841 protein-coding genes, 5 tRNA genes, 3 other RNA genes, 20 pseudogenes, 1 riboswitch and 1 other annotated feature (2 of these 871 running past the window's edge) are annotated in these 908,760 nt (G+C 63.9%); of the genes and pseudogenes, 424 read left to right on the top strand and 445 right to left on the bottom strand.

What is annotated here, in order from left to right:
- The 6 genes and pseudogenes from H4I97_RS01990 to H4I97_RS02015 all read right to left on the bottom strand — a co-directional run.
- Positions 1-894: the 5' portion of a GMC family oxidoreductase gene (locus H4I97_RS01990; protein ID WP_182306290.1), read on the bottom strand. It extends 702 nt beyond the left edge of the window; 894 of the gene's 1,596 nt are visible here — the first part of the coding sequence; the start codon lies at positions 892-894; its stop codon lies beyond the left edge, outside the window.
- Positions 895-997: 103 nt separating this feature from the next.
- Positions 998-1,984: a branched-chain amino acid ABC transporter permease gene (locus H4I97_RS01995; RefSeq protein ID WP_182306291.1), complete on the bottom strand. Its 987-nt coding sequence runs from the start codon at positions 1,982-1,984 to the stop codon at positions 998-1,000.
- 1 nt (position 1,985) lies between these two features.
- A pseudogene (locus H4I97_RS02000) lies at positions 1,986-2,872 on the bottom strand (branched-chain amino acid ABC transporter permease).
- Between the two features lie 3 nt (positions 2,873-2,875).
- A complete protein-coding gene (locus tag H4I97_RS02005) occupies positions 2,876-3,577 on the bottom strand; it encodes an ABC transporter ATP-binding protein (protein ID WP_182306292.1) in 702 nt (233 codons plus the stop codon).
- 1 nt (position 3,578) lies between these two features.
- A complete protein-coding gene (locus tag H4I97_RS02010) occupies positions 3,579-4,361 on the bottom strand; it encodes an ABC transporter ATP-binding protein (protein ID WP_182306293.1) in 783 nt (260 codons plus the stop codon).
- Positions 4,362-4,376: 15 nt separating this feature from the next.
- Positions 4,377-5,579, bottom strand: coding sequence for an ABC transporter substrate-binding protein (locus H4I97_RS02015; RefSeq protein ID WP_182306294.1), 1,203 nt, complete (start codon positions 5,577-5,579; stop codon positions 4,377-4,379).
- A gap of 175 nt (positions 5,580-5,754) precedes the next feature.
- Here H4I97_RS02015 and H4I97_RS02020 point away from each other — a divergent pair, with 175 nt between their 5' ends.
- Positions 5,755-6,705, top strand: coding sequence for a LysR family transcriptional regulator (locus H4I97_RS02020; protein WP_182306295.1), 951 nt, complete (start codon positions 5,755-5,757; stop codon positions 6,703-6,705).
- Here H4I97_RS02020 and scpA read toward each other — a convergent pair.
- From scpA to H4I97_RS02040, 4 genes are all read right to left on the bottom strand, one after another.
- The gene (scpA, locus tag H4I97_RS02025; protein ID WP_182306296.1) at positions 6,702-8,840 is read right to left on the bottom strand and encodes a methylmalonyl-CoA mutase; all 2,139 of its coding nucleotides are present in this window, start codon (positions 8,838-8,840) and stop codon (positions 6,702-6,704) included. The two genes, H4I97_RS02020 and scpA, sit on opposite strands and share 4 nt — an antisense overlap.
- A 122-nt stretch (positions 8,841-8,962) precedes the next feature.
- Complete coding sequence (locus H4I97_RS02030) at positions 8,963-10,981, bottom strand: acetyl-CoA carboxylase biotin carboxylase subunit (protein ID WP_182306297.1); 2,019 nt, start codon at positions 10,979-10,981, stop codon at positions 8,963-8,965.
- Positions 10,978-11,355 carry a hypothetical protein gene (locus H4I97_RS02035; protein ID WP_182306298.1) on the bottom strand — a complete coding sequence of 126 codons (378 nt, stop codon included), beginning with the start codon at positions 11,353-11,355 and terminating at the stop codon, positions 10,978-10,980. The genes H4I97_RS02030 and H4I97_RS02035 overlap by 4 nt, the downstream gene beginning before the upstream one ends.
- Positions 11,356-11,368: 13 nt before the next feature.
- Positions 11,369-12,901: an acyl-CoA carboxylase subunit beta gene (locus tag H4I97_RS02040; protein WP_182306299.1), complete on the bottom strand. Its 1,533-nt coding sequence runs from the start codon at positions 12,899-12,901 to the stop codon at positions 11,369-11,371.
- 133 nt (positions 12,902-13,034) lie between these two features.
- Between H4I97_RS02040 and H4I97_RS02045 the strand changes: the two genes are divergently transcribed.
- Positions 13,035-14,444, top strand: coding sequence for a helix-turn-helix domain-containing protein (locus H4I97_RS02045; RefSeq protein WP_182306300.1), 1,410 nt, complete (start codon positions 13,035-13,037; stop codon positions 14,442-14,444).
- Positions 14,445-14,475: 31 nt separating this feature from the next.
- Here H4I97_RS02045 and H4I97_RS02050 read toward each other — a convergent pair whose 3' ends face one another.
- From H4I97_RS02050 to H4I97_RS02060, 3 genes are all read right to left on the bottom strand, one after another.
- Positions 14,476-15,549, bottom strand: a complete 1,074-nt coding sequence (locus H4I97_RS02050) for an enoyl-CoA hydratase/isomerase family protein (protein ID WP_182306301.1) — start codon at positions 15,547-15,549, stop codon at positions 14,476-14,478.
- A gap of 107 nt (positions 15,550-15,656) precedes the next feature.
- Positions 15,657-16,613 (bottom strand): D-2-hydroxyacid dehydrogenase, encoded by a 957-nt coding sequence (locus H4I97_RS02055; RefSeq protein ID WP_182306302.1) that lies wholly within the window; start codon positions 16,611-16,613, stop codon positions 15,657-15,659.
- Positions 16,614-16,771: 158 nt separating this feature from the next.
- A complete protein-coding gene (locus H4I97_RS02060; RefSeq protein WP_182306303.1) occupies positions 16,772-16,969 on the bottom strand; it encodes a CsbD family protein in 198 nt (65 codons plus the stop codon).
- Positions 16,970-17,231: 262 nt separating this feature from the next.
- On the opposite strand from H4I97_RS02060, the gene H4I97_RS02065 reads away from it, so the two are divergent.
- Together H4I97_RS02065 and H4I97_RS02070 are read left to right on the top strand one after the other, a co-directional pair.
- Positions 17,232-17,591 carry an ElaB/YgaM/YqjD family protein gene (locus tag H4I97_RS02065; RefSeq protein ID WP_182306304.1) on the top strand — a complete coding sequence of 120 codons (360 nt, stop codon included), beginning with the start codon at positions 17,232-17,234 and terminating at the stop codon, positions 17,589-17,591.
- 3 nt (positions 17,592-17,594) lie between these two features.
- Positions 17,595-18,032 (top strand): hypothetical protein, encoded by a 438-nt coding sequence (locus H4I97_RS02070; protein ID WP_182306305.1) that lies wholly within the window; start codon positions 17,595-17,597, stop codon positions 18,030-18,032.
- A 32-nt stretch (positions 18,033-18,064) separates the two neighbouring features.
- Here the strand turns inward: H4I97_RS02070 and H4I97_RS02075 are convergent, their stop codons facing one another.
- A complete protein-coding gene (locus H4I97_RS02075; RefSeq protein WP_244658695.1) occupies positions 18,065-18,259 on the bottom strand; it encodes a NepR family anti-sigma factor in 195 nt (64 codons plus the stop codon).
- Positions 18,260-18,673: 414 nt separating this feature from the next.
- Here H4I97_RS02075 and H4I97_RS02080 point away from each other — a divergent pair, with 414 nt between their 5' ends.
- The 3 genes from H4I97_RS02080 to H4I97_RS02090 all read left to right on the top strand — a co-directional run bounded on the left by H4I97_RS02080 (position 18,674) and on the right by H4I97_RS02090 (position 20,979).
- Entirely contained in the window at positions 18,674-19,468 is a 795-nt protein-coding gene (locus tag H4I97_RS02080) for a response regulator (protein WP_182306306.1), read from the top strand.
- Positions 19,469-19,564: 96 nt separating this feature from the next.
- Entirely contained in the window at positions 19,565-20,560 is a 996-nt protein-coding gene (locus H4I97_RS02085; RefSeq protein ID WP_182306307.1) for a sensor histidine kinase, read from the top strand.
- Between the two features lie 80 nt (positions 20,561-20,640).
- Positions 20,641-20,979 (top strand): hypothetical protein, encoded by a 339-nt coding sequence (locus H4I97_RS02090; protein WP_182306308.1) that lies wholly within the window; start codon positions 20,641-20,643, stop codon positions 20,977-20,979.
- A gap of 108 nt (positions 20,980-21,087) precedes the next feature.
- Here the strand turns inward: H4I97_RS02090 and H4I97_RS02095 are convergent, their stop codons facing one another.
- The gene (locus tag H4I97_RS02095) at positions 21,088-21,252 is read right to left on the bottom strand and encodes a DUF1328 domain-containing protein (RefSeq protein ID WP_112691142.1); all 165 of its coding nucleotides are present in this window, start codon (positions 21,250-21,252) and stop codon (positions 21,088-21,090) included.
- Between the two features lie 141 nt (positions 21,253-21,393).
- Between H4I97_RS02095 and H4I97_RS02100 the strand changes: the two genes are divergently transcribed.
- Positions 21,394-21,600, top strand: coding sequence for a NepR family anti-sigma factor (locus H4I97_RS02100; protein ID WP_182306309.1), 207 nt, complete (start codon positions 21,394-21,396; stop codon positions 21,598-21,600).
- Entirely contained in the window at positions 21,600-22,166 is a 567-nt protein-coding gene (locus H4I97_RS02105) for an RNA polymerase sigma factor (protein WP_129334242.1), read from the top strand. Before H4I97_RS02100 ends, H4I97_RS02105 begins: the two co-directional genes overlap by 1 nt.
- A gap of 216 nt (positions 22,167-22,382) precedes the next feature.
- Here the strand turns inward: H4I97_RS02105 and H4I97_RS02110 are convergent, their stop codons facing one another.
- Positions 22,383-22,547 (bottom strand): DUF1328 domain-containing protein, encoded by a 165-nt coding sequence (locus H4I97_RS02110; protein WP_182306310.1) that lies wholly within the window; start codon positions 22,545-22,547, stop codon positions 22,383-22,385.
- A 282-nt stretch (positions 22,548-22,829) separates the two neighbouring features.
- Here H4I97_RS02110 and H4I97_RS02115 point away from each other — a divergent pair.
- A pseudogene (locus tag H4I97_RS02115) lies at positions 22,830-24,403 on the top strand (Re/Si-specific NAD(P)(+) transhydrogenase subunit alpha).
- A 15-nt stretch (positions 24,404-24,418) separates the two neighbouring features.
- Positions 24,419-25,851: pseudogene (locus H4I97_RS02120) on the top strand (NAD(P)(+) transhydrogenase (Re/Si-specific) subunit beta).
- Between the two features lie 87 nt (positions 25,852-25,938).
- On the opposite strand, the gene H4I97_RS02125 reads toward H4I97_RS02120, so the two are convergent.
- The 10 genes from H4I97_RS02125 to uxaC form a co-directional block, all read right to left on the bottom strand.
- Positions 25,939-27,471 (bottom strand): UxaA family hydrolase, encoded by a 1,533-nt coding sequence (locus tag H4I97_RS02125; RefSeq protein WP_182306311.1) that lies wholly within the window; start codon positions 27,469-27,471, stop codon positions 25,939-25,941.
- The gene (gene uxuA, locus H4I97_RS02130; protein WP_182306312.1) at positions 27,464-28,660 is read right to left on the bottom strand and encodes a mannonate dehydratase; all 1,197 of its coding nucleotides are present in this window, start codon (positions 28,658-28,660) and stop codon (positions 27,464-27,466) included. Before uxuA ends, H4I97_RS02125 begins: the two co-directional genes overlap by 8 nt.
- Positions 28,657-30,120 (bottom strand): mannitol dehydrogenase family protein, encoded by a 1,464-nt coding sequence (locus H4I97_RS02135; protein ID WP_182306313.1) that lies wholly within the window; start codon positions 30,118-30,120, stop codon positions 28,657-28,659. Before H4I97_RS02135 ends, uxuA begins: the two co-directional genes overlap by 4 nt.
- Positions 30,092-30,841 (bottom strand): 2-dehydro-3-deoxy-D-gluconate 5-dehydrogenase KduD, encoded by a 750-nt coding sequence (gene kduD / locus H4I97_RS02140; RefSeq protein ID WP_182306314.1) that lies wholly within the window; start codon positions 30,839-30,841, stop codon positions 30,092-30,094. The genes H4I97_RS02135 and kduD overlap by 29 nt, the downstream gene beginning before the upstream one ends.
- Entirely contained in the window at positions 30,838-31,659 is an 822-nt protein-coding gene (gene kduI / locus H4I97_RS02145) for a 5-dehydro-4-deoxy-D-glucuronate isomerase (protein WP_182306315.1), read from the bottom strand. The genes kduD and kduI overlap by 4 nt, the downstream gene beginning before the upstream one ends.
- Positions 31,660-31,682: 23 nt before the next feature.
- Entirely contained in the window at positions 31,683-32,006 is a 324-nt protein-coding gene (locus H4I97_RS02150; RefSeq protein ID WP_182306316.1) for a cupin domain-containing protein, read from the bottom strand.
- 7 nt (positions 32,007-32,013) lie between these two features.
- Positions 32,014-33,294: a TRAP transporter large permease gene (locus tag H4I97_RS02155; protein ID WP_182306317.1), complete on the bottom strand. Its 1,281-nt coding sequence runs from the start codon at positions 33,292-33,294 to the stop codon at positions 32,014-32,016.
- Positions 33,295-33,296: 2 nt separating this feature from the next.
- Complete coding sequence (locus H4I97_RS02160) at positions 33,297-33,818, bottom strand: TRAP transporter small permease (RefSeq protein WP_244658696.1); 522 nt, start codon at positions 33,816-33,818, stop codon at positions 33,297-33,299.
- 67 nt (positions 33,819-33,885) lie between these two features.
- Complete coding sequence (locus H4I97_RS02165) at positions 33,886-34,875, bottom strand: TRAP transporter substrate-binding protein (RefSeq protein ID WP_182306318.1); 990 nt, start codon at positions 34,873-34,875, stop codon at positions 33,886-33,888.
- A 31-nt stretch (positions 34,876-34,906) separates the two neighbouring features.
- Positions 34,907-36,259, bottom strand: a complete 1,353-nt coding sequence (gene uxaC / locus H4I97_RS02170) for a glucuronate isomerase (RefSeq protein WP_244658697.1) — start codon at positions 36,257-36,259, stop codon at positions 34,907-34,909.
- 152 nt (positions 36,260-36,411) lie between these two features.
- On the opposite strand from uxaC, the gene H4I97_RS02175 reads away from it, so the two are divergent.
- Together H4I97_RS02175 and H4I97_RS02180 are read left to right on the top strand one after the other, a co-directional pair.
- Positions 36,412-37,113, top strand: a complete 702-nt coding sequence (locus H4I97_RS02175) for a GntR family transcriptional regulator (RefSeq protein ID WP_182306320.1) — start codon at positions 36,412-36,414, stop codon at positions 37,111-37,113.
- Positions 37,110-38,024 (top strand): sugar kinase, encoded by a 915-nt coding sequence (locus H4I97_RS02180; RefSeq protein WP_182306321.1) that lies wholly within the window; start codon positions 37,110-37,112, stop codon positions 38,022-38,024. Before H4I97_RS02175 ends, H4I97_RS02180 begins: the two co-directional genes overlap by 4 nt.
- 52 nt (positions 38,025-38,076) lie before the next feature.
- Here the strand turns inward: H4I97_RS02180 and H4I97_RS02185 are convergent.
- Positions 38,077-38,915: pseudogene (locus H4I97_RS02185) on the bottom strand (fumarylacetoacetate hydrolase family protein).
- A 24-nt stretch (positions 38,916-38,939) separates the two neighbouring features.
- A complete protein-coding gene (locus H4I97_RS02190) occupies positions 38,940-39,686 on the bottom strand; it encodes an SDR family oxidoreductase (protein WP_182306322.1) in 747 nt (248 codons plus the stop codon).
- A 321-nt stretch (positions 39,687-40,007) separates the two neighbouring features.
- Here H4I97_RS02190 and H4I97_RS02195 point away from each other — a divergent pair, with 321 nt between their 5' ends.
- From H4I97_RS02195 to H4I97_RS02220, 6 genes are read left to right on the top strand one after another with little or no spacing between them, the layout of a single operon-like run.
- On the top strand, positions 40,008-41,060 hold the full coding sequence (locus tag H4I97_RS02195) for a dipeptidase (RefSeq protein WP_182306323.1): 1,053 nt from the start codon (positions 40,008-40,010) through the stop codon (positions 41,058-41,060).
- Between the two features lie 44 nt (positions 41,061-41,104).
- Complete coding sequence (locus tag H4I97_RS02200) at positions 41,105-42,745, top strand: ABC transporter substrate-binding protein (protein WP_182306324.1); 1,641 nt, start codon at positions 41,105-41,107, stop codon at positions 42,743-42,745.
- 15 nt (positions 42,746-42,760) lie between these two features.
- Positions 42,761-43,819 (top strand): ABC transporter permease, encoded by a 1,059-nt coding sequence (locus tag H4I97_RS02205; RefSeq protein ID WP_378143538.1) that lies wholly within the window; start codon positions 42,761-42,763, stop codon positions 43,817-43,819.
- Complete coding sequence (locus H4I97_RS02210; RefSeq protein ID WP_182306326.1) at positions 43,816-44,748, top strand: ABC transporter permease; 933 nt, start codon at positions 43,816-43,818, stop codon at positions 44,746-44,748. The genes H4I97_RS02205 and H4I97_RS02210 overlap by 4 nt, the downstream gene beginning before the upstream one ends.
- A complete protein-coding gene (locus H4I97_RS02215) occupies positions 44,745-45,578 on the top strand; it encodes an ABC transporter ATP-binding protein (RefSeq protein WP_182306327.1) in 834 nt (277 codons plus the stop codon). The genes H4I97_RS02210 and H4I97_RS02215 overlap by 4 nt, the downstream gene beginning before the upstream one ends.
- Positions 45,575-46,333: an ABC transporter ATP-binding protein gene (locus H4I97_RS02220; protein ID WP_182306328.1), complete on the top strand. Its 759-nt coding sequence runs from the start codon at positions 45,575-45,577 to the stop codon at positions 46,331-46,333. The genes H4I97_RS02215 and H4I97_RS02220 overlap by 4 nt, the downstream gene beginning before the upstream one ends.
- A 7-nt stretch (positions 46,334-46,340) precedes the next feature.
- On the opposite strand, the gene H4I97_RS02225 is transcribed toward H4I97_RS02220, so the two are convergent.
- The 4 genes from H4I97_RS02225 to H4I97_RS02240 all read right to left on the bottom strand — a co-directional run bounded on the left by H4I97_RS02225 (position 46,341) and on the right by H4I97_RS02240 (position 51,849).
- Complete coding sequence (locus H4I97_RS02225; RefSeq protein ID WP_182306329.1) at positions 46,341-47,543, bottom strand: acetate/propionate family kinase; 1,203 nt, start codon at positions 47,541-47,543, stop codon at positions 46,341-46,343.
- Positions 47,540-48,916, bottom strand: a complete 1,377-nt coding sequence (locus tag H4I97_RS02230) for a bifunctional enoyl-CoA hydratase/phosphate acetyltransferase (RefSeq protein WP_182306330.1) — start codon at positions 48,914-48,916, stop codon at positions 47,540-47,542. The genes H4I97_RS02225 and H4I97_RS02230 overlap by 4 nt, the downstream gene beginning before the upstream one ends.
- Positions 48,917-48,923: 7 nt before the next feature.
- Complete coding sequence (locus H4I97_RS02235) at positions 48,924-50,723, bottom strand: PHA/PHB synthase family protein (protein ID WP_182307517.1); 1,800 nt, start codon at positions 50,721-50,723, stop codon at positions 48,924-48,926.
- 127 nt (positions 50,724-50,850) lie between these two features.
- A complete protein-coding gene (locus H4I97_RS02240) occupies positions 50,851-51,849 on the bottom strand; it encodes a P1 family peptidase (RefSeq protein ID WP_182306331.1) in 999 nt (332 codons plus the stop codon).
- Positions 51,850-52,070: 221 nt separating this feature from the next.
- Between H4I97_RS02240 and H4I97_RS02245 the strand changes: the two genes are divergently transcribed.
- The 4 genes from H4I97_RS02245 to H4I97_RS02260 all read left to right on the top strand — a co-directional run bounded on the left by H4I97_RS02245 (position 52,071) and on the right by H4I97_RS02260 (position 58,408).
- Entirely contained in the window at positions 52,071-53,084 is a 1,014-nt protein-coding gene (locus H4I97_RS02245) for an HlyD family secretion protein (RefSeq protein ID WP_182306332.1), read from the top strand.
- A complete protein-coding gene (gene rbbA, locus H4I97_RS02250; RefSeq protein WP_182306333.1) occupies positions 53,071-55,812 on the top strand; it encodes a ribosome-associated ATPase/putative transporter RbbA in 2,742 nt (913 codons plus the stop codon). Before H4I97_RS02245 ends, rbbA begins: the two co-directional genes overlap by 14 nt.
- 2 nt (positions 55,813-55,814) lie before the next feature.
- Positions 55,815-56,942 (top strand): ABC transporter permease, encoded by a 1,128-nt coding sequence (locus H4I97_RS02255; protein ID WP_182306334.1) that lies wholly within the window; start codon positions 55,815-55,817, stop codon positions 56,940-56,942.
- Positions 56,943-57,076: 134 nt separating this feature from the next.
- Positions 57,077-58,408, top strand: a complete 1,332-nt coding sequence (locus H4I97_RS02260) for an NAD(P)/FAD-dependent oxidoreductase (RefSeq protein ID WP_182306335.1) — start codon at positions 57,077-57,079, stop codon at positions 58,406-58,408.
- A 46-nt stretch (positions 58,409-58,454) separates the two neighbouring features.
- Here H4I97_RS02260 and H4I97_RS02265 read toward each other — a convergent pair whose 3' ends face one another.
- From H4I97_RS02265 to H4I97_RS02275, 3 genes are all read right to left on the bottom strand, one after another.
- Entirely contained in the window at positions 58,455-59,366 is a 912-nt protein-coding gene (locus tag H4I97_RS02265) for an ABC transporter permease (RefSeq protein WP_182306336.1), read from the bottom strand.
- Positions 59,359-60,369 carry an ABC transporter permease gene (locus H4I97_RS02270; protein ID WP_182306337.1) on the bottom strand — a complete coding sequence of 337 codons (1,011 nt, stop codon included), beginning with the start codon at positions 60,367-60,369 and terminating at the stop codon, positions 59,359-59,361. Before H4I97_RS02270 ends, H4I97_RS02265 begins: the two co-directional genes overlap by 8 nt.
- Positions 60,370-60,449: 80 nt before the next feature.
- Positions 60,450-62,156: a peptide ABC transporter substrate-binding protein gene (locus H4I97_RS02275; RefSeq protein ID WP_182306338.1), complete on the bottom strand. Its 1,707-nt coding sequence runs from the start codon at positions 62,154-62,156 to the stop codon at positions 60,450-60,452.
- Between the two features lie 322 nt (positions 62,157-62,478).
- On the opposite strand from H4I97_RS02275, the gene H4I97_RS02280 reads away from it, so the two are divergent.
- The 5 genes from H4I97_RS02280 (at position 62,479) to H4I97_RS02300 (ending at position 68,008) form a co-directional block, all read left to right on the top strand.
- Positions 62,479-63,642, top strand: a complete 1,164-nt coding sequence (locus tag H4I97_RS02280; protein WP_182306339.1) for a M20 aminoacylase family protein — start codon at positions 62,479-62,481, stop codon at positions 63,640-63,642.
- A gap of 52 nt (positions 63,643-63,694) precedes the next feature.
- Positions 63,695-65,536: an ABC transporter ATP-binding protein gene (locus tag H4I97_RS02285; RefSeq protein WP_182306340.1), complete on the top strand. Its 1,842-nt coding sequence runs from the start codon at positions 63,695-63,697 to the stop codon at positions 65,534-65,536.
- A 116-nt stretch (positions 65,537-65,652) separates the two neighbouring features.
- Positions 65,653-66,312: an exopolysaccharide biosynthesis protein gene (locus tag H4I97_RS02290; protein ID WP_182306341.1), complete on the top strand. Its 660-nt coding sequence runs from the start codon at positions 65,653-65,655 to the stop codon at positions 66,310-66,312.
- A 185-nt stretch (positions 66,313-66,497) separates the two neighbouring features.
- Positions 66,498-67,196, top strand: a complete 699-nt coding sequence (locus tag H4I97_RS02295) for a carbon-nitrogen hydrolase family protein (RefSeq protein WP_244658698.1) — start codon at positions 66,498-66,500, stop codon at positions 67,194-67,196.
- Positions 67,197-67,294: 98 nt separating this feature from the next.
- Complete coding sequence (locus H4I97_RS02300) at positions 67,295-68,008, top strand: sulfate transporter family protein (protein ID WP_182306342.1); 714 nt, start codon at positions 67,295-67,297, stop codon at positions 68,006-68,008.
- 3 nt (positions 68,009-68,011) lie between these two features.
- Here the strand turns inward: H4I97_RS02300 and H4I97_RS02305 are convergent, their stop codons facing one another.
- Positions 68,012-68,437, bottom strand: a complete 426-nt coding sequence (locus tag H4I97_RS02305) for a VOC family protein (RefSeq protein WP_182306343.1) — start codon at positions 68,435-68,437, stop codon at positions 68,012-68,014.
- An 80-nt stretch (positions 68,438-68,517) separates the two neighbouring features.
- Between H4I97_RS02305 and H4I97_RS02310 the strand changes: the two genes are divergently transcribed.
- Complete coding sequence (locus tag H4I97_RS02310; protein ID WP_182306344.1) at positions 68,518-69,105, top strand: TetR/AcrR family transcriptional regulator; 588 nt, start codon at positions 68,518-68,520, stop codon at positions 69,103-69,105.
- Here H4I97_RS02310 and nth read toward each other — a convergent pair.
- Complete coding sequence (gene nth / locus H4I97_RS02315; protein ID WP_182307519.1) at positions 69,086-69,886, bottom strand: endonuclease III; 801 nt, start codon at positions 69,884-69,886, stop codon at positions 69,086-69,088. The two genes, H4I97_RS02310 and nth, sit on opposite strands and share 20 nt — an antisense overlap.
- On the opposite strand from nth, the gene H4I97_RS02320 reads away from it, so the two are divergent.
- From H4I97_RS02320 to tal, 3 genes are all read left to right on the top strand, one after another.
- On the top strand, positions 69,885-70,379 hold the full coding sequence (locus H4I97_RS02320; RefSeq protein WP_182306345.1) for a DUF2244 domain-containing protein: 495 nt from the start codon (positions 69,885-69,887) through the stop codon (positions 70,377-70,379). The two genes, nth and H4I97_RS02320, sit on opposite strands and share 2 nt — an antisense overlap.
- 69 nt (positions 70,380-70,448) lie before the next feature.
- Positions 70,449-71,351: a methylated-DNA--[protein]-cysteine S-methyltransferase gene (locus H4I97_RS02325; RefSeq protein ID WP_182306346.1), complete on the top strand. Its 903-nt coding sequence runs from the start codon at positions 70,449-70,451 to the stop codon at positions 71,349-71,351.
- 124 nt (positions 71,352-71,475) lie between these two features.
- Entirely contained in the window at positions 71,476-72,432 is a 957-nt protein-coding gene (gene tal / locus H4I97_RS02330; protein ID WP_182306347.1) for a transaldolase, read from the top strand.
- Between the two features lie 63 nt (positions 72,433-72,495).
- On the opposite strand, the gene H4I97_RS02335 is transcribed toward tal, so the two are convergent.
- From H4I97_RS02335 to H4I97_RS02370, 8 genes are all read right to left on the bottom strand, one after another.
- On the bottom strand, positions 72,496-73,203 hold the full coding sequence (locus H4I97_RS02335) for an SH3 domain-containing protein (RefSeq protein ID WP_182306348.1): 708 nt from the start codon (positions 73,201-73,203) through the stop codon (positions 72,496-72,498).
- 138 nt (positions 73,204-73,341) lie between these two features.
- A complete protein-coding gene (locus H4I97_RS02340) occupies positions 73,342-73,659 on the bottom strand; it encodes an antibiotic biosynthesis monooxygenase family protein (RefSeq protein WP_182306349.1) in 318 nt (105 codons plus the stop codon).
- 241 nt (positions 73,660-73,900) lie between these two features.
- Positions 73,901-75,325, bottom strand: a complete 1,425-nt coding sequence (locus H4I97_RS02345) for a gamma-aminobutyraldehyde dehydrogenase (protein ID WP_182306350.1) — start codon at positions 75,323-75,325, stop codon at positions 73,901-73,903.
- 28 nt (positions 75,326-75,353) lie between these two features.
- Positions 75,354-76,166, bottom strand: coding sequence for an ABC transporter permease (locus H4I97_RS02350; protein ID WP_182306351.1), 813 nt, complete (start codon positions 76,164-76,166; stop codon positions 75,354-75,356).
- The gene (locus H4I97_RS02355) at positions 76,156-77,106 is read right to left on the bottom strand and encodes an ABC transporter permease (protein WP_182306352.1); all 951 of its coding nucleotides are present in this window, start codon (positions 77,104-77,106) and stop codon (positions 76,156-76,158) included. The genes H4I97_RS02350 and H4I97_RS02355 overlap by 11 nt, the downstream gene beginning before the upstream one ends.
- Positions 77,103-78,092, bottom strand: a complete 990-nt coding sequence (locus H4I97_RS02360; RefSeq protein ID WP_182306353.1) for an ABC transporter ATP-binding protein — start codon at positions 78,090-78,092, stop codon at positions 77,103-77,105. The genes H4I97_RS02355 and H4I97_RS02360 overlap by 4 nt, the downstream gene beginning before the upstream one ends.
- Before the next feature lie 199 nt (positions 78,093-78,291).
- Positions 78,292-79,452, bottom strand: coding sequence for an ABC transporter substrate-binding protein (locus tag H4I97_RS02365; RefSeq protein ID WP_182306354.1), 1,161 nt, complete (start codon positions 79,450-79,452; stop codon positions 78,292-78,294).
- Positions 79,453-79,624: 172 nt separating this feature from the next.
- Complete coding sequence (locus tag H4I97_RS02370; RefSeq protein WP_182306355.1) at positions 79,625-80,533, bottom strand: LysR family transcriptional regulator; 909 nt, start codon at positions 80,531-80,533, stop codon at positions 79,625-79,627.
- A 197-nt stretch (positions 80,534-80,730) separates the two neighbouring features.
- Between H4I97_RS02370 and H4I97_RS02375 the strand changes: the two genes are divergently transcribed.
- A complete protein-coding gene (locus H4I97_RS02375) occupies positions 80,731-81,621 on the top strand; it encodes a DMT family transporter (RefSeq protein ID WP_182306356.1) in 891 nt (296 codons plus the stop codon).
- Between the two features lie 20 nt (positions 81,622-81,641).
- Here the strand turns inward: H4I97_RS02375 and arsA are convergent, their stop codons facing one another.
- From arsA to H4I97_RS02400, 5 genes are all read right to left on the bottom strand, one after another.
- On the bottom strand, positions 81,642-83,396 hold the full coding sequence (gene arsA / locus H4I97_RS02380) for an arsenical pump-driving ATPase (RefSeq protein ID WP_182306357.1): 1,755 nt from the start codon (positions 83,394-83,396) through the stop codon (positions 81,642-81,644).
- Positions 83,397-83,485: 89 nt separating this feature from the next.
- Positions 83,486-84,343, bottom strand: coding sequence for a metal ABC transporter permease (locus H4I97_RS02385; RefSeq protein WP_280527681.1), 858 nt, complete (start codon positions 84,341-84,343; stop codon positions 83,486-83,488).
- Complete coding sequence (locus H4I97_RS02390; RefSeq protein WP_182306358.1) at positions 84,340-85,197, bottom strand: metal ABC transporter permease; 858 nt, start codon at positions 85,195-85,197, stop codon at positions 84,340-84,342. Before H4I97_RS02390 ends, H4I97_RS02385 begins: the two co-directional genes overlap by 4 nt.
- Positions 85,181-86,068: a manganese/iron ABC transporter ATP-binding protein gene (locus H4I97_RS02395; protein WP_378143541.1), complete on the bottom strand. Its 888-nt coding sequence runs from the start codon at positions 86,066-86,068 to the stop codon at positions 85,181-85,183. The genes H4I97_RS02390 and H4I97_RS02395 overlap by 17 nt, the downstream gene beginning before the upstream one ends.
- The gene (locus tag H4I97_RS02400; RefSeq protein WP_182306360.1) at positions 86,065-86,955 is read right to left on the bottom strand and encodes a metal ABC transporter substrate-binding protein; all 891 of its coding nucleotides are present in this window, start codon (positions 86,953-86,955) and stop codon (positions 86,065-86,067) included. The genes H4I97_RS02395 and H4I97_RS02400 overlap by 4 nt, the downstream gene beginning before the upstream one ends.
- A gap of 206 nt (positions 86,956-87,161) precedes the next feature.
- Here H4I97_RS02400 and H4I97_RS02405 point away from each other — a divergent pair, with 206 nt between their 5' ends.
- Positions 87,162-87,800, top strand: coding sequence for a hypothetical protein (locus tag H4I97_RS02405; protein WP_182306361.1), 639 nt, complete (start codon positions 87,162-87,164; stop codon positions 87,798-87,800).
- Between the two features lie 83 nt (positions 87,801-87,883).
- On the opposite strand, the gene lysS is transcribed toward H4I97_RS02405, so the two are convergent.
- The 5 genes and pseudogenes from lysS to H4I97_RS02430 all read right to left on the bottom strand — a co-directional run bounded on the left by lysS (position 87,884) and on the right by H4I97_RS02430 (position 94,947).
- Complete coding sequence (gene lysS / locus H4I97_RS02410; protein ID WP_182306362.1) at positions 87,884-89,380, bottom strand: lysine--tRNA ligase; 1,497 nt, start codon at positions 89,378-89,380, stop codon at positions 87,884-87,886.
- A gap of 167 nt (positions 89,381-89,547) precedes the next feature.
- The gene (gltX, locus tag H4I97_RS02415; RefSeq protein ID WP_182306363.1) at positions 89,548-91,005 is read right to left on the bottom strand and encodes a glutamate--tRNA ligase; all 1,458 of its coding nucleotides are present in this window, start codon (positions 91,003-91,005) and stop codon (positions 89,548-89,550) included.
- Positions 91,006-91,464: 459 nt separating this feature from the next.
- Positions 91,465-93,236, bottom strand: a pseudogene (locus H4I97_RS02420) (SLC13 family permease).
- Between the two features lie 166 nt (positions 93,237-93,402).
- Positions 93,403-94,158 (bottom strand): TerC family protein, encoded by a 756-nt coding sequence (locus H4I97_RS02425; RefSeq protein WP_182306364.1) that lies wholly within the window; start codon positions 94,156-94,158, stop codon positions 93,403-93,405.
- A gap of 108 nt (positions 94,159-94,266) precedes the next feature.
- The gene (locus H4I97_RS02430; RefSeq protein WP_182307521.1) at positions 94,267-94,947 is read right to left on the bottom strand and encodes a TetR/AcrR family transcriptional regulator; all 681 of its coding nucleotides are present in this window, start codon (positions 94,945-94,947) and stop codon (positions 94,267-94,269) included.
- A gap of 185 nt (positions 94,948-95,132) precedes the next feature.
- Between H4I97_RS02430 and H4I97_RS02435 the strand changes: the two genes are divergently transcribed.
- The 5 genes from H4I97_RS02435 (at position 95,133) to xylA (ending at position 102,084) form a co-directional block, all read left to right on the top strand.
- Complete coding sequence (locus H4I97_RS02435) at positions 95,133-96,338, top strand: HlyD family secretion protein (protein WP_182306365.1); 1,206 nt, start codon at positions 95,133-95,135, stop codon at positions 96,336-96,338.
- Positions 96,339-96,357: 19 nt separating this feature from the next.
- Positions 96,358-97,947, top strand: coding sequence for a DHA2 family efflux MFS transporter permease subunit (locus H4I97_RS02440; protein WP_182306366.1), 1,590 nt, complete (start codon positions 96,358-96,360; stop codon positions 97,945-97,947).
- A gap of 157 nt (positions 97,948-98,104) precedes the next feature.
- Positions 98,105-99,130: a LacI family DNA-binding transcriptional regulator gene (locus H4I97_RS02445; RefSeq protein WP_182306367.1), complete on the top strand. Its 1,026-nt coding sequence runs from the start codon at positions 98,105-98,107 to the stop codon at positions 99,128-99,130.
- Positions 99,131-99,152: 22 nt separating this feature from the next.
- Positions 99,153-100,607, top strand: coding sequence for a xylulokinase (gene xylB / locus H4I97_RS02450; RefSeq protein ID WP_182306368.1), 1,455 nt, complete (start codon positions 99,153-99,155; stop codon positions 100,605-100,607).
- A 166-nt stretch (positions 100,608-100,773) separates the two neighbouring features.
- Positions 100,774-102,084 carry a xylose isomerase gene (xylA, locus tag H4I97_RS02455; RefSeq protein ID WP_182306369.1) on the top strand — a complete coding sequence of 437 codons (1,311 nt, stop codon included), beginning with the start codon at positions 100,774-100,776 and terminating at the stop codon, positions 102,082-102,084.
- Between the two features lie 95 nt (positions 102,085-102,179).
- Here the strand turns inward: xylA and H4I97_RS02460 are convergent, their stop codons facing one another.
- Together H4I97_RS02460 and greA (H4I97_RS02465) are read right to left on the bottom strand one after the other, a co-directional pair.
- Positions 102,180-102,365: a hypothetical protein gene (locus H4I97_RS02460; RefSeq protein ID WP_182306370.1), complete on the bottom strand. Its 186-nt coding sequence runs from the start codon at positions 102,363-102,365 to the stop codon at positions 102,180-102,182.
- Between the two features lie 30 nt (positions 102,366-102,395).
- Complete coding sequence (gene greA, locus H4I97_RS02465) at positions 102,396-102,878, bottom strand: transcription elongation factor GreA (RefSeq protein WP_182306371.1); 483 nt, start codon at positions 102,876-102,878, stop codon at positions 102,396-102,398.
- 244 nt (positions 102,879-103,122) lie between these two features.
- Here greA (H4I97_RS02465) and H4I97_RS02470 point away from each other — a divergent pair, with 244 nt between their 5' ends.
- Complete coding sequence (locus H4I97_RS02470) at positions 103,123-103,845, top strand: cysteine hydrolase family protein (RefSeq protein WP_182306372.1); 723 nt, start codon at positions 103,123-103,125, stop codon at positions 103,843-103,845.
- Positions 103,846-103,852: 7 nt separating this feature from the next.
- On the opposite strand, the gene H4I97_RS02475 is transcribed toward H4I97_RS02470, so the two are convergent.
- Both H4I97_RS02475 and H4I97_RS02480 read right to left on the bottom strand, forming a co-directional pair.
- Positions 103,853-104,605, bottom strand: a complete 753-nt coding sequence (locus H4I97_RS02475) for a Crp/Fnr family transcriptional regulator (RefSeq protein WP_182306373.1) — start codon at positions 104,603-104,605, stop codon at positions 103,853-103,855.
- 132 nt (positions 104,606-104,737) lie between these two features.
- Positions 104,738-105,757 carry a LacI family DNA-binding transcriptional regulator gene (locus H4I97_RS02480; protein WP_182306374.1) on the bottom strand — a complete coding sequence of 340 codons (1,020 nt, stop codon included), beginning with the start codon at positions 105,755-105,757 and terminating at the stop codon, positions 104,738-104,740.
- Between the two features lie 178 nt (positions 105,758-105,935).
- Between H4I97_RS02480 and H4I97_RS02485 the strand changes: the two genes are divergently transcribed.
- The 7 genes from H4I97_RS02485 (at position 105,936) to H4I97_RS02515 (ending at position 114,340) form a co-directional block, all read left to right on the top strand.
- Positions 105,936-107,462 (top strand): sugar ABC transporter ATP-binding protein, encoded by a 1,527-nt coding sequence (locus H4I97_RS02485; protein ID WP_182306375.1) that lies wholly within the window; start codon positions 105,936-105,938, stop codon positions 107,460-107,462.
- 70 nt (positions 107,463-107,532) lie between these two features.
- A complete protein-coding gene (locus H4I97_RS02490; RefSeq protein WP_182306376.1) occupies positions 107,533-108,543 on the top strand; it encodes an ABC transporter permease in 1,011 nt (336 codons plus the stop codon).
- A 66-nt stretch (positions 108,544-108,609) separates the two neighbouring features.
- Entirely contained in the window at positions 108,610-109,554 is a 945-nt protein-coding gene (locus H4I97_RS02495; RefSeq protein WP_182306377.1) for a substrate-binding domain-containing protein, read from the top strand.
- 129 nt (positions 109,555-109,683) lie between these two features.
- Entirely contained in the window at positions 109,684-110,736 is a 1,053-nt protein-coding gene (locus H4I97_RS02500; protein ID WP_182306378.1) for a sugar phosphate isomerase/epimerase family protein, read from the top strand.
- A 179-nt stretch (positions 110,737-110,915) separates the two neighbouring features.
- Positions 110,916-112,088, top strand: a complete 1,173-nt coding sequence (locus tag H4I97_RS02505) for a Gfo/Idh/MocA family protein (RefSeq protein WP_182306379.1) — start codon at positions 110,916-110,918, stop codon at positions 112,086-112,088.
- Between the two features lie 263 nt (positions 112,089-112,351).
- On the top strand, positions 112,352-113,725 hold the full coding sequence (locus H4I97_RS02510) for a GH1 family beta-glucosidase (RefSeq protein WP_182306380.1): 1,374 nt from the start codon (positions 112,352-112,354) through the stop codon (positions 113,723-113,725).
- A gap of 57 nt (positions 113,726-113,782) precedes the next feature.
- On the top strand, positions 113,783-114,340 hold the full coding sequence (locus tag H4I97_RS02515) for an NADPH-dependent FMN reductase (RefSeq protein WP_182306381.1): 558 nt from the start codon (positions 113,783-113,785) through the stop codon (positions 114,338-114,340).
- Between the two features lie 76 nt (positions 114,341-114,416).
- Here the strand turns inward: H4I97_RS02515 and H4I97_RS02520 are convergent, their stop codons facing one another.
- Positions 114,417-114,815, bottom strand: a complete 399-nt coding sequence (locus H4I97_RS02520; protein ID WP_182306382.1) for a winged helix-turn-helix transcriptional regulator — start codon at positions 114,813-114,815, stop codon at positions 114,417-114,419.
- 160 nt (positions 114,816-114,975) lie between these two features.
- On the opposite strand from H4I97_RS02520, the gene H4I97_RS02525 reads away from it, so the two are divergent.
- From H4I97_RS02525 to H4I97_RS02540, 4 genes are all read left to right on the top strand, one after another.
- The gene (locus H4I97_RS02525; RefSeq protein WP_182306383.1) at positions 114,976-115,608 is read left to right on the top strand and encodes an NAD(P)H-dependent oxidoreductase; all 633 of its coding nucleotides are present in this window, start codon (positions 114,976-114,978) and stop codon (positions 115,606-115,608) included.
- Positions 115,609-116,005: 397 nt separating this feature from the next.
- Entirely contained in the window at positions 116,006-117,046 is a 1,041-nt protein-coding gene (locus tag H4I97_RS02530) for a methionine ABC transporter ATP-binding protein (protein WP_182307522.1), read from the top strand.
- Positions 117,036-117,704 (top strand): methionine ABC transporter permease, encoded by a 669-nt coding sequence (locus tag H4I97_RS02535; RefSeq protein WP_182306384.1) that lies wholly within the window; start codon positions 117,036-117,038, stop codon positions 117,702-117,704. Before H4I97_RS02530 ends, H4I97_RS02535 begins: the two co-directional genes overlap by 11 nt.
- 35 nt (positions 117,705-117,739) lie before the next feature.
- Entirely contained in the window at positions 117,740-118,519 is a 780-nt protein-coding gene (locus tag H4I97_RS02540; RefSeq protein WP_182306385.1) for a MetQ/NlpA family ABC transporter substrate-binding protein, read from the top strand.
- A 79-nt stretch (positions 118,520-118,598) separates the two neighbouring features.
- Here H4I97_RS02540 and H4I97_RS02545 read toward each other — a convergent pair whose 3' ends face one another.
- The 4 genes from H4I97_RS02545 to H4I97_RS02560 form a co-directional block, all read right to left on the bottom strand.
- Positions 118,599-118,973, bottom strand: a complete 375-nt coding sequence (locus tag H4I97_RS02545; protein ID WP_182306386.1) for a VOC family protein — start codon at positions 118,971-118,973, stop codon at positions 118,599-118,601.
- A 69-nt stretch (positions 118,974-119,042) separates the two neighbouring features.
- Positions 119,043-119,738 (bottom strand): helix-turn-helix transcriptional regulator, encoded by a 696-nt coding sequence (locus tag H4I97_RS02550; RefSeq protein ID WP_182306387.1) that lies wholly within the window; start codon positions 119,736-119,738, stop codon positions 119,043-119,045.
- An 87-nt stretch (positions 119,739-119,825) separates the two neighbouring features.
- Positions 119,826-120,734 carry a CHAD domain-containing protein gene (locus H4I97_RS02555; protein ID WP_182306388.1) on the bottom strand — a complete coding sequence of 303 codons (909 nt, stop codon included), beginning with the start codon at positions 120,732-120,734 and terminating at the stop codon, positions 119,826-119,828.
- The gene (locus tag H4I97_RS02560) at positions 120,718-121,206 is read right to left on the bottom strand and encodes a CYTH domain-containing protein (RefSeq protein ID WP_182306389.1); all 489 of its coding nucleotides are present in this window, start codon (positions 121,204-121,206) and stop codon (positions 120,718-120,720) included. The genes H4I97_RS02555 and H4I97_RS02560 overlap by 17 nt, the downstream gene beginning before the upstream one ends.
- 158 nt (positions 121,207-121,364) lie before the next feature.
- Between H4I97_RS02560 and H4I97_RS02565 the strand changes: the two genes are divergently transcribed.
- The 4 genes from H4I97_RS02565 (at position 121,365) to H4I97_RS02580 (ending at position 123,781) form a co-directional block, all read left to right on the top strand.
- Positions 121,365-122,003: a 2-dehydro-3-deoxy-phosphogluconate aldolase gene (locus tag H4I97_RS02565; protein ID WP_182306390.1), complete on the top strand. Its 639-nt coding sequence runs from the start codon at positions 121,365-121,367 to the stop codon at positions 122,001-122,003.
- 84 nt (positions 122,004-122,087) lie between these two features.
- Complete coding sequence (locus tag H4I97_RS02570) at positions 122,088-122,786, top strand: tellurite resistance TerB family protein (protein ID WP_182306391.1); 699 nt, start codon at positions 122,088-122,090, stop codon at positions 122,784-122,786.
- Positions 122,787-122,867: 81 nt separating this feature from the next.
- On the top strand, positions 122,868-123,560 hold the full coding sequence (locus H4I97_RS02575; RefSeq protein WP_182306392.1) for a GNAT family N-acetyltransferase: 693 nt from the start codon (positions 122,868-122,870) through the stop codon (positions 123,558-123,560).
- Entirely contained in the window at positions 123,560-123,781 is a 222-nt protein-coding gene (locus H4I97_RS02580) for a hypothetical protein (protein ID WP_182306393.1), read from the top strand. The genes H4I97_RS02575 and H4I97_RS02580 overlap by 1 nt, the downstream gene beginning before the upstream one ends.
- Here H4I97_RS02580 and H4I97_RS02585 read toward each other — a convergent pair.
- The 3 genes from H4I97_RS02585 to H4I97_RS02595 form a co-directional block, all read right to left on the bottom strand.
- Positions 123,772-124,821: a nickel/cobalt transporter gene (locus H4I97_RS02585; RefSeq protein ID WP_182306394.1), complete on the bottom strand. Its 1,050-nt coding sequence runs from the start codon at positions 124,819-124,821 to the stop codon at positions 123,772-123,774. The two genes, H4I97_RS02580 and H4I97_RS02585, sit on opposite strands and share 10 nt — an antisense overlap.
- Positions 124,815-125,459, bottom strand: a complete 645-nt coding sequence (locus H4I97_RS02590; protein WP_182306395.1) for a DUF1007 family protein — start codon at positions 125,457-125,459, stop codon at positions 124,815-124,817. The genes H4I97_RS02585 and H4I97_RS02590 overlap by 7 nt, the downstream gene beginning before the upstream one ends.
- A 108-nt stretch (positions 125,460-125,567) precedes the next feature.
- The gene (locus tag H4I97_RS02595; RefSeq protein WP_182306396.1) at positions 125,568-126,461 is read right to left on the bottom strand and encodes a LysR family transcriptional regulator; all 894 of its coding nucleotides are present in this window, start codon (positions 126,459-126,461) and stop codon (positions 125,568-125,570) included.
- Positions 126,462-127,019: 558 nt separating this feature from the next.
- Here H4I97_RS02595 and odc2 point away from each other — a divergent pair.
- The 3 genes from odc2 to H4I97_RS02610 all read left to right on the top strand — a co-directional run bounded on the left by odc2 (position 127,020) and on the right by H4I97_RS02610 (position 129,860).
- A complete protein-coding gene (gene odc2 / locus H4I97_RS02600) occupies positions 127,020-128,153 on the top strand; it encodes an ornithine/lysine decarboxylase (RefSeq protein ID WP_182306397.1) in 1,134 nt (377 codons plus the stop codon).
- A gap of 89 nt (positions 128,154-128,242) precedes the next feature.
- Positions 128,243-128,836 carry a GNAT family N-acetyltransferase gene (locus H4I97_RS02605; protein WP_182306398.1) on the top strand — a complete coding sequence of 198 codons (594 nt, stop codon included), beginning with the start codon at positions 128,243-128,245 and terminating at the stop codon, positions 128,834-128,836.
- Between the two features lie 331 nt (positions 128,837-129,167).
- A complete protein-coding gene (locus H4I97_RS02610; RefSeq protein WP_182306399.1) occupies positions 129,168-129,860 on the top strand; it encodes an OmpW/AlkL family protein in 693 nt (230 codons plus the stop codon).
- A 69-nt stretch (positions 129,861-129,929) separates the two neighbouring features.
- On the opposite strand, the gene H4I97_RS02615 is transcribed toward H4I97_RS02610, so the two are convergent.
- From H4I97_RS02615 to H4I97_RS02625, 3 genes are all read right to left on the bottom strand, one after another.
- Positions 129,930-130,916, bottom strand: a complete 987-nt coding sequence (locus H4I97_RS02615; protein ID WP_182306400.1) for a WD40 repeat domain-containing protein — start codon at positions 130,914-130,916, stop codon at positions 129,930-129,932.
- A complete protein-coding gene (locus tag H4I97_RS02620; protein WP_182306401.1) occupies positions 130,916-132,004 on the bottom strand; it encodes a CobW family GTP-binding protein in 1,089 nt (362 codons plus the stop codon). The genes H4I97_RS02615 and H4I97_RS02620 overlap by 1 nt, the downstream gene beginning before the upstream one ends.
- 114 nt (positions 132,005-132,118) lie before the next feature.
- On the bottom strand, positions 132,119-132,910 hold the full coding sequence (locus tag H4I97_RS02625; protein WP_182306402.1) for a creatininase family protein: 792 nt from the start codon (positions 132,908-132,910) through the stop codon (positions 132,119-132,121).
- Positions 132,911-133,008: 98 nt separating this feature from the next.
- Here H4I97_RS02625 and H4I97_RS02630 point away from each other — a divergent pair, with 98 nt between their 5' ends.
- The 3 genes from H4I97_RS02630 to H4I97_RS02640 all read left to right on the top strand — a co-directional run bounded on the left by H4I97_RS02630 (position 133,009) and on the right by H4I97_RS02640 (position 135,657).
- Complete coding sequence (locus H4I97_RS02630) at positions 133,009-133,521, top strand: MarR family winged helix-turn-helix transcriptional regulator (RefSeq protein WP_182306403.1); 513 nt, start codon at positions 133,009-133,011, stop codon at positions 133,519-133,521.
- A 140-nt stretch (positions 133,522-133,661) separates the two neighbouring features.
- On the top strand, positions 133,662-134,678 hold the full coding sequence (locus H4I97_RS02635) for a LacI family DNA-binding transcriptional regulator (protein WP_182306404.1): 1,017 nt from the start codon (positions 133,662-133,664) through the stop codon (positions 134,676-134,678).
- A 10-nt stretch (positions 134,679-134,688) separates the two neighbouring features.
- The gene (locus tag H4I97_RS02640; protein ID WP_182306405.1) at positions 134,689-135,657 is read left to right on the top strand and encodes a 2-hydroxyacid dehydrogenase; all 969 of its coding nucleotides are present in this window, start codon (positions 134,689-134,691) and stop codon (positions 135,655-135,657) included.
- Between the two features lie 12 nt (positions 135,658-135,669).
- Here the strand turns inward: H4I97_RS02640 and H4I97_RS02645 are convergent, their stop codons facing one another.
- Positions 135,670-136,431 (bottom strand): gamma-glutamyl-gamma-aminobutyrate hydrolase family protein, encoded by a 762-nt coding sequence (locus H4I97_RS02645; protein ID WP_182306406.1) that lies wholly within the window; start codon positions 136,429-136,431, stop codon positions 135,670-135,672.
- 304 nt (positions 136,432-136,735) lie between these two features.
- Here H4I97_RS02645 and H4I97_RS02650 point away from each other — a divergent pair, with 304 nt between their 5' ends.
- Positions 136,736-137,842, top strand: a complete 1,107-nt coding sequence (locus tag H4I97_RS02650; protein WP_182306407.1) for a TRAP transporter substrate-binding protein — start codon at positions 136,736-136,738, stop codon at positions 137,840-137,842.
- A 130-nt stretch (positions 137,843-137,972) separates the two neighbouring features.
- Here H4I97_RS02650 and H4I97_RS02655 read toward each other — a convergent pair whose 3' ends face one another.
- Complete coding sequence (locus H4I97_RS02655) at positions 137,973-139,814, bottom strand: TRAP transporter large permease (protein ID WP_182306408.1); 1,842 nt, start codon at positions 139,812-139,814, stop codon at positions 137,973-137,975.
- Position 139,815: 1 nt separating this feature from the next.
- Complete coding sequence (locus tag H4I97_RS02660; protein ID WP_182306409.1) at positions 139,816-140,361, bottom strand: TRAP transporter small permease subunit; 546 nt, start codon at positions 140,359-140,361, stop codon at positions 139,816-139,818.
- 541 nt (positions 140,362-140,902) lie between these two features.
- Between H4I97_RS02660 and H4I97_RS02665 the strand changes: the two genes are divergently transcribed.
- From H4I97_RS02665 to H4I97_RS02675, 3 genes are all read left to right on the top strand, one after another.
- The gene (locus H4I97_RS02665; protein WP_182306410.1) at positions 140,903-143,203 is read left to right on the top strand and encodes an EAL domain-containing protein; all 2,301 of its coding nucleotides are present in this window, start codon (positions 140,903-140,905) and stop codon (positions 143,201-143,203) included.
- 197 nt (positions 143,204-143,400) lie between these two features.
- The gene (locus H4I97_RS02670) at positions 143,401-144,162 is read left to right on the top strand and encodes an N-acyl amino acid synthase FeeM domain-containing protein (protein WP_182306411.1); all 762 of its coding nucleotides are present in this window, start codon (positions 143,401-143,403) and stop codon (positions 144,160-144,162) included.
- A gap of 153 nt (positions 144,163-144,315) precedes the next feature.
- The gene (locus H4I97_RS02675) at positions 144,316-144,540 is read left to right on the top strand and encodes an aa3-type cytochrome c oxidase subunit IV (protein ID WP_182306412.1); all 225 of its coding nucleotides are present in this window, start codon (positions 144,316-144,318) and stop codon (positions 144,538-144,540) included.
- Positions 144,541-144,692: 152 nt separating this feature from the next.
- On the opposite strand, the gene H4I97_RS02680 is transcribed toward H4I97_RS02675, so the two are convergent.
- Entirely contained in the window at positions 144,693-145,580 is an 888-nt protein-coding gene (locus H4I97_RS02680; protein ID WP_182306413.1) for a tetratricopeptide repeat protein, read from the bottom strand.
- A 115-nt stretch (positions 145,581-145,695) separates the two neighbouring features.
- A complete protein-coding gene (gene rpsU, locus H4I97_RS02685) occupies positions 145,696-145,923 on the bottom strand; it encodes a 30S ribosomal protein S21 (protein ID WP_114364274.1) in 228 nt (75 codons plus the stop codon).
- A gap of 296 nt (positions 145,924-146,219) precedes the next feature.
- Here rpsU and H4I97_RS02690 point away from each other — a divergent pair, with 296 nt between their 5' ends.
- The 4 genes from H4I97_RS02690 to H4I97_RS02705 are packed head-to-tail and all read left to right on the top strand — an operon-like array spanning position 146,220 to position 151,343.
- A complete protein-coding gene (locus tag H4I97_RS02690) occupies positions 146,220-147,473 on the top strand; it encodes a sarcosine oxidase subunit beta family protein (protein WP_182306414.1) in 1,254 nt (417 codons plus the stop codon).
- Positions 147,474-147,491: 18 nt separating this feature from the next.
- On the top strand, positions 147,492-147,809 hold the full coding sequence (locus tag H4I97_RS02695; protein WP_182306415.1) for a sarcosine oxidase subunit delta: 318 nt from the start codon (positions 147,492-147,494) through the stop codon (positions 147,807-147,809).
- Positions 147,806-150,799 carry a sarcosine oxidase subunit alpha gene (locus H4I97_RS02700; protein ID WP_182306416.1) on the top strand — a complete coding sequence of 998 codons (2,994 nt, stop codon included), beginning with the start codon at positions 147,806-147,808 and terminating at the stop codon, positions 150,797-150,799. The genes H4I97_RS02695 and H4I97_RS02700 overlap by 4 nt, the downstream gene beginning before the upstream one ends.
- Positions 150,792-151,343: a sarcosine oxidase subunit gamma gene (locus H4I97_RS02705; RefSeq protein ID WP_182306417.1), complete on the top strand. Its 552-nt coding sequence runs from the start codon at positions 150,792-150,794 to the stop codon at positions 151,341-151,343. The genes H4I97_RS02700 and H4I97_RS02705 overlap by 8 nt, the downstream gene beginning before the upstream one ends.
- 19 nt (positions 151,344-151,362) lie before the next feature.
- Here H4I97_RS02705 and H4I97_RS02710 read toward each other — a convergent pair whose 3' ends face one another.
- From H4I97_RS02710 to H4I97_RS02765, 12 genes are all read right to left on the bottom strand, one after another.
- The gene (locus tag H4I97_RS02710; protein WP_182306418.1) at positions 151,363-152,418 is read right to left on the bottom strand and encodes a DUF2332 domain-containing protein; all 1,056 of its coding nucleotides are present in this window, start codon (positions 152,416-152,418) and stop codon (positions 151,363-151,365) included.
- Between the two features lie 2 nt (positions 152,419-152,420).
- On the bottom strand, positions 152,421-152,909 hold the full coding sequence (locus H4I97_RS02715; protein ID WP_182306419.1) for a MaoC family dehydratase: 489 nt from the start codon (positions 152,907-152,909) through the stop codon (positions 152,421-152,423).
- Positions 152,910-153,048: 139 nt separating this feature from the next.
- Entirely contained in the window at positions 153,049-155,013 is a 1,965-nt protein-coding gene (glgX, locus tag H4I97_RS02720; RefSeq protein ID WP_182306420.1) for a glycogen debranching protein GlgX, read from the bottom strand.
- Positions 155,014-155,024: 11 nt separating this feature from the next.
- Positions 155,025-156,656, bottom strand: coding sequence for an alpha-D-glucose phosphate-specific phosphoglucomutase (locus H4I97_RS02725; protein ID WP_182306421.1), 1,632 nt, complete (start codon positions 156,654-156,656; stop codon positions 155,025-155,027).
- A 4-nt stretch (positions 156,657-156,660) separates the two neighbouring features.
- Positions 156,661-158,100, bottom strand: a complete 1,440-nt coding sequence (gene glgA, locus H4I97_RS02730) for a glycogen synthase GlgA (RefSeq protein ID WP_182306422.1) — start codon at positions 158,098-158,100, stop codon at positions 156,661-156,663.
- Positions 158,100-159,368: a glucose-1-phosphate adenylyltransferase gene (gene glgC, locus H4I97_RS02735; RefSeq protein ID WP_182306423.1), complete on the bottom strand. Its 1,269-nt coding sequence runs from the start codon at positions 159,366-159,368 to the stop codon at positions 158,100-158,102. The genes glgA and glgC overlap by 1 nt, the downstream gene beginning before the upstream one ends.
- Before the next feature lie 15 nt (positions 159,369-159,383).
- Positions 159,384-161,597: a 1,4-alpha-glucan branching protein GlgB gene (gene glgB / locus H4I97_RS02740; RefSeq protein WP_182306424.1), complete on the bottom strand. Its 2,214-nt coding sequence runs from the start codon at positions 161,595-161,597 to the stop codon at positions 159,384-159,386.
- The gene (locus H4I97_RS02745; protein WP_182306425.1) at positions 161,597-164,059 is read right to left on the bottom strand and encodes a glycogen/starch/alpha-glucan phosphorylase; all 2,463 of its coding nucleotides are present in this window, start codon (positions 164,057-164,059) and stop codon (positions 161,597-161,599) included. The genes glgB and H4I97_RS02745 overlap by 1 nt, the downstream gene beginning before the upstream one ends.
- Positions 164,060-164,295: 236 nt before the next feature.
- On the bottom strand, positions 164,296-165,486 hold the full coding sequence (locus H4I97_RS02750; protein WP_182306426.1) for a vWA domain-containing protein: 1,191 nt from the start codon (positions 165,484-165,486) through the stop codon (positions 164,296-164,298).
- A 264-nt stretch (positions 165,487-165,750) separates the two neighbouring features.
- Positions 165,751-166,629 carry a transglutaminase family protein gene (locus H4I97_RS02755; protein ID WP_182306427.1) on the bottom strand — a complete coding sequence of 293 codons (879 nt, stop codon included), beginning with the start codon at positions 166,627-166,629 and terminating at the stop codon, positions 165,751-165,753.
- 3 nt (positions 166,630-166,632) lie between these two features.
- Positions 166,633-169,044 carry a circularly permuted type 2 ATP-grasp protein gene (locus H4I97_RS02760; RefSeq protein WP_182306428.1) on the bottom strand — a complete coding sequence of 804 codons (2,412 nt, stop codon included), beginning with the start codon at positions 169,042-169,044 and terminating at the stop codon, positions 166,633-166,635.
- Between the two features lie 190 nt (positions 169,045-169,234).
- A complete protein-coding gene (locus H4I97_RS02765) occupies positions 169,235-170,662 on the bottom strand; it encodes a mannose-1-phosphate guanylyltransferase/mannose-6-phosphate isomerase (protein ID WP_182306429.1) in 1,428 nt (475 codons plus the stop codon).
- Positions 170,663-170,987: 325 nt separating this feature from the next.
- Here H4I97_RS02765 and H4I97_RS02770 point away from each other — a divergent pair, with 325 nt between their 5' ends.
- Positions 170,988-171,971 carry a zinc-dependent alcohol dehydrogenase family protein gene (locus H4I97_RS02770; protein ID WP_182306430.1) on the top strand — a complete coding sequence of 328 codons (984 nt, stop codon included), beginning with the start codon at positions 170,988-170,990 and terminating at the stop codon, positions 171,969-171,971.
- 16 nt (positions 171,972-171,987) lie between these two features.
- Here the strand turns inward: H4I97_RS02770 and H4I97_RS02775 are convergent, their stop codons facing one another.
- On the bottom strand, positions 171,988-172,455 hold the full coding sequence (locus H4I97_RS02775; protein WP_182306431.1) for a MarR family winged helix-turn-helix transcriptional regulator: 468 nt from the start codon (positions 172,453-172,455) through the stop codon (positions 171,988-171,990).
- Between the two features lie 92 nt (positions 172,456-172,547).
- On the opposite strand from H4I97_RS02775, the gene H4I97_RS02780 reads away from it, so the two are divergent.
- A complete protein-coding gene (locus H4I97_RS02780; RefSeq protein ID WP_182306432.1) occupies positions 172,548-172,724 on the top strand; it encodes a hypothetical protein in 177 nt (58 codons plus the stop codon).
- Between the two features lie 51 nt (positions 172,725-172,775).
- Positions 172,776-173,471 carry a fumarylacetoacetate hydrolase family protein gene (locus H4I97_RS02785; protein ID WP_182306433.1) on the top strand — a complete coding sequence of 232 codons (696 nt, stop codon included), beginning with the start codon at positions 172,776-172,778 and terminating at the stop codon, positions 173,469-173,471.
- A gap of 48 nt (positions 173,472-173,519) precedes the next feature.
- On the opposite strand, the gene H4I97_RS02790 is transcribed toward H4I97_RS02785, so the two are convergent.
- Both H4I97_RS02790 and H4I97_RS02795 read right to left on the bottom strand, forming a co-directional pair.
- On the bottom strand, positions 173,520-174,413 hold the full coding sequence (locus H4I97_RS02790; RefSeq protein ID WP_182306434.1) for an NAD-dependent epimerase/dehydratase family protein: 894 nt from the start codon (positions 174,411-174,413) through the stop codon (positions 173,520-173,522).
- A 43-nt stretch (positions 174,414-174,456) separates the two neighbouring features.
- Positions 174,457-175,239, bottom strand: a complete 783-nt coding sequence (locus H4I97_RS02795; RefSeq protein ID WP_182306435.1) for an SDR family NAD(P)-dependent oxidoreductase — start codon at positions 175,237-175,239, stop codon at positions 174,457-174,459.
- Between the two features lie 179 nt (positions 175,240-175,418).
- Here H4I97_RS02795 and H4I97_RS02800 point away from each other — a divergent pair, with 179 nt between their 5' ends.
- Entirely contained in the window at positions 175,419-176,306 is an 888-nt protein-coding gene (locus tag H4I97_RS02800) for a LysR family transcriptional regulator (protein WP_182306436.1), read from the top strand.
- A 96-nt stretch (positions 176,307-176,402) separates the two neighbouring features.
- Here the strand turns inward: H4I97_RS02800 and H4I97_RS02805 are convergent.
- Positions 176,403-176,477 (bottom strand) — tRNA-Val (locus tag H4I97_RS02805).
- 83 nt (positions 176,478-176,560) lie between these two features.
- Positions 176,561-176,923, bottom strand: coding sequence for a response regulator CpdR1 (cpdR1, locus tag H4I97_RS02810; RefSeq protein WP_112689893.1), 363 nt, complete (start codon positions 176,921-176,923; stop codon positions 176,561-176,563).
- Positions 176,924-177,111: 188 nt separating this feature from the next.
- On the opposite strand from cpdR1, the gene H4I97_RS02815 reads away from it, so the two are divergent.
- Entirely contained in the window at positions 177,112-177,996 is an 885-nt protein-coding gene (locus tag H4I97_RS02815) for an N-formylglutamate amidohydrolase (protein WP_182306437.1), read from the top strand.
- 255 nt (positions 177,997-178,251) lie between these two features.
- Positions 178,252-179,028, top strand: coding sequence for a histidinol-phosphatase (gene hisN, locus H4I97_RS02820; protein ID WP_182306438.1), 777 nt, complete (start codon positions 178,252-178,254; stop codon positions 179,026-179,028).
- Positions 179,029-179,043: 15 nt separating this feature from the next.
- Here hisN and H4I97_RS02825 read toward each other — a convergent pair whose 3' ends face one another.
- Positions 179,044-180,000: an alpha/beta fold hydrolase gene (locus H4I97_RS02825; RefSeq protein WP_182306439.1), complete on the bottom strand. Its 957-nt coding sequence runs from the start codon at positions 179,998-180,000 to the stop codon at positions 179,044-179,046.
- Between the two features lie 394 nt (positions 180,001-180,394).
- Here H4I97_RS02825 and H4I97_RS02830 point away from each other — a divergent pair, with 394 nt between their 5' ends.
- Complete coding sequence (locus H4I97_RS02830) at positions 180,395-180,862, top strand: Hsp20 family protein (RefSeq protein ID WP_182306440.1); 468 nt, start codon at positions 180,395-180,397, stop codon at positions 180,860-180,862.
- An 81-nt stretch (positions 180,863-180,943) separates the two neighbouring features.
- On the opposite strand, the gene H4I97_RS02835 is transcribed toward H4I97_RS02830, so the two are convergent.
- Entirely contained in the window at positions 180,944-181,993 is a 1,050-nt protein-coding gene (locus H4I97_RS02835; protein ID WP_182306441.1) for a threonine aldolase family protein, read from the bottom strand.
- 462 nt (positions 181,994-182,455) lie between these two features.
- Here H4I97_RS02835 and gltB point away from each other — a divergent pair, with 462 nt between their 5' ends.
- Together gltB and H4I97_RS02845 are read left to right on the top strand one after the other, a co-directional pair.
- A complete protein-coding gene (gltB, locus tag H4I97_RS02840) occupies positions 182,456-187,147 on the top strand; it encodes a glutamate synthase large subunit (RefSeq protein ID WP_244658753.1) in 4,692 nt (1,563 codons plus the stop codon).
- 172 nt (positions 187,148-187,319) lie between these two features.
- A complete protein-coding gene (locus H4I97_RS02845) occupies positions 187,320-188,774 on the top strand; it encodes a glutamate synthase subunit beta (RefSeq protein ID WP_182306443.1) in 1,455 nt (484 codons plus the stop codon).
- Between the two features lie 51 nt (positions 188,775-188,825).
- Here H4I97_RS02845 and H4I97_RS02850 read toward each other — a convergent pair whose 3' ends face one another.
- Together H4I97_RS02850 and H4I97_RS02855 are read right to left on the bottom strand one after the other, a co-directional pair.
- Positions 188,826-190,007, bottom strand: coding sequence for an SGNH/GDSL hydrolase family protein (locus H4I97_RS02850; protein ID WP_182306444.1), 1,182 nt, complete (start codon positions 190,005-190,007; stop codon positions 188,826-188,828).
- A 76-nt stretch (positions 190,008-190,083) separates the two neighbouring features.
- Positions 190,084-191,295 carry a lytic murein transglycosylase gene (locus H4I97_RS02855; protein WP_182306445.1) on the bottom strand — a complete coding sequence of 404 codons (1,212 nt, stop codon included), beginning with the start codon at positions 191,293-191,295 and terminating at the stop codon, positions 190,084-190,086.
- A 199-nt stretch (positions 191,296-191,494) separates the two neighbouring features.
- Between H4I97_RS02855 and galU the strand changes: the two genes are divergently transcribed.
- Positions 191,495-192,382 (top strand): UTP--glucose-1-phosphate uridylyltransferase GalU, encoded by an 888-nt coding sequence (gene galU / locus H4I97_RS02860; RefSeq protein WP_182306446.1) that lies wholly within the window; start codon positions 191,495-191,497, stop codon positions 192,380-192,382.
- A gap of 6 nt (positions 192,383-192,388) precedes the next feature.
- On the opposite strand, the gene H4I97_RS02865 is transcribed toward galU, so the two are convergent.
- Positions 192,389-193,852 carry an outer membrane beta-barrel protein gene (locus H4I97_RS02865; protein WP_244658700.1) on the bottom strand — a complete coding sequence of 488 codons (1,464 nt, stop codon included), beginning with the start codon at positions 193,850-193,852 and terminating at the stop codon, positions 192,389-192,391.
- 297 nt (positions 193,853-194,149) lie between these two features.
- Positions 194,150-194,428, bottom strand: coding sequence for a hypothetical protein (locus H4I97_RS02870; RefSeq protein ID WP_182306448.1), 279 nt, complete (start codon positions 194,426-194,428; stop codon positions 194,150-194,152).
- Between the two features lie 361 nt (positions 194,429-194,789).
- Here H4I97_RS02870 and H4I97_RS02875 point away from each other — a divergent pair, with 361 nt between their 5' ends.
- A complete protein-coding gene (locus H4I97_RS02875; protein ID WP_182306449.1) occupies positions 194,790-195,785 on the top strand; it encodes a KpsF/GutQ family sugar-phosphate isomerase in 996 nt (331 codons plus the stop codon).
- 7 nt (positions 195,786-195,792) lie between these two features.
- Here H4I97_RS02875 and H4I97_RS02880 read toward each other — a convergent pair whose 3' ends face one another.
- The 11 genes from H4I97_RS02880 to H4I97_RS02925 form a co-directional block, all read right to left on the bottom strand.
- A complete protein-coding gene (locus H4I97_RS02880) occupies positions 195,793-196,251 on the bottom strand; it encodes an NfeD family protein (protein WP_182306450.1) in 459 nt (152 codons plus the stop codon).
- A 3-nt stretch (positions 196,252-196,254) separates the two neighbouring features.
- Entirely contained in the window at positions 196,255-197,283 is a 1,029-nt protein-coding gene (locus H4I97_RS02885; protein ID WP_182306451.1) for an SPFH domain-containing protein, read from the bottom strand.
- A gap of 91 nt (positions 197,284-197,374) precedes the next feature.
- Positions 197,375-198,409, bottom strand: coding sequence for a ferrochelatase (gene hemH / locus H4I97_RS02890; RefSeq protein ID WP_182306452.1), 1,035 nt, complete (start codon positions 198,407-198,409; stop codon positions 197,375-197,377).
- 123 nt (positions 198,410-198,532) lie between these two features.
- Complete coding sequence (locus H4I97_RS02895; protein WP_182306453.1) at positions 198,533-200,377, bottom strand: 5'-nucleotidase C-terminal domain-containing protein; 1,845 nt, start codon at positions 200,375-200,377, stop codon at positions 198,533-198,535.
- A 284-nt stretch (positions 200,378-200,661) separates the two neighbouring features.
- Positions 200,662-201,153 (bottom strand): outer membrane lipoprotein Omp10, encoded by a 492-nt coding sequence (gene omp10 / locus H4I97_RS24955; protein ID WP_483296243.1) that lies wholly within the window; start codon positions 201,151-201,153, stop codon positions 200,662-200,664.
- 64 nt (positions 201,154-201,217) lie between these two features.
- Positions 201,218-202,663 carry a homospermidine synthase gene (locus tag H4I97_RS02900; RefSeq protein ID WP_182306454.1) on the bottom strand — a complete coding sequence of 482 codons (1,446 nt, stop codon included), beginning with the start codon at positions 202,661-202,663 and terminating at the stop codon, positions 201,218-201,220.
- A 116-nt stretch (positions 202,664-202,779) separates the two neighbouring features.
- Entirely contained in the window at positions 202,780-203,724 is a 945-nt protein-coding gene (locus tag H4I97_RS02905; RefSeq protein WP_182306455.1) for a heme-dependent oxidative N-demethylase family protein, read from the bottom strand.
- Positions 203,725-203,737: 13 nt separating this feature from the next.
- Positions 203,738-204,022 (bottom strand): YciI family protein, encoded by a 285-nt coding sequence (locus H4I97_RS02910; protein ID WP_182306456.1) that lies wholly within the window; start codon positions 204,020-204,022, stop codon positions 203,738-203,740.
- Positions 204,023-204,652, bottom strand: coding sequence for an aminotransferase class IV family protein (locus H4I97_RS02915; RefSeq protein WP_182306457.1), 630 nt, complete (start codon positions 204,650-204,652; stop codon positions 204,023-204,025).
- Entirely contained in the window at positions 204,637-205,818 is a 1,182-nt protein-coding gene (locus H4I97_RS02920; protein ID WP_182306458.1) for an aminodeoxychorismate synthase component I, read from the bottom strand. Before H4I97_RS02920 ends, H4I97_RS02915 begins: the two co-directional genes overlap by 16 nt.
- Positions 205,815-207,671 carry a M3 family oligoendopeptidase gene (locus tag H4I97_RS02925; RefSeq protein WP_182306459.1) on the bottom strand — a complete coding sequence of 619 codons (1,857 nt, stop codon included), beginning with the start codon at positions 207,669-207,671 and terminating at the stop codon, positions 205,815-205,817. The genes H4I97_RS02920 and H4I97_RS02925 overlap by 4 nt, the downstream gene beginning before the upstream one ends.
- 261 nt (positions 207,672-207,932) lie before the next feature.
- Here H4I97_RS02925 and H4I97_RS02930 point away from each other — a divergent pair, with 261 nt between their 5' ends.
- Both H4I97_RS02930 and mepK read left to right on the top strand, forming a co-directional pair.
- On the top strand, positions 207,933-209,462 hold the full coding sequence (locus tag H4I97_RS02930; protein ID WP_182306460.1) for a sigma-54-dependent transcriptional regulator: 1,530 nt from the start codon (positions 207,933-207,935) through the stop codon (positions 209,460-209,462).
- 120 nt (positions 209,463-209,582) lie between these two features.
- Positions 209,583-211,484, top strand: a complete 1,902-nt coding sequence (mepK, locus tag H4I97_RS02935; protein ID WP_182306461.1) for a peptidoglycan L,D-endopeptidase MepK — start codon at positions 209,583-209,585, stop codon at positions 211,482-211,484.
- A 93-nt stretch (positions 211,485-211,577) separates the two neighbouring features.
- Here mepK and H4I97_RS02940 read toward each other — a convergent pair whose 3' ends face one another.
- The 3 genes from H4I97_RS02940 to H4I97_RS02950 all read right to left on the bottom strand — a co-directional run bounded on the left by H4I97_RS02940 (position 211,578) and on the right by H4I97_RS02950 (position 213,052).
- Positions 211,578-211,844: a DUF2312 domain-containing protein gene (locus H4I97_RS02940; protein WP_182306462.1), complete on the bottom strand. Its 267-nt coding sequence runs from the start codon at positions 211,842-211,844 to the stop codon at positions 211,578-211,580.
- Positions 211,845-211,937: 93 nt separating this feature from the next.
- On the bottom strand, positions 211,938-212,243 hold the full coding sequence (locus tag H4I97_RS02945; RefSeq protein ID WP_182306463.1) for a DUF1244 domain-containing protein: 306 nt from the start codon (positions 212,241-212,243) through the stop codon (positions 211,938-211,940).
- A gap of 14 nt (positions 212,244-212,257) precedes the next feature.
- Positions 212,258-213,052, bottom strand: a complete 795-nt coding sequence (locus H4I97_RS02950; RefSeq protein WP_182306464.1) for an N-formylglutamate amidohydrolase — start codon at positions 213,050-213,052, stop codon at positions 212,258-212,260.
- A gap of 248 nt (positions 213,053-213,300) precedes the next feature.
- Here H4I97_RS02950 and H4I97_RS02955 point away from each other — a divergent pair, with 248 nt between their 5' ends.
- The gene (locus tag H4I97_RS02955) at positions 213,301-213,729 is read left to right on the top strand and encodes a DUF1036 domain-containing protein (RefSeq protein WP_182307523.1); all 429 of its coding nucleotides are present in this window, start codon (positions 213,301-213,303) and stop codon (positions 213,727-213,729) included.
- Entirely contained in the window at positions 213,729-215,168 is a 1,440-nt protein-coding gene (gene pyk / locus H4I97_RS02960) for a pyruvate kinase (protein ID WP_112689867.1), read from the top strand. Before H4I97_RS02955 ends, pyk begins: the two co-directional genes overlap by 1 nt.
- A 134-nt stretch (positions 215,169-215,302) precedes the next feature.
- On the opposite strand, the pseudogene H4I97_RS02965 reads toward pyk, so the two are convergent.
- The 6 genes and pseudogenes from H4I97_RS02965 to H4I97_RS02990 all read right to left on the bottom strand — a co-directional run bounded on the left by H4I97_RS02965 (position 215,303) and on the right by H4I97_RS02990 (position 219,173).
- Positions 215,303-216,291, bottom strand: a pseudogene (locus tag H4I97_RS02965) (alpha/beta fold hydrolase).
- Positions 216,292-216,349: 58 nt separating this feature from the next.
- On the bottom strand, positions 216,350-216,961 hold the full coding sequence (locus H4I97_RS02970) for a tetratricopeptide repeat protein (RefSeq protein WP_182306465.1): 612 nt from the start codon (positions 216,959-216,961) through the stop codon (positions 216,350-216,352).
- 127 nt (positions 216,962-217,088) lie between these two features.
- A complete protein-coding gene (gene ykgO / locus H4I97_RS02975) occupies positions 217,089-217,214 on the bottom strand; it encodes a type B 50S ribosomal protein L36 (RefSeq protein ID WP_003497670.1) in 126 nt (41 codons plus the stop codon).
- Between the two features lie 176 nt (positions 217,215-217,390).
- Positions 217,391-218,458, bottom strand: a complete 1,068-nt coding sequence (locus H4I97_RS02980; RefSeq protein WP_182306466.1) for a 5-(carboxyamino)imidazole ribonucleotide synthase — start codon at positions 218,456-218,458, stop codon at positions 217,391-217,393.
- On the bottom strand, positions 218,455-218,952 hold the full coding sequence (purE, locus tag H4I97_RS02985) for a 5-(carboxyamino)imidazole ribonucleotide mutase (protein ID WP_182306468.1): 498 nt from the start codon (positions 218,950-218,952) through the stop codon (positions 218,455-218,457). Before purE ends, H4I97_RS02980 begins: the two co-directional genes overlap by 4 nt.
- Positions 218,953-218,969: 17 nt before the next feature.
- Positions 218,970-219,173: a YdcH family protein gene (locus H4I97_RS02990; RefSeq protein WP_182306469.1), complete on the bottom strand. Its 204-nt coding sequence runs from the start codon at positions 219,171-219,173 to the stop codon at positions 218,970-218,972.
- Positions 219,174-219,402: 229 nt separating this feature from the next.
- On the opposite strand from H4I97_RS02990, the gene H4I97_RS02995 reads away from it, so the two are divergent.
- Complete coding sequence (locus H4I97_RS02995; RefSeq protein WP_182306470.1) at positions 219,403-219,579, top strand: YdcH family protein; 177 nt, start codon at positions 219,403-219,405, stop codon at positions 219,577-219,579.
- Positions 219,580-219,761: 182 nt separating this feature from the next.
- Here H4I97_RS02995 and H4I97_RS03000 read toward each other — a convergent pair whose 3' ends face one another.
- Together H4I97_RS03000 and H4I97_RS03005 are read right to left on the bottom strand one after the other, a co-directional pair.
- On the bottom strand, positions 219,762-220,022 hold the full coding sequence (locus tag H4I97_RS03000; protein ID WP_182306471.1) for an ArsR/SmtB family transcription factor: 261 nt from the start codon (positions 220,020-220,022) through the stop codon (positions 219,762-219,764).
- 81 nt (positions 220,023-220,103) lie between these two features.
- Positions 220,104-220,868, bottom strand: a complete 765-nt coding sequence (locus H4I97_RS03005) for a sulfite exporter TauE/SafE family protein (RefSeq protein ID WP_182306472.1) — start codon at positions 220,866-220,868, stop codon at positions 220,104-220,106.
- Between the two features lie 105 nt (positions 220,869-220,973).
- Between H4I97_RS03005 and H4I97_RS03010 the strand changes: the two genes are divergently transcribed.
- The 7 genes from H4I97_RS03010 (at position 220,974) to H4I97_RS03040 (ending at position 228,962) form a co-directional block, all read left to right on the top strand.
- The gene (locus H4I97_RS03010) at positions 220,974-221,627 is read left to right on the top strand and encodes a thiamine phosphate synthase (protein WP_182306473.1); all 654 of its coding nucleotides are present in this window, start codon (positions 220,974-220,976) and stop codon (positions 221,625-221,627) included.
- Between the two features lie 8 nt (positions 221,628-221,635).
- On the top strand, positions 221,636-222,742 hold the full coding sequence (locus tag H4I97_RS03015; RefSeq protein WP_182306474.1) for a tetratricopeptide repeat protein: 1,107 nt from the start codon (positions 221,636-221,638) through the stop codon (positions 222,740-222,742).
- A 115-nt stretch (positions 222,743-222,857) separates the two neighbouring features.
- Positions 222,858-224,126 carry an MgtC/SapB family protein gene (locus tag H4I97_RS03020; RefSeq protein WP_182306475.1) on the top strand — a complete coding sequence of 423 codons (1,269 nt, stop codon included), beginning with the start codon at positions 222,858-222,860 and terminating at the stop codon, positions 224,124-224,126.
- Positions 224,127-224,270: 144 nt separating this feature from the next.
- On the top strand, positions 224,271-225,071 hold the full coding sequence (locus tag H4I97_RS03025) for an inositol monophosphatase family protein (RefSeq protein ID WP_182306476.1): 801 nt from the start codon (positions 224,271-224,273) through the stop codon (positions 225,069-225,071).
- A 100-nt stretch (positions 225,072-225,171) separates the two neighbouring features.
- A complete protein-coding gene (locus tag H4I97_RS03030) occupies positions 225,172-226,203 on the top strand; it encodes a flagellar motor protein MotA (protein ID WP_182306477.1) in 1,032 nt (343 codons plus the stop codon).
- A 3-nt stretch (positions 226,204-226,206) separates the two neighbouring features.
- Entirely contained in the window at positions 226,207-227,238 is a 1,032-nt protein-coding gene (locus H4I97_RS03035) for a peptidoglycan -binding protein (protein WP_182306478.1), read from the top strand.
- Positions 227,239-227,318: 80 nt separating this feature from the next.
- Positions 227,319-228,962: an FAD-binding dehydrogenase gene (locus tag H4I97_RS03040; protein WP_182306479.1), complete on the top strand. Its 1,644-nt coding sequence runs from the start codon at positions 227,319-227,321 to the stop codon at positions 228,960-228,962.
- Positions 228,963-228,981: 19 nt separating this feature from the next.
- Here H4I97_RS03040 and H4I97_RS03045 read toward each other — a convergent pair whose 3' ends face one another.
- Positions 228,982-230,709, bottom strand: a complete 1,728-nt coding sequence (locus H4I97_RS03045) for an ABC transporter transmembrane domain-containing protein (RefSeq protein WP_244658754.1) — start codon at positions 230,707-230,709, stop codon at positions 228,982-228,984.
- A 267-nt stretch (positions 230,710-230,976) separates the two neighbouring features.
- Here H4I97_RS03045 and rpmE point away from each other — a divergent pair, with 267 nt between their 5' ends.
- Positions 230,977-231,198 (top strand): 50S ribosomal protein L31, encoded by a 222-nt coding sequence (gene rpmE / locus H4I97_RS03050; RefSeq protein WP_112689852.1) that lies wholly within the window; start codon positions 230,977-230,979, stop codon positions 231,196-231,198.
- Between the two features lie 165 nt (positions 231,199-231,363).
- Here rpmE and rcdA read toward each other — a convergent pair whose 3' ends face one another.
- From rcdA to H4I97_RS03065, 3 genes are all read right to left on the bottom strand, one after another.
- Entirely contained in the window at positions 231,364-231,879 is a 516-nt protein-coding gene (gene rcdA, locus H4I97_RS03055; protein WP_182306481.1) for a protease adaptor protein RcdA, read from the bottom strand.
- A gap of 369 nt (positions 231,880-232,248) precedes the next feature.
- A complete protein-coding gene (locus H4I97_RS03060) occupies positions 232,249-232,446 on the bottom strand; it encodes a DUF1192 domain-containing protein (RefSeq protein ID WP_182306482.1) in 198 nt (65 codons plus the stop codon).
- A gap of 3 nt (positions 232,447-232,449) precedes the next feature.
- Positions 232,450-233,733, bottom strand: a complete 1,284-nt coding sequence (locus H4I97_RS03065) for an MFS transporter (RefSeq protein ID WP_182306483.1) — start codon at positions 233,731-233,733, stop codon at positions 232,450-232,452.
- Positions 233,734-233,895: 162 nt separating this feature from the next.
- Here H4I97_RS03065 and H4I97_RS03070 point away from each other — a divergent pair, with 162 nt between their 5' ends.
- The gene (locus H4I97_RS03070) at positions 233,896-234,051 is read left to right on the top strand and encodes a hypothetical protein (RefSeq protein WP_182306484.1); all 156 of its coding nucleotides are present in this window, start codon (positions 233,896-233,898) and stop codon (positions 234,049-234,051) included.
- Between the two features lie 4 nt (positions 234,052-234,055).
- Here the strand turns inward: H4I97_RS03070 and H4I97_RS03075 are convergent, their stop codons facing one another.
- From H4I97_RS03075 to tkt, 6 genes are all read right to left on the bottom strand, one after another.
- Positions 234,056-234,967, bottom strand: coding sequence for a PhzF family phenazine biosynthesis protein (locus H4I97_RS03075; protein WP_182306485.1), 912 nt, complete (start codon positions 234,965-234,967; stop codon positions 234,056-234,058).
- Between the two features lie 97 nt (positions 234,968-235,064).
- A complete protein-coding gene (locus H4I97_RS03080; RefSeq protein WP_182306486.1) occupies positions 235,065-235,961 on the bottom strand; it encodes a fructose bisphosphate aldolase in 897 nt (298 codons plus the stop codon).
- A gap of 303 nt (positions 235,962-236,264) precedes the next feature.
- Positions 236,265-237,467, bottom strand: coding sequence for a phosphoglycerate kinase (locus H4I97_RS03085; protein ID WP_182306487.1), 1,203 nt, complete (start codon positions 237,465-237,467; stop codon positions 236,265-236,267).
- Between the two features lie 97 nt (positions 237,468-237,564).
- A complete protein-coding gene (locus H4I97_RS03090; RefSeq protein ID WP_182306488.1) occupies positions 237,565-239,373 on the bottom strand; it encodes a potassium/proton antiporter in 1,809 nt (602 codons plus the stop codon).
- 271 nt (positions 239,374-239,644) lie between these two features.
- Entirely contained in the window at positions 239,645-240,655 is a 1,011-nt protein-coding gene (gene gap / locus H4I97_RS03095; RefSeq protein ID WP_182306489.1) for a type I glyceraldehyde-3-phosphate dehydrogenase, read from the bottom strand.
- Positions 240,656-240,735: 80 nt separating this feature from the next.
- A complete protein-coding gene (gene tkt, locus H4I97_RS03100; protein WP_182307525.1) occupies positions 240,736-242,718 on the bottom strand; it encodes a transketolase in 1,983 nt (660 codons plus the stop codon).
- A 309-nt stretch (positions 242,719-243,027) separates the two neighbouring features.
- Here tkt and H4I97_RS03105 point away from each other — a divergent pair, with 309 nt between their 5' ends.
- The 3 genes from H4I97_RS03105 to ssrS all read left to right on the top strand — a co-directional run bounded on the left by H4I97_RS03105 (position 243,028) and on the right by ssrS (position 243,949).
- The gene (locus tag H4I97_RS03105; protein WP_114364204.1) at positions 243,028-243,300 is read left to right on the top strand and encodes a DUF4164 domain-containing protein; all 273 of its coding nucleotides are present in this window, start codon (positions 243,028-243,030) and stop codon (positions 243,298-243,300) included.
- Positions 243,301-243,337: 37 nt separating this feature from the next.
- Positions 243,338-243,724: a cell division protein ZapA gene (locus H4I97_RS03110; protein WP_182306490.1), complete on the top strand. Its 387-nt coding sequence runs from the start codon at positions 243,338-243,340 to the stop codon at positions 243,722-243,724.
- Positions 243,725-243,788: 64 nt separating this feature from the next.
- Positions 243,789-243,949: non-coding RNA, 6S RNA (ssrS, locus tag H4I97_RS03115), on the top strand.
- A gap of 11 nt (positions 243,950-243,960) precedes the next feature.
- Here ssrS and H4I97_RS24750 read toward each other — a convergent pair.
- Positions 243,961-244,092, bottom strand: a complete 132-nt coding sequence (locus H4I97_RS24750; RefSeq protein WP_280527682.1) for a hypothetical protein — start codon at positions 244,090-244,092, stop codon at positions 243,961-243,963.
- On the opposite strand from H4I97_RS24750, the gene H4I97_RS03120 reads away from it, so the two are divergent.
- The gene (locus tag H4I97_RS03120; protein WP_182306491.1) at positions 244,091-244,729 is read left to right on the top strand and encodes an FMN-binding negative transcriptional regulator; all 639 of its coding nucleotides are present in this window, start codon (positions 244,091-244,093) and stop codon (positions 244,727-244,729) included. The genes H4I97_RS24750 and H4I97_RS03120 overlap by 2 nt on opposite strands.
- Before the next feature lie 4 nt (positions 244,730-244,733).
- Here the strand turns inward: H4I97_RS03120 and H4I97_RS03125 are convergent, their stop codons facing one another.
- On the bottom strand, positions 244,734-245,978 hold the full coding sequence (locus H4I97_RS03125; protein ID WP_182306492.1) for an SAM-dependent methyltransferase: 1,245 nt from the start codon (positions 245,976-245,978) through the stop codon (positions 244,734-244,736).
- A 185-nt stretch (positions 245,979-246,163) separates the two neighbouring features.
- Here H4I97_RS03125 and H4I97_RS03130 point away from each other — a divergent pair, with 185 nt between their 5' ends.
- The 3 genes from H4I97_RS03130 to H4I97_RS03140 all read left to right on the top strand — a co-directional run bounded on the left by H4I97_RS03130 (position 246,164) and on the right by H4I97_RS03140 (position 248,505).
- On the top strand, positions 246,164-246,739 hold the full coding sequence (locus H4I97_RS03130) for a 5-formyltetrahydrofolate cyclo-ligase (RefSeq protein WP_182306493.1): 576 nt from the start codon (positions 246,164-246,166) through the stop codon (positions 246,737-246,739).
- 18 nt (positions 246,740-246,757) lie between these two features.
- Entirely contained in the window at positions 246,758-247,582 is an 825-nt protein-coding gene (locus tag H4I97_RS03135) for a TIGR00282 family metallophosphoesterase (protein WP_182306494.1), read from the top strand.
- Positions 247,583-247,683: 101 nt separating this feature from the next.
- Positions 247,684-248,505, top strand: a complete 822-nt coding sequence (locus tag H4I97_RS03140; protein ID WP_182306495.1) for an MBL fold metallo-hydrolase — start codon at positions 247,684-247,686, stop codon at positions 248,503-248,505.
- A gap of 7 nt (positions 248,506-248,512) precedes the next feature.
- On the opposite strand, the gene H4I97_RS03145 is transcribed toward H4I97_RS03140, so the two are convergent.
- Complete coding sequence (locus H4I97_RS03145) at positions 248,513-249,844, bottom strand: GAF domain-containing protein (protein WP_182306496.1); 1,332 nt, start codon at positions 249,842-249,844, stop codon at positions 248,513-248,515.
- Positions 249,841-250,308 (bottom strand): pyridoxamine 5'-phosphate oxidase family protein, encoded by a 468-nt coding sequence (locus tag H4I97_RS03150; protein ID WP_182306497.1) that lies wholly within the window; start codon positions 250,306-250,308, stop codon positions 249,841-249,843. Before H4I97_RS03150 ends, H4I97_RS03145 begins: the two co-directional genes overlap by 4 nt.
- A gap of 138 nt (positions 250,309-250,446) precedes the next feature.
- Between H4I97_RS03150 and H4I97_RS03155 the strand changes: the two genes are divergently transcribed.
- From H4I97_RS03155 to H4I97_RS03165, 3 genes are all read left to right on the top strand, one after another.
- A complete protein-coding gene (locus tag H4I97_RS03155; protein WP_182306498.1) occupies positions 250,447-251,985 on the top strand; it encodes a flavin-containing monooxygenase in 1,539 nt (512 codons plus the stop codon).
- A gap of 144 nt (positions 251,986-252,129) precedes the next feature.
- A complete protein-coding gene (locus tag H4I97_RS03160) occupies positions 252,130-252,876 on the top strand; it encodes a YebC/PmpR family DNA-binding transcriptional regulator (protein ID WP_182306499.1) in 747 nt (248 codons plus the stop codon).
- A gap of 200 nt (positions 252,877-253,076) precedes the next feature.
- Positions 253,077-253,361: a GIY-YIG nuclease family protein gene (locus H4I97_RS03165; RefSeq protein WP_182306500.1), complete on the top strand. Its 285-nt coding sequence runs from the start codon at positions 253,077-253,079 to the stop codon at positions 253,359-253,361.
- Between the two features lie 77 nt (positions 253,362-253,438).
- Here H4I97_RS03165 and glmM read toward each other — a convergent pair whose 3' ends face one another.
- From glmM to ybgC, 10 genes and pseudogenes are all read right to left on the bottom strand, one after another.
- Positions 253,439-254,794: a phosphoglucosamine mutase gene (glmM, locus tag H4I97_RS03170; protein ID WP_182306501.1), complete on the bottom strand. Its 1,356-nt coding sequence runs from the start codon at positions 254,792-254,794 to the stop codon at positions 253,439-253,441.
- Between the two features lie 236 nt (positions 254,795-255,030).
- Positions 255,031-256,968: an ATP-dependent zinc metalloprotease FtsH gene (gene ftsH / locus H4I97_RS03175; protein WP_182306502.1), complete on the bottom strand. Its 1,938-nt coding sequence runs from the start codon at positions 256,966-256,968 to the stop codon at positions 255,031-255,033.
- 115 nt (positions 256,969-257,083) lie between these two features.
- On the bottom strand, positions 257,084-258,421 hold the full coding sequence (gene tilS, locus H4I97_RS03180; RefSeq protein WP_182306503.1) for a tRNA lysidine(34) synthetase TilS: 1,338 nt from the start codon (positions 258,419-258,421) through the stop codon (positions 257,084-257,086).
- Positions 258,422-258,434: 13 nt separating this feature from the next.
- A pseudogene (gene ybgF / locus H4I97_RS03185) lies at positions 258,435-259,402 on the bottom strand (tol-pal system protein YbgF).
- A gap of 165 nt (positions 259,403-259,567) precedes the next feature.
- Positions 259,568-260,104: a peptidoglycan-associated lipoprotein Pal gene (pal, locus tag H4I97_RS03190; protein ID WP_182306505.1), complete on the bottom strand. Its 537-nt coding sequence runs from the start codon at positions 260,102-260,104 to the stop codon at positions 259,568-259,570.
- A gap of 157 nt (positions 260,105-260,261) precedes the next feature.
- A complete protein-coding gene (tolB, locus tag H4I97_RS03195; protein ID WP_182306506.1) occupies positions 260,262-261,569 on the bottom strand; it encodes a Tol-Pal system beta propeller repeat protein TolB in 1,308 nt (435 codons plus the stop codon).
- 21 nt (positions 261,570-261,590) lie between these two features.
- Positions 261,591-262,697 carry a cell envelope integrity protein TolA gene (tolA, locus tag H4I97_RS03200; RefSeq protein ID WP_182306507.1) on the bottom strand — a complete coding sequence of 369 codons (1,107 nt, stop codon included), beginning with the start codon at positions 262,695-262,697 and terminating at the stop codon, positions 261,591-261,593.
- Positions 262,698-262,706: 9 nt separating this feature from the next.
- A complete protein-coding gene (gene tolR, locus H4I97_RS03205; protein WP_182306508.1) occupies positions 262,707-263,165 on the bottom strand; it encodes a protein TolR in 459 nt (152 codons plus the stop codon).
- Positions 263,166-263,191: 26 nt separating this feature from the next.
- The gene (gene tolQ, locus H4I97_RS03210; RefSeq protein WP_182306509.1) at positions 263,192-263,911 is read right to left on the bottom strand and encodes a protein TolQ; all 720 of its coding nucleotides are present in this window, start codon (positions 263,909-263,911) and stop codon (positions 263,192-263,194) included.
- 193 nt (positions 263,912-264,104) lie between these two features.
- On the bottom strand, positions 264,105-264,566 hold the full coding sequence (gene ybgC / locus H4I97_RS03215; RefSeq protein ID WP_182306510.1) for a tol-pal system-associated acyl-CoA thioesterase: 462 nt from the start codon (positions 264,564-264,566) through the stop codon (positions 264,105-264,107).
- A gap of 122 nt (positions 264,567-264,688) precedes the next feature.
- On the opposite strand from ybgC, the gene H4I97_RS03220 reads away from it, so the two are divergent.
- Genes H4I97_RS03220 through H4I97_RS03230 form a run of 3 tightly spaced genes read left to right on the top strand, consistent with a single transcriptional unit; the run spans position 264,689 to position 267,665 of the window.
- A complete protein-coding gene (locus H4I97_RS03220; protein ID WP_182306511.1) occupies positions 264,689-265,909 on the top strand; it encodes an NAD-dependent epimerase/dehydratase family protein in 1,221 nt (406 codons plus the stop codon).
- Positions 265,906-266,778, top strand: a complete 873-nt coding sequence (locus tag H4I97_RS03225; RefSeq protein WP_182306512.1) for a glycosyltransferase — start codon at positions 265,906-265,908, stop codon at positions 266,776-266,778. Before H4I97_RS03220 ends, H4I97_RS03225 begins: the two co-directional genes overlap by 4 nt.
- On the top strand, positions 266,775-267,665 hold the full coding sequence (locus H4I97_RS03230) for an NAD-dependent epimerase/dehydratase family protein (RefSeq protein WP_182306513.1): 891 nt from the start codon (positions 266,775-266,777) through the stop codon (positions 267,663-267,665). Before H4I97_RS03225 ends, H4I97_RS03230 begins: the two co-directional genes overlap by 4 nt.
- A gap of 21 nt (positions 267,666-267,686) precedes the next feature.
- On the opposite strand, the gene H4I97_RS03235 is transcribed toward H4I97_RS03230, so the two are convergent.
- The 4 genes from H4I97_RS03235 to ruvC all read right to left on the bottom strand — a co-directional run bounded on the left by H4I97_RS03235 (position 267,687) and on the right by ruvC (position 270,640).
- Positions 267,687-268,253 carry a DinB family protein gene (locus H4I97_RS03235; RefSeq protein ID WP_182306514.1) on the bottom strand — a complete coding sequence of 189 codons (567 nt, stop codon included), beginning with the start codon at positions 268,251-268,253 and terminating at the stop codon, positions 267,687-267,689.
- Positions 268,254-268,301: 48 nt separating this feature from the next.
- Positions 268,302-269,342 carry a Holliday junction branch migration DNA helicase RuvB gene (ruvB, locus tag H4I97_RS03240; RefSeq protein WP_182306515.1) on the bottom strand — a complete coding sequence of 347 codons (1,041 nt, stop codon included), beginning with the start codon at positions 269,340-269,342 and terminating at the stop codon, positions 268,302-268,304.
- A gap of 133 nt (positions 269,343-269,475) precedes the next feature.
- Positions 269,476-270,093, bottom strand: coding sequence for a Holliday junction branch migration protein RuvA (gene ruvA / locus H4I97_RS03245; RefSeq protein ID WP_182306516.1), 618 nt, complete (start codon positions 270,091-270,093; stop codon positions 269,476-269,478).
- A gap of 34 nt (positions 270,094-270,127) precedes the next feature.
- A complete protein-coding gene (gene ruvC / locus H4I97_RS03250) occupies positions 270,128-270,640 on the bottom strand; it encodes a crossover junction endodeoxyribonuclease RuvC (RefSeq protein ID WP_182306517.1) in 513 nt (170 codons plus the stop codon).
- A gap of 173 nt (positions 270,641-270,813) precedes the next feature.
- On the opposite strand from ruvC, the gene H4I97_RS03255 reads away from it, so the two are divergent.
- The 5 genes from H4I97_RS03255 (at position 270,814) to H4I97_RS03275 (ending at position 276,905) form a co-directional block, all read left to right on the top strand.
- The gene (locus H4I97_RS03255; protein WP_182307526.1) at positions 270,814-271,815 is read left to right on the top strand and encodes an LLM class flavin-dependent oxidoreductase; all 1,002 of its coding nucleotides are present in this window, start codon (positions 270,814-270,816) and stop codon (positions 271,813-271,815) included.
- A gap of 219 nt (positions 271,816-272,034) precedes the next feature.
- Complete coding sequence (locus H4I97_RS03260; protein ID WP_378143562.1) at positions 272,035-274,353, top strand: methyl-accepting chemotaxis protein; 2,319 nt, start codon at positions 272,035-272,037, stop codon at positions 274,351-274,353.
- Between the two features lie 243 nt (positions 274,354-274,596).
- Positions 274,597-275,367, top strand: a complete 771-nt coding sequence (locus tag H4I97_RS03265; protein ID WP_182306519.1) for an outer membrane protein — start codon at positions 274,597-274,599, stop codon at positions 275,365-275,367.
- A 171-nt stretch (positions 275,368-275,538) separates the two neighbouring features.
- Positions 275,539-275,871, top strand: a complete 333-nt coding sequence (locus tag H4I97_RS03270; RefSeq protein ID WP_182306520.1) for a hypothetical protein — start codon at positions 275,539-275,541, stop codon at positions 275,869-275,871.
- Between the two features lie 224 nt (positions 275,872-276,095).
- Entirely contained in the window at positions 276,096-276,905 is an 810-nt protein-coding gene (locus H4I97_RS03275) for an outer membrane protein (protein ID WP_182306521.1), read from the top strand.
- Positions 276,906-276,929: 24 nt separating this feature from the next.
- Here H4I97_RS03275 and H4I97_RS03280 read toward each other — a convergent pair whose 3' ends face one another.
- Positions 276,930-277,367 carry an ankyrin repeat domain-containing protein gene (locus H4I97_RS03280; protein WP_182306522.1) on the bottom strand — a complete coding sequence of 146 codons (438 nt, stop codon included), beginning with the start codon at positions 277,365-277,367 and terminating at the stop codon, positions 276,930-276,932.
- Between the two features lie 274 nt (positions 277,368-277,641).
- On the opposite strand from H4I97_RS03280, the gene H4I97_RS03285 reads away from it, so the two are divergent.
- The 4 genes from H4I97_RS03285 (at position 277,642) to H4I97_RS03300 (ending at position 281,329) form a co-directional block, all read left to right on the top strand.
- Complete coding sequence (locus tag H4I97_RS03285; protein ID WP_182306523.1) at positions 277,642-278,820, top strand: phosphoserine transaminase; 1,179 nt, start codon at positions 277,642-277,644, stop codon at positions 278,818-278,820.
- A 78-nt stretch (positions 278,821-278,898) separates the two neighbouring features.
- Positions 278,899-280,494, top strand: a complete 1,596-nt coding sequence (gene serA, locus H4I97_RS03290) for a phosphoglycerate dehydrogenase (RefSeq protein ID WP_182306524.1) — start codon at positions 278,899-278,901, stop codon at positions 280,492-280,494.
- A gap of 195 nt (positions 280,495-280,689) precedes the next feature.
- On the top strand, positions 280,690-281,181 hold the full coding sequence (locus tag H4I97_RS03295; protein ID WP_182306525.1) for a plastocyanin/azurin family copper-binding protein: 492 nt from the start codon (positions 280,690-280,692) through the stop codon (positions 281,179-281,181).
- 10 nt (positions 281,182-281,191) lie between these two features.
- Entirely contained in the window at positions 281,192-281,329 is a 138-nt protein-coding gene (locus tag H4I97_RS03300; RefSeq protein ID WP_182306526.1) for a hypothetical protein, read from the top strand.
- A 53-nt stretch (positions 281,330-281,382) separates the two neighbouring features.
- Here the strand turns inward: H4I97_RS03300 and H4I97_RS03305 are convergent, their stop codons facing one another.
- The gene (locus H4I97_RS03305; protein WP_182306527.1) at positions 281,383-282,315 is read right to left on the bottom strand and encodes an AraC family transcriptional regulator; all 933 of its coding nucleotides are present in this window, start codon (positions 282,313-282,315) and stop codon (positions 281,383-281,385) included.
- Positions 282,316-282,455: 140 nt separating this feature from the next.
- Here H4I97_RS03305 and H4I97_RS03310 point away from each other — a divergent pair, with 140 nt between their 5' ends.
- From H4I97_RS03310 to H4I97_RS03325, 4 genes are all read left to right on the top strand, one after another.
- Entirely contained in the window at positions 282,456-283,061 is a 606-nt protein-coding gene (locus H4I97_RS03310) for a LysE family translocator (RefSeq protein WP_182306528.1), read from the top strand.
- A 105-nt stretch (positions 283,062-283,166) separates the two neighbouring features.
- A complete protein-coding gene (locus tag H4I97_RS03315; RefSeq protein ID WP_182306529.1) occupies positions 283,167-284,570 on the top strand; it encodes a cytochrome ubiquinol oxidase subunit I in 1,404 nt (467 codons plus the stop codon).
- A gap of 1 nt (position 284,571) precedes the next feature.
- Positions 284,572-285,576, top strand: coding sequence for a cytochrome d ubiquinol oxidase subunit II (gene cydB, locus H4I97_RS03320; protein ID WP_182306530.1), 1,005 nt, complete (start codon positions 284,572-284,574; stop codon positions 285,574-285,576).
- A 238-nt stretch (positions 285,577-285,814) separates the two neighbouring features.
- Positions 285,815-286,807: a Tim44 domain-containing protein gene (locus H4I97_RS03325; RefSeq protein WP_182306531.1), complete on the top strand. Its 993-nt coding sequence runs from the start codon at positions 285,815-285,817 to the stop codon at positions 286,805-286,807.
- Between the two features lie 334 nt (positions 286,808-287,141).
- Here the strand turns inward: H4I97_RS03325 and H4I97_RS03330 are convergent, their stop codons facing one another.
- A complete protein-coding gene (locus H4I97_RS03330) occupies positions 287,142-287,720 on the bottom strand; it encodes a transglycosylase SLT domain-containing protein (protein WP_182306532.1) in 579 nt (192 codons plus the stop codon).
- Between the two features lie 170 nt (positions 287,721-287,890).
- Between H4I97_RS03330 and H4I97_RS03335 the strand changes: the two genes are divergently transcribed.
- Entirely contained in the window at positions 287,891-289,210 is a 1,320-nt protein-coding gene (locus H4I97_RS03335) for a capsular polysaccharide biosynthesis protein (protein WP_182306533.1), read from the top strand.
- On the opposite strand, the gene arsC is transcribed toward H4I97_RS03335, so the two are convergent.
- The 5 genes from arsC to H4I97_RS03360 all read right to left on the bottom strand — a co-directional run bounded on the left by arsC (position 289,207) and on the right by H4I97_RS03360 (position 293,757).
- The gene (gene arsC, locus H4I97_RS03340; protein ID WP_182307527.1) at positions 289,207-289,629 is read right to left on the bottom strand and encodes an arsenate reductase (glutaredoxin); all 423 of its coding nucleotides are present in this window, start codon (positions 289,627-289,629) and stop codon (positions 289,207-289,209) included. The genes H4I97_RS03335 and arsC overlap by 4 nt on opposite strands.
- A gap of 2 nt (positions 289,630-289,631) precedes the next feature.
- A complete protein-coding gene (arsB, locus tag H4I97_RS03345) occupies positions 289,632-290,690 on the bottom strand; it encodes an ACR3 family arsenite efflux transporter (RefSeq protein ID WP_182306534.1) in 1,059 nt (352 codons plus the stop codon).
- Positions 290,690-291,232 (bottom strand): arsenate reductase ArsC, encoded by a 543-nt coding sequence (locus H4I97_RS03350; protein ID WP_182306535.1) that lies wholly within the window; start codon positions 291,230-291,232, stop codon positions 290,690-290,692. The genes arsB and H4I97_RS03350 overlap by 1 nt, the downstream gene beginning before the upstream one ends.
- 40 nt (positions 291,233-291,272) lie before the next feature.
- On the bottom strand, positions 291,273-291,623 hold the full coding sequence (locus H4I97_RS03355; protein ID WP_182306536.1) for an ArsR/SmtB family transcription factor: 351 nt from the start codon (positions 291,621-291,623) through the stop codon (positions 291,273-291,275).
- A 1,405-nt stretch (positions 291,624-293,028) separates the two neighbouring features.
- Positions 293,029-293,757 carry a GntR family transcriptional regulator gene (locus H4I97_RS03360; protein ID WP_210297090.1) on the bottom strand — a complete coding sequence of 243 codons (729 nt, stop codon included), beginning with the start codon at positions 293,755-293,757 and terminating at the stop codon, positions 293,029-293,031.
- Between the two features lie 130 nt (positions 293,758-293,887).
- Between H4I97_RS03360 and dctP the strand changes: the two genes are divergently transcribed.
- From dctP to H4I97_RS03390, 6 genes are all read left to right on the top strand, one after another.
- A complete protein-coding gene (gene dctP, locus H4I97_RS03365) occupies positions 293,888-294,913 on the top strand; it encodes a TRAP transporter substrate-binding protein DctP (RefSeq protein ID WP_182306537.1) in 1,026 nt (341 codons plus the stop codon).
- 73 nt (positions 294,914-294,986) lie between these two features.
- Positions 294,987-295,508: a TRAP transporter small permease subunit gene (locus tag H4I97_RS03370; RefSeq protein ID WP_182306538.1), complete on the top strand. Its 522-nt coding sequence runs from the start codon at positions 294,987-294,989 to the stop codon at positions 295,506-295,508.
- The gene (locus H4I97_RS03375; RefSeq protein ID WP_182306539.1) at positions 295,498-296,814 is read left to right on the top strand and encodes a TRAP transporter large permease; all 1,317 of its coding nucleotides are present in this window, start codon (positions 295,498-295,500) and stop codon (positions 296,812-296,814) included. The genes H4I97_RS03370 and H4I97_RS03375 overlap by 11 nt, the downstream gene beginning before the upstream one ends.
- An 11-nt stretch (positions 296,815-296,825) precedes the next feature.
- Positions 296,826-296,990, top strand: coding sequence for a hypothetical protein (locus tag H4I97_RS03380; RefSeq protein ID WP_182306540.1), 165 nt, complete (start codon positions 296,826-296,828; stop codon positions 296,988-296,990).
- 4 nt (positions 296,991-296,994) lie between these two features.
- The gene (araD, locus tag H4I97_RS03385) at positions 296,995-298,728 is read left to right on the top strand and encodes an L-arabinonate dehydratase (protein WP_182306541.1); all 1,734 of its coding nucleotides are present in this window, start codon (positions 296,995-296,997) and stop codon (positions 298,726-298,728) included.
- Between the two features lie 8 nt (positions 298,729-298,736).
- Complete coding sequence (locus tag H4I97_RS03390) at positions 298,737-299,462, top strand: ribonuclease activity regulator RraA (RefSeq protein WP_182306542.1); 726 nt, start codon at positions 298,737-298,739, stop codon at positions 299,460-299,462.
- Positions 299,463-299,649: 187 nt separating this feature from the next.
- Here H4I97_RS03390 and H4I97_RS03395 read toward each other — a convergent pair whose 3' ends face one another.
- Positions 299,650-300,237, bottom strand: coding sequence for a TetR/AcrR family transcriptional regulator (locus tag H4I97_RS03395; protein WP_182306543.1), 588 nt, complete (start codon positions 300,235-300,237; stop codon positions 299,650-299,652).
- Between the two features lie 97 nt (positions 300,238-300,334).
- On the opposite strand from H4I97_RS03395, the gene H4I97_RS03400 reads away from it, so the two are divergent.
- From H4I97_RS03400 to H4I97_RS03425, 6 genes and pseudogenes are all read left to right on the top strand, one after another.
- Positions 300,335-301,447, top strand: coding sequence for an efflux RND transporter periplasmic adaptor subunit (locus H4I97_RS03400; protein ID WP_182306544.1), 1,113 nt, complete (start codon positions 300,335-300,337; stop codon positions 301,445-301,447).
- Positions 301,447-304,559, top strand: a pseudogene (locus tag H4I97_RS03405) (efflux RND transporter permease subunit). Before H4I97_RS03400 ends, H4I97_RS03405 begins: the two are co-directional and overlap by 1 nt.
- Positions 304,560-304,854: 295 nt before the next feature.
- A complete protein-coding gene (locus H4I97_RS03410; RefSeq protein WP_182306545.1) occupies positions 304,855-305,667 on the top strand; it encodes an oxidoreductase in 813 nt (270 codons plus the stop codon).
- 752 nt (positions 305,668-306,419) lie between these two features.
- Positions 306,420-306,641, top strand: a complete 222-nt coding sequence (locus tag H4I97_RS03415) for a hypothetical protein (protein ID WP_182306546.1) — start codon at positions 306,420-306,422, stop codon at positions 306,639-306,641.
- Positions 306,642-306,723: 82 nt separating this feature from the next.
- Positions 306,724-307,074, top strand: coding sequence for a hypothetical protein (locus tag H4I97_RS03420; protein ID WP_210297091.1), 351 nt, complete (start codon positions 306,724-306,726; stop codon positions 307,072-307,074).
- Positions 307,071-308,258 (top strand): hypothetical protein, encoded by a 1,188-nt coding sequence (locus tag H4I97_RS03425; RefSeq protein ID WP_182306548.1) that lies wholly within the window; start codon positions 307,071-307,073, stop codon positions 308,256-308,258. Before H4I97_RS03420 ends, H4I97_RS03425 begins: the two co-directional genes overlap by 4 nt.
- 372 nt (positions 308,259-308,630) lie before the next feature.
- On the opposite strand, the gene H4I97_RS03430 is transcribed toward H4I97_RS03425, so the two are convergent.
- Positions 308,631-308,707: transfer RNA gene (locus tag H4I97_RS03430), tRNA-Met, on the bottom strand.
- Positions 308,708-308,881: 174 nt separating this feature from the next.
- The gene (mnmA, locus tag H4I97_RS03435; protein ID WP_182306549.1) at positions 308,882-310,078 is read right to left on the bottom strand and encodes a tRNA 2-thiouridine(34) synthase MnmA; all 1,197 of its coding nucleotides are present in this window, start codon (positions 310,076-310,078) and stop codon (positions 308,882-308,884) included.
- A 204-nt stretch (positions 310,079-310,282) separates the two neighbouring features.
- On the opposite strand from mnmA, the gene dgcA reads away from it, so the two are divergent.
- From dgcA to H4I97_RS03455, 4 genes are all read left to right on the top strand, one after another.
- A complete protein-coding gene (dgcA, locus tag H4I97_RS03440; RefSeq protein ID WP_182307529.1) occupies positions 310,283-311,272 on the top strand; it encodes an N-acetyl-D-Glu racemase DgcA in 990 nt (329 codons plus the stop codon).
- A 42-nt stretch (positions 311,273-311,314) separates the two neighbouring features.
- On the top strand, positions 311,315-312,721 hold the full coding sequence (locus H4I97_RS03445) for a pyridoxal phosphate-dependent decarboxylase family protein (protein ID WP_182306550.1): 1,407 nt from the start codon (positions 311,315-311,317) through the stop codon (positions 312,719-312,721).
- A 41-nt stretch (positions 312,722-312,762) separates the two neighbouring features.
- Positions 312,763-313,299 (top strand): homoprotocatechuate degradation operon regulator HpaR, encoded by a 537-nt coding sequence (hpaR, locus tag H4I97_RS03450; protein ID WP_182306551.1) that lies wholly within the window; start codon positions 312,763-312,765, stop codon positions 313,297-313,299.
- A 63-nt stretch (positions 313,300-313,362) separates the two neighbouring features.
- A complete protein-coding gene (locus H4I97_RS03455) occupies positions 313,363-313,758 on the top strand; it encodes a VOC family protein (RefSeq protein ID WP_182306552.1) in 396 nt (131 codons plus the stop codon).
- Positions 313,759-313,809: 51 nt separating this feature from the next.
- Here the strand turns inward: H4I97_RS03455 and H4I97_RS03460 are convergent, their stop codons facing one another.
- The 3 genes from H4I97_RS03460 to H4I97_RS03470 form a co-directional block, all read right to left on the bottom strand.
- On the bottom strand, positions 313,810-315,000 hold the full coding sequence (locus H4I97_RS03460; RefSeq protein ID WP_182306553.1) for a ceramide glucosyltransferase: 1,191 nt from the start codon (positions 314,998-315,000) through the stop codon (positions 313,810-313,812).
- 128 nt (positions 315,001-315,128) lie between these two features.
- Positions 315,129-315,734, bottom strand: a complete 606-nt coding sequence (locus H4I97_RS03465; protein WP_182306554.1) for a DedA family protein — start codon at positions 315,732-315,734, stop codon at positions 315,129-315,131.
- A complete protein-coding gene (locus tag H4I97_RS03470) occupies positions 315,731-316,087 on the bottom strand; it encodes a hypothetical protein (protein ID WP_182306555.1) in 357 nt (118 codons plus the stop codon). The genes H4I97_RS03465 and H4I97_RS03470 overlap by 4 nt, the downstream gene beginning before the upstream one ends.
- 104 nt (positions 316,088-316,191) lie before the next feature.
- On the opposite strand from H4I97_RS03470, the gene ung reads away from it, so the two are divergent.
- The 3 genes from ung to H4I97_RS03485 all read left to right on the top strand — a co-directional run bounded on the left by ung (position 316,192) and on the right by H4I97_RS03485 (position 319,074).
- Positions 316,192-316,896, top strand: coding sequence for a uracil-DNA glycosylase (gene ung / locus H4I97_RS03475; protein WP_182306556.1), 705 nt, complete (start codon positions 316,192-316,194; stop codon positions 316,894-316,896).
- Between the two features lie 88 nt (positions 316,897-316,984).
- On the top strand, positions 316,985-318,412 hold the full coding sequence (locus tag H4I97_RS03480; RefSeq protein WP_182306557.1) for an aldehyde dehydrogenase family protein: 1,428 nt from the start codon (positions 316,985-316,987) through the stop codon (positions 318,410-318,412).
- Between the two features lie 263 nt (positions 318,413-318,675).
- Positions 318,676-319,074, top strand: coding sequence for a DUF1236 domain-containing protein (locus H4I97_RS03485; protein ID WP_182306558.1), 399 nt, complete (start codon positions 318,676-318,678; stop codon positions 319,072-319,074).
- A 73-nt stretch (positions 319,075-319,147) separates the two neighbouring features.
- Here the strand turns inward: H4I97_RS03485 and H4I97_RS03490 are convergent, their stop codons facing one another.
- Positions 319,148-320,041: a DMT family transporter gene (locus H4I97_RS03490; RefSeq protein WP_182306559.1), complete on the bottom strand. Its 894-nt coding sequence runs from the start codon at positions 320,039-320,041 to the stop codon at positions 319,148-319,150.
- A gap of 198 nt (positions 320,042-320,239) precedes the next feature.
- Between H4I97_RS03490 and H4I97_RS03495 the strand changes: the two genes are divergently transcribed.
- The 3 genes from H4I97_RS03495 to H4I97_RS03505 are packed head-to-tail and all read left to right on the top strand — an operon-like array spanning position 320,240 to position 323,961.
- Positions 320,240-321,538, top strand: a complete 1,299-nt coding sequence (locus H4I97_RS03495; protein ID WP_182306560.1) for an adenylosuccinate synthase — start codon at positions 320,240-320,242, stop codon at positions 321,536-321,538.
- Positions 321,539-321,598: 60 nt separating this feature from the next.
- On the top strand, positions 321,599-322,993 hold the full coding sequence (locus H4I97_RS03500) for a hypothetical protein (RefSeq protein WP_182306561.1): 1,395 nt from the start codon (positions 321,599-321,601) through the stop codon (positions 322,991-322,993).
- Positions 322,939-323,961: a hypothetical protein gene (locus tag H4I97_RS03505; protein WP_182306562.1), complete on the top strand. Its 1,023-nt coding sequence runs from the start codon at positions 322,939-322,941 to the stop codon at positions 323,959-323,961. The genes H4I97_RS03500 and H4I97_RS03505 overlap by 55 nt, the downstream gene beginning before the upstream one ends.
- Before the next feature lie 144 nt (positions 323,962-324,105).
- Here the strand turns inward: H4I97_RS03505 and rpoH are convergent, their stop codons facing one another.
- From rpoH to H4I97_RS03530, 5 genes are all read right to left on the bottom strand, one after another.
- Positions 324,106-325,008: an RNA polymerase sigma factor RpoH gene (rpoH, locus tag H4I97_RS03510; protein ID WP_182306563.1), complete on the bottom strand. Its 903-nt coding sequence runs from the start codon at positions 325,006-325,008 to the stop codon at positions 324,106-324,108.
- Between the two features lie 188 nt (positions 325,009-325,196).
- Entirely contained in the window at positions 325,197-325,526 is a 330-nt protein-coding gene (locus tag H4I97_RS03515) for a YjiS-like domain-containing protein (RefSeq protein ID WP_378143615.1), read from the bottom strand.
- 69 nt (positions 325,527-325,595) lie between these two features.
- Entirely contained in the window at positions 325,596-325,763 is a 168-nt protein-coding gene (locus H4I97_RS03520; RefSeq protein WP_182306564.1) for a hypothetical protein, read from the bottom strand.
- A gap of 95 nt (positions 325,764-325,858) precedes the next feature.
- Positions 325,859-326,689 carry a helix-turn-helix transcriptional regulator gene (locus tag H4I97_RS03525; RefSeq protein WP_182306565.1) on the bottom strand — a complete coding sequence of 277 codons (831 nt, stop codon included), beginning with the start codon at positions 326,687-326,689 and terminating at the stop codon, positions 325,859-325,861.
- A 105-nt stretch (positions 326,690-326,794) separates the two neighbouring features.
- Complete coding sequence (locus tag H4I97_RS03530; RefSeq protein WP_182306566.1) at positions 326,795-327,820, bottom strand: RluA family pseudouridine synthase; 1,026 nt, start codon at positions 327,818-327,820, stop codon at positions 326,795-326,797.
- 93 nt (positions 327,821-327,913) lie between these two features.
- On the opposite strand from H4I97_RS03530, the gene H4I97_RS03535 reads away from it, so the two are divergent.
- On the top strand, positions 327,914-328,297 hold the full coding sequence (locus tag H4I97_RS03535) for a hypothetical protein (RefSeq protein WP_182306567.1): 384 nt from the start codon (positions 327,914-327,916) through the stop codon (positions 328,295-328,297).
- Positions 328,298-328,307: 10 nt separating this feature from the next.
- Positions 328,308-329,141 (top strand): TrmH family RNA methyltransferase, encoded by an 834-nt coding sequence (locus H4I97_RS03540; RefSeq protein ID WP_182306568.1) that lies wholly within the window; start codon positions 328,308-328,310, stop codon positions 329,139-329,141.
- A 1-nt stretch (position 329,142) separates the two neighbouring features.
- Here the strand turns inward: H4I97_RS03540 and H4I97_RS03545 are convergent, their stop codons facing one another.
- Together H4I97_RS03545 and H4I97_RS03550 are read right to left on the bottom strand one after the other, a co-directional pair.
- On the bottom strand, positions 329,143-330,333 hold the full coding sequence (locus tag H4I97_RS03545) for a hypothetical protein (RefSeq protein ID WP_244658703.1): 1,191 nt from the start codon (positions 330,331-330,333) through the stop codon (positions 329,143-329,145).
- Positions 330,334-330,474: 141 nt separating this feature from the next.
- A complete protein-coding gene (locus tag H4I97_RS03550) occupies positions 330,475-331,065 on the bottom strand; it encodes a DUF1134 domain-containing protein (RefSeq protein WP_182306569.1) in 591 nt (196 codons plus the stop codon).
- 187 nt (positions 331,066-331,252) lie between these two features.
- On the opposite strand from H4I97_RS03550, the gene chpT reads away from it, so the two are divergent.
- Positions 331,253-331,903, top strand: coding sequence for a histidine phosphotransferase ChpT (gene chpT / locus H4I97_RS03555; protein WP_182306570.1), 651 nt, complete (start codon positions 331,253-331,255; stop codon positions 331,901-331,903).
- A 169-nt stretch (positions 331,904-332,072) separates the two neighbouring features.
- Positions 332,073-332,435: a response regulator gene (locus tag H4I97_RS03560; RefSeq protein WP_182306571.1), complete on the top strand. Its 363-nt coding sequence runs from the start codon at positions 332,073-332,075 to the stop codon at positions 332,433-332,435.
- Positions 332,436-332,587: 152 nt separating this feature from the next.
- Here H4I97_RS03560 and ctrA read toward each other — a convergent pair whose 3' ends face one another.
- Positions 332,588-333,289, bottom strand: coding sequence for a response regulator transcription factor CtrA (gene ctrA / locus H4I97_RS03565; protein WP_099058674.1), 702 nt, complete (start codon positions 333,287-333,289; stop codon positions 332,588-332,590).
- A 447-nt stretch (positions 333,290-333,736) separates the two neighbouring features.
- Between ctrA and H4I97_RS03570 the strand changes: the two genes are divergently transcribed.
- Positions 333,737-334,087, top strand: coding sequence for a flagellar export protein FliJ (locus H4I97_RS03570; protein WP_129332162.1), 351 nt, complete (start codon positions 333,737-333,739; stop codon positions 334,085-334,087).
- Positions 334,088-334,196: 109 nt separating this feature from the next.
- Here the strand turns inward: H4I97_RS03570 and H4I97_RS03575 are convergent, their stop codons facing one another.
- Together H4I97_RS03575 and sciP are read right to left on the bottom strand one after the other, a co-directional pair.
- Positions 334,197-334,478, bottom strand: a complete 282-nt coding sequence (locus tag H4I97_RS03575) for a GNAT family N-acetyltransferase (protein WP_182306572.1) — start codon at positions 334,476-334,478, stop codon at positions 334,197-334,199.
- Between the two features lie 166 nt (positions 334,479-334,644).
- A complete protein-coding gene (sciP, locus tag H4I97_RS03580; RefSeq protein WP_112688600.1) occupies positions 334,645-334,920 on the bottom strand; it encodes a CtrA inhibitor SciP in 276 nt (91 codons plus the stop codon).
- 396 nt (positions 334,921-335,316) lie between these two features.
- On the opposite strand from sciP, the gene H4I97_RS03585 reads away from it, so the two are divergent.
- The gene (locus H4I97_RS03585; protein ID WP_182306573.1) at positions 335,317-336,021 is read left to right on the top strand and encodes a helix-turn-helix transcriptional regulator; all 705 of its coding nucleotides are present in this window, start codon (positions 335,317-335,319) and stop codon (positions 336,019-336,021) included.
- 11 nt (positions 336,022-336,032) lie between these two features.
- On the opposite strand, the gene H4I97_RS03590 is transcribed toward H4I97_RS03585, so the two are convergent.
- On the bottom strand, positions 336,033-337,070 hold the full coding sequence (locus tag H4I97_RS03590) for a DUF2793 domain-containing protein (protein WP_182306574.1): 1,038 nt from the start codon (positions 337,068-337,070) through the stop codon (positions 336,033-336,035).
- Positions 337,071-337,237: 167 nt separating this feature from the next.
- Entirely contained in the window at positions 337,238-338,029 is a 792-nt protein-coding gene (gene cysQ, locus H4I97_RS03595) for a 3'(2'),5'-bisphosphate nucleotidase CysQ (RefSeq protein ID WP_182306575.1), read from the bottom strand.
- Between the two features lie 445 nt (positions 338,030-338,474).
- On the opposite strand from cysQ, the gene H4I97_RS03600 reads away from it, so the two are divergent.
- From H4I97_RS03600 to H4I97_RS03625, 6 genes are all read left to right on the top strand, one after another.
- Entirely contained in the window at positions 338,475-339,377 is a 903-nt protein-coding gene (locus tag H4I97_RS03600) for a branched-chain amino acid ABC transporter permease (RefSeq protein WP_182306576.1), read from the top strand.
- Positions 339,378-339,477: 100 nt separating this feature from the next.
- A complete protein-coding gene (livM, locus tag H4I97_RS03605; RefSeq protein ID WP_425306242.1) occupies positions 339,478-340,773 on the top strand; it encodes a high-affinity branched-chain amino acid ABC transporter permease LivM in 1,296 nt (431 codons plus the stop codon).
- Positions 340,773-341,648, top strand: a complete 876-nt coding sequence (locus tag H4I97_RS03610) for an ABC transporter ATP-binding protein (protein WP_182306578.1) — start codon at positions 340,773-340,775, stop codon at positions 341,646-341,648. The genes livM and H4I97_RS03610 overlap by 1 nt, the downstream gene beginning before the upstream one ends.
- The gene (locus H4I97_RS03615) at positions 341,648-342,376 is read left to right on the top strand and encodes an ABC transporter ATP-binding protein (protein ID WP_182306579.1); all 729 of its coding nucleotides are present in this window, start codon (positions 341,648-341,650) and stop codon (positions 342,374-342,376) included. The genes H4I97_RS03610 and H4I97_RS03615 overlap by 1 nt, the downstream gene beginning before the upstream one ends.
- Positions 342,377-342,397: 21 nt before the next feature.
- A complete protein-coding gene (locus H4I97_RS03620; RefSeq protein WP_112688614.1) occupies positions 342,398-342,751 on the top strand; it encodes a DUF6867 family protein in 354 nt (117 codons plus the stop codon).
- 142 nt (positions 342,752-342,893) lie between these two features.
- Positions 342,894-344,009, top strand: coding sequence for a branched-chain amino acid ABC transporter substrate-binding protein (locus tag H4I97_RS03625; protein WP_112688615.1), 1,116 nt, complete (start codon positions 342,894-342,896; stop codon positions 344,007-344,009).
- Positions 344,010-344,192: 183 nt separating this feature from the next.
- Here the strand turns inward: H4I97_RS03625 and H4I97_RS03630 are convergent, their stop codons facing one another.
- Both H4I97_RS03630 and H4I97_RS03635 read right to left on the bottom strand, forming a co-directional pair.
- Positions 344,193-345,113 (bottom strand): response regulator transcription factor, encoded by a 921-nt coding sequence (locus tag H4I97_RS03630; protein WP_182306580.1) that lies wholly within the window; start codon positions 345,111-345,113, stop codon positions 344,193-344,195.
- Positions 345,106-348,495, bottom strand: a complete 3,390-nt coding sequence (locus H4I97_RS03635; RefSeq protein ID WP_182306581.1) for a hybrid sensor histidine kinase/response regulator — start codon at positions 348,493-348,495, stop codon at positions 345,106-345,108. The genes H4I97_RS03630 and H4I97_RS03635 overlap by 8 nt, the downstream gene beginning before the upstream one ends.
- Positions 348,496-348,764: 269 nt before the next feature.
- Between H4I97_RS03635 and H4I97_RS03640 the strand changes: the two genes are divergently transcribed.
- The 19 genes from H4I97_RS03640 to ureG all read left to right on the top strand — a co-directional run bounded on the left by H4I97_RS03640 (position 348,765) and on the right by ureG (position 364,905).
- The gene (locus tag H4I97_RS03640) at positions 348,765-349,397 is read left to right on the top strand and encodes a TerC family protein (RefSeq protein ID WP_182307532.1); all 633 of its coding nucleotides are present in this window, start codon (positions 348,765-348,767) and stop codon (positions 349,395-349,397) included.
- 548 nt (positions 349,398-349,945) lie between these two features.
- Complete coding sequence (gene urtA / locus H4I97_RS03645) at positions 349,946-351,235, top strand: urea ABC transporter substrate-binding protein (protein WP_182306582.1); 1,290 nt, start codon at positions 349,946-349,948, stop codon at positions 351,233-351,235.
- Between the two features lie 241 nt (positions 351,236-351,476).
- Complete coding sequence (urtB, locus tag H4I97_RS03650) at positions 351,477-353,081, top strand: urea ABC transporter permease subunit UrtB (RefSeq protein ID WP_182306583.1); 1,605 nt, start codon at positions 351,477-351,479, stop codon at positions 353,079-353,081.
- The gene (gene urtC / locus H4I97_RS03655; RefSeq protein WP_182306584.1) at positions 353,078-354,247 is read left to right on the top strand and encodes an urea ABC transporter permease subunit UrtC; all 1,170 of its coding nucleotides are present in this window, start codon (positions 353,078-353,080) and stop codon (positions 354,245-354,247) included. Before urtB ends, urtC begins: the two co-directional genes overlap by 4 nt.
- Positions 354,248-354,251: 4 nt before the next feature.
- On the top strand, positions 354,252-355,007 hold the full coding sequence (gene urtD / locus H4I97_RS03660; RefSeq protein ID WP_182306585.1) for an urea ABC transporter ATP-binding protein UrtD: 756 nt from the start codon (positions 354,252-354,254) through the stop codon (positions 355,005-355,007).
- Positions 355,008-355,265: 258 nt separating this feature from the next.
- Positions 355,266-355,961, top strand: a complete 696-nt coding sequence (gene urtE, locus H4I97_RS03665) for an urea ABC transporter ATP-binding subunit UrtE (RefSeq protein ID WP_182306586.1) — start codon at positions 355,266-355,268, stop codon at positions 355,959-355,961.
- A 316-nt stretch (positions 355,962-356,277) separates the two neighbouring features.
- The gene (locus tag H4I97_RS03670; RefSeq protein ID WP_244658704.1) at positions 356,278-357,207 is read left to right on the top strand and encodes a CE1 family esterase; all 930 of its coding nucleotides are present in this window, start codon (positions 356,278-356,280) and stop codon (positions 357,205-357,207) included.
- Positions 357,150-357,968 (top strand): urease accessory protein UreD, encoded by an 819-nt coding sequence (locus H4I97_RS03675; RefSeq protein ID WP_182306587.1) that lies wholly within the window; start codon positions 357,150-357,152, stop codon positions 357,966-357,968. The genes H4I97_RS03670 and H4I97_RS03675 overlap by 58 nt, the downstream gene beginning before the upstream one ends.
- 26 nt (positions 357,969-357,994) lie before the next feature.
- Positions 357,995-358,297, top strand: a complete 303-nt coding sequence (locus H4I97_RS03680) for an urease subunit gamma (RefSeq protein ID WP_182306588.1) — start codon at positions 357,995-357,997, stop codon at positions 358,295-358,297.
- Positions 358,298-358,316: 19 nt separating this feature from the next.
- Positions 358,317-358,622 carry an urease subunit beta gene (locus tag H4I97_RS03685; RefSeq protein WP_182306589.1) on the top strand — a complete coding sequence of 102 codons (306 nt, stop codon included), beginning with the start codon at positions 358,317-358,319 and terminating at the stop codon, positions 358,620-358,622.
- On the top strand, positions 358,622-358,978 hold the full coding sequence (locus H4I97_RS03690) for a GFA family protein (RefSeq protein ID WP_182306590.1): 357 nt from the start codon (positions 358,622-358,624) through the stop codon (positions 358,976-358,978). Before H4I97_RS03685 ends, H4I97_RS03690 begins: the two co-directional genes overlap by 1 nt.
- A gap of 30 nt (positions 358,979-359,008) precedes the next feature.
- Positions 359,009-359,440: a lysozyme inhibitor LprI family protein gene (locus H4I97_RS03695; RefSeq protein ID WP_182306591.1), complete on the top strand. Its 432-nt coding sequence runs from the start codon at positions 359,009-359,011 to the stop codon at positions 359,438-359,440.
- Positions 359,441-359,455: 15 nt separating this feature from the next.
- Positions 359,456-360,100, top strand: a complete 645-nt coding sequence (locus H4I97_RS03700) for a Urease operon accessory protein (protein WP_182306592.1) — start codon at positions 359,456-359,458, stop codon at positions 360,098-360,100.
- Positions 360,101-360,104: 4 nt separating this feature from the next.
- Positions 360,105-361,817, top strand: a complete 1,713-nt coding sequence (gene ureC, locus H4I97_RS03705) for an urease subunit alpha (RefSeq protein ID WP_182306593.1) — start codon at positions 360,105-360,107, stop codon at positions 361,815-361,817.
- A 203-nt stretch (positions 361,818-362,020) separates the two neighbouring features.
- Entirely contained in the window at positions 362,021-362,557 is a 537-nt protein-coding gene (locus H4I97_RS03710; protein WP_182307533.1) for a peroxiredoxin, read from the top strand.
- A 157-nt stretch (positions 362,558-362,714) separates the two neighbouring features.
- Positions 362,715-363,185: an urease accessory protein UreE gene (ureE, locus tag H4I97_RS03715; RefSeq protein WP_182306594.1), complete on the top strand. Its 471-nt coding sequence runs from the start codon at positions 362,715-362,717 to the stop codon at positions 363,183-363,185.
- A 6-nt stretch (positions 363,186-363,191) separates the two neighbouring features.
- The gene (locus H4I97_RS03720) at positions 363,192-363,863 is read left to right on the top strand and encodes an urease accessory protein UreF (RefSeq protein WP_244658705.1); all 672 of its coding nucleotides are present in this window, start codon (positions 363,192-363,194) and stop codon (positions 363,861-363,863) included.
- Positions 363,860-364,297 (top strand): DUF3995 domain-containing protein, encoded by a 438-nt coding sequence (locus tag H4I97_RS03725; RefSeq protein WP_182306595.1) that lies wholly within the window; start codon positions 363,860-363,862, stop codon positions 364,295-364,297. The genes H4I97_RS03720 and H4I97_RS03725 overlap by 4 nt, the downstream gene beginning before the upstream one ends.
- Positions 364,294-364,905, top strand: a complete 612-nt coding sequence (ureG, locus tag H4I97_RS03730; RefSeq protein WP_182306596.1) for an urease accessory protein UreG — start codon at positions 364,294-364,296, stop codon at positions 364,903-364,905. Before H4I97_RS03725 ends, ureG begins: the two co-directional genes overlap by 4 nt.
- Positions 364,906-364,936: 31 nt before the next feature.
- Here ureG and H4I97_RS03735 read toward each other — a convergent pair whose 3' ends face one another.
- The 8 genes from H4I97_RS03735 to H4I97_RS03770 form a co-directional block, all read right to left on the bottom strand.
- Positions 364,937-365,626, bottom strand: a complete 690-nt coding sequence (locus H4I97_RS03735) for a Crp/Fnr family transcriptional regulator (RefSeq protein ID WP_244658756.1) — start codon at positions 365,624-365,626, stop codon at positions 364,937-364,939.
- Positions 365,627-366,026: 400 nt separating this feature from the next.
- The gene (locus H4I97_RS03740; RefSeq protein ID WP_182306598.1) at positions 366,027-369,353 is read right to left on the bottom strand and encodes an efflux RND transporter permease subunit; all 3,327 of its coding nucleotides are present in this window, start codon (positions 369,351-369,353) and stop codon (positions 366,027-366,029) included.
- A 14-nt stretch (positions 369,354-369,367) separates the two neighbouring features.
- Positions 369,368-370,558: an efflux RND transporter periplasmic adaptor subunit gene (locus tag H4I97_RS03745; protein ID WP_182306599.1), complete on the bottom strand. Its 1,191-nt coding sequence runs from the start codon at positions 370,556-370,558 to the stop codon at positions 369,368-369,370.
- Positions 370,559-370,936: 378 nt separating this feature from the next.
- Positions 370,937-371,929, bottom strand: coding sequence for an ABC transporter substrate-binding protein (locus H4I97_RS03750; RefSeq protein ID WP_182306600.1), 993 nt, complete (start codon positions 371,927-371,929; stop codon positions 370,937-370,939).
- A gap of 20 nt (positions 371,930-371,949) precedes the next feature.
- Positions 371,950-372,819 (bottom strand): ABC transporter permease, encoded by an 870-nt coding sequence (locus H4I97_RS03755; protein WP_182306601.1) that lies wholly within the window; start codon positions 372,817-372,819, stop codon positions 371,950-371,952.
- Positions 372,816-373,700, bottom strand: a complete 885-nt coding sequence (locus tag H4I97_RS03760; RefSeq protein ID WP_182306602.1) for an ABC transporter permease — start codon at positions 373,698-373,700, stop codon at positions 372,816-372,818. Before H4I97_RS03760 ends, H4I97_RS03755 begins: the two co-directional genes overlap by 4 nt.
- A complete protein-coding gene (locus tag H4I97_RS03765) occupies positions 373,697-374,080 on the bottom strand; it encodes an endonuclease domain-containing protein (protein ID WP_182306603.1) in 384 nt (127 codons plus the stop codon). The genes H4I97_RS03760 and H4I97_RS03765 overlap by 4 nt, the downstream gene beginning before the upstream one ends.
- 187 nt (positions 374,081-374,267) lie before the next feature.
- The gene (locus tag H4I97_RS03770; RefSeq protein WP_182306604.1) at positions 374,268-375,056 is read right to left on the bottom strand and encodes an ABC transporter ATP-binding protein; all 789 of its coding nucleotides are present in this window, start codon (positions 375,054-375,056) and stop codon (positions 374,268-374,270) included.
- Positions 375,057-375,180: 124 nt separating this feature from the next.
- On the opposite strand from H4I97_RS03770, the gene H4I97_RS03775 reads away from it, so the two are divergent.
- Positions 375,181-375,594, top strand: coding sequence for a cupin domain-containing protein (locus H4I97_RS03775; RefSeq protein WP_182306605.1), 414 nt, complete (start codon positions 375,181-375,183; stop codon positions 375,592-375,594).
- A 355-nt stretch (positions 375,595-375,949) separates the two neighbouring features.
- On the opposite strand, the gene hydA is transcribed toward H4I97_RS03775, so the two are convergent.
- Complete coding sequence (gene hydA, locus H4I97_RS03780) at positions 375,950-377,404, bottom strand: dihydropyrimidinase (protein WP_182306606.1); 1,455 nt, start codon at positions 377,402-377,404, stop codon at positions 375,950-375,952.
- A 339-nt stretch (positions 377,405-377,743) separates the two neighbouring features.
- Entirely contained in the window at positions 377,744-378,997 is a 1,254-nt protein-coding gene (locus tag H4I97_RS03785; protein ID WP_182306607.1) for a Zn-dependent hydrolase, read from the bottom strand.
- A 288-nt stretch (positions 378,998-379,285) separates the two neighbouring features.
- On the opposite strand from H4I97_RS03785, the gene H4I97_RS03790 reads away from it, so the two are divergent.
- Positions 379,286-379,933: a TetR family transcriptional regulator C-terminal domain-containing protein gene (locus H4I97_RS03790; RefSeq protein ID WP_182306608.1), complete on the top strand. Its 648-nt coding sequence runs from the start codon at positions 379,286-379,288 to the stop codon at positions 379,931-379,933.
- On the opposite strand, the gene H4I97_RS03795 is transcribed toward H4I97_RS03790, so the two are convergent.
- From H4I97_RS03795 to H4I97_RS03820, 6 genes are all read right to left on the bottom strand, one after another.
- Positions 379,934-380,863 (bottom strand): DMT family transporter, encoded by a 930-nt coding sequence (locus H4I97_RS03795; RefSeq protein WP_244658706.1) that lies wholly within the window; start codon positions 380,861-380,863, stop codon positions 379,934-379,936.
- A 114-nt stretch (positions 380,864-380,977) separates the two neighbouring features.
- Positions 380,978-381,814, bottom strand: a complete 837-nt coding sequence (locus H4I97_RS03800; protein WP_182306609.1) for an EamA family transporter — start codon at positions 381,812-381,814, stop codon at positions 380,978-380,980.
- Positions 381,815-381,817: 3 nt separating this feature from the next.
- Positions 381,818-384,505: a bifunctional diguanylate cyclase/phosphodiesterase gene (locus H4I97_RS03805; RefSeq protein WP_182306610.1), complete on the bottom strand. Its 2,688-nt coding sequence runs from the start codon at positions 384,503-384,505 to the stop codon at positions 381,818-381,820.
- A 242-nt stretch (positions 384,506-384,747) separates the two neighbouring features.
- Entirely contained in the window at positions 384,748-386,061 is a 1,314-nt protein-coding gene (preA, locus tag H4I97_RS03810; protein ID WP_182306611.1) for an NAD-dependent dihydropyrimidine dehydrogenase subunit PreA, read from the bottom strand.
- 18 nt (positions 386,062-386,079) lie between these two features.
- Positions 386,080-387,441 (bottom strand): NAD(P)-dependent oxidoreductase, encoded by a 1,362-nt coding sequence (locus H4I97_RS03815; protein ID WP_182306612.1) that lies wholly within the window; start codon positions 387,439-387,441, stop codon positions 386,080-386,082.
- Between the two features lie 116 nt (positions 387,442-387,557).
- Positions 387,558-388,439: a helix-turn-helix domain-containing protein gene (locus tag H4I97_RS03820; RefSeq protein WP_182306613.1), complete on the bottom strand. Its 882-nt coding sequence runs from the start codon at positions 388,437-388,439 to the stop codon at positions 387,558-387,560.
- Between the two features lie 108 nt (positions 388,440-388,547).
- On the opposite strand from H4I97_RS03820, the pseudogene pobA reads away from it, so the two are divergent.
- The 3 genes and pseudogenes from pobA to H4I97_RS03835 all read left to right on the top strand — a co-directional run bounded on the left by pobA (position 388,548) and on the right by H4I97_RS03835 (position 390,581).
- A pseudogene (gene pobA / locus H4I97_RS03825) lies at positions 388,548-389,716 on the top strand (4-hydroxybenzoate 3-monooxygenase).
- 185 nt (positions 389,717-389,901) lie between these two features.
- Positions 389,902-390,300, top strand: a complete 399-nt coding sequence (locus H4I97_RS03830; RefSeq protein ID WP_182306614.1) for a DUF2325 domain-containing protein — start codon at positions 389,902-389,904, stop codon at positions 390,298-390,300.
- A complete protein-coding gene (locus H4I97_RS03835; RefSeq protein ID WP_182306615.1) occupies positions 390,297-390,581 on the top strand; it encodes a hypothetical protein in 285 nt (94 codons plus the stop codon). The genes H4I97_RS03830 and H4I97_RS03835 overlap by 4 nt, the downstream gene beginning before the upstream one ends.
- A gap of 19 nt (positions 390,582-390,600) precedes the next feature.
- Here H4I97_RS03835 and H4I97_RS03840 read toward each other — a convergent pair whose 3' ends face one another.
- The 4 genes from H4I97_RS03840 to H4I97_RS03855 all read right to left on the bottom strand — a co-directional run bounded on the left by H4I97_RS03840 (position 390,601) and on the right by H4I97_RS03855 (position 393,390).
- On the bottom strand, positions 390,601-390,963 hold the full coding sequence (locus tag H4I97_RS03840; protein ID WP_182306616.1) for a DUF423 domain-containing protein: 363 nt from the start codon (positions 390,961-390,963) through the stop codon (positions 390,601-390,603).
- Between the two features lie 8 nt (positions 390,964-390,971).
- Complete coding sequence (locus tag H4I97_RS03845; RefSeq protein WP_182306617.1) at positions 390,972-391,361, bottom strand: group II truncated hemoglobin; 390 nt, start codon at positions 391,359-391,361, stop codon at positions 390,972-390,974.
- A gap of 234 nt (positions 391,362-391,595) precedes the next feature.
- The gene (locus H4I97_RS03850; RefSeq protein ID WP_182306618.1) at positions 391,596-392,546 is read right to left on the bottom strand and encodes a trypsin-like serine peptidase; all 951 of its coding nucleotides are present in this window, start codon (positions 392,544-392,546) and stop codon (positions 391,596-391,598) included.
- A 148-nt stretch (positions 392,547-392,694) separates the two neighbouring features.
- The gene (locus H4I97_RS03855) at positions 392,695-393,390 is read right to left on the bottom strand and encodes a hypothetical protein (protein WP_182306619.1); all 696 of its coding nucleotides are present in this window, start codon (positions 393,388-393,390) and stop codon (positions 392,695-392,697) included.
- Between the two features lie 400 nt (positions 393,391-393,790).
- On the opposite strand from H4I97_RS03855, the gene H4I97_RS03860 reads away from it, so the two are divergent.
- Together H4I97_RS03860 and H4I97_RS03865 are read left to right on the top strand one after the other, a co-directional pair.
- Positions 393,791-394,399 (top strand): recombinase family protein, encoded by a 609-nt coding sequence (locus H4I97_RS03860; RefSeq protein WP_182306620.1) that lies wholly within the window; start codon positions 393,791-393,793, stop codon positions 394,397-394,399.
- Positions 394,400-394,587: 188 nt separating this feature from the next.
- Positions 394,588-394,902: a hypothetical protein gene (locus tag H4I97_RS03865; RefSeq protein ID WP_182306621.1), complete on the top strand. Its 315-nt coding sequence runs from the start codon at positions 394,588-394,590 to the stop codon at positions 394,900-394,902.
- A 67-nt stretch (positions 394,903-394,969) separates the two neighbouring features.
- On the opposite strand, the gene H4I97_RS03870 is transcribed toward H4I97_RS03865, so the two are convergent.
- Positions 394,970-395,437: an acyltransferase gene (locus H4I97_RS03870; protein WP_182306622.1), complete on the bottom strand. Its 468-nt coding sequence runs from the start codon at positions 395,435-395,437 to the stop codon at positions 394,970-394,972.
- A 687-nt stretch (positions 395,438-396,124) separates the two neighbouring features.
- Between H4I97_RS03870 and H4I97_RS24900 the strand changes: the two are divergent.
- Positions 396,125-396,350, top strand: a pseudogene (locus H4I97_RS24900) (IS481 family transposase); the annotation flags it as partial.
- A gap of 38 nt (positions 396,351-396,388) precedes the next feature.
- Here the strand turns inward: H4I97_RS24900 and H4I97_RS03875 are convergent.
- Positions 396,389-396,465 (bottom strand) — tRNA-Arg (locus H4I97_RS03875).
- Positions 396,466-396,805: 340 nt separating this feature from the next.
- On the opposite strand from H4I97_RS03875, the gene H4I97_RS03880 reads away from it, so the two are divergent.
- Positions 396,806-397,270: a MarR family winged helix-turn-helix transcriptional regulator gene (locus tag H4I97_RS03880; protein ID WP_244658707.1), complete on the top strand. Its 465-nt coding sequence runs from the start codon at positions 396,806-396,808 to the stop codon at positions 397,268-397,270.
- A 6-nt stretch (positions 397,271-397,276) separates the two neighbouring features.
- Here H4I97_RS03880 and H4I97_RS03885 read toward each other — a convergent pair whose 3' ends face one another.
- The 4 genes from H4I97_RS03885 to H4I97_RS03900 all read right to left on the bottom strand — a co-directional run bounded on the left by H4I97_RS03885 (position 397,277) and on the right by H4I97_RS03900 (position 401,026).
- Complete coding sequence (locus tag H4I97_RS03885; RefSeq protein WP_182306623.1) at positions 397,277-397,741, bottom strand: hypothetical protein; 465 nt, start codon at positions 397,739-397,741, stop codon at positions 397,277-397,279.
- A gap of 102 nt (positions 397,742-397,843) precedes the next feature.
- Entirely contained in the window at positions 397,844-398,662 is an 819-nt protein-coding gene (locus tag H4I97_RS03890) for a transglutaminase family protein (protein WP_182306624.1), read from the bottom strand.
- Positions 398,663-398,683: 21 nt separating this feature from the next.
- On the bottom strand, positions 398,684-399,628 hold the full coding sequence (locus tag H4I97_RS03895; RefSeq protein ID WP_182306625.1) for an alpha-E domain-containing protein: 945 nt from the start codon (positions 399,626-399,628) through the stop codon (positions 398,684-398,686).
- Between the two features lie 3 nt (positions 399,629-399,631).
- Positions 399,632-401,026, bottom strand: a complete 1,395-nt coding sequence (locus tag H4I97_RS03900; RefSeq protein WP_182307537.1) for a circularly permuted type 2 ATP-grasp protein — start codon at positions 401,024-401,026, stop codon at positions 399,632-399,634.
- A gap of 360 nt (positions 401,027-401,386) precedes the next feature.
- Between H4I97_RS03900 and H4I97_RS03905 the strand changes: the two genes are divergently transcribed.
- Complete coding sequence (locus H4I97_RS03905) at positions 401,387-402,292, top strand: DMT family transporter (RefSeq protein WP_182306626.1); 906 nt, start codon at positions 401,387-401,389, stop codon at positions 402,290-402,292.
- Between the two features lie 40 nt (positions 402,293-402,332).
- Positions 402,333-403,076 carry an SDR family oxidoreductase gene (locus H4I97_RS03910; RefSeq protein WP_182306627.1) on the top strand — a complete coding sequence of 248 codons (744 nt, stop codon included), beginning with the start codon at positions 402,333-402,335 and terminating at the stop codon, positions 403,074-403,076.
- 47 nt (positions 403,077-403,123) lie between these two features.
- On the opposite strand, the gene H4I97_RS03915 is transcribed toward H4I97_RS03910, so the two are convergent.
- The 4 genes from H4I97_RS03915 to H4I97_RS03930 all read right to left on the bottom strand — a co-directional run bounded on the left by H4I97_RS03915 (position 403,124) and on the right by H4I97_RS03930 (position 407,290).
- Positions 403,124-404,530 carry a DEAD/DEAH box helicase gene (locus H4I97_RS03915; RefSeq protein ID WP_182306628.1) on the bottom strand — a complete coding sequence of 469 codons (1,407 nt, stop codon included), beginning with the start codon at positions 404,528-404,530 and terminating at the stop codon, positions 403,124-403,126.
- Between the two features lie 254 nt (positions 404,531-404,784).
- Entirely contained in the window at positions 404,785-406,152 is a 1,368-nt protein-coding gene (locus H4I97_RS03920) for a sensor histidine kinase (RefSeq protein ID WP_244658708.1), read from the bottom strand.
- Positions 406,152-406,817 (bottom strand): response regulator transcription factor, encoded by a 666-nt coding sequence (locus H4I97_RS03925; RefSeq protein WP_182306629.1) that lies wholly within the window; start codon positions 406,815-406,817, stop codon positions 406,152-406,154. Before H4I97_RS03925 ends, H4I97_RS03920 begins: the two co-directional genes overlap by 1 nt.
- Entirely contained in the window at positions 406,817-407,290 is a 474-nt protein-coding gene (locus H4I97_RS03930) for a PepSY domain-containing protein (RefSeq protein WP_182306630.1), read from the bottom strand. The genes H4I97_RS03925 and H4I97_RS03930 overlap by 1 nt, the downstream gene beginning before the upstream one ends.
- A gap of 134 nt (positions 407,291-407,424) precedes the next feature.
- Between H4I97_RS03930 and H4I97_RS03935 the strand changes: the two genes are divergently transcribed.
- Both H4I97_RS03935 and H4I97_RS03940 read left to right on the top strand, forming a co-directional pair.
- Entirely contained in the window at positions 407,425-407,700 is a 276-nt protein-coding gene (locus H4I97_RS03935; protein ID WP_112688731.1) for a PepSY domain-containing protein, read from the top strand.
- A complete protein-coding gene (locus tag H4I97_RS03940) occupies positions 407,700-408,272 on the top strand; it encodes a cytochrome b/b6 domain-containing protein (protein WP_244658709.1) in 573 nt (190 codons plus the stop codon). Before H4I97_RS03935 ends, H4I97_RS03940 begins: the two co-directional genes overlap by 1 nt.
- A 52-nt stretch (positions 408,273-408,324) precedes the next feature.
- On the opposite strand, the gene H4I97_RS03945 is transcribed toward H4I97_RS03940, so the two are convergent.
- Positions 408,325-408,609, bottom strand: coding sequence for a hypothetical protein (locus H4I97_RS03945; protein WP_182306631.1), 285 nt, complete (start codon positions 408,607-408,609; stop codon positions 408,325-408,327).
- A 106-nt stretch (positions 408,610-408,715) separates the two neighbouring features.
- Here H4I97_RS03945 and H4I97_RS03950 point away from each other — a divergent pair, with 106 nt between their 5' ends.
- From H4I97_RS03950 to H4I97_RS24505, 3 genes are all read left to right on the top strand, one after another.
- Entirely contained in the window at positions 408,716-409,396 is a 681-nt protein-coding gene (locus H4I97_RS03950) for a helix-turn-helix transcriptional regulator (protein WP_182306632.1), read from the top strand.
- A gap of 228 nt (positions 409,397-409,624) precedes the next feature.
- Positions 409,625-412,360 (top strand): PAS-domain containing protein, encoded by a 2,736-nt coding sequence (locus H4I97_RS03955; protein WP_244658710.1) that lies wholly within the window; start codon positions 409,625-409,627, stop codon positions 412,358-412,360.
- 11 nt (positions 412,361-412,371) lie between these two features.
- Positions 412,372-413,268: a response regulator gene (locus tag H4I97_RS24505; RefSeq protein ID WP_244658711.1), complete on the top strand. Its 897-nt coding sequence runs from the start codon at positions 412,372-412,374 to the stop codon at positions 413,266-413,268.
- Here the strand turns inward: H4I97_RS24505 and mnmC2 are convergent.
- Entirely contained in the window at positions 413,257-413,988 is a 732-nt protein-coding gene (gene mnmC2, locus H4I97_RS03960) for a tRNA (5-methylaminomethyl-2-thiouridine)(34)-methyltransferase MnmC2 (RefSeq protein WP_182306633.1), read from the bottom strand. The two genes, H4I97_RS24505 and mnmC2, sit on opposite strands and share 12 nt — an antisense overlap.
- Between mnmC2 and H4I97_RS03965 the strand changes: the two genes are divergently transcribed.
- The 5 genes and pseudogenes from H4I97_RS03965 to alc all read left to right on the top strand — a co-directional run bounded on the left by H4I97_RS03965 (position 413,987) and on the right by alc (position 418,545).
- The gene (locus H4I97_RS03965; RefSeq protein ID WP_182306634.1) at positions 413,987-415,165 is read left to right on the top strand and encodes an NAD(P)/FAD-dependent oxidoreductase; all 1,179 of its coding nucleotides are present in this window, start codon (positions 413,987-413,989) and stop codon (positions 415,163-415,165) included. The two genes, mnmC2 and H4I97_RS03965, sit on opposite strands and share 2 nt — an antisense overlap.
- A 113-nt stretch (positions 415,166-415,278) precedes the next feature.
- Positions 415,279-415,985 (top strand): annotated as a pseudogene (locus tag H4I97_RS03970) (DUF1045 domain-containing protein).
- A 110-nt stretch (positions 415,986-416,095) separates the two neighbouring features.
- A complete protein-coding gene (gene puuE, locus H4I97_RS03975; RefSeq protein ID WP_182306635.1) occupies positions 416,096-417,019 on the top strand; it encodes an allantoinase PuuE in 924 nt (307 codons plus the stop codon).
- A 1-nt stretch (position 417,020) separates the two neighbouring features.
- Complete coding sequence (gene uraD, locus H4I97_RS03980) at positions 417,021-417,521, top strand: 2-oxo-4-hydroxy-4-carboxy-5-ureidoimidazoline decarboxylase (RefSeq protein WP_182306636.1); 501 nt, start codon at positions 417,021-417,023, stop codon at positions 417,519-417,521.
- A 1-nt stretch (position 417,522) separates the two neighbouring features.
- Entirely contained in the window at positions 417,523-418,545 is a 1,023-nt protein-coding gene (gene alc, locus H4I97_RS03985) for an allantoicase (RefSeq protein WP_182306637.1), read from the top strand.
- Positions 418,546-418,563: 18 nt separating this feature from the next.
- Here the strand turns inward: alc and H4I97_RS03990 are convergent, their stop codons facing one another.
- Positions 418,564-418,740 (bottom strand): DUF2735 domain-containing protein, encoded by a 177-nt coding sequence (locus H4I97_RS03990; protein ID WP_182306638.1) that lies wholly within the window; start codon positions 418,738-418,740, stop codon positions 418,564-418,566.
- A gap of 398 nt (positions 418,741-419,138) precedes the next feature.
- Between H4I97_RS03990 and H4I97_RS03995 the strand changes: the two genes are divergently transcribed.
- The 6 genes and pseudogenes from H4I97_RS03995 (at position 419,139) to H4I97_RS04020 (ending at position 422,527) form a co-directional block, all read left to right on the top strand.
- On the top strand, positions 419,139-420,173 hold the full coding sequence (locus tag H4I97_RS03995) for a glutamine synthetase beta-grasp domain-containing protein (RefSeq protein WP_182306639.1): 1,035 nt from the start codon (positions 419,139-419,141) through the stop codon (positions 420,171-420,173).
- A 99-nt stretch (positions 420,174-420,272) separates the two neighbouring features.
- Positions 420,273-420,563, top strand: a complete 291-nt coding sequence (locus tag H4I97_RS04000) for a nucleotidyltransferase family protein (protein WP_182306640.1) — start codon at positions 420,273-420,275, stop codon at positions 420,561-420,563.
- Positions 420,560-420,925 (top strand): HepT-like ribonuclease domain-containing protein, encoded by a 366-nt coding sequence (locus H4I97_RS04005; protein ID WP_182306641.1) that lies wholly within the window; start codon positions 420,560-420,562, stop codon positions 420,923-420,925. The genes H4I97_RS04000 and H4I97_RS04005 overlap by 4 nt, the downstream gene beginning before the upstream one ends.
- A 5-nt stretch (positions 420,926-420,930) precedes the next feature.
- Positions 420,931-421,430, top strand: a pseudogene (locus H4I97_RS04010) (ureidoglycolate lyase).
- Positions 421,427-421,783 carry a hydroxyisourate hydrolase gene (gene uraH, locus H4I97_RS04015; protein ID WP_182306642.1) on the top strand — a complete coding sequence of 119 codons (357 nt, stop codon included), beginning with the start codon at positions 421,427-421,429 and terminating at the stop codon, positions 421,781-421,783. Before H4I97_RS04010 ends, uraH begins: the two are co-directional and overlap by 4 nt.
- Before the next feature lie 3 nt (positions 421,784-421,786).
- Positions 421,787-422,527 (top strand): metallophosphoesterase family protein, encoded by a 741-nt coding sequence (locus tag H4I97_RS04020; RefSeq protein ID WP_182306643.1) that lies wholly within the window; start codon positions 421,787-421,789, stop codon positions 422,525-422,527.
- 30 nt (positions 422,528-422,557) lie between these two features.
- Here the strand turns inward: H4I97_RS04020 and H4I97_RS04025 are convergent, their stop codons facing one another.
- From H4I97_RS04025 to puuD, 3 genes are read right to left on the bottom strand one after another with little or no spacing between them, the layout of a single operon-like run.
- A complete protein-coding gene (locus H4I97_RS04025; protein WP_182306644.1) occupies positions 422,558-422,998 on the bottom strand; it encodes a potassium channel family protein in 441 nt (146 codons plus the stop codon).
- Between the two features lie 21 nt (positions 422,999-423,019).
- Positions 423,020-424,339 carry a guanine deaminase gene (gene guaD, locus H4I97_RS04030; RefSeq protein ID WP_182306645.1) on the bottom strand — a complete coding sequence of 440 codons (1,320 nt, stop codon included), beginning with the start codon at positions 424,337-424,339 and terminating at the stop codon, positions 423,020-423,022.
- Entirely contained in the window at positions 424,336-425,574 is a 1,239-nt protein-coding gene (puuD, locus tag H4I97_RS04035) for a urate hydroxylase PuuD (protein ID WP_182306646.1), read from the bottom strand. The genes guaD and puuD overlap by 4 nt, the downstream gene beginning before the upstream one ends.
- A 215-nt stretch (positions 425,575-425,789) precedes the next feature.
- Here puuD and H4I97_RS04040 point away from each other — a divergent pair, with 215 nt between their 5' ends.
- Positions 425,790-426,122, top strand: coding sequence for a hypothetical protein (locus H4I97_RS04040; RefSeq protein WP_182306647.1), 333 nt, complete (start codon positions 425,790-425,792; stop codon positions 426,120-426,122).
- Here H4I97_RS04040 and H4I97_RS04045 read toward each other — a convergent pair.
- The 5 genes from H4I97_RS04045 to H4I97_RS04065 all read right to left on the bottom strand — a co-directional run bounded on the left by H4I97_RS04045 (position 426,116) and on the right by H4I97_RS04065 (position 433,128).
- Positions 426,116-427,021 carry a LysR substrate-binding domain-containing protein gene (locus H4I97_RS04045; RefSeq protein WP_244658712.1) on the bottom strand — a complete coding sequence of 302 codons (906 nt, stop codon included), beginning with the start codon at positions 427,019-427,021 and terminating at the stop codon, positions 426,116-426,118. The two genes, H4I97_RS04040 and H4I97_RS04045, sit on opposite strands and share 7 nt — an antisense overlap.
- 325 nt (positions 427,022-427,346) lie before the next feature.
- Positions 427,347-428,174, bottom strand: a complete 828-nt coding sequence (gene xdhC, locus H4I97_RS04050; RefSeq protein ID WP_182306649.1) for a xanthine dehydrogenase accessory protein XdhC — start codon at positions 428,172-428,174, stop codon at positions 427,347-427,349.
- A 159-nt stretch (positions 428,175-428,333) separates the two neighbouring features.
- Positions 428,334-430,670 (bottom strand): xanthine dehydrogenase molybdopterin binding subunit, encoded by a 2,337-nt coding sequence (gene xdhB / locus H4I97_RS04055; protein ID WP_182306650.1) that lies wholly within the window; start codon positions 430,668-430,670, stop codon positions 428,334-428,336.
- A gap of 182 nt (positions 430,671-430,852) precedes the next feature.
- Positions 430,853-432,322, bottom strand: a complete 1,470-nt coding sequence (xdhA, locus tag H4I97_RS04060) for a xanthine dehydrogenase small subunit (RefSeq protein ID WP_182306651.1) — start codon at positions 432,320-432,322, stop codon at positions 430,853-430,855.
- A gap of 32 nt (positions 432,323-432,354) precedes the next feature.
- Complete coding sequence (locus H4I97_RS04065) at positions 432,355-433,128, bottom strand: 3-hydroxybutyrate dehydrogenase (protein WP_182306652.1); 774 nt, start codon at positions 433,126-433,128, stop codon at positions 432,355-432,357.
- A gap of 240 nt (positions 433,129-433,368) precedes the next feature.
- On the opposite strand from H4I97_RS04065, the gene glpK reads away from it, so the two are divergent.
- From glpK to map, 3 genes are all read left to right on the top strand, one after another.
- Positions 433,369-434,862, top strand: a complete 1,494-nt coding sequence (gene glpK, locus H4I97_RS04070) for a glycerol kinase GlpK (RefSeq protein ID WP_182306653.1) — start codon at positions 433,369-433,371, stop codon at positions 434,860-434,862.
- 103 nt (positions 434,863-434,965) lie between these two features.
- Positions 434,966-436,012 (top strand): LLM class flavin-dependent oxidoreductase, encoded by a 1,047-nt coding sequence (locus tag H4I97_RS04075; protein ID WP_182306654.1) that lies wholly within the window; start codon positions 434,966-434,968, stop codon positions 436,010-436,012.
- A gap of 59 nt (positions 436,013-436,071) precedes the next feature.
- Complete coding sequence (map, locus tag H4I97_RS04080) at positions 436,072-436,821, top strand: type I methionyl aminopeptidase (protein WP_182306655.1); 750 nt, start codon at positions 436,072-436,074, stop codon at positions 436,819-436,821.
- A gap of 42 nt (positions 436,822-436,863) precedes the next feature.
- Here map and H4I97_RS04085 read toward each other — a convergent pair whose 3' ends face one another.
- The gene (locus H4I97_RS04085) at positions 436,864-437,094 is read right to left on the bottom strand and encodes a hypothetical protein (RefSeq protein ID WP_182306656.1); all 231 of its coding nucleotides are present in this window, start codon (positions 437,092-437,094) and stop codon (positions 436,864-436,866) included.
- Between the two features lie 166 nt (positions 437,095-437,260).
- Here H4I97_RS04085 and H4I97_RS04090 point away from each other — a divergent pair, with 166 nt between their 5' ends.
- Both H4I97_RS04090 and bacA read left to right on the top strand, forming a co-directional pair.
- Positions 437,261-438,439, top strand: coding sequence for a YbfB/YjiJ family MFS transporter (locus H4I97_RS04090; RefSeq protein WP_182306657.1), 1,179 nt, complete (start codon positions 437,261-437,263; stop codon positions 438,437-438,439).
- A 158-nt stretch (positions 438,440-438,597) separates the two neighbouring features.
- On the top strand, positions 438,598-439,860 hold the full coding sequence (bacA, locus tag H4I97_RS04095) for a bacteroid development protein BacA (RefSeq protein WP_182306658.1): 1,263 nt from the start codon (positions 438,598-438,600) through the stop codon (positions 439,858-439,860).
- Positions 439,861-439,898: 38 nt separating this feature from the next.
- Here the strand turns inward: bacA and H4I97_RS04100 are convergent, their stop codons facing one another.
- Entirely contained in the window at positions 439,899-440,897 is a 999-nt protein-coding gene (locus H4I97_RS04100; protein ID WP_182306659.1) for a polysaccharide deacetylase family protein, read from the bottom strand.
- A 218-nt stretch (positions 440,898-441,115) separates the two neighbouring features.
- Here H4I97_RS04100 and H4I97_RS04105 point away from each other — a divergent pair, with 218 nt between their 5' ends.
- From H4I97_RS04105 to der, 3 genes are all read left to right on the top strand, one after another.
- Positions 441,116-441,694, top strand: a complete 579-nt coding sequence (locus H4I97_RS04105; protein WP_182306660.1) for an NnrU family protein — start codon at positions 441,116-441,118, stop codon at positions 441,692-441,694.
- Between the two features lie 107 nt (positions 441,695-441,801).
- Positions 441,802-442,473: a tetratricopeptide repeat protein gene (locus tag H4I97_RS04110; RefSeq protein WP_182306661.1), complete on the top strand. Its 672-nt coding sequence runs from the start codon at positions 441,802-441,804 to the stop codon at positions 442,471-442,473.
- 34 nt (positions 442,474-442,507) lie between these two features.
- A complete protein-coding gene (gene der, locus H4I97_RS04115; RefSeq protein WP_182306662.1) occupies positions 442,508-443,935 on the top strand; it encodes a ribosome biogenesis GTPase Der in 1,428 nt (475 codons plus the stop codon).
- Positions 443,936-443,938: 3 nt separating this feature from the next.
- On the opposite strand, the gene H4I97_RS04120 is transcribed toward der, so the two are convergent.
- Positions 443,939-444,985, bottom strand: coding sequence for a glycosyltransferase family 4 protein (locus tag H4I97_RS04120; RefSeq protein WP_182306663.1), 1,047 nt, complete (start codon positions 444,983-444,985; stop codon positions 443,939-443,941).
- A 199-nt stretch (positions 444,986-445,184) separates the two neighbouring features.
- On the opposite strand from H4I97_RS04120, the gene bglA reads away from it, so the two are divergent.
- Entirely contained in the window at positions 445,185-446,849 is a 1,665-nt protein-coding gene (gene bglA / locus H4I97_RS04125) for a beta-galactosidase BglA (protein ID WP_182306664.1), read from the top strand.
- 2 nt (positions 446,850-446,851) lie between these two features.
- Entirely contained in the window at positions 446,852-447,292 is a 441-nt protein-coding gene (gene aac(6'), locus H4I97_RS04130; RefSeq protein WP_182306665.1) for an aminoglycoside 6'-N-acetyltransferase, read from the top strand.
- 37 nt (positions 447,293-447,329) lie between these two features.
- On the opposite strand, the gene eglC is transcribed toward aac(6'), so the two are convergent.
- The 7 genes from eglC to H4I97_RS04165 all read right to left on the bottom strand — a co-directional run bounded on the left by eglC (position 447,330) and on the right by H4I97_RS04165 (position 453,848).
- Entirely contained in the window at positions 447,330-448,754 is a 1,425-nt protein-coding gene (eglC, locus tag H4I97_RS04135; protein ID WP_182306666.1) for an endo-1,3-1,4-beta-glycanase EglC, read from the bottom strand.
- A 131-nt stretch (positions 448,755-448,885) separates the two neighbouring features.
- On the bottom strand, positions 448,886-450,580 hold the full coding sequence (gene ade / locus H4I97_RS04140) for an adenine deaminase (protein WP_182306667.1): 1,695 nt from the start codon (positions 450,578-450,580) through the stop codon (positions 448,886-448,888).
- A gap of 165 nt (positions 450,581-450,745) precedes the next feature.
- Entirely contained in the window at positions 450,746-451,168 is a 423-nt protein-coding gene (locus H4I97_RS04145) for a carboxymuconolactone decarboxylase family protein (protein WP_182306668.1), read from the bottom strand.
- Positions 451,161-451,973, bottom strand: coding sequence for a cyclase family protein (locus H4I97_RS04150; RefSeq protein ID WP_182306669.1), 813 nt, complete (start codon positions 451,971-451,973; stop codon positions 451,161-451,163). The genes H4I97_RS04145 and H4I97_RS04150 overlap by 8 nt, the downstream gene beginning before the upstream one ends.
- A 76-nt stretch (positions 451,974-452,049) precedes the next feature.
- Positions 452,050-452,493 carry an SAM-dependent methyltransferase gene (locus tag H4I97_RS04155; protein WP_182306670.1) on the bottom strand — a complete coding sequence of 148 codons (444 nt, stop codon included), beginning with the start codon at positions 452,491-452,493 and terminating at the stop codon, positions 452,050-452,052.
- A gap of 3 nt (positions 452,494-452,496) precedes the next feature.
- Positions 452,497-453,366 carry an aldose 1-epimerase family protein gene (locus H4I97_RS04160; RefSeq protein ID WP_182306671.1) on the bottom strand — a complete coding sequence of 290 codons (870 nt, stop codon included), beginning with the start codon at positions 453,364-453,366 and terminating at the stop codon, positions 452,497-452,499.
- Between the two features lie 80 nt (positions 453,367-453,446).
- Complete coding sequence (locus tag H4I97_RS04165; protein WP_182306672.1) at positions 453,447-453,848, bottom strand: rhodanese-like domain-containing protein; 402 nt, start codon at positions 453,846-453,848, stop codon at positions 453,447-453,449.
- Between the two features lie 233 nt (positions 453,849-454,081).
- Here H4I97_RS04165 and H4I97_RS04170 point away from each other — a divergent pair, with 233 nt between their 5' ends.
- Positions 454,082-454,879 carry an SDR family NAD(P)-dependent oxidoreductase gene (locus H4I97_RS04170; RefSeq protein WP_182306673.1) on the top strand — a complete coding sequence of 266 codons (798 nt, stop codon included), beginning with the start codon at positions 454,082-454,084 and terminating at the stop codon, positions 454,877-454,879.
- A 98-nt stretch (positions 454,880-454,977) separates the two neighbouring features.
- Here H4I97_RS04170 and H4I97_RS04175 read toward each other — a convergent pair whose 3' ends face one another.
- Complete coding sequence (locus H4I97_RS04175; protein WP_182306674.1) at positions 454,978-456,084, bottom strand: branched-chain amino acid ABC transporter substrate-binding protein; 1,107 nt, start codon at positions 456,082-456,084, stop codon at positions 454,978-454,980.
- Positions 456,085-456,297: 213 nt separating this feature from the next.
- Positions 456,298-457,626 (bottom strand): omega-aminotransferase AptA, encoded by a 1,329-nt coding sequence (gene aptA, locus H4I97_RS04180; protein WP_129332278.1) that lies wholly within the window; start codon positions 457,624-457,626, stop codon positions 456,298-456,300.
- On the opposite strand from aptA, the gene H4I97_RS04185 reads away from it, so the two are divergent.
- On the top strand, positions 457,625-457,909 hold the full coding sequence (locus H4I97_RS04185; protein ID WP_182306675.1) for a hypothetical protein: 285 nt from the start codon (positions 457,625-457,627) through the stop codon (positions 457,907-457,909). The two genes, aptA and H4I97_RS04185, sit on opposite strands and share 2 nt — an antisense overlap.
- 92 nt (positions 457,910-458,001) lie before the next feature.
- On the opposite strand, the gene H4I97_RS04190 is transcribed toward H4I97_RS04185, so the two are convergent.
- The 5 genes from H4I97_RS04190 to H4I97_RS04210 form a co-directional block, all read right to left on the bottom strand.
- Positions 458,002-458,319 carry an ArsR/SmtB family transcription factor gene (locus H4I97_RS04190; protein WP_182306676.1) on the bottom strand — a complete coding sequence of 106 codons (318 nt, stop codon included), beginning with the start codon at positions 458,317-458,319 and terminating at the stop codon, positions 458,002-458,004.
- 114 nt (positions 458,320-458,433) lie between these two features.
- On the bottom strand, positions 458,434-459,183 hold the full coding sequence (locus tag H4I97_RS04195) for a HugZ family pyridoxamine 5'-phosphate oxidase (protein ID WP_182306677.1): 750 nt from the start codon (positions 459,181-459,183) through the stop codon (positions 458,434-458,436).
- 112 nt (positions 459,184-459,295) lie between these two features.
- On the bottom strand, positions 459,296-460,342 hold the full coding sequence (choV, locus tag H4I97_RS04200) for a choline ABC transporter ATP-binding protein (RefSeq protein ID WP_182306678.1): 1,047 nt from the start codon (positions 460,340-460,342) through the stop codon (positions 459,296-459,298).
- A complete protein-coding gene (gene choW, locus H4I97_RS04205; protein WP_182306679.1) occupies positions 460,342-461,214 on the bottom strand; it encodes a choline ABC transporter permease subunit in 873 nt (290 codons plus the stop codon). Before choW ends, choV begins: the two co-directional genes overlap by 1 nt.
- A gap of 87 nt (positions 461,215-461,301) precedes the next feature.
- Complete coding sequence (locus H4I97_RS04210) at positions 461,302-462,228, bottom strand: choline ABC transporter substrate-binding protein (RefSeq protein WP_378144407.1); 927 nt, start codon at positions 462,226-462,228, stop codon at positions 461,302-461,304.
- Positions 462,229-462,492: 264 nt separating this feature from the next.
- On the opposite strand from H4I97_RS04210, the gene H4I97_RS04215 reads away from it, so the two are divergent.
- From H4I97_RS04215 to H4I97_RS04230, 4 genes are all read left to right on the top strand, one after another.
- A complete protein-coding gene (locus tag H4I97_RS04215; RefSeq protein ID WP_182306681.1) occupies positions 462,493-463,074 on the top strand; it encodes a thymidine kinase in 582 nt (193 codons plus the stop codon).
- Between the two features lie 129 nt (positions 463,075-463,203).
- Positions 463,204-463,587 carry a c-type cytochrome gene (locus tag H4I97_RS04220; protein WP_182306682.1) on the top strand — a complete coding sequence of 128 codons (384 nt, stop codon included), beginning with the start codon at positions 463,204-463,206 and terminating at the stop codon, positions 463,585-463,587.
- A 172-nt stretch (positions 463,588-463,759) separates the two neighbouring features.
- Positions 463,760-464,620: a hypothetical protein gene (locus H4I97_RS04225; RefSeq protein WP_182306683.1), complete on the top strand. Its 861-nt coding sequence runs from the start codon at positions 463,760-463,762 to the stop codon at positions 464,618-464,620.
- A gap of 174 nt (positions 464,621-464,794) precedes the next feature.
- Positions 464,795-465,904, top strand: a complete 1,110-nt coding sequence (locus H4I97_RS04230) for a DUF2333 family protein (protein WP_182306684.1) — start codon at positions 464,795-464,797, stop codon at positions 465,902-465,904.
- Positions 465,905-465,958: 54 nt separating this feature from the next.
- On the opposite strand, the gene H4I97_RS04235 is transcribed toward H4I97_RS04230, so the two are convergent.
- Positions 465,959-466,675: a helix-turn-helix transcriptional regulator gene (locus H4I97_RS04235; protein WP_182306685.1), complete on the bottom strand. Its 717-nt coding sequence runs from the start codon at positions 466,673-466,675 to the stop codon at positions 465,959-465,961.
- Between the two features lie 163 nt (positions 466,676-466,838).
- The gene (locus H4I97_RS04240) at positions 466,839-467,300 is read right to left on the bottom strand and encodes an Lrp/AsnC ligand binding domain-containing protein (RefSeq protein WP_182306686.1); all 462 of its coding nucleotides are present in this window, start codon (positions 467,298-467,300) and stop codon (positions 466,839-466,841) included.
- Between the two features lie 110 nt (positions 467,301-467,410).
- Here H4I97_RS04240 and putA point away from each other — a divergent pair, with 110 nt between their 5' ends.
- Positions 467,411-470,530: a bifunctional proline dehydrogenase/L-glutamate gamma-semialdehyde dehydrogenase PutA gene (gene putA, locus H4I97_RS04245; RefSeq protein ID WP_244658713.1), complete on the top strand. Its 3,120-nt coding sequence runs from the start codon at positions 467,411-467,413 to the stop codon at positions 470,528-470,530.
- 201 nt (positions 470,531-470,731) lie between these two features.
- Positions 470,732-472,410: pseudogene (locus H4I97_RS04250) on the top strand (formate--tetrahydrofolate ligase).
- Between the two features lie 149 nt (positions 472,411-472,559).
- Here the strand turns inward: H4I97_RS04250 and H4I97_RS04255 are convergent.
- The 3 genes and pseudogenes from H4I97_RS04255 to H4I97_RS04265 form a co-directional block, all read right to left on the bottom strand.
- Positions 472,560-474,020, bottom strand: a complete 1,461-nt coding sequence (locus H4I97_RS04255; RefSeq protein WP_182306687.1) for an argonaute/piwi family protein — start codon at positions 474,018-474,020, stop codon at positions 472,560-472,562.
- The gene (locus H4I97_RS04260) at positions 474,017-475,357 is read right to left on the bottom strand and encodes a DUF4365 domain-containing protein (RefSeq protein WP_182306688.1); all 1,341 of its coding nucleotides are present in this window, start codon (positions 475,355-475,357) and stop codon (positions 474,017-474,019) included. The genes H4I97_RS04255 and H4I97_RS04260 overlap by 4 nt, the downstream gene beginning before the upstream one ends.
- A 245-nt stretch (positions 475,358-475,602) precedes the next feature.
- Positions 475,603-475,740, bottom strand: a pseudogene (locus H4I97_RS04265) (extensin family protein); the annotation flags it as partial.
- A gap of 194 nt (positions 475,741-475,934) precedes the next feature.
- Between H4I97_RS04265 and H4I97_RS04270 the strand changes: the two are divergent.
- Entirely contained in the window at positions 475,935-476,345 is a 411-nt protein-coding gene (locus H4I97_RS04270) for an ester cyclase (RefSeq protein WP_182306690.1), read from the top strand.
- A gap of 9 nt (positions 476,346-476,354) precedes the next feature.
- Here H4I97_RS04270 and H4I97_RS04275 read toward each other — a convergent pair whose 3' ends face one another.
- The 4 genes and pseudogenes from H4I97_RS04275 to H4I97_RS04290 all read right to left on the bottom strand — a co-directional run bounded on the left by H4I97_RS04275 (position 476,355) and on the right by H4I97_RS04290 (position 479,396).
- Complete coding sequence (locus tag H4I97_RS04275; protein WP_182306691.1) at positions 476,355-476,765, bottom strand: MarR family winged helix-turn-helix transcriptional regulator; 411 nt, start codon at positions 476,763-476,765, stop codon at positions 476,355-476,357.
- A gap of 137 nt (positions 476,766-476,902) precedes the next feature.
- Positions 476,903-477,040 (bottom strand): annotated as a pseudogene (locus H4I97_RS24510) (extensin family protein); the annotation flags it as partial.
- 127 nt (positions 477,041-477,167) lie between these two features.
- The gene (locus tag H4I97_RS04285) at positions 477,168-478,295 is read right to left on the bottom strand and encodes a M24 family metallopeptidase (RefSeq protein WP_182306693.1); all 1,128 of its coding nucleotides are present in this window, start codon (positions 478,293-478,295) and stop codon (positions 477,168-477,170) included.
- A gap of 294 nt (positions 478,296-478,589) precedes the next feature.
- A complete protein-coding gene (locus tag H4I97_RS04290) occupies positions 478,590-479,396 on the bottom strand; it encodes an extensin-like domain-containing protein (protein ID WP_182306694.1) in 807 nt (268 codons plus the stop codon).
- Positions 479,397-479,688: 292 nt separating this feature from the next.
- On the opposite strand from H4I97_RS04290, the gene H4I97_RS04295 reads away from it, so the two are divergent.
- A complete protein-coding gene (locus H4I97_RS04295) occupies positions 479,689-481,878 on the top strand; it encodes an anthranilate synthase (protein ID WP_182306695.1) in 2,190 nt (729 codons plus the stop codon).
- A 523-nt stretch (positions 481,879-482,401) separates the two neighbouring features.
- Here H4I97_RS04295 and H4I97_RS04300 read toward each other — a convergent pair.
- Complete coding sequence (locus H4I97_RS04300) at positions 482,402-482,716, bottom strand: HigA family addiction module antitoxin (protein ID WP_182306696.1); 315 nt, start codon at positions 482,714-482,716, stop codon at positions 482,402-482,404.
- Positions 482,688-482,972, bottom strand: a complete 285-nt coding sequence (locus H4I97_RS04305; protein WP_182306697.1) for a type II toxin-antitoxin system RelE/ParE family toxin — start codon at positions 482,970-482,972, stop codon at positions 482,688-482,690. Before H4I97_RS04305 ends, H4I97_RS04300 begins: the two co-directional genes overlap by 29 nt.
- Before the next feature lie 209 nt (positions 482,973-483,181).
- Between H4I97_RS04305 and H4I97_RS04310 the strand changes: the two genes are divergently transcribed.
- The 3 genes from H4I97_RS04310 (at position 483,182) to H4I97_RS04320 (ending at position 486,970) form a co-directional block, all read left to right on the top strand.
- Entirely contained in the window at positions 483,182-484,084 is a 903-nt protein-coding gene (locus H4I97_RS04310) for a cation diffusion facilitator family transporter (protein WP_182306698.1), read from the top strand.
- Positions 484,085-484,096: 12 nt separating this feature from the next.
- Positions 484,097-484,561, top strand: coding sequence for a preQ(1) synthase (queF, locus tag H4I97_RS04315; protein ID WP_182306699.1), 465 nt, complete (start codon positions 484,097-484,099; stop codon positions 484,559-484,561).
- Positions 484,562-484,747: 186 nt separating this feature from the next.
- Entirely contained in the window at positions 484,748-486,970 is a 2,223-nt protein-coding gene (locus H4I97_RS04320) for a putative bifunctional diguanylate cyclase/phosphodiesterase (RefSeq protein ID WP_182306700.1), read from the top strand.
- Positions 486,971-486,982: 12 nt separating this feature from the next.
- Here the strand turns inward: H4I97_RS04320 and H4I97_RS04325 are convergent, their stop codons facing one another.
- The 5 genes from H4I97_RS04325 to H4I97_RS04345 form a co-directional block, all read right to left on the bottom strand.
- On the bottom strand, positions 486,983-487,738 hold the full coding sequence (locus H4I97_RS04325) for an amino acid ABC transporter ATP-binding protein (protein ID WP_182306701.1): 756 nt from the start codon (positions 487,736-487,738) through the stop codon (positions 486,983-486,985).
- Positions 487,735-488,415, bottom strand: coding sequence for an amino acid ABC transporter permease (locus tag H4I97_RS04330; RefSeq protein WP_182306702.1), 681 nt, complete (start codon positions 488,413-488,415; stop codon positions 487,735-487,737). Before H4I97_RS04330 ends, H4I97_RS04325 begins: the two co-directional genes overlap by 4 nt.
- A 238-nt stretch (positions 488,416-488,653) precedes the next feature.
- Entirely contained in the window at positions 488,654-489,427 is a 774-nt protein-coding gene (locus H4I97_RS04335) for an amino acid ABC transporter substrate-binding protein (RefSeq protein WP_182306703.1), read from the bottom strand.
- Positions 489,428-489,673: 246 nt separating this feature from the next.
- Complete coding sequence (locus H4I97_RS04340) at positions 489,674-490,246, bottom strand: HupE/UreJ family protein (protein WP_182306704.1); 573 nt, start codon at positions 490,244-490,246, stop codon at positions 489,674-489,676.
- A 231-nt stretch (positions 490,247-490,477) separates the two neighbouring features.
- Entirely contained in the window at positions 490,478-490,990 is a 513-nt protein-coding gene (locus H4I97_RS04345) for a hypothetical protein (RefSeq protein ID WP_182306705.1), read from the bottom strand.
- Between the two features lie 287 nt (positions 490,991-491,277).
- Between H4I97_RS04345 and H4I97_RS04350 the strand changes: the two genes are divergently transcribed.
- A complete protein-coding gene (locus H4I97_RS04350; RefSeq protein WP_182306706.1) occupies positions 491,278-492,741 on the top strand; it encodes a protein adenylyltransferase SelO in 1,464 nt (487 codons plus the stop codon).
- Between the two features lie 85 nt (positions 492,742-492,826).
- Here the strand turns inward: H4I97_RS04350 and H4I97_RS04355 are convergent, their stop codons facing one another.
- On the bottom strand, positions 492,827-493,930 hold the full coding sequence (locus H4I97_RS04355) for a saccharopine dehydrogenase family protein (protein ID WP_182306707.1): 1,104 nt from the start codon (positions 493,928-493,930) through the stop codon (positions 492,827-492,829).
- Positions 493,931-494,056: 126 nt separating this feature from the next.
- Here H4I97_RS04355 and H4I97_RS04360 point away from each other — a divergent pair, with 126 nt between their 5' ends.
- The 7 genes from H4I97_RS04360 (at position 494,057) to H4I97_RS04390 (ending at position 501,476) form a co-directional block, all read left to right on the top strand.
- The gene (locus H4I97_RS04360) at positions 494,057-494,488 is read left to right on the top strand and encodes an Lrp/AsnC family transcriptional regulator (protein ID WP_182306708.1); all 432 of its coding nucleotides are present in this window, start codon (positions 494,057-494,059) and stop codon (positions 494,486-494,488) included.
- A 147-nt stretch (positions 494,489-494,635) separates the two neighbouring features.
- On the top strand, positions 494,636-495,217 hold the full coding sequence (locus tag H4I97_RS04365; RefSeq protein ID WP_182306709.1) for an ATP-dependent Clp protease proteolytic subunit: 582 nt from the start codon (positions 494,636-494,638) through the stop codon (positions 495,215-495,217).
- Positions 495,218-495,362: 145 nt separating this feature from the next.
- Positions 495,363-495,418 (top strand) — a sequence feature (sul1 is cis-regulatory element that is thought to sense ions involved in sulfur or methionine metabolism; They are found in Alphaproteobacteria).
- Positions 495,419-495,486: 68 nt separating this feature from the next.
- Positions 495,487-496,968 carry a SulP family inorganic anion transporter gene (locus tag H4I97_RS04370; protein WP_182306710.1) on the top strand — a complete coding sequence of 494 codons (1,482 nt, stop codon included), beginning with the start codon at positions 495,487-495,489 and terminating at the stop codon, positions 496,966-496,968.
- A gap of 151 nt (positions 496,969-497,119) precedes the next feature.
- Complete coding sequence (locus tag H4I97_RS04375) at positions 497,120-498,301, top strand: benzoate/H(+) symporter BenE family transporter (RefSeq protein ID WP_182306711.1); 1,182 nt, start codon at positions 497,120-497,122, stop codon at positions 498,299-498,301.
- Positions 498,302-498,396: 95 nt separating this feature from the next.
- Complete coding sequence (gene brnA, locus H4I97_RS04380) at positions 498,397-498,633, top strand: type II toxin-antitoxin system BrnA family antitoxin (protein ID WP_182306712.1); 237 nt, start codon at positions 498,397-498,399, stop codon at positions 498,631-498,633.
- Between the two features lie 335 nt (positions 498,634-498,968).
- On the top strand, positions 498,969-500,681 hold the full coding sequence (leuA, locus tag H4I97_RS04385; protein ID WP_182306713.1) for a 2-isopropylmalate synthase: 1,713 nt from the start codon (positions 498,969-498,971) through the stop codon (positions 500,679-500,681).
- 3 nt (positions 500,682-500,684) lie between these two features.
- Positions 500,685-501,476, top strand: coding sequence for an alpha/beta fold hydrolase (locus tag H4I97_RS04390; protein WP_182306714.1), 792 nt, complete (start codon positions 500,685-500,687; stop codon positions 501,474-501,476).
- 10 nt (positions 501,477-501,486) lie between these two features.
- On the opposite strand, the gene H4I97_RS04395 is transcribed toward H4I97_RS04390, so the two are convergent.
- Positions 501,487-502,395 (bottom strand): metallophosphoesterase family protein, encoded by a 909-nt coding sequence (locus H4I97_RS04395; RefSeq protein WP_182306715.1) that lies wholly within the window; start codon positions 502,393-502,395, stop codon positions 501,487-501,489.
- Between the two features lie 40 nt (positions 502,396-502,435).
- On the opposite strand from H4I97_RS04395, the gene H4I97_RS04400 reads away from it, so the two are divergent.
- On the top strand, positions 502,436-502,927 hold the full coding sequence (locus H4I97_RS04400) for an NUDIX domain-containing protein (protein ID WP_182306716.1): 492 nt from the start codon (positions 502,436-502,438) through the stop codon (positions 502,925-502,927).
- Here H4I97_RS04400 and H4I97_RS04405 read toward each other — a convergent pair.
- The gene (locus H4I97_RS04405; protein WP_182306717.1) at positions 502,893-503,918 is read right to left on the bottom strand and encodes a glutathione S-transferase family protein; all 1,026 of its coding nucleotides are present in this window, start codon (positions 503,916-503,918) and stop codon (positions 502,893-502,895) included. The two genes, H4I97_RS04400 and H4I97_RS04405, sit on opposite strands and share 35 nt — an antisense overlap.
- Positions 503,919-504,180: 262 nt before the next feature.
- Between H4I97_RS04405 and H4I97_RS04410 the strand changes: the two genes are divergently transcribed.
- Complete coding sequence (locus H4I97_RS04410) at positions 504,181-504,681, top strand: GNAT family N-acetyltransferase (protein WP_182306718.1); 501 nt, start codon at positions 504,181-504,183, stop codon at positions 504,679-504,681.
- Positions 504,682-504,693: 12 nt separating this feature from the next.
- Here H4I97_RS04410 and H4I97_RS04415 read toward each other — a convergent pair whose 3' ends face one another.
- From H4I97_RS04415 to H4I97_RS04425, 3 genes are all read right to left on the bottom strand, one after another.
- Positions 504,694-505,116, bottom strand: a complete 423-nt coding sequence (locus tag H4I97_RS04415) for a GNAT family N-acetyltransferase (RefSeq protein WP_182306719.1) — start codon at positions 505,114-505,116, stop codon at positions 504,694-504,696.
- 198 nt (positions 505,117-505,314) lie between these two features.
- Positions 505,315-506,034, bottom strand: coding sequence for a hypothetical protein (locus H4I97_RS04420; protein ID WP_182306720.1), 720 nt, complete (start codon positions 506,032-506,034; stop codon positions 505,315-505,317).
- Between the two features lie 177 nt (positions 506,035-506,211).
- The gene (locus H4I97_RS04425; RefSeq protein WP_182306721.1) at positions 506,212-507,198 is read right to left on the bottom strand and encodes an alpha/beta hydrolase family protein; all 987 of its coding nucleotides are present in this window, start codon (positions 507,196-507,198) and stop codon (positions 506,212-506,214) included.
- 183 nt (positions 507,199-507,381) lie between these two features.
- Between H4I97_RS04425 and H4I97_RS04430 the strand changes: the two genes are divergently transcribed.
- Positions 507,382-507,717 carry a nuclear transport factor 2 family protein gene (locus H4I97_RS04430; RefSeq protein ID WP_182306722.1) on the top strand — a complete coding sequence of 112 codons (336 nt, stop codon included), beginning with the start codon at positions 507,382-507,384 and terminating at the stop codon, positions 507,715-507,717.
- 38 nt (positions 507,718-507,755) lie between these two features.
- Here H4I97_RS04430 and H4I97_RS04435 read toward each other — a convergent pair whose 3' ends face one another.
- From H4I97_RS04435 to H4I97_RS04450, 4 genes are read right to left on the bottom strand one after another with little or no spacing between them, the layout of a single operon-like run.
- Positions 507,756-509,825, bottom strand: coding sequence for a hypothetical protein (locus H4I97_RS04435; protein ID WP_182306723.1), 2,070 nt, complete (start codon positions 509,823-509,825; stop codon positions 507,756-507,758).
- Positions 509,826-509,827: 2 nt separating this feature from the next.
- Positions 509,828-512,629, bottom strand: coding sequence for a DUF4159 domain-containing protein (locus H4I97_RS04440; RefSeq protein ID WP_182306724.1), 2,802 nt, complete (start codon positions 512,627-512,629; stop codon positions 509,828-509,830).
- Positions 512,626-513,543, bottom strand: coding sequence for a DUF58 domain-containing protein (locus tag H4I97_RS04445; RefSeq protein ID WP_182306725.1), 918 nt, complete (start codon positions 513,541-513,543; stop codon positions 512,626-512,628). Before H4I97_RS04445 ends, H4I97_RS04440 begins: the two co-directional genes overlap by 4 nt.
- Before the next feature lie 13 nt (positions 513,544-513,556).
- Positions 513,557-514,570, bottom strand: a complete 1,014-nt coding sequence (locus H4I97_RS04450) for an AAA family ATPase (protein WP_182306726.1) — start codon at positions 514,568-514,570, stop codon at positions 513,557-513,559.
- A 158-nt stretch (positions 514,571-514,728) separates the two neighbouring features.
- On the opposite strand from H4I97_RS04450, the gene H4I97_RS04455 reads away from it, so the two are divergent.
- Genes H4I97_RS04455 through H4I97_RS04465 form a run of 3 tightly spaced genes read left to right on the top strand, consistent with a single transcriptional unit; the run spans position 514,729 to position 517,243 of the window.
- Complete coding sequence (locus tag H4I97_RS04455; protein WP_182306727.1) at positions 514,729-515,346, top strand: DUF1285 domain-containing protein; 618 nt, start codon at positions 514,729-514,731, stop codon at positions 515,344-515,346.
- Positions 515,343-515,990 carry a CoA pyrophosphatase gene (locus H4I97_RS04460; RefSeq protein ID WP_182306728.1) on the top strand — a complete coding sequence of 216 codons (648 nt, stop codon included), beginning with the start codon at positions 515,343-515,345 and terminating at the stop codon, positions 515,988-515,990. The genes H4I97_RS04455 and H4I97_RS04460 overlap by 4 nt, the downstream gene beginning before the upstream one ends.
- Positions 515,987-517,243 carry a CCA tRNA nucleotidyltransferase gene (locus H4I97_RS04465; protein ID WP_182306729.1) on the top strand — a complete coding sequence of 419 codons (1,257 nt, stop codon included), beginning with the start codon at positions 515,987-515,989 and terminating at the stop codon, positions 517,241-517,243. The genes H4I97_RS04460 and H4I97_RS04465 overlap by 4 nt, the downstream gene beginning before the upstream one ends.
- A 6-nt stretch (positions 517,244-517,249) precedes the next feature.
- Here H4I97_RS04465 and H4I97_RS04470 read toward each other — a convergent pair whose 3' ends face one another.
- From H4I97_RS04470 to hemF, 3 genes are all read right to left on the bottom strand, one after another.
- On the bottom strand, positions 517,250-517,438 hold the full coding sequence (locus tag H4I97_RS04470) for a DUF1059 domain-containing protein (protein ID WP_182306730.1): 189 nt from the start codon (positions 517,436-517,438) through the stop codon (positions 517,250-517,252).
- A 108-nt stretch (positions 517,439-517,546) separates the two neighbouring features.
- On the bottom strand, positions 517,547-517,819 hold the full coding sequence (locus tag H4I97_RS04475) for a hypothetical protein (RefSeq protein ID WP_244658714.1): 273 nt from the start codon (positions 517,817-517,819) through the stop codon (positions 517,547-517,549).
- Between the two features lie 103 nt (positions 517,820-517,922).
- Positions 517,923-518,837, bottom strand: a complete 915-nt coding sequence (gene hemF, locus H4I97_RS04480; protein WP_182306731.1) for an oxygen-dependent coproporphyrinogen oxidase — start codon at positions 518,835-518,837, stop codon at positions 517,923-517,925.
- Positions 518,838-519,001: 164 nt separating this feature from the next.
- Here hemF and H4I97_RS04485 point away from each other — a divergent pair, with 164 nt between their 5' ends.
- Both H4I97_RS04485 and H4I97_RS04490 read left to right on the top strand, forming a co-directional pair.
- A complete protein-coding gene (locus H4I97_RS04485; RefSeq protein WP_182306732.1) occupies positions 519,002-519,262 on the top strand; it encodes a hypothetical protein in 261 nt (86 codons plus the stop codon).
- Positions 519,263-519,405: 143 nt separating this feature from the next.
- Positions 519,406-520,359 carry a flagellin N-terminal helical domain-containing protein gene (locus H4I97_RS04490; RefSeq protein ID WP_182306733.1) on the top strand — a complete coding sequence of 318 codons (954 nt, stop codon included), beginning with the start codon at positions 519,406-519,408 and terminating at the stop codon, positions 520,357-520,359.
- A 37-nt stretch (positions 520,360-520,396) separates the two neighbouring features.
- Here the strand turns inward: H4I97_RS04490 and H4I97_RS04495 are convergent, their stop codons facing one another.
- The 3 genes from H4I97_RS04495 to H4I97_RS04505 all read right to left on the bottom strand — a co-directional run bounded on the left by H4I97_RS04495 (position 520,397) and on the right by H4I97_RS04505 (position 522,626).
- Complete coding sequence (locus H4I97_RS04495; RefSeq protein ID WP_182306734.1) at positions 520,397-521,533, bottom strand: cell envelope biogenesis protein OmpA; 1,137 nt, start codon at positions 521,531-521,533, stop codon at positions 520,397-520,399.
- 81 nt (positions 521,534-521,614) lie between these two features.
- On the bottom strand, positions 521,615-522,079 hold the full coding sequence (gene soxR, locus H4I97_RS04500) for a redox-sensitive transcriptional activator SoxR (protein ID WP_182306735.1): 465 nt from the start codon (positions 522,077-522,079) through the stop codon (positions 521,615-521,617).
- A 79-nt stretch (positions 522,080-522,158) separates the two neighbouring features.
- Entirely contained in the window at positions 522,159-522,626 is a 468-nt protein-coding gene (locus H4I97_RS04505; protein ID WP_182306736.1) for a tRNA (cytidine(34)-2'-O)-methyltransferase, read from the bottom strand.
- 384 nt (positions 522,627-523,010) lie between these two features.
- On the opposite strand from H4I97_RS04505, the gene H4I97_RS04510 reads away from it, so the two are divergent.
- The 6 genes from H4I97_RS04510 to H4I97_RS04535 all read left to right on the top strand — a co-directional run bounded on the left by H4I97_RS04510 (position 523,011) and on the right by H4I97_RS04535 (position 530,663).
- Entirely contained in the window at positions 523,011-524,870 is a 1,860-nt protein-coding gene (locus H4I97_RS04510; RefSeq protein ID WP_182306737.1) for an ABC transporter ATP-binding protein, read from the top strand.
- A gap of 116 nt (positions 524,871-524,986) precedes the next feature.
- Entirely contained in the window at positions 524,987-526,900 is a 1,914-nt protein-coding gene (locus tag H4I97_RS04515; RefSeq protein ID WP_182306738.1) for an ABC transporter ATP-binding protein, read from the top strand.
- A 338-nt stretch (positions 526,901-527,238) separates the two neighbouring features.
- The gene (gene petA, locus H4I97_RS04520) at positions 527,239-527,817 is read left to right on the top strand and encodes a ubiquinol-cytochrome c reductase iron-sulfur subunit (RefSeq protein WP_182306739.1); all 579 of its coding nucleotides are present in this window, start codon (positions 527,239-527,241) and stop codon (positions 527,815-527,817) included.
- Positions 527,818-527,830: 13 nt separating this feature from the next.
- Complete coding sequence (locus H4I97_RS04525) at positions 527,831-529,099, top strand: cytochrome b (protein ID WP_182306740.1); 1,269 nt, start codon at positions 527,831-527,833, stop codon at positions 529,097-529,099.
- Positions 529,100-529,122: 23 nt separating this feature from the next.
- A complete protein-coding gene (locus H4I97_RS04530) occupies positions 529,123-530,001 on the top strand; it encodes a cytochrome c1 (RefSeq protein WP_182306741.1) in 879 nt (292 codons plus the stop codon).
- A 119-nt stretch (positions 530,002-530,120) separates the two neighbouring features.
- Positions 530,121-530,663 carry an adenine phosphoribosyltransferase gene (locus H4I97_RS04535; protein WP_182306742.1) on the top strand — a complete coding sequence of 181 codons (543 nt, stop codon included), beginning with the start codon at positions 530,121-530,123 and terminating at the stop codon, positions 530,661-530,663.
- A gap of 19 nt (positions 530,664-530,682) precedes the next feature.
- On the opposite strand, the gene H4I97_RS04540 is transcribed toward H4I97_RS04535, so the two are convergent.
- Both H4I97_RS04540 and H4I97_RS04545 read right to left on the bottom strand, forming a co-directional pair.
- Positions 530,683-531,165, bottom strand: coding sequence for a MaoC family dehydratase (locus tag H4I97_RS04540; protein WP_182306743.1), 483 nt, complete (start codon positions 531,163-531,165; stop codon positions 530,683-530,685).
- The gene (locus H4I97_RS04545; protein WP_182306744.1) at positions 531,162-531,632 is read right to left on the bottom strand and encodes a MaoC family dehydratase; all 471 of its coding nucleotides are present in this window, start codon (positions 531,630-531,632) and stop codon (positions 531,162-531,164) included. Before H4I97_RS04545 ends, H4I97_RS04540 begins: the two co-directional genes overlap by 4 nt.
- Before the next feature lie 66 nt (positions 531,633-531,698).
- Between H4I97_RS04545 and H4I97_RS04550 the strand changes: the two genes are divergently transcribed.
- Together H4I97_RS04550 and H4I97_RS04555 are read left to right on the top strand one after the other, a co-directional pair.
- Positions 531,699-532,355 carry a Crp/Fnr family transcriptional regulator gene (locus H4I97_RS04550; RefSeq protein WP_182306745.1) on the top strand — a complete coding sequence of 219 codons (657 nt, stop codon included), beginning with the start codon at positions 531,699-531,701 and terminating at the stop codon, positions 532,353-532,355.
- Between the two features lie 112 nt (positions 532,356-532,467).
- Entirely contained in the window at positions 532,468-532,674 is a 207-nt protein-coding gene (locus H4I97_RS04555) for a YgaP family membrane protein (RefSeq protein WP_182306746.1), read from the top strand.
- Positions 532,675-532,756: 82 nt separating this feature from the next.
- Here the strand turns inward: H4I97_RS04555 and ychF are convergent, their stop codons facing one another.
- Positions 532,757-533,860: a redox-regulated ATPase YchF gene (gene ychF / locus H4I97_RS04560; RefSeq protein WP_182306747.1), complete on the bottom strand. Its 1,104-nt coding sequence runs from the start codon at positions 533,858-533,860 to the stop codon at positions 532,757-532,759.
- 231 nt (positions 533,861-534,091) lie between these two features.
- On the opposite strand from ychF, the gene clpS reads away from it, so the two are divergent.
- On the top strand, positions 534,092-534,403 hold the full coding sequence (gene clpS, locus H4I97_RS04565) for an ATP-dependent Clp protease adapter ClpS (protein ID WP_182306748.1): 312 nt from the start codon (positions 534,092-534,094) through the stop codon (positions 534,401-534,403).
- Positions 534,404-534,412: 9 nt separating this feature from the next.
- On the opposite strand, the gene H4I97_RS04570 is transcribed toward clpS, so the two are convergent.
- From H4I97_RS04570 to H4I97_RS04590, 5 genes are all read right to left on the bottom strand, one after another.
- Entirely contained in the window at positions 534,413-534,871 is a 459-nt protein-coding gene (locus H4I97_RS04570) for a GNAT family N-acetyltransferase (protein ID WP_182306749.1), read from the bottom strand.
- Positions 534,872-534,875: 4 nt separating this feature from the next.
- Positions 534,876-535,592 (bottom strand): aminoacyl-tRNA hydrolase, encoded by a 717-nt coding sequence (pth, locus tag H4I97_RS04575; RefSeq protein WP_182306750.1) that lies wholly within the window; start codon positions 535,590-535,592, stop codon positions 534,876-534,878.
- Between the two features lie 80 nt (positions 535,593-535,672).
- A complete protein-coding gene (locus H4I97_RS04580; RefSeq protein ID WP_182306751.1) occupies positions 535,673-536,389 on the bottom strand; it encodes a substrate-binding periplasmic protein in 717 nt (238 codons plus the stop codon).
- Between the two features lie 32 nt (positions 536,390-536,421).
- Positions 536,422-538,791 (bottom strand): putative bifunctional diguanylate cyclase/phosphodiesterase, encoded by a 2,370-nt coding sequence (locus H4I97_RS04585; protein WP_182306752.1) that lies wholly within the window; start codon positions 538,789-538,791, stop codon positions 536,422-536,424.
- A gap of 233 nt (positions 538,792-539,024) precedes the next feature.
- The gene (locus H4I97_RS04590; RefSeq protein WP_182306753.1) at positions 539,025-539,627 is read right to left on the bottom strand and encodes a 50S ribosomal protein L25/general stress protein Ctc; all 603 of its coding nucleotides are present in this window, start codon (positions 539,625-539,627) and stop codon (positions 539,025-539,027) included.
- Positions 539,628-540,001: 374 nt separating this feature from the next.
- Between H4I97_RS04590 and H4I97_RS04595 the strand changes: the two genes are divergently transcribed.
- From H4I97_RS04595 to H4I97_RS04605, 3 genes are all read left to right on the top strand, one after another.
- Positions 540,002-540,961: a GAF domain-containing protein gene (locus tag H4I97_RS04595; RefSeq protein ID WP_182306754.1), complete on the top strand. Its 960-nt coding sequence runs from the start codon at positions 540,002-540,004 to the stop codon at positions 540,959-540,961.
- Positions 540,962-541,097: 136 nt separating this feature from the next.
- Positions 541,098-542,612, top strand: coding sequence for an aldehyde dehydrogenase (adh, locus tag H4I97_RS04600; RefSeq protein ID WP_182306755.1), 1,515 nt, complete (start codon positions 541,098-541,100; stop codon positions 542,610-542,612).
- 160 nt (positions 542,613-542,772) lie between these two features.
- Entirely contained in the window at positions 542,773-543,162 is a 390-nt protein-coding gene (locus H4I97_RS04605) for a DUF779 domain-containing protein (RefSeq protein ID WP_182306756.1), read from the top strand.
- Positions 543,163-543,220: 58 nt separating this feature from the next.
- Here the strand turns inward: H4I97_RS04605 and H4I97_RS04610 are convergent, their stop codons facing one another.
- The 7 genes from H4I97_RS04610 to lgt all read right to left on the bottom strand — a co-directional run bounded on the left by H4I97_RS04610 (position 543,221) and on the right by lgt (position 551,533).
- Positions 543,221-545,497 (bottom strand): methyl-accepting chemotaxis protein, encoded by a 2,277-nt coding sequence (locus H4I97_RS04610; RefSeq protein WP_182306757.1) that lies wholly within the window; start codon positions 545,495-545,497, stop codon positions 543,221-543,223.
- A gap of 132 nt (positions 545,498-545,629) precedes the next feature.
- Positions 545,630-546,562, bottom strand: a complete 933-nt coding sequence (locus H4I97_RS04615; protein WP_129332359.1) for a ribose-phosphate pyrophosphokinase — start codon at positions 546,560-546,562, stop codon at positions 545,630-545,632.
- A gap of 113 nt (positions 546,563-546,675) precedes the next feature.
- Positions 546,676-547,404, bottom strand: coding sequence for a hypothetical protein (locus tag H4I97_RS04620; RefSeq protein ID WP_182306758.1), 729 nt, complete (start codon positions 547,402-547,404; stop codon positions 546,676-546,678).
- Positions 547,405-547,501: 97 nt separating this feature from the next.
- Positions 547,502-548,653, bottom strand: coding sequence for a M24 family metallopeptidase (locus H4I97_RS04625; RefSeq protein ID WP_182306759.1), 1,152 nt, complete (start codon positions 548,651-548,653; stop codon positions 547,502-547,504).
- 1 nt (position 548,654) lies between these two features.
- Entirely contained in the window at positions 548,655-549,449 is a 795-nt protein-coding gene (pgeF, locus tag H4I97_RS04630) for a peptidoglycan editing factor PgeF (RefSeq protein WP_182306760.1), read from the bottom strand.
- 123 nt (positions 549,450-549,572) lie between these two features.
- Positions 549,573-550,673 (bottom strand): class I SAM-dependent methyltransferase, encoded by a 1,101-nt coding sequence (locus tag H4I97_RS04635; protein WP_182306761.1) that lies wholly within the window; start codon positions 550,671-550,673, stop codon positions 549,573-549,575.
- A gap of 20 nt (positions 550,674-550,693) precedes the next feature.
- Positions 550,694-551,533: a prolipoprotein diacylglyceryl transferase gene (gene lgt / locus H4I97_RS04640; protein ID WP_182306762.1), complete on the bottom strand. Its 840-nt coding sequence runs from the start codon at positions 551,531-551,533 to the stop codon at positions 550,694-550,696.
- Between the two features lie 196 nt (positions 551,534-551,729).
- Between lgt and H4I97_RS04645 the strand changes: the two genes are divergently transcribed.
- The 4 genes from H4I97_RS04645 (at position 551,730) to H4I97_RS04660 (ending at position 554,149) form a co-directional block, all read left to right on the top strand.
- A complete protein-coding gene (locus tag H4I97_RS04645; protein WP_182306763.1) occupies positions 551,730-551,990 on the top strand; it encodes an accessory factor UbiK family protein in 261 nt (86 codons plus the stop codon).
- Positions 551,991-552,476: 486 nt separating this feature from the next.
- Positions 552,477-552,977: a type III secretion system chaperone family protein gene (locus tag H4I97_RS04650; protein WP_129332366.1), complete on the top strand. Its 501-nt coding sequence runs from the start codon at positions 552,477-552,479 to the stop codon at positions 552,975-552,977.
- Positions 552,978-552,980: 3 nt separating this feature from the next.
- Positions 552,981-553,793: a pyrroline-5-carboxylate reductase gene (gene proC / locus H4I97_RS04655; protein ID WP_182306764.1), complete on the top strand. Its 813-nt coding sequence runs from the start codon at positions 552,981-552,983 to the stop codon at positions 553,791-553,793.
- Positions 553,790-554,149, top strand: a complete 360-nt coding sequence (locus tag H4I97_RS04660; RefSeq protein WP_182306765.1) for a tRNA-binding protein — start codon at positions 553,790-553,792, stop codon at positions 554,147-554,149. The genes proC and H4I97_RS04660 overlap by 4 nt, the downstream gene beginning before the upstream one ends.
- Positions 554,150-554,161: 12 nt before the next feature.
- On the opposite strand, the gene H4I97_RS04665 is transcribed toward H4I97_RS04660, so the two are convergent.
- Genes H4I97_RS04665 through H4I97_RS04680 form a run of 4 tightly spaced genes read right to left on the bottom strand, consistent with a single transcriptional unit; the run spans position 554,162 to position 557,401 of the window.
- Positions 554,162-554,749 (bottom strand): DUF1349 domain-containing protein, encoded by a 588-nt coding sequence (locus H4I97_RS04665; RefSeq protein ID WP_182306766.1) that lies wholly within the window; start codon positions 554,747-554,749, stop codon positions 554,162-554,164.
- Between the two features lie 20 nt (positions 554,750-554,769).
- Entirely contained in the window at positions 554,770-556,149 is a 1,380-nt protein-coding gene (locus H4I97_RS04670; RefSeq protein WP_182306767.1) for an ATP-binding protein, read from the bottom strand.
- 37 nt (positions 556,150-556,186) lie between these two features.
- On the bottom strand, positions 556,187-556,888 hold the full coding sequence (locus H4I97_RS04675; protein WP_182306768.1) for a response regulator: 702 nt from the start codon (positions 556,886-556,888) through the stop codon (positions 556,187-556,189).
- The gene (locus H4I97_RS04680; RefSeq protein WP_244658715.1) at positions 556,889-557,401 is read right to left on the bottom strand and encodes a MarR family winged helix-turn-helix transcriptional regulator; all 513 of its coding nucleotides are present in this window, start codon (positions 557,399-557,401) and stop codon (positions 556,889-556,891) included. It abuts the gene before it with no gap.
- Between the two features lie 288 nt (positions 557,402-557,689).
- Between H4I97_RS04680 and H4I97_RS04685 the strand changes: the two genes are divergently transcribed.
- Positions 557,690-558,337, top strand: a complete 648-nt coding sequence (locus H4I97_RS04685) for an MBL fold metallo-hydrolase (protein ID WP_182306769.1) — start codon at positions 557,690-557,692, stop codon at positions 558,335-558,337.
- A gap of 68 nt (positions 558,338-558,405) precedes the next feature.
- Here the strand turns inward: H4I97_RS04685 and H4I97_RS04690 are convergent, their stop codons facing one another.
- The 6 genes from H4I97_RS04690 to H4I97_RS04715 form a co-directional block, all read right to left on the bottom strand.
- Positions 558,406-558,816 (bottom strand): BA14K family protein, encoded by a 411-nt coding sequence (locus tag H4I97_RS04690; protein WP_182306770.1) that lies wholly within the window; start codon positions 558,814-558,816, stop codon positions 558,406-558,408.
- 148 nt (positions 558,817-558,964) lie between these two features.
- A complete protein-coding gene (locus H4I97_RS04695) occupies positions 558,965-559,180 on the bottom strand; it encodes a cold-shock protein (protein WP_075633190.1) in 216 nt (71 codons plus the stop codon).
- A gap of 465 nt (positions 559,181-559,645) precedes the next feature.
- Entirely contained in the window at positions 559,646-560,536 is an 891-nt protein-coding gene (locus tag H4I97_RS04700) for a DMT family transporter (protein ID WP_182306771.1), read from the bottom strand.
- A gap of 84 nt (positions 560,537-560,620) precedes the next feature.
- Positions 560,621-561,769, bottom strand: coding sequence for a PQQ-dependent sugar dehydrogenase (locus H4I97_RS04705; RefSeq protein ID WP_244658716.1), 1,149 nt, complete (start codon positions 561,767-561,769; stop codon positions 560,621-560,623).
- A gap of 113 nt (positions 561,770-561,882) precedes the next feature.
- Complete coding sequence (locus H4I97_RS04710) at positions 561,883-562,287, bottom strand: hypothetical protein (protein WP_182306772.1); 405 nt, start codon at positions 562,285-562,287, stop codon at positions 561,883-561,885.
- 252 nt (positions 562,288-562,539) lie between these two features.
- The gene (locus H4I97_RS04715; protein ID WP_182306773.1) at positions 562,540-563,469 is read right to left on the bottom strand and encodes an EAL domain-containing protein; all 930 of its coding nucleotides are present in this window, start codon (positions 563,467-563,469) and stop codon (positions 562,540-562,542) included.
- Positions 563,470-563,689: 220 nt separating this feature from the next.
- Here H4I97_RS04715 and H4I97_RS04720 point away from each other — a divergent pair, with 220 nt between their 5' ends.
- A complete protein-coding gene (locus H4I97_RS04720) occupies positions 563,690-564,892 on the top strand; it encodes a pyridoxal phosphate-dependent aminotransferase (protein WP_182306774.1) in 1,203 nt (400 codons plus the stop codon).
- A gap of 71 nt (positions 564,893-564,963) precedes the next feature.
- Here the strand turns inward: H4I97_RS04720 and H4I97_RS04725 are convergent, their stop codons facing one another.
- Positions 564,964-566,163 (bottom strand): OpgC family protein, encoded by a 1,200-nt coding sequence (locus H4I97_RS04725; protein WP_182306775.1) that lies wholly within the window; start codon positions 566,161-566,163, stop codon positions 564,964-564,966.
- A gap of 332 nt (positions 566,164-566,495) precedes the next feature.
- On the opposite strand from H4I97_RS04725, the gene H4I97_RS04730 reads away from it, so the two are divergent.
- Positions 566,496-566,762, top strand: coding sequence for a DUF2188 domain-containing protein (locus H4I97_RS04730; protein WP_182306776.1), 267 nt, complete (start codon positions 566,496-566,498; stop codon positions 566,760-566,762).
- A gap of 162 nt (positions 566,763-566,924) precedes the next feature.
- Here the strand turns inward: H4I97_RS04730 and H4I97_RS04735 are convergent, their stop codons facing one another.
- The gene (locus H4I97_RS04735) at positions 566,925-567,821 is read right to left on the bottom strand and encodes a LysR family transcriptional regulator (RefSeq protein WP_182306777.1); all 897 of its coding nucleotides are present in this window, start codon (positions 567,819-567,821) and stop codon (positions 566,925-566,927) included.
- A 93-nt stretch (positions 567,822-567,914) separates the two neighbouring features.
- On the opposite strand from H4I97_RS04735, the gene H4I97_RS04740 reads away from it, so the two are divergent.
- Positions 567,915-568,928: an NAD-dependent epimerase/dehydratase family protein gene (locus H4I97_RS04740; protein WP_182306778.1), complete on the top strand. Its 1,014-nt coding sequence runs from the start codon at positions 567,915-567,917 to the stop codon at positions 568,926-568,928.
- A 46-nt stretch (positions 568,929-568,974) separates the two neighbouring features.
- Here H4I97_RS04740 and H4I97_RS04745 read toward each other — a convergent pair whose 3' ends face one another.
- From H4I97_RS04745 to trxB, 4 genes are all read right to left on the bottom strand, one after another.
- Positions 568,975-570,087, bottom strand: coding sequence for an alkene reductase (locus H4I97_RS04745; protein ID WP_182306779.1), 1,113 nt, complete (start codon positions 570,085-570,087; stop codon positions 568,975-568,977).
- An 87-nt stretch (positions 570,088-570,174) separates the two neighbouring features.
- Entirely contained in the window at positions 570,175-570,468 is a 294-nt protein-coding gene (locus H4I97_RS04750; protein WP_182306780.1) for an ArsR/SmtB family transcription factor, read from the bottom strand.
- A gap of 351 nt (positions 570,469-570,819) precedes the next feature.
- Positions 570,820-571,716: a LysR family transcriptional regulator VtlR gene (locus tag H4I97_RS04755; RefSeq protein WP_129332383.1), complete on the bottom strand. Its 897-nt coding sequence runs from the start codon at positions 571,714-571,716 to the stop codon at positions 570,820-570,822.
- Between the two features lie 20 nt (positions 571,717-571,736).
- Positions 571,737-572,711 carry a thioredoxin-disulfide reductase gene (gene trxB, locus H4I97_RS04760; protein WP_182306781.1) on the bottom strand — a complete coding sequence of 325 codons (975 nt, stop codon included), beginning with the start codon at positions 572,709-572,711 and terminating at the stop codon, positions 571,737-571,739.
- A 230-nt stretch (positions 572,712-572,941) separates the two neighbouring features.
- Here trxB and H4I97_RS04765 point away from each other — a divergent pair, with 230 nt between their 5' ends.
- From H4I97_RS04765 to H4I97_RS04775, 3 genes are all read left to right on the top strand, one after another.
- Positions 572,942-573,409, top strand: a complete 468-nt coding sequence (locus H4I97_RS04765; protein ID WP_148158568.1) for an Lrp/AsnC family transcriptional regulator — start codon at positions 572,942-572,944, stop codon at positions 573,407-573,409.
- Between the two features lie 19 nt (positions 573,410-573,428).
- The gene (locus H4I97_RS04770) at positions 573,429-574,274 is read left to right on the top strand and encodes a glycosyltransferase family A protein (protein ID WP_182306782.1); all 846 of its coding nucleotides are present in this window, start codon (positions 573,429-573,431) and stop codon (positions 574,272-574,274) included.
- An 80-nt stretch (positions 574,275-574,354) separates the two neighbouring features.
- Positions 574,355-574,999 (top strand): glycosyltransferase family 29 protein, encoded by a 645-nt coding sequence (locus H4I97_RS04775; protein WP_182306783.1) that lies wholly within the window; start codon positions 574,355-574,357, stop codon positions 574,997-574,999.
- Positions 575,000-575,006: 7 nt separating this feature from the next.
- On the opposite strand, the gene H4I97_RS04780 is transcribed toward H4I97_RS04775, so the two are convergent.
- On the bottom strand, positions 575,007-576,026 hold the full coding sequence (locus tag H4I97_RS04780) for a polysaccharide pyruvyl transferase family protein (protein WP_182306784.1): 1,020 nt from the start codon (positions 576,024-576,026) through the stop codon (positions 575,007-575,009).
- 223 nt (positions 576,027-576,249) lie between these two features.
- On the opposite strand from H4I97_RS04780, the gene H4I97_RS04785 reads away from it, so the two are divergent.
- On the top strand, positions 576,250-577,119 hold the full coding sequence (locus tag H4I97_RS04785; RefSeq protein WP_182306785.1) for a glycosyl transferase: 870 nt from the start codon (positions 576,250-576,252) through the stop codon (positions 577,117-577,119).
- A gap of 15 nt (positions 577,120-577,134) precedes the next feature.
- On the opposite strand, the gene H4I97_RS04790 is transcribed toward H4I97_RS04785, so the two are convergent.
- The 3 genes from H4I97_RS04790 to H4I97_RS04800 all read right to left on the bottom strand — a co-directional run bounded on the left by H4I97_RS04790 (position 577,135) and on the right by H4I97_RS04800 (position 580,096).
- The gene (locus H4I97_RS04790; protein ID WP_182306786.1) at positions 577,135-578,190 is read right to left on the bottom strand and encodes a glycosyltransferase family 4 protein; all 1,056 of its coding nucleotides are present in this window, start codon (positions 578,188-578,190) and stop codon (positions 577,135-577,137) included.
- A gap of 31 nt (positions 578,191-578,221) precedes the next feature.
- Entirely contained in the window at positions 578,222-578,698 is a 477-nt protein-coding gene (greA, locus tag H4I97_RS04795; RefSeq protein ID WP_182306787.1) for a transcription elongation factor GreA, read from the bottom strand.
- Positions 578,699-578,854: 156 nt separating this feature from the next.
- A complete protein-coding gene (locus tag H4I97_RS04800; RefSeq protein WP_182306788.1) occupies positions 578,855-580,096 on the bottom strand; it encodes a DUF2235 domain-containing protein in 1,242 nt (413 codons plus the stop codon).
- Positions 580,097-580,275: 179 nt separating this feature from the next.
- Between H4I97_RS04800 and H4I97_RS04805 the strand changes: the two genes are divergently transcribed.
- Entirely contained in the window at positions 580,276-581,127 is an 852-nt protein-coding gene (locus H4I97_RS04805) for a DMT family transporter (protein ID WP_182306789.1), read from the top strand.
- Between the two features lie 67 nt (positions 581,128-581,194).
- On the opposite strand, the gene H4I97_RS04810 is transcribed toward H4I97_RS04805, so the two are convergent.
- The 6 genes from H4I97_RS04810 to H4I97_RS04835 all read right to left on the bottom strand — a co-directional run bounded on the left by H4I97_RS04810 (position 581,195) and on the right by H4I97_RS04835 (position 588,900).
- Positions 581,195-582,736, bottom strand: coding sequence for an MFS transporter (locus H4I97_RS04810; RefSeq protein WP_182306790.1), 1,542 nt, complete (start codon positions 582,734-582,736; stop codon positions 581,195-581,197).
- Between the two features lie 138 nt (positions 582,737-582,874).
- Positions 582,875-583,351 (bottom strand): SRPBCC family protein, encoded by a 477-nt coding sequence (locus H4I97_RS04815; RefSeq protein WP_182306791.1) that lies wholly within the window; start codon positions 583,349-583,351, stop codon positions 582,875-582,877.
- Position 583,352: 1 nt separating this feature from the next.
- Entirely contained in the window at positions 583,353-583,802 is a 450-nt protein-coding gene (locus H4I97_RS04820) for an SRPBCC domain-containing protein (RefSeq protein WP_182306792.1), read from the bottom strand.
- Positions 583,799-584,146 carry an ArsR/SmtB family transcription factor gene (locus H4I97_RS04825; protein WP_182306793.1) on the bottom strand — a complete coding sequence of 116 codons (348 nt, stop codon included), beginning with the start codon at positions 584,144-584,146 and terminating at the stop codon, positions 583,799-583,801. The genes H4I97_RS04820 and H4I97_RS04825 overlap by 4 nt, the downstream gene beginning before the upstream one ends.
- Positions 584,147-584,241: 95 nt before the next feature.
- Entirely contained in the window at positions 584,242-587,736 is a 3,495-nt protein-coding gene (carB, locus tag H4I97_RS04830; protein ID WP_182306794.1) for a carbamoyl-phosphate synthase large subunit, read from the bottom strand.
- Between the two features lie 219 nt (positions 587,737-587,955).
- Complete coding sequence (locus H4I97_RS04835; RefSeq protein ID WP_182306795.1) at positions 587,956-588,900, bottom strand: phosphatase PAP2 family protein; 945 nt, start codon at positions 588,898-588,900, stop codon at positions 587,956-587,958.
- A 183-nt stretch (positions 588,901-589,083) separates the two neighbouring features.
- Here H4I97_RS04835 and H4I97_RS04840 point away from each other — a divergent pair, with 183 nt between their 5' ends.
- Both H4I97_RS04840 and ypfJ read left to right on the top strand, forming a co-directional pair.
- A complete protein-coding gene (locus H4I97_RS04840; protein WP_182306796.1) occupies positions 589,084-590,568 on the top strand; it encodes an amidase in 1,485 nt (494 codons plus the stop codon).
- A gap of 104 nt (positions 590,569-590,672) precedes the next feature.
- Entirely contained in the window at positions 590,673-591,587 is a 915-nt protein-coding gene (gene ypfJ / locus H4I97_RS04845) for a KPN_02809 family neutral zinc metallopeptidase (RefSeq protein ID WP_182306797.1), read from the top strand.
- Positions 591,588-591,623: 36 nt separating this feature from the next.
- Here ypfJ and H4I97_RS04850 read toward each other — a convergent pair.
- Positions 591,624-592,108, bottom strand: a pseudogene (locus H4I97_RS04850) (SRPBCC domain-containing protein).
- Between the two features lie 50 nt (positions 592,109-592,158).
- On the opposite strand from H4I97_RS04850, the gene H4I97_RS04855 reads away from it, so the two are divergent.
- Both H4I97_RS04855 and H4I97_RS04860 read left to right on the top strand, forming a co-directional pair.
- Positions 592,159-592,482 (top strand): ArsR/SmtB family transcription factor, encoded by a 324-nt coding sequence (locus tag H4I97_RS04855; RefSeq protein WP_182306798.1) that lies wholly within the window; start codon positions 592,159-592,161, stop codon positions 592,480-592,482.
- Positions 592,483-592,671: 189 nt separating this feature from the next.
- Positions 592,672-594,069 (top strand): MATE family efflux transporter, encoded by a 1,398-nt coding sequence (locus H4I97_RS04860; RefSeq protein WP_182306799.1) that lies wholly within the window; start codon positions 592,672-592,674, stop codon positions 594,067-594,069.
- Positions 594,070-594,110: 41 nt separating this feature from the next.
- Here the strand turns inward: H4I97_RS04860 and carA are convergent, their stop codons facing one another.
- A complete protein-coding gene (gene carA, locus H4I97_RS04865) occupies positions 594,111-595,316 on the bottom strand; it encodes a glutamine-hydrolyzing carbamoyl-phosphate synthase small subunit (protein ID WP_182306800.1) in 1,206 nt (401 codons plus the stop codon).
- A gap of 330 nt (positions 595,317-595,646) precedes the next feature.
- On the opposite strand from carA, the gene H4I97_RS04870 reads away from it, so the two are divergent.
- Positions 595,647-596,096 carry a GatB/YqeY domain-containing protein gene (locus tag H4I97_RS04870; RefSeq protein WP_182307544.1) on the top strand — a complete coding sequence of 150 codons (450 nt, stop codon included), beginning with the start codon at positions 595,647-595,649 and terminating at the stop codon, positions 596,094-596,096.
- Positions 596,097-596,152: 56 nt separating this feature from the next.
- Here the strand turns inward: H4I97_RS04870 and H4I97_RS04875 are convergent, their stop codons facing one another.
- Positions 596,153-596,485, bottom strand: a complete 333-nt coding sequence (locus H4I97_RS04875) for a BrnA antitoxin family protein (RefSeq protein WP_182306801.1) — start codon at positions 596,483-596,485, stop codon at positions 596,153-596,155.
- Positions 596,451-596,741, bottom strand: a complete 291-nt coding sequence (locus tag H4I97_RS04880; RefSeq protein ID WP_182306802.1) for a BrnT family toxin — start codon at positions 596,739-596,741, stop codon at positions 596,451-596,453. The genes H4I97_RS04875 and H4I97_RS04880 overlap by 35 nt, the downstream gene beginning before the upstream one ends.
- A 222-nt stretch (positions 596,742-596,963) precedes the next feature.
- Here H4I97_RS04880 and dnaG point away from each other — a divergent pair, with 222 nt between their 5' ends.
- The 3 genes from dnaG to H4I97_RS04895 all read left to right on the top strand — a co-directional run bounded on the left by dnaG (position 596,964) and on the right by H4I97_RS04895 (position 602,663).
- Positions 596,964-598,967, top strand: a complete 2,004-nt coding sequence (gene dnaG, locus H4I97_RS04885) for a DNA primase (protein WP_182306803.1) — start codon at positions 596,964-596,966, stop codon at positions 598,965-598,967.
- Positions 598,968-599,367: 400 nt separating this feature from the next.
- Entirely contained in the window at positions 599,368-601,410 is a 2,043-nt protein-coding gene (gene rpoD, locus H4I97_RS04890) for an RNA polymerase sigma factor RpoD (protein ID WP_182306804.1), read from the top strand.
- A gap of 113 nt (positions 601,411-601,523) precedes the next feature.
- Positions 601,524-602,663 carry a DUF930 domain-containing protein gene (locus H4I97_RS04895; protein WP_244658717.1) on the top strand — a complete coding sequence of 380 codons (1,140 nt, stop codon included), beginning with the start codon at positions 601,524-601,526 and terminating at the stop codon, positions 602,661-602,663.
- 8 nt (positions 602,664-602,671) lie between these two features.
- Here the strand turns inward: H4I97_RS04895 and H4I97_RS04900 are convergent, their stop codons facing one another.
- Positions 602,672-603,277: a LysE/ArgO family amino acid transporter gene (locus H4I97_RS04900; RefSeq protein WP_182306805.1), complete on the bottom strand. Its 606-nt coding sequence runs from the start codon at positions 603,275-603,277 to the stop codon at positions 602,672-602,674.
- A 92-nt stretch (positions 603,278-603,369) separates the two neighbouring features.
- Here H4I97_RS04900 and H4I97_RS04905 point away from each other — a divergent pair, with 92 nt between their 5' ends.
- The gene (locus H4I97_RS04905; protein WP_182306806.1) at positions 603,370-604,260 is read left to right on the top strand and encodes a LysR family transcriptional regulator ArgP; all 891 of its coding nucleotides are present in this window, start codon (positions 603,370-603,372) and stop codon (positions 604,258-604,260) included.
- Between the two features lie 77 nt (positions 604,261-604,337).
- Positions 604,338-604,715, top strand: a complete 378-nt coding sequence (locus H4I97_RS04910; protein WP_182306807.1) for a nuclear transport factor 2 family protein — start codon at positions 604,338-604,340, stop codon at positions 604,713-604,715.
- Positions 604,716-604,721: 6 nt separating this feature from the next.
- Here the strand turns inward: H4I97_RS04910 and H4I97_RS04915 are convergent, their stop codons facing one another.
- Positions 604,722-605,189 carry a heme-degrading domain-containing protein gene (locus tag H4I97_RS04915; RefSeq protein ID WP_182306808.1) on the bottom strand — a complete coding sequence of 156 codons (468 nt, stop codon included), beginning with the start codon at positions 605,187-605,189 and terminating at the stop codon, positions 604,722-604,724.
- A 99-nt stretch (positions 605,190-605,288) separates the two neighbouring features.
- Here H4I97_RS04915 and H4I97_RS04920 point away from each other — a divergent pair, with 99 nt between their 5' ends.
- Positions 605,289-605,708: a secondary thiamine-phosphate synthase enzyme YjbQ gene (locus H4I97_RS04920; protein ID WP_182306809.1), complete on the top strand. Its 420-nt coding sequence runs from the start codon at positions 605,289-605,291 to the stop codon at positions 605,706-605,708.
- Positions 605,709-605,842: 134 nt separating this feature from the next.
- Positions 605,843-606,229: a hypothetical protein gene (locus H4I97_RS04925; protein WP_182306810.1), complete on the top strand. Its 387-nt coding sequence runs from the start codon at positions 605,843-605,845 to the stop codon at positions 606,227-606,229.
- Positions 606,230-606,313: 84 nt separating this feature from the next.
- On the opposite strand, the gene H4I97_RS04930 is transcribed toward H4I97_RS04925, so the two are convergent.
- Positions 606,314-607,054, bottom strand: a complete 741-nt coding sequence (locus H4I97_RS04930; RefSeq protein ID WP_182306811.1) for an SIMPL domain-containing protein — start codon at positions 607,052-607,054, stop codon at positions 606,314-606,316.
- Positions 607,055-607,203: 149 nt separating this feature from the next.
- On the opposite strand from H4I97_RS04930, the gene H4I97_RS04935 reads away from it, so the two are divergent.
- From H4I97_RS04935 to H4I97_RS04950, 4 genes are all read left to right on the top strand, one after another.
- A tRNA-Ile gene (locus H4I97_RS04935) sits at positions 607,204-607,279 on the top strand.
- A 1,592-nt stretch (positions 607,280-608,871) separates the two neighbouring features.
- Complete coding sequence (locus H4I97_RS04940) at positions 608,872-609,579, top strand: ABC transporter ATP-binding protein (protein WP_182306812.1); 708 nt, start codon at positions 608,872-608,874, stop codon at positions 609,577-609,579.
- A gap of 7 nt (positions 609,580-609,586) precedes the next feature.
- Positions 609,587-611,947 carry an ABC transporter permease gene (locus H4I97_RS04945; protein WP_182306813.1) on the top strand — a complete coding sequence of 787 codons (2,361 nt, stop codon included), beginning with the start codon at positions 609,587-609,589 and terminating at the stop codon, positions 611,945-611,947.
- Positions 611,948-611,952: 5 nt separating this feature from the next.
- Positions 611,953-613,155: an efflux RND transporter periplasmic adaptor subunit gene (locus H4I97_RS04950; protein ID WP_182306814.1), complete on the top strand. Its 1,203-nt coding sequence runs from the start codon at positions 611,953-611,955 to the stop codon at positions 613,153-613,155.
- Positions 613,156-613,333: 178 nt separating this feature from the next.
- Here H4I97_RS04950 and H4I97_RS04955 read toward each other — a convergent pair whose 3' ends face one another.
- A complete protein-coding gene (locus H4I97_RS04955) occupies positions 613,334-614,596 on the bottom strand; it encodes an AGE family epimerase/isomerase (RefSeq protein ID WP_182306815.1) in 1,263 nt (420 codons plus the stop codon).
- Between the two features lie 198 nt (positions 614,597-614,794).
- On the opposite strand from H4I97_RS04955, the gene metH reads away from it, so the two are divergent.
- On the top strand, positions 614,795-618,568 hold the full coding sequence (metH, locus tag H4I97_RS04960) for a methionine synthase (RefSeq protein WP_182306816.1): 3,774 nt from the start codon (positions 614,795-614,797) through the stop codon (positions 618,566-618,568).
- A gap of 191 nt (positions 618,569-618,759) precedes the next feature.
- Here the strand turns inward: metH and H4I97_RS04965 are convergent, their stop codons facing one another.
- From H4I97_RS04965 to H4I97_RS04990, 6 genes are all read right to left on the bottom strand, one after another.
- Positions 618,760-619,911, bottom strand: a complete 1,152-nt coding sequence (locus tag H4I97_RS04965; protein WP_182306817.1) for an ABC transporter substrate-binding protein — start codon at positions 619,909-619,911, stop codon at positions 618,760-618,762.
- A gap of 87 nt (positions 619,912-619,998) precedes the next feature.
- Entirely contained in the window at positions 619,999-621,060 is a 1,062-nt protein-coding gene (locus H4I97_RS04970; RefSeq protein WP_182306818.1) for an ABC transporter ATP-binding protein, read from the bottom strand.
- A gap of 11 nt (positions 621,061-621,071) precedes the next feature.
- The gene (locus H4I97_RS04975) at positions 621,072-621,863 is read right to left on the bottom strand and encodes an ABC transporter permease (protein WP_182306819.1); all 792 of its coding nucleotides are present in this window, start codon (positions 621,861-621,863) and stop codon (positions 621,072-621,074) included.
- Positions 621,860-622,654 (bottom strand): ABC transporter permease subunit, encoded by a 795-nt coding sequence (locus H4I97_RS04980; protein WP_182307546.1) that lies wholly within the window; start codon positions 622,652-622,654, stop codon positions 621,860-621,862. Before H4I97_RS04980 ends, H4I97_RS04975 begins: the two co-directional genes overlap by 4 nt.
- A gap of 192 nt (positions 622,655-622,846) precedes the next feature.
- On the bottom strand, positions 622,847-623,911 hold the full coding sequence (locus tag H4I97_RS04985; RefSeq protein WP_378144404.1) for an ABC transporter substrate-binding protein: 1,065 nt from the start codon (positions 623,909-623,911) through the stop codon (positions 622,847-622,849).
- A gap of 190 nt (positions 623,912-624,101) precedes the next feature.
- Positions 624,102-624,974, bottom strand: coding sequence for a MurR/RpiR family transcriptional regulator (locus H4I97_RS04990; RefSeq protein WP_182306821.1), 873 nt, complete (start codon positions 624,972-624,974; stop codon positions 624,102-624,104).
- Positions 624,975-625,155: 181 nt separating this feature from the next.
- On the opposite strand from H4I97_RS04990, the gene H4I97_RS04995 reads away from it, so the two are divergent.
- The 8 genes from H4I97_RS04995 to H4I97_RS05030 all read left to right on the top strand — a co-directional run bounded on the left by H4I97_RS04995 (position 625,156) and on the right by H4I97_RS05030 (position 634,007).
- Positions 625,156-625,932, top strand: coding sequence for an N-formylglutamate amidohydrolase (locus H4I97_RS04995; RefSeq protein WP_182306822.1), 777 nt, complete (start codon positions 625,156-625,158; stop codon positions 625,930-625,932).
- 129 nt (positions 625,933-626,061) lie between these two features.
- The gene (locus tag H4I97_RS05000) at positions 626,062-626,571 is read left to right on the top strand and encodes a TRAP transporter small permease subunit (RefSeq protein ID WP_182306823.1); all 510 of its coding nucleotides are present in this window, start codon (positions 626,062-626,064) and stop codon (positions 626,569-626,571) included.
- Entirely contained in the window at positions 626,568-627,893 is a 1,326-nt protein-coding gene (locus H4I97_RS05005; RefSeq protein WP_182306824.1) for a TRAP transporter large permease, read from the top strand. Before H4I97_RS05000 ends, H4I97_RS05005 begins: the two co-directional genes overlap by 4 nt.
- Before the next feature lie 109 nt (positions 627,894-628,002).
- Positions 628,003-629,049: a TRAP transporter substrate-binding protein gene (locus H4I97_RS05010; protein WP_182306825.1), complete on the top strand. Its 1,047-nt coding sequence runs from the start codon at positions 628,003-628,005 to the stop codon at positions 629,047-629,049.
- Positions 629,050-629,147: 98 nt separating this feature from the next.
- Positions 629,148-630,518 carry a glutamine synthetase family protein gene (locus H4I97_RS05015; protein ID WP_182306826.1) on the top strand — a complete coding sequence of 457 codons (1,371 nt, stop codon included), beginning with the start codon at positions 629,148-629,150 and terminating at the stop codon, positions 630,516-630,518.
- Positions 630,519-630,542: 24 nt separating this feature from the next.
- Entirely contained in the window at positions 630,543-631,928 is a 1,386-nt protein-coding gene (locus tag H4I97_RS05020; protein ID WP_182306827.1) for an aldehyde dehydrogenase family protein, read from the top strand.
- A complete protein-coding gene (locus H4I97_RS05025) occupies positions 631,925-633,070 on the top strand; it encodes an iron-containing alcohol dehydrogenase (RefSeq protein ID WP_182306828.1) in 1,146 nt (381 codons plus the stop codon). Before H4I97_RS05020 ends, H4I97_RS05025 begins: the two co-directional genes overlap by 4 nt.
- A 217-nt stretch (positions 633,071-633,287) precedes the next feature.
- A complete protein-coding gene (locus H4I97_RS05030; RefSeq protein WP_182306829.1) occupies positions 633,288-634,007 on the top strand; it encodes a ParA family protein in 720 nt (239 codons plus the stop codon).
- 217 nt (positions 634,008-634,224) lie between these two features.
- Here H4I97_RS05030 and H4I97_RS05035 read toward each other — a convergent pair whose 3' ends face one another.
- Together H4I97_RS05035 and H4I97_RS05040 are read right to left on the bottom strand one after the other, a co-directional pair.
- Entirely contained in the window at positions 634,225-635,223 is a 999-nt protein-coding gene (locus tag H4I97_RS05035) for a GTP pyrophosphokinase (RefSeq protein WP_182306830.1), read from the bottom strand.
- Positions 635,220-636,293 (bottom strand): nucleoid-associated protein, encoded by a 1,074-nt coding sequence (locus H4I97_RS05040; protein ID WP_182306831.1) that lies wholly within the window; start codon positions 636,291-636,293, stop codon positions 635,220-635,222. The genes H4I97_RS05035 and H4I97_RS05040 overlap by 4 nt, the downstream gene beginning before the upstream one ends.
- A 278-nt stretch (positions 636,294-636,571) precedes the next feature.
- Here H4I97_RS05040 and H4I97_RS05045 point away from each other — a divergent pair, with 278 nt between their 5' ends.
- Positions 636,572-636,835: a hypothetical protein gene (locus H4I97_RS05045; RefSeq protein WP_182306832.1), complete on the top strand. Its 264-nt coding sequence runs from the start codon at positions 636,572-636,574 to the stop codon at positions 636,833-636,835.
- Positions 636,836-636,895: 60 nt separating this feature from the next.
- Here H4I97_RS05045 and H4I97_RS05050 read toward each other — a convergent pair whose 3' ends face one another.
- Positions 636,896-638,221, bottom strand: a complete 1,326-nt coding sequence (locus tag H4I97_RS05050) for a L,D-transpeptidase (protein ID WP_182307547.1) — start codon at positions 638,219-638,221, stop codon at positions 636,896-636,898.
- A 175-nt stretch (positions 638,222-638,396) separates the two neighbouring features.
- Between H4I97_RS05050 and H4I97_RS05055 the strand changes: the two genes are divergently transcribed.
- From H4I97_RS05055 to H4I97_RS05065, 3 genes are all read left to right on the top strand, one after another.
- Positions 638,397-639,230 carry a DUF4432 family protein gene (locus H4I97_RS05055; RefSeq protein ID WP_182306833.1) on the top strand — a complete coding sequence of 278 codons (834 nt, stop codon included), beginning with the start codon at positions 638,397-638,399 and terminating at the stop codon, positions 639,228-639,230.
- A 78-nt stretch (positions 639,231-639,308) separates the two neighbouring features.
- Positions 639,309-639,647, top strand: a complete 339-nt coding sequence (locus tag H4I97_RS05060; RefSeq protein ID WP_182306834.1) for a protein tyrosine phosphatase family protein — start codon at positions 639,309-639,311, stop codon at positions 639,645-639,647.
- 42 nt (positions 639,648-639,689) lie between these two features.
- Entirely contained in the window at positions 639,690-640,031 is a 342-nt protein-coding gene (locus tag H4I97_RS05065; RefSeq protein ID WP_182306835.1) for a RidA family protein, read from the top strand.
- 291 nt (positions 640,032-640,322) lie between these two features.
- Here the strand turns inward: H4I97_RS05065 and H4I97_RS05070 are convergent, their stop codons facing one another.
- The 5 genes from H4I97_RS05070 to H4I97_RS05090 form a co-directional block, all read right to left on the bottom strand.
- Positions 640,323-640,745 carry a VOC family protein gene (locus H4I97_RS05070; protein WP_182306836.1) on the bottom strand — a complete coding sequence of 141 codons (423 nt, stop codon included), beginning with the start codon at positions 640,743-640,745 and terminating at the stop codon, positions 640,323-640,325.
- A 239-nt stretch (positions 640,746-640,984) separates the two neighbouring features.
- Entirely contained in the window at positions 640,985-641,620 is a 636-nt protein-coding gene (locus tag H4I97_RS05075) for a LysE family translocator (protein WP_182306837.1), read from the bottom strand.
- A gap of 224 nt (positions 641,621-641,844) precedes the next feature.
- Positions 641,845-643,497 carry a thiamine pyrophosphate-binding protein gene (locus H4I97_RS05080; protein WP_182306838.1) on the bottom strand — a complete coding sequence of 551 codons (1,653 nt, stop codon included), beginning with the start codon at positions 643,495-643,497 and terminating at the stop codon, positions 641,845-641,847.
- Between the two features lie 2 nt (positions 643,498-643,499).
- Positions 643,500-644,696 carry a succinate--glutarate CoA-transferase gene (gene caiB / locus H4I97_RS05085; protein WP_182306839.1) on the bottom strand — a complete coding sequence of 399 codons (1,197 nt, stop codon included), beginning with the start codon at positions 644,694-644,696 and terminating at the stop codon, positions 643,500-643,502.
- A gap of 178 nt (positions 644,697-644,874) precedes the next feature.
- Positions 644,875-645,807, bottom strand: coding sequence for an alpha/beta fold hydrolase (locus H4I97_RS05090; protein WP_182306840.1), 933 nt, complete (start codon positions 645,805-645,807; stop codon positions 644,875-644,877).
- A gap of 279 nt (positions 645,808-646,086) precedes the next feature.
- On the opposite strand from H4I97_RS05090, the gene ettA reads away from it, so the two are divergent.
- From ettA to H4I97_RS05110, 4 genes are all read left to right on the top strand, one after another.
- Positions 646,087-647,736, top strand: coding sequence for an energy-dependent translational throttle protein EttA (gene ettA / locus H4I97_RS05095; protein ID WP_182306841.1), 1,650 nt, complete (start codon positions 646,087-646,089; stop codon positions 647,734-647,736).
- A 160-nt stretch (positions 647,737-647,896) separates the two neighbouring features.
- Entirely contained in the window at positions 647,897-648,907 is a 1,011-nt protein-coding gene (locus H4I97_RS05100; protein WP_182306842.1) for an ArsR/SmtB family transcription factor, read from the top strand.
- A 1-nt stretch (position 648,908) separates the two neighbouring features.
- A complete protein-coding gene (gene metF, locus H4I97_RS05105) occupies positions 648,909-649,817 on the top strand; it encodes a methylenetetrahydrofolate reductase [NAD(P)H] (protein WP_182306843.1) in 909 nt (302 codons plus the stop codon).
- A gap of 464 nt (positions 649,818-650,281) precedes the next feature.
- The gene (locus H4I97_RS05110; RefSeq protein ID WP_342344134.1) at positions 650,282-651,703 is read left to right on the top strand and encodes a cation:proton antiporter domain-containing protein; all 1,422 of its coding nucleotides are present in this window, start codon (positions 650,282-650,284) and stop codon (positions 651,701-651,703) included.
- Between the two features lie 7 nt (positions 651,704-651,710).
- Here H4I97_RS05110 and H4I97_RS05115 read toward each other — a convergent pair whose 3' ends face one another.
- The 4 genes from H4I97_RS05115 to H4I97_RS05130 form a co-directional block, all read right to left on the bottom strand.
- Positions 651,711-652,901, bottom strand: a complete 1,191-nt coding sequence (locus tag H4I97_RS05115; protein ID WP_182306844.1) for a lytic murein transglycosylase — start codon at positions 652,899-652,901, stop codon at positions 651,711-651,713.
- A gap of 152 nt (positions 652,902-653,053) precedes the next feature.
- The gene (locus tag H4I97_RS05120; protein ID WP_182306845.1) at positions 653,054-653,833 is read right to left on the bottom strand and encodes a glycoside hydrolase family 25 protein; all 780 of its coding nucleotides are present in this window, start codon (positions 653,831-653,833) and stop codon (positions 653,054-653,056) included.
- Between the two features lie 126 nt (positions 653,834-653,959).
- Positions 653,960-654,625: a class I SAM-dependent methyltransferase gene (locus H4I97_RS05125; protein WP_182306846.1), complete on the bottom strand. Its 666-nt coding sequence runs from the start codon at positions 654,623-654,625 to the stop codon at positions 653,960-653,962.
- Positions 654,625-655,872, bottom strand: coding sequence for a BtaA family protein (locus H4I97_RS05130; RefSeq protein ID WP_182306847.1), 1,248 nt, complete (start codon positions 655,870-655,872; stop codon positions 654,625-654,627). The genes H4I97_RS05125 and H4I97_RS05130 overlap by 1 nt, the downstream gene beginning before the upstream one ends.
- A gap of 214 nt (positions 655,873-656,086) precedes the next feature.
- Between H4I97_RS05130 and H4I97_RS05135 the strand changes: the two genes are divergently transcribed.
- Entirely contained in the window at positions 656,087-657,460 is a 1,374-nt protein-coding gene (locus H4I97_RS05135) for a serine hydrolase domain-containing protein (RefSeq protein WP_182306848.1), read from the top strand.
- Positions 657,461-657,462: 2 nt separating this feature from the next.
- Here the strand turns inward: H4I97_RS05135 and H4I97_RS05140 are convergent, their stop codons facing one another.
- The 3 genes from H4I97_RS05140 to H4I97_RS05150 all read right to left on the bottom strand — a co-directional run bounded on the left by H4I97_RS05140 (position 657,463) and on the right by H4I97_RS05150 (position 660,404).
- Complete coding sequence (locus H4I97_RS05140) at positions 657,463-658,380, bottom strand: transglycosylase SLT domain-containing protein (RefSeq protein ID WP_378143604.1); 918 nt, start codon at positions 658,378-658,380, stop codon at positions 657,463-657,465.
- Between the two features lie 124 nt (positions 658,381-658,504).
- Positions 658,505-659,140 carry a LysE family translocator gene (locus tag H4I97_RS05145; RefSeq protein ID WP_182306850.1) on the bottom strand — a complete coding sequence of 212 codons (636 nt, stop codon included), beginning with the start codon at positions 659,138-659,140 and terminating at the stop codon, positions 658,505-658,507.
- Positions 659,141-659,189: 49 nt separating this feature from the next.
- On the bottom strand, positions 659,190-660,404 hold the full coding sequence (locus H4I97_RS05150) for a pyrophosphate--fructose-6-phosphate 1-phosphotransferase (protein WP_182306851.1): 1,215 nt from the start codon (positions 660,402-660,404) through the stop codon (positions 659,190-659,192).
- Between the two features lie 352 nt (positions 660,405-660,756).
- Here H4I97_RS05150 and H4I97_RS05155 point away from each other — a divergent pair, with 352 nt between their 5' ends.
- The 28 genes from H4I97_RS05155 (at position 660,757) to H4I97_RS05290 (ending at position 694,836) form a co-directional block, all read left to right on the top strand.
- Positions 660,757-661,491: a J domain-containing protein gene (locus tag H4I97_RS05155; protein ID WP_182306852.1), complete on the top strand. Its 735-nt coding sequence runs from the start codon at positions 660,757-660,759 to the stop codon at positions 661,489-661,491.
- Positions 661,488-662,249 (top strand): N-acetylmuramoyl-L-alanine amidase, encoded by a 762-nt coding sequence (locus tag H4I97_RS05160; protein WP_182306853.1) that lies wholly within the window; start codon positions 661,488-661,490, stop codon positions 662,247-662,249. Before H4I97_RS05155 ends, H4I97_RS05160 begins: the two co-directional genes overlap by 4 nt.
- A gap of 269 nt (positions 662,250-662,518) precedes the next feature.
- Positions 662,519-663,046: a lytic transglycosylase domain-containing protein gene (locus H4I97_RS05165; RefSeq protein WP_182306854.1), complete on the top strand. Its 528-nt coding sequence runs from the start codon at positions 662,519-662,521 to the stop codon at positions 663,044-663,046.
- 164 nt (positions 663,047-663,210) lie between these two features.
- Entirely contained in the window at positions 663,211-664,398 is a 1,188-nt protein-coding gene (locus tag H4I97_RS05170; protein ID WP_182306855.1) for an FAD-dependent oxidoreductase, read from the top strand.
- A 71-nt stretch (positions 664,399-664,469) separates the two neighbouring features.
- An RNA gene (gene rnpB / locus H4I97_RS05175) (RNase P RNA component class A) lies at positions 664,470-664,900 on the top strand.
- A 391-nt stretch (positions 664,901-665,291) separates the two neighbouring features.
- Positions 665,292-665,732: a division/cell wall cluster transcriptional repressor MraZ gene (gene mraZ / locus H4I97_RS05180; RefSeq protein WP_182306856.1), complete on the top strand. Its 441-nt coding sequence runs from the start codon at positions 665,292-665,294 to the stop codon at positions 665,730-665,732.
- 14 nt (positions 665,733-665,746) lie between these two features.
- On the top strand, positions 665,747-666,772 hold the full coding sequence (gene rsmH / locus H4I97_RS05185; RefSeq protein WP_182306857.1) for a 16S rRNA (cytosine(1402)-N(4))-methyltransferase RsmH: 1,026 nt from the start codon (positions 665,747-665,749) through the stop codon (positions 666,770-666,772).
- Positions 666,773-666,775: 3 nt separating this feature from the next.
- Entirely contained in the window at positions 666,776-667,150 is a 375-nt protein-coding gene (gene ftsL / locus H4I97_RS05190) for a cell division protein FtsL (RefSeq protein ID WP_182306858.1), read from the top strand.
- Positions 667,150-668,895, top strand: a complete 1,746-nt coding sequence (locus H4I97_RS05195) for a peptidoglycan D,D-transpeptidase FtsI family protein (protein WP_182306859.1) — start codon at positions 667,150-667,152, stop codon at positions 668,893-668,895. Before ftsL ends, H4I97_RS05195 begins: the two co-directional genes overlap by 1 nt.
- 66 nt (positions 668,896-668,961) lie before the next feature.
- The gene (locus H4I97_RS05200; protein ID WP_182306860.1) at positions 668,962-670,422 is read left to right on the top strand and encodes a UDP-N-acetylmuramoyl-L-alanyl-D-glutamate--2,6-diaminopimelate ligase; all 1,461 of its coding nucleotides are present in this window, start codon (positions 668,962-668,964) and stop codon (positions 670,420-670,422) included.
- The gene (locus H4I97_RS05205; protein ID WP_182306861.1) at positions 670,419-671,852 is read left to right on the top strand and encodes a UDP-N-acetylmuramoylalanyl-D-glutamyl-2,6-diaminopimelate--D-alanyl-D-alanine ligase; all 1,434 of its coding nucleotides are present in this window, start codon (positions 670,419-670,421) and stop codon (positions 671,850-671,852) included. Before H4I97_RS05200 ends, H4I97_RS05205 begins: the two co-directional genes overlap by 4 nt.
- Positions 671,853-671,877: 25 nt before the next feature.
- Positions 671,878-672,978, top strand: coding sequence for a phospho-N-acetylmuramoyl-pentapeptide-transferase (mraY, locus tag H4I97_RS05210; RefSeq protein ID WP_182306862.1), 1,101 nt, complete (start codon positions 671,878-671,880; stop codon positions 672,976-672,978).
- A 7-nt stretch (positions 672,979-672,985) separates the two neighbouring features.
- On the top strand, positions 672,986-674,395 hold the full coding sequence (murD, locus tag H4I97_RS05215) for a UDP-N-acetylmuramoyl-L-alanine--D-glutamate ligase (protein ID WP_182306863.1): 1,410 nt from the start codon (positions 672,986-672,988) through the stop codon (positions 674,393-674,395).
- A 1-nt stretch (position 674,396) separates the two neighbouring features.
- Positions 674,397-675,551, top strand: a complete 1,155-nt coding sequence (gene ftsW, locus H4I97_RS05220) for a putative lipid II flippase FtsW (RefSeq protein ID WP_182306864.1) — start codon at positions 674,397-674,399, stop codon at positions 675,549-675,551.
- 6 nt (positions 675,552-675,557) lie between these two features.
- Positions 675,558-676,676 carry an undecaprenyldiphospho-muramoylpentapeptide beta-N-acetylglucosaminyltransferase gene (gene murG, locus H4I97_RS05225; protein ID WP_182306865.1) on the top strand — a complete coding sequence of 373 codons (1,119 nt, stop codon included), beginning with the start codon at positions 675,558-675,560 and terminating at the stop codon, positions 676,674-676,676.
- The gene (murC, locus tag H4I97_RS05230; RefSeq protein WP_182306866.1) at positions 676,673-678,088 is read left to right on the top strand and encodes a UDP-N-acetylmuramate--L-alanine ligase; all 1,416 of its coding nucleotides are present in this window, start codon (positions 676,673-676,675) and stop codon (positions 678,086-678,088) included. Before murG ends, murC begins: the two co-directional genes overlap by 4 nt.
- Positions 678,085-679,059 (top strand): UDP-N-acetylmuramate dehydrogenase, encoded by a 975-nt coding sequence (gene murB / locus H4I97_RS05235; RefSeq protein WP_182306867.1) that lies wholly within the window; start codon positions 678,085-678,087, stop codon positions 679,057-679,059. Before murC ends, murB begins: the two co-directional genes overlap by 4 nt.
- A 358-nt stretch (positions 679,060-679,417) precedes the next feature.
- Positions 679,418-680,344 (top strand): D-alanine--D-alanine ligase, encoded by a 927-nt coding sequence (locus tag H4I97_RS05240; RefSeq protein WP_182306868.1) that lies wholly within the window; start codon positions 679,418-679,420, stop codon positions 680,342-680,344.
- Positions 680,332-681,258, top strand: coding sequence for a cell division protein FtsQ/DivIB (locus tag H4I97_RS05245; protein WP_378143603.1), 927 nt, complete (start codon positions 680,332-680,334; stop codon positions 681,256-681,258). Before H4I97_RS05240 ends, H4I97_RS05245 begins: the two co-directional genes overlap by 13 nt.
- Positions 681,255-682,586 (top strand): cell division protein FtsA, encoded by a 1,332-nt coding sequence (ftsA, locus tag H4I97_RS05250; protein WP_182306870.1) that lies wholly within the window; start codon positions 681,255-681,257, stop codon positions 682,584-682,586. Before H4I97_RS05245 ends, ftsA begins: the two co-directional genes overlap by 4 nt.
- Positions 682,587-682,678: 92 nt before the next feature.
- On the top strand, positions 682,679-684,412 hold the full coding sequence (gene ftsZ / locus H4I97_RS05255) for a cell division protein FtsZ (RefSeq protein WP_182306871.1): 1,734 nt from the start codon (positions 682,679-682,681) through the stop codon (positions 684,410-684,412).
- Between the two features lie 281 nt (positions 684,413-684,693).
- On the top strand, positions 684,694-685,650 hold the full coding sequence (gene lpxC / locus H4I97_RS05260; RefSeq protein ID WP_182306872.1) for a UDP-3-O-acyl-N-acetylglucosamine deacetylase: 957 nt from the start codon (positions 684,694-684,696) through the stop codon (positions 685,648-685,650).
- Between the two features lie 302 nt (positions 685,651-685,952).
- Positions 685,953-686,762 carry an outer membrane protein assembly factor BamD gene (locus tag H4I97_RS05265; RefSeq protein ID WP_378144401.1) on the top strand — a complete coding sequence of 270 codons (810 nt, stop codon included), beginning with the start codon at positions 685,953-685,955 and terminating at the stop codon, positions 686,760-686,762.
- Between the two features lie 35 nt (positions 686,763-686,797).
- The gene (gene recN / locus H4I97_RS05270) at positions 686,798-688,471 is read left to right on the top strand and encodes a DNA repair protein RecN (RefSeq protein WP_182306874.1); all 1,674 of its coding nucleotides are present in this window, start codon (positions 686,798-686,800) and stop codon (positions 688,469-688,471) included.
- 66 nt (positions 688,472-688,537) lie between these two features.
- Positions 688,538-689,986, top strand: a complete 1,449-nt coding sequence (cls, locus tag H4I97_RS05275; protein WP_182306875.1) for a cardiolipin synthase — start codon at positions 688,538-688,540, stop codon at positions 689,984-689,986.
- Between the two features lie 38 nt (positions 689,987-690,024).
- Complete coding sequence (locus H4I97_RS05280; RefSeq protein ID WP_182306876.1) at positions 690,025-690,840, top strand: endonuclease/exonuclease/phosphatase family protein; 816 nt, start codon at positions 690,025-690,027, stop codon at positions 690,838-690,840.
- A gap of 66 nt (positions 690,841-690,906) precedes the next feature.
- Positions 690,907-693,060 carry an NAD-dependent DNA ligase LigA gene (ligA, locus tag H4I97_RS05285; RefSeq protein WP_182306877.1) on the top strand — a complete coding sequence of 718 codons (2,154 nt, stop codon included), beginning with the start codon at positions 690,907-690,909 and terminating at the stop codon, positions 693,058-693,060.
- Positions 693,061-693,174: 114 nt separating this feature from the next.
- The gene (locus H4I97_RS05290) at positions 693,175-694,836 is read left to right on the top strand and encodes a U32 family peptidase (protein ID WP_182306878.1); all 1,662 of its coding nucleotides are present in this window, start codon (positions 693,175-693,177) and stop codon (positions 694,834-694,836) included.
- 31 nt (positions 694,837-694,867) lie between these two features.
- Here the strand turns inward: H4I97_RS05290 and H4I97_RS05295 are convergent, their stop codons facing one another.
- From H4I97_RS05295 to H4I97_RS05315, 5 genes are all read right to left on the bottom strand, one after another.
- Entirely contained in the window at positions 694,868-695,704 is an 837-nt protein-coding gene (locus H4I97_RS05295) for a GGDEF domain-containing protein (RefSeq protein ID WP_182306879.1), read from the bottom strand.
- Positions 695,705-695,973: 269 nt separating this feature from the next.
- Positions 695,974-698,025 (bottom strand): DEAD/DEAH box helicase, encoded by a 2,052-nt coding sequence (locus H4I97_RS05300; RefSeq protein WP_182306880.1) that lies wholly within the window; start codon positions 698,023-698,025, stop codon positions 695,974-695,976.
- A gap of 165 nt (positions 698,026-698,190) precedes the next feature.
- Complete coding sequence (locus H4I97_RS05305) at positions 698,191-698,751, bottom strand: GNAT family N-acetyltransferase (protein ID WP_182306881.1); 561 nt, start codon at positions 698,749-698,751, stop codon at positions 698,191-698,193.
- Between the two features lie 165 nt (positions 698,752-698,916).
- On the bottom strand, positions 698,917-699,213 hold the full coding sequence (locus H4I97_RS05310; protein WP_182306882.1) for an alpha/beta hydrolase: 297 nt from the start codon (positions 699,211-699,213) through the stop codon (positions 698,917-698,919).
- The gene (locus tag H4I97_RS05315) at positions 699,210-699,515 is read right to left on the bottom strand and encodes an alpha/beta hydrolase (RefSeq protein ID WP_182306883.1); all 306 of its coding nucleotides are present in this window, start codon (positions 699,513-699,515) and stop codon (positions 699,210-699,212) included. Before H4I97_RS05315 ends, H4I97_RS05310 begins: the two co-directional genes overlap by 4 nt.
- Before the next feature lie 124 nt (positions 699,516-699,639).
- On the opposite strand from H4I97_RS05315, the gene H4I97_RS05320 reads away from it, so the two are divergent.
- Positions 699,640-700,281, top strand: coding sequence for a 3'-5' exonuclease (locus H4I97_RS05320; protein WP_182306884.1), 642 nt, complete (start codon positions 699,640-699,642; stop codon positions 700,279-700,281).
- An 85-nt stretch (positions 700,282-700,366) separates the two neighbouring features.
- Positions 700,367-700,855, top strand: a complete 489-nt coding sequence (locus tag H4I97_RS05325) for a CreA family protein (protein WP_182306885.1) — start codon at positions 700,367-700,369, stop codon at positions 700,853-700,855.
- 358 nt (positions 700,856-701,213) lie between these two features.
- On the opposite strand, the gene H4I97_RS05330 is transcribed toward H4I97_RS05325, so the two are convergent.
- Positions 701,214-701,678 carry a chemotaxis protein CheW gene (locus tag H4I97_RS05330; protein WP_112688099.1) on the bottom strand — a complete coding sequence of 155 codons (465 nt, stop codon included), beginning with the start codon at positions 701,676-701,678 and terminating at the stop codon, positions 701,214-701,216.
- A gap of 258 nt (positions 701,679-701,936) precedes the next feature.
- Positions 701,937-702,725, bottom strand: coding sequence for a DUF2189 domain-containing protein (locus H4I97_RS05335; protein ID WP_182306886.1), 789 nt, complete (start codon positions 702,723-702,725; stop codon positions 701,937-701,939).
- Positions 702,726-702,861: 136 nt separating this feature from the next.
- On the opposite strand from H4I97_RS05335, the gene H4I97_RS05340 reads away from it, so the two are divergent.
- The 3 genes from H4I97_RS05340 to H4I97_RS05350 all read left to right on the top strand — a co-directional run bounded on the left by H4I97_RS05340 (position 702,862) and on the right by H4I97_RS05350 (position 704,761).
- A complete protein-coding gene (locus tag H4I97_RS05340; RefSeq protein ID WP_182306887.1) occupies positions 702,862-703,020 on the top strand; it encodes a hypothetical protein in 159 nt (52 codons plus the stop codon).
- A gap of 143 nt (positions 703,021-703,163) precedes the next feature.
- On the top strand, positions 703,164-703,763 hold the full coding sequence (locus H4I97_RS05345; protein WP_182306888.1) for an SCO family protein: 600 nt from the start codon (positions 703,164-703,166) through the stop codon (positions 703,761-703,763).
- Between the two features lie 122 nt (positions 703,764-703,885).
- Entirely contained in the window at positions 703,886-704,761 is an 876-nt protein-coding gene (locus tag H4I97_RS05350) for a 50S ribosomal protein L11 methyltransferase (RefSeq protein ID WP_182306889.1), read from the top strand.
- Positions 704,762-704,980: 219 nt separating this feature from the next.
- Here the strand turns inward: H4I97_RS05350 and H4I97_RS05355 are convergent, their stop codons facing one another.
- The gene (locus H4I97_RS05355) at positions 704,981-705,154 is read right to left on the bottom strand and encodes a hypothetical protein (protein ID WP_182306890.1); all 174 of its coding nucleotides are present in this window, start codon (positions 705,152-705,154) and stop codon (positions 704,981-704,983) included.
- Between the two features lie 292 nt (positions 705,155-705,446).
- Between H4I97_RS05355 and H4I97_RS05360 the strand changes: the two genes are divergently transcribed.
- Positions 705,447-707,282: an aminopeptidase P family protein gene (locus H4I97_RS05360; protein ID WP_182306891.1), complete on the top strand. Its 1,836-nt coding sequence runs from the start codon at positions 705,447-705,449 to the stop codon at positions 707,280-707,282.
- Here the strand turns inward: H4I97_RS05360 and H4I97_RS05365 are convergent.
- Both H4I97_RS05365 and H4I97_RS05370 read right to left on the bottom strand, forming a co-directional pair.
- Entirely contained in the window at positions 707,272-707,583 is a 312-nt protein-coding gene (locus H4I97_RS05365; protein ID WP_129332538.1) for an AzlD family protein, read from the bottom strand. The genes H4I97_RS05360 and H4I97_RS05365 overlap by 11 nt on opposite strands.
- Positions 707,580-708,299, bottom strand: coding sequence for an AzlC family ABC transporter permease (locus tag H4I97_RS05370; protein WP_182306892.1), 720 nt, complete (start codon positions 708,297-708,299; stop codon positions 707,580-707,582). Before H4I97_RS05370 ends, H4I97_RS05365 begins: the two co-directional genes overlap by 4 nt.
- A 135-nt stretch (positions 708,300-708,434) precedes the next feature.
- On the opposite strand from H4I97_RS05370, the gene H4I97_RS05375 reads away from it, so the two are divergent.
- Positions 708,435-708,683 (top strand): DUF2164 domain-containing protein, encoded by a 249-nt coding sequence (locus H4I97_RS05375; protein ID WP_182306893.1) that lies wholly within the window; start codon positions 708,435-708,437, stop codon positions 708,681-708,683.
- A 30-nt stretch (positions 708,684-708,713) separates the two neighbouring features.
- Here the strand turns inward: H4I97_RS05375 and panB are convergent, their stop codons facing one another.
- From panB to pncA, 3 genes are all read right to left on the bottom strand, one after another.
- Positions 708,714-709,541, bottom strand: coding sequence for a 3-methyl-2-oxobutanoate hydroxymethyltransferase (gene panB, locus H4I97_RS05380; RefSeq protein ID WP_182306894.1), 828 nt, complete (start codon positions 709,539-709,541; stop codon positions 708,714-708,716).
- Between the two features lies 1 nt (position 709,542).
- Positions 709,543-710,415: a pantoate--beta-alanine ligase gene (panC, locus tag H4I97_RS05385; RefSeq protein ID WP_182306895.1), complete on the bottom strand. Its 873-nt coding sequence runs from the start codon at positions 710,413-710,415 to the stop codon at positions 709,543-709,545.
- An 87-nt stretch (positions 710,416-710,502) separates the two neighbouring features.
- Positions 710,503-711,129 carry a bifunctional nicotinamidase/pyrazinamidase gene (gene pncA / locus H4I97_RS05390; RefSeq protein WP_182306896.1) on the bottom strand — a complete coding sequence of 209 codons (627 nt, stop codon included), beginning with the start codon at positions 711,127-711,129 and terminating at the stop codon, positions 710,503-710,505.
- Positions 711,130-711,318: 189 nt separating this feature from the next.
- Between pncA and H4I97_RS05395 the strand changes: the two genes are divergently transcribed.
- Entirely contained in the window at positions 711,319-712,404 is a 1,086-nt protein-coding gene (locus H4I97_RS05395) for a cache domain-containing protein (RefSeq protein ID WP_182306897.1), read from the top strand.
- Between the two features lie 11 nt (positions 712,405-712,415).
- Here the strand turns inward: H4I97_RS05395 and H4I97_RS05400 are convergent, their stop codons facing one another.
- From H4I97_RS05400 to H4I97_RS05425, 6 genes are all read right to left on the bottom strand, one after another.
- On the bottom strand, positions 712,416-714,389 hold the full coding sequence (locus H4I97_RS05400; RefSeq protein WP_182306898.1) for a glycosyltransferase: 1,974 nt from the start codon (positions 714,387-714,389) through the stop codon (positions 712,416-712,418).
- 3 nt (positions 714,390-714,392) lie between these two features.
- Entirely contained in the window at positions 714,393-715,586 is a 1,194-nt protein-coding gene (locus H4I97_RS05405; protein ID WP_182306899.1) for an HlyD family secretion protein, read from the bottom strand.
- 215 nt (positions 715,587-715,801) lie between these two features.
- Positions 715,802-717,889 carry a penicillin-binding protein 1C gene (gene pbpC / locus H4I97_RS05410; RefSeq protein WP_182306900.1) on the bottom strand — a complete coding sequence of 696 codons (2,088 nt, stop codon included), beginning with the start codon at positions 717,887-717,889 and terminating at the stop codon, positions 715,802-715,804.
- Positions 717,889-723,342: an alpha-2-macroglobulin family protein gene (locus H4I97_RS05415; RefSeq protein WP_378143600.1), complete on the bottom strand. Its 5,454-nt coding sequence runs from the start codon at positions 723,340-723,342 to the stop codon at positions 717,889-717,891. Before H4I97_RS05415 ends, pbpC begins: the two co-directional genes overlap by 1 nt.
- Positions 723,343-723,487: 145 nt before the next feature.
- Positions 723,488-724,711, bottom strand: a complete 1,224-nt coding sequence (locus tag H4I97_RS05420; RefSeq protein ID WP_182306902.1) for a TIGR03862 family flavoprotein — start codon at positions 724,709-724,711, stop codon at positions 723,488-723,490.
- 22 nt (positions 724,712-724,733) lie between these two features.
- Complete coding sequence (locus H4I97_RS05425) at positions 724,734-726,323, bottom strand: MBL fold metallo-hydrolase (RefSeq protein WP_182306903.1); 1,590 nt, start codon at positions 726,321-726,323, stop codon at positions 724,734-724,736.
- Positions 726,324-726,582: 259 nt separating this feature from the next.
- On the opposite strand from H4I97_RS05425, the gene H4I97_RS05430 reads away from it, so the two are divergent.
- The 3 genes from H4I97_RS05430 to H4I97_RS05440 all read left to right on the top strand — a co-directional run bounded on the left by H4I97_RS05430 (position 726,583) and on the right by H4I97_RS05440 (position 730,467).
- The gene (locus H4I97_RS05430) at positions 726,583-728,925 is read left to right on the top strand and encodes a glucose/quinate/shikimate family membrane-bound PQQ-dependent dehydrogenase (protein WP_182306904.1); all 2,343 of its coding nucleotides are present in this window, start codon (positions 726,583-726,585) and stop codon (positions 728,923-728,925) included.
- 104 nt (positions 728,926-729,029) lie between these two features.
- Positions 729,030-730,082: an endonuclease/exonuclease/phosphatase family protein gene (locus H4I97_RS05435; protein WP_182306905.1), complete on the top strand. Its 1,053-nt coding sequence runs from the start codon at positions 729,030-729,032 to the stop codon at positions 730,080-730,082.
- 91 nt (positions 730,083-730,173) lie between these two features.
- Positions 730,174-730,467 (top strand): DUF6074 family protein, encoded by a 294-nt coding sequence (locus tag H4I97_RS05440; protein ID WP_182306906.1) that lies wholly within the window; start codon positions 730,174-730,176, stop codon positions 730,465-730,467.
- A gap of 9 nt (positions 730,468-730,476) precedes the next feature.
- On the opposite strand, the gene H4I97_RS05445 is transcribed toward H4I97_RS05440, so the two are convergent.
- The 4 genes and pseudogenes from H4I97_RS05445 to H4I97_RS24855 form a co-directional block, all read right to left on the bottom strand.
- Positions 730,477-731,865: a virulence factor family protein gene (locus H4I97_RS05445; protein WP_182306907.1), complete on the bottom strand. Its 1,389-nt coding sequence runs from the start codon at positions 731,863-731,865 to the stop codon at positions 730,477-730,479.
- The gene (mprF, locus tag H4I97_RS05450; protein ID WP_182306908.1) at positions 731,862-734,444 is read right to left on the bottom strand and encodes a bifunctional lysylphosphatidylglycerol flippase/synthetase MprF; all 2,583 of its coding nucleotides are present in this window, start codon (positions 734,442-734,444) and stop codon (positions 731,862-731,864) included. The genes H4I97_RS05445 and mprF overlap by 4 nt, the downstream gene beginning before the upstream one ends.
- A gap of 299 nt (positions 734,445-734,743) precedes the next feature.
- Positions 734,744-736,353, bottom strand: a pseudogene (locus H4I97_RS24850) (ATP-dependent helicase); the annotation flags it as partial.
- 141 nt (positions 736,354-736,494) lie between these two features.
- Positions 736,495-737,334, bottom strand: a pseudogene (locus H4I97_RS24855) (ATP-dependent helicase); the annotation flags it as partial.
- 280 nt (positions 737,335-737,614) lie between these two features.
- On the opposite strand from H4I97_RS24855, the gene H4I97_RS05460 reads away from it, so the two are divergent.
- Complete coding sequence (locus H4I97_RS05460) at positions 737,615-738,778, top strand: efflux RND transporter periplasmic adaptor subunit (RefSeq protein WP_182306909.1); 1,164 nt, start codon at positions 737,615-737,617, stop codon at positions 738,776-738,778.
- On the top strand, positions 738,775-741,897 hold the full coding sequence (locus H4I97_RS05465; protein ID WP_182306910.1) for an efflux RND transporter permease subunit: 3,123 nt from the start codon (positions 738,775-738,777) through the stop codon (positions 741,895-741,897). Before H4I97_RS05460 ends, H4I97_RS05465 begins: the two co-directional genes overlap by 4 nt.
- Positions 741,898-741,902: 5 nt before the next feature.
- Here H4I97_RS05465 and H4I97_RS05470 read toward each other — a convergent pair whose 3' ends face one another.
- Entirely contained in the window at positions 741,903-742,961 is a 1,059-nt protein-coding gene (locus H4I97_RS05470; RefSeq protein ID WP_182306911.1) for an alpha/beta hydrolase, read from the bottom strand.
- A 79-nt stretch (positions 742,962-743,040) separates the two neighbouring features.
- On the opposite strand from H4I97_RS05470, the gene H4I97_RS05475 reads away from it, so the two are divergent.
- The 3 genes from H4I97_RS05475 (at position 743,041) to H4I97_RS05485 (ending at position 750,023) form a co-directional block, all read left to right on the top strand.
- Positions 743,041-744,450, top strand: coding sequence for an FAD-binding oxidoreductase (locus H4I97_RS05475; protein ID WP_182306912.1), 1,410 nt, complete (start codon positions 743,041-743,043; stop codon positions 744,448-744,450).
- A 112-nt stretch (positions 744,451-744,562) separates the two neighbouring features.
- Positions 744,563-748,315, top strand: coding sequence for an AsmA family protein (locus H4I97_RS05480; protein WP_182306913.1), 3,753 nt, complete (start codon positions 744,563-744,565; stop codon positions 748,313-748,315).
- A 103-nt stretch (positions 748,316-748,418) separates the two neighbouring features.
- Complete coding sequence (locus H4I97_RS05485; protein WP_182306914.1) at positions 748,419-750,023, top strand: hypothetical protein; 1,605 nt, start codon at positions 748,419-748,421, stop codon at positions 750,021-750,023.
- 80 nt (positions 750,024-750,103) lie between these two features.
- Here H4I97_RS05485 and H4I97_RS05490 read toward each other — a convergent pair whose 3' ends face one another.
- The 5 genes from H4I97_RS05490 to H4I97_RS05510 all read right to left on the bottom strand — a co-directional run bounded on the left by H4I97_RS05490 (position 750,104) and on the right by H4I97_RS05510 (position 752,573).
- A complete protein-coding gene (locus tag H4I97_RS05490) occupies positions 750,104-750,343 on the bottom strand; it encodes a ribbon-helix-helix domain-containing protein (protein ID WP_244658719.1) in 240 nt (79 codons plus the stop codon).
- Between the two features lie 65 nt (positions 750,344-750,408).
- Positions 750,409-750,612, bottom strand: a complete 204-nt coding sequence (locus H4I97_RS05495; protein WP_182306915.1) for a DUF4169 family protein — start codon at positions 750,610-750,612, stop codon at positions 750,409-750,411.
- 53 nt (positions 750,613-750,665) lie between these two features.
- On the bottom strand, positions 750,666-751,175 hold the full coding sequence (locus H4I97_RS05500) for an SspB family protein (protein ID WP_182306916.1): 510 nt from the start codon (positions 751,173-751,175) through the stop codon (positions 750,666-750,668).
- 123 nt (positions 751,176-751,298) lie between these two features.
- Positions 751,299-751,677: a transfer-messenger RNA gene (gene ssrA / locus H4I97_RS05505) on the bottom strand.
- A 509-nt stretch (positions 751,678-752,186) separates the two neighbouring features.
- Entirely contained in the window at positions 752,187-752,573 is a 387-nt protein-coding gene (locus H4I97_RS05510) for an AprI/Inh family metalloprotease inhibitor (protein WP_182306917.1), read from the bottom strand.
- 259 nt (positions 752,574-752,832) lie between these two features.
- On the opposite strand from H4I97_RS05510, the gene H4I97_RS05515 reads away from it, so the two are divergent.
- From H4I97_RS05515 to H4I97_RS05545, 7 genes are all read left to right on the top strand, one after another.
- Complete coding sequence (locus H4I97_RS05515; protein WP_182306918.1) at positions 752,833-753,141, top strand: DUF2853 family protein; 309 nt, start codon at positions 752,833-752,835, stop codon at positions 753,139-753,141.
- A gap of 93 nt (positions 753,142-753,234) precedes the next feature.
- Entirely contained in the window at positions 753,235-754,029 is a 795-nt protein-coding gene (locus H4I97_RS05520; RefSeq protein WP_182306919.1) for a thymidylate synthase, read from the top strand.
- A gap of 35 nt (positions 754,030-754,064) precedes the next feature.
- The gene (locus H4I97_RS05525; protein ID WP_182306920.1) at positions 754,065-754,586 is read left to right on the top strand and encodes a dihydrofolate reductase; all 522 of its coding nucleotides are present in this window, start codon (positions 754,065-754,067) and stop codon (positions 754,584-754,586) included.
- Between the two features lie 140 nt (positions 754,587-754,726).
- The gene (gene hflK / locus H4I97_RS05530; protein ID WP_182306921.1) at positions 754,727-755,800 is read left to right on the top strand and encodes an FtsH protease activity modulator HflK; all 1,074 of its coding nucleotides are present in this window, start codon (positions 754,727-754,729) and stop codon (positions 755,798-755,800) included.
- A 2-nt stretch (positions 755,801-755,802) separates the two neighbouring features.
- Complete coding sequence (gene hflC, locus H4I97_RS05535) at positions 755,803-756,729, top strand: protease modulator HflC (RefSeq protein ID WP_378143597.1); 927 nt, start codon at positions 755,803-755,805, stop codon at positions 756,727-756,729.
- A gap of 12 nt (positions 756,730-756,741) precedes the next feature.
- A complete protein-coding gene (locus H4I97_RS05540) occupies positions 756,742-756,927 on the top strand; it encodes a DUF2065 domain-containing protein (RefSeq protein WP_182306922.1) in 186 nt (61 codons plus the stop codon).
- 73 nt (positions 756,928-757,000) lie between these two features.
- Positions 757,001-758,542: a Do family serine endopeptidase gene (locus tag H4I97_RS05545; protein ID WP_182306923.1), complete on the top strand. Its 1,542-nt coding sequence runs from the start codon at positions 757,001-757,003 to the stop codon at positions 758,540-758,542.
- A gap of 129 nt (positions 758,543-758,671) precedes the next feature.
- Here the strand turns inward: H4I97_RS05545 and H4I97_RS05550 are convergent, their stop codons facing one another.
- Positions 758,672-759,220, bottom strand: a complete 549-nt coding sequence (locus H4I97_RS05550; RefSeq protein ID WP_182306924.1) for a GNAT family N-acetyltransferase — start codon at positions 759,218-759,220, stop codon at positions 758,672-758,674.
- Positions 759,221-759,235: 15 nt separating this feature from the next.
- Complete coding sequence (serB, locus tag H4I97_RS05555) at positions 759,236-760,126, bottom strand: phosphoserine phosphatase SerB (RefSeq protein WP_182306925.1); 891 nt, start codon at positions 760,124-760,126, stop codon at positions 759,236-759,238.
- Here serB and miaA point away from each other — a divergent pair.
- Entirely contained in the window at positions 760,125-761,018 is an 894-nt protein-coding gene (gene miaA, locus H4I97_RS05560) for a tRNA (adenosine(37)-N6)-dimethylallyltransferase MiaA (RefSeq protein WP_182306926.1), read from the top strand. The genes serB and miaA overlap by 2 nt on opposite strands.
- Before the next feature lie 20 nt (positions 761,019-761,038).
- On the opposite strand, the gene H4I97_RS05565 is transcribed toward miaA, so the two are convergent.
- Positions 761,039-763,090, bottom strand: a complete 2,052-nt coding sequence (locus H4I97_RS05565) for an ATP-binding protein (RefSeq protein WP_182306927.1) — start codon at positions 763,088-763,090, stop codon at positions 761,039-761,041.
- A gap of 332 nt (positions 763,091-763,422) precedes the next feature.
- Here H4I97_RS05565 and H4I97_RS05570 point away from each other — a divergent pair, with 332 nt between their 5' ends.
- Entirely contained in the window at positions 763,423-765,201 is a 1,779-nt protein-coding gene (locus H4I97_RS05570; RefSeq protein ID WP_182306928.1) for an acetolactate synthase 3 large subunit, read from the top strand.
- Between the two features lie 16 nt (positions 765,202-765,217).
- A complete protein-coding gene (ilvN, locus tag H4I97_RS05575) occupies positions 765,218-765,790 on the top strand; it encodes an acetolactate synthase small subunit (protein ID WP_129332578.1) in 573 nt (190 codons plus the stop codon).
- 89 nt (positions 765,791-765,879) lie between these two features.
- Here ilvN and H4I97_RS05580 read toward each other — a convergent pair whose 3' ends face one another.
- Complete coding sequence (locus H4I97_RS05580) at positions 765,880-766,353, bottom strand: metalloregulator ArsR/SmtB family transcription factor (protein WP_182306929.1); 474 nt, start codon at positions 766,351-766,353, stop codon at positions 765,880-765,882.
- Positions 766,354-766,516: 163 nt separating this feature from the next.
- Complete coding sequence (locus H4I97_RS05585) at positions 766,517-767,362, bottom strand: aldo/keto reductase (protein ID WP_182306930.1); 846 nt, start codon at positions 767,360-767,362, stop codon at positions 766,517-766,519.
- Positions 767,363-767,540: 178 nt separating this feature from the next.
- Here H4I97_RS05585 and H4I97_RS05590 point away from each other — a divergent pair, with 178 nt between their 5' ends.
- Entirely contained in the window at positions 767,541-768,134 is a 594-nt protein-coding gene (locus H4I97_RS05590; RefSeq protein ID WP_182306931.1) for a LysE family translocator, read from the top strand.
- Here the strand turns inward: H4I97_RS05590 and H4I97_RS05595 are convergent.
- The 5 genes from H4I97_RS05595 to H4I97_RS05615 are packed head-to-tail and all read right to left on the bottom strand — an operon-like array spanning position 768,126 to position 771,643.
- Complete coding sequence (locus H4I97_RS05595) at positions 768,126-768,605, bottom strand: DUF2269 family protein (protein ID WP_182306932.1); 480 nt, start codon at positions 768,603-768,605, stop codon at positions 768,126-768,128. The genes H4I97_RS05590 and H4I97_RS05595 overlap by 9 nt on opposite strands.
- Positions 768,605-769,891 (bottom strand): SDR family oxidoreductase, encoded by a 1,287-nt coding sequence (locus H4I97_RS05600; protein ID WP_182306933.1) that lies wholly within the window; start codon positions 769,889-769,891, stop codon positions 768,605-768,607. The genes H4I97_RS05595 and H4I97_RS05600 overlap by 1 nt, the downstream gene beginning before the upstream one ends.
- A gap of 51 nt (positions 769,892-769,942) precedes the next feature.
- On the bottom strand, positions 769,943-770,731 hold the full coding sequence (locus tag H4I97_RS05605) for an anti-sigma factor family protein (protein ID WP_182306934.1): 789 nt from the start codon (positions 770,729-770,731) through the stop codon (positions 769,943-769,945).
- Entirely contained in the window at positions 770,731-771,285 is a 555-nt protein-coding gene (locus H4I97_RS05610) for an RNA polymerase sigma factor (RefSeq protein ID WP_182306935.1), read from the bottom strand. The genes H4I97_RS05605 and H4I97_RS05610 overlap by 1 nt, the downstream gene beginning before the upstream one ends.
- Entirely contained in the window at positions 771,269-771,643 is a 375-nt protein-coding gene (locus tag H4I97_RS05615; protein ID WP_182306936.1) for a COG4315 family predicted lipoprotein, read from the bottom strand. Before H4I97_RS05615 ends, H4I97_RS05610 begins: the two co-directional genes overlap by 17 nt.
- A gap of 227 nt (positions 771,644-771,870) precedes the next feature.
- Between H4I97_RS05615 and H4I97_RS05620 the strand changes: the two genes are divergently transcribed.
- Positions 771,871-772,998, top strand: coding sequence for an ATP-dependent DNA helicase (locus H4I97_RS05620; protein WP_182306937.1), 1,128 nt, complete (start codon positions 771,871-771,873; stop codon positions 772,996-772,998).
- Between the two features lie 15 nt (positions 772,999-773,013).
- Here H4I97_RS05620 and H4I97_RS05625 read toward each other — a convergent pair whose 3' ends face one another.
- Together H4I97_RS05625 and H4I97_RS05630 are read right to left on the bottom strand one after the other, a co-directional pair.
- Positions 773,014-773,514: a DUF4405 domain-containing protein gene (locus tag H4I97_RS05625; protein ID WP_182306938.1), complete on the bottom strand. Its 501-nt coding sequence runs from the start codon at positions 773,512-773,514 to the stop codon at positions 773,014-773,016.
- Positions 773,515-773,643: 129 nt separating this feature from the next.
- The gene (locus tag H4I97_RS05630) at positions 773,644-774,339 is read right to left on the bottom strand and encodes a MerR family transcriptional regulator (protein ID WP_182306939.1); all 696 of its coding nucleotides are present in this window, start codon (positions 774,337-774,339) and stop codon (positions 773,644-773,646) included.
- 391 nt (positions 774,340-774,730) lie between these two features.
- Between H4I97_RS05630 and H4I97_RS05635 the strand changes: the two genes are divergently transcribed.
- Positions 774,731-775,483: a pyridoxine 5'-phosphate synthase gene (locus tag H4I97_RS05635; RefSeq protein WP_182306940.1), complete on the top strand. Its 753-nt coding sequence runs from the start codon at positions 774,731-774,733 to the stop codon at positions 775,481-775,483.
- Between the two features lie 47 nt (positions 775,484-775,530).
- Here the strand turns inward: H4I97_RS05635 and H4I97_RS05640 are convergent, their stop codons facing one another.
- Positions 775,531-776,412 (bottom strand): SDR family oxidoreductase, encoded by an 882-nt coding sequence (locus tag H4I97_RS05640; RefSeq protein ID WP_182306941.1) that lies wholly within the window; start codon positions 776,410-776,412, stop codon positions 775,531-775,533.
- 169 nt (positions 776,413-776,581) lie between these two features.
- Between H4I97_RS05640 and H4I97_RS05645 the strand changes: the two genes are divergently transcribed.
- Complete coding sequence (locus H4I97_RS05645) at positions 776,582-776,953, top strand: winged helix-turn-helix transcriptional regulator (RefSeq protein ID WP_244658759.1); 372 nt, start codon at positions 776,582-776,584, stop codon at positions 776,951-776,953.
- A gap of 12 nt (positions 776,954-776,965) precedes the next feature.
- Here the strand turns inward: H4I97_RS05645 and H4I97_RS05650 are convergent, their stop codons facing one another.
- Both H4I97_RS05650 and H4I97_RS05655 read right to left on the bottom strand, forming a co-directional pair.
- Entirely contained in the window at positions 776,966-777,895 is a 930-nt protein-coding gene (locus tag H4I97_RS05650; RefSeq protein WP_182306943.1) for a bifunctional helix-turn-helix transcriptional regulator/GNAT family N-acetyltransferase, read from the bottom strand.
- 61 nt (positions 777,896-777,956) lie between these two features.
- Entirely contained in the window at positions 777,957-778,676 is a 720-nt protein-coding gene (locus H4I97_RS05655) for an aspartate/glutamate racemase family protein (RefSeq protein ID WP_182306944.1), read from the bottom strand.
- A gap of 161 nt (positions 778,677-778,837) precedes the next feature.
- Between H4I97_RS05655 and H4I97_RS05660 the strand changes: the two genes are divergently transcribed.
- On the top strand, positions 778,838-779,302 hold the full coding sequence (locus tag H4I97_RS05660; RefSeq protein ID WP_182307551.1) for an Lrp/AsnC family transcriptional regulator: 465 nt from the start codon (positions 778,838-778,840) through the stop codon (positions 779,300-779,302).
- A gap of 3 nt (positions 779,303-779,305) precedes the next feature.
- Here the strand turns inward: H4I97_RS05660 and H4I97_RS05665 are convergent, their stop codons facing one another.
- The 5 genes from H4I97_RS05665 to H4I97_RS24755 form a co-directional block, all read right to left on the bottom strand.
- Complete coding sequence (locus tag H4I97_RS05665) at positions 779,306-779,695, bottom strand: DUF4087 domain-containing protein (protein WP_182306945.1); 390 nt, start codon at positions 779,693-779,695, stop codon at positions 779,306-779,308.
- 153 nt (positions 779,696-779,848) lie between these two features.
- Positions 779,849-780,088 (bottom strand): hypothetical protein, encoded by a 240-nt coding sequence (locus tag H4I97_RS05670; protein WP_182306946.1) that lies wholly within the window; start codon positions 780,086-780,088, stop codon positions 779,849-779,851.
- A gap of 59 nt (positions 780,089-780,147) precedes the next feature.
- On the bottom strand, positions 780,148-780,378 hold the full coding sequence (locus H4I97_RS05675) for a hypothetical protein (protein WP_182306947.1): 231 nt from the start codon (positions 780,376-780,378) through the stop codon (positions 780,148-780,150).
- Between the two features lie 59 nt (positions 780,379-780,437).
- Positions 780,438-780,692, bottom strand: a complete 255-nt coding sequence (locus tag H4I97_RS05680) for a hypothetical protein (protein WP_182306948.1) — start codon at positions 780,690-780,692, stop codon at positions 780,438-780,440.
- Between the two features lie 108 nt (positions 780,693-780,800).
- Positions 780,801-780,929 carry a hypothetical protein gene (locus H4I97_RS24755; RefSeq protein WP_280527684.1) on the bottom strand — a complete coding sequence of 43 codons (129 nt, stop codon included), beginning with the start codon at positions 780,927-780,929 and terminating at the stop codon, positions 780,801-780,803.
- 511 nt (positions 780,930-781,440) lie between these two features.
- Here H4I97_RS24755 and H4I97_RS05685 point away from each other — a divergent pair.
- A complete protein-coding gene (locus H4I97_RS05685) occupies positions 781,441-782,079 on the top strand; it encodes a TetR/AcrR family transcriptional regulator (protein ID WP_182306949.1) in 639 nt (212 codons plus the stop codon).
- 66 nt (positions 782,080-782,145) lie between these two features.
- Entirely contained in the window at positions 782,146-783,165 is a 1,020-nt protein-coding gene (ilvC, locus tag H4I97_RS05690; protein ID WP_182306950.1) for a ketol-acid reductoisomerase, read from the top strand.
- A 112-nt stretch (positions 783,166-783,277) separates the two neighbouring features.
- Here the strand turns inward: ilvC and H4I97_RS05695 are convergent, their stop codons facing one another.
- Both H4I97_RS05695 and H4I97_RS05700 read right to left on the bottom strand, forming a co-directional pair.
- The gene (locus H4I97_RS05695; RefSeq protein WP_182306951.1) at positions 783,278-783,652 is read right to left on the bottom strand and encodes a hypothetical protein; all 375 of its coding nucleotides are present in this window, start codon (positions 783,650-783,652) and stop codon (positions 783,278-783,280) included.
- 225 nt (positions 783,653-783,877) lie between these two features.
- Entirely contained in the window at positions 783,878-784,363 is a 486-nt protein-coding gene (locus H4I97_RS05700; RefSeq protein WP_182306952.1) for a cupin domain-containing protein, read from the bottom strand.
- A gap of 69 nt (positions 784,364-784,432) precedes the next feature.
- Here H4I97_RS05700 and H4I97_RS05705 point away from each other — a divergent pair, with 69 nt between their 5' ends.
- Both H4I97_RS05705 and H4I97_RS05710 read left to right on the top strand, forming a co-directional pair.
- Complete coding sequence (locus H4I97_RS05705) at positions 784,433-785,071, top strand: TetR/AcrR family transcriptional regulator (RefSeq protein ID WP_182306953.1); 639 nt, start codon at positions 784,433-784,435, stop codon at positions 785,069-785,071.
- A 119-nt stretch (positions 785,072-785,190) separates the two neighbouring features.
- The gene (locus tag H4I97_RS05710; protein ID WP_182306954.1) at positions 785,191-786,417 is read left to right on the top strand and encodes an aminotransferase-like domain-containing protein; all 1,227 of its coding nucleotides are present in this window, start codon (positions 785,191-785,193) and stop codon (positions 786,415-786,417) included.
- Between the two features lie 101 nt (positions 786,418-786,518).
- Here the strand turns inward: H4I97_RS05710 and H4I97_RS05715 are convergent, their stop codons facing one another.
- Complete coding sequence (locus H4I97_RS05715) at positions 786,519-788,417, bottom strand: CASTOR/POLLUX-related putative ion channel (RefSeq protein WP_182306955.1); 1,899 nt, start codon at positions 788,415-788,417, stop codon at positions 786,519-786,521.
- Positions 788,418-788,726: 309 nt separating this feature from the next.
- Here H4I97_RS05715 and H4I97_RS05720 point away from each other — a divergent pair, with 309 nt between their 5' ends.
- From H4I97_RS05720 to H4I97_RS05775, 12 genes are all read left to right on the top strand, one after another.
- Positions 788,727-789,467, top strand: a complete 741-nt coding sequence (locus H4I97_RS05720) for an NUDIX hydrolase (protein ID WP_182306956.1) — start codon at positions 788,727-788,729, stop codon at positions 789,465-789,467.
- A gap of 67 nt (positions 789,468-789,534) precedes the next feature.
- Entirely contained in the window at positions 789,535-790,446 is a 912-nt protein-coding gene (locus tag H4I97_RS05725; protein ID WP_182306957.1) for a PhzF family phenazine biosynthesis protein, read from the top strand.
- A 127-nt stretch (positions 790,447-790,573) separates the two neighbouring features.
- Positions 790,574-790,649: transfer RNA gene (locus tag H4I97_RS05730), tRNA-Lys, on the top strand.
- A gap of 148 nt (positions 790,650-790,797) precedes the next feature.
- Complete coding sequence (locus H4I97_RS05735; RefSeq protein ID WP_182306958.1) at positions 790,798-791,151, top strand: hypothetical protein; 354 nt, start codon at positions 790,798-790,800, stop codon at positions 791,149-791,151.
- 454 nt (positions 791,152-791,605) lie between these two features.
- A complete protein-coding gene (locus H4I97_RS05740; protein ID WP_182306959.1) occupies positions 791,606-792,265 on the top strand; it encodes a hypothetical protein in 660 nt (219 codons plus the stop codon).
- Positions 792,265-792,867 (top strand): hypothetical protein, encoded by a 603-nt coding sequence (locus H4I97_RS05745; RefSeq protein ID WP_182306960.1) that lies wholly within the window; start codon positions 792,265-792,267, stop codon positions 792,865-792,867. Before H4I97_RS05740 ends, H4I97_RS05745 begins: the two co-directional genes overlap by 1 nt.
- Entirely contained in the window at positions 792,837-794,123 is a 1,287-nt protein-coding gene (locus H4I97_RS05750) for a mechanosensitive ion channel family protein (RefSeq protein WP_182306961.1), read from the top strand. The genes H4I97_RS05745 and H4I97_RS05750 overlap by 31 nt, the downstream gene beginning before the upstream one ends.
- 110 nt (positions 794,124-794,233) lie before the next feature.
- Positions 794,234-794,497 carry a hypothetical protein gene (locus H4I97_RS05755; RefSeq protein ID WP_182306962.1) on the top strand — a complete coding sequence of 88 codons (264 nt, stop codon included), beginning with the start codon at positions 794,234-794,236 and terminating at the stop codon, positions 794,495-794,497.
- A gap of 188 nt (positions 794,498-794,685) precedes the next feature.
- Complete coding sequence (locus H4I97_RS05760; protein WP_182306963.1) at positions 794,686-795,510, top strand: response regulator; 825 nt, start codon at positions 794,686-794,688, stop codon at positions 795,508-795,510.
- A 109-nt stretch (positions 795,511-795,619) separates the two neighbouring features.
- A complete protein-coding gene (locus tag H4I97_RS05765) occupies positions 795,620-796,966 on the top strand; it encodes a diguanylate cyclase (RefSeq protein WP_182306964.1) in 1,347 nt (448 codons plus the stop codon).
- Between the two features lie 109 nt (positions 796,967-797,075).
- Positions 797,076-798,002 (top strand): ABC transporter ATP-binding protein, encoded by a 927-nt coding sequence (locus H4I97_RS05770; RefSeq protein ID WP_182306965.1) that lies wholly within the window; start codon positions 797,076-797,078, stop codon positions 798,000-798,002.
- The gene (locus H4I97_RS05775) at positions 797,999-798,760 is read left to right on the top strand and encodes an ABC transporter permease (RefSeq protein ID WP_182306966.1); all 762 of its coding nucleotides are present in this window, start codon (positions 797,999-798,001) and stop codon (positions 798,758-798,760) included. Before H4I97_RS05770 ends, H4I97_RS05775 begins: the two co-directional genes overlap by 4 nt.
- A gap of 15 nt (positions 798,761-798,775) precedes the next feature.
- Here H4I97_RS05775 and H4I97_RS05780 read toward each other — a convergent pair whose 3' ends face one another.
- The 3 genes from H4I97_RS05780 to H4I97_RS05790 are packed head-to-tail and all read right to left on the bottom strand — an operon-like array spanning position 798,776 to position 800,514.
- The gene (locus H4I97_RS05780) at positions 798,776-799,477 is read right to left on the bottom strand and encodes a TIGR02281 family clan AA aspartic protease (protein WP_182307552.1); all 702 of its coding nucleotides are present in this window, start codon (positions 799,475-799,477) and stop codon (positions 798,776-798,778) included.
- Positions 799,474-799,695 (bottom strand): DUF1289 domain-containing protein, encoded by a 222-nt coding sequence (locus tag H4I97_RS05785; protein WP_182307553.1) that lies wholly within the window; start codon positions 799,693-799,695, stop codon positions 799,474-799,476. The genes H4I97_RS05780 and H4I97_RS05785 overlap by 4 nt, the downstream gene beginning before the upstream one ends.
- 36 nt (positions 799,696-799,731) lie before the next feature.
- Entirely contained in the window at positions 799,732-800,514 is a 783-nt protein-coding gene (locus H4I97_RS05790) for an adenosylcobinamide-GDP ribazoletransferase (RefSeq protein ID WP_182306967.1), read from the bottom strand.
- Positions 800,515-800,642: 128 nt separating this feature from the next.
- Here H4I97_RS05790 and cobT point away from each other — a divergent pair, with 128 nt between their 5' ends.
- Both cobT and H4I97_RS05800 read left to right on the top strand, forming a co-directional pair.
- Positions 800,643-801,665: a nicotinate-nucleotide--dimethylbenzimidazole phosphoribosyltransferase gene (cobT, locus tag H4I97_RS05795; protein WP_182306968.1), complete on the top strand. Its 1,023-nt coding sequence runs from the start codon at positions 800,643-800,645 to the stop codon at positions 801,663-801,665.
- Positions 801,658-802,065 carry a diacylglycerol kinase gene (locus tag H4I97_RS05800; protein WP_182306969.1) on the top strand — a complete coding sequence of 136 codons (408 nt, stop codon included), beginning with the start codon at positions 801,658-801,660 and terminating at the stop codon, positions 802,063-802,065. The genes cobT and H4I97_RS05800 overlap by 8 nt, the downstream gene beginning before the upstream one ends.
- Before the next feature lie 45 nt (positions 802,066-802,110).
- Here H4I97_RS05800 and H4I97_RS05805 read toward each other — a convergent pair whose 3' ends face one another.
- Positions 802,111-803,646, bottom strand: coding sequence for a sensor histidine kinase (locus tag H4I97_RS05805; protein ID WP_182306970.1), 1,536 nt, complete (start codon positions 803,644-803,646; stop codon positions 802,111-802,113).
- 122 nt (positions 803,647-803,768) lie between these two features.
- On the opposite strand from H4I97_RS05805, the gene H4I97_RS05810 reads away from it, so the two are divergent.
- Genes H4I97_RS05810 through H4I97_RS05825 form a run of 4 tightly spaced genes read left to right on the top strand, consistent with a single transcriptional unit; the run spans position 803,769 to position 806,180 of the window.
- Positions 803,769-804,347, top strand: coding sequence for a thermonuclease family protein (locus H4I97_RS05810; RefSeq protein WP_182306971.1), 579 nt, complete (start codon positions 803,769-803,771; stop codon positions 804,345-804,347).
- Between the two features lie 19 nt (positions 804,348-804,366).
- Positions 804,367-804,978: a glutathione S-transferase family protein gene (locus H4I97_RS05815; RefSeq protein WP_182306972.1), complete on the top strand. Its 612-nt coding sequence runs from the start codon at positions 804,367-804,369 to the stop codon at positions 804,976-804,978.
- 11 nt (positions 804,979-804,989) lie between these two features.
- On the top strand, positions 804,990-805,634 hold the full coding sequence (locus H4I97_RS05820) for a uracil-DNA glycosylase family protein (protein WP_182307554.1): 645 nt from the start codon (positions 804,990-804,992) through the stop codon (positions 805,632-805,634).
- A 57-nt stretch (positions 805,635-805,691) separates the two neighbouring features.
- On the top strand, positions 805,692-806,180 hold the full coding sequence (locus tag H4I97_RS05825) for an Lrp/AsnC family transcriptional regulator (protein WP_182306973.1): 489 nt from the start codon (positions 805,692-805,694) through the stop codon (positions 806,178-806,180).
- 18 nt (positions 806,181-806,198) lie between these two features.
- On the opposite strand, the gene H4I97_RS05830 is transcribed toward H4I97_RS05825, so the two are convergent.
- From H4I97_RS05830 to H4I97_RS05840, 3 genes are all read right to left on the bottom strand, one after another.
- Complete coding sequence (locus H4I97_RS05830) at positions 806,199-806,888, bottom strand: DNA alkylation repair protein (RefSeq protein WP_182306974.1); 690 nt, start codon at positions 806,886-806,888, stop codon at positions 806,199-806,201.
- Positions 806,885-807,754: an NAD(P)-dependent oxidoreductase gene (locus tag H4I97_RS05835; RefSeq protein ID WP_182306975.1), complete on the bottom strand. Its 870-nt coding sequence runs from the start codon at positions 807,752-807,754 to the stop codon at positions 806,885-806,887. The genes H4I97_RS05830 and H4I97_RS05835 overlap by 4 nt, the downstream gene beginning before the upstream one ends.
- Before the next feature lie 103 nt (positions 807,755-807,857).
- Positions 807,858-808,667 (bottom strand): class I SAM-dependent methyltransferase, encoded by an 810-nt coding sequence (locus H4I97_RS05840; protein ID WP_182306976.1) that lies wholly within the window; start codon positions 808,665-808,667, stop codon positions 807,858-807,860.
- A 155-nt stretch (positions 808,668-808,822) separates the two neighbouring features.
- On the opposite strand from H4I97_RS05840, the gene H4I97_RS05845 reads away from it, so the two are divergent.
- The gene (locus tag H4I97_RS05845; protein WP_182306977.1) at positions 808,823-809,545 is read left to right on the top strand and encodes a DUF2270 domain-containing protein; all 723 of its coding nucleotides are present in this window, start codon (positions 808,823-808,825) and stop codon (positions 809,543-809,545) included.
- A 7-nt stretch (positions 809,546-809,552) separates the two neighbouring features.
- Here the strand turns inward: H4I97_RS05845 and H4I97_RS05850 are convergent, their stop codons facing one another.
- The 4 genes from H4I97_RS05850 to H4I97_RS05865 all read right to left on the bottom strand — a co-directional run bounded on the left by H4I97_RS05850 (position 809,553) and on the right by H4I97_RS05865 (position 812,577).
- Complete coding sequence (locus H4I97_RS05850) at positions 809,553-809,819, bottom strand: usg protein (RefSeq protein WP_182306978.1); 267 nt, start codon at positions 809,817-809,819, stop codon at positions 809,553-809,555.
- A 239-nt stretch (positions 809,820-810,058) separates the two neighbouring features.
- A complete protein-coding gene (locus H4I97_RS05855; protein WP_182306979.1) occupies positions 810,059-810,889 on the bottom strand; it encodes an ABC transporter permease in 831 nt (276 codons plus the stop codon).
- A complete protein-coding gene (locus tag H4I97_RS05860) occupies positions 810,886-811,686 on the bottom strand; it encodes an ABC transporter permease (RefSeq protein WP_182306980.1) in 801 nt (266 codons plus the stop codon). The genes H4I97_RS05855 and H4I97_RS05860 overlap by 4 nt, the downstream gene beginning before the upstream one ends.
- 114 nt (positions 811,687-811,800) lie before the next feature.
- Positions 811,801-812,577, bottom strand: coding sequence for an ABC transporter substrate-binding protein (locus tag H4I97_RS05865; RefSeq protein WP_182306981.1), 777 nt, complete (start codon positions 812,575-812,577; stop codon positions 811,801-811,803).
- 363 nt (positions 812,578-812,940) lie between these two features.
- Between H4I97_RS05865 and H4I97_RS05870 the strand changes: the two genes are divergently transcribed.
- Entirely contained in the window at positions 812,941-815,058 is a 2,118-nt protein-coding gene (locus H4I97_RS05870) for an OmpA family protein (RefSeq protein WP_182306982.1), read from the top strand.
- 64 nt (positions 815,059-815,122) lie between these two features.
- Here H4I97_RS05870 and mobB read toward each other — a convergent pair whose 3' ends face one another.
- The 4 genes from mobB to moaA all read right to left on the bottom strand — a co-directional run bounded on the left by mobB (position 815,123) and on the right by moaA (position 818,350).
- On the bottom strand, positions 815,123-815,656 hold the full coding sequence (gene mobB, locus H4I97_RS05875; RefSeq protein WP_182306983.1) for a molybdopterin-guanine dinucleotide biosynthesis protein B: 534 nt from the start codon (positions 815,654-815,656) through the stop codon (positions 815,123-815,125).
- Positions 815,653-816,273 (bottom strand): molybdenum cofactor guanylyltransferase MobA, encoded by a 621-nt coding sequence (gene mobA, locus H4I97_RS05880; protein WP_182306984.1) that lies wholly within the window; start codon positions 816,271-816,273, stop codon positions 815,653-815,655. The genes mobB and mobA overlap by 4 nt, the downstream gene beginning before the upstream one ends.
- Entirely contained in the window at positions 816,270-817,145 is an 876-nt protein-coding gene (locus H4I97_RS05885; protein ID WP_182306985.1) for a DMT family transporter, read from the bottom strand. The genes mobA and H4I97_RS05885 overlap by 4 nt, the downstream gene beginning before the upstream one ends.
- A 215-nt stretch (positions 817,146-817,360) precedes the next feature.
- Complete coding sequence (gene moaA / locus H4I97_RS05890; RefSeq protein ID WP_378144397.1) at positions 817,361-818,350, bottom strand: GTP 3',8-cyclase MoaA; 990 nt, start codon at positions 818,348-818,350, stop codon at positions 817,361-817,363.
- Positions 818,351-818,555: 205 nt separating this feature from the next.
- Between moaA and H4I97_RS05895 the strand changes: the two genes are divergently transcribed.
- Entirely contained in the window at positions 818,556-818,918 is a 363-nt protein-coding gene (locus H4I97_RS05895) for a gamma-butyrobetaine hydroxylase family protein (protein ID WP_182306987.1), read from the top strand.
- Between the two features lie 22 nt (positions 818,919-818,940).
- On the top strand, positions 818,941-819,528 hold the full coding sequence (locus H4I97_RS05900; protein ID WP_182306988.1) for a TMEM175 family protein: 588 nt from the start codon (positions 818,941-818,943) through the stop codon (positions 819,526-819,528).
- Between the two features lie 12 nt (positions 819,529-819,540).
- On the opposite strand, the gene H4I97_RS05905 is transcribed toward H4I97_RS05900, so the two are convergent.
- Positions 819,541-820,008: a MarR family winged helix-turn-helix transcriptional regulator gene (locus H4I97_RS05905; protein WP_182306989.1), complete on the bottom strand. Its 468-nt coding sequence runs from the start codon at positions 820,006-820,008 to the stop codon at positions 819,541-819,543.
- A 48-nt stretch (positions 820,009-820,056) separates the two neighbouring features.
- Between H4I97_RS05905 and H4I97_RS05910 the strand changes: the two genes are divergently transcribed.
- A complete protein-coding gene (locus tag H4I97_RS05910; protein WP_182306990.1) occupies positions 820,057-820,989 on the top strand; it encodes an alpha/beta hydrolase in 933 nt (310 codons plus the stop codon).
- A gap of 47 nt (positions 820,990-821,036) precedes the next feature.
- The gene (locus tag H4I97_RS05915) at positions 821,037-821,645 is read left to right on the top strand and encodes a pyridoxamine 5'-phosphate oxidase family protein (protein ID WP_182306991.1); all 609 of its coding nucleotides are present in this window, start codon (positions 821,037-821,039) and stop codon (positions 821,643-821,645) included.
- 10 nt (positions 821,646-821,655) lie between these two features.
- On the opposite strand, the gene H4I97_RS05920 is transcribed toward H4I97_RS05915, so the two are convergent.
- From H4I97_RS05920 to fumC, 3 genes are all read right to left on the bottom strand, one after another.
- Positions 821,656-822,726: a GGDEF domain-containing protein gene (locus H4I97_RS05920; protein WP_182306992.1), complete on the bottom strand. Its 1,071-nt coding sequence runs from the start codon at positions 822,724-822,726 to the stop codon at positions 821,656-821,658.
- 223 nt (positions 822,727-822,949) lie between these two features.
- A complete protein-coding gene (locus H4I97_RS05925) occupies positions 822,950-824,557 on the bottom strand; it encodes a fumarate hydratase (protein ID WP_182306993.1) in 1,608 nt (535 codons plus the stop codon).
- Between the two features lie 111 nt (positions 824,558-824,668).
- Positions 824,669-826,060, bottom strand: a complete 1,392-nt coding sequence (gene fumC, locus H4I97_RS05930) for a class II fumarate hydratase (RefSeq protein WP_182306994.1) — start codon at positions 826,058-826,060, stop codon at positions 824,669-824,671.
- Positions 826,061-826,446: 386 nt separating this feature from the next.
- Between fumC and H4I97_RS05935 the strand changes: the two genes are divergently transcribed.
- Positions 826,447-828,345 (top strand): L,D-transpeptidase family protein, encoded by a 1,899-nt coding sequence (locus H4I97_RS05935; protein WP_182306995.1) that lies wholly within the window; start codon positions 826,447-826,449, stop codon positions 828,343-828,345.
- 18 nt (positions 828,346-828,363) lie between these two features.
- Here the strand turns inward: H4I97_RS05935 and H4I97_RS05940 are convergent, their stop codons facing one another.
- On the bottom strand, positions 828,364-829,041 hold the full coding sequence (locus H4I97_RS05940; protein ID WP_182306996.1) for an HAD family hydrolase: 678 nt from the start codon (positions 829,039-829,041) through the stop codon (positions 828,364-828,366).
- A gap of 152 nt (positions 829,042-829,193) precedes the next feature.
- On the opposite strand from H4I97_RS05940, the gene rpiA reads away from it, so the two are divergent.
- The 3 genes from rpiA (at position 829,194) to gor (ending at position 831,965) form a co-directional block, all read left to right on the top strand.
- On the top strand, positions 829,194-829,886 hold the full coding sequence (rpiA, locus tag H4I97_RS05945) for a ribose-5-phosphate isomerase RpiA (protein ID WP_182306997.1): 693 nt from the start codon (positions 829,194-829,196) through the stop codon (positions 829,884-829,886).
- Between the two features lie 24 nt (positions 829,887-829,910).
- Complete coding sequence (locus tag H4I97_RS05950; protein ID WP_182306998.1) at positions 829,911-830,456, top strand: DUF2059 domain-containing protein; 546 nt, start codon at positions 829,911-829,913, stop codon at positions 830,454-830,456.
- Positions 830,457-830,576: 120 nt separating this feature from the next.
- On the top strand, positions 830,577-831,965 hold the full coding sequence (gene gor / locus H4I97_RS05955) for a glutathione-disulfide reductase (protein WP_182306999.1): 1,389 nt from the start codon (positions 830,577-830,579) through the stop codon (positions 831,963-831,965).
- Positions 831,966-831,995: 30 nt separating this feature from the next.
- Here gor and H4I97_RS05960 read toward each other — a convergent pair whose 3' ends face one another.
- Together H4I97_RS05960 and H4I97_RS05965 are read right to left on the bottom strand one after the other, a co-directional pair.
- Positions 831,996-833,285 (bottom strand): pilus assembly protein TadG-related protein, encoded by a 1,290-nt coding sequence (locus H4I97_RS05960; RefSeq protein ID WP_182307000.1) that lies wholly within the window; start codon positions 833,283-833,285, stop codon positions 831,996-831,998.
- A 190-nt stretch (positions 833,286-833,475) separates the two neighbouring features.
- A complete protein-coding gene (locus H4I97_RS05965; RefSeq protein ID WP_182307001.1) occupies positions 833,476-834,378 on the bottom strand; it encodes an alpha/beta hydrolase family protein in 903 nt (300 codons plus the stop codon).
- Between the two features lie 276 nt (positions 834,379-834,654).
- On the opposite strand from H4I97_RS05965, the gene H4I97_RS05970 reads away from it, so the two are divergent.
- On the top strand, positions 834,655-836,031 hold the full coding sequence (locus H4I97_RS05970; protein WP_182307002.1) for a class II 3-deoxy-7-phosphoheptulonate synthase: 1,377 nt from the start codon (positions 834,655-834,657) through the stop codon (positions 836,029-836,031).
- 52 nt (positions 836,032-836,083) lie between these two features.
- Here the strand turns inward: H4I97_RS05970 and H4I97_RS05975 are convergent, their stop codons facing one another.
- Together H4I97_RS05975 and H4I97_RS05980 are read right to left on the bottom strand one after the other, a co-directional pair.
- Positions 836,084-837,808: a TadG family pilus assembly protein gene (locus tag H4I97_RS05975; RefSeq protein ID WP_182307003.1), complete on the bottom strand. Its 1,725-nt coding sequence runs from the start codon at positions 837,806-837,808 to the stop codon at positions 836,084-836,086.
- A gap of 1 nt (position 837,809) precedes the next feature.
- Entirely contained in the window at positions 837,810-838,232 is a 423-nt protein-coding gene (locus H4I97_RS05980) for a TadE/TadG family type IV pilus assembly protein (protein ID WP_378144395.1), read from the bottom strand.
- Positions 838,233-838,366: 134 nt separating this feature from the next.
- On the opposite strand from H4I97_RS05980, the gene H4I97_RS05985 reads away from it, so the two are divergent.
- Positions 838,367-838,783, top strand: a complete 417-nt coding sequence (locus H4I97_RS05985) for a GFA family protein (protein WP_182307005.1) — start codon at positions 838,367-838,369, stop codon at positions 838,781-838,783.
- On the opposite strand, the gene H4I97_RS05990 is transcribed toward H4I97_RS05985, so the two are convergent.
- Positions 838,717-839,670 carry a hypothetical protein gene (locus H4I97_RS05990; RefSeq protein WP_244658720.1) on the bottom strand — a complete coding sequence of 318 codons (954 nt, stop codon included), beginning with the start codon at positions 839,668-839,670 and terminating at the stop codon, positions 838,717-838,719. The genes H4I97_RS05985 and H4I97_RS05990 overlap by 67 nt on opposite strands.
- Before the next feature lie 177 nt (positions 839,671-839,847).
- A pseudogene (locus tag H4I97_RS05995) lies at positions 839,848-841,664 on the bottom strand (LTA synthase family protein).
- A 305-nt stretch (positions 841,665-841,969) separates the two neighbouring features.
- Here H4I97_RS05995 and H4I97_RS06000 point away from each other — a divergent pair.
- From H4I97_RS06000 to bluB, 3 genes are all read left to right on the top strand, one after another.
- Positions 841,970-843,637: an NAD+ synthase gene (locus tag H4I97_RS06000; protein ID WP_425306240.1), complete on the top strand. Its 1,668-nt coding sequence runs from the start codon at positions 841,970-841,972 to the stop codon at positions 843,635-843,637.
- 28 nt (positions 843,638-843,665) lie between these two features.
- Positions 843,666-844,496 (top strand): TolB family protein, encoded by an 831-nt coding sequence (locus H4I97_RS06005; RefSeq protein ID WP_182307007.1) that lies wholly within the window; start codon positions 843,666-843,668, stop codon positions 844,494-844,496.
- Between the two features lie 44 nt (positions 844,497-844,540).
- Positions 844,541-844,744, top strand: a riboswitch (cobalamin riboswitch).
- Positions 844,745-844,790: 46 nt separating this feature from the next.
- Positions 844,791-845,483 carry a 5,6-dimethylbenzimidazole synthase gene (gene bluB / locus H4I97_RS06010; protein ID WP_182307008.1) on the top strand — a complete coding sequence of 231 codons (693 nt, stop codon included), beginning with the start codon at positions 844,791-844,793 and terminating at the stop codon, positions 845,481-845,483.
- A 31-nt stretch (positions 845,484-845,514) separates the two neighbouring features.
- Here bluB and H4I97_RS06015 read toward each other — a convergent pair whose 3' ends face one another.
- From H4I97_RS06015 to H4I97_RS06035, 5 genes are all read right to left on the bottom strand, one after another.
- Positions 845,515-846,582, bottom strand: coding sequence for a DUF2865 domain-containing protein (locus H4I97_RS06015; RefSeq protein WP_182307009.1), 1,068 nt, complete (start codon positions 846,580-846,582; stop codon positions 845,515-845,517).
- A 175-nt stretch (positions 846,583-846,757) separates the two neighbouring features.
- Positions 846,758-847,402: an acyl-homoserine-lactone synthase gene (locus tag H4I97_RS06020; RefSeq protein ID WP_182307010.1), complete on the bottom strand. Its 645-nt coding sequence runs from the start codon at positions 847,400-847,402 to the stop codon at positions 846,758-846,760.
- A 162-nt stretch (positions 847,403-847,564) separates the two neighbouring features.
- Positions 847,565-848,314 carry a helix-turn-helix transcriptional regulator gene (locus H4I97_RS06025; RefSeq protein ID WP_182307011.1) on the bottom strand — a complete coding sequence of 250 codons (750 nt, stop codon included), beginning with the start codon at positions 848,312-848,314 and terminating at the stop codon, positions 847,565-847,567.
- 153 nt (positions 848,315-848,467) lie between these two features.
- Positions 848,468-850,774, bottom strand: coding sequence for an NADP-dependent malic enzyme (locus tag H4I97_RS06030; protein WP_182307012.1), 2,307 nt, complete (start codon positions 850,772-850,774; stop codon positions 848,468-848,470).
- A 102-nt stretch (positions 850,775-850,876) separates the two neighbouring features.
- On the bottom strand, positions 850,877-851,053 hold the full coding sequence (locus H4I97_RS06035; protein WP_182307013.1) for a lipoprotein: 177 nt from the start codon (positions 851,051-851,053) through the stop codon (positions 850,877-850,879).
- A gap of 184 nt (positions 851,054-851,237) precedes the next feature.
- Between H4I97_RS06035 and H4I97_RS06040 the strand changes: the two genes are divergently transcribed.
- From H4I97_RS06040 to H4I97_RS06065, 6 genes and pseudogenes are all read left to right on the top strand, one after another.
- Positions 851,238-851,834 (top strand): TetR/AcrR family transcriptional regulator, encoded by a 597-nt coding sequence (locus H4I97_RS06040; protein ID WP_182307014.1) that lies wholly within the window; start codon positions 851,238-851,240, stop codon positions 851,832-851,834.
- 88 nt (positions 851,835-851,922) lie between these two features.
- Entirely contained in the window at positions 851,923-852,804 is an 882-nt protein-coding gene (locus H4I97_RS06045; protein ID WP_182307015.1) for a UDP-2,3-diacylglucosamine diphosphatase, read from the top strand.
- A gap of 169 nt (positions 852,805-852,973) precedes the next feature.
- Positions 852,974-854,119 (top strand): ABC transporter permease, encoded by a 1,146-nt coding sequence (locus tag H4I97_RS06050; RefSeq protein ID WP_244658760.1) that lies wholly within the window; start codon positions 852,974-852,976, stop codon positions 854,117-854,119.
- 10 nt (positions 854,120-854,129) lie between these two features.
- A complete protein-coding gene (locus H4I97_RS06055) occupies positions 854,130-854,951 on the top strand; it encodes an ABC transporter ATP-binding protein (protein ID WP_182307016.1) in 822 nt (273 codons plus the stop codon).
- A 9-nt stretch (positions 854,952-854,960) separates the two neighbouring features.
- Positions 854,961-856,330 (top strand): annotated as a pseudogene (locus H4I97_RS06060) (MlaD family protein).
- Positions 856,331-856,361: 31 nt separating this feature from the next.
- A complete protein-coding gene (locus H4I97_RS06065; protein ID WP_182307017.1) occupies positions 856,362-856,982 on the top strand; it encodes an ABC-type transport auxiliary lipoprotein family protein in 621 nt (206 codons plus the stop codon).
- A gap of 83 nt (positions 856,983-857,065) precedes the next feature.
- On the opposite strand, the gene H4I97_RS06070 is transcribed toward H4I97_RS06065, so the two are convergent.
- Positions 857,066-862,684, bottom strand: coding sequence for an apolipoprotein A-IV repeat region-like domain-containing protein (locus tag H4I97_RS06070; RefSeq protein ID WP_182307018.1), 5,619 nt, complete (start codon positions 862,682-862,684; stop codon positions 857,066-857,068).
- 469 nt (positions 862,685-863,153) lie between these two features.
- Between H4I97_RS06070 and H4I97_RS06075 the strand changes: the two genes are divergently transcribed.
- Positions 863,154-863,537 (top strand): Hpt domain-containing protein, encoded by a 384-nt coding sequence (locus H4I97_RS06075; RefSeq protein WP_244658721.1) that lies wholly within the window; start codon positions 863,154-863,156, stop codon positions 863,535-863,537.
- Between the two features lie 151 nt (positions 863,538-863,688).
- Positions 863,689-864,009, top strand: coding sequence for a 2Fe-2S iron-sulfur cluster-binding protein (locus H4I97_RS06080; RefSeq protein ID WP_129332664.1), 321 nt, complete (start codon positions 863,689-863,691; stop codon positions 864,007-864,009).
- A 284-nt stretch (positions 864,010-864,293) separates the two neighbouring features.
- Here H4I97_RS06080 and H4I97_RS06085 read toward each other — a convergent pair whose 3' ends face one another.
- Positions 864,294-864,911 carry a DUF922 domain-containing Zn-dependent protease gene (locus H4I97_RS06085; RefSeq protein ID WP_182307019.1) on the bottom strand — a complete coding sequence of 206 codons (618 nt, stop codon included), beginning with the start codon at positions 864,909-864,911 and terminating at the stop codon, positions 864,294-864,296.
- A 100-nt stretch (positions 864,912-865,011) separates the two neighbouring features.
- Between H4I97_RS06085 and folP the strand changes: the two genes are divergently transcribed.
- Positions 865,012-865,878, top strand: coding sequence for a dihydropteroate synthase (gene folP / locus H4I97_RS06090; RefSeq protein WP_244658722.1), 867 nt, complete (start codon positions 865,012-865,014; stop codon positions 865,876-865,878).
- Between the two features lie 2 nt (positions 865,879-865,880).
- Positions 865,881-866,396 (top strand): 2-amino-4-hydroxy-6-hydroxymethyldihydropteridine diphosphokinase, encoded by a 516-nt coding sequence (folK, locus tag H4I97_RS06095; RefSeq protein WP_182307020.1) that lies wholly within the window; start codon positions 865,881-865,883, stop codon positions 866,394-866,396.
- Here the strand turns inward: folK and H4I97_RS06100 are convergent, their stop codons facing one another.
- From H4I97_RS06100 to H4I97_RS06115, 4 genes are all read right to left on the bottom strand, one after another.
- Positions 866,397-866,939, bottom strand: a complete 543-nt coding sequence (locus tag H4I97_RS06100; protein WP_182307021.1) for a hypothetical protein — start codon at positions 866,937-866,939, stop codon at positions 866,397-866,399. It lies immediately after the preceding gene.
- A gap of 126 nt (positions 866,940-867,065) precedes the next feature.
- Complete coding sequence (locus H4I97_RS06105; RefSeq protein ID WP_182307022.1) at positions 867,066-868,154, bottom strand: YcjF family protein; 1,089 nt, start codon at positions 868,152-868,154, stop codon at positions 867,066-867,068.
- Positions 868,151-869,614 carry a YcjX family GTP-binding protein gene (locus tag H4I97_RS06110; protein WP_182307558.1) on the bottom strand — a complete coding sequence of 488 codons (1,464 nt, stop codon included), beginning with the start codon at positions 869,612-869,614 and terminating at the stop codon, positions 868,151-868,153. The genes H4I97_RS06105 and H4I97_RS06110 overlap by 4 nt, the downstream gene beginning before the upstream one ends.
- 152 nt (positions 869,615-869,766) lie before the next feature.
- Positions 869,767-870,276, bottom strand: coding sequence for a SixA phosphatase family protein (locus H4I97_RS06115; RefSeq protein ID WP_182307023.1), 510 nt, complete (start codon positions 870,274-870,276; stop codon positions 869,767-869,769).
- A gap of 273 nt (positions 870,277-870,549) precedes the next feature.
- On the opposite strand from H4I97_RS06115, the gene dksA reads away from it, so the two are divergent.
- Positions 870,550-870,969 (top strand): RNA polymerase-binding protein DksA, encoded by a 420-nt coding sequence (dksA, locus tag H4I97_RS06120; protein ID WP_112685083.1) that lies wholly within the window; start codon positions 870,550-870,552, stop codon positions 870,967-870,969.
- Between the two features lie 94 nt (positions 870,970-871,063).
- On the opposite strand, the gene H4I97_RS06125 is transcribed toward dksA, so the two are convergent.
- Positions 871,064-872,380 carry a flagellar biosynthetic protein FliO gene (locus tag H4I97_RS06125; RefSeq protein WP_182307024.1) on the bottom strand — a complete coding sequence of 439 codons (1,317 nt, stop codon included), beginning with the start codon at positions 872,378-872,380 and terminating at the stop codon, positions 871,064-871,066.
- Between the two features lie 278 nt (positions 872,381-872,658).
- Between H4I97_RS06125 and cckA the strand changes: the two genes are divergently transcribed.
- A complete protein-coding gene (gene cckA, locus H4I97_RS06130; RefSeq protein WP_182307025.1) occupies positions 872,659-875,262 on the top strand; it encodes a cell cycle histidine kinase CckA in 2,604 nt (867 codons plus the stop codon).
- Positions 875,263-875,408: 146 nt separating this feature from the next.
- Here the strand turns inward: cckA and H4I97_RS06135 are convergent, their stop codons facing one another.
- Complete coding sequence (locus H4I97_RS06135; protein WP_182307026.1) at positions 875,409-876,335, bottom strand: pseudouridine-5'-phosphate glycosidase; 927 nt, start codon at positions 876,333-876,335, stop codon at positions 875,409-875,411.
- A 28-nt stretch (positions 876,336-876,363) separates the two neighbouring features.
- A complete protein-coding gene (locus H4I97_RS06140) occupies positions 876,364-877,308 on the bottom strand; it encodes a carbohydrate kinase family protein (RefSeq protein WP_182307027.1) in 945 nt (314 codons plus the stop codon).
- A gap of 243 nt (positions 877,309-877,551) precedes the next feature.
- On the opposite strand from H4I97_RS06140, the gene recA reads away from it, so the two are divergent.
- The 3 genes from recA to H4I97_RS06155 all read left to right on the top strand — a co-directional run bounded on the left by recA (position 877,552) and on the right by H4I97_RS06155 (position 882,770).
- Positions 877,552-878,640, top strand: a complete 1,089-nt coding sequence (recA, locus tag H4I97_RS06145) for a recombinase RecA (RefSeq protein ID WP_182307028.1) — start codon at positions 877,552-877,554, stop codon at positions 878,638-878,640.
- Between the two features lie 156 nt (positions 878,641-878,796).
- On the top strand, positions 878,797-881,460 hold the full coding sequence (gene alaS / locus H4I97_RS06150; RefSeq protein ID WP_182307029.1) for an alanine--tRNA ligase: 2,664 nt from the start codon (positions 878,797-878,799) through the stop codon (positions 881,458-881,460).
- A gap of 86 nt (positions 881,461-881,546) precedes the next feature.
- The gene (locus H4I97_RS06155; protein ID WP_182307030.1) at positions 881,547-882,770 is read left to right on the top strand and encodes a GGDEF domain-containing protein; all 1,224 of its coding nucleotides are present in this window, start codon (positions 881,547-881,549) and stop codon (positions 882,768-882,770) included.
- Between the two features lie 12 nt (positions 882,771-882,782).
- On the opposite strand, the gene H4I97_RS06160 is transcribed toward H4I97_RS06155, so the two are convergent.
- Both H4I97_RS06160 and H4I97_RS06165 read right to left on the bottom strand, forming a co-directional pair.
- Positions 882,783-883,406, bottom strand: a complete 624-nt coding sequence (locus H4I97_RS06160) for a glutathione S-transferase family protein (RefSeq protein ID WP_182307031.1) — start codon at positions 883,404-883,406, stop codon at positions 882,783-882,785.
- A gap of 127 nt (positions 883,407-883,533) precedes the next feature.
- Positions 883,534-884,748, bottom strand: a complete 1,215-nt coding sequence (locus H4I97_RS06165; RefSeq protein ID WP_182307032.1) for an NADP-dependent isocitrate dehydrogenase — start codon at positions 884,746-884,748, stop codon at positions 883,534-883,536.
- Positions 884,749-884,977: 229 nt separating this feature from the next.
- Here H4I97_RS06165 and H4I97_RS06170 point away from each other — a divergent pair, with 229 nt between their 5' ends.
- The 7 genes from H4I97_RS06170 to H4I97_RS06200 all read left to right on the top strand — a co-directional run bounded on the left by H4I97_RS06170 (position 884,978) and on the right by H4I97_RS06200 (position 891,427).
- Positions 884,978-885,505, top strand: a complete 528-nt coding sequence (locus tag H4I97_RS06170) for a hypothetical protein (RefSeq protein ID WP_182307033.1) — start codon at positions 884,978-884,980, stop codon at positions 885,503-885,505.
- Between the two features lie 23 nt (positions 885,506-885,528).
- Positions 885,529-886,059, top strand: coding sequence for a hypothetical protein (locus H4I97_RS06175; RefSeq protein ID WP_182307034.1), 531 nt, complete (start codon positions 885,529-885,531; stop codon positions 886,057-886,059).
- Complete coding sequence (locus H4I97_RS06180) at positions 886,056-886,619, top strand: hypothetical protein (protein WP_182307035.1); 564 nt, start codon at positions 886,056-886,058, stop codon at positions 886,617-886,619. The genes H4I97_RS06175 and H4I97_RS06180 overlap by 4 nt, the downstream gene beginning before the upstream one ends.
- A 67-nt stretch (positions 886,620-886,686) precedes the next feature.
- A complete protein-coding gene (locus tag H4I97_RS06185; RefSeq protein ID WP_182307036.1) occupies positions 886,687-887,511 on the top strand; it encodes an RNA methyltransferase in 825 nt (274 codons plus the stop codon).
- Positions 887,492-888,295, top strand: coding sequence for a glutamate racemase (gene murI / locus H4I97_RS06190; RefSeq protein WP_182307037.1), 804 nt, complete (start codon positions 887,492-887,494; stop codon positions 888,293-888,295). The genes H4I97_RS06185 and murI overlap by 20 nt, the downstream gene beginning before the upstream one ends.
- Before the next feature lie 142 nt (positions 888,296-888,437).
- Positions 888,438-889,730 carry a hemolysin family protein gene (locus H4I97_RS06195; RefSeq protein WP_182307038.1) on the top strand — a complete coding sequence of 431 codons (1,293 nt, stop codon included), beginning with the start codon at positions 888,438-888,440 and terminating at the stop codon, positions 889,728-889,730.
- A gap of 170 nt (positions 889,731-889,900) precedes the next feature.
- Positions 889,901-891,427, top strand: coding sequence for a helicase HerA domain-containing protein (locus tag H4I97_RS06200; RefSeq protein WP_182307039.1), 1,527 nt, complete (start codon positions 889,901-889,903; stop codon positions 891,425-891,427).
- Between the two features lie 17 nt (positions 891,428-891,444).
- Here H4I97_RS06200 and pepT read toward each other — a convergent pair whose 3' ends face one another.
- Both pepT and H4I97_RS06210 read right to left on the bottom strand, forming a co-directional pair.
- On the bottom strand, positions 891,445-892,686 hold the full coding sequence (gene pepT / locus H4I97_RS06205) for a peptidase T (RefSeq protein WP_182307040.1): 1,242 nt from the start codon (positions 892,684-892,686) through the stop codon (positions 891,445-891,447).
- A gap of 129 nt (positions 892,687-892,815) precedes the next feature.
- Positions 892,816-893,805 (bottom strand): TerC family protein, encoded by a 990-nt coding sequence (locus H4I97_RS06210; RefSeq protein ID WP_182307041.1) that lies wholly within the window; start codon positions 893,803-893,805, stop codon positions 892,816-892,818.
- Positions 893,806-894,230: 425 nt separating this feature from the next.
- Here H4I97_RS06210 and rpsD point away from each other — a divergent pair, with 425 nt between their 5' ends.
- The 4 genes from rpsD (at position 894,231) to H4I97_RS06230 (ending at position 897,617) form a co-directional block, all read left to right on the top strand.
- Positions 894,231-894,848 carry a 30S ribosomal protein S4 gene (rpsD, locus tag H4I97_RS06215; protein ID WP_182307042.1) on the top strand — a complete coding sequence of 206 codons (618 nt, stop codon included), beginning with the start codon at positions 894,231-894,233 and terminating at the stop codon, positions 894,846-894,848.
- Between the two features lie 69 nt (positions 894,849-894,917).
- Positions 894,918-895,844, top strand: coding sequence for a glutaminase (locus H4I97_RS06220; RefSeq protein ID WP_182307043.1), 927 nt, complete (start codon positions 894,918-894,920; stop codon positions 895,842-895,844).
- A gap of 61 nt (positions 895,845-895,905) precedes the next feature.
- The gene (ttcA, locus tag H4I97_RS06225; protein ID WP_182307044.1) at positions 895,906-896,793 is read left to right on the top strand and encodes a tRNA 2-thiocytidine(32) synthetase TtcA; all 888 of its coding nucleotides are present in this window, start codon (positions 895,906-895,908) and stop codon (positions 896,791-896,793) included.
- A gap of 2 nt (positions 896,794-896,795) precedes the next feature.
- Positions 896,796-897,617, top strand: coding sequence for an inositol monophosphatase family protein (locus tag H4I97_RS06230; RefSeq protein WP_182307045.1), 822 nt, complete (start codon positions 896,796-896,798; stop codon positions 897,615-897,617).
- Between the two features lie 34 nt (positions 897,618-897,651).
- Here the strand turns inward: H4I97_RS06230 and H4I97_RS06235 are convergent, their stop codons facing one another.
- From H4I97_RS06235 to H4I97_RS06255, 5 genes are all read right to left on the bottom strand, one after another.
- The gene (locus H4I97_RS06235) at positions 897,652-898,857 is read right to left on the bottom strand and encodes a multidrug effflux MFS transporter (protein ID WP_182307559.1); all 1,206 of its coding nucleotides are present in this window, start codon (positions 898,855-898,857) and stop codon (positions 897,652-897,654) included.
- A gap of 146 nt (positions 898,858-899,003) precedes the next feature.
- A complete protein-coding gene (gene grxD, locus H4I97_RS06240; RefSeq protein WP_182307046.1) occupies positions 899,004-899,339 on the bottom strand; it encodes a Grx4 family monothiol glutaredoxin in 336 nt (111 codons plus the stop codon).
- 323 nt (positions 899,340-899,662) lie between these two features.
- Positions 899,663-899,896 carry a BolA/IbaG family iron-sulfur metabolism protein gene (locus H4I97_RS06245; protein WP_112685033.1) on the bottom strand — a complete coding sequence of 78 codons (234 nt, stop codon included), beginning with the start codon at positions 899,894-899,896 and terminating at the stop codon, positions 899,663-899,665.
- Positions 899,897-899,924: 28 nt separating this feature from the next.
- On the bottom strand, positions 899,925-902,147 hold the full coding sequence (purL, locus tag H4I97_RS06250; protein WP_182307047.1) for a phosphoribosylformylglycinamidine synthase subunit PurL: 2,223 nt from the start codon (positions 902,145-902,147) through the stop codon (positions 899,925-899,927).
- Positions 902,148-902,254: 107 nt separating this feature from the next.
- On the bottom strand, positions 902,255-903,673 hold the full coding sequence (locus H4I97_RS06255; protein ID WP_182307048.1) for an aminotransferase-like domain-containing protein: 1,419 nt from the start codon (positions 903,671-903,673) through the stop codon (positions 902,255-902,257).
- A gap of 84 nt (positions 903,674-903,757) precedes the next feature.
- Here H4I97_RS06255 and H4I97_RS06260 point away from each other — a divergent pair, with 84 nt between their 5' ends.
- Positions 903,758-904,012 (top strand): DUF1127 domain-containing protein, encoded by a 255-nt coding sequence (locus H4I97_RS06260; RefSeq protein WP_182307049.1) that lies wholly within the window; start codon positions 903,758-903,760, stop codon positions 904,010-904,012.
- Positions 904,013-904,054: 42 nt separating this feature from the next.
- Here the strand turns inward: H4I97_RS06260 and H4I97_RS06265 are convergent, their stop codons facing one another.
- The 6 genes from H4I97_RS06265 to purC all read right to left on the bottom strand — a co-directional run bounded on the left by H4I97_RS06265 (position 904,055) and on the right by purC (position 907,218).
- A complete protein-coding gene (locus tag H4I97_RS06265; protein ID WP_182307050.1) occupies positions 904,055-904,627 on the bottom strand; it encodes an acyloxyacyl hydrolase in 573 nt (190 codons plus the stop codon).
- 188 nt (positions 904,628-904,815) lie between these two features.
- Positions 904,816-905,199, bottom strand: a complete 384-nt coding sequence (locus tag H4I97_RS06270) for a hypothetical protein (RefSeq protein WP_182307051.1) — start codon at positions 905,197-905,199, stop codon at positions 904,816-904,818.
- Between the two features lie 46 nt (positions 905,200-905,245).
- Complete coding sequence (purQ, locus tag H4I97_RS06275) at positions 905,246-905,920, bottom strand: phosphoribosylformylglycinamidine synthase subunit PurQ (protein ID WP_148177357.1); 675 nt, start codon at positions 905,918-905,920, stop codon at positions 905,246-905,248.
- Positions 905,917-906,174 carry a hypothetical protein gene (locus tag H4I97_RS06280; protein WP_182307052.1) on the bottom strand — a complete coding sequence of 86 codons (258 nt, stop codon included), beginning with the start codon at positions 906,172-906,174 and terminating at the stop codon, positions 905,917-905,919. Before H4I97_RS06280 ends, purQ begins: the two co-directional genes overlap by 4 nt.
- Positions 906,175-906,192: 18 nt before the next feature.
- Complete coding sequence (gene purS, locus H4I97_RS06285) at positions 906,193-906,435, bottom strand: phosphoribosylformylglycinamidine synthase subunit PurS (RefSeq protein WP_182307053.1); 243 nt, start codon at positions 906,433-906,435, stop codon at positions 906,193-906,195.
- Between the two features lie 18 nt (positions 906,436-906,453).
- On the bottom strand, positions 906,454-907,218 hold the full coding sequence (gene purC, locus H4I97_RS06290) for a phosphoribosylaminoimidazolesuccinocarboxamide synthase (protein ID WP_182307054.1): 765 nt from the start codon (positions 907,216-907,218) through the stop codon (positions 906,454-906,456).
- A gap of 232 nt (positions 907,219-907,450) precedes the next feature.
- On the opposite strand from purC, the gene H4I97_RS06295 reads away from it, so the two are divergent.
- Positions 907,451-907,762: a DUF1476 domain-containing protein gene (locus tag H4I97_RS06295; RefSeq protein WP_182307055.1), complete on the top strand. Its 312-nt coding sequence runs from the start codon at positions 907,451-907,453 to the stop codon at positions 907,760-907,762.
- A gap of 34 nt (positions 907,763-907,796) precedes the next feature.
- Here the strand turns inward: H4I97_RS06295 and H4I97_RS06300 are convergent, their stop codons facing one another.
- Positions 907,797-908,760, bottom strand: partial view of a sensor domain-containing protein gene (locus H4I97_RS06300; protein WP_182307056.1) — the 3' portion only. 1,499 nt of this gene lie beyond the right edge of the window; only the last 964 of its 2,463 coding nucleotides appear in the window; the start codon falls outside the window, past its right edge — the gene reads right to left on this strand; the stop codon is at positions 907,797-907,799.

Here is a 908,760-nt window from a genome sequence, read left to right on the forward strand (position 1 = left end):
GAGCCGGAGCTGCAGATGGTCCTGCAGGTTCTCGCCGACGCCCTTCACCTCCGTCACCACTTCGACGCCGGCCTTTTGCAGGACATCGCCGCGTCCGACGCCGGAGAGTTCGAGGATGTGCGGGCTGCCGATCGCGCCGGCGGCGAGCACCGTCTCGCGACGGGCGCGGAAGATCTTCGTCGTGCCCTCGTGCCAGACTTCGACGCCGGCGACCGCGCCGTCCTCGATAATGAGCCGCTTCGCCTGCGCCCTCGTCAGCACGGTGAGGTTGCCGCGCTTGACCGCCGGCCGCAGGAAGGCCTTGGCTGTGTTCCAGCGGATGCCCGCGCGCTGGTTGACGTCGAAGTAGCCGGAGCCTTCGTTGTCGCCGCGGTTGAAATCGTCGGTCATCGGAATGCCGGCTTCGAGTGCGGCCTTCTGGAAGGCTTCGAGGATCGCCCAGCGGACGCGGGCCTTCTCGACCCGCCACTCGCCGCCCGTGCCGTGCGCGCCGTCGGCGCCCTTGTAGAAGTCCTCGGACTTGCGGAAGATCGGCAGCACGTCGTCCCAGCCCCAGCCGGTGCAGCCCATCTGCCGCCAGAGGTCGTAGTCCCGCGCCTGTCCGCGCATATAGATCATGCCGTTGATCGACGAGCAGCCGCCGAGCACCTTGCCGCGCGGATAGAGGAGGGCGCGGCCGTTCAGACCCTCTTCCTTCGCCGTGGTGAAGCACCAGTCCGTCCGCGGATTGTTGATGCAGTAGAGATAGCCGACCGGGATGTGAATCCAGTGGTAGTTGTCGTTGCCGCCCGCTTCGAGGAGCAACACCCGCGTCGAACGGTCCGCGGCAAGCCGGTTGGCCAGAACGCAGCCGGCACTTCCTGCGCCGACGATGATGTAGTCAAAGGATTCCATTCGCCACTCCGCAAGTGTCCGCTCCCGGCCCTCCTCGGGGCCGGAACGTCTCCGTCGTCGTTGTCAATGCGTCGCCGGCCAGGGCCGACCCCGTTAGTTGCGGCTAGTGCCGATGTTCGAAGCCGAGCGTGCGTCCGAGGCGGGAGGCATAGAACTCGCCGACGATCCCGCGCCGGAACAGCAGCACGCACACCATGAAAACGAGGCCGGTGATGATGGTGACGGGAAATTCCGAGGTTGCGAGATAATTCCCGAGCGTCACCACGAGGCCTGCGCCGATTACCGGGCCGACGAGCGTTCCGATGCCGCCGAGCAACGTCATCAGGATTACTTCGCCGGACATCTGCCAGGTGACGTCGGTGAGCGTCGCGAATTGGAAGACCAGGGCCTTCAGCCCGCCGGCCAGTCCGGCGAGTGCCGCCGACATCACGAATGCGCCCAGCTTGTAGCGCGCCACGGAATAGCCGAGCGAGGTTGCCCGCACCTCGTTCTCGCGGATCGACTTCAGGATCATGCCGAAGGGCGAATTGATGAAGCGCCAGATCACCAGCATGCCGATGAGGAAGACTGCAAGCACGAAGAAGTACATGTTGAGCGGTGTGCCGAGATCGATGAAGCCGAGGAGCTTGCCGCGCGGTACGGACTGGATGCCGTCCTCGCCGTGGGTGAATTCCGCCTGCAGGCAGAAGAAGTAAAACATCTGCGCGAGTGCCAGGGTGATCATGGCGAAGTAGATGCCCTGCCGGCGGATCGCGAAGAAGCCCATGATGAGGCCGAGTACGGCCGCGCCCGCAACCCCGACGAGGAGCCCGAGTTCCGGCGGAAAGTCCCATTCCTTGACCGCGTGGGCGGTGAAGTAGGCAGCTCCTCCGAAGAAGGCCGCATGGCCGAAGGAGAGGAGACCGGTATAGCCGAGCAGCAGGTTGAAGGAGCCTGCAAACAGCGCGAAGCACAGCAGCTTCATCACGAAGATCGGGTAGAGGAAGAACGGGGCGGCGGCGAGAAGTCCGATGCCGCACGCAAGCAGGATCATCTGCACGAGGGCTGGACGTCTGCCGTCGATGTCGGAAGTGGTCGTTACCTGAGCCATGTCATGCATCCCGGCCGAAGAGGCCTGCCGGCCTGATGAGAAGAACGATCGCCATGATGACGAAGATCACGATGTTGGACGCCTCCGGATAGAAGACCTTGGTCAGACCTTCGGCGATCCCGAGCATGTAGCCGGTAACGATCGCCCCCATGATCGAGCCCATGCCGCCGACGACCACCACCGCGAAGACCACGATGATGATGTTTGAACCCATCAGCGGCGACACCTGGTAGACCGGAGCGGCGAGCACGCCGGCGAAGGCAGCGAGCGCCACGCCGAGGCCGTAGGTGAGGGTCAAGAGCACCGGCACGTTGACGCCGAAGACCTGCACCAGCGTCGAGTTTTCGGTCGCGGCGCGCAGATAGGCGCCAAGCTTGGTCTTCTCGATCAGAAGCCAGGTGGCGATGCAGATCACGAGCGACACCACGACCACCCAGCCGCGATAGATCGGCAGGAACATGAAGCCGAGATTGGTGCCGCCGGCGAGCGCCGCAGGCGTCGCATAGGGTTGTCCCGATGCCCCGTAGAGATAGCGGAAGGTTCCCTCGATCGTCAGCGCCAGGCCGAAGGTGAAGAGGAGACCATAAAGCGGGTCGAGGTCGTAGAGGCGACGGAGGAAGAGCCGTTCGATGACCGCGCCGAAAAGACCGACGATCAGCGGTGCGAGAATCAGTGCCGGCCAGTAACCGATGCCCCGAAGGTCAGCAGCAGATAGGCGGCGAAGGCGCCGAGCATGTATTGCGCACCGTGGGCGAAATTGATCATCCGCAGGAGGCCGAAGATGATCGCAAGCCCGAGGCTCAGCAGGGCATAGAAGGAGCCGTTGATGAGGCCGATCAGGAGTTGTCCGAGGAGAGCCTGGAGCGGGATGCCGAAGATTGTCGCCATGGTTCAGACCCCCAGGACCTTGTGGAGCATGTCCATGCGCTCTGGCAGCTCCTCCACCTTGAACTCGGAAACCATCTGGCCGTGCTCCATAAGGTAGAAGCGGTCGGCCACGCGGCTTGCGAAACGGAAGTTCTGCTCGACGAGCAACACGGTCATGCCGCGTTCCTTGAGCGTCTTCAGCACTTCCCCGATGCGCTGGACGATGACGGGAGCAAGCCCTTCCGTCGGCTCGTCGAGAATCAGTAACTTGACGCCGGTCCGCAGGATGCGGGCGATCGCCAGCATCTGCTGCTCGCCGCCGGAAAGCCGGGTGCCGGGGCTGTTGCGCCGCTCGTGAAGGTTCGGGAAGAGCTCGAAAATTTCGTCGAGCGACATGCCGCCTTCGGCGACCTGCGGTGGCAAAAGCAGATTCTCCATGACCGAAAGGCTAGAGAAAATGCCGCGTTCCTCCGGTACGAAGCCGATGCCGCAGCGGGCGGTGCGGTGCAGCGGTACCTTCATCATGTCGGTGCCGTTGAAAATGATCTGACCCTTGCGGGCGCGCACGATCCCGACCAGCGTGCGCAGTGTCGTCGTCTTGCCGACGCCGTTGCGGCCGAGAATGGTCACCGTCTCGCCTTCGCGAACGGTCATGTCGACGCCGTGCAGGATGTGGCTTTCGCCGTACCAGGCGTTTAGGCCGCGGACCTCGAGAAGTGCCGTCATCTCACGCCTCCTCCGTGCCCATATAGGCGACGCGCACGCGCGGATCGCTGCTGACGGTGTCGTAGTCGCCCTCGGCGAGGATCTCGCCACGTTGCAGGACGGTGACGTGGTGGCAGATGTCGGCGACGACAGAGAGATTGTGCTCCACCATCAGCACGGCGCGGGTCTTTGCGACCTCGCGAATGAGGCTGGCGATCACTCGCACATCCTCCTGGCCCATGCCGGCGAGCGGCTCATCAAGAAGCAGGACCTTGGGATCAAGGGCGAGCGTCGTTGCGATCTCCAGCGCGCGCTTGCGGCCATAGGAGAGATCGGCGGCGATCGCGTTGCGCTCGCGAGTGAGGCCGACGCTCTCGAGCAGATCTTCAGCGCGCGATGTCAGCGTGTCGAGCGCCGAAAGAGGACGCCAGAACTGGTGGGCGAGCCCGTTCGGACGCTGGAGCGCCACACGCACGTTGTCGAGCACGCTCAGATGCGGGAATACCGCGGAAATCTGGAAGGAACGGACGAGTCCCATCCGCGCGACCTTGTCGGCCGGCGTGCTGGTGATTTCCTCGCCGAGCAGCGTGATCGTGCCCGCCGTCGGCTGCAGGAATTTGGTGAGCAGGTTGAAGACCGTGGTCTTGCCCGCACCGTTTGGTCCGATCAGGGCATGCACCTGTGCGTGATGGACGTCGAGGTCGACGTCCCGGACGGCGGTAAAGCCGCCGAAATCACGGCGGAGGCCGCGCGCGGACAACACCACGCGCGGCTCCGTAGGCGTTCGTTCGGAAGGAAGGCTCATCATTTGCAGCCAGGCTTACTTCACGAGCTCGCAACCGCTCTTGGCCGGATCGATATAGGCTTCCTTGCCGGGAATGGTTGCGAGAACGTTGAAGTAGTCCCAGGGCTCCTTGCTGTCGCCGGGCTTCTTCACTTCGAGCAGGTACATGTCGTGGAACATGCGGCCGTTGGGGCCGACCGTGCCGCCGCGACCGAATACGTCGTCGACCGGCATTTCGTGCAGAGCCTTGGCGACGGCTTCCGTCTCGTCCGTCCCGGCTTTTTCGACCGCCTTCAGGTACTGCAGGACGGCGGAATAGGTGCCGGCATGGACCATGTTCGGCATCTTGCCGGTACGCTCGAAGAAGCGCTTGCCGAACTTCTGGCTGTCCTCGTCGCGGTTCCAGTAGAAGCCTTCCGTGAGTGTCAGGCCCTGTGCCGCCTCGAGGCCGAGGCCGTGGACTTCCGCGAGCGTGAAGAGGAGAGCGGCGAGACGCTGGCCACCCTGGGTGATGCCGAACTCGGCCGCCTGCTTGATCGCGTTCTGCGTGTCGGCTCCGGCATTGGCGAGGCCGACCACCTTGGCGCCGGAGGATTGTGCCTGCAGCAGGAAGGACGAGAAGTCGGTGCTCGCGAGCGGATGGCGTACCGCGCCTACGACCGTACCGCCGTTCGCCTTCACGAAATCGCTGGTCTGCTGTTCGAGAGAGTAGCCGAAGGCATAGTCGGCGGTCAGGAAGAACCAGCTGTCGCCGCCCTGCTTCACGAGCGCGCCGCCGGTGCCGACTGCGAGCGCATGCGTGTCATAGGCCCAGTGGAAACCGTAGGGGCTGCACTGCTTGCCGGTGAGTTCGGTGGTGGCCGCGCCGGTGACGATGTCGATCTTCTTCTTTTCCTTGGCGATTGCCTGAACGGCGAGCGCGACGGAAGAGGTCGTCAGTTCCATGATCGCGTCGACCTGCTCGGTGTCGTACCACTGGCGGGCGATGTTGGAGGCGATGTCCGGCTTGTTCTGGTGGTCGGCGTCGACGATCTCGACCGGCACGCCGAGCACCTTGCCGCCGTAATCCTCGATTGCCATCTTCGCGGCCTCGACGGACGACTTGCCGCCGAAGTCGGCATAGACGCCGGACTGGTCGTTCAGGATGCCGATCTTGACTTTGCCGTCCGATGCGTCGGCGAGAGCAGCGGTGCTGCTCGCCAGCACGATCGCCAGCGAGGCGATGAGATTCTTGCGCATATGGTCTCCTCCCAGAGTCTTCCAGACTGCGAATCTGTTCAATTTTGACCAGCCGCGCTCCTCAACGTGGCCGATCGTGAGGGCATGATCCGGGAAAAGAACGATTGACGCAAGTTTTAGCGCCGACTAATTGCAAACAGGTTCTGTTCGTTTTTGAACAGAAGGCGGGGCAGGCATGCATTTCACCTGGGACGATCTACAGTATTTCCTCGCAGTTGCCCGCACGGGACAGTTGTCCACCGCGGCAAGGCAGCTGCGGACCAGCCACGCGACCGTCTCGCGGCGGATCGACCGGCTGGAATTCGCGTTGAAGGTCAAACTCTTCGAGCGCAATCCGCGCGGCTACGTGCTGACCGGTATGGGGCAGCGTTTCGTCGAGACGGCCGAGAAGATGGAACAGGAGACCGAGCGGCTGCAGGCCGACCTTGCGGGAGGCGGCAGCGCGCAGCGCGGCGTCGTGCGGCTCAGCGCGCCGGAGGGCTTCTCCAATTTCTTCTTCACCAGCACGCTTCAGACTTTCGTAGCAGCCTTGCCGAGCATCTCGCTGGAACTGGTGACGATCCAGCAGATCATGGCGCTCTCGCGCAAGGAGGCCGACCTCGCGGTCGTCCTCGACCCACCGAAAGCGGGGCCGTATTTTTCCGAGAAGCTTTGCGACTACCGGCTGAAGATCTACGGCACGCGGGGATATCTCGAGAGCCGCGGCGTTCCGCAAAGCCGCGACGACCTCCTGGACCACGCCTTCATCGGCTATATCGAAGACATGATCTTCGCGCCGGGCCTCGACTATCTCGGCGACATCCATCCGCGCATAAAGCCGCGCTTCCAGAGTTCGAGCATCTTTGCGCAGCTGACGGCGACACGGAACGGACTCGGGCTCTGCGTGCTGCCGATCTTCATCGCCAAGAACTATCCGGAGCTGGAGGTCGTTCTCGAGGACGAGGTCGAGCTGCTGCGCCACTACTGGATCACCTGCCACCGCGACCTGCGGCAGGTGGGGCGCGTCCGGAGCGTCATCGAGTTTCTGCGCAACATTGTGCGGGAAAACATGGATGCGTTCCTTGGGACGCGGGTGGAAAAACCCGACGGTGCCGGTTCTGTGAGCGCGGCGGAAGTGCTCGCCTAGGCGTTCCGCAACCGCCCTTCCGCGAGGTCGAGCACCGACTTCGCCGCGTCCATGACATTGGTGCCGGGGCCGAAGACGGCGGAGACGCCGTGGTCCATGAGGTAGTCGTAGTCCTGGCGCGGGATGACCCCGCCGACGACGACGATGACGTCTTCGGCGCCCTTCGCCTTCAGCGCCTCTATGAGCTGCGGGGCGAGCGTCTTGTGACCGGCGGCGAGCGAGGACATGCCGACGACCTGCACCTTCTCGGCGACGGCGAGATCGGCGGCCTCTTCCGGCGTCTGGAAGAGCGGGCCGGCGACGACGTCGAAACCGATATCGCCGAAGGCCGACGCGATCACCTTGGCGCCGCGGTCGTGGCCGTCCTGGCCGAGCTTGGCGACGAGGATGCGGGGTGCCGCGCCCTTGACCTCCCGGTAGTGCTTCAGGCGGTCGGAAAGCGTTGCCAGCTCCGGATCACCCTCGTAGGCCTTGCCGTAGATGTTGCGGACGACCTTCGGCACGGCGGTATGGTCGCCGAAGACCTTGCGCATGGCGTCGGAGATTTCCCCGACGCTCGCCCGTGCGCGGGCGGCCTCGACGGCAGCTTGAAGCAGATTGCCTTCGCCGCTTTCGGCAACGGCCGCCAGCCGGGCAAGGGCTGTCTCGACGGTTTTCGGGTCGCGCTGGCGCCGGATCTGTTCTAGCCGCCTGATCTGGGCGGTGCGCACGGCGGAATTGTCGATCTCCAGGATGTCGATCGGCTGCTCATCGTTCAAACGGAACTTGTTGACGCCGACGATCACCTCTTCGCCCTTGTCGACCGCTGCCTGGCGGCGGGTGGCGGCTTCCTCGATCAGCTTTTTCGGCAGGCCGGCGTCGACGGCCCTGGTCATGCCGCCCATCGCCTCGACTTCCTCGATCAGTGCCCAGGCCTTGTCGGCGAGTTCCTTGGTCAGGCTCTCGACATAGTAGGAGCCGGCGAGCGGATCGACCACCTTGGTGACGCCCGTCTCGTGCTGGAGGATCAGCTGGGTGTTGCGGGCGATGCGGGCGGAAAAGTCGGTCGGCAGTGCGATCGCCTCGTCGAGCGCGTTGGTGTGCAGCGACTGGGTGCCGCCGAGCGCAGCCGAGAGCGCCTCGTAGGCGGTGCGGATGACGTTGTTGTAAGGGTCCTGTTCCTGCAGCGATACGCCCGAGGTCTGACAGTGGGTGCGCAGCATCAGCGAGGAGGCCTTCTGGGGCTGGAACTCCTCCATGATGCGGGTCCACAAGAGGCGCGCGGCGCGCAGCTTCGCCGCCTCCATGAAGAAGTTCATGCCGATCGCGAAGAAGAAGGAGAGGCGACCGGCGAAATCATCGACGTTCAGGCCCTTCTTCAGGGCGGCGCGGACATATTCGCGCCCATCCGCGAGCGTGAAGGCGAGTTCCTGCACCAGCGTCGCCCCGGCTTCCTGCATGTGGTAGCCGGAGATCGAGATGGAGTTGAACTTCGGCATCTCCTTCGCCGTGTATTCGATGATGTCGGCGATGATCCGCATCGAGGGTTCCGGCGGATAGATGTAGGTGTTGCGGACCATGAACTCTTTCAGGATGTCGTTCTGGATGGTCCCGGAAAGCTGCGCCCGCGGCACGCTCTGTTCTTCGCCTGCGACGATGAAGTTCGCGAGGATCGGTATCACCGCGCCGTTCATGGTCATCGAGACGGAGATCTTTTCGAGCGGGATGCCGTCGAAGAGGATCTTCATGTCCTCGACCGAGTCGATCGCGACACCGGCCTTGCCGACATCGCCGACGACGCGCGGATGGTCGCTGTCATAGCCGCGATGGGTCGCGAGGTCGAAGGCGACGGAAACGCCCTGCTGGCCGGCGGCGAGATTGCGGCGGTAGAAGGCGTTCGATTCCTCCGCGGTGGAAAAGCCCGCATACTGGCGGATCGTCCAGGGCCGTCCGGCATACATGGTCGCGCGCGGACCGCGAACGAAGGGCGCAAACCCCGGCAGGCTGTCGAGATGGTCCATGCCTTCGAGGTCTTCGGCCGTATAGAGCGGCTTGACCTCGATGCCTTCCGGCGTGTGCCAGGTGAGGCTGTCGGCCGGGCGCTTCAGCTCCTTTTCGGCCAGCGCATCCCAGTCCTTGATGGTCTTCTTGGTCATCCGGTCATCTCCCTGCTTCGTGCGGACTGCATGTCGACGCGTCTCGCCTGTTTCGTGGCGTCAGCCCCTCTGTCGGCACAGCCGGCAGAGGGGTAACCCGACCGCTAACATTGCCTGCGTCCTCATCCCTCGAATTCCATGATCAGTTCGTCCACGGCGAGGCTCTGGCCGGCCTTGGCGGCGATGCGCTTGACCACGCCCCGCCTTTCCGCCTTCAGCACGTTCTCCATTTTCATCGCCTCGACCGTTGCGAGCGCCTGTCCGGCCTCGACTTGATCGCCTTCCTTGACCGCGACCGAGGTGATCACGCCGGGCATCGGGCAGAGCAGCATCTTCGAGGTATCCGGCGGCAGCTTTTCCGGCATCAGTTTCGCAAGCTCGGCGACGCGCGGTGAGCGCACGCGGGCGATCACGTCCATGCCGCGCCAGCGCAGCCGGATGCCGGCACCGGCAAGGCCGATCTTGACGCCGATGGTCATGCCGTCGACATGGAAGCGGGCATGGGCCTGTCCCGGAACCCATCCGCCGGTGATCGACGATACGGCGCCGTCCGCAAAGCGGGCGAAGGTGCCGTCCGCGGAGGTTTCCACCGTCAGCGGATATTCGTGCCCGGCGAGCGTCACCACCCAGTCGCGGCCGACGATGCGGCGGTGGTTGCCGATCGTGCCGGAAATCTGCACTGCGCGATCCTGCAGGATCTGGTTGCTAAAGGCGGCGATGACCGCGAGCTTGCGGGCCGAATCCGCGTCCGGCGCCACGCCGGCAAAGCCTTCCGGGAATTCCTCGGCGATGAAGGCGGTGGTGAGCCGTCCCTCGCGGAAGCGCTGGTGTTCCATCACGGCGGAGAGGAAGGGCAGGTTGTGGCCGATGCCTTCGACCTCGAAATCGTCGAGCGCCGCGCTCATCGCGTCGACCGCCTCGAGGCGGCTCGGTGCCCAGGTGCAGAGCTTCGCGATCATCGGGTCGTAATACATCGAGATCTCGCCGCCCTCGTAGACGCCGGTATCGTTGCGGATGATCGTGCCGTCGTCCTGGCGGCCTTGGACCGGCGGACGGTAACGGGTCAGCCTCCCGATCGACGGCAGGAAGTTGCGGTAGGGGTCCTCTGCGTAGAGGCGGCTTTCGATCGCCCAGCCGTCGAGCTTCACGTCCTCCTGGCCGAAGGAAAGCTTCTCGCCGGCGGCGACGCGGATCATCTGCTCGACGAGATCGAGGCCGGTCACCAGCTCGGTCACCGGGTGCTCGACCTGCAGGCGGGTGTTCATCTCGAGGAAGTAGAACTTGTTCTGCTTGCCGTCGACGATGAACTCCACCGTACCTGCGGAGTGGTAGCCGACCGCCTTGGCGAGCGCGACGGCCTGCTCGCCCATCGCCTTGCGGGTCGCGGCGTCGAGGAACGGTGAGGGGGCCTCCTCGATGACCTTCTGGTTGCGCCGCTGGATCGAGCATTCGCGCTCGCCGAGATAGAGCACGTTGCCGTGCTTGTCGCCGAGCACCTGGATTTCGATGTGGCGGGGTTCGGTGACGAACTTCTCGATGAAGATGCGGTCGTCGCCAAAGGAGTTCTTGGCTTCATTGCGCGACGACTGGAAGCCCTCGCGGGCTTCCTCGGCGTTCCACGCAATGCGCATGCCCTTGCCGCCGCCGCCGGCGGACGCCTTGATCATCACCGGGTAACCGATCTGGTCGGAAATCTTCACCGCTTCGTCGGCATCCTCGATCAGGCCCATGTGGCCGGGCACGGTCGAGACGCCGGCTTCGGCGGCGAGCTTCTTCGAGGTAATCTTGTCGCCCATGGCCTGGATCGCGCCGACCGGCGGGCCGACGAAGGTGACGCCCTCATTGGCGAGTGCATCGGCGAAGACGGCGTTTTCCGAGAGAAAACCGTAGCCCGGATGGACGGCATCGGCCCCCGACTTGCGGATCGCCTCGAGGATGTTTTCGATGACGATGTAGGACTGGTTCGACGGTGCCGGACCGATATGGATCGCCTCGTCGGCCATCTTCACATGCAGCGCGTCGCGGTCGGCGTCGGAATAGACGGCGACGGTGGCGATGCCCATCTTCTTTGCCGTCTTGATGACACGGCAGGCGATTTCACCACGGTTAGCGATCAGCAGTTTCTTGATTGTCACCGTCACACCTCGAATACGTCTTCAAAAGATTCCGGAAAGTTCTGCCGACCGACCCTTTCGTCGATCATCAGCATGGCTTCGTAGGAAAGCGGGTCGAAATTCCTGTCCGCCGCGACGACTTCGCGGCCGAAAAGAAGGCTGAGCCGGGCGGCATCCAGGTTGCCGCGTTCGAACGGCTCCGGCCCGAAATAATGCCAGAGGGCATGCAAGAAGGCCGCGTCGATGCGGTGCTCCTTGGTGCCGGGCCTCGCCTTGCGCGGCAGCGCCTTCAGCGGGGTCACGCCCCTGGGGTTGGCGCGCCGGATGGTGAACTGCACACCGGTTCCCGGCATGCCGGACGGAAACCCCTTGTGCTTGGTCATGTCGGGAAGGTCGGCCATCGGTGTTCTCCCTTCACAACGGGATCGTGTCGTGTTTTCTCCAGCGGGTCTCCACCTGCTTGTTGCGAAGCGAGGCGAAGGCGCGGGCGATGCGGCGACGGGAGGAATGCGGCATGATCACCTCGTCGATGAAGCCGCGTTCGGCCGCCTTGAACGGGTTGGCGAAGTTGACCTCGTATTCCTTGGTGCGGGCCGCGATCTTCTCGGCGTCGCCGAGTTCGGAGCGGTAGAGGATTTCGGTCGCACCCTTGGCGCCCATGACGGCGATCTCGGCGGTCGGCCAGGCATAGTTGATGTCGGCGCCGATGTGCTTGGAGGCCATGACGTCGTAGGCACCGCCATAGGCCTTGCGGGTGATGAGCGTCACCATCGGCACGGTCGCCTGGCTGTAGGCGAAAAGGAGCTTGGCGCCGTGCTTGATGACGCCGCCGTATTCCTGGGAGGTGCCGGGCAGGAAGCCGGGAACGTCGACCAGCGTCAGGATCGGGATCGAGAAGGCATCGCAGAATCGGACGAAGCGGGCGGCCTTGCGCGACGAGTCGATGTCGAGGCAGCCGGCGAGCACCATCGGCTGGTTGGCGACCACGCCGACCGTCTGGCCTTCCATGCGGATGAAGCCGGTGATGATATTCTTGGCGAAGGCTTCCTGGATCTCGAAGAAGTCGCCCTCGTCGGCGAGCGCGTAGATCAGCTCCTTCATGTCGTAGGGCTTGTTCGACGAATCCGGGATCAGCGTGTCGAGGCGCATCTCGACGCGGGCGGGGTCGTCGTGGAACGGCCGGACGGGCGGCTTTTCGCGGTTGTTCAGGGGCAGGAAGTCGAAGAGCAGGCGAACCTGTTCGAGCGCCTCGATGTCGTTCTCGTAGGCGCCGTCGGCGACCGAGGACTTCGTCGTGTGGGTGCGCGCGCCGCCGAGTTCCTCGGCGGTGACGATCTCGTTGGTGACAGTCTTCACGACGTCCGGGCCGGTGACGAACATGTAGGAGGAGTCGCGGACCATGAAGATGAAATCGGTCATCGCCGGCGAATAGACCGCGCCGCCGGCACAGGGGCCCATGATGACGGAAATCTGCGGGATGATGCCGGAGGCATCGACATTGCGCTTGAAGACGTCGGCATAGCCGGCGAGCGAGGCGACGCCTTCCTGGATGCGGGCGCCGCCCGAGTCATTGAGTCCGATCACGGGTGCGCCGTTCTTCACGGCCATGTCCATGATCTTGCAGATCTTCTGGGCGTGGGTCTCGGACAGCGAGCCGCCGAGCACAGTGAAGTCCTGGGAAAAAACGTAGACTTGGCGGCCGTTGATCGTACCCCAGCCGGTGACGACGCCGTCGCCGGCGATCCTCTGCTCCGGCATGCCGAAGTCGGTGCAGCGGTGGGTGACGTACATGTCGTATTCTTCGAAGGAGCCTTCATCGAGAAGGACCTCGATGCGTTCGCGCGCCGTCAGCTTGCCCTTGGCGTGCTGGGCGTCGATGCGCCGCTGACCGCCGCCCACATGGGCTTCGGCGCGCCGGGCTTCGAGCTGGTCCAATATCAATCGCATGCTTCCTCCCGATGGTCTTCAAGGCCTGCAATCCAAGTAGTGCCCTTAAACATAGCGTCCGGCAAAGAAAATGGTTGAACAGGCGCAGTTGCGGATCTATAAATTTGCAAATAGCAAAATGCGAAATTGCAAAATGGCAATCGGAAAACTCTTCATCGGCCGCAAGGTTCGCGAACTGCGCCAGGCGAGCCATGCCACGCAGGCCCAGTTTGCCGACAAGATCGGCATTTCGACAAGCTACCTCAACCAGATCGAGAACAACCAGCGGCCGATTTCAGCCGCCGTCCTGTTGGCGCTTGCGGAAAAGTTCGGCATCGATATCGCTGAGCTTTCGTCGGGGCAGAACGACCGCCTGCTCTCGGCACTGACCGAGGCGCTGTCTGATCCGCTCTTCGAACAGTATTCGCCGAGCCTGCAGGAACTGAAACTGGTGACGCAGAACGCGCCCGGCATCGCGCATGCGCTGATTGACTGCCATCAGGCCTACCGGCGCAACAGCGAGCAGCTGGCGAGTTATGACGACCGTTTCGGCGGCGCGGCGCCCAACGAGACGACCTCCTATGACGAGGTGCGCGACTTCTTTCACTTCGTCGACAACTATATCCACGAGCTCGACGTCGAGGCGGAGAACCTCGCCGCGGAGCTCAAGCTCGGGGAGGGGGACAACCACGCGGCGTTGTCGGCCAGTCTCGAACGACGCTACGGCGTGCGTGTCGTGCGCGGCGAAGCCGGTGACGAGGCCATGCGGCGCTTCGACCCGGCAAGCCGCATCCTGACGATCAGTCGCTATGCGGCGGCACCGACACGCGATTTCCAGCTCGCAGTGCAAATCGCCCAGATGCATGCCGCGCCGAAGATCGAGCAGGTGCTGAAACAGGCGGGATTCCGTACCGAGGAAGCGATGGAGATCTGTCGTCTCGGACTCGAGAACTACTTTGCCGGTGCGCTGGTGCTTCCCTACCGCACGTTCCACCAGGCGGCACGGGACCTGCGCCACGATGTCGAGCTTCTTGCAGCCCGTTTCGGCGCCTCGCTCGAGCAGGTTTGTCATCGGCTGTCGACGTTGCAGCGGCCGGGGCTTAAGGGCGTGCCGATCTTCTTCGCCCGCATCGACCGGGCCGGCAACATCACCAAGCGGCACAGCGCTGCCCGCCTGCAGTTCGCCCGTTTCGGTGCCGCCTGTCCGCTCTGGAACGCGCATCAGGCCTTCGAGATGCCGGGCCGGATCATCCGGCAGCTCGCCGAGACACCGGACGGCGTGCGCTATCTTTGTGTCGCCACGCAGGTGAACAAGGGATCGGTCGGCTTCCGTGCTTCACAGCCGAGCTACGCACTGGCGCTTGGCTGCGAAATCTCCTACGCCGATGCCTTCGTTTATGCCGACGGCCTCGACCTCAACAACCGTGCCGCCTACGATCCGATCGGCATCTCCTGCCGCATCTGCGAGCGGACGAAATGTACGAGCCGGGCGGTGCCGCCCCTGAAGCGCAAACTCGTCGTCGACCATCGCCTCCGAAACGCGGTCCCTTACGAAATCGAGTGAACGGCTGGTCTGCGCCCAAGAGGCGCGGCGGTCAGCCGAACAGCGGTTCTGGGTGCGGCCGGAAGAAGGCGTCGACGATCGCCGGGCCGACGGCGTCCAGCGTGGCCGGCGACCATTTCGGGTTGCGGTCCTTGTCGATGATGGCCGCGCGGATGCCTTCGTAGAAATCGGGCGTGCGCAGGATCTGGTCGGTGGCTGCGAACTCGCGCTCGAGGCATGTTTCGAGATCGGGCGACGACCGGCCCTTGCGCAGAAGCGCCAGCGTCACCTTGAGGCTGGTCGGCGAGCGGATAAGCATCGTGGCACGCGCTTTCGTCGCGAACTCGCTGGCGTCCGCGGCGAGTGTCGCGAGGATTTCCTCGATGCTGTCGAAGGCGAAGCAGCGATCAATCAGGTTGCGGTGTTCGGCGAAGGCGAGCGCCGTCGCCGGCCTCGCCGCGTCGGCGATGACGGCTGCGACGTCGTTGTGCCCGGCGGCTGCGGGAAGGGAAGAGAGCGCCTCGGCGATTTCGGAAACCTGCGAGGTATCGACCAGCCAGTCCGCGAAGCCCGCTGCGATCGCATCGGTGGCGCCGACCGGCTCGCCGGTGAGCCCCATATAGGTACCGAGCTCGCCGGGAGCCTGCGACAGCAGCCAGGTCGCACCGACATCGGGGAAGAAGCCGATGCCCGTCTCCGGCATGGCGAGGCGTGCCGTTTCGGTGGTGATCCGGTGGCTCGCATGGCCGGAAAGCCCGACGCCGCCGCCCATCGTGATGCCTTCGATCAGAACTACGTAGGGCTTCGGATAGGAGCCGATCCGTGCATTGAGGCGGTACTCCTCGCGCCAGAAGGTCGCCGGCTCGGGGCTGCCTGCCTTGCCGCCTTCGTAGAGCATCTTGATGTCGCCGCCGGCACAGAAGCCGCGCTCGCCTTCGCCCGTCACCATCACGGCGGCAATCGTCGGGTCGTGCTCGAAATCGTCGAGGGCGGCGTCGATGGCGCGGACCATGCCGAGCGAAAGGCTGTTGATGATCCGCGGCCGGTTGAGGCTGATCAGCCCGAGCGTGCCCGACCGACCGGTCAACACCTCTTCACCGGCTGTGGCGACATCAAAGAACTTCATCAATGCTCCTCCTCGTCCTGCCTCGTCCGCGCCGTTCTCCACCCGCGGCGCTACGCTCATAACACATGGCCGGAGGCATGACCTCCCTGCCTTTGGTCGGGTTTCGTTCAGCCGACCACGTTGCGTGGCGTTCCTCGCCGGAACAGCTCGATGTTCTCGATGAGTTGGTCGGCGAGTTCCTGGATGGCCTGCCGGCTCGCCCAGGCGACGTGCGGCGTCAGGATGACATTGGGTCGGCCGGCGATCCGCATCATCGGGCTGTCGGCGGCCGGCGGCTCGCCGTCGGTCACGTCGAAACCGGCGCCGGCGATCTCTCCGGCGTCGAGCGCAGCCACCAGCGCCTGCTCGTCGACGAGGCCGCCGCGGCTGGTGTTGATAAGGATCGGCTTGCGCTCCATCAGCGCGAATTCTCGGCCGGCGATGATCCCGCGGGTTTCTGCATTCAGCGGGCAATGGAGCGTGATGACGTCGCTTCGGCGCATCACCTCGTCGAAGGCGGTGCGCCCGGCCGGCGGCACGTCCGCGCCCTTGCGGTCGGCGACCAGCACCGTCATGCCGAAAGCCTCGGCGATGCGGGCGACCGAGCGGCCGAGCGCACCATAGCCGACGATCCCGAGCGTCGAGCCGGCGAGATCGGAGATTGGATGGTCGAAGAAGCAGAATTGCCGGGCTTCCTGCCAGCGGCCGTCGATCACCGACTGGCGATAGGGAAGGATGCTGCGTCTCAGCGCCAGCATCAGGGCGAAGGTATGCTCGGGCACCGTATTCGTCGCGTAATTACGGATGTTGCAGACGGTGACGCCGGACTTGCTGCAGGCGGCGAGATCGACGCAATCCGTGCCCGTCGCCGCTACCGCGATCAGCTTCAGCCTCGGTGCGCCGGCGACCGCATCGGCATGGATCGGCGCCTTGTTGGTGATGACGATGTCGGCGTCGGCGATCCTGCCCGCGACCTCATCCGGAGTACTGCGACCGTAGAGCACCAGGTCGTGCGGGAAATCCGGGGCGCGAAGCGTGGTCTCCGGCGAGAGCGTGTCGCGGTCGAGAAAGACGATTCTGGTCATGGGCGGACATTCCTCACGGATCGCGGTCGTGATGCGGTCGTAGCCGATGCTCCGGAGGCAGACAATAGCGGCCCCGACGGTAACGCGGGTGGGGCCGTCCCGAAACGAAAAAGGCCCGGCACGATGTGCCGAGCCCTCCATCGACGTGAGGAAGAAGATCAGTGGCGGCCGAGCCAGGTGTCGATCTCGCGATCAGCCTCCTCTTCGGTCTTGCCATAGGCTTCCTGAATCTTGCCGGCAAGCTGCCTGCGGTTCCCGTTGATGACGTCGAGGTCATCGCCGGTGAGCTTGCCCCACTGTGCCTGGGCCTTGCCCTTGAACTGCTCCCAGTTACCTTCGACTTGATTCCAGTTCATGTCAGCATCCTCTCGTTGGTTGGACAAAGAGGCGTCTGGCCTCGGCAGTGACAACGTCCTTGGGGCGAGGGAAGTTCCGTTTTGCGGAGCGATCTTTCCCCGGTTGGAGAGTGCGTCCGCGGCCATAGGTCGAGTTTGTCGCGTCCGGACGAAGCTGCTTTGCAATTGCCTCCGTCAATGCCGAGGCGTACAACAATCGACGCGGGAACCCGCCCGCATCTCATGCGTTTGTCGACAGGACGATCGTTGAAGGAGAAATGACATGGCTGCAGTCTCGATGACTGGCAAAGCAGGCGAAAAGACGCAGGAAGAAACCGTCGGCAGCACCGATCCGAACGTTCAGGACGTTCAGGCGGAGCTCGACAACTTGCGTCGCGACATTGCCGCGCTGACCCAGGCGATCACCTCCCTCGGAAGTGCGAAGCTGCAGGAAGCAGGTGCGCGTGCCAGCGAGATGGGTGCCGAGATGGCAGGTGCCTCGGCCGCGGCCTATCAGTCCGCCCGCGACGGTCTTCGTACGGCCGAGCAGGATCTCGAGACTCGTATCCGCAACAATCCCTTGCAGGCGGTCGGGATCGCCGCCGGCATCGGGTTCCTTGCTGCGCTGCTGACACGGCGCTGACCCATGAACCTCATTGCAGAAGTCCTGGCCAGCCTCGCGCTGCGGCGCGCGCGCCCGGTAGTGGAAGGCGTCAAGCGCAATGCAGTGGCGGCGATCCTGCTGACCGTACTGTTCGGAACCGCTTATGTCGCGCTCGTCGTGGCGCTCGCCTTGTACGTTGCGGAGACGGCGGGGCCGGTCATGGCTGCGATGACCGTGGCGGTCACTGCAATTGCCCTCGCGCTTACGGTGATCGCGGTGGTGATGGTCCTTAACCATCAGGCCCGCAAGCAGGCGCTGATGCGTCAACAGATGGCTGCGGCGATGGGTGATCCGCTTACCACTGGCCTGATGGCCGAGGTTCCCCTGATGATGCGCGAAAGTCCGATCGCCACAACCGCGATGATCGGCTGCCTTGTCTACGCGCTCGCGAAAGTTGGCGGAGTCGGGCGCAAGGCCTGACAAGACGCAATGAAAGGCGTGTCGAAGGTACGCTATTTCTTGGCGCTGCTGCGCTCAGCCTGGTCCAGCCGTTCCAGCAAATCCAAGAACTGCGGCGGTGTACCTTCTTCGACGATACTGTCGTAGTATCCACGCAACTTTGACGCGATCAGGGTCTTTGAAAGTTCCCCGGCTGTATCGGACCGCGTCGGCCTCGCTTTGCGATCCTTCATCTTCTCAGGTGCCATAAACCCCGTTCATCCCGTCACAATATTAGGAATTCCCCAAGAACTGTACTAGCATAAAAAAAGTTCCGGAGTGCCGGAACTTTTTTGGTTCGCTGGCCGTTGTTGCCGAAGTTTGCATTTACGAGTTCTACTGATGAAACTGACAAGGGCTAATCACGCCCGGTCCTGCAGATGGGCCGCAGCCGGACTACTGAGTTCTTTGCGATCCGCGATCGGCGTGTGTTTCGTGCCCGCCGGCCAGTGGTCACGTGGAGCTGCGCTCGTCGGAATCTGTGCGCCTGGCTCCTGCTCGTCTTTGAACAGAGGGCCCGCACTGCGATCGCCTCCCTCATTTTTCGGCCACTTCAGCCGCCATTTCGACCCCGTCCGTCAGTCCGCGAACCGGCGCTGAATGCGCCCGATTGGAGAAGCTGAATGTCCCTGACTGCCCGTGTAGCTGCACATCTTCCTTATCTTCGGCGTTATGCGCGTGCCGTGACCGGCTCGCAAACCTCCGGCGATGCCTATGTCGCGGCTGTGCTCGAAGCCCTGATCGCCGACATTTCCATCTTTCCGGAAAGCGGCGATGATCGTGTGTCCCTCTACAGGCTCTTTGTCGCGCTGTTCGACACGACCTCAATCGAGATTCCACCGATTTCCTCCCCCTTCGCCTGGGAGCGGCGTGCGGCCGCCAATCTCGCGGCCGTTCCCACCCGCGCGCGCCATGCCTTTCTGCTGACGACCGTCGAAGGCTTTTCGCGCGAGCAGGCGGCGGAAGTCCTCGGGGTGGACGATACCGAATTGGACAAGCTGGTGGGCAAGGCCTCCGAGGAGATCTCGCGGCAGGTCGCAACCGAGATCATGATCATCGAGGACGAGCCGCTGATCGCGCTGGACATCGAGCAGATGGTCGAGGACCTCGGCCACCGTGTGACCGGTACCGCGCGCACCCATGCCGAGGCGGTCGAGCTCTTCCGGCGAACAAACCCGAAAATGGTACTCGCGGACATACAACTGGCCGACGGCAGTTCGGGTATCGACGCCGTCAACGACATTCTGAAGGCCGATACGATTCCGGTGATCTTCATTACGGCCTTTCCCGAGCGGCTCTTGACGGGTGAGCGTCCGGAACCCGCCTTCCTGGTCACGAAACCCTTCAATCCGGACATGGTGAAGGCACTGATCAGTCAGGCACTTTTCTTCAATGAGCAGGTGGCGGAAAAGGCGTAGTCCGGGCAACCGCTTGCCTGCACGAGGCCACCGAGCGACCTGAAAGGGCAGGCCCCGCATCCGCGGGACCGCCGCCGAGTTTCGCGGAGTTGCACGGTGGTTCACAGACTGACTTGGTACGAGCCCCAGCGCGGTGACGAGTACCTGCGGGAATTCTTCATATCCGGCCTGATCGACATCGGCGCCACGCTGATCTTGCAGGACATGGAGGGCCGGTATTCATGCATAACGACGTTGCCGGCGCGTTTCAGGCTGACGGACGGTGAGCCGCCGACGGACACGAGCTTGTTCGGTGAGGAGATCGGCAGCAGGTTGGCCGACCTGAAGTCCCGACTGGAGCAGCCGGGAGACCATGCGGAGATGGAGATCGACGCGGGCGACGACACGTTCTTCGAGTTTCGCTGCCGCATGATTACGATGGCGAACGGTCGAAACAACCTTATGACGATTGTCATCGACCGCACCGAAGACCGCCGGCGCGAGCGGCTCTTGCGCGCCTTGCTGCGCGAGGTGAGCCACCGCTCGAAAAACCTTCTCGCCATCATCCAGAGCATCGCCTCGCAGACTGCACGCTACTCGGGTTCTCTCAACTCTTTCCTCGGCAAGTTCCGTGGCCGCCTTCATGCGCTGGCGCAGTCGCAGGACCTCATCACCGACTCGAGCTGGAGCGGCGCCTATTTCCGCGACCTGTTGCAACAGCAGATCGAGAAATACGTGCAGGACGGTGCAGCCGACCTCATCCACGTGACCGGGGAAAATCTGCTCCTGACGCCGAACGCGTCACTCCATGTCGGCCTCGCCTTGCACGAGCTCACGGTGAACGCCGTCAGTCACGGCGACTTCGTAGCGACGCGGCAGAGGATCGAGGTCACTTGCGAGCGAATCCGCGAGGACGGCAGGGATAGTGTGCGGATTACCTGGACGGAGCCGCTCGGCCAGAGCGACGAGGAAGGCCAAGCCGGCTCCGCGCGTTTCGGCAGCACGGTGCTTGAACGGGTAGTGCCGGCTTCGGTCAACGGGAGCGCGGTCCATCAGGTGCGACCCGGCTTCGTCTACTACGAGCTGACATTCCCCCTTGAGGCGGAAGGCTAACACCGGTCGTTCCGACATTTCTCAACGCCGGTGGAACCTTTCGGGGCTGCTTGCGTTTCGTGTGCTCAATGGAGAGGGGAATGAGCACACTTGCCGCGCTTTTGGTCCTGGTCGCCTGCCATCCCGACGAAGGGCATTGCATGAAGGAACCGGTCGCGGTCGCTTCCTTCGTGAGCCGGGCGAGCTGCATGGCCGCTCTTCCGAAAGAGCTGAAGAAGGCGCGCCGTCTGACGCCGGTGATTTACGCCGACTGCGTACCCGTTCAGGCGGAACTCCTGGCCGGCCGTGCTCCCATTCGCCAGCGGATAGAGCCGCAACGTCTTGCCGCGTTGCTTGATGATGCCGAAGCGAAGTCCAGCGTTCCCCTGCTCGCCGTCGTCGCCGTGCAGGACGCGCCGATTCCCTATGAACGCTATTGATTGAACGGACCGGCCAGCGCAATGCGGATACGTTGCCGAGCGCGCAGCCGACAGCCGTCGGCGGCAGCCTAGAAGGCCGCCGCCGTGCTCGTCAGATGTCCACGCATGTCAGGCGCTGCGGAAGAAGCGGCTGACGAGCGAAATGAGGAACAGCACGATAAAGACAAAGAAGAGGATCTTCGCGATACCGGCCGATGCGCCGGCAATGCCACCGAAACCGAGTACGCCGGCGATCAATGCAACGACGAGGAAAAGAAGAGCGTAGTAAAGCATGGCTTTTCTCCTTGTATGCACCAGGCAAGAACGTCCCGTTCTGTCAATTGTTCCGCGGTGCCAAAAAGACCCGGTGCGGCCGGAACCTTGGCGGGTTTCGGCCGTTTCCACGCAACACCTCCACAACCGCGTGGGAACGGAATGACGAGATTTACAGACAGAGCCTACAACGGAGCCGGCGGCGAGCCGGCCTCGCCGCCTCACCAGGGCATCATCTCGAGACTGCGCCAGTTCTATCAATCCGTGCAGGATGAGGGTATACCGGACAAGTTCCTCGAGCTTCTTGAAAGACTCGATGCTGCGGAGAAGAACGCTGCCGGGCAGCGCGTCACGGGAGACAGTGCGTGATGGACCGAGAAAGATCCGCAGAGGAGACCGGTTTCAAGCGGGACATGCTTGCTGCACTCCCGAATCTGAGAGCGTTCGCCGTCTCGCTGACGGGGCGGCATCACCTCGCCGACGATCTCGTGCAGGACACCATCGTCAAGGCGTGGGCGAAGCAGGATCATTTCGAGCCCGGTACCAACATGAAGGCATGGCTCTTCACGATCCTTCGCAACGAATTTTACTCGCAGATGCGCAAGCGCGGACGCGAGGTGGCAGATACCGACGGTGTCTTCACCTCCCAGCTTGCCACGCATCCGCAACAGTACGGTTCGCTCGATCTCCAGGATTTCCGCAAGGCGCTCGAACAGTTGCCCCCCGACCAGCGTGAGGCGATCATTCTCGTCGGCGCCTCCGGCTTTGCCTATGAGGAGGCCGCCGAGATCTGCGGCTGTGCGGTCGGTACGATCAAGAGCCGTATCAACCGGGCCCGCAACAAGCTGCAGGAGATTCTCGGCGTGACGGGCGAAGCGGACTATGGTCCCGATGCGAACGACGCTGCCGTGATCAAGCGGGCCTTCGCAAGCTAGCTCATTTATTTACGGAACGGGAGATCGCCGCGGTGCCATCATGCGCCGCGGCGTTTCTCGTTTTCAGGATCCGGCTGAAACTCGTCCTACGCGTTCAAACGTCCGCGACGGCTCCGCGCGACAAACTTCCAAGCGCGGGCGGCGATATGCTCAAGACCGAAAGCCCCGAAGCCCGCGGACTTCGGGGAGATCTTCGGGAGCTTGCCAGTCGGATCGTCAGGCGACGATGACGATGCCGGTGAAGAAGGCGATGATCAACACCACCAGAACGATGAAGATCAGGATCCGTGCGACGGTCGCGGATGCACCGGCCACGCCGCGGAACCCGAGCAGGCTGGCGACGCCGGCAATCAGCAGGAATATCAAAATCCATTTCAGCACGATGGGCCTCCTTCTTCGATTGCGGAGTAAATGGTCGGTCGGCAAATTTGTTCCCGTGCAAGAACAAGCGCAAATTTCGCATTCGGTGGACGGATTGGTCGCTGAACGGCCTTTCGGGCAGGTCATTTCTTCGCTATGGCCGAAGATCGGTGCATTCCTGCAGGACGATGCGCCGGCAGGGTTGGAAAAAGGCTGCAATGATCTGGACAGAACGGTCCGGTTCTGATCGTGTTTCAACACGAAATCAGGACGGGATTTCTGGGACGCGAAGGGGAGACTGGCTTGAAGATAGGTTCGCCAAAGGAAGTGTTCGAGGGGGAAGCGCGCGTGGCGATGACGCCGGACAGCGCGACGCAGCTCCGTAAACTGGGTTATGATTGCGTCATCGAAAGCGGCGCCGGCAAGGCCGCCGGCTTCTCTGACGACGCCTATCGCGCAGCCGGGGTCGATATCGTCGACAGCGCCGAAGCGCTCTACGCGACCGCCGACGTGATTGCCAAGGTGCGCCCGCCGGAAACGGCGGAGGCCGAGCGGCTCACCACCGGCAAGACGCTGATCTCCTTCTTCTATCCGGCGCAGAACAAGGCATTGCTCGATCTCTGCAAGGACAAGGGCGCCAACGTCATCGCGATGGACATGGTGCCGCGCATCAGCCGCGCGCAGAAGATGGATGCGCTCTCCTCGATGGCCAATATCGCCGGCTATCGTGCAGTGATCGAGGCCGGCAACAATTTCGGCCGCTTTTTCACCGGGCAGGTGACGGCTGCCGGCAAGATTCCGCCGGCCAAGGTATTAGTGATCGGCGCGGGCGTTGCCGGTCTTGCTGCCGTCGGCACCAGTGTTTCGCTCGGTGCGATCACCTACGCCTTCGACGTTCGTCCGGAAGTGGCCGAACAGATCGAATCGATGGGCGCCGAGTTCGTCTTCCTGGACTTCACCGACCAGCAGCAGGACGGTGCGGCAACCGGCGGTTACGCCGCCCCGTCGTCGCCGGAGTTCCGCGAAGCCCAGCTCAAGAAGTTCCGCGAGATCGCCCCTGAGATCGACATCGTCATCACGACGGCGCTGATCCCCGGCCGCGACGCGCCGAAGCTCTGGCTCGCCGACATGGTGGCGGCGATGAAGCCGGGTTCGGTGGTCGTCGACCTCGCGGCCGAGCGCGGCGGCAACTGCGACCTGACGGTCGCCGACCAGCGGATCGTGTCCGACAACGGCGTGATCGTCATCGGCTACACGGATTTCCCGAGCCGCATGGCGGCCCAGGCTTCGACGCTATACTCGACCAACGTCCGTCACATGATGACGGACCTGACGCCCGGCAAGGACGGCAAGCTCGTCCACAATATGGAAGACGACGTCATCCGTGGGGCGACGGTGGCATTCGAGGGCGAGATCACCTATCCGCCGCCGCCGCCGAAGATCCAGGCGATCGCGGCGCAGAAGCCGAAGGAAAAGCCCAGGGAGCTGACGCCCGAGGAGAGGCGCGCGCAGGAGGTCGCCGCCTTCAAGGCGCAGACCCGCAACCAGGTGGCGATGCTCGCCGGCGGCGGTGCGCTGATCCTGCTTGCCGGCCTCTACGCGCCGGCAAGCTTCATGAGCCACTTCATTGTCTTCGTTCTTTCGTGCTTCGTCGGCTTCCAGGTCATCTGGAATGTTTCGCACTCGCTGCATACCCCGCTGATGGCGGTCACCAACGCGATCTCGTCGATCATCATCCTCGGGCGCTGATGCAGATCGGCTCCAGCAATTTCCTCGTGATCGTGCTCGGCGCGCTCTCGGTGTTCATGGCCGGGATCAACATCTTCGGTGGCTTCATGGTCACCCGGCGCATGCTCGCCATGTTCCAGAAGTCGTAAGGCGGGAGAGGCACGATGGAATACGGATTTACCACTGCCGCCTATGTGGTCGCGGCTGTTCTCTTCATCCTGTCGCTCGGCGGGCTTTCGGGCCAGGAGAGCGCCAAGCGCGCCGTCTGGTACGGCATCGTCGGCATGGGGCTCGCCGTCGCGGCGACGCTTTATGGACCCGGCAAGGGCAACTGGCTCCTGTCGGCCATCATGATCGGCGCCGGTGGCGCGATCGGTTGGGTGGTCGCCAAACGCGTCCAGATGACGGAAATGCCACAGCTCGTCGCGGCCATGCACTCGCTGGTCGGTCTCGCGGCGGTGTTCATTGGCTTCAACGCCCATATCGAACTCGGCCGCGTGCTCGCGATGGACGAGGCGAGCCGGGCATCGCTCGAAGGTTTTGCCGCGGTGCTCGCGCACAAGTCGGCGGTCGAGCAGGTCATCCTCAAGGTCGAGGTGTTCCTCGGCGTCTTCATCGGGGCGGTCACCTTCACCGGGTCCGTGGTCGCGTTCGGCAAGCTCGCCGGCCGCGTCGACGGCAAGGCGAAGAAGCTGCCTGGAGGCCATGTCCTGAACGCCGGTGCAGCGATCCTCTCGCTCGCCCTGCTGTTCATGTATGTCGGCGGCTCGGGCGTCTGGACGATCATCCTGATGACGTTGCTCGCCTTCTTCATCGGCTATCACCTGATCATGGGCATCGGCGGCGCCGACATGCCGGTGGTCGTGTCGATGCTGAACAGCTATTCGGGCTGGGCGGCTGCCGCGATCGGCTTCTCGCTCTCGAACGACCTGCTGATCGTCGTCGGCGCGCTCGTCGGTTCGTCGGGTGCGATCCTCTCCTACATTATGTGCAAGGCAATGAACCGCTCCTTCATCTCGGTCATCCTCGGGGCTTCGGTGGCACAGCCGGTCCGCAGATGGAAGTGACCGGGGAGCAGATCGCGATCGACGCTGAAGGGGTCGCAAACGCGCTCAACGACGCGGACTCGGTCATCATCGTGCCCGGCTACGGCATGGCGGTGGCGCAGGCGCAGCAGTCGGTCTCGGAACTCACCCGCAAGCTGCGCGCAGCCGGCAAGGAAGTGCGCTTCGCCATCCATCCGGTGGCGGGTCGCCTGCCGGGCCACATGAACGTGCTGCTCGCGGAAGCGAAGGTGCCTTACGACATCGTGCTCGAGATGGACGAGATCAACGAGGACTTCCCCAACACGGACGTCGCGATCGTCATCGGCTCGAACGACATCGTCAATCCGGCCGCACAGGAAGATCCGAACTCGCCGATCGCCGGCATGCCGGTGCTGGAAGTCTGGAAGGCGAAGCAGGTCTTCGTCTCGAAGCGCGGCCAGGGTACCGGCTATTCCGGCATCGAGAACCCGCTCTTCTATAAGGAGAACACGCGGATGTTCTACGGCGACGCCAAGAAGTCGCTCGACAGCCTATTGCCGATGATCCGCTGACCTTCGGCAGCGACGCAAAAAAGAACCGGAGCAGGGCGACCTGCTCCGGTTTTGCGTTTCAGGGATAAGCGACGGGTAGGCGCCGTCTTACATGATTGCGCCGATCTGCCAGGGCACGAACTCGTTGTCGCCGAGGCCGAGTTCTTCGGACTTGGTCTTCCGGCCGGACGCGGTCGCCAGCACGTGGTCGAGGATTTCGCGGCCCTTGGCCTCGAGGGAGACGCGCTCTGTAATGATGTCGCCGCAGTTGATGTCCATGTCGTCGCGCATCTCGTTGTAGAGACGACTGCTCGTCGAGAGCTTGATCGTCGGCGCCGGCTTCGAGCCGAAGGCGGAGCCGCGGCCGGTGGTGAAGCAGACGAGCTGGGCGCCGCCGGCAATCTGTCCGGTTGCCGAAACCGGGTCGTAGCCGGGCGTATCCATGAAGACGAAGCCGGGGCCGGTGATCTTCTCGCCGTAGAGAAGGACGTCCGTCATCGGCGTGCTGCCTGCCTTCGCGGCCGCGCCGAGCGATTTTTCGAGGATGGTCGTCAGGCCCCCGAGCTTGTTGCCCGGGCTCGGATTGTTGTCCATCGAGCCATCGTTGATCCGGCAGTAGTTCTCCCACCAGGTGATGCGCTCGATGAGCTTGTCGGCGACCTCCTTCGAGGCGGCGCGGCGCAGCAGGAGCTGTTCGGCTCCATAGATCTCCGGCGTTTCGGAAAGCACGACCGTGCCGCCGAGGCCGACCAGCAGGTCGCTCGCGACACCGAGCGCCGGATTGGCGGTGATGCCGGAGAAACCGTCGGAGCCGCCGCATTGCAGCGCGAGCTTCAGTTCCGAGGCCGGGATCGGCTCGCGTTTGGCTTCGTTGATGATCGGCAAGATCTCGTGGATGTGATCGACGATGCGGCGGACGGTCTGGGTCGTGCCGCCGGTTTCCTGGATCGTCAGCGAGAAGAAGCGGCTGTCGTCGTGATCGCCGTAGAGCGCGCGCATCCGGGCGATCTGCATCGTCTCGCAGCCGAGCCCGACGAAGACGGCGGCCGCGACGTTCGGGTGGGTCGCATAGCCCCAGAGCACGCGCTGGAGATTGTCGAAGCCCGGGCCGGTGACCGAGATCGCGCAGCCGGTGCCGTGGGCGAAGGCGGCGACGCCGTCGACGTTCGGATAGCGATCGAGGATGCCAGAGCGGTTCACCTCGTCGGCGGCCCGCCGGATCACGGTGGCGGAACAGTTCACCGTCGCGCAGATCGCGATGAAGTTGCGGGTGCCGGCCTGGCCGTTGGCACGCCGGTAGCCCATGAAGTGCGCAGGCTCGACGGCCGGGATCGCCGCTTTCGCCTTTTCGAGATCGGCACCGATGCGATAGTCGCGGTCGTGCTCGCCGAAGGCGCAGTTGTGGGTATGGACGTGCTCGCCGGCGGCGATCGGCTGGCTGGCGAAGCCGATGATCTGGCCGAACTTGTAGACATGCTGGCCTTCCGGGATGGCGACGCGCGCGATTTTGTGGCCGCGGGCGACCGGCGTTTTCAGCGGCTCGCCAAAGCCGAGCGGCCGGCTGCCGGCCGCCACCGGATCGGTGAGGATCGCGACGTTGTCGTCAGCGTGCAGGAGAAGGGTGCCGTGGGGTTCAGTCATAGGAAACACTTTCATGCTGGAGGGCTTTCACGATGCCCCGAAGTTCTGCAAGTCCGCGCATCCGGCCGATCAGGGGATAGCCGGGATGGGTGCCACGACCGACATCGTCCAGCAATTCGTGGCCGTGGTCGGGGCGGTAAGGGATGGAGACATCGGCACGTCCCTCGTGCCGCCGGCGCCGTTCCTCGGCAACCAGCGCGGCAATGAGCGCGACCATGTCGGTGTCGCCGCCGAGATGGGCGGCTTCCTGGAACGAGCCGTCCGTTTCCTTCGCGACGTTGCGCAGGTGTGCGAAATGAATGCGCGGCGCGAAACGGCGGGCGATGGCCGGCACATCGTTGGCCGGATTGGCGCCGAGCGAGCCCGAACAGAGAGTGAGCCCGTTCGAGGGGCTGTCCTGGCTGGCGAGAATCCATTCGATGTCGTCGCCGGTCGAGACGATGCGCGGCAGGCCGAGGATGTTGCGCGGCGGATCGTCCGGGTGAACGCAGAGGCGAATGCCGAATTCTTCCGCCGCGGGCACCACCTCGGCGAGGAAGCGGGCGTAGTTGGCCCTGAGTTCGTCGCGGCCGATCCCCTGATACTGCTTCAGCTTTTCCCTGAGGCCGGCGACGTCGTAACGGTCGAATGCGCCCGGCAGCCCGGCCATGATGGAGTTCAGGAGGTTCTGGCGCAGCCCCTCGCTCGAGGCCTCGTACCATTCCCTGGCGGCTTCGCGGACCTCCTCGCTGTAATCGGCTTCCGCGCCGTCCCTTTCGAGCATGAAGATCTCGAAGGCGGCCATATGCGGCTGCGAAAAGCGCAACGCCGTTCCGCCGCGTGGTGCCGGAGCGTCGAGCTGCGTGCGCGTCCAGTCGAGAAGCGGCATGAAGTTGTAGCAGACGGTCGAGATGCCGCAGGCGGCCAGGTTGCGCAGCGATTGCCGGTAGTTCGCGAAGAGCCGTTCGAGATCGCCTTCGCCGCGTTTGATGTCCTCGTGGACGGGCAGGCTCTCCACGACGTTCCAGTAGAGGCCGAGGTTGCGGTCCGCGCTGATCTCGTCCTGACGGTCGCGGATCATTTCTTCCGGCCAGACCTCGCCGTAGGGAACCTCGTAGAGGGCGGTGACGACGCCGGTCGCGCCCGTCTGGGCGATTTCCGGCAGCGTGATCGCGTCAAACGGTCCGTACCAGCGCCAGCTCTCGATCATGCACCGACCTCCTCCACCATGCGTGCGGCTCCCTTTTCAAGCAAACCGGCATATGCCTTGGCAAGCGTCGCGTGAAAATCCTCGTTTCCGGCAAGCGCCGGAGGGAAGATCTCTGTGGCCCCGAGGAGTGCCGCGACCTTGCCGTCGGCGCCGTTTGCGGCGTCGCTGAGGCTCTTCAGACGTGCAGCGAGCGGATCGCGCACGTCGATCTGGTTTCCCGTCTCGTCCTCGCCGCCGACATAGCGCATCCATGCGGCGACCGCGAGCGCCAGTCCGGCGAAAGGCCGTCCGGCCTTCAGGTTCTCGGCGACCGTCGAGAGAATGCGCTGCGGCAGCTTCTGCGAACCGTCCATGGCGATCTGCCAGGTCCGGTGGCGGATCGCCGGGTTCGAATAGCGCTCGAAGAGCGCATCGGTATAGGCGGAGAGGCTAACCCCTTCCGGTGCTTCGAGGCCGGGCACGATCTCCTCGCGCCAGAGCCGCTTGCAGAACCTTGCAAACGAGGGATCGGCGACCGTGTCGCTGATCGTCTCGTGTCCCGCGAGATAGCCGAGATAGGCGAGGGAGGAGTGGGTGCCGTTGAGACAGCGAAGCTTCATGTGTTCGAACGGCGTCACGTCGCTGACCAGCTGCACGCCGACCGCGCCGAGATCGGGGCGCGCGCCGTCGACGAAGTGGTCTTCGACCACCCATTGGCGAAAGGGCTCGTGCATGACCGGCGAAAGGTCGAGGACGCCGGTCATCGCCGCCAGCCGTTCGATATCTTCCGGTTTGGTCGCCGGCACGATCCGGTCGACCATCGTCGAGGGGAACGCGCCTTCCGTGGAAATCCAGTCGGCAAGCGCGGGATCGATGAGGCCTGCAAGCTCGATGACGACGCCTTTCACCACCTTGCCGTTTTCCGGAAGGTTGTCGCAGCAGAGCACGGTGAAGGGGCGCAGGCCGGCGTTTCGCCGGCGCTCCAGCGCCCGCACCAGATAACCGACCGCCGAAAGCGGCGCGTCCGGATGCGCAAGGTCGTGGACGATGTCGGGATGCTGGCGGTTGAGCCGGCCCGTCGAGGGTTCGTGACAATATCCCTTTTCGGTGACCGTCAGCGTGACGATCCGGATTGCCGGATCGCTCATCGCGGCGAGTACCGCCTGCGGATCGTCGCGGGCGACCAGCACGCGGTCGACGGCGGTGATGACGCGGGGCGTCTCGCCTTCGGGGCCGAGTTCGAGCGCGGTATAGACATAATCCTGCGGCGCCAGCAAGTCCCGCTGGTCGGGTCGCACCAGGCTGACGCCGATGATGCCCCAGTCGCCGCCGGACTTCTCCATGGCCTCGGAAACATAGACTGCACCATGGGCCCTGAAGAAGGCACCGAGGCCGAGATGGACGATACCGGGCCGCGGGCGCTTGCCGTCCGGCCGGTGGAGACGGGGAAGATCAGCGGGCAAGCCAGCCTCCGTCGACATTGAGGATTGCACCATGGATGTATTTTGCCGCCGGCGAGGCGAGGAAGACGGCCGCACCGCCGATGTCCTCCGGGTCGCCCCAGCGGCCGGCCGGAATGCGATCGAGGATCGCCTTGCTCCGGTCCGGATCGGCGCGCAGTGCCTCGGTGTTGTTGGTGGCGATGTAGCCGGGGGCAATCGCGTTGACGTTGATCCCCTTCGCTGCCCATTCGTTGGCGAGAAGCTTGGTGAGGCCTGCCACGCCGCTCTTCGACGCGGTGTAGGAAGCGACCCGGATGCCGCCCTGGAAGGAGAGCATCGAGGCGATGTTGATGATCCGCCCGGTGGCGCCACGGGCAAGGATCGAGCGCGCGAAGGCCTGGCTCAGGAAGAAGACGGCCTTCAGGTTCACGTCCATAACCTCGTCCCAGTCGGCTTCAGTGAAATCGACGGCGTCGGCGCGGCGGATGATGCCGGCATTGTTGACGAGAATGTCGACCGGGACCGCGAGCGTCTCGATGGCACTCGCTGCGGCGATCGGGTCGGAAAGGTCGATCGCGAGGCCCTCGGCCCTGCCGCCTGCGCTGGTGATGAGATCGACCGTCTCGGTGACGGCGGACCGGCCGGCACAGACGACATCGGCGCCGGCATCGGCGAGCGAGCGGGCGATGGCCTGACCGATGCCGGTATTGGCGCCGGTGACGAGCGCACGCTTTCCGGCAAGGGAAAATATAGCGCTCATCGCAGCGTCTCCATCGAGACCATTTCGACGTCCCTGTAGTCGACGTTGTCGCCGGCCATCGCCCAGATGAAGGTATAGGCGCCGGTGCCTGCGCCGCTGTGGATCGACCACGGCGGGGAAATCGCGCCTTCCTCGTTCTTCAGGACAAGATGGCGGGTTTCGTCAGGCTCGCCCATCATGTGGAAGACGCGCTGGTTCTCGGCGAGATCGAAATAGAGATAGGCCTCCATGCGGCGGTCGTGGACGTGCGCCGGCATGGTGTTCCAGATGGAGCCCTTCGCGAGCTTGGTCATGCCGACGACGAGCTGGCAGGAGGTCATCACGTCCGGATGGACGAACTGGTAGATGGTGCGCTCGTTGGAGGTCTCCTGGGCGCCGAGCGACATGTTCGCCGCCTCGTCGATGCGGATGAGGCGCGACGGATAGGTATGATGGGCGGGTGCCGAAAGGATGTAGAAGCGGCCGTCGCCAGCAAAGGTGACGGGCCCAGAGCCCATGCCGAGATAGAGCATGTCGCCCTTCGCCATCACATACTCGCCGTCGGCCAGCACCGTGCCTTCGCCGCCGATGTTGACGATCACCATTTCGCGGCGGTCGAGGATCGAGGCGGTGCCGCAGGGCTTCACCTCGTCGAGGACGAGGCTTCCGCCTTCCGGAACTGCGCCGCCGACGATCATGCGATCGTAATGGGTGTAGATGAGCCTGATTTCGCCCTGTCTGAAGATGTCACCGACATGGAAGTTCTTCCGAAGTGCCGCCGTGTCGAAGGCCTTGGCGGTTTGCGGATCGATGGCGTGGCGGATTTCAACGCTGAGCATGGCTCACTCCTTCTTCGTATCGGTCATAGAAAATCGTCGCGACGCGGTGTGAACGTGTCGATGAGGGTACCCGCTTCTAACGCCCTGCAGCCGTGGACCGCGTTCGAGGGGATGACGAAGCTGTCGCCCGGCCCGATCTCGAAGGTCTCTTCGCCGATCGTGAAGGTGAACCGGCCGGATTTCACATAGGTCGACTGGACATGCGGGTGGTGGTGCAGCGCGCCGACGCCTCCCTGCGGAAAGCGGAACTCCACCACCATCAGGTCCGGACTGTCGGCAAGAACGCGTCGGACGACGCCGTTGCCGGCGTCGACCTCTGGAAACACTCTTATGCGGTTTGAGGACATGGAAATCCTATCGGAAGACGGAGGGAAGCCACAACGACAGCGCTGGAATGTAGCTGACGAGCATCAGCGTTCCGAAGGCTGCACCGTAGAAGGGCCAGATCGTCTTCATCGCCTGCGATATCGGAATTCGGCCGACCGCACAGCCAACGAAGAGCACGGCGCCCACCGGCGGCGTGCAAAGTCCGATGCCGAGATTGAGGACCAGGATGACGCCGAAATGAACCGGATCGATGCCGAAGGCGGTGGCCACCGGCAGGAAGATCGGGGTCGTGATGACGATCAGCGGCGACATGTCCATGAAGGTGCCGAGGATCAGCAGCACGACGTTCAGCAACAGCAGGATCACGATCGGGTTGTCGGAAAAACCCTGCAGCAGCGCGACCATGGAAGCGGGAACCCGCAGGTATGCGAGGAGCCAGCCGAAGGATGCCGCACAGCCGATGACCATCAGCACCATGGCGGTGGTACGCACCGCGGCGAAGGTCGCTTCGAGGAAGTCGTTCCAGCTCAGCGTGCGATAGACGAGGAGCGTCACCAAGAGCGCGTAGACCACGGCGATGTTGGAGGATTCCGAGGCGGTGAAAATGCCGGAGCGGACACCACCGAAGATGATCGCCACGAGGATGAGGCCGGGCACCGCCGAGGCGAGCAGGCCGCCGAGGGCGCGAAAGCCGGGGAAGGGTTCGGTCGGATAGCCGCGGCGTCTGGCAACGAACCAGGCGGCGACCATCAGCGATACCGCGAGCAGCAGGCCGGGGATGATGCCGGCGGTGAAGAGGTCGGCGATCGAGATGCGTCCGCCGGCGGATATCGAATAGATGATCATGTTGTGCGACGGCGGGATCATCAGCGCGATGATCGAACCGACCACCGTTATGTTGACGGCGTAATCCACATCATAGCCGCGCTCTTTCATCTGCGGGACCATGAGGCCGCCGACAGCGGATGCATCCGCCGCAGCCGAGCCCGAGACACCGCCGAACATGACCGAGGCCAGCACGTTGACCTGTCCGAGACCGCCACGCAGGTGGCCCACGAGCCCGCCCGCCAGTGCGACGAGTCGGCGGGCGATATCCCCGCGCACCATCAGATCGCCGGCGTAGATGAAGAAGGGGATCGCCATGAGGGCGAAGACCGAGACGCCGGAATTGAGGCGCTGGAAGACGACCACCGGCGGCAGCCCGAGATAGAGCACGGTCGCAAAGCTCGAAATTCCGAGGCAGAACGCGACGGGCGTGCCGATCAGCAGGAGAAAGACGAAGGTGCCGAAAAGGACCCAGAGTTCCATGATTATTCCTCCAGCGGTGCGTCGCCGAAGCGCGCGGTCGGCAGTCCCGCGATCCGCCGCAGTACCCGTTCAGCCGAGAAAAGGACGATAAGGACGCCACCGCCGACGATCGGGATGAAGTCGAACGCTCCCGAAATCCCAAGGCTCGGCACCATGTTGCCGGCGGTTTTGTCGGCAAGCGAGGACCCGAACCAGATCATGCCACCGCCGAAGGCCGCGACCGCGAAGTCGGAAAGCGTGTGCAGCCAGTTCTTTGCGCGATCCGGCAGGACGTAGAGCAGGATGTCGAACGAGAGGTGATATCCCTCGCGGATGCCGACGGCGGCCCCGAGGAAGATGAACCAGCCCATGATCATGACGGAGGCCGGTTCGCTCCAGGTCAGGCTGTCGTTCAGAATATACCGCCAGAACACCTGTGCGGCGATGAAGATCGTCATCAGCACCAGACCGGTCCCGGCGACCCACAATGCGGCACGCGCGAGCAAGCCGGTAAATCGCGCCAGGCCTTTCATACTGTCTTGCACGCCATGCCTCCACGGTAAGCGCCAGGATGGCCGGCGGACACTCCGCCGGCCATCCTGTCTGTTTTCGTCATTCCGTCGCCTGGATCCGGGCGACCATGTCCTTCAGCTTTGCGGAGGTGACATGCTTCTCGTAGACCGGCTTCATCGCGTCGATGAAGGGCTTCTTGTCGATGTCGTTGACGATCTGGACGCCGGCGGCGCGGATCTTCTCCTCGGACTTCTTCTCCTGGGCGGCCCAGAGTTCGCGCATGTGCGGAACGGAATCCTTGGCGGCTTGGCGAACGATCGCCTGGTCCTCCGGAGAGAGCTTGTCCCAGGTCTTCTTCGACATGACGAGGACTTCCGGAACGATCAGGTGTTCGTCGAGCGTGTAGTACTTGGCAACCTCGAAATGACCGGAGCTATCGTAGGACGGCCAGTTGTTCTCCGCGCCGTCGATGACGCCGGTCTGGATTGCCGAGTAGACCTCGCCATAGGGCATCGGCGTCGCGTTGGCGCCGAGAGCGCCGACCATGTCGACGAACATGTCGGACTGCATCACGCGGAACTTCATCCCCTTCAGGTCATCGACAGACTTGATCGGCTTTTCGGAGTTGTAGAAGCTGCGCGAGCCGCCATCGTAGAAGGCGAGGCCGATCAGGTCGTGTGCTTCGAAGGCCGCAAGAATTTCATCGCCGATCGGGCCGTCCATCACCTTGTGCATGTGGTCGACCGAACGGAAGATGTAAGGCAGCGAGACGACCTGCGTCTCCTCGATGATGTTGTTGAACGGCCCGAGCGAGACGCGGTTAAGGTCGATGACGCCGAACTGGGTCTGCTCGATCGTGTCCTTCTCTTCGCCGAGCTGGGCGGAGTGGAACACTTCGATGCCGATGCGACCGTTGGTGCGCTCCTCGAGCAGCTTGCCCATGTACTTGACGGCTTCGACCGTCGGGTAGCCGTCCGGATGCGTGTCGGAAGACCGCAGCACAAGGTCGGCCGCCTGGGCCGATACGGCCGAGGCGACGATCGCGGCGGACGCCAGGACGGCGAGGCCGAATTTCCTCAGGATGCTCATTTCTCTTCTCCTCCTCTTGTTGCAGCTGTCCTCACAGCCGGTAAGCAGTTTTCGCAAGCTTGTAGGCGAGGTCGTGGGCGACCTCGAACGCCTCGTCCTCGTCGAGGCGACCGGTCGCGACAAGCGTTGCCAGATAGGCGCAGTCGACCCTGCGGGCCACGTCGTGGCGGGCGGGGATCGAACAGAATGCGCGGGTATCGTCGTTGAACCCGACGGTGTTGTAGAAGCCCGCGGTTTCGGTCGTCAGTTCGCGAAAGCGGCGCATGCCCTCGGCGCTGTCGAAGAACCACCAGGCGGGTCCGAGCTTCAGCGCCGGATAGGCGCCGGCGAGCGGCGCCAGTTCGCGAGAATAGCTCGTCTCGTCGAGCGTGAACAGGATGACGGTGAGCTCCGGACGCATGCCGACGGCGTCGAGCAGCGGCTTCAGGGCGCGGACGTAGTCGGTGCGCGTCGGAATGTCGAAGCCCTTGTCGCGGCCGTGCATCGCCATGACGCCGGCCGAATGGTTGCGCCACGAACCCGGATGGATCTGCAAGACGAGGCCGTCGTCGAGGCTCATGCGCGCCATTTCGGTCAGCATGTGGCCGCGGAAGGCATCGGCTTCCTCTGGCGTGCAGCGGCCGGCGAGCGCCTTTTCGAAAAGGGTCGCGGCCTCTGCCTGCGGCAGATCCTCGGTGCGGGCGGTCGGATGGCCATGGTCGGAACTCGTCGCGCCATAGGACTTGAAGAAGGCGCGGCGGATGCGATGCGCCTCGAGATAGCTTTCCCAGGTGGTGGCATCGGTCCCGGCGAGTTCGCCGAAGCGTTCGATATTGCTACGAAAGCCTTCGAACTCGGGGTCGACGACAGGGTCGGGCCGGTAGGCGGTGACGACGCGGCCGGTCCAGCCGGACCGGCGGATCATCTCATGCCATTTCAGCTCGTCGAGCGGGCTCTCGGTCGTCGCGATGACTTCGATACCGAAGCGCTCGAACAGGGCCCGTGGACGGAATTCCGGACGGGCGAGGCAGTCCTTGATGTGGTCGTAGAACTCGTCGGCTGTTTCCGTCGAGAAGCGCTTGGTGAGCCCGAAGACGTCGGCGAAGGACTGCTCCACCCACAGGCGGCTCGGGGTTCCGCGGAAGAGGTGGAAGTTCTCGGCGAAGAGCCGCCAGATCTTCCGCCCGTCGGTTTCCGTCGGGCCGCCGTCGACACGCGGCACGCCGAGTGCAGTGAGCGGGATGCCCTGCGAGCAGAGCATGCGAAAGACGTAATGGTCGGGAACGACGAAGAGCTGGGCGGGATCCGTGAAGGCCGCATCTTCCGCGTACCAGCGCGGATCGGTGTGGCCGTGCGGGCTGACGATCGGCAAGGTCCGAACGGTCTCGTATAGGCTACGCGCCATGCCGCGCGCCGTCGATTCGATCGGTAAAAGCCTGTCCTCCTGCAGCAAATCCGTGGCCTCCTCGCCGCTCGCTTACTAAGGTCCGGAAACGCGATTTGCATTTCCGGAGCAAACTAATATGTTAGTATGCAATATGAGTCAACGGAGGCTTCATGGCTGATCAGCTTCAGCTTCGCGCGGTGGACAGCGTGCGTGTGCCGTCGGTTACGGAACTGGTTTTCGAGCAGCTCTACCATCAGGTAGTCGAGCTCGACCTGCCGCCGGGCACCAAGCTGTCGGAAGTGGAGGTCGCGAAGCAAATGGGTGTCTCGCGACAACCTGTTCGCGATGCTTTCTACCGGTTATCGCAGCTCGGTTTCCTGCTCATCCGTCCGCAGCGGGCGACAGTCGTCAGCCACATCTCCGAAAAGGGCGTGCTACAGGCGCGTTTCATCCGCACGGCGCTCGAGATGGAAACGGCCCGGGCCGCTGCTGCGGTGCTCTCCGACCAGCAGATGGACGAGCTGGAAGAGTTGATCGCAAGACAGCGCAAAGCAATGGAGACGGATGACAAGGTTCTGTTTCATGCGCTCGATGATGACTTTCACAAGCGAATCTGCGACATGTCCGGTCATGACTTTGCCTGGGCGCTGATCCGCGACAGCAAGGCGCATATGGATCGGGTCCGGTATCTTAGCCTTTCCTTCGGAGCACAGAGTGCGTTTGCGGATCACATCGAGATCCTGAAGGCGCTGAGGGCTCATGACGGGGATGCGGCTGCGGCCCGCATGCGCGTCCATCTTTCGCGGATCAAGGGAATCATAGGTCGCATCCGGGAAAGCCACGGGCAGTATTTCGCGGCGGACGAGAAATGAACGAAAGACATCACCGGGTTCTTGCGATCGGCGAATGCATGGTCGAAATGGCGCCTCGCGCCGACGGAGCGTATACGCGCAATTTCGCGGGTGACACCTTCAACACGGCCTGGTATCTGCGCCGCCTGCTGCCGGAGGCCTGGTCGGTCGATTACTGCTCGGCCGTCGGCGAAGACCGGATTTCCGATCATATGCTCGGCTTCATGCAGAAGGCAGGCGTCGGCACCGACAGCGTCCGGCGCATTTCCGGCCGCACCGTCGGCCTCTACATGATCGAGCTCGACAACGGCGAACGCAGCTTCTCCTACTGGCGGGGCCAGTCGGCCGCAAAGCTGCTGGCGCGTGATCGTGACGTGCTTTCCGCCGCGCTCGAACGAACGGACGTGGCGCTCTTCTCCGGAATCACGCTCGCGATCCTCTCGGAGGAGGACCGCCGCAACCTTCTCGAGGCTCTTGCCGAGGCGCGTCGGCGGGGAACGCGCGTCGCCTTCGATCCGAACATGCGGCTGAGGCTCTGGCCAAATGTCGCGGTGATGTGTGCCGCAGTTGCGGAGGCCGCCGAGGTCGCGGATATCGTGCTGCCCTCTTTTGACGAGGATGGGCAGTATTACGGCGAGACCTCGCCACTCGAAACGATTGCCCGCTATCGGAATGCCGGAGCCTCGACGATCGTGGTGAAGAACGGCGTTGGCCGGATCCATGCGGAGGGGCGCGAGGAGGGTGTCGTCACCTTCGATCCGCAGCCGGTTGCCCAGGTCGTCGACACCACCGCCGCCGGCGACAGTTTCAATGCCGGCTTCCTTTCGGTGCGGCTTTCGGGGGCATCAATGGGGGATGCGATCGGCCGCGGTGCGCAGGTCGCCGCGCAGGTGATCGGCAAGCGCGGGGCACTCGTCGGCATCGACGTGTGAAGCCTGGAAGACAATAGGCGAGCGGGAAACCCGCTCGCCTCGCGTCATCTGCTCAATCGGCTCTGAACGTCTGTTTTTGTGTACCGAGGTTTTGGATACCGAGTTCGACGGTGTCTCCATCCCTGAGGTAGCGTGGCGGCTTCATGCCCATGCCGACGCCGGGGGGCGTGCCGGTGGAGATGACGTCGCCTGGATGGAGGCTCATGAACTGGCTCAAGTAGGAGACGAGGAAGGCGACGCCGTAGACCATGGTCTTCGAGGAACCGTCCTGCATGGTCTCGCCGTTGACCTTCAGCCACATCGGGAGGTTCTGTGGGTCGGCGACCTCGTCCTTCGTGACGAGCCAGGGGCCGATCGGGCCGAAGGTGTCGCAGGACTTGCCCTTGGTCCACTGGCCGGCGCGCTCGGTCTGGAAGCCGCGCTCGGAAACGTCGTGGGAGACGCAGTAGCCGGCGACATAGTCGAGGGCCTCGGCCTCGGAGACATATTTCGCGGTCTTGCCGATGACGACGCCGAGCTCGACCTCCCAGTCGGTCTTTTCCGAGCCGCGGGGGATGCGCACCTCGTCGTCGGGACCGCAGATGGCCGAGGTCGCCTTCATGAAGATCACCGGCTCGGGCGGGACGGTGGCACCGGTCTCGGCGGCATGGTCGGAATAGTTGAGCCCGATGCAGATGAACTTGCCGGTGCCGGCAACGCAGGGACCGATGCGGTCCACGGAAAGCTCCGGCAGCGAGGCCGGGTCGAGTGCCGCGATCTTGGCGAGGCCTTCGGGGAGATGGCAGTGCCGCCGATGTCGGCGACATGGGCGGAGAGATCGCGGACCTTGCCGTCCTTGTCGAGGAGGGCCGGCTTTTCCCGGCCGGGCGGGCCGACGCGCATCAGTTTCATGGGAGTGTTCCTTTCGAGAGGGGGTTAGATCGTCCAGCCGCCATCGATGGCGTAGGCCTGGCCGGATGTATAGGTGGCGGTTGCGAGATAGACGGCGAGGCCGGCGATTTCTTCCGGGGTTCCGAGCCGTCCCATCGGCTGGCGGGCGATGAAGGCGGCGCGCGCCGTCTCGTAGTCGCCCTGCGCCTTCATGCGCTCCTGCAGTGAAGGGCTTTCGACCGTGCCGGGGCAGATGGCGTTACAGCGGATGCCCTGCGCGACGAAGTCGGCGGCGACCGACTTGGTCAGCCCGATGACGGCGGCCTTGGTGACGGTGTAGGCGCAGCGGTTGGGCACGCCCTTCACGCTAGAGGCGACGGAGGCCATGTTGATGATCGAACCGTCCCCCTTCGCGATCATGCCCGGCAGCACGGCGCGGATGGTGCGGATCATGGCACGGACGTTGAGATCGAAGGCGAAGTCGAGGTCCTTGTCGGCCATGTCGAGGACGGTACCGGAATGGACGAAGCCGGCGCAGTTGAAGAGGACGTCGAAGGGGCCGGTCTCCGCGATCACGGAGGCGACGGCCTCGTCCTTCAGGACGTCGAGCAGGCGGGTCTCGAGGGCCAGCCCTTCGGCCTTCGCCTCTGCGGCGAGGCTCTCGAGCGCATCCTCGTTGATGTCCGTCGCGACCACGCTTGCACCCGCCCGCGCAAAGGCCAGCGCACTCGCACGGCCAATCCCCTGGCCCGATGCCGTCACAAGTGCGCGTTTGCCGTCGAGAAGCGTCATCTCGGGATCCCCATGATTGGTGTCGAATTGTCAGACCACCTGACGCATCGTCCGTCAAGACCGGAGGAGGTGGACCCGGTACGCTTCGTAGGGCTCGCCGATCTTCGCGGGAGACGCCCGTGCCGCAAAGTTCAAGGCCGAATGATGCGGTGAAGAACCCATCTGTTCTGATAGTGATTTTGGGGCTTGAACCGTCGCCGGATTTGGTCCTACGATCCGAACCACCGCGTCGGAGCGTTTTGCTGCGCTCCGGCGACAGGCGGTCGCCCGTCCACGCGGCCGCCATGCCATCACTTTGCTTTCCAATGGGAATTTTGCTTCATGGAACTGGTGTTCGACGGTCACAACGATGTCCTCTTGAGACTCTGGAGGGCTAAGGCGGCCGGAACGGACCCGATTGCGGAATTCGTCGACGGGACCAGCCACGGGCATATTGACGGGCCGCGCGCGAAAGTCGGCGGCCTCGCTGGCGGGCTCTGCGCGATCTTCATTCCCAACACCTCCGACTTCGCCCTGAAAGCCCCGGACGCCAGCGGCCGCTATGCGACGCCGCTCGCGGAACCGCTGGAGCGGGCCTCGTCGCTCGACGTGGCGCTCGCCATGGCCTCGGTCGCCGTCAATCTCGACCGTGCCGGAGCATGGCGGCTGTGTCGCTCGACGGACGAGATCCGCGCCGCGCTCGACGCCGGCGTCTTCGCTGCCGTCATGCACATGGAAGGGTGCGAGGCGATCGGCGAGGATCTCGCCGCCCTAGACGTCTTCTACGCCGCGGGGCTGCGTTCACTCGGCCCCGTCTGGAGCCGCAACAATATTTTCGGCCACGGGGTGCCCTTCGCCTATCCGATGACGCCGGATACCGGTCCGGGGCTTACCGACGCCGGCTTCGAGCTCGTGCGCACCTGCAACCGCCTCGGCATCCTGATCGATCTTGCCCACATCACCGAGCAGGGTTTCTGGGATGTGGCGAAGACGACCGACCAGCCGCTCGTCGCCAGCCACTCCAACGCGCACGCATTGACGCCCGTCGCGCGCAACCTCACCGACCGGCAGTTGGACGCGATCAAGGAGAGCCGTGGCCTTGTTGGGCTGAACTATGCCGTCACCATGCTGCGGGCCGACGGGCGCGACGACGCCGAGACGCCGCTCTCCGACATGGTGCGGCACGTAGACTATCTCGTCGAGCGAACGGGTATCGACTGCGTCGCGCTCGGATCGGATTACGATGGTGCGACAATTCCGGCCGAGATCGGGGACGCGAGCGGGACCCAGAAACTCGTTGCGGCCCTCAGGGGCGCCGGTTACGGTGACGAGGAATTGTCCAAGATATGCCGGGAGAACTGGTTGAGAGTATTGGCTTCCGCCTGGCGCGAATAGGCGGGAAGCTAGGGTAGGTAAGCACAGAAAACAGGGGAACAGACATGTCCGGAATGCTGAACAAGCGCATGCGTGTAATGACGACCACTGCCGCTCTAGCCCTGCTCCTGGCCGGTGCGCCGCAGGCTTTTGCCGCGACGCCGGCGGATACGCTGGTCGAGGGTTGGGCCATCGACGACATCATCACGCTCGATCCGGGCGAGGCCTTCGAGATTTCGACCGCGGAAGTTACAGCCAACACCTACAGCAAGCTGGTCAATCTCGACCTCAACGACACCTCCAAGGTCGTCGGCGAACTGGCCGACAGCTGGACGATCTCCGATGACGGCCTTACCTATACCTTCAAGCTGAAGCCGGGAATGAAATTCGCGTCCGGCAACCCGGTCACCGCGGACGATGTCGCCTTTTCCTTCGAGCGTGCCGTCAAGCTCGACAAGTCGCCGGCCTTCCTGCTGACCCAGTTCGGGCTCACCGGTGACAACGTCACCGAAAAGGCGAAGGCCGCCGACGAAACCACCTTCGTGCTGACCGTCGACAAGGCCTATGCGCCGAGCTTCGTCCTCAACGTGCTGACCTCCACCGTCGCTTCCGTCGTCGACAAGAAGGTGGTCATGGAACACGCCAAGGCGATGACGCCGACGGACGAATACAAGTACGACACCGATTTCGGCAACGAGTTCCTGAAGACCGGCTATGCCGGCTCCGGGCCGTTCAAGGTGCGCGAATGGCGTGCCAACGAAGTCGTCGTTATGGAGCGCAACGACAATTATTTCGGCGAGAAGCCGCCGCTTGCCCGCGTCATCTATCGCCACATGAAGGAAAGCGCCGGCCAGCGTCTGGCACTTGAAAACGGTGACATCGATATCGCGCGAAACCTCGAGCCGGGCGACTTCGAGGCGGTGTCGAAGAAGGAAGGCATTGCCACCACGTCCGCGCCGAAGGGCACGCTCTATTACTTCAGCCTCAACCAGAAGAACGAAACGCTGGCAAAGCCCGAAGTTATCGAGGCCTTCAAGTACCTCGTCGACTACGATGCCATCGGCGAAACCTTCATCAAGGGGATCGGCCAGATCCACCAGACCTTCCTGCCGGCGGGCCAGCTCGGCGCGCTGGACGACAAGCCGTACACGCTCGACGTCGCCAAGGCCAAGGAACTGCTCGCCAAAGCCGGAGTTCCGGATGGCTTCACCGTCACCATGGACGTGCGCAACACGCAGCCGGTGACCGGGATTGCCGAAAACGTCCAGCAGACGCTAGCGCAGGCGGGCATCAAGCTCGAGATCATTCCGGGCGACGGCAAGCAGACGCTGACCAAGTATCGCGCCCGCCAGCACGACATCTATATCGGCCAGTGGGGCTCCGACTACTTCGACCCGAATTCGAACGCCGAGACCTTTACTTACAACCCGGACAATTCCGACGAAGGCAAGAACAAGACGCTGGCATGGCGTAATGCCTGGGATCCGAAGGATCTCTCGGAAAAGACCCAGGCCGCGCTGCTGGAGAAGGATTCCGCCAAGCGCGCTGCCGTCTATGAAGAGTTGCAGAAGGAAGTTCTCGCCCGCGGTCCCTTCGTGATGCTCTTCCAGCAGATCGAGGTCGCCGGCTATTCCGACAAGCTGAAGGGCTTCAAGCTCGGCCCGAGCTTCGACACCAACTTCGTCTACAAGATCTCCAAGGAATAAACGGCCTTGGCCGCAATGGAAAACAGAACCGAGGCGCGACGTACAAGGGCGAGCGCCTCGGCCCTCGCCCTTTCGTTCTCGAAATTCGCGCTGACGGTCGCGACGACCTTCCTCGGTCTTCTCGCCGTCACCTTCTTCATCGGCCGCGTCGTGCCGATCGATCCGGCGCTCGCCATCGTCGGTGACCGGGCGCCGGCGCATGTGGTGGAGCGCGTGCGCGAAGAGCTCGGGCTCAACCTGCCGCTCTACCAGCAGTTCGTCATCTATGTCCGGCAGGCCGTGACGGGCGATTTCGGCACGTCCGTACTCACCACCAATCCGGTGATGACCGACATCGCCCGCGTCTTTCCGGCAACGATCGAGCTTGCGACCATCGGCACCATCATCGGCGCCGTGCTCGGGGTGCCGCTCGGCGTCCTCGCCGCCGTCCGGCGCGGATCGATTGCCGACCAGATCGTCCGGGTCATCGGTCTTATCGGCTATTCGGTGCCAATCTTCTGGCTCGGCCTCCTGGCACTCGTCCTCTTTTATGCCAAGCTCGGCTGGGTGGCGTATCCCGGCCGTGTCGACGTCGTCTACGAATACAGTTTCACGCCGGTCACCGGCTTCTTCCTCCTCGATGCGGCCATGCAGCGGGAGTGGGACGTGCTGTGGGATCTCTTCCGCCACATCATCCTGCCCGGTGCGCTGCTCGGCTATTTTTCGCTCGCCTATATCAGCCGCATGACCCGCAGCTTCATGTTGAACGAGCTTTCCCAGGAATATGTCGTCGCGGCGCGGGCGAAGGGGCTATCGGAGACCCGCATCATCTGGTTCCATGCGTTGCGCAACGCCGCCGTGCCGCTGATTACCGTGATTGCGCTTTCCTATGCCGGGCTGCTCGAAGGTTCCGTGCTCACGGAGACGATCTTCTCCTGGCCGGGGCTTGGCCTCTACATCACCAATTCGCTGCAGAACGCCGACATGAATGCGGTGCTGGGCGGCACGATCGTCATCGGCTCCGTCTTCATCGGGATCAATGTCCTGTCGGACGTTCTCTACCACGTGCTCGATCCCAGGACCCGCAGCCGATGAACACGAACGAAGCGACCCTGAAGCCGACACTGCGCGAATGGCTGCTCTCCGACAGGCCGCAATCGCGGCGGCAGGCGCGGCTCGGCCGCCTGTACGTCATCTGGAGCCGCTTCGCCGAGAACCGGCTGGCGGTGGCGGGCCTCCTGATCCTTATCGGCCTGCTGTTCGTTGCGGCCTTCGCCGATGTGCTGGCTCCCTATTCTCCCGTGCAGGGCGATTTGCGCGGTGCGCGTCTTCTGCCGCCGGGCTCGGCCGGCTACCTGCTCGGCACCGACGACCAGGGGCGGGACATCCTCTCGCGTCTCATCTACGGCTCGCGGCTCACGCTCTTCGTCGTCGTGCTCGTGGCCGTCATCGCCGCGCCGGTCGGCCTTCTCGTCGGCACGATCTCCGGCTATGCGGGCGGAATCATCGACGGCATCCTGATGCGGATCACCGACATATTTCTCGCCTTCCCGAAGCTTGTCCTGGCACTCGCGCTGGTCGCGGCCCTCGGGCCGGGGATCGAGAATGCGGTTCTAGCGATCGCCGTCACCTCCTGGCCGCCCTATGCGCGCATCGCGCGGGCGGAAACGATGACCTTCCGGAACTCCGACTATATTTCGGCGGTCCGGCTGATGGGAGCCTCTCCGGCACGCATCGTGACCCTTCACATCATGCCGCTCTGTCTCTCCTCGCTCATCGTGCGGGTGACGCTCGACATGGCGGGGATCATCCTGACGGCCGCCGGCCTCGGTTTCCTCGGCCTCGGAGCGCAGCCGCCGCTTCCCGAATGGGGGGCGATGATCGCTTCCGGTCGACGCTTCATCCTCGACCAGTGGTGGGTGGCGGCCATGCCCGGTGCGGCGATCCTCATCGTCAGCCTCGGCTTCAACCTGCTCGGCGACGGATTACGCGATGCGCTCGATCCGAGGGAGGCCGGCCAATGACGCCGCTTCTCGACATCCGCAACCTCAAGGTCGGCTATCCGACGCGCAACGGGCTCGTGGAGGCCGTGCGCGGGGTGAGCTTCTCGCTCGGCAAAGAGCGGCTTGGCATCGTCGGCGAGTCTGGCTCCGGCAAGTCGCAGACCGGCCGCGCGATCATGGGGCTGACGCCCCGGCACGCGCAGCTTTCGGCGGATTGCCTGCGCTTCGGTGACCTGGACCTGCTGTCCGTACCCTCCCGGCAGCGGCGGGCGCTGCGCGGCAAGAAGATCGCGATGATCCTGCAGGACCCGAAATACTCGCTGAACCCCGTGATGACGATCGGACGGCAGATCGTCGAGACCTTGCGGACGCACGAGCCGGTTTCGAAGGCCGAGGCGCGCGAGCGGGCGCTCTCCATGCTGGAGGCGGTGCAGATCCACGATCCCGTCCGCGTCTTTGATCTCTACCCGCACGAGATATCGGGCGGCATGGGCCAGCGGGCGATGATCGCCATGATGCTCGTCTGCGGCCCGGAACTGCTGATCGCCGACGAGCCGACCTCTGCGCTCGACGTGACGGTGCAGCTCGATGTGCTGGAAATCCTCGACAAGCTGGTCTCCGAGCGCGGCATGGGCCTGATCTTCATCTCGCATGATCTGCGCCTCGTCTCGTCCTTTTGTGATCGTGTCGTGGTCATGTATGCGGGCAGGGTGGTCGAGGAATTGCAGGCATCGCGGCTCTCCGAGGCGCAGCATCCCTATACGCGCGGGTTGCTCAATTGCCTGCCGCAGCTCGACGGCGACCGGCATCCGCTGCCGATCCTCGAACGCAAGGCGGAGTGGGCGTTATGACGGCGGCGCTGTCGATCAAGGACATGACCGTCACCTTCGACGGATATAGGGCGCTCGCCGGCGTCAGTGTCGATGTCGCGCCGGGTGAATCCTTCGGCATCGTCGGCGAATCCGGTTCGGGGAAATCGACGCTATTGCGGGCGATCGCCGGTCTCAACGGTTTCGACGGCGGCTCGCTCGAGGTCCACGGCCGGCGCTATAGCGGCCGGCGTCGCGACCCCGAATTCTACCGTACCGTCCAGATGGTCTTCCAGGACCCTTACGGCTCGCTGCATCCGCGCCAGACCGTCGACCGGCTACTGCTCGAGCCGCTGGCGATCCACGGCTTCAACGACACGGAAACACGGATCGCCAGGGCGCTCGACGAAGTCGGGCTCGGTTCCGGCTTTCGCTTCCGTTTCTCGCACCAGCTTTCCGGCGGCCAGCGGCAGCGCGTCGCGATCGCCCGTGCGCTGATCGTCGAGCCGAAGGTTCTGTTACTCGACGAGCCGACCTCGGCGCTCGACGCTTCGATCCAGGCGGAAATCCTCAACCTCTTGGAACAGACCCGACGGGACCGGAACCTGACCTTCGTGATGGTGAGCCACGACCTCGCCGTCATCAGCCACATGTGCGAGCGGCTGGCGGTGATGCGCGAGGGCGGTGTGGTCGAGGAGGTTTCGGTCGAAGCCCTGAGGCAGAGGGCCATCGGTGCGGACTATACGCGCCAGCTGTTGACGGCGAGCGAGGGCTTTCGTCGTGAAGGGCCGGCCTAGCGCCACTCTACGACAATTTCGAACCGAACTGCCGACCTCCGAGTACCGCAAGCGTCTCGTCGGCGATCACCTGTTCCTCGTCGGTCGCGATGACGAAGACCTTCGTGCGGCTTTGTCGGGCGCTGACCATCTCCGCATTGGCCCCATTGGCCGCGTCATCAAGCGCGATGCCCAGGAAGGCGAGCCGCTCGCACACCGCCTTGCGGATCGCCGGCTGGTGCTCGCCGATCCCGGCAGTGAAGACGAGCGCGTCGAGGCCTCCGATCGAGGCCGAGAGCCGGGCGACTTCGCCGGCGATGCGGAAGGTGAAGACGTCGAGCGCCTCGTGGGCTTCGGGCCGGTCGCTTTCGAGCAGGACCCGGCTGTCGGCACTGATGCCGGAAAGGCCGAGCAGGCCGGACTTGTGGTAGAGCAGGTCTTCGACCTCTTCACGGTTCATGCCCTTTGTCCGCATCAAATGGAAAAGGACGCCCGGATCGATGCCCCCGCTGCGGGTCGCCATCGGTATGCCGTCGATGGTCGAAAAGCTCATCGAGCTGTCGTGGCTCTTGCCTTCGCTGACGGCGCAGAGGCTCGCGCCGCTACCGAGATGGGCGATCACCGTGCGGGCACCGGCGATTTCGGGCCGGCGGCGGGCAAGCTCGGCGGAGATGAAGGCGTAGGAGAGGCCGTGGAAACCGTAACGCTTGATCCCCTCGTCATACAAGTTCCGGGGAATGGCGAAGCGACGGACAACGGGTTCCTGGCCGGCATGGAAGGCGGTGTCGAAGGACGCCGTCTGCGGAAGGTCCGGTCTCAGGTCTGCCACCGCGCGGATCAGCCTCACGTTCTGCGGCTGGTGCAGCGGGGCGAGCGGAGAGAGCGCGTCGATCGCCTCTATCGTGGCGCCGTCGAGCAGGACCGGTCGGCGGAAGCGGTCGCCGCCATGGACGACACGATGGCCGACCGCCGACACGGCATCGAGGTCGAAGTGCTTTGCGAGCCAGACGAAGGTTTCGTCGAGCACCTCATGCAGAACGTCGCCGCCTTCGGCCTCCAGGGGAACGTCGAAGGTTTCCGGTCCTTCGACGAGATGAAAGGTCAGTGGTTTGTGGCGGAAGTCGATCATCCCTTTGCCGATGCGGCGCGCCTTGCCGTTCTCACGCAGGAAGAGGCCGATCTTCACCGTCGAGGAGCCGGCGTTGAAGGTGAGTAGCAGTCTTTCCGTCATTGGCAGGGAAGCCCTTGCGCCGACCGGCGGGCCGCCATCAGCTTGGCAAGCGCCGCCGAGGCGATCCGCACCTTCAGGCTGTCGGAGCGGCTGGTCAGGATGATCGGAACCCGGGCGCCGAGGACGAGGCCGGCCGCATCCGCGCCGGCGAAATAGAGGAGCTGTTTGGCGAGCATGTTGCCGGCTTCGAGGTCCGGCACCAGTAAGATGTCCGCCTGCCCGGCGACCGGTGAGACAATGCCCTTGGTGCGAGCAGCATCGAGGCTGATCGCATTGTCGAAGGCGAGCGGCCCGTCGACGCGCGCACCGGTGATCTGGCCGCGCGCCGCCATGACGGTCAGGGCTGCGGCATCCAGCGTCGCCGGCATCTTGCCGTTGACCGTTTCCACCGCAGCGAGCACGGCAACCCTCGGCTCCGGATTGCCGAGGAGGTGCAGGAGATCGACGGCGTTCTGGCAGATGTCGCGCTTCTGTTCGAGCGTCGGCGCGATGTTGATCGCGGCATCCGTGACGACGAGCAGCTTCGGATAGGCCGGCACGTCCATCACGTAGGCGTGGCTGATCCGCCGCTCGGTACGAAGCCCGGACGACGGTGCGACGACGGCGCCCATCAGTTCGTCGCTATGAAGGCTGCCCTTCATCAGGATCGCCACCTTGCCCGCGACCGCCAGCTCGACACCCTGCTCGGCGGCTGCGTGGCTGTGCTCGGCGCAGACAATCTCGAAGCCGTCGAGTGCGACGCCCGCCTCCGCCGCGGCGGCGCGGATTTTCGTCTCCGGTCCGATCAGCACCGGTTCGAGAAGACCCTCCTCGCGGATTTCGGCAGCGGCCTGGATCGCCTCCGGAGAACAGGGATGGATAACAGCGACCTTGAGTGGCGGCGACCGCTTTGCATCGGCGACGATCGTGTCGAACTGATCCTGATGCTGGGCCGCCGCCGCAATGAGCGAGGGCAGCACGGCCTGCGGCCACTCGAGGCGCTCGAAGCGGGTGATGACGGTGGCTAGGCCGGTCAGCACCTCTTCGCCTCTCTGGTTCAGGCAGCGGGTGTCGAGGACGACGATCTGCTTGTCCGTCCGCTTCTCGATCACGCTGACCGTCGCGGTGATCGTGTCGCCGGGCGCGACGGGTTTCTGGAATTTCAGCTCCTGCCCGAGATAGATTGTGGCTCCGGCCGGCGGGCGCGCACCATCCGCCGCAGAGGCCGCGGACCAGATCGCGCGGGCGACCACCTCGCCGATGAAATCACGCGGCGAAAAGACGTTGTCGCTTGCGGAGGCGAGGCCGCCGGTTTCGACTACGTGCTCGACGGTGGCGCTGTCGCCGACCGCGATTTCGTCGAAGGTCCGATTCGTCAGGAGCAGGCTGTTCATCGCGGCCTCATCGTTCGAAGACATAGGTTCCGGGGCCCGGCTCGTGCGGCGGATAGCCGCGCTCCGGCGCTCCGATCGTCGGCGGCGCGACCCTGGACGGGGAAGAACGGGCGGCAAGCCAGTCCGACCAACGCGGCCACCATGACCCGTCCTCGGCCGCCGTGTCGCGCAGCCATTCCCCGGTGCCGATGCACGGGTCCGCGGCGGCTTTCGTCGTCATGCGAAAGTGCCGGTGCGGGTGACCGGGCTCGCTGACGATCCCGGCATTGTGGCCGCCGCTCGTCAGGACGAAGGTGACTTCGGTGTCGGCGAGCGCATGGATCTTGTAGACCGATCGCCATGGCGCCACGTGGTCGCGCTCGGTGCCGACGGCGAAGATCGGCACGCGGATGTTCTGCGGAGCGGCGGGATGGTCGCCGACCATGTAGCGGCCGGCGGCGAAGTCGTTGTCGAGATAGAGGCGTTGCAGGTATTCCGAATGCATGCGGAAGGGCATGCGGGTGGAATCGGCGTTCCATGCCATCAGGTCGTTCAGCGGCTGGCGTTCGCCCATCATGTAATCGCGGACGATCCGCGACCAGACGAGGTCGTTCGACTTCAGAAGCTGGAAGGCACCGGCCATCTGGTCGGCGGAAAGAAAGCCGCGATTCCACATCATGCTTTCGAGGAAATTGAGCTGGCTGTGGTCGATGAAGAGCGCGAGCTCACCGGGTTCGGTAAAGTCGATCTGGGCGGCGAGCAGGGTCACGGAGGCGAGACGGTCGTCGCCCGCGCGCGCCATGGCGGAGGCCGCGATCGAGAGCAGGGTGCCGCCGAGGCAATAGCCGGTCGCATGGATCTTGCGGTCCGGGAGGATCGCCTCGATCGCGTCGAGCGCCGCCATCACGCCTTGCTGTCGGTAGTCGTCGAGCCCGAGATCACGATCGGCGGCGGTCGGATTGTGCCAGGAGATGCAGAAGACGGTGTGGCCGCGCTCGACCAGGTAGCGGATCAGCGAATTCTGCGGCGAAAGATCGAGGATGTAGTATTTCATTATCCACGCCGGCACGATCAGGATCGGCTCGGCGTGGACCGTCTCCGTCGTCGGCGCATACTGGATGAGCTCTATCAGCCGATTGCGGTACACCACGCGCCCCGGAGTGACCGCAACCGTCTTGCCGGGGACGTACTCTTCCGTGCCCGCAGGCGGGCGGCTCGTGAGCCTGCGGTTCATGTCGTCGACGAGATTGTGCAGGCCGTCGACGAAGTTCATCCCGCCCGTCTCTGCCGTCTTCTTCAGGACGTCCGGATTGCTCCAGGCGAAATTCGAGGGGGAGAAGACGTCGAGCATCTGGCGGGCGGCGAAGGAGATCACGTCCTCGTGGTGGGGCGTCACACCGGGGACGTCATTGGTGACGTTGTGCCACCATTGCTGGTTCAGCAGGAAGGCCTGCGAGAGCAAAGTGAAAGGAAAGTGCTTCCAGCCTTCGCTCGCGAAACGGTCGTCGCCGGGTAGCGGCTCGATGCAGGGGGGCGTCTGCGGATCGGTGGCGCAGGCGGCGAGATGGACGGCGAGCCGGTTCGATTTCCGCAGCGCCTTGTGGAGGAGCTCCAGCCGTTTTCCCGGGGCCATGGCGAGATGCATCGCCCAGTCGAAGACGGCAAGCGAAAGTGCCGCCGGTGAAAGCCCGCCGGTCATCGGCGCCATCAGCGCCTCCGTCATCCGGTTGAGCGCGTCGAAGGCTTCGGCCTCCGAAGCCTCATCGGCGCCGAGTGCCGATAGCGTCGCGTCGAGATCGACCGGGAAAGGCTCTGCCGCCTTGATCATGCTCTCTTTCGACACGCGATGCTCCTCGTTGCATCCGGCAGCCACTGCCGCTCCGGTGCGGGATGCCGGGTCCGATATCGTATCGACAGTATAGCCCAATGCCCGCAAACCAAAATCTTGCCCTCTCTCAGCCGAAGCGATCACGCCAGGAGAGCTGCGCCCCTTCGACCGGCAGGGAAGTCGCTTCGTAGACACCGCGGGCGACCGCTCGGGCCATGACCAGGGCCGCGAGATGGCAGAGCTCCATGAAATCAACCGAGCTTGCGAGCGTCCGCGCATTGGTCGCGGCCGCAAAAACGGTATCGCCGTCTGCCGGCAGATGCGCCGGCAGGACGGCGCGGCCGATGCCGTTCTGGCCCATGATCGACAGCCGGTGCGCCTGCGCCTTGGTGAGCGCTGCATCGGTGACGACCGCGCCGATGGTCGTTGCGGTGAGATCGATCCCCTTCGCCCGCAGCACGGTGTCGGGCGCGGAGAAATTGGCCGGCAAGCCGATGCCGCCGAATTCGTCGTCCAGCTCGAATGGGGCGGACCAGAAAAAGGGTCCGTCGCCGATGGTCGCGGACCCCATGGCGTTGACGGCGACGATCGCCGCCACCTTGTGGCCGCCGGTGGTCATGGCGCTCGCCGAACCGAGGCCTCCCTTGAGCGTCGCCGTCGTCGCGCCGGTGCCGGCGCCGACGGTGCCGAGGGCGAAGACGCCCTTGGTGGCTGCCTTGAAGGCGGTATAGCCCATGTCGCGATAGGGCGACTGGATGCCCCAATCCTTGTTGCCGCCGTTCAGGAGATCCATGAGGATCGCTTGCGGCACGATCGGTACGCGCACGTCGCCGACGGGAAAGCCGCGCCCGATTTCACGCAGACCCGCCTGCACGCCGCCTGCTGCGTCGAGCCCGAAAGCCGATCCGCCGGAGAGAACCAATGCATCGACCACCTCCACCGTCATCGAGGGGTCGAGGAGGCCCGTCTCGCGTCCGCCGGGCGCACCGCCGAGTACGCTGCCGGAGGCCACTGCCGGCTCGTCGAAGACGATTACGGTGACGCCGGAGCCGAGCTCCAGGTCCGTCGAATGGCCGACGGAAACGCCTTCGATGTCGGTGAGCAGGTTTTCGAGGGCGCCTGTCATGCGTCTCTCCTGTTCGTGGTGGCCGTGGCCTTCGTGCAACGGTCTGATCCAGCGTTAAATCTGCTGCCGGAATGTGCCGGCGTTCTTGACATGGATCAAGGGCGGGCGTGAATTTCAACGCCAGATTGACTGGCATAGCTTCCGGAGCGACCTGCCTCTGGCCGAGCATTTCGACAGTTTCCGATCTCTCGTCTTTCCGTTTTTCTGCAAAAGAGCGTCCAGTGAAGAAGACTGCAAAGTTTGTCGCGGCTCTCGCCGCTCTGCTGGTCGTCGTCGGTGCGGCGGGCTATGCCTATCTCCAGTGGACTCAGCGCGATGCCCTGCCGGCGGGGATTGCCGCGGGCAATGGCCGGATCGAGGCGACGGAAATCGACATCGCCACCAAATTTGCCGGAAAACTGGCGTCCGTCGAGGTGGCGGAGGGTGATTACGTCACCAAGGGGCAGATGCTCGCCCGCATCGATACCGCCCAGGTTGAGGCGCAGCTGCGTGCTGCCGAGGCGCAGATCAAGGAGGCCGAACAGGCCCGCGATTCCGCCAATTTTGGCCTATCGCAGCGCCAGAGCGAGCTTGCCCTCGCCGAGAAAGATCTCGAACGCCAGCTCGTGCTGCTTGGCAAGGGGTTCGTCTCCGACCAGCGGGTGGATTCGCAGCGGCTCGTCAGGGACAGTGCCCGCGCAGCGCTTTCTGCTGCCGAAAGCGGCCTGCGCAGCGCCGAGGCGGCGATCGAAAGCGCCACTGCCGCACGTGACCAGATCACCGACATGCTGAGCAACGCAACGCTCTTGGCACCGAAGGACGGCCGGGTGCTCTATCGGCTCGCCGAGCCGGGCGAGGTTCTCGGCGCGGGCGGCAAGGTGTTGACCCTGCTCGATCTCTCCGACGTCTATATGACGATCTTCCTGCCGTCGGCGGATGCGGCCCGCACGGCGATCGGCGCCGAGGGGCGTATCCTGCTCGATGTCCTGCCCGACCGGGCGGTGCCGGGCACGGTTTCCTTCGTGTCGCCACAGGCCCAGTACACGCCGAAGCAGGTCGAGACCCGCAGCGAGCGCGACCGCCTGATGTTCCGCGTCAAGATCAGCGCACCGAAGTCGCTGGTGGCGCAGTATCTGCAGCAGGTGAAGACGGGCGTCACCGGCGTCGGGTATGTGAAGCTCGATCCCGCGGTCGTATGGCCGACCTGGCTGGAGTCCGACCTGACCACAGGCGTCGCGACCGATGCCAAACCCTGAGGCCGACCGTCAGGAGCCCGCCGTCGAGCTGCGCGGCGTCTCACATCGCTATGGCGGTGTCGTCGCGCTCGACGCCATCGACCTCACCGTCGCCGCGGGTTCGAAGATGGCGATCGTCGGTCCCGACGGTGTCGGCAAGTCGACGCTGCTCGGGCTCGTCGCCGGCGCCAAGCGCATCCAGACCGGCAGTGTCCATTCGCTCGGCAGCGACATGGGCGGGCAACGCTCCCGCGCCGGCGTGCTGCCGCGGATCGCCTATATGCCGCAGGGGCTCGGGCGCAACCTCTATCCGAGCCTTTCCGTCAGCGAGAACGTCGACTTCTTCGCCCGGCTTTTCGGCCACGGTGAGGTCGAGCGCCGGCGGCGCATCGCCGAGCTCTTGAAGGCAACCGGTCTTGATCCGTTCGGCGACCGCCTGATGGGCAAGCTCTCCGGCGGGATGAAGCAGAAGCTCGGGCTCTGCTGTGCGCTCGTGCACGACCCGGATCTCCTGCTGCTCGACGAACCGACGACGGGGGTCGACCCCTTATCGCGGCAACAGTTCTGGGACCTCGTGGAGAGTATCCGCAGAGCGCGTCCGCGCCTCACGATCCTGACTGCCACCTCCGACATCGACGAGGCGACGCGGTTCGACCGGGTGGCCATGCTGAACGACGGCCGTATCCTGGCTGATGGAACGCCGCCCGAACTGCTTGCCCGGACTAGGACGGATACGCTGGAGCGGGCGTTCGTGAGTCTCCTCAACGAGAACGGCCAAGGGACGGTCCCGGCCAATGGTGCCGTGGTGCCGAAGCGGCGGGGCGCCGGCCAGGACATAGCGATCGAGGCCAAGGGGCTGACACGGCGCTTCGGTTCCTTCACCGCCGTCGATCATGTGAGTTTCCGCATTCCGCGCGGAGAGATTTTCGGCTTCCTCGGTTCGAACGGCTGCGGCAAGTCGACGACGATGAAAATGCTGACAGGCCTGCTTCCGGCAAGCGAAGGGGAGGCCTTCCTGTTCGGGGAGCCGGTCGATGCCTCCGACATTCCCGCACGAAGGCGTGTCGGCTACATGTCGCAGGGCTTCTCGCTCTATGGCGAACTCACGGTGCTCCAGAACCTTCGGCTGCATGCGGCGATCTTCGATTTCAAGGGAGAGGCTGCAACTGCGCGCGTGGCCGAGCTTTCGGAGCGGTTCGGCCTTCAGGAATACCATGACATCGTGTCGGAACGCCTGCCGCTCGGTGTGCGCCAGCGTCTCCAGCTCGCGGTGGCGCTTCTTCACAAACCGGAGGTGCTGATCCTCGATGAGCCGACCTCCGGCGTCGACCCGATCGCCCGCGACGCCTTCTGGGACGACCTGCAGCGCGTTTCGCGCGAGGACGGCGTGACGATCTTCATCTCCACTCATTTCATGTCCGAGGCGGAGCGGTGCGACCGCATCGCCTTCATGCATGCGGGCAAGGTGATTGCGAGCGGTGCCCCGGAGAAACTCAAGGCCGAGACGCAGTCGACCACGCTCGACGAGGCCTTCATCGCCTATATGAAACAGGGCGGGCGCGAAGAAATGGCCTCCTTCGATGCGGCTCTGCCGGCGGCGAGCGGCGCGACTGCACTGGTAAAGCGAACCTTCTCGCTGCGGAGAGCCACGGCCTATGCCCGGCGCGAGATGATGGAGCTCGTGCGGGATCCGATCCGCCTCGGCTTCTCGCTTCTCGGGACGGCGATCCTGATGCTGATCCTCGGCTACGGGATCACGCTCGATGTCGATGATCTCCGGCTCGGCGTGCTCGATCGCGACCAGACGGCCGAGAGCCGGGCCTATATCGACAGTTTCGCCGCCTCGACGGCCTTCCGGTACGAAGGTCCTCTGGCCGACCAGGGGGAGCTCGTGCAGAAGCTCAAGGCGAACGACATCGCCATTGCGCTCGAAATCCCGGAGCGCTTCGGCGCGGATCTGCGAAGCGGTCATACGACCACGGTTCTCGCGACGCTGGACGGGGCGATGCCCTTCCGCGCGGAGACGATGCTCGGCTACATCTCCGGCGCACACACGCACTTCCTCACGGAGGCGGCAAGGGCGGCCGGCGTCTCGACGAGCGCGGCGGCGAACGTCGAGATGCGCTATCGCTACAATCAGGCCTTCCGCAGCCTCGACGCCATGGTGCCGGCAGTGGTCGCGATCCTGCTGCTCTTCATTCCGTCGATTCTGACGGCGCTCGGCGTCGTTTCCGAAAAAGAGCTCGGCTCGATCAGCAATCTCTATGTGACTCCGGTGACCAAGCTCGAATTCTTGCTCGGCAAGCAGGCGCCCTATGTCCTTGTCGGCTGCATCAACTACGTCGTTCTCGTTCTGATGGCGGTCCTGCTCTTCGGCGTGCCGATCAGGGGCAGTTTCCTTGGTCTCACGCTCGCGGCCTTCCTCTATCTCCTCGCGACCACCGCGATCGGCATCCTGAGCTCGACCATGACCCGGACGCAGGTCGCGGCCATGTTCGCGACGGCGATCGGCACCATGATGCCGGCGACGCAGTTTGCCGGACTGTTGCAGCCGGTGGCAACGCTCGAAGGGGCGGGCAGGGTGATCGGAACGCTGTTCCCGACCACCTATTTCCTGCGTGCGAGCGTCGGCGCCTTCACCAAGGCACTCGGCTTTTCCGACCTCATGCCCTTCATCTTGCCGCTCGCGCTGTTCTGGCCGATCCTGATTGCCATGGCCTGGCTGCTCCTGCGCAAGCAGGAGATCTGACCATGCTCGATTTCCGCAACATCGCCGCCCTCTTCGTCAAGGAACTGATCGGCATCCGCCGCGACACGGTGCTGATGGGGTTTGTGATCTATGCCTTCACGCTTGCGATCTACATGCAGGCGACGGGCATCACGCACGAACTCAACCGGGCGACCGTCGGGGTCGTCGACCAGGACGTGTCGCAACTTTCCTCGGCCATCCTCGACGGCCTGCGCCCGCCGCAGTTCCAGGCGCCGGTGTCGCTCTCGCCGGGCGATGTCGATCGGGTGATGGACCAGGCGCGCTTCACCTTCGTGCTCGACATTCCGCCGAACTTCGAGGCCGACGTGCTTGCCGGCCGCAGCCCCTCGGTCCAGCTGCTGATCGACGCGACGGCGCTGATGCAAGCGGGCATCGGGGCGGGTCACATCCAGTCGGTCGTCAACCGGGAGGTCTCACGCTTCGTGACCCGGACCGAGAAGTCGACAAGCCTGCCGGTCGCAATCGAGGTGCGCATGGCCTTCAATCAGACGCTGACCACGGCGTGGTTCACCGGCACGTCCGGGCTTATCAACAACGTCACCATGCTCGCCGTCCTGCTCGCCGGCGCCGCTCTCGTTCGGGAACGCGAGCACGGCACGCTCGAACATCTCCTCGTCATGCCCGTGCGCGCGACGGAGATCATGCTGAGCAAGCTTCTGGCAAACGGGCTGGTGACGCTCGTCCTGACCATGGTGTCCGTCGTCTTCGTCCTCGACTCCTGGATCGGCATGCATATTTCGGGTTCGCTCACGCTCTTTGCCGCCGGCGTCGCCCTCTATCTCTTCTTCGCCACCTCCTTCGGTCTTTTCCTCGGGACGATCTCCCGCTCGATGCCGCAGATGGCGCTGCTCTTCATCCTCACGGTCCTGCCGATGACGATCCTCTCGGGTGGCATGACGCCGCTCGAAAGCATGCCGGACTGGCTGCAGACGGGCGTTCAGGTGTCGCCCACGACCCATTTCGTCTCCTTCGCGCAGGCGATCCTCTTCCGCGGAGCCGGCTTCGACGTCGTCTGGCCGCAGTTCCTCGCGACCGGGATGATCGGGCTCTTCTTCTTCCTGTTCAGCATGGCGCGGTTCCGCAGTTTCATCGCGGCCCAGCAGGGATAAGGGGTCCCTTTCCTGTCGATGCAGCACGACATCTGCGATGACGATACGGCCGCGATCTGGTAAGAGCAGGATACGTCCTTCCCGGCCCGCCGTTCGCGCGGGCAACATATTTTCTCAAGCCTGGAGTTGTTCGCATGCCCGGTCCTCAGGTGGTCCCCGTCGAGGGAGATCTGCAACTGCCGAAACACGTCGACGTGGTCGTCATCGGCGGCGGGATCATCGGTGCCTCGACGGCGCTCGAACTCGCTGAACGCGGCGTATCCGTGGCGCTCTGTGAGAAGGGCGGCATCGGTGAGGAACAGTCGAGCCGCAACTGGGGCTGGGTGCGGATTTCCTGGCGCGATCCGCGCGAGGTGCCGCTGATGGCCGAAGCCATCCGCATCTGGCAGGGGCTAGATGCGCGGACCGGCCGTGACACCGGCTACAAACAGTGCGGCATCGTCTTCGCCTCGATGGATGAAAAGTACGAAGCCAAGAACGCCGAATGGCCGGATATCCTGACCAAGTACCAGATGCCATCGCGGATGGTCGACGGCCCGGAGCTCAGCAGTCTTTATCCGGGCATGAAGCATGACTTCAAGAGCGCGCTCTACACGCCCGCCGACGGCCGCGCCGAGCCGCAGAAGGCCGCTCCTGCGATTGCCGAGGCGGCGCGCGACAAGGGTGCGCATATCCTGACGAAGTGCGCGGTGCGTGGCATCGAAACCTCGGGCGGAAAGATTTCCGGCGTGGTCACCGAACGCGGCACGATCGCCTGCTCGTCGGTCGTGCTCGCCGGTGGCGCCTGGTCGAGCCTCTTTGCCCGCAACGCCGGGATCGACCTGCCGCAGTTGAAGGTGATGAACACCGTCATTCGCACCAAGCCGATCGAGGGCGGGCCGGAGCAGACGCTCTACGGCCGCGACTTCGCTTTCCGCAAGCGCCAGGACGGCGGCTACACGATCGCGTCGCGATACGACAACATCGTCGAGATCGTGCCCGACAGCTTCCGTTTCATGCTGAAATTCCTCCCCGCGCTGAAGAGCGAGTGGCGCTCGCTGCGCTTCCGCGTCTCCGGCCGCTTCTTCGAGGAGGGCCGCATGGCGCAGCGCTGGCGGATGGACGAGGAGACACCGTTCGAACGTTGCCGCGTGCTCGATCCGAAACCGTCCGACAAGTGGACCGATTATGCGCTGGCGCAACTCAAGAAGGATTACCCGGTCTTCGCCAAGGCCGAGATCGCGCAGCGCTGGGCCGGCTATATCGACGTGTCGCCGGATGCGGTACCGATCATCTCGCCGGTCGAGAAGGTTCCCGGCTTCTTCATCGCGACCGGCTTTTCGGGCCACGGTTTCGGCATTGGCCCCGGCGCCGGCAGGTTGATGGCGGATCTCGTCACCGGCCACACGCCTTGCGTCGACCCGGCGGCCTTCAGGCTTTCCCGCTTCTTCGACGGATCGAAGATCGAGATTATCAGCGGGGTCTGAGAAAGGCAAAGGGCGCCGGGGCGCCCTTTGCCTTGGTTTTTGTCCGTCAGCGCTTGAGCGTCCGCGGATCGAGCGCGTCGCGGATCGCATCGCCGATGAAGTTGACGCTGAGGACCGTGAGCGAGATCGCGAGCCCCGGCCAGAGCACGCGCGAAGGCGTGAGCTGGAGGAAGTTGGCGCCGTCGTAGAGCAGGCGTCCCCAGGTCGGAAAATCCGACGGGAAGCCGAGCCCGAGGAAGGAGAGCGCCGATTCCGTGATGATCGCCGAGGCGATGCCCAGCGTCGCTGACACCATGATGGAGCTCATGACGTTCGGCAGGATGTGCTTCAGGATCACCCGGTGTTCGCGCATGCCACTCGACTTGGCGGCCAGGATGAACTCCTGGTTTTTGACCGCCAGAACGTCGCCGCGGACGATGCGGGCGGTATGCATCCAGCTCGTTATGCCGATCACGAAGACGATCAGGATGAAGATGCCCGTCTCCGGGCCGAAGGCGGCGCGGAGTGTATCGCGGAACAGCATGATGATGACGAGCAGCAGCGGCAGCAGGGGCAGGGCCAGGAAGAGGTCCGTCAGCCGCATCAGAATGCCGTCGAGCCGCCGGAGATATCCCGAGAGGACTCCGACGAGCGTGCCGAGAAACAGCGCGAGCAGCATGGCCGTGATGCCGACGGCAAGGGATATCTGCCCGCCGGCCAGCACCTGGGCCAGCATGTCGTGACCGAGATTGTCGGTGCCGAAGGGATGGGCGAGCGAAGGTCCCTGGTTCTTTGCCCGGATGTCGATCTTGTTCGGCTCGACGGTGTGGATCAGCGGGCCGGCATAGACGGCGACCACGATGAACAGGAAGACCGCAAGCCCGGCGACGCCGCCGGGATGGGCCCTGAACTGACGCCACAGCCCACGTTTCTCGACGTCGGGAGATACTGCCGGTGCAGCGATGGTGGCATCAGTCATAGCGGATCCTCGGATCAAGGAGGCCGTAGAGCACGTCGGCGATCAGGTTGAACAGGACGATCAGGAAGGCGAAGATGAAGGTCAGCGTCTGCACGAGCGGCATGTCGGCGCCCTGGATCGCGGTGATCAGCAGCTGCCCGAGGCCGTTCACGCGAAAAATCTGCTCGGTGATGATGGCACCGGAGAAGATCGTCGGCACGCCGAGCGCGATCACGGTGACCACCGGGATCAGGCTGTTGCGCAGCACGTGGACGAGCAGGACGACCTTTTCCTTCACGCCTTTCGCACGAGCGGTGCGAACATAGTCCTGGTGCAGGTTGTCGAGCATCGAGGCGCGCACGAAACGGCTGATCTGCGAGGTGTTGTAGAGGGTGAGAACGGCGACCGGCAGCACCATCTGCTTCACCTGCGCGACGAAGCTGGACCAGTCGGTGATCCTGAGATTGGTGTCGTAGATCGACGGGAACCACTGCAGGTAGGAGCTGAAGATCACGATCAGCAGCACGCCGGTGAAGAAGGTCGGAACGGAATAGCCGACCATCGAGACGAAGGTGCCGATCTGGTCGAAGATCGAATACTGTTTGTAGGCGGAGACCACACCGATCGGGATCGCCAGCATGACGCCGAAGAGATAAGAAAGGCCGACGACCCAGAGGGTCTGCGGCAATCTCTGCACGATCAGATCGACGACGGGGCTGCGCGTCGCCCAGGAGAGGACGCGCATGCGCTCACCCGAGCCGACAGTGATGCCGGTCATCTGCTCGAAAATGTTCAGCGGCTCATTGACGAAAAACTGGTGCAGCCAGCGCAGGTAACGGATGAAGAAGGGCTGGTCGGCGCCCATGGCGGCGCGGATCCTCTCGCGAACCTCGGGAGGAATAGTCAGCGGCAGGTCGCTCAGGGGATCGCTGGGTGCGAGATCGAGCAGGGCGAAAATGATGAAACTGATGACCAGCAGTGTCGGGATTGCAAAAAGCAATCGCCGCAGCGTGAAGGTGAACATCGGAGACTCTCCAGACTGTCACGGAAGCGAAATGCGGAGACCGGGCCCGCGCGGAGAGCGCGGACCCGGTGCAACGGCACTTACTTCTTGCGAGACCAGTCTGCGACGTTCCAGAGTTCGCTGTCCCAGGCGTTCATCTTGACGCCTTCCAGTGTCGCGTTGACTGCCGAAGGCTGGCCGCGGTGGATGAGCGGGATCTGGGCGACGTCGTTGCTCAGCATGTCGTTGAGCTTCTTGGCGATCTCGGCGCGTTCCTCGAGCTTGCCGGTCTTGCCGAGTTCCTTGACGAGGGCGTCATATTCCGGATTGCAGTAGCGGACGATGTTCTCGCCCTGCCAGCCGGAGGCCGGGCTCGGGATCTTGTCGCACATCCAGCCGGCCATGTACTTCTCGGGGTCTGTCCCGTCGAAGTTGTTGGTGTACATCTGCACGTCGGCATAGAACTTCTGGAAGGTATCCGGAGATGCCGGGTCGCCGCCGAAGAAGACGTTCGCCGAGATGTTGCGCAGTTCCGATGCGACGCCGATCTGCGCCCACATATCCTTGACGAGCGCCTGCGTCGCCTGACGAACCGAGTTGGTGGAGGTCTGGTAGAGGAAGGATAGCTTGACGCCGTTCTTCTCGCGGATACCGTCCGATCCCTTCACCCAGCCGGCGTCGTCAAGCAGCTTGTTGGCGGCATCGAGATCCTGCTTCAGGCACCAGTCGACATTCGTCGACACGTAGATGTCCGGGGCCGGCAGAATGTTGCAGGTCGGTTTGCCGTTGTCACCGTAGCCGGCTTCATTGATGATGTCGCGGTCGATGGCGAGCGAGAGCGCCTTGCGCACCGCCGGATCCGAGAGGGCCGGGTGCGGGCCTGCTTCCTTGGTGGAGCGCTTGTCGCCGAGCGATGCATCGACGGCGAAGGGGTTGACGTCGATACGTTCGACCTGGGTGCCGAAGGCGACCTCGATCTTGCCCTTGCCGGCAGTCATCATCTGGGCGAGCACTTCCGGCTCGACCTGCATGTTCCAGGCATAATCGAATTCGCCCGTTTCGAGCACGGCGCGGGCAGCCGATGCGGCGTCGCCGCCGCCCTTGATGATCGCCGTCGCGAAGGCTGGCTTGGCCGCGTCACGATAGTTGGGATTGGCTTCGAAGGAGACGACGTCGTTCGGTTTGAACTCCTTGACGACGAAGGGGCCGGTGCCGATGGGGCCGAAGTTGGCGGAGGTGCATTCCGGAGCCTTGGCGCCGAGGCAGTCCTTGAACTGGGCCGCCTGAATGACCGGCGACTGGGCGCCGACGAAGGCGCTGTAGGGATAGGGCTTCGGCTCCGAGAACGAGATCTTGATCGTGGAGGCGTCGACGGCCTCGACATTGCTGACGCCTTCGTAATATGCGGCCTGGGCGCAGCCGCCGTCCGGGGCGGTGCAGTACTTCCAGGTAAAGATCGCGTCGTCGGCGGTGACCGGGGTGCCGTCGGACCACTTGAGGTCGGGTTTCAACTTCCACGTGATGCTCTTCAGGTCGGCGGAGACGCCACCGTTTTCGACCGTCGGAATTTCGGCGGCGAGCATCGGCACGAGGTTGCCGCTCTCGTCGTAGCGGGCGAGCGGCTCGATCACCATGGAGGCGCCGTAGACCTCCTTCGTGCCGCCGGAGAGGTAGGGATTCATAGTGGAGATGGCTTGCCAGAAGATGATCTTCAGCTCGCCGTCGGTGCCGCGTTCCGCCAGTGCAGGCGTGCCGGACAAGGCGACCGCGGCTACTGACGCTGCCAATAGAATACGCGCTTTGTACATGTCACTGTTCCCTTATTTATTTTCGTTGAGTTTTCTTGAGCAGAATATCCGACGGGCGAAACAAGCGGAGCCCGGGATGCAAAGCCATCATACGTATGTAATTGGCCTTGTTTGACAATTTTGACTTCGAGGCCCTCGCGAGTATAGTTGGCCCACCTGCAAATCCGTCGCCGAAAATGCGGACCTGATCAAAATTTGAGCCATCTAAGCATAGGCCTATTTTACGTTCAAGGCGGAAAATTGCAGCTTGCAAAAGCGCTTTCAGCCGTCGCAGTATGGCCGTCAACGAGTGGGAACCGACAATAAAAATCGAGGTCGCAACATGCCCGTCCTGAACAGCGCAAGCGAAATGCAGGCGGAGGTCGCCGCATGGCGCCGCCATCTTCATCAGCATCCGGAGATCCTCTACGACGTCCATGAGACGGCTGCCTTCGTGGCCGACAAACTGATGTCCTTCGGCTGCGATATCGTGGAAACCGGGATCGGCCGGACGGGGGTTGTCGGCATCATCAAGGGTCGGGAAGGAGATGGGCCGGTGGTCGGCTTGCGCGCCGACATGGATGCACTTCCGATTGTGGAAACCAGTGGCAAGGAATGGGCTTCGCTGACGCCCGGAAAGATGCATGCCTGCGGCCATGACGGCCACACCGCCATGCTGCTCGGTGCCGCAAAGCACCTTGCCGAGACGCGCAACTTCAAGGGATCGGTCGCGGTGATCTTCCAGCCCGCTGAGGAAGGCGGTGGTGGTGGTCTCGCGATGGTCAAGGACGGCATGATGGAGCGCTTCGGCATCAGCCAGGTCTACGGGATGCACAATTCGCCGGGCCTGCCGCTCGGCCACTTCGCCACCCGCAAAGGATCGATCATGGCGGCGGCGGACGAATACGAGGTGCTGATCCACGGCCGCGGCGGGCATGCGGCCCAACCGCACAAGACGATCGATCCGGTGCTGGTTTCGGCGCACGCGATCATCGCCCTGCAGGCGATTGCCTCGCGCGAAACCGACCCGCTGAAGTCGGTGGTCGTGACAGTCGCCACGATTCACGGCGGTGACGCCTCGAACGTCATTCCCAACACGGTGAAGCTCACCGGCACGATCCGGACGCTGTTGCCGGAGACCCGCGATTACGCCGAACGCCGGCTCTCGGAGGTCGTCAACGGCATCGCGCTCACCTTTGGGGCGCGGGCGGAGGTCAACTACCGCCGCGGCTATCCCGTGACCTTCAACCACGAAGGCGAGACGGATTTTGCCGTCGAGGTGATGCGCAAGGTTGCCGGCGTAAAGTCCGTCGAGACCGATCTTGCGCCGCTGATGGGCGCCGAGGACTTTTCCTACATGCTGGAAAGCCGGCCGGGCTCCTTCGTCTTCATCGGCAACGGCGACAGTGCCAATCTTCATCATTCCTCCTACGATTTCAACGATGAGGCGATCCCCTACGGCATCAGTTACTGGGTGACGCTCGCGGAAACGGCGCTCGCGGCCTGAGGGTGCGGGAAACATCCGTTCGTCGAAACGCTGCGCGGGAAGGAATTTTGGGATGGCGTTGCCGAATGCGGTCAAGAGAAATGCAGGAGACGGTCCGGTCCTCTCGGTCCAGGGGCTCACGACCTCGTTCCGGATCGGTGACGACTGGCGTCCGGTCGTCAAGAATGTGAGCTTCGATATCGCGCCGCGGGAGACCGTGGCGATCGTCGGCGAATCCGGGTCGGGCAAGAGCGTGACGTCGCTTTCGATCATGCGTCTTCTGCCGAAATACACGAGCAGGATCGAGGGCAGCATCAAGCTCGGCGGGCGTGAATTGCTGACTCTCGGCAGCGAGGAGATGCGCAAGGTTCGCGGCAACGAGATCTCGATGATCTTTCAGGAGCCGATGACGAGCCTCAATCCGATCTTCCCGATCGGCAAGCAGATCGCCGAGGCGATTACCTGCCACAGGCAGGTTTCGGCGGCCGCGGCCAGGGGCGAGGTGATCCAGCTCCTCGAGAAGGTGCGCATCCCCAACGCCAAGAGCCGTTTCGACGACTATCCGCACCAGTTTTCCGGTGGCATGCGCCAGCGCGTGATGATCGCCATGGCGCTCGCCTCGAAGCCGCGGTTGCTGATTGCCGACGAGCCAACCACCGCGCTCGACGTGACGATTCAGGGCCAGATCCTTGATCTCATAAAGGTGCTGCAGGAAGAGGAGGGTATGTCCGTCCTCTTCATCACCCACGACATGGGGGTGGTCGCCGAGGTCTCCGACCGCACCATCGTGATGTTCCGTGGTGATGCCGTTGAAACCGGCCCGACCGATGACATCTTCCATCGCGGTCGTCATCCCTATACGCGGGCGCTTCTTTCCGCGGTGCCGCGTCTCGGATCGATGGCGGGGCATGAGCGGCCGATGCGCTTCCCGATCGTCGATGTCGCATCCGGCGTCATGACGACGCCCGAGGCGGAAGTCGACCGTGCGATCGAGACCCGGCGACCCCCGATCCTGGAAGTGAAGAACCTGACAACCCGTTTCGACATCCGCAGTGGCCTTCTCGGACGCAAGTCGGGAGCCGTTCATGCTGTCGAGGACGTCTCCTTCGATCTCTGTGAGGGAGAGACCCTGTCGCTCGTCGGAGAATCGGGCTGTGGCAAGTCGACCACCGGACGCTCGATCACTCGGCTCGTTGAGCCCACGGCGGGTTCGATCGCACTCGACGGGCGCGACGTGATCCGGCTCGACCGCGGCGCGCTGCGCAACATGCGGCGCACGATCCAGATGGTCTTCCAGGATCCTTTCGCCAGCCTCGATCCGCGCATGAAGATCGGCGACGCCGTCATGGAGCCATTCATCGAACACGGTCTTGGCACGAAAGCGCGGGCGCGCGCGAAGGCAGCCGACATCCTGAAACGGGTCGGCCTCGATGCCGACATGATGCGCCGCTATCCGCACGAGTTTTCCGGGGGGCAGCGTCAGCGCATCGCCATTGCCCGCACGCTGATGCTGGATCCGAGGGTGATCGTCGCCGACGAGGCGGTCTCCGCCCTCGACGTCTCGATCAAGGCGCAGGTCTGCAACCTGCTGCTGGAACTGCAGCAGAGCTTCAATCTCGCCTATCTCTTCATTTCGCACGACATGGCGGTGGTGGAACGGGTCAGCCATCGCGTCGCGGTCATGTATCTCGGCGAGATCGTCGAGATCGGCCCGCGTCAGGCGGTGTTCGAAAACCCGCAGCATCCCTATACCAAGAAGCTGATGGCGGCGGTGCCGATCCCGGACCCGTCGCGCCGCAGCGTCAAGCGCGCGATCTCGACCGACGAGATCAAGAGCCCCATCCGGCCGGTCGGCTACGAGCCGCCCCGCCGCCAGTACAGGGAGGTTTCCGCCGGCCATCTCGTGCAGGTATGAGACGCCGGACAGAGTGGCGGGTCGTGCCGACAGTCACGCCCGCTTAATCGGGTGCGTGTCATTGTCCCGCGGTCGATCGGTATTACATCAGTGCCACGACCAATTGAGGAGTAGCGATGACAGGCGAAGCGGAGGCCGGGCGGGAGGCTCATGAGACCGGCAGGTCACGCCGGCACGGTGGCAGGCTCTCAGAGATACTCTCCGGGCTTGCCGCGGACGAGAGACGTTCGCGGATTTCCGTCGCCGATATCTTCCAGGCGATGGGCGACCGCGCCTTCGGCGCCCTGATCCTCATCTTCGCGCTGCCGAACGTCGTGCCGACGCCGCCCGGCACGTCTGCGCTCACCGGCACGCCGCTCGTTTTCCTCTGCGCGCAACTCATGCTCGGGCAGAACCCGTGGCTGCCGAGGATCATCGCCGACCGCTCGATGACGCGTCAGGATTTCGCGAGCATCGTGACCCGCGTGACGCCCTGGCTCGCCAAGGCGGAGCGGATGCTGCGGCCGCGGCTCGGCTTTCTCGTCTATCCACCGGCGGAGTACCTGATCGGTTTCGTGTGTCTCGTGCTTGCGGTGGTCCTCGCGCTTCCGGTTCCCCTCGGCAACATCCTTCCAGCGATCGCGATCTGCTTCTTTTCCTTCGGTATCCTCGAGCGGGACGGCATCTGTGTGCTGATCGGTGCGGTCGTTTCGGTGATTGCCGGCGTCGTCGTCGCCGGGGTGGTCTACGCTCTGGTCAAGGGCTTCCTGCTGCTCGTCCAGGCGACGCTTTTCTGACGTTCCGACGCGTTTTCCAGCGCGCGAAGCGCTTTGCAAATTGCCTTGCCTCGTCCTATCGTCCGGCATCAGTTTTCCAGCGCAGGACATGTCATGCTGATTTCGCTTTACCAGATGCAGCCGGTTTCGGGGATGCCGCAGCCAACCTCGCCAAGATCGCCGAGGCCGCCGAAGCCGCATCCGGCATGGGGGCCGTGCTCCTGGTTGCGCCCGAGCTCGCGCTGAGCGGCTACGGGCTGACGCCGGAGCGCTTTGCGGAAATCGCCGAGGAGCGCGACGGCGAAATCATCGGCGCGCTCTGCGACATCGCCGTCGAATTCGAGTTGGCGATTTGCGCCGGGTTTCCCGAGCGCGACGGATCTTTCGTTTACAATTCCGTTGTGCTGGCGCGGCCGGACGGAAGCTGCGAATTCTACCGGAAAGGCCATCTTTACGGCGACGGTGAACGTGCCTCATTCACGCCCGGCGCGGACATGCCGCAGGTCTTCGATCTCTTCGGTATTCGTACTGGAATGCTGATCTGCTACGACGTCGAGTTTCCGGAATATGTGCGCACGTTGGCATTGGCCGGCGCCGAACTGGTGCTGGTGCCGACGGCACTTCCGCGCGGCGAGATCAGCCGTCGGGTCGCGGATATGGTGGTGCCGACCCGCGCCTTCGAGAACGGTGTGTTCCTGGTCTATGCCGATCTCTGCGGCGAGGAGGGCACGTTCACCTATGGCGGTCGCTCCGTGATCGTCGGCCCCGATGGTGACGAGCTTGCCCGTGCGGGTACGCACGAGGCGCTGTTGGTCGCAACACTCGATCCGGCCGCCTATGACGAATGCCGTCGCCAGAATCCGTATCTCACCGACAGGCGGCCGGACCTCTACCGTATCGGCTAGAATCGATCGACCGGCCGGGCGGGAGCCGGCCTTGCGCGCCTACCGACGGGCGCCTACATGCGATCGGCCGGCCGTGCCGGCCATTCAAGGAGACCCGGATGATCTTCGATGCTGCGCGCCTTGCCCTTCGCAACCTTTTCGCCCCCGAAACCCGCGCGGTGTTCTGGAAGGTGCTCGGGCTGACGATTCTCGTCCTCGTGGGCCTGTGGCTTGCCCTTCGCGGCGCCTTCATCGCCTACGTCTTGCCGTGGTTCGATGCGCTCTTCCCGGGAATGCCGGATTGGGCGGGCTGGCTCACCTTCGTGCTTGGCGTGCTTGCCAGCATCGGCCTTGCGCTCGCGCTAGCGCTTCTGTTGTCCTCCGTGACGGCGATCATCGCCGGTCTCTTCCTGGACGACGTCGCGGAAGTGGTCGAACGGCGCGACTATCCGCAGGATACGCCCGGCTCGGCCATGCCGCTCGGCGAGGCGCTGGTCGCGTCGCTGAAATTCTTCGGCGTGGTCGTTTTCGGCAACCTGCTGGCGCTGGTGCTGCTGTTCGTACCAGGCGTCAACATCGCCGCCTTCTTCCTCGTCAACGGCTATCTGCTCGGACGTGAATTCTTCGAGTTCGCCGCCATGCGCTTCCGCAGTCCGAGCGAGGCGCGGGCGTTCCGCTCGCGCCACGGCGGGACGGTGTTCATGGGTGGGCTGGTGATCGCGGCCTTCCTGGCGGTGCCGATCCTCAACCTGCTGACGCCGCTTTTTGCCGCCGGCATGATGGTCCACCTGCATAAGCTGCTGAGCGCCCGCGATCCCCTTTTCCGGGCGTGATGGTCAGTTCGGCAGCGCGGTTTCCGCGTAGAGAGCTGCGTATTCGGCGCTCGGCGGAATCGGCTTGATGACGTCGATCAGAACGCCGTTCGGGTCAGCGGTGATGAAGTGACGCTGGCCGAAGTCCTCGTCACGCAGCGACCTGAGGATCGGCAGGCCGGCGTTCAGGCAGGCGTCATGGACGCGGTCTGGATCATCGACTTCGAAATTGAGAATGAGGCCGCCCACGGGCCTTCGGGCAGCGGCGGGCACCGTCTCGTGATCGGGTTTGAGGATCGCGAGCGTCACTCTCTCGTCCTCGCGTGACTGCAGGTGGATGTACCAGTCGCTTTCGAAGAGCGGTTCGAAGGCGAAGTGGCGGCAATAGAAGTCCCGGGTTTCCGCCAGGCGTTCGCTCATGATGACGGGATAATAGCTGGTGCTGCGCATGCTTCACTTCCTTCCGGTCTTCACATACAATCTGCATGTATCTGTAACATACATACAGTTTGTATGTAAATGAGGATTGCATGCGTCGTTCGAACAAGGATCGCACCGAAGCCACACGGCAAACCCTGATGGACCACGCCCGTGAACTCTTCGTGGAGCGCGGCTACAACGAGACTGCGACACCCGACATCGTCGCGGCCGCCGGCGTGACGCGCGGCGCCCTCTATCACCATTTTGCGGACAAAAGAGACCTATTTCTCGCCGTCATCGACCGGGAGGCGGAGCGGGTGGCGGCCGATATCGCGGCGGCAACCGGTGAGGCTGCATCGGCACGCGATGCTCTCGTCCGCGGCATTACCGCGTACTTTGACGCGATGGCCGCACCGGGCCGGAGCCGGCTGCTGCTGCTCGACGGTCCGGCGATCATGGGACTGGAAAGCGGGCGCTCGACCGATCGCGACCACGCCGAGGCAAGCCTGCGTGACGGGCTCGAAGCCTATTTTCGCGAAACCGGTTCGGATCTCGCCGGGCTCGAGCCTCTGACCAGCATGCTCTCCGCCGCCTTCGACCGCGCGGTTCTGGCGATCGCAGCGGGAGAGAGCCGCGAGGCCTATGAGCAGGCGATCATCCGCCTGATCGAAGGGCTGGTTACTCAACTACCCCGATGACCTGCGGCGGCAGTTCGATGAGAGGAGCGGGCACGTCGCAGCTCTTTTCCGGCGACTTGCAGAGGTCGGCGATGATGCAGCGCTCGCATTCGGGCCGGCGCGCCTTGCAGACATAGCGGCCGTGCAGGATCAGCCAGTGATGGGCGTGGAAGAGGTATTCCGGCGGGATGACCCGCAGCAGCCTTTCCTCGACTTCGTCGGGGGTCTTTCCGGGCGCAAGCTTGATCCGGTTGGCGATGCGGAAGATATGGGTGTCGACGGCGATGGTCGGGATGCCGAAAGCCATCGACATGACGACATTGGCGGTCTTGCGTCCGACGCCGGGCAAGGTCACCAGTTCCTCGCGCGTGCGCGGTACCTCACCGCCGAAATCCTCGATCAGCTTCCTCGAAAGGGCGATGACGTTCTTCGCCTTGTTGCGATAAAGCCCGATCGTCTTGATGTAGTCGCGCAGCCGCTCCTCACCGAGGTCGAGCATTTTTTGGGGCGTGTCGGCGACCTTGAACAGCGCCCGCGTCGCCTTGTTCACGCCGGCATCGGTTGCCTGGGCCGAGAGCGCGACAGCAACGACAAGGGTAAAGGCATTGACGTGTTCAAGCTCGCCCTTCGGTTCGGGACGCTGCACCGAAAAGCGACGGAACATCTCCTGAAGCTCCGCCTTGGTATAGGCGGACCTCGGCGCGACCTTGCTTCGCGGACCGACCCGATTTGACTTTTGCGAAGTTTGGGTGCTGGATTTCTTCTTCGGATTAATCATTGTCAATCTATAGTCGGGCGCCATGACGGAAGGCAATGTGGGCATGACGGAACCAGCGATTTTCGCGGCGGAACTGACGCCGTATCGTTCTCTCGGGCGGAAGGGCTTTCGTGTCCTTCTGGTGCTGACCGGTGTCGTCTGTGCGGTTCACGCCGTGTTTTTCATCGTCTCCGGCGCCTGGCCCATCGGTTTCTTCTTCGGCCTCGATTTCCTGCTTCTCTACGGTGCATTCCTGCTCAACTATCGCTCGGGGCGGGCTCGCGAGGAGGTCGTCGTCTCTCGCACGGCGCTCGCGATCCGGAAGTTCACGCCGTCGGGCCGCATGACCGAGCACCGCTTCAATCCGTCTTGGGCGCGCTTCTTCGTCCGCCGGCACAGCGAGATCGGCATTGTCTCGATGCAGGTTGCGGGAGAAGGCAGGCGAACCGACATCGGCTCGTTCCTCAACCCGGAGGACCGGGAGAGCTTCGCCAAGGCGTTCAATGCGGCGCTGGCAACAGTCAAGCAGAGGCTTTGACGGGTTGAGCAAGAAACGGGTGGTTCGCGCCGGTCCGATATGGTGATGTCATCCGAAAAGGAGTCCGCCATGACCATTGCACAGTTGATTTCCCGATCTGCCGGTGATCTTGCGCCTGTCGATGTCACGCCCGAGAACGGTGACTATGAGACGGTACGCCGGGTCATCGAGATGCTGACGCTCGACTATCGCGACCAGCCGTCGCTGGAGACGATCGCCGCGCGGCTCAATCAGTCACCGACGCAGTTGCAGAAGACCTTCAGCCGCTGGGCGGGGCTTTCGCCAAAGGCCTTCCTGCAGGCTGTTACCCTCGACCACGCCAAGCGCCTGTTGCGCGAGGAAGAGATGCCGATCCTCGAAACCTCGTTCGAGCTCGGGCTTTCCGGTCCCGGACGGCTGCACGACCTCTTCGTCACACACGAGGCGATGTCGCCCGGCGAGTGGAAACAGAAAGGCGAGGGGTTGACGATCCGCTACGGCTTTCACCCCTCACCCTTCGGGCTGGCACTGGTGATGGCGACGGACAGAGGTCTTTCCGGCCTCGCCTTTGCCGAGCGCGGCAACGAAGCCGCCTGTTTCGAGGACATGGCGTCGCGCTGGCCGAATGCGCGCTATGTGGCCGACCAGGCGGCGACGGCGCCCTATGCCGCACGGATCTTTGATCCGGACCGCTGGAGCGACGAGCAGCCGCTGAGGGTGGTGCTGATCGGCTCGGATTTCCAGCTCCGCGTCTGGCAGAGCCTGTTGCGCATCCCGCTCGGCAAGGCCGTGACCTATTCCGACATCGCCCGCGACATCGGCCAGCCGGCGGCGAGCCGCGCCGTCGGAGCGGCGGTCGGCCGCAATCCGATCTCCTTCGTGGTACCCTGCCATCGCGCACTCGGAAAGGGCGGCGCGCTCACCGGCTACCATTGGGGACTGACGCGCAAGCGGGCCATGCTTGGCTGGGAGGCCGGTCAGCTGAGCGGGTGAGGCCGGCGGAAATCCAATCCGTAAATCGATTGAAATCGTGACCACCCCGTTCTTGACTTTGCCATCTTCGGCTGGTGATAGTCGGGCACATTTCCGGAAGCCGGATAGAACAGGGAATAGGATCATGACTTCCAAACTCGAGCAGCTTCGTTCCATGACCACTGTCGTCGCCGACACCGGCGACATCGAGGCTGTGGCCCGCCTGAAACCGGTGGACTGCACGACCAACCCGACCATCGTCCTGAAGGCGCTCGGCACCCACATGTTCGACGATACCTTCAAGGAGGCGATCGCCTGGGGCAAGTCGAAGAGCGGTTCCAGCGAAGCCGCGGCCGCGGCCGTGGCGGATAGATTGGCCGTCGCCGTCGGTGCTGCGCTTGCGAAGATCGTGCCCGGCCGCGTCTCCACCGAGGTCGACGCCGATCTTTCCTTCGACATGCAGGGTTCGATCGCCAAGGCGCACGAGATCATCTCCGGCTACAAGGAGCGCGGAATCGAGCGCGAGCGCGTGCTGATCAAGCTCGCTTCCACCTGGGAAGGTATCCGCGCGGCGGAAGTCCTGCAGAGCGAAGGCATCGACTGCAACCTGACCCTGCTCTTCTCCAAGGCCCAGGCGATCGCCTGCGCCGAGGCCAATGCCTTCCTCATCTCACCCTTCGTCGGCCGTATCCTCGACTGGTACAAGAAGTCGACCGGCGACAGCTACACCGCCGAGACCGATCCGGGCGTTCTCTCGGTCCGCTCGATCTACAATTACTATAAGGCGAACGGCATCAAGACGGTGGTCATGGGCGCCTCCTTCCGCAATGCAGGCGAAATCGAGGCGCTCGCCGGCTGCGACCGGCTGACGATCGCGCCCGCACTGCTCGACGAGCTCGACGCCGACAAGGGGACGCTCGAGCGTAAGCTCGCTCCCGAGGCGACCGTTCCGGAGCCGCGGATCTCGCTCGACGAGAAGGCCTTCCGCTGGATGTTGAACGAGGATGCCATGGCAACCGAAAAGCTCGCCGAGGGCATCCGCAGCTTCTACAAGGATCTCGTCGCCCTGCGCGAGAAGGTCGCCAAGGCGCTCGCAGAATAAGACGGCAATCCTGCCGGACAAATGCAAGGCGCTCCGGAAACGGAGCGCCTTTTTTGTAGAGCGTCAGTCGTCGCCCATCACCACCGCATCGGGGACGTAATAGGTCTCGGTTCCATCCACCGTGACGACGGCGTCGCCGCCCTGCTTACGGCTGCGGATGTCGGCCCCCTCGCTGCCGGTGAAGCGACCGGCGCGATAGTCGAGGCGGCGGCGCGAACCGTCGGGTGCGGTGATCTCGATCGTCGCCATGGGGCCGTTGCGGACGATGCCGTAATCGCAGGAGGCGAAGCCGTCGAAACCCGGTAGTCGGCACCGAAGCCGGCCCGTGGCGTCGTAGGGGTGGCCCGGCAGCAGATAGCCGTCGTCCGGATAGGGCGGCGGGTTTGAGCCCCAGTCCTCGGCGAGGAAGCGGCCGTTCACCCAGCCGCTCACGCGCGGCCGGTCCGTGGTGGCGATGCGGCACCAGTAGCCGGTCTCCTGTTCGAGGCAGCCGAGGTTCTTGACCGGCATGCCCTCCGCCAACTCGGCGATCACCCGAAAATTCATGCCGGCGCCGGAGCGGATCGCGAGGAGGCCGCCCGGCGGCAGGCCGTAGACGTGCCAGACATAGGGATCGTCCGGATCGTTGTAGCCGGGCTGCTGCACCGGAACTATGAGCGGGTCGTGACCACCGGGCGGCAGCGGGCGGGTGACGGACGCATCTCCGGCGACCGTGGGCGGTGGCAGGAGAAGGCAGATGGCTGTGGCCAGGGCAGGGATGATGCGGCGCATACATGGTCTCCGTGGTTTGGCTGACAATAGTATGAGCCGGATCGCCGTGCCATCGGATTGCGCAGTTGCGTGCAAGTCCGCGGCCGCACCGGAATGGCTATGGCACTTTGCCGCTTGCGCGAGGCCGGACTGCCGTACCTAACGCTCCAGCGTGTAAACGACTTCGTAAAGCCCCGGGTTGGCTTGCCCGAGCTGCTTGTTGCGTTCGAGAAAGCCCTCTAGGCGCAAGCGGTTGATGATGCGCTGCGACGCCTCGAGGCTCTCGCTCTGCGCGTAGTTGACGACGCGAGTGCCGTCGAGACTGCGATGGATGCTCGCGGACGTCCATCCGGGAATTCGGCTGGCGAACTCGGCAGATTCCGTCAGCAGGTCGATCAGCGGCTGCTGTCCGCCATCGGGTACGGTAAAGACGTTGATCTGGGTGATAATGCCTGAATTGGCGCGAATGATGGGCATTGGCTTGTCCTCGACATTTGAGGCCATGCCCTACGGGAGCCGAGGCGTGCGCATATGCGTCACGACAAGCCTCCCGGCTGGCATGGCCGGTTGCTTGTCGCGGGTTCGCCTGATGGCGACACGGAGCTTCCCATGAGGAGAAGTGGCCGGGGTTACCTCTGCCGGCCAACGTCCTTTTCGACGAGGCGATCATGCCTGCCGGTGCAGGGGGCGTCAAGCTTCGCCCGACGCCCCCTGCACCTCAGTGCGCGATCATCACGTGGCGGACGGCGGTGTAGTCTTCGAGCGCGTAGACCGACATGTCCTTGCCGTAGCCGGACTGCTTCAGGCCGCCATGGGGCATCTCGTTGCAGAGCATGAAGTGGGTGTTGATCCAGGTGCAGCCGTAGCGGAGCCGTGCTGCAGTCTTCATGGCGCGCGAAATGTCCTTCGTCCACACGGAGGAGGCAAGGCCGTAATCGCTGTCGTTCGCCCAGGCGATCGCGTCGTCGGTCTCCGAGAAACGCGTGACCGAGACAACGGGTCCGAAGACCTCGCGGCGGACGATCTCGTCGTCCTGCAGCGCACCGGCGACGACCGTCGGCGTATAGAAGAAGCCCTTTTCGCCCGCGACCTTGCCGCCGGTGACGATCTCCATGTGCTTGTGCTCGGACGCACGGGTGACGAAGCTTTCGACGCGATCACGCTGGCGCTTCGAGATCAGCGGCCCGATCTCGTTCTCGGTGTCGTCGGCCTGGTTGAACTTCAGCGTCGAGACGGCGGAGGCGAGGTCGGCGACGAAGCGGTCGTAGACCTTGTCGCTCGCATAGATGCGGCAGGCGGCGGTGCAGTCCTGTCCGGCATTGTAGAAGCCGAAGGTGCGGATGCCAGCGACGACGGCCTCGAGGTCGGCGTCGTCATAGACGATGACCGGAGCCTTGCCGCCGAGTTCGAGGTGGGTGCGTTTCACCGTCTTCGCTGCAGCCGCCAGCACCTTCTTGCCGGTTGCGATATCGCCGGTGATCGACACCATGCCGATCTTCGGATTGTTGATCAGCGCGTTGCCGACGCTTTCGCCACGGCCGAGCACAACGTTGACCACGCCCTCCGGCAGGATCTCGGCGAGCAGCTTCGCCATCTTCAGCGCGGTCAGCGGCGTCTGTTCCGACGGCTTGAAGACCACGGTGTTGCCGCCCGCGATCGCCGGCGCCAGCTTCCAGGCCATCATCATCAGAGGGTAGTTCCAGGGCGCGATCGAGCCGACGACGCCGATCGGATCGCGGCGGACCATCGAGGTGTGGCCGGGCAGGTATTCTCCGGCGACGGGCGCATGCAGTGAGCGGATGGCGCCTGCGAAGAAGCGCCAGCAGTCGACGATCGCCGGAATTTCATCGTTGATCACGGAATTGATCGGCTTACCGCAATTCAAGGATTCCAGTGCCGCGAAACCGGACGCATCCTTCTCGATGGCGTCTGCGATCGCGAGCAGGTAGGCGGCACGCTGCGACGGCGTCGTCGCCGACCAGCTGTCGAATGCCTTTTCCGCGGCGTCGACGGCGGCGTCGACCTGTGCGAGTGAAGCCTCGGGAAGCTCCAGAATGGTCTCGCCGGTCTTCGGATTGAGGATTTTCTCCTCGATCTCCGTGCCCTTTTCGAAGCGGCCGTCGATCAGCATCTGGGTGTCCATGTCGTTCTCCCTCATCTGGTTTGTCGGGTTATTTGCCGCTTCCCGAAATCCGGTCGGTGTCGCGGGTGAGATAATAGGCCGCCAGGATCGGCAGGAAGGTCACGATCACCACCAGCATGGCGACGACGTTGGTAACCGGCCGCTGGCGCGGGCGAATGAGTTCCTCGAGCATCCAGATCGGCAATGTCGTCTGCTGTCCGCCGGTGAAGGTGGTGACGATGACCTCGTCGAACGAGAGCGCGAAGGCGAGCATGCCGCCGGCAAGCAGCGCGGTCGCGATGTTCGGCAGTACCACGTGGCGGAAGGTCTGGAAGCCGTCGGCGCCGAGGTCCATCGACGCCTCGATCAGCGATCCCGAGGTGCGGCGGAAGCGGGCGACGGCGTTGTTGTAGACGACGACGATGCAGAAGGTGCCGTGGCCGAGGATGATCGTCCACATTGAATAGGGGATCTCCGCCAGCGAAAAGGCCGAGCGGAGCGCGATGCCGGTGACGATGCCCGGCAGCGCGATCGGCAGGATGACGAGAAGCGAGATCGCCTCGCGACCGAAGAAGGCCGAGCGCGCCACGGCGGCTGCGGCGAGCGTGCCCAGCACGAGGGCGATCAGCGTGGCGATGCTCGCGACCTTGACCGAGAGTGTCAGCGCTTCCCAGACGTCGGGACGGTTCCAGGCGACGGCAAACCACTGGGTGGTGAAGCCCGGCGGCGGCCACTGGAAGCTCTTCTCCTCGGTGGTGAAGGCGTAGACGAAGATCAGGAGGATCGGCAGGTGCAGGAAGAGGAGCCCGCCGGCCGCGGCGATCTTGAGCGGCCATCCGGCCGAGGAGCGGTCAGAGCGCATCGAAAGCCCCCATGCGTTTGGCAGCCCACAGATAGACGCCCATGATGGCGATCGGCACGACCGAGAAGGCGGCGGCGAGCGGCACGTTGCCGGCCGTTCCCTGCTGGGCGTAGACGGCTTGGCCGATGAAGAGGCGCGAGGAGCCGACGATCTGCGGAATGATGTAGTCGCCGAGCGTGAGCGAGAAGGTGAAGATCGAGCCTGCTACGATGCCGGGCATGGCAAGCGGAAGCAGCACGTTGCGGAAGGTCTGGCCGGGATGCGCGCCGAGGTCGGAAGAGGCCTCGATGAGGTTGCCGGGAACACGCTCGAGTGCCGCCTGAACCGGCAGGATCATGAAGGGCAGCCACACGTAGACGAAGACGAGGAAGGTGCCGATGTAGCTGATCGACAGCGAGTTGCCGCCGATCACCGGCAGGGAAAGGATGCCGTCGAGGAGCCAGGAAAGGCCGAGACGGTCGAAGGTCCAGGTGAGGATGCCTTCCTTGGCAAGGATCAGCTTCCAGGCATAGACCTTGACGAGGTAACTCGACCAGAGCGGCAGCATGACGCCGAGATAGAAGAAGGCTTTCCAGCGACCGGTGGCATAGCGCGCGGCATAATAGGCGATGGGGAAGGCGAGCACGGCCGATGCCAGCGTCACCGCTACGGCCATCAGGACCGTCCGCACGATAATGTCGAAATTGGTCGGCACCAGGAGCTGACGATAGGTCGAGAGGGTCAGCTCATAATTTATCAGGCCGGAAAAATCGTCGATCGAGAAGAAACCTTGCAGAAGCAGCGCAATCAGAGAGCCGACATAGATGATGCCGAGCCAGAGAAGCGGCGGGACCAGCATCACGGCGAGCAGCAGCGCCGGGCGACGCCAGAAGACATCGGAGAGATGGCCGAAGACGCCGGACCTGCCGGGCAGGATGGAGGCGGTCGATACGTCGCTCATGCCTCGCCGTCCATATAGTGGAGGTCGGAGGCGAGCCACGAGATTCTCGTTTCTTCGCCCGGCTTCGGCGTGGCCCGGCCGGCCGGCACCATGACATTGATGGCAGTCTCTCCGGTGCGCAGGTGGAGGCGGGTCGCGCTGCCGAGGAAGCTCTCGGACACGACGGTCGCGGCGATGCCGCCTTCGGAAACCAGTCGGATCGCCTCGGGCCTCAGGCTCACCCATCTGGCCTCGCCGCCGAGGCGTTGCATGTCGGCCGGTGCGATGACGTTGGAGGAGCCGACGAAATCGGCGACGAAACGGGTCCGCGGGCGATTGTAGATCTCTTGCGGCGAGCCGGCCTGGACGATGCCGCCGTTGTTGAAGACGGCGACGCGGTCGGCCATCGAGAGCGCCTCGCCCTGGTCGTGAGTGACGAACACGAAGGTGATGCCGAGCGCGCGCTGCAGGCTTTTAAGCTCCTCCTGCATCTGTTCCCGGAGCTTGAGATCGAGCGCGCCGAGCGGCTCGTCGAGGAGCAACACCTTCGGCTTGTTGACCAGCGCGCGGGCGAGCGCCACGCGCTGGCGCTGGCCGCCGGAAAGCTGGCCGGGCTTGCGGGCGCCGTAGCCGGGGAGCTTTACGAGTTCGAGCGCCTGTTCGGCGAGGCGGTGACGCTCCACCTTTCCGACGCCCTTGACCATCAGCCCGTAGGCGACGTTGTCGAGAATGCTCAGATGCGGAAAGAGCGCGTAGTCCTGGAAGACCGTGTTGACCTGGCGGCGATAGGGCGGAACGCCTTCGGCCGTTTCGCCGAAGATCTCGATATGGCCGGAGGTCGGCTGCTCGAAGCCGGCGATCAGCCTGAGGCAGGTCGTCTTGCCGGAGCCGGACGGTCCGAGCATGGCGAAGAACTCGCCCGGCGCGATTTTCAGGTCGACCGCATCGACGGCTTTCACCGGGCCGAAATGGCGCGACACCTGCGAGAAGGAAACGGCTGCGGTCATGGGTACTCCGGATGGCTGAAATGGCCCCTCATCCGCCTGCCGGCACCTTCTCCCCGCCTGCGGGGAGAAGGCCGAAATCTCTCGGCCTTGCGGACTTTTCAATGGCCGCGTGTTTGCCGCGGCATTTCGGGACAAGTCCCCTCTCCCCGCTTGCGGGGAGAGGGTCAGGGTGAGGGGCAAGGCCCTCACTGGTGCTGGATCACCGTCCGCCGATGACGCCGATATAGTCGGACACCCAGCGGTGATAGGGGACGCACTCTCCCTGGCTCTCGCATTTGCTGACCGGGGTCCGCCAGAAGCTGATCTTCTCGAAGTTATCGAACCCGTTGGTGGCGCAGCCTTCGTCCGTCAGGAGTTCGTTGCCCTTGCAGGCGGCGGGAACCGAAGGAACCGCGCCGAACCAGGCCGAGACGTCGCCCTGTACCTTCGGCGAGAGCGAGTGTTCCATCCACATATAGGCGCAGTTCGGGTGTTCGCTGTCGACATGCAGCATGGTGGTGTCGGCCCAGCCGGTCGTGCCTTCCTCGGGGAAGGTCGATTCGATCTTGGCGCCCTCGGCCTTCGTGAGGTTCACCTGGAAGGGCCAGGAGCCGGACGCGACCACGCCTTCGTTCTTGAAGTCGTCGATCTGGATCATCGCGTCGTGCCAGTAGCGGCCGACGAGCTGACGCTGGCCGCGCAGCAGGTCGAGGGCGGCCTTGTACTGGTCTTCGTTCAGTTCATAGGGGTTCTTGATGCCGAGGTCCGGCTTGTGGGCCATCAAATAAAGGGCGGCATCGGCGATGTAGATCGGACCGTCATAGGCCTGCACGCGGCCCTTGTTGGACTTGCCGTCGGGAAGCGTCATCTCTTCGAAGACGACGTTCCAGCTCTTCGGCGGCTGATCCTTGAAGGCCTCGGTGTTGTACATCAGCACGTTCGGACCCCAGACATAGGGCGTGCCGTAATGGGTGCCGTCGACCGTGTGCCATGGCGCGTTCTGCAGGCGTTCGTCGATGGTTTTCCAGCTCGGGATGAGGTCGGTGTTGATCGGCTGGACGCGTTTGCCCGCGACGAGGCGCAGCGAGGCGTCGCCCGAGGCGGTGACGAGGTCGAAACCGCCTTCGTTCATCAGCGCGACCATTTCGTCCGAGGTGGCGGCAGTCTTTACCGTGACCTTGCAGCCCGTCTCCTGCTCGAACGTGGTGACCCAGTCGTAATTCTTGTCGGTCTCGCCGCGCTCGATATAGCCGGCCCAGGCGACGATCGAAAGCGCACCTTCGCCCTTGCCGAGTTCCTTCAGCGGCTCCTGGGCGAGGGTGGCGGTGGCGAAACTGAAAATGGCGGCGATGGCAGTGCAGGACTTCAGGACTTGCTTCATCTGATTTCTCCCGGTTCGCGGCCGTTTCGCACGGCCCTTGTTCCCGCCGAGAACGTGCCGCGAAAGGGCCGCATTCGCAAATTCATTTATCAGAAAGTCGTTATCGGTTTTTCCGAAAACGCATGAGCCGGGACCCCTCCCCACAAGGAGGAGATCACCAAGGATCGAAGCCTTACCGTCCCCGGCCGCTTCGGAGCGTCTCGGCGATGCCGACGAAATCGCGGGCTGACTGCGGCAGGCTGGAGCCCTTGCGCCAGACCATGCCGACCTGCACCACCGGCAACGCGCCGGAAACGTCGCGGCTCTCGATTCGGTCGCCTTCGAGCGACCATGGACGGTAGACGAGGTCGGGCAGCAGCGCCACGCCGGCGCCGGTGGCGACGAGGCTTCGCACCGCCTCGACCGAGCGGGTGCGGAAGGCGACCTGCGGGCGTGCGCCGAGGGCGGCGAGCAGCTTGCCGGTATTCTCCTCGATTTCGTCCACCGTCAGCATGATCAGGGGTTCGCGGGCGATGTCGGCGGCCGAGATGATATCGGCGGAAACCAGCGGGTGGCCCATCGGAAGCCAGAGGCGGTAAGGCGAGGTTTCGAGGATTTCCGCCTGCAGTGCCAGGCGGTCGCGCAGGTTCGAGATGACCATGACGGCGACGTCGAGCTCGCCGCCGACCAGCAGGTGCTCGAGATAGGAACCGTTGTCCTCGATCGCACTCACCTCGACATTGGGGCAGGCGCGGCGGTAGCGCGCCAAAAGGTCGGAGAGCACATAGCCGGCGACCAGAGACGTGACGCCGATATTGAGCGTGCCGCCGCTGTTTTCCCTCGTGTCGGAAAAGGCGTTGCGGGCATCCGAGACGGTCGAGAGGATCTTCGTCGCGTGGCGCAGGAACTGGTGACCGTTATGGGTGATCGAAAGCCCGCGCGGGTGGCGCTCGAAGAGCTCCACACCGAGGTCGCCTTCCAGTTCCTTGATCGCTTCGGTGACCGAGGATTGCGAGATCGAAAGGTTCTGCGCCGCCCGCGTCACAGAACCCTGCTCGGCGACGGCGACGAAATACTGCAACTGGCGGAGGGTGAAGGCCATGGCCGTTTAGAACACGAGTGCCGGCCGGAGAGCAAGCACCACAGCCGTCGCGACATCCTGCCTGTCTGCTCCGCGTCTCCTGCAAGGCAGGCCTGCGCAGACATGCCCTTTGCAAACGTCAAGAGACGTATACTATCGATGCTTCGATTTCTCTACGCCCTCGCGACGCGCGGCGGGCCTCTCCCGTCAGTCGTTCCATGAAATCCACCCCTCTCGGCTACCTCTTTGCGCTGCTCGCCTTCGCGATCTTTTCGGTGCAGGACGGGGTTTCCAAGCATCTCGGCAGCGCCTATCCGCCGGTTCTGGTGGCGATGATCCGCTACTGGGCCTTTGCGCTCTTCGCCATGCTCCTCGCGGTGCGCAGCCGCGGCGGGCTTTCGGCGGCGATCCGTACGCAGCGGCCATGGTTGCAGATCCTGCGCGGCGTCCTGCTCGCCGTGCAAATCCCGATCGCGATTACCGCCTTCACGCTGGTGGGGCTTGCCCAGTCGCAGGCGATCTTCGCCTCCGGTCCGCTGATCGTCGCTTTGCTCTCCGTGCCGATCCTCGGCGAAAAGGTCGGCTGGCGGCGCTGGACGGCGATCGTCGTCGGGCTCTGCGGTGTCATCCTGATCCTCGGGCCGAGCACGTCCGGGTTCAACGTGCTCGTCGCCCTGCCGCTTGTCGTCGCCCTGATCGGCGCGCTCTACGGGCTCTGCACCCGGCTCGTCAGCCGGGTGGACGGGCCGACGACCAGCTTCTTCTATATCGGCGTCGTCGGCGCCGTGGCCCTGACGATCGCCGGGCCGTTCTTCTGGACGGAAATCTCCGCCTCCGACTGGAAGTGGATGCTGCTTCTCTGCCTCACCGGCATCACGGCGCATTTCCTGCTCATCAAGGCTTACGACAATCTCACTGCCGTCGCCGTGCAGCCGATCTCCTATCTCCAGCTCGTCCTGGGGTCGATCCTGGCCGTCAGCGTCTTCGGCGAGACGCTGAGGCCGAACATGATCATCGGATCAGTGATCGTCGTCGGTGCCGGTCTCTTTACCGTCTGGCGCGAGAACGTGCTCGCCCGCAGAGCCGCGCAGGACGCGACAGCGGCCTGAGGCCTCGAAACCCGAGCGTGTCAGCTCAGGCTGTTGAGTTCTTCCAGCCCGACCGGCGGTTCGGGGCGGAATTCGAGAGCGTAGACGCGTTTTGCATACTTCTCCCGTACGCGGTCGACCTGCTCGTGCTCGCCCTTCAGGCGTGAGCGCAGCAGCGGATCGCGGGTTCCGCTCGCGGCCATGCTCTTGTTGATCACCCAACCGTAGGGTTCGATGCCGGCGCGCTTCAGGTCGCCCTGCAGGGCGGCTGCCTCGGACACCGGTGTCGTCTCCGGAAGCGTCACGAGGATCACGTGCGTGTAGTTCTCGTCCTGCAGGCGCATCAGCGGTGTCACCACCCTTCCGGGCGCATCGGGATCGAGGTGGCGCGTCATCTGTCTGTGATAGGCGCCGGTGGCATCGAGCAGCAGCAATGTGTGTCCGGTCGGCGCCGTATCGATGACGACGAAGGCGCTACGCGCCTCGGCGACCACGCGCGAGAAGGCATGAAAGACGGCGACCTCCTCGGTGCAGGGGGAGGCGAGGTCCTCGCGCAGAAGGGCCTTGCCCTCGTCGTCGAGATCGCGTCCGCGCGTCGTCATGATCTTTTCGATGTATCGCTCCGTTTCGACGACGGGATCGATGCGGTCGACCGTGAGTCCCGGCATCTCGCCCGCGACGACGAAGGAGAGATGGGCGGCCGGATCGGTGGTCGTAAGGTGCACCGCATGGCCGCGCTTCGCCAGCCCGACGGCAATCGCCGCCGCGACGGTCGTCTTGCCGACGCCGCCCTTGCCCATCACCATCACCAGACCCTTTTCGCCGGCGGCGATTTCATCCACCAGTCTGCCGATCGCCGGCAGGTCGCTCGCCGCATTCGACACCTCCTCCACCTGTGCCGGCGCTGCGGAAGGCGGGTTGAGCAGCGCCCGCAGGGCGGGGATGCCGACCATGTCAAAGCCGAGCAGCGGAAATTCGTCGCGCGGGCGGGCCGCGAGCGATGCGGGCATGCCGGCAATCGCTTCGTCCTGCTCCCGCACGAGGGCGGTCGCCACCGGATCAGTCGGGTCCACGGCCCGGAACCGGCCGTTGATTGCGAGCAACTGGTTCGACAGGCCGAGCTCGGCGAGTTCGTCCGAGGTGCGCGCGGCCTCGCGGATCGCGCCCTTGTCGGGGCGGGTCACGAGCACGATCGTCGTGCGCGCCGGGTCGCCGAGGCAACGAAATGCGCTGCGGAAGCGATCCTCCTGCATCTTCAACCCGGAATGCGGGCCGAGGCACGAGGCACCGCGCTCGTTGGTTTCCAGGAAGCCGGTCCAGGCTTTCGGCAGGCTGAGGAGGCGCAAGGTGTGCCCCGTCGGTGCCGTGTCGAAGATGATGTGGTCGAATTCGGGGGTGTCGTCGGCGAGCAGGCCGACGAACTCGTCGAAAGCGGCGATCTCCGTCGTGCAGGCACCGGAAAGCTGCTCCCGGACGGTCGACACCTCCTTGCTGTCGGCCTCCGGTCCGAGCTGTTCGATGACGCGTTTGCGATAATCCTCGGCCGCCTGCTCCGGATCGATATTCATTGCGGAGAGCCCCGGAACACCGGGAACGGGCGTCGGCGTGTCCGACAGGCCGACACCCAGCATCTCGTCGAGGTTGGAGGCCGGGTCGGTACTGACGAGGAGGATACGAAGACCACGATCGGCGAGCGCTATGGCGCTCGCGCAGCTGAGCGACGTCTTTCCGACGCCACCCTTGCCGGTGAAGAAGAGAAAGCGGGTGGGGTCTTTCAGTGCGCTGAACGGGGACATGAACGCCTTCCGGAGAGGGGACTCGATAGTACCGCAATATCAAGTATGGACGATCCGCGGCTTGATCTCCAGCAAGTCTGGAGGGCGATCTATCTTGAGACGGATTCTCGCGTAGCCGGCCTGCGATGCGCCTGCCAGACCGTTCGGACGAAGGCGAGAACGAATATGCCGCTCATCAACAGCACGATCGTCGGCGCCGGGGCGCTGTCGATGATGAAGCTCAGATAGATGCCGGCAAAGGACGAAAAGAGGGTGACGGCGAGTGCGACGAGAAGCATCGTCTGGAAGCGTCGGGTGACGAGGAAGGCGATCGCGCCCGGTGCGACGAGAAGCGCAACGGAAAGAATGATGCCGACGGCCTTCAGGGCTCCGACGACGGTCAGCGACAGCACGACCAGAAGGCCGTAATGCAGCAGCCGGACCGGCAGGCCGATGGCTCGGGCATGCATCGGATCGAAGGCGTGCAGCAACAGGTCCTTGCGCAGCAAGACGAGGAAGCCGGTGGCCGCAAGTGCGATGAGGCCCGTCTCGACGAGGTCGGCGGGCAGGATGCCCAGCATGTCACCGAAGAGGATGTGGTCGAGGTGCACGTCGCTCTCGATCTTCACGTAGAGCACCAGCCCGAGGCCGAACATGCCGGAGAAGACGATGCCGAGGACGGTATCCTCCTTCACGCGGCTGTTTTCCTTGAGGTAGCCCGTGAGCAGCGCGCAGACGAGGCCGGCGGCGAAAGCCCCGACGGAAAGCGGCAGGCCGACGACATAGGCAATCACGACGCCGGGCAGAACGGCATGGGAGACCGCGTCGCCCATCAGCGACCAGCCCTTGAGCACGAGGAGGCAGGAGAGCAGCGCCATCGGCACGGCAATCATCAGCGTCACGGCAAAGGCCGACTGCATGAAGGGCAGCCGGAACGGCAGGATTGCGAGTTCGGGGAGATCGCTCACGGTACGGCCTCCAGTGCGAGGCGGGCGCGGCGGCGTGCGGCGAGGCGGCCGTGCTTCGGGGCAAAGACGAAGGCCACGAGGAAAAGTGTCGTCTGCAGCACCACGATGATGCCGCCGGTCGCGCCGTCGAGGAAATAGCTGAGATAGGCCCCGACAATGCTTGTCACTGCGCCGATCGCGAAGGCGAGCACGATCAGCCGCTGGAAACGGTCAGTCAGGAGATAGGCCGTTGCTCCGGGGGTAACGACCATGGCGATGACGAGGAAGGCGCCGACCGTCTGCAGCGCGGCCACCGTCGATGCGGCGAGCAGGGTGAAGAACAGCACCTTGAGGAAACCGGGACGCAGGCCGATCGAGCGGGCGTGGTTCTCGTCGAAGAAGGTGACCATCAGGTCCTTCCATTTCAGCGCCAGGATCAAGAGGCTGACGCTGCCGATGATGACAAGTTGCAGGGTGTCTTCCGGTGTGATGGCGAGGATGTTGCCGAGCACGATGGTCTGGATGTTCACCGAGACGGGCGACAGCGAGACCATGAACAGCCCGAGCCCGAAGAAGGAGGTGAAGATGAGGCCGATGACGGCATCTTCCCTCAGCCGGGTGCGCTGATTGAGAAAGAGCATGGCGCCGGCTGCGAGCCCGCCGGAAAGAAAGGCGCCGAAGGCGAAGGGCAGGCCGAGCATGTAGGCGCCGGCGACGCCCGGCACGATCGCGTGGGAGAGCGCATCGCCGATCAGCGACCAACCTTTCAGCATCAGATAGGCGGAAAGGAAGCCGCAGACGCCGCCGACGAGGCCGCTGACCCAGATCGCGTTGACCATGTAACCGTAGGAGAATGGCTCAAGAAGTATGCTCATCCGCCGCCCCCTGTCCGCGCGGCGCGCCGTAGATGACGAAGGGACGCTCGTCGTCTGTGATGACCTTCACCTGGCGGGCATCCGCATCTTCATGCAGATCGGATCCGGCAAGCACGAAGTGGCGCAGTGCGCCCCCGAAAGCGAGCTTCAAGTTCTCCTCGTTGAAGACTTCTGCGGTCCGCCCCGCCGCCAGCACCGTTCCCTTGACGAAGATCGTGCGGTCGCAATAGTCGGGCACGCTGCCGAGATTGTGGGTCGACACGAGCATGACGCGGCCCTCGTCTCTCAGGTCCCGCATGAGGGTGACGATCTGTTCCTCGGTGGTGACGTCCACCCCGGTGAACGGCTCGTCGAGCAGGATCACCTGGCCTTCCTGGGCGAGTGCACGGGCAAGGAAGACGCGCTTGCGCTGGCCGCCGGAGAGTTCGCCGATCTGGCGTTTGCGGAAATCCGCCATGCCGACGCGGGCGAGCGCGTCGGCGACCATGGCATGGTCACGGCGCGAGGGTATGCGCAGCATCGACATGTGGCCGTAGCGACCCATCATCACCACGTCCTCGACGAGGACAGGAAAATTCCAGTCGACCTCCTCGCTCTGCGGCACATAGGCGACGAGGTTGCGGCGGAGCGCCTCCCGCGCCGGCAGGCCGAGGATCGAGATGCTGCCGGAGGAGAGCGGGACGAACCCCATGACCGCCTTGAAGAGGGTCGATTTTCCGGCGCCGTTCACCCCGACGAGGGCGGTAATGGTCCCCTTCGGGATTTCGAAGCTCGCGGTCTTCAACGCCGTGAGGCCGTTGCGGTAGGTGACGGAGATGTCGTCGACGACGAGTCCCGACACGCGGCTGCGCGAACTGCTGCCCATGATCATCCCGCAAGCCCTTTCGCAATCGTCGCCACTGTGACCTTCAGGAGATCGAGATAGGTCGGGACCGGACCGTCGGCTTCGCTGAGGGAATCGACGTAGAGAACGCCGCCGTAGAGCGCGCCCGTTTCTGCCGCCACCTGGCGCGCCGGCTTGTCGGAAACCGTGCTTTCGCTGAAGATCGCCTTGATCTTGTGCGCGCGCATCGCATCGATGACGGCGCGGACCTGTTGCGGCGAGCCCTGGCTGTCGGCATTGATCGGCCAGAGGAAGACTTCCTTCAGGCCGAGATCGCGGGCGAGGTAGGAGAACGCGCCTTCACTCGTTGCGAGCCAGCGCTCCGCCTCAGGCAGGGCGGCGATCTCTGCCTTCATCGGCTCGATCTCGGCCCTGATCTTTTCGGCATAGGCCCTGGCGTTGGCGGCATAGACTTCCGCGTGCTCGGGATCGATCGCGGCGAGCGCCTTGCGGATGTTCTCCACGTAAATCAGGGCATTGTCCGGTGACATCCAGGCGTGAGGGTTGGGCTTTCCGTCATAGGCGCCACCGGAGATGCTGAGCGGCTCGACCCCTTCGCTGACCACGGCTTCGGGTACGTTCCCGAGATTGGCGAGGAACTTTTCAAACCAGCGTTCGAGGTTGAGCCCGTTCCACAGCACGAGGTCGGCGTCGCTGGCCTTCAGGATGTCGCGCGGGGTCGGCTGGTAGTTATGGATCTCGGCGCCCGGTTTGGTGATGCTGTCGACTTCGGCGGCGTCGCCTGCGACGTTGCGTGCAATGTCTGCGATGACGGTGAAGGTCGTAATGACCTTCGGCTTCTCCGCTGCGGCCGCTGTTTCGACCCACCCGGAAAGCGCAATGGCGGCAAGCAGGCCGACGATCATGCGTTTCATGCAGACTTGTCCTTTTTGCAAATCATTCTCATTTCAAGTTAGTTCCTCCCCTGCAAATGTCAATGCAACTGCAAATCATTCGCAATATCCGCGCAATCGAACGTCGTGCGATTAAAACTTCCTCAAGGTCGGCGTGGTAGCAAAGGCCGTTGGTATTGCGTAACCGGGAGTGGTCCGATGGTGGTCTCGTGGGCTTGAAGGGACTGTTGAACATATTTCGCCCGTCCCGGAAGCTGGCGCTCGTCTTCGGCGGGATTCTGGTCTTCTGCGGCGCGACGGGCTCGGCAGCCGTCTATATCGGTGCTGAAAAGCTGCTCGGGTCGACCTTCCGCGGGACGAACGGCCAGAAGTGCACCGAGGTGGAGACGGTCCTCATCAAGAAAAAGGATCGCGAGTGGATCCGCAAATACGTGGCGACGAGCGGGGGAGACGGTCTTTCCCGCATGAAGACGGCACTGCGGGTCGCGGAGAAGACGTTCCAGGAACAAAAGCCTGACCTCGTGCAGGTGGTGGTGATCGATGACCAGGGGCCGAAAGATCGCGCCAACATGCGTGGCCATGCGATCGGCGCGGATGTCGTCTACATCCCCGATCCTTCACGCGTGCCGGAGGTCGGAGACGCTGCCGTATTCACTGCGCGCTACATAGACCGCCCGGCGAACGAGAGCGGTCTCTTCTACGGTGAGAAGATCGTCGTGCCGAGCGAGGATGTGGAACGCATCGCGGCGCTGATGGACGACAAGTTCGACTGCGCGAAACCGGATGGCGCCCCCGAGACGGCGGCTGCCGATGGCCACGGCGGCGATGCCCATGCCGCGCCGGCAGAGGCCGGCGGTCACGGCTGACGCTCCGCATGAAGTCATAGAAAAACGAAAGCCCCGGGATACCACGTATCCCGGGCTTTCGTTTTTCTGTAGATCGGTCGGGCTCAGTCGCCCTTGTGGCGGCGAGCCGGGAACAGGATGATGTCGCGGATCGACGGCGAATCCGTCAGGAGCATGATGAGGCGGTCGACGCCGATGCCGAGGCCGCCCGCCGGCGGCATGCCCTGATCCATGGCTTCGAGGAAGTCCTCGTCCAGTTCCTTTTCGGTCTCGCCGCGCTCGTGGGCCTGTTTGAGCTGTTCGACCATGCGGTTGCGCTGCTCGACCGGGTCATTGAGCTCGGAGAAGGCATTGCCGATCTCCCAGCCGTTGCAGTAGCTCTCGAAACGCTCGACCAGGCGCGGCTCGCTTGGCACTTCCTTGGCGAAGGGCGAGATGTCCTTCGGGAAGTTGATGACATGCGTCGGCTGGATCAGCGTCGCCTCGACCTTCTCCTCGAAGACATAGGCGAGGCATTCGCCCCAGGTCGCGTCCTTCTCGACTTCGAACCCGGCGCCGTAGGCGGCGGCGCGTGCCTCCTTGTCTGTCTTGATCGACAGGAAGTCGATGCCGGTCGCTTCCTTGACCGCTTCGGGCATGGAAACCCGGCGGAACGGACCCTTGAAGGAGAGCTCCTTGTCGGTGAAGGCGAATTCGGTCTTGCCGTGGACGGCGAGCGCCAGGCTCTCGAACAGCCGTTCGACGAGGCTCATCATGTCCTCGTAGTCGGCATAGGCCCAGTAGCACTCCATCATGGTGAACTCGGGATTGTGCCGGGTCGAGACGCCTTCGTTGCGGAAGTTGCGGTTGACCTCGAAGACCTTGTCGGTGAGGCCGGAGACGAGAACGCGCTTGAGATAGAGCTCCGGCGCGATGCGCAGGTACATGTCGAGCTTCAGCGTGTTGTGGTGGGTCTTGAAGGGCTCGGCCGCGGCGCCGCCGTAGATCGCCTGCAGCATCGGGGTCTCGACTTCCATGAAGCCTTCGCCTTCGAGGAAGCGGCGCAGAGCGGACAGAATCCGCGAACGCTGCTGGAAGCGCAGCTTGGATTCCTCGTTGACCATGATGTCGAGATAGCGCTTGCGATAGCGCGTCTCGATGTCGGCGAGGCCGTGATACTTCTCCGGCATCGGCAGCAGCGTCTTGGTCAGCATGACGATCTCGTGGGCGTTGATCGTCAGTTCGCCGCGCTTGGTGCGACGGACCGCGCCGGTCACGCCGATGACGTCGCCGAGATCGATGAGCGGGAGCAGGCTGCGGGCTTCTTCCGGGGTCGTGTCCTTGTGGGAGAAGATCTGGATCTTGCCCGAGGCGTCATGGATGTCCATGAACATGCCCGAATTGCGCGAGGAATAGACGCGACCGGCCACTGTCACCACGTCGCCGGATTCAGTGTCCGGCTCGAGATGGGCATATTTCTCCGCCAGTTCCTCGTTGGTCATCGTGCGGTGGAAGTGTGCGGGATAGACGTCGCCCACCTTCTCGCGCAGCAGCGCGAGCTTCTGGCGGCGGACTTCCGTCGCGTCGGAGGAGAGGGCAGTTTCGGTCTTCTGTTCGGTCATCGTTCAATTCCTGTGGCGGCTCTTGGCCTTGCGCCGTGTAAATTGCCCCTCGCCCTAACCCTCTCCCCGCAGGCGGGGCGAGGGGAGTGGCTGCGGCGCCTCTTGCTCCCTTCTCCCTGCTTGCGGGGAGAAGGTGCCGGCAGGCGGATGAGGGGCCTACTTCAATTTCAGCTTCCGCTACCCACCATCGAGGCCAGCACCTGGCTTGCCACCTTGAGCCGCTGGCGCACGACCGAGCGGCCGAGCAGCGCCATGCTGTCGAAGAGCGGCAGCGAGCGCTGGCTTCCCGAGACGGCGACGAAGAGCGGCGGCGTGACGACGCGCAGCTTCTTGCCGAGCCGGTCGGAAATCGCCCTCAGCTCCTCCTCGATCGTCGCGACGTTCCATTCGACGATCTTTTCGAGATCGAACTGGACCGTGTTGACGATCTCCAGCGTTTCGGCCGGCGACGTCTTCAGACCTGCGAAGGAGGCCGGCGTGAGGCCGACGTCGTTCGCCAGCAGGAAGCCGGCGAGCGGCGGCAGTTCGCCGAGCTTCGAGATGCGGCTCTGGGCGAGCTTCAGGCCCTCCGTCAGACGATCGTTTTCGGACGCCCAGTCGAAGATGCGCGCGAGGAAATCCTCCGGCGTGAGCTTCTCGCGGATCCAGCGGCCGTTCAGCCAGTCGAGCTTCTGCACGTCGAAGATGGCGCCGGCCTTCGAAAGGTTCTCCGGATCGAACTTCTCCGCAAGCTCGTCCATCGTCAGGAGTTCCTCGCCGTCGGCGATCTGGACGAAGAATAGGCCGAGGAAGTTCATCAGTGCTTCCGGCAGGTAGCCGAGCGCCGAGTAGTAGGAGATCGACGTCGGGTTCTTGCGCTTCGACAGTTTCGACTTGTCGGCATTGCGCATCAGCGACAGGTGCATGAACTTCGGCGGCTCGAGGCCGAGATATTGGTAGAGCAGGATGTGCTTCGGCACCGATGCCAGCCACTCCTCGCCGCGGGCGACGTGGGTGATCTTCATCAGGTGGTCGTCGACGACGTTCGCCATGTGATAGGTCGGCATGCCGTCGGCTTTCAGGAGCACCTGCATGTCGACGCTGTCCCACGGGATCTCGACGTCGCCGTAGACGCCGTCGTGGAACTTGCACGAGCCTTCGGTCGGGATCTTCATGCGCACGACGGACGGTTCGCCCGCCTCCATGCGCTCGGTCACTTCCTCGGCCTTCAGGTGGAGGCAGAGGCCGTCATACTTCGGCGCCATGCCCTTGGCCCGCTGTGCGTCGCGCATCATTTCCAGCCGTTCCGGCGTGCAGAAGCAGCGGAAGGCGTGGCCGTCGCGAACGAGCTGCTCGACGAAGGGGCGATAGATGTCCTTGCGCTCCGACTGGCGATAGGGGCCGTAAGGTCCGCCGACGTCGGGACCTTCGGACCATTTGAGGCCGGTCCATTTCAGCGCGTCGAGAACCTTCTCCTCGAACTCCGCCGTCGAGCGGGTGGCGTCGGTATCCTCGATGCGGAGGATGAACTCGCCGCCGTTCTTCTTGGCGAAGAGATAGTTGAACAGTGCGATGTAGGCGGTGCCGACATGCGGCTCGCCGGTCGGGGAAGGTGCAATACGGACGCGGACGCCGGAAGTGGTCATCGGATTCTTGCTCTGGTGACGTGCGAGTGACCGGGCGGAAAACCGCGTGGTCACGGACGAGGTGTCGAAAAGCGAAAAATCGCGCCGAAAACCGCCCAAGGCGGGAAATCCCGCGATTTTTCATTCCGTGGCCTTAGGCCACATTCGGCCGCGGGCGTCAAGACGCACTGCGCCCGGGCGAGGGTGCCGCGGCGGTGGCGACGAAGAAACCGACGAAAAAATCCGGACGTCGGGAACCATCACCGGCCGGTTGCGTTTGACACTGCAGAACACGGGCCGTGCCAACCGGACGCGACGGGAACGAGAACACGGTGATTTTGCCGGTTTCTCACCGTGGCCAACGAAACGGCAGACGAGCTCTGACCCGTCCGGCCCGCGTTCCTCATCCCTAGTCCCCGCCCTGAAGAGCCGCATTCCGCCAATGCCGGCTCTTCCTTTTTGCCTTCTTTCCGGTGAACCTCATGTGAGTGGCCACACCACGAGCAGGGTCGGCACGCTGACCAGCACGATCAGGGCAGACAGCGGCAGGCCGAGCCGCGGGTAGTCGCTGAAGCGGTACCCGCCGGGGCCGAACACGAGCGTGTTGCATTGATGGCCTATCGGCGTCAGGAAATCGCAACCGGCGCCGATTGCGACTGCCATCAGGAATGCCTCCGGTTTGTAGTGGAGATTGGCGGCGAAACTTGCCGCAATCGGCGCCATGACGAGCACGGTTGCGGCATTGTTGAGGAACGGCGTGACCAGCATGGCCGTCACGAGGATCAATGCCAGCGCCCCATAAGTCGGAAGATTGGCCCCCACATATCCGAGCCAGGCGGCAACGACGTCGCTGGCGCCGGTCGTGCGCAAGCTGTCGCTCACCGGAATGAGCGCCGCGAGCATGACGAGGATGGGACCGTCCACCGCCCGGTAGATCTCGCTCAAGGGGATGGCGCGCAGGATCACCATGCCGAGCGCAGCTGCGAAGAACGCGATGCCAACGGGGGCGAGCCCGAGCGCGGTCGCCCCCATCGCGGCGACCAGGATGGCGAGCGGTACGGCTGCGCTGCGCGGGGTCCCGAGCAGGATCTGGCGTTCGGCAAGCGGAAGGCAACCGAGTTCCTGCAGCAGCCCGGGCAGGGCGTTTCTCTTACCCTGCAGGACGACGACATCGCCGTCGCGCAGGGTCATCTCGCCCATGCTTTCGCCGGTTCGTTTTCCCGGGCGGCTGACCGCAATCACGTTGACGCCGTAGCCGTGAAAGATCGAGAGCTCGCGTGCGGTCATACCGATCAGGAAGGAATCGTGGGCAATGACCGCCTCGATTGCGCCGATCTCGCTGTTCTTCTCCCCGTCCTCGGCGAGCGGCCTTCCGGCAAGCGCCAGCGATGCCTGGGAAACGACACGGTCGAGTGCGTCGGAGGAACCCTCGAGGAGAAGAACGTCGTCTTCCCGGATCTGTACATCGGGGAAGGGAGATATCCGGACATGGCCGCGCAGGATGCCCGTTGCGATCACTTCACCGCCGGAGAGCGCCAGCAGGTCGCTCAGCTTCTTACCCCGAAGGATGACTGCTTCGTGACCCTGGCTTCGGTCGCGTAGTTCGAGTTTTCCAGCGTCTCGTGGAGGGAAGACGTCTGGTTCTCCCGCTCGGGAACCAGCCGATAGAAGACAATCAGGAAGAGAACGCCGGTGAGTGCGAGCACCGCCCCGACCGGCATGAAATCGAACATGGTGAAGCTCTTGCCGGTGATCTCGTGGCGCAGCTGCGAAACCACGATGTTCGGCGAGGTGCCGATCTGGGTCATCAGCCCTCCGAGAAGGGCCGCGAAGGCCATCGGCATCAGGAAGATCGACGGAGACGTGCCGGAGCGACGGGAGAACTGGAAGGCGACCGGCATCATGATCGCCAGCGCGCCGATGTTCTTGATGAAGGCGGAGAGCACCGCCACGGTGAGGAGCAGCAGAACCATTTGCGCGCGGACCGACTCGAGCTTCGGGAAGAAGCGCTTGATTGCCGCATCGACGATGCCCGAGCGGGCGACGCCGGCGCTGACTACGAGGGCGCTGCCGACGATGATGACAATGTCGTTGGAAAAGCCGGAGAAGGCCTTGTCGGACGGTACGAGCCCGAGAGCGACGGCGACGACGAGTGTGGTGCAGGCCACGACGTCATAGCGGAAGCGATCCCAGATGAAGAAACTCATCATGGTGCCGATTACCGCGAAAGCCAGAATCTGCTCAGTTGACATGAGACTCCGCTGCCGTTTGACGACGAGTATTCCGGATCAGGCGGTACCGATCAATCCCTCCAATGCAGGGTGTTCTGCTTTGTTCCGAAGGACGATGCGGGAGCCGCCAACCCGATCGGCCCGCGCGGGGTTACCGCGCGGGCCGATCGATGCGGGCGTTTGTCCCTCAGTGCAGCGTTTTCTTTCCGGCCTCGGCGCGGCGTTTGCGACGGGCCAGCATGTTGAGGCCCTCGACCAGCGCCGAGAAGGCCATCGCGGCGTAGACATAGCCCTTCGGAACATGGAAGCCCATGCCGTCGGCAATCAGCGTCATGCCGATCATCAGCAGGAAGCCGAGCGCCAACATCACGATGGTCGGGTTCTTCTCGATGAAGTTCGCCAGCGGGTTCGAGGCGAGCAGCATCACTGTCACCGCAACGATGACGGCGATGATCATGACCGGCAGGTGATCGGTCATGCCGACGGCGGTGATGATGCTGTCGACCGAAAAGACGAGGTCCAGCAGAAGGATCTGGCCAACGGCAGCGGTGAGCGTGCCCGTTGCGGACGAGGCGATGAAATCCTCCTCCTGGTCGATCGGGTCGACGTTGTGGTGGATTTCCTTGGTTGCCTTCCAGACGAGGAAGAGGCCACCGGCGACCAGGATCAGGTCCTTCCACGAGAAGCCGTGGCCGAAGAGCTCGAAGACCGGGGTCGTGAGCTGGACGATCCAGGCGATCGTGCCGAGCAGGACAAGGCGCATGACGAGCGCCAGGCCGATGCCGACGCGACGTGCCGGTACCCGCTGGGCGGCAGGCAGCTTGTTGGTGAGGATCGAGATGAACACCAGGTTGTCGATCCCGAGAACGACCTCCATGATGATCAGCGTAATCAGGGCGACCCAGGCGGCGGGGTCCTGGACGAGAAGAGCGAGATCCTGCATGAACTTCTTCCGGTTGGTGGTTCGTGGAAGCACAAATGGCCCAAGTCCCGCCAAACGACAAGGCCCGGACCCGGGCCCGTTCCGGAAAAATTATGCGGATCTCGGTGGTTAGCTGTCCGCCCGCGCCTCGGTGCCGTAGGCAGCCATGAAGACCTTGAGGCCGCTGTCCACCACATACTCGACTTCTGTCTCCTCCGGCGGCGCGGTCATTTCGCCAAACAGGCGCTGGCGGAAGAACTGACCGGTTGCCAGTTCGATGTACTGGCGCGCGGCGAGATCGGTGTCATCGACCCTCAGCGCTCCGGCTTCGACCTGTTGTTCGATGAAGGTGCGCAGGACTGTACGGGCGTTTGCCGGGGCGGAGGCGAAGAAACGCTTGCAGAGACCCGGCATGCGGTCGACGACGCCGAGCAGGATGCGCATGGCGGGGATCATGTCCGACTTGATGATATGCCGGGCGAAGGCGATGCCGAAGCGGCGCAGACCGTCGCGGACATCGCTGCTTTCTGCGAGGATGTCGCGCAGGAATTCCGTGAAACGGCCCTTTTCTCTCTCGATCAGCGCGCCGAACAGTTCTTCCTTGCTGTCGAAATAGACGTAGATCGTTCCCTTGGAGACACCGGCTTCGCGGGTCACGTCGTTCATGCTCGCGGCGTCGAAACCCATTCTCATGAAGACGGAACGCGCACCGTCGAGGATCTGCTCTCGCTTCACCGGATCTTCGCCGGCAGCGAAGCGCCCTACGGAACAAAGGCTGGTCTCCTGGGTCGGGTTCGGCGTTTCGGACATTTTCTTGCTCACGCGTCTCTTTCGGGTACTCAAAATTAACGAAATCGAACTCGATGGTTCGATCACCCTTGATATGTGCGATGAAACGCTCTAAGTCAACCGAACCGAACGGTTCAGTTCAATATATATGTGCTTTTTTATATCTGACCCGAAACGAAACCTGCCAGTTCAAAATGGAAACGACAATGTCCGGCTCCCAGAGAAGCAATGCAATTCGCTCGGTCGACACCAGCCATGATCCGGTCGTCGTCGAGACGACGGCCCCGGAGACAGTCGAAGGCCGTCAGGACGAGAGTTCCACTCCCTCGCAAGTCCAGGCGCCGGTGAAGGCAAAGAAGCGGCGCAGCCCGGTTCTGCCGATCGTGGCACTGGCGCTCGTGGCCGGTGCGGGCTGGTACGGCTATAACTGGTGGATCCACGGCCGCTTCATGGTATCGACCGATGACGCCTATATCGGAGGCGACATTGCCATCATCTCGCCGAAGGTCGGCGGTTATGTCGAAAAGGTCAACGTCACCAACAACCAGATCGTCAAGGCCGGCGATCCGCTCGTGACCCTCGACAACGGCGACTACCGGATTGCGACGGAACAGGCCGAGGCGCAGGTGAAGACGCAACACCTCACGCTCGACCGCGTCGACGCGCAGATCAAGGGCGCCGAGGCGAGCCTGCTGCAGGCAAAGGCGCAGAAGCAGGCGGCCGTTGCCAGTCTCGACCTCGCGCAGCTGTCCTTCAAGCGGGCAAGCGGCCTGCAGGCGCAGAAGGTCGTCTCCACTGCCGACCTCGACAGTGCCAAGACGCAGCTTGAGCAGGCGCAGGCCAATGTGAGCGCCGCCGACGCGAACATCGCCGCGGCCGAGGCGCAGATCGCCGTCCTCAGGGCGCAGCGTGCCGAAGCAGAGGCCGGCATCCGTTCCGCCGACCTGGCGCTCGAAAAGGCCAAGCGCGACCTTGGCTTCACGGTCCTCAAGGCACCCTATGACGGCGTGGTCGGCAATCTCGCCGTCCAGACGGGCGACCTCGTCTCCGCCGGCAAGCGGCTTGCCGCACTGGTTCCAGTGAGCGACCTCTATATCGATGCGAACTTCAAGGAGACGCAGATTGCGCATCTCGCGCCGGGGTCGAAGGTAAACATCCACGTCGATGCCTTCGACGAGGAGCCGCTCGTTGGCACCGTCACCTCCATCGCACCGGCGTCCGGTTCGGTCTTTTCGATGCTGCCGGCGGAGAACGCGACCGGCAACTTCACCAAGGTCGTCCAGCGCGTGCCGGTGCGCATCTCCCTGCCCAAGGACGCTCTCGATACCGGCAAGCTCCGGGCGGGCCTGAGTGTCGTCGTCGACGTCGATACGCGCACCGCGCCGGCCGGCGGCGCGCTCGCGGCCAAGTGACGGATGTCGAGGTAGGCGCATGGCGGCGACGGCGACAGTGAGAAACGCGGGCGGGGCAGTACCCGCCGCGGACCAGCCGATGGACACGAAGCGCATTATCGCGTTCTTCGCGATGGTGTTCGGCATGTTCATGTCGATCCTGGACATCCAGATCGTTTCCGCGTCACTCGCCGAAATCCAGGCCGGTCTCGGTGCGGGTGCGGACGAGATCGCCTGGGTACAGACCTCCTACCTGATCGCCGAAGTCATCATGATCCCGCTCTCGGGCGTGCTTGCGCGCATTCTCTCGACGCGGGTTCTGTTCGCGATGTCGGCCGCAGGCTTCACGATGGCCAGCGCGCTCGCCGCGACCGCTACGAACATTGAGCAGATGATCGTTTACCGGGCGATCCAGGGCTTTATCGGCGGCGGCATGATCCCGTCGGTGTTCGCCGCGGCTTTCACGATCTTCCCGCCCTCCAAGCGCAACATCGTTTCGCCCATCATCGGCCTCGTCGCGACGCTTGCGCCGACGATCGGGCCGACCATCGGCGGATATATCAGCCATGCCATGTCGTGGCACTGGCTCTTCCTCATCAACGTCATTCCGGGCATTCTGGTCACAGCCGTGACGTGGAGCCTCATCGACTTCGACGAACCGGAACTCAGCCTGTTCAAGAAGTTCGACTGGTGGGGACTGGCCTCCATGGCGCTCTTCCTCGGCACGCTCGAATACGTGCTGGAAGAAGGCAATGGCAAGGACTGGTTCAATGACGAGCACATCGTTCTCGGTACGATTGCGATGGTCATCGGCGCGGTCGTGTTCTTCTACAGGGTGTTCAGGGTGGACTTCCCGGTCGTCGATCTCAGGGCCTTCACCAATCGCAATTTTGCGTTCGGCTCGCTCTTTTCCTTCGTGATGGGCGTCGGGCTCTACGGCCTTACCTATCTCTATCCGCTCTATCTCGGGCGTATCCGCGGCTACGATTCGCTGATGATCGGCGAGACGATGTTCGTCTCCGGTGCGGCGATGTTCCTGACCGCACCCGTGGCGGGGGCGTTGTCGAGCCGGCTCGATCCGCGCGTAATGATGATGATCGGCTTTGGCGGCTTTTCGGCCGGCACGCTGCTCATGACAGGCATGACCGCTGAGTGGGATTTCTACGAACTCCTGCTGCCGCAGATCCTGCGCGGCTGCTCGCTGATGCTCTGCATGGTGCCGATCAACAACATCGCCCTGGGCACGCTTCCGCCGGAGCGGATCAAGAATGCCTCGGGTCTCTTCAACCTGACGCGCAATCTCGGCGGCGCGGTGGGCCTGGCGATCATCAACACCATGCTCACCCAGCGTTCGGACGAGCACTATGCTCGCCTTTCCGAGCACATTACCTGGAGCAATCCGGCGGCACTGAATTGGCTGAACAGCGTCGGCGGCAATTACGACACTTACGGCCTCGACGGGGCGTCGGCGGCGGTAAAGAAGCTCTCGGGTCTTGTGACCCAGCAGTCGTGGCTTCTCTCCTTCATCGATGTGTTCATGGGGCTCACGGTCCTGTTTTTCTCGCTCATATTCCTGACCCTGCTGATCAAGCGGCCGGCAGCCGCGGCTCCTGCCGGCAGCGGGCACTGATCCACGTTCCTCCAAGATCCACCGCAGCGCCTGGACCGTCGCCTCAAAACGACGGTCCTTCTTTTTCGGACGGTGCTTGAAGGTTTATGAGGTACGTATCTCAGAAAATGATTTACGTACCTCAAGAACTCCGGTAGAGAGTCGCGCCGGAGGAAACATGAAGCCGACCGTCCACGACATTGCCGTCCATGCGGGCGTAAGCCTCGCAACCGTCGACCGGGTGCTGAACAACCGGCCCGGCGTGCGGCAGGAGACGCGCGCGAAGGTCGATGCTGCCGTTGCGGCACTGGGCTTCGTCCGCGACATGGCCGCGGCCAATCTTGCGAAGGGCCGCATCTATCCGCTCACCTTCATCCTGCCTTCCAACGACAATTCCTTCATGCGGGGGCTTGCGGCGGCTGTCGGCGATGCAGTCGCCCGGGCGGCGGTCGAACGGCTGGCGATCCGCATCATCGAGGTTCCCGCCTTCGATCCGCCGGCCCTGGTCGCCGCCTTGAAGGAGGCGGGCCGGGAAAAGCCCTCCGGCATCGCGCTGGTCGCGGTCGATGCGCCGGAAGTGCGCGTCGCCGTCGATGAACTCACCGGGGAGGGTATTCCCGTCGTGACGCTGGTCTCCGACCTGCCGGGATCGACGCGTCAGCACTATGCCGGGATCGACAACATTGCGGCCGGACGCACGGCCGCGAGCCTGATGGGGCGGTTTCTTGGACGCGACTCGGGCAGTGTTGCAGTTCTCGCCGGCTCGCTGATGGTGCGCGACCATCGGGAGCGCTTCGAAGGCTTCCGCGCCGTCATGGAGGCGGAATTCGGCCATCTGCACCTGCTACCGGTCCTCGAAGGTCGAGACGATCCCGCAACCGCCGAAAAGGTGCTGCGCGAAGCGTTTGCAGCCCACGCCGACATTGCCGGCGTCTACAGCCTCGGTGCCGGCAATCGCGGCCTTGTGCGTCTCCTGAAGGAGGTGCGCCGTGACCACCGGCCGGCGGTGATCGCCCACGAGCTTACCGAAACGACGCGGGCCGCGCTGACGGAAGGCCTGATCGACGCGGTACTCAACCAGGATGCAGGCCATGAGGTGAGAAGTGCGATCCGCGTCCTGAAGGCGACGGCGGACGGGCAAGCGGTCGTCGAGGCGCAGGAGCGCATCCGTCTCGACATATTCCTGCGGGACAATCTGCCGTAGCGGCCAAAGAATGGAGTGACACATGTATCTCGGTCTGGATTTGGGAACCTCGGGCGTCAAGGCGATGCTGATCGACGGCGACCAGCGCGTCGTCGGTTCGGCGAACGGCGCGCTCGACGTGTCGCGGCCGCATCCCGGCTGGTCGGAACAGGACCCGGCCGACTGGATCCGGGCGACCAGGGAAGCGGTTTCCGGCCTCAAGGCAAAGCATCCGGCCGAGCTTGCCGCGGTGAAGGGTATCGGGCTCTCCGGCCACATGCACGGGGCGACGCTGATCGACGCCGAGGACCGGGTGCTGCGGCCGTGCATTCTCTGGAACGACACCCGTAGCCATGCCGAGGCGGCGGCGCTCGACGCCGATCCACGTTTCCGGGCGATCACCGGCAATATCGTCTTCCCCGGCTTCACCGCGCCGAAGCTTGCCTGGGTCGCGAAAAACGAGCCGGAAGTCTTCGCGAAGGTGGCGACGGTGTTGCTGCCGAAGGACTATCTGCGGCTCTGGCTCACCGGCGAATACCTTTCCGACATGTCGGATTCCGCCGGCACCTCCTGGCTCGACACCGGCGCGCGCCGCTGGTCGCCGGAGTTGCTCTCGGCCACCGGCCTGTCGGAAAGCCAGATGCCGGGGTTGGTCGAGGGGACCGAACAGGCGGGCACGCTTCGTGGGGAGCTTGCCGGCGAATGGGGCATGGCGGCGGGCGTCGTCGTTGCCGGCGGGGCCGGCGACAATGCGGCTTCTGCCTGCGGCATGGGTACGGTCGCGGAAGGCCAGGCTTTCGTCTCGCTCGGCACGTCCGGCGTGCTCTTTGCGGCCAACGGCAGCTACCTGCCGAAGCCCGAGAGTGCCGTGCATGCCTTCTGCCACGCGCTGCCCAACACCTGGCACCAGATGGGCGTCATTCTTTCCGCAACCGATGCGCTCAACTGGCATTCGGGCGTCACCGGCAAGTCGGCGGGCGAACTGACGGCCGAACTCGGCGAGACGCTGAAGGCGCCGGGCAGCGTCACCTTCCTGCCTTACCTTTCCGGCGAGCGCACGCCGCACAACGACGCGAAGATCCGCGGCGCCTTCATCGGCCTCGGTCACGAGAGCGGGCGTGCGGTGCTGACCCAGGCCGTGCTCGAAGGTGTGACGTTTGCCATCCGCGACAATCTCGACGCGCTGAAATCGGCCGGCACGACGATCGGACGGGTGACGGCGATCGGTGGGGGTTCGCGTTCGCGCTACTGGCTCGCCTCGATCGCGACGGCGCTCGGCATTCCGGTCGACATTCCGGCCGACGGTGACTTCGGTGCGGCCTTCGGCGCCGCTCGCCTCGGCCTGATCGCAGCGACAAAGGCCGACCCGCTTGCCGTCTGCACGGCGCCGAAGACGGCGGAGACGATCGAACCGGTCGCCGGACTGGCGGGCGCCTACGAGGACGCCTACCGGCACTACCGGGCGCTCTATCCGGCGATCAAATCGCTGGCTCATTGACAGGGGCGCCCCCTCATCCGCCTGCCGGCACCTTCTCCCCGCTGGGGAGAAGAGATCTGCGGCAAGCGCCGGGACCCTCCTCTCCCCAGCGGGGAGAGGGCAGGGTGAGGGGGAGCCAGAAACGCGACTTTGACGGCATTCGAACACGCACAAAGGAGGACTACCCATGAGCACAGGCTTTTTCGGCGATATCGCCAAGGTGAAATACGAAGGCCCGGACAGCATCAATCCGCTCGCCTTCCGCCACTACAACCCCGATGAAATCGTCGCCGGCAAGCGGATGGAGGACCATCTGCGCTTCGCGATCGCCTACTGGCACACCTTCACCTGGCCGGGCGGCGATCCATTCGGCGGCCAGACCTTCCAGCGGCCGTGGTTCTCCGACACGATGGAAGCGGCGAAGCTCAAGGCTGACGTCGCCTTCGAGTTCTTCCAGCTCCTCGGCGTGCCCTACTACTGCTTCCACGACGCGGATGTGCGGCCGGAAGGCACGAATTTTGCGGAAAACACCCGCAATCTCAATGAGATCGTCGACTATTTCGAGAAGAAGCAGGCCGAGACCGGCGTCAAGCTGCTCTGGGGTACTGCGAACCTCTTCTCCAACCGCCGCTTCATGTCTGGCGCTGCCACCAATCCAGATCCGGACGTCTTTGCCTTCTCGGCGGCGACGGTGAAGACCTGCATGGATGCCACCCAGAGGCTCGGCGGCGAGAACTATGTGCTCTGGGGTGGCCGTGAGGGCTACGAGACACTGCTCAACACCGACCTGACGCGCGAACTCCACCAGCTCGGCCGCTTCCTCAACCTCGTCGTCGAATACAAGTACAAGACCGGCTTCAAGGGCACGATCCTGATCGAACCGAAGCCGCAGGAACCGACCAAGCACCAGTATGATTACGACGTCGCCACCGTCTATGCCTTCCTGCAGAAAAACGGGCTGGAAAACGAGGTGAAGGTCAATATTGAGCAGGGGCACGCGATCCTCGCCGGCCACTCCTTCGAGCACGAGATCGCCATGGCGAACGCCTTCGGCATCTTCGGTTCGATCGACATGAACCGCAACGACTACCAGTCCGGCTGGGATACCGACCAGTTCCCGAACAACGTGCCGGAAATGGCACTCGCCTACTACCACATCCTCGCGGGCGGCGGTTTCAAGACCGGTGGCACGAACTTCGACGCCAAGCTGCGGCGCCAGTCGCTCGACCCGCAGGACCTGCTGATCAGCCATATCGGCGGCATGGACTGCTGCGCCCGCGGCGTGAAGGCGGCGGCGAAGATGATCGAGGACCGGGCGCTGTCGAAGCCGCTCGAGGAGCGCTACGCCAAGTGGGAAAGCCCGGAAGCGCAGAAGATGCTGCGCGGCGAATACTCCCTCGACGAAATCGCCGGCATGGTGGAGCGGGAAAACATCAATCCCGAGCCGAAGTCCGGCCGTCAGGAATACCTGGAAAACGTCGTCAACCGCTACGTCTGAGGCGGAAGGCCGAAGTGAAAGATGGGCCGGGGTGCGCGCTCCGGCCCTGAACAGCTGACAGAGATTGCTGCCGCCGGTGCGGCTCCACTCCTCCGTCATGCCGGACGTGATCCGGCATCCAGCCACGGCGCGTCTGCGTCGTGAAAGAGTCTTTCGGCGATCAAGGACTTGATCGCGCTGGATGCCGGGTCGAGCCCGGCATGACGGTAACCTTGTGCGCCCCCCCGATCACCTGAAACCTTGGGCGCGGCTTCGTCGGCAGTTTCGGTCTGGGCGTACACGCCCCCGGCCTTCTATCTTGGAGGGCGTCTTCACCCGATCGCCGTGATCTCCAGCTCCTGTCCGTTGACGGTTACGACGTCGCCGACCGCCTTGCCGAGAAGCAGTGCCGCGACCGGGGAGACGTAGGAAATCGACCCGGCCTTCGGGTCGGCCTCGTCCTCGCCGACGATCCGGTATGTCTGCACCCGCCCGTCATCGCGTTCGAAGGTGACCCGGCTGCCGAAGGCGACAGTTTCCGCAGAGGCAGGCGGCGGAACGAGCTGGGCGGTGCGCACCCGTTCGGAAAAATAGCGAAGATCCCGCAACGGGCTTGCCGATTGCCGGCGGCGTTCGTTCACGTCCTCGATCGTGTTTGCCGCCTCACAGGCCTCCCGGGCCTGCCGCAACTGCTCCTCCAGCGCCTTCAGGCCCGCCTCTGTCACGAGGTTCGGATGTGGCGATATCGGCCGGTCGGGCAGAAGCGTTTCCGACGCCGCCTCGGCACTCTCTTCCTTGACGAAAGCGACACTCAAACTCGATCTCCGTTCCGTTTTCGCGGGGACAATGCGGCCTTCGGCGTGAGAGCCCCGGATGACGATTAGACATTCTATACGACAGGCGGGGCTGCGCGGGCAAATGTGTGGGGCGGATGGCGGCTTTCGCGACGCAACAATTGTTACATCGGCGATCTGGCGAGAGGCGTAACCGTTCGGCGTCATCGGTAGCGTCCACGGACGAGCGATGACCGATATCATCACTTTATCAAGGACAAGGACAATGAAAGATCTCTTCCTCTCGCTCGCAGTCGGACTTCCGCTCGCATTTTCGGCGGCTGTTGCTGCGGCTGCCGAGCCCGCTCTCCCGCACTTCGACAAGGCGCACACCGCCGTCGTCATCACCGACCCCCAGAATGACTTTCTGGCTGAAAACGGTAAGCTCTATGGCCTTCTCGCCGACAATCTCAAGGAACTCGGCACGATCAAGAACATCGAGACGTTGATGGCGACGGCGAAGTCGAGCGGCGTCGCGCTCGCCGTCGATCCGCTGGTCTACAACGCACTCGACGTGGACTGGTCGCAGGCGGGGGCCTTGCAGCGCCAGCTTCTCGACATGAAGGCGTTGCAGCGCGTATCGCTCAACAACCCCGAAGGTTTCGAAGGATCCGGCGCTGATTTCTACGAGCCGTACAAGACGTATATCTACGACGGCAAGACGATCGTGGTTGCTCCGCACAAGATGTACGGGCCGGAAAGCAATGACCTGATCTACCAGCTTCGTGCCCGCGGTATCGACACTGTCGTGCTCGGCGGCATGGTGGCGAACCTCTGCGTGGACTCCCACATGCGCGCGCTGATGGAGAATGGCTTCAAGGTCTATGTCGTCAAGGATGCCGTCGCGGCTCCCGGTGCCGATGCCTACAACGCCGCGCTCGTCAACTACGGCATGATCGCCAACGGCGTCCTTACCACAAAGGACGCCGTGGACGCGCTGCGCAACTAGACCGAAATCAGTCGGTCAGCGGCGCTCGGACTTGTCCGGGCGCCGCGCCGCATCGAGGTGCCGCAGGCCACAGAGGCGAAACCACCTCATCTTCGGCCGCCGCGATCTTCATGAGCTTCCGCTTGTCCAGCAGCCGTATCCGGCGCGGCGCGGTCGCGACAAGTCCCTGACTTGCGAGATGGCGCAGAAGGCGGGCAACGACTTCACGAATGGTTCCCAGATGCCGCGCCAGCTTCTCCTGAGAGAGACGGACTGTTCCATCCGCGTCGGCATGTGCCAGCAGCAGAAGAATGAGCCTCTGTTCCTGCGGCAGGCGCATGGTCCGCTCCAACAACTTCTGTAACTCGAAGACCCGTTCCGAAAGCTGCTCGAAAAGGAAACGCTGTGCGGACGGCTCGCCGGCGAACAGTTCGCGAAAGAGTGGCCCCGGAACCGTCAGAATCTCGACGCCGTCAGCCTCGGCCTCCGCCCACGCCGGGTAAGGAATTTCCGTGAAGAGGCTGTTCAAAGCCAGAATGCAGCTCTGCCCGGCTTCGATCCAATAGAGAGTTCCTTCGCGACCGTCGGCGTCGAGATAGTAGACGCGAATACTGCCGGAGCGGATGAGATAAACGCCGTCCACCACGTCGCCGAGGCGTAGGACGCTGGCCGTGGGTGGCACGGCTGTCAGCGTAATCTTGGAACTGAGATGCTTGCGCGTTTCCGGACGCATTTCGCGAATGAAGGCGAAATCATCCAGCGCTTCGACTGGACACGGCATTCCCGCTGATCTCTCCGGCAATGGGCTTGGACTCTGCTTTTTCTAGCCTGTCTGCGCCAGCCTGGAATGACCTGCATCAAATCACCGGCTGCGTAAACCAATCGCGCTCTATCGACGCCGGCCTGCTCCCAGTCACCGCCTCGCCGGTGCCGTGACCGACCCGCGGACGACGAGGTCCGGCATGATCAGGATTTCCTTCGGCTCGGAAAGCGGCGTGGCGAGCGTTTCGAGGAGTAGGGCCATCGCCTGCCGGCCGATTGCCGTGCGCGGCTGGCGGATCGTGGTGAGTGCCGGGTTCAGGTAGGTGGCCTGCGGGACGTCGTCGAAGCCGATGACGGAGAAGTCGCGCGGCAAGTCGTAGCCGCGGGCGGCGAGCCCGTTCATAACGCCGACGGCGGTCGCGTCGTTGACGCACATGAAGGCCGTCGGCAGCGTGTCGCGCATGAAGAGCTGTTCGAGGCCGAGGCGGCCGCTTTCCGTCGTGCCGTCGCCCTCGACGATGATCCGCTTGTCGGCCGGAATGCGCGCCGCGTTGAGCGCGAAATCGTAGCCCTCGCGACGGCGGGCCTGGCCGAGGCGCGTCTTCGAATCTCCGATGAAGGCGATCGAGCGATGGCCGGCCGAGAGCAGGTATTCGGCGGCCTTGCGGGCGCCGGCCACGTCATCCACGCCGACATACGAGGTTCTGGCGCCGAAAACCGGTTCGAACACGGCGACGGTCGGCGGCAGCCGCTGGCCGAGCGCCTGATGGCCGAAGGGTTCGTGGCCGGTGAAGAGCACGAGGCCGGCCGCCTGCCCGGAACTCAGGAATTTCAGGTATTCGAGCCCGCGTTCGGGATCGTTCTGGGTGTGGCCGATCAGCACGCCGTAGCCATGCGCGCGCGCCTCGTTTTCCAGCCCCACCAGAATGCTCGAAAAGTTCGGGTCGCCGATGTCCGGCGCCAGCACCAGGATCATGTTGGAGCGGCCCATGCGCAACGACCGGGCCATGGCGTTCGTCGTGTAGCCGGTGATCGCAATCGCCTGGTTGACCCGTTGGCGGGTCGATTTGGCGACCTTCTCCGGCGTGTGGATCGCCCGGCTGACGGTCGCGATCGAGACTTCGGCGAGACGCGCGACGTCCTCGATCGTTGCGGGCGTGATGTTCGACACGGGCGGAGCCCCCTTATCCTTCCGGAATCGCTCGCGACATTATCGCCGGCGCCTCGGCGGCGAAAGCCGGCCAGGTGGTGGTCATCCCCACATTTCGAATGATGTAAACCTTTACATGGCGAGTGTAAAGGTTTACACAAGGCAAGATAAGCGGTCGAGGAGCCGCGGGGAGGACAGCATGAACAGCCATGAGGGCGGCGCTGCCGTGCCGGTGCTTGCCGCTGAGCGTATCTCGAAGATCTTCGGCGAGGTGCAGGTGCTCTTCAGCGTCGATTTCGACGTGCTACCGGGCGAGGTCCATGCGCTGATCGGCGAGAACGGGGCGGGCAAGTCGACGCTCGCGAAAATCCTGACGGGCTTCGAGCAGGCGAGCTCGGGCCAGATTCTTCTCGACGGGCAGCCGGTCACTCTTCCTTCGAACGGTCGGGCCGAGGCGCTCGGCATTGTGCTCATCCACCAGGAATTTAATCTCGCCGAGCATCTCAGCGTCACGGAGAGTCTGTTCCTCGGTCGCGAGGTAGCCCGCTTCGGCGTGCTCGACCGCCGGTTCATGCGCGAGGAGACGCGACGCGTCCTCGACATTCTCGGTTCGTCGATCGACGAAGACGCGCCGATTTCGTCGCTCTCGGTCGCCGACAAGCAGATGGTGGAGATCGCCAAGGCGATCAGCCGCGACGCGCGGGTCGTCTTCATGGACGAGCCGACGGCGGTTCTCTCTCGCGAGGAGACCGACATTCTCTTCGATCAGGTGCGAAAGCTCCGCGCCAAGGGCACGAGCTTCGTTTTCATTTCCCACAAGCTGGACGAGGTCATCGAACTGACCGATCGGGTGACGGTGTTGCGCGACGGCCAGTGGATCAAGACGGCGCCGACATCGCTGCTCGATGCCGAGTCGATGGCGCAACTGATGGTCGGGCGCGAGCTCGCGAGCCTCTATCCCGCCAAGCACGAGCCGGATGTGGACGAGGAGGTCATGCTCTCGGTGCGTTCGCTCACCACCGGATATGTGAAGGATGCGAGCTTCGACCTGCGCAAGGGTGAGGTGCTCGGCTTCTCCGGGCTGATCGGCTCCGGCCGCACCGAACTCATGGAGGCAGTCGCAGGCCTCAGGCCGCGTCTGTCGGGCGAGGTCGTGCTCAAGGGGCAAGCGATCGGCTCGGGCGATTTCCCATCGGCGAAAGCGAACGGCCTCGCCTACATGACCAAGGATCGCAAGGGCAGGGGCCTGCTGCTCGGCGAGGGCATGGCGACCAATCTCACGCTGCAATCGCTCGACCGACATGTCCGGCACGGCTATCTCGACCCGTCGAGCGAGGCCGACGCGCTCGCGCGTGCGCGCCGCCGCTTCGACATCCGTGTGCGTGACGATCACATCATGGTCGGACGGATGTCCGGCGGCAACCAGCAGAAGCTGCTTCTCGCCAAGATCATGGAGACGGAGCCAGACGTCATCATCATCGACGAGCCGACGCGCGGCATCGACGTCGGGACCAAGCAGCAGATCTATCATTTCATCGCCGCGCTCGCCCGCGAGGGGCGCTCGATCGTCGTCGTCTCCTCGGAGATGCAGGAGGTGATCGGGCTCTGCACCCGCGTCGCGGTGATGCGCGAAGGGCGGATCGTCGGAATGCTGGAAGGCGAGGAGGTCTCCGAACAGGTGATCATGCGCTACGCCGCCGGTCTGAAGCGGAAACTGGCGGGCTGACGAGTTCAGGCGCCGAGAGGAACGGAAATGCCGGCCGCGGATGCGCCGGTCGGGGAGGACGAGGGTGACGATGTCGACGAGTGAACAGGGCGGAGCAGCCGCCTCCGTCCGCAAGGGACGCAAGAGCCTCGATCTGAGGGCGGTCGCGCCGTTTGCTGCGCTGGCCCTGCTGCTGGTCGTCGGCGCACTGGTCAATCCGAATTTCATCGGCATCAACAATCTCGCGAATGTCGCGACGCGCAGCGCCTTTATCGCGATCATAGCGGTCGGAGCGACCTTCGTGATCTCGTCGGGCGACCTCGACCTGTCCGTCGGTTCGATGGTGGCCTTCGTGGCGAGCCTGATGATCCTCTTCCTGAATTCCGGGGCGATCGCCGATCCGTCGCTGCTGCTTGCCGCCGCCGTTGCGCTCGCCGTCGTCATCGGAGCGCTCTGCGGGCTGGCGAACGGCCTCATAACCACGGTCGGCCGCATCGAACCTTTCATCGCGACGCTCGGCACGATGGGCATCTATCGGGGCCTCACCACCTGGCTGTCGCAGGGCGGTGCGATCACGCTGCGTTCGCCGGAAATCCAGGAAATGTACCGGCCGGCCTATTTCGGCTCGGTCCTCGGGATGCCGGTTCCGATCCTCGTCATTCTGGCGGTCACGGCGATCGCTGCCTTCATCCTCTACCGCACGCGCTATGGCCGGCACGTCGTCGCCGTCGGCTCGAACCGCGAGGTGGCGCGCTATTCCGGCATCGGCGTCGACAGGGTGCGGACGCTCGCCTTCGTCATCCAGGGCATCTGCGTGGCGATCGCCGTGCTGCTCTACGTGCCGCGCCTCGGCTCGACGTCGGCGACCACCGGCATTCTCTGGGAACTCCAGGCGATTACCGCCGTCGTCATCGGCGGCACGGCGCTGAAGGGCGGCGTCGGGCGCGTCTGGGGCACCATCTGCGGCGCCTTCATCCTCGAACTGGTGGGCAACATCATGCTGCTCTCCAACTTCATCAGCGAATACCTGATCGGGGCCATCCAGGGTGCGATCATCATCATCGCGATGCTCGTCCAGCGCTCGCTGACGCGCAGACCGTGAAAGGGTCGGGCTGAAGGGGTGGCCCGCTCGCAAACCGACACCCCAGTGACTATCGGGAGGAAAGACATGCACAAGAGACTCTTGGGCCTTGCCGTCGCCATGACGGCGATGTTCGGCGCCGCCCACGCCCAGGATGCAAAGACGATCGGCGTTTCCATTCCGGCGGCCGACCACGGCTGGACCGCGGGCGTCGTCTACCACGCGAACCGTGTGGCCGAGCTTCTGATGAAGGAGCACCCCGGCCTCAACGTCATCGTCAAGACCTCGCCCGATCCGGCGAGCCAGGCGAATGCCCTGCAGGATCTCGAAACGCAGGGGATCGACGCGCTGGTGATCCTGCCGACCGATCCCGATCCGCTCGTCAACGCGATCAAGGAAGTGAAGGGCAAAGGCACGTTCGTCTCGATCGTCGACCGCGCTCCATCGGTCAACGACGCCACCGTCCGTGATCTCTACGTCGCCGGCAACAACCCGGCGCTCGGCCGCGTCGCCGGCGAGTACATCGCCAAGAACACGCCTGACGCGGAAGTCGTCGTCATCCGCGGCCTGCCGATCCCGATCGACCAGCAGCGCCAGGACGGTTTCGACGAAGGCATCAAGGGCTCCAACGTCAAGATCCTCGATCGGCAGTTCGGCAACTGGAACCGCGACGACGCCTTCAAGGTCATGCAGGATTACCTGACCAAGTATCCGAAGATCGATGTCGTCTGGTGCCAGGACGACGACATGGCCGTCGGCGTGCTGCAGGCGATCGAGCAGGCCAAGCGTACCGACATCCAGTATGTCGTCGCCGGTGCCGGTTCGAAGGACATGATCAAGAAGGTCATGGATGGCGACAAGATGATCCCGGTCGACGTGCTCTACCCGCCGGCGATGGTCGGTACGGCGATGGAACTGACGGCCGCTGCCATCTACGACCAGGTTCCAGTCCACGGCACCTATACGCTGGACGCGACGCTGATCACATCGGACAATGCGAAGAACTACTACTTCCCGGACTCTCCGTTCTGATCACGGGCGCGAACGAGACTGCGCCTGCCCGGACATTCCGGGCGGGCCAATCGCGAAATCTAGCCGGTTGTCTCCGGCGTATTATGCTGTAATTGTTAACGGCAACGTTGCAGATGTGGAGGAGCATTCATGAAGACGATCAAGGGGCCCGGCATCTTTCTCGGGCAGTTTGCCGGCGATGCGGCACCTTTCAATTCCTGGGACGGAATCACGAAATGGGCCGCCGAGAAGGGCTATGCCGGCGTGCAGGTCCCGAGCTGGGCGGGACAGCTGATCGATCCGAAAAAAGCCGCCGAATCCAAGGACTATTGCGAGGAGTTTGCCGGTGTCGCGCGGCAGAACGGCGTCGAGGTGACCGAGCTTTCCACCCATCTGCAGGGTCAGCTGGTCGCCGTGCATCCGGCCTATGACGAGGCTTTCGACGGGTTCGCGGCGCCGGAAGTGCGCGGCAATCCAAAGGCGCGGCAAGAATGGGCGGTGCAGCAGGTCAAGTATGCGCTGAAGGCCTCCCGAAATCTCGGCATCAAGGCCCACGCGACCTTTTCCGGCGCGCTCGCCTGGCCGTTTGTCTATCCGTGGCCGCAGCGGCCGGCCGGGCTCGTCGAAACCGCTTTCGAGGAACTCGCCAGGCGCTGGCTGCCGATCCTCGACTACGCCGAGGAGCAGGGCGTCGACATATGTTATGAAATTCACCCCGGCGAAGACCTGCATGATGGGGTGACCTTCGAGATGTTCCTCGAGCGGGTGAAGAACCATCCCCGCGCCAACATGCTCTACGACCCGTCGCACTATGTGCTGCAATGCCTCGACTATCTGGACAACATCGACATCTACAAGGACCGGATCAAGATGTTCCACGTCAAGGACGCGGAGTTCAACCCGACTGGCCGGCAGGGCGTCTATGGCGGCTATCAGGGCTGGGTCGAGCGCGCCGGCCGCTTCCGGTCGCTCGGCGACGGCCAGGTCGATTTCGGTGCGATCTTCTCGAAGATGGCGGCGAACGATTTCGACGGCTGGGCGGTTGTCGAATGGGAATGCGCGCTGAAGCATCCGGAAGACGGCGCGCGGGAAGGCGCCGAATTCGTCAAGCATCATATCATCCGCGTGACGGAGAAGGCCTTCGACGATTTCGCCTCCGGCGGCACCGACGAGGCGGCTAACCGCCGGATGCTGGGGCTATAACACGCTTATTCCCCTCCCCAACCCCTCCCCACAAGGGGGAGGGGCTTTGCTGCCAACGTTTGAGCTCTACGGTGACTTTACCACTGCGAGCGGGACCATGGCGGCGATCGCTCTCCCCCTTGTGGGGGAGATGGCGGCAGCCAGAGGGGGCTTCCACTCATTTCAAGGAGAACAACACCATGGCAATCGAAGGCAAGGACGAGGGACTGCGGACGGCGAAGATCAGGCTTGGCATGGTCGGGGGCGGGCAGGGCGCCTTCATCGGAGGGGTGCACCGGATGGCCGCCCGTCTCGACGATCATTTCGATCTCGTCGCCGGCGCGCTCTCCTCGACGCCGGAGAGATCTTTGGCCTCCGGCCGCGAACTCGGTCTCGATCCGGCGCGCTGCTACGGTTCCTTCGAGGAGATGGCGGAGAAGGAAGCGGCAAGACCGGACGGCATCGAGGCCGTGTCGATCGTTACGCCGAACCATGTGCACTATCCGGCCGCCAAGGCTTTCCTCGAGCGCGGCATCCACGTCATCTGCGACAAGCCGCTCACCTCCAACCTGGAGGATGCGAAGAAGCTGAAGGCGGTGGCGGAGGCGAGCAAGGCGCTCTTCATCCTCAACCACAACTACACCGGCTATCCGATGGTTCGCCACGCGCGCGAACTCGCACTCAACGGTGAACTCGGCGAAATCCGCGTCGTGCAGATGGAGTATCCGCAGGACTGGCTCGCCGAACCGATCGAGCAGACCGGCCAGAAGCAGGCGGCGTGGCGCACCGACCCGAAGCAATCGGGGGCGGGCGGCTCCACCGGCGACATCGGTACGCATGCCTACAATCTCGGCTGCTTCGTCTCGGGTCTGGAGCTCGATGAACTTTGCGCCGACGTCCACACCTTCGTCGCCGGGCGCAAGCTCGATGACAACGCCCATGTCATGCTGCGTTTCAAGGGTGGCGCCAAGGGCATGCTCTGGTGCAGCCAGGTGGCGACCGGCCACGAGAATGGGCTGAAACTGCGGGTCTACGGCAGCCGGGGCGGCGTCGAGTGGACGCAGGCCGATCCGAACTATCTCTGGTTCACCCGGCTCGGCGAGCCGAAGCAGCTGATCACCCGTGCCGGCGCCGGCGCCGGTGCGGCCGCCGCGCGCGTCACCCGCATTCCGAGCGGCCATCCGGAAGGCTATCTCGAAGCTTTCGCGACGATCTACTCGGAGGCCGCCGCCGCCATCACGGCGGCCCGTTCCGGGACGGCCGTCGATCCTGCCGTCGTCTATCCGACCATCGATGACGGTGTGAAGGGCGTCGCCTTCGTCGAGGCCTGCATCGCTTCGTCGAAGCAGAACGGGTCCTGGGTGAAGGTGTAACCTACCTCCTCCTTGGGGGAGGCCGCCGCGAAGCGGCGGGTGGGGGTGACCCCTGTCGATGTGTTCACCCCACCCCGGACCTGCGGTCCGACCCTCCCCCTCAAGGGGAGGGTGTCGTTCAACTGCAACGTTGCAGTTTTTTCGTCCGGTGGTCTTTTTCCCTGTTGCGGATTGGTTTAAACCGCTTTCGATGTTTTCGCGCGGGCCGTGCGCCATCCCTTCCGGCCTCGCGTGTTGCGATCCACAGCGACGGGGTGTTTTCCATGATCGATCCGAAGAAGCTTGCCGAGCGGTTCCCCGGCGATTTCGTTTTCGGGGTTGCTACAGCCTCTTTCCAGATCGAGGGGGCGACGAAGGAGGACGGGCGCAAGCCGTCCATCTGGGACGCGTTTTCCAATATGCCGGGACGCGTCTACCAGAGGCAGAACGGCGACGTCGCCTGCGACCATTACCACCGTTGGGAACAGGACCTCGACCTCATCCAGGAGATGGGCGTCTCCGCCTACCGCTTCTCGATCGCCTGGCCGCGGATCATCCCGGAGGGTACGGGCCGCGTCAACGAGAAGGGTCTCGACTTCTACGACAAGCTGCTCGACGGACTGAAGGCGCGAGGCATCAAGGCCTTTGCGACCCTCTACCACTGGGATCTGCCGCTGGCTCTGATGGGTGACGGCGGCTGGACGGCACGCTCGACGGCGGATGCCTTCCACCGCTACGCCAAGACCGTCATGGCGCGGCTCGGCGACCGGCTCGATGCCGTGGCGACCTTCAATGAGCCCTGGTGCTCGGTCTGGCTTTCCCACCTCTACGGCGTGCATGCGCCCGGTGAGAGAAACATGGATGCGGCGCTGCATGCGCTTCACTATACGAACCTTGCCCACGGACTCGGCATCGACGCGATCCGGCAGATGGCACCGCAGGTGCCGGCCGGCATCGTCATCAATGCCCATGCCGTCATCCCTGCCTCCGGCAGCGAGGTCGACGAAGCCGCCGCGGAGCGTGCCTTCCAGTTCCACAACGGCGTCTTCTTCGATCCGGTTTTCAATGGCGCCTATCCCGATGAGTTCATGGAGGCGCTGGGTAGTCGCATGCCGGTGATCGAGGATGGCGACATGGAGGTGATCGGCCAGAGCCTCGACTGGTGGGGGCTCAACTACTACACGCCGATGCGGGTCGCCGCCGATCCTGCGCCCGGCGCGGAGTTTCCGGCGACCGCCGGTGCGCCGCCGGTTTCGAAGGTCAAGACCGATATCGGCTGGGAGGTCTATGCACCGGCGCTGAAGTCGCTGGTCACCGGCCTCTACGACCGCTACGACCTGCCCGCCTGCTACATCACCGAAAACGGCGCCTGCTACAACATGGGTCCGCAGAACGGCGAGATCGACGACCAGCCGCGCCTCGACTACTACGCCGAGCACCTCGGCGTCGTCGCCGATCTGATCAAGGAAGGCTTTCCAATGCGCGGCTATTTCGCCTGGAGCCTGATGGACAATTTCGAATGGGCGGAAGGCTATCGGATGCGCTTCGGCCTCGTCTATGTCGATTACGAGACCCAGGAACGCGTCGTCAAGAAGAGCGGCAAATGGTACAGCGCGCTCGCCTCGCAGTTTCCGAAGGGCAACTTCAAGGCGGGGTGACACGGCCGGCCGGCGTGAGATGATGGCGTTCCGATTCTCCTGATAAGGCACGCCCACATGTCGGTCCCGGCCAAACGCCTCTACGCGCTCTGCGGTTCCTTGCGGACACGCTCCACCAACCGCGCGCTGCTCGAAACGATCAGGCGACTTGCCCCGCACGGCGTGGAGGTCGAAATCTCCGGACTGATCGGCGTGCTGCCGATCTTCAATCCCGATCTCGAAGGCGATCTGACGCCGGAGCCGGTGCTGGCCATTGCGCGAGAGATCGCGACGGCAGACGGCCTGATCGTCAGCGCGCCGGAATATGCGCACGGCATTCCGGGAGGCCTGAAGAACGCCCTTGACTGGCTGGTGTCGCGGTTCGAAATTCCCGGCAAGCCCGTCATGCTCGTGCATGCTTCGCATCGGGGCGATTTCGCGCTGGAGGCGCTGACCGAAGTGCTGAAGACGATAGGGACCGATTTGAGGCCTGAGACCTTCCTGCGCGTGCCGTTGCTCGGCAAATCGGAGGACGAAGTCGGGGCTATTCTCCGCCGGCAGGAGACGGAAGATGCCATTCGCGCAGCCCTCGTGCGTTTTGCAGGCGTGGTCCCCGTGCAGCCAGTGTCACGATAGCGCGAGGGCATTGAGGTCGCTGCCTTTGAAGGAGCCCGCTCGACGGGAAGCCTCGAGGCCGGGCGGCGAACCTCGTTCAGCCGATCTTGATCAACTTGTCGTTACCGCGTTCCGCCTCGCTGCGCGCGTCGAACGCGGCACGGGCGGTGTGGATCTGGTTGTAGTTCTCGAAGACCCAGCCGCCGAACGCCTGGATCGGTTCGGAAAAGGACTGGCCGAGTTCGGTCAGTTCGTATTCCACCCGTGGAGGCACTGTCGCATAGACGGTTCGACGCACCATACCGTCACGCTCAAGCGCGCGCAGGGTCAGCGTCAGCATGCGCTGCGATACGCCGACGACCGTGCGCTTGATGTCGCTGAAGCGCTGCGGTCCGTTTCTGAGCACCATGATGATGAGAACGGTCCACTTATCGCCGAGCCGTGACAGCATTTCGCTGACGGTCGGACACTTGCCTGGGTCAAAGCTCGAACACATCACACTTACCTCCATGTGACTTGGTATAACGCATGTGCCTTCTTGTGTCTCGTGCAGAGTTACATATTTAGGTCTGGTTACGTTTTGTTACCAGGTTTCAGAAGGTGCCTTGTCAGCATGGCTGGCGCTTCGGAAATCACCAGACCAGAAAGGTACTCTCATGCTCCTCGACAAGCTCAACTGGCGCTACGCGACCAAGAAGATGGACCCGACCAGGGTCGTCCCGGACGACAAGGTCGAGCGGATACTCGAAGCGGCACGGCTGGCGCCGACGTCCAGCGGCCTCCAGCCCTATGAAGTGATCGTGGTCACCAATCCCGAGGTGCGTGCGCGCATCCGCGAGGTGGCCTGGAACCAGGCACAGGTCACCGACGGTTCGCACCTGCTCGTGTTCGCCGCCTGGGACAACTATACGCCCGAACGGATCAACCAGATGTTCGACCTCGTCAATGAGGAGCGCGGCTTCAGGAACGAGGGCTGGGAAAACTACCGTGAGATGCTGCTCAACAGCTACCCGCAGCGCGATCCGGAAGTGAACTTCCAGCATGCCGCCCGGCAGGCCTATATCGGTTTCGGCCTTGCCCTGACGGCGGCCGCCTTCGAGGGTGTCGATGCGACGCCGATGGAAGGCTTCGAGCCGGACAAGCTCGACGAAATCCTCAGCCTGCGCGAGCGCGGCCTTCGTTCGGTGACGATCATGCCGCTCGGCTACCGCGAATCCGAGAGCGACTGGCTGGTGAATCTGAAGAAGGTCCGCCGCCCGAAGGACAGCTTCATCAGCGTCGTTGCCTGAACGACGAAGGCGCGCCGTATCCTCCCAAGGCGGCGCGCCTGAACTCACCCGGCTGCACCGTGACGTTTGGTCATATTTTGCGCCGTAAGGCCGGAGAGGGAAATAACTTCGCTCGGCAAGCCGGTACGATGGTGCGATAAGAGGCCATCGTTCGCGGATGCATGGCACCTATGCAGGCCGCGGGTTTGAAAGGGAATGGTAGGGAATGGTAGACCGGCGTCCCATGCGTCGAATGTGTTGCTCGCGGTAAGCACCGAGAGAACACCCATCCGTGGCCCATTTGCGGCCCTCTACCGAAGAGAAATTTCATGAACAGAAGAAGCAGCGGGATCTCGCTCGTGCCGGAGGGCGCGTGATGACGACCGTCGCACATCTCCCGGGGGCCGCAGCGCAGCCGATGGTGACGTTCGAAGGCGTCACCAAGCGATTTGGCGGCAGCTCCGGCCGTCCGGCGTTCTCCGCGCTCGCCGGGGTGGACTTTGCCGTGGCGCGTGGTTCGATCACGGGCATCATCGGCCGGTCCGGGGCGGGCAAGTCGACACTGATCCGGTTGGTGAACGGGTTGGAGACACCCTCCACCGGTCGCGTGGCGGTCGACGGGGTTGATGTCGGCACGCTCGACGAGGCGGGCCTGCGATCGCTCCGGCGGCAGATCGGCATGATCTTCCAGCACTTCAACCTGCTGTCCTCGCGGACCGTGCGTGACAACATCGCGCTGCCGCTCGAAATCGCCGGCATCGACGCCCGAACCATCGAAGCGAAGGTCGGGCCACTCATGGATCTCGTCGGCCTCGGCGACAAGGCGAGACGCTATCCGGCCGAGCTGTCCGGCGGGCAGAAGCAACGGGTCGGGATCGCACGGGCGCTCGCAACGGAGCCGAAGCTCCTGCTCTCTGACGAGGCGACGTCGGCACTCGATCCCGAGACCACGCAATCGATCCTCGACCTCCTGAAGCGGATCAACCGGGAACTCGGTCTTACCGTTCTGCTGATTACCCATGAAATGGAGGTCGTGAAGACCATCACCTCCGACGTCGCGGTGATCGACCAGGGCCTTATCGTCGAACAGGGGCGCACCTTCGACGTCTTCACCCGGCCGCAGCACGAGACCACGCGCGCACTGCTTTCGGCCGCCGTCGGCGTGAAACTGCCGGAGTGGATCGGCAGCGACCTCGCAAGCGCGCCGAGCCCGGGCGACCGGGCCTTCGTGCGGCTGATCTTCTTCGGAGAGACGGCGTTCCAGCCGCTGACCGCGCGGCTCGCCGCCGAGATCGGCGCGGACCTCAATATACTTGCCGGTGCGATCGACGAGATTGCCGGCGAACCGTTCGGCTCGCTCGTCGTTTCCTATCCGGCCGATGCCGCGACGCTGGAGCGCGCAGGGCGTTTCTACGGCGAAACCGGCCTTACCACGGAGGTGCTCGGCTATGGCGCCTGATATGCTCGCCGGCCTTCTCCTCAAGGCGCTGCTGCAGACATTGCAGATGGTCGCTGCCGCCGGTTTCATCGGCACGCTCGTCGGCCTGCCGATGGGGATCTTTCTCGCGACGAGCGGCAAAGGCGAACTCTTCGAGGCGCCCCTCACCAACCGCATCGTCGGACTGGTCGTCAATGCGCTGCGCTCGACGCCCTTCATCATCCTCGTCGTTGCGATCATTCCCCTGACGCGGTTCATCACAGGCACCTCGATCGGAACAATCGCGGCGATCGTCCCTCTGACGATCTCGACCGTTCCGTTCATCGCCCGCCTGATCGAGGCGGCGATCCGTGAGGTCGACAAGGGGCTGATCGAGGCGGCGCGTGCAATGGGCGCGACGCCTTTCCAGATCGTCGTCAAGGTGCTGTTGGCCGAGGCCAAGCCCGGGATCACGCTTGCTCTGACACTGACTGTCGTCAGCCTCATCGGCTATTCCGCCATGGTCGGCGCGGTCGGTGGCGGCGGGCTCGGCGATCTCGGCATCCGGTATGGCTACCAGCGCTTCATGCCCGAGGTGATGCTCGCCGTTGTCGTCGTGCTCATCCTGCTCGTGCAGGCCGTGCAGAGCGCCGGCGATGCGCTCGCCCGGCGCTTCGACAAACGCAGCCGAAAGAACTGAAACCTGCCTTTCAGGAAACCCAAGGAGAAAAGACAATGAGGAAACTGATCGTCGCTGCCGCTATCGCAGCTCTGTTTTCCGCCGGTTCGGCGTTTGCCGAAGACATCAAGGTCGGCGTGACCGCCGGCGAGCACGCCCAGATCATGGAAAAGGTCAAGGAGATCGCAGCGAAGAAGGGGCTCAACATCGACATCGTCGAGTTCTCCGACTATGTCGTGCCGAATCAGGCGCTCGCCGACGGCGATCTCAACGCCAACTCGTTCCAGCATCAGCCCTATCTCGACAACCAGATTGCCGACCGTGGCTTCGACATCGTCAGCGTCGGCACGACCATCACCACCCCGATGGGCGTCTATTCCAAAAAGGTGAAGAGCCTCGACGAACTGCAGGACGGTGCGACCGTCGCCATTCCGAACGATCCGACCAACGGGGGCCGCGCGCTGCTCGTGCTCGCCTCGAAGGGCCTGATCAAGGTCGATGCGGCCAAGGGCCTGAAGGTCGGCCCGGCCGACGTCACCGAGAACCCGAAGAACATCCAGTTCGCCGAGCTCGACGCGGCGCAGCTGCCGCGTTCGCTGGATGACGTCGACGCCGCGGTGATCAACACCAACTATGCGATGGAAGCAGGCCTGCATCCGAAGAAGGATGCGATCGCCATCGAAGGTGAGAACTCGCCCTATGCCAACGTGATCGCTGTGCGCACGGCCGACAAGGACGCACCCTGGGTCAAGACGCTGGTCGAGTCCTACCACGACGACAGCGTCAAGGCCTTCATCAACGACGAATTCAAGGGCGCCCTCATCCCGGCGTTCTGATCCTTCCCCACGATCGGCAGATGACGGAGCCCCCTCCTCACGGAGGGGGTTTTCATTTCAGCACGCGGCGGTTGCGTCGTCAGCCTGCGTCGCTTTCATTAAACACCCTGAGGCGATGGCCGTCCGGATCGGCGGCAAGGAAGGTGCGGCCGAACACCATGTCCGCCGGTTCCCTGAGGATCGTCGCACCGGCGCGCTTCCATTCTTCGAAGCGGCGGTCGACATCCGCGGGTGTTGCGACGACGAGGCCAACCTCGCTGCCGCCGGGCGATGTCGGCGAGGATATGTCGGTGCTCGATGTCGACCAGAGGCCGAGCATCAGACCCTCGTTGATTTCGAAGCTGACGAAGGTCGGGTGCGCCTCGAAGGGCGCCTTGCCGAAGAGGCGACCGTAGAAGTCCGCGCTTTTCATCGGGTCGGCGACATAGAGGAGGGCATAGGCTCGTGCGGTCATTTCCGTTTCTCCTTTGATCGTTTGGAATGACCGTACCTTACGGGAGCCTGCTGCCAATTTTTGTCAGTATCAGAACGGAGGCGGGCTTATTCCCTGCAACTGCCGCCACTCACGGACCAGCTGAAGCCTCCGTTTCGGATAACGTACGGCGAGGTTCTCAAGTGCGGTCAGCCGGTCCGTTCGGAAGTGGCGGAAGCCGTCCCGCATCTCGCACCAGGCGACGATAATCCGCTGGCTGTCGAAATAGCCGAGCGCGATCGGCCAGATGTCCCGCTCGGTCGAACTGCCGTCGGCGTCGCGATAACCGATCCGTAGCTTGTGCTCGGCCCGGATCGCCTGCCGTACCTGTGCGACGTCGACAATGCCGTCATCCGTCTTGCCGCCGGGCCCGACCAGCAGGCCGGAGGTCGAGAGGTGCTGCCGGAGATCGGCCGGGAGTACGGCTTCGATCTTGGCAAGGGCGTTGTGCGCGGCATCGTTGAGCCCGCCGTCGCCGCGGCTCGCCACCCAGCGGAAACCGAGGACGAGCGCCTCGATCTCCTCCGGTGAGAACATCAGCGGCGGCAGCATGTAGCCGGGGCGTAGCATGTAGCCGACGCCGGCTTCCCCCTCGATGTCGGCGCCCTGCGCCTGCAACGAGGCGATGTCGCGGTAGAGCGTGCGCAGCGATATGCCGAGCGTTTCCGCAAGCACGCGCCCGCTCACTGGCCGGCGATGCTGACGCAGAACCTGAAGCAGTTGCAGGAGGCGTTCGGAACGGGTCATCAGTGTCCCATGCTGGCAGATTTTGTCAGCAGGAATAGGGCAACGCTGCACATTTGACCAGTCCGTGAGCCGGAGGAGAGGCCCGGCTCAGCGGCCGGCCTTGAGCCAGAGTGTCTCGATGATGCCGGCTTCGGCCTTCGGAGGGTCGGCAAAGAGGTGTTCGGCGATCTCCAGCGCCTCTCGCCGGAGCGCCTGTTGCTGGCGGATCACGGCGCCGAGAAGATGCGCGAGTTCGGCACCGCCATTCAGGACATCGGGCTCCCGGTCGAGAAGGGCGACGAGAAGCGCCAGATCGTGTTCGTGACCGAGAACGGTGACCAGCGCCTTTGCCTCGGCAAGCTTGGCCGTCATCGCCGAGGGCCAGAGATCGCGCAGAAGCGCGAGATGCATGGAATAGTCTTGCGCACATTTGCGCAGCTCGTGGAAGACTTCTTCGTGGGCATCCGTTCGGCAGGCCGCGACGGCTTCCTTCGCGCGTGAAAGATTGCTCCGCCATCCTTTGGCGATGCGCTTTGCCGTCGTCTGCCGGCTGTCGTCGAAGGAGAGTTCGTCGAGCGCCCGGACTGCCTCCCGGCATGCCTCGACGGCGGCGCTGGCCTTCTGCGGCAAGTCCGTTTCGTTTGCGGCCATGGCATCCCTGCGCGCCGTGAGCGCCGTCCGGGCATGGGCGAGTGCCTCCCGCTCCTCCGCGTTGAGTGCATGGTCTTCGAGATAGGCGGCGGTTTCGATCAGCGCGGTTGCGTCCCGCGCCAGCGACAGCGCATGGGCGATGTCCCGCAGCCGAGCGTTCTCCCGTTTCTGGAAACTCTTCGCGTCGGCGGCCACCAGGCGGTAGAGCGCGCGTGCGCGCTTCAGCTTCCGCCGGGCTTGATGGATGGCTTCGTGCAGGCCTTCGGGTTGCTCCGTAATGAGCGCGATTGCCCGCTCGAGTTCCCCGGCGGCCGTCTTGCGCAACTCCCTGGTGAAGGGACAATCCGGCCTAATTCGGTAGGCCATAAAGCACGTCCTGCTGCAGCTTCTCGGTCGCCAGCGCCTGATTGGAATAGCGCCGGTCGCCCGTCACTTCCCGCCCGATCCAGTGGGGCAGGGACGGGGCGTCGCTTTCCTCCCGCAGTTCCACCTCGGCGATCACCAGTCCCTGATACGCACCTTCGTAGACGTCGATCTCCCAGACGAAGCCGTGATGCTCGACGGTGTAACGCACCTTCTCGATGACGTTGCCGACGGCGAGCGCGATCATTTCTTCAGCGTCGTCGAGCGCGATGGGGTATTCGAATTCGTCGCGGACGAGCGAGTTCTGGCCGATCTTGACCGTCAGCTGGGCCGTGGTGCCGTTCTTCGTCCGCACGCGCACGGAGCGGTCATGCATGAGGACGACATAGGCCTGACGCATCGGCGTCGCGGATGTCACGAACGCCCGCCAATCGTCGTTTGCCACGAGGAACTTCCGCTCTATCTCCTTGGCCATCGACCCCGTTCCGGTTGCCGTCCTGCGGGGTTACCGTACAGGAAGTCTGGAATGCGTCAAACAGCGGCGACGCGAACGCGCGCATTTGTCTCGACAAGGCGGGCCCGTCGCTATATCCGTCTGTCAATTTCAATCGTTTTAAGAAAGGGAGCCGGACCATGGGCGCCAAAACCGAAAAGCTTCTTTCGACCCTGAAATTGCAGCCGGTGGTGCCGGTGCTGATCGTCGAGGATGCGGCGACGGCCGTGCCGCTCGCGCGGGCATTGGTTGCCGGCGGACTGAAGGCGATCGAGATCACCATGCGGACCGATGCCGCGCTGGAAGCCGTGCGCCGCGTGGCGGCCGAGGTCGAGGGTGCGGTGGTCGGCGCCGGGACGATCCTCAATCCTGCGCATTTCGAGGCGGCCGTCGAGGCCGGTTCGCAGTTCATCGTCAGCCCCGGCACGACGCGCGAACTCATCCACGCCGCGCGCTCGTCGGATATCCCGCTGCTTCCCGGTGCTGCGACCGCGAGCGAAGTCATGCAGCTCCGCGAGGAAGGCTATCAGGTGCTGAAGTTCTTCCCGGCCGAGCAGGCCGGTGGAGCCGCCTACCTCAAGGCTCTGTCATCGCCGCTTGCCGGCACGCTCTTCTGCCCCACCGGTGGCATCTCGCTCAAGAACGCGCGTGATTACCTTTCGCTGCCGAACGTCGTCTGCGTCGGCGGCTCGTGGGTGGCGCCGAAAGAGCTGGTCGCCGCCGGCGACTGGGCGGGCATCACCAGGCTTGCCTCGGAGGCCGCTGCCCTGAAGGGCTGATCCGTCAGTCGATGTCGCCGTCTTTGTATTGTCGCGATCGGCTACCTATGTAGCGTTGAGCGAATGCACAACACGGAGATGGCGATGTTCGACGCGAAGAAGCTTCTGGACCAATTCCTCGGTTCACAGGTTCCCGGAACCACGGGAACGGTGAAGGAAAAGGCGGGCGGCATCGCCCAGCTCGCCAAGGACAATCCGCTTGCGACCGGCGCGATCCTCGCCGCCGTTCTCGGCACCAAGACGGGACGCAAGCTCGCCGGCAATGTCGCGACCATCGGCGGCATCGCCGCCATCGCCGGCCTCGGTTATCAGGCCTACAAGAACTATCAGGCCGGCAAGACGCCGCAGACGCAGCCCGCCGCCTCCGAGCCCGTTCTTCTTCCTCCGCCGGCGGATTCGCCGTTCAGTGCCGACGCTGCAGCGGTCGGGAACGATTTCGCGTTGACGCTGGTCCGGGCGATGATCGCGGCCGCCAAGGCTGACGGCCATATCGACGACGCCGAACGCGCCCGTATCCTCGACAAGATCCACTCCTCCGCGCTCGACGCGGAGGCCGAGGCCTTCATCGCCGAGGAACTCGCCCGGCCGACGGATGTCGAGGCGCTGGTGGCGGCGGCAAAGACCGAAGCCCAGAAAGTGGAGCTCTTTACGGCGTCGCGGCTTGCGATCGATCCGGACAGCCGGGCCGAACGCGGCTATCTCGACATGCTCGCCGGACGACTCGGCCTCGCCGACGGACTGGTCGACCATATCGAGGCGACGGTTGCCGGCGCCACCGTCTGAGATCGCAATGCATTCGGATGGCCGGTTGCCTTTGCCGGGCGGCTGGCCTACTGCTTTGCCGGAACATTCCGTGAGGCAGGCATGCGCGATCTATCGACATTCAAAGGCTGTCCGGCACCGTCGCCGGTAAGGCTCGAAGGCCGTTTTGTGACGGTCGAACCTTATGACAGGGACAAGCACCTCCAGGCCCTTTGGGACGGCCTCGGCGGGATGGGCATCAATCCGCTGCTCACCTATTTCACCCAGCCGGACTTCGGCAGCATCGCCGACTTCGAGAGCTGGCTCGACAATGCCCGCACCAAGGGTGGCTGGCTCACCCATGTCTTCCGGGACAATGCGTCGGGCAAGATCGTCGGCATGGCGAACTACATGCGCGCCGACCCGGCCAACGGTGTCGTCGAGGTGGGGGGCGTCGCTCATGGTCCGGCGATGAGCCGCACGCCGCTTGCAACCGAGGCTCATTACCTGATGGCGAAGCACGTCTTCGACGATCTCGGCTACCGCCGCTACGAGTGGAAGTGCCACAACGAGAACGAGGCGAGCAAGACGACCGCGCGCCGTTACGGCTTCACCTTCGAGGGCGTGTTCCGCCAGCACATGCTTTCGAAGGGCAAGAACCGCGACACCGCCTGGTTCTCGATCATCGACGGCGACTGGCCGCTGGTGAAGGCGGCGTTCGAAGCCTGGCTTGCCCCGGATAATTTCGACGCCGAAGGCCGGCAGAAGCGGAAACTCGAAGACATCCGCGCCGAGCTGGCAAGGGCGGTGGCCTGATGGCTGGAAGCGACAAGGAAACCCGTTCTTCGGCGATCGCCGCCTTTGTTATCCTGCTTGGGATCGGTATCGCACTCCTCGTCATGCCGAAGGTCGTGCTGTGGGTCGGCGGTTACTCGCCGGTGCTGGCGGCCGCCCTCGGCACGCTGGTGATCCTGTCCTTCTTTCTGATCTTCTGGCTGCGCGCGCGCTACCAGCGCCGCCGCGGCGATCAGGACTGAAGCGTCGCCGCAAGCAGCACCACGCCCATCACGATGACGAGAAGAGCGCCGCCGATCTCGATGGCGCTCGACACCTTTCGAGCGGCCGGAGATCCGGGGCCGAAGAGACGAACCGCGACCGTCTTCGCCGAGACGGCAAGCGTCGCGAGGAGGGAGACGGTGATCGCTGTCCCGAGGGCCATGGCGAAGACCGAGAGCACGCCGCCGAGATAAAGCCCGTTCAGGATCGAGAAGGTCATCACCAGCAGGGCGCCGGAACACGGGCGCAGGCCGACGGCGACGATCGCCGACCAAGCCTCCCTTAACCGGAACTCTTTTGCCGACAGCAGCCGTGGATCGGCGATATGGCTCATGCCGCAGTCGGGGCAGACGGCACCCGGTGCAAGGTCCGAATGGCTGTGCTCGACGGAAATGGCTACGAAACGAAGGCCCGTCGTGGTGTGCGATCCCGGAGCCGAAGCGGCACCGGCAAACAGCGATGCGCTCGCCGGCTGGGCGGTGAAAATCGACCGCAGCTTGCGCACGAGAAGCCAGAGGCCGAAGGCGATGATGAGCCCGTAGCTCGCGAGTTCCATCGCGTCGGTCGCGTTCGTCAGCGTGATCCCCGTGCCCCTGAGGACGAGATAGGCGACCCCGACGACAGCGATTGCCACCAGCGCTTGCAGCGCCGAGGAGACGAAGGAGATGCCGACGCCGCGCTTCAGCTCGGTTTCGTTGGCGATCATATAGGACGAGATCACCGCTTTGCCGTGCCCCGGGCCGGCGGCATGGAACACGCCATAGGCAAAGGAAAGCCCGACGAGTGTGGCAAGGCGACTCGGGTCTTCCCGCATCGCCTTCAGCGATCCGGTCAGCGCACGGTAGAAGGCCTGCTGGTGCTCGTTCACCCAGCCGAGAAATCCGCCGAACATGCCGGTGGTGGGGAACGACGGTTCGGCCGTGCCGATGCCGAGTGGTGAGCCTGCAAGGGCCGCCGACGCCGTAAAGAAGACGAGCAAGACAGAGAGGGCGGCATATCGGCCGCGGCCGGCGCTCAGCATGATACGTCGAGGCGGGTTGCGAACAGCTTGCCCATGTCCGAGCCGCCGGGATTGTTGAAGAAGGCTTCCGTCATCATGTTCTGGTTCTGCGCCATCACCGCGTCCGGATCGGGGCGAATGACCTGCCGCTTGCAGACCTCGAAACCGTCGCCCTCGGTCACGAGATCTCCGTCCTTGGCGAAGTCGATCGAGGTGTAGAAGGTCGGGTCGTAGATGCCGAAGGAGAGCTTGCCCTTGAGCGGCACCGCGGTCTGCGGTTTCACGATGAAGAACACGAGGAGCTGATTGTCCTTGAAGTCGACGTTGAACACCTCCGGCGTCGCGAACTTCACCGGACTGCCGTTGTCGGTGACGAAGGTGAAATAGTCGTAGTCGCCGGTCGAGGTGCGGATCGTGTCGGCGATTTCCTTCAACTCGTCGGGGTCGAGCTTCAGATTGGTATTCTTGTCGAAATCGAGCAGCACGCTTGATGAGAACACGTCATCGAAGCGCCAGACGTTGCGGATTTCCGTGATGTTTCCGGCGTCGGCGACGACCTCGAGCCTCGCCTCGGCGAAGATGTGAGGATGGGCAAACGCGGGTAGCGGCTGCAGGGCGAGGGCGATCGCTGCGGCTGCCGGCGTGAAAGTCTTCTTCATGATGCCCTGTCGTTGCTCGCGTCACGGGATTCGGCGATCCGTCACCGTTCCCTTTACCAGAATTGGGACGGAAGTTGGACTGTCCGCCATTGCATCAGCCGATATCCCTCAGGCGTTCTTGCGGAACCAGGCGTGGAGATAGTCGACGAAGGCGCGAACCTTCGCCGGCAGGTAGCGACGATGGGGATAGACGGCGTAGATGCCCCGGTCGGACGGCAGGTAGTCGTCGAACAGCGAAACAAGGTCTCCCGATTGCAGGTAGGGCCTCGCGATGAAATCCGGGATCATCGCGACACCGAGCCCGGCGCGCGCGGCCCGGAGCGTCGCCTGCGGGCTATTGACCTCGATCGGACCGCTGACGTTTACGGAAAAGCTGCCGTCCTTCGGCTCGTGGAAGCGAAGCGTGTTGTGGGTCCGTGAATTCGTGTCGATCAGGAAGGGCACTCGCGACAGGTCCTGCGGATGGGTGAGCGGCCCGTGCTTCTCGACGAAGGCGGGCGTTGCGCAGGCATAGACGCGGAAATCGGAAAGCTTTCTGGCGATCAGGCCCGAATCGTCGAGTTTGGTAATGCGGATTGCGAGGTCGAACCCTTCCTCTATGAGGTCGACGAAGCGGTCCTCGGCGACGATCTCGAGCGAGAGATCGGGGTGCTCCTTGACGAAGTCGATCAGCGACTGGCCGACATCGGCGTCGATGAAGGTGCGCGGCAGCGAGACCTTCAGCTTGCCACGGATATCGGCATTGTTCTCACGCACGAGGTCGGCGAGGTTGTCGATCTCCTTGAGGATGTCGGAGGCCGTCCGGTAATAGGTGTGGCCTGCGCCGGTCAGCGAAAACTGGCGCGTGGTACGATTGAGGAGCAGGGCGCCGAGCTCGTCTTCCAGTTCACGGACATACTTGGAAAGCAGGGCTTTCGACCGGCCGGTCTTGCGGGCGGCGGCGGAAAAGCCTTCGGCCTCGACCACGTCGATGAAGGCGCGCATGCGGGTCAGGGTGTCCATGGGCCGGGCTCCTTCGCGAACTGCGCCGAATTGTGAACATAAGCGCAAGATCGTTCAATCTCATTTTCGGGAAACCAGACAAAAAACGCTTGATTATGACCGCGAATGTTCTTATCTCCTCGCTTGCCCAAAGTCGCACGTGCCTGTGGGTGTCCGCCGACCCTCGAACTGGGATTTATCCCTAAGGTGAGGTCATCGGTAAGGTACCTGGAACTAACCCCTCCAGTCGCTATTCCGGCCAACCGGGAAATGCGAGGACATCTTGAAGCAACGACGGTGCGGGCCTTTCTGGTTCTCTGCCGGCTTTCCATCAGCCGGGGTACTGAAGAGGCACACCATCATTGCCGGAAGTGCGGTAGGGTTTCCCCTCCAATCCATGGCAGACAAAGCGGATTTATGCGCTCAGGCAAGAGTGCGTTCATCCATCGTTTCGCGCGTCGAGCGTTCGTACGGTACCAGAGTTTCCACCGGCTGGTTTCGAGCGTTCTCTCGTCGCCCTTTGTCCTTCCGGAATCTTCGCAGGTTCCGGGCTCTTTGGAATATGGAAGGGATAGACCGATGACCACTGCCCGCATCCTCGACTTCATCAAGTCCCGACGACCGGAAGGTCCCTGCCTCGTGGTCGATCTCGACGTCGTGCGCGACAACTATTCCGCGTTCCGTCACGCCCTGCCGGACAGCGCGATCTACTATGCCGTCAAGGCCAATCCGGCTCCGGAAATCCTGTCGCTGCTCGCCGGGCTCGGCTCGAGCTTCGACTGCGCCTCTGTCGCCGAGATCCAGATGGCTCTCGACGCCGGCGCGACCGCAGACCGCATTTCCTACGGCAATACCATCAAGAAGGAACGTGACGTCGCGCGCGCCCACGCACTCGGCATCAGCCTCTTTGCGGTCGACAGCCACGAGGAAGTCGAGAAGGTCGCCCGCGCCGCGCCCGGCGCCCGCGTCTTCTGCCGCGTCCTGACGGACGGTGAGGGCGCCGAATGGCCGCTTTCCCGCAAGTTCGGCTGCGTTCCGCAGATGGCGGTCGACGTGCTCGTCTACGCGCACCAGCTCGGTCTCGAGTCCTACGGCGTTTCCTTCCACGTCGGCTCGCAGATGACCAAGGTCGACGCCTGGGATTCGGCTCTCGCCGATGCCAAACGCGTGTTCGCCTCGCTCGCCAAGCAGGGCATCCACCTGCAGATGGTCAACATGGGCGGCGGTTTCCCGACCAAGTACCTGCGCGATATTCCGTCGGCGGAGGCCTACGGTCTGGCGATCACCGGAGCACTGAAGAAGCACTTCGGCAATCACATCCCGAAGACGATCATCGAGCCGGGTCGCGGCATGGTCGGCAATGCAGGCGTGATCAAGGCCGAGGTCGTGCTCGTCTCGAAGAAGTCGGACAACGATGCGCATCGCTGGGTCTTCCTCGACATAGGCAAGTTCGGTGGCCTCGCCGAAACCATGGACGAGGCGATCCGCTATCCGATCCGCACCGAGCGCGATGCGGACGACATGGAGCCCTGCGTGCTCGCCGGCCCCACCTGCGATTCGGCCGACGTGCTCTATGAGAAGAACATGTATCCGCTGCCGGTCTCGCTGACGATCGGCGACGAGGTTCTGATCGAAGGCACGGGCGCCTACACCACGACTTATTCGGCGGTTGCCTTCAACGGCTTCGAACCGCTGAAGTCTTACGTGATCTAAGGCTAAGCCTCACTCGACGACCGCGCCGGCACCGCCGGCGCGGCAATCACAAAAGATCATGGGAAACGCTCTTAGGATGGGAGGTCGATATGGCCACTGTTCTTGACACGGTGCGCGCGTTCTTCGCGCCGGCACCGACCTTCGTCATCGAAAACGAAACGCCGGCCGACGTCGTGGCGCGCGAGATGCTGCTCGACAGGACGATGGGCGCCGATCGCCGCAAGAAGTCGTCGGAGAAGATCCGCCGCGGCCGTGTTCCGGCCGAAGGGCTCGCCCTCGTCGCCCGCGATGTGGACGGTCACCTGATCGGCACCGTGCGGCTGTGGAACGTCGAGGCCGGTGTCGACGGCAATGGCCGGCCAGTGGATGCACTCCTGCTCGGGCCGCTCGCCGTCGACTGTGCCCACGAGGGCAAGGGGATCGGCTCGGCACTGATGCGCGCAGCGATCGCGGAAGCGAAGGCCCGTGGCCACGGGGCCATCCTGCTTGTCGGCGACGCGCTCTACTACCAGCGCTTCGGTTTTCTTGCCGAGAAGACGCGGCACCTCGTCATGCCGGGGCCGTTTGCCCGCGAGCGGTTCCTGGCACTGGACCTGAAATCCGGCTGGCTCGACGCGGCGGCCGGCATGGTCGTCGGCAGCGGCCGCAAGCTGCCACGGACGGGACGGCGGCAGAGGGCCTGATCCGGCACTACCGCCCCCGGCGCGTTCCATTCGCGCTTCCCTGCGGGCTGATTCGCGTTCCGCGTGCGAGCTTCCGGTTGCAGAACCGCTGAGCGGTGCCGTGGGTTTGTCGTTGGAAGGCAGCGCACAGCGCGTCGTTAAGTCGCAGATTCTCCAAGGGAATATGCCTTTCGTCAAGTTTTTCATTGTAAAAATGTCACAGTGTTGATCGATCGATTTTCGGCATTTGATTAACATGTGAAGTATTGATCTGGCGCAACCGGCAGCGGTGTGCGTGGGGGATAGTCGGCGGCATGGCTTCAGGCCAAACGACTGACTAAGGAGAGACCCCATGACCACCACTTGCACAAGGCGGATCAGCGCTCTTGCCGCAACCACTGCAATTCTGTTGTTCGCCCAGGCGGCCGGCGCGGCGGACCTGATGCCCGCAGTCGAGCCCACCCCGGCTGCCGAGGACATCGGCGCTGTCAGCCCGTGGCAGATCCGCGTGCGCGGGCTTGGCGTCATTACCAATGACGAAGGCTCGGTCGACGGTGTCGCCGGCTCGGATCTCTCCTATAGCGACTCGGTTATCCCCGAACTCGACATCACCTATTACTTCACCGACAATCTGGCCGCCGAACTCATCCTCGGCACCACCTGGGCCGGCATCTACGGCGAAGGCTCGCTCGCCGGCCTCGACCGCATCGGCAGCACCTGGGTTCTGCCCCCGACGCTCACCCTGCAGTATCACTTCACGGATTTCGGCGCCTTCAAGCCCTATGTCGGCGCCGGCGTGAACTACACGATCTTCTACAACCAGGATGCCGACAGCGCGACTGACCTGCATGTCAAGGACAGCTTCGGCTTCGCCCTGCAGGCCGGCTTCGACTACATGATCAACGAACACTGGGGCGTCAACTTCGACGTCAAGAAGATCTTCCTGCGTCCGGACTTCGACGTCACCGTCGGCGGTGCAGACCTGACCGGCAACGCCAAGCTTGATCCCTGGCTCATCGGCGGTGGTGTGACTTACCGCTTCTAAGTCACGCCATCGATGGCGGTCGCGGGACCTTTCCCGCGGCCGCTTTTTTTGTGCGTGCTTGTTGAAGCGTTAGCCCGAAATATCCACCACGCCGCAGTCTCCGGCCTCGGAGCCGAAGGCGAGCAGCTTGCCGTTGGCGCTCCACGCCATCGAGGTGATGGCGCCCTTGCCGGGTCGGCGCAGCAGCGCCTCCTTGCCGTCGGCGACGCGGACCGCGAGGATCATGCCGTCGATGAAGCCGATGGCGAGGACCTCGTCTGCGGGGTGGAAGGCGACGTTGGTCACCAGGATGTTGGCGCGCGTGCCGAGCTCGAGCGGCGCCTTGCCCATCGGGCCGTCCTTGCCGGAAAAAGGCCAGACGATTGCCGCCGGTGCGCCGGAAGAGGCGAGCCACTTGCCCTTGGGCGACCAGGAGAGCGACTTGACCTTGGCCGGATAGCCGGTCATGCGCATGTGGCGGCTCTCGTTGGGCTTGCCGTCGAGCTTCCAGCCGTGAAGCGCGCTTTCCTGCATGGTGGTGACGACGAAGCGGCCGTCCGGCGAGAAGGTGACGCCGGTATGGGCACCCTTCCATTCGAGATCGACCGGCGTGCCGGCGGTGCCGACCCAGTGAAGCGAGACGCCGTTGTAGCGGGCAAGCGCGATCCGCAGCCCCTTCGGCGCAAAGTCGATGCCTTCGACCGTCCGCTGTTCGGTGAACTCCTTCACCGTTCCGTCGGCCAGCCGCACGAAGGCGGACTTGCCGTGCGCATAAGCGACAGCGCCCTGCGGCCCGGCAGCAACGACGGCAATCCACTTGCGCGGCACCTCGGCAAGCGTGCTGACGCTTCCGTCATGGGCAATCCTCAGAACCTTGCCGTCTTCGCCGCCGGTCACCAGCGTCTGGCTGGCGTGGTCCTTCACGCATGTGAGTAGCCCCTTATGGGCCTCGGTCACCTTGTCGCCACCGTCCAGGCGGTGGATGGCGCCGGACGCGGCGGCGAAAAAGGGTATGTCTCCGAGAAAGGCGGCAGTGACGACGTGGCCTTCGATATCGAGAGGGGCGACCGTTGGCATCAGGAGGCGGCCTCGCAGGCGTGGAAGCTCTTTTCGAGCTTCTCGCGATCGAGATCGCGGCCGATGAAGACGAGGCGGGTCTCGCGCTTCTCGCCGTCCTTCCAAGGGCGCTGGTGATCACCCTCGATGATCATGTGCACGCCCTGCACGACATAGCGTTCCTCGTCGCCGTTGAAGGCGATGATGCCCTTGAGGCGGAGGATGTTCGGGCCGTCGGTCTGGGTGACCTTCTGGATCCACGGGAAGAAGCGGTCCGGGTTCATCTCGCCGCCGCGCAGCGAGATCGAGGTGACCGTCACGTCGTGGATGGCGGACGGGCCGTGATCGTGGTGGTGGTGGTCGTGCCCGTGATGGTCGTGATCATGGTCATGATGGTGGTGATGGCCATGGTCGTGATCGCAGTCCGGACCGCAGACATGGTCCGGATCGTCATGGTCGAGGAAGCTCGGGTCGTTCTCCAGCGCGCGCTCGAGATTGAAGGCGCCCTGGTTCAGCACCTTCGCGAGGTCGACGCCCGAGCGCGTTGTCGTGTAGACGCGGGCCGACGGGTTGATCGCATGGACGATATCCTCGATGCGATGAAGCTCGTCGTGGCTCACGAGATCGGCCTTGTTGACGACGACGACGTCGGCAAAGGCAATCTGGTCCTCGGCCTCGCGGCTGTCCTTCAGCCGGAGCGGCAGATGCTTGGCGTCGACGAGGGTCACGACGGCGTCGAGTTCGGTCTTCGAACGGACATCGTCGTCCATGAAGAAGGTCTGGGCGACCGGCACGGGATCGGCAAGGCCGGTCGTCTCGACGATGATGCCGTCGAAGCGGCCGGGGCGGCGCATCAGCCCTTCGACCACACGGATCAGGTCGCCGCGCACGGTGCAGCAGACGCAGCCGTTGTTCATTTCGTAGATTTCCTCGTCGGACTCGACGATCAGATCGTTGTCGATGCCGATCTCGCCGAACTCGTTGACAATGACGGCGTATTTCTTGCCGTGGTTTTCCGAGAGGATGCGGTTCAGCAAGGTCGTCTTGCCGGCGCCGAGATAGCCAGTGAGCACGGTGACGGGAATGGGTTTCGCTGCAACTTCGGACATGGGAACCTCGATGGGTGAACTGGGCGGACAGGCGCCCCCGGTGCGGTTGAGTTCATATAGGCTGCGGCGTGCGACAGTTCAAAGGCTTTGTTGGCGAAGCCTGCTCCTGCGGCTCTAGCGCAGTTCGTTGACGTCGAAGGCGTGAACGTCGTGCAGCAGTTCGACGAGTCCATGGACTGCATGAGCGATCAGCCGTTCACCCTTTTCCGCCGTTGCCGCCGCCGCATTGCCGGTCACCCCTTGGGGGGTGAGGTCCGCCATTTTCCAGCCGAAGGCATGGGGACCGTAGGCGCGCAGATGGGTGAAACGCTGGGCGTAGTCGGCCTGCCGGGAGGGAAAGTCGGCGGCCCGCGTCATGTCGACCTTGCCGGGATGAAGGGCCAGCATCACCGAGGTTTCGATATCGCCGCCGTGGATGCCCATGGCCTTTTCCTCAGGTGTGACGACGCCTTCCGGCACGCCGAAGCGGGTCCAGCTCGTCGCCACCGCCAGCATGTCGAAGCGCACGCGCGCTTCGGTGGCGACGATCGTCATCAGCGGAGAATTGCCGCCGTGGGCATTCAGCATCACGAACCTGCGGATACCCTGTTGCGCCAGATCGCCGGCGATGGAAAGCCAGCGCTCGATGGCTTCGCCATAGCCGAGGCTTCTCGTCCCGGGAACATCCATGTGCTCGACGGAATAGCCGACCGGCTCCACCGGCAGGAAGGTGACGGGCAGGTCGGCGGGGAGGGCGGCGATCAGCCTCTCGACGATCCCCTCGACGATCAGGCGATCCGTCTCGAAAGGCAGGTGCGGGCCATGTTGCTCGTGTGCGCCGAGCGGCAGGACGGCGATCCAGTCGCGGCGTTCTTCCGGTGAGAGCGTCGGATAGTTTTCGGCAAAGTTGCGGTGGGGTCGGGACATTCCGGGACTTTATCCGATCTGCGGACGGCGTTTCAATGCGTTGTAAAGATTAGCCGGCTTATCATGCCGCAGGCGGCGAGCACTCCCGGAGCATAGAGATGGCGAAGAAAGACAAGTCAGACAAGAAGAGCGGCAAGAAAGACAAGGCCGGGCGGAAGAAGGAGGCTGCCCGCGAAACCGCAGATGCCGCCTTTGCACCGCTTGTCACGCAAGCGGCCAGGTCGCTCAGGACGCTTCTCTCCCGCAATCTCGCCGACTGCGGGCTCTATGCCGGCCAGGACGGCGTCGTCCAGGCGCTCGCCGATGAAGACGGGCTAACGCCGGGGGCGCTTGCCCAGAAGCTCGGCGTCAAGGCGCCCACCATGACCCGCACGATCGGCCGCATGGAAGCTCAGAGTTTCGTCGAACGGCGGTCGGACGCGCTCGACCACCGTCTCACCAAGGTCTTTCTCACCGACGGCGGTCGCGCCAGCCTCGAGCGCATCGCCGCCGCAGCGGAGGCGTGCGAGCGGCAGGCGCTCCAGGGCCTTTCCGGCAAGGAGGCCAAGACGCTGTCGCGGTTGCTCCTCGCGGTCGAGGAGAACCTGCAGGCCGCCATCGGCAAGCGTTGAAGGTCCGCAGGAGCGAGGCCCTTTTCGCACGCGAAAACAGCAATTGAAATCCGCAATTAAATTGTTTAATTAAAACGTTTAATCGCGGGAGAGGGAGACGGTTTCCACCGCGAGCGAACGCGATCGCCCCGGGAGGACACGTGGCTCAAAAAGTGAAGCTCTCCACGATAGCCGAGTCTCTCGGTCTGTCGACCGCTACCGTATCGCTGGCCCTGCGCGACAGCCCGCTGGTCGCAGTCGATACGCGCGAGAAGATCAAGGAACAGGCCCGTCATCTGGGCTATATCTACAATCGCCGCGCGGCCAGCCTCCGGACATCGCGTTCCGGGATCATCGGCGTCGTCGTGCACGACATCATGAACCCGTTCTACGGCGAGATTCTCAAGGCCATCGAAAGTGAGCTCGATCGAAGCCGCCATACCTTCATCCTCTCCAATCACTACGATTCCGTCGAAAAGCAGCGGACGTTCATCGAGACGCTGCTGCAGCTCGGCGGCGACGGGGTCATCATGTCGCCGGCGATCGGCACACCGGAAGAGGACGTCATGCTGGCGGAGGAAAACGGCATGCCGGCGATCCTGATCGCCCGCTCGATGGAGGGCCTCGATCTGCCGACCTATCGCGGTGACGACAGCTACGGCATCTCACTCGCCACCAACCACCTGATCGGTCTCGGACACCGGACCATTGCGATGATCGGCGGCACCGACCAGACGTCGACCGGCCGCGACCGCTACCAGGGCTATGTCAACGCGCTGCGCAAGGCGGGCATCGAAGTCGATCCGGCGCTGCGCATCCCGGGGCCGCGCACCAAGCAGGGTGGTTTCGAGGCGGCCGTGCACTTCCTTTCGTTGCCGCAGAAACCGACCGCGGCCGTTTGCTGGAACGACCTCGTGGCGATCGGCCTGATGAACGGCATTGCGCGTGCCGGCCTCGTCCCCGGCAAGGATATTTCGGTCACCGGCTACGACGACCTCGAGGAGGCGTCGATCGCGACGCCGGCGTTGACGACGGTCTGGAACGGACAGGCGGAGGTCGGAAGGCTTGCGGCTCGCGCGCTTCTCGATAAACTGGCGGGCAATCACGAGCCGGACGGCATCCATCTCATCAAGCCGGAAATGCGCATCCGCCAGTCGACCGGCCCCATCAAGCGATAAGGAGCAGACCATGGCGATACAGCCGCGCCCGACCATCCTCGTGCCCGGCCGTATCAATCCGAGGGTCACCGACAGGCTCGCAGAGCGTTTCGACGTTCTCTGCGTGCCGCATGGGCCGGATCTGGAACTCGGCGAGGTCGAAGCGGCCCGCGTCCGCGGCGTCGCCGTTTCCGGCGCCCTGCCGGGGCGCTGGATTGCCCGGCTCCCCAATCTCCAGGTGATCTCGAGCTTCGGCGTCGGCTATGACGCAGTGGACGTCGCAGAGGCAGCGGGGCGCGGGATCCTCGTCACCAACACGCCGGACGTGCTGAACGACGAGGTTGCCGACACCGCCGTCGCCCTGCTCATCAACACCGTCCGCCAGTTGCCGCAGGCGGAAACCTGGCTGCGCCAGGGCCGATGGGAACGGGAAGGGCCTTTTCCGCTTTCTCCGCTCTCGCTCAAGGGACGGCATGTCGGCATTCACGGGCTCGGTCGCATCGGGCGCGAAATCGCGCGCAGGCTCGAACCCTTCAAGGTCAGGATCAGCTATCACACCCGCCGCCCGCGAACCGACCTCGGCTACGGCTATTTCCCGTCCTTGACGGCGCTTGCCGAGGCGGTCGACACGCTGATCTCGATCGTTCCGAAGACGCCGGAAACCTTCAAGGCGATCAACGCGGACGTGCTTTCGGCTCTCGGCCCGAACGGCGTCCTGATCAATGTCGGCCGCGGCTGGACGGTCGATGAGGAGGCGTTGATCGAAGCGCTCCGCAGCGGCACAATCGCCGGCGCCGGCCTCGACGTCTTCCAGGACGAGCCGCGCGTACCGGAGGAACTGCTCGCCTTCCCGAATGTCTCGCTGATGCCGCACGTGGCCTCGGCCTCTGTACCGACGCGCAACGCCATGGCGGATCTGGTCGTCGACAACCTGTTTTCCTGGTTTGAGACCGGCCGGGTGCTGACACCGGTGCCGGAGACGCCGCAGCCGGTTAAGTAGCGGTTTACCGCCTCACGCAGTGAGCGCCCGCGCGCTCGCATAGGTGCGCACGGCCTCGCCGAAGGCCTCGAAAAGGGCACGGGAGGGCTTGTCGGTCTCGGCCCAGTACTCCGGATGCCATTGCACGCCGACGGCGAAGCCGCGGGCACCAATCACGGAAACGGCCTCGATCGTGCCGTCTTCCGCCACGGCTTCCACCTGCAGGCCGGGTGCGGTCGTCGAGATCGCCTGGCGATGCAGCGAGTTGACCTTGACCTTGCCGGCGCCGAGATAGCGGGCGATGCAGGAGCCCTCGGCGACGATCACGTCCTGGCGGATCGAGAAGGCGACGTCGCGTTCGACGTCGGCCGGCTTGCGATGGTCCCAGATGCCGGGCTGCTCGTGGATTTCAGTCGCGAGCGTTCCGCCGAGCGCAACATTGAGCTCCTGTATGCCGCGGCAGATCGCCAGAAGCGGAATGCCGCGCTCGAGTGCCCGGCGGATGAGAGGCAGTGTCGTCGCGTCGCGTGCCGGATCGAACGGCCCGTCGCTCTCCTTCGCCTCCGCGCCATAGAGGGAGGGATGCACGTTCGTCGCGGAGCCGGAGACCAGCAGGCCGTCCACGCGGTCGAGTAGTGCGTCCGTGTCGTTGCCCTCCTCGAAGGCCGGAATGATGAACGACATCACGTCGGCGACCTTCAGCGCTGCACGGACGTATTGATTCTGTGCCGCGTGCCAGACGGTGCCGTCGAACTCCCGGATATCGGCGGGAATGGCGATGATCGGCTTCGGCATCGTGGTCTCCGGATAAGAGCGGATGTAATTTGCGATTTCTGACGTGCTCCGGCGAGAGAAGTCAATAGTCTTTCCGAGGCTGTTGCGGCGGCGGAACCCGGCAAAAAAGGCGGGTGGACGCAGGAGATATCCAGCATTTCCGTGGAGAAACGAAATTGTCGGAACTGGCAACCGTTATAGGTCGAAAGAATATTGCCCAAGCGCTTGAAAGGGTTCATCCAAAATGGTTATCTCGCGGGGACTGCTGCTCGGTGGGTGAGGGAGCTTTCCTGTCGGGGCAGGTCTAAAGGGAGGTTTTACTTTTATGGATCGTCGTTCATTCATCAAGAAGGCCGGGGTAACGGGTGCAGGCGTTGCTGCGTCCACCGTTCTGGCTGCACCGGCCATTGCCCAGGAAAATCCGAAGATCACCTGGCGCCTGACGTCTTCGTTCCCCAAGTCGCTCGATACCATTTTCGGTGGTGCGACCGATATCGCCGAGCGCGTCGCAGCAGCGACCGACGGCAATTTCAATATCCAGGTCTTCGCTGCCGGTGAAATCGTGCCCGGTCTCCAGGCCGTCGATGCAGTGTCAGCCGGCACCGTCGAAGCGGCCCATACCACGTCCTATTATTTCTGGGGCAAGGAACCGACCTTCGCGTTCGGCACCGCCATTCCCTTCGGCCTCAATGCGCGCATGTCGAACGCCTGGTTCTACCAGGGCAACGGCAACACGCTGATGAACGAATTCTATGCCACGCAGGGTCTCTATGGCCTTCCGGCGGGCAATACGGGCGTTCAGATGGGCGGCTGGTTCCGTAAGGAAATCAACACCGTCGATGATCTCAAGGGTCTGAAGATGCGTATCGCCGGCCTCGCCGGCAAGGTGCTGGAGAAGGTCGGCGTCGTGCCGCAGCAGCTCGCCGGCGGCGACATCTATCCGGCGCTCGAAAAGGGTACGATCGATGCGGCCGAGTTCGTCGGTCCCTATGACGACCAGAAGCTCGGCTTCCACAAGGTTGCCAAGTACTACTACTATCCGGGCTTCTGGGAAGCCGGCCCGGTTGTTCACGGCTTCTTCAATCTCGAGAAGTTCAACAACCTGCCGAAGAACTACCAGGCGATCCTGCAGGACGCCTGCGCATTCGCCAACACCAACATGATGGCGAAGTACGACGCCAAGAACCCGCCGGCCTTGAAGCAGCTCGTCGCCGAGGGAACGGTGCTGCGCCCGTTCAGCCAGGAAATCCTGGAAGCCTGCTACCAGGCTGCCGTCGGGATCTACGCGGACCTGTCGGCCCAGAGCCCGCACTTCAAGAAGGTCTACGACGATCAGCTGGCGTTCAAGAAGGATGCCTACCTCTGGGCTCAGCTCGGCGAGTACACCTTCGATACCTTCATGATGATCCAGCAGCGCGCCGGCAAGCTCTAAGCTCCGGTTCGCAAGCTCACATGCCGAGCCCCGGGAGCGATCCCGGGGCTCTTCTTTTTGTCGTGACATGCGGGAAGTGCAGTCCAGAGAAAGAAACGGCGGCGCCTCGCGGGCGCCGTTTCGCGTTTTCCTACTTGATGACCGGAGGTTGGCTCAGATCCATGCCGGGGCTTGCGGCACCCGGGGCAGGGGCCGGTGCCGGTATCGCAGGTTGCTCGCCGCCGAGATTGAGCGGCGGCAGGCCCATCGATGGCGCTTGCGATCCGGTGCCGCCGAGCGGCGGCAGACCGAAATTCGGTGCGCCGGTCCCACCGTCCTGGCCGAGGGGCGGCAGCGACATGCCCCCGCCCTGACCGAAGCCCGGAATCTCGATCTTGACGTCGTCGGGGTTGATCGTTTCCACGCCCGCCTTGTAGCGCATGACGAGGCCCGGGAAGGCGATGACAACGATGATCATTATGAACTGGATCACGATGTAGGGCAGGACACCCTTGTAGATGTCGAGCGTCCTGACGCCGTCCATCATCTTGCCGGTCACCTCGTCCTTCCAGCGTCCTGCCGGCGCGATGGAGCGCAGGTAGAACAGCGAGAAGCCGAAGGGCGGCGTCAGGAACGACGTCTGCAGGTTGATGCCGAGAATGACGCCGAACCAGACGAGGTCGATGCCGAGCTTGTCCGCGACCGGCGCCAGGAGCGGCACCATGATGAAGGCGATCTCGAAGAAGTCGATGAAGCAGCCGAGAATGAAGACGATGATCGTCACGACGACCAGGAAGCCGTATTCGCCGCCCGGAAGTCCCGTCAGCAGTTCCTCGATCCAGATATTGCCGTTGATGCCGTAGAAGGTGAGGCCGAAGACGCGGGCGCCGATCAGGATCATCATCACGAAGGCGGAGAGCTTCGTCGTGGCATCGAGAGAGTGCTTGAGCGTTCCGAGCGACAGGCGTCCCTTGAGGGCGGCCATGATCAGTGCGCCGGTGGCGCCCATGGCGCCGCCTTCCGTCGGTGTCGCGATGCCGAGGAAGATCGTGCCGAGCACCAGGAAGATCAGTGCAAGCGGCGGGATCAGGACGATGATGACCTGCTGCGCGAGCCGCGAGATTAGGTTGAGGTTGAACTGCCGGTTGGCGAGTGCGACGAGATAGACTGCGACGACGCCGAAGGCGAGGGCTGCGACCAGGCGCCAGTCAGGGCTTGCGATGCCTGTGAACAGGTACTCATGCCCGACGAAATAAAGCACTGCCGCCACAGCCATCATCACCAGGAGCGAAGTGACGCCGCCGCCGAGGGTACGCGCCTCCAGCGGCAGGGCCGGGGCCCATTGCGGCCGGAAAAGCGAGACGGCGAAGATGTAGGTGCAGTAAGCGCCGACGATCAGGATCGCCGGATAGAGTGCGCCGACATACATGTCGCCGACAGAGCGGCCGAGCTGGTCGGCCATCACGATCAGCACGAGCGAGGGCGGAACGATCTGCGCCAGCGTGCCCGAGGCGGCGATCGTGCCGGCGACCAGCGGGCGATTGTAGTTGTAGCGCAGCATGATCGGCAGCGAGATCAGGCCCATCGCCATGACAGAGGCGGCGACGACGCCCGTGGTGGCTCCGAGCAGGGCACCGACGAGGATGACCGCATAGGCGAGGCCGCCACGGACCGGACCGAACAGCTGTCCGATTGTGTCGAGCAGGTCCTCGGCCATTCTCGATCGCTCGAGGATCAGGCCCATGAAGGTGAAGAAGGGGATGGCCAACAGCGTGTCGTTGTACATCACGCCGTATATGCGGTCAGGGTGGGATTGTAGGAGCGGCCAGAACAGCCGGATCTCGGGGGAGATCGCCGAGAGTTCGACGCCGATTGCGAAATAGATCAGGCCGCCTGCAGCGAGGGTGAAGGCCACGGGATAGCCGAGCAGCAGCATCAGCATCACCGAGCTGAACATGATCGGAGCGAGATTGTGGGCGATGAAATCGATCATGTCAGTGTCCCGTCACTTCGAGGCTGTCTTCGGCCGGATCCTTGACGTAGCCGAACACCATCGCCGCGCGCTTGATGATCTCGGACACCGCCTGTGCGCTCAGGAGAAGGAAGCCGACGAGAACGGCGGCTTTCGCCGGCCAGACGATCAGGCCGCCCGCGCTCGACGAGATTTCGCCGATTCGGTAGGAATTCCAGAACCACGGCCAGGCGAGCCAGGTCATCAGGAAGGAGAACGGAACGAGGAAGATGGTGTGCAGGATCAGGTCGATCCAGTTGCGCGTCCTCCTGCTCCAGCCGCCGGAAACGATGTCGATGCGGATATGCTCGTTCTTGAGCAGCGCATAGGCGGCGGCGAGCATGAACACCGTGCCGTAGAGATACCACTGCAGTTCGAGCCAGGCATTCGACGAGATGTCGAACATCTTGCGGACGACGGCGTTACCTGCGCTGATGAGGACGGCGGCAAGCAGCAGCCATGACACCCAACGTCCGATTGCGCCGTTGATCGCATCGATCAAGCGGCTGATCGCCAATAGTAAGGACATGTCGGTTTTTCTCCCTGAAACCTGTAATTTCCCATAGAACACAGGTGGGAATGGCGCAACCGCGCCATGGTCCGGCTTGGGAAAGGAGGGCGGTGCGTGCCGGCGGAGCCCGCAAGCCGACCAACCGGTACATGATCCGTCCACAGCCGCATCTGTGCAGAGGTCTACGCCGGATCCGGCCATTGATCCGCGTCAAATGGTTGGGAACGTTGGCGATCTATACAGTTTTGGGCGGATATGGCACAGTCGGCGGTGTGAATGAGAAAATTCCGCAATTAATTAGTGTTTGTTAATATATATTGTCGTGGCGGCGTGGGTCCCGCTTTGAAATTAGACTAAAGGCTAAAGCGATTCCGGTGAGATTTGAGGGGTTGCCTTGGAGTGGCGGCCTTTGTGCCGGGGCTCTCATCACGTCGCGTCCAGCTGAAGTGTTGCCGGATACGCGTCCCACGGGCACTGGACTGCGGAGAATCGTTCATGCTTGTGCAATCAAATCTTAATTTCTTCTTTATACCGTTCCGTCGCGGAGGAGGCTCCCTGGATGAAGGCTCGAAGTGCAGCTGTGCCGACGGACGTCTATCTGTCCTTCGTCGAGTCCCTGTTCGGCAATCGCCGGACGCTCTTCGTCGGGATGGCGGCCCATATCCTGACCTATATGGCCGTCTACCATAAGACGCGGGATCTCTTCTATATCGGGCTTTCGATCGCTTTCCTCGTCGTTTTCGCGCACCGGATCCGGCTTTTCGCCCGCTTCAGCAAGGCCGACAAGACGCTGTGGAGTCGCCAGGAGATAGCCCGCTGGGAGCTTCGGTACGTCGTCGGAGCGGCGTCGACCGCGGCGATCCTCGGTATCGGTTGCGGCTACGCCATACTCTTCTTCGAGGACACCTTCGTGGAACTGGCCTGCGTGGCGGTCACCCTGGCTTCCATGGTCTCGGTGGTCGGACGCAACTACGGCTCGCGGATGGCCGTCAGCCTGCAGACCATGGCCGCCTGCCTGCCGATCATCGTCGGCGCGATGTTCTCCGGCGACCCCTACAAGCTGCTGCTGTCGATCATGCTGATCCCGTTCATGCTCACGACCCAGTCCATGGCGACCGGTGTCCGGGAATTCCTCTACGAGAACGTGGTCGCCTCCCAGGAGATGAAGAAGATCGCCGGCAGTTTCGACACGGCGCTGAACAACATGACGCACGGGCTCCTGATGCTGGACCCGGACAACCGGATCGAGGTCATCAACCGCAAGGCTTGCGAACTCCTTCACCTCGGAGACCGAAGTCAGCTCAAGAACTGCGACCTCGACGTCGTCCTGCGCTACGGTACGCGCCACGCGTTCATCGACGGTTCTATGCCGGGACTGATCCAGAAGCAGCTCTCCCAGCTGACGGACGGGACGATCTCCCGCGCCGTCATGCAGTTTTCCGAGGACATGATCCTGGAGTTTTCCGCAACGCGCCGGCCGGAAGGTGGCGTCGTGCTGATCTTCGAGGATGTCACCGCGCGCGTTCGTGCCGACCGGAAGATCCTGCATATGGTCCGTTTCGACGCGCTGACGGGACTGCCGCATCGCAACTACTTCTCCGAACTGGTGAAGGACGAACTCGCCAGGCGCCGGCAACCCGGCGAGGTGGGCTTCATGGTTCTCGACGTCGCGGATCTCAAGCACGTCAACGACATGCGCGGACACCTCGCAGGTGACCGGCTGCTGGTGGCGATCGCAAACCGGCTTCAGGCGCTCGCCGGTCGCGAGGCTCTGGTCGGTCACCTGGTCGGCGACCATTTTGCGCTCTTCTTCCCGAATGTTGCGCGAGACGCCGACCTGGAGGCGAGAATGCGGGAGCTCCATGCGGCGGCAAGCGCCGACTACGAGGTCGAGGGATTGATGACGCCGGTTTCGTTCAGCGCCGGTGCCGTGATCCTGGACAGCGCCAATCTCCGCATGGAAGAGTGGCAGATCAAGGCCGACCTGGCGCTTTACGAGTCGAAATCCCGCGGCAGGGGCGTTTTCACCGTCTTCGCGCAGGAGATGGACGCCCGCTACGTCGAGAGGCAGCGCCTCAAGACGGATCTTGCGGCGGCGGTGGCTGCCGGCTCCCTGGATGTCGTTTACCAGCCCATGTACAGGCTCGACGGATCGAGCCTCGACTGCTGCGAGGCCCTGTCGCGCTGGACCCATCCCGAGCGCGGCGCAATCCCGCCCGACACGTTCATCCATGTCGCCGAGGAGATGGGCATCGTCTCCGAGATCACCCGCTTCATGATCACGCGGGCATGCCGCGATTGCACGACATGGCCGCAACACATCAGCGTGTCGGTCAATCTCTCCGAGCACGACCTGCGTAACGATGTGATCATCGACGTGGTGATGGATGCGCTGAAGGAGACCGGTCTTGCGCCCGCGAGGCTTCATCTCGAGGTCACGGAGGGAAGCCTCGTCGAGGAAGTCGCCAATGTTCGGCTCATTCTGGAGCAGTTGCGCGCGCATGGCATCACCATCGCGATCGACGACTTCGGCACAGGCTTCTCGAGCCTCAGCTATCTCGACACGCTGCCGGTCGATGTCGTCAAGATCGACCGCTCCTTCGTCCGCGACATCTCCGAGGATGCCCGCCGCTTCCGGCTGCTTCGCGGCATCGTGACGATGTCTCGCCAGCTCGATCTCGAGATCGTCATCGAAGGGGTCGAGACGGAAGATCAGCTCGCGCTGCTGCGGAAGTATGACTGTGCCGATCTGATCCAGGGCTATGTCTATTCGGTGCCGGTCGCTTCCGAGACCGTCAGCCTGCTGGCGGAGAGAGCGGAGATGAGCGCGAAGGCGGCACGGAACGCGGGCGCAGCCTGATGTTCAAAAGTAAGTCCTAAAGTATATACCAGTACAAATTTAGGGTTTTTGATTCTTCTTGCGCCGTATGCTGCCTTTTCGGCCCTCCGTTAACCATAAATCTCGTTAAAATTCGCGCATTTCCGCAGGGGAGACTGTGAAAACTGCCGGCGACTGCTATTCTTTGGTTAACGAAACGTTAACCGAGAGATTTTCAGATGAATGTACATGTCTCCGTCGAGGAAAGCTTTTCCGGACGACTGATGCAGCTTCTCGACCATGTCGAATACAGGCGAATCGAATGCGCGGAGGATTTCAGGGACATCGAACGGCTGCGCTACCGTGCCTACAAGGCGGCTGATGTCCTGCCCGTCGGCGGCACAAGACTGCTGGACGACATCGACTTCGATGACCACGCCTATGTCTTCGGCGTCTACTACTTCGAGGAACTGGTGAGCACGATCCGGCTGCACTACGTCACGCCCGATCACCCGGTTTCCCAGTCCTCGGGCGTGTTCCCGGATGCGATCGACGACTTCCTCGATGCGGGGCTGACGCTCATCGATCCCGCGCGTTTCGCCGCTGATCCGCAGGTGGCCGCGGAACTGCCGGTGATCCCGTACATCACGCTGCGCCCGAGCATCGTCGCCGCCGCCTATTTCAAGGCGGATCGGGTGCTGCAGCATGTACGCCCCGCCCACTCGGCCTTCTACAGGCGCGTGTTCTACGCAGACACCATCATCGAGCGACGCATGACTGAAATCTACGGGCTCGAGCTGAACCTGCTCGCGACCGACACGCACAAGACGGGCGCAAAGCTGCTCAAGCGCTATCCCTTCTTCGATTCCGGGGAGCACGAACGCCGGCTGATGTTCGGTCGACAGGGCGAGGCGCGGTTGCCGCCGCTGACCATCCGCCCGTCCGCGCGGCTCGTTGCGGAGGGACAGATCCAGGGAGCCGTCAGCGGCATCCATTTTTGACCGGAACGCCAGTTGCGAGCCGATTGCACTTCCGACGCGCTTGGTATAAGTCGGACGAAAGGGAGAGCGATGGATTGCCGCCTCGGGAACCGAGTTTCCGGCCGACAGTTTCATCGATCAGCAAATCGCGGCCGCCTCAAGGGGAGACAGATCATGAGCGAACACCATACCGGACCCGTCGAAACCGGCGCATCGATGAACTATGCCGAGCATGAGAAGACCTACGATCTCTTCATCGCCGGTGCGAAATACGGCACCGTCGTTCTCGCCGCCCTGATGATCGCGATGGCGGCGGGCTTCTTCACCGCAGCCGGCTTCCTCGGCGGACTGGTCCTTTTCGTCGTGCTCACGGTTGCCGGGATTTACATGTCGCGCTGATACCGCGCCGACCTTCGGCCACGGCTTGCAAAGGCTCCGCTCTGCGGGGCCTTTTCTTTTCGGCGAATGCGTACTGCGGCCGAGTCAGGAAGACGCCGACGGACGACCTGTTATGCGACAGGAAAGCGGGAAGGGGCAAATCGCCCCGCAGATCAGCTCGAAGCGCCGCGCGTGCGGGCGAGGCCGTCGGCGGCCGGCTTGTACTTCGGATCGAGCGACAGCGCATGTGCGAACGACTTGGCTGCCCGCGCCTTGTCACCCCGCCGTTCATAGACGAGCGCCTGGTTGGCCCAGGATTCGGCGAGCTTCGGGTTGAGCTCGATGGCATGGTTGAAGTCGGCGAAAGCGTTGTCGTCGTTGTTCAGTGCGAGATAGGAAATACCACGGCCGTTGTGCGGCTCGGGCGAGCTCGGCGATAGCGAAATGGCCTTCGAGAAGTCGTCGATCGCCTTATCGTGCTGCCCGCGAAGCTGGTAGATCAGACCGCGATTGTGATAGGCGCGCCCATCGGTGGTGTCGAGTTCGATCGCTCTGTTGAAATCGCTGAAGGCCTCGTCGATCCGGCCCGCCTGGCGGTAGATGTTGCCGCGACCGATATAGGCGACGTCGTAGCTCGGATTGATGCGCAGCGCCGCGCTGTAGTCGTTTGCCGCTTCTACCGGCTTGCCCATGCTGCGCAGGACAAGCGCGCGGTTGGCATAGGCCTGATAGAAATTCGGGTTGAGCTTCAGTGCGGTGTTGAAGTCGTCGACGGCCCTGCGGAATTCACCGGCTCTGCCATAGGCGGAGCCGCGGACGTTATAGCTTTCGGGGTCCTGCGGATTTGCCGCGATCACGGCGGAGAGCGATGCGATGTTCTCTTCTGAACCCTGCGCGCGGTCGATGCGGATCATGTCGCTCGTCGTCGGAGTCGACTGGCAGCCCGAAAGCCCGAGGGCAGCAACGATCGCCGCTGTCCCGAGCACGAAACCGAAGCGCACACGGTGCTGCTCCTCCACCTTGTGTGCCAGGGCATGAAGGGAAACAGAAGTGACGACCATTTTCCGGTATGCTTTCCGTAACGAGGGCAGGTGTTTGACTTCACAAATGTAAAGAGCGGTGGCGACCTGTCGCCCCCGCCCTTAGAACATCGGAAAACGTCGAAAAAACGACGGATCAGCGACCCGAACGGCCGGCGGAGATCAGGCCTTCGCGCTGCATCCGCTTGCGGGCCAGCTTGCGTACGCGACGTACGGCTTCGGCCTTTTCGCGAGCGCGCTTCTGCGACGGCTTTTCATAATAGTCGCGCATCTTCATTTCACGGAAGATACCTTCGCGCTGCATCTTCTTCTTCAGAGCGCGAAGCGCTTGGTCAACATTGTTGTCGCGGACTAGTACCTGCACGTTTATCCCGTTCCTTTGGTTTAGAGTTGTGGCCTCGCCGGAGCAGATCGCCGGCGAAAAATCTATCGCTTCGTGAGGCGCAGGCCTGACGATTTGGCGGTCGAATAGCAGATCGGGCTCGGAAAGTCCAGACGGGGGAAGGTGCGGCGGGCAGAAAAATCCCGCGAAACACCGTCTTGGCGGGCCATGTCAAAAGCCGGGCGGCAATGCGTCGCAAAAGGGCGCTCGCAAGCCATATTGATTTGCGACTTGTAAGGCCCTACCCAATTGCCTGAACTACAGGAGTTTGAGGCGAAATGCGCAAGTATTCGGTTTTTGCCGTGGCACGCGAGGCTCTGCGCGGTCACAAGGGCTGGGATGCCCAGTGGACCTCTCCGGAGCCCCGGTCGTCCTATGATGTGATCATCATCGGTGGCGGCGGCCATGGCCTGGGCGCGGCCTACTATCTCGCCAAGGAACATGGAATCACCAATGTTGCCGTGCTCGAGCGCGGCTGGATCGGTGGCGGCAATACCGGGCGCAACACCACGATCATACGGTCCAACTATCTCTATGAAGAGAGCATGGACATCTACGAGCATTCGCTCAAGCTCTGGGAAGGGCTGAGCCAGGATCTCAACTACAACGTCATGTACTCGCCGCGCGGCGTGATGATGCTGTCGCACAACATCCACGACATGCAGTCGTTCAAGCGCCACGTGCATGCTAACACTCTCTACGGCATCGACAACGAATGGCTGACGCCGGAGCAGGCGAAGGCCTATTGCCCGCCGCTCGACATCTCCAAGACGGCGCGCTACCCGATCAACGGCGCGGCCTTGCAGCGCCGCGGCGGCACCGCCCGTCACGACGCCGTCGCCTGGGGCTTTGCACGTGCGGCATCCGACCGTGGCGTCCACATCATCCAGAACTGCGAAGTGACCGGCATCCGGCGCGGCCCGAACGGCGAGGTGACGGGGGTCGACACGAGCCGCGGCTTCATCGGTGCCAAGAAGATCGGTGTCTCCGCCGCCGGCCATTCCTCCGTCGTCATGGCGATGGCCGACATCAAGCTTCCGGTCCATTCGACGCCGCTACAGGCGCTCGTTTCCGAACCGATGAAGCCGATCTTCCCCTGCGTCGTCATGTCGAATTCGGTGCATGCCTACATCTCGCAGTCGGACAAGGGCGAGTTCGTCATCGGTGCCGGCACCGACCAGTATAACTCCTATTCCCAGACCGGCGGCCTGCAGATCATCACCCATACGCTCGATGCGATCTGCGAACTCTTCCCGATGTTCCGCCGCGTCAAGATGATGCGTCAGTGGGGCGGCATCACCGACAACACCGCCGACCGTTCGCCGATCCAGAGCGTGACGCCGGTTCCGAACCTCTTCGTCAACGCCGGCTGGGGAACGGGCGGGTTCAAGGCGACGCCGGGCTCCGCCAATCTCTTCGCGCATCTGATCGCGCGGGGCGAGCCGCACCGTCTCGCCGCCGGCCTGACGCTTGACCGGTTCCGCACCGGCCGCCTGATCGACGAGGCGGCTGCCGCTGCCGTGGCGCACTGATATCGAGGACCGCTCATCATGCTGCTGATCAAATGCCCCTATTGTGAAGAAGAGCGCTCCGAGCTCGAATTCCGCGGCGCCGGCGAGGCCCACATCGTGCGCCCCGCCAACATCGCCGAAGTCTCCGACGAGGAATTCGCCGAATACTTCTTCCTGCGCGTCAACCCGAAGGGCCTCATCTTCGAACGCTGGCGCCACATCCATGGATGCGGCCGCTTCTTCAATGCGGTGCGCGATACCGTGAGCGACAAGTTCCTGATGACCTACAAGGCCGGCGAACCGAAGCCCGACGTCGCCGCCGTTCTCAACAGCCAAGACAAGGGAGCTGCCAAATGAGCGGCGCCAACCGTATTCCCGGCAAGGGTCGTCTCACGCCGGCCAGAACCGCCCGCTTCACCATCGACGGCCGAAGCCTGACGGCGATTGAAGGCGACACCGTCGCCTCGGCGATGCTCGCCAACGGCATGCATCTCGCCGGCCGTTCCTTCAAGTATCACCGTCCGCGCGGCATCCTGACCGCAGGCCCGGAAGAGCCGAACGCGCTGCTCGACGTCAGCCGCGACGCCGCACGCCGCCAGCCGAACGTGCGGGCGACGGTGCAGGAAGTCTTCGACGGCATGAAGATCGGCACGCAGAACCGCTGGCCGAGCCTCGCCTTCGACATCGGCGAGATCAACGACTTCGCCTCGCCGTTCTTCGCCGCCGGTTTTTACTACAAGACCTTCATGTGGCCGAAGAGCTTCTGGCATTCGGTCTACGAGCCCTTCATCCGCCGTGCCGCCGGTCTCGGCGTCGCGCCGAAGGAAGCCGATCCGGATCACTATTCAAACCGTTACGCCCACTGCGACGTCCTCGTGGTCGGTGGCGGGGCGGCCGGTCTTGCTGCCGCCCTCTCGGCTGCTGAAGCCGGTGCCAAGGTGATCGTCTGCGACGAGCAGGCGGAAGTCGGCGGTGCTTTCCACTACGACACCTCGGCAATCGTCGACGGGCAGAACGGCTACGACTGGGCACAGTCCGTCGCAGCGAAGCTCGCCTCGATGCCGAACGTGCGCCTTCTCACCCGCACCACTGCCTTCGGTTACTACAACCACAATTTCGTGGCTTTGGCCGAACGCGTGACCGATCATCTCGCAAAGCCCGCGAAGGGGCTGCCGCGCGAGCGGCTGTGGCAGGTCCGCGCCAAGCGCGTCGTGCTCGCCACCGGCTCGATCGAACGGCACATGGTGTTCGCCAACAACGACCGTCCGGGCATCATGCTGGCGGCAGCAGGGCGCACCTATCTGAACCACTTCGGTGTCGCGGTCGGCGCCAAAGTCGGCGTCTATACCGCCCATGACTCCGCCTACGAAGCGGCCTTCGACCTGAAGCGCGCCGGCGTTTCCGTCGTCGCGATCGTCGATTGCCGCGACAAGCCCGGCGAGAAGGTGCTAGCGGAAGCCCGTTCACTCGGCATCGACGTGCTGGTCGGCCACGGCGTCGTGGACACCGCTGGCCGTCTCCGGATCAAGTCGATGAGCGTCCGCCGCAACGGCGGCGGTGCGTCGCGCAAGATCGAGGTCGACGCGCTTCTCGTTTCCGCCGGCTGGACGCCGTCGGTGCACCTGTTCTCGCAGTCGCGTGGCAAGCTGAAGTTCGACGCCGTGAACGACCGCTTCCTGCCGGACGTCTATGCGCAGGATTGCGTCTCGGTCGGCAACTGCAACGGCACCGACGACCTGCAAGCGATCCTCGACGAGGCATCCTCGGCCGGTGCGGCGATGGCTGCGGCGGCGGGTGCCGCCGGTGCTACCGCGGTGCAGTTTTCGGGCAGCAACGCCTTCGACTGGACCGGCGGCATGATCGGCGCTGCGGAAGGGGCGGGACCTGACACCACCGTCAGGGCCTTCATCGATTTCCAGCATGACGTCTGTGCCAAGGACATTCGCCTCGCCGTGCGCGAGGGCATGCACTCGATCGAGCACATCAAGCGCTTCACCACCAACGGCATGGCGTCCGACCAGGGCAAGCTTTCCAACATGCACGGTCTGGCGATCGCGGCCGAAATGCTCGGCCGACCGATCCCGCAGGTGGGCCTCACCACCTTCCGTGCGCCCTACACGCCGGTGACCTTCGGCACGCTGATCAACCACTCGCGCGGCGATCTCTTCGATCCGACCCGCAAGACGCCGATGCATTTCTTCGAAGCGGCGCAAGGCGCCGAGTTCGAGGACGTCGGCAACTGGAAGCGCGCCTGGTACTATCCGCGAGCGGGCGAGGACATGCACCAGGCGGTCAACCGCGAGTGCAAGACGGTTCGCGACGTGGCAGGCGTCTTCGATGCCTCCACGCTCGGCAAGATCGAGGTGGTCGGCCCGGATGCCGCGACCTTCCTCAACCTTCTCTACACGAATGCGTGGGACACGCTGAAGCCGGGCAAGGCCCGCTACGGCATCATGACCCGCGAGGACGGTTTCGTCTATGACGACGGCGTCGTCGGCCGCATCGCCGAGGACCGCTTCCACGTCACCACGACGACCGGCGGCGCGCCGCGCGTCCTCCAGCACATGGAAGACTACCTGCAGACGGAATTCCCGCACCTGAAGGTCTGGCTCACCTCGACCACCGAACAGTGGTCGGTGATCGCGGTGCAGGGACCGAAGGCGCGCGACATCATCGCCCCCTTCGTCGAAGGTATCGACATCTCGAACGAAGCCTTCCCGCACATGAGCGTCGCCGAAGGCAAGTTCTGCGGAGTACCGACGCGTCTTTTCCGCGTCTCCTTCACGGGTGAGCTCGGCTTCGAAATCAACGTGCCGGCGGATTACGGTGCATCGGTCCTGGAAGCCGTCTGGAACCGGGCGGAAAGCATGGGTGCGTGCCTCTACGGCACCGAGACCATGCACGTCCTGCGCGCCGAGAAGGGCTACATCATCGTCGGTCAGGACACCGACGGGACGTTGACCCCCGACGATGCCGGCCTCGCCTGGGCCGTCTCCAAGAAGAAGACGGACTTCGTCGGCATCCGCGGCCTGAAGCGTCCGGATCTCGTCATGGAAGGCCGCAAGCAACTGGTCGGCCTCCTGACGAAGGACCCGAACACGGTGCTGGAGGAAGGCGGCCAGATCGTCGCCGATCCGAACCAGCCGAAGCCGATGACCATGCTCGGCCATGTCACCTCCTCTTACTGGTCGCCGAATGCCGGCCGGTCGATCGCGATCGCGATGGTGGCAGGCGGGCGCAGCCGCATGGGTGAAACGCTCTATGTTCCGATGGCCGACAAGACCATCGCCGTCGAGGTGACGGACATGGTGTTCTTTGACAAGGAAGGGGTACGCATCCATGGCTGATCTCATGGCGGCTTCTCGGAAATCGGTGCTGGAAGGCGCCCATGGCGGATCGACGGTCGTCCGGCTGACGCCGGCGGTTCCGGCGGAGCGTATCTCGCTGCGGGCGGGAGCGGATGCCGTGGCCGGTCTGTCGAAGGCACTCGGCGTCAAGCTCCCGGTCAAGCCGAAGACGTCGGCTTCAGCCAAGGGCCGCACGGCGCTTTGGCTCGGGCCGGACGAATGGCTGGTGATCGACGAACAGGGCGGCCTGATGGCCGCCTGTGCCGAGGCGGGCGTGGTGCACGCCGCAACTGACGTCTCCCACCGCAACACCGCGATCATCGTTTCGGGGCCGGGTGCGGAAAACACACTCAACGGCGGTTGCTCGCTCGACCTGTCCCTCGCGACCTTCCCGGTCGGAGCTGCCGCACGCACCGTGCTCGGCAAGATCGAGATCGTGCTTCATCGCGTCGATGAGGAAACCTTCCGCGTCGAATGCTGGCGCTCGTTTGCGGACTATGCCTTCGGCCTGCTCGCAGAAGCAGCGGAAGACGCTGCCGCCTGACGAAAACGGGGCAGGCCGCTCAGAGGCCTGCCCAGCCTTTCCATTTGATCCAGCGGCCGTGGAAGTCTGCACGGCCAATCTCCCGGCGTTCGCCTGACGGCCAGATTTCAAGCGTCAATGCCGCCCCGTCGGGCTTGCCGTCAGCCTCGAGTTGCAACCGGGCGAGCGGTGCCTCATCCGACGCTTCCCGTCCTGCCTTGCGGATCAATGTTTCGCCTTCTTCCTTCAAGGTTTCCGGCAGGTACTGCCATGCGATGGTGTGATAGATCACGTGCGCGGCCGCCCGCCGAGGGACGGCGAGCCGCCGTCGTAGCCAGTCGATGGCATCTGCGCGCTCGACCGTGAGGCCGTTGCTTCGAGCTATTTTGAGCGCATTGCGCGTGCGCTCCAGCCGGTCCGTCTGATCTGCCCAGATGTAGGAGGCAAGCCGCAGGCGGTCCTCGGTGGAGGAGGGATCGAGCGGATTGAGATCGCAGCCCGCGCGGTCGAGGACGGAAAGGTCGGCAGTCGGCGGCGCGTCACCCTGCCAGTCCGGTTCGAGCACGACCGTCGAGTCCGGTCCCCAGACGGAATTGCCGAGACGGTGGCGGTAACGGTCCCATTGCAGGTTCAGCCCGGCGCTCGCCCCGATTTCCGAGAGCACGAGCGGCTTGCCGGTCAAGGCGGCGATGGTCAGGAAGCCTGGCAACAAGGCAGCGGAACGGCGAACCTCGTTGGTCTGCGGTGCAGATTTCAGTCGCTCCAGAATGAACGCTTCGTGCTTTCGGAACGCCGCCTCGCAGGCGGCCCACAGCGCGTCGTCATCGACAGCGTGGGGCGGGTAAGTTGCGGCGAGGGAGGGTGCCCTGCCGGAGAGCACCAGTGCGTGCAGGGAGCCGGCAAGACGCAGTGCGAGCGCGTCGCGCGACGAAGACGGGTCCCCGGCCCAGTTGAGGATGCGGCTGCCGACTGTCGTCTGCATGTCGAGCCGCAATGCCGCCAGCCGGCAGAGCCGGGCGGTAAAGGGAGAGCCGAGGTCGTCGCAGGATTGTGCCTGCCGCAGGAAGGATCGCCTGATGACTTCCGGCTTCTCCATCGTCAGACTCCTTCCGGTCGGTCCTTCGGATCGAACTGCACGATGGTGATCCAGGTAGCGGTCAGCGCCGGCTTGCGTTCGTTTTCGATTTCGATGCTGATGTCGTAGGTCGTCATCATCATGCCGGCGCCGCGGAAGCGCGCCTCGGTCAGGACGAAATGGCCGCGGATCCGTTTGCCGCATTTGACCGGCGACATGAAGCGGATGCGGTCGAAGCCGTAGTTGATGCCCATGGTCTGCTCGCGGATGACCGGCAGGCAGTCGTAGTTCATCGTCGAGAGCAGCGACAAGGTGAGGAAGCCGTGGGCGATCGTTCCGCCGAAGGGCGATTCGGCTGCGGCGCGTGCCGGGTCGACATGGATGAACTGGTGGTCGTTCGTCGCACCGGCAAAGGCGTCGATCATCGACTGGTCGACGGTGATCCAGTCGGAAAGGCCGATTTCCTGCCCGACGAGCCCCGCGACATCCGAAAGTGAAATCTCACGCGGCATGGGTCCTCACTGAATTTTTCATTGTCTGAAATACCTTTGTCGTTTGGATGCCGGCGTTCCGCAGAGCGATATCACCAGCCACAGTATATCTTCTTTCATAGCGTGTAGCGGACACCGGACCAATGCCAGTCAATTTGATCTAGTACTCGATGAACAAGGCCACTGTTCGCGGCTGCAGCATGATAGAGGTGAGCTTCTCGCCGGAAAAGGGATTGTGCCACACGAGGCCGGGTGTCTGCGGCAGCACGAAATGACGCGGGCGCTGCGCCCGGTTGAAAAGGATGGCGATGCGGACGTCATGTCCGGTTTCCCGGTCACGGGTCTTCAGGATCATCGAGAGCGTCGCGCCTTCCGCTTCCTCCCAGTCGGGAATGGTGTTCGGCTCGCCGGCGGCATTCATCCACTCGACATCGCCGTTCTCGCCGGTGAAGAAGCCGGTGCCGGAGAAAACGTCGAAGCGCTTGCGCAGTGCGGAGGCGACGGCCGTGTGATTGACGAGGCCGCGATCCATCGCCTGCCAGTCGATCCAGGTGATTTCGTTGTCCTGGCAATAGGCGTTGTTGTTGCCGTGCTGGGTTCGCCCGCCCTCGTCGCCGGCCGTCAGCATGATCGTGCCGCGCATGGAGAACAGTGTCGAAATGAGCGCGGCGACGTCGTGGCGGCGGCGCTGGACGATCTCCGGATCATCCGTCGCCCCCTCGGCACCGTTGTTCCAGGAGAAATTCTCGTCATGGCCGTCGTGGTTGTTCTCGCCGTTGCGGCCGTTGCGCTTGTGGGTATGGGAGACGAGATCGAGAAGAGTGAAACCGTCATGGGCGGCGATGAAATTAACCGTCCGCGAGACCGACTCCCCATGCCGGGCAAGGACGTCCTGCGAGCCGGCCAGCGCGGTCGCGAAGGCGCCGCGCATATGATCGTCTCCCCGCCAGAAACGCCGGACGGTGTCGCGCGCCCTGTCGTTCCATTCGAGGTACGGTTGCGGAAAGTTGCCGAGCTGGTAACCGCCCGGCCCGACGTCCCACGGCTCGGCGATCAGGACCCGGTCGGCGAGCACGCTATCGCAAGCAATGGCGTGCAGGGTGCGGGCGGTGGTGTGGAAACCGCGCGCCGTGCGGCCGAGAATGGGCGCGAGGTCGAAGCGGAAGCCGTCGACGCCGGCATGCAGCACGAAATGGCGCAGGCTGTCGAGGATCAGCCGGCGAACGTAGACGTGGTCACAGGCGAGCGTGTTGCCGCAGCCGGTGTCGTTGACGAGCACGCCCGGATTGTCCGGCAGATGGCGATAGCAGGAGAGATTGTCGAGGCCGCGCAGCGATAGCGTGCCGCCATGCCTGTCGCCTTCTCCCGTATGGTTGAAGACGACGTCGAGGATCACGCCGATTCCTTCGGCGTGGAGTGCTGCGACGGTGTTGCGAAGCTCGGCGACGCCGCTGGGCGCAAGACGCGGATCGATCGCCATCATGGCAACGGGATTGTAGCCCCAGCCGTTGACGAGGCCGAGCGGCCCGAGATGGCGCTCGTCGAGCCAGGCGACGATCGGCATCAGCTCGACCGCGTCGACTTTCAGCCTCTTCAGGTGCGAGAGGACGGTTGGATGGGCAAGTGCAGCGATCGTGCCGCGCTGGTGCTCCGGCACGTCCGGGTGGAGCATCGTGAAAGCCCTGACCGGAACTTCGTAGATAAAACCGCCGGGCGCGAAGAGCGGCGGCTTGCGCGTGACCGCCACGTCTTCGGTGACGATCGCCTTCGGGACGAGCGAATCGGTGTTTTCCCCGAAGACGCCGAGGCGGGGATCCTGCCTGAACGGGCGGTCGATCTCCTTGGCGTACGGATCGACCAGAAGCTTCGACGGGTCGAACCAGTCGCCCTGATCGGGAACATAGCGCCCATGGGCGCGATAGCCGTAGCGGGTGCCCGGCCGGACACCCTCGACATGCAGGCGATGATGTCCGTTCTGGTCGCGAGTCATCGGCAAGCGGCAGATTTCCACGTCGCCGGCCGAGTCGAAAAGGCAGAGTTCCACGCGTTCCGCATGGTGCGACCACACGGCGAAATCGCATCCCTTCGCCGTCAGCGCGACGCCACCGGACGGAAAGCTGGTCATCGATATTTGCCTCAGGTGATCACGGTCGGTGTGTCGCGCCCGGTGCGTACCCGGATGTCGGCAAGGGTCTCCGCGGCAGCGATGAGATCGGCCAGCGCTGCCTGGGTTTCGAGATTGTGGCGGTTGGCGTCCGGCTCGTAACGCTCAATGTAGACGCGCAGCGTGGCCCCCGAGGTACCGGTGCCCGAGAGGCGGAAGACGACACGCGAGCCGCCTTCGAACAGCACGCGGATGCCCTGGTTCTTGGAGACCGACTGATCGATCGGGTCGTGGTAAGCGAAATCGTCGGCCGTCGCCACGATGAGGTCGCCGATCTTCGTTCCGGGAAGCGCGGACAGTTTCTCGCGCAGCGCCGCCATCAGACCGTTCGCGGCATCGGAATCCACGTCTTCGTAGTCGTGACGGGAATAATAGTTGCGGCCGTAGGTCGCCCAATGCTGGTTGACGATGTCCTCGACGCTCTCGCCACGGACCGCGAGGATGTTGAGCCAAAGCAGCACGGCCCAGAGGCCGTCCTTCTCCCGCACGTGATCGGAGCCGGTACCCGCGCTCTCCTCGCCGCAGATCGTCACCTTGCCGGCGTCGAGCAGGTTTCCGAAGAACTTCCATCCGGTCGGCGTCTCGTACATCCCGATGCCGCGCTTCTCGGCGACCTTGTCGGCGGCCATGCTGGTCGGCATCGAACGGGCGATCCCGGCGATGCCGTCGGAATAGCCGGGGGCGAGCTGGGCGTTGGCGGCAAGCACCGCGAGGCTGTCGGAGGGGGTGACGAAGATGCCGCGGCCGATGATCAGGTTGCGGTCGCCGTCACCGTCGGAGGCCGCGCCGAAGTCGGGGGCGTCTTCACCGCCCATCATCTCGTCGTAGAGATCCTTCGCGTGGACGAGATTCGGGTCGGGATGGTGGCCGCCGAAGTCCGGCAGCGGCGTGAAGTTGCGAACCGTGCCTTCCGGCGCGCCGAGACGCCGCTCGATGATCTCTTTTGCGTAGGGGCCGGTCACCGCGCTCATCGCGTCGAAGACCATCTGGAAGCCGAGGCTGAAGAGATTGCGGATCGCGGGGAAGTCGAAGAGTTCTTCCATCAGTTCGGCATAGTCGGCCACCGGATCGATGATTTCGATGGTCATGTCGCCGAGAGTCAGCGTGGCGATGCCGTCGAGGTCGAGATCGGGAGCGTCGAAGATCTTGTAGCTGTCGATGACCTTGGAGCGCTCATAGATCGCGTCGGTGATCTTCTCCGGCGCCGGCCCGCCGTTGCCGGTATTGTACTTGATGCCAAAGTCTTCGGTCGGGCCACCGGGATTGTGGCTGGCCGAAAGGATGATGCCGCCAAACGCCTTGTATTTGCGGATGAGGTTCGAGGCGGCGGGCGTCGAAAGGATGCCGCCCCTGCCGACCATGACCTTGCCGAAACCGTTGGCCGCCGCCATCTTGATTGCGATCTGGATGACCTCGCGATTGAAGTAGCGCCCGTCGCCGCCGATCACCAGCGTCTTGCCCTCGAAATCCTCGAGCGAGTCGAAGATCGACTGGATGAAGTTCTGCGCGTAATTCTCCTGCTGGAAAACAGGAACCTTCTTGCGCAGGCCGGAGGTGCCGGGCTTCTGGTCGCCGTAAGGTTTTGTCGCAACGGTTTTAATCATATAATCAATGGCCTTTCTGAACGAGGCGTTGGTAGAGGTCCGCATACCGCTCGGCGCTCTTGCCCCAGGATACGTCTGATTTCATACCCTGCTTCTGAATCTGGGTCCAAAGTTTGGCGTCGCCGTAAAGGCGGATCGCGCGCCGCAGGCCCTGCCGCAGCCCATCGGCGTTGATCGGAGAAAACTGCACGCCTGTGGCGGCCCGCGCGCCAAGAGCGGCTTCGTTCGCATCGATGACCGTGTCGGCGAGGCCACCCGTCCGCGCGACCACAGGCACGCAGCCGTAACGGAGCGCATAGAGCTGGGTGAGCCCGCAGGGCTCGAAGCGGGAAGGGACGAGGATTGCGTCTGCCCCTCCCTGCATGAGGTGGGAAAGCTGCTCGTCGTAGCCGATGATGACGCCGACGCGCCGGTTGTGGCGACCGGCTGCGGCGCGCATGGCGCCTTCAAGCGCGGCATCGCCCGTGCCAAGCACCGCGAGCTTTCCGCCGGCAGCGACGATGTCGTCGATGACTTCGGCGAGAAGATCCATGCCCTTCTGCCAGGTGAGCCGGGAGACGACGCAGAAGATCGGGCCGTCGTCGTCATCGAGGCCGAAATGGTTTGCCACCGCCGCGCGGTTCGCCGCCCGCTTGCGCAGGGACGCCGCCGTGTAGTTTTCGACGAGCAGTGGATCGCTCGCCGGGTTCCAGACGCTCGCGTCGATCCCGTTGACGATGCCGTACAAATCCTCCACGCGGCTCGCGATCACGCCTTCGAGCCCCATGCCGAACTCCGGCGTGAGGATTTCCTCGGCATAGGAAGGGCTGACCGTGGTGATTGCGGCGGCGGATGTCAGTCCGCCCTTCAGGTAGCTCACACGCCCGTAATATTCGAGCGAATCCATGTAGGCGGGGTCCGGCAGGCCGAGATGGGCGAAGAGGTCGGAGGAGAACTGGCCCTGGAAAGCCATGTTGTGGATGGTGATAACCGAGGGCGTGCCGGCCGCTGCCGAATGGCGCATGTAGAGCGGCGTCAGCGCCGCCTGCCAGTCGTGGGCGTGCACCAGATCGGGCTGCCAGCCCTCGATCGCGCCGGCGGCGATCTCGGCGCCGATCTTCGAGAGGAGGGCGAAGCGCTTCCAGTTGTCGCCGTAGTCCGCGCCGTTCTGGTCGAGATACGGTCCGCCGGTGCGGTCGAACAGGGCAGGGGCATCGAGCACGAGGAGATCGAGGCCCTGGTGTTTCACCTCCAGCACGCGCGCCTCGACGCCGAAGACGTCGGGAAGAACGAGCCGTTCCTCTGCCTTGCCGATGACGCGCATGACCGCCGGATAACCCGGCACCAGCGTCTTCATCTCGATCTCATGCGCCATCAGCGCCAGCGGCAGGGCGCCGGCAACGTCGGCAAGCCCTCCGGTCTTGACCAAGGGATAGAGCTCGGACGTAACCGAAAGAACTTTCATCAGCTTCCCGCTTCGAGTTTGTCCAGCATGGTCTGGGTGATCAGGCAGACGCCGTTTTCCGACCGACGGAAGCGCCGTGCGTCGAGTTCCGGGTCCTCGCCGACCACGAGACCCTCGGGGATCACCACCCCGTGGTCGATGATGACGTTGGTCAGCCGCGCGTGGCGGCCGATCACCACCCGCGGCAGCACGATCGCACCCTCGAGTCGCGAATAGGAATTGGCGCGCACGCCGGTGAAGAGAAGGCTCTTGTGGAGCGAGGAGCCGGAGATGATGCAGTCGCCCGAAACCAGCGACGAGATGGCGGAGCCGCGGCGTCCCTCGTCGTCGTGCACGAACTTGGCGGGCGGCGTGACCTCCGCATAACTCCAGATCGGCCAGGACTTGTCGTAGATGTCGAGTTCCGGAACCACGTCGGTCAGGTCGATATTCGCCTGCCAGTAGGCGTCGATCGTCCCGACGTCGCGCCAGTAGGGCGTATGCTCGCCTTCCGAGCGCACGCAGGAGCGCGCGAAGCGGTGGGCGACCGCCTTACCGTTCTCGACGATGTAGGGGATGATGTCCTTGCCGAAGTCGCGGCTCGATTTCGGATCCTCGGCGTCGCGCCGCAGGCACTCCATCAGGAAACGCGTGTGGAAGACGTAGATGCCCATCGAGGCGAGCGAAAAATCCTCCTTGCCGGGAATGCCCGGCGGGTCGGCGGGCTTCTCGATGAAGGCGATGATCTCGTCCTTCTCGTTGACGTGCATGACGCCGAAGGCGCTCGCCTCCGCGCGTGGCACTTCGAGGCAGCCGATCGTGACATCGGCGCCGGAATCGACGTGCTGCTGCAGCATCAATTCGTAGTCCATCTTGTAGATGTGGTCGCCGGCAAGGATCACCATGTATTCCGGGCCGTAGGGCTCGATGATGTCGATGTTCTGGTAGACCGCGTCGGCGGTTCCTTCATACCACTGCGTCTCGGAGACGCGCTGGCTCGCCGGCAGGATGTCGAAGCTCTCGTTTCGTTCCGGGCGGAAGAAGTTCCAGCCCCGCTGCAGATGCCGGATCAGCGAATGCGCCTTGTACTGGGTGGCGACCCCGATGCGGCGGATACCGGAATTCAGCGCATTGGAGAGCGCAAAGTCGATGATGCGGGTCTTTCCCCCGAAATAGACGGCCGGCTTGGCGCGCCGGTCGGTTAGTTCCTTGAGGCGGCTCCCCCGTCCGCCCGCAAGTACATAGGCCATGGCGTCGCGCGCCAGAGGCTGTGTTCTTCTTTCCTGCATGGTTCCCCTCCCGCGTCAGTTTTCTGGTTCGAGCATGATGACGGCGAGCGGTGGCAGGGACAGCGTCGCGGTTATATGTCCGTCCGGGGTGCGCTCGGCGGTCACCCTGCCACCGTTCCCCTTGCCGCTGCCGCCATAGATCTCGGCGTCTGTATTCAGGATTTCGCGCCACCGCCCGGCGATCGACAGCGGCACGGGAAAGCGTTCATGATAGACCGGCGTCAGGTTCGCGATGACGGCGACCGGCTTTTCGCCCGGCGCCCTGCGCAGCCAGGCAAAGACGGATCGGTCCTGATCGTCGGCGATCAGCCATTCGAAACCGTCGCCCTCGCAGTCGCGCGCATGAAGCGCCGGCTTGGCGCGGTAGGTCAGGTTGAGGTCACGGACCAGCCGCCGCATCCCCTCGTGGAGGGCGTATTGCAGGAGGTTCCAGTCGAGGGCGCGCGCCTCGCTCCACTCGCTCCATTGGGCGAATTCCTGGCCCATGAAGAGGAGCTTCTTGCCCGGATAGCCCCACATGAAAGCGTAATAGGTGCGCAGGTTGGCGAATTTCTGCCAGTCGTCGCCCGGCATCTTGGCGATCATCGAGCCTTTGCCGTGCACCACCTCGTCATGGGAAATGGGCAGAACGAAGTTTTCCGAGAAAGCATAGAGCAGCCCGAAGGTGATTTCCTGATGGTGGAACTTCCGGTGCACGGGCTCGCGCGAGAAATAGCTCAGCGTGTCGTGCATGAAACCCATGTTCCACTTGAAGCCGAAGCCGAGGCCACCTTCATGCACCGGCTGCGAGACCTTCGGCCAGGACGTGGATTCTTCCGCGATGGTCATGACCTCTGGATGGCTGCCGTAGACGTGGGTGTTCATCTTCTGGAGGAAGCGCACCGCCTCGAGGTTCTCACGGCCGCCATACTCGTTCGGGACCCACTCGCCTTCCTTGCGGGAATAGTCGAGGTAGAGCATCGAGGCGACCGCATCGACGCGAAGCCCGTCGACATGAAACTTCTCGGCCCAGTAGAGCGCGTTGTTGACGAGATAGGAGAGAACCTCGACGCGGCCGAAATTGTAGATGGCCGTGTTCCAGTCCGGGTGAAAACCCTGCCGCGGATCCTCGTGCTCGTAGAGTGCCGTGCCGTCGAACCAGCGAAGCCCGTGGGCATCGGTCGGAAAATGCGCCGGCACCCAGTCGAGGATGACGCCGAGCCCAACCTTGTGGCAGCCGTTGACGAAGCGGGCGAAGCCTTCCGGCTCCCCGAACCGTGCCGTCGGCGCATAGAGCCCGGTCGTCTGGTATCCCCAGGAGGGATCGTAGGGATGTTCGGAAACCGGCAGGAACTCGATGTGGGTGAAGCCCATGTCGACGCAATAGGGGATCAGCCGTTCGGCAAGTTCGTCCCAGCTCAGCATGCCGCCGTCGTCGCGGCGCTGCCATGATCCCGGATGCACCTCGTAGATGCTCATCGGCTGGCGCCGCTTGTCGACCGAAGCCCAGTGCTTGCGGTGCGGTTCGTCGTCCCATGTCTGGTCGAGTTCGGCGGCCGTGATCGACGCGTTCTTCGGGCGCAACTCGGCCTTTCGGGCATAGGGATCTGCCTTCAACGGCAGAAGCTCGCCCTGCTTGCCGATGATCTCGAACTTGTAGGCCGATCCCGGCCGGACGTCGGGCGCGAAGATTTCCCATATGCCGGTGTCGCGGCGCAGCCGCATCACGTGCCGGCGCCCGTCCCAATCGTTGAAGTCGCCGACGACGGAAACGCGCTGCGCATTCGGTGCCCAGACGGCGAAGTGGAAGCCGTCGACGCCCTGATGACGCATCGGATGGGCACCCATCTTGTCGAACAGGCGCAGATGCGAGCCTTCCTTCAGCAGGTAGTCGTCCATGGGGCCGAGTACCGGCCAGAAGCTGTAGGGATCGGTGACCATCCATTCGGCGTCGCCCCGTGCGGCGCGATAGCGGATGGGCTGAAATGTGGTGATGGAAACAGGCCCGTCAAAAAAGCCCGCCGGATGCAGGCAGGCCAGGGTTCCGATCGGCGTGCCGTCGAGCGCGAATGCCTCGATCGCCTCCGCTCCCGGAACGAAGCAGCGCGCCCGGAAACCCGCTTTTGTCTCATGGACGCCGAGGAGGGCGAAGGGATCCTCGTGCCTGCTCTTGACGATTGCCTCGATTTCGGAGGCGGAGACCTGATCCGCCTTGTCGGGTTCCCTGACCTTCTTCGGCGCTTTTGTCATCAGGCTCTCCAGATGTCCGCGGTGTATTGCCTGATCGTGCGGTCAGAGGAGAACCAACCCATGCGGGCAGTGTTGCGGATCGTCTTGGCGTACCAGGCAGAAGGATCAGTCCAGATCGCGTCGACCTGGCGCTGCGCTTTCGCATAGGCGTCGAAGTCGGCGGCGACCATGAACCAGTCGTGCTGGTACAGACCGTCGACCAGGTCGGAGAAGCGGTCGCGGTCGTCGGGGGAGAAAACCCCGGCGGAAATCGCCGAAAGGGCCTGGGCGAGTTCCGGCGACGATTCGATGATCGCCCGTGGGTTATGGCCGTCAGAGCGGGCGGCTGCGACCTCGTCGGCGGTCATTCCGAAGATCACGATGTTTTCCTCTCCGACGTGTTCAAGCATCTCGACATTGGCACCATCGAGCGTGCCGATGGTGAGCGCCCCGTTCAACGCGAACTTCATGTTTCCGGTTCCCGACGCCTCCATGCCGGCCGTCGAGATCTGCTCGGAGAGATCTGCCGCCGGCACCATGATTTCGGCCAGTGAAACGTTGTAGTTGGGGATGAACACCACCTTCAGGAGGCCGCGCACGGAAGGGTCGTTGTTGATTACGCGGGCGACGTCGTTCGCCAGTTTGATGATCAGTTTGGCATTGTGGTAGCTCGGCGCCGCCTTGCCGGCGAGCAGCTTCACCCGCGGCACCCAGTCCCGTTCGGGATGGGAGCGGATCTGGTCGTAAAGCGAGATCGCCTCGATGATGTTGAGCAACTGCCGCTTGTATTCGTGAATGCGCTTGATCTGGATGTCGAAGAGCGCCGAAGGGTCGATGCGGACGCCCATGCGGCTCAGCACCAGATTGGAAAGCCGCTCCTTGTTCGCGCGTTTGATCGCCGCGAACTTCTCCTGGAAAGCGCGATCGTCGGCAAAGGCGTCGAGCGGCCGGAGCTTTTCGACGTCATCCTTGAAATCAGGACCGATCGTCTCGGCCACGAGGTTGGTCAGGCCGGGATTGCACTGCATCAGCCAGCGGCGTGGCGTGATGCCGTTCGTCTTGTTGTTAATGCGGTCGGGATAGAGCTTGTGAAGATCAGCGAACACCGTCTGTTTCATCAGCTCTGTGTGGAGGGCGGAGACGCCGTTGACGCTGTGCGAGGCCATGAAGGCGAGATTGCCCATGCGCACGCGGCGGCTGCCGCTCTCGTCGATCAGCGATATGTGGGCGATCTCCTGATCGCTGAAATGCCGGCTGCGGCGTGCATCGAGCAGCACCTTGGCGTTGATCTCGTAGACGAGTTGCATGTGGCGCGGCAGCAGGCGTTCGAAGAGCGGTACCGGCCAGCTCTCCAGTGCCTCCGGCAGAAGCGTATGGTTGGTATAGGAGAAGGTCCGCCAGGTAATCTCCCAGGCCTGGTCGAAGTCCAGTCCGTGCATGTCGCAGAGAAGGCGCATCAGTTCGGCGACGGAGACGGCCGGATGCGTGTCGTTCAGCTGGATTGCCACCTTGTCCGGCAGCGAGACGAGAGAATTTCCCTGCTGGAGATGCCGTCGCAGAATGTCCTGCAGCGAAGCGGAGCAGAAGAAATACTCCTGGCGCAGGCGCAGTTCCTGCCCGGCCGGCGTCGCGTCTGCTGGATAAAGCACGCGCGTCAGCGTTTCGGCCTTGTTGCTCTCGCGCAGCGCGCCGATGTGGTCGCCGGCGTTGAACGCGTCGAGAAGGATCGGGTCGATCGGCTGGGCGGACCAGAGGCGCAGCGTGTTGACGCGCGCGCCGCGCCAGCCGACGACCGGTGTGTCGTAGCCGGTCGCAATGACCCGCTCGGCGGGCTTCCAGACATAGCGGCGCGGCTCGTCGGGCCCGCCGTTCGTTTCGACCGCCCCTCCGAAACCGATTTCATAAGAGCTTTCGCGGCGTTCGAATTCCCACGGATTGCCGTGGGCGAGCCAGGTCTCGGGAAGCTCGACCTGCCAGCCGTCCGCCATCTGCTGACGGAAGAGCCCGTGAACATAACGGATGCCGTAGCCGTAAGCGGGAATGTCGACGGTCGCCATCGATTCCATGAAACAGGCGGCGAGCCGTCCGAGGCCGCCGTTGCCGAGCGCTGCGTCCGGCTCCAGTTCGGCGATGATGTCGAAGTCGACGCCGAGGGAGACGAGTGCCTCGCGGACCTCGTCCATCAATCCAAGGTTCGAAACCGCGTCGCGCATCAGGCGACCGATCAGGAACTCGAGTGAAAGATAATAGACGCGCTTGCCGTTCGTCCTGTAGGTCTCTCGCGTCGAGTCCATCCATTTGTCGATGATGCGTCCGCGGATCGCCAGAATGGTCGCGGTGAGCCAGTCGTGCGGCGTTGCGACCTTGGCGTCCTTGCCGATCCCATAGGTCAGGTGCTCGATAATTTCCGCGGCAAGAACATCGGGGCTGGAGATGCGGGGTGTCGGTTGCAGCAGATCGGCATTGCCTTTGGGCTTCGTCATGTTTTCGCCAGCACTTCTCTCGTTGCGTTGAAACCTTGCGCGGGACGGCAACCACAAAGGGTTGCCGATGTCAGTTTACGCATCGTTCTCAAGCACGTGCAACAGACGAATTTCGCAAGCGCGCAAATGGCTGCCCCGCTCACGGGACGTCGACGGAGCATTTTCGCGATGCCTGAAAAGAAGAAAAACCGCGCCGTTTCCGACGCGGTTTTCCGAGATTTCCATCACTCTCCGGCCTAGTTGGTGAGCCGGGTCATTGTCTCGGTTGCCTTCTCGCCGATCTCCTTGAAGGCGGCGACGAGGTCCGATGCATTCTGGGCGTCGAAATAGTGCGAGGTGTCGGTGGCGCAATACTGCAGGAGAGCCCGTCCTCGATCCGGCGCCATGAAGGCGATGGTGTAGATTTCGATGCCCGCGGTTTTCGCCGAGTCGCAAGTCTTCTTCGTCGCGGTGTCTGCGCTCGAGTAGTTGTTGTCGCCGTCGGTCATGAAGACGATGAACTTGCTCGGGCTGGTCTCGCCGTTCATCTTCTCATGCGCAGCATTCTCGGTGCTGCCGGAGAGCGCCTTGTAGGCCGTCGCCATGGCGGCGGATGAGTCGGTGCCGCCGGTGGCCGTCAGCGCGTTGACGTATTTGACCACGTTGGTTGTGCCCCAGGCGAATGAGGTCGGCGTCTGCATCGAACTGTTGTAGGATACGGCGGCCGTGCGGACATACTTGGCGTCTGGATCGGCCGTGTCGAGCTGGGTCGCCAGGTCCCTGACCGCGAATTTCAAGGCCTCGATCTTGGTGTAGTATTTCGTGCACGAATAGGCCCAGCCGTAGCGCGTGTAGCACGTGCCCGTATAGGTCTCGTTCGTGTCCTCGCCCATCGAGCCCGAACGGTCGAGGACCATGTACATCGACAGTGGGTTCTTCGTCTCGGCCGTGGCGCTCTGGGCAGAACTCGTGACACTCACGCGAACCGTCTCGTAGCCGAGAAGACCGGTGAACGGGGTCATCGGCACGTCGTAGTAACTGTTCACAGTCACGTCGTAGATTTCGCCGGAGCCGTTCGGTGTGCGCTCGACCGTTCCGACGGCGGCTTCCTCGAGCTTGGCCTGCATCTCTTCTTCCGTCAGGCCGAGTTCGGCCGCACTCGGTGCGACGCTGTTGGCCGTCTGAGCGGCCATGAATTTCTTGGCGAGCGCAATCGCCTCGTCGTTCGTGAGGCCCTTGCCCGACATTCCGGTCGCCGCGGCGAGGGCTGCGGAATCTGCCGCATCCTGCAGGGCGCCCTTGACCTGGACGATCTTGGTCAGGTCCATCGCCACGCCTGCCGCGGCAAGGGAAACCGGCAGAAGCAGCGCGGTCATCACGCCGAAATTGCCACTGCGGTTCCTGAGGAAACGCAGGAGAGTACGCTTATTCTCTTCGAGGCCGATCATCATGTTCTTCCGTCATAGAAGGGTGACGAAAAGCTAATAGACGGCAGACCTTCCTTTCGAATTAAACGAAACGGTAAAATTTTAGCGAAAGCTCCTTTAGCCGATTGTTCGATCCGCCGGATTCCGGGGCTTTTGCCCGCCGAGCGAAGGCTCAGGCGCACACACCTCGCGAACGGTCGAGGCCAAGCCGATGATCCGGAACGAGTTTTTCTCAGACGATGTGAGGCGGGAGCGCCGTTCGCGCCTCCGCGAAAAAATGTTGGACTAGCTCGTCGGAACGACGTCGACGGCCTGGATCGTCTGCTGTCCGCCGTAGCTCTTGAGCACACCGATCACGGGGGCAACGTCGCTATAGTCGCGGCCGTAGGCGACCACGATGTGATCGGTGCCGGCGGCGATGTCGTTGGTCGGATCGAGTTCGAGCCATCCGGTCTCCTTGCCGCACCATACGCGGACCCAGGCATGCATGGCATCGGCGCCCTCGAGCCGTGGCTGGCCCGGGGGCGGGATCGTCCGCAGGAAGCCGCTGACATAGCCGGCGGGGATACCGAGGCTCCTGAGCGCAACGATCATCACATGGGCGAAGTCCTGGCAGACGCCTCTCCTCAGCGCAAAGGCATCCTCCGGCGATGTATCGACGGTGGTGGCGTCCGGGTCGTAGTGGAAGTCGGTATGAATTCGTGCGCAGAGTTCCTCTGCAACCTGCCGGACGGTCCGGTCCGCATAGAAGCCCGCGCGGGCATAGCCCGCGATCGTCGCCACATCGCCGAGGCGAGGGCTCGGTCCCAGGAAGTGATGCGGAGAATCGAGATCGAGTGACCACAGATCGGCGAGCTCTTCCGCGAGGCCTGCGAGCGTCGGGGAAACGTCCGCGTGGACCGGCCGGGCATCGACGATCACCCGTGCCTGCATGCGGATGTCGAGAGATTGGTGGGGGGAGCGCAGCGCGATCGTCGTGGCCGGGTGGCCGAAGAAATCGGTGAAGCGCGTCGTCTCGTCCGGCTTCGGCTCGATCGTCACTGCACCGGCGACCAACCGCTGTCTGCCGGGCAGCGAGAGTGGAAGCACCCGCAGGATGTGGTGCGATCCGGAGGCGGGAACGTCGTAGCGATAGCCCATATGAAGCGAGAGATCGTACTGCATGGGCTAACCGAGATACGTTCGGGCGAGCATGTCCGACAGTCGTTCCAGATCGCGCTCGAGGTCGCGATAGACGTTGCTGTCCATCATGTCCGCGGTCATGACGGAGAGGCTCGACTGCAGCCGTGTCGCCTCGCGAAGCAGGGGTGACATCTGGCCGTTCACCCGGGCGCCGGGGAGCTGCTCCACCTCCGCGCGGATCTCGTTCAGCTGGAAGAGGATCGAGCGCGGGTTCAAGGGGTCGAGCGCCAGGAGATCGGTGACGGTCAGGCGCGTGGTGCTGACATTGTAGCGGCGGCGGTGGGTCATGACATTGTCGCCGATTTCGAGCGCCATGTCGAAGGCGCCGTCCGGAGCGTCGTCGCCGGTCATGTGCCCGAGCAGGCGTGTCATGTGCAGGCCACGCTCCAGATAGCGCCCCGTCGCGAGAAAGCGCCAGCCGGTGAAACGGTACATGTTCTCGTGCACCAGGCCGGCGAAACCAGCGAGCTTGCGCAGGAGGATGGTCATCGCGTGCGTGGCGTCGTCGCCCGGCCTTACCGTCTCGCGGAAGCGCCGGGTGGTCTTGGCGAGATCGTTGAGCGCGAGCCAGCCGTCCGGAGAAAAGCGGTCGCGGATATTGCTTGCGGAATAGACGGCGCTGTCTACGTTGCCGACGAGGCTTTCCGGGACGCCACGGTCCATGGCGATGTCGAGTGTCGAGAGATAGCGCGTGACATAGGCGAGCAACGGCTGGTCGGGATCTGCGGACTCGGCAAAGCGCGCATGCCAGGCGCGGAGAATGCGTAGAGCGCCTTCGGACCGTTCGATGTAGCGGCCGAGCCAGTAGAGATTGTCGGCCGCACGGCTCGGCAGGCTGCCCGGCACGTTGCGGGGCACGTCCGTATCGGTCGGGAGCAGCGTCGCGGGTGCGACCGGATTGGCGCTGACGATCCAGACATCGGCGGCACCGCCTCCTGACTGCATGGCGATCGCCGCCGCATCGCTGCCATTGCCGATGCGGGCGAAGCCGCCCGGCATGATCTGCCAGCCGTCGCGTGTCCGGGCGGCATAGACCCGCAGACTCATTGGCCGCGGCGTGAGCCTGCCCTCCACCATCGCCGGCGTGGTCGAGAGTGTTACGGCTTCCTGGCCCACCAGGCGCGCGCCGTCGGAAGCGAGCCATTCGGTCATCGAGTGGTGTGCGCCGTCGAGCAGTGTCGAGCCGCGCACCGACTGGCCGTTGTCGTCGAAGAACGGAAGCCGCGAAAAGGCCGGGCCGATCACCATGCGGTCGATATTGGCGGCGACGTGGGTACGCTCCGCGGCCTGGCCGCACCACCACGTTGCGATCGTCGGGAGGGCAAGGTCCTCGCCGAGAAGCCGACGGCAGATGCCGGGAACGAAGGCGAGCAGGGCGCGCGTTTCGAGGATGCCGGAGCCGAGCGCGTTGACGAAGGAGACCGAGCCGTTGCGCACCGCCTGCACCATGCCGGGCGTGCCGATGCGGGAATCCTGGTCGAGCTCCAACGGATCGGCATAGGCTGCGTCAAGCCGGCGCCAGAGCACGCTGACCGGCTTCAGTCCTGCAACAGTCCGCACCATCACCCGTCCGTCGACGATGGCGAGGTCTTCGCCTTCGAGGAGCATGATGCCGAGATAACGGGCGATGAAGGCGTGCTCAAAATAGGTCTCGGTCGCCGGTCCGGGGGTGAGCACCGCGACGCGATCCTCGGAACTCCGTCGTTGCTCCATCAGGGCCTCGCGGAAGGCGCCGAAAAAGGAGGCCAGGCGATGCACGCGCGTCTCGCCGTAGAGTTCCGCGAAGGCGCGGCTCGCCGCGACGCGGTTTTCCAGAGCAAAGCCCGCCCCGGAGGGTGCCTGTGTGCGGTCGGCGAGCACCCACCAGTTGCCGTCCGGACCTCGGCCGATCTCGAAGGAACAAAAGTGCAGGAAATGGCCGCTGGCCGGCGGCACGCCGACGAGCGGGCGCAGGAATTCCGCATTGCCGGCAACCAGGGCCGGCGGCAGGAAGCCCTCCTGCACCAGCCTGTTCTCGCCGTAGATGTCGGCGGTGATCGCCTCGAGCAGGTCGGCACGCTGGACGAGCCCCGCGGCGATGCCCTGCCATTCCTTTTCGTCGATGAGTACGGGGATGTGCGAGAACGGCCAGGCACGGTCGCTCATGCCGGTCGCCCCGTAGGCGCGGTAGAAGACGCCGGCATCCCGCAGATAGCGATCGGCGCGGGCGAAGCGTTCGTGAAGTTCGTGATCCGGCATCGCTTCGATCGCCGAAACGAAGGAACGCCAGACCGGACGGACCTTCCCCGAGGGATCGACCATTTCGTCGGCGACGCCGGGCAGCGGACGGTAGCCTGCCGTCCGTCCTGCTCCGCTCTCGTCTGCGGTGCTGTCGCCCGCGGCCGGAAGGCTCGTCATCGTTCTTTCAAGGTCCCCAGGCGTCACACGCGTTGTCCGGCCGCGGCCCGGCTATAGCCGAGATGGCCGTCACCGACAATCCGGCAGACAGTGCCTACCGGAAGAGCCCGAAGCAAGCCTCGGTGGCCGGGAAATGACCTCGGGGATCGTCGCCGCAGGGTACACGGCGACGACCGGGAAGACCTGGACCTCAGCTGCGGCCGAATTCGTCGACGATGCGGATGATGTCGTCTTCGCCGAGATAGGAGCCGGTCTGGATCTCGATCATTTCGAGCAGGATCTTGCCCGGATTGCCGAGCCGGTGCACGGCGCCCTGCGGGATGTAGATCGACTCGTTTTCGTGCAGGATTGTCACCTTGTCGTCGATCGTCACCTCGGCGGTGCCCTTGACGCAGATCCAGTGCTCGGAGCGGTGATAGTGCTTCTGCAGCGAAAGCTTCTTGTCGGGATGGACGAAGAGCCGCTTGACCTGGAAACGCTCGCCGTTGAGCACCGAGGTGTAACCGCCCCACGGCCGCAGCGAGGTCGGATGGTTCTCCGTCAGGTGCGCGGTCTGCTTCTTCGCCGCGAGCGTCTTGACGAGATTGCCGACCTCCTGGCTTTCGTCGAGGCGCCCGACATAGACGGCATCCTCGCTGGCGATCACGGCGACGCCGTCCATGCCCTGCACCGCCAGATGCGCATTGCGAGACATCACCAGTGAATTGCGGGTGTTGACCAGGGTGGCGTTGCCGGCGACGACATTGCCGTCGGCATCCGGATTGCCGAGCTTCCAGATCGCGTCCCAGCTGCCGAGGTCGGACCAGGTGATCGGCGCCGGCACGACCGCGACGTTCGGCGTCTTCTCCATAACCGCATAGTCGATCGATATGCTCGGGCTCTTGGCGAAGCCTGCTGCGCCGAGACGCATGAAATCGAGGTCGGTGGCCGCCTCTGCGACTGCTTCCTCGACTGCCGCGAGGACTTCGGGTGCGTGCTCGCGCAGTTCGGCCAGCATCTGACCCGCCGTGCACATGAACATGCCGGAGTTCCAGAAATGGTTGCCGGCCTCCAACATCTTCTGCGCGTTTTCGGCTTGTGGCTTTTCGACGAAGCGCTTCACCGCATGTGCGCCTCCAGCCAAAGCCTTGCCCATCTCGATATAGCCGTAACCGGTCGCGGGTTCCGTGGGCGCGATGCCGAAGGTGACGATCTTGCCCTGGCGTGCCGCCTCCGCGGCGGTATCGACGCAGCGCGCATAAGTATCGTCGGCGATGATCTCGTGGTCGGACGGCAGAATCTGCATCACGGCGTGATCGCCGAAATCACGACCGATGATGAAGGCCGCAACCGCGATAGCTGCCGCCGTGTTGCGTGCCTCCGGCTCGAGGACGATGCCGGAGAGTTGCACGCCGATCTCGCGGGCCTGCTCGGCGACGAGGAAACGGAATTCGTCGTTGGTGATGACCAAGGGCGGCTCATAGGCCTCTGTGTCGGCGACACGGTCCAGAGTTCCCTGGAACAAGGTCTTGTCGCCGATCAGCCGTATGAACTGCTTTGCGGCGGTCGCCCGGGACAACGGCCAGAGGCGGGTTCCCTTGCCACCGGCCATCACGACGGGAACGATCTTGTGGGTCATTGCTGCACTGCCTTTCGGTTGGGCGGACGTCGAACGATTCTGCCGGACAGGCTCGTCATCAGCGGGGCGCCGGCACGATCTCGCCGCCGAGCGGGATCATGCGTGCCAATCCGGCGACCTCCGGTTTGTTGCATTTTTTTCCCGGCCTGTCCAAGTCCGGGGGAGGCGGGAGAGCTATACCTCCAAAAGGTGAACGGTTCTTTTTTACTTTCCTTCGAAGCCGACTTGATCCTTGGCGACGGCTGGGGAAAGGTCTTGGCGACCGGGTTTGTTCCACCTCCCGTGGCGGGCGTGGCGGCGCTCGGGGCAAAGGAAGGAGCTGAGGATGAGAGCGATGGTTCTTCATGCGCCGGGCGAGCGCCTGCGGCTCGAAGAGCGGCCGGATCTCGAACCGGGCGAGGGCGAGATCGTCGCAAGCGTCGAGGCCTGTGCAGTCTGCCGGACCGACCTGCATGTGGTCGACGGTGATCTCACCCGGCCGAAGCTCCCCCTGGTTCCGGGCCATGAGGTGGTCGGCATCGTTTCGAAGGTCGGTCCCGGTGTCAGAAACCTCTCGGTCGGCATGCGGATCGGCATTCCCTGGCTCGGGCACACCTGCGGTTGCTGCTCCTATTGCAGGGACGGTCGCGAAAACCTCTGCGACGATCCCGGCTTTACCGGCTATACGCGCGACGGCGGCTTCGCCACCGAGATCAAAGCGGACGCGGGCTACTGCTTTCCGCTTGCCGGGTTCGACGATCCGGTTGCGGTCGCACCACTGATGTGCGCCGGCCTGATCGGCTGGCGTTCACTGAAGATGGCAGGCGAAGGGAAGCGCATCGGCATCTACGGCTTCGGCGCTGCCGCACACATCATCGCGCAGGTCTGTCGCCACCAGGGGCGCGAGGTTTACGCCTTTACGCGTAGCGGCGACACGGCAGCCCAGGACATGGCCCTGTCGCTCGGTGCGGTATGGGCCGGCGGGTCCGAGGAAGCGCCGCCGTGCCTTCTCGACGCGGCCATTATCTTCGCCCCTGTCGGTGATCTGGTGCCGGCGGCGCTGCGGGTGGTGGCAAAGGGCGGCCGGGTCGTCTGCGGCGGTATCCACATGAGCGACATTCCGCAATTTCCCTACGAGATCCTCTGGGGCGAGCGGCAGATACTCTCGGTCGCCAATCTCACGCGCAGGGACGCCGTCGAGTTCCTCGAGCTGGCGCCACGGACGGGCGTCAGGACGACGACCACCGTCTATCCTCTCGAGCGCGCCAACGAGGCGCTCGACGATTTGCGCGCCGGGCGGTTCCAGGGCGCGGCCGTGCTCGTACCGTAGATCCGAGACAGCGGGCCTATTGCTGCCAGTCGACCCGCAGCGGCGCGCGGCTTTTCTCGTTCGTATGATCGGCCACCTTGCGCAACAGTGACACGAACTGCTCGCGTTCCGCATGTTCGAGAGCCCCCAGCAGTTCTTCCTGCAGGCGCCAGACGATCGGCCGGATCTTCTGCAACGTTTCCGCGCCGCCTTCCGTCAGGTAGAGCCTGCGCGCGCGTCGGTCGTTCGGATTCGTCTCGCGACGAACCAGCTCTTTCTGCACCAGGCGATCGATGACGCCGCCGATCGTCACGCGATCATAGGCGATGTGGCTTGCGACCGACGCCTGGTCTAGGCCCGGCATGGAATTGATCGCGATCAGCGCGGCATATTGCACCGGCGTCAGATCAAAGCCTTCCTTGGATGTTTCTTCGACAAACAACGATACAGTAACCTGATTCAGACGGCGAATCAGGTGCCCCGGCATTTCATAGATTTCAAGCATCTCGAAAATGTGCCCCCCACAGTTCGATTCCTTCCGTCTAGCGTCATTTGTGCGAACAAAAAAGACCCACCCGTGAGAGTTGACGTTAGGTCGTGCGCAACCTTTCCGGTGAATTGATCTTTGGCAACTTTGAAGCAAGTGAGGATTACTTTTGTTGGTTCTTCTCACCTTTAGGTTGCTTTTTCTTGTCGGATAGTGGTCTGTGGTTCCGTCCCGTGACCGATGTCGAGTTTGCTTTTGCGCCGAAGACGCCGCTGGTGCATACCTGAACGCACATCCGCCGGTTTGCGGATCCATGTTCAAGGAGCAAGCGAAGACAAATGAAGGCATTGTTCGAGATTCCGGCATCGCCAGTCGTGCCGGTCGAGGGGGAAGACGCCGGCTACCCCGTCCATCGGATCTTCTGCGTCGGCCGCAATTATGCGGCGCACGCGGCAGAGATGGGCGCCGAGGTCGATCGTGAAGAGCCGTTCTACTTCACCAAGCCGGCGAGCGCGATCGTGCTTTCCGGGGCTGAAATTCCCTATCCGCCGGGAACGAGCAACCTGCATCATGAAATGGAACTGGTGGTTGCGATCGGTGCGCCGCTGTTCAAGGCGGGCACCGAAGAGGCGGCGAAGGCGATCTACGGCTACGCCTGTGGCCTCGACATGACGCGGCGGGACCTTCAGCAGGCGGCCCGCGTCAAGCAGCGGCCGTGGGACCTCGGCAAGGCCTTCGAGAATTCGGCGGTAATCGGCCGCGTCACCAAAGCCGCGACCTTCCCCGGCATCGGCGACCAGCGCATCTGGCTCAAGGTCGGCGATGAGATGCGTCAGGATGCACGGCTTTCCGAGCTCGCCTGGTCGGTTCCGGAGCTGATCAGCCACCTGTCGCGGTACTACCACCTGAGACAGGGCGACCTTCTCTATACCGGCACACCCGCGGGCGTCGGTCCGGTTGTCGCCGGCGACAGGATCACCGGCGGCATCGACGGGCTCGAACCGATCGAACTGTCGATCGGCCCAGCCGAGTGAGGCAACGGCCGGTTCCGCTGATGATGGCGGTACCGGCCGGCGATTTCGTCAGGCGGAGACGTATTTCCGCCAATCGTGCTCTTCCCTGAAGCCGAGAACCTCGCGGATCTTGCGATTCGAAATCGGGGCCTCGAAGCCTTCGATCGGGCGGCTGTGCGGTGTGCCGGGTGCCCAGCGTTTCAGGAACTCGGCGGTCGGCTCATTCGCCGTGATCGTGTCGTTGACGGCGTTGAAGACCTGGTAGCCGAGCCCGTCCTTTTCCACGCACAGATGCACGATCTGGCCGAGGTCACGCGCGTCGATATAGCTCCAGGCATTGCGCTTGCGCGACGGCGGATCGGCGATGAAGGCCGGGAAGCGGTCGTATTCATGCGGCTCGATGACATTGCCGATCCGCAGCGCGTAGATGTCGGCGCCGGAGCGCATCGCGAAGGCGCGGGCGGTCTTCTCGTTGACCACCTTGGAGAGGCCATAGCTATCCATCGGGTCGATGTCGTAGTCTTCTTCGAGCGGGAACTGGTGGAAGTCCTTGTCGCCCTCGGCGAAGCAGACGCCGTAGGTCGTCTCGCTCGAGGCGATGATGATCTTGCGGATGCCGAGTTTCACCGCCGCCTCGATGACGTTGTAGGTGGAGGCGACATTGACCAGGAAAGTCGTGTTGTCGGGGCGCATCATCAGGCGAGGTATTGCTGCGAAGTGCACCACCGCGTCGACCGGCGCCGGTCCCTTGCCGGTCTCGAGGCCATCGAAGCCGAAATGCATCGAAAGCGCGTTGAACACCTGGCTGCCGTCGCTGACGTCGGTCAACAGCGTATTGACGCGAGGATGGTCGAGCGGCACCTGATCAAGGTTCAGCACCTCGTGGCCCTTGTCAACGAGATAGGGAACGACGTGGCGACCGGCCTTGCCGCTGCCGCCGGTGAAGACGATGCGTTTCGTCATTGGGTATCCTCCGGATATGTGTTTGCGTGTGTAGTAGGATCGGTCAGGGCATCAACTGCCCACCGTTCACCTCCAGCGTCTGGCCGATCATGTAGCCGGACAGCGACTTCGAGGCGAGGAACAGGTAGGCACCGACGCAGTCTTCGGGCGTGCCGAAACGCTTTTGCGGTACGGTTGCGAGCTGGGCTTCCAGTTGCTGCGCAGTCGAGTAACGCTCGTGGAAGGGCGTCAGGATGACGCCCGGCGCCACGGCATTCACGCGGATGTCGTAGGCGATCAGTTCCTTCGCCATGCCGCGGGTGACATTGGCGACGAAGGCCTTGGCCGAGCCGTAGATGCCGGCACCGCCGCTCGCGCCGTTGCGGGCGGCAATCGAGGTCGTGTTGACGATGAAGCCGCCGCCCTGCTTCTTCATGTGCGGAATGGCGGCCCTCGACGCGGCGAGAACCGAACGGGCGTTGAGATCCATCACCGCGTCGTAGTGGTCGTCCGTCATCTCTTCGTAGCTGAGCCGCGCGACCATGCCGCCGGCATTGTTGACGACACCATCAAGTCGCCCGAAGGCTTCGGCGGCCTCATCGACGATGCGCGCCATCTCGCCGGAACGCGTTGCGTCCGCCTGCAGCAGCTTCACCTTTCCGCCGGTAGCGGCGATCTCCCCGCCGAGTTTTTCCGCGGCGTCGATGCTCGCGTGGTAGTGGAGCCCGACCATCGCGCCCTGTTCCGCAAAGGCCCGGGCGAGCGCCGCGCCGATGCCGGTCGAGGCTCCGGTGATGAGGACCGCCTTGCCGGCGAGATCGGGAATGACGAGGGTTGGCGCGGCCATGATGCTTATCTCCCATGCCGAGCGGAACGGAAGCCTCCGCACTGCCCGCAATTGTCCATACCGCTCGCCGAGGGTCTCGGCGAGCGGTTCAGCGCGACCATGCAGATTCCTGTTTGATCCGTCCAATAGAAGATATAGATGCGATTATTCTCTGAAATTGCATAATCGAGGGCGTCGCCATGGAGCTTCGGCAACTGCACTATTTCGTCACGGCGGCAAAGGTCGAGCATTTCACCGTGGCTGCCCGCCAGCTCAATATCGTGCAGTCGGCGCTGTCGAGCGCGATCAAGGCGCTCGAAGAGGAGCTCGACGCCAAGCTCTTCGTCCGCAGCACCCGCCAGGTCCGGTTGACGCAGGCGGGACGCACATTGCTGGAAAAGGCGCAGATCGTCCTCGATGCCGCGCAGGAGGCGCGCGACAGCGTGCAGGCGGTGCAGGACGCCCGCCGCGGCAAGATCGGCATCGGCACCGTCCAGGGTCTCTCGCCCTTCGTAGACCTGCCCGCGCTGCTTGCCGAGTTTCATCGCCGGCATCCGGAGGTCGAGGTCAGGCTCTGCCAGGGCGGGCTGGCGCATCTGATCGACAAGCTGAGGAACGGCCTCATCGATCTCGCCTTCCTGCCGGTCGTCGATACGCCGCCCGACATCGTCACCCGCATGATCGCCTGCGAGGACCTTGTGGTCGTCTGTGCGCCGGGCCATCCGCTCGCGCGGCTGAACTCGATCGCCCTTGCCGACCTCGTCGGCCATGCCTTCGTCGACTTCGAACCCGACCGCGGCACACGACGCTTGATCGACGACGCCTTCTCCGCCCGTCGCCTCGAACGGCGGACCGCCTTCGAAGTCAGCGATCTCGACAGCCTCATGGAACTCGTCGGCCACGGGCTCGGCATCGCCCTGGTGCCGGAAACCGTCGCCGCTGCGTGGCAGGGGGAGATCCATGTCGCAGAGATCGCGGATGCGGAAATCTGCTGGGAACTGGTCGTCGCCTCGCCGGCGAAGTTCTCCGACGGTGCGAGCGGCGGCGCCCCCCACACGTTTCTGGAGCTGCTTCCGGAGGTGGAGTGAGGCCGGGAACGGACTGATTCGCGGCTCGTCCGAGGTATCCGGAGAAACGAAAAAGGGCTCGCCGGTATTTCGGCAAGCCCTTGATCTGAATAGGGATGGTGGGCGTGACAAGGATCGAACTTGTGACCCCTACGATGTCAACGTAGTGCTCTCCCGCTGAGCTACACGCCCATCCGATGGCGGCTTAAGACCACAAAACCCTCTGTCCCGTCAATAGGGTTTTTTCGGTTTTGTGACGAGTTTTTTCAAACCCGTTACGCCGCAAGGAGTTTGTTCACCTCGTTGACGAGGTCGCGCAGGTGGAAGGGCTTCGAAAGCACCTTCGCGTCCTTCGGAGCCTTCGAATCGGCGTTCAGCGCAACGGCGGCAAAGCCGGTGATGAACATCACCTTGAGGTCGGGATCGAGTTCGGTCGCACGGCGCGCCAGTTCGATGCCGTCCATCTCGGGCATGACGATGTCGGTCAACAGCAGGGAGAAGGGCTCCTCGCGAAGATGATCGTAGGCGCTGGCGCCGTTGTCGTAGGAAGAGACCTTGTACCCGGCCTTTTCCAGGGCCTTCACCAGGAATCGGCGCATGTCGTTGTCGTCTTCGGCGAGAAGGATTTTCTGAGTCATGTATGGACCGCTACTCGTACTGATAGAAGGAATGGATTCCGGCCGTCACGCTACTGCCACCGGGGTAAACATCCGGTGAACTCGCGTGTCCGCGCCGTCCTGCCGCTTGCTATACTATGGACTTCGCCGGGGCTAGCTGGCAACATATCCATTGTTGCAAGTTGTTGATTTGGTAAAGAAGGGGCGCGATGGAGGAGACGTACTGGGATCCGGAGCTGTTCGAGGTGCGCGAGCCCGAGACGCAAACAATCCCCTTCGTCTACAATTCGCCCCACAGCGGCCGTCGCTACAGTCGGGCCTTTCTGGAAAGCTCGAGGCTTGATGCGCTCGGCATTCGCCGCTCGGAGGATCACTTCGTCGACGAGCTGTTTTCCGCCGCTCCCGCTCTTGGGGCGCCCATGCTGCTCGCCCATTTCCCGCGCGCCTATGTCGACGTGAACCGCGAGCCGTACGAACTCGACCCGCGCATGTTTATCGACGCGGTGCCGCCCTATGCCAACAGCAATTCGGTTCGCGTGGCGGGCGGGCTCGGAACCATTCCACGCATCGTCGCGGAGAACGTCGAGATCTATCAGCGCCGCCTTCCGGTCGCCGAGGCGCTCTCCCGGATCGATACGATCTATAAGCCGTATCATGCCTGCCTGCGCAAGCTGATCGCCCGCACCCATGCGCGCTTCGGATTCGGCGTGCTGATCGATTGCCACTCCATGCCCGGCAATATCCGCATTGCCGGCACCGGTGTCCGTCCGGATTTCATCGTCGGTGACCGCTACGGCACCAGCGCCTCGGCGGATCTTTCCAATGCGGCCATCGCACTTCTGGAGGATCTCGGCTTCACCGCCGTGCGCAACAAGCCCTATGCCGGCGGGTTCATCACCGAGCATTACGGTCGACCGGTGAAGGGGCTGCACGCGTTGCAGATCGAGGTGAACCGGGCGCTCTACGTCGACGAGACGAACCTCGCCAAGCGGCCGCACTTCGCAGCCCTCGCCGGATCGCTCTCCGTTTTCATGGAAGGCATGGCGGAGTTCGTCGCCCGCTATACGGGCGACAGCGCGCTCGCCGCCGAATAAGCCGCTGCCCAAACGCCAAAAAAAACCGCGCCATGGGCGCGGTCAAATCTAGGGAGGAAACACCCAAGGAGGGTATTTACAGTCCGAAGACTGTGGCCTTACGCTAATATTGCACCGCACAAGAGTCAACAGATTTTGACATGTTTTTGTGCATGGCGTCATTTTGAGCATTTCTTGGGCGTTGCGCGAACATTGCAAAATGGAACAAGTCGGATAAGACAGTCCGTCTGTCACGTCCCAGAAACGGAAAACCCCATGCGTCCCGACCGCGCTTTCTTCGACCGCCTCGCCGAGGCAGCCAGGGCAGAAACCTTGCCGCGTTTCCGCTCGCCCCTCAATGTGGTGAACAAGGAGGCGCTGGGCTTCGACCCTGTCACGGAAGGCGACCGTGCGGCTGAAGCGGCCATCCGCACGATCATCGCGTCGGAATATCCCGAGCACGGCATCCTGGGCGAGGAGCACGACAATGTCGGCATCGACCGGGAGCAGGTCTGGGTCATCGACCCGATCGACGGAACGCGGGCCTTCATCTCCGGCGTGCCGGTCTGGGGCACGCTGATCGGCTTCCAGGATAAGGGGCGGGCCGTCATGGGCATGATGGATCAGCCGTTTACCGGCGAACGCTACTTTGCCGACGGCGAGCATGCCTGGTACAGCGGGCCGGACGGCGAGCAGCGGATCAACACCCGCGACTGCGAACGCCTCGAGGACGCCATCCTCTTCACCACTTCACCGCATCTCTTTCAGGGAGTGGAGGCCGAGCGCTTCAAGGCAGTGCAGGATAAGGTCCGTCTCTTCCGCTACGGCATCGACTGCTACGCCTACGTGCTCCTCGCCGCCGGCCATATCGATCTCGTCGTCGAGACGGTATTGAAGCCCTACGACGTGGGTGCCCTTATCCCGATCATCGAACAGGCAGGCGGCAAGATCACCACCTGGACCGGCGGCCGGCCGGAGGCGGGCGGTTCAATCGTCGCTGCCGGCAACGAGGCGCTGCACGCGCAGGCACTCGCCATCCTTTCCGGCAAGTGATTTCCGGGCCGGTCCTCAGGGAACGGCGGGACCCTCGTCGCTTCCCGGGATGAAGGCCTCGATCGCTGCGAGCGCCTGGGCGCGGTAGCGGTCACGCTCCTGCAGCAGCTCGTGGCGGGCGCCCGGGACGGGCACGAATTGCGCCGCCCGGAAATAGTGCGAGAGGCGTTCCTGACTGGCGAAGGGCACCAGCTCGTCGTTTCCCGGGGAAATCATCACCGTCGGTACCATGATCGAAGCGAGGTGGGCCGGGTCCGAGACCATCCGCATCGCCGTCTGTGCCTCGTAGAGCCATCGCGCCGTCGGCGGGCCGAGTGCGAGTTCCGGATGAGCGCGCAGGATGTCCTGATTGCGGCGATAGCGCTCCGGATCCGAGGTGACGGGATTGCCTTCGAAGGGGGCGAGCGGTGAGTCGGAGGTAAGCCGCAGCCGGCCGAGCCCGGTCCAGCGCAGGAGCGCCGACAAGAGGTAGATCTTGCCGGCGGAAAGCTTTTGGCCGCCGAGGCCGACGAAGGGCGAGAGCAGCACCATCCGGTCGATGCGGTTGGCAAGTCTCGGCGCCGCTGCAAGCGCAATCAGCCCGCCGGTCGAATGGGCGACGAGATAGAAGGGAAGGCGGGTATCCGGCAGCACGATCTGCTCGAGGAAGAGCTCGAGATCGCGCACGTAATCGGAAAACCGCGCGACATGTCCGAGGCGCGGGTTCTTGAGCAATCGTTGCGAACCGCCCTGTCCGCGAAAATCGAAAGTCGCGACCCACAGCCCGCGGGCGGTCAGGTCATTGATCGTCTCGTAGTATTTCTCGATCGATTCGTTGCGCCCGTGCAGCAGGACGACCGTGCCTTTGGCCACTCGGTCAGGTGCGCGGAATATCGCGTAACGCAGCTTTGCGCCGCGGTGCCCCTGGAAAAAGCCGGCAATGTGATTTCCCGGAACCGGGTTCCCCGGTGTCTCGTGAAGGACAACTTCCATGCCGCCGCGCCCCGAATCATACCCCCGAGCGGGATTGCCCGAACTTGATCGGGATAGGATGAAGCCCGGAGGAGGTCAAAGAAAAAAGCCGGAACCACCGCGCACGGGAAGAGGTTGGCGGTTCCGGCGAATTTGGACCGAAGGCGAAGGGACGACTGCTCCGGCCGTCGGGGGTGGCCCCGATGATTTCGTTCTATCGAACGCCCACTGAACGGGGTTTGAACCGCGCGTTCATCACCGGTTCATCCCGGTGCCACCGCCTCTTGAATCCGCTGGAGGGCCTTCCCATGTTGTTGATGCGGTCGCCACAAGGGGCCGTCGAGTGGTTCCGGCGCCGCCTGGAAGGGGCTCTGGAACCGGTTATCGCAATCCGTCGCTTCATCAGGAGGACACCATGCGTCACGTTGATTTTTCACCGCTCTACCGTTCCACGGTCGGTTTCGACCGGCTGTTCACCATGCTCGACGGCCTCGGCCAGCCCGAGCAGGCGCAGACCTATCCGCCCTACAACATCGAACGTACGGGCGAGAACACCTACCGGATCACCATGGCCGTCGCCGGTTTCGATGAAACCGAGCTGACGATTGAAGCCCATGCCCATGTTCTGACCGTCAAGGGCGAGAAGTCCGAAGACGAAAAGTCCCAGCAGACCGAGTATCTCTATCGCGGCATTGCCAAGCGCGCCTTCGAGCGCCGCTTTCAGCTGGCCGACCATGTGGAAGTGAAAAGCGCTTCCCTGAAGAACGGCCTGCTGCACATCGACCTTCTCCGCAACATTCCGGAAGCCATGAAACCGCGAAAGATCGCGATCGCGGCCGACGCCGTGAACGCGCCGAAGGCCATCGAGGCCCACGTTAACTAAATCTGCGATCTTCTCGCAGAAGAGGCGGCTTCCGCGCGGAAGCCGCCTTTTTCATGCCCGGTTCCCGCCGGAAGCCTCGGCTCAGCCCAGCGCGTCGACGAAGCGGTCGACTTCGTCTTCGGTCGTGGCGAAGCTCGTCACCAGCCGGATCAACTTGTCGTTCTCGCCGAGCAGGTTCGGCAGTTCCTGCGGTACCGGCCAGTCATAGAAGCGTGCGCCACGGCTTTCGGCCAGCGTGGCCGCATCCTTCGAGAGGACCGCGAAGACCTCATTGGTCTCGGTGCTCCAGGCCAGCCGCCCGCGGTTCGATGCGGCGATGCCGGTCCTGAGCCGTGTCGCCATGGCGTTGGCGTGGCGGGCGAGTTCGAGCCACAATCCACCCTCGAAATAGGCTTCGAGCTGTGCGGCGATGAACCGTGTCTTGGAAAAGAGCTGCGCCGAACGCTTGCGGATGAACGGCATGTCTGCGGCCATGTCCGGTTTCATGAAGACGACGGCTTCCGCACACCAGCAGCCGTTCTTGGTACCGCCGAAGGAGAGAATGTCGACGCCGCGCTTCCAGGTCATGTCGGCGGGCGTCGCATCGAGCGCCACCAGCGCATTGGCGAAACGGGCGCCGTCCATGTGCAGCGGCAGGCCGTTGGCACGGGCGACCTCGCCGATCGCCTCGATTTCAGCGAGTGAATAGACGGTGCCGCTCTCGGTCGCCTGGGTGAGGGTGACGGCCATCGGGCGGCCCTGGTGCACGGCGCCCGGCGGATAGCGGTCGATTGCTGCGGCGAGGGTCGTGGGATCGAGCTTGCCGCCCGGTCCTTCGACCGGCACGAGCCGGCACCCGCCGGTCAGGAATTCCGGGGCCCCGCATTCGTCCGCCGTCACATGCGCCTCGGAATGACAGAAGGTCACGCCGCCGGGACGGGCGACGCTTGCAAGTGCGAGCGAGTTCGCCGCCGTCCCGGTGCCGACGAAGAAGACTGCGACCTCGCGCTGAAAAATCTGGTTGAAGCGTTCCTCGATGCGTCTGTCGAGGTCGCTGGTGCCGTAGGCAGCGGCGGCACCTGATGCCTCCTTCACGAGGCTTTCGGCGATGAGCGGGTGGGCACCGGCCCAGTTGTCGGAGGCAAAGAACATGGATCGGTCCTGTGGTTGCACGAGCTGCGGTTCACCGCGGAGATTAGGGATTTCCGGCCCCGGATCAATGTCTTCCAAGTCGGACCGATCGACCGGGCCGCGACTTGCAAGAAATGCAACGCTCCCTTTGGTGCGGCGAAAGAAAATTTCTGCTGTAATGCAAATCTGGCAATCATCGGTCGACCTCCTGCCGAAATTTTCGGGTTTACTCTTGAAGTGGGGCGGGCTTTCTGTCATAGAAGCGCAAGAATTAGGTCAGATGAGTTGACCTAATTTGAGGTTTTCGGCAGCCGTCACGCAATGCGTCTGTCATGACCTCGGACTAGATTTGCGATAGATTGGCCGCTTGCCATGCAGGTGGACTCGTCATGCGGGTCGGTTCCGGACTTCCCGGAGCGGACCGCGCGTGGCGCAACAGGAGGGAAGGCGATGACGAAGATGGCTCCGTCTGAAGGATCGAAGATGGCTCATGCGCGCGCGGACGAGACGCGTGCCGGGGCAGCGATCAAGCGTGCCGGCCTTCCCGCCAAACAGGGGCTCTACGACCCGTCCAACGAGCACGATGCCTGCGGCGTCGGCTTCATTGCCCACATGAAGGGCGAGAAGTCGCACCAGATCATCAAGGATGGCCTGTTCATCCTCGAGAACATGACCCATCGCGGCGCCGTTGGTGCCGATCCGCTGATGGGTGACGGGGCGGGCCTTCTCCTGCAGATCCCGGACCGCTTCTTCCGCGAGGAAATGGCCAAGCAGGGCATCACTCTGCCGAAGGCGGGCGAATATGCCGTCGGGCACTTCTTCTTCCCGCAGGACGAAGAGCAGATCGCCCATTTCAAGAAGGTCATCGCCGAGGTCTGCCAGGACGAAGGGCAGCACCTGATCGGCTACCGTGACGTTCCGGTCGACAACTCCTCGCTGTCCAAGGCGCCGGAGATCGCCGCCACCGAGCCCCGCCACATTCAGGTCTTCATCGGCGCCGGCCGCGACGCCGCCACCCAGGACGCTTTCGAGCGCCGGCTGTTCCTGCTGCGCAAGGTGATCTCCAACCGCATCTACGACCAGTACGGCGGGCAGGAAACCGGCTTCTACCCCGTTTCGCTGTCGTCCTCGACGATCGTCTACAAGGGCATGTTCCTCGCCTATCAGGTCGGCGCCTATTATCAGGACCTGCGCGACCCGCGCTTCGTCTCGGCCGTGGCGCTCGTCCACCAGCGCTTTTCGACCAACACCTTCCCGTCGTGGAAGCTCGCGCACCCATATCGCATGGTCGCCCACAACGGCGAGATCAACACGCTGCGCGGCAACGTCAACTGGATGGCGGCCCGTCAGGCTTCGGTCTCCTCGCCGCTCTTCGGCGCCGACATCTCCAAGCTCTGGCCGATCTCCTACGAGGGGCAGTCCGATACCGCCTGCTTCGACAACGCGCTCGAATTCCTGATGCGCGGCGGCTATCCGATGGCGCAGGCGGTGATGATGCTGATTCCCGAAGCCTGGGCCGGCAACCAGCTGATGTCGCCCGAGCGCAAGGCCTTCTATGAGTACCATGCCGCGCTGATGGAGCCGTGGGACGGCCCGGCGGCGGTCGCCTTCACCGACGGCAAGCAGATCGGTGCGACGCTCGATCGCAACGGCCTGCGTCCGGCCCGCTATATCGTTACCAGCGACGACCGGGTCATTATGGCCTCGGAAGCGGGAACGCTGCCGGTTCCGGAAGAGCTGATCGTCAAGAAGTGGCGCCTGCAGCCGGGCAAGATGCTGCTCATCGACATGGAGAAGGGGCGGATCATTTCCGACGAGGAGGTGAAGTCCGAACTCGCCAAGACCCATCCCTATCGCGAATGGCTCGACCGCACGCAGCTGATCCTCGAGGACCTGAAGCCGGTCGAACCGCGGGCGCTGCGCCGCGACGTGTCGCTGCTCGATCGCCAGCAGGCCTTCGGTTACACGACCGAGGATACCAAGCTTCTGATGTCGCCGATGGCCACCACCGGCCAGGAAGCGATCGGCTCCATGGGCACCGACACGCCGATCTCGGCGATGTCGCAGAAGTCGAAGCTGCTCTATACCTATTTCAAACAGAACTTCGCGCAGGTCACCAACCCACCGATCGACCCGATCCGCGAAGAGCTGGTCATGAGCCTCGTCTCCTTCATCGGACCGCGGCCGAACCTGCTCGACCACGAAGGCGCGGCCCGGGCCAAGCGGCTCGAAGTGCGCCAGCCGATCCTCACCAACGGCGACCTCGAGAAGATCCGCTCGATCGGCCACACCGAGGACCGTTTCGACACCAAGACGCTCGACTTCACCTATGACGCCGAGCGCGGTGCCGAAGGCATGCCGGAAATGCTCGATCGCCTCTGCGAGCGGGCGGAGGCTGCCGTTCGCGGCGGTTACAACATCATCGTTCTCTCCGACCGCCAGATCGGGCCCGACCGGATCGCTATTCCCGCGCTGCTCGCCACCGCGGCCGTGCATCACCACCTGATCCGCAAGGGGCTTCGGACCTCTGTCGGCATCGTCGTCGAGTCCGGCGAACCGCGCGAAGTGCATCACTTCTGCTGTCTCGCCGGCTACGGCGCCGAGGCGATCAACCCCTATCTCGCCTTCGACACGCTCACCGACATGCACAAGCACGGCGAGTTCCCGAAGGAGGTCGACGCCAGCGAAGTCGTCTACCGCTATATCAAGGCGGTCGGTAAGGGCATCCTCAAGGTCATGTCCAAGATGGGCATCTCGACCTACCAGTCCTATTGCGGCGCGCAGATCTTCGACGCCGTCGGCCTGTCGTCGGAGCTGGTCAGCCAGTACTTCTTCGGCACCGCCACGACCATCGAGGGCATCGGTCTCAAGGAAATCGCGGAAGAGACCGTGAACCGTCACCGCGCCGCCTTCGGCAAGGACCCGGTTCTCGCCAACACCCTCGACATCGGCGGCGAATACGCCTTCCGCATGCGCGGTGAAAACCACGCCTGGAGCCCGGATTCGATTGCCGCTCTCCAGCATGCGGTGCGCGGCAATTCGCGTGACCGCTACCGCGAGTTCGCCCAGATGGTCAACGAGACCTCGCTCCGGCTGAACTCGATCCGCGGCCTCTTCACCATCAAGTCGGCGGAGGCGCTCGGTCGCAAACCGGTGTCGCTCGACGAGGTCGAGCCGGCCGTCGAGATCGTCAAGCGCTTCTCGACGGGTGCCATGTCCTTCGGCTCGATCAGCCGCGAGGCGCATACGACGCTTGCGATCGCGATGAACCGTATCGGCGGCAAGTCGAACACCGGTGAGGGCGGCGAGGAAGCTGACCGCTACACGCCGCTGCTCGACGGTTCGGCCAATCCCGAACGCTCGGCGATCAAGCAGGTGGCTTCCGGCCGCTTCGGCGTGACGACCGAATACCTCGTCAACGCCGACGTGCTGCAGATCAAGGTCGCGCAGGGTGCGAAGCCCGGCGAAGGCGGCCAGCTGCCCGGCCACAAGGTCGATGCGACGATTGCCAAGACCCGCCATTCGACCCCGGGTGTCGGCCTCATCTCGCCGCCGCCGCACCACGACATCTACTCGATCGAGGATCTGGCGCAGCTGATCTTCGACCTGAAGAACGTCAACCCGGTCGCCGACATCTCGGTGAAGCTGGTGTCGGAAGTGGGCGTCGGCACGGTTGCGGCCGGTGTCGCCAAGGCGCGTGCCGACCACATCACCATCTCCGGCTTCGATGGTGGGACCGGCGCTTCGCCGCTCACCTCGCTGAAGCACGCCGGCTCTCCGTGGGAAATCGGCCTTGCCGAAACCCAGCAGACGCTCGTCCTCAACGGGCTTCGCTCGCGCGTCGCCCTGCAGGTGGACGGCGGTCTGAAGACTGGCCGCGACGTCATCATCGGGGCGATGCTCGGTGCCGACGAGTTCGGCTTCGCCACCGCTCCGCTGATCGCGGCGGGTTGCGTGATGATGCGCAAGTGCCATCTGAATACCTGTCCGGTCGGCGTCGCCACCCAGGACCCGGTTCTCCGCAAGCGCTTCAAGGGCGCGCCGGAACACGTCGTCAACTACTTCTTCTTCGTCGCCGAAGAGGTTCGCGAACTCCTGGCCTCGCTCGGCGTGCGCAGGCTCGACGAGATTATCGGCGCCTCGGAATACCTCGAGAAGGAAGAGATGCTCGCCCACTGGAAGGCCAAGGGGCTCGACTTCACCAGGATCTTCCACAAGGTGGAAGCGCCGAAGGAAGCGACCTACTGGACCGAGCGGCAGAAGCATCCGATCGACGACGTGCTCGACCGCAGGCTGATCGAGAAGGCGATGCCGGCTCTCGAAAGCAAGCAGCCGGTGGTCTTCGACGTCGACATCAAGAACGTCGACCGCTCGGCCGGCGCCATGCTGTCGGGCGAAGTCGCCAAGCGCCACGGCTACAAGGGGCTCAAGGACGACACGATCCACGTCACGCTCAGGGGCACGGCGGGGCAGTCCTTCGGCGCCTTCCTCGCCCGCGGCATCACCTTCGATCTCGTCGGTGACGGCAACGACTATGTCGGCAAGGGCCTTTCGGGCGGACGCATCATCGTCCGTCCGCCGGAAAACGCGCGCATCGTCGCGGAGAACTCGATCATCGTCGGCAACACCGTTCTTTACGGTGCCATCGAGGGTGAGTGCTACTTCCGCGGTGTCGCCGGCGAACGCTTCGCCGTGCGCAATTCCGGTGCGGTGGCGGTCGTCGAAGGCGTGGGCGACCACGGCTGCGAGTACATGACCGGCGGTGTCGTCGTCGTGCTCGGGCAGACGGGCCGCAACTTCGCAGCCGGCATGTCCGGCGGCGTCGCCTATGTTCTCGACGAGGAGGGCGACTTCGCCTCCCGCTGCAACATGGCGATGGTCGAGCTGGAGCCGGTGCCGGAAGAGGACGACATGCTGGAGAAGCTGCACCACCACGGCGGCGACCTCATGCACAAGGGCCGCGTCGACGTCTCCGGCGACATGACCCGGCACGACGAGGAACGCCTCTACCAGCTGATCTCGAACCACCTGCACTACACGGGTTCGACGCGGGCAAAGGACGTCCTCGACCGCTGGGCGGAATTCCGTCCGAAGTTCCGTAAGGTGATGCCGGTCGAGTACCGCCGCGCGCTGGAAGAGATGGAACGCATGCGGATGGGCGTGGCGGCGGAATAACCAGGGTCCGCCCCTCACCCGCCTCCGCTTCGCTCGGCGACCCTCTCCCCGTAAACGGGGCGAGGGGGACCGCCAGCGGTGCGGGTTGCCTCTTCTCCCCGCTCGCGGGGGAAGGTGCCGGCAGGCGGATGAGGGGCATTTTCGACAGAGAAGTGAATTAGAGGAAAAGCAAATGGGCAAGGTAACAGGCTTCATGGAGATCGACCGGCAGGTGGCGAAGTATCAGCCGGCCTCCGACCGTATCCGCCACTTCCGCGAATTCACGATTCCCATGTCGGATGCCGAAGTCACCAAGCAGGCGGCGCGCTGCATGGATTGCGGCATTCCCTACTGCCACGGTCCGACGGGGTGTCCGGTGCACAACCAGATCCCGGACTGGAACAACCTCGTCTACAACGGCAAGTGGGAAGAGGCGATCCGCAACCTGCATTCGACCAACAACTTCCCGGAATTCACCGGCCGCGTCTGCCCCGCGCCGTGCGAGGAGGCCTGCACGCTTAACCTCGAGGACACGCCGGTCGCCATCAAGACCGTCGAGCAGGCGCTGGCTGACAAGGCTTACGAACTCGGCTTCATCGTGCCGCAGCCGGCGACCGTGCATACCGGCAAGAAGGTCGCGATCATCGGCTCGGGCCCGTCCGGTCTGGCCGCCGCCCAGCAGCTCGGCCGCGCTGGCCACGAGGTGCATGTCTACGAGCGCGAGACCAAGCCCGGCGGCCTGCTGCGCTACGGCATTCCGGATTTCAAGATGGAGAAGAACTTCATCGACCGCCGCGTCGAACAGATGAAGGGCGAGAACGTCACCTTCCACTGCGGCGTCAACATCGGCGTCGACATGGCCGCCGAGAAGCTTCTCGCCGACTATGACGCGGTCCTTTATTGCGGCGGCTCGGAAACTCCGCGCGAGGCCGGCATTCCCGGTGCGGACCTGCACGGCGTCCACGACGCCATGCCGTACCTCGTCCAGCAGAACCGCCGCGTCGGGCGCGAGAACATCGACAGCGTCGGCTGGCCGTCCGATCCGATCCTCGCTGGCGGCAAGCATGTCGTTGTCGTCGGCGGCGGTGACACAGCCTCGGACTGCGTCGGCACCGCCTTCCGCCAGGGCGCCGTGAAGGTGACGCAGCTCGACATTCGTCCGCGTCCGCCGGAAGTCGAGGACAAGCTCGCGATCTGGCCCTTCTGGGCGACGAAGATGCGCACCTCCTCCAGCCAGGCCGAAGGCGCGGTGCGCGAGTTCCAGGTCGGCACGCTCGCCTTCGTCGGAGAGGACGGCGTGCTGACGGGCGTCAAGTGCTGCCAAGTCGACGAGCGCCGCAAGCCGATCGCCGGCTCGGAGTTCATCATCAAGGCCGATCTCGCCTTCATCGCGATCGGTTTCCGCGGTCCCTTCACCGACAGCGTCGTGAAGGAGCTCGACGGCAAGCTCGACATCAACGTCGACCGTCGCGGCTCGTCCAATGTCGTCGCCAACGACAAGGATTACCGGACCTCGATACCGAAGCTCTGGGCGGCCGGCGACGTGCGCCGTGGTCAGTCGCTGGTGGTCTGGGCGATCCGCGAAGGCCGCCAAGCGGCGCGCGCGATCGACGAGGCGCTGATGGGTGAAAGCGTCCTGCCGCGCTGACCGGTAAGAACCGCAGAAGGATCGACGGGCCGCGGCGACGCGGCCCGTTTTCTATTGCAGGACAGTGTTTGCCTGCGGCAGCGCATAGTCGTCGACACGGCCGCGAGGCGGCGGCGGAAGCTGTCCTCTCTGCACCAGGTTCTCGCGCGGGGAGGGGAATGCCGCGGCCGGCGGAGGCTCGTCGCCGAGCAGCTTTGCCGCACCGTCGAGGTCCGGATCGGTGAGGTTGATCGGCTGGGTGGAGACGATGTTCTGCATCTGCGACGGCGGCAGGCTCTTCAGCTCCGGCAGATTGCCGCCGTCGAGCGTCACGAGGTCGGGGCTCGCCATGTCGCCGAGATGCCGACGCGCGGGCTTCTCGACGTAGAAGGCCATCTTGCGCTTGCCGGCGGCGGTGAGATTGATGCCGTCGGACCCGCGTAACCGGACCTGCTGGCCGTTGATGTCCGAGCCGGTGAGGATGAAGCGCCCCTCGGCATCGACGAAGCCTTCCCAGATGTCGATGAACTCGCCGCCATGCGCCTCAACCGTCTTCTGGTAAACGCCGTTCAGCATCAGGGCGTCGGACGTCATGTTCTGCGGCCGGAACGGCGGCATACCGACCCAGAGCAGTGGCAGCTTGCGATCGGTGACGATCTTGGAGAGCGCGGTGATCCTGCCCTCGTATTCCTTCAGCCAGTCCTCGGTGCGGAAGTCTTGCCTGCCGGTCGCCGTCACCATCTGCTGACGGTCATTGGCCCCGATCTCGACCACCACCAGATCGGGCTTCACCTCGTCGAGGATCGAGGGGAGTTCCGTCTGCCAGTTGTAATAGTCCTCGCGGACCAGGCCGGAGGAGCCGTTGCTCTTGCCGATGACGACAACCCCCGCCGAATTGGCGAAGGCTTCGTCGAGGCCCTCCGCAAGACCGCCGGCGATGAAGTCGCCGACGACGAGCACCTTGCGGGCGTTCTCCAGCTTGACGACGGGCGGTGGCGGCGGCGGGGTGGCCGGGCTCGCAACGCTTTTCGGCGCTTTCTTCGGCGCACGTGGCGTCGTGATCTTGCGCCGGGTCGGCAACGGCTCGACCGGCTCTATGTAGCGCGGCCCGCCGAAGAGCATGTCGAGCAGCGTCCTGCGCTCGCGGTATTGTGCCTGCGCGATTTCCGGCGCCGCAAACAGCGGCAGAACGAGGGCGAGCACGGCGAGCCAGAGGCTGCCGCGCCAATGCCTATGTCCACTCTTCTGCCGCATCACGTTCCACCGTCTGGTCGCTTTCCGCCCCGTGTCGCGGGGTCACACTATTCCGGACGTTGACGCCGGCACAATGTCAGTCGCGCAGCGCGTCGAGAAGGCGGCGGGAAGGTTCGCCGTCGACCTGCATCCCGAGCCGCGATTGCAGCGCGGTGATGGCCGCCTTGGAGCCGGAGCCGAAATTGCCGTCGATTTCGCCCTCGTAGTAGCCGAGTGCCTGCAGGCGCGTCTGCAACTCGAACTTCTCCTTGATGTCGAGTGTTCCATCCGGCCTCGGCCACGCCTGCCGCATCCCGCCGTAGCCGGCGATCTCGTCGGCGAGCAGGCCGACTGCCAGAGCGTAGCTGTCCGCCGCATTATAGCGCTTGATGACGAAGAAGTTCTTGGTCATCAGGAAGCCGGGGCCACCAGGACCGCCCGGCATCTTCAGCACCGCGCGGTCGCCGCCGTTCCTGAATCCCTTGCCGTTCGGCCGTGCAAAGCCGAGTTTAGCCCATTCGGCGAGCGTCTTGGTCTTGCCCTCATAGGCGGCGCCGCCCTTCGGCACGGCAATCTCGTAGCCCCAGGTCTTGCCCGGCCGCCAGCCGTTCTTGTCGAGCAGGTTCGCGGAGGTCGCGAGCGCGTCGCTGACCGAATGCCAGATGTCCTTGCGACCATTGCCGTCCGCGTCGACCGCATAGAGCAGATAGCTCGACGGGATGAACTGCGTGTGGCCCATGGCGCCGGCCCAGGAACCCATCAGGTTCTTCGAGGCGACGTCGCCGTTCTGCAGCATCCGGAGCGCGGCGATCAGCTGCTTCTTGGCGTATTTCGAGCGCCTGGGATCGGCATAGGCGAGCGTTGCGAGCGCGGTCGGCACGTGGTGCAACCGTTCCGGCGTCTCGAGGGCCGCGCCGTAGTTCGATTCCATCGACCAGATGGCGAGCAGGACATACCGGTCGACGCCGAAATGCCGTTCCAGCGCGGCGAGCGTCGAGCCGTACTTCGCAGCCATCTCCCGGCCGATCTTCACGGTGTAGGGATTGACCCGCGAATCCAGGTAATCCCAGATCTGTGACTTGAATTCCGGCTGGTAACGCGCCTTTTCCAGCACGGCCGGATCCGGCGATGAAACGCCTGCGAAAGCGGCATTGTAGGTGCGCTCGCTGATGCCGCTCTTGGCCGCGGTGGCATGAAAGCCGTTGACCCATTTCTTGAAGCCGGCGTCGGCCAGGGCGGTGCCCGGCAGCATGAGGGTGGCCAGCGAAATGCCAAGAGCTCCGAGAAGCTTGCGGTTCTGTCTGGTCATTGGAACTTCCCCGTTGTGTTACGGTTCATTTTCCAGCCTTGGTGAGGGCTGTTCACCTCAGGTTAAGGCAATTGCGTCAACAAATTCTTTACCATGGCGCGTCGGTCCAGCACAGGCCTTTGCGAAATGGCGGCAAATATATAAGAGTTCGCAGGCGTGAGAACGAGGCGTCTGCCGGCATGTCCTCAAGGAGGGACGAGTGGTTCAACATAACAAGCTCCGTAAGGCTGTTTTCCCCGTCGCGGGCCTCGGCACGCGCTTCCTTCCCGCCACCAAGGCGGTTCCGAAGGAAATGCTGACGGTCGTCGACAAACCCGTCATCCAGTACGTGGTCGACGAGGCGGCAGAAGCCGGGATCGAGCATTTCGTCTTCGTTACGGGGCGCGGCAAGGGTGTCATCGAGGACTATTTCGACATCCAGTTCGAGCTGGAGCAGACGCTGAAAGCAAGAAACAAGAACGCCGAACTGACCCTGCTCTCCGGTCTCTTGCCGAAGGCGGGCTCCGCGAGCTTCACGCGTCAGCAGGAGCCGCTTGGGCTCGGCCACGCCGTCTGGTGCGCCCGCGACATCGTCGGCGGTGAGCCCTTCGCACTGCTGTTGCCCGACATGATCATGCGGGCCGAGAAGGGTTGCCTCAAGGGCATGGTCGAGCTTTACGAGAAGACCGGCGGCAACGTCATCGCGGTCGAGGAATGCGCGCCCGATCAAGCCCACAAATACGGCATCGTCGGTGTCGGCGAGCAGCTCGAAGGCGGTTTCCGCATCACCGAAATGGTCGAGAAGCCAGCGAAGGGCACGGCTCCGTCGAACTTCTTCATCAACGGCCGTTATATCCTCCAGCCGGAGATCTTCGCGATCCTCGAAACGCAGGAGCGCGGTGCCGGCAACGAGATCCAGTTGACCGACGGCATGCTGAAGCTCGCAAAGACGCAAGCCTTCGCGGGCTACCACTTCAAGGGACAGACCTTCGACTGCGGCGCCAAGGACGGGTTCATCCTCGCCAATGTCAGCTTCGCCATCGAGCGGGCCGACATTCGCCCGACGATCGAGGAGCCGCTCAAGGCCCTTCTCGCCGCCCTCAAATAGGGCGGCTCAGCGCTTGGTCGTCAGGCCGACCACGGCGTTCCAGGTTTCGGAGTCGGTTGCGGATCGCCGGTCGGTGTATTCGTAGCCGACGTCCGCGGTCAGGTCGACGTAACGGTTGAGGCTGTAGCTCAGGCCCGCACCTGCGGTGTACTTGACGCTGTCGGAGACGCCGGCATCCGACGGGTAGTCGGTCCAGGCCGTGCCGCCGGAAAGGCGGGCGACCAGATCGCTGCGCAACTGATGCGTGACCGTGGTGTCGAGTGCGTAGATGACCGCGCCGCTGACGCCTGCCGTCGTCGACGGGTCGATCGTCGTGGAAAGCCGGAGGTCGACGTCGGTGCCGCGATGCGGCGACCAAGCGATGTTGCCGTCGACTGTCATGGCCGCGATGTCGTCGAGGCGGCTGTCGTCGAAATCCTGAATGCGGTAGCCGAGGGAGAGTTCTCCTCTCAGTTTCTCACCGAAATCCGAGGTGATGCCGGCCTTTGCCGCATAGACGTCCGCCGAACGGGCATATCCGCCCGAGTCGGTCTTCTCGTCGTAGAGGACGCGCCCGATCGATGCCTCTAGGAAGGGAATGAGCGCCGGGGAAATTTCATAGCCGAGCCGCGCGCGAAGCGTGCCCGCCGTCCGGTTTCGTTCGGAAAGTGAGACCTTGGTGCCGTCGGAGAGCTCGGCATCCGAATAGAGCCAGCGTTCGACGTCGGCACCGAGCGTTCCCCGCAGCCGTCCGAAATCGTGTTCGACGGAGGTGCCGCCGGTGAAATGGTGAATGCCGGACTGGACGGAGGCACCCGCGATCGCGTTCGGGTCGCTGGTGTCCTCGCGGCTGAAGCCGTAGCCGGCGCGCAGATGCGCGGTTGTGCTGTCGGAAAGATCGAGGCGCAGGTCAGCGTCGATATTGGCGCGCGGGTCGGTCGCACCGTCGCCGGAGAGATTGCGCTGCCAGTAACCTTCGCCGGTGACGGTCAGCTGGTGGCGGGACCAGTCGGAGGTGAGCGATCCCTTGAGGCCGGACTCCCAGAAGGTCCGCTGCTGTTTGTCTCCGCCTGTCCGGTTCGATTCGACGCCGAGCCTCTGGCTGAAGGCGGGGCGCAACGTCAAAGTGCCGAGCCGCACGCCGGGCGCTTCGGCATCGTCCGGCGTCGTGCGTTCCGGGGCGTACTGGACGGGAGACTCGCGAAGGTTCAGCCGCCCCATATCGGCAGCCTCCGGGTCCTCCGAAGGGACCGAGCCGGTCACGGTGTCAGCGGCCGCATCCGGCTCCGTCGGCTGACCGGCCTTGCGGGCGGTGGCAGGCGCGGTCGTGTCCATCGCCGGCGCGGTCCCACCGGTGGCTGCGCCTGTCGCAAGCGTGTCCTGGCCCTGACCCTGGTCGGCAGCGGAAGCCGGCAGCGGCTGCCACACGGCCTGTGCAGCCGCCGGCGAGGCGGCGGCGGCAAGACTGCCCGCGGTCAGGCAGGCGGCCAACAGGCGTGACGCCTGCGGGCGTCTTCCTCCGGCTCCGCTTCTTGCGATTGAATTCATGGGGTCCAGGCTCGGCGATCGCTTGAAAATGCTTACCCAAACGTAAAGCGTACCGCTGCTTTGCAGACATAGCCTTGATGAGCTAAGTACGTGTTTTCACAGAGCAAACTTCACCCTCGGTATTCAATCCCTATTGTGCGGGCGAAGCACTAATTTATGGTTAACAGTTGGTGAAAAAGAGGGCGCCGCCGGCGGTAGTACTCACCGTTCGTCTTAGCCGGTGGGTTCGCGTGCTGCAGATTAAAAAGGTACCGAGGAGTCCTGGTTAAGGAGGGAGCGAGGCTCGGGCGGAACTGAGTTCTGATCCGGCATGATTTCGATCCGGACTGGTGGACGGCTGATCAAGGATACGAATTCATCAGTTGGCCAAATTGCCGCGAAGATTTCTTCAATTGTAGCAGAGGGTTCGAACGCGAAACTTTTCATGTAAGAATTGGCCGGGTTACCGACATTATCGGCGGGTTCGAAGTAGTGTGCGACGGCGACAAATTTCGCTGCTTTGTGGCTCATTCGGTCCATTGCGAATCTCCTTTACGGAAAAAAGATATCACGACTGAAGAGCGAGTAGTCGGGTTATCCCCGATATCCTGTAGACCTATCTTTTCAATCCGCCCAGGCGTCGGGACAAACTGTGCTGGCCCATACGGTTAGTCCACATTCTGGGGCTTATGGATTGGGGGACTATCCTAATATGTCGATTTCCGAATAGCCGACTAAAGCCATGTGGTTAACGTTTGGTTGCGACCGTACCCGCCGCAGCACGGTGCCGGGCCGCCTCCTGTGGCAGCGACGCCACCAGGTTGTGCAAGATGTGTGGACCGAAAGCCGCAGCAGGCATGGAAATGTGGACAAGAAAAGGCAAAAGCAGTATGGGTCGCCCATGATCAAGCGCGCTGTCAAACTCGTCGAAGCCGGGGCTATCGAATCCGCCCTGCGCACCGTTGCAACTGAAAAGAGTGGTCTGGACGCCCTTCAAGGTGCCCTCACCGGATCCCTCGCGGGTCCCTTCTGCAACGCGATCAAGGTGATCGGCAGCATTTCCGGCCGCGTCGTCGTCAGCGGCGTCGGCAAGAGCGGCCATATCGGCTCCAAGATCGCCGCGACCTTCGCGTCGACCGGCACGCCGTCCTTCTTCGTCCATCCGGTGGAAGCCAATCACGGCGACCTCGGCATGATCGCCCGCGACGACGTGATCCTCGCGATGTCGTGGAGCGGCGAAAGCACCGAACTGCACGGCATCCTCTCCTATTCGCGGCGCTTCTCCATTCCGCTGATTGCGATGACGGCCGGCGAGACCTCGACGCTCGCGCGCGAGGCCGACATCGTGCTTCTGCTGCCCAAGGAGCAGGAAGCCTGCCCCCACGGTCTCGCACCGACGACCTCGACGATGATGCAGCTTGCCATGGGTGACGCGCTCGCCGTTGCGCTCCTCGAAGCGCGCGGCTTCACGGCGCTCGATTTCCGCACCTTCCATCCGGGCGGCAAGCTCGGCGCGATGCTGACGCACGTGACCGACATCATGCACACCGGTGACAGCATCCCGCTCGTCCCGCTCGGCACCTCGATGCCGGATGCGATCACCATGCTGTCAATGAAGCGCTTCGGCTGCGTCGGCGTCGTCGATGGGCAGGGCACGCTCTGCGGCATCGTCACCGACGGCGACATCGCCCGTCATCTCGATCGCAATCTCGCGGGGCTGACCGTGGATGACGTGATGACCCGCAATCCGAAGATCGTCGCACCCTCGACGCTTGCGACGAGCGCGATGGGTCTGCTCAACCAGCACAACATCTCGGCGCTCTTCGTCGCCGACGAGGACCGCACGCCGCTCGGCATCGTGCACTTCCACGACCTGCTGCGGATCGGCGTCGCCTGATCTCCGGTCAGGCCGCCTCCACCACCAGATCCCGTCCCGTTCCCGAAACGACCTTCACCCTGGTGCCCGCCGGCAGGTCCGGTCCCATGACCGACCAGTAAGTGTCGTCGAGGCGGATACGTCCGCGCCCCTCGACGATCGGTTCGGCAAGAGTGGCCGTCCGCCCGACGAGGCTCGCGCCCCGCTGGTTGAGCAGCGGTTCGTCCGTTATCTGCGCGCCCGAGGACAGGAAGCGGCGGCCGGCGAAGGTCGCAGCCACGGCGAGCACGGCGAAGACGAGAAACTGCAGCTGCCAGACCCAGAAGCCCATCGTCCAGAGCAGGATGGACAGGAGGCCTGTCAGCAGTGCGGCGGCCCCGATCCAGACGAGAAAGACGCCGGGCAAGGCCAGCTCGGCAGCGAGCAGAAGGAAGCCGAAGAGCCACCAGCTCCATGGGCCGAGTTCGCTGATCAGGCGCATCAGCATGGCTCAGGTCTCCTCGCTCGGCCGGTCGGTCGCGAAGGGATTCACCGCCGGCGTCGTACGGGCCGATGTCGAACGGGCAGGGGCCATGCGCGGGCGGGGTGGCTGCGCAGGTGCCTCGCCGAAGACCTCGCGGGCGATGGCGCCGATGCCGCCGAGCGTGCCGATGAGGCTCGAGGCTTCCATCGGCATCAGCACGATCTTCGAATTGGAGGCCGTGCCGATCGAGGTCATCGCCTCGGTATATTTCTGCGCCACGAAGTAGTTGATCGCGTTGATGTCGCCGGCGGCGATCGCCTGCGAAACCATCTGCGTCGCCTTGGCTTCGGCCTCCGCCAGACGTTCGCGGGCCTCGGCCTCACGGTAGGCGGCCTCGCGCTGGCCTTCCGCTTCCAGGATGGCGGATTGCTTGGCACCTTCGGCGCGCAGGATCTGCGCGTTGCGATAGCCTTCGGCTTCGAGAACCTGGGCGCGCTTTTCGCGTTCCGCCTTCATCTGTCGTGCCATGGCGTCGACGAGGTCTACCGGCGGGCGGATGTCCTTGATCTCGATGCGGGTGACCTTGATGCCCCAGGGGCCGACCGCCTCGTCGACGACCCTGAGCAGCCGCTCGTTGATCTGCTCGCGATTGGAGAGCAATTCGTCGAGATCCATCGAACCCATGACCGAACGGATGTTGGTCATGGTGAGGTTGAGGATCGCGTTTTCGAGATTGGCGACCTGATAGGCCGCCTGTGCGGCGTTCAGCACCTGGTAGAAGGCCACCGCGTCGGCGGAGACGCTGGCATTGTCCTTGGTGATGACCTCCTGGGTCGGAACATCCAGCACCTGTTCCATGACGTTCAGCTTGGCGCCGATCCGCTCGATGAACGGGACGATCAGGTTGAGGCCCGGTTCCAGCGTGCGGGTATAACGGCCGAAGCGCTCGATGGTGTAGCGGAAGCCCTGCGGCACCGTCTTGATCCCGGCAAACAGGACCAGGATGACGAGCGCCACGAGCGCAATGACGACGATATCTGAACCGGCGAGACCCATTTCTGCCCTCCTCTATACGGTGTAGGCCAATTGATCACTTCGGCACGTTAAGCGCAAGAAACAACAGCGGGAATTCGTCGGGGCTGGAGTGTCAGACCCAGCCTTGCAGTTCCCGGCGCACAACTTTTTCGAGCACGCGCATGCCTTCGGGGCTGTCGTTGAGGCAGGGGATGTGGACGAACTTTTCACCGCCGTGCTCGTGGAAGCTTTCAGCGGCCTCGCCGGCGATTTCCTCCAGCGTCTCCAGACAGTCGGACACGAAGCCCGGATTGATGACGGCGATCCGCTTCACGCCTTCCGTGGCGAGTTTCTCGACGGTCTTGTCGGTGTAGGGCTGCAGCCACTCCTCCGGCCCGAACCGCGACTGGAAGGTTACCATGAACCTGTCCTTCGGCAGACCGAGACGCTCGCGCAGCAGCCGTCCGGTCTTCTGGCAGAAACAGTGATAGGGGTCGCCCTGCTTGAAGTAGGATTGCGGGATACCGTGGAAGGAGGCGAGCAGCATTTCCGGCTGCCAGTCGAGACCGGCGAGCGTCTTTTCCACCGACACCGCCAATGCGTCGATGTATTCCGGGTCGTCATGGTATTGCGGCACGGTGCGCAGCGCCGGCTGCCAGCGCATCGCCATCAGCTTCTCGAAGGCCTTGTCGTTGACGGTCGCCGTCGTCGAGGCGGCATATTGCGGATAGAGCGGGAAGAGCAGGATCTTGTCGCAGCCAGCCGCCTGCAGCGCGTCGATCTTCGTGGCGATCGACGGCTGGCCGTAGCGCATTGCCCAGTCGACGACGACGTCCGGCAGGTCCCGGAGTGCCTCGGTCAGGAGGTCCGACTGGTTGCGCGTATAGGTGCGCAGGTAGCTCTCGTCCTTTTCCTTGTTCCAGATTTCGGCATAGGCTTTGCCGACCTTCTGGGGACGGGTGTTGAGAACGATGCCGAAGAGGATCGGGTACCACTTCCACGGCGACCATTCGATGACGCGCCTGTCTGTCAGGAACTCCCTCAGGTAACGCCGCATCGACGTGTAGTCGGTGCCATCCGGCGTGCCGAGATTGACCAGAAGGACGCCGACCTTTCCGAAGCGAACGGGCGGGTGATTGGCGGGCAGGTGGGTGAGGTCGGCTGTCATCGTTTAGTCCTGATCCTGTGTCGCTCTTGGCGGGGTACCAAGCGTCGCGTGTAAGACTTTACTTAAAAAGAAAAGCCGGTCCGGGGAAGCCCGGACCGGCGGCTCGACAACATCAAAGTGACGTTACTTCGAAGGGACCTCGAGTTCCTGGCCGACCATCAGGAAGTCGGGGTTCTTCAGCTTGTTGGCTTCGGCGATCTTCGACCACATCATGCCGTCGCCGAAGAGTTCCTTGGCGATTTTCCAGAGGCTGTCGCCGGCGGTCACCGAATAGGTCTTGACGGTCGCAACCGCCGCATCGGCCGGCGCCGGTGCCGGCGTTTCCGTCGCGGGAGCGGTGGCTGCCGGGGCCTGTGCGGCGCCTGCGACTTCCGCGACGCGGCCGTCGGTATACGGCTTGTAGGGGCTGTTCTTGGCGATGTAATCGGCCACCACCGTTTCCAGGCCCGGACCGTAGTCGTAAGCATTCGTCCCGGCGGTCGCGAAGATCTTGTAGCCATCGCCGCCGGCGCGCATGTAGTTGTTGGTCGCGACACCATAGGTCTTGGCCGGATCGAGCGGAACGAACGCGTCACCGTCCTTGACCTCGACGGAGATCACGCGACTGCCAGCCGGCTTCGACTTGTCGAAGCTGTATTTCAGGCCGGAGACCTGCGGGAAGCGGCCGGCGCCTTCCTCGATCTGGCCGAGGCCGTTCTCGAGCGCGGCGACGATATCGGCGCCTTTCAGACGGAAGGTGGCGAGCGTGTTCTGGAACGGCAGCACGCTCAGCACTTCGCCCATGGTGACGACGCCGCCGTCGATCGAGGCGCGCAGACCGCCGCCGTTCTGGATGGCGATCGTCACGCCCTGATCCTTGACGCGGTCGACCATGGCGTCGGCGACCAGATTGCCCATCGAGCATTCCTGGACGCGGCAGACCTCGCGCGAGCCGTCGATGACGTCGGCCGACTGGCCGATTTCCTTCTTCTTCAGTTCCTCGATCGGGCCGGCCAGTTCAGCAACCTTTGCGGTGTAGCCTTCATCCGGCTTGACGGAGGCATCGAGGAGCTTCGGCGCGCCTTCCGCGGACTTGACCACGCCGGCATCGTCGAAGACGACCTTCAGATCGCCGAGATACTTCGAATAGGCGTAGGCGGTCACGATCGGCACATCGACACCCGCTGGCGACTTGACCAGTGTCGGGTAGGGGCCGGCAGCCTTCTCGTCGGTGCTCGACAAGAGCGTGTGGCTGTGCCCGCCGACGATCACGTCGATGCCGTCGACAGCTTTGGCGATCTCCTGGTCCTTGACGTAGCCGACATGCGAGAGCAGCACGATCTTGTTGACGCCGGTCGCCTCGATTTCCTTCACCGCGTCCTTCAGGTAGCCGATCTCGTCGGCGAAGAGCACATCCTTGCCGGGCGAGGAGGTTTCGTCGGTATCGCTTGCCAGCACCGAGACGATCGCGACCTTCTCACCGCCGAATTCCTTGACGATGTAGGGCTTGTACTTGTCGGCGATCGGCGTGTTGAGGCCGGCGAGCGTATTGCCGGAGATCATCGGGAACTTCAGCGCCGCGATGAAGCGGGCGAGCTCTTCCGGGCCGTCGTCGAATTCGTGGTTGCCGATCGCCATGGCGTCGAAGCCGATGCCGTTCATGAAGTCGGCGATCGGGGCGCTCTTGTAGGTCGTATAGAAGAGGGAGCCCTGGAACTGGTCGCCGGCGTCGAGGACGAGCACGTTACCGCCCGAGAGCTCGCTGCGGCGGGTGTCGATCGCGGTCTTCACGCGGGCGATGCCGCCGAAGCACTCGTTCTTGCCGGCCTCTTCCTCCGAGCAGGTCGAATCATACTTGTTGATCGCCTCGATACGCGAGTGGAAGTCGTTGATGTGCAGGATGTTCAGCTCGAAGTCCGCAAAGGCAGCGCCCGCCGAAAGGGCAAGCGCGGAGACACTCAACAGGCCCAATTGAAATTGTTTCAACATCGGTTTTCTCCTGGTATCTGCGGCTTTCTTATTCAGCCGCCGTTCGTATTCCGCTCGGTATTCAAGGGACTTCACTTCGGCGCGATGTTTCCACCAAGTTCTGGAGACCGCAAGAGCAAATACACGTCGCCCTATCGTCCGGCACAGACGTGGTAAACCGGCGAGGCGACATGCGCGTGAAGGGAAGGCGGGTGCGTTTTCAGGACGCGCCAAGCAGAGCAAGACACACAAGGAGACACCGGACTGTCAGCCCGGCGTATCCTCTGCGAAAACCGGAGGTGGGACTAGGACCGGCGGGCGAGCGAGAACTGCTTTCCCTCCTGAGTAGTACAATTCAGCTGACTACCAACGCCTACGCTGCAATTAACCAGCGAGCTAGTTTTGCTGTAGTTCGAGAACATGTTGAGTTGGTAGATGCCGTCAGATTGCGCGACGTACGTGCCCGAGGCCATCAACGTGTTTGTTCCGTCAGCAGTTCTTGTTTCGAATCGTCCATTCGAGAATGTCGACAAAAGTCCGTTAGCGTCGACCCACGTGCCTTCGACGGTCGGCGCCTGGCGAACCGGCGGCAGCGGTCGCGGGCCACTGGAGTAGCATGCCGACAACGCGGTGGCACATACAAGCAGAACGCCGAGATTCCTGATTTTCATTCCTGTTTCCCCACATGGTCTGGGCCAGCCTGTGACCCGGAACCATGCCGCCAACAAATGGTGAAAGCAAGGCCAAGTATCCGCCTTTGCGCGGTTTTCCAATGCCGAGCGTCGTCGTTTAACCATTGCCAAAAGAAAACCCGCCGCGGAGCGCGGCGGGCGAAGGTCTGTCTTTCCTGATCTCGGTGGATCAGCGAACGAGGATGTTTTTGAACTGCCACGGGTCCTTGGTGTCGAGATCTTCCGGGAAGAGGCCGGGGCGACCGTCGAGCGGCGTCCAGTCGGTATAATGTCCCTCGACCGGACCGAGATAAGGCGACTGGACTTCAAGGCAGCGCTTGTAGTCCATCTCGTCGGCCTCGACGATGCCGGCTTCCGGGTTTTCGAGCGCCCAGACCATGCCGGCGAGCACCGCGGAGGAAACCTGCAGGCCGGTGGCGTTCTGGTAGGGGGCGATGCGGCGGGTCTCTTCGACCGACAGGCGCGAGCCATACCAGTAGGCGTTCTTCTCGTGGCCGTAGAGCAGCACGCCGAGTTCGTCGATGCCGTCGACCAGTTCATCCTCGTCAAGCACGTGCAGCACCGGCTGTGCGTTGCCGCCGTTGCCGAACATCTCATGCAGCGAGAGTACCGCGTCGTTCGCCGGGTGGTAGGCATAGTGGCAGGTCGGGCGGAAGGTCACTTCGCCGTCCTTGTCGCGAACCGTGAAGTAATCGGCGATCGAGATCGACTCGTTGTGCGTGACGAGGAAGCCGTATTGCGCGCCCGGCGTCGGGCACCAGCTCCGCACGCGGGTGTTCGCGCCCGGCTGTTCCAGGTAGATCGCGGCCTTGCAGCCCTTCTTGTGCTTCTTGGCGTTCTTCGGCATCCACTTCTCGTGGGTGCCCCAGCCGAGCTCGGCCGGCTGCAGGCCTTCCGAGATGAAGCCCTCGACCGACCAGGTGTTCCAGAAGACGTCGAGCGGCTTCGGATGCTTGGTGCGCTGGGTGTCGCGCTCGGCGATGTGGACGCCCTTGACGCCGACCTTCTTCATCAGGCGGGCCCAGCCTTCGCGGTCGTTCTGGTCCGGTTCGTCGAACTTGAGGCCAATTTCGTTGGCGAGGTTGACCAGCGCCTGCTTGACGAACCAGGACACCATGCCCGGATTGGCGCCACAGGTGGAGACGGCGGTGGTGCCGCCGGGATTCTTCTTCTTTTCCTGCCGGGCGGTTTCGCGCAGCGCATAGTTGGTGCGGTCGGCATTCTTCATGTTCTTGTCGAAATAGAAGCCGAGCCAGGGTTCTACGACGGTGTCGATATAGAGCACGCCGAGCTTGCGGCAGAGCCTCATGAGATCGAGCGAGCCGGTGTCGACGGAAAGGTTGACGCAGAAGCCCTGGCCGGTGCCGTCGGTCAGAAGTGGCGTCAGCAGCGTCTTGTAGTTGTCCTTGGTGACATGCGCCTGGATGTGGCGGACGCCGTGCTCGGCGAGCAGCGGAGCTTCGTCGTTGCGCGGGTCGATGACGACCATTCGGCTCTTGTCGAACTTGAAGTGGCGTTCGATCAGCGGCAGGGTGCCGCGGCCGATGGAGCCGAAGCCGATCATCACGATCGGGCCCGTGATCTCTGCATGAACCGGATAGTCTTGCTTGCTCATTCCACTCTCCTTCAGATGCGCAGTCCACCGCGCGGGCCTTGCAGAACCTCGCTGCAGCGGCCTTTCCGGTTCTCGGAACGCTCTAGATCATAAATTTCTGACACAATAAAGGGGCCTCAGGCGGCGCCGTTCTCGTCTCTATTTCCCGAGAACATGCCGCCGCGCAGGCAGGAAACGAGTTCGTCGCGCTTTTCGGCGAGACCCTTGTAATTCACCTGTGCGTCGGTCAGCGCGTCCAGTTGCCTGGCCAGCCTTTCGGCAAGATCGGCGCCGGCCGGATGGGTGGCGAAGGCGCGGATGGGATCGAGATAGATGCGGATCGTGAAGACGATGTCGCCGGAGACCGGCAGCTTGCGCAAGGTTTGCCGTTCGACCCTGACGATCGCTTCGTCCGCCGCGACTGTCGTCGACGACGGTTCGACGGGAAGCTTCGCCGATTGCGGGTGGAAAAGGGCGTGGCGCCAGTTGATCGACCAGTTGAACCGTTCGGCCGGCTGGTCGGGATGAAGACCGTCGAAGATGCGGTTGACGAGCGTGGCATTGCGCGTGCCGGCCTGAAAACCGGGAACGGCTGCGTGGACCTCCTCCATCGGGCGGCCGAACTTCTCCTTAAGCGACCACGATGACGGGAAGGAGAGATGGGCGGCGGCGATCTGCCAGCCGTTCTCGCGCCGGCGCATCAGGACGAGATCGTCCTGCACAAGAAAACCCGCCCGCAGCAGCGGCGGCATCGTCATGTCGGCAAGCTCGACCGAATGGCCGGCGACGTGCATCACATCGCCGGCGCGGCGGTAAATCTCTCCATGTTCCCGCGGCAGATAGTCGGAAAGCAGGTCGAGGCATTCCTGCTGGCCGGCGCGGGTGTCCGGCGCTTCCATGAAGATCTCGTCGGCATAAGGGCCGAAGAGGCGCCGTTTCTCGGAAAGCTCGCCTGCGAGCTGTTCGTCCGGCTCGGTCCAGCGGCGGAGGTCGAGCGGGCGCAGGCCGATGGTGAAGGGCGTCGACGAGCCGTCATAGGGTGTGCGGGGCGGCCTGGCGGATGTCGTGGTGGTCACCTCCATTGCCGCCGTTCCCTCAGGATTTCAGGATTTCGAAACCGGGTGCTGCCGTCGTCAGCAGCGTTTCGGTGACCTCGCAATCGGCGATGCCGTTCACCACGAAGGGATCTGTGGCGGCAAAGGCTTCGATCTCGGCGCGGTCGCCCGCGGCAAGAATGACGCCGCCGGTCCGCGGCACCTTGCGTCCGGAGGCGAGAAACCAGCCGCGCTCGTAGCCTTGCTGGAGCCAGGCGAGATGCTGGTCCATCAGGCGGTCCGCTTCTTCGAGGCTCTTCTTGTAGGTGAGGGAGAGTATCAGCATTCAGATGTCGCTTTCGATCAGTTCGGCCCGGATCAGGCCACGCAGGGAGTTGCCGACAAAGAATGGCTGGTCCTTGAGGTCCTGCGGGCGCAAGACCGAGCTGCGGGCCTTGCGCTCGCGGATCAGTTCGGCCCGGAGAATGCCCGCCAGCAGCCCGCTCGACAGTGGTGGCGTAATATATTGCCCGCCGATGTCCTCGACGAAGACATTGGTGATCGTGCCTTCGCAGACCTCGCCGCGCTCGTTGAGAAGGAGGACCTCGTCGGCCTCTTCGGGGGTGAACTCCGCCCTCGCGGCCTCGTAGGGCTCCCGCCGCGTCGTCTTGTGGCGAAAGAGGGCATCCTCGGAATCCATCCGGGTCCTGGCGATACGCACCTTCCAAACCGTGTCGGGCGCCTGCGGCTCGAAGGGTGTCGCCGTCACCTCGACCTGTCCGCGGAAGTTCATGGTGAGCCGGACACGCAGCGGCGCGTCGCTGGTCTTCAGCGCCTTGAGCTTGGCTTCGGGATTCTGCGGCTGGCGAAATCCAAGCGCATCGGCGGAACGCGCCAGCCGCCGCAGGTGCTGGTCGAGCCGCCGAAAGCCTTCGCCCGGCTGCCACCGCATGGTTTCGATCAGCGAGAAATCCATTGGTCCCCTACTGCGAATCGCGCCTTGAGCAGGCACTCCTCGTATTCGGCCTTCGCGTCCGAATCGAAGACGATGCCGCCGCCGACGTTGAAGACGGCCTCTCCATTCTTGAAAAGCGAAAGCGTGCGGATAGCAACCGAAAAACGCATCGGCCCCGCCGGGTCAATATAGCCGATCGCGCCGCAATAGACGTCCCGCGGTCCGACTTCCAGGTCGTGCAGGATTTCCATGGCGCGCATCTTCGGGGCACCGGTGATCGAGCCGCAGGGAAAGAGTGCAGCGAAGATGTCGGCTATGGTGATGCCGGGCGAGAGCTTCGCGCGGACATGGCTCACCATCTGGTGCAGCGTCGGATAGGTCTCGATCTCGAAGAGCTTCGGCACCGAGAGCGTTCCGACCTCGCTGATGCGGGAAATGTCGTTGCGCAGCAGATCGACGATCATCCGGTTTTCGGCCTGCGTCTTCTCGTCGGCCAGCATCGCGGCGATGATCTCGCGATCCTCGGCCGGCGTCTTTCCGCGGCCGGCCGTGCCCTTCATCGGATGGGTCTCGATGAAGCCTTCCTTGTCGACGGCGAAGAAGAGTTCCGGCGAGCGCGACAGGATGACCGGCCCTTCGAGGTCGACGAGCGCGCCGTAGCGCACCGGCTGGCGCTCGATCAGCGACCAGAAGGCGGCGAGCGGATCGCCGTCCCAGCGGGCGCGGATCGGCATGGTCAGGTTTGCCTGGTAGCAGTCGCCCTCACGCAGATGCCGGTGCAGCCGGTCGAAGCGGCGCTGATAGGACGGAAAATCCCAGGCCGCGTGCGGCTCGGTGATGAAGGGCGCATTTTCCTTGCGCTGCCGGGGTGCGGCGAGAGGGTGATCGTCGCCAGCGGGCGCATCGAAGACGCCGAAGCAGACGAGCGGCGTCTCGCGATCTTCGGCGGCGCGTGGCGCGAGCTTCTTCTCGAAGAGGTAGCCCGCTTCGTAGGAGAAGAAGCCGGCGAGCCACTTGCCCGACTGGTGCGCCTCGTCGAGGCGCGCAAGTGCCGTGAAGAAGCCGTCGGCGTCATGGGCGACGATGATCTCCGACGGCGCGGCAAAAACCGTGCATTCGCCGCGCGTATCGTCGCGGAAGAGGACATAACGGCCGGCTTCGGCCGGCGATGCGGCGGGCGTCGTCATGCAGTCTCGTCGAGCGCTTCCAGTTCGTCGATGAGGCTTTCGATCATCGACAGGCCCTTGGCCCAGAAGGACGGATCGGTGGCGTCAAGGCCGAAAGGCTTCAGGAGTTCGGAGTGGTGCTTGGTGCCGCCAGCCTTCAGGAGCTCGAAATACTTGTCCTGGAAGCCCGCCTCCGCCTGCCGGTAGACCGCGTAGAGCGAATTCACAAGGCAGTCGCCGAAGGCGTAGGCATAGACATAGAAGGGCGAATGGATGAAGTGGGGGATATAGGCCCACCACGTCTCATAGCCTTCCGAAATACTGATCGCCGGCCCGAGGCTTTCGGCCTGCACCGACAGCCAGAGTTCGCCGATGGTCTCGGCCGTCAGCTCACCCTCCTTGCGGGCGGCATGCACCTTGCGTTCGAATTCGTAGAAGGCGATCTGGCGGACGACCGTGTTGATCATGTCCTCGACCTTCTGGGCCAGCATCGCCTTGCGCTCGCGCCGGTCCTTCGTTTGGTCGAGAAGCGCGCGGAAGGTCAGCATTTCACCGAAGACGGAGGCGGTCTCGGCGAGCGTCAGCGGCGTCTGGCACATCAGCGCGCCCTGCGCGCCGGCCAGCACCTGGTGCACGCCGTGGCCGAGTTCGTGCGCGAGCGTCATCACATCCCGCGGCTTGCCGAGATAGTTCACCAGGACGTAGGGGTGGGCCGATGGCACCGTCGGATGGGCGAAGGCGCCCGGCGCCTTGCCGGGCCGCGCCGGTGCATCGATCCAGCCGCCGTCGAAGAAACGGCCGGCGATCGCCGCCATCTCCGGCGCGAAGCGGCCATAGGCGGAAAGCACGGTCTCCTTCGCCTCGTCCCAGGGGATCACGCGATCGGAGGTTTCCGGAAGCGGTGCGTTGCGGTCCCAGTAATTGAGTGTGTCCACGCCGAGCCATTTCGCCTTCATGGCGTAGTAGCGGTGCGAGAGGCGGGGATAGGCGGCCTTGACCGCGCTTGCCAGCGCATCGACGACCTCGCGCTCGACGCGGTTGGAAAGATGGCGGCTGTCGGCGATGTCCTGGAAACCACGCCAGCGGTCGGAAATCTCCTTGTCCTTGGCGAGCGTGTTCGTCACCAGCACGAAGATGCGGATGTTTTCCTTGAAGGTTGCCGAGAGCGCGAGTGCCGCGGTTCGGCGACGTTCAGGATCGGCGTCCTGCAGAAAGTTCAGCGTCGCCTCGAGCGGCAGCGCCTCGCCGTCGATCGTGAAGCGGAGGCTTGCCAGCGTCTCGTCAAAGAGCCGGTTGAAGGCGCCGGCGCCGGTCATAGACTTTTCGAGGAAGAGCTGTTCGATCCGGTCCTCGAGCTGGAAGGGCTTGTCCTTGCGCAGGTCGACGATCCACGGGCGGTAGTGGGCGGCGGCCGAGTCCCGGTCCATGCAGGCGTTCATGACCGCGTCGTCGATGCGGTTGAGCTCGAGGGTGAAGAAGAGGAGATGTCCCGAAAGATCGGTCAGCTTCGCCTGAACGTCGCCGAAGAACTTGCCGTTCGCCGTGTTCGTCATGTCCGAATAGTAAGTGAGCCCGGCATAGGAGGCGAGGCGGCCCAACAGGTCGTCGAGCGCCTCGTATTCGCGAAGCGCCGCCCCGATGCCCTCGTCACCCGTGGCGGCCGCCGCTTCTGCGAGCTTGCCCTTCCATTTCGCCTCGAAGGCGAGCGTATCCTTCTCCGACTTTTCGAGGTCGCGCTTGAATTCCGCGGAGGTCGGCGACGGATAGAGATCCTCGAGCTTCCAGACCGGCAGCGTTCCGAGTGCGGGCGCGCTCTCGGCAGCCACGGCGGGTTCGGCGGCGAGCGCGATGGCGGGGGTCCGGTGTGGGCGCATGGGGCAGTCCTTCCGTTTCAAAGGCGATTGGCGGTCAGGTTTAGAGCAGTCGGCGCCCGATGAAAACCGTACATCGCGACGGAAATTTGCCCGCAGAAGGCATGCCTCCGGCCCGGGTTCACGGCGCAACCTGTGCAAAAACGCGATTCGCTAAAATGCGAATGTTTTTGAAAACCGGATTTTCAGGCCTCTCCGGCAGCCTCGGGGCTCGAAGGTTCACAAACGCATGATGCGTCGGAATGATTCCGGGGAGCTCGAAAAGTGACAGCACACATTCTCGTTATTGACGACGACCCGCAGGAGCGTCGCTCGCTGAAGGCCGTGATCGAAAGTCGCGGCCATGCCGTGCACGTGGCCGAAAACGATCAGGCGGGACTGGAAGTCCTCAGAAAAATGCGCGGCGAGATCGACGCCGTGCTGCTCGACCTCAAGTCGGGGGAGGGTAATGGCCTCTCCGTGCTGTCGTTTCTCGATCGCCTGCGGGCCGACGTACCCGTCATCGTCCAGACAGCCGAAAGCGGCACCGATCTGGCCGTCGAGGCGATGCGCGCCGGTGCATTCGACTTCGTCGTCAAGCCGACCTCGCTCGAACGGATCGCCACGGCCGTGTCCAATGCCCTGAAACTGCATGAAGGCGATAGCTCTGGGCGCCCGCTCAAGCGCGGCCGTTCGGCTTCGGTCTCCTTCAGTGACATCATCGCGGCGAGCGCCGGCATGGCGCGCGTGCTCGAACTCGGCCGTCGCGCCGTCCAGTCGCACCTCCCGATCATGGTCGAGGGCGAGGCAGGCGTCGGCAAGGAGATGCTCGCCCGCGCCATCCATTCCGCCAGCGAAAGGTCCGGCCGGCCGTTCGTCGCCGTCAATTGTGCGGCGATCCCGCATGCGACCATCGAAGCGGTGCTTTTCGGGCGTCCGGAGCAGGATGGAGCCGACGAGGGGCATATCGGCAAATTCAAGGAAGCCGACGGCGGCACCCTGTTCATCGAGGAGGTCGGTGACCTTCCACTGCACGCGCAGGCGAAGCTTCTCGAAGCCGTTCAAAAGGGCGAGATCGTCGCTGCCGGTGGCCGCAACCCGCACAAGGTCGACGTGCGGATCATCGCCTCGACCAGCAAGGACCTCATCGAGGAGGTCAAGGCGAGCCGCTTCCGCGAGGATCTCTACTATCGCCTCAGCGTCTTCCCGATCACCGTACCGGCACTGCGTCGCCGCAAGGAGGACATCGTCCACCTGGCGCGTGCCTTTGCCGAAAGGTTCTCTGCCGAGCAGCGTCTCCAGCGGCCGCTCGGCATCGGCTCGGGCGCGCTCGCGCTGCTGACCGCCTACGACTGGCCGGGCAATGTCCGCCAGCTCGAAAACGCCGTATTCCGCGCGGTAGTGCTTGCCGAAGGCAACGAACTGACCGAGCGGGATTTCCCGCAGGTGGCCGCGCAGCTTCCGGGCCGCGGCGGAACGTTTGCGTCCTCCCTTCTGCGCGCCCCGTCGTCTCCTGCCGCAGAGCAAGCGAGCATGGTCGCAGGCGCCCCGTTCATGGCCGAATCAGGACAAGCCCCGGCCGTCGCGCCGGCAAATGTGGCAGCGCGGACGAACGTCATCGTCAGCACCGACGAGAGCGGCAATGTCCGCAAGCTTGCCGAGGTCGAGGAGGAACTGATTCGTTTCGCCCTCAAGTTCTACCGTGGCCAGATGAGCCAGGTGGCGCGAAAGCTCGGAATCGGGCGCTCGACGCTCTACCGCAAGCTCAAGGACTATGGAATCGATCCTGACAATCCGCAGAAGGATGCAGCTTGAGCAAGGTCAATGCAGCCCCGTTAACGCTCGGGTAAATATATTCCGTTAACAGCAGTAAATCACTTGTTAGGCAAGCGTTCACTATATATGGATTGAGTGCAAATCTGTGGCAGTTTTGCCATGGTGTTACCGCATTTGGCATTCATCTGGATAGCGTGGGACGCAGTCTTTCGGACGGGGATTGAATTGCAGATTACGGATGCAACGATCGCGCCTTTCGGCTGTGCCGAGCGCAAGGGAAAAGCTGCAAACGCGATTTCTGCCGTCAGGCATCTCTTCCTGGCTTTCGTGTTCGCCGCTCTTTCGCTAGCCGCATTTGCCGTTTCCGCCTCTGACGCGGCAGCAGAAACCCGCACGCTGAAGATTCATTTCGTTCATACGGGCGAAAAGGCATCGATCACCTTCAAGCGCAACGGTCGCTACGATGCGAGCGGTTTGAAGCAGCTCAACTACATTCTCCGTGACTGGCGTCGCAACGAGCCGACGAAGATGAACCCGCGTCTCTTCGACCTCGTCTGGCAGGTCTACCGGCAGGCCGGTGCTAGCGGCTACATCAACGTCGTGTCCGGCTATCGCTCGCCCGAGACGAACTCGATGCTGCGCAAGCGCTCCAAGGGCGTCGCCAAGGAAAGCCAGCACATGCGCGGCACGGCGATGGACTTCTATATCCCGGGCGTTTCGCTGAAGACGCTGCGCGAGGTCGGCATGAAGATGCAGGCCGGTGGCGTCGGCTACTATCCGAACTCCGGCTCTCCCTTCGTCCACATGGATGTCGCCGGCGTTCGCTCCTGGCCGCGCATGTCGCGCAACGAGCTCGTCCGGCTCTTCCCGAACGGCAAGACGCTGCACATTCCGAGCGACGGCCGGCCTCTGCCCGGCTACCAGCAGGCGATGGCCGAGTACAAGCAGCGGCTGAATTCCACCGATATCGTCGTCGCCGACAACAAGGCACCGGGCAAGCGCAAGAACCTTCTCGCCTTCTTGTTCGGAACCGGCGACGAGGACGAGGAAGAAGATGTCGTGGTGCCGAGCGAGCGCCCGGCCACCCGGCAGCAACCTGTCCTGACGAATTCGCCGCCTGTGATGATGGCCTCGGCTGCCCCGCCTCCGGGTGTGGAAACGGCCGCTGCGCCCGTCGTCGGGACCGCGCCCGCCGAGGCCGTGTCGGCGTCGGTCGACAACGCTCCGGTGCCGCTGTCGCGTCCCTCGTTCCGGCCGCAGACCGGCGATACCAGCCTTGCCGTCGCCCTTTATTCTCCCGCCCGCAATCCGGCTGAAGAGGCGCTGTCGCAGGTGGCTTCCGCCACGCCGCAGGGCAGCGAAACCTTTGCCGATCTCGAAACGTACAAGATCCCGGTTCCGACCCTTCTCGGCCAGCGCGGCATGAAGGGCGACGCCGAGGGCGAGATCATGACGGCATCCGTCGATCCCGCTCAGGCCGGCGCACAGACCGAAGACTTTGCCGTACCCGTCCCGGTCGGCCGCCCGGCCGTCGCCGAGGCTCTGCTCGCCCAGGCTGATGGTCAGGAAGAGGCGGAAGCCGACGAGATCGAACAGGCGATTCTGTCGCCCGAAGCCGCCGCAGCGCTCGAAGAAAGCCGGAAGGCCGATGCGGCCGCCGCAGAGGCAAAGGGCGCCCCTGTCGAAGTCGCCGCCCTTGATCCCCGGCCCGAGCCTTCGTCCCGGACCGTCGATTTCGGTGATGTCTTCGATGCCCCGGCGGCACAGAAGCCCGCGACATCCGGCATCGAGGCGGGCTTGCCGGCGAAGGGCGGGCGTCCGAGCCGCGCCGATGCCGAGGCAGCGCGCGTCGCGATGAGCGGCGGTACGGCACTCACGCAGACGATGCTGTCGCAATGGGCGATCAGCCAGAACAGGTTCGAAACCGTGGCAAAGCCGGTCAAGGCGCCGCGGGTGGTCAGCCGTGCGCTCAGCGCCGAGCCGGCGAAGATCTATCCTGTCGGCTTCAAGGGTGGTGCGCAGCCGGTCGATTCTGGCCGCTTCGGTCCGGTGACGCCCTGAGAGACCCGGAACGCTCGACAGGAATATGATTTCCAACAAAAAACCCGCCGGCATCCCGGCGGGTTTTTCGTTCACGGGCCGTGATGCCTTAGTTTACTGCGCGTCCGGCGGGCTCTCGATCATGCCGAGCGCATGCAGGTAGGTGTCGAGGATCAGATCCTCTTCCATCCGCTCCTGCTCGTCCTTCTTGCGCAGCGCGATGACCTTCTTCAGGATCTTGGTGTCGAAGCCCGTGCCCTTGGCTTCGCCGTAGACATCCTTGATGTCGTCGGCGATGGTCTTCTTTTCTTCTTCCAGCCGCTCGATCCTTTCGACAAAGGCGCGAAGCTGGTCGCGGGCGACGCCGTGGGCATCAGACATGAAATTCTCCTGTATCTCTGGAAACGAATTCGGATGGGTGCTGACCTGCCGCGAAGTGCGGCCCGCGTCAAGACCGGTTCGACGGCTGTGCCCTCATTCCTTCGGTCTGTTGCGCTCGAACGCCGCCTTCTGTTCCTCACTCGCCTCACTCTGGTGAAGCGCTTTCCACTCTTCGTAGGGCATGCCGTAGACGTGTTCGCGGGCCTCGTCCTTGGAGAGGTCGGTACCTGCCTCGCGTGCCGCTTCGTGGTACCAGTTGGCGAGGCAGTTGCGGCAGAAGCCGGCAAAGTTCATGAGGTCGATGTTCTGCACGTCGGTGCGTTTGCCGAGATGGGCGACCAGCCGGCGGAACGCTGCGGCCTCGAAATCTCTCTGCTGTTCGGGTGTGAGATCTGTCATGGGTTGCCTCCTCCTCAGGTGTCATAGGCGCCGGTGCGCGAGGCGAAGCGCCGGTAGGCATGCAACGCCGGATCGGCATTGAGCGCGGTGAAGATCGGCGCCAGCCGTTCGGCCCAGGCGTCGATGCCCGCGTCTCCCGCGATCAGGTCCTGGCGCACCTCGAGCAGCGCATGGGGTATGCCCTTCGTCATGCAGTGGCGATACATCGTATCGCCCTTCAGGGCGCCGTCATAAGGCTCGTTGTCGCCGATCACGAGATCCCCGTCGGCCCTCAGGCCATCGAGGAGCGGGTGCACCGCACGGTCGTCGGTATCCCACAGGACTGCGGCATGCCAGGGGCGAGGAACGCCCTTCCAGGCCGGCGTGAAGGAATGCAGCGAGAGCACCAGCGGCGCCCTGCCGGATTTCTCGGCGACCGCAGAGATCGTCTCGTCGACGGCGCGGTGATAAGGCCGGTGGAACCGCTCGATGCGCCCCTGCCATTCTTCCGCTGTAATCGGATGATTGCCGGGAATGATCGCGCCGTCGGAGATCTTCATGACGAGCGTCGGGTCGTCTTCGCCCCGATTGGGATCGATCAGCAGACGCGAGAAGCAGCCGAGCACGGCGGGCACGCCCAGCCGCTCCGCGAGCCGGCGGGTCAGGCCTTCGATCCCTATGTCGTAAGCGATGTGGCGGCGGAAGGCTTCCTCGGCCAGGCCGAGCCGGCCGTATTCATCGGGAAGGCGGTTCATCGCATGGTCGGCAAGCAGCACCATGCCGCTGTCATAGTGGCCGGGTATGATTTCGAATGCAGTGAAGTCTTGCATGGATGAGGGGGCCCGTTTGGCTTTGCGGTTTGATGACATGGGGAAAGCGGAGCGCAAGCTTTCCCATGGGTCACGTTTGTGCCAAGATCGCGGTCGATGCTTCAGGTCTGAAATTTAATCGATTAGACTTAAGTTGACATTCCCGCCTCATCATCGCAAGAAAGCAACCGATGCACCAGAATGGAGTTCGATCGGAAATCGTGCCGAAGCGAAATTCGACCAAGAGCGCGCGCGGAAGCGTGCGCAACATGAAGTGCCTGATCATTGCCGGAGCCTTTCTTGCTCCCCTGGTGACGGCGGGTGCAGCCCATGCCGAATTCAGGGTTTGCAACGGTACGCAGAACCTGGTCGGTGTCGCCATCGGATACCGCGCCGCGGAGGGGTGGATCACGGAGGGCTGGTGGCAAGTGCCGGCTGCGACGTGCGCGACCCTGATCGAGGGCGAGCTCCAGTCACGTTATTATTATCTCTATGCTGAAGACGCCGCACGCGGCGGCCGCTGGGCCGGCGACATCAAGATGTGCGTCGCCGAGAACGAGTTCAAAATCGTCGGCGTACAGGATTGCTACGCACGCGGCTATCAGCAGATGGGCTTCAAGGAATATGACACCGGCCGCCAGGGCAGCTGGATGGTCCAGCTTTCCGACACGCCCGGCACGCAAGAAAGCCAGAATTGATGAAGCGTAACCGCAAGGTCAAGATCCTCGCCACACTCGGACCGGCATCCTCCGAAGAATCCATGATCCGAAAACTGCACGAGGCGGGTGCAGATCTCTTCCGCATCAACATGAGCCATGCCAGCCACGACGTGATGCGCACGCTGATTGCGCGCATCCGCAGCGTCGAGGCGGCCTGCGGCCGACCGATCGGCATCCTCGCCGACCTGCAGGGGCCGAAGCTCCGCGTCGGCAAGTTCGCAGCGACCACGGTCGAGCTCGTTCCGGGCCAGACCTTCACCCTCGACAACCGTGACGAGCCCGGCGACAACACCCGTGTCTACCTGCCGCATCCGGAAATTCTGGAAGCGGTGAAGCCGGGCCACCGGTTGTTGATCGACGACGGCAAGCTGCACCTGCGCGCGGAAAAATGCGACGGCAAGAGCATCGTCACGACGGTCGTCTCCGGCACCAAGATCTCCGATCGCAAGGGCGTGAGCCTGCCCGACACGCTGCTCGGCGTCGGCGCTCTCACCGACAAGGACCGTGCCGACCTCGACGCAGTGCTCGCGACCGGTGAAGTGGACTGGGTCGCGCTTTCCTTCATCCAGCGCCCGGAAGACCTCGCCGACGTTCGCAAGGTGGCGCGCGGCCGCGTCGGACTCATGTCCAAGATCGAGAAGCCGCAGGCGATCGAGCGCATCGACGAGATCATCGAGCTCTCCGATGCGCTGATGGTGGCCCGCGGCGACCTCGGCGTCGAGATGCCGCTCGAAGCGGTTCCCGGCCTGCAGAAGCAGCTGATCCGCGCCTGCCGTAAGGCCGGCAAACCGGTCGTCGTCGCGACCCAGATGCTGGAATCGATGATCTCCGCTCCGGTTCCGACCCGCGCGGAAGTCTCCGACGTCGCGACCGCCGTCTTCGAAGGTGCGGATGCGATCATGCTGTCTGCCGAGTCCGCGTCCGGCCAGTATCCGGTGGAAGCGGTTTCGACCATGGCTTCGATCGCCTTTACCGTGGAGCGCGAGCCGCATTATCCGGGCATCATCTATGCCCAGCGCGCCCAGCCAGAGGCGACCGGAGCGGATGCCATATCGCTCGCCGCCCGGCAGATTGCAGAGACGCTGAAGCTCTCGGCGATCGTCTGCTACACCTCGTCCGGCACCACTGGCCTGCGCGCCTCGCGTGAGCGTCCGGAAGTGCCGATCATCGCGCTCTCGCCGGTCATCCAGACGGCGCGCCGTCTCTCGGTGGTCTGGGGCCTGCACTGCGTCGTCTCGGAAGAGCCGACCGATCTCGACGACATGGTCAATCGCGCTTGCCGCATCGTCGTGCAGGAAGGGTTCGGCAAGCCGGGCGACCGGGTCATCATCTCCGCCGGCGTCCCGCTCGGCACCCCGGGCTCCACGAACATGCTGCGGATCGCCTATATCGGATCGGATGGCCTGAGCGGCGTCTGACGACCTCTGCCGCGAACGCCGAACGAAAAGCCGCCTCCAGGGCGGCTTTTTCATGCGTGGTTGAAGGACGTTCCGTGTGGGTCTACTGGCCATGCAGCCGCATGGCGGGAGCCGGTGCCGCAACACCGCCCGCTTTAACGCTCCGGGTCCAGCCTCTGCGCCATGGCCTGCAGGTCATGTTTGCGGCCCGCAATCTTCTCCATCGCCGAAATTGCGAGAAGGCGTGCGGCATAATCCGGCTTGTGGCCGAGGCCCTTGATCCAGACGAGTTCGGATCCCTCGATGTCGTGGGCTAGCCCGAGAGAATGGATCTGCGCCAGAACGATGTCGTCGCTGTCACCCGTGACGATCACCGTCGGTGCCTTGATCTCGCGATAGCGGGGCGAGAACCGCGACACGTAGCCATGCAGATTGGCGACATCTTTCGCATTGGCGCGGAAGGTGGCGGGGCGCAGAACGAGAGCGGGGGCAGTGTCTGCGACATAGGTGTCGGGACATGGATTGGGGTGAAAGACGTTCCGGGTGGCGGCTTCCAGCCGTGCCATGCCGGCATGCAGCGCCACCGTATGGCAGAAAAGGGGGCCGAGGACCGGCGTGGAGGCCAGGCGATAGTACCAGTCCACGCCACCCGGCCAGGGATGCGTCGCTGGCGCAAGGAACAGCAGGCCCACGGTCTTGTCGGGGTACAGAACGCCGAAGCTCGCCGCGATAGCGCCGCCGAAGGAATGGCCGACGATGATTGCCCGCTCGATGCCGCGCTTTTCCATGAGCAGCGCAATGGCCGCCGCCTGGCCGCCCGGATAGGCGTTTTCCGAACCGCCGCGTTCGGAATAGCCGTGGCCCGGGCGGTCGACGAAGAGCAATTCGGCGCGGTCTCGGAGAGGTTTCAGAAACGTCGTTGCCTGATCGCGCAGATTGCCACTGGCGCCGTGAATGAAGACGATGGGGGAAGGTCCGGATTCGGTCCGGCCGGGACGTGCAATGCGTTGATGGCGAAACCGCCGAGATCAATTTTTTCGCCGATATTGGGGACGCTCTGTTCGATCGCGCGGGCCCGCAGCGCAGTGCCGGCGGCAGAGAGCGATGCGAGGCCGACAAGGGCGGCGAGGGCGGAAAGGAGCATGATTCGTGTTCGGAAGGTTTAGGGCCGGGTCAGAGGCTATGGATTGACGGAGGTACCCTCATGTCCGGCTGCCGGCAAGCTTCTCCGAGAGCTTCGTCACGAGGTCCTGAGCTTCGCGGTCGGCCGGGTAGATCTCGAGATAGCGCTCCCAGGCCTTCAGCGACATTTCCTCCCGGCCGCGCTCGGCGAGGATCGCGGCCATGCCGGCGAGCGCGCCGAAGTGGCGCGGTTCGATCGCCAGCACGTGCTCGATATCGGACATCGCCTTGCCGTAGTTGTTCATCGTGTAGTGTAGCGTCGCACGCTGATTCCATGCGCCGACGAAGTCCGGCTTTAGCGTGATCGCCTGGTCGAGGAAGTCGAGCGCCGCGGGATTGCGCCTCTCCTTGATCGCTTCGGCCGCCCACTGCATCAAGAGGTCGATGGTCGGGCTGCCGGAGGTGTTCCAGTGCGTGGTGACCTCGGCGGCGATTTCGCTCGCCGCTTCCGGATCCCGCTCTCGCTTGAGATCGATCAGGAGCGCCTGGACGTCTTTCGCCGATTCGGCACCGAGCGTCTGCGCCTCGGCCGCCGCGTTCTCGGTGGAGGAGGGGCCGACATCCTGGGAGAGGGCGGGGCCGCAGGCAAAGAGGAAGCCCGCGATCATGAACGTGCAACGAAAATAGCGCATGCGGTTATGATAGACCGCCTGCGCTATGTTTCAAACTCAAAATCAAGAGAGGGCGCGGCTGTCGTTTCTCTCCATTCGCTCCGGAAAAATCCGGCCGATGGGGTGCGACGGCGGCGTGTCCCGCAGATCAGCCCTGGCGGGCCTTGAAGCGCGGGTTCTGCTTGTTGATGATGTAAACGCGACCCTTGCGGCGAACCAGACGGTTATCGCGATGACGGGCCTTGAGCGCTTTCAGCGAATTCTTGATCTTCATTTTCCTGATCCGCAACGGTTGCCGGGGAACTTTCGATTCGCCCGTTGTCTTCAACAATCAAAAGCGCGCCGCGGGGCGCGCTCCTTTAGGGTTGGTGGCCAATAGCCCGACAAAGCCCTTCGTGTCAACCGGTTGGACCGGTTTTCCAGCGCTCTGCGCCGGATTTTCCTGCCTTATCAGCGGCGTCTTGCCATGAGTTCGGTGACATGTCCCATCTTCCGGCCGGGACGCGCCTCGGTCTTGCCGTAGAGATGGACGAGCACGTCCGCACGCGAAAGCCAGTCGGGAACTTTGTCGATGTCGTCGCCGATGAGGTTGGTCATCACGCAGTCGGAATGGCGGCGGGGATCGCCGAGGGGGAGCGAGGCGATTGCGCGGATATGCTGCTCGAACTGCGAGACGACGCAGGCAGCCTCGGTCCAGTGGCCGGAATTGTGCACCCGGGGTGCGATCTCGTTGGCGACGAGGCCGCCGTCCCGCAGGACGAAGAATTCGATCCCGACCACGCCGACATAGTTCAGCGCGTCGAGGAGCTTTTTCGCCGCGTCGCGGGCGGCCTCCGCCGTCGCGTCCGTGATGCGGGCAGGCAGCGTCGATGTGTCGAGAATGCCGTCGCGGTGGACGTTCTCCGCCGGATCGTAGCAGGCGACGGCACCGTCGGTCCCGCGGGCCGCGATGATCGAGATTTCACGCTCGAAGGGAACGAAGCTTTCGAGAATCAGCGGCACGCCGCCCAGCGCCTCGAAGGCGCCGGCCGGGCTTTCGTCCACCGAGCGGAAGACGCGCTGGCCCTTGCCGTCATAGCCGAGGCGGCGGGTCTTCAGGACGCCGCATCCGCCGAAATCGGCAAGCGCCGCCTCGAGCTGCGCCTGATCGTCGACGGCATGGAAGCGCGCGGTCGGAATGCCGCAGCCGTTGAGGAACCGCTTCTCCGTCAGCCGGTCCTGCGCCACGTCGAGCGCCTTCGGCGGCGGATAGACCGGAACGTTGCGGGCGAGCATCTCGGCGGCCTCGACCGGCACGTTCTCGAATTCGTAGGTGACGATGTCGCAGTCAGCGGCAAGCTCGGCGAGCGCCACCGGATCGGCATAGGCGGCGGTGATCTGGCGGTTCGCCAGCTGTGCGGCCGGACAGTCAGCCTGCGGCTCGAGAATGATCGTGCGAAAATTCAGGCGGGAGGCGGCGATCGCCAGCATGCGGCCAAGCTGGCCGCCGCCGATGATGCCGATGGTGCGGGCGCTCATGCTTCGTCCATGGGGTATTCGGCGACCGTGGCGGTCTGGCGTTCCCGCCATTCGTCGAGCCGGTCCGCGAGATCTTCGTCAAAGAGCGCCAGTACGGCGGCGGCGAGCAGCGCGGCATTCACCGCGCCGGCCTTGCCGATCGCGAGCGTGCCGACCGGAATGCCCGCCGGCATCTGGACGATCGACAGCAGGCTGTCCTGGCCGGAAAGCGCCCGCGACTGGACCGGAACCCCGAAGACGGGCAGCGGCGTCATCGCCGCGGCCATGCCGGGCAGGTGGGCGGCGCCGCCGGCACCTGCGATGATAACCTTGAAGCCTTCGTCACGGGCGCCCTTGGCGAAGGCGACAAGCCGGTCCGGCGTGCGGTGGGCGGAGATGATGCGGGCCTCGTAGCTGACGCCGAGCGCGTCCAGCGTGTCGGCGGCATTCTTCATGGTTTCCCAGTCGGACTGGCTTCCCATGATGATGGCGACGGGAGGGCGCTCCTCGGTCATCGTCGTGGCCCTTTCTTTCAGGCGATGATATCGGGAATGATCTGGTCTTCGAGCTTGCTCAGCCGGTCCTTGATCACAAGCTTCTTCTTCTTCATGCGCTGGATGCGCAGGACGTCGCATCCGGTCGCCGTCATCGCGTTGATCGCGACGTCGTAGTCCTCGTGCTCCTGGCGGAGTTTTGCCAGCTGAAGCCTGATGTCCGCCTGTTCCTGATCGGGCATGTTCTCGTCCCCATGTCGTCTTTGCATCTTTGTCGAATGCGCCGAAGATTCGCGCAAGCTCCTATCACCAATTGCGGGTAACGGGAAGTTATCCTTGATCCCGAATTTGCGGCCAGAAGTCGCTGTTTTGGCCTTCGACAAAACACATTCTTCGTGTCACACTGCTGTCGTAATGCCTGAGGCCCCAGCGGTGGATGGCTGGAGGCAGGCGAAAGGAAGGACGCATCAAATGACCATTCAGGCTCATCTTGAATCGCTCGAAAAGAAGCACGTAGCCCTTGAGGAGAGGCTTCACACTGCTCTTACATCTCCCTCCGTCGATGACAAGGAAATCGCAGAAATCAAGCGCCACAAGCTGCGCATCAAGGACGAGATCGAGCGTCTGAGGTCGTCCACCCGACACTGACATCTTCTCGTTCCCGCCGGGCGGGCCGTCGGACCCGCCCCCGGCTGAGAGACAGTTTTCCGATCATCCTTTTGAGCCCCGGAAACCAGAGCGGTTTTCGGGGCTTTTCGTTGCCAGAGGTACTGCCGGGAGGCGAGACACGCGAGGCGAGGACAAGCGTCTGCGAAGGACAGTTCCGGCTCTCAGATCCAGAACTGGTCGAGCCAGAGCGTCATGCGGTTGAAGCCGGGTGTGTTGACCGCATAAATGCGTCTCGTGCCGGAGGTCGTGACGGTCACGAGGTTGCAGTCGAGGAGAGCCTTGAGGTGCTGGGAAACGGCCGGCCTGCTGATCGGCAGGCCCTTGGCAAGGTCATTGACGGTCCTGGGAGCCCGGCGAAGCTCCTCCAGGAGATGGCGCCGGTTCGGGTCGGCAATCGCTGCAAAGGGATCCGAGTTCGACATGGCGTCAACCTACGGCAAGTGGAGCCGCCCGGCAAGACGTGATGTGCAGCGCAGCAAGCCTCCGCCCACTGCGCGGCCGGTCTAGAACTGCAGGCCGTCCCAGATGAGTTTCGCCGCGGCGACGAGCACCATCCCGTACATCAGCGGATAGAAGATCGCGGGCTTCAGGTAACGGACGACGCGTGCCCCGATCAGCGTCGAGACGAGCGCGACGGGCAGCAGGGTGGCCGAGATGGTGAGATTGGTGGTGTCGAGACTGCCGAGCGCGAAATAGGGGATGACCTTGATGGCGTTGACGATCGCAAAGAAGCGCGTGCTGGTGCCGGTATAGGTCAGCGGATCGAGTTTCAGGGGCAGGACGTAGATCTGGAAGGGCGGGCCACCGGCATGGGCGACGAAGCTCGCATAGCCGGAGAGGCTGCCCCAAATGGTGCCGGCGACCGGACGTTCGGGGGCCGGCAGTCGTTCCTCGTGTCGTCTCGGGCCGAAGGTCTCGACGAAGTAGCGAACGGCGAAGAGGAGCGCGATGCCGCCGAGAATGAGGCGCATGGCGTTCGCCGAGACATAGGCCGAGGTCGCCCAGGCGATGGCGATGCCGAGGATCGCGCCCGGCAGCATGGTGAGGAGCGTCGCACGATTGTTGTGCTTGCGCCAGGCCCAGAGCGCCACCGCATCCATGACGAGAAGGATCGGGAGGAAGATCGCCGCCGCCTGCAGCGGTGGCACCACGAGCGCCATCATGGGGACGCCGATCAGGGCGAGTGCGCCGCCGAGCCCTCCCTTGGAAAGGCCGACAAGGACGACGGCCGGGATCGCGGCGGCGAAGAACTGGATGTCGGGCAACATTTGTTTCCATTGATACTTGGACGAGACCGGTCTATCGGATTCACTTGAACAAAACGAGGGCGGAATCCTGCACTCCCGCAGATTTCGCCGAAGATGGATTGACCGATGACCGGACCTGAAGACCGCTGCCGCCTTGTGCTGATCGTGCCCGACCTTGCCGACGCGGAGGAAAAGGCGCGCATCGTCGGTGACGCGCTGAGGGGCGGGGACGTCGCCTCCGTCATCGTGCCGCAATACGATCTCGACGATACCGCCTTCCAGAAACATGCCGAAAAGCTGGTGCCGGTCATCCAGGGGGCGGGCGCTGCCGCACTCGTCGTCGACAACAGCCGCGTCGCCGGACGGGTGAAGGCCGACGGCCTGCACATCACCGGCAATGCTGCAGCTCTCGCGGAAGCCTTGGAGAAGCATGCGCCGAAGCTGATCGTCGGCGGCGGCAACGCGATGGATCGCCACCATGCGCTCGAGATGGGTGAAGCGCAGCCGGACTACATTTTCTTCGGACGCCTCGACGGCGACATCAAGCCGGAGGCGCATTCCAAGAACCTTGCGCTCGGCGAGTGGTGGGCGTCTATGGTGGAGATCCCGGCCCTGGTGATGGGCGGCAACGATCCTGCCTCCGCGCTCGCCGTCGCCGAAACCGGCGTCGAATTCGTGGCGCTCAGCAAGGCGGTGTTTGCCGATCCGGCGCAGGCTGCGAGCGTGGTTGCATCGGTCAACGCGGTCCTTGACGAAAAAGCGCCACGGTTTGAAGATTGAACCTCGTCATGCGGTTCATTCGATATTCTCTCTGTCTCCTGGTTTCGTCCGTCTCCATTGCGCTCTGGAGCGGCGGTGCCGCGCCCGCTCGCGCTGAGGGCAAGGATGAGGCGCTCACCCGGCCGCTTCCGGCGGACGCCGGCAAGCTGGAGCGCGGCGATCGCCCGACCACAGGTGACGGCGCGGACGACAAAGCGGCGGGGCCTTCCGCCAACGGCCTGACCCTTTTCGAGCGCATGGGCGCGCCGCTTCCCGACCTGCCGCCCGAACCCGAATACAAGGGGCCGGTCGACGAAGCCTATGGCGCATTCCAGCGCGGGCTCTATCTCACGGCGATCGACAAGGCGCTGCCGCGGGCGCAACTCGGTGATCCGGCGGCACAGACGCTGATCGCCGAGATGACCTCGCGTGGTTTCGGGGTCAAGCGCGACGAGAAGGCCGCCGCCTTCTGGTACGGGCAGGCGGCCGCCGGCGGCGATCCTGCGGCGATGTTCAAATACGCACTTCTCCTGATGGAAGGGCGCGCTGTCCCGCGCGACAAGGCGAAGGCCGACGAATACATGCGCAAGGCCGCGGAGGCGGGCAACGCCTCGGCGCAGTTCAACTGGGCGCAGACGCTCGTTTCCGACAATCCCGGAGAGAAGGGCCTCAAGCTTGCGCTGCCCTTCTACGAGAAATCCGCCGAGCAGGGGATCGCCGACGCGCAATACGCCGTGGCGCAGGTCTACAATGCCGTGAGGGATCTGCCCGAGGAGAAAAAGTCGAAAGCTCGCTACTGGCTGCTGAGGGCCGCCCGCGCCGGCTTCGACACCGCCCAGCTCGACATGGGCATCTGGCTCGTGAACGGCGTCGGCGGCGAGCGGGACTACGACGAGGGCTTCCGCTGGCTGAGCATCGCTGCGAAGCACGGCAACGTCGTGGCGCAGAACCGTCTCTCGCATCTCTATGTCAATGCTCTCGGCACGCGCCCCGATCCGATCGAGGCGGCGAAGTGGTATGTCCTTTCGCGCCGCGCGGGGCTCAAGGACCCGACGCTCGAGGACTTCTATCTCGGACTGACCGACGAACAGCAGAAGAAGGCGATCGAAGCCGCGAACAAGTTCCGGCGCGGCTGAGCGTCCGCTCGCGTCGCTTCTGCGGCCACGGATACGGACATTTACGCTGGCGGTCGCCGCAGCGGAATGCGATGTTCCGAATCGGACGGGCATGTCACCGCTGGCAGGGGGCGGGATGGACGAGATCGAACTCTATCAGCGGCTTGGACTGGCGATCGCGATCGGCGCGGCGGTCGGCGTTGAACGCCACTGGCGCGCCAGGGACGAGCCCGAAGGGGCCCGGTCTGCCGGCATCCGCACCTTCACGATGATCGGCATGACCGGTGGCGTCGCCGGCCTTGTAGAAAAGTATCTTCCCTCCGGTGCCGCCGGATCGGGGCTGGCCGTCACCGGCTTTCTCGTCGCCATGACGCTGGTGGTCGCCGTCTTCGAGCTACGCGAGGCGATCGCCTCCAAATCCTTCAGCGTCACGTCGGTCGTTGCCGCCATGCTCACCTTCGGCCTCGGCGTCGTCGCCGTGCTCGGGGACATGACGCTCGCCTCTGCCGGCGGCGTCGCCCTGCTGGCGATCCTCGCGGCCCGGCAATTTCTCCATCAGGCGATCCAGCGCCTGCAATGGGCGGAACTGCGCTCCGCCATCATCCTGCTCGCCATGACCTTCGTCCTCCTGCCGGTCATTCCCAAGGAGCCGGTCGGCCCCTTCGGCGGTGTCTCCCCGGCAAGCCTCGTGCTGGTCGCGATCACGCTCGCCTCTATTTCTTTCGTCGGTTACGTCGCGGTGCGCATCCTCGGCTCTTCGCGGGGCGATCTGGCCGCCGGCGCCATCGGTGGCCTCGTCTCGTCGACGAGCACGACCATCGCCTTTGCCCGGCGGGCGGCAGAAGGAGAGGGGAGCCGCACACTTGCAGCCGGCGTGATCGCTGCGGGCGCGGTGTCGCTTGCGCGCACCGCCTTCCTCGTCGGAACGCTCGCCCCCATGTTGCTGCCGTCGCTCTTGCCGCCACTCGGCGTCGGCGGGGCCGTGATGACGATCTACGCGCTCGTCCTTGCCGCGCGCATTCCCTCCGGCGACGGCGCGCGGATACCGCAAAACCCGTTCGAACTGTCGGCGGTCGCCAAGATGGCGTTGCTGCTGGTCGCCGTCGCCTTCCTGGCGCGTGCCGCATCGGCCTATTTCGGTGCGACCGGCCTCATTCTCGCGGCCGGTCTGTCCGGGCTCGCCGACATCGATGCCACGACGGTCGCCGTCGCCGGCATGCTTCCGGCGCTCGACCGGGGAACGGCGGTCGAGGCGATCGGCGTCGCCGTGCTCGCCAACATCGCGGCCAAGGCCGTGTACGCCTCGGCGCTTGCCGGCGGCACTTTCAGCCGTCATCTCTGGGCAGCCTCGCTCCTCGCCTCGCTCGCAGCCTCGGCGGTTCTGCTCGCGCCGCTGGCGTCCTGAAGACTGCCGCTTGCCAGCATTGGTGGCCGAAGCCCCTTGAATTCGGGCGATTTTTGTGGTCTTGAACCGGCTCCGCGATCCTTCAGGCGCCGCCGCTCACCGAAGCCGCGCGCCTCGCTGCAAATTTCAAGGAAAAAGACCGAAATGGCCCGCTCAGCTCTCCTCAATGTCATGGTTCAGGCCGCGCTCAAGGCCGGCAAGTCGCTGGCGCGCGATTTCGGCGAGGTCCAGAACCTGCAGGTCTCCGTCAAGGGACCCGGCGACTTCGTCTCGCAGGCTGATTTCCGCGCGGAGAAGATCGTCAAGGAAGAGCTCCTGAAGGCGCGCCCGACCTACGGCTTCCTCGGCGAGGAGGGTGAGGAGATCATCGGCACCGACGGCTCGCACCGCTGGCTCGTCGATCCGCTGGACGGCACCACCAACTTCCTCCACGGCATTCCGCAGTTCGCCGTCTCGATCGCGCTCGAACGCAGTGGCGAGATCGTCGCCGGCGTCATCTTCAATCCGGCGACCGACGAGCTCTTCACCGCCGAGCGTGGCGGTGGCGCCTTCCTCAACGACCGCCGCATCCGGGTCGCGGCGCGCAAGACGCTCTCCGACTGCGTCATCGGCTGCGGCATCCCGCATCTCGGCAAGTCGAATCACGGCAAGTTCCTGCTCGAGCTGCGCCACGTGATGGGCGAAGTCTCGGGCGTGCGCCGTATCGGATCGGCCGCCCTCGACCTCGCCTATGTCGCGGCGGGGCGCTTCGACGGTTTCTGGGAAACCCACCTCAACGCCTGGGACATCGCGGCCGGCCTGATCCTCATCCGCGAGGCGGGCGGCTTTACCAGCGACGCCGACGGCGGCACCGACATGCTCTCGACCGGCACTGTCGTTGCCGGCAACGAATATATCCAGAAAGCGCTCCTCGAGGTCATCGGCCGGCCGGTGCCGAAAGCCTGACGCCGATCCGCCGGCTGTGGCCGGCGGGCGCTTTCCCCTTCAATTCGTCTCAATTTTCCACTAGCCTCCGGCAGCAAGATTCCGGGAGGCTGAGGACGATATGGTGAAAGTGAAGCTGGCGGACCTGGAAGTGGCCGAGACGGGGACGGGGAATTACGAGCACAAGCTCTCGAGCCCGATGCCCTTCTTCACCACCATGCTGATCTTCCTGATCATCGTGGGCTTCATCACCGCTATTCTCTACCGGCAGGCCCATGCGGCCTTCGTCACCAATCCCGGGCTGAACGGGCTCATCCTCGGCGTTCTCGCCGTCGGGATCATCCTCGTCTTCACCCATGTCCTGGCGCTGCGGCCGGAAGTGCGCTGGTTCAATTCCTTCCTCGCGGCCGGCAGCGCCGACAAGGTCGGGCGTGAGCCGCGCCTGCTTGCGCCGGTGCGTTCGCTGATCGGGGGGCGGCGCGACCTTGCGATCTCGACGGCCTCGCTGCGCTCCATCCTCGATTCGATCGCCACACGGCTCGACGAGTCGCGGGACACGTCCCGTTACCTCATCGGGCTTCTCGTCTTCCTCGGCCTGCTCGGCACCTTCTGGGGGCTGCTCGGCACCATCAGCTCGATCACCGCGGTAATCCAGTCTCTCGACCCGACGTCCGGCGACAGCGCCGACGTGCTGCAGGCGCTGAAGAACGGGCTCACCGGGCCGCTGAGCGGCATGGGCACGGCGTTTTCGTCCTCGCTGCTCGGCCTTTCCGGCTCGCTCATCCTCGGCTTCCTCGACCTGCAGGCGGGGCGCGCGCAGAACCGTTTCTACACCGAACTCGAAAACTGGCTTTCCTCGGTGACGGATGTCGGCTCCGACCTCATGGTTGCCGAGACGCCGGCCGTCTCCTCCGACGACATGAAGCGGCTGATCGGTCAGATGCACAAGCTGATGACCCAGCAGGCCGGCGCCAGCAACGAGCGTTCCGTCGCCGCCGTCGCCAATCTCGCCGAGGGCATCCAGGGTCTCGTCAAAAACATGCGCAACGAGCAGCAGATGCTGCGCGACTGGATCGAACAGCAGCAGGAAGACGCCCGCGCCATGCGCAAGGTCCTCGAGCGCTTGAACGACAAGATGGGCGGGGACGAGTAACCGATGGCCCTCGCGCGCAACCGCCGCCGGGAACGCGGCGTCGACTACTGGCCGGGCTTCGTCGATGCGCTCTCGACTCTGCTTCTCGCCATCATGTTCCTGCTCACGGTTTTCGTGCTGGCGCAGTTCATCCTCAGCCGCGAAATCTCCGGCAAGGACGAGGTGCTCAACCAGCTGAACAGCCAGATCGCAGAGCTCACCGAACTGCTGGCACTGGAAAAGAGCGGCAAGCAGGATCTCGAAGACACGCTTGCGACCCTGCAGTCGTCGCTTTCCGCTTCCGAGAGCGAGCGCAGCCGCCTCCAGCAGCTTCTGGCGAGCGGGGCGGGTTCGGCGGAGGCTGCCAACAGCCGCATCGGCACGCTCAACCAGCAACTCGACCAGGAGAAAGAAGTAAGCGCCCGAGCGTTGAGCCAGGTGGAATTGCTGAACCAGCAGATCGCTGCGCTTCGGGCGCAGATCGCCGCCGTCGAGCAGGCGTTGCAGGCATCCGAAGCCAAGGACCAGACCTCGCAGGCGAAGATCGCCGATCTCGGACGTCGCCTCAATGTCGCTCTCGCCCAGCGCGTGCAGGAGCTCAATCGCTATCGGTCCGACTTCTTCGGCCGGCTGCGCGAAATTCTCTCCGACCGCGAGAACATCCGCATTGTCGGCGACCGCTTCGTCTTCCAGTCGGAGGTGCTGTTCCCGTCCGGCAGCAGCAACCTCAATCCCGAGGGCGAGGTCGAGATGGCCAAGCTCGCGGCCGCGCTCATCGATCTCGCCAAGGAAATCCCGGCGGAAATCAACTGGGTGCTGCGCGTCGACGGCCATACCGACAACGTGCCGCTGCTCGGCACCGGCCGCTATGCCGACAACTGGGAGCTCTCCTCCGCACGCGCCATCGCCGTCGTCAAGTTCCTGATCTCCCGGGGCGTGCCGTCCAACCGGCTGGTCGCTGCGGGCTTCGGCGAGTTCCAGCCGATCGCCGAGGGCGACAGTCCCGAGGCGCGCTCGCAGAACCGGCGCATCGAACTCAAGCTCACCGAACGATAAGTCGTCCGCCTCTTACAGGGCAGGGTTGTCAAATCCTTACGTGTTCGTAAAAGTAAGAAACGGACACGGAGGGGGAGACGATGGATTTTGATGTGCTGGTGATCGGGGGAGGGCTTGCCGGGCTCGTCGCCGCGACGGAGGCGGCGGACCGCGGGCTCAGGACCTGCATTCTCGACCAGGAAGGGGAGCAGAACCTCGGCGGCCAGGCTTTCTGGTCGCTGGGCGGCCTCTTCTTCGTCGACAGTCCCGAACAGCGGCGGATGCGCATTCGTGACAGCTACGAGCTGGCGCGGCAGGACTGGTTCGGTTCGGCCGGCTTCGACCGTGCGGAAGACCACTGGCCGCGACTGTGGGCGGAGGCCTACCTGCAATTTGCCGCCGGCGAAAAGCGCGAATGGCTGCACGGGCAGGGAATGCGCTGGTTTCCGGTTGTCGGCTGGGCAGAGCGCGGCGGCTCGCTCGCCGCCGGCCACGGCAATTCCGTGCCGCGCTTCCATGTCACCTGGGGAACCGGCCCGGCGGTCATCGAGCCTTTCGTCCGCCGCGCCCGCGCCGCCGAGGCGGCCGGCCGCATCGCTTTTCGATTCCGCCATCAGGTCGACCGGCTGATCGTCACCAACGGCGCGGTCACGGGTGTGCAGGGCACGGTCCTCAAGCCGGACAGCATCCAGCGCGGCGGGGCAAGTTCGCGCAATCCCGTCGGCGAGTTCGAGATCAGCGCCGGCGCCGTGATCGTCACCTCCGGTGGCATCGGCGGCAATCACGACCTCGTGCGCAAGAGCTGGCCGGTCGACCGGCTCGGTCCGGCGCCGAAATCCATGGTCGCCGGCGTGCCGGCCTATGTCGACGGCCGCATGCTCGCGATTGCCCAGAGCGCCGGAGGGCGGATCGTCAACGGCGACCGCATGTGGCACTACACCGAAGGCCTACGGAACTACGATCCGATCTGGCCGAACCACGGCATCCGCATCCTGCCGGGGCCGTCCTCCTTCTGGTGCGACGCCGACGGCAATCGCTTCCAGGCGCCGGCGATGCCAGGCTTCGACACGCTGGCGACGCTGAAGGCGATCCGCGCGCGCGGCCACGAATACAGCTGGTTCATTCTCACCAAGGCGATCATCAAGCGCGAGTTCGCGCTCTCCGGCTCGGAGCAGAACCCGGATTTGACCGGCAAGGACATCCGGCTCCTGCTCTCGCGCCTCGGCCGCAATCCGCCGGGGCCGGTGCAGGCCTTCATGGACAAGGGCGAGGATTTCGTCGTCCGCGACAACCTGGAGGATCTCGTCGCAGGCATGAACGAACTGACAGGCGAACACCGCCTCGGCGTGCAGCACGTCCGCGCGCAGATCGAGGCGCGCGACCGGGAACTCGATAATCCGTTCAACAAGGATGCGCAGATCACCGCAATCCACGGCGCCCGCAAATATCTCGGCGACCGGTTCATGCGCACGGCGAAGCCGCACCGGCTTCTCGACCCCAAAGCCGGGCCGCTGATCGGGGTCCGCCTGCACGTGTTGACGCGCAAGACGCTCGGCGGTCTGCACACCGACCTTCATGCGCGCGTGCTCGGTGCCCGCGACGAGCCTATCCCTGGCCTCTACGCCGCCGGTGAGGTCTCCGGTTTCGGGGGCGGCGGCATGCACGGCTACAATGCGCTCGAAGGTACCTTCCTCGGCGGCTGCCTGTTTTCCGGGCGAGTCGCCGGCCGCTCGGTCGGCGCCTGACGGCGGCGCGGAGCCGCCGCTATTTTGCGGCGGCGCTCAGGTCGTGGGCACCGGTCTCGAACTGCAGGCGGGCAAGTTTCGCATAAAGCCCGCCTTCGCGGATCAGGCTCTGGTGCGTGCCTTCCTCGGCGATTCGGCCGTCGTCGAGCACGAGGATGCGGTCGGCCTTGAGCACGGTCGCAAGCCGGTGGGCGATGACGATCGTCGTCCGGTCCTGCATCAGGCCGTCGAGCGCCTTCTGCACCAGCGTCTCGCTTTCGGCGTCGAGCGCCGAGGTCGCCTCGTCGAGCAACAGCAGCGGTGCGTTCTTCAAGAGGGCACGGGCGATCGCGATCCGTTGGCGCTGGCCGCCGGAAAGCGTGATGCCGCGTTCGCCGACCTGTGTGTCGAAACCCTTCTCCAGCCGGTCGATGAATTCCCGCGCCTGCGCGGCTTCTGCCGCGGCGATCACCTCGGCGCGGCTTGCGTTTGGTGCGCCGAAGGCAATGTTGTCGTGGATCGTGGAGGCGAAGATCGTGACGTCCTGCGGGACGATGGCGATGCGGGCGCGCAGTGCGTCGGGCGCGACCTCGCGAACATCGACGCCGTCGAAACTAACGGTGCCGCTCACCGGATCGTAGAAGCGCAGCATCAGCGAGAAGACGGTGCTCTTGCCGGCACCGGACGGGCCGACGATCGCCACGGTCTCGCCCGGCTCGACCTTGAAGCTCAGGCCTTTCAGCGCCGAACGGTCCGGATGGCTCGGATAGGAGAAATGGATGTCGTCGAATTCCACCCGGCCGATCGCCGGTTCGGGGAGCGGCTTCGGCGAGGCGGGGGCGGCGATCGCCGGCTCCTCGTGCAGCAGTTCCATTAGCCGTTCGGCGGCACCGCCGGCCTGGGCGAGTTCGCCCCAGACTTCCGAGAGCGATCCGAGCGCGCCGGCGGCGATCACGGAATAGAGCAGGAATTGACCGAGCGTACCCGCGCTCAGCGTTCCGGCGAGCACGCTCTGCGCGCCGTACCAGAGAACGGCGACGACGCTGCCGAAGACGAGGGTGATGGCAAAGCCGGTAAGCAGCGCACGGGAGCGGATCGCCGTGCGCGCGGCGGTATAGGCGCTTTCCACCGCATCGCCGTAGCGCGCCGTCGCAATCGCCTCGCCGTTGAAGGCCTGCAGCGTGCGGGTCGCGCCGATGGTCTCGCTCGCATAGGCGGTTGCCGCGGCAAGCGTATCCTGTGCGGCGCGGGAGCGCTTGCGCACGGACCGGCCGAAACCGACCAGCGGAAAGACGATCACCGGTATGGCGATGAGGACGAGAACCGAAAGCCGCGGGCTGGTGTAGATCATCATGCCCACGGCGCCGAGACAGAGGATGGAGTTTCGAAGCGCCAGCGACGCGCTCGCGCCCACCGCCGACTTGATCTGCGTGGTGTCAGCGGTGAGCCGCGAGACGATCTCGCCCGACTGGTTGACGTCGAAGAAGGAGGGAGACAGCCGCGTCACGTGCTCGAAAACCGCGCGCCGCAGATCGGAGACGACCCGTTCACCGATCGAGATGACGTAGTAGTAGCGCATGGCGCTGGCGATCGCGAGCAGCACCGCCATGACCACCAGCATGCCGAAATAGCTGTTGATGAAGCCGCGGTCGGCGCCGCTGAAGCCGTGGTCGATCATCCGCCTGACCGCAAGCGGCAGGGCGAGTGTCGTTGCCGCGGCCAGCGCCAGGAAGAAGAGGGCCGCCGTGACCATGCCACGGTAGTGCATCAGGTAGGGCAGGAGCCCTCCAAGCGGCTTCAACGAACGTCTTCTTTTCGACTCTGGCTCGGTAACCTCGGACACCTTGGCATTTCTCCCGTTCGCCTTCGCGCTGCCGCGCTTGGGGCTCTTGTTATCCTTGCGCCCTTCATGTATAGGCACGGCATCGAATTGGGAAGCCGTGGCCTGATCGGGACTACGGCTTCATTTATTAAATAGGTTCCGAAGATGCAAACGCGGCTTTTCGGTTCCTCCGCCACAAGCAGGAAGATCGTTATGAAGGCTGACATCCATCCCGAATACCACATGATCAAGGTGGTCATGACCGACGGCACCGAATACGAAACCCGTTCGACCTGGGGTTCGGAAGGCGCTGTCATGAACCTCGAAATCGACCCGAAGTCGCATCCGGCCTGGACGGGCGGCAACCAGCAGCTCATGGACCGCGGCGGCCGTCTTTCGAAGTTCAACAAGCGTTTCGGCGGCCTCGGCCTCTGATCGCTTCGAAGCTTCCGCTTCAGTTTTCAAAGCCCGGCTCGTGCCGGGCTTTTTGCATTTGAGGACTCTGGTGCCGGAGCGTGCCTTTCGACTGCCCGCCGAAAACGAAAAATCCCGGCGAGGCGGTGCCTGCCGGGATGATCTGGGTGCGCCGTTTGCCTTCGCTCAGTTGCTGGTGAAGGCGGTCCGCAGGAGGTCGAGCTGCGCCTTGACGCTGTTCTCGTTGTCCGGGACGACCTCTGCTTCCGCCGGGCGGTAGATTTCGCGGTCGAGCAGGGCGATGCGGTTCTGCAGGCGCAGCGAGCGCTCGACGAGATCGCGGAAGGCTTCCGGCAGGTCGTTCCAGCCGGGCGCCGACTTGTCAACGTTGAAGCCGTCCAGCCGGACCTTGCTCTTTTCCGACAGGACCTGGTCGCGGCTCATCTCGCCATTGTTGACCGCCCGCTGCAGCAGCAGCCACGAGGCCATCTGCATCAGCCGCGTGGTCAGTCGCATCGATTCGGCAGCGTAGAGCACGGAGGCCATCCGCGGCAGGACCTTGGCGGCGGAGCGTCCGGGACCGTCGAGATAGGCGGCCGTCTCCTCGACCAGCCCCATGCCTTCCGAATAGATCGCCTTGAACTGGCTCGAAGTGGCAGCGCGACCGGCAAAGCTGATCGTATTCAAACCGACTTCCGACATGGTCTTCACCCCTGTTTTACGCATAACTCTTGTGGCCGCATCTTGTTGCATTCTCGGGGAATGCTTGCCGGCTCTTATGACGTCACGATGCTATCAATAGCTTAAACGCGCAAGCCAAATCTTAAGGAAAGGTTAATTCCCACAGTTTTGCCGAGTGCCCGTCAAAACGCCAAAAAAAGAGCCGCGAAAGCGGCTCTCAAGGTAAAACAGGGAGAAAATCAGACCTATTCGCCATGAGGAGAAACTGCCTGAATCCAGAAGCTCTGGATGAAAGTTACATTAACGAAAAAGCGTTAATGAAGAGTTAATCAGGTGCCGTTGAGTTGACCTTCCTTGTAACAGTTCATGTTCTTGAACAAGGATGCCGGTTTATACTTTCGGGCGAAACAGGCTCTCCGCGGCAAGCTTGCCGGCCTGCTTGCGCTGCCGCTCGGCGTCGAGCCGGGCGATCTCCTCTTCGAGGAGGCCGATCCGCGCCGTCAGCTCGTCTGCGGAAAGCATCGAGAGATCGGAACCGATCTCGTGAACCGTCTTCTTCTTTGGACGCTCGTCGTCGCTGATGCTCATGGACTATGTCTCCTGGCTGGCGGGTTCGGTCTCCGCGACATCGGCGAGCGGCGCGGCACGCGGATCGAGATTGAGGCTTTCCGGGGTGCTGGTCGGCGCGGCACCCACCGGGATCTTCGGCACGTAGTCGCGCTCCTCCGTTGGCACTGCGGGACGCAGGCGGCTGCGGTAGATGGCGTAGGTGGTCAGCAGCCCGTGCGACGTCGCCGTCACCGCGAAGAGCGCGTAGGGCCCGAGCTTGGTCATCACCGGGCCGCCGAGCGTCGGGCCGATGATCGTGCCGATGCCGAAGAGCAGCAGGAGGCCGCCGGAAACCTTCACGAAGTCGTCGGCGCGGGCGAAGTCGTTGGCATGCGCGACCGCGATCGGGTAGAGCGCGTTGGCGGCGGCACCGTAGAGCGCGACGAAGCCGATCAGGATATAGGCATCGTGCGGCTGGACGACTGCCAGAACCACGGCGGCGAGGGCGGCGACCCCCGACAGCGCCGCCAGCACGTAGCGGCGGTCGGTAGTGTCGGAGAGCTTGCCTGCGGGAAACTGCATTATCGCGCCGACGAAGATGGTGAGGCTCATCATCACCGCGATCGTCGTTGGCGAAAGGCCCGCACGCGCGCCGAAAACGGCGCCGAGCGTGCCGTAGGCGCCGTTGGCGATGCCAATCAGCAGTATGCCGATGAAGGAGATCGGCGAATTGCGGTAGAGGCTGCGGAGATCGAGGCTGACGGATTTCAGCGGCTGCGGTGTCGCCGCAGTCGACAGCGTCGTTGGCAGCATGGCGAGGCAGTAGAAGATGCCGCAGAACATGAAGAGGATGGTGGTCGACGGATCGCCGAACGGCACCAGCATCTGTCCTCCGACCACCCCGATCAGCGTGATCGAGATGTAGAAGGAGAAGATCATGCCGCGGCTCTCATTGGTCGCGCGCTCGTTCAGCCAGCTTTCGATGATCATCGAGGTTCCGGCCGTGCAGAAGCCGGTCACGGCCCTCAGCGCAACCCACCAGTACTGGTCGACCTGGATGCCGGTCAAAAGCGCGATGATGGCGATCAGCGCGATGAAGCTCGAGAAGGCGCGAACATGGCCGACGCGCATGACCACCTTCGGCGCGAAGAAGCAACCGAGCACGAAGCCGGTCGCCCAGGAGGTGCCGAGCAGGCCGAGGATCTCGTTCGAATAGCCCTCGGCGGACCCGCGCACGGGGAGCAGCAGCCCGTGCAGGCCATTGCCGAGGAAGAGGAACAGGGTGCCCAGGAGGAGGGCGAGGACGGGCAGCAAGTTACGGCGCATGGTTGCGATTCGCAGCCTTCTGTTCGAAACGTTCTAGAGGTCGACTGAAACGTCACAGATTGCAAGATGACCGTGTCGAAGATCAGTCTTGCCCCGGCGTTGATTGAGAAGCAAAAGTGTCCGCCGTATGACGCTTCTCCGATTCTTCCGCAAGGACCTTCAATGACCAAAGCGATCGCCGCCTTCCTGATCCTCGCGATGGTCGTGCAACTCATCAAGCCGCTCGGGGTTCCCGGGCTGCGTCGGCGAGGCGACTTCTGGAAGCTCGCCGTGCTTGCCTTCGTGATCTGGTCCGTGGTGCTTCTTATCCGCCCGTGACGGCTCAGAGCGAGAGGGTGCCGCGCATCACCTCGATGCAGTCTCCGGTGATGTCGACGGTGTGAACATGGCCGTCGCGCTTTTCCACCGCGACATGGATATGGCTTGCGCGTCCCATCTCCACACCCTGTTCCACGCGATAGCTGAAATGACCGTGCGGCGCCGGCTCGAGCGACGTCAGGAGCGCGCCGAGAGCGGCCGATGCACTGCCCGTCGCCGGGTCCTCCGGCACGTTGTCGAGCGGCGCGAACATGCGTGCGCGGATGTGCCCGCCGCCAAGCCGCGCGTAGAGGAAGAGCGGGCAATCGCTCTCCTCGGCGGCAAACGTGGAGCACATCTCTTCCAGCGTCTCGACGTTCGGCTTGGCGCGACCGAGCGCGTCGAGGTCGGAAAGCTCGGCGACGACGAATTTGAGACCGACGGAGGCGAACAGGGGCACATGGCGGTCGGCGACGACGTCGCGCGAGGAGAGGTTTGCCGCGCGGGCGAGGAGCGGAACCGGAACCTGTGCTCCGAGCGAAAGCGGCTGCGGCGCCCGGATCGTTGCCCCGCGCACGGTGTCGCCCGCCTTGCGCAGCGTGACGGTGACGAGGCCGGCCTTCTCCTCGAAGCGCAGCGCCTCCCCGACGGACTGGCCGAAGATCCGGCCCAGTCGCCCGACGACGAAGGCAGTGCCGACATTCGGATGGCCGGCGAAGGGAACTTCCGTGGTCGGCGTGAAGATCCGCACCTGCGCGGTGTTGTCGATATCCTCCGCCGGCAGCAGGAAGGTGGTCTCGGAATAGCCGAACTCGGCAGCGATCCCCTGCATCTCCTCCGTCGTCAGCCCGCAGCCGTCGAGCACGACGGCGAGCGGATTGCCGCGAAAGCGGTGCTCGGTGAAAACGTCGACGGTGACGAACGGACATTCCCGCATGGCTGATACTCCCTGGCCGCGATCCCGGTCGTATCTATAGCGAAAAAGCCCGGCGCAGGCCGGGCTTTCGTGTCATCGTGACAAAGAGGTGGCCGTATCAGGCCTTGTTGACGCTCGCGTTGTAGATCTGGCCGATCGTTTCGGCGAGGCTCGCGTCGAATTCTGCGTCGGTCATCGAGACGCGCAGCTTTTCCGTCAGCGCGCGCGAGAAGCTCGCGATCATGCCGTGGTTGTGGCTGAGCTTTTCGCAGGCGTCGGCGGTGGTGTAGCCGCCCGAAAGCGCGACGACGCGGACGACTGACTTGTGGGCGACCAGAGGCGCGTAGAAATCGGCGGTGGTCGGGATCGTCAGCTTCAGCATGACGGCTTCGCCAGCCGGAAGCTTGTCGAGCTGCGCGGCGATCTCGTCGCGAAGAATGGCTTCGGCCTCGACCTTGGTCGGGCTCTTGATGGAGACTTCGGGCTCGACGATCGGGACGAGGCCGTGGCCGATGATCTGGTGTGCCACCTCGAACTGCTGCTTCACGACGGCGGCGATCCCGGCCTTGTCGGCCTCGGCGATCACCGAGCGCATCTTGGTGCCGAACATGCCCTTTTCGCGACCGCGGACGAGGAGGGCGTCGAGATCCGGCATGGCCTTCATCATCTGAACGCCGTTCTGTTCGGCTTCGAGGCCCTTGTCGACCTTGAGGAAGGGCACAACGCCGCGCTTTTCCCACAGATAGGACGGAACGGGCTCACCCTCGACGTCGCCGTCCATGGTCCGCTCGAACAGGATCGCGCCGATGATCTTGTCGCCGGTAAAGGCGGGTGCGGTCATGATGCGGACGCGCATGGCGTGCATCAGGCGGAACATTTCCTCGTCGCCCTGGTAGTCGGACTCGGAAATGCCGTAAAGGCTCAACGCTTTGGGTGTTGAACCACCGCTTTGATCCAGCGCCGCAATGAAGCCGGGTGCAGAGGTGATCTTGTTCAACATCTTCGCGTCTACCATATCTCACTCCTATCCCTACGATGGCGCGACATGCGCTCACGTGGTTCGTTGATGTTCCGACCAACCGGCGACGCCGAATTGATCATTCCCCGGATTGATATCGCTGAGATGTTCGGCTGTTTCGCCTTCTCCCGGGGGCTGCAACTGGCCGATAACAGAAGTTTCCCTAAAGGCAAATCCCGGTCTAATTGATTGAAACGATTGAAATTATTTCAATCGTTTAAAATAGCTGAAATCTTTAAACCGGCTGCGACGGCGGCGCGAATGCGGACGATCCGCGCCGCCTGATGGCATATAGGGCGGTCAGGCCGTCCTGGACAGGACTGCGACGCCCGGCAGTTCCTTGCCTTCCATCCATTCGAGGAAGGCGCCGCCGGCCGTGGAGACATAGGTGAAGTCGTCGGCAACGCCGGCATGGTTCAGCGCCGAGACCGTGTCGCCGCCGCCGGCGACCGAGACCAGCTTGCCGTCGCGGGTGCATTCGGCCGCGTGGCGGGCGGCCGCGACGGTCGCCTTGTCGAAGGGCGCGATTTCGAAGGCGCCGAGCGGGCCGTTCCAGACGAGTGTGGCGGCGCGGCTGATCCAGGCATTGACCGCCTCGACCGATTTCGGCCCGACGTCGAGCACCATGGCATCGGCGGGGATCGCGTTGATGTCGACCGTCTCATTGTCGGCACCGGCCTTGAACTCGCGGGCGACCACGCCGTCCGAAGGAAGGACGATGGCGCAGCCGGCGGTCGCGGCTTCCAGCATGATCTGTTTTGCGGTGTCGGCGAGGTCGTGCTCGCAGAGCGACTTGCCGACATTGGTGCCGTTGGCGGCGAGGAAGGTGTTGGCCATGCCGCCGCCGATGACGAGCGCATCAACCTTCTTCACCAGGTTCGTCAGGAGGTCGATCTTGGTCGAGACCTTGGCGCCGCCGACGATTGCCACCACCGGACGGGACGGCTTGCCGAGGCCCTTTTCGAGCGCTTCGAGCTCGGCCTGCATGGTGCGGCCGGCATAGGCGGGCAGGTGATGAGCGAGGCCCTCCGTCGAGGCGTGGGCGCGATGGGCGGCGGAGAAGGCGTCGTTGACGTAGATGTCGCCGTTCTTCGCGAGTTCGGCGGTGAATTCGGGCGTGTTCTTTTCCTCGCCCTTGTGGAAGCGGGTGTTTTCAAGGAGCAGGATGTCGCCGTTGTTCATCTTTTCGATCGCGTCGGCAGCCGGCGCGCCGATGCAGTCGGAAGCGAAGGCGACGCTCTGGTCCAGCACTTCCTCGACGGCCGGTGCGATCAGCGAAAGCGACATGTCGGCGACCGGCTCACCCTTTGGACGGCCGAAATGAGCGAGCAGGATAACCTTCGCTCCCTTTTCCGAAAGCTCGCGAATGGTGGGCGCCACGCGCTCGATGCGGGTGGTGTCGCTGACCTTGCCGTCCGTCACCGGAACGTTGAGGTCCACGCGGACCAGTACGCGCTTGCCGGCGATGTCGGTCAGATCGTCGAGTGTCTTGAAAGCCGCCATGGTTATACCCGTCCCTCCAGTCTCGTTGGGTTCTAAAAACGTGAGGGCCGGACATTACTACGCCTGCCCCGCGACGCAAGGCGAGGGCGGGCAAAATTCATTCGGCCGCCTTGCGAACCTTGCGGAGATAGTCGCGCAGTGCGTGGGCAATCTCCCGAAGATTGAGGAAGATCGGCAGTTTGGTGGCCGGCGCCACCGGTTCGAGCGAGACGCCGACCGAGGCAATATGTCCCGTCTCGTCGATGTCGCGGACGATCAGGACGATCGTGCCGAGACGGACGCGATCGGCATAGTCCGACCGTCCGCCAAGCCGCTGCTCGATCAGTTCGGCGACGGACATTGTGCGCTCCGCATCACTCACCGAGAGCGGGCCGTAGGCCTGGTCGAGGTTGTCCACGCGGGTCGACGGCGCGATCGCGAACATGCCGAAGAACTCGCTGTCGTTCTCGTCCACCGGCGCCTTGCTGGCGAACAGGCGGTCGAGCAGGCGCGAATAGCCCGGCGCGATGAAGAGATAAACCTGGTCGTTCTCCTTGAGCCGGCCGGCATACTGATAGCGCATCGACTTGCCGTCGCGGATGACGAGCGAGGGCATCGCCCAGCGCGGAATGCGCTCGCCGCGCAGCACGGGGCTGTCGGCGACGACGCGGTAGGCGAGCAGCTCATGGTTGGCGGCACCCGGCAGGTCGAGTTCCAGCTTGTCGACCGCGCCGATACGCGGCGGGATGATGAGCCCGAGCTTGCGGGCGACGGGCTTGATCGTCCAGCCCTGCAGCAGCAGCGAGATCATCACGACGATGAAGGCGGCGTTGAAATAGATCTGCCCGTCTTCCAGGTTGCCGAGGATCGGCAGGATGGCGAGCAGGATCGATACTGCACCGCGCAGGCCGACCCAGGCGATGAAGCCGGTTTCGCGCTGGGTGTAGTCGAACGGCAGGAGGCAGAGCCACACCGCAAGCGGACGTGCCACGAAGACCAGGAAGAGGCCGAGGATGACCGACGGCAGCAGGATCTGCGGAAACTGCGAAGGCGTCGCCAGCAGGCCGAGGACGAGGAACATGACGATCTGTGCGAGCCAGGTCATGCCGTCCTGGAAGCGGGTGATCGACCCGCGGGCGGGAATCTTCTGGCTACCGGCGTAAATGCCGGCCACATAGACGGCGAGGAAGCCGCTGCCGCCGACCGCGCCCGTGTAGGAGAACACGAGGAGGGCCATCGTCAGCATGAAGATCGGCGCAAGCCCCCGTTCGATGGAAATCCGTTTCAATACGAAGACGATGATCGCGCCGCCGATCAGCCCGAGCGCGAGCCCGAGCCCTATCTGTTCGACGAAGAGGCGCAGGAGCTGCATGTCGAAGCCGTTATAGCCCTGGCCGGTCGACAGGAGCTGCACCAGCGCCATGGTGAGGAAGATCGCCATCGGATCGTTGGTGCCGGACTCGACCTCCAGCGTCGAGCGCACCCGATCGCGGATGTTGATGCCGCCGATGCGCAACAGGAAGAACACCGCCGCCGCGTCGGTGGAGGCGACGATCGAGCCGAGCAGTGCGCCTTCGAGGAAAGAGAAGTCGAGCAGCAGGTGCGCGAGCGCGCCGAAGAGACACGCGGTGATCAGGACGCCCGCGGTCGAGAGCAGCAGCGCCGGCGTCGCCGACAATCGGAACGACTGCAGGGAGGTGCCGTAGCCGGAATCGAACAGGATGATCGCGAGCGCCACGGAGCCGAGCGCATAGGCAAGCGAATTGTTGGAGAAATCGATGCCCAGGCCGTCGACACCGGTCACGAGGCCGATCAGCAGGAAGAGCAGGAGGAGCGGAGCGCCGAAGCGGAAAGCGAGCAGGCTCGAAAACGCCGCCAGGAGGACCAGCGCCGTGCCCACCAGCGTCATCGCATAGAATTCGTCCACCCGCGCATCCCCTTCGTCGCCGCCCGTATCGTATCGTCCCGCGCCTGCCGATCATACCGGACCTGCGGACGCAGCGCGACGGCGTCGACAACGCTTTCCGCCCCGATGTCGGGGTCGGTGTAGGGCCGGGAACGATCTGGCAGGACTGCCGAAAGACGAGAGTCGTACTTGTCGCCCGCAATCGTGATCAGAGTAGGGCGGGAGCAGGAAAAATGAAAGGCGGCCCGGTCTCCCGGCCCGCCTCATCAAGGACAATAGTTGGGTCGATCGCTCAGATGAGCTTGCCGAGCGCGACCGCCGTGTCGGACATGCGGTTGGAGAAGCCCCATTCGTTGTCGTACCAGGTGAGGATACGGACGAAATTGCCTTCGAGCACCTTGGTCTGGTCGATCGCGAAGATCGAGGAGTGGCTGTCGTGGTTGAAGTCACGGCTGACCAGCGGCTCCTCGGTGTAGCCGAGAATGCCCTTCAATGCGCCGTTCGAAGCCTCCTTGATCGCCTCGTTGATTTCCTGGGCGCTGGTATTCCTCTTGGCGACGAACTTGAAGTCGACGACCGAGACGTTCGGGGTCGGCACGCGGATCGAGGTGCCGTCCAGCTTGCCCTTGAGGTGCGGCAGGACCAGGCCGACGGCCTTTGCGGCGCCGGTCGAGGTCGGGATCATGGAGAGCGCTGCCGCGCGGGCGCGGTAGAGATCCTTGTGCATGGTGTCGAGCGTCGGCTGGTCACCGGTGTAGGAGTGGATCGTGGTCATGAAGCCGTGGTCGATGCCGACGGCATCGTCGAGCGTCTTGACGACCGGCACCAGGCAGTTGGTGGTGCAGGATGCGTTGGAGACCACCAGGTGATCCTTGGTCAGCTTGTCGTCATTGACGCCGAAGACGACGGTCAGGTCAGCGCCGTCGGACGGAGCGGAGACGAGGACGCGCTTAGCGCCGGCGGTCAGGTGCGCGGCCGCCTTGTCGCGGGCGGTGAAGATGCCTGTGCATTCCATCGCGATGTCGACGCCCATTGCGCCGTGGGGGAGTGTTGCCGGATCCTTGATCGCCGTGACCTTGATCGGCTTGCCGCCGCCGACGATGATGGTATCGCCTTCGACCTTCACATCGGCCGGGAACTTGCCGTGGATCGAGTCGTAGCGCAGCAGGTGGGCATTGGTTTCGACCGGACCGAGGTCGTTGATCGCGACTACTTCGATGTCGGTGCGACCGGATTCGACGATGGCGCGCAGCACGTTGCGGCCGATACGGCCGAAGCCGTTGATGGCAACTTTAAGAGTCATGGCGTTCACTCCCGTGTAGAAAAGAAATTCGAAACTAATGGATCACAGGGCGTTGGCAATCGCCCTGCGACAATTTGACGTTAGCCAAGCCGGGCTTCGGCGGCGGCAACCACGGCCTCGGCGGTGATGCCGAAGTGCTTGTAGAGCTCCTTGTACGGGCCGGAGGCGCCGAAGGAGGACATGCCGATGAAGACGCCGTCCGAGCCGATGATGCTGTCCCAGCCCTGGCGGATGCCGGCTTCGACGCCGATCTTCACCGGCGCATTGCCGATGATCGCCTCACGGTAGGCATCCGGCTGTTCGGCGAAGAGTTCGAAGCAGGGGACCGAAACGACGCGGGCGGGAATCCCCTTGCCGGTGAGCTCGGCCTGTGCCTTCAGCGCGATCTCGACTTCCGAGCCGGAAGCGAAGATCGAGACCTTCGCGTCGCTTGCCGAGACGAGTTCGTAGGCGCCGCTGGCGCAGAGGTTCTTCTCTTCATATTCCGTGCGTGCTGCGACGAGGTTCTGGCGCGTCAGCGCGAGACCCGACGGACGGTGCTTCTGCTCGAGAGCGATCTGCCAGCATTCGGCCGTTTCGGTGGCATCCGCCGGGCGGAACATCAACAGGTTCGGAATGGCACGGAGCGCCGCCATGTGCTCGACCGGCTGATGAGTCGGGCCGTCTTCGCCGAGGCCGATCGAGTCATGGGTCAGCACATGGATGACCCGGATGCCCATGAGGGCGGCAAGCCGGATCGACGGACGGCAATAGTCCGAGAAGATCAGGAAGCCGCCGGAATAGGGGATCAGGCCGCCGTGAAGCGCGATGCCGTTCATGGCGGCGGCCATGCCGTGCTCTCGGATGCCGTAGTGGATGTAGCGGCCGGAGAAGTCGGTCGGGGTGATCGACTTCGTCTGGCTGGTCTTGGTGTTGTTCGAGCCGGTCAGGTCGGCGGAGCCGCCGAGCGTTTCGGAAAGCACGCCGTTGATGACTTCGAGCGCATCCTCCGAGGCCTTGCGGGTTGCGACCGTCGGCTTCGTTTCGGCGAGCTTCTTCTTGTAGGTGTCGATCGTGGCGTCGAAATTGCCCGGCAGATCGCCGGCGAAGCGGCGCGTGAACTCTGCCCGCTTGTCGGCGTCTGCCGCCGCGAGGCGTTCTTCCCAGTCCTTGCGCGCCTTGGTGGAGCGCAGGCCGGCGAGGCGCCAGGCGTCGAGCACGTCGGCGGGGATGGTAAAGGCTTCCTCGCTCCAGCCGAGTGCCTTGCGGGTCGCGGCGATTTCGTCGGCGCCGAGCGGCGAGCCGTGGACCTTGTGGGTGCCGGCCTTGTTCGGTGCGCCGAAGCCGATCACGGTCTTGCAGGCGATCATCGTCGGCTTGTCGGACTTGCGCGCCTCTTCGATTGCGGCGGCGATCGCTTCCGGATCATGGCCGTCGACCGAAAGCGTGTTCCAGCCCGAGGCGCGGAAACGGGCATGCTGGTCGGTCGAGTCGGCAAGCGAGACCGCGCCGTCGATCGAGATGCCGTTGTCGTCCCACAGAACGATGAGCTTGTTGAGCTTCAGGTGGCCGGCAAGCGTGATCGCTTCCTGGCTGATACCTTCCATGAGGCAGCCGTCGCCGGCGATCACATAGGTGTAGTGATCCATCAGCTCGGCGCCGAACTCGTTGGTGAGCTTCTTTTCGGCAATCGCCATGCCGACGGCGTTGGCAATCCCCTGGCCGAGCGGCCCGGTGGTCGTCTCGATGCCGGAGGCGTGGCCGTATTCGGGGTGGCCTGCGGTCTTTGCGCCCAGCTGGCGGAACTGCTTGATGTCCTCGATCGTCATGTCCTCGTAGCCGGTGAGATAAAGGAGGCTGTAGAGGAGCATGGAGCCGTGACCGGCGGAAAGCACGAAGCGGTCGCGGTCGGCCCAGAGCGGGTTCTTGGGATCGAACTTCAGGAAACGGGTGAAAAGGACGGTCGCGACGTCGGCGGTTCCCATAGGCATGCCGGGATGGCCGGAATTGGCCTTTTCAACGGCATCCATGGCAAGAAAACGGATCGCGTTGGCCATCCGGTTGTGTTTTTCGGGAGAAATCATCATTTTTCCGCTTGTTCCGAGTCACTGGGGATGTCCGCACCGCGGCGGACCGCCTGAAGGCGGCTGATCCATAGCAGGTGAGGCGCGCGAGTCAACAAATCCGCTGGGTTTGCGGTTCCGATCCGCCAAGATTTCGCCTCGCCGGAACGCCGTAACGGGCGTGTTCGGTCGTCGTCCACAGGATAGGCAAATCCGTGCCTCTCCGGTTTTATTGACGGGTGGCAATACAAGCGAATACTGTCGGGGAAACAGGATGGCGGGCTTCGGTGTCCGATTCGGTGACTTTTTTCGGAAGGCCGGGACAAGACAATGTCGACGGACAATACGGTTGAGGCGGCGCTCGGCGCCCTGCGACAGGCGATTTCGGGCCTGGAGAACGCCGTCGACATGCGTTTCGAGGCCCAGCGGGAGAATGCCGAGGTCGAAAGCGAGGTCAAGCGCGTCCATGCCGACCGCGCACGGCTCGCTCAGGAGCTTGACCAGTCGGAATTTCGCGCCAACCGGCTCGAGGAAGTCAATCGCGAGGTCTCGCGGCGGCTGGTGACGGCGATGGAAACGATACGGGCGGTACTCGACCGCTGACGGCGGCGGCTGCGTAGTCCCGAATGCGGAAGGGCATATGGCACAGGTAACGGTGACGATCGACGGGAAAGCCTACCGCATGGCCTGCGAGGAGGGCCAGGAGCCGCATCTCTTCGAGCTTGCGACCCGGTTCGACAACTACGTCTCGCACCTGAAATCGCAGTTCGGCGAGATCGGCGATCTGCGGATCACCGTCATGGCCGGCATCATGGTGATGGACGAGCTTTCGGAAATGAACCGCAGGATCGCCGAGACGGAGCGCGAACTCGCGAGCCTGCGCGAAGGCCGCGACACGGCAGCGGCCGGAAGCCAGCGCAAGGAAGAACTGCTCGCCACGACCATCGTCGAGCTTGCCGAGCGGCTGAACGCGATTACGCGAAAGCTCACGGCCCGCCCTGCGGGCACCGCTGCGCAGGAAAGCTGATCTTTGGATCTTTTTGACGGCCCGACCTCTGGCGCGGCGGGGCGTTTGGTCCTATATCAGGGATCGCGGTCTGCGCCTCACGACAGGAAACCACAATCCCTGGGGCCATACTCGATCCAGAGGGAGCTGTCCCTGGCCAGGCCCGTGGGCTTGGACACACGGCGCCCACCTACTTTTGTAGGCGCCCAGGATCGTAAAAACTCCATCGGTTGCCGTGGATCGCACTTTCTTCTTCTTCACATCGACGGCCGTTGCGCGAGGGCGAGCATCGCCCCGAAGGCGATCATCATGCTGCCGCTCACGCGGTTCACCCAGCCGAAAGACGACTCCCCCCTCGCGAAGCGGCCAGCACCCCGGAGAGTGCCCATGTACCAGCCACCCCATTTTCGCGAGGATCGTCGCGAGGTCCAGCATGCCCTTATCCGGAACCATCCTCTCGGGCTGCTGATTTCGTCCGGCGAAGGCGGGCTTCTCGCCAATCCGATCCCCTTCCGGCTGGTGAACTCGGATCTGGGGATGGGAACGCTTCAGGCGCATATGGCGAGAGCCAATCCGCAATGGCGGGCGCTTGCCGCCGGTGCGGAGGTTCTCGTCGTCTTCCAGGGCGCCGATCACTACGTGACCCCGTCCTGGTACGAGACGAAGCGCGAGACCGGCAAGGTCGTGCCCACCTGGAACTATGCCATCGTCCAGGTGCGGGGGACGGTCCGGGTGATCGAGGACAGCCAGTGGCTCCGTGCGCTGGTGGGCCGGCTGACCGACGGCCACGAGAGCAGGCGCATGATCCCATGGGCTGTCGACGATGCGCCCGACGACTTCATCACCGCGCAGCTCAAGGGCATTGTCGGTATCGAGGTGCAGATCACCGCCATCGAAGGCAAGTGGAAGGTCAGCCAGAACCGCAACGAGGCCGACCGCCGCGGCGTTGCCGAAGGTCTCGACGCGGAGGCAAGTGACACGGCCGGGGCGATGGCCGCCATGGTGCGCGAACGGGGCGGCCTCTGAGCGCTCACACCTGAAGGTGTAACTGCTTCTCGCGCTCGACGTAGCTGCGCTGCAGATCGGTGACGTAATCACGGACGATCGGGACCGCGTCGCGGGTCCGCGACAGTTGCAGGTGGAAGACCATCTGGCTGCCGGCGCGGAACATCATCTCGCAGCTGATCAGATAGAATTCCCACATGCGGGCGAAGCGCTCGTCATACATGGCGACGACCTTGTCGCGGTTCGCCTCGAAGCGCCGGCACCAGTGGGCGAGCGTGGTCGCGTAATGCACGCGCAGCACCTCGATGTCGGTCACCCACAGGCTGTTCCGCTCGGTGACCGCGACCACTTCCGACAGGGCCGGGGAATAGCCGCCGGGAAAGATGTACTTGCGAAGCCACGGGCTCGTCGTGCCGGGCGGGCTCATGTGGCCGATCGAATGGATGAGGGCGACGCCGTCGTCCGGCATCAGCGCGTTCAGCTTCTTGAAGAACTCGTCGTAGTGCTGGACGCCGACATGCTCGAACATGCCGACCGAGACGATCCGGTCGAACTTTTCCTCCACGTCGCGGTAATCCTTCAGTTCGAAGCGGACGCGGCCCGCAAGGCCGGCATCGGCCGCCCGCTTCGTCGCGAGCGCATGTTGCTCCTTCGACAGCGTCACGCCGACGACCGAGACGTCTTCCAATTGCGCAAGATAGAGTGCGAGATCGCCCCAGCCGCAGCCGATATCGAGCACCTTCATGCCGGGCTTCAGGTCGAGCTTGGCCGCGAGCAGCCTCAGCTTGTTGCGCTGCGCCTGTTCCAGCGTCTCTTCCGGGTCGCGGAAGTAGGCACAGGAATAGAGCATGTTCTCGTCGAGGAAGAGCTTGTAGAGATCGTTGCCGAGATCGTAATGGTGGGCGACGTTCTGCTGGGCCTGCCCTTTGCGGTTCGACTGCTCACGCTTGCGGAACCGCATCCGCACCGCGCGGATCGCCTTCTGGATCGGATAGGAGCCGAGCGACAGCCGGTTGATCGAAAACAGCATCAGGAAGTCACGCAGGCTCGAGCCTTCCTCGAACCGCATGGTGCCGTCCATATAAGCTTCGCCGGCGACGAGCTCCGCCTTGAAGACGAGACTGCGGTAGAGCTTCGGATCGGTAAGCCGCATCGTCACCTGCGGCCCCTCCTGCAATCCGCCGAAGACATGCCGCTTGCCGTCGGCGTCGATGACCGTCAGCCGGCCCTTCTTGATGAATGACTTCAGCATATGGGAAAGCAGGAACATACAGACCTCGCGCGCTGACCGGAACGGTCTGCATGTTAGCGCATTCCTCAACCGTTGCGAGCGGCAATTGTCGGTGTCGCCAACCGGACCGCGACGACTTGCAATGGCGCGCATAGCGGCTAATACGAAGTCTCGATGGCATAAGGTGCCGCGCGGATCGGTCGGCGGCGGCGCGGGGAGACGGAATGACGGGGAATGCGGCGATGAAGGCGCAGCTGCGCAAGGAACGGCTCGAGCGGCGGGACGCGATCCCCGCCGATACGCGGATCGAATACAGCCTAGCGATCGCCGCCTTCGGAGAGGCGCTGGCGTTCGAGCCCGGAGCGGTCGTCGCCGGTTTCCTGCCGATCCGCTCGGAAGCGGACATCCGCCCGCTGATGGCGCGGCTGCGCGAGCGCGGTGCGCGCCTCTGCCTGCCGGTGGTGCTCGACCGCGAGACGATCGTCTTCCGCGAACTCCTGCCCGGCACCGAACTCGTCTCGACCGGCTTCGGCACCCGCGGGCCGGGGCCGGAGGCGGTGGAGCTCGATCCGGACATCCTGCTGGTGCCGCTCGCCGCCTTCGACGGCCGCGGCCACCGCATCGGCTATGGCGCCGGCCATTACGACCGGGCGATCGCGCGATTGCGGCAAAAAGGGCTTAATCCCCGGCTGATCGGCATTGCATTCGCCTGCCAGGAAGTGGCACATGTCCCCTTTGAACCGCACGATGTCGGGCTGGAAGCCGTGGTGACGGAAGACGGCATGCGGACTTTTGGATGATGATGACTGGATACGCGAATGCGCTTGCTTTTTCTCGGTGACATGGTCGGCAAGACGGGACGGACGGCGGTCTGGGAGCGGCTTCCCGGCCTGATCTCCGACCTGAAGCTCGACTTCGTCATCGTCAACGGCGAGAACGCCGCCGGCGGCTTCGGCATCACCGAGGATATCTACCTCGAAACCATCAATGCCGGTGCCGATGTCGTCACCACCGGAAACCACGTGTGGGACCAGAAGGAGGCCGTCTCCTTCTGCGAGCGCCACGACCAGTTCCTGCGGCCGGCCAACTATCCGGCGGGAACGCCCGGCAAGGGCTCCGGTGTTTTTTACGCCCGCAATGGCGCGCGCGTGCTCGTCGCCAACATCATGGGACGGGTCTTCATGCACCCGGAACTCGACGATCCCTTCACCTCGGCGGAGGCAATCCTGTCGGCCTGCCCGCTCAAGGAACAGGCCGACGCCATCGTCTTCGATTTCCACGCCGAGGCGACCAGCGAGAAGCAGTGCTTCGGCCACTTCGTCGACGGTCGCGCGAGCTTCGTCGTCGGCACCCATACGCACGTGCCGACCGCCGATCACCAGATCCTCAACGGCGGCACGGCCTATATGTCGGATGCCGGCATGTGCGGCGATTACGACTCCTCCCTCGGCATGGAGAAGGAAGAGCCGCTCAACCGCTTCATCTCGAAGATGCCGAAGGGGCGCTTCGAAGCGGCCCACGGGCCGGCGACGATCTGCGGCGTCGGCGTCGAAATCTCCGACCGTACCGGCCTCGCCGAGAAGATCGCGCCGCTCAGGATCGGGCCGCGGCTCACCGAGACGATCCCGGATTTCTGGCGATAAGCCTGCGACGGCGGCTCTAACGCGAATGTGAGCCTCTCCGGCTTTACCTCGCCGCCGTCCTGGCCCATCCTCTGCCATCGGATGGATGGTGCGGGGCCGGCATGATGCTGCGACTTGCCATGGCGTTCATTTCCTTGATTCTTGCCGCGGGTGCCGCCGGTGCCCAGGAAGAGCGCCCGCCGGTCAGCGAATGCCAGCTCGTCGCCGATAATCTGCCGAAGGCGACCTTCGTGCGCTTCGATGCTTCTCCCTCCCTTCAGCTCGCCGCCGCCGAGCGCGAGGTGACGATCACCTATCTCGGCCATTCGACCTTCCTGATCGAAACGCCGGGCGGCATCTCGATTGCGACGGATTACAACGGCTGGCTGCGTTCGCCGCGCGTGCCGGACGTGGTGACGATGAACAAGGCGCATTCGAGCCACTACACGCTCGCCCCGGACCCGGCGATCGCCAATGTCCTGCACGGCTGGAGCGATACGCCCGGCGAGAAGGCGGTGCATCGCGTCGTGGTCGGCGACGCTTATATCCGCAACGTCACCACCGATATCCGCAGCTTCGGCGGCTTCGAGGCGAACGGCAATTCGATCTTCATCTTCGAGGTCGCGGGGCTCTGCATCGGCCATCTCGGGCACCTGCACCACGAGCTGACGGACGGGCACTTCGCCGAGATCGGGCGGCTCGACGTCGTCATGGTTCCCGTCGACGGCGGGCTGACCATGGGCGCCGACAGCATGAGCCGCACGGTCAAACGGCTGCGCTCGGCGCTGATCCTGCCGATGCACCGCCGCGGTCCGCCGATTTCCGATTTCCTCGCGATGTTCGACGCGGACTTCGACTGGAAGATTTCTGACAGCGCGACCGTTACGGTCTCCATTGCCACGCTGCCGCAAAAGCCGCTGATCCTCGTGCTGAGGGGCGTCTGAGATCCGCTTACCGGCGGGTGAGACGGACTTCGCCCTCGACGGCGAGCCCGATCTTGCCGCGACCGAGCTGCAGGAGCCGGATCGGCAGGTGCTTCTCGTCGAGCCGTCGCCGCAGCAGCAGGAGGCGAGTCTCGAGGTTGTCCTTGTAGTCGGGCAGACGGAGGCTCGTATCGAGGCGGATTTCGCGATTGGTGAATTCCCGCCGACCACCCTCGAGATAATGGTGCAACATGTGCACCAGCAGCCGCCCCGCCACGCCCTTGATCACATAGTCGCCGTTGATGAAGACGCTGTCGTCGAATGGGTGATGGGCGACATCGACCCGGCTGCCGTCCGCCACCGGAACCGTATGCGCCGGAAGAGCGGCTTCCGGATCGAAGGACATGCGTTCGCAGAGCGCGAGCGAGACCGCCGCCTGCCGGGCAACGATCGCAAGGGCTGCCTCGTCCTCGCGGGTGAAGGCGAGGCGCCGATCGCTCTCGACGAAGAGGACGCCCTCGACGTGCCCCTGGACGAGGAGGGGTACGGCGATCTGGCTCATCGCGTCGGCCATGCCCGGCAACACGATCTCCCGCGTCCGGTTCTCGTCCGGCGAGGAGTGTCGCACCGCCGATCCGAAGCGGCGGATGCGGCTCATGTCGCTCACCTTGACGGTCCTCCCGCTCGCCGCCGCCGATCCGATCAGCCCTTCGCCGAACGGCACCTCGGCGCCGATGCCCGAGGGTACATAGCCGGTGCTGCCGATCGCGGTGATCTGGGCCTTCTCGCCGTAGCTCTGGAAAAGCATTGCATGGCCGAAGCCGAGATGCGCGGAAATACCTTCGAGGAGTGCATCGACGACACCGCCGGCATCCGCCGCCGCGGCGACGGCCGCGACAATGTTCTCGGCGGCGAAGAGCCGGTCCGGCCGCGGGCGTCTGGGCGCATCGACCGCCTCGACCGGCGAGGGCACCGCTTCGATGGCGACGACACGGAACACGTCGACGCAGCGCAGCCGCATGACGTCGCTTAAGCCCACCTGTGCGCCGCCGGCGGCGACCTCCTGCGCGAGCCGGTCGAAGAGGGCGCCATCCTCCAGCGTATAGGCGAAGGCGAGCTGCAGCCGGAACTGCGCGCCCGTGAGACCGTCGACCACGACGAGGGTCGCCTTCGGGTTGAGGCGGATATTGGCGGCGGTCTTGGCGAAGAACTGGTTGGAGAGCGCCACGTGTTCGTCGTCGACCATCGACACGTGGGAGAGATAGGAGATGTTCGGCACGCCTTCGGCATCGGCGGTCGCGATGATCGAGGGAATGACGCCTTCGAAGCAGGCCTCGAGGTCGCGGAGCGTAATTGTCATGTCGATACACTCCGGAGTTTCGACCCCGCCTTCGCGCCCGGCGTCTGCACATAGACCGAGGCGACGTCGATCGTCACCAGCCGCGCATCCCGGTGGCTGAGCCAGGGCGCGATGATCTCCGGCGCCAGTCCGAGGCGCATCAGCGCCGACACCATGGCGACCATATAGCGTTCCGAGCGGTCGATCTCGTCTGCCGCTGCGTCCCGCACCTCCGCCTTGCCCTTGATCTGGTACGTCACGTAGTCGGCGGGGCGGGAGAAAGTCACGGCGACCATTCCGTTCGCCCTGAGGTTGGCGATCGTGCCCGGCCACTGCCAGGCGGAAACGACGAGCGCGATCCGGCGTCCGTCGAGCGGCCATGCGCCGACGCCGCGGCCGACCTCCGGGCGGCGGTCGGCGTCCGCCGTCCCGATGATCTGCATTACCGGACTTTCGATGAAGGCCGCCAGTTCGTGGTCCAGCATGGAATCTCTCCTCTTACGACATGCATAGCGCAGCCCGCGAAGTTTTAGGATTCCCACCGCCCGGCTTAGCAAGCTTTTAGGAAACGGCCGCCGCCGAAGCGCCTATTGGCAGGGCTCCAGCGAATGAAGGAGAGCAGCATGAAACAGCAAACGACAGCGATGTCCGAGAATTGCGTCGCCGTGATCGGCGCCGGACCCGGCGGACTTGCCGCGGCGAAGTGGCTCGCGGCCCACGGGCTCGAACCGGTCGTCTTCGAGGCGTCGGCCCGGATGGGCGGCCAGTGGAACTCGACCTGCGCGACCAGCGCCGTCTGGCCGGGCATGCGCACCAATACGAGCCGGATCATGACGGCCTTTTCCGATCTCGACCACGCGCCCGGTAGCGCGACCTATCTCACCCAGGACGAGATGCTCGACTATCTTGAGCGTTACGCCTTCGTCTCGGGACTGCTGCCCAAACTGCGGCTGTCGACGCGGGTGGAGAGCCTCGAACCCGCGGCCGGCGGCGGCTGGCTCATCCGCTCGGCGAGTGGCGGGCGCGGGCGCTCGGAAGTCTTCCGGCGGGTCGTCGTGGCGACCGGCCGCTGCGGTACGCCGTCGGTCCCGGAAATATCCGGCCTCTCGGGCTTTTCCGGATCGCTCGGCGCCATCCACGCCGCCCAGTACAACGGCGTCGAGCGCTATCGCGGACGCCATGTGCTCGTCGCCGGCTGCTCGATCAGCGCGCTCGAAATCGCCTCGGAGCTCGCCTATGGCGGAGCGCGGGTCACGGTGGCCAACCGCCGCCAGCGCTATGTCCTGCCGAAGCTGATCTCCGGTGTGCCGACCGAGCACGTGATGTTCAACCGCGCCGCAGCGCTTCTCGGCGGCGTCTTGCCGCCACCGGAGCTTGCCGCGGGGCTGCGGGCCAAGGTGCTCGCCGTCGCCGGCAATCCGGCGCAGTTCGGCGCGCCCGCACCCGACGACGACATCTTCGCCGCCGGCATCACGCAGTCGCAGCAGTTCCTGCCGGCGGTGGCGGAGGGGCGCATCACCGTCATGCCGTGGATCGAGGAGATCGACGGCAACCGTGTCCTCTTCCGCGGCGGCCGCCGCGGCGAGTTCGACGGCATCATCCTCGGGACCGGCTATCGCCTGTCGCTGCCGTTCCTCGATGCCGCAACGGCAGCGAAGCTCGGCCTCGACGATGTCCACATGGACCTCCACGACCACACCTTCCACCCCGACCTGCCGGGACTGGCCTTCCTCGGCCTTTACGATCTCGTCGGTCCCTATCTGCCGGTGCTGGAGCTGCAGGCCCGCTGGATCAGCTATTGCTTCGCCGGGGTCGCGCCGATGCCGTCGCAGGCGGAGATGGCGGAAGGCGTCGAAAGGGCGAAGGCCATGCGCGCCGGGCCGCCGGCGGTGCCGATGCATGTCGCCGCCCTCGGCTTCGCGCGCAATGCCGGGGTCGATCCGGATCTCTCCGCGCGGCCGGATCTCGAACGGGCGCTGCTCTTCGGTCCGCTTTCGGCCGTCTCCTTCCGCCTCGACGGTGCGGATGCGCTCCCCGATGCGACGACGCGGGTGCAAGGGACCGCCGCCGCCTTCGGCGCAGTCACCCATCCCGCCTTCACGGCGGAGGAACAAGCGATCCGCGGTCTCGTGCGGCGCGAGGCATTGTCTTCCGCCGCCTGATCCTCCGGGGCCGCCTTCGGGCGGCCCCCTCGCAACCGCCCGCCCGGATGGTCCGGCGGCGGAAATACCCCTGCTGCACTTGAATCGGGCGGTTTTCGCTCTTATAAGGCGCCATTCCCAACAATAAGTGTGATCAGGGGTGCCATGGCTGGCCATTCACAGTTCAAAAACATCATGCACCGCAAGGGCCGTCAGGATGCCGTGCGGTCGAAAATGTTCTCCAAGCTCGCGCGCGAAATCACGGTTGCCGCCAAGACCGGCCTGCCGGACGTGACCATGAATGCGGCACTTCGCCTGGCTGTTCAGAACGCCAAGGCCCAGTCGATGCCGAAGGACAACATCGAACGCGCCATCAAGAAGGCATCGGGCGCCGATGCCGAAAGCTATGACGCGATCCGATACGAGGGTTACGGTCCGGGCGGCGTCGCCGTCATCGTCGAGGCGCTGACCGACAACCGCAACCGCACCGCATCCTCCGTGCGCTCGACCTTCTCGAAGGCCGGCGGCGCGCTCGGTGAAACCGGCTCGGTTTCCTTCTCCTTCGACCGTGTCGGCGAAATCACCTACAAGCTTGCCGTCGGCGACGCCGACAAGGTGATGGAAGCGGCGATCGAGGCCGGCGCTGAAGACGTCGTCACCGACGAGGATGGCCACACGATCTATTGCGGTTTCGAGGACATCAACGAAGTCTCGAAGGCGCTGGAAACGGCCCTCGGCGAAGCCGAATCCGTCAAGGCGATCTGGAAGCCGCAGAACACGATCGAAGTCGACGAGGAAAAGGCGCAGTCGCTGATGAAGCTCATCGACACGCTGGAAGACGACGACGACGTGCAGAACGTCTACTCGAACTTCGAAGTCTCCGACGAGGTCATGGCCAAGCTCTCGGCCTGATCGTCAAGGCACGACACAAGAGAGGCCCGGTTGCTCGCGCAGCCGGGCCTTTTCATTGTTTGCTCGTGACGCCCGTGCGGCCCCTCATCCGCGTGCCGACACCTCACCGCAAGCGGGCCTGAGGAGGGGACGGCGGCTATGCCAAACTCTGTCATGCTCGGGCTTGACCCGAGCATCCAAAGCGAAGCAAAATTTCCCGTATGGCGGGATTTGTCTACATCGTAACCAACCACAAGTATGGTACGCTCTATATCGGCGTCACGTCCGATCTGGAGCGCCGGATCTATGAGCATCGCGAAGAGCTTGTGAAAGGCTTCACATCCACCTACGGCCTGAAGCGCCTTGTGTGGTACGAAGAGCACCAGAGCATCGGCACCGCCATCCAGAGAGAAAAGTCTCTGAAGCGTTGGTACCGTCGATGGAAGATCGAGCTGATCGAGTCCCTGAATCCGGACTGGCGCGATCTGTACCTAGAACTGTGGTAGACCTTGCGAAGATGTCGTGGATCCTCGGGTCAAGCCCGAGGATGACTGCCCTGCTGAAAGCCTTCGCGTCGAGTGCCTTAAGCCGCCGCGCCGCGGGCGCCGCCGATCACGCCGACGAGGTCGTTGACGATGCGCTCGATCTGGCCGCGGTCGTCGCCTTCCGCCATCACGCGGATCAGCGGTTCGGTGCCGGAGGGGCGGATCACCAGGCGGCCGCTCTTGGAGAGCTCGCTCTCGGCGTCGGCGATTGCCTGCTTGACCGTCTTGTCCTCGAGCGGTTTGCCGCCGGAGATGCGGACGTTGCGCAAAAGCTGCGGCACGGGATCGAAGCGGTGGCAGATCTCGCTCACCGTTTTTCCGGTGCGTTTGACGCAGGCGAGAATCTGCAGCGCCGCAATGATGCCGTCACCGGTGGTGCCGAAGTCGGAGAGCACGATGTGCCCCGACTGCTCGCCGCCGACATTGTAGTGGTGCTGGCGCATATACTCGACGACGTAGCGGTCGCCGACCTTGGTGCGGGCGAGATTGAGCCCCTTGCCGTTGAGGAAGCGTTCCAGCCCGAGATTGGACATCACCGTCGCCACGATGCCGTCGCCCTTGAGGCTCTGGTCATTCGCCCAGGTCTCGGCAATCACCGCCATCAGCTGATCGCCGTCGACGATCGCACCGTTCTCGTCGACGATGATGACGCGGTCGGCGTCGCCGTCGAGCGCGATGCCGATGTCGGCGCGCACTTCGTGCACCTTCTTCTGCAGCGCCGAGGGGTGGGTCGAGCCGCAATCGAGATTGATGTTGGTGCCGTTCGGTTCGTTGCCGATGGTGATCACCTCGGCGCCGAGTTCCCAGAGTGCGGCGGGCGCCACCTTGTAGGCGGCGCCGTTGGCGCAGTCGATGGCGATCCGGAGTCCGTGCAGGGTGACGTCACGGGGCAGGGTGCGCTTGACGAATTCGATATAGCGGTAAATGTCGCCGTCGACGCGCTTGGCGCGGCCGATTTCCTTCGCCGGTGCGAGCTGCGCGTAAATGTCCTTGTCCAGGAGCGCCTCGATCTGCTGCTCGATCTCGTCGGAGAGCTTATAGCCGTCCGGCCCGAAGAGCTTGATGCCGTTGTCGGCGAAGGGATTGTGCGAGGCGGAGATCATCACGCCGATATCGGCGCGCAGCGAGCGGGTCAGCATGGCGACCGCGGGCGTCGGGATCGGCCCAAGCAGGAAGACGTCGAGGCCGGCGGCGGTGAAGCCCGCAACGAGGGCGTTTTCCAGCATGTAGCCGGAAAGCCGGGTATCCTTGCCGATCACCACGCGGTGGCGGTGATGGCCACGGCGAAAGATGGTGCCGACGGCAATGCCCACCCGCATGGCGAGATCCGGTGTCATCGGAAAGACGTTGGACTGTCCACGGATACCGTCCGTACCGAAATAGCGACGTGACATGTGTACTCCCGAAGTGCATTGGCGGCGCCGCGGATGGTCTCAGGCTTCCTCTCGCGACTGCGCGCAAACGGGGCCGAGGGGCGCGGCACCCTCTCGGGCTGCTCATGCCACAAAACACGCGAAACGGCACGTAAATTCGCGTCAATGTCCAATATATCCTGTTACCGGAAACGAAAGGGACCGCCGGTCTTTCGAGCGGCGGTCCCTTGTTCCTGCAGGAGATCTGCGGTCAGGCGTCAGTGCGGCTGGGGTTCCAGGCCGCCCTCGGGCTCTCCGCCCTTGGCGCCGGTGTCCTTCTTGGCGCCGGTCGTCGGGACGGCGGAGCCGCGGCTCGGCGGCGTGTCGTCGCCGAGGTCCCGCGCGGGCTTTTCGCCCTTCAGCAGCGCCTTGATCTCGTCGCCGCTCAGCGTTTCGTATTCCAGCAGCCCCTCGGCCAGCGCGACGAACTCGTCGTGCTGCTCGGTGAGGATGCGGTGCGCGTCGACATAGGCCTCGTTGATCAGGCGGCGCACTTCGTTGTCGATCTTCTGGGCGGTGGATTCCGAGACGTTGCGCGTCTGCGAAACGGAGTGGCCGAGGAAGACTTCCTGCTGGTTCTCGCCGTAGGCGACCTGACCGAGTTCGTCGGAGAAGCCCCACTGGGTGACCATGGCGCGGGCGAGCTTGGTCGCCTGCTCGATGTCGGAGGCGGCGCCGGAGGTGATGTTCTCCTTGCCGAAGGTCAGTTCCTCGGCGACGCGTCCGCCCATCATGATCGCCAGCCGCGAGACCATCCACTTGTAGCTCATCGAGTAGCGGTCGCCCTCGGGAAGCTGCATGACCATGCCGAGCGCACGGCCGCGTGGAATGATCGTCGCCTTGTGCAGCGGATCGGCGATCGGCACGTTGAGGGCGAGGATCGCGTGACCGGCCTCGTGATAGGCGGTGAGCTTCTTCTCGGCCTCGGTCATGGCGGACGAGCGGCGTTCCGCGCCCATCATGATCTTGTCCTTGGCGTCCTCGAATTCCTGCATGGTGACGACGCGCTTGTTGCGCCGCGCCGCCATCAGCGCTGCCTCGTTGACGAGGTTCATCAGGTCGGCACCGGAGAATCCTGGCGTACCGCGGGCGAGCACCTTGAGGTCGACATTGGGCGCCAGCGGAACGTTGCGGGCATGAACCTTGAGGATGCGTTCGCGGCCGACGATGTCCGGGTTCGGAACGACGACCTGACGGTCGAAGCGGCCCGGACGCAGGAGCGCCGGATCGAGAACGTCGGGACGGTTGGTCGCGGCGATCAGGATGATGCCTTCATTGGCCTCGAAGCCGTCCATCTCGACGAGCAACTGGTTGAGCGTCTGCTCGCGCTCGTCATTGCCGCCGCCGAGGCCGGCGCCGCGATGGCGGCCGACGGCGTCGATTTCGTCGATGAAGATGATGCAGGGCGCATTCTTCTTTGCCTGCTCGAACATGTCGCGGACGCGGCTTGCGCCGACGCCGACGAACATCTCGACGAAGTCCGAACCCGAAATGGTGAAGAAGGGCACGTTGGCCTCGCCGGCGATGGCGCGGGCGAGGAGCGTCTTACCGGTACCGGGCGGGCCAACCAAAAGCACGCCGCGCGGGATACGGCCGCCGAGGCGCTGGAACTTCTGTGGGTCGCGGAGGAATTCAACGATCTCCTCGAGGTCCTGCTTGGCCTCGTCGACGCCTGCGACGTCATCGAAGGTGACGCGGCCGTGGGCCTCGGTGAGCAACTTCGCCTTGGACTTGCCGAACCCCATGGCGCCGCGCGATCCGCCCTGCATCTGCCGCATGAAGAACAGCCAGACGCCGAGGATCAAGAGCATCGGCAGCAGCGTGCCGAGATAGCTCAGGAAGCCGGACGAACCGTCGGTTTCGGGCCGTGCGACGATCATCACGTTCTTCGACTGCAGCTTTTCGAGCAGCATGTCGTCGATGACCGGCGCATAGGTCTGGAAGGCTGTTCCGTTCTCGACGTAGGTGCCGATGACGCGATTGCCGGTGACGGTTACGTCGCGGACACGGCCGGAATCGACTTCGCGAAGGAACTGAGAATACGGGATTTCGCGCGAGCTTGTCTGGGACGGCGACGTCTGGAACATGCTGAAGAGAGCGATCAACAGCAAGGCGATGATGGCCCACAGCGCGAAATTACGAAAATTTGGGTTCATTGAACTCCCCGAACAGAAACAGCCTGCATTGCCTGCGGCCGGTATGATTATCCGTTAACATAGGATTGCGGTGCCGCCTTGCCAAGGAAAACCGGTCTCACGAATGCGTTTTCCGTCAACAAGACCTAAATTGGCGCAACGGGATACCGGGATCTGCCGAAGAGTGCGGCAAGAACGTCGGCGACGGCGAGATCGAAAACCGGCAGGAAATGATCGAAGGGCGCGAGCACAGGCTCGGTCGATAACGTCTCCATCTCGGCCGTCGCAAGGGGGCGCCGCCATCCGGGGAAATGACATGCGGCAGAACTCGTGCCCGGTATCGCGCAAGCATGCGGGGGAGTGCCTTGTCGTCATCCCCGACGGGCAGGTCCGTGCCGGGCCCGATGCGGGTTTCCTCTTCGCCGCCGTTCGTGACGAGAAAACGGTCGTCCCAGCGTGCAGTTTGTCCCGGCGCGACGGTGACCTCCGGCAGATTGCGGTTTTCCCGCATCAGATAGAACCCGTCGCGCCGCTTCCAGCCAAGCGTGCGCGCGACCGTCATGCGGCCGTGCCCGGGTGAAAGTGCGAAGGCGGTGAGGCGATCCATCTGCTCGCCCGCCGGCAGATAGGACCGGCCGCCGAGCACGGCGAGCAGGAAGGCCAGCGCATGGCGCAGCACCTCCGGTTCCGCGTCGAATGCTTCAGGCGCCAGCCGGACGATGGTTCCGTGCCGGACCGTGGCGGTGGCACGCAGCAGGTTCGCGGCTTCCGTGGAAAGGCGGATGCGGCGGGTGGCGGCGGTACGGTCGACGATGGGCGACGTTCCTTCGATCGCTACGCGGGTGCGAACCCGCTCATAGGCGGGGTTCAAGTTGCTCGGATCGTCGATCCAGCCGAGGTCGTTCCGGGTCAGGAAGGTACGGATCGCCCCGCGGCGGACGGAAAGGAAAGGCCGCACGATCCAGAGCCTGCGCTCGTAGAGGGTGGCAGGCGCCATTCCGGCAAGACCGTGGGGGGAGGGGGCGCGGGCCGTGCGCATGACGACCGTCTCGTCCTGGTCGTCGGCGGTGTGGCCGGTCACGAGAAGGTCGGCGTGACGTTCGGCGACGACATCGGCGAGGAGACGGTAGCGCGCCTCTCGCGCAGCCGCGGAAATGCCGGTCGTGGGCTTCTCGCCGAGCCAGCGGCGGGTTTGGTGCGCAATGCCGAGGTCGCGGCAGAAGGCGGCGACGCGTGCTGCTTCGCCGGCGGAGTCCGCCCTCAGTGCGTGGTCGATCGTCGCGGCGAGAAGGGTGTGGGGGTGTGCGCCTGCGGCAATGCGCCGATGCAAGGCGAGGAGAAGCCCGGTGGAATCGCTGCCGCCGGAGATCGCGACGAGAATGCGCGAGGGTTTTGCGAGCGACCTCAGGAAATCCGAAACGGCGTTTTCTGGCGAGGTGTCCCGCTCGGGCAGGATGTCTGCGGGCGCGTCCATGACGACGGCCGCGTCAGCAGCTCAGGCGTTTCTGTTCGGTCGCAACCTTGTTGACGACGGCGCGCGAAGCCTTGGGGTAACGGCGTGTTACTTCCTTGAGCGTGGCGCACGCGGTGTCTGTGTTGTCGAGGGCGGCGAGCGACATGCCGAGCTTCAGCAGCATTTCCGGCGCCTTCGGCGAGGAGCTGTAGGCCTGGTGGGCGTTCAGGAACGTCTTGGCGGACTCGTTGTACTTGCCCTGCGAGTACTGCGCTTCGCCCAGCCAGAAATGCGCATCGGCGGCTTTTCGGCTCTGCGGATAGCGGCTCAGGAAGTCGTTGAACTCGTTCTCGGCAAGACCGTAGTCGCCGGAAAGGACGTGGCCGTAAGCGACCTGGTAGACGTCGGACTCGCTGCCGAGCGAGGCGACTTCGGCACCGCCCGCGGTGGTCGGCGTGTCGACGCCGGGCAGGTTGCTGCTGCTCTTGGCGCTTGCATTGATCGAGGCGGAGACGGGCATGCCGCTCGAATCGAGCTCGATCGAGCCGAGGGTCTGTTCAGGTGTCCCGAGCTGTCCGTTCGCGCTTGCCCCGGCGGATGCCGGGGGCTCGGTGGCGATGACGCGGGCGACCTCGTCCTGCTGCGCGCCGCCCTTGACCGGGGCCTCGAGTGCCCCGCTCTTGGTCGACTTCGACTTCTCCAGTTCCTGGAAACGGAATTCGTTGTCTTCCTGGAACTTGCGGATCTGCTCCTGCATCTGCAGGAGTTGGTAGCTCATTTCCTCGACCCGCCCGTTCAAGGTGCGGATCTCTTCTTCGAGCTGGAGTACGCGGACGGAGGCGTCGTTGCTCTGGGCGAGCACGACCGGCTGCCGCGCGTTGGTGCTCGCCGGCGCCTGCACCGCCGACGGACCACCCGGCATAAGCTGCATGGAGCTCGCGGTGCCGTACAGTCCCCCAGCGAGACCGTCGCGAGCATCGCGGCCATGGCAAGTCGTTTCATGTCAAGTTCCCTGTTTCGATCTGATCCTCGCGCACGCCGGCGCGGACAGCCGATTCTTTCCAATCGCGGGTAAAAAGCAACTGAAGTTCGGCCAAAGTATGGAGAAAAGACAGAAGGCGGCCCCTTGCGGGAGCCGCCTTCGACTGTCGGTCGGAAAGCCTTTTCTCAGAGGCCGGCGCCGCCGCCGAGCACGGTGACCGCGCGGCGGTTCTGCGACCAGCAGGAGATGTCATCGCAGACGGCGACCGGACGTTCCTTGCCGTAGGAAATGGTCTTCATGCGGTTCGCCGGAACACCGCGCGAAGCGAGATAGTCGCGGGTCGTGGCGGCACGGCGGGCGCCGAGCGCGAGGTTGTATTCGCGGGTGCCGCGTTCGTCGGCATGGCCTTCGACGGTGATCGCGTATTGCGGATACTTCATCAACCACTGGGCCTGGCGGTCGAGCGTCTGCTGGGCGTCGGCACGGATCGACGAGCTATCGGTGTCGAAGAAGATGCGGTCGCCGACGTTCACGGTGAAGTCCTGCTGCGAACCCGGGGTGCCAGCACCGCCGGCGCCGAGGCCGAGGTCGGAGGCGCTGTTCGGAAGGTTCTTCTTCGAGGCGCAGCCGGCGAGGGCAAGCGTGAGGGCCAGCGCGACGATGGCGGGATTGCTCGCGAGTTTCTGCATGCGGCTCGTGGCCGGAACGTAAGTACGGCTCATTGCCGGTCTCTCCTTGAATGTCTTCGGTTAGGGTTGCCGGACTCTAACCGTTCTAGGTTAACCGGCATCGAACGAACATGGTTAACAGGGTTCTAAAGCACCGCTGAAAGCGGCTGATTTGCAGCACTTTACGGCAAGAAAGAGGCGCAATTGCGCCTCATTCGAGGAGAGGCGACCAGGCCGGGTCCGAGGCGTAGGTCGGCGTCTGGATCATCTGCTCGTTGTAGCCGGTGAGGTCGATCGAGTAGAGCTGCGGCCCGCCGGCGCCGGCGGCTTGACGGAAGAACATGATGACGCGGCCGTTCGGCGCCCAGGTCGGGCCCTCGTTGTGGAAGCCAGTGGTCAGGATGCGTTCGCCCGATCCGTCCGGCTTCATCACGCCGATCGAAAACTTGCCGCCGGACTGCTTGGTGAAGGCAATGAGGTCGCCGCGCGGCGACCAGACCGGCGTGGAATAGGAACCGTCGCCGAAGGAGATGCGGGTCTGGCCGGAGCCGTCGGCGCCCATGACGTAGAGCTGCTGGCGTCCGCCGCGGTCGCTTTCGAAGACGATCCGCCCACCGTCCGGGGAATAGGAGGGCGAGGTGTCGATCGCCGCGGTGTTGGTGAGCCGCGTCGTCGTGCGCGAGCGCAGGTCCATCGTGTAGATGTTGGCGTTGCCGTCCTGCTGCAGGCTCATGATGACCCGCTGGCCGTCGGGAGAGAAGCGCGGGCTGAAGGTCATGCCGGGGAAGTTGCCGACAACCTCGCGCTGTCCGGTTTCGAGCTGCAGGAGGTAGACGCGCGGCTGCTGGCCTTCGAAGGACATGTAGGTCACTTCCTGGCGGTTCGGCGAGAAGCGCGGCGTCAGCACGATGTCCTTGGTGTTGGTCAGCATGCGGACATTGGCGCCATCCTGATCCATGATCGCGAGCTGGCGCTTGCGGTCGGCCTTGGGGCCGCTCTCGGAAACGAAGACGACGCGGGTATCGAAATAGCCCTTCTCGCCGGTGATCCGCTCATAGATCGCATCGGCAATGATATGGGCGACACGGCGCCAGTTTTCCGGCTGGGTGAAGAACTGCTGGCCGGTCATCTGCTGGCCGGCGAAGGTGTCCCACAGGCGGAACTCGGCACGCAACCGGCCGTCACTCTCGCGGTTGATGCGGCCGACGACGAGCGCCTGGGCGTTGACGACCTTCCAGTCCTCGAAGCGCGGTGCCTTGTCCGGGTTGGAAACCTTTTCGATGAAGGCCTGGCGGTTGACCGGGGCGAACAGCCCCGAGCGTTTCAGGTCCGCCTCGATCACCTGGGATATTCGGGCGCCGATGTCGTCGCCCGACACGAAGTCGGTGATGGCGATCGGCAGGGGTTCGACATTGCCCTTGTTGATGTTGATCTCGACGAGCGCGTTCGCCGGCGTTGCGAAGGCGCCGGCAAGGCCGACGATCACCGCCAGATATCGAAGAAGATTGAGCTTCATCATTCGTTTCAGGCCTTTAGCTTTTTACATCATTTCGCTGGGGTCGAAGTTCACGATGACTTCCGACCATGCGTCGTATTTGTCGGGCGGAAGATTGGTGAAGGGCGCCGAGCGCAGGACCGCACGGCGCGCGCTCGCCATCATGACTTGCTGCGTGGAGGCTTCGCCGCCGCTGGCGGTGACTTCGGGGTCTCCGACCAGGTTGCCGGATTCATCGAGGCGGAACTTCACCCGGATGACCATGCCTTCCATTCCGGCGAGGCCGGGAATGAACGACCAGTTGTTCTGGATCACGCCCTTCAGCGCATCCATTTCGCTCTGGCTGAGCTTCGAGCCGCCGGTGGTCTTCTTGCCGCCGAATGCCGCCTTGTCCTGGGACGCCTTGGCGCCGCCGGCGGTCGGATCGTTCTTGTTCAGGAGGGCTGCGATCTCGTCGGCGTTGAAGTCGCTTTCCTTCGACGACTTGGACTTGGCCGATTCCTGATTCTTGTCGGCCTTCTTCTTATCCGGAGCCTTCGCCGTCTGGGTTTCCGCCGGCTTCTTCTCGGCGGGCTTTTCAGCGGGCTTCGGCTTCTCCGGCTTCGGCTTGGCGGCCGGCAGCGGCACGCTTTCCGGCAGCGGGATTTCCTCGGCGGCGGTTTCCTCGGGCTTGGCTTCGGGCTTTGCCTCGGGGGCGGGCTCGGGCTTCGTCTCGCTCGGCGGTTCCGCCTTGGCGATTTCGGTCGAAGGGTTGGTCGCCGTGTCTTCCTTGATGATGTCCTGGATGTCGTTGGTCACGTCATCCTGCTTGGGCTGGACCTTCTCGACCTTTTCCGGCGCGGCGGAGGATTCGGCGCTGTTCGGCTTGGCGTTCGGGGTCGGCACCGATTTCAGGTCGACCTTGTTGTCACCCAGGTTCTCGGCGTTCTCGACCGAGGCCGGCTTCTGCGTCGGAACGGGTGCGGACTTCTCGGCGACGGGCGCCTTCTTGTCGCCCTGCTGGATCTGGGTGATCTCCTCGATCGGCACGATGTCGACCGGCAGCGCCTCGACGTCGGCGACGTCGAAGGACTGAGGCGCGCTGATCGTGACCAGCGCCATGATGAGCGCCAGCACATGCAGGACGGCCGATGTGATGAGACTGCCTTTCATAGCGTCCGATCACTTTTCCTGTTCTTGCAGCGTCACGAGGCCGATGTTCTTGTAACCGGCCGCGGAAATGCGGGCCATGACCTTCATCACGGTGCCGTAGGCGGCGGTGGTGTCACCGCGCACGTAGATGCGTTCGTTATAGCCGGTGGTGGCGATTGCCTGCAGCTTGGCGACGACCTCGTCGATGGCGATCGGGGTTTCCTGCAGGAAGACCTCGCCCGCCGGATTGACCGAGATGGTGATCGGCTGGGTGTCGGCGTTCATCGCCTTCGCCTGCGTTTCCGGCAGGTCGATCGGCACGCCGACCGTCATCATCGGCGCGGCCACCATGAAGATGATCAGCAGCACGAGCATGACGTCGACGAGCGGCGTCACGTTGATCTCGCTCATCGGCTTCCTCTTGCCGCCGCCACGACGCGAGCCGCGGCGACCGCCGCCACCGCCATTCGATCCAACAGACATTGCCATCGGTCAGTCTCCGTAACCGGCCGCCCTTACTGGGCGGCCTGACGCGGTTGCAGCTTCTCGTCGATCTGGCGCGAGAGGATGGCCGAGAATTCGTCGGCGAAACCTTCCATGCGGGCCGTCAGCTTGCCGGCGTCGCCGGAGAAGCGGTTGTAGGCGATAACCGCGGGAATAGCGGCGACGAGGCCGATCGCGGTCGCGAGCAGTGCTTCGGCGATACCCGGGGCCACGACGGCGAGATTGGTCGACTTCGATCCGGCGATCGCCTGGAAGGAGGTCATGATACCGACGACGGTGCCGAAGAGGCCGACGAAGGGCGCGGCCGAGCCGATGGTGGCAAGCGAGCCGAGGCGCGCTTCCAGCTGTTCGGATTCGCGCGCGAGCGTCACGTCCATGGCGCGGTCGATACGCATCTGCAGGCCGATTGGCGAACGTGCGCCGCGCTCGAAGCTCTTCTTCCATTCCCGCATGGCGGCGACGAAGATCGCGCCGAGGCCGGTATTGCTGCGCTCGGCAAGGGTCCGGTAGAGTTCCTCGAGCGACTGGCCCGACCAGAAAACCTGCTCGAACTGGTCGAACTGCCGCCGTGCCCTCGTGTAGCTCATCGTCTTGTCGATGACGATCGCCCAGGTCCAGACCGAGGCGGCAAGCAGCCCCAGCATGACCAGTTTCACCACGAAGCCCGCCTGTATGAACAGACTCCAGAGGCTCACGTCCTGCGTCGCCGCTGCCAAATCAACTGCTTCCATCGCTTTGTAATCCCCGAAATCCAAACGCCCGGCACGAGACCGGGCGGTTCAAGATTGCTTGCCTATAAGGAGTCCGGTCGCCATCCGCTTCAAGCTCCCAGAACGCCTTGTCGCGTTCAATTTTGGTCAAACGAAGGCGTGCATCGCACAAATCTGCGTGCTGCCAGTAAGCCCCGATATGGTTAAAATATCGTTAGCGCGGCGCCTGTGCGCTCGAGGTGAGGAACTGTGTCGCCAGCCCCTCTGGCAGGCGGCGCGGCCGTCCGAGCCGGTTGACGACGGCAATCGTCACCTTGGCTGCGATCAACAGTTGCTCGCCGCGGCGGATCTCCTGCTCCAACACCATCTTCGCGCCGCCCGCCTTCACCGTCGTCGTCAAAATCTCCAGCACGTCGTCCATGCGCGCAGGGCTCTTGAAGTCGATTTCCATGCGGTGGACAACGAAAACGAGGCCCTCGTCGTCGATGCCGAGAAGCGCGCTCTGCTCCACGCCGAGGCAGCGCAGATAGTCGGTGCGGCCACGTTCGAGAAAGTGCAGATAGCGGGCGTGGTAGATGAGGCCGGAGAAGTCGGTGTCCTCGTAATAGACCCGCTGGAGCAGGCGATGGCCGGTTTCGACGAGTTCGCCGCATATGGAAATCGCTTTGTTCGTCAAATGCTTATCCTTTTGCACTCTCAATAGTTCAGGGTTTTGTGGAGCCGGACCGACGGCATTGTAGTTCTGTCACAAATGGGCATTATCAGAAATCGAGCTCAACCGGCACAGGAGTCGATACCATGCGAATAGCAGTGATGGGCGGTGATGGTTTTGTCGGCTGGCCGACGTCCTTGCATCTTTCCGATGCCGGCCATGATGTCCACATCCTCGACAATCTCTCCCGCCGCTGGATCGACACCGAACTCGGCGTGCAGTCGCTGACGCCGATGGATTCCATCCAGGAGCGCACCCGCGTCTGGCATGCCGAAACCGGGCGCCGCATCCATTTCCACCTCATAGATCTCGCCCGCGACTACGAGCTCCTGAAGAACTGGCTCGCCGAATACCGGCCGGACGCGATCATCCATTTCGCCGAGCAGCGGGCGGCGCCTTACTCCATGAAGAGCGACCGCCACAAGAACTACACCGTCAACAACAACATCAACGCGACTCACAATCTGCTGAATGCGCTGGTCGAGCTCAATCTCGACGCCCATCTCGTGCATCTCGGCACCATGGGTGTCTACGGCTATTCGACCGTCGGTGCCGCAATTCCCGAGGGCTATCTCCCGGTCGGGGTAGAGACGACCTCCGGCGAGACAGTTGCGCAGGAGATCCTCTACCCCGCCAATCCCGGCTCGATCTACCACATGACCAAGTGCCTGGATCAGCTTCTCTTCCAGTTCTACGCCAAGAACGACGGCCTCAGGATCACCGATCTCCATCAGGGCATCGTCTGGGGCACGCACACCGAGCAGACCCGCCGCCATCCGCAGCTCGTCAACCGCTTCGACTATGACGGCGACTACGGCACCGTGCTCAACCGCTTCCTGATCCAGGCGGCGATCGGCTATCCGCTGACGGTGCACGGCACCGGCGGGCAGACGCGGGCCTTCATCCACATCCAGGATTCGGCGCGCTGCATCGAAATTGCGCTCAACAACCCGCCAGCGCGCGGATCGCGGGTCGAGATCTTCAACCAGATGACCGAGACGCACCGGGTGCGTGACCTCGCCGAGATGATCGCCGGCATGACCGGTTCGGAGATCGCCTGGCTCCCCAATCCGCGCAAGGAAGCGCCGGAGAACGACCTCGTCGTCAAGAACGACAAGTTCCTCGGCCTCGGGCTCGAACCGACGACGCTTCAGGGCGGGCTGCTCGACGAGATCGTCGAGGTGGCGAAGAAGTTCGCTTACCGCGTCGATCGTTCGCGCGTTCCGGCCGTCTCGGCCTGGACGAAGGACATCGCGAAGACGATCAACCGCGATCCCGAAGGCAAGAAGCTGAAGTCCGTCTCATGATGATGGGCAGCGAAACCGTGCGGGGCATCCGCTCCGCAACGGCGGCCCGTTCGCGGGAAGCCTATGTCACGCTCGTGACCAATGCCGACTACGCCATGGGCGCCACGGCGCTCGCCCGCTCGATCCGCCTTTCCGGCAGCGGCGCCGACATCGTCGTCCTCCACACCGGCGGCGTCGGGGCGGCCGATCTCGCGCCGCTGGAAGCGTTCGACTGCCGGCTGGTCGAGGTCGAGCACCTGCCGCTCTCCGACGCCTTCAACGAGCGCCACGCTCGCGGGCGGCTGCATGCGGACGCGCCCTTCACCAAGGGGCGCAAGCCCTTCTTCCACACGCCAGTCGACAATTTCTGCAAGCTCCGGCTGTGGCAGCTCATCGACTACCGCACCTGCATCTTCATCGATGCGGATGCGATCGTTCTGAAAAACATCGACCGGCTCTTCGAATATCCGGAATTCTCCGCTGCGCCGAACGTCTACGAAAGTCTTGCGGATTTCCACCGGCTGAATTCCGGCGTCTTTGTCGCCCGGCCGTCGCTGCTCACCTTCAAGGCCATGCTGGACCGGCTCGACCAGCCGGACGTCTTCTGGCGGCGGACCGACCAGACCTTCCTCGAGGCGTTCTTTCCGGACTGGCACGGCCTGCCGGTCTTCATGAACATGCTGCAATATGTCTGGTTCAACCTGCCGGAACTCTGGGACTGGAAGGCGATTTCCGTCCTCCACTACCAGTATGAGAAGCCGTGGGAGGCCGATCACCCGAAGAGCGCCGCGCTCCGGCCGCTGATCGATCTCTGGCACGCCTATCACACCGGCGACGGCATACCCGACATCGCTGCCCTTCCCAATCCGTCGCCGGCGGTGGCCGCATGAAGGTTCTGGTGTCGGGCGGAACCGGCCTCGTCGGGCGCTATGTCGTCGAGGAACTGCTGACCGCCGGATATTCGGTCGCGGTCGCCGGCCGGCAGGCACCGCCGCCCGGTTATTTCTCCCGCCCGGTCGGCTCCCGGCCGCTTGTCCTCGATCCAGAGGCGGACCCCGCTACCGCCTTCGACGACGTTTATCATTTCGTCCATGCCGCCTTCGATCATCTTCCGGGAAAGTACCGCGGCGGGGAGGGGGATGATCCGGACGGTTTCCGGCGACGCAATCTCGACGGCACCGTGGCGCTCTTCGAGGCGGCGAAGAAGGCCGGGCTGCGACGCTGCATCTTCCTGTCGAGCCGCGCCGTCTATGACGGCTGTCGTGAGTCTCCGCCGTTCCGCGAGGACATGGTGCTTTCGCCGGAGAGCCTCTACGGCGAGGTCAAGCTGACCGCCGAACGGGCCTTGTCGGACCTCTCCGCGCCGGGATTCGCGGGCACGAGCCTCAGGCTCACCGGCGTCTACGGCGATCTCCGGCCGAACAAATGGGACAGTCTCTTCGCCGACTATCGCGCCGGCCGCCCGGTCGCCGCCCGCGCCGGCACCGAGGTGCACGGGCGCGATGTCGGCCGGGCGGTCACGCTCGTGCTGCAGGCAGACACCGCGAAGGTCGCGGGGAAGGCCTTCAACGTCTCCGACATCGTCGTTGACCGCCGCGACCTGCTTTCGCTCTATGGTGCGCTCGTCGGCTGTCCCCATCCCCTGCCGGATGCCGCCGATCATGCCGGGATCGGGGAGATGGTGACCGACCGCATCCGGGCGCTCGGCTGGCAGCCGGGCGGACGGGCGCTGTTCGAGGCGACGATCGGCAGCCTTGCCGGGCAGGACGCGGGCTGAGGTCCGGATCGGTTTTCGCCGTCAGCGCATCAGCTCCGCCTCGGTCCAGCCGAAGGCCGCCATGGCCTCCTGCCGCGCTTCCGCATCGTCGCCGACGATGAACTCGTCGAGCTGCGGCGGCTTCACGCTGGTGCCGGCGAGCATCGCATGGACCTGTCCGCGATGGTGGGTCTGGTGTTGGAAGAGGTGGCTCAGGATGTCGTCGCAGCGGTCGTGCTGCACGCGGTCGTCGCGATGGACGGCGACGATCCGCGCGAGATCGCCGGCCGTGAGCCGGTCGCAGAAATCGAGAAGCCGCCGGTCGACGGCGGCTTGCGCTTCTGCCAGCGCCGGCAGATCGAGGAACGGCTCCTCGTCCTCCCAGGCCTTCGGCCCCAGCGCCCCGCCTTCCAGCGCATCGACATAGAACCAGTCGACGACGATGATGTGGTTGAGGGTCTTGAGGATCGAGGGAAAGAAGCTGGTGCGCGCCGCCTCCAGTTCGCCCGGCCGAAGCCGCGCACAGGCCTGATGCAGCCGCCAGTTGACGAGCGCATTGTTGCGCGCGAGCTTGCGGAAGACGCGGGTGGGATCGGTCAGGTCGTCCATGGCTGCGCTCCCTTCGTAACCGACCGGTGCACCGTCGCGGACCGGCCGCTATTCATCCTCCAGCGTCAGACGGAATTGCGCGGCTTCGAGGTCCTTCGGCGGCTGCAAGCCGAGATGTTTCCAGGCGATTGCCGTCAGCACGCGGCCGCGCGGCGTGCGCTGGATGAAGCCCTGCTGGATCATGTAGGGCTCGATGATGTCCTCGATCGCGTCGCGCGGTTCTGAAAGGCCCGCCGCGATCGTCTCGATGCCGACGGGGCCGCCACCGAAATTGACAGCGATCATGTTGAGATAGCGCTTGTCGAGCTGGTCGAGACCCATATTGTCGACCAGGAGACGCGTCAGCGCCTCATCGGCGATCTCCCGCGTCACGGCTTCGGCGCGGGCGACCTCGGCAAAATCGCGCACGCGGCGCAGCAGCCGGCCGGCGATGCGCGGCGTGCCGCGGGCGCGCCTTGCGATCTCGCGCGCGCCTTCGTCAGTCATGCCGAGTCCCATCAGCCGCGCGCCGCGCCGGACGATGCTTTCGAGTTCCTCGACCGTGTAGAAGGAAAGCCGCACCGGAATGCCGAAGCGGTCGCGCAGCGGCGTCGTGAGCAGCCCGAGACGGGTGGTCGCGGCCACGAGCGTGAATTTCGAGAGATCGATCTTCACCGAGCGGGCGGCCGGGCCCTCGCCGATGATGAGGTCGAGCTGGAAATCCTCCATCGCCGGGTAGAGGATTTCTTCGACCGCCGGGTTCAGCCGGTGGATTTCGTCGATGAAGAGAACGTCGCGCTCCTCGAGATTGGTGAGCAGGGCGGCGAGATCGCCCGCCTTGGCGATGACCGGGCCGGAGGTCGAGCGGAAATTGACGCCGAGTTCCTTCGCCATGATCTGGGCGAGCGTCGTCTTGCCGAGACCGGGCGGACCGACGAAGAGTACATGGTCGAGCGCCTCGCCGCGCCCCTTCGCCGCCTCGATGAAGATCTTCAGGTTCGCCCGCGCCTCGGCCTGGCCGGTGAACTCGTCGAGCGATTGCGGGCGCAGGGTGGCGTCGATGTCCTCGCCGCGCTTGTCGGGCGTAATAAGGCGATCGGCTTCACTCATGGGGCTTCATCCGTTTCGACGGCGATAATGACAGCAGCGCCGGGGCCGCTCAATGGTCTTTGACCGGATCGGGGTCTTTGACCAGATTTGCCGCGGCCGGTAAAGCCACGGATCGCCGTTCCCCTGTCGCGTCTCACCGCGACAGCTCCTTCAGCCCCAGCCGGATGAGCTTGGCGCTGTCGGCGCCGTCGCCGGCGGTCTTCAGGGCTGCCGCGACCGCGTTTGCCGCCTGTTCGCGCGAATAGCCGAGATTGGTGAGCGCCGAGACGGCGTCGGAGACCGGGGCAGGGGCCACGCCTTCGCCGAGTTCCTGTTTGAGGCCGATCGTGCCCGCGGCCTCGCCGGCGAAGGCCGGCGCCTTGTTCTTCAGTTCGGTGACGATGCGCACCGCGACCTTCGGTCCGACGCCCGGCGCCCGCGAGACCGACGTCTTGTCCTGCAGCGCGATCGCATTGGCGAGTTCGGACGGAGTGAGGGTGGAGAGGACCGCGAGCGCCACCTTGGTGCCGACGCCCTGGACGCTTTGCAGCAGGTTGAACCACTCCCGCTCGAGCGCCGTCAGGAAGCCGAAGAGTTTCAGTTGGTCCTCCCGGACATAGGTCTCGACGAAGAGCACGGCGGCCTCGCCGGCCGAGCCGAGCTTCGACAGCGTGCGCGAGGAGCAGTGGGCGATATAGCAGACGCCGTGGACGTCGATCAGGGCGTAGTCGCTGCCGATTTCCTCAATGGTGCCTTTGAGCTTGCCGATCATGAAGTATGGTCCGTCGGGTGGTGGGTGCGAATTGTCAGCCGGTTGCGAGGACCCTGCGCATCCGCTCGCCGCCGCGATTGTGGGCGTGGCAGATGGCGATCGCCAATGCGTCTGCGGCGTCGTTGCCCTTGAACTCGGCCTTCGGCATCAGGATCTTCAGCATCATGTGGATCTGCTGCTTCTCGCCGTGGCCGACGCCGATCACCGACTTCTTCACCGCGTTGGGTGCATACTCGGAGACCGGCAGGCCGGCGCGGGCCGGAACCAGCATGGCGACGCCGCGCGCCTGGCCGAGTTTCAGCGTCGCAACGGCGTCCTTGTTGACGAAGGTCTGTTCGACGGCGGCCTCGTCGGGCTGGTAGGAATGAACGATCTCGGCGAGCCCGTCATGCAGCTGGCAGAGGCGCGAGGCGAGGTCCATGTCGCCGTCCGAAGTCACCGTGCCGGAAGCGACGAAACGCAGGCTGTTGCCGAGCGTCTCGATGACGCCCCAGCCGGTGCGCCTGAGGCCCGGATCGATACCGATGATGCGAATCGCACTTTGCATGGCTCACCCTATTCCGTCTCCCGGAGGGTTTGCCAGCAAAATGTGAACAAAACAAAAACATTCAACAACAAGGGATCGTGATCGATGCCGCGCCGGCCCCGGGGTGGCAATCGCGATTTGCCTTTCTAAATAGAGTTCTCCGACCAAGAGACCAGATGACGCAGGGGCTGCCGATGGTACCGTTTTCGATCCTCGACCTTTCACCGGTTGCCGAAGGACACACCGTCGGCGAGGCGTTGGAAGCGTCGCGGCGGATGGCGCAGAAGGCGGAGACCTGCGGCTACAACCGCTTCTGGCTCGCCGAGCATCACGGCATGCCGGGGATCGCCAGTGCCGCCACATCGATCGTGATCGCCCATGTCGGGGCGGCGACCTCCCGCATCCGCATCGGCTCGGGTGGCGTCATGCTGCCCAATCACTCGCCGCTCGTGATCGCCGAGCAGTTCGGCACGCTGGAGGCGCTCTTTCCCGGCCGCGTCGATCTCGGCCTCGGGCGGGCGCCCGGCACCGACATGCGCACGGCGCGGGCCCTCCGCCGCAATCTCGAAGCCTCCGCCGAGAGCTTTCCGCGCGACATCATCGACCTGCAGCGGCTGCTGGGTCCCCGGCAGGAGGAGCAGACGGTGATTGCGGTCCCCGGCAACGGCAGCAACGTGCCGCTCTGGCTCCTCGGGTCGAGCCTCTACAGCGCCCACCTCGCCGCCGCGCTCGGCCTGCCTTATGCCTTCGCCTCGCATTTCGCCCCGGACCAGCTGATGGAGGCGATTGCGATCTACCGCGAGCGCTTCGAACCGTCGGAACAGTTGTCGAAGCCCTATGTCATGGTCGGCGTCATGGCGGTTGCGGCGGAGAGCGATGCGGAGGCGCAGCACCTCTTCACCTCGGCGCAACAGCAATTCGTCAATCTGCGGCGCAATGTCCGCCGACCGTTCCCCCGTCCGGTCGAAACGATGGACGGGCTCTGGTCCGACGTCGAGCGTATGGGCGTCGAGCATACGCTGCGCTTCGCGATGGTCGGCGCGGCGTCGACGGTGGAAGAAAAGCTCTCCGGCTTCCTCGAAGAGACGGGGGCGGACGAGCTCATCATCTCCACGCCTGTGCACGACGTCGAGGCCCGGCTGCAGTCGATCGAGATTTTCAGTAGCTTCTCAGGGGTCATGAAACCTGCACATTGAGCCGGGCCCTGGCGCAAGATTTCTTGTCTCGGAGGGTATTTTCATCGGCTTTTCAGCGCTTCTGCGAGATATTGCCCCCTAAATTAACCGGCGTTTAAGTAAAGCTTCCCAAGGGTAGAGTATCACGGTCCGTCTGGTGCCGCGCTCGCCCGCGAGCCCGCGACCGTATCAAGGGGAATGGCGCCGCAAAGGCGCAATGCGGGAAGGCTGGATAGAGTAATGCACCGGTTCAATTCACTGTCCTCGAAAGTCATAGGTATTTTTCTTTTGCTCACGGCGGCGTCGGTCGGCGTACTGAACGTTCTCGCCTATTACACGTCGAGCAGCATCTTCGGCCGCCAGACCTACCACGCGATGGAGAGCACGCTCACCTTCCGCGGCGACATGCTGAAGGAACAGCTCACCCAGATGGAGAACCAGGCGACCTCGATCGCCAAGATCGAAAGCCTGCAGCAGGCGGTGACCTCGCTGAAGAGCGGCTGGAACACGATCGTCAAGAACTCGGGCGATGCCCATGCGGAACTGCGCTCGGTCTTCGTCGACAAGAACCCGAACCCCGCGAACGAACGCGAGAAGCTCCTGAAGCCCGAGGGTCCGAGTGGCTTCTATTACGGGGCGCATGAAAAGACCCAGGCCGAAGTCGCCGGCTTCCTCGCCGACACGCAGTTCCGTGACCTGCTGATCGCCGACCAGACCGGCAACGTCATCTATTCCTACAAGAAGGACCGCTCGTTTGCCGAAAACGTGACGACCGGCGACTTCCAGGCATCCGGGATCGGCCGCGCCTTCGCAGCCGGCGCGGAAGCCGCCGCCGGCGCCACGGAGGATGCAGCCCCGACGCGCTTCTCCGGTCTCGTCGTCGGCAGCGATCCGTCCTCGCCCGACATCTACTTCGCGGTGCCGGTCGTGAAATTCGGCGCCTTCAAGGGCACGATCCTCTTCCAGCTCAGGGAAAGCGCCGTCGCCGGCATCCTCTCCAAGGGCATCAGCGCCGAGAGCGGCGAGCGCTCGGCGATCCTTTCCGGCGACGGAACGGGGATCGCATTGACGCCGGACGGCCATCTCGCTGATATCTCCGCCGCTCCCTTCGGCTTTGCCGCCGATGCGATGACGGCAACGGATACGGTCATCGCCGATTTCGACCGCGACGGCGATACCGCCCGCGCCTATGCCCGTCCGATCTCCTTCGGAGAACACGACTTCCTGGTGGTCGAGAGCATCGGTCTTTCCGAGCTCAACGCCGGCTCGCTGGAGATCGCCGGCATCCTGACGGCGATCGCCGTTGCCGCGCTCGCCGTCATGGCGGTCGCGACCGGCGTTCTCACCCGCCGCCTCTTCGCGCCGCTCGCCAGGCTTGCGACCGTCACCGGCGACGTTGCGAACGGCAAGCTCGACGACGTGGTCGGCAACCAGGACCGCAAGGACGAGATCGGAACCATGGCGCGCGCGCTCGAACGCTTCCGCACCGCGCTCATCGAACAGCATCGTCTGGAGGCCATGAACGAGGAGAACCGCGAGAAGTCCGAAGTCGAGCGCCGGCAGCGCTTTGCCGAGCGCGAAGCCGAGGCACGTACGCTGCAGGCGGTCGTCGAGGCGCTGGACGAGGGCCTCGACCGGCTCGCCGGCGGCGATCTCGACTTCCAGATCACCCAGGTCTTCCCGCAGGATCTCGAAGGCCTGCGGCACAACTTCAACAAGGCGCTGTCCACGCTCAGCCAGACGCTCTCGGGCATCGGCGGAAACTCCGTCGCCGTCCGCGAGGGCTCGGAAGAAATGCGCGCCGGTGCCGACCAGCTCGCCGCCCGCACCGAACGCCAGGCGGCCGCGATCACCGAGACCGCAAGCGCGATCAAGGCGATCACCGATGCGGTGAAGACGCAGATCGCCCGTGCCGAAGATGCCGAGCGGCTCGCCCGCAACGCCAAGAACGACACCGAGCATTCCGGCCACATCATGCGTGACACGATCGCGGCGATGGAAGCGATCCAGTCGTCGTCGCAGCAGATCAACCAGATCATCGGCGTGATCGACGAGATCGCCTTCCAGACGAACCTGCTGGCGCTCAATGCGGGCGTCGAAGCGGCACGTGCCGGCGAAAGCGGCAAGGGCTTTGCCGTGGTCGCCCAGGAAGTGCGCGAGCTCGCCCAGCGTTCGGCCGCGGCCGCCAAGGAGATCGCGAGCCTGCTCGCCAAATCGACGGGCGAAGTGGCAAACGGCGTCTCGCTGGTAGAAAAGGCCGGCTCGGCGCTGGAGGGTATCGGCGCGCACGTCGTTGCGATCAACGGGCAGATCGGCGAGATCATGGAGTCGACGCGCGAGGAAGCTCAAACGCTGGTCGAGATCAACAGTTCCGTCGGTCAGATCGACATCATGACCCAGCAGAACGCGGCCATGGTCGAGGAGACGACGGCGGCCATCCATCGCCTCGCTTCCGAGGCGGTCGAGATGGACCAGCGGCTCGGTCAGTTCCAGCTCGCCCAGTCCGGGCGGGTCGCCGACGAACAGTACGGCCACGACGCGATGCGCCGTGCGGGCTGATCAATAGAGCGACTTTCCTTGAACCACACTAAAAATGCCGGCCCTTGGGCCGGCATTTTCTTTGGTGATAGTGTCGACCCGTGCGCCTGACGGGCGCCTTACAGTAAAACCCCAAAAAAATATGGTTAAGCACTAGAGTTAACGAGTAGGCTTAATGTCGTGTTAACTCCAATTTGCGATCTTTCTGTCGAACAGGCACGGCGCCAACCCCACGGCGGAAGAAAGTGCGCGGAGTAGCGACAGATGACCAGATTGCCCATAGCATTTGCAGCAGTGCTTCTTGCAAGTACGTCGGCCTTTGCTGCTGACCTTTATGTCGAGCCCGAACCGCAACCGGTGGCACCGGCCTTCGGCGGTTTCTACCTGCGCGGCCATCTCGGAATGAGCAACCAGCAGCTCGGCAGCCTCGAACATCCGCTCTTCAACGACGTCGAGATCCACGAATTCCTCGACGAAGGCGGCTTCGACAGCGCGCCGCTCGCCGGCGTCGGTATCGGCTACCAGTTCAACGACTGGCTGCGCGCGGACGCCTTCGTCGAATATCGCGGCGATGCGAGCTTCTCCGCACTCGACCGCTACGGCCATACCGGCGGGGCAGGGACCGTATGGGACGGCACCAACGACTATTCGGGCACCAAGTCGGAATGGTTGCTGATGGCGAACGCCTATGTCGACGTCGGGCACTGGTATGGCCTCACGCCTTATGTTGGCGCCGGTATCGGCGCGTCGCGGAACACGATCTCCCACTTCAGGGACGTCAACGTTCCGACGGCTGGCGTCGCTTACGGCGACACGGCCTCGACCTGGAATTTCGCCTGGGCGCTCCATGCGGGCGTCGCCTATCAGGTGACGGACCGCATGACCCTCGATTTCGGCTATTCCTACATGAACCTCGGCGACGCCAAGACCGGCGATCTCAAGGCCTATGACGGATCGGTCACCAACGAGCCGATGCATTTCAAGGACATCACGTCCCACGATATCAAGCTCGGTTTCCGCTACTCGCTGCAATAGCAGCGTCGCAGACGGAACGCCTACCAGAAAGCCGCCGGAGCGATCCGGCGGCTTTTTTCGTCGCGGCGATGTTTTTCTTCTCCCTGTCAGCTTCCCGTCAGATAGCGGTCAGCCAACCGTCAGCCGGTGTTGAGTATTCATAATCCCATCTTCAACACGGAGGACAAACCAATGAAGACCTACACCGCAGTATTCGCCGCCCTTCTCGCCGCTTCCACTTCCTCGTTACTTGCCGCCCCCGCCATGGCCACCGAGAAATGCTCCACCGTCGCCCAGTGCCTCGGCCACGAGACTTCTTCGGCCGGCAGCAACCGTTCAAGCGACGACAACGGCAAGGGCGACACCGACCGCAACCGCGAGCGCAACGAGCGCAACGGCAATGACGACAACGGCCGCGGCGAGAACGACCACGGTGCCGGTCACGACAACGGTAACGACAGTGATCACGGCGGCGGCCATGACGGCGGCAGCGACCACAACGGCGGTAGCGACAACGACGATTGATCGTCCGCCCGGAACGCTTCCGGCATAGCCTCCTCGCATCACAGCCGGGAGCGTCGACGGGACGGGGCCGCCTTCGGGCGGCCTTTCCGCGTTCGGAGAGGCCTATTCCTTAACGAAGATGCTTAACGGATATGCTTAACGGCGGGTTAACCAGTCCCCGGCATAGTGCGGGCTGATGATCGTTGGTCCGGGCGGCGCACGCTGGCCCGAACAGGAAAAATGCCATGAAGCCGGCCCGCCTCTTCACCGTCTCCGTTCTTGCGCTCGCAGCCCTCGCCGGTTCGGCGCGCGCCGACGACAAGGATCTCATCGACGCGCCCGAAGTCGACATCACCGCGGGCGAGCCCACGGCCGGGCTCTATCTGCGTGCCGATCTCGGCTATTCCCCCTGGACCGGCGACGACGATGCTTCCTACCGCTTCAACGACGCGGGCGGCGCGCTCCTCAACTCGGGCGATTTCGACGATTCGCGATTCGGCAAGCCGCTCTCCGGCGGCGCCGGCATCGGCTACCAGTTCAACGACCTCTTCCGCGCCGACCTGACGGGCGAGTTCTTCGAGGGAACCTTCGAAGGCTCCGGACGTACCGTGCAACCCTGTTCGGGCGCCGCACCCGCCGGCACCGGATGCTCCTATGGCGGCAAGGCGGATTTCCGCGCCTATGGCCTGATGGCGAACGGTTACGTCGATCTCCTCAACGTCTCCGGCTTCACCCCCTATGTCGGCGCCGGCATCGGTGCGACCCATGTCGCCTGGGGAACCTTCAACGCGAGCGCGAGCTGCGTCGACGGCAGCGGCGCCTGCGGCGGCGCGACCTTTGCCGACGCGCGCTACGGCGGCGAGGACGGCTGGCGCTTCACCTATGCCCTGATGGCGGGCGTCAGCTACAGCGTCAGTGATCGGGTGAAGCTCGATATCGGCTATCGCTTTTCCGACATCGCCGGCGGGGCGATGTTCTCCGGCGGCAGCTCGGGCGAAGACGCCGGCCTCCGGCGTCACGAATTCCGCGCCGGCGTGCGCGTGAGCCTCTGGTAAACTCCCGCTCCTTCATCCCGTCTTCTAGCGAAGGTCCATGTATCTCGTCAGACTCTGGATTCTGTCGGGTGAGATCGACCTCTTGAGGAAAGCGACTTGCCCGCTGTCGGCGGCGAATTTTCCGCCGTGATCCGCGATCACTTCGGCACATGCTTCGCACTCGAACAAGACGGCAAAGTACAGCGGACTTGCTCCGCTCTCCTTGGCATTCGGATCAGCATGTCGTGAAATGAGAAGTTCCGTTATCGCGACGGAACGTGCTCGCGCTACGGCTGCCAGCGGCAGAACCCCGTCCCAGTTCCTGCGGTTTGGATCGGCGCCTTCATCCAGGGCTTTAGCTACGCCCGCGACGGAGGATCTTCCGATCGCCTCGAGCAGTGCGTCCGTGCCTGACGGGCGAGCGTCGCAACCAGCAGCCAGGAACGAGAGTGACAACCACAAAGGTCGCAGCCGGAATTTCATTATGTCTTTCCCAATGGAATTTCCTCATTGGAGGCTGCCGAATTGGCTACTGTCGGCGACATTTCTCCGATGTCTTCAGTAGGCGGAAATCCGCCGAATGCAAGCCAGGGACTGTCCGGACGCCGGCGACGTGCGACGTTTTGACTGCAACGGTTGCGGCAAAAATTTTCCGGATCGCGACACAAAGCGCTTGACTGGAAAAGGGCGCAGGACTAACGACGACGGCGGGACACCTCTCCCCAACGAGAGGCTAATTACCTGGAAGGGTATCTATATGGCTGATATCGTCGCCCCCGCCGCGCGTCCGGCGAATGCTCACTTTTCTTCTGGCCCCTGCTCGAAGCGCCCCGGTTGGTCGCTCGAAGCGCTCGCTGATGCTCCGCTCGGTCGTTCGCACCGCGCCAAGGTCGGCAAGACCAAGCTGAAGCAGGCCATCGACCTCACCCGCGAAATCCTCAACGTGCCGGCGGACTACCGCATCGGCATCGTGCCCGCCTCCGATACCGGCGCCGTCGAGATGGCGCTCTGGTCGCTGCTCGGCGAGCGCGGCGTGGACATGCTCGCTTGGGAAAGCTTCGGCGCCGGCTGGGTCACCGACGTCGTCAAGCAGCTGAAGCTCCAGGACGTCCGCAAGTTCGAAGCGGCCTACGGTGAGCTTCCCGATCTTTCCGCCGTCGATTTCGACCGCGACGTGGTCTTCACCTGGAACGGCACCACCTCGGGTGTTCGCGTCCCGAACGCCGATTTCATCCCGGCGGACCGCAAGGGCCTGACCATCTGCGACGCCACCTCGGCGGCGTTCGCGCAGAACCTCGACTTCGCCAAGCTCGACGTCGTCACCTTCTCCTGGCAGAAGGTGCTGGGCGGGGAGGGCGGCCACGGCATGCTCATCCTCTCGCCGCGCGCCGTCGCTCGGCTGGAAAGCTACACCCCGGCCTGGCCGCTCCCGAAGATCTTCCGCATGACCAAGGGCGGCAAGCTGATCGAGGGCATCTTCACCGGCGAGACCATCAACACGCCGTCGATGCTCTGCGTCGAGGACTATATCGACGCGCTCCTCTGGGCGAAGTCGATCGGCGGCCTCGAAGGCCTGATGGCCCGCGCCGACGCCAATGCCAAGGTGATCGCCGACTTCGTCGCGGCGAACGACTGGATCGCCAATCTCGCCAGGGACCCGGCGACGGCCTCCAACACCTCCGTCTGCCTGACGATCGTCGACAAGGACGTTCTGGCGCTCGACGCCGACGCACAGGCCGCCTTCGCCAAGGGCATCGTCAACCTGCTCGACAAGGAAGGCGTCGCCTACGACATCGGCGCCTATCGCGACGCGCCGTCCGGACTTCGCATCTGGGCCGGCGCCACCATCGAGAAGGCCGACATGGAAGCGCTGATGCCTTGGCTCGCCTGGGCCTACCAGACGCAGAAGGCGACGCTTTCCAAGGCTGCGGCCTGACACCGATCCGGCTTCGCCTGCGGGCGAAGCCCTCTTTCCCGAATTCTGACACACGAACTCTTTGAAGGAGGCCTCGTCATGGCACCTCGCGTTCTCGTATCCGACGAACTGTCGGAAACCGCCGTCCAGATCTTCCGCGATCGCGGCGTCGAAGTCGATTTCCAGCCAAAGCTCGGCAAGGACAAGGAAAAGCTCGCCGAGATCATCGGCAACTACGATGGTCTCGCCATCCGTTCCGCCACCAAGGCAACGGAGAAGCTGATTGCGGCTGCGACCAACCTCAAGGTCATCGGCCGCGCCGGCATCGGCGTCGACAATGTCGATATCCCGGCCGCTTCGCGCCGCGGTATCATCGTCATGAACACCCCGTTCGGCAACTCGATCACCACCGCCGAACATGCGATTGCCCTGATGTTCGCGGTCGCCCGCCAGATCCCGGCCGCCGACGCCTCGACCCAGGCCGGCAAGTGGGAGAAGTCGAAGTTCATGGGTGTCGAGATCACCGGCAAGACGCTCGGCGTCATCGGCGCCGGCAATATCGGTTCGATCGTCTGCGCCCGCGCCATCGGCCTCAAGATGCACGTGCTCGCCTACGACCCCTTCCTGTCGAAGGAACGCGCCGAGGAGATGGGCGTCACCAAGGTCGAACTCGACGAATTGCTCGCCCGCGCCGACTTCATCACCCTGCACGTGCCGATGACGGACAAGACCCGCGGTATCCTCAACAAGGAAGCGATCGCGAAGACGAAGCCCGGCGTGCGCATCATCAACTGCGCCCGCGGCGGCCTGGTCGACGAGGCGGCGCTTGCCGAAGCGATCAAGTCCGGGCATGTCGCCGGCGCCGGCTTCGACGTCTTCGAGGTCGAGCCCGCGACGGAAAGCCCGCTCTTCGGCCTGCCGAACGTCGTCTGCACGCCGCATCTCGGCGCCTCGACGACGGAAGCCCAGGAAAACGTTGCCCTGCAGGTCGCCGAACAGATGTCGGACTACCTCATCAAGGGCGCAGTTTCCAACGCCATCAACATGCCGTCGATCTCGGCGGAAGAAGCCCCGATCCTGAAGCCTTTCATCCGGTTGGCCGACGTGCTCGGCTCGTTTGCAGGGCAGGTCACGGAAAGCCCGATCAAGGAAATCGAGATCCTTTATGACGGCCAGACGGCGACGATGAACACCAAGGCGCTGACGTCTGCGCTTCTGGCGGGCCTGATCCGCAATCAGGTCTCCGACGTCAACATGGTTTCGGCGCCGATCATGATCAAGGAAAAGGGCATCGTGCTCTCCGAGGTCAAGCGCGACAAGACCGGCGTCTATGACGGCTACATCAAGCTCACCGTCGTCACCGAGCGGCAGACGCGTTCGGTCGCCGGCACGGTCTTCTCCGACGGCAAGCCGCGCTTCATCCAGATCAAGGGCATCAACATGGACGCCGATGTCGGTCAGAACATGATCTACATCTCCAACACCGACGTCCCCGGCATGATCGGCTTCATGGGCACCACCCTCGGCGAGGGGCGGGTCAACATCGCCAACTTCCAGCTCGGCCGAGAGAAGGAAGGCGGCGACGCGATCGCGCTTCTCTATGTCGACGGCGCCGTCGATCAGGCCGTCCTCGACAAGCTGACCGCCAACCCGGCGATCAAGCAGGCGAAGCCGCTCGTCTTCAACGTCGACTGAGAAAGCCTCCCGTCCAGGGAAGTGACCGAATCCCGGCGCGGATCTTGACGATCACCGCCGGGATTCTTTTGCCGGTCGGCAAGGCGAGGCCGCCGCCGCCGGTCAGGGCAATTCTGTCTTGATAAAGACAACTTTTGGGCGACGAATGTCCCGATGTCGCTTCTGCATTTCCGCAAGCGACGCGGAGGATTTCCCATGTATATCGCCAAGTTTGCAGACTTGACCGCTGGCTGTCTGTTAGCCCTTACCCTCGCCACACCCGCCTTCGCCAGCACGACTGTCAATGTCGATCTCTGGGATAACGGCGGGACATGGGACTTGTCGCAGAACATGCATCGAGGCATGGGCATGCAGGGTGGGATGATGATGACCATGATGGGCGTCAAGGTCGACAAGGCAATCGTTCCGGCCGGAAAGGTTACCTTCGAGGTCAAGAATGTCTCAAAGGAGACGATCCACGAAATGCTGGTCGCCCCGATCAAGGACGCGAATGCGACGCTACCTTTCATAGAGAAAGAGAATCGCGTTGACGAAGAAGCCTCCGGCGATCTGGGCGAGGTTTCCGAACTCGATCCCGGCCAGACAGGTGCGCTGACACTCGACCTCAAGCCGGGCCTCTATATCCTGTTCTGCAATGTGCCGGGGCACTATACGGCTGGCATGTGGACCACGGTCGAGGTCAAATAGGCCTATCCGTATGAAATTCGATTGCCCCGCGGTCATGCGGCAGCGATCGCGCTTCGCTATGCCACCGTCGACCAGGCCATCCTCGGCAAAGCTGACCGCCAACCCGACGATCAACCAGACGAAGCCGCTGGTCTTCAACGTCGACTGAGGCAGTCACCCATCCATACAAGGCCCGGTGCGGAATTTCCGCGCCGGGCCTTTTCATGCCTGCCCGCGGCTCTCGCGGCGGAAACGGGCGGGCGAAGTGCCGAAGGCCGTCTTGAAGCGCTGCGAGAACGAGGGCAGGGAACGATAGCCGCAGCGCTCGGCGATCTCGGCGACGTCCAGTCCGGAGCGGGAGAGCAGCGCCCTTGCCTTCGCCAGCCGCCATGCGGTGAGATATTCGATGGGCGGCAGGCCGACATCGGCGGCGAATTCCGCAGCGAACCGGCTGCGCGACATTCCGGCGACCTTCGACAGCAGGTTGACCGTCCAGTCTTGCTCGGGCGCATCGTGCATGGCGTAGAGGGCGCGCGAGAGCCGCCGGTCGGCGAGTGCGGCGACAAAGCCGGTGCGGGTCTCCTCGTCCATGGAAAGGCGGCGGATCGTCTGGATCAGGATGATCTCGACGAGCCGCGTGACGATCGCCGGCATCCCCTGTTTCCGGCCCGTCGCCTCCATCGTCAGCAGCCGGAGAGCCGCGGCGGCGGCCGCCTCGTCCCGCAACTCGGCCGGGCGGACGACCAGAAGCGCCGGCAGCCCGGCAATCAGCGGATGGGTGATCGCCTCGTCGAAGGCGCAGAAGCCGCAGAGCAGGCGCGTCGCCGGATTGCCGCCCGTGTTCACCACCCCGTCCTGTGGCGGATGCCGTGCCAGCACCTCGGCGAGATCGACGGGCGGCCGCATCGGCAGGTCGGAGACGATCTGTGCGCTTCCGTGCGGCACGATCGCGAGATCGCCTTCGACGAGCCTTTGCGGCTCTTCGTCCCCGACGCGGATCCAGGCATCCCCATCGAGCACCACGTGGAAGCGGATATGCTGCCGCTCCTTCGGCAGGCCGACCGAGAACACCTTAGGAAACGCCGCTTCGAAGTAGAGCCGGGTTTCGAGCCGCAGCGCCGAAAATATCCCCGTCAGAATGTCATTCTTATTCATCGCAGTCGATCTCGGGACGTTTGGATAAAAACACGAGATGGTTCGAGGCTGCGCCTGCATCCGCCCGATGTCAACATCGCGGCCACGATCGGACCTTGCCGACCGGAACGCGCCCTGAAACACCCGACCGGGAGGTCCCCATGTTCTCCGGAAATCTTCTCGCCCTTGCCGGCTTCGCCCTCGTCATGTCGATCTCGCCGGGGCCGTCGAACGTCATGCTGCTCGCCTCCGGCATGAATTTCGGCTTCGCCCGTTCGCTGCCGCTGCTCTTCGGGGTGACCTGCGGTTTCCTGTCCATGGTTCTGGTCGTCGGCCTCGGGCTCGGCGAGGTGCTGGCGATGTCGCCGGCCGTCTACCTCGCGCTCAAGGTTCTCTCCGCTGCCTATGTCCTCTGGCTCGCCGTGAAAATCGCCCGGAGCGGCGCTTCGGGCGCGGCCGACGATCCTTCGATGGCCCGTCCGATCGGCTTCGTCGAGGCGGCGCTTTTCCAGCTCGTCAATCCGAAGGCCTGGGCGGTGGCGCTGATCGTCACGGCGTCCTACACCGATCCGTCCCGCTATCTCGCGAGCCTGATGGTGCTGATTGCCGTCTTCGCGGTGGTGAACGTACCCTCGATCGGCCTCTGGTCGCTTTCGGGCCAGGTCCTGAAACAGGTTCTCGGCGAAGGAAAGTACGTCGTTCCGTTCAACGTTGCGATGGCGGTTCTGCTCGTCGCCTCGATGGTGCCTGTGTTCATCGGGGCTTAAGGCCCGGTCGAGCCACAGTGGACCAAATGCCGCACTCATGTTGACCTCACGAGGCGTCGCGCTAGTTTCTTGGTGGTTATCCGCAGCAACCAGGAAGCAGACGCGATGTTTGATGCCCTCAATGCGGAAGTTCTGGCGCGATTCCAGTTCGCCTTCACCGTCTCTTTCCACATCATCTTCCCCGTCTTCTCCATCGGACTTGCGAGCTACCTCGCCGTTCTCGAAGGCCTGTGGCTCTGGAAGAAGGACACGGTCTATCTGGAGCTCTTCAATTTCTGGAAGACGATCTTCGCCGTCGCTTTCGCCATGGGCGTCGTCTCCGGCATCGTGATGTCCTATCAGTTCGGCACGAACTGGAGCGCCTTCTCCGACAAGGCGGGACCCGTGATCGGGCCACTGATGGGATACGAGGTGCTGACGGCCTTCTTCCTGGAGGCGGGCTTCCTCGGCGTGATGCTCTTCGGCCTCAGGCGGGTCGGAGAGGGGCTGCACTTCTTCGCGACCTTGATGGTCGCCGCCGGCACGCTGATTTCCGCGACCTGGATCCTCGCGGTGAATTCCTGGATGCAGACGCCGACGGGTTTCGCCTTCAACGACGCGGGCCAGTTCGTGCCCGTCGACTGGTGGCAGATCATCTTCAATCCGTCCTTTCCTTACCGCCTCGTCCACATGGTCATCGCCGCCTACCTGACGACGGCCTTCGTGGTCGGCGGCGTCGGGGCCTGGCACCTGTTGCGCGGCACCGCGCCGCGTCGCTCCGGCCGCATGTTCTCGATGGCGATGTGGATGGCGGCGATCGTCGCGCCGATCCAGATCGCCGCCGGCGACCTGCACGGGCTCAATACGCTCGAGCACCAGCCGGTGAAGATCATGGCGATGGAGGGCCATTTCGACAGCCATCCGGAAGGCGCGCCGCTTTATCTCTTCGGCCTGCCGAACCAGCGGGAGCAGCGGCTCGATTACGCGATCGGCATTCCGAAGGTCTCGAGCCTCATCCTCAAGCACGATCTCAATGCGCCGCTTGCCGGCCTCGACACCGTGCCGCGAGACCGGCAGCCGCCGGTGGCGATCGTCTTCTGGTCGTTCCGGGTGATGCTGCTCGTCGGCTTCCTGATGCTCGGCGTCGGTCTATGGAGCCTCTGGAACCGTTACCGCGGCACGCTCTACGGCAATTCGGCGCTGCACCGCGTCGCGGTCCTGATGTCGCCTGCGGGTTTCGTCGCGGTGATCGCCGGCTGGGTCACCACGGAGGTCGGCCGCCAGCCCTTCACTGTCTACGGGCACATGCTGACGGCAGATTCGCTCTCGCCGATCGGCGCGCCGGCGGTGGGCGCCTCCCTCGTCGCCTTCATCATCGTCTATTTCCTCGTCTTTGGTGCCGGCACCTTCTACATGCTCCGGCTGATGGCGCGGCTGCCGCACGACCCGACGCCGGAACTCGGTGAAGGACCGATCCGCACGTCGGGCGTCACCCCCGGCCCCGCCGGCAACGCGCCCCAGGGAGGCTGACATGCCCTTCGATCTTGCTTTCGTCTGGGCCGCCCTCATCGCCTTTGCGGTCCTCGCCTATGTGATCCTCGACGGCTTCGACCTCGGGATCGGAATCCTCTTCCCGTTCTTCCCGGAAAAGCACGACCGCGACCAGATGATGAATTCGGTCGCGCCGGTATGGGACGGCAACGAGACCTGGCTGGTGCTCGGCGGCGGCGGTCTGCTCGCTGTCTTTCCGCTCGCCTATGCGACCATCCTGCCGGCCCTCTATGCACCGCTGATCGCCATGCTGCTCGGGCTCATCTTCCGCGGCGTCGCCTTCGAATACCGCTGGCGCACGCGGCGGGCCGAGCGCCTGTGGGATGCCGCATTTGCCGGCGGATCGCTGGTCGCGGGCTTTTCCCAGGGCGTCGCGCTCGGCGCGCTGGTACAGGGCATTCCGGTCGAGAACCGGGCCTATGCCGGCGGCTGGTGGGACTGGCTCACGCCGTTCTCGGTGGCGACCGGCATCGCCCTCGTCGTCGGCTATTCGCTGCTCGGCGCGACGTGGCTGGTGATGAAGACGAGGGGTACGCTTGCGGCACGGGCGGCGGACTACGCCCGCGTCGCGGCACTGCTCACCGTTGCCGGCATGGGCGTCTTCAGCCTCTGGACGCCGTGGCTGAAGCCGCTCTACCTCGAACGCTGGTTCGGCTTTCCGACCGCCGTCTTCACCGTGCTCGTGCCGCTCATGGTGATCGCCTGCCTCTATGCGATCATCCGCGGCCTGCAGCAGGGCAGGGAAGTCCAGCCCTTTCTCGGCGCACTCGGCCTCTTCGTCCTCGGCTATGTCGGGATCGGGATCAGCTTCTATCCCTATATCGTGCCGACCTCGATCACCATTCAGGATGCGGCGGCCCCGCCGGAGAGCCTCGCCTTCCTTCTGGTCGGTGCCGCCGTGCTCGTGCCGATCATCCTCATCTACACCGGCTACGCCTACTGGGTCTTCCGCGGCAAGGTCGATCCGGAGGAGGGCTATCACTGATGGCCGGTTCCGGTCTCGCAAAACGGCTGTTCTGGTTTCTGGCGCTCTGGGCCGGCGGGGTCGCGAGCGTGCTCGTCGTCGCGCTCGCGATCAAGGCCGCGCTCGGCGCTTGAGCGGTCCGGTCCCGGGATCACGGTCGAAAAAGAGGGCTTCGCGACTTCAAATCCCTGTCGGGGAACGCCATATGAAGGCGCCGAGGACGTCTGCGTCCGGCGAGGCACATACACGAGGAGATGAAATGCGACGCTACGGCAAGTTTCTTGGAATTCTGGCGATCGGTCTGGCGACCATGCTGACGTTCGCCGATCTTGCCGAGGCGCGACGCGCCGGAAGCTTCGGCGGTTTCGGCAGCCGTGGCACCCGCACCTACAGCGCACCGCCCGTCACCCGCACGGCCCCCGCGACGGCTTCCCCGATCGAGCGCAGCATGACGCCGCAAAGCCAGGCCACGCGTCCGGCCGCCGCGCCGAACCAGACGGGGCGCACCGGCGGCCTGTTCGGCGGCCTCGCCGGCGGCCTGATGGGCGGCCTGTTGATGGGTGGCCTGTTCGGCATGCTGATGGGTACGGGCTTCGGCGGCGGCTTCGGCTTCCTTGGCCTTCTGCTGCAGGGTGTACTGATCTTCCTGGCCATTCGCTTCGCCATGCGCATGTTCGGCAATAACCAGACCGCCTATTCGGGTGCCGGCGCCGGTTCTTCGGCCCGGAGCAACGTCGCGAGCGGCCCCGGCTTCCATATTCCGCGCATGGGCGGCGTCGATTTCGGCGGCTCGTCGGCATCCGCCGCACCGCCCAAGCCGTCCGCCTCCGCCGACGAGATCGGCATCAGCCAGGCGGATCTCGACCGCTTCGACGGCCTGCTGAAAGAAATGCAGACCGCCTATATGGCCGAGGACTATTCCGCGCTCCGCCGCATCACCACGCCGGAAGCCATGTCCTACCTCGCCGAGGAACTGAGCGAGAACGCCACCAAGGGGGTCAAGAACGAGGTGCGCGATGTCCGGCTGCTGCAGGGTGATGTCGCCGAAGCCTGGCGCGAGGGCCATGTCGACTATGCGACCGTCGCCATGCGCTACGAGAGCATCGACGTCCTGCGCGACCGCGCGACCGGCAAGGTGGTGAGCGGCGACCCGGACAATCTCACCGAATCGACCGAGATCTGGACCTTCGTCCGCCGCCCCGGAACCGACTGGCAGATCTCCGCCATCCAGGCGGCAGGCGAGGCGGAGTAGCCGCCGCCGTCCGGGTTTGCCTCTTCTCCCCGCTGGGAGAAGCGCCGGGTGTATGCGAGGCGATGACGGGGACGTAGGGACGTCGCGTGCGGTCGTGGATCCTCGGGTCAAGCCCGAGGATGACGATCTTCCGTGTCTCGCAAAGCGGTACCTCACCGCGCCGTCTGCGCGAGTTCGGGCATCAAGTCACCCCGTGGAACGTCATCCCGTTCCCCAACCTGTCTTTGGGCGCGGGTCGGCGCATACGCCGTCATCCTCGGGCTTGACCCGAGGATCCACGCCATACCGGCCAAAGGCGGAGGAGATGGCCTTCTCCGCCCCCCCGCCGGCCTTCTCAGTCCGGGCAGCTCTGCAGCTGCCGGGCGTAGGTATAGGTGATTTCGGTGAAGCGCTTGGCGCCGGAGAGCGCTTCGCTGTTGTTTCTCCAGCTGCCCTTGGCGTAGCCGGCATGGCCGGAATGGTAGGCGAGGTAGAGCTGGTAAGGATCGTTGAGCGGGATGCCGTTCTTCAGCGCGCTCTCGCGGTGATACCAGCCGATGAAGGACATCGCGTCGGAGAAATCGGTGCGCCGTGCCGACCAGCGGCCGGTCTCGCGCTGGTAACGTTCCCAGGTGCCGTCGAGTGCCTGCGAATAGCCGTAGGCCGTCGATTTCCGTTTCCAGGGGATGAAGCCGAGCAGCTTGGTGCGCGGCGGGCGCGCATTGTGCTTGAAATTCGATTCCGTGTAGATCGTCGCCATCAGGATCGGCACGGGCACGCCGTATTCCCGTTCGGCACCCTTTGCCGCCCGCCGCCAATTGTTGAACAGCCCGTCACGCTGCTCGAATATCGCGCAGGCATTTCGGGTCTGGCTCGGCGGTTTCGCACAAGCGGTCAATGCCAGCAGAAGGCCAACGACAATTACGCCACGCATCGCTAATCCTCACTTCGACGGACAATCCTATTAGGTAAAATTTAACGAAAGGTTTTCCGATCGAGGCTTTTGCGTCGCCGTGCTGCTTCGCCGGCGGAACTGGCGGATCGCGCGAAGACAGGGTAAAGGCAGTCTCAGGTTGTCCGTGGCGAGCGAGCAAGGAACATTCAATGAGCACCCGGCCGACGCCCCTGCCGGTCGTCGCCTTCCATATCCACCAGTGGAAAAGGCGGCTGCTGGAGGCCTATTTTCCGGAATGGCGCTTCCACTACATCCCCTTTCACCTCGGTGACGATGCGTTCCGCACCGTCTGGGCGCCGCGGATCGCCGCGCTCGGCAACACCGCCTTCGTCGTCTGGGGACCGAACCTGCCGGAGGCGGCGCGCGCCCATGCCGCGGCGTACGGCATTCCTGTCCATTTCGTCGAGGATGGCTTCCTGCGTTCGCTGCAGTCGAGCGCCGGGCAGAGCGCACCCTTCTCGCTGACGGTCGACGGCAAGCGGCCCTATTTCGACGCGCGCGGCCCTTCCGACCTCGAAGACCTTCTGAGAACTCATGATTTCGAAGGCGATCCAGCGTTGCTCGCGCGGGCAAGTGCCGGCATCGCGGCGCTCCTCGAGAGCCGGGTCAGTAAGTACAACGCGCCTGAGGCCGCGCGAACCGCGCCGGCAAGGGGCGACGGACGCCGTAGCGTGCTGGTGGTCGGGCAGGTGGAGGACGATGCCTCGATCCGCTTCGGCTGCGACCGGCTCTTCCGCAACAACGATCTCGTGCGGCTCGCGGCTCAGGAAAATCCCGGCGCCCGCATCGTCTACAAGCCGCATCCCGACGTGCTGAAGGGCGTGCGCAAGGCGCAGTCCGATCCGCAGGAGGTCGCGCATCTCTGCGAGATTCTCGTCGACCCGGTTCCGCTTCCGGACGTGCTGGAGGCTGCCGACCATGTCTATACCATCACCTCGCTCGCCGGCTTCGAGGCGCTGTTGCGCGGCAAGCCGGTGACGGTGATCGGCTCGCCCTTCTACGCCGGCTGGGGCCTCACCGACGACCGGCAGGCCAATCCGCGGCGAGGGAGAAAGCTCAGCCTCGAGGCGCTGTTTGCCGGCGTCTATCTCCTCTATCCGCGCTATTTCGATCCGCTGACGGGGGCGGCGAGCAGCTTCGAGGCGTGTCTTTCGCAGATGATCGCCTGGCGCGAGGAGGGGGTGCCGGCGGAAAGCCGCCGGCTCGTCGGAACGCGCCGGCGCACCGCGCCCTGGCGGCCTTACGGTCCCTACGGCCTCCTCGGCTGGCGGCATCTCCTGCCGCCGCTCGTCGCGCCGCTCGTCGCCCGGCTCGGCTCGGCCGAAGATGCGGAGAGCTACCGTCGTGATCCGATCGGCTTCTTCCGGGAGCTTTCCGATCCCGGTTTCCGAAGGCTCGGGCGGCTCCTCTATCCCTTCGACGACGACCGCTTTGCCGCCGGCTTCGACCGGCCGCCGGCGGAAAATTAGAGGCGTTCGCCTCTCTCGCCGAGAACCTGTTCGCCGTCTTCCTTGGTGAAGGCGCCCTTGAACGTGTCGGCCGGCAGGATGTCGAGCACGGCTTCCGAGGGCCGGCAGAGCCGGGTGCCGAGCGGCGTCACCACGAGGGGCCGGTTGATGAGGATCGGGTGGGCGAGCATGGCGTCCAGCAGCGCGTCGTCGGTCAGCGCCGGGTCGTCGAGGCCGAGCTCGGCATAGGGCGTGCCCTTCTCGCGGATCGCCTCGCGCACGGTGAGCCCCGCATCGCGGATCATAGTGGCGAGTTCGTCGCGGCCCGGCGGCGTCTTCAGGTATTCAACGACCGTCGGCTCGATGCCGGCATGGCGGATCAGCGCCAGCGTGTTGCGCGAGGTGCCGCAGGCGGGGTTGTGATAGATGACGACGTCCATGTTCATGCCTTTTCGGTGGAGATGCCGCGGGAGACGGCGGCGCCGCGTTCGTACCATCCCTTGCTGCGGTTGACGATCCAGACGACCGACAGCATGACCGGAACCTCGATCAGCACGCCGACGACGGTGGCGAGTGCGGCCCCCGACTGGAAGCCGAAGAGGCTGATCGCCGCGGCGACGGCGAGCTCGAAGAAGTTCGACGCGCCGATCAGGGCGGAGGGGCCGGCAACGCAGTGCTCTTCGCCGGACCAGCGGTTGAGGAGATAGGCGAGCCCCGAGTTGAAATAGACCTGGATCAGGATCGGCACGGCAAGCAGGCCGATGACCGCCGGCTGCGCAATGATCTGCTCTCCCTGGAAACCGAAGAGCAGGACGAGGGTGGCGAGCAGCGAGACGAGCGACAGCGGTTGCAGACGGGCGAGCAGGCGATCGAGCCCTCCCGGCGTGCCGGCGGCAAGCAACCGTCGCCGCAGCAGCTGCGCCACCACGACCGGGATGACGATATAGAGCACCACCGAGAGCACGAGCGTGTCCCACGGGACGGTGATCGCCGAAAGCCCGAGCAGCAGGGCGACGATCGGCGCGAAGGCGATCACCATGATCGCGTCGTTCAGCGCCACCTGCGTCAGTGTGAAATGCGGTTCGCCCTTCGTGAGGTTCGACCAGACGAAGACCATCGCCGTGCAGGGGGCGGCGGCGAGGATGATGAGGCCGGCAATATAGGAATCGATCTGCCCCGCCGGCAGGTATGGCCGGAACAGCCAGCCGACGAAGAGCCAGCCGAGCAGCGCCATCGAGAAGGGCTTGACCGCCCAGTTGACCAGCAGGGTGACGCCGATGCCGCGCCAGTGGCGGCCGACTTCGGAAAGGGCCGCGAAGTCGATCTTCAGGAGCATCGGCACGATCATCAGCCAGATCAGCACGGCGACGGGCAGGTTGACCTTGGCGATTTCCAGCGCGCCGATCGCATGGAAGAGCGCCGGGAAGAGATGGCCGAGTGCGATGCCGGCGATGATGCAGAGGCCGACCCAGATCGTCAGGTAGCGTTCGAAGGTGGACATCAGGCGACCTTTCCGCCGGCCGTATCGGCGGCTCCGTGGCTTGCGCCTTCCATGGTGCCGATCTGCTTCAGCCGGGTTTCCAGCGCGAGCTTGTCGATCGAGGAAAGCGGCAGGCTGGTGAAGACGGTGATGCGGTTCTTCAGGAAGCGGGCGGCCTGGCCGAAGGCCCGTTCCTTCTCGAGGTCGGAGCCTTCGGCCGCGGCCGGGTCCTCGACGCCCCAGTGGGCTGTCATCGGATGGCCGGGCCAGACCGGGCAGGCCTCGCCGGCGGCGTTGTCGCAGACGGTGAAGATGAAATCGATCTCCGGCGCGCCGGGCTCGGCGAATTCGTCCCAGCTCTTCGAGCGGTAGCCGTCCGTCGGATAACCGAGAGCGGCGAGTGTCTTCAGCGCCAGCGGATGCACCTCGCCCTTCGGGTGGCTGCCGGCGGAGAAGGTGCGGAAGCGTCCGTTCCCCTCCTTCGCCAGGATCGCCTCGGCGAGAATCGAGCGGGCGGAATTGCCCGTGCAGAGAAAGAGCACGTTGTAGATCCTGTCGGTCATGGTCGTCGTCCGTAGGTTGTTTGCGGCGTGAGGGCGGTCATTATGCGCAGGCTGCCGGCGGGCAGCAGGGCGCAAGGTCGGCGATCAGCGGCGCGCAGAGCTCGGCATTGCCGCCGCAGCAGTCCTTGAGAAGATAGAGCGTCATCGCCCGGAAGCAGGCGAGGTCGGCGCGGTAGAGGATTGACCGGCCCTGCCGCTCGCCCGTCACCAGTCCCGCCTGGGCGAGCGTCGAGAGATGCGCCGACATGGTGTTTTGCGGCACGCCGGCAAGCCGCGCCAGCTCTCCCGCCGGCACACCGTCGGGTTCCCGCGCCACCATCAGGCGAAAGGTCTGCAACCGCGTCGGCTGCGCAAGCGCGGCCATCGCCGCGATGACATTTTTTTCATCCATATATCCAGAATAATGGATGGATTTGGTGTGTCAAGGCGCGAGGTATGGGGGAGGGTGAGCCCTGTTTCCGTGGCACACGCCTCACCTTCGCCCCTCACCCTGACCCTCTCCCCGCAAGCGGGGCGAGGGAACGGTCGCGGCGGCGCCACGAGTCCCTTCTCCCCATCCCGATGGGGAGAAGGTGCCGGCAGGCGGATGAGGGGCTTTTTCACCCGCCGAGGGAGAGGAATGGTCGCAGCGCCGGCCGCAGACCGATCTCCCCCTCGGCGGGGGAGAATGGAATTTCAACATCTTAGCCGCAGGCTAAGTGTTAGAAATTCCAAGTGAGGGGGGAGGTTTCACCTGTTTGACATCCCCCTCACCTGCGATTTCTGGCACTTACGCCTTCGGCCTAAGCTGCCGAAATCGCTTCCTCTCCCTCAAGGGGAGAGGACTGGCCGCAACGCAGGCCGCAGGCCGATCTCCCCTTGAGGGGAGATGTCACCGACGGTGACAGAGAGGGTGAGCCGCCCCACTTCGGCTCACCGCAAAAATTCCCCAACGAAATCAAACCCCACCCCTCATTTTCATTCACCCCCTTCCGACCTGTCGTAGAATCACCCCGTTCCGCCGTCGGATACACCGGACCATGCGAAGTCCGGCGAGGCGGGACCGGCGCCGGGGTCGACGACTGTCGCAGGTCGAAAACCCCGGCCGCTGCAACGGTCTCCCTCCGCGGGAGGCGGAAGGCGAGACGGTCCGGACCGGCTCGCCGTCACCGCCGCTAACGCGGGCGTGCCTCAGAGGCACACAGACAGGCGCCCGGGGAGCTTGAAAAAGCTCCCCGGCGAAAAGACGGCGGGGTGAGTTTCAGGATCGTGAATGATCCCGGCTCATCTGCCGGCGAGGGTCAGGCCGGACGGTACCATCCGGCGGGATCTTCCCGGGCCACCGGCCAGGCGTCAGCGAAGGTCCGTCACCGCACGGATGAGCGCTCGACGCCGATCCGCGCCGGCCGATGTCGAGACGTCAAGTCCCGGCAGAGGCGCCGCCTTGCCAGAGAGACGCATGCAGCGGGACAGAACGCCGAACGGGGCGCCGAGAGGTGCCATATAAAATAACTTACGAGGCAGCTTTCAGCGCCCCGTCCAATCCCCGCGTCCGAAAGGACAGAAGGGGAAACCGAAATGCCAAATGCCACGGCGGGAAACCGCGCGTGAACGCATTGTCGTACCAGACGGCCAGGCCGCCGACGGGCGAGGGTGACAAGCCAGTTCTTTGAAAATAAGGGGAATTGGCAGCGGGAGAGCATTTCCGCCAATACCGTGCGACGGTTGATATCAGATGCTGACCGGTTTCGTGGCGGCTGGCCGCCATAGGGCTCCGTCGCTATGCCGCGAACGCTCCCGGCCGGCTCGCGGTCACGTCAGGATAGGAAGTATTTCGGATAACGGGACTTGATGTCGTCGATCTGGGCGAGGGTGCCGGAGAGATGGCTGCGCACGGCGTCGACTGCCGCCGAAGTGTCGCCGGCAGCGATACGGTCCACGATCAGACTGTGGTAGTGAACTATACTCGCCGGCTTGCCGGGATCGGGCAGGTTTAGGTTGCGAAGCCTGTCGATATGTCCCGATCGCGACACGATCAGATCCCACAGGTTTGACACGCCTGCCGCATCGCACAGGGCCCGATGAAACAGGCGGTCGAGTCGAGAAAAGCGCTCAAGGTCATTGTCTTCCAGGGCAGACTTCTGGAACGAGAGTACCTTGGCCGCCGAAGCGAGTACCGTCCGGTCGTGGCTGTCGGCAAGCCTGCGCGCGACCTCGAGTTCGACGGACAGGCGAAGGAATTGGGTCTCTCGCGCCTGCTCGATGTCTATCTTCGATACTTCGGTCTTCGACTGGGGGAAGATGACGAGAAGCCCTTCTTCCTCCAGCTTCAGCATCGCGTCCCGCACCGGAGTCTGACTGACTCCATAGTAGGCTGCAATTTCCTGACGCGACAGGTTACGCCCGGGTGCCAACTCCAGCGTCACAATCCGCTCGCGAAGTGCAGCATGGATCTGCTCACTCGCGGAGATGCGCCTGATCCGCGGCGATGCGGCCTCGCCGAGCATTGCGGCATCCGCCGTGTAGGTCAGTTCTGGCAAGTTCATGGTCGATAGATATCCCAGCCTTTGGCGAAACGGAATGCCATCATAGAACATCGTTGACTGAGATGCACTAATATATTAGTGCATTAGATGACGGGTGGATCATCCCGTCCTTAGTCGATGGGAGGACATCATGAATTTCAAGAAGACGGCCGTTCTTGCGGCCTCGGTTTCCCTGTTCGCCACGGTGGCGTCGGCGGAAACCTTCAATATCCAGACCTCTTTCAATGCAGGCGATTTCTCCACCCAGTACATCACCGAAAACTGGCTTCCGAAGATCAAGGAAATGACCGGCGGCCGTGTGGAGATCGTGCTCACCCCCAATGGTTCGGTCGTCCCGGCCAAGGAAACCCCGGATGCAGTCGCCGCCGGCGTGCTCGATGGCGATTTCACCTCGGTGAACTACTTCTCCGGCCGCGAGCCTGCCTACGCCATCATGGGTGACCTCATCTCCGGTTACGATACGCCCGAACAGATGCTCGGCTTCTGCAAGGATGGCGGCGGCGAAGCCGTCATGCAGAAGGCCGCCGATGCCGTCTCCGGCGGGGAGGTCCATGTCGTCGCCTGCGGTCCCTATTCCAAGGAAGCCTTGCCCGCGCGCGTGCCGATCCGTACCTTCGAAGACCTCGCAGGCAAAAAGATCCGCTCGCCGGAAGGCCTTGCGGCCGCCGTTTTCCAGGCGGCGGGGGCCTCTCCGGTTTCGATCCCGTTCTCCGAAGTCTACGGTGCGCTGGAAAAGGGGATCGTGGATGCGGCCGATGCGTCAGCCTATGTGAACAATGATGCGACCGGCCTGCACGACGTTGCGCCTTATCCGCTCTATCCCGGCATTCACTCGATGCCCTCCATGCAGTTCACCATCAACAAGCAAAAATGGGACGCTCTGTCGGAGGCCGACCGTACGGCTCTGCGCGACTGGTGGTACGAAGCCATGTCCGCGATGACCGCAGAGGTTGCCAAGAAGGACAAGGAGTTGGCGGCCCGCGACAATGCCGGCGGCAAGATCGAGGTCATCAACTGGGCGCAGGAGGATCGCGACCAGCTGCGTGAAGTCGCACGCAAGCAGTGGGAGGTCTATGCCGAGAAGTCTCCGCTTGCCAAGGAGGCGTTGAACGCCAACGTAGCCTACATGACCCAGATCGGCCTTTTCAAGAAGTAACGTCAAGTTCGACCGGGCGCTGCCGTCACATGCGGCGGCGCCCATAATTGAAGTCATCTCAAAAGGCCGCGTGATGAGACGTTTTCTCGCCACCTATGCCGACGTCATGGACCGCGTCAGCGTGTTCGTGGGCCAAGGCTGTTCCGTGCTCTTTTTCGCTTGTATCGGCGTCTCCGCGCTGGAGGTCGTCATGCGATACGGTTTTGACCGTCCGACGGTCTGGTCTACCGAACTCGCCATGACGCTGTGCGCATCCGCCTGGGTGCTTGCCGTCGGTTATGTCACCGAGCGCCATCGTCACATTTCGATCACGATGATCGAAACCCTCATCAGCCCACGTCTCTGGCACGTCTTCCGGCTGTTGCAGATGCTGATCTCCGCCGGCGCCATCCTGGTGTTGACGCTCGCGCTGTGGGGACCCGCCGTCAAGGCGTTGCGGCATGTCGAGTACTCCGGCACCGCGCTCAACTCCATCCAGCCGACCTACCTGAAGGTGTTGTTGGTAGTCGGGTGCATTCTTTATCTGCTGCAGCTTGCCGCGAACGTCATTCGCTGGGCGCACGGAACCGAAGGGGAGAGCGCCGGTGGGCATTGAAACCATTACGGTCCTGATCGTCCTCTCGCTCCTCGCGTTGATGGCGGTCGGCGTTCCGCTCGGCATCACTACGCTGACGGTGTCGCTCGGCACGGCGCTTCTCTATTTCGGCGAGCGGGCCGGCTATTTCATAGTCGCCGCCAATGTCGGCGAAGTTCTGCACAAGTATGAACTGATCGCCGTCCCGTTCTTCGTTTTCATGGCCAATGTGCTGGAGCGATCGGGGATCGCCCATTCGCTGTTCGACAGCATGGCCGTCTTAGGCGGGCGGTTCCGCGGTTCGGTCGCCGTGCAGACCTGCATCGTCGCCGTTGTCCTTGCCGCCATGTCCGGCATCATGGGGGGCGAGATCGTCATGCTCGGTCTCATCGCGTTGCCACAGATGTTGCGCCTCGGCTATGACCGCAAGCTCTCGATCGGGATCATCTGCGCGGCGGGGGCGCTGGCTACCCTGATCCCGCCGTCGGTCGTGCTGATTGTCTACGGTCTTGCTGCGCAGGTCTCGATCACCAAGCTCTTTGCTGCCTCGGCAATCCCCGGCCTGCTCCTGGCGACGCTCTACATTGCCTACATCATGGTGCGGGTGCGACTCAATCCGGCGATGGCCCCGATCTACGACATTCCGGAAACCGGCCTGCCATTCTTCAAGCGTCTGAAATTCCTCAAAGGTGTCATCCTTCCGGGCATCCTTATCGGTGCGGTATTGGGGGTCATTTATTCGGGAGTTGCGACGGTCACCGAAGCCGCGGCTGTCGGCGCCGTCGGCGCGCTGGTCGTCGCCGGCGTCCGCAAGGAATTGACCTGGGCCATGACCCGCGACGCCATGCGCCAGACCGTGTTGACCGTCGGGTCGATCATCTGGCTGGTGCTCGGCGCGATCTCGCTGATCGGCATCTATAACCGCATCGGTGGCGGAGAATTCCTGCGTGGTCTGCTGACCGCGCTGGATATCGCGCCGATCTGGGTGATCGTCGTGATGATGCTGATTGTCATGGTGCTCGGCACGTTTCTGGAATGGATCGCGATCATCTTCATAACCGTGCCGATCTTCGCACCGGTGGTGATTGACCTCGGATTCGATCCGATCTGGTTCGGCGTGCTCTTCGCCATGAACATCCAGATCTACTACCTGTCGCCTCCCTTCGGCCCTGCCTGCTTCTTCCTGAAGTCAGTGGCGCCGAAGGATATCCAACTGCAGGAGATTTTCGCAGCCGTGCTCCCGTTTATCGCGTTGCAGGCGGTCGGATTGTTCCTGGTGCTGTTCTTCCCCGACCTCGCCCTCTGGCTACCGTCGATGCTCAACTGAGGAGATCGATCATGAAGATCACCGAAAAGGATCTGACACGACAGGACGAAGACATCGCGCCTCAGGAATTCTTGGAAGAGGAGGCGAGGGACTATCGCTTCGGCAACCTGCCGGAAGTCGTCGGCCTCGTCTTCACCGTCTTCGTCATTTGGCTGACATTCGCATTCACCGGATAAGATCATGACACGCAAATCTCCCCCGGACCTACGTTCGGCACGCTGGTTCTCACCCGACGATCTCCGTAGCTTCGGCCACCGGTCGCGCATGATGCAGCTCGGTTATTCCGAAGAGGATTTCCGGGACCGGCCCGTCATCGGCGTCCTGAACACCTGGTCTGAGCTCAACACCTGCCACGCCCACTTCAAGGAACGCGTGCAGGATGTGAAACGGGGCGTGTTGCAGGCCGGTGGATTTCCCGTCGAGATGCCGTCGTTGTCGGTTGACGAGAGCTTCACCAAGCCGACGTCGATGCTCTACCGGAACATGTTGGCCATGGAGACGGAGGAGATGATCCGCTCTCATCCGCTCGACGGCGTCGTGCTGATGGGCGGCTGCGACAAGACCACGCCGGGTCTGGTGATGGGTGCGATCTCGGCCGGTGTACCGATGATCTATCTTCCGGCCGGCCCCATGCTGCGCGGCAATTATGCCGGCAAGATTCTTGGCTCCGGGTCGGATGCCTGGAAGTATTGGGACGAACGCCGTGCCGGCAACATCACCGACGAGGAATGGCTTGGCATCCAGGGCGGCATTGCCCGTTCGGCCGGCACCTGCATGACCATGGGAACGGCCTCGACCATGACGGCGATCGCCGACGCCATGGGCCTGACACTGCCCGGTGCCTCGTCCATTCCGGCGGTCGATGCCGGCCACCAGCGCATGAGTGCCGATTGTGGCCGTCGTATCGTCGAGATGGTTTGGGAAGATCTGACGCCGGACAAGATCATTTCCGAGGGCGCCTGCCGCAATGCCGCCGTGGTGGCGATGGCGACCGGCTGCTCCACCAATGCGGTGGTCCACCTGATCGCCATGGCGCGCCGCGCCGGTGTGGATCTCACTCTCGACCATCTCGACGCGCTCGGCCGCGTCACGCCGCTGATCGCCAATGTCCGCCCCTCCGGCAAGGACTACCTGATGGAGGACTTCTTTTATGCCGGGGGTCTCCGCGCGTTGATGAAGCAGATCGAGGATCGCCTCGACTGCTCGGCGATGACCGTAACCGGCAAGACTCTCGGGGAGAACCTTGAAGGCGCAAGGGTTTACAACGACGACGTCATTCGGCCGCTGTCGAACCCAGTCTACGAAGAAGGCTCGCTGGCGGTGCTGCGCGGAAACCTCTGCCCCGACGGGGCCGTAATGAAACCGGCCGCCTGCGATCCGAAGTTCCATGTCCACCAGGGACCGGCCCTTGTCTTCGACAGCTATCCCGAGATGAAGAAGGCCGTTGACGACGAAAACCTCGACATCACGCCCGACCATATCATGGTTCTGCGCAATGCAGGTCCACTCGGCGGTCCGGGTTTCCCCGAATGGGGCATGCTGCCGATCCCGAAAGCCCTCATCAAACAGGGCCATCGTGACATGCTGCGGATATCGGACGCCCGCATGTCCGGAACGTCCTATGGCGCCTGCGTGCTGCATGTGGCGCCCGAGAGCTTTGTTGGCGGCCCGTTGGCGCTGCTCGAGACCGGCGACATCGTTCGCCTCGATCTGCCCAACCGCCGGCTCGACATGCTGGTCGACGAGGCGGAACTCGCCGCCCGCAAGGCCGCCTGGAAAGCCCCGGAGCGCCGTTTCGAACGCGGTTGGGGCTACATGTTCTCGCAGCATGTCACCCAGGCAGACCAGGGCTGCGACTTCGACTTCCTGCAATCCGATTTCGGCCGCACGGCCGGTGAACCAGATATCTTTTGAGGCAACCCATGACCGACTATGTCCTGTCCGACGACACGCGTGCGATCTTCAAGCGCATTTCTACCGCTTCGATCGCAACGCAACTCTTCAAACGTGGCCTGCGTAACCAGTTCATCCAGGGCGTTTCGCCGGTCTCGCCCAAGGAAGAGAATATGGTGGGGCAGGCTTTCACGCTGCGTTATATCCCCGCCCGTGAGGACCGGAACCCGCTTGAGGTCTTTCGTAATCCCGACCATCCCCAGCGCGTTGCGGTGGAAACCTGCCCGCCCGGCCACGTGCTGGTGATGGATGCGCGCAAGGATGCGCGAGCGGCGACCGCCGGCTCGATCCTTATCACCCGCATGGCGGTGCGCGGTTGCGCCGGCGTGGTTTCGGACGGCGGCTTCCGGGATGCCCATGGCATCGGCAAGCTCGACATGCCGGCTTACTGCGCCAAGCCTTCGGCGCCGACCAACCTGACCCTTCATGAGGCACTGGACATCAATGTACCGATTGCCTGTGGCGACGTCGCGGTGTTTCCGGGCGATGTCATCGTCGGCGATCGTGACGGTGTGATGGTGATCCCGGCCCACCTTGCCGAGGAGATTGCGGAAGTCTGTGCCGGGATGGAGAGCTTCGAGGATTTCGTCCTGGAGCAGGTGGCGGCGGGCGAAAGCATCATCGGGCTTTATCCCTGCACCAGGGACGAGAACCAGAAGAAATACGAGGAATGGCGGACGAAGACCGGTCGTTGACCCGGCACGTTGCCGGAGAAACGCCGAAAGCTCGCTTGGACGCTTTGCTGAATGAGGCGGCGGTGTCGTGCAGCGGCCTGACCGTCCCCATGCCGGTTACGACGACACGACGCCGATGACACCGGAAGCATGTCACGCTTGACCCGGGGCTTGGATGCCAGCCGACAGCGAAAGTGCCCGCTTCCGCTCAATCGTCCTTCTCGGAGCCTGCTATACGCTTCACCTCCGCGGCTGCTGTTTCAAGCAGGCGGTCCGACAGTTTCTCGCCCGTCAAGATCCGGGAGAGAGTCACGGCGCCGACCATGAGCGAAAGTGCTGCCATTGCCTTGCGCGACGCGTCTTCGTCATCGCTGGCCGGCATCATTTCCTCGAGGACCTGCAGATGTGCCTTAATGCCGTCCCGAAATGGCTTGCGGACCTCTGGGCTCTGGCGAGCAGCATCCGCGCCGAGAGCCACCAGCGGGCAGCCATCCCCCGTTTCTCCGCGGTGTCCTGGAGAAAGATAGAGATCGATGACGGCCTGGAGCGGATCGGAGCTCGAGGCGGCGGCCGAGGACCATTTACTGGTCGCGCTTTCCATGGCTCGCTGCGACGCAAGTGCTGCGAGATCATCCTTGGATTCGAACTGCTTGTAGAAGCCGCCCTGGGTGAGGCCGGCGCCTTTCATCAGATCCTTCAGGCCGATGCCATCAAAGCCCCTCTCGCGAAAGAGCCTGCTGGCGACATTGATGACCGTCTCGCGGTTCGCCTCGGCCTGGGCGCGACTGACTCTCATGAGTGCCTCCATTTAGATTACTATTGACATCTATATGTCATTTAGAGTTAGGTTGCAATCTAAGAATTGTACCGCCACCGTCAAGAAGGCCAGTGTCATGAAGCGCAAGATCCTCCTCTCAACCGTGGCAGTGGCTGCTCTCGTCGGTGCCGCCGCTGCGTTTCTCCTGCTTCCATCCACGAACAGAGATGCGGAGGCGGCAGATCCCCGCAGTCTGCCTCCGCTCGTCAGCGTGACGAAGGTCAAGACCCCGGATACCGCGAACCGAAGCTTCACCGGCACGGTTGCTGCCCGGGTGCAGAGCGATCTCGGCTTTCGGGTTCCCGGAAAGATCGTCGAACGGCTTGTCGGCCTTGGCGAAGAAGTCAAAGCCGGGCAGCCATTGATGCGGGTTGATGACACCGATCTGCGCCTTGCCCTGTCGGCAAAGCGCAACGTTGTTGCTGCTGCCAGGGCAACATTCGTTCAGGTACAGGCCGACGAGCGGCGATATGCCGCCCTCGTCAAGAACGGCCTGGCAGCGTCTCCGCAGAAATACGAACAGTCGAAGGCTGCGCTCGATACTGCGACCGCCCAGCTCGCCGCGGCCGAAGCAGAGGCGAAGGTCGCCGAGAACGAAGCTGCATACGCAGTTCTCGTGGCAGACGCGGATGGCACGATCGTCGAGACGCTCGGCGAACCGGGGCAGGTGGTCTCGGCGGGCCAGCCGGTCGTCCGGCTTGCGAAGGCAGGTCCTCGCGAAGCGCTCGTCTGGTTGCCCGAAAATCTCCGACCCGATGTCGGCGCCGTCGCGAAGGCAAAGATCTATGGCCATGGTACCGAAGAGGAGGCGGCGCTCAGACAGATTTCCGACGCTGCCGATCCTCAGACCCGGACCTATGAGACACGCTGGGTCTTGCAGGGGGCTGCGGCGTCCGCGCCGCTCGGGGCAACGGTCACGATCAGCCTGCAGAACGAAGCGGCACAGTCGCATGCCGAAGTTCCCGTCGGCGCACTGCTGGATGACGGCATCCGCATGGGCGTCTGGGTTTTGGACGGGCAGACTTCCAGTGTGCATTTCCGGGAAGTGAAGGTCGAGCGGATCGGCGAGGAGAAGGCCGTCGTCTCAAATCTGATGACCGGGGAGGTCATCGTCGCCCTTGGCGCGCATCTGCTTCAGGACGGCGCAAGCGTGCGCACCGGCGTGGAGAAGCCAGAGGCGGCAAACTGATGAGCTTCAATCTCTCCGCTCTCGCCGTTCGTGAGCGAGCCGTCACCCTCTTCTTCATTATCCTGCTGGCCGCTGCCGGCGCCTATGCCTTCGTCAAGCTCGGCCGAGCCGAAGACCCCTCGTTCACGATCAAGACACTCACGGTTACGTCCGTCTGGCCGGGCGCGACCGCACGTGAGATGCAGGATCTCGTCGCAGAGCCGCTCGAAAAGAGGATACAGGAGCTGACCTGGTACGATCGTGTGGAAACGACGACGCGGCCGGGCTACGCCTTCCTGACCGTCACGCTCAAGGACAATACTCCAGCTTCAGCCGTCGAAGGGGAATTCTATCAGGCGCGCAAGAAACTCGGTGACGAAGCCCGAAATCTTCCCGCCGGGGTCATCGGTCCTTTCGTCAACGACGAGTATTCTGACGTCAGTTTCGCCCTCTATGCCCTGAAGGCGAAGGGCATGGCGATGCGCGACCTCGTGCGGCAGGCCGAGACGATCCGTCAGGACATGCTTCACGTCCCGGGTGTGAAAAAGATCAACATTCTCGGTGAGCACCCCGAACAGATCTTCGTCGAATTTTCCTATTCCAAGCTGGCAACGCTCGGGATCTCGGCGCAGGACATCGCGTCTGCCCTGCAGCGGCGGAACACCGTAACCCCCGCAGGATCGATCGATACGCAAGGCCCCCAGGTCTTCATCCGGTTCGATGGCGCCTACGACAGCGTCGAGTCGATTGCCAATACGCCGATCGTCGCCGCCGGCCGTATCCTCAAGCTGTCGGATTTCGCCGAGATTCGTCGCGGATACCGGGACCCTCCCACGTATCTCATTCGCCACGACGGCGAGCCCGCCATCATGCTCGGGGTGGTCATGCAACAGGGCTGGAACGGCCTTGAACTGGGCAAGGCTCTGGAGGAACGGTCCTCGACCATCGCGCAAGCCCTCCCGCTTGGCATGACGCTCGCGAAAGTGAGCGATCAGGCGGTCAATATCGAGGAAGCGGTCGGCGAGTTCATGCTGAAATTCGCCATGGCGCTCGGCGTCGTCCTGTTCGTGAGCCTCATCAGCCTCGGCTGGCGCGTCGGTATCGTCGTCGCCCTTGCCGTTCCGCTGACGCTCGGCGTGGTCTTCCTCATCATGCTGGAGACCGGACGGTTTTTCGACCGCATCACGCTCGGCGCATTGATCCTGGCGCTCGGCCTCCTCGTTGACGATGCCATCATCGCCATCGAAGTCATGGTGGTGAAGATGGAAGAAGGCATGGACCGCATCAAGGCGGCCGCCTATGCCTGGAGCCACACGGCCGCCCCGATGCTGTCCGGTACCCTCGTCACCATCATCGGGCTGATGCCGGTCGGCTTTGCCAGGTCCACAGCCGGCGAATATGCCGGCAACATCTTCTGGATCGTCGGCTTTGCGTTGATCGTCTCGTGGATCGTGGCGGTGATCTTCACGCCCTACCTCGGCGTCAAGATGCTGCCGGCGATCAAGCCCGTGGAAGGCGGCCACCACGCCATCTACAACACGCCGAATTACCGGCGCCTTCGGGCCTGATCGAATTCGCGGTCCGTCACAAGTTCCTGACCTGTGGTCTTGTCGGTGTCGCCATGGCCGTCTCGGTCATCGGCATGGGGTCCGTGAAGCAGCAGTTTTTCCCGACGTCGGACCGTCCCGAGGTTCTGGTGGAAGTGCGCATGCCGGAAGGGACGAGCATCGAGACGACGACCGCAACGGTCGAAAAACTCGAAGGCTGGCTGAAGGAACAGCCCGAAACGAAGATCGCCACCAGCTATATCGGCCAGGGCGCACCGCGCTTCTTCTTCGCCATGTCGCCGGAACTTCCGGACCCGGCATTCGCCAAGATCGTTGTACTGACGCCGGACGCGGAAGCACGCGAGGCTCTCAAGCACCGTCTGCGGACGGCAATCGCCAGCGGTCTCGCTCCGGAGGCCTATGTGCGGGTGACGCAACTCGTGTTCGGTCCTTATACGCCGTTCCCGGTAGAGTTCCGTCTCATGGGACCGGATCCGGATGAACTGTACAAGATCTCCGAACAGGCTCTCGCGCTCATGAAGACGGTGCCCGATGTCCGCCAGGCGAACCGCGACTGGGGCAACCGCACACCTGTGCTGCGCTTCATTCCAGATCAGGACCGGCTCAACCTCATCGGCCTTTCTCCGGCAGAGGCTGCCCAGCAGATGCAGCTGTTGCTGAGCGGGGTTCCGATCACACAGGTGCGCGAAGACATTCGCAATGTCCCCGTGGTGGCGCGCAGTGCCGGCGAAAACAGGCTCGATCCCTCGCGGCTGGCGGACTTCTCGCTGATGAGCAGGAACGGTCGTCCGGTGCCGCTCGACCAAATCGGTCACTCCGAAATCCGCTTCGAGGAGCCGGTCATGAAACGCCGTGACCGCACCCCTGTCGTCACGATCCGTTCGGACATCAACGAGGCGATGCAGCCGCCGGAAGTCTCCAAGGAAATCCTGAAGGCCCTGCAGCCTCTGATCGCCTCGCTACCGCTCGGATACCGGATCGAAATGGGTGGTAACATCGAAGAGTCGCTGAAGGCGAATGTGGCCCTCGCTCAGATTTTTCCGGCGATGATTGCCGCCATGCTCATCGTCATCGTCCTGCAGGTTCGCAGCCTGTCGACCATGACGATGGTGATGCTGACCGGGCCACTCGGCCTCGCGGGCGTCGTTCCGGTCCTGCTCATGTTCAATCAGCCCTTCGGCTTCAACGCCATTCTTGGCTTGATTGGACTAGCCGGCATCCTGATGCGAAACACGTTGATCCTGACAGAGCAGATCAAGGAAAACCGGGCGGCCGGTCTCGATGACTATCATGCCGTCATCGAAGCGACCGTGCAGAGGACGAGACCCGTCATCCTGACGGCGCTTGCTGCCGTGCTCGCATTCATTCCGCTGACGCATTCGGTCTTCTGGGGATCGATGGCCTATACACTGATCGGCGGCACGGCCGTCGGAACCGTGATGATCCTGCTGTTCCTGCCGGCACTTTATGCGACCTGGTTCCGTATCAGGCCGCCCAGGGCAGAAGCGTACCGGCATCCCGGCCAAGAGGTTGATGGGTCCAAACTAGTAATGGCGGCCGAGTGACCCGATGTCGCGCCGTGACAGCTGGTTCTTCGATTGGATGCGAGCGCTTGGCGATTTCTCTGATCCGGATATCAGCCTGTTGATCGCCGAGAACTGAGCGTCTGGCGCCGTTGTGCAGTTCATCGACATTTTTTGGCTCTTCCCGCTCAACACCCCTTGATTTTTTATATTTCGAATGACATCTAAAATCAAAATAGATGTCGATTAACATCTATAAAGCTTACCGAGGCCTCGCGATGCTTATGACGAGCGGTCGGCCTGGACCAGAAGATAGATCGCAGCAAAGGAGGCCGCCGTGCCCAAACAGAAAGTTGTCGTGATAACAGGGGCCTCCTCCGGGATCGGCGAGGCAACGGCCCGTCTTCTCGCGCAGAACGGCTACCGCGTATTCGGCGGCGCGCGTGATCCCGGTCGGGCGAAGCCGATTTCCGGCGTCAGATTCGGGACGCTTGATGTGACCGATGATGCATCCGTCGTGGGCTTTGTCGATTGGGTTCTGTCCGAGGCCGGAAAGATCGACATCCTGATCAATAATGCGGGGGTTTCCCTGGCGGGCCCGGTCGAACAGACGTCAATTGCCGAAGCAAAGAAGGTCTTTGATGTCAACGTCTTCGGCCCGCTTCGCATGATTCGCGCGATCCTGCCGCCGATGCGGAGTGCGCGCAGCGGTCTCGTCGTCAATATCAGCTCGGTTCTGGGCTTTCTGCCGGCGCCGTTCATGGGCATCTACGCGAGCACCAAACACGCGCTCGAAGGCATGTCCGAATCTCTCGATCACGAGATTCGGGATTTCAACGTCCGCGTCATCCTGATGGAACCCACGTTCACGAACACCAATCTCGACGTCAACGCGGCGAAGACGGAGGCGCCCTTGGGCGTTTATGCCAGCCAGGCCGAGGCGACGATGAAGACCGTTGTGGCGCAAATCAAGTCTGCACCGGGTCCAGAACTCGTCGCAGAGAAGATCCTTGCGGCTCTCCAGGGCTCGTACAAGATGCGTCAGCCCGTAGGACATCAGGCAACTCTTCTCAGCCGTCTGCGCCGGTTCGTGCCGGCAAAGGGCTTCGACGGAAGCCTGCGAAAGTCGTTCGGTTTCCGCAAGGCCTGACTTGCGGAGAACGCGTTGTCAAAACCGGTCCGCCGGCACAGTACTCGCGAGAGGCGTCTTAATCTGCCGAACCGGAACGCGGCGAAGGATCGAACGGCGGAGCTCTCCGATCCTTCGGGAATTCTCCCAAGCGGTATCGGACCTGCACTGCACCGACATCTTCGTCCGGGAACACCCGGCGATATTCCACTCGGGGAACGCCGCGCGTTCAGCGGAAGGAACGGGCTTGAATAGCCGATGAGCCGGGGAGGGCCCCGGCTCATCGTGATCGCCGTTCTGGTGCTGGAGGTCTGGACGATCGAGGGGCGTATTCGGCCCTAGAACTTGTAGCTCCCGCCGACGAGAACCTTGTGCTGGGTCGCCCCGAAATCCCCGATTGCCGAGCCGAAACCCTTCTTCTCGAAGTCGGAGTACCGATCCTCTCATCAGGATATTGTCGAGCGGTCGCCTGCTGCGTGCCTACATCACGAAGCAATAACCGAACGCGATGAACGTATGGGCGACCTTCTCCTTGCTCGCGGCGTCCAGGGTCGGAGTCGAAAAGGGTGCCGATGCACTTCTCGCCGAGCTGAGATGACGGGGCGAGCGGACCAGACGCGATCCGCACTGTTCCAGCGTCCGCTTCCCTCCGCTCGCGCGGGACCGCAATCGTCAGCAACACGATCGAACAGGATGCCCGGTTCTTGTCCGATTTCGGCCATCGCATGTCCATCCGGCCCGTCTATCCTGTTTCCGGACCAAAGGAGATCGAGATGTCCGACACCGAATTCACCATTGCCCGCATTCTTCGCGATCCGCTCATCCGGCAGGTTCTGCGTGCCGACCGTACATCGCTCTTCGACTTCGCGCGCCTGCTTCGAGAGAACGCGATTCGGATTCGCAGCGCCTCGACGTCTTCGAGGCTGATTGTGCAGCCCATGCCTTCCGATCGTCGTGACCAGGACCGGCGATCGCAACAAAGCGCAACACGATAGAACACCAGTTGACATCGAACCGGCTATTGACAGGTGCCTGACAGTCACAGAGGGCATTCTCTCAATGCATACATATTCCGCCGTGGCCGACCGACTGCAGGTTCTGGTCTGCCTGTCCAACCCCAGAGGGCTGTTGCTCGTGAATGAAATACTGACCCGGGAAGGCTTTGCGGTTACGACGGCAAGTACTCTGGGCAAATTCGAGGATGCGATGCGGTTGGGCGGGTTCAGGGCGATTGTGACGGCGACCGAGGCTATCGGCGCGATCCGGGAGATAATGAGACTGTCGGTCGTCAATATCCGGGCGTCCATCCGCGGATGGGTGGACGCGCAGACGGGCGATCGTAGCTGTCTGTTCGACAGGGCGGCCTTTGTGGCCGGGCTCCGGAGCGCCACCGGAAGCGGCCTCGTCGGACCGGGTACGAGCCGATGACCGGGAGGCATGCGATTCCGGTCGCAAAAGCGAACCAGCCCGAGCATATCGGCAAGCGGATCGTCCTGCACTTTCCCGGTTTCGAGCCGCTCGATGCGCATAAGCATCGCCAGCGCTACGAGCGTTCGCTGCGAAAGACGACGACGGTCTGGGGTTTTTCAGCCGACGCAGGCCCGATCCGCGGACCAGGCTCCAGCCGGTATTTCGACGTCGCGAGCCAAGGCGCAACGTGGTGCACGTCGAGCCGCATTCATATCTTCGATCACAACGACATCGTCGAGCAACTGAACGGAAGGCCGCTTGCCCGGCGGCTGGCCCTTGGGTTCAGCAGTGCCGCTCGCGTCGTTCTCGGAGGTGGCGCTTTTGCCTATTTCCGGCACGCCTGGCGCTTCGGCCTGTTCTTCGTCTTTCCATTCCTGCTTGTCGGGCTGGCCATGGCGGCGAGCCTTGTGATCGCCGCATATCCGCAGTGGCTTGGCCTTGACCCGTGGCACTATCCGCTGGCGATCGTGCTTGCCTACGCCTTCTTCTTCTCGATTTTCCTTCCGTGGTCGGATCGGTTTCACACCCTGCATCTGTTCTCCGACTGGGAGATGGCGGTCGCCCTGGCGCGCCTCGACCGGCCCGAGGTTCTCGCCTGGCTCGAGGACTGTGCGGCGTCGGTGAGGGCGGCGCTCTCCGGGGAGGCGGACGAATATGTCATCAGCTCCCACAGCATGGGTTCGAGCGTCGCCGTGCATGTCCTCGGCATGCTGCTCGAAAGGGAACCGGAACTGCTCAAGGGAAAGCGCGTGGTCTTTGTCACGCTCGGAGGAGCGGTTCTGCAATGCGCCCTGCTGCGCCCCGCCGAGGTGTTGCGGGCGCGCGTGGGCGTGATTGCGCGGACGAAGGAAATATCATGGCTGGACATCCAGTGCCTGACGGACGCGGTCAACTTCTACAGGTCGAAGGTGGTTGCGCTCGCTGGGCATCCGGATGCCCCCCAGGCAAAAATCGCGTTCGTCCGTATCAAGCACATGCTGTCCGCGGAGCGCTACCGGCGGATCAAGCGGGACCTGTTGCGCGTCCACCGGCAATACGTTCTCGACAGCGACCGGCGCGCATCCTTCGACTTTTCGCTGATGACGGCCGGACCACTTCCCGCCGTGTCGTTCGCAAACGACATCCGCGCTCACATGCCGTAGCTTGACCGTGAAAATCCGGTTCCGAGATGTCTCGTAACGTCTTCCCCCACGGTTGACGCATCAAAGCGCGGAAGGTGGGGGAGCGCAAGAGAAGCAATGAAGACGCCTCGAGCGGACGTCAAAGAAGGCGCGACGCCTATTTGGCAGTGTGACCGGATTTTCGTTTTTCCGAAATCGCGTGTCAAAAAATTCCGGAAATTCGCGGACGGCTATAGGGACAAATTGTTACCTATGTGTGCGGGTCGGACAGAAAGGAAACCGAACTGCCGGATGCCGCGGCGGCAAACCGCGCGTGAACACATCGTCATAGCCAGCGGCCATGCCGCCGAAGGGCGAGGGCGACACGCCATATCTCTGAAAATAAAGGAAAATTGGTAGCGGGAGAGGGACTTGAACCCCCGACACGCGGATTATGATTCCGCTGCTCTAACCACCTGAGCTACCCCGCCACAGGCACCGTGAAGAGGTCGTTTCGACCACCCCGGCGTCAGGATGTGCGGCTTATAAGGTGCCGCTCCCGTTGGTGTCAAGCGCCCCATTGTCTTTTTGGGGCGCTTTTGCAGTCTCGTTCGCCGGCGGCCTTTTGCGGCCATCCGGAGCGGCGTTTTCCGATGCTTTCGTCCTCAGGCGGCGGCAGGCGCCGAAAGCAGCGCCTTCAGCGAGGCCTCCGCCGGGGCCGATCGTTCGGAGCGTTCGATGAAGCCGCCGCCATAGACGCGGGCGTCGGGGCCGGGGGCCGAATAGAGCACGCAGGCCTGTCCCGGGGCGATGCCGGCCTCGCCGATTTCGAGGTCGACATAGACGCCCTTGTCGTCGGCGTGCAACACCGCCGGTGCCGGCGGGCGGGTCGAGCGGACCTTGGCGAAGCAGGCGAAGCCGTCGGCGGCTTCTTCGCGAAGCGTCCGGTCGCCGAGCCAGTTGATGTCGCGGAGGTATACCCGGCGGGTGTCGAGCGCCTCCTTCGGACCGACGATCACGCGCCGCGAGCGGGCGTCGAGATAGACGACGTAGAGCGGCTCGCCGGTCGCGACGCCGAGGCCCTTCCGCTGGCCGATCGTGTAGTGGAGGATGCCCTCGTGATGGCCGAGCACGCGGCCGTCCATGTGCACGATGTCGCCGCCGAGCGCCGAATCCGGCCGGAGCTTGGTGATGATGTCGGCATACTTGCCCTGCGGCACGAAGCAGATGTCCTGGCTGTCGGCCTTCTTGGCGACGACGAGCCCCATTTCCTCGGCAAGCGCGCGGGTTTCGGCCTTGGAGAGGCCGCCGAGCGGGAAGCGCAGGTAATCGATCTGTTCCTGCGTCGTCGCGAACAGGAAGTAGCTCTGGTCGCGCTCGCTGTCGACCGGACGGAAGAGCGCGCGGTGGCCGGGATCGTTCGCCAGCGGTATCGCCCGCGAGCGGATATAGTGACCGGTCGCCAGCGCATCGGCGCCGAGTTCTTTGGCGGTCGCAAGCAAGTCGGCGAACTTGACCGTCTGGTTGCAGGCCACACAGGGGATCGGCGTCTCGCCGGCGACATAGCTTTCCATGAACGGGTTGATCACCGTGTCGCGGAAGCGCTGTTCGTAGTCGAGCACGTAATGCGGGATGCCGAGCGTCTCGCAGACGCGGCGGGCATCGTCGATGTCCTGTCCGGCGCAGCACGAGCCGGCGCGGTGGACGGCGGCGCCATGATCGTAGAGCTGCAACGTGATGCCGAGGACATCGTAGCCCTCGCGCTTCAGGATGCCGGCGACGACGGAGCTGTCGACCCCTCCCGACATGGCAACGACGACGCGCGTATCTTCGGGCCTCTTGTAAAAATCCAATGTGTTCACGGGCGTTCCGCCAGTCTTGAAATCGGTAACGGGTGTCTCTGGCAGGCCTTTGTCGCCTGCCGCCGGGGCGCATGGTCGCGCTCGTTCGGCAAGTCCGGGATCTTAACCCGATCGTCCGAGGGATATAGAAAGGAATGTCCCCGCACGCAAGGGGCGGTGATTCGCGGGCTCTCCCGCGACAGCTACACGAAGAGGCGCGACGCGATGAACCCGGCCCTTTCCCTCGCCGTGACGGAGGAGTGCTTCCCCGTCGCCGGCGCCTTTACCATCTCGCGCGGCTCGCGCACCGAGATCCGCGTCGTCACCGTCGAACTTTCCGACGGCACCTTCCGCGGACGCGGCGAATGCGTGCCCTATGCCCGCTACGGCGAGACGGTGGATGGCGTCGTCGACGTGATCCGGTCGCTCGAGGCCGACCTTCGCCGCGGTCTCGACCGCGCCGCCCTGCAATCGCGGCTGCCGGCGGGGGCCGCACGAAACGGGCTCGACTGCGCGTTCTGGGACCTTGAAGCCAAGCGCGCGGGGCGGCCGGCCTGGCAGTGCGCAGGGCTTGCGGCACCTCTGCCCGTCGAGACGGCCTTCACGCTTTCCCTCGACACGCCGGAGAAGATGGCGGACGCCGCCGGGCGCAATGCCGGCCGGCCGCTGCTGAAGGTAAAGCTCGGGGGCGAGGGCGATCTCGAACGCCTCGAGGCGGTGAGGGCGGGGGCGCCGCGGTCGAAGATCATCGTCGACGCCAATGAGGGCTGGACGGTCGAGCAGTATCTGGCGCTGGCGCCGACGCTCGTGCGGCTCGGCGTTGCGCTGGTCGAGCAGCCGCTCGCCGCCGGAAACGATGGCGCGCTTGCCGAGATCGAACGCGTGCTGCCGGTCTGCGCCGACGAGAGCTGCCACGACCGGACCTCGCTCACGCATCTTGCCGGCAAGTACGACGCGGTGAACATCAAGCTCGACAAGACGGGCGGGCTCACGGAGGCGCTGGCGCTCCGGGACGAGGCGATCCGGCAGGGGTTCGACATCATGGTCGGCTGCATGCTCGGCACCTCGCTCGCCATGGCGCCGGCCTTCCTCGTGGCACAGGGTGCGCCCTACGTGGACCTCGACGGACCGCTGCTGCTCGCCGCGGACCGCGAGGACCCGATCCGCTACGAGGGCTCGCTCATGCAGGCGCCCGATCCGGCTCTCTGGGGCTGAAGGCGGGCGCGCATATCGATGACACAGGAAGAGGGGCAGGTAATGGACAGCGACGAATTCCGCGCGTGGTCGCGGCGGGTGGCGGACTGGGGCGTCGATTATCGCGAGAGCCTGCGCGAGCGGCCGGTGCGCGCCAGAACGAAGCCCGGCGACATCGCCCGGCAGATCGCCGACGCCGCGCCCGAGGCGGGCGAGCCGATGGAGGCGATCTTCGCCGATTTCGAGCGGATCGTCCCCGACGGGCTGACCCACTGGCAGCATCCGCGCTTCTTTGCCTATTTTCCCGCCAATGCGGCGCCGGCCTCCGTCGTCGCCGACTATCTGGTGACGGCGATCGCCGCGCAATGCATGCTCTGGCAGACCTCGCCGGCGGCAACCGAGATGGAGACGCGGGTGGTAGACTGGCTGCGCCAGGCGCTCGGCCTGCCGGCGGGTTTTGCGGGCGTCATCCAGGACTCCGCCTCCACCGCGACGCTCGCCGCCGTGCTGGTGATGCGCGAGCGGGCGCTGAAATGGGCGGGCAATCGCGAGGGATTGTCCGCGCACCCGGCGGTGCGCGTCTACGCCTCGGAGCAGGTCCATACTTCCGTCGACAGGGCGATCTGGATTTCCGGCATCGGCGCGGACAATCTCGTGCGGATCCCGACCAAGGGGCCACTGCACGGTATGGACCCGGAGGCGCTCGATGCCGCGATCCGTTCCGATCTCGCGAACGGCCTTCTGCCTGCGGGCGTCATCGCCTGCACCGGCGGCACCTCGATCGGCGCCTGCGATCCGATCGACCGGGTGGCCGAGGTCGCCCATGCGCACGGCCTCTACCTGCATGTGGATGCCGCCTGGGCAGGTTCGGCGATGATCTGCCCGGAATTCCGTACGCTGTGGGAGGGGATCGACGGGGCCGACTCCATCGTCTTCAATCCCCACAAGTGGCTCGGCGCCCAGTTCGACTGCTCGGTACAGTTCCTCAAGCACCCCGAGGAGCAGGTGCGAACGCTCGCCATCCACCCGGAATACCTGAAGACGCACGGCCATGATGGCATCATCAACTATTCGGAATGGTCTGTGCCGCTCGGGCGCCGCTTCCGGGCGCTGAAACTCTGGTTCCTCATGCGCCACCACGGGCTCGAAGGCCTGAGAGCGATGATCCGCAACCACGTCGCATGGTCGGTCGAACTCGCCGGACGGCTTGCCGCCGAGCCGGACTTCGAGATCGTCACGGAGCCGGTACTGTCGCTCTTCTCCTTCCGCCACAGGGGCGGGGAGGATGCGGACCGGCACAATCTCGCGCTGGTACAGGCGATCAACGACGACGGCCGCATCTATCTCACGCAGACGCGTGTCGCAGGTGTGATCGCCATCCGCTTCCAGGCCGGACAGTTCGACATGACCCGCGACGACATGGAGGTGGCGTTTGCGACGATCACCGAGCTAGCGCGCAGCCTGACGTGAAGCGGCGCGGCGGATTAGAAAGTTTCCGGGACGGCGAGAGAATGGTGGACGAAACGGTCGAGCGGAACAGCGCAAAGGAGGGCGGGCAGCCACGCGTCCGGCTGCGGCATTTCTCCCGTTCGCTGCCGATGCTGCTGCTCAGGGCACGCGAAGCGATGATGCGGCATTTCCGCAATTCGCTGCGCGTGCACGACATCACCGAACAGCAGTGGCGCATCCTTCGTGCGCTGGTGACGGTGCCGGAAATCGAGGTGACGGAACTCGCCCGTGCGACGTTCCTGCTCGGGCCGAGCCTTTCGCGCATCCTGAAGGATCTCGAAACGCGGCAACTCATCGAGCGGCATCAGGACGAGAACGACCTGCGACGCTCCCGCATCGCGATCAGCAAGGCGGGTCTGGGGCTCATCGAAAAGGTCGCGCCGCAATCCGAAGAGATCTACGGCGAGATCACCCGTGCCTTCGGTGCCGAGCGGATGCGTGAGTTGCAAAGGCTTCTCGAGGATCTGGAGACCGTGGCGAACGGTCTTGATGCTCGCGGAATTCCGGACGAGAAAAGCGACGACGGCGAAGAGACGTGAGCAGCGTCATCCGCTCCTGCCCAGGGGGCCGTACGATAATACTCAGCCACACAGGAGTTGGTCTTGGCAAAGATGATACATTCGATGATCCGCGTGCTCGACGAGGCCCGCGCGACGGATTTCTACGGCAAGGCGTTCGGGCTCGAGGTCGCCGAACGGCTCGATTTCGACAGCTTCACACTTGTCTATCTCAGCAATCCGGAGAGCGAATTCGAGCTCGAACTGACGATCAACAAGGGGCGCGAGGAGGCCTATGCCCTCGGTGACGGCTACGGTCATCTCGCCGTGTCGGTCGATGATCTCGACGCGGAGCACGCGCGCTTCACCGAACTCGGGCTGAACCCCGGCAAACTCGTCGAGTTCAACCGCGACGGCACGCTTTTCGCCCGGTTCTTCTTCGTGACCGATCCGGACGGCTACAAGATCGAGGTCCTGCAGCGTCACGGGCGCTTCAAGTAAGATGCGACGACCTAGGCCGGGGCGATGCGTCCCGGCCGCACGTCCTGTCCCTCAGTGCCAGGCGGAGCGGAATGCGCGTGCCTTCGCCTTGGTCCGGTCGATCGCATGGCGCAGCCGGTAGGCATTGCGCGGGGAGAGGTGCTGCTGCACGGCCATCGAATGTCCTCGCCAGACGAAGCCGTTGCCGAACCATGCCGATACCCAGAGAACCGGCAGCGCGAGATCGCGCAGCACGAGGGCGAGGGGTGTGTCGCGGCCGAGCGGCCAGCAGAAGGCACGGATGACGAGAAGCTCGCAACCGTACCAGAGGGCGCCATAGGCGAGCACGGCCGCGGGCGACCAGAGACCTGCGACGCTGCCGGCAATCGCGGCTGCGAACGGGAAGGCGCCGCCGACCAGAATTTCCGGCAGGAAGAACAGCGGAAACGACACCCTCCGCAGGCGTGCCCAGCGAAGCTGCCGCCGCCAGATGCCTTGCCATGTGCGCCGGCCGAGCGGCTGCGGGAAGGGAATGTCGACGAGGCGGACCGAAAGGCCGGCCTCGCGCACGATCTTGGTGGAGGCCGCGTCCTCCGCGACCTCGTCGGCGAGGCGGGCGAAGCCGCCGGCGCGGTCGATCAGGCCGCGGTGGAAGAGCATGGTCTTCCCCTGGGCGAAGCCGAAGCCGATCTCGTCGGCGAGCATCTGCCAGCGCGCCTGGAAGCTGTTCAGCCATGCGGCCTCGACCTCCGCCGCGAACCCGGCCGGTGCGGAGCCGACGGGCGGGGAGCATACCATGCCGGTGTCGGGCTCCCAGCGGGCGAAGAGCTGTGCGAGATAGTCCTTGGGCGCCAGCACGTTGCTGTCGGCGAGAACGATCCAGGGATAGCGCGCCGCCTCCCAGCCCTTGACGAGGTTGTTGAGCTTCGGGTTGACGCTGACGCGGCTGTTTCCGACGAGGAGCGAGGAGGCAACGTCGGGGTGCTCCGCCATCAGGCGCCGTACCAGCGGGATAGCCGGATCGTCGGCGTCCTCGACGCAGAACACGACTTCGTAGACTGGCCAGTCGAGGAGGAAGGTCGAGCGCAGCGTCGCTTCGAGATTGTTCTCGATGCCGCAGAACGGCCGCAGGATGCTGACGGCGGGCCGGGCGGTCTGCGCCGGGTGGGTCGCCTTGCGGGTTCTTGTCTTTCGCCGGTAGATCCAGCCGAGGCTGACGAGGTGGATAAGCAGGGCAGTCGCGCAGAACGTCATGATCAACATGGTCACGATCCTTGTACCATCCGCTGCCTGATACTATCGCCACATGACAATTCTGCAAAAGGGTATTGCCCTCCTGCTACGAAAGATGGGGACGCGGGGGATGAATGCGGATTTGTCTCCGCTACCGGTCAGATGTGGCCGGATTTGCCGCGGCGGAGAACGGTGACGAGGCGCCAGCCGAGGAGAAGCGCCACGATTCCGGCGGCGAGGAAGCCGCTCGCGTCGCCGACGATCTCGGCGATGGCGAGGATGTTGTCGCTGAAGACGATTCCGAGACCGACATGCAAGGTGACCCATACCGCCTCGCCGGCGACGCCGGCCGCGGTGAAATGCGCCCAGGAGAAGCCGGTGGCACCGGTCACCAGGTTCATGTAGGGGCCGAGCGGACTGAAGAGCCAGCGGGTGAGAAAGATTCCGATCGTCGCGTGGCGGGCGATCTCCTGCGTCGCGCGGTCGAGTGCGGCCTTGCCGGCCGGCTTCCTCGCGATGCGGCCGGTGACCGCCCGGCCGGCGAAGCGGCCTGCGAAGTAGCCGATCTGATCCCCGCCGACGGCTGCTGCAAACGCGGTCACGAAGACCGCCATCAGCCCGAAGTCGCCGGCAGCCGCGAAAGAGCCCATCAGCATCATCACCAGAGAGGCCGGAAGCGGCAGTCCCAGGCAGCTCAGGCCGGCAACGGCCGCAAGCAGCGGCAATCCGTAGACGGGGACGAGCGCAAGCAGGGTCTCGCTCATCGGCCGGAGCCACCTTCCCGGAGCCTTGCAATTGCCCGGTCGATCTCGGCGCGGAATTCTTCAGGCTTCACGCCGCGGTCGCGGGCGAGCTGTTCCACCGTCGGGCGCCGGCCGGAGCCGAGCGGGCCAATCCCCAGCGCTTCCGCAAGTGCCTCGCGCGGCAAATCGTAGGAGCGGGCAATATAGCCGATCGTCATCCAGTTCTCGATCGGCTGGTCGCGATGCTCCGGTGCGCTCCAGTAGACGACGTAGAAGGCGAAGCGCGCCGCGAAGAAGAGCGCGAGCGCTGAAGCCGCGACGAAGGCGAGAAGCAGCACGCGGTGTTCGCGCCAGAGGATTGCCGCTCTCTTCATCTCGGTCGTGCCCCATACCGTCCGGCGAGGTTCGCCGGACTTGACTCGGTCCGCCGTCCTCTTTCATTCAGGAGCGAGTTAACCGCAAAAGGCGATGGCCGACAATGAGCGCAGCAGACGTCAGACTGGAGGAGAGCTGGAAAAGGGTTCTCGGGCCGGAGTTTTCCAGTCCCTACATGCAGCAATTGCGGGAGTTCCTCGTCGCCGAGAAGGCGAACGGCAAGAACATCTTTCCGAAGGGTGCGGAATATTTCCGGGCGCTCGACCTGACGCCGCTCGGAAAGGTGCGGGTGGTGATCCTGGGCCAGGACCCCTATCACGGCGCCGGCCAGGCGCACGGCCTCTGCTTCAGCGTCCAGCCGGGCGTGCGCATCCCGCCGTCGCTCGTCAATATCTACAAGGAACTGGAAACCGATCTCGGCATTCATCCGGTCCGCCACGGCTTCCTCGAGAACTGGGCGAAACAGGGCGTGCTGCTCCTGAACAGCGTGCTGACGGTGGAGGAGGCTCGCGCCGCCTCGCATCAGGGACGAGGCTGGGAACGCTTCACCGACGCGGTGATCCGCGCCGTCAATGTGGAGTGTTCCTCGGTCGTCTTCATGCTCTGGGGCTCCTATGCGCAGAAGAAGGCGGCCTTCGTCGATCGCGAGCGCCATCTGGTGCTCAGGGCACCGCATCCCTCGCCGCTTTCGGCGCATAACGGCTTCTTCGGCTGCCGGCATTTCTCCAAGGCGAACGAGTTCCTGCGCTCACGCGGCCTGGAGCCGATCGACTGGCAGCTTCCGGCCGATCCCGTGCTTTCGCAATAAACTGCCGCCGATCGTCTGCCGCCGTGCTTGCGGCCGTCGCCCGCCTGTCGGATAGTGCGGCCCTGTCGTTCAGATAGGGAGCCCGTGCATGAGCAATCGCCTCAAATTCTTCATCGATGGCCAGTGGGTCGATCCGGTCCGGCCGGCGCTGCTCGACGTCATCGATCCTTCGACCGAAGAGGCGTTCACGCAGATTGCCATCGGGTCGGCCGCCGACGTCGACCGGGCAGTGGCGGCGGCAAAGGCGGCATTCCCGGCCTTTGCCGTGACGTCGCGGGAGGAGCGGCTTTCGCTTCTCGAGCGCATTCTCGCCGCTTACAACGACCGGATCGACGACATCGCCGAGGCGGTCAGCCGCGAAATGGGCGCACCGCTTCCCTTCGCCCGTGATTCGCAGGCGACCTCCGGCTCGGCGCATCTCGAAACGACCATCGAGGCGCTGAAGAGCTTCGCCTTCAGCGAGAAGCGCGGGACGACGATGATCGTGCGCGAGCCGATCGGCGTCTGCGCGCTCATTACTCCTTGGAACTGGCCGCTCAACCAGATCGCCTGCAAGGTGGCGCCGGCGATCGCCGCCGGCTGCACGATGGTGCTGAAGCCGTCGGAGATCGCACCGATTACCGGGGTCATCTTCGCCGAGATCATGGAGGCGGCGGGCACGCCGAAGGGCGTCTTCAATCTCGTGCACGGAACCGGTCCGGACGTCGGCCAGCCGATGGCGAGCCATCCCGACGTCGACATGGCCTCCTTCACCGGATCGACGCGTGCCGGCGTCGCCGTCGCCAAGGCGGCGGCCGACACGGTGAAGCGGGTGGCGCAGGAACTCGGCGGCAAGTCCGCGAACATCATCCTGCCGGATGCCGATTTGAAAGTTGCGGTGAGCAAGGGCGTCGCCGGCTGTTTCGGCAATTCTGGGCAGTCCTGCAATGCGCCGACGCGCATGCTGGTGCCGGCCGAGCGCCACGACGAGGCGCTGGCGGTCGCGAAAGCCGCCGCGGAACCCTTCGTCGTCGGCGATCCCCGCTCGCCGGACACCCGGCTCGGTCCGGTGGTCAGCCACGTCCAGTTCGACAAGATCCAGACGCTGATCGAGGCCGGCATCCGCGAGGGGGCGACGCTCGTCGCCGGCGGGCCGGGCCGGCCGGAACACCTCAACCGCGGCTACTATGTGCGCCCGACGGTCTTCGGCAACGTTTCGAACGATATGACCATCGCCCGGGAGGAAATCTTCGGACCGGTGCTCTCGATCCTGCCCTATCGGGACGAGGAAGAGGCGATCGCGATTGCCAACGACACGGTCTACGGGCTTGCCGCCTATGTCCAGTCGGGGGATATCGGCCACGCCCGCAGGGTGGCGGCACGGCTCAGGGCCGGTTGCGTCCATATCAACTATCCGGCGTGGGACCCTTATGCCCCGTTCGGCGGCTACAAGCAGTCCGGCAACGGCCGCGAATACGGCGAGTGGGGCCTGCACGACTTCCTTGAGGTCAAGGCGGTCACCGGCTACGGCGAGTGAGCGTCGGCGCATCCGTCCGCAGATTGCCGTCTTTTCGCCGTTCCGGCGCCTGAATTCGACTGCCGGGCGCCATGGCCGCGAAAAAAATGTGCGATCACCGGTCTTTGATTCTGCTTCTTTCTTCTCCCGGATTTTAAAGGGATTTTTGCTTCTTACGGCCTCAGTGATGCCGTTTCGGCCTCTCCATCGGGCGTATTTCCCGGAACAAAAAAACGAGATTCACGGTTTTCCGGCCATGGTAAACAGCCAGAAAGGATGAAGCCATGAAGACGAAACTGCTAGCTATTACCGCCCTTGTTTTCGGTGCACTTGCCGGGACGAGCGCGGCGCAGGAAGGCACCGTGACCGGTGCGGCCGGGGGCGCCGTGACGGGCGCTATCGTCGGCGGTCCGGTCGGTGCCGCGGTCGGTGGTGTCGTCGGCGCAATCGCCGGGACGGCCGTCGCTCCGCCGCCACCTGAAGTCGTCACCTATGTCGAGCAGCAGCCGGCACCGGCCACGGCCGTGGTCGTCGACCAGCCGATCGCCGTCGGTGCGACGCTGCCGCAGGAGGTGGTCCTGGTTCCTGTCCCGGACAATCCGACCTACGCCTATGCGGTGGTCAACCAGCAGCGGGTGATCGTGGACCCGCAGACCCATGTGGTCGTGAGCGTGGTCCAGTAAGACCCGACTCAGCAAGATCCGACCTTGTCGAAGGGAGCCGTGAAGGCTCCCTTCTTCGTTGTCCGTGTCTTACTTATTTGCCTGCCGTCACCGGCTTGCCCCACTCGGCGATCGCGATGCCTCCGAGCACGAGGACGAGCGCGACGAGGTGGAAGAGCTGCACCGGTTCGGAGATGAGGGTGACGGAGAGCAGCGTGCCGAAAACCGGGACGAGGTTGATGAAGAGGCCCGCCCGGTTGGCGCCGATGCCCTCGACCCCCTTGATGTAGAAGATCTGCGAGATGAGCGACGGGAAGAGTGCCGCATAGGCGATGAGCGCCCAGCCGGTGAGATCCGGCACGACCAGATTTCCGGCCGCCGCCTCCCAGAAGACCAGAGGCAGGGCGCTCAGGGTCGCGCCGAGGGAAGCGCCGGCCATCATGCTCTTCCAGTGCAGCGGCGGCTTCCAGCGCAGGCCGACCGTGTAGATCGCATAGGCGACGACGGCCAGCAGCAGCAGGGCGTCACCGTAGTTGAGGGTCAGTGCGAGCAGCGCCGCGAGATCGCCGTGGCCGGCCGTCAGCGCGACGCCGACGAAGCTGATGAGGAAGCCGACGATCTGGACGAGGGACACCGGTATGCGGAAGAAGGCGAAGTTCAGCACGAAGATCAGGACCGGGATGCCACCCTGTTCGATCGCGCCATTGACCGCACTGGTATATTGCAGGGCGGTGTAGAGGAAGCCGTTGAAAGCGGTGTAGCCGATCGCGCCATAGGCAAGCAGCAGCAGCCAGTTGCGCCGGAGCACCGGCCAGTCGGTCTTGAGCTGCGGCACCGAAATGATTGAGATCAGGATGGCGGCGATCGCCCAGCGGGAAAGATTGAGCGCCATCGGGCTGATGTGCCCGATCGCCAACTTGCCGACGACGGTGTTGCCGCCCCAGAAAAGCGTGCAGACGGTGAGCAGAATATAGGATCGAAAAGGCAAGCGGCTTACCTTCGGCTTTTACACGGGACTGGAGGTATGTTGCGTCGGTCAGGCTCTCGCAAATAGGCGAGGGACGGGACGTTGTCACGCAAAAAGCCAAATCGCCTTTCACAAACAGGTCGATTTTAAAAAAGCAACACAGTATAGATGCGCGGGTTTGAATAGGGCGCAGCCAGCGCAGATAGGCAGGATTTCGAGATGACGAACGTCGTGGTGGTCGGGTCGCAGTGGGGTGACGAGGGCAAGGGCAAGATTGTCGACTGGCTCTCCGAGCGCGCCGATGTCGTGGTACGTTACCAGGGCGGGCATAATGCCGGCCATACGCTGGTCATCGACGGGGTGAGCTACAAGCTGTCGCTCCTGCCCTCCGGCGTCGTCCGGCCCGGCAAGATGGCCGTGATCGGCAACGGCGTGGTCGTCGACCCGCATGCGCTCGTCGCCGAGATCGGCCGGCTGGAGGCACAGGGCGTCAAGGTCACGCCGGAAAACCTGAAGCTCGCCGACAATGCGACGCTGATTCTCTCGCTGCACCGGGAACTGGACGGCATGCGCGAGGATGCGGCCTCCAATTCCGGCACCAAGATCGGCACGACCCGCCGCGGCATCGGCCCGGCCTACGAAGACAAGGTCGGCCGTCGCGCAATCCGCGTCATGGACCTCGCCAACACCGAAGCACTGCCGGGCAAGGTCGATCGGATCCTCACCCACCACAACGCACTGCGCCGTGGTTTCGGTGTTCCGGAGATCAGCCACGAAGCGATCATGAAGGAACTGACGGATGTGGCCGATCGCATCCTGCCCTTCATGGATACCGTCTGGAGCTATCTCGACAAGGAGCGCCGCAAGGGCTCGCGCATCCTCTTTGAAGGCGCGCAGGGCTCGCTGCTCGACATCGACCACGGCACCTATCCGTTCGTGACCTCGTCGAACACCGTCGCCGGTCAGGCGGCCGCTGGCTCCGGCATGGGGCCGGGGGCGCTTGGTTACATCCTCGGCATCACCAAGGCCTACACGACCCGCGTCGGCGAAGGGCCGTTCCCGACGGAATTGCACGACGAGATCGGTCAGTTCCTCGGCGAGAAGGGGCATGAATTCGGCACCGTGACGGGCCGCAAGCGTCGCTGCGGCTGGTTCGACGCGGCGCTCGTGCGCCAGGCGGTCGCCACGAACGGCATTTCCGGCATCGCGCTGACGAAGCTCGACGTCCTCGACGGTCTCGACGAGATCAAGATCTGCGTCGGCTATAAGCTCGACGGCAAGGAGATCGACCACCTGCCGGCGAGCCAGGGCGACCAGGCTCGCGTCGAGCCCGTCTACATCACGCTCGAAGGCTGGAAGGATTCGACCGTCGGCGCTCGCAAATGGGCCGATTTGCCGGCGCAGGCGATCAAGTATGTGCGCCAGGTCGAGGAGCTGATCGGGGCGCCGGTGGCGCTGCTTTCGACCAGCCCGGAACGTGACGACACCATACTTGTGACCGACCCGTTTGAGGATTAATGTCGGAATTCTTTAACGAATTGTCCGCCGGCGGATGCCGGCGATCAAGAGAAAGTGCTCATGGCTGATTTCATTTCGGTTATCCGGCGCGCCGTCGACGGCCTGTCGAACAACACACCGGAGATGCGCGCGAAGGTCTATGAAAAGGCCCGTAGCGCAGTGGCGCGGCAGCTGGAGAACATGTCGCCGCGTCCGCCGGAAGAGATGCTGCGCCGCCAGATGGACAAGCTGGAAGCCGCCATCCAGGAGGTCGAAGCCGAGCACATCGAAGCCCTGCCGGAAGAACCGGAAGCCGCCCTGCTGGAGGAAGAACTGGGGATCGCTCCGGCCGCCCCGGCCCATGCCGAGCCGGAACCTGAGCCCGAGGCTGAACCCGAGCCAGAGCCCGAGGCTGAACCTGAGCCCCAGCCAGAGCCCGAGCCGGAAACCTATGATGAGCCCGTAGCCGAGGAAGACCACGCGGCTCATGAGCTTCACCACGAGCCGGCAGAGGAACAGGCGGAGGAAGAGGCCGCGGCGGAGGTCCATGAGGAGCCTGCCGCGCCGGTCTCTACGGTGTATGCGGCGGAAACCGTAGAGGACGAACACGCAGAGCCTCCGGCAGAGGAACATGCCGAGCCCGCCTACCACTACGAAGAGGCGGAACCCGAGCATGTCGCCTGGGGCGCGGAGGGCGAGCACGCTACCGCGCCGGTCGAGGAAGTGTACCCCGGTGAGCCGTGGCCGCATGCGGCCGAGGAACAGCCGGCAGAGGTCGAGGCGGAAGAGCCGGTCGCTCCCGCCGAGCCGGAAGGCGAGCAGCCGGTCGCCGCTGCGGAGCCCGAGGTCGAGGAAACGGTAGAAGAGGAGCCGACACCGGCTGCGCCCGCTGCGTGGACGGAGAGCGTTCCGGATTACGACCGAACCTACGGCGACTGGGTGGAGAACGCGCGCGAGGAGGAAACGTCGCACGAGGTCGAAGCGCCGGAAACGGCTGCTGCGCCTCCGGCACCGACGATGCCGGAGGCGTCTGTCGAACCGTGGCAGACGACCGAAGAACCGCAGCCGGAGGAGACGCCAACTGCCGCGCCCGCCGCCAAGGCAGCGTCGCACGACATCGATCTGCTCGACTGGGACACCACGGCCTATCAGCCGCCGGCCGGCGTCGACGGAAGCAAGGGTGGCGAAGCGCAGAATTTCGACGATTTCGCCGACTGGTATGCGGCGGTGGCGACACCCGCGGCCGGAGCGGCGCTCGAAGCAGGCGAGACCGCGGAGGGTCAGAAGGCGGCCCGCGCAAACGAGACGGCGGCGATAACCGGCGGTACGGTTCCCCCGCGGAGAAGGTGCCGGGCAAGCCATACCGCATCGAACAGACCAAACGGCGCAATTATGCGCCGATCGCCGTCGGTGTGCTCGTCGTGGCGGCGCTTGCCGGCGGCGGCTACGAACTCTGGGCAAACCGCGACGCGGTGACGACATTCGTCGGCGATTCCGTCGCTTCGCTGACCGCGATGGTCGCGGGCAAGGGCACGGAAACGACGACGCCACCGCCTGCCGAGACGGCCACAAACGAGACGTCGCCTACGACGGCGACGCCGCCCGAGGCGGGTGCCGAAACGAAGGCTCCCGACGCCAAGGCGCCGACGTCTCCGGAAGAGGGCGCCGCGACGGGGCAGAAGTTCACCCAGCGTCTGCTGGCGGACGGGACCGAAGTCGATGAAGGCGCCGGCACCGTCGCCGCGAACGCGGGCACCGAAGGGCGCTCGGTCTCCGAGCAGAACGTTGCCGGTACGCAGCCTTCCGGCCAGGCAGGGGCAACCGCCGGCGGTCCGGCCGCTGGCACGACCGCGACGCCGCCGGTCGATATGAGCAAGCCCGTCGTCGGCGAGAAGGCCTTCCTCTACGAGGAAAAGCTCGGCCAGACGTCGCCGACGGCGATCACCGGCGCCGTCGAGTGGACGGCGCTCAACGACACGAGCGAGAACGGTCGCCCCAATCCGGCGATCCAGGGCAAGCTTTCCATTCCCGATCGCGGGCTTTCGGCGCTGATCACCATCAAGCGGAATGCCGACAATTCGCTGCCCGCGAGCCACCTGATCGAGGTCGTGTTCTCGGTGCCGGCAGATTTCGAAGGCGGCGCGATCGACAGCGTCCAGCGCATCGCGATGAAGCGGACGGAACAGGATCGCGGCGATCCGCTGGTGGCCGTCTCGGCGAAGATCACCGACGACAGCTATCTGATCGCGCTCAACGACTTCCAGGACGTGGTTGCACGCAATCTCGATCTGCTGCGCACGCGCAACTGGATCGATATCCCGGTGACCTACCGCAACGGTCGCCGGGCCCTGCTGACCCTCGACAAGGGCACGGCCGGTGTGGCTGTCTTCGACGAGGTCCTGAAGCAGTGGACCGCACTGGACAACGGCAACAGCGGCGGCTGAAGACAATAAAAAAGGGTTTCGGGCGAGAGCCCGAAACCCATAATCGTAGAATGCGCACAGGCGACCACGCCGCCGCAAAGATGACTGTCGCGTCGCCCGCCCGTCAGGGCTCAGATTGCCGCCACGCTCCGGAAATTCCGAGGATCAGGCTTCGACCACGCTGAGCGCGGAGGCGCGCTGAAGCGCCTCCTTCTGGACGGCTTCCTGCACCTTTTCGAAGGCGCGGACCTCGATCTGGCGGACACGTTCGCGGCTGATGTCGAATTCCGCGGACAGGTCTTCCAGCGTCACCGGATCCTCCGCCAGACGGCGGGCTTCGAAGATTCGCCGTTCACGATCGTTGAGGACGCTCATGGCGCGGGCCAGCATGCGCCGGCGCGTTTCGAGCTCGTCCTGCTCGATGAGGACATCTTCCTGGCTGTCGTGTTCGTCGACGAGCCAGTCCTGCCACTGGCCGGATTCACCCTCGGCGGCACGGATCGGCGCGTTCAGCGACGCGTCGCCGGAGAGCCGGCGGTTCATCGAGACGACCTCGTCCTCGGAGACTTTCAGCTTGGTGGCGATCTCCGTCACCTGCTCGGGTTTCAGGTCGCCTTCCTCGATCGCCTGGATCTTGCCCTTGAGGCGGCGAAGGTTGAAGAACAGCCGCTTCTGGTTGGCGGTCGTCCCCATCTTCACCAGTGACCAGGAGCGCAGGATGTATTCCTGGATCGCAGCCTTGATCCACCACATGGCGTAGGTCGCCAGGCGGAAGCCGCGTTCCGGGTCGAATTTCTTGACTGCCTGCATCAGGCCGACATTGCCCTCGGAGACGACTTCTCCGATCGGCAGGCCGTAGCCGCGATAGCCCATGGCGATCTTGGCGACGAGGCGCAGGTGGCTGGTCACGAGCTTGTGGGCGGCATCGCGGTCGTTATGCTCGGCATAACGCTTGGCCAGCATGTATTCTTCCTGCGGCTCAAGCATCGGAAATTTGCGGATTTCGTCGAGATACCGGCTGAGGCCGGCCTCGCCGGCGGCGATGGTAGGCAAATTATTGCGGGCCATAAAGCACCCCCTTCCTTGTGTGCGTCGGTCCCCTTGAGTGACCCCAGTCGATAGGCGGACCGTTTGGCATGGCTTCTGGACGAAGCCCATGCCAAGCCATATGCCAGATAAGTACGGCAAAACGGTGATTCAAGCCATCCTCATCGCGTTATATCATTACATTTCGGTAACCTCGACCGTCTCCGCGGTCACAAGCGCGTGAGGCGTTCCAGCCCGTATGACTGGCTCCTCCGATAGCGGTCGAAATCCCCGTCGAACTGGCCGCGCGATACGCCGATATCCTTCAGCGTCTGGTCGGAAAGGCCGTGAAGCGCGTTCCTGTTGCGCCGCCGTTCCCGCATCCGTCTAAAGAAGGCCGCGACGCCGGCGAGCCACGAGGCCGCATGTGCGGGTCCGCCTGCCGGACGGTCGGTCGTGCCGCGGTTCATCGTCACTTCGGCAGAGGTTGCGTGCCCGGCCGACGAAAGGTCGACCACATTCCGCCGCGGGCGTGTCCGCCCCGGATCATGGTTGTCCATCACTGTTCTCCTGTCAGAAAGGACCGGCCCGTCCGGGCCGGCCGTCAAGCAGAGGTCGTTCGGTTTGCCTCAGTTCTGCACGTGTGCTGCGGGCTGGCGGCCGATCGCCTGATAGGCTTCCCGCAGCGCATCCGCGCATTCCTGGCAACAAACTTCCACGGTCTTGCCGCCGATCCGCACGGCGATGCGCGTTTCGTCGAGCTTGCAGTCACAGGCAGCACATGTGTCGTTCTTCATCATCCGCTCCTTTGCATCGGCTGTTTGTCTACGATCTAAAAATGCCTCTTTCGTCGTTCTGCCGCTGTCAGATTCTTTAGCGATTTATCGCCGGCTCAACGCAGCCCGACAAACCGCTGGAATTCCGCCGGCGTACGGCCATAGGCCTGTCGGAAGGCCGCGCTGAAGTGGCTGTGGCTCGAAAAGCCGAGTTCGAGGCCGAGCGCCGTCAGGTCGTCATAATCCCCCAGAAGGTCGAGCGCCTTGGCGAGCCTCAGACGCAACTGGTAGCGATAGAGCGGCACCCCCTCGACCTGCTGGAACACCTGGGTAAGATAGACGGGGGAGACGCCGGTTTCCGCGGCGATCTCGCCGAGCGTCCAGCGGCGGGCGAGGTCGGAGGAGAGCACGAGCTTCGCCCGGTCGGCGAGTTTCCTGCGGCCGTAGCTCGGAGACGAGCCGCCGCCGGTGTTGCGCCGCCCGACGGCGCGTCGCACGAGCGTCAGCGCCAGCGTCTCGCCCTCCAGCATTTCGGCGGTACCTGTAGCAAGTCCGTGGCGCAGCAGGGCGACGAGAGCCTGGGCGCGCGCATCGATCTGCAGTTTCTGCTTGTTGAAGGCGAAAGCCGGTATCTTCGTGCCATGGGTGTCGGCAACGAGCTCGGCGAGCAGGTCTTCAGGCATCGCCACGCTCAGGCAGGCATCGCCGCCGGCGACCGGATGGCTGACCCGATAGGCCTCGTCACGATTGAAGAGAAGCACCTGGTTCGGCTCGGCGACGACATCTTCCTCGCCGATGCGCCGCACGAAGACGCCGCGGTAGGGAAAGATGAGGCAGGTCTGCGACGCCCGTTCTTCCTCACCCATCTCGCGGCACGCGCCGTCGCAGATGACGTCGCGAACGACGACGCTCTCCGTCTCGAGCAGCAGGTTCACCACGAAGGCCATGGCCGGTTCTCCAGTTGGGGAGGAAGAACATAACGCGAACATGCGCGTTCCGCCACCCGTTTCTTGAGAAATCGACCGATATGAATCGTTATCCGGCGTCGAGGCTCAGATTGCGCGCAACGCCTCGATCACCTTGATCATGTCGTTCGGCAGGGGCACCTCAAAGCGCATGACCTCGCCGGTCGAGGGGTGTTCGAACTGCAGCAGATAGGCGTGCAGTGCCTGGCGCGGGAAGCGATTGACGATCGTCCGCGCGGGTTCCGGCAAGAGGTTCGCCTTGGTGCGGAAGGCCGCGCCGTAATCGACGTCACCGATGAGCGGATGGCCGATATGGGCCATGTGGACGCGAATCTGGTGGGTGCGGCCGGTCTCCAGCCGGCACTCGACGAGCGAGGCGATGCAGGTGGAGTCGGGCTTTTCGCCGTAGCGTTCGAGTACCTCGTAATGGGTGATCGCCTCGCGCGCGTCGTCGCTCTCCTCCCGCTTGACGGCCCGCTTGGTGCGGTCGCCGCCGCGGCCAAGGGGCGCGTCGATCGTTCCGTGCAGGCTCCGCGGCCGGCCCCATACGACTGCCTGGTAGGCGCGCTCCAGCGGCCCGGTGCGGCCATGGTCGGCGAACTGGTCGGCGAGGTGGCGATGGGAAAGGTCGTTCTTGGCGACGACAATGACGCCCGACGTGTCCTTGTCGAGCCGATGGACGATGCCCGGCCGTTTGACCCCGCCGATCCCAGACAGGCTGTCGCCGCAATGGTGGATGAGCGCGTTGACGAGCGTTCCCGTCCAGTTGCCGGCTGCCGGATGGACGACGAGTCCCGGCGGCTTGACGACGACGATCAGGTCCTTGTCCTCGTAGACGACGTCGAGGGGGATATCCTCGCCCTTCGGCTGCGGGTCCTCCGGCTCCGGCATCACGATCACCAGGCGGTCGCCGGGGTGGATCTTGCGCTTCGGCTCGGTGGTCGGCTGGTCGTTCAGCGTGACCGCGCCCTGCTCGATCAGCGCCTTGACGCGGCTGCGTGAGAGGCTTCCTTCGAGATGGGCGGCAAGCCAGGCGTCGATGCGACCTTCGGCATCGTCGCCGGTAATCAGCTCTTTCCTTGCGCTTTCGGGTTGGTTAAAGGGGTCGTTCATCCCTGCGATCCTGCGTGACGGCGGTTTCCCGCCCGGTTCGCTCTCGATCAGAACGGGCCACGGCCGGTCGCTCCGAAGGAAAGGCAAGCGTATATGACGAATTTCGAGCCAGAAGAACAGGAAGAAAAACCGCTCGATCCGGCGCTCGAGAACGTCCGCCGAAAGATGGTGCGTCTGCAACTCGTCTCCGCGGGCATCATGTTCGTCAGCCTTATGGCGGTGTTGGCGGCGGTTGTCTACAAGGCGACCAAGACCGAGACGCGTGAACCGGTCGCATCAACCTCGCTCGCCATCCCGGCCGACCAGCCGGTGACGGCGACGGCCAGCCTGCCGCAGGGCTTCACCGTCCAGTCGACATCGCTTTCCGGTGCCCAGATCCTGTTCTTCGGCCAAATGGCCGACGGTACGCGCAAGGCGCTCGTCTTCGACATCACCGTCGGTCGCGTCGTTGCGGACGTGACGGTTGGCGGGCAGTGATCCCAGCTGTATGACGCAGGCGCGCGAAAGAACGGAGATCACCGATCCGGACGATCCGCGCATCGCGGAGTTTCGGCACATCCGCGAGCGCGATCTCACGGGACGTGAAGGACGGTTCGTCGCCGAAGGCACGGTCGTCCTGCGCATGCTGGCGGCTGCACACCGGGCGGGTCGCGGTATCCGCGCGGAAAAGATCCTGCTCCTGCGCAACCGCGCCGCCGGTCTCGCCGACATCCTGTCGCTCTTTCCGGCGGATGTTCCCGTCTACGAGGCGGAGGCTCCGGTGATCGATGCGATCGCCGGGTTTCACCTGCATCGCGGCGTGCTGGCGCTCGGAATACGCGACGCCGCACCGCCGCTGAAGGACCTGTTGCAGGGGTTGGCCGGGGACGCCCTCGTGCTTGCCGCCTGCGGTATTTCCAACCACGACAATATCGGCGCGATGTTCCGCAATGCCGCGGCCTTCGGGGCGAGCGCCGTAGTGCTTGACGAAACTTGTTGCGATCCGCTTTACCGCAAGGCGCTGAGGGTTTCGGTCGGCTCCGTCCTCACCATGCCTTATGCGCGGGAAGGCTCGATCCTCGACATGCTCGGGGCGCTTGCCGAAGCAGGGTTTGCGATCTGGGCGCTGTCGCCGAAGGGCGGGACCGAAATCCGCGACATTACGCCTTCGCCACGGCTGGCGCTGGTGATGGGAACGGAAGGCGAGGGGCTGCCGGAGGCGGTGCTGTCGCGGTTCCACACCGCCCGCATCGCCCAGTCTCCGGACCTCGACAGCCTGAACGTCGGCACGGCGAGCGGGATTGCGCTTTACAGCGCGGCGATGGCGAAGCGCATCCTCTGATCTATTCGGAAGTCGTCTGAACGGCCGCCGTCGGCAGCGACGGATCGAAGGCCACCGCGCGTTCGGCGAGTGACCTGCGGGCCGCGTCGCCGCGGAGCGGAACCCGCGAGAGCAGGGTACGGATCGGCGAGCCGGCGCCTTCCCGGCGGGCGGTAAGCGCGATCATCTTGGCGGCGATCTCGGCGATTTCCTCGCGCAGCGCCTCGTCGTTCGCGGGCGAGGTCGCCTTCATCAGCCGCTCGGTCAGCGCCGTGTGGCGGTGGCGCAGTTCCTCGGCGAGGAGATCAGGATCGATTGTGGCCGCCGGCTGCATCAGCACCAGCGGGTCTTCGGTGGCTTGCTCGGGAATGTCGATCTCCTTGATGTCGGGCGCCGAAATGTTGGCCGCGCGAAGGGCGCGGAGCGCCGCGCGCACCTGGCGGTTGCCGGCCTTCAGGTTCTCCCTGAGCGTCGCGATCTCCTTCGTCCGGCGTTCGATGACGGCATCCTTGTCTACGACCTCGGCCATCAGCCGCGCCAGCCTGTCGTCGAGCCGCAGCAGCTTGTCTTCTTCCTGCGCCAGCCGCATCTCAGCGTCCTTGGCACGGCGGGTGGCGAGCTTCGTCTCCCGCCCCAACTCGTCGCGCTCGGCCCGCAGCGTCTGCACCCGCATCTTCAGGTTCTCGATCTCGGTGTCGCGACCGCTCTTCTCGATCTTGAGGTCGTCGATCTCGCGGTTCATGCGGGAAATGCGCACCACCAGGCGTTCGATCTCGAGGTCCTTGGCGATCGCCGTCTCCTCGGTGCGCTTCAGCGTCGCGTGCAGATGCAGCGCCTCGCTCTCGGCACGCCGGATCTCCGCGCGGAAATTCGCCGCCTCGACACTCATCTCGTCGATCTGGGTGCGGAGGTCCTGGCTTTCGGCAGACAGCCGGCTGGTCTCGGTGGCGAGCGTCTCGTTCTTGATCTTCAGGTCCACGGACTTTTCACGCTCGCGCTTCAAGTCCTGGGACATCCGTGCGTTCTCGGCGGCATAGACGGCGCGGGCCATGTCTTTCTGGGCACGGACCTCGCGCGGGCTGAGCGGCGTCGTCGCCTTCAGGCGTCTCTCGGTGTAGCGGACGATGCGCTTGTGAACCGAGGGGGCGACCAGCATCACCAGGAGAACCGCCGAGAGGAAGCCCAATCCGAACAGCAGTGCATATTCAATCACGATCGCGCCATCTCGACTGAGCTATTGCGGACACCCTGCCTGTCATTAAACACGCGGCTTGCCGGAGAACAAGCGGGCCTGAGAACCGCGGGCGGAGAAAGTCGCCCGATTTTTCGGTTCCCGAACGAAGCGTCTGCCCGCTCAGAAAGGATTCCAGGTCGGCTGACGGGTGAGCTTCAAATAGCCGACATTGATGCCGAGGCGGGCGCCGACACCGGTGCGGATCGGAACGAGGACGACGTTCTGGTTCTTCAGAACGGTCATGCCGAGACCGGCGACGATATAGGCCGAGCCGCTGACGCCGCCGTAGCGGGCAAAGAGGGCGTCGATGCTCGGGAGATCATAGACCAGCATCATCGCGCGCGTGCCGTTGCCGCCGTAATCGAGGCCGAGGGAAGGGCCCTGCCAGAAAACGTCGTGCTGACCGGCATTCTTGGTATAGAGCATGCCCTCGCCGTAGGTCAGGCCGGCAATGAAGGCGCCGGAGCCTTCTTGGCCAAGGATGTAGCCGTTCGGCAGCCCGTACTGGGAAAAGGCCTTCTCGATAACCTTGGCGAGCGCGCCGCTGGTCTCACCGAAGAAGCTGTGACCGGCGTCGACGATCTCCTGGGCGGTGTACTGGTCGCTCGCGGCCGCGACCGGTCCGGCCTGGAAGCCCATGCCGACAAGAAGGACGATCGTCGCCATCAGCGCACGAAGGCCTGCGATCTCGCGGATGAAGTCAAGGCGCATGGGTTCCTCCAAACTTTTCGATGCGGGTGCATCACTATGCCGAGTAAAACTATTTAGTCGTGATCGCCTTAATAATCGGTTTACCAAATATGGTGTCATTATGGCGCGAGGATTCCCGGCCGACCGGGAAGGCCGCTTGCTCATGGCGCCCTGTTTCGCAGGGTGACCGCGCCTCCAGGAGACACCGATGCCGAAGAACGCCAACCTCACTCTCGCCGGTCCCGATCTGGCAGCGCTGCTGTGCAGCCGTGTCTGCCATGACGTGATTTCGCCGGTCGGAGCGATCAACAACGGGTTGGAACTCCTCGACGAAGGCGGCGCCGACGAAGATGCGATGGAACTCATCCGCACCAGCGCGCTCAACGCCTCGGTGCGGCTGAAGTTTGCCCGGTTGGCCTTCGGCGCTTCCGGATCGGTCGGCGCGTCCATCGATACGGGAGAGGCGGAAAAGGCCGCGCGCGATTTCGTTGCAGCCGAAAAGAAGACCGAACTTGCCTGGAACGGCCCGCGGGCGATCATCGCCAAGAACCGGGTCAAGCTGCTGCTCAACCTCTTCCTCGTCGCCTATAGCGCCATTCCGCGGGGCGGCTCGATCGACGTGACGCTCGAAGATCCCGAATTCGAAGCGAAATTCCGCATCACCGCCAAGGGCCGCATGATGCGGGTGCCGGCAAAGTTCGCGGAAATCTGCTCCGGCACCATCGAGGAGGCGATCGACGCCCATTCGATCCAGCCGTATTACACCGTGCTTCTCGCCGAAGAATGCGGCATGGAGATCAAGTATTATCTGACGGACGAGGAAGTCGTCTTCACCGCCGAGCTCGGCTCCGCGGCCTGAGCCGTTACACTGCCCGGTCGTCCGCTCTCGCGGGGCTCCTGTCCCCGTGGGATGCAGCAAAATCTGCCCCGCAACGGGACGAGTGGCGGTAACTTTTCCTTAGCGGTCTCGTCCTAGACTATGTCTCGGCCCAGTGCTGCAATTCGGGGTGGAAAACCGGGAGTCTCTGATGCAACGTCTGATGATCGCAGACAGTTCGGATATCGTCCGCAAGGTCGGCAAGCGTATCCTCTCGGAGATTGGTTTCCTCGTTCTCGAGGCCGCTTCCGCCCGCGATGCGCTGTTGCGCTGCGAGACCGAACTTCCGAATATCCTCATCGTCGACGCGGGACTTGACGGCGCGCTCGACCTCATCACCAATATACGCGCTCTGCCGGACGGCAAGAGCGTGTTGATCTACTACTGCGTGATCGAGGCCGACCTGAAAACCATGATGGCGGGCAAGCGTGCCGGCGCCAACGAGTTCCTGCTGAAACCCTTCGACCGCAAGATCCTGACGCAGATCTTCACCGGCAAGGCGATCGCCGCCTGATCTGACTGAAGAAATCCGCGCTGCCGTCCGCCCGGTCCCGCCGCGGCGGACGAACTGTTTTTTGCACACCGGGGTTTTCCGGGCAAAATCGCAGGCACAAAAAAACCTGCCCCGAAGGGCAGGTTCCAGGAATGCGGGAGGGGAGGGCCCTGTCAGGCCGTTTCCATGTATTCCGAACCATCCGGCTCGCGCAGGACATAGCCGCGGCCCCAGACAGTTTCGATGTAGTTGGCGCCGCCGGCGGCGTTGGCGAGCTTCTTGCGCAGCTTGCAGATGAAGACGTCGATGATCTTCAGTTCCGGCTCGTCCATGCCGCCGTAGAGGTGGTTGAGGAACATTTCCTTGGTGAGCGTGGTGCCCTTGCGCAGCGAAAGGAGCTCCAGCATCTGGTATTCCTTGCCGGTCAGGTGAACACGCTGGCCACCGACCTCGACGGTCTTGGCATCGAGGTTCACGATCAGTTCGCCGGTAATGATGATCGACTGGGCATGGCCCTTCGAACGACGGACGATCGCATGGATGCGGGCGACGAGCTCGTCCTTGTGGAACGGCTTCGTCATGTAGTCGTCGGCGCCGAAGCCGAGGCCACGGACCTTGTCTTCGATACCGGCCATGCCGGAAAGGATGAGGATCGGGGTCTTGACCTTGGAAAGACGGAGCGTACGCAGGACCTCGTAGCCCGACATGTCGGGCAGGTTCAGGTCGAGCAGAATAATGTCGTAATCATAGAGTTTTCCGAGGTCGACGCCTTCTTCACCGAGGTCGGTGGTGTAGACGTTGAAGCTCTCGGATTTGAGCATCAGCTCGATGCTCTGCGCTGTGGCGCTGTCGTCTTCAATGAGTAGAACCCGCATAATTATCCCCTTTACCGCCGCCGAAAGGTCGAGTTGGCCCCCTACGCGATACGGATCCAGTCGTTGCCTGATTTGAAGGCTGCCACCAAATGGTTAACAAATTCTGATTCCCTCTGGCAAGGTGTACCGAATTTATTAAGCAAAGATACCAGTCTCCTGTTTTTTCACAGATTTCGGGCATCGCCATAAGTGAATCAACTTGCGAGGAAAGCACGCTAACCGATTCATTTGACTCATCATTGTCGCAGGCCATTTTCGGACCCTGGCATTTACCGACCCTTAAATGATCGTGCCTATCATTAACGATGCCCGTAAACGAAAGGTTACCAGCGGTAGTTTTTCGTTAACCCCGGCGGACTTTTTGAAGAGACTGATTCGTCCGAGCGGCAAGGGCAGGTAGTTTTGAGCATGTGTGGCGGGGGGTCTCGCATCACGGGAGTATTGCGTATGAAGTCGCGTGAGAGCCTATTGCGCCTGAAGGAATTTCAGGTCGCCGAGAAGCGTCGGCAATTGCAACAACTGCAGACTATGATGTCCGAATTCGATCGCATGGCGAAAGAACTCGAGAACCAGATCATTCTCGAGGAGAAGAAGTCCGGCATTTCCGATCCGAACCATTTCGCCTATCCGACCTTTGCCAAGGCGGCGCGCCAGCGTGCGGACAATCTCCAGATCTCGATCCGGGAACTGAAGGTTCAGCAGGACGCAGCCGAACTGGCGCTGGAAGAGGCGGAGGCCGAAATGGCGAAGGCCGCCGCGCTCGGGGAGCGCGACAGCCAGATGCGCGCCCGCGCATAGGCGGACGCACCTCAAGGGCGTCCAGAACGAATTGCAAAATGCCGCGACCAGAAGTCGCGGCATTTTCGTTTTCAGGTGGAGATATCGGCGGGAACGGTCCGTCGGCCGGTCAGAACTGAATGACGTCGTTCCATTCGGGATGGCGATTTGCCTGCGCCCGGAAGAAGGGGCAGAGCGGGATGATCTTCCAGCCGCCGGCGCGGGCCTGCTCGACGACATGAACGGCAAGTGCCTGGCCGACACCCTTGCCGCGAAGAGCGTCGGCGACCTCGGTATGATCGACGATGATGAGGCGAGGGGAGGTACGCGAATAGGTCATGACGGCATCGGCGCCGTTCAGCGTCGCGCGGTAGCGTCCGCCCGATCCCGTCTCGTCGTGGCTGAAATCCATCTTCCTGCTCCTCGTTGGGGACAATGTTGCGGCGGTGGGCGCCGGTTAGTCGACCGGCGGACCGCGCTTCAATATGGGAGGCGGATTGCAAAACGAAAAGGCGCTCGATGTATTCGAACGCCGGATCGTGGGAGATAGGCTTCAGCCCGCAGGCCGCCAATACGGTTCAGTGGCGGTACTGCTGGATACGGGTGGTGCGAAGGCCCGGCAGGCCGTGGTCGTTGATCGAAGACTGCCAGGAAAGGAACTCCTCGACCGTCAGCGTATAGCGCTCGCAGGCTTCCTCGAGGCTCAGCAGGCCGCCGCGCACCGCGGCGACGACTTCCGCCTTCCGCCGTATGACCCAGCGGCGCGTATTGGCCGGGGGCAGATCGGCGATGGTCAGTGGACTGCCATCGGGGCCGATGACGTATTTTACTCGCGGGCGGATCATATCGGTCATTGGACTCTCTACACATACTCAAGACCACACGAGCGCATGCTAGCCGGGCATCTTTAAAAATTGCCTAAGCAGGCAGTTACGATTTGATAAGAATTCTATCATTTTACCGGCTGTGGTATCCGCTGGGCGATTCTGCGGCTGCCGCTACGTAAATTTGAGCGGAATGCATAGGAGTCATTCCTAAAGAACAGTATTCGTTCTCGTTAAACGATGTATAAGGCCCGCAAACAACGCGGACGGAAGTGCATTTTCTTCGCCGCGAGGCCTTCGTTTCGACGAGCGCACCCTCCTCCGCCCATAAAGACGGATCGTTCTTGCGTCTCGGCCGCGCTGGCCAACAGCATTTCGTCATCGACAGCCATTTTCAGGAAATGCCCGCGAGGGCATGAGGACATCATGTTGACAGGCCGCAATCACGCATACCGTATGTCGGACGACGCGCCGGTCGAGGAGCAGCTTTCCTGCGAGCAGAAGCTTTCCGGCTTGTTGCGGCGCTTCGGACTGGATTTCTATCTCGTTGCAGCCTTCCCCGCGTCGCAAGCCACGGCTTTCGCCGACAGTCTCGTCGCCTCGAACTGGCCCTCCGGCCTCATCAAGGCGTATGACCGGAGCGGATGCTATAAAGAGAGTGCGCTCGTGCGCCAGCTCCGTGACACGCTGCAGCCGCTGTCCTTTTCGGAGTGGCCGTTTCTCGACGGGCGCCTGCAAGGAAACGCGGCGCCGATCGATGTTTCCGGCGGCTTTGAAAGGACGCTCGCCTTCGCCATCCAGGATCAGGACCGCCAGCGTCTGATCTTTGCCTTCTCCGGACGACGGAGGCCGCTCGGCGAGGACGAGGTCGCGATGCTCTATCTCTCCTGTCTTGCTCTCGTCGACGACGGCCTCGGTCCCTCTCGCCCGTCGCCGGCGGAACCGCTGAGCGGTCGCGAACTCGATTGCCTCAGGTGGTCGGCTGAGGGCAAGAGCAGCGATGAGATCGCGATCATCCTCGACATTTCCTCCCATACGGTCGTCAGCTATCTGAAGAATGCGCTGCGCAAGCTCGGCGCGGTCAATCGCATGCAGGCGATCGCCCGCGCCTGCCGGCTCGGACTGATCTAGGCCGATCGAGCCTAGATCATCGCCGCCGAAAGCTCGGTCCGGCCGTAGCCGAACTGAAGCTCGGCGCTGCCTCCGTGCCGGAAGGAAAGCTCGTCTCCCGCCGAGAGCCAGGTCACAACCATGGCCGACTGAAACGTCCCGGACGATAGGGCAGGGCCGTGGATCGTGCTGATGCCGGTCGTTCCGTTGACGGTGAGCGCGATCTCATGCCCGGAAGAGGACAAGAGAGCGGCGCCGATGCTCACCTGATAGATGCCGGTCGCCGGAACCGTCAGCGCGTGACCGTATCCCGAGCCGAGAGCCGGTCCGAGCGCAAACCCGCCTTGGGCGACATGAAGGTCATCGAAGCCCGTATCGCTGCCGTCGACCGGTGTGAACGTCGAGGTGGCGAGCGAGGCGCGCACGGCCGGACGTCCGGCCATCTCGACAACACCGGCGGGCGAGATCGCCAGCGCAGTCGTCCAGGTGCCGCCGTCGGGACTGACCTTGATCGCGAAAGCGTCGGAGCCTGCAAGCCCCATCTCAGCGCGGCCCTGCCAGCCGGACTGGAAGAGCAGGGATGCGGTGTCGGCGGCGGCGGCCTTGTTGATCTTCACCTGATGGCCGTGGCCGGCATGGCTGAAGAGGCTGGCATCGGCCGCGACGGCGAGCCGGTTGTAGCCATCGGCGGCGGTATTGACGCCGAGCGTCTCGACTGCGGCATCCGCCGGCAAGGGCAGGTCGTGCCATGCACCCTCGGAGAAGACGACCAGTCGCCCACGCTGAAGGTCGAAGGCGCGCCAGCCCGGGCGGGGTGCGATGAAGATCCAGCTGCCGTCCTGGCGAAAGGCGAGGCGGCCCTCCCTGCCGCTCCAGTCGCCGGTCGCCGGTGCGGTCGTCCAGTAACACGCCCCTTCATCGGCATTCGCCGGCGGCAAGGTCAGGGTGTCGACGATCACCAGCTGGACGAGGGCGTCGAGGCGCTGCAGGCCCTCGTTATGGGTGACATGCTTCTGCGCCTGAGCGGCGAGGAGGTAGGGCAGGGCGAGATTGGCTGTGGCATCGGTCATGGTCGTGCTTCTCCGGTTGATGCGCCGTCCGGTGCCGGTCGATGCCGGCACAGGTCGCGGCGCAGGTTCGGAGAATTTTCTCACAGCTCAGGGGACGGTGAACGAAAACGGGATCTCTTCATTGAAAGGAAAGCGTTTTTTCGCCCGTTGCCGCGGAGACGCCTGCCTCAGACCGGCTGACGCCTGCCCCAGGCGATGAAGGAGGGATTGGCGAAGTCGCTGTCTCCGGCCTGCCGGATCTTGCCGTAAAGGAGCGGCATGCCCTCGAGGTCGAGTGTGGCCCCGCCTGCCGCCCTCAGCACTGCGTCGCCTGCGGCGGTGTCCCATTCCATCGTCCGGCCGAAGCGTGGGTAGACGTCGGCAATTCCCTCCGCCAGCAGGCAGAATTTGAGCGACGATCCGACGGATGTCCGTGACGAAACGCGCTGCCGGTCGAGGAATGCCTCGGTCTCGGGCGTGCTGTGCGAGCGGCTGGCGACGGCGACCATTTCTTCGGCGACCGGGCGGGCGTGAATGGTCTTGCGGGCGGAGATGGTGAAATCCGGCGCGATCAGGAGCTTTTCCGCACCCACAGAGGAGCCGCTGTAGGCGACACCCTTGGCCGGGGCGTAGACCACGCCGGCGACCGGTGCGCGATTGACGATGAGAGCGATGTTGACGGTGAAGTCTTCGCGGCGGTTGACGAACTCCTTCGTTCCGTCGAGAGGATCGACAAGAATGAATGTCTTGTCGGCGATCTCCGGCACCTTTCCTGCGGCGACGGATTCCTCGGCGACGATCGGAATGGCCGGAAAGGCTTCGCCGAGGATTGCGAGTATGATCCGCTCGGCGCGCTCGTCGGCTTCGGTCACCGGGGAGGCGTCGTCCTTCAGACGGACAGTCGCCCCGGCGTCGAAGACGTCCATGATCTCTCGCCCGGCATCGAGCGCCGCCTTCTCGAAGGTGTCCAGTACTTGCATTCCGCGTCCTCCTTCTTTGCCGCGCTCAGGGACAGGCGATCACCAGAATATGGCTGGCCGTCACCGTTAAGCTATGGCAGGATTGATGAAAAGCCGGCGCGTGTTTTCGGCCGCCGTTTTCATCGGGGACGGTGGTGCTGCCCGTCGGTCGGCTGCCGCGAACGGCCGTCGCCGCCGCGACGGGAGGTCCGCATGGCGATCCGTCCTCTCCGGCAATTCGGTGGGATTCCCGGCTATGACTATTTCCGAAGCAATTTACGTCGCTTTTTTGGGTGTTTTGCCGCGGAAATCGCCAAATCTGTGGGGGAAACCAACAAAATGTGCGTGTGGAAGCTTTTGCGCTTCACATTTTCACCGAAAACGCTATCAAATCCCGAACGCCAAAAAACCCGGAACGGGGAAACTAAAAAGGGACGCGTTGACGACCGCGTCTGGGGGATAACATATGGAGTATTTCGTCCAGCAGCTCATAAACGGGCTGACTCTTGGGTCTATCTATGGCCTCGTAGCCATTGGCTACACCATGGTCTACGGCATCATCGGCATGATCAACTTTGCCCATGGTGACATTTTCATGCTCGGCAGCTTCGCCGCCTTGATCGTCTTCCTCATCCTGACATCGTTCTTCGCAGGCATTCCGGTCGCGCTCGCGCTGCTGGTGATGCTGGTCGTTGCGATGCTGATGACGGGCCTCTGGAACTGGGTGATCGAACGTGTCGCCTATCGTCCGTTGCGCGGTTCCTTCCGGCTTGCGCCGCTCATCACCGCGATCGGCATGTCGATCGTGCTTTCGAACTTCATCCAGGTCGCACAGGGCCCGCGCAACAAGCCGATTCCGTCGCTCGTCAGCGACGTTTATCACATTGGCGCGGTCACCGTTTCTCTGAAACAGATCATCATCGTCGTCGTCACGGCGGTGCTGCTGTCGATCTTCTGGTACATCGTCAACAAGACGCCGCTCGGCCGTGCTCAAAGAGCGACCGAGCAGGACCGCAAGATGGCGGCACTCCTCGGCGTCGACGTCGACCGTACCATCTCGATCACCTTCGTCATGGGTGCAGCGCTCGCAGCGGTCGCCGGTACCATGTACCTGATGTATTACGGGGTCGCCTCGTTCGCCGACGGCTTCACGCCCGGCGTCAAGGCCTTCACGGCCGCGGTTCTCGGCGGCATCGGTTCGCTTCCCGGCGCGGTTCTCGGCGGGTTGCTGATCGGTCTCATCGAGTCGCTCTGGTCCGCCTACTTCACGATCGCCTACAAGGATGTCGCGACCTTCGCGATCCTGGCTTTCGTGCTGATCTTCAAGCCGACCGGCATTCTGGGCCGTCCTGAAGTCGAGAAGGTGTGATCCGATGGCGAATACTGCAACCGTGCAAAACAACGCCCAGTCGGGTCATCTCGTGAAGGCCTTCAGGGAAGGCATCTTCGCCGGCGTGATCGCGCTCGGCATGTTCATCCTCTACATCGGCATCAAGACCGACCAGGACATCTCCAATACACTGATCTGGTACCCGCGCTGGGGACTTCTTGCCACGTTCGTGGCGATCGCCGCAGTCGGCCGTTTCGTGATCGTCGGCTTCCTGTCGCCCTGGCTCGCCGAGCGCAAGGCGAGCCGTGCCCAGGTGCCGGTCCACGAGATCGAGGCAAAGGAGAGCTTCTTCCACAAGCACTTCCTCAAGATCGCCCTGCTCGCGCTGGTTCTTTACCCGCCGGTCATCCTCTCGATCTACGGCATCCAGGGTTCGCTGAAGTTCGTCGACAACTTCGGCATCCAGATCCTCATCTATGTGATGCTCGCCTGGGGCCTCAATATCGTGGTGGGTCTCGCCGGTCTGCTCGACCTCGGCTATGTCGCCTTCTACGCGGTCGGCGCCTATTCCTACGCGCTGCTGTCGCAGCAGTTCGGGCTCTCCTTTTGGGTCCTTCTGCCGATCTCGGGCATCCTCGCAGCCTTCTGGGGAATCATGCTCGGCTTCCCGGTCCTCAGGCTTCGCGGCGACTACCTGGCGATCGTGACGCTCGCCTTCGGTGAAATCATCCGTCTGGTGCTGATCAACTGGACCGACGTCACCAGAGGCACGTTCGGCGTCTCGGGCATCCCGAAGGCAACACTGTTCGGCATCAAGTTCGACGCCTCGCCCGACGGCTTCGCCAAGCTCTTCGGCTTGCCGATGTCCTCGGCCTATTACAAGATCTTCCTCTTCTACCTGATCCTCGCGCTCTGCCTGCTGACGGCCTACGTGACCATCCGCCTGCGCCGCATGCCGATCGGTCGGGCCTGGGAAGCACTGCGCGAAGACGAGACGGCCTGCCGTTCGCTCGGCATCAACACGGTGACGACCAAGCTGACCGCTTTCGCCATTGGTGCGATGTTCGGCGGCTTCGCCGGCTCCTTCTTCGCTGCCCGCCAGGGCTTCGTCTCGCCGGAATCCTTCGTGTTCCTGGAATCGGCGGTGATCCTGGCGATCGTCGTTCTCGGTGGCATGGGCTCGCTGACCGGCATCGCGGTCGCCGCGATCGTCATGGTCGGCGGTACCGAAATGCTGCGCGAGATGGAATTCCTGAAGCAGATCTTCGGGCCGGACTTCACGCCGGAGCTCTACCGCATGCTGCTCTTCGGCCTTGCGATGATCATCGTTATGCTCTTCAAGCCTCGCGGCTTCGTGGGCTCGCGTGAACCCACCGCCTTCCTCAAGGAGCGCAGGGCGGTATCCGGAAGCTTTACCAAGGAGGGTCACGGCTGATGACCTCCGGAACCGAAAACATGACGACCGACAACATTCTGAGGGTGGAACATCTGTCGATGAAGTTCGGCGGACTGATGGCCATCAACGATCTCTCCTTCGACGTGCGGCGGGGCGACATCACCGCCCTCATTGGACCGAACGGCGCCGGCAAGACGACCGTGTTCAACTGCATCACCGGCTTCTACAAGCCGACGATGGGGATGCTCACGCTCACCCAGCGTTCGGGCAAGCAGTATCTGCTCGAGCGGCTGCCGGACTTCGAGATCACCAAGCACGCCAAGGTGGCGCGTACCTTCCAGAACATCCGTCTCTTCTCGGGGCTGACGGTTCTTGAAAACCTGCTGGTCGCGCAGCACAACGCGCTCATGCGGGCGTCCGGCTACACCGTTCTCGGCCTACTCGGCCTGCCGGCCTACAAGCGGGCCGCCAAGGAGTCGATCGAAAAGGCGTCGCACTGGCTGGAGAAGGCCGACCTCATCGATCGCGCCGACGATCCGGCGGGCGATCTGCCCTATGGCGCGCAGCGGCGTCTCGAGATCGCGCGGGCCATGTGCACCGGGCCGGAACTCCTCTGCCTCGACGAACCCGCAGCCGGCCTCAACCCGCGTGAGTCGGCGGCCCTCAACGCCCTTCTTCACAGCATCCGGGGCGATACCGGGACGTCGATCGTGCTGATCGAGCACGACATGTCGGTGGTCATGGAGATTTCCGACCACATCGTGGTGCTCGAATACGGTCAGAAGATCTCGGACGGCACGCCGGATCACGTGAAGAACGACCCGAAGGTCATCGCGGCCTATCTGGGTGTCGAGGATGAAGAATTGGATGAAGCGATTTCTGAGGTCGAAGCCGTATCGGGAGGGCAGAACTGATGTCCACTGAACCGCTTCTCAAGGTAAAAGACGTCGAGACCTATTACGGCAACATCCGTGCGCTCGGCGGGGTGAACGTCGAGGTTCATCAGGGTGAAATCGTGTCGCTGATCGGCGCCAACGGCGCCGGCAAGTCAACGCTGATGATGACGATCTGCGGCAGCCCGCAGGCCCGTTCCGGTCAGGTCGTCTTCGACGGCACGGACATCACGCGGATGCCGACGCACCTGATCGCGCGTCGCCGCATCGCCCAGTCGCCGGAAGGTCGCCGCATCTTCCCGCGCATGACGGTCTTCGAAAACCTGCAGATGGGCGCAGGGCTCGACAACCTCAAGTATTTCAACGAGGACGTCGACAAGATCTTCACGCTCTTCCCGCGCCTCAAGGAACGCCAGCATCAGCGCGGCGGCACACTTTCGGGCGGAGAGCAGCAAATGCTGTCGATCGGCCGCGCCCTGATGGCGCGTCCGAAGCTCCTCCTCCTCGACGAACCCTCGCTCGGTCTTGCCCCGCTGATCGTCAAGGGCATCTTCGAGGCGATCAAGAAGCTCAACAAGGAAGAGGGGCTTACCGTCTTCCTCGTCGAGCAGAATGCCTTCGCGGCGCTCAAGCTGTCGGACCGCGCCTATGTGATGGTCAACGGCCAGGTCACCATGAGCGGCACCGGCAAGGAACTCCTCGCGGACCCGCAGGTCCGTGCGGCCTACCTTGAAGGCGGCCATCACTGATCGGGTTAGGGGGAATTTGACATGCAAGGATTGTTTTTCGAGACCGACACCGGCGTCCGCTACGTCCTGCGGTTCCTGGTGCTGCTGCTCGGTTTCTGGACCGCGTGGCGGACGGGCAAGGCTGTCGCCGAAGGCTGGCAGCACTATCCGACGGTGATCGTCTATACATTGCTGCTGGGCGTCGTGATGCGCTTTCTGCATTACGCGCTCTTTCAGGGGCCGTTCATCAGCCCCTTCTATTACGTAATCGACGTCGCTCTGCTGCTGGTCTTTGCGACGGCCGGATACCGGGTCCGGCGGACCCGTCAGATGGTTGATAACTATTACTGGCTTTACGAGAAGACCTCGGCCTTCTCGTGGAAGAAGAAAGATTGACAGCCACGTTTTTCTTGTCACAGATTGCGACAAGAAGGGCCTGGCTTTCAATACAGAGTGGAACAGATTTCCGGCGCAGTGATGGTGGGTATTGCGTACGGTTTCAGAAACCTAACCTGCCTAAAAAATTGGGAGTAACAATATGAAGAAGCTTCTTCTTTCTGCTGTTGCGCTGACGGCCATGATGGCCTACGGCGGCAGCGCCTGGGCCGAAGTGCTCGTCGGCGTCGGCGGTCCGCTGACGGGTCCGAACGCCGCTTTCGGTGCTCAGCTCCAGAAGGGTGCGGAACAGGCTGCAGCCGACATCAACGCTGCCGGCGGCATGAACGGCGAGCAGATCAAGATCGTTCTCGGCGACGACGTTTCCGACGCCAAGCAGGGCGTTTCGGTTGCCAACAAGTTCGTCGCTGACGGCGTCAAGTTCGTTATCGGCCACTTCAACTCCGGCGTTTCGATCCCTGCTTCGGAAGTCTACGCCGAAAACGGCCTCCTGCAGATCACCCCGGCATCCACCAACCCGCAGTACACCGAACGCGGCATGTGGAACACCTTCCGTACCTGCGGTCGTGACGACCAGCAGGGCGCGGTAGCCGGTGCCTACATCGCCGAGAAGTTCAAGGACGGCAAGGTCGCGGTCGTTCACGACAAGACCCCGTATGGCCAGGGCCTCGCCGACGAAACCAAGAAGGCGATGAACGCTGCCGGCGTCACCGAAGTCCTGTACGAAGGCATCACGCCCGGCGACAAGGACTATTCGGCTCTGATCGCGAAGATGAAGGAAGCCGGCGTCACCGTCGTCTACTTCGGCGGTCTGCACACCGAATTCGGCCTGATCGAGCGCCAGGCTGCCGACCAGGGCCTGAAGGCTGCCTTCATGTCGGGTGACGGTATCGTGTCGAACGAACTCGCTTCGATCGCCGGCGACGCCGTCAACGGCACGCTGATGACCTTCGCTCCGGATCCGCGCAAGAACCCGGCTGCCAAGGACCTGGTCGAGAAGTTCCGCGCTGGCGGCTTCGAACCGGAAGCCTACACGCTCTACTCCTATGCAGCTCTGCAGGTGATCGCCGAAGCGGCCAAGAAGGTCGGCTCCAACGATCCGGAAGCCATCGCCACCGCGATGAAGGAGCAGGGCCCGTACGCAACCGTCATCGGCGAACTCGGCTTCGATGCCAAGGGCGACATCACGCGTCCGGACTACGTCATGTACACCTGGAAGAAGGGCGAGGACGGCAAGTACTCGTACTTCCAAGACTAATTCTATCCCTCACCGGATTGACGGAAAGCCCGGCCTCGTGCCGGGCTTTCTGCGTTTGGGGAGCGAATAGGGAATAGGGAATAGGGAATAGGGAATAGGGAATAGGGAGTGTACTCTCGGGGCCGTTGACGCGGGGCGAGCCAGGATCTCGGCTACTCGCTATTCGCCCACTGCCTATCCGGCTTACGCCTCGTGCAGCACGTTCGCTGCCTTGACTGCGGCGGAGGCGCGGTTCTCGACGCCGAGCTTCACGTAGATCTGCTCGAGATGCTTGTTGACGGTTCGGGCGGACAGGCCGAGAATTTCGCCGATGTCGCGGTTGGACTTGCCCTTGGCGATCCAGGCGAGAACCTCGGATTCGCGTGCGGTCAGGCCGAAGGTGCGGCGCAGGGCCTCGTCGCTGTTCTTCGCGCCGGCCGTCAGGCGGAAGAGATACTCGTCGGGTCCGATCACGCCGAGAAACGCAAAGTGCAGCAAGGCGTCGCCGGCCGGCGGATACGAAAAGGCGGCTTCCCCGCCCTGACCCTGCTTCCCGCGGACTGTCATCCATGCGGCAACGGCGGGTGCCACGAGATCGGCACCGTCGTCGCGGCCGGTCGCCTCGCGGATCAGCCGGGAGGCTTGTGGTGTCGACCAGCGGATGCCGCCGTCGGCGCGGAAGGCCACGAGATGGCGACCGGTGGCGTCGAGCGCCACGCGGGCGCTGCGGGCCGAGCGGGCGTTGGCGAGATGCACCCGGATGCGGGCGCGCAGCTCGTCGATGTTGATCGGCTTCGTCAGGTAATCGACGCCGCCCGATTCCAGCGCGTGCACGACGTGCTCTGTTTCGGTGAGGCCCGTCATGAAGATCACCGGCACCTGCGCTACGGCCGGGTCGGCCTTCAGCCTGCGGCAGGTCTCGAAACCGTCCATCGTGGGCATCACCGCGTCGAGAAGAATCAGGTCGGGGCTGATGCGTCCGACGATCGCGAGTGCCGCCTGCCCGGAGGTCGCGATCAGCACCGAGAAGCCGGATTGCTCCAGCGCTTCCGTGAGGAAGCCGAGCGCCTCCGGGCTGTCGTCGACGAGCAGCACGATGTCGCGGGGTTGGAGCGCGTCAGCCACGGGTTTCGACCCTTTCCGTCTCGTAGGTCTTCAGGAGAGCGAGATAGCCCGGAATGTCGAAGGACTGCACATGGACGCGGAGCGCCTCGGTGAAGGCGAGATGGTCCGGGTCCGCGCCGATCTCGCCGAGCTTTGCCTCTATGCCGCGGATATAGCCGATCTCTCCGAGCCGAACGAGTTCATCAATGTGACCGGCGGCAGGGGGCTTCGGCCTTTCCGGCGCACCGGTCTTTCGCGTCGTAACCTGCTCGTCGGCATAGGTCCAGTCGAGGCCGAGATACTTCGCGAGCTTGTCGCGCAGCCGGCGCACGTCGACCGGCTTGGCGATCGTGTCGTTATGGGCGTCGCTGCCGCCGTTCGATACGGAGCCGTCGCCGATATTGGCGGAGAGCATCAGGATCGGGGCGCTCTGTCCTGCCTCCCGCAACCGCTCCACGAGCTGCCAGCCGTTCATGCCGGGCATGGAAATGTCGACGAGAAAGAGGTCGGCCTTGACCCCCTCGATCAGGGTCAGGCATTCCGGCCCGCCGGCGGCAGTCAGCACCACGAAGTCGAGCGGCGCCAGCACCTCGCGCATCAAGTCGCGGTGGTCCTCGTTGTCGTCGACGACGACGATGGTTCGGCGCGGTCCGGTATAGGAGACGATCTTCCGCTCGGGCGCCGGCGCGGTGTTCGGCCGGTCGACGGCCGAAAGCATCAGTCGCACGCGGAAGGTCGATCCTTTGTCGCGCTCGCTCAAGACGCCGATCTCACCGCCGAGCGTATTGGTGAGCAGCTTGGTGATCGTCAGGCCGAGGCCGAGGCCGGGGAGGGGGCGGACATTGTCGGCCTCGCCGCGCTGGAAAGGCTCGAAGATCCGCGTGAGTTCCTTCTCGGCGATGCCTCGCCCGGTATCGGAAACCGTGAAGGTCGCGACCTGGCTGCGGTAGTCGACCTTGAAGCTGACGCTGCCGCGGTCGGTGAACTTGATCGCGTTCGAGAGCAGGTTGACGAGGATCTGGCGCAGCCGCTTCTCGTCGGTGCGGACATATTGCGGCAGGCCGCGGGCGCGCTCGTGGACGAAGGCGAGCCCCTTGGCCTCCGCCTGCGGGCGGAACATGTCGGTGATCTGGTCGAGGAAGTCCTGGATGTCGAGTTCGTTGGAATAGACCTGCAGGCGGCCGGCCTCGATCTTGGAGATGTCGAGGAGACCGTCGATGAGGCCGGAGAGGTGATCGGCGGAACGGCGGATGACTCGAATAGCGGATTGCCGCTTCGGCGGGATCGTCTCGTCGCGCTCGAGGATCTGCGCGTAGCCGAGCACCGCGTTGAGCGGCGTGCGCAATTCGTGGGAGAGGCCGACGACATAGCGGCTCTTGGCGCGGTTGGCGGCTTCCGCCGTCTCCTTCGCCGACTGCAGGGCGGCGTCGGTCTTCCGGTGGGCGGCGATCTCCTTCAGCAGCAGCGTGTTCTGGCGGGAGGATTCCTCCTCGGCCACGACCCGGCTGTCATGGGCGAGCACGTAGAACCAGCTTGCGACGCCGGCAATCACCGAGAAGACGAAGAAGACGATCAGCGCCGTGCGGTCGACGACGGCCGCGGTCTGCGGCGACGCCGCGCCGACCTGATGGGCGATGAGCGTCAGGATGGCGCCGATGCCGGTGATCGCGACGACGGCGGTCATGGCGTAGCGGCCGAGCCGCGTCGAAAGCCTCGTGATGATGCCCTCCGGCAGAAACGAGCGGGCGACGGCCGCGGTCTGCGCGTCGAGCCGTGCATGCGGCTTGCAGATGTCGTGGCAGCGGCTGTCGAGCGAGCAGCAAAGCGAGCAGACGGGGGCGGCGTAAGCCGGGCACCACGCCATGTCCTCGGGCTCGAAGGGATGCTCGCAGATGGAGCAGGTGATTGCGGTCAGGTTCTTCCAGGCCTGCCGCGGCTTGCGCGCAAGATAGTACTTGCCGCCCGTCGCCCAGGCGATCAGCGGCGCGATCACGAAGGCGACGAGCGTCACATAGGTGGCGAGCGAGGCCATCAGCGGGCCGAACAGCCCGAAATGTGCGGCAAGGGCGAGACCGCCCGAAGCGAGGAGCGTGCCGAGCCCGACCGGATTGACGTCGTAGAGGTGGGCGCGCTTGAACTCGATGCCGGGGGGCGCAAGCCCGAGCGGCTTGTTGACGAAGAGATCGGCGGAGACGGTGCAGAGCCAGGACATGGCGACGATCGAGAAGATCCCGAGCGTCTCTTCCAGCAGCCGGTAGATGCCGAGCTCCATGAGCAAGAGCGCGATGGCGACGTTGAACACCAGCCAGACGACGCGGCCGGGATGGCTGTGGGTGAGGCGGGAGAAGAAATTCGACCAGGCGAGCGAGCCGGCATAGGCGTTCATCACGTTGATCTTCAGCTGGGAAACCACAACGAAGCCGGCCATCAGCAGCAGGGCGGCGGTGTGGTTCGGGATCATGTAGCCGAAGGCCGTCACGTACATGCGCGCCGGGTCGGCGGCTTCACCCACCGGAACGCCGGTCGAGAGCGTCAGCACGGCGAGGAAGGAGCCCGCCAGAAGCTTCGGCACGCCGAGGACGACCCAGCCGGCGCCGGCGAGGAAGACGGCGATGCGATGATGAAGCCGGCGCCCGCCCTCCGGTGGCAAGAACCGCAGGAAGTCGACCTGCTCGCCGATCTGCGGCATCAGCGCCAGGATGACGGCGGAGGCCGCGCCGAAATCGACGAGATCGAAGGGGGCGGTCTCGCCCATGGCGGCGGCCGGATGGCCGATGCCGGCGAAGGCTCGCCAGAGATCGATCTTCTGCCAGTCGAGGGCCGCAATGAAGATGAAGGGCAGGATGTTGAGGACGATCCAGAACGGCTGCGTGACCAGCTGGAACTTGGAGATCAGCCGGACGCCGTAGGTGACGAGCGGGATGACGACGGCCGCCGAGACGATGTAGCCGATCCATGGCGGAACGCCGAAGGCAAGGTCGAGCGCCCCGGTCATGATCGATGCCTCGATGGCGAAGAGCATGAAGGTGAAGCTCGCATAGATCAGCGAGGTGATGGTCGAGCCGATATAGCCGAAGCCGGCGCCGCGGGTCAGGAGGTCGATGTCGACGCCGTGGCGGATGGCGTAGCGGGTGATCGGCACGCCGACGAGCAGCATGACCACTGCCGCCGCCAGGATCGCGAGACTTGCGTTGGTCGTGCCGTAGGAAAGCGTGATGGTGCCGCCGATTGCCTCCAGCGCCAGGAAGGAGATGGCACCGATCGCCGTCTGCGAGATGCGCGAGGATGAAAAGCGCCGCGCACCCTTCGCCGTGAAGCGAAGCGCATAGTCTTCGAGCGTCTGGTCGGCAACCCAGCGGTTGTACTCGCGACGGACGGGGATGATGCGTTGGCGTGCGGCCATGCCTAAAAACTGGCGCCTTCTTCAAAATGACTATTCTCTGTGCATTTTCATGGGATTTGCGCAAATGGCAAGGGCGATTTGCCGGACGGCGTTTCGCAGAACGCCGCTCTCTGCCCTCGCTATGCGGAAGGCGAACGTGCGGGGAGGCACCGGTTATCGCCGTTTTCTGCGCAAAACCTACCGGCCGGCGAAATTCTCCTTTCGAGACGTCGGCCGGTCCGATAAGCGAAGGATACGTGCAATCTCAGCGGAATGGGTCGTCCGGGATGATGGAGCTCTTTACGACAGCCGGAATGGCGGCATTTTTCGAAGTCGTGGCCATCGATCTCGTGCTGGCGGGAGACAATGCGATCGTGATCGGCCTGGCGGCCGCGGGGCTCCCCGCCGAGCAGCGGCGAAAGGCGATCCTCGTTGGAATTCTCGCCGCCACCGTGCTGCGCATCACCTTCGCGACGGCGACCGCCTTCCTGCTGACCATTGTCGGGTTGCAGCTTCTCGGCGGGCTGATGCTCGCCTGGGTCTGCTGGAAGATGTGGACGGAACTGCGCAGTGCCGCGCACGAACCGCACAAGCAGGGCGAGACCGACGATACCGAGCTGACGATAAAGGAAAAGACGTTCCTGCTGGCGGCGACCGAAATCGTCGTCGCCGACGTCTCGATGTCGCTGGACAACGTGCTTGCGGTCGCCGGTGCGGCCAAGGAGCACATGATCATCCTTGCTTTCGGCCTGATCCTGTCGATCACGCTGATGGGGCTTGCCGCCAACCTCGTCGCGAGCCTGCTGCACCGCCACCGCTGGATCGCCTATGTCGGCCTAGGCGTCATCAGCTACGTGACGGTCAGCATGATCTATCACGGGTTCCTTGAAGTCTGGCCGGCGGTTCTCGGCTATCTCGGCTGAGCATCTCACGCCGCCGCAATCCCCATGATGCTCGCGCCGACGAAAGGCAACCGGCGTCGCTTGCGGTGCGAGCGGGCCTTTCCCCGTCAGCTTTCTGTCAGTGTCCTCCTGCTAGAACTCTCTTCATCGCGAAACGAACCGAAGGCGTTCCGCGATGATTGGGGGAGGATGAAAGTGGCCGTTGTCGAAAGCAGGACGTTCAGGTCCGTCCGCTGTGCTGCCGACCTGACCGGTGTCTTTCCCTGATTTTGCCGCCTGCTGTCCCGTCGCCGAGCCATCGCCAGGGAACGTTTCGCTCAGCCGCCGCAACGAGCGACATCCCCATTTGCGCTCTGTTGACGCCGCACACAAGCGAGCAAGGGGCCGTCACATTCCCTGAAATGTGACGGCCCCACCTTCGTCGCCGCGATCCAGTGGCGCAAGCTTTCCCCCTCGACATACGTCAAACGACGTATGTGGTTTTGCACTGCAGCAGCCGATAGTTCCCCCAGCAACGGCGAAGGCCCAGACGGCCCGGTTGCGGAACTGACAAAGAGGGGAACAATCAGATGAGACTGAAGGCACATCTTTGCGGCGCGCTCGCCGCCGCCATGCTGTCGACGACGGCGTTCACCGCCGCCTTCGCCGCCGATGACACGATCAAGATCGGCGTCCTGCATTCGCTGTCCGGTACCATGGCGATCTCGGAAACGACGCTCAAGGACGCCATGCTGATGCTCGTCGACGAGCAGAACAAGAAGGGCGGCGTTCTCGGCAAGAAGCTCGAGGCGGTGGTCGTCGACCCGGCCTCCGACTGGCCGCTGTTTGCCGAAAAGGCCCGCGAACTGATCGAGAAGGACAAGGTCGCCGCCGTCTTCGGCTGCTGGACTTCGTCGTCGCGCAAGTCCGTCCTGCCTGTCTTCGAAGAGCTGAATTCGATCCTCTTCTACCCCGTCCAGTACGAGGGTGAAGAATCTTCGCGCAACATCTTCTACACGGGCGCTGCTCCGAACCAGCAGGCCATCCCGGCGGTCGACTATCTGGCCAATGAGGAAGGCGTCGAGCGCTGGGTGCTCGCCGGCACCGACTACGTCTATCCGCAGACGACCAACAAGATCCTGAAAGCCTATCTGATGTCGAAGGGCGTTGCCGAAGAAGACATCATGATCAACTATACGCCGTTCGGTCACTCCGACTGGCAGACGATCGTCTCCGACATCAAGAAGTTCGGCTCGGCCGGCAAGAAGACTGCCGTCGTCTCCACGATCAATGGTGACGCGAACGTTCCCTTCTACAAGGAGCTCGCCAACCAGGGCATCAAGGCCGAGGATATCCCGGTCGTCGCCTTCTCCGTCGGTGAAGAAGAGCTCGCTGGTCTCGACACCGCACCGCTGGTCGGCCATCTCGCCGCCTGGAACTACTTCGAGTCCGTCGACGCGCCGGTCAATGCCGAGTTCATCAAGACCTGGCACGCCTTCACCGGCAACGAAAAGCGCGTGACCAACGACCCGATGGAAGCCGCCTATATCGGTTTCAACGCCTGGGTTAAGGCCGTCGAGGCTGCCGGCACGACCGATACGGACGCCGTTCTCGATAGCATCATCGGCGTTTCCGTTCCGAACCTGTCGGGTGGTACCTCGACCGTCATGCCGAACCACCACATCACGAAACCGGTCCTCATCGGTGAAATCCAGGCGGACGGCCAGTTCGAAATCGTGCAGGAGACGCCTGCCGTCGTCGGCGACGAATGGTCCGACTATCTGCCGGACTCCAAGGATCTGATCTCCGATTGGCGCAAGCCGATGTCCTGCGGCAACTTCAACGTCGCCACGGGCAAGTGCGGCGGCAAGGGCAGCTGATTTCCTCCTTCTAACACCTCCCCCTTGAGGGGGAGGTCATCGCGCAGCGATGGGTGGGGGTGATGTCTTCAGGGTGTCACCCCACCCCGAACCTTCGGTTCGACCCTCCCCCTCAAGGGGAGGGTGTTCGCGAACCGCCCACAGCGGAACTACCCCTTCTCCCCGTTCACGGGGAGAAGGTGCCGGCAGGCGGATGAGGGGCTTTTCGAGCTCCACCGCCCCGCCAACCGGGGACAACAGAATGCTCATTCGCCTGATTTCATCACTCATCCTTTTCTTCTTTCTCGCCTCACCCTCGCTTGCCCAGTCCGATCCGAGGGACCTCATCATCGCGCTCGGCAAGGCCAATTTCAAGCAGGCCGAAGAGCTGCTCGGCGAGATAGCCGCGACAGGCGATCCGCGCGTTGTGCCGGCACTCGAAGCCTTTGCCGAAGGCGGTCTCTATGTCCGCAAGTCGGACAATCAAGTGTTCATCACCAAGGCGGCGGGCAGCAATCTCGCCGCCATCGACCCGCTGACGGGCGAGACGGTGGGCGAGGCACCGAAGGCGACCTTCACCAAGATCAAGGTCAACAACAATCTCCGCCGCGCCATCCGTTCGGCCCTCGGCGGGCTGACGCTGCTCAGCCCCGATCGCGGCGTGCGCCTCGCGGCCGCGCAGGCGGTCCTGCAGTCGCCGAGCGCGGAAAACCTCGAACTCGTCGAGGCTGCGCTCGCCAGGGAAACGGACACCGAGGTCAAGGCGCGCATGGAAGAGGCGCGTGCGGTCTCCGTGCTCGCCTCCGACCGCAGCGCCGACGAAAAGCGCGCCGCAATCGAAACCGTCGCCTCGCTCGGCGGGCGCGAGGCGATCGGCATCCTGATGTCGGTATCCTCGACCATCGACGAGAGCCTCAGGCCAGATCTCGACGCGGCCATCTCCGGTATCGAGGGCCAGTTGCTGCTCTGGGATGCCGGCCAGAACGTCTGGTACGGCATCTCGCTCGGCTCGGTTCTGCTGCTTGCGGCCATCGGGCTTGCAATCACCTTCGGCGTCATGGGCATCATCAACATGGCGCATGGCGAGATGGTGATGATCGGCGCCTATTCCACCTTCATGGTGCAGCAGGTGATCCGCACCAGCTATCCGCATCTCTTCGACTGGTCGCTGGCGATCGCTCTGCCTGTCGCCTTCCTGGTGACGGCGGCGCTCGGCCTCGTCATCGAGCGCGGCGTCATTCGTTTCCTCTACGGCCGGCCGCTCGAAACCCTGCTCGCGACCTGGGGCATTTCGCTGATCCTCCAGCAGTCCGTGCGCACGATCTTCGGGCCGACTAACCAGGAGGTCGGCAATCCGTCCTGGATGTCCGGGTCCTTTGCGCTCGGCGGCATGACGATCACCTGGAACCGGCTCTGGATCGTGCTGTTCTCGCTGACCATCTTCTTTGCCCTTCTGACCCTGATGAAGCGCTCGTCCTTCGGCCTGCAGATGCGCGCCGTCACCCAGAACCGCCGGATGGCCTCATCGATGGGCATCCGCACGCCTCTCGTCGATGCGTTCACCTTCGCGCTCGGTTCCGGGATCGCCGGCATCGCCGGCGTGGCGCTCAGCCAGATCGACAATGTGAGCCCCAATCTCGGGCAGTCCTACATCATCGACAGCTTCATGGTCGTGGTCTTCGGCGGGGTGGGCAATCTCTGGGGCACGCTGGTCGGAGCGCTCTCGCTCGGCGTGCTCAACAAGTTCCTCGAACCATCGGTTGGTGCGGTGCTCGGCAAGATCCTCGTGCTAGTCCTGATCATCCTCTTCATCCAGAAACGTCCGCGCGGGCTCTTCGCGCTTAAGGGAAGGGCGGTGGAAGCATGATTACCGGCTTCGTCCTGCGTGCACTCGAAGGCAAGATCGTCATTGCCGTCGGCATCCTCGTCGCTTTCGCCACGCTCATTCCGGCGCTCAACCTGATGACGCCGCCCGACAGCCCGCTGCACGTGCCGACCTACATCATGTCGCTCCTCGGCAAGTATCTCTGCTACGCGCTGCTGGCGTTGGCGCTCGACCTTGTCTGGGGCTATTGCGGCATCCTCTCGCTCGGCCATGGCGCCTTCTTCGCACTCGGAGGCTATGCGATGGGCATGTATCTGATGCGCCAGATCGGTTCGCGCGGCGTCTACGGCGATCCCATTCTGCCGGACTTCATGGTCTTTCTGAACTGGAAGGAACTGCCCTGGTTCTGGCACGGCATGGACGTGTTCCTCGTCGCCATGGCGATGGTGCTGATCGTGCCGGGACTGCTCGCCTTCGTCTTCGGCTGGTTCGCCTTCCGGAGCCGCGTCAACGGCGTCTATCTCTCGATCATCACGCAGGCGATGACCTATGCGCTGATGCTCGCCTTCTTCCGCAACGACATGGGTTTCGGCGGTAACAACGGTCTGACCGACTACAAGGAGATCCTCGGCTTGTCCGTCCAGGCGGACGGGACGCGTGCGGCGCTCTTCGCGCTCTCGGCGATATTCCTCGCATTCTGCCTCGTGCTGGCATCTGCCATCACCCGCTCCAAGTTTGGCAAGGTTCTGGTTGGCGTGCGGGACGCAGAAAGCCGCGTGCGCTTCCTCGGCTACCGCGTTGAAAACATCAAGCTCTTCACCTTCGTCGTCTCTGCGATGATGGCCGGGATTGCCGGTGCGCTCTTCGTGCCGCAGGTCGGCATCATCAATCCGGGCGAATTCGCGCCGGCAAACTCGATCGAAGTGGTCGTGTGGACGGCCGTCGGCGGGCGCGGCACGCTGATCGGGCCGATCATCGGGGCGATCCTCGTCAATGTCGGCAAGAGCTATTTCACCGGCGCCTTCCCCGACCTCTGGCTCTTCGCGCTCGGCGGCCTCTTCATCGGCGTCACGCTGTTCCTGCCCAAGGGCATCGTCGGAACCGTCCAGCAGTACCTCGCCCGGCGGCGGGACTATCGGGCTGCCGCCGACAAGGATGCGGCGAACGCCGACGTGAATCCCCAACCGGCCCCCGTGGCTGCGGAGTGAGATCATGAGCGACAAGACCACCTCCAGCCTGCTCTATCTCGATGGTGTGTCCGTTTCCTTCGACGGCTTCAAGGCGCTGAATTCCCTGTCGTTCATCGTTGAACCCGGCGAGCTTCGCGCGATCATCGGCCCGAACGGTGCCGGCAAGACGACGATGATGGACATCATCACCGGCAAGACGCGTCCCGATGAAGGTGAAGTCTTCTTCGACGGCGGGAAGATCGACCTGACGAAGAAGGACGAAGCCGAAATTGCCCAGCTCGGCATCGGCCGCAAGTTCCAGAAGCCGACGGTGTTCGAAAGCCACACCGTCTGGGACAACCTGGAACTGGCGCTCAACCGCAAACGCGGGGTCTTTGCGACGCTCTTCTATCGACTGACGGCCGAGGACAAGGCGCGTATCGAGGAGATCCTGGAGACGGTGCGCCTGACCCACCGCAAGGACGAGCTCGCCGCCAACCTCTCGCACGGCCAGAAGCAGTGGCTGGAGATCGGCATGCTGCTCGCCCAGGAGCCGAAGCTTCTCCTTGTCGACGAACCGGTCGCCGGCATGACGGACGCCGAGACGGCAGAAACGGCAGTCCTCCTCAAGGAAATCGCCAAAACGCGTTCGGTCGTCGTCGTCGAGCACGACATGGGCTTCATCCGCGACCTCGGCGTCAAGGTGACGTGCCTGGCGGAAGGATCGGTGCTCGCCGAAGGGTCGATCGATTTCGTCTCGGCCGACCAGAAGGTCATCGAGAATTATCTGGGGCGATGAGGTGACCATGTCGAATGCTGCGGTTAGCATACCCCCTCTGGCCTGCCGGCCATCTCCCCCTCAAGGGGGGAGATCGATTTGCGGCCAATCGTTCAGCTCCCCACATCCCGCGCTCGGGGCACTCAATCACCTGTAATATATTCGGCGGTTCGGTCGGTCTGCGGCGCAAGCCGTCTTCCGATCTCCCCCCTTGAGGGGAGATGCCCGGCAGGGCAGAGGGGGTGCTCTTCAGACCCCAACCGCCACCGGAGGTCTGCCATGCTGACAGTCGAAAACGTCAATCTCCATTACGGTGCAGCACAAGCCCTACGCGGCGTGTCGATCAATGCCGAAATGGGCAAGATCACCTGCGTGCTTGGCCGAAACGGGGTCGGCAAGTCGTCGCTGCTGCGTGCCATCACCGGCCAGCATGCAGTGTCGGCGGGCACGATCGCCTTCAACGGCACAAAGCTCGACGGCATGGCGCCGTTCAACCGGGCGCGGATGGGTCTCGGCTACGTGCCGCAGGGGCGTGAAATCTTTCCGCTGCTGACGGTCAAGGAAAACCTCGAGACCGGCTATGCGCCGCTCGCCCGCAAGGACCGCTTCATACCGGACGACATCTTCAGCCTCTTTCCCGTGCTGCAATCCATGCTCGGCCGGCGCGGCGGCGATCTGTCGGGCGGGCAGCAGCAGCAGCTCGCGATCGGCAGGGCTATGGTGACGCGGCCGAAGATCCTCGTACTCGACGAGCCGACCGAGGGCATCCAGCCGTCGATCATCAAGGATATCGGCCGGGCGATCCGCTATCTGCGCGACACCACCGGCATGGCGATCCTGCTCGTCGAGCAATACCTCGACTTCTGCCGGGAGCTCGCCGATCACGTCTACATCATGGATCGCGGCGAAATCGTCCATGAGGGGACGGCGGAAACGCTCGACACGCCGGAGGCACGGCGCCACCTGACGGTCTGACGTATTGTGGATCATTTATGAGATGTTAGTAATATATGCTTGATGCTGAGGGGGAACGTGGTATTTACCCGCGTCTGCTAACAAAAGGCACAGCCATGACATCCGGCACGGTCCGAAAGCCGTTGCGGGCGCGAGACCTCGTTGGTCTGCTTGCAACCGGCTTTCTCTTTTTTGCGTTCATGACAGGTTATGCATCGGCCGCAACCGGCTGCGGAACACCGGTGCCCGCCGGCCGTCACGACATGACGATCCGTTCCGGGGGCACGACCGGCACGCGGTCTATTTCATCCCGTCGACTTATACCGGCGACCGCAAGGTGCCGCTGGTCTTCGACTTCCACGGCTCCAACAGCCATCCGCGCGGCCAGCTCAATCGCAGCCGCTGGGACGAGGTGGCCGAGCGCGAGGACTTCGTCGTCATGGCACTCGAAGGAAGCCTCGACGGCGCGTTGCCCGGCACCCATGCCTGGAACGTACCCGGCGTGAAGCCGCTGCCGGGTGTGAGCCGCGAGGGTAGCCTCGACGAAGGCACGTTCATCCGCGATGCCGTGGAAAAGGCAAAGGACACGTTCTGCATCGATCCCGACCGCATCTATGCGTCCGGCTATTCGGGCGGCGGGCGAATGCTGTCGCAATATGTCTGCGACGGGCACGAGGATTTTGCCGCCGCCGGCTTCGTGATGGGGCTGCGCGCCGGCTATCCCGAGCAGGAGGATGGCGTCTGGCGTCCGCACAAGGAAAGCTGCCATCCGGCCAGGGCGATCTCGATCATCGCGTTTTCAGGCTTGAAGGACCACGTCAATCCGTTTGCCGGCGGCGGGCAGCCCTACTGGCAATACGGTGGCGAGGCCGCGGTCGAACGCTGGGCGGAGCTCAATGGCTGTGAAGGCCGCCCGACCGTCGATGCGGGCGAGAAGGTGACGGTTTCGAGCTATTCGGGCTGCCGCCGCGGGACGAACGTGGTGTCCTACGTGATCGCCGGGGCCAGCCACGACTGGCCGGCGCGGACCATCCGCTTCCGCTTCGCCTCGAATGGGGATGAAACGGTCCGCGAGGTTGATGCCACGGACAGAATGTGGGAATTTTTCCGCAATGCGGGAGGCAAGCTGATGGCCGGAACGGCGACCACGACAGCTTGCGCCGCGAACACAATAACCGCCGCGACGACAGACGGCGGGCAGGGGACAACGTGCAACCGGCAAGTGACATCAGACCTCAGCGCGCCCGGGGCGTCGGAAGGCTTGTGACGAAAGCGCTCGGCGGCCGCACGCGGCTCGCCGAGCTCTACCAGGAAGGGGCGGCCAAGATCCGGCTGCCCGAGACCTTTACCGCCGAACTGGAGGCGGTGCTCATCAATACCGGCGGAGGGCTGACGGGCGGCGACCGCATGGACTGGTCGGTCGCTGCAGGTCCCGGCACCTTCGTGACCGCAACCACGCAAGCCTGCGAAAAGATCTACAAGGCCTCCTTTGGCACCGCCGCGGTCGAGACGCGGATCAGCGCCGCCGCGGGCGCGCGCGTCCACTGGCTGCCGCAGGAAACGATCCTCTTCGACAACGCCTCACTCACCCGCCGGCTGGAAGTCGACCTCGATCCGACCGCCGAATTCCTTTGCGTCGAGGCGGTGCTGCTCGGCCGCAAGGCGATGGGCGAGGGCGTCTCCCGCGGCCTCATGCGCGACCGCTGGCGTATCCGATGTGCCGGGCGGCTGATCCATGCCGAGGAACTCCGCCTCGACGGCGATATTGCGGCGTTGACCGCCTCGAACGCGGTTCTCGGCGGCGATGTCGCCTTCGCCACCGTGCTTTACGTCGGGCCCCTCGCGGAGGCGCTGCTGCCGCAGGTGCGCGCGATCCTCGGCGACGGTCCGGGCGGCGCGAGCCAATGGGAGGGCAAGCTGGTCGTGCGGATGACCGCCGCCGACGGCTTCCGGCTCAGACAAAAATTGGTTTCAATCGTTTCGGCCTTGCGCAGCGGCGCGACTATGCCGAAAGTCTGGAATCTCTGACAGTCGTCAAGAAGAGTGGAGCGGGCATGAACCTCACGCCGAGAGAAAAAGACAAACTCCTGATCGCCATGGCGGCCGTGGTGGCACGCCGCCGGCTCGAGCGGGGGGTGAAGCTCAACTACCCGGAAGCGATCGCGCTCATCACCGACTTCGTGGTGGAAGGCGCACGCGACGGGCGTTCGGTCGCCGACCTCATGGAGGCGGGGGCGCACGTGATCACCCGCGACCAGGTGATGGAGGGTATCGCCGAGATGATCCACGACGTGCAGGTCGAGGCGACTTTCCCCGACGGCACGAAGCTCGTGACCGTGCATGAACCGATACGTTAAGCCATTGGAGGACTGATTCATGATCCCCGGCGAAATCATTGCCGCACAAGGCGAAATCGAACTCAATGCGGACCTCCCGACGGTGACGGTCGAGGTCTCCAATACGGGCGACCGGCCGGTGCAGGTCGGCAGCCACTATCACTTCTTCGAGGCCAATGCCGGTCTCTCCTTCGACCGCGAAACGGCGAGGGGGATGCGGCTCGACATCCCGGCCGGAACAGCGGTACGCTTCGAACCGGGGCAGACGCGGCAGGTGACGCTGATCCCGCTTTCGGGCAAGCGTGAGGTCTACGGTTTTCGACAACAGATCATGGGAGCACTCTGATGGCGGTTTTGCATTATCACGGAAGTTGCCAGTGCGGGGCGGTGGATTTCGACGTCGACGTCGATCTCGGGCACACGGTGGTGTGCAACTGCTCGCGCTGCCGGCGCCTCGGGTCGGTTCTCGCCTTCGCTCCGCGCGAGGCCTTCACGCTGAATTCCGGCAAGGACAATCTCACCGAATACCAGTTCAACAAGCACCTGATCCATCACCTGTTCTGCAAGACCTGCGGCATCCAGAGCTTCTCCTTCGGGGAGACGCCGGACGGAAAACAGATGGTGGCGCTCAACGTCAACACGCTCGACGGCGTCGATGCCCGCTCGCTTCCCTCGCAGGCTTTCGACGGCGCATCGGTCTAACTGCATTTCAGCCAGGGTTTTTCAAACGCCATGAATTTCTTGAGATTTTGCCGCCACGGTCTGGCCGCGGCCCTTCTCTCTAGCCTCGCCTTCGCCGCGCCGGTGGCGGCTGAGGATGAGCCCGAGGTCGACTGCGAAAACGCGATGACCCAGTTCGATATGAACGTCTGCTCGCAGCGCGACTACGAGAAGGCCGACGAGGCGCTGAATGCGCAGTGGGCGAAGACCAAGAAGGTGATGGCCGCCTGGGATGCCGAACTTGATTCCGGGAACAAGGGTGCGGTCGAATCTCTGGTCAGTGCGCAGCGTGCCTGGATCCAGTATCGCGACAACCACTGCGATGCGGTGGGCTACAGCGTCTGGGGCGGAAGCATGTATCCGACGATCGTCGCCTCATGCCTCGAGGACCTGACCGCCAAGCGGACCAAGGAACTCGAAGAACTCGCGAACGGCGTCGAATAACGGGGCCGCAGGCGGATGGGGAGACGGATCGTCATTGTCGGAAACGGTGAGGTGCCGCAAGGGGCAGCGGAGGCGATCGACGCCGCCGACATAGTCGTGCGCTTCAACGAAAGCCGCAATTTCGGCTTGAGCGGCAACCGCACAGATGTCGTCGCCGTCTGCAATACCGGCCGTCCGGCGCTCACGATGCTCTCCTCGCCCGAATGGCGGGCGAGCCGCCCGGTCACGGATTGCCGGGAAATATGGTCGGTCCGTGACCCGGAAAAGTTCAGCTCTCTGCATCCTGCGCTGATGCTGACTCGTCCCGAGCTTGCGGATTTCTGCGATGACTACACCGATGCGCTCGCGGCTTTCGCGGCCGATATCGGCAAGGCCCACGTGATCATTGACCGGTCGGTGCACGAGGCGGTCGATGCCGCGCTGGTGCCGTTCGAGCCGGGCGACTATGTCGTTCCGAGCAGCGGCATGGTCGTCGTGGCAAGCGTCCTCGCGCAGGCAGAAGGCGCCGGTGACGACGTCGTCCTGACCGGTTTTTCGCATGAAGGCTGGGATGGTCATCCCTTCGCCGCCGAGCGGCGTCTCGTCGATTCCTACATTGCCGCGGGCAGGCTCAGCCGCCTGCAGCGCACCGATTTCGTCTCTCCGCTGGAAGGAGCATGATCCGATGTCCTACAAGATGTCCCGCGCCGCCTACGCCTCGATGTTCGGTCCGACGACCGGCGACAGGGTGCGGCTCGCCGATACCGAACTCTTCGTCGAGGTTGAGAAAGATTACACGACCTATGGCGACGAGGTGAAGTTCGGCGGCGGCAAGGTCATCCGCGACGGCATGGGCCAGAGTCAGGTGACGCGCGCGGCGGGCGCCGTCGACACGGTCATCACCAATGCGCTGATCGTCGACCACTGGGGGATCGTGAAAGCCGACATCGGGCTCAAGGACGGACGCATCGTCGCGATCGGCAAGGCCGGCAATCCCGACACGCAGCCGGACGTCACCATTATCGTCGGGCCGGGGACGGAAGCAATCGCCGGCGAGGGCAAGATCGTCACCGCCGGCGGCATGGACAGCCACATCCACTTCATCTGTCCGCAGCAGATCGAGGAGGCGCTGATGTCCGGCATCACCTGCATGCTCGGTGGCGGTACCGGACCTGCCCACGGGACACTCGCCACCACCTGTACGCCGGGTCCCTGGCATATCGCCCGGATGATCGAGGCGGCGGATGCCTTCCCGATGAATCTCGCCTTCGCCGGCAAGGGTAATGCCTCGCTGCCGGGAGCGCTCGAGGAGATGGTGCTCGGTGGCGCCTCCTCGCTGAAGCTGCACGAGGACTGGGGAACGACGCCGGCGGCGATCGACTGCTGCCTCTCGGTCGCCGACCAGTACGATGTGCAGGTGATGATCCACACCGACACGCTGAACGAGTCGGGCTTCGTCGAGGATTCGATCGGCGCGATCAAGGGCAGGACGATCCACGCCTTCCACACAGAAGGGGCAGGCGGCGGCCACGCGCCGGACATCATCCGCATCTGCGGGCAGGCGAACGTCATCCCGTCTTCGACGAACCCGACACGGCCCTACACGGTCAACACGATCGCCGAGCATCTCGACATGCTGATGGTCTGCCATCACCTCTCGGCATCGATTCCGGAAGACATCGCCTTCGCCGAAAGCCGTATTCGCAAGGAGACGATCGCGGCGGAAGACATTCTCCACGACATCGGCGCCTTCTCGATCATCTCCTCCGACAGCCAGGCGATGGGCCGCGTCGGGGAGGTGGCGATCCGCACCTGGCAGACGGCGGACAAGATGAAGCGCCAGCGCGGGCGGCTGCCGCAGGAGACCGGCGACAACGACAATGCACGGGTGAAGCGCTATATCGCCAAGTACACGATCAACCCGGCGATCGCCCACGGCGTCAGCCACGAGATCGGCTCCGTCGAGATCGGCAAGCGGGCGGACCTCGTCCTCTGGAACCCGGCCTTTTTCGGCGTCAAGCCGGACATGGTGCTGATGGGCGGGACGATCGTCGCGGCCCCGATGGGCGATCCGAACGCCTCGATCCCGACGCCGCAGCCGGTGCATTACCGGCCGATGTTCGGCGCCTACGGCAAGGCGCGGACCAATTCCTCCGTCACCTTTGTCTCCCAGGCCTCGCTGGATGCCGAGCTCGCAAACCGGCTCGGCGTCGCCAAGCAGTTGGTGGCCGTCCGGAATACCCGCGGGGGCATTTCCAAGGCGTCGATGATCCATAACGACCTGACGCCGGAGATCGAGGTCGATCCGGAGACCTATGAAGTGCGCGCCGACGGCGAATTGCTCACCTGCGAACCGGCGACGAAGCTGCCGATGGCGCAGCGGTATTTCCTGTTCTGACTGCCGGTCATACAGGATTGGGCGGCGATGACGCTGGCGGACAGCTCAGCCATGCGCTTGCCGCAACCCAGCCATGCATCCGCCCTGCGACGATGTTTCATGCTGCGTCGCAACCAATTTTAGTGTAGTTCTAATTCGCAAGTACGGCGCTCCGCCCCCTGATGCGCCGGCTAACGTGTTTCCCATGCAAGGAGATTGCTATGCTGATCGGCAAGAAAGTGCCCCAAGTCACCTTCCGTACCCGCGTCCGTGACGAGTCCGTCGGCGGTCCGAACCCCTATCGTTGGCAGGACGTCACCTCAGACGACTACTTCAAGGGCAAGCGGGTCATCCTGTTCTCGCTGCCGGGCGCATTTACCCCGACCTGCTCGACCTACCAGCTTCCCGACTTCGAGAAGATGTACAACGAGTTCAAGGCCGAAGGCATTGACGAAATCTACTGCATTTCCGTCAACGACGCCTTCGTGATGAACGCCTGGGGCAAGCAGCAGAACCTCGAAAACGTCAAGCTGATCCCCGACGGCTCCGGCGAGTTCACCCGCAAGATGGGTATGCTGGTCCGCAAGGACAACCTCGGCTTTGGCATGCGCTCCTGGCGCTATGCGGCGATCATCAACAACGGTGCGATTGAGCAGTGGTTCGAGGAAGAAGGCTTCTCCGACAATTGCGAGAGCGATCCCTACGGCGTTTCCTCGCCGCAGAACATCCTGGCGAAACTGCAGGAAAAGAAGGCCGCCTGAGGCTTTCGCCGCTCCTGGTTTCGAGGGCGTCGGCCGGCTGGCCGGCGCCCTTTTCGTATTCTCGCGGAAAAGCCGTCAGGCGTGTCACGAGCACAACTTCCCTGTTGCGGGGTACGTCCAAATTCTGCATTTTCAGGGTAGTCAATTCGGATTAGCCATGCAGCGCATCACGACCTATCTCTCGGCCGGAACTTCTGTCACCGCTCCCATAGGCACGGTGGTGCTCGCCCATGACGAGCGGCACCTGAGGCGGAAGCTACTTCATCTCGCCGATGGTGACATGGTCATGCTCGACCTCAAAGAGCCGGTGGTCTTCGGCGACGGCGACCGGCTGGTGCTCGACAACGGCGACCAGGTCGAGATCCGGGCGGCGAAGGAGTCGCTCTACGAGATCGTTCCGCGCGACGCTCTGCACCTGGCCGAACTCGCCTGGCACCTCGGCAACCGCCACATGTCGGCGCAGATCGAGGCGGATCGCATCCTCATCCTGCGCGACCGGGTGATCCGGGAGATGATCGAACTCCTCGGCGCGCGGGTGGTGGAGATCGTCGAAGCCTTCCAGCCGATGCGAGGGGCCTATCACACCCATGGCGACAACCACGGCCACGGGCATGGCGGTCACGAGTGAGCGCCGATGCGTGAACGCCCTGCAGTCGAGGGCCTGTTGCGGCTGATGGCCTGGCTTTCGCCGGCCTTCCCGGTCGGAGGCTTTGCCTATTCCGGCGGCCTCGAAGCCGCGGTACAGGCGGGACACGTATCGTCGGCCGAGACGTTGAAGGACTGGCTCCTGACCCTGCTTCGAAACGGCAGCTTGCGGAACGATGCGGTGCTGCTTGCGGAGGCTTACCGCTCCGTGGCCGACGATGAACGGCTGCGGGAGGTCGCCGAACTCGCAACGGCTCTCGCCGGATCGGCCGAACGTCATGTCGAAATCTCGCGGCAGGGTGGCGCCTTCCTTGCGGCAGCAGACGCCTGGCCCGGCTCTGTTCCGGATGTGCTCGGTGACGGGACGGCCTACAGCGTCGCCGTCGGCGCCGTTGCTGCCTCGAACGGTGTCCGCCTTGCCGAGACCGTTGCCGCCTTTCTCCACGCTGCGGTGTCGCAACTCGTCTCGGCGGCGATCCGTCTCGGCGTCCTCGGGCAGAGCCGGGGTGTCGCGCTTCTCTCGGCGCTGGAAGAGGTTGTCGCCGAGCAGGCCGGGAAGGCTGCATCGTCGACGCTCGAGGATCTCGGCAGTGCAACGCTCGTCGCCGACCAGATGAGCCTCCGGCACGAGACCCAGCATTCGAGGCTGTTCCTCTCATGACCGCGCTCGCCCTTCTCCTCGCCGTCCTGCTTCTGGCGATTGCTGCCCTGCATCTCGCCTGGGCCGCGGGATCGACCTTTCCGGCCGCGAGCGAGCGGGAGCTCGTGCGGATGGTGGTCGGCTTCAAGGGACAAGAGCAAATGCCGCCGCCTGCGGCCGCGGTGCTGGTTGCGGTCGCGCTCGCTGTCGCGGCCTATGTCGCGCTTGCACTCGCCTCGCTCAGTGTCTGGCCGTTCTGGCGCTGGTCGCTCACCTTCGCTGGCATGGTCCTTGCTTTTGTCTTTCTTGCCCGCGGCGTCGCCGCTTATCTGCCGGCGTGGCGAGCACGGGTTCCGCAGCAACCTTTTGCGAGGCTCGACCGGCGCTACTATGGACCGCTCTGCCTGGTGATCGGCGCGGGCTTCACTCTTCTTGCAACGGGATACACGGCATGAAATCGGCAAACGGTCCTCTGCGCATCGGCATCGGCGGCCCTGTGGGCTCCGGCAAGACGGCGCTCACCGAAAAGCTCTGCAAGGCGCTGCGCGCCGACTATTCGGTCGCCGTCGTCACCAACGACATCTATACGCGCGAGGATGCCGACGCGCTCGTGCGCATGCAGGCGCTTTCCTCGGACCGTGTCGTTGGTGTCGAGACCGGCGGCTGCCCGCACACGGCGATCCGCGAGGATGCGACGATCAACCTGCAGGCGATCGCCGATCTCAATCGGCGCTTTCCCGATCTCGACGTCGTCTTCATCGAATCGGGCGGCGACAATCTGGCGGCGACGTTCTCGCCCGATCTCGCCGATTTGACGATCTACGTGATCTCCGTCTGCCAGGGCGAGGAAATCCCGCGCAAGGGCGGCCCGGGCATTACCCGCTCGGATCTCCTGGTAATCAACAAGAAGGATCTCGCCCCTTACGTCGAGGTCGATCTCGACGTGATGGATCGCGACGCCCGGCGGATGCGCAATGCCAAGCCGCATGTCTTCTCGGACATGAAGCGCGGAGCGGGTGTGGAAGATATCGTGCAGTTCATCAAGGAAACCGGCGGCCTCTGATCGCCGGCTGTCGTTGCGGACAGATCGCGTTTCAGATCTGCTTCAGCGCGCTGATGTCGCTGATCTGGATGATACGCCCGCGCACCGTCACGCCCGCCCGGCGGAGAGAGGAAAAGGCGCGCGACAGGGCCTCCGGCGCCAGCCCGAGCTTGCCGGCGAGCAAGCTCTTCTGGAAGGGGAGGCGGATCGAGGCGGAGCTGCCGTCCTGCGGGCAGTTGTCGAGCAGATAATGGGCGACGCGCTGCGGTGCCGTCTGCAGCCGGTCGTTGGCGATGCAATCCATGCTGCTGCGCAGATGAGCGGACAGGCACTGGATCACGGCCTTCGCCACGTCCTTTTCCTGCTCGGCGAGCTGGCGCACCTTCTGCAGTTCGAAACGCGCCACCACGACGTTTTCCGCTGCCTGGGCGTTGTAGAGGTAGCGATCGCCACAGGCGAGCAGGCATTCGGCGAACGTATCTCCCGGTCCGCAGATGCGGATGTCCGCCTCGCGACCGTCCCTGTTCAGCCGGTAGAGCCGCACATAGCCGGTCAGGGAGCAGTAGAAGTATTCCGCAACCTCGCCTTCCCGGAAGAGAATGTCTCGCGCCTCGAAATTGGTGACGGTCGCAAGGTCGAGCATCCGTGCCATCGAGACAGGACCGAGAGACTCCATGAAGGAACTTCTCAGCAATATGTTCTTGTCGCGTGTGTTCAGCTTCAATGTCTTGTTCACAGGTATCACCATTCCTGCCGGCCTTGCGTGGCAGACGCAGGGCTCGTTGCCGGTTTCTGGAAGATGGTCGTCGATCCGGCTTCGCTGGGAGTGGTCTCCGTCCGAGCCGTACACGTCGTCGGCAGTCCTCGGCCGTGCGTTGCCGTCCGCCCGAGCCGCCGTTCCACTGCCGCGGGCAATCCGCGGCGAGGGGCCGACCAAGCCTCACTCCCAAAACCGGGAAACGACCTACGCTGCACTCATTCCCCAGTGCGAGGCAGGATAAGCAACGCCGGGAAGTGATCATTTGATTTCGATCAATCGCGTCGTGCCGATCTGCGAAAAATCGGCCGCGATGAGCCTGTCTGACAACGAAAAAGAGCCGGTCTCCCGGCTCTTTTCCCATTTGCGGTGTGGATGTAGGCCCTTACTCGGCGGCGAGCGGCCGGATCGGCACGAGCTTGTTCGAATCCGCCGGCGCCGGCGTCCCGCCGGAAGCCCGCTTTTCGATGCTGGCCAGACGCTGCTCGATCGAAGTCAGCGCCTCGTTGTTCCTGCGGGTGCGCACGCTGAGTTCTTCGCGGCTGAGTGTCTCTTCCTCTTCTTCCTTGCGGCCGACGAGGCGGCCGAAGATCCAGCCGAGCAGGTGGGAGAGGTCGTCCATGATCAGGAAGAAAGCGGGCACGACCAGAAGGCTGAGTGCCGTCGAGACGATGATGCCGCCGATCACCGCGATCGCCATCGGCGCGCGGAAGGAGCCACCTTCGCCGACGCCCATCGCGGACGGCAACATGCCGGCAGACATGGCGATCGAGGTCATGATGATCGGCCGGGCGCGCTTGCGGCCGGCTTCCACCATCGCCTGGACGCGGCTCATGCCGCGGTTGCGCATCTCGATCGCGAAGTCCACCAGCAGGATGGCGTTCTTCGTGACGATCCCCATCAGCATCAGGATGCCGATCAGCACCGGCATGGAGAGTGCATTCTGGGTGATGATCAGCGCCACTGCCACTCCACCGATCGCGAGCGGCAGCGAGAACAGGATGGTGAAGGGCTGGATCACGTCCTTGAAAAGCAGGATCAGCACGACGAGAACCAGCATCAGGCCCATCAGCATTGCATTGCCGAAGCTCGCGGTCATCTCGGCCTGGATCTTGGCATCACCGCTTTCTGCCAGACGCACCGTCGGCGGCAGCTTCGTCTCGTCGACGATGCGCTTGAACTCCGCCGTCGCCGTATCGAGCGCGGTGCCCTGCGGAACGTCTGAGCCGATCGCCACGACGCGACTGCGGGCATTGCGCTTGATCGAGCTCGGGCCTTCCGAGTAGTCGACATCGGCGATGCTGTAGAGCGGCACGGTCTGGCCGGTCGCGGTCTGCACCTTCAGGGCCCGGATCGCGGCGAGGTCACGCCGGACGTCGAGCGCCATCTGCACCCGGATCGGGATTTGCCGGTCGTCGAGCGAGATCTTGGTCAACTGCGCATCGATATCGCCGATGGTGGCGACGCGCACGGTCTGGGCGATCTGCTGCGGCGTGATGCCGAGGCGGGCGATCTCGTCCTTGTGCGGACGGATCTGCAGTTCGGGCCGGGGCAGGGCACCTTCCGAGCTGACATTGGCGAGGATCGGCGAGGCACGCAGGCGCGATTCCAGGAGACGAACGGCGTCGTTCAGGTCCTGTTCGTTGGTGGAGAGGAAGTTGAACGTGAGTTCACGCTCGGCGCGGTCGTTCACCTTGGAGATGCGAACGTCCGGGATCGAACGGACCTTGGCGAAGACTTCCTTCTCGACCTCCCATTGCGGACGGGTGCGGCCCTTTTCCTCGATTTTCGGCAGGTAGGAGCCGATCAGGGGCAGCGAACCGAGACCCTTGTTCACGAGAACCTTCACCAGCGAATGGTCGATATTCTGCAGGATAATGCGGACCGTCGCGCGGCGCAGTTCAAGATCGCCCTTGGGCGAGGCGCCGCCGAGGACGAAGACGCTTTCGACACCCTCGAGGTCACGAACGGCCTCATAGACCTTCTCGCTGGCGGCGGAGGTTTCCTCGAGCGTGGCATTCGGCGGCAGTTCGACCGAGAGCACGATGCGGGAAGAATCGTCCGGCGGCATGAAACTGCCCGGTACCTGCGACAGCAGCGCCATGGAGCCGATGAGGAAGAGGATCGCGCCGGCAAGCGTCGCGTAGCGCGAATACCACTTGCTCGTCGTTCCTGTCACCAGCCGGGTGTAGGTCTTCATCAGACGGCTGTCGTTGTCGTGATGGTCCTCCATGCCGTCTTCCGCGCGCATCAGATAGGCTGCCATCAGCGGCGTGATGAAGCGGGCGACGAGAAGCGAGAACAGCACCGAGAAGGCGACCGTCAGGCCGAACTGGATGAAGTACTGTCCGCCGATGCCGGGCATGAAGGACACGGGCACGAAGACGGCGATGATCGTGAAGCTCGTCGCGATGACGGCGAGGCCGATTTCGTCGGCGGCCTCGATCGCCGCCCGATAGGGCGTCTTACCGAGCTTGATGTGGCGGGCGATGTTCTCGATCTCCACGATCGCGTCATCGACCAGGATCCCGGTCGCGAGCGTGAGCGCGAGGAAGCTCACGAGGTTCAGCGAGAAGCCCATGAGATCCATCACCCAGAAGGTGGGAATGGCCGAGAGCGGTAGGGCGACCGCGGCAATCAGAGTCGCACGCCAGTTGTGGAGGAAGAGGAACACCACGATGACGGCGAGGATCGAGCCTTCCATCAGCGTGTGGAGTGCCGCTTCGTAGTTGCCATAGGTGAAGTAGACGGAGTCGTCGACCATCTCGATCTTGACGTCGGGATGGGCTTCCCGAACCTGATCGAGCTTCTTGGCGACGGTTTCCGCCACGGAGACTTCGCTGGCGCCCTTTGCGCGGAAGACCGCGAAGGTGACCGACGGCGTGCCGTTGAAGCGCGAGAACGACTTCGGCTCCTCGTAGGTGTCCTTGATCGTACCGAGGTCGGCGAGCTTGACGAAGCGTCCGTTCGGAAGCGCGATCGTCGTTTCCGCCAGTCGGGCCACGTCCTTGGCGTCGCCCAGCGTGCGGATCGTCTGCTCGTTGCCGGCGACCTGGCCGCGGCCGGAACCGAGATCGAGGTTGGTGCCGCGAAGCTGTGCGTTGACGTCCGCCGCCGTGATGCCGTGGGCATCGAGGCGGTCGGCGTTCAGCGAGACCAGGATTTCGCGATCGGAGCCGCCGTAGCGGTCGATCCGGCCGATGCCGGGCTCGCCCTGCAACGAGCGCTTGATCGTGTCGTCGACGAACCAGGAGAGCTCCTCGAGCGTCATGTTGGGTGAGGAGACGGCGAAGGTCTGGATGGCCTGCCCCTCGACGTCGACCTTGGAGACGATCGGCTCGTCGATGCCGGCCGGCAAGGAGCCACGAACCTTGTCGATCGCGTCCTTGGTGTCCTGGACGGCCTCGCCGGTCGGCTTCTCGATGCGGAACACGACGACCGTCTGGGACTGGCCGTCTGTCACCGTCGACTGGATCTCGTCGATGCCGCTGATCGACGCGACGGCATCCTCGATCTCCTTGGTGACCTGCATCTCCAGTTCGGCAGGCGAGGCGCCGCTCTGGGTGATCGTGATCGCCACCACCGGCACGTCGATGTTCGGAAAGCGGGTGATCGGCAGCGTGTAGAACGACTGCAGACCGACGATCACCAGAAGGGCGAAGGCGAGCAGCGGCGCAATCGGGTTGCGGATCGACCAGGCGGAGAAGTTCATGGGTTAACCTCGGGTCAGTTCGACACTGCAGCTTGCTGTTCGCGCACGGGATTGATGTGGTCGCCGTCTCCGACGAAGGCGCCGGCCTTGGCGACGACCTCGTCGCCTTCCTTCAGTCCGCTGACGACCTGCACGAAGCCGTCGTCCTGGATGCCGACCTCGATCGCCGTCTGCTTGACGACGCCGCCCTCGACCTTGCGGGCGAAGGAGGTGCCGCGCTCTGTGGTCACGGAGGCGAGGGGAAGGGCAAGCGTGGTCGCCTCCTCGACGATGATGGCGGCCTTGGCATACATGCCGGCGCGTGCGCCGGAATCGTCGTCGATCGCAATATGCACGGCGCCGAGGCGGGTCTGCTGGTCGACGACCGGGGCAATCAGCCGAACGGTTCCGGTGAGCGTCGAGCTGCCGCCGGCGACGGTGATGTTGGCCTTCTGGCCCACCTTCATCTTCAGGACATCGGTTTCGGAGACATCGGCGACCAGCTCGATCTGGCCGTCACGGATGACGGTGAAGAGTGGCTGGCCGGCACCGCTCGCAATCGCGCCGATCTTGGCGGTGCGCGAGGCGACGACACCCGCGGCCGGGGTCTTGATATCGGTACGTGCGAGTTTCAGGTCGATGTCGGCGATCTGGCTGTCGACGACCTTGATGTCGGCTTCGGCGATCGCGATCGCCTGCTCTGTGCTGCTGGCCTTGGCCCTGGCGCTGGTCGCGGCGGTTTCCGCCTGCTCGATCTGCGAGGTGGAGACGGTGCCGGACTTGCCGAGCGTGGTCGCCCGCTTGTACTGCCGCTCGGCCTCGGCAGCATTCGCTTCGGCATCCCTCAACTGGGCCCGGTACTGGGCGAGCGCTGCTTCCGCCTTGGCCCTGGTCGCGACGAGCTGGCTCTTTTGCAGCAGCAGGCTGTCGTCGGAGAGACGGGCGAGTATGCCGCCGGCTTCCACACGGTCACCGACATCTGCCTCGAGCGAGCGGATCGAAAGCCCTTCGACCTGCGGCTGGACATAGATCTCCTCGACCGGTTTGATGGTGCCTGTCGCAACGACCCGATCGACCAGCTTTTGCACTTTCGCCTCGGTGACGACGATGGACGGCAGGATCTGTTCGGTCTTGGCGGCCGGTGCCTCCTCGGCGGTTGCGGTCAGCGGCGCGAGAACGGTGCCCAGTGCCAGCAGCACGGCCGTCGTGTTCAGGTATCGACTCATCTGTCCCTTCCGAGGTTCAACTTCAAGAAATTCACTGTTCTAAAACCGGAGAATGGCCGTAGAAGTCCGGCGGGAGTTCCGTAACTCTTTACGGAAGCCGTATATCTTCTCTGAACGCGACCGACAATTCTTCCCGAAGGCACTTCAAGCGGTTTACTTGGGTTTGGTAAAGGCTGCCTGCAAGGCCCTCCAAAGCGCTTTGCGCGCGAAATATTAGGCTGACGTTTCAGGTAAATCAACGTCTGGAGCGCACACGGTCGCCGTTACATCCAGTTTTGACCGAGGAACGGCCGGACTGTGCCCGTCTCGCAACAGCAAGACGCACGGGCGGTGACCCGTGCGTCCTGGTCGTTCTTGTCGTTCTGGCGTCGCCGAAGACTACTTCAATGCAGCGTCGGTGATCTCATGGGTAAAGGCGCCCTCCGGCTCCTTGGTGATGACCGGATCCGATCCGCCGCCGAGCAGCGTCGCGACCGTGCGCTTGTAGTCGGCCTCGTCCAGGGCGCCGTTCGAGCCGGCGGTCAGCTTGGCGACCTCGCCCATCATGCGCTTCTGGTGCTTCTCGGTCTGGGCGCCGGAGGCGTCGTTGTCGAGAACGATGCCTGCGGCGTCATCCGGATTTTCCTCTGCCCACTTCCAGCCCTTCATCGAAGCGCGGACGAACTTGACCATCTTGTCCTTGAAGGCCTGGTCCTTCAGCTTGTCCTCGAGCACGTAGAGGCCGTCCTCGAGGGTCGCCACGCCTTCGTCCTCGTACTTGAAGGTAACGAGGTCTTCCGCCTTGATGCCGGCGTCGATGACCTGCCAGTATTCGTTATAGGTCATGGTCGAGATGCAGGCGGCCTGCTTCTGCAACAGCGGGTCGACGTTGAAGCCCTGCTTGAGCACGGTCACGCCGTCCGGCGATCCGTCGGTCTTGATGCCGAGATGGGCCATCCACGAGAGGAACGGATATTCGTTGCCGAAGAACCAGACGCCGAGCGTCTTGCCCTTGAAGTCTTCCGGCTTGGTGATGCCGGTCTCCTTGAGACAGGTCAGCATCATGCCGGACGACTTGAACGGCTGGGCGATATTGACGAGCGGCACGCCCTTTTCGCGGGTGGCGAGTGCGGAGGGCATCCAGTCGACGATCACGTCGGCGCCGCCGCCGACCAGAACCTGCGGCGGGGCGATGTCCGGGCCGCCCGGCTTGATCTCGACGTCAAGGCCTTCCTCTTCGTAGAAGCCCTTGTCCTTGGCGACGTAATAGCCGGCGAACTGCGCCTGCGTCACCCATTTGAGCTGCAGTGTCACCTTGTCGGCGGCTGCGGCCTGCATCGCCATCAGCGAGACGGCGCCGGCCAGCAGCAGAGATGCGATTGTCGTTTTCATTCCTGTTCCCTCTTTTTTGTTCAAGCCTGTCCACCACGGACAGACGGATGCCAGAAGGTGACGGCACGCTCTGCCAGCGCCACCACCCCGTAGAAGACCGAACCGGCGAGCGCGGCGACCGCGATCTCGGCCCAGACCATGTCGACATTCGAACGCCCCACTTCCGTGGAAATCCGGAACCCCATGCCGACGATCGGGGTGCCGAAAAATTCTGCCACGATCGCGCCAATGAGCGCCAGCGTGGAATTGATCTTGAGGGCGGTGAAGATGAACGGCCAGGCGGCCGGCAGCCGGAGCTTCACCAGTGTCTGCCACCAGCTCGCGGCGTAGGTGCGCATCAGATCGCGCTCGATATGGCTTGCCGAGGCAAGGCCCTGGACCGTGTTCACCAGCATCGGGAAAAAGGTCATGATGACGACGACGGCGACCTTCGATTGCCAGTCGAAGCCGAACCACATCACCATGATCGGCGCGACGCCGACGATCGGGAGTGCCGAGACGAAGTTGCCGATCGGCAGCAGCCCCTTCTGGAGGAAGGGCGAGCGGTCGATCAGGATCGCGACTGCAAAGCCGAGACCGCAGCCGAAGACATAGCCGGTCAGCACCGATTTCAGGAAGGTCTGGCGGAAATCGGCCCAGAGGGTCGGCACGGACCCGACGAGCTTTGTCCAGATTGCCGAGGGTGGCGGCAGCAGGATCGACGGGATCGAGAAACCACGCACGACGCATTCCCAGACGACCAGCAGCGTGATGCCGAAGATCAGCGGAACGGCGATACGGGCTGCCCGCCTTGCGGCCGGTGCCGCAAAACGGCGGCGCACCAGCCATTCGTTGAGGCCCCAGGCGCCGAGCCAGAACAGGACGGCGAAGATCAGATAGGCGCTGTTCACGGCTTTTCCCCCATGCGCTTCAGGACGGCGGAATGGGCCATGCCGACGATGGTGACGAGGACGGCGGCAAGACCGGACGCCATGAAGAGGGCAGCCCAGATCTGGATCGTCTGCCCGTAATAGGAGCCGGAGAGCAGGCGGGCGCCGAGCCCGGCCACTGCCCCGGTCGGCAGCTCGCCGACGATGGCGCCGACGAGCGAAATGGCGATCGCCACCTTCAGCGAGGTGAAGAGATAGGGCATCGAGGCCGGCCAGCGCAGCTTCCAGAAGATCTGCAAGCGGCTGGCGTTATAGGTGTGCATCAGGTCGAGCAGGATCGTGTCCGGGCTCCTCAACCCCTTCACCATGCCGACGACGATCGGGAAGAAGGAGAGGTAGGTCGAGATCAGCGCCTTCGGCAGCAGGCCGGAAACGCCGATCGAGTTCAGCACCACGATGATCATCGGTGCCACCGCGAGGATCGGGATCGTCTGGCTGGCGATCACCCACGGCATGAAGGAGCGGTCCATGGCGCGGTTGTGCACGATCGCGACCGCCAGCAGCACGCCGAGCAGCGTGCCGATGCCGAAGCCGGCGAGCGTCGCCGAGAGCGTGATCCAGGCATGATAGACGAGGCTGCGCTTCGAGGTGATCGCCTTGCCGACGGTGGTATCCCAAAGCTCGACGGCGATCTGGTGCGGCGCGGGCAGGACCGGCCGTTCCTGGTTGAACGTGCGCTCGACCACCTGCCCGAAGGTTACCGTCTCGCCGGCGCGCGCGGCCTGGTCGCGCACGAAGGGCGCGTTCAGGTAGACGACGAAGAGGTGCCAGACGACGAGGATCACGAGGAGCACGGTCAGGATGGGCAGGATGCGGTCGCGGAAGTAGGAGGGGGAGGTCATGGGCTCTCCTCCGTCGTCAGGAATTGTTGCAGCGCCTTTTCCAGGGCGATGAACACGTAGCTCGGGTTGTCGACTACCTGATCGTTGTCGAAACGGAGAACCTCAAAGCCCTGGCTGCGAAGAAATGCGTCCCTGCGCAGGTCGTGTGCTCGGCCTTTATCCGTCTCGTGACTGTTACCATCGACCTCCACAATCACCCGGGCAGAAAGCCAAGCGAAGTCAGCGATGTAAGGACCGATCGGTGTCTCCCTACGAAAGCGCGCGCCACGGGGTCTGAAATCTCGCAATAGATCCCACATCTCCCGCTCGGCCTTAGTCAGTTCGCGGCGGAGGGTCCTTGCACGTTTTCTGGTCTTCGGATCGATATTGGAATGCGGCATGGGACACTCCAGCGGTAGCGATCGTCCTTTGACAAAGACCCCCTCTGGCCTGCCGGCCATCTCCCCCACAAGGGGGGAGAAGACCCGCGGTATTGTCCTGCCAGTGTCAAAGGGCGCGGATCGGGCGGCCGAGCCCCTCCCCCTTGTGGGGAGGGGTTGGGGAGGGGCCCTTCTTGCCGGGCGGGCACTATTCATCATAGCTATGCCCCGCCTTCAGGCCCTCGCGGACGCGGTGGGCTATTCGCAAGAACTCCTCTGTCTCGCGGATGTCGAGCGGGCGCTCCTTCGGTAGCGTGGAATGGATGATGTCGGTGACGCGGCCGGGCCGCGGGCTCATGACGACGATCTTGGTCGACAGATAGACGGCTTCCGGGATCGAGTGAGTGACGAAACAGATGGTCTTGTTGGTCGCCGCCCAGAGCTTCAGCAGCTGTTCGTTCAGGTGATCGCGGACGATCTCGTCCAGCGCCCCGAAGGGCTCGTCCATCAGCAGGAGGTCGGCGTCGAAGGCGAGCGCGCGGGCGATCGAGGCGCGCTGCTGCATGCCGCCGGAGAGCTGCCAAGGAAATTTCTTGCCGAAGCCGGTGAGGTTGACGAGCTTCAGCGTCTCCTCGATGCGCCGCTGCTGCTCCTGCCTGCCATATCCCATGATCTCCAGCGGCAGGGCGATGTTCTTCTCGATCGTCCGCCACGGATAGAGGGCGGCTGCCTGGAAGACGTAGCCGTAGGAGCGGTCCTTGCGGGCGTCCTCCGGCGTCATGCCGTTGACGGTGATGTCGCCGGAGGTGTGCTTTTCGAGGTCGGCGATCACCCTCAGAAAGGTCGTCTTGCCGCAGCCGGAGGGACCGATGAAGGAGACGAAGTCACCCTTCTCGACCTCAAGATCGACGTTCGACAGGGCATGGACGGGACCGTCATTGGTCTGGAAGACCAGACTGAGGTCCTTGGCGGAGACGACGGAGCAGGGTGCAGTCATGCGTTGGAACCATTCGGCTTTCTTGCAAAGGCATCAGGCCTCTTGCATTCTGTCAATGAGGCGCCGCGAAGAAGCGGCGAAAGGGAAACGGCGGAACGGCCGCCAGGGAGAAGAGGTCGCGACCATGGAAGCATCATCGAAACCCACCTGCCGCATCGTCAAGCCCGGCAACACCTATGACGGCAAGCAGGGGCTCAGCTATTTCGAGGGGATCGCGGCGGAGACGGTCGGTTCGAAGGGCATCTGCATGCACCTTCTGACGATGCCGCCCGGAGCGCGCGCCAAGGCGCACCTGCACGAGAGCCATGAAACCGCGATCTACTGCCTCTCCGGCCAGGCGCATACCTGGTACGGCGACCGGCTGGAAAACCACGTGATCCTGCACGCGGGCGAGATGTTCTACATCCCGGCCGGCGTGCCGCACCTGCCGGCGAACCTTTCCAGCACGCCGTGCTCGGCGATCATCGCCCGCACCGACCCGAACGAGCAGGAAAGCGTCGTTCTGTTGCCGGAGCTGGATGCGCTGGTGGAGGTTTGAGGTTACCCTTCCCTCCGACGGGGAGAAGAGGGCGTGGCCTGCACCCCCCTCTGTCCTGCCGGACATCTCCCCCTCACGGGGGGAGATCGGTTCTACGACGCGTCGCGACCCCACCCTCCCCTTGAGGGGGAGGGTCGGAGCAAAGCTCCGGGGTGGGGTGATGTATGAGCCGCCAGCGCGAACTTCCGAAGCCGAACTCGTCGCCTGGATCACCCCCACCCGCCGCTTCGCGGCGACCTCCCCCTCAAGGAGGAGGTGTGGCGAGTGGTCAGCCGCCTCCGATCTCCACCCTTGAGGGGGAGATGCCCGGCAGGGCAGAGGGGGGGAACGCCGAGCGCCAACGCCATCGGACCGCTCAAACCCCCGTCGCCGGAATGCCGGTGCGCTCGACCTTGCGGGGGGCGACCAGTTCCTTCCAGGTGGAGAGCGCCTTGTTGACCGCCTGGAACGGCTCGCGCCTGACGAACTCGCCATGGCCTTCGCGTGTCTTGACGGTCGCTTCCTCGATCGCGACCATGCCGCGGGTGAGCGTGAAGCGCGGCAGGCCCGTCACCTGCTTGCCTTCGAAGACGTTGTAGTCGATCGCCGACTGCTGGGTGCCGGCCGAAATCGTTTTCGAGCGCTTCGGATCCCAGACCACGATGTCGGCGTCGGCGCCGACGAGGATCGCGCCCTTCTTCGGATACATGTTGAGGATCTTGGCGATGTTGGTCGAGGTGACGGCGACGAACTCGTTCATCGTCAGGCGGCCGGTTGCAACACCGTAGGTCCAGAGCATCGGCATGCGGTCTTCGAGCCCGCCGGTGCCGTTCGGGATCTTGGTGAAGTCGCCGAGGCCGAAGCGTTTTTGGTCGGTGGTGAAGGCGCAGTGGTCGGTCGCCACACAGGAGAGCGAGCCCGATTGCAGGCCGGCCCAGAGGCTATCCTGATGCTGCTTGTTGCGGAACGGCGGGCTCATGACGCGGCGGGCGGCGTGGTCCCAGTCCTTGTTGAAGTATTCGCTGTCGTCGAGCGTCAGGTGCTGGATCAGCGGTTCGCCGTAGACGCGCATGCCCTTCTGGCGGGCGCGGCGGATCGCCTCGTGGGCCTGTTCGCAGGAGGTGTGGACGACGTAGAGCGGAACCCCCGCCATGTCGGCCAGCATGATCGCACGGTTGGTCGCTTCGCCCTCGACCTCGGCAGGTCTCGAATAGGCGTGCGCTTCCGGTCCATTGTTGCCTTCCGCCAGGAGCTTGGCGCACATGGCGGCCACCACGTCGCCGTTCTCCGCATGGACGAGCGGCAGCGCGCCGAGTTCCGCGCAGCGCGAGAAGGAGGCGAACATCTCGTCGTCGTTCACCATCAGAGCGCCCTTGTAGGCCATGAAGTGCTTGAAGGTGTTGATGCCCTTGTCCCTAACGACGGTTTCCATCTCGTCGAACACGCGTTTGTTCCAGCCGGTGATCGCCATGTGGAACGAATAGTCGGCGTTGGCGCGGCTCGTCTTGTTGTGCCACATCTGCAGCGCGTCAAGAAGCGACTGGTCAGGAGCGGGCAGACAGAAATCGACGACCATGGTCGTGCCGCCGGCAAGGCCGGCGCGCGTACCGCTTTCGAAATCGTCGGAGGAATAGGTGCCCATGAACGGCATTTCGAGGTGGACGTGCGGATCGATGCCGCCCGGCATGACGTAGCAGCCGGAGGCGTCGAGCACCTCGTCGCCGGAAAGGTTCGGGCCGATCTCGACGATCACGCCGCCCTCGATCCTGACGTCGGCCTTGTAGGTGAGATCGGCGGTGACGATCGTGCCGCCCTTGATGACTGTGCTCATGCTCACTCTCCCCGTGTCACGTGTGTTTCTTGTTGCAGACTTCCGTGCGTCATGCCGCTCGCCTTCGTGCCTGATCTGTCTTGCCCGGGCGGCGCTTGGTGATGTCCGGTCGATCGTCTGCCATGCGGGAGACCCCCTCATCCGGCGCTGCGCGCCACCTTCTCCCCGCGGGGGAGAAGAGGTCACGCCGGCGCGGTGCGCTCCATTTCTTGAGGCCAAACAATGGCATAATTGACCCGGTCGCCGGAGACTGGAAGGTCGCGGCGCGCACCCCCTTCTCCCCAGCGGGGAGAAGGGGGCCCGAAGGGCCGGACGAGGGGGCGCCGAAGGCGGGTGACATCACCCCACAATCTCCGCGGTTTCCAGCACCGCGTGGAAGAGCACGTCGGCGCCGGCGGTGGCCCATTCCCTGGAGATGTCCTCTGCCTCGTTGTGGCTGAGGCCGCCGACGCAGGGGCACATGACCATGGTTGCCGGCGCGACCTTGGCCGCCCAGCAGGCGTCGTGGCCGGCGCCGGAGATGATGTTCATGTGGCTGTAGCCGAGCCGTTCGGCGGCCTTGCGGACACGTTCCACCAGCACCGGATCGAAGGTGACGGGGTCGAAATGCCCGACCGCCTCCACCGAACAGCCGACGCCGAGCGCTTCGCAGATCACGGCCGCCTCTTTCTCGATCCGCGCGCGCATGGCGTTGAGTTTGGCGAGGTCGGGGGTGCGGATGTCGACGGTGAAGACGACCTTGCCCGGCAGAACGTTGCGGGAATTGGGAGAGAAGAAGACCTGTCCGACGCCGCCGACGGCGCCCGGCTGGTTCTCCATGGCGACCGTCTGCACCATTTCCATGATGCGGGACATTGCAAGGCCGGCATTGACGCGCATCGCCATCGGCGTCGAGCCGGTATGGGCCTCCCTGCCGGTCAGGGTGAATTCCAGCCACCAGAGACCCTGACAGTGGGTGACGACGCCGATCTGCCTGTCTTCGGCCTCGAGGATCGGCCCCTGCTCGATGTGATATTCGAAATAGGCGTGCATCTTGCGGGCGCCGACATCCTCGTCGCCCTGCCAGCCGATGCGCTTCAACTCCTCGCCGTAGGTCTTGCCCTCGGGGTCCTTGCGGTCATAGGCGTAGTCCAGCGTATGGACGCCGGCGAAGACGCCGGAGGCGAGCATGGCCGGCGCAAAGCGCGCGCCTTCCTCGTTGGCCCAATTGGTGACGACGATCGGATGCCTGGTCTTGATGCCCAAGTCGTTCATCGAACGGACGACTTCGAGGGCGGAGAGCACGCCGAGCACGCCGTCGAACTTGCCACCGGTCGGCTGGGTGTCGAGATGCGAACCGACATAGACGGGCAGCGCATCGGGGTCGGTGCCGGGGCGGGTCATGAACATGGTGCCCATCTTGTCGACCCCCATGGTGAGCCCGGCCTCGTCGCACCATTTCTTGAAGAGGTGGCGGCCTTCGCCGTCGGCGTCGGTCAGCGTCTGGCGATTGTTGCCGCCGGCAACGCCGGGGCCGATCCTCGCCATTTCCATGAGTGAATCCCACAGGCGATCGCCGTTCACGCGCAAATTCTCGCCGGGTGCAGCCGTCATTGCAAAATCCTCACCAGTTTTTCGATGGGGCCATGCAAGCCGCATGCCCTCTTTTTGTTCCCATGGTCCCGGGCGGCCTCTTCGTGCCTTGTCCGGTGTCACATCCCCGGTTGCCTTTGTCAGACAACTGGCAGATAATTTGACCGATTGGTAAACATTACTACTTCCATCGCCGCACTCAAGCCGGAAAAATCAAAAAGACACGACAATTTGGCGGGCAATTGCCGAAAAGATGTGCAGCGGAAGAGGGCAGTGACAGCGGCGGCCGACGGGCGACAGGAGGAACGCATGGCGATACCGAGGGCAGCACAGACGCAGCGCCGGACGCGCATCCAGGAGGAGAAGGAGGAGGTGATCCTCGAAGCCGCCCTGGACGTATTTTCCCGCCGGGGCTTCCGTGGTGCGACCATCGACCAGATCGCCGAGGTCGCCGGCATGTCGAAGCCGAACCTGCTCTATTATTTCCGCACCAAGGAGGCGATGCACCGTACCCTCATCGACCGGGTTCTCGACACCTGGCTCGAACCGTTGCGCGCCTTCGACGCGGAAGGCGACCCGGAGGAAGAGGTGCGCTCCTACATCCGGCGCAAGCTCGAGATGGCTCGTGATTTTCCGCGCGAGAGCCGCCTTTTCGCCAACGAAATCCTGCAGGGCGCGCCGAACATCGAGGACGTGCTCAAAGGCCCGCTGAAGGCGCTGGTCGACGAGAAGGTCGAGGTGATCCGAAGCTGGATAAGCGCGGGCAAGATCGTCGGCTGCGATCCCTACCACCTGATCTTCTCGATCTGGTCGACGACCCAGCACTATGCCGATTTCGACGTCCAGGTGCGGGCCGTTCTCGGTGAAGGCCGGGCCTGTGACGACCGTTTCGAGGATGCGGCGCGCTTCCTCGAAGCCTTCTTCGTGCGCGGGCTCGTTCCGATAGGGGCCAGCTAATCAGTCCGGCAGCCGTGCCATCAGGAGGAGACCGCCTGCGGTGACCAGCGCACCGGCAAAGACGGACGCGGAGGCCCAGCCGTGGCCGATCAGGCCTTCCAGGATGATGATGAAAGTCGGCGTCAGGTAACCGTAGCCGAGCACCTTCGGCGCGGGCAGGCGCATCGAGGCAAACTGCAAGAGGAAGAAGGTGATGCCGGTGGTGACGACCGCGAGATAGAGTGCGGCAAACCAGACGAAGCCGGGCAGAGCGGCGTAATCGATGCTCGCAAGCTGCGGCGTCGCCGGAATCAGGATGAAGAAGAGGGTGCAGACGGTCGCCCAGAAGACGAAGACGATCGCCGGTTCGCCGCGATTGAAGCGGCGGAGCAGCGGCACATAGGCCGCGTGGCAGAGCACGCCGACGAAATAGATGAGCTCGCCGCGGCCGACGTCGAAGGCGAGGAGCGCGGCGAGATCGCCGCGGAAGATCACCCATATCGCGCCGACGGCGGCAAGCAGCAGGCTCAGCAGCACGCCGGGCCGGGTGCGCTGGCGCATCAGCATCCAGGCGAAGACGGCGCTTGCGAGCGGCATCAGCGTGAACACCGCGCCGGTCGCAACGGGTGCGGTGAACTGCAGCGCGATGAACATGGTGACCATGTAGACGGCCATCAGCAGGCCGAGGACGAAGAAGCGCGCCGGCTCGGACGGCAGGCGGAAGCGATGCCGGAAGATGCCGAAACACAAGGTGCCGATGACGGCGACGGTCGCCCCATAGCGCACCGCCTGCAACGCGATCGGCGGCATGGAACGGGTGGCAAGACCGCCGATCGAGAAGGACGAGGCGATCAGCATGGCAAAGAGCAGCATCGCCAGATGGGCCAGCAGCTTCTGCCGTCCCGTGGCGTGAATATTATGCCTGTTTGCAGACGTTTGCTCGTTCGTCATGACCATTCCCTGCCGATCGCGACGCACGTCGCGGCACCGCCGTAGCATGGCGCGGCGGTGGCCGGAAGAACCGATTGTGGGAGACGCTTCGTGCCGAGGTGTGCCCGACGCCGGTCAGCGCATGCGGAGAATCATCGCGCCGGCGGCGATGATGAGTGCGGCGGCGATGCGCGTGCCCCCGACCCGTTCCTTGAGTACAAGCGCCGAGATCGCCGCGCCGAACAGGATCGACGTCTCCCTCAGCGCCGCGACGACCGCAACGGGCGCGAGCGTCATCGCCCAGAGCGCGATTCCGTAGGAGGAGAGCGTCCCGATGCCGCCGATCAGTCCGAGATGCCAGTTGCCGGCGCTGTAGCGCCGGAAGACCTCGCGGCGGGTGAGGAGGGCCCAAAGCAGCAGCGGCGGGCCGGTGAGGAGAGATAGCCAGAGCGTGTAGGCCGCCGGCGATCCGGACAGCCTGACGCCGACGCCGTCCACCAATGTGTAGCCGGCGATGACCACGGCGTTCATGAGGGCGAGCATGACGCCGGCTCGGCTGTCGCGTCCCGGCAGTCCGCCCATCATGCTGAGAATCCCGGCGCAGATGACGGCGACACCGATCCAGCCGGCGGTCGAAAGGGGCTCGCCGATCCACGTGGTGCTCGCGAGCGCGACCAGCAACGGCGCCGTTCCGCGCATCAGGGGATAGGTCTGGCTCATGTCGGCCGCATGATAGGCGCGGGCGACGAGCACGAAGTATCCGACCTGCAGCACGGTCGAGGTGGCGATAAAGGGCCAGCTCGCCGGAGCGGGCTGAGGGAGGAAGGGGAGGACCACGGCGGCGATCAGGGAGGCGGAGGCCGCGACGAGCACCGTCGTCAGCAGCTTGTCACCCGCGCCCTTGACGAGTGCGTTCCATGTCGCGTGAAGAGCGGCGGCGAAAAGGACGATTACAAAGACGGAGAGGGCCAAGGATTACGCCGATCGATTGTCTTCGGCGGCCGGGCGCGCCCGGTCCTTCGCAAACTGCAGGAAAGCTGCCCCGTCCATGGGGCGGGCGAGGGCATAGCCCTGCAGGGACTGGCAGCCAAGGTCGCGCAGGATCGCCGCGTGCTGCATCGTTTCCACACCTTCGGCGACGATCTCGATGCCGAGAGAACGGCCGATCTCAACGATCGAACTGATCAGCCGGCGCTGTGCCGGTGATCCGATGATCGGGCAGGTCAGCTGGCGATCGATCTTGAGCCGACGCGGGGAGATCTTCAGCAGCGACAGGATCGAGGCGTAGCCGGTGCCGAAATCGTCGATTTCGATGTCGATGCCGTGGCGCCTGATTCGTTCGATGTTCTCGATGACCGCCGAGCCGTTATCGTCGAAAGAGATCGACTCAAGGAGCTCGAAGGACAGGCTGCCGGGCAGCAGTTTCAACTGGTCGAGATGCTGGAAAAGGCTTTCGTCGAAAAGACGCTGGGCGGAGATGTTGACCGACACCTTGCGGATGTCGAGATCGTTGGCGCGCCAGCGAGCGAGCTGAAACAGCGCCTGGTCGAGGATCGTCGCGTCGATCTGCGAGACGACGTTGAGGTTCTCTGCGACCTTCAGGAACCTGTCGGGGCCGAGAATGCCGAGTTCCGGGTGCTCCCACCGTGCAAGCGCTTCGACGCCTGAAATCTCCAGCGTGTGGGCGTCGAACTGTGGCTGGAAGTACGCGACGAAGTCGTTCTGCTCCAGCGACCGGAGGATGGCGTCCGCGGTCTTCTTGGTGCTGATGGTCAATGACTTCAGTTCGTCGTTGTAGCGTTCGACGCGATTGCGTCCGTGCCGCTTCGCCTCGTAAAGGGCGATGTCGGCGTTGACCAGCAATTGCTCGATCTGCATGCCGGAATCGGCGCGCGAGGCGACGCCGATGCTGGCGCCGATGCGGCATTCGTGCCCGGCATAGGTCAGAGGCAGGTTGATCGCATCGATGAGCCGTTTGGCAAGGTCGAGATGTTCCCGTTCGTTGAAGGCGCCTGCGCAGACGACGACGAACTCGTCACCGCCGATGCGGGCGACGAAATCCTCCGCGCGGATGCTCTCGCGCAACCGGAGCGCCGCCTGCTTCAGGATGTGATCGCCGGCGCTGTGGCCGAGCGTGTCGTTGATGTCCTTGAAGCGGTCGAGATCGATGTGAAGCAGCGTGAAGTGTTCTGCTTCTCCCGCCTTCTCATTCAGCTTGGCGAGATACTGGTCGAGATAGCGCCTGTTCGGCAGGCTGGTCAGCGCATCGTGAAGCGAATTGTGCTCCATGTGCTGGCGGGCGAGCTCGAGTTCGCGGTTCTGTGATTCCGCCCGGGCCTTCGCCTCGCGCAGTTCCTGCTGCAGCGTCACGTCCGCCGTGACGTTCCAGTTTACCCCGACCATCTTCCGACGGAGGAAGGAGTCGCGGTAGGTGGTGCCGAGCGCGCGGATATGGCGAACCTGGCCCGACGGGGTGACGATGCGGAATTCGGTCGCGTAATCCGTGCCGTCGGCGATGCAGGTGCGAAAGACCCGTTCGGCCTCCTCGAGATCCGCCGGGTGGAGCGCGTTCCGCCATGTTTCGTAGGTGTTGCCGACGGCGGAGATCTCGACGCCATAGAGTTGCGCCATGCGGCCATCCCAGTTGAGGGCGCCCGTCGCCAGGTCGAGCTCCCAGACCCCGATCTTGGAGGCCTCGAGCGCGATGTCGAGCCGGTGCGAGAGGGCGTGCAGTTCCTCCTGGTGGCGAGACAGCACGGCAATGTTCTTTTGCCGTTCGCGCAGAAGGCTGGCGACCCAGATGACCGGTCCGAGGATCATCGCACCGACCGCCAGCATCCACAGGCGCGAGACCCACATGTCCGTCTGTGGCTGACTCCAGCCGGCCTTCGGGACCGCAGCGATCTTCCAGCTCTCATGGCCGAAGTTGATGAGCATGCTGACCGGCGCGCGCGCAAAGGTCGTGGAGTCGCCGTAGAAGGTTTCGATGAGCCGGCCGTCCTCGGTCGTTGCAATGGCGATGTCGATGTCCAGGGATCTGGCGAAAAGGCCGCTGTCGGCGAGCAGCTTCTCGATGTCCACGACCCCCGAGACGATGCCCCACAGGACGGGAGCTGAGCCCGCCTTTTCGACCATCACCGGGTAGCGCACGACAAGTCCGCGGCCGCCCTGGAGCAGGTCGACAGGGCCGGTCACGACGAAATGTCCGGTCTCCGCAGCCTTGAGCGCGCCGTCTCGCTGCGCCGCATTGGTACGATAGTCGAGGCCGATGACGGCCTTGTTGGCTTCATAGGGGTAGGCGTATGCGACCTTAAGGTCAGGGGCGCCGACGACGTTCCGCAGTTGCGACTTCGCGCTCAAAATTCTCCTGGAGAGCGCCGAAAACCGTTCCCCATCGATCGTCTGCTCCGTTTCGAGCGCCGCGACGAGGCCTTTGAGCAGCTGGATGTTTGCGCTCATGTTGCCTTCGAGCTTGGCCCGGATGAGGCCGAGATTTTCCGTCACTTCTGCGCGGAGGTTGTCCATGCTGATGTGCTGGCGCTGCTTTTCCGCATACGCCATGGAAATCGCCAGAGCGACGACGACGATGATCGCCGGCAGATAGTAGGGCAGGACGGACCGAAAGTATTGCCAGTTCGGGCGTCTGTCGTCGGTTGGGTTCATATTTGAAACGGATCGAGCAACGGATTGAATTGTGACGAAAGCTTAGGAAAGCCTCCCTTGTGCAAACTGCAGGATGGAGGAAACCCTTGAAGAATTTCTGAATCGAGTTGTGGGCGCCCGATTGCCTTACCTTGGGTGGATGATGCGTGTTCCATTGCTGGCGGAGCACGAAAAGAAGAGGGCCGCGGTTTGCTCGGCCCTGAAAGACGATATTTTATGAGGCGACGGAAGCGTTGCGACGACTATTCCGCCGCCTGCACCGCCATCGGGTTGTTCGGGTGCGTCGTCCAGTTGGCGTAGTTCGGGTCGACCGGCCTGCCGGTACGCTGGTCCATCGTTCCGGGCTCGAGACCGACCATGGTGATGCAGTTCTCGACCGGGCAGACGTTGACGCAGAGATTGCAGCCGACGCATTCCTCTTCCTTGACCTCGAAGTGGCGAATGCCGTCGACCATCGCCGTGATCGCCTGGTGCGAGGTGTCTTCGCAAGCGATGTGGCAGCGGCCGCACTTGATGCAGGCGTCCTGATCGATGTGTGCCTTGGCGATGTAGTTGAGGTTGAGATACTTCCAGTCGGTGACGTTCGGCACCGCCCGGCCGCAGATGTCGTCGAGCGTACGGTGTCCCTTGGCGTCCATCCAGTCGGAAAGCCCGCTGATCATCTCCTGGACGATCTTGAAGCCGTAGGTCATCGCCGCGGTGCAGACCTGGACGTTGCCGGCGCCAAGCACCAGGAATTCCGCCGCATCGCGCCAAGTGGTGACGCCGCCGATGCCGGAGATCGGCAGACCATAGGTCTCCGGATCGCGGGCGATTTCGGCGACCATGTTCAGCGCGATCGGCTTGACCGCCGGGCCGCAATAGCCGCCATGGGTGCCCTTGCCGCCGACCGTCGGGTTCGGCGCGAAGTTGTCGAGGTCGACCGAGACAATGGAGTTGATCGTGTTGATGAGCGACACGGCGTCTGTCCCGCCGGCCTTGGCGGCACGCGCGGGCTTGCGGACATCGGTGATGTTCGGCGTCAGCTTGGTGATCACCGGCATGCGGGTGTACTGCTTGCACCAGCGCACGACCATCTCGATGTATTCCGGCACCTGTCCGACCGCAGCACCCATGCCGCGCTCGGACATGCCGTGCGGACAGCCGAAGTTGAGCTCGATGCCGTCTGCACCCGTTTCCTCGACGAGCGGCAGGATCGCCTTCCACTCTTCCTCGACGCATGGCACCATGATCGAGGCGACAAGCGCCCGATCCGGCCAGTTCTTCTTGACCATCTTCATCTCCTGCAGGTTCACCTGCAGCGGACGGTCGGTGATGAGTTCGATGTTGTTGAGGCCGAGCAGCCGGCGGTCGGCACCCCAGATCGCGCCGTAGCGCGGGCCGTTGACGTTGACGACTGGCGGCCCTTCCGAGCCCAGCGTCTTCCAGACGACGCCGCCCCAGCCCGCCTTGAAGGCGCGCTCGACGTTGTAGGCCTTGTCGGTCGGCGGTGCAGAGGCGAGCCAGAACGGGTTCGGAGACTTGATGCCGACGAAGTTGTTGCGAAGATCAGCCATGATATCTCTCCCGATCCTTTAGGCGACAGCAGTGACGCCCGCCGCCGCAGCGGCGAGAGACCGGTTGATGCTTTCGGCCGCGTCGCGGCCCATGGCGACGGCCGAAACCGTCAGGTCCTTGCCGCCCGCCGCGCAGTCGCCACCAGCCCAGACGCCGGGAACGGAAGTGCGGCCCTCGCCATCGATGGCGATCTTGCCGGCCTCGAGCTGCAACTGTTCGACGCCGAGGAGATCGAGCTTCTGCCCGATCGCCACGAGGACCTGGTCGGCCTTGATCTCGACGGTGTGGCCGGTGCCCTTCATCATGCCGCTTTCGACGTGGGTGTACTCGAAGGTGATTGCCGAGACGTGCCCGTGGTGATGGGCGACCTCCTTCGGCTGCAGCCAGTGGCGGATGCTGACGCCCTTGGAAGCGGCGAGATCCTGCTCGAACTCCGAGGCGTTCATGTGCTCCTTGCCGCGGCGGTAGCAGATCGTGACGTTTTCGGCGCCGAGTGCCTTGGCCTGCACGCCAGCATCGATCGCCGTCATGCCGCCACCGATGACCACGACGTCGCGGCCGACCGGAACGTCGCCCTTGCTCGACGCCTCGCGCAGGTTGGAGATGAACTCCACCGCATCCGCCACGCCGTTGATGTCGGCGCCCGGAATGCCGAGCATGTTGACGTTGCCGAGGCCGATGCCGAGGAAGACTGCGTCGTGTTTCGCCTGGAGGTCGGCCAGCGTGAAGTCGCGGCCGAGCATCTCGCCGTTGATGACGTCGATATTGCCGATCGAGAGCACGTAGTCGACTTCCGCCTGGGCGAAGTCGTTGGTCGCCTTGTAGGCGGCGATGCCGTATTCGTTGAGGCCGCCCGCTTTCTCGCGGTGATCGTAGATCGTCACGCGGTGGCCGTGCATCGCAAGCCGGTGGGCGCAGGCGAGGCCTGCCGGGCCGGCGCCGACGACCGCGACGCTTCTGCCGCTCGATGCCGCGGGCTGGTAGAACTGGCGGCCCTCGTCGATCGCGAGATCGGTGGCGTAGCGCTGCAGCCGGCCGATCTCGACCGGGCGCTCCTCGGCCGTGTTGCGCACGCAGGCCTCCTCGCAGAGCGTTTCGGTGGGACAGACGCGGGCGCACATGCCGCCCAGGATGTTCTGGTCGAAGATCGTCTTGGCCGCGCCGGTCGCATTGCCGGTCGCGATCTGGCGGATGAACATAGGGATGTCGATGGCCGTCGGACAGGCCGTCATGCACGGTGCATCGTGACAGAAGTAACAGCGGTCCGAGGCCACCAGTGCCTCGTGGTCGCCGAGGCGCGGGTGCAGGTCGGAGAAATTCTTTGCATATTCGGCAGCGTCGAGCCGCCCGGCCCTCAGGCCCGGTTCCAGTCTTCGCATCGCAGTTCCCTCTTTTTTATGGCGCGATTGCAATGACGGTAACTCAAGATAAAAAATTTATCAAACGGTAAAATTTTTTCGTTGAAGTGTCGCGCAACGCCGGTGACGCAAGGGTTCTAGCCGCCGAGCAGGGCCTGTTCGCGGTCCCTGTAGCGGGCGGGGGAGAGGCCCGCATGACGGGAGAAGAATCGGCTGAAATAGGCCTGATCCTCAAAGCCCAGGCCGTCCGCCACCTGCTGGATCGTGATGCCCGCGAAGACGAGATCTCGCTTGGCTTCGGATATGATGCGCTCGGCGACGAGGTGGCTCACCGGCTTTCCGGCAATTGCGCGCGCGATGCGGTTGAGATGAGTGACCGAAACGCCGAGCTCGCGTGCGTAGAACGTCACAGGCTGGTGCGCGCGAAAGCCATCATTGATGAGCGCGGTCAGCTGTTCGAAGCGCACCTGATCCCGACCGGCCTCCATCGCTTCCGTCGCTCCGCCCATGCGGAAGACGAGGAGAAGCGTCGAGATTAGCATCGCCTCGAGAAGCGGCGAGGGGCTGTTGCCCGCCTGTGTGATCTCGCCTTCGATGCGATTTAGAGTCTCGCCGATGTAGGGCGTATCCGGATGATCCGCCGGCATCTGCGTCAGGCGGGGGCGAGACAGCCATTCGGCAATCCCCTTGTGTGCCGGAAGCCTGGCCGGCAGTCGCTTCGACATCAGGGTGATGACGGCGCCGTCGACGTCGGTCGAGAAACGGAAGCCGTGCTCATGGCGCTCCGGCACGACGATCGCCGCCGGCGCCGTGAAGGGGTGCCATTCGCCGCCGATCAACGCCTCGCCCTTGCCGTGGCGGATGTGCAGAATTTGAAAGAGGCACGCGTGGCGATGCCGCTTGATTTCCCAGCCATGGAGGCGGCTTCGACTGGCGATCGATTCCGCATGAACCCAAAATTCGGGGATTTCAGCGGTATCTTCGCCGTAGAGGGCATAGGTCGGAACGCGCGTGTTCATTCTGGTCCGTCGCCATGATGTTCGAAACGTCCAAATATTTGCCGGAATTTTCCATTGTGGGCAAGCGGCGCGGGCTTATCATTTGGCAAGAAATCAGGGAGGATTTCCATGCGCACCCAAGTCGTTATCGTCGGCTCCGGCCCGTCCGGGCTGCTGCTCGGCCAGTTGCTCGCCAATGCGGGTATCGACAACATCATCCTCGACCGCGTCGACCGCGACTACATTCTCGGGCGCATTCGCGCCGGGGTGCTGGAGGTCGGGGCCGTCGACCTGCTCGACCGCGCCGGCTGCGGCGAGCGGATGCACGAGGAGGGTCTGGTCCACGACGGCTTCGAGCTTTCGTTTCTCGGGCGGCGTCAGCGCATCGACCTCAAGGGCCTCACCGGCACGTCGGTCATGGTCTACGGCCAGACGGAACTCACCCGCGACCTGATGGATCATCGCTCCGCAACCGGGGCAGGACGATCTACAATGCCGCCAACGTCACGCCGCATGATTTCGACGGTGCCTCGCCCTATGTCACCTATGAGCAGGACGGTGTCACCCACCGCATCGACTGCGACTACATTGCCGGCTGCGACGGCTTTCACGGCGTCTGCCGCGCCTCGGTCGAGGGCAAGGGCCTCCACACCTTCGAGAAGGTTTATCCCTTCGGCTGGCTCGGGCTTCTCGCCGACGTTCCGCCCGTCCACCACGAACTCATCTACGCCAATCACGCACGCGGCTTTGCGCTCTGTTCGCAGCGTTCCCATACGCGCAGCCGCTACTATGTGCAGGTGCCGCTGACGGACAAGGTGGAGGACTGGTCGGACGACGCCTTCTGGGACGAAATCCGCCGGCGGCTGCCGCAGGACCTGGCCGAGGCGATGGTGACCGGGCCGTCGATCGAAAAGTCGATCGCGCCGTTGCGGTCCTTCGTGGCCGAGCCGCTGCGGTTCGGTCGGCTCTTCCTCGTCGGCGACGCCGGCCATATCGTGCCGCCGACCGGCGCCAAGGGGCTCAACCTCGCCGCTTCCGACGTTCACTACCTCTTCGAGGGACTGCGCGAGTACTACGCCGACAGGAAGGCTGCCGGGCTCGACGCCTATTCGGCCCGCGCGCTGTCGCGGATTTGGAAGGCGGAGCGCTTCTCCTGGTCGATGACCATGCTGCTTCATCGCTTTCCCGATGACGGGGATTTCGGCAGCAGGGTGCAGGAGGCCGAACTCGACTATCTTTCCTCCTCGCGGGCCGCGCAGACCGCGATGGCGGAGAACTATGTCGGCCTTCCCTACTGACCATTGGAACTCGCGAACGGCGCGGTGGTGGCGGGGCAAAACCTGCCGTCGTCCGCTCCGGAATAAAGATGAGGATAAGTCTCAAGTTTATTCTTTACTGTGAAACTCATGTTTTGTAGGTTGCTCATCGCAGCGGCCGGATTGCCGCCGCTGCCGGGGCAGACGCAACCGACAGAAGGTGGAGCATGGCGAAGAAGAACAGGAAGAGCAGCCCTCGAAATGCAGTCGAGACAGCCGCTCCTGCAGAGGCCGGCGGGCGGTCCTCCAGCGAGGTCCGCAGCTTTCTCTATGTCGGCGGGCGCGATTGCCAGGTCGCCCATCTTCGCCAGATCGCTAGCAGCTACGGCGCGGAACTTATCCATCACGACGGCGGTTTACGGGAGGCAGTGTCGCGCATCGACACCGTGCTCCCCTCGGTCGACTGCGTGTTCTGCCCGATCGACTGTATCAGCCATGACGCGTGTCTGAGGGTGAAAACCGGCTGCAAGAAGCTCGGCAAGACGTTCATTCCTCTGCGCAATGGCTCGAAGTCCAGCCTGGAGCGGGCGCTCCAGACGATGAGCGAAAGGAACGATGTCTCATGAGTTACGATGCTCCAGACCCCGCGCTCCTGATCGGCTTGCAGAAGCTTGCGGAACGACATGGCGAGGGTTTTGCCACGGAACTCGGCGAGCGGCTGGCCGAAGAGACGGAGCGGAACGCCGCCGGAGCCGAGGTCGTCGCCATTCCAGGCCTGCACCAGCGGCCGGTCACCCGTCTGCCGCACGGCGCCTATAGCGGCGGCAAAAACGGACGCGGCGCGGCAAACGTCATCGCGTTTCCGCTGCCGCGCTGGAAGCGCAACGAGAAGCGGCGGCGGAGCTGATCGGCTTCTTGTGGTGCCTTCAGTCCTGTCGGGTACGGAAGAACGCGCCGAAACCGGCGATGAGCCAGCCGAGCATCATCAGGATGCCGCCCGTCGGTGCCGCCATCGGAAACAGGCTGGCGCCGGCGAACTGCTTCATTGACAGATCTCCGGCAAAGAGCAATGTGCCGATGGCGAGCACCAGTCCGGCGGAGGTCGCCGTGCGGATCTGCCGGTGGCCCGCGTAAAGGGCAAGCAGTGCCGGCGCATGGGCGAGGCACATCATCGAGGCGGGACGCAGCAGGGTTTCCGAACCGAGATGGGTTGCAGCTGCGGCGAGCCCGACGCCGGCGGCGCCCATGAGCCCCGCGAGCAGCAGGAAGAGGGGGCGAATGCGGTCCATCCGGCGTGCTATTCCTTGTTCTGCATGTGGTGGGCGAGCCGTTCGACAGGATCCCAGATGATGTTCCGCAGCATCTCGCTCTCGATCGACTCGTCGAGTGCGCGGCGGAAGCAGAGCAGCCATTCGTCGCGCTCGACCGGGCCGATCTCTGCCATCATGTGGCGGCGGCGCAGCATCGGATGGCCGCGCTTCTCCATGTAGATGGGCGGACCGCCGAGGTAGCCGGTCAGATATTCGTAGAACTTCTCTTCGCTGCCGCTCAAGTCTTTCGGGTGGACGGCGCGGCAGCGGGCGGCCTCCGGCAACGTATCCATGAGATGGTAGAAATGCCGGACCAGCGCGCGCACCGTCGTGTCGCCGCCGATCGCTTCGTAGAGCGTGATTACGTCTTCAGTCACCGATAGAACCTCAAGGAGCCGCCAGCTCTACATGGCGGGTTTGACGCGCCGGTGCAACCGTGCGGGCCGCTCTGCGGCGATCGGGCACATGTTTCGGTGCGAAGGGAGAGACGTCGTCGATCGCCTGCCTTCGTCTGCGGATGCCCGGCGGCACGGAGACGAGGGCGGCGGCAGGCGATCGACGCCGACCCGGGGTGGCGCCGGGTCAGGGTGTCCGGCGCGGCCGGAAGCGGTCTAGTTGTCGCACTTCGCCTGGCGCACGTGCTCCATCAGCCGTTCGGTGTCGGCGGTGAAGAGCGGGCCGTTCTCCTCGTCGTCGACGCCTTCGAGGTGGTGCGAGTTGAGGCTGATGACGAGATTGTCGTCGACGCCACCGTCCACCTTGAAGCTCGCGAACCATGCGCCGCCGCTGTTGCCGCTGCGCATCGGGTTGCCCTTCATGGTGACGATGCCGCCGGAGATCGACGACCACCGGCCGTCGACCTTGTAGAGGTAACGTCCCTCGTCATAGTTGTACGGATAGCCGACGGCGGTGATCGCGTCCTTTTCGGGTTCGCCGGTGCGCAGCGCGAGCGGCGGGCGGCCGTCATCGACATCCGTCAGGATGAAGGCGTAGTCGTAGGCGAAGTTTTCCGACGGCGTGTGATAGGACGTGAAGAGCGACATGCATTTCCAGCCGACATCCTGAACGGACGTGCCGTTGGCGTAGGCGCGCTGGAAGAGGAAATCGTGGTTCCAGTCATGAGCATCGTCGGTGTCGTAGACGCAGTGCGCTGCGGTCAGCACGACCTTGAAATCCTCGGTGAACTGCGCGGTGCAGGCGTAGAGCTTGCCGTCGGCCTTGCGGAAGATGAGCCGGCCCGTGCTCCAGTAGGGATCGGCGGTACCGGGATTGTCGATCCGTTCCGGGACGCCCTGCTGCTTCAGGTTGGATTTCCGCTCGATCTCCGGCGCGCCGGGGCTCAGTTCGCGGAAGCGCTGTTTCATCTCCTCGAGCGCTTCCGGGCTTGTGGTCCTCTCCGGCAAGGGAACGGCGGTTTCGACGTCCTCCGCGGAGAGCATGTCGGCGCCGGTGTTCTTCAGGTTTTCGATCTTGAGGCCGTTCGCCGCGGCAGCCGGTGCTACGGCAAGGAGGGCGGTGGCAGCCAGGCTCGCCCCGGCGAAGCGGATGGTTGTGCGTTTCATGACCTTGGCCTTTCTCGTCGGGCAAGGCCTTCGGCTCCTCGCAATGGCGGGAGACGGCGCCTTTGACCTTCGGTTTCGTGGAAAGCGTGACCTCTTAAGGGTGCCCGGTGGCCGGCCCGGGTGGAACCGGCCGCCGGGGCGGAGGCGATCAGAGCAGCAGCGGCGTCCGCAGCTCGATGAGCCCCTGTTCGAGCAGGGCCTTCGACGAGGTTTCGGGCACGAAGACGCCACGGTCCGCATCGTATTTCAGCGTCATGTCGTTGACGCCGCCGCCGAACTTGGCGACTGCCGTGTGGCCGATGATCTTGGTGATGATCGTCTCGCTGGCGAACTGGCTCTGCAGCCAGATGTAGATGCTGGTGAACGGCGTCATCTGGATCTGCTGGGTGGCGAGCACCGTCTGGGCGGAGATCGGCTTGCGCTCCGCCGGCTTCTTGTTGATGAGCGCCGATTGCGACAGGCCGAAGGTCAGGAACGGATACTGCGAATTCGGCATGTCGTTGTTGGCGGCAAAGGTGCCGCCGGGGATCGACGGATCCTTCTGGAAGGAGTTGAAGACGGCCGCCGAGGTGAACGGATAGTAGCCGCCGTCGAGCGCCGGGCCGGGGGTCACTTCGGAGAGCTTGCTGATGCTCGCGCCCTGGGCGACGGCGGTGGTGGAGGCGAAGACCCAGTAGTCCTCGGTCCATTCGACCGTGGTGGACTGGAAGGGATCGATCGACAGCCAGATGACGTTCGGGTCGCCGCTGCCGACCGGCTTTGCGAGCGTGATGCGCTGCTGGGCCGCCTTGATGTTCTTCAGGTCGTCCGGTGCGATGTTCAGGGTCAGGCTATAGTTGGGCATTTCCCGTATCCTCTTTTCTCGGTTGAACGATGCGCTTCGGAAGGCGCCATCTGCGTCTCGAAAGCGTTCCTATTTGCGCAATCACCGGAAACCGATCTGCAACCAGTGATTTTGCTCCGGTTGCGATCTCTCTCCGCGGCAAAGACGGACGGTGTCCGGCAGGTGGAATAATTCCCGTTATCTTTCAGCGCGTTGACAATTCTCGAGAAAGTGGCCCCATTGGTCGGGTCGATCGGCTTCGTGCTGCGCAATGCATACTTATAGATGTATTTTCTTATTGACCAATACCTAAAGATGTGCTCAAAAGGGAACGTTTATGATACAGATTGCCTTCGTAGCCGGGGTTCTCCGGGCGCGGTGAGGGCTGGTAGGTGACCTAGAACTGGATGCGCTTTCGACAATGCGGATAGGTTATGCGCGTGTATCGACGTCCGACCAGAACATCGACCTGCAGTTGCAGGCGCTCGCGGAGGCCGGATGCGACCATGTCTTCACCGACCAGGGCCATTCCGGCGCCTCGCGCAACCGTCCGGGTCTCGCGCAGTCGATGGGCCGGCTGAAGCCCGGCGACACGCTCGTCATCTGGCGGCTCGACCGGCTGGGGCGCTCGCTCTCCCATCTCATCGAAGTGGTCACCGAGCTCGGACGCCGCAACATCGGCCTCTATTCGATCACCGAGGCGATCAACACGGCCTCGGCCGGCGGCATCCTGATCTTCCACATCATGGGGGCGCTTGCGGAATTCGAACGGACGCTGATCTCGGAGCGGACCAAGGCCGGCATGTCGGCGGCGCGCGCCCGCGGCCGGCAGATCGGCCGGCCGGTGAAGCTGCCGCCCGATAGCGTCGCCGACGCGATGCAGGCGATCGGCGCGGGCGAGCTCTCGGCCACCGATGCCGCCCGCGAGCTCGGGGTGAGCCGCGCCACGCTCTACCGGGCGATGGGCCGGAGCAGGCGGTACGCAAGTGAGTGCGGTGCGCTGGACCTCCTGGCCGAGGCGCTCACCTGACCGGCGGGATGTGACGTCCCGCGGGCGAGGGTGCCCGCAGCGCTTTTCATGCAGCTTTTTCCGCGCAAGCGGCGTCCCCGGCTTTTTTCGGTTCTTGCCCCGCTTTTCCGGTTCTCGCCCGTGGCGGAGGACTTGCGCGCGTCCCGCCGCGCGTGTGACCCTTGGCAGAGAGGTTTCAGGGGGAACACATGAGACGCATGATCGCCGCCGTCATCGCCACGGCACTCGCAACCGCACTCCCAACGCTGGCCGCCGCCGCGCTTTCCGGCTTCTACGACAGCGCCGAGCGGATCAACACGATCCTCGCCAGCAGCGACGTCGCGAACGCCCTCCGCCAGGCGCCGGTCGGCGCGATCTCCAACACCGGCACGCGCAAGGACGGCGCGAGCGAATGGCAGGTGCGCACGCAGGAATGCGACCTCACCGTCTACCTCGTGCCCATCCCGCCCGAAGGAACGGGCAAGACCACCTACCGGGTGGAGGTTCCGGGGACGTGTGAGTGAGGGGGGGAGGGGTCTAGCAGCGGCGGTCCAACGGTATCGTCGAGCGCTCGGCGCCACTCTATATGGACTAGATCAGTTCATGGCTCCATGTGACGCCATCCCGCACAACGCGAGCAGGAGTGCCTATCGCAAGGCTCTCAGGTGGAATATCCTTCGTCACAACCGAGCAGGTTCCTATTATAGATCCGTCTCCTATGACCACGCCCTTGAGAACGCGAACATTTTCGGCCAGCCATACTCGCTTGCCGATCGAAACGTTCGCGGCGGGATTTATCCGCTCTTTTGTTCGCAAATCGATGATGGAATGCATATCGCTAATGGTGATCAGGCTGTCTTTCGCAATGAGGCATTCATCACCAACTGTCAGAATGCCGAATTCGTGGGCGTGAAGCTTCACCGTCCAGGTAAAGCCAACGTTCTTTCCGACTTGAATGTTCGCGCCTCGGTTTGCAAATATGTCAATAAAGCCGAGCAGGCAACCCGAGCCAATTTCAACTTTGCTGCCGTTCCATATTTGGATCTGGCCGCCACGCATTGCGCAGCCTTGCCAATGCGCAGCGTATTGTCGTCCCCGGAAAAAATTATTTTACCAGATTGAATTTCCAGAAACTTCGGGTCCACGTCCAAAACATTGTTGCGGCCTTGGTCTACAATTTCAATTGTCATTGGCGCTCTCGACTATGAACGGTCCGTTGCTCAACGGCTAGTGCATGGGCTGTATGCGCGTCAATGCTTTCCGCGTCATATGACGGGGAGTGCCCTCCGCCTTAGTCTCAGATTGGCATCTATATCAGGCCGAAGCCATGAAACGGATGTACGCCAAAAGATGGCCATGTGATTGGGCGAGCTGCACAGCCGATGTTTCTGTCGATCAACGATGTGCCCGATGTCCGCATAGCGCCGCCGGCTTCACGATTGGTAGGGTCGATTTAAGTTGCAGAGCGTTGGGCGGGGAATGGGATCTGGCGGCAAGCTAGCTGCAACGAACTTGGCGCACGATATGTTCGCGCTGTTCGCTTTGCCGTTAAAAGCTGACGAAAGACCGCCGCCGCACCACAGCATAAGCTGTGCAATCGAGAAGCTGATTGTCCGGACCAAGCAGGGCAGCCCAACTGGGGCGCACCGGAGATCAGAGAGCGGCTGGCGCGGCTATATCCGGATGTTCACACGCCGGCGATCTCGACCGTGCATGCCGTTCTCGACCGTAACGGCCTAGTCAAGCCCGTTCCATGACCAGACAATCACCGTTACGACATGCGGACGCATCTGCTACAAGCGCAAGAAGATCAATCTCAGTCTGGTCTTCGCTGGTCAGACCGCCGGCGTCAAACAGGTCGAAGACAATATTTGGCTTGCAAGCGTCATGGATACGATCTGGGATGAGACATGCAGGCTCGAACCTTTCGAACCCTTGCGGTCCAAAAGTGTTACCTATGTCTCAGGAATAAAACGTAACCTATGTGCCCAGAACGGACCAAAAATTGAATGGCGCACCCGACAGGATTCGAACCTGTGACCTTTGGAATCGGAATCCAACACTCTATCCAGCTGAGCTACGGGTGCTCCGTCGGCCTGTGCGGCCGAAGCGCTGACGAAGCGGTCATACCCTAGACTCGTTTCGCCTGCAATCGCGAAAATGAACGGAGCGGGTCTTTGCCCTGCGCCTTTCTTCGTCTCTCCTCACGCGCCGCGATCGCCGCGGGCAGGGGGCGTCGCGCCTCGTCCTGCCATCGGCCGAAGGCATTTGCAAAAAAGACATACTTTTTCGGAATATATTTGTTTCGCAGTCACTTGGACGGCGAGGCTTGTGCCGGTCGGGCGTTCTAGTACTATGTTGGGAGGCTTCCTCGGGAATGCGTGCGGCATCGTCCTGTGGAGCGGAGTGGGGGAGAATGGCCTAAGCATGCCGAGAACAAAAGACGGGGAACCAAATCCACAGTCGGCAATCGATTTTTCCATGATGGAGGATGCGGTCGGGTATCGATTGCGCCGGGCGCAACTGGCGGTCTTCCAGCAATTCAACGAGGCGTTCGCCGCCAAGGACCTGCGACCGACCGATTTCGCGGTCCTGCTGCTGCTCAGCTGCAATCAGGGCCTGAAGCAGAGCGAAGTCGCCGAAGCGCTCGGCATCCAGCGGGCGAATTTCGTCGCGATCGTCGACGGTCTCGAAGAGAAGGGGCTGGTGGAGCGCCGGAAGTCGGAAACCGACCGGCGCGTGCAGGCGCTCTATACGACGAGGACGGGCGCCGAGTACCTGAACGAGCTGATGCCGATCTGGGCAGAGCATGAGGAACGCCTCATCGCACGGCTCGGCGGCACCGGCGAACGCGACCAGCTGATCCATCTCCTGAAACGTCTCTGCGACTGAGAGACGTCACGCGAGCCGGGCGAGCGCCTCGTCGATCAGCAGGTTGGCGACCTTCATCCGCATGTTGGCGGCGTCGCGGAAGGCTTCGTGCACGCCGTCCGGATGATTGGCGCGGGCAAACCGGCGCCGCTTTTCAGCGAGTATCGCGGCGGTGTCGTCCGCCGAAAGCGCCAGATCCTCGGCGATCTCCTGCGGCAAGAGCCGGGCAAGGTGCGCCGGCATGACCGGCGGCTCCGGTGGAGCCGGTTCCGCCGGCGGTACAATGCTCTCTGCCTCTCCGTCCTCGGCCATCAGGTCGCGATAGAGGTCTTCCGCCCGGCGGCCGTCTGTTGCGGGCGCGGCACCGGCCTCGCGGACGAAGCCCGACGAGAGCCCCGAAACCCGGTGGGCGCGCGGCTCGTCGTCGTCCTCGGCGGCGCGCTCCGCCGCGAGCCGCTCCACCACCGACTGAAACACCGATCGTCCGAACACCCTGTTCTCCGCCCGAGAAGCCTGTTTCGGGCGGCATTCTAGAGTGCGAGCATGGTGCCGAACTGACCTCGTCAGCCGGGGATCGCGAGACGCACGGCGCTCTCAGTTCTGGCTTTGGGCCTGTTCCTGGCGCCTGACGACGACGGCGACCGAGAGGTTTTCGCCCGCCGGGCCGATCCGCATGCCGGAGACCGGCGCGGCGTCGGCATAGCAGAGGCCGGAGGCGATCCGCACATAGCGCGCATCCGGGCAGACGCGGTTTGCCGCATCGAAGCCGACCCAGCCGAGCCCCGGAAGATGCGCCTCCGCCCAGGCGTGGGTCGCCGTCTGCTCCTCCTGCCCGTCCATCATCAGATAGCCGGAGACGTAGCGGGCGGGGATGTCGAGGCTCCGGGCGGCTGCGATGAAGATATGGGCATGGTCCTGGCAGACGCCGTGGCCGGCCTTCAGCGCCTCTTCGGCGGTCGTCTCGGTGCCGGTCATGCCCGGCTGATAGCGCACGTTCTCGTGGATCGCGTTCATCAGCGCATGCATGCGGGCGAGCGGATCGTCGTCGGGAAGGTTGCGGGCCAGTTCGCGCACCTGTTTTCCGGCCCTCGTGCGCGGCGTGTCGCGCAGGAAGAGCCAGAGCGGGGTGTCGCCCGCGTGGGGCCCGAAGACGCCGGCGCGGTCCTCCGTCTCGACCTCGCCGGAGGCGACAATGTGGAGCTGCCTGTCGCCGCCCTCGCCGGAGACCAGTTGCACATGGTTGCCGAAATGATCGTCGTATCCGGCCTCGATCGCCGCACCGTCGACGGCGACCTGCCAGGACCGCACCTTCTGCCCGGGCGAACTCTGCGGGGTCAGCCGCAGCCTTTGCAGCGAGTAGGAGATCGGCTGGTCGTAGCGGTATTCGGTCGTATGGGTGATTTTCAGCCGCATGGCGCGCTCCATCCGTTCGAATTAGCTGTAGAACCGGTATCCATCGGATATCTCGCGCCCCAACTGGTTGTTGCGGGCGATGAAATTGCCGAGGAATTCGTGCAGCCCCTGGTCCATGATCTCGGCGACGGAGGTCGAGCGCAGGCTGCGACGCACCTCCTCGGCGGTATCGTGGGCCGGCAGCCGCTCATCGTATTCGCGGCCGATGTAGCCGAGATCGCTGGTGATCTTCTCGTAGGAATAGGCGAGCGAGCGCGGCATCTGCACGTTGAGGATCAGGAAATCGGCGATGTTGGCGGCGCGATGGTCGCCGCCATCATAGACCCAGCGATAGGACCGGTGGGCCGAGACCGAACGCAAGATGGACTCCCACTGCATGTTGTCGAGCGAGGAACCGACATGGCTCACCGCCGGCAGTAGCACGTAATACTTCACGTCGAGAATGCGGCTCGTATTGTCCGCCCGTTCGATGAAGGTGCCGATGCGAGCGAAGTTGTAGATCTCGTTCCTCAGCATCGATCCGTGGAAGGCGCCGCGGATCAGGCCCGTTCCGTTCTTGATGGCACCGATCACTTCCGGCAGATCCGCCGGTTTCAGCCGACGGGCCAGCGTCTGCCTGAGACTGATCCAGCACTCGTTGGTCGCTTCCCACGTCTCGCGGGTGAGCGCTGTGCGCACCATGCGGGCATTGTTGCGTGCTGCCTCTATCGAGGAGGCCACACTCGAGTGATTGGCCGGGTCACGCAGCATGAAATCGATGGCGTCGGCCGCGGTCAGCGTGTCGTGGCCGGCGCCGAAAGCGTCGCGCACGCCGGCACTCTGCAACACCGCATCCCAGTCCTCGTCCGAGGTACTACTGCGGGTGAGCGACACCCTGAGGCCGGCATCGACGAGACGGGCGACGTTTTCGGCCCGCTCGATGTAGCGGAACATCCAATAGAGGCCGTTGGCAGTTCTTCCGAGCATCCGTCAGTCCTCCAGAACCCAGGTGTCCTTGGTGCCGCCGCCCTGGCTTGAGTTGACGACGAGCGATCCCTGCTTGAGGGCGACGCGCGTCAGCCCGCCGGGGATGATCTGCACCTTGTCGGAGACGAGCACGTAGGGCCGCAGGTCGACATGGCGCGGCGCCATGCCCTTGTTGACGAAGATCGGCACGGTGGAAAGCGAAAGCGTCGGCTGGGCGATATAGTTCGACGGCTGAGCCTTGAGCTTGGCGGCAAAGGCGGCGCGTTCCTTCCTTGAGGCGGCCGGGCCGACCAGCATGCCGTAGCCGCCGGACCCGTGAACCTCCTTGACGACCAGTTCCTCGAGATGCTCCAGCACGTATTTCAGGCTGTCAGGCTCGGAGCAGCGCCAGGTCGGCACGTTTTCGAGAAGCGGCTTGCGGCCGGTGTAGAACTCGACGATCTCCGGCATGTAGGAATAGATCGCCTTGTCGTCGGCAATCCCGGTGCCGGGCGCATTGGCGATCGTGATGTTGCCGGCACGGTAGACATCCATGATGCCGGGAATGCCGAGCGCGGAATCCGGCCGGAAGGTCAATGGATCGAGGAAGTCATCGTCGACGCGGCGGTAGAGCACGTCGATCGCCTCGTAGCCGCGGGTGGTGCGCATCTTCACCTTTCCGTCGATGACGCGCAGGTCCGAACTCTCGACGAGCTCGACGCCCATCATGTCGGCGAGGAAGGAATGCTCGTAATAGGCGGAATTGTAGATGCCCGGCGTGAGCACGGCGACGCGAGGCTTGCCCTTGCAGCCGGGCGGGGCGAGCGACGCGAGGCTCTGGCGCAACAGGTGCGGATAGTCCTCGACCCGCCGAACCTTGTTGATCTGGAAGAGCTCGGGAAACATCTGCATCATGGTTTCCCGGTTCTCCAGCATGTAACTGACGCCGGAGGGCGTGCGGGCATTGTCCTCCAGCACGTAGAACTGGTCCTCACCGGTCCTGACGATGTCGGTGCCGACGATGTGGGTGTAGACGCCGCCCGGAGGCCGAAAACCGATCATCTCCGGCAGGAAGGCATCGTTCCGCTCGATGAGCCGGGCGGGGATGCGGCCGGCGCGGACGATCTCCTGTTTGTGGTAGATGTCGTCGAGGAAGGCGTTGAGCGCCAGCACCCGCTGCTCGATGCCCTGGGCGAGACGGCGCCATTCCCGGCCGGAAATGATGCGCGGAATGATGTCGAAGGGAATCAGCTTTTCCGAGGAATCGGCATGGCCATAGACGGCGAAGGTGATACCCGTCTTGCGGAAGATGTTTTCCGCGTCCCTCGATTTCGCCACCAGCCTTGCCGGATCCTGTCCGGAGTACCACTCGTGGTAGGTCCGGTACGGCGTCCGCGGATCCTTGTCCGCGGTCAGCATTTCATCGAACGTCAATGCGCCCCCCTTTGTCGTTCTTGGTTCCGCAACAGCATCTTCAATGATGCAAGAAGCGTGCACAATCGGAAATACCTACTTTTTCCGGTGGTCGTTCTCCTTTCGCTGCACGACATCGCTTGCGCTTTCGGCGAATATTCGGGGCAGGCGCCGGGATGCGGGCGACGCGACGAAGGGTTGCGGCCTGGATATGCACTCGGCCGCCTGAAATTTGGGCGTTGGCAATTGCTCAATTTTTAGGCGATTCCCTGCCGATCAGCGGAATTGATGGCTGCGATCAACAAAACTCCTTTGAGCTTGTCCCTCCCGCCCGCTAAGCGGTAAGCACCCGATTCGGAGAACCTCGTGACACTTGCCCGCCTCGCGCCCATCCTCTTCGTGTTTCTCTGGTCGACGGGCTGGGTGGTCGCGAAGTTCGCCGACCGCTTCGCCGATCCGCTGACCTTCCTTGCCGTGCGCTATGCGGTCGCGGCGGTCCTTTTCTACATGGTCTGTCGTTCGACGGGTGCGGCATGGCCGAAGAAGCCGGCGGCATTCTTCCATGCGCTGGTTTCCGGCGTTCTTCTTCACGGTTTCTATCTCGGCGCCGTGTGGTGGGCGATCGGGCAAGGGGTGCCGGCGGCGATTTCCGGCATCATCGCCGGCCTGCAGCCGTTGATGACCGGCATCGCGGCGACCCGTCTGGTCGGCGAACGGCTCAACCCGTCGCAGCGGCTGGGGCTCCTGCTCGGTTTCGTCGGCATCGCGATTGCTGTGCTGCCGAAAGTCTTCGCCGTCGATGCGGCCGCCATTCCCGCCTTTGCGGTCGTGGTCAACATCATCGGCATGGCGTTCGTCAGCGGCGGCACGATCTACCAGAAGCGCTACCTGCACGAGGGCGACATCCGCACGGTCGCCACGTTGCAATATGTCGGAGCGCTCGCGGTAACACTGCCGGCTGCCTACCTGATCGAGGACATGCGGATCGAATGGAGCCTCGGGCTTGTCGCGACGCTCGGCTGGGCGGTGCTCGGCATCTCCATGGGAGCGATAATGCTGCTCCTCTACCTGATCCGCCGCGGCGATGTGTCGAAGGCTGCCTCGCTCATCTATCTCGTTCCGCCGCTTGCCGCCGTCGAGGCGGCCGTCGCGTTCGGTGAACAACTGACGGGCTGGATGATGGCCGGAACGGCGCTGGCAGTCGTCGGCGTCTACCTCACCAACAGAGGCGCACGGCCAGCTCAGGAATCGGGTGTCGGCGTTCGGCGGTGACCGTTATCCGTGACCTCCCTCAACAAAAGGAGAGAGGTTCATGCTGCAAGACAAGATCGCAATCATTACCGGAGCATCGAGCGGTATCGGGCGCGCAACCGCCTTGCGTTTTGCGAGGGAAGGTGCCGCCCTCGTCGTCAATGCGCGGGGCGAAGAAGCGCTTTCCCGTCTCGCCGACGACGTCGCGGCCACGGGTGCCAAAGTCGTTGCCGTCGCGGGCGACATATCCGACGAGGAAACCCACCGGCGGTTGGTCGATGCTGCCCTCGAAAACTTCGGCGGGCTGGATATCGCCGTCAACAACGCCGGCACGGCCGGGCCCTACAAGCCGCTTGCCGATGTGTCCCTCGAGGAATGGCAGGAGACGCTCGCGGTCAATCTGACTGGTGCATTTCTCGGCGCCAGAGCACAGATCGCCGCCATGCTCGCGACCGGCGGCGGCTCGATCGTCTTCACCTCCACCTTCGTCGGAACCAGCGTCGGTATTCCGGGAATGGCGGCGTACGGCACGTCGAAGGCGGCACTGATGGGGCTCGTCAAGGGGATCACAGCCGATTACGGCGCGAGCGGCATCCGCTGCAATGCGTTGCTGCCGGGTGGTGTCGATACGCCGCTTGCCGGCGATGCGGCCCAAAAGGAGTGGGCGGCCGGCCTGCATGCGATGAAACGGATCGCCGATCCGGAGGAAATCGCCGCGGCTGCACTGTTTCTGGCGAGCCCCATGGCGAGTTTCGTCACCGGCTCGGCGCTCTACGCCGACGGCGGCAACGCTGCGGTGAAGTGAAAAGAGGTGAGGCGGCGGATCAAAACCCGCCGCCTCCTTGAACGAAATCAGGCTTCGCGGCGGCGTCCGCCGGCCGTGTCCGAGCGGGCCGGACGACCGTGACCGGAGCGATTCTGGCCATTGCCGTTGGCGGAGCGGTTCTGCCCTCCGCCATTGCCACCCTTGCGGTGACCCGGCTTGCCGGCGGGGCGTCCATCAGCCTTGGCGCCGCCTTCGGACTTGCCGCGACCCTGGCCCTGACCCTGATGATTGCGGTTGTTGCCGCCGCCACCTGCACCGCCACGACGCTGCGGACGGACGGGGCGCGAGAGGTTGGCCGGCGGTTCGCCGGAGGCGACCGGGATGTCGATGCCCATCAGGCGCTCGACGTCACGCAGCAGGCGACCTTCGTCGGGACCGCAGAAGGCGATCGCGATGCCGTCGCGACCGGCACGGGCGGTACGGCCGATGCGGTGGACGTAAGCGTCCGGGACTTCCGGCAGGTCGTAATTGAAGACATGGCTGACGGCCGGGATGTCGATGCCGCGGGCGGCAACGTCGGTGGCGATCAGCGTCTTGATTTCGCCGTCACGGAAGCCCTTCAAGGCGCGCTCGCGCTGGCCCTGGCTCTTGTTGCCGTGGATCGAGGCGACCGAGTAGCCGGTGGCGTCGAGGTGCTTCATCAGCTTCTCGGCGCCGTGCTTGGTGCGCAGGAAGACGATGGAACGGCCATCCGGGTTGTCGTTGAGGATCTTCTTCAGCATTTCCGTCTTGGCGTTCTGGCCGGCGACGAAATGAACGTGCTGCTCGACCTTGTCGGCGGCCTTGCCCGGGGGCGAGACTTCGACCTTGACCGGATCGGTCAGGAAGCTGGCAGCGAGATCGGCGATCGCCTTCGGCATGGTGGCCGAAAACAGCATGGTCTGGCGCTTGGCCGGAACCATCTTGGAGATCTTGCGCAGGTCATGGATGAAGCCGAGATCCAGCATCTGGTCGGCTTCGTCGAGAACGAGATAACGCACGGCGCGCAGCGAAATCGCATTGCGGGCGATCAGGTCGAGCAGGCGGCCCGGGGTGGCGACGAGGATGTCGGTGCCCTTTTCGAGCTGCATCTGCTGCTTGCCGATCGAGGCGCCGCCGACGACCTGGTTGATCTTCAGCGGCAGGCGACGCAGGTAGCTGCGCAGGTTGTCGCCTATCTGGTTCACCAGTTCGCGGGTCGGAGCGAGGATGAGGGCGCGGGTGGTGCGGTTTTCCGGACGGCTTTGGTCCTTGAGGAGCATCTCGATCATCGGCAGGCCGAAGGCGGCTGTCTTACCGGTGCCGGTCTGGGCGAGGCCGACGAGGTCGCGTCCGCCGAGAACGACGGGGATGCCCTTTTCCTGGATCGGAGTCGGGGTCGCGAAGCCGAGTGCGGACAGGGTCGCGACGATATTCTTGGAGAGGCCAAGATCATCGAAAGTGGTCAAAGTCATACCTTTCGGGGGCGCCAAAAACCATCGACCGGATCGCGGGGTTGCGAGCCGGTTGGCATTGGCGTCAAGAACCCCGCGTGATTTGGGAACTTGTAAGTTGGAAAAAGCTTCCAGCGCAGTGGCGGATTTCTCCGCCCGTCAATTCATGCGCTTTGCCCTTCTTCGCGTCTCAGTTGTCGCTGGGCTCGCTCACGCGGCGGCCGGAAGGTGAAAGCATGTCGGATGTGGGGCCTGGGGGCATGAAAGTCAAGCAGTTATTTTGCAGCGCAGCGTGTTGACCTGAAGCCGAGGGTCACCCGCAGCCCGCCTTCCTCGCGGTTTTCGATGCGCAGATCGATCTCGTAGGCTGTCGCGATGTCGCGGACGATCGCCAGGCCGAGGCCCGTACCCGGCTTCTGCGTGTCGAGCCGCATCCCACGTTCCGTCATCAGGCTAATGCCCTCGGCATCGGCGCCGGGACCGTCGTCCTCCACGATGAGCATGGTCTTGCCGCTCGTCTCGACGTGGCGGACCGAAACCCAGCTTTGGCTCCATTTCGAGGCGTTCTCGAGGATGTTGCCGATCAGTTCGTGCAGGTCGTGCGGATCGACGTCGAGCACGATGTCTGCCGGTACGGAGATCCTCCAGTCGAGGTGCTCGCCGAGCGGCGTGCGCTTCAATGTTCTGACGATGGTCTGGACCGTGTTGCGGAGATCGGAGACGGAACGATGCAGTTCCGCATTGACGGCGAGGCGGCTACGGGTCAGTTCGCGGTCGACATGGGCCTGCATGACGGTCGCGATATGCGCGAGCTCGTGGGCAAGCTCGGTCTCGCCCTTTTCACGCAGGGTCTCGGCGTCGTTGGCGAGGATCGTCAGCGGGGTCTTCAGCCCGTGGGCGAGATCGCCGGCGGCGGCACGCGCCCGCGTGAGGATTTCCGACTGCGAATCGAGCAGCCGGTTGACGGCCTCGACCACGGGACGAAGTTCCTCCGGAAACCGGCCGGTCAGCCGGTCCGCCTTGCGTTCGCGGATGCGGTTCAATCCCTCGCTGACCGAGGAGATTGGACGCAGGCCGTAAGTCAGCTGTGCAAGCGAAGCGGCGATCAGGAAAATTGCGAGCGCTGCTGCGTAAGGCAGCATGTCGCGGGCGAACTCGCCGCCGGCTTTCGTCAGTTCGGCGGCGTCGATGGCGGCAGCAATGCGAATTTCGCGCTCGCCCTCCGGTGCGGCAAGAATCACCTTGCGTTCCTGGACGATGAGATCCGATTCATCCGGTCCCTTCAGGTGGTACCGGTGGATTTCTCCGCTTTCGTGAACATCGACCGGAAGGTCGAGCACGTAGTCCCAGAGCGACGGCGAGCGCAGCGTCTGCTTGCGAACATCGTCCTCCGCCTGCCAGTAGAGACCGCCATAGGGCATCTGGAAGCGAAGGTCGGTCGGGGTCTTCGGCAGAGCGAGCTGGTCGTCCTTCGTTACCCGCAGGGCGCCGGCGATATTGTTGATGTGGTTAGTCAGTTCCTGGTCGACGCGCCGCTCGAGATTGGTCCTGAAGAGTTCGATGAAGGCGAGGCTCGCCATCGTCAGGGCGAGCAGAACGCTGGCGACCGAGACGAGAAAGAAGCGGCTGCGGATGGAATGCATCAGCCGTCGTCTCCGGCGATGCGGTAACCGTAGCCGCGCCTCGTCTCGATGATCTCTCGGCCGAGTTTGCGGCGAAGGCGCCCGATCAGCACCTCGACCGAATTGCTTTCCCGTTCGAAATCCTGTGCATAGAGCTGTTCGGTCAGCTCCGCCTGCGAGACGTTGCGCTGGCGGTTGTGCGCCAGATGCACGAGGCATCTATATTCGAGCGGTGTCAGGCTGACCGGCAGTCCGTCGCGCTTGACCGACTTGGTCCTTGGATCGACTTCGATGCTGCCGATCAGCATGACCGGTGTCGACTGGCCGCAGCTGCGGCGGATGATGGCGCGCAGACGCGCCAGAAGCTCCGGGACCTGGAAGGGCTTGGTAAGATAATCGTCGGCGCCGGCGTCGATCCCTTCCACGCGCTCCTGCCAGTTGCCTCGGGCGGTAAGGATCAGGACGGGCATTGCCCTGCCACCGCTTCGCCAGCGCTTGAGGACCGAAAGCCCGTCCAGTCCCGGCAAGCCGAGATCGAGCACGACGGCGGCAAAATCCTCCGAATCTCCGGTGAACCAGCCGCATTCGCCGTCCGTCTCGTGCGTGACGACGAAACCCTCGCGTTCCAGATGAGCGATCACGTTCCGGGCAATGAGCCGGTCATCTTCCACAAGCAGGAGCCGCATCAGTTGTTCTCGATCTGCAGGACGGTGCCGGTCTCGGCATCAATATTGATTTCGACGACCCGGCCGTTCGGTTTCAGCACGCGGAACTCGTAGACGGGGCGCCGGCCCACCCGGAGAAGTTCGACGGAGACGATGTCGCCGCTGACACGCTGACGGAGGATCTTCTGAAGGGTCGCCAGAGACTTCATCTTGCCGAGGGCGACCGCCTTCTGGATACGGTCGCGGCTGTCGTCATGGTCGCTGGACGAGGAACTGCCGCCGCCTCTTCCGCTCGAGCCGCCGCCGCTGTCGCCTCCCCGATCGTTGCCCCCGTCGTCGTGTCCGCCGTCGCCGGAATCGCTGTCCGAACTCTCGTGCCCGTCGTCATGTCCGTCGTCGTCGGCGTATACGCGCACGGGCATCGCCAGCAGTGCGGCAGCGACCAGCCCTGCGAGCGAGAGTCGCGACAGCCAGTCCCCAAGTCTCATACTCATGGACGCGATGTAACACCGTGAAGCTGACATTTTCCTGACAATTGTCGTCAGTTATCGATCAGCATCGGTCGGCTAGGTTCCGCGTCAACGGTCGGCGGCAATGGTGCCCCGGCCGGTTGCAAAAGGATGTTCCCATGAAAAAGACCTTTATCGCTTCGATCTTCGCTCTTTCCGCCCTCGGCGCCGTCGCCCACGCGGAAGAAAGCACTTCCTGCGACGTTGCAAAGGACAAGTGGATGGCTGAAGACGCGCTGAAGGCCAAGCTGACCGGCGAAGGCATGGAAGTCCGCAAGATCAAGGTCGAGAACGGCTGCTACGAAGTCTATGGCATCGATGCCAAGGGCGGTAAGGTCGAAGCTCTCTACAACCCGGAAACCGGCGAACAGGCCGGCACCGCCGGAGCCGACTAATGAACGAAGCCGTGCGGAAAATGCCCGGCACTGTTTCCGGCCGCTCACCGCGGCCGGAGGTGGTGAAAGTTTGGGACCCGCTGGTGCGGCTGTTCCACTGGTCGCTGGTCGGCTTCTTCACCTTCTCGTACCTGACGGGTGACGAGTGGAAATCGGCGCACATCATTTCCGGCTACGTCATCGCCGGTCTGATCGCGATCCGGGTGCTGTGGGGGCTCTTCGGTAGCCACCATGCGCGGTTTTCGAGTTTCGTCTACAGTCCGCGCACGGTCCTGTCGTTCCTCCTCGATACCGCCCGCATGCGTGCCAAGCGCTACATCGGCCACAATCCGGCCGGCGGCGCCATGGTGGTGGCCCTTCTCCTGATGATTTCGGGGATCGTCACCAGCGGCTACATGATGACCACCGACGCCTTCTGGGGTGTCGAGTGGGTCGAGGAAGTCCATCAGACGTGCGTCTATGCGACGCTCGCGCTGATCGCGCTCCATATTTGCGGCGTCGTCCTCGCCAGTCTGGAGCACAAGGAAAACCTCGTGCGCGCCATGGTCACCGGCTGGAAACGCGGCGAATGAAAGAAGACCGGCGGCAGGCATTCGCCTGGCGCCGGACAGTCTGTTCCGGGGCTCAGACCTCCGAAAAGTGGCCCATCAGGTTGATTCCGGCGACATGCGCCATGAACGGCGCGAAGGCCGGGTCGCTCTCGACCTTCTTCGCCGCCGACTTCGCCTCCTCGAGCGTCCGCCACGTCACCAGGTCCGCGAGCTTGGCGCTGCCGTCGGCGGCGGCGAGCGTCGTCCAGCCGAGGTATCCGGGGAAGGCGGAGAGTGCCGCCTTGATGCCTTCCCGTGCCGCGATGGCGCTCTCCCGGTCCGCGACGTCGTAGACCACCAGTTCATATGCCTTTTCCATGTCGTGCTCCTTGTCTTGACTCCCGGCCGGTTGACCGGATGGTGAGCTTTAAGCACAGTCCTGCTGACAGCCTTGTGGCCACAATCGTTCAGCCGAGTGCACAATCATGCGTCCAGCCGACCGTCTTTTCCGAATCATCCAGCTGATGCGCGCCACGGGCCGCGCGATGACGGCGGCCGAGATCGCCGAAAAGATGGAGGTTTCCAGGCGCACGATCTATCGCGACATGGAGCATCTCGTCGGATCTGGCGCGCCGATCGATGGCGAGCCCGGCGTCGGCTATTTGTTGCGGGAGGATTTCGACGCGCCGCCACTGGTCTTCACCTTCGAGCAGTTGGAGGCACTCGCCTTCGGGGTACGGGCAGTGCAGATGCTGGGTGACGATTCGCTCGGCCGGGCGGCCCGCGAGGCGCTGGAAAAGCTGGAGGCTTCGCTCCCGAAGGAGCATATCGAAAGACTGCGGCGGGCGCCGCTCCGGGCATTCCGCAGCGGCAGCCAGGGGACGATCCCCGCCTCATTCGATCTGGTCCGCAAGGCGATTTCCGCCCGCCGCAAAATGGAGATCGGCTACCGCAGTCTGTCCGGCACGGTGACGCGCCGGGTTGTCCGGCCGCTCGGCCTCAGCGCCTTCGGGAATCTGTGGCTGCTGACGGCCTGGTGCGAACTGCGTGACGGCTTCCGGGATTTCCGCCTCGACCGGGTGGAAGGTGCGACACTGCTTCTAGAAACCTTTCCAGCCGACGAGAAAAGGAGCTTCGAGCGCTATCTGGACGGCCTTGCCGGCTGAATAGAACGCAGGTTGCCTGTTTCAGGTTGGGGCAAGTCTTGCAGCATAGTTTTCCGGCATTCTCACGTTTCGAATACGTTTCTCGGTCCCGATTCTCTTGCTCCATCCTTCGTCTTTTCACGACCGGTCGACTAACAGCGCACAGTCCGATGTGATTGCCGCTCGTTCTGACGTCGTGGTGACGGACCGTTTACCATTGGGCGGCATCTTCGCTTCGGGGGATGAGCGATGACGAAGGCGCGTGATTTGCTGGAGAGGGTGTGCAGCAAGATCTCCGATCTGCCCGATCCTGCATGCGTCAAGAACGGCGAACTTCGTTACGTCGCGGCAAACGAGGCCTATGGGCAGCTTTTCGGCCTTCGCCCCGAGGATTTTGCCGGCAAGACGGACAGCGAGCTGTTCGAGGAGGTCGCCGGAGGCGAACGCGACGACCGCGAGCGCCGGGTGATCGTCTTCGGGGAGGAGCAGGCCGTTCTGATCGCCGATCGCATGGGGCGGTCATGTCGTCTGATGATCGAGCGATTCTCCGACGAAGACGGTCGTTCCTACCTCTTTGAGAAGGCCGGAGAGGTGGCCGAGGGGCAGGCCCGTAGCCTGGTTGCCGTGCGCTCGTTGCCGGTGCCGGACGCAAGAGAATCCAGTACGTCTCTGCAACACCAGATCGAGGGCCTGCTGCGCTTCCTGCCAGTCGGTGTCCTGTTGCTCAGCGACAAGCTCGTCATCGAATATTTCAACGATGCCTTCGCGGGCATGCTCGGGAGCAACCGGCCGGAACGGCTCATCGGCATGAGTTACCGGGATTTCGTCCGCAGGAACTATGATCGGGGCGTTTACCAGCGCGGCGAAGAGGTATTCGAAAACCTCTACGCCCGCCGGCTTGCGCAAATCCTGAACGACGAGGGGCAGGGCGGCGCGACCCAGTTCGAGACGACGCGGGGAATGGTGTTGTCGGTCGCCGCCCGGCATCTGGACAGCGGCAAGATTCTGGTCACCTATTCAGATGTGACGCCGTTGCACCGGCGCGAGCAGGAAAGCGTCCTTTACCGTACCACGATCGAGCAATTGCCGGTTCCGGTGTTCATCCGCGACCGGGAGCATCGTTTCATCTTCGCCAACAAAGCTTACGAAGAGATGCACCAGTGCACGCTCGAAAGCGTGTACGGGCTCGACGAGGAAGAGATGTTTCCGGAACTCGGCGCGGAGTTCCATCAGGACAATGTCGAGGTGCTGAGGACCGGCGCCCTCATCGAACGCGCCGCTGATGTGACTCTTCCGGACGGTCGTCCGGCTTCCGTCGTCACCCGGATGAGCCGGATCGTCACGCCCGACCAGAAGCCTTACCTCGTCGGCTCCATTTCGGACGTGACACTGCTCAAGGCGCGCGAGCAGCAACTGCTGGAAGCTCAGGCGCGGACGGAGAAGCTTTACGACGATCTCGTCAGCATCTTCCGAATCATGCCGGTTGGCGTCGCAATTCTCGACCGCGACCTGAACGTCGAGTTCGCCAACGAGCAATGCGCCACGATCTGGGCCTGGCCCGACGGCACGCCGCTCGAGGGCAGGCCGTTTCGCCATTACTGCGAGCTCAATCGAAAGAAGGGGTGGAGCTGGCCAGAAACCGAATTCGAGGAGGGGTATCGGCAGCGTGTCGCCGCCTTCACCGAACTCCGCGGGTCTGTGACCCGCGAGATGGCTTACGCCGATGGGAAGTACGTGCTGAGCACCGCCACGCGACTCAGTGGCGACCGCATCTTGCTGACCTATGCCGATCTCACCGAGATGCGGAAGAAGGACCGCGAAATCGGCGAGGCCCAGGCCAAGCTCGAACAACTCGGCCAGTTCATGCACGATGCGACGCGGGTGATGTCGCAGGGCCTCGCTTTTGTCGAGGACGGCGTGATCCTGCAGTCAAACGAGGCACTCGCACGAATCCTGAACGTGCCGGCGAGGCTCGTGGAGCCGGGCCAGAGCTGGCATGCCTCCTTCGCCTATTGCGCGCGGCGCGGTGATTTCGGCGCGGAGCCGATGGCGCGGCTCGGCAAGTGGCAGGAGAAGATCGAGGCGCAGAAGGGATTCTCCGAGGTCTTCCTCGCCGACGGCCAGACATGGGTCCAGGTCGATGCGACAGTGAGCAGCCGCGGGCACTGGATGCTCGTCTATTCCGACATCACCGAGATGAAGAAGCGCGAACAGGAACTGACGGTCCTTCTCGCGCGTAGCGAAGCGGCCGACAGGGCGAAGTCGGAATTTCTCGCCAACATGAGCCACGAAATTCGCACGCCCATGAACGGTGTGCTCGGCATGGCGGAACTGCTGGCCGGCTCCAACCTCGATACGCGCCAGAAGACCTTCGTCGACATCATCGTGAAATCCGGCAATGCCCTGCTGACGATCATCAACGACATTCTCGACTTTTCCAAGATCGACGCCGGCCAGATGCAGTTGCGGAAGATGGCGTTCGACCCGATCGACGCCGTCGAGGACGTGGCGACGCTGCTCTCGACCGCGGCAGCAGAAAAGGACATCGAGCTCGTCGTCGAGGGTGATGCCGCCGCCCGCCATGTGATCATCGGCGATGCCGGTCGCTTCCGCCAGATCGTCACCAACCTGCTCGGCAATGCCATCAAGTTCACCGAGAAGGGGCATGTGCTCGTCGCCCTTTCGAGCGAGCCTGCCGGGGACGACGAGGTGACGGTGACGCTGAGGATCGAGGACACCGGCGTCGGCATTCCGGAAGACAAGCAGCGGACGATCTTCGAGAAGTTCTCGCAGGCCGATTCGTCCTCCACCCGCCGGCACGAGGGGACCGGGCTCGGACTTGCGATCACCGCAGGCCTCGTCGGGCTCTTCGGGGCAGCATCGACGTCGAAAGCGAACCGGGACACGGCTCGGTCTTTACCGTTCGGCTGCCGTTCAAGACGGCCGGCAGGCGCCACCAGCACCGCACGCTGCCGTCGAACATAGAGGGCGCGCGGGTGCTTGTCGTTGACGACAATGCGCTCAACCGAAAAATCCTGGCCGAGCAGCTCGTCGGCTGGGGTTTCGACGGACTGGCCGTCGACGGCGGTCCGGCTGCCTTTGCGATTCTCGAGGAGGCCTGCCGTCTCGGTGTGGCGGTCGACGCACTGGTCATCGACGACCAGATGCCGGGTATGAGTGGCGTCGATCTCGCGCACCGGGTTCGCGAAGATTCTCGTTTCGGCGACGTGGCAATCGTCTTCCTGACGTCGATGGATGCGGTCGGCGACGAGCGCGCCTTTGCCCAGCTGAAGGTCGACGCCCAGCTGATGAAGCCCGCCCGCAGCAACCTCCTGCGGAACGCCATCATCGACGTGGTGCGTGCGGCGCGCCTGCGGCGCGGGCACGCCACGGCGGAAACGGCGCCGCCCGTCCTGCCGCCCCGCAAGCGTCTCTCGTCCGTTGCCACGGCGGATATGCAGGAGAGTGTCGTCACGCCAGGCTACGAAATTCTGGTGGCGGAGGACAATGAGGTCAACCAGATCGTCTTCACGCAGATCCTGCAGGCGGCCGGCCTGAGCTTCGCCATCGTCACCGACGGGCAGGCGGCTGTGGACGCGTGGGAGCGGCATTGCCCGCGTCTGATCCTTATGGATGTTTCGATGCCGGTGATGAACGGCCTTCAGGCGACGCAGACGATCCGCGAGCGCGAGAGGGCGGTGGGAGACGGCCGGCACGTCCCGATCATCGGCGTCACCGCCCACGCGCTCGACAGCGACCGGGACATCTGTCTTGGCGCCGGTATGGACGACTATCTTTCCAAGCCGGTCGGACCGGAGCAACTCGCCGCCAAGATGGAGCGTTGGCTCGTGGAGTCCCGTGACGGGGAGACGGCCGCCGCTTCAGGCGCCTGAGCGGGCCGGTTTCACACCGCAGAGCATTTCCCGCTTTCCGGCGAAGCCCTTTCGCCGCTCGACCTCGAAGCCTGCGGCAATCAGGTTCCGCCTGACGAAGCCCGCCGCCGCATAGGTCGCGAACGTGCCGCCTTCCACGGTTTTCGAGAATACTGCGTTCATCAGTTCGGCCGACCACATGGCGCTGTTGCGGGACGGTGCAAAGCCATCGAGATACCAGGCGTCGAAGGCAAGGCCGGTGGCCGTCACCGAGGCGAGGGCGTCGCCGCAGACGACCGTCAGCCGGGTCGCCTCGTCGAGGGCGAGGTCGATGGTGCCGCGGGGTTCTGACGGCCAGAGTGCCGCCAGCGCCTCGCGCTCCGCATCGATCTCCGACCAGCGGGAGAGGGCGCGCGAAAGATCGCTTGCCGACATCGGGTAGAACTCGAAGGAGACGAAGTGCAGCACGCCGCCCGGCCTGCGCGTGAGCTTCCACTGCCGCCAGGTCTCGCAGGCATTGAGGCCGGTGCCGAAGCCGAGTTCGCCGATCCGGAAGAGTCCGTCCGTCTCCCAGCGCGCCGGCAGGCCGTTGCCCGAAAGGAAGACATGGCCGCATTCGAGCCGCCCGTCCGTCTGGCAATAAAAGTGATCGCCAAAGGCGGCCGAATAGGGCATATCGCCCTCGTGCCACAAGAGCGTGCCGCTGTCGCCGGCCGTCGGTGTCGAAGTGGAACCTGTCATGCAATTAGCCGATACTGCTCATGTCCGCGCGGGTCAATCGCGCGCCGGCCTCCTGATCGTCGGCGGCGGCGTCATGGGGCTCTGGGCGGCTGTCCAGGCCGAGCGACGCGGCATCGATACGCTGCTGATCGACAGCGGCGAGATCGGCCACGGGGCAAGCGGCGGTTTCATGGGCGCGCTGATGCCGCATATGCCGGACAACTGGTCGGACAAAAAGCAGTTCCAGTTCGATGCACTCGTCTCGCTGGAAGAGGAGATTGGTCGCCTCGAGCGCGAAACCGGCGTTTCGGCGGGCTACCGGCGCAGCGGCCGGCTGATCCCGCTGCCGAAGCCGCATCTGAGAGTGATCGCCGAAAAGCACGAGAAGGAGGCCGGCGAGCGCTGGATCGCAGGTGACCGCCGTTTCGCCTGGAGCGTGCGTGACGGATCGCCCTGCGGAAACGGCTGGCCGGCCACCGATCACGCCACAGCTGGCGTCGTCTTCGATACGCTCGCAGCACATGTCTTCCCGCGCCGCGTTTCGGCTCTCCTCGGCGCCTTCCTGCGTTCTGCGCGACACGTGAAGATTCGCGAAGGTGCCGAACTCGACCGCCTCGACGCCGCTCGCAGCATCGCCGTCCTCTCCACCGGAGAGGAGGTAGCATTCGGCCACGTCATCGTCGCGGCCGGATACCGTTCGTTCCCGATCCTGGAGGCGCTGGGTGCGCCGTTTCCCCGTCCGCTCGGCCAGCCGGTGAAGGGGCAGGCTGCCTTGCTCTCCGCCGATATCGATCCCGACCTTCCGCTCCTCTATCTGGACGGTCTCTATATCGTCCCGCATGAGGGCGGGCGTGTCGCGATCGGCAGCACCAGCGAGAACCGCTTTGCCGATCCCTTCTCGACCGACGAACAGCTGGACGAGATTGTCGCGCGTGCGCGCCTCCTCGCGCCGGGGCTTGAAGACGCCGAGGTGATTGAGCGCTGGGCCGGCCTGCGGCCGAAGGCGATCGACCGCGATCCGATGGTGGGAGAGCATCCCGACCACTGCAACGTGATCGCGCTGACCGGCGGTTTCAAGGTCAGTTTCGGTCTCGCGCACCGGCTTGCCGATGCCGCCCTGCAGGTCGTCGAGGGCGGTACGCCGGTCCTTCCGGCGTCCTTCCATCTTTCGAGCCATATCGCCGTCGCTTCTCGTTAAGCGAGAAATTTCAACGGTCTCCCGTCGTCATACTGTCACGCAAATCACCTATCTGCTGCGTGTAACGGCGATTGCTAAAATGCGTCGCCAGGACGTCACGCGGAGAAGTTGCGATGCGGTATGCGATCTATTTCACGCCGCCCCGGGCGATGCCCTGGCGCATGCCGCGTCAGTCTGGCTCGGGCGGAACGTCTTCAGCGGCCTTCCGGTCGATCATCCGGTCGTGCCCGGTCTCGGTCTGCACGAAATTGCGTTCCATACGGCGCTGCCGCGCCGTACCGGCTTCCATGCGACCTTCAAGGCGCCGTTCCGGCTGGCGGAGGGGCAGACCGAATCGTCGCTTCTCAACCGTCTCATGCGGTTTGCCGGCAGCATCGAGCCGGTCGCGCTGCCGCGGCTGGAAGTCGCGCGGCTCGGTGATTTCTATGGCCTGCTGCTGTCGAAGACCTGCCCGCCGCTCGACCACCTCGCGGCCTCCGTCGTCCAGGAGTTCGACGCCTTCCGGGCGCCGTTCAGCGAGGCGGAGATCGAACGGCGCAGTCCGGAAGGACTGTCGGCGCCGCAGTTCGCCAATCTCTACCGCTGGGGCCATCCTTACGTGATGGACGAGTTCCGCTTTCACATGACGTTGACGGGGCCGCTGCTCGCCAAGGATTTCCAGAGGGTGGAGGTGGCGCTTCGCCACCATTTCGATCCGGTGCTGCAGGAGCGGCCGGTGGTTGCTAATCTCGCGCTCGTCGTCGAGCGGGAGCCCGGCGCCCCGTTCCAGGTGCATTCGCTGCACCCGCTCGGCCGGATTTCGGTGCGCAAGATCGCATGACGGTCTGTCGCGATCGTTGATGTGGCGCTGCAGCATGCGTCGTCTTTTCCGTCTCGACATCGCCGGTCTCCATGCTTACCGTTCGGCATCCGCATGGCGAAGGTGATTTGATGCTGAAGGATGATTATCCGCGTGATCTCGTCGGCTACGGCCGCGCCGCTCCCGATCCGAAATGGCCGAACGATGCCCGCATTGCCGTGCAGTTCGTGGTCAATTACGAGGAGGGCGGCGAAAGCTCGATCCTCGACGGCGATCCGGCGTCGGAAAACCTGCTTTCCGAAATCGTCGGTGCGCAGCCCTGGCCGGGCCAGCGCAACCTCAACATGGAATCGATTTACGAATACGGTTCCCGGGCCGGTTTCTGGCGGCTCTGGCGGATGTTCACCGAACGCAAGGTGCCGGTGACCGTCTACGGCGTCACGCTCGCCATGGCCCGCAACCGGGAAGCGGTTGCCGCGATGACGGAAGCCGGATGGGAGATCGCCAGCCACGGCTACCGATGGCTCGAATACAAGGACTTTCCGGAGGAGGTCGAACGCCAGCACATTCTCGAGGCGGTGCGCCTGCACAAGGAACTGACCGGCTCGCACCCGCTCGGCATGTACCAGGGCAAACCTTCGAAAAACACGCTCAGGCTCGTCATGGAGGAGGGCGGCTTCCTCTATTCCTCGGACAGCTATGCCGACGATCTGCCCTACTGGGTGAAGGGCGTGGACGGAAAGCCCTTCCTCATCATTCCCTATACGCTCGAAACCAACGACATGCGGTTTGCGACGCCGCAAGGCTTCAATTCCGGCGACCAGTTCTTCACCTATCTGAAAGACGCCTTCGACGTGCTCTACGAAGAAGGGAAGAACGGGGCGCCCAAGATGATGAATGTCGGCCTGCACTGCCGTCTCGCCGGCAGGCCCGGCCGCGCCGCGGCGCTCGCCCGCTTCATCGATTACGTGCTCTCGCACGAGAAGGTCTGGGTGCCGCGTCGAATCGAGATCGCCCGCCACTGGCACGAACACCACAAGCCGGACAGCATCTGACATGGTGAGCAGAAACGGCTTCATCTCCCGCTTCGGCGGCGTCTTCGAACACTCGCCCTTCATTGCCGAGCGTGCCTTCGATGCCGGTGGCGTTCGCGAGCCGCTGACGGCGGCTGGCGCGCACGCGGCGATGTGCGCGGCATTCCGTTCTGCGAGCGAAGCAGAACGGCTCGGCGTGCTGCGCGCCCACCCGGACCTCGCGGGGCGGCTGGCAATCGCCGGCGAGCTGACCGAGGACAGCCGCAAGGAGCAGGCCGGCGCCGGCCTCGACCGGCTGTCGCCTGCCGAGCACGCCCGTTTCACCGCGCTCAACGAGGCGTATACGACGAAGTTCGGCTTTCCCTTCATCATCGCCGTCAAGGGGCTGACCAGGGACGATATCCTGTCCGCCTTCGAAGCACGGATCGCCAACAGCCGCGAACAGGAATTCGAAACCGCCTGTGCGCAGGTCGAGAAGATCGCCCGCCTTCGCCTCGAAAGTCTCATCCCGGAGAACGACTGACATGCCCGAAATTTCGACCGTCCTCCTGCCGGATTTCGCGGCAGGCTGCGTCAACCTCGCCTCCGCCCGCCTCGGGGCGAAGGGCGTCTTTGCGACCGACGCGTTCTTCGCGCCGCTGGAGCGCATGCTGAACGACGCGCCCGCTACCTTCGATCCCGAACTCTACGACGACAACGGCAAGTACATGGACGGCTGGGAGAGTCGCCGCAAGCGCGTGCCCGGCCACGACTGGTCGGTGATCCGGCTCGCCATGCCGGGACGCATCGCCGGTTTTGACGTCGATACGCACTTCTTTACCGGGAATTATCCGCCGCACTGCTCGATCGAAGCCGCCTTCGTGGCCGACGGCGACCCGACGGATGCGACCGAATGGACCGAGCTTCTGCCGAAGAGCCCGCTCGGTCCCTCGGCGCAGCACTTCTTTGCGAATGCTGATCGCGAGCGGGTCTGGACGCATCTTCGCCTGCACATCTATCCCGATGGTGGCATTGCCCGGCTCCGCGTCTACGGGACGGCCTATTTCGACTGGTCGAAGGTCGCGGCGGACGAGGAAATCGATCTCGCCTACATCTTCCATGGTGCGAAATCGCTCGCATGGTCGGATGCCCATTACGGCCATCCCGACAAGATGCTCGGACCGGGACGCGGCCTCAACATGGGCGACGGCTGGGAGACCAAGCGCCGTCGCGGGCCGGGTCACGACTGGGCGGTGATCCGCCTCGGCCATCCCGGCATCATCCGCCGGGTCGTCGTAGACACGCACTTTTTCAAGGGAAATTATCCCGACACTTGCGAATTGCTCGGCGCCTATCTGCCGGAACTCGGCGACACGCTGTCGGAAGCCGACATCGCGGCATCGGAGGCCTGGAAGCCGATTCTTTCCCGCCAGAAGCTGGAGATGGACAAGGTCCACGAGTACGCCGGCGAGGCGATCGCCGATATCGGGCCGGTGACCCATGTCCGTTTCGCCATGCACCCCGACGGCGGCGTCATGCGTCTGCGGCTCTTCGGGGTGAAGGCCTGATCTGGAATCCGGGGCGCGCTACTGCTTGCGCGCCTCTTCGTCTTCGCGGATCGCTTCCTCGTGATACCAGCTGCCGCAACCGCTGTCGTAGATCAGCGGACGGGGCCGGTTTTCCTGCGCGTCCTTCCGCCTCTGGATGTTGCGAACCGGGAACTCGTAGATCTTCGCAGATTCCCGAACGATGTTCGTCGCCATACTGCTGCCTCTCGTTTTCCGTCATGCACCGGGAACGCCCGAGCCCGACGATTTGTTTCTAGCAGTTTTTGAAAGCGAATGCACATCAAATGTGCTTGTTGCATAAAATTTGGGCAATTTTGCACCAATAACGATGCTGAGCATGAATTCATCATGACGCCCTTCTGTCGGCGGTCAAAAGTGAGGCAGGTCACAGTCCATGTGTCGGGCGGAAAATGTTAAGGAATCTTCACATTTCGGACCGGTCTGCGGCCCCGCGCCTGTGACAAATCGTACTGCCTCCGGTGTGCCCGATCGCAATTGGCACGGTTCCTGCTTCATTGCATGCGGAATGGCGTCGCCCGGAGGTTCGGCCTTTGTCGCGCGTCAGATGAGTGCCCACTGAAGAGAGACCAAGGATGACCAAGTACAAACTCGAGTATATCTGGCTCGACGGTTACAAGCCGGTAGCGAACCTCCGCGGCAAGACGCAGGTCAAGGAATTCGACAACTTCCCGACCCTCGAACAGCTCCCGCTCTGGGGCTTCGACGGCTCTTCGACGATGCAGGCCGAAGGCCACAGCTCCGACTGCGTGCTGAAGCCCGTCGCCGTCTATCCGGACCCGGCCCGCACGAACGGCGTTCTCGTCATGTGCGAAGTCATGATGCCGGATGGCGTCACGCCGCACGCCTCCAACACCCGCGCCACCATCCTCGATGACGACGACGCATGGTTCGGCTTCGAACAGGAATACTTCTTCTACGAAAACGGTCGTCCGCTCGGCTTCCCGGAACAGGGTTTCCCGGCGCCGCAGGGCCCGTATTACACCGGCGTCGGTTACAAGAACGTCGGTGCGATCGCTCGCGAGATCGTCGAGGAGCACCTCGACCTCTGCCTCGAAGCCGGCATCAACCATGAAGGCATCAACGCCGAAGTGGCCAAGGGCCAGTGGGAATTCCAGGTCTTCGGCAAGGGCTCCAAGAAGGCCGCCGACCAGATCTGGATGGCGCGCTACCTGCTTCTGCGTCTTTGCGAAAAGTACGGCATCGACGTCGAATTCCACTGCAAGCCGCTCGGTGACACCGACTGGAACGGTTCGGGCATGCACTGCAACTTCTCGACCAAGTACATGCGCGAAGTGGGCGGCAAGGAATACTTCGAAGCCCTCATGGCTGCCTTCGCGAAGAACTGGAAGGAGCACATCGACGTCTACGGTCCGGACAACCATATGCGCCTGACCGGCAAGCACGAGACGGCTCCGTGGAACAAGTTCTCCTACGGCATTGCCGACCGCGGCGCCTCGATCCGCGTTCCGCATTCCTTCGCCAACAACGGCTACCGCGGCTATCTCGAAGACCGCCGTCCGAACTCCCAGGGCGACCCCTATGCGATCGCCTCGCAGGTTCTGAAGACGATCTCGGAAGTCCCGCTGGCGGCTTCTGTCGCCGCCTGATCGCTGACGATCGATCTGCCATCGCGACAGCGCCGGTGAAAGCCGGCGCTGTTTTCGTTTGCGCAGGTCTCCGCTATATTGGCGAAAGGAGACACAGAGATGCGCCCCTCGGAAGCTTTGGAAAAGAACAGGCAGGCGATCCGCGAAGCGACGAAGCGCTTCAACGCGGCGAATCCCCGCGTCTTCGGCTCGGTTGTTCGCGGCGAGGACGGACCGGACAGCGACCTGGATATTCTGGTCGATCCACTGCCGGGGACGACGCTCTTTGATCTCGGAGGGCTTCTGGAAGAACTTCAGACCCTGCTTCGCTGCAGGGTGGACATCGTCACGCCGGGCGGGCTGCCGCACCGCATCCGGCAGCGCGTGCTTCTTGAGGCGACGGACGTATGAGCGATGTCGAACGTCTGCGTGAATACCTCCATCGGATGCAGGACGCGGCCCGGCAAGCGCTTGGCTTCGTGAGCGATCTTGATCTCGAACGATTTCAAGAGGATGTCCGTACACAGATGGCCGTCACCATGGCATTCGTGTTGGTTGGTGAGGCGGCCTCTCGCATTTCCGCACGGTTTCCCGATTTCACCGAGGAGCACCCTGAGATCCCTTGGGCGAGAATCAAGGGAATGCGAAATTTGATCGCGCACGACTATTACGAGCTGGAAATGCCTCTTGTCTGGGATACCCTTCAGCGCGAGCTGCCGAATCTGATTGCGCAGATCGACGAACTGCGAAGCCGGCACGTGCAGGGAGAATAGATAATTTGAGGGAAATCCTCCCGGTCCAGCCTCTCACGGCAGAAGCCTTTTCCCCTTCGGCGAGGTCATCGAGGCCGATCCCTCGACCATGCGTCTCATCAACGGAGGCACGACCGAACGTTTCCACGCGCTGTTTTCGCCGGACGTCGCGGGCGAGGGTGCGCGCGTGATCGTCAACATCTTCCGCGGGCAGCCGCGTGCCTTTCCCTACGAAATTGGCATGATGGAGCGCCATCCGCTCGGCAGCCAGAGCTTTTCGCCCCTTTCCCGACGGCCCTTTCTCGTCGCCGTTTCGCCGGACGAGGATGGCAGGCCGGGGCGTCCGCAGGTCTTCCTCGCGCGGCCGGACCAGGGCGTCAATTACCGACGCAATGTCTGGCATCATCCGCTGCTGGCGGTGGGAGCCGTGAGCGATTTTCTGGTTGTCGACCGGGACGGGCCCGGCAACAATCTGGAAGAGTACTTTTTCGATTCCTCGTTCACGATACTGGAGCCGCATTTATGACCGGTCTCACCACCCATGTTCTCGATACCGCGCTTGGAAAGCCTGCCGAGGGCATGAAGATCCAGTTGCTTCGCATGAACGGGGAGGAGGCGGAGATCATCCGCACCGTCTTCACCAATGCCGACGGACGCATCGACGGCGGTGCGATCCTGTCCGGCGAGGATTTCAAGGTCGGCCAGTACGAGCTGCTCTTCCATGCCGGCGACTACCTGCACGGCCAGGGCGCGCCGCTGACGGTTCCGCCCTTTCTCGACGTGATCCCGATCCGCTTCGGCATCTGCGATCCTCGGGCGCACTATCATGTGCCGCTCCTCCTTTCGCCCTACGGATACTCGACCTACCGCGGCAGCTGAGCGATGATCTTCGCGGCAATCGCAGACATCCACGGCAATCATCTCGCTCTCGAGGCGGTGCTGGAGGATATCCGCCGGCTCGACATCGAGGCGATCGTCAATCTCGGCGACTGCTTTTCCGGACCTCTGGACGCGAGGAAGACGGCGGAGATCCTGCTCGGACTCGATCTTCCGACGGTACGCGGCAACCACGATCGATATCTCGTCGAACAGGCCGTCGAGGCCATGGGGCCGTCGGACGCCGATGCTTTCCGGCAGCTCGACGCCCGCAGCCGGGAGCGGCTCGGGCGCTTGCCCTTCGACATGGTCTGGCGGGACGAGGTCTATCTCTGCCATGCGACTCCGAAGGACGACAGCACCTACTGGCTGGAGACGGTGACGTCCGGCGGGCACGTCGTGCCGCGTCCGATTGCGGAGATCGAGGCGTGGGCCGATGGAGTACCGCAGTCTCTCATTCTCTGCGGTCACACGCATCTACCCCGCACCGTGCGCCTCTCGGACGGCCGTCTGGTCGTCAATCCCGGCAGCGTCGGCTGCCCGGCCTATACCGACGATCGGCCCTATCCGCACAAGGTGGAAGCCCGCAACGTGCATGCCTGCTACGCCGTCTGTGAGAAGCGCGGCGACGCCTGGGCGGTTACGTTCCGGCAGGTGCCCTACGACAACATGGCGATGGCGGCGCTTGCGGTGAAAAACGGCCGGCCGGACTGGGCAAGCGCGCTCGCCACCGGCTTTATCCGGTAGCGGGAAAACGGGCGCTGACGGCGCGACCGCTCAGAAATGTTCGCCCGAACGGAACGGTCCGACGCGGATGCCGGCGGCGACGAGGTAGGCCGTCGACCAACCGATCAGCAGGAAGCCGCACACCCCTTCCAGAGCTGTGAGCATGCGCCAGTCCGAATGGGCGACGATGTCGCCGTAGCCGACGGTCGCAAAGGTAATCGTCGAAAAATAGAGAGCTGTCGGGAAGTCCGCCATGATCCCCAACAGTTGGTAGCAGAGCGCCCAGAGCCAGACCTCACAGGTGAGCACCGCAAAGACTCCGATGACGACGCTGTTCATGGCGATCATATGGCTGCGATGGCCGCCGAGCCTCCATCGGTCGGTAATCCAGCCCATGGCATGTGTCACCCAGATCAGCCCGAAACTGTGGATGACCACGTTCAGGGAGATCATCACGGTCCCGGTGAAGAGGTTGAGCATCAGCAGCGCCATGGTCGATCTCCAGAGGGTGGTTCAGGCCGGCGACAGGGACTGTTTCACTGGTCTGCCAGCCACATAGGTCTCGACGACGGAGCGATCGTCCCCGAGCGTCTGCAGCAGGAACAGTTCTTCCGTGACCGTGCTCACCGTTTCCATCCTGAGCTTCATCACCGGCGTGGCCGCGGCATCGAGGATGATGAAGTCGGCGTCCGTGCCGGGCTCCAGCGTGCCGATCCGGTCGGAGAGCGACAGGGCTTCCGCATTGCCGAGCGTCATATGATAGAAGCTTTCGAGCGGATTGAGGCGCTCGCCCAGCAACTGCTGAACCTTGTAGGCCTCGGCCATGGTTGCGAGCATGGAATAGCTCGTCCCGCCGCCGACATCGGTTGCGACCGCGATCCTGAGCGGCTTGCCACGCCGCTCGTATGTCCGCCAGGGAAAGAGGCCGGAGCCGAGAAAGAGGTTGGAGGTCGGGCAGTGCACGGCGACCGAGCGGGTTTCGCTCATGGCGTCCGCCTCGCGTTCCGATAGATGGATCGCGTGCCCGAACAGGCTCTTCGGCCCGAGCAGGCCGTAGCGGGCGTAGATGTCGGTATAGTCCTTCGCCTCGGGGAAGAGCTCGCAGGTATAGCGGATCTCGTCGTGGTTTTCGGAGAGATGGGTCTGGATATGCAGATCCGGGAATTCGCCGGCGAGGGCGCAGGCGACCTCCATCTGTTCCGGCGTCGAGGTGATGGCGAAGCGCGGCGTGATCGCGACGTGATTACGGCCGCGCCCGTGCCAGGCGGCGATGACCGCCTTTGTTTCCTCGTAAGCCTGTTCCGGCGTGTCGAGAAGGCCTTCCGGCGCATTGCGGTCCATCATCACCTTGCCGCCGAGCATCAGCATGCCGCGCTTGAGGCTTTCGGCGAAGTAGGCATCGGCGGAGGTCTTGTGCACCGTGCAGTAGGCGACGGCGGTCGTCGTGCCGTTGCGCAGCAACTCGTCGAAGAATTCGGTCGCGATCCGTTCGGCATGCGCCCCGTCGGCGAACCGGCGCTCCTCCGGGAAGGTATAGGTGTTCAGCCATTCGAGCAGACCGCCGGCATAGGAGCCGATCACCTGCATCTGCGGGAAGTGCAGGTGGGTGTCGACGAAACCGGGCATGAGGAGGTGCGGCCGGTGGTCGATCTCGCGCGTTCCTTCCGGCGCCTTGTCCTTTACGTCCGCGTAGGCCCCACAGGCGACGATCCGTCCGTCCTCGACGATCAGCGCGCCGTCGCTCTCGTAACGATAACATCCTTCGTCGCTCGCCGATTCCGGCTTGCGGAGGAAGGTGAGAAGCCGGCCGCGGATAATCGTCCTGTCGTTCATCGGGTCCTGTTTTCCTCCACGGCGCTCTCGAACCACGCGACGAGCAGCGCACGTTCCTCGCCGCTCACCTCGGTTATGTTGCCGGGCGGCATGGCATGGGTGCGCCCCGCCTGCAAGTAGATTTCCCGCGCGTGGGCTGCGATGTCGGCGTCCGTCTCCAGCTTAACGCCCTTCGGTGGTCGCGGGATCCCTTCCCAGACGGGTTGCTCGGCATGGCACATGGAGCAGCGCGACTGTACGACGTCGCGGGCGGCGGAGAAATGCGCGTTTTCGGCAAACAGCCGGTAAGCGGGCGCAACCGAGCTTTCCTCGCCGTCTGCCGGAGGCTTCTGGACCGTCGACAGCCACATGATCACGATGAAGATCACCGTCGTCAGCATCCAAGTCCAGATCGGCCGGCCCTTTCGTGCATGCACGGTATTGAACCAGTGCCGGATCGTGACGCCCATGAGGAAGACCAGCGCTGCGATCACCCAGTTATAGGCCGTGGCGAAGGCCAGCGGATAGTGGTTCGACAGCATGAAGAAGATGACGGGCAGCGTCAGGTAGTTGTTATGCAGCGAACGCTGCTTGGCGATGACGCCGTATTTCGGGTCGGGCGTGCGTCCGGCGATCAGGTCCGCGACGACGATCTTCTGGTTCGGGATAATGACCAGGAAGACGTTGGCGGACATGATCGTCGCTGTGAAGGCGCCGAGATGCAAAAAGGCGGCGCGGCCGGTGAATACCTGCGTATAGCCCCACGCCATGGCGACCAGGGCGACATAAAGCACGCCCATCAGCAACCAGATGTTCTTGCCGAGCGGCGACTTGCAGAGCAGGTCGTAGATGATCCAGCCGACGGCGAGCGAGGCGACGGAAAGGCCGATCGCCTGCCACTGGGTGAGGTCGAGCACGTGGCGATCGATCAGGAAGAGATCCGCACCACCGTAATAGACGATGCAGAGCATCGCGAAGCCGGAGAGCCAGGTGGCGTAGGACTCCCATTTGAACCAGGTCAGGTGCTCCGGCATCGTGGCCGGCGCGACCAGATATTTCTGGATGTGGTAGAAGCCGCCGCCGTGGACCTGCCATTCCTCGCCATAGGCGCCGACCGGCAGGTGCGGACGCTTCACCAGCCCGAGGTCGAGCGCGATGAAATAGAAGGACGATCCGATCCAGGCGATGGCCGTGACCACGTGCAACCAGCGCGCCGCAAACGACAACCATTCCCAGGCAATGGCGAATTCATACATCGACAACCCCTCGTGGAGAACCAGCCTCCCGAGTCGGCAGATTGCAGAAAAACGTGAGGCGAGGGAAGGGGTGAACCCGGTCCGCCGTCTCGTTCCACGGGAACTTACCTGCGCTCGTTCCGTTACATCGGCCAGGAACAAAGCTGCACCGGCCTGCTTGCGCCGTGGTGGCCTCGGGTTCCGCATCCAGGCGGGCGGGGGAAGGAGCGTGAGGCATGCGCAGTCTCCTGGCGTGGCTTATGATTGTCCTGGCGCCGCCGGCCTATGCCCACGACGCTGCGACCGGCTGGTCCTACGACGCCTTCTGCTGCAACGGCAGTCACGTAAGCGGGGATTGCCAGACCATTCCGTCAAGGAGCGTGAGGGTAACGCGGAACGGCTACGAGATAACCGTCGGGCCGGGCGACCACCGGCTGGTGACCCGGCGCCACGACTTTACCTTGCCCCAGAGCAACGCCCGGCGCTCGCAGGACGAGGAATACCATCTCTGCCTGTTTCCCGACGAAGATACCCTACGCTGCTTCTATGCGCCCGACATGGGTTACTGACCTTCGAGCTCGAAGGTCGGCACCGTCTTGCGGAGGAATTCACGAAAGGCGCGGATCTTCGGCGAGTTGCGGCGCGCTTCCGGGTATACCAGCCAGTAATGCCCGCCGTCGTCACCCAGGATGTCGAAGGGCTGCATCAACCGTCCGAGCGCGACGTCGTCGGCGTAGAATTCCGGCGTGAGGATCGCGACACCGTGTCCGGCGATCGCGGCGGCGGCCTCGAATGCCTGTGCGCCGAGCTTGCTGCTCTGTCTCTCGGCCAGGTCGACGTCGGCCAGCCCCGCGGCGGCAAACCAGGTCTTCCACCACGGGTCGAAGGGATCGATGATCCTGAGCTTCAGCAAATCCTCCGGCTTCGTTATGCCGCCGATGTTTTCCGCGAGCGCCGGGCTCAGCATCGGGGTGAAATGGCCACGCATGAGGAAGTGACGCCGCAAGCCCGGCCACTCGCCCTTGCCCCAGCGGATGGCGAGATCGGTCTCGGTCCGGGTAAAGTCGACCAGCGTGTGGGAGGTTTCGAGCCGCACCGCGATCGTCGGGTTTTCGAGCTGGAACGAGCCGAGATGGCGCGCGAGCCACCGTGCGGCGAAGGTCGCCGTGCAATGGATGTTGAGCATCTCCTCGCTCGATTTGCGTACGCCGGCGACGGCCTCATGCAGGGCGCGGAACGCATCACCGACCTTGGGCGCGAGCCTTGCACCCGTCTCTGTCAGCGTGATCTGTCGCGGGCGGCGCAGGAAGAGCGGCTCGCCGATGTTCTCCTCGAGCAGTTTGATCTGGTAGCTGACCGCCGTCTGGGTCATGCCGAGTTCCTCGCCGGCGCGGGTGAAACTCATGTGGCGCGCAACCGCCTCGAAAACGCGCAATGCGTTCAGCGGAAACTGTCTCGCCATCTTCATGCATAAGTTCTCCTGATCCATGCAGACGATCATTCGATTGGATTGCGACCGTGTAGCGGCGCATTCTACGGCCGTGTCCAACGAATGGAAGGGCGAAAAAAATGCTTCTCGATCCGGAAAATAGGGCTGGAGGTTCAACCGACGCCGGACGCAGGTTTCGTTTTTTCGGCCTCGGTTTCCTGCGGCGCCTGTTTCGGCCACGCACCAAGAGGTTTGATGTCGGCTCGATGCCGGACTCGTTCTTGCGGGATATCGGCTTGCACGATGGTCGTCGACCTCGGGGAGCGACCTGCGGCGCAAGCGAGCTGCAGACAGCCTTGCTGCATCATCCGCCGCGCAGTGTCTGACGTGAGAGGGTGCGCTTCCCGAGAAGGGCGGCCATCAGTTCCGCGGCCACCATGGCGGCGATGACCGGCGGTCGCTTGTCCCTGATCGTGTCGCCGCCGATCGGCAGGACCAGCCGGGCGGACCGTTCCGAAGCGAAACCCTCGCGCCGCATGACGCTCTCGAACGTCGCTCGCTTGGTCGCCGAACCGATCATCCCGACATAGGCGAGATCCTCACGCGCGAGCGCCTCGCGGGCGATGAGGAAATCGAGGGCGTGGTCGTGGGTGAGGATGACCGCGGCACCACCCGGGGCGATCTCGCCGACCACGGCTTCCGGAAGGGCGGCGAGCCGTCCCGCAATGCCGTGGGGCAGGTTTTCAATAGTGTCGGAGCGGGTCTCCACGACGGTGGTCGCGACCGGCAGCGGCGCGAGGGCCGCGGCCAGCGCCAGACCGACATGGCCGGCGCCGAAGACGAAGACTTGCGGCAGCTCTTTCCGCGCCTTCTCCTCGCGGGCCAGAAGCTCCAGGCGTTCCTCCTCGCCGATCCGTGTCAGGTCGATCACGACGCGACCGCCGCAGCATTGGCCGATCTCCGGTCCGAGCGGCAGGTCGAATGCGTCTTCGGTCTCGCCTTCGGAGAGCATGGCGCGAGCCTTTTCAATCGCCAGGAGTTCCATCTGACCGCCGCCGATCGTGCCCCACGACGCCGCGGGCGCGACCAGCATGTAGGCCCCGGCCTCGCGTGGGGTCGATCCTTTCGCCTCGCGGACCTCCACGAGGATCAGATCGGGGTGGTTGGCGAGGACGTCGGGAAGGGAGATCATGAGGCTCTGCCCCTCATCCGCCTGCCGGCACCTTCTCCCCGCTTGCGGGGAGAAGGGAAGCCACTTCGGGCGTGACAACCTCGTTCAGCAGGCGCGACGCGTGCATTCCCTCTCCCGCAAGCGGGGAAAGGGGTAGGGTGAGGGGCAGAATCGTCGACATTAAACTCGCTTCAGCCGCTCGACCGCCATCAGCACCCGCTCGGGGGTCGCCGGGGCGTCGAGGCGTGGGCAGACCTTGTAATCCGCGACGCTGGCGACCGCCATCGACAGCGCTTCGAGCACCGAGATCGCCAGCATCAGGGGCGGTTCACCGACAGCCTTGGAGCGGCCGATGGTCGGTTCGACATTCTCCGACCATTCGGCAAGCCGGGTGTTGAAGATTTTCGGCCGGTCGGAGGCGAGGGGGATCTTGTAGGTGGAGGGCGCGTGGGTGCGGAGCCTACCCTTGTCGTCCCACCAGAGCTCCTCCGTCGTCAGCCAGCCCATGCCCTGGACGAAGCCGCCCTCGATCTGGCCGATGTCGATTGCCGGATTGAGCGATTTGCCGACGTCATGCAGGATGTCGGTGCGCTCGATCACGTATTCGCCGGTCAGCGTGTCGATCGATACTTCCGAGCAGGCTGCGCCATAGGCGAAATAATAGAACGGCGTCCCGCGCCCGGCCGCCCGGTCCCAATGGATCTTCGGCGTCTTGTAGAACCCGGCGGCCGAAAGCTGGACGCGGGCGAAATAGGCTTGTCTCACGAAGTCGGGGAAGGGGATCTCCTGATCGCCGACCCGCACCCGGTTCGGCAGGAAAACGACGTCGTCCGCCTGCACCTGATAGTACTCGGCCGCGAAGGCGACGAGCCGCTCCTTGATCTGCCGGGCCGCGTCATAGGCCGCCATGCCGTTGAGATCTGAGCCGGAGGAGGCGGCCGTCGCCGAGGTGTTCGGCACCTTGCCCGTGGTCGTCGCGGTGATCTTGATGCGGTCGATGTCGACCTGGAAGGCATCGGCGAGTACCTGCGCCACCTTGGTATAGAGCCCCTGGCCCATCTCGGTGCCGCCGTGGTTCAGGTGGATCGAGCCGTCCTGATAGACATGGACCAGCGCGCCGGCCTGGTTGAAGGCTGTCAGGGTGAAGGAAATGCCGAACTTCACCGGCGTCAGCGCGATACCCTTGCGGATGACCGGGCTTTCCGCATTGAAGTCGATGATCGCCTTGCGGCGGGCCTGATAGTCGCAGTTCTGTTCGAGTTCATCGACGATGCGGGCGATGATGTTGTCCTCCACCTTCTGGTGGTAGGGCGTGACGTCACGGCCCGAACCGGGGGCGCCGTAGAAATTCGCCTTGCGGACCTCGAGCGGGTCCTTGCCCAGTGCATAGGCGATCTCCTCGATGATCCGCTCGCCGCCGAGCATGCCCTGCGGGCCGCCGAAGCCACGGAAGGCCGTGTTGGAAACACTATGCGTTTTCAAGGGTTGCGAGGTCAGCCTCACATGGGGATAGAAGTAGCTCGAGTCGGCATGGAAGAGCGCGCGGTCGGTGACCGGGCCGGAAAGGTCGGCCGAATAGCCACAGCGCGCGGCGAAATTGGCGACGAGGGCATGGATCCGTCCGTCCCCGTTGAAGGCGACGTCGAAATCCATGCGGAAGTCGTGCCGCTTGCCGGTCATGGTCATGTCCTCGTCGCGGTCGGGACGGAACTTGACGGCACGGCCGAGCTTCTTGGCCGCAAGTGCGGCGAGCGCCGTGAAGAGGTTGCCCTGGGTCTCCTTGCCGCCGAAACCGCCGCCCATGCGGCGGACATGGACGGTGACTGCATTGGACGGAATGGCGAGCACATGGCCGACCACGTGCTGGATTTCCGAGGGATGCTGGGTGGAGGACCAGACCTGCACCTCGTCGTCCTCGCCGGGAATGGCGAGCGCGACATGGCCTTCGAGATAGAAATGTTCCTGACCGCCGATGCGCATCTCGCCGATCAGTCGGTCTTCGGCATTGTCGAGTTCGGCCTCCGGCGTGCCGCGTTCGAGCATCATGCCGGCGGTCACGAGTGGCGCGCCGTTGTCGATCGCGCCGTCGATGTCGGTCCAGTGCGGCAGCTCGCGATATTCGATGCGCGCAAGCCGGGCGGCACGGCGGGCGGCGTCGCGCGTCGTCGCGATCACCGCGAAGACCGGCTGGCCGTGGAACTGGACCTCTTCGGTCGCCAGCAGCGGCTCGTCATGGTGGCCGCCGGAGGAGATGTCGTTGACACCCGGCACGTCGGCGCCGGTCAGTACGCAGACCACGCCGGGATAGGCCTTCACCGCCGAGAGGTCGACCGAAAGAATTTCGGCATGGGCGCGGTCGGAAAGACCGAGTGCGCCGTGCAATAGGCCGGCGGGTTCGGGAATATCGTCGATATATTCGGCACTTCCGGCGACATGCTTGTGTGCTGAATCATGACGCAGTGCCTGATGCATCGGGCCGTTGATGTATTTGTAGGTCTCGTAGGTCGGCTTATGCATGGGAAAGGCCTCCCAGTTTTACCCTCCCCTTGAGGGGGAGGGTCGAAGCATAGCTCCGGGGTGGGGTGAGCATTGTTCCAGCCTCGCTGGCTGGTTTGTCGGAAGTGGCGGAAGGGATCACCCCCACCCGCCGCTTTGCGGCGACCTCCCCCTCAAGGGGGAGGTGGAGCGACGCTCGACCATCACGCCTCCTCCTCCGCAAATCGTTTCAGTTCCTGTGGTGTTCCCGAGGCTTCGAGGAAAAAGCGCGTCAGCAGGTTCTTTGCGGTCAACTGGCGGTATTCGGCGCTCGCCCGCCAGTCCGTGAGCGGCTTATAATCTTCGTCGAAGGCGGGGCGGGCGGCGGTGATCGTCGCCTCCGCCCACGGCTTGCCGCGAAGCGCCGCCTCGACGGCCGCGGCACGCTTCGGGGTTGCCGCCATGCCGCCGAAGGCGATGCGGACATCTTCCACCGTATTGCCGTCGCCGCGGATGAGCAGAAAGGCGCCGCAGAGTGCGGAAATATCCTCGTCGCGGCGCTTGCTGACCTTGTAGACGGCAAAGTGCTGCCTGGCGCGCGGCCGCGGCACGAAGAGGCTCTCGACGAATTCGCCGGGGCGACGGTCCTGCTTGCCGTAGGCGATGAAGAACTCCTCGAGCGGCAGGACGCGCCGCCCGTCTGCCGAGCGCAAGGTCACGGTCGCCCCGAGCGCGATCAGTGCCGGCGGCATGTCGCCGATCGGCGAACCGTTGGCGATATTGCCGCCGATCGTGCCGACATTGCGGACCTGCTGCCCTCCGATGCGGTCGATCAGCCGGCCGAGGGCAGGGATTTCCGCACCGAGCGTGGCGGAGGCCTGCTCGTAGGTCACACCTGCGCCGATCGTGATGCCGTCGACACTCGTCTCTATTCGCTGCAGTTCGTCCAGGTGATTGATGAAGACGGCCGGGTCGAGCTCGCGCATCTGCTTGGTCACCCAGAGCCCGACATCGGTTGCGCCGGCGACGACGGTCGCGGTCGGTTCGGCGGCGAGGACCTCGGCGAGTGCCGCGACCGTCCCCGGCACGATCAGCCGGCGGCCGTCCTTGCCCGTAGCGATGGTTTCCCCGGTCTTCAGTTCCCAGAGCTTGGCGCTGATTGCCGTCCGATCCCGTTCGAGTGGATCGAAGAGGGCGCTCGGCCGTGTCCGGGAGACGAGCTCCGCCGCCTTGACGATCGGCTCGTAGCCGGTGCAGCGACAGAGATTGCCCTGCAACGCCTTCTCGATCTCGGCGCGCGAGGGGTTTTCATTGGAAAGCCAGAGGCCGTAGAGCGACATCACGAAACCCGGCGTACAAAAGCCGCATTGCGAGCCGTGGCAATCGACCATCGCCTGCTGGACCGGGTGCAACATGCCGTCGCGGGCTGCGAGGTGTTCGACCGTCACCACGTGGGTGGCGTGCAGGGAGCCTATGAAGCGGATGCAGGCGTTCACCGTCTCGTAGTGCAGCCCGCCGTCCCGCAGGCGCCCGACGAGAACGGTGCAGGCGCCGCAGTCGCCTTCCGCGCAGCCTTCCTTGGTGCCGGTCAGGCGGCGATCGAGGCGCAGGAAGTCGAGAAGCGTGGCCGTCGGATCGACGTCCCTCAGTGCGACGTCCTTCCCGTTGAGGATGAAGCGAATGCAGTCGGTCATGCAGTGCCTTTCCGCTGTCTGAACCGTCAAGGTTACTGCGCCGTCCAGCCGCCATCAATGGAGATGTGCGTGCCGGTGATCTGACGGGCGGCATCGCTTGCAAGGAACAGGGCGACGGCGGCGACTTCCTCGACGGCGACGAATTCCTTGGTCGGCTGGAATTTCAGCATGACGTCGGACTTCACCTGCGCCTCGCTGATCCCGCGGGCCTTTGCGGTGTCGGGGATCTGCTTTTCGACGAGCGGGGTCAGCACGTAGCCGGGGCAGATGGCGTTCACCGTCACGCCGGATTCGGCAAGTTCCAGCGCCGCCGTCTTGGTGAGCCCCATGATCCCGTGCTTTGCGGCGACGTAAGCCGCTTTGAAAGGCGAGGCGATCAGCCCGTGGGCGGATGCGACATTGATGATGCGGCCGTGGCGCTTTTCCTTCATCGCCGGGATCGCCGCGCGCATGGTGTGGAAGGCGCTCGACAGGTTGATCGCGATGATCTGGTCCCATTTTTCGACCGGGAACTCCTCGATGGCCGCGACGTGCTGGATGCCGGCATTGTTGACGAGGACGTCGACCATGCCGAACTCGGCGGCGGCCGTCGCCATCAGGTCGGCGATTTCCTCCGGTTTCGTCATGTCGGCACCGTGATAGATCGCGCGGCCGCCTTTCTCTTCCAGGCTCTTGCGGATCGCCTCGATTTCCGCGACATCACCAAACCCGTTGATGACGAGATTGTCGCCTTCGGCGGCGAAGCCGCGGGCGATCGCAAGCCCGATGCCGCTGGTGGAGCCGGTGACGACGACGGTTCTGGCCATTTCAGTTTCTCCCGAGAACTTCTTTCTGGAGCAGCGTGCGTTCTGTTGCGCCGCAGCAGTTCAGCGAGGTTATGCGCAAACGGGCGACGGAGGCAATTGCGTTGTTGAGAGGCGCACTCGTCTTTTGCCGATGCCGCGGAAGGGGTGACCGGATCTCTGCGCTTTCTTTTTGACAAGCATTCGGCAGTCGTATTGAACTTTCGCCCGGAGAAGAAACTGCGCGTATCGGGGAGGAAGCGTATGGGCGGATTTGTGCTTGCGATCGACCAGGGGACGACATCGAGCCGGGCGATCGTTTTCGACGGCGACATGCGGATCGTCGGCATCGGCCAGAAGGAATTTCCTCAACACTTTCCGAAATCCGGCTGGGTTGAGCATGATCCGGAAGACATCTGGCAGAGCGTCGTCGCCTCGATCCACGACGCCTTCGGTCGCGCCCGGGTCGAGCCGCACCAGATCGCCGCGATCGGCATCACCAACCAGCGCGAGACGGTCGTCGTCTGGGACCGCGAAACCGGCCGGCCGCTGCAGAACGCCATCGTCTGGCAGGACCGCCGCACCGCGAGCTATTGCGAGAAGCTGAAGCGCCAGGATCTCGAAAAGCTCTTCGTCCGGAAGACCGGGCTGCTGCTCGATCCTTATTTCTCCGGCACCAAGCTTTCCTGGCTGCTTTCCAACGTCAAGGGCGCGCGGGCGAGGGCAGCGAAGGGCGAACTCTGCTTCGGTACGATCGATACCTATCTGATCTGGCGGCTCACCGGCGGTCGCGCCCACGTGACCGACGCCACGAATGCCTCGCGGACGCTGATGTTCAACATCGCGACAAACGAATGGGATTCCGAGCTTCTCGAAATCCTGCGCATTCCCGCCGCGATGCTGCCCGAGGTGAAGGATTGCGCGGCCGATTTCGGCACGACCGATCCCGCCGTCTTCGGTGCGGCCGTTCCGATCCTCGGGGTTGCCGGCGACCAGCAGGCGGCGACGATCGGGCAGGCCTGTTTTGCGCCGGGCATGATGAAGTCGACCTACGGCACCGGCTGCTTCGCACTCCTGAACACCGGAAGCGACATGGTCCGCTCGAAGAGCCGGCTGCTAACGACGATCGCCTACCGGATCGACGGCAAGACGACCTATGCGCTCGAAGGCTCGATCTTCATTGCCGGCGCGGCGGTGCAGTGGCTGCGCGACGGGCTGAAGGTCATCGGCGACGCCCGCGAAACCGGCACGCTCGCCGAACTCGCCGATCCGGGCCAGCAGGTCTATCTGGTGCCGGCCTTCACCGGCCTCGGTGCCCCATGGTGGGACCCGGAAGCGCGCGGCGCCGTCTTCGGCATGACCCGCAATACCGGACCCGCCGAATTTGCCCGCGCGGCGCTCGAAGCCGTCTGCTACCAGACGCGCGATCTGCTCGACGCCATGCACAAGGACTGGCGTAACGGCGGTGACGAAACCGTGCTGCGCGTCGACGGCGGCATGGTCGCCTCCGACTGGACGATGCAGCGGCTCGCCGACCTCCTCGATTCCCCGGTCGACCGGCCGGCGATCACCGAGACCACCGCGCTCGGTGCGGCCTTCCTTGCCGGCAGCCGCGCCGGCGTCTGGCCGGGCATGGAGGAATTCTCCAGGGCCTGGGCGCGTGACCGCCGCTTCGAACCGGCCATGGACGAGAAGACCCGCGCGACGAAGCTCAAGGGCTGGCGCAACGCCGTGCGGCGCACACTGAGCGACTTCTAAGGGCGATCGATCCGGCGAACACTGTGTCGCCGGGCCCATCCCTTGTTTCGGGTGCGCCGGCTGCTATCTGTCACACGGTTCACCGGTTACAAAGGACAGATCCATGGAACTCGGCCTCTATACCTTCGCCGACGTCGATCCGAATGCGGTAGACAAGGGAGCCGAGGGCGCCCTCCGGCTCGCGAATCTCATGGAAGAGATCGCGCTTGCCGACGAGGTCGGGCTCGATGTCTTCGGCATCGGCGAGCATCACCGGGCCGACTATGCCGTTTCCTCTCCGGCGACGATCCTCGCGGCCGCGGCCGTGAGGACGAAGCGGATCAGGCTCACCAGTGCGGTGTCGGTCCTGAGTTCGGACGATCCCGTCCGGGTGTTCCAGCAGTTTGCGACCGTCGATCTCCTGTCGAACGGTCGCGCCGAGATCATGGCGGGTCGCGGCTCCTTCATCGAGTCCTTCCCGCTTTTCGGCTACGATCTCGACGATTACGACAAGCTCTTCGCCGAGAAGCTCGACCTCCTGATGACGCTCCGTGAAGAGGAGGTAGTCAACTGGGCCGGCGAGACGCGGGCCGCGATCCCCGGTCGCGGCGTTTATCCGCGGCCGCTGCAACAACCGTTGCCGCTCTGGATTGCGGTCGGCGGTACGCCGCAGTCGGTCGCCCGTGCCGGCGTGCTCGGCCTGCCGCTGGCGCTCGCGATCATCGGCGGCCAGCCGCGCCGCTTTGCGCCGCTCTTCGACCTCTACCGTGAGAGCGCGCGGCGCGCGAACCGCGATCCGGCGACGCTGAAGACCAGCATCAACGTCCATGGTTTCATCGCCGATACGACGGAGAAGGCCGCCGACGTCTTCTACGAACCGCAGGCCGCGGTGATGAACCGCATCGGCTGCGAACGCGGCTGGGGGCCGACCAGCCGGCAGCATTTCGACCAGTCCCGCGGACCGGACGGCGCGCTCTTCGTCGGCGACCCGGAGACGGTTGCCGAGAAGATCGTCGCCCATCACCGGATCTTCGGTAATGACCGCTTCCTGCTGCAGATGGCGATCGGCCTCATGCCGCACCGGGAGGTGATGCGCGGCATCGAGCTCTTCGGCACAAAAGTCGCTCCGCTGGTCAGAAAAGCGTTGACGCCCGCGGAAACGGGCGCGTAAGCAGCCCGAAACAGCCGCAACCGGCCGCAGCCCGGTCTGCTTGCGCGTGAAAGAGCACAATGATTGTTTCCAGCGAAGACGAACTCAACGGCCTGAAGGAGATCGGCCGCCTCTGCGCAATCGCGCTGAAAGCCATGGGCGCGGCGCTGGAGCCGGGGATCACCACCCGCGAACTCGACATGATCGGCCGCAAGATCCTCGAGCACGCCGGCGCCCGCTCGGCGCCCGAACTCTGCTATCAGTTTCCCGGTGCTACCTGCATCAGCGTCAACGAAGAGATCGCCCACGGTATCCCCGGCGACCGGATCATCGGGGCCGGCGATCTCGTCAACATCGACGTGTCGGCGGAAAAGAACGGCTTCTTCGGCGATACCGGCGCCTCCTTCACCGTGCCCCCGGTCACGGCCAAGAACGAGCGGCTCTGCCGGGACGGCAAGCGGGCGCTCTGGATCGGCCTCAACCAGATCCGCACCGGTCAGCCACTCGCCAGCATCGGCAATGCGATCGGCAATTTCGCGAAGAAGAACCGCTACACGCTGATCACCAACCTCGCGAGCCACGGCGTCGGCCGTTCGCTGCACGAGGAGCCGAAAGAAGTCGCGACCTGGCCCGATCCGGACGAAACGCGGATCATGGAGGAGGGGCTGGTCTTCACCGTCGAACCCTTCCTGTCGCTTGGTGGGCACTGGGCGGAGGACGGCGACGATGCCTGGACGCTCTACAGTGAGCCGAAGGCCCCGACCGTTCAGTTCGAGCACACGCTGGTCGTCACCCGCAACGGACCGCTGATCCTGACGCTCGCCGACTGAGGACGGGCGCCGTGAAGGCGGATCACCGGCGGCTGTTCCGTCTCAGGCCGAGAACGCGACGGAGACGCCGCGCTTCTTGAAGTAGGACTGCATGATCTTGCGTCCCTGGCGATTGGACTGGGCGAGCTTCGCCGTCTCGAACACCGCTTCCCTGACGCCTTCGCGGGCCATGACCGCCTTCAGCGCCGCGATGTGGAGATCGATCTCCTCGTTGTCGTTGTTGAGCGAGGCGTAGATGTTGTCGATGGCCTGGCTCAGGGTGAGGTCGCTCATGGGGTGCTCCTTCGGATTGTCGCTTCTCACTACCGATTTTTGCCGAGGGAGCAAGCCGGGTTCGTCTGCGATGGGTGAGCCTACCGGAGGAATTCATCGCGTTCGGTTGACCCTCTGATCAGTATTTGTGGTTTGTGGGCGGCGTTTTGCGATGCGATAAGGCGGCATGACCGACGGGCACCGCCTTGATCCGAGCCTCCTTTCGACCGCCGTCGCCGGAGCGGCGGCCATGGCATCGGCCATGGGCTTCGGCCGCTTCGTCTTCACGCCGATCCTGCCCGGCATGATCGCCGACGTACCGCTCTCTTCGACCGCTGCCGGCTTGGTTGCCGCCGGCAACTTCTCAGGCTACCTCGCCGGAGCGATCCTCGCCGCCTTCGGCTGGGCCGCGGGCCGCGAACGGCTGATCGCGCTCATCGCCCTTTTCGTGAGCTCGGTTGCGCTGGCTGCCATGGGCGTGACCAGCAGTGTCGCACTTTTCGTGGTCATCCGCTTCGTTGCCGGGGTCGCCAGTGCCTTCGCGATGATCTTCACTTCGTCGATCGTGCTGACGCTCGCCGCTGTGAGAAGGAGCGAAGGCGTGCAGTCTGCCCATTTCGGTGGCGTGGGAGCGGGAATTGCGCTCTCCTCGCTGATGGTCTTCCTGACGGCGGCATGGAGCCGGCACGATCCTTCGGCGTGGCGCACGGAATGGCTGACGGGAGCGGCGGTGACGCTCGTGCTCTTTGCCGTCGTCTGGATGCTGCTCCCGCCGGCACCCCGCACGGCCGGACCGGCGAAGGAGGCGCCGCTTGCCTGGCGGCTGCCGCTCACGCTCCTCACGCTGTCCTACGGTCTCTTCGGCTTCGGCTACGTGATTACGGCGACCTTCATCGTCACGATGGCGCGGATGAGCGAGGCGGGTGCCGCCGTCGAATTCCTTACCTGGTTCCTGACCGGCATCGCCGCAGCCGTGTCGATTGCTGCGTGGCGGCCGCTGCTTGCCCGCCTCGGACTTGCGGGGCTCTACCTGACGGGGTTGCTGGTCGAGGCGGCCGGCGTGCTGGCTTCCGTCTCACTGCCGGGGATTGCGGCACCGCTTGGCGGCGGCGTGCTGCTCGGCGCCACCTTCATGATGATTACCGCCTACGGTCTGCGTCTCGGTCGGTCGCTCGCGCCGGAGAGCCCGCGGCGCGCGCTTGCGTCCATGACCGCGGCCTTCGGCATCGGGCAGATCGTCGGCCCCCTGGTCGCCGGCTGGGTCGCTGAGGTGACCGGCGGCTTCACGGTGGCGAGTATCCTCGGCGCCTCGGCGCTTCTTCTCGCGGCGGTAATGGCCGTGCCTGTGTGGAAACGCATCGGTTGAGGACGCGGCGGGGCGGCCTCCCAAAGGGCTGCGAACAGCAGGTTACAATGCGGTAACAAACCCCCGACAGCATTGCTGGCACCATCGTTCTGCCCTAGTTTCGCGACAATCGAAACGTCCGACGAAGCCGACAGCACCTGCCAGGAAAGTACCCGCCCGTGTTCAAATCATTCTTCCCGAAGCCCAGACTGTTCTTTCTCTCGGCTGCGCTCTGGTCGCTTGCTGCGATCCTCGTGTGGTATGCGGGCGGCAGCGATCTCGGCGCTTTGATCGGGCTTCCGCCGCTCGCCGCAGGCCAGCAGCCGCCGATCGGCGCCTCGCTGTTCTGGTCGACGCCGTTCCTGTGGTTCTATATCTATTATACGGTGGTCGTTGCGGCTTTCAGTGCCGTCTGGTTCATCGTCAGCCCGCATCGCTGGCAGCGCTGGTCGGTGCTCGGCAGCGCGCTCATCATCTTCACGACCTATTTCAGCGTGCAGGTGAGCGTCGCCATCAATGCCTGGTACGGTCCGTTCTATGACATGATCCAGAAGGCCTTGTCGCAGGCCGGTTCAGTCACCGCCGGCGAGCTCTACATGGGCATGCTCGGCTTTGCGGGAATTGCCTTTATCGCGATCACCATCGGCGTGCTGAGCCGGTTTTTCGTCAGCCACTGGATCTTTCGCTGGCGCACCGCGATGAACGAATACTACATGGCCTATTGGCCGAAACTTCGGGTCATCGAGGGGGCTTCCCAGCGTATCCAGGAAGACACGATGCGCTTCTCGTCGACCGTCGAGCTTCTCGGGGTCAGCCTCGTCAGTTCGGTGATGACGCTGATCGCGTTCCTGCCGGTTCTGTTTACCCTCGGCGCGAACATCACCGAACTGCCGCTGATCGGTAACATCCCTCATGCGCTCGTATGGGCGGCGATCTTCTGGTCGGTTTTCGGAACCGTTTTTCTCGCGGCCGTCGGCATTAAGCTCCCGGGACTGGAGTTCCGCAACCAGCGCGTCGAAGCCGCCTACCGCAAGGAGCTGGTTTACGGCGAGGATGATCCGTCGCGTGCCCGGCCGATGACGGTGGCGGAACTTTACGACGAGGTGCGCCGCAATTATTTCCGCCTGTATTTCCATTACATGTATTTCAACGTCGCCCGCATCTTCTATCTTCAGGCCGACAATCTCTTCAGCCTTATCGTGCTGGTGCCGTCGATCGTCGCCGGAAAGCTGACGCTCGGATTGATGACGCAGATCAACAATGTCTTCGATCAGGTCAGGGGCTCGTTCCAGTATCTCGTCAATTCGTGGACGACGATCGTCGAGCTTCTCTCGATCTACAAGCGCCTTCGCGCCTTCGAGGCGACGATCGACGACGAGCCGCTGCCGGAGATCGATCAGGAGTATATGCGCGATACCAACCAGCTGCCTGCTTCGCAGTAAGCCGACATTCGCCCGGCGGAGCCCGCCGGGCGATGGTCCTAATTGGAGGCCGGCGCCGCGCGGCGCTGGCCCGTTTCGATGACGTGCATCGCCTCCGTGTAGCTCACGCAGGCGACGTCTGAGCGGCCGCAGACGTCGTTCACCAGTCGTTCGAGCGCCCGCCAGTAGGCGCCGCCGTTCATCTCTACGAAATGGAAGCCGAACTGCAGGGGAATGCGCTTACCGTCATATTGCGCGTCGAAGGCGCTCTTGAAGGCGGCGTAGGCGCGTTCCTCGTATTCGATCGATTTCGACGGATTGTCGAGGCCGGCCGAATGGCGGACGAAGAGGTTGTAGTCCATGCCGAGGATCTGCCGGTCTCGCGGCCCCTCGGGGATCAGTGGCAGGGCGAAGCGAATGAGCCCGCCGTCGCTTTCCGGCCACTGCGGCCCATTGGCCACACCACTCGCGTCATAGACGAAGCCCGCGGCTCGCTCGGCTTCGGTGAGCGCCTTGGTCGCCGAGAGATAGGGGGCGCGAAAGCCGGTGATGCCGTTCTCGACGAAATCCTGCCACTCCTTCGGCTCCCGGTCGCCGACGCCGTTTGCCTGCCATGCGCCCTTGAGCACGGCGTCGAAGGTCGAAAATTCTTTCAGCCAGTCGGCGCGCGTCCAGTCCTTGCCGTCGAAATGGCCGCACGCGTGGCTTGCGATCTCGTGTCCTTCCAGATGCGCCTGCCAGATGTGATCGAGGCGGGCGGCCGCGTCTTCCTTGTTTGGTGCGAAGCCGACATTCGAGCGGCCGGGCTTCTGGCCGGGTGCCACATAATCCTTCTTCGCCTCGCGCGGGATGAGGTTGGTGCAGGAGAGGAAATAGGTGAAGCGGGCGTCGACCTTCTTCGCCATCGTCCGGCTTTTCTCCCAGAGCTCGTTGCTGCCCGCCCCGTCGAAGGAGATCACCAGGATCTGCGGACGCCTGACCGAGAGCGGCTGCTCCACGGCTGCAGCCTCGGTAACGGGCAGGAGGAGGGCGGTCGAGAGAAGAAGCGAGCGGTACATGACGATCCTGACGATGGGGCGGCTTGCGACATTCGAGCCGCCGGGCGCCTTGTCTCATTTTCGGGCGATGCCGGACGAAAGGCGTCGCGCACCTTTCCCGTAGCCCGCGCGGGGAGTGGATTTCCTGTCACCAAATTGGGGCGAAGCTTTGAACGTGCTGGCAATTTCGTCCCTTGCGCTCTATTCCATTGGTAACAATCAAAACGGGGTTCGGAACGATGGCTTTGTTGGTCCTTGGGATCGTGTTGTTTCTCGGTATACATCTGACGCGGATCGTGGCGCCCGGCTTCCGCGACGCGATGATCGCAAAGCTTGGCGAGCAGCGCTGGAAAGGGCTCTACGCGCTGGCGAGCCTCGCGGCGCTCGTGGTGCTCGTCTATGGTTACGCGAACGCGCCGATCATCGACCTCTACTATCCGCCCGTCTGGACGGCGCATCTGACGCTGACCCTGATGCTGCTCGCGATGATCGTGCTCGTGGCAAGCCTGATTCCTGCGGGACACATCGCGGCCAAGACCAAGCACCCCATGGTGCTCTCGGTGAAGATCTGGGCGTTCGCCCACCTTTTGGCGAATGGCGACCTGCGTTCCGTCCTGCTCTTCAGCTCCTTCCTTGCATGGGGCGTCGTTGTCCGGATTTCATTGAAGCGGCGGGAAAGGGCGGGCGAGCTGAAGCCGCGGCCCTTCGTCTCCGCGCGCTACGACTTGCTGGCGATCGTGATCGGCGCGATCGTCTGGGGCCTCTTCATCGCCAGACTGCATGCCTTGCTGATCGGCGTTCCGCCGATCGTCATGTAGGCTTTGCAAAGGATTCGCGGCATTCCCACTTACAAGGCCCGAAAAATCGGGTAGAAGGCCGCTCACGAACACAACGGCATGAAATGGCCGGCAGGCCGGAGACATCGATGGTTGATAACAACGACAGCTTCATCCGCGAAGTGAACGAAGAGCTTCGCTCGGATCAGGTCAAGCAGGTCTGGCGCCGCTTCGGGACATACATCATCGGCGCGGCCGTCCTGATCGTGGTCGGCACGGCCGGGTACCGCGGCTACGAATACTGGCAGGACCGTCGGTCTTCCGCTGCCGGCGACCAGTTCCTCGCCGCCCTGACGCTCGCCAGCGAGGGCAAGCGTGACGAGGCGCTCGCCGCCCTCACTGCTCTCGAGAAGGACGGCCACGGCTCCTACAGCGTGCTTGCGCGCATGCGTGCGGCGACCGTGCAGGCCGAGAAGGGCGAGACACAGGCGGCAATCGACGCCTTCACCGCGATCGGCAAGGATACCTCCGTTCCGCAGGTGATCCGTGACGTCGCGCGTCTTCGCGCTGCCTGGCTGTTGGTCGATACCGGCACCTACGAGCAGGTTTCCGCAGAAGTCGAGGTGCTCGCAGCACCCCGCGAGGCGTTGCGCCACTCGGCTCGCGAAGCGCTGGGACTTGCCGCGTACAAGGCAGGCGACATGGTGAAGGCCCGCGAGTGGTTCGAGCAGATCACCGAAGACAACGAAACGCCGGGGAATGTCTCCAGCCGGGCGCAGATGATGCTCGACAACATCATCGCTTCCGGCAAGGCGCCGTAAGCAGCACACCGGCGGCAGCCAGAAAGCAAGATCCATGAGTTTTACCGTCGCCATCGTCGGTCGTCCGAATGTCGGCAAGTCCACGCTCTTCAACCGTCTGGTCGGGAAGAAGCTGGCGCTCGTCGACGACACGCCGGGTGTCACGCGCGACCGGCGTCCGGGCGCGGCAAAGCTCATCGACCTGCGTTTCACCATCATCGATACCGCCGGCCTCGAGGAATCCGGTCCCGAGACGCTGCAGGGCCGCATGTGGGCGCAGACGCGCGCCGCGATCGACGAGGCGGACGTCTCGCTTTTCGTCGTCGATGCCAAGGCCGGGCTGACGCCGGCCGACCAGACGCTCGCCGAAATGCTGCGCAGGAGCGGCAAGCCGGTGGTGCTCGTCGCCAACAAGTCGGAAGCGCGCGGCTCCGACGGCGGCTTTTATGACGCCTTCACGCTGGGGCTCGGCGAGCCGTGCCCGATCTCTGCCGAACACGGCCAGGGCATGCTCGACCTGCGCGATGCGATCGTCGCTGCGATCGGCGAGGAGCGCGCCTTCCCGGAAGCGGACGAGGTGGCCGTCACCGATGTCGACGTGCGTGATGAGCCCGTTGGGGAAGGCGACGACGAGGATGTCGAGCCGGAATACGACGAGACGAAGCCGCTCCGGATCGCCGTCATCGGTCGTCCGAACGCCGGCAAGTCAACGCTCATCAATCGTTTTCTCGGCGAGGACCGCCTGCTGACCGGCCCCGAGGCCGGCATCACCCGCGACAGCATCTCCGTCGAATGGCAGTGGCGCGGCCGCACCATCAAGATGTATGACACCGCCGGCATGCGCAAGAAGGCGAGGGTGCAGGAGAAGCTCGAAAAGCTTTCCGTCGCCGACAGCCTGCGCTCGATCCGCTTCGCAGAGCTGGTCATCATCGTCTTCGACGCGACGATCCCCTTCGAGAAGCAGGACCTGCATCTCGTCGATCTCGTCGCCCGCGAAGGCCGTGCCCCGGTGCTCGCCTTCAACAAGTGGGACCTGATCGAAGACCCGCAGGCATTCCTTGCGGATCTTCGAGAAAAGACCGAACGGCTGCTGCCGCAGGTGCGCGGCATTCGCGCGGTCCCGATCTCCGGGCAGACCGGCTACGGTCTCGACCGGCTGATGCAGTCGGTGGTCGAGACCGATCGCGTCTGGAACAGCCGCATCTCGACGGCCAAACTGAACCGCTGGCTGGAAAGCCAGCAGGTGCAGCATCCGCCGCCGGCCGTCTCCGGTCGCCGCGTGAAGCTCAAATACATGACGCAGGTGAAAGCTCGTCCGCCGGCCTTCATGATCTCGTGCACCCGTCCGGAAGCGCTGCCTGAGTCCTATCTGCGCTATCTCACGAACGGGCTCCGCAACGATTTCCAGATGCCGGGCGTGCCGATCCGCATCCATCTGCGGGCGTCGGAAAACCCCTTCGAAGGCAAGAAGAAAAAGCGGTAGGGCTCAACCGGTGACCGCCGCGCGGTGCCGCGGCGGCCGCACCTTGGCAGCCTCGACGTTGTCGAGGAACTGACGCGTTGCCCGCTCCCACGAAAAGGTTTCGGCAAGGGCTCGCGCGTCATCGCGGGAGCAGGCAAGCGCCGCCTCGCAGGCGAGGTGCAGATCGTCGTTCAGAATGCCTGCCTTGCCGTCTCCCGGAATGATGTCCACCGGCCCGGTGACGGGGAAGGCGGCAACCGGCACCCCGGAGGCGAGGGCTTCCAGGATGGTGTTGCCGAAGGTGTCGGTGCGCGAGGGAAAGACGAAGACGTCGGCCTCAGCATAGGACGCTGCGAGTTCTTCGCCAAACCTGGCGCCGGTGAAGGTGACGTCCGGATAGCGTTTCTGAAGGTTTTCCCGCTCGGGACCATCACCGACGACCACCTTCGAGCCCAGCAGATCGAGGTCGAGAAAGGTCGGCAGGTTCTTTTCCACCGCGACGCGTCCGACGGTCATGAAGATCGGTCGCGGCAGGCCGAACGGTCGTTCGGTGCGGGGTCTCGGATGAAAGATATCTAGGTCGATGCCGCGGCTCCAGAGCCGGAGATTGTCGAGCCCGTGTCCCTCAAGCTCCTGTCTCAGGCTCTCCGTCGCCACCATGCAGACGCCGCCGCCGTTATGGAACCAGCGGACATAGGCATAGAGCCAGGACATCGGCACCGGGATGCGAGCTGCGACATATTCCGGGAAGCGCGTGTGGTAGGTGGTCGAGAAGCCCATGCTGTGCTGCAGGCACCAGTGGCGCGCCATCAGCCCGAGCGGTCCTTCTGTGGCGATGTGGACGTAATCCGGCGCATAGCTCTCGATGGCGCGGGCGACACGACCGTAGCGAGCCATCGACAGCCTGATTTCCGGATATGTTGGCATCGGGATGCTCGGATAGGCGTCCGGCGTGATCATTGCGACTTCCACGCCCATGCGCGCGAGTTCGCGATTGGTGTTCTCGATGGAGCGGACGACGCCGTTGACCTGCGGCCGCCATGCGTCGGTGACGATGACAATTCTGGGCATGCCTGGGCGAATATCTCCTCGGCACTGAAAGGCGGGAACCTTCCGCTTCCTTCAGGCTTTATGTGGCCGCAGTGTTACAGGTTGATGTCACCCGCATGTTCAGAACCCCGTGATGCACCGGCCTCCGCCTCTGGCCTCGCCGCCGCCTTCGCCTATACTGTGCAAAAGAATTCCGACCGGCCGAACCGCAGGAGCCTCCATGCCCTCTCCCGAACGCAAGAGCGGTGCCCGAACCAGCCGACCGGACTGGTGGCGGGGCGCCACGATCTATCAGGTCTATCCGCGATCCTTCCAGGATACGAACGGCGACGGCATCGGCGATCTCAAGGGCGTGACGCAGCGGCTCGGCTACATCGCCTCGCTCGGGGTGGATGCCATCTGGTTGTCGCCCTTCTTCACGTCGCCGATGGCCGACATGGGCTACGACGTTGCCGACTACTGCGATGTCGACCCGATGTTCGGGACGCTTGGCGATTTCGACGAACTGATGAAGGAGGCGCACCGTCTCGGCCTCAAGGTCATCATCGACCAGGTCCTCTCGCACACCTCCGACCGGCATCCCTGGTTCGAGGAAAGCCGTGCCCACCGCAACAATCCGAAGGCGGACTGGTATGTCTGGGCCGATCCGAAGCCGGACGGCACGGCGCCCAACAACTGGCTCTCGGTGTTCGGCGGACCTGCCTGGGAGTGGGACGGCGTTCGCAAGCAGTACTACATGCACAATTTCCTTGCGAGCCAGCCGGACCTGAACTTCCACAATCCGGAAGTTCAGGCGGCACTCCTCAAGGTGGTCGAGTTCTGGCTCAAACGCGGGGTGGACGGCTTCCGCCTCGACACGGTCAACTACTTCTTCCACGATCGGGAGCTCAGGGACAATCCGGCGATGGTGAAGGACGATGACGCGCCCGGTCTCGACGCGCCCGACGTCAACCCCTACGGCATGCAGAACCACCTCCACGACAAGACCCAGCCGGAGAACCTCGTCTTCCTCGAACGGCTCAGGGCCTTGATCGATCGCTATCCGGGGCGTACGACCGTCGGCGAGGTGGGGGATGGCGCCCGCTCGCTGAAGACCGTCGCCGCCTATACGGGTGGCGGCGACAAGCTGCACATGTGCTATACCTTCGACCTTCTTTCGCCGGACTTCACCGCAAACCACATCCGCGCCTGTGTCGGCGCGGCGGCGGAGATGATCTCCGACGGATGGATTTGCTGGGCCTTTTCCAATCACGACGTCACCCGCCACGCCAGCCGGTTCGCGCAAGCGGCCGACGAGCGCGAGGCTGTGGCAAGGCTCTCGATCAGCATTCTCGCGGCGCTGCGCGGCTCCATCTGCCTCTATCAGGGCGAGGAACTGGGACTGCCGGAGGCAGAGCTTTCCTTCGATGACCTGCGCGACCCATACGGCATCCGCTTCTGGCCGGCCTACAAGGGGCGCGACGGGTGCCGCACGCCGATGGTGTGGACGTCTGGCGGCAACCATGCGGGCTTTTCGTCGGGACGGAAGACCTGGCTGCCGGTACCCCGCGAGCACAAGGCGCTGTCGGTGGAACTGCAGGAGGGCGACGAGGGGTCGCTTCTCAACCACTATCGCCGGACGATCGCCTTCCGCAAGGCACATCCGGCGGTCATCGAAGGCGGGCTGACGTTTCTCGACTTGGAAGAAGACGTGCTCGCCCTCGTTCGCGACAAGGGCAAGGAGCGGCTTCTCTTCGTTTTCAACATGCGCCGTGGACCGCAGGAGGTGCCGCTGCCGGCCCACCTCACCGTCAAGGAGGTGCTGGCGCTACCCGGCTGCTCCGGATGCATCGATAAGGGGCACCTGCGGCTCGGCGCCCTCGACGGCTGCTGCATGAGGGTATGAGCATGGAGATCCGCCGGGCGAGCCTTGACGATCTGGATGTATGGGGAAGCCTGCGCCTGCAGCTCTGGCCGGATACCCCCGCGGTCGCGCATTCCGGCGAGCAGATTGCCATGCTGGAGGCCCCGGACCGCTTCGCCGTCTTCCTGTGCGAGGACGGTGGCCGTGTCTGCGGCTTCGCCGAGGCGAGCCTTCGGCAGGACCATGTCAACGGCTGCGAAACCGCGCCGGTCGCCTTTCTCGAAGGCATCTTCGTCGCATCCGAGTCCCGCCGTCGTGGTGTTGCCGGCCGGCTCGTCGCTGCCGTCGAGGACTGGGCGCGCGAGATCGGCATGCGGGAACTCGGCTCCGACGCCGATCTCGCCAATGTGGTTTCACATGCGATGCACAGTCATCTCGGTTTCGAGGAGACGGAGAGGGTCGTCTATTTCCGCAAGGAGCTGTGACCGGTTCCGCTTTCCGCCTCCCGTCATCGATCGCTGCCTAGAGCAGCCACTCCGACGTTTGGTGTTGCGCCGGCATGATGTCGTCGAGTGTATACGCCCTGATATAGTCGATCTGCATCTCTGCACCGCCTGCAAGCCCGTCCGTCGGAGGGCCCGCCGTGCCGCCGACCGCGAGGTTGACGATCATGTACATAGGGTCATGCATGTCGGCCGGCGTATCGGCGCGCGCGACCGCCACGTCGTCGAAATACCAGACGATCTCGTTCTCCGTCCAAAGCACACCGTAATTGTGGAAGCCCTCGGTGCCGGAAACCTGTACCGCGGTCGAGGTGGTCGTACGCTGGCCGGTCTCGTTCGAATGAACGGTCACGTTCACCGTGTTCGGGTCCTGCCCGCGCATCTCCGCGACGTCGAGTTCCGGCGGCCAGGAACCGTCAGCCGGCAACAGCCAGAAAGCCGGCCAGGTGCCCTTATCATCGGGCATGTCGGCGCGGATTTCGAAATAGCCGTAGGTCTGCGTGAAGGAGGAATGGGTCGTCAACATGCCGGAGGTGTACTCGTAGCCATCGATCTCTCCCTGGATCGAAGGTGATGCCTTTTCGGCGGTGATCGTCAGGATGCCGTTTTCCACGGAGAAGGGATCCACCTTCGATGTGCCCTCGTAGTTAGGGTTGATGTACCACTGGAGCTCCCCGTTGCCGGGCAGCGTGCTACCCTTTTCCGGCGCCCACCAGAACTTCGGGTCCCATGTCCCACCATCGCCGTCGTTCAGCGAGAGCGTATTGAAGTCATCCGAGAAGGTCTGTGTCAGCTGGGAGCGGTCGAGGGAGAGCCGGAACTGGTTTGCGCCGAGGTCGCCGACCGAGACGTCGGCGAAGACGAGGCTTTCACCGTCTCCGAGATCGAGCCGCACGTCGGTGCCTTCCTGGGCCAGGTGAGAGGAGACATCGGCAAAGGAGGTGAAGGCATAACCTTCGAGGCGGATTATATCGTCGGCGCTGAAGTCGGTGATGAGATCACTGCCGTTGCCTTTGTCGAGGATAAAGATGTCCGCGCCGCCGCCGCCCGTCAGCACGTCGTTGCCGGCACCACCGTCGAAGGTCTGGCGGTTCGAGGAGCCGCTGAAGATGTTGTCGAGATCGTTGCCGAAGGCGTGGCGGACGTCACCGGTGACGGTGAGGTTCTCGAAATTCTCCGGCAGCGTGTAGCTCATCCAGGTCTTGATGGTGTCGATGCCTTCACCCGGCGCTTCCACGGCACGGTTTATCGTCGAGTAGAGATAGTAAATGTCGTCGCCGGTACCGCCGTGCATGGTGACGTTGACGGAGCTGTCTCCCCAGATCGAGTCGTTTCCGGCCGTGCCGTAAAGGTCAGGGCCGGAGCCGGTGGCGGAAAACCAGGCGGTGGAGGTGCCGCTGTAATAGAGTGGAATGCCGAGGGCGTTTTCTATCGATCGGGCCATGGGATACCTCTTTCGTTCCGATCCCCGAGCCCAACTACAACCCTAGCATGTGGATGCGCATTCGTCAGTATGCGTATCGAATAAAATTTCGCAGGTGCGAAAGGATCCTCCGTGGCGCCCGGCGTGTCGTCTCACCCGAGCAGCATGAATTTGTCGACGTCGACCATCCCGCGGTCGGAAATCTTCAGATGCGGGATGACGGGCAGCGGCAGGAAGGCGACCTGCAGGAAAGGCTCCTGGAGCGTGGTGCCGAGCGCATAGGCCGCCAGGCGGAGATGGTGGAGCGTGTCGCGCACGGTCTCGTACGGTTCGAGGCTCATCAGCCCGGCGACGGGGAGGGCGATTTCGCCCGTCACCTTGCCGCCGTCGACCACCACGAAGCCGCCCTTGATCTCGCCGAGGCGGTTGGCGGCGAGCGCCATGTCGTCCTCGCTGACGCCGACGACGCAGATATTGTGGCTGTCGTGGCCGACGGTCGAAGCGATCGCGCCGCGTTTCAGCCCGAAGCCCTGCACGAAGCCGTTGGCGTGATTGCCGTTCTTGCCGTGGCGCTCGATGACCGCGACCTTGATGATGTCGCGGTCGAGATCGACGGCGGTCTGGTTGCCGGAGGTCGGCAGGCGGTAGCGGCGATGCTCGGTGATGATCTTGCCCGGCAGGACGCCGATCACCGGCGTCTCGCCCTCCGTTACCGGCACGCCGAAGTCGGCCGCCTTCACGATCCGCGCCTTGACGCTGTCGAGGCCGACGGGCGCGACCGGCGCGCGGGTGGCGAAGAGTTCATCCGTCACGCGACGGCCGGCAGCAAACACCATCTCGGCCTTGCAGTTTTCGAGGCTGTCGATAACGACGAGGTCGGCCCGCCAGCCCGGCGCGACGAGGCCGCGGTCGCGAAGCCCGAAGGCGCGTGCGGCGGAAATCGAGGCGGCGCGATAGACGGCAACCGGGTCGACGCCGTTTCTGATCGCCTCGCGGATCATGTAGTCGAGATGGCCCTGTTCGGCGATGTCGAGGGGGTTGCGGTCGTCGGTGCAGAGCGCCAGGAAAGGCGAGAGCCGCTCGGTCAGGATCGGCATCAGCGCATGCAGGTCCTTCGACACCGAGCCCTCGCGCACGAGGATATGCATGCCCTTGCGGATCTTTTCGAGCGCTTCCGTGGCGGTTGTGCATTCGTGGTCGGTGCGGATGCCGGCTGAGAGATAGCCGTTCAGGTCGTTGCCGGAGAGAAGCGGCGAATGGCCGTCGATATGGCCGCCCTGGAATGCCTCGAGCTTCGCCATGCAGACGGGGTCCTTATGGATCACACCCGGGAAATTCATGAACTCGGCAAGTCCGATCACCTTCGGATGGCTGCGGAAGGGCAGGAGCCGCTCGATCGGCAGGTCGGCGCCGGAGGTTTCGAGATGGGTCGCCGGAACGCAGGACGAGAGCTGGACGCGGATGTCCATGATCGTCTCGAGCGCGCTGTCGAGGAAGAACTGGATGCCTTCCGTGCCGAGGACGTTGGCGATCTCGTGCGGATCGCAGATGACAGTTGTGACGCCGTAGGGCAGGACGCAGCGGTCGAACTCGTGCGGCGTCACCAGCGAGGACTCGATGTGGAGATGGGTGTCGATGAAGCCCGGCACGACGATGCGGCCGGAAATGTCGATCTCCTCGCGTCCGCGATAATCGCCGCAGGTGCCGACGACCGTTTCGCCGCAGATCGCGATGTCGGATGCGACGAGTTCGCCGGTGACGAGGTCGAAGAAGCGCCCGCCCTTGAGCACGATGTCGGCTGGCTCGCGTCCCGTTCCCTGGTCGATGCGGCGTTCGAGGTCGGTCATGCGGCGTCTCCGATTCTTTTTCATCCGGCACCACTGTAGCGGCTGGCGAGGGGCATCGGGAAGGGGCGACGTCTCAACGTTCCCATGGCGTGCACATACTCGCGTGCGATGCCGTTCTCCCGGCATCGTTCCGGCGTACCATCTCGTTTGCCGCCCGGCTCCGACCTATCGCTCGGCGTCGGGTCGTGCCGCGTCGAAACGGGCGTCGACCGGGACGCCGAGTGCGACCGCAAGCGCGTTCGTCTGGCTGGCGAGCGCGATGACCTGCAGCAGCTCGGCATGCATCTGCGGGGTCAGACCTTTCGTCTTGGCCGCCGCCGAATGGGAGTGGATGCAATAGCTGCAACCGTTGACGACCGACACGGCGATATAGATCAGCTCCTTGACCATTGGGTCGAGCGCACCCGGTGCCATGACCGTTTGCGCCTTCTCCCAGACGGCGCGGAGCTCAGCCGGATCATGGGCCAGCGCCCGCCAGAAGTTGTTGACGTAATCCGTCCCGCGGCGTTCGCGGATCTCGTTGAAGACGGCGAGCGCTTCCGCACTCGCCTCCTCGTCGGTGAGCAGGGGAAGACCGCCATCAGACAAGCGCCAGGATGCGGGCGGGGCCGCCGGTTCCGCCCTTGTGTTTCGGTGCGCCGACGACGATCGTCGCGCCTTTGACCGGCAGTTCCTCGAGATTGTTCAGGCATTCGATCCCGTAGCGCCCGCCCGGCAGCCAGCTGTTGTGCGCGGCGAAATCGGCCGAGTTGCCGGGATCGAGGGACAGGGTATCGACGCCGATCGCGGCGACGTCGAGCGTTGCGAGCAGATCGGTTGCCGACTTGCCGAAGCCGGGGAAGGCAAACTGGCCGTCTCCGTCCGTGCGGAAGGATGGGTCGGTCACCTTCTTCGACCAGCCGGATCGCAGTGCCACGACCGCACCTTTCGGAAACGCGCCGTTGGCGCTGATCCAGGCCTCGATGTCTGCGGCCTCGATCGTCGCGTTGGCATCGTCCTTCGCCCGGTCGGTGATGTCGATGATGGCGAGCGGCGCCACCAGCTTCTCCGGTTCGATCTGGTCGACGCTCTTGCCGTCGGCGCTGAAATGGAACGGCGCATCGATATGCGTGCCGGTGTGTTCGAAGATCGTCAGCTTGTGCAGCTGGTAGCCGCTTTTCGCGATCTCGACGGCCCATTCGTATTCGATGCCGGGATTGCCGTCGAAGGTCGGGAAAGCTCCGTCATAGGCGTGCGTCAGGTCAACGACCTTGCTCGGGCTCTCTTGCGCCAACACCGGCGTCTTCACGCCGCTCCCCACGACTGCCGCGCCCGCGATCGCCATGCCCTTGAACAGGGAGCGTCGCGACAGCATGTTCTGCTTCACATTCTCGATCACGCAATGATTGCACATTGGCCTGCCCTCTCCACGTTTGATGATGGCTTGAGAGTAGCCGAAGGATGGCAACGAGCAATAGCTGCGTGGTGCGCTAGTCCGGGAGCCCCGTCAGGGGGATCTCCCGCAGCGGGTCGCCCCCGTCGATGAAGATCCGCCCCTGGGGCCGAAGCGCGGCGCGAATACGTGGAAGCACCATCCTGCCGGTCTCCGGATGGCGGCCGTCAAGGGCGCCGACGCGGATGGCCACGGCGAGATCGAACAGTTCTTCTTCGTCGGCCAGCATGAAGTGCTCGGCGGCGACCTGGCGGAAGGCGATGGCCGTCGGATAGGCACTATCCGTCATCTGCGCTGTCGCAGCGGCGATCGCTGACGCCGAGCGGTCAATGCCAAGCACATATACATCGCCTTGCATGCGTTCCGCTATCAAGCGCGCTAGCACACCCGGTCCGCAGCCGATCTCGAGGATACGCATTCCGGCCGCAAGCGGCAGGGCATCGGCGATCTCGACGAGACGTTGCGATGCCTTTGCCGCCATCGTCTATTCCCTGATCTCCACCGCAAGCCCGAAGCGCATGCTTTCGCCCGCGGCGAGGGCCACCGTATAGGGGCGCTCGACCAGTTCGGCCGTGCCGCCGGCATGGGCCGCCATGCCGTGCCAGGGTTCGATGCAGAGGAAGGGCGCGCCGGGCTTCTGCCAGAGCGCCACGTTGGGCAGGTTCTCGAAGGTGAAGTGGAGTTTAGCTCCGTCGTCCGCGCAATAGGTGAGGCCGGTCCCGGCGCCTTCGGGGAAGATCAGAGCGTCGTTCTCGAAGAGCGAGGATGCGAGTTCCAGTCGGCCATCCTTGAAGGGCGAGCCGTGCAGTGTCTTTCCGATCAGGCCGTTTACCAGCTGCACGACGCCCGGCTCGGCACCGTTGTCGAGGGTGACCCGATGCATCTTGCCCGCCGCGCCGGGCAGGGGCCAGAGAAAGGCCGGGTGAAAGCCGATGCCGAAGGGCAGCGGGTTGTCTCCCGGATTGTTCACCTCGGCGGTTATGGTCAGCGTGCGGCCGTCGACGCGATGTTCGACCACGAGGCTGAAGGCGAAGGGATAGACCTCGCGTGTCGCCTCCGTCGAATCGAGGCGAAGCCTGCAGGAGCTTACCGTCCGGTCGACGAGGTCGAAGACCCGCCGACGGGCGAAGCCATGCTGCGCCATCGGGTAGGTCTTGCCATCGATGGCGATGCGGTCGCCCGGCGCCTTTCCGACGATCGGAAACAAGATCGGCGAGCGGCCTGTCCACCAATCAGCGTCGCCGTTCCAGAGAAAATCACGACCGTCTGCGGTTCGCAGCGACTGCATCTCGGCTCCGAGAGGATGCACCTCGACGGAAAGCTCTTCGTTTTCGATCAAAATCGTCCCGGACATGGTTACACCCGCCTTTCATGCACCGACCATAGCGCAAGCGCGCCAGCCATCGCCAGCACCAACACGCGGCGCGTCCCGGTTTACGTCCGCGGTTTCGCCACCACCGCCTCGACCGGATGGCCGGCTGTCCGCCATGCGGTGAAGCCGCCCTCGAGATGGCAGACGCTGTCGAGCCCCATCTCCTGCGCCGTCTTCGTCGCGAGTGCGGAGCGCCAGCCGCTCGCGCAAAAGAAGACGAAGCGGCTGTCGCCGGCGAAGACGGGCTTGTGGTAAGGGCTTTCCGGATCGATCCAGAATTCCAGCATGCCGCGCGGACAGGAGAAGGCGCCCGCAATCGTGCCCTCCCGTTCCCGCTCCCGCGGGTCCCGCAGGTCGACGAAGACCACGTCGCCGCGCCCGTGCAGCGTTCTCGCCTCCGCCGCGTCGATTGTCTCGACGACCGCATTCGCCTCGTCGAGCAATGCCTTGTAACCCTTCTTCATTCCTGTCCTCCTCCGCTGGGACGCCGTTCCGCCGGTCTGTCGCGGCATGGGACCATAGCAGCCCGGCCGCCGCTGTCACGGGATGCGTTGGTCGAACGCAGTACCACACGTTCAACCATATGGTTGACTATCTTTCCGTCGTAATCTATGAAGGAAAACATTCAACCATATGGGTGAATTTAATTCATGGCGCGCGACAGGGTCTGCCGTGCGCACCAGCCAGTGAGGTCCTCATGCTTCTCTCCAACAAGAATATCGTCATCTTCGGCGGCTCGGGAGCGATCGGCTCCGCGGTCGCCGCCGCCTGCCTTGCCGAAGGCGCGCGGGTCTTCATCGGCGCACGCGATGCGCAGCGGCTTGCGGCAGCGGCGTCCTTGCTCGATCCCGGGCAGGGGACGCTGGAAACCTTCGTGGTGGACACGCAACGATCTGACGTCGTGACCCGCTCGGTCGCGCGCATCGCGGCGGAGGTGGACGAGATCGATGTCGTCATGGATGCGACGAGCGTGCCGCATGACCAGGGCTCGCAGATCGATGCTCTCGATCTCGGCACGTTCATGGAGCCGGTCGACGGCGTTCTCGCTTCGCTGTTCAACACGACGAAAGCTGCCTTGCCGTATATGGGCAAGGCGCGCCAGGGTCTTGTGCTGACTTTGACGACGCCGGGAGGACGTACAGCCGTGCCCGGCCATCTCGGAAACAGCGTCGCGTCGGCCGGCGTCGAAGCCTTTACACGGGTGCTCGCCGCCGAGCTCGGCCCGCGCAACATCCGCGCGGTCTGTCTCGGCCCGCACGCGCTCGCCGACGCGCCGAAGGCCGGCTCCTATACGGCGAAGCTGTTTGCGCCGAAGGCTGCTGCGATGGGCATGACCGTCGAAGAGTGGCTCGGCGCTGCTGCCGGCACCACCATGCTCGGACGTTTGCCGACGCTCAAGGATGTCGCCGAGACGGCGGTCTTCCTGATGTCCGACAGGTCACGCGCGATGACGGCCGCCTATGTGAACCTCACCTCGGGCATGATCGCCGACTGAGGCGGCGGCAGCCCGGTCACGGGCGTTCCTGCCTCGCCCAAAACGCAGGAAGGCGGCCGTCGCCGGCCGCCTTCCAGATTTTCCGTCGTTTCGTGACCTTACTCGGCCGGGACGATCTTGCCGTCTTCCCACTTGTAGAGCGAGAAGGCCTGCGAGGTGAGGTCGCCGGTCTCGCCGTAGGTGACCTTGCCGATTGCGGTCGGGATCGGTTCGCCGCTCTTCAGTGCGGCTGCTACGGCTTCCGCATCTTCGGCGCTTCCGGCCTTCTCGATGCCGGCCTTCAATACTTCGACGGCTGCGTAGGCGTTGAGGGTGAAGGCTTCGGCCGGAATGTTGGCCGCGGCGAGCGCGTCGGCGGCAGCCTTCGAGTCCGGGTTCTTCAGTGCGTCGGAGGCGTTGGTGAAGACGGTGCCGGCTGCAGCATCGGTGCCGATCGTCCAGAACTCTGTGTTCGACAGGCCGTCGCCGCCGATCAGTGTCGCGTTGACGTTAACGTCGCGCATCTGGCGGACGAGCAGGCCGGCCTCCGGATGGTAGCCGCCGAAGTAGACGACGTCGACGTTCTCGGCCTTGAGGCGGGTGGTCAGCGCGCTGAAGTCCTTGTCGCCGGGCGTGAGTGCGTCGTTGAAGACTTCAGTGATGCCGCCTTCGTTCAGCGTCTTCTTGAAGGCGTCGGCGAGACCTTTGCCGTACTGGCCCTTGTCGTTGATGATGGCGATCTTCTTGTCCTTGAAGGTGTCGAGCACGTATTTCGCGGCGACTTCGGCCTGCTGGTCGTCACGACCGCAGGTGCGCAGGACGTTGGTGAGGCCGCGATTGGTGAGGTCCGGGGCGGTCGCCGTCGGCGTCACCATCAGCACGCCGTTTTCAGCCAGCACGTCCGAGGCCGGAATGGCGACGCCCGAGGTCACCGGACCGACGACGAAGCGAACGCCTTCGCCGACCAGCTGGTTGGCTGCCGAAACGCCCTGCTTCGGTTCGCCGGCGTCGTCGGCGACCTTCAACACGACCTGTTCGCCGAGGATGCCGCCGTTCTTGTTGATTTCCTTGACGGCGGTTTCGGCGCCGTTCTTCACCTGCTCGCCATAGGCGGCGACCGGGCCGGTCAGCGGTGCGATCAGTCCGAGGACGATTTCGGCGTGGGCTGCTTGTACGAATGCCAGCGAGGCAACCAGCGCGGTGCCGGTCAAGAGTTTCAGGTTCATTTTCGTCTCCTTGGATGGGCCCTTCGGCCCGGGCTCGGCACCGTTCGTCTCCGGCGACTTCCGGTTCGGGAGCTGCCGGGTCGGTGCTTCGTTGATGGCTATCGAAGTCGCGGATGCGACAATAGCGTGAAAGGCGATGAAAGGTAACATGCCTTGCGTGCAAAGACGCCGGCGTGATGGCCTCCCCCGCCGGGCGGGGGAGGCCCTCGTGGATCAGATGTTGTTCAGCAGAACCTTGCGGAGCTTGCCGAAGAGCTCGTCGATCTGCTCCTTGGTGATGATCAGCGGAGGCGACAGCGCGATGATGTCGCCGGTGGTGCGGATCAGCAGCCCGTCTTCATAGGCCTTCAGGAAGGCATTAAAGGCGCGCTTGGTCGGTTCGCCGGCGATCGGTGCGAGCTCGATTGCGCCGATGAGCCCGATGTTGCGGATGTCGATGACGTTCGGGCAGTCGCGCAGCGAATGAAGCTGTTCTTCCCAGTAGGGGGCGAGCTCGGAGGCGCGGGTGAGCAGCCCTTCGTCACGATAGGTGTTGAGCGTGCCGATGCCGGCCGCGGACGCGATCGGGTTGCCGGAATAGGTGTAGCCGTGGGCGAACTCGATGAGGTGCTCCGGCCCGGTCATGAAGGCATCGTGGATCTCGGACGTCACGAAGACGGCACCCATCGGGATCACGCCGTTGGTGAGGCCCTTGGCGGTGGTGATGATGTCCGGCTTAACGTCGAAATACTGCGTGGCGAACGGCGTGCCGAGGCGGCCGAAGCCGGTGATGACCTCGTCGAAGATCAGCAGGATGCCATACTTGTCGCAGATTTCGCGCAGGCGCTGCAGGTAGCCCTTCGGCGGGATGAGGACGCCGGTGGAGCCGGCGACCGGCTCGACGATGACGGCCGCGATCGTCGAGGCGTCATGCAGGTTGACCAGGCGTTCCAGATCGTCGGCGAGGTCCGCGCCGTATTCCGGCTGGCCCTTCGTGAAAGCATTCTTGTCCGGCTGATGGGTATGACGGATGTGGTCGACGCCGGTGAGAAGCGTGCCGAACATCTTGCGGTTGCCGACGATGCCGCCGACCGACATGCCGCCGAAGTTGATCCCGTGATAGCCGCGTTCGCGTCCGATCAGGCGGGTACGGGTGCCTTCACCCTTCACGCGCTGGTAGGCGAGCGCGATCTTGAGCGCGGTATCGACCGACTCGGATCCGGAATTGGTGTAGAAGACGTGGCTCATGCCGTCGGGAGCGATGTCGACCAGCCGGTTGGCGAGCTCGAAGGCCTTCGGGTGGCCGAGCTGGAAGGCCGGCGCGTAGTCAAGTTCGCCGGCCTGCTCGCGGATCGCCTCGGTGATCTGCGGACGGCAGTGGCCGGCGTTGACGCACCAGAGGCCGGCGGTGCCGTCGAGCACCTGCCGCCCGTCGTGGGTGGTATAGTACATATCCTTCGCCCCGACGAAGAGGCGCGGCGCTTTCTTGAACTGCCGGTTTGCGGTGAACGGCATCCAGAAGGCGCGCAGGTCGTTGGGGGTGGAATTCAGGCGGTTGGACATGATGCTCTCCATGGCCGTTGATTTTGCGGGCGGCCATTTCCCGATTGGCTGCAAAACTGCCGAAAAAAGCGAATGGCAGGGCCAAATTATCAAGGCATGGTCAAGCGTCAACCCGGCATCACAAAACGTCATGGATGCCCTGTTTTCCGGTTATGGGTGCGCTCGGAAACTCGCAGGAAAGGGCGTGCTTTCAGGGGCGCTGACGAGTGTCGTTCGTGCCTCCCGGGATCGCCGCGAAAAACAATGGCCGGCAGATCGTCGATCTGCCGGCCAGCGTCATTAGCATGCTCGTCAGTTGAAATTGCCGCTGTATCGATTGCAGGCGTTCATCGCCCTTTCGACAGCTTGTTCGTCCCCCTCATGCGGGCTTCTTGCTTATGCGGCCGTCTTGTTAGTATTTGCTTCGCAATAAATGTCTTCCAGCGTCTCGAGAATCTTGATGACGGATTCCGACGAGCTGGAATAATAAATGGTCTGTGCATCGCGCCGCGTCTTCACGAGCTTTTGCGCGCGCAGCTTCGACAGGTGCTGGGACAGCGCCGACTGGCTGAGGCCGACCTGGGTTGCGAGGACGCCGACCGGCACCTCACCCTTGACCAGGCTGCAAAGAATCATCAGTCGCTTGGGATTTGCCATGGCGGACAGAAGTCCTGCTGCAACAGTCGATTGTTCGGACAATGATTTGGTCTTCATACGTTCAGTCTTCCCTATGTACGACACCTGAAGTTGAGAAAGTGTCGTTTACAATCAGTCAAATAAGCCGCAACGAAACTCTAGCGATCCATGAAAAATTGTATATGCCTAAATTTAAGGTATCGGTTCTTCTGTATTAGTCAGCGCTGATAACAGGTCCTTGCGCCTAGTAATTAAGCGACCGAATTCGTAACGAATGAGTGAATCGCCGCATATCAGGTCGATTCCGGCCATGTCGAGCCCGCAAAACGCCCATTTTCCGGGCTTTTGACCGCATTTGGTGGTGGCGATCGCATTGGCCAGATCCGGCGCCATTTTAGCTAAATCTTGTAGTGTCTCCGCCTCGTTTCCGGCAATGTCTCCCGGCTCCGGCGCGACGATCCGGAAGTCTTCGCCGGTCAGGAGGTAGGCGCGGCCGAAGCCGCCGTTGAGGCTTGCCGACTGCGGCACGAGACGGAAGAAACCGAAGTCGCCGAAGTCGATGTAGAGCGCGGACTTCGGATGGCGGGCGATGAAGCGCGCCCGCATCCGTCCATGCTCCGGGCTGTCGCGATCGATTGCTTCGGCGACACACTGGACCGTCACGCGGGGATGGGCGAGGGGATCGCCCTTGCCGGGAACACCGGCCAGAAGTGAGGCACGCGGATCATTCTTGAGTGCCCGTGTGTGCGCCGAGAGCGCCGAGACGAGGATGACGGCGGAGCCGTCCGTGTCGGTGCCGAGCAGCACGCGGCTGACGAAGGGGAAACCCGTTTCCGGGTCGAGGACGGCGAGGGCGACATGTCTGGCCGAGCGCAGCAACCCTCGTGCGAGCCTGCGGGCCTCGTCGTCGGTTTCCCGAATGACCGATGGTTTGTCCGTCATGTATTCCGCTCGCCTCTCTGTGCGAGAGGCCGGCGGCAGTCACCCGTCGTCCGGGCGATGCCGCAGCCGGCCTGTGCCGCCGAGGGCGGACACCGACTGCGGTCTTCGCCGTTCAGCCTCTCTGCCGATGCCTCGTCAGCCCGGCTACGATGTCTTCGGCCGAAATCGAGCCGATGACCGCGCCGTTGTCAACCACGCCGATTGCCCCAGGTTGACGCGCCATCGCGTCGAGGATGTCGACGAGCGGCGTTTCGGGCCTAGCCGTGCCCATCACCGCACCGCGGGTGGCGTTCCCGTCGGCGCCCGCGCGCATCACGTCCCGTGCCGTCAGCATGTTGATCGGGTTCATGTGCTGGACGAAATCGGCAACATACTGGTCGGCGGGATTCTTGACGATCTCCTGCGGCGTTCCGCACTGGATGATGCGTCCGCCCTCCATGATGGCGATGCGGTTGCCGATGCGGAAGGCTTCGTCGAGGTCGTGACTGACGAAGAGGATGGTCTTCTTCAGGCGGCTCTGGAACTCGAGCAGTTCGTCCTGAAGGCGGTTGCGGATCAGCGGGTCGAGCGCGGAGAACGGCTCGTCCATCAGCAAGATCGGCGCACCGGTGGCAAAGGCACGGGCGAGACCGACACGCTGCTGCATGCCGCCCGACAGTTCCTGCACCTTGCGGTCCGCCCAGGCGGTCAGATTTACGAGTTCGAGCTGTTCACCGACGATCCGATGGCGTTCGGCATCCGGAACCCCGGCGAGTTCGAGGCCGAAGCCGACGTTCTCGGCAACCGTGCGCCAAGGCAGGAGACCGAACTGCTGGAACACCATCGAGACGGAATGCATGCGCAGGTCGCGAAGTTCGGCCGGGTCGCACTTGTAGGGATTGGTGAACTTGCCCCTGTTGGAGACGCTGACGTCGCCGCGTACGACCGGCGCGAGCGCGTTGACGGCGCGCAGCAGCGTCGACTTGCCGGACCCCGATAGGCCCATGAGCACCAGGATCTCGCCCTCTTCGATGGTGAGCGAGGCATCGGCGACGCCGAGCACCAGGCCGGTTTCGGCACCGATCTCGTCACGTGTCTTGCCTTTGTCGACCAGCGCGAGCGCCCGTTCCGGATTGGGGCCGAAGACGATGGAGACGTTGTCGAACCTGACCGCGGTCATCATGCGTCTCCTTCGTCGGAGGACCGGAATATACGGTCGAGAATAATGGCGAGAATGACGATGCAGAGGCCGGAATCGAAGCCCTTGGCGATGTTGACGGTGTTCAGCGCGCGAACCACCGGCACGCCGAGGCCGCTCGCGCCGACGAGGGCGGCGATGACCACCATCGAAAGCGAAAGCATGATGGTCTGCGTGAGGCCAGCCATGATTTGCGGGGTGGCGAACGGCAGCTCCACTTTCGTCAGAACCTGCGCCTTGGTGGCGCCGAAGGCCTCCGCCGCTTCGACGAGCGAGGGCGGCGTGGAGATGATGCCGAGGCGGGTCAGGCGGATCGGCGCGGGAATGGCGAAGATCACGGTCGCGATGAGGCCCGGAACCATGCCGAGGCCGAAGAGAATGAGCGCAGGGATCAGGTAGACGAAGGTCGGGATCGTCTGCATCAGGTCGAGCATCGGGCGCACGCCGGCATAAAGCCAGGGGCGGCGCGCACAGGCAATGCCAATCGGAACGCCGACGACCATCGAGACGCCGGTGGCGGCGAGTACCAGCGCCAGAGTCTCCATCGTCTCTTTCCAGTAGCCCTGGTTGTAAATGACGAGAAGGCCGACGAGCGTGAAGGTGGCGACACCCGCGGAACGTCTGATGAACCAGGCGACTGCCGTGAAGACGGCGATCATGAAGAGCGGGTAGAAGTCTTCGAGCCCGGTCCCTTTCAGGTACGGCGCCTGCAGGACGAAGAGCATCGCACTGATGGACGCGTTGAGGATCGCGGCAATCGCGTCGAAGACAATCTTAAGGTTGGTGGTCAGCCAGGCGACCACTTCCTTCGCTCCAATCCCGATCGGGATCTTGTAGTCGGTCAAGAAGTTCATGAATGTTCCCGGATTCTGGCGCCAAACAAACGCATAAAGCTCGCGCGGGAATGGTGCCATTCCCGCGCGCTTGTTTCAACGAACCGATCAGAAACCGATCGCCGACTTCGCAGCCGCCATAGCGTCGCCGCCATCCTTGGTGGTGACACCGGCGAGCCAGGGTTCGACCGCCGAGCCGTTGGCCTTCAGCCATTCGGTCGCCGCTACTTCCGGATCCTTGCCTTCGTCGAGGATCTTGCCCATAACGACGTTTTCCATGTCGAGCGAGAAGACGAGATTCTTCAGGAACTTTCCGACGTTCGGGCACTCGTCGAGGTAGCCCGCGCGAATGTTGGTGTAGACCGAGGCGCCACCGAAGTTCGGACCGAATGTGTCGTCGCCGCCGGTCAGGTAGGTCAGCTTGAAGTTGGAGTTCATCGGGTGAGGAGCCCAGCCGAGGAAGACGACCGGTGCGCCTTCCTGTTCGGCGCGGGCGACCTGGGCGAGCATGCCCTGTTCGGAGGACTCGACCACTTCGAAGCCTTCGAGGCCGAAATCGTTCTTCTCGATCATTTCGAGAACGAGGCGGTTGCCGTCATTGCCGGGCTCGATGCCATAGATCTTGCCGTCGAGCTCGTCCTTGTGCTTGGCGATGTCAGCAAAGTCCTTGATGCCGAGTTCGGCGCCCTTGGCATTGGTGGCGAGCGTGTACTTCGCGCCTTCCAGGTTCGGGCCGAAGGATTCGACCGACTTGTCGTCGAGATATGGCTTGATGTCGTTGCTCTGGCTCGGCATCCAGTTGCCGAGGAACACGTCGATGTCCTTGTTCTTCATCGAGGTGTAGGTGACCGGGAGGGAGAGCACGGTCACGGAGGTGTCGTAGCCGAGCGACTTCAGGATGACCGATGCCGTGGCGGTCGTCGAAGTGATGTCCGTCCAGCCGACGTCGGAGAAGCGAACGGTCGAACAGCTCTCCGGCTCTGCGGCGAAGGCCGACGCGGTGCCGAGGGCGAACACGGCAGCGGCTGCGGCCATCGAGAGGCGGCGCAATTTGGTCTTTTGCATTGGTGGTACTCCCTTTTGTTTTTAATGTTCCCAAGTCAACATTCTATACAGCACAAAAGCAAGCGCACCTGCGCGTTTGCGCCGCGTTCCCCACCCCCTTTGCGACGTCTCGACATTTATTTTCCCGCAAAGCGCGCCGGGCGCCGCTTGCGGAAAAAGCTGTGATTCTTCCGTTCGCGGGCTTCCATTCGGGCGGGCTTTTTCCGAAACGGGGCGCCGATCGGAGACGCAAGCATGGCAAAGCTCTATTTCAACTACGCATCGATGAACGCGGGCAAGTCCACGATGCTGCTGCAGGCCTCCTACAACTACCAGGAGCGGGGCATGCGCACGGTGATCTTCACCGCAGCCTTTGACGACCGCGGCGGTGCGGGCAGGGTCGCTTCCCGCATCGGGCTTTCGACGGATGCGCTGACCTTCGACGCGAGAACCGATCTCTACCGCGCCATTGAGGAGCTTGCCGCCGAAGGGACGATTGCCTGCATCTTCATCGACGAGGCGCAGTTCCTCACCGAGGCGCATGTCTGGCAACTGGCGCGCGTAGCCGACCGGATGTCCATTCCGGTCATGGCCTATGGCTTGCGGACGGATTTCCAGGGGCGGCTCTTCCCCGGCTCGATGGCGCTGCTCGCGCTCGCCGACGAATTGCGGGAAATCCGCACGATCTGCCATTGCGGCCGCAAGGCGACGATGGTCGCCCGCTATGACGGCGCCGGCAACCTCATCCGGGAGGGCGCGCAGATCGACGTCGGCGGCAACGAGAAATATGTCTCCTATTGTCGCCGGCACTGGGATGAGAAGTTCAACTGCAGCTGAATTTGCGGGTATTTCAGGGACGTGCTCATTACCGCGGCAACCCGTCCAGTGGCAAAGGCCTTAAAATGGTCTATCTTCCGGTCGTCACTGGTCACTCAGGGGCATCAACGACGTGGAGAGAGGTATTCTATGAAAATCAACTGTCTTGTCCTGGCCGCTGCGCTGGTCCTGCCTGCAGGTTTCGCCGCTGCCGACGGCGACCCGGTCGCGGGCGCCAAGGTATTCAAGCAATGCGCCGCCTGCCACACGATCGACGGCAAGAACAAGGTCGGTCCGACGCTTCAGGGCGTGGTCGACCGTCCGGTCGCCACCGTGCCCGGCTTCAAGTATTCCAAGGCCATGACCGAATTCGGAGCTGACGGCAAGACCTGGACCGAGGACCTTCTTAAGCACTACCTTCCTAAGCCGCGCGATCTCGTGAAGGGCACGACGATGACCTTCGCCGGTCTCAAGAAGGAAGACGACATCAAGAATGTGATCGCTTACCTGAAGGATCCGGCCGCCGCGCAATAAGGCGCGCTTACCGTATTGGAGCGAAGCCCCGTCACCCGCCGGTGGCGGGGTTTTCCTTTGCGTGCCGCCCCTCGCCGGGCATGCGGTGCCGCCGGGCCGGAGATTTCTGCTGATCTTCGGCCGTGCTCCGTGCTAACCGTTAACCGGTCGGCAAACTGCGGGAGGAAGGGTGATGGCGGGGCTTCAGCTTTTCGACACGAAGGTCGAGAGGGTCCGGGCTGGCTTCGAAGACCTGCGGCAGGGCACGGCGCATGCGATCGACCTGCTCGGGAAGATCGCGTCGAGCGAAACGGCGATCGACGAAGCACAGCTCGACATCGAAAGCAGCCGTCTTGCCGAGGGCATTCGTCTGCAGGAGGCGATCCTGGCCACGGCCGCCGACCTCGTCCTCCGCCTCGATGATGCGACCGAGGCAACCGCCGCCGCCTTCGACGGCATGAAGCGGTTCACGCGCCTCGCGCGCTTTGTCGCGTTCTTCTCCATGCGGAGGGCGAAACGGATGCGGCGTGCGCGCGCAGTCGAGCATTCGCTTGCCGCAGGGATCGAGGACCTGCTTTCGAAATCCGGCGCACTTCTTCGCCTGCTCGGGGCCGAGCGTGCGCTGGCGCTCGACGAACAGCAGAGGGCGGAGGCGGACCTCGTCCGTCTTCTCGAACGCCGCAAGGGAACGGCGCGTCTTCTCGACCTGGCCGCGGCACAGGCCGGGGATGGCGGGCTCTTCGCCGAAGAGGCACTGCTGGAGCGTTCGACCTCGATGTTCCGAACCCTGGTCGAAACGCTGAATGACAGGCTCGCCTCCCTGCAGACACTGCTCGCCAAGCTCGCAGCCGACGGACAGCAGCGCGAACTCCTCCGTCGCGCTCTGGGAGGCTGGGGCTTTGCGGTTGCGGGGCCGGAGGTCGTAAGTGAGCCTTACGCCGCCGGCGCAGACGGGCAGGGGGCGCACGAGGTCCAGCGTCGCAAGGCGCGTACGGATGATGCCTTTGTTCGCCGTTTCGGCGGGGTCTCGGAAAAGGGCGGCGCGTCCGGCTAGCTGCGCTTGCGGGGGACGCTGTGTCGCGCTTGGTCTCGGGCGGGACTGCTTCTATGATGCGGTCGTATGCGGTGGCGTGCGCATCGCCGGGCTGTTGCATCCCGGCCCTGCCCGACATATCTGCTTGACGAGAGAAAGCTTTCGCCAAGGCTGCGACGGCACAAGGAGACGACCATGCTTGATCCGATCATCGCGTTCTTCCACCGTGTCTTCAGCGCTATCGGGCGGGGCGTGGGACTGGTGGTAGCATCGCTGCTCTGGCCGTTCCTCGCGGTCCATGGCTGGTATTCGCGCCGCACCTGGCTGATCCGCGGCCCCATTCTCCTGCTCCTGGTCATCATCATCGCCTTCTATGCCCAGTTCTTCTGGCGCACCCAGGTCTGGTACAATTTCGATCCGGAATTCGTTCAGGCCTACAAATTCGAGGAGCGCACGGTTCCCGCCGGCCAGCCGATCGCGGAAAAGCCCGGCACCTGCGAAGGTTCCGCGATCGTCAGCGTCGTCTCCGACCTCACCGATACCAACGTCAACAAGAACACGTGGATATCCTCGACGCTGTTCTACAAGCTCGGCTTTTTCGGCGTCGACTGGGACCACACACCCTTCTTCGACAACAAGGCGTCCTTCCAGCGCGGCGTGAACCAGGTCGCCCGCCGCATGGCCATCGAACTCGTCGACAATCTCGGGCGCGTGCGCGGCACCTCCAGCATCAATAATGATCTGCAGGAGGCTCGCGGCAACATCCAGTTCGACGAGGGAACCTGGTACTTCGGAACCAGTCCGTTCGGCTTCAAGACGCCGACGCCGAGCTTTTACCGTGCGGCGATCCGGAACTGGACGAAGTTCAATACGGATCTCGCTTCCTGCAACGCCGTCTTCGACCCGCGCGCCGACAATCTCGTCCAGCTCCTCGACCGCATGGCGAGCGATCTCGGCAGCACCTCCGACATCCTGCGCCGCCGCTCCGAGGAGTTCAATTCGGGCTGGTTCGATACGCGCGCCGACGATCGCTTCTGGTTTGCATACGGTCAGCTCTACGGCCAGTATGCCGTCCTGCGGGCGGCCCACGCCGACTTCGTCGACGTTATCCGGGACCGCAACCTGACCGCCATATGGTCGGAGATGGAAAAGCAATTGCAAGCGGCGCTCAGAATTCAGCCCGCGATCATCTCTAACGGCAGCGAGGACGGCTGGATCATGCCGACGCATCTCGCGACCATGGGGTTCTACCTGCTTCGCGTCCGCTCGAACATGGTGGAGCTGCGTTCGGTGCTCGACCGCTGAGCCAGCAGCGAGAAACCGGCGGAGCAGGCCTCCGCCGGGAGATGCCAAAAGACGTCAGATTAGCTTGAGGCGGATCGCCTTGGCGACGAGTTGCGTGCGGTTGACGCAGTCGAGCTTCTTGATGGCATTCATCATGTAGGCATTGACCGTGTGATCGGAGAGCGAGAGAATCTGCCCGATCTCCACCGAGGTCTTGCCCTGCGCCGTCCATCGAAGCACTTCCAGCTCGCGCGCCGAGAGAAGGTTCGCGCAGGCCTTCTCGGCACGGCGGATGCGGTCGAACACGTCGAACGCCTGCAGCGTGATCATGCCGAGCTCGTTGATTTCCGCCTGGGTCAGCGGAGGGCGGCTGCCGTCGTAACGGAAGTAGTAGCGGCTGGAATCGACCGAGGTCAGCGGAAAGACGAGGCCCATCCGCAATCCGTATTTCCGCAGCAGGTCGAACATGGCCGGAGGAAAGTCGAAGTCGCAGGCGCCGTCATCCTCGACGGTCCAGCACTGCGGCATCACGGACCGGCTGAGTTGCGGCAGCACGGGGCAGTAGCGCAGCAGGCGGTTGCTGTCGAACTCGCGGATGTATTGTGCGGAAAGCGTCGTCTCGAGGAAGTGCGGAGCCAGGAATTTGTCGCCGGGCGAAGGCACGGTCAGCACCGAGACATGCTGCAATCCGAACCGCTCAGCGACCCGCAACATACAGTCCAGGAATTCGGAACGTGTCTCGATGCTCGAAATTTCGCTGCTGAGAAGCGACTGGCGCTGGGCGGTTATCATCTTGCGGGGTTCAAATTAGACCTGTTGTAATGTTAACTTTAACGAATATAGCAGAACGATTGAAAAGTCAGCTTTTTTTACCGGTGTCGTTAACCGGGAACGGGGACAATTTTGGGCTGTTTCGATTTATCGTTAAATCCCAATATCTTATCTTTTCTATGTGTCAGACCGGAAGGAGTGATCCGGCTTTGACTTCCTCCATCACGGCATAGGTATGCGTCTCTCTTACGCCCGGTAGTGGCAGAATCACTTCGGAAAGAAACTGGCGGTAGGCCTCCATGCCTGCGACGCGTGCCTTGACGAGATAGTCGAAGCCCCCGGCGACCATGTGACATTCGATCACATCGTCGCTGCGCTTCACCGCGGCCGCAAAAGCGTCGAAAACATCGGGCGTGGTGCGGTCGAGCTTGACTTCGATGAACACCAGCAGATTGCGGCCGAGTTTCTGTGGCGACAGGATCGCCATGTAGCCGATGATGAAGCCGTCGCGGGTCAGCCTCTTGACCCGCTCCGCGGTGGCCGTGGGCGACAGGTTCACGCGCTCGGCCAGTTCGATATTGGTGAGCCGGCCTTCCTTCTGCAGCGCGCGGAGGATCTTGCGGTCGAGGCGGTCAAGCTCTTTCATTGTTCCCTATCCATATCGGAATTTGCGGATATTTCCACTGACTGTATATCAAAATATGGTGAGTATCGCTAGTATGTTGTCGTTATGTTGCCGATAACACGGAGGTGACAATGATCAACCCAGACATGCCCGCAATTCCCCCCTTCAGCGCGCCCTTCGCAGGAGACGACGACGTTCTTCTCGGGCAACTCGCCGCGGAACTTTCCTTCACGCCCGGCCAGAATACGGCGATCGACCGGCGTGCGGCGCGCTTCATCGAGGCGATCCGCGACAATTCGGGCTCGATCGGCGGGGTGGAGGACTTCCTGCGCGAATACGGGCTTTCCACCCGCGAGGGGTTGGCGCTGATGGTGCTGGCGGAAGCGCTGCTGCGCGTGCCCGATGCGCTGACGCAGGACCGCCTGATCGAGGACAAGCTGAAGGAAGGCGGCTGGAGCGAGCATGAGGCGCATGGCGACAGCTGGTTCGTTTCGGCGTCCGCCTGGGCGCTCGGCCTGTCCGCCCGCGTCATCCGTCCGGGCGAGACGCCGGAAGGCGTCGTGCGCGGGCTCGTCAAGCGGCTCGGACTGCCGACGGTGCGCAGCGCCACCAAGCAGGCGATGCGGTTCCTCGGCCATCACTTCGTGCTCGGCGAGACGATGAAGGACGCCTTGTCGCGCGCCGCCAAGAGCGAGGAGAAGGGATATCGCCACTCCTTCGACATGCTGGGCGAGGGCGCGCGGACGTCGGCCGACGCCAAGCGCTATTTCCAGTCCTATGCCGAGGCCATCGAGGCGATCGGCGCCTTCATGGCGAAGCACGGAAAGGGCAAGCGGCTGCCCGAGCGCATGGGCATCTCGGTCAAGCTCTCGGCGTTGCATCCGCGCTACCTCGCGACTCATCGCGACCGGGTCATGCGCGAACTGGTGCCCGACCTCCTGAAGCTCGCGCAGATGGCCAAGGCCCACGAGCTCAACTTCACCGTCGACGCGGAAGAGGCCGACCGGCTTGAGCTTTCGCTCGACGTGATCGCCGCCGTCTTCGCCGATCCCTCGCTCGCCGGCTGGGACGGCTTCGGCCTGGCGATCCAGTCCTACCAGAAGCGCGCGCCCGAGGTGATCGACTACATCGACGATCTCTGCGTCGCGCACGGGCGGCGGATGATGGTTCGCCTCGTCAAGGGCGCCTACTGGGATACCGAGATCAAGCGGGCGCAGGAGCGGGGGCTCGACGACTATCCCGTCTGGACGCGCAAGCCGGCGACGGACCTCGCCTATCTCGCCTGCGCGGGCCGGATGCTCGCCAAGCGGGAACGTATCTTCCCGCAGTTTGCGACCCACAACGCGCTCACCGTCGCGACCATCCTCGAACTTGCCGGCGCCGACCGTTCCGGCTTCGAGTTCCAGCGCCTCCACGGCATGGGCGAGGCGCTCTACAACAGTCTTCTTTCCGGCGAGGATCGCGTCGCCTGCCGCATCTATGCGCCGGTCGGCGGCTATCGCGACCTGCTCGCCTATCTGGTCCGCCGCCTGCTCGAAAACGGCGCCAACTCTTCCTTCGTCGCCGTTGCCGGCGACAAGAACGTGCCTGTCGAGAAGCTGCTGGAACGGCCGGCGGAGCGGCTGGGCCTCGACGAGGGCCGCAGCGTCCGCCACAGCCAGATCCCGCGACCGCTTCAGATCTATGGTGCCCGCAAGAACAGCGCCGGCTTCGAATTCGGCCATCGCGAGAGCCTCGCGCAACTGGTGAAAGACCTCTCCGCGGCGAGCTTCGACATTGCCGCCGTGCCGCTGGTGCCGGGTGTGGCGCCTGCCGGCGAGGCGCAGCCGGTGCTCGCTCCCGCCGACCGGTCGCGCCGCATCGGCACGGTGGTGAATGCCACCGCCGCCGACGTCGACAAGGCGTTCATCGCCGCACGCAAGGGTTTTGCGACGTGGTCGCGCGAACCCGTCGAGACGCGGGCCGCCTCCCTCGAACGCATGGCGGACCTTCTCGAAGCCGATCGCATCCGGTTCGTCGCGCTGCTTTCCGCCGAAGCCGGCAAGACGCTCGACGACGGCATTGCCGAGGTGCGCGAGGCGATCGACTTCTGCCGCTACTACGCCGCCGAGGCGCGGCGGCTCTTCGCCGCGCCGGAAGCGATGCCCGGCCCGACCGGCGAGGACAACCGCCTGCTCTGGCGCGGCCGCGGCGTGTTCGCCTGCATTTCGCCGTGGAACTTCCCGCTGGCGATCTTCCTCGGACAGGTCTCGGCGGCGCTTGCCGCCGGCAATGCGGTTCTCGCCAAGCCCGCGCCGCAGACGCCGCTCGTCGCCTATGAGGCCGTCCGGCTCTTCCACAGGGCCGGCGTTCCGGCCGACGTGCTCTGCCTGCTGCCGGGCGCCGGCGAAGTCGGTGCGGCGATCGCCGCCCATCCGAAGCTCGGCGGGCTTGCCTTTACCGGTTCGACCGCCACCGCCCAGGCGATCAACCGCTCGCTTGCCGCCAAGAACGGGCCGATCGTGCCGCTGATTGCGGAAACCGGCGGCATCAACGCCATGATCGTCGATGCGACCGCACTCGGCGAGCAGGTCGCCGACGACGTGGTGATGTCGGCCTTCCGCTCGGCGGGCCAGCGCTGCTCGGCGCTTCGCATCCTCTATCTGCAGGAAGACATCGCCGACGGCATGCTGGAGATGATCGAAGGGGCAGCGCGTGAGCTCACCCTCGGCGATCCGGCGCGGATCACCACCGATGTCGGCCCGGTGATCGACGAGAAGCAGCAGGCGATGCTGACCGGCCATATCGAGGACATGCGCAAGTCGCAGAAGGTCCGCTATGCCGGCACGGTGCCGAATACCGGCGTCTTCGTCGCCCCGCACATCATCGAACTCGACCGGCCGGAGGCGCTGACCAAGGAAGTCTTCGGCCCCGTCCTGCATGTCGTGCGCTGGAAGGCGAAGGACCTGCCCAAGGTGGTCGAGGCGATCGGGGCGACCGGCTACGGCTTGACGCTCGGCGTCCATAGCCGCATCGAGGCGACGGTGCGCACCGTCGCCGAAACCCTCGACGCCGGCAATGTCTACGTCAACCGCAACATGATCGGCGCGGTCGTCGGCACTCAGCCTTTCGGCGGCTCGGGCCTTTCCGGCACCGGCTTCAAGGCGGGCGGACCGGCCTACCTGATGCGCTTTGCGCAGGAGCAGGTGGTCTCGGTCAACACGGCGGCCGCCGGCGGCAATGCGAGCCTGATCGCCATCGGCGAGGGGTGAAGGCGGAACTGGTCGCCCGCCTCACGGGCGACCTCTCTCCGATACGGGGGCGCCTGCGCCATTTGGTCCCGAAATTGTCGGGGCCAAACGCTTGCTGGCCTGCGGTCCGCCGGTTAAGGATCAGGTATATCACGCCGTTTTCGCGCAGACGGAGAGCGCCTTGCCCGGTTTCAGGACGTGAGACAAAGGGGAGGGGTGTGCATGACCGGCATGAAATCCGACATCGAGATCGCACGCGCGGCGGCAAAGAAGCCGATCACCGAGATCGGGGCGAGGCTCGGCATTCCGCCGGAGAAGCTCGTCCCCTACGGTCACGACAAGGCGAAGATTTCGGCCGATTTCATCAGGTCGCTTTCCTCCCGGCCGGACGGCAAGCTCATCCTCGTCACCGCGATCAACCCGACACCGGCGGGCGAGGGCAAGACGACGACGACGGTCGGCCTCGTCGACGGCCTGAACCGCATCGGCCGCAACGCGATGGTGTGCATCCGCGAAGCCTCGCTTGGGCCCTGCTTCGGGGTGAAGGGCGGGGCGGCCGGCGGCGGCTATGCGCAGATCGTGCCGATGGAGGACATGAACCTCCATTTCACCGGCGATTTCCACGCGATCACCTCGGCGCACAACCTGCTTTCGGCGCTCATCGACAACCACATCTACTGGGGCAACGAACAGGCAATCGACAGCCGCCGCGTGACCTGGCGCCGCGTCATGGACATGAACGACCGGGCCCTGCGCGAGGTCGTCTGCTCCCTCGGCGGCGTGGCCAACGGCTATCCGCGCGAGACGGGCTTCGATATCACGGTGGCCTCCGAGGTGATGGCGATCCTCTGCCTCTCGGAGGATCTCGCCGACCTCGAACGCCGCCTCGGCGAGATCATCATCGGCTATCGCCGCGACAAGAGCCCGGTGCGGGCCCGCGATATCAAGGCCGACGGCGCCATGGCGGTGCTCCTCAAAGACGCCATGCAGCCGAACCTCGTGCAGACGCTCGAAAACAATCCGGCCTTCGTCCATGGCGGACCCTTCGCCAACATTGCCCACGGCTGCAATTCGGTGGTCGCCACCCGCACGGCGCTGAAGCTTGCCGATTACGTGGTGACCGAGGCGGGCTTCGGCGCCGATCTCGGGCGGAGAAATTCTTCGACATCAAGTGCCGCAAGGCCGGCCTGCAGCCCGCGGCGGCGGTGATCGTCGCGACCGTCCGGGCGCTCAAGATGAACGGCGGGGTGAAGAAGGACGAGCTCGGGCAGGAGAATGTGGACGCCGTCGTCGCAGGCGCGGAAAATCTCGCCCGCCATATCGAGAACGTCCGCAAGTTCGGCGTGCCGGTCGTCGTCGCGATCAACCATTTCGGCTCGGACACCGAGGCCGAGATCGAGGCGGTCAAGCGCTGCGCCGCCCGTCAGGGCGCCGAGGCGATCCTCTGCCGGCACTGGGCGGAGGGCTCGGCCGGCATCACCGAACTCGCGACACGGGTCGCCGATCTGGCCCATGGCGGCACCGCGCATTTCTCGCCGCTCTATCCCGACAAGCTGCCGCTCTTCGAGAAGATCGAGCGCATTGCCCGCGACATCTACCGCGCCGGCGAGGTGACGGCCGACAAGCAGGTGCGCGAGCAATTGCGGCTCTGGGAGGAGCAGGGCTATGGCGGGCTGCCGGTCTGCATCGCCAAGACCCAGTATTCCTTCTCCACCGACCCTAGCCTTCGCGGCGCACCGGAGGGGCATGTCGTCAACGTGCGGGAAGTGCGGCTTTCCGCCGGCGCCGGCTTCGTCGTGGCGATCACCGGCGAGATCATGACCATGCCCGGCCTGCCGCAATCCCCCGCCGCCGAGCGGATTTTCCTCAATGAACAGGGGTATATCGAGGGGTTGTTCTGAGGGGGTGGGACGGTTGGTTTGGGCGAGGCGGACATTCTGTCGTTGTTGAAAGATGCGGCTGCTTTGCGCCTTCTAGTCGGTCATTCCAGCCGCCTTGCAAATTTCTGGCAACTGTCGGCCTGCTCAGTGGCAGAAACCTGCTGCAAGAATCATGTGTATCTGCGGAAATCAGGAGATACCTGCGTTCCAAACGCGATATGTTTGAGAATACGCCCGACTTCGCGCGCGGCCTTGATGGGTGCCGGCAGCTTCTGATCAAACTGTGTGCTGTTCCAGTTGACTTTGGTTAACGCCAAGACCTCTTCCGCAACCTTCGCAATCGCGCTGTCACTGTTCTCGTGCTGTACTAACAATAAGGGGCGAGGCACGCGCAACCCGGGATAAGTGCCATAGTATGGCACACTTCCGCGCGTGTAGAGCAAGCCCTTCCCACGCAAATCGACGAATGTGCCCCGCAGTACCGGGTAATTCCCATCACGGAAGATTGCGATCGGCGAGCTTTCCTGAACCCAAACGAGATCGCTGAGTTCAATCCCCGCACGGCGGAGCGCTGCATCGATACCCTCTGCTTCTTCAGGCCTGAACCGTGAGGTTTTCAGGATGACAATGCGCGCCGGAACATGGCGGTGATGCGCCTTGTACGTGGCGATCGACTGCGTCACCAAGTCATCGGCATCCTGTGCCGTCAGATATGGATGGCGGCCTCGCGTCTCGGTTTGTGCGCGGGCGCCGCGCAGTATGAGGCCACGCCCCCGTTCGTCAAACATCTGCGCCGTGCTCGTCCAAAGCTGCTGACCATCGACATCGCGGTAAAAGCCAATTCCGAGGAAGCTTGTTCGCAGACCAGCGTCGTCTGGCAGCAAACGCCATGGTACTTTTCCCGCCTTATAAAAAAGCGCGTTCAACAGGTTCCAAGCCCGTGTGGCCTTTGCCTGCGTCTGGCGATTGCTGTCGCGCTTGACCTTGCGCGGGATTTTTGCGGCATCATCCCATGTGTCCGGCCAGACAATCTGTGTCGGCACGTCTAGATGTAGCGTCCGGGCCTTGAGCAGGTCGCGGAAATCCAAGAGGATGTCCGTGCTAGCTTCCTCTTCATCCTCGGCGTCCTCATCGCGTTCTTCACTCCTGGCGTTGACTAGTTTTTCGATCAACAGGATGGGCAGCGCCAGAACAATTACATCCGGTTTGACGCTGCTTTCGGTCAGAGCCGTCAATTGCTCCGTGATCATTTCGACGGCCTGCCGCACAGCTTCATCGTGCTTGCCGATGGTGCGAATGTCATTGACCTGAGCGCGCGACATGGTCGCGGTCGCGCCGCTTGGCACTTCGAATTTGCAGCGGAACGGATTCTGATTTCCAAGTCCCGGAAAATCCGGATTCAGATTGATAAGTTGCTTATTCTCACTCGCGATACCGCGTGCGGTTTCATCGAGAAATTCCGTAAATCCTGCTACTGTTTCATTCGTGCCAATAACGCCGACGCGCACGACATCGCCCGATCGGGGTTGGAGTGGACCGAATTCACGCAGCCCCTGTCGCGGATCACAATGCTGCCCGCCTTCGCCGAACTCCAGAATGGGTTCATCAAAAACGCGTGTCTTGAAGTTCATGCGGACAGCCCTTCATCAAAAAGATCTGCCGCTATCATCTCTTTGGCGCGAGGATCTGTGCGATTCCATGTATCCTCCGGGACGGCCTGTGCCAGCTCAGCCAGAGGCAGTCTTTCAAAACCGAGGAAATGATCGCTCGCGGCGGTTTCCTGAAACAGATCGTTCTTCGGTGTGGCACTATCCTCAAGCAGACTCTGCCACATGACGACCTGCCCCCGCACCGCCGCATTGCGCTCAAGACGCTTCTTTCCTGCGAGCAAGGCTCCAGGGAAGGGATGCGGCTCGAATCCATTCCGCGTAAAATAGAAAGTTGGATCGATGACGATGAACCATTCATCGCCAAGTCGCTCAAAGCGAAGATTTGCGGCGTGATGGCGTACGTAGCCCGGCTTTTCGGGGAACTTCTTGTTCGGATAGTAGCTGACAACCTTGGCAGACGTGTCCTTGACACTGGAGGCATATCTGTAGCTGCGAGATTTGTTCATGCCCAAAGCGTGGAAGTAGAACAACCGCTCCTTGGCCAGGTGCCTGATCTGCGCCGCTGTCTGATGCGCAACGCTTCGACGCAGGAGCTCAATCGTGTCATTGGTATCGTCGAGTTCGTCGTTCAGCACGATAAGCGGTGTATCCACTGCCTCAACCTGATCGAGATCGACAATGGCGCGCGTTCCGAATTCCCTCGGGTCAAAGAAAGATATATACCGCCGTTTGCGTATGACCCAGTCAAAACGCGTCTTCTGCTGTTTAAGCAGTGCCGGAATGCCATCCCTTCCGGTACCGAACGGTGACGTGGCAATAAAGATTTCGTCCGGTAGACGGATACGCATCATGTTCAGGATTGCACTTTCGCCCATGTTTAAAGGCGGCACGTAGACACCCGGAGTCCGGCGGTCGATTGTCAGCGCAGCCAGCCGATCGGCACAATCGGGGCCAAAGGCATCGTCGCCTTTGTCGAACTTCAGACGACGTTCGTCGCCGTGCATCGCTTCAGACACGTCCTTCCAATACGCGGTGCCGTCGGATTGACGCCAGAGTACTATGATAACCGGGACATTGTATTTCCGCCAATACGCGAGATCAGTCGCCTTCATTACATATTCAAACTGATGATCCGTCTCGCGGATATATTTTCCATTAGCCGTCGATTTGACTTGCACGCCCAATAGCTTTCCAAGCGGTGCACCGCTGCGACGGTCGCGCAGTTCAATGAGGCCGTCAGTTCCGGCTTCCAACCTTCCCCTGTTCTCATAGATGAAGCCGATTTCGAGCACGATCTTCTTGACCGCCGTCTCGCCCAACTCCCCCAGAATCTGACTATCGGTGATTCTCTTTTCCATAGGGTGAGTATAGGCGCATCTGCGTCTTATGCGAGCGGTATGTTCCTGTTATGTTTCCATATTCCCACTTTTCCACATCAGTCTGCCTATAGGTGCGTCCAAGTTATCGCCATGAAGGACGACGCATATGTCAGCTTTTTCTTCCTCGCGCGCCAAAACCTGTCACTCCCCTCTCGCCCCCGAAATCGGTCCCCCGCTCACGTCCAGCCCCATACCCCCCCTCCACCCCCCATTCTCCCCCGCCTTCACCGGCAATACCGATACACGCCCGTCCGCTTCATCACGTCGAGATGCATGTGGCCGCGGTGGGCGTCGTCGCTGCCCGGCGAGAGGACGGTGGTGAAGTAGAGGCAGGCGGCGGCGTTGAGCGCGCGCTGGAAGGCGGCGACGGTGATCGCCGAGATCAATCATTTCGGCACGGACACCGAGGTCGAGATCGAAGCGGACATCCCATGATGCGCCTTTGATCATATTCCATCCACGACATCACTTGAAAATCCGCCCCGCAGCGGATAAGTCAAAATTATACAGTTGAACTGTATAATTTTGACAAGATAGCTGACGGGAAGGATCAATCATGTCTACCGACAACAAGGAGGTGGTTCGCCGCTTCAACATCGAGGTCATCCAAAACCGGAACGAGGCCGAGTTCCATGCCCTGATGGCTCCGGATTTCGTCAACCATTCAGCGCCGCCGGGAATGCCGAATGGTCCTGAAAGCATGTGGAACACATTCCAGAACGTCCTTCGCCCCGCCCTTTCCGACCTGAAGGTAACAATCCACGATCAGATTGCTGAGGGTGACAAGGTGACAACACGAAAGACGATCAGTGGCGTACACTCCGGCACATTGATGGGAATTCCCGCCACAGGCCGGGGCGTCGCCATCAGCGTCATCGACATCGTGCGGGTGGAGGACGGCAGATATGCCGAGCACTGGGGACTGAACACCCTGTCCAATGTCCTTGCTGCGCTGTCGAAGGCGTAGCGGTTCCGGCTACATCAGTCGCTCGATTACGAGGATTGCGGCTTGAAGCGTCTGTCTGTCCTGGTTGGATAGCCGCTCCTCGATCAAGGCCGCAATCTTCAATGTCCGGGCTTTGCGGGAGCAGGACAATTCTTCCCGTCCCTTCTGGGTGATGGAAAGAAGTCGACTGCGCCCGTCGGCCGGATTGGGCAGTTTGCCGACCAGTCCGTCAAGCTCCAGCTGTGCGGTGACCAATCGCATGCTCTGGTGTCTTACATTGCGGAGGTTTGCCAGTTCGGCAACAGTAAGCGGACCGCTTCGATCAAGGAGCGACAGCGTCTCTGACTGAGACGTGGTCGGCGTATTCGCCTCGTTCTTGACGAGACGGACAAATCTCCCAAGCGTGGCGCGAAGATCTTCCGCCAGCTCAAGCGCATCCATACGATTTTCAGAACTTGCTCGGTCGCTGGCCATTTGCCTTTGCCTCGGTGGAGAACACAGTTCCCTCCGGCATACACTGTCGCTCGCTATGAGTGAAATATCTCGAGTCCATCCACGCCCCCACCTTCCTCCCGTCTTCACCGGCAATACCGATACCCGCCCGTCCGCTTCATCACGTCGAGATGCATGTGGTTGCGGTGGGCGTCGTCGCTGCCCGGCGAGAGGACGGTGGTGAAATAGAGGCAGGCGGCGGCGTTGAGCGCCCGCTGGAAGGCGGCGGCGCGATCACAGAGATGAGATATGACGGCAAGATCGTTGCCGACGAGCGCAGAGATCGGCTCATCGAGCATCAGGATGAGCGGCGGTCCCTCCTCAGAGCGAGCTTTCGGGGCCGCGACATTTTCAGATGTCCAGAGGTAACTTGGATAGCCGGCGAAGAGCGCCATTTTCTATGACGTAATTCTGCTCGAGACGTATTCCACCCCGGAGATTGTCACCGTACAGGCCGGGTTCGAGCGTGAACGTGCAGCCCTCTTCAAAGATGTCGTTCGAACCCGAATTTATGAACGGGCGCTCGACCGGATCCAAGCCAAGCCCGTGGCCCAAGTGATGGTCAAAGCGCCAGTCATCGCGGTGGCTGTTCAGGATGGATGCAATCTCCTGGAAAACTGTCCCGCATCGAACACCCGGCCGGATCATGTCTTCGGCGATTGACAGTGCATGAACGACGCGGCCGAAGGCCTCCTCCTGCACTGGCGCTCGTGTCCCCGACACAGCGAAAGTCCGGCACATATCGGAAAAATAGTTTGCGACGACCGCTCCGGCATCCACGGGCAGAAGATCGCCCTCCACCAGAGGCACGGGGCGAGGCCGGCCGCCTGGCTGTCCCCCACGAAAATCGTTGCCCAGCTCCCCCATCGTCTGTCCCGCAGCCGCAATTGCAGCTCCCTGAAATAGGGCAAACACTTCGGTTTCCAGAAGTCCGGGGGCGATATGCGGCGCAATCGCACGGTATCCAGCTTCATTGGCGGCAATGGCCGCGGAAATCAGCGCGACTTCATCCGGGTACTTGCGTCGGCGCATCGACGAGATCTGCCCGGATATCGGTGTGATGGTCTGTCCTGCGATGTTGGTGCAATCCGCGCCAAGCGCCTTCGTTTTAGCGAGGCGAATATCCAACGACGCAATTGCCGCTCGCTCGCGGTCTTCGAACGTGGTCGCGAACATCGAATCGTCGAACCGGACTGTTTCATCGGTGTAGACGTCAGATCCCATTGAATTGCCGACCGAGATCAAACCGAAGCCATCACGGCCGACGAACCCAGAGGCTGGCGAGCTTCTCCATCCTCGCAATCCAAAAAAGTATGTCAGGTGCTGGGGGCGCGTGATCAGGGCTCCATCCAGGCCAACCTCAACAAGCCAATTGGAAAGGCGCGTGCGACGCTCCCGGCAACCTGCGGCTTGCAGTCTTGCCAGTGCCGCGAGGTCCACAATATTTCTCTCGGGATAGAGCGAGGTGGGTAGGCTCATGGACGATCTTCTCCAACTTCGTCTCGCTCCTCTTAGAGCCGACGCAGCATTCAAACCATTATCATCTATTCCTATACAATGCGGGCTTCTCTCTACAAGCTAGCATACTGCGTGAGGATGATCCGCCGGACAATGAACTCCGACGCGGCCCCGGCAAAGGCTTGCGATCGTTGGTACTTTCGTTCCAATTGCGAACCGTGACCTTCCGAGCCCAAGTCGGTCATCTATCGCGGGCGAGCGGAGGTCCGCTCCAGCCGCAAATCCCTCCTCCTACGTCCGCACCCCATCCCGCCTTCACCGGCAATACCGATAGCCGCCCGTTCGCTTCATCACGTCGAGATGCATGTGGTCGCGGTGGGCGTCGTCGCTGCCCGGGGAGAGGACGGTGGTGAAATAGAGGCAGGCGGCGGCGTTGAGCGTGCGCTGGAAGGCGGCGGCGAGGTCTGGCGCCTCGCTCGCGGCGATCTTCATCGGCACCGGGCCCTTCTCGAATTCGAGTGCGGAAATGTCGACGGCGTTGCCGCGGGCGTGTTCGGAAATCTTGCCCGTCTCGGCGCCGTTGCGCTTGCGGCAGACATAGCCGGATGCCTGGTGCACGGCCTTCAGCCTGCCCATGTCCGGCAGGCCGAGGCGCGCTGCCGGCTCTATGAGATCGCGGGTCATGTGGGCAAGCTGCAACAGCGTCTCGCAGCGCGCCGTCACCTCGGGTTCGATCGCGACCTCGGCCGAGAGCCGTGTCATCGCAACCGGCTTGTCGATGCCGCAGCCGTTGCCGTCATCGATACGCGGGAGCGTCCTGAAGGCGGCACCGAGGGATTTCAGCTCAGCCGTGCAGGCCTCGAACGCGGCCCTGTCTTCGGTTTCCACCGGTGGCGGCGGAGGAGGGGGCGGTTCGGCGGGTGCCGCCGTCTCCTTTTCCTTCTCCGGTTCCGGTGCCGCCGGCGCTTGTTTTTCCTTCGGCTTTTCAGCCGGCACGGGAGGCCCGGCGGCGGGGGTGCGGTCGGCCTGAGGCGGTTTCGGCAAGGGGACCGGAGGATTGTCCGGCGCGGCGATGGCGGTGGTGGCGGCGAGCACTGCCGCCAGCAGAAAAAGTCTCGGCAACCGTCCTGTCTCCGTTGTCGGGCCTGTCGACAACGGCTGGCGGCGTATTTGGTTTCATCGATAGACGAAATGGCGGTGCGCCAAGGCCTCTTGCGCGGCTGCCGGGTTGACGGTATGAGTTCTCGCATGACGACGTTTTTGAACATCGGTAACTGGTGGTGGGCTCGCTAACGCGGCCTTGACCAGTCATGTCCAGAGACAAGTGACCCAAAGCCGCCCGGAAAACCTGAGGCGGCTTTTTTGTATTCAGGCGCCTCCATCCGGGCCTTGAACGACGGAGTGAAGAGAGAGCATGACGACGATCATTCGGGATGATGGCGGGGAGACCTATACCACCCGCGGCGGTATCAAGGTGACGCGCTCGCGCCGGGCGGCGCCCTATGCCGATGCCATCAACGGCTACATCGACAGGCTCGACGAGCATCGCGGTGCGGTCTTTTCCTCCAACTACGAATATCCCGGCCGCTATACGCGTTGGGACACGGCGATCGTCGATCCGCCGCTCGGCATTTCCTGCTTCGGCCGAAAGATGTGGATCGAGGCCTATAACGAACGTGGCGAGGTGCTGCTCTCCTTCATCGCCGCAAGGCTGCGCACGGTCGGCGAAATCACGCTCGGCGCCTCGACGGCGCGTCGCCTCGATCTTTCGGTCAACGAGCCCGACCGGGTGTTCACCGAAGAAGAGCGCTCGAAGATCCCGACGGTGTTCACCGTGCTCCGCGCGATCACCGATCTCTTCCATTCCGAGGCGGACAGCTCGATCGGCCTTTTCGGCGCCTTCGGCTACGATCTCGCCTTCCAGTTCGATGCGATCAAGCTTTCGCTCGAACGTCCGGAAGACCAGCGCGACATGGTGCTCTTCCTGCCGGACGAAATTCTGGTCGTCGACCACTATTCGGCCAAGGCCTGGATCGACCGCTACGATTTCGAGAAGGACGGCGTGACGACCGAGGGCAAGGCGGACGCGATCGCGCCGGAGCCGTTCAAGGCGACCGACACGATCCCGCCGCGCGGCGACCATCGTCCGGGCGAATATGCCGAGCTCGTGGTCAAGGCCAAGGAGAGCTTCCGCCGCGGCGACCTCTTCGAGGTGGTGCCGGGCCAGAAGTTCATGGAGCGCTGCGAATCGAAGCCGTCGGAGATTTCCAAGCGCCTGAAGGAGATCAACCCATCTCCCTATTCCTTCTTCATCAATCTCGGAAATCAGGAATATCTCGTCGGCGCCTCGCCGGAGATGTTCGTGCGCGTGTCCGGCCGGCGCATCGAGACCTGCCCGATTTCCGGCACGATCAAGCGCGGCGCCGACCCAATCGCCGACAGCGAGCAGATCCTGAAGCTTTTGAATTCCAAGAAGGACGAGAGCGAGCTCACCATGTGCTCGGACGTCGACCGCAACGACAAGTCCCGCGTCTGCGAGCCGGGCTCGGTCAAGGTCATCGGCCGCCGCCAGATCGAGATGTATTCGCGCCTCATCCACACGGTCGACCACATCGAGGGGCGTCTGCGCGACGGCATGGACGCCTTCGACGGCTTCCTCTCCCACGCCTGGGCGGTGACGGTGACGGGAGCGCCGAAACTCTGGGCGATGCGCTTCATCGAGGCGCACGAGAAGAGCCCGCGCGCCTGGTATGGCGGGGCGATCGGCATGGTCGGCTTCAACGGCGACATGAACACCGGCTTGACGCTCAGGACCGTGCGGATCAAGGATGGGATCGCCGAGGTGCGCGCCGGCGCGACGCTCTTGAACGATTCCATTCCGGAAGAGGAAGAAGCCGAAACCGAACTGAAGGCATCCGCCATGATTTCTGCCATTCGCGATGCGAAATCCGGAAACGACGAGAAGTCGAAGCGCGGTGTCGCCGCCGTCGGCAAGGGCGTGAACATCCTGCTCGTCGACCACGAGGATAGCTTCGTCCACACGCTCGCCAACTATTTCCGCCAGACCGGCGCCACCGTGACGACCGTGCGCACGCCGGTCGCCGACGAGGTCTTCGACCGCATCAAGCCGGACCTCGTGGTGCTTTCGCCCGGCCCCGGCACCCCGAAGGATTTCGACTGCAAGGCGACGATTAAGAAGGCGCGGGCGCGGCAACTGCCGATCTTCGGCGTCTGCCTCGGTCTGCAGGCGCTCGCCGAGGCCTATGGCGGCGAGTTGCGCCAGCTCGCGATCCCGATGCACGGCAAGCCCTCGCGCATCCGCGTGCTGGAGCCCGGCATCGTGTTCTCAGGCCTCGCCAAGGAAGTGACCGTCGGCCGCTATCACTCGATCTTCGCCGATCCGGCGACGCTCGACCGTGACTTCATGATCACGGCGGAGAGCGAAGACGGCACGATCATGGGCATCGAGCACACCAAGGAGCCGGTGGCGGCGGTGCAGTTCCACCCGGAATCGATCATGACGCTCGGTCAGGACGCCGGCATGCGCATGATCGAGAACGTCGTCGCGCATCTCGCACGGCGGGCAAAGGAAAAGGCGGCGTGAGGATGATGGCGGGGCGCTTCGGCGCCTCGCGCTCTCTCAGAAAAGGCTCCAGACGCTACCTGCAGATATCAGTGTAGTGCCGATAAAATAGAGCGTACGAAAGACCCATTGGTTCAATCGCTCTGACAAGGTGACACCATCCCAAGTCTGTATATTCCAGCCCTGCAAGGCCAGGCTGGCCCAGAGCAGTATTGCTCCGCCTGCCAAGGAGACGGCGATGTCCCAGAAGTTGCTGGCGCCTGAGAGTTGGCCGAGAGCCCACCCCGACAATCCCCCCGCAACCATCGCACTTACTGCCCAGAGGAACGCCGAGGAATAGTCTTTCCTCACTTTGTGGATACTGTCTGATCCCTGTCGGGGGCCTCCCCCATTTAGCCTGACGTTGTCTTCGATCTCCTCTTGGATGAATTTTTCCGGAGATACTGCCATCAGCCACACAAGGCGAGCCTTCTGAACAAGGGACAATGGAGTTGGCTTGGGAGACGTCATGTGTACCATCTCGGTTTTCTAGAATTTCTGCGTGTCACGCCGCCCTCGGCTCGATCCGCTGCAGCTCGTCCTCTATTTCTCTCCGGCGCTCCAACAGATCGTAGTCGGCCTGCAATCCCAGGAAGAAGCCTTCGGACAGACCGAAATAGCGAGCCAGCCGAAGGTCAGTGTCCGCTGTGACGGCCCGCTTTCGGAGGACGATCTCGTTGATGCGGCGGGGAGGGACATTTACCGCGCGTGCCAGCGCATTCTGGCTGAGCCCCATCGGCTTCAGGAAGTCCTCGAGAAGAATGTCGCCCGGATGCGGGTTCGGCAGATGGTCAGTCATGGTAGTCGACGATTCCGACATCGCTCGGCCCTCCGTCATGCCACTTGAAGCAAATGCGCCACTGTTCGTTGATCCGGATGCTGTAGTATCCGGCCCTGTCGCCCTTCAATGCCTCCAGCCGGTTTCCCGGCGGGACGCGCAGATCCTGAAGCACGCGGGCGTTGTTCACCATGCGCAGCTTCCGCAGCGCGACCGCCTGAATGTCCGGCGGCAGCTTCCGGCTCCGCAAACCGGTCCAGATGCGCTCAGTCTCAGGATCGGCGAAGCTCCGGATCATGCGGCAGTATAACGTGACACGTTACGTATGGCAATGCGGAGCCCTTGTTTGAGGCGCACGAGCGGACTAGGGGGAAGGCATTCCGCCTTTGACAAAACCCGTTCTTTCCTTCATATGCACCGCCAGAAACCGCCCACCATCCGTGGGCGGTTTCGTCGTTGTGGAAGTAGCGAATGCAATTCGCTTGCAAGTGCAGGGGCGGCAGGAAGATGAAGACAGAGAGCAACGGCCTGGTACAGCGCCTGGCCTTTTGGGGCATTCCCCTTTCCGTCGGGGTGATGGGATTGAAGCTCGTCGCCTGGAAGGTGACGGGATCGGTGGCGCTGCTTTCCGACGGTCTGGAATCGACGGTCAACGTGGTCGCGGCGGTGGTCGCGTTCTTCGTCATCCGCTACGCCCAGAAGCCGGCGGATTCGAGCCATCCCTACGGCCACCACAAGGCGGAGTATTTCTCCGCCGTTCTCGAAGGCGTGCTGATCGTCGTCGCGGCGTTGCTCATCCTTCAGGAGGCGGTCGCGGCTCTTCCCAATCCGAAACTTCTCGACGCGCCGGTTCTCGGTCTTGCCATCAACTCGCTTGCGGCCGCCATCAACGGTGCCTGGGCGCTCACGCTTATTCGTGTCGGCAAGACGCATCGTTCCCCAGCGTTGCAGGCGGACGGCCATCATGTGCTCTCCGACGTGGTGACGTCGGGCGGCGTTCTGATCGGCCTTGTGCTCGCCATAGTCACCGGCTACGCGATCCTCGACCCGTTGCTCGCCATCCTCGTCGCGCTCAACATCATTTTCCAGGGTTGGAAGGTGATCTCGCATTCCGTTGCCGGCCTCATGGACCAGGCGGTCGAGCCTGAGGAAGAAGAGGCGATCAAGCAGGCGATCAAGGAGAACTGCGAGGGCTCGCTCGGGGTGCATTATCTCCGTTCACGTCGCGCCGGTGCCGCCACCTTCGTCGCTTTCGACCTGGTGGTGCCGTCGAAGATGACCGTCGGGGATGCCCATGTGATCTGCGACCGGCTGGAAATGGCCTTGCACAAGGCCTTGCCCGGCACGCGCGTCACGATCCATGTCGAGCCGGAGAACGAAATGGCGCACGGCAACGGCGTCGAAATCTGAAGGAGTTTCATGATGAGCAAGACCGACGTTTCCGGCCTGACCCAGCTCGGCCAGTCCGTCGAAGCGCCCACGACCCCGGAGTCGGCCGTCCTCGAGCGTGTGCCGAACGGCAATGCCGGAACAGACTACGTCGTCCGCTTTACCGCGCCTGAATTCACCTCGCTCTGCCCGATGACGGGCCAGCCGGATTTCGCCCACATCGTCATCGACTACATTCCCGGCGACTGGCTGGTGGAGTCGAAGTCGCTGAAGCTCTTTCTCTTTTCCTTCCGCAACCACGGTGCCTTCCACGAGGATTGTTCGATCTACATCGCCAGACGGATCATCGATCTCCTCGATCCGAAATGGCTCCGGATCGGCGCTTACTGGTATCCGCGCGGCGGCATCCCGATCGACGTGTTCTGGCAGACGGGCGAGGCGCCCGCCGGCGTGTGGCTTCCCGACCAGGGCGTTCCGACCTATCGCGGCCGCGGCTGACGGTCACAGACTTGCCGGCAGCCGCCGCGAGCGGCAGCCGACCGGCGCGAACGGCTCTTCGAGTGACGGATCGCACGACCCTCTTTTGCCACAGATTGTCTATTAGTACTTCATAAACTGTGAACGGAAGCCGCCCGTTAACGCCTGCCGTGCGATGGCAGGAGGGGCAGGGAGGCATGGACACGCATGGAACAAGGCGCAAACCGTCGCAGGGTCGCGACCTTTCCGCTCAAGGTGGTCCTTCTCACCGTCTGCGGCACAATTGCACTGGTCGTCGCCGCCCAGGTCTTCCTGACCTGGGCCACGAGGGTCATCGACGATCAGTCGGAGGCACGGCAGGTCCCGATCGCCGAGCATGTCATCAGCCAACTGCGTTCGCGCGTCGCCCATGACCAGGAGAGTTCGACCGTCTGGGACGAGGCCGTCGAGACGGTGCGCAAGCCGCCGAGTCCCGAACGGGACGAGTGGATAGACGGCAATCTCGGCAGCTGGATGATCTCCTATTTCGGGCACGATGCCGCTTTCGTGCTCGATCCCGCCGACCGTCCGATCTATGCCTACGTCGACGACAAGATCAGCGGGCCGGAAGCATTTGATCGCTTCCGCTCCGTCACCGAGCCGATGGCCTCGCGCCTGCGCGACATGCTCCGCAGGCAGGACAGGAGCCAGGTGAACGATCGCGTGCTCTCTCCGGGTGTCAGTGATTTCAGCAGGATCGGCGAGCATCCGGCCATCGTCAGCGTGAAGCCGGTGGTTTCCGACAGCGGCGAAATCGAGCAGGTGCCGGGGCAGGAGTATCTGCACGTCGCCGTGAAGTATCTCGACAGCGATTTTCTGCAGGAACTTTCGAGCGAGTACGGCTTCCACGGTCTCTTCTTCTCGCCGGTGTCGCAGAAGCTGCCCGGCACGGCCGAGCTGCCGATCGTCGCCGACAGTGGACAGATCGTCGGCTATTTCGGTTGGCTTCCCTACCGCCCGGGCTCGGCATTCCTTGCGTCGATCTCGCCGGCACTCGTCGGCGCGCTGCTGCTGCTGATCATCACGCTGACGCTCTTTCTTCTCGCCCTTTACCGACGCCTCAAGGTGAACCGTGCGCAGGAGGAGCGTATTCGCTTCCTCGCCAATCACGACGCGCTGACCGGGCTCCTGAACCGCACCGCCTTCGAGCGCGAACTCGACCTTGCACTAATGCCGGCGAAGGGGGCGGTTCCCCAGATCGCCGTGCTCTACCTCGATCTCGACCGGTTCAAGCAGATCAACGACACGCTGGGACACGGCGCCGGCGATGACGTCATCCGGGAGGTGGCGAAGCGGATCGGTGTGCTGTTGCCGCCGGAGGGACGTCTCTGCCGCGTCGGCGGCGACGAGTTCAACATCTTCGTGCCCTTCTCCGAGGTGTCCGAGGTCGAGGCGCTTTGTTCGCGTATCGTCTCGTCGATCGCGGAACCCTTCGTCATCGACGGGAAAACGACCTTTGCGGGTGTCTCGGTCGGTGCGGCCTATTCACCTCTCCACGGCGCGAACCGCAGCGAGCTCACCCGCAAGGCGGACGTTGCACTCTACAATGCCAAGGCGAGCGGGCGAGGGCGTTTCACGACGTTTGGCGTCCACATGGACGTTATCATCAGGGAGCGGGCGGAAATCGAGCGCGATCTCCACGCCGCACTCACCAAGACAGGCCAGTTCCATGTTCTCTACCAGCCGAAATACCGCGCGCGGACCGGCGATCTGATCAGTGTCGAGGCATTGGTACGGTGGTACCATCCGACCCGTGGCTGTCTCTCCCCGACCTTCTTCATTCCGATCGCCGAGGAGGCCGGCCTCATCAAGGCGCTCGGGCGATACGTCCTCGAGGAAGCCTGCAAGGCGGCCGCGAAATGGCAGATCGGCAGCGTGGCGGTCAACGTCTCACCGATACAGTGGCGCAATCCCGGTTTCGCATCCGAGGTCGAGGCGACGCTCGAGGCGACCGGCCTCGATCCACATCGGCTCGAGCTCGAAATCACCGAGACGGCATGGATGGATGGTACGTCCACCTGCATCGCCAACATAAGGGCATTGAGAGATCTCGGCGTTGCCATCGCGCTCGACGATTTCGGGACCGGCTTCTCCACCTTCGGCCGTCTGCACGACACGGAAGTCGATCACATCAAAATCGACAAATCGTTCATCGATGGGCTCGGCAAATCACGCGGTGACGAGGCTATCGTCCAGGCAATCGTGGATATGGCGCACGCGAAGGGCTTGAAGACGACGGCCGAGGGGGTGCAAACGCAGGAGCAGAGCGCATTCCTAACGGAGATCGGCTGCGACGAGTTGCAGGGCTTCCTGTTTTCGGAGCCCGTTTCCGTCCGGGACATCGACAAGCTGCTTGCGGACGGGGGGCAGCGCGCCCGGCCGCAGTCGTGACCGCGTCACCGCTCAGAGCGTCTGGGCGGCGCTGATCGAGGAGACGAAGCGGCGGGTGCGCTCGCGTTGCGGATCGCGGAAGATCTGCTCGGAGGCGCCCGTTTCAACGATCTGACCCGCTTCCAGAAAGACCACCTGATTGGCGATGCGCGAAGCGAGCCGCAGATCATGTGTCGCGATGACCATGGTCGTGCCTTCGCTTGCGAGCTTGCTCAGGACGTCGACGACCTCGCCGGCGAGTTCCGGATCGAGTGCCGATGTCGGCTCGTCGCAGAGCAGAACCTTGGGGGAGGGGGCGAGCGCGCGCGCAATCGCCACGCGCTGCTGTTGACCGCCGGAAAGATTGGCAGGCCAGGCATCCGCCTTGTGGGCCATGCCGACCTTGGTCAGGAGTTCGACGGCGCGGGCGCGGGCCTTTTCGCGGGGCCACTTCTGGACGACGAGAAGCCCCTCCATGACGTTCTCGATGGTCGTGCGGTGCGGGAAGAGCTGGAAGTTCTGAAACACCATGCCGGTTTCGCAGCGGATTTTCTGGATCGCGGCCCAGGGCGTCTTGCGGTCCGGTGCGAACTCGACCCGGTCGTCACCCACCTGGACGGATCCGGAGGTCGGGAGTTCGAGAAGGTTGATCGACCGGAGCAGCGTGCTCTTGCCGCCGCCGGACGGGCCGACGAGCGCCGTCACGCTGCCTTCCGGAAAGGTGAGCGAAATGTCATCGAGGATCACGGCCTCGCCGAAACGCTTCACGATGTGGGACAGTTCGATCATCGGTTGGCCTCCAGCATACCGCCGTAGCGGCCGAAACGGATCTCGAGACGCGATTGCAGCGCCGACAGAACCGAGCTCATGGCGAGGTAGATGAAGGCGGCCTCGACGTAGAGGATCAGCGGCTCATAGGTCGTGGCGACGATCCGCTGCGCCGACTGGAAGAGTTCCGGCACGGTGATCGCCGCGGCGAGCGAGGTGTCCTTGACCAGCGAGATGAAGGTGTTGGAAAGCGGCGGCACCGCGACCCGGCCCGCCTGAGGCAGGATCGTGCGGCGCATGGCCTGGCCCCAGGTCATGCCGGTGGAGTAGGCAGCCTCCCACTGGCCCTTGGGCACGGAGGCGATGGCTGCACGGATGATCTCGGAGGTATAGGCGCCGACATTCAGCGTGAAGCCGATCAGTGCGGCCGGGAAGGCATCGAGCAAGACGCCGATGCTCGGCAGGCCGTAGAAGATGACGAAGAGTTGCACCAGCAGCGGCGTGCCGCGGATCACCCAGACGTAGAAGCGGGCGACGAGCACCAGCGGCTTCGGCGCGAAAAGCCGTGTCACGGCCGTGACGAGGCCGAGCGACAGGCCAAGGACGAAGGAGAGAAGCGTCAGCGGAATGGTGAACTTCACCCCGGCCCAAAGCAGGGTCGGCAGCGAATCGGTCATCAGTTGCAGCCAGTGCGGCATGGCGTCGTCCTTGTAGATCGTCCAGAGTAGATAGTCCTCTCGACCGAACGGGGAAGGTGGGTCGGTGCCGCTTGTCCCTTCTCCCCGTCCTCACGGGGAGAAGGTGCCGGCAGGCGGATGAGGGGCGAAAACGTGCAGAACGGCGGCAAATTCGCAAACGTCTGCACCGGCGAGACCGGCGTGCCATGCCCCTCACCCTTGCCCTCTCCCGCGGGCGGGGAGAGGGGACGCCAGCTACTTACTTTGAAACGTCAGCCCCGAAATACTTCTCCGAAATCTTCTGGTAGGTGCCGTCTGCCTTGATGTCCGCGAGCGCCTTGTTGATCGCTGCCACCAGTTCCGGATCGCCCTTGCGGACGATGATGCCGGAATAGTCGGCATCGGCCTTCTCGGCGACGATCTTCACCGGCGCATCCGGCTTCTGCTTCTTGAAGTCGAGGAAGGAGAGGCTGTCGTTGATGGTGGCGTCGGCGCGGCCGGTCAGGACGAGCTGGATCGACTGATCGAAGCCGTCGGTGCCGACGAGTTCGGCGCCGGCGTTCTCGGCGAGCTTGCCGAAATTGCTGGTGAGCGACTGGGCCGACCTCTTGCCCTTGAGGTCCTCGAAGCTCTTGATGTCGGCGTTGTCGTCCTTGACGATCAGCACGGCCTTGGAGGTGATGTAGGGATCGGAGAAATCGTATTTCTGCTTGCGTGCCTCGGTGATGCCGACCTGGTTGATGACGGCGTCGTAGCGGTTGGCGTCGAGGCCGGCGATCAGGCCGTCCCACTTGCCTTCGACGAACTCCGCCTTCACGCCGAGCTTCTCTGCGACCGCCTCACCGATCTCGACGTCGAAGCCGACGAGCTTGTTGTCGGCGTCATGGAAGGTGAACGGCGCATAGGTGCCTTCGGTGCCGATCTTGAAAACGCCGGCCGACTTGATCTGGTCGAGGTTCTCGCCCGCCAGAACCGGGGCGAAGGTCAGGGTTTGCAGCGCTGCCGCCGCGGCGATCGTCTTGAGCCAGTTCATCGTGTCTTCCTTTCGGGTCACTCTTCGAATGGCGTTTTAATGTCAGATGGGGAAAGCGTTGGGAGGAGAGAAAAGCGCGAATTAAATGAGCAAATGAGAATATTTTACTCATGTTTCGGCACGTGTTCTCCCTCGCTGCGGCGCTGCCGGCCTGCCCAAACGCAAAACCGCCGCGAAGGTTCCCGATCTGGAGACCGGCCTTCGCAGCGGTTGCAGGAGAGGGCGGCCTCTGCCGCCCGTGTCGGATCAGCCGAAGATGAGCGCAGCGCCGCCGAGCGCGGTCACGGCGCCGAGAAGGCGGGTGGCGATCGTTCCCATGCGGGACAACGAGATGCCGAGGCCGACGCCGGCTACATGCAGCAGCGCGGTGGAGACGAGAAAGCCGAGGCCGAACTGGACGGCGCCGGCGGCACCGAGTTCACCGCCGTGGGCATGGCCGTGGAAGAGGGCGAAAAGGCCGACGATCGCGGCCGATGCCGCGGTCGGAAGGCGGACGGCGGTTGCCACCAGCAGGCCGAGGCCGATGACGGAGGCGAGCACGGCCGGCTCGACAAAGGGGAGCGCGAAGCCGGAAACCGCAAGCAGGAAGCCTGCAGCCATGGTGGTCACGAAGGCAGCGGGAACGGCGAAGAGCGCCCGGCCGCCGATCTGCGACGCCCAGAGGCCGACGGCAACCATCGCCAGCACGTGATCGGCACCGCTCAGCGGGTGAGACACGCCCGACATCAGCGAGCCGTGTTCGGTCGGATCGAGGTGGGCGAAGGCCGGGGCCGCAGCGGCGGCGAGGAAGGCGGCGGAAAGCGAAAGGCGTTTGAACATCTCTTGTCCCTCGGTTTGGTCGACACGGCGCCCGGACATCGGTCGCGCCTGCCTGAAGCTATAGGCCATCCGAACGTCTGACGTAAGCCGGTCAGTCCGGTTCGGCGGCAATTTTCGTATGGCGAAAATATGCACACCAAAAGAAACGGATCCCGGAGCCTTTGCGGCGCCGGGATCGGCAATTGCGACATCGTCTGCGGAACGCGGCGTCAGTGACGCGGCGGGTCCGTTTTACTTCTGGGCGTCGAGAACCTCGGCGCAACGTGACAGGCTGAGGCCTTCGCCCGTCGTGTCGTTGCTGGCCCGGATCGTGCGAATGCGATCGGTCGCGTCAACCGTGATCTGCACCTCGCAGAAGAGCTCCTCGACGCGGGCGGGAGAAATCATCTGCGGCTGCTGCGGGACGTAGACGCCCATGCTGCTCGTCGTGGTCTTGGTGACGGTGACGCCCGGCTCCTTTTCGCGGCTGGTCGTCTTGGTGACGGTCTTGCCGTAGACCGGCTGTTCGTCCGGCGTGGAGTACTGCGCGGGAATGTACTGGGTCTTCTCGCCGCCGCGCCAGGTGTAGATCGTGTTGCCGCTGCCGGTACGGAATTCCGAGACCGGCGGTCCGTAGCGGGAGAAGAAGAGTTCGGCCGGCTGGCCGATCCAGCGCGACTGGATGATGTTGTTGGCTTCTTCGGTCGTTGTGCAGCCTGCAAGCGTTGCAGCCGCAAGCGCCAATGCGGCGAGACGGATCTTCATGTCGGATACCCCTGTCGTTTCCCAGCCATCCGGCGAACCGTTTCTCCCCGCAACCTGGCTGCGGCGTGTTATCGATCCGTCGGCATATGTCGCGAACGTTAGTTCGACGGCAAAAGACGAGACAACAGGGCGGGCCCGGTAGACCCAAAAATGGGCGGTACAACCCCCGGAAAAGCGGTGGATGGGTTCTTTCGTCGTGCCGCCGCTTGCCGCCACCGCGAGCAACCCCATATTCGGGGTGTCTGCCCGTTTTCCGGTGAGCTCCGATTCGCGAAGGAGACGCAAGCTTGATTGCCTTCGACAATAGCTATGCCCGTTTGCCCGAGCGCTTCTTCAGGCCCGTCCAGCCCTGCCCGGTCGTCGCACCGCGCCTCATCCGCTTCAACACCGCCCTTGCCGACGAGCTCGGCCTTGACCTCCGCGCGCTCGATGACGATGCACTTGCGCGCCTCTTCAGCGGCAACGCCCTGCCGGAAGGTGCTCTTCCGGTCGCCATGGCGTATGCGGGGCACCAGTTCGGCAATTTCGTACCCCAGCTCGGCGACGGACGTGCGATCCTGCTCGGCGAGATTCTGGACCGGGGCGGGGACCGCCGCGACATCCAGCTGAAGGGAGCAGGGGAGACGCCGTTTTCCCGGCAGGGCGACGGCCGCGCCGCCCTCGGTCCGGTGCTGCGGGAGTATATCGTTTCCGAGGCCATGCATGCGCTCGGCGTGCCGACGACACGGGCGCTCGCCGCGGTTCTGACGGGCGAGCCCGTCTATCGCGAGACGGTGCTGCCCGGTGCGATCCTGACCCGGGTCGCGGCGAGCCATGTCCGCATCGGCACCTTCCAGTATTTCGCCGTCCGCGGCGATGCCGACGGCCTGCGGGCGCTCGCGAGCCATGTGATCGCCCGCCACTATCCGGAGCTTTCGGAAATTCAAGATCCCTATCTTGCATTGTTCAATGCAGTCGCCGCCCGCCAGGCGGCGCTGGTCGCCCGGTGGATGTCGATCGGCTTCATTCACGGCGTCATGAACACCGACAACATGACCGTCTCGGGGGAAACGATCGATTTCGGACCCTGTGCCTTCCTCGATGAATACGATCCGCGCAAGGTCTTTTCCTCGATCGATCAGCGCGGCCGCTACGCCTATGCCAACCAGCCGGGCATCGCCCAATGGAACCTGGCGCGGTTTGCCGAGACGCTGCTGCCGCTGATGGGCGGGCGCGAGGACGAGAGCGTCGAAGCCGCCAACGAGGCGCTCGCCGAGTTCGGCCGCGTCTTCCAGGCACGCTGGCTCGAGGCCTTCCGTGCCAAGCTCGGGCTCTCCGGCGAAGTTCACGACGATCTGCCGCTCGTCAACGATTTCCTGGCGCTGATGCACCGGGGCGAGGCCGATTTCACGCTGACCTTCCGGGCGCTCGCCAAGCTCGCCGGCGGCGCTCCGGATGCGCCTCTGCTGACACACTTCTCGGATACGGAAGGCATTGCTGAGTGGCTGTCCCGCTGGCGCGAGCGCATGAGCGCCGATCCGCGGCCGCCCGCCGACCGCCAGACGGCGATGGAGGCGGTCAATCCCGCCGTCATTCCGCGCAACCACCGTATCGAAGAGGTGATCGCGGCCGGCATGAGCGGCGATTTCACGCGCTTCGAGCGGATGCTGGAGGCGACGACGAGACCTTATGAGGAGCGGCCGGAATTCTCCGCCTTCATGGAGCCGCCAAAGCCGGAAGAACGGGTCGCGCGAACCTTCTGCGGGACCTGACCGGTCCCTTCCGACAAACGAAAACGGGTGAGAGTGCGGACACTCTCACCCGGATGTCTGATTCGCCGGAGCGAAATGCGACCGCTTACGAAGCCTTCGGCAGGCGCAGGGTTTCCGGATCGTAGACCCGGCCGAAGCGGTTCGCGAGGAAGCGTTCGAGGCTGATCTCCTCCTGGCGGACGAAGCCCTGCTGCGGCAGTTCGCCGTTCGCCAGCATGTCGAGCACGGTGCAGATGCCGGCGGCGGTGGTGATCTGGATTGCGCTCATCTTGCGCCCGGCGACGACGCCGGCATAGACCTTGTTGGCGTAGGTATCCTGCATGAAACGGCCGTCGCGGGTGCCGCAGACGGTGACGAACACCACCACGACGTCCTGCATGGTCGCCGGCAGGGCGTTCTCGAAGAGATCCTTCAGGACATCGCGGCGGTTCTTGAGGTTGAGGTCGTTCAAGAGCGCCTTCACGATCGCCTGATGGCCCGGATAGCGGATGGTGCGGTAGTTCATCGTCCGCACGCGGCCTTCGAGTGTCTTGCAGAGCGTGCCGAGGCCGCCTGAGGTGTTGAACGCCTCGTAGGTGACGCCGTCGAGCGAGAATTCCTCGCGTTCTTCCATGGCCGGCACGGTGACGAGCTTGCCTTCGACGATCGCCTCGCAGGGTTCGATGTATTCGTTGATCAGCCCGTCGGTGCTCCAGGTCAGGTTGTAGTTGAGCGCGTTCGAGGGGTACTGCGGCAGGGCGCCGACGCGCATGCGCACGCTGTCCAGCGTGTCGAAGCCGGTCGCGAGGTCATGGGCGACGATCGAGATGAAGCCGGGGGCAAGCCCGCATTGCGGGATGAAGGCGCCCTTGGCGCCCTTGGCGAGCGCTTCCACCTTGCGGGTGGTAGCGACGTCCTCGGTCAAGTCCAGATAGTGGATGCCGGTGCGGGCGGCAGATTCGGCGATTGCACCCGTCAGGTGGAAGGGCGCTGCGCTCAGGACCGCGAACTTGCCCGAAAGCAGGGCATCCAGCGCGGCGCTGTCGGAGATGTCGACGGCGGCGGTGGATACGGCCTCGTGCGGTGCGATCGCGTCCAGCTGTTCGCGGCTGCGGTCGGCCACCGTCACGCGGTAGTCGCCGGTCGCGGCGAGCATATGAGCGATTGCGCCACCGATCTTGCCTGCGCCGATTACGACAATGTCCTTCATTGATGTCCCCTTGGAAGAATGAAAATAGATAAGCATCAGAATGACGCCGTGATTGAACGTTTCATAGCGGCATATTGTACGATATGATGTGATCAGTTCGGCATATCGGCGAAGGAAATGGGCAAAATGCAAGTTTCGACCAAGGACCAGGAACTGCTGGCGCTGCTCGGCGAGAACGCCCGAATGCCGGTCGCGACGCTGGCGCGCCGATTGGGCCTGTCGCGGACGACCGTGCAGGCGCGGCTGGAGCGGCTGGAACGCGACGGCGTGATCTCCGGCTACGGGCTGAAGCTCTCTGACGCCTATCTGAGCGGACTCGTGCGCGCGCACGTGCTTATCACCATAGCCCCGAAGTCGCTTTCGGCGGTGACCGGCGAGCTCGCGGCGATCCGCGAGGTGACGACGCTCCATTCGGTCAACGGCCCCTTCGACCTGATCGCCGTCATCGCCGCGGCCTCTATCGCCGAGCTCGACCGGCTGATCGACCGGATCGGCGAACTGGCGGGCGTCGAGCGCACGCTCTCCTCGATCATCCTGTCGACGCGGATATCGCGGTAGCTGCAGGCCTCCGCGCCGCCTGCGGCATTCCGCTTTCCTCCGCTAACCGCCTGTTCACCGGTTCGGTGCTTCCCCTTTTTCCCGCATTGTTTTAGGACTTGAGTCGCACTATGTGCGGGAGAGTGAACCCCAAGTGGAGAATGTCCGATGAATGAAGACGACGACGACAAGAGCAAGGAACTGCCGCTCGGCAAGGAAACGGAAGCGAACCTCTTCAAGTCGCGTTCGATCTTCATCTATGGCGGGATCACCCAAGAACTCGCCCAGAAGGTCTGCACCCAGCTCGTCGCACTGGCAGCCGCTAGTGACGAGGACATCCGCGTCTTCGTGAATTCGCCGGGCGGGCACGTCGAATCGGGCGATTCGATCCACGACATGATCAAGTTCATCAAGCCGAAGGTCTGGATCATCGGCACCGGCTGGGTCGCCTCCGCGGGCGCGCTGATCTACGTCTCGGTTCCGAAGGAACAGCGCCTCTGCCTGCCGAACACCCGCTTCCTGCTGCACCAACCCTCCGGCGGCACCCGCGGCATGGCCTCCGACATCGAGATCCAGGCGCGCGAAATCATCAAGATGAACCAGCGGCTCATCAAGATCTTCTCCAAGGCCACCGGTCAGTCGGAAGAAAAGATCGCCAAGGACATCGACCGCGACTACTGGCTGTCGGCGGAGGAAGCCAAGAACTACGGCCTGGTCTCCCGCATCATCGAGAGCCAGTCGGACATCTGAGCCGACAGGTCCGAGATCGAGTTTTTCCCCCGTCGGAGAGATCCGGCGGGGGTTTTACGTTTGGCGTTGCCGACGGGATGTATTGCATTGCAGCGATTTGACGGTTGTCAGCTCGGTGCCGCTTGCCTATAACCGCGCCATTCGCCCCGGACCCGGTGAAACCCCGGGTGGCTCTTCTGGCCGCCGATCCGCCAGACAACGCATCAGCATCAAACCTTGAATGGCCTGCACATCCCAGCGGCCAGGTGCACTACTTTTGCGGAAAATCCATGAAATTGAAGAGTTACAAACGTGAATGGTTCTCCAATATCCGCAGCGACGTCCTGTCGGGTGTCGTCGTGGCATTGGCTCTCATCCCCGAAGCCATCGGCTTCTCGGTCATAGCGGGTGTCGATCCGAAGGTGGGCCTCTTCGCCTCCTTCGCGATCGCCTGCGTTTCCGCCTTTGTCGGAGGGCGTCCCGCGATGATCTCGGCTGCCACGGCTGCCACCGCCGTACTGATGGTGACGCTGGTCAAGGAGCACGGGATCGAATACCTGTTCGCGGCGACGCTGCTGATGGGTCTGATCCAGATTCTGGCCGGTTTCCTCAAGCTTGGCCGCGTGATGCGCTTCGTCTCGCGATCGGTGATCACCGGCTTCGTCAATGCGCTGGCGATCCTGATCTTCATGGCCCAGCTGCCGGAGTTGATCGGTGTCGCGAATACGACCTATGTCATGGTAGCGGCCGGTCTCGCGATCATCTATCTCTTCCCCTATGTCACCAAATCGATCCCGTCGCCGCTGGTTGCCATCGTCGCCCTGACGCTGGTCGTTTGGTTCACTGGCATGGACCTGCGCACGGTCGGCGATCTCGGCGAACTGCCGTCGGCGCTGCCGGTCTTCGCCCTGCCGCAGGTGCCGTTTTCCTGGGACACGCTGACGATCATTTTCCCTTATTCCGTCGGACTCGCGGCCGTCGGGCTGCTGGAATCGCTGCTGACGGCGCAGATCGTCGACGACATGACCGACACCGCCAGTTCCAAGAGCCGGGAGTGCATCGGACAGGGCGCTTCCAACATCGCCTCGGGCCTGATCGGCGGCATGGGTGGCTGCGCGATGATCGGCCAGTCGGTCATCAACGTGACGTCCGGCGGACGAGGCCGGCTCTCCACCTTCGTCGCGGGCGCTTTCCTGCTGTTCCTTATCCTCGTGCTCGACGACATCGTCCGTATCATTCCCATGGCTGCGCTCGTCGCCGTCATGATCATGGTTTCGATCGGCACCTTCTCCTGGCGTTCGATCCTGGACCTGCGGCGAAATCCCTGGCAGTCGTCGGTGGTCATGCTGGCGACCGTCGTCGTGACCGTCGGCACGCATGACCTTGCCAAGGGTGTTCTCGTGGGCGTGCTGCTTTCCGGCGTGTTCTTCGCGAGCAAGGTTGCGCATCTCTTCCATGTCCGCTCGACGCTGAGCGCTGATGGCAAGGTTCGCACCTATCACGTCGACGGTGCAGTCTTCTTCGCATCCGCCGAGACATTCGTCATGGCCTTCGATTTCATCGAGCCGCTCGACAAGGTCGTCATCGATGTGCACGAGGCGCATTTCTGGGACATCACCGCCGTCGGGGCGCTCGACAAGGTGGTGCTCAAATACCGTCGCCACAACATCGACGTCGAGGTGATCGGCGCAAACGAAGCGAGCTCTCACATGCTCGACCGCTTCGCCGTGCACGACAAGGACGACGTGGCGATACCGGTGGCGGCGCATTGACCACGACCGGCATCGTCGCAGGCGTGCGCGACAGCTCCGCGCGCGCCAGCCGGCGGTGAAGGGTGTACCGAATCCGGGACGCTTCGGCTTGCCAAACTGCCTGCGGTTTGTTCTTCGATAGCTTTACGCACCTCGATCTCCGAGTCCCGTCATGTTGAAAGACCTTTCCGCGCAAAGCCTGTTCATGGGGCTGCTCACCGCCTTTGTCGGTTTCGCGAGCTCGTTTGCCGTCGTGCTGCAGGGGCTCAAAGGGGTCGGCGCGACCGATCTCGAGGCCGCATCCGGCCTGATGGCTCTTTCCGTTTCCATGGGTGTCTGTGGCGTGGTGCTGAGCCTTGTCACCCGGCTTCCGGTGTCGATCGCCTGGTCGACGCCAGGCGCTGCATTGCTGGTGACCGCAGGCGTGCCGGAGGGCGGCTTTCCCGTCGCAGTCGGGGCCTTCCTCGTCTGCGGCATCCTGATCGTCGTTGCCGGTCTCTTTCGGCCGCTCGGCCGTGCGGTTGCGGCAATCCCCGCGCCGCTCGCCAATGCCATGCTCTCCGGCGTCATCCTCGGGCTCTGCTTTGCGCCCTTCAAGGCGATCGCCTTCGATCCGCGTCTGGGGCTGCCGATCCTCGCCGCCTGGGCGGTGGTCGCTGCCTTCAAGCGGCTCTATGCCGTGCCGGCCGCTCTCGCGGCCTTCGCGCTGGTCATCGCCTTCGGCGTCGACCTGCCGGAGGGAGCGATGGCGAGCTGGGCGGCCTCGCTTGCGCCACCCGTCGAGCTGGTGATGCCGGCCTTCACAGTCCCGTCGCTGATCTCGATCGCGCTGCCGCTCTTCATCGTCACCATGGCCTCGCAGAACATTCCCGGCATCGCGGTGCTGAAGGTCAATCATTACAATCCGATGCCGGGGCCGCTCTTTGCGGCGACGGGTCTCTTCTCACTCTTCTCTGCCCCCTTCGGCGGCCATGCGGTCAACCTTGCGGCGATCACGGCGGCGATGTGCGCTGGCGAGGACGCCCACCCGGACCCGAAGAAACGCTACTGGGCCGCGGTCGTCTGCGGCCTCGGCTATGTCGTGCTCGGGCTGCTCGCCGGTGCCGTCACCGCCTTCGTCTCGCTTGCCCCGCCGATCCTCATCCAGGCGGTGGCCGGGCTTGCTCTGATTGCCGCCTTCTCCGGTTCGGCGGTCGCCGCCTTCAAGGAGGTCGAGACACGGGAAGCCGCCGCCGTCACCTTCCTGATCACCGCCTCCGGCGTCTCGTTCGGCGGCATTTCGGGCGCCTTCTGGGGGCTCGTCGCCGGTGGGTTGATGATGGCGCTGATGCAGCTGGCGAAGGGCAGGCGGTAGCCGACTCGCAAAGAAGGCGCTTGCGGCTTATATTGGAATATGGACTTCGAGTTCGATCCAGAGAGAATCTCTTAGAAAACAAGAGGTCGACACATATGAAAGCCAAGGACCTGGATAAGCTGTTTGACGGCGGCGCAGGCGACGTCCTTCAGCACTTCGACCTCTCGAAGGTCCGGCGCGTCCAGTCAAAGCACGAATTGATCGAACTGGAGCTGCCCAAGGAGCGTATGGCAGAGCTCGATGCCGAGGCATCGCGCCGGAATATGACGCGGGATCAACTGATTTCGGAATGGGTCCGCGAGCGGCTGGAAGCGAAACCGGCCGCTGAATAACAACATGCTTGCGCGATCGGTCGTCGCGCGTTATCACTCGCCATCATGACGAATACGGGCAACAGCATCTCGACCTCCTTCGCCGCCTGCCGCATCCCGGCCGGCGCGCCGGTGCTCGCCCTAAACTCGCTTCTTCTTCTTGGCCTTATCCGCGGTTGCCGGGTCCACTGAGGAGCGCCCGGCGGCCGATCAGCCCGTCCGGCTCAGCTCCTCGAAAAATCCATGAAACCAGTTTAATGCAGTCCCGACGGGACCCAGGCATTTTCCGTCCGCTCCGTCCGCGATCCTCGGGCCTTTCAGAGCGGTGGCGAATGCGGCAAGAGGAAGAAACGACGATGAACATCAAGACCCACATCGCAAAACAGGGCATGCCGGAAGCCGCGGTGAAATACCGGCCCTATCCGCAGATCGACATTGCGGATCGTACCTGGCCGGGCAAGGCCATCACCAAGGCGCCGATCTGGTGCTCGGTGGACCTGCGCGACGGCAACCAGGCGCTGGTCAACCCGATGGGCCATGACCGCAAGGCCCGCATGTTCCAGCTGCTGCTCGAGATGGGCTTCAAGGAAATCGAGATCGGCTTCCCCTCGGCCTCTCAGACAGATTTCGATTTCGCCCGCTGGTGCGTCGAGGAGGGCAACGTGCCCGAGGACGTGTCGTTGCAGGTGCTGGTGCAGTGCCGGCCGGAGCTGATCACCCGCACCTTCGAGGCGCTGGAAGGCGCACACAAGCCGATCATCCACTTCTACAACTCGACCTCCGAGCTGCAGCGGCGTGTGGTGTTCGGCAAGGATGTCGCCGGCGTCAAGCAGATCGCCGTCGATGCGGCGAAGATGATCACCGACATGGCGGCCAAGGCCGGCGGCGGTTATCGTTTCGAATATTCGCCGGAAAGCTTCACCGGCACCGAACTCGATGTCGCGCTGGAAATCTCGAACGCGGTCATCGACATTATCAAGCCGACGCCGGACAACAAACTGATCCTCAACCTGCCGTCCACCGTCGAGATGTCGACGCCGAACATCTATGCCGACATGATCGAATGGATGTGCCGCAACATCGACAACCGCGAGAACGTCATCGTCTCGCTGCATCCGCACAACGACCGCGGTACGGGGATCGCGGCGACCGAACTCGGCCTGATGGCCGGCGCCGACCGCGTCGAGGGTACGCTCTTCGGCAACGGCGAGCGCACCGGCAATGTCGACATCGTCACGCTGGCGCTCAACATGTTCACGCAAGGGGTTGATCCGAAACTCGATTGTTCCGACATCGAGCGGATCAAGGCGGTCTACGAATATTCGAACCAGATGGTCATCCCCGAGCGCCATCCTTACGTCGGCGAACTCGTCTACACGGCCTTCTCCGGCTCGCACCAGGACGCGATCAACAAGGGCATGAAGGCGATCCGCAAGGCCAATTCCCCGGTCTGGGAAGTGCCCTACCTGCCGATCGACCCGCAGGACGTTGGCCGCACCTACGAGGCGATCATCCGCATCAACTCGCAGTCCGGCAAGGGCGGCATCGCCTACATCCTGCAGGAGGACTACGGCATCAACCTGCCGCGCAACCTGCAGGTGGAGTTCCGCGAGGACATCCAGCGGATCACCGACGAGGAAGGCGTCGAACTGCCGTCGAAGCGCATCTACGGGCGCTTCCTCGATCGCTACGTGACGCAGCCCCAGGCACGGCTGAAATTCGTCGATCACCACACCTATCCCGATACCGAGCACAAGGGCATGCGCATCGTCGCGGCCGAGATCACCGACGGCGGCGAGGTGAAGCGCATCGAGGGCAGGGGAACCGGTCCGATCGACGGCTTCATCAACGCGCTGTCGACCTATCTCGGCTTCGAGATGTCGGTGCAGGACTATTCCGAGCATTCGCTGCAGCACGGCTCGAATGCGTCGGCGATCGCCTATGTCGAGGTTTCGCATCCCGGCGGGACGCTGTTCGGCGTCGGGATCAACACCAACATCGTCGCGGCGTCCCTCGAAGCGATCATCTCGGCGGCGAACCGGGTGCTGGAAGAGCGCGCGAAGGCCTGAGCGATGGGCCTTTACGCGGAGGTTCAGGGCGATCTCGGAGGTGCTGCGGCACCGCTGGTGCTGCTGCACGGCTTCGGCGGCACGTCCGGTATCTGGGCGGAAGTGTTGCGGCACCTTCCGCCCTCGATCCCCGTCCTTGCCTACGACCTGCCGGGCCACGGGCTTTCGCTTGTCGCCGATGGCCTCGGCGGCGCCGGGCGGCTGGCTAAAGCGGTCGCCGCCGATCTCGCTGCGCGCGGGATCGAACGCTTCCACGTGGCGGGACATTCGCTCGGCGGGGCCATTGCCGCGATCCTCGCTTTGAAAGCGCCGGAGAAGGTGGCGAGCCTGACGCTCGTGGCCCCCGGCGGCTTCGGACCGGAAATCAATGGGGCGGCGCTTTCCGCCTTCGCCTTTGCCGAGACGGCAGAGGAGATGCGAGCTGCCATGGAGGCCATGGTGGCGCCGGCGCATCCGATACTGCAGGAGGCGGTGGACGCGATGCTTGCCGCGCGGCAAGTGCCGGGTGCCCGCGAGGCGGTCGGAACGGTCCTGAAGGCAATCCTTTCCGAGACGACGGAGGCGGGCGAGCCGCGACAGGGCACGTTGCCTGTCGGCGATCTCCGCAGCCTGCCGATGCCGAAATATCTTCTCTGGGGGCTTGAGGATCGTATCCTGCCGCCCGGGCAAGCCCGCTCCCTCGAAGGCGCCGCAACGATCCGGCTCCTGGCCGCGGCGGGGCATATGCTGCCGGAAGAGTGCCCGCAGGAGGTGGCGCGCGTTCTCACCGCTGCGGTGGCTGCCGTCGCGGGTTGAACGCTGCGGATTACTCGATCAGGAACTGGTGGTGGTCGCATTTCAGCAGACCACTCGCGCCGGCGATGCAGTGGCGGTCCCATTGCACTCGCCAGGCATTCGGTTCGCCGCTGATCGAGAAGAGGTTGTAGGCGGCCGCCGGCTTGTGGCTGCCGGGGCCTTGTGAGGCCGCGGCGATGCCGACGACCGGAATCTTGCGGCCGCGGCTTTCCAGCCAGTTGAGAGTATTGAGATGGGTGTGCCCGTGCAGCACGAGCTCGGCGCCGCCGACGGAAATCGCGGCGGCGAAGCGGCGGATGCCGATCATCCGCTTGTGCGAGGAGGTCGCGCCGCGGATCGGCGGGTGGTGGATCATGACCACGCGGAAGAGGCCCTCCTCGCCGGCGGCCTTCAGCAGTTCGGCCGTCTCGCGCGCCTGGCGCTTGCCGAAATAGCCGGTGGCCGCAAAGGGCGGCGTCGCCAGCGAGGTGGAACAGCCGATCAGGGCGACAGGGCCGCGCCGGCGGATATAGGGAAAGAGCTTGTGGCCCTTGCGCCAGATCAGCGGGTCGTCGTCGCCGCGGATGTAATCGTACCAGGCCTGCACGGATTCGTCGTGTGCGCCGGGCACATAGGCATCGTGATTGCCGGGAACGACCGAGGTATCGAGGGGCGCTCCGGCAGACTTCAACCATTCCGCGGCACGGCGGATCTCGATGCCGGAGGCGAGATTGACGAGATCGCCGGTGATCGCCAGGTGATCCGGCGCGTGGCGGCGCAGGTCGGCAAGTATCAAATCAAGTGCATTGGCAAAAAGATGCTTGCGTCGGTTGCGGTGCCAGTTCACATATCCGGTAATGCGCTTCGAGGCGAGTTCACGGATGGTCAGGGCGGGAAGCGGCCCGAGGTGAACGTCGGAGATATGCGCGAGCTTGAACATGGCGCCTTCATAAAGGCGCAGCAGACCCGGAGCAAGCCCGATGGGGCAGGACGAGACGAACGAAGAAAAACGCAGCGCCGCCGCCCGGCTGGTCACGCGCATGATGCACGGCTATTTCGCGGTTTCCCGCGGCATGACGCTCGGCGTGCGGGCCGCCTGTTACGACGATGCCGGCCGCATCTTCCTCGTGCGCCATTCCTATGTGCCCGGCTGGCATATGCCGGGCGGCGGCGTCGAACGGCGGGAAACGGCGCTGCAGGCGCTTTCAAAGGAGCTGCGCGAAGAGGGCAATCTCGAAATGACCGGCCCGGCGCAGCTCTTCCACGTCTATTTCAACACTCGTGTCAGCCGCCGCGACCACGTGCTGTTCTACCGGGCGAACGTGCTGCAGACGGCGCCGCGCAAACCCGACATGGAGATCGTCGAGAGCGGCTTCTTCGACCTCCTGGACCTCCCGCGCGGCGTGACGCCGGCGACGCAACGACGGCTGCGGGAACTCAGCGGCGAGGTTCCGCCCGACGATCTCTGGTGAGCGCTGCGGTTTCAGAGAGCGCCTCGCGGCCGTGCGGTCGGTCGAGGTCGAGCTCCGGCCCCACGGGCACGACGCCGGTCGGGTTGATCGCCTTGTGGCTGCGGTAGTAGTGCGCCTTGATATGCGCCATGTTGACGGTGCCGGCGACGCCCGGCACCTGATAGAGATCGCGCAGGTAGCCCGAGAGGTTCGGATAGTCAGCGATCCGGCGGATGTTGCACTTGAAATGCCCGACATAGACGGCATCGAAGCGCACCAGCGTGGTGAAGAGCCGCCAGTCGGCCTCCGTCAGCCGGTCGCCGAAGAGGTAGCGCTGGGTCGAGAGCCGACCATCGAGCCAGTCGAGCGTCTCGAAGAGAGGTAGCACGGCGCTCTTGTACGCTTCCTGCGTGGTTGCGAAGCCCGCCTTGTAGACCCCGTTGTTGACCGTGTCGTAGATCTTCGCGTTGATTGCATCGATCTCGTCGCGCAACTCCTCCGGACAGAAATCGACGGTCGAGCCGGCCAGCCCGTCGAAGGCGCGGTTGAACATGCGGATGATCTCGGCCGACTCGTTCGAAACAATCGTCTGCCGCTTCTTGTCCCAGAGGACGGGCACGGTGACGCGGCCGGTATAGGTCGGGTCCGCCTTGACGTAGATGTCTGCGAGCGTCTTCGCGCCGAAGAGGTGGTCGACGGTGCCGCCGTCGCGGTCCCTGAATTCCCAGCCCTTCTCCAGCATCAGCGGATCGACGACCGAGACCGGGATCAGGTCCTCGAGCTTCTTCAGCCTGCGGAAGATGAGGGTGCGGTGCGCCCAGGGGCATGCATAGGAGACGTAGAGGTGGTAGCGACCGGCCTCGGCCTCGAAACCGCCCTTACCGCTCGGACCTGGCGCGCCGTCGGCGGTCACCCAGTTGCGGAAGGCCGACTCGCTGCGGCGGAAATGCCCGGCGGTCGCCTTGGTGTCGTACCATACGTCGTGCCAGACGCCCTCGACGAGCATGCCCATGACAAATTTCCTTCCTGCTTTGCGATCTCTTGCCCGGGAAAATATGCCATGAGCCGGCAATTGCGAGATGCCGATTGCTGAACAGTGCGTTTTTCCGATGGACGGCAAAAAAAAATGCTGCTATCGGCGTCGATACCTCATCTGGAAAGACAACCGATGGCCGAAACCCGGACCCTGCGACGACGCTGATGTTTTACCCGACGTGCTCCCGCGCGTCCCGTGAACCATTTTTCCCTGTCTGTCTGCCGGTCCTGGTTTTCCCATGAAAAATCATCAGCTTGTCTACCTCACCGAGGATGCGTCGCACGACGCGGCTATCGAACTCATCAACGAAGAAGCCTTCGGCCCCGGCCGGCACACCCGTGCCGCCGCGCGCATTCGCGAACAGGGGTCGCATGACCGGACGCTCTCCTTCATCTGCGCCGACGGCGGCGAGACGATCGCCTCGGTACGCATGACGCCGGTGATCGCCGGGTCGGTGAAGGGCCATCTGCTCGGGCCGCTCGCCGTTCGTCCCTCCCACAAGAACATGGGGATCGGCCGCGAGCTCGTCCGCATCGCCGTCGATGCGGCGCGGCGTGCCGGATCGGAAGCCGTCATCCTCGTCGGCGACCCGCCCTATTACATGCCGCTCGGCTTCGAGAAGGTGGCGTGGAAGGCGCTGGAATTTCCCGGACCCGTCGACCCCGGCCGGGTGCTCGCGGTGCCGCTTACCGCCGACGCTCACGAGCGGCTCAAGGGCGTGATCGCCTGGCGCCCCTGAGGCATCTCTCCTTCAGGCGATCCGCTTCTTCATCCAGGTGATCGAGAAGTCGCCGATGAAATTCTCCAGCGCGCCGAAGACCTCGTAGCCCTGCCGTTCATAGGCGCGGCGGGCGTCGGGGTTGATCGTGTCGATGTAGGCGCCGGTGCAGCCGCGCGCCTTCGCCTCCTCCTCGGCCATCTGCAGCAGGCGGCCTGCGAGACCCTGTCCGCGCAAGTGCTCCGGAATGTAGAGGAGTGTCACGTAGAGCCAGCCACGCCCGGTATAGCCGACGAGCCCGCCCTCGACTCTTCCATCGCCGTCACGGATCGGGATCATCAGGTCGTGCCGGTCGGTCGGCCCGAGCATCCTGTCGTTATGGGCAAGGATCGCATCGCGGATCGCGTCGCGCGCTTCGTCGGGAACGGTATCGGAGAGAGTGAGATCGAGGGACATGGCGCGAGGGTAGGGGGAAGCGGGAGGGGAGTCGAGGGGGGAGGCCGCCGTAGAAACCGGAATGCTCTTTCATATCGCATCCGTTCGGAATCACACCAAAACGTCAAAGTATATCTGGCGATATCTTTAAATATAAAATCTTTGAAATTCAAATTAAATCTATTTCTGTCAGTATTCAATAAATTTCTTTAATAAATTTCAATTTATGGTCCATTTATTAATTGACGCTGCGATTATATCGATAGATTCTTTCATGTCGACGTCGAATATTTTGTCTTTCTCTTTGTTTTTTCCATGGTTTGTAAGAATAATCATCAACATGTAGTTCCCGTTTAGTTTTGCATAAAAGTCGCAGATAATTATCTTTCTATTAGGATTGCAGGTCGAGTATCCTGCATTCTCGTAAAGTTGAAGGTCGCCACGTACGCCATTGCCTTCAAACGGTGCGAGTGAGTTTACGAAGGTGTCAAAAGGCGACCCGGGATCCTTCTCGCTGGACCAGGGACGCAGGGACATAGAATAGAGATGTGGCTCATCGCCCACAGGGAGTTTCAAGTATCCGCATAGCGGCAAACTCTGTCCGTACCTCAGGCAGAGCGTGGGGATATGGAAATAGACTGTATTGACGACATACTCTCCACCCCTATTCGAGATTTTCTCCTGAAATGTTGGGGACTTCTTGTCCCATCTCGCGATCGTGGCAAATTCTCCGCTGGAGAAGGCGACCGTGAACGATAATCCTTCGACAAAGGGTAGCCTGATTGTGGCAGCTCCGTTCCCCACTTCAACCATTTCGCCTTTGTAGTTGGGCAGAATGAGGTAATCGGCAGCGTACGTATGACTTGAGATGAAAAAGAGGACGAAAACAAACAAAGCTGCGAAAAAAGACTTAGCTCTAGCCAAAACAATGAACCTCACTCTCGATCGGAAAAAATCTATCGAGAGTTGTTGTCCCGGGCAACACTTCCAAATGTGCTATCGGTCGTTGTCCTCGGGTTTGAGATGTTAGGCACACGCCCAGTCTCGACGGATTAGGCACATCCTACTTCATGCGGTGACATCGCCGACATTGCAAGAAGCAGCACGGCAGGCCCGTCAGGGCAATATGCCCTCCACTAACTGCCTGCGGAAGAAGGCGAGTACTTGAGCGTTGAAGTCCCGGTGGAACGCAGCGCGGTCGAAACCGGGACCGTCGGCGCAGATATCTGGTGCCGACTTGGCCATGGCAGGCGGGCACATCGTCAGAAACGCAAAGTGCCCTGCATCGGGAACGACGTGAAAGTCCGGCGTTTCCGGCAGATTGTGGGCGAGCGCATCCACTGCTGCAGGTAGGACGCCATCGCCGCCGTTCTGGGAGCCCCAGAGCTGAATGGGCGTCCTTATGGCCTGCAAGTTCGCCTTGCCCGGAAACACATCGCTCGGTGGGTCCGCAATGGCAAATGCCTTGATACGCGGATCGTGAACCCAGGGGCCAACTGGAACCAATTGAGGAGCGATGCGCGGGCAGCTCATGCCAGTCCGGTCCTGACAGGGCATGCGCAACTCGCGGAAATCGGGGTTCGCCCCGCCAAGGACAAGCCCCGTGTAGCCACCACGAGAGAAGCCATAAAAGCCGACGCGTTCTGCATTGATCGCGGCGCGGTCGTCCGAGAAAGTGATCATGTAGTCGACCAGGCGCTTGATGTCCTGCGGCCGGTTCACGAATGCAGTCAGCGCGTTTGCGTGATTTGACGCAAGCGCGATGGCGTTATCGTCCGGATGATTGAGTGCCACAACCACGAAGCCGGCGTCCGCCAGGGCTTCTGCGGTGTCGTGGTGGCTCAATCCGGTTCCGCCAAAACCGTGCGATATCACGATGAGCGGCAGCTTGTCGCCCGCAAGCGGGCAATCGCGAACGGCGTCCAGCACGAAGGGGCCAAGTTCGATCTTCTGCGAGGGTTGGGCGCATGGTGACCATTGCACGGCTCTCAGGGAAGGGCCGCCCTCATCGGCGGGAACCTCGAAGACCTTCAGGCCGGCAGCGTGCGCGCTGACGGCAAGACAGAATGACGTAAGAAAGACGATGAACTTCCTGAACAGCATGTCTCGCAACTCCAAAACACCGGATGCTGGTGGTGAGAGAACCTCGCTCCGTGCCATCGCGCTCCATCCCATGCTCCCTCGAAAGTTGCAATAACCATCTCGGCCACACCGCGCCGTCACCCCGCCCCGCTCCGGAACTTCCTCGTCGTCCCGACATTTTCAAGGACATGAAAGGAGGTCGGCATGATGGATTTCTGGAAGACGGAAGAGCGTCTCTGGCGCGAGGGTGTCGCGGCTTACGAAGAACTGATGACCGGGGACTGCATCATGGTGTTCGGTCCCGTCGGAATTCTGGAGCGCGACCGGATCGTCGAGAGCATCCGGGCCGCGCCGCGCTGGTCCGCTATCGAAATGTCGGAGCAGATCGTGCGGGAGCATGGCGGCAAGGTGGTGATCCTGGCCTACCGTGCCCGGGCGGAGCGTGAAGGCGGCGGGGCTTATGAGGCCTATTGTACGTCGACCTATATCCGCGAGGGCGACATCTGGCGGATTGCACAGCACCAGCAGTCGCCGGTCTAGAGTCGATCGACATTCGGGTTTCAGGCGGGCGGACGGCTTTACCGTCCCTCCCGCCACCACATGGCCGACATCGCGAGCAACAGCACGGCGAGGCCGGCGAAACCGGCAAAGAGCGGCAGCGTGTCGATTCCCTTCAGTACCGTCTCGTCGGTCATGCGGATCAGCATCCGCTTGTCGTCGCTGACGCGGATGTCGCTTCTGACCGGCAGGATATCGGGGATGCGCAAGCCGCCGCGGCCGTCGTCGAGCCGTCCGAGGTAGCCCTTGCTGCGCTCGGCGACCGGTTGCAGCGCCTCGGTCGTCGAGATCATCGCCTTGAATTCCTGCGCATCGGCAGCGCCCACATGGGCGAGCGTCGAGAGCTCGCCGTTGGTGATCTTGAAGAGGCCGGTCTCGTCCATCCGCTTTTCACCGCGGTAGAGGCCGGGGGCGATCTCGGTGAGCGGCAGGTTCTCGGTCTTGCCCGAGGGGGATTCGACCACCGCCGCGCCCGGCGCGTCACCGATCGTCTGGCGGGTCACTTCGAGCAGGTGTCCGGCTGCCTTTGCCGTCAGGGCCTCTTCCTCGAGTTCCGGTTCCTTCATCAGCCAGTGGGCGATGCGGCGATAGAGCGAGACATGCGGGCCGCCGCCCTCGAAGCCGCGCGCCCAGAGCCAGCCTTGGTCGGAGAGCAGCATGGCGACGCGGCCTTCGCCGGCGCGGTCGAGCACCAGGAGCGGGCGGTCGCCGTCGCCGGTCATCACCGTCTCGCCCTTCGGCGGCTCGACGTCGACGGTGCGGAACCAGCGGCCCCAGTGCGGCGGCTCGGCTGTCGAACCGTCGAGGCCGCGGGTGACGGGGTGGCGCTTGCCCTTTTCGGAGAGCCGCGGATAGAAGCCGACCTCGTGCATCGTGCCGAGGGGGGCGGCCGGCAGCACGGTTTCCAGTGGCGTCAGCGCGATCGAATCCTCGCTTGCGTGCTCGGGGCCTGCGGCGATCAGCAGTGCGCCGCCCTTCTTCACGTATTCGGCGATGTAATCGTAATAGAGGATCGGCAGCACGCCGCGGTGCTGGTAGCGGTCGAAGATGATGAGGTCGAAATCCTCGATCTTCTCGACGAAGAGCTCCCGCGTCGGGAAGGCGATCAGCGACAGCTCGTTGATCGGCGTGCCGTCCTGCTTTTCCGGCGGCCGCAGGATGGTGAAATGCACGAGGTCGACCGAGGCGTCGGATTTCAGCAGGTTGCGCCAGGCGCGCTCGCCGGCATGCGGCTCACCCGAGACGAGCAGCACGCGCAGGTTCTCGCGGATGCCCTGGATGAGATGGACCGCCTGATTGTTTGCTTCCGTCACCTCGCCGGGGACCGGATCGACGGTAAGTTCCACCACATTGGTGCCGCCGCGCGGCACTTTGAACGGGAACGGCGTCTCCGCTCCGGGCGTCGCGTCGACGGTCGCCGTCTGCTCGCCGTTGACCGAGACGGTCACCCGCGCCGGCGCGTTGGTCGAACGCCCGTCGTCGAAGACGCGGAAGGTCAGTTCCTGCTCTTCCCCGACGATGCCGAAGCGGGGCGCGCGCAAGACCTCGATGCGCCGGTCGTGCTCGTCGGCCTTGCCGGTGACGAGGCCGTGCACGGGCCCTGCGAAGCCGAGCGACTGGCCGGCGCCGGGCACGTCGTGCACCTGGCCGTCGGTCAGCAGGATCGCGCCGCCGACCCGCGCCGGCGGTACGTCGGAAATCGCCGAGTTCAGGGCCTCGAAGAGCCGGGTCGAGGGCGAATCCGAATTCTCCGCGGCGCCGGCCTCGACGATGCGCGGCTCGATGAGCGGAAAGCGCGACAGACGCTCCTTGAGCGCGGCCAGTGCCTTGTCGGTCATTTCCCGCCGTCCCGCCGTCTCCTGGCTCTGGCTGCGGTCGACGACGACCGGCACGACGGTCGTCAATTGCTCGCGATTTTCCTGAAGCAGCAGCGGGTTGGCCAGTGCGGCAAGCACGGCGAGCGCAGCAAGGAAGCGCAGCGCCGTTCCCCGAACGGAGGCGCGGAAGCCGAGCGCGGCAAGCGCAAGCGAAATGATCGCGAGGGCGGCGAGGAAAGGGATCGGCAGGAAGGGGGCGAACTCGATCGTCATCGTCACTGCCCCAGCCGTTCGAGGAGGGCAGGAATGTGCACCTGGTCGGCCTTGTAGTTACCGGTCAGCATGTACATCATGATGTTCACGCCGGCGCGGAAGGAAAGCTCCCGCTGCCTTTCGTCGGGTGGCACGGTCGGCAGCATGGAAGCGCCGTTGGCGTCGATCGCCCAGGCCCCGAGCAGGTCGTTGCCGGTGATGAGGACGGGCGAGACCCCGTCGGCCGATGAAACCACGCCGCTATTGCTGTTTCGCGCCTCCTGGCGTGCTTCCACCCAGAGCGGGCTGCCGCTGTAGCGGCCGGGAAAGCCCGTCAGCAGGTAGAAGGAGCGCGTCAGCACGTGGTCCGAGGGCACCGGTTCGAGCGGCGGAATGTCGATATTGGCGAGGATCGCCCGCAGCCGCTCGCCGTTCGGGCTCGGGCCCTCGTCACTGCCGAAGCTCGCATACTGGTCGCGCGTATCGAAAAGAACGGTGCCGCCCGCACGCATATAGGCGTCGATCCGGTTGATCGCGGCGGCCGAGGGCATCGGCGCCGTCGCCGAGACCGGCCAGAAGATGATCGGATAGAAGGAAAGCTCGTCGGTCTCGATGTTGAGTCCGACCGGCTCGGCGGGTTCGAGTGTCGTGCGGTAGGTCAGGAATTCGGTGAGGCCTGCAAGCCCGCGTTCGGAGAGACTGTCGACGTCCGGCTCGCCGGTGACGACATAGGCGAGATGGGTGTTGTCGAGCCGCTCCAGAAGCTTCTCGTCGCCGGGACGGGCATCGGCCGCATGGCCGCTGTCCGGGTGGAAAGCGAGGACCGCGGTCAGGGCAATCGCCGCTGCGAGGCCCTGGCGGCGACGCCCGCCGGCGAAGACGCCGTTCATGAAGAGCACGATCAGGCTGTCGGCGAGCAGAGCCAGGAAGGCGAGCGCGAGCAGCGGCGGCTTCAGCGGCGTCGCGGCATCGCCGGCGAGCGTCTCGCGGGTCACGGCCGCCGCCGGATCTACGGGAAGCGGCAGCAGTTCGGCTCCGGGTTCGAGCAGGTTCAGCGCGACGAAGCCGTCCTCGCTGCCGTAGAGGCCGGGCGGATTGTCGAAGGTTGCCGCGGTGGGGCGGCCGGCGCCGAGATTGATCGGTCTCGCCGTCGCGGTGTCGGTGGTCATCGCGCCGCGCGCCGTCAGCAGGCGGTAGGGCGGCAACGTCGCGGCCGCGGTGTCGTTGCCCTCGGCGCCCGCGCCGGCATGCGACAGCTGCACGATACGCCGCAGCATCTCGACGAATTCGCCCGAGATCGGCAGGTCGGACCAGGTGGCCTCGGCGCTGACGTGGAAGAGGACGATGCGGCCGGCGCCGTTTTCCTTGACCGTCACCAGAGGCGTCCCGTCGTTGAGGCTCGCCCAGGTGCGTTCCTGAAGGTCGGGGGTGGGTTCGGCCAGCACCTGACGCTTGATCAGCACGCCCTCCGGCTTCTTCATGCCGGCGAAGGGACCGGTTTTCGGGAATTCCGCGAGCGGCTGCGGCTCCGCCCAGGACATGGCCCCGCCGAGCACGCGCTCCCCCTGCCGGAGTACGACCGGCAGCAGCGGGTCGTCGGCGGGCGCGGCGGCGAGCCGCGGGCCGGCAAAGCGGATGACGGTGCCGCCCTTGGCGATCCAGCGCTGGAGCGGTTCGTAGAGTTCGCCGGGCAGGCGGCCGATGTCGGCGAGAATGATCACCGACGGGTTCTGCGCCAGGAGTTCCGGGATCGCGGCGGCAAGATCGGCATTGTTCGAGCGGACGAGGTCGGCATAGGGCGCGAGCGCGCGTTCCGTGTAGTAGAGCGGCGAGAGCAGCGGCTGGAAGCCGTCGTCCGGTTCGCCGGAAATCATCGCCACGCGTCGGCGACGGAAGCCGTCGTCGAGCAGGTGTGTGGCGCCGGCATTGGCGGCACCGGTGACGGTAAGCCGGGTGAAGTCGTTGCGCAGCTCGAACGGTGCGGCGACGGTCGCCTTGGCGACCGTCTCGCCGGGCGAAAAGCGTGCCTCACCGGTGGCAATTACCCGGCCTTGCCGGTCCTGCGCATCGACCGTCAGGCGGCTCTCTCCGGCGGAAGCCAGCCTGGAAACCGTGACGTCCAGCTCGTTTGCACCGTTCACGGCGTTGGTGATCGCGACGGCGCCGCGTCCGTCGCCTTCGACGAGACGCAGTTGCCGGGGCGCGAGCGCGGCGAGTTGCTTGACCGTATCATCCCCGGCGGTGGCGGCGACGCCGTCACTCAGGAAGACGAGCGAGCCGGGCGCGGTTCCGTCGAGCGCTTGCTTGAGAGCGGTGATGGCGCGGGGACGATCCGGCCTCAGCGGTTTCGGTCCGGCGGCACGCAGCTTCTTCAGCGCGGCGGCGGCCGTTCCCGGAACCGCGTCGTGGGTCGCGTCGGCGGTGAAGGCGATTGCGACCGGAATGTCTTCGCCGTCCGCTTCGGCGATCAGGCCCTCGGCCGTCGCAACGCGGCGGTCCCAGTCGGCGGCGGCCGCCCAGCTGTTGTCGACGAGCAGGACCAGCGGGCCGTCGCCCGAAACGGATGCGGTGCGCGGATTGAGCACCGGATCGGCGAGCGCGAGGATCACGAGGGCGGCGATCACCATTCTGAGCAGCGTCAGCCACCAGGGGCTCTTGTCCGGCGTCTCCTCGCGCTTCAGGACGGTCGCGAGGATGCGCAGCGGCGGGAAAACCTCCGTCCGCGGCCGCGGCGGCGTGAGCTTCAGGAGCCACCAGATGAGCGGCAGGGCGGCGAGCGCAATGAGGATGGCCGGCGTTCCGAAGGCGAGGGGTAGAAAGCTCATCGCACTCCTCCCGCTGGCTGCGGCGGATTGCCGGAAAGATACATGTGGACGGCGACGAGCGCCTGCGATGCGGGCTGGTCGGTGCGGTGGGCGACGAAGCTCCAGCCGAGCCGCCGCAGCGCTTCGCCGAGGCTCTCGCGGCGGGCGAAATAGGCGCGGCGATAGTCTTCCTGCAGCCGCTCGGCACGGCCGGAGACAAGCTTCTCGCCGGTTTCCGGATCGGTGAAGATCGTCCGCCCGCTATAGGGAAAGGATTCCTCTGCCGGGTCGGCGATCTCGACCACATGGCCGCGCAATCCGCGCCGGGCAAGCGGCGCGATCCGTTCCATGATCCGGTCGGCATCGTCGAGGAAATCGCCGATGAGCACGATGTCGCTGATCCCGCGGATCATCGCCGTCTCGGGCAGGCCCGCGGTCGGCGGGGTGTGCATGATCGTGGCGGCGAGCCGTTCGGCGGCATTGCGCGAGGAAACGGGGTCCATCACGCCCGGACAACCGATGCGCTCGCCCGAGCGGGCGAGGATTTCGGCGAGCGCCAGCATGATGACGAGTGCGCGCCCTTCCTTCGAGACCGGTGCGAAGGAGGACCGGTACATCATCGACGGCGACATGTCGGCCCAGAGCCAGACGGTGTGGGCGGCCTCCCATTCGCGGTCGCGGACATATGTATGGTCGTCGCGGGCCGAGCGCCGCCAGTCGATCCGCGAGAGGCTCTCGCCTTCCGCATAGGGGCGGAATTGCCAGAAATTTTCGCCGATGCCGCGCTTGCGGCGTCCGTGCCAGCCGGCGATTACCGTGTTGGCGATCCGCCGCGCCTCGACCATGCAGTCGGGAACGAGCGCGGCGCGCTGGCGCGCGCGCGTCAGAGCATCGCTTCCGGAGGTCTGCTCGACGATCTGGCCGATTGCTGCCACGCTGACTGCCTTTCTAGCCCCGTGCCTGCTTCACGAGGTCGAGGATCACGTCGCGCACCGTCATGCCTTCCGCGCGGGCGGCAAAGGTCAGGGCCATGCGGTGTTCGAGCACGGGCTCGGCGAGTGCCATGACGTCGTCGAGGGAGGGCGCGAGCCGCCCCTCGTAGAGCGCGCGGGCGCGGGCGCAGAGCATCAGCGCCTGTCCGGCACGCGGGCCGGGACCCCAGGCGACGTTTTTGTCCGTGCCGGCGTTGCCGTGGCCCGGGCGGGCGGAGCGGACGAGCGCCAGGATCGCATCGACCACGGTTTCCGAGACGGGCATCTGGCGGATCAGCTTCTGGATGTCGATCAGCCGTGCCGCATCGATGACGCTCGACGGCTTCGCATCGGTAACGCCGGTGGTTTCGAGCAGGATCTGCCGTTCCGCCGAAAGCTCCGGATAGCCGACGTCGACCTGCAGCAGGAAGCGGTCGAGCTGCGCCTCGGGAAGCGGATAGGTGCCTTCCTGCTCCAGCGGGTTCTGGGTCGCGAGCACGTGGAAGGGGGAGGGCAGATCGTAGTGCTGTCCGGCGATGGTGACATGATACTCCTGCATGGACTGCAGCAGTGCCGACTGGGTGCGCGGGCTCGCGCGGTTGATCTCGTCGGCCATCAGGAGCTGCGCGAAGACCGGTCCCTTGACGAAACGGAAGGACCGCCGGCCGGTCTCGTCCTGGTCCATGACCTCGGTGCCGAGAATGTCGGATGGCATCAGGTCGGGGGTAAACTGAATGCGGTTCGCCTCGAGCCCCAGCACGCTTCCGAGCGTCGAAACGAGCTTGGTCTTGGCAAGGCCCGGTACGCCGACGAGCAGCGCATGGCCGCCCGAGAGGATGGCGAGCAGCGTGTTTTCGACCACGCGCTCCTGGCCGAAGATCACCTTGGAAACTTCCCGGCGCACCTCGGCGATGTCGGACAGCGCCTTCTCGGCGGCGGCGATGATGGCCTTTTCGTCGAGCAAGGGTTCGGCCGACTTCATCATGCCCATGATCTTCTCCCTCTGGTTCCGGCGTCAGGCCCTTCGTACCATGCCACCGTTCTTCCGTCGCATCTAAAAGAAGTTATTCCCCAATCGGCGGCTGACAAGCGTGCGCGGAATGACTATCTCGTGACAGACAGCGAATATCGGCAAACCGGGACGCAAAGATGGCAGGCGAAACCCTGAAGGCAACGACGGATGCGGCCGGACTGGCGGCGCTGGTCGCGCGCGCCTCCACCCAGACGGCGGGCAGGGGGCTGCCGCCGGTCGAGCGCTGGAACCCGCCGTTCTGCGGCGACATCGACATGGAAATCCGTGCCGACGGAACCTGGTTCTACATGGGAACGCCGATCGGACGCGAGGCGCTGGTGCGCCTGTTCTCGACCGTTCTGAGGAAGGACGAGGACGGCAGGACCTACCTGGTGACGCCCGTCGAGAAGGTCGGCATCCGGGTCGAAGATGCGCCGTTCCTCGCTGTCGAAATGGTTCCCGGCGAACGCGACGGCGAACCGGTTCTCACCTTCCGCACCAATGTCGGCGATGTCGTCGAGGCGGGAGCGGACCACCCCTTGCGTTTCGTCGTCCACGGCGAGAACCACGAACTGAAGCCCTACCTTCATGTGCGCGGCCGGCTGGAGGCGCTCGTGTCGCGCGCCGTGATGTACGATCTCGTTGAACGCGGCGAGGTGGTTGTGATCGACGGGGTGGAGATGTTTGCGGTGCGCTCCGCCGGCGAAATCTTTCCCGTCATGCGGGCGAACGAACTGGATGCGTTGTCGCGATGACGTCACGGACACTTCTATCAAGTTTTTCGGCCGCCGATTTCCGGCACAGGGCGCTGAACCAGATCGGCGCTCCGCTCGAGCATGCCTGGCGCGAGCACGGCGACCATCTGCTCAATCCGGAGACTTTGGCCGAGATCGAAGGAATTCAACTCAAGGACGCCGCGGTGCTGGTCCCGGTCGTCGACGACGGCGATGAGGGTGCCAAGGTGATCCTCACCCAGCGGACGACGCGGCTGCGCAAGCATTCCGGCCAGATCGCCTTTCCCGGTGGCGGCATCGACGACACCGACGTCTCGCCCGAGGAGGCGGCGCTGCGCGAGGCGCAGGAGGAGATCGGTCTCGATCCCGCCTATGTCGAAACAGTCGGGCGGCTGCCGCAATACCTCTCGGCGACCGGCTTTCGCATCATCCCGGTGCTCTCCGTCGTCAGCCGAGGCTTCACCATCACGCCCAACCCGCATGAGGTGGAAAGCGTCTTCGAAGTGCCGCTCTCCTTCCTGATGAACCCGGAAAACCACCAGCGCGACAGCCGCGACTGGCGCGGTATCCTCCGCCACTACTACGTGATGCCTTATGGCGAGCGCTATATCTGGGGCATCACGGCCGGCATCATCCGCACGCTCTACGAAAGGCTCTATGCATGACCAACCTGTCGCAGGAGCCCTGGTTTCGCGACCCGGCACTCATCCGTGTCATGGACCTCCTGAATGCAGAGGGCGGCGAGGGACGGGTCGCGGGCGGCGCCATCCGCAACAGCCTGATGGGGCTTCCCGTCGCCGATATCGACATTGCGACGACGCTGGAGCCGGAGGATGTGATCGCGCGGGCGAAGGCCGCCGGCATCAAGTCCGTGCCGACCGGCATCGACCATGGTACGGTGACGCTGGTCGTCGACGGCAAGCCGTTCGAGGTGACGACGCTTCGCCATGACGTGGAAACCGACGGGCGGCGTGCGACGGTGAAGTTCGGGGCGGATTGGCAGGCCGATGCCGAGCGGCGGGACCTGACGATCAATGCCCTCTATGTCGACCGGGCGGGCGAGGTGATCGACCTCGTCAACGGCCTTCCTGACGTCGAGACGCGGACGGTGCGGTTCATCGGCGACGCCGACAAACGCATTGCCGAGGACTATCTGCGTATCCTGCGGTTCTTCCGCTTCTTCGCCCATTACGGTGCCGGGCGGCCGGATGCCGAAGGGCTGAAGGCCTGCATGCGTGCGCGCGGCAAGCTTGCAACGCTTTCGGCCGAGCGGATCTGGTCGGAAATGAAGAAACTGCTCAAGGCCTCCGACCCGAGCCGCGCGCTTTTGTGGATGCGGCAATCCGGCGTGCTCACCGAGATCCTGCCGGAGACGGAGAAGTGGGGGATCGACGCGATCCACGGGCTGGTTGCCGCCGAACAGGCGCTCGGCTGGGAGCCCGATCCTATGCTGCGGCTCGCGGCAATCGTTCCGAAGGATGCCGGGCGGCTTGCGGCCATGGCCGAACGGCTGCGGATGTCGAAGGCGGAAGCGCGCTATCTCGATCATTTCGCGCGTGCGCCGAAGCCGGACATCGCGGTCAAGGATACTGCGTTCGACCGCGACCTCTACCTCCACGGCAAGGAGGGGCTCACGACGGCCCTAAAGCTCGAACTTGCCACGGTGCGGGCGAAGGGCGAGGACGACCCGGCGATCATGGCGCGGGTTGCGCGGCTCTCGGCACTTCTGAAGCGGGCCGAAACCTTCGAGAAACCGAGCTTTCCGGTCAGCGGCGCCGACCTCGTCGCTGCCGGCATTCCGCCGGGGCCGGCAGTCGGAAAGGCCCTGAAAGCGCTGGAATCGGAATGGGTTGCCGGCAATTTCTCAATGGACCGGGCAAGCTTGCTCGCCCGGCTCAAGGAGATGAGTGTTTCCTGATCGGGTTCAGGCCGTCGCCTTCTCGGTCGTGACGATGCGGGCCTTGATGTTCTCGATCATGTTCTCGCGGATGATGGTTTCGCCATGCGCGGTCCGCATATGCTCGACCGCGCGGCGGACGACTTCCGCCTCCTCGTCCGCCCGGGTATGCCACGGGCAGCCGGGTACGAGCGAACCGCATTCAAACAGCTTCATGGCCTTCTCCTCTTTGTTCTGGTTTCGACCAATCTATTATAATCGGCGGGATTGGTCATAGGTTCCCTCCCGCCGGTGCGACGGTCGACAGGGCTGCCGAACGGGTGGCTAGACCTGCTCGGGCATGGCCCAGGCGTTGAAAACCGACGGGGTTGCCTTCGGCTTCCAGCCGCGGATCAACGTTCGCGCCGTGTCCGCCGTATCGAGTGCGCTCAAATCGCTTCCCACAAGACGCAATTTAACCTGTTCCACGAAGTAGGAGTGGGGAAGGTCGACGCCGCCGGAGGCCCTGAGTTCTTCGGCGAGACGGTCGATGATGCGTTCGGCTTCGGCAGCGTTTTCGTTGTTTTTTGGAGTGGGAGTGCCAATCGAACGAGCCATTGCATTTCTCCTCCTGCAAACTGCCGGGGAGGATAGCATGGCATTAGGAATCACTAAACTATAAAATTCGTTAGAAGTCGTGAATTGATCGCCACGACAGTGCTCACGGCCAGCGCACGACTGGAGGCATCGAGGACAGGATCGACTCGACGTTTCCGCCGGTCTTCAGCCCGAAGATCGTGCCGCGGTCGTAGAGGAGATTGAACTCGACATAGCGCCCGCGCCGGACGAGCTGTTCGTCGCGGTCGGCCTCCGTCCAGTCGTTGTTGAAGTTCGCGCGTACGATCCGCGGGTAGGCGAGATTGAACGCGCGGCCGACATCCTGCACGAAGGCGAAATCGGCAGCCCAGCCGCCCTGTTCGGGCCCCGAATGCAGCCAGTCGAAAAAGATGCCGCCGATGCCGCGCGGCTCGTTGCGGTGCTTCAGGAAGAAGTATTCGTCGCACCAGGTCTTGAAGCGCGGATAGTCCGCGACGGCGGCATGCTTGCCGCAGGTGATCTCCATCGCGCGGTGGAAAAGACGGCTGTCGGGATCCTCCTGCGTTCGCCGTCTGTCGAGCACCGGGGTGAGGTCGGCGCCGCCGCCGAACCACTGGCTGGTGGTGACCACCATGCGCGTGTTCATGTGAACGGCGGGAACGTTCGGATTGACCGGATGGGCGATCAGCGAAATGCCGGAAGCCCAGAACCGCGGATCCTCCTCGGCACCGGGCATCTGTTTGCGGAATTCGGGCGAGAACTCGCCGTAGACGGTCGAGGTGTGGACACCGACCTTCTCGAAGACGCGGCCTTCCATCATCGACATCCGGCCGCCGCCACCCGCACCGCCTTCGCGCAGCCAGTCCTTGCCGACGAACCGCCCGGGCGGCTGGTTGGAAAGCGGTCCCGCCAGCTCCTGTTCGAGCGTTTCGAAGGAGGCGCAGATGGTGTCCCTCAGCGTCTCGAACCAGGCGCGCGCCTCGTTCTTCTTCTCTTCGATGTTCTCGGGCAATTCCCGTGGCAGGTCGGGTCTTTCCATTCCATAAATCCTCGTCTCCGGCCGTCCTGAACGAGTCGGCCGCATCGCTCCATGGCTTAGCAGGTCGCCCGGCGGCGAGCCAGAGAGGCTCACCGCCGTCCCCCGAATTTCGACTCGCAAACGGGCGGCTGCGCGACTACATTTCAAGGCAGGCGAGGTGTTTCATGACGAAGATGCCCGGCTTGCCGCCGCTTGACGGTCTCAGGAAGGAAATCGCCAAACATCGAAGGGCCAGGTCCCGTTCCGAGACCGGGCATTTTGTTCGCGAGACCTTCTGCCTGTCGCGCGAGGAGGCGAGGGCCAAGGCCAAGGAATGGTTTGATGCCTTCCCGAAGGCCGCCTACTGGACCGAGGTCGAAAGCTGGCGACAGCTCGAGGGCGACCGGATCGAATTCACCATGCGGCGCCTTCCCTCCGCCGACTGACCTTTTCTGGTCCTATCCGGGGTTTTTGTTTTCCGGTGCCGGGAACCGATAAAACTTTACCGATGCGCTGAAAGTTTTCGAAAGGCCGCTTTGGCACTCTCCGGGCATCTGTCCGCAATGATTCCGGAAAGCATCACGAGAGAATGAGTCTCCTGCAGCCCCTGTCCTCCGCCGCAACGTTTTCGCGCAGCGAACGTGTCGCGACATCCGCTGTCGTGCCGGCTCGCGCCGTCGCCGCACGCAAAGTCGACGTGCCTGCCGAAAACGACGGATACTGGTCGATCACCGCAAGCCTGGGGACGAGCAGCCTTTCCCTGTCGAGCGCCGCAGATGCGACGGGGCGTGCCGCCGCGCTCACCGACATCGCCGCTCTCGGCATCGAGACGACCACCGGCATCGTCATGGACATCCGTGACCGGCTGATAGAGGCACGTTCGCCAGGCGCCGACCGCAATGCACTGAATGCGGAGATCGGCGTGCTGAAGGACCAATTGGCGGCGACCGCCGCCTCGAGCACCTATGACGGACAGAACTGGCTCCATCTCGAGGCGGGGCAGCGGCCGAAGGTGCAGTCCGTCGTCGCCTCCGTGTCGCGGTCGGGACCGGGCGAGCTTGCCGTCAATCTCGCGGATTTCGATACCGGCCGGTCCGCGGTCACCAGCAGCGAGAACGCGGCCGACGGTGTTCTCACACGCGCCCATGCCGGGCTGACCCGCAGCGGCGGGGGCTACGCCTACTTCTTGCTCGACACCAATGCCGCCGTTCCGCCGTCCTCTCCCGCACGCGAGGTCGCTCTCGCCGACAGTACGAGTTCGACGGAGCTCGAAGGAATGATTGCTGCGGTCGACAGCATGCTGACTGGTCTCTACGAGGCCGGCGCCTCGCTCGGGGTCATGCGCAAGGGCATCGCCGACGATGACGGCTTCCTCGACAGCATCCCGGAGATGACCGAAACCACCGTCGGCGAACGCATCGAAACGGGTATGACCGGTGGCGAGGCCTTGCGTGCGGCGCTGCAGGTCCGCGACCAGCTTCAGTCAGCCGGCCTCAATATCGCGAACGGCGACATGCGGGCGCTTTCCGATCTGTTCCGCTGACTCCTTCTCTTCGTCCGTGCGGTGGCGGGCGCCCGCCTCAGTGGATGGAATCCTTCCTGGGAGTCTTGCGCCTCGTGGCGGGTTTGCGTGCAGCCGCCGCCGGAGCGCTTCCTGGCACAGTCGGGACTACTTCGTCCTTCGCGGTGTCGGCGGTTTCCGCGACCGGGACGTCTTCTGCAAGAGGCTCGATGTCCACCGGTGCCGGCGTGGCGGTCTCGATGACGGCGGGCAGGCTCTTCCCGACGATCTCCTGCAATATTTTCGTGACGTGCAGCGAACCCGGCAGGTCGGTGTTCGTCGAATGTCCGGCGAGCGGCACGCGGATATCGGTGTCGATCTGCGGCCGCGAATTGACTTCGCCGTACCAGTCCAGCTCGCCGACCACGTCGATGACGTCGGTGAACTCCGGCGGCATGACGATCCGTCCGCCGAAGGTCACGATGCGCAGTCCCTCGGCAAGCGTGCGGAGGCGCTGGCGGTTTGACCGCCGCAGCGCGTAGAGCGCTTCGGAGAGCGCCCGGTTGCCGCTCGAATGGGCCGCCAGCATATGGAAGGAAAGACGCGGATCGCCGAGCAGTTCCGCGGCCGTGTCCGCGTCGAGGCAGGAGCGGCGCTCGGGCTCCGGCTTCAGGTTGCGCTGCTGATAGGCGCCGAGCTGCGGGCGACCGACCGCATCGTCCAGCGTTTCCATCTGGCTGCGGAAATGCCCGAGCCAGCCGAACAAAAAGCCGCCGCCCATCGTCTCCATGACGACGTCGCCGAGGCCATAGCCCGAAACGATCGCCGCCACAGGCGCGCCGACGGCATCCGCGACATTGCGGGCGAAGGCCGCCGCACCGATGGCCGAACCGCCGACGCCGGCGATCGCCAGCACATGGACGTCCTTGCCGCCGCGCAGCAGGTATTCGTCAACGCTGTCGCAGAGGGTCAGCATGCCGGCGCCGGTCGGCGGCACGATCATGATCAGCCCCTCGGCGGTGATGGAGTCGCTGATATAGAAGACTTCCTCGGACGACAGCGCCTTGACGTCATAGAAGAGAGCGTCGAGACCGGTGTTGCGCGTTCTCAGCGCCTCCAGCGTCACGTTACGGAAGGGCCGGTGTTGGAGTCTTTCGGGAAAGCTCAGGCTGCGGGCGAACTGCGTCAAGCCCAGGGTGAATGCCGTATCGAACATAAGGCCACCTCGTCGTTCTTTCGCGCTGCAGCATGACACAATGGCCGGACTTCGCCAAGCGCGTGTTTGCCGCAGCCGTCTTCAACTTTCGAGCAGATGCGGCCCGCCGCCCTTTTCGGCCAGCGTGTCCATCGGATTTCGGAGCGGACAGTCGCTCATCGAAAGGCAACCGCAGCCGATGCAGCCGGTCAGGTGGTCCCTGAGCGACTGCAGCTGATCGATCCGCCGTTCGAGCGCGTCGCGCCAGCGTTCGGAAAGCTGCCTCCAGTCCTCGGCCGTCAGCGGCCGGTCGTGCGGCAGCACGGAGAGCGCCTCGCCGATCTCGGCAAGAGGGATACCGGTTTTCTGTGCAACCTTTATGACGGCGACGCGCCGGAGCACCGAACGCGGATAGCGGCGTTGATTGCCGCGATTGCGGTTGCTGTGGATCAGACCCTTGGCCTCGTAGAAATGCAGCGTCGATACGGCAACGCCGCTGCGCTCGGCGACCTCGCCGACGCTCAGTTCGCGGCGGGGCATTTCGGAACCGGATTTCTTCGCACCCATGTTGACCTCAATATTGGTTGAGGTCTTATACGGTCAAACATGCGCCTTTCCAAGTGGCGGCAGAGATGCCGGTTCGCAGTCAGCTTTGCGCGAACCTGGTCTGCCGCAGGGCCTCGCCGGCGATCATCGCCGCCGACATGGCGACGTTGATCGAGCGTTGGCCCGGCACCATCGGGATGATGACGCGCGCCTCGGCGGCGTCATGGACGAGTTCGGGAACGCCGGCGCTTTCCCGGCCGAGGAGCAGGATGTCGTCGGAGCGGAAGGCAAAGTCAGTATAGGGCGTGGCGGCCCTGGTCGATGCGAGGACCAGCCGGCGGCCGGTCGTCGCCCGCCATGCCTCGAAGCGTTCCCAGTTGACGTGACGGGCGAGCGAGACCGAGTTGAGGTAGTCCATGCCGGCGCGTTTCAGGTTGCGGTCGGAGATGTCGAAGCCCGCCGGTTCGATGATGTCGACGCCGAGGCCGAGGCAGGCGGCGAGGCGAAGGATGGTGCCGGTGTTGCCGGGAATGTCCGGCTGGTAGAGGGCGATGCGCAGAAAGGTCATGGCGACATCCTTAGGGCAGGTGGAACCGCAAGCTCAAGTGCCGGTTCGGAGGACCGGCGATCTGTGGTCAACGGGCAACACCGCCGCGGCGATGCATGCAGAAGGAGCAGATTGATGCTTTTCAATTCAGCGGGAGACGGCTACGTTTCGCATCTCTTCAACACGCAGCAGGGAGGCCTTGATGATATCCACTGGCGTTATTTGCCTCCCGGTCCCGGACATGCATCCGACGGCGTGGTAGCGATCAGCTCGCTCCTTTTCTGATTTTCCGTTTTGTTCAAGGCGCAGTCCCGATGGTTTGCGCCGTCCGTTCAAACCCCTGATTCCGTTCGTTGCGGCATATGCCGCCCGGTGTCGACAGGGGCAAGACGACTGGAGATATTCATGTTTGGCTGGTTCGAACAGCGACTCAATCCCTATCCGGCGGGCGTTCCGGCCCTGCCGCCGAAGGGGCTCTTCCGCTTCTGCTGGTACTATTCAAAGCCCGCGGCCCCGTGGCTCCTCGGCGTGGCCATCTGTACGGCACTGATCGCCGTCGGCGAGGTGACGCTCTTCCGCTTCCTCGGCGACATCGTCGACTGGCTTTCCAAGGCCGATCGCGAGACCTTCCTGCAATCGGAGGCCCCGCGGCTCCTCGGCATGGCGCTCGTCGTCCTCGTCGGGCTGCCGCTCGTCGTGGCGATCGACTCGTTCATCATGCACCAGGTGCTACTCGGCAACATGCCGATGATCGCGCGCTGGCAGATGCACCGCTTCCTGCTCCGGCACTCGATGACGTTCTTTGCCAACGAGTTCGCCGGGCGCGTGGCGACCAAGGTCATGCAGACCTCGCTCGCGGTCCGCGAAGGGGTGATGAAGGTGCTCGACGTCTTCGTCTACGTCGTCACCTATTTCATCTCGATGATCGTGATCGTCGCCACGTCCGATCTGAGGCTTGTCGCGCCGCTCGTCGTCTGGGTGGTCGTCTACGTGTCTATCGTCAGCTATTTCGTTCCTCGGCTGCGGAAGGTATCGGCCGACCAGGCGGATGCGCGCTCGATGATGACGGGCCGGATCGTCGACAGCTACACCAACATCGCGACGGTGAAGCTGTTCTCCCACGCAGGACGCGAGGAAGACTATGCCCGCAACGGCATGGACGAGTTCCTCGTCACCGTGCACCGGCAGATGCGGATGGTGACGCTCTTCCACGTGTTCGTCTACATCAACAACTGTATCGCGCTCTTCGCCGTAGGGTCGCTGTCGATCTCCTTCTGGCTGGGCGGCTCGATCTCGGTCGGCGCCATCGCCATCGCCATCGGCCTTGCCATGCGCATCAACGGCATGTCGCAATGGATCATGTGGGAGGTCTCGGCGCTCTTCGAGAACATCGGCACGGTCTATGACGGCATGAAAATGATGACGAAGGCGCACGACGTCGTCGATGCACCCGGCGCCAAGGCGTTGACGGTGGAGAAGGGCGAGATCGTCTACGATCACGTCCGCTTCCACTACGGCAAGGCGCAGGGCGTCATCGAGGACTTTTCGCTGGTTGTGAACCCGGGCGAGAAGGTCGGTCTGGTCGGCCGCTCCGGCGCCGGCAAGACGACGTTGATGAACCTGCTCTTGCGCTTCTACGATCTCGAGAAGGGAAAGATCGTGATCGACGGCCAGGATATCGCGAACGTGTCGCAGGACAGCCTGCGGTCGATGATCGGCGTCGTCACCCAGGACACTTCGCTCCTGCACCGTTCGATCCGTGACAACATCGGCTACGGCCGTCCGCAGGCGAGCGATGCCGAGGTGATCGAAGCGGCGAAGCGGGCGAATGCCTGGGAGTTCATCGAAGGGCTCGTCGACTACAAGGGCCGCATCGGCCTCGATGCCCAGGTCGGCGAACGTGGCGTCAAGCTTTCCGGCGGCCAGCGGCAGCGCATCGCGATCGCCCGGGTGTTCCTCAAGAACGCCCCGATCCTGGTGCTCGACGAGGCGACCTCGGCGCTCGACTCGGAGGTCGAGGCGGCGATCCAGGAAAGCCTGTTCTCGCTGATGGAGGGCAAGACGGTGATCGCGATTGCCCACCGGCTCTCGACGCTGACGCAAATGGACCGGCTGATCGTGCTCGACAAGGGCCGGATCATCGAGACAGGCACCCATAGTGAACTGGTGTCGCTCGGCGGCATCTATTCCGACCTCTGGAGCCGCCAGTCGGGCGGCTTCCTCGCCGATCGCGACCTCGAGGAGACGGAGCAGGCGGCGGAGTAATTCTGCCGCCTGCAAAGACGACGGGCTCATGCCTCCCGGCTGCTGCTGCCGCATCCATTCGTGGTGCGGCGGCAGCCGTCCTTTCCGCCGGCCGGGAATCCGCCTATATCCCTTCCATGCTGTTTCGTCCGATCGCCCGCCTCTTCGAGAACTGGATCGACCCCTTCGCGCGTTCGGACGACCTTCGTCCGCCGGAAGGAACCGCGGCGTTCATTTGGTTCTACGTGCGCCAGGCGAAATGGGCGTTCGTGGCCATGGCCATTCTCGGCGGCGCCGTCGCCATGCTGGAGGCGGCGCTCTTCTGGTTCGTTGGCCGGCTGGTGGATCTCCTCGATACCGTGCCGCGCGGTGCCGGGTGGGACGGGCTCATTGCCGCGCACGGGGTGGAGCTTGCCGTTATGGCACTGACCGTGCTCGTCGTGCGCCTCGTCGTGGTGACGCTCGGCGCGCTGGTCGAGGAACAGGTGATCGTCCTCAACTTCTTCAATCTCGTGCGCTGGCAGGCACATGTGCATGTCGCGCGGCAGGCGCTTTCCTTCTTCCAGAATGATTTTTCCGGCCGCATCGTCACTAAGGTCTGGTCGGCGGGGCAAGCGACCGGCGACCTGATGACCTCGCTGCTGCAGGTCGCCTGGTTCATGGTCATCTACACGGTCTCGACCATGGCGCTGGTCGCCCAGCTCGACTGGCGGCTGGCGGCGGTCATCGCCGGCTGGGTGGTCATCTTCCTCGTGCTTGCGCGCTATTTCGTCCCGCGCATCCGCCGCCATGCGCGGGCGACGGCGGAGGCCGCCTCGATGCTGAACGGCCGGCTCGTCGACAGCTATTCCAACATCCAGACGTTGAAGCTTTTCAGCCGCGAGCGCGAGAACGATCATTATATCCGCGCCGGCTTTGACCGGTTCCAGGCGACGCTCACGCCCTTCGCCCGGCTCCTGACCGGCGTGCGTGCAGCCCTTGCGACGCTCTCCGGCGTGATGATCCTGATGGTTGCTTCCCTTTCGGTGGACCTCTGGTTCAAGGGCGCGGTCACCGCCGGCGGCGTTGCCTTCACGCTCGGCCTCGTGCTGCGCCTCAACATGCTGCTCGGCCGCATGATGACGCAGATGAACAGCATCATGCGCAACATCGGCACGATCCAGAACTCCGCGGAACTCGTCTCGAAGCCGCTGGCGCTCGTGGATCGTCCCGGAGCCGCGAAGCTCAAGGTGGCGCGGCCGGAAATCCGCTTCGAGGACGTCTCCTTCCACTACGGCAGGAAGAGCGGCGTCATCGATCACCTGACGCTGACCGTCCGGCCCGGCGAGAAGGTCGGCATCGTCGGACGCTCGGGTGCCGGCAAGTCGACGCTCGTCAACCTGCTCTTGCGCTTCTACGACCTCGAAGGCGGGCGCATCCTGATCGATGGGCAGGACATCGCGACCGTGACGCAGGAAAGCCTGCGCCGGCAGATCGGCATGGTGACGCAGGATACCGCGCTGCTCCATCGCTCGATCCGCGACAACATCCTCTTCGGTCGCCACGATGCCGACGAGGCACAGCTCGAGCGGGCGGCGGAACGGGCCGAGGCACTCGATTTCATACAGAGGATCGAGGACCAGCGCGGACGCCGCGGCTTCGATGCGCATGTCGGCGAACGCGGCGTGAAGCTTTCCGGCGGCCAGCGCCAGCGGATCGCCATCGCCCGCGTGATGCTGAAGGATGCGCCGATCCTGGTGCTGGACGAGGCGACCTCGGCGCTCGACAGCGAGGTCGAGGCGGCAATCCAGTCCAATCTCGACCGGTTGATGCAGGGGAAAACCGTGCTGGCGATCGCCCACCGGCTGTCGACGATCGCGGCCCTCGACCGGCTCGTGGTGATGGACAAAGGACGGATCGTCGAGGAGGGGACCCATGCCGAACTCGTCGCCGCGGGCGGGCTCTATTCCGAACTCTGGGCGCGCCAGTCCGGCGGTTTCCTCGGCGCGGGTGAGCGCGACGGAGGCGAGGGCAGGGTGTCGTCCGTCCCGGCGCAGATGCCGCGGCGCTGAGCACGGAAGCCTCGCCGGGGCGGTGCCGGCCGCGTCAAATGCGGTAAGCCGGAGCCGGTAAAGCTGACGAATGACAGGCGGGGAGGCGTCCTCTACGCCTTTCGGCGGAGGCCTGATGTCGCCTGAAAGCCCCTCATGTGACGCGAAGAGACCTGTCCCAAGATTTTCCGCGACATTGTGCCCCCATCCCCCTGCCAAGACTGGACATATTTCGATATCGGGCTTAGAACGCGCCAAATTGGCGGGGAATCTGTGGCGCAACTGTGTCTGCGCGCAGGCTTCCTGTCGCGGAGGCAATGCGGTTTATCGCAGAATTTTGCGAAGAGGATGGTTTGACCGTGAGCGAACACGACATCAATAGCGAGACCTTGGGCGAGCCTTCTCGCCGCGATTTTCTTTATCTGACGACCGGTATGGCCGGTGTGGTCGGTGCCGCTGCGGTTGCCTGGCCGTTCATCGACCAGATGCGTCCGGATGCCTCGACGCTGGCCCTCGGTGCGATAGAGGTCGACGTCTCGGCGCTTGAGCCGGGCATGTCCCTCACGATCAAGTGGCGCGGCAAGCCGGTGTTCATCCGCAACCGCACCGACAAGGAAGTCGAAGAGGCCAAGGCTGTCGCGCTCGCCGATCTCAAGGATCCCATCGCGCGCAATGCCAATGTCGATCCTTCGGCCGAAGCCACCGATCTTGCTCGCTCTGCCGGCGAAGGCAAGGAAAACTGGCTCGTGATGGTCGGCGTCTGCACCCACCTGGGCTGCGTGCCGCTCGGTCAGGCCGGGGATTTCGGTGGCTGGTTCTGTCCCTGCCACGGCTCGCACTACGACACCGCCGGTCGTATCCGCAAGGGTCCTGCCCCGCAGAATCTTGCCGTTCCTACCTTTGCATTCGTTTCCGATTCTGTGATCAAGATCGGTTGAGGGGATTCATAATATGAGTGGTCATTCTAGCTACCAGCCGTCCAGCGGCCTCGGGAAGTGGGTCGACGCGCGACTGCCTCTGCCGCGCATGGTCTATGACAGTTTTGTCGCTTATCCCGTTCCCCGCAACCTGAACTATGCCTATACGTTCGGCGCGATGCTGTCGGTGATGCTCGTCGTGCAGATCCTGACCGGCGTCGTTCTCGCCATGCACTACGGCGCGGAAACAACGATCGCCTTCAACTCGGTCGAAAAGATCATGCGCGACGTCAATCACGGTTGGCTGCTGCGCTACATGCACGCCAACGGCGCGTCGTTCTTCTTCATCGCCGTCTATCTCCACATCGCCCGCGGCCTCTACTACGGCTCCTACAAGGCGCCCCGCGAAATCCTCTGGATCCTCGGCGTGGTCATCTATCTTCTGATGATGGCGACCGGCTTCATGGGCTATGTCCTGCCCTGGGGTCAGATGTCCTTCTGGGGCGCGACCGTCATCACCGGCTTCTTCACCGCCTTCCCGTGGGTCGGTGAGTGGATCCAGCAGTTCCTGCTTGGCGGCTTCGCCGTCGACCAGCCGACGCTCAACCGCTTCTTCTCGCTGCATTACCTGCTGCCGTTCATGATCGCCGGCGTCGTCGTCCTGCACGTCTGGGCGCTGCACGTCACCGGCCAGACCAACCCGACCGGCGTCGAAGTAAAGTCGAAGACGGACACTGTTCCGTTTACGCCTTATGCGACGCTCAAGGATGCCTTCGGCGTTTCGGTCTTCCTGATCGTCTATGCCTGGTTCATCTTCTACCTGCCGAACTACCTCGGTCACCCCGACAACTACACGATGGCCGATCCGCTGAAGACCCCGGCCCACATCGTTCCGGAATGGTATTACCTGCCGTTCTACGCGATGCTGCGCGCCATCACCTTCAACGTCGGCCCGATCGACTCCAAGCTCGGCGGCGTTCTGGTGATGTTCGGCTCGATCATCATTCTCTTCTTCCTGCCCTGGCTCGACACCTCCAAGGTCCGCTCGGCCGTCTACCGTCCGTGGTACAAGCTGTTCTTCTGGCTGTTCGTCGCCGACTGCATCCTGCTCGGCTGGCTCGGCTCGCGTCAGCCTTCGGACCTCTACACGCTGATGGCCCAGCTCGGCACGCTCTACTACTTCGGCTTCTTCATCGTGATCATGCCGCTGCTCGGCCTGTTCGAAAAGCCGCGCCGCGTTCCGAACTCGATCACCGAGGCGGTCCTCGAAAAGAGCGGCAAATCCGTCGCAACCCAGGCCTGAGTGCGCGAAAGAGGGATCATAAGATGAAAAAGCTTGTAACGAGCATCGCGCTGATCGCCGCCATGGCGGGCTTCGGCGCCTCTTCCGCGGTCGCGCAGGAAGCAACCGATGTGGCTGCGGCGGCAGAACACGCCGCGGCCGCCGGCCACTACCCGATCTTCAAGCCGAAGAATGTCGACTGGACCTTTGCCGGCCCGTTCGGCAAATACGACAAGGGCCAGCTTCAGCGCGGCCTGAAGATCTACAAGGAAGTCTGCTCGGCCTGTCACTCGATGAACCTGGTCTCGTTCCGCACGCTCGAGGACCTCGGCTACTCGGAAGAACAGGTCAAGGCGTTCGCCGCCGAGTACGAAGTCCAGGACGGCCCGAACGCCGATGGTGAGATGTTCACCCGCAAGGCTGTTCCGTCCGACCACTTCCCGTCGCCGTTCCCGAACAAGGAAGCGGCAGCCGCCGCCAACAACGGTGCTGCTCCGCCGGATATGTCGCTGCTCGCCAAGGCCCGCGGCATCGAACGCGGTTTCCCGACCTTCATCTTCGATATCTTCACCCAGTATCAGGAAGGTGGTCCGGACTACATCTACTCGCTGCTGACCGGCTACCAGGATGCCCCGGAAGGCGTCACCGTCGCCGACGGCACCTACTTCAACCCGCACTTCGCCGGTGCCGCAGCACTTGCCATGGCGCCGCCGATCAGCGACGACCAGGTGACCTATGACGACGGCACCCCGCAGACGCTCGACCAGTACGCCAAGGACGTCTCGGCCTTCCTGATGTGGGCTGCCGAGCCGCACCTCGAAGAGCGCAAGCACACCGGCTTCATGGTCATGGTGTTCCTCGCGATCTTCACTGCTTTGGTCTACCTGACGAAGAAGTCGGTCTACGCGAACAAGGAACACTGATCCTCGCGATCAGAGCTTCGAAAGGCGGCCTTCGGGCCGCCTTTTTTGTTGGTCGGAAAAGCCGGACTTGCTACTGTCCGGCGCAATCTTCCCGAAATGTGAATGACACTGGACAGACAATGAGCAACTTCGCGCTTGAGCTCGCATCCTCCATCCGCTCGATCCCCGATTATCCGAAGCCCGGCATCGTCTTTCGCGACATCACCACGCTGCTCGGCAACCCGCGGGCCTTCCGCCGGGCGGTCGATGCGCTCGTGCATCCCTATGCGGGCATGAAGATCGACAAGATCGCCGGCATGGAGGCGCGTGGCTTCATTCTCGGCGGCGCCGTCGCCCACCAGCTTTCCGCCGGTTTCGTGCCGATCCGCAAGAAGGGCAAGCTTCCCCACGACACGGTCAGGATCGCCTACAGCCTCGAATACGGCGTCGACGAGATGGAGATGCACGTGGATGCCGTCGAGCCCGGCGAGAAGGTGATCCTCGTCGACGACCTGATTGCGACCGGGGGCACGGCGGTCGGCGCGGTCCAGCTCCTGCGTCAGATCGGCGCCGACGTCGTTTCCGCCTGCTTCGTTATCGACCTGCCGGATCTCGGCGGGCGCAAGAAGCTCGAGGAGCTTGACGTCGAGGTACGGACGCTCGTCGAATTCTCCGGCCACTGAGCCCGGTGGGTTACCGCCTTCAGGCTCCGTCTTCCGGCACGAATTCGAGAATGTTGCTCTTGAACCGCAGCACCGGCTCGCCGTTCTGGTTCAAGCCTTCCGCAAGTCCGGTATTGAGGATGAGCCCTGGCCGGGAGGCCAGCGGCCGGCTGTCAAGACTTGTGAGCGAATAGCTGACGACATCGCCCACATAGACCGGCTTCAGCCATTGCAGCTCGGCGAACCCCGGGGAGGGGCCGAGATTCGGCGGCACGATGCCCTCGGCGACAAGGCGTTTCGTCTCGTTCCTCCAGAAGTCGATGAAGCATCGCATCCAGCAGGCGCAGGTATGCCAGCCGGAGGCGCAGAGCGCCCCGAAGACGTAATTCTTCGCCGCCTCCGGATCGACGTGGAAGGGTTGCGGGTCGAACTTTTCGGCAAAACGGACGATGTCTTCGGCGGAGAAGGTCGCCGAGCCGAGCGCGAAGCGCGTGCCGGCGGGGTAGAGGTCGAGCATCCTCATGCGGAGGCCTTTTCGGGGTTGCGCTGACGCACCATGATGGAATTGCGGGCGGAAAGGACGAGCTCTCCGCGCTGGTTGAAAAGCTCGTGGCCGAAGGTCACGATCCCGAGGCCGGGGCGCGAGCGCATCGGCCGGGCGGCCTCGACCGTCGAATGTCCGCTCAGCGTATCGCCGGCGAGAACCGGCTTTCGCCACTGCATGACGTCGATCCCCGGCGCCCCTTCCGAGGCCGTCGCCAGCACGTAGCTGTCGATCAACATGCGCATAAAGAGGCTGCTCGTGTGCCAGCCCGAGGCGGAGAGGCCGCCGAGAATGCTGGCTTTGCCGGCCTCCTCCGAGAGATGCATCGGCTGCGGATCGAATTCCTTCGCGAACTGGATGATCTCCGCGGCGGTCACCGTCCGAGGGCCGAGCTCGAAGCGTCGCCCGGGCGTGAAGTCCTCGTAGTGGAGCCGTTCGGCCTGCATCCGCTGTTTCCTCTGTCCGCCAAGTGTGCACAATGGAACTTATGCCCCGGAATCGCTGGAGGGTCCATGGCGGGTTGGGTTGATCAGGCAGGCTTTCTCCACACACTGGAGCCGGAGGTGCGCGCGCACCTCGACGGCCTGAAGCCGCAGCACGTGCCGGAGCGCACGACGCTCTTCCGGCCCGGCGACAGGGCCGAGGTCTTTCTCGTTCTGCTTTCCGGCCGGATCGGGGTTTACATGACCGGCCGCAACGGCCGCGAGCTTCTCCTCTATTCCGTTTGCCCCGGCGAGACCTGCGTGCAGACGACGCTCGGCGTGCTCGGCGGCGCGCCCTATACCGGCGAGGCGATTGCCGAGACGGATCTCGTGGCGGTCATGGTGCCTCCGCATATGTTCGACGAACTGCTCGCGACATCCGCTGCCTTTCGCGGCTTCGTTTTCCGCGCCTTCGCGAGCCGCCTTTCGGAACTGATGCTGCTTCTGGAGCAGGTGGCCTTCGTGAAGGTGGAGCGACGCCTCGCGAAGTCTCTGCTGGATCGATCGCGGCCCGAAGGGATCGTCGTCGCCACCCATCAGGAGCTTGCTGCGATGATCGGCTCGGCGCGCGAGGTGGTGTCGCGGCGGCTGGAGGAGCTTTCTGCGCGCGGCGTCGTCAGCAGCGAGCGTGGACAGATCCGCATCCTCGACCCCGTGCAACTCCGGCGGATGGCGTCGGCCGACTGACCGGCGAGCTTCGCTTCATATTTCGGACGACGTGACTAAGTCACTGACGCGGCGCGGCGTTCGGCTATGCTGCAATCTTGCGGAATGTCTTCCAACACGGAAAGGAAAGCCCATGTTCGCCAAGAATGTCGGAACGATCGACCGGATCGTTCGTATCGTCGTCGGCCTCGTGCTGCTGTCGCTGTTCTTCTACTATCCGGGCGCGTGGTGGCGCTATTACGCGCTGATCGGCATCGTACCCCTGCTGACGGGGCTCTTCGGAACCTGCCCGCTCTACTCGATGCTGGGCATCTCCTCCTGCCCGGCAAAGAAGGCGTAAGGCGTTCCCACTGCTCAAAAGAAAAAGGCATCGCCGCGGGGGTGGCGATGCCTCTTTTGTTGTGGGACCGGACCGGCTCCGCTCAGGTATTGAAGCGGAAGTGGATGACGTCGCCGTCGTTGACGACGTATTCCTTGCCTTCGTCGCGGGCCTTGCCGGCTTCCTTGGCACCGACTTCGCCGCCATAGCCGACGAAGTCGTCATAGCCGATGGTGAAGGCGCGGATGAAGCCGCGTTCGAAGTCGCTGTGGATGACGCCGGCGGCCTGCGGCGCCTTGGTGCCGCGGACGATCGTCCAGGCGCGGCATTCCTTCGGGCCGACGGTGAAGTAGGTGATCAGGTCGAGAAGGTGATAGCCGGCGCGGATCAGCCGGTCGAGACCGGCCTCTTCCAGACCGAGCGCGGCGAGGAACTCCTTCGATTCCTCTTCCGGAAGCTGGGCCACTTCCGCCTCGATGGCGGCCGAGATGATGACCGTTTCGGCGCCCTGTTCCTTCGCCATCTCAGCGACGGCTTCGGTGTACTTGTTGCCGGTCGAGGCGTCGGCTTCCGCGACGTTGCAGACGTAGAGGACCGGATGCGAGGTGAGGAGGTTCAGCTCCTTCAGGATCTGGATCTCGTCGGCACCGAGCGTCTTCAGCAGCAAGCGGGCGGGCTTGCCGTCCTGCAGCAGCTTGATGACCGCTTCCATGACCGGAAGCTGCGCGATCGACTCCTTGTCCTTGCCGGTCGCGCGCTTGCGGGTCTGGTCAACGCGCCGTTCCAGGCTTTCGAGGTCGGCGAGCATCAGCTCGGTCTCGATCGTGTCGGCATCGCCGACCGGATCGATGCGGCCTTCGACGTGGGTGATGTCCGGGTCTTCGAAGCAGCGCAGCACGTGCACGATGGCGTCCACTTCGCGGATGTTGGCGAGGAACTTGTTGCCGAGACCTTCACCCTTGGAGGCACCGCGCACCAGGCCGGCGATGTCGACGAAGGAGATGCGGGTGGGGATGATTTCCTTCGAGCCGGCGACCGCCGCGAGCTTCGGCATGCGCGGATCTGGAACGGCGACTTCGCCGGTGTTCGGCTCGATCGTGCAGAAGGGATAGTTGGCGGCTTGCGCCGCCGCCGTCTTGGTCAGCGCGTTGAAGAGGGTGGACTTGCCGACATTCGGCAGTCCGACGATACCGCATTTGAAGCCCATGGCTTGAATACCTGCTCAGCTTGAGAATTCCGTTGCTGCCTTTTGCGAAATGGGCGGGGCAAGGTCAAGGGCTGTCGTCACCGGAGCGCCGATCGGAAGGCCGTTCGGCGGGGTTGAATTGCTGTCCGCGGCGCATGGACGGCCCCGAAGACCTTGAACGGGGTCCGTCGGCGAGGCAATATCGTCCAGTCAGGCTTTGCCCATCTATCTGTCATCCGCGGGAGTGTTCCGATGAGTGACAATGATATTGCGGTCAAGGTGAAACCGGGCACCAAGCCCAGGATCGAACGGCCGAAACTCTACAAGGTCATCCTCGTCAACGACGACTACACGCCCCGCGAATTCGTTGTCGTCGTGCTGAAAGCGGTTTTCCGCATGAGCGAGGACATGTGCTACCGGGTGATGATCACGGCGCACCAGAAGGGAAGCTGCGTCGTCTGCGTCTATGCGCGCGACATCGCCGAGACAAAGGCCAAGGAAGGCACCGAGCTCGGCAAGCAGGCTGGCTTTCCGCTGATGTTCACGACCGAGCCGGAGGAGTAGGGGCGCGGCTCAGCGCGCCGGAATTCGGCGGATTTCAAGCCCGTGCTTGGTCGTATCGAAGCCGCAGCTTCTGTAGAAGTCGAGCGTACCCGGACGCTTGGCGCCCGTCATCAGCCGCACGGTGTAGCAACCGGCGTCAAAGGCAGCGTCGATGGCTGCCTGCATCGTTCGCCGTCCCAGGCCGCCACGGCGATGTCCGGCGTCGGTGACGACGTTCTCGATGAAGGCGTACGGCATGCCGCCGCGGGTGAGATTGGGCACCACGATCAGCGTGCAGGTGCTGGCAAGCGTGCCGTCGACGAAGGCGCCGAATACGGTGAGACCGTCGCGAGCGAGGATTTCGTCGAAGCGCATCTCGGCAAGTTCGGGCGCCAACGGCAGGTCGTTCTCGATCAATTGGCCGTAAAGTGCCAGAAGACCTTGAAGATCCGGCTTTCCGAGCGCCCGAACGTCGACCCGATTTGCCATCGGATCAGTCGCCCTTCTTCGAGAACATTCGTTTCAGCATCTCCGCCATCGGTCCCGTTTCGGGCAGCTTCTTCGGCTGGGCGCTGTTGCGGGCCTGGCGGATGTGCGACTGGCCGGCCGGTTTCTCCGTTTTCACTTTCGCCGTCTCCTCCTTGCCGCCGGTTGCGAGTGCGAGCTTGTTCATCAGCTTCGACTCGTCGGGCTGGAGCAGGAGGTCGGCATTGTCGGCGATCGCGTCGAGCAGCGGATCGAGCCAGGTGCGGTCGATCTTGGCGAAATCGCCGAGCACGTGGCCGTGCACGCGCTCCTTGTCGCCGGGATGACCGATGCCGAGCCGAAGCCGGCGGTAGTCCTTGCCGCAATGGGCGTCGAGGGACCTGAGCCCGTTGTGGCCGCCATGGCCGCCGCCGGTCTTCATCCGCGCCCTGCCGGCGGGAAGGTCGAGTTCGTCGTGGATCGCCACGATGTCGGCGGGCTTCAGCTTGTAGAAGCGCATGGCTTCACCCACGGCCTCACCGGAAAGGTTCATGAAGGTCTGCGGCTTCATCAGCAGCACCTTCTCGCCGGCAATCTCGCCTTCGGCGATCTCTGCCTTGAACTTCTTGCTCCACGGCGAGAAGCGGTGGCGGCGATGGATCGCATCCACAGCCATGAAGCCGATATTGTGCCGGTTCTCCGAATACTTGGCGCCCGGATTTCCGAGGCCGGCGATGATGAGCATGGGACGGTCCGCTTCCGTTATGGGTCTGCGATCCACCACCGCGAAACGACGCGGTTGTCAAGCCCTGCGGGGTATCTGCCTCAGTTGAGGACTTGCATTCCGTACTTGGTGAGGAGTGCGTTCTGGGTGCCGTCGGCAATCAGCTTGTCGAGGCCGGTCTGCATCTTCCGGATGATATCCTCGGGAAAATTCAGGTTGCAGGCAATGCTGAATTTCTGCTCCGTCAGCACGAAGCGCTTCTCGATCGGGTGGCCCTCTTCGCGCAGCTGGAGATAGTAGCGTTCGGAGATCGGCATCATGTCGATGCGGCCGCTCAGCAGCTTCTTCAGCGTCAGGTCGAGGTCGGTCGCAAGGTCGATCTTCGGAAAGCCGTTCCGCTCCAGCAACTGCTGGGTATAGTCGTTGCGCTGGGTCCCGACGACGTATTCGCGTGCCTCGGCGATGGTGACCGCCTTGATGCCGGCATCTGCTCTCGACACCATGACGTTACGGTCGATGGCGAGCGGTTCCACCCACTTGAAGCGACTGTTGCGTTCGGCGATGTGGGCGGTCGTGAACACGCAGTAGAGCGGTTCGCTTTCGGCAAGCGCGATCGCGCGGGCCCACGGCATCATCTCGATGGTGTAGTCGACGCCGGTTTCCTTCATCAGCGCGACCACCTGCTCGTAGCCGAGGCCGCGGTACTCGCCGTTTTCGCGGAAATTGTAGGGCGGGTAGTTCTCCGTCGTGAAATGGACAGTTTCGGCGTCGGCGGCCGGCGCGGTGCCGAGAAGCAGGAGTAATGCAAGCCTTTTCATGTCATGCCATCCTTGCTCGTTCTCGCCGCGGTTCAAGCGACGGAGTTGATCTTTCTGCCGGTGTCGGAGGCAGCGATCAACTGCTCGACGGGTTGCGGTCGCGCGAAAAGATAGCCCTGTCCGCAGTCGACGCCGAATTCCCGAAGGAGGTCGCGCTGATCCTTCGTCTCGACGCCTTCCGCCGTTACCAAGCATTCCATCTTGTGGGAAATTGCGGTGATGCCTTCCACGAGCATGCGGCTCTTGTGGCGCAATTCCGGTTCGTCGGAGGCGAGTGAACGGATGAAGGACTGATCGATCTTCACGATGTCGACGGGAAAACGGCTGAGATAGCTGAGCGACGAGTAGCCGGTGCCGAAGTCATCGAGCGCGATGCGGCAGCCGATGCGGCTGAACTCGTCGAGGACCATGCGGATCTGCGGGTTGTCGTGGAGAAGCGTCGCTTCGGTGATCTCGATGACGAGGCGTTGCGGATCGATGCCGTGGCGTGCGGTCAACGCCGTCAGCAGCATCGGCAGCGTCGGCTCGAGCTGGAGCGGCGAGAAATTGACCGCGAGATAGGTCTTGTCGTCGCCGGATGCCCGCGTCAACGCGACAAGATTGGCCAACGCCTTTTCGAACACACGGTTGCCGATACGGCCGATGGCGCCGGTTTCCTCCGCGATCCGGATGATGTCGGAGGGCGGCAGCAGTCCCTTCTGCGGATGCTTGAGGCGCATCAGGGACTCGTACCCGGTGACGTGCCCGTCGCCGAGATCGATGATCGGCTGGAAATAGGCCTCGAACCAGTCGTTTTCGAGCGCCTCCTCGATGTCCTGCTCGATCTCCGCCCTCTGGCGCGTGTTGTCCTGGAACAGCGGGTCGTAAAGCAGCGCGCCGTTCTTGCCGTCGCGCTTCTTCGTATACATCGCCATGTCCGACTTCTGCAGCAGTTCTGCCGCGTTATGGGCGTGGCGGGGATAAAGGGCGACGCCGATGCTGGCGCTCAGCCGCACCGTCGATCCGTTGACGAGCAAGGGCTGCTCCAGCATGCCGCAGAGGCGCTGGGCGAGGGCGAGGGCATCCGCTTCGGCATTGTCGGAGCCGAGCAGAATTGCGAATTCGTCGCCGCCAATGCGCGCGGCGACCGCCGCCGGCGGAAGCTGCGGCCCCATGAGCTCGACGAGCCGGCGCAGTACCGTATCGCCGGCCTGGTGGCCGAGATTGTCGTTGATCCACTTGAAGCGGTCGAGATCGACGAAGATGCAGGCGAGCTCGCTGCGGCGGGCATCCGCCTCGCGAATTTCGTCGTCGAGAGCACCTTCGAAGCCTTGCCGGTTCAACAGTCCGGTGAGGTGGTCGGTGACCGCCTGACGGCGGATCCTCGCTTCCGACCGCTTGAGATCCGTCACGTCGGTCATCACGCTCAGGGATAGGCCGGTCTCGCCATCGCGGGCGGCTTTGCCGCTCTCGACGATCAGCACGTCCATAATGTGTCCGTCCGCGCAGACGAATCTTGTGGTGCATTCCACAACCTTGCGGTCGCTCGGGCCTTCACGGTGAACCAGGTATTCGTCGCGCACTTGGGCTTCGACGAGATCTGCGAAGCGTCTGCCGATGACGTCGTCCCGCGCGTAGCCCGTCGCCAGAAGCCAATAGTCGCTGACGCCGGTGATCCGGTCGTCCTCGTCGATCGAGAACAGCATGGCAGGCGTCAGGTTGTAGATGTCCGTGGCTCGCCGATGGGCGATCTTGAGTTCCCGTTCCTCCTGCTCCAGCTGCGTCTGCATGGCGTTGAAGCTCTGCGCGAGCCGGCCCATCTCGTCGTTCGAATTCCAGTCGACGTGGTGACGCGATCCGAGCCTGCGGGTCGCCTCGATGGCCGCCGTCAGTTTCAGCAGCGGTTTGACGATCATGATACGGTTGCCGAGGATGGCCGCACCGACCATCGCAAGGATTGCGATGATGAAGATGCCGATGAAGATGCCTTCAGCTTCGCGGAGAGCCGAGAAGATGCCGAGCCGGTGGTAATAGACGGTGATGGTGCCGACGGTCTTCGGGCCGTCCAGCGTCTTGTAGATGATCGGACGATAACGAGACTGAACGCCGCCCTTCGGCCAGGACGGCATCGGCGGCATGGAGACGTTGATGCCGCCGGACACATCGCGGACCCGGACCTTGGTGATCGCCTCGTCGGAGACGATCGCCGCGGTAATCTGCTCGGCACTTTCGATATCGAAGTCCCAGAGCGGCTTTGCAAGCGCCTGGGCATTGGCGGCGAGGAGGATCTCGACGTGGTCGTCGAGCTCCTTCGCGGAGCGTTCCGACGACAGGGCGAGGAAGAGCCCGAGGAGCGGGATGACGAGGATGCCGACCGCGATTGCAATGATCGCGAGGAAACGGCTTTCGACCGACCGTGTCATGGCTTCTCGCAGCCAGGATATGGTTGATCGGATATCGCTTTCCTCACGGTGTCATGCCCCCCATACGCAACCTGTGCGGCAGGTAAGGCTGGCATGAAATCATTAAATCTCGCTAAAGCCCGTCTGATGACTTTCAGGCGACGGCGCGGCGTGTGTGTATCGAGGGCACAAACGAAAAATCCCGCCTCCTTTCGGAGACGGGATCAAAGCCGTCGGAACTGTCGGTCGCGTGATTACGCTTCGGCAGCTTCCTCGCCTTCGGAAACACCGCCGGCAGGAGCGACGATGGTCGCGATCGTAAAGTCGCGATCGCCGATGACCGGGGTCACGCCGTTCGGCAGCTTCACATGCGAGATGTGCAGGCTGTCGCCGATCTTGTGACCTGCGAGGTCGACCGTGATGAATTCCGGGATCGCATCGGCCGGGCAGTGCAGCTCGACGTCGTGGCGAACGACGTTCAGAACGCCGCCGATCTTGATTGCCGACTTCTCTTCGTTGATGAAGTGAACCGGAACCTGGACGGAAACCTGGCTGTTGGCCGAGACGCGCAGGAAGTCGACGTGCAGGACGAAGTCGCGGACCGGATCGAGCTGGTAGTCCTTCGGCAGGACATTGACCTTCTCGCCACCGACGTCGATCGTCGCAACCGTGGTCATGAAACCGCCGGCATGGATGCGCTTGGTGACTTCGTTCGTGTTGAGCACGATGGAAATGGGGGCCTGCTTGTCACCGTAGATGACAGCGGGAATGGAACCGTTGCGGCGAAGTTCACGGGAGGACCCCTTACCTACCCGTTCGCGTGCTACGGCCTTGAGCTCGTAAGAAGAGTGGCTCATGGCGTTATCCTTTCAAGGTTATTTGGAGAGTTCCGGGGGCAGGGCTAATGCATCTGCCGCACGAAACCGAGGCGTCTTGCGACGGCCTCATCCGCGTTGCCTCCAAGGGTGTCTACGCGGACCGGGGCGCTATAGACCAGAAGGCTGTGAAAGGCAAGCGCAGGCCAGCAATCGCAGGGCTTTTCGCGCCTGCGAGGGCACAATCGTTCGAGGTTCGCCTTGCCGGGTGGCAAGACGAGCCCCGAGAACATCCATATGTGTCTCAAAACTGCGACAGATGCGACAACCATCTTCGCGCCGGCCTTGTATCAGCGGATGGTGATTGAAAGATAGTCTGTGCGCAGGCATGATGACATGTGCTTTGGGAGGAGCAGATGCCTCGGCAACCCAACCACTCGGACTTGGTCTACCACACCGCGTCGCAGAGCTCGGCAGCAGCCAGTTCGCCGATCGTCGCTTCATGGCGTCGCTGCCTCGACCTCCATCAGCTCCAGCCGGAGGAAAGCCGCAAGCCGGAACGGGTCGAGGAGGCCGTCTTCCGCTCGGCACGGGAGCGGGCAGGTCATCTCGTCTCCGCCTGCAGCGAGGAGGTCGACCGCCTCTATCAGACCGTCGGTCGGTCGGGCTGCTGTATCCTTCTCTCCGACCGCGACGGCGTGGTCCTTGATCGCCGCGGTGCGGCGGGCGACGATGCGGACTTTCGTGAACTCGGGCTTTGGCCGCAGGCCGTCTGGAGCGAGGCGAGTGTCGGAACTAACGGCATCGGCACGGCTCTCGCCGACCAGCGGCCGGTCATGATCCATCGCGACCAGCATTTCTTGAGCGCGAACACGGAGCTCAGCTGCGTCACGGCTCCCATCCGTGATCATCTCGGGCGCGTGACCGCGGCGCTCGACATCTCGACCTGCCGCAACGACGTCACCGACATGGCGCTGGCGATCCTGTCGCAGGCGGTGCGCGATGCTGCCGTCCGCGTCGAGGCGACGCTCTTCAGGCTTGCCTTTCCGGGCGCCCGGATCGTCATGGTACCGGCGGCGAGCGCCGGTTCGGTCGCCCTTCTCGCAGTCGACGGCGACGACCTCGTCCTCGGGGCAACCCGGGCCGCGCGGCTCGCGCTCAAGCTCGACGACCAGCGGATCGCGCAAGGTTTGCCCGCCTCCGACGCGCTCTGCGAGGGCAGGGGCGAGGGTGCGGCCGATCTCGGCGAGGCGGAACGCGCCGCACTTCGCCGGGCACTCTCGCGCACCAACGGCAACGTTTCGCAGGCGGCCCAGGTGCTCGGCATCAGCCGCGCGACCCTGCACCGCAAAATGAAGCGTTTCGCGCTTCAGTGATGCCGTCGCAAGTGTCGCAGAACTGAAACAGTGTGCGCTGCGGTATGCCGTCCTCCCCCTATCCGTGAAGGGCTTTGCCGGCAATCATTCTCCCATCGGTCCTGAGGAGGGACCTCGACCCAGGGAGGATGATTTCATGAATATCCAAGTCCAGACCATTGCCCAGAGCCCGTTCAAGCTGCGCTACGGCAACTTCATCGGCGGCGAGTGGCGCGATCCGGTGAACGGTCGTTACTTCGACAACATTACGCCTGTGACCGGCGGCAAGCTCTGCGAGGTCGCCCGCTCCGACGAGCACGACATCAACCTCGCGCTCGATGCGGCACACGCCGCCAAGGACAAATGGGGCCGCACCTCGACCACCGAGCGCGCCAACATCCTGAACAAGGTTGCCGATCGCATGGAAGCCAATCTCGAGCTTCTTGCGCGCGCCGAGACCTGGGACAACGGCAAGCCGTTGCGCGAAACGATGGTCGCCGACATTCCGCTCGCCATCGATCACTTCCGCTATTTCGCGGCCTGCGTCCGCGCCCAGGAAGGTTCGATCGGCGAAGTCGACCACGACACCATCGCCTACCATTTCCATGAGCCGCTCGGCGTCGTCGGCCAGATCATCCCGTGGAACTTCCCGCTGCTGATGGCCGCATGGAAGGTCGCCCCGGCGCTCGCCGCCGGCAACTGCATCGTGCTGAAGCCGGCCGAGCAGACCCCGGCCTCGATCCTCGTCCTGATGGATCTCGTCGGTGATCTCCTGCCGCCCGGCGTGCTCAACGTCGTCAACGGCTTCGGCCTCGAAGCCGGCAAGCCGCTCGCGACCAGCCCGCGGATCGCCAAGATCGCCTTCACCGGCGAGACCTCGACCGGCCGGCTGATCATGCAGTATGCCTCGCAGAACCTGATCCCCGTCACGCTGGAGCTCGGCGGCAAGTCGCCGAACATCTTCTTCGAGGATGTTATGCGCGAAGACGACGACTACCTCGACAAGGCGCTCGAAGGTTTTGCAATGTTCGCGCTCAACCAGGGCGAGGTCTGCACCTGCCCGAGCCGCGCGCTGGTGCACGAGAAGATCTACGACCGCTTCATGGAGAAGGCGATCAAGCGCGTCGAAGCCGTCGTCCAGGGCGACCCGCTCGCCATGTCGACCATGATCGGTGCCCAGGCCTCTTCCGAGCAGCTCGAAAAGATCATGTCCTATATCGACATCGGCAAGCAGGAAGGTGCGGAAGTGCTGACCGGCGGCTACCGCAACCAGCTGCCGGGCGAGCTCTCCGGCGGCTACTACGTCAAGCCGACGGTCTTCAAGGGCAACAACAAGATGCGCGTCTTCCAGGAGGAAATCTTCGGGCCGGTCGTTTCGGTCACGACCTTCAAGGACGAGGCAGAAGCGCTCGAGATCGCCAACGACTCGCTCTACGGTCTCGGCGCCGGCGTGTGGAGCCGCGATGCGAACACCTGCTACCACTTCGGTCGCAACATCCAGGCCGGTCGCGTCTGGACCAACTGCTACCACGCCTATCCGGCCCATGCGGCCTTCGGTGGCTACAAGCAGTCCGGCATCGGTCGCGAGACCCACAAGATGATGCTCGACCACTACCAGCAGACCAAGAACATGCTGGTCAGCTACAGCCCGAAGGCACTCGGCTTCTTCTGATGCTCCACACCTCCCCCCTGAGGGGGGAGGTCGCAGCGAAGCTGCGGGTGGGGGTGATTGTTCTATCACCCAAAGGATCACCCCACCCCGGCACTGCGTGCCGACCCTCCCCCTCAAGGGGAGGGTTTCGCGCATCCGCAACGCCTTTGAAGGAGCTGTAATGACCGAAAATCCCGTCGCCGAACCACGGGTGATCGCCACCGAGGCGGCACTCGATTTTCTTGCAGAGATCCGGCAAGATCACCCCGACATCCTTTTCCATCAGTCCGGGGGATGTTGCGACGGCTCCTCGCCGATGTGCTATCCGGCGAGCGAATACCGGGTCGGCGAGACGGACGTGAAGCTCGGCGAGATCGGCGGCGTACCGTTCTATATCAGCGGCAGCCAATACGAAGTCTGGAAACACACCCAGCTCATCATCGACGTGGTGCCGGGCAGGGGCGGGATGTTTTCGCTCGACAACGGCCGGGAGCGGCGGTTCCTCACGCGGTCGCGGGTGTTCGGGAGCAACGAGGTCATGTGCAGCATTCCTACTTTGCCCCGACCCTGAATAAGAAAAGGCCCGCGGGCACGAGGCACCGCGGGCCTTCTTGTGGTCATCGGGTGTCTCAGGCCGCCTGGCGTCTTGCGGCCGCGCCCCGGTCGACGGTGAAGCGGTTTACCTGACCGGTAAGGCCGTCTGCCTCGCTTGCCAGAGCGAAGGCACTTGCCGTGGTTTCCTCGACCATCGCGGCATTCTGCTGTGTCACATGGTCGAGCGCATTGACCGAAGCGTTGATCTCAGAGAGCCGCATCGACTGCTCGCGGGAGGCCGCGGCAATCGCGCCGATCTGGTCGTTTATCGCTGCGATGTTCGTCTCGATCTGATGCAGGCTGTCGCCGGTCTTCAACACCAGTGCGACGCCGCCCTCGACGTCGGTGGTCGACGTGTTGATGAGCTGGCTGATATCGCGGGCCGCACCGGACGACCTCTGCGCCAGTTCGCGGACTTCCTGCGCGACGACGGCAAAACCCTTGCCGGCGTCGCCGGCCCGGGCCGCCTCGACGCCTGCATTGAGCGCAAGCAGGTTCGTCTGGAAGGCGATCTGGTCGATGACGTCAATGATCTGGCGGATCTTCGAGGAGGAGCCTTCGATACGCTCCATCGCGGTGATCGCTTCGCTGACGACCGAAGACGAGGTCTTCGCACCGGCAAGGCTTTCGGCCGCGACCTGCACCGCCGTCTCGCAACGCTTCAGGGCGTCATTGACCGAGCCGGTCATGTCGCCGAGGGCGGCGGCCGCTTCCTCGAGCGAAGCCGCCTGGCGTTCCGTCCGCTGCGCGAGGTCTTCCGACGCGGACTTGAGGCCGGCAGAACCGCCGCGGATCGTGTCGGCGCTTTCGCTGATCGCGCGGATCGCCTGTTCGAGATGTTCGAGCGACTGGTTGAAGTCGAGGCGGAGGTGATCGAGCGAGGACACGAAGGGCGTGTCGATCCGCACGTTCAATTTGCCTCCGGCGAGCTCCTGCAGGCCGCCGGCAAGCGCTGAAACCGCATCTTCGAGTTCCTGCGCGCTGCGTGCCTTTTCTGCTTCACGCTGACGGCGCTCCTGTTCGATCTCTGCGCCGCGTTCGACGGCTTCGGTCTCCATCCGGTCCTTTTCAAGCGCGCTGGTGCGGAACGCGTCCAGTGCGCGCGCCATCACGCCGATCTCATCCGGCCTGCCGGCGGCGCGGATCTCGATGTTCCGGTCGCCCTGGTTGAGGCGGTTCATCAGCTTGGCGAGTTCCGTCAGCGGGCGTGTAAGGCTCGAAGAGACCAGCGTTCCGACCAGTCCCATGATGGCGAGGACGGCGACGGTCGCGAGGAACGCCCATTTCGCGAGATCATTGGCCGAGGCCAGCACCTTTGTATCTTCCTGGCCGATGGCGAGGAGATGCCGTTGTCCGAAGAGGTCGACGGGGAGATAGGAGTAGAAGGACGTGCCGTTCGCCGAATTGGCGAAAGTCGCGCCGCTGGCGCCGGATTTCGCTGCGTCGACGAGTTCGGGCGCGACGACTGCGTCCTTGCCGCCGGTGATTGTGCCGCCCCGCAGGCTGCCGTCGTCACTGAGGAGGAAGGCGTCGTCGATCGTCGTGCCCAGGCCGTCGGGCTTCATCATCTGCGAGAGCTTTTCGGCGGAAACGCGGATGAAGACGGTTCCCTTCCGCTGTGTCTCGCCCCAGACGGAAATGGCGAGCGGCTGCGCGATGAAGGCCGAGGGAGTTCCTGCCTCGTAGGGGTAATCACCGAACGGCGAGAAATGGACGTCGCGGTCGCCGCCGGCCTTCACCCGTTCGGCGAGTTCCTTCAGGCGGGCGTTGGCCGGATCATCGAGCGTCGTCAGAAGTTCGCCACCCTTCGTCACGGTATAGACGATCGTGCCGTTGACGTCGGCAACCAGGATGTCGCTGACATTGGCGTTCTTCCACGTGCTCGAGAGCGTGCCGTGGATGGCGGCATGCCGCACGCCGTAGAGCAGTTTCTGCTTGCTGCCGTCGATTGCGATGCGCTGTTCGACGGTGGAGCCTTCGGGCTGGAAGACCTTCTTGATCGTCGGAGCCTCGACCGGAATGATGTTGACCATCATCTCCGTCGCTTCGCCGACCGCCGTGTTCTGCGCGATCTCGGCCAGCGACTGGCCTACGCGGTCGAGATAGGCGGTGACTTCCTTCGACTGGTTTGCTGCGACCGATTCCAGTCTGAGCTTGCTGGCCTCGATCAGGCCCACCTTGCCGATCTGGTAACTCAACAGGCCGACCGCCATGCAAGAGACCAGGGTGGCTCCGACGACGAGGCCGGCGAACTTCGCCTTGACGGACGACAGGGGACGGATTCTGTCCGTCTGGATACTGTTTCGCGACATCAAGTGTGCTCCTCCCGCAATAATGGTGCGCGGAAGTGTCGCGGAAATTGCTTACGGCAATCTTAAGTCAACACTGTTGAATGTTTGGGGCCGCGATAGCGCGGCTCCGATCTCTTGGGGAGGAGGCGAGCCTCAATCGAAGAGGCTCGAGACCGAGGCTTCCGCGCTCGTGCGGTTGATCGCCTCGCCCAGCAGGTTGGCGGTCGTCAGCACGCGGATGTTGTGGGCGGACTGGACGGCGGTCGTCGGCTGGATGGAGTCGGTGATCACCAGCTCGCGCAGCTTGGAAGAGGCGACGCGGGTCACCGCACCGCCCGAGAGCACGCCGTGGGTGATGTAGGCCGTCACGCTGGTCGCGCCGTTCTTCAGCAGGGCCTCGGCGGCGTTGCAGAGCGTGCCGCCCGAGTCGACGATGTCGTCGATCAGGATGCAATCCTTGCCGGTGACGTCGCCGATCACGTTCATGACTTCGGATTCACCCGGACGGTCGCGGCGCTTGTCGACGATCGCCAGCAGACAGTCGAGGCGCTTGGCGAGCGAGCGAGCACGCACGACGCCGCCGACGTCCGGCGAGACGACCATCACGTTCTTGAGGTCGTAGTGCTCCTTCACGTCGCGGGCGAGGATCGGCACGGCGTAGAGGTTGTCGGTCGGGATATCGAAGAAGCCCTGGATCTGACCGGCATGCAGGTCGAGGGTCAGTACGCGGTCGGCGCCGGCTTCGGTGATGAGGTTGGCGACCAGTTTCGCCGAGATCGGGGTGCGGGGCCCCGGTTTGCGGTCCTGGCGGGCATAGCCGAAATAGGGAAGCACGGCGGTGATGCGGCGCGCTGAGGATCGACGGAACGCATCGATCATGATCAGCAGTTCCATCAGGTGGTCGTTGGCAGGAAAGGACGTCGACTGGACGACGAAAACGTCCTCGCCGCGGACATTTTCCTGGATCTCTACGAAAATTTCCTGGTCCGCGAACCGCCGAACGGTGGCTTTCCCAAGAGGAACATTGAGATAATTGCAGATCGCCTCGGCCAACTGCCGGTTCGAATTCCCCGCGAAAACCTTCATTTTGGCCCGCCTGTTGTCATGCTGAATGGGCGCTTTTTAGCGTCCTTGAACCCGAATGCAAGAGGCCTTGCGGTCGCGGCCGGTGAAATTCGTGAAAAGTTTGTGACCAGCCGTCATCCACCGTGTGCGGCCAGCCAGCTGGTATATTCGTTGATTGTCTTGGTTGCGATCTGTTGCATGAGGGAAGCGGGGACGCCCGCCCAGGCCTCGGTCGCCGACGACGGGACGACTTCCTGGCCCTGAATACGATGAAGGCGACTTCCGCTCTGGTTGAGAACGTCCCAGACATAGACAATCGTGACTTGTCCGCCTTCGGCGAAGGCCGAGAAATAGCCCTTGAGGATGTGATCGGCCGCCGGGTCGTTCGAGCCCTTGATCACCAGCCCCCGGGCACGGGCTTCGGCCCCGAGCTGACGCGAAAGCGGCGTCACGGCCTGGATCGGCGCGCCGATGATCGGCAGGAAGCGGATCGTGCCCTTCGCAGGGGCGAGGGCCGCCGTCTGTGTCGGCGCCGGTGACGATGCTTGAGCGGCCGGCTGCTGCTGCGTCGTCACACCTCCGACCGGTGGGGGAGGCTGCATCGGCTGACTGCCGGCGGCGAGCGCCTGTGCCTGGGCTTCCAGCGTATTCTGCGGTGGCGTCGTATAGCCCTGACCGGCGAGCGGCTGCTGCCCTGCCGGGACGCCGGCCATCCGGTCGGTGTCGGATTGGGTGACGGGGGAGCTTGCCACCTGCATTCCGCCGCCGACATCGGCTTGTGGAGTCAGGGCATCGGTGGTGTTGCAGCCGGAGAGGGCAAGCGCCAGCATCAGCACTGTCGATGCAACTGCGATCCACTTCATCCGGCCATTTGCCCTTCCTGTTCGGTCAAGCCTTCGTCGGCATTGTTATCGGGTCCGGGGAGGGCCCTGTCAATTCCCCAGGATTTCACGAGGCCGCTCAGCGGACCAGAAGTTCCAGCGGATGCCTCGACAGCGCCCGCGGCGCATCCTCGGTCGTCAGGTAGGTATGGCCGAGGGTCATCGCTGTTTCCCGCTCCGAATCCATGACGATCATGTGCACGAAGAGCGACATGTCGGGCAGGATTTCCTGCGGGTTTCCGGCATGGAACATCTGGTGCTCCATCCAGGACGGCGAGAAGCGCGCGCCGAGGGAGTAGCCGCAGGCATTCAACCGGTGCCGGGTAAGGCCCCGTTCGTCCATGATGCGGGCGTGGGTGTCGAAGACATCACCGAAGGTGTTGCCGGGACGAAGGACCGCCTCGACCTCGCGGATCGCGGCCTCGCAGGCCGTGTAGAGCTCGCGGTGGCGTGCGGTGACGTCGCCGATGACGATCGTCCGCATCATCGCCGCGTGGTAATGGGCGTCGACGCCGGCCCATTCGAGCGTCAGTTGGTCCTTGTCGGAAAGCGTGCGACGGCCCGACTTGTAGCGGCAGAGCAGTGCATCGGCACCGGAACCGATGATGAATTCGTTGGCCGGATAGTCGCCGCCGCCGGCGAGGATGGCACCCTGCATCGCTGCGAGGATTTCCGCCTCGCTGCCGCCCGCCCTGACGAGTGGCAGGGCGGCATCCAGCGCATCGTCGGCCAGCGCTGCCGCACGCTCGACGTGGCCGATTTCGGCCGGGCTCTTCACCAGACGGAGATTGCTGACGAGGTAGGAGGCATCGACGATCTGGCCGAAGGTGGTCAGCTGGTTGTCGAGGAGACGCGCGACACGGCCGGTCATGCCGTGCGTGTCGTATTCGACGCCGATGCGGCGTCCGAGGAGGTCCATGTCGCTCAGCAGGTTGCGCAGGTCGACGGCCGGATCGGCGTTCACCCGGTCCACCCAGACGACGATGTTCTCTATCGTCGAGGTGTGGCGCGCCTGGCGCAGGTCGGCCGAGCGGGTGAGCAGGGTCATCGATCCGTCCGCTTTCACCACGAGCGACTGGAAGAAGCAGTAGCCGAAGGTGTCGTAGCCCGTCAGCCAGTACATGCTCTCCTGGGCAAAGAGCAGCAGGGCATCGAGCTTCTCTTCCGCCATGCGGGCCGTCAGGCGGTCGAGCCGGGCAGCGTATTCGCTCGCGTCGAAGTGCAGCGCCATGTCAGTCCTCCGTGATTGCGATTGCGGAAATCTGGCGGCCGTAATCCGGTTCTCCGGCATGCGTGGTCCGGCGATAGGAGAAGAAGGAACCGGGATCGGCATAGGTGCAGAGGCCGAGGCTTTCGGCCCTCAGGCCGGCGTCGGTGAGCCTCTTCAGGGTGAGGCCCTGCAGGTCGAACATTGCATGTCCCTCCCTTTCGGAAGGGGAGAAGAAGGCTTCGTAGGCCGGGTCCTGTTCGAGGAAGCGGGCGATGAATTCGGGGCCGACCTCGTAATTCTGCGCACTGATCGAGGGGCCGAGGCAGGCGACGATGCTTTCGCGAGCGGCACCGAGCTGTTCCATGGCGGCGACCGTGTTTTCCAGAACGCCGGTGAGGGCGCCCTTCCAGCCGGCATGGGCCGCGCCGATGACGCCGTTTTCCGGATCGGCGAAAAGGATCGGCCCGCAATCGGCGGTAAGGACGCCGAGGATGACGCCCGGCACCGAGGTCACCATGGCATCGGCCTGCGGGCGCGAGCCGTGATGATGTGCGTCGACCACCATCACGTCCGGCGAATGGACCTGGTGGACGGTCGCGAGCCGCTCCGGCGGCAGGCCGAACCAGCGGCTGACGCGGCTGCGGTTCTCGCGCACGCGCTCCGGCGCGTCGTTGGAACCGAGCCCGACGTTCAGGCCCTCATAGAGGCCTTCCGAGACGCCGCCCCGGCGGGTGAAGAAGCCGTGGCGGAAGCGGCCGTTCCCGTTCTCTGGGAGCAGCGTACTTTCGATCGGCTCTGGAGATGCTTGATTCTGCATGGCTTTCCGGTGTCCGCGTTTGGTGAGAGTGATGTTCGTCCACCTGCCGGGTCTTGTGAAAGAGACGGCGCCTTCTGGCCCTGCCGGATTCGGCGGGATGGTGACCCAAGCCCGCCGCCTCTGTCAATCCGCAGGCTTGAAGGGGGGAAGCGGTACGGCGGGGCTCGACAGTGCGAGAACCTTGAACAGCTCGCCCATCCGCCCTTCACCGGCGCCAGCCAGCCGCTCGACCGCCTGGACGATCTCCGTCTGGGTCTTGGCATCCTTACCCCGGCCGAGTGCGGATGCGCGTTCCTCGATGCCGAGGCCGACGAGAAAATCGCCCTGGTGCATGCAGCCGTTGACGTGCACGCCAGCGGCGCCTGCAGTCATCGCAAGCTGCTCGAAGTCGACATGGCTCGTCAGGTCGGCCATGCCGGGATGGGCGAGCGGTGGATCGAATTCATGGGCGAGCACCGCCTGCAGGGTGTCGCCGTAGGCCGTGGCCATATGGCCGTAGTCGATGATGAGCGCAGTTCCGCCGGAGGCGTGCAGCCTCCCGCACATCGTTTGCAGCACCGCCTGGCGGGCGGGCGCGATCTCGAAGATGGTGCCGTCCGGCGGCAGGTTGCCGGCCGTCGGCAAGAGAGCGGGGTCTATGCCCGAGACACCGACGGCGAAGGTCAGCTTGTCGTCGGCGTCGAGGCCGACCATGCGCTCGCGAAAGCCCGTGGGCGTCTTCACGAACTGGCGGATCGGGATCGCGTCGAAGAGTTCGTTGGCGGCGACGAGGACAAAGCCCGCGGGCACTTCGTCGAAGCTTTCATGCCACGTGATCTTGCCTTCGTAGCCGGCGAGAGTCTTCCGCTGCACATCGCGGAGCCGCCCGCTCGTCTCGACCAGATGGACGGTCGCCGCCTCGTAGAGCGCGGGGGCGATCCGGGCGATCACCCGCAGCATGTCCGACATCATCGTGCCGCGGCCGGGGCCGACCTCGACGAACCGCACGGGCTGCGGCTCGCCATGGCGGCGCCACGCGATGACCATGAAGACGCCGAGCATCTCGCCGAAGAGCTGGCTGACTTCGGGAGCCGTCACGAAATCGCCATCGGTGCCGAAGGGATTGCGGGTCTTGTAGTAGCCGTATTCGGGGTCCGCGAGGCAGATCGCGAAATAGTCGGTGACGCTGAGCGGGCCGTTGGCGCGGATGAGCGACTTGATCTTGGTGGCAAGCGGTGTGGTCACGGTCGTCGCCTCTCGTTGTCTCAACGGCCGCTCGCCCGGCGCGCGCGCAGGATCACCCAGAGCCCGGCTGCGAGCATCGGGAGGGACAGCACCATTCCCATGGTGAGCCAGTTGCCGGCGAGATAGCCGATCTGCACGTCCGGTTCGCGGAAGAACTCGACCGTGATGCGCGCCAGCGCATAGAGCGCGACGAAGGCGCCGGTCACCGTTCCCGGCCTGCGCAGCGCCTTGAAGGAGCGCGCGAGGATCTGCAGGATGACGAACAGCAGGAGCCCTTCGAGGGCCGCTTCGTAGAGCTGGCTCGGATGGCGCGGCATCGGGCCGCCGGTCGGAAAGACCATGGCCCAGGGCACGTCGGTTATGCGGCCCCAGAGCTCGCCGTTGATGAAATTCGCAAGCCGCCCGAAGAGGATGCCGATCGGGGCGACGCTCGCGACGATATCGAAGAGGCTCCAGAGCGGGATCGCATGGCGGCGGGAAAACAGGACCATCGCGATGGTGGCGCCGAGAAAGCCGCCGTGGAAGGACATGCCGCCGTTCCAGATCTGGATGGCGCGCACCGGTTCGGCGAGTACCGCGTCGAGATCGTAGAAGAGGATGTAGCCGATACGACCGCCGAGCACGATGCCGAGCGCGACCCAGACGAGGAAGTCGTCGAGGTGTGCGGGCGTGCAGGGGGGCGTGGCGTTCGGCCAGAGCGTCGTGTTGGCCAGCATGCGGCGCGCGACGAACCAGCCGAGCATGATGCCGGCGACATAGGCGAGGCCATACCAGCGGATCGCGATCGGCCCGATGGCGATGGCCACGGGATCGATTGCCGGAATGCTGATGATGGAAAGCAGGGCGGCGGCTGACTGCACGGTTGCACCTTCGTTATTGTCGGCGGAAAATGGCGTTCTGAAATGGGACGGTCAAGATGGATTCTGGACGGCAGGCAAGCTGCACGGCCGTCCCGGCAAGATTATGGCTTGCATCGCTCCCGGCAAATGCCTACCTCAAACCCCATGAACAAAGGCGCCGCTGACGGCGTCGACCGCGAAAGAGGAGCCGATCCCGATGTCCACCGGACCGAACCGCATTCTGGACGAATTCGCCAAGCTGATGACCGATGCGGCCGGCGCCGCCCAGGGCGTTCGCAAGGAAATGGAGACCGCTTTCCACGCGCAGGCCGAGCGCTGGCTGAACGGCATGGACGTGGTCAAACGCGAGGAATTCGAGGCGGTCCGCGAAATGGCGGTGAAGGCGCGCGAGGAAAACGACGCGCTGCTCGCCCGCATCGCCGCGCTCGAAGCACGGCTCGACGCCAAGGACAAGTGAGCCGCTCGGCTCCTTCACGACCGACGATCGACACCGCCGCCGAATCTCCGGAAGTCACCGAACTTCCAGCGGGATTCGGCGGCGGTCGCGTTTGCGGCGGGTGCTTTTGCTGAAAGAAACGCCGACGGCCGGATTCGCCTGTCGCTGCAAGCGAAAATAATCGTTCTCGTTGTCCACATGTGGACAGCGGCCGAAAAGCCAATCGACAGAGTCGCTTAAGGCTGGTTGCCAAGATTGTGGAATAGTGCCTGTCCACAGCCCCGTCGGCCGAAACGCATTTCTGGGCTGGTACTTCAACTTTGCCATTATACACTGATTTTAAATGATGATTCGAAACGGGCCATCACAAGTTTCGGACAGGGTGCGTATGGTGTCCTGATGGCTGCGGGGAATCATTCCCAGTGTTGCTTCCGGCAGAATGATGTCTGTTCGTTTGTGTGCCTCCACGCGAATTGTCGCCTTTCGCTCCGGTCAAGAAGGTGCTGCATGAGCCTTATGGAAATGGAATTTGAACGTCAGTCCAATCCGGTTGACATGATCGAGTTCGTTGCAGCGAACAACGACTGGTCGTTCGAGCGCTCCGGCGAAGACGAGATCGCCATGACGGTCGAGGGCCGCTGGGCGGACTACCACGTGTCGTTCTCGTGGATGGAAGAGTTCGAGGCGCTCCATCTCGCCAGCGCCTTCGACATCCGCATTCCGGATTCCCGCGTCAACGAGGTCATCCGGCTTCTCTCCTACATCAACGGTCAGGTGCTGATGGGGCATTTCGATCTCTGGCGGCAGGAGGATGTCATCATTTTCCGCCAGTCGCTGCTGCTCGCCGGCGGTGCCGAGCCGACCAACCGTCAGGTCGAGGTCCTGCTTTCGAGCGCGGTCGAAGCCTGCGAGGCCTATTTCCAGGCCTTCCAGTTCGTCGTCTGGTCGGGGATGGATGCCAAGAGCGCAATGGACGCGGTTCTCTTCGAAACCGCGGGAGAGGCCTGATCCATGGCTGCGACCAGCAACATCGTCCTCGTCGGCGCCGGCAACATGGGCGGCGCCATGCTGGCGGGGTGGCTGAAGAGCGGCATTCCGGGCTCATTGATCACGGTCATCGATCCGGGCCCGTCCGAAGCGATGCTGGCACGGATCCGGGAAGCAGGTGCCTGCTATACCAGCGAAGTGCCACAGGGGCTTTCGGTCGGCATCCTCTTCTTGGCGGTCAAGCCGCAGGTCATGGGCGCGGTTCTGTCGCCGCTGAAGCCGCTGGTCGGTCCCGGGACTGTCGTCGTCTCGGTGGCGGCCGGCAAGACGCTCTCGTTCATGGAAAGCCATCTCGGCGCCGCGCCGATGGTGCGCGCCATGCCGAACACGCCGGCCATGGTCGGCCGCGGCATCACCGGCGCTTTCGCCAATGCCCAGGTCATCGAGGCGCAGCGGCAGGTGGTCGACGGACTGCTGAAGGTTTCCGGCCCGGTCGAATGGGTATCCTCCGAAGCCGACATCAATGCCGTCACGGCATTGTCGGGCAGCGGCCCGGCCTATGTCTTCTATCTCGTGGAGTGCATGGCTGAGGCAGGCCGCAAAGCGGGCCTGCCGGCGGACCTCGCCATGCGCCTTGCACGGGAGACTGTCTCGGGGGCTGGTGAACTGCTTCACCAGTCCCCAGACGACGCTCAGCGTCTGAGGCAGAATGTGACCTCGCCGGGCGGCACGACGGCGGCCGCGCTTTCCGTCCTGATGGCCGAGGACGGCATGCAGCCGCTCTTCGACCGGGCGGTCGAGGCGGCCCGCAAACGCGCCGAGGAGCTCGCCGAATGAGCGAGGCGGGCGGAACCGGCGAAACGATCAGCTACGGCGATTTCGAGAAGGTCGATATCCGCGTCGGCACGATCATTGAGGTCGAGCCGTTTCCCGAAGCACGCAAGCCGGCCTGGAAGCTCAAGATCGATTTCGGTCCCGGGATCGGCGTGAAGAAGTCCTCCGCCCAGATCACCGTCCACTACGGCGCCGCCGAGCTCGTCGGACGCCAGGTGCTCGGTGTCGTCAATTTCCCGCCGCGCCAGATCGGACCTTTCCGGTCCGAAGTCCTGACGCTCGGCTTCGAGGACGAGAGCGGCGCCATCGTGCTCGCCGCCGTCGAGCGGCCGGTGCCGAACGGCCGCAAGCTGATGTGAGGCCGTCCGGCCTCAGTGGATGTCGCGGCTCAGCGGATCGGTGAGGACGAAGCGGTGAAAGGTGACCTCGAAGCCGGCTCTCTGCGGCGAGCAGGCGGTCACACCGACATCCAGCGATGCCAGTTCCGGCGGAAAATAGCCCAGCCGTGCCATTTTCCAGCGATCCGTTCCCGAAAGCCGGTACTGCACGAAGAGTGCATCCGCGAGGCGGGTGACGCGGGCTTCCACCGCACCATGTCCGTCGGGCAAGTCGAAGGCCGACCAGTCCGAACGGCCGGCAACGGTCACGACCGTGCTGAAATGGCGGTGGCCGTCGGTAAACTCGACGCCGCATTTCATCCAGTTTTCCGCGTCGTGGCGCAGCATCAGGCCAGCCTGATCGTATAAGGCCTCGTAACGGCCGGTGAAGGCGGTCTCCATGGTGAATTCGCCGTCGTGGCGGCGGTGGAGAAAATGGCCGTCGTCATGGCGGAAGCCGTAATAGGTCCGCTGCCAGAAATCAGTACGCTCGCCCGTTGCAAGCTTCAGTTCGCCGGCCGTGACCTCCAGCCGCGGAGGCGGATTGAACCAGTTCATGCCATTCCAGTGGCCGGTCGTCATGGATCTGTCCTCGTATTTTCTTATGCCGGAACCCGCACGGTGGCGCGCAAACCGCCGAGCGGGCTGTCTCCGAGCGTGATGTTGCCGCCGTGGCTGCGGGCGATGTCGAGGGCGATCGCAAGGCCGAGCCCCGTTCCCGAGGAGTCGAGATTGCGGGCACTGTCGAGCCGGAAGAAGGGTTTGAACACCTCCTCCCGCATCTCGGGGGCTATTCCCGGCCCGTCGTCATCGAAGGTGATCGTCAGCCATTTGGCGCTGTGCCTGGCCTCGATGGCGAGGCGGTTGGCGTAGCGGCTGGCGTTCGAGGCGAGATTGCCGACGAGGCGGGCGAAGGCGTTCGGACGTACGGTCACGTCGTCGTCGCCCTCGATTGAATAGGAGAGTTCCTTACCCTCGCGGGCGAAGTCGTTGCGCAATTTTTCAAACAGCGTGCTGAGCTGCAGCGAGCCGACGTCCTCCTCGGCTTCGCCGCGCGCGAAGGCCATGTAGCCTTCGAGCATCGACTGCATGTCCTCGACGTCCTTGTTCATGCTTTCGAGCTCAGGATTGTCGCCGGCGAGCGCAAGCTGCAGCTTGAAACGGGTGAGGATGGTGCGCAGGTCGTGGCTGACGCCGGTCAGCATGGCGGTGCGCTGCTCCATCTGGCGCTCGATGCGCTCGCGCATCAGGATGAAGGCGAGACCGGCCCGGCGCACCTCGTCGGCGCCGCGCGGAACGAAATTTTCCGCTTTCTGGCCCTTGCCGAAGCTTTCGGCGGCGCGGGCGAGCGCCAGGATCGGACGGATCTGCCCGCGCAGGAACAGGATCGAGATGACGATCAGCACCAGCGATGTCCCGACCATCCAGACGAGGAAGATGTGGGTGTTCGAGGCATAGGCCTGATTTCGTCGTGCGAAGATGCGCAGCGTGCGATCCTCGAGCTTGATGCGGATCTCGACAAGTCGGGAATCGCCGACGGTGTCGATCCAGAAGGGCCTCTTGATCTGGTGCTCGATCTGGTCGCTGAGGATCTGGTCGAGGATCGAGAAGAACGGTTTCGGCCGCGGTGCCGGCAGTTCGCCGCCTGGCTCCAGCGAGATGGTGAGGTTCATCTTCTCGCGGGCGATTCGGACGATGTTCTGGAGATCCTGCTCGCCCGGATAGAGTTCGATGAACTCTATGATCGAGGCGATGTCGCGTGTCACCGCCGCCGAAAGCCGGTCGGTCACCATCTGCCAGTGGCGTTCCATGAAGACGAAGGCGAGCACCGTCTGCAGGATCAGCATCGGCAGGATGATGATTAGCAGAGACCGCGCGTAGAGCCCTGTCGGCAAGCGATGCCGCAGCCAGCGCGAGAATGCCCGGTAGCCGCTGCCGCCGGAGCGTTCGTGATCTCGCCGGATGCTTTCGAACAGGGCCATGGTGTCCTTTACTGTCGTCGTATCGTCCGGTGTTCGCCTAGTCCATGCTGAGGCGGTAGCCGATCCCGCGCACGGTCTGCAGCCAGACCGGATTGGCCGGATCATCCTCGATCTTGCGGCGCAGCCGGTTGATCTGCACGTCGATCGTCCGCTCGCCAACCTCCGTATCGTTGCCCACGAGCTCGTGGCGGGGGATGGTGTCGCCGGCGCGGCTGGCGAAGAGCACCATGATTTCCTGTTCGCGGTCGGTCAGGCGAATGAGTTCCGAGGCCTTCTTCAGTTCCCGCCGGGAGAGCGAGAAGGTGTAGGGGCCGAACATGACCTGTTCGATCTTCGGCGCATCGGCGACGGCGTTTCGCCTGAGGATGTTGTTGATGCGCAGCACCAGTTCGCGCGGATCGAAGGGCTTGGCAAGATAGTCGTCGGCGCCGGCTTCGAGCCCGGCGATGCGCGATTCCGCCTCGGACCGTGCCGTCAGCAGGATGACCGGGATGTCTTTCTCGTCGGCGATGCTGCGCGTCAGAGAAAGCCCGGACTCACCCGGCATCATCACGTCGAGGACGAGAAGATCGAAATTCAGCCCCTCGAGCTTGCGCCGCGCCTCGCCGGCGTCCGCCGCGACGGTGATGCGGAAGCCCTGTTCCGTCAGGTAGCGGTGGAGCAGGTCGCGGATGCGCGTGTCGTCGTCGACCACGAGGAGGTGGGGCGCGTCGTCAGCAATCGTCTTCTTTCTTGCCATTCATTCGTCTCCGGACGTCTGCGGCTCGCCGGCTCCCGGCGTTCGGCTCATGCCTTCGAGGAAGCGTTTCACCGTCTCCCGCATCTCGGGGGTGAACCCTTCGAGTGCCCGTGATATGCGCAGTGATTGCGGTTGCGAGAGGGCAAGGGCGAGTTCTCGTCCGGCAAGCGTCGGATAGAGCCGGCGCTGGCGACGGTCGGCCGGGCCCGCGATCTGGCGGATGTAGCCGGAATCGATGAGCTCCTTCAGCACGCGGGCGAGGCTCTGCTTGGTGATCTGCAGGATGCCGAGGAGGTCGGCAACCGTCATTCCCGGGCGACGGCTCACGAAATAGACGACGCGGTGATGGGCACGGCCGTAACCGATCTTGGCGAGGATCGCATCCGGGTCCGAGACGAAATCGCGATAGGCGAAGAACAGGCGCTCGATCGTGTCAAAATCGATCGTCGTGTCGTCGACGACCGGCATTTGCGGAAGTTCCTTCCTGGCAGTCTTGCCCGCAGACTGTCGCATCACTTTCTCGTTTCCTTTCGTTCGGCCCGTCCGGCACTCGTCGGCAGGGATCGGATCGATGTCCCGACAATTGCCGCCAAAACTAAGCGGAGATCATCGGAAACACCAATGGAAATAGCGCCATCGCACAGTTTCGAGGTGGTGAGAAAGCGTTCGCCGGCGCTGGCGATCGCCGTGCCGCCGATATCGGGACGATCATGCCGGTGCGGAGGCCTTGGTTTTCGTTTCCGGCCAAACATGTTATGCGCCGTGCCGGCAAACGGCGAGAGCGGAGCTCGAGAGAACGTCATGGGACAGTTGCAGGCCGGAATCATCCCGGTCACACCCTTTCAGCAGAATTGCACCATCCTCTTCGATTCGCAGACGAAGGAAGGCGTCGTCATCGACCCCGGCGGAGACGTCGACGTCATCCGCGAGACTGTCGAGCGCAACGGCATCACCATCGGGGAAATCTGGCTGACGCATGGCCATATCGATCATGCCGGCGGCGCGGACGAACTCCGGGAGGCGCTCGGCGTCCCGGTCGTCGGTCCCCACGAGGACGATCTCCCCTTGCTGCAGAATCTCGAAAAACAGGCGCTGATGTTCAACGTCCCGATGGCAGTGCGTAACGTGATCCCCGACCGCTGGCTGACGGATGGCGACCGGGTTTCCTTCGGCGAACACGTCTTTGAAGTCTATCACTGCCCAGGTCATGCGCCGGGACACGTCATCTTCTTCAACAGGGCGCAGAACTTCGCCCATGTGGGAGATGTGCTGTTCAACGGCTCGATCGGTCGCACCGACCTGCCGGGCGGCGACCATCAGACGCTGCTGAACTCGATCAGGGACAAGGTGCTGCCGCTCGGAGACGATGTCGGCTTCATTTGCGGCCACGGACCCGGTGGTCGGATCGGCGAGGAACGCCGCACGAACCCCTATCTCCAGGGGCTTTGATACGGCCTGAAACGAACGATGCGCCGGCGAGGCGGCGCATCGGATATTCCTGTCGTCTGGGACCCGGATCAGCCGGCGGTGCAGAAGTGCTCGCGGCCGTCATAGCCGACATAGGTGCCGGAACGCGGGTTGAAGCTGCGGTAGCGGTCAGAGCAGTAGCGGTACCACTGCGGCGACCAGGGTTCGAGATCATAGGTGACGTAGGTGCGGCGGGGTGCCCGCGGATACTCGTCGACATAAGCCGGCTGCGGCTGGACATAGACCGGTGGACGCTCGACATAGACCGGATCCGGCTCGACGTAACGCGGCTGGGCGAGCGCGCTGCCCGCAGCAACGCCGGCGGCCAGCCCGACGACGCCTGCGATGATCGCGGCATCGTTGCGATGGTGGCGATGGCCGGCCAGTGCTGGTGTTGAAACCGATACTGCGACGGTCGCGACCGCTGCCGACAAGAGGGTGATTTTTGCGAACTTGCTCATGGCGTTGCCTTCCTGCGTCTGCGAATTTTTTCGCATTGTCTATCGGACGATGAGGAGAAGTTAAGGCAGCCGACCTGAACGGAAGCTGAATAAAAAAACCCGGCAGTTATGCCGGGCCGCTACGCGAAGACGAAAGCCGTCGTGAAGGTCAGCCTGCGATCTGCAGGTTGACTGCCTTCGGGCCCTTGCCGCGACGGTCCGGCTCGGTGTCGAAGCTTACTTTTTGGTTCTCGCTCAGACCGTTGAGTCCGGAAGCTTGAACGGCGGAAATGTGGACGAAGATGTCCGCGCCACCGTTGTCGGGCTTGATGAAGCCGAAGCCCTTGTCGGTATTGAAGAATTTTACAATGCCAGTCTCGGCCATGCGTCAGGTCCTTTTCTCTCTGCCCGATATCGCGGGCAGCATTGCAAGTTCACCCCACGTCGGAGTGGTGCAGGCGCGTCTTGACGCAGGAGGAAAAGAACCCTTTTTGAACAACCAAAAAACGCCGAACCAGTCTTCTCGACCGCTTCGCCGCTCGGCTGCCCGGATATCTTTTGCGCATCCGGAACGCATTGTTTTTCAGGTCTTCCCGTGCTCGTAAAACTGCCCGAACGGCGCAACAGTGCTTTCTTTATAAAAGATTGGCAAGCGAAACTTTTTGGACAACGATGCCCAACGCATTGTAGCCATAAGGTTTTATGGGATTTCATTGAAATCCTTCGTCATTTTTACGAGTTTTCGCGGGCTAGCCCGAAAGGGTTATATCGACCTAGCCCGATATGGCTATCGCGGAAGGAAGTGCTCGCCCTACGGGTGTCGGGAATCGCATGCGTGTCGTCGACAACGTCAGGCGGTGGCCGCCCTTCGTCGGGTCAGTTCCGGCACCAGTTCCACCATCAGCATTGCCGCAAACATTACCGCACATCCGGCATAGCCGATCGCCGGAAGCGAATCGCCCATAAGAACAGCCCCGAAGAGTGCACCGAAGAGCGCCTCGGACGAGAGGAAAATCGCCGCCTGCGGCGCCGTCGTGTAGCGCTGGCCGATGATCTGGAGGACGAAGGCGAGCCCCGAGGAGAGAATGCCCGCATAGAGGATCTCCGTCAGCGAGCCGGTGATGGCATCGGCGGTGATGGGTTCCAGCACCGCGCCGCCGACGGTCCCGCCGAATGCGCAGACGCCGAACTGCAATGCGGCGAGCGCGAGCGGTCTGCCGCTTTTCCCGACTGCGATCGGCGTCAGGGTGATCTGGATTGCGAAAAGCACGGCACAGACCATGATCAGAAGGTCGCCGTCCGTCAGGCCGGAGAGTGAACCGCCGCTCAGGAGCAGGATGCCGAGCAGCGTCAGAACAGCCGCGGGCCAGACTATCCAGTGCGGCTTGCGGTGCAGGATCAAGACCGCGATCGCGGGCACGAGGACGACGTAAAGCCCTGTGAGGAAGCTCGCATTGGTGACGGTTGTCGTCTTGATGCCGATCTGCTGCAACGTCTGGGCGGCGAACAGGACGGCGCCAATGACCACGAATGCCGTGATATCGCCGCTTGCCAGCGGTCGGGCGGCGTTCTTCGCCTCACGCCAGGCGAAGGGCAGGACGGCGAGAAAGGCGAGGCCGAAGCGAATGCCGTTGAACCAGTTCGGTCCGAGCATGTCCATCGCGCTCGATTGCGCGACGAAGCCGCCACCCCAGATGGCGGCGGCAAGCAGCAAGACCAGGTTGGCCTGAATTCGGGACATCGCGGATGAGCTTTCTCTCGGGGAGGTCGGATGGCGGCAAGCGTTATCAGGAGGCCGCCCGGGCGGCAAGCGAGACGGCGAGGGTCAGGGTGTGCCGGCGCGGGAAACCCGCAGAAGCGCGCCGTCGTCTTCGTCGGTCACTAGCAGCACCGCGCCATCGGGCGCGACCTTGACGTCCCGCAGCCTGCCGAATTCACCCTCGAACAGCCGCTCTTCGTGCGCTGGGGTGCCGCTGTCGTCACGCTCGACGCGTGCGAGCAACTGATATTTGAGCGCGGCGACGAGGAAGTTTCCCTCCCATTCGGGAAACATCTTGCCGTGGTAGACGTCGATGGCGCCCGGTGCGATCGATGGGTCCCAGTAGTAGATCGGCTGTTCATAGCCTTCCGCCGCCTGCCCGATACCGATTTCGGCTCCGGAATAGTGCTTGCCGTAGGCGATCACCGGCCAGCCGTAGTTCTTGCCGGCCATGACCGCATTGATCTCGTCGCCGCCACGGGCGCCGTGCTCGACGACGAAAAGCTTTCCGTCCGCCGGGTCTATGACGATCCCTTGGGGATTGCGGTGGCCGATCGACCAGATCTCATGGGCGGCCGTTTCGCTTCTGGCGAAAGGATTGTCCTCGGGGATGCTGCCGTCGGGCTTGATGTGGAGGATGGAGCCCGCATGGTCGCGAGGGTCCTGCGCGCGGTCCATTTCGCCCCGTTCCCCGATGCCGAAGAAGAGGCTTCCGTCGGCGGCGATGGCGATCCGCGAACCGAAATGGACTTCGGTCCCGGTGAAGCGGTTCATCTGGAACAGCTTCACCGGGTGTTCGAGGCGATTCTCATCCGGTGAGAGCGTGGCGCTGAAGAGTGCCGTGCCTTGTCCGCCGCTGCCGGGGATGGCGGCAGTGAAGTAGAGCTTGCGGCTGCGGGAAAAGTCGGGCGCGAGCGCGACGTCGAGCAGGCCACCTTGCCCTTCGGCATAGACGTCCGGCAGACCGGACACCGGCTCTCCGACCTTGCCGTTGCGGATAATCCGCAGGCGTCCCGGCCGCTCCGTGACGATATAGGCACCGTCCGGCAGGACTTCGACCGCCCAGGGGTGGTCGAGGCCACCGGCGATCTTGGTGACCTCCAGATTGGCCCTCTGCGAGGGATATTCCTCGGCGAGCGCGGGTGAAGCGGCGAGACCGAGCAGCAGCGCGGCCGCGACCGACATTCGCGGGTTGAATGATCCTCTGATGCGCATGATTCCTCCCGTTCCTTCCCGCCTCTTCATCCGGAATATTGGAAGATTGCGCTGGATTGGCAAGATTGTCGCCGGTTACGAGCGCGCGAGAGTCTCGCTCTTGCTCGGTTCCGCTATCGCCGGCCGCGGCGCTTGCGCTCCGCCTGGATGAAATCACGAACGCTGCGGCGCCAGAAGGAGACGCTGGCCGACGCCATCCCCACGAAGCCGATCATCATCAGCACCATCAGCAGGCGCCGGTCGGTCGACCCGGCGACCCCGGCGCTCTGTGGGCGGGTAACCGCCGTAATCGAGCCGGTGGTGAATGGAGAAACTTCCGGTTCCGGCGCTGTGGTCGCACCGGCGGCTCGTGATGCGGAAGGGTGCGCGGCCGTGCCGACGTCCGCCTGTGCGGCGCTCGCTGATGACGGCGCGAGTCCGGTTCCCGATGCGAAGAGAAGGGCCGCGGCGAGAAGAAGGGTTGCGGTGCTCGCACGGATGCCCCTGCGTGCGGCCTTTTCATCGTTGTCGATCAGCATGACAGAAGCCCTCAGGACGCTCTTTGCCTCCCGGCCGCGAAACACCCGGCCGATCCGCAGCCGGCAGAAGGACGTCGCAAACGGGGAGACTGGTACTCTTATGGATTTCGGCGTCGTGCTCGCCGGCTCCGATGCAACAGTGCGCCGTCTTTGTGGACTTCTCCGGGACGGGAATGTGGCGCAGATGTGTCTTTCTGCGGCAATTACGCGGCAGGCTTAACGCTTGGTGAATGCCGCGTAGGGTCGAGGTCGTCAGCTGCGGCGCTTGCCGAAAACGGGGGCGGCTCGCTGGGAGGGCGTCTTCACCGCGGCGTGGCCGGCTGTCGGGGGCGCCGACTGTGCGGCTATCGGCAGGTCCACATCGCGTTCGGCGAGCGGCAGGATGATCTCGGGATATTCCGCGTTGAAGTTCGTCGGAGCGATTTCGGGTCTCGCAAGCGCATAGCCTTGCATGAGCGACACGCCGAGTTCTTCGCATAGATCGACCTGCCACATCTCTTCGAGGCGTTCGAGGATCGTCTCCGTGCCGTGCTCCGAGAGTTGGCGCACGACGACCCGCAGCAGCGCGAAGCCTGCGGAATTGTGCATGTAGTCGCGCACCCAGTCGCCGTCGAGGCGCACGAAATCGGGTCGCAGCGTGCGGACCCGCTCGATGTCGGTGTCACCGGCGCCGTGGTCGGTGAGGGAGACGCGGAAGCCGGCCTCCCGGAGCCGCTCGACGTGGCGCGCCAGCCGCGGCAGTTCGATCCCGGACGCGCCGGAGATATCGCAGATGATGCGGTCGGGCTCCATGCCGCCGCTGTGGGCCGCCAGACGAATGCGGTCGAACTCGACGCGCAGGCGCGTCGGGTCCGGATAGAGCGCCGGATTGAAGCTGACGAGGGCCATGGCCCGCTTTCTGTGCAGCAGGCCGGCATTCAGGATGTGGATGGTCCGCAGCAGGCTTTCGATTTCCGGGAGGTCGTTCGGCTCGACCAGCGGGAAGAAGTGTGCCGGGGCAAAGGGCTCGCCGTTACGCTCTGCGCGGACAAGGCCCTGGAAGGAATGGATGTCGAGTACCTTCGGGGACAGCCGACGGAAGACGGGTTGCAGCGCGCATCTGAGGACGAAGGGACCGTAGACGGTCGACCATGCGCCGTCCTCGCCCCGGATCAGGTTGTTGAAGATGCTCGCTGTGGTCATTCAGAACGGCCCGCACGGATGAAACTTTGCCCGCATGCCTCCGTTTTATCGCGGAAGGCTTACCTGCCGATTAATTGCGCGACAGTCCGGCGGCCTTATGTTTTCCCGGCACTGTGGCCGGATTGGGCTTGAAACAGCGGGGTGATTTCGCCATAGAACTTGAACCTGGAGCCCTGCACCTCGTGGTTCCCCCGTTCAACAGCTTCAGGACACACAAATCATGGCATTTCTCGCCGACGCCCTCTCGCGCATCAAGCCTTCCGCGACCATTGCCGTCACGCAGATGGCCCGGGACCTCAAAGCCCAGGGCAAGGATGTGATTTCGCTGTCCGTCGGCGAGCCGGACTTCGATACGCCGCAGAACATCAAGGACGCGGCGATTGCAGCGATCCAGCGCGGCGAGACGAAGTACACCCCCGTTTCCGGCATCCAGCCGCTGCGCGAGGCGATCGCCGCCAAGTTCAAGCGTGAGAACGGGCTGGACTACAAGCCGAGCCAGACGATCGTCGGCACGGGCGGAAAGCAGATTCTCTTCAACGCCTTCATGGCGACAATCAATGCAGGGGATGAAGTCGTGATCCCGGCGCCCTACTGGGTGTCGTATCCGGAGATGATCGCGCTGTGCGGTGGCACGCCGGTCTTCGTCAAGACGACGATCGAAAACAATTTCAAGCTCACCGCCGAGCAGCTGGAAAAGGCGATCACGCCGAAGACCAAGTGGTTCATGTTCAACTCTCCGTCCAACCCGTCGGGTGCCGCCTACAGCTATGATGAGCTGAAGGCGCTGACCGATGTGCTGATGCGGCATCCGCATGTCTGGGTGCTGACGGACGACATGTACGAGCATCTCGTGTTCGGTGATTTCGTCTACTACACCCCGGCCCAGGTCGAGCCCGGCCTCTACGACCGCACGCTCACCATGAACGGCGTTTCCAAGGCCTATGCGATGACCGGCTGGCGTATCGGCTACGCCGCCGGCCCGATCGAGCTCATCAAGGCAATGGACATGATCCAGGGCCAGCAGACCTCCGGTGCCTGCTCGATCGCCCAGTGGGCCGCCGTCGAGGCGCTCAACGGTCCGCAGGACTTCATCCCGACGAGCAAGAAGGCCTTCGAGGAGCGCCGCGATCTGGTCGTCTCGATGCTGAACCAGGCGAACGGCCTCGTTTGCCCGAAGCCGGAAGGCGCCTTCTACGTCTATCCGTCCTGCGCGGCGCTGATCGGCAAGAAGGCTCCCTCGGGCAAGATCATCGCGACCGACGAGGACTTCGTCATGGAACTGCTCGCCACCGAAGGTGTCGCGACCGTTCACGGCTCGTCCTTCGGCCTCGGACCGAACTTCCGCGTTTCCTACGCAACATCCAACGAGAAGCTGGAAGAGGCCTGCCGCCGCATTCAGCGCTTCTGCGCCGACTGCAAGTAACGGGCGCACGACAGGAACGGGAAAGGGCGGGGCCTTGCGGCTCCGCCCTTTTCTTTTGGACAGCGGGGAGATCAGCCCGCGACGCTCGGTGCCGGGCTGGAGGGCGGGCCGAGGAAGCGGTCGCGCTCCCGCCAGAGAGCCGGCAGACTGAGCAACGCCAGCGACCCGAGGGCGATCATCGTCTTCGTGACCTGCGTCAGTTCTTCGGTTCGCCCGTCCACGTAGAAGATCACGTAGACGATCAGCACGTGCCAGACGTAGATCTGCAGCGAATGGCGGCCGAGGAGCTGCAGGTAGCGCAGCGAGAAGATGCCGGTCAGAACCGAGGCGATCCGCCGGACCACCGCGTGATCGTGGCGGGGGCCGGCAATCAGCAGCCACGCCATACCATAGGCCGCGGCGGCGAAGTTCAGCAGGTATACCGGCCCGAAATCGGCACGGATTTCCATGAGCCCGAACTTCTCCAGGACGATGCCCGGCATCAGGCCGTGCGCGGTCAAAAGCCTGAGCGGCAGGAAGAACAGGCAGACAGCCAGCGACATCTTGGCGAGGAAGGTATGGTCGGGATGAAAGACCTCCTTCCACTCTACCTTCTTCATCGAGGTCAGCGTGCCGGCGATGATCCCGGCGAAGAAGACGATCTGCCAGCCGAGCAGGTTGAAGCTCGCGCGGATGCCTTCCTTCTCCGGCGATGCGCCGAGCCAGCCGTCGAGCGGGTAGGTCACGAGCCGGTGCAGTCCAAGCTGACCGGTCATCCAGATGAGCAGGGAGGCAATGGCGACGGTCCGCCAGCGGTCGTCGAGGCAGAGTTTGATGACGAAAGGCGCCGCCACCATGTAGATGATGTATTGCGGCAGGATGTCCATGAATGTCGGCTGAAACAGGAAGCCCGCGATGGTTCCGAGCCGCAGCGGGTCATCGAGCCGGGTGCCGCCGAGCCAGTTCTGCCAGATCACGGATGCGCCGGGCAGCAGCAGTTGCAGCGCCAGGATTACGAGCACGATGCCCATCGCGTAACGATAGAGCTCCAGCGCCCGCGCCCAAAGCTTGTCGCGACCGACGGTATAGCCGCTCTTCATCATCTTGCGCGCATAGACCATCCCGGACAGCAAGCCGGAAAGGAAGACGAAGCCTTGGGCATCCTCGACGAAGGCGAGGTTGCGGTGGTTGATCTGGACGAGCCACAGCCCGCCGGCGAAAACCAGATGGTTGAGCAGCATGAAGACGAGGAAATAGCCTCGCATGCCGTCGATGAGGTCCAGTCTCTTCAATAGCTGTGCTCCCGACTCGCTTCGCCCCGCCTCGCGCGGAAGCGTTGTTGTCGTTCATTTTGGTTACATTGCGGCGCAGCACGCCTGTGACCACGAGGGCTGACCGGGGAAACGGCGATCCGAACCGAAGGTTCCAGAGTTCGTGCGGAAGCGATGTCGTTTCCCGGAGCGTCTGACGAAGGAGGGGCGTCCTACCGCCGCAGGTCTGTCGCAAGCTGTTTCGGACGAAGCGTTTTCGGCGTATCATGATCGTCATGTCGCCCCGCCGTTTGCAGATCGGCGGCTTTGATGAGATAGTGCCGTGGGCGAGAAAACGCATCCAGGAGACATGCATGGTCAAGGTCACCTACGAAATCGTGCCGCACGACGGTGGATGGGCGTACAAGCTCGGCGGGGTCTATTCGGAGACCTTCGCCAGCCATGACGAGGCCCTCGAAGCCGTTCGTATCGTGGTCCAGGAACAGCAGGTCGGCGACGAGCCGGTCGAGATCAGCTATCAGGACGCGTCCGGCAAGTGGCATGAAGAATACAGCGACGGCGGCGATCGTCCCGAGGTCGAGATCATAGACCGGTTCCGTCCGGGCGAGGCGTCCGTCTAGGAGGGCTGACACCGGGATCGCCGGAACGGGGATGGATGATCCTGCTCGTTCTCGAAAACGCTCGCTCCTTCAAGGGCCTGGCGACGTCATCTCATCGTTGATGACAATATGTTCGAGCGCTTTCGAAACGTGGAACCGGCCGCCAAATTCCCGGCAGAGCCATCATTCCCCTGCAATGTAGACGAGCAATCCCTTCACGAGTGCGTCGAAGGCGACGCGGCATCGCGGCGTCGTCTTCAGATCCTCGTGCATGACAACGTAGGTCTCCAGCGAAAGATCGGGCGCTCCGGCAAGCAGACCGACCAGATCCTTGTCGCGGCGGGCGAGCCCCCTCTGGCACATGCCGATGCCCAGCCCCGCGCGGATCGCGGCCAGTTGGGCAAGATTGCTGTCGGTGCGGAAGGAAAAATCGAGCGCCGCGAGTTCCGGCCGTTCTTTCATGATTGCCCGTACATAGGCGAGTTCCCGGTCGAAGCCGATCAGCCGGTGTCCGTCCAGGTCGCCGAGGCTCTGCGGCGTGCCGTGGCGGGCGAGATAGCGCCTGTGGGCGTAGAAGCCGAGCGGGATCGCGCCGGCGCGGCGGCTGAGGAGCGCCTCCTGCCTCGGGGCGGTCATCCGCACCGCGATGTCGGCCTCGCGGCGCAGCAGGTCTTCGACCTCGTCCGAGAGGGAGAGCTCGACGGAAAGCCCGGGATGGCTCTCCTGAAGCTCGGCGAGAATGGGCGGCAGCACCTCGACCCCGATCACCTCGCTGGCGCTGATACGCACGGTGCCCTTTACCTCGTCCGATGCGGCGCTTGCCATGCGCGAGAGTGCGGCGGCGGTGGCCGCCATCGTCTCGGCGTGGCGTTTCATCTGCAACGCGGTTTCCGTCGGCAGGAGCCCCCGCGGCGTGCGCAGGAAGAGCGGCGTGCCGCTTGCCGCGTCGAGCGCATCGAGGTGACGCCCGACCGTCGGCTGCGTGAGGCCGAGCACGCGGGCGGCGCCCGAGAGCGACCCTTCCTCGAGCACGGCGAGGAAGGTGCGGTAATGATCCCAGCTTTCAGATTTGACGTTCATACATTTATGTATATCAACTGAAGAGAATATCGCAATTCCGTATATCTCCTTTTCCGTGCATCCTCCGGTCACAGCAACACACGGAGCAATGTCATGACAGAAGATCTGATTTCACGACCGACAGCGCTGGTGCTGGGGGCCACTGGAGGCATCGGCGGCGCCATGGCCGCGAAGCTTGCGACGCGCGGCTACGGCGTCCGTGCGCTGCACAGGAATGCGTCGGCGATGGCGGCGCGCAATCCCTCGATCGACTGGCGGCAGGGGGACGCGATGAACCGCGGGGATGTCATTCGCGCGGCGGAGGGCGTGTCGCTGATCGTGCATGCCGTCAATCCGCCCGGCTATCGCGACTGGGCGCGTCTGGTGCTGCCGATGATCGACAACACGATCGCCGCAGCGAAGGCATCCGGCGCACGCGTCGTGATGCCGGGCACCGTCTACAATTTCGGCCCCGAGACCTTCCCGGTCCTCGATGAAGAGAGCCCGCAGCGACCGGTGACCGTAAAAGGAAAGATCCGCGTCGCGCTCGAAGAACATCTCGAGGCGGCGGCGGCTGATGGCGTGCCGGTCATCATCGTCCGGGCAGGGGACTATTTCGGTCCCGGCGCCGGCAACAACTGGTTCGCCCAGGGGCTGGTCAAGCCCGGTGTTCCGGTGAAAGCCGTCACGCTGCCGGGTGCGCCCGGTATCGGTCACCAGTGGGCCTATCTGCCGGACGTCGCCGAGACGATGATGCAACTCGTCGAGCACGCCGATCGCCTGCCGCGGTTCGCCCGCTTCCATATGGAGGGCGTCTTCGATGCGGACGGGCTGCAGCTTGCCGAAGCGATCCGTCGCGTCGTTGGTGACCCGAGGCTGCCGATCCGGCGCTTCCCGTGGTTTTTCGTGCGTCTCGCTTCGCCCTTCGTCCCGCTATTCCGGGAAGTCATGGAGATGCGCTATCTCTGGCAGGAGCCGCTGCGGATGAGCAACCGGCGTCTCGTCGAGGTGCTCGGTGCCGAGCCGCATACGCCGCTCGACCGCGCCGTCGCCGAGACTCTCGCAAGCCTCGGCTGCCTGCCGAACCGACAGAAGGCGGGCGGGTGGCTCGTCGCCGCCCGCGGTTGAGCATTTCGGTTGCCCCGCAGCAGATGCCGCGGGGCAATGTCCTTCCTCAGGGGAGGAAGGGGTAATCCGTATAACCTTCGGCCCCGCCGCCATAGAAGGTGGCGCGGTTCGGCGTGTTGAGTTCGGCGTCTTCCTGCAGCCGCCGCACGAGATCGGGATTGGCGATGTATTCGCGCCCGAAGGAAACCATGTCGGCGTAACCGCTTGCCACGGCGACCATGGCGCTGTCGCGGTCATAGGCGTTGTTGACCATCCAGACGGCATTGCCGCCCTTGCCACGATAGGCCGCCTTCAGGCCGGCCCAGTCGAACGGCTTGTCGCCCTGCCGGAAATCGCGGTCGCCGCCGGTCGCCCCTTCGATTACGTGGATGAAGGCGAGGTCGAAGGCGGCGAACTGTTCGACGAGATGGTTGAAGAGCGGCTGCGGGTCCGGGTCGGAGGCGTCGTTCGCCGGCGTCACCGGCGAGATGCGGATGCCGGTACGCTTGCCGCCGATTTCCTTCGACACGGCTTCGACGACCTCGAGCGCGAAGCGGACGCGGTTCTCGATCGGTCCGCCGTAGGCATCGGTGCGGTGATTGGTTCCGGAGCGCAGGAACTGGTCGATCAGGTAGCCGTTGGCGCCGTGGATTTCGACCGCGTCGAAACCGCAATCGATCGCGTCGCGGGCAGCGCGCCGGAAGTCCTCGATGATGCCCGGAATTTCGGAGAGTTCGAGCGCCCTGGGCTCGGAGGTGTCGACGAAAGCGCCGTTGCCGTCCTCGCCGATGACGTAGGTCTTCGACTTGGCGCGGATCGCCGACGGTGCGACCGGTGCCGCACCGCCCGGCTGCAGTGAGGTGTGGGAGACGCGGCCGACATGCCAGAGCTGCACGGCGATGCGGCCGCCTGCCTCATGGACGGCGTCCGTTACCTTGCGCCAGCCGGCGAGCGCCTCTGGCTTGTAGAGCCCCGGCACCTGGGCGTAGCCCTGGCCCTGCTGGGTGATCGCGGTGCCTTCGCTGACCAGCAGACCCGCCGTCGCACGCTGCACGTAATAGGTGACGTTGAGGTCGTTGGGGATTGCTCCAGGCGAGCGATTGCGGGTGAGCGGCGCCATCGCGATGCGATTGGGCAAATGCATGTCTCCGAGCTGGATCGGATCAAAGAGATTTGTCATGAGGGATGCCTTTCGGGAGGATAAAGAGGCGCTCGTCCGCCGACGGGAGGAGGGCGGTGCGATCGTCGCTGGCGGAGAATGGCCGGATCAGAGTCTCGAGGCAATAGCCTTGAGGAATGCGCCTATGGTCTCCTCGTTGCGCCTGTAGAAGACCCACTGGCCGACTCGCGTGGAGCAGAGCAGGCCCGCTCTCTGCAACGTCGAGAGGTGAGCCGAGACGGTCGATTGCGACAGGCCGCAACGTTCGAACTGACCGGCACTGACACCGACCTCGAATGGATGCTGCTGGGCGTCGAAATGGTCGTGCGGATTCTTCAGCCACGTCAGCATGTCGACCCTGGTGGGATGTGCAAGCGCTTTGAGGACTTCGTCGAGGTTCATCTTCGTCGCTTCCGTATCGTGCGTCTTCCGCGTTGACATATGAGCATGAGCTCGAGAATCAACACCTGCGAATACGATATATTTCGAAAGTACGAGATATTGTCAGCCCCGAAAGGGCAAGGAAAAGAGCAAAAAAAAGAGGGCCACCGGATCGCTCCAGGGCCCTATAAGTGTGAAGGTCAAAAAACCTCCAGAGGGGAACAGCTGCTGCGGTGGAACTGGGAGGAAAAGCCACCATGTGCATCAGCTGAGTGCGATATGGTCGTTATTTGTGCAGTGAACAATGCATTATAATGCATGCCTGTCATGCGCATGTTGCAGACCTATGGAAATCCGCACGCTGCGCGTGAATTAGAAGTTCCAGTTTCTGGCCTTGGCGACGATGAAATCGCGGAAGGCTTTAAGCTTTGCTGCGTTCTTCATCTCGTCGGGATAGCAGAAATAGGTGTCGAAGGACGGCACGTCGGCGCTGGTCACGAGTTGCAAGAGGCCGGGATCGCGGCCGACGATGTAGTCCGGCAGCATTGCGATGCCGATGCCGAGCAGGCAGGCGCGCTTGATCGAGGTGAGGCTGTTGATCTGCAGGTGCGGGTGGCGCGGGTTGTCGGAGGTGCGGCCGGCGACTTCCAGCCAGTTGACGTCGAGCAGGTAGCTCGGCGCGGGCTCCCCGAAGGTGATGATGCGGTGGTTGTCGAGATCCTCGATCGACTGCGGCTCGCCGTAGCGGTTGATGTAGGAGGGCGCCGCGTAGACATGCATGTGCACGGTGAACAGCTTGCGCTGGATGAGGTCCGACTGCTGCGGCTGACGCAGGCGGATCGCGCAGTCCGCATGGCGCATGTTCACATCCAGTTCCTCGTTGTCGAGGATGAGCTGGATCGACATGTCGGGATAGAGCTGCAGGAACTCCTGGATCTTGTCGGTGAGCCAGCCCTGGCCGAGGCCGACCGTCGTCGTGACGCGGAGCTTGCCGCTCGGCTTCTCCGTCGTCTCGGTGAGCTGCATCTTCACCGTTTCGAGCTTCAGCAGCACGTCGTGGGCGGTGCGGTAGAGAAGCTCGCCCTGTTCGGTGAGAATGAGGCCGCGCGCGTGCCGGTGGAAGAGCTTGACGCCGACCTCCTGTTCCAGCGCGCTGACCTGGCGGCTGATCGCCGACTGGGACAGATGCAGCTTGTCCGCCGCGTGCGTGAACGAGCCGGCTTCCGCTGCCGCATGAAAGATGCGCAGCTTGTCCCAGTCCAGTGGCATTCCGCCGCCTCTCATCATGGTCACTCCGCCGCTTCGGCTCGGGTGGAGACGGCCGTCAGGTAGCGTTCGGCCTCGAGGGCCGCCATGCAACCCATGCCGGCGGCGGTGATCGCCTGACGGTAGATATCGTCGGTCACGTCACCGGCGGCGAAGACGCCCTCGATGCTGGTGGCGGTGGAGTCCGGTGCCGTCCAGAGATAGCCATTGGACTTGAGCTTGAGCTTCTCCTTGAAGAGTTCGACCGCCGGGGCATGGCCGATGGCGACGAAGACGCCGTCGATTGCCATCTCAGAAATCGCGCCGGTCAACGTGTTCTTCAGGCGGACCCCGGTCACCGACGGCGGCATCGGCGGCTTGGCCGCCTCACCGGTGATCTCTTCCACTTCCGTATTCCAGACGACCTCGATGTTGTCCTTCGCAAACAGGCGTTCCTGCAGGATCTTTTCCGAGCGGAAGGAATCGCGGCGGTGGACGACCGTCACAGACTTCGCGATGTTCGAGAGATAGAGCGCCTCCTCGACGGCCGAGTTGCCACCACCGACGACGATCACGTCCTTGTTGCGATAGAAGAAGCCATCGCAGGTGGCGCAGGCGGAGACGCCGAAGCCCTGGAAATGCTGCTCGCTCTCAATACCGAGCCACTTCGCCTTGGCGCCGGTCGCGATGACGAGGGTGTCGGCGGTCCAGACCGCGCCCGAATCGGTGCGGACGGTGAAGGGGCGGCGGTCCATGTCGACCTCGGTCACCAGGTCGTTGACGATCTCGGCGCCCACGTGCTCGGCTTGCTTCAGCATCTGCTCCATGAGCCAGGGTCCCTGGATCGGATCGGCGAAGCCCGGATAGTTCTCGACATCGGTCGTGATCATCAACTGACCGCCCTGTTCCATGCCGGCGATCAGCACGGGGCTCAGCATGGCGCGCGCCGCATAAATCGCGGCCGTGTAGCCGGCCGGGCCGGAGCCTATGATCAACACCTTGGTATGGCGGGCAGTCATGGTCGTTCCTTTCAGGGGTGTCGCAGAAGATGAGCGATCGATTCGCATCGGAGCCCTATGTCTGCCGCCCCATTTATGATTGCTCCATGCGTTTATTCAAGGTCAGCCTTGCAATAACAGCACGGCATCCACACCGTACCGCAATAATTGTGCCTGACGAGGACTGATTCTTGCGTAATTGCGGGAATGCGGTACATATCCGCCCAGTCATATCTGAGAAGGTTTCTCCCTTGTTCCGCGCCGAGCTGGACGCCATCGACATCCGTATCCTCCGCGAGCTGCAACGCGACGGCCGCATCACCAATGTCGAGCTCTCCGAGCGCGTCGGCATTTCCGCGCCGCCCTGCCTGCGCCGCGTGCGCAAGCTGGAGGAGGCCGGCATCATCGAGGGCTACCACGCGTTCCTCAATGCGCCGAAGCTCGGCTTCGATCTCGTCGCCTTCTGCATGGTCGGCCTCAAGCACCAGTCGGAGAGTAACCTCAAGGCATTCGCCGCGGCGACCGAAAGCTGGCCGGTCGTGCGCCAGGCCTGGATGGTCTCCGGCGACAGCGACTTCCTGCTCCATTGCGTTGCGGAAAACCTGACGAAGTTCCAGGACTTCGTCATCGAGGTGCTGACGGCCAACGACCACGTCCACACCGTCCGCACCATGCTCACCATCCGGCAGGTGAAACGGCTCGGGCTGGTGGAGATTTGAACGCGGGGATACCGGTTGCATGCTGACTTCCAAGAACGTGCTGCTGTGCATCTTCTCCTATAATATGGGGAGCACGCTCGAGCGCTGCATCCTGTCGACCTTCAAGATGTGCCCCGGTTTCGACGTCGCACTGATCGACGACCAGAGCGAGGATGACGTCACCAGGGCGGTGATTGAAAAATACCGCCCGCGCATGAAGCTCTGCGTGACCTCGACGGAAGACAAGCAGGGCCGCCGCCACGGCAATCTCTACGGCAATATCCAGCGCATGTGCCGCTATGCGGAGGAGGAGGGATATGACTTCATCTTCCTCATCCAGGACGACATGCAGTTCGTCCGGCCGTTCGATGATGCCATCCTGAAGCAGTATGGCGAGCTTTTCGCATCCGATGACAAGGTTCTCCAGGTCGATCCGCGCTTCCTGCGGAAGGGCTACGCTTACGATATTCTCGAAGATGTGAAGGCCTACCGCTTCCCAGACGGCGACAATCGCCGCTCCTATGCCGATGTCGGCATCCTGCGCCTGTCGACGCTGAAGAAGCTCGGCTGGACGTTCCGCGAGAGCGAAGCGGAGAACAAGAAGGTTCTCGCCGATCTCGGCTACGTCCGGCTCTTCCCGTTCTCGCCAATCGTGATGCATGTTCCGTTCCCGCGGACCTATCGCGCCGGCAAGCTGAAAACGTCGCTACTTCCGATGCGGCGCGGCGACTATGAATTTCACGAGATGACGCCGCGCGAACGGGAGCGGATGGACCGCCGCAGCCTGCAGGAGATCCCTTATTTCCGGCGCTTCCTGCGACCCAAGAACATGCTGCTGGCAAGGCTGGTCTATGCTCTCGTCACCGATGCGTCAGCGCTTCGCTGACAGCGACGCGTCAGCCCTCGGCAACACCTCCTCCGGCGCATTCGTTGGGTAGTGAGATCTGTTCTATCTGGACGTTATGCATGCGAAAGATCGAGAAGAAGTATTTGCGCGTCGTCGGCGCCCTGCGCCGCTTCCTCGGGCTGCAATATCGCTCGCCGCTCGGCGAGAAGGATGTGTTCGAACTGGTTCGTGACAGGCGCGTGGCACTGGTCGGAAATTCGCGGGCGCTCTCCGGCACGGCGTTCGGCGCGGAGATCGACGACCACGATCTCGTCGTCCGGTTCAACAGCGCTCCGATCCCGTCCGCTGTTTCCCACGGGGCGAGAACGGACATTATCGCCACGAGCATCGAACTCGAGAAGTCGATCATGGCCGAGCGCGGTGCCAGCCATCTCTTCTGGATGTCGCCGCCGCGCAACGCCCTTCAACGCTGGATCGTGCGATGGCCGTCCTTCTTCCTCTATCCGCGGGAGAGCCACAAGGTCCTCTGCGCCCAGGTTGGCAACCGGCCGACCACCGGGCTGATGGTCATCGAACTTCTCAGCCGTTCTCCGTGCAGGTCGGTCGACCTCTATGGTTTCGACTTCTACCGGAGCGGCTCGCTCTCGGGCGGGCAGACGAAGGCGACCTCCCCGCACGACTACGATACGGAAGAGGAATTCGTCTCGCGGCTGATGCTTTCCGACAAGCGCTTCACGCTCCGGCGGCCGGGCCTCGACACGTAAGGCGTGCTCAATCCCGCCGGGCAGCGCGCGCGATTTCGTCGAAGAGGGCCGCGGTTCGTGTGCGGCACATGGCGATGCCTTTTCCGATCGCCTGCATTTCGTCTTCGGAATAGGCGAGGATGTCGGGGCGGGCGAGCAGGTCCGGCAGGTCGTCGATCCCGACCAGACGTTTGTCGCCGAGTCCGAGATCGTGCATCAGCGCCCGGATCTTCCAGGAATTCGATTCGATCGCCAGGAACGGCGTCCGGGTAAAGAGGCAGAAGCAGACGGCGTGGAAACGGCCCGTCACATGCAAGTAGCCGTGCTGGAGGGCGTCGATGAAACCGGCTTCATCCCTGTTGAACAGCACATTGCCGTGCGTCCAGCCGAATGCGGCGGCGTGGAGCCGGATATAGGCCTCTCGCAGGAGCCTCAGCGGTGTCGCCACATGCGGCTTGCTCGCCTTGATCGTCCTGAGGATCGGAAGCAGGCGGGCGTCGGCACGTGAATCGGCCAGCGCCAGCAGCCGGCGCGAGACCTCGCGCGAAACGGAATCACCGACCAGCAGCAGGTCGCGTGTGACGCCCGGCGCGGCCTCCTCGAAGCCGTCGGAAAGGGAGAGGTCCGGGACGAAGCCGACGGCACGGCCAGCATGACGGCCGGCCTCTTCGGCGCTCCACGAGTCGCGCGTCGAGATGATCGTCATCTTTTCGAGATAACGGGACCATTCTTCTGGGTTTTCCTGATAGATCGCGTTGATCAGCGCGACCGGCTTGTCGCCGCGGGCGGGGTGATCGACCACCCGGAGAAGCCGGGCTCCGGCTTTGGCGCCGTGATGGAGCGTTCCTTCGCCGTTGATGACGATGACGTCGCTCTTCGCCATTGCATCGAGGAAGGGCCGGTCGTTTTCCCAGTCGTTGCGCACGCCGCTGCGCGCGAGCACGCGAATGCCGCGGCTCGCGAGGTTCTCCTCGATGAGACGCATGACCCGGAAACAGCCGAAATGGCTGTCGCCTCGGGTGTCGTTCAGGATGACCGCATTCGCCACAATTCGCGTTCCTTCGGCGCTGCACCTTGCCAAGCCGGCACAGGCGTCTTTATCTGTCCGCCTGACGGGGGATCAAGCTCTTTCGGCGGAAAGGTCCGGTAGGAACGGCGTTCCGGCTGATGATGGGCCAGACGTGGCCGAGGGGCGTGCAGCGAGAAATGGAGTGCGAGTGTCTGGATCGAGGTCGAAACCTCCCCTGTGGCGGAAGGCAGTCAAGCTTCTCATGCGCCTCCGCGGGGCCTCCTTCGCCCATGCCTATGCCTGGACGCCCGGCCTTTCCCTCGCCAAGCCGGCGCGTGGTGGCGATGTCGGCGCGATCACCTACCGCGCCGCGACGGTCGGAACCCTGTTGCATCCCGATGTCCTGGCGAAGCGGGCCGGCGCGGAGATTTTCGTCGTCGGCTCTGGTCCTTCGGTGAAAGAGACGCGTGTCGGGGACACCGGCCCCGCGACGGCGATCCTCCTCAACGGGGCGATGAGCCTGATCGGCAACGAGATCGCCACCCCTCTTGCCGTCGCCGTCGAGGACGAGCGTTTTGTCTGGCGGCATTTCGACCTGATGCGCGCGAAGATCGATGCCGATCTGCTCTGCCTCTTTTCGGTCGGCGTCATCCGCGCGATCTGCGAGCTCGACTGCTCCTGGCTCGCGGACAAACGCGTTATCCTGGTCGATGACATCCGCAAGCCCTACCGGGTACGGCGCCGCAGCATCGCCGAGCTTGCCGGCCTCGCCTCTGCCACCGTGTCGGACGACGGCATCGCCGGCTTTTCGGACGATCCCTCCGTCGGCGTCTTTCAGGGCGGGTCGGTGGCGATCAGCGCGATCCAGTTCGCCGCCTATTGCCGGCCGCGGTCGATCGGGCTCTTCGGTATCGACATCTCGAATGCGGACCGGCCGCGCTTTTACGAGAAGACCGGGGACACGGCGAAGTCCGGCATCGCCGGCGCCGAGGCGCGCATTGTCGGGCACATTGTTCTTGCCCATGCGATCTGCCAACGGAAAGGCATCGATCTCATCAACTATTCGCCCGTCTCGGCGCTGCGCGGGACCGCGATCGGTTACGATCCGCGGTTTGCGGCGACGCCCGGCTGACGACGCCTCCCGTCTTCACTGCGCGAGTGATGCGTAAATCTCTCCGAGCCGGCGGGCTTCGCGCTCGATGCTGAATTTCTCGGTAACATGGGCCAGCGCCCGGGCGCCTGCGGCGGAAAGCCGTGCCGGATCGTCCATGAAGGCTCCGGCGGCGGTCGTCATTGCTGCGAGGTCGTCGGCCGGGATGACGACGCCCGTTTCCCGCTCTCCGGTGACGATCAGTTCGCGGAAGGCGCCGACATCGGTGGCGACCACGGGCACCGCAGTCGCCATCGCCTCCAGCGGCGTCAGGCCGAAGCCTTCCCAGCGCTGCGGGGCGACGAAGAGGTCGAGCGCCCGGTACCAGTCGTTGATGTTGGTATGCTCGCCGACGAAGAGAATGCGGTCCGAGAGGCCGGCCTTAGCCACCCGCTCCCTGAGTTCCGTCTCGAAGGCGGCGTGCGAGGCAGTCGCCCGGCCTGCGACGATCGCGATCCAGTCCGGCCGACCGGGAAGCAGGGCGATCATCGTGTCGACGAAGAGGTCGGTGCCCTTCTGCCGGCGCACGCGGCCGAAGCAGCCGGCGATCTTCCGCTCCGGATCGAGCCCGACCGCCTGCTTGGCTGCCGCCTTGTCCGCCGGTGGAAAGAAGCGCGCCGTGTCGATGCCGTGCATGACGACGCTGTTTTCGACGTCGAGATAGGCGGCGGTGCGGGCGCTCGTCGCGACGACGGCGTCGACGCGGGCAATCAGAGCCTTCGTCCAGCGGGTGTGTCGGCGCTGCGATGCGGAGGTGAAGAGAATCTTGAGCGGCATGCGCAGGAGATCGCGCAGCACGAGCCCGGCCAGCATCTCGTTGTTGCGCCGCGCGTGCCAGACGCGCTTGTGCCCGTTTCGCGGTCTCTTCCAGAGGCGCAACAGGTCGGCATAGCCGATCCGCGGCAGCGAGTTGGGAAGGCCGGGCCCGAGGGTCGCAACCTTCTGGCCGAGCCGGTTCTGGACGGGAACGAGCTGGATGATCGTCGAGGTGACGCCGGAAAGCCTCTGCTTGAAGTTCGGCGCGATGACCTCGACGTCGGCGATATCCGTCACGCGGGCAATCCTCGTTCCGGCGGCAGGAGGCTCAGCCCCACTGCACCGCCAGGATCTCGTAGGCCTTGGAGCCGCCGGGGGCGACGACCTCGATCGAGTCGCCCACTTCCTTGCCGATCATGGCCCGCGCGATCGGCGAGGAGATCGAGATGCGGCCGGCCTTCACGTCGGCTTCCTGGTCGCCGACTATCTGGTAGACCTTCTCTTCGTCCGTGTCCTCGTCGACGAGCTTCACCGTCGCGCCGAACTTGATCTTGGAACCCGACATCTTCGAAAGGTCGATGACTTCCGCGCGCGCAATCAGGTCCTCGAGTTCCGTGATACGACCCTCGTTGTGGCTCTGGGCTTCCTTGGCGGCGTGGTACTCGGCATTTTCGGAAAGGTCGCCATGGGCGCGCGCTTCCGCGATCGCCTCGATGATCCGCGGGCGCTCTTCCTGTTGCCGCCAGCGCAGTTCTTCCTGCAGCTTGACGAAACCGTTCTGCGTCATCGGTACCTTTTCTACCATTTCGACTTCCTTCGCATGTGGCGCCTGCATGGTGCAGACATAAAAGAAAACAGGTCCCGGAGCGGTACTCCGGAACCATGTCTCAAATCACTTCGATGGAAAGTATAGCAGCGCGGTCGGAATTTCCAGAGTTTTTGTCGAGACCGCCTGCGGAGTTCAGGCCTGCCAGGGTTCGATCCTGTAGTGGGAGGGAAGGTTTTCCGGCCGATAGGAGCCGCCCGGCAGGGGCGCGGTCATACGGTCGACGACCGACTGGTGGACGAGGGCATCCGCGGGGATGAAACGCGGGTCGGAAAGCGGCAGATAGACGCCGCCTGCGGTGCCGTTTCGCCGCCACGAGCTGTCCGGGATCCGCCGCGGCACCAGCTCCAGAAGGCGCCAGCCGAGGTTCATGCTGTCGTGATCTGCTCCCGTGGCGTCCGGCGCGACATAGGGCTTTTGCGGGTTCTGCCCGAGCACGATCTCGTTCACCGTGCGCGTGATGACCTCGAGGCCCTTGTCGATCGCCTCCTTGACCATCCATGCGAGCGGAATCTTGATGAGCGTGCTTTCCCTTTCCGGATGACCGCCGCCGACATCCCCGTGGTAGCCGGCGAACCAAACTTCCTTGACGTCCTGCGGCGGAGGATCGTCCTTCGGCCGGAAGGGGCCGCCCCAGTACGGCTGGTCGGTGTCCCAATATTGCGGCCGGAACATCGTTCGTCGCTCGTCAATTGCCAGCGCCTGGCGAACGATCTCGACGCTCGGATTGCGCCGGGTGAAGGGATGTGTCTTCAGGCGCACGCCCGAGGGACCGTTTTCGATCACCGAACCGACGGTGTCGAAGAGCCCGAGCATCTTGATCTTCGGGCGGAAGGTCTTCAGCGTCCGCTCATGCAGGCGCATCGCGGAAAATGCCGAGGGTGTTTCCTCGCCGGGGCCGGCATCGCTCTCCGGTGGCGGCACGAAATCCGGGATCGCCTTGTAGGCGCTGTAGGCATAGTCGACGAGGTTCAGGTTGTGGCGGCTGACGAGCCCGAGCGCGTGGATGAAGCCGGCCAGCACCCTTGCGGTATAGGCGCCGCGACTGAAGCCGAAGAGAAAGAGGCGATCGTGCTCTCCGTCCTTCTTTCCGCCCCGGGCGCGCGGCGCCGCTTCGTAATTCTCGACGATGAAGCGGTAGGCGTCCTTGACGTTCTGATCGAGGCCCCATCCGGTCGCCATGCCCCAGATCTCGACCGTATCGCGATAGGGCTTCAGCCACGCGTTCACTGCGCCGAAGGTGCCGACGCCCGGATCGTAATAGACGATCTGGTCGGTGTTCCGCTTCAGCGCCCCGAAGAGGCGGAGGATGTTGGTTCTGTCCTCGGCAATCTCGTTCGAGGTGCCATCGAACAGGAGAACGATGTTCTTCGCCATACCGGCTCTCTCCTCATGCGTGTCCCATGCAAATCCTAACGCATTGCGCTAGTCGGTTCAAACCGGCCGTCGCACGGGAAGGTCGATTGACGCTCGGTGTGCTCCGGCGGATAATCGCGGTCAGCGGCGACCGTCTGCTGTGCGAGCCAGGCACACCGCCGGGTCCCGGGGGAGGGGTCATGAAATCGACGGCGGCACTGACACTTGCGGCCATGATCGCATTTGCGGCCAACTCGCTTCTGGCGCGGCTTGCGCTGGGGGCTGGATCGATCGATGCCGCAAGCTATACGGCGCTGCGTATCATCTCTGGTGCCGCCTTTCTCTTCTTCTTCATTTCCCGCCGTTCAGGGCCGGTGCGGATGTCGGAAATACCCGGCAATTGGATCGCCGCTACGGCGCTTTTCGCCTATGCGATCGCCTTCTCGCTCTCCTACCTCATGCTCGGGGCGGCGACCGGCGCGCTCATCCTCTTTTCTTCCGTTCAGGCGACCATGGTCGGTTACAGTCTTGCTCGTGGAGACAGCCTCAGTCTGCGCGAGCTCGCCGGCTTCACGATCGCGTTCCTCGCCTTCGTCTATCTGATCCTGCCCGGTGTCGGGCGGCCTGATCTCACAGGATCCGTGCTGATGGTGATTTCCGGAATATCCTGGGGTGTTTACACGCTCAAAGGGCGTGGCTCGACCAGTCCGCTGCGTGATACGGCCGGCAACTTCCTGCGCGCCTCCGCCTTCTGCCTGCCGCTCGCGCTCTATCCCATCTGGGGCGGCACGGCGTCGGCGAGCGGCGTTCTGCTGGCGCTCGCCTCCGGCGTCGTAGCTTCCGGCCTCGGTTATTCGATCTGGTACCGGGCGCTGACGGGGCTCACGACGTTCCAGGCGGCGCTCGTGCAGCTCTCCGTCCCCGTCATTGCCGCCTTCGGTGCCATCGTGTTTCTGAACGAGGCCTTGACCGCGCGCTTCGCAATCGTCAGCCCCTTCATCCTCGGCGGCATCGCTTTTGCGATCGTCGCCAAACAGAAGCGGCACGTATGAGGTGTCGAAAGGCCGAAGCGCAGGCATACGCCGCGACCGGAATCGGAGCACCGGCGGCTCCGCCTTCTCAATGAGACGAGGCGCTCTCGATTGCAGGCGCGCCGGCGTAGACACGACGCGCGACGGCGGCGAGCAGCACGAGTGTCACCGCGGCGAGTGCGCAGGAGACGGCAAAGCCGAGGGCGAAGCTGCCGCGGGCGAGATCGAGCCAGGGGGCCGCGGTCTCTCCTAGGGTCCGGGCGACATCGACCGCGCCGGCGAGCGTCGAGCGGCTCGACTCGGCCATCGGCGGCGGCAGGGCACCGAGGTCGGCACCGTCCATTTCGAAGCGGTAGACGACGCTGCCGAGACTTCCGAGCAGGGCCACGCCCAGTGCGCCGCCGAATTCCGCGCTCGTTTCCGAGAGCGCCGAGGCCGCGCCGGTGCGCTCGGGCGGGGCCGAGCCGACGATCAGCCCAGTCGTCGTCAGGATCACCGGCACGAAGCCTATGGCGATCAGGCCGCTCGCGCAGAGGACGCCGAAGAGGCTCTGGTGATAGGCGGCGACGCCCATTGCGGCGGCACCGGCGGCGTTGACGACGAGGCCGAGCAGCACCGTTCTCACGGAGCCGAGCCGGTTGGTGATCCGGTAGGCCTGCAGTGACATGACCGTAAAGACGAGGCCCGGCAGACCTGACCAGAGTGCTGCCTTGAGCGGGGAGAGGCCGAGAACGAGCTGCAGGTACTGATTCTGGAACAGGAAGATGCCGAAGACGAAGAAAACGCCGGCGAGATTGACGAGCAGCGATGCCGTGAAGGCCGGAATCTTGAAAAGGGCGAGGTCGATCAGCGGATCGGCGAGTCGCTGCTGGCGCCGTATGAACAGCGCGCCGACGGCGAGCCCGATCGCCACCGGCAGGAGATGAGTGCCCGTCATTCCTTCCGTCGCGATCTTCTTGAAGCCGTAGATGACCGGAAGCACGGTTGCGAGCGACAGGGCGACGCTCGGCAGATCGATCCGGCCGGCGCTGCCGCTGCGATATTCCGGCAGCAGGAAGGGAGCCGCTGCGACGAGCACCAGCATCACGGGCACGTTGATCAGGAACACCGAGCCCCAGTGGAAATACTGCAGCAGGACGCCGCCGATCAGCGGGCCGATCAGCCCGCCGAGCGCGAAGGCCGTACCCCAAACGCCGATCGCCCGGTTGCGTTCGCCTTCGTCGGCAAAGAGATTGACGACGAGGGAAAGCGTCGAGGGCGCTATGGTGGCGCCTGCGACACCGAGGCAGGCGCGCGCCACAATCAGCATCGGAGCGCTGGTCGAAAATGCGGCGAAGATCGACGCCGCACCGAAGGCCGAGGCGCCGGCAAGGAGCACCTTGCGCCGGCCGATGCGGTCGCCGAGCGTGCCCATGGTCACAAGGAAACCGGCCACCATGAAGCCGTAGATGTCGTTGATCCACAGCAGTTCGGCCGCCGTGGGATCGAGATCCGTGACGATTGCCGGCATGGCGAGGAAGAGCACCGAAAGGTCCATGGAATAGATCAGGCAGGCGATCGACAGGATTGCCAGGCCAACCCATTCGCGGCGACCGGCCTTGCCGGCCGGCCTGTCAAGCGGCGTGTGCATGGAACGCTCCTTCTGGAAGAACCACAACCCTGCGGCAAATTTCGCTAATAGACAAATGTCAAATTTTGATGGGACGGCGCCGGATGCCGACGGTCGACGGAAGAAAAGGAACGCTTGCGACGCCGGGGTCGGCGGCCGTCAGGGTCCGGCCGCGCGTGCCGTGCGTTGCACGTAGGCGTCGAGCTTGGCGAGCGTCTGGTTGCCACCCTCGACGGCTCCGAACTCCAGGGTCGCGTCGCGGGCCTCCTTCGTCGCGAAGACGAGGATCAGCGAGACGCGGGTTCTGCCGCCTTCGTCTTCGAAGGTGATGATGCCGTTGAAATGGGCCGCTTCCCCGAGTTCGGCGCCGTGCTCATAGGCGATACGCGAGGGCGGGGAGATCTCCGTATACCGGATCCAGTTCGGCCATACCTTTCCGTCAGGGCCATACATCGTGTAGTGCCAGAGCCCGCCGACGGCGAACTCCATCGCATGCGTCTCGTTGGTGAAGCCGTTCGGTCCCCACCAGGCGTCCAGATGCCGGGCATCGGAAAAGGCTTCGAAGACGAGATCGCGCGGTGCGCCGACGGTGCGTTCCACACGCAGGACTTTTGCGGGATCGAGGACATCGGACATCTCAGTGCACTCCTTTGGTGCCGCGGAGGACGGCTTCCAGACGATCGAAATTCTGCTCGTTGGCGGCGTGGAGAAACCGCTCCAGTTCCAGATTTTCCTCCGTCCGGTCGAAGAGCATCCGCCAGGTCAGCCGGGCGCCGCCGTCGCCTTCGTCGGTGAAGGTCATTTCCAGCGAAAAGGCATGCACCGGCTCGTGATGGAAAGCACGGATGCTCGCACCGTGGGAGACATCCTCGAAAGTCCAGCGATTGTCGAACTCCGTGCCGTTCGAGGCGGTCATGGTGACGAGCCAGGTACCGCCCGGCCTGAAGTCGAATGCGGTGATGCGATTGGTGAAGCCGTGCGGACCCCACCAGCGCGCGAGCTTTTCCCGATCGGCGAACGCATCGTAGAGTGTTTCGCGATCGACCGGAAACAGGCGTTCGTTGAGGATTTCAATCTTGTCGCTCATTTGCCTTCCTCTTTTGCGCGGTCCTTCTGGAGGGTGGCGAGATAGGTATCCAGCCGGCCAAGCCTGTCCTCCCAGAGCGTCCGGTAGTCCGTCAGCCAATCGTCGACGCCCTTCAGCGGTTCGGGCTCCAGCCGGCAGGGGCGCCACTGCGCGGAGCGTCCGCGCGAGATCAGCTTTGCCCGCTCGAGCACCTTCAGGTGCTTCGATACGGCGGGCAGGCTCATGTCGAAGGGTGACGCCAGTTCATTCACCGTCGCCTCGCCCTCCGCGAGCCGGGCGAGAATGGCGCGGCGGGTCGGATCGGCGAGCGCGAAGAGCGTTTCGGAAAGCGGATCGGTTTGCATTATTAACCATAAAGTTAAATAACTCATCGGTTAAATACAGAACAAAAAGAAGCCGGTCAAGTGGTGCTTGACCGGCCTCGCGTCTGGGGATCGTCTCAGAAGTAGCTCTGCAGCGGCCGGACTTCGAGCTGGCCGTTCTTCAGCGCCCGGATCGCCTCCGCCGCGGCGAGCGCGCCGGCCATAGTGGTGTAGTAGGGCACCTTCTGCATCAGCGCGGCACGGCGCAGCGACTTCGAATCCGAGATCGCCTTGTTGCCGTCGGTCGTGTTGATGACGAGCTGGACCTGGCGGTTGCGGATCGCATCCTCGATGTGCGGACGGCCTTCGAGCACCTTGTTGATCTTGATGGCGTCGATGCCCTTCTCGGCGAGGAAGCGCTGGGTGCCGCCGGTCGCCATGACCTTGAAGCCGATATCGGCGAGCAGGCGCACGGCGGGCAGGACCCGTTCCTTGTCCTCGTCGCGGACCGAAACGAAGACCGTTCCGTCACGCGGCAGCTCGACGCCGGCGCCGAGCTGGCTCTTGGCGAAGGCGAGCGCGAAATCGGTGTCGAGGCCGATGACTTCGCCGGTCGAGCGCATTTCCGGGCCGAGCAGCGTGTCGACGCCGGGGAAGCGGGCAAACGGGAAGACGGCTTCCTTGACCGCGATGTGCTTCAGGTTGCGAGGATCGGGCTTCTCGCCATAGGCGGCGATCGCCTGGTCGAGCTTTTCGCCGGTCATGATGCGGGCGGCGATCTTGGCGATCGGAGCGCCGATCGTCTTGGCGACGAAGGGCACCGTGCGCGAGGCACGCGGATTGACTTCGAGAACGTAGATCGTGCCGTCCTTGATCGCATACTGCACGTTCATCAGGCCGCCGACGTTGAGCGCCTTGGCCATAGCCTTCGTCTGGCGTTCCAGCTCGTCCAGCAGTTCCGGCGAGAAGGAGCGCGAGGGCAGCGAGCAGGCCGAGTCGCCGGAGTGGATACCGGCTTCTTCGATATGCTCCATGATGCCGGAGACGAAGACGTTCTCGCCGTCGCAAAGCGCGTCGACGTCGACCTCGATGGCGTTGGTCAGGTAGCTGTCGAACAGCAGCGGGTTCTTGCCGAGCAGCGTGTTGATCTGGCCGGTCTTGTCGTTCGGGTAGCGCTGCTTGATGTCTTCCGGAACAAGACCCGGAACCGTGTCGAGCAGGTAGGATTGCAGCATGCTCTCGTTGTGGATGATCTGCATGGCGCGGCCGCCGAGCACGTAGGACGGGCGAACGACCAGCGGGAAGCCGATCTCGGAGGCGACGAGGCGAGCCTGCTCGACCGAATAGGCGATGCCGTTGTTCGGCTGGTTGAGGTCCAGCTTCATCAGCAGCTTCTGGAAGCGGTCGCGGTCCTCGGCAAGGTCGATCGCGTCCGGCGCGGTGCCGAGGATCGGGATGCCGTTCTTTTCGAGCGCTTCTGCGAGTTTCAGCGGGGTCTGGCCGCCGAACTGCACGATGACGCCGACCAGCGTGCCGTTCTCCTGCTCGGCGCGCATGATCTCGATCACGTCTTCGGCCGTCAGCGGCTCGAAATAAAGGCGGTCGGAGGTGTCGTAGTCGGTCGAGACGGTTTCCGGGTTGCAGTTGACCATGATGGCTTCATAGCCGGCATCCTTCAGCGCGAAGGCGGCGTGGCAGCAGCAATAGTCGAACTCGATGCCCTGGCCGATGCGGTTCGGGCCGCCGCCGAGGATGACGACCTTCTTGCGGTCGGAGACCTGCGCTTCGGAACGGGCATTGCCGACGAAGGGCGTCTCATAGGTCGAATACATGTAGGCGGTCGGCGAGGCGAATTCGGCCGCGCAGGTGTCTATGCGCTTGAAGACAGGCCGGACGCCGAGCGAATTGCGCAGCATCGCCACGTCCTTCGGCTTGCCGCCGGTCAGCGAGGCGAGGCGGGCGTCGGAGAAGCCCATGGCCTTCAGCATGCGCAGGTTTTCGGCGTCTTCCGGCAGGCCGTGCTCGCGGATGCGAGCTTCCATGTCGACGATCGCCTTGAACTGGGCGATGAACCACGGATCGATCTTGCAGCCTTCGTGCACTTCCTCCGGCGACATGCCGAGGCGAAGGGCCTGGGCGACCATGCGCAGGCGGTCCGGCGTCGGCGTGCCGATGGCGGCGCGGATGGCGTTCTTGTCGTCGCCACTATCGCCATTGGAGCCGAGGCCGGGGATCTCGATCTCGTCGAGGCCGGTCAGCCCGGTTTCGAGCCCGCGCAGTGCCTTCTGCAGCGATTCTGCGAAGGTGCGGCCGATCGCCATCACCTCGCCGACCGACTTCATCGCGGTGGTCAGCGTCGGTTCGGCGCCGGGGAATTTCTCGAAGGCGAAGCGCGGAATCTTGGTGACGACATAGTCGATCGACGGCTCGAAGGAGGCCGGTGTGGCGCCGCCGGTGATATCATTCTCGAGCTCGTCCAGCGTGTAGCCGACGGCGAGCTTGGCCGCGACCTTGGCGATCGGGAAGCCCGTCGCCTTGGAGGCGAGCGCCGACGAACGCGAAACGCGCGGGTTCATTTCGATGACGACGAGGCGGCCGTCCTTCGGATTGACGGCGAACTGCACGTTCGAGCCGCCGGTCTCCACCCCGATCTCGCGGAGAACCGCGATCGAGGCGTTGCGCATCATCTGGTATTCCTTGTCGGTCAAGGTCAGCGCCGGTGCGACCGTGATCGAATCGCCGGTATGCACGCCCATCGGGTCGATGTTCTCGATCGAGCAGATGATGATGCAGTTGTCCGCCTTGTCGCGGACGACCTCCATTTCATACTCCTTCCAGCCGAGCACCGATTCTTCGATCAGCACTTCGGTGGTCGGCGAGGCGTCGAGGCCGGAGCCGACGATTTCGAAGAATTCCGAGCGGTTGTAGGCGATGCCGCCGCCGGTGCCGCCCATGGTGAAGGACGGGCGGATGATCGCCGGCAGGCCGACGTCGTCGAGCGCCTGGGCGGCGATCGCCATGGCATGGTTCATGTAGCGCTGCTTGCGGTCGCTCTCGCCGAGGTTCCACTGGTTCTCCAGTTCGTCGAGCGCCTTGTCGAGCTCGGCGCCGGAGAGCTTCGCCTTCAGTTCGGCGCGCGCGGCCTCGTGGGTCTTGCGGTCCGCATCCTTGATCTCGGTGGCGTTCGCCAGCATCGACTTCGGCGTTTCGAGGCCGATCTTCGCCATGGCCTCGCGGAACAGCGCGCGGTCCTCGGCCTTGTCGATGGCGGCGGGCTTGGCGCCGATCATCTCGACATTGTAGCGGTCGAGTACGCCCATTCTCTTGAGCGAAAGTGCGGTATTGAGCGCCGTCTGGCCGCCCATGGTCGGCAGCAGTGCGTCCGGACGTTCCTTGGCGATGATCTTGGCGACCACTTCGGGCGTGATCGGTTCGACATAGGTCGCGTCGGCAAGGCCCGGGTCGGTCATGATGGTGGCCGGGTTGGAGTTGACGAGGATGACACGGTAGCCTTCCTCCTTCAGCGCCTTGACGGCCTGTGTTCCCGAATAGTCGAATTCGCATGCCTGACCGATGACGATCGGCCCCGCGCCGATGATGAGGATGGACTTGATATCTTGGCGCTTCGGCATCGGCGTCTTCCAATTTCTTGTTGCGCGAAAGGCCGGCCACGGTGAATTCACCGGCCGGGGCGCAAGGAGGGTCTTTTCAGGCTAGAAGCGGCTTATAGGGAATTGTTCGCCGTAGCGGAACCCCAAATTTCATCGTGCGCGAGGAAAGTTGGGGAGGGCGCCCGCAGCGTACGCATACGGGGCCAAAAGCGGGCCGGTGCGCCAGTCGTTTACGCGCAATCAGTGGCTCTGGCTCTGCGCGGGTACTCCGGCAAGTCCGTCAGTCCGCCTGACCGGCAATCCGGAGACGCCCCGCACGACCGCGACGGCGGCCACGGCCAGCAGGCCTCCGGCAAGAACATCGACGAGATAATGTCCGCCATGGGTGAGGGTCGACAAGGTCATCAGGGCGTTGAGAAGGAGAAACGGGTAGCGAAGCCAGCCCGTTCCGAACGTGAATGCGATGCAAAGAACGGCAGTGGCGGTATGGACGGATGGAAAGGTCAGCAGCCCCTGGAGCTCGCCCAAGGACAGGACGAACTCCGGCCGGTTGCGCACGGCGTGGAACTCCTCCAGAAACAGGTAGCCGAAATGGGCGTCGACTGCGTTCAGCGAGGACGGTTCGATCCCGTAGGTGACGTACGCCGCAGCGGCGGGGAACCAGACGGAGATCGTACTAGCCCCGATGCAGACCAGGCCGAACCCGAATACGAGTCCGAGGCCGTGTTGAGGGCGACCGCTGAGGATCAGCAGCACCGGCAGAAGCAGCACCTGTAATGCGAAGGAGGTGTAGGCGAGCATCAGCGCCCGGGCGAGTGCCGGGATGCCGTCGATGTAGCGTATCAAGCCCCTGCCGTCGAAGCCGAGCACCTCGTCGGCCTTGCTCAGGAAATCATCTGCAAGCGGGTGGCCTTGGGAGATTGCGAGATAGCTTCCGACAGCGACGAGGAGCGACAACGCTATCGTGAATGCCAGCGCTTCCATCATCAGCGAGAGACGGAGTGCGCCACGCCTGGCGCAGATGCGGCCGGCAAGCGCCAGTATCGCAACCGTGGCAGCAGCGGTTGTGAAGGACGCATAGTCGATGCTGATCTTCGACCGCACGAGAAGACCGGCGACGACGAGGGTGCTCGCCAGAACGACAAATGCGAGCCAATTGCGAAGATTGACCACCTCCCTTGTCATTCGTCTCTCCAGTTGTGACTTTTGTCGCTGCAACCGTTTGCATACGCAACTTAAGATTTAGTTTCTCTCTTGAGGGGACAAAGTGCAGCGGTGCGTTGTGTCGGATGCGCACGCCGGCGGTACGATCAGCAGGCTTGTCCCTGTATCCGCGCGTGCTAGCCTGCGGGCACTTGGGGGGCTCACATGTTTGCAGACTATTTGAATTACGACGCGCTCGGACTGGCGGAGCTGGTCCGGCGCAAAGAGGTATCGGCGCTCGAACTCGTCGAGACGGCGATCGCCCGCGTCGAGCGGGACAATCCGAAGCTCAATGCCGTCGTCCGGCCGATGTTCGACACCGCGCGGCGCCAGGCGGCTGAGCCGGCGGGGGAGGGACCGTTTGCCGGGGTTCCGTTTCTCGTCAAGGACCTCCTGGCCCAGGTCGAAGGCGTGCCGACCTCGAACGGCAACAGGCTCTGGGCGCGCATTCCCGCGACGGGAGAGAACGAGCTCGTCAAGCGCTGGCGCAAGGCCGGGGTGATCTTTCTCGGCAAGACCAACACGCCGGAATTCGGGCTGACGCCTTATACCGAGCCGGAGGTCTTCGGCCCCTGCCGCAATCCGTGGGATACGAACCGCACGCCGGGCGGATCGAGCGGTGGTTCGGCGGCGGCGGTCGCGGCCGGCATGGTGCCGATGGCGTCGGGCGGCGACGGCGGCGGGTCTATCCGCATTCCCGCTTCCGCCTGCGGCCTTTTCGGCATGAAGCCGACGCGCGGGCGAACACCCGCCGGCCCCTTCATCGGCGAGGCCTGGTCGGGCTTTGCCGGCGAGCACGTGCTGACCCGTTCGGTGCGCGACTCGGCGGCCATGCTCGATGCCACCCATGGGCCGGATATCGGTACGCCGCATCCGCTCCCTGCCTATTCCGATTCCTGGCTTGAGGCGGTTGGCCGCCCGCCGGGAAGGCTGCGGATCGCGGTCTCGGATGCGCCGATGCTCGGACAGGCTGTCGCCCCGGAGGTGAAGGCCGCCTTCGCCGAGACGGTGCGGCTTCTGGAAGAGCTCGGGCACGAGGTGGTGGAGGCGGCACCCGCTGTCGACCGGACGGCGTTCTCCATGGCGTTCCTGACGGTACTCGCCGCCGAACTGCGTGCCGACATCGCGTTCACCGCCGAGACCGCCGGCGTGAAGATACGGCCGGAGGATTACGATCCGTCGTCCTTCGGGCTGGCGCTCCTCGGCCAGGCCTTCTCCGCCGCCGAGCTCGCCGCGGCGATGCGTTACCTGAAGCTTGCCGCCCGGTCGATTCTCGGCTTCTTCGAGAGCCACGACGTATTGATGACGCCGGTCCTTTCGAGCCTGCCGGTGAGGATCGGGGCGCTGCAGCCGAAGCCGATCGAAAAGATGCTCATCCGGGTGATGGGACACGTCCGCGGCGGATGGTTGCTGAAGAAACTCGGCATCGCCGAGCAGCTCGCCGCCGAGACCTTCGGGTTCATTCCCTGGACGCCGGTCTTCAACGTCACCGGACAGCCGGCGATGTCGGTGCCGCTCTGCTGGTCGCCGGAGGGCCTGCCGGTCGGAATGCATTTCGTCGGCCGCTTCGCCGACGAGGAAACGCTCTTCCGGCTGGCGGGCCAACTGGAACAGGCCCGGCCATGGAGGGACAAGCGCCCGAACCTCTGACAACCGTCGCAGACCACGCCGCTCCGATGGTCGGCGGGAACGCTTTCGGCTATAGACTGTTGTCTCGCCGTCAGAGGAAAGAAGCCGGAAGAAGAGGTGCCGACATGGAATGGAGAGGTCGACGTCAGTCGCGGAATATCGAGGATCGTCGTGGTACCTCCAGCGGCGGCGGCATGGGGCGCGATCCGTTCGGCCGTTCGGGCCTGCGCATCCCTGTCGGGCGGCGCGGCGGGGGCCTGAGCTTCTCGACCATCATCATCCTCATCGTCCTCTACTTCGTCCTGAAGATGATGGGCATCGACATGCTGCAGATGCTGGACGACGGTTCGACCGGCGGCTCCGGCTACCAGCAGACGACTGAGCGCGAACTCTCGCCGCAGGAAAAGGAGATCGGCAATTTCGTCGGAGTCGTACTCGCCGAGACCGAGGACACCTGGAACACGATCTTTTCGGCGTCCGGCGAGCGTTACGAAGAGCCGAGGCTGGTGCTCTTTTCCGGCGTGACGCGGTCAGCCTGCGGCACGGCATCGTCGGCGACGGGCCCGTTCTACTGTCCGGGCGACCGCAAGGTCTACCTCGACACGGACTTCTTCCAGCAGCTCGCCCGCCAGTTCGGCGCGTCCGGCGACTTCGCCCAGGCCTATGTCGTTGCCCACGAGGTCGGCCATCACGTGCAGAACCTGACGGGCATCCTGCCGAAGTTCAACCAGATGCGCCAGACGATGGGCGAGGGCGAAGCAAACCGCATGTCGGTGCGCGTCGAGCTGCAGGCCGATTGCTTTGCCGGCATCTGGGCCAAGCGCACCGACCAGAAGGGACTTCTCTCCGCCGGCGACATCGAGGAGGCGCTGAACGCCGCGCAGCAGATCGGCGACGATACGCTGCAGAAGCGCAGCCAGGGCTATGTCGTTCCCGACAGCTTCAACCACGGCACCTCGGCGCAGCGGATGAAGTGGTTCAAGCGCGGCTACGACGCCGGTAAGGTCGAGGCCTGCGACACCTTCAAGGGCGACGTCTGATCGCCGGCGCGGATGCCGCAGCCGGCGTCCGCCTGCCTATCTGAACATCCCTTCGCGCAGGTTGATGCGGTATTCGAGCCAGGCCTTCATGGCGCAGAGCATCTGCATCCAGCCCTGGCAATTGCCGTAGGAGGCGCGAAGCCCCCTTCCGTCGGGCGCCAGCCTTCCTCGGCGATGGTGACGAGCGTGCGGGCGTCGTCGAGCGATTCGAACTCCATCGTCACGGTGGTCTTGTATCCGGCCGGCGTCGTCGCTGCGTCGCCGTCGGCGGGCGCGCCTTCGTTCGCCTCCCAGCGCAGCACGATGCGCCGGTCCGGTACGACCTCCACCACCTCGACCGGGAAGGCGCCCGGAAAATCATGGAAATCCCAATAGACCGTCGCGCCGGTTTCGAGCCGCCCCTTGGCGCCGCCCGTGGTGAAATAGCGTGAGAGCGTGGCGGGATCGACGACGGCTTCGAAGACCTCGCCCACGGGTTTGGAGATATGCGCGGATACTCTGAACTTCAGCGGACCGTTCATGACCGTCTCCTCCTCTTGGCGGAGTTTTAATAATGTTATAAAAACATAACATGTCAAGTGCGAATCAGGAGGATCTGGTCTTCAAGGCGCTGGCCGCGCCGGTGCGGCGGGCGATGCTCGACCGGTTGAAGGCAGGGGCGCTGACCACCGGGGCACTTTGCGAGTCTTTTCCCGCACTTGACCGCTGTACCGTGATGCAGCACCTGAAGGTGCTGGAAGGGGCCGACCTCGTCATCGTCAAGAGGGAAGGGCGGGAGCGCCGCAACATCCTGAACCCGTTGCCGATCAAGGCGATCCATGACCGGTGGATCGGCGAGTATGCGGCGAATGCCGTGTCGCTGCTGGACCGTTTGAAACAGGACCTCGAAAACTGAATGCCTGCCGCCAGTCTCCAAAACCCCGACGCTTTTGCACGGCACCATAAGGCGAATTGATATGTCGACGAGTTTTGCTGAAGGAACGCCCTTTCGGGTTGCGCGTTCCGGACGGCTCGCGTAACGGTGACGCTGTCCGCCGCTTGCCAGATTTCCTGCAAGCGGCTTTTTTCGTCCAGGGTTCTGAACATGTCCACGCAAACCGCAGTTCGGCCGGTCGGCTCTTCCAACAGCTGGGGCGCGCATATCCGCGCAACGCTGGCGCTCGGGATCCCGCTGATCGGTGCGCAGCTCGCCCAGCTCGGCATCCACACGACCGACGTCGTCATCGTCGGGCAACTGGGTGCGCAGTCGCTGGCGGCAATGGTTCTTGCCGGCCAGTTCTTCTTCACCATCTTCATCTTCGGTTCGGGGCTGTCGATTGCGGTCGTGCCGATGGTGGCGCAGGCCTATGGCCGCGGTGACGTGGTCTCGGTCCGCCGTTCGCTGCGTATGGGCATGTGGGCGTCGATTGCCTATTCTGTTCTGACCATGCCGCTCTTCCTCAATGCCGAACGCATCCTGCTCGCGCTCGGCCAGAAGCCCGAAGTCGCGGCGCTGACAGCCGGCTATGTGATGATCGTCCAGTTGGGCCTGCTGCCGGCACTGCTCTTCGCCGTGCTGCGGGCGCTCGTCAGCGCCATCGGCCGAGCGGGGATCGTGCTCTACGTGACGCTCGGCGTTCTGCTGATGAACGGCGTGCTGGCCTATGGCCTCGTGCTCGGTCACTTCGGCCTTCCGGCGCTCGGCATGACGGGGGCTGCGATCGTCGCCGTCTGCGTGCAGTGGGCGAGCTTCCTCGCCATGGTCGTCTACATACAGACCCGCGAGCAGACCCGCAGGTACGAGCTCTTCGTCCGCTTCTGGCGGCCGGACTGGCACGCGCTCTGGGAAGTCGTCCACCTCGGCCTGCCGATCAGCGTGACCGTTCTCGCCGAGGTGAGCCTTTTCACCGCCGCCTCGCTGCTGATGGGGCGGATCGGCACGATCGAGCTCGCCGCGCACGGGATTGCCCTCCAGCTCGCTTCCATCGCCTTCATGATCCCGCTTGGCCTCTCGCAGGCGGCCACCGTCAGGATCGGTGTCGCCCATGGTCGCGGCGATTATGCCGAGCTCGTGCGCGCGGCGATCGCTGTCCTCGCCATCGCAAGTGTGATCGCGATCGCCGGCGGCATCCTGTTCTTCTCGTTGCCGCGGGTGCTCAGCAGCATCTTCATCGACACCCGCAAGCCCGAGGCGCCGGCCGTGCTCGATTTTGCCACGCACCTCGTCGTGGTCGCCGGCATCTTCCAGCTCGTCGACGGGCTGCAGGCGATCGCAAGCGGCCTGCTGCGCGGGCTGAAGGATGCGCGCGTGCCGATGGTCATGGCGCTCATCGCCTATTGGCCGATCGGCTTCTTCCTTGCCTGGCTGATGGCCTTCCCGCTCGGGCTCGGCGGGGTCGGCATCTGGCTCGGCTTCCTCGTCGGGCTCGGCAGTGCCTCGTTCCTGCTTTGCGCCCGCTTTTATCTCAGGGTGCGTTACGAAATGCGAACGGCCCGGCAGTGATTGCCGGGCCGTCGAAATGATCCGCTAATAAGAGAGTCCGATCAGCGCTCTGCGAGCGCCATCTCGCCCTTTCTCTCGCGCACCATGTTCATGAAGCGGCGGAAGAGATAGTGGCTGTCCTGCGGGCCGGGCGAGGCTTCCGGGTGATGCTGGACCGAAAAGACCGGCTTGCCGACGAGCCGCAGGCCGCAATTCGAGCCGTCGAAGAGCGAAACGTGAGTCTCCTCAACGCCTTCCGGCAGCGACTTCGAGTCGACCGCGAAACCGTGGTTCATCGAGACGATCTCGACCTTGCCGGTGGTGAAGTCCTTCACCGGATGGTTGGCGCCGTGGTGGCCCTGGTGCATCTTCTCGGTCGTGCCGCCGAGTGCCAGCGCCAGCATCTGGTGACCGAGGCAGATGCCGAAGACCGGCAGGCCGCTGTCGATGAGCTTGCGGATGACCGGCGCGGCATAGACGCCGGTCGCGGCCGGGTCTCCCGGGCCGTTCGAGAGGAAGACGCCGTCGGGATTGAGCGAAAGGATGTCTTCGGCGCTGGTCGTCGCCGGTACCACCGTCACCTTCGCGTCGAGCCCGGCGAAGAGGCGCAGGATGTTGCGCTTCACGCCGTAGTCGACACAGACGACGTGGTATTTCGCATCCTTTGCGCCGAGCGTGCCGAAGCCCTTGTTCCAGACCCAGGGGGTTTCCGTCCAGACCGAGGACTGGCCGGAGGTCGCGACCTTGGCGAGGTCGAGACCTTCGAGGCCGCTCCAGGCTTTCGCTTCCGCCTTCAGCGTCTCGATATCGAAGACGCCGGCAGGGTCATGGGCGATCACCGCGTTCGGGGCGCCGTTCTCGCGGATCCAGGCCGTCAGCGCGCGGGTGTCGACGCCGCAGAGGCCGATGATGCCGCGGGCCTTCAGCCAGGCGTCGAGGTGCTGGGCGGCGCGGTAGTTCGAGGGATCGGTGATGTCGGCCTTGAAGATCACGCCGACGGCGCCGTGACGGGCGGCAGGCGTCAGGTCTTCGATGTCTTCCGCATTGGTGCCGACATTGCCGACATGCGGGAAGGTGAAGGTGACGATCTGGCCGAGATAGGACGGATCTGTGAGGATCTCCTCGTAACCGGTTAGCGCAGTGTTGAAGCAGACCTCCGCCTGCACCTTACCCGTCGCGCCGATCCCACGGCCTTCGATCACGGTCCCGTCGGCGAGAACGAGAAGGGCGGTTGGCTTGCGGGTGGTCCAGAGGGCTGTCGCGGTCATATTCCGTTCCTTGGTTTAGCCGTCTGCCCCCGGTTCCCTTGAAGAACCGGCTGACAGTGGCCATCTTCTGTCGCAGATCGAGGCTGCGCGGCAATGCGCGCTTGAAGCCCTGATTACATTTTCGTGCAGGTGCCGGAAAATAGACGGATCGCTCCGCCAGGTCAATTCTTCACTGTGGAAACCGTGGAATTAACGTCCATCGGATTCAACGGCTTGTCTAATTGATTTGCCTGGGCGGGCGGCACTGGCTATTACTGCGGGTCAATTGACAAGGAAAAGCCACAATCGACCCTGCCGGCCCAACGGCTTTTTCGCGGAGAAAAGAACATGATGCGAGACGTGCTCGCCAATTCCCTCAAGGATGCCCTGAAGGCCAAGGATACGTGCCGGACGTCGACGTTGCGACTGATCCAGGCTGCGATCAAGGACCGGGACATCGCCAATCGCGGACTGGGCAAGGACCCGGTCAGCGACGACGAAATCATGCAGATCCTCGTCAAGATGATCAAGCAGCGGGACGAATCCGCCCGCATCTACGAAGAGAACGGACGTCCGGAACTCGCCGCCCAGGAGCGCGAGGAAATCGGCGTCATCAAGAGCTTCATGCCCGAGCAGTTGCCCGAGGAAAAGGTGCGCGAGCTCTGCGCCTCCGTCATCACGGAGACCGGCGCGCAGGGCCTGCGCGACATGGGCAAGTGCATGAATGCTCTCAAGGAGCGTTATCCCGGCAAGATGGACTTCGCCAAGGCCTCCGGCGTCGTCAAGGACCTGCTGAAGTAAACAGCGCCATTTTGAAACGGACTGCTGCAACTCCGCCTTCGGGCGGAGTTTTGCGTTCAGCGCTTCGAGCGTTTCTGCTCGGTCACGAAATGGCGCAGGACCGCGTTGATGCGCGTCTGGTAGCCTTTTCCGGTCGCCTTGAAGAAATCGACGATATCCTCGTCGAGCCGGATCGAGATCGCCGTCTTCTGTTGCGGGGTGACGGCTACCGCCTTCGACCAGTCGATGTCGATCAGGTCCTGCCAGTCGGGGTCGTCACGCATCGCCGCGACGATGTCCTCGTCGGTCATCGCGTCGACGCGTTTCCAGTCGGTGCGGCTCTTTTCGCCCCTTGCCCGCTTGCGCAGTATGTCGTCACGGGTAACGCGCGTAATATTCTCGTTGCTCATTTGGTCGTGCGACGCGAGCTGAAATTATCCGGCAGATATCGCCCCTCATCGTGTAGACCACGGCGATCAGGCGCAAGTCATCCGGGCAAATTGCAACCGTGCGTCTCTCTCCACTTCTATCGGAAGGATACTCGACGCGCGGCAAGGCCAAAGCCAATACCGCGTCTTCGAAATCAATCCCGTGTTTCTCTATATTCCTCAGCCGTTTGCCTTCGTCCCATTCGAAGCGGGAGAAGTCTGGTTGAGAGACATCCATAAGGTACCGCTTCCTTCAGGACGAAAGAGGTTGGATTCAAGTTTCGTCCGTTCGGCCCACGAGCTTTCTGGTCGTCGAGGTGTCGACAAAGACCAAGTCGACAAAATTGTATATACAAACGTAAGTACAGTCAACGGCTGTGAATAACGGGTATGGATCGTCGGCGCGATGGTATTTGCCGTGCGGGGGGCCTATATGGATGGATCGACCCCGAGGACATTCATGCGCTTTTCCCAACCCTTTCTCGACGAGATCCGCGACCGCGTTCCGATTTCGGCGGTGATCGGCCGGCGTGTGTCCTGGGACCGCAAAAAGACCAATGTCTCACGCGGCGACTACTGGGCCTGCTGCCCCTTCCACGGGGAGAAGTCGCCGAGCTTCCACTGTGAGGACCGCAAGGGGCGCTATCACTGCTTCGGCTGCGGCGTTACCGGCGACCATTTCCGCTTCCTCACCGATCTCGAAGGCCTGAGTTTTCCGGAGGCGGTCCAGCAGATCGCCGACATGGCGGGCGTACCGATGCCGGCGCCCGATCCGCAGGCCGAGCGGCGCGAGAAGGAGCGCACGACGCTCCTCGACGTCATGGAGATGGCGACCGTCTTCTTCCAGGAGCAGTTGCAGACGGCGAACGGCGCAAGGGCGCGGGCCTATCTGCGCGAGCGCGGCCTTTCCGGGCGAACGATCGAGACCTTTCGCCTCGGCTATGCGCCGGAGAGCCGCAACGCGCTCAAGGAACATCTCGCCGGCAAGGGCGTGCCGAAAGAGCAGATCGAAGCCTGCGGGCTGGTACGCCACGGCGACGACATTCCCGTCTCCTACGATTATTTCCGCGACCGCATCATGTTTCCGATCCTGTCGTCGCGCGACAAGGTCATCGCCTTCGGCGGCCGCGCGATGGCGCCGGATGCGCTGGCGAAATACATGAACTCGCCGGAGACGGAACTCTTCCACAAGGGCAACGTGCTCTACAACTTTTCCCGCGCGAGACGGTCGATCCAGGGGGCGGGTGGCGCCGACACCATCATCGCGGTGGAAGGCTACATGGACGTCATCGCGCTCGCCCAGGCGGGTGTGGCGAATGCCGTCGCGCCGCTCGGCACGGCGCTCACCGAAAACCAGCTCGACCTCATGTGGAAGATGACGCCGGTTCCGGTGCTCTGCTTCGACGGTGACGGTGCGGGCCAGCGCGCCGCCTTCCGCGCCGTCGATCTCGCGCTTCCGCATCTGAAACCCGGTCGCTCCGTCCGCTTCGCGCTGCTTCCGGACGGCAAGGACCCGGACGATCTCGTGAAGCACGAGGGCCGGGCGCCCTTCGACAAGGTGCTCACCGAGGCGCGCCCTCTCGCCGACATGGTGTGGCGGCGCGAGGCCGGGGGCGGCGGCTTCGACACGCCGGAAAAGCGCGCCGAACTCGAGGCGCGACTGAAGCAGGTGGTGTCCGTCATCGCCGACGAGAGCGTCCGGCGTCACTACCAGCAGGACGTTCGCGACCGCCTCAACACCTTCTTCCAATCGAGCGCGCCGGCCGGACGCGGCGACCGCCGCGGCGGTTTCGAGCGCGGGCAGCGGCAGGGACAGGGACAGGGACAAGGCAGGGGCGGGGCTCCGGGTCAGGGCTATGGCCAGCGTGGCGCGGCGGTTTCCGACCGGCTGGCGCGCTCGGGCATGGTCAAGGGGCGCTCCGACCAGCCGACGCTTCGTGAGAGCGTGCTGGCGCTCACCGTCGTCAACCATCCACAGATACTGCAGGACGATTACGACGAGGTCGCCCATATCGAATACGAGAACCGCGACCTGCAGCGCCTCTGGTCGGCGCTCCTGACCGCGGCGGCGGGGGCCGGCGCGCATCTCGATCGCGACCATCTCGTCACAAGGCTCGACGAGCAGGGTTTTTCCGAGCTCATCCGCAGCCTCGACCAGCAGATCCGGAATGCGCGGCTCTGGACGGCGACCGAGATCGCCGCCGGCGAGGATGCGCGCGAGGGCTATCACCAGGCACTGTCGCTGCACAAGCGCGCGCGGGCGTTGAAGAAGCAGAGGCTCGAACTCGAGCGCGAGATCGCCGACGCGACGGAGGCCGAGGATGCCGACCGCATCGACCAGCTGATCGGCGCGCTGCATCAGGTGCAGCTCGAGATCACCCGCATGGAAAACCAGGAGGCGATTGTCGACGGTTTCGGCGTGATGTCGGGGCGCGTGAAAGGTGCGGCGACGGGGCACCACTGACCATTGCCGCAAACATCGGCGGGTGCGGCTTTCCCCCTTGTCTTCCGCGGTTTCGATCCTACATCTGCGGTAACAAACGAGGACGATGGCTCGTAGCCGTGGTTTTTCTCCAATTTTCCTGGGTATTGATGCCTGGAGAGCTTGACGCCGGGAAAATTTGTGGGAATCACCAGAACAGGCATTTGTAGGTGAATTGGATCAGGGCGGATCTATATTACCATGTGCGGTCATTCGAAAGCGCAAGTGTGCGGCGTGGCCGTTGGTACTCCCGTAGTTAATCGGGGATTAAAGATCACTCCGTTAGGTCAGTGACTGTGATTCGCGGCGGACAGGGCACCGTTCGAGCCCGTCCGCGTGGCGTCACGTGATAATGACAGCGTCAGGGAAAGCGACGAGATAAATGGCAACCAAAGTCAAAGAAAACGAAGAAGCCGACAGCGAACGCGACGTTTCGACGGACGGTCCGCTTCTCGACCTTTCCGACGACGCGGTCAAGAAAATGATCAAGGCGGCGAAGAAGCGCGGCTACGTCACCATGGACGAGCTGAACTCGGTGCTGCCCTCGGAAGAAGTCACCTCGGAACAGATCGAAGACACCATGTCCATGCTTTCGGACATGGGCATCAACGTCATCGAGGACGAGGAGGCCGAAGAGGCCGCTTCCGACGACGATGACGGCGACGAAGCCGAGGAAGGTGGCGAACTGGCGCCGGCCGCCGGCACAGCGCTCGCGACAGCCAAGAAGAAAGAGCCGACCGACCGCACGGACGATCCGGTGCGCATGTACCTGCGCGAAATGGGCTCGGTCGAGCTTCTCTCGCGCGAGGGTGAAATCGCCATCGCCAAGCGCATCGAGGCTGGCCGCGAGACGATGATCGCGGGCCTCTGCGAAAGCCCGCTGACCTTCCAGGCGCTCATCATCTGGCGCGACGAGCTCAACGAAGGCACGACGCTGCTGCGCGAGATCATCGATCTCGAAACCACCTATTCCGGTCCCGAGGCCAAGGCTGCCCCGCAGTTCCAGAGCCCGGAAAAGATCGAAGCCGACCGCAAGGCGGCGGAAGAGAAGGAAAAAGCCAGGCGCAGCCGCTCGTCGAGCGAAGACGACATCACCAATGTCGGCGGCGAAGGCCTGCCGCCGGAGGAAGAGGAAGAAGACGAGGACGAGAGCAACCTGTCGCTGGCGGCGATGGAAGCCGAGCTGCGTCCGCAGGTCATGGAAACCCTCGACCTCATCGCCGACACCTACAAGAAGCTCCGGAAGCTGCAGGACCAGCAGGTGGAAGCCCGCCTTGCCTGCGCCGGCACGCTGTCTTCCGGCCAGGAGCGCCGCTACAAGGAACTCAAGGACCAGCTGATCACGGCGGTGAAGTCGCTGTCGCTCAACCAGAACCGCATCGACGCGCTGGTCGAGCAGCTCTACGACATCAACAAGCGCCTCGTGCAGAACGAAGGCCGGCTGCTGCGCCTTGCCGAATCCTACGGCGTCAAGCGCGAGGCCTTCCTCGAACAGTATCAGGGCGCGGAGCTCGATCCGAACTGGATGAAGTCGATCGGCAATCTGGCGGCACGCGGCTGGAAGGAATTCGCCCGCGAGGAAAACCAGACGATCCGCGACATCCGCTCGGAGATCCAGAACCTCGCCCAGGAAACCGGTATCTCGATTTCGGAATTCCGCCGCATCGTGCACATGGTGCAGAAGGGCGAGCGTGAAGCGCGCATCGCCAAGAAGGAGATGGTGGAAGCCAACCTCCGTCTCGTCATCTCGATCGCCAAGAAGTACACGAACCGCGGCTTGCAGTTCCTCGACCTCATTCAGGAAGGCAATATCGGCCTGATGAAGGCGGTCGACAAGTTCGAGTACCGCCGCGGCTACAAGTTCTCGACCTATGCCACCTGGTGGATCAGGCAGGCGATCACCCGTTCGATCGCCGATCAGGCCCGCACGATCCGCATTCCGGTGCACATGATCGAGACGATCAACAAGATCGTCCGCACCTCGCGCCAGATGCTGCATGAGATCGGCCGCGAGCCGACGCCGGAGGAACTGGCCGAAAAGCTCGCGATGCCGCTCGAGAAGGTGCGCAAGGTCCTGAAGATCGCCAAGGAGCCGATCTCGCTCGAAACCCCGGTGGGTGACGAAGAAGATTCGCATCTCGGTGACTTCATCGAGGACAAGAACGCGCTGCTGCCGATCGACGCCGCGATCCAGGCGAACCTGCGCGAGACGACGACCCGCGTCCTCGCCTCGCTGACGCCGCGCGAAGAACGCGTTCTGCGCATGCGCTTCGGCATCGGCATGAACACCGACCACACGCTCGAAGAAGTCGGCCAGCAGTTCTCGGTCACCCGCGAACGTATCCGCCAGATCGAAGCCAAGGCGCTCCGCAAGCTGAAGCATCCGAGCCGGAGCCGCAAGCTCAGAAGCTTCCTGGACAGCTGACCGTATCCGGAAGGCGATTATTTGAAACCCGGTTTGCGAGAGCAAGCCGGGTTTTCGCTTTGTGTACGCTTCGCGCGATCGTCCTATTCCCTTCCGGGGCATGAACGGCACCGTTGTTCGTCGGCGTACGTGGTGATTTCTCTCTCATCGGTGACGATTGCGGACTTTATCCCGTCTCCTTTCCGACTTACATGCTCTGCATGAACGACGAGACGGTAAGGCCGCGCAGCAGCTTTCTTCGATGGGGCATTCCGGCCTCCGTCGTCCTGCATCTCGTCTTTGCCGCCGTCCTCTTCTTCGAACTGCCCTTCGAGATGCCCGCGCCGCAGAAGGAGGAGAGCGTCAGCGTCGAGATCGTGCCGCCGCCGGAAGAGAAAAAGCCGGAGCCGCCGCCTCCTCCGAAGGAAGAGAAGAAGGAAGAGCCTCCACCGCCTCCGAAAGAGGAGAAGAAGGAAGAACCGCCGCCGCCGAAGCAGGAGGAGAAAAAGGCGGAGCCGCCTCCTGCCGCCGCCGAGGGGCAGCCGCCGGGCAGGCGCGTACCGATCCCGACGCTGCGCCCGGTCTTTGCCTTCGGCGAGAAGGACAGCGGCCCGCGTGAAGCGCGCGACGGCAATGCCGCCGAGGAACCGGCGGCGAAGCCTCCCGAGGAGACGCCGAAGACCGAGCCCAAGCCTCCCACCGAAACGGCGGAAAAGGACAAGCCTGCGGCCGGGACGAAGCCGCAGCCGAAGATTAATCTACCGAAGGCCGACATGGCGGACGAGACGGCGAAGCCCGGCGCCGGTGACCTTGCCGCCGAAACGATCGCCGCGCTCGAGGAAGCCGCGCCAAAGAGCGCGCCGAACACCGAACCGAAGCCGGATGCACCCGCCAAAACGGACGTGCCGAACGACCTTCCGGAGGTGACGAAGCTCTTTTCCACCGCGATCACCGACAACCCCGTTGCGAAGACGGCGATGGGCGACATGCCGCGGGACGAGCGCGCCGCCGAGCTCTGCGTGACCGAGTTGCGCGAGCAGCTCCGCCGCGCCTCGCCGCCTTACCGGCCGGAACTCCTGCCGTCGTTCGGGCTGAAGAAGGGGACAGTGCTCGACGTCCGTAACGCCGCCTTCCGGGCGAGCGCCCGCTGGTACGAGCTGCAGTTCCGCTGCGAGCTCGACGCCGACGCGATGACCGTGCGCTCCTTCGCCTTCGCGGTCGGCAAGGAAATCCCCCGCAGCCAATGGAAAAGCCGGGGCTTTCCGGTCTTCTGAGTCCCTTGTTACCCGAGAAGTGCGAGGCGGCCGGCGATCGTCCACATGACGAGCGCGATCACCCCGTCCAGCAGGCGCCATGCGGACGGTCGCGCGAAGAGCGGGCGTAAGAGGCGCGCGCCGTATCCGAGCGAGAAGAAGAACAGGAAGGAGCCGGCCGCCGCACCGAGCCCGAAGGCGGTTTCGCGGCCCGGATACTGCGTCGAGATCGAACCGAGCAACACCACCGTGTCGAGGTAGACGTGCGGATTGAGCCAGGTGAGCGCAAGGCAGGTCGCGAGCGCCGCGGCAAGGCTCTGCGCCTCGGTGGCGGAGGGGTCGAGGGCGGCGTTGCCGGCGATTGCTGCCCGCAGGCTTTTCAGGCCATAGAAGCCGAGAAAGGCGACGCCGCCGAAGCGCAGCGCCGATTCGAGCCAGGGCAGGGCGCCGGCCGTGGCGCGGAAGCCGGAGACGCCGGCCGCGATCAGTAGGGCGTCGGAGGCGGCACAGGTCAGGCAGATTGCGAAGACGTGCTCCCGCCTCAGCCCCTGACGGAGCACGAAGGCGTTCTGCGCGCCGATCGCGACGATCAGGCTGAGGCCGAGGAAGAAACCGGAAATCGCTGCTGTCGTCATCGGACCTCTCTGTCAGAAATGGTCTTTGACTACGCCTCGGCGAACGATTAGAGAAATTAAATATTCGGCGATTGGATAAGGAAAATTCATCAATGATGGACTATGCGTTGCTGGACGCGCTTGCAACCGTTCTGCGCGCCGGGAGTTTCGAGAAGGCCGCGCGCCTTCTCGGCCTGACGCCTTCGGCGGTGTCGCAGCGGATAAAACTCCTCGAGGAACGTCTCGGTGTCGTGCTCGTCGTCCGCGGCCAGCCCTGTACGGCGACGCCCGCCGGCCAGAAACTCTTCCGCCACGCTGAAGAGGTGGCGCTGCTCGAAAACAGCCTGCGCGAAGAGATGGGCATCGCCGGTATCGCCGCCGAACGTCCGAGCATCCGCATCGCCGTCAACGCCGACAGCCTGGCGACCTGGTTCGTGCCGGCCATGGCGGCAGTCGACGACTGCCTGTTCGATCTCGTGCTCGACGACCAGGACCACAGTGCCGAGTGGCTGCGCCGTGGCGAGGTGCGCGCGGCCGTCACCGGCGACAGCGGTGCGGTCCAGGGCTGCGACAGCCGTCCGCTCGGGGCGCTGCGCTATCTCGCGACGGCAAGCCCCGCCTTCGTCCGGCGCTGGTTCCCCGACGGCGTGACGCCTGAAGCACTCGCAGCTGCACCCTGCCTTACGTTCAACGCCAAGGACATGCTGCAGGCGCGCTGGATCGGAAAGGTTTTCGGAGAGTCGGTCGCCACGCCGACCCACTGGCTGCCCTCGTCCGAGGCCTTCGTCGACGCGACGCGCGCCGGCATCGGCTGGGGCATGAATCCGGAGATGCTGGTGCGCGACCTGATCGCCGAAGGCAGGCTGGTGCCGCTCGTCGCGGATGCACCTTATGACGTGCCGCTCTATTGGCACTGGAGCCGCTCGGTGCAGCCGGCGATCCGCGGCATCACCGCGGCGGTGGTGCAGGCGGCCGCGGCCGTCCTGCTGCCGGCGGAGACTTGAGCGCCGCCACCCCTTGCCGCGGTGACGATCGCGCGCTAACTCCTCGGAACGGGTAGAGGAAGCGGGGGAGAAGAAAGATGCGCCTCAAGAGCCAGATCGATGCCAGCCTCGCGGCGCTCAACCGCCGCGATTTCGACGCCCTGATGGGGCTGATCGACGACGATGCGGCACTCGACATGCCGGACGGCAGCCGGGTGATCGGGGCCGATTCGATCCGCAACACGCTCGCAGCCTTCGTCCTCGGCCGCGACATCCGTCTTTCCGACATCGTGGTGATGACCGGCGAGGCGGATCTCCGTGGCGCTGCCGAGGTTACGCTTTCGGCCGTCGTCAAGGCAGAGCCCGGCGAGGACGAACCGGAGAAGGGACGGGTTTCGTTCCCGGCGATCTTCGTCTTCGAACGGGACGACGGGCCGTTCCAGAGAATCAGCCTGTTCTCGGCGACGCCGCTCTGAGGCGACTTACGACAGATAGTCTTCAAGGACGTTGACGATCATCGCGTGGTCTTCCGCCGAGGCGAGGCCGGAGACGGTGATCGCAGCGACGACTCCGGTGCCGGTGACGCGGACCGGAAAGCTGCCGCCGTGGCAGGCGTAGTCGAGCGGATCGAAGCCGTGGTCGGGACCGAGCGCGCGGCCCTTGAGGCGGTAGCTTTCGCCGACGCGCATCGATGACTTGTGCATCCTGAGCGTCACGTTGCTCTTGCGCCGCGCCCAGTGGTCGTTGTCGGGCGACGAGCCGGGGAGCGCAGCATGGAAGAGGGTGCGGTCCGGCGTGCGGATGTCGATCACCACCGGGGCTTCGTCCTGCCGCGCGGCCCGGACCAGCCGCTCGCCGACCTCGTAGGCCACCGTCTCGTCGAAGGCCGAGAAGACGAGCGCTTTCTCCTGCGCCTCGAGTGTGTCGATCAGGCTGGTGTCCGTGCTCATGGCGTGCTCCTCTACTGGGCTTGACGGCTGCCGCGGACCTTGCGGCGACGGGGCCTCGAATGTCAAATGCGTCCGTGCCGGCCGAAGAGGGAGGCGAACATGCCGCAGACCATTCTCACCATCGCGACCTCGGGGCAGGGGCTCTACGAGTTCACCGAAGAGGCGCGCCGTTTCGTTTCCGGCCACGGCGGCGAGGGCCTGCTGACGCTCTTCGTCCGCCACACCTCCTGCTCGCTGCTGATCCAGGAAAACGCCGACCCTTCCGTGCAGGACGACCTCACCCGCTTCCTGCGCCGGCTGGTGCCGCCGGCCGACGATCCCTCGATGCGCTGGGTGACCCACGACAGCGAAGGGCCGGACGACATGCCGGCGCATATCAAGGCGGCGCTGACGCCGGTCTCGCTCTCGGTGCCGGTGAACGACGGCCGGCTGCTCCTCGGCACCTGGCAGGGCATCTATCTCTTCGAGCACCGCGACCGGCCGCACCGGCGTTCGGTCGTTCTGCACCTTTCCCCCTGATTTCCGCTGTCCCACCGATGAACGGCACGTGAACGGCGGGTTCTGACGGCGTTCAGCCAGGCGCGGCTATCGTCTTCCCAATCGACAGGCAAACGGAACCCGAGGGTTCCGCGCCACTGACCAAGGAGGAAGACATGCGCAACATTCTCGCAAAGGCAGGCGTCGCGGCCCTCATCGCCCTCGGCGCGGTTTCTGCGACGGCCGGTTCCGCCGCAGCAGGCGCGGATTTCGGCGTCGGCATCTATATCGGCGAACCCGGCTACTATCCCGGCGAGCGTTACGGCTGGCGCGATTCCCGTGACCGCTACGAGCGCCATCATCGCCACGACCGTTACGAGCGGCGCCAGTACCGGCCCTGCAATCCCCGCCGCGCGGTGGAAAAGGCCCGCTGGAACGGCCTTCGTCATGCCCATGTCCGGCGGGTGACGCAGCGCAGTGTGGTCGTCTCCGGCTATCGCTACGGCGAACGCGACCGGATGGTCTTCGCCAACGTGCGTGGCTGCCCGATCACCCGCTACTGATCGCGCGCCCGCACCGCTGGGGGCGCCGGCCGCTCCTGCCCCGGGTCAGGTCCGGGCAGGGGCGGCCGTTCGCATTTTTTCGGTCTACTGCTTGATCGCGTAGGTGATGTTGACGGTCACGCTGTAGCTGTTCTCGCCGGCCTCTATCGGCGCCGGTGCCCCGGCGATCATGTCCTTCTCCATGGCGGCGCGGAACATCGGTTGCGGCATCGGCCGGGCGAAGTTCTCGCTGATCTCCACCACACGGCCGAGCGTCACACCGGCGGCTTCGGCGAGCGTCTTCGCCTTGGCGATCGCCTCGGCGGCGGCGGCCTTGCGGGCCTCGCTGATCGCGGCATCCGGCTTGTCGTTGGTGAAGACGATGCTGCCGCCCTGGTTGACGCCGAGCCGCACCGACTGGTCGATGATCGCGCCGAGCTTGCCGAGATCGCGGACCCGCACCGTCAGCCCGTTGGTTACCGCATAGCCGATGATCTCCGGTTCGCGGATCTGCTCATCGTCGTTGCGGTCGCGGTAGCGCGGCGTCACGGAGAAATCCCTGGTCTGCAGGTCGCGGGCCTCGATGCCGCCCGCCTTCAGCTCGGCGATGACCTTGCCCATCGCCTCGGTGTTGGCGGCGAGCGCCTCGGCTGCGGTCGGCGCCTCGCGCAGGACGCTCAAGGAAAGGACCGCGAGATCGGGCGCCAGTTTCGCCTCGCCTTCGCCGGAAACGATGATGGTGGCTTCGCGCAGCTTTTCCTCATCGGCGAAAGCGGCGACGGGGGAAAGCGTGGTGGCGCAGGCGAGCGCCGCGAAGGCGAGGGAAGGCAGGATACGGCTCGTCATCGTCTAGTCCTCTGGTTGATCGGTCCCTTCGCATAGCGTGATGGCGGGTGATTGTGTAGCCATTGCGGCAATGGCTTGTCGCCTCCACCGAATTGCGTTAGAGCGGACCTAGCCGGCGGGGACCATTGCCGCCGGCGGCGCCTGGCGCCGGGCCTGTAGCTCAATGGTCAGAGCCGGCGGCTCATAACCGCTTGGTTGGGGGTTCGAGTCCCTCCGGGCCCACCATTTTTCTTTCTTTGCCGTCGTCATCTTCTTTTTGGCAGACACTTTCCGCCGCCATCGCAACGGCTCACCGCAATCCGTGTCTTTTTCAGATTGTCAAAAACCGCTCAGGCTTCGCCGCCGGTCGGGATCGCTCCCTCCGGGTCGGTCACCTCAGTCTCGGACGCGGCGCCGCGAGGGGCCTGTCAGAGTATAAGTAAGTGGCTCCTTGCGGCGCCCCGTTCGGCGTTCTTGCCCACTGCATGCGTCTCTCTGGCATGGCGGCGCCTTTGCCGGGACTTGACGTCTCGACATCGGCCGGCGCGGATCGGCGTCGAGCGCGCATCCGTCCGGTGACGGACCTTCGCTGACGCCTGGCCGGTGGCCCGGGAAGATCCCGCCGGATGGTACCGTCCGGCCTGACCCTCGCCGGCAGATGGAGGAGCGGCATTTGCGCCGGCCCGATCCACCCCGCCGTCTTTTCGCCGGGGGGCTTTTTCAAGCTCCCGGGCGCCTGTCTGTGTGCCTCTGAGGCACGCCCGCGTTAGCGGCGGTGACGGCGAGCCGGTCCGGACCGTCTCGCCTTCCGCCTCCCGCGGGGGGAGACCGTTGCAGCGGCCGGGGTTTTCGACCTGCGACAGTCGTCGACCCCGGCGCCGGTCCCGCCTCGCCAGACTTCGCATGGTCCGGTGTATCCGATGGCGGAACGGGGTGATTCTACGACAGGTCGGGAGAGGGTGAACGAAAATGGGGGGTGGGACTTGATTTTGTTGGGGAATTTTTGCCGAAACCCCGCAGTGGGGCGGTTTTCGTCTTCTCCCCAGCGGGGAGAAGGTGGCCGAAGGCCGGATGAGGGGGAACATCGTTCGCCCTCGCCAGATCGTTTGCGCGGTGCCACCCCGCCCCCTCATCGCCTCGCTCCGCTCGGCACTTCTCCCCGCTGGGGAGAAGAGGGAGCACGCGGCGACGCCGCAGGCACGGCCGGTCTTCGAGCGCGAGGAGAGAGACGCGGCGGGGCTCACCCTCCCCTTGAGGCGTGGTTCGAAGAACGGGTTGAGACACGCGGCTCAACCCGGAGGACCGCAGGTCCGGGGTGGGGTGAACCTCCGCGGATGCCGAGCTGTCACCCCCACCCGCGCGTTCCGCGCGACCTCCCCCCTCAAGGGGGAGGTGGGAGGGCCTCGCCACCGCAATCGATTCACCGGATCGATTGCTTCGCTTTGCGAACCGCGCCTCACCCCCGCTTGCGGGGAGAAGGGACAAGCGGCACCGCCGCCATTGGCGGTCGGGGTCTTCGAACTGTCAGGAAAAGGCCAGCACGGGGGCCGAGATGATGAAAAGGCCGACCACGGTGATTGCCGCCAGTTTCAGTCTCCGGATACGCCGGGTACGTACGCCACTCCAATCATACGCCATCACAGATCCTCATGATCAGTCTGCACGACAGGGCTGCATTCGCGGTTGGCGAGTATGCCCATAAACAGTGTTTCCTGCAAGAAGGTCGTACACGGTCGAACTGGTGCGGAGCTTTCCTGCGGGCGGTCCGCCGTTGATATTTGTCAACGCGAGGCCACCAGCCCTCCTTTATGGTCGCGCCACATGTTGTAAGGTGAGCCATGGCCGAGCCACTCTTCCTCGTTGAAAACGTCACCAAGTCGTACCGGACGGGCGACGTGGAGGTTAAGGCCTTGCGTGGCATCAACCTCACCCTCGAAGGCGGCGAAATCGTCGTCATGCTCGGGCCGTCCGGCAGCGGCAAGTCGACGCTTCTCAACATCATGGGCGGGCTCGACCAGGCGACCTCCGGCCGGGTCCGCTTCGCCGACCACGAGCTGACGAGCCTCTCCGAGCGGCAGTTGACGCTCTACCGACGCGACCATGTTGGCTTCGTCTTCCAGTTCTACAACCTGATCCCGAGCCTCACCGCCTGGGAAAACGTCGCCCTCGTCACCGAGATATCGCGCAATCCGATGGAGCCCGGCGAGGCGCTGGAGATGGTGGGGCTCAAAGAGCGGATGGACCATTTCCCGGCGCAGCTTTCCGGCGGTGAGCAGCAGCGGGTGGCGATCGCCCGGGCGATCGCCAAGCGCCCGGAGGTGCTGCTCTGCGACGAGCCGACGGGGGCGCTCGACTCGAAGACCGGCATTCTGGTCCTCGAAGCGCTCTGCCGGATCAACGAGGAACTGAAGACGACGACGGCGATCATCACCCACAACGCGGCGATCCGGCAGATCGCCCATCGCGTGCTCACCTTCCACGACGGCCGGATCTCCGAGACGGTCGTCAATACTGAACGCCTGCCGCCCTCCGCCGTGGTCTGGTGAGGCGCCGATGTCGATGCTCGACCGCAAACTCTTCCGCGACATCCTGAGGCTCTGGGCCCAGGTGCTGGCGGTCGCGCTGGTCATGGCCTGCGGGGTGATGACGATCATCCTGGCGATTGGTGCCTATCGCTCGCTCGAAGAGACGCGTGCGGTCTTCTACGAACGCTACCGGTTCGGCAATCTCTTCGTCACGGCGAACCGCGCGCCGCTTCACCTCAGGGAACGCATCGCCGCGCTGGAAGGCGTAGGCGGCGTCGATCTCCGGATCGTCGACTACGTGCTGCTCGACATGCCCGGCATGGCCGAGCCGGCGACCGGCATCGCGGTCTCGATCCCCGACAGCGGCCAGCCGGCGGTGAACCAGCTCTATATCCGCAGCGGCAGGCTGCCGGAGCCGGACCGCCCGCACGAGGCGGCGGTGCTCGAAAGCTTCGCGCTCGCGCACCGGCTGACGCAGGGCAGCACCTTCGACGCGATCATGAACGGTCGCAAGCAGACGCTGACGGTGACCGGCATCGTGCTCTCGCCGGAATACATCTATGCGATCGGGCCCGGCGACATGGTGCCCGACCCGCGCCGCTTCGGCGTCTTCTACATGACCCGCACGGCGCTCGAGGGCGTCATGGACATGGACGGCGCCTTCAACAACGCGTCGTTCACCGTGCTGCGCGGTGCCGATACTGCTCATCTGATCTCCGCAATCGACGATCTGCTCGACCCCTATGGCGGGCAGGGCACGTATCTGCGCAAGGACCAGATCTCGCACACCTTCCTCGACAACGAGCTCATCCAGCTTCGCGCGATGGCGGCGATCATCCCGCCGATCTTCCTCTTCGTCGCGGCTTTCCTGGTCAATATGATCCTGACGCGGCTGATCACGCTCGAACGCGAGCAGATCGGGCTTCTGAAGGCGCTCGGCTACCGCGATTTCGAGGTCGCCTGGCACTATGCCAAGCTCACCATCGTCATTGCGCTGATCGGCGTCGCCATCGGCTTCGGCGCCGGCAACTGGATCGGCCGCGGACTGACGCGGCTCTATGCGGAATTCTTCTCGTTTCCGTTCCTGATCTTCCGCGAGAGCGTCGATCTCTACGCGATCTCGGGCGGCGTCAGCGTCGCGGCGGCGGTCGTCGGTGCCGGCAAGGCGATCTGGTCGGTGATCGTGCTGCCGGCGGCGGTGGCGATGCGGCCGCCGGCGCCGGTGCGCTTCCGCTCGCTCTTCCGCCGGCAGCTGAGCTCCAGGCTGTTTTCGCAGCTGACGATCATGGCGGTCCGGCAGATCATCCGCACGCCGGTGCGCTCGCTTCTCACCTCGCTCGGCGTCGCGCTCTCGGCGGCACTGCTGGTGGTGGCGATGTTCTCCTCGGATTCGGTCGACTACATGGTAGACCAGATCTTCTTCCGCATGGAACGGCAGGACGCGACGCTCCGGCTCGACCGGGAGCGGTCGCCGGCCGCCCTCGACGAGATCCGGCATATGCCGGGGGTGACGCGGGCCGAGCCCTTCCGCTCGATCGCGGTCAAGCTGCGCAACAGGAACCACGAGAAGGATCTCGCCATCCTCGGCATGCCGGAGGACGGCGAACTCGGCCGGATCATGGACGCGGACATGCGGCCGCTCGAGCCGCCGTCCTCGGGGCTGCTCGTCATCGGCCGCGTCGCCGAGGCGCTGGAGCTGAAGGTCGGCGACATGGTCGAGGTGGAACTGGTCGAGAAGGATCACCGGCGGATCGAGGTGCCGGTGACCGGCATCGTGCAGAGCCTCGTCGGCATCGACGCCTATATGCGCATCGACGCGCTCGACCGGCTGATCGGCGACGGGCGGCGGATTTCCGGGGCGCGGATCTCGGTCGATCCGGTGCAGAAGGAGGCGCTCTACGACAGCGTCAAGAACACGCCGGCAGTCTCCTACATCATGCTGATCGGGCTCTCGCGGCAGCAGTTCCGGGCGACGATCGAGAAGAATATCGCGACGATGACGACGGTCTATACGACGCTTGCGGTCATCGTCGCCTTCGGGCTCATCTACAATTCCGCCCGCATCCAGCTTTCGGAGCGGGCGCGGGAGCTCGCGAGCCTGCGCGTGCTCGGCTTCACGCGGACGGAGGTTTCGAGCGTGCTGCTCACCGAGCTCTCCGTCGTCGTGCTCGTCGCGCAGCCGTTCGGCTGGCTGCTCGGCTACCTCTTTTCGATGCTGGTGATCGAAGGGCTCGCCAGCGACCTCTTTCGTGTGCCCTTCGTCGTCAATTCGCAGACGTTCGCGATCGCGAGCCTCGTCGTCATGGGCGCGTCGCTCATCTCGGCGCTGATTGTCCGGCGGCGCATCGACAGGCTCGACCTCGTGAGCGTGCTGAAGTCCAGGGAGTAAGGTGCATGTGGTCCAAATGGCTGAAACGGGCGGGCTTCCTGCTGATCGTCGCCGCGATCATCGCGGGGTTCGTCTATGCTCTCAGGGAAAAGCCGCAGCCGGTCGATACCGGCGTGGTCGAGCGCGGGCCGCTCCGGGTGACGATCTCGCAGGAGGGGATCACACGGGTGCGCGACGTCTATGCCGTCTCGGCGCCGATCGCTGGCCATCTCGCCCGCACGGTGCTCGACGAGGGCGACCGGGTGAAGGCGGACGTGACGCTGGTGGCGGCAATCCATCCGCTCGACCCGCCGCTGATCGACCGCCGCAGCGAGGCGGAACTCGCCGCCGCGCGTGATGCCGCGCGCGCTGCCGTGTCGATGGCGGAGACCGACTACCGGCGGATCAAGTCCGACCTCGATTTCGCGCGCGACAATCTCGAACGCGCCGTCCAGCTCGCCAAGACCCGCTATATCGCCGAGAGCCAGCTGCAGAAGGCGCGCACGGACGTTGAGGTCGCCGAGGCGCAGCTCGCCTCGGCGGCGGCGGCGATCGAACTGCGCAAGGCCGAGCTTGCGAGCGCGGAAGCGCGCCTCATCCAGCCGGCCTCCGCGCCGGCCGACCGGGGCGGCAGCTGCTGCGTCTACGTGACGGCGCCGGTGGATGGGGTGGTGCTCACGGTCTTCGCAAAGAGCGAGCAGCCGGTCGCGACCGGCACCAAGATCGCCGAGATCGGCGACCCGTCCGATCTCGAAGTGGCGGTCGATCTTCTCTCGTCCGATGCGGTGCGGATCTCGCCGGGTGCGAAGGCGGAGATCGTCGACTGGGGCGGCGATCGGGCGCTGCCGGCGGTGGTGCGGCGCATCGACCCGGCCGGCTTCACCAAGGTTTCGGCACTTGGCATCGAGGAGCAGCGGGTCAACCTCGTGCTCGACCTGCAGGAGAGCGATCCGCGGCTCGGCCACAATTTCCGTGTCTATGCGCGGCTGACGCTGTGGGAAGGAGAGGACGTGCTGCAGGTGCCGCTGAGCGCGCTTTTCCGCGACGGGCGCAAATGGAACCTCTTCGTCATCCGCGACGGGCGTGCCCGCCAGACGGAAGTCGGCATCGGCCACATGAACGACGAACATGCCGAGGTTCTCTCCGGGCTCGAACCCGGCGACGTGGTGATCCTGCATCCGAGCGACACGCTGAGCGATGGTAGCCTGGTCGAACCGCGGCAGGAGTGAGGGGGAGGCTTTCAGCCTCCCGGGGCCCTGCAGAGACTCCGCCCCTCATCCGGCTGCCGCCACCTTCTCCCCGCATGCGGGGAGAAGGCCCGTGCCGCCGACGTCTCCATTCCCTCTCCCCGCATGCGGGGAGAGGGTCAGGGTGAGGGGCAATATCAAAGAACTGCAGGTTCGCGCCTCAGCCCTCCAGGACCGGGCCGCCGGTCTCGGAGATCAGCCGGGTGAGGCTCGCGGTTGCCGGGAAAAGGGGGATGAGGCAGGCCTGGAGCGCGTGGTAGATGTCGCCCTTGCCGGGGAAGAGGGTGGTCGCGGGAACCAGATCCTCGGTCAGTTCCTCGAACCAGCCGCCATGGGTGCGGTCGAGGCTGTGGCGGGCGATGAAGCTCCAGATGCGGCGGTAGCTCTCCTCGTGGAAATCGCTCGGCAGGTGTTCGGCGAGCCAGTGGGCGGCGCCGGCGCCCTCGCAGAGCGGCCACCAGAGCTTTGAGCGGCGGGCGGGCGCGTTCTCCCAGTCGAGCGTGTAGAAGAAGCCACCGTGGATGCGGTCCCAGCCGAGCGACATCGACTGGAAGAACAGGCCGCGGGCGGCCTCCGGCATCCAGTCGTGGCGCTTGCCGCCGAGCACCCAGAGCTGCAGGACGAGGCGGGCCCATTCGAGCCAGTGGCCGGGCGTGGTGCCGGAGGGGCGGAACATCTCGTTGCCGCGATAATCGCGGTCGAGCTGCCAGTTCTCGTCGAAGTGCTCCGGGACGCGCCAGTCGCATTCGCCGGCGCGGCGGCGGATGACGAGATCGGCGATCCGCTCGGCCTTGTCGAGGTAGTGGCGTTCGCCGGTTGCCTCGAAGGCCGCCATCAGCGCCTCGGTGAGGTGCATGTTGGAGTTCTGGCCGCGATAGCCGGGGACCGGCGACCAGTCGGCGGAAAACTCCTCGGCAATCGCGCCGTGGGCATCCTCCCAGAAACGGGTCTCAAGGATTTCGGTGACGTCGTCGAGCATGGCTTCGGCGAGCGGATGGCCGACAATCTTGGCGGAGGAGGCGGCGAGCAGCACGAAGGCGTGGCCGTAGCCCTGCTTGCTGGCGTCGACCGGGCCGTTGTCGTCCACCTGCCAGAAATAGCCGCCGTTCTTTTGGTCGCGGTGGCGGTTCCAGAGGAACTGCATGCCGTGGTCGACGACATCGGCCGATCCGGGACGGCCGAGCAGGTCGCCGATCGCGAAGCAGTGGACCATGCGGGCGGCGGTGTGGATGCCGCGGACCGGATTGTCGGCGACGAGCGGCGTGCCGTCGCGCTTCAGGTCGAAGAAGCCGCCCTTCGGATTGATGCTCGCGAACTGGAAGAGGTCGAAAAGCTCGTCGGCCCGATCGAGAAGCCATTTGCGGTGATAGGGGCGATCGGCCCAGCGGTAGGCGAGGCCGGCGTGCTTGGCGGTTTCGGGCATGGCTTCCTCCTCGGGGTCGATGGACCCCAGCGCATCTAATCGGTTGAATCCTATATCGGCCGATCGCGGCCGTGTCACGACGGGAACTTGCGGCGGCCTCGGAAGTTGCGTTTTGACAGCTGAAAGATAAACGCATGTTGACATAAACATATCTTTATGTGATTTGCAGATGTCGCGATCGGAACAGGGGAGTGCGCTATGCTCGACACATTGTTTGATACGGATGCCGTCAGGCGCGACGGCGCGGAGATTTCGGCGGCCCTTGCGAGCGCCGCCCGCGAACGCATCCTGGTCATCGACGGCGCCATGGGCACGCAGATCCAGCAGCTCGGTTTCGGCGAGGACGATTTCCGCGGCGCGCGCTTCATCGGCTGCGCCTGCCACCAGCAGGGCAACAACGACCTGCTGACGCTCTCCCAGCCGGATGCGATCGAGGAAATCCATTACCGCTACGCCAGGGCCGGCGCTGACATCCTCGAGACCAACACCTTTTCCTCGACCCGCATCGCCCAGGCGGACTACCGGATGGAAGGGGCGGTCTATGACCTGAACCTCGAGGGTGCGCGGGTGGCGCGGCGCGCGGCGATCCGGGCGGAGCGCGAGGACGGTCGTCGCCGCTTCGTGGCGGGTGCGATCGGGCCGACCAACCGCACCGCCTCGATCTCGCCGGACGTCAACAATCCGGGCTACCGCGCCGTCCGTTTCGACGACCTGCGGCTTGCCTATGGCGAGCAGATCGACGGCCTGATCGACGGCGGGGCCGACATCATCCTGATCGAGACGATCTTCGACACGCTGAACGCCAAGGCGGCGATCTTCGCCTGCGAGGAACGCTTTGCGGAAAAGGGCATCCGCCTGCCGGTGATGATTTCCGGAACGATCACCGACCTTTCCGGCCGCACGCTGTCCGGCCAGACGCCGTCGGCCTTCTGGTACTCGGTGCGCCATGCCAACCCGTTCACGATCGGGCTCAATTGTGCGCTCGGAGCGGACGCCATGCGGCCGCACCTGCAGGAGCTTTCGGGCGTCGCCGACACCTTCATCTGCGCCTATCCGAATGCCGGGCTGCCGAACGAATTCGGGCAGTACGACGAAAGCCCCGACGACATGGCCCGCCAGGTCGCGGCGTTTGCGCGCGAGGGGCTCGTCAATGTCGTCGGCGGCTGCTGCGGATCAACGCCCGAGCACATCCGGGCGATTGCCGATGCCGTCGCAGGTGCCGCACCGCGGCAGGTTCCCGAGCACCGGCCCTTCATGTCGCTTTCCGGGCTCGAACCGTTCGTGCTCACCAAGGACATTCCCTTCGTCAATGTCGGCGAGCGCACGAACGTCACCGGCTCGGCGAAATTCCGCAAGCTGATCACCGCCGGCGACTATGCAGCCGCGCTCTCGGTCGCCCGCGACCAGGTCGAGAACGGCGCCCAGATCATCGACGTCAACATGGACGAGGGCCTCATCGATTCCGAAGGGGCGATGGTCGAGTTCCTGAACCTGATCGCCGCCGAGCCGGACATCGCCCGCGTGCCGGTGATGATCGACTCGTCGAAGTTCGCGATCATCGAAGCCGGCCTCAAATGCGTGCAGGGCAAGGCGGTGGTGAACTCGATCTCGCTCAAGGAGGGCGAGGAGAACTTCCTCGCCCAGGCGAGACTCGTGCATAACTACGGCGCGGCCGTCGTCGTGATGGCCTTCGACGAGCAGGGGCAGGCGGATACCTATGCCCGCAAGGTCGCAATCTGCGAGCGGGCCTACAAGCTGCTCACCGAAGAGGCGGGCTTTGCGCCGGAGGACATCATCTTCGACCCGAACATCTTCGCGGTCGCGACGGGTATCGAGGAGCACGACAATTACGGCGTCGACTTCATCGAAGCAGCCCGCACCATCCGCGAGAAGATGCCGCTCGTGCACATCTCGGGTGGCGTTTCCAACCTCTCCTTCTCCTTCCGCGGCAACGAGCCGGTGCGCGAGGCGATGCATGCCGTCTTCCTCTACCACGCCATCCAGGCGGGCATGGACATGGGCATCGTTAATGCCGGCCAGCTCGCCGTCTACGAGAGCATCGATCCGGAGCTGAAGGAGGCCTGCGAGGACGTGGTGCTGAACCGCCGCAGCGACGCGACGGAGCGCCTGCTGACCGTCGCCGAGCGCTTCCGCGGATCAGGCGGCAAGGAGGCCAGGGCGCAGGATCTCGCCTGGCGCGAATGGCCGGTCGAGAAGCGACTGGAGCACGCGCTCGTCAACGGCATCACCGATTTCATCGAGGCAGATACGGAAGAGGCGCGCCTTGCCGCGGAACGTCCGCTGCATGTCATCGAGGGGCCGCTGATGGCGGGCATGAACGTGGTCGGTGATCTCTTCGGAGCGGGCAAGATGTTCCTGCCGCAGGTGGTGAAATCCGCCCGGGTGATGAAGCAGGCGGTCGCGGTCCTCCTTCCCTATATGGAGGAAGAGAAACGGCTGAATGGCGGCGATCAGCGCCAGAGCGCCGGCAAGGTGCTGATGGCGACGGTCAAGGGCGATGTCCACGACATCGGCAAGAACATCGTCGGCGTCGTGCTCGCCTGCAACAATTACGAGATCATCGATCTCGGCGTCATGGTGCCGGCCGCAAAGATCCTCGAAACGGCCCGTGCCGAGCAGGTCGATGTCATCGGCCTTTCCGGCCTGATCACGCCGTCGCTCGACGAGATGGTGCATGTGGCTTCCGAGATGGAGCGGGACGGCTTCGACATTCCGCTGCTGATCGGTGGGGCGACGACGAGCCGCGTCCACACGGCGGTCAAGGTGAGCCCGCAATACAAGCGCGGGCAGGCGGTCTACGTGACCGATGCGAGCCGGGCCGTCGGCGTCGTCTCGGCGCTGCTGTCACCGGAGGCGAAGGACGGCTATGTCGCGACGGTCCGCGCCGAGTACCAGAAGGTGGCGGAGGCGCATGCGCGGCAGGAGCGCGAGAAGCAGCGGCTGCCGCTCGCCCGTGCCCGTGAAAATGCGATGAAACCCGACTGGACGAGTTATCGCCCGGCGAGACCGAGCTTCCTCGGCACGAAGGTCTTCGACCATTACGACGTCGCGGAACTCCTCGACTATATCGACTGGACACCCTTCTTCCAGACCTGGGAGCTGAAGGGGCGCTACCCGGCGATCCTCGAAGAGGAGAGCCAGGGGGAGGCGGCGCGCCAGCTCTTCGCCGATGCGCGCGAGATGCTCGACAAGATCGTCGCGGAAGGCTGGTTCCGGCCGCGCGCAGTGATCGGTTTCTGGCCGGCGAATGCCGTCGGCGACGATATCCGTCTCTTCACCGACGAGAGCCGGAGCGAGGCGCTGGCGACCTTGCATACGCTCCGCCAGCAGGTTTCGAAGCGGGAGGGGCGGCCGAACGTCGCCCTTTCCGACTTCGTCGCGCCGGCGGCGAGCGGGGTTCAGGACTATGTCGGCGGCTTCGTCGTGACGGCGGGCTTCGAGGAGATCGCGATTGCGGAGCGCTTCGAGCGGGCGAACGACGACTATTCCTCGATCCTCGTCAAGGCGCTCGCCGACCGCTTGGCCGAGGCCTTCGCGGAGCGGATGCACGAGCGCGTGCGGCGCGAATTCTGGGGCTATGCGGCGGACGAGACCCTCACCAACGAGGACCTGATCGGCGAAGCCTATGCCGGCATCCGCCCGGCTCCGGGCTATCCCGCCCAGCCGGATCACACCGAAAAGCGGACGCTGTTCGAGCTGCTGGATGCCGAGGCCGCGACGGGCGTCGAGCTTACCGAAAGCTATGCCATGTGGCCGGGCTCCTCGGTTTCCGGCCTCTACATCGCTCATCCGGAAAGCTACTATTTCGGGGTGGCGAAGGTCGAGCGGGACCAGGTCGAGGACTATGCCGCACGCAAGGGCATGGCGATTTCGGAGGTCGAACGCTGGCTTGGCCCGGTGCTCAACTACGTGCCGGTGAAGACGGACGAACGTTCGGAAGACGCCGCCTGAAGGCGGAGGCTTTGAGTCAATGCCCGCCGGCAAGTGCCTGATTTCGGATTCGAAATTTCGGGCCGTCGGCACTCGCAGGTGTGGGAGACGCCACATGGCGGCCGATGCTCCGACAGCGCTTCAAGGCTATCGCGAAATGATTCCGGTTCCTGCCACAAACAATTGGCAGACAAGGAAAATCCCGGAAAACGTCAGGCGCTCCTGAAGCGCTCCATCACGTCGTTGCGCCCGGGATCGAACATGGTGACGGCGGCGCCGAATTCGAGCGGTTTGAGTGCTGCCGCCTCGGGATAGATGATGCGGTTCGACGTCACTTCCTCCGGCAGCAGGGCCAGCACGCGGCTGTCGGTCGTCGGGGCGCCGTTGGCGATGTGCTCGCGCACGGCGACCGCCGGATCGAGAAGAAAGTCCAGCAGCGCATAGCCGGCGGCCTTGTGCGGCGCGCCTGTCGGGATCGCATAGAAATCGCACCAGAGCTCGCCGCCGTCGGCGCCGATCACGTATTCGATCTCCGGCAGGTCGCGATGAAGCTGCGCACCATCGTTGCTCCAGCACATGCTGAGCCAGGCGTCTTCCGACCGCATTGCCGCCTGATAGTCGCTGTCGATCGCGTAGAGATGGGGTTTGACCCGGATCAGAAGTTCCTCGGCCTTTGCGAGTTCCTGCGGATCGACAGAGCTGAACGGATAGCCGAGGGCGACCAGCGCGGTGCCGACCGTGGTGAGCTGATAGTCATGGACGACAGTGCGGCCGCTGGCTTCCGTCTGCGCGAGCTCAAAGAAGTCCTTCCACCGCGCGACCGGATTTCCGACGCGGCCGGTGTTGACCGCCATTCCGGTGGCTCCCCAGTTCTTCGGCAGGGCGTAAGTTCGCCCGGCGACCGTCCCGGCTGCTGCGAAACGGCCGTCCACAGACGAAGGGTTGAAGTTGCGGACGCGGCCGATATCGATTTCCTCCAGCAGGCCGCGGGCGACGTAATTCGGGATCGCGTAGTTGGTCGCGACGCAGAGATCGCAGGCGTAGGCTCCCGAGCGGATGGCGGCGTACATGTCCTCGTTGGAGCCGTAAGCCTTGACCTCCACCTCGACGCCGGTCGCCGCCGTGAAGGCCTCGAAGGAGGCGGGATCATGATAGTTCGGCCAGGTGGCGAGCGAGACGCGCCGGCCGAGATCGCCGGCGGAAGCTCTGCCGGAAAGCCTCGAGGTTCCCCCGAGCATTGCCGCGGCGAAGCCGAGACCGGTGACGCCGAGAAAATGCCTTCTCGTGACCGAGCCACGCTTCCAGCGGAGAAATTCGTCCCTGAACCGGTCGGCTGCAGACCGGTCGCTACCGTTCATGCTCATGTCGCATATCCCTTTGCCGGGCGGAATCGTAGAGGCCCAAGCTGGAGGGAAACTGGCGCGGGCGCCCCGGACGCCCGCGGCGGGAGATCACTCGCGAAGGAGCAGCAAGTCGGCGGCGTCGAGGCGCAGCGCAACCGTTTCCCCCGCTGCCGGCGGCTTGATGCCCGGGTCGTTGAAGCTGTCGAACGAGATGACGTTGCCGCCGACGCTGACGCCGGTACGGATGACCGAGCCGAGGAAGTGGCTGGAGACGACACGGCCCGTGAGCGACAGGTTGCCGTTCGGACGCTCGGAGAGCGAGACCGCTTCCGGCCGCAACGCGAGCTGGACGGTGGCGCCGGCCTTGCTCGCGGCAAGCGATTCCTTGAGCGAAATCACCTGTTCGCCGATACGCACGGTGGAGGCGGCAGGATCGGCGACGACGGCGTCGATGATGTTCAGTGTCCCGACGAAGGATGCGACGAAGCGGGTCGCCGGCCTGTTGTAGATGTCGAAGGGCGTGCCGATCTGGTCGGCGCGACCGGCATTCATGACGACGACACGGTCGGAGATGGACAGCGCCTCCTCCTGATCGTGGGTGACGAAAACGGTGGTGATGCCGAGCTGCTGCTGGATCTGGCGAATTTCCTCGCGCAGCGAGACGCGGATCTTGGCGTCTAGTGCCGAGAGCGGTTCGTCGAGGAGCAGCACCTGCGGCTTCGGCGCCAGCGCGCGGGCGAGCGCGATGCGCTGCTGCTGGCCGCCCGAGAGCTGGTAGGGATAGCGCTCGGCGAGATGCCCGAGATGGATGAGTTCCAGCATCTCCTTCACGCGCTTCTCGATGTCGGCCTTGGCCATGCCGTGGATCTTCAGGCCGAAGGCGACGTTGTCGAAGACGTTCATGTTCGGGAACAGCGCATAGGCCTGGAAGACCATGCCGATGTTGCGCCGGTTGGGCTTGAGGTTCGCCTGGTCGCGGCCGTCGATGGTGATCGTGCCGCCGGTCGGCGTCTCGAAACCGGCGACCATGCGCAGGATCGTCGTCTTGCCGCAGCCGGACGGGCCGAGGAAGGAGATGAACTCGCCCTTGTCGATGGACATGTTGAAGTCGTGCACGACTTTGACAGGCCCGAAAGACTTCTGGATGTGGGAGAGTGTCAGAAATGTCATGCGTTTCGTCCTCAGGCGGGGCGTTGGGTGGTTTTCTGGAAGCGGGAGACGAGCTGGATCAGTCCGAGGCACCCCCAGGTGATGGCAAAGGCGATGACCGACAGCGCGAACGGTTCGTACGGCTTGTTGGCGCCGATGCGCTGCAAATACGGTCCGAAGGCAGGGCGGTCGAGCAGGGCGGCGAGCGTGAATTCACCGATGACGATCGCGAAGGTCAGGAAGGCGCCGGAGAGCACCGCCGGTATGACGTTCGGCAGGATGACCCGGGCGAGAATAGTGGTCCATCCGGCTCCGAGGCTCTGTGCCGCCTCGGTGAGCGTGGCGACGTCGATGGTTCTGAGGCCGGTATCGACGGCGCGATACATGTAGGGCAGGGCGAGAATGGTGTAGCCGAAGGCCAACAGCAGATTGGTGCCGAGCACCGATCCGGTCAGCGGCAACCAGCTTGCCGTGTTGTAGAGCCTGATATAGCCGAAGACGATGACGATGGCCGGGATCACCAGCGGCAGCAGCGTCAGGAATTCGACATAGGGTCGCGCCCACGGCATCTTGAGCCGGACCCAGAAGGCGGTCGGAACGACGAGCAGGACGCCGAAGACGATCGTCACCAGCGCCATGACCACCGAATAGCTGAAGGTCTGCTGGAACTGCGGGTCGGCGAAGACCTTGGCATAGGCGTCGAAGCTGTAGACGCCGCGCCGGGCCTTCAGCGAGAATTCGAACAGACCCCCGAGCGGGACGAAGAAGTAAAGCAGGCCGAAGATCAGCGCGGCCCAGCCGACGATGCGTGTCCAGATGCTCATTTCAGCCACCTTTCGGCGCGGATACGCAGCCAGATATAGATGATGTTGGCAAACGCCGTGACGACGATCATGCCGAAGGCCATGGCATAGCCGAGATGCGGATTGCCGAGGACGTCGCCGCGAATCTGCGCGTAAAGCTGGATCGGCACGATGTTGAGGCTCGATCCCGTCAGGGCGATCGCGGTCGCGACGGCGCCGAAGGCGTTCGCAAACAGCAGCGCGAACGTGCCGAGCAGGGACGGGAAGAGGATCGGCAGTGCGACCATGCGCCAGTATTGCAGGGCCGTGGCGCCGAGCACCTCGGCCGCTTCGCGCCATTCCCGGCGCAGGCCCTCGAGCGCCGGCGTGATGATCAGGATCATCAGCGGGATCTGGAAAAAGAGATAGGTGACCGTCAGACCCCAGAAGCTCAGTATATTGAACCCGAGGTCGCGCTGGAGGACGATCCCGAAATTGCTGCGAAGGAAGACCGTGACGAGGCCGACCGGGCCGAAGGTCGCGAGGAAGGCGAAGGCGAGCGGAACGCCCGCGAAGTTGGACGCCACGCCGGAAAAGGTGAGCAGCGGCGACTTGACCCATCGCGGGACCGTGCCGAACACGACGGCTGCAGCCATGGCAAAGCCGATGAGGCTGCCGAGTGCGGCCGAGGCGACCGAGATCTTCACCGAGATCCAGTAGCTCGAGGGAATCGTCCCGGAATTCAGGTCGACGATGTTCTGCAGGGTGAAACTGCCGTCGCTCGTCTGGAAGGCGCCGATGACGATGTGCATCGTCGGCAGGATCAGAAACATGGTCACGAACAGGGCAAAGGGCACCAGGCCCAGCCATGTGAGGGGTACACGCAATCGACGTGACGGGGAGTTTCGTTCATGTAGGGGCCTTCGCGGCGGCAATGATCAAAATTTTACGAAGTAAGGCTTAGAACTTCGAGAATGGCAAGCTCCGGCCCGACAGGCGGACCGGAGCCTGGACTTCAGGTCGGCTTACTGAACGTTTGCGCCGACGACGCTGTCCCAGCCGCCGGTTACGGCAGCCTTGTTGGCATTCTGCTCCTCGACGGTCGGGAAGACGGCGGCTTCGTAGCTTTCAGCCGGCGGCAGCTTGTCGAGCAGGTCCTGCGGGACCTTGCCTGCCTTGGACATGGCGGTGAAGCGGGCCGGGTGGCAATAGCCCTTCAGCCACAGGTTCTGGCCTTCGTCGGAGTAGAGGTATTCCATCCACAGCTTGGCAGCGTTCGGATGCGGGGCGTAGGCCGAAATGCCCTGGACGTAGACGCCTGCAAGGACACCCGTCTTCGGAACGACGATGTCGACCGGCGGGTTGCCGGCGAGTTCGTCGCGCCATGCCAGCACGTTGTAGTCCCAAGCGATGGCGATCGGGGTCGCGCCCTGGGCGATCGTGCCGGCCTTGGCGATGACCGGAACGAAGTTGCCGGCCTTGTTGAGCTCGGCGAAGTATTCGAGGCCGGCCTTGCCGGACTCTTCGCCAGCCTTGGCGCCCTTGTGCAGACCGGCGGCGAGAACGCCGAGGATGGCCTGGTTGGAGGCGCGCGGGTCACCGGCGAGAGCGACCTGGCCGGCATAGTCGGGCTTCAGGAGGTCGGCCCAGTCGGCCGGGGTTTCCTTGACGAGGTCCTTGTTCACGATGAACGACAGAACGCCGTAATAGTCGCCGTACCAGTAGCCTTCGGCGTCCTTGACGGTGTCGGGGATTTCGTCCCAGGTGGAGACCTTGTAGGGCTGCAGCAGGCCATCGGCCTTCATCTGCGGACCGAAGGCGAGGCCGACGTCGACGACGTCAGGCGCCTGCGGGCCCTTGTTGTCCTTGTTGGCCTTGATGGCCTCGACTTCGTCGGCCGAGCCGGCGTCCGGGTTCAGCTCGTTGACCTGGATTTCCGGATACTTGGCCTTGAAGCCGGCAATGACGTCACCGTAGCCGCACCAGCTGTGGGGCAGGGCGACGGTCGTCAGCGCGCCTTCCTTCTTGGCGGCGTCGATGAGTTCGGCGCTCGGGTCGGCAACAGCAACGGCAGAGGACGCGATGACCATGGCGGTCGAGAGCGAAAGTAGGCGACGGAAGTGGCTAGTCACGGAAGTTCTCCTTGTTTTGTTTGAAGGCGACGCGCGTCTGATATTCGGGTTCGATGATAGTTATGTGACAGCTCGCGGCCCCGCGCGTCGGGGTAGCTTGCTCTTCTTCTCCGTTGAATTTTAACGTTTTTCCTTTCCCCCTCCTGGATCAACGCAATTTGCGAAAAAGTCGGGCCTGCTCGAAGAGCTCCTCGAGAGTCTTCATGCGCTCGCGGGTTTCGTCCCATGCCGAGCTCTGGACCGCCTCGATCAGCGCCTCGACGACGAAGAGTGTCACCACCGAGGAATCCCAGGCGGACGGCGCCTCGATCTGGACCTTGAAACTGTGCAGGGCGTGCTTGACGACCGGTGAGGTCCACTGGTCGGTGAAAAGGATAATCTGCACGCCGGCCGCCTTGGCGACGGCGGCAAGCGTCGCCATGTCCGCCTCGTAGCGGCGGATGTCGAAGATCACCAGCACGTCGCCGGTGTTCATGTTCAGCACGTGCTGCGGCCATGAGCTGGCGTTCGACGACATCAGCGTCGTCTTCGGCCGGATGACCTGCATGTGGGTAAAGAAGTATTCCGCGAGCGCACCGGTAATGCGGCCGCCGACGAAATAGACATTGCGCTTCTTGTCGGCGAGGAGCTTTGCCGCCTCGTCGAAGCTCGTCGCGTCGAGCTCGCTCAGCGTCTGTCGCATGTTGTTCATCACCGCTTCGGCGAAGCGGTTGAGCACGTGGGTGCCCGGCGCGTTGGAGGCCCAGCGGTCGTGCTTGGCGATCGGGTTGGAGATCGAGGCCTCGAGCTCCTGGTGCAGATGCGCCTGAAATTCCGCATAACCCTTGTAGCCGAGCTTCTGCACCATGCGCGCAACCGTCGGCGTGGAGACGCCCGCGTTTTCCGCGACGGTCGTGATGCTGCCCAGGCCGGAGACGGGGTAGTTCTCGAGCAGACTCTCCGCCAGCCGCCGTTCGGCAGGGGTCAACCCCGCGAAATGGGCGTGGATTACGTCCGAGACTGTCTTTGACGTCGTGAGCACGAGTTTTCATGTTCCCCAGTCCGGTCTTCGCCGGCTCATGGGAAATTTATCAACCGTGCCCGCCACGCTGTCAATCCGCATCTTGAAGAGAAATTTTCAGAACCGGATTGACTTGCAGCAAAACGTGAAGAATTCTCTTCGGAAGGTAGAGAGGCGCAAAGCCTCCGGGGAGAATTGCCGAATGCTCTTGAGAACGGATATTCTTTCGGCCGCCGACGGGGATGCAGTCTCCGTGGAGAACGCGGCGGCGGCGGGAGAGGTGTTGCTCGTCTGCGAACATGCATCGCGGACATTGCCGCAGCGAGCGGGGGATCTCGGCCTTTCCGAAGAGGCCCTGTCGAGCCATATCGCCTGGGACCCGGGCGCCCTCGACATTGCCCGCATGCTCTCGCGCTCGCTCGACGCGACGCTCGTCGCGCAGCGCTTTTCCAGGCTGGTCTACGACTGCAACCGTCCGCCGGAATCGCCCGCCGCGATGCCTGAAAAAAGCGAGATCTACGACATTCCGGGCAACCACGACCTGGACGTTGCGGAACGCTACGCCCGGACCGCTGCGCTCTACGTGCCTTTCCATGACCGGATCGCCGCCATCATCGCCGAACGGAAGGCCGCCGGCCGGCGCACGGTGCTGGTGACGGTTCACAGTTTTACGCCGGTCTATATGGGGCGCCGCCGCGAGGTGGAGGTCGGCATCCTGCACGACGAGGACAGCCGGCTTGCCGATGCGATGCTGACTGCTGCCGGACCGCAGCCGTCGTTCCGGGTCGAGCGCAACGAGCCCTATGGACCGCAGGACGGTGTCACCCATACGCTGAAACTGCACGGACTTTCTTCCGGGCTCGCGAACGTGATGATCGAGGTCCGCAACGACCTTCTGAAGGACGAGGCCGGCAAGCAGGCCATGGCCTCATATCTCACCGGATTGTTGCAGGAGGGGCTTGGCCGAATCTCTTCCTGAGTGATCCCTGCATTTCGAGAATTGGCATGGTTTTATAATCAAAAGGGGAACAGATGCCGAAGGGAATGAAGCAAGGGGATGCCGCGGATACCGTTCCGGCGATCACCCTGACGGATGGCGGAGGCTTTCATGCCTGAGGCGATCCGGACCTATGTACGCGTCGTGGACGGATTCAACCGCCGTGTCGGGCGGGTCGTCATGTACGGCATATTCGTCATGATGGGCATCATGCTCTATTCGGTGGCGTCGAAATCCATGCGGCTGCCGGCCAACTGGACGCTGGAAACGGCCCAGTTCGTCATGGCAGGCTACTATCTTCTCGGCGGTGCCTATTCGCTTCAGCTCGACAGTCACGTGCGCATGGACCTCATCTACGGCAAATGGTCTCCGAGGACCAAGGCCGCGGTCGACGTCATCACCATCCTCATGCTCTTCGTCTACCTGTTCTTCCTGCTTTACGGCGGCGTGTCGAGCACGGCCTACGCCCTGAAGTTCAGTGAGACGAGCTACTCCTCCTGGTCGCCCTACATGGCGCCGATCAAGATCGTCATGGTCGTCGGCATCGTGCTCACCTTCCTGCAGGCGACGTCGATTTTCCTGAAGGACCTGGCCGTTGCAATCGGGAGACCGATCGCATGAGCTACGAGATGATCGCCCTCCTGATGTTCACCTCGATGATGCTGTCGATGCTGACCGGACAGCGCATCTTCGCTGCGATCGGTTTCGTCGGCGTCGTCGCCGCGGCTTTCCTCTGGGGCAATGGCGGGTTCGAGCTCGGCTTTTCGGCCAGCATGAAGCTGATGAAGTGGTATGCGCTGCTGACGCTGCCGATGTTCATCTTCATGGGCTACATGCTGTCGGAATCCGGTATCGCCGAAGACCTCTACCGGGCCTTCCACGTCTGGTTCGGTGGCTTGCGTGGCGGTCTGGCGCTCGGCACGATCGGTCTGATGGTCGTGATCTCGGCGATGAACGGGCTTTCCGTCGCCGGCATGGCGATCGGTGCCACCATCGCGCTGCCGGAACTGCTTCGCCGCGGCTACGACAAGATCATGGTCTCGGGCGTCGTGCAGGCCGGCAGCTCGCTCGGCATCCTCGTTCCGCCGAGTGTGGTCATGGTGCTTTACGGCATGATCGCGCGCCAGCCGGTCGGCCAGCTCTGGCTCGCGGGCGTCTTTCCCGGCCTGCTGCTCGCGGTGTTGTTTGCCGTCTACGTGGTGATCCGATGCTGGATCAATCCCGCTCTCGGGCCCGCGCTTCCGAAAGAAGAGCGCGACATGCCGATGATCGAGAAGCTGAAGCTGCTGCAGGCCGGCATTCTCCCCTTCCTCATCTTCTTTCTGATGATGGGACTGTTCGTGCTCGGCGTCACCAGCCTTGTCGAGAGCTCGGCGGTCGGTGCGCTCGGCGCCCTGCTCGCGACCTGGATCAAGGGGCGGCTGACATGGACGCTGTGGAACCGCGTTCTCGAACAGACGCTCGGCATCTCGTGCATGTTCATGTGGATCATCCTTGCCGCACTCTGCTTCGGCGCGGTGTTCGACGGGCTCGGCGCGGTCAAGGCACTGGAAAAGCTGCTGGTCGGCGACCTGGGCCTGTCTCCGTGGCAGATCCTCATCCTGATGCAGGTGTCGTTCCTGATCATGGGCGCCTTCCTCGACGATACGGCCATGCTGGTGATCGTCGCGCCGCTCTACATCCCGCTCGTCGGCAAGCTCGGCTTCGACCTGATCTGGTACGGCGTGCTCTACACGATCACCTGCCAGATCGCCTACATGACCCCGCCCTTCGGGTACAACCTGTTCCTGATGCGGGCGATGGCGCCGCCGGAAATCTCGCTGCTCGACATCTACCGTTCGATCATCCCCTTCGTCCTCATCATGATGCTCGGCATGATCATCATCATGGCGTTCCCGGAGATCGCCCTGTGGTTGCCCCAGCACGTCTACGTCAGGGGATAGAGCGGGCAGGAGCGCCCGCTGGGCGGGCAATGCGCTTGTGTTTCCCGCGGCTTGCCGCGGGGATCATCCGAAAGAAGAAGTGAAAAACAAAGCAGAGAGGGAATAGGACATGACGAACAGAAGAAGTTTTCTGAAGAATGCCGGCCTCGCCGCCGCGGCCGCTCCGGCGGTGCTGGCCGCTCCGAACGTCAAGGCACAGGACAAGAAGATCACCTGGCGCCTGCAGACCTATGCCGGTGCGGCGCTTGCCGAAGAAGTGGTGCGTCCGTGCGTCGACGCCTTCAACAAGGCCGCCAACGGCCAGATGGTGATCGAACTCTATACCGCCGACCAGCTGGTGCCGACGGGCGAACTGTTCCGCGCCATGCAGGCCGGCACGATCGATGCCGTGCAGTCGGACGACGACTCGATGAACTCGCCGGTCGACATCAAGGTGTTCGGTGGGTACTTCCCCTTCGCCTCGCGCTTCAGCCTCGACGTGCCGACGCTGTTCCACAAGTACGGTCTCGCCGACATCTGGGACGAGGCCTATGGCGAGGTCGGTGTGAAGTGGCTTTCGGCCGGCGCATGGGATCCGTGCAACTTCTCGACCAACAAGCCGATCAAGTCGCTTGCCGACCTGCAGGGCCTGCGCGTCTTCACCTTCCCGACGGCTGGCAAGTTCCTCGAGCAGTTCGGTGTGATCCCGGTCACGATCCCTTACGAGGACACCCCGGTCGCCATGCAGACCGGCGAAATCGACGCCGTCGCCTGGTCGGGCATCACCGAAGTGACGACCGTCGGCTGGGACAGCGTGGTCAAGTACTTCCTGACCAACAACATTTCGGGCGGCTGGTGCGGATCCTTCTTCGCCAATGCCGACCGCTGGAAGGAAGTACCCGAACACCTGCAGCAGCTGTGGCGCGTCTGCATGGACAGCTCGCACTACCGTCGCCTGCACTGGTATTGGGGCGGCGAGGCGGCCCTGCGCGCCGGCGGCAGCAAGCTCGAACTCACCTCGATCCCGGATGCCGAATGGAAGACGGTCGAGGAGAAGGCCTTCGCCTTCTGGGACGAGATCGCTGCGCAGAGCGAGCGCAATGCCAAGGTGGTCAAGATCCTCAAGGACTACCAGGCCGTCATGGAGAAGGCCGGTCAGCCCTACCGGAACGGCTGATCGCCGCATGAAACCCCGTCCGGGGCGCTGCGCGTCCCGGACGGTTCCCCGACGAGAATTCCCCCCAAGGAACGAAACACGCCTGTCAGGAAACACCGATGTCTGCACAGTACACTTTTGACGATCTGAAGATGGATGTGGCCGAGGGCCGCATCGACACCGTTCTCGCCGTGCTGGTGGACATGCAGGGCCGGCTGATGGGCAAGCGTTTCCAGGCCGAATTCTTCGTGGAGAGCGCCTACAAGGAAACCCACAGCTGCAACTACCTGCTTGCGACCGACATGGAGATGGAGACGGTCTCCGGCTACCAGGCGACGAGCTGGGAAAAAGGCTATGGCGACTACACGATGAAGCCGGACCTTTCGACGCTGCGCAAGACGCCCTGGCTCGAAGGCACGGCGCTCGTCATCTGCGACGTCCTCGACCACCACAGCCACGCCGACGTGCCGCATTCGCCGCGTGCGGTCCTCAAGAAGCAGATCAAGCGTCTCGAAGACATGGGCATGAAGGCCTTCATGGCGACCGAACTGGAATTCTTCCTGTTCGACCAGACCTATGACGATGCGCGCATGTCCGGCTACCGCGACCTCCAGCTCGGCTCGGGCTACAACGAGGACTACCACATCTTCCAGACGACCAAGGAAGAAGACGTCATGCGCGCGATCCGCAAGGGTCTGCAGGGCGCGGGCATTCCGGTCGAGAACACCAAGGGCGAGGCGTCCGCCGGCCAGGGCGAGGTCAACGTCCGCTATGCCGACGCGCTGACCATGGCCGACCGGCATGCGATCATCAAGAACGCCTGCAAGGAGATCGCCTGGTCGCGCGGCAAGGCGATCACCTTCCTCGCCAAGTGGAACTACAATTCCGCCGGCTCGTCATCGCACATCCACCAGTCGCTGTGGAGCGCCGACGGCAAGACGCCGCTGTTCTTCGACGAGAACGGCGAGCACGGCATGTCAACGACGATGAAGCACTACATGGCCGGTCTCCTCGCCCATGCGAGCGAGATCACCTATTTCCTGGCGCCCTACATCAATTCCTACAAGCGCTTCATGGCCGGCACCTTTGCGCCGACCAAGGCGATCTGGTCGAAGGACAACCGCACCGCCGGCTACCGGCTCTGCGGCGAGGAGACCAAGGGCATCCGCGTCGAGTGCCGCGTCGGCGGCTCCGACCTCAACCCCTATCTCGCCATGGCCGCGCTGATTGCCGCAGGCATCGACGGCATCGAGAAGAAGCTTGAACTGGAGCCGGCCTTCGTGGGAGACGCTTACGGAGCCCGCGAGGTTCGCGAGATTCCCCGTACGCTGCGTGCGGCGGCGGAATCGCTGCGCAATTCCGCCATGCTCCGGGCGGCGCTCGGCGACGACGTCGTGGACCACTATGTCCGCGCGGCCGAATGGGAACAGGAAGAATACGACCGCCGCATCACCGATTGGGAAGTGGCGCGCGGTTTCGAGAGAGCTTGAACCACACAGACAGGAATTAAGATCATGACAATGATCCAATGTATCTCGCCGATCGACGGATCGGTCTATGCCGAGCGCCAGGCGATGCCGCTCGATGCGGCGAAGGACGCCGTCCAGCGTGCGCGCAAGGCGCAGAAGGCCTGGGCGCGTCGCCCGCTCGAAGAGCGGGTGCAGCTCGTGCTGAAGGGGGTCGCCCGCCTCAACGAAATGTCCGACGAAGTGGTGCCGGAACTCGCCCACATGATGGGCCGGCCGATCCGCTACGGCGGCGAATACAAGGGCTTCAACGAGCGCTCGAACTACGTCGCCTCGATCGCGGCGGATGCGCTCGCGCCGCTGGTGATCGAGGACAGCGCCACCTTCGAGCGCCGCATCGAGCGCGAGCCGCACGGCGTCGTGCTCGTCATTGCGCCGTGGAACTATCCCTACATGACGGCGATCAACACGGTGGCGCCGGCGCTGATGGCCGGCAACACGGTCGTCATCAAGCATGCCACCCAGACGCTGCTCGTCGGCGAGCGCATGGTGCGCGCCTTCGTCGAGGCCGGCGTTCCGGAAGACGTCTTCATCAACCTCTTTCTCGACCACGCCACCACCACGGCGCTGATTGCCACCGGCAGCTTCGACTTCATCAACTTCACCGGCTCCGTCGAGGGCGGACGGTCGATCGAGCGGGCGGCCGCCGGCACCTTCGCCGGCCTCGGGCTGGAACTCGGCGGCAAGGACCCCGGCTATGTGATGGAGGACGCCGATCTCGACGCCGCCGTCGACACGCTGATGGACGGCGCCACCTACAATTCCGGCCAGTGCTGCTGCGGCATCGAGCGTATCTACGTGCACGAGAGCCTCTATGACGCCTTCGTCGAGAAGTCGGTCGCCTGGGTCTCCAACTACAAGCTCGGCAACCCGCTCGATCCGGAAACCACGCTCGGGCCGATGGCGCACCGGCGCTTTGCCGCCCATGTGCGCGAGCAGATCGCCGCTGCCGTCGCCAAGGGTGCCAAGGCGCTGGTCGATCCGAAACTCTTCCCTGAGGACGACGGCCACGCCTATCTGATGCCGCAGATCCTCGTGAACGTCGATCACTCGATGTCGTTCATGAAGGATGAGACCTTCGGCCCGGCCGTCGGCATCATGAAGGTGAAGAGCGACGCCGAAGCGATCGAGCTGATGAACGACAGCCCCTACGGCCTCACCGCCTCGCTCTGGACGCAGGACCCGACGCGCGCCGCCCATATCGGCCGCGAGATCGAGACCGGTACCGTCTTCATGAACCGCGCCGACTATCTCGACCCGGCGCTCTGCTGGACCGGCTGCAAGGAAACCGGCCGCGGCGGATCGCTGTCGGTCATCGGCTTCCAGAACCTCACCCGTCCGAAATCCTACCACCTCAAGAAGGTCACGAAATGAATATCGTCGCAAACTGGAGCTATCCGACCGCCATCAAGATGGGCCGGGGCCGGATCAGGGAGCTCGCCGACGCCTGCAAGTCGCTCGGCATGAAGAAGCCGCTGCTCGTCACCGACCGCGGGCTCGCCTCGATGGCGATCACCCAAGGAGCGCTCGACGTCCTCGAAGAGGCGGGCCTCGGCCGCGCGATCTTCGCCGACGTCGACCCGAACCCGAACGAGAAGAACCTCGAGGCCGGCGTCAAGGCCTTCAAGGACGGCGGCCATGACGGCGTCGTCGCCTTCGGCGGCGGCTCGGGCCTCGACCTCGGCAAGTGCGTCGCCTTCATGGCCGGCCAGACGCGGCCGGTCTGGGACTTCGAAGACGTCGGCGACTGGTGGACGCGGGCGAATGTCGAGGGCATCGCCCCGATCGTCGCGGTTCCGACGACCGCCGGCACCGGCTCGGAAGTCGGCCGCGCCTCGGTCATCACCAATTCCGAAACCCATGTGAAGAAGATCATCTTCCATCCGAAGTTCCTGCCGGGCGTCGTCATCTCCGACCCGGAACTGACCGTCGGCATGCCGAAGATGATCACCGCCGGCACCGGCATGGACGCCTTCGCCCACTGCCTGGAGGCCTATTCCTCGCCGTTCTTCCACCCGATGAGCCAGGGCATCGCGCTCGAAGGCATGCGGCTCGTCAAGGAGTTCCTGCCGCGCGCCTATGCAGACGGCACCGACATCGAGGCGCGCACCAACATGATGGCAGCCGCCGCCATGGGCGCCGTCGCCTTCCAGAAGGGGCTCGGCGCGATCCACTCGCTCTCGCACCCGATCGGCGCGGTCTACAACACCCATCACGGCATGACGAACGCGGTGGTGATGCCGCCGGTGCTGCGCTTCAACCGCGCGGAAATCGAGGAGAAGATCGCGCGCGCCGCCGCCTATCTCGGTATTTCCGGCGGCTTCGACGGCTTCTACGACTACGTGCTGGCGCTCCGCTCCGAGCTCGGCGTTCCGGACAATCTCACCGCCATGGGCATCAAGCCCGACCGCATCGACGAACTGACCGCCATGGCGATCGAGGACCCGAGCTGCGGCGGCAACCCGGTCAAGATGACCTTCGAGAACACCAAGGCACTCTTCCTCGAATGCTTCTGAGGCGCTTTGCTCTCAGTTGACGTGCAAGGGTCCGCAGTCCCAGCTGCGGGCCCTTTTTCTTTTCCGCATCAATGGGCTGGCGGATAAGGCGCAGGGCGGCGGGCGAGCGCCGTTTGCCCTTTGTTAACCATAATGAACGAAGGTGACGGTGATCGACGCCATGAGCGCGGTGTCGGAGTGAGCGATGTCGGCTCGCCGCACTTTCGAGGACAAACGCATGCCAGTCATCTCATTCGCCAACGCCAAGGGCGGCGCCGGAAAGACCACCGCGGCGCTGCTGCTCGCCACCGAACTCGCCCAGCAGGGTTTTCGCGTTGCGATCATCGACGCCGACCCGCAGCACTGGATCAGCCAGTGGCATGAGATATCCGGCACGCAGCGCAATATCGAGGTGATCTCCGAAGTCTCCGTCGCCTCGCTGCAGGGGCACATCGCCGAATGCGCGCGGACGGCCGACTATACCGTGATCGACCTCGCCGGCGCGCGCGACGCGATCGTGACCACCGCGATCGGCCTTTCCGATCATGTGATGATCCCGGTGCAGGGCTGCGCGATGGATGCGCGCGGTGCCGCGCAGATCCTCGACCTCATAGGCCTCATCGAGGAGAAGGGCAGGCTTACGATCCCGCACTCGGTGGTGCTGACCCGCGTCACCTCGATGGTGACGACGCGGGCGCTGCTTGCGATCAAGGGCCTCCTACAGGCCCGCGGCGTCAACGTCGTCAACACCCCGATCGTCGAGCGCAACGCTTTCCGCGAGATCTTCGACTGCGGCGGCACGCTACACACGATGGACCCCGCAAAGATCAGCAATCTCGACCGCGCCCGCGAAAACGCCCGCGCCTTCGCGCTCGAAGTCATGCGCGTGCTGCCGGTGAAGGTCGTGCGCTCGCAGCCCGCCCGCCGGTTTCTGCGCGTCGTCGGCAACGCGGCGTGATGGTGAGAGGTGAGTGAGAGGGTCGCTGGCTGGGGGAGTGGCGAGTGGATAGGAGCGGCATAGGTTCGGCGTCGACGAGTCACCAATTTGCTGGGCAAAACAGATATCCGCTGGTGCATATCACGAGAGAAAACCGACCTCCTCGGCGTAAGGGCCGACGAAACCTTTCGGTACTTTGTCGCATTGGCATGGCACCGCAATGCCGTTGCCTGAGAGATCATCCTTGTGCTGCGGGTCGAGGCAAGCCGAGGTCGCTGTATATGGGGGCAAGTTCCTCATCCGTGAGAGGGCCGTTGTTTGGCGCGGTCCGAGGCGCAATTTTGATCGCCCAATAAACAAGGAGGACGGCGGGTTGACGAAACAACAGGTCGACTGGTGCGCGCCCTTTGATGCACTCAGCCAAGAACGCTTTCTCCTTAAGAAATCTGCCTAGGTTTTCCTCAAAGTCCTCTTTTGCCCATTTGCCAAAGTGGTCAATCAGCAATGCGTCGAGCGGCGAAGGCTCGGGTTCGAGCCCGGTGAAGGAGCGATACAAGCGGTCGACTGCGACCGAAACCTCGCGACTTGGAGCCAGTGCTGCGTCCAACCATTCCCTCACCTTCATGAAGTAGTCGTCCGTGGCCTCCATCAGTGCCATGCTTTTGGCGGCGGACCGCTTCACGTCTGGCGACGCCTGAACGCTAGGCTTATATATGGTGTCGTGGGTTAGTTCGCTGTACGCATGTTGGAGTATTGTTCGTACCTGAATTTCGCAGGGAGTTCCTGCCGCTATGGTCACTCCTTCGAACGTCAACTCATCTCTAGACCGAACTATGTAGTGAACGGATTGATAGTCGAATTCGTATGGCCGGAGCCTCCGCTCATCTTCGTAGTCCCGGGCCAGTATTGCGGTCCAGATGGGGCAGGTCGTGATCGCGCGTTCGACAATTTTGATATCCGCCGACACTAGGACAACAAAGCGCAATCCGACCTTGTCTTCAATATCGTTGTATGGGTCAGTATAAGGCTTTCCTCGCCTAAAAGCCTTCGCCAATAGCGACGGCTCTTCCTTCGTTCGTGGCCTTATTGGGATACGGAGAAATAGCTCGATAGAAGCTGGGCGAATTTCCGAGGCCACCGCTGCAGTTAGCTCGACCGAGACGAAGTTACCCCATGCAACATACATCGGGCGCTCGATACGCCACCGTTCGAGGAGTCTCGTTTCCCGGTCGGTCATTGTTCGCCGGTGAGGCGCTCGCGAACTATAATTCGCGTCCAGCCGCCACTAAGACCGTCCACTCCCTCAGCCGGAATGGTTTCCATTTGTACCTTTGTCTTGAGGGCCTCAGGCGAGGCGGACAGCTCAATGTCTCCGCCAAACTTCAGTCGGCGCCTGCGAAGCCGATTGCCCATCTGAGATGTATCTCTCACCACGGCGTTCGGCGTGAACTTCTTGACGTTCATAAAGTCAGCATAGTGGTCTCTGAGGTCTGGCGGCAAAAATCTGCTGCCAAACTGATCAGCAGTAAACGTCGGATCTTGGTCGTCGCGGACGAATACGTAAAGGCTATCGACCATGTCGCGCTTCTTCTCGGGGTCTAGGTTCGAACCCCGAATGAACTCCTTTGTCAGATCGAAGAATTTCATCGTCTCGTAGGGGCCGTCGCTTGGCAACGCACAGCCAAGGAAGCCTTCATAGAAGTACGTTGCCGCAGCTTCTCGGTTACTAGCGGAGATATTGCTGTCGAAGATGAAGGCACGCCGGCCTTCCGGCTTCGGCTTAGACATATCATCGAACGCTAGGATGCCAATCTTGTAGAGACGCGTCGCCGGGGTGAGAAAAATGTTGTTGAGAAACTCGATGACAGCGCTGGTGCCAGCAATTGAACGTCGGAACCCTTGCTGGATCTCCGCCTTGATGACACCGACAAACGGTATGGAAGCTGTGCCGAATGTTCCATCGAATACAATGACCATTCCGCCTGGTATGCGCCGGGCCATCTGCGATTCTGCGAGTTTGGTTGCGATTTCTCTGGACCCGATTAGGAATGTCGCGTCGTCGGACCCGACGAGCTTTTCGGTAGTTTCCAAAAAGCTGCCGGGGCCCGACTTCACAATTCGCATCTCAAGACTCTGCGTCTGCCCCGACAGCGCGTCGGTCATCCGAAGTCGAAATGCCCCCATGGCGTCCGCGCTTAACAATTCCAAACCGTTGGCATACACAGGTGGCTGAATAGATCTGTCATCGTTACGACGAAAGACCTCGTGAACCGCGACGCGACTCACCTTCAGATTTTCAAACAACATTATAGCCCCCTCCACCTTACCGAGTAATGTTTCGCATAGTCTACTGTAACGGTAAAGGCTGTGGGCAAATTATTCTTTCGGCAGTAGGAACATCCGGTCTGAGCACCGGTGCGGCAATTTTCGGCAGCACGTCAGCTCTGCGTCACGGGCGGTCACAGTCGGGACAGCGAAGTGACCGTAGTTCCACCAATGGTTGGTGATCGCTCGTGCCATCCCAGCCTTTGCGTGTTATGAGCACGCATGCTCATTTGATTCATACTGCAAGCTGGAGAGACACCATGGGAATTATCGCCGCCATCGTTTTTCTGTCATTGGCCGCATGGTGGTTCGTGCCTTCGCCGAAGACGGGCATCTCGTGGCTGGGGATGATCTTCTTCGTTCTGGGGCTCGCTCCCATCGCCTCCATCACCAGCTTTCATCCGTATATGCTGCTGGCAATCGCGCAGTCGATCGTAACGCTGCCATTGATCCCAGTCGGTATCGCGGTCATGGCTGTGGGCCATTACCTCGCGACGTCGAAGGCGCAGAAGACCAAGCTCTGAGGCGGAGAGGGGGCAAGTCGCCGATCCAAACCCTTGAATGTCTTGCGGCGACTATGCCTCTCAATCCACAAACTCGACCGTCACTCCCGGCGAGACCATCTTCGCAAGCTCGGTCGCGTCCCAGTTGGTGAGGCGGATGCAGCCGTGGCTCTGGGTTCGGCCGATCTTGGAGGGTTCGGGCGTGCCGTGGATGCCGTAGGTGGGCTTGGAGAGCGCCATCCAGACGGTGCCGACCGGGCCGTTCGGCCCTGGCGGGATCGCGAGCACCTTGTTGTTGCTGCCCTGCTGGAAATTGATCTTCGGATTGTAGGTGTATCCGGGGTTCAGCGCCACGCGCTCGACGGTGACGATGCCGGACGGCGAGGGGGTGTCGGCCGAGCCGATGCTCGCCGGGTAGGCGGCGACGAGGCTTCCGTCCTTGCCATAGGCGAAGACCTGCTTCTTGCCCTTGTCGGCGATAATGCGGGCGACCTTGCCGGCCTTCGGCTTGCCGGGCACGACGACCTTGATGATCGTGCCGGGAACGGTGAAATCGACGCCCGGATTGAGCGCACGCAGGTAGTTCTCGTCCATGTGGAACTTTTCGGCAAGCATCTCCACGGTCGAGGTGTAGGCGAGCGAGGGGAGCTCAGCCTTGAGGCTGTAGTCCTCCGGGATCGAGGCGACATAGGGGCCTGCGGCATCACCCGGCGTGATCGTGTAGGAGGTCACGGCCATGCCGCCCGACATGCGCAGGCGTTCCAAGATGTCCTCGGCATTGTTCGGGTCGATGGTCTCGCCGGTCATCTCCTGCCAGGCGACGAGCGCCTTGTTGACGTTCTGGCCCATCTTGCCGTCGATGACGCCCGGCGAGGCGGCTTCGCGGTCGAGGAAGACCTGCAGCGCGGTGATTTCGAGCTGGGAGAGATTGCTTTTCACCGGAATGTCGGGCGTGACGATGGTCTGCGGCGCCTGGTCGACCGGCGGCGGCATGTCGGGCCCACCCGACGGCATGTCCGGCAGCGGCTGGTCGAGCGGCGCGCGATCGATCGTGCCCGGTCCGGGGATCGCGCCGGTGACGACGCCGTCATCCTCCCAGCCGGGGGCAGGGGCGCCGAAATCCTGGTAGCCCGGCTGTTCCGCGCCGGGGCGGCGGCGGGGGAAATAGGTGTCTGCGCGCACTTCGGTGGCGATCACCCGGCCGCGACGGTCGATCAGGACACGGCGGCCCATCTGGTCGCGGCTCACCACGACCTCGCCCTCTTCGGGTGTGTAGCCGAGGATGTCGCCTTCCGGCGTGACGAGCAGTGTGTCGCTGCGATAGGGATCGAGCCCTTGCGCCTCGGCGGCCGTTACCGCCGCCGAGCCTGCGGCCAACGTTGCTACTACCAGTCCTGCTTTCCACATGTCGGCCACGATGACGAAGTTCCTCAGATGAATGTCGGCTGCGACTGACGCGACAAATTTGACACTAGTGTGGAAAAGGTGAATTCATGGTGAATATTGACCTAATCGTGATTGTCGGTGTGCCGCTTTTCGCAAGGCGGGGGTCGTGCGACAAACCTTCCCGCAGGAGCAATTCATGATCGAATTCAAGGGGCTCGCCGGCCCTTCGCTGACCATCGACCGCAGCTCCGTGCTCGATATCGGCGCCTGTATCGTCGATGGCGTCGATCTAGCGCCGGGGCGGGCGATCCCCGACGACGGCGATCCGCGAATCGACCATTCGCTGGAAGGCTTCCTCTTCACCTGCGGTCCGGACCATATCCGCCACCCCGAACCCATCGGCGAGGGGCGCGGCACCTATCCGCTGCACGGTTCGTTCTCGTCGCATCCGGCGGAAATCCTTTCCTTCGAGACTGTGGAGGGTAACGCGGAAGCGCGGGCGGTTGTTTCCGTGCGGCTCGCCGACGGCGGCAGTGCGAGACTGGAGCGGCTCTGGCGGATCGACGGGGAGACCGGCGAGGTGCAGCTTTCCGACCGGGTGACGAACAGCGGGGAGACGCCGTTCCCGGCGATGTTCATGTATCACATGAACGTCGGCGCCTGGCATTTCGACGACGGCGTGCGGCTTTCCGGCGCCATGCTCGACGGCGGCGGGTTTCCCTGGGCCTTCGGGGAAGACCCCGGCGGGGTCTTCTGCGTGCCGGCGGTCGAGGAGGGCGAACCCTGGGCGGAGATGCGCCTCGGGCCGATCCGGGCGATCGGCGGCAAGACGCTGCGCGTCCGTTTCCGGACCGATACGCTGCCCTTCCTGCAGGTCTGGCGCAACCAGCAGGCGCCGGCGAACGTCCTCGGCATCGAGCCGGTCTCGCATCGATGGGAGCCGCGCAGCGTCCTCGCCGAGCGCGGCGAACTCGAACTGCTGGCGCCCGGAGAGGCGCGCGACTATGCGCTTTCCTTCGCGTTCGTGTGATTGGCAGTCGCGGGCGATTGACGCCCGTCGGCCTTGATCGTAGAGGTTTGTCCCGCATCAGGAAGGGAGAGCCGCGCCATGGACATCAGGCAGATCGACGAGGAATATTCGGTCACCGGACAGATCACCGTGTCGGACCTCGACACCATTTTCGAACTCGGCTTCCGGTCGGTCGTCTGCCACCGGCCGGACCACGAGGAGCCGGGCCAGCCGCTGTTTGCCGAGATCGAGCGGCGCGCCGATGAACTCGGCCTGAAGATCGCCCACATCCCGGTCGGCCCGATGGGCGTGACCTCGGAAGCCGTCGCCGGCATGGTCGACGCGCTCGACGATTTCGAGCGGCCGATGCTCGGCTATTGCCGCTCCGGCGCCCGCTCGACCGCCATCTACCAGAAAAGCCTGCAGCTGCGCGACTGAGCGGCTGCCGCCTTCATCCTTCGACACAACAGGAGAATTGACATGAGCATCAAGCGCATCGAACCCGGCGCCCGCATGAGCGGCGCGGTCGTCCACGGCAACACCGTCTATCTCGCCGGCCAGGTCGGTGAGGGCGCGACCGTCACCGAACAGTCGAAGTCGGCACTCGCCGAAGTCGACCGCCTGCTGGCCGCCGTCGGTTCGGACAAGTCGAAGATCCTGCAGACGATCATCTATCTCTCCGACATGTCGACGTTCGCCGAAATGAACGCGGTCTGGGAAGCCTGGATCGACCCGAAGAACCCGCCGGCCCGCGCCACCAGCCAGGCCGCTCTCGCGACGCCTGCCTACAAGGTCGAGTTCGTCGTCATCGCGGCGGTCTGATCTCCACCGTTTCGTGAATGCAGGGCCGGGAGAAATTCCGGCCCTTTTTCGTTAGGGGCGAACATGGATGCGGTGTGTTCGCCGATATAAGCGCAAGCGCAAGATTGCCGTCATGCCGGCCTCCGAGCCGGCGTCCAGTGCGATCAAGTCCTTGATCGCGAAATGGTTTTTTCACGGCGCAGACGCGCCACGGCTGGATGCCGGATCAAGTCCGGCATGACGGAGGATCGGGTGGAACCGGGAGTAATCCCGGCCTTTTTCGTTTGGGGCGCGTCGTTCTGCACCTGCGGATCAGAGCCCGAAGGTGACGAAGCCGTTGGCGTCCATCGCCCAGGCCGGGTTCCAGGCGATCTCCCAGGCGTGGTCGTCGGGATCGGCGACATAGCCGCGAAAGCCGCCGTGAAGCGGTTCGTCGGCAGGCCGCAGCAGCGTGCCGCCGGCATCGACCAGCCGCTGCAGGAGCGGTTCGACTTCTTCCCGTTCCCGGACATTGTGGGAGAGCGAAAAGGCGCCCGGGGCAAGCAGGCCGCGCCGGTTCATGTCGGCCTCCAGCGCATCCTTGTGGAAGGTGCCAAGCACGAAGCCGTTCATCTGGTTGAAGATGATCTCGGGGTTTTCGAAGACCGGCGACCAGCCGAAGCCCTCGACATAAAAACGGCGCGAGCGAGCGAGATCGGCGATGCCGAGCGAGATGACGGAAATCTGTTGCTGCATGACCAAGCACCTTTCGTTGGCGCAGGCACCATGCCTGCGCGTTTGAAGGTCTTGGGCCGTTGCCGCGGCAACGGAAGGACCCGCTCTCGCGGGGGCCGGGCCAACCGCACCGACCTAACCTGTTTCAGACAAGATCGATATAGGGCGGTCGCGCCCGCTGCCAAGAGGCCAGCACGGATATCGTCGGCCGGCACTCTCGTCAGGTCCGGCGGACGCGTAGGCAAGATCGCGGCGGCCTCTTACGAACCTGCCCGCCGGTAGAATGCCAGAGAGCCGGCGAGGGCCAGCAGAGCGCCGCCGCAGATGCGGTCGAGCCAGAGCGCTCCGGACGTGCGCAACATCCTGACGGCCTGCGACCCGAGTGCGGCATAGCCGAACATCACCAGGAAATCGATGCCGGCGAAGACAAGGGCAAGTATCAGATATTGTTGGCTCTGGGGTGCCGCGGGATTGATGAACTGCGGCAGGAAGGCGGAAAAGAACAGGTATCCCTTCGGGTTCGTCACGGCAACGAGGAAGCTCTTGAGAAGGAGCGACCGCGCCGAACCTGCCCCATCTTCTCCGCCCGCGCGAAGGGATACGTCGAGCGTTCCTCTGGAACGCAGAAGCACGACGCCGAGGAAGGCGAGATAGGCGACACCGACCCATTTGACGACCGTAAACCAGAATTCAGAGGCTGCGAGCAGGGCGCCGAGCCCGAGGGCGACCGCTCCGATCAGGACAAAGTCGGACAAGACCGCGCCAACCATGCCGAAGCAGGCACGCCGCATGCCGAAACGCGAACCGTTCGTCAGGGCGAGCAGCACGGTGGGGCCGGGCGTGGCAATCCCGATGAAGGCGACAAGAGAAAATGCAAGAACGGTCACGTCGGTCATCTTCTTCCCTCCATAGATGAACAGCCGTCACGGCGACTCGCGTCAGCTTCCCACTTTTGCTTCGGTTTTGCGACTGATTTGCGCCGGACGACAACGCCCGCACGTCTTGTGATCTCCGACTGTACGGTGACGGTGCCTGACCGGAACGCCGGCATCGATCCGTCTCCCGTCAGTTCGGCTTGCGACCGGGCGATCCCGGACGCTTTCCTCGACTGGCGTCCGCCTTACGCCTTGTTGCGGATCTGGGTCAGCGTGCGTGCGGGCGTGATCGCTTCCGGATCGAGCTTGATGTCGAGGATCGCCGGCTTGCCGGAGGCGCGGGCGCGCTCGAAGGCGGGGGCGAAATCCTCGGTCTTCTCCACCACTTCGCCATGGCCGCCATAGGCGCGGGCAAGGGCGGCGAAATCCGGGTTGGTGAGGTCGGTCGCGCTGACGCGGCCCGGATATTCTCGCTCCTGATGCATGCGGATTGTGCCGTAGATGCCGTTGTTCACCAGACAGACGATGATCGGCAGGTTGTAGCGGATCGCGGTCGCGAATTCCTGGCCGTGCATCATGAAGCAACCGTCACCGGCAAAGCAGACGACCTCGCGCCCGGGGAAGAGCTGCTTGGCGGCGACGGCCGCCGGAAGCCCGTAGCCCATCGAGCCGGAGGTCGGGGCGGCCTGCGTGTTGTAGGCGCGGAAGCGGTGGAAGCGGTGCACCCAGGTCGCGTAGTTGCCGGCGCCGTTGGTGAAGATCGTGTCCTTCGCGGTGTTTTCTTCCAGCCATTCCATGATCGGCCCCATGTGGACCGCGCCGGGGCCGCTTGCGGGTGGCGTCGACCAGGAGAGGTAGGCTGCGTGCATCGCTTCGGTGCGGGCGGCCCAGGCGGGGGCCTGCGGTGCCGGAACCGACTTCAGCGCGGCGGCGAAATCTTCGGGTGCGGCACAGATCGCCAGATCCGGGCGATAGACGCGGCCGAGTTCCGACGGATCGGGATGGACGTGGACGAGGGTCTGCGACGGGTAGGGGACGTCGAGCAGGGTGTAGCTCGAGGACGGCATTTCGGAGAAGCGCCCGCCGATGAGGACGACGAGGTCTGCCTCCTTGATCTCCTTCGCCAGCGCCGGATTGATGCCGATGCCGACATCGCCGGCGTAAGACGGATGCAGGTGGTCGAAGAGCATCTGGCGGCGGAAGGAGCAGCCGACCGGCATTTTCCAGCGCGTGGCGAAATCCTCGATCGCCGCGACGGCCTCCTCGCTCCAGCGGGTGCCGCCGAGGACGAGCATCGGCCGCTCGGCCTTTGCGAGCAGGTCGGCGAAGGCGGCGATCTGGGCGGCACCCGGATGGCTTTCGACCGGGGTCGCGGGACGCGGGGCGGGCGCCTCAACCTCGTCCACCAGCATGTCCTCCGGCAGCGTCAGGACGACGGGACCGGGACGGCCGGAAGTCGCGACGGCGAAGGCGCGGGTGACGAATTCCGGAATGCGGCGGGCGTCATCGATCTCACCCACCCATTTGGCGAATTCGGTGAAGGCGCGGCGGTACTCGACCTCCTGGAAGGCTTCACGCTCCTTCATGTCGCGGCCGATCTGGCCGATGAAAAGGATCATCGGGATGGAGTCCTGCCGGGCGATGTGCAGGCCGGCGGAGGCGTTGGTGGCGCCGGGACCGCGGGTCACCATGCAGATGCCGGGCTTGCCGGTGAGCCGGCCCCAGCAATCGGCCATCATCGCCGCGCCGCCTTCCTGTCGGCAGACGATGGTCTCGATGCCGCTGTCACGCAGCGCATCGAGCACGGCGAGATAGCTCTCGCCAGGCACGCAGGATACACGCTCGACACCGTTGGCAAGCAGCGCGTCGACGATTAGTTGTCCGCCGGTCTTCTTCATCTTCAAGCCTTTCCTTCGATGTCCGCCAGCTCGGCGAGAACCTCGTCCTGGTGTTCGCCGATGCGCGGGCTCGGCCGTTCGTAGCGCAGGGGGGTCTTCGAGAGAACGATCGGTGTTCGCACGCCTGGAATGCTGTTGCCGTCGACGTCATCGAGATCGATGCGCAGACCGCGCGCCTTCACCTGCGGATCGTCGAACATCTCGGCGATCGAGTTGATCGGGCCGGCCGGCACGGCATTGCTCTCGCAAGCCGTCAGGAGATCGCGCTTCACCCATTTCGCGGTCTCGCCCGAAACGATGCGGCGGACCTCGGCCTTGTTGGCGACGCGCGCCTTGTTGGTTGAGAAGCGTTCGTCGTCCGCAACGGCGGCGATGCCGAGGATGGTGCAGAGGCGTTTGAACTGGCCGTCATTGCCGACGGCGAGGATCAGGTGGCCGTCGGCTGTCGGAACGACTTCGTAAGGGGAGATGTTCGGATGGGCGTTGCCGAGGCGGACCGGCGCCTTGCCGGAGACGAGATAGTTCATGTTCTGGTTGGCGAGGACCGCGGCCATGACGTCGAGGAGCGCCATGTCGACGTGCTGGCCCTCACCGGTCTTCATCGCGTGGATCAGCGCCGCCTGAATGGCGGTGACGGCATAGATGCCGGTGAAGATGTCGGCGATTGCGACGCCCGCTTTCATCGGCTGGCCGTCCGGCTCGCCGGTGATCGACATGAAACCGGACATGCCCTGGACGATGTAGTCGTAGCCGGCGAAATTGGCATAGGGGCCGTTCTGGCCGAAGCCGGTGATCGAGCAATAAACGAGCTTGGGATTGATCGCCTTCAGGCTCTCGTAGTCGAGGCCGTATTTTTCCAGCCCACCGAGCTTGAAGTTCTCGATCACCACGTCGGCGGTGGCGACCAGCCGGCGGACGATGTCGCGGCCTTCCTCGCTCTTCAGGTCGACGGCGATCGAGCGCTTGTTACGGTTCGTCGAATGGTAATAGGCGGCCGAGAGGTTCTCCCCGTCCTTGCCCTCGACGAAGGGCGGACCCCAGGCGCGGGTGTCGTCGCCGCCCTCGGGGTTCTCAACCTTGATGACGTCGGCGCCCATATCGGCCAGCATCTGCCCGGCCCAGGGACCGGCAAGGACGCGGGCCAGTTCGATCACGCGGATGCCGGCAAGCGGCGGACGGGGCTTTCGGGCTTCGGTCATGCGGCGTCCTCGTTTTCAGGGCGGCGGCGATCTTGCGGCTAGCGAATAAGGTCCGGCCCTGTCCACCTCGAAGGGCGGTTGCTAAACATTTGCTATAGCGCCGAAATGTCCAGTCGGCACTTGAATTTCGCGCATGGGATCATTCCGTTTCGGACGCAGAAGCGCCCCGAAGGGACGGTCAGCGACCGGCGAGTGCGCGCGCGGCCCAGTCGGCGAAGTCGGCGATCGCGTCCTCCCGGCCGAACTCGTTCAGCGTCTCGTGGCGCATCTCCTCGTAGATCCGGGTCGTGACGTCGGTGAAACCGTGGTGCTCGAGCCGCCGCCCGAGCCAGGCGATCTCGCGGCCGCCGCGTGTCGCCGGGTCCTTGCCGCCGCCGACGAGGTGGATCGGCAGGTTTTTCGGCAGGCGGGCGAGCATGGCCGGAGCGGGCGCGCGGAAGGTGAGCGCGAAGACGTCGCGCCACATCGAGACGCTCGCCTCGAACCGGCAGAGCGGGTCGCGGTCGTATTTCTCGACTTGCGTGCGGTCGCGGGAGAGCCAGTCGCTGTCGGACTGCCGGCCGGGAATGGAGCGGCCCCAGGCACGGAACGTCGCAAGCGGCAGGATCGTGCTCGGCACGTCCGAGCCCTTCAGCATCTGCTCGGCATAGAGCACGGCCTGGGCGAAGCGACCGGCGATGCCGGGGTTGAAGTTGGAATTCCAGACGGCGAGGGCCTGAAAATCCTGCGGGTGGGAGATCGCGGCGTTGAGCGCGATCAGCCCGCCCATGGAATGGCCGAAGAGCAGCACGGGAAGGGCGCCATGGCGGGAGACGGCGAGATCGCGCATCGCCTTGACGTCGGCGATCACCTTTTCGACGCCGCCGGCCGGTGCGAAGCGGCCGAGCGGCGCCCCTTCGGTGGACGTCTCGCCGTGTCCGCGGTGGTCATGGGCATAGACGGCGAAGCCGCGGGCCGCCATCGCCCCGGCGAAGCCGCGGTAGCGGCCGGAATGTTCGACGAGGCCGTGATTGACGAGCAGGATGGCGCGCGGCGTACCCTCTGCCGGCGCATGATGAAAGGCGAGCCTGGCGCCGGAGGGTGCGTCGTGAAAATCGGTCGTCTCAAACATCGGCGATCGGTCTTTCGGTTGAAATGTGGTCTTGTAACGTCAGTCCAAAGCTATTTGCGCGCAATCGGCGGTCATCGCCTGTCCGGCCCCGTTCAACCGGTGCTGCCTCGCGTTTTGCAGGATCAGGTCCTTCGGTGTCAACGAGAGCGGAAGGGACGAACGCCTGCGTCGCTCGTTCACCGCGGCGCCCTTGCGCGGGGGATTGGCAGTTGCCCCGCAGGGCCCTTTCGCCTACATAGCGGCACATCCAGTTCTTTTCCCCCGGGGAGCACATTTTCCATGGCACGGCAGTTCATTTATCACATGGCCGGACTGAACAAGTCCTACGGCAACAAGAAGATCCTCGAGAACATCCATCTCTCCTTCTACCCGGACGCCAAGATCGGCATTCTCGGCCCGAACGGTGCCGGTAAATCGACGGTTCTGAAGATCATGGCGGGGCTGGACAAGGAATGGACCGGCGAGGCGTGGCTCGCCGAGGGTGCGACCCTCGGCTACCTGCCGCAGGAGCCGCAACTCGACGAAAGCCTCAACGTGTTCGGCAACGTCATGGAAGGCGTGGCCGGCAAGAAGGCGATCCTCGACCGTTACAACGAACTGATGATGAACTATTCTGACGAGACGGCGGACGAGGGCGCCAAGCTCCAGGACATCATCGACAGCCAGAACCTCTGGGACCTCGAAAGCCAGGTGGAGATGGCGATGGAAGCGCTGCGTTGCCCGCCCGGCGACGCGACGATCGACAATCTCTCCGGCGGTGAGAAGCGCCGCGTCGCGCTCTGCCAGCTGCTGCTGCGCCAGCCCGACCTGCTGCTGCTCGACGAACCGACCAACCACCTCGACGCCGAGACGATCGCCTGGCTCGAAAAGCACCTGCGCGAATATCCGGGCGCCATCCTGATGGTCACCCACGACCGCTACTTCCTCGACAACGTCACCGGCTGGATCCTCGAACTCGACCGCGGCCGCGGCATTCCTTACGAAGGCAACTATTCCGCCTACCTGACCGCGAAGGCGAAGCGCCTGGCGCAGGAAGAGCGCGAGGAAGGCAGCCGCCAGAAGGCTCTGTCGCGTGAGCAGGAGTGGATCGCCTCGAGCCCGAAGGCCCGCCAGGCGAAGTCGAAGGCCCGTATCCGTGCCTATGACGAGCTGGTGGCGGCGGCCGAGAACCGGCGTCCCGGCGAAGCGCAGATCATCATCCCGGTCGGCGAGCGCCTTGGCAATGTCGTCATCGAGGCGGAGAACATCACCAAGGCCTATGACGGACGCGTGCTCTTCGAAAATCTCTCCTTCAAGCTGCCGCCCGGCGGCATCGTCGGCGTGATCGGCCCGAACGGCGCCGGCAAGACGACGCTCTTCAGGATGATCACCGGCCAGGAGAAGCCCGACAGCGGCGACATCCGCATCGGCGATACCGTCCACCTCGGCTATGTCGACCAGAGCCGCGATTCGCTCGATGGTTCGAAGAATGTCTGGGAGGAAATCTCCGGCGGCAACGACGTGATCAAGCTCGGCAAGTACGAGATGAATTCCCGTGCCTATTGCGGTGCCTTCAACTTCAAGGGTGGCGACCAGCAGCAGAAGGTCGGCAACCTGTCCGGCGGCCAGCGCAACCGCGTGCACCTCGCCAAAATGCTGAAGGCCGGCGGCAACGTGCTGCTGCTCGACGAACCGACCAACGACCTCGACACCGAAACGCTGGCGGCGCTCGAAGACGCGCTGGAAAACTTCGCCGGCTGCGCCGTCATCATCTCGCACGACCGCATGTTCCTCGACCGCCTTGCGACGCACATCCTCGCGTTCGAGGGCGACAGCCATGTCGAATGGTTCGAGGGCAACTTCGAGGATTACGAGCAGGACAAGATCCGCCGCCTGGGACCGGAGTCCGTCAACCCGAAGCGCGTGACCTACAAGCGGCTGACGCGCTAAAAGAAGCGTTGGTGAAAAAGACGATAAGCCCCGGTTTTCCGGGGCTTTTCTGTTTCTGGGAGCGATCCGGCACCGCATCGCGGAAGGGCTCCTGAATTTGCGCTTGCATAAGTGCCGCGATAGACATAAACATATCTTTATATCTTGATTGGGGATTGTAATGGCGAAGCCGATGGAATTTGGCGTGGATGCGCTCGTCGAACTGCTGAAGGCGGCGGGGGAGCCGACGCGGCTTCGGCTGCTCGCCCTGCTTGCCGCCGGCGATCTGACGGTCACGGACTTGACCGAAATCCTCGGCCAGTCGCAGCCGCGCATCTCCCGGCACCTGAAGCTCCTCGGCGAGGCCGGGCTGATCGACCGCTACCAGGAAGGGGCCTGGGCCTATTTCCGCCTGAAACAGGACGGCGATGCCGCCGCACTCGCCGGCATCATCCTCTCGGCTGCCCGCGTCGACGACCCGGTTCTGCTGCGCGACGGCGAGCGGCTCTCCGCCGTCAAGCGCAACCGCGCCGACAAGGCGCAGGCCTATTTCAGCCGCAACGCCTCCGAATGGGACGAGCTTCGCCGGCTGCACGTGGATGACCGGCAGGTCGAGGCAGCCCTTCTCGGCGTGCTCGGGCCGGAGCAGGTGGATGCGCTCCTCGACCTCGGCACGGGCACCGGCCGCATTCTGCAGTTTCTTTCCGACCACTATCGCCGCGCCGTCGGCATCGACGCCAGCCGCGACATGCTGGCGGTGGCGCGCGCCAATCTCGACAAGGCTGGCATTCTCAAGGCGACGGTGCGCCACGGCGACATCCTCAACCTGCCGCTCGACGGCAGCGAATACGACGTCGTGACGATCCACCAGGTGCTGCACTTCCTGGTGCAGCCGGAGCTGGCGATCGGCGAGGCGGCGCGGATGCTGAAGACCGGCGGGCGGCTGGTGATCATCGATCTCGCGCCGCACAGCCTCGAACACTTGCGGGAAGACCACGCCCATGTCCGGCTCGGCTTCTCCCATCCGGTGATGGCCGACTGGCTCGCCAAATACGGGCTCGCCGTCGAGAAGGTGGTCGACCTGCCGCCGGCAAGCCCGGCGACGCAGGCGCTGACCGTCACCATCTGGGTGGCACGCCGGCAGGCCGGCGAGGGCGCCGCGGCAGACAGCATCGAAAATCGGGAGGAATGACATGACGCGGGACGATCGACATCCGCAAGGCAAGAAGCGGCTCGGCATCTCGTTCGAGTTCTTTCCGCCGAAATCGGAAGAGATGGAAGGCCAGCTCTGGACGACGATCGAGGCGCTCGCCGGCTGGAATCCCGACTTTGTTTCCGTAACCTACGGAGCCGGCGGCAGCACCAAGGCGCCGACCATGACGACGGTGCGGCGGCTGATTGCCGACACCACACTGCCGACGGCGGCGCACATCACCTGCGTTGACGCGACGCGGGAGGAAGTCCGCCACGTGGCGGAGGAGTTCATCGCCGCCGGCGTGCGCCGTTTCGTGGCGCTCCGGGGCGACCCGCAGGGCGGCGTCGGCGCGGCCTATGCTCCGCATCCGGGCGGCTTTGCCAATGCCGCCGAACTGGTCGCGGGACTGAAGGAAATCGGCGACTTCGACATCTCCGTCTCGGCCTATCCGGAAAAGCATCCGGAAAGCCCGGACGTTGCCGCCGACATCGACATGCTGAAGCGCAAGGCCGATGCCGGCGCGGCGCGGGCGCTCACCCAGTTCTTCTTCGACAATGATGTCTTCGAGCGCTACCTCGAACGGGTGCGGGCAGCGGGCATCTCCATCCCCGTGGTGCCGGGCATCATGCTCATCCAGAACCTCACGCAGCTGAAGCGCTTCGCTTCGCTCTGCGGCGCGAGCATCCCGGCCTTCCTCGACGAGCGCTTCGCCGGTCTCGACGACCAGCCGCAGGCGCGTGCGGAGGTCGCAGCCGATGTCGCCGCCGAGCAGATCGAGGACCTCGTCCGCCGCGGGATCACAGATTTCCATCTCTATACGATGAACAGGGCGCCGCTCGTCTCTGCCGTGTTGCAACGGCTCGGCCTGGAGCGGGGAGGCGAGGCGCGGTCCGGTGCCGCGGCGTGAGCCTCGCCCGAACTGAAAAGGCGCATACCGTTCATCGTCGGTATACGCCTTTTTAAGATTCTTTGCATATTCTAGCCAGCTAGGACGCTGCTGATGTCCTGTTCCGGCGGCTGGTCATCTGTTCGCTCAGATGAACAGCATGGTGGCTATGAAAACAAACGCTGCACCGACGATCAGGACATTCAAGGAATTGGTAAGTCCCATGTGTGCCTCCTTGCGTTGACCGGGGGATAATATGTCCTTTCTGTGTCAGTTGGGAAGCGAATTATGTGCTGCGATGCAGTGATCGCGGCCTGCCAACACCCGTCAAATTGTCGCATCGCCCTGAAAAACAAGGCCTCGGTGCCTCGCATATTTTCAGTGAATTTGTTTAACGGACCTGCGCCGGCCGCTCTCCTTCGGCCCCATTCATCTCCGGATGAAACGCCGGCAAAGTCGGTTCCTCTTCGGGCGAAGCGGCTGATTTGCCTCAGGCGGCGTCGCGTGCATCATGGCGCAGAACGAGAATCGTCGCAGGAGGAATTCCGCTGGACACCGCCGTTGCCGAAAACGCCGGCCACGCCACCGCGCTCGTCGGCATCGCCGCCGTCGTCGCCGTCGCGGCCCTGCTGGGGCTCTTCTTCCTGTGGCTGCGACAACCGCCGCTGGTCGGCTTCATCGCTGCGGGCGTGGCGCTCGGCCCGACCGGTGCCGGCCTGATCTCCAGTTCGGAGAACGTCACGGTGCTCGCTGAAATGGGTGTCGTGGTGCTGCTCTTCTTCATCGGCATGGAGCTGTCGGTGAAGGCCTTCGTGCTGTCGCTCCGGCAGGCGCTTCTGGTGATGGCGGGACAGTTGCTCGCAGCCATGGTGCTCGCGCTCGGGATCGCCACGCTTTCCGGTGCATCCGGCTCCGAGACGATCATCCTCGGCTTCATCATCGCGCTGTCGTCGACGGTCGTCGCCATGAAGATGCTCGAAGAGATGGGCGTGCTGCGCGGTGACGCGGGGCGGATCGCCGTCGGCGTGCTGATCGCGCAGGACATCGCCGTGGTGCCGATGCTGATCTTCGTTTCGAGCCTCGGCGGCGAGGTGGTCGACTACCGGCTGATTGCGCTGCGCATGGCGGTGGCGCTGGCGCTGCTCGGCGGTCTTTTATGGTGGTTCGGCCGGCACATGAAGCTGAAGGTGCCGTTCGCCGACGCCATCGAGGACAAGGTGGAGATGCTGGCGCTCGGCGCGCTCGCCGTCTGCTTCACCGCCGCCGCGATCTCCGGCGTCGCCGGGCTCTCACCCGCCTATGGCGCCTTCCTCGCCGGCATCGTCGTTGGCAATTCGACGCTGCGCAGCCGGGTGATCCCGGTGATCGAGCCGATCCAGAGCCTGCTGCTCGTCGTCTTCTTCCTGTCGATCGGCCTGTTGATCGACCTTAACTTCATCGCCGAACGCTTCTGGCAGGTGCTGTTCGTCTCGCTCTTCGTGATCGCAGCGAAATCCGTCCTCAACATCTTCCTGTTGCGCAAGACCGGGTCGAGCCCGCAGACGGCGCTGGTTGCCGGCCTGTCGATGGCGCAGATCGGCGAGTTCTCGTTCGTGCTGTCGTCGGCGGGCTATGCGGCGGGTGCGCTCGGTTATGATCTGTTCCGCCTGTCGATCGCCGTCTCGGCCGTCTCGCTGCTCGTCTCTCCGCTCTGGGTCAACGTGATGCACCGGCTGGAGAACATGGCCTCCGAGGGGCTGGAAACCTACCGGCAGGCGCTCGCCGTCGCCTATGCGCACGAGCTCAACGAGGTGAGCCGCGGGCGCGACGTGCTGGCCCGCGGCGTCGATTGGGTGCGGGTCCGCCTCAGGGCCGCCCGCGTCGCCTACGAACAGCGCCGCCGCGCGCGTCGCGGCGACGACAGCTAATTACCACTCAGAGGGCGTTGAGCAGTGCGGGCGTCGCCCAGCCGTCGGCGGGAATGCCGAGGCGCTGCTGTTCCTTCTGGATGGCGACGCGGGTGCCGGCGCCGAGAATGCCGTCGATCTCGCCGACCTCGTGGCCGAGGGCCTGCAGGCGCGTCTGCAGCGCCTTCATCTCGGTGTCGCTGAGACCCGGTTCCGGATTGCCCTTCTGGTAGGGCTCGGCCCCCATCAGCCGCGTGGCGAAATAGGCGGCCGAGGTCGTGTAGATGAACGACTTGTTCCATTCGAGATAGACGCTGAAATTCGGGTAGGTGAGGAAGGCCGGCCCTTTCCGTCCTTGCGGCAGCACGAGACCGACGGGGAGGGCGGCGGACGCGGTATTGCCGTCACGTGGCTTGACGCCGAGCGCGAACCAGTCGCCGGCGGTCATGCCGCCTTCAAGGCCCGTCTTCTCCCAGGGCAGGTTTTCCGGAAGGGTCACTTCCTGAATCCACGGCTCGCCGGCGCGCCAGCCGAGGCTCTGAATGAAGCGGGCGGCCGTCAGGATTGCGTCCGGCGAACTCTTCTTGACGTTGACGTGGCCGTCGCCGTCGCCGTCGATGCCGTAGGCGACGATGTCCTTCGGCAGCATCTGCACCTGGCCGATCTCGCCCGCCCAGGCGCCGGTATTGGTCGAGGGATCGAGATCGCCGTGCTCAACCATGGTGATGAGGTTCAAGAGCTGCGGACGGAAGAGTTCCGGGCGGCGGCAGTCGTGGGAGAGCGTCACCAGCGCGTTGCGGGTGTTGAAATCGCCCTGTACGGCGCCGAAATCGGTCTCCATCGCCCAAAAGGCGGTGATCACGCCGGGCGGCACGCCGTAGTCCCGCTCGGCCCTCGCGAAGACGTCGGCAAATTCCCGCATCTTCTTACGGCCGATGTCGAGGCGAGCCTGGCTGACGGTGCGTTTTGAAAATTCGAGGAAGGTCTGCTTGAAGACGCCCTGGGCGCGGTCGCGCGCGAGCACCTTCTGGTCGATCGCGGCACCGGCGAGCGCCCGGTCGGCGGCGTCGGGGGATGCGCCATTCGACACGGCCTCGGCCTTCACGCCCTGCAGGAAGGCACCGAGATCGCCGCCGCACTCGGTCGCGCCGGTGACGGCGGTGGAGGCGAGCAGGCTTGCGAGGGTGACGATGGTGGTCAGGCGGGTACGGGCGGACATGCGGACTTCCTCATGGGTTTCGGTGGACGTGGTATCGGAAGAGATTTTGGCCAAAGCGAGGAAGAGGCGGGTCATGGGCTCCGGTGCGATGGCGGTGGAAGCGGAGAGGGGGATTTCCCCGGTCCTCCGCCCATGTTCTCTTGCGACACCCATCACTTGGAGACGGAGGCGACCCAGTTCTTCCAGTTCTGTTCGGTGCCGGCGAAGACATTGATGTCGGTCTGGCCGCGAATGCCCGGCACGACGCCGGTCGATGTGTACTGCCAGAAGGCCCAGCGGCGGTCGGCATAGATGTCCTGCGGGTGCTTCGCCACCGAGCGGACCCAGAAATGATAGTCCTGGAAATAACCGGCGAGGTTGTCGCGGTGGAAATCGACGGAGGTGTAGATGATCGGCCGCTTGCCGTAATAGGCCTCGATCCGGTCCATGAACCGCTTCATCTCGGCGCGCACGGTGGCGGCGTTCGGCCTCAGCGTGCAGGTCTTCGAGCTCGGGTTCCACTCGACGTCCAGCACCGGCGGCAGATGCATCGAGGCCTTCGGCACGTTGCGGATGAACCAGTCGGCCTGTTCGTCGGCGGTCGAGCAGAAATAGTAGAAATGGTAGGGCGCGTGCGCCAGGCCGGCGGCTGCCGCTGCGCGCCAGTATTCGTCGAAGCGCGAGTCGATCCGGTCCTTGCCTTCGGTCGCCTTGATGAAGACGAAGGAGACGCCGGACTTGCGCACCGAGGCCCAGTCGACGTCGCCGTTCCACTTGGAGACGTCGATGCCGTGGACCTTGTGACGGTAGGGCGTGTTGTCGCCGAAATCCTGCGGGTCGGTGTCCTGGAAGCGCGGCTTGATCGACGATGTTTCCATCAGGTCGTAGCTCGCGGAGGTGCAACCGCCGAGAAGCAGGAAAAGGGGCAGGAAAGCCAGAACAAGCAACCGCATCGAAGGCCCGTAGATGATATTTGAACCGTACTCCTGAGGCGGCGCGCACGAACGCATGACACAACAGGTGCAAGCCCAATTGTGGCTCTATCATCGTTAAAAAGCCGTTATTTGCAACTGCCGATATCAGCCGGGCATCCGGACGACCGCAAGCCAGGCATAGCCGCGACCCACGGTTTCGAAGCGGAGCTCCGCCCCGGCGACCTTCGCCCGTGTTTCCAGGGCCTCCCGCAGGGTCGCCCGCGGGGTGACATGGAAGCGCGAAAGCCAGGCGATAAGCAGGCGCCGGAACCAGGCCGGCAGGCGCTCCTGCTGGCCGAAGTCGACGATGTGCAGCGAGCCGCCGGGCGCGAGTGCCACAATTGCCGCGTCGATCGCGCTCTCCCAGTCGGGGATCATCGAGAGCGCGTAGGAGATCATGATCCGGTCGAAGCCGGCAGTCCCGAATTCTCCGGCGGAAAAGCTCGTCGCGTCTGCGAGCCGGAACACGGGGAGTGGCAGGCCGCGGAAATTGCGTCCGGCCTGGGCGAGCATCTCGGCGGAGATGTCGAGGCCGAAGAGCCTGGCACCCGGATAACGGCGAGCGGCGAGCAGGAGATTGCGACCGGTGCCGCAGCCGACTTCGAGGAGCGAGCCGTCTTCCGGCACGATGAGTTCGGCGATCATCCGGTCGCGGCCGAGGAGATAGTATTTCCGCGTCAGGTCGTAGATGTGGCGCTGATATCGGTACATGCGGTCCATGCGCCCGGCATGGTCGTTGTGATCGTCCTGCCCGAACAAGATCTCCGCCATCAGCCTTTTCTCTCGTAGATGTGGAAGCCGCCGTAGATCGCCGAGCGGTCGCAGGTGCCGAGTTCGCGCGAGCGTTCGGCGAGATAGTGCCACTGGTCGAGGAGGGCGGGCGAGAGACGGCCGTCGAGCACGCTGCGTTCGGCGGCGGTCCGGAAGATCACGCGCGCGCCGGGAGCGGCGGTGCGGGTGATCTCGCTCCACAGCGCGTTGATCTGGCGGTCGTTCATCCAGTCCTGGGCGTCGAGGAGGACGAAGCGGTCGACGCTTGCCGCCGGCTTGCTGGCGAGCAGTTCGGTGAAGCTTGCGTGATGGACGGCGACGCGACCGGCATTGGTGCGGATCGCGTCATAGTTCTCGCGGGCGAGATAGGTCGGGAGCCGCCCCTCGTCGGGAGAAGGATAGCGGCGGGCGAAGGCCTGCCAGGCGAACCAGTTCTCGGCGATGGGGAAGTCGCAGGCGAGCTTTTCGAGGCGGCTCTTCAGGACCGGGGCGATGCTTTCGCCGTCGGAAAGGCTGGCGAGCTCGTCATATTGCTGCGGCGGGATGCCGAGCCCGAAGAGCGAGCTCTTGCGCCGCGTGATCCAGCGCACCAGCGGTTTGTCGAAGAGCGGGGCGATGTGCGTGTCGAAATAGTGCCGCTGCTCGGAGAGCGTCTTCGCCCTGGTGATGCCGTCGAGGCGAACGCCGTGCAGGGACGCGAGCAGATGGCCGGCGGCGATGAAGCGTCCGAGCAGGCCGGTGCGGCAGAAATTGCGGTCGAAGGCGGTGATCCGCCGGCGGCCGTCGAGCCGGCGCCCGTTCCAGTAGCCGCGGCTTTCGGCATCGAGATTGGGAGCGATGAAGCGGTCGAAATTGCAGCTGTTGGTGCGCATTCCGGCTGTGCCGAACATCCGTACGACGGCCGCGTGGTCGGGCAGGTGCCGGAAGGCGCCGAGCTTCAGCCGGTTCAAGGCCACGTGGTGCGGGTTCAGGTCGACGACGTCGATGCGTTCGGGCGAGCGCGAGAGATAGGCGAGCATGTTGCAGCCGCCCGAGCCGATGGTGACGAGCCGGTGACCCTCGCCGAGCTCCATCGCGGCCATGTCCACCTCCGGGTCTTCCCAGATCTGCGGATAGACGAGGCCGGAAAAGAGCATGCCGAACAGCCGTTCGGAGAGGCCATCGCGGCTCAGCGCCCTGTGCCGGAGAAGCGCCTCGGCAATCTTGCTGCTGCGGGGAAGTTCAGTCTCCGGGGCGAGGTCGGTCATCGGGAAGGCCATCCGTTGAAGGTCTCCGGCGTGTAGCGCGGCGATGCAACAGTTTGATGAAGCGCCCTGTTTACGAGCGACCGGATCGGTTTTGGTCGGGGAGAACGGGTTCAGCTTTTCCGCCGTGCTTCAAAGGCTTTGCGGGAGACGCGGCGGCGGCGCTATGGTGCGGCCGCGAGAGGCGGCAAGCGCCCGGAAAGAGGAGCAGGCGAGGATGAGACTGATCAGGCGGATGGTGAAGGGCTTCTTCCTGCTGCTCGCGACGGCAGTCGCGGCCGCGGTCGTCTGGCTTGCCGTGTCGCCGCCGGCACTGTTGCGGGTCGGCACCGGCTATGCCGCAAAAATCGTCTGCTCCAACGTCTTCATCGCCGGCCGTGATCCCGACGAGGTGTTGAGGGTCGACGTCCAGGCACCGGGCAATCCGCTGCTTAAGCTCATCGGCCTCGACACCGACCGGGAGAAGAAGCGGGTGACGGCCCGCCTTCTCGGCTTCATCGCGCCGAACAGCGCCGTCTACCGCGAGGGCCTCGGCTGCGCGAGCGCCCCGGATGGTGGTGGCGCGATGGCCGGGCCTATTCCTGCGCCGGTGCTCCAACAGGTTGCCGCCGCCTCCACCAATGTGCCGTGGCCCGACGGCGAGGCGGCGACGCCGATCGATCCGAAGCTCGGGATGGTGCTCGCCGATGCCGACCTTGCCGGCCCCGGCATGCGGGCGGTGGTCGTCATCAAGGACGGCCGGCTTGTCGGTGAGGCTTATGGCAACGGGTTCTCTGCCACGACGCCGCTGCTCGGCTGGTCGATGACCAAGACCGTCAATGCGGCGCTCATCGGCCGGCTGATGAGCGAAGGGCGCATTGCGCTCGATGACCGTGACCTGCTGCCCGAATGGAGGAGCGACGGTCGCGCCGCGATCCGCATGCGCGACCTCTTCGCGATGGAGAGCGGCCTTGCGTTCAACGAGGAATACGGTGATGTGACCGATGTCACGCGCATGCTCTACCTGGAGCCGGACATGGCGGCGTTTGCCGCTACGCGGCCGCTTGCGGCGGAGCCGGGAACGGTCTTCAGCTATTCCTCCGGGGGAGCCGTGCTGCTCTCGAAGATATGGATGAACCGGATCGGCGACCGCGAGGCGGCACTCGGCTATCCGCGGAAAGCTCTGTTCCAGCCGCTCGGCATGGCGAGCGCTGTCCTCGAGGCGGACGAGGCCGGTACCTTCGTCGGCAGTTCTTACATGTATGCGACGGGTCGCGACTGGGCGCGCTTCGGCGAGTTCCTGCTGCAGGACGGCGTCTGGAAGGGCGAGCGCCTGTTGCCGGAGGGGCTTGTCGCGGCGATGCAGCGGCCGACGCGGGCCTCGGGCGGCACCTATACGGAAATCCAGGCCTGGGCGGTCGGACCGGGGGACGAGCCCGACAGCAGATTCGGCCTTCCCGACGACACCCTCTGGGTCGTTGGCCATGACGGCCAGACGATCGCGATCGTTCCTTCGAAGAGGCTGGTGGTGGTCAGGCTCGGGCTCACGCCTTCGAAGCTCGGCTATCGTCCGCAGCTGTTCGTGAAAGCGATCGCGGGCGCGCTCGACTGATCCTATTCGAGGACGTAGAGCATGCCCTTGCGCTTGGCGTCGTAATAATAGCCGCGGGCGTAAAGGCGCACAGCGCCGTCATTGCTGTTGTCGGCCACCAGCCAGGCGCCGCGCAGATACTTGGCCGCGTACTTGATGTTGGTCTCGGCGTCGAAGAGGCCGGAGGCCGGGCCTTCGTAGCCCATCGATTTCGCCGTGTTGTACTTGATCTGCATGAGCCCGTAATGGCCGTTGTTGTAGGCCTTCGGGTTGTAGGTGCTTTCGCGGCGGACGACGCGGTGGAGGAGTTCCTCGGGGATCTTGTAGAACGCGGCGTACTTGCTGATGAGGCCGTTGATGACGGTCGGGCCCTTGGCGGCCTGCGGCACCTTCTCCTTCTCGACCGCCGGCGGCGCGCCGGGCGGGGAAATGTCGAACTGTGCGTCGAGCGCTGCGAGCGACGAGGATGCGGACGGTGCCGCATAGGCGAGCGCGCCGGCCGGCTTCTGCGTCGGAACCACGGTCTGGATCGCCGTCACTTCCTCAGGCAACACGGTTTCGGCACTTGCCAGTTCCGGAACCGCGTCGGGCGTGGCCGGCATGGCGGCGGTCTGCATGGCGAGCTGTTCCTGGCCGCTTGCCATGGCGAGCGCGGCTGGTGTCGCGGCCGGATTTGCAAGCGCGATCGCCTTGAAGGTCGGGACCGGTGCCGGCGTCGAGGTTCCGGGAATGATCGGGCCGGGTTCGGCACCGGCGGTCGAGATCAGGCCGGTGTTCGATTCGGCGGTTGCCGGCGTCGCCGCAGCAGTCTGCGCGACGGATGTGCCGGCTGCGGGATTGGCCTTCAGTTCCTGCTTGGCCGCCTGGTCCATGCTGCTCGTACAGCCGGCAATTCCGGCGAGAAGCACGGTGGCGAGGCCGAGCGGGGTTTTGCGGTCCAATCGAGAAATCATCCGGCCATCCGTATGTAAACGACGACTGCCGCGAAGCAGCTTACGAAAAGTTAACATGGGATTTCATAGCCGCTGGGCGGAATTGCGGCAAGCCCGCCGCAGTTCGATGGTTTCAGGCGGCGATCTTGCGATAACCGGCCGTCACGGCGCCGGCGGCGATCAGCAGCGTGCCGCCGGTGCGGTTCACCGCCTTGCGGACGGAGCGCTTGCGGATGAAGCGGCGGGCCGAATCGGCGACGAATGCGTAGATCAGCGCATTGATGATCGCGAGGGTGACGAAGGTCGCTTCGAGTACGGCCACCTGCTGCAGGAAGGGCGCCGACGGTGCCATGAACTGCGGCACGAAGGCGATGAAGAAGACGATGCTCTTCGGGTTGAGCGCGGTGACGGCGAAGGCGTGGCCGAGGATGCGCAGCGGCTTTTCCTCCGGCAGGTTGTCGTTGTCGGCGATCGGTTCGTCGCCGACCGGTGCCCGCCAGAGGCGGATGCCGAGATAGACGAGATAGGCGCCGCCGATCCACTTCATGATCGTGAAGGCCGTGGCGGAGGTGGCGAGCAGGGCGCCGAGCCCGGCGACGGAGGCCGTCATCGCGACGAGGTCGCCGAGCGCGACCCCGGTGACCGTGGCCAGCGCCGTCTTGCGCCCGTGGCCGAGCGCATAGGAGATGACCAGCAGGATGGTCGGTCCGGGGATCGCCAGAAGCACCGCCGAAGCGGCGGCGAAGGCCAGCCAGTGTTCCAGTGACATTTGCCTCACTCCTCTCTCGATGAAAGCAAGCCACCTTTCTCCGGGGCCGTCAATCGGCCGGGGTGAATTTCTGGCCGATGTAATCCATCACTTCCGCGAACCACGGCGTCTTCACGTCGAAGGCCTTGCCGCCCTTGATGCGCGGGAACTCGATGGTGCGCAGCTTGCCGCCCTGGTCTTCGTCGTGGCCGGTGACGCCGGAGACCTTGTTCAGAGCGCTTTCGACGGCAAGATCGACCATGCTCTGGATCAGCCGCAGGTCCTCGTAATTGGCCGGTGCCGAACGGGCATAGTAGCCGGACTTCTGCACCATCGAGCGTTCGGCATCAAGCAGCTTGGCGAAGTGCTTCTGGAACCAGTTGCCGACGTTGATCGTGTCGATCTTCACATGGCCGAAGGCGTCGCGCTTGACCTCTTCGCCGGCGGCCTCGCGGTCGGCGACGATCTCGTCGAGGCAGGCACCTTCCGAGACGAAGAGGGTGACGAAGCCGGTGCGGTCCATGACGTCCTTGAGGCGGGCGGCCTCGGCATCGAGATCGAAATGGGTTTCCGGTAGGTAAAGACCGTCGATGTTCTTGAGCTGGGTGTTCATCATCAGCCCTTCGACATACTCGTTGTTGCGCGTCCGCTGGATGTAGGCACGCGCGGTCGCGGCGGTCAGCCAGCCGCAATGGCGGCCCATGACCTCGTGGATCACCAGCGTGCGGGGGGCCGCACTCTGCTCGTTCGAGACGTGGTCGAAGAAGCGGGCGCCGACTTCCGCCGCCGTCCATGCGCCGAGCGATTGGCGGATCGGCACGACATCGTTGTCGACGGTCTTCGGCAGGCCGACCACGGTGAGGTCGTAGCCGTTGGCGCCAAGGAAGGCGGCGAGATCGGCCGCCGTCGTGTTGGTATCGTCACCGCCGATGGTGTGAAGGATGGTGACGCCGTCGGCGGCGAGCCGTTCGGCAGCGACACGCAGCGGGTTGTCGCCTTCCTTGGTCAGGCCGCGCTTGTGGCAATCGGCCGCATTCGTCAGCTTGACGCGGCTGTTGCCGATCGGCGAGCCACCGTAGCGGTGGAGGAGGTGCGCCTTCTCGCGCATGTCTGCGCTGATCTCGATCTTGTCGCCGAGCAGTACGCCCTGATAGCCGGAGCGGTAGGCGATGAGTTCGACGTCGGGGGCGATGTCCGTATAGCGTTCGATCAGTCCGCCGACTGCGGACGACAGGCAGGGGGCGAGACCGCCGGCGGTCAGCATTGCAACTTTCTGTTTGGCCATCGTTCCTCCTTCAGCGCTTCGTCGCGCTTCTACAGACTAGCGTTCGGGGCGAATGGATGCGACAGACGGGCAGGGCTGTAAAGGGAAAAAATCAGGAAATCCGGGCATTTCCGACCCGTGCGGCGACAAATGCGACGGCCGCGCGGATATAATCGTTTCAATCCGGGGGCGGGCTCCGAGCAAGGCTGTGGATAAGAACGGCGGGCCGCGAAGCAGCGGCATCCGGCTCTCCCGCGACGGTCGGAACCATTGTCCGCGACCACGGTTGGGCCACCGTAATGTGAACAAACTTTAACCCGCAGAAAGACGCGCTCCGCTTGCTTTTTTGCCGGTTATCTGGTGATGCTGGATCATGATTTTCGATTTCGCCTGCGAACAGATATCGTCTTTGTGGGACAGGTTGCTCGGCGCGATCGGCGACGCAGCAGGTAACGCCCTGTCCGGCATTGTCGAGGCGGTTCGTACGGTATTCGAGGGCGACCCCGAAACCCGCAGGCGCGTCTCCTTCTCGGTCGCCATCATCGCGCTCTCGGCGAAGATGGCTAAAGCCGACGGCGTGGTGAGCGCGAGCGAGGTCGACGCCTTCCGTCAGATCTTCGATTTTCCGGCCAAGGAAGCACAGAACGTCGCCCGGCTCTACAACCTCGCGCGCCAGGACGTCGCCGGTTACGAGGCCTATGCCGGCAAGATCATGAAGATGTGCGGGACCGGCAAGGGGTGCCCAGTTCTCGAGGACATCGTTGACGGGCTCTTCCACATCGCCAAGGCGGACGGGCTGGTGCACGAGAAGGAAATGAACTTCCTCGCCCGCATCGCCGAAATCTTCGAGATATCGGAGGAGCGGTTCGAGACGATCACCGAGCGCCACGTGAACCCGGACGGCAATCCCTATGCCGTGCTCGGCGTGCAGCCCTCGGACGATTTTGCGACGATCCGCAAGCGTTACCGGGCGCTCGCCGCCGAACATCATCCCGACCGCCTTCACGCTCGCGGCGTGCCCACAGAGTTCCACGCCGTCGCCCATCACCGGATGGCGAGGCTCAACGCCGCCTATGCGGCGATCGAGAAAGAACGCCGCGCCGCATGACCGTCTTCATTCCCGACTTCAGGGGTGCGCGGGTCCGGCCCTCGCCGAACCATGGCGAGCGCGCCGGTGGACGGCTGCCGGACATGATCCTTCTCCATTACACCGGCATGCCCTCGGAAGAGGGCGCGCTGGAATGGCTTTGTCGGCCGGAGAGCCAGGTTTCCAGCCACTACTTCGTTCACGAGGACGGCCGGATCGTGCAGATGGTGCCTGAGAGTCGCCGCGCCTGGCACGCCGGCAAGAGCACCTGGGCCGGCGAAAGTGACGTCAACTCGATGTCGATCGGCATCGAGATCGCCAATCCGGGCCATCCGGCCGGACTGCCGCCGTTCACCGACGAACAGATCGAAGCCGTCGTCGAATTGTGTCGCGATTGCGGCAAACGGTGGAATATCGCCCCTGAACGGGTGCTTGCGCACTCCGATGTCGCCCCTGTCCGCAAGGTCGATCCGGGCGAAAATTTTCCATGGGAAAGGCTTAACGCGGCAGGCGTCGGCCACTGGGTGGCGCCCGTGCCGATCAGCGGTGGAAGATTTTTCCAAAAGGGCGATTGCGGACGACCGGTCGAGGCCCTGCAGTCCATGCTTTCGCTCTACGGCTACGATATTGAAATTTCGGGGCAATATTCCGAGGCGACGGAAGGCGTCGTCGCCGCGTTCCAGCGCCATTTTCGTCCCGGACGGGTCGACGGCATCGCCGACAGCTCGACCATAGAGACGCTGCACAGACTGCTCGCGGCGCTGCCGAAATACGCTTGAAACCGCGTCGGACCAAGGCCGTCCGCCTGCACCCGCAGAGGGGCTGAAATACCCCAAATCTCCGCAGGTCACAGGAATTCCATATTACCCGGCTTTAAAGGCTCTCGCTGAAACGCGGCAAAGCTCCCGAAGAGGTGACGGCCGCAAATAACAACGATGAGGGCAGGTGCGACGCCGTCCCCCTGAACGGGACGGCGCACAAGGACGCTTTTTGCGCGAAAAAACGAACACGCGCCATAGCCCCACTGGTTCGGAGACTGGCTTTTCACATGCAGAAAATGATTGTTGCTGCCGCGGCATGCACCGCTATCCTTTTGTCTGGAATCGGCGGAGCAAACGCCCGTGACGACGACAGACGCAGCTTCTCGGCGCCGCTCAAGGTCGTCAAACGCGACGCGGGTTTCCCAAGCGCACCGTCCTTTTCCCAAAGCCCCTACACCCAGATCATCTCCAAATACGCCAAGGCCTACGGCGTTCCGGTGGATCTTGCCCATGCGGTGGTCCGGGTCGAAAGCAACTTCAATCCCAAGGCCCGCGGCAGCGCCGGCGAAATCGGCCTCATGCAGATCAAGCCGGCGACGGCGCGGATGATGGGCTATTCCGGCTCATCTAAGGGGCTCTATGACCCGGAGACCAATATCCGCTACGGCATGAAGTATCTGGCGACCGCCCACGAGCTCGGCGACGGCAAGACCTGCTCGACGATCCTCAAATACAATGCCGGTCACGCCGCCAAGCGCATGAACCCGGTGTCGAAGCGCTATTGCGGCAAGGTGCTGGCGCTGATCGGCAGCTGATCGCCGGAACGTCGATGCCCGCCGGGGAATGCCGCCGAAGTCATCGTCCAGGAGTTTGATCTCGGTCGAAAACCGATTCCGCAATTTGTGAGAGACTGATTCAAGTTAGATTGGCAAATATCTGAACGGGAATCATAATCACGAATGTACGGGCGGGAACGGACATGAGCGATCGCTTCAAATTCATCGTCGTCGGGCGTGGCATGCTGGGGGCCGCCGCCGCGCGGCATCTGACCCTCGAAAGCAAAGGGGTCGCCGTCATCGGGCCGGCCGAGCCGGCCGACCCGGCACGTCACGAGGGGGTCTTCGCCAGCCATTACGACGAGGCGCGGATTACCCGCACGATCGACCCGGACCCTGTCTGGGCCGCACTCGCCAACCGCTCGATCGCACGATACCGAGAACTCGAACGGGAGATCGGCGTCGACTTCTACCACGAGGTCGGCTGTCTCATCGTCGGGCCGAAGCGGGGCGGGAGTGATCCCTATGTCCAGCGCATCTGCGATGCGGCCGATCGCACCGGCGTCGTGCCGAAGATGCTCGAATGCACGTCCCTTGCTGCGCGTTTTCCCTATTTCTCCTTCAGCGCAGGGCAGGAGGGGGTCCACGAGGCGGCGGGGGCGGGATACGTCAATCCGCGGAAGATGGTGCGTGCGCAGTCCTGCCTCGCCCACAGGGAAGGGGCGACGCTGATCGCCGAGACGGCGGTTTCCGTCCGCGACGACATCCGCGGCGTGGCGGTCCGGACCGCCGAAGGCAATACCTATTACGCGGACCGGGTGCTGGTCGCCACGGGTGGATTCTCGATCGCCGAACACTTGCTGCCGCGGCCGCTCGACCTCAAGGTCTATGCCCGCACGGTGGCCTTCTTCGAGATCCCGGAGACCGATCTTGACGCCTTTGCCGGTATGCCGTCGCTCATCCACCATCCCGACGATCCGCGCGAGCACATCTATCTGTTGCCGCCGGTGCGCTATCCCGACGGCAAGGTCTATCTGAAGATCGGCGGCGATCCCGATGACCTCGAACTCACGAGTGAGCCGGAGGTCCGTGCCTGGTATCGCAGCGGCGGGCGCGAGACGACCCGCAGGCATCTGGCGCGGATCGCGTCCGAACTGGTGCCCGGCGTGGCGAAGGCGACCGTCAGCGCGGGCGCCTGCGTCACGTCGTTCACGCCGAGCGGTTACCCGGCGATCGGCTATGTCGATGAGGAACGGATCGCGGTCGTCACCGGCGGTTGCGGCGCTGCGGCGAAGAGCTCCGACGAGATCGGCCGGCTCGGCGCGCGGCTGCTGCTCGACGGCGCATTGTCGCCGGAGGACCAGGCGGTTTTCTCGCCCCGTTTCCGATAAAGTGCGAAGCAGTGCGTCCGGACGGACGTTTTCTGTGGCATTTGCCGCGGCACTCCACTATCTAGCGCTTGCCAGTCGGCCGGGCAGCCGCGCTCTACCAGTGCCGAAAGGCGGTAGGGTGAGGAAAGTCCGGGCTCCACGGAAACACGGTGCCGGATAACGTCCGGCGAGGGCGACCTCAGGGATAGTGCCACAGAAAGGAAACCGCCCCGCCTGCTTTTCCGTCCGCATGAGGACGCAAAAGTCGGCGGGGTAAGGGTGAAAGGGTGGGGTAAGAGCCCACCGCGTCGCTGGTGACAGGGACGGCATGGTAAACCCCACCGGGAGCAAGACCGAATAGGGATGACGCGGGTGCTGCGCAAGCGGTGCCACAGCCGGTTTCCGGGCCAGTCATCCGGGTGGGTTGCGTGAGGCAGCGTGCAAACGCTGTCCCAGATGAATGGCTGCCACGTTCCGGGCGACCGGAGCCATACAGAACCCGGCTTACAGGCCGACTGGCACTCTTCCTTTTTCTGCGGCCGCGGCTCGGCCATCGTCGGCATTTCTTCGGCCAAATTGTTGATCCCGTTGGTAATTCAGATCTTGCCGTGCGGTCCTAGAGGGGTTCGCTGCCGGCTCCTCCATAACCTTTCGTTAAGCTTAACCGCTTATAAACATTTGACGCTCTTCGAGAGCGCAGAGCCGCTCTGTCCCATTGACGCCCATATTGTCCCATGTTATCCCATTCGAGTACCGTTTCAGGGTGGTTCTCCACCTCAAGAATCGAAGTTCAGGGAATGTCGCCCGCACCGGGCGGCCTGCAGTTCTCCCTGTCTTTGGAGGCGGTGCACGTGTTCTCGCGTTTCAGGGGTGGATGGTTCATCTCCTGTCGAAAGGAGCGGCGGCAGGTTTTGATGGACCGCTTCTTGTCCAATGTGACAAACCGGATCGATACGAAGGGGCGGGTGTCCGTTCCGGCGGCGTTCAGGTCTGTCCTGGCGAGGCGCGATATCCAGGAGCTTTACTGCCTCCAGGATTTCGTGTTTCCGGCGGTCAATGTCGGCGGGCCCGATCTGCTGGAGCGATACGAACGGCAGATTTCCGTCGAGGATCCGTTTTCGCCGCTGGCGAACGAGATGTCGCTGCTTGTGCATGGTGGCGGCGTCTTCATGAAGCTAGATGCCGAAGGGCGGTTGATGGTGACCGACTTCATTCGCGACTTCACGGGGATCACCTCGGAGGTCACGTTCGTCGGTCGGGCGGATCATTTTCAGCTCTGGCGGCCGCAGGCCTTTCTCGAGGCGCAGGCGGAGGCAAGGCAGGCACGCAAGCTACGAGGGTTGCGGCCACAGTAAGGCGGGGACTTGGAATGGTGGCTAATCCTGGCGCAGAAAACTCTGGTGCCGATGGCGGACCGGTTCGCCACATTCCAGTCCTGCTGCCTGAGGTGCTCGCGGCGCTCGAGCCGACACCCGGCAAGATCATTCTCGACGGCACCTTCGGGGCGGGCGGCTACACAAGTGCCATCCTCGATGCCGGTGCGGACGTCATAGCGCTCGACCGCGATCCGACGGCGATTGCGGCCGGCCAGTCGCTGGTGGCGGCACGCGGCGGCCATCTCACGCTCATCCATTCCCGCTTTTCCGAGCTCGATCTCCATGCGCCCGCCGGGGGACTTGACGGCGTCGTGCTCGATATCGGCGTCTCGTCGATGCAGATCGACGAGGCCGAGCGCGGTTTCTCCTTCCAGAAGAACGGCCCGCTCGACATGCGCATGTCGGCCGAAGGGGTCTCGGCGGCGGATGTCGTCAACCGCGCCAAGGTCGGCGACCTCATCCGCATCTTCGGTTTCCTCGGCGAGGAAAAGCAGGCGGGGCGCATCGCCCGGGCGATCGAGAAGAAGCGGGCGAGCGAGCCGTTTCGCACGACGCGCGACCTCGCCGGCCTGATCGAGATCGTCACGCCACGCAAGGCGAAGGACAAAATTCATCCGGCGACCCGCGTCTTCCAGGCGCTGCGCATCTTCGTCAACGACGAGCTCGGCGAGCTTGCGCAGGCGCTCTTTGCCGCCGAACGTGCGCTGAAGCCCGGCGGCCGCCTCGTGGTGGTGACCTTCCATTCGCTCGAAGACCGGATCGTCAAAAAGTTCTTCACCGAGCGCTCGGGCAAGGCGTCCGGCTCGCGCCACCTGCCGATGGTGCAGGGGACACCGGCGACCTTCGAACCCGTCGGCAAGGGCATGGTTGCGGCAAGCGAAGAAGAGGCCGAGGCCAATCCGCGCGCCCGCTCCGCCAAGCTTCGGGCCGGCATCCGCACGAACGTGAAGGCGCCGAAGGCGGACATGTCCATCTTCGACCTGCCAGACCTCGCCAGCCTCGACCGGATCGGAGGATGAGCCATGCTGAAAACCCTTGATCTCGTATTGATCGGCTCGATGGTCGCTGCAGCGGCCGTCACCTATTCGATCAAGCATCATGCCGACGAAAAACTACAGGAGGTCCACCGTCTCGAGGCCGAGATCAAGCTCGAGAAGGACACAATCGATCTCCTGAAAGCCGACTGGGCGCTTCTGACCCAGCCGAACCGTCTCGAACGGCTGCTCGCCGTCTACGGGCAGGATTTGCAGCTGCAGCCGACCGCGCCAGAACAGCTCGTGCGGCCGGTCGAGCTGCCGATGTTGAAGAGTGAGGTGCCCCAGCCGAAAGTGGCCGAGGGCGAAAAGAGCAAGGATCCCGTGTCGGATCTCATCACAACAGGATCGGTGAAGCCCTGATGTCTTTCCTCTCACGCATCATGCTCTTGAAAAGCCAGGCGCATTTCGCGACCGGCGGCGAACGCGCCGTCGTCGGCACGACCGTCGCCATCAAGGGGACCGGGAAACGCAAGTCGGAACTCGCCCGCAAGCGCGTCGGCCTGATGATCGCCGGTTTCGTCGTCGCCTACGGCGTTATCGGCGGGCGGCTCGTCCAGTACGGCTACGCACATCCCGAGACGGTCTCCAGCATCATGCCGGCGGACCGGCTGATGGCGTCGCGTCCCGACATCCTCGACCGCAACGGCGAGGTGCTGGCGACCGATATCCGCACGGTGTCGCTGTTTGCCGAACCGCACAAGATCGTCGACCCCGACGAGGCGGTCGAGAAGCTCTCGACGGTGCTGAACGACCTCGACATCAAGGGGACCTACAAGAAGCTCTCCTCCAATTCCCGTTTCCAGTGGCTGCGTCGCCAGCTCACGCCGAAGCAGCAAAGCCAAATCCTGGCGCTTGGCATTCCGGGCATCGGCTTCCGTCCGGAAAAGCGGCGCTTCTACCCCGGCGGCAGCACGGCCTCGCACATCGTCGGCTATGTCAACATCGACAACCGCGGCATGGCCGGCATGGAGCGCTACATCGACAACCAGGGGCTGGCCGACCTCACCGCGCTCGGCATGACCACCGACACGCCGCTCGAACCGGTTCGCCTGTCGATCGACCTTCGCGTGCAGAACATCGTGCATGACGTGGTGGTCGACGCGGTGAAGAAGTTCGAAGCGCTCGGCGCCGGCGGCGTCGTTCTCGACGTCCATACCGGAGAAGTCCTGGCGATGGTCTCGGTCCCGGACTTCGATCCCAACAATCCGGCGGCGAGCGCGCAGGAAGGCTGGCTCAACCGCATGTCGAACGGCACGTTCGAAATGGGGTCGACCTTCAAGTCCTTCACGCTGGCCATGGGCCTCGATTCGGGCAAGGTGAAGCTCTCCGACACCTTCGACGCCCGTTACCCGATCCGCATCGGCCGCTATACGATCAAGGACTTCCACGGCAAGAACCGCATCCTGAGCGTGCCCGAGATCTTCCAGTATTCCTCGAACATCGGCACTGCCAAGATCGCCGACACGGTGGGCACGGAAGGGCACAAGGCGTTCCTGGAGCGTTTGGGCCTTACGACGCGCATGCAGACCGAACTGCCGGAGGTCGCGACCCCGAGCCAGCCGCGGGAATGGAAGAAGATCAACTCGATCACCATCTCCTTCGGTCACGGGGTTTCGACGACGCCGCTGCAGACTGCCGTCGCCGGCGTCGCGCTGATGAACGGCGGCAAGCTCATTGAGCCGACTTTCCTGCCGCGGACGCGGGAGCAGGCGGACCAGGTAGCCCAGCAGGTCCTCCGTCCGTCGACCAGCGACGACATGCGCTACCTGTTCGAGGTGAACGGTATCAAGGGCTCCGGCAAGAAGGCCCGCGTCGAAGGCTTCAACGTCGGCGGCAAGACCGGCACCGCGGACAAGGTGGTCAACGGCCGTTATGTCAGCGACAAGAACTTCAACGCCTTCCTCGCCGCCTTCCCGATCGACAATCCGCAGTATGTCGTGCTCACCGTCATCGACGAGCCGAGAACGGACAAGGGCAATGGCGCGGCGCTCGCCGGTAACTCGGCCGCTCCGATGGTGGCGGACATCATTCGCAGAAGCGCCGCAATTCTCGGTGTAGAACCCAAATTCGGAGAAGACGGCTCGGCGCTGCTCGTCTCTTATTAGAGAAATGCTCGAACTATGCAGGCGATTCGCGAGCGGATCGCCTGTTCTGCAAGGAAACGAAAATACATGCGACTGCGCGATCTGGCCGATGACGAGTTTGGAACGCTGAAAGGACAGCTTGACGGCGAGGTCGGTGATCTCGCGATAACGGGTATTTCCGCCGACAGCCGCAAGATCGCCCCCGGAATGTTGTTCGTGGCCGTCGCCGGGACGAAGGCCGACGGTGCCGCCTACGCCGCCGATGCGGTGGCACGTGGCGCAGCCGCGGTCGTGGCAGGTCATGCCGTCGAGGCGAGTGTTCCGGTCTTTACCGTTGCCAATCCGCGCCGCTTCCTGGCGCTGGCGGCCGCGCGCTTCTACGGTGCGCAGCCGGCGACGATGGTCGCCGTCACCGGCACGGCCGGCAAGACCTCGGTTGCCTCGTTCACCCGGCAGATCTGGGCCGAAGCGGGCCATCCGGCGGCGCAGATCGGCACCACCGGCGTCGTCTCGCCGTCGCGCAACGACTACGGCTCTCTCACCACCCCCGATCCGGTCGCGCTGCACAAGCTGCTCGCCGAACTTGCGGCGGAAGGCGTGACCCATGCCGCGATGGAAGCTTCCAGCCACGGCCTCGATCAGTGCCGCCTCGACGGTGTCCGGCTTTCGGCCGCCGCCTTCACCAATCTCGGCCGCGACCACATGGACTACCATCCGACGGTCGAGGAATACATGGCCGCCAAGATGCGGCTCTTCGATACCCTGTTGCCCAAGGGTTCCCCGGCGGTGATCTTCGCCGACGATCCGTGGTCGGCCGAGGCGATCCGCGTTGCGCGTGCCGCCGGGCACGACGTGCGCACGGTTGGACGCAACGGCGATTTCCTGGCGCTGAAGCGCGTCGAGCACCTTCGTCACAAGCAGGTGGCCGAGGTGCATTTCGGCGACGAAATCCACGAGGTCCATATCCCGCTGGCCGGCGATTTCCAGGTCGCCAACGCGCTCGTCGCTGCGGGTCTTGCGATCTCCACCGGCGTTCCGGTTGCGACCGCGATGAGGGCGCTGGAAAAGCTCCAGGGCGCTGCCGGCCGTCTCGAACTCGTCGCGCATACCGCCGACGGGGCGCTCGCCTATGTCGACTACGCCCACAAGCCGGATGCGCTCGAAAACGTCCTCAACTCTGTCCGTCCGTTCACCACCGGGCGCGTTATCGTCGTCTTCGGCTGCGGCGGCGACCGCGACCGCGGCAAACGCCCGATCATGGGCGAGATCGCCTGCCGGCTCGCCGACGTGGTGATCGTGACCGACGACAATCCGCGCTCGGAGGTCGCCTCCGAAATCCGCGCGGAGATCATGGCCGCCGCATCCTCGGCAACCGAGATCGGCGACCGCGCCGCGGCGATCCGCCATGCGGTTTCGCTGCTGGCTTCCGGCGACACCCTGATCGTCGCGGGCAAGGGGCATGAGGAAGGACAGACGGTCGGCGACGTGACGCTGCCGTTCTCCGATCATGCCGAACTGCGCAAGGCACTGGAGGAGCTTGAACATTGACATTTCTCTGGACGACGGACGAGATGATCGAGGTGATGGCGGGCCGGCCGTTCGGCACGCCGCCCGAAGGGATCTCGGGCATCTCGATCGACAGTCGCACGATCACCGCCGGCGAGGCCTTCTTCGCCATCAAGGGTGACCGCGTCGACGGACACGATTTCGCGAGCCTCGCCGTCGCCAACGGTGCTTCCCTGCTCGTCGTCGCCGAGGCGAAGCTTCCGGCGCTCGGGCGCGTCACCGTTCCGATGATCGTCGTCGAGGACGTGTTGGCGGCGCTGGAAAAGCTTGCTGTTGCCGCACGCGACCGTTCGTCCGCGAAGATCATCGCCGTCACCGGCTCGGTCGGCAAGACGACGACCAAGGAGATGCTGCGCAGGGCGCTTGAACCCTCGGGCAAGGTGCATGCGGCCGTCGCCTCGTTCAACAATCACTGGGGCGTGCCGCTGACGCTTGCCCGCATGCCGGCGGATACCGAATTCGGCGTGTTCGAGATCGGCATGAACCATCCGGGCGAAATCCGCCCTCTGGTGCAGCTCGTGCGCCCGCATGTGGCGATCGTCACCACGATCGCCGCCGCCCATCTCGGCAATTTCGCGAGCCTCGAGGAGATCGCTGCCGCCAAGGCCGAAATCTTCGAGGGCGTCGAGCCCGGCGGGCATGTGCTGCTCAATCGCGACAACGCGCAGTTCGGCTTTCTCGAAAGGGCGGCGCAGGAGGCGGGCGTCGAAAACGTCCACAGCTTCGGCCAGCACGCCAAGGCTGAGTTCCGCCTGGCGGAGTTCGACGGTGCGGCGGAAAGCTCGACGCTCTGGGTTTCCTTCGGTGGTGAAACGCGGGAGGTCGTCATCGGCGCACCCGGCCGTCACATCGCCGAGAACGCCGTTGCGGTGCTCGGTGCCGTATCGCTGGTCGGTGCCGACGTGGATGCCGCGGCGGACGCCTTCGGCTCGCTGTCCGCGGTCAAGGGACGCGGCGAGCGGCATCTGCTGAAGGCCGGCAACGGCAGGTTCACGCTGATCGACGAGAGCTACAACGCCAATCCGGCCTCGATGCGCGCGGCGATTGCCGTGCTCGCGGCGGCTCATCCGTCGGGCGACGGCCGGCGGATCGCCGTTATCGGCGACATGCTGGAGATGGGCGAGTTTTCGGCGAAGGTTCACGCCGAGCTCGCCGGGCCGCTGCTTGCCGCCGGGATCGAGCATGTCTGGCTCGCCGGTCCGGAAATGGCGTCACTTCGCGATGCGCTTCCGGAGAGCGTCCAGGTGGAATACCGCGAGACGACCGCGGAGCTTGCCGATTTCGTGGTGGCGAACGTCCGCCCCGGCGACGTGCTCATGGTCAAGTCCTCGCTCGGCACCGGTTTCGGAAAGATCGTCGCGGCCTTGCTTGACAATTATCAGACGGTCGCCGACATCGGGCGCCGCGATTAATTCTGGGGTTTCGGAAAGGGCTCTTATGCTGATCTGGCTTGTGGAACTGGAAGACCATCTGCAATTTTTCAATCTCTTCCGCTACATCACGTTCCGCACCGGTGCTGCCTTGTTCACCTCGGCACTGATCGTCTTCCTGTTCGGGCCGGCGATGATCGCCTCCTTGCGCATCCGCCAGGGCAGGGGACAGCCGATCCGTGCCGACGGACCGCAGACCCATTTCAAGAAGGCGGGTACGCCGACGATGGGCGGGTTGATGATCCTTGCCGGGATCGTCGTCTCGTCGTTGCTCTGGGCCGACCTTTCGAGCGTCTACGTCGTCTCGACGCTTCTCGTCACGCTCGGCTTCGGCGCCATCGGCTTCTACGACGACTACCTGAAGGTGACGAAGCAGACGGAGAAGGGCTTTTCCGGCAAGGCGCGCCTCGGCATCGAATTCGTCATCGCCGGTATCGCCGTCTATTTCATGATGAACACGGCGCTGACCTCCGGCTCGCAGGGCTCGACCTTGGGTTCCTCGGTCGCCTTTCCGTTCTTCAAGGATTTCCTGATCAACCTCGGCATCTTCTTCGTGCTCTTCGGCGGCTTCGTCATCGTCGCCGCCGGGAACGCCGTCAACCTGACCGATGGCCTCGACGGGCTGGCGATCGTGCCGGTGATGATCGCCGCGGCGTCCTTCGGCATTATCGCCTACTTGACCGGTAACGCGGTCTTCTCGAACTACCTGCAGATCAATTTCGTGCCGGGCACCGGCGAGCTTGCCGTCGTTCTCGGCGCCGTCATCGGCGCCGGCCTCGGCTTCCTCTGGTTCAACGCCCCGCCGGCGGCGATCTTCATGGGCGACACCGGCTCGCTCGCGCTCGGCGGCCTCATCGGCACCGTTGCCGTCGCCACCAAGCACGAGATCGTCATGGCGATCATCGGCGGCCTCTTCGTCGCCGAAACGCTGTCGGTCATCATCCAGGTCGGCTACTTCAAGATGACCGGCCGGCGCGTCTTCCTGATGGCGCCGATCCACCACCACTTCGAGAAACTCGGCTGGACCGAGAGCCAGGTCGTGATCCGCTTCTGGATCATCGCCGTCGGGCTCGCCATGCTCGGCCTCTCGACCCTCAAACTCCGGTGAGGGGGCGATGATCCCGGTCACCACATTCAGAGGCAGGAAGGTCGCACTCTTCGGTCTCGGCGGGTCGGGGCTCGCGACCGCGCAGGCGCTGATTGCCGGCGGGACCGAGATCGTCGCCTGGGACGACAATCCCGACAGCGTGGCGAAAGCCGCAGTCGAAGGCGTCGCGACACAGGACCTGCATGACGCCGACTGGAGCACCTTTGCCGCCTTCGTGCTGTCGCCGGGCGTACCGCTCACCCATCCGAAACCGCACTGGACAGTGGGGCTGGCGCGTGCCGCCGGCGTCGAAGTGATCGGCGACGTCGAGCTCTTCGTGCGCGAGCGCAGGGCGCACGCGCCGGACTGCCCGTTCATCGCCATTACCGGCACCAACGGCAAGTCGACCACCACGGCACTGATCGCCCATATCCTTTCGGCGAGCGGCCGGGACACCCAGCTCGGCGGCAATATCGGCCGGGCGGTGCTCACCCTCGACCCGCCGAAAGCCGGACGTTATTTCGTTGTCGAGTGCTCCTCCTACCAGATCGATCTCGCTCCGACGATCGATCCGACCGCCGGCATCCTGCTCAACGTGACACCGGACCATCTCGACCGGCATGGCACGATCCAGCATTATGCCGACGTCAAGGAACGGCTCGTCGCCGGCAGCGATACGGCGGTGATCGGCGTCGACGACAGCTATTGCGAGCTGATCGCCGATCGCGTCGAGCGCGCCGGCACGAGGGTCGTGCGGATTTCGAAGCGGCAACCGCTTGCAGATGGTTTCTACAATGACGGCCACCGGATCATCGAGGCGCATGGCGGCGCGAACGCAGTCGTCGCCGATCTCAACGGCATCCAGACGCTGCGCGGCAGCCACAACGCCCAGAACGCCGCGGCGGCGATCGCTGCCTGTCTCGCCGTCGGCGTCTCCCCCGACGAGATCCGGGCGGGGCTCCGGTCCTTTTCAGGCCTCAAGCATCGCATGCAGCCCGTCGGCCGACGCGGCGAGGTCGTCTTCGTCAACGACAGCAAGGCAACCAATGCGGAAGCGGCCGCACCTGCGCTTTCCAGCTACGACCGCATTTACTGGATCGCCGGCGGCCTGCCCAAGGAAGGCGGGATCGCGAGTCTCGCGCCGCTCTTTCCGCGTATCGCCAAGGCCTACCTGATCGGTGAGGCGGCGTCGGCCTTTGCCGCGACCCTCGGCGAGGCGGTTCCTTATGAAATTTCCGGCACACTCGAACGGGCGGTCGCCCACGCAGCCGCCGATGCGGCGGCGGACGGCCAGCCTGTGGCGGTGATGCTTTCCCCGGCTTGCGCAAGCTTCGACCAGTACAAGAACTTCGAGGTCCGCGGCGACGCCTTCGTTCGCCACGTCGCGGCGCTCGAAGGGATCGAAATGCTGATCGACGCTCCTGAAGGAGGCAACTGACATGGTGAGCCGCGTTGAGAGGGGGCCTGTGGCCGAGTGGTTCTGGACCATAGACCGTCTGTTCCTTGTGACATTCGTCCTGCTGATGGGCATCGGCTTCATGCTCTCCTTCGCGGCCTCGCCCGCGGTCGCCGAGCGGCTCGGGCTCGACAGCTTCCATTTCGTCAAGCGCCACGCCGCCTTCATGCTGCCGGCGCTCGGCGTCATGCTCGGCCTTTCATTCCTCACGCCCCGGCAGGTGCGGCGGACCGCGATCGTCATTCTCGCGGTTTCGCTGCTCATGATGGTGCTGGCGCTGTTCTTCGGCATCGAGGTCAAGGGGGCGCGGCGCTGGGTGACGCTCGCCGGCATCTCGATCCAGCCGTCGGAGTTCATGAAGCCCGCCTTCGTCGTGGTCTGCGCCTGGCTTTTCGCCGAGCATGCCCGCCAGCCGGAAATCCCGGGCAATTTCTTCGCGATCATCCTCTTCGGCATGGTCGCCGCCCTGCTGATCGCCCAGCCGGACCTCGGCCAGACGATCCTGACCTCCGTCGTCTGGGGCGGGATGTTCTTCATGGCTGGCATGCCATGGCTCTGGATCATGGTGCTCGGCGGGCTCGGCGGCGCTGGCCTCGTCGGCGCCTATGTGACGTTGCCGCACGTCGCCGGCCGTATCGACCGCTTCCTGACGGGCGAGGGCGACACCTTCCAGGTCGATACCGCACGCGAGGCGATCATCCGTGGCGACTGGTTCGGACAGGGACCGGGCGAGGGGCTGGTCAAGCGGATCATTCCCGACAGCCACACCGACTTCATCTTCTCGGTGGCGGCGGAGGAGTTCGGCATCATCTTCTGCATCGTTCTCGTCTCGATCTTCGCGTTTCTCGTGCTGCGCGGCCTCAACCACGCCTTCAAGGAGCGCAACGACTTCAACCGGTTCGCGGTTGCGGGCCTCGTGCTGCAGATTGGTGTCCAGTCGCTGATCAACATCGGCGTCAATCTCGAGCTCCTGCCGGCGAAGGGCATGACGCTGCCGCTGATCTCTTACGGCGGATCTTCGATGATCGCGATCTGCGTGACGGCCGGATTCATCCTGGCGCTCACGCGCCGGCGGCCGGAGAAGCGTGCGCAGGAGCGGAGCCTGTTCCGCTCCGCGCACGGCGTCCCGGCGGAGTAAATCGCAATGGCAAAAGGCCTCATTCTTCTCGCCGCCGGTGGAACCGGCGGGCACCTCTTTCCGGCCGAAGCGCTCAGCCACTCGCTGGTGGATCGCGGCTATACGGTCCATCTCGTGACCGACAACCGGGCCGAGCGCTATGCCGGCATGTTCCCCGCCGAGATCATCCACACCGTGCCGTCCGCCACGATCGGCTCGAAGAGCCCGGTCGCTGTCGCGCGGGCGCTGCTGACGCTTTGGCGCGGATATCGTGCCGCGCGGCGGCTGATCCGCGAGCTGAAGCCGCTCGCCGTCATCGGTTTCGGCGGCTATCCGACCCTGCCGCCGGTGATGGCGGCCGTCCGTCTCGGCGTGCCGACCGCGGTCCACGAACAGAATGCCGTAATGGGCCGCGCCAACAAGGTACTCGCAAGCCGGGTGACTGCGATCGCCGGCGGCTTCCTGCCGGAAGGCGGCGCATACTCGGAAAAGACCACCGTTACTGGAAATCCGGTGCGGCCGGCGGTCGTCGCCGCGTCGAACGTCCCCTATGCGGCCTCACGGGAAGGCCAGCCCTTCCGCCTCGTCGTCTTCGGCGGTAGCCAGGGTGCGCAGTTCTTCTCCTCCGCAGTGCCGGACGCCGTAGCACTCCTCGAAGAGCCCCTGCGGCACCGGCTGACCGTGACCCAGCAGGCGCGGCCGGAGGATGCCGAGCAGGTGACGGCGCGTTACCGCGCGCTTGGCATCACCGCGGACGTCTCGCCCTTCTTCACCGATATGGCGGCCCGCATTGCTGCCGCCCATCTCGTCGTCTGCCGTTCCGGCGCCTCGACGGTTTCGGAACTCTCGATCATCGGTCGTCCCTCGATCCTCGTGCCTTATCCTTACGCACTCGACCACGATCAGTCGGCAAATGCCGCAGCACTCGCGGCGAATGGCGGTGCCGAAGTCATCCAGCAGAAGGACCTCTCCGTCGAGCGGCTCGCCGGTCTTCTGAGGGCCGCGATGAGCGAACCGGAGCGCCTTTCCGAAACGGCTGCGGCCGCCCGCAGATCTGGCATGCCTGATGCATCGAACTTGCTTGCCGATCTCGTAGAGGCTATTGCCGGCGGTAAGCGAGCGCATGTGAAGGGAGCCAAATCATGAAAATGCCGACGACAATCGGCCTGGTCCATTTCATTGGCATCGGTGGGATCGGCATGAGCGGTATCGCCGAGGTGCTGCACAATCTCGGCCATCGCGTGCAGGGGTCCGACCAGAGCGACGGAGCCAATGTCCAGCGCCTGCGGGCCAAGGGCATCGAGGTGTTCGTCGGCCACAAGGCGGAAAACCTCGGCGATGCGGAAGTCGTGGTCGTCTCGACGGCGATCAAGAAGGACAATCCGGAACTGGTCGCGGCGCGCGAAAAGCTGCTGCCGGTCGTGCGCCGCGCAGAAATGCTCGCCGAACTCATGCGCTTCCGCAACGCGATCGCCATCGGTGGCACCCACGGCAAGACGACGACGACCTCGATGGTCGGCGCGCTGCTGGAAGCGGGCGGTCTCGATCCGACCGTCATCAACGGCGGCATCATCAACGCGTACGGCACCAATGCCCGCATGGGCGAGGGCGAGTGGATGGTGGTCGAGGCCGACGAATCGGACGGCACCTTCCTGAAGCTGCCGGCGGAAGTGGCGATCGTCACCAATATTGATCCCGAGCACCTCGACCACTACGGCAATTTCGACGCGGTGCGGGCGGCCTTCCGCCAGTTCGTGGAGAACGTGCCCTTCTACGGCTTCGGCGTAATGTGCCTCGATCATCCGGAAGTGCAGGCGCTCGTCGGCAAGATCGAGGATCGCAAGGTCATCACCTACGGCGCGAACCCGCAGGCCGATGTCCGCTTCTCCAACGTCCGGCTCGAGGGAACGCACTCGACCTTCGACGTCGAGATCCGCCGGCGGCGCACGGGCCGCGTCTTCTCCTTCAAGGACCTGACGCTGCCGATGCCCGGCCGTCACAACATTTCGAACGCCTGCGCGGCGATCGCCGTCGCCAACCGGCTCGACATTCCCGAAGAGGCGATTCGCAAGGGACTTTCGGGCTTTTCGGGCGTCAAGCGGCGCTTCACGCTGACTGGCACCTGGAACGGCGTTTCGGTCTTCGACGACTACGGCCATCACCCGGTCGAGATCAAGGCCGCGCTGAAGGCGGCGCGCGAGGCGTGCAGCGGGCGGGTCATTGCGATCCACCAGCCCCATCGCTATACCCGTCTTTCGAGCCTCTTCGAGGATTTCGCCAACTGCTTCAACGATGCCGACTGCATCATGCTGGCGCCGGTCTATGCGGCGGGCGAGGACCCGATCGAAGGGGTGAACGCCGAGGCGCTGGTCTCTCGCATCAAGGCGAGTGGGCACCGTGACGCGCGCTATCTGCCGGGACCGGAAGATCTCGCGCCGATCGTCGCCGAACTGGCCAAACCCGGTGATTTCGTCGTGCTCCTCGGAGCCGGCAACATTACCCAGTGGGCTGCCGCCCTGCCCAGGGAACTGGAAGCGATTTCGGAAGGTCGGAAATGAAACAGGTCGATGGAGAAAAGCTGCTGGCCTCGCTCGGGGACGGCGTCAATCAACTGCGCGGGCGTCTGACGCCGGATGCGCCGATGGACCGGGTTACGTGGTTCCAGGCCGGCGGGCTCGCCGAACTCATGTTCCATCCGCACGACCTCGACGATCTCGTCACCTTCCTGAAGCTGCTGCCGGAAGAGGTACCGCTCACCGTGGTCGGCGTCGGCTCCAACCTGCTCGTGCGCGACGGCGGCATACCGGGCGTCGTGATGAGGCTCTCCGCCAAGGGCTTCGGGCAGGTGGAGCTTGCCGGCGAGAACCGCATCCGCGCCGGTGCCATTACCCCGGACAAGCACCTCGCCGCCATGGCGATGGACCACAATATCGGCGGCTTCCACTTCTATTACGGCATTCCGGGAAGCATCGGCGGTGCGCTGCGCATGAATGCCGGCGCCAACGGCGGCGATACCTCCCAGCGCCTGGTCGAGGTCGAGGCAGTCGATCGCAAGGGCAACGTCCATGTGCTTTCCGCGGACGAGATGGGCTACAGCTACCGGCATTCGACGGCGCCCGCCGACCTGATCTTCACCAGTGCGGTGTTCGAAGGCTATCCCGAGGACAAGGCGAAAATCCGCGCCGACATGGACGCCGTGCGCCATCACCGCGAGACCGTGCAGCCGATCAAGGAGAAGACCGGCGGCTCGACCTTCAAGAATCCGGAAGGCCATTCGGCCTGGGAACTCATCGACGAGGCGGGTTGCCGCGGGCTGATGATCGGCGGCGCGCAGATGTCGTCGCTCCACTGCAACTTCATGATCAATATCGGCCACGCGACCGGCTACGACCTCGAATATCTCGGCGAGACCGTGCGCCAGCGGGTGTTCGAGAACTCCGGCATCAAGCTGCAATGGGAGATCAAGCGGCTCGGCATCTTCATGCCGGGACGCGAGATCAAGCCGTTCATGGGTGTTACCGAAGAATAAGCACCCGCGCGGGTGCCGGGGCGGCGACCGTCCTCACGGGAATCATCGAAGACGGGCGGCGATTCCGCCCGTCTTGTCGTTTCTTCCCTTCTTTTCACCGGCTGTGCGGCTTCCGCCGCCGGTGGCCGGCCCCACCGCCGGGGTCCGGAAAAATTCCGAAAATCAAAATATATTTCAATTAATTAGTTCGGATATCCGTCATCCGGTGTGCGAAAAAAATCCGTGTCCGGCACGCGTCGGTTAACGAAAGTAAACACTTCATTAACCTTAATGTCGTTCTACTCGGACAACGGGTCATGTCTCGGCCAGATGGCGGCGGACCTCAGCAATGTTCGGTCTTTCGGAGCCGGGGGCGTAAATGAGTGGCAAGCATGTAGCCGTCCTGATGGGTGGTCTTTCTTCGGAGCGGCCGGTGAGCCTGTCTTCCGGGAATGCATGCGCCGAGGCACTGGAAGGCGAGGGCTACCGCGTCACCAAGGTCGACGTCGGTCGCGATGTCGGTCAGGTGCTTGCGGAGTTGCGGCCGGACGTCGCCTTCAACGCGCTCCACGGCCCCTTCGGTGAGGATGGCACCATCCAGGGCGTCCTCGAATACCTGCAGATACCGTATACCCATTCCGGCGTGCTCGCTTCGGCACTCGCCATGGACAAGGGGCAGGCGAAGATCGTGGCGGCGAACGCCGGCATCCCGGTTGCAGAGGCGCGGGTGATGTCGCGCTTCGACATCGGCCCGGAGCATCCGATCAAGCCGCCTTACGTCGTCAAGCCGGTGCGCGAGGGCTCGAGCTTCGGCGTCGTCATCGTCAAGGAGGATCAGTCCCATCCGCCGCAGGTCCTGACGTCCGCGGAATGGCGCTATGGCGACCGGGTCATGGTCGAGCACTATGTGGCCGGCCGCGAGCTGACCTGCGGTGTCATGGGAGACCGGGCGCTCGGCGTCACCGAGATCGTCCCGCAGGGACACAGCTTCTACGATTACGATTCCAAGTATGTCGCCGGTGGCTCCCGGCATGTCTTGCCTGCTGAAATTTCACCGAAAATTTACCAAAAAATACAAGAATTGGCCCTGAAGGCGCATCAGGCGATCGGCTGTCGTGGCGTGAGTCGGTCGGATTTCCGTTACGACGACCGGTTTTCCGAAGACGGTGAGCTCATCTGGCTGGAGATCAATACCCAGCCCGGCATGACCCCGACCTCGCTGGTTCCTGAGATGGCCGCTCACGCCGGTTTCGGCTTTGGTGAATTCGTTCGTTGGATGGTGGAGGAAGCATCGTGCTTGCGCTAGGCGGCAGAAAGCATAAGTCCCGGGCCGGGATTTCGGCTGCGTCGCCGGCCGGCGAGGCGGTGGTGCTTCCGCGCCCGCTGCGCCGCGTCACGCGCTTTGCGCTCGGGCTCTGCTCCGGCCGGATCGGCATCCCGCAATATGTCGGACGGCTCTCCTTCGTCGGCTATTGCTCCTTCGTCGGTCTCTACGGCGTCGTCGCGGGCGGGCACGGGGCGCAGGTCGCGCAGTCGCTGACCTCTTTCGCCGGTTTTGCCATCGAGGATGTGAAGGTCGCCGGCAACGAGCAGACCTCGGAAATCGACATCCTGCAGCTTCTCGGGCTCGATGGCACGACGTCGCTCATCTCGCTCGACATTAATGCGGCGCGCGACCAGCTTTCCAGGCTTCCCTGGGTCGAAAGTGCCGAGGTCCGCAAGGTCTATCCCTCGACGATCGAGGTCGCGCTGCATGAGCGCAAGGCCTACGGCATCTGGCAGCACGGCACGGAGCTTTCGCTGATCGAGAGCAACGGCAGCGTCATCGGTCCGCTGCGCGACAACAAGTTCGCGACGCTGCCGCTCTTTGTCGGTCGCGACGCGGAAACGGCGGCGGCTTCCGTCGAGCAGGAATTTGCCAAGTGGCCGCAGATCTCCGGCCGTGTGAAGGCCTTCGTCCGCGTTGCAAGCCGCCGGTGGGACATCCATCTCGACAACGGCGTGGTGGTGAAGCTTCCCGAAGAAAATCTCGATCACGCGCTGGCGCTGCTTTCGAAGCTCGATGCCGAGCAGCAGGTACTGGCGCGCGACATTGCCGCAATCGACCTGCGGCTTTCCGATCGTACAGCGATCCAGCTGACACCCGAAGCGCAGGCGCGTCGTCAGGTGGTCCTGGAACAGCGGCACAAGGCCCTCAAGAAGGCGGAGCAGAGCATATGAGCCTTTTCGGTAGCTCCAATTTCGGTCTGCCGCGCCTGAAGCCCCTTTCGGCGAAGCGGTCGCACGTCGTGTCGGTCCTCGACATCGGCTCGACCAAGGTCGTCTGCATGATCGGCCGGCTGACGCCGCGCAAGGAAAGCTCGGTGCTGCCGGGGCGCACCCACAATGTCGAGATCATCGGCATCGGCCACCAGCGCTCCCGCGGTGTGAAGTGCGGCGTGATCGCCGATCTCGATGCCGTCGAGAGTGTCGTCCGGCTTGCCGTCGATGCGGCCGAGCGCATGGCCGGTCTCACCGTCGAGAGCCTGATCGTCAACGTTTCGGCCGGACGGCTCGCGAGCGACGTCTATACGGCGACCATCGACCTCGGTGGCCAGGAAGTCGAATCGAGCGACCTGAAGAAGGTTCTCGTCGCCGCCGGCCAGCAGTCGCAGCGTCACGACCGCATCGTCCTGCACTCGCTGCCGACGGGCTTCTCGCTGGACGGCGAGCGCGGCATCCGCGATCCGCTCGGCATGTACGGCGACGAGCTCGGCGTCGACATGCACGTCGTCACCGCGGAACGGCCGGCGCTACGCAATCTCGAACTCTGCATCAACCGTGCGCACCTTTCGGTGGAAGGCGTCGTCGCAACCCCCTATGCCAGCGGGCTCGCCGCTCTCGTCGACGACGAGGTCGAGCTCGGCTGCGCGGCGATCGACATGGGCGGCGGCATGACCACCATTTCGGTCTTCGCCGAAGGCAAGCTCATCCATACCGATGCGATCGCGATCGGCGGCCATCACGTCACCACCGACCTCGCACGCGGTCTGTCGACCCGCATCGAGGACGCCGAACGCCTGAAAGTCGTCCATGGTTCGGCGCTTGCGAACAGCGCCGATGAGCGCGACGTGATCTCCGTTCCGCCGATCGGCGAGGACGATCGCGACCAGCCGACCCAGGTGCCGCGTTCGCTGGTGACGCGAATCATCCGCGCACGCATCGAGGAAATTCTCGAAATGCTGCGCGACCGCATTCAGCAGTCCGGTTTCAGCCCGATCGTCGGCAAGCGCGTCGTGCTGACCGGTGGTGCCAGCCAGCTGACCGGCCTTCCGGAAGCCGCCCGCCGCGTGCTCGCACGCAATGTGCGGATCGGCCGACCGATGGGGGTCGCCGGCCTGCCGGTGGCGGCCAAGGGGCCGGCATTTTCGACTGCGGTCGGTCTGATGATCTACCCGCAGGTCGCGGACCAGGAGACGCATGCAGGGCAGGGCGGGTTGTTCTCGCCCTTCAGCAACGGGAACAGCCGGATCGCCCGTGTCGGGCAATGGCTGAAAGAGAGTTTTTGAGTTTCTGCCTCGCCGTGGCGGCGCAAGGCAAGAAGAGTTGAAAAGATCAGGCCGGCGTGGCGATGCGGCCGGAGAAAGAAGGAACGGGTAACATGACCATTAAGCTGCAGAAGCCAGACATTACCGAGCTGAAGCCTCGGATCACGGTATTCGGGGTCGGTGGCGGTGGCGGCAACGCCGTCAACAACATGATCACCGCCGGCCTCCAGGGCGTCGACTTCGTCGTCGCCAATACCGACGCGCAGGCGCTGACGATGACCAAGGCGGAGCGGATCATCCAGCTCGGCGCCAATGTCACCGAAGGTCTCGGCGCCGGCTCGCAGCCGGAAGTCGGTCGTGCAGCCGCCGAGGAATGCATCGACGAGATCATCGATCACCTGAACGGCACCCACATGTGCTTCGTCACCGCCGGCATGGGCGGCGGCACCGGCACGGGTGCGGCTCCGGTCGTCGCCCAGGCTGCCCGCAACAAGGGTATCCTCACCGTCGGTGTCGTCACCAAGCCCTTCCATTTCGAAGGTCAGCGCCGCATGCGCCTTGCGGAATCCGGTATCGAGGAACTGCAGAAGTCCGTCGATACCCTGATCGTCATCCCGAACCAGAACCTCTTCCGCATCGCCAACGACAAGACCACCTTCGCCGACGCCTTCGCGATGGCCGACCAGGTGCTCTACTCCGGCGTGGCATGCATCACCGACCTGATGGTCAAGGAAGGCCTGATCAACCTCGACTTCGCCGACGTCCGCTCGGTGATGCGCGAGATGGGTCGCGCGATGATGGGTACCGGCGAAGCTTCCGGCCCGGGCCGCGCGATGCAGGCTGCGGAAGCGGCAATCGCCAACCCGCTGCTCGACGAGACCTCGATGAAGGGTGCTCAAGGGTTGTTGATCTCGATCACGGGTGGCCGCGACCTCACGCTCTTCGAAGTCGACGAAGCCGCGACCCGCATCCGCGAGGAAGTCGATCCGGACGCCAACATCATCCTCGGCGCGACTTTCGATGAAGCGCTCGAAGGCCTGATCCGGGTGTCGGTCGTCGCAACCGGCATCGACCGGACCGCCGGCGCCATGGCTCAGAAGACCTACGAAGCGCCTGCCGCACGGCCGATCATGCGCCCGGCCGCAGCCGTTACCGCTGCTCCGGCTCCGGTCCAGCAGGTGGCCGCGCCGGCCCCGAAGGCCGCCGACCCGGTTGCCGACACCATCCGTTCCGCCGAAGCGGAAATGGAGCGTGAACTCGAGATCGCCATGGCCCGTCAGATGGCTCCGGCTCCGGCCGCCGCTCCTGCCCAGCCGGAATTCCGTCCGCAGAGCAAGCTCTTCACCGCGCCGGCCGCCGCTGCTCCGCAGCAGCCCGGCGTTCGCGAACCGGTTGCCGCCCCGGCCCCGGTCATGAGCCGTCCGGCTGCTCCGGTTCAGCCCGCTCCGGCCCGTGTCGAGCCGGTAGCCCAGCCGGTCCGTCAGACGGTCGAGCCGGTCCGCATGCCGAAGGTTGAGGACTTCCCGCCGGTCGTCCGTGCCGAGATGGATCACCGCGCGAATGCCGCTCCGGCCCCGCAGGATGAGCGCGGCCCGATGGGCCTCCTCAAGCGGATCACCAGCTCGCTCGGCCGCCATCACGAGGAAGAGTCGGTCAACGCCGACATGACGGCCTCCGCTCCGGCCGCCGCCTCGCAGCAGCGCCGCACGCTCTCCCCGGAAGCGAGCCTCTATGCGCCGCGCCGCGGCCAGCTCGACGACCAGGGCCGCACGGTGCCGCAGACGCGGGTCGCCCATGAGGACGACCAGCTCGAAATCCCGGCCTTCCTGCGTCGCCAGTCGAACTGAGGCGCAAAGACGAACGGATTTGGCGCCCGGGTCGCAAGGCCCGGGCGCCTCTGTTTACTGCACCTGCGAAGGGGCGGTGATTGTGTAACGGTTCCAACCGGTTGCCTTCGTTACAATGCGAAAGAAACAGTGATTTGTGCTATCGGGGCACGCTCCATATGTATGGGGTCGGGACAGGGCTGGATTCGGTGATCATTCCGATGTCATGGCCCCATACGATTGAGCGGCAGGCGCATTCGCCAGGCGAAAGGCGCTGCCGCGGCAGATAAAGGCACTCTTCTATGGCAATCGGATTGCTGGGTTTTCAGACCACCATCGCGGCACCGGTCACGCTGACCGGGATCGGCGTGCATTCGGGGACGCCAGTAACCATCAGCTTCCTCCCGGCCGAAGCCGGCACGGGTATCGTTTTCCATCGTCAGCATGGGAACGGAACGGTGACGGAACTGCGGGCGGTTTCCTCGCAGGTCGGCAATACCGATCTCTGCACCGTGCTCGGGACTTCGGCGGCCAGCTCGATCGCGACGGTCGAGCACGTGATGGCGGCGATCTATGCGCTCGGCATCGACAATCTGGTCATCGAGGTCGACGGGGCGGAAATGCCGATCATGGACGGCAGCTCGGCGCCGTTCATCGAGGCGATCGACCAGGTCGGCATCAAGAATCTCGGCGTGAAGCGCCGCTATATCCGCGTCACCAAGCCTGTGCGCATCGAATCGGGGGCATCCTGGGCCGAGTTCCGTCCGCATGACGGCACCCGTTTCGAAGTGGAGATCGATTTCGACAGCCCGCTGATCGGTCGCCAGATATGGCAGGGCGAGATGACGGCCGCGGCCTTCCGCAACGAGTTGTCGCGCGCCCGCACCTTCGGCTTCATGCGCGATGTCGAGCGGCTCTGGGCCGCCGGCTTTGCACTCGGTTCGTCGCTCGAGAATTCGGTCGTCATTTCCGACGACAATACCGTCATCAACATGGAAGGCCTGCGTTACGCCGGTGACGAGTTCGTTCGTCACAAGACGCTCGACGCCGTGGGCGACCTCGCCATGGCCGGTGCGCAGTTCATCGGCTGCTATCGTTCGTATCGCGGTGGCCACAAGCTGAACGCCAATGCGCTCAAGGCCCTGCTCGATGACCGCAGCGCCTACGAGGTCGTGGAAGCGCCGGTGCGCAGCCAGCAGGTCCGAGCGCGCGAATTCGTGGCCGTCAACGTTCCGGAATTTGCGCCATGGTCCGCCTGACCTCGGCAAGATGATGCGAAAGGCCGCCCGTCGAGGCGGCTTTTCTTTTTTCGAAGACGCCGAAGAGACGAACTGCGGAGGGACGCCTGTGTGCGATCGTCCAAATTCGGGATTTCCTTTGCGGCTTGCCACAAAATTGCGTCAAATCACCATCATTGCGTTGCTCTCCTCACGCTTTTATGGCTAGAAACGCCAGTTGGAAGCGGCGGTATTCACGCGGCGCTGCAATCGGGAACTGTCGAATGAGTGAAGTCAAGTCGGGAATGCTTAGAAACGCCGCTCGGGTTGCCAGCGTGTTCTTGATGATGACGGCGACCGGTTCCCTGCTGGCGTCGTGCCAGTCGGACCCCGACATCGACATTACCAAGCTCGCCGCCGAGAGTGAACCGGCGGAAGTGCTGTACAATCAGGGGCTTGCCAACATCAAGGCCGGTAACATGACCGAGGCCGGGCGCAAGTTCGACGCTGTCGACCGCCAGCACCCCTTCTCGGAATGGTCGCAGAAGGCGCTGGTGATGAGCACCTTCGTCAAGTACCGGCTGGGGCGCTATACGGAAGCGACCGCGACGGGCAGGCGCTACCTGAGCCTCTACCCGCGTGCGGACGACTCGGCCTATGTGCAGTATCTCGTCGGCCTTTCCTACTGGAAGCAGATCAGCAATGTGACGCAGGACCAGAAGGCATCGAACCAGACGATCGAAGCCATGCAGAAGGTGGTCGACCAGTATCCGGACTCCGAATATGTCGACGACGCGCAGGCGAAAATCCGTTTTGCGCGCGACCAGCTGGCCGGCAAGGAAATGCAGATCGGCCGCTACTATCAGGAACGTAAGGAATACCTCGCGGCGATCTCGCGCTTCCGTGTCGTCGTCGAGAAGTATCCGACGACGAATCAGGTCGAGGAGGCGCTTGCCCGCCTCGTGGAAGCTTATTACGCCCTCGGCGTCGTCGAGGAGGCGCAGACCGCTGCGGCTGTTCTCGGGCACAACTACCCCGACAGCCAGTGGTATGCCGACTCCTACAAGCTCCTGAAGACCGGTGGTCTGGAGCCGCGTGAGAATGCCGGCTCCTGGATTTCCCGTGCCGGCAAGAAGCTCCTGATCGGGAGCTGATCGTCAGTCTCAAACCAGGCGAGATCTGAAAGCCCATGCTGGTCCAGCTATCGATCCGCGATATCGTTCTGATCGAGCGGCTCGACCTTGCCTTCGAGGCGGGGCTCTCGGTGCTGACCGGCGAGACCGGCGCCGGCAAGTCGATCCTGCTCGACAGCCTGTCGCTGGCGCTCGGTGGGCGCGGCGACGGCTCTCTCGTCCGCCACGGTGAGGACAAAGGCCAGGTGACGGCCGTGTTCGATGTGGCCGACGCCCATCCGGTCCGCCTGCTGCTGCGGGAAAACAGCGTTGACGAGGACGGTGACCTCATCTTCCGGCGGGTGCAATCGGCGGACGGCCGTACCCGCGCCTTCGTCAACGACCAGCCGGTGAGCGTGCAGCTGATGCGCCAGGCAGGCCAGTTGCTCGTCGAAATCCACGGCCAGCACGACGACCGTGCGCTCGTAGACACCAATGCGCACCGCACGCTTCTCGATGCTTTCGCCGGGCTGACGGACGAGGTGGCGGAACTCTCGGAGACCTACCGCCGCTGGAAGGATGCCGACCGGCAGCTGAAGGCCCACCGTGCGCGGGTCGAGGCAGCGGCGCGCGAAGCGGAATACCTGCGTGCCTCCGTCGAGGAACTGGAGATCCTCTCGCCGCGAGACGGCGAGGAGGACGAACTCGCCGACCGCCGCTCGCAGATGCAGAAGGCGGAGCGTATCGCCGGCGATATCGCCGAAGCCTCCGAGTTCCTGAACGGCAACAGTTCCCCCGTGCCGATGATCGCCTCGCTGATGCGGCGCCTGGAGCGCAAGAGCCACGAGGCTCCCGGCCTTCTCGAAGACACGGTGCAGCTTCTCGACGCGGCGCTCGACACCCTCTCCAACGCCCAGATGGAAGTCGAGGCAGCGTTGCGCCGAACGGAATTCGACCCGCGCGAACTGGAGCGGGTGGAGGAGCGCCTGTTTGCTCTGAGGGCGGCGGGACGAAAGTATTCCGTGCCGGTCACCGAGCTGCCGGCGCTCGCCGAGCGGATGGTCGCCGAGCTTGCCGACCTCGATGCGGGTGAGGAGCGCCTCGGGCAGATGGAGACCGCCGTCGCCGAGGCCAAGGCCGCCTACGACCACCGGGCTGCCGCACTTTCCTCGAAGCGGGCGAATGGGGCAACGGCGCTTTCCGAGGCCGTGATGGCGGAGCTGCCGGCTCTGAAACTCGAGCGTGCCCGTTTCATGGTCGAGGTGATGTCCGATCCGGAGGCTGCGACGGCCGAGGGCATCGATACCGTTGAATTCCACGTCCAGACCAATCCGGGCACCCGGCCGGGGCCGATCATGAAGGTTGCCTCGGGCGGCGAACTCTCGCGCTTCCTGCTGGCGCTCAAGGTCGCGCTCGCCGACCGCGGTTCTGCGCCGACGCTCGTTTTCGACGAAATCGACACCGGCGTGGGCGGTGCCGTGGCGGATGCGATCGGCCAGCGGCTGAAGCGGCTCTCCGACAAGGTCCAGGTGCTTTCCGTCACCCACGCGCCGCAGGTGGCCGCCCGTGCCGCGACTCATCTGCTGATCTCCAAGGGTCCGGCCGGCGACGCCGGCGACAAGATCGCGACCAGGGTCGCGACGATGGAACCCGATCACCGCCTCGAGGAAATCGCGCGCATGCTTGCCGGCGCCTCGGTGACCGACGAGGCACGAGCGGCGGCTGCACGGCTTCTCGCCGGCGAAAACTGACGACAAGCCCCTTTCGCTACGGACGGCGATTGCATTCCCGCTACAAACCTGTTTCCCTCCGCTTCGATGTTCGAGACGCTGCAAAGCTACTGGCCGGAGGTCCTTGCCGTCCTGTCAATCGGGATGGGCACGATCGCGGCCGTTCATGCGGCGATGACCAAGCGCGAGGTGCGATCGGCGATCGGCTGGGTCGGCATCATCATCCTGTCCCCGATCGTCGGTGCGTTGATCTATGCGGTGGTCGGCGTCAACAGGATCCGCCGCAAGTCCATCCTGCAGCGGCGACCGCATCGTCACGAGGCGATCCGGCGCGTTCTGTCGCAGTTCAAGCTGCCGGCGGACGAGGTCGAGCGACAGTTCGGCCGACCAATGGCCGCATTGAAGGTTCTCGGCGACCGCGTCACCGGACACTCGCTGTCGTCCGGCAACAGCCTTGCGATCCTTTCCTCCGGCGATGAGACCTATGATGCCATGGCCGCCGCGATCGAGGGGGCCCGGCGCTCGATCGTCGTTGAAACCTACATTTTTGACCGCGACGCAGCCGGGCTCAGGATTGCCGATTGCTTGATCGCCGCGCACAGGCGCGGTGTCGCGGTGCGGGTGCTGGTCGATGCCGTCGGCGCCCGCTACAGTACACCCAGTATTCTCGGTTACCTGAAGGACGCCGGCGTTCCCGCCGCCGCCTTCAACGGCAAGGTCATCCTGGGGCTCCGCCTGCCTTACGCCAATCTTCGCACGCACCGGAAGATTATGGTGGTCGATGGCGCGGTCGCCTTCGCCGGCGGCATGAACATCCGCGAAGGGTTCATGGGCAAGGACGGTGCCCGCGACACCCATTTCCGGCTGACCGGGCCGGCGGTCGCCGATCTGCTGGCGGTGGCGGCGGAAGACTGGGTCTTCGAGACGGGGGAGGAACTGAAGAGCGATGTGTGGAACGTCTCGGTCGGCGATGCCGGCCCGGGAACGCCGTCCTTCGTGCGGGTGATCGCCTCCGGCCCCGACACCAATCTCGAATGCAATCACAAGGTCCTGATGGGGGCGTTCTCGGTCGCCGAGCGGTCGATCCGCATTGTCTCCCCCTATTTCCTTCCCGACAACATCCTGCTGGGCGCGCTGGCGACCGCCGCAAGGCGCGGCGTGGCCGTCGACATCGTCGTCCCCTCGCAAAACAACCTCGCCATCGTCAGCCGTGCCATGATGGCCCAGTTCGACCAGATCCTGAAGGACGGTTGCCGGATCTGGAGCGCAAAGGGTCCGTTCGACCATTCCAAGCTGATGACCATCGACGGGCAGTGGAGCTTCATCGGCTCATCCAACCTCGATTCCCGTTCGCTGCGACTCAATTTCGAGGTCGACCTGGAAGTCTACGATCCGCATTTCGCCGAACGCATCGATGCGAGGATCGCCGCCTCCCGCGAAGGGGCGGAGGAGATCACGCTCGAGGCACTTCACCACCGGCCTTTCATTCTCCGGCTTTTCGACCGTGTCCTGTGGCTCGGTTCGCCCTATCTTTGAGAAGGTCGATGTTTGTCTTGGGAAAAAGCGGTTCAGGCATGAAAAGAAAGACCGGAAGCATTGCGAGGACGATGATCACCTCGATCCGGAACCGGCACGATCGTCCGGCGGCGCACACGCCGCACCACCGATCCGACGAGAGCATGGTCGTCGCCTCCTACAATGTCCACAAATGCGTCGGCACCGACGGCCGCTTCGACCCCGAGCGGGTGATGGAAGTGATCCGCGAGATGGACCCGGACGTCATCGCGCTGCAGGAGGCGGACGAGCGGTTCGGCGAGCGTTCGGGCCTTCTGGACCTGCCGCGGCTCCGGCTGGAGATGGGGCTCACGCACATTCCGGTCCTGCACAAGCCGAGGTCCCACGGCTGGCGCGGCAATGTGCTGCTCTTCAAGGAAGGGGCGGTCAAGGACGTTCACCAGGTCGCGCTGCCGGGGCTGGAACCGCGCGGCGCCGTGGTCGCGGAGATCGATCTCCACCGCGGGCTCGGACTTCGCGTCATCGCCGCCCATCTCGGGCTCTTGCGCTGGGCGCGGCGACAGCAGGCGGACGTGATCGTCGACATCATGACGGAGCGGGAGGAAAAGCCGACGGTTCTGATGGGGGATTTCAACGAGTGGCGTCTCGGCGAGGGGTCCTCGCTCATGCGGTTCGAGCGGGCGTTCGGACCGCTTCCGCCGCCGGTGGCGAGCTATCCGGCGCGTCTGCCCGTCCTTGCCCTCGACCGGATCATGGCCAACCGGTCCGGGCTCGTCGCCGACATCACCGTGCACGACTCGCCGCTTGCCCGCGAGGCATCCGACCACCTGCCGATCACCGCCCGGATCGACATTTCGAAAGCGGTCGTCGACTGAGCGGAGATGTCTTTTCATTCGCGAGAATTCGGCTAATACCGGCAGGTCCCATTCTGGAGAGCGGCGATGGCGAATGACACGATTGCAGTCGAGGATCTGACCGAGGAGCAGGCGGCTGCCGAGCTGGCGCGGCTCGCGAAAGAGATCGCCCATCATGACGCGCTCTATCACGGCAAGGACCAGCCGGAGATCTCCGACGCCGCCTACGACGCGCTGAAGCTGCGCAACGATGCGATCGAGGCACGGTTCCCGGCGCTCGTGCGCGAAGACAGCCCGTCGCGGCGCGTCGGTTCGGCGCCCGCCGGCGCCTTCGCGCAGGTCGTCCATGCCCGGCCGATGCTGTCGCTCGACAACGTCTTCACCGACGAGGACGTCGCCGACTTCGTCGCCTCGGTCTACCGGTTTCTCGGCCGGCTGCCGGACGGTTCGATCGCCTTTACCGCCGAGCCGAAGATCGACGGCCTGTCGATGTCTATCCGCTACGAGAACCGCCGCCTGGTGACGGCGGCGACGCGCGGCGACGGCACCACCGGGGAGAACGTCACCGCGAACATCCTGACCATCCGCGAAATCCCGCGCGAGCTGCCGGCCGGCGCCCCGGACGTCGTCGAGGTTCGCGGCGAAGTTTACATGGCGAAGAGCGACTTCTTCGCGCTCAACGCGCAGATGGAAGCGGAAGGCAAGCAGACCTATGTCAATCCGCGCAACACCGCGTCCGGTTCGCTGCGGCAGCTCGACCCCAAGGTGACGGCAAGCCGCAAGCTGAAGTTCTTCGCCTATGCCTGGGGCGAGATGACCAATATGCCGGCGGAGACCCAGATGGGGATCGTCGAGACGTTCCGCGAATGGGGTTTTCCGGTCAATCCGCTGATGAAGCGGCTGCATTCGATCGAGGAGATCCTGGCGCACTACCGGGAAATCGGCCTCATGCGCGCGGACCTCGACTACGACATCGACGGCGTCGTCTACAAGGTCGACCGCTTCGACCTACAGGAGCGGCTCGGTTTCCGCTCGCGCTCGCCGCGCTGGGCGACCGCGCACAAATTCCCGGCGGAGCAGGCGCTGACACGGCTTCTCGGCATTGACATCCAGGTCGGACGAACGGGCGCACTGACCCCGGTCGCGCGGCTGGAGCCGATCACCGTCGGCGGCGTTGTCGTCACCAATGCCACCCTCCACAACGAGGACTACATCAAGGGGATCGGCAATTCCGGTGAGCCGATCCGCGAGGGTCGCGACATCCGCATCGGCGACACGGTGATCGTGCAGCGGGCGGGCGACGTCATCCCGCAGATCGTCGACGTTGTTCTCGACCGGCGGCCGGACGATGCCGTGTCTTACGAGTTTCCGCAGACCTGCCCGGTCTGCGGCAGCCATGCCGTGCGGGAGGTCAACGAGAAGACTGGCCGGATGGATTCCGTCCGCCGCTGCACCGGCGGCTTCGTCTGCAGCGCGCAGGCGAAGGAGCATTTGAAGCACTTCGTTTCGCGCAACGCTTTCGACATCGAGGGGCTCGGCACCAAGCAGGTCGATTTCTTCTTCGATTGCGGTGACCCGTCGCTGGAGATCAAGACCGCGCCGGATATCTTCACGCTCGAGCGGCGGCAGCAGGCGGCGCTGAACAAGCTGGAGAACCGCGACGGCTGGGGGCGCACGAGCGTCGGCAAGCTCTTCGAGGCGATCAACAGCCGGCGCGAAATCGCGCTCCACCGGCTGATCTTCGCCCTCGGCATCCGCCATGTCGGAGAGACGACGGCGAAGCTGCTGGCACGCTCCTACGGTACCTACGAAGCCTTCCAGCGCGCGATGCAGGATGCGGCGCCGATGCACGGCGATGCCTGGAACGAGCTCAACGCCATCGAAGGCATCGGCGAGGTGGTCGCGACCTCGATCGTCGAATTCTTCAAGGAGCCGCGCAATGTGGAGGTCGTTTCGCGCCTGCTCGAGGAGGTGACGCCGCTTGCCGCCGAGCTGCCGGTCGCAACCGGAAGTCCGGTCGCCGGCAAGACCGTCGTCTTCACCGGTTCGCTCGAAAAATTCACCCGTGACGAGGCGAAGGCGAGGGCGGAAAGCCTCGGCGCCAAGGTCGCCGGCTCGGTGTCGAAGAAGACCGACTATGTCGTCGCGGGGCCGGGCGCAGGTTCCAAGCTCGACAAGGCACGCGAGCTCGGCGTCGCGGTGATGGACGAGGACGAGTGGCTGGCCCTGATCGGGGGCTGACGGACACGGGTTTTCTGCGAACGGGTCGCGTCTTGCTGGCCCCGTGGCCGCTTCTGGTGTATAGGCCTGCCAGATTGCGGGCCAAGGGCGCGCGTGAGAAGGTTGATCCATCCGATGACAGCAATTGCCAGACGTTCCGAACTCCTGATGCCCGCCGGCTCGCTCGAGCGGTTGAAGGTCGCCGTGCTCTACGGAGCGGACGCCGTCTACATGGGCACGCCGGACATGTCGCTACGGACCAAGTCGCAGCTCTCGCTGGACGACGTGAAGGAGGGCATTCGCTTCGCCCATGAGCATGGCGTGCGCGTCTACCTGACGCTGAACCTCTTCACCCACAACAAGGATGTGCCGAAGGTCGCCGAGTACGTCGAGATCTTGAAGGATGTGCGGCCGGACGGCGTCATCGTCGCCGATCCCGGCGTCTTCCATTACCTGCGCAAGCACGCGCCGGAGCTGAAGCTGCATGTCTCGACGCAGGCCAATGTCTGTTCGTGGCTGACGGTCGATGCGTGGAAGGAGCAGGGCGCGGAGCTCGTCGTGCTTGCCCGCGAGGTGACGTTCTCCGAGCTCACCGAAATCCGGGAGAAGTGCCCCGACGTGCGGCTCGAAACCTTCGTCCACGGCGCCATGTGCATGACCTATTCCGGGCGATGCCTGCTTTCCAATTTCATGGCCGAGCGTGGCGCCAACCAGGGCAACTGCGCCAATTCCTGCCGCTGGCAGTACAAGGTGCATCTGCGCCTCCGCGACGGCACGATCAAGGAACTCGAAATCAACGAGCACAACGAGGGCCTCTTCGAATTCGTGCTGGAAGAGGGCGCTCGCCCCGGCGAGCTGATGCCGATCGAGGAGGATTCGCGCGGTTCCTATATCCTGAACTCCAAGGATATGTGCCTGATGCCGAAGCTCGATGACTATCTGAAGCTCGGCGTCGACAGCCTGAAGGTCGAGGGCCGCAACAAGTCGCCCTATTACGTCGCGACGGTGGCGCGCACCTATCGCCGCGCGATCGACGACTACTATGCCGATCCGGAGAACTGGTCGCCGGAACCCTATATGCGCGAACTGGAATCGGTCGGCAGCCGCGGCTTCACCATCGCCTTCCACGAGGGGCGACTGCAGAACTATGCGCACAATTATGAGAACACCAAGACCTTCGGCACCTGGGAGTTTGCCGGCATCATCCAGGAGGTCCGCGAGGACGGCTTCGTCGTCTCGGTGAAGAACAAGCTCGAAGCCGGCGACGTGCTGGAACTGATCCCGCCGAAGGCGACGGACGAGACTGTCTTCCTGCGGCTCTACGAGTTCCGCCATGCCGATGCGCCGGACGTGGCGCTCGAAGCCGTGAACGCCGGGCCGCAGCGGCCGATCCTCGTTCCGTTCACCGCCTTCGACCGCGAGACGGTCGAGGACCTGATCGCCAAGTTCCCGCCCTTCACCATCATCCGCAAGGAGACGCCGCTCACCGAGGAAGAATGGCAGCGGCTGCGCGTCGACAAGGTGGCGCAGAAGATCGAACTCGGCCAGACGGTCTATGAAGGCGCCTACCGCAACGGCGTGAAGAAGCTGCAGGAAGCGATTTCCGAAGACGTGATGGAAAAGCGCTCCAAGACCTCGCGCAAGGGCGTCGAAGGCTGCTGCGGACGCGGCTGCAACGGATGTCTGATGTTCTGGAACGACCCGGAATACGCCAAGGCGCGCGAACTTCTGGCAAAGAAGAAGCACGGCGAGATGCTCGATAGGGATATGCGCGAGGTGGCTCCGGCGGCGGAGTGAGGGCTCCGCGCGGTTAACGCCCAAAGGGACTTCAACCCGCCTGCGCGGATGGCTCCGTCATTGGCGGGTTCGTGGTCGTCAGCGTGGCGAGTTCGCCTTCGTCGACGATCCGGTTGCGGCCCGAACCCTTCGCAAGATAGAGCGCCCGGTCGGCGGCAGAGTAGGCGGCCGCGTAGTCGCGTCCGGCCGCGATCATCGCAAGGCCGCCGGAGATGGTGACGTTCAACCTCTGACCACCTGCGGAAATGACGGTCGTCTCGACGGCCTGCCGCGCCTCGTCGGCCGCCCGTTTGGCCTCTTCTATCGTCATGTCGCGGAAGAACACCGCAAACTCCTCGCCGCCGATGCGGGCGACGAGGTGGTGATCTCCGGCGAGGCCGGCAAACTCGCGGGCGACGGCCACGATGACCTCGTCACCGGCCAGGTGGCCGTAGCGATCGTTGACTTGCTTGAAACGGTCGATGTCGAGCAGCAGGAGGACGCCGCGCTCGTCGCTGGCGAGCGCCTCGGTGAACGCCCGCCGGTTCGGAAGGCCGGACAGCATGTCGGTGCGGCTCTGACGGAGATATTCGAGCCGGGCATCTGCGAGCGCGGTGATCGAACGTCCGACGACGATGGTCGCCAGTACGCCGAGCGTTATCGTGAGCGGGATGCCCATCACCGTGCCGATGAGGATGCCTTGCCAGACGGAATACGGCAGCAGACCGAGCGAGTGGAAGAGAAGGTGGAGGAGGACGATCAACCCCCAGGCGACGAGGGCCATGCGGCCGGAGAGATGCAGCGCATAGCGCAGCACGATGGTGCGGTCATTGAAATCCGTCAGGCTGATGTTTGGTGTCAGCCATCGTTCCAGGTAATCCATCAGCATGCGCGCTCGCGAGAACGTAAGGTCTTCGATACCGGACCGGTCAGAGCTTCAATCATGGGTTATCTCTGATTGATTGTCATCAACCTTCGATGCAGACTTTCGGATGTGACTACCGCGTCATCCGTTAACGGCGCCTTCATGGGCCGTGCCACGCCGCACCTTCCCTCACCCGATGCTGAAGGAACGGTAAACGGCTTCAGCAGACGTGCTCGTTCCACGGTGATCGAGCACAGATCCGGTGGAGAAGGGGAGCGGCGCGCCGGGGCGCGTCAGCCCCGGTTTCCCGCAGGCTTGCCCTTCTTCGGGGCGCCGTTGCCGGCTCCGCCGAACTTGCCTTTCGGCTTTCCTGCGAAGTCCTTCTTGCCGGAAAAATCCTTCTTGCCGGCAAAGGTCTTCCCGTCACCCTTCGGCCGATCGCTCCTGCGATCGTCGGAGGCCCGGTCAGACCATTCGGGTTTCGCCTTCTTGGCGTAGGGCTTCTGTGCGGGGCGGTCGTCCTGGCGTTTCGGCCGTGCCGGCGCATCGGCCCAGACCTCGGCATCCACCGACTGAAGATCGTCCCTGCGCGGCCGGCGACCGGCTTCCTCGGTCTTCCTGACGTAGGGGCGCTTCTCACCACGGGGTGCGAATTCCTCCCGTTCGCGCGGGGGACGGGCTGCTCTTTCCTTCGGCGGCGCGGAGAAATCCGGCGTGCCGGGAAGCTGCCTGACCGTAATCCCGCGTTCCAGTGCGCCGCCCGATCCGATCGCCTGCAGGAAGGTGTCGAGGCCGTCCTGGGCGATTTCGACGAAGGTCTCTTCCGGCTGCATCTTGATGGCGCCGATCTCGTTCTTGGTGATCTTGCCGTTGCGGCAGAGCATCGGGATCAGCCAGCGCGGCTCGGCGTTCTGCCGCCGGCCGACCGAGAGCGAGAACCAGACGCTCGGGCCGAAATCGCCACGCGGCTTGGTGGCGGCGCTTGACGGATTGGCGTAGTCGGGCTCGCGGCGCTGCTTGCTCGCTTCGAGATTGACGGGAATGAGATCTTCCGGTGCGGAACGGCCGGCACGATAGGTGCGGAGGAAGGCGGCGGCGACCTTCTCCGCCCCGTGGGTCGCCAGAAGATCGGCGATCGTCGCCTGTTCGTCCTCGGCCACGGCGTCGGCGAAGGCCTGATCGGCAAGAATGCGCTCGCCGTCGCGGGCGAGAACCTCGTCGGCGGACGGCGGGTTTGCCCAAACCGGTGTGATCTGCGCGCCCTGCAGCAGGCGCTCGGCCTTGCGGCGCTGGTTGACCGGCACGATCAGCGCGGAGATGCCCTTGTTGCCGGCGCGGCCGGTGCGGCCGGAGCGGTGCAACAGCGTCTCGGAATTGGTCGGCAGGTCGGCGTGGATGACGAGCTCGAGGCCCGGCAGGTCGATACCGCGGGCGGCGACATCGGTCGCGATACAGACGCGGGCGCGGCCGTCGCGCATCGCCTGCAGCGCGTGGGTGCGTTCGTTCTGGCTCAACTCACCGGAAAGGGCGACGACGGAAAAGCCGCGATTGTGGAGCCGCGCCGTCAGGTGGTTCACCGCCGCGCGGGTCGAACAGAAGACGATCGCGTTGCGCGCCTCGTAATAGCGCAGCACGTTGATGATGGCGTTCTCGCGGTCGGGGGAGGCGACGACGAGCGCCCGGTACTCGATGTCGACATGCTGCTTCTGCTCGGAGGTCGTGGCGATCCGGCGGGCGTCGCGCTGGTAGCTGCGGGCGAGATCGGCGATCGAGCGGGGCACGGTCGCCGAGAACATCAGCGTGCGGCGGTCGTCCGGCGAGGCTTCGAGGATGAATTCGAGATCCTCGCGGAAGCCGAGATCCAGCATCTCGTCTGCCTCGTCGAGGACGACGGCACGCAGCGCCGAGAGGTCGAGCGCGCCGCGGGTGAGGTGGTCGCGCAGGCGGCCGGGCGTTCCGACGACGATATGGGCGCCGCGTTCGAGCGCCCGGCGCTCGTTGCGGATGTCCATGCCGCCGACGCAGGATGCGATCGTGGCGCCGGTGAATTCATAGAGCCATTCGAGCTCGCGCTTCACCTGCATGGCGAGTTCGCGCGTCGGAGCGATGGCGAGCGCCAGCGGTGCCCCGGCACGGCCGAAGCGGTTTTCGCCGGCAAGCAGTGTCGAGGCGAGCGCAAGCCCGAAGGCGACGGTCTTGCCGGAGCCGGTCTGGGCGGAGACCAGCGCGTCACGGCCCTCGAGCTCGGGATCGAGCATCGCCTGCTGCACGGGGGTGAGCGTCTCGTAGCCGCGCTTGCGCAAGGCCTCGGCGATCGCCGGAACGATGCCGTCAAAATCAGTCATGGAAATCGTCTTTCGAAATCAGGAGTGTCTGCGGTCCAATACGCCGCGCCCGCCGCTTGCGGGCAAGTTTGTGTCGTACCTACCCGTGTTGCCGGCGAAAGTCGAGGGGGAAGGGCCGAAAAGGCCGGATAACGTGAAGGCAGGTGGCGTGAGGCGCGAACCGCCTCACGCGCTCTTCTCCGCCTGTTCGGCACGAAGACGCGCCATGGTATGTGCATCGACATAGCCACCGGCACGGTAGGCATAATCCCTCAATGTTCCCTCTACGCGAAAGCCGAAGCTTTCATAGAGCCGAATGGCGGCCTGATTGTCGATGAAGACCGTCAGTTCCAGACGTGCGATGTTCAGCCAACCGTCGGCAATGGCGACGATCTCACCGAGGAGCGCGCGTCCGATGCCTCGTCTCTGATAGTCGTCGTGCACACCCATGCCGATGCTGGCCGCGTGGGCGCGACGACCCGTAAAACGGTTGAGGCCGATATCGCCGACGATGGTGTTGTCCATGAGCGCCACGAGCGAAACGCTGCCCGGCGCCTCTGTCTCTATGAACTTTCGGACATCCCCGGCTTTGGGATAGGGCAGGCGCAGAGTACCGGCGCGGAAGCCCGGCAAGTGCTGCACGGCGGCTATCCCTTCCGCATCCGCGGAGGTGCGGGCGCGAATGACCAGGCCAGAAGGCCAAGCAGCGGCCGGGTTGATCGGATTCGTGGGCGGTATTTCAGGCATTGTGCTCTCCGTAGGTTTGCCGGGAGAGCGGGGCTTCTCGAACCCTACTCGCCTCGGTAGGGTTCGCTGAATAATGATCGTGCTGTTATCGACGCGACCGCATTCCAGCGTCCCTTGGAAGGACGATGGTGGTGACGGTCATATGCAGGGGCGAAACAATTGCGATCATGCTGAAATGGTGTTGGTCGCGGTTCCCCTTGTCAAGGATGGGTATGGCCTCGACATAATGTCCCGTAACCATTGTCGCGAAATGGCAACATCGCGCCCGTTCTCATCCCAGCCGTGACCGCAGCGCAGAAGGTGGTGCGTGACCTCGGCGCCCGCCTCGTGAAATTGCCGGGCCAGCGTCTCGCCGTCCTGCGGGGCACGACGGCTGTCGGTGGCACCAGTCAGGATCAGGATCGGATAGCCGGCCATTGATGGAAACGGGACGTCCGGCTCGAGGGACAGGGCGCGCATCAAGATTGCCCCCGCGTCAGCTGCCGGGTGTCGCGCGCCAGCGCCGCACAGGCGATCGCGCCGTTGGAATAGCCTGCCAGAACAGGCTTGCGCTGCCCCAACGTGCCGGTCAATTGTTCGATGAGGAATGCGAGTTCGCCAACTGATCGGGCGAGATCTGCCTGGTCGCGGCCACGGTCCGGCTTTCGGCGGAAGAAGGCGTATTTGCCTTCCCAGACGATATTGCCGCGCAGGTGGATCAGCGGCGCATCGGGGGCGATGTCCTGCGCGATGCCGCTCCAGGTTTTCGTCCTGGCCGCTGCCATGCAGCAGCAGGAGCGGGACGCCGCTTGCGTCCGGATTGTCGATCTCGCAGTAGAACCCGGTGATCTCCGGCAATTTCGCGTCCGTTTTGTTGCCTGAATCTTTCTTGCAGTCTATGCCGGGTTCATGTCGTCCACATTGCAGCCTTCGAGCAAGACTATCGCCATCGACTTCGAGACCGCGAGTGAAGCACGCGCCAGCGCCTGTTCGATCGGGCTTGCCTTCATCGAGGACGGTGCCGTCGTGCGGGTCGAGGAGCGGCTGATCCGCCCGCCGGGCATGCGCTTTTCGTCGTTCAACATCGCGATCCACGGCATCCGTCCGGAAGACGTGGCCGGTCAGCCGGAATTCCCCGATGTGATGGCGGAGTTCTTCGAGGACTTCCACGGCGCGGCGATGATCGCGCACAACGCGTCCTTCGACTTTTCTGTGCTGCGGGCGAGCCTCGATTTCTACGGGCTCGCCTATCCGGAACTCTCCTACTACTGCAGCGTCAAGCTCGCGCAGCGCCACTGGCCGGACCTGCCATCGCATCGGTTGAACAGCCTCGCCGATCATCTCGGGCTTTCCTTCGAGCATCACAATGCCGCCGAGGACGCACGCGTCTGCGCGCTTGCGACGCTGGCCATGGCCGAGGAAGTGGGGGTGCGCGGGGTCGACGAACTGGCCGCGCGCACCGGCGTCAATCCCGGCCGCCTGCACCGGGGTGGTTACGAGGCCTGTTCCTTTGCCAAGCGAGCGCGGAAGACGCCTGTCCTTCAGGGGTAGGGACGGGGCTCGGCGGACGAGCAGCGCTTGTCGCGGGCGGGGCCCGATGCCACATAAGGTCCGAACACAGCACAGGAGCGAAGCCATGCCCTTCCGCAAGCCGATTTTCGCCGCAGCACTCGTTCTCGCGGGCAGCATTCCCGCCGCCGCCGAGGTGGTCGGCAAGGTGGGGGTGGACTGGGTCGGCAACGATATCGTCATCGAGGCCGTCACCGATCCGCAGGTCAAGGGCGTCACCTGCCACGTGACCTATTTCGACCGGTCGATCATCGACCGACTCTCCAAGGGCAACTGGTTCGAGGACCCGTCGAACAATTCCATCGCATGCCGGCAGACCGGTCCGATCGAGATCGGTGACATCGATCTTTCTGAAGAGGGCGAGGAAGTGTTCCGCGAGGGGATGTCGCTCATCTGGAAGAAGCTCGTCGTCAACCGCATCTACGACAAGGCGAACGACACGCTCATCTATCTCGTGCATTCGCGCCAGGTGGTGGAAGGGTCCGCGAAAATGGCGATCTCGACCGTTCCGCTGTTCGACCAGCCGGTGACCTGGACGAACGGCAAGCCACGGTGAAACGAGATGCCGGCCGTCGTCCGGCGTTCCAAAATGAACCAAAAAAGGTCGGGCAACTGCATCTCAAATGCGACAGGGCACCATTTTTTACCTTCAGATGTGAGGGGATTTGAGGCAGAATACAACCGATGTGTTGTGAAATCGGCGATATACCCCATCACCGCAGCTCGCACGCATGTCTTGCCAATACTGCTCGACCAAGGGCTGGTGCCCGCGGTCGTTGAATGACGAAGGCCTTGGAGACGGTTCGTTTCCAAGGCCTTCTTCGTTCCGGGAGATGTTCATGCGGATGCGGCCGCCGCCGCGAGCGATCGCCGTCCGGAGGTCGCCGCGTGCGTCTCAGTCGGGGCAGACGTGATCAGGCGGCCTGCGCGAGTTCGTCGGCGATGACGGTGTCGAGGTTCAGGAAGCAGACCATCGACTTTTCGAGCGCGACGATGCCGCGGCAGAAGGCGCGCTGGGCTTCCGGGATGATTTCCGGCGCCGGCTGCAGGTCTTCGGCGCGGATCGTCATCATGTCGGAAACCTGTTCGACGAGCAGGCCGACGAGCTTGCCGGCGATGTCGGTGACGATGATCGCTGCGCGCTCGGAGGGTTCCGTCATCTTCATGCCGAGACGGCAGGCCATGTCGATGACCGGAATGACGGCGCCGCGCAGGTTGATAAGGCCGAGGACGTAAGGCGGCGTGTGCGGCATCGGTGTCACCGGCGCCCAGCCACGGATTTCGCGGATCGCCATGATGTCGATGCAGAATTCCTGGTCGCCCAGGTGAAAGGATACGATTTCCAGATAGGCGCCTGACTGCTTGATTGCGTTCGTCATGTCTGAACTCTTCCCGGTTTGCCGGCGGCTCGGATCGGGTCCGGTCGGCGCGGCGGCATTGCGTCGTCCGCTGCGTCACGACGGAGCCGTGCTCCGCTTTCGCGTCGGTGGTGCATGATCACTGCGGAGAACCGAGGAGATGGATCGGCCATCCCGGCGGACGTGATGTCCAAACGATCCTTACTGAATCATCTTCGCCCTGCGACACTGGCAGAGATTTCTTAAACATCCGCTAATCTTGGGGGGCTCCGCGCCTCGTCAGTCGAGCGCCACGACGCGCCGGTAGAGATGCCAGGTCGCGTGTCCGAGAACCGGCAGCACGACGACGAGGCCGGCAAACAACGGCACCATCGCGAGGATCGCCGCGGCCGCAACAATGACGCCGAAGCCAAGCATCGCCACCGGATTTTCGGCGACGGCACGTACGCTGGTGATCATCGCGGTGACGAAGTCGATGTCGCGGTCGAGCAGCAACGGCATCGAAATAACTGTCACGCTGAAGAGGGCGGTTGCGATGACGGCACCGACGATCGTGCCGATGGCGAGGAAGAGCAGACCTTCCGGCGTCGTGGTCACGACGGCGAGAAAGGCCGGCAGCGAGGCGGAAATCTTGAAGCCGAGGAAAAGCGCGAGCAGCAGACGCACCTGGTAGATCCAGACCCAGAAGACGAAGAGCACCACGAAAGCCATCCAGGAGAGCTGGCGCTCCCGCTGCCGGAAGACCTCGGCGAGCACGCCGCGGCAGGTGATCGGCAGCGCCTGCTCGTCGCGCCGGCTGATCTCGTATAGCCCAACGGCGACGAAAGGCCCGATCAGCGGAAAGCCGATCGCGATGGGAATAATCATCCAGGGCTGGTGATAGAAGCTGAGCACAACGACGATGAACAGGCCGCTGAGGGCATAGATGCCGCCGAAGAACAGGCCAAAGAGCGGGTGCCGGCTGAAATCCCTCAAGCCCTGCCGCAGGGCTATTCTAACGTCGGCAAGGCCGACCGAATTGATTCGGATCTTGTGCGGCGGTACCGCACCGACGACCTGTTCTCCCATGCGCCCCTCCCAAGACTTCCGGCAGACATTCCGGAAAGAAGGATTGCAGATCGGCGGCCTTTGTCCATCTTTTTCGCAAGGCTCGCGAGCAAGATTTGGACTTCTCCCGGGCGGCCGGAGGCGGTATGAAGACCGCATGGAACAGCAGGCGAGAAAATCATCGGGATTTGCCCTCCTGGCGGCGCTCTTCGGTGTCGGCGCGATGGTGACGGGCGCCGTCTTCGCAGGCTGGCTCAACTATGGCTCGGCAATCGTGCTCGCCTATATGGAAAACGGGCTTGCCACCTGCTTCTGAGCCGGCGAGACAAATCCGCGCGCTTTTCCAAGATAACTGCCTCTTGAATTGCGCCGGCCGTCGCCGGGTTGTATCAGCGGGCATCACGTGCGGCGGAACGACTCCCCTTGTGTTCTGCCCGACAAAAACAGGACAGGAACAACATGAAGACGCTGCGGATCATTCTCTGGGGAGGCGTTCTCGTTTTCGCCGGGCTGCTCGGATGGCTGACCTTCCAGGTTACGCAGTCGAAGGAGCAGATCTCGGAAGCGCCGTTCGGCGTGCCGTTCCAGCTCGTCGACCAGACCGGCAAGCCGATCACCGAGCAGGCCTTCCGCGGCAAACCGACGGCGCTCTTTTTCGGTTTCACCCATTGCCCGGAAATCTGCCCGACGACGCTCTTCGAACTCAACGGATGGCTGGAGAAGGTCGATCCGGACGGTACCCGGCTGCAGGCCTATTTCGTCACCGTCGATCCGGAGCGGGATACGCCGGAAATGCTCAACAACTACATTTCCAACGTCACCAAGCGGGTGATCGGCATCGCCGGTCCGCCGGAGAAGGTGGCCGAGGTCATCAAGGGTTTCCGCGTCTACGCCAAGAAGGTCCCGCTCGACGAGAAGGACCCGAACGGCGACTATATGATGGATCATACGGCGTCCGTCTTCCTGCTCGACGCCGAGGGCCGGTTCAAGGGCACCATCTCCTACGGCGAGAATCCGGACGTGGCGGTGCAGAAGCTCGAAAATCTGAAGAACGGTTGACGCCGCCGGCGGTTCTGCAGGCATCTGCCAGGTTGCCAGCGGCGGCCCGGCGTTGTACCGGAGACGACGAGAGAGGGCAGGGCCGGTGATCCTGCCCGTTTCCATGATCAGGAAGGCCCGTCGTGAGTGAAATCCGCCTCTACGTAACCGTCACCGAGAAGGTGGCGAACGACATCCTCGAGCTGATGACCAGCTTCTTCGGCGAGGAGGATTACGCAATCGCGACCACCGAGATCGACGAGAAGAACGACGTCTGGGAAGCCTCGATCTATCTGATGGCGGACGAGGAGGCGGAGGTCCACGACCGGCTCAGCGTGATGCTCGCCGAAGATTTCTCCTCGCTTGCGATCGAGCGCGAAGTCATCCCCGACATCGACTGGATCGCGAAGTCGCTGGAAGGGCTGACGCCGGTTCGCGCCGGGCGTTTCCTCGTCCACGGCTCGCACGACCGCGATAAAGTCCAGATCAACGACCTTGCCATCGAGATCGACGCCGGTCAGGCTTTCGGAACCGGCCATCATGGTACGACGGCGGGCTGCCTCGAAATGATCGCCGACGTCACGCGGGCGGAGCAACCCCGAAATGCGCTCGACCTCGGAACGGGAAGCGGCGTGCTGGCGATCGCCGTGCGCCGCCTCGTGCCGATTCCGGTGCTTGCGACCGACATCGATCCGATCGCGGTGCGCGTCGCCAAGGAAAACGCCCGCCGCAACGGCATTGTCTCGGGCATCGAATTCCGGGTCGCGCCCGGCTTTCATTCGACAGCGTTCGGCAAATACGGCCCGTTCGACCTGATCATCGCCAACATCCTCGCGCGGCCGCTGATGAAGATGGCGCCGCAACTGGTCGCCAATCTTTCGGGCGGCGGTTCGGTCATCCTGTCGGGGATTCTCGCGAGCCAGCGATGGAAGGTGATTGCCGCGTATAACGGCGCCGGGCTGAAGCACGTCCGCACGATCTGGCGCAATGGCTGGGTGACGATCCATCTGCGCGGCTGAGGCGAGGTGAGAGCAGAAGTTTTGCCGCATTGCAGCATTGCTTCTGGTGCATGGCTTCTAAAGGCTCCCCAAATATGAAAGGCGACATCCGGAGATGCCGCCTTTCCGATCAGATCGACTGATCGATGCATGGGCTCGGGAGGAGGAGAAGCCCACGCGTGTCTCGTATTCCGGCGCTGGCGCAGACCTGGGAGGAGGAGGGGTCCGCGTCGCGTTCGATCAGAATACGGAGCTCGCAGCCCGCTTGCGGCGAAGTTCCGCGCGGCTTGTTCCGATGGTTTCCAGCGTCTTGTCGTCCAGCGACAGGAGCGCGTCGTTGACGTAACGGCTGACCTGACGCTCGCGCGCCTCGATGATCCGCTGATAGGCCCTGTGGAGGAAAGAGCTTGCCATCTTTCTGTTCCTTTCATTCCGGGCGGTGATCGCTGTCCGTTCGATGACTGGAATATAGTGAATCCGGAGCCGGGCGGCAGAGGGTAATCCCTCATGGGTGTTATGCGTCTCGCGCATGGATGGCCCGCTGCTTGAGCACTACCCCTGCTGCTCTGAATAAAAACGAGGCAGGCTGCCGCTGATTTTGGCTGACGCAACCTCATCCCGGGTGCGCCGGTCCCGAGAAAACCTGATGAACCGGGCTCGCCTCTTGCTATAAGGCAAATCAGTCATCAGTCAGAGCGAGTCCGTCATGTTCCAGTCCTTCGAGGTGAAGTCCACTCCACAGTTCGGCCGTGCGCGCGTCGAGGCGCTGCGGGCGCGTTTCGCCGCCCTCGGCATCGACGGCTTCCTAGTGCCGCGTGCCGACGAGTATCAGGGCGAATATGTTCCCGAATCCGCCGAGCGGCTCGCCTGGCTCACCGGGTTCACCGGCTCGGCGGGGCAGGTGCTCGTCACCACGGCGGAGGCGATCGTCTTCGTCGACGGCCGCTATGTGACGCAGCTTGCCGAGCAGGTCGATTCTGCCGTCTTCAAGGGCGGCGATCTCGTCGGCGAGCCGCCGCACAAGTGGATCGCGACGCATGCGCCGAAGGGCTTCCGCCTCGGCATCGACCCGTGGCTGCATACCGGCGCAGAGGTGCGGCGGCTGGAAAAGGCACTCGCCGAGAAGGACGGCGCGCTGGTGCTGCTCAGGGAGAACCCGCTGGACCAGTCGTGGACGGACCGGCCGGCCGAACCACTCGGCGCCGTCGCGATCCAGTCGCAGTCCTATTCCGGCGTTCCGGCCGAGGAGAAGATCGCCCGCATTGCCCGCGAGCTCGGCGAGAAGAACCTGTCTGCCGTCCTCGTCACCGATCCTTCGTCTGTCGCATGGATCTTCAACATCCGCGGCAGCGACGTGCCGCATACGCCGCATCCGCTGGCGCGCGCGATCATCGAGGCGAGCGGACACGCCGTGCTCTTCCTCGACAAACGCAAGACCGGGATCGAGGCGGAGACCTATCTCGCCGGACTTTGCACGCAGGTCGAGCCGCTGGAGCTTTCGCCGCGGCTGCAGGCGCTCGCCGCCTCCGGTGCCCGCATCCTCGTCGACCCCGACCTGACGCCGTTTGCCCTTTCCGAGCTGATCCGCGACCACGGCGGTACGGTGGTCGAGGGCAATGATCCGGCGAAGATCCCGCGCGCGGTCAAGAACACCGTCGAGCTCAACGGCTCCGCCGTCGCCCATATTCAGGACGGAGTGGCGGTCGTCGAGTTCCTCTCCTGGTTCGACCGCCAACGGCCGGGCACGGTGACCGAGATAGGGGCGATCCAAGCACTAGAGGAGGCCCGCCGGCGCGTCGGCGAGCGGATGCAGAACCCGCTCAAGGACATTTCCTTCGACACAATTTCCGGCACCGGTGAGCATGCGGCGATCATGCACTACCGGGTGACGACCGAGACCGACCGGACGATCGATTCCGGCGAACTCTTCCTCATCGATTCCGGTGCGCAGTACGTGAACGGCACGACCGACATCACCCGCACCGTCGCCGTCGGGCCGGTGTCGGACGAGAAGAAGCGCTTCTTCACGCTGGCGCTCAAGGGCATGATCGCGATCAGCACCGCACGGTTCCCGAAGGGGACGCGGGGCTGCGACCTCGACCCGCTGGCACGCATCGCGCTCTGGAAGGCGGGGGCGGATTTCGCCCACGGGACCGGCCACGGCGTCGGCTCCTATCTCTCAGTGCACGAGGGGCCGCAACGCATCGCGAGGCTCTCGACGCAGGAACTGCTGCCGGGCATGATCCTTTCCAACGAGCCGGGATACTACCGCCCCGGCGCCTTCGGTATCCGCATCGAGAATCTTGTCTATGTGCGGGACGCCGAGCCGGTCGAGGGCGGCGACATGCCGATGCTCGGCTTCGAGACGCTGACCTATGTGCCGATCGACAAGTACCTCATCGTCACCTCGCTGCTGACCGAGGAGGAGCTCGACTGGCTGGACGCCTATCATCGCCGCACGCGCGAGGAGCTGATGCCACTCATTCCGGATGAGGAGACGCGGGCCTGGCTCGAGCGGGTGACCGAGCCGTTCAGCCGATGAAATAGCGCATCGCCATCACCGCGATCCATCCGGAAACGAGGAGCGGGATGGCGGAGAACCGCAGGCCGACGGCAAGGGCGACCGCCATGGCGACCTTGACGTCGGTGCCGCCGGTAAAGAAGGCGGGCGCGACGAGCGTCGTCAGCACGGCGGCGGGAACGGCGCTGAGCGCCGCTTCGAGGCGCGGCGGCACCGTCTTCAGCCGCGCGATCAGCAGATAGCCGCCGATGCGGGTGAGGTAGGTCGCGACCGCGGCGGCGACGATCAGGAGCGTCATGTAGGGGGTGAGAAATTCGCTCATTCGCCGGCCTCCGCGCGAGCCTCGGCCGCTCGCGGCGCCGCGACCTTGGGCGGCAGCAGTGCAGCGAGCGCCACGCCGGCGAGGGCACCGATGCTGACGTGCCAGGGCGTGCCGACCATGCGGTAGGCGACGATGGAGACGGCGGCGCTGACGGCGACCACCGGCAGGAAATTCGCCCGCCTGCGGAAGCCGAGGACCAGTCCCATGAAGTAGATCGGCAGCAGCACGTCGATGCCGATTGCCGCCGGGTTGCCGATCATGCTGCCGAAGTAGGCGCCAATGGTCGTCGTCGCCACCCAGCCGACATAGATCGTCGCGGCGAAGCCGAAATACCAGGCGAAAGAGACGGATCGCCCGGTTTCGCCCCGTGTCAGCGTCTCGGCGAACTGCGGATCGGTGAGGAAGAAGAAGGAGAGCGCCTTCTGCAGCGGCGAGAAATGCCGGATGAAGGGGGCGATGGCCGCCGAATAGAGGATGTGGCGGAAGTTGACGGCGAAGATCGACAGCACGATCACCCACATCGGCACGTCATGGCCGAAGAGCTCGATGCCGACGAGCTGGCTCGCGCCGGCAAAGACGATGGCGCTCATGAGCGTCGCTTCCGCGACCGTCTGCCCGTTGGCGACGGCGACTGCGCCGTAGAGCGCGGCGAAGGGAATGGTCGAGATCAGGATCGGCGTACTGCCGCGCAGACCGTCGAAAAGATCGGATTTCATGAAGGCTTCCTTTTGCGGAAGAGATAGAGGCGCAGCGCCCGGCGAACAATTGAATTTGGCTGATGGATCGATTGATTCGCCTTACTTATCGTGGCACGCTCCGGCGGTAGCGATCCTTCCCGAAGGAGCAGGCGGATGCCGAAACTCGATTTCTCCAGCGATGATCAGGCGGCGATCGTTGCGCGGGTGAGGGATTACTTCCTCTCCGAATTCGACCTCGATGTCGGACGGTTTGAGGCCGAGGCGATCCTGACCTTCTTTGCGAAGGAGATCGGTGCCCATTTCTACAACCGCGGCCTCTACGACGCCCAGTCGGTGATCGTGAACCAGGTCGACGTCATCAACGACGCGATCTACCAGCTCGAAAAGGCGCCCGGCGACTGAAGGACGCCGGGTCAGATCGTGCCTCCGGTCCTACTTCTTCGGGCGAACCTGAAAGGTATGCTCGGGACCCGGAAATGTCCGCGCCCGGACCTCCGTCGCATAGTCCTCGGCCGCCCTGGAGATGACATTGGCCAGTTCGGCGAAATGCTTGACGAAGCGCGGCCTGAAATCGTTGAACAGGCCGAGCATGTCGTCCGACACGAGCACCTGACCATCACAGGCGGGCGATGCGCCGATGCCGATCGTCGCGGCCGATACCGCTTCGGTAATCTCCCGGGCCAGCGGCTCGACCGTTCCCTCGATCACCATGGCGAAGGCGCCGGCTTCGTCGATGGCGCGGGCATCCCTGCGGATCTTGTCGGCTTCCTTGTCGGTGTGTCCCTTGGAGCGGTAGCCGCCCGAGGTGTTGACCTGCTGCGGCATCAGGCCGACATGGCCGAAGACCGGCACGCCGCGGGACACGAGGAAGGCGACGGTTTCCGCCATTTCCTCGCCGCCTTCGAGCTTGACGCCGTCGCAGCCGGTTTCCTTCATGATGCGGGCGGCGGTGCGGAAGGCCTGTTCCTTCGATTCCTGATAGGAGCCGAAGGGCAGGTCGACGATGACGCAGGCGCGGCTGACACCGCGCATGACGGCCTGGCCATGGGCGATCATCATCTCGACGGTGACGCCGACCGTGGTGTCCATGCCGTAGAGCACCATGCCGAGGCTGTCGCCGACGAGCAGCAAGTCGCAATGCGGGTCGAACAGGCGCGCCATCGGCGTCGTGTAGGCGGTGAGAGAAACGACCGGACGCTCACCCTTGAGTGCCGTAATTTCATTCGGGGTCAGCCGCTTCTGGCGGGGCGGGGTGCTCATGTCAGGCGGCCTCCATGCCGTTTTCGGATGCGATGTCGATCACGCGGTTGTCGAGCAGCTTTGTCTTGCCGATCCGGATATAGAGCAGGATGAGCGCTGCGTCCTCGATGGTTTCGAGCGGCTCCAGCGTCTTCGGGTGACGGACGGCGACGACCTCCGGCGTGGCGAGCGGCTCGCTGCGGATGAAGGCGTCGAGCTTCGCTTCGAGTTCGGCCGGGTTACGGACACCCTCACGGATCAGGCGTTCGGCTTCGTCGAGGGTGCGCGGCACGATCACGGCCGCACGGCGCTCTTCCGCCGAGAGATAGACGTTGCGTGACGAGCAGGCGAGGCCGTCCGCCTCGCGCACAGTCGGGACCGGAACGATCCGCACCGGTTGCGCGAGGTCCTCGACCATGCGGCGGATGACCGACACCTGCTGGTAGTCCTTTTCGCCGAAATAGGCGGTGTCCGGCTGAACAATGTTGAAGAGCTTGGTGACCACAGTCGCGACGCCGGCGAAATGGCCCGGCCGGGCCGCGCCTTCGAGTTCGCTTCCGAGCTTCGGAACGTCGACCACCGTTTCCATCGGACGCGGATACATGTCGGCGACGGTCGGAGCGAAGAGGAAATCGACCCCGGCGGCTTCGAGCATCGCGCTGTCGCGCGCGAGATCGCGGGGATACTTGTCGAGGTCCTCGCTGGCGCCGAATTGCAGCGGATTGACGAAGATGGAGACCACCGTCACGTCGTTCCCGGATCGGGAGTTCGCCACGAGCGTCATATGCCCGTCATGGAGATAGCCCATGGTCGGCACGAAACCGACAGTCTTGCCCGCCCTCCTAAGCGGTGCGAGGCGCAGGCGCAACTCCTCGATGGTGCTGACCGTTTCCATCCGGCCTCCTCCTTTTCGCACTTGCGAAGGCTCACTAGCGCGCGGGCGAAAAAAAGGCAATTGATGAAATCGGGTGCAGGCCTTCGGCTATAGGAGTATGTCGGCGCTGCGGACGATCTCGACGCCCTTTTCCCGCATCTCGGCGATCGCCGTCTTGACGCCTTCCGGGTCGATGCCGCGGCTCGCATCCTCGACGAAGCGGACCTTTACGCCGGGCAGCATTTCCACGGCATCGAGCGCGGAAAACTTCACGCAATAGTCGGTCGCAAGTCCGCAAATGTCGATCTCGTCGACACCCTTCTCCTTCAGATAGTCGGCAAGCCCGGTGAGCGCCGCCCGGTCGTTGTCGCGGAAGGCGGAGTAGCTGTCGACCGCCGGGTTTTGGCCCTTGCGCTGCACATGGTCGATGCTGAGGACGTCCAGGTCCGGATGGAAGGCGGCGTCTTCAGTTCCCTGCACGCAATGGTCCGGCCAGAGCATCTGCGGCTTGCCGGAGAGTTCGCCGATTTCGAAGGGCGATTTGCCGGGATGGGAGGAGGCGAAGCTGCCATGGCCCGGTGGATGCCAGTCCTGCGAAGCAATCACGAGGTCGTATCTGCCGCTTGCCATCAGGGCGTTGGCGACCAGAACGACCTCGTCGCCGCCGGCGACCGGCAGGTTTCCGCCGGGGCAGAAGCCGTTCTGGAGATCGATCAGCAGCAGGGCTCGGGCCATTTCGGTTCCTCATTTCGCGTTGATCGGACAGGATGGCAACCACGCCTCCCGGGATCAAGGGCAAAAGCACCTCTGTATCAACTGGCGCGGATAAATGGCTGATGCGAAAAGACGATTCCGCGTCCCTTGCATGGCGGACTGGTGGCGCTATTCTCTCTTTGGTTGGAAACGGGCGAGGAGACAACTGACATGCCGACACGGAGATTGCACCGGAAGGCACCGTCGCTCACCGCCGTCACCTTCGCTTTCGTGGCGGTGAGCGCGCTCGTGGTCGGCTTCATGCTGTTCTTCCTGATGCGCGAGCGGCTCCAGACCTACGGCCGTGACAACACGGCGACGGAGATCGGCGTCCGCGCCGAGGGTGTCCAGACCGCGCTTGCGCACGGTCTCTACGACGCGTGGTCGCGCCTGAAGGTTCTGGCGCAGGAGGTCGGCGCCGACGATACGGAAACAATCCGGACGAAGCTGCAGACATTGGTTGGCGAGGGAAACGGGCTCTCCTGGGCCGGCTTTGCCGGGCTGGACGGGACGATCCAGGCATCCTACGCGGACGTCATGCTCGGGGAGAGTGTTTCCGCCACCTCATGGTTCCGGACGGGTTTGAGCAAACCGACTGCCGAGGACGTTCGGGAAACCGTGTCAACGGTGTCAGGGCAGGGCCGCTCGCGGTCCTCTCTGATCTTCGCAGCGCCGGTGCGCAACGCAGACGGTCAGGTTCGCGGGGTGCTCTCTGTTCGTCTCGACCTGTCCTCGGCCACGATTCTGCTGCGCGACATGGCGAGGGCACTCGATATCGACCTCGTGCTCATCGACTCTGCCGGCGCCGTGCTCATGCAGACGCGCGGGCGGGCGGAAGATGCGCCCGATCTGCCGAGCCTGCAGGCGGCACGGGCAGGCGCATCGATGGTCACCCTCGAACGCTGGCCGGACGGCAGGTCGTATTTCAGCGCCGCGGTGCCGGAGATAACCTATCGCGACCTGCCGTCGCTCGGATGGAGCCTCGTTGCCCGCGTTCCTGCCGATCTGGCGGTGGCACCGGCGGAGCAATTGTCGCGCGGCATGATCTTCTATCTCGCGAGTTTCGGGCTGATGCTGCTGTTGCTGACGATGATCTTCGTGGAATCCTTCATCCGTCCGTTCGGTGTGCTGGCGCGGACCACGAGCAAGATTGCCGATGGTGCGGAGGTCTATCCGCCGGACACCAACCGCACGCGCGAATTGCAGATGATCACGGCGGCGATCGTGCGTCTCCAGACGCGGCTCCACCGGCATTGAACCCGACAGGTTTAGCGGACGTGAGAACCGAAGACGAGATCGTGCAGGATCGCGCCGATCCTCGTTCGCGTGACACCCGGCGCCGAGCCTTCGGCGTAGAGCCTGCGAAGCAGCGCCTCGTATTGCCTGTCGGTCGTGTCGAGCGAGATCAGGCCGCCGTCGGGTGTCGTCTCGATGACATAGCCCGAGACGTCACCGACATCCCGCACCGAGATTTCGACAGGCGAACCCTCCGCCAGAACCACGCCGCGCACAAGCGCCGATTGCTGGGTCAGGTCGGTGAGCCAGACGCGGTGGAGGCCGTCGTCGAGGCGCATCAGTACGCGCTGCGGCCGGTCGTCGAGATGGCTTTCGATACGGGGCATTTCCACGCAGACCATCATCGTCACGGCAAGCGTCATCAGGTTGTAGAGGCTCCAGAAGAGGACGATGGACTTTCCCTCTCCAGCATCGCTGAAGACGAAGCGGTCGGAGAGGAAGCCGACGAAGAGGCCGACGAGCGTCAGCGCAGCGAGAATGAGGAACGGCGCCATCATGCGCCACTGCACAACGAACTGGCTGCGATCTCCGCCCTTCGCCGTCACCTTGAAACTGCGGTTCTTCGGCCGAATGAGGCCGGTCCAGGTCGCGCGGATGATGGGGATCGCGCCTAGCAACTGGCTGACGTCGTTGACGATCGGGATGACGAGGCCGCGCGAGATGAAGTTCAGGGCAAAGAGCGTCCAGACGTAATAGGCGCCGAAATGGGAAAGGATTTCCGGCACGGAGGCATAGACCGCAATCGTGCCGAAATACCAGTAGAGCAGGGGATAGATAAAGGCTGCGAGACGGAACGGGTAAGTCGTCACCCAGTAGAGCAGGCTGTCGAGGACGCTCCAGCGGTCGCGCAGGCGTAGAGGCATGCGCAACGAGAACGGGCCATAGTCGCTGCGGACGATCTGCATCAGGCCGAGGCACCAGCGGGCCCGCTGCGTGACGTATTCTCTGAGGCCCTCCGGCGCGAGACCTTCCGTCAGCGCCTCGTTGAGGTAGGCGGTGTGCCAGCCCTTGGCCTCCAGCACCAGCGTCATCAGGAAATCCTCCGTTACGCTCTCGGTCGGGAAACCGCCGACATCGACGAGTGCCGTCCAGCGGACGACGGAGGAGGTGCCGCAGCAGAAGGCGATGTCCCAGCCGTCGCGGCTCGGCTGCAGGTGATCGAAGAAGAAGCGCTGCTCGTCGGGATAGGAGCGGCTCAGTCCGAGATTGTGCTGGATCGGGTCCGGATTGAAGAAGTGCTGTGGTGTCTGGACGAGCCCGACGTTGTGGCGATGAAACAGGGCGAGCGCCCGCGTGAGGAAGTTGCGGTGCGGTACGAAGTCCGCGTCGAGGACCGCGACGAAGTCGGGAACCTCGCCACGCTCGGTGAGCCACGCGACCGCATGGTTGAGATTGCCGGCCTTCGAGCCCTTGTTGTCCGGGCGGCGGAGGTAGTTCACCGCCTGCTCGCGGCAGTAGTCCGCCAACCAGTCGCGCCGGCCGTCGTCCAGGACGTAGACCACGGTGTGCGGGTGCTCGAGCGCCTTGGCGCCGGCGATCGTCCGGGCGAGCACCTCCTTCTCTTCGTTGTAGGTGGCAATCAGCACAGCGACCTTGGGAGGAGGGGCGGGGCGCCACCAGTTGCGGGCCGCCGTCGCCTCCGGAGAGCGGTTCTTGCGGCGCATCAGGATGACGAAGGCGCTGAAGGAGGAGACGAGGGCCGCGGCCTCGATCAGAAAGAAGCTCCAGGTGACGAGGCAGTCCCAGGTGGCGCCGAAGGGCGCGAGCGTCTCGGTTGCGCGCCAGACGATGTAGCGGGCCGAGAGGACGATGGCGACGGCAAAGATCAGAACCCGGTGGGAGACCGTCTCCCGGCGCAACACGAAAGGCGTGACGAGAGCGACGCCGAAGACGATCGCCACCACCGCGTAAGCCGATTGCTGCTCGGTCGGATGGAGTTCGAGCATCGGCTATCGCCAGAGCTGCCGCAGCCAGTCGAGCGGTCGTGCCTCGAAGAATGCGCGGCCTGTCCTGCCGATGGCGCAGCGCAGCTTGTCATCGTTCAATAGGCCGGGGACGGCAAGAGTAACGTCGAACCGCTCCAGATGCCGCGGGCTCGCCGCGACCGCGAGATTTCGGTAGACGCCCTGCGCGCCCGGCCCTGCGAGGCGGATGATGGTACCGTCGAAGACCCGCGTTTCGCCGGTCGGGCGAAACTGCGCCCGCTGGCCATGCGTAAGTGTGTTGTAGGTGCTCTCCGTCACGCTCAGCGTGACCATCGTGGAATCGCAGTCGACCAGCTGGAAGAGATCCTGCCCCTGTTCCACGCGCTCGCCGCTGGTCGTCATTAGCGTCCAGAGGATGCCGTTGACATTGGCGGAGAGATTGGCGTGGGAGGTCCGGGCAAATCGCAGGCGTTCGGCATTCAGTCGCTCGCGCTGTGCCGCGAGGATGGCGACCTGTGCGGCAAGCGCGGTCGTCAGTTCCGATTCCTGCCACCGCAGTTCACTGATCCGCTGTTCTGAGTAGGGAGCGTCGTTGTAGCCGTCGCCGAGAAAGACGCCGCGCTCGACGGCATCGAGGCTGACCTGTGTGGCCGCGGTTTCGGCCTGCGCCCTTTCGAGTTCGCGCTGGCCGACCTGTAGGCGGGATTCGGCCTGTTCGAGCTCGCTCATCCGTTCGGCCCCGGTCGTGGTGAGCTTGGTCGCCCGGTCCAGCATGTGCTGGTAGAGGTGGATCTGCGCCTGCCATGCCTCTTCCGCAGCCTTGGAGGCCCTGAGCTCCGCCGTCATCTGTTCGAGCCTCTGGTTCCGGTAAAGGCCCGCGCGCTCCTCGAGCTTCGCGATTGCCTCGCGAACCGCGCCGAGTGCGTTTTCGAGCCGCGCGCGTTCGGCCTCGGCTCTCGCCCTCTCGTCTACGAGGTCCGAAAGCCGCGAATTGTTGGCGAGATCGTCGTCGATGAAGCCGAGCGTCTGGCCGGCGCGCACCCTTGCGCCGAGGACCGGCGCGTCAAAGGTCAGGAGACCGGCAATCGGTGCTCTCGCTGCGGTCAGCCTGGCATTGATGACCGCATCCGCGCTGGCACCGGCCAAATGTTCTCCGATGATTACGAAGAGCGCAAGCCCGACCAGTAGGACCCCGATTGTCAGCCGTGCAAGTCTCATCCGCCGCCTCCCGTATTCCGTGTTGAGGACTGTCTGGCCGGCCACTCAAGATAGCGGCAAACGGGGCGTGCCGCAGCTGGAAAGAGCGGTTGTTAACCGCGAAAGTTGAATCAGGTAAACGGGATGGCGCGCTCACGTTCAGTGAACACGGGCGTGAGGTGGCCGCTACAGCCTGCCGCGTGCCATACCGTTACAACCGCGGCGAACGGCCGTCTTCATTGGAGAAATACCCCGACGCTCGCTGCCCGTCCGGCTGCGTCGATGACGGTCAGCGTCGAGAAGCCGATCCCTTCGGGCGTCCATTGCGTCGTGCGGCTGCGGGAGCGGTCGCCCAGCGGGACACCGTTTGCGAGCCAGCGGAAGGGCGCGCGGCCGGCCTGCAGTTTGACGACGAGGGGGAGCGGCTTGCCGTCGGGGCCGGTGCCGAGTTCGACATGGGCGCCTTCCGGTGGGTAGACGATGCGCGGCGCCTTCTCCCGCGTCGAGGTCGAGAGCAGGCCGTTTGCGCCCATCGAGTACCGTCGGAGCGCAGAGGGCAGATCGGCCTGCGCGATTCTTGCCGCACCGGGGGGGGGGGAGGGCAGCGGTGTGCCGCCGACACCGGATTTGGCGAAAGCCTGAAAGAGGATCGGTGCGGCCGAACCGTAGCCGGTGATGCCCGGAACGGCGGCATTGTCGGGTCGTCCGACCCAGACGCCGAGCACGTAGCGTCCGTCATAGCCGACCGACCATGCATCGCGGTAGCCGTAGCTGGTCCCGGTCTTGTACGCGATGCCGAGCGGCCGGCTGCCGAGTGGCGGCAGGACGCCGCGCAGGATGTCGGCGACGTTCCAGGCGGCGACCGGTTCCAGCATCGGCGCGCCGTCGATGACTGTTTCGGCAGTGTCGCGGACTCCGTCGCCGAGGCGGATCGGCGACCCGCGATTGGCGAGCGCGGCATAGGCTTGGACGAGGTCCTTCAGCGTGACACCAGCGCCGCCAAGCGCGATCGCAAGGCCCGGCGCTTCACCCGTCGGCAGCGCCAGCCGTACACCCGTGCGGCGCAGCCGCGAAAGGAGTTCGGCCGCGCCGACGGCGTCGAGCAGGCGCACGGCCGGGACGTTCAGCGACAGCTGCAGTGCCTGGCGGATGCTGACATCGCCCTGGTAGGTCATGTCGAAATTGCGCGGCCGGTAGCCGAAGAAATCGGCCGGACGGTCCTCGACGATCGTCTCCTGCGCGATCAGCCCCTGCTCGAAGGCGAGCCCGTAGATGAAGGGCTTGAGGGTCGAGCCGGGTGAACGTTTCGCCCGTGTCATGTCAATCCAGCCATAGCGGGCGGCATCGAAATAGTCGGCGGAGCCGACCTCGGCGACGATCTCGCCGGTTGTGGCGTCAGCCATCAGCATGGCGAGCGAGGTCCGCGCCGGCAGGTCGACGGCCGCCTGCCGGGCGACCGTCTCGAGCTCGGCCTGTACGGATTTCCGCAGCGTCGAGCGATGAATGCGAGCCTGCGGATCACCGCGTCGCGCCGCTTCGCCCAGATGGGCGGCGAGTGCGGGCAGCGCCAGCCGTTCCTTCGGCACCGGTGCAATGCCGGCGCGTGCGACCTCGCGTGCCTCCATCATGCCATTGGCCTGCATGCGTTCGAGAACGCGTTGCCGCGCGGCGCGTGCGGCTTCCGGGTTGCGGTCGGGACGTCGCATCTCTGGAAGCTGCGGCAGGGCCACGAACAGGGCCGCCTCGGCGACCGTCAGCCGCTTCGGCTCCTTGCCGAAATAGGCGAGGCTCGCGGCGCGCACGCCTTCGAGGTTGCCGCCATAGGGGGCGTGGGTCAGGTAGAGGTCGAGGATCTGCTGTTTCGACAGACGCCGCTCGATCTGCAATGCGCGGAGGATCTGCAGGAACTTCGCCGGAAACGAGCGCTCGCGGCGCGGTTCCATGAGGCGGGCGACCTGCATCGACAGCGTCGAGCCGCCCGAGACGATGCGGCCGTTCGAGGCAAACTGCAACGCCGCACGGGCGAGCGCGAAAACGTCAACACCCGGATGGTCGTAGTAGCGACGATCCTCGTAAGCGAGCAGCATTTCGACGAAGCGTGGATCTACGTCGGCGCTCGTCGTCTTCAGCCGCCAGCGCCCCTCGGGGGTGGCGAAGGCCCGGAGCAACTGGCCGTCTGCATCGAGCAACTCCACCGATACGGCGTCCTCGGCGGCAATCGGTGGCGGATACGCCTTGTCGAGCGCATTGAGCCCGCCGACCCCGGCCGCCGCCACGAGAATGGCGAGGCCGGCAACGGCAGCGATCTTCCTCCAGCGGGGCATCAGGGTGCCGCCTTGACCTCCATGCGGCCGGTGGCGGTCCGCGCGGAGTATTCCGGCCGGTACATGTCCTCGACCTGCGCCGCCGGATGGGCGTAGGTGCCCGGCGTCACGGCGCGCACGACATAGGCGAGGGTGATTTCCTCGTCATTGTCGGCAGGCCGGTCGATCGCGGCCACGAAGCGGTCGTTGCGGAATTCGAGATGCGCCGCCTCGGTTTCGCCGATCCAGTCGAAATTCTCGAGCTGGGCACTGTCGACGAGGCTCGGATTGTCGATCTCGAAACCCGCCGGCAAGAGGTCGGTGATGAGGATCTGCGAGGGCCAGCTATCGGCTTCGGTGACCGACAGAACGACGACATAGCGTTCGTTCTGCTGTGCTTCGGTGACGTTCGCCTCCTCGCCGTCGAGCGTGTAGTAGGTGCGCTCGATGGTGAAGCCCTCGCCTCCGGCCGGCGGCGGTTCCTTCGGCGCCGCAACCGTTGTCACCGCCGCGGTGATCGGCGCGCTGCTGCGGTTGGTGAGCACGACAGGTTGGGCGAGCAGCTGGTCGCCCGGAATGGTCGCCATGTAGCCGCCGGTATGGCTCGCGCCGTTGACGTCGACCTTGAGCGCATCGTCACCCTTCTGCAGTGCGCGGGCGGCGAGCAGAGTCCAGGTCTGCTCCTGTGTGCTGGTGTAGCGTTTGGTCGAAAGCTCGCGGGAGACGGTCTTGGTGAGCCCCGACAGGATCGGCGGCACCGGCCGGCTCTCGGCGGCGAGCGCGAGGATCGCCGCGCCGTCGCGCAGCGCGCTGCCGTAGTAGTCGGCATAGTTGAAGCTGACCTTGGTCAGAACGGCCTTTTCGGTCATACCAGCGGCCTCGGTGAAGATCGCCTTGGAGCGCTGGCCGTCGCCATAGAGCGCAAGCGCCGCGGCGAGGTGCGCCTTGGAAAGCGGCGTCGGGAACTCCTGGAGCCGGGTGTCGGCATAGTAGCGCAGGTCGCTGATCGCCGCCCGCTTGTTGCGCGCAAGCACGTAGAGCGCATAGGCGAGCTCGTCGCCACGGTCCTTGACGTCGATGTCGTAGCCCGTCTGGTTCTGCAGATTGTCGAGGGCCTGGATCATTGCCTGGTCCGGCACCTCGAAATTCTGCTCGCGGGCACGGGTCAGGAAGTCCGTTACGTAGGAATCCAGCCAGAGATCGCCGTAACCCGGCGACCAGAGGCCGAAGCTGCCGCTCGACGACTGGTAGGAGAGGACGCGGTAGATCGCATCCTGCACGCGCTTGGTGATCTCCTCCTTCTGCGGGAGGCCGGAGACGGCAGACAACTCGTTGAAATAGAGCAGCGGCAGGGCGCGGCTGGTGGTCTGTTCGGCGCAGCCGTAGGGGTAGCGGTCGAGGCTCATCAGCAGGGCAGGGATGTCGAAGCCTTCGGCGCGCATGACGTTCAGGCTGACCGAGGCATCCTGCAGGATGCTGTCGGCAAGCAGTTCGCCGTCGACGATCAGGCTCTTGCCGGCGGCAATCGTCAGCGTGCGACGCTCGGCGACCGGCAGCGTGGCCGGACGGACCGGGATTTCCAGCGACTGGTCGATGGAAAGTCCGGCGCCGGTGAGCGCGATGTCGATGCGTCCGGTCCCCGCCTCGGTACCGGTGAGGGGCAGGTTGATCGCGGTTTTGCCGCCCTGGGTCAGGCTTACCGTCTGGCTCGCGGCCGAGGTGTCGATAGCAAGCGCAGTGTTCGTCGTGACCTCAAGCTGGTAGTCGCCGGACGGTGCATCTGTCGCGGCAATCTCGAGCCTCAGCCGGCTTTCGTCGCCGGGGCTCAGGAACCGCGGCATGCTGGCGGTGACGACCGCCGGATCGCGGATGACGACATCGGTGCCGGCATGGCCGATTCCGGCCTTGCTCCAGGCGACCGCCATGACGCGGGCGGTGCCGTTGAACTGCGGAATGTCGAAGCTCACCTCCGCCTTGCCTTCGCTGTCGAGTTTCAGCGGACCGGAGAAGAAGGCGACCAGTTTTTCTGTCGGCGGCTTGCCCTGCAGCGGCATCTGCGCGCCGTCGCCGCCGGTGCGAAGCCGGCCCATGGCGCCCAGCGAACCGTCGATCAAGCGTCCGTAGAGGTCGCGGATCTCGAGGCCGAGACGGCGCTGGCCGAAATACCAGTCCTCCGGATCGGGTGCTTGGTAACGCGTCAGGTTCAGGATGCCGACGTCGACGGCGGCGACCGTGACATAGGCTTCCTCGCCGATGCCGGCGCCCTTCACCTGAACGGGAATTGTGAGCGGCTGGCGCGGCAGCGTCTTTTCCGGCGGCGCGAGGCTGACCTCGAGCTTGTTGGCGCCCGGATCGACGGCAAGCCAGGTCACGCCGATCGCCCGCATCGGCATGCGGCTCTCCTGGGCCTCGCCGGGGCGGAAGAGGGTCGCGGTCACATAGGCGCCGGCACCCCACTTGTCGGTGACCGGAAGGTCGACCTCGCCGCCTTCGGCGGGAATCTCCGCCGTCTGCGTGGTGATCAGGTTGTCGGTGCCGACGGTTATCAGAAGCTCACCGGCGAAGCGTGGCGACACCTTGAGCTTGGCCGTCTCACCGATCGCATAGTTTTCCTTGTCGAGGCCGATTTCCAGCGCGTCCGGGGTCTCCGTCGAGCTTGCCTCGACGTACCAGCCGGCCTCGAATTCGACGCTGCTCGCAGGTCCATCGGCCATGGCGGACTCGACCTCGAGGCGATAGCGTCCCCAGGCGACCGGCACCGAGATTGCGGCACCGTCGGCGGTGATGTCGACGGTGCCGTCGGCGATCTGTTTCGTCGTGATGATCGGCTCGTAGCTCCAGGAGCTGCCGTCCCGATACCATTGGTAATTGCGCTCGAGATTGACGAGGCGCCACTTGGCCCCTTCAAGCGGCTGCTTCTTGCCCTCCGCGTCGATCGCGATCACGTGGAAGCGGGCCTGCGTGTTCTCGGCGAGATCGCCGGAGAATTCCGGCTTGATGCCGATTATCGGCCCCTCGGGGCGGACCGGCAGCGTCAGCGTCCGCTCGACGGCGCGGCCGCCGCCTTCCTGCATGCGCACGACGACATCGGCGTTCAGCATCTGCGTCGTCGAGGGAACCTCGTCCAGCGACACGTCGAAGCTCGCCTTGCCTTGTTCGTCGAGGATGGGCAGGTCTTCGAGCGTCAGGCGCGTTTCCTCGTCCGTCTCCTCGTCCACGAGGCCGAACAGGTAGTTTTCGAAGGCAGCGCTGGTGCGGCTGCGCTTCAGATTGACCTCGCCTTCGAGCGCCAGGCCCGCCGCCGGCGCGCCATAGAGGTAGCGGCCGTCGACGTCGACGGTGACCGGCGTGCCGATCGCGACGTCCTTCGCCTCGCTCGTCAGGTCGAATTCGATACGGTCGGGCACGAAATCGTCGACGAGGAACTGTTTCTGGCCGATCGCCGCCTTCTTGGGATCGGTGTAGATCTGCATCGTCCAGGTGCCGCGCATGGCGCTTGCGAGCAGCGGCAGGTCGACGGTGTAGCCGCCGAGCTTCGAGTCCGTCTCCACCACGCGGCGGTATTCGACGCCGTCGGGCCGGGTGAAGACGAAGGTGAGCGGCAGGTCGGTGATCGCGCTTGCGCCGGTGTCGCGGGCCAGCGCGGCGGCATGGACCGTCTCGCCGGGCCGGTAGATGCCGCGTTCCGTCCAGGGCAGGATGTCGATCGCGCCCGGCGCCGGACGCCCTGTGACACCGCGGTCGGAAAGGTCGAAACCGGCCCGCTTCATGTCGAGGAAAACGTAGTCGTCCGCGCCGTTCTTCGCGGTGATCGCGGCGGGCGCGAGTGCCGCTCCGCCACGGATCAGCCCGGCGTCGAAGCGCGCGTGACCGTCGGCGTCGGTCACGGCAGTTCCGAGAACCTCGTTGTTGGTCGCCAGCAGTTGCAGTTCGACGCCGGAAAGCGGCTTTGCGCTTGCGAGCGAGCGGACGAAGACGTTCAGTCCGTCGGTACCGGCAAAGGTCTGCAGCCCGATGTCGGAGACGAGGAACCACTGCGTGGCGCGCTGGTTCCAGTCCTCGACGCGGCTGCCGGCCGCTGCCGCCGTCAGCACATAGATGCCCGGCTGGCGCTTCGGCAGGGCCTCGTCGACCGGGAAGCTTGTGACGACGTCCTTGTTGAGTTCGCTGGTGATCTCGATCTTGCCCTGCCAGACGAGTTCGCCGGATTCGTCCTCGATCCGGCTCGCATCATAGCCGTCGAGCTGGGTCAGGAATCTCGACTGCGCGAGCATCGGGGCGATATTGCGCTCGCCGATACGGTAGAGCTTGAGGTCGGCGCTGTCGGTGTTGACGGAGACGATCGGAATGCCGCGGCGGGCGGTCGACGGCAGGACGAAGCTGTCGCCGGTGAAACGGACGGTCGGCGATCGGTCGCGGACGTAGATCGAGAGGTCGACCTGCGAGAGCAGCGGTTCGTCGACGGAGGAGGGCAGGCCGGCGCGCAGCGCGAGGGTGTAGCGCTGGCCATGCTGCAGGCCCTCGACGCAGATCTGGTTGTCCTTGGCCTCGACCGCCTTGGCCGGAGCGCCGTCGAGGAGGACGAAGGGCGCATAGTCGATGCCACGCTTGACGAGCGGATCGGAGAACTGGACGCAGGCACGCGGGGTCGCGCTGTCCGTATCGATCGTATGCTCGACGACGCGGAAGCCCTTGGTCTCGCGCAACTCGTTATAGGCGGTCTGGACGGTCTTTGCCGTCACCAGTGCGAGGCTCGCCTTGTAGGCGCTGAGCGCGGCGCGGTAGTTCTCGCTGTTCTCGAAGGACTTGGCGAGCACGGCGAGCACGTCGGCACGCGCCTGCGCGGTGCGGGTGAGCTGGTAGCCGTTCAGCGCCATTGCGGAGGCCTCGGCCGCGATGTCGGTCCGGCCGGTCACGCTATTGAGCGAGCGGGCGGTTTCCGTCCAGAGGCCGGCATCGTCCGGCGTAATGGACAGTGCTGCCTTGAAAACGGCGAGTGCCGAATCGTAGTTGCCGGCGGAGAGTTCGTTGTTGGCGAGCATCAGGAGGCCGGCCTGACCGAGCTGCTGCTGATCCTCCGTGATCGAGAGATTGTCGCGCATCGCCTGCGCATCCTGGCGCAGCTGGTCGGAGACGAACGGCAGACGGGACGGTGCGCCGATGTCCGGTTCGGCGGCGGTGACGACGATCTTGCCGGCGATGGCTCCGGGGAAGGTGTCGAGGCGGCTGAAGTCGGATTTCAGGAAGCACCACTTCACCTTCGGGTTGTAGGTGAAGGCGCGGCAGGACTGGTCGGCGATGCAGCTCTTCTGGCACTGGTCGAGAGAGACATTCTGCTCGGTCCTGAGATCGAACCCGAAATAGTCGCCGTCCCTGGTGATGACGACCGAGCGTGTCGGCTCGGCGGAGCCGGCCGTAAGGGCCGAACCCAAGAGGCTGAAGGCAAAAACGAAGAAACCGATAGACTTGCGCATCGACATGCCCCCTCTACGCTGTCTGTCCAGACGGCTAAAGTGTTCTGACTAAAGCGGCCGGTTGTCAATCGCGCGCATGCACAAGTCATGCGTCAGCCTTCGTCGAAAACCGGGCAAATGTTGACGTGGAATGCGTGTCTGACGCTCAACCGGCACTTGCTCGGTCGTGCAACCAGTTTTCCATGCCGACGGCGGCGGCCTTTCCCGTGGCAAGGCAGGCGGTCAGCAGGTAGCCGCCGGTCGGCGCCTCCCAGTCGATCATCTCGCCGGCAACGAAGACGCCCGGCAGTGCCTTCAACATGTAGTGTTCGTCGACGGCCTCCCAGCGAATGCCGCCGGCGGAAGAGATGGCTTCGGCGATAGGTCGCGGTCGAAGCAACGGGATCGGCAGCCGCTTGATGACGGCGGCCAGTCCCTCCGCCGTCGCCTTGCCTGCGGCGGGGACGAGCTCCCGGACGAGCGCGGCCTTGACGCCCTCGATCCCGGCACCCTTGCGGAGCCGCGTCGAAAGACTTGCCTTCGGGATCTGTCTCGCGAGGTCGCGGACAAGCCGTTCGGGCGTTCGTCCGGGGGCGAGATCGAGGAAGAGGCAGGCATGGCCCTCCCGCTCCAGCGCGTCGCGCAGGCTCGCCGAATGGGCGTAGACAAGGCTGCCCTCGATGCCGTGGCAGCTGACGACGAATTCGCCTGGCAGTGTGCCGGAAGTCGAGGAGGCGGTAACAGCCTTGACCGGCTCGCCGGCGAAGCGCTCGCGGAAGCTCTCGCTCCAGGCGACATCGAAGCCGCAATTGGCAGGCCGGAAGGGGGCGATGTCGACGGCCTTTTCGGTAAGTGGCGCAATCCAGGCGGCGTCGGAGCCCAGCCGCGGCCAGCTTGCGCCACCGAGGGCGAGGAGGGTGACCTTGCTCGCGACGCGCTTCTTGCCGTCCGGCGTTTCGAAGAGGAGGTCGCCACCGGCAAAGCCCGTCCAGCGGTGGCGGGTGCGGATCACGACACCCTGCGCATCGAGGCGTCGCAGCCAGGCGCGCAGGAGCGGCGAAGCCTTCATCACCTCGGGGAAGATGCGGCCAGACGAACCGACGAAGGTTTTCGTCCCGAGCCCTGCGGCCCAGTCGCGGACCTCCTGTGGGGTGAAGGCATCGAGTGCGGCGCGAAGGCGTGGCGAAGCGCTGCCGAAGCGTTCGGCAAAGCGCTCGAACGGCTCGGAATGGGTGATGTTGAGGCCCGACTTGCCGGCAAGCAGGAACTTGCGGGCGACGGTCGGCATGGCGTCGTAGACGGTCACCGCATGGCCGTCGTGCGACAGCCGCTCCGCCGCGGCAAGGCCGGCCGGACCGCCGCCGACGATCGCGACATCTGTCTGCTCCACCGAAGCCACCAGTCGCTACCCGCTACTCCGCAAGCGCGCGGCGCAGCTTGCGGAGGATGACCCCGCGGGCCTTGTCGTCGGCCGCCTTCGCCAGCTCCTGCTGCAGGTCGAGGACGAGTGACTGGAAGTCGTTGTGCCAGTCGCGATGCCCGACCCGAGCGGGATCGATGCGCGGCTCCGGCAGTTTCTCGGATATGTCGACGGCACGCTCCGGCCTCAGTTCGAAGGCGCCGTCGAGGTGCGGCACGTTGATCATCTCCTCGGCAAGGAAGGCGGCGGCGCGCTTGCGCAGGCCGGCGATGCCGTCCTCTTCCCCATGGACGAGGAAGAGACCGGCGCGGATCGGCTGACGCGTCCTGAGCCATGCGGCGAGCTCCGGTCCGTCTGCATGGCCGCTGTAGATGTCGAGACGGCGGATACGGGCGCGCACATTGATCTCGTCACCCTGGATGCGGACGACGGAGGCGCCGTCCTCGAGGATGCGGCCGAGCGAGCCGGTCGCCTGGAAGCCGACGAGCAGCACCGTCGCCTCGTCGCGCCAGAGCCAGTTCTTCAACCGGTGGCGGATGCGGCCGGCGTCGCACATGCCGCTTGCGGCAATGACGATGTGGAAGCCGCGCATCAGGTCGAGTGCCTTCGACTGCTCGACCGACTCGGTAAAGCGTACGTTGCGGGCGTGCATCGCGTCGGCCAGCAGGCCGCCGCTGTCCAGTTCACGGGCGTGGCGCAGGAAGATCTCGCTCGCGCGGGTGGCGAGGGGCGAGTCGATGATGACCGGGCAGGTCGGGATCTTCTCCGACCGCATCAGGAAGACGAGGTCGGCCAGCAGTTCCTGCGTGCGCTCGACGGCGAAGGAGGGGATGAGGAGCGCGCCGTTCGGGTTATAGGCGTCGGCAACCTCGGCCCGCAGGGCCTCGCGCCGGGTCGCGTCGTTTGCATCCTCCCGGTCGGTGTCGCCGTAGGTGCTTTCGCAGATCACATAGTCCCAGCCTGACGGAGCCTCGGGATCGTGTTGCAGCAGTTTGTGGCTCGGTCCGATATCGCCGGAAAAGAGGATGCGCAGGGTCTTTTCCGGTGTCTCCACCTCCATTTCCACCGAGGCCGAACCGAGGAGGTGACCGGCATTCCAGAATCGGAACCGGACGCCGTCGGTTGCCTGCTGCCAAGCCTCGAGCTCTACCGGGCGTAGCAGCGTCACGGCGATTGCCGCATCGCGGGCCTCGTAGATCGGCGTCACCGGATCGCGGCCGCGGCGGAGATTGCGGCGGTTGAGGAATTCGACTTCGCTTTCCTGGATGTGGGCGGAGTCCGGCAGCATGACCGAGCAGAGATCGATCGTCCCGCGGGTCGCGTATATCGGCCCCTGATACCCCATGCGGGAGAGCTTCGGCAGCAGGCCCGAATGGTCGATATGGGCGTGGGTCAGGATCACCGCGTCGATGGCCGACGGGTCGAAGGGAAAATCCCGGTAATTGAGTTCCTTCTCGGTCTTCGATCCCTGGAAGAGGCCGCAGTCGACGAGGATCTGCCGCTTTCCGATCTCAAGCCGGAAGCAGGATCCGGTGACGGTGCCTGCGGCGCCGTGAAAGCGCAGGACGGGATGGTCATTCATAGGCGGCTCCTCCAGATTGCACTTCGACGGCTTCAGCATAGCCCGGATCGGCCTGCCGTCATTTGACAGGCATCAATCCCATAAGCTCCAACGGGTGCGTGCGTCCACAGGCCTTCATCGGAAAATCTCCGCATTTCGTGATCGATGCCTCGGGGTGGCGCCGCGTCTTCGACGGAACTTTTCCGGAAGCCTCCAGTTGAGGCCGAGGCAGCCCTGGCCGACGGCCCGGCCCCGTATTCCGATCGCAGGGGGATCTCATATGACCAGAATCATTTCGATTATCGTCTTCGGCGTGCTTGGACTCGTCCTGCTCGCCGGAGGGGTGCAATTGCTCATGCTCGGCGGCAGTCCGTTCTATCTCGCCGCGGGTATCGTGCTGGCCCTGACTGCGCTGCTCATCGCCATGCGCCATGCGCTCGCGCTCTGGCTTTACGGGCTTTTCATCATTCTCAGCCTCGGCTGGGCAATCTTCGAGGTGGGCTTCGACTGGTGGCAGCTGGCCGCCCGTGGCGGGCTCATTATCGTTCTCGGGCTCCTGCTTCTTCTGCCGGGCGTTCGGCGGTCGCTCGGCGACCGCTATGCGGAGGAGCGGCGGCCGGCGAGCGCCATCCCGGTCGCGGTACCCGTCGTCATCGCGCTCATCGTCGCCGGCTTCTCGATGACCACCGATCCGGCGGACGTTTCAGGATCGCTGCCGACCGAGGCCGCGGCCGCCCAGCCCAACTACGGCGGCGAGGTTCCCGACGACGAGTGGCACCAGTACGGACGCACGCCCTTCGGTCAGCGATATTCGCCGCTTGAACAGATCACACCGCAGAACGTCTCCTCGCTGAAGGTCGCCTGGGAATACCAGACCGGCGACGTCAAGGGGCCCGACGATGTGGGCGAAACGACCTATCAGGTGACCCCTCTCAAGGTCGGCGACACGCTCTATCTCTGCACGCCCCACAATTGGGCGATCGCCATCGATGCCGCCACCGGCAAGGAGAAGTGGAAGTATGATCCGAATGTCGGGCGCAACCCCGACCGGCAGCACCAGACCTGCCGTGGGGTGACCTACTATGCCGATCCAGCGGCGCCGGCCGGCGAGCCTTGCGCTGCCCGCATCTATCTGCCGACCTCGGATGCGCGGCTGATCGCGCTCGATGCCGCGACCGGATCGGTCTGCACGTCCTTCGCCGACCAGGGCGAGCTGCATCTCGAAGCCGGCATGCCGTACAACCCGGCCGGCTACTACTATTCGACTTCGCCGCCGGTAATTGCGCGGGGCAAGATCATCATCGGCGGCGCGGTCAACGACAATTACTCCGTCAAGGAGCAATCCGGCGTCATCCGCGCCTTCGACGTCCATACCGGCGCGCTCGTCTGGAACTGGGACAGCGGCAATCCGGGGGAGACCGCACCGCTGCCGCCCGGCCGCACCTACACCGCCAACTCGCCGAACAGTTGGTCCGTCTTCTCCGTCGACGAGCAGCTCGGCCTCGTCTACGTGCCGCTCGGCAACCAGGTTCCCGACCAGCTCGGCATGAACCGCAGCGAGAACGTCGAAAAATACTCTTCCTCGATCGTCGCGCTCGATGTCGATACCGGCCGTGACCGCTGGGTCCGGCAGACCGTGCATCACGATCTCTGGGACATGGACGTTCCGGCACAGCCGGTGCTCGTCGACCTGACGGGCAAAGACGGAACCGCCGTGCCGGCACTGGTCGGGCCGACGAAGCAGGGGGACATCTACGTTCTCGACCGTCGGACCGGCGAACCCATCGTTCCGGTGCGGGAGAACCCGGCGCCCGGAGGCGCGATCGAGGGCGATTTCGCCGCCCCGACGCAGCCGATTTCCGATCTCACGCTCCGGCCGCCGCGTCTCAGGGAACGCGACATGTGGGGGATCACCCTCATCGACCAGATGGTCTGCCGCATCAAGTTCCACCAGCTCCGCTACGAGGGGCAGTACACGCCGCCGTCGCTCGAAGGCACGATCGTCTATCCCGGCAATTTCGGCGTCTTCAACTGGGGTTCGGTCGCGGTCGATCCGGCAAGGCAGGTGATGTTCGGCATGCCGACCTATCTCGCCTTCACCTCGCGGCTCGTGCCGCGCGACCAGATCGCGCCGAAGGGAGCGGACGAAAAGGCGAGCGAACAGGGGCTCAACCGCAACGAGGGGGCACCCTACGGCGTCTATATGGGGCCGTTCCTTTCGCCGCTCGGAATTCCCTGCCAGGCGCCGCCGTGGGGCTATGTCGCCGGCGTGGACCTCAGGACCGGCAAGACCGCCTACATGCACCGCAACGGCACCGTCTACGACATGACGCCGCTGCCACTTCCCTTCAAGGTGGGCGTGCCGGGGATCGGCGGGCCGATGATCACCAAGGGCGGCGTCGCCTTCCTCGCAGCGGCCGTGGACGACTACCTGCGCGCCTACGATCTGACCAGCGGCAAGCAGCTTTGGGAAGCGCGCCTGCCGGCGGGTGGCCAGGCGACGCCGATGAGTTATGCCCTGGCGGACGGCAGGCAGTATGTCGTGATCGTCGCGGGTGGACACGGCTCGGTCGGCACCAAGCCGGGCGATTACGTGATCGCCTACGCCCTGCCCAAGCAGTAGTCGCGAACTGCGACGTTTTCCGGCCGGCGCGACGCCGGCTGGAAATTTCGCGTCATGCGTGTATGATCGCTTCCGTGCGGATGTGCCAGACGGAGGGGGAAGCGATGCCGAACTATGCAGACCTCAAGCGGATCACCGACGTCGACAAACGCAGGCGGATCGTCCGCGGCCTCAAGGCGCTCCGGGCCGGGATCAACGCGGAGGGCGGGGCGATCCCGCCGAAGACGGCCTCCGACACCCTGCTGCTCGCTTCGTGGAACCTTCGCGAGTTCGACTCCGGCAAGTACCGCTTCCGCGACGTCGAGCCCTATCATTACATCGCCGAGGTCATAAACCGCTTCGACATCGTCGCGATCCAGGAGGTCCGAAAAAGCCTGTTCCCGCTGCAGCAGTTGAAGCGCATGCTGGGAAGCTGGTGGGATTTTCTCGTCACCGACGTGACGCTCGGCCGCTCCGGAAACTCCGAGCGCATGGCCTTCTTCTACGACCGTCGCAAGGTCGATTTCACCGGGCTTGCCGCCGAGCTGGTGCTTGAGGAGGCGATCCCTGCGGCCGGCCGGCAGGTGCAGTTCGCCCGCTCTCCCTATGTCGCCGGCTTTCGGGCGGGCTGGGCCTATTTCACGTTGGTGACGGTCCATATCTATTACGGCGAGGGAGTGCCGGTCGATGCCCGACGTCTCGCGGAGATCACCGCGCTCGGCAAGACGATCGCGAGCAATGCCGGCGATTTTTCCGGCGCCAACGTCTACGGTCCGGAGGACAAGCCGAAGCGCGACAACCTGCTGCTGCTCGGCGATTTCAACATCTTCAACCGCAAGGACGTGACGATGGAGGCGCTGACGGCAGCCGGCTTCCGCGTTCCAGATGCATTGCAGACCATTCCTGGTTCGAATGTCACCAAGGACAAGCATTACGACCAGATCGCCTATTACAAGGAGCTGCGCAGCATGCGGCCGACGGGCAGGGCGGGCGTCTTCGACTTCTACGACTGCGTCTACCGTGAGGACCAGGAGGCCGACTACGCCGCCGAACGGCAGGAGAAGCCCGGCCGCAGTTTTCGCGACTGGCGCACCTACCAGATGAGCGACCATCTGCCGATGTGGCTCGAGTTCCAGGTCGACGACAGCGACGCCTATCTGGACGAGCTCGGGGCGTGAAACGACCGAAAACGATCCATTTTCAGGGTGAGGCAACCGAACGTTAACCATGACCGTCCTAGACAGGAAGCATCACGTCAGGATGGTATGGATGACTGTAATCAAGACCGAGTATCCGGCAGCAATGCCGAAGGTCGCATTTTTCCCGCTCAAGGGCCGTCGTGCCCTCATTCGCCGGTGCGCCCGCGAACTCGACGAGAGGAACGGCGAGGCTGCCGCCACCTATTGGCGCACCACCTGCCGCGGGCTCGGGGCCGAGCTCATGGAGCGCGGCTGCCCGGAACCGGAGATGCGCCGCCAGATCCTCGACTTCCAGGACATGGTGCAGCAGGAACTGCAATGGCTGCATTGCGGCGACCATCGCCGGGGCCGCGCCGAAAGCTGAGCGAAAGCGCTATTTCGAAACGCCGGTTGTGCCGTCCTGCTCGCCGAGCCGTGTCTTCAGCGATGCAAGGATACGTCCGGCGAGCGCTTCGTAATCCTCGTCGAAATGGTGTCCGCCGGTGATGCCGATGCTCTCGACGCCGCGAGCCTCGAGCGTCGGGCAGGGGTCATCCTCCTCGTCGGTGCCGTAGATGCACTGGACGCGCTTCGGGTCGATCCTGGCGATGTCTTCGACCGGATCGCCGGCACCCTGTCCCCCGACACCGAGCCAGCCCTCGACCGAGATTTCATAGTCGACCTGACGTGACAGCGCCATCAGGGTGACCTGTGCGACCCGCGCTCGGTCGTCCGGCGGCAGCAGGTTGTAAGTCGCCGGCAGGACATCGGCTCCGAAGGAATAGCCGGCGAGCAGGACATGGCGGACCTTCCATTTGCGACGATAGGTGTCGATGATCCGTGCGAGATCCTCCGCCGTTTCCTGCGGCGTGCGCTTCGACCAGAAATAGCGCAGCGAGTCCACGCCGATGACCGGGATGCCCTTTTCCTGCAGCACCGCGCCGACCTCTCTGTCGAGGTCGCGCCAGCCGCCGTCGCCCGAATAGATGATCGCCATCGTATCCATGGCGGGCGTCGCATCGAGAAGGGTGAGCGGAAGGCCGAGCGGATCGTCGGCATTGCCGCCGGCGTCGACGCGGTCGCCGAGGGCCTGGGCGAGGGCGTCGCCGGCGGAGCCTTCGGCATCCCGGACTTCGATGTCGGGATGATCCTTCACCAGCGCGGTGACATGGTCTCGTCCGGCCTTCTCGGCCTTGGCCGAGAATAGCACGCTCACCGCGGCCGGAAGCGGGCCGTCTGTCAGGCCGTAGACCATGCGGTTGCCGATCCGCTCTTTGGCCGCGGGCGTGCAGAGCTGCTTGTCGAGTGGGATGCCGGCCACCGGATCGACGGCGATCGCCTCGCCTATGGTCGCTGCCGGGCTCTGCGCGATCATCGCGAGGGCGAGTGCGGCACCTTCACCGATGCCGGCGACGATCGGCGGATTGAAGACGCTCGTTCCCGCTGCCCGCTGCACCTGGTGCGCGAGCGACTCGACGTCGGAAACCATGTAGACGCAGTCGCCGTCATCGGCGCGCAGCGCCTTCAGATAGGCGGGGAAGTCGATGCCGACCACGATCGCGCCCTTGTCGACAAGCGCCTGCGCCTGCTGCTCCTCGTTGTCGCCCCAGCCGCCGGCGTCGGAGATCAGGAAGATATCGGCACGCACCTCGCCCTCCGGCAGCAGGATATGGTCGGCGGGGATCATGCCGGGCTGATAGGCGGGTGACTGGGCGGCGGCGATGCCGGAGGAGACGAGAAGGCCTGCGGCGAGGCCGAGGCCGGGAAGTCCGAGAGATTTCATTTCGCTACCACGCCTTTCATGCCGCCGCTGATCAGGAAGGTGATGTCCATGAGGGCCAGCGCCGCGCCGGTGCCGTTGGTGACGGCGAGGTAGCGCGGCTCCCATTGCGGATGGAATTTTGACTTGAAGGCCCTGAGGCCCTTGAAGTTGTAGAAGCGTTCGCCGTGCTCGAAGACGAGGCCGCCGATGCGGTCCCAGACCGGCGCGGTCTCACGGCGCGACATGCCGGAGAGCGGCGCCATACCGAGATTGAAGCGGGAGAAACCCGACTCGCGCATATGCTTCATCAGGCTGATGAAGAGGAAATCCATGGCACCGCGCGGTGCGTCGGGCGCAAACCGCATCAGGTCGACCGTCGCCTCCGCCTTGGTGGCCGTCGTCATCACGGTGGCGAAGGCGACGATCCTGTCCTCGTTGGTGAGGATCGCCACCGGCTGCGAGACCACGTATTCGGCATCGAAGGCGCCGAGGGAGAACGACTTTTCCCGCGTGTTGTGGTGGGCGAGCCAGGCATCCGAGATCGCCTTCAGTTCGCCGAGGATCGGTGGCACGTCCGACGGTTCGACGATGGAAAAGACGAGCCCGTCGCGCTGGCCGCGATTGTACGACTGGCGCAGGCCCGAAAGGCGGCTGCCGGCGAGATCGAATTGTTCGAGACCGACGGTTGCGAGCTCGCCGAGCTTGAAGGCGCGCAGGCCCGCATCGATGCAGGAGGGCAATAGCGCCGGCGTGATCTGGTAGAAGACGGCGCGACCACCCGAGGCGCGGGCCATGTCGACGAACTGCCAGACGAGATCGGGGAAATCCTCTTCCTCCCCGACGGGGTCGGCGAGCGCGATCCAGGACCGCCCCTGGATGCCGTACATGATGAAGGCCTTGCCGCTCTGCGAGAACAGCAGCCTCTTGTCACCCATGCGCACGAGGTTGGCGTCGGCGACGTCCTGTCCTTCGACGATTGTCACCGCACGTGCGAGATCGTCCTCAAGCGCGTCGTCGGGCCGCCGCGCGACCGGTCGCAGCAGGCTGAACATCGCAACCGCCGCCGAACTGATCGCAAGGCCGAGCAGCGCCCGCAGGCCGCGCGGGGCTTCCTCGGAAAACTCGAACTGCCACCAGAGTTCATGGCTGTACTGGGTGTCGCGGTAGACGAAGAGCAGGATACCGGCGGCGCCGACGACGGTGACGGCCATCGCCGTCAGCCAGGCGGGACCGAGCGCCTGGCCGAAGAGGGAGGCATGACGGGTGAAACTGCCAGCGCTGGCGAGCATCGCCGCAATGAAAAGCCCGAGCGCGATCGCCTCGTAAACGGCGAGCGCCTTCATCAGCGAGAAGAGGAAGGCGATGGCCGCTGCCGCAAGCCCGATCCACCAGGCGCCGTCGAGGCGCTGGGCGATGCCGCGGGAGGCGACGACGAGCACGAGGCCGAGGATGCTCGACAGGAAATGCGCCGCCTCGACGATCGGCAGGGGCAGGAGCCCGGCAAGGAAGTCGAGGTCGCCGTCTGGCGTCGGCGTGACGCTCGAGAAGATCAGCATGGCGCCGAGCATCAGCGCATAGGTCGAGAGGAGCGCGGGTACGAGCCGCGCGGCGATCTGGACGATTTCGGCGGCGAGCGGCTGTTTCGCGAAGCTCCGCAGCTCGCCGACGACGGCAAGCGCGAGCGCAAACAGCAGCGGCAGGACGTAATAGACCAGGCGGTAGAGAACCAGGCTGCCGAGAAGCTGGTCGGCGCTGATGGTGTTGCCGAGGCCGGCGATCATCACCGTCTCAAAGACGCCGAGGCCAGCGGGAACATGGCTGAGGACGCCGAGCGCAACGGCCGTCGCGTAGATCGCGAAGAAGGCGGGCCAGCCGACATGTGTCTCGGGCAGCAGGACGTAAAGGGCCGACGCGGAACCCGCGAGATCGACGGCAGTGACGAGAAACTGCCTGGACGACGTGCGCGTATCGGGCAGGCGGAGCGTCACACCGGCGATATTGATTTCGCGTCCGTTCCGGCTGAGGAAGACGAGAACTGCCAGCACCACGACGACGGCGACGGCACCGAAGCGGAGCGCCGGACCGTTCAGGCCGACGATGTCGGCGACCCGTGACGCGACGACCAGCAGGGCAAGCGCACTGACCGCTGCGAGGCCGAGGCCGAAGGAGAGCGTCACGAAGGCGATGACGCGGGCGATTTCGCCGGGCTGAAGCCCGAGTTTCGAATAGGCGCGGTAGCGGATCGCGCCGCCGCTCAAGGGGCCGAATCCGGCGGTATTGCCGACGGCGTAGGCGATGAAGGCCGTCGTCATGACCGACGGCAGCGGCAGTTTGCGGCCGATGTAGTCGATGGCGTTGGCGTCATAGACGGCGAGCGCGCCGTAGCTGAGCGCGGTGAAAAACGCCGCCCAGAGGAGCGCCCACCAGGACGTATCCCCGAGTGCGGCGACGACGTCTTCGTAACGCACCTCCGCCGTCAGACGGTGAATCGCGAAGATCATCATCGTGAACACGGCGACGACGGCGACGGCGGTCAGATAGCCGCGATAGCGAGAGAGGAGCCGGCTCGCGCCGGAATGCATTTTACTGTCGGGCAGCATGCCTGGATCCGTTGCGGGAGGTCTGGCGGGTTTCGCATGATTCGATGACAAGCCTGTGCCGGCGTGTCGCCGGTCCGGCGCGATGCCGTGAGGAGGTGCGGCCAAGGGGCTTGCCTGTGCTGCCGGGTTGGCGGAGGTCGGCCGGCATCATCTCTCGTCGATCCTTGTCGAGGCTGGCGCGGCCCGGGGAGCGGGGACACGCGGAATTGAAGCCTCTTTCAGACAACGAGAATGCGAAGGAATAGTGGCAAGCGGCCGGGCTGTGACGGGATTGTATCCGGCGGCAGCTCGAGAGGGGTTCACACCCGCTCGACGAAACCGTCCAGCACGCGTTTCTGGCCGGCGCGGTCGAAATCGATGGTGAGCTTGTTGCCCTCGATCGCCGAGATGTTGCCGTTGCCGAACTTGACGTGGAAGACGCGGTCGCCGAGCTTGAACTTCGACGGTTCGGAGCTTGTGGATTTTGCCACCAGTTCGCCCTCGATCATCCTGCCGCGCGGGCCGCTCTCGCCATAGCCGATGCGTTCTACCGCATGGCCGGAGCGGGTGCCCCAGTTGTCGCGCGTCGCATCCGACTTGTTCTGCTGGGCGCGCTTCCATCCGGGCGTCGAATAGGAGTTGGCAAAGGGATCGGCACGATCGAAGCGCGACTGGCCGTAGCCGCCGCGCCCGTATCCGCCGTAGGAACTTTCCGCTTCTGCGACCTCGACATGGCCTTGCGGCAGTTCATCGAGGAAGCGCGACGGCATGGTCGACTGCCAGAGGCCGTGGATGCGGCGGTTGGAAACGAACCAGATGTGGCAGCGGCGTTTTGCCCGGGTGATGCCGACATAGGCGAGGCGGCGCTCTTCCTCGAGGCCGGAGCGGCCGCCCTCGTCGAGAGCGCGCTGGTGGGGGAACAGGCCTTCCTCCCAGCCGGGCAGGAAGACGGTTTCGAATTCGAGCCCCTTGGCGGAATGGAGCGTCATGATCGATACGGCGTCCATGTCCTCGTTCTGCTCCACATCCATGACCAGCGAGACGTGTTCGAGGAAGCCGCGCATCGACTCGAACGCTTCCATCGAGCGGACGAGTTCCTTGAGGTTTTCGAGCCGGCCCGGAGCCTCCGCCGACTTGTCGTTCTTCCACATGTCGGTATAGCCGGACTCGTCGAGAATCTGTTCGGCAAGCTCGGTATGCGGAGTCGTTTCAAGGCGTTCCGACCAGCGGCGGAAGTATTGAATCACGTCGAAGAGCGCCTTGCGGGCCTTCGGCTTCAGCTCGTCGGTTTCGACCATCTCGGCGGCGGCGGCGAGCATCGGGATGTCGCGCGCGCGGGCATAGTCGTGCAGTGCCCGGACCGTGGTGTCGCCCAAGCCCCGCTTCGGCGTATTGACGATGCGCTCGAAGGCGAGGTCGTCGGCCGGCTGGCAGACGAGGCGGAAATAGGCCATGGCGTCACGGATTTCGAGACGCTCGTAGAAGCGCGGTCCGCCGACGACGCGGTAGTTGAGGCCGAGGGTCACAAAACGGTCTTCGAACTCGCGCATCTGGAAGGAAGCGCGCACGAGGATCGCCATGCCGTTGAGGGCATGCTTCTTGCCGTCGGCGTCGCCGCGCTGCAGCCGCTCGATTTCCTCGCCGACGGCGCGGGCCTCCTCCTCGGAATCCCATGCGGCGTGGACGATCACCTTCTCGTCGTCCGGCTCGGCACGGTCGGTGAACAGCGTCTTGCCGAGACGGCCCTCGTTGTGGGCGATCAGATGCCCGGCGGCGCCGAGGATGTGCTCAGTGGAACGGTAGTTGCGCTCGAGCTTGATGACCTTCGCGCCCGGAAAGTCCTTCTCGAAGCGCAGGATGTTGTCCACTTCGGCGCCGCGCCAGCCGTAGATCGACTGGTCGTCGTCGCCGACGCAGCAAATATTGACGGTCGGCTTTCCCTTTTCCCCAGCGGGGAGAAGGTGGTCCGAAGGACCGGATGAGGGTGACGGTCCGCCAAGGTTTGTGGGTGCCGCCCCTCACCCGGCGCTTTCGCGCCACCCTCTCCCCGCTGGGGAGAGGTGGGAGGGGAACGCTGCGCCAGCAGTCTCAACCACATGTACTGGGCGGTGTTGGTGTCCTGGTACTCGTCGACGAGAATGTATTTGAAGCGTTGGTGATAGTCGCGTAGCACGTCCGGATTGGCTCTGAACATGCGGATCGGATGCAGCAGCAGGTCGCCGAAGTCGCAGGCGTTCAGCGTCTTCAGCCGGTTCTGGTAGGCGGTATAGAGCTCGCGTCCCTTGCCGTTCGCGAAGGCGCGGGCATCGCCCTCGGGGATCTGCGCCGGATCGAGGCCCTTGTTCTTCCAGGTGTCGATCATCGCCGCGAACTGACGGGCCGGCCAGCGCTTGTCATCAAGCCCCTCGGCCTGGATCAGCTGCTTGATCAGGCGGATGACGTCGTCGGTGTCGAGGATGGTGAAATCCGATCTGAGCCCCACCAGTTCGGCATGGCGGCGAAGGATCTTCACGCCGATCGAATGGAAGGTGCCGAGCCAGGGCATGCCCTCGACGGCGCCGCCGACCAGCATGCCGATGCGTTCCTTCATCTCGCGGGCGGCCTTGTTGGTGAAGGTCACGGCGAGGATCTGCGACGGAAAGGCACGGCCTGTCGCAAGAATGTGGGCGATGCGGGTCGTCAGGACGCGCGTCTTGCCGGTGCCGGCGCCGGCGAGCACGAGCACCGGACCCTCGGTCGTTTCGACGGCTTCCCGCTGTTCGGGGTTGAGGCCAGACAGATAGTCCGGGGTGCGGGCCTGATCGCGGGCGGCCATGGCACGGGCGGCAATTCCGCCTGTCGCCGGCGCTGCCGGCTTGCGCGGTGGCGGCTCCTCATCGAAAAAGGGAATGTCGTCGTAACCGTTACTCATGGCGCCCAATGTAGTGATTCGGACCGGAAAGGCGAGTCAAGTCGTTCTGGTTTCATTCCGCCTCGGGCCGGTTCGCAGCTCTTCTACAGAAAATTTCGGGTGATGCCACCGATCCGCTTTCGTCTCTGCCGGCCGATGACAATTTGGTAATGTTTTCCGTCGGGCCTTGCCGAGCATCGACCCCGCGGAAATATTGGCGCATATATCGACCGAATTTGGACGCCTGCGATCGTCCGCGTCTCTCGCGCGGCTGTCCGGCAGTCCTCGCCGGAGCTTTTGAATGCCCTTCTGGAAACAGGTTATCGTTGTTCTTGCGGTGGTTGCCGCGTTCGTCGTCGGCTGGGCCCGCTTCGTGCCGGGTGCCGGAGACATGCTGCGCCGGATGGGCGCGCCCGCCGGCCTGGTTGCGGTCCTGGCCCCCGCCGACGAAACGGCGGCACCGAACGCCAAGGGCGGCGAAGGCAGCCGCCGTGGCGGCAACGGCGCACCTGTCGTCGTCGTGCAGCCGGTCGGTCTCGGAACGGTGAACGATCGGCTGTCGGCGATCGGAACGGGTGACGCCATCCGCTCCGTCGCGGTGACACCCCAGGTCGACGGCACGCTTGCCCGGGTGGTGATCGTTTCGGGACAGAAGGTTGCCAGCGGCGATCTCCTCGCACAGCTCGACAACGACGAGCAGACGATCGCGCGCGATCAGGCGCGGGTGGCACTGAAGAGCGCGAGCGAGAAGGCGAACCTCTACGCCAACCTGAAATCCACGGTGTCACGCATCGAGGCCTTCGATGCGCAGATCGCAGTCGAGGCCGCGAAACTTGCGCTCGATACCGCGGAACTCAACCTGAAAAGGCGCGACATCGTCGCCCCGATCGACGGCATTGCCGGCATCATCACCATCAATCCGGGGGACAACGTCACCACGGGAACGGTGATCGCCACGCTCGACGACCGTTCCGAGATCCTCGTCGATTTCTGGGTGCCCGAGCGCTTCGCGCCGATCCTCAAGGTCGGCCAAGCCGTCGAGGCGACGGCTGTCGCACGCCCAGGGCAGCTTTATCGTGGGGCTGTCGAGGCGATCGACAACCGAATCGATGAGGCGAGCCGCACGCTGCATGTGCGCGCCCGCATTGACAACGAGAACGACGACCTGAGGGCCGGCATGTCGTTTACCGTCACCATGGCATTTGCCGGCGAGGAGCACCCGTCGGTCGATCCGCTCGCCGTACAATGGGACGGCGAAGGCGCCTTCGTCTGGCGCGTCGGCAGCGAAAGCAAGGCCGAAAAGGTGCGTGTCCGGATCGTCCAGCGCAACCCGGACAGCGTGCTGGTCGATGCCGACCTGCGCCCTGGCGACAGGGTCGTGACGGAAGGCATTCAGCGGGTGCGCCAGGGCGGGACGGTTCGGCCCGCCGGAGAGGAGACCGGGGTTCCGGTCGCAAGCCAATGAACGGGCCGTTTTCGGATTTTCCCGGCGGCGGCAGCGCCGGCTTCACCGCTCTCTTCGTCAGGCGGCCGATCCTTGCGCTGGTCTTCAACGCGCTGATCGTCGTCGCCGGGCTTGCAGCCTTCTACGGCATCGAAGTCCGCGAACTTCCCGACGTCGACCGGCCTGTGATTACCGTGCGCACGACCTTCGACGGCGCGTCGCCGGAAACGATCGATCAGGAAGTGACGACGGTCATCGAGGGCGCGGTGGCGCGCGTTTCGGGACTGAAGAACATGTCTTCGACCTCGCAGTTCGGCCAAAGCCGCGTCACGCTCGAATTCTCCGATAGCACCGACCTCAACGTCGCCTCCACCGATGTCCGCGATGCGATCTCACGCGTCACCAACGATCTGCCCGACGATGCGGACGAGCCGCGTATCGTCAAGGCGGACTCGGATTCGCAGCCGATCATGCGGCTTGCGGTGACCTCCGACCGGATGAGCCTCGACGACCTGACCTTGCTGGTCGACAACCAGATTTCCGACCGTCTCGCCACGGTGGACGGTGTCGCCGACATCGATATCTACGGCGACCAGGAGAAGATCTTCCGCATCGACGTGGACCAGGCTGCGTTGGCGAGCCGCGGGCTTACCGTCGCCTCGCTGGCATCCGCGCTCTCCAACCTCGCCTTCGACGTGCCGGCGGGTTCGCTCACCAGCCCGACGCAGGATATCGTCGTGCGCGCGACCGCGGATCTCAGGACGCCCGAGGATTTCGGCAATCTCATCATTCAGAACCGAGTGCGGCTGAGAGACGTGGCGACCGTGACCTTCGGGGCCGATACCGGAACGACGAGCCTTCGCTCGAACGGCCGGGCGGGGATCGGGTTGGGGATCATCCGGCAGGCGCAGTCGAACACGCTCAGCATCTCGAAGGGTGTGGCGGCGGCAGTCGCCGAGCTTTCGAAGACGCTCCCCGAGGGCACCACGTTGCGTATTACCAGCGACGACGCCGTCTTCATCCGCGGCTCGATCGAGGAAGTGGTGCGTTCGCTGGTTCTGGCCGCGATGATCGTCGTCGCCATCATCTATCTCTTCCTGCGCGACGCGCGGGCGACGATCATTCCCGCCGTCACCATGCCGGTCGCGCTGATCGGCACGGTGGCCGCTATCTATCTCGCCGGCTTTTCGATCAACATCCTGACCTTGCTTGCCGTTGTCCTGGCGACCGGCATGGTCGTCGACGATGCCATCGTGGTGCTGGAAAACATCGTGCGAAGGCGCGGGCAGGGGCTCGGTCCACGGGCGGCCGCCGTCCTCGGCACGCGGGAAGTGTTCTTCGCCGTCATTGCGACCACGGCGACGCTCGCCGCCGTCTTCGTGCCGTTGTCGTTCCTGCCGGGGCAGGTGGGCGGGCTTTTCCGCGAATTCGGCTTCGTGCTCGCCTTCTCCGTTACGCTGTCCTCGCTGGTGGCGCTCACGCTCTGCCCGATGCTTGCCTCGCGGCTCCTGAAGCCGCACGAACATCGGGAAGGGGGCGACCTGCTCGGCCGCTTCGGCGACGCCTTTTCGCGCTTTTACCGCAAGACGCTTCACGCGTGCCTCGGCGCACCGGTGATCGTCTTCGCCGTCGCGGTACTGTTTTCGCTCGCCGCGCTGGCAACCTTCTCGCTGATCACCAGCGAACTCACGCCACGGGAAGACCGCTCGGTGCTGATCCTGAGGGTGACGGCGCCGCAGGGTGTCAGCCTCGACTTCATGCGCGACCAGATGCAGCGGATCGAGGAGAACCTCGAACCGCTCCGCCAGGGCGGTGAAGTCGCCAACCTCTTCTCCATTTCGGGTTTCGGCAGCAGCAAGAACAGCGGCTTCATGGTGCTGACGCTCGCCCCGTGGGAGGAGCGCAGCCGCAGCCAGGACGAGATCGCCACCGACGTCAACGCGGCCGCCGCACGCGTCCCGGCGGTCAGGGCCTTCGCCATGCAGCCGAACAGCCTCCGCATCCGCGGCGGCGGCAGCGGCCTGCAGTTCGCGCTCGTCGGTGCGGACCACCAGACCCTGACGAATGCGGCGACGCGGCTCGTCGCCGCGATGGAAGAGAGCGGGCGCTTCGACGGTCCGCGGCTCACCAACGACATCAGTCAGGCGCAGCTCTCCGTTACCGTCGACCGCGAGCGCGCCGCCGAGCTCGGCATCGACTTCACCGGGCTGTCCCAGGCCCTGCAGTCGCTGCTCGACGGACGTTCGATCGGCGATGTCTTCGTCGACGGGGAGGCCTATCCGGTGAAGCTGACCTCCACCACCCGGCCGATCGACGATCCGACCGACCTCGAGAATGTCTTCCTGAGAACCGCCGACGGCAAGACCGTGCCGATGTCGGTGATCGCTACGCTGCGGGAAAAGGCGGTGGCGCCCTCGCTGACGCGTGAACAGCAGCTCGCCTCGGTCGCGATCACGGCGGGCCTGCCGGCGGGACTTTCGCTCGGAGACGCGCTCAACGAAACGCAGACGATTGCCGCGCCGCTGCTGCCACCCGGTGTGCGCATCATGCCACTTGCGGAGGCGCAGACGCTGACGGAAAACTCGAAGGGCATGGGAGCAACGTTCGGCTTTGCGGTCATCATCATTTTCCTCGTGCTGGCGGCGCAGTTCGAGAGCGTCATCTCCTCGCTCATCATCATGGTGACGGTGCCGCTCGGTCTCGCCTGTGCCGTCTTTGCGCTGGTGCTCACGGGATCGTCGCTCAACGTCTACAGCCAGATCGGCCTCGTTCTGCTGGTCGGCGTCATGGCCAAGAACGGCATCCTGATCGTCGAGTTTGCCAACCAGTTGCGCGACCGCGGGCAACCGGTGCGCGAGGCGATCGAGAATGCCGCGAACCTGCGCCTGCGGCCGGTGATGATGACGATGATTTCCACCGTTCTCGGCGGCGTGCCGCTGGTGCTCGCAACCGGTGCGGGCGCGGAGGCGCGCGTCGCACTCGGCTGGGTGATGGTCGGCGGGCTCGGGCTCGCCACGGCGGTAACGCTCTATGTGACGCCCGTCGCCTATCTGGCACTGGCGCGCTTCTCGAAACCGCATGCGGACGAGGAAAAGCGCCTACATCAGGAGATGGCGATCGCGGCCAAGGTCGGCGAGTAGGCGCGTCAGCCTTCCGGCCGCTCCGTGCCGGGGCCGGTGACGGTATAGACGTTCCCGGTCGGTTCGCGATGCAGGTAGCGATTGGAGAGCGCCGCGCCGCCGCGGCGGAGGACTTCGCCGAAGACTTCGTCAATCGCCTCGTTGCGCTGACCCGAAACGAAGAAATAATGCCGCCAGCTTTCGGGGTCGAGGACGATATATGCGGCATTGCCGGCGAGCGGTTCTGCGCTGCCGTCGAGATTTTCGAGAGAGCGTCCGAGTCTCGCCTCACCGAACATGGTCGTCGCCACCTGGAGCGCCGGATCGTCCTTGTTGATGAAGACGAAGATCTCGTCCGCAAAGGTGAGCTTTTCCATCCATGCGCGATGACCGGGCAGTCCCGTCTCGGGGACCGCGAAGAGGATGCGCGCTGCGAGCCCCTTCGGCAGCGCGGTGTCGGCTTCGCCGATATGGCGGAAGACCTCGCCGGCGAGTGAATGGGCGACGATCACGAGCGGCCGGCCGGCAAGGATTCCGCCGGGCGCCTGGCGGTCTGCGATCTGATCGAGGAGGGGGATTAGCCGCTCGCTCGCCGCCTTCGCATTGAGGACGGGAAATTCCGTCACCGATATCCACGAGGGCCAGCGGAACATGATGACATCGGCCCCGGCGCCTTTGGCGAGTTCCCCCATGGTGTAGAGCCCGAAGTCGCCGTCCGGCTCCGGACCGAAGCCGTGGACGTAGAGGACGAGCGGCTTTTGCTGAACGTTAGCAGCAGGAAAGCTGGCGATCGCCGCGTCGAGCTCCGAAAGGGCGAAGTGGTGGCCGTCTGCGGTGACGAGCGAGAAGCTGTCATCAGAGGTGCTTGCCGCGCTCGTCTGCGGGTGCAGGATCGCCGCGACGATGCCGTCATAGTTCCACCAGGCGTAGCCGGAGGCGATGCCGACCGCTACGAACGCCAGAGCGAGATATCTGAGGAACCTGACCATCCCGCATTCATAGGGATGGCTGCCGGCCTGCGCAATGCGGCGCGACGCGGCAGCGCTGTGAATTGGCAGTCCGGGCCGGGCATCGTCACTGGACAAGCAGCGAACTCCTGTCCCATACCAGTTGCCACAGACGTCCCGGGCGCCGTGCCGGGACGTCGGCACAGGGAGAATGACGATGGCAATGAAGGACGTGCAGCCGGGAACGCGCAACGAGGAGGGGATCGCGGCGGTCCTCGGAATCCTGAAACAGACCTTCGGGGAGCGGTTCCAGACCGGCCAGTCCTTCCGCGAGCAGCACACGCATACGACGACCTACCTGCCGGCCCAGCTTCCTGACGGCGTCGTGTTCGTCGAGAGCGCCGACGACGTGAAGACGGTGGTGAAGACATGTGCGGCCCACAAGGTGCCGATGATCCCCTTCGGTACGGGCTCGTCGCTGGAGGGACATCTGAACGCGCCGAGCGGCGGGATATCCATCGACTTCAGCCGCATGAACAGGGTGATCGAGGTGAATGCCGAGGACCTCGACTGCACCGTCGAGCCGGGCGTGACGCGCGGGGAGCTCAACACCTATTTACGTGACACGGGACTCTTTTTCCCGATCGACCCGGGTGCAAACGCCTCGATCGGCGGCATGGCCGCGACGCGGGCCTCTGGCACCAATGCCGTGCGCTACGGCACTATGAAGGACAACGTGCTGTCGCTTACCGTCGTGACCGCCGACGGAGAGGAGATCCGGACTGCGCAGCGGGCGAAGAAATCGTCGGCCGGATACGATCTGACGAGGCTCTATGTCGGGTCGGAGGGAACGCTCGGCATCATCACCTCGGTGACCCTGAAGCTGCAGGGCATTCCGGCGAAGATCGGCGGCGGCGTGTGTGCCTTCCCGAACCTGAAAGCCGCCTGTGACGCTGTCATCATGACGATCCAGATGGGCATTCCGGTCGCTCGCATCGAGCTTCTCGACGAGATGCAGATGAAGGCATGCAACGCCTATTCGAAGCTTTCCTACGCGGAGAAGCCGACGCTCTTTCTCGAATTCCACGGCACCGAGGAGACGGTGGCGTTACAATCGGAGCAGTTCTCCGAAATCGCCGCGGAATGTGGCGCCGACGAATATCGCTACACAGCCAATGCCGAGGAGCGGGCACAGCTCTGGAAGGCGCGGCACAACGCCTACTGGGCAGGGCGCGCGCTGGCGCCGGAGCTAAACGGTCTTTCGACCGACGTCTGCGTACCGATCTCGCGGCTTGCCGATTGCGTCGCCGAGACCCAGGCGGATATCCGCGAGACGGGGCTTCTGGCGCCGATCGTCGGCCATGCCGGCGACGGCAATTTCCATGTGCTGATGCTTTTCGACGACAAGAAGCCGGAGGATCTCGCCCGCGCCGAGGCGTTCATGGCCCGCCTGAACGGCCGGGCTCTCGCGATGGGCGGCACCTGCACCGGCGAGCACGGCGTCGGACAGGGCAAGATGTCCTACCTCGAACAGGAGCTCCACTCGGCGCTGCCGGTGATGCGGGCGATCAAGAAGAGCCTCGATCCGGACAACATCTTCAATCCCGGCAAAATCTTTCGCCTGTGACGGAAAGGAGTGTCGAATCCGATATTTGGGCTGGTGATTGCCGTAGCGGAATGCAAATATTCGCCCTGGACCACTGGTATCTTGGGTAGGGAGCAACGGGAGTCGACGGGTCGTGCTCGGACGCATATTGGTGGCACTCGGTGGTCTCTTGGTGGCGGCGCTCTTCGCGGCGCTGCTGGCGCCGTTCTTTGTCGACTGGACGAATTTCCGCTCTGATTTCGAGGATCAGGCGAGCCGTATCCTCGGCAAGAAGGTCACTGTTCACGGGGCGGTCGAGGCCCGTATCCTGCCGTTCCCCTCCGTCACGCTGCATGACGTCACCGTCGGATCGGACCGCGACGGCTCGCCGCTCGTCAGTGTCGCCCGCTTTTCGATGGATGCGGAACTGGCGCCGTTCCTCTCCGGCGAAGCGCGCATCTTCGACATGCGGATCGAGGAGCCGAAGGCCCACATCCGCCTGCTTTCCGACGGGACGCTCGACTGGGCCCGCGGCAGCGCGGCCGAGATCCCGGCGCGGACCGTCGTGCTGGAGCGCGTGCATGTGAGCGGCGGCGTGGTCGAGTTCATCGATGAGCAGTCCGGCCGAACCCGGATCGTCTCCGGTTTCAATGCCGACATGTCGGCGCGCTCGCTCGCCGGCCCCTGGGCAGTCGACGGGCACGCGTCCGTCGACGGCGAGGCCGGTCGTTTCCACCTTGCGAGCCTGCAGCCGGATTCGAAGACCGGTGCCGTGCCGCTGAATATCCGCCTCCTGCCGGACACGCGGCCCTTCGAGATCGATCTTTCGGGCGGCCTGACGCTGAGCGACGGGAAGCCGCTTTACAAGGGGAGTCTCCAGGCCGCATGGCAGATCGCCGAGGGCGATGCCACGGAACAGCAGGCGTCGGGTGCGAAGCCGGTCGCGCCCAAGGTCAAGGGTGAGTTCGAGCTGACGAACGAACGCGTGCGCGTGCCGTCCTATCGGCTCGAGCTGGGCGACGCCACCAACCCCTATGCCGTTACCGGCGAGGCGACGCTGGATACCGGCGCACGCCCGGAGTTCCTGCTGACGGCCGACGGCCAGCAGATCGACATGAGCCGTATCGGTGAGGAGGCCCCCAGCGGCAAGACGAGCCGGCGTGTCGCCATTTCGATCCGCGAGCGTATCGAACGGCTGATCGCCATTGCCGCCCGTATTCCGATCCCGTCGGTTCCCGGCAAGGCGAGCCTGGCGCTGCCGGCGATCGTCGCCGGCGATACCGTGCTGCGCGACATCCGGTTGGACATCCGCCCGGCCGGCACCGGCTGGACGGTCGAGCGCGGTCTCGCGACGCTTCCCGGCCGAACGCAGGTGGAGGCGAGCGGAACGCTGGACCTCAAGGGCCAGCCGTCGTTTCGCGGCGACCTACTGGTCGCCTCGACGCAACCTTCAGGGCTCGCCGCGTGGATTACAGGCGATGTCGATCCGGCGATCCGCGAGATGAAGACGGCCGGCTTTTCGGCGAAAGTGGACCTCACGCCCGAGCTGCAGCGCTTCGAACGGCTGGAGCTCGCGATGGGCGTGGGCATTCTCAACGGCCGTATCGAACGCGAGTCACGCGACGGTGCGGCGCCGAACCTCTCGGTCGACCTCACCGGTAACGAAATCGATCTCAACGCCGTGCGTGCGCTGGCGACGCTGGTCTCCGGTGACGAGGCGGGAGCGAACCTTTTCGCGCAGCGGATTGCCGGACGTCTCAAGGTCGGGAGGCTCGCCGCCTCCGACGTCGTCGCGAAGGATGTCGATACGGTCTTTACGACCGACGGCGAGAGGGTGGCGGTCGAGCGTCTCAACATCGGCGACCTTTCGGGCGCGAAGATTACCGCGACGGGGACGATCGAGGGAGGGCTTTCGGATCCGGCAGGCGAGGCCGACTTCGCATTTGCCGCCGCCGACCCCGGCCCGTTCCTCGCCATGCTGAAGGCGCATGTTCCGGCTCATCCGGCGCTCGATGCGCTGGTCCGCAACGCCTCCTGGTATACCGGGACGGATCTCAAGGCACATGTCACGCTTTCGGGTTCGGATGCCGCCATGTCGGTCAAGGTGAGCGGCGTGGCGAACGGCAGCCGTGTCGCGCTCGACTACGGCCGCGAGACCATGCCGCCCCAGCCGGGCGCCACGACGATCGAGGCGAGCCTCGAGAACGCGGACGCGCAAATCCTCTTCGGGCAGGCCGGACTGAACCCGTTGCCGATCCCATCCTCCGAGCCGGGCAAGCTCTCCATCTCGCTCAATGCCGAGGCGGATGAGCCGGCCGACACGGTGGTGACATTTTCCGGATCGGAGACGTCTCTGAGCGCCAATGGACGGCTCGATCTCCGGGCCGGAAGTTTCCTGCAAGGCAACCTGCAGGCATCGCTGCGCAGCGGCGACGTCGAGCCATATCTGATGATTGCCGGTATCGGCCTTCCGCAGTCGGGTGCCGGCCTGCCGGTGACGCTGTCGGCCGATGCGGAGATCGGCGACGGCACGGCGAAGATCGACGCGATCGAGGGCGCCGTCGCCGGGAATGCCGTTCGCGGCAATCTCTCGCTCGACTGGAAGGAGCCGGGCCTGCGCGCCGGCGGAGCCCTCGAGTTCGATACGGTCGACCTTGCCTGGCTGGCGGAGGCGGTAGCGGGACCCGTTACCGATCCGGCCACGGGAGGTCTCGCCTCGGCGGGCGTCGCGGCGCCAATGGCAATTCCCGACCTCGATCTCTCGCTTCGTTCATCGACGTTCTGGCCGGGCGTCCTCGGAAAGGCGACGGATTTCTCCGCCCGTCTGACGGGTCGCACGGGTGAACTGGTACTGGCGGACGCCGCGGGCAAGTGGCTCGGCGGCGATCTCAAGGGGCGGATCAGCCTCTCGAACGCAGAGAAGACGGCCTTCCTGCAGAGCCGCATGACGCTGGAGCACGGCGATCTCGCAGCCGTCTTCGCCGGTGCCGGCGACGGCGTGACGCCGCCGCAGATCACCGGACGTTTCGATCTGACGGCGGTCGCCGAAGCGACCGGCGGCACCGTCGCGGACCTCGTCTCTTCGATCAACGGTTCGGGCGAGATGCGGCTGTCGGATGTCGTCGTGCCGCACTTCGATCTCGGCTACCTGCCGCCGCTGCTTGCCGCCGCCGACCTCATCGAGGGAGAGGTCGACGAAAGCAAGGTGCGGCCGCTCGTCGAGAATCTGGTCTCGGAAAGGAGCGCTTCGCTGGAGGCGCTGACCATCCCCTTCAACATCGGCGACGGTGTCTTGCGGGCGCAGAATGTCGTCGCCGGCAATGCACTCGCAAGTCTCGGCGGCGACGCGAAGATCGACCTGCTGAGTGGCGAGACGGAGGCTGTCGTCACCGTTTCCCCGGAGGTGGGGACGGACGCCCTCGCCGGGGCCGCTCCCGACATTCGCATCCGGCTCTCCGGTCGCCTGCCGGCGCCGGAGCGCTCGCTTGATGTCACGGACGTCACCAACTACCTTTCGATGCGGGCTTTCGAGCGGGAGCGTCGCCGCGTGGAGACGCTGCAGTCCAACGTGCTCGAAAAGCAGCGGCTGCGGCGCGAGGTGGCGCTCTACAAGTTCCGTGCGGCGGAACGCGAGAAGGCCGAGGCGGCCGAACGGGCCCGGCTGGAAGAAGAAGCCCGCAGGCAGGCGGAGGCCGACGCGCTGGCCCGCAAGGCAGCCGAGGAAGAAGCCGCCCGACGGGCCGCGGAAGAGGAGGCGGCGCGGCAGCGGGCGATCGAGGAGGGGACCGGAACAGCGCCGCCGACCGAAGGACCGACACCGCCGGCGGAGACGGCGCCGCCGTCCGGTCCGACGACCGGCACAACGCCGCCGAAATTGCGGTTCGACGACTTGCCGGGCGTGAACTGACCGGTGTCAATGTGGCCGCCTGAACGGCAGGTTATGACCTCCGTGGAGGCGTAGTCGGCGCGGCGTGACGGCATTCCGGGGTATTCAGGACAGGGGGCATGACATGCGCATATTTCGATTTCTCGTCCAGGCGTTCTTTGTGCTGCCGCTTCTCCTCTCGGGGGAAGTCCGTGCGGAGGAGCGCTATGTCACCTTCGCCGAGAACCGCGGCTGGACGGTGAGCTACGACCGGCAGCAGAACAACTGTATCGCCGTACCGAAGGTCTCGGACGGACTCTATTTCATCCGCCCGTCGAGCCGCGAGATCGTCGTCATGATCGCCGGGCCGAAATTCGCCTGGGTGAAGGACGGACAGGATTACAAGGTCGAGATCCGCACCGACCGGCAGCGCTGGGACGGGACCATGCGTGCCGACACCGACGAGGGCTTCGGAGGCCTCTATGTCTCGGACCCGAGCGAAAGCTTCATGTCGGCGCTGCGGGGGGCGTCGCGGCTCAGTCTCCGGGTCGAGAACGTCAACTATGGACCCTATTCGCTGAGTGGATCGAGCGACACGATGAAACAGATCCTCGGCTGTGCGCAGGCCGTGGAGCGCGGCGTTTTCAAACCCGCCGAGCCCGATTACATCGGCATGAACGACCTCGTGTCGTGGAAGTCGGAGGATTTCGGAAAGAGCTACACGTCGGAAGGGTGGACGCTGACGCTCAAGGCACAGGACAACGTCGACGGTACGGCGACCGCCTATCTCGAAGTCTCTCGCGAGGGGAAGGGGTCCACCACCATCAAGGCGGAGAGCGTTCCCGAGGGGCGGGGTTTCGGCAAGCTCGGCATCTACAAGTTCGACTGGTCCGATCCGGCCGTTCTCTTCACCTCCTACACGGGCGGTGCCCATTGCTGCATCGAGGCGCGGGTGGCGCTCTCGACCGATGACGGGATCAGGATCGTCGACCTCGGCCGGTTCGACGGCGACGTGGTCCATCCGGTCGATCTCGATGGCGACGGCGTATATGAGTTCGAGCTTTCCGACCAGCGCTTCCTCTACGCCTTCGCGCCTTATGCGGGTTCGGTGCCGCCGGTGCAGGTAGAGGCCCTGCGCGACGGCAAGTTCATCGACGTCACCAAGGAGGCGGCGTATCGGCCGGTCGTCGAGCAGGCGCTGCTGCGAACGATGAAGCTTTGCGGTGAGGAGCAATATCCTGGCGCATGTGCCGGTGCGCTCGCCAATGCCGCGCTTCTCGGTCTCTATAGCAGCGCGTTCGAGTTCATGGTCTTCGACGAGATCAACGCGAAGCTCGAGGACAGTTATCTCAAGTGCTCCGATTCCGCCGCCTGCCGGGGCCGAGGAGGCTTCAAGGACTTCCAGGAAGCGGTCGCCTTCCGGCTCAAGGATTGGGGCTACGACATCGAGCCGGCGATCGGCGAACCGGCAGCGGCATTCTTCGGCGAGCTCGCCAAGACGAAGACGGGCTACAGCGCGCCGGGCGACACGACGGAGGGCGGCTGCGCTATGGGACCGACGCGCTTCGAAGAGGCGCGGGCGAAGGGCATCGTCGCCGTCAGCGGCTACGAGTACAGTTGCCATATCGGCCGGGCCGACGTGCTGCGCGACAGTGTCGTCACCGAGGCGCTCTGCACGGGCGAGGGGAATACTGGCTCGACCGTCAGGTCTTCGAGAAGGACGGCTCAGATCTGTGGCAGCATTCGATGAGCCGCATGGAGATGGGGTTGAAGCCGGTGAAGGCGGCGCCCTGTCCGGCAAAGCCGTAAACGGCGGGCGGCCCGCCTTTCCTAATCTTCCCGGAAATTCCGGCCGCTTTTCAGCCAGTCGAGCACGTGGAGCCTGAGGGCGGAGGAGAGATTGCTGTCCGGCGGACGCTTGTCATCGATTTCGGCGACGAGGGCGGCAAGCGGCAGGGCACGCTCTGCCGCGATGATCTTCAACTCCTCCCAGAAGGCGTCCTCGAGGGAAAAGCTCGTGCGGTGGCCGTGAAGCGTCGCCGAGCGTTTGCGAATCGTCGCTGTTGCCAAACTGATTCAAGTCCCTGAGAAAACAAGTCGCGGACTGCCCGTAAGGTATTGAGGCGGAATCTCTATCAGGATTTGCTGTCGTCCGTGGCCGGGCGTTCGAGCTTGCCCTGGTCGAGCGTCTTCTCGGCCTTTTCCCGGACCGCGCGCGTCAGGTCCTTTTCGGCCCTGGTGCGTCCGAAGAGCGCGCGATTCTGCTCGGCGGTCTTGTCCTTCTCGGCGCGCGCCTTTGCCTTCTTGAACTGGCGGAGGTTGACGACGTCTGCGGCCATGACTGGGGCTCCGGCGAGGCTCGGGGCGGGACGCTCCCGCCCGCGTGCGCCTGCTAATGCTTCTTGCGGAAGGCGTCGAGGGAGACGACCGAAGCCGGTTTCTTGTCTTCCTCGCCGTCCTTGGCGACGACCGGCTCCTGCGGTTCCTCGGCGGCAGCCAGCGGGTAGGCGGTGATCTCGGCGCTCTCCTCGTCCTCGTCTGCGAGCGGAACGTCGAATTCCAGCTCGAAGTTGACGGAGGGATCGTAGAAGCCGCGGATCGCGTTGAAGGGAATGACGAGCTTTTCCGGCGTGTCGGAGAAGGAAAGGCCGATCTCGAACTGGGTCTCGGTGACCTTCAGGTCCCAGAACTGGTGCTGGACGACGATGGTCATCTGCTCGGCATACTTCGCCTTCAGGTGCTGGGAAATCCTGACACCCGGCGCACCGGTCAGGAAGGTGATGAAGAAGTGATGATCACCCGGCAGGCGGCCGGTCGCCGCCACTTCCGTCAAAACCTTTCGAATGACACCGCGCAGCGCGTCCTGAGCCAGAATGTCGTAGCGAATATGGTCCTGCCCCATGTGATCCTGTCTTTCTTCTGTGACGTCTTTTCCAAGGCTATATGCCATGGCACCGGATGCGGGGAAAGCCCCGGTTGGCGAGTCTTACGGAAGCATAATACATGAATTGTCATCAAGGGAGTAGGTGAAGGCTTCTGTTGCCAGGTGCCTTCGAACCCCGCCTTCAGGTGCTAACCAGAAGGGCTTTAGTGTGGGTTTCCCGCACCGCCATTAGGCAGCGAGAGCATAACCCTGAGCGTTGTTGTCGTTTGCAACTACTCTTGTGACCCGATAACGGCGGTATCATGCCGAGCAAAAGTTCGATCTTTACGCCCTTGTCGATCCTATTTCGCCCCCATCAAAAGCCGGTCCGGAAAGAACTCCGTCACCGACCGGTTTTTGGTGGAGGCGCCGGGTACCGCCCCCGGGTCCAATAGGTTTATTACACCGACCGTTTATTGCCATAGCCGGCCCGAGAGCCGGCACTCCCCATATAGGTCGTTCCGGGGCGGATGAAAAGGGGTGGGATACTGCCGTTTTTTCAGTCGCAGCTCGCGGAGGGGCATAAAGCGGATCGGGAAGGGCGCGCGCGGAGGGCGAGGGGTGGCGCCTCCGCGGGCGCTTTCCGTCGGATGCAGGGGCGGCAAAGGTCGCCCCTGCATCCGCGCCGGCACTGTGGGGAACAGTAGGGCGCTGTGCTCCTCAGGCCTGCACGTTGACGATGAAGAACGCCGTCATGTCGCCGTTGACCGTGTAGGCCACCGCGTAGGTGTGGCCCTGAAAGGCAATCTTGGCATGCCGCCTTTAGGGTTGATGTTTTTTGTCGACCCATACCTGCATGGCGCCGGCAAAGGCTATAGGGTCAAGGCCAAGGCTTTTGACGGCGATCAGGCCGGATGGTTCGTATTCCACTCTCATCTCGACACCTCTCGTTTCGCTTGCTTCAAAGCCCACGCCGAGGCTGACGGGAAGAGTGATTTACATTTCAGGTTGCGTCAATTAAAAATACAGCCAAAGATTGCGACTGACAACTCAGTCGCTCGTGCGCCGCATTGCGACGAGCGTGCCGTCGGCGAGCCGGCCGAAGAGGATGCCACGGACCGGTTCGAAGGTGACGATCGCGGTCCCATCCTTGTCGAGCAACGACAGGCCGCGGGGGACCGGCTTCCACGCGCGAACGGAGGCAAGTGTTCCTTTGCAGCCTTTGCCGCGGGCGACGAGGCGACCGCCGCTCCGTTCGCCTTGCAGCTCGATCATGCATCCATCCGTGCCACCGGACTGAATGACCCATCGACCGGCGAACTGTCCGGGGGCAGAGCTGGCGTCGGCGCCTGGTGCGGCAAAGAACATGGCAATGATGACCAAAAGGCTCGTGGCGGTGCGGGACGCGAACGTCGACATCAATACGCTGCCAGTCATCAGCCTCTCGTCCTTCTCTTCGGTTCGGATCTTCTGCCGAATTCCCCAAGTATTCGCCAGTCCTTTCATCTCGTTTTCGAGATTGGACCGAAAAAGGACGGCGGCATGTCGCAGACGGTGCGACATGGCGTTTCGGGAACCGGAAAGCATTCCTCAGGGTGCGTCAACCGAACTTGTTGACGGTTTTCTCGCTCGGGAGCATCTTTCACCTGCAATGAATGCAAAGAACGCGGCATCGAGTATCGGCGGAGACAGGGACATGAAAGACTATCTTGCAGATGTTCATAAGTACGACAGTGCTGCAGATGAAGGGACGGTCGGTCGGATCGTTCGTCATCTCGGAATTGCGTTGCGCGACAGGGATTCCGCTCTGGTTTCCTGCTCGTCCGAATCGGAACTTGCCCGCGTAAAGGCCAACTGGTGCGGCAAGAAGCTCGGCATCGACGGCGACGCGGCCGACGCTGCGATCAAGAGCGCCTGCCTCGCGATGGCCGAGGACCGTTCGAAGTCGCGCGTGACCTTCTACTACCTGGTCGCCAAGGAACTCGGAAAGCTCGACGCCGTCTGAGCGGCGAGTTCCTCGGGGAAAAGATCGAGGAAAGCTTGGTTCCGCCGCCGTCGACCTCTAGTATGAGGGCCCGGATGAATCAGCGGCGGAACCATGAAGCAATATCTCGACCTTCTGAGCCATGTTCTGGAACACGGCAGCGACCGGGGCGACCGCACCGGCACGGGCACGCGTTCCGTCTTCGGATACCAGATGCGCTTCGACTTGTCGGACGGCTTTCCGGTCCTGACCACCAAGAAGCTGCACCTGCGTTCGATCATCCACGAGCTTCTGTGGTTCCTGCGGGGCGATACCAACATCGCCTACCTGCATGAGCATGGTGTGACGATCTGGGACGAATGGGCCGACGAGAACGGCAATCTCGGCCCTGTCTACGGTGCGCAGTGGCGCTCATGGCCGGCGCCGGACGGCCGGCGGATCGACCAGATCGCCAACCTGGTCGAGGGCATCCGTAAAAATCCCTATTCGCGCCGTCACATCGTCAGCGCCTGGAACCCGGCCGAAGTGGACGACATGGCGCTGCCGCCCTGCCATTGCCTGTTCCAGTTCTACGTCGCCGACGGACGGCTCTCCTGCCAGCTCTACCAACGCTCGGCCGACATCTTCCTCGGCGTGCCGTTCAACATCGCCTCCTATGCCCTGCTGACCATGATGGTCGCGCAGGTGACGGGCCTCGAGCCCGGCGATTTCGTCCACACGCTCGGCGATGCGCATCTTTATGCCAACCATTTCGAGCAGGCGAAGCTGCAACTGACGCGCACGCCCAAGCCCTTGCCGCGGATGAGGATCGATCCCGAGGTGAAGGATATATTTTCCTTCAGGTTCGAGGGCTTTACGCTCGAAGGCTACGAAGCCGATTCAACCATCAAGGCGCCGATTGCGGTCTGATATCCGCAACGGACAACATATGCGGGAGAGCGGCGTTGAGCCCGATCAAGACCACCATCGTCGTTGCCGTCGCCGAAAACGGCGTCATCGGGCGCGAGGGCGACATGCCCTGGAGGCTCTCGACCGATTTGAAGAGGTTCAAGGCGCTGACGCTCGGCAAGCCTCTGGTGATGGGGCGCAAGACCTTCGAATCGATCGGGCGGCCGCTGCCGGGACGTCCGCATGTGATCGTCAGTCGCAGCGCCGGTTTCCGTCCCGAGGGTGTCGAGGTGGTGGAGACGCTCGATGCGGCGATGGCGCGCGCGCGGACCATTGCTGCGGCAACCGGTGCCGACGAAATCTGCGTCGTCGGCGGCGGCGAAATTTACCGGCAGGTGCTCCCCCTCGTAGACGAACTGCACGTGACCCACGTCGAGGCGACGGTCGACGGGGACACGTTCTTTCCACCGATCGATCCCGCGCTTTTCGAACGGATCAGCGAGACCGCTGTCCCGGCGGGCGAAAAGGATACGTACCCAACACGTTACGCAATCTATCGCCGGCGGCCTGCGGCATAGTCGACTATTTTACCTTTGTTTCGAAGAAGTTCGTGCCGTTCCGTTGAAAGCGGCTCGCGCGATACCTATAACGGTCCGAGGATCGTCGCACCCATGTGGTGCGGGCGAGGCTGGGAGCATTTTCAACAGAAGAGGTCTTGATGCCCTGGAGCAATCAGAACGGCGGCGGCCCTTGGGGCGGCGGCGGCAATAATCAGGGTCCCTGGGGGCAGGGGCCGAACCGTCCACGCGGCGGCGGCAATACCCCACCTGATCTCGAAGAACTGATCCGCAGGGGACAGGACCGCTTGAAGAACATCGTTCCGGGCGGCTTCAACGGTGGCGTGATCTTTGCGCTGGTCGTTGTGCTCGCCGCCTTCTGGCTGATCCAGGCCATCTACACGGTGCAGCCGGACGAGCGTGGTGTCGAACTGCGCTTCGGCAAGCCGAAGGACGAAGTCTCGATGCCGGGCCTGCATTTCCATTTGTGGCCGCTCGAGACCGTTGAAATCGTCAAGGTGACGGAGCAGCAGCAGAACATCGGTGCCAAGGCGTCTTCGACCTCGACGGCCGGCCTGATGCTCTCCGGGGACCAGAACATCGTCAACGTGCAGTTCTCGGTGCTGTTCACCGTGACCGACCCGAAGGCGTATCTGTTCAACCTTGAAAGCCCGCCGGAAACGCTGCAGCAGGTCGCCGAGAGCGCGATGCGCGAAGTGGTGGGCCGCCGTCCGGCGCAGGACATCTTCCGCGATGCGCGCCAGCAGATCGCTGCCGACGTGAAGAGCATCATTCAGGGAACGATGGACCATTACGGGGCCGGCCTTGCAATCAACGCGGTTGCAATCGAGGACGCGGCACCGCCGCGCGAGGTCGCCGATGCCTTCGACGAGGTACAGCGTGCCGAACAGGACGAAGACCGCTTCGTCGAGGAAGCCAACAAATACGCCAATCAGAAGCTCGGCCAGGCGCGAGGCCAGGCGGCGCAGATCCGTGAAGAGGCGGCCGCCTACAAGGACCGCGTCGTCAAGGAGGCCGAAGGTGAGGCCCAGCGCTTCGTCTCGATCTACGAGCAGTACGCCAAGGCGCCGGACGTCACGCGCAAGCGCCTCTATCTCGAAACCATGGAGCAGGTCCTGAAGAATTCGCAGAAGGTCATCATCGACGAGCAGGGCGGGGTCGTTCCTTACCTGCCGCTCAACGAGCTGAGCCGCAAGCCGCAGGGGGGCAACTGATCATGTCGAATCGTCTGCCCTATTTCCTGATCGCCTTCGCAGCCCTGCTGCTTCTGGTCTATTCGTCGGTCTTCGTCGTCAACGAGCGCCAGCAGGCAATCGTCGTCCGCTTCGGTCAGATCCAGGCCGTGCACAAGGAGCCGGGCCTCTATTTCAAGCTGCCCTTCGCCTTCATGGATGCCGATCGGGTTCAGTACATCGAGGATCTCGCATTACGCCTCGACCTGGACAACATCCGCGTGCAGGTCTCCGGCGGCAAGTTCTACGAGGTCGACGCCTTCGTGGTCTACAAGATCACCGACGCCCGCCGCTTCCGCGAAACGGTTTCCGGTGACCGCGAGTCCGCCGAAGCGCGCCTGCGCACCCGTCTCGACGCATCGCTGCGTCGCGTCTACGGCTTGCGCGGTTTCGAAGCGGCACTCTCCGACGAGCGTTCGTCGATGATGCAGGAGGTCGCAGCCGCCCTCAAGACGGATGCGGAATCGCTCGGCCTCACCATCGAGGACGTACGCATTCGCCGCACCGACCTGACGCAGGAAGTCTCCCAGCAGACCTTCGAACGCATGAAGGCCGAGCGTCTTGCCGAAGCAGAGCTCATCCGCGCCCGTGGTAACGAGGAAGGCCAGCGTCGCCGCGCTATCGCCGACCGCCAGGTCGTCGAACTGCAGGCCGAAGCCCAGCGCGATTCGGAAATCTTGCGTGGTCAGGGCGACGCTGAGCGCAACCGCATCTTCGGTGAGGCGTTTACCCGCGATCCGTCCTTCTTCGAGTTCTACCGCTCGATGCGGGCCTATGCCGGCGCCTTCGAGACGCCGGAGGGAAGCAGCATGGTGCTGTCGCCGAAGTCGGAGTTCTTCCGCTTCTTCAACGGTTCGGACGGCAAGCCGTCGGCTCCGCCGGCGCCGCCTGAACCTCAGGCCGGCAACTGACCGGATCTGGCGATGTCGGATCTGGTCACCGGATTTGCATTCTTCCTGATCATCGAGGGGCTGGTGTACGCACTGGCCCCTCACTTTCTTGTGGCAATGGCGAGACTCCTGCCGGCGATACCCGAGCAGCACTTGCGGTTTTCGGGCCTTGCCGCGGTGGCGCTCGGCGTGGCAATCGTCTGGCTGGTGCGCGGGTAGACCCCATTCCGCCTGTCATCAATCCGCCTTATGGTTCGGGCACTAGACCAAGAACGACAAACGGGGAAACCTCATGACTGCGAACGCCTCCACGAGATCGAAGCGCCTCATCACCGGCCTTGTCGGCGCGGCCTTCGCCTTCGGTGCGACGATCGGGTCTGCGGAAATGGCCGCGGCGCAGCCGAACGGCCCGGAATCGGTGGCAAACCTCGCCGAGGGCCTGACCGGCGCGGTCGTCAACATCGCCACTTCGCAGAACGTGAAGGAGGAAGAGCGCGGACCGATGCCGCAGGTGCCAGAGGGCTCGCCGTTTCAGGAGTTCTTCGACGATTTCTACAAGAATCGCGAGGGCGGCGGCAATCAGAAGGTCAATTCGCTCGGCTCCGGTTTCGTCATCGATCCGAGCGGCTTCATCGTCACCAACAACCACGTGATCGAGAATGCCGACGACATCGAGGCGATCTTTTCCGACGGATCGAAGCTCAAGGCGAAGCTGGTCGGCACGGACACGAAGACCGATCTCTCGGTGCTCAAGGTAGAACCCCCGAAACCTCTCACCGCGGTGAAGTTCGGGGATTCCCGCAAGATGCGCATCGGCGACTGGGTGATGGCGATCGGCAACCCCTTCGGTCTCGGTGGTTCCGTGTCGGTCGGCATCGTCTCGGCACGCGGCCGCAACATCAATGCCGGCCCCTACGACAATTTCATCCAGACCGACGCGGCGATCAACAAGGGCAATTCCGGCGGCCCGCTGTTCAACATGGACGGCGAGGTCATCGGCATCAACACGGCGATCATTTCGCCGAGCGGCGGTTCGATCGGCATCGGTTTCGCCGTGCCGACGGAGCTTGCCGAAAACGTCATCCGCCAGCTGAAGGAGTTCGGCGAGACGCGGCGCGGCTGGCTCGGCGTGCGCATCCAGCCGGTCACGGATGCGGTCGCCGCAAGCGTCGGGCTGAAGAACAACAAGGGCGCGCTGGTCAGCGGTGTCATCAAGGGTGGCCCGGTCGAAAACGGTCCGATCCGCGCCGGTGACGTCATCTTGCGTTTCGACGGAAAGGACGTGAGCGAGAGCCGCGACCTCGTGCGGAGCGTGGCTGAGAGCACCGTCGGCGCGGAGGTCGAAGTGGTGCTCCTTCGCGACGGAAAGGAACAGACGGTCAAGGTGAAGCTCGGTCGTCTCGAGGACGAGCCTGCGGATGCCTCGGGCGAGGTGACGGAAGCGCCTTCCGGTGACGGGACGCTGCCGCCGCAGGCGGGAGAGCCGCAGCCTGGCGACCAGCCCTCAGGCGAGGCGGTCCCCGGTGTTCCCGTGAGCGTGGAGAGACTGGGGCTTTCCCTCGGTGCCCTCGATGACGCGGCACGCCAGAAGTTCAAGGTCGCCGAGAGCGTCGAGGGCGTCGTCATCACCGCCGTTGCGGCTGGTTCGGCGGCTGCCGAAAAGGGGCTTGTCGCCGGCGAGGTGATCGTCGAGGTGGCTCAGGAATTCATGGAGACGCCGGAACGCGTCAGCGAAGTGCTGCAACGCCTGAAAAGTGAGGGCCGCCGCAGCGCGCATGTGATGATCGCCAATCCTGCCGGCGACCTGCGCTTCGTGGCAATCCCGCTCGAATAGAACCCTGTATGAGGGCGAGCGGGTTCCGGCCCGCTTTCCTGATCCTGTGATCGAACTTCGGGCCTCAAGCCTTTTGCGGGGAATCCGTTCTCACAGGTCGGGGCAGGCGCATTGGCGCCCGCGGAGCGCTCAGACGTCGCCTCTGCCGATCCGGTAGAGGACGTGGCGCTGCAGGTGCGGATGGGTGTAAGGCACGCGCGGATGGTCGAAATCGCCGTCGATATCGCGCCTCATTCCGATCCGTTCCATGACCGCCCATGAACGGAGATTGTCGGCAACGGCGAAGGAGACCACTTCGTCGAGCGCCTTTTCTTCGAAGGCGACGCGCAACAATGCGCGGGCTGCTTCCGTCACATAGCCGTTGCCCCAGAAGCGGGTCGCAAGTCGCCAGCCGATCTCGATCGTGCCTTCGGGAAGGACGGGAGCGATCTTCGCCTCGGCGAGCCCGCAGAAACCGATCGGCTCGGCCGTTTCCTTCAGCTCCAGTGCATAGAAGCCGTAGCCGGTCTGATCGATCATGTCCCGCAGGAGGTCCATCATCGCGTCGGCTTCCGCATGCGTCCGGCGCATCGCAAAGAACTCCATCACCTTCGGGTCGGCATTGATCTCGCGAAAGAGGTCACGGTCGGTGTCCTTCCAGTTGCGGACGATCAGCCGTGGCGTTTCGGTGATTATCATGGCGTCCTCGGCCGGTCAGGGGAAAACGAAGTCGGTCTTGCGATAGCCCTGCAGATAGAGAAGGGCGGTGAGATCGCAGTGGTCGAGGCGGATATTCGCCTGGGCGGCCACCGCGGGCTTCGCGTGCAACGCGACGCCGCTGCCGGCGAGGCCGAGCATGGCGAGGTCATTGGCACCGTCGCCGACGGCAATCACGTCATGGGGGGTAATGCCGAGCCGCTCGCAGATCTCGATGAGCGCGTCGACCTTGGCCTGCTTTCCGAGGATCGGTTCGGCCACTTCGCCGGTGAGATGGCCGTCCTTCTCGAGCAGGATGTTGGCGCGGTTCTCGTGAAAGCCCAGGCGTTCCGCGATGCGGTTGGTGAAGACGGTGAAGCCGCCGGAGACGAGCGCGGTATGAAAACCGCGGGCCCTCATGGTGGCGATCAGTTCCGGTCCGCCGGCCGTCAGCGTGATGCGTTTTGCGAGCACCTCGTCCACGACCGAAATCGGCAGACCCTTCAGAAGCGCCACGCGTTCGCGCAGCGCCGGCTCGAAGGCGATCTCGCCGTTCATCGCACGGGCGGTGATTTTCGCAACCTTGTCCTTCAATCCCACTTCGGCGGCGAGCTCGTCGATGCATTCCTGACCGATCATCGTCGAATCCATGTCGGCGATCAGGAACTTCTTGCGCCGGTGGTCGGCATCCTGGATTGCGAGATCGACCGGGGCCGTGTCGAGGATCGCCCGGATGTCGACGTTCGCTTCGACCGGGTCGCTGCCGTCTTTCAGCACAATGTCGCAGGCGATGCCGTCGGCGAGCCAATAGAGGCCGGACGCGCCGACCGCTTCCGCAGCCTTTTCGGCGAGTGCCGGGGTGACGGCGGGATTTGACGGATTGGCAAGAAGCGTGGCAACGAAGGCCATGATGAGGAACCCTGTGGACGATATCGACGCGATCCTGATAACCGGGCCGACCGCAAGCGGCAAGTCCGCGCTGGCGCTTGATCTGGCGAAACGCCACGGCGGTGTGGTCGTCAATGCCGACAGCATGCAGGTCTACGACACGCTGCGGCTTTTGACGGCGCGGCCTTCGGAGGAGGAGATGGAGGGCGTCCCGCATCACCTCTACGGCCATGTGCCGGCGGGCGCGGCCTACTCGACCGGCGACTGGTTGAGGGAGGTCAGCGAGCTTCTCGCGCGGCTGAAAGTGGAAGGAACGCCTCCGGTGATCGTCGGCGGCACCGGCCTCTATTTCAAGGCGCTGACCGGCGGGCTTTCCGACATGCCGCAAATTCCGGCCGAGATTCGGGAAAACTTGCGAAATCGCCTGGCGGAAGAGGGGCCGGTTGCGCTCCACGCACTGCTCGAACGCAACGATCCGGCAACGGCGGCGCGGCTCAACCTGCAGGACGGACAAAGGATTCTCCGGGCGCTGGAGGTCATCGAGACGACCGGTCGGTCGATCTCCGAGTTCCAGGGCAAAGCGGGGCCGGTGATCGTCGACCCGGCGCGAGCGCGGAAGCTCATCGTGCTGCCGGAGCGGGATGTCCTCTATTCCCGGATCGACCGGCGCTTTTCGACGATGCTCGAGAGTGGCGCAGTCGAGGAGGTCGAGGCACTGCTGGCGCTCGACCTGCCGCCGGAAATGCCAGTGATGAAGGCGATCGGCGTTTCGCAGATCGCCGCGATGCTCAAGGGCGAGATGAGCCGCGAGGACGTGATCGAGAAGGCGTCGGCGGCCACGCGGCAATACGCAAAGCGACAGATGACCTGGTTCCGCAACCAGATGGACGAGAGCTGGGAGAGGATCCAGTAGACGGATCCTGCCGTGATCCGTCAGTCCTTGTTGTAGAGGCTGGACAGCGGTCTCTTGAGGATGCTTTCCCGCAGCGAGAGGCCGGGCTCGCGGCGCAGTGTCGGCGCCGGCTGCTGCGGCTCGACGCCCCTGCTGGTGGGTGGCACGCGGGTTTCGTACTGGCTGCGTGGCGCCGGTTCGTGGAGTTCGGTCCTGCGCCGCAAGGATTGCAGGTCGTCGCTCGTACTGTTTCCCATCGGCAGCATGTCGGGACGATAGGGCTCGATGGAGGGTGTCTCTTCCAGCATGGATGGCGCGCAGGCCGTAAAATCGTCGTCCGGCGGCGTCATTGCGCTCATGGGTGTGCCCGCGCCCAATGACGCCGGCTGTTCGGTGGCGTCGTAGCTGCGCTGGAAGGCCGAAATGTCCGGTCCGGATACGGCGCGCATACGGCTGACGACGTTGCGCAGGTCGACCGTGTCCGGGGTTTCGTCGGAGCCTTTCACGGTCACGCCGTTCGCCTTCGGCAGATGGTTCGGCTCGACGCGGGTGAAGCGCATGCGCATCGGTACCGCGATCGCCTCGCCGAAGGCGATCGCTTCGCCGTTGCCGATCGAAGAGATGAAGCTGGTGGTGGAGATCGAGGAGTCGGGGATGGCGGAGCGGATGATCTCCTGGTCACGGTCGTTGGAGAGCCGCATCGCAAACAGGGTCGAGCACTGCGAAAGAATGGTCTGGTCGAGTTCGCCCGGCCGCTGCGTGATGATGCCCAGCGAGCAGCCGTACTTGCGGCCTTCCTTGGCAATGCGGGCGATCGCCTGGCGGGTCGGGTAGAAGCCGAGATTGGGATCGGACGGCACGTAGCGGTGCGCTTCTTCGCAGACGACGAGCATATGCACGGCGCCGTTCGACCACAGCGCCAGCTCGAAGGCCATGCGGCAGAGCACCGAGGCGACGGAGTTCACCACTTCGGACGGGATGCCGGCGAGCTGGAAGGTCGAGATCGGCCGGTCCTCGCCGGGAATGCGGAAAATGTGGCCGATGGTCTCCAGGATCGTGTCGTTGATTGTGTTGTTGGAGAACATGAAGTGGTAGCGGGGATCGTTGATCGCCGACATGATGCGCATCTTCAGCGATCGCAGGAAGGGCTTTTCGCCCCGGCCTTCGAGACGCCCGATGCGTTCGTCGATCAGTGCCAGAAGGTCGGCGATGCGATAGGGCACAGGCGTGTCGGCGGTGATCGAACTCTTCTCGTTTGCGCGGCGCATCAGCCCGGTTTCGCTGCCACGGAAGGCGCGCTTGGCCTCGGGCATCAGGTCGCGCAAAATGTCGAGCTCGTCGGGCACCGGGGGGCGTCCACGGAACACGACCTCGGCGAACTCCTCGAGCTTCATCAGCCAGAAGGGAAGATCGAGCGTCTCGGTGTCGATGACGACGGCGTGCTCGGGGAAGGCGGCGGCGAATTCGTTGTGCGGATCGAGGATCAGTACGCGCAGCTTCGGGTCCGCCTTGATCGCCTGGCGCAGAAGCAGCGAGACGGCGGTCGACTTGCCGACGCCGGTCGAACCGACGACCGCGAAATGCTTGGAGAGCATCGAAGGAATGTGGATCGCGGCGTCGATGCTCTCGTCCTGCGTCAGCTTGCCGATGACGCAGGTGTCGCTCTTGCCGTTGTCGTAGATGCGCGAGAGATCGGCAGTGCGGATGCGGTGTGCGATCGCCCCTAGATAAGGGTAGCGCGAGATGCCGGTCGAGAACTCCTCGCGACCGTTCATGCCGACATGTACCTCGCCCAAAAGCTCGACCTCGATCAGGAAGGTGTTGTCGAGCTTTTCGCCCCAAGCCTTGGTGTCGGTCTGCATGGAGTAAACGAGGGCGACGACGCGATTGCTGCCGACTGTAATGGAGATCAGGCGGCCGACCGACCAGAGTTCGCTGAGCTCGGTGCCTCCGGCCTCAGCGACGGCGGCGACGGTGGCGCGCGATCCGTTGCATGCGACAACGCGCCCCAGCATGCGATTGCCGGGCCGGAGCTGATCGCGCCGGTCCTGTTCACCGGCCGTGCCCGACGTATGGAGGTCGTTGTTACGCAATAATAAACTCCCTGCTATGAGAGCTTGTAGCAAGAGAGGTTTAATAAGCCGTGTAAGGGGATGTTCCGCGGCTGACGCGCCTTCTTCTCCATGGCGATGGTGCTTTTTGCGGCAGATGCGCGTTGACGGGTCCGGTTTTTCTGTCTATCAGTTTTGCCATGACTATTTCGGCAGTTCTTATCGTGGTGGGAAAGCGCATGGGCAGGATGGTGTAACCATCCGGCGACAGCCACCCATGCGCTAGATGACAGGCTCCTCAAGGGGCCTTTTTTTATGGCCAGAACCGGGGTCAAGACCCTGACAGAAAATCCAGAAGGCAAACGGAAACAGGCATGACGGGAACAGACAATCAGATGACCGGCGCGGAGATCGTCCTCAGGGCGCTGAAGGACAACGGGGTTGAGCACATCTTCGGTTATCCGGGCGGTGCCGTGCTTCCGATCTACGACGAGATATTCCAGCAGGACGATATCCAGCACATCCTCGTCCGCCACGAGCAGGGCGCCGGTCACGCGGCCGAAGGTTACGCCCGCTCCACCGGCAAGGTCGGCGTCATGCTCGTGACGTCGGGCCCCGGCGCGACGAATGCCGTCACGCCGCTGCAGGACGCGCTGATGGACTCGATCCCGATCGTCTGCATTTCGGGACAGGTTCCGACGCCGCTCATCGGTTCCGACGCCTTCCAGGAATGCGACACCGTCGGGATCACCCGGCCGTGCACCAAGCACAACTGGCTGGTCAAGGACGTCAACGATCTCGCCCGCATCATCCATGAGGCCTTCCGTATCGCCAGAACCGGCCGTCCGGGTCCGGTCGTCGTCGATATTCCGAAGGACGTCCAGTTCGCGACCGGCACCTATACGCCGCCGGAAGCGCACAGGATCCAGAAGAGCTACCAGCCGAAGGTGCAGGGCGACGCCCGCGCGATCCAGGCGGCGGTCGAGCTGATGGCGAGCGCCCGGCGTCCGATCATCTACAGCGGCGGCGGCGTCATCAATTCCGGACCGGAAGCCTCCAAGCTGCTGCGCGAACTGGTTTCGCTCACGGATTTTCCGATCACCTCCACCCTGATGGGGCTCGGCGCCTATCCGGCCTCCGGCAAGAACTGGCTCGGCATGCTCGGCATGCACGGCTCCTACGAGGCCAACATGGCGATGCATGACTGCGACGTCATGGTCTGCATCGGCGCCCGTTTCGACGACCGCATCACCGGCCGCCTCAATGCCTTCTCGCCGAATTCCAAGAAGATCCACATCGACATCGATCCGTCCAACATCAACAAGAATGTCCGGGTCGACATTCCGATCGCCGGCGATGTCGGGCATGTGCTGGAAGACATGGTCCGCTTGTGGCGGGCGCTTCCGAGGAAGCCGGATGCCGGCCAGACGGCGGAATGGCGCGATAGTGTCGCCCGCTGGCGCGCGCGCAACAGCTTCGCCTACACGCCGTCCAATGACGTCATCATGCCGCAATACGCGGTCGAGCGGCTCGCGGCCCTCACCAAGGATCGCGACACCTATATCACCACCGAAGTCGGCCAGCACCAGATGTGGGCGGCACAGTTCTTCGGTTTCGAGGAGCCGAACCGCTGGATGACCTCGGGTGGTCTCGGCACCATGGGCTACGGCTTCCCGGCGGCGATCGGCGTCCAGATCGCCCACCCGGAAAGCCTCGTCATCGATATTGCCGGCGACGCTTCGATCCAGATGTGCATCCAGGAAATGTCGTGCGCCGTCCAGTATGAAGCGCCGGTCAAGATCTTCATCTTGAACAACCAGTACATGGGTATGGTCCGCCAGTGGCAGCAGCTCCTGCACGGTAACCGGCTCTCGCACTCCTATACCGAGGCGATGCCGGACTTCGTCAAGCTCGCCGAGGCCTATGGGGCCGTCGGTCTGCGTTGCGAGAAGCCGGGCGACCTGGACGCCGCTATCCTGGAGATGATCAACGTCAAGAAGCCGGTGATCTTCGACTGCCGCGTCGCCAACCTCGCCAACTGCTTCCCGATGATCCCGTCCGGCAAGGCACACAACGAAATGCTGCTGCCCGACGAGGCCACCGACGAGGCGGTCGCCAACGCCATCGACGCCAAGGGCCGCCAGCTCGTTTGATTTCAAGGGGTTTACAATGAACGCACACCTTCAGCCCACGGGCTCCGCCTACTTCATCGCCCCGGAAACGGCGAGCGTCGAAAGCCATACGCTCTCGATTCTCGTCGACAACGAGCCGGGCGTCCTTGCCCGCGTCATCGGCCTCTTCTCCGGCCGCGGCTACAACATCGAAAGCCTCACCGTCTCCGAAACCGAGCATGAGGCGCATCTGTCGCGGATCACCATCGTCACCCGTGGGACGCCGAGCGTCCTCGAGCAGATCAAGACGCAGCTCGAGCGCATCGTTCCGGTCCACCGCGTGGTGGACCTGACGGTCCGCGCTCGCGAGCTCGGCCAGGAACGGCCGATCGAGCGTGAGGTGGCTCTCGTGAAGGTCACCGGTTCCGGCGAGATGCGCGCCGAGACCTTGCGTCTTGCCGACGCCTTCCAGGCGAAGGTGGTGGATGCGACCGTCGATCACTTCATCTTCGAGATCACCGGCAAGTCTTCCAAGATCGACCAGTTCGTGGCGATCATGAAGCCGCTCGGCCTGAACGAGATCTGCCGCACCGGTATCGCTGCGATGAATCGCGGATCGCAGGGCATGTAAAGCCATCCCTGCCTACGGACTGAACGGGCGGCCTGGTGCCGCCCGTTTTGTTTTGGCGTTCGCCGAGGAGGGTTTGCGGGAACGGCGCCTCAGAACATCGACATCTGGGCCGGAGCCGGCTTCTCCGCATTCCCCGCATCCATGTCGGCGGGCTCCGTCGGCGCGGTCCTTTCCGTCGAAGCGGATCTTGCCGTGCCTTTCGCGCGCGGCTCCGCCTGCTTCTCGTCCTCGGGTGGCGCCGGAGGCGCACGGTCGGCTATGCCGACGTCTTGCAGAAATCCAGCAAGGCATGGTTCCAGCACCTTCTGCGCCAGGGCGTAGTGGACGAACTGCCCGCGCTTTTCCCGCGAGACGAGACCGGCGCCTTCGAGGATTGCAAGGTGTTGCGAGATGGACGGCTTCGCCATGGTGAAGTGCGAGGCGATCTCGCCGGCAGTCAGGCTGGAGGCGGCGAGATGCCTCAGGATCGACCGGCGCGGTGCTGCCGCCAGCGCCTGAAAGATTTTCTGCTCCAGCTTTTCGTTCCTGCCGGCCGCTGCCGTTTTCTTGCCGCGCTTCTGCATGTCCCGTCACCTGGTTGCGTCGGCGCAGATATTTCCGGAATTGCGCTCTCAGGCAATCCCTCCGGTGCGCATGCGATAATTAGTTAACAAGCTAATTCGGCAATTCGCATCGTACCGCTTGCCCGGCCGCGTCGCGATGCCGGAGCAGCGTGCCTTCTTCCGTTCAGATCATCGCCAGCGGCATCTTGCGCTCGGGCGGGGAGAAGACCGCGTCGAGCGCTGCCCAGTCGTTCTCGGTCACCCGCAGATCGACAGCGTCGCGGTTCTCGCTCACGCGCCGGAGGTTCGCCGACTTCGGGATGGCAATCACGCCTTCGCGCCTCAGAAGAAAGGCGAGGGCGATTTGCGCCGGCGTTGCCTGATAGGCCTTGGCGATGTGGATCAGCTCCGGATGGTGGGCGAGCCGGCCCTGCTCGATCGGCGAATAAGCCATGACTGCCACACCATGAGCACGGCACCAGGGCAACAGGTCGTATTCGATGCCCCGTTGGCCGAGATTGTAGAGCACCTGGTTGGCTGCACAATTGGCACCGCCCGGCACAGCGAAGAGCTCTTCCATGTCGGCGACGTCGAAGTTCGACACGCCCCATGCGCCGATCTTGCCGGCGGCCTTCAGCTCTTCGAAGGCGGCGACGGTGTCGGCGAGCGGATGTTCGCCGCGCCAGTGCAGGAGGTAGAGGTCGAGACGATCGGTCTTCAGGCGTCGGAGACTGTTCTCACACGCGGCGATCGTGCCGGAGCGGCTGGCGTTCCACGGATAGACCTTGCTGACCAGAAATACATCGTCGCGCCGGTCTTCGAGGGCGATGCCCACCACACGCTCGGCGCCGCCCTCGCCATACATCTCGGCCGTATCGATCAGCGTCATGCCGAGATCGAGACCGAGCCGCAGGCTGTCGATCTCCTCCCCGGCGCGGGCCTTTACCTCGCCCATCTGCCAGGTGCCGAGTCCCAGCGCTGGAACGGTAACACCGCCGGGCAGGGTGACGGTCGGGACCGGATCATGCATCGCTTCTTCCTCTTGGCTTCTGTCAATCCGAGCATAGCAGGCGGCATCAAGCCGGCAAGCCGCCGGCATTGCCGGATCGGGGCGGTTTCGCGTGTCACTGCAACAATTCCGCTCTGGACCGGCCGATCGTGCCGGCTATGTTGACCTGACGAAAAACAAGTCTCCAAACGGGATGGTCATGACCTCGGAAATGCTGATCGCGCTGACGCTGTTTGCCTTCTCGACCTCGATCACTCCGGGGCCGAACAACATGATGCTGCTCGCCTCGGGCGTGAACTTCGGATTCCGGCGCACGGTTCCGCATATTCTCGGAATCGAGCTCGGCTTCGGGGCGCTGATCCTCGCCGTCGGCCTCGGCGTCGGGACGATCCTGTCGACCGAGCCGCGGCTCTATCTGGCCCTCAAGGTGGTGGGCGGCGGCTATCTTCTCTGGATGGCCTGGCACATCGCCATGACACGTCAGATGGGCGAGGCGGCCGGCGAGGCGCGCCCTTTCAGTTTCGTCCAGGCGGCTCTCTTCCAGTTCGTCAACCCGAAGGCCTGGGTCATGGCGGCCGGTGCGGTCGCGGCTTATCAAAGCCCCAATTCCTACATCCGCGATTCCGCCCTGATCTTTCTCGCCTTCATGTCAGTCGGCATCTTCTGCACGGCCGCATGGGTCGGGTTCGGCTCGGTGCTCAAGGGCTGGTTGTCCGATCCCGTCAGGCTCAAATGGTTCAACATCACCATGGCGGTGCTGCTGGTCGCAAGCTTGTGGCCGATGCTAAAATAACGCGATCGACGGTCTGGCAAGCATCAGCCAGATGATCGCGAGGACGGCGAAGAAGGCAGGGAAGCCGCAGGCGAACCAAATCCTGTAGAGCGAGGCGAAGGTCGGTGGCAGAGCCGTGCCCGCCAAGGCGGCCGCACGCGCGATATCGCGCAGCTTCAGTTGAAGCCAGACGACCGGCAGCCAGAACAGGCCCGTGATCACATAGAGCGCCAGCGCCAGCACGATCCAGCCTTCGGTGAGCGGCCAGCCTATCGCTTTCGCCAGGAGATAGCCGGTGATCGGCTGGACGACCACGGCCGTTGCCGTGAAAACCCCATCCGCAACTACCACCGTGCCCGCGACATGGGCCACGACCGCCGGATCGCGCGTCCGCTGCGCGACCACCATGAAGAAGGCAATGCCGGCGCCCGTTCCGAGCAGGACGGTCGCCCCGATGACGTGGAGGAAGCGGAGGAGAATGTCGATCGGCATCAGCGGTGATCCAGGGTGGCGAGGCTGGTGAGCGTGAGCAGCACAGAGGGCAGGACCTTGACCAGCGGACCGAGCGGATCGAGCCAGAGGGCCGGCTCCACGACGGATGCGGCGGCGAGGTAGAGCGCGGTGACGGCGAGCATGCCGAGGAGGGCGCGACGAGCGAGCGGGCGCAGGAGCACGCAGACCCCGAGCGTCACGTCGAGAAGGCAGGAAAGCAGCGTCGCGGCCGTCGCTGCCGGCGGCGGCAACAGCGGCAGGAAGTGGCTTGCGGCCCGTTCGAGGTCGGCAAGCGGCAGGAGGCCCGAGAGTAGCCAGAAGAGCGACAGGGTGACGATCACCGGCGCTTTCATGAGATAGAGGCGGGCGAACCAGAGGTCCTGCACGCCGGACGGATGGACGGAAAGCGTTTCGGAAAGCGCCCGCATGGCGAACGGTGGCTGTTCCCCGTCATTGCGGCGGGTGACGCCGCCTTCCATAACCGTCATGGCGGTCGAACGCAGCGGCGACTGCCAGCCGAAGCGGCCGGCGAGGTCGGCCAGTGCCGTCACCACGCGCCCGACGATCGCCGGCACGACGACCGTCGGGGCAGGGGCGAGACCCAGCCAGCGGCGATGCAGCGCGAGTGTTGTTTCGAGCGTCAGCCGCCCGGGTGCGGCAAGCTCGATGTCGCTGCCGGCCGGGATTGCGCCCTCGATGGCGAGTGCGACGGCGGTCGCCACATCCTCGACATCCACCGTCTCGACCGGGCTTTCGGCGTGGATGAGCGGCTGGACGAAGGGGAAGGCGGCGAGCGCCCGCAGCAGGGCGGTTCCGCCGAAGGCGTTGCGTCCGACGACGAGCGCCGGCCGCAGGATGACGAACGGCAGGCCGCTTTCCGCGAGCGCGGTATCGGCCCGGCGCTTGGTCGCTAGAAACGGCAGGTCGGCGCCGCTTCCGTCGACGCGGGTGGAGATCTGCACAATTCGATGGATGCCGCTCGTCGTCGCGGCTTCGTAGAGCGCGAACATGGCATCCTGCTGGGAGGCGGAGAGATCGTCCGTGAGGCCGTCCTGCAATGCGCCGGCGCAATTGACGACGATCTCGAAACCGTCGAGGTGCGGGCGCCACGCTTCCGCCGTCTGGAGATCGGCCAGATCGGCGGCAATCCATTGGACTTCTGGCCAGCGGGCGCGTGCTCGCGTGACGCTGCGGGCGAGCCCGGTCACGGCATGGCCTTCGGCAGCCAGCCGTCGCATGACCGCCGAACCGATGAAACCTGTACCGCCGAGAATCAGGATGCGCATGGCCGGAGACTAGCAGGTCGGGCGCGTGCCGTCAGACCAGAGCTGGGCCGGTCATCCCTCGAACTGCCGGTAGCATTCCTCGGCCATCTCGCGGAGCCGTTCGCGCGAGATCTCACCGCTCAATGCATAGCCGACCGGTCCGTCTATCCAGTAAAAGGTCTCGATGGTGCCTTCGGTCGCGTAACGGAAGCTCGTCGTGCGGTTGGCGTCGTTGCGCCCCGCGAGCACGGTAATCCGCTCGCCGCCGGCATCCTCGTACATCAGCATGGCACCGGCCTTCCCGCCGACGGGCACCAGCCGGCCACCGACCAGGCGATATCCGAACCGCGAAAGATCGGGGATGCTGAGTGGATGATCGAGCCGCTTGCTGAGCCAGGCGGCAAGATGCTCCTGTTCGTCGGCGCCGACCTCCACCGGATGGCGGACGTCGCTCGCATAGATGAGGAAGGCTGATCGTGCTTCCTGCGGCAAGGCGGCAGCCGTCTGCTGCACCGAAAGGGGCGCTCTTCCCAAGAGAGAGGGCATCGCCTGTCCGATCGCGATGCCGGCACCGAGAAGGATGAGGGATGCGGCCATTTGCCGGAGGGGGAAGTGACGTAGCCGTCGCGCTGGCTTCGGCTGCGGCGTCAGGAGGAGTTCCGGATCGCGCGGCTCGCTGCGGGCATAACCGGAGAAGAGCGCGCGGATGTCGTCGTTCTGCGCCTGCCAGTCGGCGACCATGCCGGCGTCTTCCGGGTGTGCCCCGAGCCAGGCTTCGACCTCGCTTCGACGCGCGGCGTCGAGCTGCCCGTCGACATAGGCGTGCAGGTCTTTTTCGTCGATGGAGCCGGGTTCGGGCATTACTTTGGTCTCCGGAGCGTAACGATGTTCTGTTCGGTGAGCACCAGCCGCAGCCGCTCGCGGGCGCGGGATAGGCGCGACATGACGGTTCCGATCGGAACACCTAAGATGTCGGCAACCTCCTGATAGGCGTAGCCTTCGACGACCACGAGCATCAGGACGGAGCGATATTCCGGGGCAAGTCCGTCGAGGGCCGCGCGCAGGCGATCCCGCTCGAGCGGATCGGCTGCGGTCGCCGGCGCTTCGAGGTGGTCTGCCTCGCCGATGTCGACGGCGGGAAAGCGGCGGGCGTTGCGGCCGCGATTATGATGCAGGTTCGTCATGATCGTGTAGACCCATGCCTTCAGGCTGCCGCCGCGCCACGTCCCGCGCTTGGCGAGCGCCGTCTCCACGCAATCCTGCAGCAGGTCCTCGCCGTCGGGATCCGAGTGCGTGAGGCTGCGCGAATAGCGCCGCAGGCCCGGCAACAGCGCCAGCATGTCCTCTTCGAAAAGGCCGGTGCCGGGGGCTGGACTCCCCGGCGCCACGTTTTCCCTGTCAGGGCCTTGCGGCATCCCAAACGCCTTTCACGCCGTCGCCGGTGGCATCGCCTTCCTTCTGGTCCTTGACCCAGAAGTAGAGCGGCATGCCGTCCTTCGCCCACTGCATTGCGCCATCCTTGCGGGTCACCAGCGAGTATGCCCCTTCGGCCTTGGCACCGGAAGCGGCGAGGAAGGGTGGCCAGTTCTTGGCACAGTCGTCATAGCAGTTCGACACGCCCTTCTGATCGTTCTGGAAGGTGTAGAGCGTCATGCCGTTGTCGCCGGCGACAACCTCGCCCTTGTCGGTCTTGACGGTCTTGACCGGCGCCTGCGCAAGGGCCGGACCGGCGAGCGCGATGATGGCGAGAGAGAGAAGAAGACGGGATTTCATGGCGGAACCTCCGAAGTGTTGCCCGGCACGTCCCGATCGGTCGTGCCTGATGTCTAAGACACCCGAACCAGGCGTTTTATTCCCTGCCTGACGAAGAAAATTGCCAGAATCTGCGGGCAGGGGAGCGGGGCGCCACGGTCTGGTGACGGGAGGCGCCTCAGAGGAGGGAGCCTCGAGGATTCCCCGTCGCGCTTGCCAACGGTGGGGAATCCTGCCAAGCACGGCGCATGCAGTTCGCACCCCAGCAGGACGATGCCCTGAAAGCCGTTTCGAAATGGCTGAAGGAGGGCAGGCAGCCGGTCTTTCGCCTGTTCGGTTATGCCGGCACCGGCAAGACGACGCTTGCGAAACATTTCGCCGAGCATGTCGATGGCGATGTGCTGTTTGCAGCCTTCACCGGTAAGGCGGCGCAGGTGTTGCGCTCGCGCGGCGCGTCGAATGCGAAAACCATCCATTCGCTGATCTACCGGCCGCGCGGCGAGGAGGCGGTCGAGGACGAGGAAACCGGCAAGACGTCGATCTCGCCGATGTTCGCCATCAATCGCCAGAGTCCGGTGGCGAAGGCTGCGATGATCGTCATCGACGAGTGCTCGATGGTGGACGAACAGCTCGGCCGCGACCTGATGAGCTTCGGAACCCCGATCCTGGTGCTCGGCGACCCTGGTCAGCTGCCGCCGGTGTCGGGCGGGGGCTTCTTTACTGATCACGAGCCGGATTTCCTGCTGACGGACATCCACCGTCAGGCCCGCGACAACCCGATCATCGAACTTGCCATGCATATTCGCGAGGGCAAGGAGATCATGCACGGAGACTACGGGACGGCGAAGGTGATTTCCAAGAACGAGGTTTCGCAGGATCTCGTCCTCGACGCCGACCAGGTGCTGGTCGGCACCAATCGCACGCGGCGGCGCTACAACAAGCGGCTTCGGGAGCTGAAGGGTTTTACTGCCGAGTACCCGCAGGCGGGCGACAAGCTGGTCTGCCTGCGCAACGACCAGGTGAAGGGACTGCTCAACGGCTCTCTCTGGCAGGTCATGACGTCCTCGCGGGAAACGGTGAAGCCCGGCATCAACCTACTGATCAGACCCGAAGACGACGACATGGACCGGGGTGCCGCCAAGATCAAGCTCCTGAAGGCGGCCTTCGAGGACATCGAGACCGAAATTCCCTGGACGACCCGCAAGCGTTACGACGAGTTCGATTACGGCTACGCGCTGACGGTACACAAGGCGCAGGGTTCGCAGTGGAACAACGTCGTTCTCTTCGACGAGAGTTTCGCCTTCCGCGATACGCGCGAGCGCTGGCTCTACACGGCGGTCACCCGCGCGGCGGAAACGCTCACCATCGTGCGGTGAGCGTTTCGGAAGCCTTTATTGCTTCAGCGTCGTCAAGGTCATCACGACATCGCGCTCCGTCTTGCCGGAGGCGGTGGCGATCTCGGCCAGCGGCTTGCCGGCCTCCGCGGCGGCAAAACCCTTTTCCTTGAGCATTGTGACGAAGGCCTCCTCCGTCTGGCCGTAGAGCGGCGCGATCTGACCGGGCGTGCCGCCGACCACCAGTTCGATCATCGCCACCTGCGGACTGACGCTCGTCGCTCCGGTCATCGCCGGCCAGGCGAAGGCGATTCCGATTGCGAGCGAAAGGCCGAGCGCGATCGCCATTGGCGGGCGCTTGAAATAGCTCAGGAACGGGCGCCAGTTTCGCCAGATGTGCAGCAGGAACGGTGCGATCAGCACCATGCTCAACAGTTCGTGCATCTCCCGGAACGCGCTCGTGCCGAAGTGAAAGAAGAGGGCGACACCGGAGACGAGCGATACCAGGAAGAGCCCGGTGGTGAATGGCGTGGCGTAGCGGGAAAGAAGCGCAGGCATTGTCTTGTCCATCGTGGTTGGCGATGGAGCAGTCATAGGCGGAGTCGATAACCGGGTCGTGTTACAAAGTTGTCAGGTACGACAATTGTCAAGTATGCGACAACCTGTCCGCGCGGCACTCTGCCGGACCTACGAGGCGATGACCCCGGACAGCACGGCCTTTGCGACGGCCTGGAAGCGATTGCTGGCGTCGAACTTGCGGATGATGGTGGCCTCTATGGCCGTGATCTCTTCGCCTGCCATGTCGAGGGTGCGGGCGATCCGTGTCGGCGTGTAGCCTTCGGCGATCAGTTCCAGACAGCGCCGTTCCAGATCTGAAAGATCGACGCCGTCGCGCATGTCGGCGACGGAAGCCTGGTCGCCCGCGCCGTCGGGTGAGAGGAGGGCGATGATCTGCTGCATCTGCCGGCGGATGGTGGAGAGCGCGGCGATGAGCTCGCGCTTGCGGGCGACGAGGGCCTGCTGAAAGATTGCGCTCGCCTCTTCCTCCGATGCGGCGGTCGCGAGTTCCTCCATCAGTTCCTGGATGACGGCGATCGGCATGCCGATTTCGCGGCATGCATTGATGAGCGCCATACGCGAAATATCGGCATGGGTGTAGACGCGCATGAGGCCGACGCGGCCCGCCTTGATGAGGCCCTTCTCCTCGTAGAAATGCAGTGTGCGATGGGTGATGCGGAATATGTTCGCCATGTCGGCTATGGCGACCGGCTCTGCCGGCATGTTGCCGGGAAGCTGGATCTGCGGCAGGTAGCCGGGAAAGCCGCCGTCAAAAGACGATGTTCGATTGCCCTGTCGCGGGCCCTCCTGCAACCGTTCCGCCATGATGTCCCCCTTGCTTTCTCGCGTCTACATCGTCTCGTCTACGTCTTTCCTGCTTGACCCTCGATGATCCGTGTCAAGCCTTTCGGGCGCGGCGGCGCAAGGCTTTTGGACATGGAGCTTCCTGAATAAACGTGCAGATTAACGACCTCCTGCGAAGGTTGTAAACCTCTGCAGGTGCCCAAGTTTGGTGATTGCAACCAGACCGGTCATGTCTGGTGATTTCTGGACGGCTTTCCGCCATCCAGGATTGTGGCGGGGTGCGCCCGCTCAATCAATTGCCGCCGTTTCCATCAAGACCACGCATGAAGCCATGTGTTTTTGTCGTTGGCGTTCTTTCGAGCGATGCCGTAAATGACGATCTGCAAGACCAACGCCCCATGGAACCGCGCCGATGCCCGCCAAGCTTTCCGTCAATCTGAACGCCATCGCCATGCTGCGAAACCGCCGGGACCTGCCGTGGCCGGATCTCGCCCATTTCGGGCGCATTGCCCTTACGGCCGGGGCGAGCGGACTGACGGTCCATCCCCGTCCGGACCAGCGTCACATCCGCTTCAGCGATCTGCCGGTGCTGCGGGCATTGATCGACGACGCGTTTCCCGAGGCCGAATTCAATATCGAAGGTTACCCGACGGAGGAGTTCCTGGCGCTCTGCGAGGCGACCGAGCCGGAACAGGTGACGCTCGTGCCGGACGATCCGAGCCAGGCGACCTCGGACCACGGCTGGGACTTCGCGAGACACCAGGGCTTTCTGAAGACTGTCGTGGCGCGTCTCAAAGGGAAGGGAATGCGCGTTTCGCTCTTCGCCGACGGCGACGGCGACGAGCAAGCCATGGCGCTCGCGGCGCAGACCGGCGCGGACCGGGTGGAGCTCTACACCGGTCCCTATGGCGGCTGCTATGACGACCCAGAGCGTGCGGCCAAAGAGATCGATCTTCTCGGACGAACTGCCGATGCGGCGATCGCCCACGGCCTTGCCGTCAATGCGGGGCATGACCTGACGGTCGCGAACCTGCCGCCGCTCGCCCTCCGTATCCCGCAGCTCGCCGAGGTCTCGATCGGCCACGGGCTGACGGCTGATGCGCTGGAATACGGCATGGCGGAAACGGTACGCCGCTTCCGCCATGCCTGCGGCCAAAAGGTCTGAGACGGGCGGCGGATCGTCCCGGTACCTTTCTGTCGCAAGGCTGGAGATCAGCCTAGAAGAGCGGCCTTGTTGGCCGTCAGGAAGCTTTCCAGATCCTCCGGCGCCCTGCCGGACAGTTTCTCGATATCCCTGGTGGCGACGTCGAAGCCGCCTTCGCGGGTGTTCGCATCGAAGGAGACGAAGGTCGGAATGAAGGGCTCGGGCACACCGGCCGCCTTCATGCCGCCTGCGAGCTGTTCGTCCGTCAGATTAACGACGGCGAGCGGCTTGCCGGTCGCTTCGCGCACCAGCGCGGCGATCTCGTCCGTGGAAAGTGCTGCCGGACCGGTAAGATTGTAAACGGCGTTTCCGGATGCCTCCGACACGAGTGCGCCGGCGATGGCGCGGGCGATGTCGGCGCGGGCGGCGTGGGCGTTGCGGCCCTTGCCGGCGGACGTGTACCAGCTACCGGATGCCAGCGCCTGCGGCAGGCTCATGAAGAGGTTCTCCATGTACCATGCGTTACGGAAGATCGTGTAGGCGAGGCCGCTGTCGCGGATCGCCTGCTCGGTGCCGGCATGGTCCGGTGCGAAGCTGACGAGGCTGGTCTCGGGGTTGATCATCGACGTGTAGGAGATCCGTCCGACGCCGGCGGCCTTGGCGGCGGCAACGGCCGCGCGATGCTGGCTGAGGCGGTGGCCGGGGCGATCGAGCGTGTCGGTCGAGATGATCAGCAGCCGGTCGATGCCGGCAAAGGCGGCGGCGAGGTTTGCGTCGTCGAAGTCGACGCGGCGGGTTTCGACGCCCTTCGCCGCCAGATCGGCGAGCTTGGCCGTATCGCGGCTGCCGGCGACGATGTCGGCAGGGGCGACCTTGCCGGACTCGAGAAGGCTCTGGATGACGAGGCGGCCGAGATGGCCGGAGGCGCCGCTGACGAGGATCTTGCTCATGGTAATTCCCTTGATGCTTGGACGGAGATGTCCGTGTTTTGGCGCTCTCAAAAAGAGAGTAGCGCTAATTTGGGAATTGACCTGCACTTGTAAAGAAGGCAGTTTTTCGTGACCACGTTACCGAAAGGGAACCACTATGACCGTCGCGCGCTTCGATTTCAAAACCAAGATGTCCGGTTTCGGCGGCGAAGAGTCTCCTCTGGAAAACTGCCCCGTTCGCACCGTCATCGACCATATCGGCGGCAAATGGTCGACGCTCATCCTGTTGGCGCTTTCGGAAAAACCCTATCGTTTCGGTGAGTTGCGGCGACTTGTTCCGGACATTTCGCAGCGCATGCTCACCCAGACCCTGCGTGACCTGCAGCGCGACGGCTACGTGCACAGGACCGTGTTTCCGACCAAGCCGCCGAGCGTCGAGTATCGGCTGACCGACCTCGGGCACTCGCTCTACGGCGCGCTGACGGGCCTGCTGCAATGGGCGGAGGACAATTACCTCACCGTGCGTGAGGCGCGGCGCCGGTTCGATGCCGAGGGTGTCTGAGCCCGATCTGCGCTAAAGATCGAGCGCCCATGTCTGGCCGTTCAGCTCCGGGCCGAACAACGTGTGGCGCTGCTCCGAGTCCAGCCTGAACCCGGCCTTGATGTAGATGTGCCTCGCCGCGTGCAGAATGTCGTTGGTCCACAGCGTCATGCGCCGATAGCCGCTGCGGCGCGCGAATTCGATGCACTGGTCGACCAGCAGGCGCCCGAGCCCGAGCCCACGGGCGGCTTCGTCGACATAGAGCAGCCGCAACTTGGCGACGCCGTCGCCGCCGTTCATCACCAGAATCGAGCCGATCCGGACGCCATGTCGCTCGGCGATCCAGCAACGCTCCTTAGCGGCGTCGAAATTCGCCAGGAATTTCGAGGCGACGTCGCTGACGAGCGCCTCGAACTGATCGTTCCAGCTGAATTCGCGGGTGTAGAATTCCGCCTGCGACTGCACCATCCAGCCGAGATCGCCCGGCTGGTGCGGCCGCAGCACCGGCGGGACCGCGTTGCGCCTGTCGCCGTCGAGAAGGCGGGAGATGGTCGCCATCGCCTCGACCAGCGTTCCGCGTTCGGCGGGGCCGAGCTCCTCCAGCATGGTCGCGAGCTGTTCTCTGGAGAGATTTGCGAGGGCTTCGAATTCGGCCATGCCGCCAGCGGTCAGTGCCAAAAGCTGGCTGCGGCCGTCTGCCGGATCGCGGGTCTGTTCGACCAGCTTCTTCACCCGGAAGGCCTTGAGGATGCGACTGAGATAGGCAGGATCGAGGTACAGGTCGCGGACGAGTTCGGCGGCCGAGGCTTGCCCGCGGGCACCGAGCTCGTAGATCACGCGCGCTTCCGCCAGCGTGCAGTTCGCCTTGAGATAGGCGCGGTCGAGAATGCCGATGCGATCGGTGTATAACCGGTTGAAGGCACGCACCGCATCTATGGTCGTCAGGTCTCGTTTTTCCGGCATCGTTTTCTCCCTCGAATACCGGATAGGACAGAAATGAGACTATGACAACTAAATAGTTGACTCAGGCAACCATTTGTTTGCCGAGTTCGGCCTCCGACATCGCGAATTCCACTGCGGCTGCTGCGTGAATCCGGGTGGAGTCGAAGCCGGGAAGCGAGAGCTGATCGGGATCGATCAGCAGGCAAATCTCCGTGCAGCCGAGAATGACGCAATCGGCGCCGGCGGCCTTCGCCTTGTCGATGATGGCGAGATAGGCGTCGCGCGAAGCGTCGATGATATTGCCGGCGCAGAGTTCGTCGAAGATGACGTCATGGACGGTTTGCCGGTCCGCCTCTTCGGGCACCATTGGGTCGAGGCCCTGCTTGCGCATGCGCTCGGTGTAGAAGCCGTGCTCCATCGTGTAGCGGGTGGCGAGGAGGAGAGGGCGCTTGAACCCTTCGGTGCGGATCGCCGCAGCCGTTTCGTCGATGATGTTGATGAGGGGGATGTCGACGCGGGCTGCGACGGCGTCGGCGACGAGATGCATGGTGTTGGTGCAGATCAGCACGCAATCGGCACCCGCCGCTTCGAGGCCGCGGGCGCAATCGCCGAGGCGTTTCTCGGCGAGATCCCATCGGCCGGCCTTCTGATAGCCGACGATCTCGGCAAAGTTGACCGAGTGCATCAGGACTTCGGCCGAGGCGATGCCGCCGAGGCGGCTGCGGACCATCTCGTTGATATGACGGTAATAGACCGCCGAGCTTTCGAAGCTCATGCCGCCAATGAGGCCGATTGTTTTCATGGTCGGGTTCCCTTGCTGGAGTTTGCAGGGATTATCCGGCCGTGGCCCAGCAAGTGGATTGCAAACTTCGGGAACGGGCTGCTAATGTATGCATCGGGTTTGCGTCAGGATTAGAGTACGCGCGCCCGGTGTGCATGATCAGTCGCGAACAGGAGCGAGAGGTGCTGGACGAGCGTGATCGGAAGATTCTGGATGCGTTGCAGCATGATGCGACCATACAGGTGTCGCAGCTCGCCGAACTGGTGGCGCTTTCGCCCTCGGCCTGCTCGCGCCGCATCCAACGGCTGGAGGAGGCTGGATATATTGCAAGACGGGTCGCGATCCTCGATCGCGACAGGGTCGGGGTGCCGACCACCGTCTTCGCGCTGGTGAAGACCTCGCATCATTCCGAGGACTGGACGGAAGCCTTCCGCCGTGCGATCAGCGACATTCCCGAGGTCGTGGAAGCACATCGGCTGACGGGAAGTTACGATTACCTGCTGAAGATCGCCGTTCCGCGGGTCGAGCAATATGACGTCGTCTATCGGCGGCTCGTGCGGCGTATCGAACTCTTCGACGTTTCAGCCTTCATATCGATGGAAACGCTGAAGGCCGGGGAGGCGGTTCCGGTCAACTATGCCGAATGAGAATTATTCCGGGGCCGGCAGGCTCTTGTCGGCGCTGCACTTGGCGATTGTGAGCTGCTTGAACGAATAGATCGCCGTGATCCGACCGGCCGCGGAGTCCTGCGGATCGGTGTTGCGCTCCGTCTCGACCTTCATGCAGCCGCATGCATAGCCGTAATAGCCGTTGGTCTTGACGTAGTCTCCGGCGGAGATGTCGCCCATGTTCTCCATGCCCAACGCTTCGTCTTCCGAGCCCTGGGTCGCGATGATCCAGGTGCCGTCGCGGTCGTCGAGCCAATAATTGCCGGGGGTTGGATTCTGTACCCAGCCGCAACGGTTCTCGGCCGCGAGGGCGATACTCGGCAGTGCGGCCACAGCGGCGGCGATCAACATTGAAGAGAAAGGGGCCCGCATCGGTGTGCTCCGTGAAGGATTGACGTCGGGGAGAAGCCATAGCGCGGAACCGGCGCGCCACCAAACGCCAAAACTGGGACGAAGCGCTGCCAACATATTTGGGCCCCGAAGCTTGCGCTCCGGGGCCGTGGGCCAATTCAGACCGGGGAGAGATCAGTTGTCGTGGCCGTGGCTGGGCTCGAGCGACGTGCCGCTGCGGTCGTTCATGGTCCGATAGTCGTCACGGCTCTGGTTGCTGATTGAGCCGGTGTAGAAGATGCTGGTGCCGGCCGGTGCCTGCTCGTAGCTCGCCTGGGGTTCGCCGGAAACGGTACGACCGTTGGTCGGCTCGAGCGCAAAGGCGGAGGTGGCGAGAGAGGCGAGGACGGCTGCTGTTGCAACGATGGTTTTCATGATCTCATTCCTTTTTCACTTGTTTCAGTCATGCGGGCAGTTCTCCCGCATGAGACAAATCAGTTGTGGCTGGGCTCCAGCGACGTGGCGCCGTGGGCGTCCGCCGTCCGGTAGTCGTCACGGTTCTGGTTGCTGATGGAGCCCGTGTAGAAGATGCTGGTGCCGGCCGGTGCCTGCTCATAGCTCGCCTGGGGTTCGCCGGAGACGGTGCGGCCGTTGGTCGGCTCGAGCGCAAAGGCGGAAGTGGCGAGGGAGGCGAGGACGGCGGCTGCTGCAATGATGGTCTTCATGAGGTCATTCCTTTTTCAGTTGTTTCAGTCGCGCGGGCAGTTTTCCCGCATGAAGCAAATCAGTCGTGGCTGGGCTCCAGCGCCGGGGCGCTGCGGTCATTCATGGACCGGTAATCGACGCGGTTCTGCTTGCTGTAGTCGTCACGGTCCTTGTTGCTGATGGAGCCCGTGTAGAAGATGCTGGTGCCGGCCGGAGCCTTTTCGTAGCTCGCCTGGGGTTCTCCGGAGACGGTGCGGCCGTTGGTCGGCTCGAGCGCAAAGGCGGAGGTGGCGAGGGAGGCGAGGACGGCGGCTGCTGCAATGATGGTCTTCATGATGTCATTCCTTTTTACTTGTTTCCGCCATGCGGGTAATTCGTTCGCAAGGCGTATACCTGTGATTGTGGCGACGGGCGGAGATCGTCCGTTCGCAATGATGAGTGGTCACTCGTCGACGTAGGTGCGGGCGACCAACGCGACCTTGCGGTCGGTATTCACATGGTGGACATCCAGCGCCTGATCGCCGCTCGCGGCGAAGAAGGGGTACTGGAAGTTCGAACCGGCCGATGCCACCTAATGAGCGGAGATTTGTCCGCTAAAGGTGATGCCGCCGGGTATCGGTCCGATCGCGAAAACCGCAGCACCCGCCTGGGAGGGGGCTGGAGCTGTCGGTGCGACGAGCGTCTTCATGTCAACTCCTTAGCTTCGCTTCTCGAACTCGTTAGCTTCGTTTATCGAACTCGTCGGTTCGATGAGAGATATCTGGCGCCAGTCGTCTGCGTTTACAAGATCGAATTGTGCAACATAGAACCGATTGGTTCGATCCCGTGAACCAAGTCGTCTCCGACCCCTTGAAGCGAAAATCTTTTAGAAATAATGGCTTATAGATGAGCTGCATGCGTACCGTTGTGGGATATGTGCGATTTCTTGCAAATCGACCTCAACTTAATGTGACTGCGAAACCCATTCTCATTCATGGGTTTCCGGTGCGGGCGGTGCGCACGGACGTGCCCCTTGACGCGACGAAGGGGAGTCGGTAGATAAATTCAGTACCGTACAGTACGGTACTTTAGGGAGGCCAGCCTTGCAGACCGACGACTCCACGTCCACCGAGTTCACGCCGCGCCAGAGCGCCGTGCTGGCCGAGGCGTTGCGTCTTCTCGTCGAAGGCGGCGACAAGGCCTTGACCACCGCCGGCCTGGCGCGCGCGGCCAATTGTTCGAAGGAGAGCCTCTACAAGTGGTTCGGCGATCGCGACGGCTTGCTTTCCGCGATGATCTCGTATCAGGCGAGCAAGGTGCGGACCTTCGAACGATCCGGCGAGCGACTGACCGCAGAAAGCCTGACGCAGCATCTCGAGCTCTTCGCCCGCGATCTTCTGGGCGTTCTCGCGGGCGACGTGTCGCTGGCGCTCAACCGGCTGGCGATCGGCCAGACAAGTCGCGACGGATCGAAGCTCGGCCGGATGTTGCTCGAACGCGGACGGCGACAGATCGACCGACGGGCGCGCGCGCTTCTGGAGAGCGGACAGCGGGATGGCCTGCTGCGCTTTTTTGACGGCGAAGAGGCGTACCGGACGCTTTACGGTTTGATCGTCTCGGACATGCATGTTCGCATGCTGCTCGGCGAAAAGCCGGACATAGAAAATTTCGGAGCCCGGGCGGCGAAGGCGATTTCGTCCTTCCTGACGCTCTACGGCACGGAGAAGATGCTGGCGGACTGAGGATTTTCCGAAGGGCCGCCGGATACAAACAGGTACAAACGGACAAAGCATAGGGAAGGAAAGACAATGCGCGTCTATTACGATCGTGATGCCGACTTGAACCTCATCAAGTCGAAGAAGGTTGCCATCATCGGCTACGGCAGCCAGGGCCGCGCCCATGCGCTGAACCTCAAGGATTCCGGTGCGCAGAACGTCGCCATCGCCCTCAAGGCGGGCTCCGCGACCGCCAAGAAGGCCGAAGCCGATGGCTTCAAGGTCATGACGGTTGCCGAAGCGGCCGGCTGGGCCGACCTGATGATGATGGCGACCCCGGACGAACTCCAGGCCGGCATCTACAAGTCGGAAATCGCCCCGAACATCCGTGACGGCGCGGCGATCGCCTTCGCCCACGGCCTCAACGTCCACTTCGGCCTGATCGAGCCGAAGGCCTCCATCGACGTCGTGATGATCGCGCCGAAGGGCCCGGGCCACACGGTCCGCGGCGAATACCAGAAGGGCGGCGGCGTGCCGTGCCTGGTCGCCGTTCACCAGAACGCCTCCGGCAATGCGCTTGAACTCGCGCTCTCCTACGCCTGCGGCGTCGGCGGCGGCCGTTCGGGCATCATCGAAACCACCTTCCAGGAAGAATGCGAAACCGACCTCTTCGGCGAACAGGTCGTTCTCTGCGGCGGTCTGGTCGAACTCATCCGCGCCGGCTTCGAAACGCTGGTCGAAGGCGGCTACGCTCCGGAAATGGCCTATTTCGAGTGCCTGCACGAAGTGAAGCTGATCGTCGACCTGATCTATGAAGGCGGTATCGCCAACATGAACTACTCGATCTCGAACACCGCCGAGTGGGGCGAATACGTCACCGGCCCGCGCATCATCACGGCTGAAACCAAGGCCGAAATGAAGCGCGTCCTGCATGACATCCAGACAGGCAAGTTCACTTCCGAATGGATGCAGGAATGGCATTCGGGCGCTGCCCGCTTCAAGGGCATCCGCCGCATGAACGACAAGCACCAGATCGAGGAAGTCGGCGAAAAGCTGCGCGGCATGATGCCGTGGATCGGCAAGAACAAGCTCGTCGACAAGGCGAAGAACTAATCGGCTTTCGCCTATAACGGGCCAATGAATGAAAGGCCGGGGAGGGCGACCTCCCCGGCCTTTTGTTGTCTTGTGAAAGGCAGGTTTATCCGCACCTGCGGCGAGCCGTCCGTCAAGCGGCCTTGGCGCGGTTGGTGAAGATCACGGCCACGAACAGCAGCATCGACAGGATGGTCACCAGCGAGCCAATCGAGGCCAGGCCTTCCGTGATGCCGAGGACTGCGAGCGCAATGCCGGGTGCGAGCAGCAGGACGCCCAACGTGGCGGTCGCGACATGGATCTTTGCCAGCCGTGTTTCGGCGACGGCGGGCACGGCGTGATAGTAGAGACCGTAGACGGCCACCGAAACCCAGCCGACGAGGTTGAGGTGGGCGTGAGCGGGGGCGAGCACGTGATCGTGGCTCGCTCCCATGTAGATGCCGAGCGACATTGCGACGAGAGCATAGAGGCTGGCGCTTGCCAGGCAGAAGAACGGTAGTCCACGCATTGCGATTTCCTCTCCTTTTCTTGCGGAGGCGCCGCAGGATCCCCTCTGCTCACCGACCCCCGGATTTTTACTGTACAACAAGGTTTTAGGGACGTCTTCGTCCCGCTTGCGAGATTGACAATTTTCAAGAGGGCCGGTGGCCCCGGCTGGGCAAATAGCCGTCGACAGTCTTCTGCGCTTCCTAAAACTTCCCTAACTCGCTCGCCCGGCAGATGACATCGCCGGTCAGGTTGACGGCGGCAGAAGCTCGATCTCGTAACGTGATGCCGCGGCTGCAATCGTCGCGATGTCGGGAGGCGACATCGGCGGAAAGCTTGTCGTCGCCGGATCGACGACGTCGCCGACTGCGTCGAAGAAGCCTTCATGGAAGCCGCCCGGCAGGTTGATGATCAGCATTCTCGCCGGCCTGTCACCGGGGTTGCGGAAGGCGTGTGGCGTATCCGGCGCGACATGGACAAAATCGCCCGGTCCGCAGATGCGCATTTCTCCACTGAGCATGAACTCGAACTGTCCGTCGATGACCAGAAAGGCTTCCTCGTCCTTTTGCGTATGGGGCGGTGAACCGGCACCCGGCGCCGTCAGGCACTCCGCGAGGGAGAAACTGCCGCCGGTCTGGGCCGACCGCGCACGGAAGGTGAGAAGATTTCCGAGAAAGTGAAGCGTCTGCGAGGCGGCGGTCGTGCCGTCCGGATTCTGAACTGTGTCATCCATCGTTGCGTTCTCCCGTCTTTATGGTACATTTGCATCGTAATGAGATTGTTGTCTCATAAAGAGGTGGGAATGACTGGTCAAGAGAAAAGTTTCGAACGCGTAAACCAGAAGCGTCGTACGCGCGCCGAGTTGCTACGCGCCGCACAGGACCTGACTGCGAAGGGGCAGCAGCCGTCGGTCGCCGAGGTGGCCGACCATGCCGGCATCTCCCGGGCGACTGCCTACCGCTATTTCTCGACCCCGGAAGATATGGTCCGCGAGGCAGCGCTAGACGCGGTGGCACGTGGCATAAGCATCGAACTTCCGAAGGAGGGCGACGGAGTTGTCTCGGTGCCGCTGCGGGTGGAGAGCGTCGTCCGGCAGGTCTATGACATGGTGGAGACGAACGAAGCGATGTTCAGGGCGCTGCTGGCAAGCAGCGTCGGCGGCAAGGGTGAGGCCAAGAGAGGTGCGCGTCGCATTGCATGGCTGACCGCCGCGCTCGAGCCTCTACGACAGACGCTTCCGCCTGACGAATTTCGACGGCTGGTTCACGGCCTGGCCCTGATGACCGGGATTGAAACGCTTGTGGTTCTGAGGGATGTCTGCGACCTCAAACCCGGCGAGGCCCAAGAAGTCGTCCTATGGGCGGCAAAGGCTTTGCTCGCGGGTGCGTTGGGTGGGGCGGTCGAAACAGCGGGAGAGGGGGCGTCGCATGGCCCGCGGTAGGCCGCGTTTCCGATCACGAGTCGATTGCTTTTGTTGTTTCGCAATATAGGTCAGCATTATTGACTTAACGATGCATCGGTGATCTTCTCGTATCTCCAGAACATACCGAGGAAACGCCCATGCTGAACTGGGAATCGATCTTCGCGACGCGCTCGTCGCGGATGCGTGCGTCGGAAATCCGTGAACTGCTGAAACTGCTGGACAAGCCGGACATCATTTCGTTCGCGGGCGGGATTCCCGATCCGAAGCTCTTTCCCGATGAGCACTTCAAGGCAGCCTATGCCGACGTCTTCGCGGGAGAAGGCGTGGGCGCAGCGCTGCAATACTCCGTGAGCGAAGGCTACAAGCCGCTGCGTGAATGGCTTCAGAGCGAGATGGGCCGGATCGGCATCGACTGCACGGCCGACAACATCTTCATCACCTCGGGTTCGCAGCAAGCCCTCGACTACATCGGCAAGCTCTTCCTCTCGCCGAAGGACACTGCACTCGTCACGTGGCCGACCTATCTCGGCGCGCTGCAGGCCTTCAACGCCTATGAGCCGACCTTCGACCAGCTCTCGCTTTCCGGCAACCGGACGCCCGAGAGCTACCAGGCGGCGGCACAAAAGGCGGGCGGCGAGGTGAAGTTCGCCTATCTTTCATCCGACTTCGCCAACCCGACCGGAGAGACGGTCGACCGCGCCGGACGCGAGCGTCTTCTCGACATGGCCGGGGAGCTCGACATCGCGGTCATCGAGGATGCCGCCTATCAGCATTTGCGCTACGAGGGAGAGGCGATCCCGCCGATCCTGTCGCTCGACATCGCCCGCAAGGGCTCGATCGAAAACACGCGCACGATCTATTGCGGCAGTTTTTCCAAGACGCTGGCGCCGGGCCTGCGGGTCGGCTACGTCGTCGCCGCGATGCCGGTCATCCGCAAGCTCGTCCTGATGAAGCAGGCGGCGGACCTGCATTCCTCGACGATCAACCAGATCGCCATCGCCCATGTCGCCGAGCGCTATTTCAATGAGCAGGTCGCCAAGATCAAGTCGGCCTACAGCGCCCGCCGCAACGCCATGCTCGCAGCACTCGGCCGCTATATGCCCGCCGGTACGACCTGGACCAGGCCCGAGGGCGGCATGTTCATTTGGGTCACCTTGCCGGAAAGCATGGATGGAGCGGCATTGCTCGCCCGCTCCGTCGAGACGGAAAAGGTGGCTTTCGTGCCCGGCCAGGCTTTCTTCGCCGACCGTTCGGGCACCAACACCATCCGGCTCTCCTTCTCCTGCGCAAACGAGGCGATGATCGACGAGGGCATAAAGCGGCTCGGGGGGCTGATCGGCGGCGCGGTCTCGGCAGCGGCCTGAGCCCTTCCGTCGGATGAACGCGACAATGGCCCGCAGGAGACGGCGGGCCTTTCCTTTGTCATGCGGGACGTTGCCAAAAACCGCGGGGGTGCCGTCGTCCGTCAGTCGCGGGCGAGCACGATCACCATGTCTTTGTTGTCGAACGAGATCATCTCCGTGCGGTTCGGATTGACCGTAACGCCGCCGAGATTGCGCTCGTCGGGATCGTTCTCGCGCTGTCGCCGGTAGCCGATCGCAACTTCGCCGCGGCGCAGCGCCGAGAGCGCGATCGTGTGGAAGTTCACCGGCCTGTCGATCGCGACATAGTCCGACAGCGGGCGGAGGTAGATTTCCGATCCTTCCTCGTCGAGCAGCTCGCCGAAGATCGCCGCCATGTACTCGTTCTCCGAGGCCTGCGCGAGCATCAGGCTGACCAGCTTGTTGCTGACGACGAAATCGTCCGCGCGGGTCACTTCCGCGAGCTCGCGGTTGCGCACGTCGATCATCTCGCTGACGACACTGATATGTCGGCCGGCCCGTTCCGCAATCTTGCGAAGCTGCAGCAGGGTAATCAAGGTGCGGGTGTCGGCCGACTGGGCGCTCATATCGTCGCTGTAGCCGAGCACGAGGACGTGGTCGTAGGACGGAACGTCGAGCGCATCGAGTGCGGCACGGCTACTCGTGTCAACGACCTGGTATTCGACGGTGAGAGACCCGGCGACGGCGAGCGAGGCGGCCTCTCGCTCGAACTCCGGCGTGTTCGCAGCGATCGTCAGCAGCGAGCCGGGAGCGACGTAGCGGGCGAGTTCCGTCGCAATCAGCGGGCCGCGCCGGTTCCAGCCGAGAATGAGCGTTCGCTCCGGACGGCGCTCTCGCGCGACGACGGGCAGAATCGCCTCCTTGGCGCAAACGGCCGGGGTGGACGATATCCTGATCGAGGCATCGTCTTCGGCAATAATGATCGCCTTCTCGCAGGGCTCGAAGACGCGGTTTGGCGACGGGTTGAGGTGCACCTTGCCTTCCGTGTCGCAGAGCCCGATCAGCGTCGAAACGTCGTAGGACATCACGGCGGCGCCGAACGGCTTGCCTGCGAGTTCCGGCTGGTCGAGCGTGTAGATCTCGCATCCGTCGAAGTCGAGGAGTTCCGAATAGACGGCGCTGAGGCCGGCCTGGCGGCTGGAATGGACGACGATCCGCGAAATCAGGTCGTCGGCGAGTACGAGCTGCATTTCGCGTCCACCGACGATCGTCGCGACCTCCGCATTGCCCGCGTCGCGGATCTCGGCGGCGATCTTGTAGGGGGCCGTGCGGCGATTCGGATCGTTGACGAGGGCGAGCACCGTCTTGATGACCTGCGAGTCCGGATCGTCCGAATCGGGGGAGAGCACGATCACCGATCGCGAGGTCTGCGGGCTCAAAATGCCGAGGTCATAGAGATCCGTCGGGTCGCCGCTGCGGCAGATGATCTTGGTATTCTTGAGATCGCCGACCTTGGCGGCGATCTCCTCTTCCATTTCCACCTTATCCTTGTCGGCCATGATGACGATGCGGGCGCGCTTGCGGCTCTGGTTGGCGATGACGAGCTCGGAGATGATGTCGAAGACCGAGGCCGACCAGTTGAGAATGATGGTGTGGTCGTTCTCGATCACATGGGAACGGCCCTTGCGCAGTTCATCGAGCTTGCCCTCGAGGCCGGAACTGATCACGCTGATCAGGGCCGAGAAGACGAAGATGCCGGCGAAGGTGACGACGAGCGACACCCCGCGGAAGCTCCAGCCTTGGTCTGCGCCCATCGCACCGGCGTCCATGGTGCGCATCAGCGATTCCCACGCCGCCTCGATGAAGGTCACCGGCGAGCCGTCGTCGGGACCGACCCCGGTCAGGGAGAGAAAGGCGGCGGCGATGATGATTACAACGAGCGAGACGAGCGCCAGCCAGCCGATCAGCGCGACGGCTCCTGCCGCCATGCTCTTGTCGAATTCGTAGCGCAACCGCGCCCGCCAGTTGGTGTTCGTCTTCATGCTTATGCCTTCGCCCCTTTGTAGTATGGCGATGGTAGTCGCAGAAATTACCGCCTCACATCAACAGGATAGCTGCTCCGGGGCGATCTCGGCCCAATAAAAGTCCGGGACCCGTGTGTATTTGTCCGCTCGCCTTGTGAAGGCTGGACGGATCGATGGTCCGGCCACGGTGTGCAGTGGCGGGCGATTTGACAATTGGTCGCGGCCTCATCACCTTCCGCTCGGACGTATCCTTTTGGGTCGTCCTGCCTCGGCCGGCGTGGACGGTGTCAGCGCCAACTCGTGTCTGCGACTTCAGGATTTTGTAAAATGAACCTTGTCCCGGATCGTTCTGAACTCATGTGGCCACCGGAGAAGACGCTCTTTCCGGTCCGGCAGGTCACGCTTGCGGTGGAACCGGGGGACCATCCCTTTCATCTGGCGGAACGGGAGGCGGCGGCACGCAACTGGCGCGAGGAGGTCTTGCGCAATCCGGCTCTGTTCGACGGAAAGATCGTGTTCCAGCGGCGCCTGGGTTTTGAGGACGGAGCGATCCGCGGGACGGGGCACATCATTCCCTATTCGACGTTCCTCTGGTGGCGCAGCCGGCCGGCGCCGACGAGCGGCTTCCATCTCTTCGGCTTCCCGGTGCTCGTCTCGTCGGACGGTGCGATCATCGCCGTCAGGATGTCCGAACACACTGCCAATCCTGGGCAGGTCTATTGCGCTGCAGGCTCGCTCGACGACGGCGACGTCGTCGACGGTTACTGCGATCTTCTCGGCAACATGCTGCGCGAAGTCAGGGAAGAGACAGGCCTCGAACTCTCCGCGGACGACACCGACAACGAGCTGTTTGCCAGCCACCAGCGGCGACGGGTGACGGTCTATCGGTTCTTCCACTTGCAGGAGAGCGCCCGCGAACTGGTGGCCCGCATAGAGGAGCACATGCGCGGCGAAGAACGTGCGGAGATCGCCGGCGCCGTCGCAATTCGCTCGCCCGATCCGACCGCACATCCTTACGCCGCCGCCATGTTGCCGCTCATCGACTGGTTCTTCGCCGGGGACCGCTGACGCGGTCGCTTGCGCCTGCGCGGCGGCTGGGGCAGTGTGCGGGCGACGAATGCGGCGAGGAGAGAGATTGGTGCGGCGATACTGCATCTATGACGTGTTTACCGACAGCAGGCTTGCAGGCAATCCGCTTTGTGTCGTCTTCGACGGCGAAGGATTGACCGATCTCGAAATGCAGGCGATCGCCCGCGAGACGAATCTGTCCGAGACGGTCTTCGTGATGCCGGCTGCAAATCCCACCCATACCGCCCGTATCCGCATCTTCACGCCGGCGCGGGAGCTACCCTTCGCAGGGCACCCGACCGTAGGCACGGCGGTCGCGCTCGCCGAGAGGGAAGGGGCAAACGGCGCGACCGAGCTCGTCTCCGTGCTCGAGGAAAATGTCGGCCCGGTGCGCTGCGCCGTCAGGCTGCGCGAAGGCGAGGCGACCTTCGCCGAATTCGACCTGCCGCGCACGTCGACCCGGATCGATCTTGCCTTCGACCGCCAGGCGCTTGCCGAGGCGCTCTCTCTCAAGCCGCAGCAGATCGGGTTCGAGAATCACGTGCCCTCGCTCTGGAGCGCCGGCGTTCCGTTCATCATGATCCCCCTCCAGAATATCGGTGCGGTCGAGAGGGTCGATTTCGATCCGCAGTTCTGGGAGAGAATCGCGCCGTTTGCGGAGGGAGGGCTTGCTTCGGCCTATGTCTACTGCCGTGGCGGCATTCATCACGGAGCGAAGTTCCACGCCCGCATGTTCAGCGCCGACATGGGCATTGGCGAGGATCCGGCGACGGGTTCGGCGGTTGCAGCACTCTCCGGCGCGATCCACCATTTCGATGCGCTGCCCGATGGTCATCATCCACTGATGGTCGAGCAGGGGGTGGAAATGGGAAGGCCCTCCTATATCCACCTCCATATCGACATCGCCGACGGCGAAATTGCACGGGCGCGCATCGGCGGGCAGGCGGTGCGCGTGGCGTCCGGGTCCTTAGAGTTGTGAAAACAACCGGTTAGGTTGGGTATGTGAATTTTTTCCGCCGGAGCGGCAAGTTTTTTCGCCTGGGCGCTGGACAAGTTCTCCGATCCTGTTTATACGCCCCCTCACGCCGCCAGACGGCGTAACGGTCGGGTGATTAGCTCAGTTGGTAGAGCAGCTGACTCTTAATCAGCGGGTCGTAGGTTCGAGCCCTACATCACCCACCATTCTTCTTCATGAAGCCGGTTTTGCTTTCATAATGCCGTCGAGAACGAAAAATCGACAGGTATGAAGAATTGTATGTTTTCCGGTCAGCTATCTGTCAGCTTCTGCGCCTTATAACCGCTCCCGTGTTCAACGAGGAGTGCACAAAAAATGAAGAAGTTTCTGGCAACCACCGCAATGCTCACCCTGATGGCTTCGGCCCTAGCCTCCGGCCCGGCCCACGCCGGCGGTTGCGCAACGGTTGCCGCATGTCTCGGTCTCGCATCTTCGTCCAGCGGCAGCCATGACATGGCCAGCAATGACGACAACGGCACCGACGATGACGTGAACGGTACCGACGACCACCATAACGGCTCGGACGATAGCGGCGATGACGATCACGGCGGCGATCATGGCAGCGGTGATCATGACAGTGGCGATCATGACAGCGGCGACCACGACGGTGGCGACCACGGCGGCGGCGGCGATCACGATGGCGGCGATCACGACGGCGGCGATGACTGATCGGCTGCAAAGGGAGGCTGAGATATCGCCTCCCGGTTCCGTGCCGTCCCGGCATTCGATCGGGGAACGCGGGGCGGAGAGATACGGCTTATAGCTGCAGAAATGCGGAATTTCAGGGGGTGGCGATCTGCCGCCCCTTTTTGCGTCCAGGTGTCGTCGCAGGGCGCCATCGCTCGTGCGATCATGATCGGCAGCCGTTGATCGCCTTATGTTCTCGTTTGCTGGCGCCTGTTCACGCCTCGTTCCTGCAATTTTCCTCGAATCTGCGGATTTTGCCTGTGGATAACTGTGGATAACCTCGTTCCGGTAGTTGCTGGCTTCTCCTGTCCTGATTCTCCCCCGTGTTTTTCGCGGGGCCTTGGATTTGCCGGGTTCGCGGCGCCGTTTCTTTTCTTTCGTGGCGTCAGGTACTATGGTCCGCGACGTTTCGCCACCAGCCGAGTAAGGACAGGCCTTGCCGTTTCTTCGTTTTCTCTTCCTCCTCCTCTTCCTGACGGCAGGTGCGGGTGGTTCTTCCCTGCCGCTCGTAGGGACGGTGATTGCGCATGCCCAGCAGCCGCCAGTTTCGCAGCAGGAAACAATGGAGCAGAAGGCTGCTGACCAGATCGCGAGCCTGAGGACGCGGCTCGATGCGCTCTCGGCGGAGGTCGAGCGTCGGGCAAGTGACGACGCCGCGCTGACCGACATCAAGGTCAGGGTCGATTCGCTGATCCGCGACGTCCTGAAAGTCTCCGTCGACCTGCGCCCGCGCCTGAACGAGATCAAGTCGCGGCTGGATCAGCTCGGCGAACCGCCGAAGGACGGGCAGCCGGCGGAAGCAGAGGAAGTCACGCAGGAACGCCACAAGCTCACCGCCAACCGGCTGGAGGTCAACACGCTGACGGGGCAGGCGGAGGACATCTCGATCAAGGCGTCGGAGCTTTCCAACGCCATCACCAGGATGCGTCGCGAGCTCTTTGCCGAGCAGCTGTTCGCCCATACCGAGATTTCGGCGGAGGTCTTCTCCCAGGCAGCGAGTTCGTTCGTGGCGGAGGCTTCGGATTTCAAGCGCACGCTCGGAAGCTGGGTGACGTTCATCCTGAAGTTCAAGCGCGCCCCCTCGGCATTGCCGTGATGTTGTCGCTCTCGCTCGCTCTCGTGCTGATGTTCGTCGAATATCGTCTGTTCGGCCGGCTGATCAAGCGTGACCAGGCCACCGAGGCGCCGACCTATATGAGCCGCCTGTCGGTCGCGTTCTGGTCGACCATCCTGCCGACGCTGGCGCTCTGCGTCTTCCTGGCCGCGAGCTATTTCTTCCTCGACACGTTCAAGGTCCTCCGTCAGGACGTCGCCCCGATGATGGCCGTCACCTTCGCCTTCGCGGGGCTCGTGGTTTTCGTCGGACTTCTCACGCAGGCGGTCCTTGCACCGAAGGCGCCGACCTGGCGGCTGATCCGGGTTTCCGATCGCGGCGCGCGCCACCTGGTGACGGCCGTTCTGCTGATGGCGGTGATCAACGGGCTCGACTATGTCTTCGGCACCATCAGCGAGTCGCTTGGCTCGCCGGTCGTGCTGACGGTGTTCAAGAGCTTCCTGTCGTCGACGCTGGTCGGCTTCATCATCTTCGCCGTTTCCTTCATGACCCGATCGTCGCCGAGACCGGCGACACCCGGGCACCGGGGCGTCCGTGGCCGAAATGGGTTGCGATGTCGTTGCGTCTGGTCGGTCTCGGGCTGATCTTCCTGAGTGTCGTCGGCTATGTCGGGCTCGCCCGCTTCCTCGCAACGCAGATCATCGTCAACGGGGCGGTGGTCGTGACGATGTATATAGGCATCCTGTCGGGCAAGGCGATCTCGGAACCGGATCGCTTCGGCGACACGCGGGTCGGCCGCTATCTCGAGCGCCGCTTCATGCTCAATCCCGTGGCACTCGACCAGACCGGCATGGCTGCAGGCCTGCTGATCTATCTGTTTGCCTTGTCGATCGGCATTCCGCTGATCCTGATGTCCTGGGGCTTCCAGCCACGCGACATCGAGGCATGGCTCTTCACCATGTTCACCGAGGTCAATGTCGGCAGCATCCAGATCTCGGTGTTCGGCATCCTCGGCGGTATCCTGCTCTTCGTTCTCGGGCTTGTCGGAACTCGGTGGTTCCAGAAGTGGCTGGACGGCAGCATCATGGCCCGCTCGCAGGTCGACCCCGGTGTGCGCAATTCGGTGCGCACTGCGATCGGCTATCTCGGTACCGCGCTTGCAGGGCTCATCGGTGTCTCCGCCGCCGGCATCGACCTCTCGAGCCTGGCGCTCGTTGCCGGTGCGCTCTCGCTCGGCATCGGTTTCGGGCTTCAGAACATCGTGTCGAATTTCGTCTCCGGGCTTATCCTTCTGGCGGAGCGGCCGTTCAAGGTCGGTGACTGGGTCGCGACCGGCACCACGGAGGGCTTCGTGCGGCGCATCTCGGTACGGGCAACCGAGATCGAAACGTTCCAGCGTCAGTCGATCATCGTGCCGAACTCCGAGCTCATCAACGCCTCCGTCGGCAACTGGACGCATCGCAACAGCCTCGGTCGCGTCGATATCCCGGTCGGCGTTGGCTACGACAGCGATCCGCGAAAGGTGATGGCGATCCTCGAAGAAATCGCCCAAACGCATGAGGGTGTCCTGCGTAACCCCGAGCCCTTCGTCATTTTTGACGGCTTCGGCGCGTCCTCACTCGATTTCCGTCTCTGTTTCTTCATCGGCGATGTTCTGAATGCCCGCGGCGTCAAGAACGACATCCACGTCACGATCCTGGAGCGGTTCCGGGCAGAGGGTGTCGAGATACCGTTCCCGCAGCAGGATGTTCACCTGCACGTGCGCTCCGCCGGCGACGCAAGACGTCCGGGCGAGACGCCGGGGAGCGGCGGCCCGATGCTTGCTGCGGTCAATGACTTGCCTGGGATGAGTGGCGATGGCTTGCCGGGCGACGAGACGAATGGCAGTTTGCTGCGCTAGCGTGTTCAGCCGGCGTTCAGGCCGGCCACGATAAAAGAGGGGTGTCGGATGAAGGGATGACCGGAGGCCGACGATGAGCAGGGGAGGCGTCCGCGGGACGCCGCGAAACGATGACGAAACTGGTACTGAGTGTTCTCCTTTCGACATGCATGGCGTCCGGTGCCCTGGCGGCAACGGTCATCAACAGCGGATCGTCGACCGTGGTTCTCCAGGTCGTCGAGGACGGCTCGCGCGTCGAGCTTGCAGTCGACGCCGGCGAAACCGAGAGCTTCTGCCCCTCCGGCTGCTTCGTGACACTTCCGAGCGGTGACCGCATCGGGCTCGAAGGCGGCGAGACCGTCGAGATCAAGGATGGTGCGGCTACCGTCAAGTGACGGCCGCGTCGTCGACGCGACAAGTCAATTCCGGACCATTGCGAGGTCAAAGGCGAGGAGCGGCCAAATGCCACTCCTCCGCTAGCGCATGACTGTCCTCGGGCGCCAGTCGAACGGACGCAAATTAATAGTTCCGCAAACCATTCGGTCTAACGTCCTGCGTCGACAAAAAGCAGTAAAGGCGCTCCATGACTTTCCTTGGTATTTCGGGCATGCAGTACACCGGAGAATCTTTTCCGGACGCGCGTATCATCGTGGCTGAAGATTCGAACGTCTTTACCTCGATGATCCGCACGAGGCTCAAGGAGCTCTTCAACATCGATGTGGAAATCTGTCGTTCTTTCGAGGACTTGCAAGCTGCGAACGAGCTGTCGGACGAGCCGGTGACACTGGCGATTTCCAACATAAACCTGCCCGGAGCCGAGAATGGCGAGGCGCTGGAATACCTGATCGACCTCAATATTCCGACGATCATCTTCACCGGGACGTTCCAGGAGCAATTGCGCGAAAAACTGCTCGCCAAGGACATTGTCGACTATATTTTGAAGGACAACATCTTCGCGGTTGAAATGCTGGCGGAATCGGTTTGTCGTTTCCTCACGAATCATCGGCACCACGTTCTTGTTGTGGATGACAGTCCGACGGCGCGGGCTTTGTTGTCGAGCCGGTTGAAACGCTACAATTTTCGCGTCAGTCTGGCGGAAAGTGGTGCGAAGGCGCTCGAAATACTTAGGGCAAATCAGGATATCGGGCTGGTTATCACTGATTACAACATGCCCGATGTCGACGGCTTCGAGCTGACGAGACGGATAAGGGGGGCGAGGGGGTCTCACGAGTTGCGGATCATCGGGGTGTCTTCCTCGACGGACCGCCTGCTATCGGCACGTTTCCTCAAGGTCGGCGGCAACGACTTCATGTTGCGGCCGTTCATCGATGAGGAGTTCTACTGCCGGGTGAACCAGAATCTCGACACCCTGACACAGATAAAGGCGGCACAGCAAAGACTCCCCTGAGGGCTGTCCGCAAGCAAGTGACAAGAACGGGGTCGGGTGCGCGAGCGCCCGACCGATGCCTGCATCTATCGACGTCGTGCCACTCATTCGGCTTATGGAAGTAAGAGCAATGTCTTTGCCAACCGAAATGACTGCGGATACCAGACCTTCCTCGCGAAAGAAGGGGCATGTTCTGGTCATCGAGGACTCGAGAACGCTCTCCTCTATCCTGTCGCACCGATTCGAAAAGGAACATGGCCTCAGGGTCACCCATTGCGCGACGACCGAGGACTTCCGACATGCAGTGGCCGTCAGTGCGCGGCAATATGACGTGGCGGTGGTGGATCTGAACCTGCCCGATTCTCCCGACGGCCAGATCCTTGATCAGGTGGTTCAGCACGACATTCCCGCCGTCGTATTCACTGCAGACTTCAATCGTCACATGCGCGAGCGCGTTGTCGCGCGCGGCGTCGCCGATTATGTCATCAAGAACAACGAGCGGGCGATCGACATGGTGATCGCAGCGGTGGACCGGATTCTCGCCAACCGCAGCGTTCGCGTTCTCGTCGTCGACGATGTCCCCTCGGCCCGCAAGATGCTCGCCGATCTCCTGAAGCTGCAACAGTTCCAGGTATTCGAGGCATCGACGGGAACGGAGGCGATGACGATGCTCGAGCAGCACCCGGGCATCGAACTCGTCGTCACCGACTACAATATGCCCGATATGGACGGCTACGAACTGACGCGGCGCATCCGGCGGGTGCACACGTCCGACCGGGTGCGGATCATCGGCATTTCCTCTTCGGCGGACAGACTGCTCTCGGCGAGCTTTCTCAAGGCCGGCGCCAACGATTTCGTCTACCGGCCCTTTGTCGTCGAGGAATTGCAGTGTCGGATCGGGCACAATGTCGAGACGCTGTCGCAGATCCGGCAATTGCGGCTGGCGGCCTTCAGCGACTATCTCACCGGTCTGCGCAACCGGCGCCATTTTTTCGACGAGGGCCCGGCGATCGTCGCCTCCTGTCTCGACCGAGGCGAGCCCTGCAGCATGGCGATGCTCGACATCGACCACTTCAAGCGGTTGAACGACACCTATGGCCACGAGATCGGCGACCGCGTGCTGAAGGCGGTCGCGACTCGCCTGCGGGAGACGCTCGACGATACGGACCACATGCTTGCGCGCCTCGGCGGCGAAGAGTTCGGCATCCTGCTGGCCGGCATGGACATCCAGCAGGCGAGCGACTTCTGCGAGATGCTGCGCCATCAGATCGCGGAGGTCAGGGTGGCCCTGGACGACGCCGACCTCGGCGTGACCGCCTCCATCGGTGTGGCGCAGGTCGAAGGGCACGAGAACTTCAGCAATTACTTGAACGCCGCGGACCAGTTCCTCTATCTCGCCAAACGGTACGGCCGAAATCGCGTCTATTCCGAACTCGCCATCCTGCAGGAACTGACTCTGAAGCCTGTCGGAACCTGAAAGCCGGCGGGCACGAAAGGGACCATCCTGATGAGGCGAGGGTGGGGGTGGTATCCCGGCTCGAGGTTTCTATATAGAGGGTTCACGACCCTCCAGGAGCTTCTTCCCCATGTCTCCGATTCTTTCCATTCGTGATCTCAAGAAGACCTATGCCAACGGTTTCCAAGCCCTCAAGGGTGTCTCTCTGGACATCTCAGAAGGGGAGATCATCGCCCTCCTCGGCCCGAACGGGGCCGGCAAGACGACGCTGATCTCGATCGCCTGCGGTATCGCCAATCCGAGCGGCGGCCAGGTGCTGGTGGCCGGTCACGACGTCGTCAGCGAATTTCGCAAGACGCGGTCGATCATCGGCCTCGTCCCGCAGGAACTGACGACCGATCTCTTCGAAACCGTGTTCAACACGGTGAGCTTTTCGCGGGGCCTGCACGGCAAGAAGCCGGATCCCGCCTACATCGAGAGCATCCTCCGCGAGCTGTCGCTGTGGGACAAGCGCGACAATGCGTTGCGCGAACTCTCCGGCGGAATGAAACGGCGTGTGCTGATCGCAAAGGCACTGGCGCACCAACCGCGGCTTCTCTTTCTCGACGAGCCGACGGCAGGCGTTGACGTCAACCTGCGCAAGGACATGTGGCAGCTCGTCTCGCGGCTGCGTGCAGGCGGCGTGACGGTGATCCTGACGACGCACTATATCGAGGAGGCGGAGGAGATCGCCGACCGCATCGGCATCATCAATCACGGCGAACTGCTGCTGGTCGAGGACAAGAATACGCTGATGCGGAAGCTCGGGCGCAAACAGCTCGCCATCGATCTCGTCGATCCCATCGACGCCGTACCGGCCCATCTTGCGGCCTGGCAGCTCGAACTTTCGCCCGAAGGAACGCAACTCATCTACGATTACGACCGGCAGACCAATCACGGTGGCATCACCGGTCTCCTGTCCGCCATCGAGGCGGCAGGTGTCCGGTTTGCCGACCTTTCGACGCGGCAATCGTCGCTCGAGGATATCTTCGTTTCGCTCATCGGAGAAAAGGCATGAACGTCGAGGCGATCAAGGCGATCTACTTCTACGAAATGGCGCGCACCCGCCGGACCCTGCTGCAGAGCGTGGTGTCGCCGGTCGTATCCACCGCGCTTTACTTCATCGTCTTCGGCGCGGCCGTCGGCTCGCGGATGCAGGAGATCGGCGGGGTCGCCTACGGCGCCTTCATCACACCCGGTCTCATCATGCTGACGCTGATCTCGCAGTGCGTCGCGAACGGATCGAGCGGCATCTATTTCCCGAAGTTCACCGGAACGATCTACGAGGTTCTCTCGTCTCCGGTCGCGATGACGGAGGTGCTGATCGGCTATGTCGGGGCGGCCACCACCAAGGGCATGATCATCGGGCTCATCATCCTGGCGACGGCCGCTTTCTTCGTCGATCTCTCGATCGCGCACCCGTTCCTCATGCTGTTCTTCATGCTGATGACCGCCGTCACCTTCAGCCTCGCCGGCTTCATCATCGGCATATGGGCGAAGAATTTCGAGCAGTTGAGCCTCGTGCCGATGCTCGTGGTTCCGCCGCTCATCTTCCTCGGCGGTACCTTCTATTCGGTCGAGGTCCTGCCGCCGTTCTGGCAGACGGTCAGCCATTTCAATCCGGTTCTCTACCTCGTGAGTGGCTTCCGCTGGAGCTTCTTCGAGATATCGGACGTTGAGCCGCTCATCAGCATCCTGATGATCAGCGCCTTCCTCGGGCTCTGTCTCGGCTTTCTCTCCTGGGTGTTCAGAACGGGGTACAAGCTTCGCAACTGATGACGAAAGGCAGGATCAGTCCCTGAGGCGCAGTTCGTCCGACCGCATCTGCAGCGACTGCAGGGTGGACAGGAAGCTCATGCCGAGCAGGCTCTGGTCGAGCTTGCCTTCCTCGACCACCAGCCCTTCTACGTCTGTGCGCAGGATCGGTCCGATCGCCACCTGACGGAGCCGCGCCGGAGCGGCCATGGCACGACCGTTGGCCGTCAGGATCGTGCGGGTGAAGCTCAGGCGCGCCGGATCGATGCCGATCCGCACGGCATCCTCGTAGCTCAGGGCGACCGCACTCGCACCCGTGTCGACGACCATCGACACCGGCACGCCGTCGACATCCACGCTCGTCACGAAATGGCCGCCGAGGGATTTGTGCAGCACCACCTCGGCCTCACCGTCGCTCGCCGTCACCACCACGGCCCGGCCGGGGATGAGGCCGGCCAGCAGCCGCTCGCCGACGGAGCGGAGTTCTCCGCGATAGAGGTAGGCCGTGACCAGTGCCAGAGTGATGAGCAGCCACAGCGCCATCTGGCGTACCGTTTCGCCGAGGCTTCGCCGGCTTGCCAGGATGCCGACGGAGAGTAGCAGGGCGAAGGGCAGCAGGCGGATCGTCTCGCCGAAGCTGTCGTTGTCCATGCCGAAGTTGCGGGCGCCGCCATTGGTGAACAGGAGGACGACCAGGCCGAAGCCGAGAATGAGAAAGACGACGAGAAGCCGCATCAGCCGTTCTCGCGCTCCCGCGCCATGCGGCTGCGGCGGGTTTCGCGGCGCGGCTTCCGCTCGACAGTTTCGAGCCTCGCCGGGAGGGTGGTCATGATTTCCCGGCGCTCGGCATCCGTATAGGAGGTCCAGAGGGCGATCTCGTCCTTGGTCCGGCCGCAGCCGAAGCAGAAGCCGGTCTTCATGTCGATCGAGCAGACGAGGATGCAGGGCGATTCCATCGGCGTTCCTTGTGGTGCGTCCTTTATATCGTCCGCTCAGGAACTCACCGCAAGGGCGATGAGTGCGGCAGCCTCGCAGATCTGCTGTGTCGCGCCGATCGTATCGCCGGTATGACCCTGCAGCTTCTTCCTCGTCAGGGATGTGAAGACGGCAGCGGCGAGGGCGGCAGTCGCCAGGGTGACGATCGTCGTGAAGAGTGACGTGGCAGGCAGAAGGAAGAGGGCGGTAAGGAGCGTGCCGCTGACAAGTGCCGTCTGCAGCGCCGACGTCTCCGGACTGCCGGCGGCTGCGGCGACGCCTTGCGTGCGGGCGGAGGGCAATGCCGACCAGTGCCACACCATCAGCGTCCGGCTGAGCGCAGCGACGCCGACCACGCAGGCCGCCGCGGCGAGCGACGACGTCTCCATCGCGAGCTGGGAAAGCGCGGCGATCCGGAGGCCGAGAATGAGCACCAGCGCCACCGCGCCGTAGGAGCCGACGCGGCTGTCCTTCATGATCTCGAGTGCGTGTTCGCGGTCGCGACCACCGCCGAAGCCGTCGGCCGCGTCCCCGAGGGCATCTTCGTGGAGGGCACCGATCGTCAGCACCTGCACCGTGATGGCGCAGACCGCGGCGAGCAACGGGCCGGCGCCTGCCGCAAGCATGACCGCGAGCACCACGGCACCAGGCAAGGCAATCACCACCCCTGCCGCGGCAAAGGCGCGCACCGTCCGCGAGAGCCTGCCGTCGGCCCCCTCGAAGACATGTGCCGGAACGGGGATCCGGCTCAGAAAACCGACGGCCCTTGCCGTATCGTTGAGGAATTCGCGCAAAGCCATGGCTGTCCGGTGCTCCGTTGCGTTCGCGACAGCATAGGCCGCAATTTCGGTTGTTGCGGTGGCCGGCGCTCAGTATTAGAGGAACCCACAAAGCCGATTTGGCGGAAAAAGACAAGGAAGCCTCCTTCATGACTGTGACCGGCCTGCCGTTCGACGATTTCCGTGCGCTCCTGCGCGACCTGCCAGGGCCGGAGACCGCCGCCCTCATTGCTGCGCGTGATCGGGATCGACAGTTGACCAAGCCGCCGGGGTCGCTCGGCCGGCTCGAGGAGATCGCCATGTGGCTTGCCGCCTGGACCGGTCGTCCGCCGGCGGTCAATCGTCCGCTGGTGGCGATCTTCGCCGGCAACCACGGCGTCACCAAACACGGGATCACGCCGTTCCCGCCGTCCGTCACCCAGCAGATGGTCGAGAATTTCGCCGCCGGCGGAGCTGCGATCAACCAGATCTGCTCGACCTTCGACCTCGGCCTCAAGATCTTCGACCTCGCGCTCGACTACCCGACCGGCGACATCACCTGCGAGGCGGCACTCTCGGAGCGCGACTGCGCCGCGACTATGGCCTTCGGCATGGAAGCGATCGCCGGCGGCACCGATCTCCTCTGCATCGGCGAGATGGGGATCGGGAACACCACCATCGCCGCGGCGATCAACCTCGCGCTCTATGGCGGCACGGCCGAGGAATGGGTCGGCCCCGGGACCGGCTCGCACGGCGAGCTGCTCGAGCGCAAGATCAATGCCGTGACGACAGCCGTCGAGTTCCACCGCGCCCATCTGGACGATCCGCTCGAAATCCTGCGCCGTCTCGGCGGCCGTGAGATCGCTGCCATGGCGGGTGCCATCCTCGCCGCCCGTGTGCAGCGGATTCCGGTCCTGGTCGACGGCTATGTCGCAACAGCGGCCGCCGCCATCCTCAAGGCTGCCAATCCGACCGCCCTCGACCATTGCCTCATCGGCCATGTTTCCGGGGAACCGGGTCACCTGAAAGCCATCGAGAAGCTCGGCAAGACGCCGCTTCTGGCGCTCGGCATGCGGCTCGGCGAAGGTTCGGGTGCAGCCCTTGCCGCCGGCATCGTCAAGGCCGCGGCGGCCTGCCATTCCGGCATGGCAACGTTCGAGAGCGCGGGCGTGAGCAATCAGTCCGATGGCTGACGAGAAGCGCCACACCGAGGCCACCCCCGGCGACACGAGCGATCCCATCCGCAAGGAAACGGGTGTCGCCCATTTCTTCGCGGCGGCACGTTACTCGCGGCAGGGCTTTCTGCGACTGTACGAAGAGTCTGCCTTCCGTCATGAACTCCTTGCCTTCGCGGCCGGCTTCGGCCTCTTCGGGCTCGTCGGCGCGAGCTTCGGCGAGTTCATGACCTATGTCGTCCTGATGTTGTTGCTGTTTGCGGTGGAGGCGCTCAATACGGCGATCGAGGAGCTCGTCGACCGGGTGTCTCCGGAAATCTCGACGGTGGGGCGCAATGCCAAGGATCTCGGCTCGTTCGCGGTCTTCTGCCTGATCCTCGTGAATGCGGGTTTCGTCGGCTACACCGTATTCTTCTGATCCGCCTGGCATTCCGGCATAGATACGGGCGTCGGATAACGGTGTTCAGGCGAACTGGCGCCGGCGCGGTTGCACGGCCTGCGTTTCGGAGACGGCCGGAATGCTCTGCAGCACCCGGCGCGCGGGCAGGATCGCGATGACTTCCGTGCCTTCCCGCAGTTTCGACTTCAGCTTGAATTCGCCGCCGTGCTTGGCAAGGATCGCCTGCACGATTGGCAGGCCGAGGCCGGTGCCCTGTTCTGCGCTCTTGATCGCGACCGATCCTTGCCCGAATGCCGAAAGCACGACGGGGATCTCGTTCTCGGGGATGCCCGGGCCATTGTCGCGGATCGACACGTACTGGCCACCGCCCGCCGTCCAGCCGGCCTTCACGAGGATTTCGCCGCCCTGCGGCGTGAATTTCACCGCGTTTGACAGCAGATTCAGGACCACCTGGCGGATCGCTTTCTCATCCGCCCAGACATCGGGGAGGTTCTGCTCGAACTGTTCCTCGATGGTGATGTTCTTGCCCTTGGCACGCAGCTGCACCATGCCGATGCAGTCTTCGGCGAGGTCCAGCAGCGAAACCGCTTCTTCATGCAGTTCGAACTTGCCGGCCTCGATGCGCGACAGGTCGAGGATCTCGTTGATCAGGTTGAGGAGATGCTGGCCCGAGCGATGAATGTCGTCGGAGTATTCCTTGTAGAGCGGGTTGTTGAGCGGCCCAAGCACCTCCGTCGCCATGACCTCGGAAAAGCCGAGGATGGCGTTGAGCGGCGTGCGCAGTTCGTGCGACATCGATGCGAGGAAGCGTGATTTCGCGAGGTTTGCCTCTTCCGCCCGCCGGCGTGCCTCGTCTGAGAGGGATTTCGCCACTTCGAGTTCGGCGATCAAGTCATCCTTCTCGCTCTGGAAGGAAAGAAGCTTCAGATTGTTATGGTATAGGCGCAGGGTGATGAAGAAGAAGAACACCAGCGCGATCGTGAACATGCCGAGCAGGCCCGCCTCGAGCGGCGCGCGCGTCGTGGCCGTCGTGTAGATGAGGGCCGCCACGGTCGGAAGGAAGCCGAATACGACGGCGCCCCTCAGGAGGATGTTGGCCATCGCCGTGACCGACAGGACGATGAGCAGCACCGCGCCCTTGATGAGGACGACCGTATCGCCCGAACAGCCGTCACATCCCTGCAAGGCGAAGAATGCCCAGCAGACGCCCATGGCGGCCTGTCCGAGGAGCAGCATGCGCCGCCATTTGGTGGTCGCGAGCGTCGCCCGGTCGCGTTTGGAGATGTGCCGGACGAGCAGGATGTTGAGCGAGTGGACGGTGAGCGTCAGCAGGGTCCAGGAATAGATCCAGGGGGCGAGGCTCACATAGGCGCCGAGACCGCCGGCGAGCAAGACCATGAACGGGACGACCGCTGCTCCCTGGAGAGCGGAGTCGACGTGCATCCCAAGTATTTCACGATCGAAGGCCGGTGAGCCGGAGTGGCTCGATTGCAGCCGTTCGCGCATCGTGCGAACCGCTTTCGACACAGCCTTGTTTCGGTGGCTGCGGGAAAGGTCGACGATGTTCTTGTCGGCCGTGGTGGAGACGCCTTTACTCATGCTTCAAAATGTCGTCTGTCGCGCGATGGTGGGAGGCTAGCGACAAAAGATTAAGAAGATGCTCTCGAAAAGGATTTGTTTGCCATGCTCGAAAAGCCTTCGTTCGTGAAGAAGGCCGGATTGTGACCGCTTTTCGGCGCAGTCTCCGCGATGGTGTCGTCGGCGTCGCCATGTTGCTGCTCGCGTTGCTGATCATCGCCAAACTCGATCGGGACGGCGAACGGGACTTCTCCGGCGACCTCTACGTGGTCGATGGGGATACGATCGCCAAAGATAAGAGCCGGGCGAGACTCGAAGGGATTGATGCGCCCGAGTTCTCGCAGGCATGCAAACGTCGCGACGGAGAGACGTGGCGCTGCGGTGTCGAGGCAAGGCGGCGTCTTGCGGAATTGCTGGCGGCTCCCGGCTTTCTCTGCAAGGGCGGTGCTCTCGACCGCTATGGACGCCTTTTGGTGCGCTGCCGTGCGGGAGAACTCGACGTCAACGGGCTCATGGTCCGCGAAGGGCTCGCCGTCGCCTATGGCGGCTATTCGGCGGAGGAAGCGGCCGCCCGCCGCGCAGGCTCCGGCATCTGGAACGGCTCCTTCGACCGGCCGGAGGTGTGGCGGCGTGCAAACGGCCTGGATGCTTCGGAGATGGCCCCCGCCGATGCCGGCAGCCGTCTTTTCGCTTTTCTCCGCCGGTTCTTTGGTATCAATTGACGGACCACGGAGGAAACAGATGAAGTTATATGATGGCGGACGGGCGCCCAACCCGCGCCGGGTGACGGTGTTCCTGAAGGAGAAGGGCATCGAGGTCGAGACCGTGCCGGTGGACATGAACGCCCTCGGCCACAAGGCGCCGGAACTCACCGCCAAGAACCCGCTGCAGCGCTTGCCCGTCCTCGAACTCGACGACGGTACGGTGCTTTGCGAGTCCGTCGCGATCTGCCGTTATCTTGAGGAACTTCAGCCGGATCCGCCGCTTTTCGGCGTCGATGCCCGGGACCGGGCGATCGTCGAAATGTGGAACCGCCGCGCCGAGCTCATCTATTTTACCGCCGTTGCCGCGGCTTTCCGGCATATTCATCCGGCCATGGTGTCGTGGGAAGTGCCGCAGGTGCCGGAATGGGGCGAGGTCAACAAGCCGAAGGCGATCGAATTCCTGCGGTTCCTGAACGAGGAGCTTGCCGGACGACCCTTTGTCGCCGGGCAGCGGTATACCATCGCCGACATCACCGCGATGATTGCCTTCGACTTCATGAAGCCGGCCCGGATCACCTGTCCGGAGGAGTTCACCCATGTGTGGCGCTGGTACAGGGAGGTCGCCTCCCGTCCGAGCGCGGCCCTTTGACCGGCCTGTTGATGGCGAAGGATCAATTGGAGCAACTGCGCAGGGAAATCGCGCTTTGCCGGATCTGTCGTGACACGCCGCAAGGCGGGACGGCAGAGCGCTTGCCGCATGAACCGCGCCCGGTCGCCGTCCTTTCCGGGACCGCACGCATCCTGATCGCCGGCCAGGCGCCCGGTCTTCGCGTGCACGAGACGGGACTGCCCTTCAATGACGCCTCCGGTGACCGCCTGCGGCAATGGATGGGGGTGGATCGCGAGGCCTTCTACGATCCCGGGCGTTTCGCCATCGTGCCGATGGGATTCTGTTTTCCCGGCTACAACAGTCAGGGTCACGACCTGCCGCCGCGGCGTGAATGCGCGCCTGCCTGGCGCGACCGCGTGATTGCGGCGATGCCGCAGGTCGAGCTTATCCTCGCCGTCGGACAATATGCGCACGCCTGGCACCTCGGCAGCCGGCGGAAGCGAACGCTCGGCGAGACGGTGCGGCACTGGCATGAGTACCTCCGCGATGTCGAATCGCCCGGCCCGAGAGTGCTGCCGCTGCCGCATCCGAGCTGGCGGAACACGGGATGGCTGAAGAGAAATCCATGGTTCGAGCAGGAGTTGCTTCCGGTGCTGCGCGAGGAAGTGGATCGTTTGTGTTCTTCGCCTTTGTGAGCTTTCAAAACGGAGAATCTCCGCTATACCGGGAATAATTTTCCGAAGGATCATGGCATGGACCGTCTCGACCGAAAGATTTTGCGCATACTCCAGGAAGATTCCACGCTCGCCGTGGCCGATCTCGCCAAGAAGGTCGGACTTTCCACGACGCCTTGCTGGCGCCGTATCCAGAAGATGGAGGAGGACGGCGTCATTCGCCGGCGGGTGGCGCTTCTCGATCCCGGCAAGGTCAACACCAAGGTCACCGTCTTCGTGTCGATCCGCACCAACACCCATTCGATCGAATGGCTGAAGCGCTTCTCCGAAGTGGTCGTCGACTTTCCGGAAGTCGTCGAATTCTACCGCATGAGCGGCGACGTCGACTATCTGCTGCGCGTGGTGGTGCCGGATATCGCCGCCTACGACGCCTTCTACAAACGGTTGATCGCTCGAATCGAGATCCGCGACGTATCCTCGGCTTTCGCCATGGAGCAGATCAAGTACACGACCGAGCTGCCGCTCGACTACATGCTCCTCGACAACCCGAAGTCCCAGGAGGACTGACCTCGTCCCGTAGGGGCGTCAGTCCTTCAGCCGCGCCAGGACCTTTTCGCTCGCAAGCTCGCGCACGGCATCCCTGCCGATCCAGCGGGCGGTCTTGTTCGCACTGGTGGCGAGCTTCTCCGCGAGATCGAGCGACGGGACGTGGCAGGTGCGGTTGCGCTTGCCGATGTTGCGGAGCGCCCAGTTCACCGCCTTGCGGACGAAGTTGCGCTCGTCTGAAGCGTGCGTTTCGACCAGCGCCAGGTAGCCGAGGATCAGGCTGTCCGGCTCCTGCTTAAGGTGAACCGCCGCCGAGGCGATCATCGAAAAGGCTGTGCGTCGCACGAATTCACGTTCGTCGGCTGCGAATTCCGGAATGAGGCGTTCCAGCCGCGCGGTGACGAAAAGGTCGGCTGCGGCGTCGACGATTTCCCACGACGCGAAATCGCCGGCGAGACGGCGCGCCGTTGCGGCCTCCAGCGTCTTCGGATCGAGCGTGTAGAGCGCCAGCATCCGCGCTTCACGGATACCGGTCTCCCAGAGTTCGAGCGCCCGGGCAGGGTTCTTCTTCACCTGCCGGGCGATCTTTTGCATCACAGGGTTGGAAATGCCGAGCGCGTTGTCGGTCACGATGCCGAACCGGCCCATGCCGGCAATGTTCTCGTAGTTCCTCAGTGTTCCGAGGAAGGCGACGATCTCACCGGTGGTCGCGGCCGGTCCGAGGGTCATTTTTCAAGCCGTGCGAGAAGCGAGGACGTGTCCCAGCGCTTGCCGCCGAGCTTCTGCACCTCGCCGTAGAACTGGTCGACGAGCGCGGTGACGGGCAGGGCGGCGCCGTTGCGGCGGGCTTCCGAGAGCACGATGTCGAGGTCCTTGCGCATCCAGTCGACGGCGAAGCCAAAATCGTACTTGCTCTGGTTCATGGTCTTGTAGCGGTTTTCCATCTGCCAGGAGCCGGCTGCGCCCTTGGAGATGACTTCGATAACCTTTTCAATGTCGAGGCCGGCTTTCTTGCCAAAGTGAATCCCTTCGGCGAGGCCCTGGACGAGGCCGGCGATGCAGATCTGGTTGACCATCTTGGTGAGCTGGCCGGCGCCGGCAGGCCCCATCAGCCCGACCATCCGTGCATAGGCGTCGATGACCGGCCGGGCGCGCTCGAAGACCGCTTCGTCGCCGCCGCACATCACCGTCAGAACGCCGTTTTCGGCACCTGCCTGGCCGCCGGAGACGGGTGCGTCGATGAAGTCGCAGCCTCTGGCCTTCGCGGCGTCATAGAGTTCACGGGCGACCTCGGCCGAGGCGGTGGTGTTGTCGATCAGCACGGCTCCGGACTTCATGCCGGCAAGCACGCCGTCGGGGCCGATGGTCACGGAGCGGAGGTCGTCGTCGTTGCCGACGCAGGTGAAGACGAAGTCGGCATCGCGGGCAGCTTCCGCCGGCGTGGCGGCGGCGCGGCCGCCGTGTTGCTTCACCCAGCTCTCCGCCTTTGCGGTCGTCCGGTTGTAGACGGTGACGTCATGGCCTCCCTTCGCCTTCAGGTGTCCGGCCATGGGATATCCCATGACGCCCAGTCCGATGAATGCAATCCTGGCCATGTCGTCTCTCCCGAAAGTTCGTTTGCAGCGAAAGCTTTAGAGGAAAGACGTCTGCTCCTCAATCGCGATCTCCGGGAGAGGTTGCCCGATCGTCGTCGGCTGTTCAGTCCTTGAGACGCGCTATCACGAGATGGCCGGGGCTCGGCTCGCCGTCCTGCATGCGCACGTTGATCTCGCCGATCTCGACCACCTCGAAGCCGGTCTGTTCGAGCCGTTCGCGGATATAGGCCTCCGAATGCAGGAAGCGCTGGTGCGGGCCGACGATGTAGGCGCGGCCATCCCCTGCTGAAAGGGTCTCCGAGGAGAAGACGAAAATTCCGCCCGGCACCATGTTCTCGCTGGCGCCGAAGAAGAGCGGCTCGAGCGCGCCGAGATAGGGCAGCACGTCCGTCGCGGTGATGAGGTCGAAGGCTTCCTCGTCGTTGTCTTCTAGGAAATCCTCGACTTCGGCGACGTAGAGCGTTTCGTAGAGGTCCTTCTCGTGGGCGAGTTCGACCATGTTCTCCGAGATGTCGATGCCGGTAATGTCGCCGACCATGTCGCGGAGCGCGCCGCCGGTGAGCCCGGTGCCGCAACCGAGATCGAGCATGCGCCGGAACGGACCGAGGCCGAGCGCCTGCAGGCGCTGGCGAACCATCATCGGCACCGTGTAGCCGAGCTGTTCGACGAGGATGTCCTCGAAGGCTTCGGCGTGCTGGTCGAAGAGGGTTTCGACATAGGCGTCGGGTGCCTTCGGCGGTGTTTCGCCGCGGCCGAGGGCTGCGATACGGACGGCCGCGCCGCCGTGGTCTTCGGGGTCGAGTTCGAGAACGTGCCGGTAGGCCTCGACAGCCGCGTCGACATTGCCGGCCTTTTCGAGCGCCAGCGCGCGGTGATAGGCCTCCGCCAGTGCTTCTTCGTCGATCTTTGCCATGTGGAAGCTCCTCGGGGAGTGTTCGTCTTCCGGCGCCCGGCGCCGCGAGGCCCGGGTCTACAGACTCCCGGCGGATTTGGCAATGCGGACGCCCGGAACCTGCGGGCGTCTTCTCCGTTGTAGAGACATTGATGCATCCAGCGTTCGGGGGAAATATGGCCAAGGAGTCTCCGCTGCGCGCGGCAGTGGTGCACGAGGCGCGAAGGGCGCCGACACTGCCCGTCACCTCCGCCGAGAAGGCGAATCTGATCATTCACTACTACCGCGGCGAGATCGGCCGGATGATCAGCTGGCGCGACCGCATCGACCGGAGTTCCAACTGGGCGATCACCGTCGTCGCCGGCCTTCTGTCAGTCTCCCTGTCGACACCGACCTCGCATCACGGCGTCGTGCTCTTCGCCATGCTTCTCATTTCGCTCTTCCTGCTGATCGAGGCGCGTCGCTACCGCTTCTTCGACGTCTATCGCGCCCGCGTCCGCCAGCTGGAACGCTACTATTTCGCCCAGGCGCTGTGCCCGGATGACGAACTCAATCCTGACTGGGCCGCAGCGATCGCGAAAAGCCTGCGCCAGCCGACATTCCTCATCAGCTACCGCGAGGCGCTGTTCCGCCGCATTCGCCGCAACTACTGCTGGATGTACATGATCCTGCTGCTGGCCTGGAGCCTGAAGATATCCACGCCCAAACTCCTGCCCGACCAGCCGCGGGCGGATCTGGTCCATTCGCTGGCGCAGCTGGTCCACAATGCGGCGCTCGGCGGCGTGCCTGGCTGGGCCGTGCTGACGGTCGTCGGCTTTTGGCACGCCGGCATTCTCTACGCCGCCCTCCACAGGGAACCCGACGAGGGCGAATTCGCCCACGGCGAGGTTCATGTGTGATTTCTCCTCAGTGGAGGATGAACTCGCCCTTCAACGCCCGCCACTCGTTGGCACCGATCAGCCGCCGATGGACGTAGCAGACGGAATGGAGCGGTCCGTCGAGCTTCTCCTGCCAGAATGTCAGGAAGCTCTTCATTTCCGGAAATTCCGGCGCGAGATCATAGTGCTGCCAAACATAGGTTTGCAGCACGGCAGGGTGATCCGGCATCCGGTAGAGGATTTGTGCGGTCGTCAGGCCGTAGCCCTTCAGCATCATTTCCATGTCGTGGTTCATCGCAGCCTCGCAACGCTGTTCCCATTGCTCTCCCGCCGGAACGAATGGCGTTTGCCGCTTCTGTCGTACCCCGACGGGGTCTTTCCCAGACATGACCATGGAAGCACCGCTTTGCTTAAGCGAGGCTTAATATTCGTTCGAATTTCGGAAATTATACCTTTCCAATCAGGTGGTTGGCAGTTCTCATCGCCGAGTGCTGCCAGCGCCGCCCAGCCTGTCTTGCGGGCGGCGCTGCGAGCTTACCGTTTGAGGTGGCGGGTCAGGCGGGCTTCGAGAGCTGCCCAGACGTGACGCATGGTCTCGACGATCGACAGGTAGAAGACTGCGGCCCAGAGATAGGCCTGATAATCGAAGGTCCGCGAGAAGGTGTAGCGGGTCTGGCCCATAAGATCGAGCACGGTGACGACCGCGACGACCGCCGAGCCCTTGATCATCAGCACGATCTCATTGCCGTAAGGGCGAAGTGCCACGATGAGGGCTTGCGGCAGGATGATCTTCCAGAACGTGACGAAGGGCGAGAGACCGAGCGACTTCGCGCCCTCGATCTGGCCGTTCGGAACGCTCTGGATGGCGCCGCGCAGGATTTCGGCCTGATAGGCGGCGGTGTTCATGGTCATCGACAGCAGTGCGCAGTACCAGGCTTCACGGAAAAACCACCAGAGGCCGACCGCCTCGATCTGCGGACGGAAGCTGCCGAGACCGTAATAGATGAGATAGATCTGGGCGAGCAGCGGCGTCCCGCGGAAGATGTAAACATAGGCGTAGGAGATACCGTTCAGCACCCGGTTCTTCGACATCCGGGCAAAGGCGATCGGCATTGAAAGGACTGCGCCGAAGAAGATGGAGGCGAAGACGAGCGTTGCCGTGACCCAGAGACCGGAGAGGTAGCGCGGTCCGTACTTGACGAATTTGTCGGTGTCCCAGTTGCTGACCATCATGTAGATCAGCGAGAGCGCCAGCAGCCCCCAAAGGGCGAGGCCGACATACCCGATCAGCCGGCCCGCTGTCGTGGGCTTCGCCGGCATGACGGGGGCGGGGCGGGGGGCGATGAGTTCGGTCGTGTAGCTCATCGGCGGGCCTCCGCACGACGGCTCCAGCGGTCGATGAGGCTGAGGCCACCCGACGAAAGCACGGCCAGCCCGAGATAGAGGCCACAGGCGAGCACGTAGAAGAAGAAGGCTTCCTTGCTGACCTTCGCGGCAACGCCCGTCTGACGCAGGATGTCGGTGAGGCCGATGACCGAAACGAGTGCCGTATCCTTCAGAAGGTTCATCCAGAGATTTCCGAGTCCGGGAAGGGCAATGCGGATCAGCTGCGGCAGGATGACCAGCCGCATCGTCCGCCCGCGGTGAAGGCCGAGCGCGTCGCCGGCTTCGTACTGTCCCTGCGGAATGGCGCGGAAGGCCGAAAGCAGCACTTCCGAGCAGTAGGAGGAAAATACGACCGAGAGTGCGATCATGCCGGAGGCGAAGGCGTTGATCTCGACACGTTCGTCGTAGCCGAAGGCGTTGAGCACGGCCTGGATCGCCATCTGCAGGCCGTAATAGACGATGAAGAGCGTGAGGAGCTCCGGAAGGCCTCGGAAGATCGTCGTGTATATACCACCGGCCAGTCTCAGGATCTTGTCCTGCGACTGCATGGCGAGTGCGATCATGAACCCCATCAGCAGCCCGACCGGCAACGTCGCCAGGGATAGCGTCACCGTGACCTTCACGCCGAAGGCGATTTCATCGCCCCACCCCTCGGGGCCGCACGATGCCAGAGTTGAGCCGAAGAGAGTAAAGAGGCCTGCAGGTCCGCAAAACGGATCAAACGTATATTGCACCCAGGCCCAGAGTGCGCCGATCGCGGAAAGTAATCCGCTCATGCCTGTTCCCCTGTCGCGGTCTGCGCCGCCTTGTCCTTGTTTCCGTCTGCACGAAACGTAAATGGCGGAAGAACCTGCCTTCCGCCATCCGTGAGCGATCTCCGAACCCGGCGATTATTCGCCGTAAACGTCGAAGTCGAAGTACTTGTCGTTGATTTCCTTGTACTTGCCGTTGGCGCGGATCGCCTTGATCGCAGCGCTGAACTTGTCGGCCAGCGCGGTTTCGCCCTTGCGGACGGCAATGCCGGCACCGGGGCCGTTGATTTCGACATCCGGCGTCAGAGCCGCCATGATCTTGCAGCAAGCGCCGGCGTCCGACTTCACCCATTCCGACAGGACGACGACGTCATCGATGACGGCGTCGACGCGGCCGCCTTCGAGGTCGAGCTTGTACTCGTCCGTCGTCGGGTAGAGCTTCAGCTCGGAATCGGGCATGTGCTTTTCAGCATAGTTGGCGTGGGTGGTGGACGACTGTGCGCCGAGGACCTTGCCCTTCAGGTCGTCTACCGTCTTGATATCCGAGTCCTTCGCAACGGCGATCGCCGGTCCGGTGTTGTAGTATTTCTCGGAGAAATCGACCTTTTCCAGCCGTTCCGGCGTGATCGACATGGAAGCGATGATGGCATCGAACTTCTTCGCCTGCAGGGCGGGAATGATGCCGTCCCAGTCCTGGGTGACGAATTCACATTCGACCTTCATTTCTTCGCAAAGCGCCCGGGCGATGTCGATGTCGAAGCCGACCAGGGTGCCGTCGGCCTGCAGGTTGTTGAAGGGCGGATAGGCGCCCTCGGTGCCGATGATCAGCTTTTCGCCTTCGGCCATGGCGTTGCCCGCGAAAAGCGACATCGCGGCAATGGACACCGCTGCAAAGAAACGGGTGGAGATACGCATAATGATCCTCTCTGTTGGTCATCCGCGCGGTTGTCATTCCCGCGCTCACTGGGATGGCGGCACCGAACGAGCCGGGCCTGCGGCGATATTCCTACTCTTTTTCACGGAAAATCAACAGCAAAGACGCCGTTATCCAAAAAACGCATGAGACTGTCGAGTTCGCGGTATGACGAGCAACAGTATTGCTCGCGGCGCCTAATTCCACCGCACATGAAACTTTTTCCGTTCAGCTACGGTTAATTTGCCGCAAACTAGGGTCCGTTCACCTGGAGCGGGAGGACTAGTGAGGCGGACACAACTATGCCGTCATCTCTTGTTCGCTCCCAGGAAGTGCGTGGAGACACGCGTCACAAGGAAAACGACATGACTTTGAGATCAAAACTGTTCGCCACGGTCGCCCTGCCGGTTCTCTCGGCGGCCATCGTCGTGGAGCCGGTGGCCGCGCGCGCCGTCTCGCAGGCTCAGGAGGCTGTCGCCCCGTCCGCTCGCGGGGAGCAGGGAATTCTTGTCGCGCAGGTAACCTGCGGCGACGGAAGCGAGGCCGAATCGGCCGATGCCTGTCCCCAAGCGCCGGCCGAGCAACAGGCACCGGCTGAAGAACAGCAGGCACCTGCCGATGAGCAGCCACCCGTAGAGGAACAACAGCCACCGGCCGAGGAACAGCAGGCGCCGGCCGCGGAACCGGCTCCTCAGGAACAACAGGCGCCGGCCGAAGAGCAAGCACCCGCGGCCGAGCCGCAGGCCCCGGCAGAAGAGCAGCCGCCTGCAGAGGAACAACAGGCACCTGCCGATGAGCAGCCGGCTCCGGCCGAGGAACAGGCTCCGGCGGAAGAGCAACAGGCCCCTGCCGAAGAGCCGCAGGCTCCGGCCGAGGAGCAACAGGCCCCTGCCGATGAGCCGCAGGCTCCGGCCGAGGAGCAACAGGCACCTGCCGATGAGCAGCCCGCTCCCGCCGAGGAGCAGGCACCGGCTGAGGAGCAACAGGCCCCTGCCGAAGAGCCGCAGGCTCCGGCCGAAGATCAACAGGCGCCTGCAGAGCAGCAACAGGCCCCCGCCGAAGAGCAGCAGGTTCCGACGGAAGAACAGCAGGCTCCGGCCCCGGACGCCACGCAGGGAGAAGCCCCGGCCGCTCCCGACCAGTCGTCCGCCGACCAGGCGCCGGAGCAGCAGGGTGAGCAGGCCGTAATCCCGGCCGTCGAGCCTCCGGAAGAGGCTCCTGTTCCGGAAATCGTCGATACGAGGACCGAAGAAGAGAAGCTGCAGATCGCCGAAGATCCCTCGAAGACGGCCGAGACGGTCGTCCTGCCGGTCGACAACGGCGCTGCCGTTCTCGACAGCGACAAGGATGCCGACAATTCCGGAGGCGAGGGCGTGCGTGAACAGCGCATGCAATTGAGGTCGGAAGAGCCGGTCGCCCCGCCGCCGGAAAGTGATGCGGCTGCGCAGGCGGAAGCGATCCAGGTGGAGCAGCAGACCCTCGAGGCTAACATCAAGGAAGAGGGAACGAGGCTCGATGCGGCGCCCACCTTCCAGGTGCCCCAGACGGTCATCAACAACGTGACCAACGTCACCAATGTGACCAACAACACGGTGACCCAGAACAACGTGTCCAACCAGGTCACGGAGGTAAGGGTCATCGATCAGGTCGACGACCGTATGATTATCAACGTCGGAGATCAGATCGTCGTCCGCGGCGACGAGCGTGAGCGCATTCGCTATGACGCCCAGGACAGCTACTATGAGGAGCTGTCGCGTGGCCGCGTTCGCGAAACGGTCGTCCGTGAAAACGGAACGCGGATCGTCACCGTCTACAACCGCTATGGTGATATCATCCAGCGCTCACGCGTCACGGAGGACGGCGACGAATACGTGCTGTTCTACGCTCCGGAGGCGGATACGGATCGCCCGCACGTTTATGTCGACGTCGGACGCAGCCTTCCGCCGATGCGCCTCACCGTGCCGCTCGACGACTATATCGTCACCGTCTCGGACGAGCCCGACCGTAACTACTACGACTTCCTCGCCCAGCCGCCGGTCGAACGGGTGGAACGCGTCTATTCGATCGAGGAAGTGAAGTCGTCGGCGCGTCTGCGCGACAAGGTCCGCCGTATCGATCTCGACACCATCACCTTCGCGTCCGGATCGGCGGAAGTGCCGCTCGCCCAGGCCAAGACGCTCCGCAAGGTTGCGGAAGCGATGGAGAAGGTGCTGGCGAAGGATCCCGGCGAGGTCTTCCTCATCGAAGGTCACACGGACGCCGTCGGCTCCGATCGCTCGAACCTCGTGCTTTCGGACCAGCGCGCCGAAACGGTCGCCAACCTGCTGACCGAAGTCTACGGCATCCCGCCGGAGAACATGTCGGTCCAGGGGTATGGCGAGCGGTACCTCAAGATCCGTACGCAGGCCGCCGAGCAGCAGAACCGGCGTGTGACCATCCGCCGTGTCACGCCGCTGGTACGCCCGGTTGCGGCGAACCGTTAAGCACGGCACAGACGGTAAGAGAAAGAAAGGGCCGCCGGCATCTGCCGGCGGCCCTTTCGCCTGTTCAGGCGGATGCGGGGGAAACCGGGGGCAAGCCGGTGACGCGGGCGACGAAATCGGCGATCGCGACCGTGTCGTCGAGATCGAACACGGGCAAGGCAGTGTCGGTCACGGGGTGATCGGCGGCAATCGCGACGATGTGCGGATCGGTGGGGGCGAGCGGCTCCCGGCTCTTCGCTTCGAGCCGTCGCGCTTCGATCTTCGGGACAGGTTCGCGCTTGTATCCCTCGATCAGGACGAGATCGCAGGGCGCAATCCGCGCCAGGATTTCCGCGAAGCTGGGTTCCGGCGCGCCGCGCAGCTCGTGCATGATGGCGTAGCGTGTTCCCGAGACGATCGTCACTTCATGCGCACCCGCCTCGCGGTGGCGGTAGCTGTCGGCGCCGACCTTGTCGATGTCGAAGTCGTGGTGAGCGTGCTTGATGGTCGAGATCCGGTAGCCACGGCGGGTGAACTCGGCGACGAGGCGGACGGCGAGGCCCGTCTTGCCGGAATTCTTCCAGCCGGAAATGCCGAAGATCCTTGGCGTTGCCGTCATCCGTCTTCCTCCTCCAGAAAGGCCTTCGCGAGGGCGAGTTCGTCGGGCGTGTTGACGTTGTAGAGCGGATCGAGCGGGCCACGTTTTGTCTCGATCGGCGGAAAATCGACGGCCGCCGACGGATGGCGCGCGATGAAGGCCTGGAGCCTGCGATTTCCGGGATCTGCCAGCCATTCCTCGAGATCGTCGGCAACTGCAATCGGCCAGAGCGCGATCACCGGATGGGACCTTCCCATCGATGAGGCGACGACGATGGCGTCATCCGTGGGCAGGGCGGCCTCCAGTCGCTCCACGAGATCACACGGAAGGAACGGTGTATCCGCCGGTACTGTTACGATATGTCGGGGCGGCCGCGCCAGCTTTTCGGCGTGACGCAGACCGGCGAGCACGCCCGCGAGCGGTCCCGGATGGCCGGCGATGGTATCCGGTACGAGCGGCAGTCCGAGCCCGGCATCGGCACCCTCGGGCGCATTGACGACGAGCGACGAAACCTGCGGTGCCAGCCGCTCGGCGACGTGCCGTATCATCGTCTTGCCGCCGAGGAGCACGGCGGCTTTGTTCTCGCCCATGCGGCGAGAGAGGCCGCCGGCGAGGATGATGCCGGGTGATCTGGTCATAGCCCCGCCTTTCGCTTGTTTTCCCGGTAGAAGGCATAGAGACCCGACGCGATGACGATTGCGGTTCCGGTCATCATCCAGACGTCCGGCACTTCGCCGAAGACCACGAGTCCGAGGCCGACCGCCCAAAGGAGGCTGGTATAGCGGAACGGTGCGATGAAGGAGATCTCGCCGGTGCGCATCGCCATGATGATCGCCTGATAGCCGACGAAGACGAGCACCGAGGCGAGCGCGAGAAGCCAGAACAATTCGCCCGTCATCGGCTGCCATCCGCCGAAGGGCTGGACGAGCAGGGCGCCCGCAACGGCGTTTCCTGCCGCCGAGAAGAGCGTGACGCTGAGCGATGATACGCCCGCATGAATGCGCTTCGTCACGAGATCGCGGGCAGCCGCAGAAAATACGCTGCCGACGACGTAAAGAGAGGCGAGCGTGAAGCCTTCCGGTCCCGGGCGGATGATGATCATGACGCCGATGAAGCCGACGATGATCGCCGTCCAGCGCCGCCAGCCGACCGGCTCTCCGAGGAAGAGGGCGGCCCCCAGCGTGACGGCGAGCGGCAGCGATTGCAGGATGGACGCGGCATTGCCGAGCGGAATCTGTCCGAGGGCGGAGAGATAGGCGATCGCCGCCGTTACCTCGAAGAGGACGCGCAGTGCGACCATCGGCTGAAAAAGGGTGCGAATATGATCGAGCGCATTCATGCGCCGCGCGATTATGTAAACGAGAATGCTCGTCAGTATCCCGCGGATGAGCATGATCTGCCCGACATTCATGTAGGGTGTCACCGACTTGATCACCGCATCGTTGCAGGTGAAGCCCGCCATCGACATCATCATCAGGATGGCGCCCGTGGTATTCCTGGACAGTTTCATTCCATATCTTTCCGGGGAGGGGATTTGCTTCCAGGACCTGGAGGTGTTCTTCCGCGACGGACAGCGCAGACCGCCCACCGGCGAATCTGCGAAATCGTCACGCCGTGGAGAGGACACGGCAATGCGGCGTCGTGCAACATCAAATTCGAATTCGCTTGCATGTTGCGATCACGGGCGTCGCGGCGGAGAAGGAATGGCAGGCGGAACGGGGCGGATCAGCCGCCGGTCACGCTCATATGGCGGGCGACGGCGGGACGGCGATGGTCGCGGTCGATGATGAAGTCGTGACCCTTTGGCTTGCGCGAGATGGCCTCGTCGATCGCTGCCGCAAGCAGGGTATCGTCGTCCGAGGCCCTCAGCGCCGCCCTGAGGTCGGCCGCATCGTCCTGGCCGAGGCACATGTAGAGCGTGCCGGTGCAGGTGAGGCGCACCCGGTTGCAGCTCTCGCAGAAGTTATGGGTGAGCGGCGTGATGAAGCCGAGGCGTCCACCGGTCTCCTTCACCTCGACATAGCGGGCCGGGCCGCCGGTGCGATAGGGAATGTCGGAAAGAGTGAACTGGCTTTCGAGCCGTTGCCGGACGGTCGAGAGCGGCAGGTAGCGGTCCGTGCGGTCTTCTCCGGTTTCGCCCATCGGCATCGTCTCGATCAGCGTCAGGTCCATGTCGTTGCCGTGGGCGTAACGCAGCAGGTCCGCAATCTCGTCCTCGTTGAAGTCCTTCAACGCGACGGCATTGAGCTTGACGCGAATGCCCGCCTTCTGCGCCGCCTTGACGCCCTCCATCACCTTGGCGAAGTCGCCCCAACGGGTGATCTCGGCGAATTTCCGTGGATCGAGGGTATCGAGCGAGACGTTGATGCGGCGGACACCGCAGTCGGCGAGTTCGCCGGCAAAACGGGCGAGCTGCGAACCGTTCGTCGTCAGCGTGAGTTCGTCGAGCGCACCGCTCTCAAGATGCCGTGCGAGACTGCGGATGAGGAACATGATGTTCTTGCGCACCAGCGGTTCGCCACCGGTGAGTCTCAGCTTGCGAACACCCTTGGCGACGAAGGCCGAGCAGAGCCTGTCGAGCTCCTCCAGCGTGAGGAGATCCTTCTTCGGCAGGAAGTTCATGTTTTCCGCCATGCAATAGGTGCAGCGGAAATCGCACCGGTCGGTGACCGAGACACGCAGGTAGGAGACCATGCGGCCGAACGGGTCGATCATGGGCGCGCTGTCGAGCGCAGGGCCTGCGGCCTTTCCGAACGAACCTGGGCTGTAGTTCAAGGCATCTCCTCCGTATTGAGGGTAATTTGGTGACATCCGCTCCGCTCGTCAAGCAACCAGGTCGGGCAGAGTGACGGCAAAATGGCTTGCATGGGCAAGGAGCGCCGCTTAGTTCTGGTCTCCGACCACCCGGGGAGTACCGATCATGAGTGAGTTCTGGCCGACCGAACTGAAGGTTTCCAAAGACCGCCGGCAATTGTCGGTCGCCTTCGACGACGGCACTTCTTTCGCGCTGCCGGCGGAGATGCTGCGGGTTCTGTCACCCTCGGCGGAGGTCAAGGGCCACGGGCCGGGGCAGGAAGTGACTGTGCCGGGGAAACGCAATGTGTCCATCACCGCGGTTCATCCGACCGGCAACTACGCCGTGCGCATCGCCTTCGACGACGGTCACGACAGCGGTATCTTTACCTGGTCCTATCTGCGGGAACTCGGGCAGAAGGGCGGCGAACTCTTCGCAGAATACGAGCGCAAGCTTTCCGAGAAGGCGTTGAGTCGCGATGGTCTATAAAAGCGAGAGGAGGGGCAGTGGAATGAATACCGCACGGCTAGAGGCATTCAGCGACGGCGTCCTTGCGATCGTGATCACGATCATGGTGCTTGAACTCAAGATACCCCACGATGCAGAGCTTTCGGCGATTGTTCCGCTGCTGCCGGTGTTCCTGAGCTATATCTTGAGCTTTGTTTACGTGGGGATCTACTGGAACAACCATCACCATCTGCTGACCTTCGGTACCCGCGCTACGGCGCGCGAGATGTGGGCCAACATGCACCTCCTGTTCTGGCTATCGCTCGTCCCGTTCGCCACCGGTTGGGTGGGAGAGTCCCACGGCTCGGCGATGCCGGCCGCCTGCTACGGCTTCGTTTTGCTGATGGCGGCCATCGCCTACAAAATTCTTCAGATACAGATCATCTCGTCGTCCGGCCGCCGTGACGAACTCAGGGCCGCACTCGGTCGCGACGTCAAGGGCCTGATTTCTCCGATGATCTATCTGGTGGCGATCGGCCTCGCCTTCGTCACGCCCATGATCTCCTATGCGCTCTATGCCTTGGTCGCGCTGATGTGGATCGTGCCCGACCGGCGGCTCGAACGGGTTGTCGGCGAAAAACGGGCGGCCTGAACACAAAGGTGGTTAGCCGGCGGTCTCTTCCTCCGCCTGCAGCCGCGCGATCAGCAGTTCCATCGACTCGGCCATTGCGAGGCACTGGTCGATCGGCGTCACGGAGAGCGTCCTTTCGATCAGGTCCGTCTGGATCGTCATGGCACGTTTGGTGACGTCGCGGCCTTTCTCGGTCAGGAACAGGCGCAAGACGCGCTTGTCCTTCGGATCGTCGCGCCGTGCGATCAGCCCGCGCTTTTCCATCTGCGGCAGCAGCATGCTCATGTTGGAGCGGCCGACCAGCAGTTTGCGCGCCAACTCCTGCTGCGAAATACCTTCATGCCGGTAGAGATTGATCAGGATGTCGAGATGCGGCGTCTTGATGTCGAGCGGTGCGAGCGCCCGGCCGAGTGCCGTCTGCATCATCTGACATGCACGGCCGACGGCGATCCAGCTCCGAAAACGCGGATGGTCCCAGGGAAGGGATTGATTTTTGTTCATCGTTGTACTTTTATTGTTCAGCATTGAACATCATTGGAGAATCCCAATATGGCACCCTTCGCGCTCGAGGTCACCCGTTTCGGTTTCTCGCTCGCCGGTCTTCTGTCGCCCGGTTTTGCCGGGCGACTGGCATTCTCGCTCTTCTGCCGCACGCCGTCCCGGCGACCGAAGGACGGCAAGGCGGCCTCCGCCCTCGCCAGGGGAGCCGAGCAACTGGCGGGAGCCGAGCGCATCGTGTTGCCGATCTCCCGCGGTACCGTCGCGGCCCGACGCCTTGGCGCTGCATCGACCGATGCGCCCCGTGTGCTCATCGTCCACGGCTGGGGCTCGCGCGCAGAATATCTGGCGCGACTCGCCGCCGACCTTCACAAGGCAGGAGCCGAAGTGGTGCTGCTCGATCTGCCGGGGCACGGGCATTCCTCGGGGCGGCATCTGAATCTGCGTCTTGCAGCGGAGGCGATTTGCGCCGTTCAGGAGCGGCTCGGCTTCTCCGACATTGCGATCGGCCATTCCTTCGGCGGCGCGGCTGTGATGACCGCGATCGGCGGCATCTTTCCCGGCGCCTGTCGTTTTGAGCCGGGCAGGGTGGTGCTCCTTGCCGCGCCGAGCAACATACATTGGGTGATCGACGGTTTCTGCGGGATGCTGAAGCTGCGCCCCTCCGTCCGTCGGGCGATGGTGAAGCGTGCCGAGGCCGTTGCGGGCTGTCCTGTCGATGCGCTCGACACCGTTCCCATCGCCGCGCGGATCGGCCGCGAGATCCTCGTCCTGCACGCCGAAGAGGACAAGGAGGTGCACGCCGAACACGCCCGCCGCCTCGAAGCGGCCGGCCCTCACGTGGCTGTCCGGTGGGCGAACGGCCTCGGACATCGCAGGATCGTGGCGGCACCGGATGTCATCGCGGAGATTGCCTCCTTCGTCTTTGACGATGGCGCAGGGATTGCCGACGAACCGGAGCAGCGACTGTCGTCATCCTGTTAGGAAATCGGTTATACACGGGGATGGCTTGTTCCACCCCGGAGGTTTCGATGAAGACGATCCGTACCGTCGAAGAGCTGTTGGCACGCTACGGCGAACCCGGCGAGGCCTCGCTGGTGAAGGTCACGTCCGTTCTCACCCCCGCCTACCGGCGTATGATCGAGGCCTCGCCCTTCGTCGCGCTGGCGACGGTCGGAGAGGACGGGCTCGACTGCTCGCCGCGCGGGGACGCCGGCGGTGCCGTGCGCATCGAGGACGAGCGCCATCTTGCGCTGCCGGACTGGCGTGGCAACAACCGCATCGACTCGCTCCGGAACATCGTGCGGGACCCGCGGGTCGCGCTGATGTTCCTGATCCCGGGCTCGAACAGCGTGGTTCGGGTGAACGGCACGGCCGTGGTTTCGGTTGACGAGGCGCTGATCGACAGTTTCGACATGGAAGGCAAACATCCGCGCAGCGTCGTCGTCGTCACCATCGGCGAGGTTTACTTCCAGTGCGCCCGGGCCGTCATGCGCGCCGATCTTTGGAACGTCGACCGCTTTATCGATCCGAAAAGCCTTCCGACCCCGGGCGACATGCTGCACGCGGCGAAAGCGGATTTCGACAAGGATACCTACGATCGGGAATGGCCGACGCGTGCCGCCAGGACGATGTGGTAGGCGGTGTCCGTCAACGACGGTAGATGAGCCAGCTCTTGGTGAAGTCTTTCTTCATGCCGTCCTCGAACTGCCGGCTGCAGTTGCGACCGGCATTCTTCGCACAATAGAGGGCGACGTCCGCCTTGGCGTAGAGTTCGCCGGGATCCTCGGCAGCGTTCGCCATGCACAGACCGAGAGAGAGCGTGATCGGTCCGTAATTGACGCCCGTCCTGGAATTCTTGAAAGGCGTCAGCTCCAGCGCCTGGCGTACGCGCTCGCACATCTGCATGATCTCGTCGGGGGTGTTGCCGTCGACGATGATGGCGAATTCCTCGCCGCCGGTGCGGGATACGAAGACGTCCTTGCGGACATTCGTGCGGATGACGGTCGCCACAGACGCGAGGATCTTGTCGCCGACTGGATGGCCGTAGCTGTCGTTGATCTTCTTGAAGTGGTCGATATCGGCCAGCACCAGGCCGGTCAGCGGCAGATTGAAGCTGCCGTCATAGATCGCCGCAAGCTTTTCGTCGAAGGCGCGACGGTTCGCGATGCGCGTCAGGGAGTCGGTATTGGCGATGCGCTTGTATTCGTCGAGTTCCTTGCGGACCTCGGCCATTTCCTGCGACTTCTGCTCGACGCTCTCGACGGTCTTTTCGCCGTGCGCCATGGTGTCGCCGGTCGCCTCCTGCAGCAACGTGATCGCGCTGCGCAGCAGTTCGGCACTGTTCTTGCTCTTGGTGTTGATGCGGTTGCATGTCTCGCCGAGCAGCTTGTTGTAGCTTTCGAGCGAGCTCTGCTCCTGCTTCAGCACTCCGAGCAGGCCGTCGAGTTCCGTCACGATGCGCGTATGGACATTCTCCATCATGCGCGACTGGTGATGACGCCCGAAATATTGTTCGCCGAGCGTGTCCAATTCTTCCTGCGTGGCCTTGCTGCCGAGCGCGGAGAGGTCGCGCGTCAGTGCAGGATTGGAGCCGATATAGGCTTCGTAGAAGAGTTCGTAGTTGCGCGGGATCGGTGCCACGCCCATGGTGCGCATGGCGTAGGTAATCTGTGCGGCGATGTCCGGAACCGGCGCCTTTGGCGTCACGCCCGTGTTCATCGCAAAATCCCCCCTTTCCAAGTCCCCTGATTCGTCTTGTTAAGATAAACTTCAACTGTTTGGAAATGCTTAATTTCGCGAGCCCCAATTATAGTCGGGTTTCTTGTTGAACGGTATTTGAGGAATTTCTTTAAGGCGCTGATACTGCTTGTATATCATCTTTGCATAAAGAACGGCGGAGCGCCGTCTGGTGCTCCGCCGTTAATTTTTGCCGGTTGTATTCTCAGTCGAGCTTGAACTCCTGGAAGAAGTCATTGCCTTTGTCGTCGGTGACGATGAAGGCGGGGAAGTCCTCGACTTCGATCTTCCAGACGGCTTCCATGCCGAGTTCCGGATACTCCAGGACCTCCACCTTCTTGATGCAGTCCTTGGCGAGGCGCGCGGCCGGGCCACCGATCGAGCCGAGGTAGAAGCCGCCATGCTTGTTGCAAGCCTCGCGCACCGCACGCGAACGGTTGCCCTTGGCGAGCATCACCATCGAGCCGCCGAACGACTGGAACTGGTCGACGTAGCTGTCCATACGGCCGGCCGTCGTCGGTCCGAAGGAGCCGGACGCGTAACCGGCGGGGGTTTTCGCCGGACCGGCGTAATAGACCGGATGGTTCTTCATGTAGTCAGGCATGCCTTCGCCCTTCTCCAGCCGTTCGCGGATCTTGGCGTGGGCGAGGTCGCGGGCGACAATGATCGTGCCCGTGAGGGAGAGGCGGGTCTTGATCGGGTGCTTGGTGAGTTCGCCGAGGATCGCACTCATCGGCTGGTTCAAGTCGATCTTCACAACGCCGGACGAAAGAGCCTTCTCGTCGATTTCCGGCATGTACTTCGACGGATCGGTTTCGAGCTGCTCGATGAAGATGCCGTCTCTGGTGATCTTGCCGACGGCCTGGCGGTCGGCGGAACAGGAGACGCCGAGGCCGATCGGCAGGGAGGCACCGTGGCGCGGCAGGCGGATCACGCGGACGTCATGGCAGAAATACTTGCCGCCGAACTGCGCGCCGACACCCATCTGCTGGGTGAGCTTGTGGATCTCCTTCTCCATCTCGAGGTCGCGGAAGGCGTGACCGGACTCGGAGCCCTCGGTCGGGAGGTCGTCGAGATAGCGGGCGGAGGCGAGCTTGACCGTCTTCAGGTTCATTTCGGCCGAGAGGCCGCCGATGACGATCGCCAGATGATAGGGCGGACAGGCGGCGGTGCCGAGCGTCAGGATCTTTTCCTTGAGGAAGTCGATCATCCGGTCGTGCGTCAGAAGCGAAGGCGTGCCCTGGTAGAGATACGTCTTGTTGGCCGAGCCGCCACCCTTGGCCATGAATAGGAACTTGTAGGCGTCCTCGCCTTCCTCGTAGATGTCGATCTGTGCGGGAAGGTTGGTGCGGGTGTTCTTTTCCTCGAACATCTTCAAGGGCGCGAGCTGCGAATAACGCAGGTTCTTCCTCTCGTAGGCGTCGCGCACGCCATGCGCCAGAGCTTCGTAGTCGCCACCCTCGGTCCAGACCTTGCGGCCCTTCTTGGCCATGATGATCGCCGTGCCAGTGTCCTGGCACATCGGCAGCACGCCGCCGGCGGCAATGTTGGCGTTCTTCAGGAGGTCATAGGCGACGAAGCGGTCGTTGTCCGTCGCTTCCGGGTCGGAGAGGATCGAAGCGAGCTGCTTCAGGTGCCCCGGGCGCAGCAGGTGGTTGATGTCGGCGAAGGCCGTTTCGGCGAGCAGGCGCAAGCCCTCGGGATCGACGGTGAGGATCTCCTGACCATTGAAGCTGGTCGTGGACACGTAGTCCGAGGAAATCTTGCGATAAGGGGTCTTGTCTTCGCCAAGCGGGAAAAGATCGTCAGCCATTTTCGGAAAACCTTGGAAGCGATGGGATGCGATGGCGGTGGTTTACGGGCACCGGTCGCAAAGATCAATGATTCTAAGGTTGCGTTGCCGACGAACCTTTGCGGTCGTCGGTCAGGAGGGGCCGATCATCTTTTCCGGGCGCACGACCGCATCATACTGCTCTTCGCTGACCAGCCCGCTTGCGAGCGCTTCCGCCTTCAGTGTCGTGCCGTTCCGGTGGGCGGTCTTGGCGATCTTCGCGGCGTTGTCGTAGCCGATCACCGGGGCAAGCGCGGTGACCAGCATCAGCGAGTTTTCCACGCCCTTCCTGATATTGTCCTCGCGCGCCTCGATGCCGGTGACGCAATTGTCGGTGAAGGAGCGGGCGGCATCGCCGAGAAGCTGCACCGACTGCAGGAAATTGTAGGCCATCATCGGGTTGTAGACGTTGAGCTCGAAATGGCCCTGGCTGCCGGCGAAGGTGATCGCGGCGTGGTTGCCGAAGATGTGGGCGCAGACCTGCGTCAGCGCTTCGGACTGGGTCGGGTTCACCTTGCCCGGCATGATGGACGAACCCGGCTCGTTTTCGGGCAGGGCGAGTTCCCCGAGCCCCGCACGGGGGCCGGAACCGAGGAAGCGGATGTCGTTGGCGATCTTGAACAGGGCAGCGGCCGCAGCGTTGATCGCGCCGTGGGCAAAGACCATGGCGTCGTGGGCGGCGAGCGCCTCGAACTTGTTCGGTGCCGTGACGAAGGGCAGGCCGGTGATTTTGGCGATCTCCTCCGCCACTTTCTCGGCGAAACCGACAGGGGCGTTGAGCCCGGTGCCGACGGCGGTGCCGCCCTGGGCGAGTTCGTAGAGACCCGGCAGCGTCAGCTCGATCCGCTTGATGGATGAGGAGACCTGCGCGGCGTAGCCAGAAAACTCCTGCCCGAGGGTGAGCGGCGTGGCATCCTGCGTGTGCGTGCGGCCGATCTTGATGATATGGGCGAAGGATTTCGCCTTGGCATCAAGGGCCTGGTGCAGATGCTTGAGATTTGGAATCAGGTGGTGGACGATTTGCTCTGCGCAGGCGATGTGCATGGTCGTCGGATAGGTGTCGTTCGACGACTGGCTCATGTTGACGTGGTCATTCGGATGCACCGGCTTCTTCGAGCCCATCACGCCGCCGAGCATTTCGATCGCCCGGTTAGAGATCACTTCGTTGGCGTTCATGTTGGACTGGGTACCGGACCCGGTCTGCCAGACGACGAGCGGGAAGTGGTCGTCGAGCTTGCCGTCGATCACCTCCTGCGCGGCGTCGACGATGGCATTGCCGATCTTCGGATCGAGGATACCGAGGCCCATGTTGGCGCGCGCCGCGGCCTGCTTGACGATGCCGAGCGCTCGCACGATCGACAGCGGCTGCTTTTCCCACCCGATCCTGAAATTGCCGCGCGAGCGTTCCGCCTGGGCGCCCCAGTAGCGGTCGCCCGCCACTTCGACAGGGCCGAACGTATCGGTTTCCGTGCGCGTCTTCGTCATCGCTCCCACCTTCTTGCCGGAGATTGTCGCGTCCTTCGCGTGTTAATCTAGTCCGGCGCCCGGCGGGCGCAATCGCCTGACGCAAATTTGAAAGGCCGTCAGCCGTAACTGCGGCGTCCGTGATTTCCACCCAGGGGTGTGGCGATACCACGGCAGTGACGCGGTCCGGTCGGTTGTTTGGGAAAAATTAACGATATATTCGATTAGAATACGCGCTGTTTCCCCGGAATGCCGCGCGGGCAGTCACATAATTTTTACGGGGCCGATGGCTCTGATGCGTCCGTGCGACCTTTTCATTGGAGAGCCGTTGGGCTAGTCGTCCGCGAAACGTCGATCATGAGCGAATCCGGCTTGCCGCAGCACCTGACTGGAAATTGAGAGAACGAATGACCCGATACAAGACCATTGCGCTGACGGCGGTATTTGCTGCGTTCACGGCCATGAGCACTGCGCCTCGCCCCGCAGCCGCGATCACCCTGCTCGAAATGCTGCGCGGCGGTCCGGGCGCCGACAATCGTCAGCGGGGGAACGATACCTTCTTCGGCCGGCGTCTTCCCGGTGTCTCCGACCCGACGGCCGATCCCGAACCGCTGCCGAAGGTCAGCGGGCCGCGTTACTACACCTACAAGCCGGAAGCGACGCGCCCGGTGACGATCGCCGCGCCTGCCATGGCGGCCGCTCAGCCTGAGGTCGCGGGGTCCGACGCTGCGACGACCGCGAGCATCGCGCCGGTGGATCCGCAGGCGGAGCAGCGCCGGCTGCTCTCTGAGACGAAGCTGCGTGCACCGGACGACATCGCCACTGCAGTCGAGGCTTATTACAATGCCGGCCGCCCGATGATCTGGGTGACCGAGAACGGCATATCGGAACGTGCCCGTTCGGCGCTCGCCGCCTTCGCCGAGGCGGACCTGGTCGGACTGGTCCCCGAGGACTATCTGGTTGCGGCACCGGCCGACGCTGCCGCGGATGCAGACCCGCTCGCTCGTCAGCGCGAGCTCATGGCCTTCGAGCTTTCGATGTCGATCAAGGCGCTGACCTATGTCAGCGACACCATGCGTGGTCGCATCGACGCGAACAAGCTTTCCGGCTACCACGACATCAAGCGCAAGACCGTCAATTTCAAGCCGCTCCTCAACATGATGCGGCTCAGCCCCGATGTCGGCGCCTACCTCAAGAGCCGCATGCCGGCGAACTCGCAGTTCCAGGCGCTGCAGGCAGAACTCGTCCGTCTCAAGGCCGCGCAGAACGATCCGGCGCAGGCGATCTCGATTGCGCCGGGGACGCTCCTGAAGCCCGGCGTCACCAATCCCGAACTCGCAAACGTCGTCGCCGCCATCAAGCTGCGGGCCTCCGAGGCACTGAAGACCGAGCATGCCGCGACTCTTGCCGCCTATACGGGGACGCCGGAATACACGCCTGAACTCGTGGCGCTGGTGGAAGGCTTCCAGAAGGAAAGCGGCCTGCATCCCGATGGCATCGTCGGCAAGGCGACCATCCGCACGCTGATGGGTGACAGCAATGCCGCCAAGATCGAGAAGCTCGTAGTGGCGATGGAGGAGCTGCGGTGGCTCCCCGCCGATCTCGGCTCGCGATACGTCTTCATCAACCAGCCCGCCTTCATGGCCTACTTCGTGACCGAGGGGCATCCTGAACTGTCGATGCGGGTCGTGGTCGGCTCCAAGGCGAACCAGACCTACTTTTTCAACGACCAGATCGAGACCGTGGAATTCAATCCGTACTGGGGCGTGCCGAAGTCCATCATCATCAACGAGATGTTGCCGAAGCTTCGCCGGGACCCGAGTTACCTCGACCGCCTGGGTTATGAGGTGAGCTACGGCGGTCGCAAGGTTTCGTCGAGTGCCGTAGACTGGAATTCGACGCACAATGTCGATGTCCGCCAGCCGCCGGGAAGCGACAACGCGCTCGGCGAACTGAAGATTCTCTTCCCGAATGCCCATTCGATCTATATGCACGACACACCGTCGAAGAGCTTCTTCAAGCGTGACATGCGGGCGCTGAGCCACGGCTGCGTGCGTCTTTCCGAGCCGCGTCGCATGGCAGCGGCGGTAATGGGAACGACCGTCGACGATATCGGCGCGCAGATCGCCGCCGGCCAGAACCGTGCCGTCCAGGTGCCGCAGAAGATCCCGGTCTATGTCTCCTATTTCACGGCATGGCCGAACAAGGACGGGATCATCGAGTATTTCGATGACGTCTACGGGCGTGACGACTACACCCGCAAGGCCTTCGCTGTTACGAGCGAAGCCCGCTCGGCCCGCAGCTGATCGCGCTCCGCGGGGAGGTCATCTCCCCGCGAGCATCTCCTCCAGGAGGGCGGGCGTCAGTTCGTCGAAATGGTTGATGAGGCGGTCCGCACCGAGCTCCTCGACCGGCGTGTCCGAGTAGCCGAATGGCACGACGATCGACGGAATGCCGGCGTTCTTCGCAGCGAGCACATCGTTGATGCTGTCTCCGACCATGATGGCGCGCCGTGGGTCGCCGCCTGCCTTTTCGATCGTGCCGGTGAGATGGCCTGCCTCCGGCTTGCGGACGGCGAAGGTGTCACCGCCGGCGATGACCGCGAAACGGTCGGCAAGACCAAGCTTCTCGATCAGCGGAATTGCCAGTTCCTCGATCTTGTTGGTGCAGACGGCCAGGCCGTAGCCGGCCTCGGCAAGTCTCGCAAGCGCCTCGGCAAGCCCGGGAAAGGGCCGGCTCTCGCCTGGCATTTCCGACTTGTAATGAACGATGAAGCGGTCGAGCAGCGGTCCGAGTTCCTCCTGGGTCAGCGGCACGCCGCGGAGCCGGAAGGCTCGCTCGATCATCGCACGTGCGCCGTGCCCGACGAGGTGTGTCAGGTCCTCGTAGCCGACCGGGTCGAGCCCGGCCGCGGCGATGGTGTGATTGAGGCTGCTGATCAGGTCCGGTGCCGTGTCTACCAAGGTGCCGTCGAGATCGAAGACGATGATGGGGGCGGTCAATCCGGGTCTCCGCTGGTACGAGGGTGCTCCTCAAAGCCGGTTATGGCATGGGCAGGCGAATTGCAACCGTGATGCGGCATGCTGGGGGCTTTCGTTTGTTCCATGAGCCGTGTAAACAGCTTCACGACGAAACAGACTGGAGCTGAAGGCGTATGGACGCCCGCGAAATGAAGATCAAAGCCGCCGCGGCGGCACTGGAACACGTCCGCGACGGGATGCGTCTCGGCATCGGAACCGGTTCCACCGCGGAAGAGTTCGTCCGTCTTCTCGCGGAAAAGGTCTCCGCAGGCCTGCGGGTCGAAGGGGTTCCGACCTCGGAGCGCACCGCACGGCTCTGTGTCGAACTCGGCGTGCCGCTCAAATCGCTCGACGAGCTTCCCGAACTCGACCTGACCATCGACGGTGCCGACGAAGTGGACGGACGGCTGCGGCTCATCAAGGGCGGCGGCGGTGCGCTTCTCAGGGAAAAGATCGTCGCTGCGGCCTCGCAGCGCATGATCGTCATTGCCGACGAGAGCAAGGTCGTGGATACGCTTGGCCACTTCCCGCTGCCCATCGAGATCAATCCTTTCGGTCAGGCCGCCACCCTCATCGCCATCGAAAAGACCGCCTCCAGGCTCGGCCTTTCCGGCGAACTGAAGATGCGCGCTTCCGGCGATGGACTTTTCAAAACGGACGGCGGACACTTCATCGTCGACGCATCTTTTGGCCGCATTCCTGATGCAGAGGCCTTGGCGAGAGAATTGAATTCCATTCCCGGCGTCGTCGAACACGGGTTGTTCATCAATCTGGCAACGCTCGCCATCATCGCTGGCCCGGCCGGTGCGCGTGTGCTTGAGGCATAATACTAGACAGGAGCATTGAATTTCATGATCAAGTATTCCGGTTTCGGCCGTCTTGCGTCTGCCGCCATCGTTCTCGGAGGGCTTATGCTCGGCGCCTCCGCCAAGGCGCAGGATATTTCTCCGGAGCACCTGCAGGCTGCGCGGACCGCAATCACCGTCCTCGGCGTCACCGACCGCTTCGACAACATCCTGCCGGCTGTCGCTGATCGCCTCAAGACACAGCTGATCCAGGCCTATCCGAACCTGCAGGACCAGATTTACGGCGAGGTCGACAAGCAGGCGCTTTCGCTTGCCGCCCGGCGTGGTGACCTGGAGAAGGAAGCCGCCATGGTGTACGCCAAGGCCTTCACCGCTGACGAGCTCAAGGTGATTTCCGATTTCTACAGCAGCGATGCCGGCAAGAAGCTCCTGAAGGATGGCCCGATCGCTACCCGCGAACTGATGAAGGCTGCCGACATCTGGACCGCCGGCGTTGCGCGCGACCTGGAGAAGCAGACCAATGACGCCCTTCTGAGCGTTGTCGGCACGCAGGCTCCCGCGGCCGATCCGGCCGCTGCGCCGAAGCAGTAACGCGATCACGAATTCGTTTTTGCGAAGCCCGGAAGTTCTTCCGGGCTTTTCTTTTGGCCGGTGGCCGCCCTATATCGGGAGCGGGCTCACCGGTCCCTTGTTGTTTTCCAGGAGTTTCTGATGGCGGATTTCGATTATGACCTGTTCGTGATCGGCGGCGGCTCCGGCGGCGTGCGCAGTGCACGGCTGGCGGCCTCGCTCGGCAAGCGCGTGGCGATTGCGGAGGAATACCGTTTCGGCGGCACCTGCGTTATCCGCGGCTGCGTACCGAAGAAGCTGCTCGTCTATGCTTCACAGTTTCACGAGCACTTCGAGGATGCCGTCGGTTACGGCTGGTCCGTCGGCGAAAGCAGCTTCGACTGGAAGAAGCTGATCGCCGCGAAAGACAAGGAGATTGCCCGTCTCGAAGGCCTCTATCGCAAGGGACTGGAGAATGCAGGGGCGGAGATCCTCGAGACACGCGCCGAATTGGCAGGCCCGAACAGCGTCCGGCTGGTGCAGAGCGGCCGGGTCGTCACCGCAGAGCGGATCGTCATCGCCGTCGGCGGCGCGCCCAATCCGCATGCCTCGCTGCCGGGACACGAACTCTGCATATCCTCCAACGAGGCTTTCCATCTCGAGGAACTGCCGCGCTCCATCGTGATTGCCGGCGGCGGCTACATCGCGGTGGAGTTCGCCAACATCTTTCACGGCCTCGGCGTCGACACCACGCTCATCTACCGTGGCATGGAGATCCTGTCGCGCTTCGACCAAGACATGCGACGCGGCCTCCACGAGGCGATGGAAGCGAAGGGTATCCGCATTCTCTGCCACGACGTGATCGAAAAGGTGGAGAAGACACCCGCGGACGGCCTCCGTGTAACGACGAAGAACAACGATGTCCTTGCCGCCGACCAGGTGATGCTGGCGCTCGGCCGCGATCCGAACACCAGTGGGCTCGGCCTCGAGGCGGCAGGCGTCGTCACCAACGAGCGCGGTGCCATCGTCGTCGATGACTATTCGCGCACAAACGTGCCGGGCATCTTCGCCTTCGGCGACGTGACCGACCGGGTGCAGCTCACGCCGGTGGCGATCCACGAGGCGATGTGCTTCATCGAAACCGAATACAAGAACAATCCGACCCGCCCGGACCACCACCTCATCGCCACCGCGGTCTTCTCGCAGCCGGAGATTGGCACCGTCGGTCTCTCCGAAGAGGCGGCCGCCAAGCGCTATCCGGAAATCGAAGTCTATCGGGCGCAGTTCCGGCCGATGAAGGCGACACTCTCGGGACGTAATGAGAAGATGATCATGAAGCTGATCGTCAATGCCGCCGACAGGAAGGTCGTCGGGGCGCACGTGCTCGGCCACGACGCCGGCGAGATGGCGCAGATTCTCGGAATCACGTTGAAGGCGGGTTGTACCAAGGACGATTTCGACCGGACAATGGCCGTTCATCCGACTGCGGCGGAGGAGCTGGTGACCATGTACACGCCGACCTATCGCGTGAAGAACGGCGAGCGCGTCTGAACGACGCGCTCCGCATCTCGGGTCCTCCGGTCAGCTGGCGAGCCGCGGCGTGCCGATGACCTTCTGGAAGAGGGCTTCCATCGCCTCGGTGATGCCCTCGGTCGGGCTCACCTCGAAATAGAGGCCCGGTGAGGCGCAAGACCGCATGCGGTCGGCGATCTCGCTCTGGAACGGTTTGATCCAGTTGTTGTACCAGGCGTTCTGCGGCAGGGGCAGGTAGGTCGTATAGAGGGCCGCGATCTTGATGCCCTTCTTCTTCAACGGTTCGCAAACCGAATAGTCGATCGGCTCCTGGCAGCGTGTCCCGGTCGTCTTCTTGGTGCAGGACGAGCCCTTGGAGCTGTCGGTCAGTCCGTCCGAAACGAAGAAGATCACCTTCTCCGGGTCGGTCTTGTTCTTGCCGCTGCCGCCCTTCTTGATGATTGTCGAAAGATTCTTGAAGGCGTTGTCGAGATCGGTTGCCTGGTCGTGATTGTAGTTCTGGTACGGAATTGACATCAGGTCGATCGCGTTTGCCGACGTGCGTACTGCGTTCATGTCCGACGACAGCGTGGAGATCTCGGTGAGTTTGGTGTCCTTCGCCGACGTACCGAATGTATAGATCCCCATCCGGTACTGGCTCGGGTAGCGCGCAGCTTTCGTGGCGCTATAGGTGAGCTGTTGAACGGCCTCACGAACGACGTCGATCCTCATGGAGACGCCGAGATCCTTGGCGAGGTCGTAATAATCATAGCTCTTCGATTCGTCGTGGCATGCGAAGGCGCACGTATCCGACGTGTGGCGCTCCATCATCTCAATATCCGCCAACGTGGCGCCGACACCCATGGACGGGGTGTTGTCGAGCAACATGTAGAAGTCCATGAAGGTGCCGGTATTGTAGGTCGCGGTCGCCGTTCCGCTCACGTTGATGGTGTCGTGGCTGAGGAGCCTCAGGAAGCTCGTCGGTACCTGCGCCTGGAAGGAGACGACGGCGTTCATCGTGTCGTCTTCCTTCGTTATGTCGATGGAAAGGTCCGTCAGTTTCGTCACCATGCCCGATGGGAGCTGCCCGTCGAAGAGCTTGCGTGCGTCCGCCTCCGCAATGGTGATCTTACCATTCTGCGATGTGCTGATGGCTGCCAGGACGCCGACTGACTGGGTCGAGAGCGCGCCGATGGCCGCCGCGTCGGCTGCCGCAAGCAGGGCCGCGCGCTGCTCGATTGCGTATCCGACGTCGACGGCCATGCCTATTGTGCCGAGAAGCGGAAGTGCAAGAAGCGCCGTGGTGGTGGCAAAATTTCCTGAACGATCCCTAAAATACTGTGCCAGTGAAAGATGCATTTCAGTCTACCTGAGTTCGAGGATTCGCGCGCTCATCGCGCCGAAATCCGCCCGACCAACATCTCGGGCTATATCAAATCTTGTGCATCCCTATTATTTTAGAGTTAATTGCGTAATATTGGCCCTGCAATTCTGATTTCTGGATTAATTTCCGGTTAATCGGAGTTGTCTTCGAAGGCTTGTCGTTTCGTTACTTTTCTCTTGTTTCTCTGGCGGCAAAGCCGCTGCCGGCGCCAACCTCCAGCCAGTCCGCCGTCGGCTTCCACAGCCGTTCGCGATGGGCGGAGCGGAAGAAGCCCAGATGGCCGATCGGCGTGTCACGAGACGCCGGCGAGATCCACGCCGTCTGCTGCGGTGCGCGGACATAATGTTTCAGAATCGCCTGCTGTGCCCGCGGTGTCCCCCAAGGGTCGTCGGTGAGGCCGATGGCGAGGATCGGCGTTTCCACCTCGCCGTAGCGTCGGGCCGCATCCAAGGACAGGTCGGCGAAGAAATATTCGGGGTTGCGGCCCCAGCGCGCCCACTGGCAGAAGATGCTGCCGGGGAGGGTCTCTCCGAGGCCGATCCAGCCCGGCACGCGTCCGGTTATAATCGCGAGAGGAACGCCGATCAGGTTCATCGCCGTGAACACTTTCAGCGGAACGTCAGTGTACCGCCAGTGCCCCGACATCACGGCTACCATCAGGTAGCGCAGGAAGCGCCGGTGCCGGCCGCTCAGCCCGAGCGCCTGCCCGCCGAAGGATTGGCCGACGCCGACCATGGGGTGACCAGGGGCGAGTGCATCGAGCGCGTCGACGGCGGCCGGCATGTCCTTCTCTGCCCAGTCCGCCATCAGGGGCGGACGCTTCCAGCCGGACGGTACTTTCGAAGCGGCGACGCCGCGATAGTCATAGGTGAGAACGGCGTGGAACCCGCGATCCTGAACGAGATAGGTCGCGAAACGACTGTAGAAGCCGCGCGGGACGGCCGCGGCGGACGAGATCAGGGCGAGGGGACCTTCACCGGTGCCGGCGAAGAGCGTTCCTTTCAGCGGAAAGCCATCCGCGGCCTCAAACGTGATGTCCTTCCCGATCACTGCGGCATCGCTCGACATTGGCTCCTCCCGTCCGGCGCAACGCAGATTCCGATATGCATCGATGCTGACGTTTACGTCAATGTAAGTTTTTCATTGCGCCGGCTTTGTGACGGGCTGGTCTGCGGGAGCCGTGCGAAGCCACCGGCACAGCGGTCTGCCGGTCCAGCCGGAGTGGTGCGGTCACGCTCGGGCTTCACCCGAAGTTCGGCTTTCCAAGTCGGCGATAAGAGTTTATAAGCCGCCCATTCGACGGCAGGAGGCCGTCGCACTGCGTGAACAGGTTAGGTTACGATCATGGCACAGAATTGGACCCCGAACAGCTGGAGGCAGAAGCCGATCAAGCAGGTTCCGGCCTATCCGGATGCGGCAGCACTTGCCGATGCGGAAGCTCGTCTTGCCAAGTATCCGCCGCTCGTCTTTGCTGGGGAGGCCCGCCGCCTGAAGAAGGCGCTCGCCAACGTGGCGGAAGGCAACGGGTTCCTGCTGCAGGGCGGCGACTGTGCCGAAAGCTTCGCCGAGCACGGCGCCGACACGATCCGCGACTTCTTCCGCGCCTTCCTGCAGATGGCCGTCGTCCTGACCTTCGGCGCCCAGCTGCCGGTGGTCAAGGTTGGCCGCATCGCGGGTCAGTTCGCCAAGCCGCGCTCCTCGGACTTCGAGAAGCAGGGCGATATCGAGCTGCCGAGCTATCGCGGCGACATCATCAACGGCATCGAATTCACCAGCGAGTCCCGTATTCCCAATCCGGAGCGCCAGATCATGGCGTACCGGCAGTCGGCCGCGACGCTGAACCTGCTGCGCGCCTTTGCGATGGGTGGTTACGCCAACCTCGAGAACGTGCATCAGTGGATGCTCGGTTTCGTGAAGGACAGCCCGCAGGCGGAACGCTACCGCAAGCTCGCCGACCGTATCTCGGAAACCATGGACTTCATGAAGGCCGTCGGCATCTCGTCCGAGAACAATCCGAGCCTTCGTGAGACCGACTTCTTCACCAGCCACGAAGCCCTGCTTCTCGGCTACGAGGAGGCGTTGACCCGCGTCGATTCGACCTCCGGCGATTGGTACGCAACCTCCGGCCACATGATCTGGATCGGCGACCGCACCCGCCAGGCCGACCACGCCCACGTCGAATACTGCCGCGGCATCAAGAACCCGATCGGGCTCAAGTGCGGTCCGTCCTTGCAGGCCGATGATCTCCTGAACCTGATCGACATCCTGAATCCGCAGAATGAGGCCGGCCGGCTGACGCTGATCTGCCGCTTCGGTCACGACAAGGTTGCCGAACACCTGCCGCGCCTCATCCGTGCCGTCGAGCGGGAGGGCCGCAAGGTCGTCTGGTCGTGCGACCCGATGCACGGCAACACGATCACGCTCAACAACTACAAGACCCGTCCGTTTGAGCGCGTACTGGCGGAAGTCGAGAGCTTCTTCCAGATCCATCGTGCCGAAGGTTCGCATCCGGGCGGCATCCATATCGAGATGACCGGCAAGGACGTAACCGAGTGCACCGGCGGCGCGCGTGCCGTGACGGCCGACGACCTTCAGGACCGTTATCACACCCACTGCGACCCGCGGCTCAACGCCGACCAGGCGCTGGAGCTCGCCTTCCTGCTTGCCGAGCGGATGAAGGGCGGACGTGACGAGAAGCGGATGATGGCTGCCAACGCCTGATCGATAAATCTGCTTGAAGCGAGATAAGAGCCGGCCCGCAAGGCCGGCTTTTTCATTGCACGAGGACCGGCCTCCGGCAGGAGGCATAGCTGACGGAGACGTCCGCCTCGCCCACCTTCACACCAAGCGTCAGCAGGGTGTTGTACAGGATCGTGTCGAGCGGCACCGTCAGCGTCGACAGGCTTTGTGCCAGCGCAGTCTGCAGCGATTGAGGCGTCCCGAGCGTCAACGCCGCCACGCGGATGTCGACTTTGAGATTCTCGAGCAGGGAGCGCTGCAGACTCGTCAGTGTCTGGGCTGTAGACACGGATTTCGTCACCCCTCCAGCTATGTCCGTAGCGGTGAAGACCAGCGACTTCTTGTAGAGGTTCGTGACATTGACATCGCCCATGGCCGCTATGTCGATGAGCGCCGTGTCGAGAAGCGTCGCCTTGGTGACGCGTGGCTTCACACCGAAATTCGCGAAGGCCGTCGGATCGACATTTCCGAGCGCCAGTTCGGCCAGGCCGGGGACCGCCTCGATGCCGACATCGGCTTTGCCGTCGGATCGGCATGATATGTCGGCCAGTCGCGCTTCGGCATGGGCGAGTTCGAGGTAGATCGGGACCCTGAGCTTGGCGCCGGCGAGCGCGAGAATGCCGTCGCCGGTGATCTCGAGCGAGAGGCGCGTCTGAGCGGTCCGCACCACCGTTCCGGGATCGCCGACCGCGAGAGGCGGCGTGCCGACCGGTGGCTCGCCGATTGCAAGCCTGAGCGTCGCGGTGGCAAGGCCGGGCACGCTCTGCTTGAGGTCGACCGCCAGCTGAGAATTGCCGTTTGCGGCGACGGCGGCGGCGGTCAGCAGATCGAAGGCGTTCACGTTGACGGTCAGGTTTTCTGCGGTGCCGACCGGCAGGCTGGCCACGGGACCGAGCGTGAGCACGTCGTTGAGGCTCATGGTGATGGCCGTGTGATCGACGGCGGTCGCCAGACGAGCCAGAACCGTGTTCATCCTGCTGGAGAGCCCGGGGTTGCGGCGCATGGCGTCGATGAGGGTGCCGAGTTTGACGTTCGCATCAAGAACGTCCTGATAGGTGCCGGCGGTGAGATTGATGTCGGTCGCGAGCATGTCGATTGTCTTCAGCGCATCGATATGCGTGTCGACCAGAGCTTCGTAATCCATGACGTCGAGGTCGACGGATGTGCCGAGCAGACCGGAGAGCAGGGCGTTCAGCACGCCGCCATGCAGGCTGGCGAGACGACTCCCTACCGAGAAAGCCGCCAGCTTGTCTGCTGCTGCGACTGCTTTCGCCGAGAGGACAGGGGCCTTGGCAAAGGCGGAGGCAAAGTAGAGATCGGCCTGGCGCGTCACCTCGACCTTGACGGCATCGGGGCTGCTTGTCGTCACCGCGAACCGCTCGCCGACGGGGAGCGCAACATTGGGGCTGTAACGGCCGACCGTGACCTTCGCGACCTCTGCAGGCACGCTGTCCGGCGTGATTCCCACCGTACGGCCGTCGATGATGAGGTGATCTCCCTGCAAAACCGGGATCGAGATGTTGTTCGCCCGGAAGTAGGCGGCAACCGCCGCCTCGGGTGCGGCGGCCTGCGCCGCCGCCGAGATCGCGGCGAGATCAGCCGCCTGCTGCAGGGCTCTCTGCTGCAGCGTCAGATTTCCATAGTCGACGCCGAGCGCAAGGGTGCCGATGATCAATGGCGCCACCAACGCGGCGGAAATGGCGATGTTTCCTTCGTTGTTCCGCAGGAGCGCGGAGCGGAGCGTGGTCGGCTTGCCCATTTCAGAGGCCCCCGAGGCGTATGGTCGCAAAGCGGGTGATGTGTTCGTCCGGCATTGCGAAACCGTAGAGGTTCCAGATCGGCAGGCCGGCGGCATCATAGGAAATGGTGACGGTGAACTGGCTCGGATTGTCGGGATCGTCATCTACCTTCACGGCCATCGCCGTGGTGTCGATGAAGGAATAGCGACCGGCCTCGGCGGAGATATAGTCCCTGGCCAGTTGCGAGCGTTCGGTCGCTGTGATTCCTGCGACGGCCGAGCGTGCCGCGTCGGAGGTGAGTTGCTGGACGGCATGGGCCGCGCTGAGATAGATCCCGTAGCCGATCATGGTAAGCACGATCATGATGAATACGGGCGCGACAATCGCGAACTCGATGGCAGAGGCACCACCGGTGTCCCGTTTTATATTGCGCTCCAACGGAATGCCTCCTGTATTTATATTACTTATATTGTATGTGTATCGTTTTTCTAATCCGTTAAATAAGCGCTTTGAATTTGACTTGTCGTTGCGAAATATAAAATTGTCTATCGTCAAAAATGTTCTTGAAGGAGGAAGCAATGGTCCAGGACTATGAAGGACGTTGCAATTGCGGTGCTATACGTTTCCGTGTGAAGGGTGCGCTCTCGGGCATCGTCGGCTGCCACTGCTCGCAATGCCGTCGGCAGACCGGCCTCTATTATGCAGCGACGAACGTGGACAAGGACCGGCTGGAGATCGAGGGTATGGACAGCGTCAGCTGGTATCGTTCCAGCGCGGCGGCGCGCAGGGGCTTCTGCCGAACCTGCGGTTCGGCGCTCTTCTGGGAGGCCGACGGCGCCGACTATGTCTCGGTGATGGCGGGCGCGTTCGACCAGCCCACGGGCCTCCGTTTCGGCTACCACATCTATTGTGCGGACAAGGCGGACTATTACGAGGTTGCCGACAACGCTCCGAGATTTTCAGCCGGCAGGACGTCCGGGGTGGCGGGCGACTGACTTCCGGCGAGGCGTTCGTCCTCCCGTCGAAGCGTTTCGACGGCATGGTGAAACGCTTCTTCCAGCGCTGCGAACTTCGTCGATTGCCAGTGGAAGTAGTCGCCGACGAACCGGCTGGAGAGCCAGAGACTGCCGCGGCGGCGCGGCAGTTCCCAGCCGAGCAACCCGTCAGTCTCCGCCTTCTTGAACATGCGCTTCAGGTTCGTCGAGGAAACGGAATAGCTCTCGCCGAGCTCCGACAGTGTGGTCGGCCCGACGAAGGTCTTTTCAGCCGCTGATTCGTATTCGTCGATGCGCGAGATCAGGTCGTGGAGGACAATGCCGCCGAGATCGGACCACAGAAAATGGCCGATCGTCTCCGGCGGGTCGCGCCAGTCCGGATGTTCGACGAGCTTGGCGGCCGCATACGGCTGAGCGATGCGGAAGATGCGCGGGTCGGCTGTCGTGATCGCCTCGCGGTTGCCGCCGTCCAGGCGGTCGAGGCAGGCCATGTGCGCCGTGAACCAGCTGATCATGCCGACATTGCTGGGCTCCGTCGCCTCGAGCACGCGAACGCGACGGTCCGGCACACCGGGCACATCGCGCAGGAATTTGTACGCGACGAGTTCCGCCAGGTAGGCGGTTGCGGTGTTGCGGCTTGCAGCGCCGACTTTCATCACGACTTCCACGAAGCGCGTCGCGGTGAGGCCGGAGAGCGGATCGTTCTCGGTGCGCTGCAGGTTCAGTGCGTAGAGCGATTGCGTCATCAGCCATTTGCGGTGGCTTGCCTTCAGCCGCGAAAGTCGCGGCGTGCGCAGGTGGATGCCGATCAGATGGTCTGCGATCTGTTTTTCGATCGCAGGGAAGAGCGGATGGCTAACGATTTCGGCACGGGTAAGGGTTCGCATGGGGATGCTCGAAAACAAAATCAGCGCGTCATCAGAAAAAGGGTGGGCCGTACCTTGCGTCGGGGACGCGCCGTCAGGCCCGGAGAAGGTCATCTTCTCCTCCTAAGAGATTTATAGATCCTTTGTATGTCAACGTTTTTCTCGGCCGAGAGAAAAATGTGGACCGATGGTGCGCCCTCAGGATGCCGGCGCCGAGAGGCGTTCGACCTGCTCGGGGAAGAAGCGCTTGGTGCTGAAGCCTTCGCCGAACATCATATCGTGCTGCAGATAGCGGTAGTCACGGACGATCGGGTCCAGTTTCTCGCCGGACTTCGACCAGTCGGTGATGGCGCCGCCGGTCCGCTCGACCAGCTGGTGGCGATCGATCGCGTCGTACCGCTCGTGCACGGCGCCTAAAATGCCGGTGTAGAAGGGGTGTTCATAGCCGGCGAGCTTCACCACGTGATAAGAGAGGAAGGCGGGGCTGATGGAGCCGATGTCCTTCTGCACGCCCTTCTTCGAGGACCAGACGACCAGCGGCGTTTCGTGTTCGCGCTTCATGACGTCGACCGGAGCCGAGCGGGATGCGACCTGATCGGCCATGTAGCCGCTCTCGGGATAGACGGTGCCGAGCGGCGGCAGATGATCGCCGAAGATGACGATGATCGTTTCACGCCGGCGCTTCTTTGCCCAGTCCATCAGCATCTTCAGGCTCTGATCGGCTTCGCGGACGCCCTGGGCGTAGGTCGCGAGCGACTGCGTGCTGGCCGGAGAGAGGGTCGGACCATCGATCGTAACGGTGTTCTTGGCGTAGCGGTGCGGCTCGTAAGGGCCGTGGCCCTGCAAGGTCACGCCGAAGAAGAAGAAGGGTTTCTGCGTGCGATCGGCCGTACGCATGACCTCCTTGGTGAAGGCTTCGTCGGAGGCAAAGATGCCGCGCTTGTCCATCACCGGCATGTTTTCTTCCGACAGGAAGCTCTCGAAGCCGAAGGACTCGTAGACGTTTGTGCGGTTCCAGAACCAGCCCTGGAAGGGATGGAACGACTTGGCGACGTAGCCCTTGGAGCGGAAGAAGGTGGCGAGCGACGGGACCGGACCGCGGATATACTGCTGGTATGGGATGCTGCCATAAGGCAGGAACGCATTGGAGAAACCCGTCAGCGCCTCGAACTCGACATTGGCCGTCATGCCCCGAACTCGGGCGAGAAGATATTGCCAGAGGCATTCTTGCGGATCGTCGGCATCGGGTCCGGCGAAAGCCGGACGGTGCCGAGCCGTGTCGGGTCCCAGAGCGACTCGCTCATCAGCATGATGACGTCAGGATGTTCACCGGCATTCGCCGCAGCGAGCGGAGCGCCTTGCGGGATGGCGTCGATCGCCTGCGCGCCGTAGCCTTCCGGCGCGGTGACGTTCGCCATCGGCAGGTTGAAGGCAAAGGCGAGCAGGAAGCCGTTGTGCAGATAGTTCTCACGCTGGTCCCACATCATGGGAATGATGTTCAGGCGGTCGCGCAGCGGCGAGTATTCGGCGTAGTCCATCAGCGAGAGGAAGCCACCGATGAGCGGCAGGCCGACCAGCAGGCGGAAGAGCTTTGCCGGACGGGAGAGCGACGGGAACCGGCGCCAGGCGAAAAACCACAGATAGACGAGGGCGACGAGGGCTGCGACCAGGCAGCAGCCGATCGCAACGGCGAGGTAGGGCCGTGCCGCCACCATGACCGGCAGCAGCTGCAGGATCTGGCGACCGAACAGCATGTCGCTCGGATAGAGCGGATCGGACAGGAAGAGCTGTTTCTGTGCCGATATGAAAGCGGGAATGACCGCGAGCGGCACCAGCACCAGCGCCGACTGGTAGGCACGGCCGAGAAGCGCGTCGGTCGCCGCAAAGAGCAGGAAGAGGATGCCGACCGCTGCCGGACCCGGGCGGTCGGTGGCGATCAGGAAGCGCAGGGCTTCATGGAGATTGCCGCGGGCGATCCATTCCGTCGTGAGAACCGTCAGGACGGCGAGAAACAGAAGATTGCCGAGGCGAACCGCCGCCCAGGCATAACCGTCCCGCCGGTTCGCCTTGGCAGCGACGGACGCAACGGCCCCTTCGGGCGTGATGGAAATAGCCGGATCGGAAACGATCTCAACCAAGGCACTCTCCAGAATCTGATGGCATGTCGGAAAACTGTCGCTCCTCTGTCACATAACTGTCATGAACGCCAGATGAACCGGCCGTTCATCGGAAAGTTCCATGCTGTTTTCCGCAACGGATCGAACCATGCGACGTTGCGGCTGGGTCCGGCTCGCGCTAAACGAGAGGTATGAGCGACACCATGACCCGCCCCGACACTCTTCGTATCGCAATTGCGCAGTTCAATCCGACTGTCGGCGACGTCGCCGGCAATCTCGCCAAGGCCCGTGAGGTGCGCGGCCAGGCGGCCGCCGCCGGCGCCGATCTGGTGCTCTTCACCGAACTCTTTATTTCCGGCTATCCGCCGGAAGACCTTGTTCTGAAAAGAGCTTTCCTCAGGAACTGCCTCGCGGCGGTGGAGCAGCTCGCGGCCGACACCGCAGATGGCGGGCCGGGGGTGGTCATCGGCTTTCCGCGGCAGGGAGAAAGCGGTCGGCACAATTCGGTCGCCGTCCTCGACCGGGGAAAGGTCATCGCGACCCGCGACAAGATCGACTTGCCGAACTACGGCGAATTCGACGAAAAGCGCGTCTTCACCGCCGGCGAGATGCCGGGGCCGGTGAATTTTCGGGGAATTCGCATTGGTATCCCGGTTTGCGAGGATATCTGGGGCGATCTCGGCGTCTGCGAGACGCTCGCCGAAGCAGGGGCGGAAATCCTCCTCGTGCCGAACGGCTCGCCCTATTACAGGGCGAAGATCGACGTGCGTTACCAGATTGCCCTGAAGCAGGTGATCGAGTGCGGGCTGCCGCTCGTCTACGCCAATCAGGTGGGCGGGCAGGACGAACTCGTCTTCGACGGCGCGAGCTTTGCCTTCAACGCCGACAAGTCACTCGCTTTCCAGATGAACCAGTTCGAGGCCGAGCTTCTGGTCACGACCTGGAAGCGCAGTGGCGATGGCTGGCGTTGCGAGGAACGGCCGATCGCCCACGTGCCGGAGAACGAGGAGGCGGATTACCGCGCCTGCATGCTCGGCCTGCGCGACTACGTCAACAAGAACGGTTTCAAGAGCGTGGTGATCGGCCTTTCGGGCGGCATCGATTCGGCGCTCTGCGCGGCGATTGCCGTCGATGCGCTCGGCGCCGAGCGGGTGCGGACGGTCATGCTGCCTTACCGCTACACCTCGGAAAGCTCGTTCTCGGATGCCGCGGCTTGCGCCAAGGCGCTCGGCTGCCATTACGACATCGTACCCATCGGTGAGCCGGTCGACGCTTTCATCTCCGCGCTCTCCGAACTCTTCGAGGGAACGGAACCGGGCGTCACGGAGGAGAACCTGCAGGCGCGCACCCGCGGCACGATCCTCATGGCGATCTCCAACAAGTTCGGCGCCATGGTCGTTACGACCGGCAACAAGTCGGAAATGTCGGTCGGCTACGCGACGCTCTACGGCGACATGAACGGCGGCTTCAATCCGGTCAAGGACCTCTACAAGATGCAGGTCTACGCGCTTTCTGGCTGGCGCAACAAGAACGTGCCGCTGGGCGCGCTTGGCCCCGCCGGCGAGGTCATACCGGCCAACATCATTTCCAAGGCTCCGTCGGCGGAGCTGCGGCCGAACCAGACCGACCAGGATTCGCTGCCGCCCTATCCGGCGCTGGACGACATCCTCGAATGCCTCGTCGAGCAGGAGATGTCGGTGGAGGAGATCGTCGCGCGCGGCCACGACGTTGCGACCGTACACAGGATCGAGCATCTGCTCTATCTGGCAGAGTACAAGCGCCGGCAGTCGGCGCCCGGTGTAAAGATCACCCGCAAGAACTTCGGCCGCGACCGGCGCTACCCGATCACCAACCGGTTCCGGGACCGCTGATCACGCCGATCCCAGCAAGGAGGCGAGCATGCGCAGTTCCGTCGAGATCTTCGACTGCAAAAGCCGCACCTCGCGGGTCGTCTGGCAGACGGAGGCGCTGGTCGAGGCGCCGAACTGGACCCCGGACGGTGCGCACCTTGTGATCAACGGCGACGGCCTGATCTACCGGCTGCCGGTCGATGGAAGCGCGCCGCCGGAGCCGATCGAGACGGGCTTTGCCGTCGGTTGCAACAATGATCACGGTCTTTCTCCCGACGGCACGACGCTCGCGATTTCCGACAAGACAGAGCACGGCAAATCCTGCATCTACCTCCTGCCGGCCACCGGCGGCGTGCCGCGGCAGGTGACCGCGCGGCTGCCGTCCTACTGGCACGGCTGGTCGCCCGACGGGCGGCATCTCGCCTATTGCGGAATCCGCAACGATGAATTCGGCATCTACACGATCTCCGTCGACGGGGGCGAGGAGCGGGAGCTGATCCGTGGCGGCGGGCACAACGATGGTCCCGACTATTCGCCCGACGGACAATGGATCTACTTCAACTCCGACCGCAGCGGGCTGATGCAGATCTGGAAGATCCGGCCCGATGGCACTGGTCTCGACCAGGTGACTGATGACGGCTTCGCCAACTGGTTTCCGCATCCCGCACCGAAGGGCGACGGGCTGATCTTTCTCTCCTATCGCAGCGACGTCGAAGGTCACCCGCGGGACAAGCAAGTATCGATACGGCGGAAGGACGTCGCGACGGGAGAGGTGGAGACACTCCTCAACCTCTTCGGCGGGCAGGGCTCGCTGAACGTGCCGAGCTGGTCTCCCGACGGCGATGCTTTCGCCTATGTTCGCTATTTCCCCGTCGAGTAAAACCGGATTGCACGCCGTTGGTCTTGCCACGGGCGGCGAACTGTGAACAATCGGCAGCGTCAGGTGCCCGCAGGCAAGGCGGGAGAATCGGGAATCCGGTGACAGTCCGGAACGTGCCCAACGCTGTGTGGCGGATGCCTGTCGCAAGGAACCGGTCTTCCGGTTCGCGTCACTGGCTTTTTGGCCGGGAAGGCGGCGACGGGCAGCGGAAGCCGAGTCAGAAGACCGGCCTGGCAAGATAGACTTGGCCCGCGCGGACGGCGGGCGGTCCTTTGCATTGTTGGGGATTTGACGATGCCGGACGAGCCGATGGACCATATGGTTCGGGTCGGCGCCTTCTCCGTTGAGGAGCGCGCTGCCATTTACAAAGCCATAGAAACCCGCCGCGACGTGCGCGACCAGTTCCTGCCGGACCCTCTGCCGGACGATCTCGTCTGGCGCCTGCTGTCGGCCGCGCACCATGCGCCGTCGGTGGGCTTCATGCAGCCGTGGAATTTCATTCTCGTGCGCGATGCCGAGCGGCGGGAGGAGATCTGGCGCGCCTTCAGCCGTGCCAACGACGAGGCGGCGGAGATGTTTTCGGGCAAGAAGCGTGGCGACTATCGTGCGCTGAAGCTCGAGGGTATCCGCAAGGCACCGCTCGGTATCTGCGTGACGTGCGATCCGACGCGCGGTGGTCCGGTCGTGCTCGGCCGAACGCACAATTTCAGCATGGACCGCTATTCGACGGTGTGTGCGATCCAGAACCTGTGGCTTGCGGCGCGCGCCGAAGGCGTCGGAGTCGGCTGGGTCAGCATTTTCCACGAGGACGAGCTGAAACGGATTCTCGCGATTCCGGAACATGTCGAGGTGATCGGCTGGTTCTGTCTCGGATATGTCGACACACTCTACGGAGAGCCCGAACTGGCGGTGAAGGGTTGGCGGAAGCGCCTGCCGCTCGAGGATCTGGTTTTTTCCGAAATCTGGCAGGATCGGCCGGTCGGCTGAGATCCGGCGGATAGCTGCGGGTATCCGCGCTCTACTGCTGGACCGGCTGCGGACCGGAGAGCGCCGGATGCCTGAGATCGATGCCGCTCGTCTCGCTCGGGAGGAAGACCGGGCCGACCTGTCGCACCTTCTTCTCCGCGGGATCATAGGGTCGCTCAACCGGTAACGACGGCTCCGCCTTCTCGGGAGCCGGCTTGCCGGCCGTCTTCAGGTCGATGACAGAGGAGTTGTAGTCCGGCACGTTTGCGCCGGCCGCCTGCGTCTTCATTCTGCGATAGAATTCGGTGAGGTTGCAGGTGCAGGAGGGTTGGTCGCCCTTGCGGCGGCTCTGGTAGGCGAATGCTGTCGGCGACTGCCGGTAGGGCCTGCCGGTCGTGGTCGAAATCATCTCGCCGCTTTCGGGCTCGGTGACCGACCGGAAATAGAGTTCGGTCTCGATGCCGGGGCACATCTGCCGGCATAGCTCGGCATCGCGCCGGAAGGTAAGCGGCGTGGTGTTCGACGAGATCGGGAAGAAGGCGCCGTCGCAGGTGCGCACGCAGAGCGTCTGCAGATTGCCCGCACCGTTCCGCCAACCGCCCGTCGGCAAGCCGTCCGGACCGAGGCGCGGCGCCACCATGTCGAGATAGGGTGTGCGGGGCGGTTCGGCGGGCGTGACATCGGCCTTCACAGGCTCTTCGTCGCAGTGGTTGGCCTCCATCAGGTCGAGAATCCGCTGACGGACCTCGTTCGGCTGCGTCGCACCGTTTCGCGCGGCATCGCGCCTGTCGACAAGCTGTTGCTTGTCCTCCTCCAGCCGCTTGATCTCGGCGGAAAGCGTTGCGCATTCTGGACGGTTCATCGCCGTATAATCAATGACGCTCGGAGAGCCGCAATGCAGGTCGAAAAAACGCTGGCGAGCCTTGCGGATCTGGAAGTTCTGCCTCGCGATCGCGCTGGAGAAGCGTCGCATCGCGGCGGTATCGCTCACCACTTCCGGCTCGCTTGCGAGGCTTGCCCGCAATCTGTCGCAGGTCATCGATGCATGGGAGATGGCCGGAGCAGGAAGGGTCGCAAGGACCATCACGGACAGCAGGGCGAGGCGACGGCGGTACGGCAATTGGCGTTCCCGATCTGCGGATAAAAGGCGTTGCTCGGAGCGATTTGCCTTTAGGCGCTTCCATCATAAATGGCGAGCGCCAATCCGCCAACCGGAGGTTCGATTTTGGCTTAACAGAAGGCGCCGGCCGGAGACTTGCCTCCGGCCGGTACCTGACCGGCGAGAACGACCGCCGTCAGGCGGCGCGGGCCTGTTCGAGCGTCATCGGCTGTTCCAGCACGCGGTGGTCGATTCCGGCGACCTCCTTCATCCGGTCGAGCAGGTCCTGGGTCACTTCCCAGGCGATGGCGACCGCGTAGACGGAGCCGATCTTCTGGGGATCGGCAATCCTTTCTCCCGGGCATCCCATGCGGCGGAACATGCGTTCGAGGAACACGTCGGTCACCGTGACGATGTGCGTGAGCCCGGAGGCGAGCCCGAGCTCGCCGACACCGCACATCAGCTCGGCGGCCGCAAGCGTCACCTGGTTCGAGGCACGGTCCTGCGAGATCTCCGGATCAATGCAGAAACGGCTCGATTCCCAGATCGCGGCGCTGCGGATCGGCGGATTTTCGCCGAGCAGAACCGGGAAAGTATCGTCGAGCATGTTCGGGCCGAGGGTGGGAAGCAGCCGCAGGGCACCCCGCAGGCGCCCCGTCTCGGGCGAGTAGGACAGGACGTAGATCGGATTTGCGTCGTCGTAGTGATCGATTTCCCAGTCGCCCTCTACCTTGACATCCCATTTCAGGAGGTCGTGAAAGACCCGCTTTCGCAGGCTGAATACGTCCGCCATTTCTTTCGAATGGCGATCGCGATTGGCTCCGTTGATAATCTTGATCATTGCCGGTCTCCCTTCTGAGGTCAGGGAGAAAAATTCGCCTCTTCAGCTAGAAATTGAAACTGGCGGTAGGGACAGTTTAAGTAATTGCAATTTGCGATTATTCTCGCTTGCCCATCGTGCAAAGCCCGGCGCCGGCGCAAATGCTCGCAGGGCGCAGGCTTCCTATTCGGATCGATTGTCCGGTCCGGAGATGAGGCCCTGCCACACGGCTTCGGCGACCGCCTGCGTATTGCTGACGACATTCAGCTTCCGCCGGGCGTTGGACATGAAATAGCGGACGGTGCGTTCGGAGATGCCGAGAATGACGGCGATCTCCCAATAGCTCTTGCCGGCCGCAGCCCAGGTGAGCGCCTCCTTCTCCCTACCGGTCAGGATCGAACGCGCGCTCTGTCGGTGGGGGCCTTCCTCAGCCGTTTCCAGCACGGCCGCGTGGAATTTCGCAGCGAGCGTGTGAAGGTCGCGGTCGTAGTGACGTCGAAACTGACGCCAGTCGCGTGCGTCCGCGACGCTGATCGCAAAAAGGGCCGCATGGCCTTCGCGGGAAGCGAGGGGATAGCAGACGCCGGTGGTGGACAAGGAGTGTTCGCGCGCGACGGACAGGAGGAGTTGTGCGATCGGAATCGTTTCCGGCAGCATGAACCAGTCGAGCGGCCGCACGGAGGTGAGGGCGTGCTTGAGCAGAGGGGTCAGGACATGCGGACCGAGGGCGGTGACAGCCCGGACAACATGCGGCGCGTAGGTGTGGTGGATACGATGCAGTCTGACTCCGGTCGCCGCAGGGATGGCGTCGATATAGAGGATGTTCGAGATTGCGAACTCAGCCTGCATCCTTTTGAAAAACGGCTGCGGTCGAACGACCTCTTCGCTTTCCAGCCAGTCCAGCAGGTCAAAATAACCCTTCTGGTTAATCATTATCTGACCCTGACAAATCTATGGGATAAGATCGTCCAGCAAAAATGGCTTGTCCAGCGCATTTTTCATGCGCCGGAAGAGGTCTGATCGTGTGCCTTTCTTGTAACAGGAAGCATGCGTCGCGACGGGGATATCGCCGCGACGCGCACGTCGTCATGCGGGTTGCGTGGCTTCCACGACCGCGAGTGCCGCCATGTTGACGACGCCGCGTGAGGTGACCGATGTCGAGAGCACGTGGGCAGGAAGTGCTGCACCAAGCAGGATCGGGCCGACGTGGAGTGCATCCATCATCGTGCGCACGAGGCCGAGCGAGATGTTGGCGGCATCGAGATTCGGGAAGACCAGGAGATTGGCTTCACCGGTGAGCGTGCTGTCAGGCATGGCACGCTTGCGCAGCGCCTCTGAGAGCGCCGAGCCACCCTGCATCTCGCCGTCGACCTCGAGGTCGGGCGCGCGCTCGCGAATGAGGCGCAGGGCCTCCCGCATCTTGCGGGCGCTTTCGGAATCACGCGAGCCGAAATTGGAGTGGGTGAGGAGGGCTGCCTTCGGGGTGATCCCGAAGCGGCGGACCTCCTGTGCAGCCAACACTGTCGTTTCGGCGATTTCCGCAGCCGTCGGGTTGTGGGTCACGAAGGTATCGGTGAAGAAGATCGCGCCGCGCTGGGAGATCAGCAGGCTGAGACCCGAAAAGGCGCATACGCCCGACTTCTTGCCGATGATCTGGCCGACATCGCGCAGATGCCGATCGAAACGGCCCTCGACCCCGCAGATCAGCGCATCGGCATCACCACGGCGAACCGCGAGCGCTCCGATGACCGTGTTGTTGGTGCGCACGATCGTACGTGCGGCTTCCGGATTGATACCGGCGCGGCCGACGAGCCCGAAATATTCTTCGACATAGTCGCGGTAGCGCGGATCGTCTTCCGGATTGACCACCTCGAAGTCGGCGCCGGGGCGAATGCGCAGCCCGAAACGCTGGAGGCGGTTCTCGATGATCGGCGGACGGCCGATCAGGATCGGCTGGCCGATGCCTTCCTCGAGCAGCACCTGTGCGGCGCGCAACACGCGCTCGTCCTCGCCTTCGGCAAAGATCACGCGCTTGGCCGGCGCCTTCTTGGCCGCCGTGAAGATCGGCTTCATGACGAAGCCGGAGCGGAAGACGAAGCGGTTCAGCTGGTCGAGATAGGTGTCGAAATCGGCGATCGGCCGGCGGGCGACGCCGCTTTCGGCCGCGGCCCTCGCAACCGCCGGAGCGATGCGCAGGATCAGGCGGGGATCGAAGGGCGAGGGGATGAGATAGCTCGGCCCGAAGGTCGGCGATTCACCGGAATAGGCCTTCGCTGCCACTTCCGACACTTCTTCGCGGGCGAGTGCTGCGATCGCCCGCACCGCCGCCATCTTCATTTCTTCGTTGATGGTGGTGGCGCCGCAATCGAGCGCTCCGCGGAAAATGTAAGGGAAGCATAGAACGTTGTTTACCTGGTTCGGGAAGTCCGAACGGCCGGTGCAGATCATCGCGTCCGGGCGTGCAGCACGTGCAAGATCCGGCATGATTTCCGGGGTCGGGTTGGCGAGCGCCATGATCAGCGGCTTCTCCGCCATGCGGGCGAGGAGCTCCGGCTTCAGGACGCCGGCGGCCGACAGGCCGAGGAAAACATCCGCGCCTTCAATCGATTCCGACAGCGTGCGCTTGTCGGAGGGTTGGGCGTAGACGGACTTCCAGCGGTCCATCAGGGCTTCGCGGCCGACATAGACCAGGCCTTCGATGTCGTGGACCCAGATGTTCTCCCGGCGGGCGCCGAGCGTGACAAGGAGATTGAGACAGGCGAGTGCGGCCGCACCGGCACCCGAGGCGACGATCTTGACGTCCTCGATCTTCTTGCCGGCAAGTTCGAGCCCGTTGAGGATCGCGGCGGCCACGATAATCGCGGTACCGTGCTGGTCGTCGTGGAAGACGGGAATGGACATCTTTTCGCGGAGCTGCTGCTCCACTTCGAAGCATTCCGGCGACTTGATGTCCTCGAGGTTGATGCCGCCGAAGGTGGGCTCGAGCGCGGAGATCGTCGAGACCATCTCGTCGACCGCCGGGGCGCTGATCTCGATGTCGAAGACGTCGATGCCGGCGAACTTCTTGAAGAGGACGGCCTTGCCTTCCATCACCGGCTTCGAGGCGAGCGGGCCGATATTGCCGAGCCCGAGCACCGCGGTACCGTTCGAGACCACAGCGACAAGATTGCCGCGCGCGGTATAGTCGAAGGCGGTGTCGGGCTCGTCACGGATGGCGAGGCAGGGCGCTGCCACACCCGGGGAATAGGCGAGTGCCAGGTCGCGCTGGTTGCCCAGCGGCTTGGTCGCCTGGATTTCGAGTTTCCCCGGTCTCGGATAGCGATGGTAGAAGAGTGCCTGCTCGTCGAGGTCGCCGGACGCCGGTTGCGGCTTCGTCTTGTCCTGAGAATTCATCGTGCCCACTAACATATGTCTCTAAAGTCGAGACTCCTGAATACACGAAAAGTCCTCGGGGGAAGTATCTTCGGACGCTCTCCGGCACCTCTCCGTCGCTTCTCAGACGCCCGGCGTGAAAAGCGGCGGAAGCGAGGTGGCGTGCACGCCGTATTTCAAGGTGGTGCACTTGCCGTCGGCCGTCTGCTGGCAGGCGTCGGCCTTGTCGATCGAGCCGGTAGTCTGTGAGCAACCGGCGAGGGCCGCGGCGACGAGCGTGGCGAGGACGATCTTTTTCATGTTCTTGGCTCCTGAGGGCGGTCATCGCGGGGATCCGCGCGCCGTTGAATGAACTTACAAGTCTTATATTGAACATGAGTGTTCAAATTTCAACGGCAATGCGGTAGAAAGATCGAGATGAATTGACGCAGCCGGAATTCCTGCAATTTTACGGGAGCCGGAGTGCGTCGAAAGGAAATGCGCCTTGAGTATCAGAACCCGGATCCGCGACGCGGCGATCTGTCTCTTTGCCAGGAAGGGTGGTGATCGGGTCACCATCAGCGAGCTGGCGGACGAGGCCGGTGTCGCGCGCGGCACGGTCTACAACACGATCCCCGATCCCGGTGCCCTCTTCGAGGACATCGCCGGTGACCTCGCGCGGGAGATGCAGGAACGGGTGGTGGCGAGCATGGCCGGGCTCACCGATCCCGCCTTGCGATTGTCCTGCGGGGTTCGGCTTTTCATTCGCCGCGCCCATGAGGAACCGCACTGGGGCCGGTTCCTCGTCCGTTTCAGTCTCACCAACAGGGCGCTGCAGGGATTGCTCACCAGTTCCTCGACAGAGGACATCCTCAAGGGCGTGGAGCAGGGCCGCTACATCGTACCGCGGGAACAGGTCACCTCGGTGGTGGCAATGATCGGTGGTACGACGCTTGCGGCCATGCTTCTCGTCCAGGAGGGACACAGGGCCTGGCGGGAGGCCGGCAGTGAGGCTGCCGAGTTGCTGCTGGTGGCGCTCGGGGTGGACCGCCAGGAGGCGAGGGCCGTTGCAACGCAGAAGCTGCCGCCGCTTTCCGACTGAATGATCCGTGGTCGCGGCGATCCCCGCGCATGTCATCAAGCTGAAACAAGACTCTGGTTTTAGAGGCTGAGAACGCCAATACCAGAGGATGACCCTCGTGAGTGCACACGCGGATACCCGCCACTTCAGGACGCTCTTCATTTCGGACGTGCATCTCGGTTCGAAGGCCGCGAAGGCGGATTTCCTGATCGACTTCCTGCGCTATCACGAGGCCGAGACGATCGTACTCGTGGGCGATATCGTCGACGGATGGCGGCTGAAGCGCAGCTGGTACTGGCCGCAGGACTGCAATGACGTGGTGCAGAAGCTGCTGCGCAAGGCCCGCAAGGGGACGCGGATCATCTACATCCCCGGCAACCACGACGAATTCCTGCGCGGCTTCCCCGGCAGCCATTTCGGCGGAATCGAGGTGGCGGAGCGCATCATCCACGAGGCGGCGGATGGCAAGAAATACCTGGTTCTCCATGGTGACGAGTTCGACGTCGTGGTGCGCAACGCCCGTCTTCTCGCCTATCTCGGCGACTGGGCATACGACACGGCGATCGCGCTGAACGTTTTGCTGGCGGCCGTACGTCGCCGTCTCGGCATGCCTTACTGGTCGTTTTCCGCCTGGGCGAAACTCCAGGTGAAGCAGGCGGTGAACTTCATCGGCGAATTCCAGAACGTCGTCGTCGAGGAGGCGCGCCGCAACGGAGTCGACGGCGTGATCTGCGGCCATATCCACCATGCTGTGATGGAAGAAATCGATGGCATCCGTTACATCAACACCGGAGACTGGGTGGAAAGCTGCACGGCGATTGCCGAGCATCACGATGGCCGTTTCGAACTCATTTCCTGGAATCAGCCGATCCAGTCACCGAAGGCCAAGGGAATAACCCAGGCGACGAGCCCGCTGACGGTCCCGATCCGGGTGGCAAAGCCCGCCGAAACGGACGCCGAAGCGGCTCTGGTGCCCTCGACCGGCGCCTGACTGGCCTGAATATCCGACAAAGATGTGGTTTCGGGGCTACGCAGGCTGCCAAACTCCGCAACATGGATTCCAATGACGGCACGTACCGTTATACTGCCGGCTCATCTGGTGTAAGCCCGTTGCAGTTGCGAATCGTCGCGCGAGAAACTCAGCCTGTGAGAAACCTCTGATCTTGAAGGATCATTCAGGAACCGCTGCAATCGAAGAAGGCAGCCTGCCGGACGGCGGGCGGCGGCTGATGCTGTCTGGCACCTGGCGCAACAATACGATCGCCGATGTGTTGCCAAGCATCGAGCGCCTGGGCTCCGACGGAGGTGCGCCGGTCGAACTCGATCTCTCGGGCATCGACGGGATGGACACCGCGGGCGCCTGGCTCGTCCGGCGCATCGTCACCGGTCGCGAGGCCAGCGGCAGCACGGTCAGTCTGACGGGTGGCACGGCCGGCATGCAGGAGCTCATCCGGGCGCTGCCCGAGACGGTCGAAGCCCCGCATCACGACGACAAGAAGGAAGCGCTGTTCATCCGGGTCTTCGGGCCTGTCGGTGTTATGATGGCGCATCTCTGGCAGGATACCGTGGCGATGATGTACGTCCTCGGCTCGGCGGTGCGTGGCGCACAGATGAAGCTCGGCCGCGGCTCGGGCGTGTCGCCGGCTTCCGTGGTCAACCAGCTCGACCACATGGGGGTACGGGCCGTTCCGATCATCGTGTTGATGTCCTTTCTGATCGGCGCCATCATCGCCCAGCAGGGGGCGTTTCAGCTGCGCTATTTCGGGGCCGAGATTTTCGTGGTCGACCTTGTCGGTATTCTGCAGCTGCGCGAGATCGGCGTGCTCTTGACGGCGATCATGATCGCCGGCCGTTCGGGAAGTGCAATCACCGCCGAAATCGGCTCGATGAAGATGCGGGAAGAGATAGACGCACTGAAGGTCATCGGTCTCAATCCGGTGGGCGTCCTCGTCTTTCCGCGGCTGGTCGCGCTGGTTGTCGCGCTGCCGCTTCTGACCGTCGTCGCCAATTTTGCGGCGCTCTATGGCGCGGCTCTCGTCGCCTGGGGCTATTCCGGAATCACCTTCGACGTGTTCACGACCCGGCTCAACGAGGCGATCGATTATTCGACTCTCGCCTCCGGCATGATCAAGGCGCCGTTCATGGCGCTGATCATCGGCATCGTCTCGGCGGTCGAGGGCATGAAAGTCGGCGGCAGCGCCGAGTCGCTCGGTCGCCACGTCACGACATCCGTCGTGAAGTCGATCTTCGTCGTCATCCTCGTGGACGGGCTCTTCGCCATGTTCTACGCCGCAATCGACTTCTGACGGGGGCACGATGAACGAAGCCTCCGCAGCACCGGCAACGCAGGAGAGGGAAACGGTCCTGTCGGTCCGCGGCCTTACCGTCGGCTTCGGCGACAACATCGTCCTCGACAATCTCGATCTCGACGTCTATCGCGGCGAAATCCTCGGATTTGTCGGGGCCTCCGGCGTGGGCAAGTCGGTTCTTATGCGCACCGTGCTGCGGCTGCTGCCGCGGCGCGCCGGCAGCATCCGCATTCTCGGCGCCGACTACGACAGGGTCAGCGAAACGGAACGGATGAACCTCGACACCCGTCTCGGCGTGCTCTTCCAGCACGGCGCGCTGTTCTCGGCGCTCACCGTCAAGGAGAACATCCAGCTTCCGATGCGCGAATATCTCGACCTGCCGCAGTGGCTGATGGACGAGCTCGCCTATCTCAAGATCAGTCTGGTCGGCCTCGATCGCGATGCCGCCGACAAGTATCCCTCCGAGCTTTCCGGCGGGATGACCAAGCGCGCGGCACTGGCCCGCGCCCTGGCGCTCGATCCCGACCTCGTCTTCCTCGACGAGCCGACCTCCGGCCTCGACCCGATCGGGGCGGCGGAGTTCGATGAACTGATCGCCCAGCTTCGCGATACGCTGGGGCTCACCGTCTACATGGTGACGCACGACCTCGACAGTCTGTTTTCTGTGTGCGACCGCATCGCGGTGCTCGGGCAGAAGCGGGTCTTGGTCGAGGGAACGTTAGACGATATGCTCGCCTGCGACGACGAATGGGTGAAAACCTATTTCAGGGGCAAGCGGGCTCGATCCATCCCACGGCCGGGACATTCCGGCGACAATCCGGTGAAGTGACAGGTCTCCATGGAAACCAGAGCCAATTACGCAATCGTCGGTTTTTTCACGGTTTTCGTCATCGCCGCCGCATTCGGATTCGTCTACTGGATGGCCGAATACGGCAGGGGTGGTCCGGTTGCCGCGCTGACGATCAAGATACCGGGGTCCGCCAATGGTCTGAGCATCGGCTCGCCGGTGCGCTTCAACGGCATTGCTGTCGGCACGGTGCGCAGCCTTGTGATCGACCAGGACGACCCGAAGTTCTCGATCGCCAACACCGAGGTCCAGGCGGACGCGCCGGTGACGCAATCGACCAAGGCCGTTCTCGAAATCCAGGGCCTCACGGGAGCGGCCTATATCGAGCTCTCGGGACCGAAGCGGGCGGCGAGAACATCCTGCAGCGGGAGCTTTCGACCGGCGAACCGGCGGTGCTGGTGGCGGAGCAGTCGAGCGTGACCAACCTGCTCTCGACGGCGGACAAGATCCTGAAGCGCGCCGACGACGCGATCGGACAGTTCCAGGGCTTCGTCAACGATGCTCGCGGGCCTCTCACCAACACGATCAAGAATGCCGAGACCTTCTCCAAGTCGCTCGCCGACAATGCGGACGGCATCGACAAGTTCCTGAAGAGCGTGAGCGCCCTCTCGGATTCGGTATCGGGTCTCTCCGGACGGCTCGATTCCACACTCGCGGCCGCGGAGGACCTGTTCCGGGCACTGAATTCGGAAAAGATCGACAGGATTCTCGCCAATACGGAGAAGTTCACCGGCAGCCTCGCCGAGACGGCCGACAAGGTCGGGCCGGCGATCGACAGCTTCAAGGAGACCGCCGAGACCTTCCAGAAGTTCGGGGTCTCCGCCGAGGAGACGCTCGCCCACGTGCGCGAGCTCGTCGAGGCCGTCGACAGGCAGAAGGTTTCCAAGGTGGTGGACGACGTATCCGTCGCCTCAGCGGATGCACGTGCCGCCGTCGCCAACTTCCAACAGTTCAGCGAAAAGATCACCGCCCGCCAGCCGGACATCGACCAGGCGATCACCGATTTCACGCAGCTCGGAAACAAGCTCAACAACGCCTCTGACCAGCTCGACGGCATTCTGAAGAAGGTCGACGCCTTCCTCGGCTCGGGCGAGGCGGACTCGCTGAGCGTCGAGGCGCGCAAGACGCTGGTTTCCATCCGCAACGCGGCGGACAACCTGAACACCCGGATCGGGCCGATTGCGGACAATTTCGCGCGCTTCTCGAACACCGGGCTTCGCGATATCCAGGCGCTCGTCGACGATACGCGCCAGACCGTTCGCGGGCTCGACGACGCAATCAACAACTTCGACAAGAACCCGCAGAGGTTGCTTTTCGGCGGGGAAACGGTCAAGCAATACGACGGGCGGACTCGGCGCTGACGGTCCGGAGGCCGGAAGGGACAAGGTGGGCATGGGAGAATCGGAATTCGATTTGCGCAGACGGCGCCTCCTGTGGGGCGTGGCGCTTCTGCCTCTGATGGGGGCGGGGCTCGCCGGCTGTGGAACGGCGCCGGCGAAAAACGACACGTTCGATCTCACGGTGGCGGCCAACGTCGAGACGAAGGCGCAGGCGAAGAAGCGCCAGATCCTGATTGCCGATCCTTCCGCCCTGAAGGCTCTGGACAGCGAACAGATCATGGTCCGGGTCTCGCCTTCCGAGATCCAGTATCTCGCCAAATCGCAGTGGAGCGACAGGCTGCCGCGCATGGTTCAGTCGAAACTCGTCGAGGCCTTCGAGAATACCGGCCGGATCGGCGGCGTCGGCAAGCCGGGGCAGGGGCTCGCGATCGACTATCAGCTCGTCAGCGATATCCGCGCCTTCGAGATCGACACGACCGGCAGCGACCGCGCGGTGGTCGAGATTTCCCTGAAGCTGGTTGATGATCGCAACGGCACGGTCAGGGCGCAGAGGGTGTTTTCCGCCAGTGCTCCTGCTGTGGGGGCGTCGAGTACGTCCTATGTCCGCGCGCTCGACCGCGCCTTTGCCGTCGTCACCGGCGAGATGGTCACCTGGACGCTGACGCTGCTCTGATCCTTGCGTTCTGTCTCAACGAAAAAGCCCCGGAACGGCAATCACCGTTCCGGGGCTCTTCTTTTGTCGCGTCCTCGTGCCGCTCAGCCGAAACGGCCGGCGGCGTGGGCGAGCATCGTGTAGACCTTGCCGGTATCCGAGGTCAGGTAGGATTGCGTCACCGTCTTGTCGCGATCGGTGCGGGCGACGTCTGCGAGCAGCTTCTCGAAATCGGCGATGTAGCGGTCGACGGCGACGCGGAATTCCGGCTCGCGGTCGTACTTGCGCTTGATCTCGTCGAAGGTCTGCTGCCCCTTCAGCGTATAGAGCCGACGGGTGAAGACGTCGCGCTCGCCGCGCTGGTAGCGCCGCCACAGTTCCACCGAGGCGTCGTGGTCGATCGCACGAGCGATGTCGACCGAAAGCGAGTTCAGCGATTCCACCATGTGGCGCGGATTGCGGCTATCGGCGGCCCGCGGGGCAGGCTCGGTCGCCTTGGGCTGGGCGGAACGGGCCTGCGCAGCGTTCGGCTCCTGTTCGTCGCGCGAGGCGCCACGAAGCAGGTCGCTGATCCAGCCGCCAGTCTCTTGTCGTGCCGGCGTCGTCGACACGGCGGCCTTCTGCTCGAGCCCGAAGCTGCCACGAAGGGCCGGGGTCTCGACCGGCCGGGCCGGTACCGGCTGCGGGCCGGGAACCACGGCGGGAGCCGGAGCGACGGCCTTCCGCGGCGGTTCGGCAGGACGGGTCTCAACCGGCTTGCGGGCGACGGGTTCGGCGATCTCCAACTGTTGCGTGGAGCGACCGACGAGCTGCGAAATATCCTGCAGCGCCTTGATCTGTTCGGCGACCGCGCGGCGCATCGCAGCCGCGCTTTCCTTGGCTTCTTCCGGAAGATCGAAGGCACCGCGCTTCAGCTCGCCGCGGGTCGCATCGAGTTCCTTGCGGATCTCCTGGGCCGAACGACGGATCTCGTCGGTGGCGCCGGAGAAGCGGCCAACCGCATCCTCGACCGCCTCGCGCATGACTTCCCGCAGGTGGTTGGCGGCGCCGTCGGACTTGCGGCCGGCTTCGCCGAGCAACCGCTCGACATCTCCGAGCGAGGCGGAGAGGCCGCCGCGCAGGCGATCGGCAAGCGCGCCGGAGCGCTGCTCGGCCTCCGACAGCGTCTTCTCGATCGACCTGTTGGCCTCCTCGCCGGCCGAAAGCAGCGCATCGCGCATGTTTGTGGCGGTCGACTGGGCCCGCTTTTCGGTGTCGGACAGGATCTTGCCGACGTCGACAAAGGAGGACTGGATGCTCTGACGCAGATTGCCTGCAACCTGGCCGGAGCGCTGTTCGGCGCGCTCGAAGGCGGACTCGACCATGGAGCCGAGGCCACGCATCGTCGTCTCGATCTCTTCCGAACGCTTGACCAGACCGACTGCGAGGTCGCGCAGCGACTGCTGGCGTTCCTCCAGTGTGCCGACGAGGTTCGACTGCGCCGCACCGAGAAGCTCGGAGGCCTGGCTCAGCACCTTGGAGTGCTCACCGAAGCGGCCAACGATCGAAGAGACCTGCGACAAGGTCTGGTCGGAGACGGAGGCGAGCTTTTCGAGCTTGCCTTCGAGAAGGCGGCCCGAGGTCTGCAGGAGGTCGGCGGCCTGCGCCGTCGTGTCCGCAAAACGTGCCGTCGTCTGGCCGAAGCGCTCGTCGGCGGCGGCGATGTTCGACGCTGCCTGCTCGACCATTTCCGTGAGACCGGAATTGCTCTCGGCAAGCCGCTCGATGAGCGTGCCGGCCTTTTCGGCAAGGCTTGCCTCGACGGCGCCGAGCGCCTGGGCGGCATGCTCTGCGCGATCGGTCAGGGCGTCGAGGACTGCACCGTTTTCGGCACGCAGCCGTTCGGCGCTTTCGCGCGCGGCCTCGGTGATCCGCTCGGCGGCGACGCGTCCCGTTTCGGCATAGCCGGCGATGACCGGCAGGGCCTTCTCGTCGATGATCCGTGACAGTTCGGCAGAACGGCCGGCCAGCATCGAATTCAGTTCGCGGGTCCGCTCGTCTAGAACGGTGCGGATTGCGTTCCCGCGTGCGTCCAGCGCCTTCTCGACCGAGTCCATGGTGGTCGCGAGCTCTTCGGTGTTGCCGGCGAGGGCTTCACGGATTGCGGCGGCGCGCGCTTCCAGCGTGCTGCCGGCATCGGCGAGCGTACCGGCGAGCGAAGCGATCCGCGTGTCGACGATCGCTTCGGCTTCCGCAATCTTGCCGGCGATCGCGTCGCCGGCCTCGGAGAAGGTGCGGGCGACCGACGCGGCCTGTCCTGCCAGACGGTTCTGGGTCTCTTCGATACGGCTTGCGAGGTCTTCCGAGCGTTCTTCGACCGCACGGCTGAACTCGGCGCTGCGTGCCCCGATCCGGTCGGCGAAATCGGCGCCGGAGCGGTTCAGCAGTTCGACCGAACGCATGGCTTCCGTGTCGAGTGTCTGGGCAGCCTCGCCGACGGCGCTGCGGAGGGCGGCGGCAAGGCCGGCCGCCTTGCCCTCGATCGTCCTGTTGACGGCATCGAGGCCGATATTCAGCGCGCGGTCCATGGTCGACAGGCGGTCGTCGATGATGGCGGTGCGGCTATCGAAGGATTCGGCCACGCGGCTGGTGCCTTCCTCCAGAACGCGCGACACGCGTTCGGCGGCCTGCGAGCCGACCCGCTCCATGTCGCCGATCTTTTCGGAGAGGCGTGCAGCGAATTTCTCGCCGGCGTCGCCGACGCGGCTGTCGACACCGTCGAGGCCGTCGCGGATGCGGTCCTCGAGCGTGCCGAGGCTGGTCTCGATCTTGCTGCTCGTCTCGTCGAGACGGGTTGTCATGCCACCGACCGAGCGTTCGACGCGGTCGGAGAAGTCGGCGGCCGTCCTGGTGATCTCGCCGGCCGCTTCGCTGAACTGGCCCGCGATTGATCCTGCCGTCCCGCGGAGCCGCTCTTCGAGCGCCTTGCCGCTTTCATCGATGGTGCGGCGCAGGGAGGCTTCCTGCTCCTCCAGCGACATTTCGAGCATGCCGGTGCTGGCTGCAATGGAGGCGCCGAAGGAGGTGCCTTGTTCGGCGAGCGTATTCTCGAGCTGCTCGCGGGCCTCGCTCAGCGTGAGATTGATCGCGTTGGTGCGGTCTTCGAGGGTCGCGCGAATGCGGTCGTGGTTCTCGCCGAGCGAACCGTCGAGGCGAACCACGCCGGCGGCGACGCTGTCGGAGATGCGGGAAGCACCGTCCTCGATCGCCCGCTCGACACGGCTGCTGCCTCCGTCGAGGGTAGAGGACAGGCGTTCGGCGTGGCGGACGAGGGATTCCTCGAGCCGCTGCTGGTTGTCGACATAGGCGCTGCGGATGGCCTCCGCCTTGTCGGCAAAGGTCGCTTCGATCTGCCGGTCGGCGTCGGCCACGGCGTCCACGATGGCGGATGCTTTCCGGTCGAGAACGCCGGACAGGCGCTCTTCCGTGCCGGAGATCGCGCTGACGATGGCGTCCGCACGACCGGAGAGCGTCTGGTCGAGACGCAGATGGCCTTCCGAGAGGGCTGCGGCGATCTGGTGCGTCTTGTCCTCCAGCGTGGAGGTGAGGCGGTTTTCTGTTCCGGAGATCGTCTCGACGAGTGCTTCGGCGCGACCATCGAGCGTCTGGTCCAGCCGCTGCTGTCCCAGCGAGAGGGCTGCCGCGATCTGGTGCGTCTTGTCCTCCAGTGTAGAGGCCAGACGGTCCTCGGTACCGGAAATCGCACCCATCATTGCTTCCGCACGGCCGTCGAGCACCTGGTCGAGGCGCTGCTGTCCTTCCGAGAGAACCTCGGCAATCTCGCGGCTGCGGGTTTCCAAGGTTTCTGCAAAGCGATCCTGGTTGCCGGCGAGCGCATTGATGACGGATTCGGTGCGGCTCGAAAGCGTGTCCTCAAAACGCGTCTGGTTCGAGGCGAGCGCGTTGTAGAGCGCGCCGCTGCGTTCTTCCATGATCGCATCGATCCGGGTCTGGGCCGCCTTGAGCGTCTCGTCGAGCGCCTGGGCCTTGCTGGCCAGCGCATCGGCGATTTCCTTGGCGCGGCCGGCGAGAGCGTCGTCCATCAACTCCTGACCCGTGCCGATGGCTGTCGCGAGCGCGAAGGACTGATCGGTCAGGGTCGAGCCGAGGCGCTCGATGCTGGAATTGAGAATACCGTCGATCGCATCGGTGCCGCCGCTGACGGTCTCGTTGATTCGTGCGAGGCTCTCCATGAGCTTGCTGTCGAGACTGCCGGTGCGCTGGTCGAAGGCGCTCGCGAATTCCGCGACGCGTTCGTCGAATGCGGCGTTGATCTGGCCGACGGTCGCCTGCAGGCGGTCCTCGAAAAGGCCCGAACGCAGGTCGAGGTCGACGATCGCGTCGTCGGCGCTGGACTGCAGGCTCCGGCGGAAGCTCGCACCCTTCTCGTCGAGGGTGGTGTTGAGCTTGCCGAGAACTTCGTCGAGCGAGCCGGTGATGCCAAGCTCACCGTTCGTCAGGCTCTCGGCGATCTCGCGGGTGCGTTCGACCAGTGTTTCATTGAGCTGGCGGGCGCGTTCGTTGAGAGCGGCGTTCAGCTTCTCGGTGTTGGTGTCGAGCGACGAGGCACGGGTCTCGAATTCGCCGAGCAGGTCCTGGCCGCGCTGTGTGAGCGTGCTGGTCAGTTGCTGCAGGCGCGTGTCGAATTCGCTGGCAAGCGAAATGCCGGAAGCAGAAAGCGTCTGGACGAGATTTTCCGTCTTGTTCGAAAGAAGCGTGCCGAGCGACGTCGCTGCCGCGTCGGACTTTTCCATGAGCGCGGCGGCGCGGGTGTCGATGAGCGACGCGAAGGCTTCGCCGGAGGTCGCGAGCCGGACGGAGATCTCCTCGGTCGCCAGCGACAGCTCTTCCTTCAGCTGTTCATGAGCGCCGACGATCGAACTGCGGATGCGTTCGGCGTGATTGACGATCGCGTCGCGCTCAGCGCTCAATTCCTGCACGAGGCCGCGCACGCGCAGTTCGTTGTCGGTGTAGCTGCGCTCGAGCGCGGTCACTTCGGAGTGGACGAGCGTTTCGAGCTCGGTCGCCCGCGCGATCGTCCTTTCGATGCCCTCGTTCATCGCCGAGACTTCCCGGCGGACGGCCTGGCCAACCGTCATGATGCGTTCGGAGGCGATCGTTTCCGGCTCGGAAAGGCGAAGGGCGACCTCCGCCATCGAGCGGGCAGCGTTGCGCAGGTCGCGGGCGCGCGCCATCATGATCGAGAAGGCGAAGATGAGCAGGACGGGGATGACCGTGCCGAGGAAGATTGCAACGAGGCCGGGGACAGCCGTCGCTCCGGCGGCGTTCCAGATCTGCTCGCCGTAGAGAAGTTGCGCCACGCCGAGGGCTCCCACCACCCAGACGGCCGAAACGATCGCCGCATTGCGCAAGGCCGCGCGCATGGACGCGCCTTCGAGCGATTTCATGATCATCGTCGGGCTGCGACGCGAGGCATCGTTGGCCGGTTCGAAGACCGGCGATCTCGGTGCTGTTTCGGAACCGAATTCCGCCGAACGTGCCGCCTTCCGGGCGGAGTTGGGCCGCTGCTGGGGCTTGCCGGACACTTTGCTCTCCCGAGCGTCAGGCGCCTTGGCAGGCTGCGGCGACGAGACTTCTTCCTCGTCGAAATCGATCCGCAGTGCCGCTTCGAGAGCCTGAAAGGCGCTTTCGTCAATCGACTCGTTGGTCTTCTTGTTCGCCATAGGGTTACGCCTCGCTACGCATACCGGGCCGATCTGGTCGCCTTACCCTCGCAACAATGCTCGGGACCGCCTATCGGCCGAACTCGGGACCTTCCCGCTGCCGCCACGCCACGGGAAATCCCCTTGCAAACAAGGCCGGAATGCCCGCTTCTTCAAGCGTCGATGAAAAGCTTCCTTATCATCATCCGACCTCCGGGCAAAGCTTTGCAGCCTATGCCCCTCATATCCGTATCGTAGTGACACATTCGGGTATGCGTTACAATTAACCGGTCCCGGCATCCCCGGGAGAGCCGGTTGTTGTTAACAGATATTTTACAGATCGTGCCCGCGAAAAGCCTGCAATGCCGGCTATTTAGGGACTGTTAACCATAGCGGCAAGTTTTCCCGTCGAACGAGCGGCGACTTAAGCAGTTAGCGGCGGATTTCAACCAAGGATCAGTGCCGGGTGTAAGCAAGGGAGATTGCCGTCATGGCAAGTGCAGGTGCAGAGATATCGGAACTTCCTTCGGAAGAAGGACAGGGTGCGGGACGCTCTCGGTGGCGTGCGAGACCCGTCGACCTCGTCTATCTGGCGGCGAGGACGCGCGCCGACCGCGCGGCCGAAATGGAGATCCTGCAGACCTTTGTCGGACAAATGCGGCAATGCCTGCGGTCGCTGGTGCCGGGTGGCGATGCGGCCGCCAACAGGACGGCTGCGGCAAGGCTGAGGGCGGCCGCCCTCGCTGTCGGCGCGTTTGCGCTTTCGGCGAGCGCCGAAGCAGTCGAGAGAAACGGAACGGATCCCGATGCGATCGAATCCGTCCATTCCCGCGTCATCGAAGCGGAGAATTTCGTCTCCGGCCTCTGCCGTTGAGGACACTGCGCATGAGAGCCGACGCCCCCATTTTCCGGGTGCGACACACAGTCCCGTGATGCCGGCTCTTCTGGTGGGCGAAAATGTTGACGGCCCGGATTTTTTCGTGAATGACTTCGGCCGTCTTTCAATAGCCTTTCTGGATGCCCTCATGACCAAGCTGAACATCATCGCGTTCGACGGCACACGTTTCGAGATCGACGCCGCCGATGGCTCCACCGTGATGGAGAACGCGGTCCGCAACTCCGTGCCGGGTATCGAGGCTGAATGCGGTGGCGCGTGCGCCTGCGCAACCTGTCATGTCTATGTCGACGAGGCGTGGACCGATGCGGTCGGAGCACCTTCGGCCATGGAAGAGGACATGCTCGACTTCGCCGTCGACGTGCAGCCGAACTCGCGCCTCTCCTGCCAGATCAAGGTAACGCCGGCGCTGGATGGTCTGGTGGTGAAGGTTCCGGAGCGTCAGGGCTGAACGCAAAAAAAAGCCTCGCTCATCGAGGAGCGAGGCGAGGGGGGCGCACCGCCAACAGGCGAGGGAGGAGACACCTGCTACCCGAAGATGCGCCGGGGAGAACCTGACAGATCCGGCTACGGCCGGATGAACTCTCTTTAATCACACGTATAATTCCGTTCTTTAGCAAGTTCTACTGCTAGAAATAGCTGGTTATTCACAGGGCAGAACGTCAGTTCCACTCAAGTTTGAAGGGGAAAAGCTGTGATTTTATCAGCGGTGGAACGGGGCGACGGCGGAAAACGTCAGGGATTTCGTTTCGATCGGTAGTTGAGGATGCGAATCATTCGATTTTCGAAATTCGCTGCCTCGATGCGGTCGAAGCGCATCTGATCCTTGTCGTGCGCATCAATGATCCGGCCGGTGGTTTCGGCGACCTTGATCTCCATGGCCAGGCAATCGCGGTGTGGGCGGAGCCCCTTGAGGCTGGTCTCCAGCTTGCGGGCGTACTGGCGTGCGATCTCGGCGTGCCGTTCCTCGTGTCGGCGAATATCGCTGGACAGCGAGTCCCAGATCAATGCGAGATCTTTTCCGGCCCGCTTGCGGTTCTTCCATTTGGGGAGCACGAGCTGCGTCTTCAGCGTCACCTTGGCGGAGCCGACGCGGCAGCGGCCGCCGGACTCGACATAGGTCACGTCACCGCCGAAACGGATGCGGGTTGCGCCGGGATGGCGGGCGCCGGTGGACATCGTGTACGGACCGCGCCGCTCCAGTTCGCGGTCGAGATCCTGGGCGGTGGTGCCGCCGATCTGGAAATAGCTGACCGTCTTGTGGACGATCGTCTCGGCGGTCGCCTGGCTGCCCAGGAGAGCGAGGATTGCCGCGGCGGAAACGAGATACCGGAGGCGGCGCGCAATCTTCATGCTGGATATCCGCTATGTTGTATTCGATAGGACCTTGGGGCATAGCCCCGGCAAGTGCAATATCAGATAGGTATCTTTTTTCGCTTCGGGAGGATTTGCCGTGACAGTTCAGGCAGACAGGACGGACTGGCTTCTCGCCCACGGGCGGCGCCTCGATCTCGCGCGCGGGCGGCTTATGGCCATCGTCAACGTCACGCCCGACTCCTTTTCCGATGGCGGCCAGCATTTCGGCGCCGAGAGCGCGGTCGCCCATGCGCTGCAATGCCTGGAAGAGGGGGCGGACATTCTCGACATCGGCGGCGAGTCCACCCGGCCCGGTGCTGCCGAAGTCTCGCCCGCGGAGGAGCAGGACCGCATTCTCCCGGTGATCGAGCGGCTCGTGCGGGAGAGTGACGCGCTGATTTCGGTCGACACCTACCGTGCGGAGACGGCGCGGCTCGCGATCGCCGCCGGTGCGCACATCGTCAACGACGTGCACGGACTGCAGCGGGAGCCGGATATCGCAAAGGTGGCGGCGGACACGGGGGCAGGGCTCTGCATCATGCATACGGGACGCGGTCGCGAGAAGCTCCCGGACATGATCGAGGATCAGTTCGCTTTCCTCAATCGCTCGCTGGAGATCGCCGAGGCCGCCGGCATCGCCCGCGGCGCGATCGTTCTTGATCCGGGATTCGGGTTCGCCAAGGAAACCGAAGCGGAGAATGTCGAACTCATGGCTCGCCTCGACGAACTGAAGGCTTTCGGCCTGCCGCTTCTCGTCGGTACCTCCCGCAAGCGGTTCCTCGGGACGATCACCGGCCGCAGTACGCCGGAGCGTGATCCGGCGACCGCGGCGACGACCGTGCTGCTGAGGATGAAGGGGGCAGCCGTTTTCCGCGTCCATAATGTCGCGATCAACAGGGACATGCTCGCCGTCACCGATGCCATTCTGGAGGCGGAACGGCAGGTGAAGGCGGGGGAACGGTGAGCATGAGCGATCAGCAGGAATGGCACCGGGCGACCCTCGGGCTCGGTGGCAATATTGGCGATCCGGTGGCGGCCATGGCGGCTGCGCTGCAGAGGCTCGATGCCCGTGACGATTGCCGCGTGGTCGCGGTCTCGCGGCTCTATCGCACGCCGCCCTGGGGCAAGACCGACCAGGCGGACTTCTATAATGCCTGTGCAGCGGTCGAGACGCGGCTTTCGCCGGAGGCCTTGCTCGACGCTTGCCTCGATATCGAGCGGGACATGAAGCGGGTGCGGATCGAGCGCTGGGGACCGCGGACGATCGACATGGACGTGCTGACCTATGACGGGCTCGAATCCCGCACGGAGCGGCTCGAAGTCCCGCATCCGCGCATGACCGAGCGAGCCTTCGTGCTGATGCCGCTTGCCGACATCGCGGCTTCGATGGTCGTCTACGGACGTTCCGTCGCGGCATGGCTCAAGGAGAGCGACCGGACCGGGATCACGACTGCCAGCGACGACGGCGAATGGTGGCGCTAACTACTTCTTGAGGGAGGCGGAGGCGTCGGCATCCATTTCGCGATTGAGCGAAAGGCCGATGACGGGGATCATGCGATCCTCGACCTTGACCGAGATGGTGATGTTCATCGCCGTCTCGTTCTGGACGCGGGCGACCATGGCGCCGTTCAGCTTGGCGCGGTTGATGCCCATGACGACCTTGTCGCCGCTGACAGTGCCGGAAACGATGTCGAGCCCCTTGCCGTCGGCGCCATCGAGGAACTTGCCCTGATAGGTGTTGCCGACCTGCGTGATGACCGCGCTCATGGGCTGCGAGAACACGCCGACGCGGCAGGTGCCGTCGAGCTTGAGGCCGGTTTGGCCGCTCGACGAGATGCCGGTCAGGTTGCAGGTGAATTTGGTGCCCTTGTATTTGCCGGCAACGATCTCGCCTGGCCCTTTCCAAATCCCCGAAACCGAATCGAAGAAGCGCTTGTCGCGGGATGCGGCTTCCGCGGACAGAACCGTGGCGGCCACCGTGAGAGCGGCGAGAGAGCCGACAAAGGACAAAGAACGAAACGACATCGGTTCACCCTGGCACGAGCAACGAAGGACCCGTCTGACATCTAACGCGAGAATGGTTAACGCTTGGTTTCCGCGGCCGCGGGCCGTTTACCCTGTTGCAGGAAAGATGAATCGGAAACCGTCCGGCTATTCCTTGCGGACGCCGGGAGCCGAAGTCAAGCGGGGAGCAAGATCGGTGACGAAGTCGCCGATGCCGGGACGTTTCAGAGCCCTGAACGGCAGGGGCCGGCAGAGATCCATGGCGGCGATGCCGATGCGGGCGGTCATCAGCCCGTTGATAACCCCTTCGCCGAGCCGTGCCGAGAGCCGCGAGGCCAGCCCGTGGCCGAGAATCTGCTGTGCGAGCCCGTCGCCGACGGCGATCGATCCGGTGACTGCAAGATGGGCGAGGACGTCCCTGAAGAGCCGCATCATGCCGAAGGCGCCGGGGCGGCCGCCATAGAGCTCGGCCATCGCGCGGATCAGGCGGACGACTTCGAAAAGGACATAGGCGAGGTCGACGACGGCCCGGGGGCTGACGGCGGTCACGACCGAAACACGCTTGGCGCTTCCGAGGATCAGCGCACGCGCCTTGAGATCGAGCGGGGCAAGCAGCTCGCGTTCGGCAAGCGCGATCAGGTGCGGTGCGTCGATGACGTCGTCGCGGGCCGCTTCCAGCGTCGCACGGCCACGCGCGGTCTCCGGGCGCCCGGAGACGAGCTTGACGAGACGGTCGACGATGGCGCGGGCGGCGCGCGGGCGGGTGCCAGCTGCGGCCGCTTCGGCCTCCGTCTTCAACGACTGGACGGCATCGAGCCGCCACACGCCGAGAATTTCGCGGCCGACCGCGACGGCAAGCGCTATCAGCCCGACAGCGAGGACGGCGAGAGCAGCGTAGCCGAGCCAGTCGGAACGGGTGAAGAGATCCCTCAGAAGACTGTCGATCCAGAGCCCGAGCGCCAGCGAGATCAGGATCGAAAAGGCGCCGAGTGCCAGCTTTGCGAAGGAGAAGCGTCGGGGGCGGTGCGTCGCGACCGGTGTGTCGGCTATTTCCGACAGGTCGTCTGTGGCGAGGAACGGATCGTCCGCTTCTGCGACCACCGCGACGTCGTGATCGAAGCTTCGGGGCGTTCGCGGTTGCGCTTGCGTCCGCGCCGGCTGTTCCGGCGGCTCGACCGCGAAGGCGGCGGGACGGCGCCCGTTGTCGGGCGTATGCGGCGGCGGTCTTTTGGTCATGCCAGTTTGTCCCCGAGCAGGAACTGCATGGCTCTGTCGAGCCGTATGTGCGGGACGGAGAGGGTGATGCCGCCCCCGGTCTCCTCGATGTGGGGCGGACGGAAGCGCACGATGTTGAGTTCCGGCAGGTACGCGCCGTGGCTCGCATCGTCCACGCTGCGGAAGAACCGTTCGGGATCGGCCGGCAGGTCGCCCGGGAAGATCGCTGTCTTGCGATTGCCGTCGAAGCGTTCCTTGCCGACGGTCTCGCCCGCCATCGGCGTGCCGACCACCACCGGCAGTTCGTCGCCGTTCTGTTTCACCGTCGCTTCACGGGTCGCACGGACCGAGGCGATCGCCATCACCTCGATGCCGGCGCCGGTCATACCGATGCGGGTCGTTGCCCGGTCGACGAGACGGCGGGTGATCGCTTCCAGGCGGTCGTGGCTCTCATGGTGCAGGTGGTCGGCCTTGGTCGCGGCGACGAGCACCCGGTCGATGCGCCGGCGCACCAGTGCCGTCAGGAAAGAGTTCGAACCCGCACGGAAACAGGCGAGCACGTCGGTCAGGGCGCGTTCGAGATCCTGTACCGCTTCCGGCCCGCGATTGATCGCCTGCAGGGCGTCGACCAGCACGATCTGCCGGTCCAGCCGCGCGAAATGTTCACGGAAGAAGGGTTTGACCACGACCGACTTGTAGGCTTCATAGCGGCGCTCCATCATCGCCCGGAGCGAACCCTTCGGCGCCCGGGTGTCCGGCAGAACCGGCAGCGGAGCAAAGGTCAGGGCAGGCGATCCGTCGAGGTCGCCCGGCATCAGGAAACGCCCTGGCGGCAGCGTCGAGAGTGAACGTTCGTCCGCCTTGCAGGCCCTGAGATAGGCGGTGAACCGTTCGGCGAGTTCGCGGGCGAGCGTCTCGTCTGCCGGCGCGTCGACGTCGACGGTCGCCGTCCGTTCCAGCCATTCGCGCGACAGTTCCGCGCGGATGCCGGTCCGCGCAAGCCCCACCGTGGCGGCGCTGAAGTCGCGGTAGTCCTGGGCGAGCAGAGGCAGGTCGAGGAGCCATTCGCCGGGATAGTCGACGATATCGACGGCAAGCCGTCCGGGAGAGAAGAGGCGGTTCCAGCCGCTTGCGCTCTCATAGGCGATCGTCAGGCGCAGTTCGGAGATCGCACGGGTGGAATCCGGCCAGATTCGGTCCTTCACGAGGGCGCGGATGTGATCCTCATACTGGAAGCGCGGCACCGCGTCGTCGGGTTGCGGCTCGAGCCTGGTCGCAGAGATGCGTCCCGACTGCAACGGTTCGAAAAGCGGCAGGCGTCCGCCATGCAGGAGATTGTGGATGAGCGACGAGATGAACACCGTCTTGCCGGCGCGGGCGAGCCCGGTCACGCCCAGGCGGATCGACGGGTTGACGAGGTTTGACGCCCGGTCTGTCAGATTGTCGAAGGCGATCGCTGCCTCGTCGGCGAAGGAGGTCATGGATGGCAAATCGAATATCCCTGCGGCAGCGTCCCGGTTTCGGCACCGCGTCCGAAAGACGGGCCGAGCGCAAATATAGGCACGCGGCAGGCGAGGTGAAAGGGAGGTGCGGCATATCCGCGGCCTTTCGCCGCCGGGCGGCGGAAAGAACCTCAGCCGCCCAGGAAGTCCATCAGGACCCACGGCCGGCTGCGGGACGCGGCGTTGGCCGCGCGGTCGAGGACGGCAAGGCCGGCGGTCGGGAAGCCTTCCGGCACCACGGTCTGGGCTGCCTCGCTGCCGGCGAGCAGGAACAGCACTTCCTCGATGGAGGGATTGTGCCCGACCACCATCACCGAGCCGTAATTCTTGAAGTTTGCAAGGATATCCAGATAGGTGTCGGCGGTGCAGTTGTAGAGTTCGTCGAGATACTGGAACTCGGTCCGTGTCGAATAGGCACCGCGGAAGGCGTCGGCCGTTTCACGGCAGCGCCGCGCCGTGGAACTCAAAATCAGATCCGGGCGGTAGCCGCGCTCGATCGCGCGCTCCGCTACGCTTGCCGCCTCCTCGCGACCGGCGTCGTTCAGAGCGCGGTCGAAGTCGCGCTCCCCCGGTTGCGCCCAACCGGATTTCGCGTGCCGCAGCAGGTAGATACGATTTTGGGAGGGCGTCACCGAGGTCATCCGTTCAGCTTTCTGCGACTGCGCGTCTCCTCTGACTAGCTTCACAGAGGGATGGCCGTCAACTGGCCTTCCGTAGTCCCCCCTCACGTAGGGGGAAGCGAAGCGGCGACTGGCGGCAAGCAGCTTGTTTATGGAAATAGTGCTTAAGAAATAGACATTTAGCTTAATTATATGACAGAATTAAAAATGGTTTAAAGCTGGTTGTAAGGCTTGAATGCGCTTTAGCGAAAGGATATACAGCCGCCCATTGAGATGTTCTTCAGGAGAATCGCGTTGAGTGAGAAGATCGATCTTAGCAATTATGTGCTCTCGGAAGACGATGAGTTCATGAACGCGAACCAACGGGCCTACTTCCGCGCAAAGCTCATAGCCTGGAAAAACGACATCCTTCGTGAAGCCCGTGAAACGCTCGACCATCTTGCCGAGGAAAGTGCCAACCATCCCGATCTCGCGGACCGCGCATCATCCGAAACGGATCGTGCCATTGAGCTTCGTGCCCGTGATCGTCAGCGCAAGCTGATCTCCAAGATTGACGCGGCATTGCAGCGTATCGAGGACGGCACCTACGGGTACTGCGAGGAGACCGGTGAGCCGATCGGGTTGAAGCGGCTGGATGCCCGGCCGATCGCCACGTTGTCGATCGAGGCGCAGGAGCGCCACGAGCGACGTGAAAAGGTCTACCGGGACGAATAACCGGATTTCAAAGCCCGCTCCCCGGAGCGGGCTTTTTTGTCGCGTCACCATTTCCTGCAGGTGCGGGCAGCGCGTTCTCGCCGCGCCACCAAGGTCAGCCGTCGCGGCTGGCCGACATCTCGCCGAAAATTCGGGCAATCTCCTTCTGCAGGCTCGGTTCTTCAGCTGTCTCGGCGGGGCGGTTGCCGGCGGCAGCCGGCTTCGGGGCACCGACGATCGGCGGCACGCCGACGGGGCGTTCGGGCCTGATGGCGGGGGCGGGCTGAATATCGGCATTCGGCGCCGGCGTCGATGCTGCAGTCGCAGCGAGATGGCGCTCCATCTCTTCTTCGAGAACCCGTTCGAAATCGCTCGGTATGCGCTGTTTCGGCGCCTCGTCCGCCTCGGGCTCTTCCATAGACGGCTGTGGCTCGGGCGCGCGTTCCGGTTCCGCGGCGGCACTCTCTGCCACTTCCGGCATGACACGGCCGCGGGCTGCTTCCAGAATGTCCGCCGCTTCCGCGGGAGCGAGGGAAAGATCCTCTTCCTGCTCCGGAGCGGCCGACGCGACGGCTTCAACCGGCTGGGCCGCGGCTGCGGCGGGCGGTTCGGCAGGCGTGACGGGTGTGGTCGCAGTCATGGGCGGACGGTTCGCGGGCGCCTCAGGCTGCTGCTCGACTGCGCCCGGGGCCGCCGCCATTTCCTGGACAGGCCGTTCGGGCGTCGTTACCGGCGCGGTCGTGATCGTGACATCGTCTTTGACGAGCATGGGACCCGGTGCAGGCTGGATCGGCGCGGGGCTCGGCGGGGCGGCGGGCGGCACAGCCTCTGCGGCCGGAACCGCCTGCACGGTCGGCGTCCTGCGCAGTGCCGGTTCGACCGCCGCGGCCGTCGTGACAGTGCGGACAGGCTCTGCGACTGATTTGAGCGGCGCCGGTGCCGCAGGTTGCTGTGTCGGCTCCCGACGAACGGGTGCGGCGACCGGCTCGGGGCGATTTGCCGGAAGCTCCGGTTCGCGACGGAGGGCGGTGATTGCTGCCGCCGGCTTGGAAATCACCACGGGTTCACGGTCGGCAGGCCGGTCTTCGTGGGGGAGCGGGACGGCCTGCGACGGCGATACGGGCGTCGCAGACAGGTAGGCGCGCTCGTCGCCGATACCGCTTTCGATGACGATATCGGTCGGTCCGCCAATCATGACGAGATGCTCGACATTGTCTCGGCGCACCAGCACCAGGCGGCGGCGTGCGTCGACGGCTGCGGCATCGAGGACCTGCAGGCGCGGCTGGCGGTTACGTCCCCCGCGCAGGAAGGGCGACGGCGCCCGCTTGCGCAGCAGCCAGAGCACGATGAAGAGGCACAGGAGCGCCAGGGTGACACCCAGTGCCGCGACCAGGAAACGATTGCCGTAAGCGGCGACGAGTTCTTCGATCATATCGGCCCTCCTTTTCCCGCTTTGTGACAGAAGACCGCCGGCAGTGCAATGCAACCGCCAGGCGGCACCCCTCCGATACGCGCTCCCGAACAATCCGACTGGCCGGATGTTCTGCGTCAAATACGGCTTTCCTGTGGGATTGCCTGTGTATGGCACTCCTCAAACTGTGGGGGCGGAGCTTTTTGCCGTCCCCGCAAGTTGCTAAACATGGCATACAGGTCCGATTCTGCCGGTCTTCTCCTGTCGGCGGGTCGTAGGGCGGTAACGACGAGGCGTTCATGACGAGATTGCAGCAGGCCGGCGACAGCGAGGCGCCCTTGGTGGACCGGGGCAGCCGGTCCGGTGCGGCCATACGCATCATCGTGCTGGCGGTCGTGCTGCTCGCCGCCGCCGTCGCCTTCGTGATCTTCAAGGGTCAGCTCGAGAACGAATTCGTCCTCGGCGTTCTCGGCGTGCTGGCGATGATGGGAATCTTCTTCCTCGTCTCGGCGATGATCGGGTTCGTCGCCGTCATGCCACAGTCGCAGTCCGATACGCTCGCCCGCAGCTTTCTGGCGAGCCAGCCGGAAGGCACGCTGGTCACCGACGACAACGGCCGCATCATCTTCGCCAACGCCGCCTATGGGCGGATTACCGGTGCAAGGAAGGCGACGGAGGTCCAGACGCTCGAAGCCTTGCTGTCACGCCATCGGGAATCGGGCGAGGCTCTCTACCGGCTGACGAACGGACTGCGCTCCGGCCGCGAGGGCTACGAGGAATTTCGGCTGCTGAAGCCGCTGGGCCCGGTGACGGGTAACGGCTCCGGCGCGCACTGGTACCGGCTGAAGGCCAGACTGCTGCCGCTCGAGGACAGCGCCAAGGTACTGCAGATCTGGCAGATCACCGACATTACTTCGGAGCGAGAGGACCAGGAGCGGTTCTTCAAGGAACTGCAGCACGCGATCGACTATCTCGATCACGCGCCGGCGGGTTTCTTCTCGGCCGGGCGAAAGGGCGAGATCTACTATCTCAACGCAACGCTCGCCGAATGGCTCGGCATCGATCTCACGCAGTTCTCGCCCGGCTCGCTCACCGTCGCCGAACTGGTCGCGGGCGAGGGGATGGCGCTCATCGAATCGGTGCAGGCCGCCCCCGGCGCCACCAAGACGGAGACATTCGACCTCGATCTGCGCTGCGCCAACGGCCAGAGCCTGCCGGTGCGGCTCATCCATCGCGTGCGTGCAGCCCGCGACGGCGCACCCGGCGAAAGCCGATCCATCGTGCTCGCGCGGCGGGACGACCACAGCGGCGACCAGTCGGCATCGATCGCTTCGATGCGCTTCACGCGTTTCTTCAACAACACGCCGATGGCGATCGCATCCGTCGATGGCGATGGTCGGATTCTGAGGACCAACGCGCCGTTCCTCAAGCTCTTCTCGGATCTCGTCGGCCGTGACGATGTCGATCGCGGCGCAAGTCTCGATGTGGTCTTCCACGAGAGCGAACGCGAGCGCTTTAGCCAGGCGCTCGCCGCTGCGAAGAACCGCCAGGTCGATATCGCGCCGATCGACAGCCGGCATCCGCAAAACGAGAACCGGCACTTCCGTTTCTACGTCAATGCGGTCATCGACCAGAGCGACGAGGCGCCGGAAGAGGCGGCGATCGTCTATGCCGTCGATGTGACGGACCAGAAGGCGCTCGAAACGCAGATGGCGCAGACGCAGAAGATGAATGCGGTCGGAACGCTCGCAGGCGGTATCGCCCACGACTTCAACAACGTGCTGACGGCGATCCTGCTTTCCTCCGACCATCTTCTGCTGCAGGCTCGGCCGTCCGATGCGAGCTTCGCCGATCTCATGGAGATCAAGCGCAACGCCAACCGCGCCGCAGTGCTGGTGCGGCAGCTGCTCGCCTTCTCGCGCAAGCAGACGATGCGTCCGTCGGTACTGAACCTCACCGACGTCATTGGCGACCTGCGCATGCTGGTCGATCGGCTGATTTCCGGCACGGCGGTGAAGCTGGAAGTGGATTATGGCCGCGACCTCTGGCCGGTGAAGACCGACCTTTCGCAGTTCGAGCAGGTGCTGATCAATCTCTGCGTCAACGCGCGCGATGCCATGCCGCAGGGTGGGAAGATCACCATCTCCACCCGCAACATCTCGGCAGAAGAGGCCGCCGGATTCCACTACCGGGAACTTCCGGCGGAGGAATTCGTGCTGGTCGAGGTGGCCGACACCGGAACCGGGATCGCGCCGGAGATCATGGAGAAGATCTTCGAGCCCTTCTTCACCACCAAGGAAGTGGGCAAGGGAACCGGCCTCGGTCTCGCGATGGTCTACGGGATCGTCAAGCAATCCGGCGGCTACATCTATCCCGAGTCGGAAGTCGGCAAGGGAACCGCCTTCCGCATCTTCCTGCCGCGGCACGTGGTTGAGGCCGTGCCTGCTCCTGCAGCGGGTGAGGCCGGAGCTTCGGACGCCGAAGTGCGTCCCGCGGCGGCCGCTTCCGAGCCTGCCGACCTCACCGGCAAGTCCGCCGTCGTGCTCCTCGTCGAGGACGAGGAGGCGGTGCGGCGTGGCGGCAAGCGCATGCTGGAAACGCGCGGATACACGGTGCACGAGGCCGGCTCGGGCGTGGAGGCGCTCGACATCATGGACGAACTCGACGGCGCCGTGGATATCGTCGTTTCCGACGTCGTTATGCCGGAGATGGACGGACCGACGCTGCTTCGGGAACTGCGCAAGAAATATCCGGACCTGAAGTTCATCTTCGTCTCCGGCTATGCGGAGGACGCGTTCGCCCGCAACCTGCCGGCCGACGCCAAGTTCGGCTTCCTGCCGAAGCCGTTCTCGCTGAAGCAGCTCGCCGTCGCCGTTCGCGAGATGCTCGACGGGGACAACTGATCCGGCACCGGGCCGCAACCGGCCCGGCACGCCGAGGGGACCGCCCGGCGGCGGTCCGATAGCCGAGGTGTTCAGGTATTACTGCGACAGTGATACTTACGTTACGGAATAGAGGTTACGTAGCGTAATGCCGTTTCCCGCGACGCTCAGTCGTTCATCGCGACGGCGATTTCCGCGGCAAGGCGGGCATTGTTCTCGACCAGCGCGATATTGGTCTTCAGGCTGCGGCCGGCCGTCAGGTGGAAGATATTGTCGAGCAGGAACGGCGTGACGGCCTTGCCGGTCACCTCTTCGCGCTCGGCATTGGCGAGTGCGCGGCCGATATAGATCTCCATCTCTTCGCGCGGGATCTCATGTTCCTCCGCCACGGGATTGGCGATCAGGATACCGCCCTCGATGCCGAGTTGTTCGCGCATCCGCTGGAAATTGGCGATGGCCGCCGGACTGGAGAGCGAGAGCGGGCTGCGCAGCCCGGAATTGCGCGACCAGAAAGCCGGGAATTCCTCGCTGTCGTAGGTGACGACCGGAACGCCGCGGGTTTCCAGGAATTCGAGCGTCTTCGGGATATCGAGGATCGCCTTCGGGCCGGCCGAAACGACGATCACCGGTGTACGCGCGAGTTCCTCGAGGTCGGCGGAGATGTCGAGGCTTTCCTCGGCGCCGCGGTGAACGCCGCCGATGCCGCCGGTGGCGAAGACCGAGATGCCGGCGCGGCTTGCAGCGATCATGGTTGCTGCGACGGTGGTTGCGCCGCTGCGGCGTTCGGCGAGCGCAAAGGCGATATCGGCGCGCGAGAGCTTCATGACGCCGGTCATCTGCGCAAGGGCCGCAATCTGGGCGTCTTCAAGGCCGATGTGCAGGATGCCGTCGATGACGGCGATCGTCGCCGGTACGGCGCCCTGTTCGCGAATGATGGCTTCGACGCTGCGCGCCATCTCCAGATTGCCGGGGAAGGGCATGCCATGGGTGATGATCGTCGATTCCAGCGCCACGATCGGCGCACCGCGAACCTTGGCGGCGGCAACTTCCTTCGAATAGACGATCGGCAGCAGGGGCGAAATGGCTTTGGTCATGGGAGCTTCCGGGTTTCGAGACTGCAGGTCATGACAGGATTTCTGCGTCCGGCACAAGGGGCATATACGAATTGGCGAGATCGCGGGAGAGGTTTTCCGCGGTCGCATGGGGCGAGCGCAGCGTGATGGCTGCAAGTGCTGCTCCGTGTCGCAGAGCTTCGCCGAGCCCCAGGCCTTCAATGCGTGCGGAGATGACGCCGGACGCGAAGGCATCGCCGGCGCCGGTGACGTCGACCACGGTTTCGAGCCGCGGCGGCGACAAGCTCGCTGTTCCTGTCTCGTCGAATGCGACGACGGTCCCGGCGCCGCAAGTGACGACGCCGCCCTTGAGGCCCTTTACCCGCAGAAGCGCGGGCCAGCCGGCGGGATCATCGGGGCGGGCGCCGGTGAGAGCCTCGGCCTCCGCCGCGTTCATGAACAGCATCTCGAGACCGGCAAGGCTGGGCAGGAGACGCACGACCTTGGCCGGGGAGATCGCGATTGCGAAGACCGGCAGGCCGCGGGTCCCCGCTTCGGCGGCGAGCGCCGTCAGCGTCTCCGCCGGCAGATTGGCATCGCAGAGGACGTGTCGCGCCTCTGCAAGCGCGGCACGGAAGGAGAGGGTGCGGGTGCGGCGCGGTCCGAAGAGGTCGTAGAGCTCCATGTCGGCGAGGGCGATGACGAGGTTGCCGTCCGCTTCAAGGATCGCCGTGTAGCTCGGCGTGGCGCGATCGAGGAAGACGATCGGGCAATCGTCGATGCCGACGCGGAGGGCTTCGGCCGAGACGGCCATGCCGGCCGCGTCACCTCCGCGCGGCGCGATCAGCCTGACCTCGTGGCCGAGCCGGGTGAGATTGCGGGCGGCATTGAAGCCGCCGCCGCCCGGCTCCTCGAACCATCGGCCAGGATTGCTCGCGCCCATCGCGGTCGCGCCGGCGATCCGGCCACGACGGTCGATATGGGCGCCGCCGATGACGAGAAGGGAACCGCTCATGCGCTCTTCCCGCAACATTGCGGGCGTGACGAATCGCAAGCCGCCGCTAGTGTGGCGAAAGCGCGGCGCAGCGATCCTGCTTTCACCCGGCCCACAGCGCGAAACATAATGTGAACGTGTCGCGAAGTCGCAAGTCTATTCAGCAGGTTGAACAGGGGTTGCCAGATGAGAACAAAACGTGTACGCATGGACCGTCGGCTGCTTCATTGCCTATGCGGCTTCAATAACCTAAAGGTGGATCGAATGGCACAAAATTCTTTGCGGCTCGTAGAGGACAAATCGGTGGACAAAAGCAAGGCACTTGAAGCGGCACTTTCGCAGATCGAGCGGAATTTCGGCAAAGGGTCGATCATGAAGCTCGGCACGAACGAGAGCGTGGTCGAGATCGATACGGTTTCCACCGGGTCGCTGAGCCTCGATATCGCACTCGGGATCGGTGGTCTGCCGAAGGGACGCATCGTCGAGATTTACGGTCCTGAAAGCTCGGGCAAGACGACGCTCGCACTGCAGACGATCGCCGAATCGCAGAAGAAGGGCGGCATTTGCGCCTTCGTCGACGCCGAGCACGCGCTCGATCCGGTCTATGCCCGCAAGCTCGGGGTCGATCTGCAGAACCTCCTGATCTCGCAGCCGGACACCGGCGAACAGGCGCTCGAAATCACCGACACGCTGGTGCGCTCCGGCGCGATCGACGTGCTCGTGGTCGACTCGGTCGCAGCACTCACGCCGCGCGCCGAAATCGAGGGCGAGATGGGCGACAGCCTGCCGGGCATGCAGGCCCGCCTGATGAGCCAGGCGCTGCGCAAGCTCACGGCCTCGATCTCGCGTTCGAACTGCATGGTCATCTTCATCAACCAGATCCGCATGAAGATCGGCGTGATGTTCGGCTCCCCGGAAACGACGACCGGCGGCAATGCGCTCAAGTTCTATGCCTCCGTTCGCCTCGACATCCGCCGCATCGGCGCCGTCAAGGAGCGCGAGGAGGTCGTCGGCAACCAGACCCGCGTGAAGGTCGTCAAGAACAAGATGGCACCGCCCTTCAAGCAGGTCGAATTCGACATCATGTACGGCGAGGGCGTCTCCAAGACCGGCGAGCTCGTCGACCTCGGCGTGAAGGCCGGGATCGTCGAGAAATCCGGTGCCTGGTTCTCCTATAACAGCCAGCGGCTCGGTCAGGGACGCGAGAACGCCAAGGCTTTCCTGCGGGACAATCCGGAGCTCGCCCAGGAGATCGAGATGGCGCTGCGCCAGAACGCCGGGCTGATCGCCGATCGCTTCCTGCAGAACGGCGGTCCGGACGCCGGCGACGGCGATGGCTCCGCGGACATGTGATCCGCAATCATTTCGATGACCGACAGAGCGCCGGTCCGATATCGGAAGATGTCGGGCCGGTTTTTTTCCGTGCGGCTGGACAGTGCCGGTCACGGACGATAAAAGCCTTTGGTTTTTAGGCTTTGGCCGGCATCCGGCAGCAATGAAGGGCGTGACATGAGCGGCGTAAATGACATCCGGTCGACTTTTCTCGATTACTTCAAGGCGAATGGCCATGAAGCCGTGTCATCGAGCCCGCTCGTGCCGCAGAACGACCCCACCCTGATGTTCACCAATGCCGGCATGGTGCAGTTCAAGAACGTCTTCACGGGCCTGGAGCAGCGTCCCTACAAGACGGCGGCGACCGCGCAAAAGTGCGTGCGCGCCGGCGGCAAGCACAACGACCTCGACAATGTCGGCTATACCGCGCGTCACCACACCTTCTTCGAGATGCTCGGCAACTTCTCCTTCGGCGACTACTTCAAGGAGCGGGCGATCGAGCTTGCCTGGAACCTGATCACCAAGGAGTTCGGCCTCGCGAAGGACCGTCTCTGCGTCACCGTCTATCATACCGACGATGAGGCCTTCGACCTGTGGAAGAAGATCGCCGGCCTTGCCGATGAGAAGATCATCCGCATCCCGACCAGCGACAACTTCTGGGCCATGGGCGATACCGGCCCCTGCGGTCCCTGTTCTGAAATCTTCTACGACCACGGCGACCACATCTGGGGCGGCCCGCCCGGTTCGCCGGAGGAGGATGGCGACCGCTTCATCGAGATCTGGAACCTCGTCTTCATGCAGTACGAGCAGATCACCAAAGAGGAGCGCGTCGACCTGCCGCGTCCGTCGATCGACACAGGCATGGGGCTCGAGCGCGTTGCGGCCGTCCTGCAGGGCCAGCACGACAACTACGACATCGATCTATTTCGGGCGCTGATCGAGGCTTCGGTGGAGCTGACCGGGGTTAAGGCCGAGGGTGAGCGTCGTGCCAGCCACCGCGTCATCGCCGACCATCTCCGTTCGTCCGCCTTCCTGATCGCAGACGGGGTGCTGCCCTCGAACGAGGGTCGCGGCTACGTGCTCCGCCGCATCATGCGCCGCGCGATGCGCCATGCGGAGCTTCTCGGTGCCCGCGAACCGGTCATCTACAAGCTCCTGCCGGTGCTGGTGCAGCAGATGGGTCGCGCCTATCCGGAACTCGGGCGCGCCGAAGCGCTCATCTCCGAGACGTTGAAGCTCGAGGAAACCCGTTTCCGCAAGACGCTGGAGCGCGGTCTGAGCCTGCTGTCGGAGGCGACGGCCGATCTTTCGAAGGGCGACAGCCTCGACGGCGAGACGGCCTTCAAGCTCTACGACACCTACGGCTTCCCGCTCGACCTCACGCAGGATGCGCTGCGCAACCGCGGCATCGGCGTCGACCTCACCGGCTTCAACGATGCCATGCAGCGCCAGAAGGCCGAAGCTCGCGCCCATTGGGCTGGCTCCGGCGACAAGGCGACCGAGGCGGTATGGTTCGAGCTCAAGGAGAAGTTCGGCGCGACTGAATTCCTCGGTTATTCCTCCGAAAGCGCGGAGGCCGAGGTGCAGGCGATCGTCAAGGACGGCGCGGTCGTCGACAGCGCCTCCAAGGGCGACACCGTGCAGGTGGTCGTCAACCAGACACCGTTCTACGGCGAATCGGGTGGCCAGGTCGGCGACACCGGCGTGATCGCCGGCGACAATGTCAAACTCGCGGTTTCCGAGACGCAGAAGAAGGGCGAGGGCCTCTTCGTCCACACGGCGACGGTAACCGAAGGCAGCCTGCGTGCGGGCGACGCCGTGGTGATGACCGTCGATCATGCCCGTCGCTCGCGGCTGCGCGCAAACCACTCGGCGACCCACCTCATCCACGAGGCACTGCGTGAGATTCTCGGCACCCATGTCGCCCAGAAGGGGTCGCTGGTCGCGCCTGAACGCCTGCGTTTCGACGTCTCTCATCCGAAGCCGATGTCGGCGGAGGAGCTGAAGGTCGTCGAGGCGATGGCGAACGAGATCGTCACGCAGAACACGCCGGTGACCACGCGCCTGATGAGCGTCGACGATGCCATCGCCGAGGGAGCGATGGCGCTGTTCGGTGAAAAGTACGGCGACGAGGTTCGCGTCGTGTCGATGGGGACCGCCGTCCGCGGCCCAAAGACCGGCAAGCCCTATTCGGTCGAGCTTTGCGGCGGTACGCATGTTTCCGCCACCGGCGACATCGGCCTCGTGCGCATCCTTTCGGAAAGTGCCGTCGGTGCCGGCGTGCGCCGTATCGAGGCGGTGACCGGCGAAGCGGCGCGCGCCTATCTCTCCGAGCAGGACGAACGGGTGAAGCAGGTCGCGACGGCGCTCAAGGTGCAGCCTGCGGAAGTGGTCACGCGCGTTGAGCAGCTCGTCGAGGAACGCCGCAAGCTGGAACGCGAACTGGCCGAGACCAAGCGCAAGCTTGCCATGGGCGGCGGCGGCCAGGCGGCTGCCGACGAGGGAGCCCGCGAGGTCGGCGGCGTGAAATTCCTCGGCCGCGTGCTGAAGGGTGTTGAAGCCAAGGATCTGAAGGGCCTCGTCGACGAGAGCAAGGCGGGCCTCGGTTCCGGCGTCGTGACGCTGATCGCCGTCTCCGAAGATGGCAAGGCGAGTGTCGTCGTCGGCGTCACCGATGACCTCACCGGCCGCTACAGCGCGGTCGAACTCGTGCGCCTCGCCTCGGCTGCCGTCGGCGGCAAGGGCGGCGGCGGCCGGGCGGACATGGCGCAGGCCGGTGGTCCCGACGGCGAGAAGGCGGATGCGGCGATCGCGGCCGTCGAAAAGGCGCTCGCCGCCTAGGGCGGCGGCGCGGCGGGTCTATCGGGCGGCATTTTCAAAATCTTCATGCTTGCCGCTTAAGGCGGTCGTGACGATTTGAGGATGCCGTGGCCAGTCTTTTTCACGTTCCGACATTGATGGCCTGCCTGCTCGCGATCTGGGCGGTCTTCGCCATTCTTCTGACGATGGCGTGGCAGCAGGAGCGGCATCGCCCGGAGCTGGCGATCTGGAGCGTCGGCTTCTGGCTGGGTGCCTTCGGCGCCCTGCTCCTGTCGATGCGGACGATCCTGCCTGAGGGGCTCACGATCGGGCTCGGAAACGGCCTGCTCATCCTGGCGACCGGGCTCGCCTGGCTCGGATTCCGCGCCTTCGACGGCCTGTCGTTGAAATTCTGGGTGCCAGTCGTTCCGACCGCCATCTGGATCGCGGCATTTCTTTTCTGGCCTGGTTTTCAAGTCGATGTGAATGCCCGGATCGCACTGGTCTCCGTGCTGATCGTCGTCCTCAGCCTGATGTTCGTTCGCAGCATGTGGCAGGGCGAGGCGATCGAGCCGCTGCCGTCGCGCAAGCTGGTGCTTGGCACGATGGCCATTCACGCCACGATCAACGCCGTGCGTCTGCCGCTGGTCATCATGGCGCCGGTGGTGGAGCAGGGTGGCGTCGCCCTTTCCGTATGGCACGGTGCGTTCACGTTCGAGATCGTCGTCAACACACTCTTCTGCGGCATGGCGCTCTTTTCGCTCGGTCGCGAGCGAGTCACGGCCGAATACAAGCGCGCGTCCCAGATCGACGCCCTGACCGAAATCTTCAACCGGCGCGCCTTCAGCGAACATGTCGAAGCCTACCGCAGCCGTGGCGTCGAAGGCGCGATAGCGCTTCTCGACCTCGACCACTTCAAGCGGATCAACGACACCCATGGTCACGGCGCCGGCGACACGGTGCTCTGCGCCTTCGTCGCCATGGTTCGGGACATCTTGCCCGCGGACATCATCTTCGGCCGGTTGGGCGGTGAGGAGTTCGCTCTTTACCTGCCGGGCCGCGAGCCCGGCGAGGCTTATGCCGTCTGCGATCGGGTCCGGCGCGCGGTCGAGAACCTTCCGGTCGATTGGAACGGACATCGCCTCCGTCTGACCGTGAGTATCGGTCTCTGCGGCGATGTGCCGGCGAGTGTCGATCTCGGCACGGTCCTCGGTTTCTCCGACAGGGCCCTTTATGCGGCCAAGCGCAACGGCCGCAACCAGATCGCCTTCGCAGACGGCGCAGAAGGCCTTGGTCCGTTCCTCTCGGGCTCCGTGCCCGAGACTGCACTCCACCAGCAACACGCGCCCTGAACGATCCGCGGATCAGGCGCCCTGCATTTCCCGGGTTGCTGCCTCGTCGAGTGCTGCGGCGCGTGCGGCGGCAGGGCGGTTGATGACACGCGCCAGATAGCCCTCGAAGGCGGGCCGCTTCTCGATCGATCCGGTGTGCAGACCCCAGCCGATATGCGATCCGACATAGACATCGGCCGCCGTGAAGCGGTCGCCGGTGACGTAGGCCGTCTGCGATACGGCATATTCGAGCGTGTCCATGACGTCTTCGTAGGATCCGTAGCCGATCATGCGTTGCCTGTCGGCGGGAACCTCGAAGCCGAGCGCGCGGTTGGAGGTCGCCGCCTCCAGCGGGCCGGCGGCGAAGAACAGCCAGCGATAGTAGCTGCCGCGCTCGGTCGTCGGCGGGGCGAGCCCCGCTTCCGGGAAGGCGTCGGCGAGATAGGCGCAGATCGCGGCACATTCGGTGACGACCGTCTCGCCGTGGCGGATCGAGGGCACCTTGCCCATCGGGTTGACGGCCCGGTATTCGGACGACTTCATCGGTGCGCCGAAGGGCACGATCTCGGTCCGGTAGGGCTGTCCGGTCTCCTCCAGCATCCAGCGGACGATCCGTCCGCGCGACATCGGATTGGTGTAGAAGGTCAGTTCCGTCATGCGCAATCCTCCTTCATGCTGCCATTTGTAGTTTCGCGTGGACGGAAGTTGAACGCTGCAACGCAGGCGGACGCAACAAAAAACCCGGCGCGAGGCCGGGTTTTCGTCATTCTCGGTTGCCGATGGCTCAGGCGGCCATCGCCTTCTGCAGGTTCTCATCGACCTTGTCGAGGAAGGCGGTCGTGGAGAGCCACGGCTGGTCGGGGCCGATCAGCAGTGCCAGGTCCTTGGTCATGAAGCCGCTCTCGACGGTGTCGACGCAGACCTTTTCGAGCGTCGTCGCGAAACGGGCGAGCTCGGCGTTGTCGTCGAGCTTGGCGCGGTGTGCGAGGCCGCGGGTCCAGGCGAAGATCGAGGCGATCGAGTTCGTCGAGGTTTCCTGGCCCTTCTGGTGCTGGCGGTAGTGGCGGGTCACCGTACCGTGGGCTGCTTCGGCTTCCACCGTCTTGCCGTCGGGGGTGAGCAGCACCGAGGTCATCAGGCCGAGCGAGCCGAAGCCTTGAGCGACCGTATCGGACTGCACGTCGCCGTCGTAGTTCTTGCAGGCCCAGACGTAGCCGCCGGACCACTTCAGAGCCGATGCGACCATGTCGTCGATCAGGCGGTGCTCGTAGATGATGCCGGCTTCATCGAACTGCGCCTTGAACTCGCTCTCGTAGACTTCCTGGAAGATGTCCTTGAAGCGGCCGTCATAAGCCTTGAGAATGGTGTTCTTGGTCGACAGATAGACGGGCCACTTGCGCATCAGGCCGTACATCATAGAAGCGCGGGCGAAATCGCGGATCGACTCGTCGAGGTTGTACATGGCCATCGCGACGCCGGCGCCGGGCGCCTGATAGACTTCCTTCTCGATCACCTGGCCGTCTTCGCCGACGAACTTGATGGTCAGCGTGCCCTTGCTGGGGAACTTGAAGTCGGTCGCCTTGTACTGGTCGCCGAAGGCGTGACGGCCAACGACGATCGGCTTGGTCCAGCCGGGGACGAGGCGCGGCACGTTCTTGCAGATGATCGGCTCGCGGAAGATGACGCCGCCCAGAATGTTGCGGATCGTGCCGTTCGGGCTCTTCCACATTTCCTTGAGGCCGAATTCCTTCACGCGGGCTTCGTCCGGGGTGATCGTGGCGCATTTGATGCCGACGCCGTGCTTCTTGATGGCGTTGGCGGCGTCGACGGTCACCTGGTCGTTGGTGGCGTCGCGGTTTTCGACGGAGAGGTCGTAGTATTCGATCTGGAGATCGAGGTAGGGCAGGATCAGCTTTTCTTTGATGAACTGCCAGATGATACGGGTCATCTCGTCGCCGTCGAGATCGACGACCGGGTTTGCAACCTTGATCTTCTTCATGAATGCCTCTTGAGCGCTGCGGATCGAAATCCTGAGGGTGGTTAAAGCGAAAATCCGGAGCGCTATAGCATTGCGCGCTCGTCAGGCAAAGGCGCGGGCCTGCAAATGTGAGGGTTTTTATCACCAAAGTTGGACGGACATATCCCGCAATTTGGACCACTCCGCCGATTGCCGTTTATCGCCCCCGAGATAGAGTGCGCGGACCTTTCATTTCGCCGGAACACCTTCGATGAAAATGCCGAGATTGTCTTTCCTGCTTGCCTTGCTGGCGGCGCCCGCTATTGCGTTCGCAGCCGATGCCACCGCGCCCGTCAAGAGCATCATGGACGTTGCCGCAGGCAACTGGTCGGAAACCAGTCCGACTGCAAACGACGTCTTCGACAACCAGCGTCTCGACCAGCTCTTCAGCGCCGATTTTGCGAGAACCTATCGCGAGGCGTCGAAGCACCCTGCTTACGATCTGCCGGAAGGCGAGACGACCGGCAGCCCGTTCGACTATGACCCCATCGCCGGCGGTCAGGATGGCTGCGCCTTCGAGAACATCCGCATCGAGGATGACGGCGACGGTCAGGTGACGGCGCTTTTTAACAACCGCAAGTGTCTCGGCGACGATCCGGCTTACCAGGAGGACACGGTCCTGATCTTCCATGTGGTCGAGGAGCAGGGGCGGGCGGTCATCGACGACATGTACCGCGTCGAGGACGGGCAGTCGGGCAAGTCCCTGAAGGACGAGCTCAGGGATATTGCCGGCCAGTGACGGTCGGTCAGGGAGACATGGAAATGAAGAAGATTGTCGTTGCCACATGCATGTCGTTGCTCGCCGGCGGGGCGCTCGCTGCCGACGCCAACGAGGCGGTCAAGGTGCTGATGGATATGGCGGCCAGCAACGCCGCCGTCGAACCCGGTTCGAACGCGGTCTATGCCGACTATTTCGCGCCGGGCATGCTGCTCGGGTATTTCAGCGACGGCTTCGTCCGCGATTTCACCACCGCGCTACTCAAGCAGAAGGAAGGGCACAGTCAGCTCATGATCGACTGGGATCCGGTGCTCGGCGGCCAGGACGGCTGTGTGCCGAAGGACGTCACCTATGGAAAGCCGGTGACGAAGGGCGCTGTGACCGAGGTGCTCGTCAGTTTCAAGCGCAGCTGGTGCTATGACGGCGATGCTGAGACCAAGGAAGAGGTCACCCAGGTGACCTATCGGCTGGTCGAGGAGGGCGATGAGGTTGGCGAGAATCACTTCGTGATCGATGATATCCATTTCGTGAATGACGTGCCGCTGCGCATCTCGCTCCACGAGTTGGCGAAGTGAGGAAGGCCGTCGTCTTTTCTATGGCGCTCCTCGTCGCGAGCGCCGGCACCGCCTTGGCAAACGAACCGCAGGACCCAGTCGCGGCCCTGATGGCCGTCGTCGACGGCATCGAGGGCAACAGCGAGGCGAGCGACTATTTCGACGAGGTGCTGCTGACGTCGATCTACAGCGCCAGCTTCGCAGAGGTCTATCGCATGGCAGCGCTGGGCGACCAGTTGCTTGATCTGCAAGGGGAGATGACCGGCCAGGACGAAGTTATCGTCAGCCAGGACCCTTGCGAGATGAAGGAACTCAAGATCGTTCCCCGACCAGCGAAGGACAAGGTCACGCCGGTCGACGTCTATTTCGACGTTTCCTCCTGCTGGGGGCACGATCCGCACCTCGACAAGCCTTCGTTGACGGCACATGTGATCTCCGAGAATGGCCGCTACGTCATCGACAATTTCTGGAACAGCGACTACGACGGCGGCCGGCTTGAGACCTCCGTCAAGGCGAAATTCGCGGCGCTTGCCAAGCGGTATGTCGAGGACATGCTGACGAGCCGCTTCTCTGCCGAGTAGCTGCCGTCTTTGCCTCAGCCCGATTTTATGCCAAGGGAAACGCCGAATTCCTTTGGAAAGGTAAGTCATGGCAGGCACCAATAGCGAGCGCGAACTTCTGGCGGAGGGCCCGGCGATCATTCTGGTCGAGCCGCAACTCGGCGAGAACATCGGCATGGTGGCGCGCGCGATGGCCAATTTCGGCCTCTCCGAACTTCGCCTCGTCAACCCGCGCGACGGCTGGCCGAGCGAGAAGGCGCGTTCGGCGGCATCGAAAGCCGACCACGTGATCGACGCGACGCGGGTTTTCGAAACGCTGGAAGAGGCGATCACCGACCTGAATTTCGTCTATGCGACGACGGCGCGCGAGCGATACGGTTTCAAGCCGGTGCGTTCTCCCGTCGTTGCGGCAGAGACCCTGCGGCAGAAATTCGTCGCCGGCGAGAGGACCGGCATTCTCTTCGGGCGGGAACGCTTCGGCCTGAGCAATGAGGAAGTGGCACTCGCCGACGAGATCGTGACCTTCCCCGTCAATCCCGCCTTCGCATCGCTGAACATCGCGCAGGCCGTGCTGCTGATGTCCTACGAGTGGATGAAATCCGGCATGGAGGACCTCACCGTCACCGCCTTCCAGCCGGTCGAGCAGCGCCCGGCGACGAAGGAGGAGGTCCAGGGTCTGTTCGAGCATATCGAGGAGGCGCTGGGCGCGCGCGGCTATTTCCGTCCTCCCGCAAAAAAGCCGAAAATGGTCGACAACCTCCGCGCCGTCCTCTCGCGCCGCGCCTTCACCGCGCAGGAAATCAGTGTGTTCCGCGGGGTGATCTCATCTCTCGACCGGTTCTCCCGCCTGAAGCCACGCGGAAGTGCAGCACCGGCCGATCAGGCAGGCGAAGATGACGGCGATGACGCATGAACTGAAGCCCGTACTCGTATTCGATTCCGGCATCGGCGGGCTGACCGTCCTGCGGGAAGCGCGGGTGCTGATGCCGGAACGCGGTTTCATCTATGTGGCCGACGACGCCGGCTTCCCCTATGGCGGATGGGAGGAGGAGCCGCTGAAAGCGCGTATCCTCGATCTCTTTTCCGATCTTCTCGGCACCTATGATCCGGAAGCGGTGATCATCGCCTGCAATACCGCCTTTACGCTCGCCGGTGGCGATCTGCGCGCGCGTTTTCCCGACATGCGCTTCATAGGCACCGTGCCGGCGATCAAGCCCGCGGCCGAGCGCACCCGCTCCGGTCTCGTTTCGGTTCTCGCAACACCCGGAACTGTCAGGCGCGCCTATACCCGCGACCTCATCCAGTCCTTTGCCGGCCAATGCCATGTCCGGCTCGTCGGATCCCAGAATCTTGCCGGTATGGCGGAAGCCTATATCCGAGGCGAACCGATTTCTGACGACCTCGTGCTCGACGAGATCATGCCGTGCTTCGTCGAGATGGACGGCCGGCGTACCGATATCGTCGTGCTCGCCTGCACGCACTATCCGTTCCTCGCCAATATCTTCCGCCGGTTGGCACCCTGGCCGGTCGACTGGCTGGATCCGGCGGAGGCGATCGCGCGACAGGCGCGGCGTCTGGTGCCGCCGGCGCTCGATGCGGAACACCCCGAACAGTACGATTTCGCCGTATTTACCTCCGGCAATCCCGATTTTTCGACCCGGCGGCTCATGCAGGGCTTCGGTCTCAGAACCCGCTGAGCGCTTTTCTTCTCCGCCGCACTTGCCGTTTCGCCGAAATGCTCAATTTTCCTACGGTATTTTGAAAAGCGTCTTCGATATATGCTAGTGGTTCGCTGATGCGCCATCGCGGTGCGTCGATCAACGGAGCTCTCGAACTGCCTTGGCCATAGAAATCATCATCGTGATTTTGCTCACCATCCTGAACGGCGTCCTCGCAATGTCGGAAATGGCGGTGGTTTCTTCCCGCTCCGCAAGGCTCAAGGTGCTCTCCGAACAAGGCAATCACGGCGCCACGGTCGCCATTCGGCTCTCCGAAGAGCCCGGCCGATTTCTGTCGACGGTGCAGATCGGAATCACGCTGGTCGGGGTACTGTCCGGTGCGTTCTCGGGTGCTACTCTCGGCAGCCGACTGGCGGGCTGGCTTCTGTCACAGGGCGTGTCCCCGGCCTTTTCGGACGCCATCGGCGTCGGCTCCGTCGTCGTCCTCATTACCTATCTGTCGCTGATCGTGGGCGAACTCGTGCCGAAGCAGATCGCGCTTCGCAATCCCGAAATCATGGCGGCCCGCGTCGCCCGGCCGATGCTGGTGCTTTCGAAGATTTCCGCCCCGCTCGTCTGGCTGCTCGACAATTCCGGTCGGCTGGTCCTGAGCATGCTCGGCCAGAAGGAGATGTCGGCCGGCACCGTGACCGACGAGGAGATCAAGTCGGTTCTCGCCGAGGCCCAGAGTGCCGGCGTCATCGAGACCGAGGAGTCGGCGATGATCTCCGGCGTCATGCGTCTTGCGGACCGTACCGCGCGTGGACTGATGACGCCGCGTCGCGACGTCGAGGTTCTCGATCTCGAGGACAGCATCGAGGAGATCCGCGAGCATCTTCGGCATACGCAACATTCCCGCCTGCCGGTGCGTGACGGCACCTCGGACGAAATCATCGGCGTTCTCTTCGTCAAGGATTTCTACAACGCCGTGATCGTAGAAGGCGAGGATTTCGACCTGCATTCGATCGTCACCGAAGTCCCGATCGTTTCCGATTTCGCCAGTGCGATCGACATCATCGAGGCCATGCGCAAGGCGCCGCCCCATATGGTGCTGGTCTATGACGAGAACGGCCATTTCGAAGGCATCATCACCTCCGGCGATATCCTGGAGGCGATCATGGGCGCCTTCCTGGAGGATGAGACCGAGGAGCGGGCGATCGTCAAGCGCGATGACGGTTCGTTCCTCGTTTCCGGCTGGATGCCGATCGACGAATTCGTCGATCACGTGCGTGTTCGCGTCGAGGAAGACCCGGACTATACGACCGTCGCCGGCTTCGTCATCGACGTGCTGAAGCACATCCCAGAGCTCGGCGAGAGCTTCATCAGCGACGGCTGGCGCTTCGAAGTGATCGACCTCGACGGCCGGCGCATCGACAAGCTGCTCGTCTCCCCGGCGGAGCAGGGCGAGATCTGACCGCCCCTGGCGCGGCTCCGGGGGATATTCGCCCCCGAGAGACCGGCTTTCATTCCCTGTGGGTTTCTGCAATTGAAATGGCGAAATGCGCCGACGTCTTTGATAGGTAGGCGGGACGCGTATCTGGCCGGAGAGGCCGGGCTTGTGATTCGAAACGAGAGGTAGGCAAGTTGCAGGTCGGGATCGACATGGGGACGGTGGCTGGCGGCCAGCCGGCCAAGCTCGATATCGAGGAGCTGCTCGCCACCCGTCTCTTGGTGCAGGGCAATTCCGGTTCGGGCAAGTCGCATCTCTTGAGGCGCCTGCTCGAGCAGTCGGCGCCGTGGGTGCAGCAGGTCGTCATCGATCCGGAGGGCGATTTCGTCACGCTCTCGGATAAGTACGGCCATCTCGTCGTCGACGGGGAGCGTACCGAAGCCGAACTTGCCGGCATCGCCGATCGTATTCGCCGCCATCGCGTTTCCTGTGTGCTGACGCTGGAGGGGCTCGAGATCGAGCAGCAGATGCGCGCGGCCGCCGCTTTTCTCAACGGCATGTTCGATGCGGACCGCGAGTTCTGGTATCCGGTTCTGGTCGTGGTCGACGAGGCGCAGATGTTTGCGCCCTCCATGGGCGGCGACGTCTCGGAGGACGCGCGACGCATGTCGCTCGGCGCCATGACCAACCTCATGTGCCGCGGGCGCAAGCGCGGCCTTGCCGGCGTGATCGCTACCCAGCGCCTTGCGAAACTTGCGAAGAACGTCGCGGCCGAGGCCTCGAACTTCCTGATGGGCCGCACCTTCCTCGACATCGACATGGCGCGCGCCGCCGACCTGCTCGGCATGGACCGCCGGCAGGCGGAGATGTTTCGCGACCTGAAGCGCGGTAATTTCGTCGCTCTCGGCCCGGCGATGTCGCGCCGGCCGCTGCCGATCGTCATCGGATCGGTCGAGACCTCGGCGCGTTCCTCCAGCCCCAAGCTGATGCCGCTGCCGGAGGCGCCGCAGGACGTCGAGGACCTGATCTTCACGCCGGATCCGGAGGAGCTCGTCCGCCCGATCGTGCGCCGCGCACCGCCGCAGCCGCGGCCGACGACGGATATTCTGGCCGAGCTGTCGCGCGCGACACCGGCGGCCTCTACGCCGGTCGCGGCCGAAACCCGCCCCGGCGCCCTGGAAATGTCGCCCGAGGAACGGGAGGAGCGCCTCTCTGCTGTACTCGCCGAAATCCTCGATGATCCGCAGGCGGCGTATCGCACCGATTCCGTCCTCTACCAGGAGTTCCTGGTCCGCGCCCGGATGCGCCGGATCGGCGGCCCGCCGATGGCGATGGGCGAATTCCGTCGCCGGGTCGCCGTCGTGCGCTCGGGCGTCGACGAGGAGACGGCGGCCTCCGACGTCTGGAAAACGGCACTGTCGCTGGCCGAGGGTGTTTCAGAAGACCTGCAAGGCGTCTTCCTGATGATGGCGAAGGCGGCGATCCGCAAAGAAGCCTGTCCCTCGGACCTCCGGATCGCCCGGGCCTACGGCACGCATTCGGCGCGTCGTGCCCGAAGACTGCTCGGCTATTTCGAGGAGCAGGGGCTTGTCGTCGTCCACACCGATTTTTCCGGTAAGCGTATCGTCGCCTTCCCGGATCTCGAGGCGGAAACGGCGCCCGGAAGCGCAGACGCGGCGGACGACCAGTCGGCGCCGACGGATCATTTCGCGGCGGAGTAGGCGGGGATCCGTTCCCGTTATGCCCGCTCTTCCCAGACCTTCACCAGTTCGACGATCGTCTTCACCGCCGTTTCCATGTCTTGCACGCTGACCCACTCGAGCGGCGAGTGATAGGCGTGGCCGCCGGTGTAGATGTTGGGGCAGGGCAGGCCCATGAAGGAGAGGCGCGAGCCGTCGGTGCCGCCGCGGATGCTGTGGCGCACGGGCTCGAGACCAACGCGGCGGACGGCCTCTTCGAGATTCTCCATGATCTCCGGATGGCGGTCGAGGACTTCCTTCATATTGCGATACTGGTGTTTGACCGTGAAAGTGTGGCTCGAACCGGGATAGGTGGCCATCACCTCGCTGGTGATCTTCTCCAGCAGGTCTTCCTTTTCCTTCAGTCCGCCTTCCGTGAAATCGCGGATGATGAGCTGGATCCTGGCCGCTTCCATACTGCCCGAGATATCCACCGGGTGGATGAAACCCTCGCGGCCTTCGGTAGTCTCGGGGGCGATGTCGCGAGGCAGGCGGGCGACGATGTCGCTCGCGGCCTTGATGGCGTTCTCCATCTTGCCCTTGGCATAGCCGGGGTGCATGGCGACGCCTGATATGTCGATGGTCACGCCATCGGCGGAGAAGGTCTCGTTCTCTATCTCGCCGACCGTGGAGCCGTCGAGCGTATAGGCAAAGCGTGCGCCGAGCTTTTTCAGATCGACCTTGTCGGCGCCGCGCCCGATCTCCTCGTCTGTGGTGAAGAGGATCTTGACCGGCCCGTGCGGTATCTCCGGATTGCGGACGAGGAACTGTGCCGCCGACATGATTTCGGCTACGCCCGCCTTGTCGTCGGCGCCGAGCAGCGTCGTGCCGTCGGTGGTGACGATGTCGTGGCCGATCTGGTCGTTCAGCTGGGGGTGAGAGGCGACCCGGATCACCTGTGAGGGATCGCCGGTCAGGGTGATGTCACTGCCCTGGTAGTTGCGCACCAGCTGCGGCTTGACGCCGGTGCCGGAGAAATCCGGAGCGGTATCCATGTGCGAGCAGAAGCAGATGGCCGGCACATCCTTTTTTGTGTTGGCCGGGATCGTCGCATAGACGTTGCCGTGCTCATCGAGATGTGCATCATCGAGCCCGAGTGCCTTCAGCTCCCGCTCGAGAAGGCGGCCGAGGTCTTTCTGCTTTTCGGTCGAGGGCTGCGCCTGTGAGGTCGGATCGGACTGCGTGTCGATCACGACGTAGCGGAGAAAACGGTCGAGAACGGTGTCATGGGGAAGGGACATGGGGGATATCCGATTCTGGCTGAAGGTGAGGCGAACTTAGCGCGCCGCTCTCGCCGCGGGAATGCCGGTTTCCAGAAAAGAAGGCCGCGCCGGGAGGTTCCGGCGCGGCGGTTGGTCGAGAGGAGCCGCTTATTCGGCGGGTTTGGTTGCTGCGGGCTTGCTGCGCGTTGCCCAGAGCGAGCCGAGAATGCCGGCGGCGAGGATGGCGACGGTGACACCCAGCGAAACCACCGGCGGGATCTTGGCGAGGCCCAGCATGTCGGCGACGAAGATCTTCGAACCGATGAAGATCAGCACGAGCGACAGCGCATATTTGAGATAGGCGAAGCGGTGGATGAGAGCGGCCAGCGCAAAGTAGAGCGCCCGCAGCCCGAGGATCGCGAAGATGTTCGACGTGTAGACAATGAACGGGTCGGTGGTGATCGCGAAGATCGCCGGGATCGAATCGACGGCAAAGACGAGGTCGGCGAATTCGATCAGGATCAGTGCCAGCATCAGCGGCGTCAGATAGGTTCTCAACCTGCCCGTCTTCGGGTCGGCTTCGCGGGTAAAGAACCTGTCGCCACGCAGACCTTCGGTGACCGGCAAGCGCTTTCGCAGCACTTTCAGAACCGGATTGTTCTCCACGTCATAGGGCTCGCTGCTCGAAAACAGCATCTTGATGCCCGTAATGATCAGGAAGGCGGCGAAGAGATAGAGAACCCAGCCGTAGTTCTCGACGACGGCCGCACCGGCGGCGATCATGATGCCGCGCAGTACGATCACGCCGAGAATGCCGTAAAGCAGGACGCGGTGCTGGTATTCGCGCGGGATGGAGAAGTAGCCGAAGATCATGGCGATGACGAAGATATTGTCCATCGCCAGGCTCTTTTCGATCACGAAACCGGTCAGGTATTCGACGCTTGCCTGCTGGCCGAACTGGCTCCAGACAAAACCGGAGAAGAGAATGCCGAGCGTGATGTAAAAGCCGGACATCAGCAGGCTCTCCCTGATGCCGATCTCGTGGCTCTTCCTGTGAAGAACGCCGAGGTCGAGGGCAAGAAGAGCGATCACGGCGGCAATGAAGGCGAGCCACATCCAGACGGCGGCGCCCTGGAAATCAACCCATAGGAAATCCATGACATAATCCATGCCGGATCAGGTTGATTGGAAGAGCACCGACATCACGGTCGATCCGGCGATACACGTCAGAGGGGCCCGGTGCCGGGGATGGAGGTGGTAAGCCGGCCGGACGCGTTCAAGAGGCGGGCAGAGAAAATCCAGGGCTGCCTGCCGAACGGTGTCGTGATATGCCGGAAAGACCAGACCGTGAGAACTCGCCGGGTTTGCAGGGTGCTTGTTGACAATCCGGCGACTTGCCCCTAAAGACAGCGCCAGCACCGGGTGGCGACGCCCGGTGTTTCATTTGACATGTCCCGTGGCTGCTCCGTTGCTGACGTGAGCCGCCTGTCAGGAAAAGCCGAAAGGTGATCCAGAGGAGGGCGTGTTTCCTAACAGAGCGGGGCCGGAAGGTGCCGCCATAAGAAGACGTGAAAGGAAATACGATGAGCAAGCGCGCATCATCCAAGTACAAAATTGACCGCCGCATGGGCGAGAACATCTGGGGCCGTCCGAAGTCCCCGGTCAACCGCCGCGAATACGGCCCGGGCCAGCACGGCCAGCGCCGCAAGGGCAAGCTCTCCGACTTCGGCGTGCAGCTGCGCGCCAAGCAGAAGCTGAAGGGCTACTACGGCGACATCCGCGAGAAGCAGTTCCGCGCGACCTACGAAGAAGCCAACCGCCGCAAGGGCGACACCGGTGAAAACCTGATCGGCCTGCTCGAATCGCGCCTCGACGCCATCGTCTACCGCGCGAAGTTCGTGCCGACCGTCTGGGCTGCTCGCCAGTTCGTCAACCACGGCCACGTTACCGTCAACGGCGTTCGCGTCAACATCGGTTCCTACCGTTGCAAGGCTGGCGACGTCATCGAAGTTCGCCAGAAGTCCAAGCAGCTGGTTTCGGTTCTGGAATCGGTCCAGCTCGCCGAGCGTGACGTTCCGGACTACATCGAAGTCGACCATAACAAGATGGTTGCGACGTTCGTCCGCGTTCCGACGCTCTCCGACGTTCCGTACCCGGTCGTCATGGAACCGCAGCTGGTCGTCGAATTCTATTCGCGCTGATTTGCGTGCTATCCGGAATTCAGAAAAGCCGTCCCTCGGGGCGGCTTTTTTGTTAGGAGGACTGTCGTCATGGATATTCAGGCACTTCTCGACGGGATTGTTGCAGAACTCGCGGGACGGCGGGGCGAGGGCAAGGTGGCGGACTATATCCCGCAACTCGCCAAGGTGGACCCCAACCAGTTCGGCATTGCAGTGACCACGGTGGACGGCGAGGTCTACGCGGCCGGGGATGCCGCTGTGCCCTTCTCCATCCAGAGCATTTCCAAGGTCTTTATGCTGACGCTGGCACTCGGCAAGGTCGGCGAGGCGCTCTGGCGCCGGGTCGGTCGCGAGCCGTCGGGCACGGCGTTCAATTCCATCGTCCAGCTCGAGCATGAGCACGGCATCCCCCGCAATCCCTTCATCAACGCGGGCGCCATCGTCATCTGCGACCTCGTTCTCGCCGGCTACAAGCCGAAAGAAGCGATCGGTGAATTCCTGCGCTTCGTGCGTTCGCTCGCCGACGACGACACGATCACCATCGACAGGGCGGTGGCGCAGTCGGAAACGGCGACGGGCTATCGCAACTACGCCCTCGCGAACTTCATGCGTTCATTCAACAACCTCCAGCATGATGTTGATCATGTTCTCGGAGTTTACTTTCACCAGTGTGCGCTTGCGATGACCTGCCGGCAATTGTCGCGGGCGGGGCTCTTCCTCGCGGCGCGTGGCGCGGACCCGATCGGCGGCTATTCCGTGGTATCGGAGAAGCGGGCGCGACGCATCAACGCGCTGATGCTCACCTGCGGCCACTATGATGGTTCGGGCGACTTCGCCTTCCATGTCGGCCTGCCGGGCAAGAGCGGTGTCGGCGGCGGCATCATGGCGATCGCGCCGGGCAAGGCCTCGATCGCCGTCTGGTCGCCGGGGCTGAACAAGGTCGGAAACTCCGCACTCGGCACCGTCGCGCTGGAAATGCTCGCTTCCCGCACCGGCTGGTCGATATTCGGGGCTTGATCTTCGCGCGCCGAGCGGGCATTGCCAGTGCGAGCCATCCCGGCTGTCCCGGAGCCAGACGATGACACTTTCGACGTCCGCCGAGCAATTCGATGCCGATGCCGGCGATGATGGAGAGATCGCGGAGGCGATTGCCGTCCATCCGGTCTTTGCCAATGCCCCGCGCTCGGTCGGCTTCAACAAGCTGCGCAAGCGGCTGATCCGCCAGGTCCGGCAGGCGATTACCGATTTCGACATGCTGAAGGGGCAGAAGCGCTGGCTGGTCGGGCTTTCCGGCGGCAAGGACAGCTATGGGATGCTGGCGCTGCTCCTCGACCTCAAATGGCGGGGCCTGCTGCCGGTCGATCTCGTCGCCTGCAATCTCGACCAGGGGCAGCCGAACTTTCCCAAGCGCGTGCTGCCGGACTATCTCGCATCGATCGGCGTTCCGCACCGGATCGAGTACCGCGACACCTATTCGGTGGTGACGGAAAAGGTGCCGCAAGGCGCCACCTATTGTTCTCTGTGTTCAAGGCTCAGGCGCGGCAATCTCTACCGTATCGCCCGCGAAGAGGGCTGCGAGGCGCTGGTCCTCGGCCATCACCGCGAGGACATCCTCGAGACCTTCTTCATGAACTTCTTCCACGGCGGGCGGCTCTCGGCCATGCCCGCGAAGCTGCTGAACGACGACGGCGATCTCATGGTGCTGCGCCCGCTCGCCTATGCCGCGGAGGAGGACCTCGCGCGGTTCGCCGCCGCGATGCAGTTTCCGATCATCCCCTGCGATCTCTGCGGCTCCCAGGACGGACTGCAGCGCAATGCTATGAAGGAGATGCTCGCAGGCATCGAAGCGAAGATGCCGGGCCGCAAGGACGCCATGCTCAGGGCGCTCGCCCATGTTGACCCGTCGCATCTGCTCGATCCGAAGCTCTTCGACTTCTCCTCCCTCTCGCCGACAAAGGATGAATGACCATGGCCGATCTCGATATCGCTGCGCTCGCCAACGTGCTCCAGGAGGCGGCGTATGCCGAGATCCTGCCCCGTTTCCGTAACCTCGGAGAGGGCGACATCCGGATGAAGACCGAGGCGATCGATCTCGTCACCGAAGCCGACGAGGCGGCCGAGCGCATGATCCGCGACCGTGTGGCCGAACTGTTGCCGGATGCGCTGTTCGTCGGCGAGGAGTCGGTCGCCGCCGATCCGGCCCTTCTCGGGAAGATCGCCGATGCCGATCTCGCCATCGTCGTCGACCCGATCGACGGCACCTTCAATTTCGCCGTCGGCCTGCCGCTGTTCGGCGTGATGCTGAGCGTCGTCTCCGAAGGCGAGACCGTTGCCGGCATCATCTACGACCCGATCGGCAATGACTGGGCGATCGCGGAGAAGGGATCGGGTGCCTGGCTCTGCCGCACCGACGGCACGCAGGAGCGCATGGCCGTTCGGCCGTCGCAGCCGCTTTCGCAGATGATCGGTATCGCCAATACGGGCTTCTTCGAAATCGAGAAGCGCCGCAAGCTGCTGGTCAATCTTGCGGAGGTGCGCCTCTTCACCAGCTATCGCTGCGCGGCCCACGAATACCGCCTGCTCGCCCAGGGGCATATGGACTTCGCCATGTACAACAAGCTGATGCCGTGGGACCATCTGGCCGGCACGCTGATTGCGCAGGAGGCGGGGGCCCACGCGGCCCGCTTCGACGGTTCGCCCTACCTTCCGCATCATACGAGCGGCGGTCTGCTGATCGCCAATGACCAGGAGAGCTGGCGGGAGCTCATGGCGAAGGTCTTCACCGTCTGAGACAAAAAGCCCGGTCATACCGGGCTTTTTCTTGTCAACGCGGGGCGTTTTGCGGCCGGAACAACCGTCCCTTCTCGGCGATCAGCACGAAGACCAGTCCGATCAGCGAGACGGTGAAGTAGCCGGCCACCATGGGCAATGCGGTCCCGTCATAGGCCTGGCCGATCGCGGCGCCGATCAGCGAACCGCCGACCGTTCCCATGAAGCCGAGTACCGAGGACGCCGTACCTGCGACATGGCCGAGCGGCTCCATGGCGAGCGAGTTGAAGTTCGAGCCGATCCAGCCGAACTGGAACATCGCCAGCGCGAAGAGCACGAAGAACAGCGGGAAGGGCATCGGCTGCGGTCCGAAGACCTGTATCAGCAGCCACACGAAGGTGATGGAGATGAAGCCCAGCAGCGAGGCATGCGAGAGCCGCCGCATGCCGAAGCGTCCGACGAGCCGCGAGTTCACGAAGGACGACAGCGCCATGAAAGTCGCAACGCCGGCGAAGGCGACCGGAAACCATGTGCCGAGATGGTAGATGCCGACATAGATCTGCTGGGCCGAGTTGATGAAGCCGAAGAGGGCGCCGAAGATGAAGGTGCTCGCCAGCGTGTAGCAGAGTGCCACGCGGTCGGTGAGCACGATGCGGAACCCTCCGAGGATCGACCGGGCCGTGAACGGCCGGACATCGACCGGCGACAGCGTTTCCGGCAGCCGGATGTACATCCAGCAGCCCACGAGCGTCGCCACGGCCGCCATGAAGACGAAGATCAGGTGCCAGTGGCCGAGCAGCATGATGACCTGGCCGGTGCCGGGAGCGACGACCGGGATCACCATGAAGACCATCATGATGAGCGACATGACTTCCGCCATCTGGCGCCCGCCGAAGACGTCGCGGACGACCGAGATGGTGATGACACGCATGGCTGCCGAGCCGAGCCCCTGCATGAAGCGGAGCACGAGGAGCGCGCCGAAGCTAGGCACCAGCGTGACGGCGAGGGAGGAGACAACGTAGACGCCGAGGCCGAACAGCATCGGCTTGCGACGGCCGAAGCGATCGGCCACCGGGCCGTAGAAGAGCTGGGCGATGCCGAAGCCGATCAGATAGGCGGAGACCACATACTGTCGGTGATTCTCGTTGGTGACGTTGAGGGCACTGCCGATCTGCTGCAATCCCGGCAGCATGATGTCGATCGCCAGTGCGTTCAGCGCCATCAGGAACGCCATCAGCGCGATGAATTCCGGTCGTCCCATGCCCTTGAGCAGGGAAGGACGCGATTCAAGTGGTTTGTTCATCGAATCCATTCCTGAAAAACAGCGAGAAGGCGCCGTGGGAAGCGGCGCCTTGGCAAGTTGTACGCGTCATGGATGGTCCGCGACGGACGCCGCGGATCAGGAAATCAGGCGGCGCCGCGGGCGCTGACGCCCTGTTCGGCAAGATGCTTCTGCAGTTCGCCCGACTGGAACATTTCACGGACGATGTCGCAGCCACCGACGAATTCGCCCTTGATGTAGAGCTGCGGAATCGTCGGCCAGTTGGAATACTCCTTGATGCCCTGGCGAATCTCGTCATCGGCGAGCACGTTGATGCCCTTGTAGTCGACCCCGACATAATCGAGGATCTGCACCACCTGGCCGGAGAAGCCGCACTGCGGGAACTGCGGGGTACCCTTCATGAAGAGAACTACGTCGTTGCTCTTCACTTCGTTGTCGATGAGTTCGTTGATGCCGCTCATGGCAAAATCCTTTCACATGCGGTTCAAGTGCCGCTGCTTCGTCTTTCGCTTAGATAACATGGCGAGCCGAGATTTCCAGCCGCGATTTGAGAAAAGCCGGAAACAGGCGAAGGGTGTGTCCTATCGGCTTCGGCGGTTGATCCGGCGAGCCGCGCGCGCTGTCTTGCCGGTGCTTCGCGTAATGTTCTTCTGCCGCGAGGCGGACGTTCGGCGGGCGACATGAGAGCGCCGCCGGCGCTTTGTGAGCCCCGAGACGATGCTCCTGATCAGTGCCGCGATGAATTCGCCGAGGACGCCTTTCACGGTCGTGACTTTCCGTCTGCCTATTCGGGAACCGAGGTCTGCAAGGCGAGCGCATGCAGTACGCCGCCCATGTTGCCCTTCAGCGCGTCATAGACCATCTGGTGCTGCTGCACGCGCGTCTTGCCGCGGAACGCCTCCGCGACAACCTCTGCGGCGTAGTGATCGCCGTCTCCGGCCAGGTCACGGATCACGACGCGGGCCCCGGGAATGCCGGCCTTGATGAGATCTTCGATGTCGCCGGGTTTCATTGCCATGATCGGTACTCCTTCCTTGCGGGCGGCTTCAGGCCAGTTCTCCGCTCATGAAGTCAGGGAACCACGATTCATGTGCCGAGCGCAATTGCTCAATTGCCACCGGGCGAGCCTGTCCCAGCTTGACCGTCGAGCCGCCGGTCCGGCCGATCCAGGGGCAGAAGACGCCGGCCGCTTCGGCGCGGACGAGCACCGTATCGACGTCCTCTTCCTTGACGGTCAAAACGTAGCGGCCTTGGTCCTCGCCGAAGAAGACCGGGATCGGATCTGCGTCGTTGAGGGCGTTGATGGTCGCGCCGATGCCGGAGGCCATCGCCATCTCGGCGACCGCGAGAGCAAGGCCGCCGGACGAGCAGTCGTGGACGGCCGTCGCCAGGCCGTCTTCGATCAGGCCGCGGACGAATTCGCCTGCCTTCTTCTCCTCGACGAGGTCGACATGCGGGGCAGGGCCGTCGGTGCGGCCGTGGACATCGCGCAGGTAGACCGACTGACCGAGATGTGTACCCCAGCCCGAAGGTGCGCCGGCGAGCAGGACCGCTTCGCCCTGGGCGGCAAAGCGGATGCGGGTCATCTTCGACCAGTCGTTGAGCAGACCGACGCCGCCGATCGTGGGGGTCGGCAGGATCGCCTGGCCGTTGGTCTCGTTGTAGAGCGAGACGTTGCCCGAGACGATCGGGAAGTCGAGGGCCTTGCAGGCCTCACCGATACCTTTGATCGCAAAGACCAGCTGGCCCATGATCTCCGGGCGCTCGGGATTGCCGAAATTCAGGTTGTCGGTCGCAGCGAGCGGCAGGGCACCGGTCGCGGTGATGTTGCGCCAGCATTCGGCCACCGCCTGCTTGCCGCCCTCGAAGGGATCGGCCTCGACATAACGCGGCGTCACGTCCGAGGAGAAGGCGAGCGCCTTGGTGGGGTGGGTATCGACACGGACGACGCCGGCGTCGCCGCCCGGAAGCTGCAGCGAGTTGCCCTGGATCAGGGTGTCATACTGTTCGTATACCCAGCGCCGCGAGCAGTTGTTCGGCGATCCTACGAGCTTCAGGAGCGCGTCGGCGATATCCGCCTGCGGAACGTCGTTTTCGGCGAGCGGAGCCGGCGTCTTCGGCTCGATCCATGGGCGGTCGTATTCCGGAGCCTCGTCGCCGAGTTCCTTGATCGGCAGGTTCGCCACTTCCTCGCCCTGGTGCAGGACGCGGAAACGCAGGTCGTCGGTCGTCTTGCCGACGATCGCGAAGTCGAGACCCCACTTGTGGAATATTGCCTCGGCCTGCTGTTCCTTTTCCGGGCTGAGGACCATGAGCATGCGCTCCTGGCTTTCCGAAAGCATCATCTCGTAGGCGGTCATGCGCTCTTCGCGGACCGGCACCTTGTCGAGGTCGAGCTCGATGCCGAGGTCGCCCTTGGCGCCCATCTCGACGGCCGAGCAGGTAAGGCCGGCGGCACCCATGTCCTGGATTGCGATCACCGCGCCGGTTTGCATGAGTTCGAGGCAGGCCTCGAGCAGGCATTTTTCGGTGAAGGGGTCGCCGACCTGGACGGTCGGGCGCTTTTCCTCGATCGATTCATCGAATTCGGCCGACGCCATCGTCGCGCCGCCGACGCCGTCGCGGCCGGTCTTGGCGCCGAGATAGACGACCGGCAAGCCGACGCCCTTGGCCTGCGAGAGGAAGATCGCGTTCGACTTCGCAAGTCCCGCGGCGAAGGCGTTGACGAGAATGTTGCCGTTGTAGCGGGCGTCGAACTCGACCTCGCCTCCGACCGTCGGCACACCGAAGGAATTGCCGTAGCCGCCGACGCCGGCGACGACGCCGGCGACGAGATGGCGGGTCTTCGGATGATCCGGCGCGCCGAAGCGGAGCGCGTTCATCGCGGCCACCGGTCGGGCACCCATGGTGAAGACGTCGCGCAGGATGCCGCCGACGCCCGTTGCAGCACCCTGGTAGGGCTCGATGAAGGAGGGGTGGTTGTGGCTTTCCATCTTGAAGACGACGCAATCGCCGTCATCGATATCGACGACGCCGGCGTTCTCACCGGGGCCCTGCAGCACGCGCGGTCCCTTGGTCGGCAAGGTCTTCAGCCACTTCTTCGAGGATTTGTAGGAGCAGTGCTCGTTCCACATGGCGGAGAAGATACCGAGCTCGGTGAAGGTCGGCTCACGTCCGATCAGCTCCAGAATCCGGTCGTATTCCTCGGGCTTGAGACCGTGGGCGGCGACGAGTTCGGGCGTGATCACAATGGCGTTCGGAATGGTCATGATCTTCTCTGGATCGTTGGGACGGCGGCTTCGGACTGCCTATAGCCCATGCGCGCCCAAACCGCGATAGGGAAATTGCCCGTTTTTCGACGTGATCCGGTGGAGATTCAGGAATCGGTTTCGTACGCGGCCGGGCCTCCGTCCAGCAGGCGCCGCAGGGTGTGGAGGCCGGCGATCACGGCCTCTCGCTCTCGCCCTTCGCTGAAGCCCACACGAACATGGTGATAGACGCGGGAGGAGCGGCCGGCCTTGAACTCGTCCTCGTCGTCGATCAGGACGCCCTCGTTGAGCGCCGCCTGCTTGAAGGTTCCTGAAAGCCAAGGCTCCGGTAATTGCAGCCAGAAGAACGGAATGCATGGGCGAGAGCGGAATACGTGCCCGGCGAAGATGTCACGCACGTGCCGTTCGCGGATGCCGATCTCCTCGACGACACGCTTGCGGATATCGTCGGCCGCGCCCGAAAGCACGAGCTGCGCACTGAGTTCGGCGAGGACGAAGGGAAGTCCACCGGAGGTCATCTTTTGGGTGACGCGCAGGCGCTGCGAAAAATGATCGGGGGCCGCGACCCATGCGCCGCGAACGCCGGCAGCGACCGCCTTCGACAGGCCGCCGACGAGAAAGGTCCGGTCGGGTGCGATTTCCGCAAGCAGCGGAATGCGGTCCTGCAGAAGCGCGCCATAGATGTAGTCCTCGATCAGGAAGACGTTGTATCTGCGCGCGATATCGGCGATCTGCCGGCGTCGCTCCTCGGGCAGGGTGCTCAGCGTCGGATTTTGTCCCGAGCTGATGATGAAGGCGAGCTTCGGATGCTCGCGCGCGCAGACCCTTTCGAAATCCTCGGGGAGAATGCCGTCACTGTCTGAATCGACAAGGCAGACCTGGCGACCGATCAGCGTCGCGCTACGAGCCACCTGCGAATAGGTCAGATGCTCGCAGAGGAAACGGTCGCCGGGGTTGGTCACCGCCGCAATGATGGCGACGACCGCTGCATGAACTCCGAGATGCGGCGTGATTGTCTCGACGTGGGGTGCCCAGTCACCGCTGGACAGCCAGCGGCGGCCCGCTTCCAGCCAGTGCGGCGCGAGCGCCCGGGTGTAGCTTGCAAGTTCGCCCGGATAATCGCGGGCGATATCCGCCATCAGCTGGGCGATGATGGCCGCCTGTCCGACGTCGACGGCGGCCGTGGTGTCGAACCGCAGTTTTCCGGTGGGTGCCGTCAGCGGTCTCGTCCCCCCGAAACGGGCGACGACGGGATCGCCGGCCGGTGCGGGCGCTTCCCGATGCGCTGCGAGCACGTAGGTTCCGCGACCGACTTCGCCTGACACCAGACCGCGCTCGCGCAAGAGATTGTAGGCTCTGGAGATCGTCCCGATCGTGACGCCCATATCGTAGGCGATGTCTCGCTGCGGCGGCAGCTTCGCGCCGTCTGCGAGGCGTCCGTGCTTGATGCCGCGTTCAGTTGCGTCGGCGATGCGGACGTAAAGCGGACCTTTGGTGGAGGTGAGGTCTGGGAGCCAATTTGTCATGGTGACATTTTTCTAGATTGTCATTATTGGCATGTCAATGCATACAAATTGTACCCTTTTAGATCAGCCTCTTCGGAGATGACAATGACCATAGAGACCGTATGCCGGGACAGAAGAGAGACGGACGATGTCGCGCCCCTGCGGCATCGCGTGACAGCGGCATTCAAGGCGCTCGCGAACACCGTAGCCCGTCGCCGGCGCATCCGCAGAACCCGAATCCACCTTGCCGGTCTGTCGGCCGAGCAATTGCGCGATATCGGGCTCTCGCGAGAACAGGCGGACGCCGAAACCCGTCGTTCGCTGTTTCTCGCGATCGAGAGGACAATGTCGCCAAAGTGATTCGCGGACGGAGGGTGGATGTCGCTCCGTGCTTTATCGGCTCTAGAACTTGTAGCCGATCAGTACGCCGCCGCGGGTGAGGCCGTTGTTGGTGTCGCCGCAGAGATTGGCATGCGAGGAGTGTTCGATCTGTGCAACGACCCGCCAGTGGGCGTCGAGGCTGATGCCGGCTGCCGCGTATTCGTGAAACAGAAGCGCACAACCGAGCTTTGGCCCGTCCGTTCCGTCGTTCTTGAGATCGCCGTTGTGCAGAGTGCCGCCGAAGCCGCTTTCGAGGAAGAACCCGTCACCGAGATCTACGGTCCAGCTGAAGCCGGTGAAAAGCTGGCTGGCTTCTCCGGCGGAGCTGATGGTCGCGCCGGCATGAATACGGGGACGGATGAGTTTCTGCAGGCCGTCGGCCTCGTTGTGGCCCCATGGGTCGAACAAGAACATGGCCTCGACGAAGCCGCCTCTCTCGTCGTTCGTGTCGGTCTTGTCGGCGGCCATCAATCCGCCGAGGCGCACCTCGTCGAACAGGTGATCCTGCGCTGCCGCCTGGGTGGACCACGCAATCGAAAGCATGGCTACCGCCGTTCCAAGACGCCGCAGCTTGACAGCAGTGGCAGTACCCATTGATCGAGGCTCCTCCCGCAAGTCACCTCCATAGCGAAGCAGCTCGCGAAGGTTGCGCGGAGGATAGGCTGATGACGTTTATTAGTGCAACAGGAAAAGCGTATATGCGCGGTGATGCTTTTTCGATTGTCATCCGATGCCTGCTTTTCCACAGGCAGGCGAGTGTCAACCGTGGGGTGGATGCCTGATCAGCAACCCTTGTCGCCCCTGGACCACCGGTCTACGTCCCGCGCGATACGTGTACGGACCGGCTGATCCATCATCGGACCGAACGCATCAAGGCGTGCCGGATTTCCTTCCGCCTGCACCACGAGGTGCGGGCGGATGTCGCTGCTGTTCTTGCGAACGAGCAGGATTCTCGGCCGACCGGAATAGGAATCGAGCTCGGGTGCCATGGCGTAACCCTTGAAGTCGCCGTCACCCGATTTGATCCAGCAGGTGTTGGCGCCGACCGCGACCCTCTCCATGACGTCAAGCGCGGAATGGCCGCGGCTCGGCTTCGACGTGTTCGACTGGCAGGCAGTGAGAGCGAGCGCGCCGGAAAGGCTGAACACGACGAGGGCAGGGCGCATGGGCGGGTTCCAGATTTTGACTCGGCGTTTATCCGGCCGTGTGGCGTCAGGCTGCGATGACGTCGAGAGCCGAGGCGAAGAGGCCGCGGCCGTCGCTGCCGCCGTGCGCCGCCTCGATCAGGTTTTCCGGATGCGGCATCATGCCGAGGACGTTGCCCCGGGCATTGATCACGCCTGCGATGTCGTGGATCGAGCCGTTCGGATTGGTGCCCTCGGCGTAACGGAAAACGACCTGTCCGTTGTCCTCGAGGCGCTTCAGCGTTTCGTCGTCGGCGAAATAGTTGCCGTCGTGATGGGCAACGGGGCAACGGAGAATCTGGCCCTTCGAATAGGCGCGCGTGAAGTCCGTCTCGGCGTTGACGACCTCGAGCTTGATTTCCTTGCAGACGAATTTCAGGGACGCATTGCGCATCAGCGCTCCCGGCAGCATGCCGGCTTCGACGAGGATCTGGAAACCGTTGCAGACGCCGAGCACCTTGGTGCCGCGTTCAGCCGCCGCCTTGACCGCCTGCATGACCGGCATCCGTGCGGCGATCGCGCCGCAGCGCAGATAGTCGCCGTAGGAGAACCCGCCCGGAATGACGATCAGGTCGACGCTCTCGGGAATTTCCGTCTCGGTCTGCCAGACGGTGAGCGGGGCCTTGCCGGAGATCTTGGTGAGCGCGGCAATCATGTCGCGATCGCGATTGAGGCCGGGGAGTTGAAGGACGGCTGATTTCATGGCTGGGGACCAAACCTTGCTTGGGCTTCCTGAAGCTCACGCAGCTCCAGACGGTTTTCGATGCGGTCGAGGCGGTTCTCGACGTGGCCAATTGTAACCCGCAGATTATTGAGGTCACCCTGCAGCGCGTGCAGCTGCGACCTCAATGTCTGATTGTCGGCGCGAAGCTCGCCAATGGCGATATCAACCTTGTCAAATCGGTGATTTAGCTTCTTCAGCAAGTCGCACATCAGTTCGCTGGTCACCTCGGCCACGGCCGGCTCCTTCAACCCTCAGGCGATGGAGATAGTATAGTTCTCGATGACCGTGTTTGCGAGGAGTTTCTCGCACATGGCCTTGAGGTCGGCTTCCGCCTTGGTCTTGTCGGTGCCTTCGAGTTCGAGGTCGAAAACCTTGCCCTGGCGGACATGGTCGACGCCTTCGAAGCCGAGCGCGGAGAGGGCGCCCTCGATCGCCTTGCCCTGCGGGTCCAGAACGCCGTTCTTCAAAGTTATGGTCACGCGTGCCTTGATCACTTGAGGCTTCTCCTGTCCTTACTTGACCAGAACCGGCCCGGTGCCGCGCAGCGGTTCGTTGAGATTGATGATGCCGAGCCGGCGGGCCACTTCCTGATAGGCTTCGAGAAGGCCGCCGAGATCCTGGCGGAAACGGTCCTTGTCCATCTTTTCCTTGGTCTCGATGTCCCAGAGACGGCACGAATCGGGGGAGATTTCGTCGGCGAGGATGATGCGCATCATGTCGCCTTCGTAGAGGCGGCCGCATTCGATCTTGAAGTCGATCAGCTGGATGCCGACGCCGAGAAAGAGGCCACTCAGGAAGTCGTTGACCCGGATGGCGAGCGCCATGATGTCGTCGAGTTCGGCAGGGTTGGCCCAGCCGAAGGCGGTGATGTGTTCCTCGGAGACCATGGGGTCGTCGAGCGCATCGGACTTATAGTAGAATTCGATGATCGAGCGCGGGAGGACCACGCCTTCCTCGATGCCGAGGCGACGGGCGAGCGAGCCGGCGGCGACGTTGCGCACGACGATCTCGAGCGGAATCATCTCCACTTCCTTGATCAGCTGCTCGCGCATGTTGATCCGGCGGATGAAATGGGTCGGAATGCCGATCTTGTTGAGATGTGTGAAGACGTATTCGGAGATGCGGTTGTTGAGCACCCCCTTGCCGTCGATGACTTCGTGCTTCTTCTTGTTGAAGGCGGTGGCGTCGTCCTTGAAGTGTTGAATCAGCGTGCCCGGCTCGGGTCCTTCATATAGGATCTTGGCCTTGCCCTCGTAAACACGGCGGCGACGGTTCATGGCTGGTTGTCTCTGCTGTTGGCGTCACATCGCGGACGCGTGGATCGATATGTTGCGGTCCCATAGCGGAAAACAACGGTTTTCACAATGCGGGTCTTGTCCGTTTCGATCAAATCCTCGGGTAGTGGGCGGAAGGCCTTGTCTGCGCCTAACTTCGCATTGGACTTTGACGGGGGTTTTGATTAATGGGGGGCAGAAACCCTTTGATGGCGCTAGTTTTTGGGAGACGCAGATGAGCGGCATGAGCGATCGCGAAAAGGCATTTGAAAACAAGTTCGCGCACGATCAGGAACTGAGGTTCCGGGCCGAAGCGCGGCGCAACAAGCTGCTCGGTGTCTGGGCAGCCGCGCTGATGGGCAAGGATCCGGAAGCCTATGCCAAGGAAGTGGTTGCCTCGGACTTCGAGGAAGCGGGCCATGAAGACGTTTTCCGCAAGGTTCGCGACGATCTCGCCGCCGCCGGCGTTGCCGTCGATGAGCAGGAACTGCGCACGAAGATGAGCGATTTCCTCGCCCAGGCCGTCGATCAGATCCAGAGCGAATGACATTCTGCCGGCGCGGTTCTTGCGACCGCGCCGCTCACGCCGCGCGCCAGCTCTCTGCGCGCAGGAAGGCGAACGTGTCTTCCATCCCCATCGGTTTTGCGAGGCCGTAGCCCTGCAACACGTCGCAGCCGAGTTTGGCGAGCACGCGGACCTGGTCCCGGGTCTCGACACCCTCTGCGACGATCTTCACGTTCAGTGACCGTCCTATATCGATGATCGAGCCGACCAGACGGCGCTGCTCGGGCGACCGGGCGACGCCGCGCACGAGCTCGCGATCGATCTTCAGGGAATCCGGGCCGATGCGCAAAAGACTCACGATCGACGCGTGACCGGTGCCGAAATCGTCGATCTCGATGCCGATGCCGAGCTTGCGGATGTGCGCAAGATTGGCACGGGCCTGTTCGTCGGACTCGTCGAGGAAGATCGATTCCAGAAGTTCGAACGAGACGGAGCCGGGCTCGAAGGAGAGGACGGCGAGCTTCTGGGTGAGATGCGGGTCATGGAGGCGTCGGGTCGAGACGTTGACCGATACCTTGGGAACGCGAAGGCCCTCGGCGCGCCAGCGGGCGGCATCCGCGACGGCTTTTTGAAGCAGCAGGCCGTCGATCTGCGCGACGACGCCGATCTCCTCGGCGACAGCGAGGAATTCGGCAGGCGCCAGAAGGCCGCGCTCGGGATGTTGCCAGCGGGCGAGAGCCTCGGTCCCGACCACATCGAGGCTGCGGGCGCAGAACTGGAACTGGTAGTGGGGGACGAACTCGTCCTTTTCGAGCGCGCGCAGCAGGTCGTCGGCGAGACGGTGTGCCGTCACCATCTGGTGGCGACGGTCGCGGCAGAAGAACTCGTAACGGTTACGCCCGGCGTTCTTGGCGTGGTAGAGCGCGATGTCCGCGTTGAGCAGCAATTGACGCGCATCGATGTTGCCGTCGCGCTCAAGCGCGATGCCGATGCTTGCTCCCGCGCGGCATTCGTGTCCCTCGAAGACGATCGGCCGCCGT

This window comes from Ciceribacter thiooxidans, from assembly GCF_014126615.1.
GTDB lineage: Bacteria > Pseudomonadota > Alphaproteobacteria > Rhizobiales > Rhizobiaceae > Allorhizobium > Allorhizobium thiooxidans.

Coding starts and splice junctions, on each gene's coding strand:
- H4I97_RS06140 (WP_182307027.1), bottom strand. CDS start 877,308: ATGAGCGGTTCCCTTCTCGTCATCGGCGGCGCCCATATCGACCGTCGT.
- H4I97_RS05720 (WP_182306956.1), top strand. CDS start 788,727: ATGAACCTTGTCCCGGATCGTTCTGAACTCATGTGGCCACCGGAGAAG.
- arsC (WP_182307527.1), bottom strand. CDS start 289,629: ATGGACGTCGTCATCTATCACAACCCCGCCTGCGGCACCTCGCGCAAC.
- H4I97_RS05860 (WP_182306980.1), bottom strand. CDS start 811,686: ATGAGCGGATTACTTTCCGCGATCGGCGCACTCTGGGCCTGGGTGCAA.
- H4I97_RS02725 (WP_182306421.1), bottom strand. CDS start 156,656: ATGATTAAAACCGTTGCGACAAAACCTTACGGCGACCAGAAGCCCGGC.
- H4I97_RS03225 (WP_182306512.1), top strand. CDS start 265,906: ATGATGATGGGCAGCGAAACCGTGCGGGGCATCCGCTCCGCAACGGCG.
- H4I97_RS03355 (WP_182306536.1), bottom strand. CDS start 291,623: ATGGATGAAAAAAATGTCATCGCGGCGATGGCCGCGCTTGCGCAGCCG.
- H4I97_RS02205 (WP_378143538.1), top strand. CDS start 42,761: ATGGAAAACAGAACCGAGGCGCGACGTACAAGGGCGAGCGCCTCGGCC.
- H4I97_RS04700 (WP_182306771.1), bottom strand. CDS start 560,536: ATGTCCCGAATTCAGGCCAACCTGGTCTTGCTGCTTGCCGCCGCCATC.
- H4I97_RS05595 (WP_182306932.1), bottom strand. CDS start 768,605: ATGCCGATCGACATTCTCCTCCGCTTCCTCCACGTCATCGGGGCGACC.
- H4I97_RS03470 (WP_182306555.1), bottom strand. CDS start 316,087: ATGAAGAGAGCGGCAATCCTCTGGCGCGAACACCGCGTGCTGCTTCTC.
- H4I97_RS04735 (WP_182306777.1), bottom strand. CDS start 567,821: ATGAACGTCAAATCTGAAAGCTGGGATCATTACCGCACCTTCCTCGCC.
- H4I97_RS05735 (WP_182306958.1), top strand. CDS start 790,798: ATGAAGAAGTTTCTGGCAACCACCGCAATGCTCACCCTGATGGCTTCG.
- H4I97_RS02035 (WP_182306298.1), bottom strand. CDS start 11,355: ATGGCCGACCTTCCCGACATGACCAAGCACAAGGGGTTTCCGTCCGGC.
- H4I97_RS05150 (WP_182306851.1), bottom strand. CDS start 660,404: ATGGCCAAACAGAAAGTTGCAATGCTGACCGCCGGCGGTCTCGCCCCC.
- H4I97_RS03930 (WP_182306630.1), bottom strand. CDS start 407,290: ATGAGTATGAGACTTGGGGACTGGCTGTCGCGACTCTCGCTCGCAGGG.
- H4I97_RS02640 (WP_182306405.1), top strand. CDS start 134,689: ATGGCGATACAGCCGCGCCCGACCATCCTCGTGCCCGGCCGTATCAAT.
- guaD (WP_182306645.1), bottom strand. CDS start 424,339: ATGAACGACAGGACGATTATCCGCGGCCGGCTTCTCACCTTCCTCCGC.
- map (WP_182306655.1), top strand. CDS start 436,072: ATGATTGTTTCCAGCGAAGACGAACTCAACGGCCTGAAGGAGATCGGC.
- H4I97_RS02090 (WP_182306308.1), top strand. CDS start 20,641: ATGAGCACACTTGCCGCGCTTTTGGTCCTGGTCGCCTGCCATCCCGAC.
- H4I97_RS06115 (WP_182307023.1), bottom strand. CDS start 870,276: ATGACCTCGGTGACGCCCTCCCAAAATCGTATCTACCTGCTGCGGCAC.
- H4I97_RS02200 (WP_182306324.1), top strand. CDS start 41,105: ATGTCCGGAATGCTGAACAAGCGCATGCGTGTAATGACGACCACTGCC.
- H4I97_RS04275 (WP_182306691.1), bottom strand. CDS start 476,765: ATGGATGCGCTTGAGCTGGCGGAAGATCTTCGCGCCACGCTTGGGAGA.
- H4I97_RS05280 (WP_182306876.1), top strand. CDS start 690,025: ATGAAAAGAAAGACCGGAAGCATTGCGAGGACGATGATCACCTCGATC.
- H4I97_RS02535 (WP_182306384.1), top strand. CDS start 117,036: ATGGCGCCTGATATGCTCGCCGGCCTTCTCCTCAAGGCGCTGCTGCAG.
- H4I97_RS02360 (WP_182306353.1), bottom strand. CDS start 78,092: ATGACCGCAGCCGTTTCCTTCTCGCAGGTGTCGCGCCATTTCGGCCCG.
- H4I97_RS05265 (WP_378144401.1), top strand. CDS start 685,953: ATGATGACGGCGACCGGTTCCCTGCTGGCGTCGTGCCAGTCGGACCCC.
- H4I97_RS04585 (WP_182306752.1), bottom strand. CDS start 538,791: ATGACACGGTCGGTCGAAAGCCGTTTCCTCGCGATCATTGCAATCGCG.
- H4I97_RS04450 (WP_182306726.1), bottom strand. CDS start 514,570: ATGGGCATGATGAAGTCGGCCGAACCCTTGCTCGACGAAAAGGCCATC.
- glgA (WP_182306422.1), bottom strand. CDS start 158,100: ATGAAAGTTCTTTCGGTTACGTCCGAGCTCTATCCCTTGGTCAAGACC.
- H4I97_RS03765 (WP_182306603.1), bottom strand. CDS start 374,080: ATGCCGCATTCCAATATCGATCCGAAGACCAGAAAACGTGCAAGGACC.
- H4I97_RS05145 (WP_182306850.1), bottom strand. CDS start 659,140: ATGTCACTGGAACACTGGCTGGCCTTCGCCGCCGCTTCGGCGGTGCTT.
- H4I97_RS02395 (WP_378143541.1), bottom strand. CDS start 86,068: ATGATCATGGGCAGCAGTTCGCGCAGCCGCGTGTCGGGACTCGTCGTC.
- H4I97_RS03890 (WP_182306624.1), bottom strand. CDS start 398,662: ATGCGGCTGAAAATCACCCATACGACCGAATACCGCTACGACCAGCCG.
- H4I97_RS02155 (WP_182306317.1), bottom strand. CDS start 33,294: ATGGAACTCTGGGTCCTTTTCGGCACCTTCGTCTTTCTCCTGCTGATC.
- H4I97_RS02055 (WP_182306302.1), bottom strand. CDS start 16,613: ATGACCAGAATCGTCTTTCTCGACCGCGACACGCTCTCGCCGGAGACC.
- H4I97_RS05750 (WP_182306961.1), top strand. CDS start 792,837: ATGTCGTTGCGTCTGGTCGGTCTCGGGCTGATCTTCCTGAGTGTCGTC.
- uxuA (WP_182306312.1), bottom strand. CDS start 28,660: ATGATCGAGAGCTGGCGCTGGTACGGACCGTTTGACGCGATCACGCTG.
- H4I97_RS03445 (WP_182306550.1), top strand. CDS start 311,315: ATGGACAGCGACGAATTCCGCGCGTGGTCGCGGCGGGTGGCGGACTGG.
- H4I97_RS02495 (WP_182306377.1), top strand. CDS start 108,610: ATGCACAAGAGACTCTTGGGCCTTGCCGTCGCCATGACGGCGATGTTC.
- H4I97_RS05865 (WP_182306981.1), bottom strand. CDS start 812,577: ATGCGTATCTCCACCCGTTTCTTTGCAGCGGTGTCCATTGCCGCGATG.
- dgcA (WP_182307529.1), top strand. CDS start 310,283: ATGAACCCGGCCCTTTCCCTCGCCGTGACGGAGGAGTGCTTCCCCGTC.
- H4I97_RS02105 (WP_129334242.1), top strand. CDS start 21,600: ATGGACCGAGAAAGATCCGCAGAGGAGACCGGTTTCAAGCGGGACATG.
- dnaG (WP_182306803.1), top strand. CDS start 596,964: ATGCGCTTTTCCCAACCCTTTCTCGACGAGATCCGCGACCGCGTTCCG.
- H4I97_RS06045 (WP_182307015.1), top strand. CDS start 851,923: ATGACCCTCGTGAGTGCACACGCGGATACCCGCCACTTCAGGACGCTC.
- H4I97_RS02515 (WP_182306381.1), top strand. CDS start 113,783: ATGTCGGTCCCGGCCAAACGCCTCTACGCGCTCTGCGGTTCCTTGCGG.
- H4I97_RS05435 (WP_182306905.1), top strand. CDS start 729,030: ATGCCGAACTATGCAGACCTCAAGCGGATCACCGACGTCGACAAACGC.
- rcdA (WP_182306481.1), bottom strand. CDS start 231,879: ATGTCGGAAGTCGGTTTGAATACGATCAGCTTTGCCGGTCGCGCTGCC.
- H4I97_RS03760 (WP_182306602.1), bottom strand. CDS start 373,700: ATGACCTCCCCCTCCTACTTCCGCGACCGCATCCTGCCCATCCTGACC.
- H4I97_RS02295 (WP_244658698.1), top strand. CDS start 66,498: ATGGGGGCCGTGCTCCTGGTTGCGCCCGAGCTCGCGCTGAGCGGCTAC.
- H4I97_RS02240 (WP_182306331.1), bottom strand. CDS start 51,849: ATGACAGGCGCCCTCGAAAACCTGCTCACCGACATCGAAGGCGTTTCC.
- mraZ (WP_182306856.1), top strand. CDS start 665,292: ATGGACCGCTTCTTGTCCAATGTGACAAACCGGATCGATACGAAGGGG.
- H4I97_RS06260 (WP_182307049.1), top strand. CDS start 903,758: ATGACCATAGAGACCGTATGCCGGGACAGAAGAGAGACGGACGATGTC.
- H4I97_RS05855 (WP_182306979.1), bottom strand. CDS start 810,889: ATGAGCTACACGACCGAACTCATCGCCCCCCGCCCCGCCCCCGTCATG.
- H4I97_RS05590 (WP_182306931.1), top strand. CDS start 767,541: ATGACCTCGGAAATGCTGATCGCGCTGACGCTGTTTGCCTTCTCGACC.
- H4I97_RS03530 (WP_182306566.1), bottom strand. CDS start 327,820: ATGAACGACCCCTTTAACCAACCCGAAAGCGCAAGGAAAGAGCTGATT.
- H4I97_RS04255 (WP_182306687.1), bottom strand. CDS start 474,020: ATGAACTTCAAGACACGCGTTTTTGATGAACCCATTCTGGAGTTCGGC.
- H4I97_RS05625 (WP_182306938.1), bottom strand. CDS start 773,514: ATGCCTGCGCTTCTTTCCCGCTACGCCACGCCATTCACCACCGGGCTC.
- H4I97_RS05475 (WP_182306912.1), top strand. CDS start 743,041: ATGGCAATGAAGGACGTGCAGCCGGGAACGCGCAACGAGGAGGGGATC.
- urtD (WP_182306585.1), top strand. CDS start 354,252: ATGAGCGACAAGACCACCTCCAGCCTGCTCTATCTCGATGGTGTGTCC.
- H4I97_RS02430 (WP_182307521.1), bottom strand. CDS start 94,947: ATGTCCGAAACGCCGAACCCGACCCAGGAGACCAGCCTTTGTTCCGTA.
- H4I97_RS04345 (WP_182306705.1), bottom strand. CDS start 490,990: ATGAAGATCCGTCTCGCCGCATTGGCGCTTGCGGCTGCAACGCTTGCA.
- cydB (WP_182306530.1), top strand. CDS start 284,572: ATGCCCTTCGATCTTGCTTTCGTCTGGGCCGCCCTCATCGCCTTTGCG.
- H4I97_RS02625 (WP_182306402.1), bottom strand. CDS start 132,910: ATGTCCCGACCCCACCGCAACTTTGCCGAAAACTATCCGACGCTCTCA.
- tilS (WP_182306503.1), bottom strand. CDS start 258,421: ATGGACGCGCCCGCAGACATCCTGCCCGAGCGGGACACCTCGCCAGAA.
- H4I97_RS04085 (WP_182306656.1), bottom strand. CDS start 437,094: ATGAGCGACCTCACCCTGAGCCAGGCCATCGACAACATCTACGCCTCG.
- H4I97_RS03775 (WP_182306605.1), top strand. CDS start 375,181: ATGGAAGCATCATCGAAACCCACCTGCCGCATCGTCAAGCCCGGCAAC.
- H4I97_RS05870 (WP_182306982.1), top strand. CDS start 812,941: ATGACTTTGAGATCAAAACTGTTCGCCACGGTCGCCCTGCCGGTTCTC.
- H4I97_RS04320 (WP_182306700.1), top strand. CDS start 484,748: ATGGAACAAGGCGCAAACCGTCGCAGGGTCGCGACCTTTCCGCTCAAG.
- H4I97_RS02690 (WP_182306414.1), top strand. CDS start 146,220: ATGCGCAAGTATTCGGTTTTTGCCGTGGCACGCGAGGCTCTGCGCGGT.
- H4I97_RS04855 (WP_182306798.1), top strand. CDS start 592,159: ATGTCAAGTGCGAATCAGGAGGATCTGGTCTTCAAGGCGCTGGCCGCG.
- H4I97_RS03235 (WP_182306514.1), bottom strand. CDS start 268,253: ATGGACGACCTGACCGATCCCACCCGCGTCTTCCGCAAGCTCGCGCGC.
- H4I97_RS05680 (WP_182306948.1), bottom strand. CDS start 780,692: ATGAAGACCATCATTGCAGCAGCCGCCGTCCTCGCCTCCCTCGCCACC.
- tkt (WP_182307525.1), bottom strand. CDS start 242,718: ATGATTTCTCCCGAAAAACACAACCGGATGGCCAACGCGATCCGTTTT.
- H4I97_RS04540 (WP_182306743.1), bottom strand. CDS start 531,165: ATGAGGATGCTCGACCTCTACCCCGCCGGCACGCGCTTCGCGCTCGGC.
- H4I97_RS02370 (WP_182306355.1), bottom strand. CDS start 80,533: ATGGCCTTCACCCTCCGCCAGTTGCAGTATTTCGTCGCCGTCGCCGAG.
- H4I97_RS03495 (WP_182306560.1), top strand. CDS start 320,240: ATGACGAACGTCGTGGTGGTCGGGTCGCAGTGGGGTGACGAGGGCAAG.
- H4I97_RS03005 (WP_182306472.1), bottom strand. CDS start 220,868: ATGTTGCCCGACATCCAGTTCTTCGCCGCCGCGATCCCGGCCGTCGTC.
- H4I97_RS02010 (WP_182306293.1), bottom strand. CDS start 4,361: ATGAGCCTTCCTTCCGAACGAACGCCTACGGAGCCGCGCGTGGTGTTG.
- H4I97_RS02990 (WP_182306469.1), bottom strand. CDS start 219,173: ATGCCCGATCAGGAACAGGCGGACATCAGGCTTCAGCTGGCAAAACTC.
- H4I97_RS02900 (WP_182306454.1), bottom strand. CDS start 202,663: ATGAGCAAGCAAGACTATCCGGTTCATGCAGAGATCACGGGCCCGATC.
- H4I97_RS04860 (WP_182306799.1), top strand. CDS start 592,672: ATGTCCACGCAAACCGCAGTTCGGCCGGTCGGCTCTTCCAACAGCTGG.
- H4I97_RS02485 (WP_182306375.1), top strand. CDS start 105,936: ATGAACAGCCATGAGGGCGGCGCTGCCGTGCCGGTGCTTGCCGCTGAG.
- H4I97_RS02920 (WP_182306458.1), bottom strand. CDS start 205,818: ATGACGACGCCCGCCGCATCGCCGGCCGAAGCCGGCCGTTATGTCCTC.
- H4I97_RS04300 (WP_182306696.1), bottom strand. CDS start 482,716: ATGTCGGAATCGTCGACTACCATGACTGACCATCTGCCGAACCCGCAT.
- H4I97_RS04605 (WP_182306756.1), top strand. CDS start 542,773: ATGACCGAAAATCCCGTCGCCGAACCACGGGTGATCGCCACCGAGGCG.
- clpS (WP_182306748.1), top strand. CDS start 534,092: ATGAGTGACAATGATATTGCGGTCAAGGTGAAACCGGGCACCAAGCCC.
- H4I97_RS05695 (WP_182306951.1), bottom strand. CDS start 783,652: ATGCGTGGACTACCGTTCTTCTGCCTGGCAAGCGCCAGCCTCTATGCT.
- rpoH (WP_182306563.1), bottom strand. CDS start 325,008: ATGGCCCGCAATAATTTGCCTACCATCGCCGCCGGCGAGGCCGGCCTC.
- H4I97_RS02005 (WP_182306292.1), bottom strand. CDS start 3,577: ATGACGGCACTTCTCGAGGTCCGCGGCCTAAACGCCTGGTACGGCGAA.
- H4I97_RS03325 (WP_182306531.1), top strand. CDS start 285,815: ATGCGACGCTACGGCAAGTTTCTTGGAATTCTGGCGATCGGTCTGGCG.
- H4I97_RS03460 (WP_182306553.1), bottom strand. CDS start 315,000: ATGTTGATCATGACGTTCTGCGCGACTGCCCTGCTTATCCACCTCGTC.
- H4I97_RS03520 (WP_182306564.1), bottom strand. CDS start 325,763: ATGAAGAACGACACATGTGCTGCCTGTGACTGCAAGCTCGACGAAACG.
- H4I97_RS04325 (WP_182306701.1), bottom strand. CDS start 487,738: ATGATCGAACTGTCCCACATCGTGAAGCGTTTCGGCGAGGCCGTGATC.
- H4I97_RS06085 (WP_182307019.1), bottom strand. CDS start 864,911: ATGAAGATTGCGCGCCGCCTCCGGTATCTCGTTTCCGCCGCGGCAATC.
- H4I97_RS05045 (WP_182306832.1), top strand. CDS start 636,572: ATGGGAATTATCGCCGCCATCGTTTTTCTGTCATTGGCCGCATGGTGG.
- H4I97_RS03390 (WP_182306542.1), top strand. CDS start 298,737: ATGACCGACTATGTCCTGTCCGACGACACGCGTGCGATCTTCAAGCGC.
- H4I97_RS02760 (WP_182306428.1), bottom strand. CDS start 169,044: ATGACGAGCCTTCCGGCCGCGGGCGACAGCACCGCAGACGAGAGCGGA.
- H4I97_RS05805 (WP_182306970.1), bottom strand. CDS start 803,646: ATGAGTAAAGGCGTCTCCACCACGGCCGACAAGAACATCGTCGACCTT.
- H4I97_RS02700 (WP_182306416.1), top strand. CDS start 147,806: ATGAGCGGCGCCAACCGTATTCCCGGCAAGGGTCGTCTCACGCCGGCC.
- H4I97_RS02925 (WP_182306459.1), bottom strand. CDS start 207,671: ATGCGCCCACACCGGACCCCCGCCATCGCGCTCGCCGCCGAACCCGCC.
- H4I97_RS05000 (WP_182306823.1), top strand. CDS start 626,062: ATGCCTGAGGCGATCCGGACCTATGTACGCGTCGTGGACGGATTCAAC.
- trxB (WP_182306781.1), bottom strand. CDS start 572,711: ATGACTGCCCGCCATACCAAGGTGTTGATCATAGGCTCCGGCCCGGCC.
- H4I97_RS04970 (WP_182306818.1), bottom strand. CDS start 621,060: ATGACATTTCTGACACTCTCCCACATCCAGAAGTCTTTCGGGCCTGTC.
- metF (WP_182306843.1), top strand. CDS start 648,909: ATGACGCGGGACGATCGACATCCGCAAGGCAAGAAGCGGCTCGGCATC.
- urtE (WP_182306586.1), top strand. CDS start 355,266: ATGCTGACAGTCGAAAACGTCAATCTCCATTACGGTGCAGCACAAGCC.
- H4I97_RS04900 (WP_182306805.1), bottom strand. CDS start 603,277: ATGACGACAGCAGCGATTTCCGGTTTCTTCCTCGGCCTCAGCCTGATC.
- H4I97_RS04005 (WP_182306641.1), top strand. CDS start 420,560: ATGAGCGATGTCGAACGTCTGCGTGAATACCTCCATCGGATGCAGGAC.
- H4I97_RS02855 (WP_182306445.1), bottom strand. CDS start 191,295: ATGACCAGACAGAACCGCAAGCTTCTCGGAGCTCTTGGCATTTCGCTG.
- H4I97_RS02895 (WP_182306453.1), bottom strand. CDS start 200,377: ATGTTGAAACAATTTCAATTGGGCCTGTTGAGTGTCTCCGCGCTTGCC.
- H4I97_RS03500 (WP_182306561.1), top strand. CDS start 321,599: ATGGCTGATTTCATTTCGGTTATCCGGCGCGCCGTCGACGGCCTGTCG.
- H4I97_RS02885 (WP_182306451.1), bottom strand. CDS start 197,283: ATGGGTCTCGCCGGTTCAGATATCGTCGTCATTGCGCTCGTGGCGCTC.
- metH (WP_182306816.1), top strand. CDS start 614,795: ATGCTCGACACATTGTTTGATACGGATGCCGTCAGGCGCGACGGCGCG.
- H4I97_RS04745 (WP_182306779.1), bottom strand. CDS start 570,087: ATGACAAATCTCTTTGATCCGATCCAGCTCGGAGACATGCATTTGCCC.
- omp10 (WP_483296243.1), bottom strand. CDS start 201,153: ATGGTTAAACGACGACGCTCGGCATTGGAAAACCGCGCAAAGGCGGAT.
- sciP (WP_112688600.1), bottom strand. CDS start 334,920: ATGACCGATATGATCCGCCCGCGAGTAAAATACGTCATCGGCCCCGAT.
- H4I97_RS04620 (WP_182306758.1), bottom strand. CDS start 547,404: ATGAAGTGGATCGCAGTTGCATCGACAGTGCTGATGCTGGCGCTTGCC.
- H4I97_RS02830 (WP_182306440.1), top strand. CDS start 180,395: ATGCGTCACGTTGATTTTTCACCGCTCTACCGTTCCACGGTCGGTTTC.
- H4I97_RS03585 (WP_182306573.1), top strand. CDS start 335,317: ATGTTGACAGGCCGCAATCACGCATACCGTATGTCGGACGACGCGCCG.
- H4I97_RS02755 (WP_182306427.1), bottom strand. CDS start 166,629: ATGCAGTACGATCTCTCGCTTCATATGGGCTATCGCTACGACGTTCCC.
- H4I97_RS03860 (WP_182306620.1), top strand. CDS start 393,791: ATGCGGATAGGTTATGCGCGTGTATCGACGTCCGACCAGAACATCGAC.
- brnA (WP_182306712.1), top strand. CDS start 498,397: ATGAAAGCCAAGGACCTGGATAAGCTGTTTGACGGCGGCGCAGGCGAC.
- H4I97_RS04155 (WP_182306670.1), bottom strand. CDS start 452,493: ATGGCGGCAAAGGCATCGCAACGTCTCGTCGAGATCGCCGATGCCCTG.
- H4I97_RS02500 (WP_182306378.1), top strand. CDS start 109,684: ATGAAGACGATCAAGGGGCCCGGCATCTTTCTCGGGCAGTTTGCCGGC.
- H4I97_RS04875 (WP_182306801.1), bottom strand. CDS start 596,485: ATGAGCAACGAGAATATTACGCGCGTTACCCGTGACGACATACTGCGC.
- H4I97_RS03135 (WP_182306494.1), top strand. CDS start 246,758: ATGCGCTTGCTTTTTCTCGGTGACATGGTCGGCAAGACGGGACGGACG.
- rpsD (WP_182307042.1), top strand. CDS start 894,231: ATGAGCAAGCGCGCATCATCCAAGTACAAAATTGACCGCCGCATGGGC.
- H4I97_RS04370 (WP_182306710.1), top strand. CDS start 495,487: ATGAAATTGAAGAGTTACAAACGTGAATGGTTCTCCAATATCCGCAGC.
- H4I97_RS05900 (WP_182306988.1), top strand. CDS start 818,941: ATGAATACCGCACGGCTAGAGGCATTCAGCGACGGCGTCCTTGCGATC.
- H4I97_RS05495 (WP_182306915.1), bottom strand. CDS start 750,612: ATGGCCGCAGACGTCGTCAACCTCCGCCAGTTCAAGAAGGCAAAGGCG.
- arsA (WP_182306357.1), bottom strand. CDS start 83,396: ATGTCCCCGTTCAGCGCACTGAAAGACCCCACCCGCTTTCTCTTCTTC.
- H4I97_RS04730 (WP_182306776.1), top strand. CDS start 566,496: ATGGTCAAGGTCACCTACGAAATCGTGCCGCACGACGGTGGATGGGCG.
- H4I97_RS05075 (WP_182306837.1), bottom strand. CDS start 641,620: ATGACCGACGTGACCGTTCTTGCATTTTCTCTTGTCGCCTTCATCGGG.
- H4I97_RS05395 (WP_182306897.1), top strand. CDS start 711,319: ATGCCGACACGGAGATTGCACCGGAAGGCACCGTCGCTCACCGCCGTC.
- H4I97_RS02310 (WP_182306344.1), top strand. CDS start 68,518: ATGCGTCGTTCGAACAAGGATCGCACCGAAGCCACACGGCAAACCCTG.
- H4I97_RS04090 (WP_182306657.1), top strand. CDS start 437,261: ATGACCGACGGGCACCGCCTTGATCCGAGCCTCCTTTCGACCGCCGTC.
- H4I97_RS03515 (WP_378143615.1), bottom strand. CDS start 325,526: ATGGACAACCATGATCCGGGGCGGACACGCCCGCGGCGGAATGTGGTC.
- H4I97_RS03965 (WP_182306634.1), top strand. CDS start 413,987: ATGCAATTAGCCGATACTGCTCATGTCCGCGCGGGTCAATCGCGCGCC.
- H4I97_RS02845 (WP_182306443.1), top strand. CDS start 187,320: ATGGGCAAGGTAACAGGCTTCATGGAGATCGACCGGCAGGTGGCGAAG.
- H4I97_RS05845 (WP_182306977.1), top strand. CDS start 808,823: ATGGCCAAGGAGTCTCCGCTGCGCGCGGCAGTGGTGCACGAGGCGCGA.
- queF (WP_182306699.1), top strand. CDS start 484,097: ATGAGCAAGACCGACGTTTCCGGCCTGACCCAGCTCGGCCAGTCCGTC.
- H4I97_RS05990 (WP_244658720.1), bottom strand. CDS start 839,670: ATGCGAACCCTTACCCGTGCCGAAATCGTTAGCCATCCGCTCTTCCCT.
- H4I97_RS03940 (WP_244658709.1), top strand. CDS start 407,700: ATGAACGAAGCCGTGCGGAAAATGCCCGGCACTGTTTCCGGCCGCTCA.
- H4I97_RS05065 (WP_182306835.1), top strand. CDS start 639,690: ATGAGCATCAAGCGCATCGAACCCGGCGCCCGCATGAGCGGCGCGGTC.
- H4I97_RS06170 (WP_182307033.1), top strand. CDS start 884,978: ATGAAAATGCCGAGATTGTCTTTCCTGCTTGCCTTGCTGGCGGCGCCC.
- H4I97_RS05165 (WP_182306854.1), top strand. CDS start 662,519: ATGCAGAAAATGATTGTTGCTGCCGCGGCATGCACCGCTATCCTTTTG.
- glpK (WP_182306653.1), top strand. CDS start 433,369: ATGGGCGGATTTGTGCTTGCGATCGACCAGGGGACGACATCGAGCCGG.
- H4I97_RS05570 (WP_182306928.1), top strand. CDS start 763,423: ATGACGGGAACAGACAATCAGATGACCGGCGCGGAGATCGTCCTCAGG.
- H4I97_RS05160 (WP_182306853.1), top strand. CDS start 661,488: ATGACCGTCTTCATTCCCGACTTCAGGGGTGCGCGGGTCCGGCCCTCG.
- H4I97_RS03995 (WP_182306639.1), top strand. CDS start 419,139: ATGACCAAGTACAAACTCGAGTATATCTGGCTCGACGGTTACAAGCCG.
- H4I97_RS03525 (WP_182306565.1), bottom strand. CDS start 326,689: ATGGCCTTCGTGGTGAACCTGCTGCTCGAGACGGAGAGCGTCGTCGTT.
- H4I97_RS02795 (WP_182306435.1), bottom strand. CDS start 175,239: ATGGCCGCGCCAACCCTCGTCATTCCCGATCTCGCCGGCAAGGCGGTC.
- H4I97_RS02075 (WP_244658695.1), bottom strand. CDS start 18,259: ATGGCACCTGAGAAGATGAAGGATCGCAAAGCGAGGCCGACGCGGTCC.
- H4I97_RS03230 (WP_182306513.1), top strand. CDS start 266,775: ATGAAGGTTCTGGTGTCGGGCGGAACCGGCCTCGTCGGGCGCTATGTC.
- H4I97_RS04365 (WP_182306709.1), top strand. CDS start 494,636: ATGAATGAAGACGACGACGACAAGAGCAAGGAACTGCCGCTCGGCAAG.
- H4I97_RS03925 (WP_182306629.1), bottom strand. CDS start 406,817: ATGCGGCTCCTGCTTGTGGAAGATGACCGGCTCATTGCCCGGAACGTG.
- H4I97_RS03690 (WP_182306590.1), top strand. CDS start 358,622: ATGGCGGTTTTGCATTATCACGGAAGTTGCCAGTGCGGGGCGGTGGAT.
- H4I97_RS02710 (WP_182306418.1), bottom strand. CDS start 152,418: ATGGAGAAGCCGGAAGTCATCAGGCGATCCTTCCTGCGGCAGGCACAA.
- hflC (WP_378143597.1), top strand. CDS start 755,803: ATGTCGAATCGTCTGCCCTATTTCCTGATCGCCTTCGCAGCCCTGCTG.
- H4I97_RS02050 (WP_182306301.1), bottom strand. CDS start 15,549: ATGAAGTTCTTTGATGTCGCCACAGCCGGTGAAGAGGTGTTGACCGGT.
- H4I97_RS04410 (WP_182306718.1), top strand. CDS start 504,181: ATGAAAAATCATCAGCTTGTCTACCTCACCGAGGATGCGTCGCACGAC.
- H4I97_RS06055 (WP_182307016.1), top strand. CDS start 854,130: ATGAACGAAGCCTCCGCAGCACCGGCAACGCAGGAGAGGGAAACGGTC.
- murD (WP_182306863.1), top strand. CDS start 672,986: ATGATCCCGGTCACCACATTCAGAGGCAGGAAGGTCGCACTCTTCGGT.
- H4I97_RS02540 (WP_182306385.1), top strand. CDS start 117,740: ATGAGGAAACTGATCGTCGCTGCCGCTATCGCAGCTCTGTTTTCCGCC.
- H4I97_RS02775 (WP_182306431.1), bottom strand. CDS start 172,455: ATGCTTGAAATCTATGAAATGCCGGGGCACCTGATTCGCCGTCTGAAT.
- H4I97_RS04880 (WP_182306802.1), bottom strand. CDS start 596,741: ATGGATGTCTCTCAACCAGACTTCTCCCGCTTCGAATGGGACGAAGGC.
- purQ (WP_148177357.1), bottom strand. CDS start 905,920: ATGAAATCAGCCGTCCTTCAACTCCCCGGCCTCAATCGCGATCGCGAC.
- panC (WP_182306895.1), bottom strand. CDS start 710,415: ATGGAAACGGTCAGCACCATCGAGGAGTTGCGCCTGCGCCTCGCACCG.
- H4I97_RS03815 (WP_182306612.1), bottom strand. CDS start 387,441: ATGCGAAGACTGGAACCGGGCCTGAGGGCCGGGCGGCTCGACGCTGCC.
- H4I97_RS03785 (WP_182306607.1), bottom strand. CDS start 378,997: ATGACGGCTGCACCCGGCGAGAATTTGCGCGTGAACGGCGATCGCCTG.
- H4I97_RS04805 (WP_182306789.1), top strand. CDS start 580,276: ATGAAATCGACGGCGGCACTGACACTTGCGGCCATGATCGCATTTGCG.
- H4I97_RS06105 (WP_182307022.1), bottom strand. CDS start 868,154: ATGACCAAAAGACCGCCGCCGCATACGCCCGACAACGGGCGCCGTCCC.
- hflK (WP_182306921.1), top strand. CDS start 754,727: ATGCCCTGGAGCAATCAGAACGGCGGCGGCCCTTGGGGCGGCGGCGGC.
- H4I97_RS03625 (WP_112688615.1), top strand. CDS start 342,894: ATGAAGAAGCTTCTTCTTTCTGCTGTTGCGCTGACGGCCATGATGGCC.
- H4I97_RS05670 (WP_182306946.1), bottom strand. CDS start 780,088: ATGAAAACCATCGTTGCAACAGCAGCCGTCCTCGCCTCTCTCGCCACC.
- H4I97_RS05640 (WP_182306941.1), bottom strand. CDS start 776,412: ATGAGCAAGATCCTCGTCAGCGGCGCCTCCGGCCATCTCGGCCGCCTC.
- H4I97_RS02375 (WP_182306356.1), top strand. CDS start 80,731: ATGAAATCCACCCCTCTCGGCTACCTCTTTGCGCTGCTCGCCTTCGCG.
- hisN (WP_182306438.1), top strand. CDS start 178,252: ATGCGTCCCGACCGCGCTTTCTTCGACCGCCTCGCCGAGGCAGCCAGG.
- H4I97_RS03285 (WP_182306523.1), top strand. CDS start 277,642: ATGGCTGATATCGTCGCCCCCGCCGCGCGTCCGGCGAATGCTCACTTT.
- preA (WP_182306611.1), bottom strand. CDS start 386,061: ATGGCTGATCTTCGCAACAACTTCGTCGGCATCAAGTCTCCGAACCCG.
- H4I97_RS04595 (WP_182306754.1), top strand. CDS start 540,002: ATGCCTCGGCAACCCAACCACTCGGACTTGGTCTACCACACCGCGTCG.
- H4I97_RS04950 (WP_182306814.1), top strand. CDS start 611,953: ATGTGGTCCAAATGGCTGAAACGGGCGGGCTTCCTGCTGATCGTCGCC.
- H4I97_RS04340 (WP_182306704.1), bottom strand. CDS start 490,246: ATGTTCAAACGCCTTTCGCTTTCCGCCGCCTTCCTCGCCGCCGCTGCG.
- urtA (WP_182306582.1), top strand. CDS start 349,946: ATGAGACTGAAGGCACATCTTTGCGGCGCGCTCGCCGCCGCCATGCTG.
- H4I97_RS04230 (WP_182306684.1), top strand. CDS start 464,795: ATGCTTGATCCGATCATCGCGTTCTTCCACCGTGTCTTCAGCGCTATC.
- H4I97_RS02325 (WP_182306346.1), top strand. CDS start 70,449: ATGACCATTGCACAGTTGATTTCCCGATCTGCCGGTGATCTTGCGCCT.
- H4I97_RS04415 (WP_182306719.1), bottom strand. CDS start 505,116: ATGTCCCTCGATCTCACTCTCTCCGATACCGTTCCCGACGAAGCGCGC.
- H4I97_RS04110 (WP_182306661.1), top strand. CDS start 441,802: ATGGTTGATAACAACGACAGCTTCATCCGCGAAGTGAACGAAGAGCTT.
- H4I97_RS04695 (WP_075633190.1), bottom strand. CDS start 559,180: ATGGCCGAGACTGGCATTGTAAAATTCTTCAATACCGACAAGGGCTTC.
- xdhC (WP_182306649.1), bottom strand. CDS start 428,174: ATGATCTCCCTTCCCGACGTCCTCGCCAACCACCCCGATCTGATCCTC.
- H4I97_RS03740 (WP_182306598.1), bottom strand. CDS start 369,353: ATGAACTTCTCCGCCTGGTCGATCCGCAACCCGATTGCGCCGCTGCTC.
- H4I97_RS05800 (WP_182306969.1), top strand. CDS start 801,658: ATGGCTGACGAGAAGCGCCACACCGAGGCCACCCCCGGCGACACGAGC.
- ftsA (WP_182306870.1), top strand. CDS start 681,255: ATGAGCCTTTTCGGTAGCTCCAATTTCGGTCTGCCGCGCCTGAAGCCC.
- H4I97_RS02880 (WP_182306450.1), bottom strand. CDS start 196,251: ATGCTGATGCGCCTGATCAGCGAACTCGGCCCATGGAGCTGGTGGCTC.
- caiB (WP_182306839.1), bottom strand. CDS start 644,696: ATGACCGAAGCCCGAAAGCCCCGTCCGCCGCTTGCCGGCATCCGCGTG.
- H4I97_RS02020 (WP_182306295.1), top strand. CDS start 5,755: ATGCATTTCACCTGGGACGATCTACAGTATTTCCTCGCAGTTGCCCGC.
- H4I97_RS04615 (WP_129332359.1), bottom strand. CDS start 546,562: ATGAAGGTTTTCGCGGGGAATTCGAACCGGCAGTTGGCCGAGGCGATC.
- H4I97_RS05070 (WP_182306836.1), bottom strand. CDS start 640,745: ATGCAGCAACAGATTTCCGTCATCTCGCTCGGCATCGCCGATCTCGCT.
- H4I97_RS05315 (WP_182306883.1), bottom strand. CDS start 699,515: ATGGCAGCGGCCAGGACGAAAACCTGGAGCGGCATCGCGCAGGACATC.
- H4I97_RS05665 (WP_182306945.1), bottom strand. CDS start 779,695: ATGCGGGCCCCTTTCTCTTCAATGTTGATCGCCGCCGCTGTGGCCGCA.
- mepK (WP_182306461.1), top strand. CDS start 209,583: ATGGTGTTACCGCATTTGGCATTCATCTGGATAGCGTGGGACGCAGTC.
- H4I97_RS06270 (WP_182307051.1), bottom strand. CDS start 905,199: ATGCGCCCTGCCCTCGTCGTGTTCAGCCTTTCCGGCGCGCTCGCTCTC.
- H4I97_RS06165 (WP_182307032.1), bottom strand. CDS start 884,748: ATGAAGAAGATCAAGGTTGCAAACCCGGTCGTCGATCTCGACGGCGAC.
- H4I97_RS03025 (WP_182306476.1), top strand. CDS start 224,271: ATGGCCCGCTCAGCTCTCCTCAATGTCATGGTTCAGGCCGCGCTCAAG.
- H4I97_RS05615 (WP_182306936.1), bottom strand. CDS start 771,643: ATGAAATCCCGTCTTCTTCTCTCTCTCGCCATCATCGCGCTCGCCGGT.
- H4I97_RS06100 (WP_182307021.1), bottom strand. CDS start 866,939: ATGTCGTTTCGTTCTTTGTCCTTTGTCGGCTCTCTCGCCGCTCTCACG.
- H4I97_RS03425 (WP_182306548.1), top strand. CDS start 307,071: ATGACCGGGAGGCATGCGATTCCGGTCGCAAAAGCGAACCAGCCCGAG.
- H4I97_RS06110 (WP_182307558.1), bottom strand. CDS start 869,614: ATGACCTCCTTCGCCGACGAGGCAGCGATCGCCTTCGACAATCTGACA.
- H4I97_RS02980 (WP_182306466.1), bottom strand. CDS start 218,458: ATGAGCGCCCGCACCATCGGCATCATCGGCGGCGGCCAGCTTGGCCGC.
- H4I97_RS06235 (WP_182307559.1), bottom strand. CDS start 898,857: ATGGGACGACCGGAATTCATCGCGCTGATGGCGTTCCTGATGGCGCTG.
- H4I97_RS03485 (WP_182306558.1), top strand. CDS start 318,676: ATGAAGACGAAACTGCTAGCTATTACCGCCCTTGTTTTCGGTGCACTT.
- kduI (WP_182306315.1), bottom strand. CDS start 31,659: ATGCTCAGCGTTGAAATCCGCCACGCCATCGATCCGCAAACCGCCAAG.
- H4I97_RS03065 (WP_182306483.1), bottom strand. CDS start 233,733: ATGCGCCGTAACTTGCTGCCCGTCCTCGCCCTCCTCCTGGGCACCCTG.
- H4I97_RS05745 (WP_182306960.1), top strand. CDS start 792,265: ATGTTGTCGCTCTCGCTCGCTCTCGTGCTGATGTTCGTCGAATATCGT.
- H4I97_RS04120 (WP_182306663.1), bottom strand. CDS start 444,985: ATGCCCAGAATTGTCATCGTCACCGACGCATGGCGGCCGCAGGTCAAC.
- miaA (WP_182306926.1), top strand. CDS start 760,125: ATGATGAGGAACCCTGTGGACGATATCGACGCGATCCTGATAACCGGG.
- H4I97_RS04220 (WP_182306682.1), top strand. CDS start 463,204: ATGAAAATCAACTGTCTTGTCCTGGCCGCTGCGCTGGTCCTGCCTGCA.
- H4I97_RS02195 (WP_182306323.1), top strand. CDS start 40,008: ATGGAACTGGTGTTCGACGGTCACAACGATGTCCTCTTGAGACTCTGG.
- kduD (WP_182306314.1), bottom strand. CDS start 30,841: ATGAGCGCTATATTTTCCCTTGCCGGAAAGCGTGCGCTCGTCACCGGC.
- H4I97_RS03380 (WP_182306540.1), top strand. CDS start 296,826: ATGAAGATCACCGAAAAGGATCTGACACGACAGGACGAAGACATCGCG.
- H4I97_RS02815 (WP_182306437.1), top strand. CDS start 177,112: ATGGAGGAGACGTACTGGGATCCGGAGCTGTTCGAGGTGCGCGAGCCC.
- H4I97_RS03060 (WP_182306482.1), bottom strand. CDS start 232,446: ATGAGCATCAGCGACGACGAGCGTCCAAAGAAGAAGACGGTTCACGAG.
- H4I97_RS02280 (WP_182306339.1), top strand. CDS start 62,479: ATGCCCGTCCTGAACAGCGCAAGCGAAATGCAGGCGGAGGTCGCCGCA.
- H4I97_RS05050 (WP_182307547.1), bottom strand. CDS start 638,221: ATGTGGAAAGCAGGACTGGTAGTAGCAACGTTGGCCGCAGGCTCGGCG.
- carB (WP_182306794.1), bottom strand. CDS start 587,736: ATGCCGAAGCGCCAAGATATCAAGTCCATCCTCATCATCGGCGCGGGG.
- H4I97_RS04580 (WP_182306751.1), bottom strand. CDS start 536,389: ATGAAAAGGCTTGCATTACTCCTGCTTCTCGGCACCGCGCCGGCCGCC.
- H4I97_RS05675 (WP_182306947.1), bottom strand. CDS start 780,378: ATGAAGACCATCATTGCAGCAGCCGCCGTCCTCGCCTCCCTCGCCACT.
- H4I97_RS03125 (WP_182306492.1), bottom strand. CDS start 245,978: ATGTTCCTGCTTTCCCATATGCTGAAGTCATTCATCAAGAAGGGCCGG.
- H4I97_RS05135 (WP_182306848.1), top strand. CDS start 656,087: ATGAGACTGATCAGGCGGATGGTGAAGGGCTTCTTCCTGCTGCTCGCG.
- H4I97_RS04710 (WP_182306772.1), bottom strand. CDS start 562,287: ATGCTGATCGACAACGATGAAAAGGCCGCACGCAGGGGCATCCGTGCG.
- pepT (WP_182307040.1), bottom strand. CDS start 892,686: ATGTCCCTTCCCCATGACACCGTTCTCGACCGTTTTCTCCGCTACGTC.
- mobA (WP_182306984.1), bottom strand. CDS start 816,273: ATGACCAGATCACCCGGCATCATCCTCGCCGGCGGCCTCTCTCGCCGC.
- H4I97_RS03635 (WP_182306581.1), bottom strand. CDS start 348,495: ATGGCCGCACGCCAACGCATCATCCCCGTCCGTCGCGAGTACAACCGC.
- H4I97_RS03330 (WP_182306532.1), bottom strand. CDS start 287,720: ATGCGTGGCGTAATTGTCGTTGGCCTTCTGCTGGCATTGACCGCTTGT.
- H4I97_RS03590 (WP_182306574.1), bottom strand. CDS start 337,070: ATGACCGATGCCACAGCCAATCTCGCCCTGCCCTACCTCCTCGCCGCT.
- H4I97_RS06030 (WP_182307012.1), bottom strand. CDS start 850,774: ATGAATTCTCAGGACAAGACGAAGCCGCAACCGGCGTCCGGCGACCTC.
- H4I97_RS02425 (WP_182306364.1), bottom strand. CDS start 94,158: ATGCAGGATCTCGCTCTTCTCGTCCAGGACCCCGCCGCCTGGGTCGCC.
- H4I97_RS05155 (WP_182306852.1), top strand. CDS start 660,757: ATGATTTTCGATTTCGCCTGCGAACAGATATCGTCTTTGTGGGACAGG.
- araD (WP_182306541.1), top strand. CDS start 296,995: ATGACACGCAAATCTCCCCCGGACCTACGTTCGGCACGCTGGTTCTCA.
- H4I97_RS05635 (WP_182306940.1), top strand. CDS start 774,731: ATGCCCGCCAAGCTTTCCGTCAATCTGAACGCCATCGCCATGCTGCGA.
- H4I97_RS03255 (WP_182307526.1), top strand. CDS start 270,814: ATGGTACCGTTTTCGATCCTCGACCTTTCACCGGTTGCCGAAGGACAC.
- H4I97_RS05915 (WP_182306991.1), top strand. CDS start 821,037: ATGAAGACGATCCGTACCGTCGAAGAGCTGTTGGCACGCTACGGCGAA.
- H4I97_RS03015 (WP_182306474.1), top strand. CDS start 221,636: ATGCGGTTCATTCGATATTCTCTCTGTCTCCTGGTTTCGTCCGTCTCC.
- H4I97_RS04045 (WP_244658712.1), bottom strand. CDS start 427,021: ATGAAGATGGCGAGACAGTTTCCGCTGAACGCATTGCGCGTTTTCGAG.
- H4I97_RS05710 (WP_182306954.1), top strand. CDS start 785,191: ATGCTGAACTGGGAATCGATCTTCGCGACGCGCTCGTCGCGGATGCGT.
- H4I97_RS04400 (WP_182306716.1), top strand. CDS start 502,436: ATGGGGCAGGACGAGACGAACGAAGAAAAACGCAGCGCCGCCGCCCGG.
- H4I97_RS02270 (WP_182306337.1), bottom strand. CDS start 60,369: ATGTTCACCTTCACGCTGCGGCGATTGCTTTTTGCAATCCCGACACTG.
- H4I97_RS04465 (WP_182306729.1), top strand. CDS start 515,987: ATGACCAACCTGTCGCAGGAGCCCTGGTTTCGCGACCCGGCACTCATC.
- H4I97_RS03615 (WP_182306579.1), top strand. CDS start 341,648: ATGTCCACTGAACCGCTTCTCAAGGTAAAAGACGTCGAGACCTATTAC.
- H4I97_RS05295 (WP_182306879.1), bottom strand. CDS start 695,704: ATGCTGATGGATTACCTGGAACGATGGCTGACACCAAACATCAGCCTG.
- H4I97_RS04235 (WP_182306685.1), bottom strand. CDS start 466,675: ATGATAACCGCCCAGCGCCAGTCGCTTCTCAGCAGCGAAATTTCGAGC.
- H4I97_RS02305 (WP_182306343.1), bottom strand. CDS start 68,437: ATGCGCAGCACCAGCTATTATCCCGTCATCATGAGCGAACGCCTGGCG.
- H4I97_RS05330 (WP_112688099.1), bottom strand. CDS start 701,678: ATGACGAACGCAATCAAGCAGTCAGGCGCCTATCTGGAAATCGTATCC.
- H4I97_RS03910 (WP_182306627.1), top strand. CDS start 402,333: ATGCTGCAAGACAAGATCGCAATCATTACCGGAGCATCGAGCGGTATC.
- puuD (WP_182306646.1), bottom strand. CDS start 425,574: ATGTATGAATTCGCCATTGCCTGGGAATGGTTGTCGTTTGCGGCGCGC.
- H4I97_RS03795 (WP_244658706.1), bottom strand. CDS start 380,863: ATGACGAACGAGCAAACGTCTGCAAACAGGCATAATATTCACGCCACG.
- H4I97_RS06075 (WP_244658721.1), top strand. CDS start 863,154: ATGGCAAGTGCAGGTGCAGAGATATCGGAACTTCCTTCGGAAGAAGGA.
- H4I97_RS02650 (WP_182306407.1), top strand. CDS start 136,736: ATGGATCGTCGTTCATTCATCAAGAAGGCCGGGGTAACGGGTGCAGGC.
- H4I97_RS06065 (WP_182307017.1), top strand. CDS start 856,362: ATGGGAGAATCGGAATTCGATTTGCGCAGACGGCGCCTCCTGTGGGGC.
- H4I97_RS05405 (WP_182306899.1), bottom strand. CDS start 715,586: ATGAGACTTGCACGGCTGACAATCGGGGTCCTACTGGTCGGGCTTGCG.
- ctrA (WP_099058674.1), bottom strand. CDS start 333,289: ATGCGGGTTCTACTCATTGAAGACGACAGCGCCACAGCGCAGAGCATC.
- H4I97_RS02335 (WP_182306348.1), bottom strand. CDS start 73,203: ATGCGCCGCATCATCCCTGCCCTGGCCACAGCCATCTGCCTTCTCCTG.
- H4I97_RS05545 (WP_182306923.1), top strand. CDS start 757,001: ATGACTGCGAACGCCTCCACGAGATCGAAGCGCCTCATCACCGGCCTT.
- H4I97_RS04985 (WP_378144404.1), bottom strand. CDS start 623,911: ATGGTCATCGCGTCCTCTGCCGTTGCTGTTGCCGACCCGAGCGCCGAA.
- H4I97_RS05015 (WP_182306826.1), top strand. CDS start 629,148: ATGTCTGCACAGTACACTTTTGACGATCTGAAGATGGATGTGGCCGAG.
- ftsW (WP_182306864.1), top strand. CDS start 674,397: ATGGTGAGCCGCGTTGAGAGGGGGCCTGTGGCCGAGTGGTTCTGGACC.
- H4I97_RS05775 (WP_182306966.1), top strand. CDS start 797,999: ATGAACGTCGAGGCGATCAAGGCGATCTACTTCTACGAAATGGCGCGC.
- H4I97_RS02660 (WP_182306409.1), bottom strand. CDS start 140,361: ATGTCCTTACTATTGGCGATCAGCCGCTTGATCGATGCGATCAACGGC.
- H4I97_RS05895 (WP_182306987.1), top strand. CDS start 818,556: ATGAGTGAGTTCTGGCCGACCGAACTGAAGGTTTCCAAAGACCGCCGG.
- cckA (WP_182307025.1), top strand. CDS start 872,659: ATGACGAGATTGCAGCAGGCCGGCGACAGCGAGGCGCCCTTGGTGGAC.
- ftsH (WP_182306502.1), bottom strand. CDS start 256,968: ATGAACCCAAATTTTCGTAATTTCGCGCTGTGGGCCATCATCGCCTTG.
- bluB (WP_182307008.1), top strand. CDS start 844,791: ATGCCGGACGAGCCGATGGACCATATGGTTCGGGTCGGCGCCTTCTCC.
- H4I97_RS04490 (WP_182306733.1), top strand. CDS start 519,406: ATGAGTCTCCTGCAGCCCCTGTCCTCCGCCGCAACGTTTTCGCGCAGC.
- ychF (WP_182306747.1), bottom strand. CDS start 533,860: ATGGGCTTCAAATGCGGTATCGTCGGACTGCCGAATGTCGGCAAGTCC.
- H4I97_RS02695 (WP_182306415.1), top strand. CDS start 147,492: ATGCTGCTGATCAAATGCCCCTATTGTGAAGAAGAGCGCTCCGAGCTC.
- H4I97_RS04685 (WP_182306769.1), top strand. CDS start 557,690: ATGGGACAGTTGCAGGCCGGAATCATCCCGGTCACACCCTTTCAGCAG.
- H4I97_RS03620 (WP_112688614.1), top strand. CDS start 342,398: ATGCAAGGATTGTTTTTCGAGACCGACACCGGCGTCCGCTACGTCCTG.
- H4I97_RS04040 (WP_182306647.1), top strand. CDS start 425,790: ATGCGCAGTCTCCTGGCGTGGCTTATGATTGTCCTGGCGCCGCCGGCC.
- H4I97_RS04240 (WP_182306686.1), bottom strand. CDS start 467,300: ATGAAAGAGCTTGACCGCCTCGACCGCAAGATCCTCCGCGCGCTGCAG.
- H4I97_RS04650 (WP_129332366.1), top strand. CDS start 552,477: ATGAGCCTTATGGAAATGGAATTTGAACGTCAGTCCAATCCGGTTGAC.
- H4I97_RS03600 (WP_182306576.1), top strand. CDS start 338,475: ATGGAGTATTTCGTCCAGCAGCTCATAAACGGGCTGACTCTTGGGTCT.
- H4I97_RS02800 (WP_182306436.1), top strand. CDS start 175,419: ATGGAGCTTCGGCAACTGCACTATTTCGTCACGGCGGCAAAGGTCGAG.
- H4I97_RS03695 (WP_182306591.1), top strand. CDS start 359,009: ATGAATTTCTTGAGATTTTGCCGCCACGGTCTGGCCGCGGCCCTTCTC.
- nth (WP_182307519.1), bottom strand. CDS start 69,886: ATGGCGCCCGACTATAGATTGACAATGATTAATCCGAAGAAGAAATCC.
- gor (WP_182306999.1), top strand. CDS start 830,577: ATGGCGGATTTCGATTATGACCTGTTCGTGATCGGCGGCGGCTCCGGC.
- H4I97_RS04165 (WP_182306672.1), bottom strand. CDS start 453,848: ATGAAGAAGGGTTACAAGGCATTGCTCGACGAGGCGAATGCGGTCGTC.
- H4I97_RS05960 (WP_182307000.1), bottom strand. CDS start 833,285: ATGCATCTTTCACTGGCACAGTATTTTAGGGATCGTTCAGGAAATTTT.
- hydA (WP_182306606.1), bottom strand. CDS start 377,404: ATGAGCACAGTCATCAAGGGCGGCACGATCGTCACCGCCGATCTCACC.
- H4I97_RS05115 (WP_182306844.1), bottom strand. CDS start 652,901: ATGTCCGCCCGTACCCGCCTGACCACCATCGTCACCCTCGCAAGCCTG.
- H4I97_RS05060 (WP_182306834.1), top strand. CDS start 639,309: ATGGACATCAGGCAGATCGACGAGGAATATTCGGTCACCGGACAGATC.
- H4I97_RS02525 (WP_182306383.1), top strand. CDS start 114,976: ATGCTCCTCGACAAGCTCAACTGGCGCTACGCGACCAAGAAGATGGAC.
- H4I97_RS02095 (WP_112691142.1), bottom strand. CDS start 21,252: ATGCTTTACTACGCTCTTCTTTTCCTCGTCGTTGCATTGATCGCCGGC.
- H4I97_RS02440 (WP_182306366.1), top strand. CDS start 96,358: ATGGCGGCGACGGCGACAGTGAGAAACGCGGGCGGGGCAGTACCCGCC.
- H4I97_RS24750 (WP_280527682.1), bottom strand. CDS start 244,092: ATGGGCACTCTCCGGGGTGCTGGCCGCTTCGCGAGGGGGGAGTCGTCT.
- H4I97_RS02655 (WP_182306408.1), bottom strand. CDS start 139,814: ATGATCGATTTCATCGCCCACAATCTCGCTCCGATCATGTTCAGCTCG.
- H4I97_RS03040 (WP_182306479.1), top strand. CDS start 227,319: ATGGATTTTGATGTGCTGGTGATCGGGGGAGGGCTTGCCGGGCTCGTC.
- ruvC (WP_182306517.1), bottom strand. CDS start 270,640: ATGCAAAGTGCGATTCGCATCATCGGTATCGATCCGGGCCTCAGGCGC.
- H4I97_RS05130 (WP_182306847.1), bottom strand. CDS start 655,872: ATGACCGACCTCGCCCCGGAGACTGAACTTCCCCGCAGCAGCAAGATT.
- H4I97_RS02560 (WP_182306389.1), bottom strand. CDS start 121,206: ATGGCCAAGGAGATAGAGCGGAAGTTCCTCGTGGCAAACGACGATTGG.
- H4I97_RS05425 (WP_182306903.1), bottom strand. CDS start 726,323: ATGAATGACCATCCCGTCCTGCGCTTTCACGGCGCCGCAGGCACCGTC.
- H4I97_RS03150 (WP_182306497.1), bottom strand. CDS start 250,308: ATGCTGGACCACGAACTGGCGGCCTTCATCGAAAGTCCGGTAATGCAG.
- H4I97_RS04375 (WP_182306711.1), top strand. CDS start 497,120: ATGTTGAAAGACCTTTCCGCGCAAAGCCTGTTCATGGGGCTGCTCACC.
- H4I97_RS04905 (WP_182306806.1), top strand. CDS start 603,370: ATGATGGACTATGCGTTGCTGGACGCGCTTGCAACCGTTCTGCGCGCC.
- H4I97_RS04825 (WP_182306793.1), bottom strand. CDS start 584,146: ATGCAAACCGATCCGCTTTCCGAAACGCTCTTCGCGCTCGCCGATCCG.
- H4I97_RS05170 (WP_182306855.1), top strand. CDS start 663,211: ATGAGCGATCGCTTCAAATTCATCGTCGTCGGGCGTGGCATGCTGGGG.
- H4I97_RS04310 (WP_182306698.1), top strand. CDS start 483,182: ATGAAGACAGAGAGCAACGGCCTGGTACAGCGCCTGGCCTTTTGGGGC.
- H4I97_RS03275 (WP_182306521.1), top strand. CDS start 276,096: ATGAAGCCGGCCCGCCTCTTCACCGTCTCCGTTCTTGCGCTCGCAGCC.
- ureG (WP_182306596.1), top strand. CDS start 364,294: ATGAAATCGGCAAACGGTCCTCTGCGCATCGGCATCGGCGGCCCTGTG.
- H4I97_RS05920 (WP_182306992.1), bottom strand. CDS start 822,726: ATGAACACGGGCGTGACGCCAAAGGCGCCGGTTCCGGACATCGCCGCA.
- H4I97_RS05360 (WP_182306891.1), top strand. CDS start 705,447: ATGTTCCAGTCCTTCGAGGTGAAGTCCACTCCACAGTTCGGCCGTGCG.
- H4I97_RS05705 (WP_182306953.1), top strand. CDS start 784,433: ATGACTGGTCAAGAGAAAAGTTTCGAACGCGTAAACCAGAAGCGTCGT.
- H4I97_RS04020 (WP_182306643.1), top strand. CDS start 421,787: ATGATCTTCGCGGCAATCGCAGACATCCACGGCAATCATCTCGCTCTC.
- H4I97_RS05910 (WP_182306990.1), top strand. CDS start 820,057: ATGGCACCCTTCGCGCTCGAGGTCACCCGTTTCGGTTTCTCGCTCGCC.
- H4I97_RS04100 (WP_182306659.1), bottom strand. CDS start 440,897: ATGTACCGCTCGCTTCTTCTCTCGACCGCCCTCCTCCTGCCCGTTACC.
- murI (WP_182307037.1), top strand. CDS start 887,492: ATGACGGCGATGACGCATGAACTGAAGCCCGTACTCGTATTCGATTCC.
- pgeF (WP_182306760.1), bottom strand. CDS start 549,449: ATGCAGAATCAAGCATCTCCAGAGCCGATCGAAAGTACGCTGCTCCCA.
- scpA (WP_182306296.1), bottom strand. CDS start 8,840: ATGACCAAGAAGACCATCAAGGACTGGGATGCGCTGGCCGAAAAGGAG.
- H4I97_RS02970 (WP_182306465.1), bottom strand. CDS start 216,961: ATGCGCTATTTTCGTTGCACGTTCATGATCGCGGGCTTCCTCTTTGCC.
- H4I97_RS04715 (WP_182306773.1), bottom strand. CDS start 563,469: ATGACCACAGCGAGCATCTTCAACAACCTGATCCGGGGCGAGGACGGC.
- H4I97_RS06220 (WP_182307043.1), top strand. CDS start 894,918: ATGGATATTCAGGCACTTCTCGACGGGATTGTTGCAGAACTCGCGGGA.
- H4I97_RS03880 (WP_244658707.1), top strand. CDS start 396,806: ATGCCGAGAACAAAAGACGGGGAACCAAATCCACAGTCGGCAATCGAT.
- H4I97_RS02995 (WP_182306470.1), top strand. CDS start 219,403: ATGACCATTCAGGCTCATCTTGAATCGCTCGAAAAGAAGCACGTAGCC.
- H4I97_RS04530 (WP_182306741.1), top strand. CDS start 529,123: ATGAAAAAGCTTGTAACGAGCATCGCGCTGATCGCCGCCATGGCGGGC.
- ade (WP_182306667.1), bottom strand. CDS start 450,580: ATGACCGACCTCGAACGCCGCATCGACCAGGGAACGGGACGCGAGCCA.
- H4I97_RS03870 (WP_182306622.1), bottom strand. CDS start 395,437: ATGCGTGGCGGCCAGATCCAAATATGGAACGGCAGCAAAGTTGAAATT.
- H4I97_RS04105 (WP_182306660.1), top strand. CDS start 441,116: ATGGCTTTGTTGGTCCTTGGGATCGTGTTGTTTCTCGGTATACATCTG.
- H4I97_RS05970 (WP_182307002.1), top strand. CDS start 834,655: ATGGCACAGAATTGGACCCCGAACAGCTGGAGGCAGAAGCCGATCAAG.
- H4I97_RS02350 (WP_182306351.1), bottom strand. CDS start 76,166: ATGCGCTCTGACCGCTCCTCGGCCGGATGGCCGCTCAAGATCGCCGCG.
- H4I97_RS04065 (WP_182306652.1), bottom strand. CDS start 433,128: ATGGCCAGAACCGTCGTCGTCACCGGCTCCACCAGCGGCATCGGGCTT.
- H4I97_RS01995 (WP_182306291.1), bottom strand. CDS start 1,984: ATGGCTCAGGTAACGACCACTTCCGACATCGACGGCAGACGTCCAGCC.
- H4I97_RS02225 (WP_182306329.1), bottom strand. CDS start 47,543: ATGACGGAAAGACTGCTACTCACCTTCAACGCCGGCTCCTCGACGGTG.
- H4I97_RS04225 (WP_182306683.1), top strand. CDS start 463,760: ATGGCGGGGCTTCAGCTTTTCGACACGAAGGTCGAGAGGGTCCGGGCT.
- lpxC (WP_182306872.1), top strand. CDS start 684,694: ATGGCAATCGGATTGCTGGGTTTTCAGACCACCATCGCGGCACCGGTC.
- soxR (WP_182306735.1), bottom strand. CDS start 522,079: ATGGGTGCGAAGAAATCCGGTTCCGAAATGCCCCGCCGCGAACTGAGC.
- mraY (WP_182306862.1), top strand. CDS start 671,878: ATGCTGATCTGGCTTGTGGAACTGGAAGACCATCTGCAATTTTTCAAT.
- H4I97_RS03640 (WP_182307532.1), top strand. CDS start 348,765: ATGGAGCTCTTTACGACAGCCGGAATGGCGGCATTTTTCGAAGTCGTG.
- H4I97_RS02125 (WP_182306311.1), bottom strand. CDS start 27,471: ATGACTGAACCCCACGGCACCCTTCTCCTGCACGCTGACGACAACGTC.
- H4I97_RS03315 (WP_182306529.1), top strand. CDS start 283,167: ATGTTTGATGCCCTCAATGCGGAAGTTCTGGCGCGATTCCAGTTCGCC.
- H4I97_RS06005 (WP_182307007.1), top strand. CDS start 843,666: ATGCGCAGTTCCGTCGAGATCTTCGACTGCAAAAGCCGCACCTCGCGG.
- putA (WP_244658713.1), top strand. CDS start 467,411: ATGATCAACCCAGACATGCCCGCAATTCCCCCCTTCAGCGCGCCCTTC.
- H4I97_RS04995 (WP_182306822.1), top strand. CDS start 625,156: ATGCTCTTGAGAACGGATATTCTTTCGGCCGCCGACGGGGATGCAGTC.
- H4I97_RS05500 (WP_182306916.1), bottom strand. CDS start 751,175: ATGGGGCAGGACCATATTCGCTACGACATTCTGGCTCAGGACGCGCTG.
- H4I97_RS06080 (WP_129332664.1), top strand. CDS start 863,689: ATGACCAAGCTGAACATCATCGCGTTCGACGGCACACGTTTCGAGATC.
- H4I97_RS05815 (WP_182306972.1), top strand. CDS start 804,367: ATGAAGTTATATGATGGCGGACGGGCGCCCAACCCGCGCCGGGTGACG.
- greA (WP_182306787.1), bottom strand. CDS start 578,698: ATGGTAGAAAAGGTACCGATGACGCAGAACGGTTTCGTCAAGCTGCAG.
- lysS (WP_182306362.1), bottom strand. CDS start 89,380: ATGACCGAACAGAAGACCGAAACTGCCCTCTCCTCCGACGCGACGGAA.
- H4I97_RS04285 (WP_182306693.1), bottom strand. CDS start 478,295: ATGAGCCTACCCACCTCGCTCTATCCCGAGAGAAATATTGTGGACCTC.
- H4I97_RS03840 (WP_182306616.1), bottom strand. CDS start 390,963: ATGGACCGCATTCGCCCCCTCTTCCTGCTGCTCGCGGGGCTCATGGGC.
- H4I97_RS03415 (WP_182306546.1), top strand. CDS start 306,420: ATGTCCGACACCGAATTCACCATTGCCCGCATTCTTCGCGATCCGCTC.
- H4I97_RS04625 (WP_182306759.1), bottom strand. CDS start 548,653: ATGGCGCTGCACTTCGACGCGAGCGAATACGCTGCCCGGCTCGACCGC.
- H4I97_RS02190 (WP_182306322.1), bottom strand. CDS start 39,686: ATGACGCTTCTCGACGGCAAACGCGCACTTGTGACGGCATCGGGCCAG.
- H4I97_RS02470 (WP_182306372.1), top strand. CDS start 103,123: ATGAAAGATCTCTTCCTCTCGCTCGCAGTCGGACTTCCGCTCGCATTT.
- H4I97_RS02520 (WP_182306382.1), bottom strand. CDS start 114,815: ATGTGTTCGAGCTTTGACCCAGGCAAGTGTCCGACCGTCAGCGAAATG.
- H4I97_RS03260 (WP_378143562.1), top strand. CDS start 272,035: ATGCACCGGTTCAATTCACTGTCCTCGAAAGTCATAGGTATTTTTCTT.
- H4I97_RS05830 (WP_182306974.1), bottom strand. CDS start 806,888: ATGACCCTCGGACCGGCCGCGACCACCGGTGAGATCGTCGCCTTCCTC.
- H4I97_RS05090 (WP_182306840.1), bottom strand. CDS start 645,807: ATGTTTGAGACGACCGATTTTCACGACGCACCCTCCGGCGCCAGGCTC.
- H4I97_RS05835 (WP_182306975.1), bottom strand. CDS start 807,754: ATGGCCAGGATTGCATTCATCGGACTGGGCGTCATGGGATATCCCATG.
- H4I97_RS04740 (WP_182306778.1), top strand. CDS start 567,915: ATGACAGAAGATCTGATTTCACGACCGACAGCGCTGGTGCTGGGGGCC.
- H4I97_RS02770 (WP_182306430.1), top strand. CDS start 170,988: ATGAGAGCGATGGTTCTTCATGCGCCGGGCGAGCGCCTGCGGCTCGAA.
- glgX (WP_182306420.1), bottom strand. CDS start 155,013: ATGACCAGCTTTCCGTCCGGTGGCGTCGCGCTGACGGCGAAGGGATGC.
- H4I97_RS03280 (WP_182306522.1), bottom strand. CDS start 277,367: ATGAAATTCCGGCTGCGACCTTTGTGGTTGTCACTCTCGTTCCTGGCT.
- H4I97_RS02355 (WP_182306352.1), bottom strand. CDS start 77,106: ATGAGCGACGTATCGACCGCCTCCATCCTGCCCGGCAGGTCCGGCGTC.
- H4I97_RS03955 (WP_244658710.1), top strand. CDS start 409,625: ATGACGAAGGCGCGTGATTTGCTGGAGAGGGTGTGCAGCAAGATCTCC.
- H4I97_RS04675 (WP_182306768.1), bottom strand. CDS start 556,888: ATGGCAAGAAAGAAGACGATTGCTGACGACGCGCCCCACCTCCTCGTG.
- H4I97_RS05885 (WP_182306985.1), bottom strand. CDS start 817,145: ATGAAACTGTCCAGGAATACCACGGGCGCCATCCTGATGATGATGTCG.
- H4I97_RS05400 (WP_182306898.1), bottom strand. CDS start 714,389: ATGCTCGAACTCCATCCGACCGAGCAGCAATCGGCTTACGCGGTGGTG.
- H4I97_RS02665 (WP_182306410.1), top strand. CDS start 140,903: ATGAAGGCTCGAAGTGCAGCTGTGCCGACGGACGTCTATCTGTCCTTC.
- H4I97_RS05325 (WP_182306885.1), top strand. CDS start 700,367: ATGCCCTTCCGCAAGCCGATTTTCGCCGCAGCACTCGTTCTCGCGGGC.
- H4I97_RS02575 (WP_182306392.1), top strand. CDS start 122,868: ATGCGCGATCTATCGACATTCAAAGGCTGTCCGGCACCGTCGCCGGTA.
- H4I97_RS02505 (WP_182306379.1), top strand. CDS start 110,916: ATGGCAATCGAAGGCAAGGACGAGGGACTGCGGACGGCGAAGATCAGG.
- H4I97_RS04270 (WP_182306690.1), top strand. CDS start 475,935: ATGTCTACCGACAACAAGGAGGTGGTTCGCCGCTTCAACATCGAGGTC.
- H4I97_RS05025 (WP_182306828.1), top strand. CDS start 631,925: ATGAATATCGTCGCAAACTGGAGCTATCCGACCGCCATCAAGATGGGC.
- H4I97_RS02590 (WP_182306395.1), bottom strand. CDS start 125,459: ATGAAGAAGACTTTCACGCCGGCAGCCGCAGCGATCGCCCTCGCCCTG.
- H4I97_RS05620 (WP_182306937.1), top strand. CDS start 771,871: ATGCAGTTCGCACCCCAGCAGGACGATGCCCTGAAAGCCGTTTCGAAA.
- H4I97_RS04495 (WP_182306734.1), bottom strand. CDS start 521,533: ATGTTCGATACGGCATTCACCCTGGGCTTGACGCAGTTCGCCCGCAGC.
- H4I97_RS05770 (WP_182306965.1), top strand. CDS start 797,076: ATGTCTCCGATTCTTTCCATTCGTGATCTCAAGAAGACCTATGCCAAC.
- H4I97_RS02750 (WP_182306426.1), bottom strand. CDS start 165,486: ATGATCGGCCTCGAAGAGAATAAGCGTACTCTCCTGCGTTTCCTCAGG.
- rpoD (WP_182306804.1), top strand. CDS start 599,368: ATGGCAACCAAAGTCAAAGAAAACGAAGAAGCCGACAGCGAACGCGAC.
- H4I97_RS03070 (WP_182306484.1), top strand. CDS start 233,896: ATGACCAAAGCGATCGCCGCCTTCCTGATCCTCGCGATGGTCGTGCAA.
- H4I97_RS05005 (WP_182306824.1), top strand. CDS start 626,568: ATGAGCTACGAGATGATCGCCCTCCTGATGTTCACCTCGATGATGCTG.
- H4I97_RS04610 (WP_182306757.1), bottom strand. CDS start 545,497: ATGTCGCGAAACAGTATCCAGACGGACAGAATCCGTCCCCTGTCGTCC.
- xdhA (WP_182306651.1), bottom strand. CDS start 432,322: ATGACCGACTGCATTCGCTTCATCCTCAACGGGAAGGACGTCGCACTG.
- H4I97_RS05355 (WP_182306890.1), bottom strand. CDS start 705,154: ATGGCAAGCTCTTTCCTCCACAGGGCCTATCAGCGGATCATCGAGGCG.
- H4I97_RS05195 (WP_182306859.1), top strand. CDS start 667,150: ATGTCTTTCCTCTCACGCATCATGCTCTTGAAAAGCCAGGCGCATTTC.
- H4I97_RS04910 (WP_182306807.1), top strand. CDS start 604,338: ATGCGCCTCAAGAGCCAGATCGATGCCAGCCTCGCGGCGCTCAACCGC.
- H4I97_RS03550 (WP_182306569.1), bottom strand. CDS start 331,065: ATGCGCCTTGACTTCATCCGCGAGATCGCAGGCCTTCGTGCGCTGATG.
- H4I97_RS05340 (WP_182306887.1), top strand. CDS start 702,862: ATGGAACAGCAGGCGAGAAAATCATCGGGATTTGCCCTCCTGGCGGCG.
- H4I97_RS04915 (WP_182306808.1), bottom strand. CDS start 605,189: ATGAGCACGGACACCAGCCTGATCGACACACTCGAGGCGCAGGAGAAA.
- H4I97_RS04295 (WP_182306695.1), top strand. CDS start 479,689: ATGACGACGATCATTCGGGATGATGGCGGGGAGACCTATACCACCCGC.
- H4I97_RS03110 (WP_182306490.1), top strand. CDS start 243,338: ATGGCACAGGTAACGGTGACGATCGACGGGAAAGCCTACCGCATGGCC.
- pyk (WP_112689867.1), top strand. CDS start 213,729: ATGAAGCGTAACCGCAAGGTCAAGATCCTCGCCACACTCGGACCGGCA.
- H4I97_RS03895 (WP_182306625.1), bottom strand. CDS start 399,628: ATGCTCGGAAGAACTGCCAACGGCCTCTATTGGATGTTCCGCTACATC.
- H4I97_RS02040 (WP_182306299.1), bottom strand. CDS start 12,901: ATGCGATTGATATTGGACCAGCTCGAAGCCCGGCGCGCCGAAGCCCAT.
- H4I97_RS02045 (WP_182306300.1), top strand. CDS start 13,035: ATGGCAATCGGAAAACTCTTCATCGGCCGCAAGGTTCGCGAACTGCGC.
- H4I97_RS03535 (WP_182306567.1), top strand. CDS start 327,914: ATGACGAATTTCGAGCCAGAAGAACAGGAAGAAAAACCGCTCGATCCG.
- H4I97_RS05440 (WP_182306906.1), top strand. CDS start 730,174: ATGACTGTAATCAAGACCGAGTATCCGGCAGCAATGCCGAAGGTCGCA.
- H4I97_RS04800 (WP_182306788.1), bottom strand. CDS start 580,096: ATGGCGAAGAACATCGTTCTCCTGTTCGATGGCACCTCGAACGAGATT.
- H4I97_RS03030 (WP_182306477.1), top strand. CDS start 225,172: ATGGTGAAAGTGAAGCTGGCGGACCTGGAAGTGGCCGAGACGGGGACG.
- H4I97_RS02150 (WP_182306316.1), bottom strand. CDS start 32,006: ATGTCCTCAAACCGCATAAGAGTGTTTCCAGAGGTCGACGCCGGCAAC.
- H4I97_RS02875 (WP_182306449.1), top strand. CDS start 194,790: ATGATCAAGCGCGCTGTCAAACTCGTCGAAGCCGGGGCTATCGAATCC.
- H4I97_RS02950 (WP_182306464.1), bottom strand. CDS start 213,052: ATGCAAGACTTCACTGCATTCGAAATCATACCCGGCCACTATGACAGC.
- recN (WP_182306874.1), top strand. CDS start 686,798: ATGCTGGTCCAGCTATCGATCCGCGATATCGTTCTGATCGAGCGGCTC.
- H4I97_RS06000 (WP_425306240.1), top strand. CDS start 841,970: ATGACCCGCCCCGACACTCTTCGTATCGCAATTGCGCAGTTCAATCCG.
- H4I97_RS03770 (WP_182306604.1), bottom strand. CDS start 375,056: ATGACTGCACCCTGCTCCGTCGTCTCCGCCAAGGACCTCAGTCTGGTC.
- rbbA (WP_182306333.1), top strand. CDS start 53,071: ATGCCAAACCCTGAGGCCGACCGTCAGGAGCCCGCCGTCGAGCTGCGC.
- H4I97_RS04025 (WP_182306644.1), bottom strand. CDS start 422,998: ATGGCGCTGCTGATGCTCAACCTCTTCACCGGGACCGTGATGATCTCC.
- H4I97_RS05985 (WP_182307005.1), top strand. CDS start 838,367: ATGGTCCAGGACTATGAAGGACGTTGCAATTGCGGTGCTATACGTTTC.
- odc2 (WP_182306397.1), top strand. CDS start 127,020: ATGACCACTGCCCGCATCCTCGACTTCATCAAGTCCCGACGACCGGAA.
- H4I97_RS05515 (WP_182306918.1), top strand. CDS start 752,833: ATGAAAGACTATCTTGCAGATGTTCATAAGTACGACAGTGCTGCAGAT.
- grxD (WP_182307046.1), bottom strand. CDS start 899,339: ATGAGCGGCATCAACGAACTCATCGACAACGAAGTGAAGAGCAACGAC.
- H4I97_RS06070 (WP_182307018.1), bottom strand. CDS start 862,684: ATGGCGAACAAGAAGACCAACGAGTCGATTGACGAAAGCGCCTTTCAG.
- H4I97_RS06265 (WP_182307050.1), bottom strand. CDS start 904,627: ATGGGTACTGCCACTGCTGTCAAGCTGCGGCGTCTTGGAACGGCGGTA.
- purC (WP_182307054.1), bottom strand. CDS start 907,218: ATGAACCGTCGCCGCCGTGTTTACGAGGGCAAGGCCAAGATCCTATAT.
- H4I97_RS04555 (WP_182306746.1), top strand. CDS start 532,468: ATGTTCGCCAAGAATGTCGGAACGATCGACCGGATCGTTCGTATCGTC.
- H4I97_RS06210 (WP_182307041.1), bottom strand. CDS start 893,805: ATGGATTTCCTATGGGTTGATTTCCAGGGCGCCGCCGTCTGGATGTGG.
- H4I97_RS04390 (WP_182306714.1), top strand. CDS start 500,685: ATGGGCCTTTACGCGGAGGTTCAGGGCGATCTCGGAGGTGCTGCGGCA.
- folK (WP_182307020.1), top strand. CDS start 865,881: ATGAGCGATCAGCAGGAATGGCACCGGGCGACCCTCGGGCTCGGTGGC.
- urtB (WP_182306583.1), top strand. CDS start 351,477: ATGCTCATTCGCCTGATTTCATCACTCATCCTTTTCTTCTTTCTCGCC.
- H4I97_RS03570 (WP_129332162.1), top strand. CDS start 333,737: ATGAAGTCGCGTGAGAGCCTATTGCGCCTGAAGGAATTTCAGGTCGCC.
- urtC (WP_182306584.1), top strand. CDS start 353,078: ATGATTACCGGCTTCGTCCTGCGTGCACTCGAAGGCAAGATCGTCATT.
- H4I97_RS05950 (WP_182306998.1), top strand. CDS start 829,911: ATGATCAAGTATTCCGGTTTCGGCCGTCTTGCGTCTGCCGCCATCGTT.
- H4I97_RS02940 (WP_182306462.1), bottom strand. CDS start 211,844: ATGTCTGATGCCCACGGCGTCGCCCGCGACCAGCTTCGCGCCTTTGTC.
- H4I97_RS03900 (WP_182307537.1), bottom strand. CDS start 401,026: ATGCTGACCGCGGACAAGGATCCGCGGACGCCGTACCGGACCTACCAC.
- H4I97_RS05460 (WP_182306909.1), top strand. CDS start 737,615: ATGCCCTTCTGGAAACAGGTTATCGTTGTTCTTGCGGTGGTTGCCGCG.
- H4I97_RS04820 (WP_182306792.1), bottom strand. CDS start 583,802: ATGAGCGACAAGATTGAAATCCTCAACGAACGCCTGTTTCCGGTCGAT.
- H4I97_RS05760 (WP_182306963.1), top strand. CDS start 794,686: ATGACTTTCCTTGGTATTTCGGGCATGCAGTACACCGGAGAATCTTTT.
- H4I97_RS02180 (WP_182306321.1), top strand. CDS start 37,110: ATGAACGAAAGACATCACCGGGTTCTTGCGATCGGCGAATGCATGGTC.
- H4I97_RS06135 (WP_182307026.1), bottom strand. CDS start 876,335: ATGACCAAAGCCATTTCGCCCCTGCTGCCGATCGTCTATTCGAAGGAA.
- pncA (WP_182306896.1), bottom strand. CDS start 711,129: ATGGCCCGAGCCCTGCTGCTGATCGATCTCCAGAACGGCTTCTGCCCC.
- H4I97_RS04510 (WP_182306737.1), top strand. CDS start 523,011: ATGTTTGGCTGGTTCGAACAGCGACTCAATCCCTATCCGGCGGGCGTT.
- ypfJ (WP_182306797.1), top strand. CDS start 590,673: ATGGAATGGAGAGGTCGACGTCAGTCGCGGAATATCGAGGATCGTCGT.
- H4I97_RS02265 (WP_182306336.1), bottom strand. CDS start 59,366: ATGACTGATGCCACCATCGCTGCACCGGCAGTATCTCCCGACGTCGAG.
- H4I97_RS04425 (WP_182306721.1), bottom strand. CDS start 507,198: ATGCTGTTCAGGAAGTTCATCGTCTTTCTTACGTCATTCTGTCTTGCC.
- H4I97_RS03950 (WP_182306632.1), top strand. CDS start 408,716: ATGCGTCCAGCCGACCGTCTTTTCCGAATCATCCAGCTGATGCGCGCC.
- H4I97_RS02850 (WP_182306444.1), bottom strand. CDS start 190,007: ATGCGGCAGAAGAGTGGACATAGGCATTGGCGCGGCAGCCTCTGGCTC.
- H4I97_RS03220 (WP_182306511.1), top strand. CDS start 264,689: ATGCGAATAGCAGTGATGGGCGGTGATGGTTTTGTCGGCTGGCCGACG.
- H4I97_RS02580 (WP_182306393.1), top strand. CDS start 123,560: ATGGCTGGAAGCGACAAGGAAACCCGTTCTTCGGCGATCGCCGCCTTT.
- H4I97_RS04335 (WP_182306703.1), bottom strand. CDS start 489,427: ATGAACTGGCTCAAGACGATCGCCGCGGCGGCAGCGCTGCAAACCCTG.
- H4I97_RS04570 (WP_182306749.1), bottom strand. CDS start 534,871: ATGGCAAATCGGGTCGACGTTCGGGCGCTCGGAAAGCCGGATCTTCAA.
- serA (WP_182306524.1), top strand. CDS start 278,899: ATGGCACCTCGCGTTCTCGTATCCGACGAACTGTCGGAAACCGCCGTC.
- H4I97_RS05520 (WP_182306919.1), top strand. CDS start 753,235: ATGAAGCAATATCTCGACCTTCTGAGCCATGTTCTGGAACACGGCAGC.
- H4I97_RS05375 (WP_182306893.1), top strand. CDS start 708,435: ATGCCGAAACTCGATTTCTCCAGCGATGATCAGGCGGCGATCGTTGCG.
- H4I97_RS03820 (WP_182306613.1), bottom strand. CDS start 388,439: ATGAACACGCGCGTTCCGACCTATGCCCTCTACGGCGAAGATACCGCT.
- H4I97_RS02390 (WP_182306358.1), bottom strand. CDS start 85,197: ATGAGCATACTTCTTGAGCCATTCTCCTACGGTTACATGGTCAACGCG.
- ruvA (WP_182306516.1), bottom strand. CDS start 270,093: ATGATCGGCAAGCTCAAAGGCACCATTGAGGAAATCGGCAGCGACTAC.
- H4I97_RS04170 (WP_182306673.1), top strand. CDS start 454,082: ATGCTTCTCTCCAACAAGAATATCGTCATCTTCGGCGGCTCGGGAGCG.
- H4I97_RS05055 (WP_182306833.1), top strand. CDS start 638,397: ATGATCGAATTCAAGGGGCTCGCCGGCCCTTCGCTGACCATCGACCGC.
- H4I97_RS03685 (WP_182306589.1), top strand. CDS start 358,317: ATGATCCCCGGCGAAATCATTGCCGCACAAGGCGAAATCGAACTCAAT.
- ttcA (WP_182307044.1), top strand. CDS start 895,906: ATGACACTTTCGACGTCCGCCGAGCAATTCGATGCCGATGCCGGCGAT.
- H4I97_RS04645 (WP_182306763.1), top strand. CDS start 551,730: ATGTCCACCGGACCGAACCGCATTCTGGACGAATTCGCCAAGCTGATG.
- choW (WP_182306679.1), bottom strand. CDS start 461,214: ATGAACTTCTTGACCGACTACAAGATCCCGATCGGGATTGGAGCGAAG.
- H4I97_RS03310 (WP_182306528.1), top strand. CDS start 282,456: ATGTTCTCCGGAAATCTTCTCGCCCTTGCCGGCTTCGCCCTCGTCATG.
- H4I97_RS04475 (WP_244658714.1), bottom strand. CDS start 517,819: ATGGCTCGTTCGATTGGCACTCCCACTCCAAAAAACAACGAAAACGCT.
- livM (WP_425306242.1), top strand. CDS start 339,478: ATGTTCATCCTCTACATCGGCATCAAGACCGACCAGGACATCTCCAAT.
- H4I97_RS02235 (WP_182307517.1), bottom strand. CDS start 50,723: ATGATCAAGGCGGCAGAGCCTTTCCCGGTCGATCTCGACGCGACGCTA.
- H4I97_RS02445 (WP_182306367.1), top strand. CDS start 98,105: ATGAAGCCGACCGTCCACGACATTGCCGTCCATGCGGGCGTAAGCCTC.
- H4I97_RS02945 (WP_182306463.1), bottom strand. CDS start 212,243: ATGACAGATCTCACACCCGAACAGCAGAGAGATTTCGAGGCCGCAGCG.
- H4I97_RS05540 (WP_182306922.1), top strand. CDS start 756,742: ATGTCGGATCTGGTCACCGGATTTGCATTCTTCCTGATCATCGAGGGG.
- H4I97_RS03165 (WP_182306500.1), top strand. CDS start 253,077: ATGGCGGGATTTGTCTACATCGTAACCAACCACAAGTATGGTACGCTC.
- alc (WP_182306637.1), top strand. CDS start 417,523: ATGCCCGAAATTTCGACCGTCCTCCTGCCGGATTTCGCGGCAGGCTGC.
- H4I97_RS04435 (WP_182306723.1), bottom strand. CDS start 509,825: ATGACGATCGAGTTCGCCCCCTTCCTGCCGATCCCTTTCCTCGCCGCC.
- H4I97_RS02825 (WP_182306439.1), bottom strand. CDS start 180,000: ATGGAAGTTGTCCTTCACGAGACACCGGGGAACCCGGTTCCGGGAAAT.
- H4I97_RS05850 (WP_182306978.1), bottom strand. CDS start 809,819: ATGAACCACGACATGGAAATGATGCTGAAGGGCTACGGCCTGACGACC.
- H4I97_RS03935 (WP_112688731.1), top strand. CDS start 407,425: ATGAAAAAGACCTTTATCGCTTCGATCTTCGCTCTTTCCGCCCTCGGC.
- panB (WP_182306894.1), bottom strand. CDS start 709,541: ATGAGCACCCCGCCCCGCCAGAAGCGGCTGACCCCGAATGAAATTACG.
- H4I97_RS02320 (WP_182306345.1), top strand. CDS start 69,885: ATGACGGAAGGCAATGTGGGCATGACGGAACCAGCGATTTTCGCGGCG.
- murG (WP_182306865.1), top strand. CDS start 675,558: ATGGCAAAAGGCCTCATTCTTCTCGCCGCCGGTGGAACCGGCGGGCAC.
- uraH (WP_182306642.1), top strand. CDS start 421,427: ATGACCGGTCTCACCACCCATGTTCTCGATACCGCGCTTGGAAAGCCT.
- H4I97_RS05580 (WP_182306929.1), bottom strand. CDS start 766,353: ATGCAGAAGCGCGGCAAGAAAACGGCAGCGGCCGGCAGGAACGAAAAG.
- H4I97_RS04660 (WP_182306765.1), top strand. CDS start 553,790: ATGAGCGAGGCGGGCGGAACCGGCGAAACGATCAGCTACGGCGATTTC.
- H4I97_RS05645 (WP_244658759.1), top strand. CDS start 776,582: ATGTCCGGTTTCGGCGGCGAAGAGTCTCCTCTGGAAAACTGCCCCGTT.
- pbpC (WP_182306900.1), bottom strand. CDS start 717,889: ATGCCCCGCTGGAGGAAGATCGCTGCCGTTGCCGGCCTCGCCATTCTC.
- H4I97_RS02175 (WP_182306320.1), top strand. CDS start 36,412: ATGGCTGATCAGCTTCAGCTTCGCGCGGTGGACAGCGTGCGTGTGCCG.
- H4I97_RS02610 (WP_182306399.1), top strand. CDS start 129,168: ATGACCACCACTTGCACAAGGCGGATCAGCGCTCTTGCCGCAACCACT.
- H4I97_RS05485 (WP_182306914.1), top strand. CDS start 748,419: ATGCGCATATTTCGATTTCTCGTCCAGGCGTTCTTTGTGCTGCCGCTT.
- ureC (WP_182306593.1), top strand. CDS start 360,105: ATGTCCTACAAGATGTCCCGCGCCGCCTACGCCTCGATGTTCGGTCCG.
- carA (WP_182306800.1), bottom strand. CDS start 595,316: ATGACCGCGACAGCCCTCTGGACCACCCGCAAGCCAACCGCCCTTCTC.
- H4I97_RS04665 (WP_182306766.1), bottom strand. CDS start 554,749: ATGACGACCGGCCACTGGAATGGCATGAACTGGTTCAATCCGCCTCCG.
- H4I97_RS02550 (WP_182306387.1), bottom strand. CDS start 119,738: ATGACCCGTTCCGAACGCCTCCTGCAACTGCTTCAGGTTCTGCGTCAG.
- rsmH (WP_182306857.1), top strand. CDS start 665,747: ATGGTGGCTAATCCTGGCGCAGAAAACTCTGGTGCCGATGGCGGACCG.
- proC (WP_182306764.1), top strand. CDS start 552,981: ATGGCTGCGACCAGCAACATCGTCCTCGTCGGCGCCGGCAACATGGGC.
- uraD (WP_182306636.1), top strand. CDS start 417,021: ATGGTGAGCAGAAACGGCTTCATCTCCCGCTTCGGCGGCGTCTTCGAA.
- H4I97_RS02910 (WP_182306456.1), bottom strand. CDS start 204,022: ATGCTGATACTCTCCCTCACCTACAAGAAGAGCCTCGAAGAAGCGGAC.
- H4I97_RS04160 (WP_182306671.1), bottom strand. CDS start 453,366: ATGTCCGGGACGATTTTGATCGAAAACGAAGAGCTTTCCGTCGAGGTG.
- H4I97_RS04690 (WP_182306770.1), bottom strand. CDS start 558,816: ATGAGCAAGTTCGCAAAAATCACCCTCTTGTCGGCAGCGGTCGCGACC.
- purL (WP_182307047.1), bottom strand. CDS start 902,147: ATGACCATTCCGAACGCCATTGTGATCACGCCCGAACTCGTCGCCGCC.
- ligA (WP_182306877.1), top strand. CDS start 690,907: ATGGCGAATGACACGATTGCAGTCGAGGATCTGACCGAGGAGCAGGCG.
- H4I97_RS02290 (WP_182306341.1), top strand. CDS start 65,653: ATGACAGGCGAAGCGGAGGCCGGGCGGGAGGCTCATGAGACCGGCAGG.
- H4I97_RS02745 (WP_182306425.1), bottom strand. CDS start 164,059: ATGACGAAGCCCAAAGGCAATGCCGATCTGCTGCAACCGACACCCCGC.
- fumC (WP_182306994.1), bottom strand. CDS start 826,060: ATGACGAAGACGCGCACGGAAACCGATACGTTCGGCCCTGTCGAAGTG.
- puuE (WP_182306635.1), top strand. CDS start 416,096: ATGCTGAAGGATGATTATCCGCGTGATCTCGTCGGCTACGGCCGCGCC.
- H4I97_RS04505 (WP_182306736.1), bottom strand. CDS start 522,626: ATGACCTTTCTGCGCATCGCCCTCTACCAGCCGGACATTCCCGGCAAC.
- H4I97_RS02645 (WP_182306406.1), bottom strand. CDS start 136,431: ATGCCGAAGCCGATCATCGCCATTCCCGCCGATATCCGGGAGTTCGAC.
- H4I97_RS02365 (WP_182306354.1), bottom strand. CDS start 79,452: ATGAAGCAAGTCCTGAAGTCCTGCACTGCCATCGCCGCCATTTTCAGT.
- H4I97_RS05655 (WP_182306944.1), bottom strand. CDS start 778,676: ATGAAAACAATCGGCCTCATTGGCGGCATGAGCTTCGAAAGCTCGGCG.
- H4I97_RS04075 (WP_182306654.1), top strand. CDS start 434,966: ATGGAACTCGGCCTCTATACCTTCGCCGACGTCGATCCGAATGCGGTA.
- uxaC (WP_244658697.1), bottom strand. CDS start 36,259: ATGGCGCGTAGCCTATACGAGACCGTTCGGACCTTGCCGATCGTCAGC.
- H4I97_RS03130 (WP_182306493.1), top strand. CDS start 246,164: ATGACGGGGAATGCGGCGATGAAGGCGCAGCTGCGCAAGGAACGGCTC.
- H4I97_RS03700 (WP_182306592.1), top strand. CDS start 359,456: ATGGGGAGACGGATCGTCATTGTCGGAAACGGTGAGGTGCCGCAAGGG.
- H4I97_RS05630 (WP_182306939.1), bottom strand. CDS start 774,339: ATGGCGGAACGGTTGCAGGAGGGCCCGCGACAGGGCAATCGAACATCG.
- H4I97_RS05935 (WP_182306995.1), top strand. CDS start 826,447: ATGACCCGATACAAGACCATTGCGCTGACGGCGGTATTTGCTGCGTTC.
- H4I97_RS06175 (WP_182307034.1), top strand. CDS start 885,529: ATGAAGAAGATTGTCGTTGCCACATGCATGTCGTTGCTCGCCGGCGGG.
- H4I97_RS02300 (WP_182306342.1), top strand. CDS start 67,295: ATGATCTTCGATGCTGCGCGCCTTGCCCTTCGCAACCTTTTCGCCCCC.
- tolA (WP_182306507.1), bottom strand. CDS start 262,697: ATGAAAGGCAGTCTCATCACATCGGCCGTCCTGCATGTGCTGGCGCTC.
- H4I97_RS05345 (WP_182306888.1), top strand. CDS start 703,164: ATGAAGACGCTGCGGATCATTCTCTGGGGAGGCGTTCTCGTTTTCGCC.
- H4I97_RS05825 (WP_182306973.1), top strand. CDS start 805,692: ATGGACCGTCTCGACCGAAAGATTTTGCGCATACTCCAGGAAGATTCC.
- purE (WP_182306468.1), bottom strand. CDS start 218,952: ATGACCGAGGAGCGCCCTCCCGTCGCCATCATCATGGGAAGCCAGTCC.
- H4I97_RS04355 (WP_182306707.1), bottom strand. CDS start 493,930: ATGAAGGACATTGTCGTAATCGGCGCAGGCAAGATCGGTGGCGCAATC.
- pal (WP_182306505.1), bottom strand. CDS start 260,104: ATGAGCCGTACTTACGTTCCGGCCACGAGCCGCATGCAGAAACTCGCG.
- H4I97_RS04750 (WP_182306780.1), bottom strand. CDS start 570,468: ATGAACCTCGACGAAGTCCTCAAAGCGCTTGCACATCCCACCAGGGTC.
- H4I97_RS04810 (WP_182306790.1), bottom strand. CDS start 582,736: ATGCACACGCCGCTTGACAGGCCGGCCGGCAAGGCCGGTCGCCGCGAA.
- H4I97_RS03790 (WP_182306608.1), top strand. CDS start 379,286: ATGGCGATACCGAGGGCAGCACAGACGCAGCGCCGGACGCGCATCCAG.
- H4I97_RS04485 (WP_182306732.1), top strand. CDS start 519,002: ATGACGAAGATGCCCGGCTTGCCGCCGCTTGACGGTCTCAGGAAGGAA.
- H4I97_RS02080 (WP_182306306.1), top strand. CDS start 18,674: ATGTCCCTGACTGCCCGTGTAGCTGCACATCTTCCTTATCTTCGGCGT.
- H4I97_RS03465 (WP_182306554.1), bottom strand. CDS start 315,734: ATGAGCGAGACCCTGCTTGCGCTCGTCCCCGTCTACGGATTGCCGCTG.
- H4I97_RS04515 (WP_182306738.1), top strand. CDS start 524,987: ATGCTGTTTCGTCCGATCGCCCGCCTCTTCGAGAACTGGATCGACCCC.
- H4I97_RS06295 (WP_182307055.1), top strand. CDS start 907,451: ATGAGCGGCATGAGCGATCGCGAAAAGGCATTTGAAAACAAGTTCGCG.
- H4I97_RS05975 (WP_182307003.1), bottom strand. CDS start 837,808: ATGGGCAAGCCGACCACGCTCCGCTCCGCGCTCCTGCGGAACAACGAA.
- H4I97_RS03270 (WP_182306520.1), top strand. CDS start 275,539: ATGAAGACCTACACCGCAGTATTCGCCGCCCTTCTCGCCGCTTCCACT.
- ruvB (WP_182306515.1), bottom strand. CDS start 269,342: ATGAGTGAAGCCGATCGCCTTATTACGCCCGACAAGCGCGGCGAGGAC.
- H4I97_RS05585 (WP_182306930.1), bottom strand. CDS start 767,362: ATGCATGATCCGGTCCCGACCGTCACCCTGCCCGGCGGTGTTACCGTT.
- H4I97_RS04190 (WP_182306676.1), bottom strand. CDS start 458,319: ATGAAGACCAAATCATTGTCCGAACAATCGACTGTTGCAGCAGGACTT.
- H4I97_RS02555 (WP_182306388.1), bottom strand. CDS start 120,734: ATGGCCTACCGAATTAGGCCGGATTGTCCCTTCACCAGGGAGTTGCGC.
- H4I97_RS02785 (WP_182306433.1), top strand. CDS start 172,776: ATGAAGGCATTGTTCGAGATTCCGGCATCGCCAGTCGTGCCGGTCGAG.
- H4I97_RS05600 (WP_182306933.1), bottom strand. CDS start 769,891: ATGCGCATCCTGATTCTCGGCGGTACAGGTTTCATCGGTTCGGCGGTC.
- H4I97_RS03265 (WP_182306519.1), top strand. CDS start 274,597: ATGACCAGATTGCCCATAGCATTTGCAGCAGTGCTTCTTGCAAGTACG.
- ykgO (WP_003497670.1), bottom strand. CDS start 217,214: ATGAAGATCAAGAATTCGCTGAAAGCGCTCAAGGCCCGTCATCGCGAT.
- H4I97_RS02015 (WP_182306294.1), bottom strand. CDS start 5,579: ATGCGCAAGAATCTCATCGCCTCGCTGGCGATCGTGCTGGCGAGCAGC.
- H4I97_RS04840 (WP_182306796.1), top strand. CDS start 589,084: ATGTTTGCAGACTATTTGAATTACGACGCGCTCGGACTGGCGGAGCTG.
- H4I97_RS02220 (WP_182306328.1), top strand. CDS start 45,575: ATGACGGCGGCGCTGTCGATCAAGGACATGACCGTCACCTTCGACGGA.
- H4I97_RS04965 (WP_182306817.1), bottom strand. CDS start 619,911: ATGAGCATGAACGGTAGCGACCGGTCTGCAGCCGACCGGTTCAGGGAC.
- H4I97_RS05965 (WP_182307001.1), bottom strand. CDS start 834,378: ATGTCGAGCGATGCCGCAGTGATCGGGAAGGACATCACGTTTGAGGCC.
- H4I97_RS04535 (WP_182306742.1), top strand. CDS start 530,121: ATGAGCAACTTCGCGCTTGAGCTCGCATCCTCCATCCGCTCGATCCCC.
- H4I97_RS02870 (WP_182306448.1), bottom strand. CDS start 194,428: ATGGACCGAATGAGCCACAAAGCAGCGAAATTTGTCGCCGTCGCACAC.
- ureE (WP_182306594.1), top strand. CDS start 362,715: ATGCAGCGCATCACGACCTATCTCTCGGCCGGAACTTCTGTCACCGCT.
- H4I97_RS05320 (WP_182306884.1), top strand. CDS start 699,640: ATGTCGTCCACATTGCAGCCTTCGAGCAAGACTATCGCCATCGACTTC.
- H4I97_RS03045 (WP_244658754.1), bottom strand. CDS start 230,709: ATGCACTACCGTGGCATGGTCACGGCGGCCCTCTTCTTCCTGGCGCTG.
- H4I97_RS04330 (WP_182306702.1), bottom strand. CDS start 488,415: ATGCCGCACTGGCTGCAACTGATGACCGATTCGCTGCCGACCCTGCTT.
- H4I97_RS04940 (WP_182306812.1), top strand. CDS start 608,872: ATGGCCGAGCCACTCTTCCTCGTTGAAAACGTCACCAAGTCGTACCGG.
- H4I97_RS03480 (WP_182306557.1), top strand. CDS start 316,985: ATGAGCAATCGCCTCAAATTCTTCATCGATGGCCAGTGGGTCGATCCG.
- H4I97_RS02565 (WP_182306390.1), top strand. CDS start 121,365: ATGGGCGCCAAAACCGAAAAGCTTCTTTCGACCCTGAAATTGCAGCCG.
- H4I97_RS03945 (WP_182306631.1), bottom strand. CDS start 408,609: ATGGAAAAGGCATATGAACTGGTGGTCTACGACGTCGCGGACCGGGAG.
- H4I97_RS03145 (WP_182306496.1), bottom strand. CDS start 249,844: ATGACAATTACGCTCCGCGACCTCGAGGCCTGCTTCGAAGGCGTCATT.
- H4I97_RS04925 (WP_182306810.1), top strand. CDS start 605,843: ATGCGCAACATTCTCGCAAAGGCAGGCGTCGCGGCCCTCATCGCCCTC.
- H4I97_RS03855 (WP_182306619.1), bottom strand. CDS start 393,390: ATGCCCAACTATAGCCTGACCCTGAACATCGCACCGGACGACCTGAAG.
- glmM (WP_182306501.1), bottom strand. CDS start 254,794: ATGTCACGTCGCTATTTCGGTACGGACGGTATCCGTGGACAGTCCAAC.
- H4I97_RS05200 (WP_182306860.1), top strand. CDS start 668,962: ATGCGACTGCGCGATCTGGCCGATGACGAGTTTGGAACGCTGAAAGGA.
- H4I97_RS03160 (WP_182306499.1), top strand. CDS start 252,130: ATGGCTGGCCATTCACAGTTCAAAAACATCATGCACCGCAAGGGCCGT.
- H4I97_RS05100 (WP_182306842.1), top strand. CDS start 647,897: ATGGCGAAGCCGATGGAATTTGGCGTGGATGCGCTCGTCGAACTGCTG.
- hemF (WP_182306731.1), bottom strand. CDS start 518,837: ATGGAAAGACCCGACCTGCCACGGGAATTGCCCGAGAACATCGAAGAG.
- pth (WP_182306750.1), bottom strand. CDS start 535,592: ATGCTCATCATCGCCGGCCTCGGAAATCCGGGCGCCAAGTATTCGGAG.
- H4I97_RS03300 (WP_182306526.1), top strand. CDS start 281,192: ATGAAATTCGATTGCCCCGCGGTCATGCGGCAGCGATCGCGCTTCGCT.
- H4I97_RS02135 (WP_182306313.1), bottom strand. CDS start 30,120: ATGTCGACGGAGGCTGGCTTGCCCGCTGATCTTCCCCGTCTCCACCGG.
- H4I97_RS06160 (WP_182307031.1), bottom strand. CDS start 883,406: ATGACGGAACTGACCTTCTACACCAATCCGATGTCGCGCGGACGGATC.
- H4I97_RS02210 (WP_182306326.1), top strand. CDS start 43,816: ATGAACACGAACGAAGCGACCCTGAAGCCGACACTGCGCGAATGGCTG.
- H4I97_RS03140 (WP_182306495.1), top strand. CDS start 247,684: ATGATGCTGCGACTTGCCATGGCGTTCATTTCCTTGATTCTTGCCGCG.
- H4I97_RS05510 (WP_182306917.1), bottom strand. CDS start 752,573: ATGACTGGCAGCGTATTGATGTCGACGTTCGCGTCCCGCACCGCCACG.
- xylA (WP_182306369.1), top strand. CDS start 100,774: ATGAGCACAGGCTTTTTCGGCGATATCGCCAAGGTGAAATACGAAGGC.
- H4I97_RS05785 (WP_182307553.1), bottom strand. CDS start 799,695: ATGGAATCGCCCTGCATCCTCGTCTGCTCGATCGACATGAAGACCGGC.
- H4I97_RS02345 (WP_182306350.1), bottom strand. CDS start 75,325: ATGGACACCCAGATGCTGATCGACGGCCGCTTCGAAAAGGGCACGGAG.
- H4I97_RS02620 (WP_182306401.1), bottom strand. CDS start 132,004: ATGTCCGAAGTTGCAGCGAAACCCATTCCCGTCACCGTGCTCACTGGC.
- H4I97_RS03720 (WP_244658705.1), top strand. CDS start 363,192: ATGCGTGAACGCCCTGCAGTCGAGGGCCTGTTGCGGCTGATGGCCTGG.
- H4I97_RS03085 (WP_182306487.1), bottom strand. CDS start 237,467: ATGGCGGCTTTCAAGACACTCGACGATCTGACCGACATCGCCGGCAAG.
- ettA (WP_182306841.1), top strand. CDS start 646,087: ATGGCACGGCAGTTCATTTATCACATGGCCGGACTGAACAAGTCCTAC.
- H4I97_RS04775 (WP_182306783.1), top strand. CDS start 574,355: ATGCGAAAGATCGAGAAGAAGTATTTGCGCGTCGTCGGCGCCCTGCGC.
- H4I97_RS05840 (WP_182306976.1), bottom strand. CDS start 808,667: ATGGCAAAGATCGACGAAGAAGCACTGGCGGAGGCCTATCACCGCGCG.
- H4I97_RS03395 (WP_182306543.1), bottom strand. CDS start 300,237: ATGAGAGTCAGTCGCGCCCAGGCCGAGGCGAACCGCGAGACGGTCATC.
- cls (WP_182306875.1), top strand. CDS start 688,538: ATGTTCGAGACGCTGCAAAGCTACTGGCCGGAGGTCCTTGCCGTCCTG.
- gltB (WP_244658753.1), top strand. CDS start 182,456: ATGGCTCATGCGCGCGCGGACGAGACGCGTGCCGGGGCAGCGATCAAG.
- H4I97_RS03000 (WP_182306471.1), bottom strand. CDS start 220,022: ATGTCGAACTCGGATCCCTTTGCAGCGATTGCCGACCCGAACCGGCGC.
- H4I97_RS03075 (WP_182306485.1), bottom strand. CDS start 234,967: ATGCGGGAATGTCCGTTCGTCACCGTCGACGTTTTCACCGAGCACCGC.
- H4I97_RS05700 (WP_182306952.1), bottom strand. CDS start 784,363: ATGGATGACACAGTTCAGAATCCGGACGGCACGACCGCCGCCTCGCAG.
- aptA (WP_129332278.1), bottom strand. CDS start 457,626: ATGTCCAACCGCCTGAATTCCACCCCCAACGACCTGCGCGCCTTCTGG.
- H4I97_RS04150 (WP_182306669.1), bottom strand. CDS start 451,973: ATGTGCAATCATTGCGTGATCGAGAATGTGAAGCAGAACATGCTGTCG.
- H4I97_RS02260 (WP_182306335.1), top strand. CDS start 57,077: ATGCCCGGTCCTCAGGTGGTCCCCGTCGAGGGAGATCTGCAACTGCCG.
- H4I97_RS05610 (WP_182306935.1), bottom strand. CDS start 771,285: ATGCCGCAAGGCCCTGACAGGGAAAACGTGGCGCCGGGGAGTCCAGCC.
- H4I97_RS02285 (WP_182306340.1), top strand. CDS start 63,695: ATGGCGTTGCCGAATGCGGTCAAGAGAAATGCAGGAGACGGTCCGGTC.
- H4I97_RS03680 (WP_182306588.1), top strand. CDS start 357,995: ATGAACCTCACGCCGAGAGAAAAAGACAAACTCCTGATCGCCATGGCG.
- H4I97_RS02675 (WP_182306412.1), top strand. CDS start 144,316: ATGAGCGAACACCATACCGGACCCGTCGAAACCGGCGCATCGATGAAC.
- H4I97_RS06230 (WP_182307045.1), top strand. CDS start 896,796: ATGGCCGATCTCGATATCGCTGCGCTCGCCAACGTGCTCCAGGAGGCG.
- H4I97_RS02630 (WP_182306403.1), top strand. CDS start 133,009: ATGGCGAAGAAAGACAAGTCAGACAAGAAGAGCGGCAAGAAAGACAAG.
- leuA (WP_182306713.1), top strand. CDS start 498,969: ATGAACATCAAGACCCACATCGCAAAACAGGGCATGCCGGAAGCCGCG.
- H4I97_RS04305 (WP_182306697.1), bottom strand. CDS start 482,972: ATGATCCGGAGCTTCGCCGATCCTGAGACTGAGCGCATCTGGACCGGT.
- H4I97_RS06025 (WP_182307011.1), bottom strand. CDS start 848,314: ATGATTAACCAGAAGGGTTATTTTGACCTGCTGGACTGGCTGGAAAGC.
- H4I97_RS02615 (WP_182306400.1), bottom strand. CDS start 130,916: ATGCCAACGGTCGCCCCTCTCGATATCGAAGGCCACGTCGTCACTGCC.
- cpdR1 (WP_112689893.1), bottom strand. CDS start 176,923: ATGACTCAGAAAATCCTTCTCGCCGAAGACGACAACGACATGCGCCGA.
- H4I97_RS05305 (WP_182306881.1), bottom strand. CDS start 698,751: ATGCCTGAAATACCGCCCACGAATCCGATCAACCCGGCCGCTGCTTGG.
- H4I97_RS02435 (WP_182306365.1), top strand. CDS start 95,133: ATGTCCGGCTCCCAGAGAAGCAATGCAATTCGCTCGGTCGACACCAGC.
- H4I97_RS05650 (WP_182306943.1), bottom strand. CDS start 777,895: ATGCCGGAAAAACGAGACCTGACGACCATAGATGCGGTGCGTGCCTTC.
- H4I97_RS03610 (WP_182306578.1), top strand. CDS start 340,773: ATGACCTCCGGAACCGAAAACATGACGACCGACAACATTCTGAGGGTG.
- rpmE (WP_112689852.1), top strand. CDS start 230,977: ATGAAGGCTGACATCCATCCCGAATACCACATGATCAAGGTGGTCATG.
- H4I97_RS06255 (WP_182307048.1), bottom strand. CDS start 903,673: ATGACAAATTGGCTCCCAGACCTCACCTCCACCAAAGGTCCGCTTTAC.
- tal (WP_182306347.1), top strand. CDS start 71,476: ATGACTTCCAAACTCGAGCAGCTTCGTTCCATGACCACTGTCGTCGCC.
- H4I97_RS04185 (WP_182306675.1), top strand. CDS start 457,625: ATGATGCTCTCCATGGCCGTTGATTTTGCGGGCGGCCATTTCCCGATT.
- choV (WP_182306678.1), bottom strand. CDS start 460,342: ATGACCGCGGTCAGGTTCGACAACGTCTCCATCGTCTTCGGCCCCAAT.
- H4I97_RS03360 (WP_210297090.1), bottom strand. CDS start 293,757: ATGAACTTGCCAGAACTGACCTACACGGCGGATGCCGCAATGCTCGGC.
- H4I97_RS05715 (WP_182306955.1), bottom strand. CDS start 788,417: ATGAAGACGAACACCAACTGGCGGGCGCGGTTGCGCTACGAATTCGAC.
- H4I97_RS04525 (WP_182306740.1), top strand. CDS start 527,831: ATGAGTGGTCATTCTAGCTACCAGCCGTCCAGCGGCCTCGGGAAGTGG.
- H4I97_RS03155 (WP_182306498.1), top strand. CDS start 250,447: ATGAAACAGCAAACGACAGCGATGTCCGAGAATTGCGTCGCCGTGATC.
- H4I97_RS02100 (WP_182306309.1), top strand. CDS start 21,394: ATGACGAGATTTACAGACAGAGCCTACAACGGAGCCGGCGGCGAGCCG.
- H4I97_RS02070 (WP_182306305.1), top strand. CDS start 17,595: ATGAACCTCATTGCAGAAGTCCTGGCCAGCCTCGCGCTGCGGCGCGCG.
- H4I97_RS05905 (WP_182306989.1), bottom strand. CDS start 820,008: ATGAACAAAAATCAATCCCTTCCCTGGGACCATCCGCGTTTTCGGAGC.
- H4I97_RS04430 (WP_182306722.1), top strand. CDS start 507,382: ATGATGGATTTCTGGAAGACGGAAGAGCGTCTCTGGCGCGAGGGTGTC.
- alaS (WP_182307029.1), top strand. CDS start 878,797: ATGAGCGGCGTAAATGACATCCGGTCGACTTTTCTCGATTACTTCAAG.
- H4I97_RS05430 (WP_182306904.1), top strand. CDS start 726,583: ATGACCAGAATCATTTCGATTATCGTCTTCGGCGTGCTTGGACTCGTC.
- ilvC (WP_182306950.1), top strand. CDS start 782,146: ATGCGCGTCTATTACGATCGTGATGCCGACTTGAACCTCATCAAGTCG.
- H4I97_RS03295 (WP_182306525.1), top strand. CDS start 280,690: ATGTATATCGCCAAGTTTGCAGACTTGACCGCTGGCTGTCTGTTAGCC.
- H4I97_RS03020 (WP_182306475.1), top strand. CDS start 222,858: ATGGACGAGATCGAACTCTATCAGCGGCTTGGACTGGCGATCGCGATC.
- murB (WP_182306867.1), top strand. CDS start 678,085: ATGAAACAGGTCGATGGAGAAAAGCTGCTGGCCTCGCTCGGGGACGGC.
- H4I97_RS05080 (WP_182306838.1), bottom strand. CDS start 643,497: ATGAAGAAGACCGGCGGACAACTAATCGTCGACGCGCTGCTTGCCAAC.
- H4I97_RS02765 (WP_182306429.1), bottom strand. CDS start 170,662: ATGACCCACAAGATCGTTCCCGTCGTGATGGCCGGTGGCAAGGGAACC.
- moaA (WP_378144397.1), bottom strand. CDS start 818,350: ATGATCGACCCGTTCGGCCGCATGGTCTCCTACCTGCGTGTCTCGGTC.
- H4I97_RS02255 (WP_182306334.1), top strand. CDS start 55,815: ATGCTCGATTTCCGCAACATCGCCGCCCTCTTCGTCAAGGAACTGATC.
- H4I97_RS03370 (WP_182306538.1), top strand. CDS start 294,987: ATGAGACGTTTTCTCGCCACCTATGCCGACGTCATGGACCGCGTCAGC.
- H4I97_RS04590 (WP_182306753.1), bottom strand. CDS start 539,627: ATGAGCCACTCTTCTTACGAGCTCAAGGCCGTAGCACGCGAACGGGTA.
- ilvN (WP_129332578.1), top strand. CDS start 765,218: ATGAACGCACACCTTCAGCCCACGGGCTCCGCCTACTTCATCGCCCCG.
- ung (WP_182306556.1), top strand. CDS start 316,192: ATGAGCGCAGCAGACGTCAGACTGGAGGAGAGCTGGAAAAGGGTTCTC.
- H4I97_RS05765 (WP_182306964.1), top strand. CDS start 795,620: ATGTCTTTGCCAACCGAAATGACTGCGGATACCAGACCTTCCTCGCGA.
- H4I97_RS03575 (WP_182306572.1), bottom strand. CDS start 334,478: ATGGATTTCAGCCACGACGAGACGGGATCGGGCGGACGCTACCGCGCG.
- H4I97_RS04470 (WP_182306730.1), bottom strand. CDS start 517,438: ATGAAGCTGTTTGAATGCGGTTCGCTCGTACCCGGCTGCCCGTGGCAT.
- H4I97_RS04460 (WP_182306728.1), top strand. CDS start 515,343: ATGACGTCACGGACACTTCTATCAAGTTTTTCGGCCGCCGATTTCCGG.
- ftsL (WP_182306858.1), top strand. CDS start 666,776: ATGCTGAAAACCCTTGATCTCGTATTGATCGGCTCGATGGTCGCTGCA.
- H4I97_RS06035 (WP_182307013.1), bottom strand. CDS start 851,053: ATGAAAAAGATCGTCCTCGCCACGCTCGTCGCCGCGGCCCTCGCCGGT.
- H4I97_RS04815 (WP_182306791.1), bottom strand. CDS start 583,351: ATGTCCGATGTCCTCGATCCCGCAAAAGTCCTGCGTGTGGAACGCACC.
- H4I97_RS02400 (WP_182306360.1), bottom strand. CDS start 86,955: ATGAAACGCATGATCGTCGGCCTGCTTGCCGCCATTGCGCTTTCCGGG.
- H4I97_RS02230 (WP_182306330.1), bottom strand. CDS start 48,916: ATGAACAGCCTGCTCCTGACGAATCGGACCTTCGACGAAATCGCGGTC.
- H4I97_RS05790 (WP_182306967.1), bottom strand. CDS start 800,514: ATGGCTTTGCGCGAATTCCTCAACGATACGGCAAGGGCCGTCGGTTTT.
- H4I97_RS02530 (WP_182307522.1), top strand. CDS start 116,006: ATGGTGACGTTCGAAGGCGTCACCAAGCGATTTGGCGGCAGCTCCGGC.
- H4I97_RS02790 (WP_182306434.1), bottom strand. CDS start 174,413: ATGACGAAACGCATCGTCTTCACCGGCGGCAGCGGCAAGGCCGGTCGC.
- H4I97_RS04955 (WP_182306815.1), bottom strand. CDS start 614,596: ATGCCCGAAACCGCCAAGCACGCCGGCCTCGCCTACCGCTGGGCCGAT.
- H4I97_RS02670 (WP_182306411.1), top strand. CDS start 143,401: ATGAATGTACATGTCTCCGTCGAGGAAAGCTTTTCCGGACGACTGATG.
- H4I97_RS04195 (WP_182306677.1), bottom strand. CDS start 459,183: ATGACGGACAAACCATCGGTCATTCGGGAAACCGACGACGAGGCCCGC.
- H4I97_RS05365 (WP_129332538.1), bottom strand. CDS start 707,583: ATGAGCGAATTTCTCACCCCCTACATGACGCTCCTGATCGTCGCCGCC.
- H4I97_RS02715 (WP_182306419.1), bottom strand. CDS start 152,909: ATGCCGCGTGAGATTTCACTTTCGGATGTCGCGGGGCTCGTCGGGCAG.
- serB (WP_182306925.1), bottom strand. CDS start 760,126: ATGGCCTTCGTTGCCACGCTTCTTGCCAATCCGTCAAATCCCGCCGTC.
- hpaR (WP_182306551.1), top strand. CDS start 312,763: ATGGTGGACGAAACGGTCGAGCGGAACAGCGCAAAGGAGGGCGGGCAG.
- H4I97_RS04360 (WP_182306708.1), top strand. CDS start 494,057: ATGCAAGTTTCGACCAAGGACCAGGAACTGCTGGCGCTGCTCGGCGAG.
- H4I97_RS04945 (WP_182306813.1), top strand. CDS start 609,587: ATGTCGATGCTCGACCGCAAACTCTTCCGCGACATCCTGAGGCTCTGG.
- bglA (WP_182306664.1), top strand. CDS start 445,185: ATGCCCTCTCCCGAACGCAAGAGCGGTGCCCGAACCAGCCGACCGGAC.
- H4I97_RS02585 (WP_182306394.1), bottom strand. CDS start 124,821: ATGCTGAGCGCCGGCCGCGGCCGATATGCCGCCCTCTCTGTCTTGCTC.
- H4I97_RS02340 (WP_182306349.1), bottom strand. CDS start 73,659: ATGCCCATCATTCGCGCCAATTCAGGCATTATCACCCAGATCAACGTC.
- H4I97_RS04785 (WP_182306785.1), top strand. CDS start 576,250: ATGCGCCTCCGCGGGGCCTCCTTCGCCCATGCCTATGCCTGGACGCCC.
- H4I97_RS05415 (WP_378143600.1), bottom strand. CDS start 723,342: ATGCGCAAGTCTATCGGTTTCTTCGTTTTTGCCTTCAGCCTCTTGGGT.
- H4I97_RS04550 (WP_182306745.1), top strand. CDS start 531,699: ATGGCGGGTTGGGTTGATCAGGCAGGCTTTCTCCACACACTGGAGCCG.
- H4I97_RS05125 (WP_182306846.1), bottom strand. CDS start 654,625: ATGGCGGAGATCTTGTTCGGGCAGGACGATCACAACGACCATGCCGGG.
- H4I97_RS05035 (WP_182306830.1), bottom strand. CDS start 635,223: ATGACCGACCGGGAAACGAGACTCCTCGAACGGTGGCGTATCGAGCGC.
- H4I97_RS02905 (WP_182306455.1), bottom strand. CDS start 203,724: ATGGAGGTGACCACCACGACATCCGCCAGGCCGCCCCGCACACCCTAT.
- H4I97_RS02545 (WP_182306386.1), bottom strand. CDS start 118,973: ATGACCGCACGAGCCTATGCCCTCCTCTATGTCGCCGACCCGATGAAA.
- glgB (WP_182306424.1), bottom strand. CDS start 161,597: ATGACAAAAGCGCCGAAGAAGGTCAGGGAACCCGACAAGGCGGATCAG.
- mnmC2 (WP_182306633.1), bottom strand. CDS start 413,988: ATGACAGGTTCCACTTCGACACCGACGGCCGGCGACAGCGGCACGCTC.
- recA (WP_182307028.1), top strand. CDS start 877,552: ATGGCACAAAATTCTTTGCGGCTCGTAGAGGACAAATCGGTGGACAAA.
- rpiA (WP_182306997.1), top strand. CDS start 829,194: ATGGACGCCCGCGAAATGAAGATCAAAGCCGCCGCGGCGGCACTGGAA.
- H4I97_RS04770 (WP_182306782.1), top strand. CDS start 573,429: ATGCTGACTTCCAAGAACGTGCTGCTGTGCATCTTCTCCTATAATATG.
- H4I97_RS02955 (WP_182307523.1), top strand. CDS start 213,301: ATGAAGTGCCTGATCATTGCCGGAGCCTTTCTTGCTCCCCTGGTGACG.
- H4I97_RS04670 (WP_182306767.1), bottom strand. CDS start 556,149: ATGGCCCTGTTCGAAAGCATCCGGCGAGATCACGAACGCTCCGGCGGC.
- H4I97_RS05300 (WP_182306880.1), bottom strand. CDS start 698,025: ATGACTGATTTTGACGGCATCGTTCCGGCGATCGCCGAGGCCTTGCGC.
- H4I97_RS03805 (WP_182306610.1), bottom strand. CDS start 384,505: ATGAACCCAACCGACGACAGACGCCCGAACTGGCAATACTTTCGGTCC.
- ftsZ (WP_182306871.1), top strand. CDS start 682,679: ATGACCATTAAGCTGCAGAAGCCAGACATTACCGAGCTGAAGCCTCGG.
- H4I97_RS05370 (WP_182306892.1), bottom strand. CDS start 708,299: ATGAAATCCGATCTTTTCGACGGTCTGCGCGGCAGTACGCCGATCCTG.
- H4I97_RS02835 (WP_182306441.1), bottom strand. CDS start 181,993: ATGTTCTTTGCCTCCGACAACTGGGCCGGTGCCCACCCGCTCATCGCC.
- H4I97_RS03750 (WP_182306600.1), bottom strand. CDS start 371,929: ATGAAAACGACAATCGCATCTCTGCTGCTGGCCGGCGCCGTCTCGCTG.
- H4I97_RS03990 (WP_182306638.1), bottom strand. CDS start 418,740: ATGGCGACGAACATCGTTCGGGAATCTGCGAAGATCTACGAGTTCCCG.
- H4I97_RS02060 (WP_182306303.1), bottom strand. CDS start 16,969: ATGAACTGGAATCAAGTCGAAGGTAACTGGGAGCAGTTCAAGGGCAAG.
- H4I97_RS06125 (WP_182307024.1), bottom strand. CDS start 872,380: ATGATCGAAGAACTCGTCGCCGCTTACGGCAATCGTTTCCTGGTCGCG.
- H4I97_RS05445 (WP_182306907.1), bottom strand. CDS start 731,865: ATGAAATCTCTCGGACTTCCCGGCCTCGGCCTCGCCGCAGGCCTTCTC.
- H4I97_RS05010 (WP_182306825.1), top strand. CDS start 628,003: ATGACGAACAGAAGAAGTTTTCTGAAGAATGCCGGCCTCGCCGCCGCG.
- H4I97_RS02570 (WP_182306391.1), top strand. CDS start 122,088: ATGTTCGACGCGAAGAAGCTTCTGGACCAATTCCTCGGTTCACAGGTT.
- H4I97_RS05335 (WP_182306886.1), bottom strand. CDS start 702,725: ATGGGAGAACAGGTCGTCGGTGCGGTACCGCCGCACAAGATCCGAATC.
- xylB (WP_182306368.1), top strand. CDS start 99,153: ATGTATCTCGGTCTGGATTTGGGAACCTCGGGCGTCAAGGCGATGCTG.
- H4I97_RS03305 (WP_182306527.1), bottom strand. CDS start 282,315: ATGAATAAGAATGACATTCTGACGGGGATATTTTCGGCGCTGCGGCTC.
- H4I97_RS05605 (WP_182306934.1), bottom strand. CDS start 770,731: ATGCCCGAACCCGGCTCCATCGACGAAAAAGACCTGCACGCCTATGTC.
- hemH (WP_182306452.1), bottom strand. CDS start 198,409: ATGACAGCCGACCTCACCCACCTGCCCGCCAATCACCCGCCCGTTCGC.
- H4I97_RS05030 (WP_182306829.1), top strand. CDS start 633,288: ATGCCAGTCATCTCATTCGCCAACGCCAAGGGCGGCGCCGGAAAGACC.
- H4I97_RS04440 (WP_182306724.1), bottom strand. CDS start 512,629: ATGAGCTTTCTACCCCTCGCCTTCGGAACGCCGGCCATCCTCATTGCG.
- H4I97_RS02065 (WP_182306304.1), top strand. CDS start 17,232: ATGGCTGCAGTCTCGATGACTGGCAAAGCAGGCGAAAAGACGCAGGAA.
- H4I97_RS04405 (WP_182306717.1), bottom strand. CDS start 503,918: ATGGGCATGCTCGTCGAGGGCGTCTGGCACGACGTATGGTACGACACC.
- cysQ (WP_182306575.1), bottom strand. CDS start 338,029: ATGCAAGTACTGGACACCTTCGAGAAGGCGGCGCTCGATGCCGGGCGA.
- H4I97_RS03335 (WP_182306533.1), top strand. CDS start 287,891: ATGAGCACCCGGCCGACGCCCCTGCCGGTCGTCGCCTTCCATATCCAC.
- xdhB (WP_182306650.1), bottom strand. CDS start 430,670: ATGCATAAGCCGACCTACGAGACCTACAAATACATCAACGGCCCGATG.
- H4I97_RS04870 (WP_182307544.1), top strand. CDS start 595,647: ATGCGAGACGTGCTCGCCAATTCCCTCAAGGATGCCCTGAAGGCCAAG.
- H4I97_RS04000 (WP_182306640.1), top strand. CDS start 420,273: ATGCGCCCCTCGGAAGCTTTGGAAAAGAACAGGCAGGCGATCCGCGAA.
- gltX (WP_182306363.1), bottom strand. CDS start 91,005: ATGACCACTTCCGGCGTCCGCGTCCGTATTGCACCTTCCCCGACCGGC.
- H4I97_RS04975 (WP_182306819.1), bottom strand. CDS start 621,863: ATGAGCATCTGGACACGCATCGTCGGCTGGGCCGCGCTGATCTTCGGC.
- H4I97_RS02275 (WP_182306338.1), bottom strand. CDS start 62,156: ATGTACAAAGCGCGTATTCTATTGGCAGCGTCAGTAGCCGCGGTCGCC.
- mobB (WP_182306983.1), bottom strand. CDS start 815,656: ATGACGGCAACGCCAAGGATCTTCGGCATTTCCGGCTGGAAGAATTCC.
- H4I97_RS02680 (WP_182306413.1), bottom strand. CDS start 145,580: ATGGTCGTCACTTCTGTTTCCCTTCATGCCCTGGCACACAAGGTGGAG.
- H4I97_RS02595 (WP_182306396.1), bottom strand. CDS start 126,461: ATGGACACCCTGACCCGCATGCGCGCCTTCATCGACGTGGTCGAGGCC.
- H4I97_RS03850 (WP_182306618.1), bottom strand. CDS start 392,546: ATGAAACGCACAACCATCCGCTTCGCCGGGGCGAGCCTGGCTGCCACC.
- H4I97_RS04705 (WP_244658716.1), bottom strand. CDS start 561,769: ATGCGCATCAGAGGATCATTCAACCCGCGAATGTCGGTCGCGGCCGCG.
- H4I97_RS02915 (WP_182306457.1), bottom strand. CDS start 204,652: ATGGATTTCTCGCTGATCGAAACCATGCGGTGGCAGCCGGGCGAAGGC.
- H4I97_RS03120 (WP_182306491.1), top strand. CDS start 244,091: ATGTACCAGCCACCCCATTTTCGCGAGGATCGTCGCGAGGTCCAGCAT.
- H4I97_RS04930 (WP_182306811.1), bottom strand. CDS start 607,054: ATGACGAGCCGTATCCTGCCTTCCCTCGCCTTCGCGGCGCTCGCCTGC.
- H4I97_RS02475 (WP_182306373.1), bottom strand. CDS start 104,605: ATGCCGTGTCCAGTCGAAGCGCTGGATGATTTCGCCTTCATTCGCGAA.
- tolB (WP_182306506.1), bottom strand. CDS start 261,569: ATGATGAAGCTCAATCTTCTTCGATATCTGGCGGTGATCGTCGGCCTT.
- H4I97_RS04455 (WP_182306727.1), top strand. CDS start 514,729: ATGGCAGGCGAAACCCTGAAGGCAACGACGGATGCGGCCGGACTGGCG.
- H4I97_RS04720 (WP_182306774.1), top strand. CDS start 563,690: ATGGCATTTCTCGCCGACGCCCTCTCGCGCATCAAGCCTTCCGCGACC.
- arsB (WP_182306534.1), bottom strand. CDS start 290,690: ATGTCCACCTTCGAACGCTACCTGACGATCTGGGTCGGCCTCTGCATC.
- H4I97_RS06245 (WP_112685033.1), bottom strand. CDS start 899,896: ATGGCAATGAAACCCGGCGACATCGAAGATCTCATCAAGGCCGGCATT.
- glgC (WP_182306423.1), bottom strand. CDS start 159,368: ATGCAGGAAAGAAGAACACAGCCTCTGGCGCGCGACGCCATGGCCTAT.
- H4I97_RS02215 (WP_182306327.1), top strand. CDS start 44,745: ATGACGCCGCTTCTCGACATCCGCAACCTCAAGGTCGGCTATCCGACG.
- H4I97_RS05240 (WP_182306868.1), top strand. CDS start 679,418: ATGAGTGGCAAGCATGTAGCCGTCCTGATGGGTGGTCTTTCTTCGGAG.
- H4I97_RS03915 (WP_182306628.1), bottom strand. CDS start 404,530: ATGACTTTGACCACTTTCGATGATCTTGGCCTCTCCAAGAATATCGTC.
- H4I97_RS05290 (WP_182306878.1), top strand. CDS start 693,175: ATGACAGCAATTGCCAGACGTTCCGAACTCCTGATGCCCGCCGGCTCG.
- H4I97_RS04210 (WP_378144407.1), bottom strand. CDS start 462,228: ATGGCCGCAGCCGCTGCCGTGTTCGCCCTCGGCACCGCGTCGGCCTTC.
- H4I97_RS04755 (WP_129332383.1), bottom strand. CDS start 571,716: ATGCCACTGGACTGGGACAAGCTGCGCATCTTTCATGCGGCAGCGGAA.
- H4I97_RS05925 (WP_182306993.1), bottom strand. CDS start 824,557: ATGGCTGACGATCTTTTCCCGCTTGGCGAAGACAAGACCCCTTATCGC.
- H4I97_RS03830 (WP_182306614.1), top strand. CDS start 389,902: ATGGCGAAGAAGAACAGGAAGAGCAGCCCTCGAAATGCAGTCGAGACA.
- der (WP_182306662.1), top strand. CDS start 442,508: ATGAGTTTTACCGTCGCCATCGTCGGTCGTCCGAATGTCGGCAAGTCC.
- H4I97_RS04260 (WP_182306688.1), bottom strand. CDS start 475,357: ATGGAAAAGAGAATCACCGATAGTCAGATTCTGGGGGAGTTGGGCGAG.
- H4I97_RS03920 (WP_244658708.1), bottom strand. CDS start 406,152: ATGCATTCCATCCGCAGCCGCTTCTTTCTCGTCTCGGTCGCCAGCGTT.
- H4I97_RS03725 (WP_182306595.1), top strand. CDS start 363,860: ATGACCGCGCTCGCCCTTCTCCTCGCCGTCCTGCTTCTGGCGATTGCT.
- H4I97_RS04680 (WP_244658715.1), bottom strand. CDS start 557,401: ATGCGACAGTCTGCGGGCAAGACTGCCAGGAAGGAACTTCCGCAAATG.
- murC (WP_182306866.1), top strand. CDS start 676,673: ATGAAAATGCCGACGACAATCGGCCTGGTCCATTTCATTGGCATCGGT.
- cobT (WP_182306968.1), top strand. CDS start 800,643: ATGACTGTGACCGGCCTGCCGTTCGACGATTTCCGTGCGCTCCTGCGC.
- tolR (WP_182306508.1), bottom strand. CDS start 263,165: ATGGCAATGTCTGTTGGATCGAATGGCGGTGGCGGCGGTCGCCGCGGC.
- adh (WP_182306755.1), top strand. CDS start 541,098: ATGAATATCCAAGTCCAGACCATTGCCCAGAGCCCGTTCAAGCTGCGC.
- H4I97_RS03560 (WP_182306571.1), top strand. CDS start 332,073: ATGCAACGTCTGATGATCGCAGACAGTTCGGATATCGTCCGCAAGGTC.
- H4I97_RS04395 (WP_182306715.1), bottom strand. CDS start 502,395: ATGTTCAAGCTCGCGCATATCTCCGACGTTCACCTCGGGCCGCTTCCC.
- H4I97_RS02490 (WP_182306376.1), top strand. CDS start 107,533: ATGTCGACGAGTGAACAGGGCGGAGCAGCCGCCTCCGTCCGCAAGGGA.
- H4I97_RS03350 (WP_182306535.1), bottom strand. CDS start 291,232: ATGACCGACAGGATCTACAACGTGCTCTTTCTCTGCACGGGCAATTCC.
- H4I97_RS06020 (WP_182307010.1), bottom strand. CDS start 847,402: ATGATCAAGATTATCAACGGAGCCAATCGCGATCGCCATTCGAAAGAA.
- H4I97_RS05550 (WP_182306924.1), bottom strand. CDS start 759,220: ATGATAATCACCGAAACGCCACGGCTGATCGTCCGCAACTGGAAGGAC.
- H4I97_RS05755 (WP_182306962.1), top strand. CDS start 794,234: ATGACGAAACTGGTACTGAGTGTTCTCCTTTCGACATGCATGGCGTCC.
- eglC (WP_182306666.1), bottom strand. CDS start 448,754: ATGGCCCGATCGATAGAAAACGCCCTCGGCATTCCACTCTATTACAGC.
- H4I97_RS03745 (WP_182306599.1), bottom strand. CDS start 370,558: ATGAGTCGATACCTGAACACGACGGCCGTGCTGCTGGCACTGGGCACC.
- H4I97_RS04545 (WP_182306744.1), bottom strand. CDS start 531,632: ATGCAGGCCGAACGGCTCCACTACGAGGACTTCACGCCCGGGCGACGC.
- H4I97_RS05120 (WP_182306845.1), bottom strand. CDS start 653,833: ATGCGGTTGCTTGTTCTGGCTTTCCTGCCCCTTTTCCTGCTTCTCGGC.
- dctP (WP_182306537.1), top strand. CDS start 293,888: ATGAATTTCAAGAAGACGGCCGTTCTTGCGGCCTCGGTTTCCCTGTTC.
- H4I97_RS05040 (WP_182306831.1), bottom strand. CDS start 636,293: ATGTTGTTTGAAAATCTGAAGGTGAGTCGCGTCGCGGTTCACGAGGTC.
- H4I97_RS02605 (WP_182306398.1), top strand. CDS start 128,243: ATGGCCACTGTTCTTGACACGGTGCGCGCGTTCTTCGCGCCGGCACCG.
- H4I97_RS04215 (WP_182306681.1), top strand. CDS start 462,493: ATGGCAAAGCTCTATTTCAACTACGCATCGATGAACGCGGGCAAGTCC.
- H4I97_RS03400 (WP_182306544.1), top strand. CDS start 300,335: ATGAAGCGCAAGATCCTCCTCTCAACCGTGGCAGTGGCTGCTCTCGTC.
- H4I97_RS04835 (WP_182306795.1), bottom strand. CDS start 588,900: ATGACAAGGGAGGTGGTCAATCTTCGCAATTGGCTCGCATTTGTCGTT.
- H4I97_RS04980 (WP_182307546.1), bottom strand. CDS start 622,654: ATGTTTCTGATCCTGCCGACGATGCACATCGTCATCGGCGCCTTCCAG.
- H4I97_RS05820 (WP_182307554.1), top strand. CDS start 804,990: ATGGCGAAGGATCAATTGGAGCAACTGCGCAGGGAAATCGCGCTTTGC.
- gap (WP_182306489.1), bottom strand. CDS start 240,655: ATGACTCTTAAAGTTGCCATCAACGGCTTCGGCCGTATCGGCCGCAAC.
- mprF (WP_182306908.1), bottom strand. CDS start 734,444: ATGCTGCCCGACAGTAAAATGCATTCCGGCGCGAGCCGGCTCCTCTCT.
- H4I97_RS02705 (WP_182306417.1), top strand. CDS start 150,792: ATGGCTGATCTCATGGCGGCTTCTCGGAAATCGGTGCTGGAAGGCGCC.
- H4I97_RS02510 (WP_182306380.1), top strand. CDS start 112,352: ATGATCGATCCGAAGAAGCTTGCCGAGCGGTTCCCCGGCGATTTCGTT.
- H4I97_RS03035 (WP_182306478.1), top strand. CDS start 226,207: ATGGCCCTCGCGCGCAACCGCCGCCGGGAACGCGGCGTCGACTACTGG.
- H4I97_RS03080 (WP_182306486.1), bottom strand. CDS start 235,961: ATGGTAGACGCGAAGATGTTGAACAAGATCACCTCTGCACCCGGCTTC.
- H4I97_RS05465 (WP_182306910.1), top strand. CDS start 738,775: ATGAACGGGCCGTTTTCGGATTTTCCCGGCGGCGGCAGCGCCGGCTTC.
- chpT (WP_182306570.1), top strand. CDS start 331,253: ATGCCGAAGAACGCCAACCTCACTCTCGCCGGTCCCGATCTGGCAGCG.
- H4I97_RS03010 (WP_182306473.1), top strand. CDS start 220,974: ATGACCGGACCTGAAGACCGCTGCCGCCTTGTGCTGATCGTGCCCGAC.
- H4I97_RS05020 (WP_182306827.1), top strand. CDS start 630,543: ATGACAATGATCCAATGTATCTCGCCGATCGACGGATCGGTCTATGCC.
- H4I97_RS03105 (WP_114364204.1), top strand. CDS start 243,028: ATGTCGACGGACAATACGGTTGAGGCGGCGCTCGGCGCCCTGCGACAG.
- H4I97_RS02165 (WP_182306318.1), bottom strand. CDS start 34,875: ATGAGCATCCTGAGGAAATTCGGCCTCGCCGTCCTGGCGTCCGCCGCG.
- H4I97_RS06185 (WP_182307036.1), top strand. CDS start 886,687: ATGGCAGGCACCAATAGCGAGCGCGAACTTCTGGCGGAGGGCCCGGCG.
- H4I97_RS04175 (WP_182306674.1), bottom strand. CDS start 456,084: ATGAACCTGAAACTCTTGACCGGCACCGCGCTGGTTGCCTCGCTGGCA.
- tolQ (WP_182306509.1), bottom strand. CDS start 263,911: ATGGAAGCAGTTGATTTGGCAGCGGCGACGCAGGACGTGAGCCTCTGG.
- H4I97_RS03835 (WP_182306615.1), top strand. CDS start 390,297: ATGAGTTACGATGCTCCAGACCCCGCGCTCCTGATCGGCTTGCAGAAG.
- H4I97_RS03540 (WP_182306568.1), top strand. CDS start 328,308: ATGACGCAGGCGCGCGAAAGAACGGAGATCACCGATCCGGACGATCCG.
- H4I97_RS03865 (WP_182306621.1), top strand. CDS start 394,588: ATGAGACGCATGATCGCCGCCGTCATCGCCACGGCACTCGCAACCGCA.
- H4I97_RS04920 (WP_182306809.1), top strand. CDS start 605,289: ATGCCGCAGACCATTCTCACCATCGCGACCTCGGGGCAGGGGCTCTAC.